Below are 922746 nucleotides of genomic sequence, written 5' to 3'. Positions count from 1 at the left end.
TCCGCGAACACGCGCGCCGCGTCTACCGCGACCACGCCAGCGTCGCTGTCCACACAGACGATGGCGGACACCTCGGTGACCTTCGTGGATCTCGGAGTGCCCCACGAGCTGGCGAAGGCTCTGGCGTCGGAAGGCGCCCAGCATCCTTTCCCCATCCAAAAAGCGGCGATCCCCCAGGCCTTGGAGGGCCGCGACATTTTGGGCCGTGGGCCTACGGGTTCCGGCAAAACCTTCACCTTTGGCGTGCCGATGGTGGCCCGACTGCAGGGCGGCGCCTCTGCCCCACGTGCACCGCGCGCTCTGGTGCTGGCCCCGACCCGAGAGCTGGCCACGCAGATCCGTCAGCGCCTGGAGCCCATTGCACATGCGGCGGGCCAGCGTGTTCTTGACGTGGTGGGTGGCGTGAAGATTTCCCGGAATATCACGGCCCTGGCACGACCCGTGGACATTCTGGTGGCCACGCCGGGACGTGCCCAGGATCTGATTGATCAGAAGATCTTAAGCTTTGACGCTGTGTCTGTGGTGGCGATTGACGAGGCCGATCAGATGGCGGACATGGGCTTTCTTCCCCAAGTCACCCGCCTGATGGACTTGATTGACCCCGAAGCTCAGCATCTGTTGTTCTCCGCCACCCTCGATGGCGATGTGCAGGTGCTGGTCAACAAGTACATGAAGGATCCGGTAACCCATTCCACCGGGGAGGCCACCGCCACGGTGGATCGTATGGATCACGTGCTGGGTGTGATGGCTGACCGCGATGAGCGCAATGATGCGGTCATCGAGCTGGGTGCTCTCGGCGTGAAGACGGTGATGTTCATGCGCACCAAGCACGCTACGGATCGGCAGGCGAAGAAGCTGAACCGTCGTGGTGTGCACGCCGTGGCTCTCCACGGCGACAAGGGCCAGTCCACGCGAGAGAAGACCCTGGCCGCCTTCGCCTCGGGCGAGGCACAGGTGCTCGTCGCCACGGATATCGCCGCGCGTGGCATTGACGTCAAGGGCGTGGATCTGGTGGTGCACATCGATCCGCCTGCCGAGCACAAAGCCTATGTCCACCGAGCTGGCCGCACGGCTCGTGCGGGCAGCGAAGGTACCGTGGTCACGCTGACGTTCAAGGATGTGCAGCAAGACACGGTGAAGATGATGACGAAGGCTGGTGTGTCCCCGAAGATTGTCACACCCAGTGAGCTTGTGACTACAGTCCGTTCGTTGGTGGATAAAGGGAGGTGACCGCGCGCGATGGATATTGTGTTATCCATTGTCGGCCTACTCGGATTCGTTGCGCTCACAGCAGCGACCGGTTTGTTCGTGGCCATTGAATTCGCTCTGACTGGGCTGGAACGTTCCACCGTCGATGAGCATGTCAAGGAGAAGAACGACGCCACGGCGCGCTTAGTGCGACGTGCCCATGGAAACTTAAGCTTCGTGTTGTCTGGGGCTCAGCTGGGCATCACGGTGACCACGCTGGCCACGGGTTATTTGGCGGAGCCGATCCTGGCGCAGTTCTTCACCCCTGTCCTGGAGGCCATCGGGCTTCCCGAAAACAGCTCGATGGCCATCGCCTTGATCCTGTCCCTGATCATTGCGACGTTCCTGTCGATGGTGTTTGGTGAGCTGGTGCCGAAGAACCTGGCGATTGCGAAGCCGTTGACGGCCGCGCGGACCACGGTGCTGGCCGTGTGGACGTTCAATAAGTGCCTCAAGTGGTTCATCAACGCCTTGAACTCCACTGCCAACGCCATCGTGCGCAAGCTTGGGATTGAGCCGGCCGATGAGTTGGCGTCTGCCCGCTCCCCGGCTGAGCTGTCCGCCCTGGTGCGTAATTCCACCGGCGCCGGCGGCTTTAGCTTGTCAAAGGCCACCGTGTTGGAGAAGTCCCTGCGCTTCGGCGAGGCGACTGCCGAGGACATCATGACTCCCCGATCCACCGTGGAGACCTTGCAGGCGGAACACACGGCGCTGGATCTGATCCAGATGGCTCGGGAGTCCGGGCATTCGCGCTTCCCTGTGGTGCGCGGCGATTTGGACGAGACCATTGGCGTCGTTCATATTAAGGACGCCTTGACCGTTCCCGCCGAGCGTCGCGCCATGACCATGGTCAAGGATCTATGCCGACCCGTGCCCACCGTCCCCGATTCTTTGGGGGGCGACGCCGTGCTCAACCACGTACGACGCGCGGGCTCTCAGCTGGTCCTGGTTGCCGACGAATACGGCGGTACGTCTGGAATCGTCACCATTGAGGACGTGGTGGAAGAGATCGTGGGCGAGGTGTGGGACGAGCACGATAACAAGGAAGAGGACGCCGAGGTGCGCAAGGCCGGCCAGTCCTGGGAGATCTCAGGATTGGTGCGCGTGGATGAGCTCTCCGATGCGGTGGGCTACCACGCCCCCGAGGGGCCGTATGAAACCTTGGGTGGCTTGATTATGTCCACGTTGGGACGGATTCCGTCCGTGGGTGATAGCGTGCTGCTTCCGCAAAATGATCGGGAGTTCATGGATGGTTTTGAGTCCGGGTTGCCCAATCGCTGGGTGGCTGAGGTTCAGGACATGGATAATCGCCGCGTGGATCGGGCGCGGGTGCGTCCCCTCTCTGAGCAGGAATTGCGCGAGTTGAATCTGGATGACGGTAAGGAGGATCGCGGTGAATAGTGACTACTTTGGCGTAATTCTCACCGTGTTTCTTCTGGCGGTGAATGCGTTTTTCGTGGCTGTGGAATTCGCGTTGATTTCCTCCCGCAAGGATCGTCTCAATTCGATGATCGCCTCCGGTAACCGGAAGGCGCAATCGGTCGTGACGGCGATTGAGGACTTGTCCATGATGCTGGCTGGTGCACAATTCGGTATCACGTTGGCCTCTGTGTTGCTGGGTAAGGTCGGCGAACCGGCGATCGCGCACCTCATTGAGAGACCGTTCCATGCCCTGGGTATGCCGGATAATCTTCTGCATCCGGTGGCGTTTGCCATTTCCCTGTTGATCGTGACGGTTTTGCACATCATTTTGGGTGAAATGGTGCCGAAGAATGTGTCCTTGGCCGGTCCGGAGACGGTGGCTACATACCTGGTCGGGCCGCATCTTCTCTTTATGAAAATTGCGCATCCGATCATGGTGATGCTCAACTGGGTTGCCCGCCACACGCTGCGTCTGTTTGGTGTGGAGCAAAAGGATGAGCTGGATTCTCGAGTATCGCCGTCGGAATTGGCATCCATGATTGCCGAGTCTCGCAGCGAGGGGCTCATCGCTCCCGCGGAGGCCAACCGCTTGGATAAGGCTTTGGGCTCGTCCCGTCGAACCTTAGAGGAGGTGCTGATTCCGCTGTCGCAAATCCATGCGATTCGGCAGACCGGGCCGCGCATCAAGGTGGAAGACGTGGAACGTGCCGTGGCGGAGACCGGGTTTTCCCGCTTCCCCATCACGGATGCGGATGGCCACTGGACGGGATATATCCACATCAAGGACATGCTGGATAACCTGGCCGAGGATGGCACTTCGGATCAGGATCCGGTGCTGGATATGTCTGATGTGCGCCCGCTGATCCGCGTGAAGTCCGGAGTGAACTTCGACGTGGCGATGCGAGACATGCGGCGTACCTCCAGTCATATCGCCGCGGTAGAAGACGCACACGGGCAGATCATCGGTATGGTGACGCTGGAAGACATCATCGAAGAGCTGGTGGGCACCGTTCGAGATTGGACGCACGACGATTAACGATACGCAGGAGACCATGCAGACAACACGCAGGCAACGCTGGGCCTTTCTGGGCGTGGTATCCCTGGGGCTGCTGCTCATTGGCCTGGATAACTCGATCCTCTATACGGCGCTGCCCGCGCTCAGCGAGCAGTTACACGCCACCGCTACCCAGCAGTTGTGGATTATCAACGCCTACGCGCTCACGCTGGCCGGCCTGCTCCTGGGCACGGGCACCTTGGGCGATCGTGTGGGGCACCGCAGGATGTTCCTGATCGGCCTGACCGTATTCGGGTTGGCCTCCTTGAGCGCGGCCGTGGCTCCTTCCGCGGGATTCCTGATTGTGGCCCGCGCGTTCCTGGGGCTGGGTGCAGCGATTATGATGCCGGCAACGCTGGCGCTGATTCGCGTGACGTTCGTCGATGAGATTGAACGCAACACGGCCATCGGCATCTGGGGTTCTGTCGCGGTCGTCGGTGCAGCAAGTGGTCCTACCGTGGGCGGGTTCCTGCTGGAGCATTACTGGTGGGGGTCGGTCTTTCTCATTAACGTGCCGATCGTGCTCATCGCGATTGCGCTGACCACGTGGTTGGCGCCACCCAATATGCCGAACCCCCACAAGCAGTGGGATGTGCTGTCCTCCCTCTATGCTCTGGTGAGTTTGTCCTCTCTGGTGCTGTGCATCAAATCTGTGGCCAGCACGCATCCCGATGTGGTGCTGGCCTTAGGCACGGCGATCCTGTGCGTACTGGGAGCCTGGGCCTTTACTCAGCGTCAGAAGAAGCTTGCAGATCCGCTGCTCACCTTTGATATTTTCCGCTCCCCCATTTTCACTGGTGGTGTGGTCACGGCTGCCGGCGCGATGTTTGGCATGGCGGGGCTGGAAATGCTCACCACGCAGAAGCTACAACTGGTGGATGCGTTCAGCCCGCTCCAGGCTGGCCTGGTGATCTCTGCTGTGGCGCTCTCGGCGCTTCCCATGTCTGCCCTGGGCGGGGCGAACCTGCACCGCTGGGGCTTTAGAAACATCATCGTCACAGGATTTCTGGCGATGGGCGCTGGCATGGCAGTGGCGGTGATCGCTGAAGGTGGCGATCACCTCTACGCGTTCATTGGTGGACTGATCATCACAGGCATCGGCGCGGGCCTCACCATGTCCGTGGCCTCGACAGCCATCATTGGGGCGGCTCCCCCGGAGCGCACGGGTATGGCTGCCAGCATGGAGGAAGTGTCCTACGAGCTGGGCACGCTGCTATCTATTGCCGTGACGGGCTCGATCGTGCCGGCGCTGTACAGCACGCGGCTTCCGGAGGAGCTGCGTGCGCTGGGGATGGATGCCCTCCACGTTGGCGCGGAGAATGGCGCTGCGGCTGGGGCCTATTCCAGCGCGTATGGATCAACAATTGCTGGACTGGTGGTGGCGATGGCAGCGTTCGCCGGCATCACCGCCTGGTACTTCCGCACGAACCCGAAGTCCGGAGGGGCTCACGCGGCGCATTAGCTTGACAACCCCGGGTCCACGCGCCCGAGACTTTGGCGCAGTATGTGGAGGATCTCGCGCATCATGGCGCGTGATACACGCGCGCTGGTAGCGAGGTACAAGGGCACGCGCCCGATGTAGCCCGCATTCCCCGCATTCCCGGTATCTCCCGCTGAAGGCTGCAAGGACACAGTCTTAAACGGTTTACTCCAGGGAATCGTGCGGATCAGCGGCGTGATCCCCTGCCCGTGCGCCACAGCCTGCATCACGCTGGCCAAGTCCTCACACTCCTTCACAATGGTCATGGCAGATCCGCCCGGCGCATGGGCCTGATAGTGCGCCATTGCCTGGTCCCGCACCGCGCAGGGCCTGTGGAACGCAACCATGGCATCCCGTGGTGAGTCCTCCACACCCACCCATTCCAACGGAAGATCCGCCACGTGTTGAGCTCCCGGCATGTGGTGCCGTAGGAAGAGGCTGATGTCCGCCCGCTGGTCGAGCAGCATATCGCGCGCTTTACTGCTTCGGGTCAGGCGCACCCTGAAGGACAGGTGTGGCTGTGCCTCGCGAAGGGCATGCAGCAGGTCAGGAACAATGCTGTGGGCTGTGTGCTCTGTGGCGGCGATCACCAGTTCGTTGCTGTGAGGCGGGGCGAGCTCATGGAACGTATCGTCGTGCAGGGTAATGATGTCGCGTGCCCGTGCCGCCAAGATTTCCCCATCGGCGGTGAGCATGATCCCCCGCCCCAGGGGTTTGACGAGCTGGCATCCCAATTGCGCTTCGAGCTTCTTGACGTGGGCACTCACCGCCGCCCGGGTGATACCGAGGGCTTGGGCGGCGTGGGTCATATTATTAAACGACGCCACAGCCTCCATGCTGCGCAAGCACTCAATTGTCAATGACATGTTGACATTCTAGTGCTCCCAGCGGCGCTCAACCACAATCGTGACTCATGAAAGCACAACTTCCCGTGTGGCTCGCCATCGCCACCATCCTGACCTACGCCGCCGGATACCCCTTAGGCAGCGCCTCCGTCGCAGTCATGCCCTTCGGACTGGTCCTGCTTCTCCGCTTTAGCGCCTCCGCCGTGGTCCTCTGGGGACTCGTCGCAGCACTGCGCATCCCGCTGCCCTCGCGGCAGCAACTCCTTCACTGCTCCGTGGCTGGACTCATGATCCAGGGTGTACAATTCACCGCCCTGTATTGGGCGCTCCAAGAAGGGGTCTCCGCGGGCCTTGCGTCCTTGTTGATCGCCCTCAATCCCGTCACCACCTCAGTGCTCCTGCTGGTGATGGGACAGTCTAAGGAAGACCGCCGTGGCGTCGTATCCCTTGTCCTTGCACTCGCAGCAGTCGTGTGTGCCTGCGCACCACGCATCGCGCAAGATCACTCGATCGGGCTGCCGCTCATCGGCGTGGGCGTGGCACTAGCCGGACTCACGGTTGGAGGGATCTACCAGGGACGGCTTGTGCGCGGCACGAACCCACTCGTCATCACCGCCGTAGCCATCACCGCGTCCATCCCGATCGCGGCTTTAGCAACAATACTCATGCCCGGTCCCGTGGAGGACTGGACGCGGGGGCTCGCCATCGTTGGTGCCATGGTCATCATCTCCTCGGTGGCAGCCACCACCTTGTACTCCGCGTGCATTCACCGCGCCGGCGCCCGCGCCGCCTCCATCCTGTTTGCGATCATCCCTGCCACCGCCAGCCTCATGGCCTGGGTGACGCTGGGCGAGGCCATCAGCGGCTTCACCATCATCGGCATCATCCTCGGCGCGGCAGCCTGCCTGATTTCACTTCGGCCAGCCCGCACACCACAATAGAAGACGTGACTAATGCAGCCGTGACCGAGATCCTGGAGCGCGACCACTGGCACACCCTGCAGGACCAGCACAGACGGCGCGTGGACGAACTCACAGGCGACGCCGTGGAGCGGCGCCAGCAGGGCCAGCGTCACCCCGTGTGGGACTTCATGTTTTCCTACTACCCCATCAAGCCCGGCCAGCTGCGGAAATGGCATCCGGGCCCCGGAACACAGCTGCGCATCACCGAGGCCGATCAGGAACGCCTGCCACAACACAAGGGGTTCTACAAGCAGTACCCCACCGATGGCGGCGCCGTCTGGGCCTTGGACACGGACGCGGTGTGGGAGAAACGAGGACAGGGCATCCGCTACATCCACAGGCTCGTGAGCCTCACCCTCCACCGGCCCGCGCAACTGGGCTGCTTCGGCCTCCACGAATGGGCGATGGTCTACAAGGACACTCCACGCCACCCGGAACCACTGCGCCTCGAGGCGGAGGGAACCCAGGCCGTGGTGGAGGCTGCCAACATCAAGTGCACGCACTACGACGCCTTCCGCTTTTTCACCGAAGCCGCCGCCCCCTTAAACGAACACCAGCCCACGCGCCAGACCCAGCCTGACTTTGAGCAACCCGGTTGCCTGCACGCCTCCATGGACCTCTACAAGTGGGCCGCGAAGCTAGGCCCGCTGGTCTCCGGCGAGCTATGGCTCAAAACCTTCGAGCTGGCCTGCGATGTGCGCCAGCTTGATATGGAGGCAAGCCCCTACGACCTCACGGATTGGGGCTTTTCCCCCGTAAAAATTGAAACCCCCGCCGGGCGAGCCGAGTATGTCCGGCGCCAACAAGCGCTCATGGAACGCGGGCAGCAACTCCGTCAGGAATTACTCGCCTCGGTGGAGTGCGCTTTTCCCCAGCTGGCCGGGTAGGGCCAGCTGGGCGTCGAATAAAAAATTAATCCTCAAACGTGGAGGTATCGATGACCACGCGGAATTTCACGTCGCCCGCGACAACTCGATCGTAGGCCTCATCCACCTCATGCACACTGATTTTCTCAATGACCGCACCCAGGCCATGCTCGCCGCAAAAGTCCAGCATCTCCTGGGTTTCCTTGATGCCGCCGATGTTATTTCCGGTCAGAACCTTGCCACCAATAATCAGGTTACCCATGCCTACCTTGAGCTGCTCGGGCGGCAATCCCACCACGGACATAATGCCGTGCGGCTTCAGCAACTTCAGGTAATCATTCAGCGAATACGTGGCAGAAATGGTGGAGAGAATCAGGTCAAATTCACCGCGGTGATTCTTAAAGAAATCCTCCTCCTCGCCGGACGCCAACACGCGCTGCGCACCCAATTCCAGGGCTTCTTTTTCCTTACGCTTGGAACGGGAAATAACAGTCACATCTGCTCCCTTGGCCGCGGCGATCTGCACACCCATGTGGCCCAATCCACCCAGGCCGACCACGGCGACCTTCTGGCCCTTCTGCACGTTCCAGCGGGCCAGCGGCGAGTAGGTGGTGATGCCGGCGCACAGCAACGGCGCGGCTTCGTCGAAGCTGAGGGAGTTCGGGATGGTGCACACGAAACGCTCGTTGACCACCACCTTCTGCGCGTAACCGCCTTGGGTGATGGTGCCGTCCACGTCCTCGGCGTTGTAGGTGCCCACGTTGCCCTCGAGGCAATCCTGCTCCTGGTCGTTCAGGCACTGTTCGCACTCACCGCAGGAGTTCACCATGCAGCCCACACCGACCCTGTCACCCACCTTGAACTTCGTGACCTTATCCCCCACGGCTTCCACCACGCCGGCGATTTCGTGGCCGACGGTCAGTGGGAAGTGGGCTTCGCCCCATTCGTTGCGGATGGTGTGGATGTCACTGTGGCAGATCCCGGCTGCTTTGATGTCGATGACGATGTCATCCTCGCGGGGATCGCGGCGTTCGATCTCTGCGATCTGGAAGGGTGCGTCCGGTGCGGTCTTCTGGAGTACTCGAGAGGTAATTGTCATGACAACAAGCCTACGCGTGTTTTCAGTACATGTTCAATAATTTTTATTCGACGCCCAGCGTACCCAACCACAGTTCACCTCAACGCCCGTGGCGTGCCCCGGCAATGGCTCCTCCACTCGCTACACTGTCAGAGTCAACTACACACCAACGTGCACGTGGGGAGGTTTGCCCGTGGGCCGTCATGCACAGCCACCAGCGCCGAGCGCCCCTGCGCGCTCGCGGCTACTGACCGCCGTGGGCATTGCGGTCGTCATCATGACGCTCACGATCTGTTGGTCCATCTATCGGGACACCGAAGAACAGGCCCGGCACTGCCCGGACGGCTCTTTCACCATGACGGTGTGGGCCACGCCGGAGGCAAAAGAATCCGCGAAAGCGCTGGCGAAGCGCTTCAACACCTCCCAGCCGGTGGCCGCGCAGCATTGCATTAAGGCAACGGTCAAGGCATTAAGCGATGCGGAGGCCATCGCGCGCTTGGACGCGGTGTCCATTGATCACGGCAGCGCCCAGACTATGGCCGGAATATGGATCCCACAGGACGCCACGAAGGCTATCAGCGCGGCGCGCGACGCCCAGATCGCAGTGAACACGTCCTTGGTGAGCATGATGAGTAACGGCAGCGCGACGTACGCGCTTCTTCCGATCAGCACCCCGGAGGCTGATACCATCGTCAACCAATCGGCAGGGTCAGCCTTCGCGAGTTTCGCCGCCGAGGCCTTAGGCGCTGAGGCCCAGGTCCCACTCAGCGACCTGGAGTTCCCCCGACCTTAGTTAGGACGCGCCACGCAGGCGTCGGCGTGCGGCCAGTTCGTCCACGGCCGTGTCTTCAGCAGCGGATGCAGCGGGGGTAATCTTCTCGCTCGGGAACGCCTTGATGGTGCCGCTCAGCTCCTTCAGCAGCCCCGGCACGGCGATGCCGAACACGCCCTGGCCGCCATTGAGCAGGTCAATGACCTCTTCTGGGGAGCGACATTCGTAGACCGTGGTGCCGTCGGAGACCAAGGTGATGCCCGAGAGGTCATCGATGCCCAGGTTCTCCAGCTTCTCCACAGCCTTGCGGATGTTCTGCAGGGAGATGCCCGTGTCCAGCAGGCCCTTCACAATCTTGAGGACCAGGATGTCCCGGAAGCTGTAGAGGCGCTGACTACCGGAGCCGTGAGCGCCACGGACGGTGGGGTTCACCAGGTTGGTCCGTGCCCAGTAGTCCAATTGGCGGTAGGTAATGCCTGCGACTTGGCAGGCGATGGGCACACGGTACCCAACCTCGTCTTCGGCACCGTAGATGTCGAACAAAGCACCCTGCTCTGGACCATCAACGCCCATCTCGGTGTCGACTTGGTTGCGCTCGCGCATATCCTACACTCCTGACATGTAACCCACTGTGTCATTGTCTGCTAGCAAGCCGTGGGAGTCAACATGACGCCCACCAAAGCCTCAAGCAGTGGTTTAGAGTCTACTTTAACACGAGTCACAAATTTCACAATTGTAACAACACGCGTGTTATTCCCCAGTTATTCTCCGAGGAGCTTTTTCAGCTCATCATCGAAGTCCGCGTCACTCAGCGCATCGATCTGCAGCTCCGGCGTGTGGCCGTCTGCTTCAAAGGGCTCCAGGTCAGGCTCGAGATACACCACGCCCCGTTCATCAGAGCTATCAGCGTTATCAGCAAACGCCTGCTCCCCCACAAGCTCGATCATCGCCTGGACCCACTCCGGATTCACATCCAGCATCTTGTCCACCAGGGTTTCCTTCACAGAGATGTTCTCCAGGACACCGGCGTGACTCAGAAACTCCACAGTCGACGGTGGAACATCCAGCCGCTGCTCCTGGCGAGTCAACGTGGCGGTGAACTGCCCGCGGAACGCCGTGGAAATCTCCGCATCCCAGCGACCCGAGTCAAGATCCGATCCCATCGCCTGGGCAAACAATTTTCCGTGGGCAGGGCGCCCTCCCAGATCCCGTGCGCCGTCAATCCATATCGGGAGCACGCGAGTGTAATCCAGAGTGTAAAACAGAAGGACATCTGGCCCACCTTCACGGCGAGTCCTCAGACGTCCCAGCAACCGGACTTTACAATCAGCCAAGGTTCCCCTTAATCAATGCGGTGTTCAATGAGATCAACAGCGCCGATACCTCATGCGCCGTCTCGACAGAGCGCTGCTTCGCGTTCTCATCACGCGCATGCGCTAGCGGCTCGGACACGGCCGCCACCATGTCATATTGGCGGTTCGCAATGGTCATCAGAGACTTCAGGTGACGGCCGTCAAAACCAAACTCCGTCAGCTGGTGGGCAAGCTGGACGATGTGCACATCGTCCACGGAGAAGAAACCGGAGGCGTCGGCATTAATCAATCCCATGCGGATCAGCGAGTTCGTGAAGGAATCCTCAACGCTTGCCCGGGTGGAGACATCAGCGCGGGTCAGGCGGCGTGTCCCGACGGAGCGCATCTGCTCGGCACTCACGGCACCTTGGACCGCGCGCTTCGAGGAAACCGCGGTGACCTTGCCGGAATCCATAGCCTCCAGCTGCTCGCGGATCACCTTGAGAGGCAGGTAGTTATCGCGCTGCAACGTCAGGATGTAGCGCAGGCGGGAGATGTCCTCTGGCGCAAAGCGACGGTAGCCCGACTGGCTACGGCGAGGGCTGATGAGGCCCTCGGATTCCAGAAAGCGAATCTTGGAGACCGTCACATCGGGAAAGTCAGCCTTCAGCTGTTTCAGCACATCGCCAATGCCAATGGTCGGAAGCACACCGGATGTCGATGCGGCACCGCGGCGAACGGCGGAATCATGTGCTGGCTGTGGCTGTGCACTCACGTCGTATTTCTCCCAAATGAACGCAAAAAGCTTATAGTCTGTGACTATTTTAAAGTACTCACAGTCCGGCAGTTAACCCCTGCCGAAAACGGGTCGCAGTCAAGCAAAAATGCTTGACTGCTTGAGTTGGCAAAGGACTTGCTTTACGCGTCCTTTGTGCCGTTGAGGAACACCAGACGGAACTTACCGATCTGGATCTCATCGCCGTTGGCCAGAACAGAGGAGTTCTTAGGCTCACGGTTCACGTAGGTGCCGTTCAGGGATCCCACGTCAACAACTTCGTACTCGTCGCCGTTGCGACGGAACTCTGCGTGGCGACGGGAGACGGTGACATCATCCAGGAAAATGTCGGAATCTGGGTGGCGACCCGCAGCTGTATTCTCCTGATCGAGCAGGAAACGGGAACCAGCGTTAGGTCCTCGCTTAACCACCAGCAGCGCGGAGCCTTCTGGCAGACCCTCCACACTGGCAGGTGATGCATCATTCTGTCCTGCTTCCATTTCCTTCAGCAGGTCGGAACGGTAAACAGAGGTAGTCTCTACGGATGCCTCAGAGTGGCCAGTGTTTTCACTCATATCTTTTCCTCTCATTATTCGGCTGACGCCGAAGCCACCGCACTGAATCAACCGTCAGTTGTTCAGGGGGTCATTAGATGGACGTTGTCCACCATACTACCCCTCCGCCCTTGCTGGGGAGCCGGAAGGCGGATAGCGGGAAATCTTGTTCAAAAAGTTATTTAAACATTCTAGCAATTGAGTTTCTGACTGATCGTCCGTCCGCGGATAGCGGATTGTCGTTGACCATATATGTCCAGGTAGCGCTCGGTTTCTGCAGCCCCAGATCCTCAAGGTGAGCGCCGTCGGCGTCGATATGCACCTCAGCAAAGGTCTCTTCTGCCCGCGTTACCGCACGTTCTGCCAGATCAGCAAATGCGGCAATGGACATCCTGTGGAACTCATCGATGGGCGATTCACGGGCGATGGCGCGCAAGTGGATGGATTCACGGATGTCATCCAGGTACGCCAGATGCTCGCTCCACTCAAAGTCCAGGTGGTACAGCATGATTTCTCGTGCAGCTTGCTCCAGGACTTCCTGATCCACGCGCTCAGCCAGTTCGTCAGCCTTGTTCCCGTGTACACGGGAGAGGTGCTTCCACGCCGCATCCGTATCCAACAGATCATCCCGGCGCGCGGCGATGATGTCCCGCTGGTCTTTAATCAGCTTGTTGTACTTCCAGGTCGTGGCATGAATATCCAGCAGTTGCCCCTCGGTGACGCGCTGGCAGTGGTCCACGAATTGCAGCACGCGCTTCTGGGCCAGCAGGCCATCCTCGTCCGGGGTGGCGTGGAGTTCTTGGTCGCTGCCGCCGGCGGCAATCATGTCGTCCTCCAGGGACAGGAAGAACACGCTGGATCCTGGATCGCCTTGACGTCCTGCGCGTCCGCGGAGTTGGTTGTCCAGGCGTGTGGAGCGGAAGCGGCCCACGCCGACAACGTGGAGACCGCCGGCGTCGACAACCACAGTGCGTTCCTCCTCGTTCATGCCGCCCAGTTTGATGTCGGTTCCACGTCCGGCCATCTGGGTGGACACAGTGATGCGTCCGGGGCGGCCGGCTTCGGCGATGATGGCCGCCTCAGCCTCGTGATTTTTGGCGTTGAGGACGTTGGACTCCGCACCTTCGAGCACCAGGGCGTCGGCAAGTCGTTCGGACTCCGCGACGTCCTGGGTTCCGATCAGTTGAGGCTGGCCGGTCTTTTGCACCTCGATGATGTGTCGGATCACAGCCTGGTCGCGTTCCTCCAGGGTGGCATAGATCCGGTCGGCTTCGTCGAAGCGTTGGGTGGGGACATTCGGGTCGATGGCGGAGACCTTAAGGTCATAGAATTGCCGGAACTGGTCGCTGGCGGCAATCGCCGTTCCGGTCATGCCGCACTTGTGTGGGTACATCCCCACCAGAGCCTGAATGGTGATCTGGTCCAGGATGCGCCCGCCGTCGGTGACATCCAAGCCCTCTTTCGCTTCCACCGCTGCCTGGAGTCCATCCGGCCATCGCTGCAGCTCTGCCACGCGTCCACGAGACCCGTCGATCAGGGCCACCTTGCCGTCGCGCACAATGTAGTGCACGTCGCGAGCCAGAAGATGCTCGGCGTGCAGTGCAACGTTGATCTGGACCAGCAGGTCCCCTCCCCCGTGTTCCTCGGACCCATAGAGGGATTCCACGCCCAGGTATTTTTCTGCGTAGCTGGCGCCGGTATCGGTCAGGTAGATATTTCGATGATCCGCGGAGATCTGGAAGTGTTCGTCCTCCTCCATGGATTTCACCATGCGGGTGATCTCGCTGGTGGGCGCTGGGCTTGGCTCAGATCCAGCGAGCACCAACGGCACCAGGGCTTCATCCACCATCACGGAGTCCGCCTCATCGATCACAGCCACGTCGGCGGGGGTGCGCACCTGGTCTTCGCGGCGGGTAATGAGTTGGTCGCGCAGGACGTCGAACCCAATTTCGTTGATGGCGCCGAAAATGACATCCCTGCGGTAGATGTCGCGGCGCTGGTCGGCGTCGAGATCCTCATGGATGGCTCCGTGGCTGAGTCCGAAGAAGTCGAACAGAGGGCCCATCCACGCGTCATCGCGCCCGGCGAGGTAGCTGTTAACGGTGATCACGTGGACGCGCTGGCCGCGCAAGGCGTAGCCCACAGTGGCCATCGCGCCCGTGAGAGTCTTGCCTTCGCCCGTAGCCATTTCCACGATGTCGCCGTGAAGCAGTCGGTGTGTGCCCTCCATCTGCACATCGAAGGGCTGCACGTCCAGGGTGCGGTTGACGGCTTCGCGCAGGGCGGCGAGCAAGGCCGGGTAATCCGGCTGGCCATTGCTCGTACGCACGGCCTCGCGGGCGGCAGCTCGGAGCGCATCATCATCAACGCCAGCAAAGCGATCGGCGCTGGCCTGCGCCACAACCGCCCTGCTCTTTTTCTGATTCTTCTTGGGTGAGGTTCCCATTGCTTTCCAGAACCAGTCCATCGCCATTGACGGTCATCCTTTGCTTGTGTGCGTTGGTGTACGTGCGTGTTGCCTGTAGATTCTTGAGTCTACCTATCCCCTCGCGCGGGTATAAGTATCTTTATGAGCTTTTCTTCCGGTGATGCTTTTTCTAACCCCGTTTCTGACCCCGATGCTGGCTCCGGTGCTGGCTCCAGTGCTGGCTCCAGTGCTGGCTCCGCTACTGGGGCTGTTCCTGATGCAGTCGCGCCGCGTCGTTTAGCCCCTGCGCGCAGCGTCACGGTGTCCATCACCGCCCGCGACGGCCGGAACATTGCCGGGACGCTGGACTTTCCTGCGCATATCGGGTCCGTGGCGAAGCTGCCGCATGCCAATCTCCCGACTGCGGTGGTGGTGCATTGCTTCACCTGTAACCGCCGGGCCGTGGGCACGTCGAAGATCTCCAAGACGTTGGCGAGGTTGGGCTTCCTGTCCTTGAGGATCGACATGGAGGGGTTGGGCGATTCCGATGGCCGGATGGAGGATTCCACGCTAACCCGCCAGATCGACGATGTGTGTCGCGCCGCGGAATGGCTCGATGAACATTCCTCCACGCGCGAGGACAATCCGGGGAGGATACTGGTTGGGCACTCACTGGGTGGAGCTGCGGTATTGCGGGCAGCGCCGCAGGTGGCGAATGTCCGTGCAGTGGCGACGGTGGGCGCACCGTTCAATCCCTCGCATGTCACCAGCACGATGCCGAAACTGGAGCAACGCTTGCGGGAAGATCGTTCGATCCACGCCGTCGAGATCCCCGGCCGTGGCGTGAAGCTCGGGCGTCCACTCCTGGATGATCTATCAACATTCGACGCCGCCGCCGATGCGGCCCAGCCCAGCGCCCAGGGGATTGCGACGTTGTTTATTCATCCGCCGTCCGATGACTTGGTTCCCTACGAGCATGCGGAGAAGCTGTATGCGGCGGCAGGCCAGCCGAAGTCTTTGATTTCTATTCCAGAGGCGGATCATCTGCTGAAGAAGCCTGGCAGTGGTCAGCGTGTGGGTGAGCTGATCGCGTTGTGGGCGCAGGCGTATCTGGGGTGAATGCGTGTGGTGAGTCGTCCGGGGTACCCGTGTGGGGTGAATGAAGGCGCTCGTGGGGTGAATGAAGGCACTCAGGGCGGCAGTGGCGCGTATGGTTGAAGACCATGAGTGAGTTGACTTTCATCCCTACCGCTGACCTTGTGGACATTATCGGCGAGGACGTACGTTCCTGCGATACCCAGTTCCGGGATCTCGGCGGAAACATTGAATTTGCAGGCAAGATCACCACGGTGAAGTGCTTCCAGGACAATGCGCTGCTGAAGTCCGTGCTGGGTGAGGACAACCCCGGCGGTGTGCTGGTGGTGGACGGTGAGGCGTCGATGCACACGGCACTGGTGGGCGACATCATTGCGGGGCTGGGCAAGGATCACGGCTGGAATGGCGTAATTATCAACGGCCCGATCCGCGACTCCAAGGTGATTGGTGGCATGGAGTTTGGCTGCAAGGCCTTGGGTACGAACCCTCGCAAATCCACGAAGACGGGCGCTGGTGAGCGTGATGTAGTGGTGTCCTTTGGCAGCGTGGACTTCGTTCCTGGCCACTACGTCTACTGCGATTCCGATGGCATCGTGATCACGGAGGAGCCGATCCAGCCGCAGTAACGGCTACAACTTCAGAACCAGCTACCGAAAAAGCTTTCTGACGTGGCGATTTTCTTACATGCCACTGTGTGTAGCATAATAGGGACGCTGGCCATGCGGCCAGAATCGGGCTGTGGCGCAGTTTGGTAGCGCACCACACTGGGGGTGTGGGGGTCGCAGGTTCAAATCCTGTCAGTCCGACCATTTTAGCCGGGACATAGCGAAAGCTATGCCCGGCTTTTCACATTCACGGGTTTGACTGGGGGTATGCGAGGGTTATGTGCCAAAATGTGTGTCTGTTGTCAGTGCCAGCGTGCTTGCTGCAGTCATGGCTGTTAACCGTGGCCCTGTGAGAATCTTGCCCGAAGGGGGATCATCTCCCCTTCCCGACAGTACAACCTCGCGAGTATCGACCAGCACGAATAGTCTGAGGTGGGATACCCACACACACCTGTCTTACAAATAGGACACCTGTCCTTCTGATAGTACAAAACCGCTATACTCATTGAGCATGAACCCTTTGTCAGTGCTCGAGAACTCGCCGCTAAGCCTCAGTGAAATTGCACGGCGTTCTGGCGTATCTCGTAACACCTTGCACCTATGGCTCCGCGGCCAATCTCAACCTAGCCCCGCAACCATGGAAAAAGTAATGCTGATCCTCGGGTATGAACTATCGCTTCGAGCACATCGGATCAGCGATTCAGATGCAGCCACAGCGGCCCGCGTATTGACCGAAGAATTGAAGAGTTCTCATCCGTCGGTAAAAAAGTGGATTCAGCTCTTTATTGATTGGGGCGATACTCACGAACTCCACACTCTTTTGGAAAGTGCGGCGTGGGCATCAAATCCTTATGGCCGTAGCGGTGCCATCCATTTTCTTCCAACGACCCCTCTGACAATCGCTTCAGCAGTGGACGCTTCAGGGCAACGTTGGGCGTTTTCCGGATCATTTGCCCAAAAGCAGGGCGCAGAGTGCGCATTGGAGCTTCGTTCTCATTCAACAATCGTCTGGTGTGAAGACCCAAGTGCCGTGACTCCCTCACTCCCGTCACGCATACGACAAGCTCCTTACCCGGTCCAAGGCGGCATTAGTCTTGTTCCTCTGGGTGGTGAAGAATGCACACGACAGATCTCATCCGGCGGCCTGCATTTCGTATCCCCGGTCCAGCTCACCATCGACATACTTGCTGAAGCTCACCAAGAGACCATGGAGAACTCACATGATAAGAGCCACTAACCGAGTCAACTGGAATGTCCAGAACCCTACTCGCATCCCAGCACTAGGAACCGAACGCGCGCTATTCCGCCTTACCAAGCAATTGCCAGACTTAGTGTGGAATGCCGCAGCCTTAGAGGGAAATACGTTTACCTTGCCGGAAGTTCGCACATTATTGGATGGGGTTACCGTGGGAGGAAAAGCTTTACCTGAGCAGCAACAAATCCTGGATCTCTCGGAAGCGTTTGGAGAACTCCACACTCTTGTGTCAACAGGGGAATTCTCTGTCACGCCCGATGTCAGTCATCGCATTCACACAGCCGTCGCACGCAATGAAGCATTAGACGCAGGCATGTTTCGCGGCGACGGCGCCGTCGCGGGCGATGGTGGCGGGGTAAGGCTCATGAACGGTGGCTTCGTTGATTTTGATCCCGCCGAGGGATTACATGAGGCCTTCTCGGATCTCGTGGAGTCGCTCAATCTTCTCGACGATCCCGTGGAGCGCGCACTCGCCTATTTCTGTTCTGCCACGCGAACACAGTTTTATTTTGATGGAAACAAGCGCACAGCCCGGCTCATAGCGTCCGGAATGTTGATGACGGCGGGATATAGCGCGCTGAATATTCCCAACGCCCGCCGCCTGGAGTTTAACCTGGCCCTTGACCAACTCTTTTCCACAGACGATGCCACTGAACTCATGGAGTTCCTCTACGACTGCCTTGCAGAATCATCCCGATAGCCCGGCTCCTCACGCCTAGCAGAAGCCATCAAGAAGAAATGTCGCTGCATAGCGCTACATAGCACCCTTCAATCGCTCAATCGCCTGGTCCAAAACCTCGTCACGTTTGCAGCATGCGAAGCGAACGAAACGTTTCCACTGCTCCGTGTGATCGGAAAATGCGGACACCGGAATTGCCGCTACTCCCACCTCTTCAACGAGGAAACGGCAGAACTCAACATCGTCCTTAAAACGCTCTGGGATCCTGGCGATGACGTAATAGGTTCCGTGCGACACATATGCGTCCAGGCCACACTCCTCCAAGGCTGTGGCTACCTTACGAACTTTCTCCTCCAAGCGTGCGGACATATCCTCCACCCACGGCAATTCTGTGTCCAGCGCCTGCGCCACTGCCGGTTGCAAGGGGGTCACGCCCACATAAGTGAGAAACTGCTTAGCCTTCAGCACATGACGCAACAGATTCTCAGGAGCTACGGCCCACCCGGTCTTCCATCCCGTGGCATTAAAACTCTTGGCGGCACTCGAGACCGTGATGGTGCGCTCCCACATGCCCGGCAAACTAGCACAAGACACATGTTCATAGCCACTGAACACGAGATGCTCATAGACCTCGTCCGACAACACAAACAGATCCTTGTCGCGGGCCAGCACCGCAATCCCCTCCAGCCCCTCGCGACTCAGCACCGATCCCGTGGGATTGTGAGGCGAATTCACCACAATCATCGCGGTCTTCTCTGTCACAGCGGCGCGTAGCGCCTCCAGATCCACATCCCACGCCTTGCCATCGCCGCACTGCACCTCACGAAGTGGAACCGCAACGCGCTGCGCACCCGCCAGGGCAATGGCCGCGACATACGAATCGAAATAGGGTTCCAACACAATAACTTCTTGACCTGGCTCAACAAGGCCGAGAATCGTGGCGGTGATCGCCTCTGTCGCCCCCACCGTCACGAGGACCTCCGTGGCTGGATCGACGTGCAACCCGTATCGGCCCTGGTGCCGCGCCACGGCCTCCCGCAGCTCGAGCAATCCCTGCACCGGTGCGTATTGATTGTTTCCGCTGGCAATTTCTTCCTGTGCCCGTTCCAACATCGACGCCGGCCCATCACTATCAGGGAATCCCTGACCGAGATTAATGGCCCCCAGCTCCATTGCCCGTGCACTCATCGACCCAAAGATGGAATCTCCGAATGACCGAAGGCGTGTCACTCCCGGATCGTTGAGACGTGACGACTGCTGTTGCTGTTGTTGCCCTGTCATGAGGACGATCATATCGCGCACACTGAGGCACGTGTCGCATAGTTTCACGCCGGAGGCCGAGCACTCAGTCACCCCAAAAGGCGTGGAAAAGTTTAAGAAATACACATGATGGATCCCTTAACGGCCCGGGCGAAAATAGAGCACCTTAGGTAAGACATCCTGTTTACGCTGCTCGCAGCGGATTTCGGGGGGGGCAGACAGGGGTGTCACATGAGAATAGACTGATAAACCTCAGAGAAAATTATGAGGTTAATGCTAACATCCCACTGACGCGTTGAATCGGACTCTTGCACTGTTACTGCAACAAAAGTGCACGCATCCTGCTCACCCCACCTACGTGGACTTACTGCCACATGAAAGGAATTTCGACAGCATGTCCAATGCAGACATCCTCCTCACCCCAGGAGAAAAGGGCGTATTCTCTCAGCAATTCAGCCCCAACCTCGTGCTGTTTTGGTTGAAGACCAACATCGTCGTCACCAACCGCAGGATCGCGGTCAAGGCACCCAACACGATTCTGGGCATCATCCCCTTGGGATACCAGGAAAACAGCATGCCCATCGGCTCCGTTGCGGGCGTCAACGCATCCATCAAGGTTCAGGCGGGACGTTTTATCACCTTCCTGCTGCTCGGCCTCATGCTGTTGGTCTTCGGATTCCTTGCTATGGGAAGCAATGGCGCAGCGGGATTCTTCCTGATTCTCCTGGCGATCATGCTCCTCGCCATTGCTGCCAACGCCATTCGTGGCGCCCTCGGGGTCACCAACAACGGTGGTGCCGTGAACGAAGTCCTCGTGTCCTGCCTGGAGCAGTCGAAGCTGAACGAGTTCAAGAACCATCTGAACGAATACGTGTACACTGCGTCGAGTGCCGGAACCTCTTGGAACGACGCCTACGCGTCGAACTCTCAGGGTTTCCAGAACCAGATGGGTTACCTTCAGAATGGCCCTACCGCAGGCCAGCAGTTCAACCCCGGAGCTGTAGGAAACGGCGGCTACCAGGGACAGCCTCAGCCTCAACAGAACTGGAACCAAGGCCCACAGCAGGCGCAGCCTCAGCAAAACTGGGGCCAGGGCCCGCAGCAGGCCCAGCCCCAGCAAAACTGGAACCAAGGACCACAGCAGGCTCAACCCCAGCAGAGCTGGAACCAAGAACCACAGCAGACCCAACCTCAGCACAACTGGGAGCAAGACGACAACCAGCAGCCACCCCAGCAGGGCTAGCTCATACGCGAAGGCTGAGGAATGGCTCCCACGGTAGCAGCCGCGCAATAAACCACAGCGTAAAAAGACTTCCCACCGCGATCGGCGCATAGCGGATGTCTTGCCACCGGGGTAGCCGAATCCCCCAGCCTTTTGCAGCCCACGCTATCCACGCCCACACTAAGAAGGGCAAGAAAACCAACAGCAGCGCATTGTAGTGTGCAGCATCCACTACACGCCCTTGAACGAGGCATTGAACTGCGCGCATCGAGCCGCACCCCGGGCAGTTGATACCGAACAGCGCCTTCGTAGGACACGTCGGAATCACACCACCCGGGGTTTCCGGATCCGCTGCAGCAATCGCCACACAGGCACACAGGGAAAGCACTCCCACAGCAAGAGGGAGTGCTTTATTCCGAACGGCCGTCACAGCGCTGCAAAAACCTCAACTACTAGCTCAGGTCGTCAGGGCTAATAACGCCCGTGACCAGGAGCGCCATGTACAGTGCGAAGACGATCAAAGTGATGACAGCAGATGCGATCGCAAACTTCTTTGCCTTCACGGAAGCGTCCTCGGCGCCCTGCAGGTCGCCCCTATGCCACCGGCTATCCACCTGAGTGGAGAAGTAAATGCCTACGGCACCCACCGGCAAGCAGCACGCCACAGTGGCAAGAATCGTCCAGACCAAGTAGGTGTTCGGGCGAGCCGCTCCCCCGAGGTCTGCAAATTCTTGGGCATTGTCACCATTGGGGAACTGGCCAAATGTGTTCTGACTGTCAGCATCGCTGCTGTTGACATCGTGAGCGTTGCTGTTGGCATCGTTGTCATCAAAGCTATTACCAGCGTATGGATTGGTCATGGAAATCCTCCTGCGTTGATATGAGTGCGCTCCAGTCTAGCAGCTCACGAAGTTTTCGTCAGAAAAACCTACTATTGATCTCCGCAGGACGACTTATGCCGGGAGAGCCACATACTTAATGTATGTGTATTCCTCCAAGCCCTCCAGGCCACCTTCGCGACCAAATCCGGACAGTCCAATACCGCCGAATGGGGCGGCCGCATCCGAAATCCCGGCGCGGTTCACTCCCACCATGCCGGCCTGCAACTCTTCTGCAAAACGCTGCGCCGTCGCCACATTCGTGGTGAAACCATAAGCAGCCAGGCCGAACGGTGTATCGTTCGCCAGGGCAATGCCCTCATCCAGATCCTTGAAGGTAACCACCGTGGCCACAGGCCCGAAAATCTCCTCCTCAAGGATGCGGGTTCCCTTCGGAACATCAACCACCACCGTGGCGGGATAGAAATAACCTGAACGTTCCGGAACCTCACCTCCGACGAGGACTGAGGCTCCAGCGCGCCGGGCGTCGTCGACTAATTCGGCAACACCATCGCGTTGCTCAGCATTGATCAACGGCCCCAACGTCACACCCTCGTCCAGTCCGTCCCCCAGGACGAACTCGCGCATCTTCGCCACCAAACGCTCGGTGAACTCCTGAGCGATGGATTCCGCCACGAGGAAACGATTCGCAGAGATACACGCCTCGCCACCGTTGCGCATCTTCGCAGCCACCGCAGCCTCGATCGTCAGATCCAGGTCCGCATCCTCCGCAACCACGAAGGGCGCATTGCCACCCAGCTCCATCGAGGTGCGCTGCAGGTGCTCCGCGGACTGCTTCACCAGCACCTGGCCCACTCCCGTAGAACCAGTAAAGGTGACCTTCTTCAACCGAGGATCCGCCATCAACTCGCTGGACAAATCCTTCGAACTGGAGCTCGTGATAATTGCGATGGCCGACGCCGGCGCATCATGCCGCTCAAGCACCTCTGCCATGACAGAACCCAGCAGCAGCATGGTCAACGGAGTCTGCCCCGCCGGCTTCACAATCACCGGGCACCCCACGGCCAGTGCAGGAGCAATCTTGCGCGCCGCCATCGCCAACGGGAAGTTCCACGGGGTAATGGCCAGCACCGGACCCACGGGCTTACGGACGGTCACAATAGAGCCCTGGCCTGCGGGGCTCTGGGCAGTTCGACCTCCCGCGCGGACGGCTTCTTCCGCAAACCACTGGAAATAGGACGCGCCATAGGCCACCTCGCCGCGGGCCTCGGCCAACGGCTTGCCCATCTCCAACGTCATCACGCGCGCGAAATCATCTTCGCGCTCCTTGATGGCCTCAAAGATGTCATACAGAATCGCCGAACGCTGCCGTGGGCTCATCGCAGCGAAATCGGCAAAGGCCTGATCCGCAAGGTCCAGCGCCTTCATCCAATCGGCGGACTGGGCATCCGCCACGGACGTCAGAACTTCCTCCGTGGCAGGGTTGATCACGTCAAACGTGCCACCATCCTGGGCTGGCACATTAGCGCCGTCTAGCCACAGACCAGTCTGGAGATCCTTGGGCAGTGTACGAAAAGTGGTGGAGTTAGTCATGGGGTGAAGCTCCTTCAAATCAAGAGGTAGTGCGTTTACTCTATGAACGTTCTTCTACCCCACCCTAACGAAAAATCAGACGGGCGTTAGCCCAGGAACGCCTTATCGGACAGCGTGGCACCCTTGATGTTGGCAAACTCGCCCAACAGGTCACGCACTGTCAGTTTCTTCTTCGTGTCCTGATCTGCCTCATACACGATCTGGCCTTCATGCATCATGATCAGGCGGTTGCCCAGACGGATCGCCTGTTCCATATTGTGCGTGACCATCAGTGTGGTCAGCCCGCCTTCTTCCACGATGCGGTGGGTCAGATCCGTCACCAATGCCGCCCGGGAGGGATCAAGTGCGGCGGTGTGCTCATCAAGCAGCATGATCTTCGGCTGTGTAAAACCCGCCATCAGCAGGGACAGCGCCTGGCGCTGGCCACCAGACAACAGGCCTACCTTCGCCGTCAGCCGATCCTCCAGCCCCAGCTCCAGTTTCTTGAGTTCCTCCACGAACTCTGCGCGCCGCTTGGAGGATAAGCCACGCCCCAGCCCGCGACCTTGTCCGCGCAGGTAGGCCAGGGATAGATTCTCCTCAATGGTGAGGTCCGGGGCCGTCCCGGCCAGCGGGTCCTGGAACACGCGCCCGATATAGGCGGCCCTTTTGTGCTCGGCTAAGGAGGTGACGTTCTTTCCATCCACCACAATGGAACCGCTATCCACCATCATGCGGCCGGAAATGGCATTCAGCAGCGTTGATTTTCCGGCGCCGTTGGAACCGATGACAGAGACGAAATCGCCTTCCTTTAATTCCAGGTTTACCTGTGCCAGAGCGCGGCGCTCATTCACAGTTCCTGGGAAAAAGGTTTTTGCAATAGAGTTAATGGACAACATAGAAGTCATGTCCTACGCACCTGCCTTCGCGCTCGCCGTTTTCTTCGTGAATGCACTCAGCGCGCCGCGCCAGCGAGGCACCACCAGCGCCACAATCACCAGCACGGCGGTGATTGCCTTCATATCGTTCGGATCCAGGCCAACCTGCAGGGCGCAAAAAATAATGATGCGGTACAGCACACTTCCAACGATCACAGCCACGATAGCGAGCAAGAGGAACCGTTGGCCGAAGATCGCCTGTCCCATAATGACCGACGCCAGGCCCACCAAAATCAAACCAATTCCCATGGAGATATCGGCAAATCCTTGATACTGGGCAATCAGTGCACCACACATGCCCACCAACCCATTGGAAAGCCCTAAGGTGAGCGTTTTCGTAAAGTCCGTGGACACACCAAAGCTAGTAATCATCGGACCGTTGTCACCCGTTGCGCGGATGCTTAATCCAAGGTCCGTATTCAAAAACCACCAGACCACCAGAGCCAACAGAATAACCACCAGGGCAAAAATAGCGATGCTTACTGGCGACCCCTTGATGCCTGCGTCCTTTAAAGGAGTAAACATCGTCTGAGCTCGCAAGAGCGGAACATTGGCACCATCCATGATGCGCAGGTTCACTGACCACAACGCGATCATCGTCAAAATACCGGCGAGGAGCCCGTCAATCTTGCCCTTGGTATGCAATAACCCTGTAACGAGACCAGCGACAAAGCCAGCCCCAAAACCCGCCAGCGTTGCCACGATGGGATTCCAGCCTGCCAGTATCGCGGTAGCCGCCACTGCTGCGCCGGTGGTGAAGGAACCATCGACCGTGAGGTCGGGGAAGTTGAGGACCCGGAACGTGAGGTACACGCCCAGCGCCATGACGCCATAGATCAGACCGACCTCAAGGGCGCCTATCATACGCGCTCAGCCTTGTCCAGAATCGCCTGTGGGATCTCGATACCGTAGTTCTTCGCTGCCTTTTCGTTGACGTAGTAGGTCACCTCGGAGGCGGTCTCCACGGGAGTGTCTGCCGGATCAGCCCCATCCTTCAGGATCTTGATGGCCATCTTTCCGGTCTGCTTACCCAGCTCTTCGTAGTCGATGCCCACTGTGGCTGCGGCGCCGCCCTTCACCGTTCCTTCCTCAGCACCGATCACAGGGATCTTCTTCTGCTCAGCGACCTGCACCAGGGACGCAATGCCGGACACAACCATGTTATCCGTAGGAACGTAGATGGCGTCCACATCACCCAGCGCCTCCACGGCCTGCTGGATTTCATTGACGGAGCTAACGGTCTGGGTCTTGACATCCAAGTCCAGCGGCTTGGCGGCCTTCTTCACCTGGTCCACCTGGATCTGAGAGTTCACCTCGCCTGAGGCGTAGACAATTCCTACGGTCTTCGCATCGGGAACGAGTTCCTTGGTGAGCTTCAGCTGGTCCTCAATGGGAGCTTCGTCAGAGGTGCCCGTGATGTTGGCCCCTGGCTTCTCGTTGGAGTCCACCAGTTCTGCAGACACGGCGTCCGTGACCGCGGTGAACAGCACGGGCTTGTCGGTGATGTTCTGTGCAGTGGCCTGCGCGGCAGGGGTTGCCACTGCCAGGACCAGGTCCTTCTTGTCGCTCGCGAACTGCTGGGCGATGGTCAGCGCGGTGGATTGCTCACCATTGGCGTTCTTTTCATCGAACTCCACTGTGATTCCGGCCTCGTCAAAGGCTTCCTTGAAGCCCTCGACCGCGGAGTCGAGCGCGGGGTGCTGAACCAATTGGTTGATACCAATCTTGTAGGTATCGCCGGAGGCAGAATCGGTGCCTCCACAGCTGGCCAGGACCATTGTGCTGACTGCCAAGATGCCAGCGAAAATACGGGAGCGGGATGTCAACATTCCTCTTTCCTTTTCTGTGCAAGTCTCGTGAAAACGTCTTGGAACTTAACTTAGCAATAGAAAAAGTCTTGTTGTGGAAAAGTCACCGTATTACCCCCGGTGACGCCCCGCTCTCCCCTGCTAACGAAGCAATTTCACCAGCTGGTCATGATGATGAGGCGGCAGGCACTGTGCCTCCACGACAAGGGCAGCTAGCTCCTTATCTCCCATCTTGGCTTTGAAAGCCTGCTGCATCGTCACGCCATGGTCAGGTGCTGGCAGGAACTCAATCGCGTCACCTGGGCGAATCACACCCGGCTCCACCACTCGGAAGTAGCAACCGCAATCAGCATGCTGCGTAAAGATTTTCATCCACCCTCGGATGTCGAGCCATCCGCCGAAAGTGCGACAGGGCTGGCGTGGCACCGATACCTCGAGCAGCGCCTCCCCCACGCGAACCTGCTGGCCAATGACCGCGCGCGTCCACTCCACGCCCTCGGTGGTCAGGTTGTCGCCAAAATAGCCGTCGGGGAAACGCTCAGTGTTCTCCGGAAGAGCGTCCGAGTGTTGCCCACTCCAGAAATCTAATTCCTCGCGAGCAAAGGCATACACTGCCTTATCCGCACCCCCGTGGTGTGCTGAATCCCCAACAAAATCCCCCACAACACCAGAGCCGTCCCCATAATTGGGCCCTGGCGCAAACACCTCCAGGTGATCTACGGACACCTTGTGGATGCCAGATTCGCGATCCGCGCCGCCAGGATCCGGCTGCACCTGTGCGATATTGGTGGAGCGGACTGTCCCGCACGCACCAAGGTATGCATCAGCGGTTGCACTCTCAGGCAACGATGCAGCGAAGGCTGCTCGGCCCGTGGAGGCTGTGGAGGCTTCAGAGGCTGTGGACGATGTGGCACCAGTCATAACCTACAGTCTAACTGGTGCCAACAGGTCTCGCGCTGTTTAGAGCTCGGACGCGTCCTTGCGCTTCGGCAGTACCTTTGGGCGCACGCCTGCGATCTCCTCCACGATGCGGACAACCTGGTTGGAGTAGCCGAACTCGTTGTCGTACCACACGTACAGCACCAGGTGGTTGCCGGTGGCGATAGTGGCAAGACCATCCACGATGCCTGCGTGGGTGGTGCCCACGAAGTCCGTGGAAACAACCTCTGGGGACTTAATAAAGTCGATCTGCTGACGCAGGTTGGTGTGCAGGGACACCTTGCGGAGGAAGTCGTTGACCTCGTCCACCTCGACAGCCTTGTCCAGGGTCAGGTTCAGCACGGCCATGGACACATCTGGGGTAGGAACGCGAATAGCGTTACCGGTCAGCTTGCCCTTCAACTCTGGGAGCGCCTTGGCCACAGCGGATGCTGCACCCGTGGCGGTCAGAACCATGTTGAGGCCAGCGGCGCGTCCACGGCGCTCTCCCTTGTGGAAGTTGTCAATCAGGTTCTGGTCATTGGTGAAGGAGTGGACGGTCTCCACGTGACCGTGCTGCACACCGTAGCGGTCGTTGATGACCTTCAGAACTGGCGTGATGCCGTTGGTGGTGCAGGATGCTGCGGACAGGATGTTGTCCGATGGATCGATGTCGCCGTGGTTGATGCCGTAGACGATGTTCTTGATATCACCCTTGCCCGGCGCGGTGAGCAGAACCTTGGACACACCCTTGGACTCCAGGTGCTTGGACAGGCCGTCGCGGTCGCGCCACACGCCGGTGTTGTCCACCACGATGGCGTTGTTAATGCCATAGTCGGTGTAGTCAATCTCAGCGGGATCGTTGGCGTAGATCACCTGGATGGCGGTGCCGTTGGCCCAGATGATGTTGTTTTCCTTGTCCAGGGAGATGGTGCCGTCGAAGGCTCCGTGCACGGAGTCGCGACGGAGCAGCGATGCGCGCTTTTCCAGGTCACCCTTGCCCTTGGACCGTACGACGACGGCGCGCAGCCGTGCACCGCCGTAGGTGCCCTCGCGGCTCACCAGAATGCGAGCCAGCAGGCGGCCGATGCGGCCGAAGCCGTAGAGCACCACGTCACGTGGCTCGGTCTTCGCGCTCTCGCCGATGACTTCGGTCAGTTCGCTTTCCAGGAACTCGCGCAGGGATGCGCCCTCGCCCTGGTTCTCAAAGCGAGTAGCCAGGGATCCCAGGTCGATGGACGCGGTGCCGAGATCCAGGTTCACCAGTTCCTTCAGGATCTCCAGCGTGGAGTTGAGGGACAGTTCCTTGTCCACAATGCGGCGTGCGTAGCGGTGGGACTTGATGATGTCGATGTCGGTGACGTTGACCAGCAGACGACCGTAGACGGACACCACCACGTTGTGCTCATTGTGGAGCTTGCTGATCAGCGGCAGCATCTGTTGCGCCAGCTGAAGGCGCTCCGCCCAATCGGATTGGTTGTGTGCATCTAGGGTCATCGTTGTCCTCGCTTGTCGCTTCATTACGGTTGTCGCGCCAGAGTGTTGAAGGCTTGTGGCCTCTGATAAGACCTGTGGGCCTCGTGTAGCGCACCCCCTCATGGTAACGGCATCTGCCCCGAAATACGTGGTGCCAACACCCCGGCAGTACCACATTCACCCTTATTCGGGTGTTGAAATAGGAAAAGCCTCCGGCATGTGTGCGTGCTGGGCATTACAGTCACATATATGTCTAATACCGATGTCGAAATCGCCCAAGCTCACACATTAGAGCCCATCCACACCATCGCTGAACGCGGCGGAATCCCTGAACAGGCGCTTGTCCCGTTTGGCACCACCAAAGCGAAAATTGATGTCACAGCACTGCCGGAGGATGCGTCCGCCACCGGACAGCTGGTTTTGGTCACCGGCATGAGCCCTACCCCCGCCGGAGAGGGCAAGTCCACCGTACTCATTGGATTGGCCGACGCCATCGCGTCGCGTCGTTCCACCTTCGTGGCCATCCGTGAGCCGTCCTTGGGCCCGGTCATGGGCATCAAAGGCGGAGCCGCCGGTGGTGGTTACGCGCAGATCGTCCCCATGGAAGACATCAACCTCCACTTCACGGGCGACCTTCACGCCATCACCAGTGCCACCAACACCTTGGCGGCACTGGTGGACAATCACATCCAGCACGGCAATGCCCTAGGCATCGACCCGCGCCGGGTGACGTGGCGCCGCTGCCTGGATGTCAACGACCGTTCTCTGCGCAACATCGTCACCGGCCTGGGTGGGCCCGTCCAGGGCACCCCACGGGAGGCCGGCTTCGACATCACGGCAGCCAGCGAGATTATGGCGGTGTTGTGCCTGGCCACGGACCTCGCTGATCTGAAGGAGCGCCTGGCTCGCATCGTGGTGGGCCAGACTTATGACCGAAAGCCGGTGACCGCGGGCGAGCTCAACGCCCAGGGTGCTCTGGCCTCCCTGCTGCGGGATGCCATCAACCCCAACCTCGTCCAGACCCTCGGCGGCACCCCGGCCCTCGTGCACGGTGGCCCCTTTGCCAACATCGCTCACGGATGCAATAGCTTGATCGCTACCACCACGGCGCTGAAGCTGGCTGATGTGGTGCTGACCGAAGCGGGATTCGGGTCCGATCTGGGTGCTGAAAAGTTCTTCGACGTCAAGGCCCGCGCCGGAGACCTCTCCGTCGGCGCCGCTGTGGTGGTCGCCACCATCCGCTCTCTGAAGTACAACGGCGGCAAGCCCAAGGACCAGCTGACCTCCGAGGACCTCCCAGCGCTGCGCGACGGCCTGGCAAACCTGGAGCGTCACGTGGAGAACGTCCGCAAGTTCAATGTAGAGCCTGTGGTAGCCCTCAACGTCTTTTCCTCCGATACGGACGAAGAGCTCACGTTGGTGGAGCAATGGGCTAAAAATTTTGGAGTGCGCATCGCTCGGACAACGGTGTGGGCCAACGGTGGCGACGGCGCCACCGAACTTGCCGACGAGGTGTTGGAGGTGCTGGACGCTGGCGGCTCCTCGGCACAGCAGGCCGAGTCCTCTCAGCATCAGTTGTATGACCCGAGCCTCGGCGTCGAAGAATCAATTCGGACCATCGCAACCACCATTTACGGCGCGCGGGACGTGGAATTCTCCTCCGCGGCGATGAAGGATCTTGCGTTCCTTAAGGACAACGGATGGGATCAGCTGCCCGTGGTGATCAGCAAGACGCAGTACTCGTTCAGCGATGACCCGTCCCAGCTGGGCGCGGCCAGCGGCCACACGCTGCACGTTCGCCAGCTCCTGCCCAGGATCGGCGCGGGCTTCATCGTGGCGCTGACCGGCGACGTCATGACGCTTCCCGGCCTGCCGAAAAAGCCGGCAGCCGAAGGCATTGACGTGGACGCGCACGGCACCATCAGCGGATTGTTCTAGACCTGCTGAGTTGGGTTGAGTGACGCCGTGCTGATGTGATCGAGACTTGACCAGTGTCACACGGCACGCCGCGTGCGTTTTTCTGACAAAAACAATGCGGAGGCCTAGAGTTGAGCCCATGTCTAGTCACACAGTCACTCTCACGTCGAGTGCCGCACCACGCCCCGTCGTCGACCGCGGACCCCGCCCATTTATGCGCGGGCGGCTGCACAGCGCCGCGGCGTGGTACTTCGGCGGAGCGTCCACGGCTTTAAGCGCCGTGACATTCGCCTACAACGGTCTGAGCTGGTTAAGCTTCGTCACCGTCCTATACTCCTTCTGCCTGGTGGGAATGCTGCTGGTCAGCGCCGTGTATCACCGCGCACCGTGGCGCAGCACCACCGCCGTTAACGTGTGGCGGCGAGCCGACCACGCCATGATCGCCGTGTTCATCGCCGGCACCTACGGGCCGGTCACTGTCGCCGCCTACGGGGATCGCTTCTGGGCCATCGACGGCTTCTTATCCTGGGGTGGAACATGGATCCTGGGGGTCAGCTGGGTGGCCGCTCTGGCCGCAGTGATCCTCAACGTGGTCTGGATCAACCATGCTCGATGGCTCGACGCCGCAGTGTATCTTTCCCTCGGCTGGCTGGCTGCGATCGCAGCTCTTGGGTACTACCAGGCGCTTGGCGTGGCCGTGAGCGCCCTGTTTGTGGCCGGTGGTCTTGTCTACAGCGTGGGTGCCATCATTTACGCAAAAAGATGGCCGAACCCCTCAGAGAGGTGGTTCGGCTTCCACGAGGTGTTCCACGCGGCGACGATCATCGCCGCGCTCCTTCACCACATCGGCATCTGGCTGCTGATCCTGCACTAGCGGCGCACGCGACCACTAGCGCGTGCATGCCCGCTAGCGCTTGCGCTGCTTCTTCTCGCGTACGCGCACAGCCACCCGCACCGGCGAGCCTTGGAAACCGAAGGTTTCACGCAGCTTGCGCTCCAGGAAGCGGCGGTAGCCGTGCTCCAGGAAGCCGGTGGTGAACAGCACGATCACCGGCGGCTTGGTGGATGCCTGGGTAGCAAACAGAACGCGAGGCAGACGTCCGCCGCGCATCGGAGGTGGAGTTTCCGCAATCACGGTCCGCAGCCAGGTGTTCAGCTGGCCGGTAGAGATGCGCTGATCCCAGCTGTCCAGCGCCTCAATCATGGCGGGCTCCAGGCGCTGCAAGGCGCGGCCCGTCTTCGCGGAGATGTTCACACGGCGTGCCCATGGAACATGCGCCAGCTGCAGCTCGATTTCGCGTTCCAGCAGGTCCCGGCGGTCCTCGTCCACCAGGTCCCACTTGTTGTACGCCACCACCAGCGCACGGCCGGAGTCCAGGATCATGCGCAGCACGCGCTGGTCCTGCTCGGCGATGGGCTCGGAGGCGTCCACCAGGAAAATGGCCACCTCGGCGGAATCAATCGCCGCGCGGGTGCGCAGGGAGGCGTAGAACTCGTGGCCGCGGGCGGTCTTGGTCTTCTTGCGGATACCCGCGGTGTCCACAAATCGCCAGGTGCGCTGTTCCAGCTCAACGATGGAATCCACAGGATCCACGGTGGTACCGGCCACGTTGTCCACGACGGAGCGTTCTTCGCCGGTGATCTTGTTCAGCAAGGAGGACTTGCCCACATTCGGCCGGCCCACCAGCGCCACGCGGCGTGGACCGGACACGATGGAGGTCTGCCGTGGTTCCTCCGGGAAGGACTTCAGAACGAGATCCAGCACGTCGGCCGCGCCGCGCCCGTGCTGCGCGGAGACCGGGTACGGATCCCCGAGGCCTAGGGACCAGAACTCGGCCATGTCTCCGTATTGGTTGTCGGAGTCAAACTTGTTGGCGACCAGGATGACCGGCACCGTGGAACGCTGTAGTTTGCGGGCGATGACCTCATCGGTGGAGGTGATACCCACCTTCGTGTCCACCACGAACACGATCACGTCGGCGGTCTCCATGGCCGTTTCAGCCTGTCGGGCAATCGCGCCGTGAATACCCTTGGCATCGGGATCCCAGCCGCCGGTGTCCTGAACCCAGAAACGCTGGCCGCTCCACTCGCCCAGGTAGGAAATGCGGTCGCGGGTCACGCCCGGGAAGTCCTCCACCACGGCCTCGCGGCGGCCGATGAAGCGGTTCACCAGGGTGGACTTACCCACGTTCGGCCGTCCCACAATGGCCACGGTGCACAGGGACTCATGCTCGGCCACGTCTTCGCCGAGGGAGCCGAAGGCTTCCTCCACAGCGTCCCAGTCGGTCTCTTGGCCGTCGGCGGTGAGCAGATCGAAGTCGTCCGCGTCGATGATCTCGGGGAAATCCTCGTCCTCGGCCAGTATCGCCTGATCATCCCATTCGACGCCACCCGCCGCGTCACTGGCGGCCTCATCCGCGAACTCACCGTCGGAATCTTCCGAGGTGAAATCAGCCTCGTCCCCGATGACGGTACCATCGGCGGTGCGGAACACCAGGTCGTCGTCCGCACCCTCAGTGTCCGTGGCGGCCTCCACGGCGCTGTCGCGCGCCAGCTCCGCGATCCGGTTCACCACATCGTCGATGTCCATCTCCGTGGTGTCGATCAGCACGGCGTCCTCAGCCGCCCGCAGAGGGGACACAGCGCGGGAGGAATCCGCCTCATCGCGGCGGATGACGTCGGCGAGCACGGCGTCGAAGTCAGAGTCACGTCCGGCAGCCACGTCCTGGTCGTAGCGGCGCTGAGCGCGGGTCTCCGCGGAGGCGGTCATGAACACCTTCAGCGGCGCATCCTGCAGCACCACGGTGCCGATGTCGCGGCCTTCCACCACGCAGCGGCCGGCCTTCGTCGCCAGGGAGCGCTGCAGCTCCACCAGATTCTCTCGCACCTCAGGGATAGCGGAGACGGCAGACACGGCGGCGGTTACCTGCGGGCCACGGATCTCCCCGGAGACATCCTCGCCGTCCAGAATCACCTCGGTGCTGCGGGGATCCTCGTTGATCTCCAGGGGCAGGTCCGCCGTAGCGTCGATGATGGCGTTGGTCTGCGTGGGGTCATCCACGTCGATCCCGGCGCGCAGGACGTGCAGCGTCGCCACACGGTACATCGCGCCAGTATCCAGGTAGCGTGCCTCCGCCGCTTCGGCCACCCGGCGGCAGACTGTGGACTTTCCGGTTCCGGACGGGCCGTCGACTGCGATGATGAAACCACCGCCGACCACGTTGTCGACATCCGCGAGGCCGTGAGGGGCCTGATTGTTGTGATCAGTCATAGTGTTACTCTCGTGCTTTCCTGTCGACCTATTACAGTCCAACGACCTTGTACAAGCTTGCGAGTTCGCTGGCGTTCATGGCGCGCACCGAACCTGGTTTCTGATCGCCCAGCTGCACGGTGTGAATCTTCGTGCGCACCAGGGCCTGAACGGGGTATCCCAGTTCTTTGAGCATGCGGCGCACAATGTGCTTACGGCCTTCGTGCAGTTCCACGCGCAGCAGCGACTTTCCTTGCCACACGTCCACGATCTGCACGTCATCGGCACGAGCGATGCCGTCTTCGAGCTCCACGCCGTCCTTCAGCTCACGGATGATTCCGCGGTTGACTTCGCCCAGCACGGTCGCCATGTAGGTTTTGGTGACCTGGTAGCTGGGGTGCATCAGGCGGTTGGCCAGTTCGCCGTCGTTGGTCAGCAGCAGCAACCCTTCGGTCTCTGCGTCCAGGCGGCCCACGTGGAACAGGCCCTGGCCTTGCTCCAGACGCTCCGTGATGAAGTCGCCCACGCAGGGCCGGCCCAGTTCATCGCTCATGGTGGAGTGGACGCCGCGAGGCTTGTTGAGGATGAAGTACACCATCTGGTCGTTGACCTGCACGCGGGTTCCGTCCACGCGCACGATGTCCGTGTGCGGGTCGATCCGCAGGCCCATTTGCTGCACGATCTCCCCGTTGACTTCCACGCGCCCCATGGCGATGAGCTTCTCACTCATGCGCCGGGACGCCACGCCCGCGCTGGCCAGGACCTTCTGCAGGCGTACCAGGTTCTGGCTGTCCTTATTTTCATTCGACGCCAACGCTGCACGACGTTCCTCATCCGTGATGTGCTGACGCTTGGCTGGCTTCGCGTTGGAGACATACACCGCGGCGGCCTCATCCTGGGCCCGCTGTGCTGCCATGGCGGCGGCGTGTGCGGCTTTCATCTCCTGGCTTTGCCTCTGTGCGCGGCTTAAGGGCTTTTCCTGTCCGCGGTGGGCGCGGCGGGCGCCGCTGCGTTGCGGGCGGGCAGGCTTCTTGCGTCCCTTTTTCTTGTCCGGTGTGCCATCTCGGCGAGCGGGTGTATTCAAGGAATGTTCCTATTCATCTTTGTGGAGAATGTTCATTCTCCTGGGTGTATAGACCTGATGAGGTGAAGTTCTCAAGCCTAACGCATTGTTACGTGGTCATTCTACTCGACTGACCCCACACTGACGGTTCTACTCTTCGATCGCGTCGACCTCGGGCAGCAGCGGCGCAAGATCAGGAAGTTCCTCCAAGGAACTGAGCCCGAGCTGCTCCAAGAACAGGGGCGTGGTGGAGTACAGGTGCGCGCCCCCTACCCCCGTCTCTTCAGCCTCTTCGGCGATGAGGCCGCGCACGGTCAGCGTGCGGATCACACCATCACAGTTCACACCGCGCACAGCTGAAACCTGGGCACGAGTCACCGGTTGGCGGTAGGCGATCACGGCCAAGGTCTCCAGCGCGGCTCGGGACAGGCGCTGCTGCGAGCCGTCCAACACCTTGGCCTCCACCACAGGGGCATTGGCGCGGCGGGTGTACAAACGCCAGCCGTCGTCCTGCTCGCGCAATTCGAATCCGGAACCGCGGGCGTCGAATTCCATGGCAATCTCCCGCAGCACCTCACGGACATCGTCGGCGGTGACGTCGCTGGCAGAGGTGGTCGACTCAGCGGTATCGGGGTACTCGGCGTTCAGTACTCGTGCGAGATCTTCGGGCTGCGCCGGCTCATCGCTGATGAGCAGCAGGGATTCCACGCGGCTGCGCACCACGGATACCGGTGCCAGAATGTTGCCTTCGGGCTGCTTTCCTTCGGAGTGGTTCACGCTGATCCTTCTTCCCTTGTGTCGAGTGCGCTGTGCCGAGTGTGTGTGCCTAGTTCCAGTTGGACGCCGCGACCACAGCCGGGTCCACGTCCAAGCCCGTCCATGCCACGGACATCTCTTCCAAAGGCTCGGGCTGCTCGATGCCGATCGCGCGGGCCTTGTAGAGCTCCAGCAGCGCCAGGAAGCGCCCCACAATCGTCATATTCAGGTCGCAATCCGCGATGAGCGACCCGAAGCTCACCCACGTATCGGCGCCGGCGATCTTCAGGGTGTCCAGGATGCGGCCGGCCTGTTCCGGCACGCTTACCGCCACCTGGTGGATGTGCCCGGTATCCACCTCGGTCTTCGCCGGGCGGAAGACCGCCGCGGCAAGCTCGGCGAAGCTCTCCGGGGTGTGTCCCAGCTTCACGGGAGGAAGCAGGGACGTAAAACGTTCCTCCAACGCCAAGGCGACGGGGAACCGGCGCGCCGCATCCCGCTGCCATTGGGCGAACATATCCGCTACCGCCTTGTAAGCCTTGTACTGCAGCAGGCGGGCGAACAGGAGGTCACGGGACTCAAGCAGCGCCAGGTCCTCTTCGTCCTCCACCTCGCCACGCGGAACCAGGCGGGCGGCCTTTAGGTCCAACAGCGTGGAGGCCACCACCAAAAACTCGGTGACCTCGTCCAGATCCTCGGCGGACTTGGACAGGGTCCGGGTGTAGGCAATGAACTCATCCGTGACGGTGGCCAGGGCCACCTCCGTGATGTCCAACTTGTGGGAGTTAATCAGCTGCAGGAGCAGATCGAACGGCCCATCGAAATTAGCCAAGGCCACACGGAAGCCTGTGATCTCGGGTTGCACAGGCTCCGGTGCGGCGGGCGGCTGCTCCACCGCGCTGGAGTTCGGCGGATGAGGGCTGGTCACGTTAGGCCTGTTCTGCGACTCGCTTGATGACTTCTGCAGCTAGATTGCGGTACTGGATGGCGCCTGAGGACTTCGGAGCCCAGGTGTTGATAGGCTCTCCGGCCACAGAGGTCTCTGGGAAGCGGACAGTGCGGGTGATGACGGAATCAAACACCTTATCTCCGAAGGCCTCCACCAGGCGCTCCATCACTTCCCGCGAATGCAGTGTGCGGCGGTCGAACATCGTGACCAGAATGCCCAGCACTTCCAGGCGGAAGTTCAGGCGATCCCGCACCTTATCGACCGTGTCCATCAGAAGCGCCAGACCGCGCAGAGAGAAGTACTCGGATTCCACGGGGATGATGACCGAATCAGAACAGGACAGGGCGTTGACGGTCAGCAGCCCCAGGGAGGGCTGGCAGTCGATGATGATGAAGTCATAGTCCTTCGCCACCGGACGCAGGGCGCGAGCCAAGGCCTGCTCGCGGCCCACCTCGTTCACTAGCTGAATCTCCGCGGCGGACAGGTCGATGTTCGCAGGCACAACGTCAAGGTTATCGACTGGACTTTTATGTATCGCATCCAGGATGGACGAGCCGGAATCCACCAGTAGGTTATACACGGTGATATCCAGCTCATCATGCTGAATACCCAGCCCAGCCGAGAGTGCGCCCTGCGGGTCCAAGTCCACAAGGAGCACCTTGCGCCCGAACGCGGCGAGAGCCGCACCCATGTTGATCGTGGACGTGGTCTTTCCCACCCCGCCCTTTTGATTACACATGGAGATGATGCTGGCCGGCCCGTGCGAAGACAACGGCGCGGGATCTGGTAGCTCCGCCATGGGACGGCCAGTCAAGCCGATGTTTTGTTCGGGCTTATCGAACAATGCGTCTGGTTGTGACACTGCGTGCAGCCCTTTCCGTCGAGAATTACATCCTTAAGATTAGCAGCCCTACGCCCGTGGGTGAGATTCAATCCACACTTGCCTCAAGTGATCAGGCGTGACCTTGGTATAGATTTGCGTGGTCACCACACTGGCGTGACCCAACAGCTCCTGCACCACACGGACATCCGCGCCGCCCTCCAGAAGGTGCGTGGCAAACGAGTGCCGCAGGCTGTGCGGGGACACAGGACCGATGCCCGCGGCCTCAGCCGCCTGGGACACCGCCTTGAAACCAGACTGGCGCCCCATCCTCCGGCCGCGATTGTTCAGGAACAGCGCAGGTGAGCCCGTGGTATTTAACGCAGGCCGGGCGCGCGTGAGGTAGGCGTCGATCGCATGAAGGGCAGGGATTCCCACGGGCACGATCCTTTCCTTGCCGCCTTTACCCCGCACGAGCACGATATTGAGGTCGCGATCCAGATCATCCACGTCCAGATCCATCAGCTCCGAAATGCGCGCACCCGTGGAATACAACATTTCCACCAGAGCTTTATCCCTTAAGTCAAGGGCAGAGGCTGAATCCCCTGACGGTATAGCGTCCAACAACGCCTCCACCTGGGCCACGCTCAACGCCTTCGGAATCGGACGGGGCAAGGACGGCACCGGCACGTCCGCCGTGACATCCAGGTCCACGTATCTCTCCGACTGGCAAAAATTATGCAGCCCGCGCACAGCCGCCAACGTGCGAGCCACGGACGACTTCGCCAGCCCCCTGCCCGTGCCCGCGTCCGTACGCAACCACGTCACGAATTGCTCCACCTCGTCCGTGCGCACATCCTTCAGTGCACGATCCCCCAACCACTGCACATAGCGACGAATATCCCGCTGGTAGTTATCCACCGTGTGCGCCGAAAGATGACGCTCCGTCTTCAGATGACGAAACCACCTCGTGGCGATGCGTTGGTTATCCTCAGCAGTGGACATGCCTAGCGCACGCTCTTCATGTCGGTGCCTGGTTCCACTCCCTCGGAGTTCTCCCGGCGGCTCTTCAGACCAGACACGTGCGTGAACGGCTCGTTCGTGCTCCGGCGGGTACCCAGCGCGAGGTGGGCAATACCCGCCACGGCGATCGAGTTGATAATCTTCCCTTCCTGCACCCACCGCACGGCCTCGTCGACCGGCAGCCAGAGGACGTCCAGATCCGCCTCCTCACCCGTCTGAGTGTCCAACCCCATCTCGCGCTGATCCTGCTCGCTGAGCTCAGATACCTCCTCGGCGAGGAAGATCCTCACGCGTTCCTCTGCGAAGCCCGGTGACGTCACCACATCACCCAGGAGATGCCAGGACTCAGCCTTCAGCTGTGCTTCCTCCGCCAACTCCCGCTGCGCCGCCAGTAGGGGGTTCTCCCCCACCTTGTCGAGGATGCCCGCGGGAAGCTCCCACAGATACGCGCCTACTGCGTGCCGGTACTGGCGAATGAGCTGGACGCACCCGTCCTTCACGGCAACCACAGCCACCGCGCCAAAGTGCTCGACAACCTCCCGGACTGCATCCCCCGTGGCGGTGGAAATCGTATCCCGTCGCAGGGCGATAATGGGCGCATCAACAAGTAACTCGGACTCCTTGACCTCGTAGAGAGGCTGGGAACCCGAGTGGGGTTGTGAGTCAGAAGTCATGCTCACCAGTGTAGCGGGCAGGCCGCCTGCCTAGCGCGCTTCCTCGCTGACAGACAACCTCACTGACGGGCATGCTACTGAGAGCGGCGCTCCAAGGCAGCGTCGATCAGACCCTGGAACAGCGGGTGGGAGCGGGTTGGACGGGACTTGTACTCTGGGTGAGCTTGCGTCGCCACAAAGTATGGGTGAACATCCTTCGGGTACTCCACGAACTCCACCAGGGTGCCATCGGGAGACGTGCCGGAGAACTGCAGCTGAGAACCCTCGGTGATCTGCTCCCGGTAGGCGTTGTTGACCTCGAAGCGGTGACGGTGACGCTCGCTGACCTCGGTGGTGCCATAGAGCCCTGCGACCACGGAGCTTTCCTGCAGCGTTGCCGGGTAGGCGCCCAAACGCATCGTGCCGCCCAGATCGGCGTCGCCGGCTACGGCCGCCTGCTGCTCCTCCATCGTGGAGATCACCGGGGTGGAAGCCTCTGGATCGAACTCCGTGGAGGACGCATCCTCCAGACCCGCGGTGCGCGCTGCTTCAATCACGATGCACTGCAGACCCAGGCAGATTCCCAAGGTCGGCAGGCCTGTTTCGCGAGCATAGCGAATCGCGGCGATCTTGCCCTCGATGCCACGGACACCGAAGCCACCGGGGATGACGATGCCGTCCACGCCCGCCAGGGCCTCGGCGGCCTGGCCGTTTTCGCAGTCATCCGACGTAATCCACTTCACGTGAGCCTTCACGCCCGCGCCGAAACCGCCAGCGCGCACTGCCTCTGCGACCGACAGGTACGCATCGGGCAGGTCGATGTACTTGCCCACGATGCCGATGGTCACTTCACCCTGCGGGTTGTGAACACTATCCAACAGCTGCCCCCAGGTGCTCCAGTCCACGTCACGGAATGGCAAGTTCAGGCGTCGGATGACATAGGTATCCAGGTGCTGGGAGTGCAGCACCTTAGGAATGTCGTAAATGCTCGGCGCGTCTGGGCAGCTCACCACGCCTTCCAGCTCCACATCGCTCATCAGAGCGATCTTCTTCTTCATGGGCAGCGGAACCTCGCGGTCAGCGCGAAGAACAATCGCATCCGGCACAATACCGATGGAACGGAGCTCAGCGATGGAGTGCTGCGTGGGCTTCGTCTTCAGCTCACCGGACGGAGCTAGGTACGGCACCAAAGACACGTGAATGAACACAATGTTGTCCCGTCCCACCGCGTGGCGGACCTGACGTGCTGCCTCCAAAAACGGCTGGGACTCGATGTCACCCACCGTGCCGCCAATTTCAGAGATCACCACATCGGGCACCACACCGTCGGCGTCGGGCTTAGCCATCGCCAGAACAGATTCCTTGATTTCGTCCGTAATGTGGGGGATGACCTGGACGGTCTTGCCCAGGTACTCGCCGCGGCGCTCCTTGGCGATGACATTGGAATACACCTTGCCGGTGGTCACATTGCCCGCGGCGGACAGGTTACGGTCCAAGAAGCGCTCATAGTGGCCCAGGTCCAGGTCCGTCTCCGCGCCATCCTCGGTGACGAACACCTCACCGTGCTCGAAAGGGTTCATGGTTCCCGGATCAACGTTCAGGTACGGATCCAACTTCTGCATGGTCACACGCAGGCCGCGCGCGCTGAGCAGCTGCCCCAGGGACGCGGCGGTGAGGCCCTTACCCAGCGAGGAGGCAACCCCGCCTGTCACGAAAATGAACTTGGTGTCTTTATCCAGGCGGCTGCTGCCCATATGCGCTCCCCATGGTCAAGGTGCGGGATTGTGCGCGTTCAATCTCCTCGGGATTCCTCGCAGCGCGTGGCGCTTCGAAGTCGAAAGGAAACGTGTCCGAAAAACACAAAACCCACAGGTGAATACCTACGGGATTTCAGCCTAACACAGGTGCAAAGAATTGCACTAGTGGGCTGGCCGCGGCAGCGTTCGCGTGTGGGTTGGGGCCGGCCTCGCGTGTGGGCTGGGGCCGGCCTCGGGTGGACGCGTAAACGTAGCAGCGGCCGGGTTGACGGGCAGAGCTTACGCCGTCAGCGCCGAGGCGTTCTCTCCCACGCCCACGTGCTTACTCTGGTTATCCTTCTGCTTCTCCAGCTCGTGGATCACGCTGATACGGCCAGAGTCCGCGTTGATGTTGTCCACCGTGGAGACGTTCTCCACATGCTCACGACTTCCGCGTACGAGCGCCACGGCTCCGCCCTTGGCCGCTGAGGACGGGCGCGCGGCCAGCACGGCGCCATCGGTGGATGAGTCAACACCCAAGGCCAAGTCAGACAGGAACGTATTGGAGTAGTTGCCGTCCTGGTCGTCCTTGTCCGCGTTTCCAGCAACAACCACCACCAGGGAGGCGTCCTTCACTTCCCCATCGTGGGAAAGGAATCCTTCCTTCTCCAACGCACCGATCGCCACAGCGCGATCAGACTCGCTGGTCTTGTCGCTCAACGCCGCTCCGAGCAGCTGGCCCGTGTGCATTCCTGGGGAGAGCTTATCTTCAGACAAGGTCGCACCCGACGGCAAAGACTTGGACGCCAGCGACTTCAACGAATCCGCACCGTCCGTGGACGTGGCCTTGTCCGTCAGTTCGATGGTTGCATTCACCGTGGCGCCTGCATTCTCCAGGACTTTCTTGAGGGCATCAACATCTGCGTCTACCGCATCAGGAGCAAGGACCACAGCAACGGACGTGTCAGCCAGCGAACCGTCCACAATGTCGCCGTTGAATTGATTCAGAAGGTCATTGGCCGCGTTGGACTGCAATTCCTCAACATCAGCGCGCTTCTTCTCAGCATTAAGCTCCTGCTGAATCGCCGAGGAATTGCCCGCAGGCCCACCCTCGACATTGGGGGCTAGCGCGAAAAAGCCAAACGCCGTGCCCAGCGCAATGCCTACGCCCAATCCTGCAATCACTGAAGATTTACTCATGACTTAAACAGCTCCTGGACATTCAACGCAAGGCTATTCCATGAATTAATCAAGTTATCCACAAAACCAGAGTCACCGGATAGTCCCGCGATAGCGATAATCACACCGAGCGCCAACAGAATGCCGAGGATAGCCCACAGCCACCCAGCGCTCGACTTGGACACTCGATAAAACTCGGCAACCGCCGTGGAGTCCACCAGCTTGCTGCCCACACGCAGACGGGACATGATCGCCGATGGCGTCTCTGGATCCTGCGACTGCGCAAACACATGATCCAGATCCATATTCTCACCAAGGTGAACCACCATGGACGCACCGTGGTAGTCCGCCAGCAGCAGTGCAAGATCCGTCTGGTTGGAGGAGGCAGCCGGGAAGGTCATGGCTGCCACGCCCAGATCTTGGATTCGCTCCAGACCCGGAGCGTGCCCATCTGGACCAGCGGGAACCACTACGGTGGCGCCACTGCGCAGGGTGTCGGTCGCCAAGGACTCAGGGTCTCCCAGGATCACCTGCGGCTTGTGGCCGGTCTCCACCAGCACGTCTGCGGCGGTTCCCACGCCGATGATGACGGGCTCATACTCCCTCAAGAAGTAGCGCAGGTCCTTGAGCTTCTCCTGCACGTCCTCATCGGGACTAACCACCAGAACCTTCCGGTCGTCCATGTCCACATCCACGTCGGGAATGCCCAGGCCATCCACCAGCAGAGGCGCTTCCGAACGAGTGAACTCAGCGAGGTTTCCGGACAGGGCAACCATGTGATCGCCCAGGGCTTCGCGGGCTTCGTCGAATCGGTCAGCGGCGGTTTCCGTGTCCAGCTCATCACCGCGAACGATCAGGCGCTCGCCGTAATATAGCGCCCCGCTATCCAGCCGGCCTTTCTTGCCGTTTTTCACTTTGTTGGCTGGCTTTTCCTCGTCTTTTTCAACCAGGATAATATCCTCATCGAGCAGCATCTGAGGACCAAAATTAGGCACTTGCCCGGTGCTGAACTTATCAAAGTTAAACACCGCAGCTACCTTGGCATCGATGAGTTTTTGCGCATCGGCCCGGCTTAAGTCGGGCTGGTCGATGACGGCAATATCACCTTCGTGCAACTTACGCTTGTTGATCCCCTTTGGGCCAGTGAGGTCGCGGGTTGCACCCTGAATACCTGGAAGGTCAGAGCGAGAGAATAGCATGATCACATTGTGATACGGATGTGACTGATGGTGCGTTAGGCGCGCCGACTGCCTCCCAAAACAATACCTAGCTGATACCTCGCCGTGCCCGAGCCATCTCCATCAGCTCCTCGGCATGTGCACGCCCCGTCTCGGACTCCAGCCCCGCCAGCATCCGCGACAACTCCTCCACACGCTCCTCGTCGCTGAGAGCTCGCACCGTCGAGGACACAGAAGAATCCGTCGCCTGCTTCGCCACATACAAGTGTGTGTCCGCAAACGCCGCCACCTGCGGCAGGTGAGTCACCACGATCACCTGATTGTCCTCCGCCAGCATCGCCAAGCGCTGGCCAATCTCCACGGCAGCTTTGCCACCCACTCCCGCATCCACTTCGTCGAAGACCATCGTCCGACCCGTGGACGCTGTCCGCTGCGCCAAAATGACCTCCAGCGCCAGCATGATGCGGGACAGCTCACCGCCCGAGGCGCTGGATGCCAAGGCTGTCTCGTGGCCGCCTTGGGTCAGGCGAAACTCCACTGCATCGATTCCCGACGCCCCCGGATCCTGCTGCTGCACGGACACCGTCACCGTGGAGGACATATGCAGCCGAGCGATCTCTGCGGTCACCGCCTTCCCAAACTCCGCTGCCGCAGCCTGGCGCCCTTTCGACAAGCGCTGAGCAAGCGCCAGCATATCCTTCTCCGCCGCCGCGACCTGCTCCTGCAGCGCCTCGATCACGTCGTCGGAGACATCAATCGTCGCCAAACGCTCCTGCGCCTTACTCCTCCACTCAAGGGCGCCATTGACGTCCACTGCGAACTTCCGCAATTCACGCAGGCTCTGCTGCCGTTCCAGCAAGGATTCCAGCGATTCCGGGTCGGGAACATGAAGCAAGGCGCGCCCGGCGTCGTGGGCAATATCGGTGAGCAACGCACTCACCTCGTTCAGGCGATCAGCCAGACCCTGCAGCTCCTCATCCTCCCCCGCCAGGAGGGATGCCGCCTGCGCCAGGAAATCCTGCGCGTTGCCCATCTCCGGGTCCTCGGCCTCGCTGCCATCCACCATGGCCAGCGCCTGCTGGAGGTTCCGCCGCATGTCATCGGCGTCCTGCATCCGCCGAATCTGCGCCTTCACGTCCTCGTCTTCATTGGGCTGCGGATCGATGTCGTCGATGATGCCGATCGCGCGCTGCAATGTTTCGGATTCCAGGGCCAGCTCGCGGCGATCCTTCAATCGTCGTTCTAAATCCTTCGACGCCAACAGCCATCTCTGCCGCGCCTCCCGATATTCACCCAGCAGTTCGTGGTGCCCGGCGAATTCGTCCAGCACTTCCAACTGGCGCGCGGGATCCAAGAGACGCAGCTGATCGTTCTGACCGTGGATGGTCAACACGGCCGAGGAGAACTGGGACAGCATGCCTGCAGCCACGGTCTTCCCGGCCAAATGTGCCCGGGATCGACCCGCGGAGGACACAGTCCTGGTGGCGATCACTTCGCCATCATCGGCAAAGCCATCGATCTCGTCAATCATGGCACGAACGGCCTGCACATCCTCATCTGCCCCCAGCGTGGAGACGTCAAAGATACCTTCCACGGTGGCCTTGTCACTCCCCGCCCGCACGCGGGAAGCATCCGCGCGGTGGCCGGACAGCAGACGCAGGCTGGAAAGCACCATCGTCTTACCGGCACCCGTTTCACCGGTGAGGACGGTGAAGCCACCGGCGAACTCCGCGGTTACTTCCTCGATCACTCCAAGATTCCGGATATGCAGTTCAGAAAGTATGGTGATGCTCCCTTGCTATCGACTGTGTGTGCCTAGTGACGTGGACCGCGCCACCCCGTCACAGGCAGACGGAACTTGTGCACCAGACGGTCCGTGAACGGAGCCTGATCCAGGCGCACCCACCGCACGGGCTGCGGACCACGGCGAATCTCCACGCGGGCGCCCGGCGGCATGTGGATCTGACGGAAACCATCCATCACGGCCGTAGCCGGCGAGGTCGACGGGTTCGTCTCCACGGCCACGGACGAGTTAGGTGACACGACCAGCGGGCGGCTAAATAGGGCGTGGGCGTTGCTCGGAACCACCAAGATGGCGTCCAGCTCGGGCCACAGAATCGGGCCACCCGCCGAGAAACCATAGGCAGTGGAGCCCGTCGGTGTGGACACCAGCACGCCGTCGCAGCCAAAGGAGGACACGGGACGCTCATCAACCTCCAGGATCGTGTCCAGCACACCCTGGCGGTTCAGGTTCTCCACCGAGCACTCGTTCAAAGCCCATCCCGTGCCCAGCACGCGGCCATCCATGTCCCGGGCCGTGATGGACAAGGTCATGCGGTCTTCCACGCGGTAGTCTCGGGCGATCACTCGATCAATGGCCTCCTGGAGGGATTCCTGCTCCCATTCCGCGAGGAAGCCAATGTGCCCCATGTTGATACCCAGTACAGGAACGTCGGCCGAGTGGGCGATGTCCGCGGCGCGCAGGAACGTGCCGTCGCCGCCGAGCACCAGCACCATTTCCACTCCGGTTGCAGCCTCACGCGTGTGCCCGAAGCGACGGAAGCGGCCGAGGATTTCGTGCCGTGCCACGGGGGCCGGGTCTGCGGTCGCCATGACGCGCACATCGATCCCGCCGTCTTTGAGTTTCGACGCCGCCTCCGCAGCCAGGCTGAGATTTTCATGCACTCCCGTGTGCGCCACGAGAAGAACCTCGCGCTTCGCAGGGGCGGACTGGTTCTGACCCGCAGTGTCCTGCTGGTCGTCCGGTGCTGCTGTTGTCACTGAGGTCCCTCCTTCACAGCGGTCTCTACCATGGTGCACAATTGTTCTTCTGTTGGTGCTTCGTGCCCGCCGTCTTTCACCAACCACAGGAAATATTCCACATTCCCGCTTGGCCCGGGCAGGGGCGAGGCCACAACAGCCTTCGTAGATAAACCATACTTCATTGCGGCCCGCGCCACTGACAAAGTCACTTCTGCACGTAGTTCGGGGCTGCGCACCACCCCTCCGGAGCCCAGGCGGTCCTTCCCGACTTCGAATTGGGGCTTGACCATGGGCAGCAGGTCACCCCCTTCGGCGATGCATTCCGCCAGCGCCGGGAGGACCAGTTCGATGCTGATGAAGGAGAGGTCTCCCACCATCATGTCCATCTGCCCGCCCAGAATCTCAGGTGTGAGGGTGCGCACGTTGGTCCGGTCAAACACGTCCACCCTGGGGTTGTTCTGCAGTCTCCAGATCAGCTGCCCATAGCCCACGTCCACGGCTGCGATCCTGGAGGCTCCGCGATCTAGGCACACGTCGGTAAAACCTCCGGTGGAGGCACCGGCGTCCAGTACGGTCTTGTTGCTCACGCTGAGGCCTAGCGGCTCGAAGGCCTCCAGGGCACCGATCAGTTTGTGGGCTCCTCGGCTAGCCCAGCGGTCGTCGTCGCTCTCCGTGACCTTGATGGATACCTCCCCAGTCACGCCCGTGGCCGGTTTCGTGGCAACCATGCCGTTGACGCTCACGCGTCCGCCTTTGATCATGTCTTGAGCGTGCTCACGGCTGCGTGCGATCTTTCGCTTCACCAGCTCCGCATCCAGGCGTTGGAGTTTCTGCCCCTTCTTCGCCATGCTTCTAGATCCCCCGTCCCAGACCGTGCTCGCCGAGCGCGTCATTCACAACCTTCTGGGCCTGCTCCAAGACTGCTGCCTCTTCGACCCCATCGACGTCCCGGGCCAACAGCTCGTCGACCGCGCGTGCCAACTCCTCGCTCAACTCCCGAACCCGCTGCTCCGGAGACATCTGGGCCTCGTTCTGCCGACGGGCCGCGTCCGCTGCGAGCGTGGCGGGGCTAGTTGCCTCTCCCTGTCCTGGGCGTGGTTGCGTCATAGCGCTTTATGTTACTTGCTCACACAACGCGGAACGAAACCTATCGCCACGCGCTCACTGCAGCCTCGGCGAAAGCATCTGGGTCCGCCCTGTTCGTGGTTGCTGGCACGCACGTGATGGCCTCCCACGGCACGCCAGAGTCCAGCAAGGACCACACGTAGGGTGCGGCCACGGCTACAGCCTCGGCGGCCATGAGTGCCACCGCGCGGTCGTCGAGCGCGTCTCCCCCGCTGACACTCTCATCGGGCACCTCGCCGGATGCGATCACAATCCGATGTGTTCCATCAACCAGAGATTCCTGCTCCGCCGACCAGCCGTCCAGGTGATCCCGCAGCGAGCCCACGATGTGGGTGGGGCGCTGCGACACGGGTGCCTTTAGCACGTCCCAGTGTCCCGAGACGCCCGTGAGCGTGCACAGCGTGTCAATACCCGCAGCGTTTCCGCCAGCGATGTCCGTGTCCAAACGATCCCCCACCGCAAGCGGGCGTACCGAGCCCAGGCGTTCCTGCGCGTTGTCAAACATCGCAGGTTCCGGCTTTCCCGCCGACTGCGGGGTCACTCCCGTCGCACTGACCAGGGCTGCCACCATCGAGCCGTTACCCACCAGCAGGCCGCGTTCCGAGGGCAGGGTGGTGTCCAAGTTAGATGCGATGTAGGTGGCCCCGCGACGAATCGCCAATGCTCCCTCTGAGAGCGTGGCCCAGCCGTTGTCGGGGCTGTGGCCGTGCAGGACGACATCCGGGTTGTCATCCGCATTATCTACGACGCCCAAGCCCGCTGTCCGTGCAAGCTCCCGAAAGGACTCAGCCCCGATGACGTAGGCCGTGGGGCTGCCTATTCCTTCAGCGCGCACATGTGCCACCGCAAGGTCTACGGCCGCCATAGCGGAGGTGAGGACGAAATTGGGTTCTGTGGGAAAGCCGAGCCGCGTGAGATGCTCAGCAACCTGCTCCGGTGATCGGGAGGCATTGTTGGTCACGTACATGACCCGGTTCCTCGCGGCGTGTTCTGCCAGGCCTTCGGCAGCCCCGTCGATGGGGCGCCCACCTTCGAAGACGGTGCCGTCAAGATCGACCAGCAGGGCGTCGTAATCTTTCAGTAGCGGGTGAGCAGGCACAGCGCTAGCTCAATTCCTCGATGCGTGCCGCAGCGTCCATCAGCTTCTCGGTATCCAGCTCCTGGGCCTTCGTAAAGTAGGTGATGGCGTCGTCCTTACGGCCTTGCTGGGCCAGGGCGTCCGCGTAGGCGTAGAACAGGCGCATGCGACTCACCTCCGGAGCCTCCTGGTTGTCCAGCTGGCCTTCTAGAGCTTCCACGGCCTGGTCCAGATTGCCCATGTCCTGGTGAGCTCCGGACACCACGATGGCGAGCTCCACCTGGGATTCAGCATCGAGGTCAGCGACGGTGACGTCGCCGGCAACCTCGAGGGCCTTCTCAGGGCGGCCGAGGCCACGTTCCGCATCGGCGAGCACGGACACGAGGCCTGGACCACCGGACATCCTGCGCGCGGCACGGAGCTCGGAGATGGCTTCCTTCCACTCGCCACAATGGTAGGCGGCAATACCGCAGGTCTCGCGGGCAACGGCCACCCGACCCGCACGATCCTTTGCAGCGCGAGCGTGCTCCAACGCCTTCTCTGGTTCGTTGTCCAGCAACAACGCGGTCATGATCAGGTGCTTGGCGACCATGTCGGCGTTGTCCTTCGACAGGCTGCGCAGCTCCTGCCGTACGGATGGGTCCAGGTCCTTCGGATTGATGTCCTCAGGGATCGTGGGTTCATTCATCCGCTTGGCGATGCGCTCTTCACGGTAACCAGAGCGTTGCGGGCCAGCAGCACGTGCGCGATCCACACCATCACGGCGAGCGCCTCCGCGGTTCGGTGTGAAGCCGCCTTTATTCCGAGGTCCATGACGGTTGGAGTTGCGGGAGTGAGAGCGTCCATTGGATGAGGAGGGCCGGCCGCCTCGGCCATGAGAGTTGCCTCGATGTGAACGGCCGTTGCCGTGTTCTCCAACCATGTGTGGACACCTTCCCTGTGTAATTAAATAGCGGACTCAATGTTAGCGCTTGTGTACTTGTATTGCGAATGCTTGTCCGGCAAAGGCACACAGTAAGTCAAGAAACCGACAGACCCCCTTCGCTACGCTATCCGCACATAGCGAAAAGGAAGGGTGGGCGTTACCAACCACAACGTGTGATTGGTAACGCCCACCCTCCCTGTATGAAATTTTTAAAGCCGGCGGTGACCTACTCTCCCACACCCTCCCAGGTGCAGTACCATCGGCGCTGACGGGCTTAGCTTCCGGGTTCGGAAAGGGACCGGGCGTGACCCCATCGCTAAAACCACCGACAAACCAAACAAAGGAAAACACACACCACCCACCAAGGGGGTGTGCCGTGTCATCCCAGACACTGCATAACAGACGCGAGCAACACTCTTTTTGTTTCTTGTAAACACCCTACTATTAGGTTGTGTTTTTTTCGGTGTATTAGTACCGGTCACCTCCACACCTCACAGCGCTTCCAGATCCGGCCTATCAACCCCATAATCTATAGGGAACCTCAAAAGAAACCTCATCTCGAAACAGGCTTCCCGCTTAGATGCTTTCAGCGGTTATCCCTTCCATACGTAGCCAACCAGCCATGCCACGGGCGTGACAACTGGCCCACCAGAGGTATGTCCGTCCCGGTCCTCTCGTACTAGGGACAGCCTTTCTCAAGTTTCAACGCGCACGGCGGATAGAGACCGAACTGTCTCACGACGTTCTAAACCCAGCTCGCGTGCCGCTTTAATGGGCGAACAGCCCAACCCTTGGGACCTACTCCAGCCCCAGGATGCGACGAGCCGACATCGAGGTGCCAAACCATCCCGTCGATATGGACTCTTGGGGAAGATCAGCCTGTTATCCCCGGGGTACCTTTTATCCGTTGAGCGACACCGCTTCCACAAGCCGGTGCCGGATCACTAGTCCCTACTTTCGTACCTGCTCGACCTGTCAGTCACACAGTCAAGCTCCCTTGTGCACTTACACTCAACACCTGATTGCCAACCAGGCTGAGGGAACCTTTGGGCGCCTCCGTTACTCTTTGGGAGGCAACCGCCCCAGTTAAACTACCCACCAGGCACTGTCCCTAACCCAGATCATGGGCCGAGGTTGAGATGCTCAATACGATCAGAGTGGTATTTCAACAACGACTCCACCACCACTGGCGTGATAGCTTCACAGTCTCCCACCTATCCTACACAAACCGAACCAAACACCAATACCAAGCTATAGTGAAGGTCCCGGGGTCTTTTCGTCCTGCCGCGCGTAACGAGCATCTTTACTCGTACTGCAATTTCGCCGGGCCTGTGGTTGAGACAGCAGAGAAGTCGTTACGCCATTCGTGCAGGTCGGAACTTACCCGACAAGGAATTTCGCTACCTTAGGATGGTTATAGTTACCACCGCCGTTTACTGGGGCTTAAATTCTCCGCTTCGACCACACAAAGTGATCTAACAGGTCCTCTTAACCTTCCAGCACCGGGCAGGCGTCAGTCCGTATACATCGACTTACCGTCTTCGCACGGACCTGTGTTTTTAGTAAACAGTCGCTTCCCTCTATTCTCTGCGACCACCACCAGCTCAACCAGTCTGTCACCAGCAGTGGCCCCCCTTCTCCCGAAGTTACGGGGGCATTTTGCCGAGTTCCTTAACCACAGTTCACCCGATCGCCTTAGTATTCTCTACCTGACCACCTGTGTCGGTTATGGGTACGGGCCGTCCATGCACTCGCTAGAGGCTTTTCTCGGCAGCATAGGATCACCAACATCCCCACAACGGGTACGCATCACGCCTCACCCTTCAAATGTGCGCCGGATTTACCAAACACACGGGCCACACGCTTACACCACAATCCAATAAGTGGCTTGGCTACCTTCCTGCGTCACCCCATCACTTGGCTACTACCACATCAGGTCCCACGCATCCCCACACACAAACACCCAAAAGATGCTCGTGTGGGTTCAGGGCGGTTAGTATCAATGATTCACCACTGGGCGCGCACACACGGGTACGGGAATATCAACCCGTTATCCATCGACTACGCCTGTCGGCCTCGCCTTAGGTCCCGACTCACCCTGGGAAGATTAGCTTGACCCAGGAACCCTTAGTCATTCGGCGGATAAGTTTTCCACTCATCATTCGCTACTCATGCCTGCATTCTCACTCGCATAGCCTCCAGCACTGGGTCACCCCGCACCTTCAACGGCCACACGACGCTCCCCTACCAACCCCAAAAATGGAGTTCCGCGGCTTCGGCGGTGTACTTGAGCCCCACTACATTGTCGGCGCAGAACCACTCGACCAGTGAGCTATTACGCACTCTTTCAAGGATGGCTGCTTCTAAGCCAACCTCCTGGCTGTCTTCGCGATCCCACATCCTTTTCCACTTAGTACACTCTTAGGGGCCTTAGCCGGCGATCTGGGCTGTTTCCCTCTCGACTACGAAGCTTATCCCCCGCAGTCTCACTGCCGCGCTCTGACTTACCGGCATTCGGAGTTTGGCTGATGTCGCTAAGATGTTGGTCCCGCTAAACCATCCAGTAGCTCTACCTCCGGCAAGAAACACACGACGCTGCACCTAAATGCATTTCGGGGAGAACCAGCTATCACGGAGTTTGATTGGCCTTTCACCCCTACCCACAACTCATCCCCTCAGTTTTCAACCTAAGTGGGTTCGCGCCTCCACAGCGTCTTACCGCTGCTTCACACTGGCCATGGGTAGATCACCCCGCTTCGGGTCCAGGACATGCCACTAAACACACTCGTTAGTATTCGCTTTCGCTACGACTACCCCACACACCGGGTTAACCTCGCGACATGCCGCTGACTCGCAGGCTCATTCTTCAAAAGGCACGCCATCACCCCACAAGGAGGCTCTGACGGATTGTAAGCACACGGTTTCAGGTACTATTTCACTCCCCTCCCGGGGTACTTTTCACCATTCCCTCACGGTACTACTCCGCTATCGGTCACGACACAAGTATTCAGGCTTACCGGGTGGTCCCGGCAGATTCACAGCAGATTCCACGAGCCCGCTGCTACTCGGGGACACTCATCAACACAAACACACATGCTTTCACGTACCGGACTCTCACCGTCTACGGCAGGCCATTCCAAACCACTTCCGCTAACACACACGCATCATGCACGGCATGGCAGCACCGCACAACAAGGCCCCACAACCCCACACACGCAACCCCTGCCAGGTATCACACGCATATGGTTTAGCCAACATCCACGTTCGTTCGCCACTACTAGCAGAATCATTAAATTATTTTCTCTTCCTACGGGTACTGAGATGTTTCACTTCCCCGCGTTCCCTCCATACCAACTATGAATTCATCGGCAGGTGACCGCACACAACTACGGCCGGGTTTCCCCATTCGGACACCCTCGGATCAACGCTCTATTGGCAACTCCCCGAGGCCTATCGTGGCCTTACACGTCCTTCATCGGCTTATCGTGCCAAGGCATCCACCGTGTGCCCTTAACAAAAACACAACACAGAAAATGCTTACAAAAAACACTAAAACAACCACGCAAACCACACACACGAACCCGAAAAACCCGGGCACGCGGTGAGTACTCACGTCAATTGCAAAAAAGAAGATACTCGCGTCCACTATACAGTTCTCAAACAACACGAAACACACAAACACCAACCACCTACCGGTAGTCACCGTCCACATGCTCCCCATGCACAGGAATAACAAACGTCATTCCAGACACCCAACAGTAGCAACAAACCAAGCACCAATCCACTTCCACACCCACACCCTCTTCGGTGCGAGTCAGACACAATCACCATCCATGCGATCTACCCAGATTCCAAAACAATAAAACAAAAATACTCCTTAGAAAGGAGGTGATCCAGCCGCACCTTCCGGTACGGCTACCTTGTTACGACTTCGTCCCAATCGCCGATCCCACCTTCGACAGCTCCCTAACGAGTTTAGGCCACTGGCTTCGGGTGTTACCAACTTTCATGACGTGACGGGCGGTGTGTACAAGGCCCGGGAACGTATTCACCGCAGCATTGCTGATCTGCGATTACTAGCGACTCCGACTTCATGGGGTCGAGTTGCAGACCCCAATCCGAACTGAGACCGGCTTTAAGGGATTAGCTCCACCTCACGGTATCGCAACCCACTGTACCGACCATTGTAGCACGTGTGAAGCCCTGGACATAAGGGGCATGATGATTTGACGTCATCCCCACCTTCCTCCGAGTTAACCCCGGCAGTCTCTCGCGAGTCCCCACCATAACGTGCTGGCAACACAAGACAAGGGTTGCGCTCGTTGCGGGACTTAACCCAACATCTCACGACACGAGCTGACGACAACCATGCACCACCTGTATACAAGCCACAAAGGGAAAACACATCTCTGTGCCGATCCTGCATATGTCAAGCCCAGGTAAGGTTCTTCGCGTTGCATCGAATTAATCCACATGCTCCGCCGCTTGTGCGGGCCCCCGTCAATTCCTTTGAGTTTTAGCCTTGCGGCCGTACTCCCCAGGCGGGGCGCTTAATGCGTTAGCTACGGCACGGAAATCGTAGAAAGATCCCCACACCTAGCGCCCACCGTTTACGGCATGGACTACCAGGGTATCTAATCCTGTTCGCTACCCATGCTTTCGCTCCTCAGCGTCAGTTACTGCCCAGAGACCTGCCTTCGCCATCGGTGTTCCTCCTGATATCTGCGCATTTCACCGCTACACCAGGAATTCCAGTCTCCCCTACAGCACTCTAGTTATGCCCGTATCACCTGCAGACCCGGAGTTAAGCCCCGGGCTTTCACAGACGACGCGACAAACCACCTACGAGCTCTTTACGCCCAGTAATTCCGGACAACGCTCGCACCCTACGTATTACCGCGGCTGCTGGCACGTAGTTAGCCGGTGCTTCTTATCCAGGTACCGTCACCCAAAAGGCTTCTTCCCTAGCGAAAGAGGTTTACAACCCGAAGGCCGTCATCCCTCACGCGGCGTCGCTGCATCAGGCTTGCGCCCATTGTGCAATATTCCCCACTGCTGCCTCCCGTAGGAGTCTGGGCCGTGTCTCAGTCCCAATGTGGCCGTACACCCTCTCAGGCCGGCTACCCGTCGTCGCCTTGGTAGGCCATTACCCCACCAACAAGCTGATAGGCCGCGAGCTCATCCTGCACCGAAAAAACTTTCCACCACCGACACTAAACGATGGTCCTATCCGGTATTAGACCCAGTTTCCCAGGCTTATCCCAGAGTGCAGGGCAGATCACCCACGTGTTACTCACCCGTTCGCCACTCGAGTACCCCTTGCAAGCAAGAGGCCTTTCCGTTCGACTTGCATGTGTTAAGCACGCCGCCAGCGTTCGTCCTGAGCCAGGATCAAACTCTCCATAAAAGCAAATCAGCACTACAAGAGAGCCAAAAACTAGCTACAAAAAAATAAAACTACTGACAAAAGAATCAAAATAAATCATCAAAAACTTGCCACTGCCATCACCAGCCCCGACGGGAAGAAGGGACCTCCAACAACAACAAGCCACAGTCAGACAACAACAACACACACAAAAACACGTGTGCATCATCATCGATTACTATTCCCGTGTCACATGCGCGCTACCGCACACTGGCACACAAACAGCCCCACAACAACACAAAAGCATCATCATGAGAATGAACACCCACCCAGCAACACGACGCCAGGCCACCACAACATGCGAAAAGGGGCATCCACCAACCATGTCTTCACACCAACACACCACACGGTGCATCAGTACTGTGGAAACAAATTAAACTTGGTTCATCACACTATTGAGTTCTCAAACAACCTGCGCACACACAACCACACCCACACAACATGGAATGCAAATCATGAAGCAAAACCAGAAACCATAATGTTCCGGTACAGATCATCAGGGCCGTTTTCCTGCCCCTCCCCTAACAACAACCCCACACAATCTCACTGTGTGGCCTGTCCGGGAGCCGGTGTCGGTCGCTCTGACTTGAACTAATCTACACACAACCCACACACAACACAAATCCCCAGCTCAAAGCCCCAAAAACACCACACACAAACACACCAAAAACAGCACCAAAAAACACAACCAACGGCACAAGGCGTGCACAGGCTGCGACTGGGTTAATTGCAGGAAGTGTAGCGAGGTCGATGCCAGGCAGCTCTCACAACGAAAGAAGGCCCGTGTTCCTCATGTCGAGGAACACGGACCTTGAACCCTTACGCCGAGCGCACCTTCGCACCGGCAAAGCGCTTCTTACCCTTGCGCAGCACCAGCCACTGGCCATGCAAGAGATCATCCGCTGATGGCGACCATTCAGGATCCTCAATGCGCGCATTGTTGACATACGCTCCGCCCTCACCCACGGTGCGACGCGCAGCGCCCTTGGACTTCTCCAAACCGGATTCCACCAACAGATCCACGATGGTGGCCTCCGGGCCGACCTCGGCAATCTCGGTCTCCTGCAAAGACGCGGCCAGCGTCGATTCATCCAGATCGGTGAGCTCCGCACGGCCGAACAAAGCCTGCACGGCCAACTCCACGGCCTCCGTGGCCTCGGCACCGTGCACCAGTGTGGTCATCTCGCGCGCCAGAGTGCGCTGCGCCTCGCGCTTGAACGGCTCCGTCTCCACCTTCTCCTGCAGTGCGTCGATCTCCTCCTTGCTGAGGAAGGTAAACCAGCGCAGGTAGTCGATCACCACGGTGTCTCCCGCGTTGATGAAGTACTGGTACCAGGAGTACGGACTGGTCAGCTCCGGATCCAACCACAGCTTGCCGCCACCAGTGGACTTTCCAAACTTGTTGCCTTCGGCGTCGGTCACCAAAGGGACGGTGAGTCCGTGGACCTTCGTACCACTCACGCGGCGGTTGAGGTCCACGCCGGAGACAATGTTGCCCCACTGGTCTCCACCGCCGATTTGCAGCACGCAGCCATACTCCTTGTTCAGGTGCACATAGTCGTTGGCCTGCAGAAGCATGTAGGAAAACTCGGTGTAAGAAATGCCATCGGATTCCAAGCGGCGCTTGACCGTGTCTCGATCCAGCATGGTGTTCAGGGAAAAGTTCTTTCCGAGGTCGCGCAGGTAATCAATCACGCTCATGCGCGCCGTCCATTCGGCGTTATTCACCATGATGGCGTGATTCTCACCGTAACTGTCGGAGAAATCAACGAAGGCTTGCAGCTGCTTTTTAATGGATTCCAGATTCTCCGCGACCTGCTCGTCGGACAGCATGGAGCGCTCCCCCACATCTCGCGGGTCGCCAATCATTCCCGTAGCTCCACCGGCCAAGGTGATTGGACGGTGGCCGAACTCCTGGAAACGCTTCAGCATAATCAGCGGCACCAAGTGGCCGGCGTGCAAGGACGCGCCCGTGGGGTCAAAGCCACAGTACAGCGTAATCTTTTCTTCGGCGGCCTCGCGCAGCGCCTCAATATCTGTGGACTGGTTAATCAACCCACGCCACTGGAGCTCATCGATAATATTGGACATTACTTTTCCACCATTTCTCTCACGTGTTATCGAAAACTGTATGGCCGCGCTCTACAGCGGCCAGTCCACGGCCTCATCAACCAGCAAGACAGGGATTCCATCTTGAATGGGATAGGCCTTGTTCAGACGGGGGTTAACCAGATAATCGCCGTGATCCTCAAGTGGTTGCTTATCTTGTGGACATGCCAAGATCTCTAGGAGCTGTGGATCAATCATGCAGATCAGTCTAGCCGTTTGAATGCGTTCAGGAGCGATCAGCCTGGCACGGCGGTTCTATAGTTTTTTCGGAGTCCGTGACCTGCATGAACGCCGATGTGACCGTGCTGGAGGCCGGCACCTCCAGTTCAATGTTCCTCCGACAGCGCGGCTGGTTGAAGTCCATGATGACCGCGCTGGCGCGCGACGAACCATCGGCCGCCGATTCTGAAGCCCCGCCGAAAAGCGCATAGACGTATGCTCCATCAGCGCTGGTCGCATTTAAGCTCCGGCGATCCATATAGTGCTGAGAAAACTCCACCGATGATGCCACCTCGCCTTTATACATATCAATGACGGTGACTTTTCCTTTGTCATTAATCGTGGTGAGCATATCGCCGTTGATGGCACCGTAAGAACCATCGATAACGTCGGAGTTAGCCTTCTTCACCGGACGCTTCCCCGCAACCTTATACCGCGGGCCATCCTTTTGGATTCCCAGATTAATCACACCCCCGGAGCCGTCATCGGCAACCAAACGATGATGCTTCCTCTCGCAATCCAATTGATTAATGTCCCACGGACGGGCGGCGAATTCATAATCAACAGGGTACGTTTCCACACCATTTTCTTCAGTCCAGGTCACCAGACTTGCCACACCCGCACCAGAATTACCCACAAGCGTGGAAGGCTTAAACTCCAGCCACAGCGCCGATCCATCATCGCACGCGGTCAGAGACGTGATATCCGCTTTGCGGGTAATCACCTGACTATTGATGTCTCCACCGCCCTGACCTGATGCTGAATGTAATTTAGCGATGCGTGTCCGATCCACCGTTCCGCCGTCTTCGGGAGGCAGGTCAAAGGCCATGATCGTCGTGGAGAAATGTGGGGAGGAATCCGACGCCGCCAGCGCGGCGTTCTCATCAACCTCCGGCACAGGCAAGGCCTTCACGCGCGTGCCCGAGGAGTTCAAGACCGCGATGGCGTTCTTATCGGCCACGGCATAGCCGTCGGCGAAGCGTTCCAAGCGGGAATCCTTCACGGCTTCCACCTGCGTAGACACGTCCGCCAGGGGCTTTCCTTCCGAAGAAAAGCCCTGGACCTGCGCAGTTGAGCCCGAGCTCACGAGCACCATGAGAGGTGCGGCACCCGCGAGCTGTTCACCCTGCGTCTGGTCCAAACGATGCTTCACGACAGTGCCGGACTCTTCCACAGGGGAGCTCGGTTCCTCCGAGTCCCCGCACGCGACCAGCATCGCCCCGCAGACCAACAGCGCTGCGAGTGTTTTAGAGTTCCTCAGGAGCATGCTTCACCACGTCGCCCACGTACAACAGCACGTCAACCAGGACACAACCACGAATTAGTGATTGCTAGGGATTGGAGACTGCTCCGCCCATGCGCGGTCCTGCTGAGCTTGCTCACGCACGCGCTCGCGCTGCTCAGCCACCCGCACACCCGCGGTACCACCGCGGGTGGCGCGGGAGGCAACGGCACCGTCCACGGTCAGCACCTCGCGAACCTCTGGGGTCAGCGCCTCGTGGACGCTCGCGAGCTCGGCGTCGGTCAGATCGATGAGATCCACACCTCGGGATTCGGCGATGCGGACGCACGATCCGGACGCCTCGTGTGCCACGCGGAAGGGCACGCCCTGGCGCACCATCCACTCGGCCAAATCGGTGGCGAGGGTGAACCCTGCAGGGGCGAGCTCGCGCAGACGCTCGGGGTGGAACGTCAGCGTGTCCACCAGGCCGGCCATCGCGGGCAGCAGGAGGTTCAGCTGGGAGACAGAATCCACGATCGGTTCCTTGTCTTCCTGCAGATCGCGGTTGTAAGCCAGCGGCTGGGCCTTCAACGTGGCGAGCAGGCCCGTTGCGTTACCAATCAAGCGTCCAGTCTTGCCTCGGGTGAGCTCCGCAACATCCGGGTTCTTCTTCTGAGGCATGATCGACGAACCAGTGGACCACTCGTCGGCCAAGGTGACGTACCCAAACTCCGGCGTGGACCACGCGATGATCTCCTCCGCCAAACGCGACAAATCCACCGCGGTCTGGGCCAGCACGAACGCGGTCTCGGAGGCGAAGTCGCGAGAACTCGTGGCATCAATGGAGTTGTCCGCTGCAGAATCAAATCCCAATTCCTCAGCGATCGCCTCCGGATCCAGAGCCAAGGAGGAGCCGGCCAGGGCACCCGAGCCGTACGGGGAAACAGCTAGGCGCCGATCCAGGTCACGGAAACGCTGAATGTCTCGCTGCAACGGGTGAGCATGTGCCAGCAGCTGGTGGGCCAACAGCACAGGCTGGGCGGCCTGGAAGTGGGTCTTGCCCGGCATAATCGCCTCAGGATGGCGGTCGGCCTGCGCCAGGAGAGCATCCACCACATCCGTCACACCGGCGGCGATGTCACGCAGAGCATCGCGCACCCACATGCGGAACAACGTAGCAACCTGATCGTTGCGGGAACGGCCCGCGCGCAGGCGACCACCCACCTCAGGACCTACGCGGTCAATCAAGCCGCGTTCCATGGCGCCGTGAACATCCTCGTCGGAGGCTTCGGGGCCAAAGGTTCCGTCAGCCACATCCTTGCCCAGCTGCTGCAGACCCTCGATCATGGTAACGAGGTCTTCCTCAGACAGCAGTCCCGCACGGCGCAGCACGCGGGCGTGGGCCTGGGACGCCAAGACGTCATACGGTGCCAGAACCCAGTCGAAATGGGTGGACTTGGACAATGCCGCCATGGCGTCCGTTGGGCCGCCCGAGAAACGGCCTCCCCACAATGCGCCTTCGTTGGTGCCGTGTGCGGATGGTGCAGACATGAAGAGTCCTTTACAGAGGGGTTGGGAACGGATGTGAGGTGGCCGGGTTGTCCCCGGCCGTTAGTTGGCCAGGTCGCGGCGTGCGGCAATCTTGGAGGACAGACCGTGCAGCTCCACGAAACCACGAGCCATGGACTGGTCGAAGGAATCGCCCTCGTCGTAGGTGGCCAGGTTGAAGTCGTACAGAGAACTGCCGGAGCGACGGCCGTTGACCGTGATGGAGCCAGCGTGCAGCACCAGGCGGATGTCCCCGTTGACGTGCTCCTGGGTGGAGTCGATGAAGGCATCCAGGGAGCGCTTCAGTGGGGAGAACCACAGGCCGTCGTAGACCTGGTTGGACCACTCGGCATCAATGCCGCGCTTGTAGCGGGCCAGCTCACGCTCGATGGTCACGGCTTCCAGGGCCTCGTGTGCCTTGATGAGGGTCACGGCACCTGGCGCCTCGTAGACCTCGCGGGACTTGATGCCGACCAGGCGGTCCTCCACCATGTCCAGACGACCGACGCCCTGCGCGCCCGCACGACGGTTCAGCTCCTCGATGGCCTGCAGGACGGTGACCTTCTTTCCGTCGATGGCCACAGGCTTACCCTTTTCAAAGGAGATGATCACTTCGTCAGGAGCCTGGCCCAGTGCTGGGTCCTCGGTGTAGGCGTAGACGTCCTTGGTGGGGGCGTTCCACAGGTCCTCCAGGAAGCCGGTCTCCACGGCGCGACCCCACACGTTCTGGTCGATGGAGAATGGGGACTTCTTAGACTGCTCGATAGGAATGCCGTTCTCTTCAGCGAAGGCGATGGCCTTCTCACGGGTCCATGCGTAGTCGCGGACTGGAGCGATGATGTCCAGGTCAGGGGCGGTGTTGGCGAAGCCCACCTCGAAGCGGACCTGGTCATTACCCTTACCGGTGCAGCCGTGGGCCACAGCGGTGCCGCCGTGCTCCTTCGCGGCATCGGACAGGTGCTTCACGATGAGCGGGCGGGAGATGGCGGAGACCAGTGGGTACTCCTTCATGTACATGCCGTTCGCCTTGATGGTAGGCAGGCAGTACTCTTCAGCGAACTCGTCGCGGGCATCGACAACGATGGACTCCACAGCGCCGGCGCCCAGTGCGCGCTGGCGCACGGTCTCCATGTCCTCGCCTCCCTGTCCCAGGTCGATAGAGACGCAGACAACCTCCGCGTTACGCTCCTTAGCAATCCAGCTAATGGCAACGGTGGTGTCCAAACCGCCCGAGTATGCGAGAACTACGCGATCCTTCATGGTGTTCCTTTCCTTCATGCCCGTGTCACCGCTGTCTGTCCCAACGGTTGAGCTAATCGTATGTGTCTAGTCTATAGGGTTGTGTTTGTTGTTCCGACGGAGGCTAGGCCTGCGCAAGCCCCTGGAAGTACTCCCCGAGCTCCTGGCCGTTCATCGGCTCCCTCGCCAGGACGAATACCGTGTCATCGCCGGCGATCGTGGCCACCACTTTGGACACGCCCGAGCGGTCCAGGATGCTGGCCAGGTATTGCGCCGCCCCTGGGGGCGTGCGCAGCACGGCGATGTTGCCGGAGTGGTCGTAATCCACCAGCAATTCGCCCAGCACGCGGCGTAGTTTGTCCGGCCCATCCACGCGCAGCTCGTCGGTAAGCGTGTAGTAGATGTCGCCATTGCTGCGCACTTTCTTCGCACCCAGGTCCACCAAGTCACGAGACAGCGTAGCCTGGGTTACCTCGATTCCGCGTTCCTCCAGAATGCTCAGCAGCTTGCGCTGGCTGGATACCTTTTCTGACCCGATGATCTTTCCGATGAGATCCTGCCGGGCAGTCCGGGTCATCGGAGCAGCCATACCAGCAATGCCTTCTGTGCGTGGAGGCGATTTTCTGCCTCGTCGAAGACCACGGACTGTGGCCCGTCGATGACCTCCGCCGTGACTTCGCTGTCGCGGTAGGCCGGCAGGCAGTGCATGAAGATCGCGTCCGAGGCAGCCGTGGCCATCAGCTCGGCGTTGACCTGGTAGGCCCGCAGCGCCGAGCGGTCGATGCTGGGGTCCATGCCCATGGAGACCCAGGTATCGGTAATGACAACATCCGCGCCGTTGGCATCGATGGCATCCGTGACGGTCACCGTAGCTCCGGTCTCGGCGGCGCGCGCCCGCGCGCGTTCCACGAACGTACTCTCCGGCTGGAATCCTTCCGGCGCAGAAATGGTGATGTTGACGCCCGCCGTGGCGAATCCCAGCATGTAGGAGTTGGCCATGTTGTTCGCACCGTCGCCGAAGTAGACGGCATTCAAGCCCTTCAGCGTGCCCTTGTGCTCCTTGATGGTCTGCAGGTCCGCCAGGATCTGGCAGGGGTGAAAGTCATCGGACAGGGAGTTCACAATCGGTACCGTGGCAGTTTCGGCCATCTGGTGCAGGTTGTCGTGCGCTCCGGTGCGCCACACGATCGCGTTGACGAACCGGGACAGCACGTTGCCTGTGTCCTGGAAGGTCTCGCCCTTGCCCATTTGCGAGCTGCCGGAGTCCACCACAATGGGGTTGCCGCCGAGTTCTGTGATGCCGGCGTCGAAGGAAAAACGGGTGCGGGTGGAGGTTTTATCGAACAGCACGGCGATGCTGCGTCGGTCCAGCAGGTCGCGGTACTGATTGTCGTAGCGTTGCGCTTTAACTTCTTCCGCCAGCGCGAGCACCTCTGCCTGCTCTTCCGGCGTGAGGTCATCATCTGCGAGGAAATGACGAATGGCCATGTGTTACTCCGATTCCTTGGTTGGTGCGCCCGACTGTGCCGCGCGGTTATCGTTCAGCATTTTTTTAATTTTTTCGACGCCCAAGCGCGCGTCCTCCCGGCTCAAATTCAATGGCGGCACAATGCGCAACACATCTGGCGCCGGGCGATTAATAATCACTCCATACTCGAGCGGGTCGACCTCCAGCGGACTGTCCAGCACCACGCCCAGCATCAGTCCGCGTCCGCGGATCGTGGTGACGGACGGATCCTTCTCCAGTTCGGACGTGATGTAGGCGCCAATCTCGGTCACGTTGTCCAGAATGTGCTCGTCCTCGATGGTGGTGATGACGGCGTTGGCTGCAGCGCAGGCAATGGGATTGCCGCCGAACGTGGTGCCGTGCGAGCCCTTGACCAGCAGCTGCGCCGGTGGCAGAGCAATGCACGCGCCGATCGGCATGCCGCCGCCCAGGCCCTTGGCCAGGGTGATGACGTCGGGGACGATCTGTTCCACCTGATAGCCGAACCACGCGCCCGTGCGCCCCATGCCGGCCTGGACTTCGTCCACGATCATGAGGATTCCCAGCTCATCGCACAGCTGGCGTACCTCGGTCAAAAAGCCCTCTGGGGTGGGGATCACTCCCGTTTCGCCCTGGATAGACTCCAGGACGATCGCCGCGGTGTCCTCATCGGCCATGCGGCGCAGCGCCTCGATGTCGCCGTAGGGGTAGTACTCCACGCCGCCCGGCAACGGCTGAAATTGGGCTTGCTTATCCGGCTGCCCGGTCAGCGCCAAGGCGCCCATCGTGCGCCCGTGGAAGCCGCGTTCCGCGGCGAGAATCTTCGTCCGACCCGTCGCGCGGGCAATCTTGAAGGCCGCCTCGTTGGCCTCCGCACCGGAGTTTGCGAAAAACACCTGCGCGGACTGTGGGTCGTGCGCCCACTCCCCGTCCAGATGCTGCGCAATTAGGCCTTTCAGGCGCGTGGCCAGCGTGATGACCTGGGGGTGCGCGAAGTTGTTGGACACGTGGCCCAGCGTGCTGACCTGCTCGGTGACAGCTCGTACAATCGCAGGATGGGCGTGTCCCAACGCATTCACCGCGATGCCAGACAGGAGGTCCAGGTACTGCGCGCCGTTGGCGTCGAATACGAAGGATCCCTCGCCCCGCACCAGTTCCAGTTGAGGGGTGCCATACGTGGGCATCAGGGCACTATCCCATTGCTGCTGCCATGGCGCACTCTGGTTTTCCTGCGCATCCTGCTCAGGATTCGTTGTTTTAGGCATGAACACCCTCCCAATCGTCTTCCACAACCATCGTTCCAATACCGCCAGAGGTCATCAGCTCCAGCAGCACCGAGTGAGCAATACGCCCGTCAATCACATGCGCGGCCTTCACTCCGGTGCGCAGCGCGTTCAAGCACGCCTCCATCTTCGGAATCATTCCCGAATCCAGCGTAGGCAGGATGTCCGACAACGCCTGCGGATCAATCCTAGACACCAGCGAGTCCTGGTTCGGCCAATCCGTGTACAGTCCCTGCACGTTCGTGAGCATGACCAGGCGCTCCGCGCCCAATGCCGACGCCAACGCACCCGCCGCGGTATCCGCATTGATGTTGTAAATATCACCGTTGATATCGGGGGCGACGGTGGAGACCACCGGGATGCGACCTGCCTCAATGAGGTCCATTAGCGAATCCGCCTGGACGTGGGCGATAGAACCCACCCGCCCCAGGTCGACCTCTTCCCCATCAACGACGCCGAAACGCTTCTCTGCCGTGAACAGCCCGGCATCTTCACCGGAGGTTCCCACCGCATAGGGACCGTGCTCGTTGATAAGCCCCACAAGCTCGCGGCCGACCTTGCCGAACAGCACCATGCGGACGTACTCCATCACCTCGGGCGTGGTGACGCGAAAACCGCCCTTGAACTCGGATTCCAGTCCCACGGCGTCCAGCATCTGATTGATCTGTGGGCCTCCACCGTGAACGACCACGGGGCGGGCGCCCACGGCGCGCAGGAACACCATGTCGGCGGCGAAGGCTCGGCGCAGCTCGTCGTCGATCATGGCGTTGCCGCCGTATTTCACCACCACGATTTTTCCCTGGAAATGCAACAGCCACGGCAGGGCCTCTGCCAGCACATGGCTGCGCATCTCCGGGGTGAGATTGGTGATGTCGGGAAGGGCTGAAAAGTTATTAGCCATTGCTCTCACTTAAAAATTAAGGACGGGTGCGGTCGGTCGTTGACGCTTTTTATGACGGTATATCCAGCTCTTTTTATGTGGAGTATTCCGAGTTAATTTCCACGTAGGCATAGGACAGGTCCGTGGTCCACACAGTGGCGGTTCCGCCCTTGCCTGTGCCTAGGTCCACGGTCACCGCGATGTCCGTGCCCGTGAGATCCACCTCTCGAGCATTCGGAGCACCCGTGGAATTGATGCAGACCGGCGAGCCGTTGAAGGACACGCTGATCTTCTCCGCCTCCATCTCCACCGGGGCCATGCCCACAGCGGCCAGCACGCGGCCCCAGTTCGGATCGCTTCCAAACATCGCGCACTTAAAGAGGTTGTCGCGGCCGATCACCCGGGCGGCCTCCTTGGCCTCCGCGTCGGTGGCCGCTCCCTCCACCGTGATGGACACGCGCTTGGTCACACCTTCCGCGTCCGCCTGCAGCTGCATCGCGATATCCAGGCACACCTGGTGAATCGCGCGCTGGAACTCCTCCTCATCGGGAGTCACACCGGACGCGCCCGAGGCGAGCAACAGCACCGTATCGTTGGTGGACGTGGAGCCGTCCACATCCACGCAATCAAACGTGGTGGCAGTAGAGGCACTCAAGGCTTTCTGTGCAGCCTCGGGGGAGGCAAGCTTGGCGTCGGTGGTAATAAAGACCAACATGGTGGCCAGGGACGGGGCGAGCATGCCCACCCCCTTGCCCATGGCACCAATCGACCAGCCATCGCCCCGGTAGACGGCCTGCTTGGAGACCGTATCGGTGGTCATGATCGCCTCGGCGGCGGGGCCTCCGGCCTCGACATCGGAGGACAGCTGCGGCACCAGCGCGTCCACGCCGGCGAGGACCTTGTCCATGGGAAGAACATCACCGATCAGCCCGGTGGAGCACACGGCGACGTCCTCGGTATCAATGCCCAACGCCTGGGCCACGTGGTTCGCGGTGGTGGCTGCGTCCTTATCTCCCTGGGCGCCATTGCACGCATTGGCGTTGCCGGCATTGACAATCACGGCCTTGAACTGCCCATTGTGGTGGGACTGGGTCAGGCGCACCGGGCTTGCCGTGACCTTGTTGCGGGTAAACATCGCCGCAGCATGAAAATCCGGGCCGTCGTTGCGCAACAGGGCCATATCCGGCTTGCCCGACGGCTTGATGTGCGCCGTGGTAGAGGCAACGGAAAAGCCCTGGGGAACGGTCACGCCCACAGGACGTGGCTGCGTGGCCGTGGACTGCTCACTGTGGAGGTCGCTCATCGTTTCTTACATTCCTGTCTGCGGCAGACCCGCGGTCTCGTCCCACCCCATCATGAGGTTGAGACACTGCACAACGGCACCGGCGGTGCCCTTCGTCAAATTATCAATGGCGCTGGTGGCGACGATCATCCCGTCATTCACCGTGACCTGGAGGTGCACCATGTTGGACCCCACCACGTTCTTGGTTTCTGGCTGCTGGCCTTCCGGCAGCAGGTGCAGGAACGGTTCGTCTGCGCAGAAGGCCTCATAGGCGGCACGTACTTCCTGGGCGGATGCCTGGGTCCTGGCCGTCACGGTGGTGAGAATGCCGCGCGTAAGCGGTGCGAGGACCGGGGTGAAGGTGACGTGCACGTCCGTGTTTTCTGCGGGTGCGACCTCCGCGAGGTTCTGCGTGATCTCCGGGGTATGGCGATGCGTGCCCACGCCGTAGGCCCGGAGGTTACCCATCGTTTCTGCGCCCAGTAGGTTGACGGCAGCCTTCTTTCCTGCGCCGCTCACTCCCGTGACGGACACCACGCTTACCTGTGGTTCCATCACCCCAGCGTGGATGCCGGGCAGTGCCGCAAGGGTGGCTCCGGTGGGGAAACAGCCAGGGGCGGCCACGAAGCGGGAAGTCTTGATAGCCTCTCGATGGCCAGGCATTTCCGGGATGCCATAAGTTTCGTGGCCCGCGTATTCGGTACCGTAGTACTTCTCCCAGTCCGCCTGGCTCTTCAAGCGGAAATCAGCACCGCAGTCGATGACCTTCACGGACTCGGGCAGCTCCGCGGCCAATGCGGCGGATACGCCATGCGGCAGGGCGAGGATGGCAACGTCCGCGGTGGCGAGCACCTCGGGCGTGGTGTTTTCTACTACTCGCTCTGCCAGTGGCGGAAGGCTGGGGACCAGATCACCAAAGCGGGCACCCGCGTTAGACGCTCCAGTCAGGGGACCGATCTGGAAATCTTTGGTGTAGCCTGGGTGATTCAACAGCAGGCGGAGGGCTTCTCCGCCTGCATATCCTGTGGCACCGGCAATCGCGATAGTGAGCATGCCCCCATCATGCCCGACGATCCTCCGCATTGCAAATTATGCAATATAATGAGAATTATTCATTGCGGGGTAGCGGGAGAGTCCGCGCGAGACGGCGCTATGCGCGCTGCCTTATGCGCGCTGCACCGCGCCCACGCGACGAGACGCCTCCGCCAGAGCAGACTCGCGTGCTTCCGAAGCTTCTTCCTCCGTCAACGTCCGGTCCACGGCGCGGAAGCGCATGCTGAACGTCAACGAGCGCTTGTCGGCACCCACGACCTCCGACTGGTACACGTCGAACAGGCGAATCTCCTCCAGGAGCTCCCCGGCGCCCTCACGGAGGGCATCCTCCACATCCTGCGCCGGCGTGGATGCATCCACCACAACCGCCAGATCCTGCAGCACCGCCGGGAAGCTGGACAGCACCGGACGGGGGAACTTCTCCTCCAGTGGCAGCAGATCCGCGTTCAGCTCCATCGCTACGGTACGGGCAGGGATCTGCGCGCGCTCACACACCTGAGGATGCAGCTCACCGGCATGGCCCACCACGGTATCTCCCACCAGGATCTCCGCGCAGCGTCCTGGGTGCCACGGCAGGTACTCCGCGTTACGGAAGCTAAACTCCACGCCCGCAGCGCGTCCCACCACGCGTGCCGCCTCAATGGCATCGGCAGCCTCAAACGGCACCGCGGAACCCCACGTACCCTGCAGTTGGCGCTGACCCGAGGCAATCATCGCAACGTGCAACGGCTGCTCCGGCAGGGACTCCAGCAGGGAGCGCAGCTCCTCATCCTCTGGCCGCTGCGTAACCGAGAGCATCGGAGACTTCTGCTCCGCCTGAGTTGGACGGGATACCTGCTCCACGCCGTACAGCGCCACATCGCGCTGACCACGCGTCACATTGCGGCGCAAAGAATCAATCATGGACGGAAGCAAAGTGGTACCGATGGTTGCGTAATCCGCCTCCAGCGGGTTCAACACCTTCACGGCAACACGACGCGGGTCCTCGTCCTCCAAGCCCCACACGTCGAACACATCGTTGGCGATAAACGGAGTAGGAAGAATCTCCGCATAGCCCGCCCACGCCAGCGCGTGGTTGACGCTGCGACGCATACGCTGACGTGGGGTGTAGCCACGTCCAGCCGGCGCAGTAGGAACAATCGACGGGATATCCTCCAGGCCCTGCAAGCGCAGAACCTCTTCCACCAGGTCAGCCGGCATCGTCAGATCTGGACGCCAGGATGGTGGGGTCACCTCGATCTCACGCGCACCCAGGCCATCGCGGTGGCCGGTCTCGCGAACGGTACAGCCCACCTCGCGGAGGCGAGAAATAGTGGTTCCATCCGGGTACACCATGCCGGCGGTGCGGCCCGGGCGGGAGGTGTGCATCAGGATCTGCGGCATCTCTGGCGCAGATCCCACCACCGTGCGGCCTTCCACAACCTCACCGCCGGCAATCTGTGCCAGAAGGGCGACGGCAAAGTCCAGTGCCTCATTAATGACCTGCGGGTCCGTGCCGCGCTCGAAGCGGCGAGACGCCTCCGAGGACAACTTGTGCCGGCGGCACGTGCGCGCCACCGTGATCTGATCCCAGTGCGCCGCCTCGAACAGGACGTCCACGGTCTCATCCGAGATCTCGGACGTGGAGCCGCCCATCACGCCCGCCATGGACTGGATGCCATTATCATCGCAGATCACCACGTCTTCGGCATCCAGGGTGCGTTCCACCCCATCCAAAGTGGTGAGCTTCTCCCCCGCCTCAGCGCGGCGCACGTGCAATCCGCCCTGAACCTTCGCCGCGTCGAAGGCATGCATCGGCTGGCCCAGCAGGAACATCACATAGTTCGTCACGTCGGTCGCAGCATTGACCGGACGCTGACCACACAGCATCAGCTCACGCTGCATCCACAGTGGAGACTCGGCCGTTGGGTCGATCCCCACCACCTTGCGCATACCGAACACGGAGCACCCGGTGTTGTCGTCCACGGACACATCGTAGATCTCTCCGTCGGTACCCGGCAGACCCGCAAACAGATCGTTACTGAGTGCCGCCGCCGACGGATCCGTCGCAGGATCGCGGAACTGCAACGCGAAGCTGGAGCCCAGCTCGCGGGCCAGACCGCGAGCGCTCAACGCGTAGCCGCGGTCCGGCGTGATGTTGACATCAAACACGGTGTCATCCAGCCCCAGAATCCCACGAGCGTCATCACCGACGGACAGCCCGTGGTCCGCAAGCTCGGCGTCGGAAATGGTAATAATCCCGGCGGACTGCTGCGTCAGGCCCAGCTCGGCGGCGGAGCACATCATTCCCTCGGAGATCTTCCCATAGGTTTTGCGCGCAGAAATCTCGAAATTGCCCGGCAATACACTGCCTGGAAGCACCACGACAACGTTATCGCCCTCGCCAAAGTTCCGGGCACCGCAAATGATGTGCTGCAGCTCGCCCGTACCATTGGCCTGCCCCACGTTCACATCGCAGTAGCGGATCGGCTTCTTAAAGCCCTCCAGCTCCTCGATGCTCTCCACGCGGCCGATGCACAGCACGCCGGTGGTTTCCGGGAGCGCCTCGTAGCCCTCCGTCTCGAAACCTACCTTCACGAAGCCAGCATCGAACTCCTCGCTCGACACAGACCATCCAGGGTTTGCGGTCTGCAGGATCCTGGTCAGCCAAGACTGGGAAATCAGCATGTTGTTCTTAATTCCTTTTCTTTTACCCTGCGAAGATCTACGTTCGCCTAGGACTATCCTCGGACACCAAAGGGAAGAGTGAAACGAACATCTCCCTCCACCATGTCACGCATGTCCGGCAAACCATTACGGAATTGCAGGGTGCGCTCGATGCCCATTCCGAAGGCAAAGCCCTGGTACTCATCGGGGTCAATGCCCGCCGCGGTCAGCACATTGGGGTTCACCATGCCGCAGCCGCCCCACTCGATCCATCCTGCGCCTCCCTTCTTGTTCGGGAACCACACGTCCACCTCCGCAGAAGGCTCCGTGAACGGGAAGTAGTTCGGACGGATGCGCGTCTTGGTCTCCGGCCCGAACAGCGTCTTTGCCAGGTGATCCAGCGTGCCCTTGAGATGAGCCATCGTCAGGCCCTTGTCCACGGCCAGCCCTTCCACCTGGTGGAACACGGGAGTGTGCGTGGCATCCAACTCGTCAGTGCGGAACACGCGGCCCGGGCAGGCGATGTAGATGGGAACCTCGCGGTCCAGCATCGTGCGCATCTGCACCGGCGAAGTGTGCGTGCGCAGCACCTGCGAGGAACCCGCGGGCGCGATGTGGAACGTGTCCTGCAGCGTACGCGCCGGGTGGTCCGGGATGAAGTTCAGAGAGTCGAAGTTGAAGTATTCCGCCTCCACCTCAGGGCCATCGGCAATCTCCCAGCCCATGCCCACGAAAATGTCCGCGATCTGCTCGGACAAGATCGTGATGGGGTGCTGCGCGCCCACCTGACCGCGCGTGGTTGGCTGCGTCACGTCGATGCGCTCGGCCTTGAGCACTTCCTCGTTGCGCTTAATCTCCAGAGCTTCCTTGGCCACCGCGTAGGCCTTCTCCACGCGCCCACGAGCCATGTTAACTATGCGGCCTGCATCTTTACGCTGGTCTTTCGGCAGTGAGCCGAGGCGTCGACGAGCAGCGGGGATGGGAGCCTCATCACCCAGGTGTTTGCGCCGAGCCGTGGCCAGCTGATCCAAATCCTCAGCGGCGGAAAACGCCTGTTCGGCCTGTTCAGCGGCGGCATTTAGGCTGGCTTCGGTCAACTCGACGTCGTGAGCATCTCCGGAATCAGTCACTGATTCAGACACGTTAGTGGGCTCCTCATCTGGCACATAGGCGTTAGGACATTATTAACGAAATAATCATACCCGCTGGGCATCACAGACGCTCAGACGAGGGGGTCCAAGGCGGCATGATCGTCGCCGTCGTCGCCCGAACTCAAGGCCTTCGCGGATTCATAGAGACATATCGACGCCGCCGTCGCGAGGTTCAGCGATTCCGCCCGTCCCCGGATGGGGATGCGCACGCGCACGTCTGCCTCTGCAAGAAGTTCCTCACCGAGCCCATGGGCTTCGTTGCCGAACAGCCATGCGGTGGGCTTGGACAACAGATCGCCGGCGTGGTCGAGGCTCACCTCCCCATCGGCCGACGTGGCCACAATCTGCAGACCATGCGCCCGCAGGCGGCCCAGGACGTCCTTGATGCCGGTGTGGCGCGCGACGGGCAGATGGAACAGGGATCCAGCAGTGGAACGCACAGCCTTGGGAGATTGCGGATCGACTGACTCACCGGCAAAAATGCAGGCATCGGCACCCATCGCGTCGGCGACGCGGATGAGCGTGCCGGCGTTTCCGGGATCATTGGTTTCAACGGGAACGCTGACGAGCTGCGGCCGACCCGCCAAGGCCTTGTCCACGCTCCACAACACAGGCTTGCACACGGCGAAAATGCCAGTGGTGTGCACGGTATCCGAGAGGTGCTTCGCGGCACGCTCAGTGATGAAATGAGTGTAGATGTTGAGGTACTTCGCGCTGCGCACGATGGGCTCGAAGCGCTCGGCTGCGGCTTCGGTGAGAAAGAGATCGGTGGCGGAGCCGGTGGCTACGGCGGCTTCTACCGAGTTCTCCCCTTCCGCCAGGAAGGCCCCCATTTTTCTGCGGGCTGCGGCGCGGTGAAGCTTTGCGGCTTTCACCACTCGTGGTGTTCGCTCCGTGAACAGCTCTGTCTCAGACATGCTCTCTACTGTACTGGACATGTGGTTCGTTCCATACCGAGCCCATGATGCACGAAACCCCGCGTCGGACGGCACGAAATGCCGACCCGAGGCGGGGTGTATTCCTCGCTGACTCTTACTGGGCAGCTGGAGCGTTCACGTCCTCTGGCAGAGCTGCCTTGGCAGCGTCGCACAGAGCGGTGAATGCGTCGAAGTCGTTGACAGCCAACTCAGCCAGGATCTTGCGGTCAACCTCGATCTCGGCCAGGCGCAGACCCTGGATCAGGCGGTTGTAGGTGATGCCGTTCTGGCGTGCACCTGCGTTGATGCGCTGGATCCACAGCTTGCGGAAGTCGCCCTTACGAGCGCGACGGTCGCGGAACTCGTAGGTCTTGGAGTGGAGCATCTGCTCCTTAGCCTTGCGGTACAGGCGGGAGCGCTGACCACGGTAGCCCTTTGCGGAGTTGAGTACTTCGCGACGCTTCTTCTTAGCGTTCACTGAGCGCTTGACACGTGCCACGGTGATACGTCCTTTACTTAGTTGTGTGGTTCTAGTGGGGCAGTTTCTTTACTGGGGTCTAGTGAAGAGGCGATTAAGCCTTACCCAGCAGACGCTTGATGCGCTTGGTGTCCGCAGGGGCTACATCCTCGGTGCCCTTCAGACGACGAGTACGACGGGAAGGCTTGCCCTCCAGCAAGTGACGGCGGTTAGCCTGCTCGCGGCGCAGTTTACCGGAGCCGGTGATCTTCACGCGCTTAGCGGTGCCCTTGTGAGTCTTCTGCTTCATGTTGGTGAAATCCTCAATTAATTAGTCGAGTGGTGACCAGAGATCTGATCGGAACTACTTACTTCTTGCCCTTGCGGACTGGGCCAAGAACCATCGTCATGTTGCGGCCGTCTTGCTTGGCGCGGGTCTCCACAACGCCGTGTTCTTGCACGTCGTTGGCGAGGCGCTCCAGCAGACGGAAGCCCAGCTCGGGACGGGATTGCTCACGTCCGCGGAACATGATGGTGACCTTGACCTTGGAGCCCTTATCGAGGAACCGCACTACGTTGTTCTTCTTGGTTTCGTAGTCGTGGTCGTCAATCTTCGGGCGGAACTTCTGCTCCTTCACCACAGTCTGCTGCTGGTTCTTACGAGACTCGCGGGCCTTTTGAGCCTGCTCGTATTTGAACTTGCCGTAGTCCATGATCTTCGCCACGGGCGGCTTTGCGTTCGGGGCGACCTCAACAAGATCGAGGTCTGCTTCATAGGCCAGCTTGCGTGCGTCGTCGGTCTTGACGATGCCAACCTGTTCTCCGCCTGGACCGACGAGTCGGACCTCAGGGACTCGGATTCGGTCGTTGATGCGAGCTTCAGCGCTAATGTGAACTCCTCAGTAGCAGTGGTTACATGTGTTACCGCTTTTCTGAAAAGTAATGAATCCCCCCATGCACGATGCTTTCTGCGATGACTCGCCATCCATGGCGACATGCGCACGAATATGCATGGTTTACCTGAGCCCAAGTCCAATCCGACTGTCCGGTGGTGGTCACGAGGTGGGAGAAACTCCACTTTGCAGTCAAGAGCTGTATCGATATTTTCAGTCGAATCTCGAACAGATCTTGAACGGTAGTGCCGATAGTGTAGCACCCCTGCCTACTCTAAACAAATTACCCCTGGTCATTTCTCCAGCGATTCAGCTATGATCCCTCTCAAAACTATTTCACACGCGTCGTGTCTAAGGGGGACACATGAACACTAGTGAATCCACGACCACTGCCACAACCGATCAGATACTTCGAGACATCAGCAGGATTCTCAAGGCCAACAGCACGGCCCAGTCACAACTAGCCGTTCGCATTGATCGCTTTATCCGTGCTCAGTCCACGCTCGCTGCCGATCAGTCTGCGGCTGCTGAACCTCAACCCGCAACTGTCACACCGCAGCCCGTGTCCGTTACGCCGCAGCCCGCAGCTGCACCCAGCGAACCCGCTCAATCCATCGCGCGCCCGCCGCGGGGACTTCCGGCGTTTCCTCAATCCCATTCTTCGACGCCCACCTCTCTCCCCTCTCGCCGCACACCAGGAGGCGGGGGCTCTGTGTTCCACAGGCCGCCTGCCGGTGCGTCTGTGCAGCCATCGAGCACCACCGGCGCAGTCGGCCATCGTTTTCCTCGCCGGAGCATAGAGTTCAACACCACTCGTATTCTGGCGATCTTCGGGTCCATCATCACCATCATCGGTCTGGTCTTTTGCGCAGCCCTTGCCTTGGCGTCCGGGTTCATCACTCCGCAGATGATGGTGTGTCTCGCGGGAGTTCTGTGCGCTGCTTTCATCGCTGCGGGCGTGGTGACGCACGCCCGCAAGATGCCGGATGTTCTGGCGCCGAGCCTTGTCATCGTCGGCGTGATGGGTGGCCTGGTCGATGTGTGGATTGCTGTGTACGGCATTGAGTGGCTGACACCCGAAGTGGGTGCGGTTCTCATCAGCGGGATCTGCGCCCTCGGTACTGCGTTGGCGTTTGTGTGGAAGCACGAGACTCTCGCGGTCATCGTCACAGCTCTATCGCCGATCTTTATCGTTCCCATTGCCCTCATGGTTCTGGCCGAGGGGCACTTCACGGTGCCGCAGAGTATGTACTTTTCAGCATCGGTGGCGCTCAGCGCGCTGATCGGCTTTGCCGCTCGGTGGGGTCACGCATGGAAAAATCTGAATATCACGGCCACGATTGTGTACGTGGCCGGCATGGTCCTGGCACTGTCCAGCGTGCCAACTCTCTTTGTTCTGGGCTCCTTGGCGTTGATTATTCTCACCGTTCTGGCGTTCCGCTCGGAGGAATTGCCTGCACGGGACAGCGCATTCACCACAATCGCTATCACGGTCACACCGGTAGCTCTCCTGGTGCTCGAGGAACCTCTGGCGGCAGTGATCTATGCGCTGGTTGCCTCTACTTTTTCCACCGCGATCACCATGATCGCCGTCAATAGCCCGCAGGCACATGAGCGATGCGTGTCTCTGGCGCTGGCCATGAACCTGGGCGGCTTGGCTACGGCACTGGTGGTGAACTTTTACTCTCAGCCGTTCACCAGTCCGCTGTCCATCCTGTCCGGAGTGGGAGTGGCGGCCCTCACCTCGGTTCTTGTCGCTGTTCGAGCTAGGGTTCCGCATGCCCTGGTGGTGTATTGCCTCATCGCTGTGGTGATCACTGCCTACCCACACGCACTCGCCTCGTGGTTCCACTACGAAGACACGCTACTCCCGGCCGCGCCCGTTGTTCTGGTGGCCACCTCAGTGGCGTTGGCCTATGCGGCGGTTCACTGGAAGAGCCTCATCACCTTGAACCAGCCCGCGCCCATCATGGCTGGCTTTGTCGCACTCGTTACGAGTTCCGCGTGCATTCCAGCGCTGTTTCAGCTGGTCCACAACGGTCACATGAGCTTCATGCTGGCACACACCGTCATTTCGCTTCTGTGGATTGTGCTAGGAATTGTGGTTCTGCATCGCGGTGTCACCTCGACTGGCCTCGGGGTCATCGTGGTTGCATTCCTGAAGTTGATCTTCTGGGATCTTTCGGTGCTGGGTGGCGTGGTTCAGGTCATCGCGTTCATTGCCTGCGGTTCGCTGCTCTTGCTGGCAGCGGGCTTACGCGAACGGCATCAACACTCATCCCCTCAAAAATAGGTGGCACGTCAACTAATCCGTCGGTACAGTCGAAAATATGACTACATCAACGAAGAAGGTTCTGTACATCGGTGGCCACGGAAAGATTGGACTGCTGTCCACCAAGAAACTCTCTGCGCAGGGCCACGAGGTTCACTCCCTCGTGCGCAATCCTGACTACACCGCCGACATCAACGAAGTCGGCGGCGAGGTTGTGCTGGCTGACATCACCAAGCTCAGCGTAGAGGAATGGGCTGACCTCCTGACGTCCTTCGATGATGTTATCTGGGGAGCCGGCAACGGTGGCCGCGGTGGCGCGGACGTCACCTGGGCCGTTGACCGCGACGGCGCCCTCGCCACCATCGAGGCCTTGGAGAAGCTCCAGTCCGAGGGCCGCCACGTACCGCGGTACTTCATGATTTCTTACCTCGGCGCCACCACGAACACGGCTGAGGAATCCTCCGAATCCTGGTACGCCTACGTGGAGTCCAAGAAGGCTGTGGACCTTCGCCTGGCCGAAACCTCGCTGCCCTACTTCATCCTGGGTCCTGCAACCTTGACAGATGAGGACGCTGCAGGCATCACCGTCCTGCCACAGCCTCTGAACAAGGATGCTCTTCCGGAGGAATCTCAGGTGAAGACCTCCCGTGAGCTCGTAGCCGACGTGGTGACCGAGCTGGTGGGCCGCGATGAGTTTCCATCCCAGAGCCCACTGGAGTTCATCGACGGTGAGGACGCGGTGTCCAGCATCTAGACACTCCCCACGCCACCGGGCGCCCCTACTCCCCTAGCTTTCCGCTCAGCAGATCCAGACGGCGTTGGGACTCCCCGTCGAGTCCCTTCATCTCTACGCTCAGGTCTCGCTGAGCGTATTTTCTATGCACGCTATCCAGCGTCGCCACGGTAGACGCATCCCAAATCTCTGCCATGGTCAAATCAATAATCACCTGATCCACGCCGCTGAGCTGGTCCTCGGCGTACTCGAAGGAGTACACCAGGTCGTTCGATGATGCGAAAAAGAGCTGCCCCGTGACTTCATAAGTAACGACGCCGGGCTCACCCTCATCCACGCGTCTCTCCACCGTCACGAGGTGTGCAATCCGACGGGCGAACGCCACCATAGCGGTGAGCACACCACAGAACACCCCGATGGCCAGATTGTCCGTCAGCAACGTCGCCGCCACGGTGATCAGCATCACCAGCGTTTCGGACAGCGGCATCTGCTTCAGAGTGGTCGGCGCGATCGAATGCCAGTTGATGGTGGTTCCTGCAACGATGATCATGACGGCCACGAGGGCGGCCATGGGAATCCGGCCGACGGTGTCGCCAAGCAGGAGAATGAGGACGAGGAGGAATACTCCACCCATGAACGTGGACAGACGCGTGCGCGCCTGAGCGCTCTTGACGTTAATCATGGTCTGGCCGATCATGGCGCACACACCAATGCCGCCGATCAGGGCAGACAAGATATTTCCCACGCCCTGCCCGTAGGATTCACGGGTCTTATCGGAGTGAACGTCCGTGATGTCATCCACCAGTTTCGCGGTGAGCAGGGACTCCAGTAGTCCCACCAGCGCCACACCCACGACGTACGGTGCCAGCACCGACAGGGTGTCCAGGGTGAGGGGAACATCCGGAAGGAACAAGCCCGGCAGCGAGGTGGGCAGCTCCCCTTGGTCCGCCACATCTGGCACGTTCCATCCGAAGGCCCACACGGCTCCTGTCAGGATGAAGATCGTGACCAGCGGCGCGGGAATGACCGTGGTCAGACGCGGCAGTCCCAACATGATGACCAGCCCCACCGCCACGAGCGCGTAGACCAGCCAGGGCACGTCGATGAGGTGATCCATCTGTGCGGTCAGCATGAGGATGCCCAGCGCGTTCACAAAGCCCAGCATCACACTACGGGGAATGAAGCGCATCAGCTTGGCCACTCCGACAGCAGACAAAATGACCTGCAACGCTCCGGCAAGGAGCACCGCGGCGACAACGTAGTCCACTCCGTGGCTGGCAGACAGTGGGGCGATCACCACGGCCACGGATCCCGCGGCGGCAGACACCATGGCCGGTCGGCCTCCCGTGAAGGCGATGGACATCATCATGATCACGGAGGCGAAGAGCCCAACCTTGGGATCCATCCCGGCCAGAATGGAGAAGCTCAACACCTCAGGGATCAAGGCCAGGGCAACCGCCAGACCGCCGAAGAGTTCCTTCCGGATCCGCGAGGGCGAACTTACGGCATAGCCAAATGAACTCACGATCCCGGTGGGAGCTGGACCTTCTTCGTGGGAGCCTCGCTGAATCGCGTGTGTATCCAGCGCGTCCACCTATGCGTTCTCCTTGTCTCGTGCGCGGTCATCCGTGCGCTCCTCCGTGTGGGACTTCTCCAGCAGAGGGCGGAGGTAGTGACCTGTGTAGGAACCCTCCACGCGGGCCACGTACTCCGGAGTTCCCTCGGCCACCACGGTGCCTCCACCGGATCCTCCCTCGGGACCCATGTCCACAATCCAGTCTGCAGCCTTGATGACATCCAGGTTGTGCTCGATGATGAGCACGCTGTTGCCCTTGTCCACCAGCCCCTGGATCACCAGCATTAGTTTCCGGATGTCCTCAAAATGCAGGCCCGTGGTGGGCTCATCCAGGATGTAGATGGTGCGGCCGTTCGAGCGCTTCTGCAATTCGGCGGCCAGCTTCACGCGCTGCGCCTCACCACCGGACAGCGTGGTGGCGGCCTGTCCCAGACGGACATAGCCCAAGCCCACATCCACCAACGTATTGAGGTAGCGAGAGATGGACGTAACGGGTTCAAAGAACTCCGCGGCGTCGGTGATCGGAAGGTCCAGAACCTCGGCGATGTTCTTGCCCTTGTATGTGACTTCCAGCGTCTCGCGGTTATAGCGAGCACCCTGGCACACCTCACACGGCACGTACACATCCGGCAGGAAGTTCATCTCGATCTTCAGCGTTCCGTCGCCGTGGCAGGCCTCGCAGCGCCCACCCTTGACGTTAAAGGAGAAGCGTCCCGGACCGTATCCACGAACTTTCGCTTCGGTGGTCTCCGCGAAGAGCTTGCGGATCTTATCGAACACGCCGGTGTACGTTGCCGGATTGGACCGCGGAGTACGTCCAATCGGACTTTGGTCCACCTGGACCAACTTGTCCAGGTGCTCCAGGCCGTCCACGCGCTTGTGGTGGCCAGGAACCACGCGGGAGCGATTCAGGTTGTTGGCCAACACCTTGGCCAGAATCCCATTGACCAGGGAGGACTTACCGGAACCAGACACGCCCGTGACCACGGTCAACACGCCCAGCGGGAAGGACACGTCCACGCCCTTGAGGTTGTTCTCCTCCGCGCCGCGCACCGAGAGCATCCGCTCACGATCCACCTCCCGGCGCGAAGAAGGAACCGCGAGCACCTTCTTCCCGGACAGGTAGTGGCCGGTCACCGACTCCTCGCACTCAAGAATTCCAGCCGGGGCGCCCTGGTAGACCACTTCACCACCAAACTCACCGGCGCGCGGCCCGATGTCCACGAGCCAGTCGGCGGTGCGGATCGTGTCCTCATCATGCTCCACCACGATCAGGGTGTTACCCAGGTCGCGCAGATGCTCCAGGGTGTGGATCAGGCGTTCGTTGTCGCGCTGATGCAGACCGATCGACGGCTCATCCAACACGTACAGCACGCCGGCGAGGCCAGAGCCGATCTGCGTGGCCAGGCGAATGCGTTGTGCCTCGCCACCGGACAATGTCCCCGCTGATCGGGACATCGACAAATAGTTCAGACCCACGTCTAGCAGGAATCGAAGGCGAGCTTGAATCTCGCGCAGCACAGCACCCGCGATCATCTCCTCCCGTTTATTGAGTGTGAGGGAATTGAGGAACGCGCTGGCGTCGGAAATAGAAAGATCAGCAAGCTCCGCAATGCTCAAGCGGCGCTCCCCAGCGGCGATGGTGACGGCCAGCACCTCCGGCTTGAGGCGGGCGCCGCCACAGGAGCTGCAGGGCACCTCGCGCATGTAGGAGAGGTAGCGTTCCTTCGACGCCTCGGAGTCCGTCTGGTCCAGCTTGCGCGTCAGAAACGGCATCACGCCCTCGAACGGAGCGGTGTAGTTGCGCCCACGTCCGTAGCGATTGCGGAAGTTCACCGTGATCTTCGTGGAATGGCCCTTCAAAATAGCCTTCTTGTGGGCAGCGGACAGGTCCGAGTACGGAGCCTTCGGATCAAAGCCCAGCTCCTTGCCCAAGGCCGCGAGGAGCTTCTCGAAGTATTTGGAGTTCGGGGAACCCGCCCACGGTGCAATGGCCTTATTCAGTGGGGCATCCTCGTCCGGGATGACCAGTTTCTCATCCACTTCCAGGGCCGTGCCCAACCCGTCGCAGGTGGGGCAGGCACCATAAGGCGAGTTGAAGGAAAACGTCCTGGGCTCCAGCTCGTCCAGCGCCAAGGCGTGGCCGTTGGGGCAGGCCATCTTTTCGGAGAAACGACGGTAGCGGACCGGATCCTTCTCATCCAGGCTCACGAAGTCCAGCACCACAATTCCATCGGCGAGGTTCAGTGCCGTTTCGATGGAATCCGTCAGGCGCTGCTTCTGGCTAGGTTTGACCTGAAGACGATCCACCACCACGTCGATATCGTGCTTGACCTGCTTTTCCAGCTTCGGCGGGTTCGAGAGTTGATGGACCTCGCCATCCACCTTCACGCGGGAATAGCCCTGGGACGCCAGGTCCTCGAAGAGATCCACAAACTCGCCCTTGCGGGTACGCACCACGGGGGCCAGCACCTGGAACTTCAGCCCCTCCTCCATCTGAAGGATCTGATCCACGATCTCCTGGGGAGTCTGGCGCTGAATCACCTCGCCACACTGGGGGCAGTGCGGCGTGCCGGTGCGTGCGTAGAGCAGACGTAGATAGTCGAAGATCTCCGTCACGGTGCCCACGGTGGACCGAGGGTTGCGGTTCGTGGACTTCTGATCGATGGAGACCGCTGGGGACAGCCCTTCGATCAGCTCTACGTCCGGCTTATCCATCCGCCCGAGGAACATGCGGGCGTAGGAGCTTAAGGACTCAACATACCGACGCTGACCTTCGGCAAAAATTGTGTCAAAGGCCAGGGAGGACTTACCCGATCCGGACAAGCCGGTGAAGACAATCATCTTGTCACGAGGCAGGTCGATGTCCACGCCTTTGAGGTTATGCTCACGTGCTCCGCGCACAATTAGCTGATCAGCCACAGTAAATCAGTATCCAAACTATCGTTATCGGCATCGGAAGTTAATTGAACACCTATTCTACTCAAACCTCCGACATTCGCCCCAACGCCGCAAGAGCGCACGATGCGTAGGGTGGTCACTATGAGCACTACGCACCCAGAATTCTTTCACATCTCCGTGGGCAGCATGGACAACAACTGCTGGCTGATCTGCATGGGCGGAGACGCTCTGCTGATTGATGCCGCCACCGATGCCCCCGCACTGCTGGAGTTGGCGCGCGAGCATGACGTAACCATCACCGACGTCCTCACCACGCATCGCCATGCCGACCATGTGCAGGCCTTGGCGGAGGTGCTGCAGCATACTGATGCGCGCCACCATGCCCCGAGACTCGACGCCCCAGCGCTGCCCTCCCCAGCCGATCGAACCTATGGCACGGACTCCGGGGAGACGCAACCCCTGGATCTTGCGAGCAGTGCCTTGAATACATTGGACCTCCAGGTCGTGGAGCTTCGTGGCCACACCCCGGGTGGCCTTGCCGTTCTCCATCTGGACAAGCAGCAGCCCCAGGCATGGGTGGGCGATTCCGTCTTCCCGGGAGGAGTGGGCAAGACAACGTCCGACAAGGACTTCACGCAATTGCTGAGTGACGTGGAGGAGCGGATCTTCACTCTTCCCGACAACACCCTTCTGCATCCTGGGCACGGCAACTCCACCACGGTGGGCGCGGAGAAGCCTCATGTGGACGAGTGGCGCGAGCGCGGCTGGTAAATCGGACGGGACGAGAACGCGTCTTCGAAGGCGCCACCGTCGGCGCCCTCCTAGACGCCACTGTTGTCAGCACAATCCTCCCCTTGCCGCGCGAAAAGTGCACGTGAGAGGGGTGAAGCTGCACGGCGGAAGCTTTTTCGGTATTAGTTGATAGCAGACTAAAAACACCACGAAGGGTTAGGACTACATATGATCCGCAAGATTGCTCATACTCTGGTCGCCTCGGCATTCATCGTCGACGGTGTGCAGACTCTGCGCAACCCCAAGGAGCACGCTGGCGAAGCCAAGGCCGTCATCGGACCTGTGCGCTCCGTTCTGCCTCCTCAGTACGCCAAGGCCATCCCTACCGACGGCCCAACCCAGGCACGCATCCTGGGAGGCACGAAGGTAGCCGCCAGCGCACTGGTGGCAACGAACAAGGCCCCACGCTTGGGCGCGTTGGTTCTGGCTGCAATCCAGATCCCCACCACCCTGAACCGCAATGCCTTCTGGAGCGAGAGCGACAAGAACAAGAAGCAGCAGAAGCAGACCGGCTTCTTGACGGACGCCACCTTGCTGGGTGGACTGCTGGTAACCAGCATGGACACCCAGGGCAAGCCGTCCGTGGCATGGCGCGTAAAGAAGGCCATGCCAGGTAAGTCCGAGCAGGAAAAGATGCTGGCTAACGCCCAGGACCGCTCCAAGGAACTAGCGGAGACCGCACAGGCACAGGCATCTGACTTCTTCGGAACCGCGAAGGAGAAGGTCGCCGAGGTTGCACAGACCGTCTCCGAGTACGTGGACGACAACAAGGATGACTGGAAGGAGTCCGCACTGGACTTCCGCGACCAGGCTGCGGAGAAGGCCTCCGAGCTGCGTGACCAGGCCGCTGACTTCGGCAGCCAAGCATCCGCCTACGCCCAGGAGCAGGGCAAGGCCGCCCGCGAGCGCGCTCAGGAAGCTCAGAAGCAGGGCCGCAAGGAACTGAAGAAGGCCCGCAAGGAGGCCAAGAAGCGTTCCAAGAAGGCGCGCAAGCAGGCTAAGAAGGCTGCAAAGAAGTACAACTTCTAAAGCACACACCTTCTCCCGCGCTCGCTGTTCCAGCACTCCCCCGGTCACCGAGAAGGTGACGACAAGTGGGAATGTATGCACCCCAGTCCGATGTTGACTGGGGTGCCAGTTTTTATCTTCCGCGAAAGGACATCGTTGAGCATCCACGAGGAACAACGCCACCTCGACCAGCTCCTGGCGCTGATTGCCACACGCCGGGACACATTGGAAGCACGTCTGAAAGACGTGCGCAAAGAAGCGGACATCGATGATCCTCAGGGGCTCATGATGCGCGACCGCGAGGCCGCGGATATTACAGCCCGGTTGCAAACCCTCACCGCCGCGGACGTGGGCCTGATGTTCGGTCGTATTGATGTGGAAGACCCCACGGACGACGACCCGGATAACCCGGTCATGATCGACGGCACTGTGGTCGACCGGCGTTACATCGGCCGCATTGGCGTCCACGACAACGACGAGGCGATGCGGACACTCCTCATGGATTGGCGCGCCCCGCAGGCCCGCCCCTTCTACCTGGCGACCACCCTGCACCCCCAAGGTGTTCATACGCGCCGCCACATCAAGACCCGTGGCCATAAGGTCATTTCCTCCAGCGACGAGACGCTCATTGCCCGCGGAACCTCCGCAGGAGACGCGGCCCTGGCAACGACAGGGGGCGGCGTCGGTCAGGAACAGGCATTGCTGGATGCGGTGAACGCAGCGCGCACTCCGCACATGCGCGACATCGTGGAGACCATCGCGGCGGAGCAGGACACGATTATCCGCAGCCCGTACCGCGGGGTGACGATTGTGCAGGGCGCGCCGGGCACGGGCAAGACCGCGGTGGCGCTCCATCGCGCGGCGTATCTGTTGTACACGTGGCGCGAGCAGCTGGCGAACACGGGTGTGCTTATTATTGGGCCGAATGCGCGCTTTTTGAATTACATTTCGCAGGTTCTTCCCTCGCTGGGAGAGACGGGTGTGGTGTTGGCTACTCCGGGGACATTACTGCCGGGTGTATCCACCATTCCTGAGGAGAATCTCCTGGCCCGTGAGGTCAAGGGCTCGGTGGAAATGGTCCACATTCTGGCATCGGCGGTAAAAACGTGGCAAACAGTGCCTGACGAGCCGCTGGAATTTGTGGTGGATGGCATTTCTCTGTCCCTAACTCCCGCACACGTACGCGCGGCTCGCACACGGGCGCGGCGTTCTCGTAAACCGCATAATCAGGCCCGCAGCATCTTTATCAATCACGCCTTGGACACCCTCACTGACCTGTTGGCCGAGCGCATCGGTGCGGATCCTTTGGGCGGACAGAATTTGCTCTCCGGGGCGGACAAGGCGCAGCTTCGGGATGACTTGGGCACCGAGCCCGATGTGGTGGAGGCCGTGGGCGAGCTGTGGCCGGAACTCACCCCAGAGAAGGTGCTCCGGCGCCTCTACACCGACCCCGACAACCTGGCCGAAGCAACCGCCGAGTACGACGAGTCCACGCGCGCCGGCCTCACCTCCGCCGGCCAGTGGACCGACGCTGACGCCCCGCTACTCGACGAGCTCTCCGACCTGCTGGGAGTTGTGGACAACGAGGAATCCGCCGAGGCTGAACGGGAGGAATGGCGCGAGGCCATCGCCGATGCCCAGGATGCGCTGGACATTCTGACGGGCTCGGCGTCCCAAGACTTGGATGATGGGTTCGATGCGGAAATCCTCATGGCGTATGACATTGTCGACGCCGAGGCTCTCGCCAAACGGCACACGTTACAGGAAAAGCGCACCACGGCCGAGCGCGCTGCTGCCGATATCCGGTGGGCTTTTGGTCATATCATTGTCGATGAAGCGCAGGAATTATCAGAAATGGCGTGGCGCATGGTGTTTCGCCGCAGTCCGAATAGGTGGATGACTCTTGTCGGTGATCCTGCGCAAACGGGTAATCCTGCCGGAGTGGATCAATGGTCACAGACCCTATCCCCCTTCGTAGGTGATCGGTGGAAACTCCACGAACTGACGGTCAATTACCGCACCCCGCGGGATATTTCCGAGGTGGCTAATTCTCTACTTGCCGATATTGCGCCGGATCAGGACGCCCCGGTGGCATTGCGAGAATCCGGAACTGATATTCGCCAGATTTCCGGACAAGAATTGTTCACTGCCTTGCCGGAGATTCGCCAGCGCGCCGGAGAAGGATTAGTGGGCGTTATTTCTGCCACATCCCAGGCCAGTTCCACGCTGGAATCGGCACTGCAAGAGCACGAGGTGGGAATAGACGAGCACGTTATTTTCTGTGATATTTCCGCCGCCAAGGGCCTGGAGTTCGACGAAGTTGTAGTGGTGGAGCCAGCCGAGTTCCTGGAGGCCAGCCCGCAGGGGCTCAACGATGTGTACGTAGCGCTGACGCGTGCAACCCAGGGCCTCACCATCGTCAACGATGGCGGATTTGAGTGGGACAACCTACCCCCAATTCACAGCTCCTAGCGCACAGCAACGAGTCCAGAGTGTCTAATCCACGGTGTGGACGATCATCACATCGCACTGGGACTGCCGGGCCACATCGGCCGGAACGCTGCCCAGCAGTCGCCCCGTTAGGGAGTTGATACCGCGGTTACCCACCACCAGCAGGTCCGCATCCACCTCGGTCACCACAGACATGAGAGCAACCACCGGGGCGCCCGCCTTCATCTTCGCGGTGACCTTGGTAGCACCCTCGTCCTTGGCCTCCTTGAGCGCCGCAGCCAACACTTCGTTGGCGTCCGGCTCCCCCACCACCACACGCGAATCATCCCTGGAGGAGTTCGCCACGTCCGCATCTTGGGGGTAGTAGGCGCTCGCCAGCACCAACTCTGCATCAAACGCTGCGGCAATGGCTGCCGCGCGACGAACTGCCAAAAACGAAGATTGGGAACCGTCGGTTCCCACAACAATGGTGCCGAACATAGTCACCATCCTATACGTTCGGAATCTTTCCCGGGGCTACATGCCCGCGTCGATCATTCCCTTGAGTTCCTTCTTCAAGTCCATAATCTCGTCACGCAGCCGACCAGCCAGCTCGAACTTCAACTCCCGAGCGGCCTCCTTCATCTGCTCGGTCATCTGAGCAATGAGCTTCTCCAGCTGCTCCCGGGCCATGGGCTCCCCCTCTGGGGTGAACGCCCCATCGGTCGCGAGCTGGGCGTCGGTATTCAGGGACGTCTCCCCCGCAGACGGCGAATATTCATCGCTGCCGAATTCCGCGACTTGGTCAAGGATGTCCGCGATCTTCTTCCGCAACGGTTGAGGATCGATCCCGTGCTCCTCGTTGTAGGCGATCTGCTTGGCTCGGCGACGTTCGGTTTCGTCAATCGCGTACGCCATGGATTCCGTCACCTTGTCCGCGTACATGATCACCTCGCCGGAGACGTTACGCGCGGCGCGTCCGATCGTCTGGATCAGCGAACGGGTGGAGCGGAGGAATCCCTCCTTATCCGCGTCCAGGATCGCCACCAGAGAAACCTCCGGCAGATCCAGACCCTCACGGAGCAAGTTGATGCCCACCAGCACGTCATACTCGCCCAGGCGCAACTGACGCAGCAGCTCCACGCGACGCAACGTGTCGATGTCCGAGTGCATATAGCGGACCTTCACGCCGTGCTCCAGCAGGTAATCCGTGAGGTCCTCGGCCATGCGCTTGGTCAGCGTGGTCACCAACACACGCTCGTCCTTGTCCGTCCGGCGGCGGATCTGCTCAATCAGATCATCAATCTGGCCCTTGGTAGGGCGCACCTCCACCTTCGGATCGACCAGGCCGGTCGGACGGATGACTTGTTCCACGAACTCGCCACCAGCGGCCGCGAGCTCATAGTCTCCGGGGGTCGCGGACAGGTACACGCACTGGCCTTTGCGGTCATCAAACTCCTCCCACGTCAATGGGCGGTTGTCCAAGGCGGAGGGCAGCCGAAATCCGTGCTCCACGAGGTTGCGCTTGCGGGACGCATCTCCCTCGAACATTCCCCCAATTTGGGGGACGGTCACGTGAGACTCGTCGATGATGGTGAGGAAGTCTTCGGGAAAGTAGTCGATCAGGGTCGCGGGGGCCGAGCCTGCCTCTCGCCCATCGATGTGCCGCGAATAATTCTCAATGCCGCTGGTGAAGCCGACCTGTTGAATCATTTCCAGGTCATATTCCGTGCGCATGCGCAGGCGCTGGGCCTCCAGCAGCTTGCCCTTATTCTCAAGCTCCTCCAGCCGCTCTTCTAGCTCCTCTTTAATGGACTCGATCGCCTTTTCCATGCGCTCCGGCCCCGCCACATAGTGCGTTGCGGGAAAGATGCGCAATTCCTCTACATTGCGGATCACATCTCCCGTCAACGGGTGAATGTAATACAGGGTATCCACTTCATCGCCGAAGAACTCCACGCGCACGGCTAATTCTTCATAGGCCGGTATGATATCGACCGTGTCCCCCTTCACGCGGAATGTTCCACGGGTAAAGGACATGTCATTGCGCGTGTATTGAATATCCACCAACAGGCGTAGGAACTTGTCCCGGTCAATCTCCTCACCTACCCGCAGCACGGCGGAGCGATCCAGGTAGGACTGAGGCGTACCCAGGCCATAAATGCAAGATACAGACGATACCACCACCACATCACGCCGGGACAGCAACGCCGACGTGGCCGAATGTCGCAGGCGCTCAACGTCCTCGTTAATGGAAGAATCCTTCTCGATATACGTATCAGACTGGGCGATATACGCCTCCGGCTGGTAGTAGTCATAATAGGAGACGAAATACTCCACCGCGTTATTCGGAAGAAGACTGCGGAGCTCATTGGCCAACTGAGCCGCGAGGGTTTTATTCGGCGCCATAACCAGCGTGGGGCGCTGAACTTTTTCAATCAACCACGCGGCGGTGGCGGATTTACCCGTACCCGTGGCACCCAAGAGAACAATGTCGCGCTCGCCGCGATCGAGGCGTTCGGCTAATTCCCCAATTGCTTTGGGTTGATCGCCCGCGGGCTCAAACTCACTAATGACCTGGAATGTGCCAGGAGTGCGTTCGATATCGCCGACGGGGCGGAATTCAGAATAGGATAGCTCTGGTCGCTCAGCTGCAAATGCCATGCCCACAGTCTAGCGCTGCGAGGCACACACGGTCCTCCACAGTTCATCGACCTGCTCCAGCAACTGCTCCTGCGTGCCGTTGTTGTCCAGGACGGTATCCGCTGCGGCGAGGCGGGACTCCCTGTCAATCTGTGCCTGGATACGACGCCGGGCGTCGTCCTCATCGAGCCCGCGATACTCCACGAGCCGCGACACACGCAGATCATCCTCCGCGTCCACGACCACCACGTGATCCATGGCCGTGTACTCGCCATTTTCGATCAGCAGCGGCATGTCGTAGACCAGAACCTCAACCCCGGCCTCGCGAGCCTGTGCGAAGCGCTCGCGGGTCAACTCCTTGATACGGGGGTGGGTGATGGAGTTGAGTTTTTCGGTCAGCTCCGGGGAGCTGAAGGCCTGCCGGGCCAATTCCGCACGATGGAGCGTGCCATCGGGATTCAGCACACCCGGGAACGCGGCATCCAGTTCAGCCAAAGCCGGCTGGCCTGGCTCCACAATCTCGCGGGCAATAAGATCGGCGTCCACCACGGTGGCTCCCAGCTCGCTGAGGCGGCGGGACACCGTGGATTTACCGGAACCGATTCCTCCGGTCAGGCCTAGAGTGAGCATCGAGTGTATATTCCTCGATTAGCGCTCAACGATGGCAACGATGCCCTGGCCACCTGCTGCACAGATGGATACCAGGGTACGGCCGCCGCCGTTTTCTTCCAGAACCTTCGCTGCGGTGGCGATGATGCGTCCACCGGTTGCAGCGAATGGGTGACCTGCAGCCAAGGAGGAGCCCTTGACGTTCAGCTTCGCGCGGTCGATGGAGCCCAGTGGAGCATCCAGGCCCAGGCGGTCGCGGCAGTAGTCCTCGGACTCGAAGGCCTTGAGGGTGGCGATGGTCTGGGATGCGAAGGCCTCGTGGATCTCGTAGAAGTCGAAGTCCTGCAGGGTCAGGCCGTTGCGCTTCAGCAGGCGTGCGATGGCGTAGGTGGGGGACATCAGCAGGCCGTCTGGGGTGAGGCCGTCGTGGCCGTGGAGGAAGTCCACGGAGGCAACCTCGGAGTCCACCAGGTATGCGCGTACTGGGATGTTGTGCTCCTTCGCCCACTCCTCGGAGGAGATCAGGACGGCGGACGCACCATCGGTCAGTGGGGTGGAGTTACCGGCGGTCATGGTGGCCTTGATGCCGTGCTGCTCTGCATCCTTCTTGCCGAAGACTGGCTTGAGCTTCGCCAGCTTCTCCACGGTGGAGTCTGGGCGCAGGTTCGTGTCGCGCTGTACCCCCAAGTAAGGGGTCATCAGGTCCTCGAAGAAGCCTTCCTCGTAAGCCTTAGCCAGCTTCTGGTGGGACTCTGCGGCCAGCTGGTCCTGCTCCTCGCGGGTGACGTTCAGCTCACGCGCGGTGATGGCGGCGTGCTCACCCATGGACAGGCCGGTGCGTGGCTCACCGTTGTTGGGCTGCTCTGGTGCGAACTGTGCCGGACGCACGGAACCCAGAAGCTTCAGGCGGTCCTTGCCGGTCTTTGCGTTGTTGACGGCGATCAGGGTCTTGCGCAGCTCGTCGTTGACGGCCAGAGGCGCATCAGAGGTGGTGTCCGTACCACCGGCGATGCCGGACTCGATACGGCCTGCTGCAATAGCGTCACCCACGTGCACCAGCGCGGCCAGTCCGGTTCCACACGCCATCTGCATGTCAACGGCTGGGGTGTAGGAGGACAGAGCGGAGCCGAGAACAACTTCGCGGGTCATGTTGAAGTCGCGGGAGTGCTTTAGGACGGCACCTGCTGCAACCAGGCCCAGCTCTTCGCCCTGGAGTCCGTAGCGGGCAACCAGGCCGTTGATGGCTGCGGACAGCATGTCCAGGTTGGATGCCTTGGAGTATTCCTTGTTGGAGCGGGCAAACGGGATGCGGTTACCGCCGAGGATGGCGACCTTGCGTGGGGCGTTCATAAGAACTTTTCCTCCGATTTTTGTGGAAAGTGACAAATTTATGGCTAATCCCGGTACATCGACCGCGATCACGCCGTAAGGTTATACATGTAAACATACAATGTCACGGCGGACCATGAAGCCAAATTGGACGAACCACTGTCCATTCTAGTGAAATGGTTGCCAGACATTACCGATACTCAAGGAGTTGACACGTGCCTCAAAACCAGGACGCATACCTGAAGTTCATTAATTCCGATGCAGGAAAGAAGATCGCCAAGCAGGTCGGAATGCCTGTTCCTACCAAGCTTCGCCGCTACAAGGCCGGCGAGCCTGCTCTGGACGGTCGCGTACTTCTGGGTGGTTCCGGTCGCTTGGTAAGCCGCATCGAAGAGATGTTGGCCGACGACTACAAGATCACCACCACCGTGGGAGACAACAAGTACGCAGCCTTCGTCTTCGACGCAACGGGCATCACCAAGCCAGAAGACCTGCGTCAGCTGTACGATTTCTTCCACCCCATCATGCGTCAGCTTCAGCCATCTGCCCGAATCTTGGTTATCGGAACCACCCCTGAGCTGGCAGCAAACTCCGACGAGCGCATCGCACAGCGCGCACTGGAGGGCTTCACCCGCTCTGTCGCGAAGGAGCTGCTGCGCGGAGCCACCGCACAGCTGGTCTACACCTCCCCTGACATCTCCGCTGACCTGGCTGGCCTGGAATCCACCCTCCGCTTCATCCTGTCCGGCAAGTCTGCCTTCGTGGACGCTCAGGTCATCCGCGTGAACGCTGACGAGGCATCCGCACCTGCCTCCTGGGACACCCCATCTGAGGGCAAGATCGCTGTTGTCACCGGTGCTGCTCGCGGCATCGGCGCCACCATCGCCGAGGTTCTGGCACGCGATGGCGCAAAGGTGATCTGCGTGGACGTTCCACAGGCTGGCGAGGCTCTGGCAGAGACCGCTAACCGCGTCAAGGGCACCGCCCTGCCACTGGACGTGACCGCCGCGGACGCCGCTGACAAGCTGAAGGAACACGCCGAGGCTCGCCACGGTGGACCAATCGACATCATCGTGCACAACGCCGGCATCACCCGCGATAAGCTGCTGGCCAACATGGACGAGGGCCGCTGGGACGCCGTCATCGCCGTAAACCTGGCCGCTCCTGTGCGCATCACCGAGGCTCTCCTGGACAACGGTGGCCTGAACACCAACGGTCGCGTGATCGGCGTAGCCTCCATCGCCGGTATCGCCGGTAACCGCGGCCAGACCAACTACGGTGCAACTAAGGCCGGCGTGATCGGCTTCGTGGATTCCTTCTCCGACGCCCTGGCCGACAAGGGCATCACCGTCAACGCTGTGGCCCCTGGCTTCATCGAAACCCAGATGACCGCCGCGATCCCATTCGGCACCCGCGTGGGTGGCCGCGTTCTGTCCTCCCTGAACCAGGGTGGCGAGACCGTGGACGTTGCCGAGACCATCGCCTACTTCGCCGCTCCTTCTTCCCAGGCCGTCACCGGAAACGTTGTCCGCGTGTGTGGCCAGGCAATGATGGGTGCGTAAAAGGGAAACAATCATGACAGTGACCTACAAGGAACTCCCATCCATCCCCGTGTTGATGGATGAGTACAAGAATGCAGTGAAGGACATTGTGCCGGGCGTGGGAACCAAGCGCGTGGCCAAGGACAATCCAACCACGGCCTTCGAGGTAAAAGGCGTGAAGGTGGATCCAAACCACCTGGCGGAGTACGCCTCCGCCACGGGCTTCCGCCTCACCAACGAGCTGCCGCTGACCTACCCGTACGTGCTCAGCTTCCCGATCGTAATGAAGCTGCTGACCGCGAAGGACTCCCCCCTCAACGCGGTGGGCATGGTGCACCTATCCAACACCATCGAGCAGACGCGCCCACTGACCGTGGACGACGTGCTGGATTTCCGCGTCCATGCTGAAAACCTGCGCCCTCACACGAAGGGTGTGCTGCTGGATGTTGTGACCGTGGCCTCCGTGGATGGCATTGACGTGTGGACCCAGACCTCCGCGTTCCTGTCCAAGGGCGCGAAGCTGTCCAGCTCCTCGCCGTTCAAGAACCTGGAGCCGACCAACGGCCGTATCGTGGATCCCATTTCCTTCGACGCCGACACCGACGATGCGTTCAGCCGCGTCCGTGTCACCGCTGACGATATCAAGGTGTACGCAGAAGCTTCGGGTGACAAGAACCCGATCCACATCTCTGGTGTGGGCGCGAAGGCCTTCGGCTTCCCAGCCACCATCGCTCACGGCATGTGGACTGCGGCACGCCTGGTGTCCTCCCTTGAGGGACTGGTCCCTCCGGCTGCACGCTTCAAGATTGAGTTCGCTAAGCCTGTGACGTTGCCGGGCACCGTAGCAATCGTTGCACAGCCTGCTGGCGACAAGGCATACCCTGTTCCATCCCAGTGGAACCTGCAGGCACGCAAGAGCTCCAAGCTGGACACGCTGCACGCCAGCGCTTCTATCGAAAAGCTCTAAGAGTGGCGGCCTTAACAAGGCCGTGAGAGCAAGGCCGGTTCGCGAGTGTATCGCGAACCGGCCTTTTTCCGCGTTCCGGGACGGTGACGAGATGCGGGTGGGATGCGGGCCGGCGTCGATAATAATGGCAATCAACGCAGGACTATGATTTAACAATATGGAGGAGCTGCATAGGCATTTTGTAGAACAGATAGAAATCGACCCCTCGCGCATCCCGATTGTGGTGCTCTCCGCGGTGGTGATTTACCTCTTTTTCCTCATCCTTGTCCGGACGTTTGGTGTGCGCGTGATGTCGAAAATGACGGCGTTCGACACGGTGGTGCTGATCATGTTCGGTGCGGTGGCGGGGCGTGTGATTATCGGCCACCCGCCCACCCTGGCAGCCGGCGCGATTGGGCTTGTGACGCTCATGCTGCTGGAGGCGGCTCTGGGGGCGGCGCGTAAGCAGTCGGGGTTGCGGCGGGTGTTCGATGAAAAGCCACACGCGGTGTTCGCGCACGGACAGTATTTGGACAAGCAGATGCGTCACTATCACATCTCAAAGTCCGATATGCGGATGGTAATGCGACGCGCGGGCATTCATCATCGGAATCAGGTGCAGCTCATTGTGCTGGAACCCACGGGTGAAATGTCGCTCTTCCGGGCGGGGGAGCCGCTGGAGCGAGAGCTGTTTAAGGGGGTTCAGGGAATCCCTGATAGTTTCTGGGCTGACGCCTGACGAAAAACACAAAAGAAGAGGGGCATCCATCGTGTGATGGATGCCCTTCGTGCTACTGGCGTGAATCAGCCGTGCAGTGCGCGGATCTTACTCGCCGCCGGCCAGCTTCTCGCGCAGAGCAGCCAGCTGCTCGTCGGAAGCCAGGGTGCCTGCGTCCTCAGCGGAAGAGTCGGAGGAAGCGGAGCCCTTAGAGTCGTTGGACTCGGAGGAGTAGCCGCCCTCGCCGTTGGCAGCAGCCTCAGCAGCAGCTGCGCGGTTGCGCTCGATCTGAGCGGTGTGCTGGGTGTGGCGACGCTCTGCCTCTGCATAGCGTGCCTCCCAAGCCTCGCGCTGCTCGTCGAAGCCTTCCTTCCACTCGTTGGTCTCTGGGTCGAAGCCCTCTGGGAAGATGTAGTTGCCCTGCTCATCGTAGGAGTCAGCCATGCCGTACTTGGATGGGTCGAACTCCTCGTTGTAGTCCTCGTCAGCCTGCTTGACGGACAGGGAGATACGACGACGCTCGAGGTCGATGTCGATGACCTTGACCATCACTTCCTGGCCAACGCTCACAACCTGGTCTGGAACCTCAACGTGGCGCTCAGCCAGCTCGGAGATGTGTACCAGACCCTCGATGCCCTCTTCCACGCGGACGAATGCACCGAATGGAACCAGCTTGGTGACCTTGCCCGGAACAATCTGGCCGATGGCGTGGGTGCGGGCGAAGACGCGCCATGGGTCTTCCTGGGTTGCCTTCAGAGACAGGGAGACGCGCTCGCGGTCCAGAACAACCTCGATAACCTCGACGGTCACTTCGTCGCCCACGGAGACAACCTCAGATGGGTGATCGATGTGCTTCCAGGACAGCTCGGAGACGTGAACCAGGCCGTCTACGCCACCCAGGTCCACGAAGGCACCGAAGTTGACGATGGAGGAGACAACGCCCTTGCGGACCTGCCCCTTCTGCAGCTGGTTAAGGAACTCGGAGCGAACCTCGGACTGGGTCTGCTCCAGGAATGCGCGGCGGGACAGCACAACGTTGTTGCGGTGCTTGTCCAGCTCGATGATCTTTGCTTCGATCTCCTGGCCGATGTAAGGCTGCAGGTCGCGAACACGGCGCATCTCGACCAAGGAAGCAGGCAGGAAGCCGCGCAGACCGATGTCCAGAATCAGGCCGCCCTTGACAACCTCGATAACGGTACCGGTAACTGGCTCGTCCTTCTCCTTGAGCTCCTCGATGGCGCCCCACGCACGCTCGTACTGTGCGCGCTTCTTGGACAGGATCAGACGACCTTCCTTGTCCTCCTTAGTGAGAACAAGAGCGTCGATAACGTCGCCGACCTCAACGACCTCACCTGGGTCTACGTCGTGCTTGATGGACAGTTCACGGGAAGGGATAACACCCTCGGTCTTGTAGCCGATATCAAGCAGAACTTCGTCGTGATCGACCTTCACGACGGTGCCTTCGACAATGTCACCATCGTTGAAGTACTTGATGGTTGCGTCGATGGCTGCCAGGAAATCCTCAGCGGAACCAATATCGTTGATGGCTACCTGAGGTGCGTTGTTGGTGGACATGTGTTAGTTGTCTCCGAAACGGACTCGAATAGAAAACGGACAATTGCAAAGCACGCCCGCGCGGGCGCACAACATTGCAAATGTTACACAGCTTGTACTATCTGTGCAAACGCGCCACACCGCAGAAAAACGCCTCCGTGGAGGGGTTTTGTTTATAGTGGTAGCCAATGAGCATCCTACTTAACATCATCCGCGGTGCCCTGATCGGAATGGCCGAGCTCGTTCCTGGGGTTTCAGGAGGCACCATTGCACTTGTCACCGGCGTATACGAAAGAGTCCTAGCCCAAGCAAATCTTGTCCTCGACGGACTGAAGCTCCTGGTCAAGGATCGTTCTGCAGCAATCCAGAAACTCAAGAGCGCAGACTGGCTATTTCTCATCTCCCTCCTCGTCGGCATGGCAGCAGTTGTGGTGTCCATGGCCGGGGTGATGGAGGCGTTCGTCACTGATCAGCCCGTGGCATCCCGTGCACTGTTCTTCGGCATGGTTCTGGTCTCCCTTGTGGTGCCACTGTCCATGATCAACAAGGAAGCTGTCTCACGAAAGCTGCCCGTCGCCATCGTGGCGTTCATCCTCGCCGCCGTGGCCACGTTCCTCCTCACCGGCGTGACCAGCGCGCCTCAGTCCAACCCAAGCCTCATCGTCGTATTCTTCGCGGCCGCTGTAGCCATCTGTGCTCTGGTGCTGCCAGGCGTTTCCGGTTCCTTCTTCCTATTGGCCGTGGGTCTCTACAGCGCTACGATGGGCGCGGTTCATGAGCGCGACCTTGTCTACATCGGCGTATTCGCCCTGGGTGCCCTCACCGGCATCATCGCCTTCGTGCGCATCTTGGAGAAACTCCTGGAAGACCACCGCGACATCACGCTGGTAGTCATGGCCGGCCTCATGCTTGGTTCCCTACGAGCCCTGTGGCCGTGGCAGGATGAGAGCGCCAACCTTGAGGCACCCTCTCAGGACATCGGGTTGGCGATCACCCTGTTCCTCGCAGGCGCCGTTGCGGTGGCCATCATGGTGGGTCTGGAGCGTGCCTTTAGCGCGAAGAAATCCACCGACGACGCCGACGCCAGCACCTCCCCTACTCTAGAAGGCTAGTGCCCGGCAGCATCCCAGTTCTCGCCGTCGCCGGCGGACACGTCGAGCGGCACGCGGAGCTCTGCGGCGCCATCCATCTGCTCACGCAGAAGCTGGCGCACCTCGTCTAGCTCTCCTGGGGCTACCTCCACCACCAATTCATCGTGGACTTGTAGCAGCACGCGGGAGCGGAATCCCCCGTCGTTCAGTGCCCGATCCACCCGGATCATGGCCAACTTAATGATGTCTGCCGCCGAGCCCTGGATGGGAGCGTTCAGCGCTGCACGTTCTGCGTTGTCTCGCGCCACCCTGTTCGAGGAGTTCAATTCCGGTAGGTAACGCCGGCGTCCAAAGATCGTCTCCGTGTATCCGGTCTCCCGGGCAACCTCCACTACGTGGTCCAGATACTTCTTCACGCCACCGAAACGCTCGAAATAGTTATCCATGATGCGCTTGGCTTCTGCGGTAGAAATGGACAGCTGTTGGGAGAGGCCAAAGCTGGACAATCCATACACCAAGCCATAGGACAGGGCCTTTACTTTTCGGCGTAGATCGGGAGTGACGGCGTCCACGGGCACATCGAAGACGCGCGATCCCACGTAATTGTGAAGGTCCTCGCCGGATTGATAGGCCTCAATCAAGCCCTGATCCTCTGACAGGTGGGCCATCACACGCATTTCAATCTGGGAATAATCCGCCGTCAACAACGTCTCATATCCGTTGCCCACCACAAAGCAGGAGCGGATAATGCGCCCCGCCTCGGTGCGAACGGGAATGTTTTGGAGGTTGGGATCCGAGGACGATAGGCGCCCCGTGGCTGCACCCTTTTGATTGAAAGTGGTGTGGATGCGCCCGTCGCCCTCAATGGCGTTCACCAATCCGTCGATGGTGTTTTTCATCTTCAGATACTCGCGGTGCTGCATCAGATAGCCCAGGAATGGGTGATCCGATTGCGCCGCGAGTTTCTCCAGTTCCGCGGCCGCCGTGGAATATCCGGTCTTTGTCTTTTTCGTTTTCGGAAGGTCCAGATCCTCGAAGAGAACCTTTTGCAGCTGCTTCGGGCTCGACAGGTTGAGGTCGGGAACTCCCGCCACGTCACGAGCGGCATCCACGGCCTGCTGAACCTTATCCTCGTAGTCCTGTGCCAATGTCTCCAAATGGGAGCGATTGACCGAGATTCCCGTCGCTTCCATCCGCGCGAGAATCAGGCACAGTGGTACTTCCAGGTCGTAATAGAGCTCATCCGCCCCGGCCTCCAGCAGCGCGGGCGCGAGCACCCCCACCAATTCTGCGATGGCCTGGGCACGCTCCAGCCCTGTAGCGTCCTCACTCAATTCTCGGCCCACGTGACGCTGCACAACGTCTTCCAATGTGTGAGTGCGCACATCCGGTCGCAGCAAGTATGCCGCGATGGAGGTGTCATGCTCCACGCCTGCGAGGCCGTTCGTCTGCTCTGGGGCTATCAGGGACGTCTGCTCGGCGTCGTCCTGATGGGACACGGTGATGACGCCTTGGTCGATCAGGGCGTGAAAGGCCAATTTGGTGTCGTGGAACCATTTCGGGGAATCCGAATCCAGCCACTGTTGCAGTGCATCAAGATCCTTGGTGGAAATCTCAGCAAGGTCAATGGCCACGCCCACGTTATCGCGATCCAATAACGCCAGCGTTTCTCCGCTGATATCCACCGAGATTGGCGTGGAGGAACGCTTTTTCAGCCATCCGGCGAGCTTTCCTTCGGCAATATCTTCTTGGGTAATAGGAATGGCGTCCGCGTTATCAAATTCCACTCCCAGTGTGCGAAACGCTCGAGTGCGAAGGTTGGCGCCAAACTGCAATTCCTCAAAGACTTCGAGGGCATCTGCGGCCTCAATGTCTTGAGGCTTCAGCTCATCGAGGTCTTTAACAAGATCCAGGTCGCGCACCATTTCCGTAATGTCGCGGGCAAGCGTGACATTGTCGATATTATCGCGCAGAGACTGACCCACTTTGCCGCCGATGGACTCAATATTGTCTATGACCCCCTGCAAGTTGCCGTATTGCGTGATCCATTTTTGCGCCGTTTTTGGTCCGACGCCGGGCACACCTGGCATATTGTCCGATGTATCCCCTCGAAGCGCGGCCAAATCCGGATATTGAGCGGGCGTGACTCCATACTTTTCTTCCACGGCTGCAGGGGTAAATCGGTGCAGCTCGGAAACACCCTTCAGTGTGTAGAGCACGGTCACGTCATCGGTCACCAGTTGAAGAGAATCGCGGTCACCTGTGCAAATGAGGGTGTTCATTCCTGCTTCATGTCCCCGCGTGGCAAGGGTGGCGATAATATCGTCTGCCTCATAGGACTCCTTATCGAGAGTCACAATTCCGAGGGTTTCCAGCGTTTTTCGGATGAGGTCAATCTGCCCTTTGAACTCCGGTGGTGTGGAGGGACGCTGCGCCTTGTAGTCAGGGAAGGATTCCTCTCGGAAGGTCGGTCCGGACAGGTCGAATGCGGCGGCAACGTGGGTGGGCTGTTCCTGCTCCATGAGGCCCAGGAACATCCCTAAGAAGCCATAGACTGCGTTCGTGTGTTGGCCACCCGTGGTGGAGAAGTTTTGTGCGGGAAGTGCATAGAACGCGCGGAAGGCCAGGGAGTGGCCGTCGAGGAGCAACAGCTTCTTGTCAGTCATGAGCTCTACTCTATACGTCGCCCCTGACATCAGGATGAGGCGATCTGGCCACAGCACACATAATCGGCACGTTCGTGCCGAAGTTCTAGGGGTAAGTCATACCGCGAGCTCATTATCGCCTTTTTCGGCACGATCATGCCGAAAATGCTTGCTCCGAAGCGACACGGCCGTATATCATGGATAAATCAGCACGTTCGTGCCGATCAACTCATCCCAACGCCACGCGCCCTTGAAAAGGAGCCATCATGAAAGCTTCCGAGATCGGCATCTTCGCCCGCGAACAACGCCGGAAACTACAGCTCACCCAAAGAGATCTGGCTGACCTTGCAGACGTGTCCGAGAGGTTCATCCGGGAGCTGGAAAACGGCAAGCACACAACCCAGTTAGACAAGACCATTGCCGTCTTGTCCGTTCTAGGGTTCGATCTGGAACCGGTTCCTCATAATCAGGTCTATGTGGACCACTTTCAGCTAGCCACGCAGGGCCACAACTCATGAGCAACAACACCCCGCCCCAGGGCAATTCCCTGCCCCACAACAGCACCACAGCGCACCATGCCATCCATCGCGCCGACGTGTGGGTCGGCGCTGCCTTGGTGGGGAACCTCACGTCGTACAGCGATGGCACCACAGAATTTCTCTACAATCAGGAAACCTTGGCACACGGTGGACCGGCCGTCGCGACCACCCTTCCCGTGCGGGACAACGCCACCGTCACCACGGGCGGAGCTCTCCCTGCATTTTTCTCCAACCTTCTTCCTGAGGGCCGGCGCCTGTCTACCTTGAAGAAAAACTCCAAGGTCTCCATGGACGATGAGCTGGGTTTGCTCCTTCACGTGGGCGCCAACACCATCGGCAACGTGGCAGTGGTCCCCCAGGGGCAACGTCCCCACCCTCACAGCGCACAACTCACCATGAACGAGGACCTGGATTTCACTGAGGCGCTATCCAGCGCCGGTATTGTGGATCCCTCGGCGCTACCTGGTGTCCAGGACAAAGCCTCGGCCCGCACCATTGCCGCACCCACAGTATCCGATGGCGTGGACTATATCCTGAAAGTCTCACCACCGGAATATCCGAAACTCGTCGAAAATGAATCGGCCTGCTTTGAGATGATCCGTTCTGCGAAAAAATGGATCCCTGCCGCCTCAGCCACGGTCATCCACGACAAACACGGCCGCTCAGGGCTGTTGGTCACCCGATTTGATAGACACGGTGACACCTTGTTCCCCGTGGAGGACTCTGCACAATTATTGAATATTCCCCCGGCAGCAAAGTACTCCCCAACCATGGAAGACGTTGCCTCCGCAATCCTCACGGTCAGCAGGCGCCGCGCACTCGATGCCCAGAAAATTGCCTATCTCGTGGCGTTCGCATGGCTCACAGGCAACGGCGATATGCACGCAAAAAATATCTCCGTGATCAACACTGGCGAGGGATTTGAATTAGCTCCGGTATATGACATTCCCAGTACTCTCCCCTATGGCGATCACACGCTGGCCTTAAGCGTTGCCGGGGCCACAGATAATCTGAGCGGAAAAAAGTTTCTCAGTTTCACCCGCTCAATCGGCTTGAGCGATCGGGCCGCCCGAACGGTGATGGATCGCTCCCTAGCAACCACTGAAGGAGCTGCAGAGAAAATCATCCAGGCCACAGATTTCGATACTCGCCGAGCACGCGATCTCCGACGCGTCCTCGGCAAGCGGCGAAACCTGTGGCTGGATGCCCTGGGGTAACGCACAGCAACGACCTGCATCACGCTTGCCCCAGAAGCAACACCACCTACGATCGGCAGCCGCGCAGCCACGCCGCGTGCAGCGTGGTCTCCCCGTTTTCCTCCGGGTGGAAGCTCACCGCCGTGATGTGCCCCTGGCGCACCGCCACGATCACGTCCTCCTCATCCGCATCCTGAGTCGAGGCGAGGACCTCCACGCCGTCGCCCACCGCGGTAACGATCGGCGCGCGGATGAAACTGGACTCCACCGTCTCACCGTCGATAGTGAGGATCCGCTCGCTGGAGTTGCGCTGACTACCGAAGGCATTGCGCCGCACCGTCACGTTCAGCACGCCCAATGTCTGTTGTCCCGACGCCGGGTTCTCTAACTCCCGGGCCGCATAAATCAAACCGGCGCACGTGGCTAAGGTGGGCAGCCCTCTCTCGATGGCAGCCTTCAGGGGCTCCGCCAGCTCAAAGGTTCGGGCCAGCTTGTCGAACACGGTGGATTCTCCGCCGGGCAGGATGAGGCCATCCAGGCCATCCAGGTCCTTGGGCAGGCGCACACGGCGCGTGTGCGCGCCGAGTTGCTCCAGGATGGCCAGGTGTTCCTCCACTCCGCCTTGCAGGGAGAGCACACCGATCACGGGAGCCGTGTCAGGAGACGCAGCAGGCACCGGTTTACCAGCCACGCTCTGCCAGGCGGTGTGGAGCGGGAACGTCGTTGACGTTGATGCCCACCATGGCCTCGCCCAGGCCACGGGAGACCTCGGCGAGCACTGCAGCGTCATCGTAGGCGGTAGCAGCCTTGACGATGGCCTTCGCGCGAGCCGATGGGTTTCCGGACTTGAAGATGCCCGAGCCCACGAACACACCCTCGGCGCCCATCTGGCGCACCAGGGCGGCGTCGGCTGGGGTGGCTACGCCACCGGCGACGAACAGCACTACGGGCAGCTTGCCGGTCTCGGCAACCTCGGCGACCAGGTCGTACGGTGCCTGCAGTTCCTTGGCAGCAACGAAGAGCTCGTCGCGATCCAGCTTCTGGATCCGGGCGATCTCGGACTTGATGGTGCGCAGGTGGCGCACGGCCTCGGACACGTCACCGGTGCCGGCTTCACCCTTGGAGCGGATCATGGCAGCGCCTTCGGTGATGCGACGCAGGGCCTCGCCCAGGTTGGTTGCACCACAGACGAACGGCACGTCGAAGTCCCACTTGTTGATGTGGTGGGTGTAGTCGGCTGGGCTCAGAACCTCGGACTCGTCGATGAAGTCCACGCCCAGCTCTGCCAGGATCTGGGCTTCCACGAAGTGGCCGATACGGGACTTGGCCATCACAGGGATGGACACGGCATTGACGATGCCGTCGATCAGGTCTGGGTCGGACATGCGGGCCACGCCACCCTGCGCGCGAATGTCAGCGGGGACGCGCTCCAGTGCCATGACGGCGGAGGCGCCGGCGTCTTCGGCGATCTTTGCCTGCTCGGCGTTAACCACGTCCATGATCACGCCGCCCTTGAGCATGTCTGCCAGGCCGCGCTTCACGCGGGTGGTTCCGGTACGGTTGTTAGTCTTCTCGTCAGTCATAGACACCATCATCCATCTTTCAAGTGGTATAGAACAAGATCCACTATAGACCAATTGAATTAGACCACTTAGAGTGTGTCTATGAACATTGTTCTGGACCACTCGGATGCACGCCCCCTACCAGTGCAAATATGCGCCAGTATCCGCTCGCTCGTCGCCGAGGGGCTGCTAGAGCCCGGCGAAAAACTCCCGTCCACCCGCATCCTCGCGGAACAATTGGGGGTAAGCCGCGGCACCATCGTCACCGCCTTCGACCAGCTCATCGCCGAAGGCTACCTGGTCGCACGCCACGGATCCGGCACGCACATCAACCCCGCACTCACCCCCAAGCCGCTCCACCCCCTCACTCTCCCCTCGGCGTCACCCCCGGAGCAGCCTCTCAACGAGCTCACCCCCGGACTGCCCGACACGCGTGGACTCGTCACCCCCGAATGGCGCGCCGCATGGCGAGACGCGGCAGCCAATCCCACGGACCTCTTCAGCCCCCTAGGCCTCGAGGCTCTGCGCCGCGAGATCTCCCACCACCTGCGCCACATGCGCGGCTTTTCCATCGACCCGTCCCGCATCGTCGTCACCGCAGGTGCCCGCGACGGCATGGAACTATTCCTGAAAACGCAGCCGTCGAACCTGACAGTGGGCGTCGAATCACCCGGGTACCCCAGCCTGCGCCAAATCCCCACGGCGCTCGGCCACACCCTGGTGGACATCCCCACGGACGGTGACGGCCTCACCCTCCCCACCACCCACGTGGACGCCGTCATCGCCACCCCCAGCCACCAATACCCCTACGGCACATCCATGTCCGCCACCCGACGCACCGAACTCGTGGCCTGGGCACGCGACAACGAACGCTGGCTCATCGAAGACGACTTCGACTCCGAACTGCGCTATCTCGGCCAACCACTACCCGCGCTGGCTAGCCTCGATCCCGAACACACCATCCTGCTCGGCACGTTTTCCTCCGTGATCTCCCCCTCCATCGGCTGCGGCTATGTGGTCTTCCCCGCCTCCCTCATGCCCCGCGTGGAGCAGATCCGCGACATCTTCCGCTGCCCCGTCTCCAGCATCACTCAACAGGCCCTCGCCACCTACCTCGCCAGCGGTGCTCTGCGCAGGCATACGGGCCGTGTTCGCCGTTCCTACCGACGCCGCCGCGACCTGGTCACGAACTCTTTTCAGGGAATACCGGATGTCACGCTGCTGCCGATCAACGGCGGGCTCCACGCGGTACTGCTGTGCCGCGATCCTGAGTCGCTGCGCGCGCGTGCCCGGCGGCGTGGCGTGGGGCTCACACTCCTGGCCGGCTATTGGGGCGGCGCCCACGCGGACGAAGGCATTGTGCTTGGGTTCGGCCACTTAAGCGATAGTGAACTGGAGGAGGCGCTGGGGATCATTGCTGAGGAACTGAAAAACACCCCTTGAGGGATCAAGGGGTGTTTTTCTCGCGTGCCCTTGGTGAGACTCGAACTCACACTGGACGGGTTTTGAATCCGTTGCCTCTGCCAATTGGGCTACAAGGGCGATAGCGGACACTTTACCTTACCCCCGTCACAAGCCACAAACGTGCAGATAAATACCATGTACGAGCCTCGAGCGGGGGTTCCCTACTCCCCTGTGAGTTATCTACTGTGGAACTCTTTCATGGTCCTTCGCGACTAATAATTTGTGTCTATATTCAGAAGGATTCATACGCTGGGTGGCATCTTCATTGCCCCATTAATGTTCGTAGCCGCGCTCAGTGGCTTCTTTTACGCCCTCGCCCCCACCATCGAACGTGGTCTCTACCACCAAGAGATGACAGCCGACGGCGGCCAAGCACAATCATTGGACAAGCAGGTGGACGCCGCACGCGCCGTATACCCCACCCTGGACATCGCCAGGGTCCAGTCCAGTGACAACCCCAAGGCCACCACCAGAGTGCTGTTCGCAGATCCCGATCTGCCCTCCAAGAGCTACACACACGCCGTGTTCGTCGACCCAGCATCGCTGGCCATCAAGGGCGACCTCGTGCAATACGGCGGATCCGCAGCACTGCCCTTCCGCACGTGGCTGTCCCAAGGCCACCGCAGCCTCTGGCTCGGCGAGCCCGGCCGCATCTACGCCGAAATCGCAGCCTCGTGGCTCGCCCCGTTCGCCATCACGGGCCTGTTCCTCTGGTGGACCACCCGCAAGCGAACCAAGAAAAACGCCACACGCGCACAGTCTGCCCGTATGAAGAACGTGGGCCGGCACAGCACCATCGGTGTGTGGATCGCACTCGGCATGCTGTTCCTGGGAGCGTCTGGCCTGTCCTGGTCGCTGGTCGCAGGTGATAACATCGCCGCGGTGCGCGAGCAGTTGCAGTGGCAAACCCCGAGCATCTCCGCCACCGCACCCGAGCACACCGATCACGGTGCCGGCGATCACACCACCCCAGATCCCGCCGCAGCGAACGCGCACGCTGAGCATGCCGCATCAGCTGCAGAGATGGGACACGCGGACCACCACGCCGCCCACGCCGCTCAGGATGTCTATCAGCACATTAATGCCGTGGCCCGGCAGGCCGGCCTCACCGGCGTGCTGGACATTAAGAGCCCGGCAGAGCCCGGCGCGCTGTGGACCGTGAACGAAACGCGCCAACCCTTCTCCTTCTCCACGGACGCCGTGGCCATCAACCCGGACACCATGTCCGTGGCCAACACCCTGAAGTTCTCCGACTGGCCAATCGCCGCACGGCTGACCACGTGGGCCATACAGCTGCACATGGGAACCCTGTTTGGCATCTACAGCCAGATTGCGCTGGCAGTCCTGGCGCTGGGGCTGATGGCCGCCATCGTGATTGGTTACATCATGTGGTTCCAGCGCGTGCGGAAAAACGCTGCCCGCACACTCGCTCCGTCCTTCCGGTGGAGTCAGACGTCCCTGGGCGTGCGCATCGCGCTGATCGCAGCACTGATCGGCTACTCGATCATCGCCCCACTATTCGCCGCCTCACTCGTCGTGGTGATCCTGCTGGGCGCGTGCATCCAGTATGCAGGCAAACGCACTAGCCCACGCACTTCGGCGGAATAACCTTGTCATCGTCCACCCATTGCTGCAACGCTTGCTTCACCGCCCGCGCGTAGACCTTCTGGCCTGCCGGCGCGGGGTGGATCTTGTCATCAATAAGCACGGACGTGTCCTCGGCGGCCAGGTTGCAGAAGTCGCCCACATACACATTGGGGTACTTCCTGGCGTACTCGTAGACCTGGTCGCGCGCGCCATCGAGCCATTCCTTGTGCCCGTAGGGGCTCATCAGCACAATCACGCGGTCAGGCCCCAACTGGTCGATGATGTCATCGAGCTGGCCCGGGAAGGCCTCGCCGTTGGTGCCGAATCCCAGCACCACGAACTTGTCCAGAGTCTGATTGGCCTCCATCGCGCTGACAATATCCGGAACCGCGACGTAGTGACGGGATACTTCGCCGTCCACGTAAATACCTGGGAAGAGATCCTCCAGGCCTTCCGTGCTGGCCAGCATCACCGAGTCACCAATGCCCGTGATCTGGTCACCCGTCGGCATCGTACGAGAGACCGACTGGGCTGCGATATCCGCCTTCTCCGCCGGCTTCGTCTGACGCGCCGCCGCGGCCTCCAGCTGCTGCTCCAACTGGGTTTTCTTCGGAGCGGTGGCCACACCATACACGGTTCCCGCGACAGAACACAGCACCACAACTGCTGCGACGACGGTCCAGCTGCCCTTCAACGAGGACAACGTGCCGCGGATACCTCGGCGTCGGAATGGAGTTTCAATCAGGCGGTAGGACAGGTCAGCCAGCGGCAAGGAAATCACGACGGCGACCACGCCCGGCAGCCACCACAGATCCGTATCGATCAGGCGGTCGGCAATCTTCACCACCGGCCAGTGCCACAGGTACAGGGAGAAGGAGCGATCGCCCAACCACCGCATCGGGGCCACGCGGAAAAATACGGACGCCGGCCCGGATTCGTTCACAACCGCCCAGACAACCAGGGCTCCTGCGATGTTGGCTGCGACAATTCCTCCTTGATAGGCCAGCGCCGAGGTGTCCTTGAGGAACAGGAAGAACAAGACCAACGCCACGAGCCCCACAGTTCCAGCGGAGCCTGCGGCAAACGAGTGCTTCCGAGGCCAGGAGTCCACGAACACCCGGCGCGAATCCGTCAGGAGCACCGCCACGGTCACACCAATCAGCAGGCCGAAAGCGTGGGTGTCCGTGCCGTAGTAGACACGGGTGGGGTCGGCATCCGGAGAGTACAGCGTGGCCATCGCCACGGCGGACGCCACACCAGCCACCACGGCGAAGAGCCCCAGCAGCGGGGCGCTGCGCCGATGCCCCTTGCGTGCCAGGGCAAACAGCCCCACCACGATGAGCGGCCAGATGACGTAGAACTGCTCCTCCACGGACAGCGACCAGTAGTGGGCGAAAATCTGCACCCCGGAATCCGCGAAGTAGCTCTGGGAATCGGCGATCTGCACCCAGTTGTTCACGAAGAACAGCGTGCCGAGGAACTGCTTGCCGAGCCCCACCGCCAGGTCTCCCCCGAGCATGCCGACGATGGCGCTGGTAATCAGCAGCACCGTCAGTGCTGCGGGGAGAATGCGGCGCACGCGCCGGGTCCAGAACTGCTTGAGGCTGATGCGCCCGTACACGGCGTGTTCGCGAATCAGCAGGGAGGTGATAAGGAATCCGGAGAGGACGAAGAACAGGTCAACACCCAGGAAGCCTCCGGGAAGCACGTCGCCGAAAAAGTGATAGATCATCACTGTGGCGACCGCGAGGCCGCGCAATCCGTCCAGGCCGGGAACCCTGCGGATCATGTAGCGACGCATCTGAGCCGGCTGAGACCACTGAGCTGGGGACGTATCCAGATCAATCAACGGGCCAGGCTGGGAATGCGCGCGCGACGTGGCCGTGTGCGTGGTTTCTGAAGGCTCAAAGAGACTAAAGGAGGTGCGCATAGGGAGTTACTTTAGCACTCACCCGTCTATGTTTTTAGTGTCTTTTCGCAAGCGTGCAGCTCGCGGGGCATGGAGAACTACTGCTCAGGGGCTTCCTCCGATTCATACCGACGCCGACGGCAGTACTCCCTCAAGGCGCAGAAGATGAATCTTGCGGTCCATGCCACCGGCATAGCCCGTGAGAGCACCATCCGCGCCGACGACTCGATGGCAGGGCACCACGATGCTGAGGGGGTTGCGGCCCACAGCCTGCCCCACGGCACGGGCGGCACGTGGCCGGCCAATCGTTGCGGCGATCTCGCCATAGGTACGCGTCTCACCCCGCGGGATGGTGCGGAGCTGCTGCCACACCTGTTGTTGAAGCGCGGTGCCCGCCGGGGCCAGAGGCACCGTCCACTCCACAGAACCACCGTCGAAATACTCACGGAGTTCCTCCGCCACGCGGGCCAGAATGGGATGGGAGGCCGCGGGGACGCACAGCTGGGCGTCGAATATCGGGAAATACGTCTGCCCCTGAAACCAGCAGCCCGTCAGCGCACGACCATCAGTCGCGACGGTGATGGTCCCCAGCGGTGAGGGGACTTCGGCGAAGTGGGAAACGTGTACACGCGGTGCCATAACGCTTTCTATAATATACAGGTATTCGGTTATACTTCCCGTCATGGTGAACCGTTACTCCCGAGCAGCTGGCGCAGGCCTCCTCGCCTGTGCAATGGCACTGACCTTGGGTGCATGCGTCACGAACGAAGAACAGGGCAACCCCGAAGGCTGGGTCCGCATCGCCCCAGAGCCCGTTCCAGAACTCGCAGCCCTCGTCCCCGACAAGATTCGGAAGCAGGGAAAAATCATTGTGGGAACCAACCCGCCGTATGCACCGAATGAATTCAAAGACTCCAGCGGACAGATCATCGGCTTTGAAATGGACCTCATTCGAGCCGCGGGATCCATCCTGGACCTGGACGTGGATGTACGTCAGACGGACTTCACCCTGATTCTTCCGGGCATTTCCGCCGGCACCATTAACGTGGGCGCCTCCGCGTTCACGGACACCGAGGAACGTCAGAAGGTCTACGACTTTGTGGACTTCGTTAGCGCTGGTATCGCCTGGGCGACGCAGCCCGGCAACGAGGACGCAGTCGACCCAGACAACCCCTGCGGCTTGACCGTGGCCGTGCAGCAGGGTACCTACTCCGATACGGACGAGGTCCAGTCGAAATCCGACGAGTGCGTGGCGCACGGAAAACCCGCCATCAAGAAAATGGTGTACCCCACCGCCGATGCAGCGGCCACAGCCACGATTCTGAAGCGTGCCCAGGCGTTCTCCTCGGACTCCCCCGTCATCTCCTACGCGGTCAAGCGCAGCGACGATCGGCTTGTCCAAGTGGGAAAGGCCTTCGACACAGCGCCCTTTGGCTGGGCTGTAAACAAGGATGATCCTCTGGGGCCAGCACTCGCCGCAGCCCTGCAGCACATGATGAACACAGGCGACTACGACAAGATCATGGCTCCGTGGGGGCTGGAAGAGGCGAAGATTGATGCAGTGACCTTCAATGCACAGCCCTTCACCTCCCCCGTCAGCACCGCACCACAGACGTCGCGTCGCACGCACTCCCCTCGCCGAAAGAAGACACGCCCATGACCCCGCATACAAAGAAAATGCCAAAGGAAATCAAGGCCGTTCCCCTGCGCCACCCCGGACGCTGGATCGCGGCGGCCATTCTGCTCGTCCTGGCTGCGCTCTTCGTCATTTCTTCAGCGCGCAACGAAGCCTTCCACTGGGATACCTACTTCCAATATCTCTTCGATACTCGCCTGCTGGTGGCAGCCTGGAAGACCATTTTGCTGACCATTTTCTCCATGGCGCTGGGATTGATCGTCGGCGCCATCGTGGCGATTCTGCGTATGTCGCCCAACCCCGTGTTGGGCGGCGTGGCATGGGTTTACCTGTGGATCTTCCGCGGCACGCCGGTGTACGTGCAGCTGATGCTGTGGGGTCTTGTGGGTTCCATCTACCAGGTACTCAATGTGGGAGTGACCGAGTTTGACCTGCAGGAGCTGCTGTCCAACACGTTCTTGCTGGCCATCATCGGTCTGGGATTGAACGAAGCGGCCTACATGGCTGAGATCGTCCGCGCGGGTATTCAGGCCGTCCCCGAAGGCCAGTCCGAGGCGTCCAAGGCGCTCGGCATGACGTGGTGGCAGAACATGCGCCGGACCGTCCTGCCACAGGCCATGCGCATCATCATTCCTCCGACAGGCAACGAATTCATCTCCCTGCTGAAGACCACCTCGCTTGTCATCGCGATCCCCTACACGGCTGAGATTTTCGGTCGCGCGAATGACATCTCCAACAGCCTGTTCCAGCCAGTGCCCCTCATGCTGGTGGCCGCCACGTGGTACCTGGTCATCACCTCGGCACTGATGGTCGGCCAGTTCTATTTGGAACGCTATTTCGCACGCGGTTCCTCCCGGAACCTGACCTCCCGCCAGCTGGCAGCTCTCGCGGATGCCGAGGGAGTACTGCCCCGCAACGTGACCGTCAACGACAAGAACACCGACAACTAGGAGACATGACTGTGAGCACCACCCCTGCACCAGAATCCCGCAGCGCAGCCGCCTCTGCGGACACCATGATCTCCATCCAGAACGTGTGGAAAAAATACGGTCGCCTGGAGATCCTCAAAGGCATCGACCTCGACGTCCCCGCCGGCACCGTTACCTGCCTCATCGGCCCGTCTGGTTCCGGTAAGTCCACCCTGTTGCGGTGCGTGAACCACCTGGAAAAGATCACCGCGGGACGCATCTACGTCGATGGGGAACTCATCGGCTACCGGGAGAAAAACGGCACCCTGTACGAGATCTCGGAGAAGGACGCGGCAGCCCAGCGTGTGGAAGTGGGCATGGTGTTTCAACACTTTAACCTCTTCTCCCACCGCACGGTGCTGGAAAACATCATCGAGGCACCGATCCAGGTGCGGAAAGAAAACAAGGACGAGGCCATCGCCCACGCCCAGGAACTCCTGGAACAGGTGGGGCTGGCGCACAAGGCGGACGCCTACCCCGTGCAGCTGTCCGGTGGACAGCAGCAGCGCGTGGCCATCGCGCGCGCCCTGGCGATGCGGCCGAAGCTGATGCTCTTCGACGAGCCCACCTCCGCCCTCGACCCGGAGCTGGTGGGTGAAGTGTTGAACGTGATGCGCCGCCTGGCCGACGACGGCATGACCATGCTGGTCGTCACCCACGAGATGGGCTTTGCCCGCGAGGTGGCGGACACAGTGGCCTTCATGGATGGTGGCGTGATCGTGGAGCACGGGCCGTCAGAGCAGGTGATCAACGACCCTCAGCACGAGCGTACGAAGGAATTCCTCTCCAGTTTGCTCTAAGGCCGTACCTCCACGTGCCAGGGAACACGTGGAGTTCCGGCGTCGTCTTTGACCTGGCGTAGCAACGGCTCCGCTGGGTCTTTTTCGCGTGTGGTGAGCAGCTCGGCGAAGTTCATCGTCAGCCCCGAAATGGATCCCATGGTGTAGTCGCGCACGGTCACCGTGAGCTCCCCGCCGGTGGGCTGCGCATCAGGATCGTCCTCGCTGAGATCGCTCAAGTCGTCGCTTTCGCTCCCTCCGTGGAGCTCGACCCACGTCGCCACCAGCTCCGGATCCGGGGCCAGTCCCGTGGTCACGGTGAAGTCTGCATCCAAGGCGCCTTCTAAGGCGGCAATCATCGATCGGAAATCCTGTTCGATGGCGTTGTGCTCCTCGGCGGTGGCAAGGGTCCGGAATTTAATAGTAGGCATGCACATTAGTGTGGCACACAGGTCCCTTTTGGTCGATATCTGCACTAGAATCCCTAGTGTGATTGGCTCAAATTCCTCGCGTCCCGCGCCCGTTCCCCCGTTGACCACGCTGCCAGACGGCACAATCAAGCAGGTCAACCCCTTTTCCGGTACCGAGGTGTGGACGGTGCGCGGCCGCGGCGATCGCCCCAAAGACATCATTGAAGAGCACAAAAACTCCGCCGAACCGATCGACAACAGGGACGCGGCGTCCGTGTTTGGGCTGGACAACATGCTGGACACGCCGCCGGAAAAGGCGCGCCTGATCATCGACGAGGACGGGGATCCACGCATTGTGCGCGGCGTTCCCACCACTGAGCTGCACTCCACCGATCCGCTCTTTCGCCGTGTGGCCAATCTCTATGAGATCCTCACCTATGACTACTGGCTGCTGAACTACGGCTACCAGATGAATGCCTCTGCCGGCATGCACATGACCGACTACCTGTCCACCCCGGAGGGCCAGGATCACGTGGAGTCCATCCTGCGCCAGAAGTGGCAGACCCAGGGCATGCCCGCCGAGGAGATTGATGCTCAGTTCACCGAGGACCGACGTATGCAGACCCTCTACGAGAAGTCCCGCATGCTGTTCGCCGGTGGGCACGATGTGATCATCGCCCGGGACCACTACATTCCCGGCGCGACCACCACCGATCAGCTGGCCAGCTCCGGCGAGTTGAGTTGGCAGCACCACCGTCTGTTCATTGCCTTCACTGTGGATGGGATGGATCAGCTCTACCGCCAGAACCGCTATGTGCGCTACGTCGCGGCGTTCCAGAACTGGCTCTCCCCTGCGGGCGCGTCCATCGAGCATCTGCATAAGCAGTTGGTGGCTATCGATGAGCACGGCCTGCAAAACGAGGTGGAGATCGCCCAGGTGCGCTCCAACCCGAACATGTACAACGAGTGGGCCGTGGACTACGCGGCCCGCCACAACCTGGTCATCGCGGAAAATGACCATGCCATCGCTTTTGCCGGCTTCGGGCACCGCTGGCCCACCCTTGAGGTGTTCTCCAAGTCTGCGACCACGGAGCCGTGGTTGATGAGCGATGAGGAACGGGATTCCATGGCGGATCTTGTGCACGCCTGCCATGTGGCCTCCGGCCCGCTGATCCCCACCAACGAGGAGTGGCTACACCGTCCGCTGGATGTGGATGTGCCGATGCCGTGGCGCATCGTGATCAAGTGGCGCGTCTCCACCCTGGCCGGTTTCGAGGGCGGCACGAAGATCTACATCAACACCACCAGCCCCATGGATCTCAAGGATGCGGTGCTGTCCACGCTCACCACGGCCCGTGAGGAGGGCCGCCTGGCTCCGGGGATTCGCCTGGGCGATGAATGTGATTTCCGCCCGAACTCTCTGAAGTACAACCCGGCCGTGCGCTAGCACGGGCGTACACTGTGGGTCATGACTGCCGCTAAGATCTCTAATTTCATCAACCATGATCTCCCGGACTTGAGCTGGACCCGGGACTTCTACGAATGGATGCACGCCCACCCGGAGTTGAGCCTGCAGGAAGAGAACACCGCGCGCTTCATCACCGAAAAGCTGCGCGAGTTCGATTGCCAGATCACCACCGGCATCGGCGGCCACGGAATCACCGCTGTCTTCACCAACGGCGAAGGCCCGAATGTGCTCATGCGCGCCGATTTCGATGCGCTGCCGGTCACCGAGAACACCGGGCTGCCCTACGCCAGCACCCATGACGGGGTGATGCATGCCTGTGGACACGACGCCCACACCACCGCACTCATCGCCCTGTGTGCTGTGCTCGACGAACGTCGTGACATATGGTCGGGTACGTTCACCGCCCTGTTCCAACCCGCGGAGGAAGTCACCCAGGGCGCATCGAACATGATCACGGACGGCCTGGCCGAGGCGATCCCCACCCCCGAGGTCTGCCTCGGTCAGCACATCGTGGCTGGTGCGCCCGAGACCATCATGTCCGCCCCGGGACCGGTACTCGCCGCGTGTGACACCATCACCGTCGAATTGTTCGGCAAGTCCGCGCACGGCTCCCAGCCCCACCAATCCATCGACCCCACCTACCTGGCCGCCCTCATCGTGGTGCGCCTGCAGGGCATCGTGGGCCGCGAAGTGTCCCCGTCGGACTTCGCTGTGGTGACGGTGGGCACGCTCAGCTCCGGGCACACGAACAACACCATCCCCGAATCCGCCACGCTGGTTCTCAACTGTCGCTTTTATGACACGGCCGTGCGCGATAAGACCTACGCGGCTATCGAGAGGGTCATTCGGGGTGAGTGCGTGGCGTCGGGCTGCATGAAGGATCCCATCATCACCTATAGCGCCCACGGTGAGCTCACGGACAACGACGCCGACGTGTTCCACCACGTGCGCCCCATCTTCGACGAGGTATTTGGGGATAAATCCATCGACGCCGAACCGTGGACAGCCTCCGAGGATTTCTCGGAAATCCCCCGCCACTTTGGTGTGCCGTATCTGTTCTGGACGGTCGGCGTGACCGAGCAGGAGGTGTGGGATTCCGGCACCGACATTCCGGGGAACCACTCACCGCTGTTCCACCCCACGGCGGGTTCGGTCAAGGCAGCGGAAAAGGCGGCTATCGCCGCAACGCTGAGCTACCTGTGGAAGGACTAGGTTACCGCCGCCGGGCCTCGGTGAGGGCCTGGCGAAACGCCGCCTCATCCAGCTGAAGCGCATCCCTCTTCGTGAGGCGATGCACCACCGTGGGGCACTTCAGGCACCGAGGACGATCCTGGCAGCACTTGTCCTTGACGATCCCGTGCTCCAGAATGAGGCGGGCCTTGTGCAGCTCCTTGGTGGACCCCACAGCACCGGGCTCCCCCAGGCGCACGCGCTTGGACTTGGACTTATGCTTGTGCTTCTTTCGCCCGAAGGCCGGGGCGTCGTGGTGACTCGAGAGCGACTTTTTCTTTTTTCTGCCCAAGTTAGATCCGCTTGCGCTCGGCACCCAGCAGGTGAACCTGGATCATATTGGTGTTGCCCTGGATGCCCGGCGGGGAACCGGCCACCACAACCATCATGTCGTCGCGCTTGTACTCCGACTGAGCCAGGAGCATCTTATCCACGGTCTCAATCATCTGGTCCGTGGACTTCACATCAGGGGTGTGGAACGTCTCCACGCCCCACGTCAGGGCGAGTTGGCGGCGCACCTCCTCGTTCGGGGTGAACACCACCATCGGGATATGCGAACGCAGCCGTGCCACGCGCTTGGCCGTATCGCCGGAGGAAGTGAATGCCACCAGGGCCTTCGCGTTGAGGCGCTCTCCGATGTCCTTCGCGGCATAGGAGATCACGCCGCGGCGGGTACGCGGGCGGTGCGTCAGCGGCGGAACCTCGCCGTCGATCTCGGCAGCCTGCACGATGCGCGCCATGGTCTCCACCGTCTGGAGAGGATACTTACCCACGGATGTCTCACCCGAAAGCATCACGGCATCCGCGCCGTCCAGCACGGCGTTAGCCACATCGGACGCCTCGGCACGAGTGGGGCGAGAGTTCTCGATCATGGAATCCAGCATCTGGGTGGCCACGATCACGGGCTTCGCATTCTCGCGGGCGATTTGGATAGCGCGCTTTTGCACCAGGGGGACGTCCTCCAGCGGAACTTCCACGCCCAGGTCGCCGCGTGCGACCATGACAGCGTCGAAGGCAAGAATGACGGGCTCCAGGGCATCCACGGCCTCCGGCTTTTCCAGCTTCGCGATCACGGGAACGCGGCGGCCCTCTTCCTCCATGATGTCGTACACCAGCTCCACGTCGGAGGGGGAACGCACAAAGGACAACGCGATGAAGTCCACGCCCAGCTTCAGGGCGAAGCGAAGATCGCGGATATCCTTCTCACTCAGCGCAGGAACGGAAATATTCATGCCCGGCAGGGACACGCCCTTGTTGTTGGACACGGGGCCACCCTCGGTGACCTCGCAGACCACGTCGTTGCCATCGACTTCCTTGCACACCAGTGCAACTTTGCCGTCGTCCACCAGCAGGCGGTCACCCGGGCGGGCATCCCGAGCCAGCTGCTTGTAAGTGGTGGACACGCGATCATGCGTGCCCTGAATATCGTCTACGGTAATGCGAATGGTTTCGCCGGTGGCCCACACCGTGGCGCCCTCAGCAAAACGCCCCAAGCGGATCTTGGGGCCCTGAAGATCGGCGAGGATTCCCACTGCCTTGCCGGTTTCTTCCGACGCCTGGCGTACCCACGTGTAATTCTGCTCATGGTCAGCATGCTCGCCGTGGGAAAAATTCAAACGGGCGACGTTCATTCCCGCGTCAACCAGGCCACGGATCTTATCCTTGGACGCTACCGCGGGGCCGAGAGTACAGACGATCTTTGTTCTTCTAGTCACCCACCCCATCTTATTCCCTTTGCGGAGACGCTGCCACGCGGGGCTGCTTACGGCCTGTCCATACGAGCAACGCCACGGCCGCGACGAAGATCACAGCGGACACCACAGAGTTGATGCGGATGCTGCCGAACACGAGCGTGGCCTCGTCCGTACGCAGAAGCTCGATGAAGAAACGCCCCAGGGTGTAGCCCGCCACGTAGAGCATGAACAGGCGGTGCCCCTCCAGGGAAAAACGCTTCTCCGCCCAGACCAGGAACGCCGCGAGTGCGAGGCAGAAGAGGAGCTCGTAAAGAAACGTAGGTTGAACGCTCGCGATGACCTCGCCGGTGGAGCGTCCCGCCAGCTGGTCCGTGTAGCCGTTCTCATCCACGCGACGATAAATCTCCAGTGCCCAGGGCTTGTCCGAAGGGCCGCCGTAGATTTCCTGGTTGAACCAGTTACCCAGGCGCCCGATGGCCTGCGCCACGGGAAGGGCGGGCGCCACCGCACCCGCGAACATCGGCACGGACACCTTCTTCACCTTGAGCACCGCATACACGGCGAGGCTGCCCACAATAATGCCACCCCAAATGCCGAGGCCCCCGTTGGTGATCTTGAAAATATCCGCCGGGTTGCGCCCCTCGCCGAAGTACTTCTGGTGATCGGTGAGCACGTGATACGCACGAGCACCGATAATGCCGGCGGGCAGGCCCACCAGCAGGGCGTCCATGACCACGTCTGGATCACCGCCGCGCTCCTGATACCGCTTCTTGGTCCACAAGTAGGCCACCACCACCCCTGTCAGGATGCACAGGGCGTAGGCGCGCAGTGGGAAGCCACCAAGGTGCCACACACCCTGCGGCGGGGACGGAATCGCAGCGAGAACAGTCGTGGTCATCTTAGGCTCCCTTTCGCACTCCCGCTGCCAGCTCTTCGGCGAGCTGCTCCAGGTGACCTTCGTCCGCGGCCTGGATGAGGGCGGAGCCCACAATCACGCCATCGGCGAAGGCCGCGATGCTGGCGGCCTGCTCACCGTTGCGCACGCCCAGACCCACGGCCACCGGAAGATCCGTCGCCTGGCGCACGCGGGCGACCAACTCCTCAGCGGAGCTGGACACCGACTCCTGCGCACCCGTCACACCCATGTGAGACGCGGCGTACACGAACCCGTTTCCGGCAGACACGGTGGTGACCATCCGCTCCGCAGTGGTGGACGGCGCCACCAGGTACACCGGCGACAGATCATGCTTCTGGCACGCCGCGGCCCACCGATCCGCCTCTTCGGGCAGAAGATCCGGGATGATGCTTCCCAAGCCACCGGCCGCGGCCAGCTCCTCGGCGAACTTCTCCGGCCCATATTGCAGAATCGGATTCCAGTAGGACATCACCACTGCATGGGAGCCAGCCTCCACGACGGCGCGCACGGCGTCGAAGGTATCCTTCACGCGGAAACCCGCATCCAGCGCAGTATCCGCAGCAGCTTGAATGGTCGGTCCATCCATCATCGGATCGGAAAAAGGAATGCCCACCTCCACCAGATCGGCGTGGCGCGCGAGCGAGATCATGAGCTCACGGGATTGCTCGTTGGTGGGGAAACCCGCGGGGAGATAACCGACGAAGGCAGCGCGTCCCTCGGCGCGGGCATCGAGGAAAACCTGTGCAAGACGTGATGGCATTACTGATCCTCTCCCTCTGTCAGGCCGAACCATTCATTGGCAGTGGCCACATCCTTATCGCCACGGCCTGAAATATTAACGATGATGGTGCTTCCAGGCTCCCGCTTCGCCACCTTCACCGCCGCAGCCACAGCGTGCGCCGATTCGATAGCGGGGATGATCCCTTCCGTCATGGACAGCTGCCGGAAGGCATCCATCGCCTCCGTGTCCGTGATGGGCAGGTACTCGGCCCGACCCTCGCTGTGCAGCCGGGAATGCTCCGGCCCCACGCCGGGGTAGTCCAGGCCGGCAGAGATGGAGTGGGACTCGATGATCTGGCCGTCCTCGTTTTGCATCAGGTCAGCATAGGCGCCTTGGAACACTCCCCTGCTGCCCACGGTAATGGGAGCGGCGTGGCGGCCGGTCTCCACTCCGTCGCCGGCGGCCTCGGCGCCGATGAGCTTCACACCCTCATCGCTGATGAAACGGTGGAACAGGCCAATGGCATTAGAGCCACCACCCACGCAGGCGATGACGGAATCCGGAAGTTTTCCTGTTTCGTCCAGGATCTGCTGGCGAGCCTCCACGCCGATGATGCGCTGCAGATCGCGAACCATCTGCGGAAACGGGTGCGGACCGGCGGCCGTGCCGAAAGCGTAGTACGTGTCATCTGCGTGAGAGACCCAGTAGCGCATGGCCTCGTTGATCGCGTCCTTCAGCGTGCGCGAACCGATCTTCACGACCTCCACCGTGGCGCCCAGCAGGCGCATGCGCGCAATGTTCAGCGCCTGGCGATTGGCGTCCACCTCGCCCATGTAAATGCGGCAGTCCAAGTCTAGGAGCGCACACGCCGTGGCGGTGGCCACACCGTGCTGGCCGGCGCCCGTCTCCGCGATCACCTGGCGCTTGCCCATGCGCTTAGCCAGCAGCACCTGGCCCAGCACGTTGTTGATCTTGTGGGATCCGGTGTGATTCAAGTCCTCACGCTTGAGCCACACCTTCGCGCCCACCTCCGAGGAGAAATTCGGAGCGAAATACAGGGGGGATGGCCGGCCGGTGTAGGTCCGGTGCAGCTCATCGAGCTGATCCAGATAAGTCTGATCGGACTTCGCCTTGTTCCATGCATCGGTAATCTCGTCGATGACGGCCATCAAGGCCTCGGGTACATAACGACCGCCGAACTCTCCCCAATGGCCCCGGTCATCGGGTTCGTGGTGAGTTGGGGTGGCGAGAACCTCGCCCACGGTAGGTAATGTCACAGACTCGTTATTCACAAGTCTCGATAGTACCTGCCAGCATGGACATCACGTTTAGTCACCCTTGTTTGGACACGAGGGATGTTGCCCTGCAGCCACCAGTGCCTTGCAGGCAGCGCCCGGGTTACCGGCGGTGACCAGACCTTCACCCACCAAAATGGCGTCCGCTCCAGCGCCAGCGTAGGCCAACAGATCCCGCTTATCGCGCACTCCGGACTCCGCCACCTTAATGACATCATTCGGCAAGGAAGGGGCGATCTCGGAGAACACGTTCATGTTGACCTCCAGGGTCTTCAGGTTTCGCGCGTTTACGCCGATCACCTTCGCCCCGGCCTCCACGGCCCGCTGTGCTTCCTCTTCGGTGTGAACCTCCACCAGGGCAGTCATGCCCAGGGACTCCACGCGGTCCATGAGGGAGACCAGACGCTCCTGTTCGAGCGCCGCCACGATCAACAGCACCACGTCAGCACCGTGCGCACGCGCCTCGTGAATCTGATACGGGTTCACGATGAAGTCCTTACGCAGCAGCGGAATGTTCACCGCCGCGCGGACCTTGTCGAAGTCCTCCAGGGAACCGCGGAAGCGTCGCTGTTCCGTCAGGCAGGAGATGACGCTGGCGCCGTTCGCGTCATAGGCCGCGGCGAGCACTTCCGGCTCCGCGATCTCAGCGAGGTGTCCCTTGGAGGGGCTTGCGCGCTTGACCTCAGCGATGACCTTCACATTAGGGCCAGACAGCGCCGCATAAGCATCGAGTGCCGGAGGGGCGTCTAAAGACATGGCTTTGATCTCCGCATAGGGAATCTTGGCCTCGCGTTGCGCTTGATCCTCAAGCACTCCCGCGATGATCTCGTCCAACACACTGCTCATGCTGTCTTGTCCTCCTCAAGTAACGTTCCACTAAAGGTTAGCGACGGGATGTCTCTGAGGGAAAATCACCATCATCCGTGGGGTCGACATCCGTGGGGTCTACCCCCGAATCCAACGCGTCCCACAGCACGCGCGTAGAGTCCGGGTTCTGGCGCAGGTCCTCCTCTACCCCCTCCCGGCGGGCCTCCGGGGTTTCGTAGCGGCTATGGCCGCGCGAGGTCTCCCCCGGCTTCATCATGATGAGCACTCCTCCACACACTCCACACGCTGCCGCCGCAATGGCCAAGGCGACGGGGAAGGTGTGCACGTGGGCGTCGGTCACCATGGCCCACCCGGATACCTGCAACGGGTCGGATTGCTTTTGCGTTCCCACCCCCGAGGTCAGGATGTCGTGGGCACGCCGCAGGTCCACCTCGGTGGTGAGCAGTTGCACGGAACGGAAGCTCGCGGTGCCCGCCAGCACGGCAATGAGCACGCCGAGCACACGGCGAAGCACCACAGGCACCGCCAGCATGGCAATCAAGGAGGCCAGCATCGCCAACGCCAGCGGAGTAGCAGCCGGATCCCACACGGATCCCACCAGGTCCTTCACAGAGTCCCCAGCCTTGTCGTCCGAAATGTCCACCGTGAGGTAGGTCATTCGGCCAGCCAACCACAGGCCTGCAGCAGACAGCACCACCAGCGCCAAGGCCACGGCGCGTACAGAGCGCGTGTTCTTCATCAGTTCACCTTTTACTTGTCACAGCGGTCAGTCAGGGTCTTCACCCAAGCGGTCAGTACAGGGTCTCCGCCGCAGCCACGGCACGTAGCACCGCCGCGGCCTTGTTGCGAGTTTCGAGGTCCTCCGCATCCGGATCGGAATCAGCGACAATTCCGCCTCCGGCCTGCACATACACGGTCCCGTCTTTGTACACGCCCGAGCGGATCGCAATGGCCTGGTCCGTGTTGCCCGCGAAGTCGAAGTAGCCCACGGTTCCGCCGTACACGCCGCGCCGGGAATCCTCGAGCTCGTCAATGATCTTCATCGCCGACGGCTTCGGCGCGCCAGACAGCGTTCCGGCCGGGAACGTTGCGGCGAAAGCATCCACCGCGGTCTTATCTTCAGCCAGGTAACCGGACACGCCCGAGACCAGGTGCATGATCGCCGAATAGCGCTCCACATGCCGGAAGTCGTGTACCTCCACCGTGCCGGGCACGCTCACACGCCCCAAATCATTGCGCCCCAGATCCACCAACATCAGGTGCTCCGAGTTTTCCTTCTCATCGCCCACCAGCTCCTTTTCCAGCAGCTGGTCCTCCTCCACGTTCGCGCCGCGCGGCCGGGATCCCGCGATCGGGAAGGTCGTCACCTGGCGGTCACGCACCTGCACCAAGGACTCCGGGGAGGAACCCACGATCTGAAATGCCGTCTCGCTGAAATCCTCGTTCGGCACGTTCAGCAGGAACATGTACGGGCTGGGGTTGGAATGCCGCAGCATGCGGTAGATGTCCAGCGCTGGCACGGTAGTGTCCACCTCAAAGCGTTGGCTGAGCACAATCTGGAAGGCATCCCCCGCGCGGATGTGTTCCTTGGTTTCTTCGATGCGTCGTTTGTGGTCGTCCAGGCTACGCTGGCGGCGTGGCTGCGGTGCAGGCGTCTCAAAATCTTCGACGCCCACCGCCAGCGACTCACCCAATCGCGCGACCATGGCGTTGATGCGTTCCACGGCCTCGTCGTAGACCTCGTTCGCCCGCGCCTCGGAATTATCCCAGTTGATGGCGTTGGCGATGAGGATGATGGTTCCCTCATGGTGATCGACCACCGCCATGTCCTCCACCAGCAGCTGCACCATGTCCGGGATGTCCAGATCATCCACGCAAGTGTTGGGGAGATCCTCGATGTAGCGCACCATGTCGTAGGCCATGTACCCCACCAGGCCGCTGGTGAGCGGAGGCAGCTCCGGATCGCGTTGCGTGTGCAGCGCCTGCAGGGTGTTGGTGACCGCTTCCAAGGGGTTGTCGCCCAGGTCGATGTCCACCGGCGGGGTGCCGATCCACCGCGCCGGGGAGTCCTTCGCCACGAGCGCGCAGCGCGCGCCCGTGCCGATGAAGGAATAGCGGTCCCAGGACTGTCCGTGGGCCGCGGACTCCAGGAGGAAGGTTCCCGGCCGTCCGGCGGCCAGCTTTCGGTAGGCGCTCAGTGCAGTTTCGTGGTCTGCCAAGACTGTGCGCACCACCGGTACTACTCGGTGGGTTCGTGCGCGTCGCAGGAAGTCGTCACGACTGGTTACCGTAGTCATGCCGTCTATTGTGCCACGGCCGCTACTCGAGCAGACCGTCGGCGTCGAAACAGGTCCACGTCCCGGTGTGGCACGCCGCGCCACGCTGCTCCACCTTCAGCAAAATGGTGTCCCCGTCGCAGTCCAGGCGCACGTCAACGACCTTTTGGGTGTGCCCGCTGGTTTCTCCCTTGATCCAATAGGATTCGCGGGAGCGTGACCAGTAGGTTCCCTTGCGGGTGGCCAGGGTGTGAGCCAGCGCGTGGTCGTTCATCCAGGCCATCATCAGGACGTCTCCGCTAGCGGCATCTTGCACCACCGCGGGCACCAGCCCCGCCTCATTGCGCTTCAGGCGCGCTGCAATGGCGGGATCCAAGGGGTAGTCTGCTGGGGAATCCTCGGCCGAACTCATAGGCGCACCTCGCTGCCGGCCTCGGCCATGGCCTGCTTGACTTCTTTAATCTCCACCTCGCCGAAGTGGAAAATGGACGCCGCCAGCACCGCGTCGGCACCCGCCGCAACCGCCGGTGGGAAGTCCTTGGCGGCACCCGCGCCGCCCGAAGCGATGACGGGAATCGTCACCACGGCTCGCACCGCCTCGATCAGTTCGATATCGAAGCCCTGCTTCGTGCCATCCCCATCCATGGAGTTCAGAAGGATCTCGCCCACGCCCAGCGCTTCGCCCTGCTTGGCCCACTCGATGGCATCCACGCCAGCGGATTTCGTTCCACCATGGGTGGTGACTTCGAAGCCGGAGGGGTAGCCCTCGGCGCGGCGGGCGTCGATGGACAACACGATGCACTGCGCGCCGAAACGTTGGGACAGCTCCCGCAGCAACTCCGGGCGGGCAATGGCCGAGGAGTTCAGCGACACCTTGTCCGCGCCAGCGCGCAGCAATGTATCCACGTCCTCTTCGCTGCGCACTCCCCCGCCCACAGTCAGCGGGATGAACACCTGATCGGCGGTGCGACGCACCACGTCCAGAATCGTACCGCGCCCGTCCTTCGACGCCGACACGTCCAGGAACGTCAGCTCGTCAGCCCCCTCGCGGTCGTAGCGCTGGGCCAGCTCCACGGGATCACCTGCATCGCGCAGCCCCTCGAAGTTCACGCCCTTGACCACTCGGCCGTTATCGACGTCCAGGCAGGGAATCACCCGCACGGTCACGCTCATCGAATGCCTCCTCGGTCCCTAATATCCTGCAGGTTTCTAGCGGCGGTTCCAATCGGAACCGCCTGAATGTGCTGAAGCAAGGTGGAATGAACCTCCGGTTCACCCGCCACCAAGCCGGACACCCCAGGGCGCCATGGATTGCCGGCGAAGTCCGTGGCGATGCCGCCGTTTTCTTCCACGGCCAGGATGCCCGCGGCGTTGTCCCACAGATTCGGGCTGAAGGTCACCGTGCCACCAAACACACCGGCGGCGGTGAACGCCAAGTCAATGCCCACCGAGCCGGTCACACGCATGCGGGGGTAGGACTTACCGATTTCGTTGAGCATGTCCTGGCGGTAGCTGATCGGCAGATTCCCGCGGCGCTGCGAGAGAATCGAGCCGAAGCTGATCTGCGTCACGCCGGGATCAGAGTGTGGCATGGGGCGTGCAGGCATGCCGTCCACGCTCACGCCGTGGCCCTGGCGTGCGGTAATGCGCTTGCCCAGCAGAGGCATTTCCGTGACCGAGAGCAGCGTCTGCCCGCGGTGCACCAGGGACACCAAGATACAGGCGAAGGGATTGCCCACCGCGTAGTTGGCGGTGCCGTCAATCGGATCGACCACCCAGAACGTCTCGGGCAGATCGTTGTTACGCGGTGGGGCCGCGAGCTGTCGACGGGGGCCGTCCAAACCGTCCGCCAGGGCGTCGTTGGCATTATGCTCCACAACCTGGCCGGGCATGACGGTCCCGAACTCCTCGCCATGAACGGGCAAGCCCGTGTACTGGGACAGCAAGGTGCGCAGGTGGCGCTCCACGTTCAGGTCCGCCTCCGTGGCGAAATCGCCGGGAGCTTTCATGACCTCCGGCTGGGCACCGACCGCGGCAGTGAAGATAGTTTCGGCTTCATCGACCACTGCCTCGGCGATCGCCAGCAGTGACCGTGTATCTAACTCGTCGTTCATGGTCGGGATGCCTCCAAGGCTTCTTCCAACGTGAACTTGCCGGCATACAACGCCTTGCCCAGAATCGCAGAGTCCACGCCTTCGTGGACCACCGCAGCCAGAGCGCGGATGTCATCCAGGCTGGAGATACCGCCGGAGGCCACGACTGGTGCCGAGGTTGCAGCGGCCACGTCACGAAGAAGATCAATGTTGGGGCCGGTGAGCATGCCATCACGGGACACGTCAGTCACCACCAGACGAGATACGCCCTGGGAATCCAGGCGCTCCAGAACCTCCCACAGCTCGCCGCCATCGGACGTCCAGCCACGGCCGCGCAGGCGCCACTCGCCATCCACCTCGCGCGTATCCAGGCCGATGGCCACGCGATCCCCGTAGCGCTGGATGACGGATTCGCACCACTCGGGATCCTCCAGCGCGGCCGTACCGATGTTCACGCGGCGGCAGCCCGTGGACAGTGCGCGCTGCAGGGACTCGTCGTCACGAATACCTCCGGAGAGCTCCACATTCACGTCCAGCGTGCCGGTGACCTCCTTGAGCAGCTCAAAGTTGGATCCACGGCCGAAGGCCGCGTCCAGGTCCACCAGGTGCACCCACTCGGCGCCGGCGTTCTGCCAGGCCAGGGCCGCGTCCAGTGGAGCGCCGTAGCTGGTTTCGGTTCCCGCTGCTCCCTGTACGAGGCGCACGGCCTGACCATCGGCCACGTCAACGGCGGGGAGTAGGGTCAGGGGCTGCGATGCGGAAGAGGTCATGTCCGAAATCCTAACGTGAAGTGATTCTTTAACTAGTAATCAGAATAAATGAGGGCGCGTGGTTTACAGGGTAGAGACCCAGTTGCGGAGCAGTGCCGCGCCGGCGTCGCCGGACTTTTCCGGGTGGAATTGGGTGGCCCACAACGGCCCGTTTTCTACCGCTGCGACAAAACGCGAGCGCCCGTGCTCTGCCCAGTGTACTTTCGGCGCCTCGGTGCGACCATCAGTGAAGAGCTCCCATTCGCGCACACCATAGGAGTGCACGAAGTAGAAGCGTTCCTGCTCCACGCCGGCAAACATGGTGCTGCCGTCCTGAACTTCCACCGTGTTCCAGCCCATGTGCGGCAGAACATCGGCATCCAGCTTGTCCACGGTTCCCGGCCATTCACCACAGCCGTCGGTGCTGCCGTGGTCACCGTGGTCTGCGAACTCCACACCGTGTTCGAACATGATCTGCATTCCGACGCAGATGCCCAGCACCGGGCGGCCACCGGCGAGCATCTGACCGATCATGCGGTCGCCGTGCACCTCTTTCAGCCCCTTCATGCACGCTGCGAACGCACCGACGCCCGGCACCAACAGACCATCGGCCTTCAGAACAACCGTGGGGTCATTCGTCACGATCACTTGCGCACCGGCACGCTCGACAGCGCGTTGTGCGGAACGAACATTACCACTGCCGTAATCCAGCAGCGCAACCGTGGGTTGAGTCTCAGCCATAGGTGACATATTACTTCCCTACCTTTGAGAATGCCGCTGCACCCAACGCTAAGACGATAATGAGGCCGGATGCCAGGAACGCTCCCTGGTAGGCGAAGCTGGTGGCCACCACGCCGAGCAGCAGTGCACCTGCGCCGGTCCCGGAGTCGAAACTCATGTTCCACACGGCCGAGGCCACGCTGGCCTTCGAGCGTGGCAGGCGGTGGAACATGAGCAGCAACGCCTCGTTTTGCACCGCACCGAAACCGGAACCGAACAGGGCTGCTGCCAGGATCGCCAGTGCCCAGGAGTGCTGCCCGTTGACGATCATCCAGGTGGCCACGCCCACGCCGGCCGCGCACAAGACGAGCGCCGGAACCAGGGCCTTGCCGGGGTAGCCCACCCGGTCCGCCAGAGTTCCCGCCACCAGGCGCGAGCCCATTTGCATACCACCCAGCACAGACAGGACAACTCCGCTGATGGCCGCCGACGTCGCTGGAGCCATGAACGTGGAAAAGGCGGCGAAGCCGGTCGCCGCGGCACCAATGGCCACGCCGGGTAGCAACAAAAGCCTCCACGTGCTCGTGCCCTCCGAGGAGCGCTTCTCCCGTTCCGAGGCCTTGATGGACGGCAGCCCCAGTGCGGCCACGGCTCCGACCACAGCTCCGATCACCGCGATCCAGAACACGGCGTCACCGAAGGCCGAATGGACCCACAATCCCGCAGGAAAGGCGAGAAGCTGGCTGGATCCCACCGCCAGCCCGTACACGCCTGAGGACCGACCGATCAACTCCGGTGGCACCAGCTCTGAGATCAATGCCGCCTCAGTCACCGTCACCGCACCAAAACCGACGCCGCGCACGATCGCCACGGCCAGCACCACCCAGGGTTCAAAGCTCAGCAGGTGCATGGCCGCCGGGAGGCCCAGCATCAATCCACTCAGCATCAGCACTGGCCTGAATCCGACAGTGCGCAGCAACCACGGCGTGAACGCCTGTGTGATCACGGTGGACGCCATGAACACAGCGGTCGAGAGCCCCGCCAGGGAATCCGAACCGCCATTGTCGATAATCGCCAGCGGGATCACGGGCAGGAGCAGTGACCAGCCGCCAAAAGCACAGAAAACCGCCACGAGCGTGGCGGGTAGTCCGGGGGTCTTCAGTAATTCCTTGATTACAGGCTTCCTTTCGTCGATGGGATTCCAGCCACCCGCGGATCGTCTTCCACCGCCTCGCGCAGTGCACGGGCAACTGCCTTAAACTCCGCCTCGGTGATGTGGTGAGGATCCCGACCATACAGGCAGCGCACGTGCAGCGCGATGCGGGCGTTGAAGGCCAGGGACTCGAAAAAGTGCTGATTAATCACCGTGGCATAGTGGCCACCGATCACAGCGTTGATCATGCTGTCCGGCTCACCGGTACCAACGTAATAAGGACGACCGGACACATCAACAATGGCGTGCGCCAGGGTCTCATCCATCGGAATATATGCATCGCCGAAACGGCGCACTCCGCGCTTATCCCCCAGCGCTTCTGCCAGGGCCTGCCCCATCACAATCGCGGTGTCCTCCACCGTGTGATGCGCGTCGATCTCCACATCGCCTGTGGCGTGCACCGTCAAATCAAAACTGCCGTGGGCGCCGAGTGCGGTGAGCATGTGGTCGAAAAACGGCAGGCCCGTGTGAATGTCGGTCTTCCCCGTTCCATCGAGATTCCATTCCACCGTAATGTCAGATTCCCGAGTAGTGCGGGTGACTTTTCCAATGCGACTCATCCGTTATGTCTCCTTAAAAATCTTTGCCGTGGCCGCCAGGAATGCGTCATTTTCCTGTGGGAGCCCAATAGTGGCGCGCAGCCACCCCGGAACACCTACGTCGCGAATGAGCACGTCGTGATCCAAATACTGCTGCCAGATAGCGGCGGCATCGTCCACAGGGCCGAAGAAAATAAAATTCGAATGGCTATCGATCACGCGGATTCCCGCGGCACGCAGCTCCGCGACCACACGATCGCGTTCCGCCGCCAGCGTCGCGACCGTCGCCAGGGTATCCTCGCTGTGCCTCAGCGCCACCCGCGCCGCAGCCTGGCTCAAAGTGGACAGGTGGTACGGCAGACGCACCAGCATCACAGCTTCAATAAATGCGGGGTCGGCCACGAAATAGCCCAGTCGGCCGCCGGCGAAGTCAAATGCCTTGGACATCGTCCGGGAGACCACCAGCTTATTCGGGAACTCCTCCAACAGCGTTAATGCGCTCGGAGAATCGGTGAACTCCGCATAGGCCTCATCCACAATCACGATGCCAGGGGCAGCCTTCGTCACCGCGCGAATATCATCCAGAGGAGTGAGGTTTCCGGTCGGGTTGTTGGGCGTCGTAATAAAAACGACATCCGGCGAGTGCCTGTCGATTTCCTGCAACGCCGCAGCCACGTCAATGGCAAAATCGTCCGATTCCTGGCGCTCCACCGCAATGAATTCCGTGTGCGTACCCGCGCACAAAATCGGGTGCATCGAATAACTCGGGACAAATCCCATCGCGGAGCGCCCCGGCCCGCCGAAAGCCTGCAGCAGCTGCTGCAGCACCTCGTTGGATCCGTTGGCGGCCCACACCATCGATGCATCGACGGTCACGCCCGTCTGCCGGCTCACATATGTCGCAAGGTCCTCTCGCAGATCCACGCAATCGCGCTCCGGGTAACGGTTCAAGGTGCGCCCCAGCCGCGCCACTTCCTGGGCGATATCGTCAACGATCGCCTCCGATGGAGCAAAAGGGTTTTCGTTCGTGTTCAGCTGGTTTGCTACGTGCAGCTGGGGTGCGCCATAGGCGGATTGTCCCCGCAGCTCGTCGCGCAGGGGTAGATCGTGCAATGCCATAACTACTCCTTAGTGTTCTTCGAAGCGTGCCTTGATGGCCTCGCCGTGTGCGGGCAGTCGCTCGGCCTGGGAGAGCGTGATGACTGTCTCGGAAATCTCGCGCAGGGCGTCCTTGGTGTAGTTCACCACGTGTACCGATTTGAGGAACGTGTGGGTGGACAGGCCGGAGGAATGGCGGGCCGTACCGCTGGTGGGCAGCACATGGTTGCTGCCCGCGGCGTAGTCGCCGAGGGGGACGGGGCTGTAGCGACCCACGAAAATTGCGCCCGCGTTGGTGATGCCCGCTGCGTCGCGCTGCGCATTCGCCGTGTGCACCTCCAGGTGTTCTGCCGCGTATGCGTCTGCCACCCGACGCCCAGCCTCCATGTCATCGACCATCACAATGCCTGACTGCTGCCCGTTGAGCGCTTCCGCTACGCGGTCTGCATTGAGAGTCTGCTCATAGCGTGCAGCGATTTCTTTCTCCACGGCATCTGCGAGCTCGGTGGAATCGGTGATCAGCACGCTTGCGGCCATGGGATCGTGCTCGGCCTGACTGATGAGGTCATAGGCAACCTCCACGGGGTCCGCCGACTTATCGGCCAGGATGGCGATCTCCGTGGGGCCGGCCTCCGAGTCAATCCCCACCACCGAGCGGACCAGGCGCTTAGCCGCCGTGACGAAGATATTGCCGGGGCCGGTGATGATGTCGACCGGCTCCAGGTCCTCGTCGCCGTAGGCCATGAGGGCCACGGCCTGGGCGCCGCCCACGGCCCAGACTTCATCCACTCCGAGGAGCTTGCAGGCAGCCAGCACAGTGGTGTGCGGCCACCCGGTGTCCTGCGGCGGGCTGGAAACCACCAGGGACTGCACGCCAGCTTCCTGGGCGGGCACAACATTCATAATCACCGACGATGGGTACACGGCCTTACCGCCCGGCACGTACAACCCCACGCGCTGGATCGGGATCCAGCGCTCGGACACCACGCCGCCCGGCGCGATCTCCACGTCGTGGTCTTGGGGAACCTGGGTAGCGTGGAAGGCGCGGACTCGGCGAATGGCCTCCTCCAGGGCGGTGATTTCGGCGGCTGGGAGTGCGTCGACGGCGGCGTCGATAATAGACTGCGGCACCTGGATGGCTTCGGGGCGCACGCCATCGAACGTCTCGCCGTAGTCCAGTGCGGCGGCGGCTCCGCGCTCCCTCACCGCATCCACCACAGGTGCTACCTGGGGAATCACAGAATCCACATCCGTTCCCCCTCGGGGTAATACTCGACGGAGCTGGGAGGTGGACGGGACGTTTCCGCGAAGATCGGTGCGACGCAACTGGATAGACATGCCTAAAGTCTAATCTCTAAAGTGTAATTTATGCACACTACCCTGGAGTCGCTCCTTCGCTCGTCAGCCCAGGCCGCCAAGGATGGCCGGACTGCTGAGAGCTGGCGCATCATGCACCAGTACGCCACACAGTTCTGGTTGGAGGAGCCCACGGAGCCGCTGGGTGAGTTTTATTCTCTGCGCGCCGGCGCCGCCGACTGCCTGGGTATGGCCGATGAGGCAGTACACGCGCTGCAGGAGATGCAGTCCTGGGCCGAGACCCACGATCCGGCGGTTGCTCTCATCGCTCGGGCGCACCTCGCGTATCAATCGATCAACGGGGAAACCCAGACCGTTGAGCTTCCCGACGCCGGCGCGATGTTGGAGGAGTTGGCTAAAGACCTGACGGAGTATGCGAACTCTGAGTGGGATAGCACCACGGCGGGCAAGCTGGTGCTGGCGAGTACGACGGCCTACACCGTGGCATCCAATATCGAGGGCGCGGCCATGGCTCCCCAGTTTGCTGAGTTCGTGCGCACGTTTGGCACGCGGGCGCCCTCCGAGGCCGATCGGCAGTTATGGTTCGCGCAGGAGGCGTGGACCCAAGGCCACCCGGAGAAGGCAAGAGCGCTGGCTGAGGAGATTCTTCAGAAGTTTCCGGACAACGCGATCACGCGTTTCGAGGCCTATGACATGCTCGCGCACTTCGATCTGATGGAGTGTTTGGCGAACGAGGATACGTACTCGGAGTCCATCGCGGAACACTGGGAGACCTGCGCATACATCGCCTGCGAGCTGAACGCCCCGCTGATCGCGCTGCGCCGCACGGAGCTTGCCTGCCGCGGCTTCATGGCCTGCGGCAAGGAGGAGAGGGCCTACCGCCTGGCCCGCACCATGCTGGATGAGATGGAGGCTGCACCGATATCGCCAGCGATTCTTGAGCTCAGCGCGGCCTGCGCCGAGGCGGCCTACGAGATCGAGGACTTCAGCTATGCGCTCACACTAGCCCGAGGCACTGCCGAGTGGTGCGAGATGAACGGCGACTTAGATAATGCGGTGCAATGCTACACCGTCGCGTCCCTGTCGAGCATGTATCTGGGTGAGCCCACCGTCGAACTCCAGGAGCGACGAGCCGCGGTACTGGCACGGCTGGAAAACTACATCGCGGCAGCTCAGGCTTATTTCGCACTGGCCATCGACTCGAACGACATTGAGTATGCCCACAAAGGCTGGGACATCCTGCGCAAGGATCCTGCTCACCCGGATTACCTCTGGGTGGTTGCCGAGGCACACCTCACGAACGCGACCGTTTTCTTGAATAATCGAGAACTGGAGTTCGCCGATAAAACACTCGACATCGCCGAGGATCTGGTGACGGCTCTGCCGGATGCAGAGGATCTTGAGGTGATGCTGCAGGAGCTCAAGCAGCGGCGCAGCGAACTCTAGTCGGCGTCGCCGGGGTGCCCGGCCATCATCACGTTCGCTGAGATCCAATAGCAGCACAGCGCAATCGTGGGGGCAGCCAACAAACCAACGGAAGGGCGCACCAGGGTGGCGACCTCCACCACGGTCCCCGGAGCGGGCTTTCCCTCTACGAGTGGGTGGAACACATCCACCAAGTACGAACCAAAGAACAGGAACCACCAGGTGGCAAGGGCCACCACCAGCGTGGTCCACAGCATCGGCCACACACCACGCCTCTGGGATCTAAACACCCACAGCGCAGTGCCCAGCCCTAACACCGTGGTTGCGAAAACGAAGCGGACAAACGCGGAAAAGCCCGCTCCTTCGGTCCCGGGGATGCTCTCCGCACCATGGGAAGGCGTCACCAAAACCTCAGTAAGCGGGTAGGTCCACGCCCACACTGCAGCGCCGAGGCTAAACACCACGCAGGTAACCCACAGCACCAACGCACTTTGTTTCATGGACACCTAGCGTTGTTTAGGAGGATGGGCAGAGCTTCCACTGCCCATTTTCACGGGCGAACGGAAGATTGTCCGATGCTCCAGCGGCGGAGACGTTCGCTGTCGCGTGATCACCGTTGACCTGAATGTCATTGACGGCGAGTTTCGGCATGTTGCTATTCACCTCGACGAACTGTTGGTTAGCAGATGCGGCAGCAATCGACTGCTTCACTGCTCCGATACCACCATTGCGCTCCAGGAACGGGGTGCAGGCGTTATCCGCGGCGGCGTTCAAGTAGTTCTCCACGGTGCCGCCGCCCAGCTTGTCCACCACTGCCGTGATTTGCTGACGATCCGCATCGTTTGCAGGCTGGCCACCCTCAATGGGCTTCACCACGCCGCCACCAATCGCTGGAAGAGCAGGTCCTCCCGGTGCCGTCTCCTCCCCTTCTGCAGGGCGTGGCTGCCCCTCAGCAGGCTGCTCACCCTCGGCCTTCTTCGCTTCTTCAGCCTTTTTCGCTTCGTCTGCCTTCTTGGCTTCCTCGTCCTGCTTGGCCTTGTCTCCCTCTGGAGCGTCTGTAGACGACGCAGAGGCAGAACTGCTCTGCTTCATCGAGGCATTCTGGTCGGCCTCATCATCGGAACCACAGGCGGTCAACAACATCGGGACCGCCAGAACAGCGGCAACAAAAGACTTGCGATAATTCATGTTCCTAAGACTACCCTTAAAGAGTGCAATTACACAGAGCTTTGATCCTCGAAACCGCCACGGACATCCTCCGCGAGTACGGTTTGGCCGATCTCACGATGCGCCGCCTAGCCCGCCAACTCGGGGTGGCGCCTGGCGCCCTTTACTGGCATTTCTCCAGCAAGCAGGCGCTTTTGGGAGCAATAGCAGACACGCTCATTCAAGGAATCAACCACAACGAAGAGGATCTCGAGACATATTGCGCAGCGTTGTTCACCGCTCTGTGTTCACTCCCGTCCGGGGCTGAAATCACACTCGCCGCATCCGCCTCGGGAACGTTGGAGCACGATCCCAGCACCCACCTTTCCCCGGCAGTGTGGCATTACGTCCTCGGCGCGGCGATGGATCACCAAGCACGCGAGGAAGCCGCGCAACGGCTGGGCGTCGACGAACCACACAACATCGACGTGATACCCGGCGTGCGCGCATTGCTGAGCACCCACTAGGCTGGGGCACATGCACGCGCGCGGAGCAGACATCCAGATCACACCCGACCACATCAAGGTCACACGCACGGGGCTGGCGAACAACCTCTGGGACAACGCCACGATCCCGGCGTCCTCCCTGATCGGCTGGTATAAAAAAGCACCGGATACCCACTCCCCCGGCCACATCGACCTGCTGCACGACGGGGATCCGGTGCGCATCAATTTCTCAGCAGGTCGCGCGGATGACTTTCGTGTGATCGATGGGCGGCTGACCGCGCTGCAGGCGGGCTACCCTCTCGACGAGGTTCCTGGCGACCCGGCGTCGGTAGGATCAGACTCCGCACGGCCTGACTCCACTGGACCTAACACTGCTGGACCCAGCGCTAACGGACCTAGCGCTAACGGACCTAGCGCCGAGGAATGGGTGGCGGAGGCAGCAGAGTCCGGCAGCTCGCGCACCTCGAAGACCCCCACGCGAGCCCCATGGTCGAAGGTCGCCACCCCAGATGTGGTGCCTGAAACGAACACGGACGCGGACATCGACGGGCAGATCTACGGCCAGGTGGTGTGCGTCACCGGCGACGTGGAACCCTACTCCAAGGGTGACGTGTGGAACATGATTGCGCAGGCTGGCGGCAAGGTCTCCAAGTCCGTCACGAAGAAAACCACGATGCTCGTGGTCGGAGAATGGGCCAGCGTGACCTCCAAGGAAAAGCGCGCCAGGGAGCTCAAAGACAAGGGCCAGGAGATCACGATCGTCAGCTTCGAAGATTTTTTGACGATGGTGTGAACCTTTTCAGGCGCCGCGGAGTCTAACAATGCATGTTAAGACTTACTGACGCACCCTTTGACCTCTTCACCCTGCCGCCCCGCGTGGGTATCGGCGACGACCTCAACGTGGAGATCCCCGACGGCGCCGGAATGCTGCGCGACCGCTGGGATGTCGCCGCAGACAAGCTCTTCGAGACGCTCATTAGCCTCGCGGACGATGGGCAGTATCTCCAGTACGCATGGCTGGATGATCACACCACCGCCCGCGTACGCATCATCAACGACGCGTATCCCGCAACGCACACGCTCACCCATCCCAAGCTCATCCGTTTCTTGCGCACCTCCCTCACCGCCCTGTTCGGCTGCGAGCCCGTGATTTACGTCCAGGGTGATTTGATCTGCGCTCGGCCTCAATACCTGGCCGGAACCATCAAGGAGTGGAAGGGCCCCTATGAGATCTCCACCGGGTATTGCTTGCAACCCCCGCAATGCAATAATGACAAGAATGAAGCATCTCCACGACTATGATGCCTGGATCGCCACTCATCGTGACTATGTAGAGCACCTGCGCCGCCGCGTCATTGACGAGTTGGACGACGCCGGCCTCGCTTTCGACCAGGTGACCATCCGCATCAAGGATCGCGAGAGCTATGCCAAGAAGATCGCCAATCCTGCGCTGCCCGATTACAAGGACTTTCGCAGCGCCCACGACATCATCGGAATCCGTGTCATTACGTTCCACTCTTCCCAGATCCCGCAGTTGGTGGATGTGCTGAGCGACCTCTTTGATGTGGTCTCTGTGATTGATAAGGCCGCCGAAACGGCAAAGGAAGGACGCTTTGGATACGCCTCGCAGCACCTCATTGTGCAGGAGGACGGGCAGCTCATCGAGATTCAGCTGCGCACGGTACTTCAACACGCGTGGGCGGAGTTCGAGCACGACGTGCGCTATAAGAACCCACAGCACGATGATCCCCAGATCGCGCGCGCCTTTACGCTGGCTGCGGGCTTGATTGAGTTGGCGGATCAGCAGTTCGACAAGGTCGCCGACATCGTGGAATCCGTGCGTGATGGCCGCGCGAGCGGAACGTTGGAAGCCTCCCACCTGCCGAAGCAGATCACCCGGCTGGTCGGCGAGGACTACCCGATGTCCCGGGCGGATTATTACACTTATGCCATCGACATGTTGGCGGCCCACGACCTCACCACCGTGGATGACCTCGCTGATCTCCTCGCGCCGGAGAACATCACGCAGCTCACCACAGCGATGGGCTACCGGTTCAAACCGGGCCAGGTGCGCCTGGTCGATGACATGCTGCTGTTCACCTACGGCCGGGAGCACATCCGCAAGACCGTGCACATTGGGGAAACCACTGCCAGCCGGCCGGGGCGTCTGGGCACTCGCTGGCAGCAGCTGGGCCAGCGGACGATTAACGAATAAACTTCTCCAACTGCCGGCGCTCGCGCTTCGTCGGCCGTCCCGCACCGCGGTCGCGTCGAGGCATCGCGGGGATCAACGGCGGTGGCGGCGAGTGGTCAATGTAAGCCGCCCGGGCCAGGGGCGCGCCCACGCGCTTACTCAGAAGCTGGGTGACCTCCAGAACGTACTCGCGATGGTGGGCCCACACCCGCACCCTGTCCCCCACCACAACAGACTGCGAGGGCTTCACCGTCACATCGTTGATCTTCACATGCCCGGCGCGGCACGCTTCAGCCGCGGCGGTGCGGGTTTTGAAGATCCTCACCGACCAGACCCAGGCGTCGATCCGGGTGCTCACCACTCGTCCTTGTGAGAAGCGATGGCACGGATCTTAAAGTAGCCCACGCCGCATACGGCCACGGCGATAAGCGGAACGATGAAGAGAAGGAAGTTGTTGCTCATCACGGCTCCGGCGATGAGGGAGGCCACGGCCACCACGATGGTCACCAGGCTCACGCGGGCGTACTTGCGCACCTCCGCTTTGCGTTGTGCAATGATGTCGCCGTTGTAGTTATCCATGCTCATGCCGGTTAGTCTAGTCAATCCAGACGGTGGCATCACCACGCACATCCACGGTTCCGCCTGTGGCTTGTGCCACCACGGCCTCCAGAGCGTCCGGTGCCGTGGTCGCGACCGTCATCGTGACATGTTCTGCATAGTCAACGTTCGTGATGGTGTGCCCCGCGTTGCGGATCTCCGCCTCCAGTTTCCCAGCCTGTGCGTGATCGACGTCGATGAAGCGCTCATGAACTGAGTGGCGCGTGGTGATCGTGGCGGTGTCCAGTGCGGCCTTGGTGGCGTCGTGATAGGCCCGGACCAGCCCGCCGGTGCCCAAAAGCACGCCACCGAAGTAGCGGACCACCACGGCGGTAATATCCATGTATCCGCGCAGCACATCCAGCATCGGCTGCCCGGCGGTGCCGGCGGGTTCGCCGTCATCGCTGGAGCGTTCGATCGGCTGCGCATCGTCCTGGTGGATGATGAAGGCACTGCAGTGATGCCGGGCGTCCGGGTAGCGCGCGCGAATGTCCTGGATGAACTGCCTGGCTTCGTCCTCCGTTTCGGTCCTGCGGATAAAACCGAGGAATTGCGAGCGTTTAATCTCCAGTTCGGCGCTGTATTCTTCCGGGCCGGGGCGTCGGTAGCTCTCCATTAGGACAGCACGCCTTCCCACGTCGATGCCTTGAGCGCACCAATGAGGCCGGAGGATTTATCCACACGCATCTCTGGCGCCAGGAGGAATTGGACGGTTTCGTCGCCATCAAGCAAAGTCAAATACACGTCGGAATCGCCCTTATGCTGGCTCAGCACACGCTTGAGGCGTTCCATATTCGCCGGCGTGGCCTGCTCCACGCGAATATTCAGCCGCAGCGGAATACCGGATCCCGCGCCCACGCTGAGCTCCGCGGAACGGAGATCTTCGCAAAACAGGCTCATGCGATCGTCTTTGTAATTCACGCGCGCCTTGGCCAGCACAATATTGTCCTCGACAATTTGCGGCGCGACCATTTGATAGGTCTTCGCGAACACGAGGAGCTCCACCTGCGCGCCGTGCTGGTCCTCCAGCGTGGCGATCACCCAGGTTTGTCCGTTGCGGTCCACGCGCCGGTCCACGCCGCTGATAATGCCGCCGATTTTCACTTCCTTCTTGTTCGGAAGTTCGCGGGAAAGCACCGCGGTCAGCGGCGTATCCACCTGCGCGTCCAGGGCATCCTCAAAACCGTCCAGCGGGTGGCCGGAGACGTACAGCCCCAGCATGTCGCGTTCCAGGGACAGCTGATGCTTGCGCTCCCATTCCTGTTCCGGGACGTCCACGCGGAATGCCTCCGACGCCGCCGCGTCGTCCCCCAGGCCACTAAACAGGTCGAACTGTCCCTTCGCAGCGGCTTTTTTGGTGCTGATGACGGAGTCCACGGCTTCCTCGTGGACGAGCATCAGCCCCTTGCGAGAGTGTCCCAAAGAGTCGAAGGCGCCGGCCTTGATGAGGGATTCCGTGACGCGTTTAGAAGCGGCGACCACATCGATTTTGTCCAGGTAGTCGGAGAAGTCCTTGAAGTGGCCGTGCTTCTTGCGAGAGGCGATGATGGATTGCACCACGTCTTCGCCGACGTTGCGCACAGCACCCAGTCCGAAGCGGATGTCCTCCCCCACGGATTGAAAGGTGTAGGCGGATTCGTTGACATCGGGCGAGAGCACCTTGATACCCAGGTGACGGCAGTCTGCCAGATAAATGGCGGACTTATCCTTCTTATCGGACACGGAAGTCAGCAGAGCTGCCATGTATTCCGGCGCGTAATTCGCCTTAAGGTAGGCCGTCCAGAAGGACACCAATCCGTAGCCTGCCGCGTGGGATTTGTTAAATGCATATCCGGCGAAGGGAAGAATGGTTTCCCACAGGGTGTTAATAGCCTCAGTCGAGTAGCCATTGGCCTTCATGCCGGACTCGAAGGTCACGAATTCTTTTTCCAGCACCTCGGGCTTCTTTTTACCCATGGCTTTGCGGAATCCGTCTGCCTGACCGGCAGTGTAGTTCGCGACCTTTTGAGAGATCCTCATGATCTGCTCCTGGTACACGATCAGACCATAGGTTTCCTCCAGAATGTCCTTGAGGGGTTCCTCCAATTCTGGGTGGATCGGGACAATAGGTTTACGGCCATTTTTGCGGTCGGCGTATTCCCAGTGCGCGCCCACACCCATGGGGCCTGGACGGTAGAGGGCCAGTGCGGCGACGATGTCGTTGAACTCGGTGGGCTGCATGCGGGTCAGCAGCTCCTGCATACCGCCGGAGTCCAGCTGGAACACCCCCAGGGTCTCGCCGCGGGCCAGCAGTTCATAGGTGGGCTTGTCGACGATGTCCAGGCCCTCGAGGTCCAGTTCGAAGTCCCTGTTGCTCTTGATGTTATCCAGGCAGTCGCCAATTACCGTGAGGTTTCGGAGGCCCAGGAAGTCCATCTTCAGCAGGCCGATGGCCTCGCAGGCAGGGTATGGCCAGCCGGTGATGAGGGCACCGTCGTTGGGGCGCTTCCACATCGGGATGCAATCCATCAGTGGCACGGAGGCCATAATCACGGCGCAGGCGTGCACGCCGGCTTGGCGGATCACGCCTTCGAGCCCCAGCGCGTCCTTGTACACCTTGGCGACGTCGGGGTCCGTTTCGATCAGTTGGCGGACCTCAGCGGCTTCGTTGTAGCGCTCGTGCTCCGGGTCGGTGATGCCGGCCAGGGGGATGTCCTTGGCCATGATCGCCGGCGGCAGCGCCTTCGTGATGCGGTCGGCCAGCTGGAAGCCCGCCTGGCCGTAGTGGGCGCGCGCGGCGTCCTTCAGGGCCTGCTTCGTTTTCACGGTACCGAAGGTGATCACCTGGGCGATCTTGTCTTCGCCCCACCGGTCGGAGGCGTATTTGATCATTTCGGACCGGCGGCGATCATCGAAGTCGATATCGATATCGGGTGCGGACGGGCGCTCGGGGTTCAGGAAGCGCTCGAACAGTAGCCCGTGTTCGATCGGGTCGATGTTGGTGATCGTGAGCGCATAAGCCACGAGCGCACCGGCGGCGGATCCACGGCCGGGGCCCACGCGGATGCCGATGCTGCGGGCGTGCTTGATGAGCTCTGCCACGATCAGGAAGTAGGAGGGGTATCCCTTCATGTCGATCACGCCGATTTCATATTCGGCGCGGTCGATGTACTCCTGGGGAACCTCGCGGCCCGGGAAGCGCTCTTCCAGGCCAGCCATCACTTCGTGGGTGAGCCAGGACGTCGGCGTGTGGCCTTCGGGAACGTCGGCGATCGGCATGCGGTCCAGCGGGTGCTCTTCCCACACCTCGCCGTAATCCTGGACGCGCTCGGCAACCCAGAGGGTGTTGTCGCAGCCCTTCGGCACCACTTTGTCCCATTGCGCGCGGATGTCCTCAGCGGAGCGCAGGTAGTAGCCGGTGCCGGAAAAAGCGAAGCGCTTGCCGCCTTCGTCCAGGGTCGGCTCATCCATGGTGGCGCCGGTTTGCACGCACAGCATCACCTCGTGTTGTGGCGCCTGCTGCTCCAGCACATAGTGGCAGTCGTTGGTGACTAGCGGCGGCAGGTTGAGCCGCTTGCCCACTTCCAGAAGATCGTCGCGGACGCGCTTTTCGATCTCCAGCCCGTGGTCCATCAGCTCCAGGAAGAAGTTGTCCTTGCCGTAGATGTCCTGCCACGTGGCGGCGGCCTCCAGGGCTTTATCGAACTGGCCCAAGCGCAGGCGGGTTTGTACGTCTCCGGAGGGGCAGCCGGTTGTGGCGATGATCCCCTCGGCGTGCTGTGCGATCAAGTCCGCGTCCATGCGAGGCCACTTGCCCAGCTGCCCTTCATAGGAGGCGTAGGAGCTCAACTTGAACAGGTTGCGCAGTCCCGTGGCGTTTTCCGCGACCATGGTCTGGTGAAGGTAGGCGCCGGAGGCGGACACGTCGTCGCGTTTTTGTTCGGGGCGTCCCCAGCGAACGCGGTCCATGTTGAAACGGGAATCGGGCGCAATGTAGGCCTCGATGCCGATGATGGGCTTCACGCCCGCGGCGGTCATCGCACGGTAGAAGGCGTCCGCGCCGAACATGTTTCCGTGGTCGGTCATACCCACGGCGGGCATTCCCTGGCGTACCACTTCCTTCGCCAGCAAGTCCACGTTGGCCATTCCGTCCAGCATGGAGTATTCGGTGTGGTTGTGGAGGTGGACAAAGGAAGAGCCGCTCATGCGCCGTAGCCTAACATAGCTTGAAAATTAAGGCGATTGTCCTGCATAGATGGGGCTGCTCAGATTATGCTTTTGGTATGAAAGCTGAAGTTCGTCAGGCAGTTGCGCACCTCGAGGCTCCGTTTTCGGTACTGGACCTGGATGCTGCCGTAGCCAATGCTGTAGATATGACCGTCCGCGCCCAGGGAACGCCGATCCGTTTGGCGTCGAAATCGATTCGTATCCCTGAGCTGATGAAGCGGATCTTGGAGCTGGACGGGTTCCACGGGATCCTTGCCTATAACCTCAATGAGGCCATCTGGCTGGTCCGCGAACACGAGTGTTCGGACATCGTGGTGGCCTACCCCACGGCAAACAAGGATGCTCTGAAGGAGCTCAATGCGTGCGACACGCTGCGCGCGCAAATCACTCTCATGGTGGATTCCGCGGAGCACCTGGATTTCATCGACGAGCATGTGCCCGGCCATGAGGAGTTGCGGGTGTGCCTGGATGTCGATGCCAGCCTGGAGTTCGGGCCGGTGCATATCGGTGCGTTGCGTTCCCCCGTCCGCACGCCGCAGGACGCCGCAACCATCACCCGTGATATTGTCCGACGCCCAGGTTTCACGTTGGTTGGAGTGATGGCCTATGAGGGGCAGATTGCTGGCACCACGGATTCCTCCCCTGCCATTGCGGTGATGAAGTCGCTGTCGACACGGGAGTTGGCGGCACGTCGCCGCAAGGTGGTTCAGGCGGTGACGGACATCGCCGGGCCGCTGGAGTTCGTCAATGGTGGTGGCACGGGCTCGATCGAGACCACGAGCCAGGAGAAGGTCATCACGGAGATCGGCGCGGGCTCGGGTGTGATCGGGCCGGCGTTGTTCGATCACTACAGGACCTTCACCCCGGAGCCGGCCGAGTGGTTCGTGCTGCCGGTGGTGCGTCGCCCCTCGCCGCAGACGGTGACGATCGCGGGCGGTGGACGTGTGGCCTCGGGCGCGATGGGCAAAGATCGACTGCCGGTGGTGGATTGGCCCTCGGGGCTGCAGATGTCCCCGCTGGAGGGCCCGGGTGAAGTACAGACTCCGCTGACGGGATCCAGCGCGCGCAATCTCCGGTTGGGTGACCACGTGTGGTTCCGGCACGCGAAGGCGGGTGAGCAATGTGAGTTCGCCGAATCCGTGGTGGTGGTCTCCGAGGGGCAGATCTACGACGAATGGCTCACCTACCGAGGCGCCGGGTTCAGCTTCACCTAGCCCGTCGGAGGGTACCGCGTCGGTTCTTGTGGGTGTTCAGCACCAGGTCGATCACGAACACGGTCACCGCGACCCAGATGATGCTGAAGCCCACCCAGCGAGCCGGAGCGATGTGTTCGTTGACCACGAACACCGCCCAGAGCATCTGCATGATCGGCGTGAGGTACTGGATCATGCCGAGGCTGGTGAGCGTCATCTCCTTAGCCGCACGCGCGAAGCACAGCAGTGGCAAGGCGGTGATCACGCCCGCCATCATCAGCAAGCCCGCGTGCACCGGGCCTTCGGTGGTGAAGGTGTTGGCGCCCGTGAACTCCAAAAACAGGATGTACAGAAGGCCCAGCGGAGCCAGGACCAGTGTCTCCGCCGTGAGGGACTGCATGGGTGACAGCGGAACCCGCTTCTTCACCAGGCCGTAAAGGCCGAAGGACACAGCCAGGCCAAGAGAGATGACCGGTGGTTGGCCCAGGGCGATCGTCAAAATGACCACCGCGACCGTCGCAATGGCCACCGACAGTGTTTGCAGCGGGCGCAGACGCTCCCTCAAGAACACCACACCCAGCACCACGCTCACCAGCGGGTTGATGAAATACCCCAGGGCCGCGTCCGCCACGTGCCCGGAGTTCACCGCCACGATGTACAGCCCCCAGTTAAAGCTGATGAGCACTGCCGCCAGCGTCACCAAGCCCCACACGCGAAGGCTCATGCCCCGAAGGGTGCCCATCTTCCGCAGGACGAGCAGCACGATCACCATGAACACCAGCGTCCACAGAAAACGGTGCGCCAAAATCTCCAGGGGCTCCGCCGGAATCAGCAACGGAAAGAACGCAGGGAAGAATCCCCACATCAGGTAGCACAGTATTCCCCAGATCATGAATTCATCGGCCTAATTCCTATACGTCCATACGCCGCCCCCACCGGGGCGGGCTCCACCACGGCTCGCTCCCCCAGCTCCTTCAGGCGCTCGGGTGCGCCGTAGACGAGCACACTCGTGATCGTGATGTCCTCGGGCTGCACTTGCGCCCGCGAACCCCACAGCGTGACCGCCTGCATCAACACGTCCTTCCTGGTATGCCCAGGCACCGGCTCCGGAATGACCCATTGCGCGCCGGGCGCGAAGTACAGGGTGCTCACGCGACCGGGGAAATCTCCCAGCACGTCGGCCAGCTGCTGGGCATTCCACGCGTCCTGAGTGGAGACCAACGCCCACCGGGCGTCTGTTCCCTCCATGGAGTCCAGCTCCCGGCGCGCGTAGTCTGCATAGTCCTGCCCCTGGTAGTCAATGGGGCCCAGCTGATCGCCGTTGATGAGTTGGGCCTTGCTCACGCGATCCGACGTCGACAGGATCACCAAACCGACTATCAAGGCCACCAAGCACAGGCCGCCCACCCAGGCCACCCACGCTGGGCGTCGGGTATCTTCCCATTCCAGCTGGCGTACCCGCTTTTTGTTTTTGGCGATCACCGTGGGGGCTCGTCGCGAGTAATCAGGCATTGTTCACCTCCCGCAGGGTGCTGAGCGCCTGGTCCAGGTCCTCCGGGTACGGGGATTGGACGGTCATCCACTGCCCGTCGGGGTGTGGGAATCCCAGCTCCACGGCGTGCAGCCACTGGCGGATCAGCCCCAAACGCTTCGCAAGCTGTGGGTCGCTGCCGTACATGGGATCGCCCACCAGGGGATGGTGCAGGCTGGAAAAGTGCACACGGATCTGGTGGGTGCGGCCCGTTTCCAACTTCACTTTCAGCAGGCTGGCCTGGCGGTGAGCCTCCAGGGTTTCGTAGTGGGTGACGGCGCGCTTGCCGTCGTCCCTCACTGCGAAGCGCCACCCGGCAGAAGGATGGCGGGCGATCGGCGCATCGATCGTGCCGCTGGTGGGATCGGGGTGACCTTGAACCAGTGCGTGATACGTCTTCGAGACCTCCCTGTTCCGGAAGGCCCTTTTCAGCACCGTATAGGCGCGTTCCGATTGCGCCACAATCATCGCGCCGGAGGTTCCCACGTCCAAGCGCTGCACAATTCCTTTTCGCTCAGGTGGCCCCGAGGTGGAAATGCGGTAGCCAGCGGCAGCCAGGCCCGCGGTCACGGTGGGCCCCTCCCATCCCAGCGTGGGGTGCGCGGCAACGCCCACGGGCTTATCCACCACCACCACGTCATCGTCGGCGTAGAGGATCCCCATTCCCTCCACAATCTGCGGAGGCTCCGCCGCCAGATCCCGCGGCGGTTCGGGGAGGGTCACATCCAGCCACGCCCCGGCCACCAGCCGGTCGGACTTTCCCACCGTGACGTGATCCTGCGTGATGGATCCAGCCGCCGCCATGTCCGCCACCACGGTGCGCGAGAGGCCGAGGAGTTTCGAGAGCCCGGCGTCGACCCTCATCCCGGCCAATCCATCTGGAACGGGCATGGAACGGGTGTCGCGCGCGGTCACGGGTGTGGCTCCTCTCGCTTCGGGTCGATGAAGATCACGGAGCACATATACAGTGCCACGCCGACGGTAATTCCCACGTCAGCGACATTGAAGATCGCGAAATCCCAGAAACTGAAGAAATCCACCACATGGCCATGCAGCCCGCCCGGCGCGCGGAACACACGGTCGATGAAGTTGCCGGCGGCCCCGCCACCGATCAAGGCGATCGGCCAGATGGCGAAGCGGGTGCGGATGCGGAAGGACAAGACAATGCAGGCCACAGCGGCGCAGAGCTGCAGGATGGCCAGCACCGGGGTGAGATCCGTGCCGAAGGAAAAGGCCGCGCCTGAGTTGCGGATGAGATACAGCCGGAACCAATCGCCCAGCACCGGGTAGGCCGTGGCCGGTTCAAGGTTCTCCACCACCCACCACTTGCTCAGCTGGTCAAGCGCGATCCATCCGGCCATGAGAGGCAGAGAAAACGTAGCGATCCGTGCGGTGGGTTGTGATGTCACAAGAAAAGAGTTTAGCGCTGGCCTGTTAGTGTGTGAACTTGTGGGTAATTCGAAACGTGTAGCACTGTTCACTGCGACCTGTGCCTCCGTCCTGTCTGCGGCGCTGACCCTCAGCGCGTGCGGCTCCGATGATGATTCTCACGGGGCCGTGGAACAGCCAGCAGCGGTGGCGGTGGCGCAGACGCCTGTCACGCTAGAGTCTGCGGGAGCCGAGCCCCGGGAGTCCCTGGCGTGGTTCAGCGACTCCGGGCAGCAGAAGGTCACGTTCAAAGCCACCCAAGGGCTAGAGCAGCACACTGAGGGAGGCTCGGGCGAGGACCTGCCCTATGAGGATGTGACGATGACGTTGCCGCTGTCCGCCTCGGTGGATACCGACGGAGAAAAGCGCACCACGTCGGTCACGGTCGGCCGGCCGAGCGGGACGAATCACGAGCGCAATGAAGATATCGCCAGCGCCGAGGGCTTCCAGATGACCACGGTGCACACCGCCGATGGCCAGGCTGTGGAGCGGACGATGGCTGCTCCCGAGGGGGCGTCCGATGCGGCGCGCGCGTCCGTGGAATCCGCGCTGACGCAGATGAATGACTTTCCGGTGGTGTTCCCCAGCGAGAAGGTGGGCATCGGCGCCCGCTGGACCGTCTCCACCAAGGTGGATGCGGGCGTGTCCATGTTCCAGGACATTACGTACACCCTCGCCGCGCGCCAGGGCAAGGATGTCACGCTGAAAATCTCTGTTGATCGACGCCCAGCGGTCACCTCCTACGGCCGCACGAACCTGACGGTGTTGGATTCGTCCACTGAGTCGCGCGGGCAGGTGAAGGTGGACTTAACGCGGGCGCTTCCGGTATCTGGGCAGCTGTCCGTCACGACTGCGTTGACCTTGGGTGATGGTGAACAGAAGGATTCTGGCACGAAGGTCATACAAAAGGCCACCACCCGTGGGCAGTGGCTTTCTGAGTAGTTTTAAGGCGCAGGAGCTTTACGGCGCAGGTGCCGGTGCTGGCGGCTCGCCTTCCGGCGCAGGTGCTGGGGCGGGAGCCGGTGCTGGTGGCTCACCCTCCGGTGCTGGGGCAGGAGCCGGCGCCTCACCTTCTGGCGCGGGTGCTGGAGCGGGAGCCTCACCGTCTGGCGCTGGCTGCACCGGATCGCCACACATCGGTGGCACGTTGTCCGGCATCACGTTTTGGATCAGGGTACATGCCCAGCGCTGGTCGAGTTTCCACTGCTCAGCGTCATAGACAAACAGCACATCGCTGATGATGACTGGTTCCTGCTCCGGCAGAGTCAGCTCCACGGTGGCCTGTGCCTGGGTGGGGATGATCTGCAGCACGGGGTCGACAACCCGCATCTCGGCGCCGGATTCGGCGCGCATGTGGGTCAGGGAGTCGAAGATTTCTGGGGCGGTCTCGCCACCGACGACGGTGGCGGCCTTTTCTTCCGTGGGAAGTTCAGGATCCACGGCTCGGTGGAGGACGTTGGTGAGCTCCTCGGTGGTTGGAGCTGGGATGGACTCCGAGGACGGCGCTGCGGAGCTGGAAGTGTTGTCAGATTTGCTGTCATCGTCCGAACCACATGCGGCCAAGGTGAGGCCGGTGGTGAGGGCGACGGATACGGCGAATGCCTTCTTCATCTTCATATCGACCATGGTACACAAGCCCCGATCTGCAAGCCGTGGGACGCAAGTGACCCCAGGGCACTACTGTGGTAGCCATGCATTCTCCTTCCCTCTCCACCGGCGAGCATCCCGCACCTGACCGCGGCCCCGTCATCGTCCTCGGAACGGGTGGCACCATCAGCTGCACGCACGGCCCGAGCGGCGACCTGGTCCCCACGCTCAGCACCGCAGATCTCGTCGCCCGCGCCGGCATTCCCGCCGAGGCGCGTGACATCCTCCACCTGGATTCCTCCAACCTCACCCTGGAAGATATCGACGCCCTTCTTCACGCCATAAACAGCGCCATCGAGGACGGCGCTGGTGGCATCATTCTGTTGCACGGGACAGACACGATGGAAGAAACCGCCATGGCCGTGGATTTCTTCTTCGCGGGCACCGTCCCCATCGTCCTCACCGGCGCGCAGCGGCCCGCCGATGATCCCCAACCGGATGGGCCGGATAACATCCGCCGCGCATACCAGGCTCTCGGCCGTAGCGCGCACTCCGGCGAGCACAGTCCTGCGGACTCCGGCTCAGAGTCTCCCGCGAGGCCTGCCGCGAGTTCCCTGGCCCCGGCGAGCGTGTCCATCGCATTCGGCCCCGACGTCCTTCCCGCGTACGGCGCCACCAAGCGGCACACCACGGATGATCGCGCGTTTGCCAACGCATCTGCCAACGCATCTGCCAGCGCCAGCCACAGCGCCACCCCCAGCACGAGACCGCTCCCCCGCCCCCAGCCCGCACCGCTTAAGCGGTTGAATGTCCCCATCGTCACGATGTTCGCCGGCGCCACGGCAGACCTGATTCCCCAGAACATCGACGGGCTCGTGGTGGAGGCTCTCGGCAGCGGCAACGTTCCCGCCGCCGTCGCTGAACGACTGTCCGAGCTCACCTGCCCCGTCATCATCTGCACCCGCGTACCGGAGGGCGAGGTGCACTTCGTCTACGGAGGCCCCGGTGGAGGCGCCTCCTTGCAGCGCGCCGGCGTCCGCTCCGGCGGCTCCTTACGCCCCAGCCAGGCGCGCATCGAGCTGCTCTGCGAGCTGACTACCAGTCGAGACTGTCCACAGGACTAGCCGGGTGCAGGGCGGGATCATCCACCTTCATGGTCTTGGTAAAGCCCGGCCCCGTGGTCCTCGTTTCAAAGCGCACCGTCACCACGTCCAGCCCGGTGCCCTGAACCCACCCATGACCCCACGTGTCATGGCGGACGTCCTGTGTGGGATACCACCCGCCGATAGCCAGCGGCTCCGGAGCTTCCTCGTGCACCACCTCCACGCGCGGGACGGGCCGGTCCTCCGTACGGTCTAGCTCGGGGAAGAGAACCTGCTGGCGGTCATGGGACAGGCCGGACAGGCCCACCCCCACCAAGCGCACGGCCCCTGATTCCTCTGGCCTGAGCAGCACTCTGCGTGCCGTGGACACAATGACGTCCAACTCGTCCGTCGGCGCGGCCAGCGTGGCCGAGCGCGTGTGAATCTGAAAATCTGCCGTCCGCGTTTTCACCGTCACGGTCCGGGCGGCGCGCCCGTCCTTCAGCAGGCGACGGTGCGCACCCTCGGCGGCTCGCTGCAGAAACGGCAGCAAGGCCTCGGTGGAGGTCACATCGCGCTCCAACGTGTGCTCGGCACTGATCTGCTTGGCTGGTCCGCGCGGCGCAACCTCGCGAGGGTCGTGGCCAGCGGCCATCGTATGCACCTCCACACCCACGTTCCCCAACAGCGCCTGCACGTCCTTCGGATCCATCGCCACGAACTGGACGATGGTATCCACCCCCACGTCGTGAAGCTTGCCCTGAGCCACCCGCCCAATGCCCCAAATATCGGACACGGGCCGCGGCCCGAACACCTCCATCCGCCGGTCGTGCTCAATCACGCACACCCCGTGGGGTTTCGCCAGGTCGCTGGCCATCTTCGCGTCCAGCTTCGTGGCGGCCATCCCCACGCTCGAGGACAGGCCGGTCGCCTCCTCCACGGCCCGCCGCAGCTCCTGCGCCCACCCCTCGGGATCGTCCGTCTCCGCGGTCGCGAATCCCTCGTCCACGGAGAGCTGCTCCACCACTCCTGCCTTGTCACGCAGGACGTCGAAAATTTTTTCCGACGCCAGCTTGTAGATCTCAAAGCGCGGTCGAACAACGACGGCCCGGCGTCGGCACAGCGTGATCGCCTGGTGCATCGGCATGGCCGAACGGGCGCCATACGCGCGGGCCTCGTAGGACGCCCCCGCGACCACGCCGCGACCGCTCACGCCGCCCACAAGCACGGGCCTGCCGCGCAACGTAGGACGGGTGAGTTGCTCCACGGATGCGAAAAACGCATCCATGTCGATATGAGCGACCCATCGACGGCCCATGGTTCTAGCGCGTGATCTGAGCCGTGCAGCCGTCTGCGATGTCGTGCTCCAGGGTCTGGTCCGTAACGACCTCGATCTCGGTGGCGAGCACTTCCCGCGCGATCGCGTCAGCGTGGCGCTGGGCCCACTCCCGCTTGTCCTCCGGAACCGAGAGGGTCACCTGGATGCGGTCGCTGATCTCCAGGCCGGAGTTCTTACGCGCCTCCTGCAGGCCACGCACGCGGTCGGCGGCCCAGCCCTCGGCCTCCAGCTCCTCTGTGATCGTGGTGTCCAGAACCACCAGGCCGGAGTGGCCGGTGACCTCGGCGGTGTTGTCCGGGTCCTGCGCCACGAGCTTGCGGCTGTACTCGCCGTCCTGCAACTCGATACCGTCGGCGACGACCGTGCCCTCGCCATTGACCTCGTAGTTGCCCGACTTCACGGCCTTGATCACGCGCTGGACATCCTTACCCAGACGCGGTCCGGCCACGCGGGCGTTCACGACCACCTCGAAGGTTCCCACACTGGATACATCGTCCGTCAAGACAACTTCCTTGACGTTCACCTCGTCGGCGATGATCTGTGTGAAGTCCTCCAGCGTGGAGGCCTCAGGTACCGCGATGGTGAGCTTCGGCAACGGCAGGCGGTTGCGCAGCTTGTGCGCCTTACGCAGCGAGCTCGTCGCAGAGCTGATCGCGCGGACGGAATCCATTGCGCGGACGAGGTCGGCGTCGGACGGCAAAACGGAGGCATCCGGGAAATCGGTCAGATGAACAGAGCGCTCACCCGTCAGGCCACGCCAGATCACCTCGGTGGTCATCGGCAGCAACGGCGCCGCCCCACGGCACAGGGTCTCCAGCACGGTATAGAGCGTGTTGAACGCCTCAGGGTGCACCTGGTCGCCCGCCCAGAAACGCTCACGGGAACGGCGCACGTACCAGTTGGTCAACGCATCGCAGAACCAACGGACCTCGTCGCAGGCGGTGGCGATGTCCGTATTTTCCAGGGCCTTGTTCACCGCAGCCACCGTCTCGTGCAGCTTGGCCAATATATACCGATCCAGCACATGGGTGGACTGGGTGTTCCACTCCGCAGGCTGGGAGGCGTAGAGCCGCAGGAAGGAGTACGCGTTCCACATCGGCAGCATCGCCTGGCGCACGCCCTCGCGGATGCCCTGCTCCGTGACAATCAGGTTGCCGCCCCTCAAGATCGGGCTGGACATCAAGAACCAGCGCATGGCATCCGAACCGTCGCGGTCGAACACCTCGTTCACATCGGGGTAATTGCCCTTGGACTTGGACATCTTCAGCCCATCGTCACCCAGCACGATGCCGTGGGCCACCACCTTCTTGAAGGCAGGACGGTCGAACAGCGCCGTGGCCAGCACATGCATGGTGTAGAACCAGCCGCGGGTCTGGCCGGAGTACTCCACAATAAAGTCCGCAGGCGAGTGGGTATCGAACCACTCCTTGTTCTCGAACGGGTAGTGCTTCTGGGCAAACGGCATCGAGCCGGACTCGAACCAGCAGTCCAGCACCTCAGGCACGCGGCGCATGGTGGACTTACCCGTCGGATCATCGGGGTTCGGGCGGGTCAACTCGTCGATGTCCGGGCGGTGCAGCGAGCGAGGACGCTCGCCGAAGTCGCGCTCCAGCTCCTCCAGGGAACCGTAGACGTCCATGCGCGGGTAGTTCTCGTCGTCAGAGACCCACACAGGGATCGGCGCACCCCAGTAACGGTTTCGAGAGATGTTCCAATCGCGGGCGCCCTCCAGCCACTTGCCGAACTGGCCGTCGCGGATGTGCGCAGGGATCCATTCGATCTGCTCGTGGTTTAGCTCCACCATGCGATCGCGGAACTTCGTCACCGCCACGAACCAGGATGGCAGGGCCATGTAGATCAGCGGCTCACCAGAACGCCAGGAGTGTGGGTAGGAGTGCTCGATTGTCTGGTGGCGGAACACGCGCCCAGCTGCCTTGAGGTCCTTGATGATGTCCTTGTTCGCATCGAACACCAGCTGCCCCTCGTAGGGGGCGGCCTGGCTGGTGAACTTGCCATCCATGTCCACGGGGATGACCAGCTCGATATCGGCCTGCTGGCAGGTGTTCATATCGTCCTCACCAAAGGCCGGAGCCTGGTGCACCACGCCGGTACCGTCTTCGGTGGTGACGTAGTCCGCCGCGAGGATCTGGAAGCCATTCTTCAACTCCGGGAAGAAGTCGAACACTGGCGTGTAGGTAAAGCCCACCAGCTTCTCACCGGGGAAGGTGGCGAGAACCTCGCGGTCTTCGCCCAGCTCCTTGGCGTAGGCGTCCACCAGGGCTTCCGCCAGCACCAGCTTCTGGCCGGCAAATCCGTCTGCGCCGGACTCCCCCACCTTCACCAGGGCGTAGGTGACCTGAGGGTTCACCGCCAACGCAGAGTTCGAGGGAAGGGTCCACGGCGTGGTGGTCCATGCGATCGCGGCGGCGTCGTTCAGTTCGGGGATCTCCGCCAGCGTAGTTTCAGCGGCCGAGCCCGGCTTCGCTCCATTGAACGGCATGGTCACGGTCAGGGTGGGGTCCTGACGCATCTTGTAGGAATCGTCCAGGCGGGTTTCCTGGTTGGACAGTGGGGTGTGCTCGGCCCAGGAATAGGGCAGGACGCGGAAGCCCTGGTAGATGAGACCCTTGTCGTACAAGGTCTTGAAGGCCCACATCACGGACTCCATGAAGTCCGGGTCCATGGTCTTGTAGCCGTTATCGAAATCGACCCAGCGGGCCTGGCGGGTGACGTAGTTCTTCCACTCATCGGTGTAGCGCAGCACCGAGGTGGCGCAGTACTCGTTGAAGGCCTGCATGCCCATCTTCTCGATACCGGCGCGGTCGGTGATGCCGAGCTGCTTTTCCGCCTCCAGCTCTGCCGGGAGACCGTGGCAGTCCCAGCCAAAGACACGGGCAACCTTCTTGCCCTTCATGGTCTGGAAGCGCGGGACGATGTCCTTCACATAGCCGGTCAGCAGGTGACCGTAGTGAGGAAGGCCGTTGGCGAAGGGAGGGCCGTCATAGAAGACGTATTCTTCCGCTCCCTCGCGCTGGCTGAGGGACTGCTCAAACGTCTTATCGGTAGCCCAGTAGTGAAGGACTTCCTTCTCCAGGCTAGGAAAGTCCGTGGGGCCACCGTTGGACATATCTTGGCGGGGGTATGCGCCGCCAGCAGGGGTGTTCATCGCTCGTCAGGTTCCTTTGTGTATCGAGATTGTTTTTCGCTTTATTTTCTAGATACACAGGGGCGCTTCTAGACCTGCGCGGTACCACCCTGATTTTTCACTTGTTCTTACAGCGTCTCGTGCTGTGAGTCCGCCCGGTTCTACTGAGCTGAGCACCTCATCGTATCGATGAGGTGCGCGGCTGTTCTTCCGGTGACGCTCCCCGGTGATGGCCGGATCGTTGCGATTTATCCTTACCTTAGCGGCGATCGCCGTTGGACTCAATGCTGCCGTTGTGAGGCGCAGCGGTACCACGGCTGTTCAGCTCTTCCAGCTGAGACTCCAGGAAGGTCTTCAGGCGAGTACGGTACTCACGCTCGTAGGTACGCAGCTCTTCGATGCGTGCCTCCAGAGCAGCCTGCTGCTTCTTCACGGTGGTCATGATCTCCGTGTGCTTGCGCTCGGCATCCTGCTGCAGCTGGGTTGCCTTGTCCTGAGCGGAGCGGATCTGAGCCTGAGACTGAGCATTCGCATCAGAGATCAGGGTCTCGGACTTCTGCTTCGCATCAGCCAGCATCTTCTCCGAACGGGTCTTCGCATCAGCCAGCTGGGACTCGGACTTCTGCTTGGCATCCGCCAGAGTGGACTTGGAGCTTGCGTCCGCGTCATCCACGGTCTTCTTGGCTGCAGCCCGAGCCTCAGACAGCATGGACTCAGACTGAGCCTTCGCATCACCGGTCAAGCGGTCAGCCATCTCCTGAGCCAGGGACAACACGCGAGCTGCCTGCATGTGGGTCTCAGGGGTAGCCGCTCCGTCAGCAGCCTCAGAGGTGGTTGCAGAGGATGCGGATGCGGCAGCTGCAGGCTGGGCGGAGTTCTTCTTCGCCTGAGCCAGCTCAGCCTCAAGCTTCTTGGCCTTGTCCTCAGCAGCGGTAGCACGAGCGTCGGCATCCTTGATGCGGGACTCGTAGCTGTCCTTCAGCTTGTCCTGGGTGGCGGAATCCTGCTCGGAGGTGGACTGTGCGCGCTGAGCCTTGTCGAGCTTGGCGCTGTACTCGCGCTCAACCTCTGCGCGAACCTCGGATTCGATGGAGCGACGCAGCTGAGCCTCGTCAACGGAGGAGGCTGCAGGCGCAGCAGTGGATGCAGAGTCACCCGTGCCAGAGGACAGGTCCTCGACCTGCTGCCTCAGATCGGCGTTTTCATCCTGCAGTTCAGCGAGAGTGTCCTCGATCAGGTCCAAGAACTGGTCAACTTCATCCTCGTTATAACCACGCTTGCCAATGGGAGGCTTGCTGAAGGCTACGTTGTGCACGTCTGCTGGAGTCAGCGGCATGGGGTCTACCTTTCCTAGTTAAATTAGAAACTGGCTCACAGCATACCAGCGGTTCGGCAAAAACACTCAACCTTATCTGAAGATTCAAGAATAAAACTTAAAAATTCTTCTTTTTGGGGGTCTCCCCGATGCTTCAGCCCTATCCCCCGCCGTCTTAAGCCCTGTCACCACGTCCACTCATCCCCACGACCTCACAGGCCCACGTGCCCTAGGCCCGCTCCCGAAAAACCACGAGGTGCCCCGAAGGCACCTCGTCACAGAAACTTACCGGGCTAGAAACCGAACTCGATACCGGGCTAGAACGCCCCAATCATCGCCGTCAAAATCATAATGAGAATCTGCAGGCCAAAGAACAGGACCAGGACAGACACATCCAGCGCCACGCCACCCAACTGGATGGGTGGAATAAGGCGACGCAACGCCCGCACCGGAGGATCAGTCACCTTAAAAATGGGCTCGGCCACAATAGAAAACCACCGTGGTGGCCGCCAGTTACGGGAGAAGCTCTGGATCATCTCCACGACAATCCGCACGAGCAGAAGGAAAATATAGAGCCTGATCAGGTAGATCAGCAATAACAGGAACTCAGTCATGAACTACAGCTCTTGCGCCAAGCTCTCCAGCTGATCGGAACTCAGCACCACACCCTGAGGGATCAGAATATAGTTACGCACACCGCTCAGCTTCTTCAAGTCGGCATCCAGGGCACGGCGCGCGCCGGAAATGAAATCCAGCGCACGTGCAGCCTCGCTGCGCTCCACACCGGACAGAGTGAACACCACAACGTCACCCGTCTTGGCCACATCCACAACCTCGGTCGCGTCCTTGTACGCGCTCAAGTGCAGCGGAACGTACTTAGGGTCCTGTGGCACGCGGCGCTGCGGCTGGGATCCGTAGTGGGACTCACCATAGCGGTATGGCTCGCGAGCCGACGACTCGTAACGGGACGCCCTGCCGCCGTCGCGGTCGTAACCACGAGACGTGCGAGGAGATACGTAATCGTCCACGTCATCCCGGTGAGTCCGCCCGGAACGGGTCTCCGAAAGCTCAGCCTCCGTATCGTAGTTATCGACAGGGCCGAAACCGAAAAATTCCTTGATCTTGTCCATGATTGTTTGAAAAGTTTCCTTCACGTTCGGGGACGCTTCCTTCTAGTTTCCACTAGCCCTAGTTTCCACTAGCCACTAGTGTTCAAGCTACTGGTCGTGTCCCCATGATATCTGTTCCGACACGCACCAGCGTGGAGCCTTCAGCGATGGCGATCTCCAGATCGCCACTCATACCTGCACTGTACACAGGCGCGCCCAGAACCCGGTCGGAGATACGCTCCAGGATCCGACGGCCGTCGGCAAAGACCGCCGCGGCGTCGGATTCAAGAGGGGGAACGGTCATCAGCCCGCGCAGCTCCAGGTGCTCCAGCGACGCAATATGGTCGGCCAAGGCATCCACGTCCTCGGCGACGATCCCACCGCGAGCGGGGTCACCATCGGCAGACAGCTGCACCAACACGGGCAGACGGTCGCTGCGCTGCCCCCGCTCCTGAGCCAGCGCCACGCCACGGTCCAACGCATCGGCGAGCTTCACAGAATCCACCGTATGCACCGCCGCAGCCCAGCGCGCCACGTGGTTCGCCTTCTTCGTCTGCACCTGTCCCACCATGTGAATCGCCATGGATTCGCCCAGAGCCTCAGCCTTGGAGCGAGCCTCCTGCTCCCGGTTCTCCCCCACGGCGTGCACGCCCAGCTCCGCCAACAGCGCCACGTCCTCCACGGGGTGGAACTTGGTGATGGGCAGCAGGTCTGCGCCACCGGCCACGGCAATCCGCTGGCGAACGAGCCGCAGACGTTCGGCCAGCTGCGCGCGTCGGTCATCCTGTGAGTTCGTCGGTGAATTCGTCATGGCATCCATATAACTCCTGCTTGGCGTCCGGTGACGCCCTCGCGTCGGTAGGAAAAGAACTCGGGCGTGTCGATGGTACACCGCGGGTCGGCGTCGATCTGGCGCACGCCGAGCCTCAGCAGCTGGCGCGTGAGCCCCTGCCGGATGTCCAGCCCGCACGTGCCCTGTCGAGTCCGGGTGCGGGAACCGGGGAGCTTGGATTCCACGTCCGCGGCCATCTCGGCCGGTACTTCATAATTCTCCCCCGACGCCGCCGGGCCCATCAACGCGTGAATGTGCGCGGGCAGCGCCCCGAGCTCACACATGCGCTCCACCGTGCGCGCTACGATGCCGTTGCGGGCACCCATGCGGCCGGCGTGTACGGCTGCCACCACCCCGGCCGTCTCATCGGCCAACAGAACGGGCACGCAGTCGGCCACCAGCACAGCCAGGCCCACGCCGCGCAGGGTGGTGACCAGGGCATCGGTGGCTTCCACGGGGCCGTCGAGGGTCTCCAGGAGATCGGCGGTGACCTCCGTGACCGTCGGCGAGTGGATTTGCTCCATGTACACCATGCGGTCCAGGTCCAGGACTCGCGCGAGGCGCGCCCGGTTCTCAGCCACGGCCGCCGGGTCATCGCCAACGTGGTCGCCCAGGTTGAAGCTTCCGTAGGGCTCAACGGACACGCCCCCGTTCCGGTTGGTGAATACCTTCCGGACCGGGGGCTGAACAGCATGAGAAGTGTCGCTCATGTGCGGCATACGTCCTTTGTTGGTTTTAGGCCTTACGATCATAGGCCTTGTGGTCTGAGGCCTAGAAGTCAGGCAGGTCCAGGTCGTCTTCGTCCTGCACAGGCTCCGGCTGACGGCTGGTGAACAGTCCGCCCTGGGTCTGAGTCTGCTGACGCTGGCTAAAGCTCGACGGCTGCTGCACCGGCTGAGCTGGCTGAACCGGCTGCGCCTGCTGGTAGGACGGCTGTGCGGGCTGCTGCACGGGCTGTGCAGGCTGCTGTACCGGTTGCTGCACAGGCTGCTGCGGTGCTGCGTCGGTTCCACCGAAGATCGCCGGGTTCTGCGGCGCCTGCTCCTCCGCAGCCGCGTGGCGGCCGGAACGAGCGATGGTGGACTCAGCATTCGGGGAATCATCGAAGCCGGTAGCGATAACAGTGACGCGCACCTCGTCGCCCAGCTGGTCGTCAATGATGGTACCGAAGATGATGTTGGCATCCTCATCAGCCAACTCTTCCACGATGTTCGCGGCCTCGGAGACCTCCATCAGGCCCAGGTCGGAACCGCCAGCGAAGGACAGAAGCACGCCCTTCGCACCCTTCATGGTGGACTCCAACAGTGGGGAGTTAATAGCAGTCTCGATAGCCTTCTTCGCGCGATCTTCACCCCGAGCGGTACCAATGCCCATCAAAGCGGAGCCGGCATCAGTCATCACGGAACGCACATCGGCGAAGTCCACGTTAATCACACCAGGGGTGGTGATCAGCTTGGTGATACCTTCAACACCCTGCAGCAGCACCTCATCTGCCTTGTGGAACGCATCCATCATGGACATCTGCTCATCGCTGAGCTTCAACAGCGCGTCATTCGGAATAACGATCAGCGTGTCACACACTTCGCGAAGTGCGTCGATGCCCGCGTCAGCCTGCTTGGTCCGGCGCTTGCCCTCGAAGGTAAACGGACGGGTCACAACACCCACGGTCAGTGCACCCTGGCGCTTCGCCACGGATGCCACCACCGGAGCGGCACCGGTTCCCGTTCCGCCGCCCTCGCCGGCGGTGACAAACACCATGTCGGCGTCGGAGAGCATCTCTTCGATCTGCTCTTTGTGGTCCTCGGCGGACTTACGGCCAACCTCAGGGTTTGCACCTGCACCCAGTCCGCGGGTTTCCTCACGTCCGATGTCCAGTTTCAGGTCTGCGTCGGTGAGCATCAAGGCCTGGGCGTCCGTATTGATCGCCAGGAACTCCACGCCCTGCAGCTTTTCATCGATCATGCGGTTCACGGCATTCACGCCGCCGCCGCCCACACCGACCACCTTGATGATCGCGAGGTGGTTTCCTGGATTCGTCATGTGCTTGTTTCTCCGCTGTGTTGAGGTTGAATTTCTCTAACCATCTTCGTTGACCATGGTGAAAAATTCCCGCACATTTTTCGTCGCGTGTCGTATCCCTAAAGTTCTACTTTAGGCTTAAGGGGCAGGTGGAGGGCTATAGTCACGCACCGTCGTCATCGACGGGTTGGACACGTTCCACCGCGTCCCCTCCTTGCCCAACACGATGCGCGTGGCCTCCGCCTTCTCCTCAGCCCGGTCCGCGCTCCCCCAGAACACTTCACGGCCTTCGGGGAAAAACATCGCAATCGAATCCGCATCTGGTGCCTCAACGCGCTCCAACGAATCCTTGAGCTCTTGTGGCAAGGCGCTCACCGCGGTGGCTGCGGCGTGGATCGCTGCGGCGTCGTCTGGTTTCGTCCGCTCAAACTCCGGCACGCCCTCCGGCTGCAGCCCCGACAGGAAAATCGCACCCTGGGTATTCACCGCCAGCGGGGTGGAGCCCTTCTTCACAAATCCCGCCGCCACGTGCTCCTCAATGGTGATGGTGATCGTGCGTGGCCACGTGCGCGAGACAGTGACCTTATCCACCCACGGGACGTGGGATATACCCGACGCCGCCGCCGCGGTGTCCACCCGAAGTATATTGCTCCCCGTGGTCACTCCGGAGGCTTCCTTCACGGCGGTCTCGTCGGCATGCACGGCGCCCGTGACCTCCACCGTGCTCACGGTGAGGATGGGGAAAAACCACGCTGCTGCCGAAGCCACTGCTCCCAGCAGTAGCACGGACAGGACCACGATCACGGCCTTTTTCATTTACGCCAGCTCCCGCAGGATTTCATCGGCCAGCATCGTCACCGTGCCAGCGCCCACGGTCAGCACCATGTCACCCGGCTGCGCGATCTCCGCGATGGCGGCGGGCACGGCGCTGAACTCGGGAACGAAGCGCCAATCGGACGTGACGTGCTCGCCAATGATCCGACTGTCCACTCCTTCCACCGGGTTTTCTCGGGCCCCGAAAATGTCCAGGAGAACCACCTGATCGGCCAGGCTCAGCGCCTCGGCGAACTCGTGCGCGAAATTGATCGTGCGGGAATACAGGTGAGGCTGGAACGCCACCACCACACGGCCGTTGTCTCGGGTGGCCAGGCGCTCGCGCGCGGCGGTCAGCACCGCGGTGACCTCGGTGGGATGGTGGGCATAGTCGTCGAAGACCTCCACGCCTCCGGCGGAGCCGTGGTATTCAAAGCGGCGGCGCACGCCGTCGAACTCGCCCACGCCATCGACGAGGCTCTCCAGGTCCTCGCCCAGAAGGTAGCCGCCCAAGACCGCTGCCGTGGCGTTCAAAACCATGTGGGCACCAGGGATGCCCACATGCAGCTGGGTCGCGTGGCCGTCCACCTCAATCTCGGCGATGGTTCCCTTGGTGGTGATGGTTGTGGACGTGATGATCGCTAGTGCAGGCACCTGCGGGTGGGCCTTTACGGCGTCTGCGGTTCCATAGCCCACCACGGTGACAGACGCAGACTCGTCGGCGACCAGCTGCTCTGCCAGTGCCGCGGCACCAGGATCGTCCAGGCACACCACAAGGTGCCCGTCGGCCGTCACGCGGTCGGCAAAGTCACGGAAGACCTGGCGATAGGCCTTTTCCGTTCCGAAAAAGTCCAAGTGATCGGGTTCGATATTGGTGATCACGGCCACGGTTGGTTGATAGGTCAGGAAGGAGCCATCCGATTCATCGGCCTCGGCCACGAAGATGTCCCCGGTGCCGTGGTGCGCGTTAGTTCCCGCGCGGTTTAGCTGGCCACCAATGGCAAAGGACGGGTCGCTGCCCGCCTTCTGCAGGGCGGCCACGGCCATCGAGGTGGTGGAGGTCTTCCCGTGGGTTCCTGCCAACAAGAAGGAACGGTAGCCAAGCATCAGCGCGCCCAGAACATCTGAGCGGCGCACCACCGGGATTCCGCATTCCTTCGCGCGCGCCAGCTCCGGGTTATCCTGCGGAATCGCCGCGAAGCTCGTCACCACCACTGTGGGCAGCTCGCCCGAGAGCTCCAGGTTCTCCGCTGCGTGTCCGATGGCGATACTCGCTCCCGCCGTACGCAGGGCGAACACAGATTGGGAGTCCTTCATGTCCGAACCGCTCACCACGCTGTCGCGAGCCAGGAGAATACGGGCGATGCCGGACATGCCGGCACCCCCAATGCCCACCATGTGGACGCGGGACAGATCTATCGACGTGAGATCAACGTGTTGGTCAAGGTGTGTCATGTCTCTTCTATCCTTATGTCAAAAAGTCCGTGGGGTATCAAAGGGGGAATCTATCGGCGACCGGCTCGACTGGTAGCCACCGCAACAGCTAATGCTTCAGCGATGGTGTGCGCGGCATTCCGGTGGCCGGAGCCACGGGCGGCTGCAGAGGCGGCGGCTAGGCGGTCTGGATCGTTGAGGACGGGAACAACCTTCTCCACAATCGCGCGTCCGCTCAAGTCCGCATCCTTGACGATGACTCCGCCACCTGCCTCCACAATGGGCAGTGCATTGAGTTCCTGTTCGCCATTGCCGTGCGGCAGTGGCACGTACACGGCCGGCAGGCCCACTGCGGAGACCTCGGCCACCGTCATCGCGCCGGAGCGGCACACGATGGCGTCGGCGGCTGCCAGCGCCAAATCCATGCGCTCGATGTAGGGAACGGCCCGGTAGGTTCCGGTGTCCGGCTGCTGGAACTCGTTCTTCTTACCGTAAGCGTGAAGCACCTGGATGCCTGCATCGTGCAGATCCGGTGCGGCCTCGGCGATGGCCTTGTTGATCGACTGAGCTCCCTGGGATCCACCCGTGACCAGCAGCACCGGCCCCTCCTGTTTCAAGGAAAAATACTCCCGCGCCTCAGCGCGCTGGGCACTGCGATCAAGATTCACGATCGATTGCTTCACAGGGATTCCCACCACGCGGGCAGGCAGACCCGAGCCGTCCACGGCTGCGAGCCCGTGGCCGCCGAGCTTCACACCCAGCTTGTTGGCCATCCCGGCTCGGGCGTTCGCCTCGTGCACGAAAAACGGCAGGCGTTGGGCCTTTGCCGCCAAATACGCCGGTGCGGAAACATAGCCACCAAAGCCAATCACCACGTCTGCTTCGACCTCGCGGAGGATCTTTCGGGTTTCCTTCAGCGCTGCGCGAAGACGCAGCGGCAAGGTAGCCAGATCCTTGTTGGGTTTCCGCGGCACAGGCACCGGCGGGATCATCCGCAGATCAAATCCGCGGGCCGGAACAATGGAAGATTCCAGGCCCCGTTCTGTCCCTAGGGCCGTGATGCGTGCGTTGGGGTACGCGGCACGAACCGCCTCAGCGACAGCCAGCGCGGGCTCGATGTGGCCTGCGGTGCCACCGCCGGCGACAACCACGCTGAAAGATGAATCGTGGGGCATGCTCGTCATGGATCAAGGCCTCCTGTGGGAACGAGATGTACGGCCGCTAGGCCTCTGTGGCAAATCTTGCCGTCGTATTCGATCGTAGCGCCGCGGCTGCTGATGCACCCCAGCGCGCTTCAGGGCCTGCTCGCGGCGCTCTTGTTCGCGCCGGACGTCCTGGCTGGCGTGCGCGTCCCGTCCGCGTTGCGTTACCGGCTGCCCATAGGTCCGGGTGGTGGAGCGCCTCTTTTCGCGGCGCTGTTCACCAATCTTGTACGGGCGTGGTTCGGGCAGCATCAGCAAGCGGTCGAACAGCGGGCGGCCTTCGTGCTGCATGGAGCTGATCGTCGCGGGCTCGTGGCGCGCGCAATTGGCCAGGAGGCCCAGGGTAATCAGGGTAATGATGGCCGAGGATCCACCCGCCGAGATCAGTGGCAACTGGATACCCGTGACGGGCAGGAAGCCCACCACATAGCCCATGTTGAAGAAGGCCTGGACCACAATACCGATGGTCAGCGTGGCCGCCATCATCTTCAGGAAGGGATCCCGCTGTGCGCGTGCGGTACGAATGCCGAACCAGCCCAGCAGAGCAAAGAGCAGAACCACGATGCCGGCGCCCACGAAGCCCAACTCTTCACCCACCACGGCGAAGATGAAGTCATTCTTAGCCTCGGGGAGGTAGAACCACTTGGAGCGCGACTGGCCCAAACCGGTTCCCAGCAGCCCACCATCGGACAGAGACAGAATGCCCTGGTAGGACTGGTAGGCATCTCCCTTCGTGGTGTGGTCCGAGAAGCTCAGCGTGAGCGCGTCAAGCCAGGTGGTGATGCGTGCCGAACGGAAACTCTGGGCGGTAATACCGATCGCGCCGACCACGCTCACAGCTCCGACGAGGACCCCCATCACGCGTGTGGGCATTCCGCTGAAGAACATCAGGGCGAACACCACGATGCCCACGGCGAACATCATACCCAGGTCTCGTTGGCCAACCACCAGAACCAGAACCACTCCCGCGGCCACCAAGAACCGTCCCAGGGCACCTCTTACGGTGGGATTTTGTCGCATTCTGTCCGCTACCTCGGCTGAACCCCACACTGCCAGGGCCAACTTTGCCACCTCGGAGGGCTGCACACCAATGGGGCCGAAGCGAATCCATGAATTGGATCCCACCTCATCGGCACCCACGCCGACAGATGGAATCAGAACCAGCACCAACAGGACGAGCGCGAAGGCCAAGAGCGCCCAGGCGTACTTTTTCACGGTCTGCGCTTCCATCCGCAGAGCACACCACATGCCCACCAGTCCCATCACCACCACGGACGCCTGCTTCAAAAACTCCTTCCACACGGAGTTCTGGCTGGCATAGGAATCCACCATGGATGCGGACAGCACCATCGTCAATCCGATAAACGTGAGGATTAACGTGATGGAGCAGATCACGATGTAGTTCAGCTGAGGGGTGGCCAGGAGTGCCTGCACCTTCGCCATGAGGCTCTGACTGGCAGAATCGTTCGACTCCACTCGTCCGCGCTGATCATTCCGATCACGCTGATCCAACCGACCGCGCCCGTCGTTTCGTCTGCGCGGATCACGTCGATCACGCGGTTCATAGCGAGTACTCATCAGCTCTCCCCTTCCTCCACTGAGCTCTGGGAGACGTACTCGGCGAAGAGATCACCGCGCTGGCTCATGCCGGTGTACATGTCCAAGGACGCGGCGGCCGGCGCCAGAATCACGCGGTCCCCAGGGGCCGCCAATCCGCGGGCAACACGCACCACTTCCTGCATCGCGACGAGCGGATCCGTAGAATCCACGGACACACACGTCACCTCCGGCACTTGCCGCGCCAGCTCCGCAACGATGTCCTTGCGGTCCACGCCCAGGACAACGGCAGCCTTCAGCGACGGGGCAATCGAGGTAATCAAGTCAGATACGCTGGCTCCCTTCAACTGGCCGCCAGCCACCCAAATCACATTCTCCTGTCCGCGCAGCGCAGCCTCCGCAGCATGAGGATTCGTGGCCTTCGAATTATCAATCCACGTCACCCCGTCACCCTCGAACACCACTTGCCCGCGGTGGGCCTGGACGGTGAACGTGCCCAACGCAGACGCAATAGCCTGTGCAGACACACCGACGCTGCGCGCCATCGCCGCGGCCGCCGCAGCATCCGCCACACCCGCAGGTCCCGGAGGGCTGATCCCCTCAGCCGGTGCCAGAACCGTGCTGCTCACCCCTTGCGGTGTGGTCAGCAGCTCAAGAATCTGTCCCTCGTGCACGCCCACACGTCGGACGAACTCCTCTCCGGACAGCTCGGACGGATCCTGCAGAGTGTAGGCCGCCGGTGCCGATTCGGAACGCGGCAGGCCGCGCACCACCGCGTCGTCCACGGCAATCACCGGATGCTCCGCACGCAAGACTGCAGCCTTGTCTGCCGCATAGTTCTCAAAGGAGCCGTGCCAGTCCAGGTGATCCTCCGCCAGATTCAGCACGCACCCCACCGTGGGCGTGAACGTGGGCGCCCAGTGCAACTGGAAACTGGAGACCTCCGCCACCAGCACCTCCGCGCGCATCTCCCCGCGCTGTTCCGCGGTCAAGGCCACCGCCGGCGACACACCGATATTGCCCACCGCCACCGCACCGCGACCATCTGCCACCAACATCGACGCCAGCATGGCCGTCGTGGTGGTCTTCCCATTCGTGCCCGTCACCGCCAACCACGTCCGCGGCCGCCCGAAAGCTCCTGCCTGGTCCGCGAGCCACGCAGCCTCAATATCCCCGATCACGGGGATTCCCGCCTGCTTCGCAGCCTGAAGTAGCGGCGAGTTCGGGGACCATCCGGGAGAGGTGATGACCAATTCTGGAGTGAGGCCGGCGTCGGTATTTTTCAGAAGATTCACGGCATCAGAAACAGACAACGTGGCCAGGTCAGAATGATCATCGGCAATGGCGATATTGCTATTCTCCGCAGCATTCTCCACCCCGGTGAGCGCGCACAGCATAGAGATCACCCCGCGACCAGCGACTCCCGCCCCGGCAATAAGAATGGGGCGAGAGCGCATGATCTGCACCGCCTGCGTGGGAGTCAGCGTATTGGGTGTACTCATCGTGTGGACCTTTCGATCAAGGTGGAGGAATTAAAAGTGGACAGAGGACAGCCACTCGCTATAGAACAGGGCAAAACCGGACATGGCGGCCAAACCAGCAACCAACCAGAAACGAATAACTACGGTGGTTTCCGCCCAGCCGCCATTTTCGAAGTGGTGGTGAAGTGGCGCCATGCGGAATACTCGCTTTCCGGTGGATTTAAAGGACACAACCTGAATCACCACAGAGGCGGCCTCGGCCACGAAAATCACACCGACGATAATCATCAGCAATTCCGTCTGGGAGGTAATGGACAATCCTGCCACTAAACCACCCAGGGCCAGGGATCCGGTATCACCCATGAAAATCTTCGCGGGAGCGGCATTCCACCACAAGAAGCCCAAACATGCGCCCAGGCCAGCCGACGCGAGGATGGCCAAATCGAGCGGATCGCGCACCGAATAGCATCCAGCCGTCGCACCATTGGAGCAGGAGTTCCGGAACTGCCAGAACGTGATCAGCACGTACGTTCCCATGACCATCGCGGTCACGCCACCGGCTAGGCCGTCCAAGCCATCGGTGAGGTTTACGCCATTGGACCAAGCGGAAATCACAATGTAGATGAAGATCAGGAACAAAATCGTTCCGATAACAGCTCCGCCTACCGCGATATCAAATACCTTGATGTCGCGCAGGAAAGACAAGTGCGTGGACCCAGGGGTAATGCCGCGCGCATTGGGGAACTGCAGAATCAGGAAACCAAACACAACGGCAATCACCAATTGGCAGACCAGTTTTGCCTTGGCATTCAGCCCCAGGTTTCGACCCATCACCAACTTGATATAGTCATCGGCAAAGCCCACGGCACCCAGCGCTAAAGTCAGCCCCAGAACCAGCCAGCCCGATACTCCGGGGCCCGAGCCCACGGACACGTAGCCATACGCCACGGCCATCAGATAGCCGATGGTGATACCCGCCAAAATGGCGATACCACCCATGGTGGGCGTGCCACGCTTCTTAAAGTGAGACTTCGGCCCTTCTTCACGAATCTCTTGACCGAGCCCCTCGGCGGAGAACTTCTTAATCAGAAAAGGTGTGAAGAACACGGTCACCAGGAACGCAATAGCTCCCGAGATAAAAATCTGCATCATTGTTCTTACACGTCCTTTTACTTATCTTTTCCAGGGTCCATAATGGTTTCGCCCATCAGCAAACCATCCGCGACTTCCCACAGGGCATCGGAGTAACTAGCCTTCACCAACACCACGTCGTCTTCCTGCACTTCGAGGTCCACATAGTTGATCGCCGCGTCAGTGCTTTCAACGGTCGTGGTCTTCACACCAGCGGCATCGGCGGCCTCGGCCAGAGCCAGTTGGTTGACTCCCGTGCCCACCACAACCAGGTTCTGGATTCCGAACTCGGCCACCGCACGGCCCAACGCTTCGTGCTCTTCCGTGGCTTCATCGCCCAGCTCACCCATCTGGCCCAGCACGGCCCAGCTATGGCCGTTGTCACGGTGGGACGTGGTGAATGCCAAGGCATGCAGCCCAGCGCGCATCGATTCCGGGTTGGCGTTGTAGGAGTCATTAATCACGGTCACGCGGTCGCGTGCGCGCGTCTTCACATCCATCCGACGCTCGCTCGTGGCCGTATGCCCGGACACCGCGCGCGCCACATCCTCGGCGGACAACCCGGCTTCCATGCCCACGGCAATCGCGGCCAGGGCGTTGGAGACCTGGTGTTCTCCGTGCACGGACAGCGTAATGTCCACAACCCCGTCCGGGTGGTGGAGGCTAAAGGACGGGCGAGTCATGTCATCCAGGACCACGTTCGCGGCGTAGTAGGTGGCGTCGGTACGTCCCTCGGCGGAAAACGTCACCACGCGAGCCGTGGTGCGCTCCTGCATGGCCAGCACCTTCGGATCATCCGCATTGAGGATCGCCACACCGGTTTCCGGCAGAGCTTCCACCAATTCGCCCTTGGCCTGCGCGATCGCCTCGCGCGAGCCGAACTCACCCAGGTGCGCGGTGCCCACATTCAGCACCACGCCGATATTGGGCGGGGTGACCTGCGTCAGATGCTTGATGTGCCCCACCCCGCGGGCGCTCATCTCCAGCACCAAAAAGCGCGTGGACTCCGTGGCCCGCAGCGCGGTGTAGGGCAAGCCGATCTCATTGTTGAAGCTGCCCGGAGGGGCCACAATGTCGCCGGCCAGCTCCAGAACCGACCCCAGAAAATCCTTCGTGGAGGTCTTGCCCGCAGAGCCGGTAACCGCCACCACGGACATGCCCTTGTCCTTCAAGTGGTCCGTGTTGTAGCGCGCCAGGGCGTCGATCGCAGCAATGACGGCGGCGCCGTGGCCTTCAGAGTCATATTCAAACGCCGAGGCGTTCGATGCCTCGTCACTCAGGGCGACGGGCTTGGCTACCAGCGCCGGAGCGTCCACAGCACGACCCACCAGCGCCAGAGCCGCTCCGGACTCCAGGGCTTTCGGCACAAAGTCGTGGCCGTCCACGCTGGCGCCCGGCAGCGCCATGAAGATGCTTCCCTGGGACACCTTGCGCGAATCGAATTCGACAGGCCCCTGAACGGGCTGCTGTAGATCCACGCCACCGATGGGTGACGCGCCGGTGATGTCGGCGATCTCGCCGATCGTGAGCTCAATCATTTCGCGTTGTGTCCCTTAATATCTTGTCGTTGTTCCAGCGCCGCGGTGAGTTCGGCCACGTCATTAAATTCATAAACGACGCCGGCGATCTCCTGACCAGTCTCATGCCCCTTACCGGCAATGACAACGGCATCACCCGGCTGAGCCCAGGCGACCGCCTCCCGTATGGCCTCCCTACGGTCGGCGATGTTCCGCACGGTCACCTCCCGGCCACTGGCGGCCACGGCATCGCGCGCGCCCTCCTCCACTGCGGCGCGAATCATCGCAGGATCCTCGTCGCGTGGGTTGTCATCGGTGACGAAGACAGCGTGGGCGATGCGCGCAGCTTCGTAGCCCATCTTTGGCCGCTTGTCGTGATCCCTATTGCCGCCGGCGCCGAGCACCACACCGATGCGTCCGTGTGACTGGGGTAGATAATCCGCCAAGGTGTTCACCACGGCAGCAACTGCACCGGGCTTGTGGGCGTAATCCACCATCGCCAGGAAGTCCTGACCGGCATCCACGGCCTGCATCCTGCCGGGAACCTGCACGGTCTTCAGCGCCTGTGCCGCGGTGGCGGGCGCCAGGCCCGCCGCCGTGGCACACGCAATAGCCAGCACGCTATTGGCAACATTGAAGTTCCCGGCCAGGCTGATGCTGTAGTCCAGGACCTCTCCCCCGACATCCACGCTCACGTCCTGGCGTCCCGTCAGGGCGACCGACACCGAACGCAGCGACCAGCTGTCACCACCGCTGTAGAAATCGGCGGCGGAGCGAGCTGCCTCGCCCTCAGCCGCAGTGGAAATCAGGGTCACATCACACCCAGCTTGGGCGGCGACCCCCGCCATCTGCTCCCCCCAGGAATCGTCCACACAGATCACGGCGCGGGGCGTCGTCCCATCTTGAACGCGGGTAAACAGCAACGTCTTCGCACGGAAGTATGCGTCCATTGTGGGATGGAAATCCAGGTGATCCTGGCTCAAGTTCGTAAAAGCGGCGACGTCGAAGCCGATGCCCTTCACGCGACCCAACTCCAGGGCGTGGGAGGACACCTCCATCACCACGTGGGTCACCCCCTCGTCGCGCATCCGGGCGAGCAGCGCCTGCATCGTCGGCGCCTCCGGGGTGGTGAGCTTCGTGGGCACGGGGTTGCCGTTGATCCGGGTACCCGTGGTGCCGATCAGGCCCACGTGGAACTCGGTCATCAGGGCGCGCTCGATCAAGTAACTGGTGGTGGTCTTACCCGAGGTGCCCGTGATGCCGATGATCGTCAGCTCACGGGATGGGTGATCGTAGATCTCCGCGGCCACATCCCCCATGCAACTGCGCACATCCTCGACAATCACGCGCGGTAGATCAGGGGCCTGCTCGTCCAGAATGGACTGCCCCGCGGCGTCCGTCACCACTGCGGCGGCAGAGCTGGACGCGGCATAGGTCGCGCCATGCACGCGCGTCCCCGGAACGGCGAAAAACAATCCACCAGGCTGAACATCGGACGAGCCGATGGCGGCGGAGGTCACCGTCACGTCGGCATGCTCTGGTGCCACGTGTCCGCCGGTGAGGCTCGCGATGTCCGCCAAGCTGGTTGGGGTTCCTTGAGGGATGGCCATGGGAACTCCTCCTTATACCTTCAGTGTTGGTCGATTGTCTTCTTGGTTGCCTGTGCTCATTATTCTAATCTGCCGCCCCTACTATGGTGTCTCCAGCAACAGCTGCGGGCCAGGATCTGCAGACAGTGGCACGTTGTAGTAGTTCAGCAGCCACGTTCCCAGCACATGGAACAGCGGGGCCGCGGATCCGCCGGCGCCGCCATCGGTTCCTCGCTGCGGATTATCCAGGGAAATACCGATCACGAATCGCGGATCATCGGCCGGGGCAATACCTGCGAAATTGATCCAATACTTAGACATCGAATACGCGCCCGTCTCAGGATCAATTTGCTGCGCCGTACCGGTCTTTCCGGAAACTTGGTAGCCCTCAATCTGAGCGGGAGCACCGCTACCCTGTTGTACGCCCGCCGGGTCGGACTGGGTGATGGCGCGGAACATATCCACCACGGTCTTGGCCGTCTTTTCGGACACCACCCGGGTCTTCTTCGACTCATCCACCGGCACGTCCGAACCGTCCGCGGAATTGATCTTCTCAATCAGGGTCGGCTCCACGCGCACACCACCATTGGCCATGGCCTGGTAAATGGAGGTCATCTGCACCAGGTTCATGGACATGCCCTGGCCGATCGGCAGGTTGGCGAAGGTTCCGCCGGACCATTGGGACAGCTCCGGCATATAGCCTGAGGTCTCATAAGGAAGACCCAGATCCACGGCCTGTCCGATGCCGAATTTCCGGAAGTAGTCGTACATCTTGTCCTCACCCACGCGATCGGCCAGCATCAACGTACCCACATTGGAGGACTTACCGAACACACCCGTGGTGGTGAAGCCGGTGGTGCCGTGCTCCCACGCGTCTTTGACCGTCACGCCGGCCATGTCGATGGAGCCCGGAACCTGCAGCACCTCATCCGGGGTGGTCTTGCCCTCTTCCAAGGAGGCGGCGGCTGTCATGATCTTCGCCACCGAGCCCGGCTCGAAAGAATCCGCGGTGGTGCGGTCGCCAAAGACCTTGCCCTTGTCCAGCTGCTTTTTGATGTCACCGTTCGGGTCGACGGAGTCCGAGGACCCCATGGCGATAATCTCGCCGGTCTTCACATCCATCACCACTGCGGAGGCGGACTTGGCGCCCGACTTCTCCCGCGCGGTTTGCAGCTGCTGCTGCACATAGGTCTGGACGTTCATGTCCAACGTCAGTTGGTACTGGTCCCCATCCACGGCGGGCTGCTGATCGCGGGTGGATCCAGGAATCAAGTATCCATCACCGGCAACATCCACGGTGCGGGAGCCGTTAATACCCTGCAGTCGGGAATCCTGCGACAATTCCAAACCAAATTGGCCCTGATTATCCGTAGAAATCTTGCCAATCACGTTCGCCCCCACCGCACCATTGGGGTACTGGCGCAAATCCTGACGCTCGGAGGTAATCTCCGGGAACTCTTCCGCGACCTTTTGAGCCACATCCGGATCGACGTTACGCACCAGAACCTCGTAGGTGTTGTCGGAGGTCAGCTTCTTCAGCAAGTCCTCTTCCTTGATGTCGTCACCTTCGTCGTGAATCATCTTCGGCAGAGTCTTGGCGATATCTTTGATGCGCTGCTGCGGCTCTGGAACGTCATCCGGGTACAGCCGGTGGCGTTCCGCGATGTACTCCTCCAGCCGCGTGGGGTTCACCGACAGGGAGCGCGCCTCCATCGTGTAGGCCATGACCTGACCATTGCGGTCGATGATCTTCCCGCGGTGCGCAGGGTCAGTGATGATGGCAGTGCGCTGGGATTGCGCCTGGATCGACAGTTGAGGCCCCTGGATCAGCTGCACCCACATGAGGCGCAGGATCATCGCGACGAGCAGAATCAGGATCACACCGATGACGAACTGAACGCGTTGGTTGAAGCGGGCTCCGGACGTGTCCAGAATATTCCACGAGTTGCCTTCAACGGCGCGGGGATGCGTCCTTCGGCGATCGCCTGACTCAGAGCTCAACGCTTCCAGCCTCCTTTTTCACGTTCGTATTGTCCCCTGTTTTAACGCAGGACGCCGGGTCATTTGCACCCGGCGTGTCCTATTTCTGCTCGTGGTGGCCTTTACGCTGGTGGCGCGGCGGGAGCAGGTGGGGCTGGGTGACCCGCAGCTGGGGCGGGTGCGGCAGGAGCTGGAGCCGGTGCAGGTGGTGCAGGGTTGGCTGCCTCTGGGCCGCGCGGTGCCGTGCGGTTGTCGTAGGGCAGTCCGCCCGTGTTGGAGGCGATGTGAGCGCCCACGCCGGCAACCACAGCTTCCTGCGGAGCCAGTCCCTCCACGTTCGCCGTCTTATCGGGGTTGGAGGTGGCGCCGCGAGGACGTGCGTCGCTGTTGACGTCCGTAATCTCCTTATCCTTTCCGACGCCGGGCTCGCGGACCGTCGCAGCCTCTGCACCCTGGGCGTCGATCACACCGGCTTGGTCGGGTGCGACCATTCCCAGCTTCGCTGCTTCCTTCGCGATCGTGGCGCCGGACTTGGCCACTTCTGCGTCACGCTCCAGGCTTTCAATTTCGTTGGCCAGTGTGGTCGAGTGCTTCTGAGCGGCGGACAATTGGAAGGACTGGGCAGTCGCCAGACCGGAGATCCACATCACCACACCGATGCCAAGCACGAACGCCAGCACAGGAAGCGCCACAAGCTTCACCAGACGCGAGTTGTCCTTCACCGCCGTGACACGCCGGCCACGGACGGATACCTGCTGGCGGGAGCCCAGACGGCTAGAGCGAGTGCGCGTGGGGCGCCTCAGCGCTTCGGCGTTCCTCGAGGTGCCGGTGCGCCTAGGGGAATCGATACGAGTGTCCGCATGCGTTGTGTGAGTCCGTACGCTCCGGGCAGTAGGACGGTCGTAGGCGGCGCGGTCAACAGAGCGGCGCAGCGGTCGGCCGGTGGTCTCTGCAGCGCCCCTGCGGGTTGCTTCTGGGGTCACAGTTGCTGCCATAGTGTAGTCCTCACGGTGTGTTGTTGTAGTGGTTTACGTGTGTGCGTTGCTGTCGTCGATGGGAAATGTTGTGTGCCCTCCGTCGCTGATGCGCCTCACGGCGCGCACGCGTACCGGGGCGGCACGAGAGTTCCGGACGATTTCCTCCTCGGAGGCTTTTTCGGCCCCTCGGGTGAGGAACTCGAACGGCGCCTCAGTTCCTGGAAGCTCCATGGGAAGGCCTGCAGGAGATCGCGAGGTAGTGAGATCCTTGAGTCCCTTTTTGACCAGCTTGTCCTCGAGCGATTGGTAACTCATGAACACGCCCACGCCGCCGGTGTGCAACCACCCGGTGGCGTTGGGGATGGCGTGTTCGATGGCTTCCAGCTCCGCGTTCACTTCGATGCGCAGCGCCTGAAATGTGCGCTTGGCGGGGTGTCCCCCGCTGCGTCGGGATGCGGCGGGAATGGTGGCATAGAGCAGCTCGACGAGCCGGCCCGAATGGGTGAAGGGTTCCTTCTCCCGTTCGCGCAGGACCGCAGAGGCGATCTTCCCGGCGAACCTCTCATCACCGTAGGTTTTGAGGATGCGAGCCAGATCGCCATGGGAGTAGGTGTTCAGAATCTCCGCTGCGGTCAGGCTGATCTGCGGGTCCATGCGCATGTCCAGAGGGGAATCCACGCTGTAGGAAAACCCACGGGGAGCCTGGTCCAACTGCATGGAGGACACTCCGAGGTCGTAGAGGAAGCCGGAGACTCCGGTGTGTAGTACCTGCTCACTCAGTTGCCCCGCGTCCACGAGCCCATGCAACGCTTCGCTGACGTTGTCGAAGCGTGTGTGGTAGCTGCAGAACCTGTCGCCAAAAGGCTCGAGGCGTTCCCTCGCTTCCGCCAGGGCGTGTGGATCTCGGTCCAAGCCCACCACGATCGCGTCAGGAAACGCTGTCAGGAATGCTTCAGAGTGACCGCCGGATCCGAGGGTGCCGTCGATAATGACGGGGGATTCTGGAGCAGACGCTGCGCGCACACCGTGGCCCACCAGCTCGACCATGCGATCGCGCATCACGGGAACATGCCCGTGGTGCGGGTCTTGGCGCTGTGGGGCCATGGCGTTGCCCTCCTTTCTGCACTGGTCTCCGATGGGCGGGATGAGCGGAGGCGGTGTACTACGAGTGAGTTACTTTTCTGTAAGCGAGAGTGCTCAGAGTGTGGACAGGGCCTCACCAGCCTGGGTGTGGGCTTGATATTGGGGAAGAAAACCAAGCGTCACGTCGTCCATGCGGGTGAGGGCCTGAGCACACTCTTCGAGCTGCATTTAGAGGAACTCGGCAAAGGATTCGTCATCTCCTGCGGAGAAATCCTCTTCATGGGCCTCGCTGTACTCAGCCCAGGCGTTGCTATCCCAGATTTCAACGAAGTCCACGTTGCCGATGACCACGCAGTCCTTTTCCAACCCGGCGTAAGCCCGATGAGGAATGGAGACTGAGATCCTCCCCTGAGAGTCCAAGGTCTGCTCATCGGCACTCGCCGCCAAGTTGCGCACGAAGGCTCGAGCACGCGGATTGGTGCGGGAGGCCGCCGAGGCCTTTTTCGCACGGCGGAGGAATTGCTCCCTGGGGTACACAGCCAGTGAACGGTCTTGCCCCTTCACCACCATGAGCCCGTCGGAGAGTTCTTCGCGGAACTTCGCCGGAAGCGTCAGCCTGCCTTTGTCATCCAACTTGGGCGTGAAAGTACCGAAGAACACGTGGGGTTCTCCCTTCCTCGCCCGGGTGACGATAAGCACACCAACAACTAATGCATCTCGCTCTATGAAGTTTTCACTGCGTTGCCACCATCCGCAGCAACGTGCCCCACTTTACCCCACCTAGTCCACCTAAAGCCACCATGTAGCGGCGTTTCTCGAGGTTTTTCCAGAAGGGCTCGCAAGCTAAAAATGTTCATGAGCTGCCTCAAGAGTACATGATTGAATTCGTGGGGGAAAGTGGGGGATTTTTCCTAGCTTGTGGGGCTGGCGCCACACCTAGGTCACGTCTACTGCCTCCGGCGACACGGCGAGCCCACATTCACCCGGCGCGGCACACAGTGACACCCCGTACGGAACGCAACAGCGCGCAGCAAAAAACCTCCCGGTAAAGACCGGGAGGTTTCTGTGGGTACCGTTCTAGAGTTCGGCGTTACTTGTCGAAGCGGCGGCGGAAGCTATCTTCCATCTTGTCTCCGAAGCCACCTTTCTTGCCCGAGGCAGAGAGGTTCAACTTTGCTTGTGGTGCGGAGGCCTTTTTCTTGGAAGAGGTCGATGAGCGTCCGAATGCCAGCAGTCCTCCTGCGAACATGATCAGGAAGCCAAGAATGCTAATAGAGACGAACCAGAGGGAGTTCTGCGCCAAGGCAATGCCGCCGATCAGGCCGAGCAGCCCCAGCATCATGAGGGCGATGGATTGAATACTGAAGTTAAAGCTGGACTCGTTGTGAGCTTTGGTTGCCTGTCGAGCAAGCCGTGGATCTTCAGCAATGAGCGCTTTCTCGATCTCCGCGAGCATGCGCTGTTCTTGCTCAGAAAGAGCCATCGCCTACCTCCTTTGATATCGTTTCGCCTACCGCAGTGCCGCACGTGGCCTATGAGTACAGATGTTGGACAACAGTGCCGAACATGTGCACCGTCGGTGTGTATGGCAGCAGCCTCTGCATTATCTAACGGTAAGGCCACTTATTTTGTTCCCCGCTGCGGGGGTAACTGCGCAGGAACCGCACTAACGCCCAGCCTACAGCACCGCGCACTTATGCGACGTTCGGCAAGTACTTCACGTTCCCCCTGGCCACATCCACAAACGCGCACACCCGAACATAGATGGAGTGGGCCAGCTCTGGGGATAAATCTTTCTCTAGCCCCATATCCGCGCGCGACGATAAGCGGGCCAGCGTGCGAAACTCCTCCACCCACGGCTGCATCTCTGGATCCAGCTTGGCCAACTTATCCCATGCGCTCCCCTGAGGGATTCGTTGCCGATCCTGTGCCGCCCACTGAATCAAAGCACCGGCGGCGCGCAGCGCTGCGCGATAGGAGTACACCACTGACTGATCGAAACGCAGCTCCGCACGCGCCAACTCCAGCTGACGTTCTGCATCCTCCACAAACGCTCGAGCTGATGCCACACGCGCCCGCGCACTCATCCGAGTAGCCATTGTGATCACTCCTTACCTTTCGCTGTAAACCATGCGGTCTAAGCTTTCTCGCAATCCGCTCCGATCGGTCTGACTGGATGTTCTGCCGTTCAAAAGCGTTACCCATACGCTAGAGCTCAACCCCTACACAACCTCCCCATTGATTCCACATAAATAGAACACCAGTTCCATAGTTTATTTTTCAACAATCTCTGGTGGCACGTCGCAGAGATTTGGCACTATAGACAACTATGACCCCACCTGATCTGGATGCCTCCGTCACCGTCTCCATCGTCACGGCTGACGCACGCCACTTCATCCATCGCATTGATGAATTGATCGACATCCATCTCCAGGCCATGCGCTACCCCTCCAGCGCACACCTGTCTCGCAGAAACCTGTGGATCGCCAATGCCCACCGCGAAGACTTCACCTGCAGCATGGCGCTCATCCACCACAGCGCGTCCGCACCCGACATCACCGATCCGCGGCAACGCGTCGCCGGAGTGGCCTACTGTTTTAAGGGAACTCCCGATTCGTGGTGGTACCAGCAGGTCGCACGTGGTTTATCAGCCCACAGCCACTCCCCCGAAGCCGTAGCGAAGGAGCTCAGCGACTACGCCGAGCTGTCAGAAATCCACGTGCGCCCCACCGCACAACACCGAGGTATCGGCGAAGCTCTCCTCCACGACGTCCTGACCCGAACTCCCCAGGACACTGTCATGCTCTCCACCCCGGAAGTCCCCCAGGAAGATAACGCCGCCTGGAAGCTCTACCGCAAACTAGGCTTCCAGGACGTCCTCAGGGATTTCTATTTCCCTTCGGACCCTCGCCCATTCGGCATTCTTCGGCGCTACCGCACCGCGTCGTGACCGAGATCCGGCCCCCACGCCGGTGCCATGCCCAGGTTGTGCAGCACGTCCTGGGTGGCGTGAACATTATTCATCGTCATGAAGTGGAGGTCCGGCGCACCTTCACTGATCAAACGTTCGGCCATCGCCGTAGTGATCTCGATACCTACCTCGCGCACCGCCGCAGCATTGCCCACTTCATCGCCAGCCGCAGCCTTCATGAGCCTCTCCTCCAGCGGCTTCGGCAGCGAGCACCCGGCAAGCTCCATTTGCCGGCGCACGCCGCGAATCGACGTGATTGGCATGAGCCCCGGGATGATCGGTTTGGCTCCAAACTCCGGATCTGCCGCAGCCAGGCGATCCCTCAGGCGCAGGTAGTCATCAACATCAAAGAACATCTGGGTGATGGAAAACTCCGCTCCCGCGCGCAGCTTCTCCAGCGTGTATTTCGTGTCATGCTCCAAATCAATCGCACGGTAGTGCCCCTGGGGGAAGCTGGCGATGCCGATGTCGAAATGCTGCGTAGCCTCAGTCTGTTTCACCAGCTCGATGAGCTCGACGGCGTGAGTGAATCCACCTTCCGTCGGAATCCACTCAGCATTCGGATCCCCCGGCGGGTCACCACGCAATGCCAGCAGATTCGACAGGCCTTCCTTGGCGAACGTTTCAATTAGCTCCACGAGCTCGTCACGGCGGTGCCCCACCAACGTCATATGCATGAGGGTCGTCAGTGGCTTGGCCGCCAGCTGGGATGCCACGCGCAGGGTGCGCTCCTGGGTAGATCCTCCAGCTCCGTAGGTGATGGAACAAAAGCTCACACCCAAATCGTGGAAGGCTTCCGCGCAATTCCACAAACGCTCTTCCGCCGCGTCATCTCGGGGCGGCATGAACTCCACGGAAAAGGGAATACGGCCCGGCACCTGGGACGATATGGCTTGAGAGACTGCTACTTGTCTACTTACTGGAGGCATACCCACAGATCTTAGCTGAACAGAGCTGTCTAGTGGCGTTAGGCTGGCACCACACCATGTCGTGAGGGGTTCTACAGTTGTCACCCAAGACCACTAGAATCACTAAGCATGAGCACTCTTGGAGAGAACTGGACACTTCAATCACCACTGCAGGACGTTCCGCAGGCAGTGAATACGCGCCTCCATCAGTACTTTGTCGATTCTCACGAAGAGTTTTCCTACATCAACCCCCTGGTCTCCCAGGCCATCACTGTACTCAGCGATTTCGTCACCTCTGGGGGTAAGCGCGTCCGCCCCACCTTCGCTTGGGCGGGCGTCAAAGCGGGTCTAGAAGCCGGCGGTCACACCCCGTCCGCCTCTCCAGGAGCCCCATCCACCGCAGACAACACGCTCACCGCAGACAGTGCTTTGACCGCAATTTCCTCTCTGGAGTTCATCCAGGCCTGCGCCCTGATTCACGATGACATCATCGATAAATCTGATACCCGGCGCGGCCACCCCACCGCCCACCGCACTTTCGAGCGTCAGCATTCCAGCGACGGCTGGCTGGGCGACTCTGCACATTACGGCATCAGCCAAGCCATCCTTATCGGCGATCTGGCCCTGGCCTGGGCTGATGACATGTTCACGACCTCCGGCATCGGCGCAGAGGCCCTGCGCCGTTCCCTCGGCCCATGGCGTGCCATGCGCACCGAGGTGATCTCGGGCCAAATGCTCGACATCGCGCTCGAGGCCAACGGCAGCGAGTTCGTGGAGGATTCCATGGACGTCATCACGTATAAGACCGCGTCCTATACCGTGGCGCGTCCACTGCACATCGGGGCGTCGATCGCCGGCGCCCCGGACGAGCTCATCACCCGGCTCCGCCGGATCGGCCACGACATCGGCGTGGCCTTCCAGCTCCGCGATGACCAGCTGGGTGTGTTCGGGGACCCCGATGTCACCGGCAAGCCCTCCGGCGACGACCTACGCTCCGGCAAGCGCACCACCCTCATCAACTTCGCGCTCGAGCAGGCAACGCCAGAGCAAGAACGCACCTTGCGCGCTCACCTCGGAACGATTCCTGCGGGCGACGCCGGCGAGGACAGCGTCAATGCCCTGCGCCAGATCATCCATGACACGGGCGCTGCCTCCCGAGTGGAAAGCCTCATCGACCAGCATTCCTCCCGAGCCATCGAGCTGATCAACACCGCCAGCCTGTCCGATGAGCTCACCCAGGAACTGTCGCGTTTTGCCCGAACACTCACCCATCGAACGTTCTAAACCTACTAGCTCTGCTAGCCCTTCACCCCCTTCTAGCCGTGAAGCACTGACACACCAAGGACCGCGCCCGCCATGCCTAAGTCTTCCCCTGTTTCCGATCGCCGGCACCTGAAGCTCCCTCGCCCGTTGATCCCGATGACCCGCGCAACCACCCGTAAACGTATTAACGACGCCAACAGTGTGCTCATCATCGGCGCCGGCCTTTCGGGACTTTCCGCTGGTCTCAGGCTTCGGGCCGCGGGAAAGGACGTCACCATCGTGGAGGCAGCTTCCGGTGTGGGAGGTCGATGCCGAACCGAACACCTCACTTCCGCCCATGGAGACTTCTTTGCTGATACCGGCGCGACCGTTCTCACCATGCCTCAGCTGGCGGAATCGGCCATCGCGTCCGCCGGTATCAACCCTCGCGACCTGGTGCTGGATAACGGCACCCGATGGGGGCACACTCGTCTGGCCCCCGCGTACCGGGGAGAGTTCGCCTCCGGCCGCCACATCACCCTCTTTTCCGACCCGGACAGCATGCACAAGGAACTACGGCGCTTCGCCACCGACAAGTTCCAGTGCCGTGAGACTGCCCCGGACGTCACACGTCTGATCGACGGCTATGACACGCACCGCGCCTGGGCTGAGTCCATGTTCACCCTGGCCTACGAGCATTTTCTCGCCTCGGACTTCGATAGCCTCCTGGATGTGGTCGCCACGCCGGCGTCTGCCTCCTCGATGCTGCGGCTGCTCTCCGCTGGTGCGTTCGGCCGGCTGGGCCACGCGTGCGCGCAGCAGCTCCAGGATCCCGAGCTGGAACGCATGTTTACCTTCCAGGCTCTCTATGTGGGCACCGCCCCCAGCAAGGCCTTGGCCGTGTACTCCGTCATCTCGCACATGGACACGTCCATGGGCGTGTATTACCCGTCCTTCTCCATTGGAGATACCGCCGAGTTCCTCGCCAAGGCGTTCACCACGGCTGGGGGAACGTTGCGTCTCAACTCTCCTGTCGCACGGCTTCACACAGATAGTGTGAGCGTAACGAACGTGGAGTTGGCGTCGGGGGAAAAAATTGCAACGGACGCCGTGATTTCCACGGTCGATCTCCCCATCACGGCGGGGTGGCTGGGGCGCCAGGATGCGCTGAAGAAGATCACGTACTCGCCGTCGGCGGTGGTTATTCAGGCGACGATCCCCACGGAGGTCAGCGAGCAGTGGGCGTCCCAGCAGCACCACACGATCAGTTTCGGTGAGCAGTGGGATCAGACATTTGAGGAGCTGACCGCGAAGAATGGGGCGGGAAAGATCATGTCCGATCCCTCCTTGCTGATCACGCGTCCGGCCTGCACGGTGCCTGAGCGCGTGGAGACGAACAACGGTGTGCGCTATGAGCCGATCAGCATTCTGGCGCCGGCGCCCAATCTGCAGTCCGCCTCCATCGACTGGGATGTGCTGCAGCAGCACTATGTGCGCGAGATTCTGGACGTGCTGGAGCAGCGCGGCTACCACGGCATTGCAGACAACATCGCCATCGCCCGCGTGGACACCCCCACCAGCTACGCCCGGGAGCACCAGTACGGTGCGGGCACGCCGTTTGCCGCGGCGCATACCCTGCTCCAAACTGGCCCGTTTAGGTCCAAGAACTACCCCGCGTTTGGCTACAACAACCTGGTGGTCGCCGGGTCCAGCACCACCCCGGGCGTGGGCGTGCCGACCGCGATTATCTCGGGCGCGCTGGCAGCACGCCGCATCACAGGAGGTGGAGTGCGATGAGCACAAGCACGTCCACAAGCACATCCTTCACCCGTGCGCTGCTGGACCACTGGGCGCACAGATTCCGTGCGATCAGTTACGACTCAGCCATCACCATCGGGCTGGTCGGCAGCATCATCATCGCGCTGTGCTCGCATGCGGTCGGCGCCCCGCGCATCCGCGGTGGCATCATGCACCTGCTGGGGCTCACGTCCTTCACCAGCGGCCACATGCAGGGCATTTTAACGGTGGTGTTCTGGATCGCCATCGCCCTACTGATCGTCAGCTGGATCAGCGTGGGCGGCCACATGTGGCGCGACGGTGCTCCCCTTCGACGCCGCGCGGTGGCCAGCTGGGTGATCCCGTTCCTCTTCGCCGGCCCCATGATGTCCCGCGATGTGTACTCCTACCTGATGCAGGGGACGCTGGCCCGCGATGGGATCGACGCCTACACGCACGGCGCAGCCGCCAACCCCGGCCCGATGCTGTTCGAGGTCAGCGCGGACTGGCGCAATACCACCACGCCGTACGGGCCCCTGCACCTGTGGATTGGTGAGCTCATCACCCGTGTGACGGGCGATAACATCACCGCGGGAGTCCTGGCGTTCAAGCTGCTGTCCCTGGCCAGCGTGGCGGTGATGGTGTGGGCGGTGGCTCGGCTGGCTGAGCACATGGGCGCCCGCGCTGACCTTGCAGTGTGGATTGGTGTGCTCAATCCGCTGTGCCTGATCCATCTTCTGGGCGGCATGCACAACGAAAATCTGATGATGGCGCTGGTACTCACCGGCTACGTGGTGGCGCTGACCTGGAAACCCGTGCCGGGGCTGGTGGCCGGTGCCGCGCTGATTGCAGTGGGAACGGCGCTGAAAGCGACCGCAATCATCGCCCTGCCGTTCCTGGTGTGGATCACGGTCGCGCGCATTGCCGGGTCCCTCCCCGCGCCCGGCGCGCTACGTCAGCGTGCAGTGGTGGATACGGGCCGACGCCTACTCACCCTTGTATGGACTGGCGTGCTCGCCGTGGTGGTCACCGTTGCCGTGATGGCTGCCATCACGGCGGCCTCCGGTCAATCCTGGGGCTGGGTCACGCAGGTCACGGGCAATACCAAGGTCATTAACCCGTTGGCGCTTCCAAGCTTCCTCGCGTCCACTGCGCAGGTACTCTTGTCTCCGTTTGAGACGGGGCTGACGTTCAACGTGATCGTGGATGCGTTGCGCCCCATCTCCACCGCCATCATGCTGGTGGGACTGGTGGTCGTGTGGTGGTTGTTCCGCCACGATCCCCTGCGGGCGATTCAGGGTGTCACGCTGGCCTACATGGTCACGTGCGTGTTCAACACCGTGACCTTGCCGTGGTACTACGCCGCGGCCCTGGCCTTCGTGGGCCTGTGGGTGCGTGAGGCACGGGGCCTGTACGTGGTTGCCGTGTTCGTGATGTGGCTGAGCATGATGTTCGACGGCGGCGGCAACAACCGCCTGTACACACTGTGGTGGGTGCTGCTCATGCTCGTGGTGATGGGGTGGCTGGCCGCTGCGGCGTTTGTTACAAAGCCATGGCCTGAGCGCGGCGCATCACTTCGCGGGCAAGGTGGCCGTGCAGGGCGTCCACTGGGCGACCGGGAAGCGAGTCGTCGTCGGTAAAGAGGTAATCCAGGATTTCCTGATTGTTGTACCCACCATCGGAGAGCAAGGCGATGGCGCCGGGTACGAACTTGTTGACCTCACCAGATTCGTTGAAAAAGGCTTCAGGAATGTAGCGGACATCCTGGATACGCACGGCAATCAGTTGCTTGTTGCGCAGCATGTCGAACAGGCGGGTGACGACAATGCCGGCCTTCTCCGCGGCGTCCGGCAACGCCAGCAGACGCGTGCCTTCGGGGATGCCGCCCACGGCCGCGGTGGAGACCACCACGTTCGAGCCTTCGACCGGTGCGACGGACGCCCGAGGAGCCTCAGCTGCCGAGCTAGCGGTTGGGTTTGAGTCAGTTTCATTGTTCACGGCTGTCACATTAGTGCATGTATCCTTGATATTCATCACCCCTGTCCCCAGGAATGTCCCCAGGAAGCGCACAAAGCGAGAAAGGATCGGCGACTCACCTCGTGTCTACCCTGTACCCCGGCGATCTCTTGGACGGCCGTTACCGTATTGCCACTGCTATCGCACAAGGCGGCATGTCCACCGTGTATGCGGCTATCGATACACGCCTAGACCGCGAGGTTGCCGTCAAGGTCATGGACAGTGCGCTGGCTCATGACACCACCTTCCGGACCCGCTTCGAACGCGAAGCACGCGCCGTGGCGCGCTTGTCCCACCCGTCCTTGGTGAATGTGTTCGACCAAGGCGTGGACACCACGCTCATCGAGGAGCGTCGCGGAGCGCATTCCGCGGAGAACTCTGATGACTCTGCGGAGGAATTGGTGTTCCTGGTCATGGAGCTGGTCCAAGGCGGATCGCTGCGCGAGCTGCTCCGGGAGCGCGGCCCCATGCCACCGCACGCGGTAGTGGCTGTGATGAAACCGGTCCTCACGGCACTCGCGGTGGCCCATTCCACGGGAATGATCCACCGCGACCTCAAGCCGGACAACGTCCTCATCGGCGAGGATCACGATGTGAAGCTCGCCGACTTCGGCCTAGTCCGCGCCATTGGCACATCCACGGACACGTCCCACGGGCAGGTCATCGGAACGGCCGCGTACCTCTCCCCTGAGCAGGTACAGGGCAAGCACCTCACGCAGGCATCCGATGTCTATTCGGCCGGCGTGTTGATGTTCGAGCTCATGACGGGCACAACCCCCTTTAATGGCACCAACCCTATTGATACCGCCACGGCACGTCTCCACAACGACGTCCCGCTGCCCTCCACCCTGGCAGAAGGCATTCCGCAGGAATTCGACGACATTGTTGCCACGGCCTGCCACCAGGATCCAGAGCAGCGCTATGTGGATGGCCAGGAGTTCTTAGAGGATCTCCTGGAGGTTGCAGAAGAACTGGAGATCCCACCGTTTAAGGTTCCCGTGCCGCGGCATTCCAGGGTGGCCGAAGCGCTCTCCCGCGCAGACTTCGGTGAACGCAAGTCCTGGGATGACGCGTCCATGGCCACACGCACGTTGACCATCCCCTCCGAGGATCAAGAGCCGGACTCAGACGACGCCCAGGATCCGCCCGCCGGAGACCCCTACGAACGCTACGAAACGCGCCAATGGGTCGCACCCACGCCTCAGCAGGACACAGCCGCGGCTCCCGCGGCCTCCCCTGCCCCACTGGCGCAGCCGCACCAGCCCGTGCCCGCGCAGGCCCCGGTGCCTCCGTCTCCACGGCCTGCCAATGCACCCGCCTCGCGCCCGCTCACGAATCGCTCGACCGCCCGCACGGTCGTGTGGCTGCTCGTGGTCATCGCGCTGGTGGTCAGCATGGCCCTCGGCGCCTGGTGGCTCACCAGCGGACGCTACGGCGAAGTGCCCTCCGTGTTGGGGATGGACCGGGTGGCCGCCACCTCTTCCCTGGAGCAAGAGGGCTTCCACACCACCGTCACCGAACAGTATTCGGATGATGTCCCCCTCGGCGCCGTCATCAAAACCGAGCCGCCGTTTGGCCATCGCGTCCTTCAGGGCAGCGATGTGGTGATGCTGGTGTCTCTCGGCCAGCCCATTGTGCCGGAGCTGAACGAAGAAGAGACTGCGGCGTCGTATATCTCACGGCTCAACCGGCTCACCCTCAACGGGGCCACGGGCGACGATGAATACTCGGATTCGGTCCCGTCGGGCAGCATCGTCCGCGTGGAACCCTCCCCCGGTACGGCTGTGAAAACTCAGTCCTCCGTGACGGTGCATGTCAGCAAGGGTCCGCAGCCCATCGAGGTTCCTGATGTGGCAGGCGAATCGGAATCCTCCGCATCCGCCGCGATCCAGGACGCCGGACTAAAGGTGGACAAGGTGAAGGAAGAAGAAGGTGGCTCGGTGGAACCCGGTCACGTGATCCGCACCGACCCACCAGCAGGAACCCGGCTGAGCAAGGGTGACAAGGTCACCGTCTACGTATCCGGCGAAGCCACCGTCCCCTTCGTGCTGGGCATGACCGGTGAGTACGCCAAGAAGAAGCTCAAGGAACAGGGCTTCAAGGTAGACATCGACGGCAAGAAGAGTGGCATTGTCTACTCGCAGTCCCCTGGTCCGATGTCGAAGACGTCCAAGGGGGCTACGGTCACGATCAAGACGCTGTAGCCAGCGGCCGGCTTCCGCTCGCCGGTCAACTATCGCTAGCCGCGCAGCATCTCCGCCACGAGGAACGCCAGCTCCAGCGACTGCTGGGTGTTGAGTCGAGGATCCACCGTGGTGGCGTAGCGGGACGCAAGGTCGGAATCGGTGATGGACTGGCCGCCGCCCACAACCTCGGTCACGTCCTCGCCGGTCAACTCCACGTGGATTCCACCAGGGTGGGAACCGATGGCGCGGTGAACCTCGAAGAATCCCTGAACCTCGTCGATGATCTTGTCGAAGTCGCGGGTCTTGTAACCGGAGTTCGCGGTGTAGGTGTTGCCGTGCATCGGGTCGCACTGCCAGATCACCTTGTGGCCGGTTGCCTCCACAGCCTCCACGATCGCGGGAAGCACGCTGCGGATCTTGTCGTGACCCATGCGGGTAATGAGGGTCAGTCGACCAGGATCGTTGTTCGGATCCAGCTTGTGCACGTATGCCACGGCCTCTTCCGGCGTGGTGGTTGGGCCAATCTTCACACCCACCGGGTTACCGATGAGGGAGGCAAACTGGATGTGTGCGTCTTCTAATCCACGGGTGCGCTCACCGATCCACACCTGGTGTGCGGACAAGTTGTACAGCGCGTCTTCGCCGTGCTCGTCGTGGCCGAGGCGCAGCATGGAGCGCTCGTAATCCAGCACCAACGCTTCGTGGGAGGCGAAGATCTCCGCCGTGCGCAGGATGGAGTCAGACACACCACAGGCGGTCATGAACTCCAGTCCGCGGTCGATCTCCTGGGCCAGCGCCTCGTAGCGTGCTCCAGCTGGGGATTCCGCCACGAACTCGCGGTTCCACTCGTGCAGCTTGTACAGGTCAGCGGTACCGGAGGTGGTCAGCGCGCGCACCAGGTTCATGGCCGCCGACGCATTCGCGTAGGCGCGAACCATACGCGATGGGTCGTGCTTGCGGGCTTCCTCGGTGGCTTCCACGCCGTTGACCAGGTCACCGCGGTAGCTCAGCAGCCCGGAAGAATCGCGGTCCGCGGAGCGAGGCTTTGCGTACTGTCCCGCGATGCGTCCCATCTTCACCACGGGGGTGGAGGCGCCGTAGGTCAGCACCACAGCCATTTGCAGGAGGGTCTTCACGTTGCCGCGGATGTGCGGCTCCGTGTTCGCTTCGAAGGTTTCGGCGCAATCGCCGCCCTGCAGGAGGAATGCCTTACCCAGTGCGACCTCGGCAAGCTGTTCCTTCAGGCGGCGGATTTCTGGTGCTACAACGATCGGCGGTACCGATTCCAGGATGCGGCGCACGCGCGATGCGTGGTCCTTATCCCAGCTGGGCTGCTGGAGGGCTTGACGAGACAAAGCGTCTGTCAGGCGCTCCGCAATAGAGTCCGGCAACGGTGGCAGATCAGGGAGTTCTTCTAGGGGTGCGTCAATAGTCCAAGCCATATGCCAAGCATACGGGACTGCCCCTACATATGCCGCGATAAGGTTGACGTAATCTCGCCGTCCATCGCCGCCGTCGCCCTCGTTGCGTTCTTATCCTTTTTTACGACGCCAGCTTTCCATACACGCACGATATTTCACCACGTTGAAACGTGCGTCGGCCAGGGCGTCGTGAGCGTTCGTCGGGGGCTCTGGCAGCGTGGGCGACCCGGCCATTTCCCAGAGCTGTTTCAGCTCTCGGGTAAAGCGCGGGAGCTCCTGGGGCAGGCCTGTCATGTCGCCCCAAAGTTGGGCAAGGGCCACGTGATCGTAGGCACCCACCCATGCCCACAACTCAGGCCGTTCGTTCGCGTGGAGGCGCCGGCCTTCGGCATGGTGAGGCACCAGAAACTCAAACAGTTGCGCCTTCAAGGTTGCCCGGTCCATCCATGCGGGGTTGCTGCGCGGCGGCAGTTGGGGCAGGACGTGTTTTTTCACCCAGGGGTTGGCACGTGTTTCATCGAATTCGGTGGAGATGGCGTAGAACTCGCGACCGTCCTCGCAGACCACGCCGATGGATACGAGGTCGATGATGGTGCCGTCTTCGATGAATTCAGTGTCGTAAAAGTATTTCATGATGCCTAACGCCGCGGTTCGGACCCCGCTGGGTAGCCGTGTCCGGCTTCCAGGCTCTTCTTCACGTCCGCCGCATAAAAGTCCGCCACGTACTCCTGGCCGGACAGTGCGGCGAGCTCCTCCATGATGCGGTCTGTCAGCGCTCGGGCCTGGGCGTATTCATCGCCCTGGTCAGCGAAGTCGGCAGGGTCGATGGGATCTCCCACGATCATCCCGCAACGCAATGGACGCGGAATCCAGCTGCCGATGGGGTTGACCTTGTGGGTGTTGATCATGGCCACGGGGTAGACCGGCACGCCGGTCTGCAGCGCGATGCGGGCCAGGCCCGTCTTTCCGCGGTATAGGCGACCGTCCGGGGAGCGAGTGCCTTCGGGGTACATGCCCAGCGGGTCACCCTTCTTGAGGACCTCCAGGGCCGTAGCCATGGCGGCATCCTGGGAGTCCTTATCGGAGCGGTCAATGGGAACCTGTCCCACGGAGCTGAAGAACCACTTCTGGATACCTCCCACGAATCCAGGGGTGGTGAAGTATTCCTTCTTTGCCAGGAAGGTCAGCTGGCGGGGGGACATCAACGGCAGGTAAAAGCTGTCCATCACCGCCAGGTGATTGGAAGCGAGGATCGCCGGACCGTCCGAGGGGATCTTGTCCATTCCTCGGGCAAATGGCCTATTCCAAACATGCAGGAAAGGACCAATGAAAACATGCTTCAGCCACCAATACGTTCGATTCTGCATTGTTCTTTGTTATGTTCCCTCGTGACGCCGATGTGTACGCTCGCCAGCCTCCTGGCGGGCCAATAAAGCTACGCCTATCATACCCGCATCACCCCCCAGCTGTGCCGCTGCCACGCGCGATACGGGCCGGTAGCCCGAACCCACAATGCTGCTCCCCAACTCCGATTTCGCCGTGTCCATGAACAGGTCAGCCTCCGTGCTCAGTCCCCCACCGATCACGATCAGCTCGGGATCGAAGATGTCTTGCACCAGGCCCAAGCCCTGTCCCAGCCACGTGGCCACCTCGTCCACGGCCTCTTGCGCCAGGGCGTCGCCGTGCCGTGCGGCATCCACGATGACCCGTCCGGTGAGCTCCTCGGCCTTATTCGCATAGGCGTCCACCAGTCGGGACGCGGAGTAGCGCCGCGTGGCCATGAGGTCCTGCGCCGCCAGCGCCAGGGCCGACCCGGAGCAATAACGCTCCAGGCATCCGCGCTTGCCGCAGGGACATGCTCGCCCTTTTGGCATCACCGTCAAGTGGCCGAACTCTGGAGCCGTGCCAAACGCGCCCCGGTAGATCCGTCCGTTGATCATCACGGCACCGCCAATGCCCGTCCCGAGCGCGAACAGAACCCAATTATCCACCCCTTGTGCCGCACCGAAGGCGTGCTCCCCGATGGCCGCGGAGTTGGCGTCGTGCTCCAACACCACAGGAAGACCGAGACGGGTGCTGAGGCGCTGAACGATCTCCTGATGGCGCCACGGCAGGTGCGGCGCGAAGCGCACGCGCGTGCGAGTTTCGTCGATGAAACCAGCGACAGCCAGGCCCACCGACACCACAGACGGGTGGCGCCCACGAAGCTCCGCGATCGCCAACTCGAGGGCCTCTTCCAGCGCGGACACGCTCGACGGCGTGGGCAGCTGCTCAGTATCGAGGATCGTTCCCTCGGCGTCTACCACAGCGGCGCGGAAGTTCGTTCCTCCGATATCCACGCCGATTGTCAGTTCGTCCGTCACATGACCCTCGATCATTACCTTCGATCACTACTCGCTTCTCCCCCGCGGCCTGCCCTGCGTTACAGGTCCGTCGGCGGGTAACCAAACGATCCTATCAGTCGCGTGTCACAGGTGCCGAACCGAGCGTGTCGCCCGCTGCATTCCAGCTGTGCCGCGGCGGGATGCCTCCGTCCCCGGCGATCACCGCGCGAAGCTGAGCCCCCAGCGCGTCCCACGTCCACGCGTGGTTCACCGCCGTCACGCCACGGTCAGCTAGTTGATGCCGCATCTCAGGGTTGTTCAGCAGGTCGGCCAGTGTGTCAGCCACACGCTCAGGGCTGCGACCGTCCACAACCAGCCCGGTCGATCCGTCGATCACGGTCTCCGGGGCTCCTCCGCCATTGCCTGCCACCGTAGCCACCCCGCAGGCCTGAGCCTCCAGGAACACGATGCCGAGCCCCTCCACGCTCAGGCCCCCCAGCTGCGTGCGCACGGGCAGGGCAAAAACATCCCCCGCGCCGTAGTACCCGGCCAATTCTGCGAAATCGACCGGGCCTGTCATCGTCACATGATCCTCGACGCCCAGCGCCACGGCCAGACGGCGCAGCGCCGAGCGATAGTCCCCCGGCCCCACCAGCAGCAGATGCGCGTTGGGCACGCGCTTCAGAATTGTAGGCAGTGCCTTGATCAGCGTGTCCTGCCCTTTTCGAGGCACCAGCCTGGATACGGCCACGATCACCGAGGCATCCTCCAGCCCGTGGCGGCGGCGTAGCTGTGCCGACAGCTCCGGTTGCGGCCGGAACACCGTGGTGTCCACCCCGCCGGGCATGGGCTCCCAGCCCACGTCAGGCCCAAAGGCTCCGGCGAAGCGGTTCCGGGCATAGCGAGAGACATAGGTGAGCGTGTCCACGTGGCGCCCGATATAGCGCAAAACCTGCCGGGCGCCCGGCAGCATGGACCAGCCGACCTCGTGCCCGTGGGTGGAGGCGATGATGCGGCGAGCGCCTGCGCGCCGCGCCTGGGGTGCCAACGCCGCCAGCGGAGCTGCCGCGCCGAACCACACGGTGTGAATGTCGTGTTCGCGAATGAGCTGCGCCATCCGGCGGGCCACGGCGGGTGTTGGAAGCATCACTGTCCGTGGCCACCGCACCACGGTGTATGCGCGCTCGGCGTCGAATATCGTGGCGGCATCCCCGTCCTGCGTGGAGGCAAACACGACCACGCGAGAGGGATCCAACGTCGCCACATAGTCACGCAGGTAGCTCTGGATCCCACCGACGGTCGGCGGGAAATCGTTGGTGACAACCAGGACGCGGGGATGGCTGGCGGGCATAGAGGAACAGGGCAGCCTAGTAGCGGGAAATACCCACGATCGGCATGGAATCCAGCGGAACAACCTGGACAGGGATTCCGTAGTCCGACGCGTGGACGATCTTGCCATCGCCGATGTACATGCCCACGTGGGTAGCGCCTGGGTAGTAGGCCACGATGTCGCCAGGCTGGATGGAGTCACGACTTACGGACTGGCCACCGTTCAGCTGCGCCTGGGACGTGCGAGGGATGGTCTTGCCTTGCTGCTGGTAGGACCAGTACATCAGGCCGGAGCAGTCGAACGCGTCTGGGCCTGCAGCACCCCAGCTGTAGGGGCTACCGAGCTTGGACAGTGCCGCGCCGACCACGCCCTGGGCGTACGCGGAGGCCGCGGGGCTGCCGCCAGCCTTCAGACGGGAGAGGAACTCGTCCACGTTCACGTCGATGGGGCCGTTTTGAGCGACCCAGCGTTCGCGGTCAGCCGGGCTCAGGTTGTCCACGGCCTTCATGACGGTGCGCTTCAGCTCCTCCAGCTGCGCGGAGCGGGACTCCAGCTCTGCCTGCTGGCGAGCCACGTGGCGCTGCTCCGCCTGAGCCTTCGCGCGGGCAAGGGCTGCATCATTGCGCGCATCCACGATACCCTTGAGATCCTCCTCCGCGGCCTTGATGGCGAAGGAGTTGTGGTTGGCGATGGATTCCAGGTACGCGGTCTTCTCCACTGCCTCGCGGGGATCAGCGGAGCCAGAGATCGCCGAGAGCTCCGACGCCGTGCCACCGTTGTAGAGAGCACGGGAGACATCTTCTACGCGCCCCTTGGACACCTCCAGCTCAGCGACCCGCTGGTCGCTGCGCTGCTGCGCTTCGTCGATGCGGGCGTTGGCCTCCTCGATGCGCTTCTGGGACTCAGCCAGCTCGACCTTGAGCGCTTCCACCTGATCGTTGGTTTCCCCGGCAAGGCGGGAGACCTCGCCCACGTGCTTGAGCAGCGCATCCACGTCGGTGGGGATGGGCTTATCCAACAAAGCTTGAATTTCAGCCGCGCGATCCCCCGGGGTGGCGGGAGCGTGCGCTGGCACATCCTGAGCACCCGCAGCGGGAATGGTTAAGACCGTGGCGGAGCTTCCTAGGGCTACGACAACCGCAGCGGTGCGGAGGGCGGAATTCAACTTCACGAGGTGGTGTCGCTTTCTTGATAACGCTCGGGGCCTATGGGTACAGGCACAGGTGAATGGAGTGACAACAGTGGCTGAAGTGAAAAGCACTGTAACCACCAATGGTCCCGCCTTGATTACTCAAGACGGGACCGGTATGTCCGAATAGGTATATCGTAGCCTAGAAACGCACCACGGAGTTAACTGGCATGTAGTTCATGTCGGTCACCTTCACAGGGGTGCCGGAGTTGATGGCGTGCACAACCTTGCCGTCACCGATGTAGATGGCCACGTGGGAGTTGCCGCCATAGTAGCCCACAACGTCACCCACCTGGATGTTGGACAGGCTCACAGGGCTTCCGCCGGCGATCTGAGCGGAAGAGGTGCGTGGGATCTTCTTGCCGTGCTGTGCGAATGCCCACTGGACCAGACCGGAGCAGTCGAAGCCAGCTGGGGAGGTTCCACCCCACTGGTATGGAGCGCCCACCTGCGACAGTGCGGAGTCCGCAACCTTCTGGTTACCAGCGACAGGAGCAGCGATCTTCTCAGCCAGAGGAGACACAGCAGCCTGCTGAGCAACACCGTTCAGCTGCACGCCGGCCTGAGCCAGGTGAGGCTGAGCCTGGGCGGCGAACTCATCTGGAATGTCGAAGGTGAAGCCGGACGGGGTGTGTACAGCTTGAGCGGCCTGCGCGGAGGCTGGCGCCAACACAGCCGCACTGACTCCCACAGCAGCGATGACTGCGGAGTTACGTACGGTGCGATTCGCCTTTACAGAGTGCTTGCCCATGGGGAAGAAAAACCTTTCGAGTGTGCTTGCGTACTGTCAACCCTCCACGCACCGTCTGTGCGTAGTCAGGAACGTCGACGCTCATTGGGAGCGCCAAAGACTTTCCAAAGATTACGAAACGTTATCAACGTTGTCCAATTCGTTGTCAAAATCCGAGTGTGTGAGACTCAAGATCACGAAGCGTTACCAAACGAGCCTTCTCAGGAAAGTACTCGACTGTACCCAATCCATAAACCCAAGAAGTGGCCCATGAACTGCCCTAACCGACCACACAAAGCGACAACAAAACCTGAGAGAATTACTTCCCATTCACTCTCAAAACTTCTCATGTGATCTGCGTCACACCCCCCAAAAGAAGGTCGTTACAGACGTTATATAACAGGCTGAGAGCCGACCCACAGCACGAGAAACGTGCGTACAGACTACGGTCTGTAGGGCCTGCAGACTACACTCAAACGCGTGAGCCCAACACAGCAAGAGATCATTCAGAAGCTTCAGAGCGCCAAGAACAACAGCGTCACAATCGATATCGAGACCACTGGCCTTGATCCCCACTCCGACAGAATCATTGAAATCGCTGCCACGCGCATTGTTAACGGTCGCGTCACCGAGAGCTTCCACACACTTGTTAATCCCGCTGTGCGTCTCTCCCCTTTTATTACGGATCTCACGGGCTTAAGTGATGGCCTCCTCGCCACAGCACCGCGCTTTGAGGAGATTACTGACGAGCTGACCGCGTTCCTCCACCTTGATGGCAGCATTCCCGGAGACACGACCCCTGCCGAGAACCTCTCCCCTGCCCAGGATTCAGCTACGGACACATTGGTGGGACACAATGTGCAGTTCGACTACGCCTTTTTGCAAAGCGAGCTCATCAGGGCTGCCCTCGCAACAGACCAGGCCTATCGACCGTACACGCCACGGCTACTGTGCACTGCCGAAGCAGCACGGGCCCTCATCCCCCGCGAGAAGGTCGGAAGATACCGTCTAGACCGCCTTGCAGAGCTTCTGAACACGGCGCATAAGCCACGCCACCGTGCACAAGCGGATGTGGCAGCCACCATGGATCTTGTGGTGGAGCTCTCTAAACTGCCCATCGAGGTATAAGCGACCGATCTGAACACAGCTAAAGGCCCCGGCCACTGTAGAAACAGTGGTCGGGGCCTTTATTATTCTGTGAGCGCAGGGAGGATACATGTCCCTAGCCACCTGGGCTAGGGACCTTGTACCTATTTACTTATCGTCACCCTCAAGCTCGATGCGGTTGCGCTGCTGCAACTTCTCGAACATTTCCTTCTGCTCCAGGTGGTTGCGGTGCTCGATGTCCTCAACCTTGGAGACAATGTCCTGTGGGTCCGCCTTGAAGAAGGAACCACGGGCTGGGTGACCACCGAAGCCAAGTTCGTTCATGGTCTTCGGAACGGCAGCACCCTGGTACTCCAGAGGAATAGCGTGGCCGTGCTCGTCCACAGGACCCAGCGGCTGGTGAACCTCGATGAACTCACCGCTAGCCAGCTGGCGGATGGTACCGGTCTCGATACCGTGCTCCAGAACCTCGCGGTCATTGCGCTGCAGGCTGATGCACAGACGGTAGGTGATGAAGTACGCGATCGGTGGCAGCAGAACCAAGCCGATACGACCAACCCAGGTCATGGCGTTCAGGGAGATCTGGAAGTGGTACGCAACCAGGTCGTTACCACCGGAGATCGTCAACAGAACGTAGAACACGATAGCCATCACACCGATAGCGGTGCGGGTAGGCACGTCGCGTGGACGCTGCAGCAGGTTGTGGTGCGCGGTGTCGCCCGTCATCTTCTGCTCGATCCATGGGTAGGCGAACAGCAGGGCCACCAGGATTCCGAGGAGCAGGGCTACCCAGAACACGGCAGGGATGGTGTAGTTGCCGAGGTAGAGCTCCCACGCTGGCATAACACGTGCTGCGCCATCCGTCCACAGCATGTAGATATCAGGCTGAGAACCGGCGGACACCTGAGATGGGTTGTATGGACCCAGGTTCCAGATGGCGTTGATCTGGAACAGACCACTCAGCAGTGCGATCACACCGAAGGTGAACAGACCGAAGGATGCGGCCTTGATACCGAACACTGGCAGGATTCGGATACCCACAACGTTGTTCTCGATGCGGCCCGGTCCAGGGAACTGGGTGTGCTTCTGGTACCAGACCAGAGCAACGTGGGCAGCAATCAGAGCCAGCAGGATGCCTGGGATCAGCAGAACGTGTGCGATGTACAGGCGAGGAATGATGATCTCGCCTGGGAAGTCGCCAGCGAACATGATCCAGTGCAGCCAGGTACCAACGATTGGCAGGGCCACAACGATGGCGGACATAATGCGCAGACCAACACCGGACAGCAGGTCGTCTGGCAGGGAGTAGCCGAAGAAGCCTTCTGCCACAGACAGGAGCAGCAGCAAGCAGCCGATGACCCAGTTCGCCTCACGTGGCTTACGGAACGCACCCGTGAAGAAGATGCGGAACATGTGCACCATGATGGAGATGGCGAACAGCAGTGCTGCCCAGTGGTGGACCTGGCGGATGAAGAGACCGCCGCGCACCTCAAAGGAAATGTTCAGTGCAGTGTGGTAAGCCGCGGACATTTCCACACCGTTCAGCGGTGCGTACGCACCGTCGTAGATCACCTTGCTCATCGAAGGATCGAAGAACAGGGTGAGGTACACACCTGACAGGATCAGGATGATGAAGGCGTACAACGCGATCTCGCCCAGCATGAAGGACCAGTGCGTTGGGAACACCTTGTTGATGTTTGGGCGGATGATGCCGGAGGCAGTGTACCGCTCGTCGATGTTGTTTGCCGCGAGTGCTGCGCGGTTTACTTTAGTTTTACTCATGAACGACGCTCCCAGAATGCAGGGCCGACAGGCTCAATGAAGTCGCCCTTGGCGATAAGGTAGCCCTCTTTGTCCACGGTGATCGGCAGCTGTGGCAATGCACGTGCAGCGGGACCGAAGACTGGCTTACCGTACTGCAAGGCATCAAACTGCGACTGGTGGCATGGGCAGAGGATGCGGTTGGTCTGCTGCTCGTACAGGGACGTAGGGCAGCCGATGTGGGTACAGATCTTGGAGTAGGCGAAGTAGTCACCGTAGTGGAAGTCTTCCTGACCTTCACGTGGGATAGCCTTCAGGGCGTCTGCGTGGCGCAAGCGGATCAGCATCACGGCGTTACGTGGGCCGTGAATGGAGTGCATGTGCTCCTCGTAGACATCCCGGTCGGCATCGTAGACATCGCCGTCGTTGATCATGTCCTCGGTCATTGGGAAGACCGTTTCCATTGCTCCGGCGTCCAGGTCCTCGGCACGCATGCGTACCAAGCGGGACACGCCCTTGGTGCTGTAGTGGCCGTCGTGCTTTTCAGCGATGGCAGCGGTGTCGCGGCCCAGGTAGACAGTCTCACCTTGGGAGGCAAGGGTCCATCCGGTGGTCCACAGGGTGCCGTCACCCTGGATGCCCATTGCCTTAGGCTTCCATGGGTTCTTCACGATGCCGCCCAGTGGCAGGATGATGCTGATTCCGGCAAGCACCGCACCAGCACCGGCCAGACCGGCGATCACGGGACGACGGCCGAGAGTGGAGGTCTGCCAAGAGTCATTCAGCAGAGCCACCAGGGTACGGCGGTCAACCTCGTCGGAAGGACCGTCGTGGCGGGTCTGTACGGAGATCTCTTCAGGAATGAAGGTCTTCGTGTAGGACGCGATACCGATACCCATGAACACCAGAGCCAGGCCACCGGTCACGCCCAGCAATGGGGTGTACAGGGTGTAGGTCCACAGACCCTCCTGCTCCATGTGCTTGTAGGTCCATGGCCAGAAGAGGTAGACCGCGATGAACGCGAGGCCCATCAGCACGGACAGAGCGAAGAAGGTTGCGACCTTGCGCTCAGCGCGCTTTTCAGCTGGGTCACCAGCAACTGGGAAGCGTTCCTTGCGGTAGGCAACGGTAACGCCGTCGAGCTCAGTTCCGAGACGGGCAAGTTCATCATTGCTCATCTTGTCGAGCTCTTCGTTTGTGTAGTTACGATTCACATCACTCATGAGCGAGATCCAATCCACATTGCGAAGGCGATCATAATAACGATGCCGAAGAACCACATCAGCATGCCCTCAGTAACTGGACCAATTCCGCCCAGTCCGTAACCACCTTGGTTAGGAGTCTCCTTAGAAGACTTAATGAAAGCGATGATGTCCTTCTTCTCATCAGCGGTCAGCTGGCGATCGGAGAACTTAGGCATGTTCTGTGGACCGGTCAGCATAGCCTGGTAGATTTCCTGCTCGTTTGCTGGGTCCAGAACCGGTGCGTACTTACCACCAGAAAGCGCTCCACCACGGCCGGTGAAGTTGTGGCAGGATGCACAGTTCAAACGGAACAGATCGGAACCGCGAGCTACGTCAGCTGGGTCAATCTTGCCGTCCTGGTTGTTCTTTCCGCGCAGGGACTCCATGGAGATGGTGCCGTCCTCGTCGCGAACGATTCCTGGGCCGCCACCGTTAGCGTTGACGTATGCGGCCAGAGCCAGGGTCTGCTGCTCGGAGTAGCGTGGCTGCTTGCGAGCGGCCTGTGCTTCGTTACGGAGCATCGGCATGCGGCCGGAGTGCACCTGGAAGTACACGGCGCCTTCGCCAACACCGACCAGAGAAGGTCCACGATCCTTCACACCTTGAAGGTTGGCACCGTGGCAAGTGATACAGGCGATCTCGTAGATCTCCTTACCCTGCTCCACCAAAGCGGTCTCGTCCTGGCGAGCCACTGCGGTCTGAGCGTCAGGAGTTAATGCGTTGGCTAGGAATCCGGCACCGGTCAATGCGAAGGCCAACGCCAAGGCACTCGCCAGAGCCTTACGGATCCTGCGCCGCCGACGAGCGGTCGCACCGCTCGTGGCACCGCTAGCCTGCTGGCTAGCGTCTGCGTGTGTGGAATGTGTTTCCATCTTGTTCCCTCTAAAGATTCGTCAATGGAAGTTTGATGGGCTGTAGGCCGTTCGGGTGTTTACACCCAGCGACCGTTACGGCCTACTGGATGAAGTAAATGGTGATCCACAGTGCAATCCAGACCACGTCGACGAAGTGCCAGTAGTAAGACACAACAACGGCAGCGGTTGCCTGCGCTGGGGTGAACTTAGATTTAGCGGTTCGCAGCAGCACCACACCGAAGGCCAGGACACCCGCGAGAACGTGGGCACCGTGGAAGCCGGTGGTGATGTAGAAGGCGGAGCCGTACACGGAACCTGGAATGGTGGTGCCGTGCTGCACGAGGTGTGCATACTCGTAGCCCTGTCCGATGAGGAACACAAGTCCCATCAGAGCAGAGATTGCGTACCACTTACGCAATCCGAATACGTCTCCCCTCTCCGCTGCGAACACGCCAAACTGTGCGGTTACGGAGGACGCCACCAGGATGATGGTGATTCCCGCCGCGAATGGCACATTCAGCTCGGTCGGTTCGGAGGGCCAATTCCCTCCGGAGTTGGCCTTGGACACGAAGTACATCGCGAACAGACCAGCAAAGAACATTAATTCTTGAGACAGGAACACAATCGTGCCGACACTGACCATGTTTGGACGGTTCAATGTCGCAACACGCTGTGGTGCTGCCATACCTGGGTTTTCAACTGCGCTCGTCACGTTTATTAGTATGACGGTTCGAGGGGTGTAAGTCGATTCATCGGGGGCGTTTTCTTGCAGCTTTCTGTAAAAATGCAGGTAAGACCTTGGGGGAAGCTGTCAAACCCACCCCTTTGGGGCTAGTGGAAAAATCTCTTGGGATTGTTGGGAACTTTCTTTGATTGATATCCGACGCCCAGCCTCACGCCCCTCCTGCCTCACGTGCAACCCCAGTATCACGACCCAAAAGCATGCTGACTACCATGGTGGCATGAACCACATCAACATCAACTCAGATACCGCCGATACACCGGCATCTCGCTCTTCTCAGGACTGGTCCTGGCCCGGAGTGTTGAACCTGATCGGCTCTGGCGACGCTCTTCCCGACGCGGCGGTGCACTGGGCAATGTCTCAGATTATGGGCGGAGAGGCTACGCCCGCCCAGATTTCCGCCTTTGCGTTCGGAATCAAGGTCAAGGGCATTACGCCTGAGGAATTGGCCGCAGCCGCGGAGACGATGAGCAGCTTCGCCCAAACGGTAGACACCGGGGACATCACGGATGCCGTGGACATCGTCGGCACGGGCGGCGATGGCCACCACACGGTCAATATCTCCACCATGGCGAGCTTCGTGCTGGCGGGACTGGGGACCACTGTGGTCAAGCACGGTAACCGTGCAGCCAGCTCCAAGTGCGGCGGCGCGGATCTTCTGGAGCAATTGGGCTACCGCATTGAGCGCACGCCCGAGGAGATCGTCAAGGACATGGCCCGTACACACTTTGGGTTCATGTTCGCCAAGACCTATCACCCTGCGATGCGTTTCGCAGGCCCCGTGCGCTCGGAGCTCAAGGTGCCCACGCTATTTAACCTTCTGGGACCGCTCACCAACCCTGCTCAGCCGCGCTACGGGCTGATTGGCTGCGCGTTTGAGGACCAGCAGGAGGTCATGGCTCGCGCCTTTGCTCAGCGCGGCGATAGGGTTCTGGTGGTTCGTGGACACGACGGCATGGACGAGATCACCATCTCCGGCCCCACCCACGTAGTCGCCACCAATTCCGACGGAAGCATCACCCACTTCGACCTCTCCCCCGAGGACTATGGTTTCGAGACCGCGTCGCTTGAGTCCCTCCGTGGCGGCGATGCAGCGTTCAACGCCACCGTTGCCCAGCAGCTCTTCGCCGGGGAATTGGACGGCCCGGTCAAGGCTGCGGTCTTAATGAATGCGGCGGCAGCGCGCGCGACCGTCACGGGCTGGGGAGACGCCACCGACGCGGACTCCATCAAGGAAGCGATCCTTCAGCAGCTGCCGTTCGTGCGTGAGTCTCTGGAGTCTGGCGCGGCACAGAAGGCTCTGCTCACCGCCACGTCCTAATACACTCACTGCCACCACGTAACAGGCTCGGCGCCACCCGCTGAGCCACGAACCGGCCGCTGAGCTACGAAAAGGGTGGGCTAGGAATCCTTAATCAGGATTCCTAGCCCACCCTTTTAGGTAATGAGGGTAGTCAGCGCGTGACTAGTGCTTCTCTGGTGGAAGACCGTACTGCAGGTTCAGCATCGTTGCGGTGTAGATCAGGCAGACAGCACCGGCAACGATCAGCCAGTAGTGCCAGAAGCCGATACCGAGTCCCAGGATTACGATGGACACGGTCATTGCGAAAGGCCAGATGGAGCTTGCGGAGAAGAAGCCCAAAACGCCCTCTCCGTCCTCGATCTCTGCTTCTTCCCAGTCAGCAGGTCCGATGTCGGACTTGGACTCGGTGAGGTGCAGGTACACAGCCAGCATCAATGCCAGCAGGCCACCCAGGGTCATGCCGACCACACCGGACCACTCGATGCCCTTCAGTGCCGCGGAGTGGTCCACGGTGATGGTTCCGATGATGTAGACCGTGGTGACGATAGCGAAGAACAGTGCGATACCGTAGAAGAGTTTTGCGCCTGAAGCCATGTCAGATTCTCTCTTTCCTGAAGTATTTTCTACTACGCCGCGTTGCGGTCGGTGTAGTTTTCATTGGCGGTACGGGTACCCGCACGCTCGGTCTCGAATGGGTGGGTGGAGGTTGCGTATGGAGCTTCGTTGATCTCCTTCAGTGCCGCGGAGTTCGGTGCATCTGGGTTCTGCTTACGGAACTCGATGTACTGCTTGAACTTCTCAGGGGACACAACGCGGATCTCGAAGTTCATCATCGCGTGGTAGGTACCACACATCTCAGCACAACGGCCGACGAATGCGCCTTCCTTGTTGATCTCGCGCACCTGGAAGCGACGCTCCTGCTGGTTCGCCTCAGGGTGGTTGTACACGTCGCGCTTGAACAGGAACTCAGGAACCCAGAAGGCGTGGGACACGTCAGCGGATGCCAGGTCGAACTCGATGGCGGTGTTGGAAGGAAGAACCAGAACTGGGATCTCTTCGGTGGTGCCGGTGGTCTCAATCTTGCTGAAACGCAGGTGGCTGTAGTCATCCTTAGACTTGCCGTGGATTGGTCCTGGGATTGGGTGGCCGTGCTTATCCACGCCCAGATCCTCGTACTTGGACTCCTCGGCTGCCTTCTGTGCAGCCTCGTCGGTCAGCTTCTCACCGTAGACATTGGCGTAGCCGAACTTCCAGTTCCACTGGAATGCGGTCACGTCCACGGTCACCTCTGGGTCCTTGTCCAGTGCGGTGGCCTCATCCTGAGCCTGAACGTTGAAGAAGAACAGGGTCAGAACGGTCAGCACTGGCATCAGGGTCAGAACCAACTCAAGTGGCACGTTGTAGGCGGTCTGACGAGGGAACTCCTCGTGATCACCACGGCGGGTGCGAGCCTTGTCGTTGTAGCGTGCCATCACAAAGAACATCAGGCCCCACATGATGAAGCCGATGATCCAGGCAGCTACCCAGACCCACACCCAGAAGTTGCCCAGCTGCTGGGCCTCTGGGGTGATGCCCTTCGGCCAACCGAAACGCAGCAGTTCAAAGAACTTATTCTCTGGTGGATTTACGGTACAACCAGCCAGGGCAAGGCCACTGAAGCCCAGTACGCCTGCCAAGCCAAGACGGCGAGTCAAACCGTGTACTTTTCGCTGTTCCACGCGATTATTGCCTTCCTCATTAACACGTCGTTTGGTGCTGGTATCGCCGGCTTGTGAAAACCTGTCGCTATCTGCAGTACATAGCGTGAAGCAAAACCAGACCACTTCAACGAATAACTTTAGTGCATTTATCCTCACTTGCCATCATCACATCCATTCAAACCCCACTTTTCCGGGGTATCGTCCCCCTATTTGCCCCCAACTGGGGCACGGGCGTGATCTATCCCACTTTTTTGCGAGACCCCGGTTGCGCTCGCACGCCAGAGAAAAGCGCGCCAGGCGTCGGATATAGAGGCAGATCTCCACCGGCCTCACAGCGTGGCAGGTGGTTAGCACACGGTTCACAGCGTAAAGTGCGATCTCATGTGTGGATTGCTAGGTTTCATTGCCGCCGACGGCTCAGCAGATCAATACGTCAACGCCGTGGAGACGGCCCTCCCGTGCATGCATCATCGCGGCCCCGATGACAGTGGCACGTGGCACGACGACAACGTGGTGTTCGGATTCAACCGTCTGTCCATCATTGACATTGATCACTCGCACCAGCCGCTGCAGTGGGGACCAGAGGGCGAGGACAAGCGTTACACCTTGACCTTCAATGGTGAGATCTACAACTACCTGGAGCTGCGCGAGGAGCTTCAGGCCGAGGGCTACACCTTTAATACTGAAGGTGATGGCGAGCCGATCGTGGTGGGATTCCACCACTGGGGCCCCGACGTGGTGCACCACCTGCGCGGCATGTTTGCCTTCGCCGTGTGGGATTCTGCCGAGCAATCCCTGTTCATCGCCCGCGACCAATTCGGCATTAAGCCGATGTTCGTGGCGACCACCTCCGCGGGCACGGCCTTTGGCTCCGAGAAGAAGTGCATCCTGTCCATGGCGGACGCGATCGGCCTGTCCGAGGAGCTCGACATCCGCGCCATCGCCCACTACACCGACCTTCAATATGTGCCCGAGCCGGAGACCCTTCATCGTGGAATCCGACGCCTGGAGTCCGGTTCCTACGGCATCATTACCCCTGGCGGCGCGCTGCAGGAGACTCGATGGTTCGAGCCGACGTTCCCGGTTCGCCCCGTGGCGTCCGGTTCGGAGACGCAGGTGTTTAAGAAGATCGCTGAGGCTCTGGAAGATTCTGTGGAAAAGCACATGCGCGCGGATGTGACTGTGGGCTCATTCCTGTCCGGCGGTATCGACTCTACCGCCATCGCCACCCTGGCGAAGCGTCACAACCCGAACCTGCTGACGTTCACCACCGGCTTCGAGCGGGAGGGATACTCGGAGATCGACGTGGCGGCGGAATCGGCGGCGGCGATCGGCGTGGAGCACATTGTCAAGGTGGTATCCCCCGAGGAATTTGCAGCAGCCATCCCGCAGATCATCTGGTACTTGGACGATCCCGTGGCGGACCCTGCGCTGGTGCCGCTGCACTTTGTGGCCGCCGAGGCACGCAAGCATGTGAAGGTGGTGCTGTCTGGCGAGGGTGCCGATGAGCTCTTCGGTGGCTACACGATCTACAAGGAGCCGCTGTCCCTGGCACCGTTCGATAAGGTTCCCTCTCCTCTGAAGAAGGTCCTGGCGAAGGTGGGCGACGCCATGCCAGAGGGCGTGCGCGGAAAGTCCTTGCTGCAGCGCGGCACCATGAGCATGGAGGACCGCTACTACGGCAACGCTCGGTCCTTTAACTACCAGCAGCTCGAGCGCGTGCTGCGAGAGATCCGCCCAGAGTGGGACCACCGTGAGGTCACCGCCCCAATCTATGCGAAGTCCACGTCCATGGACCCCGTGGCACGCATGCAGCACCTGGACCTGTTCACGTGGATGCGCGGCGACATCCTGGTGAAGGCCGACAAGATCAACATGGCCAACTCGCTGGAGCTGCGCGTTCCGTTCCTGGACAAGGTGGTCTTCGAGGTTGCCGAGACCTTGCCTCACGAGTTGAAGGTCTCCCACGGCACCACCAAGTACGCGCTGCGCAAGGCCATGGAGTTCATCGTTCCGGAGCACGTGTTGAACCGGAAGAAGCTCGGCTTCCCCGTGCCGCTGCGCCACTGGCTGGCCGGTGACGAGCTCTACGGCTGGGCCAAGGAGAACATCGAGGCATCCCAGACCGACCATATCTTCAACAAGGCCGAGGTCCTGGCGATGCTGGACGAGCACAGGACGGCCATGAACTCCGGTTCCGGCCCAGATCACTCCCGCCGTATTTGGACGGTGCTGTGCTTCATGATCTGGCACGGTATCTTCGTGGAGCACCGGATCACGCCGGACATCGACCAGCGGGATTATCCTGTACGCCTCTAGGCGCCCCCTGGGCGTCCTCCTCTGAGTGCCCTCCCCTGGGTCCTCCACACATCACAGAAGGTCCCCACCCGTCACGGGTGGGGACCTTCGTAGTACTAGAAGCCGACAAGCCTCCCAGCGGCTTCTGCTCAATCACGCTGGAATCAGGAGAAGGAGTCACCGCAGGCGCAGGAGCCGGTGGCGTTGGGGTTGTCGATGGTGAAGCCCTGGGACTCGATGGTATCCGCGAAGTCAATCTTCGCGCCGGTGAGGTATGGGGAAGACATGCGGTCAACCACCAGGTTCACTCCGTCGAAGTGGTCAACAATGTCGCCGTCCAGCTGACGATCATCGAAGAACAGCTGGTAGCGCAGGCCGGCGCATCCACCGGGCTGAACTGCAATGCGCAAGGCCAGGTCGTCACGGCCTTCCTGGGCCAGCAACGCTGCGGCCTTTTCCTGAGCTGCTGGGGTCAGCTCAACACCCGTCAAAGATTCTGGAGCAGTCATGTGCGTCCTCTACTTTCCTTATGTCTGAACCCCACGATCACTCCTATTACGAGCTCACGAGATCCCAAGGATATCGGGACACTCCCGATAGGTCTACCCCTCATAAACTACACCCTGGCCTGAACCTATGCCACTAGGACCTGAACCTATGCCACTAGCGCCCACTCCCCTTCCCGCGCGCCTTTATAGACTAAAGATTCTCGCTGCTCTAACCTGTTAAGCGTGAAAAAGCCGAAATCGTCCGAAAAGTCCACCGCCGCTGCCGAGGCGAACTCCACTCACGCGAACTCCGCAGAACCTAACTCCGCAGAGTCCACCGACTCTTCCGCGCCTACCCGCAGCGCCGCGTTCACTCCGAAAAAGGGCAAGCCCACGCCCAAGCGCAACGAGGTTGAGCGCCAAGCGGGCGTTCGTCGTACATCCTTCGAAGCTCCGACCACCCCAGCCGAGGCGCGCAAGCGCCGCAAGGAACTGAAGCAGTCGATGTCCAAGGAAGAGTACAAGGCGATGAAGCAGCGTCAGCGCGATGAGGCCGCGCGGGAGCGCCGCAAGGCCAACGAGCGCATGATGGCGGGCGATGAGAAGTACTTGATGGAGCGCGATAAGGGCCGCGAGAAGCGCCTAGTGCGTGACTTCATTGACTCCCGGCGTTTCATCATGAACATCTTCCTGCCGCTGACTTTGGTGGTTGTGCTGGTGATGCTGGTGGGCACGCGCAATCCTCAAATTGCCAACCTCGCCTCCCTGGTGATGATGGCCATCTTCCTGATCCTTCTGCTGGAAGGGATCTGGGTGGGCCGCCGGGTCAATAGGCTGGTCAATGAGCGTTACCCGGACAACCCCTTCGGGAAGTTCCACTTGGGAATGTATGCCTTTACCCGCGCCACGATGCTGCGCCGTTTCCGCACTCCTGCTCCGCAGAAGAATATCGGCGATTCCGTCTAGGAACGTGCCCCGATGACTTCTATCGTGTTTCCGCAGGTCACACCACCGGACAACGCCGCACGTGACGCGATGCGCGAACAATGGACGCACCGGCGTCGAATTCATTCATCATCCACCGCAACCGTCAACCCGGGCGATGGCCTCGGCTCCATTGCCCTGTGGCTCGCGGGATGCATGCCGGCGAAGGACACCCACGCCGATGCCGGGCTGGAGAAGGTGCGCCACATTGTGGTCGCCGGCGATCACCCCGTGGGCGAGGCGATCCCGGAGATCTCCCATGTGTCCACGGGCCAGGCGGGGTTGGACGAATCCCTGGCGCTGACCGCCGATGATGTCCATGTTGAATCGTTATGGGTCGACGCCCAGCGTCACGCCCCACAGGCCCACCCCGCAGATCGGGCTGATGCGTTGACGGAGGAGGAGTTCGACTCAGCAGTGCGGGCCGGGATGGAACTTGCGGACGCCCAGGCCGATTCGGGGGTCTCCCTGTTGTTGGTCGGCGATCATGGGCGCGGCCTCACGTCCACTGCCGCAGTGGTGGTGGGCAGCCTCTGCACGGTGGAACCCGTGCGCGTGGTGGGGCGTGGCTCGGGCATTGATGACAGCGTGTGGCGGCAGAAGGTCACCTATATCCGTGATGCGATGTACCGCGTCCGGGACGACCGTGCCTCGGCGCAGCGCGTGCTGCGCAAGGCTGGGAGCGCGGATCTTGCGGTGCTGGTGGGGCTGTTGGCACAGGCCGCGGTGCGCCGCACTCCTGTGGTGTTCGATGGCGCCGGGGTGGCTGCTGCGGCCCTGGTGGCGCACGCGATGGCGCCCGGTGCAAGTGAGTGGTGGGCGGCTGCGTCGGCGGGGACGGAGCCGGCGACCCGGGAGGCGTTGGCGTACCTGGATCTGACGCCACTGTTGGATCTGTCTCTAGACACAGATCAGGGCACCTGCGCGTTGCTCGCCCTGCCGATCATTCGGCATGCGTGGCGCACGGTGCCCCGGGTATCTGGTTAACGGCCACTACCAAGTATCTGGCTCACGGTGGCTGTTGCTTGAGGCCGTGAGCCGTGAGGCCTTACGCTGTTGCGGACGGTTAGTCCTTCAGCGTGACCATCCAGCCGTGAACATCCTCCACGGATCCGCGCTGGATTCCGGTGAGGTGCTCGCGAAGCTTCATGGTGATCTCGCCGGCCTCGCCGCCGTTAACCTGGAACTCGCCGCCCTTGTGCTTCACCACACCGACGGGTGTGACCACAGCGGCGGTGCCGCAGGCGAAGGCCTCCGTCATCTCTCCGCTGGTGGCTGCGCGCTCCCACTCGTCAGTGGAGATCAGGCGCTCTTCCACGGTGTACCCCAGGTCCTCAGCAATATCCAGCAGGGAGGAACGCGTCACGCCCGGAAGCAGGGAGCCCGTGAGCTCCGGGGTCACCAGGGTGACGTTGTCGCCGGAGCCGTAGACGAAGGCAAGGTTCATGCCTCCCATTTCCTCCACGTACTTGTGCTCCACGGCGTCCAACCACACCACCTGGTCGCAGCCCTGCTGCTCTGCGAAGGACTGGGCGATGAGGGAGGCGGCGTAGTTGCCCGCGAACTTGGCGGCACCGGTGCCACCGCGCACCGCGCGGACGTACTCGGTGGCCAACCACACGGACACGGGCTTCACGCCACCCTTAAAGTACGCACCGGCTGGGGAGGCGATCACGCAGAAGGTGTAGGAGTTCGCCGGGTGCACGCCCAGACCCACCTCCTGGGAGATCATGAAGGGACGGAAGTACAGGGCTTCCTCGCCACCGGCCGCAGGGACCCAGCGGTGATCCACGGCGGTGAGCTGCTTGAGGGATTCAATGAACAGCTCCTCGGGGAGCTTCGGCATGGCCAGACGCTCGGCGGAGTCCTGGAAGCGAGCGGCGTTGCGCTCCGGGCGGAACGTTTGGATGGATCCGTCTTCCTGGCGGTAGCCCTTCAGGCCCTCGAAGATTGCCTGTCCGTAATGCAGAACGGACGTAGCGGGATCCAGTTGCAGTGGCGCGTAGGGAACCACGCGTGCGTCGTGCCAGCCAGCATCCGCATCCCAATCAATCAGCACCATGTGATCGGTGAAGTACGTACCGAAGCCCGGCTGGGCCAAAATTTCCGCTACCCTCTCGTCGCTTGCCGCGTTGTCGTTGAGGGTAACGGAGAAGGAGTCTTTAGTAGCTGGCACATAAGTCATGTCCTTATCGTACAACTCACCTCCCACACGTGTACCGCTCCCCTCGGCTTTGTTCGGGGTATGGTGGTGAGCGTTGTCACTAAAACATGTGAAAAGGTGGTTTCTCTCGTGTCCCAGCCCGCTGTCACTCCGTCCAACTTGTCCCGCGGTCATGTGCCGGAACTATCCATCGCACCGTTGGGCGCCGATGCTCACGATTCACTGACGGCCGACGTCCTCATCGTGCCCGTGTTCCACGGCGAGAACGGACTTGAACTGGCCGGGAGCCTAGGAGGCGCGTGGGGCCGAGGCCTCGAGATCACTCTGTGGAAGCTGCTCGTATCCCTGGGCGCCCAGGGCACACCAGGCGAAGTCACTACGGTTCCCGCAGCCTCTATTTTCTCCCACGATGACGAGTCAGAAGAGGCCAGCGCAGACTCCACTAAAGAGCCTTCCCCCTTCACCACCATCATCGCCATCGGTTTGGGCGATAGCGACGAGCTGACCGCCGAAACCATCCGCGAGGGTGCCGGCACCGCCATTCGTGCAGTACAGCGCACCAAGGATCAGGAACCGGCCTCCGTGGTATCCATGCTGGGCATCTTCGATCCCGAGGCCGCGGTGATCGGCCACGCCTTGGGCGCCTACACTTACGCCGGTTTTAAGGAAGCGAAGCCCTCCGTGGCCACGGTGAGTGTGGTGACCCCTCCTGCCACCGAGGAGGACAACAGTGCCGACGAACTTCTGCAGCATGCCCGGGTGCTGGTGGACAGTGTGGCGCTGGCTCGCGACCTGGTCAACGCTCCCGCCAATGTGCTCTACCCGGAGTCCTATGCTGCCTTCATCAAGGACGCGGCTGAAGCTGAGGGCCTGGAGGTGGAGATTCTCGAGGAATCCCAGCTGGAGGAGCAAGGCTATGGTGGCATCCTCGGCGTAGGCCAGGGCTCTGCCCGCCCGCCCCGTTTGGTGCGCGTGAGCTACAACAAGGACGCTCAGGACACCCCACTGGTGGCTCTGGTGGGCAAGGGAATCACCTTCGATACCGGCGGCATCTCCCTGAAGCCTGGGGCCAACATGTGGAACATGATCTCGGACATGGGCGGCTCGGCGGCCGTGGTGGGATCCATCATCGCCGCCACACGCCTGGGCCTGAACCTGCGGGTCACCGCCACCATTCCACTCGCGGAGAACATGCCTGGCGACAAGGCCACGCGTCCCGGCGACATCATTGTGCATTACGGCGGGTTGAGCTCCGAGGTTCTTAATACCGACGCCGAAGGTCGCCTTGTCCTGGCCGATGCGATCGCCCGCGCGTGTGAGGATGAGCCGGCCTTCCTCATTGAAACGGCTACCCTCACGGGAGCTCAGATGGTGGCTTTGGGTGAGCGCACGCCTGGCATCATGGGATCCATCGAGTTCCGTGATCGCGTGTCCATGATTTCCCAGAATGTGGGTGAGAATGCGTGGCCTATGCCACTGCCGAAGGAGCTGGCGAAGGAAATCACCAGCGATGTGGCCGATCTGAAGAACATCTCTACCTCCCGCTGGGGCGGCATGAGTGTGGCCGGGCACTACCTGTCCAAGTTCGTGGCCGAGGGCGTTCAGTGGGTGCACATGGATGTGGCCGGGCCGGCCTATAACACGGGTTCCGCGCACGGGTACACGCCGAAGCGTGGAACGGGTGTTCCGGTCCGCACGATCGTGGCCAGCTTGGAGGCCATCGCGCGCGGCGAGGTCGAGCACTAAGCAGCGTGCAGCCGGCAGTCTGACGTGCGCTAGAGAAGCGCACTCAGGTCCGATCGCTTAGGAGCGGTCCGCGTCCTTCTGGGCCTGCCGGGCGGCGCGGCGCTGCCGCTGCTCCTCGCGGGCTTTGAGCAGCCGATCGCGCTCAATTTTTTCGCGCATGCGTTGCGGGTAACCGGTCTCTTCCGCGAAATAGAGAGGGATTCCCACACCGTGCGCCACGGCGTCGATCCCCTTCGGGCCACCAATGGCGCGGCGCGTCCACTCCCCTGCGGCGTCCACCAGCACCACGGACATCTCATTGACCAGCGTTTCGGGTTCCACAAACCCCTCTACCCCGGTGCGTCCAAACGTCCACTGCTTGAGGTAGTCCAGATCTTTCGCGCGCACGGTCTGCCCCGGCGCCCGCGGAGGTGTGGCGCCTTTGTTCTTCGAACGTCCGAAAAGATTAAACACAGGAACTCATTTTACGGCAGGATGCGCTCATCTTTTTCGGAACAGTTAACTACTGCCCCATAATCCTTCTAGTTCCATAATCTTTAGGCGGCGTGGTGCACCGTGGGCGGCGGCGTCCCCGAGGCGGAGCTGGGGACCTTTCGGGGTGGACACTCGGCATCGAATATCTCTGGGGACACACAGGAAAACCCGCTGTCACCAGTAGATATGGGCACAGACGGTGGGTGTGCGCGCAGGTATTGAGCACCAGCTCAGTTGCGCTGCAGCGGGTATTATGAGACCTCGCGTGAAGAACACCTCGTGTTTGAGTAGGCTTGAGACCGTTAATCGCAGCTTTAAACCTTGAGGAGCTTCACAGATATGGCGCACAACGTCGAAATGCCCGAACTGGGCGAGTCCGTCACCGAGGGCACGATTACCCAGTGGCTGAAGAAGGTCGGCGACACCGTGGAGGTCGACGAGCCTCTCCTGGAAGTTTCCACCGACAAGGTCGATACCGAGATCCCTTCCCCCGTCGCCGGAGTGCTGCTCGAGATCAAGGCTGATGAGGACGAGACCATCGACGTCGGTGACGTCATTGCCGTGATCGGTGACGAGGATGAGGCGTCTGACTCTTCGGACGACGCCGACGATGCTGACGCTGATGATGCAGATGGCGCTGATGAGGCGGACGATCAGGACGACGCCGCTGACGATGCTGACGACGAGGATGCCGACGACGCCGACGAGTCCTCCGATGACGAAGATGATGAGGACGACGAAGCAGACGATGAGGACGCTGCCGCCGAGTCCGGTGACGCTGAAGATGTGACCATGCCAGAGTTGGGCGAGTCCGTCACCGAGGGAACCATCACCCAGTGGCTGAAGAAGGTCGGCGACTCCGTGGAGGTCGACGAGCCACTGCTGGAGGTCTCCACGGACAAGGTGGACACGGAGATTCCTTCCCCAGTGGCGGGCACCCTGGTGGAGATCGTGGCTGACGAGGATGACACCGTGGATGTGGGCGACGTCATCGCGCGCATCGGCGACGGTTCTGCACCCAAGAAGTCCTCGAAGAAGTCCAAGGACTCCGAGAAGTCTGAGAAGTCTGACGACAAGGACGAGAAGAAGTCTGAGAAGTCCGAAGACACGAAGGCTGACGAGTCCAAGGAGGATAAGAAGGCCGAGAAGTCTGAAGACAAGGACGAGAAGAAGTCCGCCGGCGAGCCGTCCGAGGGCAACCTCCCCTATGTCACCCCACTGGTCCGCAAGCTGGCCGAGAAGCACAGCGTGGACCTGTCCACCGTGTCCGGAACGGGCGTGGGTGGCCGCATCCGCAAGCAGGATGTTCTGGCCGCAGCGGACAAGACCTCCGAAGACACGACCTCTGGCTCTGACGAGTCTGGCTCTGCCACGTCTGAGACCTCCCAGTCCTCCGGCAACGCCGGTTCCCGCGCCTCCACGCACAAGGTGGATCCTCGCAAGGAAGAGCTGCGCGGAAGCACCCAGCGCATCAACCGCGTCCGCGAGGTGACTGCCTCCAAGACCTTGGAGTCCCTGCACTCCTCTGCACAGCTCACCCAGGTTCACGAGGTGGATGTCACCGGCATTACCAACCTGATCGCAGCACACGAGGAGGCTTACGCAGACAAGCACGGTGCGGAACTCACTGTTGTTCCGTTCTTTGCGAAGGCCATCGTCGAGGCTCTGGTTGCTCACCCGAACATCAACGCGTCCTACAACGCAGAGACGAAGGAAGTCACCTACCACGAGTCCGTGAACCTGAGCGTCACCGTGGACACGGAGGAGGGCCAGCTCAGCCCTGTGATCGCGGATGCACAGAAGCTGTCTCTGCCGGAGCTGGCTCAGGCCATCGTTGATGTGGCCGATCGCGCGCGCAACTCCCAGCTCAAGCCAAACGACTTGGCTGATGGCACCTTCACTCTGACCGACATCGGTTCCGAAGGCGCCCTCACCGATACGCCAATCCTCACTCCTCCGCAGGCTGCGCTGGTGGCCACCGGCCGCATTGTGCGCCGCCCGGTCATCATGGAGGAGGACGGCAGCGAGGCCATCGCTATCCGTTCCATGGTGTTCCTGCCGATCACCTACGATCACCGCATTATCGACAGCGCCGACGCTGGACGTTTCCTGTCCACCGTCCGTGATCGTCTGGAGACGGCCGACTTTGAGGCGGATCTGGAGCTCTAAGCCCTCACGCCTCTGACGCGCCCCACACCGCGCACCCCTGGAGCCTCGAGATCTTCGAGGTTCTAGGGGTTGCGTGCTTTCTTCGGCGAGTACACTATCCCCCATGGGTTTCCAAGAAGGAAGTATTCGGCGGAACAGCGATCCGATCCAGGTGGAGTGGCTCGGCCAGGTGGACTATGCGGACACCTGGCAGCGTCAGGCACAGATGGCCGCGGAGATTGCCGACGGCACGCGCCCGGACACCGTCTTGTTGCTGGAGCATCCCCCCACCTACACGGCGGGCAAGCGCACGGAGGATTCCGATCGCCCCACCAATGGCCTTCCCGTGGTGGATGTGGATCGCGGCGGCCGGATCACGTGGCATGGCCCTGGCCAGTTGGTGGCCTACCCGCTCATCAAGCTCGCCGATCCGGTGGATGTGGTGGATTATGTCCGCCGCATGGAGGAGGCGTTGATTGCCACCTGCCGGGACTTTGGTGTGAACAACGTGGGCCGCGTGGAGGGCCGTTCTGGCGTGTGGCTGCCGGCTGGGGTGGTTGATGGCCAGCTGCTTCCGGCTCGGAAGATCGCGGCGATTGGCATCCGCGTGACCCGTGGTGTGACGATGCATGGCGTGTCCTTGAATTGCGATAACACGCTGGAGTACTACGACCACATTGTGCCGTGTGGTCTGTCCGATGCGGGCGTGGCCACGTTGTCGCGCGAACTCGGCCGTGATATTCGTGTGTCCGACGCCGAGCCTCACCTGCGCCAACACATCATCGATGCCCTGAACGGTGACTTGCATGTGGAGAAGCACGAACTACCAGAACAATAGTTCCGAGCGGCCAAACGGTGAGTCCCGCACGTAGAGCTCTACGCAGCTCCCGAGTGGCCCTACTTGCTAGTCGCGCACGCGCCCGAAAAGCGCGTAGGGTGGTGGGCATGACTGTGAACGCTGAAGGCCGTCGAATGCTTCGGATCGAAGCGAAGAACTCGCAGACTCCGATCGAGTCTAAGCCACGTTGGATCCGCACCACCGCAAAGATGGGTCCTGAGTTTCGTGATATGAAAAACCGTGTGTCTGGCGCGAGCCTGCACACTGTCTGCCAGGAGGCGGGGTGCCCCAATATTCACGAGTGTTGGGAGGATCGCGAAGCTACCTTTCTCATCGGTGGGGATACCTGCTCCCGCCGATGCGATTTCTGCCAGATTAAGTCCGGTCGCCCCTCCCCCTTGGATCTCGACGAACCGCGTCGTGTGGCCGAGAATATTCGGGAGATGGGTCTGCGCTACGCCACGATCACGGGTGTGACGCGTGATGATCTGGATGATGAGGGCGCCTGGTTGTACGCGGAGGTCGTGCGCAAGATCCACGAGCTGAACCCGAACACGGGCGTGGAAAACCTCACGCCCGACTTCTCTAACCGCCCCGAGCTGCTCAAGATTGTCTTCGAGTCCGAGCCTGAGGTATTTGCGCACAACCTGGAGACGGTTCCCCGTATCTTTAAGCGCATCCGTCCGGCGTTTAAGTACGACCGTTCCCTGGAGGTTATTCAGGCCGCGCATGACTATGGTCTGGTCACCAAGTCCAACCTGATTTTGGGCATGGGTGAAACCGCTGAGGAGGTTCGGGATGCGATCAAGGATCTCGCCGCAGCAGGCACGGATATTCTCACCATTACGCAGTACTTGCGTCCATCCTCCATGCACCACCCTATTGAGCGATGGGTGAAGCCGGAGGAGTTTATGGAGCATTCGGACTTCGCCTACGAGGCAGGTATTAAGGCCGTCATGTCTGGTCCTTTGGTGCGCTCCTCGTACCGTGCGGGCCGGCTGTATGCTCAGGCGAAGCACGCTCGCGGAGAGGCTATCCCTGACAACCTGCAGCACCTGGAGGCCACGTTGGACAGCACCACGTCCCAGGAAGCGTCCTCCTTGCTGAAGAAGTACGGTTCTTCTACCGAGACCCCAGTTACTGCTCGTTAGTTCTGTGCTCTATCCTTAAACGCATGGCGAAGGACATCCGCGAAAAGGAAAACAAGAAGGCAGAAAAGGCCGCGAAGAAGCAGGCCCGTCGCACTCAGTACTCCCAGATGTGGCAGGCGTTCAAGCTTCAGAAGCAGCGCGATAAGGCGCTGGTCCCCTGGATGATTGTGGCTTTTCTGGCTCCAATCATTCTGCTGGGTCTGTTGTCTCTCGTGTGGGGCTACTGGTTCCTGAATATTCCCGTGGGCATTGTGCTGGGTGCCATGCTGGCCTTGGTGGTCTTTAACCGCCGTCTGCAAAAGGGTGTCTATGACCAGATCGAGGGTGAGGCCGGCGCCGCCGCGTGGGCGTTGCAGAACATGCGCGATGGTGTGGGCATGAAGTGGATCACGGAGGCAGGAGTTGCCTCCAACACCCACATGGATGCCGTTCACCGTGTGGTCGGCACCCCTGGAATTGTCCTGGTGGGTGAGGGTGCGCCTCACCGTCTGAAGCCGATGATGGCTCAGGAGCGCAAGAAGTTGGCCCGCATCGTGGGAGCCACGCCGATCTACGACGTGGTGGTGGGCAACGAGGAGGGCCAGGTGCCCGTCAAGAAGCTCCAGCGCCACCTCATGCGCATGCCTCGCAATGTCAAGAAGAACGAGGTGGACGCCCTGAACGGCCGCGTGGAATCGATTTCCCGCCTGACGAACGCTCAGCGCGGCATCCCGAAGGGTCCGCTGCCGAAGGGCGGTCAGATCTCGGGCATGGGGCGCCGTGCGCGCCGTGCCGCTGAGCGTGGCAAGAAGAAGTAGAACGTGCCCCTCACAGGTACCCTTCTAGACCCTCGCCATAGTTAAGCGGTCTCCGCCATGGATGTACAGGCTCTCCTGACCATTCTCGCCATCAATGTGGTGGGCATTTACTCACCGGGTCCGGATGTGTTCCTCATCATGCGCCTGGCCACGAAATCCCGACGCCACGCGCTCGCCGCGGTCGCCGGCATTTCCACGGCTGTGGCACTCTGGGTGGCACTCACCGTCTTTGGTGTCGCCACACTTCTCTCCACTGTGCCAGAAGCCATGGGCATCATTCAGCTTGTGGGCGGCCTATGGCTGGCGTACATGGCCTATGGCATGGCACGCTCGGCTCGTGCTCAATGGGGCCGGTCGGTCGAGGAGCTGGGCGTCGATGATCACAGCGCACTACTCGGGTCGCTGGGGCATTCCTACCGCGCGGGACTATTGACCAACCTTGCTAACCCCAAGGCGGTGTTGTATTTCGCGGCGATTATGGCGCCGCTGATGCCCACGCAGGCGCCGCTGTGGGTGTCCGTGGTGCTGGTGATCGTCATCGTTGTCGAGGTGGCACTGTGTCACGGCCTGATCGCCGTGACAGTCAGCACCGAGCGCATCAAGCGCAGGCTGCTGGGAGCGGGCGCGTATATCGACGCCGCAGCCGCCGCCATCTTCGGCCTGTTCGCCCTGGCCTTATTCATCAAGGGAGTGTCTGCGCTGGTAGGTGCGTAAGCGAGCGGGGATCGCTCGCGCCGCCGCACGCTAGCGGACGCGGATCACAGCGGTGCCGGTGGCGCGGTCGTGCATACCGCGGCCATCGGTATCCTGAATGACCGGCGGGAACAGGAAGACCGTCAGCAGCGTGCGCACCACGGAGCGCCACAGGCCCACGTGCTTGGAGCCATCGTCGATGCGCGCGACCCCCAGGCCCAGGAACGCGTGTCCCGGAGATTGGGCAAACAGACACACAGTGACGATGCGCCACACGATGAAGGTGAACATCGCGACGGTTGCGTAGTCTCCCAATGCATCAGTCATGCGGGTAATGAAGAACGCCATGGCATAGCACATCAGCCAATCGATCAGCAGGGCTGCCATGCGGGGGAAGAGCCCCGCCAGCGATCCCGGACCGGATTGTGGCAGACCTAGGTTCTCGCCGGCATAGGTGCTGGGTGCAGCGGGATCCTCGTACTGTCCCGGAACTTCAGGACCCTCCAACCACGAGCGACGGGGCTTCGGTTGGGCGCGCCGGTGTGTGCTCGTGGGCTTGTTGTTTTTTGGCTGCTCTTTACTCATGATGCTTCAAAGATTATCCGCACCCCCTCCCCCAATGCACATTGACCCGCAGGATTCAGTACAGTTGAAGGCATTGGGTTTGTTAGCGAGTGCACGGTGAACCCTGCAGTGTGGTTCACGACATATCACTAGTTAACATTCTCGAAACACTAAAGTGACAGTTAAGCAACAACGCTTTTCTACACTGTGTGACTACGAGGTTCTAGTTTCCCGAGTAGGACGTTTGGCCTAGGGCCTGCAGGAAATAATTCCCACATAAAGGAATGGAAGAGATCATGTCATTTAAGACCGCTGAAGACATCGTCAAGTACATCAAGGACAACGAGATTGAGTTCGTTGACGTTCGCTTCACCGATGTGCCAGGTATCGAGCAGCACTTCACCATCCCCGCTGCAATGTTCGACGAAGACCTCGCAGAGGAGGGCTTGGCATTCGACGGTTCTTCCATCCGTGGCTTCACCACCATTGAAGAGTCGGACATGAACCTGCTGCCGGACTTCGAGACCGCGCAGATCGACCCATTCCGCAAGGCGAAGACCCTCAACATCAAGTTCTTCGTCCACGACCCATTCACCCGCGAGCCTTTCTCCCGCGACCCACGCAACGTTGCCCGCAAGGCCGAGCAGTACCTGGCCTCCACGGGCATCGCGGACACCTGCTTCTTTGGTGCAGAGGCAGAGTTCTACCTGTTCGATTCCGTTCGTTACTCCACGGACATCAACAGCAGCTTCTTCGAGGTGGACTCCGATGAGGGCTGGTGGAACCGTGGCGAAGAGTTCAACCTGGATGGCTCCTACAACCTGGGCTCCAAGACCCGCCTGAAGGGTGGCTACTTCCCTGTCGCGCCATACGACCAGACCCAGGAAGTCCGCGACGCCATGACCAAGAACCTCCAGGCCGCTGGTTTCGAGATCGAGCGTTTCCACCACGAGGTGGGAACCGGTGGACAGCAGGAGATCAACTACAAGTTCAACACTCTGCTGAAGGCCGCCGATGACCTGCAGACCTTCAAGTACCTCATCAAGAACACTGCTGTGTCCCACGGCAAAGCTGCAACCTTCATGCCGAAGCCTCTTGCAGGCGACAACGGCTCCGGTATGCACGCCCACCAGTCCCTGTGGAAGAACGGCGAGCCTCTGTTCTACGACGAGAACGGCTACGCAGGCCTGTCCGACATCGCGCGCTACTACATCGGCGGTATCCTGAAGCACGCCGGCGCGGTTCTGGCCTTCACCAACCCAACCCTGAACTCCTACCACCGTCTGGTTCCGGGCTTCGAGGCTCCAATCAACCTGGTGTACTCGCAGCGTAACCGCTCTGCTGCCATCCGTATTCCAATTACCGGTTCCAACGCCAAGGCCAAGCGCATCGAGTTCCGCGCTCCGGACCCATCCGGAAACCCATACTTCGGTTTCGCAGCCATGATGATGGCTGGTCTGGACGGCATCAAGAACCGCATCGAGCCTCACGCTCCTGTGGACAAGGACCTCTACGAGCTCCCACCAGAGGAGGCCAAGGACATCCCACAGGCACCAACCAGCCTGGAGGCATCCCTGAAGGCTCTGGAGGAGGACTCCGAGTTCCTGACCGAGGGTGGCGTGTTCACCGAGGATCTGATCGATACCTACATCGGTTACAAGTACGACAACGAAATTGCTCCCGTGCGTCTGCGTCCTACCCCGCAGGAGTTCGAGATGTACTTCGACTGCTAATCGCTGCACGAATCCTCATCGCTGCATGAGCCTGCCCCAGCCGGGGCAGGCTCATCGGCTTTAATGATGCTTTTTAAATACATCTTTATTGCCTAGACTGGTAGCTGTGACAGCGTCTCTCCGTGATACCCGTCGTCGTCCACCGGTGTGCCCACGCTACATCTTCCTGCTCTGCGCAGGCGTCTCCCTCCTTCTGGGCCTCATCACCGCCTTGAGCCGGCTGGGCGTGACCACCAACAACCTCAGCACCACACTGTCCGGGATCCACGGCCCCCTCATGGTCTTCGGCTTCATCGGCGGAGCCATCGGCCTGGAACGCGCCGTGTCCGTAGTCAACAGTTCCCCTACCCACACACTCTGGCCGTGGGCGGGACCGAGCTTCCATGCCCTGGGAGTCATTACGCTCATCGGTGCCGCCTCACAGCCCACGTTCGCGCCAGCGTTTATCACCGAGCATCCGCAGGCCATCGCAGGCATCATGTTTACTCTCAGCCAGGGTGTGCTCGGCGCGCTGTACTACAGCATCTACCGGCGCCAGCCCAGCATGGCGGTTCTCATCCAGGCCTGCGGCGTGATCGGCGGCGCATCGGCCACCGCACTGTTCGCCAGCGGCGCGGCCTTTGCGGACATCCTCCCGCTCACCGCCGTCTTCGTGGTCGCCACCATCATCGGTGAGCGCTGTGAGCTCGCCCGGGTGTCCATCGCCGGAGCGAACGCCGAAACCCACCTGACGGCCTTGATCTGCGCGGTGACGGCGGCGTCGATTATCTATATCGCCGCACCACGGCTGGGCTACCCACTGATCGGCGCGCTGCTGATCGTCACCGCCGTGGCCACCGCACGCGTAGATATCGCCCGCCACATGCTGAAGTCCACCGGCCTGCCTCGTTTTAGTGCTGTGGCGATGATGCTGGCCTACGCCTGGCTGAGCCTCACGGGCCTAGTGTGGCTGGCCTTCGGGCAGTCCAGCGCCGGATTTGCCTACGACGCAGCCGTGCACACCCTGTTCATCGGGTTCACGATGTCCATGATCCTGGCGCACGCGCCGATCATTGTAACTGGGGTCATCCGCAGGTCGCTCCCCTACCATCCAGTCATGTATGTGGCACTCGTGCTGCTCCACACGGGCCTCGCCGCCCGCGTGATCAGTGCCGCCCGGCAAGCCACGAGCCCCTGGCAGGTAGCTGGCGCGGTGACCGTGCTGGCTGTGGTGGTGTTCCTGCTGGTCTCTGTCACGCTCACCGTGCGGGGGCGACGCTCATGAGTACGCTGCCCATCTCCCACCAACACACCCCACGAGTGGAGGTTTAAGACTGTCATGACTGGTGTCACTCTTGGTTCGCCCAACGGCCCGACCGACCCGAAAGACCAGAACGATGCACACGCGCAGGGCGGCTCCTGGGCAACCTGGCTGGTGGTGGGGCTCGCCATCGCAGCCATCATGATGGTGGCGTTCACCATGTTCCACGGCGGAATCCCCACGCAGGATCGGGATAGCACGGCGGCGGGGGCGTCGGATACATCAGGGGCGATGGATCAGCAGCACGTGGAGCCCACGGGCGAGGTCGTCACGAAGGACATCAGCATCACGGGGATGAGTTACTCGCCGAGCGTGATCGAGGTGCCGCGCGGCGCCACGTTGATCGTGAACGTCACGAACAAGGGTACGATGCAGCACGACCTGACGCTCAACGGTCAGACCACCAAGATGCTCTCCCCTGGGCAGAGCGACCGGCTAGACGCCGGTGTGATCGGGCAGGATAGCGAGGGATGGTGCACGGTGGCAGGGCACCGCCAAGCCGGGATGGTACTGCAGGTCACGGTGGTTGAGAGCGATCATGCCTCGCAGCACTCGCATGGCACAGGACAATCACACAGTGCGCGTGGCGAATCCTCGGAGCATAAGGTTCGCGACGCACGCCTACCTGCGGCAAAGAAGACCACGGTGCACGAACTCACGATGGTCATGACCGAGGAGGTTCGGGAGGTCGCACCCGGCAAGAAACAAATGCAGTGGCTGTTTAACGGCCAGGCGCCGGGCCCGGTGTTGCGGGGTACTGTGGGCGATCGCTTCCGCATCACGCTGAAAAATGAGGGCTCCATGGGGCACTCGGTGGACTTCCACGCCGGCGAGGTGAGCCCGGATGCCACGATGACAACCATCCAGCCGGGCGAAGAGCTGGTCTACGAGTTCACGGCGCGCAGAGCCGGCGCATGGATGTACCACTGCGGCACGAATCCCATGAGCCTGCACATCGCCAACGGGATGGCCGGCATGATGGTCATCGACCCCGCGCCAGGCTCTGAGTTAGCACTGGATCCCGTGGACCACGAGTTCGCCCTAGCGGCACACGAGGTGTTCCTGGGCGATGAAAAGACCGGTGCGGATGCTGCGAAGGTGCGCGACGACCGCTACGACCTTGCCGCATTCAATGGCTATCCGAATCAGTACGCCGATGAGCCGCTGCGTGTGAAGGTGGGCGAGCGCGTGCGGATCTGGGTGGTGAACCTAGGCCCCACCCAGGCGTTGAGCTTCCACGTGGTGGGCGCCGTGTTCGACACGGTGTTCAGTGAGGGGAATTACAGCCTACGGCACGGGATACAGCAGAACACGGGTGCTCAGGTGCTGCCGTTGCTGGCGGCACAGGGAGGGTTTGTCGAAATGGAATTTGCTGAGGCGGGCACCTACACGATGGTGAACCACGCCACAGCGATGATGGAGAAGGGCCAGATGGGTCGCATCATTGTGGAGGACTAGCCGCGGGGAGAACTAGCCCCCCCCGGGCTAGCCGCGCAGGGACTAGTCGTCAAGCTTGTCCTTGACTTCCCCATCGATAACTTCGGCCAACTGCTCTTCGTCAATGTGGGATTCGGAGAGGTGCTTGTCCAGCTCGCGCTCCTCCTTAGCGCTGAAGTCCTCCTCGGGATCCTCACGGTGGGTAGTCAGCTCGTGGATGCGGTCACGACGCTTGGACTCGCGAGCAATGCGAGCGCGGGACTTGATCCACCACGCCACGAGTGCCGCGATCATCAGCAGACCCACGTAACCGATCACTGGGTAGACCTTGGCCATGAGAGACTCGAAGCCCACGAAGCTCACGGCGTAGCCCACCAGGGTGGCGCCAATAAGCGCTGGGCGGAAGGAGAACTTCGTGCTGGCGGTCACGCGGCGTGCAAGTGCGTAGAACATACCGATGGCCGTGTTGAAGATCATCACGAAGATGATGAAAGCCATGATGATGCCCAGCGTTGGATGGATCTGGTTGATGATCTCCAGCATCGGCACCGAGGTGCCCTGAACGTCCTCCATGTTGAGGTACAGCGTGATCGCAGAGATGAACAGCATGATGGTGTAGATGGCACCACCGATGATGCCGCCCATGCCCGCCTGACGAGGCGAGGCGTAGTTTCCGCCGATCACCAACGTCATGGACACCCCCAGCAGCAACGCCAGGCCGTCATAGTTCAGGGCGGACAGCCACCACGGAGACACCGGAGACTCCTCGGCCTGGGCCAGAGCCTCCGCAGTGGAGGTGTCCGGCATGTTCATCATCGTGTAGACGAACGCGAAGATCACCGCGATGATGATCAACGGGGTCAGGCCACCGATCACGCGGCTGACCTTGTCAACGTCCAGCATGCCGGTGAGGATCACGATCACTGTCATGATCAACGCGCCGATCCAGGCGGGCAGGTCGAACTGCTGTTCCAGGTTCGATCCCGCGCCTGCCAGCATCACAAAACCGATGCAGAACAGCGTCAGTGTTACGGAGATGTCCAGGAATCGGGACACGATCGGGTGGGAGGTCTTTTTGAACACCATGTTGTGTTCATCCGCCAGGAAGTAGCTGCCGATCTGCAAAAAGACCGCGCCACTGATGGTCACAACCAATCCAGCGATGGCCACTCCCCACAGCCCGACCAGGCCGAAGGACATGAAATATTGGATAACTTCTTTACCTGTGGCAAAGCCGGCACCCACAGTGAGTCCGACAAATGCCATAGCGATGGATACTGTCTTTTTCACTCTAACGAGAATACACACCTGCAGCTGCAGTGCCAGTGGAGCTTAGTGCTCGATCTCCTCAGTCTGGGCGATAGAGTTCTCGATAAACCGCTGGACTTCGGCCACGTCATTAGGCAAATCGGTGACGTGACGATCGGCCTCCATGATGCCCGCGAAGCGAGTCGGAATCTCTGGTTCCTGCCCGATGGCCTCGCGGATCGTGTCCGCAAACTTCACGGGAAGCGCGGTCTCCAGCACCACGATCGGGGTGTCCACCTGATCGGATACCTCCCGGGCGGCCTTCACACCATCGGCCGTGTGTGGGTCGATAAGCGTGTCGAGACGAGAGTGGGCGTCGGAAATAATGGAGACACGATCGGCGTGGGTGGAGGAGGCGGACAGGAAACCGTACGTCCCTGCAGCCTCGGGGAAAGCGGGGTCATCGGTGAGACTGAAGCCGCCCTCCTTGACCTTCGTGCCGAACAGCTCGTTGACGCGCTCGGCGTCCCGGCCGAGAAGGTCGAAGATGAAGCGCTCGAAGTTGGATGCGCGGGAGATGTCCATGGAGGGGCTGGACGTTTCGTACGTATCGGCGGAGCTGCGCACGCGGTAGTCGCCAGTGCGGAAGAACTCGTCCAGCACATCGTTTTCGTTGGTGGCGACGATGAGCCGATCGATGGGCAGCCCCATCTGCCGGGCGATGTGACCTGCGCAAATGTCGCCGAAGTTTCCGGTTGGCACGGAGAAGCTGACCTGCTGATCGTTGGAGTCCGTGACGCGGATCCAGCAGCTGATGTAGTACACGATCTGGGCCATCAGGCGGGCCCAGTTGATGGAGTTCACCGCGCCGATTTTGTGGGTGGCTTTGAACTCCGCATCGGCGCTGACGGCCTTGACGATGTCCTGGCAATCGTCGAACACGCCGTCCAGGGCGATATTGAAGATGTTCGGGTCATCGAGTCCGAACATTTGTGCCTGCTGGAAGGGGGTCATGCGGCCTGCCGGTGTCAGCATGAACACGCGGATTCCCTGGCGGCCGCGCATGGCGTATTCTGCACTTGACCCGGTATCGCCGCTGGTGGCGCCAAGGATGTTTAATGTTTCTCCCCGACGCCCAAGCTCATATTCAAACAGCTCACCCAGAAGCTGCATGGCCATGTCTTTGAAGGCTGCCGTGGGCCCTTCGGACAGGTGGCCGATGTAGATGTTGTCTTCTAAATGGGTGACGGGCACGATGTCCGGGTGGGCGAACTTCGGGGTGTTGTACGCCCTGTGTGCGATAGCATCCAGCTCCTCAGCGGAGATGTCATCAATAAAGAGTGCGAGGACCTCGGCAACGAGGGCTGGGTAACCCTGGGATTCATCGGCGAGCAACGCGCGCCAGCGGGTGAGCATGTCGTCGGTGATGCTCGGATACTCTGCGGGCAGGTACAGGCCGCCGTCTGGGGCGAGGCCGCCGAGCAAAATATCGGTGAACTTAGCTGGGGTCTGTTGGGGGTTGCGCGTTGAGATGTATTCCACGTGTGACAGCTTAGTGGAGTGTTGCTGTGGTTCCTACCTGTGGGGTAATCCTGTGCGGTCCACCGCATTAACTCTCAAGGGCATCCAGAATGTGCTTTGCCTGTGACAGCGTGACCTCAGGGCGCTTTCGGCGCAGCTGACGCGCGGCGCTGACCAACCCACCGCTCTCCAGTTCGCCCCGTAGGGACTGTTTCTCACTCTCAGTCAGACGGACCTCCCTGGGCGTGCTCTGTCGCTGAGTGAAAGCAGCGACAGCTCCGACCACGGCAAGCGCAAGACACACAAAGCCACTCACTGCAGGCCACGAGGACGGGCCATCCGATAATGCGATGAGCAAGCAGCCTATAACTAGCAGGCACACTGATGATGCGCACAGTTTTTCGAACACGGAGCCTCCATCCGGACGAATCTATTTAGTCTTATTGGCGTAATGATCATTATGTCAGAAACCGATTCTTTTGAGTGCGTGAATGCATAACTGAGAATGTGTCCGGCAATGATAAATGTTGCCGTAATTCCTGCTTGTGGGGTAATGTCAACAAGATATTTTCTGACGATTTCGTCATTACACGACGTTATGACATGACGTTGATGTGTGACGATGGGGCGTAACCACACGAACCCAGACGGCCCCTCCCACAGGAAGAGTAAAACATCATGTCTTTCGCTATGCGCGCGCACGACATTGAATTAGTTGGTGACGAAGGCCCCGTCTTCGGCCCCGTCTCCTTCGACGTTCCAGCAACGGGCATCACCAGCCTCGTGGGCCCCTCCGGCTCCGGACGCACTGCCCTCACCCTCGTCCTCTCAGGACGCATGAAGCCCACACAGGGAACGCTCGAGGTTCTCGGGCACACGGACATCGCCACCATTCAAAAAATCACCGCACTGGCGGGCGTGGAGCAAATCGATCTTCTGGACCGATCCGTCACAGTCAAAGAGGTCCTGACGGAGAACAAAGCCTGGGCCTCACCCTGGTACAAACCTCGCTCGCGCGTCACCGACGCCGACCTCGAGTACTACTGCAGGCGCATCTTCGGCGACCGTGATCTTCCCCCACTGAACGCCTACATCTCTCAACTAGCGGGCATCGACAAGCTCCTGCTGCGCATGAGCCTGGCCATGCACCCCGCCCATCAGACACCAGCGGAGATCCTTTTGGTGGACGACCTGGAACAGGTTCCTGAACTGGCCACACGGATGTACCTCATCGACCGGCTAGTCGCCTTGTCCGAAGAGATTCCTGTGGTGGTCACGTCGGTGAACCCGATCAACCAGCTCACACGGCTCGCACACTCCCCTGCCGTCCCGTTGGCCGCGGAAATCCAGCTCAATACGGACGCCGGTCACGTCATCCCAGAGCACACCGGAATCACCTGGAACGCTGACCGCACGATCGATGCGATGACCGCCATCGCCCCGCACCCCTTTAGTACCCGCAGCGACATGGGACGCACGGCACGCCCTCACGCCCCACTCACTCACAACGCAGACGACGCGGAGGTTTAAGACATGATTGCGCTGTTTAATCCCAATAGCCAGATTCGTAGTTTCAAACGCTCCAGGCTCACGCGCCTTGCGATCATCTCCCTGATCCTCATGCCCCTGCTCTACTCCGCGGTTTACCTGTGGGCGTTCTGGGATCCCTTCAACAACGTCAATTCACTTCCCATCGCGTTGGTTAACAACGATAAGGGCACCACAACCACGGACAAGGACGGCAAGACCAGCTCCGTCAATGCCGGTGATGTGATCGTCCAAGGTCTCCACGACAACGACCGGATCACGTGGATCGATACCTCCACGGAAGAAGCACAACAAGGGGTGAAAAACGGTACCTACTACTTCTCCCTGGAGATCCCCGAGAACTTCAGTGAGGCAGTGACCTCCCCCTCCACCGACAGCCCCGAAAAAGCACGGCTGATCACCACCATGAACGATACCAATGGCTACCTCTCCACCATCATTGGTAACAACGTCATGAAAGAGGTGCTCACCACCGTCAGCAACAAGATCTCCACCCAAGCCGTGGACAAGATCCTGGTGGGCGTGATGGATTCCGGTGGCGGCGTTCAGCGCGCCGCGGTCGGCGCCAAGCAGATAGCAAACGGCACCGCCCAGCTCAAAGACGGCACCATCCAGCTCAATGATGGGGCACGCCAGCTGGAAGAGGGGCTAGGCCGCAGCAAGGACGGCTCCGCCCAACTCGCAGACGGCTCGAGGAAGCTCGACAACGGATTGGGTGAGCTCAGCAACGGTGCGGGACGGCTCAGCGCAGGAACGGCCGAGCTGAATTCCCGGGTGAGCGCGGCGTCGGAAAATATTAAGGCCTCGGCGGACACCGTGGATCAACTGCGCGCCAACACCGATCAGCTCGGCGGCCGGGCAGCGCAGATCAACGGGGTGGTGCAGCAGCTCAACCGGGTGGCCGATGCCCTGCCGCCCGAGCAGCGTGAACAGTTGAACCAGCTGGCGCGGGACACGGGCGACCTGGATTACCAGCTCAACAATCCGGCCTCCCCACTGAAGGCAGGCCTTGGACGGGCTGGATCGCTCACAGGCCAACTCGACCAACTGACCGACGGCGTGCGCCAGATCAACGACGGTGCGCAGCAGCTAGACGCGGGGTTGAAGACGGCCAAGGATGGCTCGTCCCGACTCGCCACGGGCAGCAGGGAGCTCGACGAGGGTAACGCCAAGTTGCTCGACGGAGCCCACCGCCTGTCCGAAGGAACTCACAAGGCCGCCGAGGGCAGCACCAAGCTGGACAAGGGAGCCCACCAACTCTACACCGGCCTGGATAACGGCTCCAAGCAAATTCCGCGGTGGAACGCGCAGCAAACGCAGAATGCCGCGGACACCATCGGTAACCCCGTGGAGCTGAATAGCTTCAACGACGCCGGCGATCACGCCTTCGGCCCAGGCCTTGCGCCGTTCTTCCTCAGCCTGTCCCTGTACATCGGCGGAATCGTGATCTTCTTCATCCTCCGGCCGCTGCAGACTCGCACCGTGAACTCCGGCATCAGCGCTTGGCGGGCGGCCTTTGACGGCTACTTCCCGGGGCTCGTGATCGGCATGCTGCAGGCGGTTGTCATGATCGCCACCACCGTGTGGGTGGTGGGACTAGAGCCGGTGAATCTGGTGGGTACCTTTGCGTTCGCGATCTTGGCGTCCGCGATGTTCATCGCACAGCTTCAGATGTTCATCGCGGTGTTGGGCATCGGACCCGGCCGCGTGGTGTCCATGGCGGTGTTGATTCTGGAGATGATCTCCTCCGGTGGTTTGTATCCGGTGGAGACTCAAAACAAGGTCATTCAGATGCTGCATCACTTCAACCCGATGACCTACACAGTTAACGGATACCGCCAAGTCATTTATGGCGCCTACGATGAGCGCTTGGCGATTGCCATCGTGGTGCTGCTGTGCCTAATCGCGCTGTTCCTGACAGTAACGACGCTTACGGCGCGCAGCCAACGCACCTGGACGATGAAGAGGCTGCATCCGGCGCTCAATGTATAAGCGCGGGATGTCCACGTATAGACGTGCAGAGCGCGGGCAGGCCTAGGCCGTGCGGGTGAACTTGATATGCCAGTCCTCGGGCCCCTCCTGGATGTACTCCAGGTCGAAGGTCTCGGGACGGGCCTCTACCTCCCGCAACAGGGGCACGGGGTTGTGCGGGGCGATGAGGATCATCGCCTCGCCCACCTGACGTGTGCCGAGTGCGCCGTGAATGGCGCCATGCCGCAGCGCATGGGGGATCGCGCTGGCGTTCAGCGCTGGAATCTCTTGGGGCTTTCCTGCCTCGTGGATGGGGAGCTGCATGTGTGAGTCCTTTCGGTCACGATGTCGGTTCATACTTCAGTGATGAGTCGGCAGCAATTCGGCCGGTACTCCGAACTGAAGAATCATCATTAAAGATGCATTCAATATACCGCTTTTAGCTAGGCTCCCTCAAGAGCACCAACGCCAGCAACTCCACCCATAGCCACCACTCCCCCAAAAAGAGCACATCCCGCAAACACTGAGGAAAAGTTTCCCTCATTACCCCAGCGCACGGAGCGCGTCGGTTATGATCTTGGTTCATGAGCATCGCTTCCCCTCTACTGTCAGCACAGTGCACGATCAACGCACCCGCAGCCGTAGTGTGGGCTAAGCTCAGCGATCTGTCCGCCATGGGCGCCCGCAGCCCCCAGTGCATGAAGATGATCAGCTTCGGCTCCCCCAACAACATGGTGGGAAGCCTCACCCTCAACCTGAACCGGCGTGGGCCCTTGTGGTGGCCCACATTTTCCGTCATTACTGAGTGGTTTGAGCCCCGTGTCCTCGAGTTCCGCATCCCCATTAACGGAACCCGATGGCGCTATACCCTGACGGAGGACACCACCCCTGACGGACAGACGGTCACCCACGTGACCCATGAGCGCCTGGTTCAGGGCGATACCACAAAGCTCTCCCGGGCACTGGTCGCCATCGCCATGGGCGGCAACGAATCCTTCGAACAGGAGCTTATTAACGGCATGAATCAGACCCTGGCCGCCCTCACACAGGATTCCGAACAGTCGTGAACACGGACGCCAGGAAACCCTGGATCCTCTGGTGCGTAGCCCAAGTCATCAATCTCGGCGTGACTGGCCTGTGGGGGCTCAGCGTGGACGACGTGCACTATTATCACCGCGGGTTGAACGACCCCTGGCACGGTAGCCTCTCCGAGTACCCGGATGCCAGCCTGTGGCCGCTGCGCCTGCTCGAGATGATGAGCAACCATAGCACCTCCACCTTTACGTGGCTCTTCCTGCTGTTCAACGTGGGGATCTCCGGCCTGTTCATGCTCTATTTTTCCAAGCACCCTTCCCGGGACGGCGCCTTGCGCGCGGCCTGGTTCTGGGCTGCCTTCAACGTGTGCATGGGTCCCCTCATCCTGACGCGCTTGGATCTTGCGGTGGGGCTGGTTGTCGCGTGCTTCATCGCGATGCTCAGCACACGGTGGGGTTCTCTCGCCCCGGCACTGCTGGCCTACGCCACCATGATGAAGCTCTCCCCTGGCGTGATCGCCGTGAGCCTGGTGGGAAGGATGACGGAGTCCAAGACGTGGATGCGCGTGGGCATATTCGTCGCAAGCCTTGGTGCCATCGCAGCACTGACCTTGAGCCACGCCGACGTCGATCGCCTGCTCTCCCCCTTGAGCTACCAGGATGTTCGTGGCTTGCAGGTGGAGTCCGTGGCCGCCTCCCCCTTCGTCCTGGCCGCGGCATTGACGGATGGCCAGTGGACCGTCGCGTGGTCCCCGTCGAAGAGTTATGAGATCACCGGCCCCGGCGTCACCACTGCTCTGGCGTTCACGAATGCCCTGATGCTACTGACGATCGTGGCCGCGCTGGTACTGGCGTTGGCCCAGTTTTTCCGTTCGGCGAACTCCCGGATGCGCGGCTGGTCGGTGGACTACGTCATGCACGCCACCTTGAGCATCATGATGGCATTGCTGGTGGCGAATAAGGTCTTTTCGCCGCAGTACCTGATGTGGGTGGCCCCCATTGTGGCGCTGCTCCTGGCGCGGGAGAATCGCCCCCGCCTCGCACGAGGGTTCCTGGGCACCGCGCTGCTGTCTGCGGTGATCTTCCCGTATGCGTACCTGGAACTCACGGACGGGCCGGCTCTGTGGATCGCGCTCGTGCTCTGTGTGCGCAACGCGCTGGTGGTGTACACGTGTTACGTGTGCGTGCGCAATCTGCTTGCGTTTATGTTTCCTAACTCCCGTACAATCCCCTTCGACGCCGAGCCTCACCCCCGCCCGGCCACCGTCTCCTAGTCGGCGTCCCTACCCTCATGCGTGAGCGTGGTGCAGGGGACGCTACTGAGATTCCAGGCGCCTAAACGTCGGAAGGTAGAACACCGCTGCCGCTGCAAGGCACCCTAGAAGCACAGCTGCCACAAGCTGCACCTGACCCCACCTGTCGAGCGCAATGTTGATGGCCAGCGCCGCAATCACAACCACGGCGAACGTAATAACACTGTTGAGCGCGTCCTTCTTCTCCGCGAGGTCGTATTCCGCCCATGGCTCGTCCGGGTAGAGTTTCATGGCGCTTCTGCGCCGGGAGCGGTCCTCCCGGAACACCATCAGGCCCAGGCACGCGAGGGTGCACACGCTGGCGATCATCACGATCAATCCCTCTCCCAGCCCTAGCCCCACGGCCAGCGCCGCGATGCTGAGGGAGATCACGATTTTCTCCACGGGGGAGACCACAATTACCCGTGTTGGATCCACTCCAGAAATGTCCATTGTCCTGCACTTTCTTATCCAGAAACCATCTCATACGGGTGGCTTCATCTTGTCTTTCGGGGGTACTCACACACAGTGGAAGCAAGATCAGCCTACCCTAAATTAAATCCATAGTGTTAGGCTACCCTTGGCTTATTCATGATAAGGAAGGCTAACTTAAGATGCAGCATAGGTCTTCGCTGGCTGTGGGTGCCCGCACAGCAGCCAGCGCCCTAGCCCTCGGCACCGCACTCACCATCGGTGGAGGGCTCCTCGGGTCGGCAGCACCCGGCGCATACCTGCCCGAGGCCTCCGCCCAATCCTGCTCCACTCCCCACCAGAGGCTCCAGGGGCAACTGGATTGGGCCGTGAAGGACTCGTTCCTGAATTACATCAAGGGACCCATCGCGAAGGGTTCTTGGACCACCCGTGGCGCGAAGGACAATGGATCAGGCTTCAGCTTCACCGTATCCAAGGGCTACGTCGATGCTGAAGGACTCGGCTTCGCCGCAGGTACCGGAAACGTGACCTTCACAGGTCACGGCGGGCTGCTCAAGACGTCCATCTCGGACCCCACCCTGAAGTTTACTGGAGGCAACACCGCACAGTTGTTGGTGATCATGAGCTCTCAGGATGCCGATGGCAATGAGATCCAGGGTCTGGATGGCTGGGTTCACCTGGCTGATGTGACCTTCACCTCTCCTGTCACCGGCGGCGGCAACTACATCGGAACCCCCATCCTCACCAGCACCGGAGCAGCAGCCTTCGCCGACTTCTACGACGAAGGCACCGAGCTGGCGGACATCAACCTCAGCGTTCAAGCAGCCCAATCCTGTGGCTCTCTCCCCACACTCGATGGGCTGGACTCGGTGTCCACCAATACTCCAGCCGCCACGCCGCGTCCACACAAACCTGCAAACGGAAACTCTGGAGCATCCGGTGCCAAGCCTGCACCTGCTGGCCGCCCGGCCTCCGGCACGAAACCCGCCCCCGCAGCAGGCGGCAAAGCAGGCGCAGCCCCAGCTCGCACACAATCCGGTGGCTCCAAGGGAGGAGCCAGCACACCGCAGGCCGCCACGGGCGGCGGCTCCGGATCGGGAGCTGCCGAGCAGTGCACGGCCGTCACCTCAAGCCAGATTTCCTGGGGCGTGAAGCAATCCTTCCGCACCTACATCAGCGGCTCCATCGCCAAGGGCGGCTGGGAAGGCGACGGAGTGGGTGACTCCGGAAACGCCTTCGTCTTCTCCGGCGGCTCCGGCTCCGTGGATGCGAACTCCAAGGTCGGTTCTGTCAACACCTCCGGTACCCTGCGCTTCTACGGCCACAACGGCAAATTGAACCTGGTTATCTCCAACCTGCGCGCTACCTTCTCCGGCAGCAGCGGACAGCTCATCGCCGACGTGCAGTCTTCCGATGTGGAAGGCACGCCGAAGAACTTCGGCACGGTCGCGCTGGGAGATCTTTCCTATAGTTCCTTGGACGTCAGCAGCTCCTCTGTGTCCGGATCTGCCGAGGTCTCCCTCACCGCCGCCGGTGCGGATGCCTTCGCCGGCTTTTACGAGCCCGGCACCCGGCTGGACCCGATCTCCATCAGCGCAAGCCTCAGCGGTTCCGCCGACTGCGCCGGCGCCACCAGCGGCGCCTCGAGCGCCTCCGATGGAACAGCTGCCGCAGCATCCGGTGCTGCAGCCGCCCTGAAGGGTGGCGGCGGCAGCGGCAGTGGCTCCTCGGCAGGTGGCGCGAAGTCCGGCCAGGGCGCCAACGCCTCCAACGGGGACGCGAAATCCAAGTTCGGACAGAAGGGCTCCGGCCTGCTCTCCTTCCACAACGGTGAAGGCGAGGACGACGGAAGTGGCATCCTCTCGGCAGGACTCAGCGGCGCGAACATGGGCCCCGTTCAGCTCATCGCAGTGCTCGCCGTGTTCGGCATCGCTGCCGCCTCCTGCCTCACGCTGTCCTACAAGCGCAAGCCTCTGAGTCTGGCGGAGGTGGAGTAAGCCCATGAAACTCCCCACCACCAGGAATGCACCCCACGGGCCCCTCCGCAAACCCTTCAGCAAGATGGCCTTCACAGCGGTGATGCTGTCCGGGATGATGCTGTGGGCGTCGTGCGGAATCAACACAGACAACGGCGCACGGAACGCGGCGGCGGCGCAGGAAACATCCTTCGATGCCGTGATGGAGCAAACGGCGCAATGGACGAAGAAGGATCCGCGAGCCACGAAGGGCGTCTCGGAAGCAGAGTTGGTCGGCGATGTCACGCCCATCAGCGACTCCGTCACCCCCACCCTGCCCGTCTCCCTGACCGACGCCGACGGCTACGACGTGGAGGTCACCGACGTCAGCAGGATCCTGCCGCTGGATCTCTACGGCACCACCTCCCGCACCATCGCTGGCCTGGGGCTTCGCGACAACATCGTGGGCCGCACGGTCAGCTCGATGGAGCCCAGCCTGGCCGACCTCCCCGTCGTCACCCAGGGTGGGCACAACCTCAACGTTGAGGCCATCCTGAACCTCCGGCCCTCGCTGGTGATCGTCGATCATTCGATCGGCCCCGATACGGCCATTGACCAGATCCGCGACGCCGGCGTGACCGTCGTGGTGCTCAACCCCACCCACTCCCTGGACAGCATTGGCGAGGACATCCAGAACATCGCGGGTGTGGTTGGACTCACGAAGGAAGGCAAACAGCTAGCGGAACGTGCCGAACGCGAACGCGACGAGGCGATCGCCAAAATCAAAGAAGTAGCACCCGACAACCCGCTGCGCATGGCCTTTATCTATGCGCGCGGGACCGGCGGGGTGTTCTTCATCCTCGGACCGGACAGCGGCACCGATGATCTGATCTCCTCCGTGGGCGGCGTGGACACCTCGGTGGATGCGGGCATTACCGACATGACCCCCGCAAACGCCGAAGCGCTGGCCAAGATCAATCCCGAAGTCATCGTCATGATGACGAAGGGACTGGAATCCGCGGGCGGTCTGGAGGGATTGCTCGCCAAACCTGGCGTGTCCGAAACGGAGGCAGGCAAAAACCAACGCATCGTCACCATTCCAGACAGCCAATCCCTAAGCTTCGGCCCACAAACAGGCGAAATGATCCTGTCCTTCGCCAAAGCGCTCTACCAATAACCCACCATCAACCCCCTCAAGCACGTGTGAAAGGTACACCATGACCATCAACAACAAGTCCCTGAAGAAGTCCGCACTGCGCGCACTGATCGCAACCGTCGCCACCACCAGCATTGCGATGGGTGCCGTCACCCCGATGGCCACCGCGCAGACCGACGCCGCCGGCGCCGTGACCTGCAGCGACGCCGACAAGAACTACAACGTGACCGCAGGCACCTTCAATTGGGATCTCCGTGACTCCTGGGTGCGGTACATTCATGGCTCCATCGCCCGTGGTCATTCTTCGGCCACCGGTGACATCACCACCAACGGTAGCGACCAGAGCTCTTCGTGGACCTTCAACTCCACCCGAGGTACGGTGAGCGGCACTGACCAGGCAGAGTTTGCAGTGGACGGCACCCTGCACTTCCAGGGCCACCAGGACAAGAAGAGCGGCGACTACATCCTGGATAATAAATTCTCAAACTTCGTGTTGAAGGCCCACGGCACCACCCTGGAACTGGTCGCTGACGCAGATGCCCGCGAATACGTGGATACGCACACTGTTGGCAAGATGAACTCCACCAAGGCTGTGACTCTGTCCACCTGGACACTCACGGAGCCGTTCACCGTAAGCGAAGGAACGGTGAACTTTGCCTCTGCTGGTAGAGGTCAATTCACGGAGGCGGGGCAGATTGCCTTCGGAGGCTTCTACAAAGACGACAATATTTACACGTCTCCTATCAGCGGCAGCTTCACTTTTGCCGCGGAGTGCCCGGCTCCTGCGGAACAGCCTGAAGAGCCGAAGGTCGAAGAGACTTCCAAGCCTGAGGACACGAAGACCAACGAGCCGAAGGTCGAAGACACCAGCAAGCCTGAAGAACCAAAGGTCGAGGAGCCAAAGGTCGAGGAGCCAAAGGTCGAAGAGACCTCGACGCCACAGGACCCAAAGGTCGAGGAGCCGAAGGTCGAGGAGCCAAAGGTCGAAGAGACCTCGACGCCACAGGACCCAAAGGTCGAGGAGCCGAAGGTCGAGGAGACCAAGACGCCTGCGGATCCAAAGGTGGAGGATCCAAAGGTCGAGGAGCCTTCCAACCCGGAGCCTCCAAAGGTTGAGGAGCCCAAGACGCCTGAGGATCCAAAGGTCGAAGAGCCTTCCACCCCGGAACCTCCAAAGGTTGAGGAGCCCAAGACCCCTGCCGGCAGCGGAAACTTCTTCACCAGCCTGTTTGCCAAGTTCAACGGCGTAGCAGGAGTCCTGGTCGGTTTCCTGGGAACCTTGGGACTGATCGGACTGATCACCCACCTGCTGCTCCACACTCCGTGGCTCCACCGCTAATCACCCCCCACCGCTCGTACGAGCAGCTAAAAGGGTTCAGCCCCGCTGGTCACCAGCGGGGCTGAACCCTTTCTTTGTGGGTGAAACGACACAGTGTGTGTCCTTTAACCGCAGATCCACTACTGACAGTGGATCTTGCCCAGGTCGACGAACACCTTCTGGTTAAGGATGAAGGCAGTACCCGCGCTTGCTACCAGGGCGTCCTGTTCCTCGCCGCTCAAGATAGTCTGCAGTTTATCTAACGCCATGCGATATGTGTCCTTGTAGGGCTTAAGCTTGCCGATGGCCGTGAAGTCATAGAAGCTCAAGGCCTCATCGGGGATTCCCAGCAGGCTTTTCATCTTCGAGGCAACCACCTGTCCGCCCGACAGATCCCCGAGATACCGCACGTAGTGGTGTGCAATCATGGCGACCGTATCCCCACGCTCGGCAACCTCCTGCAGATGGGCAACGTATTCGGCGGTAGCGGGAAGCGGTTGTGCGTCAACGTTTCCCCCCAGCGCCGCCACGTCGTGGCGCAGGCGATCGGCGCGGTCCAAGCGCCGATCGGCCACATACTGCACGCAGGGGTCCTGGGTGAACGTGTCCAATGCGTGTTCCAGCGCCGTATAGAATTGCAGGCTCTGTTCCTGGAGGGCCACGAAAGCGTCCCTGTGCAGCTTTCCTTCCAACAAGTCCACGATGAACGTCGAGTTTTCTGCGCGAGTGTGGGCCTCAGCGGTTTCCTGCTTGAGCCGTTGAGCCAGCGAGCTGGAGTGTGATGTCTGTGTTGATTCCATATTTGTATCCTTCATGTGTTGTGTGTCTGTGCCGTATGTGAATGTCTTGGCGTGAACGTATTGGCCGTGAACACGTAGTCCGAGCTGGCGCGATACGTGTGACGTGTGTGAGTCCTGTGGGCTGTGTGCGATGTCAGAACATGGGGCACGCACCCTGCGCCCGTTCCCGAGCCAACGCCAACGCCGCAGCCCGTGCGTCCTGGCTGCGTTGCCCGTGCGCCGCACGGATCCAGGGAACCCCATCGATGTAGGCCACATCAACCGGCCACCCGTACACGTCGCTGAGGTTCTCGGAGGTGCACACGTGCGCCGGCATGCCCTGGGCCACAACCTCCCCCTCTTTGAGGAGCACTACCCTATCGCAATGCCGCGCCGCGGTCTCCAGGTCATGGATCACCACCAGCACCGCTTTCCCGCTAGCCGCCATGTCGCGCACGTGCAGCATGGTTTTTTCGCTGTGGCCGATGTCCATCGCCGCGGTGGGTTCGTCGAGAATCACCACATCCGAATCCTGAACGATAATCCGTGCCAGTGCCGCACGCGCACACTCACCACCGGACAGGGTGGTGATGTCGCGGTCAGCGTGCTCTCCGAGCCCAACCTGCTCTAGAGCGTGAGCCACACGCTGTTCATCATCTGAGTCTTTACCCCACGCGCTGCGCCCCATGGCGACCACGTCACGCACACTAAAGGAGAAGCTGACCTGGGTGTTTTGCATCATCACGGAGCGGATGCGAGCCGCCTCTTTATCGCTGTAGGACGAATATGCGCGCCCTTTGAGGAGGACACTTCCGGCGTCGGGTTCAATATCTCCAGAGAGCACCGACAACAGGGTGGATTTGCCGGCACCATTCGGCCCGATCAGCCCCACCACTTCGCCAGGCAGGACCTGCACGTCCACTCCCTTGAGCACCTCGTGCGTGCAAGCGCCGCCGACGGTCAGCCCCACGTTCGTGCAGCTGAGTATAGGTGTGATGGCCATTAGTGAGCACCTCCGTAGCGCGCCAGGTTCCGGCGCAACAAGATGAAGAATGTTGGCCCGCCCACCAGAGCGGTGAAAATCCCGATGGGCAGTTCTGCATAGGCGATGAGCGTGCGCGCCACGAGGTCAGACAGAGTGACCAGCACCGCGCCTCCCACCGCGGACAGCGGAACCAGCCATCGGTTCGAGGGACCCAGGGCTTGGCGCAGGATGTGCGGCACAATCAAACCAACAAACCCGATGATGCCCGCGAAACTCACCGCCGCGGCCGCCAGCGCAGTGGACAAGCCCACCACCAGTGGGCGCATCACACCCACGCGAACACCCGCATGCCGGGCGGCCTTCTCCCCAAGCGCCAGCACGTCGAGCCAGCGGGCGATCGCAATGGCGCCAGCAACGCATCCCACGATCGGGATGATGACGGTGGCAATGTGCTTCCACTGCGCGCCGTTTAAGGAACCCATCTGCCAGAAGATGATCTCCTCACGGGCGCTGGTGGGGGCGAGAAACACGAAGAAGCTGATGAGGGCGCCGGCAACAGCATTGACGGCGATGCCTGTGAGGATCAGCGTGAGGATGTGAACCTTCCCCTGAGACCGGGAGAGCCGGTACACCAGCAGCGTGGTGATGATTCCGGAGAGGAACGCGAAGAAGGGCACCGTCGCGGTTCCCAGGAAGGTCCATCCGAAGACGATGGCGGCGGCCGCTCCCACGCCGGCGCCGCTGGTCACGCCGATCACTCCGGGTTCGGCCAAGGGGTTTCCCAGCAGGCCTTGCAGGATGGTGCCGGCAACGGCGAGCGCACTGCCCACCAGTAGGCCGAGGATCAGGCGCGGGACTCGGATGTTCCACAGCACGGAGTTGTGCGGCCCTACCGAGTGTTCGTCATAGCTGCCTCCGGGTCCTGCGAGCACCTGGCTCCAGACCTCCCCTGGCGACATGGAAAACTGCCCCAGGGTGAGGTTGAGCACGATGGTTGCCACGCTGCCTAAGGCGAGCAGAGTGATGGTGATGATGCGCCGTTCGCGCAGGCGCTGCGCTGATGTTTTCTCCTGCCGTGTCTCCACTTAGGTAACACTACATTAGGATAGGCAAACTTCGGTAATGCATGCCGTAGCTGCGTCCGCCCTTTAGGCGAGCGCCGCCCGAATCGCCGCCGCAGTCGTCGCGCAGGACGCCGAAATATCCTCATCCGGGTACGCGCGGCACACATCCGACCCATGCGCCATCACCATCAGCATCGCCGCGGACAGCTCCTCCGCGAACAGCTCTTCATCTTCCTCGCTGAACACGTTCGTCACCGCCGGGATACTCACCCGATCCCGATCAACGGGCGCTGGACACGCCGACGCCGCAACCAACCGAACCACCGCCTGGGCCGCTATGCCCACCGTGTGGCGCTGCTCCGTCAATTCATTAATCCGACGCCGGAACTGCAACATGGACGGCATCGTCACGTGATGCTCGCGCCAACGCGCGGTCGCGTGAGCGCGATCCAGCGCCGCCCCCAGCTGTTCCTGCTGCACGGCAATGGCCGCGTGGAATGTATGCAGCCCCAGCTTGTCGCAGGCAGTGCCCAGCACTCGCAGGCCCTCCCAGTGCTGTTCAAGGTAGGCGGCGCGCCCGATGAACGGGAGCTGGTGCGCGATCATCCGCTGCCAGCATTGAGAACGCTGCAGCGCATCGGTGATAGTAGTGCGGGTGCTCTCCACCAACGGTGCTACATCAAGGTATGCGCGGTGGTCCTGATCCCAGTGATCCGCATTCATGGAACGTGTTCGCCTCCTTTTCTCAAGAAGTTAGCCTACCCTACCTTAAGCCGCTTGTGAAACTAATGCTCAAAATCAAGTCCCACGTCCTCGCCCCAGAACACTCGGTCCACCACCCGGCGCGCCTTACGGGTTGCCTTCAGGTAGCGATCCAGGAACTCCTGCGACTCCGTGGGTGACCAGCCAGCAGCCGCAGCAACCGCGCGAAGATCATCACCGGCAGCGGGAAGTTGATCCTTCCGCTTGCCCTTCACCAGCACCAGGGCATTGCGGGCCTTCGTGGCCGTGATCCACGCCGTGCGCAGAATCTCCGCATCCGCCTGGGAGATAAACTCCGCATTCGCAAGCTCCGTCAACACCTCCAGCGTGGAGGTGTTGCGCAGAAGCTCGCACTCGGGGCCATGCATCATCGTGAGCAACTGGACCGTCCACTCCACATCGGTGAGGGCACCTCGCCCCAGCTTGGTGTGCATGTTCTTATCCGCACCCCGCGGCAAGCGCTCTGCATCCACGCGCGCCTTCATGCGGCGCACTTCCTGGACCGTCTTGTCTCCCACCCCGCCGGGCGGGTAGCGGAACTGGTCGATCATGTGCAGGAAGCGGATACCCAGATCCTTATCGCCCGCGATCCACGTGGCCCGCAGCAACGCCTGGTACTCCCAGACCTCACCCCACTCTTCGTAGTAGCGGCGATAGCTCTCCAACGTGCGCACCACCGCACCGCTGCGACCCTCGGGTCGCAGGTCCACGTCCACGTCCAACGGCGGATCCTGCGTTGGACGGCCCAAGCGCGTACGGACCTGGTCGACAATCCGGATGGCCCACCGGACGGCGTCGTTTTCCTCCACGCCCTCCACCGGCTCACACACAAACATCACATCGGCGTCGGAGCCATAGCCCAGCTCCGCACCACCCAGGCGGCCCATGCCGATCACGGAAATCCGGGCGGGCGCGTTCATGGCCTTGCGGTCCTCCCATGCGGTGATCTCCGCATGCAGGGCGGCCTCGAGCACTGCGTCCCACACCCAGGACAGGGACTGGCACACGCTCTCGATATCCATGAACCCCAGCAGGTCGGCGATGGCAATGCGCGCCAGCTCCGCGCGGCGGAGGCTTCGCGCGCGTTCGATCGCCTTATCCGGATCGCTATAACGCCCCGCGGCCGCGACCAGGGAGTGCGTCACCACGGATGGTTCACGGTCCATGAACTTCGGACCATTGGCGCCATCGGAGAGCAGCTTGATGGAATCCAGGGAGTTCATCAGCAAATCCGACGCATACGGCGACGTCCCCAGAATGTGCATGAGACGCTGGCCGACGATGCTCTCATCGCGCAGCAGCCGCAGGAACCACGGGCGGTCCTTCGCCTTTTCAGACAGCAGACGGTAGTTCAGCAAACCAGTATCCGGATCCACGGTTTCGGCCAACCAGCCGAGCAAGCTCGGCAGGATAATGACCTGGAGCTTCGCCTTGCGTGACGTGCCGGACGCCAACGCAGTCAAGTGCTCGTAGGCACGATCCGGGTAGTAGAAGCCCAGCGCGTGGAACTGCCTGATCGCCGCGTCCTTCGACAAGCGCACCACATCCGCGTCCAGAGCCGCCACCGAGGCCAGCAGCGGCCGATAGAACAGCTTCGTGTGCAGCTGCTTGACTTCGCGCGCCGTGCGGCGCACCTCCGCATCCAGCTGCTCCGCATGTGTGCGCTCCTGCTCCGGGCGACAGCCGGCGGTACGCGCCAACCACGTCCGTGTTGCCTCGTCATCCGCCGGCGGCAGCACATGCGTGCGCTTCAAGCGCTGCAGCTGCAGGCGGTGCTCCAGCAGGCGAAGGTATTCATAGTTCTTCACCAACGTCTGGCCGTCTTCACGGCCCACATAGCCACCATCCACCAGAGCCCGCAGGGCCTTCACTGTGGACAGAACACGCAGATTCTCGTCCGTCCGTCCGTGCACCAGCTGCAGAAGCTGCACCGCGAACTCGACATCACGCAAGCCGCCCTGGCCCAGCTTCAACTCACGCTCACGCAGGTCCTCCGGCACGTTATCCAGCACACGCCGGCGCATCGCCTGCACGTCCGGAACGAAGTCTTCCCGTTCCGACGCCGTCCACACCTTCGGAGCCAACGCATCCACATAAGCCTGCCCCAGCTCCAGGTCCCCGGCCATCGGCCGGGCCTTCAGCTGCGCCTGGAACTCCCACGTGTGTGCCCACCGGTCGTAGTACTTCACGTGAGAATCCAGCGTGCGCACCAGGGCACCGGCCTTGCCCTCCGGGCGCAGGGCCGCATCCACCTCGAAAAACAGACGGCTGCCGATATTGATGAACTCTCCTGCCCAGCGAGTGGCCTTCGCGTCGGCAGGCTCTGCCACGAAGATCACGTCCACGTCGGAGATGTAATTCAACTCCTGCGCACCGCACTTGCCCATCGCGAGCACCGCCAGGTGCCCCGGAACCTCCTGCGTCTCCTCCGACCCGGCGCGGCCAAACACGGTCGCGCACGCCACCGCCAACGCGGCCGTCAGCGCGGCATCGGCCGCATCCGACAACAGACCAGAGACCACCTCAAACTCCAGAGGCTCAGAACTCTCCTGGCCGCGGTGCACCGTCGTGCTCGCCACATCCAAGGACGCAATGCGCGCCAACAGCGTGCGGTACTGCGTCCGCAGCGCTTCATCGGCCTCAGGCCCCACCACGCCGGCGCGGTACACCAGCTCTCCGGCTTCGGGAACGTGCTGGGCGTCCACAACCCCCAGCATCAGATCCATCATCTCATCGCGTGTAGGAAGATCCTTCGCCAAGCGAACCCACTGATCCGGATTCGCAACAATGTGATCTCCCAACATGGTGGAGGAACCAAACAACGCAAAGAGCCGAGCACGATACTCCGCATTCTCCACCAGCATCCGGTGCAGTGTGGCGAGTGTGGCGTCGGGGATCTCACCACACGCCTCACCTCCCGCGCCCTGACTGAGGTCCTCACCACGTGACTGCGCATCCTCCAGCGCGGCACACAAGCGGACCACGTTATTGAGGGTCAGGTCGGGGTCGCCCGTGGCGGCCAGCGCCCACAGGATCGGCACATGCTCTTCGTCAGTCCACTCCAGATCAATGAGGTCCTGCTGAGCATGCGCACCGCTGAGCCCCAGCACGCGGTGAGACGGAATTGTTGAGCGGGAGGAGCGTGGTCGAGTCATTAGAACGCCAAATTATTCCGAAGTTCCCAGGCAGTGATTTGAGTCTGGTAGTCGTTCCACTCACTCCACTTATTGCGCAAGAAGAACTCAAACACGTGCTCGCCCAATGCGTCGGCCACCAGTTCAGACTTTTCCATTTCCCGCAGGGCGTAATCCAAATCGGTTGGCAAATCTTTGAAACCGGACGCGATACGCTCGCGACGCGTCATCAGATTCACGTCCTCTTCCGCAGGATTCGGCAGCTCATAACCATCCCGGATGCCCTTCAATCCCGCGGCCATCAACACCGCGTAGGTCAAATACGGGTTGCATGCGGAATCCGGTGAACGGACCTCAATGCGGCGGGAGGCCGCCTTGCCCTTGTTGTACATCGGCACACGAATGAGCGCCGACCGGTTCGACGCACCCCACGCAGCCGACCGCGGAGCCTCATCTCCCGAGGTAATGCGCTTGTAGGAATTAACCCACTGGTTCGTGATCGCCGTCATCTCCGGGGCGTGGTGGAGAATACCCGCCATAAAGGACTTCGCCGTAGGAGACAGATCCAGCTCATCATCAGGATCGTGAAACGCATTATCGTCGCCCTCAAACAACGACATATGCGTATGCATCGCCGAACCCGCGTAATTCTTAAACGGCTTCGGCATAAACGTTGCACGCACCCCACCCTGGCGCGCAACCTGCTTAATCAAATAACGGAAACTCATGATGTTGTCCGCCATCGTCAACGCATCGGCAAAACGAAGATCAATCTCCTGCTGGCCCGGCGCCGTCTCATGGTGAGAAAACTCCACCGAAATGCCCATCCGCTCCAACGCAGAAATAGCATTCGCACGGAAGCCCGGGGCCTCATCCGTCACGGCCTGATCGAAGTAGCCACCGAAGTCCGTCGGCACCGGCTCCTGGCCGTCCGTATCAATGCTGCGCACCAAGAAAAACTCAATCTCAGGATGCACATAACACGTGAACCCCTGATCTGCTGCCGCCTTCATCTGACGGCGCAACACCTGCCGCGGATCCGCCCACGACGGCTCACCATCCGGCGTGACAATGTCACAGAACATCCGCGCCGAAAGCTGCCCATCGGCAGCCTCCGAAAACGGCAAAATCTGGAACGTGGAAGGATCCGGCAACGCGATCGTGTCCGATTCCGCCACACGGGAAAAGCCCTCAATCGCAGAACCGTCGAAGCCAATGCCCTCCTCAAAAGCCCCCTCAAGCTCCGCGGGCACCAACGCCACAGACTTCAAATAACCCTGGATATCAGTAAACCAGAGGCGCACGAAACGAATGTCGCGTTCCTCCAACGTGCGAAGAACATATTCCTGTTGGCGATTCATGAACCCCATACTAGTGGAAAGGTCACACACCACGCGTGGCACAATGAACACTATGACTTCTGCCCACAACAGCTCCCAGACTTCATCGCACGACGTACCCCAGGGCTACATGGTCCCCACCAAGCAAATCCGCCTGTCAGACCTCCAAGCCCGCAAAGGCCCAGACAGCACCCCGTTTGCCATGGTCACGGCCTACGACTACTCCACCGCCGTAGCCTTCGCAGAAGCCGGAATTGAGATGATCCTGGTGGGCGACTCCGCCGCGAACGTAGTCTTTGGCTACACCGCCACCCAGCAAGTCTCTATGGACGAAATGTGCTACCTCGCCGCGGCGGTTGTCCGAGGAGCGGGCAACGCCTTCGTTGTTGTGGACCTTCCCTTCGGCACATACGAGGCCTCGGATGAGCAGGCTGTGGCGTCGGCAGCAGAAATCATGCGACGCAGCGGCGGGCACTGCGTGAAGATCGAAGGTGGCGAGCGCATCGCCCCACGCATCAAGGCGCTGAAAAACGCCGGCATCCCCGTCTGTGCGCACATCGGATTCACCCCACAGTCCGTCAACGCACTCGGCGGATTCAAGGTTCAAGGGCGCGGCGCGGGAGCAGAACAGCTCAAGGCGGACATGCGCGCCGTTGCGGAAGCTGGCGCGGACTTCGTGGTGATGGAAATGGTGCCCGCCGCCATCGCCCAAGAGATCACGGAAGAATGCCCCGTGCCAACTATCGGCATCGGCGCCGGCCCACACTGCGACGGACAGGTGCTGGTGTGGCACGACATGGTCGCATTCCCCGCCGGCGGACACCGCCCGAAGTTCGCCAAGCAATGGGGCAGCGTGGGAGCCACAATGACCCAAGCCGCCGCCGACTACAAGCGCGAAGTGGCCGAGGGAACCTTCCCGGCGGAGGAGCACTGCTTCTAACGCTGGGCTCCGTGGAGGCTAGTCCTCGTCGTCGTAGTCGTCGGCCTGCTCGTTGCGCTTGCGCGCGATCTCCAGCGCGTTCTGCGCTTCCTCCTTGGAGGAATACGGCCCCATGCGGTTTTCCCAACCGCTGGCCTTGTCCTGGCTGACCTGTCCCGTTGCGATATCAAACCACCATTGTTCAGACATGGTTGATAGTCTACGCGAACGCTGAGGGGCCTGGGGTGCTTCAGTAGCTGAAAACTTAAGCGGCCGAAAGTATAAACGGCTGAGACAATCTGTGAGCCGGATTCTGTCATACGCCGCCGCCACGAATGGCCGACGCGGCGCGAGGTGATCATCCATCTGGACCAGCCATCGCTGGTGGCCTCAAGCGGTCTACCTGGTTCTTCAATCAGACGGGCCGCCCTAGAACCGGGCAGCACTGCCACACACTGCTTGAGTGGCAAATGTGGGGTAATGCTGCCTCTTGACCTTGCTCCCAGTGGGGTTTACCGAGCCGTCCCAGTCACCTGGAACGCTGGTGCGCTCTTACCGCACCTTTTCACCCTTACCAGTATCACTGGCGGTACTTTTCTGTGGCACTAGCCCGCAGGTCGCCCTGGGTTGCTGTTAGCAACCACCGTGCCCTATGGAGTCCGGACTTTCCTCCGCGCGCGGCGTGTGCAATGACTTGCCCGTTCCGCGCGCCGCGATCACCCGATTGTCTCAGCCGATCTACACCCTACCGCAGATGATGAACATCGTTGAGACGGCGAAGCATAGGGGTAGTGTCCTTCCCCCGCATCCACTCCGCGATGGACAAGGAACCATCATCCAGATAGATGCGCGAACTGGCAGTGCGGACCGATCCCAACACCCACCCGATTAGCCGGGCCAAGGCATCGGGGTGGCCCACGAGCGCAATGGTCTTGCCGGGCAGCTTCTCCTCGATGCTTCCCATCGCTGCCTCGATCTTTGTGCTGGACTTCCGCTCCAGGTCCGCACACTCCTTCAACTGAGGAGCTTCGCTGCGGAGGCTAGAGTGCTGTGCGAACCGCCCCATCTGATCCGTCATCTCCTGCGCAGCCTTCCTGGCGGACTTCCCCACCGGATACACCGCATCCACTCTCCCGCGGGAAGCCAGGTACTCCACGGAACGCTGCGCTCGAGGCGTCAAACCACCCGCCGGTGGCTCCTTGGTGGTCGTGCCGCAGGCTACGAACACAAACCGGGTACGGGACACCGCCATAGCCTGAGCATCGTGCTCGTCAGGAGACGTTTCCTGCGGTTGGGCATCTGTGTTCTGAGGCTCTGTGCCTGCGCCCTGCCGCTCTGTCTCTGCACCCTGCTCAGACACCACATCCTGGCTAAACCACTGCCCGGACTCCCCATCATCCATCGCCCGATTCGCCAACTCATCAGCCCGCTTATTTTGCGCGCGCGGAACCCACGTAAAACTCACCGACGCCAACTGCCCCTGCAGCTTCTTCGCCTCAGCCGCCAACGGCTTCATGTCCGGGTGCTTGATCTTCCATCGGCCGTTCATCTGCTCCACGATCAACTTGGAATCCATGAACACATCCACGGCCACATCGGCGGGCGCAACTCCCCGGCGCTCGCCGACCTCCTTGGCGAGCTCCAAGCCGTTGATCAGACCCCGATACTCCGCCACATTGTTGGTCGCCGACGCAATAAACTCCCAACGCGCCGCAATTTCTTCGCCAGCACCGTGAATGACCGCGCCGGCGTCGGATAATGTCGACCCGGCCCCGGCACGACCAGGATTTCCGCGGGACCCGCCATCGCACTGCAGGCGCAAACGGATCGATTCGGTGGCGGGGGTTGGCATACTACGGCTCCTTATCAGGTTCGGGTGGCGAGGTTGTGAGCGGCGGGGTTGGGGTTCGCTTCAGCGGCTACGGCTGGTTAATGGTCCACGGATCGGTGCACAGGTCAATCACACGCGTCTGCGCGCCGGTGCCCTTCGCGACCACGTCCGCGGCCTGCTCACACCAGGGAAACTCGCTGGCCCAGTGAGCGGTATCAATAACGGGGCAACCACCCATGCGCAGGTGCTCATCCACCGGGTGATGGCGCAGATCAGACGTCACAAAACAATCCACGTCCATCCCCGCGACCTGCTGAAGGAAACTATCGCCCGCACCACTAGCCACGGCTACGGTGCGGATCATCGCCTCGGGATCGCCCGCGGCGCGAATACCCCACTGGGTCTTCGGCAGGCGCTGCTCCACCCGGCGGGCAAACTCCGCCAAGGTCATCGGCGTATCCAGCTCGCCCACGCGACCAATCCCCAGATCTTCGCCCGACGCGCTGCGCTCCCCCTCGATCGGACGCAGCGCAGGCCCCGGAGTTACGCCCAAAAGCTCCGCCAGACGATCGTTCACGCCAGGACGTGCGGAATCCGCGTTCGTGTGCGCGGCGAACAGCGCGATCTTGTGGCGAATGAGCTTGTGGATGATCCGGCCCTTCGGGGAATCAGCGGGGACAGCCGTCACGCCGCGCAGCAGCAAGGGGTGGTGGACGACGAGCATGTTCGCTTCGGCGTCGATCGCCTCATCGACGACAGCATCTGTGCAGTCCAAAGCGAAGGCAACCTTGTCCGCGGGCTCTTTCGGGTCGCCGCAAATCAGGCCTACGGCGTCCCAGCTTTCGGCCAGTCGCGGCGGGTAGGCTTCCTCCAGCACAGACACAACATCGGCAACGGTGACCACGGCTATGACCCTCCACAATGGTTTTAGTTCTTTTTTACGGTGTTGCGACCAGCCTACTCGAACGCTGTCTGCTGTTTTCAGGCACACTGGGTCATGTTTCAGGCACACTGGGAGTCATGGCTACCAACACAATCATTACTGTCGTGTGCACGGGCAACATTTGCCGCTCCCCCATGGGAGAAATCATGCTGCGTGATTATCTAGCCGAGCATGGAATTGAGGGAATCACCGTTAATTCCTGTGGCATGGCGAATTATCACGTGGGAGACGGCGCGGATCCGCGCGCTATTAAGCAATTGGACGCGGAAGGCCACGATGGCACGCAACATGTTGCCAGCCAATTCGGCGCAGACTATGCGGGTTCCGATGCGCTGCTGGCGATGGACGAGGGCCATGCGCGTGGGCTCATTCGCGCTGGTGTGGACCCGAAACGCGTGTTCCTGTACCGCGCGTTCGACCCCGAATCCTGGACCGGAGACCTCAATTCCCTGGACGCTCCAGAAACCGAGGATCCCTATTATGGCGATCAATCGGACTTTGCCCGCGTTGCCCAGGAAATAAAGGCCGCACTGCCGGGAATTGCTGAGTACTTTCAGCGTTAGTTAAAAACGCTCGCCGTTGTTGTTCCTGCGATTGGCGCGTGAACTTCGCGATTTACCGTAGCGGTCCCGCATTTTCTGTTCCACGGAATCTTCGACTATCGGTGCGGGTTGCGCGTCCTTTTCCTTAATATCCGACGCCAGCTTCTCCTCCCCTACAGTTCCCTTCGACGCCTGAAGCTCATCGCGCTCCTCACGCTCCATGCGGCGTTCTTTCAGCTCGGACCACACGAACCAGCCCAGGATAATGGGGGCAATGATGCCGAAGGCGATCCACTGGATTCCATAGGACAAGTAGGGGCCCGAGGTCAGCTGCGGAAGCGGGATGGGGCGCAGGCCTTTGTCCACGGACTGCTCATCAGCTTGGACATAGCCCTTGATCAACTGCGTGCCGGTGGCCTGTTCATTCAGGGAAGCGCTGATGGTGTTCACAACCTTGTGGCCATCCGCGGTGGCGACCGAGGACTCGCCAGGGTCTTCATCCAGTTTGAGGAATCCTGAGATGTTCGTGGGGCCGGCAGGACTGGGAGGAATGTCCGGAATGGTTCCGCCGGCACCGGGGGCGATGAAGCCACGGTTCACCATGATGGTGTGTGGTGTGGATGGGGCGGTGGGCGTGGATGCGGGCTTAGATTCGGGCGCGGATCCAGGTGCTTCCGAGAGCTTAAAAGGTGTGAGAATCTGGAACACCACCGCCCCATCGACCGCACGGTTGCGCAGAATAACGTCCTGGCCAGGCACATAGCTGCCCTCTAGGGTCACATGTGTCCAGTCATCGTCTTCGCGAACCTGGTCCTGGCCGGGCTTCATGACGCTGGTCAGAGGCACCGGGTCTTGGTGGAACGCTTGCTCCAGGCGCTGGTTGTTGGCGGAGTTGCGTTCGTTTTTTCCCAGTTGCCACGGGGCGAGGGTGGTGAAGGCCACGTAGCTGAACGCTATGACTAGGACGAGGGCCAGTGCCCACCCGGGCGACAGGAAGGACTTCCATCCCTGGGGCTTGCTGCGCTGAGGCTTTCTGCGATGCGGCTCGGTGTGCTGAGTCCTCTGGCTTCCCGGGGCGTGCTGGGAGCGGGAGTTCTCTGGCCGGGGAGGTTGAGTAGTCACAGTGTTAATGTAGCAGCCTTGTGCGGCCGGCCGTGCCCCGCCCACAGGCACACCCCCTACAAATTGTTCGACGAAAACGCCAGATTTGGGGCCAAATCTGGCGTTTTCGTCGAACATTTTGTGAGTGAAATATCCAAGTGACCCACCAACAGCAAAACTCCGGATGCTCACCGCATCCGGAGTTTTCATTGTGTGCGCCCTGACGGGTTCGAACCGCCGACCTGCTGGGTGTAAACCAGCTGCTCTTCCAGCTGAGCTAAAGGCGCGCGCTTGGTGCGTGGATAACAATAGCACGGCACCCTATGCCCTCAACAAATCCCCAGTATGAGAGTTGTTTTTAGCGTTTATAGCCTCGCCCGACGAGGCACGCGCCCTGCCAATCTCCCAGGCGCTCGGACTTGGTCTGCACAAGCCCCGCCAATTGCGCGGATTCTGCAATCACACCTGGCTCGATAGCTCCCTCGCGTCCGGCTGGCGGGGTGAGCAACCAGATTCGGCTTTCCTCTCCCAGATTGCGGATGGCGTCTACCAGTCCATCGACCAAGTCTCCGTCTTCAGAGCGCCACCACAACAGCACAAGGTCCACTACTTCGTCGGTATCTTCTTCCAACAAAGGTTCACCAGTTACTTCTTCCAGTGCTTCGCTGATGGAGGAGTCGCAATCCTCGTCCCATCCGATCTCTTGGATCACATCATCAGCAGAAACGGAAAGTAATGCAGCCCAGTCAGCATCCGTTGCCGTGGCCTTTGGCGTTCCAGTTGTCTGTGGTTGTCCCACTGTTTGTTTAAGCCTTTCGAAGAAGTCGTCCGTTATTTCTTAAGCAACGATCCGTTCGTGAAGAACGTTCCTTACAGAAAACCTAACACAGATACCGTGCTGGAGAACCTCCAAATGCTCGAACTTGCTTGATGTTTTCCCGTTTTCGCGCCACAACACGCCCGAGCTTCGTCGATCATCTCCACAAACCCCACGAACCTCCACTAAGAACTCTGCGCCAGCACCCGCCCAATCGCCTCGTTCACGGCCTCGGGGCATTCAACTGGCAGCATGTGCCCAGAGTCCGGGAACTCCACAACTTCGGCCCCAGGCCACAGCGCGCCAATCTTTCGAGTTTGTTCCGCTGGGGTGACGTCGTCGCATGCGCCGACCATCACCACTCCGGGGATCCCTGCCAACAGTGGCGCGGCCGCGGTCTCGTCGTGTGTGGCGAGGTCGTCCAGGTATCCCAGGATGGTTCCCATGGAGGTACTGTCGATTTCGTCGGCGTGGAAGTCCACGATGTCGAACTTGTCCGAGTCGCCTTCCTCCAGTGCACCGTGGTACACGAATCCAGCGATGACGGGTTTGATGATCCATTCCATTCCGTCTTTCGCCAGGTGCGCCGGCGCGGGCAGTGTTTTCCCGATTTTCCTGAGCACGCGCACGGGCGGCGAATCCAGGATTTGGGTGATGCCGTCGGAGGCGAAGCGGTCGATGGCTCCGTTGATGAGGATCACGCCGGTCACTCGCGATCGCAGTTGCGGTTGCATCAGTCTCAGTGCCCCGAGCACGGTCATCACGCCCATGGAGTGCCCCACCAGCACCAGGTTTTTGTCAGCGGTCACCAAATGATCGAGGATTTCCAGCAGGTCTTTCGACGTCTCTGCCACGCCAAGCTGCGCGGGTTCGGGTCGCCCGCCGCCACTGTTAATGAGCACGGAGCTATCCCCGTGGCCGCGAAGATCCGGCAGAAGCAGGCGAACGTCCGGGTGCTCTGTGCGCAGATATTTTGCTTGGAAGAACCAGGAGTTAGAGGTGAGGGTAAATCCGTGGGCGAAGAGCATTACGGTGGATGCGTCTTCGGGCCCGAGGTCGTTGACCTTGAGTTTTATCCCGTCGCGGGATTCGATGTGGTGCTCGCGATCGACATCGGGCAGTCCGGGAAGGTCTGGTTTGTGGTTGCGCAGGCGCCGGACGAATCGCTTGGATAGCTGGCGGGCGGATCGCCCTACTCGGGTTTGGCTTAGAATTGACACAATAGATTTATCCAACCATATTTCGGACTCTGAGAAGGGGTTTACGTGTCTAATTCTTCTGAAGGTGCGCTCTCGCAAGATGCGAAGGCTAAGTTGGCTGCTGCGTTGGGTTCTTCGTCCCAGCACGCTGAGCAGGCTGACCAGGGTGATTCGCAGGATACTTATGCGGGTGTTGTGCGGATTGTGGATCAGGCGACGGGTATTGAGGCTCAGGAGCTTACCCGTGATGCTCGGATTCATGAGGATTTGAATATTGATTCTTTGTCCATTGTGGATATTGCCGTGCGCGTGGAGGATGCGTTCGGGGTGCGCGTGGAGGAATCCGATATTCATGATGCGGAGACGCTGGGTGATCTGGTGGACCTGATTGATGAATTGATTGCGGCGAAGTAATGCCTTTGTCATATTCGACGCCCAGCGCGCGTTTCCCCGCCCTGCATGACCTTGACGGCTGGCCTGTGGAGAGTGTTTCTGCGGCCGTGGTGGAGGCGTCCGTACCTGATGGCTCGTCGGCGACGGGTTCTGAGTCGCCGTCACCGAAGGTGACGACCTGGGGTGATACGTCGCAGGTGTACAGCCTGGCTTCGTTGAGTAAGCTGCTCACCGCCTATGCGGTGTTGATAGCTGTGGAGGAGGGTGCCTTCGAACTGGATGACCCCGTACCTAGCTCGGTGGCTGCGGATTGGAAGTCGCCGCCTACTGTCCGCGAGCTGTTGGCTCACGCCAGCGGCGTGGGTTTTCGGGAGCGTTCGCCTGAAAAACCTGCGCAGACGCGACGGATATATTCTTCTGCGGGATACGACATGTTGGCCGATACCATCGCGGACACCACGGGTATTTCTTTTGAGGATTATGCCTCGGAAGCATTGAATATGCCGTTGGGAATGTCGATTGATTTTAGCGGTTCGGCGGGTCATGGATTCCGTGCAAGCCTGGAAGATATGAGCACATTCGCGGCGGAAGTGCTCCAGCCTCGGTTGCTGTCTCCGTCAACGCTGCGGGAGGCGTTCACCGTCCAGTATCCAGATCTGGACGGTGTGGTTCCGGGCTATGGGATGCAGAAGCCATGCCCTTGGGGCTTGGGCTTTGAGGTTCATGGGGAGAAAACGCCTCATTGGTTGGGCGCGTCCATGCCGGAGGATGTGTGCGGCCATTTTGGCCAGTCCGGAACGTTCCTGTGGGTGCATCCGGACAGCGGCGCCGCCGCCGTAGTCCTCACGGATGAGGACTTCGGCGACTGGGCGAAGGAGCGCTGGGATTCTTTCAATGACTCCCTGTGGGAGCAGCTGCACTAGTGCTCTATTCGAACGTGGTGCGCAGGTCCTTGTGGCCTTCCGCGTGCCAGTCCACGTTCACATTGTCCTTCGTTTCTAGCCCCTGTTCCTTTTGCTGCGGAACCTTGGCCACAATGTTGCGGCGCGCACGGCCGGAACGAAGCTGGCGCTCGATGCGTTCGGCAAGCGACGCCAGGCCCATGTTGATCAGAATCATAATCACGGCCACTAGCACCAGTGCCGGGATCATCGCACCGTAGTATTCACCCAGCTGACGGCCCGAGCGCACGACCTCCACGAAACCAATCATGTAACCCAGGGCGGAGTCCTTTAGGGCGATCACCATCTGGGAGATGATGGCCGGGAGCATGGCAGCCACGGCCTGCGGCAGCAGAATCAGGTACATGGATTGGCGGTGGCGCATACCCAACGCAATGGCCGCCTCACGCTGCCCACGGGGCAGGGACTCGATACCGGAACGCAGGGTTTCCGCAATGACGGAGCCGTTGTACATAGTCAGGCCAAAAACCACGGCCGAGAAGCCCAGCCAGCTGGACGGAACCAACTGGAGGGAAGAGAAGGCGGAGTAGGCAAACAGCATGAGCACCAGCACGGGGATGGAGCGGAAGAATTCCACGATCACTCCACAGACGGTGCGCACGAAACGGTAAGGAGACAAGCGTCCTACACCCAGCAAGGTTCCAATCACCATAGCCAGGATGATGGAGGCCACTGCCGCACCGATGGTACTGAACAGGCCGGGAAGAATATAGGTTGTCCAGGTAGTACTGTCTGCAAAGAAGGACCATTTAGCGGACTCAAATTGGCCCTTGCTGTTCAGCTTGAGGCCCACCAGAGCCAGGATGCCGAGGACCACCACGATCGTGACAACCGTGAATATCTTGTTGAGCCGCTCCCCCTTCGGGCCGGGGGTATCGTAGAGCACTGTTGCGCGTGTAGACATTATCGCTTCACCGCCCATCGCTTACCAGCCCAGCCGAAGAACAAGCCTGTGGGCAGGGTCAGAATGATAAAGCCCACAGCAATCACTCCGAAGATCACCAGAATGTCGCTGGCGTAGTCCTCCGTCAGAGCCTTCATCAACAGGGATGCTTCGGCCACACCAATCACGGAGGCGATGGTGGTGTTCTTCGTCAGCGCGATCAGCGTATTTCCCAGGGGGACGATCGCACCGCGCAGAGCTTGAGGGAAAATCACGTGGCGGAAATTCTGGGAGAAACTTAAGCCCAGCGATCGGGCGGCTTCTGCCTGGCCGAACGGCACGGTGTTGATTCCGGAGCGCAGAGATTCAGCGACGAAGCAGGAGGTGTAGGCCACAAAAGCGAGCACCGCCAGTCGGAAGTTCTGCTTTTCAATGAACGTGTCATTCTCGACGGCCAACAGCAGGCCCAGGTTGTAGTACAGGCCCATGGAGGCGAGCAGAATGATGAGCGTCAGCGGCGTATTACGGACAATGTTGATGTACCACGCTGACAGGGTGCGCAAAATGCCGACGGGGCTCACGCGCATCGCGGTGAGGATCGTGCCTACAATCATCGATCCCACGGCGGAATAAAACGTCAACTTGATGGTCACCCAGAATGCGGGAAGCAATTCGGGCTTCATCTCGGACCATAGTTCGGGGTTCATAGGTGCGTCCCTCCTTCCTATTTCTTATCGACGAATGAGAGGTCGCCAATCTTCGGCTTTCCACCGAGGTCAACGTTATCTCCCAGGTTTTTGGCGACGATCTTCGCGAACGCGCCGGAATCGTGCATGTCATTCAACGCTTCGTTGACTTCGTTGCGGGCTGTTCCATCACCCTTCGGCAAGCCGATGCCGTAGTACTCATCGGTCCAGAACGAGCCGTCGTCGTTTTTCAACTGAACAACGCTATATTTCTCACCGAAACGTTCCTGGTAACGCTGCGCGAAGCCAGCCAAGATGGTGGCGTCGGTAGTCGTGGCATCCACCACGTCTTGTTTCAGACCCTCAGCGCAGGCGGCATACGTATCGAACTCCTGGAGCTGCACCTCCGGCAGCGCAGATTTCACCTTCTGCGCTGGCGTGGAACCAGACACAGAGCACAGGCGAGTTCCGGGTGCGATGTCCTGCAAGCCGGCAATTCCGGATTCTTCACGGACCAACAGCGCTTGGTGCGTGACCAGGTAGGGTCCGCCAAAGTCCACGGCCTTCAGACGGCCCTTGTTGATGGAATACGTAGCGGCGATCATGTTGACTTCACCATTGTTAATCAACGCTTCGCGCTGCGCGGATGGTGTTTCGCGCCATTCCATATCTGGGATTGACCAGCCGTGTTTCTTGGCGATGTACTCCACAACATAACGGGAGACGTCGGTATCGAGCCCTTCGAAGTTTTTCTCCGGGGTGCGCTCGCCCAAGTTGGGTTGGTCGTATTTCGTTCCGAGAACCACGTGGCCTGCTTCAATATCAGCCAGCAGGTCTCGTGGCCCTCCTGATCCGCACGCGGCCAGAGTAACCACGGTGGTCGCTGCGATCACCGCTGCGGCGGTGCGTTTCAGTGCGTTACGTATGGTCAGCATCAGTATCCTCCTTCCCTCATGCTCAGTGGCGTTCTAGTGGTTCACGATCTTGTCCAGGAAATCCTGCGCACGATCGGTCTCGGGGTTGGTGAAGAAGGTCTCTGGATCCGTGTCCTCGATGATCGCACCGTCGGCCATGAAGAGAATGCGGTCGGCCACTCGGCGCGCGAAGCTCATTTCGTGGGTAACCACCACCATGGTCATGCCGCCTTTGGCGAGGTCTGTCATCACGTCCAAAACCTCGTTGATCATTTCTGGGTCCAGGGCGGAGGTGGGCTCGTCAAACAGCATCACCTTCGGGTCCATGGCCAGGGCGCGGGCAATTGCCACGCGCTGCTGCTGACCGCCGGAAAGCTGGGCAGGGTACTTATCGGCCTGGGCTGCGATCCCCACGCGGTCGAGTAGCTCCTCGGCGCGTTTCCGGGCGGCATCCTTGGAGGTTTTGCGCACCTTGATGGGAGCCAGCGTGACATTGTCACGGATGGTCATATGGCTAAAGAGGTTGAATTGTTGGAAGACCATGCCGACTTCAGCGCGGAGCTTCGCGAGGTCTTTGCCTTCTTCCGGCAGGGTCTTACCATCGATCCGGATCTCACCTGAATCGATGGTCTCGAGCCGGTTGATGGTGCGGCACAGCGTGGATTTACCGGAGCCGGACGGGCCGAGGATAACGACCACTTGTCCGGCGGGGACGCTGAGATTGATGTCTCGAAGAGCGTGGTAGTCACCGAAGTGCTTGTTCACGTCCGTGAGCTCAATCATCGTTGAAGAATCAGTGGGTGTTGACATGCTCACATCTTAAGTGCCTGCCCCTACAGTCGATGGCGGTTTTGCCATTTTTGCTCTACTAAGGGCCGAACGAGGGGCCACCAAGGGACAAGCGATGCCCACACTGGCCTGAACATGGTCTAGGAGGCCGAACTGGTCAAAATGGCCAGAGTGACCCCAAGGGCGTTCTGATGGTGCCCCAATTCAGAATCCCCTGTCAGGTGTGGTTGAATGTATAGCGCTGGGGCTATAGCTCAGTCGGTTAGAGCCGCGGACTCATAATCCGCTGGTCGCGGGTTCGAGCCCCGCTGGCCCCACCACCTTAGTCTCGTATGTTTCCATCACCCATCGGCGACGCACCACCAGCCACCTCACCGAATGCGCCGAACGAACGTTCCGACAAAGAGACTCATGCGCCGTGCCATCTAAACCGCAATCACAAATGCATGGACACATCGCCGTGCAACTATCACCGCAGGTAAACAACACAGACAGACACCACGACGCTACAGCTTAGTCATGCAGCGCAAAGCCCCTTGAGAACACGAGCCACCGAAAGCGACCCCTCGCCATAGCCTCACAGTCGATTCAATTACCATCACCAGCAAGAATCCCTAGACAGCAGACAGATTGACGCAAAACCCTGCGAAGCGGTTCTTCTTGTGATTAGGTTAAGGATAGCGGCCGTGCTATCGATAAGAAAGGTAGGGTTCAGTGTGATTTTGAAATGGTTAGGCATCACCAAAACAGAAGAAGACAAAACTGAGGTTAGCAAGGCTTCGCTGATCATTCCGCCGTTAATTTTCATAATATCTCTCATCCTCACGACCCGCATTTTTCACTTCATCTCACCAGCGACTATTAGAGATGAAGAATTCGTAATATGGCTTCCACTCATATGCGGATCCTTCACGGCATTAGCAATAAGCTCCTCAGTTAGATTCATCATACTCAGATCTACAAAGGCGAATAAATAACGCACTATACCTAGATTTTAAGGCATGACCCTAGCTCATTCTCAACCACTTTCACATAATCATTGGAAGCCGTCTCAAGAGCATGAGAATGCTGCCGACATGAGAAACGTAATATTTGGTCACGGCCGCCCCTAAGCACTCATGCGAATACAGCGAAAAGTCGAACACATACTGGTCAGAAATTGAAATCTCTGAACATTGCGAGCTCAGCAGACTTACGGACGTCCAGGGCGGTTCGCATACGGACACGTCGCCACATGCGGGCGATGTCCGCCCTGCATACCCCTCAGCTCCACGCGTAGAGTGTCTGCCATGAGTACATCTGACTTCATTCGACACCGCCATTCCCCTCGCGCGTTCTTGCCTGACCCCATCCCGAACGACGTCCTGAAAAATATTTTGCTCGACGCCCAGTCTGCGCCCTCTAACTCCAATACCCAACCATGGCATGTCCATGTGGTAAGCGGTCAGCGGTTGCGCGATCTGAGTGCCGCACTGATCGAGGAGTTCGATACGAACGGCCTCAATCCTGACTTCACCACAGATTATGGTCAGGGTGTACACCCTCGGCGTTCCCAGGAGTTGGCTGCCAAGGTGTACGGGTTAAAGGGCATCGCGCGCGAAGACAAGGAAGGGCGCACCGAGTTTTTACGGGAGAACCTTCGTTTCTTCGGTGCACCGTATTCCGCAATGTTGTTCATCCCTCCGATGGGTGACCGCATCCGCGCAGCCTTTGACCAGGGCACGTACGCAGAGAACTTTCTTCTGTCCTTGGAGGCACACGGCTACCATGGCATTCCGCAGGGGATGATCTCGCTCTTAGCGCCAACAGTCCGTGAGTTCCTTGGTGTGGACGAGGACTACAAGCTAGTCACAGCGTTGACGTTTGGCCGAGGTGATGAGTCCAGTCCAATGTTCCGGACGGAACCTGGCCGCGTTCCCCTGTCTGAGACAGTGACAGCCCATGGCATCGAGGGCCTAGAACTGTAAGACCGGCGAGATACTTCATCTCTCATCACCCCAGACTGAGACGTTCTCGGCCATGCTGGCAGTACGAGCGCCGGCACGACCATAGGAGTTTGTCGCAGTCCTTACGCATTTCCCCAGGACAGAATTTCGAAAGAGCGAAATAATCCTATGGTTGTGCCAGGGCGCCTCCCAACACGACCGCGACACGCCGACAGCGGACACACTTTTTGTCGCATAACCCCATATCCCAACCCCCATCCCTCCCCCGAACAGAAATAAACCCCCACACCGTAGAGGTGTGGGGGTTTAACGTGCTCCGCCAACTGGGCTCGAACCAGTGACCCTTCGATTAACAGTCGAATGCTCTGCCAACTGAGCTATGGCGGAATGTGTACTACTCAGGCGCCCTCAGAGAGTCTTAATTTCTCTCGAAGTGTTACCCTCGCTTGCAACGGTGACTACTTTATACCGCAAGCACAGCACACACAAATCAGCAGGTCAGCCTTGAAAAACGAAGCTTAGTAACCGCGCTCGATGTACTCATCGATCCGTGCGGCCTCTGCACCGATCGTCGTGGCATCACCGTGGCCCGGCAACACCGTCATGCTGTGCGGAAGTTCAAAGACCACATTCTTCAAGGACTCGATGATCGTCTCGAAGCTGGAGTACTTACGCCCAGTGGCACCAGGGCCGCCGTTAAACAGCGTATCGCCGGACAGCAGCACGTTCGTGGCTTCACCGTCCGCATTGTCCGCGTCCAGTACCTCAATCACCACACAACCCGGCGTGTGCCCCGGCGTGTGGTGGAGCATCAGCGACCACTGCGCCCATAGCGGATCCTCCACATCAATGGGGACATACGGCGCCTCCCCGTTGGATTCCTTCCACAGCACATCATCGTCTGGGTGAAGATACACATCTACGCCCCAGTGCTTCGCCAACTCCGGAGCCAGATCGCAGTGATCGTTGTGAGCATGCGTGAGCACAATCGCACGCACACTCCGGTCCCCTACCTTCGCCGTGATGGTGTCCGGCTCATGCGCTGGGTCAATCACGATCACGGAATTAGATGCCTCATCGGCGATGAGGTAGACATTGTTGTCCACCTCCCACTCCCCACCATCAAGGCGGAACGTGCCGGAGGTCACGAACTGTTCAACAACCGGGCTCGTCACCGGTGGAAAATCACGTACCATAATTACAGCTCCACCACGCTTCGCAATACCGTGCCCTGCTTCATTGTCTCGAAGGCCTCATCAACCTGGTCCAGCCCAATGCGCTCGTCCACAAACTTGTCCAGCGGGAAACGGCCCTGACGATAGAGATCCACATACATTGGGAAATCGCGCTCCGGCAAGCAGTCTCCGTACCAGGAAGACTTCAGGGAACCTCCGCGGCCAAAGACATCAAGCAACGGCAGCTCCAGGTTCATCTCTGGGGTAGGAACTCCCACCAGCACCACACGTCCAGCAAGATCACGAAGGTAAAACGCCTGCTTATACGTCTCCGGACGCCCCACGGCGTCTACCACAACATCCACGCCAAAGCCGCCGGTCAAGTCCTGGACCTTCTGCGTCAATTCCTCGTCAGAAAGCCCCGAGGAATTGATGGTGTGGGTGGCTCCAAATTCTTCCTTCGCACGGGCAAGCTTGGCGTCGGATATATCAATGGCAATGATCGGCGTAGCGCCAGCCAGCGCAGCACCGGCAACGGCGCTCATGCCCACGCCTCCCACGCCGATCACGGCGATGGACTCGCCGCGCTTCACCTCACCCGTGTTCACCGCGGCGCCCAGACCTGCCATCACGCCACAGCCCAGCAAGCCTGCGACGGCGGGATCAGCCTCCGGATCCACCTTGGTGCACTGACCCTCATGCACCAACGTCTTTTCGATAAACGACCCGATGCCCAGAGCCGCCTCTAGCTCGGTGCCGTCCTCCAACGTCATAGGCTTTGAGGCATTGTGCGTATCGAAGCAGTACTTCGGCTCGCCCTTCTTGCAGGCACGGCACTCGCCGCACACGGCACGCCAGTTCAGCACCACAAAGTCACCCGGCTCAACATGGGTGACCTGCTCGCCTACCTCTTCGACAATTCCTGCGGCCTCATGGCCAAGAAGGAAAGGGTAATTATCGGAAATGCCGCCATCGCGATATGCCAAATCCGTGTGGCATACTCCACACGCCTGAATCTTCACAATCACGTCATTATCGCCCGGCGCGGGAACCACAACGTTGACCGTTTCCACCGGTGCATTCTTTTCCCGTGCGATAACGCCCTTGACGGTTTGTGCAGAAGCCATGAATCTCCTTATGAGTCTTTCGTGGTGAATCTCTTTGTGGGTTGTCTCTTCGCGGAAAAACGCACAGGGTCACGGTCACGACCGCCACGCCCCCATGCGCATTTTCAATAAGTGTTCAACCACAGTCCGTTGTACACGAAAAATCGGCTCTCAGTGTCCGCACAGCAGCTACCCGGCGCCCACGTGGCCGATGGTCCCGACGCGCGCTGCGCAAATCCCCGTCCGTCACGTATGCTCGTAGGTTAGACCCGAAAACCCGAAGGAGAACCGATGATCCAGTTAGTAGTAGGCGCAGCAGCCGGCTATGTATTGGGTACCAAGGCAGGCCGCCGCCGCTATGAGCAAATCCGCCGCGGATACCACAGCGCTGTGAACTCGGACGTCACCAAAGCCGCCGTGCGGGCCGGCCGGAAGGCCATCGCTAACCGCCTGGATCCCGAACCGCGGATGCATGAGGTGCGCGACCTTAATTCCTCCACCCGCCAGTCCCTCGGGGAGGGCTACAGCATCGTCGAGTCCGACGAGGCGCACCCCAACGATCGTGTGGACGACCTCACCCACGGCTCGCGCACGTCCGGTGGGGACAAGAAGAAACCCTTCAACCCGTTCAAAAAGTAGTTGCTACGAGGCTAAACAAGCCTAACCGGCCTAGCCAGCCGAACCGTATACAATCGTATACACGGGACTAGCCACCCGACCCGTCGTTAATATCGAACACTCCGTACTCCGCTGCCCTCTCCTGCAGCGAACGACGGTACTTCTCCAAGGCCATGAGGTCCGCAAACAAGGCCTTATACTCCTCCTGCTGCAAATCCGGCCGCATGCGCTGCATCTGCGCCTTCATCTCCGCGATCTCGTTACCCACCCATCGCTCCTGCATGTGAGACATGATCGCGTCGGCATAAAACGGCAGCCGCTCGGCCGGGCAATGGATATCCTCCACAGTCAGCTCCGCCACCACGGCCTTGCCCATGGCGTCATCCACATGACCACCCACCCGGTCCACCCAGGCAGCTCCGGGCTGCGCGTTCGCCGCCCCGCCGGCTTTCTCCATCGCCTCGGCAATGGCGATATATGTGGCGTGAATAAAACTCTCCGGCGGCATGAGATCAAAAATCTCCCCGGCCAGTTGTGGCTCCTGCAGCGCAAGCTTGAGTACCTCGCGCGGGCCGTGCAGAATGTCGTCTGCTGGGTCCGGGCGATCCATCAGGTCGTCGGAATCCACCGCGTGGAGATTCGCCCCACGGCCGCGCTCCGGTGACGCGCCGCGAGCCTGATCCGCCACTTGCTGCACGGCTCCGCGTTTCAGCTCGAACGCGGGCTTGTCACGCTGTGGCTTCCGTGCTTCCTCCCGCACCTGTGCGACGACCTCGGAGGGATTTTCCCACCCTAACCAACCCGACGCCTGGCGCGCGTACTCATCGCGTAACGCCTCATCACGGATGCCCGCGAGGACCGGCACGATGCGTCGCAGTGCCTGGACACGCCCGTCCACACTGGCAGTGTCATAGCCCTGCAGGAGGGTACGAATCACGAACTCAAACATGGGGATGCGGGTGGCAACCAGCTCCCGGACGGCAGCGTCCCCTCGCTCCATGCGGATGTCACACGGGTCCTGGCCGCCGGGGGCTACGGTCACATAGCTTCGGCCGGTGAACTCCTGATTGCCATCGAAGGCACGCATGGCAGCCTTCTGGCCGGCCTCGTCGCCGTCGAAGATGTAGATAATTTCCCCGCGGAAGAACTTATCGTCCAACATAAAGCGGCGCAGCATCTGCAGGTGCTCAATACCGAACGCGGTGCCACAGGCCGCTACTGCGGTGGTGACACCCGCGGCGTGCATGGCCATCACATCGGTGTAGCCCTCCACAACCACGGCCTGGTGCGTGGAGGCGATGGCTTTCTTAGCGTGATCAATGCCGAACAGAACCTTGGACTTTTTGTACAGCAAGGTTTCCGGGGTGTTGATGTACTTGCCTAGCTTGTCATCGTCAAAAAGCTTGCGGGCTCCGAAGCCGATGACGTCGTTGGCCACGGAACGGATGGGCCACAACAGCCTGCGGTGGAAGCGATCAATAGGCCCCTTGGTGCCCATGCGGGACAACCCGGCCGCCTCCAGCTCCTTGAAATTAAAGCCCTTTTGCAGCAAGTGCTTCGTGAGCTTATCCCACCCGGCCGGGGCAAAACCGCAGCCGAAGTGATCTGCATCCTCCATGGTGAAACCCCGGTTGAGCAGAAATTCCCGGGCCACGTCGGCACCCTGCTCGTCAGAGTGCAGCATCTGCTGGTAGTACTCCGCCGCGGCTTTATTCGCCGCCACCAAGCGCTGGCGCGTTCCCGCCTCCTCACGTCGGCCAGGGGTTCCGCCTTCGTAGGTGATCTGGTAGCCGATCCGCTCGGCGCATTGCTCCACGGCCTCCGGGAAGGTGATGTGTTCCATCTTCATGAGGAAGCTGAACACATCACCGCCCTCCCCGGTGGAAAAGCAGTGGAAGTATCCCCTGTTGGGGCGGACATGGAAGGACGGGGTCTTCTCATCCTTGAACGGGCTGAGCCCCTTCATGGAGTCGTATCCCGCGGGCTTCAACTGGACATACTCCCCCACCACTTCCTCAATGGGAGTGCGTTCGCGAATTTCTGCGATGTCCCGTTCCGAGATCCGTCCTTGAGCCATGCTCCTCATGCTAGCCCCTGGCAGCTACACAGCACCACACCCCAGCTACGGACGTACCCTCCACCACCCTGCATGAGCGCCCTCACACCACCACTTTTATATTTTCCTCCAGTAATTCATACAATTTTGCTACGAAACCAAGGCGCGGGTCCTATCGTAAAGAGCATGACGAACACTGCACACTCAGCACACAACAGCATTCACTATGACGTTCTGGTGATCGGCTCCGGATTCGGAGGCTCCGTCACCGCCCTCAGGTTGACTGAAAAGGGATATAAGGTTGGCGTCATCGAGGCTGGGCGTCGATTTGAAGATAAAGAATTCGCCAAGAACTCGTGGCACCTCAAGGACTTCCTGTGGGCGCCACAGATCGGATGCTTCGGAATCCAGCGCGTCCACCTGCTCAACGACGTCATGATCCTCGCAGGATCCGGCGTGGGCGGCGGCTCCCTCAACTACGCCAACACCCTCTACAAGCCCTCCTCCACCTACTTCCAGGACAAGCAGTGGGCCCACATCACCGACTGGGAAGACGAGCTGACCCCCTACTACGAACAAGCCCAGAAGATGCTCGGCGTGGTGGAAAACCCCACCATGACCAACTCCGATAAGCGCATCAAGGAAGTGGCCGAGGAAATGGGAGTGCCGGAAACGTTCCGCATGGCGCCCGTGGGCGTGTTCTTCGGCGAAAAGACCGGACTCAAAGGCAAGCCTCGCGAAACCGTGGCAGACCCCTATTTCGGCGGCGTGGGCCCCGACCGCACCGCCTGCCACGAATGTGGTGAATGCATGACGGGCTGCCGCCACGGCGCGAAGAACACCCTGCTGAAAAACTACCTCTACCTGGCCGAAAAGGGCGGCACGGTGGTTCACGACATGTCCACCGTCACCGATATCACCCACGACGGTTCCACCTGGACGGTCACCACCACGCGCACCGGCACTGTGGCCACCTCCTTGGCGAAGAAGCTGAGCGCGCGCAAGAAGAATACCTCCACCACCACCTTCACCGCCGACTACGTGGTCATGGCAGCCGGAACCTGGGGCACGCAAAACCTCCTGCACCGCCAGAAGGACAACGGAAACCTGCCTAACCTCCCAGATTCCCTGGGCTACCTCACCCGCACAAACTCCGAGGCTCTGCTGGGTGCGGCGGAAGCGAAATACCACCCGGATACGGATTATTCCGAAGGCGTGGCCATCACCAGTTCCTTCTTCCCTGCCCCCGATACGCATATCGAACCGGTGCGTTATGGAAAGGGCTCCAACGCCATGGGTCTGCTGCAGACTTTGATGACGGATGGTGACAAGCTTCAACCACGTTTCCTGGAGTTCATCAAGCAGGTCTGCTTGAACTACACGCGCATTCCTATGCTGTTTAACTTGAGCAAGTGGTCTCAGCGCACCGTCATCAATTTGGTGATGCAGACCAAGGACAATTCCCTGCAGACTTTCCTGAAAAAGGTGGGTCCTTTTAATGTCCTGCGTTCCCGCCAGGGCACCGGCGAGCCTAATCCTTCCTGGATTCCCGAGGGAAATGCCGCCACCCGCATTATGGCCAGGAATATGAAAAACGCCATCGCCGGTGGTGTGTGGTCCGAGGTCTTCAATGTGCCTCTCACTGCCCACTTCCTGGGTGGATGCGTGATCGCCGATTCGCCGGAGACGGGCGTAGTGGACCCTTACAACCGTGTGTGGGGCTACCCAACGATGTTCGTCACCGATGGTTCCGCCATCACAGCCAACCCGGGTGTGAACCCGTCGCTGTCCATCACCGCCAATGCGGAACGTGCGGCCGCGTTGTGGCCGAATAAGGGCGACGCCGACCCCCGCCCGGCACAAAGCGAGGGCTACGTGCGGATCTCCCCCACTGAGCCGAAAAAGCCGATGGTTCCGGCGAGTGCACCCGCTGCACTGCGCCTGCCGCTGACCGTGATCTAACCCTGGCAGTGGTCTAATAGAGGGCATGTCTCAGCCACGCTCCACGAACAAAGGAATGTGGGCTGGTGGGTCTGTGGCCGCTGTGTTGCTCGCAGGGGCCACCGCCTACCTTGGCCTGTCCGATTCCCCCAGCGATACCAACAGCGCTACCAGCTCCGTATCCGAGTCCTCCCAGCACTGTTCCTTGCACTCGCTTCCGCCGGAGGCCGCGCAGCAGGTGGAGGACATCCTGGTGGATGCCCCGCCCGACGACGGCCCGGCGGACGGTAAACACTTCGGCAACTACGAGGGCCTGCTGCCGAAGCAGCATTCCTCTTATTACCGGGAGTACACGGTGAAGACCCCGGGGCTGAACCACCGGGGCGAGCGGCGCCTGGTGGTCGGCGGTGGCACGAAGACCGATCCCGATGTGTGGTACTACACCGACGACCATTTCAAGAGCTTCTGCGAAATCCCCGACGCCGAAGACTAAGCCCAGCTGGCGCTGAAAGAAAATGCCTGCCGATCCAGGCGCTCCAGCCTGGATTCCGTCAGGGACGCCACCTGGTCAATCACCACGCGAAAAGCGGCCTGGTCGTCCGCCGCCTGGGTAAACCACTGCCTAAAGTGCGGATCCAGCGCGCCTTCCCCGCCCTTCCACAGGTAATCCGTCACCCGGAAGATGCGGTCGCGCTGGCGCTCCTGCTGCGCCAGGTGCTCCTGCTCATCCATCACGTACAGCACCGCGATGGATTTCAGCAGGGTCACCTCCGCCTCCACGTCCTTCGGAATCACCAGCTGAGCCTTATAGCGGCCCAGGGCAGCGCCGTAGCGTTCGCGGGTGGCGGTCACGCACGCCGTGACGAACCGGGACACCAGCTCCGACGTCATCGCCTTGAGCGCCGCCAGGTCGCTCAGCGAGGCATGGAAGTCCGCTGCCCGGGAAATCAGGCGCATCTCCCGCAATCGCCCCGCGGCCTCCACAAGCTCCTCGGGGGTTCCGCCGAACACCCGGGCGCCCTTTTCCGCTAGCGCTGCCAGTTCCACCAGGTCCCACAGCACGTCGAGGTTGATGCGCCCGGACACGATCCCGTCTTCCACGTCGTGGACGGAATAGGCGACGTCGTCGGACCAATCCATGATCTGCGCCTCCAGGCACTTCTTCGTGCCGTCCGCGCCCTGCCTGGCCCATGCGAGTACGTCGAGGTCGTCCTCGTAGCATGAATATTTTTTCCGACGCCGGCCGTCGTCCGCCACCGGCCCCCACGGGTACTTGCACGCTGCGTCCACGCTGGCCCGAGTGAGGTTGAGTCCATAGGAGTGCCCGTCCCCGCCCAGAACTTTGGGCTCCAGGCGGGTCAGGATGCGCAATGTTTGCGCATTGCCTTCGAAGCCGGACTGGACTTTGCCGAGTTCACGGGCGGCGTCGTCCAGAGCACGTTCGCCGTTGTGGCCGTAGGGCGGATGGCCTATGTCGTGGCTCAACCCAGCGAGTTCGCACAGGTCTGGGTCCGCACCCAAGGTTTTGCCGATGCCCCTGGCGATCTGCCCCACCTCAAGGGAGTGCGTCAAGCGTGTTCTGGGAGTGTCCCCACTTCCAGGACCCACGACCTGTGTCTTATCAGCCAGGCGGCGCAGGGCTGCGGAATGTAGCACGCGGGCGCGATCCCGGTCGAAGTCGTCGCGCCCATCGGGCAGGGCTCCGGGGATACCCAGCTCCTTCGGCGTGGTGGCAAACACACGCTCCAAGTCAGCCTCGCTGTAGACATAGGCCTCAGGCATGGCCCCATCCCTTCGCCGGGCCATCCGCGCGACGCTCCCACACCTCGTAATACAACAGTCCCCCCGTTTCCCGAACGATGGACTGAACCTGCTCGGTGCGGGTGCCGTAGCTCGGTCCGGTCCGTGTGGGCGAGCTCCAGGCGTCGAATCCCTCATCCTCCACCATGCGCAACGCACGTAGGGAATGGTTCGAGTCCGTCACCACCACGCTGGACACCCAGCCGCGGGGCTGCGCCTCTTCCTTGAAGGCCTGGGCGCTAGTCAGCGTGTCCGATCCACGTTCGATCGCCACAATGGCCTGAGGCGGCACGCCCTGGTGCTCCACCAAGTATTCGCGCCCGCTGGCAGCCTCGGTGAAGCGATCCCCCGGCTGGTTTCCTCCTACGGTCACGATGGTCGGAGCAACGCCCTGGCGATAGAGCTCCGCCGCGTGATCCAGGCGGCTTTGGAACCACTTCGACGGCACACCGTCGTACTGGGCGGCACCCAGCACAAAAATGGTGTCTGCGCCGGTGCGGTCATCCGCCCGCGCGTGCGCCCACACCTGGAAGGCCGTGCCTGCGGAGATGATCGCCGCGCACAGCACTGCACCAAAAATCAAGTAAAAAACAGACAGCAGCACGCCGAAGAAAGTGCCGCTCACTGCTCGTCCCGCGCGTTGCAAAAATGGCATGCCTAAGACCATAGTCCGCTCGCCCCAGATTGTCCGTTAAGGTCGCCGAGTTTTCGGTTAAGGTAGGCATCATGAACGCCAACAACTCCACCACCTTTTTCTTCGCCAGTGCTCTACGCCGTGCCGCGGCTGTCGCCGCGGCGGGATGTGTGGGCGCCGGGGCTTTCCTCGGCATAGGCGTCGCCACCACGCTGGCAGCCCAAGCAGCGGCAGCCACCCCGGCTGCGATCGGGACCACCGCCACCGCGACCGACGTTGCCCTCACCGACCAGGTGGTGGACGCGGCCGGGGTACTCTCCGGTTCTGATAAGGCGGCCATCGAGGAGACCCTCAAGAAGGGCATTGAACACAGTAACGTCAAGCTGTACATGGTGTTCGTGGACTCCATTCCGGAGTCCGATCCGCAGCGCTACGCCGCCCAGCTGCGTGAGCAGGATCCCACCAACAACACTATGGTGTTGGTCACCGATGTCACCAAACATAACGCTGGGCTGGACTACGGCGCGTCCGTATCCAAGAGCACGGCGCAGGACGTCATCGGCGCCGTGAAAAAGCACTTCACCAACGAGGACTGGGCCGGCGGTGCCCAGGCAGCCGCCGACGAGCTGGCAGGAACCGTCTCCACCTCCTCCAAGATCTGGATGGGAGGAGCCGCCGTGGCTCTGCTCGGCGGAGGCGCCGGGGCCTTCGTCTGGAGCCGACGCAACCGCAAGAACACCGAAGCCCGCCAACTCAACACGGCCCGCTCCATCCAGCCCGAGGCAACCAGCGACCTCATGCAGCAGCCCCTGTCCGTCCTCCAGACCCTTGCCGCTGAGGAACTGCACAGCACCGATGAGTCCATCCGCAAAGGCAACGAGGAACTCACCATCGCCCGCACCGAGTTTGGCGAGGAGCGCACCCGCGAACTCCAGCGCGCCCTCACCCGCTCCCAGCAGACCCTCCACAAGGCCTACGGCATGCACCAGCGCATCAAGGGAGGGCTCGTCACCGCGGAGCAGGAACAGCGCGCGCTGCTCACCGAGATTATCTCCAGCTGCGGCACCGCCGATAAGAACCTCAATGGAAAGGCCGCGGAGTTCGCCGAGCTACGGCAACAACTCATCCATGCGCCGGAGACTCTGGACACGCTCACCCAGGCGTCGGTCTCCCTGCGCAGCCGCATCCCCGGCGCCCGGGCAATCATGGAGGACCTTACCACGCGCATCGACCCCCAACTGCTGGTGAGCATCACCCACAACCCAGACATCGCCGAGGCCGAGATCAACCAGGTGGATCACGCGATCGAGCAAGCACGCGCACTCACAGCCAAGCCCGCGGGACAACAGGGCGAGCTCATCGACATCATCGACGGAGCACGCATGGCCATTCGACAGGCCGATTCACAACTGCAGGCGGTGGAGAACGCCGAATCCCAGCTGCGGGTGGCTCAGGACAATCTCTCCGCGCTGATCACGGAAGTGGAAGAGGAAATTGCCGAGGCACACGAGCTGGCGCGCAGTCACGCCCCATTTAACAAGGAGGCGCTGGCAGAGGCGGTGGACGCCGCTCACCAGGCCTTGGAGACGGCGCGGCACAATCAGAGCAATGATCCTTTGGGAAGCTACTCTCAACTGCTCGACGCCGATGGTCAGCTGGACATCCAACTGGATGAGGCCCGCGGAGCGGATAATGATTTCCGGCGCACGCTCGACATGGTCGACAGGACCATCGCGGACGCCAACCAGAACCTCGTGGCCGTGGAGGAAACTATCCGCAACCGGCGAAACATCATCGGTGTGGATGCCCGCTCCACGGCTCACGCCGCCCGCGAGGTGCTGGAGCAGGCCAAAGTCCTGAGGGAGCAGGACACCAAGCGCGCGTATCTGCTGGCGCAGCAGGCATCGCAGCTAACCCGGAGGGCCTCCGCGCAGGCGCGCGAGGACATTGACCGCTTTAACCGTCGTAATAATTACTACGGCGGCGGTGGTGGCAACGGCCTGATGACCGGTGTAATTCTCGGTTCTCTGCTCTCCAACAGCGGTGGCTTCGGCGGCGGCTTTGGAGGGGGCGGCGGTGGCGGCTTCGGCGGCGGAGACTTTGGTGGTGGCGGGGACTCGTTCTCCTTCTAAGTAAGCGCCGACGCGCCCCGGCCCCTGCTTAACCCCCGGCGAGCCGGGGTTAAGGGGTCACGAACCAAGCCCCCTTAAATCGCACCAATCCAGTAGGCCACGATAACCGGGATGCACAGCAGCAGCGCGATTAACAGCGCTTTGGTGGAGTTCAGGGTGCGCACTTCCATGATCCTGCGGGCTACCCAGGAAATGAACACCTGAACGTCCAGCGGGAGTTTCTCCCCGGGGCCTTCAAACTCCACATGAAGGTTCCGCAGACCACGGTTCTCAGAGGTGAACTGTCCTGCCTTCTCGCCATCGATGTCCAGGACAAAGTGGGACTTGGACTCAGCGATGATCGTCACCGTGTGCCGATCAGCCTGGAGAACATACTGCTTGGATTTCGCGAACGTCTCCGCATCCCCAGTAGCCGTCCATGTGCCCGAGCCAGTCACGGCAGAGGCCTTCGGCCCGTTGTCGGCAGACAGCTCCCAGGTATCGCCGCCAAAGCGGATGTTGGTCACTCCCCGCTCGTCGGCGAACTCGGCAATGCGGTCCATGTCCTGTGCGGGCCCGGCGTAAATCGGGAACGTGTGTCCGTCACTGGGGACGGTCCAGCGAATGTCGGTGTTCACGCTTAGCAGCCCGCCAAACGCTCAGCCAGGTACGCCTGCAGGTCCTCGATGTTGATACGCTCCTGCTCCATGGTGTCCCGCTCGCGGACGGTCACGGCGTTGTCCTCCAAGGTGTCAAAGTCAACGGTGACACAGAATGGGGTTCCGATCTCGTCCTGACGGCGGTAGCGGCGGCCGATGGCACCGGAGGTGTCGTAATCGACGTTCCAGAAGCCGCGCAGCTGGTTTGCCAGCTTCTCCGCCACAGGGGTCAGCGTGTCCTTCTTGGACAGCGGAAGCACAGCCACCTTCACCGGAGCGAGACGGCGGTCCAGCTTCAGCACCGTGCGTGTATCGGTGCCGCCCTTGGAGTTGGGCACCTCTTCTTCGTCGTAGGCGTCCACCAGGAAGGCCATCATGGCGCGGCCCAAGCCGGCCGCTGGCTCGATGGTGTACGGAATCCAGCGCTCGTTGCTCTCCTGGTCGAAGAAGGACAGGTCTTCACCGGAGCCTTCGGAGTGCACACGCAGGTCGTAGTCGGTGCGGTTGGCAACGCCCTCCAGCTCGCCCCACTTGGAGCCCTTGAAGTTGAAGGCGTACTCCACGTCCACGGTGCGCTTGGAGTAGTGGGAGAGCTTTTCCTGTGGGTGTTCGTACAGGCGCAGGTTCTCCGGGTCGATACCCAAGTCGATGTACCACTGGTGCCGGTTATCGATCCAGTACTGGTGCCACGTTTCGTCCTCGCCAGGCTTAACGAAGAACTCCATTTCCATCTGCTCAAACTCGCGGGTGCGGAAGATGAAGTTTCCTGGGGTGATCTCGTTGCGGAAGGACTTACCTACCTGGGCGATGCCGAATGGTGGCTTCTGGCGGGAGGTGGTCTGAACGTTCTTGAAGTTCGTGAAGATACCCTGGGCGGTTTCTGGGCGCAGGTAGTGGAGGCCTTCTTCGTCGGCCACGGGACCCAGGAAGGTCTTCATGAGGCCGGAGAACTCCTTCGGCTCCGTCCAGGCACCGGGCTGGCCGGTTTCTGGGTCGTTGATGTCCGCCAGGCCGTTTGCTGGTGGGTGGCCGTGCTTTTCCTCGTAGGCTTCCAGCAGGTGGTCAGCGCGGTAGCGCTTGTGCGTGTGCAGGGACTCCACCAGCGGGTCGGTAAACACGTCGACGTGGCCGGATACTTCCCACACACGGCGTGGCAGGATGACGGAGGAATCCAAGCCCACCACGTCCGGGCGGGCGGTCACCATGTGGCGCCACCACTGGCGCTTGATGTTTTCCTTGAGTTCCACACCGAGTGGGCCGTAGTCCCATGCGGATCGGGTGCCACCGTAGATCTCTCCACAGGGGTAGACGAGTCCCCTACGCTTCGCGAGGTTTACAACAGCGTCAATGGTTCCGGCCATGGTTAGTGATGTCTCCTTGGGTCCTTAGGCGATATCTTCGTTATATCTTCTCTACATCCTAGCCATCCGCGTGGCCAGATGCGCCCCCACCCCACCGAGGCTGGTCTGGATGCCACCCCTGCCCCGTCGGCCTTGTTCAATAGGGCTCCTTGTTGAAAATGGATCAAGACTGCGATTAGACTGAAAAAGCCTGTCGTCAAGCTCGATACCCGCAGCGTGACCCACCGACAGTAGATCGCAGGAAGAGTGAAAATACATGTCCAACCCATCCGCGGAGTCCACACACCAGGAGGCACCGCTGCGCACCCGTGGCCCGAAAATTGGCCAGAGGAACACCCGGCAGCGCCGTGCCGTGGTGGAAGTGCTGGACACCCTCACCACGTTCTGCTCTGCTCAGGATATTCACCAGCAGCTCACCGATAGAGGCCACCGGGTGGGCCTCACAACCGTGTACCGCACCCTGCAGCAACTGGCGAGCATGGGCGCCATCGATACCCTGCATGACAAGTCCGGCGAAACGCTCTACCGCTCCTGCATCACCGAGGATCATCACCACCACCTGGTGTGCACGAACTGCCGCACGACCGTAGAGATCGACGGCGGCCCCGTGGAGGCCTGGGCCGAAGATACCGCGTCCCGTTTCGGTTTCCAGAAGTCCGGTCACACCGCCGAAATCTTCGGTCTGTGCAGCAACTGCCGCACCGATCGCAACGCCTAGCTCACGGACACGTCAAACAGCGATCCCAGCAGGTACGTCACCGCCGCCGCGCCGAAGCCTATGGCAAGCTGGCGCAGCGCCCGCCGCATCGGCGAGGTTCCGGACAGCACACCCACGATCCCGCCGGTCACCATCAGCGCAATCCCCACCAGCACGCACGCCGCCACCGCAGCCGTGGATCCGGTGAGCCCCAGGATGTACGGCACCACGGGGATCAACGCCCCCAGGCTGAACAAGAAGAAACTGGAGATCGCCGCGGAGATAGGCGATCCTCCTTGTTCCTCCTCACTGCGGGTCATCCCCATTTCAAACGACGCCTGCGGGTCCTCGCCCTCCCCGGCCTCCAGGGCATCGAACACTTCGAGGGCTTTGCGCCTGGCCTCCGCCGCGTTCATGCCGCGCGCACGATAGACCAGTTCCAGCTCGTTTTCCTGGACGTCCAGCTCCATGACGGACTTGCCTGCGGTGGGGCTGGGGGAGCTCGCCTTCATCAACTCGTGCTGGGAGCTCACCGAGATGTACTCCCCTGCCGCCATGGATAGCGCACCGGCGAGCAGACCCGCCAGGCCGGTGACCAACGCCACCTGTGAGGAAGCACCGGTACCAACCATGCCGAGCACCAGGGCTGTGTTGGACACCAACCCGTCATTCGCGCCGAAGATCGCCGCCCGGAAGTCCCCGGACATCTGTGCGCGGCCACGCGCGGCCAGGCCGCGAATGACCTCCGCGTGGATCGCCTCATCGGCGGCCATCTGCTCGGTGGCGTCCTCATCCTTTAAGTAACCGTTGCGCGACTCCGCGGACTGCATCATCGCCAGCACAAACACCGTGCCGAAGCGTCGCGCCATCCACGCCATCATCCGGGTGCTCCAGCTAGCACTGCGCGGCAGGCCCACGTGATCGCCCAGCCGCTGGCGCCAGTACTCCTCGTGGCGCTCCTCAGCCTCGGCAATGCCTAAGAGGATCTCGCGCTCCTCCCCCTGCTTCTTCCTGGCGAGCTCGCGATACACCGCCCCCTCGGCGCGCTCGTTGGCGAGATACTGGCGCCAGCGATTGATCTGCTTCCGACTTGGCTGGGGAGCCTCCGCCGGGTTCTGTGCGCTCTCCCGAGACTTTTCCTTGCTCATCCCACATATAGTAAGCCGTGACGCGCAGCACGTCATGTCCACAACCACGGCACATGCAAGTTCAGACCGATGAACTTTTAGCTCTTCACGCCACCGAAACGCCGGTCGCGCTGGGCGTACTCCAGCACGGCCGCCCGCAGGTCATTCGGCGTGTAGTCCGGAAACAGCACATCCTGGTACACCATCTCCGCATAGGTGGACTGCCACGGGAGGAAGTTCGAGGTGCGCATCTCCCCGGAAGGCCTTAGGAACATATCCACATCGGGCATATCGGGCTCGTCCAAGTACTGGGCAAAGACCTTCTCGTTAATGGAGGAGGGCTTGAGGGCCCCGCGCTGGGCGTCGGTCGCTATGGCTCGGGCAGCATCGACCAACTCCGCGCGACCACCGTAATTGACGCACATGGCCAGCGTCATCCGCGTATTATCCTTCGTCAGCTCCTCGGCCTTCTCCAGCTCGGAAATCACCGAGCGCCACAAGCGTGGTCGGCGTCCCGCCCAGCGCACCCGCACGCCCAGCGAGTTGAGGTAGTCCCGTTGCCGACGCAGCACGTCCCGGTTGAAGCCCATGAGGAACCGAACCTCGTCGGTAGATCGACGCCAGTTCTCCGTGGAAAAAGCGTACGCCGACAGATAATCCACCCCCAGCTCCAGGCATTCCTCAACCAGTGAGATCAGTACCTTTTCGCCACGACGGTGCCCCTCCGTGCGGGGCATTCCACGCTCCTGAGCCCACCGGCCATTACCATCCATCACCAGCGCAATGTGGCGCGGAATCAACTCGTGGGGAATATCGGATCGCTCTACTGGGGAAGTCACGCCTCACAGTCTACAGTGCGGACAAGGCTGGCAGTCCCTCGTCCACGTGACTGCGGATATGCCCCAGCAACAAACTATGGGCCACGCGCGCAATGGAATGCGTGCTATCGCCCTGCGCGACCTCCGCGGCCACCTCATCGCGGTGCTGCTGGAGGAGCCACAGGTAGCGCACGGCCTCGGGCGGAGGGGTTGCGGATCCCGGCGGGCGGCAGGTCACGCACACGGCACCCCCGGCCTGGGCGTGGAAGGCTCGGTGAGGACCCGGGCGCCCGCATTGGGCGCAGTCCACCAGGCTGGGTGACCATCCGGCGACCTGGATGGCGTCGAGGGAAAATTGGTCAGCCACGGACATGGCGGGCAGGCGCGGGAACTCGGCGGGTACGGATGCAGCCTCGGCGGGCAGCGTGGAGAGGGCGCACAGAGCAGAATCCACAAGGGGGAACAGGGCCCGGGCGATGTCGGGTTCCTGAGACAGCGCCAACGCCACCTCCAGCACCGCTGACGCCGCATAGTAGGCCTCGGTGTTTGCAATAATCCCGGGGGCGTAGTTGTCTACGGATACCGCGTCCGTGATCTTGCCCAAGCCCCCGCCCGAGCCCGTCGACAGTCCGCGCGTGGCGCGCAGAGCCGAGCGGCGGCTGGGATAGATGTGCACGTTCACGCGGCAAAAGCGATCCAGGTGCGCGCCAAAACGGGACTTCGTTTTGCGCACCCCTTGCGCGACCGCCCGCACCACCCCATGCTCGCGGGTCAGCAGAACGAAGATCATGTCCGCCTCCCCCAACTTATAGCTGCGGACTATGAATGCTTCATCGCGATAATTAAGTCTAGTCGCCACGCACTCGCCTCTACGACACGCTAGAAGCCCAGGCGCCCTAGCTGCTTGGGGTCCGACTGCCAGTTCTTGGCCACCTTCAGGCGCACATCCAGGTAAATGTTGGTGCCCAGCATCTCGATGATCTGAAGGCGCGCGTCGTGCACGGTCTTGGACAGGCGGCGACCGCCCTTGCCCCGCAGAATCGCTTTCTGGCCTTCTCGCTCCACATAAATCACCGCATGGACATTGAGCACGCCTTCCCGTGTGGGGTGCGGAACAACTTCGTCGATCTGGACGGCCACGGAGTGCGGAAGCTCGTCGTGCAGTCCGGCCAGGGCAGCCTCGCGGATGAGTTCAGCCATGCGGGTATCGCGGTCGTCATCGGTGACGTGGTCGTCGGGGTAGAACTTCGGCCCCTCGGGCAGGTGCTCCACCAGCACGTCCAGCAGAACATTGAGCTGGATGTCCTTCGTGGAGGACACGGGCACCACCTCTGCCCCATCCAGCAGCTCGTGCAAGGCGATGAGCTGCTCGCCCACGCGGTCCTTGCCCACCTTATCCACCTTGGTCACAATGCCGATCAGCGTGACCCGAGGCGCCACGGCGCGCACGGCCTCGACGATCCACCGATCGCCGGGGCCGATCTTCTCATCGGCGGGAACGCACAGCGCGATCACATCGACGTCCTGGTACGTCTCCTTCACCATTTCGTTGAGACGCTCCCCCAACAAGGTTCGTGGACGGTGCAGACCTGGGGTATCCACCACCACAACCTGTGCATCGTCGCGGTGAATGATGCCGCGGATGGGATGGCGCGTAGTCTCGGGCTGATCTGCGGTAATGGCGATCTTCTGCCCCACCAGCGCGTTGGTCAGCGTGGACTTTCCGGTGTTCGGTCGGCCGACGAAGCTCACGAATCCGGAGCGAAATCCCTCGGGCACGTCGTAGCCGGTCGCGCCAGCAGCGCCGCCGGTCGCACCAGCTGCGTCGTCGATGGAGGCTAGGGCGTCCTCGGGAAGGTCAGGGAAATCTGCCATATCAGTCACAGCTCCATCATGCCTGTAATCACCGGGTAAGTGTTAACCACGTGCGCGGTCGGCGCTGCGCGAACATCACAGCGCACGTCACTCGCCGTCGGCGTGCTCCGGCCGTGACGCCGATGAAGCCGATGAAGCCGATGAAGGCTCCGCTGGCTGCGCTGGCTGCTCCGTCCCGGGCTCCTGTCCCGGGACAGACTCCTCTGGCTCCTCCCGGTGATCCGGTTCCTCCCGACGATCCGGCTCCACCCGAGTCACAATCGCCGAGCGCACCTTCACCCGGCCACGTCGATCCCGCGCCCCCTCGTACGCCACGTGGATTCCAGCTGTCGTGATCTCCGCCCCGGGGATCGGCACGCGGCCCAGCTCGAAGGCACCGAGGCCTGCGATGGTATCCACCTGCTCGTGCTGCTCCTCAGAGAAGTGAATCTCCGGATCGCCCTCGCCGCGGGTCTCCTCCAGGAGCTCTTCCAACTCCTCGAGGGACAGCCGCGCCACCACGCGATAGGAGCCGTCCTCCAGGTCCTCGATGGGCGCGATCTCCGTGCTGTCGTACTCGTCGGTAATTTCGCCGACGATCTCCTCCAAAATATCCTCGATGGAAATCAACCCGGCGATGGCACCGTACTCGTCCACCAGCATCGCGATGTGGATCTGATCGCGCTGCATGTCCTCTAAAAGATCATCCAGGCCACGCGAGTCCGGGATGAACATCGCGCTGCGCATCACGTCGGACACGGGCACGGATCGCCCGTTGTCGTCCGTGTGATACGTGCGCGCCACCAGGTCCTTCAAATATACGACGCCCACGATGTCATCCACGTCCTCACCAATCACGGGAAGTCGGGATAGTCCCGTGCGGACGCAGAGGCTGGTGGCCTGGCCTGCGGATTTCGTGCTTTCGATCCACACCATCTCCGGCCGCGGGACCATCACGCTGCGGGCTGTGGTGGAGCCCAGGTCGAAGACGGATTGGATCATCTTGCGCTCGTCGGATTCCACGATGCCGCGTTCGCTGGCGATGTCCACCATCTCTCGGAGTTCAATTTCCGTGGCGAAGGGGCCGTCGCGGAAGCCTTTACCTGGCGTGACGATGTTTCCGGCGCGCACCAGCAGTCCGGCGAAGGGACCCAGGGCCCAGGACACGGCCAGCAGGATCGGTGCCGCGGCAATGGAGATGGAGTACGGGTTCTGCCGTCCCATGGTCCGGGAAAGCACACCAATGATCGTGAAGGTGGTGACGGTCACCACGGCGATGGCCACGAAGATCGCCCAGTTCCGGCTGTCAATGAGGGACACTGCCAGGGCCGTTCCGAAGACCGCGCCGGAGACCTCACAGATGGTGCGCAACAGTACCAGCAGGTTGATGTGGGTGGCGCGCCGGCTGAGCAGCCGCTGCACGCGCAGCGCTCCGGGTTTCTCCTCCTTGGCGAGGCTGTCCACGCGCGCCGGGGAGATTGCGGAGACGGCGGTTTCCACCACGGACAGGACGGATCCCAACAGCAGGGCGATCAGTACGGCCGCGAGGCCGAAAAAGTCACTAGCGTCCACTATTGTCCCTGGGTATCGTCGCGGTCAGCCGCGGAGGGGAATGCCGCTGCCCCGGACGGCTTCGGCCCGAAGGTCACACCGCGTTCTTCCTGGGAGTCATACCAATTGGCCAGGATCTCATTTTGCAGGGAGAACATCTTCTGCTCGTCCTCCGGGGTGACGTGATCGAAGCCCAGCAGGTGCAGCACGCCGTGGACGGTGAGCAGGTCCAGCTCGTGGGCCAGGGAATGCCCGGCGCGATCGGCCTGGCCTTGCGCGAAGTCTGGGCACAGCATGATGTCACCCAGCATCGCCGGCGAGGTGGGCGGGCCGTCTTTGCGTCCCCATCCGGGAGAGAGCTCATCCATCGGGAAGCTCATCACGTCCGTGGGGCCGGGCAGGTCCATCCAGCGCACGTGAAGATCCTCGATGGTTGCCAGATCGACGATGTGGATGCACAGCTCTGCCGAGAGGTGGACGTCTAAGGTCCACAGAGCATAGCGGGCAACGTCGATCAATTCCTCTTCGTTGATCTCTCCGCGCCCGGATTCGTTGAATACCTCGATGCTCACAGGCAAGCCTTTCTGTTGATGCTGTTAGGGCCGTTAGTGTTAGTAGCGATGTCTGTGCAGTCCGTGCACTGCGTGCTCGTCACTTAGCGCACGTCCTCGTCATCCTGCCACTGCTCCGCCTCATAGGAGTCGTACGCCTCCACGATGCGGGATACCAGTCGGTGGCGAACCACGTCGTCGGAATCAAATTGGGAGACATACACCCCGGGCACGGAGCGCAGGATCGACTGGGCGACCTTCAGCCCGGATTCCTGCCGGTGCGGCAGATCCACCTGGGTCATGTCACCGGTGATGACCATCTTGGTGTTGAAGCCCAAGCGCGTGAGGAACATCTTCATCTGCGCCGGGGTGGTGTTCTGCGCCTCGTCCAGGATCACGAAGGAATCGTTCAGGGTACGCCCGCGCATGTAGGCCAGGGGAGCGACCTCGATGATTCCCGCCTCCATCATCCGTGGGATGGTCTCTGGATCCACCATCTCACGCAGGGCGTCATGCAGGGGGCGCAGGTAGGGATCGATCTTGTCGTTGAGGGTTCCCGGCAAAAAGCCCAGCTTCTCTCCGGCCTCCACCGCGGGGCGCGTAAGAATGATCCGGCTGACGTCCTTTCGCATCAGCGCTTGCACGGCCTTCGCCATCGCCAGATACGTCTTTCCTGTTCCCGCGGGCCCCACGCCAAACACCACGGTGCATTCGTCAATCGCCGTGATGTACTGCTGCTGCCCCATTGTCTTGGGACGCACGGACTTACCCCGGTACGTCACAATCGTCTCTGGCGCCTCCGTGGTCATCGCCCCGGGACGTTCGGCGTCCTCCACCGATCGCATGATACGACGCGTGGCGTCCGCATCCACGGTGTTCCCCCGCTCCACCAGGGACACCATCTCCTCCAGCGCGCGACGCGCATGGGACACCTCCCGAGCTTCGCCGCGGATGGTGATGCAGTTTCCCCGCGCCAGAAGATCCGCGTCTGTGGAGTTTTCCACCACTCGGAGATTCTCATCGTTGCGTCCGAGCACGGACACGATGATCGCCGGGTCAATTTCGATGGTTGAGCTCGCCACGCGTGGATGTGCGTTGGAAGAAGGCCTCATGATCCTCAATTCTAAACGTAAACGTTACTGCCCGCTCCAGCGCTGGGTCAGCACCCCAAGCGCCCCCAACGCCACGGTGGCGGCCGCCGCCGTCCTTAAGACCTCAGGCCCCATGACCACCCGCTGGGCACCGAGGGCGTCCAGAGCCTCCAGTTCCTCGGGGGCGATGCTGCCTTCCGGCCCCACCACCAGGAAAATCTCATCCACGTCAAAGTCCTGCTCGGCGATCGGGGTACTGGCCTGCTCATGCAGCACCACGATGCGGCTAGTGCCCTGGGCGTAGTGGCGCAGATCCTCGATGTTCCTCAGCAGATCCTCAACGGGTGGGACGGTCAGGCGTCGGGATTGTTTCGCCGCAGCGCGCGCCGCATTTTCCCACTTCGCCTTCGCCTTAGCTTCCTTTCCATCCCAGCGGGACACGCAGCGCGCCGCAGCCCACGGGATCACGCGATCGGCGCCGGCTTGGACCATCAGGTCCACGGCCAATTCCGAACGCTCGGACTTAGGGATCGCCTGCACCACCGTCACGCGTGGGCGTGGTGCGGGGATAGGAAGAAACTCGCGAATCTCCACCTCGCCGCTGCTCCAGGACGCGGCGACGGCGCGGGAGACCCCATCGCTCACCACGAGGGACTCGCCCTCGCGCATGCGCTTAACTTCGGTGTGCCGGGCTTCCGCACCCGTGAGCTGGAAGCGGCTGCCGACCGTGGCATCCGCGGGAATCGGGTGAATGAATACGGGATCGGTCACGAGGACCGTCCGAACTTGTGGCGGAGGCGGGAGAACAATCCCCGATCAGAATCGTGCTTCGTGCCCACCGTGGCGCTGTCCTTAGCCTGCTCGCGAACCTTCTGATACAGGTCGCGCTCGTGGGAGGACAAGGAGGTGGGAATCACCACATCCACGTGGGCAATCAGGTTTCCATGGCCGCCCTTGGGGTTGCGCATCCGTGGCATGCCACGGCCACTCAGCCGAACAACAGCCTCCGGCTGGGTGCCCGCCTCGATCTCGACCGTGGCCATGGAGCCGTCCAGCATAGGGACCTCCACCGAAGTACCCAAGGTGGCATCCACCGCAGGAACCTGCAGGGTCACGTGCAGGTCGTCGCCCTCACGCAGGAAGTGGGAGTGCTCTGGGGTGTGGATCTCCACGTACAGGTCGCCGGCAGGTCCGCCTCCGGGGCCTACCTCGCCCTTGCCTGCCATGCGGATGCGCATGCCGTCGGAGATGCCCGCGGGGATGTTCACCGTGATGTTCTTGCGTTGGCGCACGCGGCCATCGCCGGTGCAGTTCTCGCATGGATCTTCGATGATCTCGCCCGTTCCGCTACACCGAGAACACGGGCGGGCAACCTGCACCCGTCCCAGCACGGAGTTCTGGATCTCCATCACTTCACCCATACCACGGCAGGTGGGGCAGGTCACCGGTGCGGACTTAGACTTCGAGCCGGTGCCGTCGCACACGTCGCACAGCACCGCGGTATCCACGGTGATCTCCCTCTCCACGCCGGAGAACTGCTCCTCCAGCGTGACCTCGGTGCGCACCAGGCCATCATTACCCGGACGGACACGCGAGACGCGAGGACCACGCTGGCCTCCCCCGCCGCCGAAGAATGCATCGAAAATATCGCCCAGGCCGCCGCCGGAGAATCCTCCGAAGCCGCCACCGAAACCGCCTGCGCCGCCGCCGAAGCCTTGTTCCTCCGGGTCCCCACCGGCGTCCACAATCTGGCGTTTCTGCGGGTCGGTCAGTACCTCCTGAGCCAGAGAGATCTCCCGGAACTTCTCCGCTGCTTCCTCAGACGGGTTCACATCCGGGTGGTACTTACGCGCCAGGCGGCGATAAGCCTTCTTAATCTCCGCGTCAGATGCGCCACGTTCCAAGCCAAGAATGCCGTAATAATCTCGAGCCACGGTGAAATCTAGTCCTTATATCTGCTTGCTATCTGCTTATCGGGTTCGCTATTCGGGACATGCAACGCATCGCATGGCCCGTCATACGCTTCACGCGAAACAACTGTGCCATTCTACTCCGCAGACAGCGTTTCGCGAGTGTGCGCGATCGTGTCACTTCTCTCCTGCCACGATGCGGGAGACATAGTGTGCAACAGCAGTCACGCTGGAAATAGTCCCAGTGTAATCCAGATGCGTCGGGCCAATCACACCCAGGCCACCCACAGCCCCCTCCGAGGTGCCGTAGCCCGTCGTCACCACGGACGCGCGGTGCAGGGCATCGTCCTCATTCTCCTCACCGATGGACACTTGCACCTGCAGATCCCGGGCGCTGGACAGGAGCTTGAGGACCACCACTTGTTCCTCCAGCGCCTCCAGCACCGCAGTAAGCTCACCCGTACGCACCAAATTAGGTGTGCCCGCCAAGATCAACTTGTCAGTCGGTCGGTCCAGCAGCGTTTCCACAAGCACGGTGGCCACGGCGAGAACCGGGCGTCGTAATTCACGAGGCATCTCCTGGCCCTTCGCCTCCCTGGCGACGGCGGCGATGGCGGCGCAGGCGTCGTCCAACGTCTTGCCCACCATGGAAGCATTGACGATATCGCGAAGGTGGGGAACATCCTCGTCAGGCAACGGATCCATGAGGTCCACATTGCGCTGATCCACACGCCCCGTATCCGTGATGAGCACCAACAGCACGCGGTGGGAGCCGAGCTTCACCACCTCGCAGTGCTTCACGCGCCCGCGATGCAGGTCCGGCATCTGGACCACCGCCACCTGCCGGGTCAGCTGAGCCAGTAGCTGGGCCGAGCGGCGCAGCACATCCTCCAGGTCCACCCCATTGTTGAGGAAGTCCAGGATCGCCTTGCGCTCGGGCCTGCTCAGCGGCTTGATGTCATGGATCCCATCGACGAAGCGGCGATACCCCTTCGCGGTGGGGATGCGACCGGAGGAGGCATGCTGCTGCGTGATGTAGCCCTCGGTCTCCAGCGCGGCCATATCGTTGCGGATCGTTGCGCTGGACACGTTGAGCTTGTGGCGATCCACCAGCATCTTCGACCCCACGGGTTCATGCGACGCGATGAAATCGGTCACGATGGCCCGCAGGACCTCGTTTCGACGTTGCTCAGTTCCCGAAGACATGTCCCTATTCTTACACCTCATCATCCATGGCGAGAAGCAGGTCAGTCACAATGCCATCGGCAAGGTACTTGCCCTGGTCCGTCACGCCCAAGCGAGCATCGTTGCGCCACAGCAGGCCCAGGTCCTGGTATTTCGCGATGGCCTCCTCTACGGCGGGGCTCAGGGGGGCGGGTGAGCCGGCTTGTGGTGAGCCGGCGCGTGCATCACCGTGCGCGCCGCCCTGTGCCACCACCTCCACAGGGATTCCCTCTCGCAGGCGCAGCCCCAGCATCACGCGCTCCGTCGCCAGGTCCTTAGGCGATAGCTCCTCCACGTGGGAAACGCTGCCGGGCAGCATGAGAAAGTCCTGGTGCTGACTGGATGTCCGTGCCCCCAGCAGGCCGTCCCAGTAGGTCGCGGGGCGTTTCGCATTCACCAGGCGCGTCACCCCTGGGTGCTCTTTAAGCTGTACACAACCATGCGCGCCCGGCCCCGCGCCCCACCACTGGCCTGAGTTCCAGTACAGGAGGTTGTGCCGGCACTCGCCGCCGGGGCGCGCCCAGTTGGACACCTCGTACCAGTCCATGCCCGCATCCTTCAGAAAGGAATCGATCATGGCGTAGCGATCCGCCAGCACGTCCTCATCCGGCGCGGGCAGTTGCCCTTTTCGGACCTTACGTGCCAACGCGGTTCCGTCCTCCACGATCAGGGAGTAGGCGCTCACGTGGTCCACTCCGGCGCTTAAGACCGCCTCGAGCGAGGCGCGAAGATCCGCGTCCGTCTCAGTGGGCGTGCCATAAATCAAATCCAGGTTGACGTGCTCGAAGCCCGCCTCGCGTGCCTCCTGCGCCGCCGCGACCGGCCGGCCGGGGGTATGCCGGCGGTCCAGCACTTTCAGCACGTGCCCCGCTACGGATTGCATGCCCAACGAGATGCGCGTAAAGCCTTCAGCACGCAGGGCGTGGAAGAACTCAGGGCTGGTGGATTCCGGGTTGGATTCCGTGGTGACCTCTGCATCCGGCGCCAGACCCACCGTCCGTTTCACCGCGCGCAGGGCCCGGGTAAGCCCTTCGTGGCCCAGCATCGAGGGGGTGCCACCGCCGAAAAACACGGTGCTGACGCCGTTTATCCTGGCTGTCTCGCTCGAGGCGTCGTCGGATTCATGACGATCCCACACACGGGCCGCGACCTCGAGTTCGCGCTCCAGCGCGTCCAGGTATCCGTCGATGGTGTTGCCCGCGTTCGCACTGTGCTCGCCCACCTGCAATTCCTGGGGCGTGTAGGTGTTGAAATCGCAATAGCCACAGCGGGTGGCGCAGAAGGGAACGTGGATATACAGGCCGAAATGGTCAGACATTAGACAGCAGCATTGCTCGTTTCGCCCGCGCGCTTCGCACGCGCCAGCTTCGCGACAATCTCATCCACCCGTGCACGCTCCTCCAGGAACGCCGGTGGGTTCTCCCCTCGCATATCCGCCGCCAGCGTGGGCTGGAGGTTCACCATGTGCTTCCACTGTTCCACGATGGTGGCCACGCTCCGCTCCGCCTGCGAGAAGGATTGCTGCAGCAGCACGGACTGGCTCTCTAGCGCCCGCTGGGTTTGCTCCACGATCCACTCTTCCAGGTCATAAAGCTCGGAGGTGCAGCGCTCATTGCGTTGCCGCATCCACATGCGCCAAGCCGCGGTGGAGGCCATGGATTGGTTCGCGGGTCCCTCATCCTGGCCGGGTGCCGCGCTGCCGTCACCGGACACGTGCGCTCCGTGGGCCTCGGCGACAGCCTGGGCGTAGCGCTGGCTAAACGGTGCGTGCAAGAACGTGAGGGTGCGGCCGGGGTGATCGAACGTCATCGACGCCGAAGGGTTCGACATTTGCCCGGCGCGAATACCGGAGATGAATGCTTGGCGAAGGCCGTTGAGCTCCACGAGGCCCGGGCGCACTTCGGCACGCCCCTCGGCGATGATCTCGTGCAGTTCCTCCATGCAATCGTCCACCAGTTCCACGTCCCAGTCGTTCATGGCTTGGGCGACATTATTGATGTACTGGGCGATTTCGTCGCCAATGTCGTAGATATTTTGAGTGAGTTCGCGGACGCGTAGGGATGCGTTGTAGTGCACGCGCCCACTCCTCTCCTCGTCACTGTGGGGTTCCTTACTGAAGGAACATTCAAAGCTCTGGCCGCCCAGAGCTTGTATGCACAAACAATAAAGCACCTCCACCGTCAAGCCGGGGAGGCTTGGCCGATGGAGGTGAATTTTATGCGGTCGAGGGGTATCGCCTAGCCGTTGTAGATGCGGGCAATATCGTCGGCGAAGTTTTCCGAAATAGCGAAGCGCTTCAGCTTCATGGATGGGGTCACTTCGCCCTTTTCCTCGGAGAAGTCGCGGGCAACAATGCGGAACTTCTTAATACCCTCGGTGTGGGACACGCTCAGGTTGGCCTTGTTCACGGCATCCTGAATCTCGGAACGCAGGTTGGAGTTCTTGGCCAGTTCCCGGATGCTGGTGTGCTCTGGGATATTGTGCTCGCTCTTCCACGCCTTGACAGCATCCTCGTCCAGGGAGATCAGCGCACCCACGAACTTCTGGTCGTCTCCCACAACCATTGCCTGGGAGATCAGCGGAGCTGCGCGCAGAATGTCCTCCATAGGTCCTGGGGAGACGTTCTTACCACCGGCGGTGACGATGATCTCCTTCTTGCGGCCGGTGATCTTGAGGTGGCCAGACGGCAGCAGCTCGCCCAAGTCACCGGTGCGGTAGAAGCCGTCCTCGGTGAATGCTTCCTTGGTTGCTTCTTCGTTGTTCCAGTAACCATCGAAGATCACAGAACCCTTGAGCTCAATCTCTCCGTCTTCGGCGATGCGGATGGTGTTGCCGCCCACGGGGCGACCGACGGTGCCGATGATGTTGTTCGGCTCAAAGTTCACGGCCACCGCGGCGGTGGATTCGGTCAGGCCGTAGCCCTCGTAGATGTACACGCCAGCGCCGCGGAAGAAGTGCATCAGTTCTGCGTTCAACGCGGATCCACCGGAGATGCAGTAGGCCAGCTCGCCACCGAGGGCAGCGCGGATCTTGCCGTACACCAGCTTGTCAAAGACAGCCTTGCGTGCCTTCAGGCCCAGGCTTGGACCCTTGTCCGTATCGAGGGCGCGGGAGTATTCGATGGCGGTTTCCTCGGCACGCAAGAAGATCTTCGCCTTCGGACCGCCACCGTCGGTGGCCTTGTGCTTCACGCCGGCATGCACCTTCTCGAAGATGCGTGGCACGGCCAGGATGACGTTCGGCTCGGAGCGCTGGAACTCGTTGACGATGGTTCCCATGTCCGACCAGTGGGTCTGCTGCGCGCCAGCCACGATGAACAGGTTGGATACGGCGCGCGCCAGCACGTGTGCCAGCGGCAGGAAGGTCAGGGAGGTCACACCCGGCTCCAGCGCAGCACCGATGGGGTGAGTGTGCAGGCCGCGCACCTCGGACAGCAGGTTGGAGTTGGTCAGACGGCAACCCTTGGGGCGGCCGGTGGTTCCCGAGGTGTACACGATGGTTGCCACGTCAGAGGACTTGGTGGCGGCGATGCGCTCCTCAACCTGGTCCTGGGTGATGCCCGCTTCCTTACCCTTGGCGATGACGTCGTCAATTCCACCGGCGTTGATGTTGAAGACGTGCTCCAGGGAGGCGTTGTTGTCGACGCGCTCGCCCTTATTCAGGAAGGTGTTCAGGCGGCCGCAGTATTCGTCATTTTCACCGAAGGCGATACGGGATCCAGAGTTACCAACGATCCACTCGCACTGGGAGGTGGAGGAGGACGAGTAGATAGGCACGGAGATGGCGCCTGCGGCCGCCACGGCGTAATCCACCAGGGTCCACTCGTAGCGAGTTTCGGACATGATGACCACGCGGTCGCCCTTCTCAATCCCCAGGGCGATCAGGCCACGGGCAACGGAGTACACCTCGTCCAGGAACTGGGCGATGCTGACATCTTCCCAGTCGTAGCCCACTGGACGGGAGAACAGGGTGTCCGAGCCAAACTCATCCACCCGGTCACGGACGGCGGTGAGGCAGGACTCTGCGTCTCCAACGGTGTACAGCGCATCAGTGGTGTACGTCGACATATTTCTCCTTATCGTGTGCGGCTTTATCTATGTGCCCGAGTCTTTACAGTTCACCCTGGGGTGTACTGAGGTGAAGCATACCGGGTTTTACTGTGAATTGCGACACAGGTTACAGAACTCAGTGCTTATTTTTTACGCACACTTTAGTTTTAAAACCTATTCATTGCGAGCGCAAATATTTAGTATTCAACACCTGTTTTATGGGGCTTTATATTTTGGTACACATCAGAAGAAATTACTCGCGACCCACGCAACCAGCAGAATAACGATCAGCAGCACAAGTGCCTGACGCACCTTGGAATTATGCTTCATCTGGGTGACCCTCCTTTCTCGATACAGACTCCCCTGCGGAGACTAACGCTTCTCCCGAGGCAGACTCCGTTCCAGAACCCGCCTCCACATACCTCCGCTCACCCTCATCCACAGGCAACACCAGACGAGCCGCACGGCACAGAACCAACGCCACCCCCGTACACAGGGGCAGCATCACCGCCAAGACCAACGGCGTTTGAATCCACACGGGGGCATTAATGAGCCAGTTGAAGAAAGTTTCCATCACATGTCCTACACCACGCCGGACAGACCGCGGCGTTGCAGCAGAGGCTCCACGCTCTTTTGCTGGCCGCGGAACATCCAGAAGGCATCGTTGAAGTCGATGGTAGCTCCCCTGGACAGGATCATGCGGCGGAAGCGTTCACCGGCGAAGGCCACGTCATCCGCGTCAATGTCTCCGGTGCTCAGTGGATTGTCTCCCCGGGCCGCACCCGTGTCCACAAACGCCTGAAAACCATCGGCGTCCAACACCTCCGCCCACAGGTAGGACCAGTAGTCTGCCGAGTAGCCTCCGGAGAAGATGTGATTGAAGTACTGGGAGCGATAGCGGGAGGCCACCAGCCCGTCCATCGCCACACCGGCAGCCTCCAGCGCCTCAGCCTCGAAAGTCTCAACGTCGGTGATCGCATCCGCTTCCTCGACGGACAGGCTGTGCCAGGCCAGGTCCAGCCAGCACGCGGCCAGGTATTCGGTGGTCGCAAAGCCTTGAGCCCACTGGGATTGGGCGCGCACGGTGGCCACCCATTCGGAGGGAAGCGGCTCCCCGGTCTCCACGTGGCGGGCGTAGTTGGCCAGCACCTCCGGCTCCAGCGCCCAGTTTTCATTGATCTGGCTGGGGAACTCCACGAAGTCTCGAGGCACGCTGGTCCCCGACAGGCTGGGGTAGCGCACGTCGGACAGCAGTCCGTGCAAGGCGTGGCCGAACTCGTGGAACACGGTCGCCACCTCATCCATGGTCAGCAGCGCCGGCTGGCCGTCGCTGGGCTTGTCGATATTGAGGACGTTAACCACCACGGGGGCCTGCCCAATCAGGTTGGATTGATCGACGAAGCTGCTCATCCACGCGCCACCCCGCTTGGTGGATCGTGCGTACATGTCGGTCAGCAGCAATCCGATACCTGCGTGCTCCTGTCCCTTCGCGCCCGCCACGGCGTTGTCGATAATCTCCCACACCTGGACGTCCTCGTGGTAGCCCTTCAGATCCGGCCGCGGCACCACGGAAATGTTGTACAGGCGCTCGGCAGCAAAGAACGCGCCGTCCACCAGCACCCGCTCCAGCGGGAAGTACTTCTTCACCTCCTCTTCATCCACGTCCAACTGTTCCGCGCGCAGCTTCCCGGACCAGTACGGCCAATCCGCAGCGCGGATAGTCCCCTCTTCCCCACTGACAGCCGCGAGGTCCTGCACGTGCTTGTATTCACTGTGCGCATTGGCCACCGCAGCGGGGGTCACCTGATCCAGAAGCGTCCGCACCGCATCCACCTCGCCGGCCGTCTCTTCCTCCACCACGAACGCTGCATGATGGTCATACCCCAGCAAACGAGCCCGGCGCGCCCGCAGCCGCACGATCTCCAACACGATACTGTCCGTGGTGCCCGCCGCGCGGTTCAGGGATGCCTGGTGCACCAGCTCACGTGCCTCGGGATTATCCAAACGCTCAAGAATCGGCTGCACACTGGGCAGGCCCAGCCGGATCAGCCATCCGGCCTCGCCTTCGGCAATCGCCCCTTCCTCAATGGCCAGGTGGTGCAGGCTGGCCTTCTCTGACTCGCTGAGCCCTGCGGTGTGGGCGTCGTCGGTCAACAGCACCGCAGCCTGGCGCGTGGCCTGCTGCAGCTGGTTGCCGAAGCGGGTGTTTAAGGTGGCCAGGCGGGAGTCGATGTCCTGCAGCTCGCGTCGCTGTTGGGCGTCCAGTTCAGCCCCGCCGCGGATAAACCGGCGCGTCCAGTGTTTCTGTAGGGCCGCTTCCTCACTACCGTCCGGCTGCTGCGGGATGGCCTGGATGCGTGTCCACAGCTCCTCGTGTAAGTACAACTGCGAGTAGTGCTCCGCAACCAGCGGCGAGACCTCCTCTTCGAGGGCCACGACCGTGTCGGTCGCCATCGTGCCGGAGTAGTTGTAGACGATCGCCAGGACTCGGCCCAGCATCTGCCCGGATGCTTCAAGCGCTTCGAACGTGTTCTCCCACGTCGGCGTGTCTGGATTGTCCACGATCGCGGCAATTTCCGCCGCGTGGTCGTCTAACGCTGTGCGCAGGGCTGGAACAATCGCGTCCTGTTCTACAAGGGTCTCGATCACGGCGAAGTCCGGTAGCTCATAATCGAGTTCTGAGGGGGTGGCGAAGTAATCCAGTATGTCCATAGGTGTCCACTGTAATTGACGGCGAATGCTTCTGAGCATTTCCTCTGTGGGCGTTGCTCGCACTGGTTAGGATGAAACGCATGAATAATCCCCGCTGTATCCCGTCCCCGTCCTTGGATGTGCGCACCACCTCCGGAGTGGCGCGGGGGTGGCGCGGCCCGGTCGCGGCGCATTGGTCCTGCATTCCTTTTGCTCGGCAGCCAGAGACGATGCGGGATCGTTTCAGCGATCCTGTGCCCTATGTGTCTGATGAATTATTCGACGCCTGCCTCCCGAACCCCATTCCTCTCCATGAGGAGAAAAACCACACGGACCTCACACTGTCTGTGTGTGCGCCTGCCGAGCGCGCCGAGGGATGTCCCGTGGTGGTGTATCTCCACGGTGGTCGCTTCGAGCATGGTCACGCGGACGAGCCGATCTATCGCGGGGATTCCTTCGCCAGGGATGGTGTGGTGTACGTGACGATGAACTACCGGAAGCGTTTTGACGGCTTCCTTCCATCGCAGATTCCTGACACAGCAGCGGAGGCGGATCCCAAGTATGCACCCGAGTTTCGGGGCGTGCAGGACGTGCTGTGTGCGTTGCGGTGGGTGCAGAAGAACATTGCGGCGTTTGGTGGGGATCCCACGAAGGTGTTGGCCATGGGCCAGTCGGCCGGTGGTGGGCTGCTCAGTATGGTGCTGACCCGGCCGGAGGTGACGGAGGAGTCCCTTATTCATCGGGCCATGATCATGTCTCCCGGTTTGCCTCGATCTGGATGGGCTAAGCGTGGGCCGGTGGCTGAGAAAATGTTGCGCTCGGCGTCGAATAATAAAAATAAAAAGGAAGAATTGAGCGAGGAGGAGTTGACGGAGGCGTATCGGACTTTCGCTCGTCGCTATTCCAGGGATATTGCCGCCGGCCCGTATCCGCTTCACGCTCGCAGAATGGCCGATATCCCGCTGCTCGTCACCGGGCTGGAGGCGGAGTTTGATCAATTCCCTTTGGCAAAATGGGCGGATCAGAAGGCACAAGAGGGTTCTGTGGGCCAGCGCTTGATGGCCAAAGGCGTGAAGCTGGTGGCGGCAAAAGCTGTGGGCGCGCCGTTAAAGGCTGTCGATCCTGAGCATTCTGCGGGACGCGCTATCGGCAATTCCACGATTCTGCGTTTCATGTCCCAGATTCTGGAGCGCAGGCGTGATGCGCAGGCGGCAGGTGCTCAGGCACCGCAGTGGGCGCTGCTCTATCGCAGTGGTGAGGTGGATCCGGGTAGTGATTTTGTTCCCGTTGCGGGGCACTGTGCGGATATTCCCCTGGTTTTTGATGCCCTGAAGTCCAATCCAGGTTTTTCCACGATGTTTTGTGGGAAGAATTCGGTGGAGGGGCTTCAGCCTGTCGCTGATGAGCTTCATCGACTGGTGGTGGGATTTGCCCGCGGCAATGATTTACCGTGGGAGCCGTATGAGCGCCAGGGGACGCGGACGGTGCGTGAGGTGTTTTTGTCCGATAGGCATAGCGAGGATGCTCGGGATTCTTTGCGTTTTATCCGCGAGCACTATCCCCCTATTCCTGCTGATGAGCAGGCGTAGGCACGCTCTCGTGTGGCACAGATCGCACACAAACTAGACAGCATGGTCTATAGTGGTGGGCATGTCTACTCCAGCAGGTAACCCAGACGCACAGATCACCTTCCCCACCCTGGACCAGCTCCGCGCCCGAGGGACAATGAAGTGGTCCCGGTACCCACAGGACGCGCTGCCCCTGTGGGTCGCCGAGTCCGATTTCGAAACCTGCCCCGCGGTGTCCAAGGCCATTAACCAGGCCGTGGACCGGGAGTATTTCGGCTATCACGCCGAAGAAGCCGAGGTCCCGCCAGCCCTGGCCGGCTTCCTTCAGCGCCGCTTCCAGTGGGAAGTAGACCCTTCCTGGATCCGGGTGGTTCCCGACGTGGTGAAAGGCGTGGCCGTGGCTATCGACGAACTCACGCCGGAAGGCAGCGACATCATCAATTGCGTGCCGTCCTACTACCCGTTCTTCGACATCCCGACGGCCACCAACCGCCCGTCGGTCCTGGTTGAGATGGTGCAGCGGCCGAAGCCCGGCGCAAGTGACCCTGAGGACGTGGAGTGGGGCTTTGACTACGACGCCCTGGAGGAAGCCTTCGCCTCCACCAAGAACCCCCACGGCGTGGGCTCGATGATTCTGTGCAACCCTTACAACCCACTGGGCCGCTCTTTCCGCCCCGAGGAGCTGGAGCGCCTGGTGGAGCTGGCCGATAAGTACAACGTACGGCTGATCAGCGATGAGATTCACGCACCCGTGGTGTACTCCCCTGCCCAGCACACCCCCACCGCTTCCATAAGCGAGACGGCGGCACGCGTGACCGTGACGGTCATCGCCTCCTCCAAGGGATGGAACACCGCAGGCCTGCGCTGCGCGCAGATGATCTTCACCAACGAGGAGGACCGGCGGACGATGGCTCAAGTGCACAACCTGCGCACGGGCGAGGCATCCACCCTGGGCATGATCGCCACAGCTGCGGCCTACAACGAGGGTGAGGAATGGCTGGATAACGAGCTGGAATACCTCTCCAGCAATCTGGACCTGATCGAGCGCCGGCTGCCCGAGGTGTTGCCGGGTGCGCGAATCATTCGTCCGGAGGCTAGCTTCCTGCTGTGGGTGGACCTTCGGAAGGTAGCGGGCCTGGCTGACAAACCTGCGGCGAAGATCCTGGAGAAGGCCCGCGTGGTCGTGAGCGAAGGCACAACGTTTAGCCCCACGTTGGGTCAGGGACACATCCGTGTTAATTTTGCTACTTCCCAAGAAATTTTGAACGAGGCCTTCGATCGGATCGCGGCTGCAGACTTCAGCCAGGAGGCCAACAGCCAGTAGGCCAAGCCCACCTGCCGAAACGATCGTGTGCCTCGAAGACTTCACAAAGAAACTCGTGTCATGCTTTCAGTTTTCGGCCGTATTTTCCGCACCACGAAGGAGCTGTGGCCCTTCTATCTGATCGTCACGCTGGCTGCCGTCAGCGTGTCTCTGCTTCAGCTCACCACTCCTTTTTTGGTGAAACAGGCCACGGACACCATCGTGGGGCATTTTTCTGGCGACAGCACTCTTGATGAAGCCTCCTCCGTTGTGTTGTGGCTTGCTCTCACGCTGTTGGCGGTGGAGCTATCTCACACGGTGATTCAGAATATCGGAGGCTGGTTTGGCGATGTGATGGCCATGCGGATGCGCCAGATTCTTTCTAATCGCTATTTCGCCAAATTGCTGTCCTTGCCACAGTCCTACTATGACAAGCAAGTAACGGGCACGATTATTTCCCGTTTGGATCGCTCAATCCTCGGCTTGTCTGACTTTGTGAAGTCGTTCGCCAACAACTTCATCTCGATGATGTTCACCATCACCTTGGTTCTGATCATTACGGCCATCTACTACTGGCCTTTGGCGATTCTGTTGGCTGTTATCTTCCCGATGTATCTGTATCTGACAATGCTGACCTCCAAGAAGTGGATGGTGTGGGAGAAGGACAAAAACGAACACATTGATACCGCGCAGGGCCGTTTCGCCGAGGTTATTGGCCAGATGAAGGTGGTGAAGTCCTTTGTGACGGAGCTGCGCGAATTGCGTTTATTCCAGTCTCATTTCGCCGAGACGATCAGCCTCACGAAGGCTCAATCGCGATGGTGGCATTTCATGGATGTGCTGCGCCTGGGCGGGCTTAATCTGGTGTTTGCTGCCATCTATTTCACGCTATTTTGGCGTACGCTGCACGGGCACTTTTCGATTGGCGACATGGTGTTTTTATTGCAGCTGGTGACGATGGCTCGCCAGCCTGCGCTGATGATGAGTTGGATGGTGGATACCGCGCAGCGCGCCGCCGCGGGCTCCCGCGAGTACTTCATGGCCATGGATGAGCTGGAGGAAAGCTCCGCGCCGAAGGCCTTGCTCGATGCGTCGAGGCCAGGAGGAACGATGTTATTGTCCTCCAACGACGCCAACAGCGCGCCCTCTGCCTGCCCCATGCCACAGGCCGACGGATCCCCCGTATTGGAGTTTGACCACATCACGTTTGCTTACACCGCTGGCGAGCCGGTGATCCACGGCGTGACTTTCCAGGCGGAGGCGAATGAGAAGGTTGCGTTGGTGGGCGAGTCTGGTGGCGGAAAGTCCACGCTGGTGAACTTGCTCTTGGGCCTGTACGAGCCGAGTGAGGGGACGCTGCGCATCTGTGGTCGAGACATCGCGACGATGTCGGCTGCTGACGTGCGCCGGTCGGTGGGTGTGGTCTTCCAGGAGCCGGCGCTGTTTAGCGGGACGATCAGGGAAAACATTGCCTACGCCAATCCTGGGGCGTCGGAAGAGCAGATCATCCAGGTTGCGAAGGATGCGTTCGCCCATGACTTCATCATGAAGTTTAACGATGGCTATGACACGGTGATCGGCGAGCGTGGTTTGCGGCTCTCCGGTGGCCAGAAGCAGCGCATTGCGGTGGCACGCGCGATGCTCAAGGATGCGCCGATCCTGGTTCTCGATGAGGCTACGTCGGCGTTGGATACGAAGGCTGAGCGTGTGGTTCAGGCGGGTCTGGAGAAGTTGATGGAGGGGCGTACCACGATTGTGATCGCCCACCGTTTGTCCACGATCGCGGACGTGGACACCATCATCACCTTGGATCAGGGTCATGTGGATGAGATCGGCTCGCCTGACGTGCTCGCCACTTCGGGCGGGATTTATAGTGAGCTTCTTCGCTTGACGAGTTCTTCGTCCGCAGCTGACCGCAAGCGACTAAAAGCCTTCGGCTTCCATGTGGAGGGCGACGAAGACGATGACAGCGAATAAGGTCACTACAGACCCAACATTGAATTAGTGGACAAAAATAACTAATATCGGTGTGGTCATGGCAAACAAGAAGATCTTCCTCGTTGGGGTATGCACACTCATAGCGGCGTTTGCCTTCATCCTGTTTGGCCAGCGAGTAGCAGCAATCGTGCTCCTGATCTCCGCCGCCGCAGATTTCACTCTAGTCTTCTGGACCCAAAAAGATGGCGCTTACTATCAGGGCAAGTACGCCAACGGGCACCGCTGGGTTGACACAGTGTCCGTATGGGCTGGAGCTTTATTTATTGCCATTACCGATAACTGGGTAGGCCTAACCCTATTTATCTTTCCTCTATCACTACTGTGGAGCGAATCACACAAGAAAGAATAATCCGCGTCACATGTGCCCCCAGTGCCCCCCGTCACAGCACACGCTTCAGCCCCCGGCCGGAGTGACCGAGGGCTGAAGCGCTGACGTTTCAAGAGGAGAGTTAGACCGTTATTTCGTTTCAAGCACCTTTCGGTTATCTGACAATAGGTTCTTCGCTATTCATGCTCAATCTCTCAAGCACTGACACCTAATCTAAGGCCTCAACCTTGGGTAACCCTGTGTTCCCACTGCACATTCCATAGTGGTTGAGTAGCCGAACCCCACAAGAAAATCCGCCCAAGGCCAGCGTCTGCACAGCTTGGTACTGCCAACCGCGCTGCCTCCCCCAAAAGGTTCCATCTTCTCCCCCTCGACAACTCCCCGCCCAACCAAACTCAGTACAGTTGAAGACGAACCCAAGAATATGTCTACCTCGTATATAAGGAGAAAAATCACCATGGTTCAACGCGTAGGTGTTATCGGTGCAGGCCTCATGGGCTCCGGAATCGCAGAAGTAGCAGCAAAGAACGGCTCCGACGTCCTGGTATGGGAAGCCAAGCAGGAATTTGCGGACGCTGGTAAAGCACGCATCGAAAAGTCTCTCGCCAAGGCTGTAGAACGTGGCAAGCTGAGCGAGGAAGACCGGGACGCTACCCTGGGTCGACTGACCTTCACCACGAACCTTGAAGACTTCGCAGACCGCGAACTGGTGATGGAAGCAATCATCGAGAACGAAGAGATCAAGAAGGATGTCTTCGCCAAGCTTGACAAGATCGTGACCGACCCTCAGGCAGCACTGTGCTCCAACACCTCCTCCCTGCCGATTCAAACCATTGCCTCTGCAACGGAGAACCCTGGCCGCGTCCTGGGCCTGCACTTCTTCAACCCGGTGCCCATGCTCCCCTTGGTTGAGGTCATCCCAGCGCTGACCTCCGATGAGAAGATCGTGGAGCGTGCACGTACCTACGCCGTGGACGTGATGGGCAAGACCGCTATTGAGGCTAAGGACCGCTCCGGCTTCATCGTCAACTTCCTCCTGGTGCCGTACATGCTCTCCGCCATCCGCATGGTGGAGCAGGGCGTGGCAACCCCAGAGGACATCGATACCGGCATGAAGCTGGGCGCTGCACACCCCATGGGCCCATTGACCTTGGCTGACATGGTTGGCTTGGACACCTGTGCCTTCATCGCTGATGTGATGTACAAGGAGTACGGCGATCCTTCCTACGCATGCCCACCACTGCTGCGCCGCATGGTCACCGCTGGTCACGTTGGCCGTAAGTCCGGCAAGGGCTTCTACGACTACAGCAAGTAGCCCTCCAAAATTTTTCTGTACACTGGGCACCACACGCTTGAGGGAACCCCTTCCACCAAGCACCACCAGACCCCTACTAGGAGGATTACATGTCCATCGATGACCTGAAGAACAAGGCCGAAGAGGCAGCCGGCTCCGCTAAGGAGAACATCGGCGAGGCTACCGGCAATGATTCCCTCGCCAACGAAGGTCGTGCAGACCAGGTGAAGTCCAACATCAAGCAGGGCGTAGAGGACCTGAAGGACAAGGCTTCTGACGCTGTGAACAAGATCATCGGCGAAGGAAAGTAAGCCAGAGTTCGGATTTCACCAGCACTAAGCTCATGGACCTTGATCCTTGACTTCCCGGAGCAACTACTTCTGTAGTAGTTGCTCCTTTTTTTCATGCTGTGAACTCCCCCGCCCCTGCGAGACCACACCGTTCTCAATTCCCACAGTTACACCCCATTGGAGACCCCACATGGATCTTTTTGAATACCAAGCTCGTGACCTGTTCGAGCAGCATGATGTCCCCGTCCTTCGAGGCATCGTCGCCACCAGCTCTACCCAAGCACGCACCGCCGCAGAAAAGCTCGGCACCCCTGTTGTCGTTGTCAAGGCCCAGGTGAAAACCGGCGGCCGCGGCAAGGCTGGCGGAGTGAAAATCGCCCACAGCCCCGAAGAGGCCGAAGCCACGGCCGATGACATCCTGGGCCTGAACATCAAGGGCCATACAGTACGCAAGGTGATGGTCGCAGAGGGCGCAGACATCGCCGAGGAATACTACTTCTCCATTCTTCTGGACCGCACCAAGCGCAAGTACCTGGCCATGCTGTCCAAAGAAGGCGGCGTGGACATTGAAAAGCTCGCCGAAGAACGTCCCGAGGCCCTGGTAAAGAAGACCTTTTCCCCTCTGGATGGGATGACGGATACCTTCGCCCGAGAGCTGGCCACAGAGGCAGGGTTTTCCGCAGAAGAGGCCAGGGCTCTGGTTCCTGTGTTCAAAAAACTCTACGAGGTGTACACAGAGGAGGACGCCACCCTGGTGGAGGTCAATCCTCTCGTGAAAACCACGGGAGGCGACATCATCGCCCTCGACGGAAAGATCAGCCTCGATAGCAACGCAAGCTTCCGCCACCCCGAGCACAAGGATCTCGCCGACCATGGCGCCACCGATCCTCTGGAGTTGAAGGCCACCAACCTGGGGCTCAATTACGTGAAGCTGGATGGTTCTGTGGGCGTCATTGGAAACGGCGCTGGGCTGGTGATGTCCACGCTCGACGTGGTGGCCTACGCCGGCGAGCAATTCGCCAGCAATCCTAAGCCCGCCAACTTCCTGGACATCGGAGGCGGCGCCAACGCGGAGGTCATGGCCAATGGTTTGTCCGTGATTTTGGGTGATAACCAGGTGAAGTCCGTCTTCGTGAATGTCTTTGGTGGTATCACCGCCTGCGACGAAGTGGCGAAAGGCATCGTCCAGGCCTTCAAGATCCTGTCCTCCGAGGGCATCGAACCCAAGCCACTGGTTGTTCGCCTCGATGGAAACAATGCCGAGCAGGGCCGTGAGATCCTTACCCAGGCTGATCTCCCCCAGCTTGAGCAGGTAGACACCATGGACGCTGCGGCACGACGCGCAGCGGAACTGGCCGATCAGCACAGCTAAAAGGAGTACCCATGTCTATTTTCCTCAACTCAAATTCCCGCATTATCGTCCAGGGCATGACAGGCTCCGAAGGGGCCAAGCACACCCAACGCATGCTGGACTCCGGCTCCACCATCGTCGGTGGAGTCAATCCCCGCAAGGCTGGCGAAACGGTCGAATTCAACAACGACGTTTCCATCCCCGTGTTCGGTAGTGTGCGCGAGGCCATGCATGCCACCGACGCCAACGTCACCGTCATCTTCGTGCCCGCTGCGTACACCAAGGATGCTGTGGAAGAGGCCATCCGGGCGGGCATTCCCCTCGCCGTGGTGATTACCGAAGGCGTGCCGGTCAAAGACACGGCGGAGTTCCATGCTCTGGCCAAAGAGTCGAAGACCCAGATCATCGGCCCTAACTGCCCAGGCATCATCAGCCCCGGCCAGTCCAATGCCGGCATCATTCCCGCGGAGACTGCCTCCACCCCAGGAAAGATCGGGCTGGTATCCAAGTCCGGAACCCTGACCTACCAGATGATGCATGAGCTCTCGGACATCGGCTTCACCACCTGCATCGGCATTGGTGGCGACCCTATCATTGGCACCACCCACATTAAGGCCATCGAGGCCTTCCAAAATGATCCGGAGACGGAAGCCATCATGATGATCGGCGAGATCGGTGGCGATGCCGAGGAGCACGCCGCGGCGTACATCAAGGACAATGTCACGAAGCCGGTCGTGGCTTACATTGCGGGGTTCACCGCACCGAAGGGCAAGACCATGGGTCACGCCGGGGCGATCGTCTCTGGTAGCTCGGGCACCGCCGAGGGCAAGAAAAAGGCCCTGGAGGAGGCTGGAGTTCAGGTGGGTAAAACCCCAACACAGGCAGCGGAATTGCTGCGGGAGCTCATTAGCTAACTACAATCCTCCCTGTGAACATTGATACTGAATCGCTGGAGAATCTGATTGGATCTGTCCACAGCGCGATCCAGCACAGGGAGGCCACGCAGTTTCGCCTCACCACCATCGCCCAGGGCGGGACTCCTCCCACCATCGGCAGTGATGACGATACGCGGGTCTTCGCGTTCGGTCCGACCGTGGAGACCGCGGCCTACGTGGCGCAGTTCCGCAATCTGGACATCGGCACGTTGCGCAAAGACCTGGACGAGGTGGTGCTGCCCAGCTACACCGAGCTGGAGGAGATGGCCACCGAGGCCCGTAAAGTTCCGCGCTACCGGGGCTTGACGAAATTATTTTCCCGACGCCCAGTTCACGGTGAACAGGCCATCGCCCAACTGCAGGCCATTGATGTCGAGGCAATCCATGCCATCCTGGGCGGCATCGACGCAAAACTGGGCTCCACCCCCACCCACGAGTTCACGAACCTCGGCTTGCCCAAGCTCACCTCCGAGATCGAAGCCGATCTGGAGCGCATCACCGGCTGGCCGATCACCTGGTCCACGCCGGAGGTGGTGAATGCGCACGCGGACCATGTTGCCCGGATCGACGCCTCCCGAGCCATCGGCCACACGCTCGAAGCTGAGGTGCACCGGGCTGGTCGTCAGCTCGCGCTCAGCCAGGCCGAGGCGATCATCGCCCAGACGGACATTTCCGTGATCGATCAGATCACCGGCGGACGCCTCCGGTTAGGCCCACTGCAACATTTGACGTTACGTCAGATAGCGAGAAGCTCGGCGTCGGAATTACAAAAATACGACGGGGTGGGACAGAAAACAGCGAGCCAAGCCATCGCGGCCGCCAGGTCCTATTGCGCGGACGTGGTGGATTCGCAGGTGCCGAAGATTGACTACCAGGACAAGGGACCCAGCACGCCCTACGTCATCGCGCTGGCTCGCCTGTTGACCTTCCGCGATTCGCTCCGCGACCTGCCGACCTCACCGATGCACATTGCGAGGGTGGAGCCGGGCACGCTGGTGGCCGTGGCCGGCAACAACGACCTGCTGGACAGCACCACTCCGACGGTCAGTGCCCCGCCAATGCTCAGCGCGGAGGACGCGTGGAATCTCTACGCCATTCGTGCCGCCGAGTTCCACAGTTTCGGGGATTCCGAGACAGAAACCGACGTACCGCACGACATCGCCGAGCGGATCGCGGACATCACGCTGAACGGCACGCTGCACGCCTCCCTGCGTGGCTACCAGGCCTTCGGCGCGAAGTATGCCCTCGCGCAGAAACGGGTGCTGATTGGCGACGAAATGGGCTTGGGTAAAACCATGCAGGCCCTGGCTGTCATCACGCATCTGGCGAGCAGCGGAAAAACCAAGGCCTTGGTGGTGTGCCCGCCTTCCCTGCGCATCAACTGGGCGCGCGAAATCGCCAAGTTCACGGATCTTTCACCGATGATTCTGCACGGGCCGGACAAGGAATCCACGTATGAGGCGTGGAAGCTGAAAGGTGGTGTGGCGATTGCGGGCTTCCCGGAGGTGCGTCGCAATGCGGACCTCACCGGCCCCGTGGAGGGCGGCGGAGCGGGCGTGGACGTGCTGGTGGTCGATGAGGCTCACCGGGCGAAAAACACGGCATCCCTGCAGTCGCAAGGCGTGAAGGCACTGGCGAACAAGGTGGAGCATTGCGTCTTCATGACCGGTACGCCGCTGGAAAACCGGGTGGGCGAATTCGAAACGCTGTTGTCCTACCTGCATCCGGACATCGTGGATGACCTGGAGAAAGCGCGCGGAAAACCCCACAGTTTCAAGCAGGCCATTGCGCACGTGTACCTGCGTCGTAACCAGAAGGATGTTCTGGATGAGCTTCCGCCTGTGACGGAAATTGAGGAATGGATCGAGGCGAAAAGCGCCGAACGGCAACGCTACAACAACGCCGTGCACCGCGGGCACTTCATGGATATGCGCAAGGCCTTCGCTGGCCGGGAGTCCGCGAAGATGGAGCGCGTATCAGAGTTGCTGGATGACGGTGCCGAGGCGGGTAAGACCATCATCTTCACGTACTTCCGTTCCGTCTTGGACGAGCTGATGGAGTTGCTGGGCGACCGGGCTTTTGGCCCCATCGCCGGTGGTGTGAGCCACGAAGAGCGGCAGAAGGCCGTGGATGACTTCACGGCCGCCGAGACGGGAGCCGTGCTGGTGGCTCAGATTACGGCGGCCAGCGAAGGGCTGAACATCCAGGCGGCTAATCGCATTATTCTGTTCGAGCCACAGCTCAACCCGGCTGTGGAGGCGCAAGCGATTGCTCGAGCGCACCGCATGGGACAGATCAATACCGTGGAGGTTCACCGGCTGCTCACCCCGGATTCCGTGGAGGAACGGCTGATGATGATGCTGGAGAACAAGCGGGAGCTCTTCGACCACTTCGCGCGTGAATCCGTGGCGGCAGATTCCAACCCGGAGGCACTGGATGTGTCCGAGGCAAAGCTCATCGAGGAGGTCATCGCTGCCGAACGCGCGCGGATCGGTGAGCCGGATACGTTGGAGGAAGACACGCTGGGCGGCGAGTAGGCGGCGCCGGTTGGCGGTGGGAGCTAGTGCTTAACCAGCGAGTTCCCCACCGCCAGCGCCGGTATCGCCGGCGCCATTGGCACCGCCGGCACCACCATTGATGTCACCGAGCTGGTCTTCGAGGTTCTTCAGCATGTCGTCCAGCTTCTTGTTCAGATCCTCCAGGGACTGACCATCGCCGCCGTCGGGAAGCTGAGGCATCTCCGGCAGCTCGGGAACCGCACTGGGATCAATGCCGAACGGCAAGTTGGAGCGGCTCGATGGGGAGCTCTGGTCGTCGGATTCCCGCGTGGAAGACGTGCTCGGATCGGTGGCCGAGGTGCTGGACGAGGACTCAGAGTTTCGGTTACTGGAGAAGGTATCCCAGGCATTGATGCCAAAGAGCAGCAGCACGGCCAGAACAATGACCAGCACAATACCTGCGATGATCTTACCTACCGGCAGCTTCTTCTCCCGGGGTTCCTCATAGCCCTGATACCCGTGCGTGCCCTGCAGACTCTGCGGTCCCTGAGGGCCCTGCGGCCCGGGCCCTATGGGCCCGTTGTAGCCCCCTGCCCCGCCCGCGTTGTATTGGTTGTTGTACTGATTGGGGTCGAACTGTTGGGTGTATCCCTGCTGGCCATACCCCTGCTGGGCGGGCTGGTGGCGATACTGTGGTGGCTCCGGAGCATCCGTGTCCTGCCAGGCGGAACCGTCACCCTGCTGGTCGCCGAGACTGCCGAAGACCTGGGTCTCTTGCTCGTCTCCATAGGAACGCTGGTCCTCATCGCGACTGTAAGGGTTATTCCGATTATCGTTTGGTGACATAGCGTTCAATATGCCTTATGCTCCGGAGGCCAGGCAGTTGCTTTAGCCTACATAACCAATGGCGATCGGAACGTCGGCGTTCTGCTCCTGTGCTCCGCCCCACGTGAAGGCTGCGGCGGTGTAGTTATCCGCAAAGCTTGCACTAGCCACGGTGTTCGGTCCCATATCCGACCAGCCCCACTTGGTGCCCTGAACGCGTGGCAGGGCACGCGTTCCCCAATTCTGGCGGGTGCCATCGGCTGCGACGGGGTATGCCTCACGCATCCACTGCAGCACAGGCGAGTTCGGGTCCATGCGCTTGATGGTGTCCAGGTAGCGGGCGATATCCACGGCGCTGGTCGTTGCGTTGCCCCAGAAGCCGTTGGTGCGCGTGGCACTCATGCCATGTGCGCGGGCAATCTGGTCGATTCCGCCGGGGTACTTCCTAAACAGGGCGGTTGCTGCGGCGTCGTCGGATGCACGGATGGCACGCTCGGACAGGGCACGGTCTTGCGGCGATCCATCTCCGCGGTGGAGCGCGTAGTCCACCAGCAGGAGCTTGATGATGGACAGAGCCGGGCGGGCTTCGTAGGCGTTCGGCGTGGCGGCGATGCCCTGGTCCGTCACGATTGCCATGGTGGTGCGAGGGTTCACGCCCTGGATGGTTTGGTTGCCCCGAATTGGCGACGGAGCATGCGCCCCCTGAGGAGCACCCTTATCCGTCACCTTGATGCCGGGGTATCCGGGGATGATGTTGGGGGCGATGAGGTACTCAGGGACGGGCACTCCCGCGGGAATGGTGACATCCAGGGGACCAACACCGGGAATATGAACCGTCTTCGTCTGCGCTTCTGGCAGAACCGGCAGTGGTGGAAGCCCCGGCGCGGAGCTCAGCGATCCCAGATCCTGTGCGTTGGCGGTGCCAGCCACGGCCGTTCCGGCGGTCAGGGTAGCCAGCGCCACGGCGATGCTGGTGGCGCGGCGTGCGGCCTTGGATGCTGCGGTGTGTGTACGAGGTAGTGAATGACGTCCCATGAAGATTCTGCTCTCTGTGAAACTCTCAGCGAAACTTTGACACAATCTTATCTACTGGACCGTTTATCTGAGAAATCAGATCATTAATATCGTTATTCTGATCGTCCGCACTCCCCCACGTAAAGGCAGCGGCAGTGTAGGTGCCACCCAGCGTTGCAGACGCCACAATCTTCCGCCCAGAGTCCGACCACCCCCACTTGGTCCCCTCTGCCCCCGCCAAACGCGCCGTGCCCCATTGCTGCTTGGTGCCGTCCACGGCAATCTCCAGAGGGCTGTGCATCCACTGAAGAATCAGGGATTGCGGACGCTTTTTCTTGACCTCGTGGAGATACTGCGCCACATCATAGGCACTGGTGTACGCCCCTCCCCACGTCCCGTTGGAATACGTGTTGGCTAATTTATATTCGGACGCCACCTGGTCAATGGAATAGGGGTATTTGTTGTAGAGAATATCCGCCGCGAAATCATCCGACCCGCTGATCATCCTCTTCGCCAGCTCAGCATTTTTCTGAAACTCCTCAGGACTACTCGCGCCATCGCGCAGCGCATAATCGGCGATATAGAGCTTAATAACAGACAGGCCTGGACGTGCCTCTCGCGCGTTATCCGTCGCCGCCACTCCCTGATCAGTCACCACTGCCATCGACGTGCGTTCGTCCATGCCTGTGATTTCCGTGTCCGTATTTTTATCCTTATCTTGTTTCTGTTTCTGCCCCTCCCCCTTCTTATGAACCGACGCCGAACCTCTCTCCCCCGAAGCCTCCTTCTGTACAGAAGACTCCGACGAGGACGCCTGGGCCGTCCCCGATCCTGCAGCTGTCGCCGCGGAGGACGTCACCTCAGCAGGAGCGTGCTCTGCCGAGCATGCGGCCACGCTCATACCCAAGATCAGCAGCGCGCAGGACGCTGCGCGCTGCGGCGTGATGCGGCCACACGTTCTCACCATAGTGTTTCCTTGATTGTTGCTGTGCGCTTCTTGCTTCGTGCCACACCGGCTACACAGGGGCCTGGTGTGAGCTTGTGCATTTAATATACAGGGCCCGCCATACACCCCTGTGACCTGCACAGTTCCATTTTTCCACAGCCACATTTTCTGTTGATAAACCGCCCCCACACGCCCCGTCTGTACTGTGTGGGGTGCAGTGACCACCAGGCACTGTCACACGTGCGTGATACAGTGCGCACACGCCTTCTTGCAGGACACAACATTTTTAAGGGGGAGCATATGACCACACTGAACGATCAGGGGTCCATCCGGGATAAAGTGGCGAAACTGCTGCGTCAAGCGCAGGATCGTCAGGGCACTCCAGAGGGGGACGTCTTCGAGGCAAAAGCATTCGAGCTGATGGCGAAATACGGGGTGGAAGCCAGCCAGCTGGACAAAGGTAATGAGCGCCAAGCAATCCGTAAAGATATTAACTTCACCGGTTCCTACAGTGATCTGCAATTTCGACTCTTGCTATCCATCGCAAGCATTCTGCATTGCCGCACGGTGCGTTATCACCAATACAACAAGCGCACGGTGAAGCGCGCGGTACTATTTGGACTTCCCCATCACATTGATCGGGTCACCATTTTGTTCGATATTTTGAATCCCCAGATGATCGCTGGCGCCAAAAACCACGGCGATCAATTATGGGCCGATGCGGTGCACACTCGCCGGGCGAAGCGCTCGTGGATGTTGGGGTTCATTGAGAAAATTCACAGCCGGCTCTACGACATTGAGGCGCAGCACACGGCGGACTATGGCCGCGATGGGCAGTCGGGCGATCTGGTTCTCCTCGATGATGCCCGTGCCGCAGATCTCCTGGCGCAGGAGCATTTTCCTTTCCTGAAGACATCGAGATTCCGCTCGCAATCGCAGGTGGATCCGCATGCATTCACGAAGGGGTATAAAACCGGGGAGATGATGGATCTGGGGCAGACTCGTGTGCATCGGCGCCGCAGGTCCCTGACCGCACCACCCCCGCCGCCGTTTTAATCACCGGCTGCGCTGCCATTTTCATCTCAGTGCTTCATCTCCGTGCCGAACGCTCACGCATCAGTGCAACAGTGAAGCATCCAGTGTGTTAGCCTGCCGCGCTACTGTAGAGGGCATGCGCATCTTTGGTTTTCAGGAATTTGGATCACAGGACGTCAGCACCTTTCTTGACGTGGAGGAGCCAACCCTCCAGCCGGGAAGCGTGCTGATTCGGCCGAAATACGTGGGTGTAAATCCTGCGGACATCAAGGTGCGCTCTGGCCAGCGCCAGGGTGCCTTTCCCGTGAACTTTCCCATGGCCATGGGCAGAGAAGCTACCGGTGTGGTGATCGCCGTCGATCCTCACCATGCCCTCGCTCAGACGATTCACCCCGGTGACTGGGTGTTCGGCGGAACCCTGGCGGGCACGGGAGCCGCCAGTGATACAGCGGTGCTGCTGGATGCGGATCAGACCGCGCGCATCCCTGATGGGGTTCCCGGCGAACTTGCCACCTGCATCCCGGTCGCGGCAGGCACTGCGTGGGACACGTTGCAGAGCATCGCAGACGAGGTCCGCACGAACGAAGGCGCTTCCACCAACCTGAGGGATAAAACACTGTTGATCCTGGGGGCCGGTGGAGGTGTGGGTACGCACGCCATCCAGCTTGCCCGGCATCAGGGTATGAAGGTGATCGGTGCGACGTCGTCGGCTTCTAAGCGCGCCTTCGTTCAGGGCTTTGGTGCACAGCAGGTCTCCACAAACCAGAACGACTGGCTGGACACTCTACACACCACGGTCAGCGGTCTGCCCAGCCCTCGCGTGGACGCGATCATTGATCTGGTGGGTGGCGAGATTCTCCGCACTACTGCGGAGAATCTCTGCGCTCCTGGCTCCGGTGTAGTGTTGCGCTCCCTGGCCGATTCTGCGACCGCCGAGGAATACGGCGGCTCCGGGGTCACGCGCCGGCGCACCACCGAGGTCTTTAGCGAATTAGTGTCCCTCCTGGGCGCCAACGAGTTCACGCCACGGGTGTCCAAGGTCTACAGCTTTGACCAGGCCGCCGAGGCCTTCGCTGCCGTAGAAGAAGGCCACGTACAAGGAAAAGTACTGATTAAGATTTCCTAGTTGGAGTCCGTGGACAAGGCGGCCACGAATGCTTCCTGAGGGACGGACACCGAACCGATGGACTTCATGCGCTTCTTACCGGCCTTCTGCTTCTCCAGCAGCTTGCGCTTACGCGAAATGTCGCCACCGTAGCACTTAGCCAGCACATCCTTGCGCATGGCGCGGATGTTCTCACGGGCAATGACCTTGGTTCCAATCGCAGCCTGAACGGGAACCTCAAACTGCTGGCGAGGGATAAGCTCCTTCAGCTTCTTCGTCATCTTGTTTCCATACCACTGCGCGGAATCGCGGTGGACAATCGCGGAGAAGGCATCCACCGGATCGCCATTGAGCAGAATGTCCACCTTCACCAGGTCCGCCTGCTGTTCACCGGCCTCCTCATAGTTCAAGGAGGCGTAGCCCTTCGTGCGGGACTTCAGCATGTCAAAGAAGTCGAAGATGATCTCACCCAGCGGCATGGTGTAGCGCAACTCCACGCGGTCTTCCGACAGATAGTCCATGCCGCCCATCTGGCCGCGCTTGGACTGGCATAGCTCCATCGTGGAACCCACGAACTCTTCGGGCACGATGATCGTCATCTTCACGATCGGCTCGTACACCTCACGCAGCTTGCCTCCTGGCCAGTCCGACGGGTTGTGCACGAACGTCTCCGAACCGTCTTCGGCCACCACCCGGTACGTCACCGACGGAGCTGTGGAAATCAGATCCAGGCCGAACTCCCGCTCCAGGCGGTCGCGGGTGATCTCCATGTGCAACAGTCCCAGGAAGCCGCAGCGGAAACCGAAGCCCAGCGCCACAGAGGTCTCCGGCTCATAGGTCAAGGACGCGTCGTTGAGTTGCAGCTTCTCCAGTGCATCACGCAGGTCGGGGAAATCCGCCTGGGAGATGGGGAACAATCCCGAATACACCATCGGCTTCGGATCCTGGTAGCCCTTCAGTGGTTCCTCGGCTCCCTTGTTCGCCCACGTCACGGTGTCGCCCACCTTCGTCTCACGGACGTTCTTCACACCCGTGATCAGGTAGCCCACCTCGCCCGGGCCCAGGCCATCGCACTTCTGCATCGTGGGAGACACAATCCCCACCTCCAGCAGCTCATGGGTCGCACCCGTGGACATCATGACCACCTTCTGACGCGGGTTGAGCTTGCCGTCAATCATGCGGATGTAGGTCACCACACCTCGGTAGGTGTCATAGACCGAGTCGAAAATCATTGCGCGCGCCGGGGCGTCGGCACCACAATCAGACGATGGCGGCGGAACAAGCTCAGCAACCCTATCCAGCAACTCGGGCACGCCCTGGCCAGTCTTGCCGGAGACGCGCAGGACATCCTCGGGTTCGCATCCGATGATGTGCGCAATTTCCATCGCGTATTTCTCAGGGTCCGCGGCGGGAAGATCAATCTTGTTCAGAACAGGGATGATCTCCAAGTCGTTTTCCATGGCCAGGTACAGGTTCGCCAGAGTCTGCGCCTCAATGCCCTGGGCGGCATCCACCAGCAAGATACAGCCTTCGCAGGCCTCCAGGGCGCGGGAGACCTCGTAGGTGAAGTCCACGTGTCCCGGCGTATCGATCAGGTGCATCACCAGCTGCTCGCCCTCATGGGCACCGGAGCGCGGTACCCAGGGAAGGCGCACATTCTGAGCCTTGATGGTGATGCCGCGTTCGCGCTCGATGTCCATGTTGTCGAGATACTGGTCGCGCATCTCGCGGGCATCCACCACCTCGGACAACTGCAAAATGCGATCGGCAAGGGTGGACTTGCCATGATCGATGTGGGCGATAATGCAGAAATTTCGGATACGCGACGGGTCAGTGAACGTGTCCGTTGCGTAATTGCTCTGCTTCGCAGCCATTGCCGTGGTCCTTCTCGAGAGATGTTTCAACACTAACTAATCGACACGCGTCGCATCGCCGCGCTTGTCCCCGCTTACCCTACTAGACCTAGGACAAAAGGACATAAGGCAACGCACCGCCCACAATGGGAGTAATGTTTAGGGCTATGCACGATCCCATGGATGAGCCACAACATCCACACCACACGGACGGACACTTCGAGTCCACCACGCATGCCACGCCAGGTTCCGAGGAAGACAAACGCTCCCCGGGTGGCGTGAAGAACTGGCTGGCGTGCTTCGTCAACAAGCACTTCCGTCACCGTTCCAAACTCGACGAAGGATTGCAGGGCCTCGAGGCACAGCTCGGGCTGTCCAAGGAGCCGCTGGCGCACCTCCAGCACCTTGACGTCACACTGAAGCGCCCCACGCGAGAGCTCGCGCGGACCATCATCTACGCGCCCGATATGGACGGCCAGGCCGAGCCGGGTGAGGTGGTGTGGGCCAACCTTCGTTTCGATAAGGTCTCCGCTCACGAACAGCGGGCGGTGCTGCTTATCGGCCGCAACAACCACACGTTGCTGGGGCTGCTGATCTCCTCTCATTCCCAGCACGCCAACGAGCACAACTGGCTGCCCATCGGCAGCGGACCGTGGAACGACTCCACCCCAGAGAGCTGGATCCGCGTGGACAAAACGCTTCTGATTCCAGAAACTTTTATTCTTCGACGGGGCACGCGCATGCCAGAGCGCCGCTTTGAGCGCATCGCGGCGCGCCTCAGGGAAGATTATGGCTGGAAGTAGGATGCTGCTAAAGTGTCTAAAGTTCACACTTCAACGCTCTGTACGTGGGAGTCTGAAGCCGCATCCTGCAGGACCTTGGGCAGGGTGTTAGAGACCGCTTCACACGCAATCCCGTGAGCCGCGAAACCCCACGTGAATCTTTGTTTCAACTGAAAGAGGTAAGCCACCCATGGCAAACATCAAGCAGCAGAAGAAGCGCGTTCTCACCAACGAGATCGCTCGTCAGCGTAACCAGGCCATCCGTTCCCGCCTGCGCACCGAAACCCGCAAGTTCAACGAGGCCGTTGAGTCTGGCGATAAGGCCGCTGCAGAAGCTCAGCTCCGTGTTGCATCCCGTCTGTACGACAAGGCTGTGACCAAGGGCACCATTCACCGCAACAACGCGGCGAACAAGAAGTCCGGTATGGCTCAGCGCTTCAACAAGATGGCCTAAGCTGGAGCCACACGCTCAGCATTTTCGCTATGCTTGGATACCCGCACCTATAGATTCCTCTTGTGGTGCGGGTTTTCTCTATTCCACGAACACAGTACACACTCGATCACAACGCACTCATCACCACTTTTTCAGGAGAGTTAGTTTCCCATGAAGGCTCGTTTCCGCTCCGCCCTGTTCGGTACCGCGTTGGGCGATGCGTGGGGATACCCCTACCAACTGCCTCCCCAGCCCGAATCCACCCCACTGCCAGAAAAACTCATCATCAGCGATGACACGCAGATGACCTTGGCTCTGGCCGCCGCGATGCGCACAATCGACGAAGACAAGCTCGAGCGCCAAGCGGGTATGGAAACCATCGGCACGCACTTCGTGGCCTACCACCGCGACCCGGACTACGACCGCTTCCCCGGCGCATCCAACACCGAGTCCCTGGAGCGCCTGGAAGAAGTCGGCATCGATCACTGGTGGGATGCCGCCACCCACTCCGGCGGTTCCGGAGCAGTGATGCGCGTGGCAGCCAGCGCACTGCTGGCCCCTGTGAATGAAGGCGTGGGCTGGTCCGTATTGCAGGCCATGCTGACCCACGACTCCGGCGTATCGCGCGCCTCAGCTGCGGTGGCCGCCGCTGCCCTGCTCACCGAATCCGATTGTGACCTGCTGGAAACGGCGTCCGGCCTTGCTGGTGATGCCTTCTTCGACGCCGACGAGCTGCTCACCTCCGAGGAAAAGTCCGACATTCTGAAGGACCTGAACGAGGCACTCATCCGTGACCTCACGGGCCCCGACGTGCCACTCATCGAGTTGGTTGAGCGCGCCAAGGAATGCCGCAAATACCTCACACCGTTCCTGGAGAAGGGCGACTTCGAGGAGCTTTACCGTTCCAGCCGGAAGTTCACGCAGATCCTCGGCCGAGGATGGGACGCCGGTTCGTGCACCGTCACGTCCCTGCTGCTGTCCCAGTTGTATCTGGATCACCGCGATCAGTACGCACCGCACGACTTCCTGCATGTGGCGGTGAACTGGTCCGGTAACCGCAATACGCGCGGCTCCCTGACGGGCGCGATGCTCGGGGCACACCTCGACGGTGGCGTGGACACGTGGGAAGAAACCCGCTCGTACGCCTTCGAGAACCGTTATGACGAGGCCATTCACGCTGGTGTGTGGCGCGGATTCGGTTCCAAGTTCTAGTCCCTGCTCAGCGCGTCCCGCCGCGCTGAGCCACCAGACGGGCAAGCGTGATCACACCGTGTTCCAGCGCATAGTCCGCGCTGGCGCTCCCGCCCTTCACACCGGCATCCAACTCGGCGAGGATCTGCACCGCGCGGGCCACCATGGCCGGGGTCCAGTGGCGCGCCGTTTTGATGGTGCGGTCGAGTTGCCAGGGGGCCATCCCAAACCGTGACGCGTCCCGGCGCGAGTCAATCCGTCCTGCCCCCACCACCTTGGCGATACCGCTGACGTTCCGGTTTAATGCTGCGGAGATCATCACGGGGCTTTCCCCCAGTTGAAGCGCACGCCGCGTCAGAGACGCTGCTGCGGCCACATTGCCCACCACGGCGTAATCGGCAATGTCGAAGCCCGTGACCTCTGCCTTGCCTGTGTAGTAGCGCTTCACCGCTGCCGTATCGATGGATCCATTGGTATCCGCCACGAGCTGACTGACAGCGCTCGCCAGCTCGCGAAGGTCACTTCCCACCACCTCCAGCAACAGTTGGACCACATCGGGTGAGACCCGCGTGCCATGCCTGCGGAACTCCTGATCCACAAAAGCCTGCTTCTCCCGGGGCCGCAGCTCCGCGGCCTCGTGCATCTGTGCGCCCATCCCCGCCCAGGTCTGCACCATCTTCTTGTTCCGGCCGGTGCCCTTGTGGATGATGATCAGCACCATCCCCGGTACCGGCTGCTCCATCGCTGCGGTGATGAACCCCAAGGGTTCTTTACCGCAATCCTCCACGCCATGAATCACGATGATCCTGCTGTCGGAGAACAGCGAGGGGCTCAGCAATTCCGCGAGTACACCGGGATCCACCTCATTGGCCTTGAATGTTTCCACCGGGATATGGGGATCCTGTTCATAGGAACGAGTGGCGTCGACGATCTCCTGCCGGCGTCGTTCTGCCAAGAATTCGTCAGCACCCGCAATGACATGAATGGGTACCGGGGGCTGAGCGGCCGAGCGCGATGGTGAAGGCATGGTGTCCATCATTCCACAAGGCGCACGCCATCTCGGCACGGGTAGATCACGGGGATGCCCTGAGGGTTGAGCGTGGGACGGCCGTAGCTCTTACCGCAGGTGCGATCGATAATGACGTCCGCCGCAGGTGGTTGCACCCGGAGTGTCTGCGTGTCGTCGTGGGTTTCGACCACACGCAGTCCGCGCACATCCACTCGCTCTGGCACGGACCACTGTTCTGGGGTGTCCGTGGGGATCACCAGAGTGACACTTCCCCAGCGGAGTACTCCCGCGCTCACCACCAGCACCATCCCCAGCGCCCACGGCGACCACCAGGAGCGTCTGTACCTGATGAGTGCCATGATGACTGCGATCCCTGCCAGCATGCACAGCATAGACACGGTTCCCGCTGGAGCTTCCACATGTGGGCAGCGCGCAAGGCTCCGCCCCACCCCTTGGATCCACCAACCACCGGGAACGGCAGCAAGCCCCGCGACGAGCACCAGCCCATGCAGCAGCGCACCCACGACAGGCACCGCTGCCACGCTGACCCACAATGCTCCCAACAGCGCGAGAAGCAGACCGCACACGGTCACGATCGGCACAGCCCAGCTTACAAGGACATTAGCGGGAATAGCGACCACGGACATGCGACCGGTCATGTGCATAATAACCGGAGCGGTGACCACGTCCGCAGCGGCCGAGACCATCACCATGCGCACCAGCATCGCGTGCCACAGCGGTGGACGCTTATGAAAGCGGCGTTCCATATAGCGCCACCAGCGCCACAGCACAGCTCGGGACCACCAGGGACCCAGGATCACGATGCCGACCGTCGCCACCATGGAAAGCACGAAGCCGTAGTTCACAGACAGCCCTGGGTCCCACCACAGCAACCCCAAGACCGCCCAGCATGCGGTCGCCACGATGTCGCGCCACAAGGCAGTGGCCACCGCCACCAAGCCGATGCTTCCCATCACGGCTGCGCGTAACACGCTGGGCTCAGGACCCACCAGCAACACGAAGCCGGCGAGCGCCAATGCGGCCGCCGCCAGGCGCGTCCATCTGCCAGCGCCGCACATGCTCGCCACCATCATGGCCGTGGCCATGACGATGGCGCAGTTCGCGCCGCTGACCGCGCTCAGGTGGCTTAAGCCCGTCGCCACAAAGTCGTCGCGTAGCTCCTGCGGTTGCATAGTGGTATCACCCACCACCATGCCGGGCACCACATCTCCTGTCTCTCCCGGCATGGCGTCGGAGGCCGCCACCAGCCCGGAGCGAAGCCAGTGCGTCACCGCCCACACCCCGCGGGGATCCTCCACCGAGTTGATGGAGCGCGTGGCCCGTAGTGTCACGGGGATCATGCCTGCATGCGTCTGTGAACGTGCCTCTGCCGCCTGGCCCGCCGCTTGGCTCGCCTGTTGCACCCGAAAAGCCACATCGATCCTCTGTCCGGGCCGCAGGTCCTGCGCAGCCCCACCCGGCCCGTGTGCGTGCACCGCAGACAAGAACAGCGGTACCGTCCCCAACCCCTCAATTCGGACGGGAACCATCACGCCTGTGCTCGTCAGTGGCTTCGGCATCCCGGCCACGGCCACGATCCCCGTATGCGTGTGCTGGTACGTGTTCGGGTGCGCGTGCGACACCGATTCCCGCACCAGCGGGTGCCGTTCGATCACATGCATGCGCGCGGCACAACTGGCAGACAGGGCTCCGGCCACGAAGGCCGCGGCACCCAGCATCACCAGACTCGCCTGAATCCGCTCCTTCCGGCGCACCGCCTGTGCACCGCGCGGTGAGCTCCGTCGCAGGTAGGCGAAGGCACCGAGGGACAGGACCACCACACACATACACACCCCGGCGATCCACATCACGCGCTCCACCACCGTGAGCGCCACCGCGGCCCAGCTCGCCACGGCCACGGGCAGCAGGCGCAGGTCCCTCCCTCTGCGGGAGGCGATGGCTTCCGGGGAGAATGGGTCGCGCTCCGCGGCCTGCTGCGGCGTCATCGCAACTGTGGCGATGGGTACTCCCAGCAGTCCTGTGCGCCGGATCCAGTGTTTAACCAATGCTCACGGACCCCTTGATCGCATCGAATTTGGCGGGCCCAATCCCCTTGACTTCCAGGAGTTGTTCCACGGATGCGAAGCGGCCGTTGGCTTCTCGCCAGGCGATGATGGCCCGGGCCGTGGAAGGGCCCACACCTTGTAGGGTTTGAAGCTGCGCCTCGGTGGCTGTGTTTAAGTTAATCGTGCCGCCTGGCCCTACTCCCACACCACCGTCCGCAGTACCAGACCCAGCCGCCGGCGCCACTTCCCCAGGCGCGCGCACCAGGCTATCCACCACCGTCGAACCGTGATCATCGACCACGATCTGCATCCCATCGCTAATCCTGGCGGCCAGGTTAATCGCCACGATGTTCGCCCCCGGCACGGTTCCCCCAGCTGCATCGATGGCTTCCCCCACCCGCGTGCTGGGATCCAGACGCAGCAGGCCAGGATGCGCCACCATCCCTTGAATACTCACCACCGCTGGCCCCGCGGCCCTCTCCGCGGTCGCGGTCGTGTCCGTTTTATCCGACGCCCCCACTGCCGCCGAATCTTGCCCTGCCGTGGAGTTCCGCGCATCAGCGCTCACCGTGGCACTACTGGCAGTGCCACCAGCCGTGTCCTGTCTCGCCGGGGCAAGCTGTCCCCACTGAGACACTCCCCCTGCCTCTGGCTCAGATGGCTCCCCGCCCATGACTTTAAGTCCCAGCAGGATCCCCACAGCCACCGTGGCCACTGCCACCACAACAATCAGGGCCTTCGCCGACCGAGGGTGAAGGGCCGTTCGAGTTTCTACATCAACAGTCTGAACGTCATGCTCCGCCATCGGCTGAACGAATGACTCGATTCTTTCCTGGATGGCGCGCAGCGTAGCGGATGAAGGTTGTGCTCCCATACCTCAGGACGATGCCATACAGTGGTGTGCCGTGGCGTCGGTCATTATGAGGATCCCTCCAGGAAAGCCCTGGACCCTGTGGATAACTCACGGGGTGTGGAAAACTCAGAGCTCGCCGACCGCCTCAGGCTGCATCACCACACTGGGAGTGCGTTCATCCAGCACCAGCGCAATCGCCACCGCGCCGGGGCCCGTGTGCGTACTCAGCACTGGCGGAATAGTCACCACATCCACCACAACCTCAAGCTGACTGTTAGCCTGGGTCATCTCCTCCACCATCGCATCGATCCGCTCCTTAAGCTCCACAGCCACCTCCGTGGCCTCTTCGGTGTGGATCGCAATCCGCGCGCTGCGGGGCGCATCCAACAGATTCAGGGCCTCCAGGCGCGCCGCGGCGGTCCTTTCCTTCAGCGCCTCCGCGGGATTCCAGGCGGTGTCTGGGTTTTCCTGGTCGGCGTCGGACTTCTTCGGGTTCACGATGTCCAGCATCGCCTTTGTCTTCGTGCGGTGGCGCGCCTTGACCTCGTCATGGTGCTCGTCCTTGGCTTTCGCCGTGGCGGCACGCAACGCCTCCAGCGCGCCGGGCAGGATCTTTTCCTGCAGCAGATCGATAATTCTGTCCAGCGCCTTGGACTGCGTACGGGCCTTGGACGCCACGGATAACTTGCCCTCCTCCAGCTGAAACACCGGTCGGGTGGCCAGCGTGGTGGTCAGCAAGGATTGGCCTGTGGACAGCCGGCCACCCTTGCGCAGAGCCTCCACGCGGGGGACATACAGCCACAGGGATGCGTGATCGATGACGTCGCGCGCGGTCTGGGCAACCTCCTCGAGGCTCGCCCCCTCTCGCGCCTTGAGCGCTGCGGCAACGGCCGCATAGCCCAGGACCATGCCAGCGCTCTGCGAATCAATCACCTGCACCTTCTCCTCGAAGATCGCCGCAGCCGTCTCCGCGTTGCTCCACGTGGCCGAAAGCTCCTTCGACAGGTGCAGCGCCACCACGCCATCGTCGCCACCGCGTTCCAACAGACGCGCATACGCCGCGGTGAGCTCTAACTGGCCCAGCCCTGCGGTGGTTGCATCCGCCCCCTCGCCGGACAGGTGCAGGGGAAGGACCGTGATCTCCGCGTCCTCGGCCATGGTGGCCGGCAGGCAGCTGGAGGTATCCGTGACAACGTAGACGGTCATTGAGACTCCCCTTCATCAGGGTTGGATGTGCCCACGCTGCCGTGGGCCAGCTCCGTCATCGACGCGCTGATGTTCCACCCTTCGAGGTGCCAGGCCGGCGAGCTGAACCACTCTGGGTCCGCCGACGGCACGAGGGGTACGGTGGAACCGTCAATGGCCGGTGGGCTGGTCTGCCCGGGAGCACTGGTCAGCTGCGGACGGGCCAGCAGTTGGGACCAGTGCACGTTGCCCAGTCCGGAGAAAATCTGAACATGGCTGAGCGGCAGGCCCAACAACCGTGCGGTGAGCGCGCCGATGGTCCCGCCGTGAGCAACCATCACCACCAGGCCCCCATCGCCGAAGGCCTCGGAGTGCATCACGTCGTTAACCAGGGAGAAGGCGCGTTCAGCGACCTGGACGCGGCTTTCTCCGCCGGGTGGTGCCCACTGGGGGTCGTGGCGCCAATACGCCCGTTGTCCTGGGTAATCCCGGTCGATCTCGGCGTGGCTCGCCCCCTGCCAGCGCCCCAGATCTGTCTCCCGCAGACGTGGGTCGGTCGTCACGGGCGTTCCCCACCCGCTGGCGAGAATCTCCGCCGTCTCCCGTGCCCGGACGAGGTCGCTGGAGATGACTGCGGAGACGTCCCAATCCTTTAATACCTCCGACGCCTGGCGCACCTGCTGACGACCCCGCTCCGACAGTTCGGTGTCCAGCTGGCCCTGCATCCGGCCCGTCGCGTTGTATTCAGTCTGCCCGTGACGGACGAGCACGAGTCGACGCTCACCCTTCATGGTGTCTAGAGCTCGTCCGTGTCCGGGGTGGGACCTGCCAGCGGGAGGTCGTCCACGCTGGTGGCGTCCAGGATGTCGATGGAGGTGTCGTCAGACCACACCTCGGAGCGCTCTACCTGCTCCACGCCCTCAACCTCGATCTGTGGGGCGTCTGCCCACAGGCGGTCCAGGGCATAGAACTCACGTTCCTGCTTGCGCTGGACGTGCACAACAATGGAGCCGTAGTCCAGCAGAACCCAGTGGCCTTCGCCGCGGCCTTCGCGGCGGGTGGGCTTGAAGCCTTCGTCGGACAGCTGATCTTCCACTTCGTCAACGATGGCGTTGACCTGGCGTTCGTTGTCGCCGGAGGCAACAACGAAACAGTCGGTAATGGCGAGGCGCTGGGAGACGTCGATCACCAGGATGTCTTCAGCGAGCTTGTCGGAGGCAGCGCGTGCGGCAATGCCTGCGATGTGGATAGATTCTGCGGTGGCAGTCAAATGGGTCAGCCTTTCGAAACGGCAGGTGTTGTATAAGGAATCTTCACGCACCATGGTAGCGCACGCACCTGCGTGTGATGTATCTAGCGCGTGCTGTACATGCCGTGTTTTGCGATGTACTGGACCACCCCGTCGGGCACGAGGTACCACACGGGCCGCCCCTCGGCGGCGCGTTGGCGTATGTCGGTGGAGCTGATGGCCATCGCGGGGATTTCCACGAGGCGCAGCCGCCCTTCGCGTAGCTCGTGGTGCAGTGGGGTTTCCGGGGCGTCGGGGTCGTTGGGGTCAACGGTCGGCAGTTCGTAGCCCGGCCGGGTCACGCCGATGAAGTTGGCGAGGTCAAACATGTTTTCCCAGTCGCGCCAGGTCACGATCTTATCCAGGGCGTCCGCTCCCGTGATGAAGAACAGTTCCGCGTCCGGGTGGATGGCTCGGATGTCCCGGAGGGTGTCAATGGTGAAGGTGTCCCCCTCGCGGTCGATGTCCACGCGCGAGGTTTCAAAGCGGGGGTTGCTGGCCGTGGCGATGACGGTCATGAGGTAGCGGTCTTCGGCCGGGGAGACGCGAAGGCTCTTCTTCTGCCACGGCTGCCCAGTGGGCACGTAGTAGACGAGGTCCAGGTCGAAGAGGTCTGCTACTTCACTTCCTGCAACAAGGTGCCCGTTGTGGATGGGGTCGAATGTTCCGCCCATGATCCCGATTCGACTGCGCATCGCACCTTCCTAAACATGCCTTTTATATGCTACTTTAAGTGGGTCTGACATAATCACACTCACTTGTCCGCCCGTGGCTTCTCGCGCCACCCGCGTCATAAGAAGTAACTGTATCTGATTCCCAGGCCTCACACCTGGGAACAGATCATCCAGGAGCATGTTGCACATGAGACCCTCAGCCACCGCTCGCACCTCAACGAACACTTCCACGGACGCACACCGTCGGCGTCGACCCGCGAAACGCTCCGCACGTCGTGGCATCAACCCGTGGGTCCCCAATCAGCACGGCGCCTGGGCCATGCTCATCGTGCCCATCCTCGTCGGCTTCATTACCGGCATCACTACCAGCCCTGACCTCGGCAATCCGGTCCGCTGGCTCCTCTGGATCGCCATCATGACCGCGTGGGTTCTCGGCTACTTCACCTTCTTCGCCTTCGGTCTGTGGTTCAAAACCTCCTCGCCCGCGCGCAAGCAAACCTACGCCACTCCCCTCGTGACCTACGGCGCCATCACTGCCGTGGCAGCGCTCAGCGCACTCGTCATCATGCCGAGCCTGCTCTGGTGGGCTATCGCCTTCCTACCCCTGGTCACGGTCGCCCTGGTGGAAATCTATCGCCGTCGGCCGAGAAGCGTGGCGTCGGGTATTTCCACGACCCTGGCGAGTTCCCTGCTCTATCCCGTCATGGTCAGTGCGGGCGGTAGCGTCCCCCTCCCCCAATTTTTTTCCGACGCCCAGCCCGACATCTGGACAGCCACCGCCATGATCGCCCTGTATTTCACCGGCACGATCTTCTATGTGAAATCCATCATCCGCGAGAAGGGAAACGCCCGATTCTATCGCGTATCCATGGGCTATCACTGGCTCGCGCTGGCGTTAGCGCTGGTCATGAGCGCGTATTCGCTCACGCGAACGGGCTACCAGTGGATGCCGGCGCTGGGGCTGATCGTGATGACGCTGTCTCTGGCACGCGCGATCACGGTTCCCCCGCAGGCCGCGGCTAACCCAAAAAAATGGACCCCAAAGTTCGCAGGAATGAAGGAAATGCCCTATGTTCTCCTGCTCACTCTGGGGTGTGGACTCACTCTCGTGGCCTAGCGCTGAGTGAGCCCGAGCGGGCGCGCGTTATGGGCGTACCTGGCCGTTACCGCTGACAACCCACTTCGTGGAGGTCAGCTCCGGCAAGCCCATCGGTCCACGAGCGTGGAGCTTCTGAGTGGAAATACCGATCTCTGCTCCAAAGCCGAACATCTCGCCATCCGTCCACGCGGTGGAGGTGTTGATGGAGATAGCGGCCGCGTCCACAAAAGTCTCGAAGTAGCGCGTGACCTCGTAGCTTTGCGCGGAGATTCCCTCAGTGTGCTTCGTGGAGAACGTGCGGATGTGCTTCACGGCATCCTCCACACCGTCCACGATCGCCACCGCAATGTCGAAGCTCAGGTACTCATCGGCCCAGTCGGACTCCTCGGCCTGCACCACGTTGTCAGCCAGGGAATCCAGCTGGTCCTTCTCGCCGTGCAGGGTCACACCCGCGTCCTGGAGGGCAGCAAGAACGCGCTTCTTGTCCTCGTCCGGCAGGGCAGCATCCAGCAACAGGGTCTCCGTGGCGTTGCAGACAGAGCAGCGTCGGGTCTTACCGTTGATCACCAGCTCGATGGCCTCATCCACCTTGGCCGAGGCGTCGATGTAGAAGTGGCACTTACCGGTTCCGGTCTCGATGGTAGGAACGGTGGCACCCGTCACCACGGCGTTGATCAGGCCTGCACCTCCGCGTGGGATCACCAGATCCACCAGGCCGCGGGCGGTGATCAGATCCTGCACCGAGTCGTGCGTCTCGCACGGCAGCAGCTGCACAATCTCGCGCGGGTAACCCTGGGACTCGGCCACGTTCTGGAGGATCTCCACCAACTTCTCGTTCGTGTGGCGCGCGGACTTCGAACCACGCAGCAGCGGAACATTGCCGGACTTAATGGCAAGGCCGAAGGCGTCCACGGTCACGTTCGGGCGAGCCTCGTAGACCATGCCCATCACACCCAGCGGCACGCGCACCTGCTTGAGCTGCAGGCCATTCGGGCGGGTGGATCCGCGAACGATCTCACCCACGGGATCAGCCAGGCCCACCACCTGGCGCAGACCTCCGGCGATGCCCTGGATGCGAGCCTCGTCCAATGCCAGGCGGTCAATGAGGGACTCGGCGAAACCGCGCTCGCGGCCAGCGGCGATGTCCTTCTCGTTAGCTTCGAGAACCTCAGCGGAGTGAGATTCCAGAGCGTCCGCGGCAGCAGTAAGAAGCTCGTTCTTCTGCACCGTCGATAGCAGAACCGTTTGGCTTACCTCTTGAGCCTTCTCGGCCTTGGCCAACACCTCCGCACGTTCAGCTTCACGTTCAGGGGACAGATTCTGTGTATCAGTCATAATTCAACAGTCTACCGAAAAGTAGATGTTCTATCGGAGGACCTGGCGATTGGAGTAGGTGGACATGTAGTCAGCATGGACCGCTGGGCGCTGGGCAAAGTCCGGCAATTCACTGGTGGGCTTACCGATCATGCCGTCCATCATGCTGGCATCATAGGCCGCCTCACCGCGACCCACCAGGGCACCGTCAGGGCCGATTATTTCCACAATCTGACCCTGCTCAAAACTTCCCTCTACCTTGGTGATTCCCACAGGAAGCAGGGACTTGTGATTTTCAGCGATGGCCTTCACCGCGCCGGCGTCCACGTGCAGACGGCCTGCGGTATCCGCCGCATACAGCACCCAGAACTTCCACGCGCTCAGGCGATCCTGGTCGGGCCAGAAACAGGTTCCCACATCAGCACCGTCCAGCGCAGCACCGATGTTTTCCGTGGAGGTCAGCAGCACAGGCACACCCGCTCGAGAGGCCAGGCGTGCCGCGGTCACCTTTGCGGCCATGCCGCCGGTGCCCAGGCGTCCGCCGTCACCTGCCGCAACCCCCTGCAAGTCCTTGGAGGACTTTACTTCTGCGATGAAACGCGCCCCTGGCTCCACGGGGTTGCGGTCATACAGGCCATCCACGTCACTGAGCAGCACCAGCGCATCAGCGAAGGCCAGGTGGGATACCAGGGCCGCCAGGCGATCGTTATCGCCAAAGCGCATTTCGGACGTGGCCACCGTATCGTTCTCATTCACGATAGGCACGGCCTTCAGCTGGCGCAGTCGATCAATGGTGCGCTGTGCATTACGGGCACGGTCACGCTCAGACGCATCGGCCGCGGTGAGCAATACCTGGCCAATGGTGCGGCCATAGCGGGCAAAACTACGCGCCCACTCCTGGGCCAACAGCACCTGCCCCACAGAGGCCGCGGCCTGCTTCGTCGCCAGATCCGTTGGCCTCTGGTTGAGCTGCAGTGGACCCATGCCGCAGGCCACCGCACCAGAGGAGACCACAATCAAATCGGTACCCTTGTCCATGCGCGCCTCAAGGGCGTCGGCAATAGTATCGATACGCGCAGGATTGACCAAGCCATCCGCATCGGTCAAGGACGACGATCCAATCTTCACCACCAAACGGCGCGCGTGGGAGATATCACGGCGAACATCGGAGCTATGCCCCATCGCAGGATCTTCAGGATCCGCCTCAGGCTCCGGGAACTCAATCGTGGTGGCCGGAACCACCGGGCCTGGCTCATGCACCGTACTATCCACATAGGACGGTACGGGATCCGTCAGGTGCGATCGATCCTCACTATTTCCGTTATTCGCAGAAGACATGCACACCATTATGCCAGTGGCACTATACCCTGCGCAGAAAGATTAGCCTTCCCAACGTTGAGTATCGGCCACTTCGTCATCGTCGTAGCGCACCTCATCGATCAGACCACGACGCACCTGGGAGGCACGCTTACGCTCCTGCGCAGAGCTTCGGGTGTTCTGCTCCAGGCGCTGGTCGGTTCCGCGCCCAGAACGCATCAGATCCACACCCGCGGCCGTCTGCGGATCCCACTCGAAGGTAATCTCCCCGATGGTCACCTCGGAGCCCTCCTGGGCACCGGCCTTGTACAGCTCGTTCTCCACCCCGGCCTTGGCCAGGCGATCGGCAAGGTAACCGATCGCTTCGTCGTTCTCGAAGTCCGTCTGGCGCACCCAGCGCTCCACCTTCTCGCCCGTGACCACGAATGCGTCCGGGAACTCCGGGTCCTTGGCCACCTCGAACTCCGCAAAGCGTCCGCCGCGCTTGCCACGAACTCCCTTCGGCGTGATGACCTGTGCGGGTTTCGCAGAGACCATGGGGTGGTTCTTGCGGTGTTCCTTCACGATCTCCAGCAGCGCAAACGTCAGTTCCTTCAAGCCGCGCCGCGCCACCGTGGAGATGCGGAAGATCGGCCAACCGAACTCCTTGAGCTCCTCTTCCTGAAGCTCCACCATCTCTTCGGCCTCGGGAATGTCCAGCTTGTTGAGGATGATCACGCGGGGGCGTTCGCTCAAGTCACCCAGGCCGGAATCGGTGGCCAGTTCGGACTGGTAGCTCGCCAGCTCGTGCTCCAGGGCCTTGATGTCATCCACCGGGTTGCGGTCGGACTCCAGGTTCGCTGCATCCACCACGTGGGCCAGCACGGCGGTGCGCTCAATGTGCCGCAGGAAGTCCAGGCCCAGCCCCTTGCCCTGGGAGGCTCCCGGGATCAGCCCCGGAACGTCGGCAATGGTGAATACCTCGTGGCCCTGATGGACCACGCCCAGGTTCGGGGCGAGCGTGGTAAAAGGGTAATCCGCGATCTTCGGCTTCGCCGCGGACAGCACGGAAATCAGCGAGCTCTTCCCTGCCGACGGGAATCCCACAAGCCCCACGTCCGCCATGGACTTCAGCTCCAGCGTGATGTCCTTGGCCTCGCCGGGCTCCCCCAGCAGGGCGAATCCTGGCGCCTTTCGGGATTTCGACGCCAGCGCGGCATTACCCAGGCCTCCATGCCCACCCTCAGCGACGATCATCCGGGTACCCATGCCCGTCAGATCGGCGAGCACCTCTCCCCGGGAATCCAAGACCACGGTCCCCTCCGGAACCTGGAGCACCAGGTCCTCTCCGCGGGCGCCGTGACGGTGGTCGCCTGCGCCGTTATTACCGCGCTTGGACTTAATGTGCGGGTGGAAGTGAAAATCCAGCAGGGTGTGTACCTGGGGGGACACTTCCAGGATGATGTCGCCGCCGTGTCCTCCGTTGCCGCCGTCTGGGCCACCTAGAGGCACGAACTTCTCGCGGCGGACGGATGCACATCCATGTCCGCCGTCGCCGGCCTGCAGGTGCAGAACGACTCGGTCAACAAACTGAGGTGACATGGTTTTCCTTTCGAGGAGCACGTGAGGAGCACTCTAGGAGGGGTGGACGACACAGCGCTGATGCGCCGTGGCTTGCTGCGGCAGTGGTTATGACAAAACCCGCGGATCCGGTCGCTTCCATACTAATGGTCAGCGTCCGTGTCCGCGGGTTAGGTGTGAACCGTGAGGCTTTAGGCCTCAGCAGCCTCGCTTTCAACGATGTTCACCAGTCGACGGTTACGACGAGTGGAGAACTGAACAGCGCCGGCCTTCAGTGCGAACAGAGTATCGTCTCCGCCGCGGCCAACGTTCTCACCTGGGTGGAAAGAGGTTCCGCGCTGACGGATCAAGATCTCGCCTGCCTTAACCTGCTGACCGCCGAAGCGCTTCACACCGAGACGCTTGGACTCGGAGTCACGACCGTTGTTGGAGCTGGAAGCACCCTTCTTGTGTGCCATGTGTCTCTCCCTCCTTAGGAAGAAAAAGTGTCTCGGTTATCTTACTTGATACCGGTTACCTTCAGGACCGTGAGGGCCTGGCGGTGGCCGAAGCGGCGCTTGTAACCAGTCTTGTTGCGGTAGTGCATGCCGCGGATCTTTGGTCCACGGACGTGCTCTACGATTTCGGCGTTCACGCTTGCGGACGCGAGCTTGTCACCAGTGGTGACGTTAGCGCCATCAACGACGAGAACCGGGGTCAGAGCCACGGACGAACCTGGCTCACCCTCGATCTTCTCGACCTTAACGAGGTCACCTTCGGCAACCTTGTACTGCTTTCCGCCGGTCTTGACGATCGCGTACATGTAGGGCTACCCCTTTTTTTTCTCAAATCGGCTCAGGACGTTCCAGCACTCGGTCGTGAGCTCCTGGCGCGTCCTGACTGGACTAACTTACTTTTCACGGCGTCCATTCCCGGCACGATTGAGATGTATCGGAAGCAACCATGTCCGATCACATGATTGTTCTTCGCGCGTGGAATGAACAGCGACGTGTAAACACTACCTGCTGGGGAGCATAAAACAAAATCCTCCCCAGGCGTGTGTTACTTGCTTCGACGCACTACTCTCCGCACGCGGCGGCGAGTACCCGTCTGGGCCTTTTTCTGAGGCGCTTTCTCCTCTGCGTCAGCTGGTTTTTCAGCGGCCGGCTTCTCCTCAACTGGCTTGTGAGCAGCCTGTTTTTCAGCGGCCGGCTTTTCCGCTGCACGGGAAGACTTGGCCGTGGTGTGCTTGCGCACAACCCTGCGCCGACGACCGCGCGAACCACCAGCTGCCGTGGCCTGCTCGGACTCCTGTTGCGCGGAGCCCTTCTGTTCGGCGTCCTGCTTCTTCTCAGGCGCTGGCACAGGCTCCGCGTCCTCGAAGTCCTCCCGGCGCGGCGCTACATCGGAACGAGAGTTGCCGCGGGTGCGGCGCTGGCGACGAGGAGACTGTTCGAAAATCCTCTTCGCCTCCTCGTACGTGAGCACGGCGTCGGACCCATAATCGGTCTGCGCATCCCTCGCCGCAGCCTCATCGTCACGTCCGTGCCCCTCGACGGCGGATTCCGACGCGGATTCGGCAGGTTCGGCGTGGCTACGGACCACGCGACGAGTTCGACGCCCGCCGCGCCTCGTCCCACGTTTCTTCGCGCCCGACGTTTCCTCATCAGCGGATGCAGACGCGTTCGACTCGGACGGAGCGACGTAGTCAGCACCCGACGGCTCATCCGGGTCATCACGATCAGCGATGGACACTGCGCGCTCCACGATGGAGTGCACGTCATCGTCAGAGGCGTCCCGCCTGCGCGTGTCACGCTGCAGCTCACCCTGCGAGTCCTCGCGTGCCGCGGCCCGCTCCTCGCGCTCCCGCTGCTGACGCTTCGCCTGCTGGCGCTCCTTGCGGTTGCCGTGATCGCGACGGTGACCACGATCCTGATCCGCATCCTCGTCATGATCCACGGGGTCGGCATGGATGATGATGCCGCGGCCCTCACACGCCTCACAGACGGTAGAGAAGGTCTCCAGCAAGCCCGTACCCTGGCGCTTACGGGTGATCTGCACCAGACCCAGGGACGTCACCTCACCCACCTTGTGGTGGGTGCGGTCGCGTCCCAAGTACTCGGTCAAGCGGCGCAGCACCAAGTCCTGGTTTTCCTCCAGGACCATATCGATGAAGTCCACCACGATCATTCCGCCGATATCGCGCAGACGCATCTGGCGAACGATCTCTTCGGCGGCCTCCAGGTTGTTCTGGGTGAGGGTTTCCTCCAGGTCACCGCCACGACCCACGAAGCTACCGGTGTTCACGTCGATCACGGTCATCGCCTCGGTGCGGTCAATGATCAAGTGTCCGCCGGATGGCAGCCACACCTTGCGTGCCAGCGCCTTGGTGAGCTGCTCATCCAAGTGCAGAGCTGCGAAGACATCCTCGCCACCGTGCTGGGCAGGGTTCCACTTCCGCACGCGCTTCTTCAACTCCGGTGCCAAGCGGTGGACATAATCCCGCACAGTCTTCCAGGACTTCTCACCGTCCACCAACAGCTCGCTGAAGTCCTCATTGAAGATGTCACGGACAACCTTGATGAGCATATTCGGCTCTTCGTACAGAGCCACCGGCTGGCCGTTTTTGTTCTCGCGGGCCTTTTTCTCCTCGTGGGTCACGCGCTGCCAGATCTCGTGGAGACGGTTCACATCCTCGGCGATCTGTTCTTCCGTCACGTTTTCCGCGGCGGTGCGGATGATCGCGCCGCCTGGCTCCGGGACGACCTTGCTCAAGATGCTCTTGAGACGACGCCGCTCATCTTCAGGCAGCTTGCGGCTAATGCCGGCGGTGGTGCCGCCCGGGAAGTACACCAGGTAGCGTCCAGCAAAGCTGATACGGCTGGTCAGGCGAGCACCCTTGTGGCCCAACGGATCCTTGATGACCTGAACCAGGATGTGGTCGCCGGGCTGCAGGGCCTGCTCGATCTTGCGGCTCTTGGAGTGCAGGTGATCGAGGTGCCAGTTGAGCTCGCTGGCGTAGAGCACAGCATTTCGCCCGGTGCCGATGTCGATGAAGGCGGCTTCCATGCTGCCCAAAACATTTTGCACTCGGCCGAGGTAGACGTTACCCACCATGGAGTTCTGCGTCTCACTGGTCACAAAGTGTTCCACCAGCATGCCATCTTCCACCACACCGACCTGGGTTGTCAGGCCCTCGCGATCGGTGCGGTGCGAATCCCGAACCACCATCTGACGTTCCACAGACTCACGGCGCGCCAGGAACTCTGAGCGGCTCACCGTGCGCTTCTGTCCTCGGTTCTCCGCCCTCCACTTGCGCTGAGATTCCAGGCGGGTGGAGCGCTTCAGGCGTACTGGCTCGTCCACCACATCGGACTCATCCCGTTCGGCTGGGTGCAGCTGGTCAGACTTCTTGGCCGCAGCCTTTTTCGCTGCGGGCTTTGGCGCCGGCTTCGGTGCCGGTTTCGGTGCCGAAGTTTTTGCCCCTAACGACTTCTTCTCGGTGGTCTTCTTCGTCGCAGACTTCTTCGCAGTCGTCTTCTTCGTAGTGGACTTCTTCGCTGCAGTTTTCTGTGCAGCCTCGCGAGGCTCCTCGTCGGACTCAGCGTCTTCGGCGCTCTCAGCACCCGAGGCACGGGCGGAGCCTACTCGGCGCACTACCCTGCGCACACGCCGCCGCGTAGCACGTGGCGCGCTGTCCTGCTCGCCTTCCTGCTCGCCGTCTCTCTCGGCCTCTCCCCCGTCGCTCTCGTCCTCGCTTTCGGTAGGAACGTCCTCCAACGGAGCGCCCGCGACGGGAGATGATTCCTCCGCAGCCTCCTCTTCCTGAGGTACTTCAGCCTGGGACTCCGCAGGCTTCTCAGCGTCGCGCTGATTCTCCTGGGGCTTCTCCTCGGCTTCCGCCTCCGGCTCCGCTTCAGCCTTTGTCTCTGGCTTAGACTTCGCCTTCGTCCGCGGCTTCGCCTTGGCCTTGGTCTGCTTCTTCGGCTTCGCCTGTGGCTTAGCCTCAGCCTTAACCTCAGCCTTCTCACCATCACCAGCAGCGGCCGCCGCGTCCAACAGTTGGATGATCTGCTCCCGCGTCACTGCGGACATCGGCTTTTTGCCAGCCACCCCCACGGACGCGAACATCTCAGCCAACTCGGCCGAACGCACACCCAACTGTCGCGCAATAGCGTGAACGCGTTCCTTCTCTGCAATGGTGTCTCTATGTAGTTCTGCGGCTGCTGCCGCGAATTCCGGGCTAAAAGTCGCCACGATTCTCCTTGAAAAAGTTCTTTAATGTAGTCACGTCTTGATCCGGCGGCGGCATCGTCGTTGTGCGCCACGCGGCATCTCCCCCATTGTGTCACATTTTGTCTCCCCACCAATGCTTCCCTCACCCCGTGTGCATGATTGCGCCCTCCCACGCAATAAATATACGACGCCCACCTCTCACCCCATCACCTCACACAGTCACCATCACTACCCCATTGTGATGGACCGCTGTGCGAAGTCCCCCGGGTGAGAGGAACGGGCGGCGTCCCTCCCCTAGGCCTGACCAGCCCTGTTACGCGTCCGCGATGAAGCTTTCCAGCTGTGCGCGGGCGTTGGTGTCCTCCAACTGGATCGGTGGGGACTTCATCAGGTAGCTGGACGCCGGATCCACTGGTCCGCCGATGCCACGGTCCTTGGCGATTTTCGCGGCGCGGATGGCGTCGATGATAATTCCCGCGGAGTTCGGGGAATCCCACACCTCCAGCTTGTACTCCAGGTTCAGTGGCACGTTACCGAAGGCAGTGCCCTCCAGGCGGACATAGGCCCACTTGCGGTCATCCAGCCACTCCACGTAGTCCGAGGGGCCGATGTGCACGTTGCGGTCCTCCTTCTTGCCCGCCAGCGGGGATTCCTGAAGGTTGCTGGTCACGGCCTGGGTCTTGGAGACCTTCTTGGACTCCAGACGGTCACGGTCCAGCATGTTCTTGAAGTCCATGTTGCCACCGACGTTCAGCTGCATGGTGCGGTCCAGGCGCACGCCGCGGTCCTCGAACAAGCGCGCGAGAACACGGTGGGTGATGGTGGCGCCCACCTGGCTCTTGATGTCGTCACCAACGATCGGCACACCGGCGCTGCGGAACTTCTCTGCCCATTCTGGGTCGGAGGCGATGAACACGGGCAGGGCGTTGACGAATGCCACGCCAGCGTCGAGAGCGGCCTGGGCATACGCCTTGTCCGCTTCCTCGGAGCCCACGGGGAGGTAGGAGACCAGCACGTCAACCTCTGCATCGCGCAGGGCCTGTGCCACGTCCACTGGCTCTTCGGCAGATTCCTCGACGACCTCGCGGTAGTGCTTGCCCAGGCCGTCGTGGGTGGGTCCACGCTGGACGGTCACGCCCAGGGGAGGAACATCGCAGATGCGGATGGTGCAGTTGGTGGGGGCAAGACGCGCCTCGGCCAGGTCCTTGCCAACCTTGGCGGAGTCCACATCGAACGCTGCCACGAACTCCACGTCCCCCACGTGGTAGTCGCCGAAGCGAACGTGCATCAGGCCAGGAACCTTCTCATCGTCCGGAGTGTTCTTGTAGAATTCCACTCCCTCGATCAGGGACGTTGCACAGTTACCCACGCCGGCGATCGCCACGCGAATTGGGCGACGAGCTGCGGCGCTTTTGTTTTCAGAAACTTGTTCAGTAGCCATAGACCCTCACCTTAGACCTGATGGCGCGGCAAACCGAGCGGCATTTTTTCCTTATCGATTTAGAAGAACCCCCGAATGTGGGTAACGGATGTCTGGGTCGGGTGCGCAGGCTCGCATGCACAACGGGCCCAGCAGAACATTCTGCTGGGCCCGTTGTCAGGCTGCCGCGACACGCGGCGTGCGATTTAGAGGTTGGGGAACCAGATGGCGATCTCGCGCTCTGCGGACTCTGGGGAGTCAGAGCCGTGAACAACGTTCTCACCCACGGTCAGGGCGAAGTCACCACGGATGGTGCCTGGTGTTGCCTTGGCCACTGGGTCGGTGCCACCAGCCAGCTGACGCCATGCGTCAATGGCGCGCTCGCCTTCCACGATGCCCGCTACCAGCGGTGCGGAGGTGATGAAGTCAACCAGCTCGCCGAAGAAAGGCTTGTCGGAGTGCTCAGCGTAGTGCTTCTCAGCGGTCTCACGGTCAGCGGTGCGCAGGTCCAGCTCCACGAGCTTCAGGCCCTTGCGCTCGATGCGGGCGATGATCTCGCCTACGTGACCGTTCTTGACACCATCTGGCTTGATCAGGATTAGGGTACGTTCAGTCATAATCACAAATAGTACACGAGGCGGCACATACCCCGGCTGCGCATGCTGCATTCCGGCTACACATGCTGCGCAGGCAGCAGCCCGCGGCGCATGCGCTCCTTCATGTTGCGACGCAGGTGGTAGATGTACCACCACGTCGCGGCGAACAGAAGCCCCACAAACCCCATCGACGGGTGGACAAAGAACCCGGCCACGGCAAGAACCTGCAGGCCGATGTTGACTGGATCAGCCCACTTGGCTCTCTGGATGAACGCCGCCAGGATCATGAGCACACCCAGAACGGACACATAGGTCACCTTCACAGTGGTGGCATTCACGTCCGGTTCCACGCGGGTAATCACCGTAAGGACCAGCAGGATCACAATCGCCTCCAGGATGTGCGCACCAGCCATCACGCCACGCACTCCCTTCATCGGGTCGTTTTCCAGCTCGTGACCTGGGCCGAGCGGACCCATTTGCGCGTCGCCTGGCCGCGCCGCAGAGCCCTGGGGCTCCTGAGCAGGGCCCTCGGGCTTGTTGTGTTCCTTCATCTCACAGGACCTTTCTTCTTGTGCCTACACCACGCCGGTCTCACGCACACGCCGGAGCGACCTACGCGGGCTCCTTGCCAAACAAGGTACGCGCTTCCCCAGCGGTCACCACACTGCCCGTGATGAGCACACCCGAACCAGCAACCATGCCATCGGCATCATCTTCAGCCAACTCCGTTGCCAATTCCACAGCGCCCACCAAGTTGGAGGCTACGTGGACGCGTTCCTCACCCATCACATCGCGCGCATACTCCGCCAGGGTGTCCACGTCCAGTGCGCGGGGCGACTGCGGCTGTGTCACCACCAGCTCGTCCAGCACGGGCTCCAACGCCGACAGGATTCCATACGCGTCCTTGTCGCCGAGCACTCCCACCACGCCCACCAGGCGTCGGAAATCAAAATCGCGGGACATCGCCGCAGCCAGCGCGGTGGCGCCGTGGGGGTTGTGCGTGGCGTCGATGAACACGCTCGGCGCGGAACGCACCCGCTCCAAGCGGCCCGGCGACTGCACCTGGGCAAAGCCTTCGCGCACCGTGTTCGGGTCCAGCTGCCGCTCGGCACCAGCACCGAAGAACGCCTCGACCGCAGCAAGAGCCACCGCCGCGTTGCGCGCCTGGTGCTCGCCGGACAGCGGCACGAAGATGTCCTCGTACACACCACCCAGGCCGCGCAGCACCAGCGATTGCCCGCCCACCGCAATGGACGAGCTCACCACACCAAACTCGTGACCCGCACGAGCCACCGCGGAATCCTTCTCCACGGCCTCCGTCAGCAGCACAGTCATGACCACTGGCTCTTGCTCCGCAATCACCGTCACATTATCCGGGGGACTCAGCAGGTCGTCCTTATTCCACCGGGACTTGATGATCCCGGCTTTCTCACCGGCGATCTGCTCCAGCGTGTCGCCGAGGTAATCAGTGTGGTCCAGGCCAATCGGCGTGATCACCGCAACGTCTGCGTTGACCACGTTCGTGGCGTCCCATCGACCGCCCATGCCGGTTTCCACCACGGCCACATCCACCGGCGCATCGGCGAAGCACGTGTACGCCAGCGCCACCAGCACCTCAAACTTGGACATCTGGGGGCCGCCCTGCTCCGCGGAGCGCGCGTCGACCATCTCCACGAAGGGCTTGATCTCGCGCCAGGCGTTGATGTAATCCTCCGGGTGAACGGGCTGGCCGTCCACAGCGATGCGCTCGGTCACCAGCTGAAGGTGCGGGCTGGTGGTCCGTCCGGTTCGGCGATGGAAGGCCCGCAGTAGGGACTCGATCATCCGCACGGTGGACGTTTTCCCGTTCGTGCCCGCCACGTGGATCACAGGAAACGCACGCTCGGGGTGCCCCAGCAGGTCCATGAGCATCTCCACCCGCTCCAGGGTGGGATCGATCTTCGTCTCTGGCCATCGCTGATCCAACTCGGCCTCGACGTGGGCCAATTCCTCCAGGATCTGCGGAGTGATGGGCCGTGCCGGGAGGGCCTGATGATCGTCATCATTATCGACGCCGAAGCTCTTGTCCGCCGCAGCGTCGATAGGAAGGGACAGCCCCGTGCTGTCGAGGGATACCTCCCCTACTCCGTCCAGGCCCACTGATTCACTTCCCAGGCCTTCCGTGTCCACGCCCTCCGACGCCACCTCGTGGCGAGAGTCTAGCCCCTCGCTCTCGCCCTGGGCGTGCGGGTCGTTGCCGGTGCTGTGTTCGCTCATGCTTGTGGTAGCTCTTCCAGACGGGAGGTGATACGGGCAAACTCTTCCTGCGCGATCTTCTGACGCTCCTTGATTCCCTCCACGACCTTTTCGGGAGCGTTAGCCAAGAAGCCCTCATTGCTGAGCTTCTTTGCAGCGTTGTCCAGCTCCTTTTGTGCCGCAGCGAGGTCCTTCTCCAGGCGCTTGCGTTCGGCGGCCACATCCACGGTTCCGGAGGTATCCAGCTGAACCTCGATGGTGGCCTGGGACAGCCTCACCTCGATGGAGGCGGTGGCCGCGAATCCCTCGTCGGGCTCTTCCAGGCGAACGATCGAGCGGACTGCTGGCTCGAACTCCTCCAGGTCAGCTGCCGCAAAGTCCAGCATCGCTGGCACCTTTTGGGTGGGCTTCACGCCCTGGTCGGAACGGAAGCGACGCAGTTCGGTGACGAGCTTATCCACGTCAGCCATCCGGCGGATGGCGTCCTGATCCACCTCGGCACCACCGTTGGTGAGGTCGCTATCAGGCCATGGTGCGACCACCAGAGATTCTGGGTAGCCGTCCACGCCGTGCGTGAGTGCGGTCCAGAGAGTCTCCGTGACGAACGGCATGGCTGGGTGCAGCAGGCGCAGTACTGTGTCCAGCACGCGGCCGAGCACCAGCTGGGTGTTGATGCCGCGGGCCTTCTCGGCCTCCGAGGCCTCGTCCCAGTTGCGTGGGATCTGCACCTTCGCGATCTCCAGGTACCAGTCGCAGAACTCGCCCCAGGCGAAGCGGTACAGGTTCTCGTTGGCCAGGGAGAACTCGTAGCGATCCAGCGCGTTATCCACCAGGGCGCGGACGGACTCCAGGCGGTCCAGAATCCAGCGGTCGGCACCCGTCAGGGCCTCGCGCTCTGGCAGGTCACCCACCTGGGCGCCGTTCATCAGCGCGAACTTGGTGGCGTTGTAGAGCTTCGTGGCGAAGTTTCGGGATGATTGTGCGGAGTCTTCACCTACCGGGAGGTCGGAGCCAGGGTTGGCACCACGGGCCAGGGTGAACCTCAGGGCATCCGCACCATAGTTCTCCACCCAGTCCATTGGGTTGATGCCATTGCCCAGGGACTTGGACATCTTGCGTCCCTTTTCGTCGCGCACCAAGCCGTGAAGGAAAATGTCCTTGAAAGGAATCTGCGGACGGCCGTCCCTGTCCACGGAGGGGATTCCTGGAATGGTGTTGGCCAACGGAGAATCCTTCAGGGTGTCTGCGAAGGTGGCAAACATCATCATGCGTGCAACCCAGAAGAACAAGATGTCGTATCCGGTGACCAGCACAGAGACCGGGTAGAACTTCTGCAAGTCCTCGGTGTTTGCTGGCCATCCCATCGTGGAGAACGGCCACAGTGCCGAGGAGAACCAGGTATCCAGCACGTCCTCGTCCTGGACCCAGCCTTCCCCTGTCGGTGGCTCGTCATCGGGTCCGCAGCAGACCACTTCGCCGTCCGGTCCGTACCAGATCGGGATGCGGTGACCCCACCACAGCTGACGCGAGATGCACCAGTCGTGCATGTCATCCACCCAGTCAAACCAGCGAGGCTCCTGGGACGCCGGGTAAATGGTCGAGTCGCCCGAGCGGATAGCCTCGGCGGACATCGTGGCGAGCTTCTCCACCTTCACGAACCACTGCTCCGACAGGCGTGGTTCGATTGCCTCACCCGAACGCTCGGAGTGGCCCACGGAGTGCACGTAGGGGAACTTTCGTTCCACTATGCGGCCCTGCTCCTCCAGGGCCAGGCGGATCTTCTCGCGGGCTTCGTAGCGATCCATGCCATCGAACTGCGTACCCGTGTCCGTGATGTGTCCCGTGGCATCCAAGATCACCGGCATCTCGAGATCGTGGCGCTGTCCCAGGGCGAAGTCGTTCGGGTCGTGAGCCGGGGTGATCTTCACGGCACCCGTTCCGAACTCAGGGTCTACATAGTCGTCCGCCACAACGATCATCTTTCGATCCGGCAAGAACGGGTGATCCAGGGTGGTTCCCACCAGGTCCGCGTAGCGCTCATCCTCTGGGTGCACGGCAACGGCCACGTCACCCAGCATGGTTTCCACACGGGTGGTGGCCACGATGACATGAGGCTCATTGTCGTTTAAGGAACCGTAGCGGATAGAGACCAATTCGCCCTCGTCATCGGAGTACACCACCTCGATATCGGAGATGGCGGTCTGGAGAACCGGCGACCAGTTCACCAGACGATGTGCTCGGTAAATCAGGCCTTCGTCATACAGGGCCTTAAACATGGTCTGAACAGCCCGGGACAATCCCTCATCCAGCGTGAAGCGTTCCCGGGACCAGTCCACGGAGTCACCAATGGCACGCATCTGGTTCTGAATGACATTGCCGTAATCGTGCTTCCACTCCCAGACGCGGTCCACGAAGGCCTCGCGCCCCAGGTCAAAGCGGTCTGTGCCCTCGTTCTCCTTCAGGCTTGCCTCAACCTTGGTTTGCGTGGCGATACCTGCGTGGTCGGAGCCCGGCAGCCACAGCACCTCGAAGCCCTGCATACGCTTGCGGCGCGCCATGGCGTCCATCAACGTGTGGTCCAGGGCGTGCCCCATGTGCAATTGTCCCGTCACATTTGGCGGTGGCAGCACAATGGAAAAGGGAGGTTTGGAACTACCGGCATCCGCCGTGAAATAACCAGCGTCGACCCACCGCTTATACAGCGTTGATTCCACCGCCGAAGGCTCCCAGGCCTTCGGCAACTGAGCAGATCGATCGGCACCCATCACGGCGCCGGCTGGCGTTTCTGGAACTGGAGAATTCTTAGAGTCATTCACACCTAGCCAGTGTAGTAGACAGGCCCTACACTGCTCTCACTGACAAGAGATTGGTGCGCTGAAACTCGCTCGGAATCTATACCACGTCCAAGGCCAAGCGCAGGGCGCCGGCCGCCTCATCGAGAGCCCGGCGGGCGCCCCGCCACAATCCCGTAGAGTTCACGAAGGGATGCACCAGCCCCTCGTGCCTACGCAGCGTAGTGGCCACACCGGCGTCCTTGAGCCGCTGGGCGTATACTTCACCCTCGTCACGCAGCACATCGAATCCAGCCACAGCCACATATGCCGGCGCCAGGCCAGACAGGTCCTCTGCCAGGATCGGGGACGCCCACGGATTCGAGCGGTCGTCCTCATTCGGGATGTAGTGGTCGCGGTACCAGTCCATCTGTCCGCGGGTCAGATAGTAGCCGTCCGCAAACTCGGTGAAGGATGCCGTGGTGTACTCCTTCAGGTTCACATTCGGCACAAAGAGCATCTGCAGGCGCGGCTGAGGCTTCCCCTCATCCCGCAGACGCAGGCACACCGCCGCGCTCAAGTTTCCGCCGGCAGAGTCCCCACCCACGGCAACCCTGGAGCCGTCCACCCCGGCAACCTCGCCGGCCATCGCAGCGCTGACAACTGCCGTCACGTCGTCCAGACCCGCTGGGAAGGGGTGCTCTGGAGCCAGACGATAATCCACCGCGAGCACCGCCACGTCCGCGCGGGAGCACAGCCATCGCGCCGTCGATTCGTGAGAGTTCAGGGAACCCGTCACCCATCCACCGCCGTGGAGGTACACCAACGTGGGCAAATCAGTGCCCGCCGACTCGAAGCCGCGTGGGCGGTAGTGACGCACCCGCACTCCGGCAACGTCGTGCTCCGTGACGCCGCCCACCGCCTGCATCGTCCCGGCCGCCAAATGCGCTTCCCGGTCCACCTGCGCGCGGGCCTTGTCCAGTGGCAGGTCAACGATGTCGTCGCCGCTCACCACATCCAGGAGTTTCAACGACGCCCTCACGTCGCTATCCAAACGGTTCCCGTCACGGTTCGTGAGCGATCCCAGCGCCGAGAGTAGGGCCGGGGGCAACGCCAAAAGGCCGCGGCCGGACAGCGCAGTGAGCTTGGTGAGCAGATCCGGCTGGTAGGTCCTGGCCGCTACCGGGGCCTTGCCGGACGAAGCAGCTCCGGAAGGAGCCCCGGACGAAGAGGGTGCAGACGATGATTGTGTTGACGAAATATCCATAACGTCTATGGAACCATTGCCCAGACCCACTCGTCAGGTTTTTGACAGAAAAACCTTTTAGGGGCTAAGACTTCTCCGGCAGCAAGCCCTCCGCACGCACCGATGAAATCTCCTCCTTCAGCTCTGCGACGGAGGCTTCGATGCGCGCACGCTGGGCGTCGGTCACAGATAAATCATCGACGATCCGCCACACACCATCCACGGCACGAACGGGGAACGAGCAGACCAGCCCCTCCTCGATGCCATAGGAACCATCAGACGGGATGGCCGCGGACACCCAGTCGCCCTCCGCGGTTCCATTCACCCAATCGCGCATGTGGTCAATCGCAGCATTCGCGGCGGACGCGGCCGAGGAAGATCCCCGGACCTCAATCACCTCGGCGCCACGCTGGGCCACGCGCGGGATGAACTCATCCTCCACCCAGGACGCATCCAAGCCCTCGACGGCCTCGCCCTCCAGCTGAAGCTCGGCAACATCAGGGAACTGCGACGGCGAGTGATTTCCCCACACCGTCATGCGGGACAGGGAGCTCACGGCAACCCCCAGGTGTGCCGCGACCTGAGCCACCGCACGGTTGTGATCCAGGCGCGTCATCGCACTGAACTGCTCGGGGCGCAGCTTCGGGTTCGCATCCATAGCATGCGCGGCAGCGATGGCAGCATTCGTGTTGGCGGGGTTACCCACCACCACCACCTTCACATCATCGCGAGCCACCTCACCCAGCGCGCGACCCTGAGGGCCGAAAATCTTGCCGTTCGCCGCCAGCAGGTCGGCCCTCTCCTCCCCCTTCTGGCGCGGCTTCGCCCCCACCAGGAAAGCCACATCCGCGTCTTTAAACGCCTCGCGCGGATCGGTGGTGACGGTCACCGAGTTCAGCAGCGGGAACGCGGAATCCATCAGCTCCATCATCACCCCCTCGGCGCGCTGCAGGCCCGGCTCGGTTTCCAGCAGCTGGAGATTCACCGGGCGGGTGCCGAAAATCTCCGTGCGGTGCGTTCCGCACACCAAACGAAACAGCAGCGCATAGCCGATCTGGCCTGCTGCGCCGGTGACCGCGACGTTCACGGGGGAGGTAGTGGAAGTCATGACATGCACCTCTTAAAAATCTGTTGTGTATCAGTTATCGATGTGTGTTGATCTGTGTGTTGATCCTCATGGGAGCCTCGTGACACGTGTGGAGGCACCAATACCCGCCCAGCCTACCTTTTTGTCCGTCACCCCCGCGCGTAGGTGCTTGCTGTTTTTAAGCTCTGTCACGGGTGCTACTCCGTTACTATGAGTGCTGTTATGCCTGTACTTCCTAATTCTGCCGCCCGCTACGAACTAGCGCCGTCGCAGTACCGTGCCGCCATGGATGTCCTCCTGCCCGTTGCCGCACACGTGGGATACCACTTTTCCGCTGACGACATTTCCTCAGCCGCCCACGCTGCCGACATCGCGGCTACCCATGAGCTGTTCTCCAATACCAAGGAGTTGTATCACGAGGCCTTGCGCTACGCGCACTCCCGTATCTGGCCCACGTGGTCCCAGGAGGATTCCGACGAGTTGGAGCGGATGATCCCAGGAGACGCAATCCGCCGTTTTTCCCTAGCAACCTTCGAGCGTTTCCGAGAGTTCCCGGACGCCGTGCGCCTCATCGTGGCCGAGAACATGTTCCAGCGCGCCACGATCACCACCACGGTAGGGATCCTGGAGGATTCCCCGGTGGTGCTGGTGATCGATCGCCTACTGATGCGTGGCCACGACGTAGGCGCGTTCCGCACGGGCGTGTCCGCCGAGGATCTGTTCGTGTTGCTGACCTCCCTGTGCGCGTTCCCGATCACCCAGGGTCCGATTTTCCACGCGCTCTACGGGATGGACATTAGCGATGCGCAGAACACCGAGGGCATGGGAAAAATGATTTCCGACGCCACGGTGACCTTCCTCTCCACCACCATGGCCACCACCCAGGGTTCGTCCTACACGCATTCTTCACACTCCCCTTCACTGGGGTCGTCGGTGGCTGCGTCTCTGTACTCCAGCCAGGAGTACCCGTCTGAGGACGACTTCAACTTGAGCTAAGCCGCGCTGGTTTTTTACGCGCTCTTCTTATCCCGCGCCGCAACCTCTTCCAGAGACAACCGCGTTGGCTCCTCCAGCCCCTGAGCCGTGGCTTCGGTGATGATCACCTCGCCCGTGTCCTCATCCTCCGGGATGGAGAACATGATGGGGTTCAGCAAAGACTCCATGATGGAGCGCAATCCACGCGCACCGGTCTCTCGCGCCAATGCCTTTTGGGCAATGGCGCGCAGTGCACCATCCTCGAAAGTCAGACGCACACCGTCCATGTCGAACAGGCGCTGGTACTGCTTCACCAGCGAGTTCTTCGGCTCAGTCAGCACGCGCACCAACGCGTCCTCATCAAGGTGACCCACGTGCGTGAGCACCGGCAGACGGCCAATCAACTCCGGGATCAGGCCGAACTTCACCAGGTCCTCCGGCTCCACGAAGCGGAACAGATCCGGCTCCTCATCCGCCTTGCCCTTGATCTCCGCGCCGAAGCCCATGCCCTTCTTACCGCGACGCTCGCTAATGACCTTCTCCAGGCCAGCGAAGGCACCGGAGACGATGAACAGAACGTTCTTGGTATCGAACTGGATGAACTCCTGGTTCGGGTGCTTGCGCCCGCCCTGCGGCGGCACGGACGCCACCGTGCCCTCCAGGATCTTCAGCAGCGCCTGCTGCACACCCTCGCCGGAGACATCGCGCGTGATGGATGGATTCTCCGACTTCCGGGAGATCTTGTCCACCTCATCCACATAGATGATGCCCCGCTGCGCCTTCTCCACATCGAAGTCTGCGGCCTGCAGCAGCTTCAGCAGAATGTTCTCCACATCCTCACCCACGTAGCCGGCTTCGGTGAGGCTGGTGGCATCCGCAATGGCGAACGGCACGTCCAGCATCCGCGCCAGCGTCTGGGCAAGATAGGTCTTTCCCGAACCCGTAGGACCCAGCATGAGGACATTGGACTTCGCCAACTCCACCTCTTCATCGCTGCGGCGCGCGCCCGCGCTCGCGTCCTCCACTTGGATGCGCTTGTAGTGGTTGTAGACGGCCACGGCGAGGGTGCGCTTGGCGTCGTCCTGCCCAATCACGTAATGATCGAGGAACTCCGCAATGCGGCGTGGAGTGGGCAGCGCATTGGTGGAGTCAGCAGTACTTTCGGCGCTGAACTCCTCTTCGATGATCTCAACGCACAATTCAATGCATTCATCACAGATATATACGCCTGGCCCTGCAATCAGCTTGCGTACTTGCTTCTGACTCTTCCCGCAGAAAGAGCACTTCAGCAGATCTGTGCTATCTGGCATGTGGTCCTCGCACTCATGGTCGTTGGTTCGGATATGTGATTGTTAGAACTTTACCGCTCCCGTCCTACATCGGGCGGGTGTGGCTCGTTTCCCGTGTGTCGTACGCCCCGCCCGGCACAGGGGCCACAGGGGTCACTGATGTCACGCGAAGAATGCGAAAAGCGCCGTCGACATGTGATTTTTCGACGACGCCCAGCGCATTATCCACGCAGCCTACTGCTGAGCAGACAACTTTCGATAATCGAACACCTGATCGATAATCCCGTATTCCTTAGCTTCCTCAGCCGTCAGGATCTTATCGCGATCAGTATCCTTACGGATCTGCTCCGCGGAACGTCCCGTGTGGCGAGACAGCGTCTCCTCCATCAGGGTACGCATGCGCTCGATCTCCTTGGCCTGGATCTCCAAGTCAGAGACCTGGCCCTGCACACCGCCGGTGGCCGGCTGGTGAATCAGCACACGCGCATTCGGCAGCGCCGCACGCTTGCCCGGCGTACCCGCAGCCAGCAAGACCGCCGCAGCAGAGGCAGCCTGACCCAGGCACACCGTCTGAACATCGGGACGCACGTACTGCATCGTGTCGTAAATAGCCATCAAAGACGTGAAAGAACCGCCGGGAGAGTTGATGTACATCGTGATGTCACGATCAGGATCCAGCCCCTCCAACACCAGCAGCTGTGCCATGATGTCATTGGCGGAAGCATCATCAACCTGAGTACCCAGGAAGATAATGCGCTCCTCGAACAGCTTATTGTACGGGTTCGATTCCTTCGCCCCAAAGCTGGAGTGCTCCACGAACGAAGGGAGGATGTATCGCATTTCTGGCATCTGCATAATTCTTAGCTCTCCTTCGCAGAGGTAATCACGTGGTCGACGAAACCGTAGTCCTTCGCCTCAGCGGCAGTAAACCAACGGTCACGGTCCGAATCCTTGGTAATCTGCTCCACCGTCTGGCCGGTGAACTCAGCGATGAGCTCCGCCATTTCCTTCTTGGTGTGGGCAAACTGCTCTGCCTGAATAGCGATGTCCGCCGCGGTTCCTCCCACACCTGCGGACGGCTGGTGCATCATGATGCGGGCGTGCGGCAACGCGAAGCGCTTGCCCTTGGTTCCGGCAGACAGCAGGAACTGGCCCATGGAGGCCGCCAGGCCCATGCCATAGGTGCGAATATCGCACGGCGAGAACTTCATCGTGTCGAAAATCGCCATGCCCGCGGTCACGGAACCACCGGGCGAGTTGATGTACAAAGAGATATCCTTCGTGGGATCCTCAGCGGACAACAACAGGATCTGGGCACACAACTTATTGGCGATGTCATCATCTACCTGGGAGCCCAGGAACAAGATGCGTTCTTTCAGCAAGCGATCATATATGTCGTTGCCCTGTACAGGATTGTTACTCATTGCTCACCTCAATGCTCTTCATATCCAGAAAAGCTGATCGAAAAAGATTGTGCGCCCCAGCCTAGTGAATTAGGTGGGACAATGTGGCCATCTTATGGCTCTGTTCGCTGACAGCACACAGCCCCCGTCCCCTGTTCCACGTGCGGCACACTTGAAGTGCCGATCGCACGGTCACAGGGGCCGGGGGCTGGGGAACGCGTGACGAGTTGGTTCGGCTGTTGCCTTAGTTCTCGTCAGCGGATGCGTTCTCCGACGCGTTGTCCTCGGCAGACTCAGCGGCCTCGTCCTCACCAAAGTACTGCTTCGGATCAACCTCGTTGCCCTCGGTGTCCTTCACGGAGGTCTTCGCGATGTTCAGCGCCAGAGCCTTGCCGCGGCGCACATCGGCGAAGAGGTTGCCCAGCTGGTTAGCCTGCTGCAGTTGCATGATGAACTGGTTTGGCTCCATGCCGTACTGAGCGGCGGTGAAGGAAATGTGGCTCATCAGTTCGTCCTGAGACACCTCTGGCTGCTCCTCGTCGGCCAGAGCGTCCAGGAACAGCTGGGTGCGTACGGAGTCCTCAGCGGAAGTACGAGCGTCCTCTTCGAACTTCTCGCGGGTGATGCCCTGTGCAGCCAGCATCTCTTCGAAGACCTTCTCGTCTCCACCGAACTGCTGGATCAGCTGCTGAACCTGGCTGTCCACCTGAGCCTGAACGATGTTGTCAGACAGCTCAACGGTGGTCTCTTCCAGTGCCGCAGCCAGGACCTTATCGCGGATGTCTGCAGCCTGGGCGTTCTTCTGCTCTGCCTCAGCCTGGTCCTTCAGGGAGTCACGCAGCTCGTCCAGCGTGTCGAACTCGGACGCCAGCTGTGCGAAGTCGTCATCCAGCTTCGGAAGCTCGCGCTCCTTGGCGGTCTGAACCTTGACGTGAACCTCAGCCTCTTCGCCCTCGTGCTCGCCAGCCACGAGCTTGGAGGTGAAGGTGGACTCCTCGCCGGCGTGGAGCTTACGCAGTGCGGTGTCCAGACCCTTGATCAAGGTGTCCGAGCCGACCTCGTGGGACAGGCCCTCGGTGGTGGCCTCGTCAACGGTCTCGCCGTCGATGGTGGCGGACAGGTCGATGGTGACAAAGTCGCCGGTCTTGATCAGGCGCTTGATCGGCTTGAGGGAACCAAAGCGTGCACGGAGGTTCTCCAGCTCAGCGTCGATAGCCTCTTCGGTGGACTTCAGTGGCTCAACCTCAACGGAGATCTTGGAGAAGTCTGGCACCTCGATGTCAGGGCGGACATCAACCTCAGCGGTGAAGGTGACGTGGTCCTTGTCTTCCAGCTCAGTGATCTCGATCTCTGGCTGGCCGAGGACCTTCAGCTCGTGCTCATCGACAGCAGCGCTGTAGCGGGATGGCAGCATTTCGTTGATGACCTGGTCCAGCACTACTCCGCGTCCCAGACGAGCCTCCAAGATCTTTGGAGGAACTTTGCCCTTGCGGAAGCCTGGCATGTTTACCTGCTGAGCGAGAGAGGCATATGCCTTGTCGAACTCTGGCTTGAGCTCCTCGAAGGGTACCTCAACGGTGATCTTGGTGCGGGTGGCGCTCAGCTTTTCTACAGAGCTCTTCACGAATGCACACTCCTGTGTCTATTGTCGGGCCACCATGCGCGCTTGTCTGTGTCACACGCCAGTGGCGTTGGTCGTAGTCGATTCTATAGGGCGCCCACTGTACGCATTCTTCGGGGTGGGGTTCACACGCCAGCACATTAAGTGCAGGGGCCGTGACCTGCTCATCCCACCGACGAAGCAGTGAGCGAGAAAATGAAAAACCGGTAGGTCTGGGACCTACCGGTTGTGTGTGTCGGGATGACAGGATTTGAACCTGCGACCCTCCGCTCCCAAAGCGGATGCGCTACCAAACTGCGCCACATCCCGAGCCGCACTCTGTGGTGCGAGAGCTACTTTACGTGCTACTCGCCATAAAAACAAAACGCATGTTAAAACACGGTTTTTGGGCTAGTGACACGCATTGCTTCACTTCTTACGAGCCGCCGCCTGCTCGGCACTTTCCATCTCTGCCACAAACTCTTGCTTGCTGGATTGCCATTGGTCTTCCGTCATGCGCAAACGCCAGTATCCAGAAATCGACGCATCCTTTTTGGAGACCCCTCGTCCCACATACAGTTCCCGCCGGATCTCCTTAATCATCTCGGCCACGCCATGGACGAACCACCCCACGGAACCCTCAGGGCACTCGTAGGAGCGCACCGCATCCGCCAAAGCACGCCCCGGCATGGAACCGTGTCGGTACACCCAACGCACCGTGATGTTGTCCCCCTCGGGCACTGCGAACTCATGACCCGGCTCCTCAATTTCAAAGAATGCGATTGCCGTGGACGTGGAGGGGATCTTTTCCAACGACGCAGCAATGGCCGGTGCGGCGGACTCATCCCCCGCAAGCACGAAGTGGTCGTAGCGAGGCGTAGGCGCCCAGCCACCGCCGGGGCCTACAAATGCGAATGTCTCGCCAACCTCCACGTCACGGGCCCACGGGCCTGCCAATCCCGTATCGCCGTGCAGAACGAAATCGATGGCAATGTCTCCGGTGATGGTATCCACACTGCGCAGCGTGTACGTCCTGGTTACGGGACGGTACTTCTTCGGTTGCGTGTCCTTAATGTGGGCGAGATCGAACGGCCAGGAGTACGGCGCCCCTTCTGGAACGAAGAGGATCTTAACGTAGTGATCGGTCTTGGTGAGTTCTCGGCCGATCAGTCCCGGGGCGTTCGCCCGGATGCGAACCATAGCGGGAGAGACACTCTCCTTGCCCGTGATCGTGGCCTCTATAGCTTTCCGCCCTTTCCGTGGCTGCGACGACGGAGCGTGTTCAGCTCCGGCATGCGACCCGTGACTGTCCTTCGTGTGGGCGGCATGTTTGCCATAGCGCTGTGCCTTGAGCTCGCGTCGCTGCGCCTTCAACTCGTACTTCGCTCGCTTACGTTCCGCCTTGGCGTCGTAAAAGGCCTGCGTGCGCCCGGCCTCCAACCCAGCGCGATAGCCATCGGAATATCCCGTGCCGTAGCCTTCGCGGAATCCTTCTACCCATTCTGTGGTGTCTCGTTGCTCCATAATGGATTAGGGTACACTAAAAATCACTGGTCAGTAGCCTTTAATGGCCCACGTCAGACAATCAATATCCAACTGGCCCAATAGCGGCATTCGGCATAACACCACACGCTTCGCGCGATTCAGTGCGAAATCGTAGTAAAATCAACGAGGATAGGTCTCGGGACGGTCAATGCCGCGAAACATCGGCACACCCCCGGGGCCATTGCTTTGCCCGAGCTCCTAATCACGCAGCAGCAATGCAAAAGACCTCGAACTGATTACATCCGAGGTCTGGTTGGAGGGAATGACGGTGTTGTCCGTCAGGACATAGTTGACACATTCTTCCTGCGGTTTTCTCAGTGATAGTTGACAGATCAGTCAGGACATACTTGACACCCTGGCCCCCTGACCCGGCGGGCATGATAGTTGACAGCTCAGTCGAGACATCGTTGACACAACTCACCGATAATGAGCCATGAGCTACAACAACCCCAACCTGGCAATCGTCACAGCAATCCGCAAACAACACATGACAGTCAGCCAAGCCGCCAAAAAATTCAAACGCTCACGCCAATGGATCTACACACTGCTCGACCGCTACGACCACGGCGGCCCGGACGCAGTCCAACCCCGATCAAAAGCACCCAAAACATCCCCCACCAAAATCCCAGACACCCTCGCTGATGAGATCGTCGCCATCCGCAAAGAACTCACCAGTAAAGGCGCCGACAACGGACCCGAATCCATAGCCTGGGTACTCCAACAACGCGGACTCCGCAGCCCCGCAGAATCAACCATCAGACGAATCCTCACCACCCGAAACCTCATCACACCCCAACCCCATAAACGCCCCAAAGCCTCACTACGCCGATTCGCAGCCACACTGCCCAACGAATGCTGGCAAGCCGACGTCACCTACGTCAGGCTACGCGACGGACGCACCATCGAAGTCCTCGACTTCCTCGACGACCACTCCCGCTACCTGCTCTACCTCACCGCCTTCTACCGCGTCCACGGCCCCACCGTCGTCACAGCCATCGAAGAAGTCACAGCCACCTACGGACTTCCCCAATCCACCCTCACCGACAACGGACTTATCTTCACCGCACGCCTAGCAGGCGCCAGAGGCGGGAAAACAGGCTTCGAAAAATTCCTCGAAACCCACTCCATCAAACAGAAAAATGGTCGACCAGCTCACCCACAAACCCAAGGAAAAATTGAACGCTTCCACCAAACACTCAAAAAATGGCTCAAAGCCCGACCGCCTGCAGAAACACTCCCGCAACTGCAAGCACTCCTCGACGAATTCCGCACCTGGTACAACAACGACCGCCCTCACCGCGCCCTAGGACGAAACACCCCACACCAGGCATACAACGCCCTGCCCAAAGCCAGCCCACAACCACTAGTAACCGAAGACAACCGAGTTCGACACGACAAAGTCGACACATCAGGCCGCATCACCCTACGCTTCGCCGGAAAACTACGCTACCTAGGAATCGGCCGATCCTACGCAGGAACCCCAACACTAACCGTCATCACCGGCAACACAGCCACCACAACCAACGCCACCACAGGAGAACTCATCGCCGAACACATCATAGACACCCAGCGCCAATACCAACCCAAACTCCCCAAGAACACCCAGCACTAAAAACAAATACCGCCCCAGGGAAAGAACAACGTCCCAACCCTAGAGCGGTATCTGTCAACCATGTCGCGACTGACAGTGTCAACTATGTCCCGACTGATCACATGGAGGGAATGACGGGAATCGAACCCGCGTCTTCAGCTTGGAAGGCTGAGGTATTAGCCACTATACGACATTCCCACGGTGCACTATCCATCTACACTTCACGCTATGCCGGCCCGGCGATGAGCACGAGGTGCAGTGGCTGTGCCACGTGGAATACTGTACACCATCATCCCCCACCCAAAGCAAATCAGCAGTTGCAGCGCCGTTTTGGCCAACTGATTCAAGTTCTCTAGGGTTTTCCTGACAATGCCTAGAATTTTCCTGACAATGCGCTGTGAACATGCGTTTTAGCTTTCTTCCACGAACGGAGACGCGTATAACCGACATCATGGATCCAATCATTATCGATAAAGATAAGGGCATTGAGCTCTGGACCGCCGCTCAATGCGCCGAGTTTTCCGGCACCGCCCGGGGAACCTTTACCAGTTACGCCGGCCGCGGTCGTGCACCTCAACCAGTAGCGAAGCTCCACGGTTTGACCCTGTGGGACTCTGACGAGGTCAAGGAGTGGCACGAAAAGCGCCCCAAGCAGAAGCAGAATAGGCGTAAGTAAACTCTTGAGGTCCTGAGGCTGGCACAACGCCAGCCTCAGGACCTCGTCACTGGGAAAGAACGCAGAACTCTACGCGTTCGGGACTTCTGGAGCCTCGCCGGTGCGCTCATACTCAGCCAGGATGTCGATCCGGCGCTGATGGCGCTCCTCCTCGCTCCATGGCTGGGAGACAAAGGCGTCAACGATAGCCAGAGCTTCTTCCTCGGAGTGCATACGACCACCCAGGCCGATCAGCTGCGCATTGTTGTGCTCACGCGCCAGCTTGGCCGTCTCCACAGACCACGCGAGTGCGCAGCGTGCGCCGGGAACCTTGTTCGCGGCAATTTGCTCACCGTTACCCGAGCCTCCGAGCACGATACCCAGAGATCCTTCATCGGCCACGACCTTGCGGGCGGCGTCGATGCAGTAGGCAGGGTAGTCATCCTGCGCGTCGTATTCCAACGCGCCACAGTCCACAACGTCAAAGCCCTGAGAGGCCAAGTGATCCTTGATCACGTTCTTCATGTCAAAACCGGCATGGTCGGCACCTAGATAGATTCGCATGAGCACTATTCTAGCGGGTCACGGTGCTGCGTAAACCCCAGCCGTACCACGGCGCTGCGCAACCACAGCCGTACCACGGCGCTGCGCAACCACAGCCGTGCCACAGCATTACGCGAACTCAGCGCGCGGGTCTTCCGTACGCGACCGCTTCAGTTCAAAGAAATGCTCGTAGGATGCCAGCTCCACGGCGGCGTCGAACATCGTGCCGGCCTTCTCCCCCTTCGGAATGCGGGTCAGCACCGGGCCGAAGAACGCAACGTCACCCAGCTGCACCACTGGGGTTCCCACATCGTTGCCCACCTTCGTGATGGCCTGCTCGTGCAGTGTGCGCAACGTGGACTCTACGCTGCCGTCGTCACCCTCGCGCTTATGTGCCACCTCGATCAGCTCAGCCGGCAATCCCACCTCAGCTAACGCCTCGGCAATGATCTCGTCGTAGCCGTGCGGGTCCTGCTTGTGCCCATTGCCGCCGTCGTGGATGCGCTCTCCCATGGACGTGTAGTAGGCGTCGATTTTATCGGGATAATCGGTGTAGATCGCAGCAGCCACCAACGCTGGAGCCCAGGCAGCACCCATCGCCCGCATGTAGGATTCCTCAAGATCACGGCCATCGTTGAGCACTGACAGGCTCATGGGAATGAAGGTCACGTCCACGTCGCGCACCTTCTCCACTTCCTTGAGCCAGCGGCTGGTCACCCACGCAAAAGGGCAGGTCACATCAAAGTACATGGTTGCTTGTTGATTAGTCATAGCCCCACTGTATCGGCAGACCAGTAGGGTTGTCAGTATGACTTCTACGAATCTCACCCGCACCGAAGCCGCGTCACGCGCGCAACTCATCAGCAATGTGCATTACGCCATCACCCTGGATCTGACCCATGGGGCAACGCTAGACACCACCACATTCCCGTCTACCACGGAGATCACGTTCACTTCTGGCGCCGGCGATACCTTTGTGGATCTGCGTGCAGCTCAGGTGCACAGTGTGGAGCTGGATGGAACGGACATTACCTCGACTGCCGTGCCTATGCGCGACGGACGCTACGACGAGGAGCAGGGGCTCCAGATCGCTGGCCTGACCGACGGTGATCACACCCTGCGCATCCACGCCGATGCCGTGTATTCCTCCACGGGCGAGGGACTGCACCGATTCCAAGATCCTGCCGACGCCCAGGTGTACATGTACACGCAGTTCGAAACAGCGGACGCTAAACGTGTGTTCGCCTGCTTCGATCAGCCAGATATCAAGGCCACGTACTCAATGGAGGTGTACACCCCTCCGGCCTGGACGCTGGTGACGAATAACAAGATCACGACGTCTCACGTGGACGAAGACTCTCATATTCACCGCGCGGAGGTGGACTACCCGCTGTCCACGTACTTGATCGCTTTTTGTGTGGGGCCGTGGTTCAGCGTGACGGATTCCTGGACCGGAACCATCCGCGAATACCCAGAGACCGCCGGGGCGACGGGCGTGCAGACCTCGGGTGAGCTGACGGTTCCTTTGGGCCTGTACTGCCGGCAGTCGCTAGCCCCTTACCTTGATGCGGACGAGCTGTTCACCATCACCAAGCAGGGCTTCGATTGGTATGCGGAGCACTTTGGTGTGGCGTATCCGTTTTACAAATACGACCAGGTGTTCTGCCCCGAATACAACATGGGCGCCATGGAGAATGCGGGCTGCGTGACCATCCGGGACGAATACATTTTCCGCTCCGCAGCCTCCCATTACCAGTACGAACGCCGCGCCGATACCATCCTGCACGAGCTGGCACACATGTGGTTCGGTGACCTGGTCACCATGAAGTGGTGGGATGACCTGTGGCTCAATGAGTCTTTTGCCACGTGGTCTGCTGCGATGAGCCAAGCGGAGGCCACGAAGTTCACCACTGCCTGGGTGACCTTCGCGAATAAGGAGAAGGCCTGGGCTTACGGCCAGGACCAGCTATCCTCCACCCATCCTGTGTTTAGCGATGCCACGGACATCGTGACCGTCGACGCCAATTTTGACGGCATTACCTACGCCAAGGGCGCCTCTGTGCTCAAGCAGCTGGCGGCCTATGTGGGACTGGAGGAGTTCCTGGCGGGAATCCGCTCCCACTTTGTGAACCACGCGTGGTCTAACGCCACGTTCGATGACTTGCTGTCAGCGCTGGAAAAGGCCTCCGGTCGTGACTTAAGCGATTGGGCGCAGCAGTGGCTGAAGACCACGGGCATCAACACGCTGGCAGCAGATGTGGACGTCGCCGATGGCCGCTACTCTCGTTTCGCGATCACACAAAGCGGCGCGGAACCCGGCGCGGGTGAAACGCGCACGCACCGGGTGGGCGTGGGCATCTTCGCGTTGAAGGACGCTGACACGGATGCACGCACGGACGCAGGCTCCGAGGCAGGATCTGCATCCGTGGTGAAGATCCGCGACGTGGAGTTGGACATCACGGGTTCCCGCACGGACGTAGATGAGCTCGTGGGCACCGAGGCCGGTGACATGATCCTGGTGAACGACCGCGACCTCACCTATGCCTTCATTGCCCTCGATGAGCAATCCCTCGCCTTCGCGATCGACAACATCGACCGCGTGGAGGATCCCATGGCTCGTTCCCTGTTGTGGTCCGCTACCTGGCAGATGACCCGCAATGCGCAGATGCGCGCGCGTGACTTCGTGGAGCTTGTTGCCCGCGGGGCTGCCGCGGAAACGGAGATGGCCGTGCTGGAGCAGATCCTGGCGCAGGCGCGCAGTGCGCTCTCCCACTACACCGATCCGGCGTGGGCGCCTACTGGCTGGTCCCGTGCCCGCGAGGCGTTCTGGGAAGGCGCGCAGCGTACCACCGGCACCGCTCAGCTTGCCTTCATCCGTGCCTACGCCGGGTGCGTGCTCGATGACGAGGCGATCACGCGCCTTCAGGGAATCCTCGAGGGAACGGTGGCGATCGAGGGCCTCGACGTCGATCAGGACCTGCGTTGGCAATTCATTATCGCCCTGAGTGGCGCGGGGGTGGGCGTCGAATCGATAATCGACGCCGAGCTCACGCAGGACACGTCCTCGACCGGAGCAATGCTGGCTCTTCAGGCACGCAGCGCTGCGCCTGGTGCGAAGGAGGAGGTCTGGCAAGAGATCACCACCAATGGTCCGAGCATGTCTAACCTCGCGTTACGTCACCGGATCGCGGGATTCACGCACGTGGGGCATCAGGAATTGTTGGAGCCTTATGGTCCGCTGTTTGCCACCACGGTGGTGGATCTGTGGAATCGTTTGTCACCGGAAATGGCTCTGCGTACCGTAGAGGGTATCTACCCATCGTGGGATCATTCGGAGCACACCGATGCCGCTATCGCGTCACTTATTGAGTCGGCCGAGCCCGGCGCGGGATGGCGCCGCCCGCTGATGGAGGGCCGCGACCGAGTGGCGCGGGCTCGCGCAGCGATCCAGGCAGACGGTGCTCAGTAAGACTGCACTGAGCAGAACTGCGGCAGAAAAGAAGAGATAGTGACGTAAAGGAGCGCACGATGGCACAGAGTTTCTATGAGGCCGTGGGTGGCGAGGAGACTTTCCGGAAGATCACCCACGAGTTCTACAAGCAGGTACGCACGGACGACATTCTGTCGCCGATGTACCCGGAGCACGACTTTGATGGTGCGGAGGATCGCCTGCGGTGGTTCCTGGAGCAGTATTGGGGAGGTCCGCAAACCTTCAGCGAGCGGCGTGGGCATCCTCGTCTGCGCATGCGCCATGCCCCCTACCCTATTGACGACGCCGCGCGGGATCGATGGCTGGAGCTCTTCGGTAACGCGCTGGCGACGATCGATCGGGAGACTCTGGATGATCCCCACCGTGCGGCGATCTGGGAGCACGCTGAACGCGTGGCACACATGTTGGTAAACACGGCGCCGAACGCTGAGGGCTTTCAGTAATGAGCATAGGACCCCTCTCACTTCTTGTGGGAGGATCCTTGGTTGCGGGGTTTGTCGACGCGCTGATTGGTGGCGGCGGGCTGATTCTTATCCCACTGCTGTTGATTGCTGCTCCCGGCATGCCGGCCACGAGCGCTCTGGCGACGAATAAGGTCGCCGGGATTTCCGGCACGGCCAGCGCGGCGGTGGCTATGCTGCGGCGTGTGCCCGTGGATCGCCACCTGTTGTATCGGGCGGTTCCGCTGGCAGCACTGTGCTCTGCGGCCGGGGCGCTGCTGGCCAGTAGCTTAAGCAGTGATGTGCTGCGCCCCATTGTGATTGTGTTGCTGCTGGCCGTGGGCGTGTACGTCACCTTCCGCCCCACGTTCGGTGCGGACAATAACGCCTCCACGGTGGTGACCCGAGGCCGCTGGGTCGCAGCGCTGCTGCTGGTTGCTGTCATCGCTGGGTACGACGGCTTCTTTGGCCCCGGTACCGGGATGTTCCTCATTATTATTATGACCGCGCTGCTGAATCGGTCCTTCGTGGAATCAGCGGCGATGACCAAGGTGATCAATACAGCGACCAATCTGGGTGCGCTGGTGGTCTTTGCCGTGGGTGGTCATGTGTGGTGGCTTCTGGGCGTGGGCTTGGCGATCGCCAATATTGCCGGCGCTCAGCTGGGAGCCCGGTTGGTCATCGCGAAGGGTACAGGGCTCGTGCGCGTGGCGCTCCTGACGTTGGTGGTGGTCATGACCGCGAAGCTGACGTGGGACATGCTGCACTGAGTAACACCCGTCTCAGCGCTGATGCGCGTAGTGCTTAGGGCACGCGTGCCAAGCCTCCCGGGCGCGGGGTGAACAGGGTGCCGAATAGTGCGTCCACTCGGATCCAGCTCGAGGTCACGCTCACTCGCACCTCGTCATGCTCCCTCAAGCGTTCAGAGGTGGGCTCCGCGGCAGTTCCGAATCCACCCATGGCAGCGATAATCCGGCCACTCATCGCGACCGAGGTTGCGTCCGGATCTCCCTCCGACGTGATGGTCAGCATGTCCTGATCCAGCAGTGAACGCGCAATCCCGTGGGGAGTCCCTTGGTTCTCGCGTTCCATATCCGCGTGAAGCTGGCGGATCACCTGAGCCGGTACAATATCGACGATCTGGAAACCATCAGCGGGCGGAAGGCTTCCCGGCCAACGCAACGGCATCGGAAAACCACAATCCAGTGCCTGCTGTCCCGGCTGGTAACTGGACAGCGCGTTCAGCACGGTATCCGCGCCAAATACCTCCGATCCCGTGACGCGCCCTGGGATGCGGATGCTCACCACACACTTCAATGGGGAGGACACAAACATGTCGACGCTGTGGTCCCCCGCCTGCCGCAGCCTCACGATCGCACCGGAGTCTTGGTTTAATCCTCGAGCCACCATCACGCGTGCACGCCGAAAAGAGTTGAGCGCCGCGTCCACATTGTCGGCACGCACGATGCCGGTGAGATCTACAGCGTGTACGTTAGTATCCATGGCACACATCCTACGCACCAACACAACCGCTGCACTCAGGTGCGTGGCGTCGTAGCTCTCTAGCGTGGGACTTCTCTTCTAGTGCAACGCTTCCGCTGAACGATTGGCTCGGGTCTCCGCGCCCGTGGAGTGCTTAGGCTTTTCTTCGGCTGTCTCGGCACGAACGGCGGCGTCGGGCTCCTCGGCCTCGTCAGGAATATAGAACAGGCGCAGGTGCTGAATGTCCTCGTCGGTCCATGCCCGGGATTTCCCGGTGATCGGGTCCATGCCCACCATCACAGTATCCACGATGGTTGCCACGCGCCCGATGGAGTCCTTCATCTCCTGGCGCATCACGCACGACTTCTGACCAATCTTGGTGATCCACGTATCCACGGCCACCTCTGCCTCGCCCGGCGAGAGTGGGTGGGGGTAATCGATCGTGGCATGACGGACAAAGAACGGCGGAACCGCAATGTCCAGCTCCAACAGAACGTCCTTGAGGAAGTTCATCTTGGCATCCTGGGCGAACTCTAAGTACTTGGCGTTGTTGACGTGTTGGTATTGATCAAAATCCGACCAACGCAGTTCACGATGACAGGTGTGCCGGCGAGTACCAGTGTCCTCATTCAGGATAAATGGCATCTTTACTGCCCCTCTCTTCGTAGGTGTGTCCGGTAGTGGCTGATTGGTGTCAGTATTGGCTCTATCGCTCTACAGACCTACAAAGTTACCTGAGTGAAAGTAAGCTTTTGAACCTTCTGCCGCATATCCCCTCAGGTGGGGTTAATCACATCTTTCACATAAAGCACGTAGCGCCACATCGTCCTGCGTGGATGATGTGGCGCTGTGGCGAGCCAGGAATGCCCTAGCGAGTGAGCCTACGGTGCGTCACACGCGTTGGGCGCGCTGCCTCTGGCCCAAGGCGCTCCACCTTATTCTTCTCGTAATCCTCGAAGTTGCCCTCGAACCAGTACCACTGACCTTCCTCAACATTGCCCTCCCAGGCAAGAATGTGAGTACAGGTTCGGTCCAGGAACCAACGGTCGTGCGAAATGACCACAGCACAACCGGGGAACTTCTGCAGAGCATTCTCCAAGGAGGACAGGGTTTCCACGTCCAGGTCGTTGGTTGGCTCATCGAGCAGGATCAGGTTTCCACCCTGCTTGAGCGTCAGCGCCAGGTTCAGGCGGTTGCGCTCACCACCGGACAAAACCTTGGATGGCTTCTGCTGGTCTGGACCCTTGAAGCCGAACGCCGAGAGATACGCGCGGGATGGCATTTCGTTTTGTCCCACATGGATGTAGTCCAGGCCATCGGAGACAACCTCCCAGACCGTCTTCTCCGGGTCAATGTTGGCGCGGTTCTGGTCCACGTAGCTCAACTGAACAGTCTGGCCGACCTTCACCTCGCCGGAATCTGGCTGCTCCAAACCAACGATGGTCTTAAACAGGGTGGTCTTACCCACACCGTTCGGGCCGATCACACCCACGATGCCGTTGCGTGGCAAAGTGAAGGACAAATCCTTGATGAGTACACGCCCATCGAAGCCCTTGTTGAGCTCCTTCACCTCAACCACCTGGTTACCCAGGCGCGGAGGCGTTGGGATCTGAATCTCTTCAAAATCCAGCTTCTTGTACTGCTCAGCCTCAGCAGCCATCTCTTCATAGCGCTGCAAACGAGCCTTGTTCTTCGCCTGACGCGCCTTCGCACCGGAACGAACCCATTCCAGCTCTTCCTTCAGGCGCTTTTGCAGCTTGGCATCCTTCTTACCTGCCACTTCCAAGCGCTTCTGCTTCGTCTCCAGGTAGGTCGAGTAGTTACCTTCGTACGGGTAAAGCTTTCCGCGATCGACCTCACAGATCCAGCCGGCCACGTGGTCCAAGAAGTAACGGTCGTGGGTCACAGCCAGGACGGCGCCAGGGTACTTTGCCAAGTGCTGCTCCAGCCACAGCACGGACTCCGCATCCAGGTGGTTGGTTGGCTCGTCCAGCAGCAACAAATCGGGCTCACTCAGCAGCAGCTTCGCCAGAGCCACACGGCGGCGCTCACCACCGGAGAGGTTCTTCACGTCCGCATCAGCTGGTGGACAGCGCAGTGCGTCCATGGCCTGGTCGATCTTGGAGTCCAGCTCCCAAGCATCCGCGGCATCAATCTTTTCTTGAAGCGCGGTCATTTCCTCCATGAGCTCGTCGGTGTAGTTGGTCGCCATTTCCTCGGCGATCTCTTCGTAGCGCTGACGAACCTGGAAGATTTCCCCCATGCCCTCTTCCACATTCTCACGCACATTCTTCTCCTCATTCAGAGGAGGTTCCTGCATGAGGATGCCCACCGTGGCACCTGGATCCAAGAAGGCTTCGCCATTCGAGGGCTGATCGATGCCCGCCATGATCTTCAAGATCGAGGACTTTCCGGCGCCGTTCGGCCCCACCACGCCGATCTTGGCGCCTGGGTAAAAGGCCATAGTGACGTTATCGAGGATGACCTTGTCTCCGTGCGCCTTACGCACGTTTTTCATGGTGTAGATGAATTCGCCCACGGTGAACTCCAATGCCCTTTCGCGTATGTTCTTCGCACTCGCATATGGAAAGCCCAGGCTGCGTCGCCTGGGCTTTTCGTGCAAGCCTGACAGTGTCCCCTAGTCTACGTGTTTTAGTCCACGCACACGATCCCTGACTGCCAGTTGCGTGGGACTTCCTCCCCCGAAGTGCCACCACGCGCCGCCTGCACTGCTCTATGTCCCCCTTCAGTATCCCGTCAGCGCCCCTTTCTGTAAGGGGTCTAATGCTCCACACTTAAACCTGATGCGTAAAGCTCACTGCTCCACGCTCAGCGTGCGCATCAGAACGGTGGAGTGTCGTCCCTTGAGGAGGAATCACCTGAGGATCCTGATCCTGCCTCCGCGCCCGAACTGACCCCAGCGCCTACAGCAGCCCCTGCACCCACGAGCGTCCGTGCAGCCGACCCCACGTCCGACCCATCGGATCCAGAAGCGTTCTCTGGCGGATCATCGAAGGACACGTTACCCTCCCCGTGACCACGACCATCCCCCTGAGCTGCTTGTGCACCCGCCTCCTGGCCGAAGCCGGAGGCGTTCTTAGATTCCCCGCCGAACGAGGATCGCTCCACCTTGTAGGAATCACACTGGCATCGATCCAGATCAGGACCCAGATGGTTAGCGACCATGCTCAGCGCCGTGCGTTTGATCTCGTTGCCGTTCTCATCGCGAACCTTCGCCACGTACTCGCGCGATTCCATCCGACCAATCGCAATGATCGGCGTTCCCGGCACCAGCGACGACCCAATCACGTTGGTCGCCAGCCGCCCCCAGCAGTGAACATCGAGGTACGTTGTTCCCCTGTCCTGCCACATGCCAGAGTTATCGCGGTAGGTGTGGTTGACGGCCATTCTGATGACGATGTGCGACGTCTCCCCCGAATGATTCATTTGTTTTGGAGCGTGTACAACGCGTCCACATAATTGCACTTGAGCCACATTGGCCATGATTGTCCCTCCCTTGGGTCTTCCCCCGAGGCCCATCCTCGGCTGGGTTCAGACCACAGTGTGGCACATATCCACACCCCCATCACCGAAAAATTTTGACCCTGTGGATAACTCCCCCTCCCCTGACGAGTTATCCACAAGGACGTCAAAAACTATTGACAAACTAGGCTATGTGTGCTTTTTTCGTCCATGCTTGTCCGAGTGCAGCGCCGAGTGGACCGAATTCGTGTGATACTCCGATCCGTAGTAGGCGTTTTCACCCATGTCCCCTTGTCCCGACGCCAACCCGGCCAGCATGTCATTGTAGGCACGGAGCTCCTCGTCTCCACTTCGTTCTTCGTGGCGATCATAACGCGCTGCCTGCTTGCGGTCCGTCCTGAGCCACTGGACGCCGTGCGCGGCCGTGACGATGAGCAGAGGGATCTCTCCCAATCCCCACGTCAAGGCTCCTCCTAAGTGCTGGTCTGCCAAGAGGTCCACCTCGAAGGGGAGGTTGAGGCTGCGATAGAACTCCTCATTGAGTGGATTGGCCATCTGCATCATGGCGATACCGAACCACACGTGGAAGGTCACCACGGCAAACAGCACCAGCATCTTCATGAACGGGCTGAGTTGACGCGGAGCAGCGTCTACACCAATGACCACCCAGTAGAAGATGTATCCGGAGATCAGGAAGTGGATCATCATGAACAGGTGACCGGCGTGCTCTGGGGCGATCTTGTCGAACAGGCTGGACATGTAGAGGTAGTAGAACCCGATCACAAACTGCACACCCGCCACCACAGGGTTGGTGAGGAACCGGGAGACCGGGTTGTTGATAAAGACCACTAACCACTCGCGTGGTCCCGGAACACCGTTACGTCCCGCCGGAGGTAGCGCTCGCAGCAGAATCGTCATCGGCCCACCCAATGCCCAGAACACGGGAATCACCATGGTCAAGAACATGTGCTGCAGCATGTGAGGGCTGAACATCGCCATGGCGTACATACCCATTCCGGAGCATGTCACCGCAATCAATGTGACGTTGCCCAAGGTCCACCACACCAGACGATTGGTGGGCCACTCCACGCCCCTACGCTTCAGAACCACATAAGCCCAGACGTACACCGCCTGAAGAAGCAGGGCACCCGTGCCGAAGACAAGGTCGAAGCGCCAGTGGGTGAGGTAGGCCATCATCGACGGGGGTTCCGTCAGGGTGAATCCCAGCAAAATATCCTGCTGTGTCAGGTCGGGATTGTTCTCCAGCGGTGGGGGGATGCGGGAAAGGGAAATCGCCACGCCAATTGTTGCCGCCATCACGAGAACTTCCCCTATGGCGAGACGAATGAAGGGTGCGCGCTGGGCGTCGGTCATTGTTCCATCAGGGCGCTCAACCACCCGCAACACAGGGATGATGCGGGAACGGTGCATCCAGCCAAAGCCCGCGAGAATCAGCGTAAGCAGCGCCTTGAGCATTATCACCAGGCCATATTTCGTGGTGAACCAGTCGGCAGGATCCACGCGCAACAACGCATTAATCACGCCGGAAATGGCCAGGACGATAATCGAAAACAAGGCTAAAAAGCTATAGCGTTCCGTGATGACGGTCAGGTGTGGACCACGGCGTTTGACATGCGCAATAAGCGCACACAGACCACCGACCCACAGAGCAGTGAACACAATGTGCCACAGCAGCGTATTCACGCCGTGGTCATGGGAGCCACCGGAGGCGGAATGGCCCTCCAAGGCCAACGGAATAAGGGACAGAATAGAAATCGCCAGGAATATCGGCTGGAAAATCCATTTGCGTGTCAACAGGGACAGCATTGCTACTACACCTGCAAAAATGGCCACCCACATCCACGTTTTAGACGCAGAAACCTGCTCCACGGCCGTATCCCATGCGGCCACATTCAGCGCGGTCTTTAAGGGCTGGCCGGACACATCCGACAAATACATCGGAACCAGCAGCACAGACAGCAGGGCAAACAGGGCCATGGCCCACGTGCCAGTGCGCGCGGCGCGGAAGCCATCCAAGTCCAGGTAGCCGTCCTTGCGCGGAGGGGCACCGAAGGCGGACATGAGGAAGCCTCCGATGCCGATGCAGGCGATCAGCTGCGCCATGCCGCGCACTAAAGGCAGGCCAAACGTAGTGAGCGCGCCCGGGTCTGGAATGCCCAAGATCGCCAGCGAATCCCCCACGAAGCTAAACCCAATGAGGGCCGCCACCACACCAGAGACCAGGGTGGCGAGGATGTACACCACAGCAGGTGACTTCATCCGCGCAGTTGTCGGTGACTGTTCGCCAGGGTTGGCCTTCACGTCTTCCTCGACCGTTTCCATAGACATTGACATTACCGCCTATCCCCTACAACGCCACATGGTCGCCGACACTTGGCCACCTCAGTAGGTCTCGTGGCCGAGGGTGCGTTATTGTAGTTGTGATTGCCTCCGTAGCTCAGTGGATTAGAGCAGTGGGTTTCTACCCCATGTGTCGCGGGTTCGAGTCCTGCCGGGGGCGCTTTTTATGGGTGGGGTTTACCTGAGTTTTTGCTGATGGCTGTTGGTTTTTGGTTTTTGCTGTTCGTGTGTCATGCGGTGCGTTTTGGTGCCGTGTGTCGTGGAAATGTCGTAGATTTTGCACGTTTCCATGCGAGGCAACATGAGGCAGCATGAGGCAAGATCGTTGCAAGATCGCGCCGGCATCGGCTTACCCGCTTTTTTCGCAGCCAACTCGCCGTAATAGCGTTGCGCTTCAGCCATCCACGCGTTGTGATACTTCCCGCCACGCGACAGGTGGTAAGGGCAGCCGGTCTGGCCAACGTCCGCATACTCAATGCCAATCGACTCATAGTTCGCCTGCAGGTTCCCCGCATACCACCCCGTGTCCGAGTCGTTTACGAGCTACCCGATCCTGCCCATTTTCTCCACCCGATAGTGCGCCGACGTCGGGCATGCCTGCCGCACACGCTAACAATCCTCCACTGTCAGCACACCGGCGTTGTGATGACGCACAATGTACCGGATTTTGCGCCCGGCACGGCCGGGTATGAAGTGCTTATTCATAAGCCGGAACACGTCCGGATCCACATTCAACCAATCCATTTTCCTCCTTTTGAATATGAGAAAAGACAAAACCCGGAAAGAGTTAGGGGTTGAGAATCTTTGTGATTTTCACTATCTTTCAACTTGACACATATAACTATTCCGTCATATACTATATGTTACCCCTACAGAGAAGGGGTTCCATATGATCAAATTGCCCACATCGACGGAAATTCCAACCGTCATCATGATCGGAAGAACACCCAAACCAAAGGGCAAGCATAGAAAAGTAAGGAGAATGAAGTAACCCCAGGCGCTGGCTAAACCCACTAGCCAGCCCCCCAAGGGGTTACCCCACCACCTTACCCACCGAAAGGATGACCATGTACCCCATCACCGTAGCCATGCTCGCCGTAGTAGTCATCCACGGCGTAACCCATGGATTCACAGGCCTAACACTGGCAGGCTCAATAGCCACAGGTATCGGACTGATCTACATCGCGCGGAGAAAGGCATAAACCCATGCGCCCCATCATCACCGACGCAGACACCGGACGCGAACTCTGGCGCGCCGTAGACTGCGCAAACCACTGCAGCATCAGCACCGGCTCTTGGCGAACCTACAACTCGGCAGGCAGGACGCCTGCACAGGTCTCAGACCTAGGCGACCGCATGCCACTGTGGGACGCTGAGGAGGTTAAAACTTGGCACGCAAACCGGCCAGGTTCCCCCGTCAAAAACCACCCCACCTCAACCCGAAAAACACGGTAACTTACACCTTGAAGTGCCTCGGGTTTTGCTCCTAGGCATGTTCCGTGATGTCCATTATCTTCCGGCCTGGGTTAGGTGTTCACGCCAGAATCCTTCCTTGACCTCAGCAGGCGTGCGGTACCCCAGCCCCTGCTGTAGACGAGTCTCGTTGCACCAATTCACCCATTCACACGTCACGATCTCAACCTCCGTAACAACAATTCCCTTTTCAACAAGGCGATCATTGTAAACAATGCTCACGTACTGTGACCCGTGTCTTCAATGGCGAATCAGACCTGGGGCTTCAATCCGACGTGAAACTACGTCGGTGACACTAGCGGCGTTTTCAAACCCCTTGACGTATCCGAACATAGGTCATTTCAGCCACCCACAATGCATCCGGCCGCCCGGCTATAAACTGGCACTTGACCAGGTCAGGGCGCAAATCCCTTACGCTTCGCCACACGTGCAGTCACAGGGCCTTGCCCCTCTGGCTGTGCCAGACACCCCAGCCAGGCGCATCAGACGAGCAACCTGCTCACGGCCAACAACGATGCCTTCACGGCCAAAAGCATGCCACATTGTCCGCACCCAGTAGACGCCATAGATTGCGTGATGAATCTCGAGGATGTGCTCTATCAGGGCGGCGTCCCGCAGCTTTCGATGTTCACGACGACGCCGGGTGTTTTCAGCGGCGAACTATGTACCACGAACCCCCTAGCTGTGAAGCAACCACCTGGCACGCGGCCTGCATCGACAAATTGCTCGCCGAGATACAGTCTTCAACGAGACGGACCGACCGGTCCTTCGCATCCTGATCAAATCTACTTCGGCATAGTCCAAATTTTCCCATTTACTCAGACGAAACAAAAACTGGGACACTTCAGGTTGACTTGCCGATGTCGAGGTCGTCCCGTATTTTATCCGGCTGATTGCCACCGCATCCGGCCATCAGAGGCGAGGGCGCACACCATTGGTTTGCCAGTTTTGCTGACGCCAGTCCCGCCGGAGCAGTATGCCCCGGGGTGTACGGTCCTGACGTTCGTTGCCGGTGGCTCGTATACGGGTTGCGGAGCCGGTGCTGGTTCGTATGCGGGTGCGGGTGTGTATTCGGGTTTTGGTGCGGGCGTTGGGACTGGTGGGATGAAGTTGTTTATGGGTTCTTCTGGTTCGCGTTGTGACGCTGGGGGTTGTTCATCGCTAGGTGGGTGTGCAGGGGTGTCGTTTTCTGCCGCGATTGGTTCTTCACTGGTTGTTGTGTTTCCAGTAGTTGGTTTTTTGCTGGTTGTGGCCGTTGTAGAGGTGGTGGTTGTGGCTGTTGCGGAGGTGGTGGTTGTGGCACTGCCGGTGGTGGGCGTGGTGTTTCCTTGCTGCTCTGGTGCAAACGCGCCACTGACCACGAACAGCACGATGGATGCGATAGTAATGGTGCCCCAATGCCGTTTCATTGGTTCTGCCCCGTTTTTCTCTCGGTTTTCGTGGATTAGCCACCAGATTCCTGGAAGGGCGATTGCGAGCCCGGCGCAAAGGCTGTAAAGAATGTCTCCATTAAGGAGCCCACCGAGAACCAGGATTGCTCCTAGCCCGACTGCGAGGAAGGCTAGCACTTTTTTCCAGAAAGGTTGTTGATGGGGAGTGTGTGGCTTAGGAGTGTTCGGCTTCGGAGTGTGCGGCCCTGGTGGGGGCGGGGTGGCTGCCGACTGGCCTAGATAAGGGTTCATGTCCATGCGGTTAGTGCTTTCAGGATGGGGGGATGGCTGGTCGATACTCATGGTTTAGGCTTTCGAGGGGTTGGTTTTGGAGTTTATTTTATTGTGGGGAAAGTAGCTTGTTGCATTTTCGACGACATGGGGGTGCAGTTTTCACAAGTGTGCAGGTCAGCTCAGGCGGTAGGGGGACCTATATGATTTGTCAACTCTGAGGGTGAGGTTGTTGGCGGGTATGAAGGGTTTGCTTGACCTTGTGGATGTTGTTTTTCGGGCATGCTGAGTAGCCGATGGGGGTTGTGTCCTCTAGCGTGGTGATCCGTAACCCGCGGTCAGCCACATGCCGGCACACACGTAGGCGACCATCATAGAGACCCCACCACCTCCCCCAAAGCGGACCGACAGACGCAACGGTTACCGAACGTCGCAGTGCGGGCAACCCCAGTGACTCAGCGCTGCGATAGCCCCTCAACGGCAGCAATCAGATCATCATCCGACTCGTTGATGTTCTCCAGGTGGACAACCTCCACCGGATCACCAAAGGTAGCCTTGATCTCCTCCAGCGCCTCCGGGATCGACAAATCACGCTGCGCACAATCATGGATCAAATCCTGGATCCGACCAGACAGGGGCAAATCCACAATGGAGAAAAACCCGCGCTCTCCACCGGATCGCAGAACGTCAATGTCATCAAAGCACACTGCTGCGAAACTGGACTCCCCCCGATAAATCCACGCCGTGCCCGGCGTTCCATGCTCAGAATCCACCATGTACTCCTTCATAGGGAGCCTCTCCAAGCCCATTTCCTTATACCGGCTAGACATCTTGCCCAATCACCTCCGCAAACGCTGTCACAGACCTAGGCTCCCCTTTCACTGTCAAACGCCTCAGCAGCATAGGAAGATTCGTCGGTGGCCCTGAATAATTTATCGGTGTTAGCACTATGACTCCAGACTACCTGCGCACGCATCCATGACTCGGCGTCGAAGCTGGGTTAAACGACAGAATATGCGTCCGAAAACGGCGATTCCCTGGAGCTGACCTGGACTAACACTCAAAAATATATGCTCAGCGAGCATGTATCGGGCTGCTCCACCAGAAATCCTCGGTCTTGCACCCACCCTGTGGTGTGCGGCGGACAAGACAATCCCCACAGCACCGGCTGGGACATTGCCAGCCCTGCCGGCGGTAAGCGCGCTGGCACAACCATAGGACTTTGTTGCGGTTCTTGAGCATTTCCCCAGGACAGAATCTCGAAAAGTCGAAATAATCCTATGGTTGTGCCGCGGCACCTCCCAACACGACCACGACACACCGACAACAGACACACATTTTGTCGTTTAACCCCGAAGCTCCCCACCCTTGAACTCTCTCAAGACGAAACGCCCCACCTCGCCAGCATTGTTGCTGGTGAGGTGGGGTGTCAATGCGCACTCACACAGAGTGCCCCCCCTGCTCATACAGCGCGCTCCCCCTTTAATAAAGCACTGCACTTTTAATAAGGCACTGCCCTTAGCGCGCAACGTGGCGAGCCGATGCCGCCAAACCGTCCCAGGTGTAGTGCAGTGGCAGCGCGTGAGGTGCAGCGGTGGTGTCCACAACGCCGGCAACCCAGCGGCTGTCGTTGCACATGTGGTGATCCTTGCTGATGGCCTTCAAGTCCACGAAGGTAGCGCCGGTTGCGCGTGCTGCCTCGCGGCCAGCGTTATCAATCGCGTTCTCCACCGGCGCGATGGGCAGGGCAACCAATGGGAAGCCTGGAACAACGTTGATCACGCAAGCGGCTCCGTGAGCATCCGTCAGTTGTGGCAGGCCCACGATCTTGATACGAGCCTGCGGAGCGCGGCTGCGAATGTGATTAACCTCGTTCACCATCGCATCGGTCAGTCGCTGCTGGGTGACAGCAGCGGGTTCCCGACCTCCGATGATGTGTGGGTACGTGTCGTTAGTACCGGCCTGCAGGATCACTTCGCGGGTGTGGGGGCCGAGGTCGCCGCGTGCTGCGGCGTCGTTGACAGAATCGGCGATGTGCTTGCCGCCGGTGTAGAAGGAAGCACCTGCACAGCTGTAGTCAGCAACGGCCTTGCGCGCTGCCTCGCCATACGCGCGGGCGAAGGTGCCGTCCGTTGGGCATCCGTTGTGGTTGCGCTGCGCGGTAGGCAGGTTGAGCTTTCCTGCCACGTAGTTGTCCACCGTGGGGTTAGCGGACAGGGAGTCGCCAAACACAACAGCGTCAGGAGCTGGGGCGGCCTGTGCGGCGGGCATGGCCAGACCCAAGGTTGCCAGCGCGGCAAGACCATAAGAGAAAACAGACTTAGAAAGTTTCATAGGAATAAACAACCTTACTAGGCGGGTGAACCTATCAATGAACCAAAAAATAATAAACTCTCATGTATATTTCGGACAAATCACAGAAACCGACCCATAGTCTGTTTGCGCGTACCCTGCGTAATCCCACGGCGCCCCAGCGCTACGCCTGCCCCACGCTCATGCCACAATCGCCCCGCGGCAGCGCTACTCCCCCACCAACGCGCGCACCACCCCAAGCCACATCCGCTCGGCACTATCTCTCAGCGTGCACACCGCGTAAGCTGTGAACCATGGCAAAGAAACTAGATTTTGACAAGCTGAACAGCACTCTGCAGTATGCACTGTGGTCCGCCTTCCAGATCCCCGCCGGCACGCTCGGTGACGATCGCGCGGCCATCGCAGCCGAGTTTCAGCAGTTCCTGGACTCCTATGCAGATTCGGGTGTGACCGTCCGCGGCGTGTACGACGTCTCCGCCCTCCGCCCCGAGGCGGACATCATGTTCTGGGTCCACGGCGAAGACCTCGCCGAGCTCCAGGCCTTCTACCGCGCGTTCCGTCGCACCACCCAGCTGGGCAAGGTCGCCGTACCCGTGCGTTCCAACGCAGCCCTCCACCGCCCCGCCGAGTTCAACCGCTCCCACGTCCCCGATTTCCTGGTCGATCCGGAGCCGAAGCGCTGGATCTGCCTCTACCCGTTCGTGCGCACGCCCGAGTGGTACCTGATGGACGAGCAGGAGCGCCGCCGCATGCTGGTGCAGCACGGTATGGAAGCCCGCGAATTCAACATGGTCCGCGCAAACACCATTCCTGCCTTCGGCTTGGGCGATTACGAATGGATGCTGGCCTTTGAATCTCCTCAGATGGAGGACGTGGTGAATCTGATGTGGAAGATGCGTTACACGGACGCCCGCAATTACGTCTCCGAGGAAACTCCGTTCTACTCCGGCCAGTGGATTATGGATCAGCTGCCTGAATACATCGAATCGCTTCCCTGATATCGCTGCCACAACACCATCCTTTAAGGAGATTTATGTCCTCTTCCCTCCCTGCGGCCACCGCTGGCTCCTACGCCGTTGTCACGGGCGCGTCCTCCGGCATTGGCGCTGCTATCGCGAAAGAATTGGCTCGCCGTGGTTATGACCTGATCCTGGTGGCACGCACCATGGGGCCGATGCAGGAGATCGCCGATGCGTTTCCCGATCGCGATGTGCAGATCCGTTCCGTCGATTTATCCGACGCCGGCGCGCGTTCCACACTCCTCGACGAATTGCGCTCCACTACTGTCAGCATCATCGTCAATTCCGCAGGCATCGCGACGTTCGGAAACTTCGCGGATTTGGACTACTCCTACGAACGAGCCCAATTTGAATTAAACGCCACAGCGTTATTTGAACTCACCGCTGCGGTCATTCCTGGAATGGTCAGCCGCGGCACGGGCGGCATTATCAACGTTGGTTCTGCCGCTGGCAATACCGCCATTCCAGGCAACGCCACCTACGTGGGCACGAAGGCGATGGTGAACACGTTCACCGAGTCTCTCCACTATGAGCTGGCTCCTCGTGGCGTGGCCTGCACCTTGCTGGCACCAGGTCCTGTGCGCGAAGAGGTCAAGGAAGAGGACAAGCTCACAGAAGTGGACGATGCCGTGCCGGATTTCCTGTGGACCACCTACGAGGACTGTGCGCTGGATACTTTGAATGCGTTGGCGTCTAATAAGCTGCGCGTAGTTCCAGGTCCACTCTCGAAGGCCATGAACTGGGCCTCCACCTACATTCCGCGCCGTGTGGCCTCCCCCATTATCGGCAAGTTTTATTCCAAGATGGCTGCGGAAGGAGACGCCTAAATGCCAGATACTCCAAGCCAGATTTCCAAACACGATCGCATCGTGTGGGCCGATTGTGAAATGACGGGACTTGATCCCGAGCGCCACGTTTTAGTGGAAATTGCCGTTATTGTCACCGATGCGGACTTAAACCCCCTCGATGAGGGCATTGATCTGGTTATCCACGCCACCGATGAACAATTGGCGCAGATGGATGACTACGTCACGACGATGCACGAATCCAATGGCCTCACGGAACAGATCAAGGCTTCCACCTTAAGCTTGTCCGACGCCGAAGCGCGCGTCCTGGACTACATCAAGCAGTTCGTGCCGGTCTCTGGCCAGGCGCCGTTAGCGGGCAATTCCATCGGCACCGATCGTCTGTTTATCAACCGGTACATGCCACAGCTTGGGGACTACCTGCACTACCGCATGATTGATGTCTCCAGTATCAAGGAATTGGCGCGCCGCTGGTATCCGCGGGTGTACAACGGCCAGCCTCAAAAAGGCATGTCCCACCGCGCGCTGGCGGATATTCAGGAATCCATTCGGGAGCTCGAGTTTTATCGACAAGCTCTGATGCCCGCTCAAGACCTGCGCACCGAGGAGGTGGCCGCTGCGGCTGCATCCGCGGAGGCTCGTTGTCCGATTTCTGGCACCCGCTAAGCAAAAACCTGCGATATCCTGCAATTTTGCTGAATGGGGGCCAGTGGTCTAACATAAACGTCGCTGTTGAAAAATAGCGATGGTGACTGTAGTTCAGTTGGTAGAGCACCAGGTTGTGATCCTGGGTGTCGCGGGTTCGAGTCCCGTCAGTCACCCCAAAACTTTCTTCTTTGAGGCACATCATGTCGGACACTCTCGCCACAGCATTCCGTGATGTGTTCCGCGGCCACCCGGCAGGGGTTGCCCTCATTACCGCCACAGTAGATAATCAGCCGGTAGGCATCACGCTATCTTCTGTGGCGTCTTTGTCTCTCGATCCCCTGTCGATCAGCTTTTCCTTCATGAAAAGAACCGGCTCCGCCGGAAAACTCCTCCGTGCCGATTCCCTTTTGGTGCATTTCCTCAGCGACGAGCACGCCGACATTGCACAAAGCTTCGCGCGCTCCCAAGACGACCGCTTCAGCCCACCCCAAGGCTGGGAGACCGCTCCCACTGGCGAACCCCTCCTGCCAGGATGCAGGGCAGTCCTGCGCGTCACCATCACTGATACGGCCGTGGCCGGAGACTCCACCCTCTGCGCCGCAGAAGTGCTGAACGTGTGGCACGATCCACACCACTCAGCCCTCCTCTTCCTGGGGCACCAGTTCTATAGCATCGACGGGCTGACCCCTTTACGCTAAGTGTGAAAAAAGAGAAGCTGGGCGTCGAATATAAAACAATCAACGCCCAGCCACAGCAACGGGGATTTACGCGTTGCCGTTCGACCACTCCTCCCACGGAATCTGCCAGTCACCCAGGCCATCGTGGCCATCCAGCTGACCGCCCACCGTATTCTTCACGATCACCACGTCGCCACGCTTCAGGTTCTCATACACCCACTGCGCATTCGCGTCAGACACATTCACACAACCATGCGACGTATTGGTATTACCCTGCGCATACACACTCCACGGAGCACCGTGAATGTAAATGCCAGACCAGCTCATCTGCGTGGCGTAATTCACCGGCGTGACATAACCACCATTCTCCGGGGCCAGACCATAGGTATTGGAATCCATCGTGAGGGTATCGTACTGATCGCCCACCGTGTACGTGCCGTTCGGAGTAGCCCACTGCGCACTATCACGGCCGTTGGACACAGGCATGGTCTTAATAACCTCGCCGTTCTTCGTGACCGTCATGATCTTCGTAGCATCGTCCACCTCCGCACGCACGTCATCCCCAATCGTGAACGACGCCTCACGGTCCGCGTCACCAAACACACCATCGGATACTTCCACGCCGTAGAGATTGGACTTCACGGTCACCTCCGTGCCTGGCTTCCAGAACTCCTTCGGGCGCCACCGCAGGCTCTGGTCCGTGAGCCAGTAGAACGCACCCTCGGTGTTGTTGCTGGTCTCCACGGAAATGGCGTCCTGAACCGCCTTCTTGTTGGACACAGGGGTATCGAAAAACAGAGCCACGGACTGGGCAATACCCACCGTGGACTGATCCAACGGTGACAACGCAGAATCTGCGACGTAATCAGCCTGGGTGGTGGAGAACGTCTTCTTAAGGGTCTTGTCCCCCGACTTCGCCGTCAGCGTGTACGTGCGGTTGTAACCCAGCTTCTCCGTGGACGACCACTTCGACTTGTCACCGTTGAACTCGCCGGCGACTTCGGTGCCTTCGTCATTGGTCAGGGTCACCGTCGACATGTCCTTACCCTCCACCGAAATGGTGTCCGTGACCTTCACACCCTTTGCATTATCTTTCACGGACGCGGTCAGACCGATGGAGTCGCCATCCTCCCCCTGGGAATGGGATGCAGAATCCCCGTTATGGGACCCGCTATCACCACGATCAATGGTGCAGGCGGCGGTCAATCCAAGAAAGGCTGCAACGGAGGTGGCAACTACAGCCTTGCGTGCGTGAGTACTAGCTATGCGGCGCATGTGGCTCCCAATACAAGTGGTGTGAACGATATGACAACAACCTTAAAACTCTAAGCTTGGAAAGTACTAACCAAAACCTGGCGTGTTACCAAGACTTTTCTAAATCGTTACCAAACGCGCTAAAAACAGGCTATGACCTGGCGATTTGTGAAGTTCACACAGAGCGTATAAAGTAATGTCTCGTTGCACAGAGAGTTCACAAGAACTTGACAAGAAGATGCAACACAGACCGCGGGTCATTAGCTCAATTGGCAGAGCAGCTGACTCTTAATCAGCGGGTTCGGGGTTCGAGTCCCTGATGACCCACCGCGTACATTCCCCAGATCACCTCTGATCTGGGGTTTTGTCATTCCTAGGCAAGCATAGCAAGCGCAGGACTGCCATTCAGGCCAGTTTCTGACCAGATTCTGACCACCACAGCGCCAGGGAATAACTTCCACCGCGCGCTGTTGTACCTCAGTACTATGACTGATTCTCACACCTCCCCCTCCCGCGTGCCACTGTCCCTCATCGATTTTGCGAACATCTACCGGGGCGAATCCGCCGCCGATGCCTTCGCCCGATCTGTCACGTGGGCCCAGCGCGCCGAGTCCTTGGGCTTCAAGCGCATCTGGTACTCCGAGCATCACAACATGCCGTCGATTGCCAGCTCCGCCCCAGCTGTGCTGATTGCTCACGTGGCCGCACACACGGCGTCGATTAATTTGGGCGCCGGTGGCGTGATGCTGCCGAACCATTCCCCTTTGGTGATCGCGGAGCAGTTCGGCACTCTCGCGGAGCTTCACCCGGGCCGCATCGACCTGGGCCTGGGCCGCGCGCCCGGCACGGATCAGATGACGATGCGCGCGTTGCGCCGGGATGTGCATGCTGCCGATAGTTTCCCTCAGGATGTGCAGGAGCTGGATGGCTATCTGACGGACAACTCCCTCCTGCCAGGCATTAACGCGGTCCCTGGCCGCGGGACGAATGTCCCGTTGTACATTTTGGGCTCCTCCCTCTTTGGTGCTCAATTGGCGGCGCAGCTGGGCCTGCCCTATAGTTTCGCGTCCCACTTCGCCCCCGGCGCCCTCACGCAGGCCGTGCAGGTGTATCGGGATAACTATCAGCCGTCTGAGCGTTTCCCGGAGCCGTACGTGATCGCCGCGGTGAACGTCACCGCCGCTGATTCGGAGGAGATCGCCGCGGAGCATGACCGCCGCGTCCGCCGTTCACGTGTGCGGGCGATGGCGGGGAAGAAACTGACCGACGCCGAGCTCGATCTTGTAATGGATTCCCCCGCCGGTCAGCGCATCTTGGACATGCTTCGGTACACCGCGAAGGGCACGGGCGAGCAGGTGGTGGAGTACCTTGAGGAGTTTGTGGAGCTGTCGCAGGCCGATGAGTTGATGGTGGCGTTGCAGTCGCCGTCCACTCCGGATTCCCTGCGCAACATGGAGATCCTCGCGCAGCATTGGTTTGCGTAGCGACAAGGAACGCAGCGCAGCACTGGTTTGCGTAGCGACAAGGAACGCAGCGCCCGCCTACCCGGCGCGGCGCTTGCCGAACACCACGGGCACGAGCGCCCCGACCACCAGCATCGCGATCACACGCATCACCTGAATGACCGTCACCACGGGGTCCGATCCCGCCTCGTGGGCGAACGCCAGCACGGCGTACACCCCGCCGGGAACCGTAGCCAGGTACGCGTCCAGCATGCTGTACCCCCAGACCGTGCAGATGATCCAGGCGGTCATGAGGGAGCCAAGGATCATCACGGCGATGGCGGACAGGATCACGGGCAGGGACTTCACAAATTCCCGCAGCGCCCCCTTCGTGAGAGTTCCCCCGGCCTGCACACCAATAATCGCGAACGCGATGTCCGCCAGCACTCCCCGAGGGGTGAGGTACTCGGCGGGGATTCCCGCCATGAGTCCCACCACGCCCAGCGCCAGCGCCAGCAGCAGATACGGCGAGGGGATGTTAATAAACCGCGTCACCAGCCACACGATGCCGTAGACCACCAGCGCCCCGAGCGCCGATTTCAGCAGGTCACTGGGTGGAATGTGCTCCGGGGCGGACCGTATCGGCTCGTCGGCCAGCCATAGAACGAACACGGGGAGCGTCAGTACAACAATCGACAGGCGGAGGAATTGCGTCAGGGTCACAAACTTGGCGTCGGCTTTAAGGTCCACAGCAAGCAACGACATCGCACTCGCCCCACCTGCGAGGGTGGCGAGGACGCTGGTGGTGGCGTCGATTCCCCGTATTTTTATTAATAAATACGACGCCGAGGCGCACACCACCAAAGTAAACACCACCGAGACGGCCGTGGGCGCGGCGTAGGACAGCATCGTTGGCCCATCCACGGTCGCCAGCGGCGAGGCACACAGCAGCGCGATGATGACCTGCGCGGGCGTGGACAGCTTCTTCGACGGGGTGACCTGGCGATCACCGAAGATGGCGGCGGCGCCGAAGACCACAAGGAAGGAGAAAATCCAGGCGGCGGGGACATGGATGGATTCGCCAAAAAAGGCCCCAGCAATCGCTACTGGGACCAGGAGAAGAGTTCTCAGCAAGATAATCTAAAAACTCTTAGTTGCGGGCAGCCGCGAGGAGACGCTGAATCTCCTTGATCTGCTTCTTCTCCTTGCGCTTCGAGGACAGCGCCAAAGCCGTCAGGACAACCACGCCGGCAACCACGCCACCGAGGATCATCTGCACCTTCGGATCCTTCACGGTATCCATCACTTGACCGCGGGCGTCATCGGCAAGGTTCTTAGGGTCTGCACGGACTGCCAGCTCATCAAGGGTCTTGGCGAGCTGATTGCGGGTGCGCTCAATATCGCGCTGAATGGCATCGATGCTACGGGCCACGGAGATACTCCTCATGATCGTCAATGATCGTCATCGGTTAACGGGTAACTAGATCCAAGATCTCAGTCTATCCCTCATATTGTAGAGGATCAGCCGCTGCGATGCCGAGAAACGAAGGCGTATGGTGGTGCCTATGACTGATGCAACGCAACCAACCCGCCTTGAGGTGGGCGACGCAGCCCCTGATTTCACCCTCACCAGCGACCAGGGCACGGACGTGTCCTTGGCTGATTACCGGGGCAAGAAAGTAATCGTGTACTTCTACCCCAGGGCCAACACCCCGGGCTGCACCACGGAGGCCTGTGACTTCCGGGACTCCCTCACCGAGCTGAATAACGCCGGCATTGAGGTGCTGGGTATCTCCCCGGACTCTGTGGACGCGCTGGTGAAGTTCCGCGACCAGCACTCCCTCACGTTCCCTCTCCTGTCCGACGCCGACAAGTCCGTCATGACAGCGTGGGGCGCCTTCGGCGAGAAGAAGAACTACGGCAAGGTGGTTCAGGGCGTGATCCGATCCACGTTCGTGGTGAATGAGGAAAGAAAGATCGAGCTAGCGAAGTACAACGTGAAGGCCACGGGGCATGTGGCCCGCATCGCCAAGGAGCTGTCGCTCTAGCGACGCTTCAGTTCCCGGACAGCCTGGAGGATGGACGTCCCCGGATGCTCTTGGCGATAGCGCCGGACTTCCTGTGGGGACGGGTTGTCCGATGCACTGTTCGTCCCCGGGTGGTCCTGGCGATAGTGCCGAACGTCCTGTGCGGACGGGTTGTCCGATGCACTGTTAGTCCCCGGCTTTGAGGACGGTGGGGACCACCTCCAGTACCAAAAGACCAGAATTCCTATCAGTGAACATACCGAGGCAACAAGGTTATTTCCTGCGAAACCGAAGCATAGTGCCGCGATAAGCAAGAGAAATCCACAGCTGAGGACGAGAATCTTTTCGATCATACCTCTCACCTCTTAAGAGAGTTGTGGTGCTGTGCGCCTGGGGAGACTTGAACTCCCACGTCATAAGACACTGGAACCTAAATCCAGCGCGTCTGCCAATTCCGCCACAGGCGCGTACATCACACACTCTAGCAAGAAGTGCACCCCGGAAAGAAATGCTCTCGGGCAGAATTGTCTTCCCCCAGCAACCGGGTACACTTGGGCACGTGAGCACCGCGGACAACAATACCCCCCAGGGCAATCCCTTCCCGCTGCGTGTACGTATTGTTCAACTGATCTTTTTGACGTTAGCCGTGGTGGCTACGCTGTTACTGGCGCGCTGGCAATGGAACGCGTGGCACCAGTCCGATGGCTCCTTCCAGAATCTCGGCTATGCCATCCAATGGCCTGTGTTCGGCATTCTCCTGATCGTCGCCTATCGGAAGTACATCCGCTATGAGAAAGAGCGCGTGCTGGGAGATGACCAGGCTGCCGTGCCCGATGAGGTGAAGAACTCCATGCGAGAAATTCCCACGGACCTGCTCGCCAACGCCAGCCCCTCACATATCAGCACCGTTGACTTTGAGGACGACCGGCGCCGGAATCGCCGTAACCGCACACCCAACAATTCCCTCGACGAGTAGGCAGTAAAAACGTGAACGAAACCAGCACGACCGCGAACCCCATTCACCCTGAACGACAAAAGCGCGTGGCCAAGTCCCTGAAGTTCTATTCCATCGCCGCGATTGTCACGGGTATTTGGCTCCTCATCTTGGTTGCGGAAATGATCACCAAGTACCTGATCCTCGGCTCCGAGAACACCCCGGAATGGTTCACCTACATCGGCCAGGCTCACGGCTTGTTCTTCATTATTTACGCCATTACCTGCCTGGATCTCGGCACGAAGGCTCGCTGGGAACCCGGCAAGTGGATCACCACCATCCTGGCCGGCGTGATCCCCTTCCTTAGCTTCATCGTGGAGGCAAAGCGTCGTAAGGAAGTGAAGGCCGCCTTTCATATCTAAGGCAACCCAGCCGGTGCATCTTTAGTCGGCCGGGGCCGTTTCCACAGCTACCGCATCAATTTCCGCGGCGGTCGGTCCACCCTGCGTGGTGTCCTCACCAGGCGCCCACTGCGCACCCAAGCACGCCAGAATGCCCGTCGCTGCCGCACGGGCCCCCACCTCGAGGGTGGAGAGCTCCGGCAAAAACGCCGGGTTGTGGTTCGTAGGAATATCAATATCCAGCCGGCCCGCGGCCTGTGCACGCTGCCACTTCGCTCGCGGAGTAATGCCGACCGTCCACAACAGGTACGGAACCCCGAAGTGTTTAGGGATCACGGAGAAATCCTCTGAGGCCGTCCACGGCTCCATGTCCTCAGAATCCTCACCGAACACCTCATCGAAATGAGGGCGAATGGTGCGAAACACCGTATCGGAATTGTTGGTCGCCCCCAACAATCCAACAAACTTAAACTCCGGTTCGCGTTCCGCGCCGGCCGCAGCAACTTCCGCACGAACAATGCGCTTGATCGCCTCGATGCACTTGAGGCGCAACTCTTCATCATAGAAACGGCAGGACAAGCTGATCTTTGCCGAGTCCGGGATCACGTTGTTGGCCTTGCCGGCCTCCACGGAGGCCACCGTAATCACTGCGAACTTATCCGGTGGCACCTCTCGGGACACGATGGTTTGCAGCCGCATGATCGTCGATGCCGCCAGCACCACGGGATCCACCGAACGGTGTGGCATGGAGGCATGCGCCCCGCGTCCGAACAAGGTGATCTCAATCGTGGTGGAGGACGTCATCACGGGACCCGCCGCACTAAAGATCTTCCCGGCTGGCCCGGCGATGATGTGCTGGGTGAGGCAGACGTCTGGCTTCGGGATCTTCTGCGCCAGACCATCGCCCACCATGCGGAAGGCACCCACCGATAATTCCTCAGCCGGTTGGAACAGTGCAATGACCGTTCCCGTCCATCGATCGGCTGAATCCTCTAGCAAGGCCATGGCGCCCAACAAGCTGGTGGTGTGGTGATCGTGCCCACACGCATGCATGGTCGGCACCCGCTGCCCCAGAGCATTCAACTGGGAATGCTGGGATTTGTAGTCCACGTCCGTGTTCTCCGCCACGGGCAACCCATCAAAATCGGCGCGCATGAGCACGGCGGGACCGTCACCATTGCGACGCACCGCGGTGATGCCATAACCGCCGATGGTGCTGGTCACCTCCCAGTCCGGGAAGCGCTGGAGCTCTTCCAGAATCCGGGCAGCGGTTTTTTCCTCGGCTCCGGAGAGCTCTGGATAGCGGTGGAAGTGCTTATACACATCCTCCATCCACGTCAGATCCGTACGTGCTTCATTGATGATGTCAGCGGGGCTGACCTCTGTGGGGTTCATATCCTTTTTCTTCTGTTGAGCTGCGGGCCTACGCTACAACGCGGGCGAACACGAAAACATTGACAAACGATTGAGCGTTGTCGGCGATGTCAATGCTGTGCCAGCCGACGCAGAGGCTCCACCAGTTGCGCCAGCGCCTTTCCTCGATGGGATAGCTCGTCCTTGCGCTCTGGGCTCAACTCTGCAGCTGAGCGGCCGGGCTCCTCCACTGGGCTGAACAGCGGATCGTAGCCGAATCCACCCGCGCCCTGTTCCTCCATCAAGAGGGAGCCCTCCCACACACCTTCCACGGCATAGACCTCCTGCATGCCGGTCTGCTCGGCAAGGTCTGCCGGCAGCTGCAAAACACACGCAGAGACAAACTGTGCGCCACGTTCCTCAGGATCCGTGAAGTCCTTCAATTGCGCCAGCAGAAGCGCGTTATTCGCCGCGTCATCCCCGTGGGTTCCCGACCAACGCGCCGAGAGCACACCCGGCATGCCATTCAGCCGGTCCACCCGGATCCCCGAATCATCCGCAATAGTGGGAAGGCCCGCGTAACGCACACCATCCTGCGTCTTAATCTGAGCATTAGCCACGAACGTAGCTCCCGTTTCCGGGGACTCCGGGTACTCATCAATATCCGCCAAGCTCACCAGCTCAATCCCCTGAACATCCGCCGCCTGCAGCACGCGCTGGAGTTCTTTAAGCTTCTTTGCATTCCGTGATGCCACTAAAACCTTCATGCCCGATCAGCCTCCTAGCGAGCTCGCGTAGAAGCGGTGGGCAGTGGCTGGGAGAGCACTTCATTCTGCAGATCAATGAGCTGACGCAACGCCCCCTCCGCCAGGTCCAGCATCTCCCCCAGCTCAGCACGGGAGAACTCAGCATGCTCGCCGGTGCCCTGGATCTCCACAAAATGTCCCTGCTCGGTCATCACGACGTTCATATCCACATCCGCGCGGGAATCCTCCTCGTACGGCAGGTCCACGCACGGCACACCGTCGATGATGCCCACGCTCACAGCGGCAACAGGCGCGCGCAGCGGCTGTCCGGGAACAACACCGCGTTGTTCTAAGACCGCTAGGGCGTCGGCCAGCGCAACATAAGCACCTGTAATGGCTGCAGTGCGCGTGCCTCCGTCGGCCTGCAGGACGTCGCAATCGATCTCCACGGTGTTTTCGCCCAATTGGCTTAAGTCCACGGCGGCGCGCAACGCCCGGCCCACCAATCGGGAGATCTCGTGCGTGCGGCCCTTGACTTTGCCCTTCATGGACTCGCGGGGCATACGCTCGTGGGTGGAGCTTGGCAGCATGGAGTACTCGGCGGTCAGCCAGCCTTCACCGGAATCCTTCTTGAAGCGCGGCACCCCCTCCTTCACGCTGGCGGTGCACATCACTCGCGTGTTACCGAACTCCACCAACACGCTTCCCGCAGGGTTGGTGGTGAAACCCCGGGTGATTTTGACTGGGCGGAGCTCATGGGTGGCACGGCCATCGGCGCGTGTGACGTCAGAATGAGAAGGTGTAGACATGCCCTCTAGTGTAGCCCCCTGCACAGACACAGCGCAGGCGCGCGGCACGATACAACGCAGTACGCTAGATCGTCACCCGCATGCCCGCTTCAGCCAGAGCGATCGGCCCATCAAACTCAGAGCGCGCCGCAGCCAGCGTGGCCTCCGCATCCCCCCACGGCGGAATGTGTGTAAGGATTAGCTTCTCTACCCCCGCCAGGCGCGCGGCCCGTCCAGCCTCCTGGCCCGATAGGTGCATCCCCTCCGGCTTATCTTCGCTGGTGGCTCCCCAGGTTGCCTCGGCGAGCAAAACATCCGCGCCCTGGGCGATGTGAACCAAAGACTCCGTCCAGGCGGTATCGCCCGTGTAGACCACGGACTTCCCCTCGTGCTCTACGCGCATCATGTACGCCTCCGTGGTGTGGATGGCCTCGGCGGAATAGACGGAGAAGTCCCCCACCTGTGTGACGGGATAGGTCGCGGGATCGAAGGGCCCTGTGCCCGTGCGGTGCACTTGCAGGCTGTAGGAGTCCGTCAGGTCGTCCGGCCGGTCAAGGTAGTCGCCGCCCATGCGGCACAGGTGTCCTTCTGCCATCGTCGGCCCCAGCAGGGTGTGCTTGCACTCGGAATTATCCGTGGGATGCCACCGGCGCCACACCATCAATGAGGGGAAATCGGAGCAATGGTCGGCGTGCATATGTGAAAAAACCACGTGGCAATTTTCTGGGTCTACATCTGCTGTGCGTTGCATGGCCGCGAGCACACCTGAGCCGATATCCATCAAGAGATCGGCATTGTGCTGCGGACTCTTCAGCAAGTATCCAGAGGCAGCGGACTCCGGTCCTGGCACGGACCCTGAGCAACCAAGCACGACGAGTTCCATAGCTAGCTATTCTTGCACTATCGCTGTCTAAAAGTTAAAAATGACTCCGGAATGTGAGAGACCGAACTAATTCCCGGCCCCAGAAAACGCGTGGCGAGGTTCGCGAAACGTTGCGGATCTCCCGTTGATTCAAAACTCAGATGCCGAACATTGCCCTCTGTGGCCAGCATGTCCCGTTCGCTGAGCGTTCGGAACACCGTCTTTGCCGTTTCCTCCGCGGAATTCACCAGGGTTACGTTATCTCCCATGACCAGCTGCACCACGCCGGCCAGCAGCGGGTAGTGTGTGCAGCCCAGCACCACCGTGTCCACGCCGCGATCCTTCAGCGGCTGCAGGTAGTTCTCCGCCAAGCCCATGATCTGCCGCCCGGCGGTGATTCCCCGTTCCACGAACGGGACGAACTGCGGGCAGGCCTGCTCCACCACGTCCACCGCGGAGAGTTTCTGAAACATGTCGCGGTAGGCGTGGCTGCTCACCGTACCCTGTGTGGCGATCACTCCTACCTTATTATTTTTCGACGCCGACACGGCCCTGCGTACCGCCGGCGTAATAACCTCAACAACGGGTATGTCCAGTTGCTCGCGCACGTCGTGGAAGCTGGCGGCGGTGGCGGTGTTGCAGGCGATGACGATCATTTTGCATCCGCGGTCGGCGAGTTCGTGGGCGATGTTGAGGGAGAGGTGCCGGACGAGCTCCTGCGGCTTATCGCCATAGGGTGAGTTTTCCGTGTCCCCGATGTAGGTGAGGTTTTCGTGTGGCAGGAGGTCAGCGATGGTGCGCGCCACGGTCAGGCCTCCCACTCCGGAGTCGAACACTCCGATCGGCCTGTTGTCTCCGTGCTGGTTATCTCCGTGCTGGCTCTCGCCCTGCCAATTGTCGCGTGTGCCCGCCATCAGCGGCCTCCCCACGGCCGGTTACCAGGGCCAGCCGATCCGTACAGCGGAGCATCCTGATACGGCGCCCGCTGCATCCGCTGCCTGCGCTTCATGACCTGCCGGTTGCGGCGCATGTCCTGCCCCACGCTGCGCGCGGCGATCACTCCACCGATGGCGCCGAACAGGTGCATCTGCCAGCTCACTCCCATCGTGGTGGGAAAGACTCCCCACAGCACACCTCCGTAGGCAAACACCACCACAACCCCCAGCAGCATCTGCAGGATGCTGCGCGAGTACCAGCCTTGGAAGATCAGGAACGTCACCCATCCGAAGATCAGGCCCGAGGCACCCACGTGCACGGTCAGCGGGCTTGCCACCACCCAGGTGCCCAACCCGGAGACCAGCACAATAATGGTGGAGGCTCGCCACAGCACCGCGCGGCCGCTCAAGGCCACCAGGAACACTAAGGCCCAGGCGATGGAGGTGTTGGCGATGAGGTGTTCCCAACTGCCGTGGATAAACGGGGCGAGCGGAATCCCGATGAGCCCATAGGGATCGCGCGGGTGAACACCGAAGTTCGTGAGGTAGCCTCCCATGTACACGTTCACGATCTGGACAATCCAAAGGACAGTCAGGAACGCGATGGAGGACATCACTGCGGAGAAAGTTCTAGTCATGGGGTGGTTCTTGAGGTCCGATCTGTTGTGTCTAGTGCGGAATTCGATGCGAGGCCCGAGGGGTTGGCCAGCACGTCCCGGTAGCTGGGAACTCCAAAGGCGGAGTCTGCGGCCAGGACTGCGTGCACAATCGCCCGTTCTACCACGTTCGCGCTGGCGGCGGTCAGCATGCTGAGCGCCACCGGGTCCACGGCCACATCCGTGTGCCCGGTCGCCAGGGTGAACAGGGTGTCGCCATCCATCGGCATGTGGGCTGGGCGGATCGCGCGCGCCAGCCCGTCGTGGCCGCTCATCGCCAGCCGCGTGCACTGCGCTTTCGTGAGTGTGGCGTTCGTCGCAATCACGCCGATTGTGGTGTTGAGCTGCGGCGTATCCAGCATCTGTGGCGTGATCTTCGTGCCCAGGATGTTCATGCCGCGCAGTGCCTCTGCCGCGTCGCACGATACCTGCGGGGTATCCATCTCCCCCGAAAATACCGACGCCGAGCCCCACAATTGCCCGCTCCTCGGATCAATAACAGCCCCCTGCGGGTTGGCCACCACACCCGCCGCGATGGTCACGCCGGCCAAGGGGCTGCCCTCCGGGAAAGTCGCGCTGGCCTGGCCGAAACCTCCCTTAAGCGCTCCGGCGGAGGCCGCAAGGCCAGCGCCCACGTTCCCCGAGACGGTCGCGGACTCTATAGCCTTGCCTGCGTATGCCGCCAGGGCACGCTGGGCCGCGAGGGCCCCAGTGCCGGCGTCGGGTCTGGAATCCCACCGGCCCAGCAGGAGGTCAAAGATCACAGCAGAGGGCACGATCGGCACAATTTTGTCCGGGGCATGGTCGCCCAGGACGGGGAATCCGATGCCGCGGCTCTCCAGGCAGCGCATGACCCCGCCGGCCGCGTCCAGCCCAAAGGCAGACCCGCCCGACAGGGCAATCGCATGGACGGCCTGCACCGTGTTGTGCGGCTCCAGCAGGTCGGTTTCCCGGGTACCGGGTCCGCCACCCCGCACGTCCACACCGGCGACGGCACCGCCCGGCGCGACAATCACCGTGGTGCCGGAGTCCCCCTGCTCGTCCTCGCACACCGCGTGGCCCACGCCCAGCCCCTCCACGTCCATGAGGGAGTTGGTGGTACCGGGGCGGCACCCGAACAGTTCAGTGCTCATACGCGTGTGCCTCTCCGCGGGCTATACACCCAGATCCCCCATCAGTGCGGTCAGCAGGCTGTCTTGGTGGAAACCCAGCCAGTCCAGGTAATTCTGAGCGGCCTGCACCTGGTTGGAATCTTCGCCCAGCTCCTCGCGGAACTCCTCCAGCTGCGCGGTGTGGTAGAGGCGAATATCCGTCAGGCCCGCCAGCCACGGCTGGACTTCCTCCTGTGTCAGAGAGATATTCACGGAGCCGTTGGGGCCCAGATAGTCAATGAGGTAGCGCAGATTGCTGAGCTTTCCCCGGATGATGTCCGTCTCGTTGAGCTGGCGGGTGAGGCTGGCATCGCCGTCGATCTGCTCTGCGCCATCCCGGAAGAAGTCCGGCAGCAGGCGGGCGAGCCCTGGGTCCGCCGGGGGTTCGGCATGGCCGGAGGGCATGCCCGTGAGCTCCGACAATTCATCCTTCGGGGCGGTGCGCACGCGCTCCATGAGCTTGTCGGACACGGAGGCGGCGGAGTCCCCCAGCATCTCTCGCTCCAAAGGCTCCAACACGGTGAGGAAGCGAGTGCCTTTCAGCAGGCTGTTTTTCTTCGTCCATGGCTGCATGGGGAGAGTTCACCAGTCCTTTCGTGGTTAGCCGTGAGTGCGCCTTCGTGTTAGCCCTGGGACTGTTCCATCGTGGCCCACAGCCCTGCGGTCTGCAGTTTCTTCACATCGGCTTCCACCTTGTCCCGCTCTCCAGAGCTCACCACAGCCTTGCCTTGGGTGTGGACCTCCATCATCAGTTCGGTGGCTCGCTTGCGTGAGTATCCCAGCACGGTCTGGAAGACATAGGTCACGTAGCTCATGAGGTTGACGGGATCATCCCAGCAGATGCACATCCATGGGAGATTCGCTTCTGTGGCGGTCTCGGGAAGCTTCTCCGCCACAGGGGTTGCGGAAGGGGCAGCGGGTGAAGTCATGAAACCCAGAATACCGACAATGCGCTGCCGATGGGGTGATGCCCTGTAGATGCTATGGACTACCATGGGCGAGGTGACTACTAGATCAACAGCTCTACTGACCGATATGTATGAGCTCACCATGCTGGAAGCTGCCATCCTGGACGGAACGGTCGATAGGCAGTGCGCCTTCGAAGTGTTTACCCGCAGGCTTCCCAACGAGCGCCGCTACGGAGTGGTGGCGGGCACCGCCCGCGTCCTGGAGGCGATCAAGAACTTCCGCTTCACTGAGGAGCAGCTAGAAAAGCTGGATTTCCTCCGCCCGGAGACCCTGGAATATCTGCGCTCCTACCGCTTCACCGGGCAGGTGGATGGGTTCCGTGAGGGCGAGCTGTACTTCCCTCAATCCCCGATCCTCACCATCCGCTCCACCTTCGGTGAGGGCGTGATCCTGGAGACCGTGATCCTCTCGATCCTGAACTCTGATTCCGCGGTGGCATCTGCGGCATCCCGCATGGTGTCCGCCGCGGAAGGGCGGATGATTATCGAAATGGGCTCGCGGCGTACCCACGAATACTCCGCCGTCACGGCGGCACGCGCCACCTACGTCGCAGGGTTCGACGCGACCTCCAACCTCGAGGCCGGCTATCGCTACGGCATTCCCACCTCCGGCACTGCCGCCCACGCCTGGACGTTGCTCCATGTCAACGAGGACGGCACGCCCAATGAACGGGCCGCGTTCCAAGCGCAGGTAGATGCCCTCGGCACGGACACCACGCTTCTGGTGGATACCTTCGACATCACCCAGGGCGTGCAGACCGCCGTGGAGGTCGCGGGACCGAATTTGGGAGCGGTGCGCATTGACTCCGGTGACCTTGGGGTGTTGTCCGGACAGGTGCGCGCACAGCTGGATTCGTTGGGTGCGAAGAACACCAAGATTGTGGTCTCCAGCGACCTGGATGAATTCGCCATCGCCGCCCTGCGGTCGGAACCCGTGGACATCTTCGGCGTCGGAACATCCGTGGTCACAGGCTCAGGCGCACCCACGGCGGGCCTGGTCTACAAGCTGGTCGAAGTGGACGGCCACCACGTCATGAAGCGTTCCCGTGGGAAGAAGTCGGTCGGCGGCGCCAAGGCAGCCATCCGCGCCACCCGATCCACCGGCACGGCCGTGGAGGAAATCACCTACCCCATCGGAAGCGCCGTCCCGGACACGGGAATGCTGAACGCCTACCCGCTGACGGTCCCGCTCATTCGCGATGGGGAGATCGTGGACGGCCAGCCCACCCTGGAAGAAACCCGCGCCTACTGCAAGCAGCAGCGCGTGACACTGCCGTGGGAGGGACTCGCGCTCACCCGCGACGAGCCGGCCATTAGCGTGCGGCACGTGGAAACCGCGCGAGATTAAGAAGAGCGAAAAGAGTTCGCCATGCCCACCACACCCCCGTCGGAATCCTCCTCAGAGTCCTCGTCAGAGTCCTCGTCGTCTTCCTCATCCACCCCGCCGGACATCCAGCCGATGCTCGCCACGGCAGTGCGCTCGGTGGGCGGCTCCCCTCGCCCAGGGCAGCAGAAGATGGCGGACGCCGTCGCCTCAGCCATGCACAACAAGAAACATGTGGCCGTTCAGGCAGGCACCGGCACCGGCAAGTCCTTGGCCTACCTGGTTCCGGCGATCAACCATGCCATGCACTCGGACAATCCCGTCATCGTCTCCACAGCAACCATCGCCCTGCAGCGTCAACTGGTGGAAAGGGACCTCCCGCGCTTGGCCACGGCCCTGGAAGACGACCTTCCGCGCCCCCTCGAGTTCGCGATCCTCAAAGGGCGGAACAACTACCTGTGCCTCAACAAAATCCACGGCACATCGGGCACCTCCGAGCCGCAAGAAGATGCCCTGGTCTCCGCGCACGAACTCACCTCCGTTGGGGCTCAGGTGGCTCGCCTTCACGAGTGGGCGCAGGAGACTGAGGACGGCGACCGGGACAACCTTGAGCGTGGGGTGAGCGACGTAGCTTGGCGCCAGGTGAGCGTAGCCTCCCGCGAATGCGTGGGCGCCTCCCACTGCCCCTTCGGCGATCAATGCTTCGCCGAGCACGCGCGCTCAGCCGCCCAGCAGGCCGATGTGATCGTCACCAACCACGCCCTGCTGGCCATCGACGCCCTGTCCGATAACGCCGTACTTCCCGAGCACGATGTCATCGTGGTGGACGAGGCCCACGAGCTGGAGGGCCGCGTCACCAATGTAGCCACCAGCGAGCTATCCCCCGCCGGCATCAGCATTGTCGCCAAACGTGCGGGCAACCTGCTTCCCAAAGATTCCGACGCCGGGGATCGTCTCCTCGCGGCCCTCGAGAATTGGACCCAGACCCTCGACGAACAGCTGAACGCCTACCCGAACAACAGCGACACTCCACTGCACCGAAAATGGGATGGCCTGCCCCAACACTTCGAGCTGGCCCTAACGAGCCTGAAGGAAGCTGCATGGACGCTCAACCGATCCATCTCCTCCCTGGAACCGGACGAAGACAAGGCTGCGGAGCGCCAAGCCATGAAGGCCGCCACGGAAGAGATTCACGACACGGTCGTGCGGATCCTCAGCATCACCGGATCGCAGGACGACGTGGTGTGGTTGGCGTCGGAAGAAAAAAAGAATATCTGCGTGGCCCCGCTGAGCGTGTCCGACATTCTGGCACAACGGCTGTTCTCGAACTCGACGGTGGTGCTCACCAGTGCCACGCTAGCGCTCGGCGGGAAGTTCGCGGCGATGCTAGCAGCCTGGGGGCTGGCGAAGAGCACCACAACGCTGGACGTGGGCACCCCCTTCGACGCGAAAAAGCACGGCATCCTCTACGTCGCCAGCCACCTGCCCACCCCCGGGCGCGACGGTGCCGCGGACGCGGTGGTGGACGAGGTGGCGCAGCTCATCAACGCCGCCGGTGGGCGCACGCTGGGGCTGTTTAGCTCCCGGAAGGCCGCCGAGTACATGGCCGAGCAGCTGCGCAGCTTAAGCCCTCACAAGGTACTGCTTCAGGGCGAGGATTCACTCTCCCGCCTGGTGACTCAGTTTCGGGAGGACCCCGAGACATGCCTGTTCGGCACCTTGGGTCTGTGGCAGGGCGTGGATGTTCCGGGGCCTAGTCTGCAGCTCGTCATCATGGACCGCATTCCGTTCCCCCGGCCGAACGATCCCCTCATGCAGGCGCGTCAGCAGGCGGCCCAACGGGCGGGGCGCAACGGGTTCATGGAAGTGGCGGCCAACCACGCGTCCTTGCTGATGGCTCAGGGCGCGGGCCGGCTGTTGCGGTCCGTGACAGACAAGGGTGTGGTGGCGGTTCTTGATCCGCGTTTGGCGAAGGCTCGCTACGGAAGCTACATTCGCGCCTCCATGCCGGATTTCTGGGAAACGAGCGACGGCCAGGTGGTGCGGGGTGCTCTGCGTCGGTTGAATGAGTCCGCGTAGCGGCGCGGCGGGACAAGGTGGCTGGTCGGTGCGGCTGAGGGTACCCGAAACTATCTCCCGTGGCGAAAATATGTAAGTTAGGTCACAGCACCAAGTATTCTATGGTGTGCGTCATAAAAGACGCGAAACACGTTGTCAGTGTGCCACTTATCACCCACGAGGAGAACTCTGTGCCGATCTCTAGCAAGCGTCCACCCCTTCCCCTGGACAACACCGACCTCTACAGCCTTGTCTTCGGATCCCTCAGCGAGGAAGACGGGCAACGAACCGCCGTCATCGACCTTGCGACCAACACGGAAACCACCTACGCCGAACTGCGCGTGAAAGTTGACGCCATGGCAGGATGGCTCAGCCACAAAGGCATCACCAAAGGCGACGTGGTGGCGCTCCACTGTCCCAACTCCGAGGCGTTCATCATTGTCGCGCACGCTGTCTGGCGCATCGGCGCTATCTTGAGCCCGCTGTCCCTGCTGTCCACGGTGAAGTCCGTCGAAACGCAGCTGAAGGACAGCAACTCCAAGATGCTGCTCACTATCTCCGCGCTGGGCGATGTCTCCCCTGAAGGCGCGCGCAATCACGGCTTGCCTGAGGACATGATCATCCAGCTGGACACTCCGGAAGGCCTTCCGGCGATCCTCACCGCCGGCCACCAGCCACCAGAGGTCACCTTCGACGTGGACACGGACGTGGCCGCACTTCCCTACTCCTCGGGAACCACAGGACTACCGAAGGGTGTGCAGCTCAGCCACCGGCAGCTGGTCAGTAACGCGCTGCAGGGAACGGATCTGCCCATCGTCACCGGTGACGACATCATCCTGGGCATCCTGCCGTTCTTCCACATCTACGGGCTGACCGCACTCATCAACTTCGCGCTATCCACCCGCGCCAAGCTGCTGACCATGCCCAAGTTCGATCTGCAGCCCTTCCTTGAGGCACACCAGAAGTACGGGGTCACATTCACCTTCATCGCCCCACCCGTAGCCGTGGTGCTGGCGAAGCACCCCATGGTGGACAACTACGACCTGTCCAGCCTCCGCGGTCTGTTCTGCGGTGCGGCCAGCCTGGACGAGGAGCTGGCCCGCGCCGTGGAAAAGCGCCTGGGCACCCACGTCCAGCAGGGCTACGGCATGACCGAAACCTCCCCACTGACGCACGCGAACATTGACCCGAACCTGCCACGTGCCACGATCGGCCAGCCCGTCGCCAATACCGAACACAAGCTGGTGAATGTAGAGACCGGCGAAGAGATCGCGCTCCCCGAGGGTGAGGGCAAGTCCGAGGTCGGTGAGCTGTGGGTGCGAGGACCGCAGATCATGCTGGGCTACTTGAACCGCCCCGAGGAAACCGCAGCCACCTTGCCGGGCGACGGCTGGCTGCGCACGGGTGACATGGCACAGCAGGATCAGCACGGCCACGTCTACATCGTGGACCGCTTGAAGGAACTCATCAAGTACAAGGGCTACCAGGTTCCCCCTGCAGAGCTGGAAGCTCTGTTGCTGTCCCACCCGGCGATCGCCGATTCCGCCGTAGTGGGCGTGACCCGCGAGGAAGATGGCGAGGAAATCCCCAAGGCCTACGTGGTGCTGCAGGATGGGCAAGACATCTCCGGCGAGGAGATCATGGCGTTTGTGGAGGAGCATGTGGCTCCGTACAAGAAGATCCGCCTGGTGGAGTTCATCGATCAGATTCCGAAGTCCAGCACCGGAAAGATCCTGCGCCGCGAGCTGCGCCAGGCTCACGAAGAGGCGCAGCAGGCCTAATTCTGATGCTGCGCTAGATCTCTAGCTGGGGGCGGCGGTAGGTGCCGTCCCGGAGGTCAGCATCTTCAATCTCGTAGCGCGGAATGCCGAGGATGAACAGCACCTGATCCAAGAACGGGTGGTTCACCGCGGCATCGGCTACCTCACGCAAAGCCGGCTTGGCGTTGAATGCAATACCCAGACCTGCGGTGGAGAGCATGTCGATATCATTCGCGCCATCGCCCACCGCGACGGTCTGGTTGAGCTTAATGCCGTTGGACCACGCAAACTCCTTCAAGGACTCCGCCTTGGCCTTGCGGTCGATCACCGGACCAATCACTCGGCCGGTCAGCACACCATCCTTGATCTCCAAGGTGTTTGCGCGGGCGAAGTCCAGGCCCAGGTCACGGGCGAGCGGCTCAATCACCTGAATAAAGCCACCGGAGACCACACCGGTCTTGTAGCCCAGACGCTTGAGGGTACGGATGGTGGTGCGAGCTCCAGGGGTGAGCTCAATCGAGCGAGCAACGCGATCCACCACGCTGGCGTCCAAACCAGCCAAGGTCTTCACGCGCTCATGCAGGGACTCGGCGAAGTCCAGCTCACCGCGCATCGCGCGCTCCGTCACCTCCGCTACCTCGGCCTCCTTGCCGGCGAAGGCAGCGAGCATCTCAATCACTTCCTGCTGGATCAGGGTGGAGTCCACGTCGAAGCAGATGAGTCGCTTGGAGCGGCGAGCCAGTCCCGCACGCTCGATCGCGATGTCCACGCCAATCTCTCGCGTCAGGGCAGCCAGGGCCTTGCGCAGTTCCACGCCACCGCCCGGGGTGGGGTCTGCGACCGTGACGTTGAGCTCCAGGCCCGTGACGGGGTAATCAGCGATGCCGTGGATCGCGTCGATATTGGCACCATGGTTGGCCAGCGTCTCGCCGATCTTGAAGATGTGAGCGGCGGTGACCGGACGGCCGATGACAACCATGACGTGAGAGGACTGTGGACGAGTGCTGCTCAAGTGCTCGTCGGAGTCCACGTTCACGGACATGCCGTAAGGCTCCAGGGTTTCCACCAGGCTCTGCTCCAAGGCGGGGAGCTCGTCGGAAGCCACGCCCACCAGCGCGGCGAGCGAGAGGCTTCCGCGGAATACGGACTGCTCAATGTCCAGCAGCTGAACGGCGTATTCGGTCAGGACGGTGAAGAAGGCGGCGGTCACACCGGGCTTGTCCTTCTTGCCGGTGATGGTGATGATCGCTGGGGCCTTGCCGTCGCTGAGGGTGTCCTGCAGGGCGTCGTGAAATTCGGTCTCATTGTTGGTGCTCACGGGCTCTATTCTTTCACAGTGCCGCTCCAGCGCTCGTTATCGGGTGAGCAACGCAAAAAAGGCCGCCTCCCGCGTAGTTGGGAGACGGCCCGTTGTCTCAGGCAGTTACGGCCTGGGACACACTGTTTTAGAAGTGAGGTCCAACGTGTGCCTCGTCACGCATGCGCTTGACCATGTGTGGGTGGTGCAGCTCGAACGCAGGACGCTCGGAGCGGATACGTGGCATGGAGGTGAAGTTGTGACGTGGAGGAGGGCAAGAAGTTGCCCACTCCAGGGAGTTGGAGTAGCCCCATGGGTCATCCACGGTAACGACCTCACCGTAGCGTACGGACTTGAAGACGTTCCACAGGAATGGCAGCACGGAGATTGCCAGGATGAACGCACCGACCGTAGAGATCTGGTTGTAGATGGTGAATCCATCGGTTGGCAGGTAGTCAGCGTAACGACGTGGCATACCGATGTTACCGACCCAGTGCTGAATCAGGAAGGTGGTGTGGAAGCCCACGAAGGTCAGCCAGAAGTGAAGCTTACCCAGGCGCTCGTCCAGCATGCGGCCAGTCATCTTCGGGAACCAGAAGTAGATACCACCGAAGGATGCGAAGGCCACGGTACCGAAGAGGGTGTAGTGGAAGTGAGCAACGATGAAGTAAGAGTCAGAGATGTGGAAGTCCAGTGCAGGAGCTGCCATCATCACACCGGTCAGACCACCGAACAAGAAGGTGGAGAAGAAGCCCAGGGCGAACACCATCGGAGTTTCGAAGGTGATGCGGCCACCCCACATGGTGCCCAGCCAGTTGAAGAACTTCATACCGGTAGGAACCGCGATCAGGAAGGTCATGAAGGCGAAGAATGGCAGCAGGATTGCGCCGGTCACGAACATGTGGTGAGCCCACACGGCCATGGACAGAGCAGCAATGGACAGGGTTGCGAACACCAGACCCACGTAGCCGAACATTGGCTTGCGGGAGAACACTGGGAAGATCTCAGAGACGATACCGAAGAATGGCAGCGCCAGGACGTACACCTCAGGGTGGCCGAAGAACCAGAACAGGTGCTGCCACATGATGGTTCCACCATTAGCTGGGTCGTACAGGTGGCCGCCGAGCTTACGGTCGTACAGAACACCCAGGGCTGCTGCGGTCAGCAGTGGGAAGATCAGCAGAACCAGCAGGGAGGTCACGAAGATGTTCCACGTGAAGATAGGCATGCGGAACATGGTCATACCTGGAGCGCGGAGGCACAGGATGGTCGTGATCATGTTCACGGCGGACAGGATGGTACCAACACCACCAACACCAACACCCAGGATCCACAGGTCGGAACCAACGCCTGGGGAGTGAACAGCGTCAGACAATGGGGAGTACATGGTCCAACCGAAGTCTGCTGCACCACCAGGGGTGAGGAAGCCGGCCATCATGACTACACCACCGGCGGTGGTCAGCCAGAAACCAAAGGCGTTCAGACGTGGGAAGGCAACGTCAGGCGCACCAATCTGCAGTGGCATGACGTAGTTTGCGAAGCCGAACACCATCGGGGAACCGTACAGCAGAAGCATGATGGTGCCGTGCATGGTGAACAGCTGGTTGAACTGTTCGTTGGACAGGAACTGCATACCCGGCTCGAAAAGCTCGATACGGATCAACAGTGCCATAAGGCCACCGATCATGAAGAAGCTCAGGGACATGATCATGTACATGATGCCCAGAAGCTTGTGGTCGGTGGTGGTCAGCATCTTCCAAGCAAGGCTTCCGCGTGGAGCCTTACCGAAAGGAGCAGGCCTAGACGGGGTGAGTTCTTGACCCTCCCGTGGCGCTACTGCGGTCATTCGTTCCTCCTGACTACGCGGTGATCAGCTCGTCGTGCTGGTCACCCAAGTTTTTTGGATCCTTACATCCACTGGTCTGCTGGCGAGCTGATCGCTGGAAAAACTGCGGTCCGATCGTCGAAACATACCTATGGGACATAGGAATAGCTCCTATGTTATCCCTTAAACGTCGATTTAAATAGCTGAGTCCCTCATGAGTGCTGCGGAACCCACGTTTTGGGGGTGCTGTTTAGAAGTCCCAGTCTTCATCCGTGGTGTTTTCGGCCTTACCAATGACGTAAGAAGAGCCGGAACCACTGAAGAAGTCGTGATTTTCGTCACCACCCGGGTTGAGTGCCGACAGGATCGCCGGGGAAACCCGAGTCTCGTCGGCCGGGAACAGTCCCTCATACCCCAAGTTATTCAGAGCCTTGTTGGCGTTGTACCGCAGGAAGCGCTTCACATCCTCGGTCCACCCCAGCTCGTCATAGAGGTCCTCGGTGTACTGAGCCTCGTTGTCGTAGAGCTCAAACATCAACTCGAAGGTGTGATCCTTCAGCTCATCCCGACGGGCCTGGGGCTCCTTCTCCAAAGCGCGCTGGTACTTGTAACCGATGTAGTAGCCATGCACAGCTTCATCGCGAATAATCAGACGGATAATATCCGCAGTGTTCGTGAGCTTGGCGTGCGAGGACCAGTACATCGGAAGATAGAAGCCCGAATAGAACAGGAAGCTCTCCAGCAGCACGCTGGCGATCTTCCGCTTCAGCGGATCATCGCCCTCATAGAAATTGAGGATCGTATCCGCCTTCCTCTGCAGGTGCTCATTTTCTTCCGACCACCGGAAGGCGTCGTTAATCTCCGGCGTGGAGGCCAACGTCATGAAGATAGAGGAATAGGATTTCGCGTGGACGGACTCCATGAAGGCGATGTTCGTGTACACGGCCTCTTCGTGCATCGTGACGGCGTCGTCGATCAATTTCACAGCACCCACGGTGCCCTGAATGGTATCCAGCATCGTCAGGCCCGTGAACACGCGCATGGTGGTTTGACGCTCGTGTTCGTTCAGGGTGGACCAGCTGGGAACGTCGTTGGACAGGGGGACCTTTTCCGGAAGCCAGAAGTTTCCAGTGAGTCGGTCCCAGACCTCAAGATCCTTGTCGTCTGGAATGTTGTTCCAGTTGATGGCAGAAATAGGTTCCCCAGCCTGGTGATGTGCTGGGGACAGTGGCTTACGTGCCGTCATTGCCCATGCGCTCCTTCAAATCGGACTTTACCTTCCCGACTATATCCCCTTTGCGACACGAAGACCCCATAACGGTCAGAAGCTGCCCTGACTCCCCGTCGCAACGCCCGTCGGAAAAAATTTTTGAAGAATTTTTTTGCTCATGTGGGGGCATAGTGGCTTGTTTACGCCGCTACGAAGTTCATCCGGTAGCGATCATAAATCTTTACAAAAGTCCTGGTCATGATCATATTTTTACTATCACGCAGCGATCCCTAAGTTAACCCAGCCTTTCCTGTTGTTTATGGTCCCTGACCTGCAAAAAGGCAGTGCAAACTTAGTGGCAGACCCGTCATTGTGTGTCTATAGTCGGGTTCATGAGCATCAACGAGAAACTACAGAAGATCATCAACGACCAAGTCACCGCAGAGCACAAGGCAGCTCTGCTGTACACTCAGCTCGGCTACGAGCTCGACCGTCTGTCCTTCACCGGCATGCGCGACTGGATGTTCGCACAGGCCGACGAGGAGCGCGAGCACGCACAGAAGTTCGCTGACCACCTGCTGGACCGCGACGCCCGCGTGGATGTTGAGAACATCGACATGCCTTCCATCAAGATCTCCACTCCCCTGGACGCCTTCGAGGCAGCCCTGGACCACGAGAAGCACGTCTCCGGCCTGATCCGCGAGATCGTTGCCGTGGCTGAGGAGACCAAGGACATCGACTCCCGCTCCCTGCTGAACTGGTTCCTGGACGAGCAGATCGAAGAGGAAGCTACCGTCAGCGAGATCATCGACCACCTGAAGCTGGTGGGCAACGACGGATCCGGCCTGCTGCGCATTGACGCTCAGCTGGGTAGCCGCTAAGCCTCCCCTCTCGATTCCCTCAAAGGGAATTCCTCAGATACTAACTAGCGTTGGCCCCGTCCCTTAAGTTCAAGGGACGGGGTCTTCGCTATGTGTTGTGAGCCTGAGCAGCGCAAAGACCCAGTGCGCACAGAGCCTGTTGTCTGTGACGCGCCGGCCTGTTACAGCTACAGCATGCAGGATACGCAGCCTTCAACCTCCGTGCCTTCCAAGGCCGTTTGGCGCAGGCGGATATAGTAAATGGTCTTAATGCCCTTGCGCCATGCGTAGATCTGCGCGCGATTGATGTCACGGGTGGTGGCCGTGTCCTTAAAGAAGAGGGTCAAGGACAGCCCCTGGTCCACGTACTTCGTCGCCGCCGCGTAGATGTCAATGATCTTCTCGTAGCCGATCTCGTAGGCGTCCTGGTAGTACTCCAGGTTTTCGTTGGTCATGTGTGGCGCTGGGTAGTACACACGGCCGATCTTGCCTTCCTTACGGATCTCAATCTTTGACGCGATCGGGTGGATCGAGGACGTGGAGTTGTTGATGTAGGAAATCGAGCCTGTGGGCGGGATGGCCTGAAGGTTACGGTTGTAAATGCCGTGCTCCATCACGGATTCCTTGAGCGCTGCCCAGTCCTCGGCCGTCGGGGTGTGAATGGACGAGGCCTCGAAGATCTCCTGGATGCGCTGGGTCTTCGGTGCGAAGTCTGCAGGGTCGTACGCGTCGAAGAACGCGCCCGTAGCGTAGTCCGAGTTCTCGAAGTTGTCGAACTTGGTCTTGCGCTCGATGGCAATCTTGTTGGATGCCTTCAGCGCCTCGTACATCACGGCTGCGAAGTACGCGTTGGTGAAGTCCAAGGATTCCTCGGAGCCGTAGTAGATGTGCTCACGGCCGAAGTAGCCGTGGAGGTTCATCTGCCCCAGGCCGATAGCGTGGGAGTGGTCGTTACCCTGGCGCACGGATGGCACGGAATCAATGGACGTCTGGTCAGAGACGGCAGTCAAGCCACGGATAGCGGTCTCGATGGTCTTGGAAAAATCCTCGGAGTCCATGGCTGCCGCGATGTTCATCGATCCCAAGTTGCAGGAGATGTCGTCACCGATGGTGGCGTAGCTCAAGTCCGCGTTGAATTCGGATGGAGTAGAGACTTGCAGAATCTCCGAGCACAGGTTGGAGTGGGTGATCCGGCCGTCGATTGGGTTGGCCTTGTTCACCGTGTCTTCAAACATGATGTACGGGTAGCCGGACTCGAACTGGATCTCCGCCAGCGTCTGGAAGAACTGACGGGCGTTGATCTTCTTCTTCCGGATGCGTGGATCTTCCACCATCTCTTCGTAGTGCTCCGTGATGGACACATCGGCGAAGGCCTTGCCGTAAATGCGCTCCACATCATAAGGAGAGAACAAGTACATGTCATCGTTGCGCTTGGCCAGCTCGAAGGTGATGTCCGGGATCACCACGCCCAGGGACAGGGTCTTAATGCGGATCTTCTCGTCAGCGTTTTCGCGCTTGGTGTCCAGGAACTTGAGGATGTCCGGGTGGTGCGCGTGCAGGTACACAGCCCCCGCACCTTGGCGGGCACCCAACTGGTTGGCGTAGGAAAACGCGTCTTCCAGCAGCTTCATCACGGGGATCACGCCAGAGGACTGGTTTTCGATGTGCTTAATGGGCGCACCGGCTTCGCGGATGTTGGACATCAGCAGTGCCACGCCGCCGCCGCGCTTGGACAGCTGCAGTGCGGAGTTGATGGAGCGGCCGATGGACTCCATGTTGTCCTCGATGCGAAGCAAGAAGCAGGACACAGGCTCGCCGCGCTGAGCCTTACCCACATTCAGGAAGGTCGGGGTGGCTGGCTGGAAACGGCCGTCGATAATCTCATCGACGAGGTGTCCCGCCAGCTCCACGTCACCATCAGCCAGGCCCAGCGCCACCATGCTGACGCGGTCCTCGAAGCGCTCCAGGTAGCGCCGCCCGTCGAAGGTCTTTAGGGTGTAGGAGGTGTAGTACTTGTACGCCCCCAGGAAGGACTGGAAACGGAACTTCTTGGCATAAGCGCGCTTGAACAGGGCCTTAATGTCCGCGAAGTCGTACTTGTCCAGGATCTCCGGGTCGTAGTACTTGTTGCTGACCAGGTAATCGATCTTTTCTTCCAGGTCGTGGAAGTAGACCGTGTTCTGGTTCACGTGCTGGAGGAAGTACTGGTTGGCTGCTTCGCGATCCTTATCGAATTGAATGTTGCCATTCTCGTCGTACAGGTTCAGCAGTGCGTTGAGCGCGTGAAAGTCGAGTTGCTCGGCTTGGTGGACAGGCTCCGCCACGGTCTTTCCGAGTTCGGTGGAAGTCATTCGCTTGTACCTTTGGTGTCTTTCTTCTGGTGTGTCTTCTCGTGCGTTCTACGTTGTCCGTTTTACACGGACGGTCTCACATCCGCTCCCCAGCGGTGTTCAGATCGGAGCGCTTGTTCGAATTCGGCGAGCCCCTGCTGCACTCGGACCACGTCCTCATCCGTGCCCATCAGCTCGAATCTATAGAGGTAGGGAACCTTGCATTTCGCTGCGATGACCTCGCCGGCTTTGCAAAAGTCTGGGCCGAAGTTCAGGTTTCCGCTGGCGATCACGCCGCGCAGCAGTCCCCTATTGTGTGGGTTATTCAAAAATCGAATGACCTGTTTGGGCACCGGCCTGCTGAAGTCTCCTGAAATGCTGGCGCCGCCACCGTAGGTGGGGACGATCAGCACGTGTGGTTGATCCACGATCAGCTCGCCCTCGCTGGCTCGCAAGGGAATCCGCACGTTGTCAATGCCCAGTTTCTGCACGAATCGGTGGGTGTTGAGCGTGGTGGAGGAGAAATAGGTAATCAGCATGGTGCTGCTCTTTTCCGACGTGACGTCCAGGATCACGCCGACATGACGTGTCCAACGCCCGTCACCATGACGTGCCTATGACATACCGACGCCGGGCGTCGGCACGTGCCGGCGTGGTGTGTGAGGTGAAGCGCCGGGTTGTAGAGCTTCTTAGGCGGCTGCAGAGGCCAGGCTGCGGATACGGTCTGGGCGGAAGCCGGACCAGTGGCCGTCCTCGGTAATCACGACGGGTGCCTGGAGGTAACCCAGGGCCATGACGTAGTCGCGAGCCTCGTCGTCCAGGCTGATGTCCACGGTCTCGTACTCCAAGCCAGCCTTATCAAGGGCCTTCTTTGTTGCAGTGCACTGAACGCAAGCTGGCTTGGTGTAGAGAGTGATCATGGCGTGACCTTCCTGAAAAGCGGCGGTGAGTGATGGCCTGTGTTCCATCATTGTGACGTGCTTGAGCTTACACAGAATCGGGCGGGGAGACAACATGGAAAACACAATATTTAGGGCCACAGAAAGCCCTATACCACTAGATGTAGTAGTTACAACTATGGAATTCGCAGGTCGTATTCTGGCGGAGCTACAACATCTAGACGGTAAAAAAACATTCTTGTAATTTCACTCTCGTGAGCACCACCACAACCCACCCCGTGCGCGCTACAGCTCCACCCCACACACGCGACAACCCCTCCCCCGCGTCACTCGCGGAGAAGGGGTTGGTTCAAGAGTCGCGCTGTTAAAAGGATTAGCCCTGACGAGCCTTGAAACGTGGATCCTTCTTGTTGATCACATAAACCTTGCCACGGCGACGAACGACCTGAGCGCCCGGCTTGTTCTTCAGCGACCGAAGGGACTTGCGAACCTTCATTGGGCGCTCCTTTCCTCATCTATTCCAAAGCGTTCGGGCTGGCGGGTGCTGTTAGACGAACATCTAAGCTAGCGCCCAGTGAGCCTCGAACTCAAACACAAGCGATTAGTTTACCCAGCACCTAGCAAAAAACACAAATGAGCTACGGTTTCTTCATACCCCACGGTGGCTACTATGGTGTTCATGAACTCTACCCCGTCCACTGACGACCACCACCTGTCTCCCCTGCGCCGACAGATCATTGAGGAGCTCGGCTGCGCCCCCACCATCGACCCCGCCGCGGAGATCGCCCGGCGCGTGGCCTTCATCAAGGACTACCTGCTCTCCACCGGCGCCCGCGGCCTGGTGTTGGGGATTTCCGGTGGCCAGGACTCCACCTTGGCTGGCAAGCTCTGCCAGCTCGCGGTGGATGAGCTCAACGCCGCCAACGCTGAACGCACCGAGGCTGAACACTCCTTCACCTTCTACGCCGTCCGCCTGCCCTACGGCGTTCAGGCCGACGAGCAGGACGCTCAGATCGCCCTGCGCTTCATCCAGCCCAGCCGCGCGCTGACCATCAACATCAAGGACTCCACGGACGCCATGGCCCGCGCCACCGCCGAGGCCCTTGACGGCTCCCCCATCACGGACTTCAACAAGGGCAACATTAAAGCCCGCGCGCGCATGATCGCCCAATACGCCCTCGCCGGCCAGGTGGGCGCCCTGGTGGTCGGCACCGATCACGCCGCGGAGGCCGTCACCGGCTTCTACACCAAGCACGGCGATGGCGCAGCCGACCTGATCCCGCTGGCGGGCCTGACGAAGAACCAGGGCGCGTCCCTGTTGCGCCATCTGGGCGCCCCGGATTCCACCTGGGAAAAGGTGCCCACGGCGGACCTGGAGGAAGACAGGCCGGCGCTTCCGGACGAGGTGGCGTTGGGCGTCGGATATAAAGATATAGACGCCTACCTCGAGGGACGAGAGATCGACGCCGACGCCGCAGCGATCATCGAATCCTGGTGGAGGCGAACTCGCCATAAGCGGGCCATGCCCGTCACGCCTCACGACCAGTGGTGGCGCTAGTTATCAGCGGTGGCGCTCGTTACATGAAGAGCTGAATCCAGATGACCGCGGCCACGCCGAGGTACCAGGCAATGACCACCAGTAGCGGCATGCCGAACGCGGAGTGCGCCACGACGTCCCCGCGGTCGCGACGGATCTCGCGCATCATGTGAACCATTGTCATGATGAGCAGCGGCATCATGATCGCCCACACGGCCATGCAGTACGGGCACAGGGCGCCGATCACGAAGATCGCGCTGTAGGCGAGCCAGTGGACGAACACGATCCCGAAGGTCATGCCGGCGAGCGTGCACCACCAGAACCACCGGGGAAGCTTAGCGCCCGTCATGAGCACCACGCCGATGGTCATGACCACGCCGTAGCCCAGGATGCCGATGAGAGGGTTGGGGAATCCGAAGGCGTTGGCCTGCGGTGATTGCATGACGTCACTGCAGGAGACGACCTCGTTGAACGTACAGGCGGGGACGAACGTGGGGTCGACCAGCAGGGCGATCTTGTCCACCGTGATGAGGAAGGAGAAGAACTCGCCGATGGTGGCCAGGATGAGCATCGTGGCACCGAACAGCTTCGTGGCTCCCCACCCGCCCGACCTGTCCTCCCGCGGGAGGGCCGTGGAGTTGTTGGTGGAGTTGTTGCTCGTGGATTCGTTGAAGGTGTTCTGAGCCATGGTCGTCCTTGCCACTTGTGTGAAAAAGCCACCGGGTATTCCCGGTGGCTGTTTGTGGAGCTAACGGGACTCGAACCCGTGACCCCCACACTGCCAGTGTGGTGCGCTACCAGCTGCGCCATAGCCCCGTGGAAAGCGTGTGTGCTCTCGAACGTCAAAAGCCTACATCACCGTGAAGCGACTAAACAAATCGCCTGGTTGGGGACTTTTTGTACGCCCGCGCTGTATCAAACAATCGCAGGCATCACACGCTTCCAATGCTTAAGGGTTAACAACCTCGGGAACCCAAGACTTGATGGAGCCGGTATTCTTATCGGCCACCAGCTCGATCTCCTTATCATCCACGAAGATGCGAGGGGTGGACACCTGGCCAGCTTGCTTGGACAGCTTGTCGCTGTTGGCCTGGAAGACACTCTGGGTAGCTTCCTGGTTCTTGCCGCTCTTCACGCCGTCCACGATGGACTGGTCCACGCCGTAGCTGGACACGGCGCGGGCCATTTCCTCGTTACCCCAGGTGCGGGACACCTCAACCTGGTTGGCGAAAATGTACTGCTGCAGGTTCCAGAAGCCCTTGGCGTTGCCTTCCTTGGCCAGGTCGATGACGGCTGCGCCGGCCCGGGAGGAGGAGCGACGCTCGGGGTCGTCCAGGAAGTTCAGGATGCGGTATTCCACCTTGATGTCGCCGTTGTTCAACGCCGCCAGGAGGTTCTCGTGATCGGATTCCGCCAACTCTCCACAGTGCGGGCAGGAGAAGTCTTCGTAGATCACAGCCGTTTTTGCGTCTGGATTCAGATCCTTGGAGGCCAGGACAACGGCGTTGTCCTTGAAGGAGACGTCGAATGCAACGTCCTGTTGTGGCATATCCATACCGGCAGCATTATGGTCACTGTTTTTCTTGATGAACAGGCCGCCTACCACGGCCGCGATGATGAGGATAGCGACGATGCCCCAGATGAATCCCTTGCTGGAATCCTGCTGTGGCGCCTTAATCTTCTGACTCAACGGAGTAGTCCTTTCGCGTTTTATACCCGAATCATTATTCCAACCACCACGTAAAATTACCAAGCCCTACGGGGCCTCATGTGCCCTTTTGACAGACAGTTAGCATCTTCCCTACCCCCATTGCCAGCAAACTGGCAGCGTTCTAGGACTTTTGCCATGATTTTTTGCGCATTCCCTAGTGAAACTGCCTGCGCACAGAGTAATCTAACCGTCCATGGATGACGTTTCATTTGCAGACCGGCTTAACGAGATTCTGGGCACCGCCGGATCTATCCTGTGGGGCCCATTCCTCCTGATCCCTCTCCTGCTGGGAACAGGAATTTTCCTTACGATTCGCTTGGCGGGTCTCCAGTTCCGCACCCTCGGCGTGGCCCTGCGCCACGGACTCATCGACCGTAACGACGAAGGCGGCGCGGGTGACATCACCCAGTACCAGGCGCTCACCACGGCACTGGCCGCCACGGTGGGTGTGGGCAACATCGTCGGTGTGGCCACCGCCATCGGCGTGGGTGGTCCCGGCGCGCTGTTCTGGATGTGGGTCACGGGTCTTCTGGGCATGGCGTCCAAGTACTCGGAGGCTTTCCTGGGTGTCCGCTTCCGCACCAAGGATGCTGACGGCCACATTTCCGGTGGTCCGCAGCGCTACCTCTCCGAGGGAATCCAGGGTGGCTTCGGTAAGTTCCTGGCCTGGTTCTTCACCATCGCCGCCATCATCGCCTCCTTCGGTATCGGTAACCTCACCCAGGCCAACGCCGTGGCCACCGGCTTGGAGGACACTTTCCATGTGGATCCCTGGATCACCGGCATCATCATGTTCGTACTGGTGGGAACGGTGCTATTGGGCGGCATCCAGTCCATCGGTAAGGTCACCTCTGCCTTCGTGCCGCTGATGATCGTGATCTACATCGGCGGCGGCTTGATCGTTCTGGGCAAGCACGCCGGCGAAATCCCCGCAGCGCTGGGCATGATTGTTACCGACGCCTTCACCGGCACCGCCGCCACCGGAGGCTTCTTGGGCGCCACCATCATCGCAGCTCTGCGCATGGGTGTGGCCCGCGGCATCTTCTCTAACGAGTCCGGCATGGGCTCCGCGGCCATTGCTGCGGCCGCAGCGAAGACCACACACCCTGTCCGCCAGGGCCTGGTCTCCATGACGCAGACGTTCATTGACACGATCATCGTGGTGACCATGACCGGACTGGTCATCGTCACGACGGGCGCGTGGAAAGGTGGTGCCGACGCCGCCGGCACGATGACCGCAGAAGCCTTCAGCCGCGGCATCGGCGCGGACTGGGGCGGCACGATCGTATCCGTCTCCGTGGTGTTCTTCGCCTTCTCCACGATCCTGGGTTGGTCCTACTACGGTGAGCGCAACGCGGAGCGCGCGTTCGGCCTGTGGGCGTCCCTGCCCTACCGCGCCGCGTTTACCTGCGTGGTGTTCCTCGGTGCGACCACGGAGCTGGAGTTGGCGTGGACCTTCGCCGACCTCGCCAACGGCCTGATGGCTCTGCCGAACCTGGTGGGTCTGCTGGTTCTGTCTGGCCTCATCGCCCGCGAAACCAAGGCGTACCTGGACTTCGATCCGAAGCTGCGCGCGAAGCCGGAGGATGTGCACCAGTTCCTGGTGGACACCAACAACCCGTGGCGCTCGGGAGCCTAAAGCACTCGGAGATCTCGAGCCTCCCCCACACCGTGTGAACCACAACAGGGGCGTTTTCGATGTATTTCATCGAAAACGCCCCTTCTATGTTCCACGAAACTATAGGGTATTTCCATGAATACTCCATCCTCCGATGTGCCCTATACCCTTGTCACCACGGCCCCAGAGCCCGCCCCCACCTACGGCGACGGACTGAACGTGGCCCTCACTCCGTTACGGTTCCTGCAGCGCAGCGCCGGAATCAGTCCCAACAAAATCGCCTGCGTGGACGGGCCGCGCCGCATCACCTTCCGTGAATTCGATGCCGACGCCCAAGCCTTCGCCCGCGCACTCCGCGCCGATGGAATCCAGCCCGGCGACCGTGTGGGCGTGCTAGCCGCCAACTCCTACGAAGCCCTCCTGGCGCAATTCGCCATCCCCCTGGCCGGCGCCGTGGTGGTCGCGATCAACACCCGACTGGCTCCCGCGGAGGTCTCCTACATCCTGGACCACTCCAGCATCAGCATCGTGCTGGGTGAGCGGGACCTGCTGGCCGCCGCGGTGACGGCCGTGGATCGAGACCTGTCGCGCCTCATCCTCATTGCCGACGAGCACGGGACTGAACCGGGCGCGGACCTGGGGGATGTGGAGTTGGCGTCGGACATCATCACGACATTCAGCAGCTACCTTCAGCCACATCGCGACGGTGAGCGGCTGACCTACCGCGTGGCCGATGAACGCCAAGCCATCGCCATCAACTACACGTCCGGCACCACCGGCAAGCCCAAAGGTGTGGTGTACACGCACCGCGGCGCCTACCTCAACGCACTGGGCGAGGTGCAGACGCAGAAGTTCACCAAGGACACGGTCTACCTGTGGACCCTGCCGATGTTTCACTGCTCCGGCTGGTGCACCGGCTGGGCCTCCATGGCGGTCACGGCCACCCAGGTGGCGCTGCGTGCGGTTCGCGGCCCGGACATGTGGCGTCTCATCACCGACGAGGGCGTGACGGCCATGTGCGGCGCTCCGGCCGTGCTGACCACCCTGGTGGACGATGACAATAAAAAGCGCGTGAAGAATCTCTCCATCGTCACCGCCGGCGCCCCGCCGAGCCCCACCATCATCACCCGATGCGAAAACCTGGGCGTGGAGGTCACGCACGTCTACGGCCTGACCGAATCCTACGGGCCCTACACCGTGTGCGAACCCCAGCCGAACTGGCAGGACATGACCGTCCGACGCCGCGCGGTGCTCAAAGCCCGGCAGGGAGTGGCGATGGTGACCAATGAGCAGGTGCGAGTCATCAAGGAAACCGAGAAGGACTCCGACCTGGTGGAGGATGTGCCGTTCGATGGAACCACCATGGGCGAGATTGTCTTGAGTGGAAACGGCGTGATGGCCGGATACTTTAAGGACCACGCCGCCACCGCCGAAGCCTTCCGCGGCGGGGTGTTCCACACCGGCGACCTGGGCGTGAAGCACCCCGACGGCTACATTCAGCTGCTGGACCGCGCGAAGGACGTGGTGGTCTCCGGCGGCGAGAACATCTCCACCATCGAGGTGGAGCAGGCCGTGGTCAGCTACCCGGACGTGTCCGACTGTGCGGTCATTGGCGTGCCCGATGAGAAGTGGGGCGAGCGCCCCCGCGCCTATGTGGTGCTGCGGCCAGAGGCGGCGGCGAACGTGTGCGATGGTGACGCGGAGACCCAGGAGAACGCGGAAAACCAGGAGGCCAGGAAGGCCATCGAGGAGGCGATCATTGCACACTGCCGCGCTCACATCGCCGGCTACAAGGTGCCGCGTGACATCCGCATTCTTCAGGAGCTGCCCCGCACGTCCACGGGAAAGGTGCGGAAGAACGAGCTCCGGGATGAGGCCTGGGCTGGGCACGAGGCACGGATTAATTAGCGCTGCTGCAGTGTGAGTTACCCTGTGCTAGTTACCCTGTGCGCTCTCGAGCTGCGCCTCTAATTCCGCCACGCGGTTTTTGAGTTCCTTAATGTCCGCGCGATACAGGTCCAGGCGTTCCTGGATCTGTTCCTCTGTGTAGCGGGGCTTGATTTGTTTGGAGCAATTCTTATCCGTGGCGGTGACGGTGATGACCATTATTCTTTCGATCTTCGCCCGGATTTCGCTGTCTCCCAGGTCCCGGATTCTCTCCTCAAACTCCGGGTCCTCGCCGGCTTCGATAAAGCGCGCGTGGCCAAACACTTTCAGCCGGTAGCGGGTGGGATAGTCCACGAAGAACAGGCACACACGCCCGTCCCGGTCCACGTTTCCGGCCGTCACGAACTGCATGTTTCCCTGAAACTCGGGAAAGGCCAGGGTCTTGTGGTTCAGGACGTGCACGAAGCCCGGAGGCCCTCCCCTATGCTGCACGTAAGGCCATCCGGCACCCGTGACCGTGGAGAGGAAAAAGTGTTGCGCGGAGCGGATCAGTTTCACTTCCCCGTCGCGGAACTCAAAGTCCTGCCCGCCGACCGTGTCATTGACTCTGTTATGCGCGCCGATGGCTTCTTGGCGCGCAATAACATAGTCGTCGAAAGCAATATCTGCGTATTTTCCTTCGCTGTAATCCGCCATAATCCACGATGATAGCTAAAGAATCATCGCAGCGACCCAGCCTGCCAGCAGCAGTGGAATGTTGAAGTGCAAGAAGGTAGGGATCACCGAATCGCGGATATGATCGTGCTGGCCGTCGGCGTTGAGTCCGGCCGTGGGACCCAATGTGGAGTCCGACGCCGGGGATCCCGCATCTCCCAGCGCGCCCGCAGTACCAATGATCGCGACCGTGGCGGCTGGGGAGAATCCCATAGCTGCACACAGAGGTACGTAGATGGTGGCGATGATCGGCAGCGTGGAGAAGGAGGACCCAATGCCCATCGTCACCACCAGGCCTACCAGCAGCATGGCGAACGCGGCAGCAACCTTGTTGCCTGCGAACAGGTCCGCGGAGGTGGCCACGAGGCTTTCCACCTCGCCGGAGGCGGACATCACCGCGGCGAAGCCCTGAGCGGTGATCATGATGAAGCCGATCAGGGCCATCATCTTCATGCCACCGGTGAAGACATCATCGGCTTCTTTCCAGTTGACCGCACCCGTCAACAGGAAGATAGCCAGTCCCACCAGAGCACCAATCAGCAAGGAATCGGCTTCGGTGTCCTGGGTCTGCATGATGATCTGCACGGCGAAGGTGGCGAGGATCGCAACGAGGGAGACGACGATTTTATAGCGAGAGATGGGCTCGTCGGCGTCGGTTTTTTTCAATCCCTCGATGGGCTTCTCGGCATACTCGCGGGGCTTGCGGTAGCTGAAGAACACGGCGATGAGCAGGCCGATGAACATACCCAGGGCGGGGATGGCCATGACGGACATGATGTTGATGCCCGTGGTGTCCATGCCGGCGTTGTTGATGTTGCCCAGCAGGATGTCGTTGAGGAAGATAGAGCCGAAGCCCAGCGGGATCCACATATAGGTGGTGACCAGGCCGAAGGTCATGATGCAGACAACCAGGCGCCTGTCGATGCGGAGCCTGTTGAAGATGGACAGCAGTGGCGGGATGATCAGCGGGATGAAGGCGATGTGCACAGGGATCAGGTTCTGGGACATGATCGCCATCGCCAGGATGCCCGCCAGCATCAGCCACTTCGTCACGGCGATAGTGGTGGCTTTGGTCTGTTCGTTCTCCACCCCGAGCTTGCCAATGATGAACTCGGCGAGCAGGCGCGGCAACCCGGCCGAGGCCACGGCCATGGCGAAGGCACCTAGCAGGGCGTAACTGAGCGCGATTTTCGCGCCGCCGGACAGTCCCTCTTGGAAGGCCACCATGGTGGCGTCCAGCCCCATGCCGGACAGGAGCCCGCCCACCAGGGCGCCGATGAACAGGGAGAGGACCACGTGAACGCGGCACACGGACAGTACCAACATCACGATCACTGCGACTAACACTGCATTCATTCATCACACATTAATCGCATGCGCATATTTGATTAAAATGCACTAAGCATTGTGGGGTACTTAGTGGGGGATCCAACAGGGGCGAGCCAGCGCGAGTGGGCTATCGTGTTGTCCTTGAGTGAAGGACGAAACAGACAAGACGGACGAGATCAAGGAACGCACGTGAAGATTCGTAGCGAGCGCCTGGCACGGCTAAAGCTGCTCCTGGGCGATAGTGGACTGGACAAGCTGGAGGACTCCACCGTGATGGTGGTGGGCTTAGGTGGCGTAGGTTCGGCCTGCGCCGAAGCCCTGGCCCGAGGTGGCGTGGGCACGCTGATCCTGTTGGACCGGGATGTGGTGGAGGAAAGCAATATCAACCGCCAAGCGCTAGCCTTCACCAGCACGCTCGGGCAGAAGAAGGCGGAGGTGATGCAGCGCATGGTCTACGAGATCAACCCGGACATCATCACCCACGCCCAGCCGGTGTTTCTCACTCCGCAAGGAATTGCCGAAACACTGGACGCATTCCCCCGCCCGGATTACGTGGTGGATTGCATTGACACAGTGTCCCAGAAATTGAATATCGCCGGCTGGTGCGCGGATCGTGAACTGCCGCTATTGTCCTCCATGGGGGCGGCCAATAAGTTGGATCCCACGTACCTGGAATTCGCGAATATCCGCAAGACCATCAACTGTCCCCTGTCCAAGGTGGTGCGCACGGAATGCAGAAAGCGCCGCATTAAGGGGCTAGAGGTGCTCTATTCCACGGAGGTGCCCGTGAAAAGGAAAAACAGCACCAGCCGCTCCAAGGGTGAGAATCTGGGTTCGATGAGTTATATGCCGCCCATTATGGGGCAAATGCTGGCGGGAAAGGTGATTCGCAGGCTTGCCGGCATGGAAGACATTCCGCGTCCGCCGCGCCGGTACCGTTCCCGGGAGGAAGCGTTAGCTGCGGCCGGTATCCAGGCTTAGGCCATGCTGCTCGACACCCATTATCACCTGGACTTTCTACCGCTGTCTGAACGTGCGGCTTTTCTGTCTGCCGTGGACGCCGCCGGTGGTGGAATTGTGCCGCAGACGCTCACGCCGGAGTCTTTTCGTGCGCAGCAGCAGGTGCCACGTGCCTCGCTGGGTTTTCACCCGTGGGCCATTGAATCCCGCGAGCAGGCGGACCGGCAGCTGCGTATTTTTCAACAGGCAGTGGGCACTACCCGTTTCATTGGTGAGGTGGGTCTTGATTTTTCTCCCCGACGCCTGGCCTCCGCCTCCCAGGAGCTCCAATCCGACGTTTTCCGCTCCATTGTTCAGACGGTCCGCCAGCGTGCTGAGGATAATGGGAGTGCCGATACGGAGCCATACGTGTTATCGATTCACGCAGTGAGATCCGCGGGAGTGGCGGTGGATATTTTGGCGCAGGCTGGCGTCGATTCTCATGATAGTTCGGTGGTGCCGGTATTTCATTGGTTTTCGGGGAACAGTGACGAGCTCACTCGGGTGATGCGCGCGGGCGGGTATATTTCGGTAAATCCGCGGATGTTGGAGTCCAAGAAGGGGCGGGCGTATGTGAGGCAGGTTCCGGCGGAGCGGTTGTTGTTGGAGACTGATTTGCCGAAGCGTCAGTCCTCTGAAGTTGGTGAGGCGTGTGGCGCGGCAGCCGCGGACGATGTGATGAGTTCGCTGCGGTGGACGCTGGATCGCCTGAGTGAGCTGCGGGGGAGCGATGTTACGGCACAGATCGAGGAGAACCAGCGGCGGCTGTATGGGATGTAAGGGCTCGGCTCATTGTGCGGAGATGAGCACGGTGAGCATCGTAGGGCGCGGGGTGGAATACTGGGGTTCATGACTGTTGAGATGACGCAGGGAGAGAACCTGGAGGAGTTCTTCTCCCCTGTTTTAGAGAAAATCTCCACCGCGGAACATAGGCAGCAGGCGCTGGAGCTTCTTCACTGGATTCACAGCACATTCCCGGACCTTGGGGTGTGTATTGCGTGGAATCAGCCCATGTTCACGGATCATGGGAGATATATCATTGGCTTTTCGTATGCGGCCAAGCATTTATCCGTTGCGCCGGAGCAGGTGGGGATCGCGAAGTTCGAGGAGGCGTTGAAAGAACTGGGTGTGTCCTACACGGCGAACCTGTTTCGCGTTCCGTGGGGCGCAGAGCCACCGTATGATCTCTTGCGACGCATGATCGAATTCAATATTGAAGACAAGAAGTCAGCAACGGGGTTTTGGCGCTAGTGCCGATCGGCGTTAATACTATTGCAAGGAAACTCTGTTGCACATCCACGATCGCTCACATGACGACCGTGCTACCCACGACGTAGAAAAATACTGCGACCAGAAGTCCGGTGACCGTCAACAGAAGCGGGTTGACCCTTTCTTCTCTCCCACGTTTTTCCGCCAGATAATAAACATAGAGCGCGGATAAAATACCGGTAGCACCGGAGGCCATCACCAATGCCGTCGCCACTCCACTATCAAAATTCAGAGCGGCAGATCCGATGAGCAACACCATGGAGACGATCCAGAGGCCGAGAATCGAATGATACATGCGACCAGCTCGTGATTGAGACATGCAAGAAGCCTTTCTGAGTCACGACAACATGTTCACTAACCAAACGTACCAGATGGAAGGCATACGCTGGGTTACGTCCGCACGCGTAGCGTATATGTAGCCCGCAGTAAACATTGCGCGAACGCACACGAAGGCGACCATTGAGTACACCTTTTCGATTCTATTTTTACCTACACCCGAAAGGGAGTACCCTGCGATAGTCGCTGTCCCACATCAGATGGCCCCACAGGCTACTGCTTGCGAAGCTTACGCTTCTCGAGGGCATAAGTACCCGCCGAAGATACAATAAGGGCATATACAGCAATCGCGATTAATTCACCTAATGGAGCCGACCGGGAGCCGTCCCTAAGGATCAGAACCAAAATAATTAGTGCGGGAAACAACCAGAATATGGCCACAATAAAACCGATACGCGAACGGCCTGGCTCCTCAGGCGTACGAATCGCCGCCAACCCCGCGCAGATCACAAAGCTGACAGCAAACACCGTAAAAAATGGCCAGCTATGCATTTATATCAGTCTCCTCATCTCGTGTAGACGTGGTTGTGTTCGCTAGAATAGTGTATCAGTGACACAGTGGCTGTGCAGGTTCGTGAAGGTAACAAGGGTTTAGACCTAGCATGCTTATCGACACCGGTGTGAGCAATTATGCTGAAAATCAGTGGCCAACACTGTCGGCGACGTTTCACGCCTATTTTGCAAAAACACGACACCCAGGGACGGCAAAAACTACTTCGCGCGCCGCTTATCCTTTTCGATCATATAATCGACTACTACGGAAATAACCAACACGTACCCAGCGACAAAATAAAATTCAGCTGTTGACTGGCTTCGCGTACCATCTTTAACAATGAGTACCAGGCTGATCAGGGCAGGGACAGCCCAGCATGCAGCCGCAATAGCGGCAATGCGAGAACGGGCCGGCTCCTCAGGCATACATATAGCTGCTATTCCCGCGAAGCTCACAAATAATCCTGCGAACAGAGCAAAGACTAACCAGCTATGCATATTTCACACTCACCTCTATTTTTTACGAATATGATCCAAATAAAACTTAACGGCCGCGTTTAAGATTTTCTGCTTCACACTAGGAGGAATTACCTTCCAAGCTATTTTCCCGGTAGCACCAGTTACACATCCAATGACTGCATTTTGAATATAGTCACCGCCGCCCGCGCCTCGATTCACAATGTCCGTCAAAACAGAGTCAGGAACACTGCTTAAGGCACCAGAGGCACACCACGCAACCGCCGAAATCGCCACACCAGCGATCACCGGAAGAGCACGATCACCATCATTTACTTCTAGCAGAGCTCGATTAAGCTCCTCCACCGCCTGCGGGCCGAGATACTCATGAATCTCATCAATCTGCTCTTGCGTTGGGGCAGGGCCCGTTGTAACCAGCTCCGAGAGCGCCTCCACAGAAGCACGCTTCGATACGGAATCTGCCTGCGCAACAGTCACCGAACTCACAGGAACAATCAAGGCCAAACATAGCGACACTGTGCGAGTTTTCACACCAGACATGTTATCTCCTAACAAAATTTGAACTGGGGCAAGCTCGATTATACAGACGTCAAAACATTTGGCAAGTGGAAATTAACCTATATTGTTATACTGTGTGATTATAATATTTTTTAGACACAATAATCTGACCAACGACTTTAATCACTAATCACTCAACTGATCGAGCATTCACGCACTCAGATGCAACAAATCCCAGCTCATTGCTGAGCTGGGATTTTGCTATCTGTGGAGCCGCCGGGAATTGAACCCGGGTCCTTCGCGATCTCGCCAGGGCTTCTCCGTGCGCAGTTCGCTGTTGTCTTTACTCGGCTCTCCTCGTCACACGAACTAGCGAGGATGACGAACCCAGTTGGTTTGAAAGTCCCCTCCGACCCAACCAACAAGGCCGAAAGGCAAGTCCCTAAAAACGATGCCAGGATCCAGACGAGGGACAGGCCTGGGCTGACAGACACGCGGTCGCTAGACCTTTCTTATTAGGCAGCGAGGGCGTAGTCGCGCTGAGTGTTCTCGGCGCTTATAGGTGTGCAGCGACGCTCACGGTGGTCTCCTGCCTGCACCGGCACGCTTCCCCTAACTCAACACACGAAGTCGAAACCAGAATCGACCCCATGGTGCCGTAGAGCGGAAATGCTTATTCTCTACAGTTCGTCCCATGCTACCCCACGCAGCACCGAAACCCAACCTGTGTCACCCACGCTGAGTCACCCTACCTGTTAATTTCACAGGCGCGCCCACCTCCACGTACTGTCAGAAGTTGTAGAAATATAGCCAATAGTCAGCATTACACTCACGCAGCGCACTCAGAACAAGGATCCCCACGCATGTCATCCAGCGGCACAACCAGCAGCACGTCATCGAAAAAAAGAACCATCTCCACCCTCTTCGCCGTGGGTCTCATGCTGTTTTCCATGTTCTTCGGAGCGGGAAACCTGATCTTCCCTCCCATGCTGGGCATTGAATCTGGTGACCACTTCGTCCCAGCAATCACCGGCTTCCTCCTCACGGGCGTGTTCATGCCCGTCATCACCGTGATCGCGGTGGCTGTGTCCGGATCCGGCGTGCGGGACCTGGCCAGCCGTGCCGGCGCGATCTTCGGCGTAGCTTTCTCCGTCGTGGCCTACCTATCCATCGGCCCGTTCTACGCCCTCCCCCGCGCCGCAGCAATCGGCTACGAGCTCGGCATTGAATCCACCTTCGGCTTAAGCGGCGGCCTCTGGCGCCTGGTATGCACCGCTGTGTTTTTCTCTATCGCGTTCGCGATTGTGATGTTCCCCGGCAAAGTCGCGGACACGTTGGGTAACTACCTCACGCCCGTGCTGTTGATCCTTCTGGCAGTGCTAACCATCGTCGGCATCCGCTCGATGAACAATCCTCCCATCGACGCCACGGAGGAATATAGCTCCAACGCCCTGGTAGCCGGCGTGCTGCAGGGCTACTTCACCATGGACTCCATCGCGGCCCTAGCCTTTGCGATTATCGTGGTGTCCAGCTTCGGCGGCAGCGGCATCACCGATCACAAGAAAGTCGTGAAGCTCACCTCCATCGCCGCCATCACCGCTGGTGCGTTCCTGCTGCTGGTGTACATCGGCCTGGGTGTGATGGGCACCCGCATGCCGGACAAGTCCAGCTACTCCGACGGCGCCGCGGTGCTCTCTTCCGCCTCGAAGCTCACGCTGGGTTCCACGGGCGACATGGTCTTTTCCGGCGTGGTCCTCTTGGCCTGCCTCACCACGGCTGTGGGCCTGATCGCGGCCTGCTCGGCCTTCTTCAACGAGCTGTTGCCGGGCATCTCCTACCGCGCCTGGGCGATTACCTTCACCCTGATCGGTTTCGGGATTTCCAACCTGGGCCTGGAGCGCATTCTCAGCATGTCCGCGCCGGTCATCGGCGTGATTTACCCGTCCGCCATTGCCCTGGTGCTGCTGAGCATGTTCCACCTTCTGGTTCCTCGCCATCGCCTGCCGTACAGCTACCGCACCGCCGTGTATGTGGCCTTGCTGTTCTCCCTGATCGACCTGGGCGTGAACCACAACCTGCTGGGCATGGAGTCCCTGACGTTCACCTCGTCCATCCCCCTGTTCACCGAGGGCCTGGGCTGGCTGATCCCCACCGTCGTCGCCACGGCCATTGCCTTTGTTGTGGACATGTCGCGGGGGCGTATGCGCAAGGAGTCCCTCATCTCCGGCGAGATCGACGAATCCCTCCATTCCGATGTCACCTCCGGCTCGTCCACGCCCAACGCCGCAGGCAAGGACGATTAATCGGACGTCCGACGCCGCCTACTCGCCGTCGTGCTCAGGTGCCTGTTGCGTGAGCTGACGGCGCCGACGGGAGGGCGTTGAGTCGGGAAACTCGGCGCCATCGGGAAAAGGCATCCATGCCGGTTGTTTAAACACACCGACAGCTCATGCGGTATGGGATTTTAGGCGTTGAGGCCCTTAATGCGCCGGCCGAGCTCACGGGTGGCTTCTCGCTCTTCCGTGCGGCGCTTGATGTCCTGGCGCTTATCGTATTGCTGCTTACCCCGGGCCAGCGCCAATTCGCATTTCAGACGTCCCCCAGAGAAGTACAACTGGAGCGGAACCAAGGTGGAGTTCCCCTCGCGGACTTTACCCAGCAGGGAATCAATCTCCCGGCGGTGCAGCAGCAACTTCCTCACGCGGCGTGGGGAGTGGTTGGTCCAGTGCCCCATGGAGTACTCCGGGATGTGCAGGCCGCGCAGCCAGACCTCGCCCTCGTCGATGGTGGCATAGGCATCGATCAGGCTGGCTTTTCCTTCGCGCAGGGACTTCACCTCGGTGCCGACCAGCACCACGCCGCATTCGTAGGTGTCCACAATGTGGTAGTCGTGGCGGGCCTTGCGGTTGGTCGCAACAACCAAGGGGCCAGCGCCCTTCGCTGTCCCCTTGGAGCCTTTTGCCTTGGCCCGCGATGCCTTGGAGGCCGCTTTTCCGGAGTGTACGGGTGTACTTTTTTTCGCCATGATTGCTCACAGCCTACCAGCAACCGCAGGACCAGCCATCAGCAACCGCGCAGCACCAGCAGGGCGGTTGCCCGGTGTGCTACTTCTTCACGTACCAGCGCAGCGTCACCTGAGCCGTCACGGCGGCGACCACCGCCCCCAACAACACGACGAACGGCGCGGCGATCCAGATATCACCACTGGTGATGCGCGCGACGAGGTTGGCGTCGTACAAAGACGCCATGGCCTTGTCCACCACGAACGTCTTCGCCGCCACCAGCGCGGCAATGGACAGGACGGCACCAATCACGGCGCCGATCACGGCCTCGATCACGAACGGCGCCTGGGTGAACCAGCGGGTGGCGCCGACCATGCGCATGATGGAGATCTCGCTGCGGCGGTTGAATGCAGCGATCTGGACCATGTTCATAATCAGGAAAATGGAGGCCAGGGCCTGCACCGCGGCGATGAGGAACGCGGCGTTGCGGATGGCGTCCAGGTTACTGGTGGCTTCCTGGACCTCGGCGCCCTGGTCCACGATGTTGCCCACGGCGGGGTTGTCCTTGATCGCGTCGATGGGCTCTGTTTCGGTGGGGTCAACCAGACGAACGTGCAGCGCGGCGGGGAACGCATCCGGGGAGGTCTGCTCCACCAGGCGTGGGTCGGATTGACCGAACAGCTGCACGAAGCGCTGGTAGGACTGATCCTTGTTGCGGAAGGTCACGGCCTCCACGCCGTCGTCGCCTTCCAGGGTCTCCTTCAGCGCAACACACTCCTCGCTGGAGCAGTCCGTATCCGTGGTGGAGAGCTCATCGTTGAGCTGCACCATGACCTCTACCTTGTCGATGTAGATGTCTTTGGTGCGCTGGGTCATGTCCGTCAGCAGGAAGCCGGTGGTCAGCAGTGCCAAGGAGATGGCGGTGGTGATGATCATGGCCACGGTCATGGTCATGTTTCGACGGAAGCCGGCGAGGGCTTCGCGGAGGACGAATCCTAGTTTCATTGTGCTTCTCCCCTTCTATCGGCCTACGCCGTAGACGCCGCGGGCGTCGTCGCGGATCAGTTTGCCGTTGGACAGTTCCACCACGCGCTTGCGCATGGAGTCCACGGCCACGTTGTCGTGGGTGGACATGATGACGGTGGTTCCGGTTTGGTTGATGCGGTTGAGCAGCAACATGATTTCGGTGGAGGTTTCCGGGTCGAGGTTGCCGGTGGGCTCGTCGGCGAGCAGGATTTTCGGCTCGTTGACGTAGGCCCGGGCGATGGCGACGCGCTGCTGCTCACCGCCGGATAGCTCGTTGGGGAAGCGGCGTTCCTTGCCGTCCAGGCCCACGGTTTTGAGCACGTCGGGTACGGTTTCTTGGATTTCGGAGCGTTTCTTGCCGATGACTTCCAGGGCGAAGGCTACGTTGTCGTACACGTTCTTCTTCGGCAGCAGACGGAAGTCCTGGAAGACGTAGCCGATGCGCTGGCGGAGCTTGGGGATGTTCTTGCCTTTGAGCGTGCGTAGGTCGAATCCGGCGACCTCCAGCGCGCCTTCGTCGGCGGTGACTTCGCCGAGCATGAGTTGCAGGAAGGTGGATTTACCGGAGCCGGAGGGGCCGATGAGGAAGACGAACTCCCCCTCGTCGATGTGGAGGCTCACGTCCTTCAGCGCGGGGCGCGTGGACGTCCGATAGCTCTTAGATACATGCTCAAAAGTGATCACAGCGCCTCAGTCTATCGAAAAAGCCCAGCAGCGTGAATTCTTAAGTGAATTGTGTGACACATGTGACTGTTGTTTTCTTATTTTCCCCGACGCCCGGCGCGATCTCTCCCGCTTCTCCTCACAGGCGCCACACAGCCTATCCAAAGGTTGCCTGCAGCCTGCCCACAGCGCACGAAAATACACCTAAAAACATAGCTACAGCAGGGAAAACCGGGGGCAATCGAAACTATCCCCCGGCCCCTTTCCACGCGGTAAACAAATCGCTAAGATCCGGTGACAAGGAACACAGCTACAACCGCTCCAAGGAACACCGTGCTGAACACCAACCGAGTCCGCCCCACCGGCGATCGACCTCCCGTCGCCCCACTCCTTCCCCGATGATCCCTTTTGTAATCCCTAAGCATGCACGCCTGTGCACATCATCTTGTAGAAGGAACAAGGCATGAGCTCTCCTGCAAACACCCCACTTCCCAACAGCGGCGACGTGGAAGCCGTTGTTGACGCCGCTATCTCCCGCGCCAACGAATGGCTCCAGATTGAAGAAACCTCCGCATCCACGCAGCAACTGGCTGACCTGGTGCATGACCCCGACGGCGTGGAGTTCACCTTCGCCTTCGTGGACCGCGTGGCACGCCCCGAGGACAACCGCGTCGCTGCCAAAGAATTCGTGAAGATCGCCCACCCGTTCAAGAAGTCCGCACCGATCCCGGACTTCATGGGCCCCATCGATTCCCTGCTGGTCACCGCAGGTTCCATCTTCGCCCCACTGCTGCCCAGCGTGGTGATGCCGATTGCCCGCAGCTACCTGCGCTCTACCGTGGCGCACCTGGTGCTGGATGCAGAAAGTAAGGCACTGGACGAGCTGCTGGACCGCAGCCGCGAAGAGGGATTCCGCCTGAACCTCAACTTGCTGGGCGAGGCTGTGCTGGGTGAAGAGGAAGCCACGCGCCGCCGCGACGACATCATTAACCTGCTGAAGAACCCACGCGTGGACTACGTGTCCGTCAAGGCCTCCTCTGTGGTGTCCCAGCTGAACCACTGGGATCACGACGGCAGCATCGAGCGCCTGAAGGATCGTCTGCGTCCGCTGTACCGCCAGGCCATGACCCGCAACCCTCACCCGTTCATCAACCTGGACATGGAGGAGTACAAGGACCTGGATCTCACGATCCACCTGTTCACGGAACTGCTGAGCGAGGAGGAGTTCCACGACTTGGAGGCCGGAATTGTTCTGCAGGGCTACCTGCCGGACACGTTCTACGCCCTGCAGACTCTGGCGGAGTTCGCCCGCAAGCGCCGCGAGGCCGGCGGCGCGAAGATCAAGGTGCGCCTGGTGAAGGGCGCGAACCTCTCCATGGAAAACGTGGACGCCGAGATCCACGACTGGCCGCTGGCCCCCTACCCCACCAAGCCGGAGGTGGACGCCAACTACGTGCGCCTGTTGGACTACATCCTGCAGCCGGAGCACGCGGACAACATCCGCATCGGTGTGGCCAGCCACAACCTCTTCCACCTGGGTCTGGCCATCGAGCTGGCCAACAAGCGCGGAGTGAAGGATCAGCTGGATATCGAGATGCTGCAGGGCATGGCCCCCGGCCAGTCCAAGGCCATCCGCGAGCTGGTCGGTGACCTGATCCTCTACACCCCTGTGGTGAAGAAGGAGGACTTCGACGTCGCGATCTCCTACCTGGTTCGCCGCCTGGAGGAAAACGGCGCGAAGCAGAACTTCCTCTACGCCCTGTTCGCACCCGGCGATGACGAGGGCGCTGGCTTCTCCCCGATGGATGGCCAGAAGCAGGCATTTTTGAACTCCGTGCAGGACCGCTGGACCACCGTTGCTGGCCCGTACCGCACGCAGAACCGCCTGGAGGAATCCAAGCAGCGCGCCGGTACCCGCTCCGGCGGCATCGCCGGCCACTTCATCAACGAGCCGGACACGGACCCTGTGCTGCCCGCCAACCGCGAGTGGGCTCTGCAGCTGATCGATCCGTCCAACGATCCCGGCCCTGCCGTGTCTGAGCTGGTCACCGATACCGCCGTGATCGACGCCGCCGTGGATCGTTCCCGGCGCGCCGCCGAGGCCTGGGGCTCCAAGTCCGGCGCTGAGCGCGCCGAACTTCTGGATCGCGCCGCTGACGCCCTGGCGGATAACCGCGGCCGCCTGATCTCCGCTGCTGTGTTCGAGGCTGGCAAGACCATCGCCGAGACGGACCCCGAGGTCTCCGAGGCCATCGACTTCGCCCGCTACTACGCCGAGTCCGCTCGCCAGCTGGACTTGGTCCGCGGCTCCGTGTTCACCCCGTACAAGACCGTGGTGGTCACCCCACCATGGAACTTCCCCATCGCCATCCCATTGGGTGGCGTGTTCGCCTCGCTGGCGGCCGGTGCCACCGTCATCATCAAGCCAGCGCCACAAGTGCTGCGCATCGCGGAGATCTTCATGGAGATCCTACGTGACGCCGGCGTGACCGAGGACCTCGTCCAGCTGGTCAACGCCGACGAGGCGGACGCCGGCAAGCACCTGGTGTCCCACCCCGATGTGGACTCCGTGATCCTCACCGGCGCCTCCGAGACCGCGGCCCTGTTCCGCAGCTGGAAGCCCCGCCTGACCATCAACGCAGAAACCTCCGGCAAGAACGCCATCATCGTCACCCCCTCGGCCGACCCAGACCTGGCCGTGGCAGACGTGTTTAAGTCCGCGTACGGACATGCAGGACAGAAATGCTCGGCGGCGTCGTTGATCATTACGGTCGGTTCCCTGGGCAAGTCCGAGCGATTCCGCAACCAGCTGGTGGACGCCGTGCGCACCATCAAGGTCGGCCACGGCACGGACATCTCCACCAACATGAACGGCGTGATCGAGGCACCCGGCGACAAGCTGCTGCGCGGCCTGACCCAGCTGGAGCCAGGCGAAAAGTGGCTGGTCAAGCCGCAGAAGCTCAACGAGGAAGGCACCCTGTGGACCCCTGGCCTGCGCGACAACGTCAAGCCAGGCTCCTGGTTCCACACCCACGAGTGCTTCGGCCCCGTGGCAGGCATCATGCACGCGTCCACCCTGGATGAGGCCATCGAGTGGCAGAATTCCACCGGATTCGGCCTCACCGGCGGCATCCACACCCTGGATGACAATGAGAAGGACTACTGGCGCGAGCGCGTGGAGGTCGGCAACGCCTACATCCAGCGCGGTATCACCGGCGCTATCGTGCAGCGTCAGTCCTTCGGCGGTTGGAAGAACTCCTCCATCGGCTCCGGCGCCAAGGCCGGCGGACCGAACTACGTGGCACAGCAGGGCATCTGGTCCGAAGGTGACCTCGCCGAGCTGCCGACCGGCACCATCGACGCCCGCATCACCCAGCTGCTGCGCACCTTCCACGCGGCGATCCCCGTCAACGACCAGGACAACGCCCTGTCCGGCGCGGATCACGAGTGGCTGCGTACCGCTGCGGAGTCTGATGCGTTCAACTGGGCCACCGAGTTCGGCATCGAGCACGACAAGACCGGGCTGACCGTGGAGTCCAACATCTTCCGCTACCGCAGCCTGCTGGAACCGCTGCGTGTGCGCGTCAACGAGCACACCAACGCGCGTGACCTGCTGCGTCTGGTGCTGGCGTCCTACATCACCGGCACCGCGCTGGACATCTCCGCCAACGAGATCAACGCGGAGAACTTCGCCGGCCTGTCCCTGGCGCTGCACGAGGCAGCCAACGCTGCCCCTGCCAAGGTGACGGAAGCCTATGGCGATTCCGCTGTCAACGGCTACCTGATCCGCGTGACCAGCGATAAGCAGTTCGCTCAGGAGATCGAGAACGCCAGCTGCGCGCGTATCCGCAGCCTGGGCGAGACTCCCGAGGAGTTCTACGTGGCTGCCGCGAAGTCCGGCGCAGTGATCCTGGACCAGGATGTGCTGGCCGATGGTCGCCGCGAGCTGCTGCCGCTGCTGCTGGAACAGGCAGTGTCCGAGACGAAGCACCGCTTCGGCTTCATTCAGAAGCACTAGAGCGCCGGGCTACTGGCCCTGCTGCTGGGACATGCGCCAGCGGATGCCGGCCTCCAGGAAGCCGTCGATGTCCCCGCCGAGCACCTTGGTGGGGTCATTGACCTCGTAGTCCGTGCGCAGATCCTTCACCATTTGGTACGGGTGCAGCACATAGGACCGCATCTGGTTACCCCAGGAGTTGGAACCGTCACCCTTCAGTGCATCCAGCTCCGCGCGTTCTTCTTGGCGCTTGCGCTCCAGCAGCTTCGCGGCGAGCACACGCATGGCCGAGGCCTTATTCTGAATCTGGGACTTTTCGTTCTGGCACGTCACCACAATGCCCGTGGGCATGTGGGTCAGGCGCACCGCCGAGTCCGTGGTGTTCACGGACTGGCCGCCGGGGCCGGAGGAGCGGTACACGTCCACGCGCACTTCATTCTCATCAATGTCGATGTGGTCCGTCTGCTCCACCACAGGCAACACTTCCACCTCCGCGAAGGAAGTTTGGCGCCTGCCCTGATTATCGAACGGGGAGATGCGCACCAGGCGGTGGGTTCCCTGCTCCACGGACAGGGTTCCGTAGAGGTATTCCCCGTGAATCACCATCGTGGCGGACTTGATGCCGGCTTCTTCGGCGTAGGAGACGTCATACACGTCCACCTTGTAGTCGTGCTGTTCCGCCCATCGGGTGTACATGCGCAGCAGCATTTCCGCCCAGTCCGCGGCGTCCACGCCACCGGCGGCGGAGCGGATGTTCAGCACGGCCTCGCGCTGGTCGTATTCCCCGGACAGCATGGTGGTGACTTCCAGGGATTCGATCTCCTGGCGGATCTCCTGCCGCTCCGCCTCGGCCAATTCCAGGGCTTCGGCGGCTTCACTGTCCCCATCGCCTGCCTCGGCGGCGGCTTCCTCTGCCATGTCGTACATGATCGGCAGGTCCTCGAGGCGCTGGCGCAGCCCGCGAACTTTCTTCAGTTTTGCCTGCACACGGGACATTTCTGAGGTGACGTGTTGGGCGTGGTCCGGGTCATCCCACAAGCTGGGGTCCGCGGCCTGGTCTTCCAATTCGCGGGCGCGTGAGTCCAGTTCGTCCAGGTCCAGCACGGACTCGATTGTGGTGAGTGTGCTGTCCAGGTCTTGCAGGTCTGCGGAAACATCGGGGTGCATAATGCGCAATTCTACAGCGAGGGGTGCACAATAGAGGGCATGGCTTCCGATAACACGCACGCGCGCGCCCAGAACAGTTCTCCGGCTCAGGACTCTCCCATTCCGGAGGAGATGCTCAACGCAATTATTAAGACGTTCATTGTCCAGCATGTGGATGATTCGGATGAGCACTTGGCGCAGGCTCTGGTGTATAACGCGGGTCGGCTGGCGTGGCGCATGCGCGAGTCGGGGCTATCCGTGGAGCAGAAAACCAGCGTGTCCGACGTGGTGACTGCTGCCGACCGCGCCGCGGAAAAGTTTGTGGGGGATGCCCTGCGCGCGATCCGCCCCGACGATGGCCTGTTGGGCGAAGAGGGTACCGCGGTGGAATCCACCACGGGCCGCACGTGGGTGATTGATCCTGTGGATGGCACCTACAACTTCACCACGGGCTCTGATTACTGGTGCTCCGCCCTGGCACTAGTGGAGGGCGACCCCACCGACCCTTCACGGGTGATCTTCGGCGCCGTGCATCGCCCGGCCATGGGCTACACGTGGTTCGGTGGTCCGTCGATCCCCACCACGCGCAACGGGGAGGCGATTACTGTGTCCGACGCCCCACTGTCCTCCTCCGCACTGGGCGGCTACTTGCACCCCACGAGTTTCGCGGATGATTCCATCCGTGAGGCGTGGCTGTCCGTCGTGACCCGCGCGGCGTGCGTGCGGATGCTGGGTTCGGCGTCCATCGACTTGGCGGATGTGGCGGCATCCCACACGGGGGTGTGGCTGCAGCATAGTTTGTGCGATTGGGACTGGCTTCCGGGTCGCGCTTTGGTGGAGGGTGCCGGCGGCGCATGCCGGAAGGTGGAGGCTGGCTCCACCACCTGGTCGCTTGCTGGCGCGCCGACGGCGGTGGAGCAGGTGGCGGAGCTCCTGGAAGCGCACCGTTAGACACTTTCCATCACAGCAGTCACACCTGTCACGCTAGTATGGTGCCTATGAGCACTCACACCCCCGCACCCTCTCCCTACGCCGAGGACCTGGAACTTGCGCTGACCTTGGCGAATGCCGCGGACGCCATCACCATGGCACGGTTTGAATCCGGCGACCTTCGGATCGAGTCCAAGCCGGACCTCACCCCCGTCTCGGACGCGGACACGGCCGTAGAGCAACGTCTGCGCAGCATCCTGTCCGAGCAGCGCCCCGAGGACGCGGTGGTGGGTGAAGAGTTCGGCGGCGAGGCTGTGTTCGAGGGCCGCCAGTGGGTCATCGACCCCATCGACGGCACCAAGAACTTCGTCCGCGGCGTGCCCGTATGGGCCACGCTGATCAGCCTGTTGGTCGATGGTGTGCCCGTGGTGGGCGTGGTCTCCGCCCCTGCTTTGTCCCGACGCTGGTGGGCCTCCCAGGGAACCGGCGCGTGGCGCACCTTCAACACCCCTATGATCCAGGGCGCCGTGGGAACCGACCACCCCATCCCGAGCGCTGCCCCGCGTCGGCTGAGTGTCTCCGGCGTGACGAAGGTGGCGGATGCCTCCGTGGCGATCAGCTCCCTGACCGGCTGGGCCGATTGCGGTAAGCGGGAGCAGCTGATCCAGCTCACGGACCGGGCATGGCGCTTGCGGGGCTACGGTGATTTCTGGTCCTACATGTTGGTCGCCGAAGGCGCGGTGGATGTTGCCGCCGAGCCTGAGGTGAACCTTTGGGACCTGGCCGCCTTGGTTCCCATCGTGGAGGAAGCCGGTGGAACCTTCACCAGTGTGGACGGCCAGGCAGGCCCGCACGGCGGCTCTGCCGTGGCCACCAATGGGGCTCTCCACCAGGAGATTCTCGACTCCCTGGCCTAAGGCCACCGGCACACATTCCCGGACCCGCGTAGACTGTGGACAATAGAAACTTTCTCGCAATCCGCGTACTACCTAAGTTATGAGGAGCGTCGCCCCCAATGTCCCATCAGCACTTCGTACCACCGGCTGAACAAGACCTCACCACCTTGTATGAATGGGAAAAACTGCTGGAGCATGCTGAACGTTTCACCACTTCCCTGGGCACTCCCACGGCAGTAGATACGGATAACACCCTGAACCTGCGCAAGCTCTTCCAGGAGCAGCCAGGCCGGGCGTCGGACATGACATTCCAGTGCGGCCCGTTACGGGTGGACCTGTCCAAAAACCTCATTGACCCCTCCGGCCTGAACCTGCTGGTGAACCTCGCCCGCAGCAAGAAGGTGGAGGATTACCGCGTGGCGATGTTCGAGGGGCAGCAGATCAACACCACTGAGCAGCGCTCCGTGCTCCACACCGCACTGCGCCTGCCCGTCGACCGCGACCTGACCGTGGAGGACGCCGAAGGCAACACGCAGGACATCGCCGCGGACGTGCACCAGGTCCTGGGCCGCATGCGGGACTTCGCGAAAGCGCTGCGTTCCGGTCAGTGGCAGGGCATCTCCGGCCACACGATCAAGCACGTGGTGAACATCGGCATTGGCGGCTCGGACCTAGGCCCCGCCATGGCCGCGGAGGCCCTGCGCCCGTACCAGACCGCCGGCATTACCCCTCACTTCATTTCCAACGTGGACCCTGCACACCTGGAGGCCGTGCTGGATCAGCTGGAACAGCAGGGCAAGATCGGTGCAGAATCCACGCTGTTTGTGGTGGCATCCAAGACCTTCAATACCGCCGAGACGCTGGCGAACGCGCACGCTGCACGCCGCTGGCTGCTGGCCCGGCTGGAGCGCACCGGCGTGGACGTCAGTACCGACGAGCAGATCCGCCAGATCACCGCGAAGCACTTCGTGGCTGTATCCACCCACCAGGAGGAGGTCGAGGAATTCGGCATCGACCCAAAGAACATGTTTGAGTTCTGGGATTGGGTAGGCGGCCGCTACTCGGTGGACTCCTCTATTGGCCTGACCCTCATGGCAGCGATCGGCCCACGCGACTTCACGAACTTCCTGGAGGGCTTCTACGACGTCGACAAGCACTTCAGCTCCGAGCCGCTGGAGATGAACGTTCCCGTACTCATGGCTCTGCTGGGCGTGTGGTATACCAGCCTGCTGGGCGCGCAGTCCCACGCGGTGCTGCCCTACTCGCAGGACCTGGACCGCTTCCCGGCTTACCTGCAGCAGCTGATGATGGAGTCCAACGGAAAGTCCGTGCACCTGGACGGCAGCGCTGTCACCACACCCACGGGCGAGATCTACTGGGGCGAGCCGGGCACCAACGGTCAGCACGCCTTCATGCAGCTGGTCCACCAGGGCACTCACTTGATCCCCGTTGATTTCATTGGCTTCGTGAACCCGCACGTGGATCATGCCGACGCCACCGGCGCGCACAGCATGCACGACATGCTGATGAGCAACCTCTTTGCACAATCCCGCGTGCTGGCGTTCGGCAAGACTGCCGAGGAGCTTCGGGAGGAGGGCTTGGACGAGGCTCTGATTGCCCACAAGGTGATGCCGGGCAACCGCCCGTCCACCACGATCCTTGGTGACAAGTTGACCCCGCGCACGCTGGGAGCGCTCATTGCTCTGTACGAACACATCGCCTTTGTCCAGGGTGTGCTGTGGGGCATCAACAGCTTCGACCAGTGGGGTGTGGAGCTGGGTAAGGCGCAGGCCACCACCCTGCTGGACCTGCTCCACGGTGAGAGCGCGGTGGACACCGGAGACTCCTCCACCGATGATCTGATCCACCACTACCGCAGTCGCAGGGAGCGCTAGCGACCTGACGTTGCGGAGCGCTAGCGACCTGACGTTGCGGAGCGCTCAAGCGCCTGGCAGTGGGGGCACCACCAGATGATGCGCTCCAGCTCTGCTGAGTCGAGCTCCGAATCCCCTCCGGCCCAGCGCCCTCCCAGGGTAGAGGTCTCGATGAGCGTGCCGCAGCGTCGGCAGGGGCGGTCGGCCCGCCCAAACACGTAGGTACTCATGCCGCGGCGCCGGTCCCCGGTGAACACCCGGTGAGGTTCGAGCCTGTTGTCCCACATCACTCGGCGCGCAACCTCCAGGGCGCGGGTGACCCCTGACTCGCCGACGGCGTCGACGGGGATGGCGGGATGCCAGCCGAGCAGGAACATCACCTCGGCGCGGTATTCGTTGCCAATGCCCGCGACCATGGTTTGGTCCACGAGCGCGGCGCCGAGGCTTCGGCCGGGGCGGGTCATGATGTTGGCTAAGGCGCACTCCTTCCCTGTGGATTCCCAGGTGTGTGGCTCAGCGAGGATGTCCGGGCCTAGGTGCGCGATGACCTCCGGGTAGGCCTCGGCGGGATGCAGGCGCACGAAGCCCAGGCTGTGGCCCACGATTTCGATCTGCGGGCCGCCCTCGTGTTGCGGAGTGAAGCGAAGGATGATGCGGGCTGTGTGATGGGGTCTGCGCCAGCGGGTTCCTTGTGCATGGATGGACCACACGCCCTCCATTTTCAGGTGTGTGTGCACCAGCGTGTCCCCGATGTGCATGAACAGGTGTTTTCCGTAGGGCCATACGCGGTGGACTGTCTGACCGGTGAGGCTGGTGGTGGCCCATCGGGGTACGCGAATATCGGTGTGGGTGACTGTTCGGCCGGTCATCCATTGCAGGCGTTCGGACAGCTGCAGGACGGAATCTCCCTCGGGCATGACGCCTAGGCTACTTGATGCTCAAGCCCTTGGGCACCAGGCGCGCGCCGGCGCGAGTCCAGGGGCGGAGGTCTGCGTCGAGCACCGGCACCCCGTCGATCCTCTCCACCAGGATGGGGCTCAGCCGCCCGGCGTGCACGGCGACCTGCAACGCTCCGACGACGTGCTCCACCACCGCGGAGTCAACCGGCTGGTCGCCCTGGCTCTCGTCCACGACGCCGTGCTGCATCACGCTGATGTTTTTGCCACCGCGGGACATCCACGCCAGCAGCTCTCCTCCATGAAGGACCACCAGGGACCCGGCGCTGCGAGTGGGGGTGGTGGCGCCGTCGCGCACGGAGGGCCAGGGCAGCGCCGCGCCGTACGGGTTGGCGGGGTCCAGGGTGGCGAGCACGATGGGCTCGGCGGGTCCCGCGTCCGGGACATGCTCAGACGTATGCTCCGGCGCATCCCGAAGCTGGCCGATCACATCCCGCGGTGCGAACTGCGCCCCGCCCAGGCCCTCGATGATGTATCCGCGCAGCACGCTTCCGGAATCCTCCCACGCGGACAGGAGCCGGTAGGCTTCCGCGAATCCGCCGGAGGCCTTCTCCGCCATCACTGCCCCTCGGGTCACCACCGCGTAGCGCTCGATCCAGGTTTCTCCCTGCATCGCGGCCAGCTCGGTGGACGTGATGTCCCAGGTACGGGGTAGCGCCGACCATCGCCCTGGCACGGTGGAGCGGGCACTGGCGGCCAGAGCGTTGCGGCGGGCCGTGGCTGCTTCGGCGGCGAATCCGTGCGTAAATCCCCGACGCCCCAAGCGCACCCGCCGCTGGCTTCCGCGCCCGCGATCCCGGCGGGGAGCGCGATGCGCTTGTCGCCCGCCGCTCGTTCCAGCCTCGGCAAGGCGGGCCCGGATCGGGGCGAAAGAGTCGGGGGTGATGAGGCCGGCGTCGAATAATTCCCACATCGCAGCAATCAGATCCTTCGCCGCCTCGGCCACGCCCGCACCCGCATCAGTCCCCAGCGCGGTGGCGAGTTCGCTGGCGAGGAAGGCACCGCCGGCATCCACGTGGGTGGTGATTTGCAGGGCGAGCATGCTGAGCGCCGACTCCTCCTGCGGGCGTAAGTGCAGCAGCGCCGGGGCCATATCCGCAGGCAGGAGGGTGATCCAGCTATCGGCGCTGCCGGCCACGCCGGAGCCCACCGCGATGACGTCGCCGGAGCTCAGCAGCTCGTCCAGGTCGCCGGGCTGGTAGTCCGGGATGCGCGCGGGAAGGACCACGGTCTCCCAGGCGCTGGCGGGTAACGCCACGCCCGCCAGCTGCTCGATCACGTTCAGCAGGTCCCCGCGTTCCTGCGTGGCCAGGCCGTGCCAGACCTGCAGGAACCGCGCGTAGGCCTCCGGCGCGACCGGCTCCACTGCACCGCGGGCGGCAGCGAGGGAGGCGCTGCGCAGGCGCCGCAGCATCGCCACGTCCACGAACAACGGCATACCCGTGCCCGTGGAATCCTCCACGCGCTCCAGGCGCTTCTGGCTCACCCAGCGGCTCAGCAGCGACTGGGCCGCGGCCACGCCCATGCCGAACTCCTGGGCGGCCTCATCAGCCGACGACGGGCCGCGATGCCGCAGCCATCTGAGCAGCAGCTGGTCCAGCGCGTCGGGAATCACCCGCGCATCGGCCACCACGCCCGGCGGGACCGGCACACCTAAGCCATCGCGCAGCAGCGGCATGTCCTCCACCACGGCCAGCTTGGTCTGAGCGCCGAAGCTGATGCGCATGAGGCGCCGGGGAATCAGCTCCTCCAGCTGCGCCAGGCTCACCCCCGTGGGCGTGAGGTGCTCGGTGGCTTCAGCCCACGGCTCGATCCGGCGGGCGATCTCCTCCAGGGTCAGCGGCCCCAGGCTGCGCAGCATGTCGATGGCTTGTTCCGCCGAGGCGGCCCGGCGCCCCTCGGCCAGCCACTGCGCGGCCTCCACCACGCGCCCCACCACCGCCGGGTCCAACACATGACTCTGGGAGGAGGTGCCCAGGACCTGCGCCAACAGCACAGGATCCACTGCCAAGGCCGCCGCGCGTTCGGCGGAATCCCCTTCGTACATGAACGCGCCGGTGTAGCTAAACAGCAGCGATTCTGCGAAGGCACTGGGGCCGTCCGTGGTGACCTCCGCGACCCTGATCGCCCCGCCCGGCGCGCCGCGCTCCTCCAGAGCCGTGAGCACCGTGCGCAGGGCATCCATGCTGTAGACATCGTGGATGCACTCCCGCATGGTTTCCACCATGATCGGAAACTCCGGGTGGTTGCGCGCCACGTCCAGCAGCTGGGCTGCCCGCTGGCGCTGCTGCCACAGCGGCTGGCGTTTGCCGGGGTTGCGCCGGGGCAGCAGCAACGCGCGGGCGGCGCACTCCCGGAAACGGCCCGCGAACAGCGCGGAGGAACCCACGTTATCCATCACGTCCGCCACCGCGGTGCTCGCGCGCTCCTCGGCGGGTCCGCTGCCCAGCACCAGCTCCAGACCCGGTGGGGTGTCCGAGTACGGCACGCGCAGCACCAGTCCGTCGTCGCCGGCCACGGCCATCGCGTCCACCCCGGTCTCCGCCTGGATCTGCGCTGCCAGCGCCATCGCCCACGGGGCGTTCACACCCCGGCCATAGGGGGAATGGATCACCACGCGCCAGTCACCAATATCATCCTTGAAGCGTTCGATCAGGATGGTCTTTTCATCCGGAACCAGGCCCGCAGAGTCCTTCTGCGCGGCGTAGTACGTGTCCAGATTCTTGATGGTGTACTCATCCAGGAAGTCCTGGCCCTTGATGTCGCCCAGCTGTCCGGTTCCCCACTGGCGGCGGTGTTCCCCGATCGCCTGTCCCAGCTCCACCGGGCGGCCCTCGGCGTCCCCGGTCCAGAACGGCAGGCGGCCGGTGTGCCCGGCCGCGGGGGTCACGATCACCTGGTCGCGTGTGATCTCCAGGATCTTCCAGCTGGACGCTCCCAGCGTGAACACGTCGCCCACGCGGGACTCGTAGACCATCTCCTCATCCAGCTCCCCCACTCTGCGGGCTCCGGTCTCGCTGCCGGCGGCCAGGAACACGCCGAACATCCCACGGTCCGGGATGGTTCCTCCCGTCGTCACCGCGATGCGTTGCGTTCCGGGGCGCGCCTCCAGGACGCCCGCCGTGGCGTCGTAGGTCACACGCGGCTTCAGGTCCGCGAAATCAGTGGAGGGGTAATGGCCGCTGATCAGCTCGATCACCCCGTCGAAGGCCTCGCGGGGCAGGGCGGAATAGCACAGGGCGCGGCGCACGGCGGTCCACCACTGCTCCACGTCCAAGCGCCCACCCGGCGCCTGGACTGCCGCCGCGACCGTCTGCTGCGCCAGCACATCCAGCGCATTGGTGACCACATGCAGCGGCTCCAGCTGACCTTTGAGCATACGGTCGACCACCACCACGGCCGCTTCGGCGTCCTGCTTGTGCAGAGGATAGATCGTCGCGGAACTGGTCGCCCCCACCGTGTGGCCTGCGCGACCGCACCGCTGCACCGCGCTGGCCACGCTGGGTGGCGCGCCGACCTGCACCACGTGATCCACCAGGCCCATGTCGATGCCTAACTCCAGGGAGCTGGTGGCGACCACGCACTTCAGACGCCCCGATTTCAACGCCTGCTCAATATCCGCCCGTTCCTCCTTGGACACGGACCCGTGGTGGGCTCGAGCGATGACCGCCGGTGCGCCCGTGACCTGCGCCGATTGCGCCATCAGCTGAGCCGGGTCCCTGCGGGTGGGCGCGGCGAGGGATTCCGGGTCGTGCTCGGCGGCCCATAGCTCGTTCAACGCGCCTGTGAGCCGCTCCGCCGCGCGGCGGGAATTCACGAACACCAGCGTGGATTGGTTGTCCATCACCTGCTGATAGATCGCCCGTTGGACGTGGGGCCACACGGACCGTTGCTGCGGTAGCGCCGATTCTTTATCGACGCCGCTGGCCACACGCGCCCCCGACCCCGCCGAACTCGCCCCTCCCAATCCTTCCCCCATGAGGCTGGGTCCGACGAGGGCCTCGTCGATGGGGGCTTCGGCGTCGGTCTCAGGATCGGCGGCAGGATCGGATTCAGTATCGGTGCGGTCCTCCGCCGGCGGCGGATCCTGAAAATCCTCCACCACGGAGCGCACGCGCACATCCCATCGCTTCATGATCGGCGGATTCACTACGGTCACGGGGCGATCGCCGACCAGGAAACTGGCGACGGTATCGATGGGGTTCACCGTGGCGGACAGGCCGATGCGCTGCACGGGGGCGCCGGTGACCATCTCCAGGCGCTCGAGGCTCAGCGCCAGATGCGCGCCGCGTTTCGTGCCGGCAACCGCATGGACCTCGTCCACGATGACCGTCTCCACGCCGGCCAAAGTCCCGGCGGCTTTCGAGGTCAGCATCAAGTACAGGGATTCAGGCGTGGTGATGAGGATATCCGGCGGGTTACGCAGCAGCTTCGCGCGTTCAGTCTGCGGGGTATCGCCGCTGCGCACGCCCACGCGGACAGGTGCGATGCTGTGGCCGAGGGCGTCGGCGGTGCGGGCGATGCCTGCCAGCGGCACGGCCAGGTTGCGGTCCACGTCCACGCCCAGGGCCTTCAGCGGGGAGACGTACAGCACTTTGGTGGTGCCGGTTCCCCGGTGGGTGGCGGTGTGTGTGGAGTCTGAAGGGACTGCAGCATCTGATCCCTCACGCTGGGGGAGGTCAGACGGGATCAGCAAGGGACTGGACGTGAGCGTGGACAGGGACCACAGAAACGCCGCCAGCGTTTTTCCCGATCCCGTCGGCGCCACCACAAGCGCATTATCACCTGCGGAAATGGCCTCCCATGCCTGGGTTTGCACCAGCGTTGGTTCCGCGAAGACGTCCCTGAACCATGCAGCAACGGGGGCATGAAAGCGATCAAGAACGTCGGCGGGCATGTCACCAGTTAAACAGACGGCTAGACTTAGTGCCATGACTGCCGAAGTAGACGATGCAACGTTGGCACTGCGCCTGGCGTTAGGCACGGGAGAGATCCTCAAAGGCGTACGTAACGTAGGCCTGTTGCGCGACGACGTATTGGGCAAAGCCGGCGACGCCACCGCTCAAGGATGGATCGCCCGCTGCCTCGAGCAGCACCGTCCCGACGATGCCGTCTTATCCGAAGAGGCCCCCGACGATGGCTCCCGCCTGGTGAAGGACCGCGTGTGGATCATCGACCCGCTGGATGGCACCCGCGAGTACGGCAGTGGCCGCCAGGACTGGGCGGTACATATCGCATTGGCAGAAAAGGGCGTGATCACGCAGGCTGCCGTAGGCATGCCGGACCTGGGCCGCGTGTTCCACAGCAACGACATCCGCGCCGTGGGTGGCAAACCCACGAACCGCCTGGTCATCAGCCAAAACTCCTCCCCGGAGATCGGAACGTTTATTGCGGAAGAAACGGGCATGGAGTTGGTGCACATGGGCTCGTGCGGGGCGAAAACCGTCTCCGTCATCTTGGGGGATAACGACGCCTACATTCACGCCGGAGGACAATACGTATGGGATAACGCAGCCCCCGTGGGCCTGGCCCAAGCTGCGGGTTTGCATACCTCACGGCTGGATGGATCCCCTGTGGATTACGGCGCGGAGGATACCTATCTTCCCGATCTGCTGATCTGCCGGCCGGACATTGCCGATAAGCTCTTGAGCGCCGCCGACAAGTATCTTCAGCGCGGCTAAATCGCGGGTAGACTAAGCGGCGTTAGGTTTGTGTTGATGGAAAGGTTGTCCACCGTGGCCTCTGGCGCTATCCCCACTCCGTACGAGGATCTTCTCCGGGAGATTCTGGATTCTGGCACACGCAAGCCAGACCGGACAGGAACCGGAACCACCAGCCTTTTCGCCAAGCAGATTCGCTTCGATTTGAGCGAGTCCTTCCCCCTCATTACCACCAAGAATGTGCACATTAAGTCCGTGGTGGGCGAACTGCTGTGGTTTTTGCGGGGTGACTCCAATGTGACGTGGCTACAGGACAATGGCATTCGCATTTGGAACGAATGGGCCGATGAGAATGGGGACCTGGGCCCGGTCTACGGGGTGCAGTGGCGCAGTTGGCCCACTCCCAACGGTCAGCACATTGACCAGATTTCCGGGGCGTTGGAAATGCTGAAGAATAACCCCGATTCCCGGCGCAATATTGTCAGCGCGTGGAATGTCTCCGAGTTGGACAATATGGCATTACCTCCGTGCCACTTGCTCTTCCAGCTATACGTAGCCGACGGCAAACTGAGCTGCCAGCTGTACCAGCGCAGCGCGGATATGTTTTTGGGCGTGCCGTTTAATATCGCCTCCTATTCCCTGCTGACTCACATGTTTGCGCAGCAGGCGGGCCTGGAGGTCGGCGAGTTCATCTGGACCGGCGGCGATTGCCACATCTACGACAACCACCGCGAACAGGTGGAACTGCAGCTGTCCCGCGAGGCCAGGCCGTATCCCCAGTTAGTGCTGAATAAGGCGGCGGACATGTTTAGCTATTCATTCGAGGACATATCCTTCGACGGTTACGATCCTCACCCCACGATTAAGGGAAAGGTGGCTGTGTAATGGCGGAAACTACGTCGCGTCCCACAGGTTTTGAGCCTGGTGACTACCCCGAGATCACTCGGGACAAGGTCAATGAGGCCATTGAGCGAGCGTTCGCTGAGGCGGGGATTTCTGGCGTGTCGGCGTCGGATATTGAAATCGCACAGATTTGGGCGCAAACCACGGCGGGCATTATCGGCGACGGTAAGGACATGCCCTGGTATTTGCCCGAGGATTTGAAGCATTTTCAACTCTCCACGATGGGATATCCCGTGGTGATGGGCCGGACCAGCTGGGAGGCGCTGGAGGCCCCCTACCGGCCGCTGCCGGGGCGCGAGAATTGGGTGGTGACGCGCAACGAGGCGTACTCGTCGCCGGGCGGGCATCGGGTGAGTTCGCTGAGCGAGGCGATTGCCCAGGCCGCGGTGTGGATCAGTAAGCGGCGGGCAGAGGAGCCAGAGACGGAGCTCACGCCCACGGTATGGATTCTGGGCGGCGGGCAGGTGTACGCGCAGTGCATGCCGATTTCCGACCGCGTGGTGATTACGGAGATCGACATGGTGGCGCCCGAGCGGTTTAGCGTGCATGCGCCGGAGATTCCCGCGACCGAGTTCGAGGAGAACGCGGGACCGTGGGAGACCTCCGCCACGGGGCACCCCGTGGACAGCGACGCGACCGTGGATTACCGGATTTGTGAGTACGTGCGGCGGCAGGCAACACGTGGGCAGCAGCGGCGCCCGCGCGAGTAACTATATGCACATATGTAGATAGATACATCGCGGCGTGACTCTTTAGTTTCCCCCACCCCCTTCCCCTCCCCCGCCGCGCGATACGGCTTCAGACCATCTGCATGTCAGATGGTCTTTTTCTATGCCTCCCCTCCCAAGGGGGTAAGAGCAAGTACTTATCTCTGCCATTTACTTTTGCAATAGAGAACGTGTTCTGTAGCTTGAATCGCAATCACAAATCCTTTGTGATGCGTTTCACTACAATGACGATTTCGGAGAAGACTGTTGAATCAGCCAGCACCCTCGACTGAGCGGCATACCCCATCCGCTGCAGAGTTCAAGGCCTGCCAACAGAGCCCTGAGTTCCAGGAGCTCCGCTCAAAGCAGCGCGGTTTTACCTTTCCGCTAACCATCGCCGGATTGGTGTGGTTCATGCTGTACGTGGTTATTGCCATGTACGCACCAGGCGTATTAAACAAGCCGGTTTTCGGCAACATTAACGTGGGAATCCTCATGGGAGTCTCCCAGTTCGTAACCACCTTCGGCATTACCTGGATGTACGTGTCCTACGCCAACAAGAACCTCGAGCCACGATCCCAAGCGATCCGTGAGTCCCTCGAGCACCCATCCGCCACCCCACCATCCACCACGGTGGCATAAGGAGCACACACCATGACTTTCTTTACTGCCGCCGACGCCGGCGCAAGTGCTGGTAACCCCATCCTGAATATGACGGTGTTCGTTGCCTTCATCGTCATCACCCTGGGCATCGTGGCGTACGCCTCGAAGAAGCCCCAGAAGTCCGCGTCCGACTTCTACACCGGTGGAGCGTCCTTCTCTGGAACGCAAAATGGTCTGGCCATCGCCGGTGACTACCTTTCTGCCGCTTCCTTCCTGGGAATCGTCGGCGCCATCGCGCTGACCGGATACGACGGATTCCTGTACTCCATCGGATTCTTCGTAGCCTGGCTGATCGCACTGTTGCTGGTCGCTGAGCCGCTGCGTAACACCGGTAAGTTCACCATGGCTGACGTGCTGTCCTTCCGTCTGAAGCAGCGCCCCGTGCGCGTGGCCGCTGCCTTCGCCACCCTGGGCGTGTCCCTGTTCTACCTGGTCGCACAGATGGCCGGTGCAGGTGCGCTGGTATCCGTGCTGATGGATATTCACGACAAGACCGCACAGGCCGGCATTGTGGCCGTTGTGGGTGTGGTGATGATCGCCTACGTGTTGATCGGCGGCATGAAGGGCACCACCATCGTGCAGATGATTAAGGCTGTGCTGCTGTGCTCCTGCGTGGTCATCATGGTCATCATCATCTTCGTGCTGGTGAAGGGAAACTTCTCTGAGCTGTTGGCGCGCGCCGTGGAGTCCCATGGTGGCAACGCCGCCATCCTGGAGCCGGGCCTGAAGTACGGAAAGTCCGATGTGACCAAGCTGGACTTCATTGCTCTGGGGCTGTCCCTGGCCCTGGGTGTGGCTGGACTGCCTCACGTGCTGATGCGCTTCTACACGGTTCCAACCGCGAAGGAAGCACGCCGGTCCGTGACCTGGGCCATCATCCTGATCGGTAGCTTCTACCTGCTGACCCTGGTTCTGGGCTACGCCGCTGCAGCGTTCGTGGGCCCTGAGCGCATCAAGGGCGCCCCAGGTGGCGCGAACGCCGCTGCACCGCTGCTGGCCCTGGAGCTTGCCGGGCCAATCTTCATGGCCGTGATCTCCGCCGTGGCGTTCGCCACCGTGCTGGCTGTGGTGGCAGGTCTGGCCATCACCGCTTCCGCCTCTGTGGCTCACGACTTCTACAACTCCGTGCTGCGCAACGGCCAGGCCACGGAAGAGGAGCAGGTCCGCGTGTCCCGCATTACCGTGGTGATCATCGGTATCGCCGCTATCCTGCTGGGCATTGGCGCCATGAGCCAGAACGTAGCCTTCCTGGTCTCCCTGGCATTCTGTGTGGCGGCGTCCGCAAACGTGCCGACGATCCTGTACTCCCTGTACTGGAAGCGCTTCAACACCACGGGTGCCGTGGCCTCCTTGTGGACGGGACTGCTCACCGCAATTGTGCTGATCATCTTCTCCCCTGCGGTCTCCGGCAGTGAAACCTCTGTGCTGCCGAACGCTGACTTCGCATGGTTCCCACTGACCAACCCAGGCTTGGTATCCATCCCAGCTGGCTTCTTGGCCGGTATCATCGGAACCTTCCTGGGCAAGCCAGACAACTTCGACGAGCTCCAGTCGGAGATGGAGGTTCGCTCCCTCACCGGCGTGGGGGTGGAAAAGCCAGTGGATCACTAAGTCCACGTGTGCCCCGGCGGAAGGCCTCAGGCTTTCTGGCCGGGGCTTTGCTGTAGTTTTTTCTCAGCGCAGCAACACGGTAAAGTCTGTGGTGCTATGCCCTAGTAGCTCAGTGGATAGAGCACGGCTCTCCTAAAGCCGGTGTCGGAGGTTCGATTCCTCTCTGGGGCGCATTGTGATCAGTCGGGACATAGTTGACACTGTCAGTCGCGACATGGTTGACAGATACCGCTCTAGGGTTGGGACGTTGTTCTTTCCCTGGGGCGGTATTTGTTTTTAGTGCTGGGTGTTCTTGGGGAGTTTGGGTTGGTATTGGCGCTGGGTGTCTATGATGTGTTCGGCGATGAGTTCTCCTGTGGTGGCGTTGGTTGTGGTGGCTGTGTTGCCGGTGATGACGGTTAGTGTTGGGGTTCCTGCGTAGGATCGGCCGATTCCTAGGTAGCGTAGTTTTCCGGCGAAGCGTAGGGTGATGCGGCCTGATGTGTCGACTTTGTCGTGTCGAACTCGGTTGTCTTCGGTTACTAGTGGTTGTGGGCTGGCTTTGGGCAGGGCGTTGTATGCCTGGTGTGGGGTGTTTCGTCCTAGGGCGCGGTGAGGGCGGTCGTTGTTGTACCAGGTGCGGAATTCGTCGAGGAGTGCTTGCAGTTGCGGGAGTGTTTCTGCAGGCGGTCGGGCTTTGAGCCATTTTTTGAGTGTTTGGTGGAAGCGTTCAATTTTTCCTTGGGTTTGTGGGTGAGCTGGTCGACCATTTTTCTGTTTGATGGAGTGGGTTTCGAGGAATTTTTCGAAGCCTGTTTTCCCGCCTCTGGCGCCTGCTAGGCGTGCGGTGAAGATAAGTCCGTTGTCGGTGAGGGTGGATTGGGGAAGTCCGTAGGTGGCTGTGACTTCTTCGATGGCTGTGACGACGGTGGGGCCGTGGACGCGGTAGAAGGCGGTGAGGTAGAGCAGGTAGCGGGAGTGGTCGTCGAGGAAGTCGAGGACTTCGATGGTGCGTCCGTCGCGTAGCCTGACGTAGGTGACGTCGGCTTGCCAGCATTCGTTGGGCAGTGTGGCTGCGAATCGGCGTAGTGAGGCTTTGGGGCGTTTATGGGGTTGGGGTGTGATGAGGTTTCGGGTGGTGAGGATTCGTCTGATGGTTGATTCTGCGGGGCTGCGGAGTCCGCGTTGTTGGAGTACCCAGGCTATGGATTCGGGTCCGTTGTCGGCGCCTTTACTGGTGAGTTCTTTGCGGATGGCGACGATCTCATCAGCGAGGGTGTCTGGGATTTTGGTGGGGGATGTTTTGGGTGCTTTTGATCGGGGTTGGACTGCGTCCGGGCCGCCGTGGTCGTAGCGGTCGAGCAGTGTGTAGATCCATTGGCGTGAGCGTTTGAATTTTTTGGCGGCTTGGCTGACTGTCATGTGTTGTTTGCGGATTGCTGTGACGATTGCCAGGTTGGGGTTGTTGTAGCTCATGGCTCATTATCGGTGAGTTGTGTCAACGATGTCTCGACTGAGCTGTCAACTATCATGCCCGCCGGGTCAGGGGGCCAGGGTGTCAAGTATGTCCTGACTGATCTGTCAACTATCACTGAGAAAACCGCAGGAAGAATGTGTCAACTATGTCCTGACGGACAACACTCTCTGGGGCGCATTGTGATCAGTCGGGACATAGTTGACACTGTCAGTCGCGACATGGTTGACAGATACCGCTCTAGGGTTGGGACGTTGTTCTTTACCTGGGGCGGTATTTGTTTTTAGCTATGGTGTACACTTTGGACAACAAACGAACTTACCCCCTAGTTGCCCCCAGCATTGTACACATCCACAGCTTCCTGTAACGTGATGTGCGTAAGCCAGGGTTGAGCATATGCAAGAATACCCAGGGCAGCAACTCCAGGGACTCACTGCAGAAGCGGTTGAGTCCCTGTGCTTTTAGACGAAAGTAGATCATCCATGCTCTTCGCCTATCTCGATGAAATCGGAAGCCCTGGCGCCTTTGTCCATCCTAGGCATTCTCGTTTTAGCGACAGTCCAGCGTTTGGATACGGCGGATTCATAATTCCCGAACAAAAAGTCCGAGACTTTGGAGCATACTTTTCCCATCATAAAAAAGTATTCTTTCGAAAGGAAATACCAGTAGATATCGATCCTGGACGCTGGGAGAAAAAGGGAGCAGACCTCCTCTTCGCAAAAGTAGCCGAGGAGCGACCACAAAATCTACGAATCTTAGGGTCGCTCATAGGAGAGCTACGGCAGCTCAAGGGGCGCCTTTTCTACTATGCAGGAGAGAAACCCGTTGGAACCCCCCAAAGAAACCAATTGCGGACAACTCGAGTTCAAAGAACGCGAAGAGACAGCGATGCGCGAAGCTCTCAATCGCATTGCGCGTTACGCTGACACGAAGAAATCAAACGTTCTTGTCATGATCGACCAAGTTAATGAAAAATCTCGAATTCAACGGCTGCCCGCAATGTACGCACATATTCTTGGCCGCTCGTCAGAGCACCCTGAAATGCGACGCCTCATCGAACCGCCCATGCATATTGATAGCGAGCTTTCAACGAACATTCAATTTGCGGACTGGATCTGCGCACTCGTCAAGCGAGCTATTGACTACCAACTCGTAGAAGACTCCCGATACCACTGGGTTCCCGAGGCACAACAGCTGAAATCAGCTCGAGGATTATTTACTTACGAATCCAAGATACACCTTCACCAGCACACCATTAATGACCTAAACCATTCCGACATCCTCAATTCTGAACGGTCACTTTTCGACTCAACACGTAGCTCTTCCCTCGATAAAGAAAATATGCAAAAACTAGAACGTATACGTGCCGCAACCTTCAAATCATCAAACTAGATCATATCCATCCTAGGATTGAAAACTTTGAACCTTAGAAGATCAACGCTCAAACTGTTCATTGAGGTGAGTCAGCAATTCTTCCTGAGCAGATTGCAGGAAGGACAACATTGACTGAACGAAGAACGTCAGCTCAGCGTGATTTTTGGGGTGCTCAGCGTCTTGAAATGCCTTGTAGTAACGCGTCTTATGGGCAAGAAGATGCCCAGAAAGCGACAAAGCAGTTGGCTTAGAAAGCAGCTGCGCCAACCTCATGGTCAGCAGAAATCGTCCGAAACGACCATTGCCGTCATAAAAGGGATGGGTGTGTTCCAGCATAAAGTGTTCTACCATTGCGTTGACCAACCCCTTGCCTTGCCGATCCGTGGAGGAGTCGAGCATCACCTGCATTCTATCGATGATATTCTGTTCCCCCACCGCACCAGCATGAATAGTGTTCATGCCGTTAGAGATGGATACGCTTCCCGCCCGGAAGAGTTGCCCATCAAGCACATCCTCATCGGCCAGCTCATGTGAAAGCAGCATGTCATAGACCTGCCGAATATCTCCAACAGTCTGGGGGTATCGCAATGCTCCATCTGCGTTGAATGCCTCGGTGTAAGTTCGCACCATTTTAATAAAAGACCTGCCTACCTCTCCTCCATTTCGCGCAAGACCATGCACAGCGGTCAAGGCATCCATAATCTCTGCGCCAGTGAGATAGATGTGCTCGATCTCATGAGTGGAACGAATCTCTTTCACCAGCAGTTGCGTGGTATAACTACTCCGCACACTTTCTGGCAAGGATTGCCAGATGCCAGCGATGCTCACCTCATTGACCCAAATACGATCTATCAATCGAGACAGCGCGGTAGTCATCAGCACAAAGATCCGATCATCTCTCACCACATAGCTCCAGTGATGTGTAGTTGGCGAATCCCATCGACGCCGAAGTTCATCTGCCACGCGAACGTCCCCATCTCCGTCAGCCATGTGAAACAGGGTCTTGAGTGGCTTGTAACTCGACGACATTATGTAACCTCCAACGCAGAAGATCTGCTATCTTCCGTTGAGTGGAATAAACTGAGAGAACCAATAACACAACCCCACGGGACCACCCCACGAGCGTCCCCGTGAGACAAGGACACACCATGACCATCGCCGGACGCCCAGAAAACCCCTACTCCTCCGGTTACCACCACAGCAACAACGCCCAGCCTCAGCCCCAAGCTTTCCCGAGCAATCAACCACAAAGCGTGGACCCACTCCGTGCCCAAAAAGCGCAGATGGAATACGACGATAGGAAAAAGAACCCCATAGTAATGTGGCTGCTGTGGTTATTCCTAGGAACCGTCGGTGCCCACCGTTACTACTTGGGCAACATCGTCTACGCGGTGTTTATGACGCTCACACTGGGAGGGTTCGGACTATGGACCCTCATTGATGCATTCTTCATCACTTTCGAGATGCGGAGGAAGAACCGGGCCATTCGCGACGAGATATTCGCCGCAAACGGCCTCACCTCGTTCTAACCATCCCCCGTGGTTCGCCGCTAAAGAATCAGCTCAATTCTTCAAGCTTGGCGGCAACATCCGCCACGGGTGGGTTGGTCATGTGCGTGCCGTCAGAAAAGCGCACCGTTGGCACGACCCTATTGCCGTTGTTCACGGACTTCACCCATTCGGAATCCTCTGCGGCATGTGGACCGTTGTCGGCGTCGATTAAGGTATGGGGAATATTGTTCGCGTTAAGGTCCGTGATCAGCTTCTTGCAGTAGGGGCACCAGTCTGCGTAGTACACGGTGACCTTGTCGGTGATGTCGGTGGCTGCCATGGCCAGCTCCTTTGCTCTTATGCGTTCGATGACTGCTGGCTACCTGCTGAGCTCAGCGCATTGTCCTCATTCTAGTGCGACTAGTCTAATCCACTCCCGGATCTCGTTCAGGTTCGCGGAAGTTCCATGGCGATCAGCCGCGACGCACGTCGGGCAGCTTAAGGTATTAGCTATGATTACAGGCGCACTGAAAACTCATGTCGACCGGATCTGGGACACCTTCTGGTCTGGAGGCATTTCCAACCCGATCACAGTCATTGAACAGTTCACATTCCTGCTGTTCATCAAGAATCTTGACGATCGCCAGGTCAACATCGACAAGCGCCTTGCTCTTGCCGATCCCACCACTCCCCCTCCAATTTTCGATCGCGATCAGCAGCATCTTCGTTGGCGAAACCTCATTAATGACTCCGATCTCACCCGCCGGAAACGTACGATCTCCACCGAGGTATTTGATTTCATCAAAACCATGGGCGGCACGGGCTACCAACAACACATGACGAACGCCACTTTTGAGATTGAGTCCGAAGCCACCTTGGCACGCGTCATGGAGCTGATCGATTCATTGACATTCAGCAATAGGGACCTGACCGGAGACCTTTATGAATACATGCTGGATAAGCTATCCACGTCGGGTAAAAATGGGCAGTTCCGCACCCCTAGTCACATCATCGACCTAATAGTGTCTCTCATGGAACCCACACCTCAGCAGCGCGTTATCGACCCAGCGTGCGGCACTGCCGGGTTCCTTGTGGCGGCTAACGATTGGATTAAGTCCCATCATCGCTCGGAGCTATTCACCAAAACAACACGCGAGTCTTATAACTCACTTGGTCTCACAGGCTTCGACTTCGATAAGACCATGGTGCGCATCGCGGCAATGAACATGTTCATGCATGGGTTCGAGGAGCCCAACATCTCCTACCGGGATTCCCTCCAACAGCTCGATGCTGTGCATCACGAAGCCTACGACCTGGTGCTGGCGAATCCGCCGTTTGCCGGAAGCCTGGATAAGGAGACCATTGATCCGGCTCTAAAGGCTGTGACTACCTCAAAGAAGACAGAGTTGCTCTTCCTCAACCGTTTTCTGCAGCTACTCAAGCCCGGTGGGCGCGCGGCTGTGATTGTGCCTGAGGGTGTGCTGTTTGGTTCCACCAAGGCGCACAAGGTGCTGCGTCAACACTTGGTTGAGGATCAGCGCCTGGATGCAGTGATTAAGCTGCCTTCTGGCGTGTTTAAGCCGTACTCCGGGGTGTCTACCGCGATCCTGTGCTTCACACGCACGGATTCCGGTGGGACGGACGATGTGTGGTTCTACGACGTCACCGCTGATGGCTTTTCGTTGGATGATAAGCGCACCCCTTTGTTAGAGGCTCGCTTGCTGGGCCCTGCACCACTTTCTCATATTCAGGATCTTGATGACCCAGATTTTGCTGCTGACCCCCAACCGGTGACCCTGACAGCTGAGCAAGCAGTACTCAATAACCTGCCGGATGTGGTGGCCCGTTGGCATCAGCGCACCACCACCGAACGGGACCGGGCACGCACGGAGTACTCGTTTACTGTGCCACGGGAGGAGATCGCTGCTGCCGGGTTTGACTTGTCGATGAACCGGTACAAGGAAATCATCCTGGAGGCTACTGAGACCCGCGACCCGCTAGAAATCATCGCCGAGATCGAAACGCTGGACCAGGACATCGCCGCCGGCCTGGCCAAGCTCAAGGCCATGCTCACGGAAGGCAAATAACATGACCACCACACATCACGATTGGCCCATGGTGAAGCTCGGAGACGTATGCGACATATCGATTGGAAAGACACCGTCTCGAAAGAATCCGGCGTATTGGGGTTCCGGTCATCCCTGGTTGTCGATTAAGGACATGAACCAGGGCAGTGCACTTTCCAGCACTGCAGAGCAGATCACTGATCTCGCTGTCGAGGAGACTCGACCGCGACTGTGCGACCCAGGTACCGTGCTCTTTTCCTTTAAGCTCACCATTGGGAAAGTCGGCGTATCAAAGATTCCCCTGTACACCAACGAGGCAATCGCGGCGCTTCTGCCCAAAGATAGGGCTTCCTTATCCAATGGCTATCTGTTCCATGCAATGAGCCACTACGGCGCCAACCTCGAAGGTAGTCGAGCTGTGATGGGCCAAACTCTCAACAAGAAATCACTGGGACAGGTTGAGTTCCCCCTCCCCCCACTGGAGGAACAACACCGCATCGCAGTACTACTTGATGAGACTGTCCACAATGTACAGGCGACTCAGAATGAACTATCGAATCTCCTTCTACTAAAGCAGTCAGAAATTGAGCGATTTATCCTCGGAAAGCCCCAGTGCCCACTGTCGCACTACGTTGAGGGCATAAGTTCTGGAAAGAGCCTTAAAGAAGCCACTTCGGACAACGTGAGAAATCGAGTTCTTAAAGTTAGCTCGGTGACTACCGGCGAGTTCTTGCCGGAAGAATCCAAGCCATTGCCTGACGACTATGAGCCGGCTCCGCAGCATGCCGTGAGCCGGGGCGATATTCTGGTGAGCCGCGCTAACACTATGGAGTTAGTGGGAGCGTCGGCGCTGATAAAGGGAGATTTCTCGAACCTATATCTTCCAGATAAATTGTGGCGTCTCGAGCTGAAGGACACTGCTGACCCAAGCGCATTAGTGGGGATCCTTCAGCACAGGCAAGTCAGAGCGCGGATCAGTGCGAAGGCGACAGGAAGCGGTGGGAGCATGAAGAATATAACCCAATCTGCGTTTCTTCAGATTCAGGTCCCCGAATTGAGTTCCACCGAGCAACACGCGTTGGCAGCTACTATCCAAGGCATCGAATATGTAACTGGAAGGTTGCAAGAAAAGCTGGGCTTACTCAAGCAACTTCAAGCTGTACTGTCTACCCGCGCCTTCCAAGGCGAACTCTGACGCCGGAAAGGAAGCGGGACGGGTACCTGATCCTAGTATTGGAGCAGTTGGCCACTGATGGGAAGAGATGGAAACGGCGCCCGTTGATTGAAGCTGTGGCTCAGCGTGACGGTGTGACCTCAGAGGACCGCAAGGAGCTACAGGCTAGCGATGCTCTGGTTCATGCAAGCCGAGTGGGTTGAGCCTTGTGCATTTCAAGAAAGCTGATGCGATCAAACCGAGAATGACAAAAAGCAAGATCATCTGAGATACACTTAATAAGCACTTTAGTTAGACTCCAGAAATACTTGCACCTATGAACCCTCCTGCCTCTTCAAACCACGGACACGCCACCCCACGCAGCAACTTCAACTTCCTGCGCTATATCTGGCCCAAAGCCCATGAAGAATGCCTCAAAGTTGAACGCTTCGTAGATGCAGACCCAGTCATCTCCTGCTTCTACGCACGCAAGGTCGTGGAACGCGTAGTTCACCACATCTGGGCCTTCCGATCTCTAGGACCAACAGAGCGCAGATCCCTATTAGACCTAATGAAAGACCGCGCGTTCTATGAAGAAGTACGCAGCACCACCATCATGGAGAAACTGCACATCCTGCGCAAAAACGGCAACAACGCCGCGCACGCGGATGACCTCCAAGGCAGACTAACCCCCGCCACATCAGACAAAGCACGCCACACCGCGGGCCACCTCTATGACGTAATGGTGTGGGCAGCACGCCACCACTCCGCCTACCCCGAATTAGCTCCGGGCCCACAGGCGGGATTCGACCCCTCCCTGCTCGGGCAGGCATCGGCTGACACAACAGGCCTCCATCTGCCCGGCCGAACACAGGCGGAGACGGCAAGATACCTCAAGGAGCTAGAAAAGAAGGACCAGCAATACAAGCAGCAAAAGCTCCTCCTCGATGAGGCGCAACAAAAAATGCGCGATGCAGAAGCTCAACGGTTGCGGGAAAAAGCAAAGTTTGAGCTGCAACGCCGTAACGCGCAGATGCAGGCACAGTCACAACTCGCGGACGCGGAGGCGCGGGCAGAAGCCGAACGAGTTGCGAAAGAGGAAGTCGAACGTGAGCTCGCGGCGCAAATTGAACAGCTCCAAGCCGAATTGGCCAAACAACAGGCTTCGAAGTCTGTAGATACAGGACGCCCCACTGCTCCCTTGGCGATTAGCGAGGTTGAGACTCGCCGCCAACTCATCGACCCAATGCTCGCCGACGCAGGTTTCACTGGCGATTCAATAACCCGCGAACTGAAGCTCACAGGCATGCCCACCCCCAGCGGCATGGGCTACGCAGATTACGTTTTATGGGACGATGACCGCACCCCTCTTGCCGTAATTGAAGCGAAAAAAGCAATGGAGTCCATGAGCGCGGGCGCACAGCAAGTGAAACTCTACGCTGATTGCATAGAACGTGCCTACGGTCAGCGCCCCGTGATGTTCTGCACCAATGGTTTCCAGATTGACATTATCGACGACGCAGCAAACCTTCCCGGATCTGGCGCTGGCTACCCGGCCCGCGAGGTAGAGGGCTTTCCAAATGCTCCACAATTGCGGCGAATGATAGCACGACGGAACACGCGCTCGTCTCTGGCGAATATGGAAGTAGACCCAGAGATTGCGGGCGCAGGCGGACGCGTTTACCAGCTCGAAGCCATCCGTGCATTAACAGAAACGCTGGAACAACAACGGCATCGCCAAGCACTACTGGTAATGGCAACCGGTACAGGCAAAACACGAGTCGCTGTAGCCACCGCTAAGCTTCTACGTAACGCCGGTTGGGTGGGCAAAGTTCTTTTCCTCGCAGATAGAACCGCTCTTGTAAATCAGGCACATAAAGCGTTCTTGAACCTCTATCCACAATCCTCACCGGTGAATCTGCTAGAGAATCCGGATCAAGTGGGTGACGTGTACATCTCCACTCATCACACAATCATGAACCTCATCAACGATGATGGTGCTAACTCGGCACGTTTTAATCCCTTCGACTTTGACTTGATCATTGTGGATGAAGCTCATCGTTCCGTGTATAACCATTTCGGTCGAATTTTGAATTATTTCGACGCCTACGTTCTCGGCCTGACAGCAACACCTAAGTCCGATATCAATCACGATACGTACGCACTTTTTGGCGTAGATGATAATACGCCGACGTACGAATACAGCCTCGATGAGGCAATCAAGGACGGAAATCTGGTTCCGTTTAAAACCTTGAAGCAAGAGTCCAAATTCATGCATCGGGGCGTCAAGTATGACCAACTCTCCCCCGAAGAGCAGGTGGCATGGGATATGGCCGAATGGGGTACGGATGAAGACGGTTCACGTTTAAACCCGCCGGACAAGGTTTCTTCGGCCGACATCAACCGATACCTGTACAATCGAGATACTATTCGGCAGGTTCTGAAAACCGTAGTGGAACACGCGATTCGCGTGGGTGGCGATCAGCTGGGCAAGACCATCATCTTCGCGCGTAGTCAGAAGCATGCGGAACTAATTAAAGAGGTTTTCGATGCGGCTTTCCCAGAATACTCTCTAAAAGGCGCCTCGGTTATCACCAATCACACGCGCTATCCGCAGAGCGCTTTGAATGAATTCTCCCAGCCCAATGGGCCAGTCAATGTGGCTATTTCCGTGGACATGTTGGATACCGGGGTGGATGTTCCGGAGGTAGTTAACCTGGTCTTTTTCAAGCCAGTATATTCTCCATCCAAATTCTGGCAGATGGTAGGTCGCGGAACACGTTTATGCCCGAATCTGTTTGGCCCTGATCGAGATAAGCAAAACTTTTTGATCTTTGACTTCTGCGACAATATAGATCAGTTTTTCTTAGGATCTGCAACCGAGGTCTCTGTCCAACGTCCTCACTCTTTGTCAGAGAAGCTATTTACACATCGAGCGTATTTACTTGGTCAATTAGACAGTCATCAAGTATCGCCAGAGTTTCGAACAAGACTGGCGGATGAGTTGTACACCGCCACGGCCTCCATTCCCTTGGACAACATCATGGTCAGGCCCGAAGATAAGGAAACCTTGCTGCGGTTCAGCACCCGGGAAGAGTGGAACAGCCTAGAGGAAAGAGACGTTCAGAATCTGGTCAACCATATTGCACACCTACCGCTGCTCACTATGAAAGATTCCGAGAGCGCGAAACGGTTTGACCTTCTGGTGTTGCAACTTCAAGCGGATCTACTAAACAGCTCTCCGAAGTTCCATACACTTCGCGAGGCTGTGGAAAAGATGGCGGATGACCTCATGGCAGTCAGCACGAATATACCGGCGGTAGCTCAGCACCGTTCCTTCATGGAGCGAGTTCTGAACGTGGACTGGTGGGCTCACGTGACCGTGGAAGATCTGGAAGAAATTCGTCTAGGGTTGCGCGACCTCATTCAATTTATCCCTAAGAGCAAGCGCAGTCCCGTAATTTTGGACATTGCCGATGAGATGGGCGAATTAAGCGTGGAGGAGTTCACTCCTCATGCAGCAGTCACCACAGTGTCTTACATGACTAGTGTGGAACAACGCCTGCGCGACCTACTGGAAGAGCATTCAAATAATGTGGCAATGATGAAGTTGAGAACTGCACGCCCTTTGACTGCCACAGATGTGGCCACGCTGGAGTCTATCGTGGCAGAAGCCGACGGTGGCGAGCCTGGCTATTCGGAAGGTATTGAAGAGTTGCGTCAGCGTTTGGGTGGGGATTCGATCCCGGCATTTATACGTCGGCTGGTTGGATTGGACAAGACTGCCATGCTCGAGGAGTTTCAAGATTTGCTGAACAACTCCACCTTGACCGCGGCGCAGATCCGCTTCATTAAAACACTGGTTGACGTGCTGGTACACAACGGAGGAGTGACTTATGAGGAAATTTTCCAGGCTCCTTTCGATGAAGAAGGTTCAGTGATCGACATCTTCGATGGACGTACAGGAGTGATCGTGGAGCTGCGCGAACACCTGGAGAAAATTGAACGCAGCGCAAAGGCTGAATAGGCCCCCGGCTCTCGTTCAAGTTCGCGGAAGTTCCATGGCGATCAGCCGTGAATCACGCCGACCCCCTCCTGAGGTGTTGAACCAGAAAGCAGACGGTATAGTAGAAGTCAACATGACCGGTTCCGCTACCCACTCAGGTGGGAGTCCAGGGCCGGTCCTCGTTTGTCTTAGCCACTGATTACGAGGGCAATGCGTGGGACAAACTCAAGTAATTCACCCCCCTTGCAAGATACCCCATAGGGGTATAAATTGGTGACGTAAGCAGATACCCCCGGAGGGTATCCTCACACAATTGCTATCGAGGAGGACAATCATGAGCACCCAAGAGTTTTCCGTCACCGGAATGAGCTGCGAACACTGCGAAGCATCCGTTCGCGAGGAAGTCTCCGAAGTTCCCGGCGTCACCGGCGTGGACGTGAGCGCCACCACCGGCGTCCTGACCATCACCGCAGACGGCAAGGTCGACGAATCCGCCGTGATCGCCGCCGTTGAGGAAGCTGGCTACACCGTCACCGCACGCTAGGCCGCAGCGATGAGCACCGTCCCCATGTCGACCGACGCCGGCCTCAGCGATCATTACGAGCTCGCGATCAGCGGCATGACCTGCGCGTCGTGCGCTCACCGCATCGAACGCAAGCTCAACAAGCTTCCTCACGTGGACGCCAGCGTGAACTACGCCACGGAAAAGGCCTCCGTTCTTGCCGCACCTGGAGTGACCGTAGAGGAACTCATCGCCACCGTGGAAGGGGCGGGGTATTCGGCAACGGATGCGACTGTTCGTGAGGAAGAGCCGGCGCTGGACGCCATGGATCCGGAAGAGCACTCTGATCCGGAACTCACCAGCCTGCGGCAGCGCGTGATCGGGGCGAGCATCCTCACTATTCCCGTCATCGCGATGGCGATGATCCCGCCGTTGCAGTTCACGAATTGGCAATGGCTCTCCCTCACGCTGGCTGCACCTGTAGTGGTCTGGGCTGGTTGGCCGTTCCACAAGGCCACCTGGGCGAACCTCAAACACGGTACCGCCACCATGGACACCCTCATCACCATGGGCACGGCTGCCGCTTTTCTGTGGTCGCTCTATGCTCTTTTCTTCGGCTCAGCCGGTGAGCCCGGACTGAAGCATGGGTTCCACTTCACGCTCACCCACTCCCATGGTGATGCGAATATCTATTTGGAAGCCGCTGCAGGCGTCACGATGTTCGTGCTGGCCGGGCGCTATTTTGAAAAGAAGTCCAAGCGCGAAGCGGGCTCGGCTCTGCGTGCCCTGATGGAACTGGGCGCCAAAGAAGTATCCGTGGTGCGGGACGGTACCGAAGTACGTGTGCCGGTGACTCAGCTCCGCATCGGCGACCACTTCGTGGTGCGTCCCGGTGAGAAGATCGCCACGGATGGCGTGATCATGGAGGGCCACTCCGCCGTTGATGCTTCCATGCTGACGGGCGAATCTGTGCCCGTCGATGCAGCTCCTGGGGACAGGGTCACTGGTGCCACGATCAACACCTCCGGCCGGTTGCTCGTGGAAGCCACTCGCGTGGGCAACGATACGCAGCTTGCGCGCATGGCTGCGATGGTGGAGGACGCGCAAACCGGAAAAGCTCAGGTCCAGCGCCTGGCCGATCGTATTTCCGGGGTCTTCGTGCCCATCGTCCTGGTGATTGCCCTCGTCACGTTGATCGCCTGGCTTGCGACGGGCCACGGTGCCACGATGGCGTTCACTGCCGCTGTCGCTGTGTTGGTTATCGCCTGCCCGTGCGCATTGGGGCTCGCAACCCCCACGGCTTTGCTAGTGGGCACCGGGCGCGGTGCGCAGATGGGTGTTCTCATCAAAGGGCCTGAGGTTTTGGAATCCACCCGCGCAGTGGACACGATCGTGCTGGATAAAACCGGAACGATCACCCAAGGGAAGATAACAGTTGTGGACGTCATTACCTCCCCGGAGGTTCACGGCAGCGATGCAGAGACAGTTCTCGCCATGGCCGGAAGTGTTGAAAGCGCATCCGAACACCCCATCGCCCAGGCCATCGCCCGCACGGCTACTGAGCGCGCAGGCACTCTACCTACCGTGACGGACTTCCACAACCTCGAGGGCCGCGGTGTCAGCGGGACCGTGGACGGGCAGAACGTTCAGGTGGGACGGCTGAGCCTCTTCGAGGATTCCTCTTCTATCGCCCCTTCCCTCCTCCAGGCGAAGGAATCCGCGGAACACAGCGGAGCAACAGTCGTGGCCGTGGGTTGGAACGGACAGGTACACGGCCTCATCGCTGTAGCCGACACGCTGAAAGACAGCAGCTCCACAGCACTCCAGCAGCTCACACAGTTGGGTCTTCACCCCATTCTCTTAACCGGTGACAACTCAGCCGTGGCACACCACATCGCCGACCAGGTGGGCATTACGGACGTGTACGCGGACGTCTTGCCGCAAGACAAAGTGGACGTGGTGCGCGAGCTCCAGGACCAAGGCAAGGTCGTAGCCATGGTGGGCGATGGGATCAACGACGCCCCCGCGCTCGCTCAAGCAGACCTCGGCCTGGCCATGGGCACCGGCACGGACGTGGCCATCGAAGCCGCAGACATCACCCTGGTCAGAGGTGACCTCACCAGCGCAGTCGACGCAATCCGCCTATCCCGAGCCACACTGTCCACCATCAAGTCCAACCTCTTCTGGGCCTTCGCCTACAACACCGCGGCCATTCCCATCGCGGCATTCGGCATGCTCAATCCTATGCTGGCAGGCGCAGCGATGGCCTTCTCAAGCGTCTTTGTGGTGGGCAACAGTCTGCGCTTGCGTCGATTCCGCTCCACCACCCACTCATAAAAGAACCTCAGATTGGCCAGCACACCATGACTATCGAATACGACAACCTCGCCACCCCATCCGAGTCCACCGAGCCCACCGAGTGCAACCACTGCGGCTCTGAGAATCACCAACACGGCTACATCGCTGACAAGGAAAGCTATCTGCGCCGCATGAAGCGGCTGGAAGGGCAAGCCCGCGGTATCGCAAAAATGATCGAAGAGGAAAAATACTGCATCGACATCCTCACCCAAATCAGCGCGCTCACGAAAGCCGCCCAAGGAGTTGCCACTGGTCTCCTCGAAGACCATCTTCACCATTGTGTTCTGGACGCCGCGCACATGCAGGACGAGCAACTCACCCAAGAGAAAATAGCAGAAGCCAGCAGCGCTATTAAGCGCCTCATGCGCTTTTAAAAACCCGCCTCACAATCTTGTAGTATTCCCCTCATGACAGGTAGCGATGAACTTGTACTCGCCGCGGGCGCGGTGAATCCAGACGTCCTTGCCTCCTTCGCATGGATCATGGGCGCGGCACTGCTCAGCCCATTAATCTCCTTCGCCACTGGCAAACGCATCCCCGCCACAGTCTTGCTCATCGCATTCGGCATGATCATCGGCCCCAACGTGTTGGGGCTCGCCAGCCTCGACGGAGGCGTAGGACTCATCCGTGAAATCGGCCTGGGCATGCTCTTCCTCCTCGCCGGATTCGAAATCAATCCCAAAGATCTGCGCGGCAAACAATCGCGCAGCGCCATCAGCACATGGCTGGTCTGCCTTCTGCTGTGCATCGGAGGCGCTTTCGTCCTACTCGGATCTGAGAACCGCGCCACCGCCATTGTTCTGGCCATCGCGCTGACTTCCACTGCCGTCGGCACGCTGATGCCCATCATGAGGCAACAGGACATGCTGAACAACAACGTGGGAAAGTCCCTGCTTATTCATGGAGCGATCGGCGAAATCGCACCCATCCTGGCCATGGCACTGTTGCTGTCCACCCGCGCCACCTGGCTGACCATCGCCATCCTCCTGTTCTTCGTCCTCATCTCCATCACCGTGGCCTTGCTACCGTCTGTGGTGAGTTTCATCGCGCCGTGGCTCAGCCGAGCCATGGCCGACGGCGCCGGCTCCAATAACCAAACGGTCCTGCGCCTGGTGATTACCATCCTGGCTATTTTGATGGCCGTGGCCGCCGTCTTCGAACTGGATGTGGTGCTGGGAGCATTCGCCGCTGGCTTCATCCTGCGGCAGTTGGTCACCCCAGAGCGCTCCGACACCATGGAGCACCTGCTGGACATCGTGGCCTTCAGCCTGTTCATTCCCGTGTTCTTTGTGTGCTCCGGCATGGGCATCGACCCGGACGCCGTGGCCAAGCACCCCTGGATGACTGTCCTGCTGGTTCCCCTCATCTACGTCACCCGAGGTCTGCCGATCTTCCTGCGGGAGCAGTTCATGGACACAGGATCCAAGCTCGAAGACTGGCGCGAGCGTCTGCAACTATCGCTGTATGCGGCCACCGCGCTGCCGATCATTGTGGCGGTCACCGAAGTGGCGTTGCAATCTGGGTTCCTCGAGGAAGAAATCGCCTCCGTGCTGGTGGCCGCCGGATCCTTGACGGTCCTGCTGTTCCCACTGCTGGCGTACGTGATTAAGTCCAGCGAAGAGGTCAGCAACGATGAGTCCGAGGATGAGGAATCCTCCGCCACCGATTCCGATGCTCCGTCTCGACCGGTTCCCCAGGCAGTGCACGCTCCTGCGACTCAGTCCACAGAGAAGGATTCTCCGCATGAGGAGATTCACGAGGACATGGCGCGCGTGTTCGACAAGCGCTCCTCTGACAACTAAACCTGCAGAAAACACTCCAGCCGAGACTCCTACACCATAGCCCACACGCTGGCACTTCGTTCCCGCGTTCGATTTTTTCACTTAGTTTTGGGACGCAGTGTATGTGGTGAAAACTAGATTGATTCTCAGCTCCTGCAGCACCCCCAGTGCCGTACAGAGCAGACGTTTCTTTTCACGCGTCAGGTCCCATCAAACCTGACCCAGAGGACTAGGAGTCACCCATGACTGCTCCCCATCATCAGAACCCGTACCACCAGCCCGGCACCAACCAACAATCACACACTCCCCAGAAAAAGAAAGGCGGCATGCGCACGTGGGCCGCCATCGCCGCAGGAATCTTCCTGGTGTTGATCATCATCGGAGTGGCCGGCGGTGGCGGAGACAAAAACTCCACAGAAAACTCCTCCACCGTGGCATCCTCACTGGGCATGCAGGAAGCCGCCATCCCCACAGAGCAGGCCACCAGCGGGGACAACGAACAACCCATGGCCGCTCCGGCAGCAATGGAGTCGGAGGAACAAGCCCCTCAGCCCCAGCGCGCTACCGAGTCCGTCCCCCGGGAGTTCCAATCCGCTGCACGCAAGGCCAAGACCTACTCGGACATGATGCACATGTCCCGTCAGGGAATCTACGACCAGCTCGTCAGCGAATACGGCGAACAGTTCAGTCCGGATGCCGCCCAATATGCGGTGGATAACTTGCAGGCAGACTACAACAAGAATGCGCTAGAGAAGGCAAAGACGTACGAAAAGCACATGTCAATGTCTCCCAGCGCTATCTTTGACCAGCTGACCAGTGAATACGGCGAGAAGTTTACCCCAGAGGAGGCACAGTACGCGGTAGACAATCTAGGCAATTAGTTGCCGTCGTGTCCCCGCAACAGAGTCATGAAATCCGTGACGTTGGTATCGACCTGAGTTCCACTGGTTCGCACTAGGTGAACCCCCGTATCCCGCGCCGAGTGATGCTGGGGACGATCCATTGCTGGAGCCAGCCCAGCAACCGCCCCCTCAGTGGACACGATATGGTCAGCCAGTTCCACGGCTGCGCGTTGAACTCTGTTGTCGAGGCCTGAATCCGCGCCAAAGTCATCTGTCGCAGCGAATACTCCGGTAGACATGATGACCGCTCGCAAATGGGTGAACAAAGGACGAAGCGCAAAGTCGAGAACGAGACTATGGCGCGCCGTTCCTGCGGTGGCCGCAATGATCATCGGCATTCCATTAAGAGAATCTGTGTCCAACGTGTCCACAAACATTTTGAACAGGCCTGAATAGCTTGCAGCAAAAACCGGGGTTGCCGCAATAAGCGCATCGGCATTACTCACCTCATCGTGTGCGTGGCGCAACCCCTCCGAAGGAATGCCAGTGCTCATCATTGTGGCCAAGTCCATTGCCAAAGAGCGGATATCAATGTAAGCAACGTCAATCCCCTCCCCTTTACGAGCAACATTGGACTCCACCGCACCGGAAATCCGCTCCGCGAGCATCCGCGTGGTGGATGGAGTCGATAGCCCTGCATTCAGAACAACCAACTTTTTCATGACTACTCACCGTCCTGAGTATCGTTGTCTGACATCACTGCAGGTGTCACGGCATGGTGACGGGATGAAGCTCCGTCGGCAACCAAGCTGGCGTGGGTCGGAGGGTCTGAAGGAACATGCGCCGGGCGTCGGGCTTCAAATTCTCGCCGAAGGACAGGAACCACGTCCCTACCCAGGATCTCAATCTGCTCGAGCACCACATCCTGCGGCAAGCCCGCATGATCAACGAGGAACAACTGGCGCTGGTAATCACCCACGGCATCGGCATAGCTCAGGTACCGTTCAATGACCTGCTCCGCTGTACCCACAGTCAACGGCGTGGAACGCTCGAAGTCTTCCAGGGAAGGACCATGTCCATACACCGGGGCATTATCGAAGTACGGGCGGAAGAAGTTCTTCGCTTCTTTCTCCGTATCGCCGATGAACACCTGGCCGCCCAGACCAACAATGGCCTGGTCAGCCCGGCCGTGGCCATAGTGTTCAAAACGCTGACGGTACAGGTTCACCATCTGCTGGGTGTGGTCAAGCGTCCAGAAAATGTGATTGTGGAAGAACCCATCGCCATAGAATGCGGCCTGCTCTGCTATCTCCGTAGAGCGAATCGAACCGTGCCAGACAAAGGGCGGGGTTCCATCAAGCGGTCGCGGAGTGGAGGTAAAGGACTGGAGTGGTGTGCGGAATTCCCCGCGCCAATTCACATTCTCCTCACGCCACAGGCGGCGCAGAAGGTGATAATTCTCAATGGCAAGCGGGATTCCCTTCCGGATATCCGCCCCGAACCACGGGTACACCGCCCCGGTGTTGCCGCGCCCCATCATCAGATCCACGCGGCCATCAGCGAGGTGTTGCACATAGGCGTAGTCCTCTGCGATACGGACCGGATCCGTAGTGGTGATAAGGGTCGTGGACGTTGAAAACTGGATGTTGCTCGTCTGAGCAGCCAGATGCGCCAGAAGAATCGGAGGGTTGGCCGGCGCAACGAACGGCGGGTTGTGGTGCTGGCCTGTCGCAAAGACATCCAGGCCTACCTCCTCAGCCTTTTTCGCCATGGCCACCGTGTTGCGAATGCGTTCATGTTCGCTGGGTGTCTGCCCGGTCGTGGGGTCTGTAGTGACATCGCCGATAGTAAAGATTCCGAATTGCATAGCCTCATCATACACAAAGTAGTTGATACATCAACTAAATGAGTCGGAGATGCCGTAGTATTGAGACCATGAGCCAACACCTGCCCCACGCCCACGCCACCGCATTCCTCCTCCCCCACCTCACGGCAACAACGCGCCTGCTGGACCTAGGTTGCGGCCACGGCTCCCTGACCTTGGACCTGGCCGCGCACGTCGAATCCCTAAGTGGTGCCGCGTCCCAGGTCACGGGTGTGGACATAAATCCCGACGCCATCGCTACAGCCACCACAGCCGCCGCCGAACGCGAATCCGCCGTGTCCTTCACCCAGGGCAATGCGGACGCCCTACCGTTCGAGGACAACTCCTTCGACGTGGTGTTCGCAAGCCAGGTTCTACACCACGTACCGGATCCCGTGGCAGCGCTGCGAGAATGTGCGCGTGTGCTCGCACCGGGTGGACTCATCGCCGCTCGGGAAGTGGACTACGGAGCGATGACCTGGTACCCACCGCATCCTGGGTTGTCGCGCTGGCGCGCTGTGTTTTCCGTGGTTGCAGACCTTGCCGATGCGCAACCGAATGCTGGCCGCCACCTGCCCACCTGGTTCGTGCAGGCCGGTCTTGACGATCTGCAGGTGAGCTCCAGCAACGGGACCTACGCCTCGTCGGAGCAGCGCAAACACCTGGCGTCCACGTGGGTTGCGCGCACGCAGGACGAGGACTACCAGCAGCGCGTGGCCGTCGCACTCGGCGACATACAGAACACCTCTCGGAAGCTGGAGCCAAGCTCAGCCCAGACGTCCGGCCAGAGGACAACCACGCAGGAAGCCATCGCACAGATCGTCGAAGGCTGGAACACCTGGAAGGACACTCCCGGCGCGCTGTTCATCATGCCCCACGTGGAGGTCGTCGCCACGGTCACTGCCCTCTAAACCGGGGCACCCGCTTCTCCGCACGCGCAGCCCGCGCCTCCTGTGCATCCTCGCTGGCCCACGCCTTCCGGAAGAGCATGTCGAGGGATGGGTCCCGGCTGGCGTCGGCGGAATTGAGCACACGCTTGGAGTGCTCCATGGACAGCGGCGCCTGGGCCGCGATCGTGCGGGCGTACTCCACAGCCCCAGCGGGATCCGCGTGCAAGGACGCGAATCCCGTGGCGAGGGCTTGCTCCACCCCCATGGTGGCCGCCCCGATCATGATGTTGCGCGCATGTCCCCCGCCCACCAACTCACACAGACGCTGATGCGTCCACGTATCGAGCGCGAATCCATGCTGCGCCGCGGGCACCCATACGGCACCACGGTCCCCAAAGACGCGCAGGTCACAGGCCAGAACCACCTGGCAACCCGCGCCCACCGCCGGCCCCTGCACATCGGCAATCACCGGAATCGGGCAGCGCGCAATCGCGGTGAGCATGCGCGTGAGCGAATCGAAAAAGTCTCGGGCGTACACCCCACCGGACAGATCCGCACCCGCACAAAAAGCAGGCCCCTCGCCGCGGATCACAATCACCCTCACGGGCTGATCAGTCTGGCGAGTGGCCTCCAGCTCAATAATCGCATTCTCCAGAGCGCTGGCCTTCGCCGCGTCGAGCGCGTTGCGCTTGTCCGGATCGTTCAAGGTGATGATCGCAACGTGAGGATTGTGGCTATCGCGCTCTACTCGCAGGCTCTGGACTGTCATGCATTTACTGTAGCCCTGTTATTCAGCCGGGGTGTCCCGATTGAACTCATGAGGGTGTGGGCCAACCCTGCCCGTCACACCCGACTCCTCCTGATCGGCCAAATCATCCAGGGCGGTGATGATCGCCATGTGGTCATTGCTCAGCTTGAAATCCGCCACATCCAGGTTCTGGGCGATGCGCCCGGCATTGGAGGAACGTGGCAGTACCACGTCCCCACGCTGAATGTGCCAGCGGATAATCACCTGAGCTGCGGTCTTGCCCACTTCTTCGGCGATGCGCAGGATTTCCTTGTTCTCCAGCACGGTGCCCTGCCCCAGTGGGGACCAGGCTTGCGTCGTGATGGTGCGTGCCGCGTTTTCTTCCCGCATCTCGTCCTGAGAGAACCCGGGGTGGATCTCAATCTGGTTGACCACGGGGGTGGCGCCAGCAGCGATCAGCTCATCCAGCGCCTCCGGGTAGAAGTTGCACACGCCAATGGAGCGGGTCTTGCCCGCGTCCTTCAGCTCCATCATCGCCTTCCACGCCGGCACGTACTGTCCGTAGCCGGGGCATGGCCAGTGGATCAGGTACAAGTCCACATAGTCCAGACCCAGTTTGGACAGGGACAGGTCCAGGGCTTCGGCGGCGCGGGTCTGATCTGCGTTCCACAACTTGGTGGTGATGAACAGGTCCTCTCGGGTGACGATGCCCTGGCTGATGGCCTCTGCGATGGCGCGCCCCACCTCTTCCTCGTTGGCGTAAATCGCCGCGGTATCGATGTGGCGATAGCCGGCCGTGATTGCAGCGAGCGTGGATTCATAGGCCACGTCGCCCTTGAGTTGCCATGTGCCAAACCCAACCTGGGGTATCGTCGTTCCATCGTTCAGGCTAATGTCACTCATGCAATCCTTTGTACGCGTTTCCGGCTGAGCTCGCTGTGCGTCCGGCTATTCATGTGGCTGTTTTCACGTGGTTGTCGCGCTGTGTTCCACCCATGTTCACGCTCCATGTATATCCATGTCAGCTGCTCACGCCAGCTTTTTCCGGGGACACACAAACACTGAAGGACGTTTTATTCATTCTATGGATACGTTATATATTGACCATCTGAACAAGAGTTATGGAGACCACCAGGTCCTCCATGACATGACCTTCCACGTGGGCCGTGGCGAAATCTACGGCTTCGTGGGCTCCAACGGTGCGGGCAAATCCACCACGATGCGCATCGCCCTGGGAGTTCTGGCCTGTGATTCCGGTGAGGTCCGGGTGGGGGACACCCCCATGAACCAGGATCTGCGCCGCCGCATTGGCTACATGCCCGAGGAGCGCGGCCTGTACGCCAAGGAGAAGATCGCCGACCAGCTGGGCTACTTCGGCCGTCTTCACGGGCTGAACAAAGCTGCAGCCGCCCGCAATGCTGAGGCGCTCCTTGAGCAGCTGGGACTGGCGGAGCGAGCCAATGATAAATTGGACCAACTATCGTTGGGAAACCAGCAGAGGGTGCAGCTGGCGGCGTCGTTGATTCACGATCCTGAGCTACTGATCCTCGACGAGCCTTTCTCCGGCCTGGACCCCGTCGCAGTCAATGTCATGTCGCAGCTGCTAGTCGATCGGGCGAAACAGGGCGTGCCTGTGCTGTTCAGCTCTCACCAGCTGGATCTGGTGCAGCGCCTGTGCGACCGCGTGGGAATCATCAGCGATGGCCGCATGAAGGCCGAGGGCACGGTGGATGAACTGCGCACCCGCGGCCCCGTGATCTATGAGATCCACACGACAGCGCGCGATTGGTACCCGGAGGGAACGCAGCTGGTCGAGGCGTCGGAGGATCACGTCCTGCTGCAGGCCCGCGGCGAAGACCAGGACCAGGAAATCCTGAACGCCGCGCTGGCCCAAGGCCCTGTGCATTCTTTCAGCCGCCGTATCCCCCATCTGTCTGAGCTCTTCCAGGAGGTCGTGGAATCATGAGTTACTCTTCCGCAAAAACTGTGTCCACCGTGGTGCAGCGTGAGATTCAGGTGTCCCTGAAGTCGAAAGCGATCCTGATTTCGTTGGCGATTATGCTGGTCGCGATGGTGGCTGCGATCGGCCTGGTGGGATTCTTCTCCGACAAGGAAGCCGACCCGAAGACGTTGGCCGTGGTGGGCATGTCCGCCGAGCCGTTTGAGCAGGCCACCGACTCCGCCGTGACCGTCACCGTCCTTGATCATTCTTCCGACGCCGAAGCCCGCGTCAAAGACGGCGACGCGGATGCTGCTGTGGTGAAAACTGACAACGGCGTGGACTTCGTCTTCGATAACACTCCCGATCCTGCCCTGCATTCCCTGGTTGAGGGCGTGATCTCGTCCATGGCTCAGAACCAGGCGCTCAGCACACTGGGCATTTCGCCGGAAGAGTTTCAGAAGGCGATGCCGGCGTCGACGGTCACGATGGTCTCCCTGGACGAGCAATCTGACGACGACGTCAACTACCCCGCTATCGTCACGGTCATGATCGCGGTCGGCATGATGTGCTTCTTCGTCATGCTGTTCGCGGGAAACATTGGCAGCCGTGTGACAGAGGAGAAATCCTCCCGCGTGGTGGAGATCATTTTGGCATCGGCTCGCCCCACGGACTTCTTGGCGGGCAAGATCATCGCGAACACGCTGTTCGGTGTGGTGGCATCCACGCTGATCATGGGCGTGGGAGCGGTGGGACTGTCGCTCACGGGTCTTGCCAAGGATGTGGACTTTGACTATGGAACCTTGCTGCTGATGCTGGTGGCGTTCGTCCTGGGCATGTTGCTCTTCGGCAGTCTGTATGCGGCTGCGGGTTCCCTGGTGTCCCGAACGGAAGATTTGCAGTCGACGCAGGCCCCCATCCTGTTACTCGTCTTTGCAATGATTTACGCGCCCTTTTTCGGGTGGCAATTCTTGGATTCCACCGTCATGACCGTGTTGGCATGGATCCCACCCACCAGCTTGTCGGTAGCTCCGCTACAGCTGGCGGCGGGCAATATGAACCTGATCCAGGTTCTGGGATCCTTCGGTGTGACCTTGGTGGCCACCGTTCTGATCATTATGCTGGTGGCTCGCATTTACAAGAATGCGATCCTGCACAATGGTCAGAAGATGTCTTGGAAGACCGCTATTGCCGGTAAGTAGGCGCTAGCGCAGGCCGTTGGCCACAACTTCGCCCATGGCGATGTGGCCACGGTCCGTTGGGTGGCTTGGCATCACGGATGGGGAGGATGGCTCTGGGATGATGTTGACCCAGCGCTGATCAGGGGCGGCGCATGGGCCGTGGCCATCGGACGCTGCGTGCACATCGATGTAGTGCATGCCCAGGACGTGCGCTGCGTTGGCGATGGAGCGGTTCACCGCGTTCTCGGCTCCGGTGCCACCTGGGACTGGGACGTTGGCGATACCCACTGGGCACACGCGATCGTTGTCGATCAGGCGTGGGTAGCTAGCCAGGGTGATGCGAGCGTTCGGCGCTACGGAGCGGATGCGCTCCTTCAGGGCGAAGAGCTGAGCCTGGTAGGGGGTTCCCACTGGGGTGGGCAGGTTGAGCACGTTGCCGGCACCGTCGATGTAGAAGCTTGGGTCCAGGCCGCCGTACATGAGGACAACGTCCTGGGTCTCAGGTCCCAGGTCGCCGTTAGCGATGGCGGTCTCCAGGTACAGGTTCACGGAACCTGCGGTGGTGCCGTTGCAGGAGTAGTCTGCGATGGACTTGTTGAGGTGGCGTGCGGCTTCCTTGGCCCAGTTGTTGTGGTCGGTGCGGCACATTGGGTTCCACTGCACGCGGGTACCTTCGTTGCGCGCTGGGTTCGTGCCACCGTTGGCGGTGAAGGAGTCACCGAAGGTGACCATCTGTGCACCCTTTGGTGCAGCCTGGAATGGAAGTGGTGGCAGTCCTGGGAGCTGTGGGGCTGCTGGCAGCTGGGGAGCCGCTGGAAGCTGTGGGGCTGGTGGCAATGGGAGTGCCGAAGACGTGGCAGCAACACCAGGTGCAAGCGTTGCAGCGGCCGCAATTGCGGTTGCCATTACTGAGCGCGCAAAAGTCTTTTTCATGAATATAAGTCCTCTCGAATGTCAGCAGCATCAGCGGCCAGTCCCGCAGCTCATGTTGCCTGAATATATCCTGAGTATTAACTCCGAAAAACATAATACACACAGCTAAAGACATAAGAAAAACTCAGGTTGTTTACTTTTTAAAAGCTCCATTTTATTTTCCTTAAACCATTCTTTTGCACAAAAGAATAATGAGAACTACACATTAAACATGCAAAAGACCCTGGTGAATACACCAGGGTTTTTTGTTTATCAGCGCGTTTATCAGCGATTATGCCGCTATTATTCCTGCGGCTGCATCCGTGATTGTCGGCCGCGCGACGGTTGCTGCGAGCCGCGCGACGCGCGTTTACGCGCTCAGCAAGTCGATCACGAACACCAGGGTCCGCCCCGCCAAGGGGTGGAATCCACCGGCTGGGCCGTAGGCCTTCTCCGGTGGAATGGTCAGCTTACGGCGGCCTCCCACCTTCATTCCAGGGATTCCTTCCTGCCAGCCCTGGATCAGACCGTTCAGAGGGAACTCGATGGACTGTCCGCGATCCCAGGAGGAGTCAAACTCTTCCCCGGTCTCGAAGTCCACGCCCACGTAGTGAACCTCTACCTGACCGCCTGCCACGGCCTCGTTACCCGTGCCCACGGTGATGTCTTCAATGACCAGATCTTGGGGCGCTTCACCACCATCTACTTCGATGAGCGGCTTGGATTGTGCATCAGACATCTGAAGACTCCTTTGTCAATGATGTATCTAAAGTCTGTGCCAGTCTACCGAAAATTCGCCGGACAACGCGGACGAGCCGCCCTCCCTCGAACATCTCAAGGGCTGGCGGCTCGTGTGATCTTGAAGCGTTAGGACAGCTTGCGCTCGGCTGGGCCGGTGTAGATCTGGCGAGGACGGTTGATCTTCGCGGTAGGATCGTTGACCTGCTCCAGGTAGTGGGCGATCCAGCCTGGCAGGCGGCCCATGGCGAACAGAACGGTGAAGAAGTCCGTTGGGAAGCCCATGGCGCGGTAGATCAGGCCGGTGTAGAAGTCCACGTTCGGGTAGAGCTTACGGGAGATGAAGTAGTCATCTGCCAGTGCGATCTCTTCCAGACCCATAGCCAGGTCCAGCAGCTCGTCGCCGCCCAGGTGGTTCAGGATCTCGTGTGCGGATTCCTTCACGATGGCCGCACGTGGGTCGTAGTTCTTGTAGACGCGGTGGCCGAAGCCCATCAGCTTCACGCCTGGCTCCTTGTTCTTCACGCGGTTCATGAAGTCCGTGGCGTCGCCGCCCTGGGCCTTGATGTCCTCGAGCATCTCCAGCACGGCCTGGTTTGCACCACCATGCAGTGGGCCGGACAGTGCGTTGATGCCGGCCGCGATGGAGACGAACATGTTCGCCTGGGAGGAGCCCACCATGCGCACGGTGGAGGTGGAGCAGTTCTGCTCGTGGTCAGCGTGCAGGATGAGCAGCTTGTCCAGAGCCTTGGTGAGCACTGGGTCGTTCTCGTACTCTTCGGTGGGGTAGCCGAACATGTTACGCATGAAGTTCTGGCGTGCGTTCAGCTTGTTGTCTGGGTACATGAATGGCTTGCCCTTGGATGCGCGGTACGCGTAGGCAGCCAGCATTGGAACCTTCGCCATCAGGCGGTAGGTGTTGAGCTTCTGGTGGTCCTTGTTCAAAGGATCCAGGCTGTCCTGGTAGTAGGTGGACAGGATGTTCAGGGAGGAGGCCAGCACGCTCATAGGGTGAGCGTCGCGAGGGAACACCTTGAACTGGGACTTGAAGTCCTCATCCAGCAGAGTGTGCTTGCGGATGTTGGAGTTGAACTCTTCCTTCTGCTCTGGGGTTGGCAGCTCGCCATTGATCAGCAGGTAGGAGACCTCATTGAAGGTGGCGTTGTTGGCCAGATCTGCAATGTCGTATCCGCGGTAACGCAGAATGCCTTCTGCACCATCGATGTAGGTGATTGCGGACTCGGTAGAACCGGTATTCATGTATCCCGGATCCAGAGTGGTCAAGCCGGTTTCTGCCAGCATCTTGCCCAGTGCAATTCCGTCGTTGCCTTCGGTTGCGTGGACAATGTCCATTTCGAATTCTCCACCTGGGTAGTGGAGGACTGCCTTGTCTGGATTATCGGTCGCCATTGACATCCCTTTCTGAAATGTTCACGTGCTTCACGTTCAGTATGTCCCAGATTACAGCTTTCCTCCGGCCGTGGGCTAGATCGGGGGAAACATTAAGGATGCCAACCTCTCCCCTGCCCCCTGCCTCACAACGCCACATTCCACCGCCGTCCACCCCACCAACCCGGCATTGAGCAGGGAAAGTGTCCTAGGGCACACCGCGCCGGTCCTATGAGATACGCGCCACACGCCCGGCGCGCGATGATGAAAAACTACCCCCATAAGCGCCCACGATAGCCGCGCACGCCCCGTGAGATGCCCACCACCTTCTGCCCTCTTATGTGGGGTGCGGCATAAAAATATAAGCACTTGGGCTAGGGAAGGCACCCCGAAACCGCTACGCTGGTCACTGATACTGTCCACCGGCCGGGCCGTTTTCACACGCCCGTTCACAGAAAGCAACTACTTCATGAGCGCAACGGACTCCTCCCTTCCAACCATCCCAGCGGAATTCATCCCTTCCGACGGTCGCTTCGGCTGCGGCCCTTCCAAGGTTCGCCCTGAGCAGCTGCAGTCCATCGTGGACAACGCCCACGTGATGGGCACCTCCCACCGCCAGGCGGGCGTCAAGGACGTCGTCGGTTCCGTGCGCGAGGGCCTCTCCCAGCTGTTCCAGCTTCCTGAGGGCTACGAGATCATCCTGTCCCTCGGTGGCGCCACCGCTTTCTGGGATGCCGCTTCCTTCGGCCTGATCCGTAACAAGTCCGCCCACCTGACCTACGGCGAGTTCTCCGGTAAGTTCGCCTCCGTCTCCAAGAAGGCCCCATGGCTGGAGGAGCCACAGGTTGTGGCCGCTGAGCCAGGCACCGCTCCCTCCCCGTCCGAGCTGGATGGAACCGACGCCGACCTGGTCGCCTGGGCCCACAACGAAACCTCCACGGGTGCGATGGTGCCCATCACCCGCCCAAACACGGACGCCCTGGTAGCCATCGACGCCACCTCCGGCGCCGGCGGCCTGCCCGTCGACATCAAGGAAGCTGACGTCTACTACTTCTCCCCTCAGAAGTGCTTCGCATCCGACGGTGGCCTGTGGCTCGCCGCCTTCTCCCCTGCCGCTCTGGAGCGCGTCCAGGAGATCGCCGCAACCGACCGCTACATCCCAGCCTTCCTGGATCTGAAGACCGCAGTGGATAACTCCCTGAAGAACCAGACCTACAACACCCCAGCCGTGGGCACCCTGTTGATGCTGGACGACCAGGTGAAGTGGATGAACGCCAACGGCGGCCTGGACGGCATGGTTGCCCGCACCACCGAGTCCTCCACCGCCCTGTACAACTGGGCTGACTCCCGCGCGGAGGCCACCCCATTCGTCGCCGATGCTGACTCCCGCTCCCTGGTGGTCGGCACCATCGACTTCAACGATGATGTGGATGCAGCCAAGATCGCGAAGATCCTGCGTGCCAACGGCATCCTGGACACCGAGCCGTACCGCAAGCTTGGCCGCAACCAGCTGCGCATCGGCATGTTCCCAGCCATCGACCCTGAGGACATCAAGAAGCTGACCGGCGCCATCGACTTCATCCTCGATGGAGGCCACGCTCAGGCGTAACCCGCCGCGCGTTGCGCAGCAGCGCACCTGCCGCCCATCGCCTCGGGGCTTCGTTCCCGCGGTGTGGGCGGTATTTTCGATAGAGTAGAAACATCGCGCATTGCACCAGCAATGCAGCCCGCTCGTGTCCCCGCTCATTCTGGAGGTCTTGTTCGTGAAGGAACTCAAGCTCGTCGTATCAGAAAGTGATTCTTCGTCGCTAGTTCTGGCGCTCGCCTCCGCCACCGAGGGCAGCAGCGATGAGTCGCCCGCCGAGGATTTCTACCTGCCCGTCACACAGGAACTCCGGGATGTGCTCGAGGGGATCGCCGGCACCGAACGAGATGCGGCGGAGGGCGAGCTGGGCGTCGATGATAATAATGACAACGACGCCACCAGCGCACCCACCCCCAGCGCACCCACCCACGAGGATTCCCCCGCCGCGGAGCCTGCGGCCACGTCGCGACCTCGCCGCACGCACTTAAGCATCCGTCCTCGCGCCATCCAGGAACGCCTGCGTCAGGGAGCAACCATCGCCGAGTTGGCGGAGGAGGCGGACACGGACGAGTCCACCATCGAGCCGTACGCGTGGCCGATTTTGCAGGAGCGGGCGCTCGTGGCGGAGACGGCGCACTCGGCGCACCCCATCGTGGAGGCGGAGGGCGGCCCGTCCAAGCAAACCCTGTGGGAGGTGCTGGCCACGGCACTGGCGGCGCGCGGGGAGTCCTTGAACGACTGCGAATGGGACGCTCACCAGGATGCCTCCCGCCAGTGGTTTGTGACCGTGAGCTGGAACAAGTCCACCGCGGGCCAGACGGCGCGCCACGTAGCGGAGTTCCGTTTCGATCGTCACCAGGGTGAGCCGCAGATCATCGAGCCGCACAATAGCCTGGCCGCGGATCTGGTGGATCCCCGGTACGGCCGGCCTGTGCGCACCCTGGCGCCGGTGGAAGAAGTGGATTTCGCCGCGGAACTGGACGAACCAGCACCCAGCGCGATCCCCGGCGCTCAGCCCGCTGAACAGAATCAGGGGGAGCACTTCCTCCAGAACCCGCCGGCCCAGCCGTCCGAGCGCGAGAAGAAGAAGCGCCGCAAGGCCGTCACACCCCACTGGGAGGATGTCCTGCTGGGAGTACGCACCAACCCTAAGAAGAAATAGTCAACGAGAAGGACCCCATGGCCCTGGTCACCCTTTGGTTTGTTAATGCTGCCCGCCCGCGCGACATTCTGCTGGCGGAGCCAGAAGCCGATCGAGGTTTCGCCCGCAAGTACCTGGCGCAGCTCAATCCCGCGTGGCCGCGCACCCATATCGGCGATTTCGATATGATCCGCTCCACCCCGCCCAGCATCAATGAGTTCTACATCGGCGGCTTCCCCGCCGGGGTGTCCGTGGTGCAGGTGGTGATCCCCGGGTTGGTGCGGATCTCGCAGGTTCCGGAGCGTTTCCGCACGCTGGTGAGCGCCGCGGATGTATACGCCACCGCGCTGGTCTCCTCCGGCGACGAGGAGGCGGAGTTGGAGCTTCCCGGGGTGGGCACGGTAGGGCACGAGCCGGAGGCGCCGCAGCTGGACGCCACCTACGGTGCCTTCGCACACTGGTCGGGCGGGGAGCTCAAGCGCGCGTTTTCCGCCACCCGCCAAACCGTCTTTGAGGACGAGGGGCTGCCCGAGCCGGTCGAGTCCCGCTACTGGGAGGGCACCCACGAAACCACGGGCATCCTTCTGCCGTTCGATCCCTCCCAATTGGCGATGGGTGCCGCCGAATCCTGGCTGGGATTCCCCGTGACCGCCGACGCCGACGCCTGGGGTCGCACCCGAGAAGTGCTGGAAATCCCCGTGGCCGCGTTCGCTATTGACGGCCGCCCGGAGGCCAAGGTCCCGGAGTCCACGGTGAGCAGTCTGCTGCCGTGGAAGCGCGGCGGGAGCGAGGATGCCGCAGACGCTGCGGACTCCACGTCCTCTCCGGACCTTGCCGGCTCCGGCTATGACGATTACGCCGCCCCTGCCGCCAGCGCCGAACCCACCACCGCCGAGGTGGCGAAGAAGGTGGGTCTGTCTGTGCTGCAGCAGCTGCGGCGCGGGGCCTCGGCGGTGCGCAAGAAGCTGCGCTAGGCCGGTCGATGAGCCGGGTTACTGTACCAGGTTCATCACGGGCTCTGCCGCGAAGTACACCAGGAACAGCGCTGCCACGATGTAGAGCAGCGGGTGCACCGTGCGGCCTCGGCCGGCGAACAGCGCCATCACCACGTAGGTCACGAATCCCACGCCAATGCCGTTGGCGATGGAGTAGGTAAACGGCATCACCGCGATGGTCAGGAAGGCCGGCAGGGCAATGCTGAAGTCGCTGAAGTCAATGTCCTTGATCTGGGCCATCATCAGCGCACCCACGATCACCAGCACGGGGGCCGCCGCCTCGATGGGGACGATGGAATACAGCGGGGTAAAGAACATGGCCGCCAGGAAAAGCAAACCCGTGACTACGTTGGCCAGACCCGTGCGGGCGCCATCGGCGATACCCGCCGCGGAGTCCACGTACACCGTGTTCGAGGAGGAGGATACGGCACCACCCACGATGGCTCCGGCACCTTCCACCACCAGGGAGGTGCGCAGGTTCGGCAGCTTGCCGTCCTCATCGATCACACCAGTCTGCTTGCCCAGCCCGGTGAAGGTTCCCATCGCGTCGAAGAAGTTGGCCAGCACCAGGGTGAAGATCAGCATCACCGCGGAGAGGAATCCCACGCGGCTAAACGCCCCGAACAGGTCCACGGCCCCCACCAGGGACAGGTCCGGCATGCCTCCGAGGGAGTCTGGCACGGTCGGCACGGCCAGGTTCCAGCCGGCAGGGTTGTCTGCGGACGAACCGGCGTGCGTCACGGCCTCCACCACGATGGCGATGATGGTGGTCAGCACGATTCCGAGGAACAGGCCTCCGCGGACCTGCTTGACCACCATCACGCCGCAGATCAACAGACCCAGGACGAACACAAACGTCGGCCACGCGTTGATGGAGCCCGCGCTGCCCAGCTGGACGGGCACGGTGGTGTGCGCGGCGTCGGGGACTCGGCGCACAAAGCCCGCGTCGACCAGCCCGATCATGGCGATGAACATACCAATGCCCACACTGATCGCGGCCTTGAGGGACGCGGGGATTGCGTTGAACACGGCCTCGCGGAAGCCCGTCACGGCCAGCAGCACGATGATTACACCGTCGATGACCACCAGGCCCATCGCTTCCGGCCAGGTCAGCCCCTCCGAGGCGACAAAGGTCACGCCCACCAGCGTGTTAATACCCAAGCCCGTGGCGATGCCGAAGGGGTGGCGGGCGAAGATGCCGAAGGCCAGCGTCATCACGCCGGCGGCCAGGGCGGTGACGGCAGCCACGCGATTGAGCCCCAGCGTGGCCCCGGTGTGGTCGGCGCCGGACAGGATCAGCGGGTTCAGGATGATGATGTAGGCCATCGCAAAGAAGGTCACTACACCGGCCCGTAGTTCGGTGCCCACGCTGGATCCGCGGGAGGAAATCTGGAAATAGCGGTCCAGGGCACTGCCTGTGCCCTTGGTCTGTGGTGCCCTCGTCGTCGCCATGGTTGGTTGGCTCTCCCTCTTCACGCGTCATGGTCCAAGCAGTATGGTCATGCGTGCACGCGGTTCGCGCACGCACGTTGAACATAAAACTGCCACGCCACCCCATCTGCGGGCAAGTTAGGACCACACGCAGAGCCTGCCCCTAGTAGGCCCCGTCGTCGAACACCCCGTACCGCTTGCCCTCCTGGACCGGCTTCTCCTCCTTGGACAGGGAGTGGGCGCCGCACCCATAGCGGGAGTCCACCACCTGACCATCGGCGGAGTACTCATTGGAGCATATTCCGTACACCACGGTGTTCTGCCGCCACGGCAGGAAGAACGCACAAGTGGCGCAGGTGTGTTCCGCGCGGCGGGCCATCAGGGACCCGCGGCCGCGTTCGGCGCGCCACCGCTTCGTCGCTGCCTCCAGTCCCTTTTCGGACAGGACACGCTTGGCGTTCTGGTTGCGCTGGAAACCGTTCTTGTCCCGCACGTCGCGCTTGGGGCACAGGCGCTCGTCGTCGTGCTTCGGGGGAAGGACATCGCCCGGCCCCAGATCACCCGGGCGGACGCGGTCTTCGTAGGGAACCCACTTGGGCGCCAGCTGGGCTTTCTTGCCCGCTTGGAGGGTGACCTCGCTGACCGTCAGGTTGCCGGTTCCCGGGACACATGCCAGGACGGCGTTCCATTCCCAGCCACTATATCCGGGGGTAAGGCTCTCGAATCGGTGGATCACCATCCCGTTGCTGACCGTTGCTCCCAGGTGTTCCCCCACCTCGTCGCCCCCCACGTCCGACAACGCGTCCCGAGCCAGGTCAACAGCCTCTGGGCTGAATAAGATTGCGGGGCGGGAACGCCCCCGACGTCGTTTGCTTCTACTCATATTAGAAACCATTATGCCCTTTCTGTGGGTTCTCTACCTATGGAACCCCTGGAATAAGGCATGATTGGACCATGTTGAACTCCGCCCGCCTTTCCCGCCGCAGTACTCATCGCGTCCCGTGGCGCGCTGTCCTGGCTGCCGTCCTGGGCCTCGGCGCCGCCACCAGCCTGGCCGCCTGCTCCTCCTCGTCCGAGACCTCCTCCTCGTCCGACGCTCCCCAGGCTCACACCCTGACTGCTGAGGTGCTGGCGGCACACCCCTGGGACAAGTCCAGCTTCACTCAAGGCCTGGAGGTCGCACCCGATGGCAGCCTGCTGGTGGGCACGGGCATGTACTCGCAATCCCGCATCTACCGCACCACCCTGGACAATAAGCAGTCCCAGAACCACAACCTCCCGGCGGAGTTTTTCGGTGAGGGCATTGCTCTTCACGGGGATCACGTCTGGCAGCTGACGTGGAAGGAGCACGTGGCGATCAAGCGCAAGGCCTCCGACCTCTCGGAGGTCGGCCGGGTGGAGTACCCCACCGAGGGGTGGGGCCTGTGCTCCGATGGCCAGCGCCTAGTGATGTCCGATGGAACGAGCACCTTATACTTCCGGGATCCTGACACGTTTGAGGAGCTCGGGCGCGTGGACGTCACCCTCCACGGCGATCCCCTGCCGAAGCTCAACGAGCTGGACTGCTCCTCGGACGGGTCCGTGTGGGCGAATGTGTGGCAGCGGGATGACATTGTACGCATCGATCCGGACACGGGAGAGGTGAAGGATGTGGTGGACCTCGCGGGGATGCTGCCCGCGCAGGAGGATCGAGGCGCCGACGTGTTGAACGGCATTGCGTCGATCCCTGGGACCTCCGCAACGGAGCGGAAGTTCTATGTGACGGGCAAGTATTGGGATGAGCTGTACGAGGTCCAGTTCAAGGATAAGTAGTCCTGTGCTCTACCATGGTGCGCGTGACTGAATTAACCAAGAAGCAAAGGCGTAAGAAGCAGCAGCGCCGTCAGTTGCTGATCGGGTTAGCCATCGTGTGCGCCGTGATCGTGGTGGTCGGCGCGGTGCTGGGCTACAACGCGTGGAAGGACCGCCAGGTAGATGTGTTGCCGCAGGATCAACGCATCACCGCGGTGGTGGGCGACCGCGAGATCGAACTTGCGCCGTATTCCACGTGCGAGGTCGACGACGCCCAGTGCACGCCCTCACAGCCCACCACACTAGAACTTCACGGTGCCAAGGAATTCACGCTGAAGATTCCGGAGGATGTGTACGACCATGACTGGTCCTTGCTGAAGGTTTTTGACGATCCGGGTGCCAACGAGGACAACTACTTTAAGTCCGATGAGAAGCACGAGGTCACGCTGTCCGTGGAGGCGGATAAGAAGGCCAGTGACGGCTCCACGCCTCAATTGAAAGTGGTGGAGGTGCAGTCCCTGCTGATCGGCGTGGATGCGGACAAGCAGCAAACGCCGATCATGACGATCTGGTCGCTGGAGATCGTGGCTTAAGGCGCGATCTTAAGAGTCCAGCTCGCGGGCGATGGTGCGCAGGATCTCGGCGATGGGGCGGGCGTCCTTGCGGTCGGGGCGCCGTCCGCTTTCCAGCACGGGAAGCACCCGGGAGTCCAGCATGGTGATGGTGTCCTGAACCATGGTGTGCAGCTGCGCTGGCTTGTACTTGTGCTGGGCGCGCTTTGGGCCCTCGTCCAGCACAGTGACGGTCAGGGCCTGGGGGCCGCGGCGGCCGGATACGATTTCGTATTCCAGGCGCTGTCCCTTCACCAGGTCGGTCACGCCCTCTGGGAGAACCTGTGCGCCGACGTAGACGTCTTCGTCGCCTGGGTTGCTGACGAATCCGAATCCTCGGTCAGCGTCATACCACTTTACTTTTCCCGTTGGCATGGCTTCTCTCCTCACGTGTTTAAGGGGGGCGTGTTTGAAAGATTAGATTATAGGGAGCGGGGCGGATGTAGACAAAACGGCGCGCTGCGGGGGCGTTTCGACGTCTTTCCCGAGCCCTCACAGTGTGATCTTCATCACATCACAGAATGGTAACAAATTGGGAAATTTTAGATAAACTCCTGCTCACGGCGCTGGTTGGGGCACCAGCCGCCGCAACGCGCCTCAAGAAAAAATCTCGGAAAAAGGTGACTCAGCAGCTTTCACCAAGTAGCGTAGCCCCAGTACCGAGAAGAGGCATCATGAAGATCCTCGTTATACGAAGATCCGAAAGGGATACAGACACTTATGGGACAGCACACCAAGCGCACCTCCTTCTCCACTGGAGCTCGCATCGCCCTGGCCGGCGTGGCTCTCGCAGGAGCTTCCGCCGCACTCGCACCAGCAGCTTCCGCAGCTCCAGACTCTGACTGGGATCGCCTGGCACAGTGTGAGTCCGGCGGCAACTGGGCCATCAACACCGGCAACGGCTACCACGGCGGCCTGCAGTTCTCCGCACAGACCTGGAACGCCTTCGGCGGCGGCGAGTTCGCCCCAACCGCAAACCAGGCAACCCGCGAGCAGCAGATCGTTGTTGCCGAGCGCGTCCTCGCCAAGCAGGGCTGGGGAGCATGGCCTGCCTGCTCCGCAAAGCTGGGCCTGAACTCCCCTGCGCAGCAGCGCACCGTGGGCTACGCCGGCCACCAGAACCGTGCCGCTGAGATCAACAACGCTGTACAGACCCTGGCCTCCCAGCCCAACGAGACTGCCCTGGACGCCACCTTCAACAAGATCGTGGCCGACCTGAAGGCTCGCGGCATCGAGGTTCCTCAGGAGATCATCAACGTCTACAACCAGCACCGCGATCACCTGAACGCGTTCTACTCCCAGAACGAAGCACTGATCAACGCCGTTCTGCCTCGCTAGAACACACCCAACGCACAGAACCCTTCCACCTTAACGACAAGGTGGAAGGGTTCTTTGTTGTTTCTCGCGACAGAAGCGAGGAGCTACTTGTTGATCACCGTGTGAGGGTGCACGTAGCTCAGGGTGGACGGATCCACGGGGAATTCAACCTCACCGTAGGGGTTCATAGCACCGGCGGTGGTTGCAACCAGCTCCGTCATTGCGTGCTGGCCTTCTGGCAGGTTCGTTGGCCAAGCCGGATCGACGAAGCCGTTCTTCTTGTGGTTAGACATGCTTCATATTTTCGCACAAACTTCCTCAAAACTCACGCCGAACCCCACCTGCTTCCCCCAAACGGTGCAGATTCCAGCGCAGAAACCTTTGTGGTGATAAACGACTAGAATGGACAGATCATGACTCAGCACGGTGACTTCTTTCCCTCATACCTCCAGTGGCTCGCCCGCCACGACGATGAGGTTCTCCACCACTTCTTCACCGACATGCTGGAGTCCACCTACCCCGATGGCACCCGCCACCTAAACTCCCTGGCCATGCACTCCCCCGGCTCCCTGGATGCGCTGCTCACCCAGCTCGACGGGGTTGAGCTCGCGATCCTGCACGCCGCCACGGAGCTCGACGCCGGCCGTTACCCCGCCTCCTTCGAGGAGATCCTGGACACCCTCGCCGAACTCTTCGAGATCACAGGCACCCCCGCCGAGCGCATCCCCACCACCGACCACGTCCGCGCCGCCGCAGCCCGACTGCTCCACCGCGGCCTGCTGTTCTCCCCCGAGCTCGCACTCACCGCCCCCGCCACGGACGTGATCGAGCTGCTCACCACCGAACCGGCCACCCTGCTGGGAGTTCCGCCACAGCTGCCCGACTGCTTCAACCCGGGAACCACCCACGTGTGGCGCCTGGTGGACGCCCACCGGAATCCTCAGCCGGAAGCGGACCTGCGCCGCACCCTCGAGGAGCTATCGCCTCGGCAACAGGCGGTGTTGCGTACGCTGCACGCCAACGGGGGCGTCGGTCATTCGGCGGCATTCGCGGCAGACGCGGATCCAGACCATCCCCTGGCCAAGATGGTGAGCGCCGGGGTCCTGGACCTCATCGACGACACCACCGCGCGCATCTCCGGGCGAGTCCAGCAGGCCTTGCGCGAGGCCGTGGTCTCCCCCGCCGGCGGGACATGGGTGCGCCCAGACAGCCCAGACTCGCCACACGCACCCACCCCCGCGGACCCCACCGAGGCCGACAGCTCAGTCGCCGAGGTCGTCCAGTTCCTCACCGAGCTTGCGGACATCCTCGAGGAGGTAGCCCAAGCCCCGCTCGCCCCGCTGGCCAAGGGCGGCATCGGCGTGCGCGATGTGCGCAAACTCGCCAAGCAGCTGGGCCGCCCGGAGGACTACATCGTGTCCCGCCTGGACTGGCTGCTGGCCTGCGGCCTCATAGCCCTGGACGAAACCACCCCGCGCTACCAGGGCTCTCCGGCGCACGTCTATGCCGTGACCGAGCGGGCGTTGGATGTCCTGGAGGCCGACATTGCCTCCCAATGGGCCGAGCTTCTGCTCGGCTGGGCCGGCTCCGGCTACTCGCCCTGGATGCACCACGAGGAGCTGCGCCAGGGCCACCCGCAGCTGTGGTCTGCGCACACCGCCCGGATCCGCCGTTTCCTGCCCGAGGCGCTCCTGGAGGCCGGCCCGTCCCGCGCGGACGTGTGGGAGCACGTGTGGCGCCTGCGCCCGTACCTCGCGTGGTCAACGCCGCAGGCCCATTGGGAGCGCCTCGTGGAGGACATGGCGCAGCTCGGTCTGGTGGTCCTCCATGGCGATCAGGTGGCGATCACCCCTGCGCTCCAGGGCTTCCACGCGGCGCTAGCTACCCCGGAGGACGCACCGGAAACCCCTCGCGAGGTGCTGACCGCGCACCTGCAGTCGCTGCTTCCGGCCTACACGGACATGCTCATCGTGCAGGGCGACCACACCATCCTAGCGCCCGGCCCCCTGCGCCCGGAGGACGCGCACATGCTGTCCTCCTTCGCCACCAAGGAGTCCTCCGGCATCGCCACGGTCTGGCGTGTCACCCCCGCCCTCGCGCAGCAGGCGATCGCGCAGGGACGGTCGGCCGAGGCGATCCTGGACTTCCTGGGCCGCATGTCTCCCGCCCGCACCGTGGACTCGTTGCCGCAATCCTTGCGTTATCTTTTATCCGACGCCCAGCGCGCCGTCAGCGCAGGTCGCGCCCCACAGACAGATGCTGGATCCTTCACGGCCTACCGGGTTCCCACTCCAGTCGGCACCGTGGAGCTTCCGCCGCGTGAGCGGGAGGAGCTGCGCACCATCGTGGTGCCGCAGGTGGTGGAGCAGGTGCAGGAGTATCGCGATGCGACCGGCGCGGACGGTCTCGACGGGGATGGCGCCGTCACCGCCACCACGCCCGCGGAGATTAAGGAAGCTCTGCGCCAGGCGGAATCGGCGCGCACCCCGGTGGAAGTCTCCTACGCGGATGCGGACAACCAGACCGTCACTGTGCTGTGCCAGGTGGTGACGGTCTCCCCCTCGCGAGTCACGGTGGTGCGCATCAGCGACCAGGACATCCTCCACCTCCACATGCACCGTATGATCGGCGCTAGAATGGGGGGATTCGATGATGACAACCCTGCCTAGTTTTGTCCCAGGAGGCTATTGGTGAGCATTGGCACAGGCCCCTTGATTGTGCAGTCCGATAAGACGGTACTGCTCGAGATCGACCATCCAGATGCCCCCGCTGCGCGCAACGCGTTGGCTCCCTTCGCGGAGCTGGAGCGAGCGCCCGAGCACATTCACACCTACCGCATCACCCCGCTGGCGCTGTGGAACGCCCGCGCCGCCGGGCACGACGCCGAACAGGTCATGCACGTGCTGGAGACCTACAGCCGTTTCCCCGTGCCCCAACCGCTACTCATCGACGTGGCGGAGACCATGGACCGCTACGGCCGTCTCACCCTGGCCAAACACCCCGCCCACGGCCTGGTGCTGGAAACCACGGACCGGGCCGTGCTGGCCGAGATTCAGCGCCACAAGAAAATCAAGCCCATGCTGGGCGCCCAGATCGACGAGGACACCGTGGCGGTGCACCCCTCCGAGCGCGGACGTCTGAAGCAGGAGCTCCTGAAAGTCGGCTGGCCCGCGGAAGACCTCGCGGGCTACGTCGATGGCGAGGCGCACCCCATCGACCTCTCCCAGGAACACGAGGGCTGGGAGCTGCGCGACTACCAGGCCATGGCCGCCGACAGCTTCTGGGAAGGCGGATCCGGCGTGGTGGTCCTGCCCTGCGGCGCCGGAAAAACCATGGTCGGCGCCGCCGCGATGGCGAAGGCCAAGGCCACCACCCTGATCCTGGTCACGAACACCGTCGCCGGCCGCCAATGGCGCGACGAGCTGCTGCGCCGCACCAGCCTCACCGAGGACGAGATCGGTGAGTACTCCGGCGAACGCAAAGAAATCCGCCCCATCACCATCGCCACCTACCAGGTGGTCACCCGCAAAACGAAGGGCGAGTTCCGCGCCCTGGAGCTGTTCGATTCCCGCGACTGGGGCCTCATCATCTACGACGAGGTGCACCTGCTGCCCGCCCCGGTGTTTCGGATGACCTCGGATTTGCAGAGCCGGCGTCGATTGGGATTGACGGCCACGCTGGTGCGCGAGGACGGGCGGGAAGGCGACGTCTTCTCCCTCATCGGCCCGAAGCGCTTCGACGCCCCTTGGAAGGACATCGAAGCCCAAGGGTGGATCGCCCCGGCCGACTGCACCGAGGTGCGTGTCCAACTGACCGACGCCGAGCGCATGGTCTACGCCACCGCCGAACAATCCGACAAGTACCGCCTCGCGGCCACCAGCCCCACCAAGTACAAGGTGGTGCGCTCCATCATGGCGATGCACCCCGACGAGCCCACGCTCATCATCGGCGCCTACATCGACCAGCTGGAAGAGCTCGGCGAGAAGCTGGGAGTGCCCGTCATCGACGGCAAGACCGGAAACACCAAGCGCGAGAAGCTCTACCAGCAATTCCGCGACGGGGAGATCCAGACGCTGGTGGTGTCCAAGGTAGCGAACTTCTCCATCGACCTGCCCGGCGCGTCTGTGGCCATCCAGCTCTCGGGTACGTTCGGTTCCCGCCAGGAGGAGGCGCAGCGCTTGGGCCGCATCCTGCGCCCCAAGCCCAACGGCGGCGGCGCGTTCTTCTATTCCATCGTGGCCCGCGATACCCTCGATGCGGACTATGCGGCCCATCGCCAACGCTTCCTGGCGGAGCAGGGCTATGGCTACCGCATCATTGATTCCTTCGACCTTCCCGACCCTCACACATCCCACCCAGAAAGCGACTCCCCCTCATGACCGATTTCCCCTTCACCGTGGATGAAGAATTCGCCCGGAAGCACAACGAGTTTTTCCGGGACGCCAAGCGCCTGCAAGTCTCCGCCGGAATCCTGGCGGTCATTATGTTCGCCATCACGGCGGTCATGCTCTGGGCCGCGGGCGCGACGATCCTGACCTTAGGCCTGGGCATTGCGTTCAGCGTCTTCGGGCTCTTGAGCCTGCTCATGATCCCCATCCTGCCGCGCAAGATGGGAAGCCCCCAGCAGTACTACGACCTGTACAAGCTGGCTCCGGCTGTGGTCGCCCGCGTGAACCCCAGGGACATGGACATCCTGGCGCTGGTGAACGCCTCGGCGGACCCGGAGAAGATAGCCCCCGCTCTTGCGGTGCGTACCGTGAGCTCCGTGCCGGGCGTGGCCCGCGAAGTGGGAGCCCACGTGCCGTCTGCCGCCGTGACCGGCGTGCAGACCCTGCGCGAGCGCAGCCTGTACCAGGAGGTCTCCCCCATGCCGATCGCCTGGGGCACCCAGGATAAGAAGGTTCTGCAGAACGCAGACAAGGCCTTCACCGCCTCCGAGTGGAAGGAAGTGGAAGGCCTTGTGGATCGCCTGGAGGATGTTCAGAACACCAAGCGCAACCTGCTGATCCTCGACTAGAATGCCAGCGCGCTGCCGCGCTGGATCTAGACGTGCGGCGCGAGGATGCGCGCCACGGCGTCGTTTCCAGGGACAGTCAGGTGCGCGGTCAGGTTGTACGGATCGGACAGGTTGTCCCAGAACCCGGCGAACCAGCGGCGCTCAGTGGGGGCGCACATGTCATGGCCCATGGTCGGCCCCTGCAGGTCAATGAAGCCCACGCCCAGCTCCCGGGCGGCCTTCTGCTCCCAGGCGTTTGCAGCGTCGAACGGCATGCGGGTGAAGCCCAACGGCGCCACCGGGTTCGGCAGCTCAGGGATGTGGATCAGGCAGGTCTCGCCATTCGGACCCACGATGGAGGGGTAACCAATGAAGGCAATCTTCGCGTGAGGAGCGGCCGCGCGGATGCGGCCAATCTGGCCGCGCATCGCATCCACGTAGGCCTGCTGCTGCCACTCAAACACGCCCGGGGCCTTCCACGCATCGTTGAAGCCCGCCTGGATAAACACCGTGCGGGTGGAGGGGGTCAGGGTACCCTCGGCGATCGCGTGGGAAATCTGGTTGTTGGTGTTGTTAGCCCCACCCACTGGGGTGTGGGCCACCGCACCGTTACATGGGTAGTCATCCACGCGGATGCCGGTCACCCGCTGCAGGGACAGGCCCACGCGAGAGGCACCGCGTGCACAACGGCCATCAGCCGGAGCATTGCCAGGAGCGCGGCCTGGGCCCTGCATGTGATCGGCAATAGGGTGGTGGGAATTAGCCATGATGGAATCGCCGAAGAGGACGATGTTATTCGACGCAGCGGACGCGCCCGGCGCGGCAACAACGGCACCAGTCAGCGCGCTCACGGCGGCGATGGCCAGGGCTGCGATCTTGGATCGGCGGAAAGCCTTCATAAAAACTCCAGTACTTGAAACGCTATAGAGTGAGATGCATATTTATGGGGGATACTAACGATCTCACACCTTACCCCATTAACAACGCAGCCCGCAGTGGAGTTGTTACTTTTTTACCCCAATAAATCTTTCAGCCACTGCCCCGCCGCCGTGACGCGGTCCCGCCACACGCTCGGAGCAGCGATAATGTGCTCGCTGGGCCACTCCTGATAGGTCAGGCTCGCCCCGGACTTCTCCGCCCACTGGCGGCACACTTTTGCCGAGGTGCCCCGAGAATCGGAATCCGCCACCGTCACCAAGGTGGGCACGCCCGTGAGATCCACCTGGAAGCCCTCCGGGATGCGGGGCGTCATCGCCAGCAGAAAATCCGCCTGCTCCAGCACCTGCGCCGCGGCGATCAGTCCACTGCCAAACGCCACCACACCCAACTTTTCGCCGGGGAAGGCCTGGCGGACCACATCCCACGCACCGGCCACCGCAGCCTGGGTGGCATCCCACGCACCATAACCGGGAAGCGGGTAGGTCAGATCCACGATGGTCGTGCCCGACTGCGCCGCGACCGACGCAAACAACGGCAACCAGAAAAGATCATGGCTCTCCCCATCCCCGAACCATCCCGGGCCGCCATGCAGACTGATCGCCACCGACCCATCGGGGTTGGCCGGCCGAATGACCGTGGCGCTGACCCCCTCAGGCAGGTCTGTGGCGAAGGAAGGCTGGGCGTCGGCACTCACCTGGCCCGCGGAAATAAACGCATTATGCGGCATGCGATGATCCAGCCCCGCCCCCAGCACCAACAGGCTGGAATGGCTGATCAGGTCCACGGCGCGAGCCCACTGACGCTCCGTGGACTCCACCAGCTCCGCGGGCACGGCCGTCCCCGCATCCCGGTACGGCGCGCCCTCATCCTGCGTCAGGGCAGTAAAGACCTCGGGGTAATTATCCTCGAAATAGTCATTGAGCTGCGCAATCTGCTGATGCGCGGTGAGAGGCTCCACCCCCTCCTGCACATCCCTCCCACTGTTCGGAAGGTTCGCGATATCGGAATTGGGCGTGTGATCAAGGCTCATGGAAGCCATTCTAATACTGAACGTCATTGGCAACTTTTCTCGCGCCCACGCGGTTCCTATATTGGTGGGGATCACCCCACAGACAGAAAGGGACCCGTTGAGCATCCACATCAAAACCACCCACGTGGGTTCACTACCCCGCACCCAGGAACTCCTGGAGGCCAACAACCGCTGGAGCGCCGGCGAGATCGAGCGCGAGGAATTCGAGGACATCCTCCGCGACGGCATCGCCCAGGTTGTGAAGCGCCAGGTGGACCTGGGCATCGACATCGTCAACGAAGGCGAGTACGGACACGTCACCTCCGGCGCCGTGGACTACGGCGCCTGGTGGAACTACATCTTCTCCCGCCTGGGCGGCCTCACCATGACCGACGAGGACCGCTGGGCCAACGCCGAGGTTATTCGCTCCACTCCCGGCAACATCAAGCTCACCAGCTTCCCGGACCGCCGCGACCGCCAGCTGTTCAACGCCGCCTACGAAGACCCGGACTCCGGCATCTTCACCGGCCGCAAATCCGTGGGCAATCCTAAATTCACCGGCCCCATCACCTACATCGGCCAGGACCAGGTCCGCACCGACGTGGCCCTGCTGCGCGAGGGCGCGGATGCCGCCGGCGCCACGGGTGGCTTCGTCGCGGCCATCTCCCCCGGCAGTGCCGCGCGCCTGAAGGACGAGTTCTACGGCAATGACGACGATGTCCTCACCGCCTGCGCCGAAGCCATGGCGGAGGAATACAAGATCATCGCCGACCAGGGATTCACCGTCCAGATCGACGCCCCCGACCTCGCCGAGGCCTGGGACCAGATCAACCCTGAACCGTCCATCGACGACTACAACGAGTGGATCGCCAAGAGGATCGACGCCATCAACCTCGCCATCAAGGACATCCCTCGCGAACAAACCCGCCTGCACATCTGCTGGGGCTCCTGGCACGGCCCCCACACCACAGACGTCCCCTTCGGCGACATCGTGGACACCATCTTGGAGGCCAATGTGGGCGGCCACTCCTTCGAAGGCGCTTCTCCTCGCCACGCGCACGAATGGCGCGTGTGGCAGAACCGCGAGCTGCCGAAGAACACCCTGATCTACCCGGGCGTGGTCTCCCACGCAATGAACGCGGTGGAGCACCCACGACTGGTCGCTGACCGGATCATCCAGTTCGCGGAACTCGTGGGACCGGAGAATGTGGTCGCTTCCACCGACTGCGGCCTGGGCGGCCGCCTGCACGAGCAGATCGCCTGGGCGAAGCTGGAGAGCCTGGTGGAGGGCGCCGCGATCGCCTCCCGGGAGCTCAACGGCTAAACGGCTCAGCGGCTAGTCCGCGATAGCCTCCAGCGGTGGAGTGCGGGAGGCCTTCACCGCCGGCCATACGGCCGCCACCACGCCCACTAGCGCGGCACCGACCAGCATGCCCAGGATCGTCATCCACGGGTAGGTCACGGTGCCCAGCCCCTCGCCGGCGAGCACCTTGATGAATGCCCAGCCGAGGATCAGCCCCACAGCCACGCCAATCACCGCACCGTACAGGGCGATCTGCACCGCCTCCAGCGTGATCATGCGGCGCACCTGACCACGGTGAGTTCCCACGGCACGCAGCATCCCGATTTCTTGGCGTCGTTCAATCACGTTCAACGCCAACGTATTGATGATGCCCAGCACGGCCACCACGATCGACAACGCCAGCAGCGCGTAGAGCACGCTGAGCATCTGATCGATCATCACGGCCTGCTGGCCGGCGTACTCCTGCGGCGTGACCACCTGGGCCACGATGAACGGCTTCACCGCGTCCACCAGCCGCTGCTTCAGCGCCTCCATGTCCGAGGTGCCCGAGACCGACGGATCGCTGTTCACGAAAATCGCCAGCAGTGCCTTCTTGTTCACCGCGGCCGAGCCTCCGGCCTCGTTGGCGAAGTCCTTTACGGACTGCTCCGAGAGCAGGAACGTGCCCAGCAAATCATTGCTCTCGTAGAAGCCGGTCACGGACACCGGGTGCGTAAACGGCGTGCCGGGGACACCCATCTCCAGGGTGTCTCCCATCGCCCAGCCGTGCTCGGCGGCGAATTTCTTCTCCACCAGCAGGCCGGGGTGGGTGGAGTCCGCCGAACCCTCGACGAGATTCAGCCCCACCGAGCGGACAATATCGCCCTGGTAGAAGCTCGTCACGCCGGCGCTGATCGCACCCGCGTTGTCCATCCCGGCAACCGTCACCGGCGCAATACCCAGCGCGGCCACGGACTGCACTCCGTCCACGTCCGCAGCGGCATCCGCGATCTGCTCGGACAGCGGGAACTCCCCGCCGGTAGAACTGGCCCCGGTGATCATATAGGCGGACTGAATGGTGGATTCCGTCACGTCCGCCACCGTGGACTTCATGGTCGCCCCCAGCATGCCGAAGCTGGTCACCAGCGCCACTCCCAGGGTCAGGGCGAAGGCCGTGGTGGCCGAGCGGCGCGGATTGCGCTTCGAATTGGTGGCGGCCAGCCGGCCGATCGCACCAAAGGGCAGCCCCACGACCCGTCCGATGCCCGGCACGATCGGAATGGACAGCGCAGGGGACGCCAGGAACGTTCCCACGATCAGTGCCAGCGCGCCCAGGCCGACCACAATCGCGCGGCCGGCGGTGGACCAGTCATCCAGCAGCAGGGCGGCCGCCACAGCGCACGCAATGCCGCCCACGATGCCGATGATCCCCACCACGGTCCGCAGCACCAACGAGGACGCCGAGCTGCTATCACCCGATCGCATCGCCTCCACAGGCTTCACCGCACCCGCGCGGCGGGCCGGCGCCCACGCAGAAATGACGGTCACCAGCGTGCCCAGCACCAACGGCACCAGCACGCTGCTCACGCTCAGCGCCACACCGCCGGCGGGCAGCCCGAAGCCGGTGGCGTCCATCACCGCGTAAATGGCATGGACCAACCCCACGCCCGCAAGCACTCCCAGCAGGGATCCGACAATGCCGACCACCAGCGCCTCCCCCACTACCGAGCGGGTGACCTGCCCCTGGGACACACCCAGGGACCGCAGCAGCGCGAACTCTCGCAGGCGCTGAGCCACGATCATGGCGAAGGTATTGGCGATGATAAACGTTCCAACCACCAGCGCAATGAGCCCGAAGGCCACCAGGAAGTAATTCACAAAGCTGAGCGCCTTGCTGATCTGGGCGGAAATCTCATCGGCCATCTCCTGGCCAGTCTTTACCTGGTCGTTGGGGTAGGCCTGCCGCAGCTGCTCTATCAGCTGCTCCTGCGAGGTGCCCTCGGCCGCGCTCACCATCACGCCCTGCTCCAGATGCCCGTTCGTCCACTGCTCCACAAACGCCGGCGCCTCCATGAGCACGCCGATGTATCCGCCCGTTTCGGACGGGGTGTCATAGATACCCGTGACCGTCACGGACTCCTGTCTGGAGCGATCCACCACCTTCACCGTGTCGCCCACGTGAATGCCGTGGTCCTTCGCCGCGCCCTTGTTGAGCAGAACCTCGTGCGCGCCGTGGGGTGCAGCGCCGTCCACAATATCCAGCGCCCGCACCGACTCGCCGGGCGGGTAGAAGGGGCTGATCGACGAGGGTGCGCCGCCGGTCTGCAGTGCTTCGTCGTTGCTGTTGGCGACGATGACGGGGTGGTCCTGATTGATATTGACATGTCCGACGCCGGGCATCTCACGAATCCGCCCCACGTCCTGAACGGACAGCCCATCTGGGTTCGTTTCCGCTGGCAGGACGACGGCGCTCACATCGGCGAGCTCTTCATCGACCAGGGAATTGAACGTCTTGGACAGGGAATTGGTCAGCATGAAGCTGGACGCCACGAAGGCCGTGCCCAGCAGGACGGCCAGAATCGTGAGAAGAAAACGCACCTTGTGAGCGAGCAGCGAGCGCATCGCCACGGTACGCATCGGGGATGATGAGGCCATGGCTTATCGCTCCTCGAGGCTAGTCATGGTTTTCAGAATCTCCTCGGAGGAGGCACCTTCGAGTTCCGCGACGATCTCTCCGTCGGCGAGGAAGATAACCCTGTCGGCATAGGAGGCTGCGTGGGCGTCGTGGGTGACGATGACAACGGTTTGGGCGTGGTCGTCCACCGCCTGGCGCAGGATGGTGAGGACTTCCTTGGAGCTGTTGGAGTCCAGGTTTCCGGTGGGCTCGTCGCCGAAGATGATCTCAGGTTGGGCGACGAGGGCGCGAGCGCAGGCCACGCGTTGTTGCTGCCCGCCGGACAGTTCGGTGGGGCGGTGGGTGAGTCGGGAGCTCAAACCAAGGAGCGTAGTGACCTCATCAAACCACTGCTTGTTCACCTTCTTGCCGGCGACGTCCATGGGCAGGGTGATGTTCTCCGCGGCGGACAGAGTGCTGATGAGGTTGAAGGATTGAAAGATGAAGCCGAGGCGGTCGCGCCGGAGACTGGTGATGTCTTTGTCTTTGAGGGAGGAGATGTCGGTATCACCGATGTAAGCGGAGCCACTGGTGATGGAGTCTAGGGCTGCCATGCAGTGCATAAGCGTGGATTTGCCGGAGCCGGACGGGCCCATGATGGCAGTGAATTTGCCTTGTTCGAAACCTACGGACACGCCGTGAAGAGCGGTGACGGCGGTGTCACCGTGGCCATAGGTTTTAGTGAGGTTTTCGGCACGCGCTGCGTACTGAGGCTGAGACATATTCTGCTTCCTAACGACAAAGACACAAAAAAGAGGGTGAGGGTGTGCCGTACAAGTCTTTTATAACCTGAACGGTACACCCTCACCCTCACTATCCAATTTTTAAAGCCGGCGGTGACCTACTCTCCCACACCCTCCCAGGTGCAGTACCATCGGCGCTGACGGGCTTAGCTTCCGGGTTCGGAAAGGGACCGGGCGTGACCCCATCGCTAAAACCACCGACAAACCAAACAAAGGAAAACACACACCACCCACCAGGGGGTGTGCCGTGTCATCCCAGACACTGCATAACAGACGCGAGCAGCAACTCAAACATGTTTTTTGTAAACACCCTGCAAAACAGGTTGTGTTTTTTTCGGTGTATTAGTACCGGTCACCTCCACACCTCACAGCGCTTCCAGATCCGGCCTATCAACCCCATAATCTATAGGGAACCTCAAAAGAAACCTCATCTCGAAACAGGCTTCCCGCTTAGATGCTTTCAGCGGTTATCCCTTCCATACGTAGCCAACCAGCCATGCCACGGGCGTGACAACTGGCCCACCAGAGGTATGTCCGTCCCGGTCCTCTCGTACTAGGGACAGCCTTTCTCAAGTTTCAACGCGCACGGCGGATAGAGACCGAACTGTCTCACGACGTTCTAAACCCAGCTCGCGTGCCGCTTTAATGGGCGAACAGCCCAACCCTTGGGACCTACTCCAGCCCCAGGATGCGACGAGCCGACATCGAGGTGCCAAACCATCCCGTCGATATGGACTCTTGGGGAAGATCAGCCTGTTATCCCCGGGGTACCTTTTATCCGTTGAGCGACACCGCTTCCACAAGCCGGTGCCGGATCACTAGTCCCTACTTTCGTACCTGCTCGACCTGTCAGTCTCACAGTCAAGCTCCCTTGTGCACTTACACTCAACACCTGATTGCCAACCAGGCTGAGGGAACCTTTGGGCGCCTCCGTTACTCTTTGGGAGGCAACCGCCCCAGTTAAACTACCCACCAGGCACTGTCCCTAACCCAGATCATGGGCCGAGGTTGAGATGCTCAATACGATCAGAGTGGTATTTCAACAACGACTCCACCACCACTGGCGTGATAGCTTCACAGTCTCCCACCTATCCTACACAAACCGAACCAAACACCAATACCAAGCTATAGTGAAGGTCCCGGGGTCTTTTCGTCCTGCCGCGCGTAACGAGCATCTTTACTCGTACTGCAATTTCGCCGGGCCTGTGGTTGAGACAGCAGAGAAGTCGTTACGCCATTCGTGCAGGTCGGAACTTACCCGACAAGGAATTTCGCTACCTTAGGATGGTTATAGTTACCACCGCCGTTTACTGGGGCTTAAATTCTCCGCTTCGACCCCCAAAGGGATCTAACAGGTCCTCTTAACCTTCCAGCACCGGGCAGGCGTCAGTCCGTATACATCGACTTACCGTCTTCGCACGGACCTGTGTTTTTAGTAAACAGTCGCTTCCCTCTATTCTCTGCGACCACCACCAGCTCAACCAGTCTGTCACCAGCAGTGGCCCCCCTTCTCCCGAAGTTACGGGGGCATTTTGCCGAGTTCCTTAACCACAGTTCACCCGATCGCCTTAGTATTCTCTACCTGACCACCTGTGTCGGTTATGGGTACGGGCCGTACATGCACTCGCTAGAGGCTTTTCTCGGCAGCATAGGATCACCAACATCCCCACAACGGGTACGCATCACGCCTCACCCTTCAAATGTGCGCCGGATTTACCAAACACACGGGCCACACGCTTACACCACAATCCAATAAGTGGCTTGGCTACCTTCCTGCGTCACCCCATCACTTGGCTACTACCACATCAGGTCCCACGCATCCCCACACACCAGCATTCAAAGAACACCGGTGCGGGTTCAGGGCGGTTAGTATCAATGATTCACCACTGGGCGCGCACACACGGGTACGGGAATATCAACCCGTTATCCATCGACTACGCCTGTCGGCCTCGCCTTAGGTCCCGACTCACCCTGGGAAGATTAGCTTGACCCAGGAACCCTTAGTCATTCGGCGGATGAGTTTTCCACTCATCATTCGCTACTCATGCCTGCATTCTCACTCGCATAGCCTCCAGCACTGGGTCACCCCGCACCTTCAACGGCCACACGACGCTCCCCTACCAACCCCAAAAATGGAGTTCCGCGGCTTCGGCGGTGTACTTGAGCCCCACTACATTGTCGGCGCAGAACCACTCGACCAGTGAGCTATTACGCACTCTTTCAAGGATGGCTGCTTCTAAGCCAACCTCCTGGCTGTCTTCGCGATCCCACATCCTTTTCCACTTAGTACACTCTTAGGGGCCTTAGCCGGCGATCTGGGCTGTTTCCCTCTCGACTACGAAGCTTATCCCCCGCAGTCTCACTGCCGCGCTCTGACTTACCGGCATTCGGAGTTTGGCTGATGTCGCTAAGATGTTGGTCCCGCTAAACCATCCAGTAGCTCTACCTCCGGCAAGAAACACACGACGCTGCACCTAAATGCATTTCGGGGAGAACCAGCTATCACGGAGTTTGATTGGCCTTTCACCCCTACCCACAACTCATCCCCTCAGTTTTCAACCTAAGTGGGTTCGCGCCTCCACAGCGTCTTACCGCTGCTTCACACTGGCCATGGGTAGATCACCCCGCTTCGGGTCCAGGACATGCCACTAAACACACTCGTTAGTATTCGCTTTCGCTACGACTACCCCACACACCGGGTTAACCTCGCGACATGCCGCTGACTCGCAGGCTCATTCTTCAAAAGGCACGCCATCACCCCACAAGGAGGCTCTGACGGATTGTAAGCACACGGTTTCAGGTACTATTTCACTCCCCTCCCGGGGTACTTTTCACCATTCCCTCACGGTACTACTCCGCTATCGGTCACGACACAAGTATTCAGGCTTACCGGGTGGTCCCGGCAGATTCACAGCAGATTCCACGAGCCCGCTGCTACTCGGGGACACTCATCAACACAACACACACATGCTTTCACGTACCGGACTCTCACCGTCTACGGCAGGCCATTCCAAACCACTTCCGCTAACACACACGCATCATGCACGGCATGGCAGCACCGCACAACAAGGCCCCACAACCCCACACACGCAACCCCTGCCAGGTATCACACGCATATGGTTTAGCCAACATCCACGTTCGTTCGCCACTACTAGCAGAATCATTAAATTATTTTCTCTTCCTACGGGTACTGAGATGTTTCACTTCCCCGCGTTCCCTCCATACCAACTATGAATTCATCGGCAGGTGACCGCACACAACTACGGCCGGGTTTCCCCATTCGGACACCCTCGGATCAACGCTCTATTGGCAACTCCCCGAGGCCTATCGTGGCCTTACACGTCCTTCATCGGCTTATCGTGCCAAGGCATCCACCGTGTGCCCTTAACAAAAACACAACACAGAAAATGCTTACAAAAAACACTAAAACAACCACGCAAACCACACACACGAACCCGAAAAACCCGGGCACGCGGTGAGTACTCACGTCAATTGCAAAAAAGAAGATACTCGCGTCCACTATACAGTTCTCAAACAACACGAAACACACAAACACCAACCACCTACCGGTAGTCACCGTCCACATGCTCCCCATGCACAGGAATAACAAACGTCATTCCAGACACCCAACAGTAGCAACAAACCAAGCACCAATCCACTTCCACACCCACACCCTCTTCGGTGCGAGTCAGACACAATCACCATCCATGCGATCTACCCAGATTCCAAAACAATAAAACAAAAATACTCCTTAGAAAGGAGGTGATCCAGCCGCACCTTCCGGTACGGCTACCTTGTTACGACTTCGTCCCAATCGCCGATCCCACCTTCGACAGCTCCCTAACGAGTTTAGGCCACTGGCTTCGGGTGTTACCAACTTTCATGACGTGACGGGCGGTGTGTACAAGGCCCGGGAACGTATTCACCGCAGCATTGCTGATCTGCGATTACTAGCGACTCCGACTTCATGGGGTCGAGTTGCAGACCCCAATCCGAACTGAGACCGGCTTTAAGGGATTAGCTCCACCTCACGGTATCGCAACCCACTGTACCGACCATTGTAGCACGTGTGAAGCCCTGGACATAAGGGGCATGATGATTTGACGTCATCCCCACCTTCCTCCGAGTTAACCCCGGCAGTCTCTCGCGAGTCCCCACCATAACGTGCTGGCAACACAAGACAAGGGTTGCGCTCGTTGCGGGACTTAACCCAACATCTCACGACACGAGCTGACGACAACCATGCACCACCTGTATACAAGCCACAAAGGGAAAACACATCTCTGTGCCGATCCTGCATATGTCAAGCCCAGGTAAGGTTCTTCGCGTTGCATCGAATTAATCCACATGCTCCGCCGCTTGTGCGGGCCCCCGTCAATTCCTTTGAGTTTTAGCCTTGCGGCCGTACTCCCCAGGCGGGGCGCTTAATGCGTTAGCTACGGCACGGAAATCGTAGAAAGATCCCCACACCTAGCGCCCACCGTTTACGGCATGGACTACCAGGGTATCTAATCCTGTTCGCTACCCATGCTTTCGCTCCTCAGCGTCAGTTACTGCCCAGAGACCTGCCTTCGCCATCGGTGTTCCTCCTGATATCTGCGCATTTCACCGCTACACCAGGAATTCCAGTCTCCCCTACAGCACTCTAGTTATGCCCGTATCACCTGCAGACCCGGAGTTAAGCCCCGGGCTTTCACAGACGACGCGACAAACCACCTACGAGCTCTTTACGCCCAGTAATTCCGGACAACGCTCGCACCCTACGTATTACCGCGGCTGCTGGCACGTAGTTAGCCGGTGCTTCTTATCCAGGTACCGTCACCCAAAAGGCTTCTTCCCTAGCGAAAGAGGTTTACAACCCGAAGGCCGTCATCCCTCACGCGGCGTCGCTGCATCAGGCTTGCGCCCATTGTGCAATATTCCCCACTGCTGCCTCCCGTAGGAGTCTGGGCCGTGTCTCAGTCCCAATGTGGCCGTACACCCTCTCAGGCCGGCTACCCGTCGTCGCCTTGGTAGGCCATTACCCCACCAACAAGCTGATAGGCCGCGAGCTCATCCTGCACCGAAAAAACTTTCCACCACCGACACTAAACGATGGTCCTATCCGGTATTAGACCCAGTTTCCCAGGCTTATCCCAGAGTGCAGGGCAGATCACCCACGTGTTACTCACCCGTTCGCCACTCGAGTACCCCTTGCAAGCAAGAGGCCTTTCCGTTCGACTTGCATGTGTTAAGCACGCCGCCAGCGTTCGTCCTGAGCCAGGATCAAACTCTCCATAAAAGCAAATCAGCACTACAAGAGAGCCAAAAACTAGCTACAAAAAAATAAAACTACTGACAAAAGAATCAAAATAAATCATTCAAAAACCTGTCATCGTCATCACCAGCCCCGACGGGAAGAAGGGACCTCCAACAACAACAAGCCACAGTCAGACAACAACAACACACACAAACCTGCATGCGCCATCATCGATTACTATTCCCGTGTCACATGCGCGCTACCGCACACTGGCACACAAACAGCCCCACAACAACACAAAAGCATCATCATGAGAATGAACACCCACCCAGCAACACGACGCCAGGCCACCACAACATGCAAAAAGGGGCATTCACCAACCATGTCCTCACACCAACACACCACACGGTGCATCAGTACTGTGGAAACAAATTAAACTTGGTTCATCACACTATTGAGTTCTCAAACAACCTGCGCACACACAACCACACCCAACAACATTGAATGCAAATCATGAAGCAAAACCAGAAACAAACACGTTCCGGTACAGATCATCAGGGCCGTTTTCCTGCCCCTCCCCTAACAACAACCCCACACAATCACTCTGTGTGGCTTGTCTGGGAGCCGGTGTCGGTCGCTCTGACTTGAACTAATCTACACACAACCCACACACAACACAAATCCCCAGCTCAAAGCGTGAAAACGTACAGCTAAAAACTAACGTTTAACGCGCTTAATCCCCGCACCTAACGCACGGAGCTGTTCATCGAAGCCCGGGTAGCCGCGATCGATGTGATAGACGTCGTGCACCTCTGTATCGCCCTCAGCCACCAGCGCAGCAAGCACCAACCCGGCACCCGCGCGAATATCGGAACTCCACACCGGCGCGGAAGACAACGGACGTCCACCACGAATGACCACATGGTGGCCATCGATGCTGGCGTCGGCACCAAGTCGCATCAGTTCATCCACAAAGCGGAAACGGGACTCGAAGATGTTCTCGGTGATGACGGACATTCCCTCCGAGGCCACGCACAGCGCGATGGCCATGGGCTGCAGGTCCGTGGGGAAGCCGGGGAACGGCAGGGTTTGATAATCCACCGCCGTGGGCTGCGCGTTCTGCACCACCCGGAAGCCGGACGGATAGGTCTCCACCTGCGCGCCCGCCAGCTTCAGCTTCTCCAACACCAGGTGCAGGTGCTGCGGATCAATGCCCGCCACCGTGATGTCACCCTGCGTGATCGCCGCAGCATACGCCCAGGTTCCGGCCACAATACGGTCACCCACCACGTCGTGCTCGCAGGCGCGCAGACTATCCACGCCCTCCACCGTGATCACGTTGGAGCCCGCGCCCGAGATCTTCGCGCCCATCTCGTTCAAGAAGTTGCACAGGTCAACGATCTCCGGCTCACGCGCCGCATTGTCCAGCGTGGTGGTCCCCTCCGCCAGCACGGCCGCGGTCAGGATGTTCTCCGTCGCCCCCACCGACGGAAAGTCCAGCTTGATGTGGGCCCCACTCAGGTGATCGGCCTCCGCCACCACGCACCCGTGCTCGATGCGGGTGTGTGCGCCCAGCTTCTCCAGGCCCGTTTGGTGCATGTCGAGTGGGCGGGAACCGATGGCGTCGCCGCCGGGAAGGGCCAGGCGGGCCCTGTGGCACCGGGCGGTCAGTGGCCCCAAAATAGCGACCGACGCCCGGAACTGCCGCACCGCGTCAAAGTCCGCGTTGTATTCAATCTCCGCGGGCGTGGTGATGTGAATCGTCGCACCATCCACCTGCACCTCGCAGCCCAGCCCCCGCAGGACATCGGCCATATACGCCACGTCAGCGATCTGCGGACAGTTGTGTAACGTGGTGGTGCCCTCAGCCAGTAGAGCTGCAGACATCAACTTGAGCACACTGTTTTTTGCGCCGTGTACCCGTACCGCACCGCTTAGGCGCGCGCCTCCCGTGACGATAAAGCTGTCTTTCACGACCTCCACAGTAGACAATATTCACCGCAGATGCCGTCAAAGAACCAACCAACAACCGATCAGGGAAGGGCTCCAATTCGGCGCGCTGCATTGACCGCTTCGTAGCGGGTGTGCGCCCCCAGCTTGCGCATCACCGAGCGCAGGTAGCTCTTCACAGTCTCAGCACCGATGCCCATTTCCGCGGCCGCCTCCACATTGGTGTGGCCCAGGGCCACGCAGGCCAGGACATCCAGCTCGCGGGCGGACAGCTTGGTGGTCTGCTTCACCCGCACGGGCGAGACCATCTGGTCGCACAGGACTTCCAAATCCCGACGCAGCGCCTCATCTTCCACGCGGTTGGCCAACATGCGCAGCTTGGAGTGGGTGGCGCGCACCTGTTCCCATTCCGCACCGGACATGGAGCGGTTCTGCTTCGGCGCCGCCGCCTGGGCGGCGTTGCTGCTGGCGTTGGTGGTGGCATTGGCGGCTGCGGCGGAGCTGCTGTTACGCGCGCCATCCTGACGACGCAACGCGTCCAGCACCGCCAGGTCCTGCTCCAGGCAGCGGGCTGTCATGGTCACTTCCTCTAAGACCTTGTCCCCCATGCGGGCCTTGGAGTGCACACCGGCGTAAAGCACGCCGCGCATGTCCCGGTTCACGATCACCGGCACCGCGACGATGGAGTGGAGCCCCTCGTCCCGGATGTGGCGATCAAAATCGTGGGTGATGGACTTCGCACGGGTGTAGTCAGATACACCCACGGGGCGGCGGGTTGCCAGGACGCGGCCACCCACACCTACCCCCACGTTCATCTCGAGGTTGTGGAGCGCGGGAGTGCGCAGGCCCACCCACTTGTTGATGCGTAGCTTTCCGTCTGTTTGCACAGCTCCATACATCGTGGCGGGGATGCCCGTCGCGTTTTTCAACGAGTTCAAAGCGGAAAAAATTGCATCCTCGTCATCGCGGTGGCGTTGCTGCTCCACGTAGTTACTCCTCACACCGGGTGCCCTCATGGGGGGAATCCTAGATTCCAGGGCACTGTCCCAGTGAGTATATGCCACACCCCCTATACCCCCAAAATTGCCCCCACTCCTAAAGATCCTCGCGCGCACTGAGGCGCACAATGCGCTCCAGACCACGATCAACGCTGTCCGGGGAGGACGCGAGCAGCTTCTTCGTGAGGGCCTTGCCCACCGCCTTGACGGGAATGTCCGCCTCCACGTACGCGGTGACGCGCACCACGTCCGGATCCGCCGAAGGCTCAAAGGTCAGCACCGTGCGGAGGTTGCCCATCCTGTGGGGCAGGGACACCAGGGTGTGCATGGAGAAGCCGTCCTCCTCCAGTGGCTGCACCGCCACCGCCTGGCCCGTTTCCGGCGCTTCCGCACCCTCTTGCCCATCCGCACTGCGCATATGCACTACGGCGTGCGTCACGCCCTCGTCATCCACGGTGTAGTCCGCGTGGAAGATCTCCGCACCCGTGCTGTTCTGCTCGGGCCGCGCCATGTCCTCGTCGGTACACAGGTAGGTGCGCGAGCTCACCACGCGGTACGCCTCGGCCAGCGGCACGGGCAGGTCGCGCTTAAAGATCTTCCCTTGAGGTTTCTTAGCCATTTAGCGGTGCTTCCACTCCGGATCGCGCTTCTCCACGAATGCGGACATGCCTTCCTTCTGGTCCTCCGTGGCGAAGAGCTTCCAGAACTGCTGGCGCTCCAGCTCCACGCCCTCGGTGAGGGTGGTCTGGTAGGCCGCGTCGACGGTCTTCTTCGCCGCCTCGAGCGCCACGTGGGACTTGGAGGCAATGCCTGCCGCGATCTTATGAACTTCCTCGGCGAATCCTTCGGTGGGCAGCACGCGGGACACGAGCCCTGCTCGCTCCGCTTCCTCGGCCTTCATCATGCGTCCGGTGAGGATCAGGTCCATGGCTTTGTACTTGCCGACCGCCCTGGTGAGACGCTGCGTTCCCCCCATTCCTGGGATGACGCCGAGGTTGATCTCGGGCTGGCCGAACGTGGCTGACTCGCTCGCCAGGAGGATGTCGCCGAGCATGGCCACCTCGCACCCGCCGCCCAGGGCGAATCCGGATACTGCGGTGATCAGCGGGGTAGATAACGACGCCAGCTTCTCCCATTCCGCGAATAGTCGCTGATCGGCGACCTCAGGATAGGTTTGATCCTTCATTTCCTTGATATCAGCCCCGGCTGCGAAGGCTTTTTCGCTACCGATGAGCACAATGGCGCCCACCTCGGCGTCGGAATCAAATTTCTCAGCGGCGGCGGTGACTTCGGCCAGGACGGTGGAATTCAGGGCGTTGAGGGCCTTGGGTCGGTTGATGGTGATGGTGGCGACGTGGTCGGCAACGTCGACGAGGATGGTTTCAAATTCGGTGCTGCTAGTCATGGCTCCCATTGTCCCAAAAAGGTCACCCCTGGCGCCACCGGGGGATGAAGTGTAGGATCTAAAAACAGACCGATCAGTCTGTTCATTGGGCATAGACAACAAAACTCGGAAAGGATGTCCCCACATGGCAAAGATTTACGACAACCTCACTGATCTCATCGGAAACACTCCGCTGCTCAAGGTCAACAAAGTCAACGACGGCGACGCCACCGTTCTGCTGAAGCTGGAAGCCGCTAACCCCGGCAACTCCGTCAAGGACCGCATCGGTAAGGCCATCATCGACGCTGCAGAGAAGGACGGCTCCCTGAAGCCAGGCGGCACCATCGTGGAAGCAACCTCCGGTAACACCGGAATCGCACTGGCCATGGTCGGCGCAGCCAAGGGCTACAAGGTCATCCTGACCATGCCAGAGACCATGTCCAACGAGCGCCGCATCATGCTGCGCGCCCTGGGCGCAGAGCTGGTTCTGACCCCAGGTGCAGGCGGAATGCAGGGGGCCGTGGACAAGGCCAACGAGATCGTGGAGTCCACCGACAACGCCATCCTGGCCCGCCAGTTCTCCAACCCAGCCAACCCTGAGGTGCACTACAACACCACCGGCCGCGAGGTCTACGAAGATACCGACGGCAAGGTAGACATCTTCGTCGCAGGTGTGGGTACCGGCGGAACCGTCTCCGGTGCTGCAAAGTACCTGAAGGAGCAGAACCCAGACATCCGCATCGTGGGTGTGGAGCCAGCCGACTCCCCACTGCTGACCGAGGGACGCTTCGGACCTCACAAGATCCAGGGCCTGGGCACCAACTTCTTCCCAGAGAACCTGAACAAGGACATCATCGACGACGTCTACGACGTTGCCCTGGACGACGCGGTGAAGACCGCTCGCCAGCTGGCCGCTGAAGAGGGCGTGCTGTCCGGAATCTCCTCCGGCGCCAACGTCTGGGCCGCTTTGCAGGAGGCAAAGAAGCCTGAGAACGCCGGCAAGACTATCGTGGTAATCGTCCCTGACTTCGGTGAGCGCTACGTCTCCACCCTTCTGTTCGAAGACCTGCGCGACTAGTTTTTAAGGATTCGATCTGTGAGCATTATCGGACGCATTCGCGAGGACCTCGCCAACGCCCGACAGCATGACCCCGCAGCACGAGGCGACCTAGAAAACGCCATTGTGTATTCCGGGCTGCACGCCATCTGGGCGCATCGCGTGTCCCACGTTCTGTGGACCAAGGGGCTCCGCGGCCCCGCCCGCGTGTTGAGCCAAATCACTCGCGCGCTCACGGGCATCGAAATCCACCCAGGCGCCACCATTGGCCGGAGGTTCTTCATCGACCACGGCATGGGCGTAGTCATCGGTGAGACCGCCGAAATCGGCGACGATGTCATGCTCTACCACGGCGTGACCCTCGGCGGCTCCGAGCTGGTTCAGCGCAAGCGCCACCCCACCATCGGCAACGGTGTGATGATCGGCGCTGGCGCCAAGGTGCTGGGCCCCGTCACCATCGGTGAGGGCTCCGCTGTGGGCGCGAATGCGGTGGTGACGAAGGACGCCCCACCGCATTCCATCCTGACGGGCATTCCGGCGCAGCCACGGCCGCGCAAGCCCTCTCAGACCACGCCTCTGGTGGACGCCGTCAAGTGGGTTGACGACCTCCAGAACAACATTTAGAACCTACTTCTTCACCAAGTCCTGGTACTCCGGGTTCTTGGCGATAAAGCCCTCCACGGCCGTGCAGGTAGGGATGATGGTCATCCCAGCCTCGCGAGTGTCGTCGAGGGCTTCTTTAATGAGCAGCTTGGACAATCCCTGACCCTGGTAGGCGGAGTCCACCACGGTGTGGTTGAAATCCCTCACGGAGCCGTTCTCCACGAACTCGGCGTAGCCGGCCTCTGCCCCATCCACCTGGATGACGTAGCGGGCTTCTTCTTTAACAACAGTTTTCTGTGGTGTGGTATCAGACATGCCCCCACCCTACCGAAAAACACGAAGCCGCCCATCCTCCATAGTGAGGATGGGCGGTGAGTGTGGCCAGAGCCGGGATCGAACCGGCGACCTTTCACTTTTCAGGCGAACGCTCTACCGACTGAGCTATCTGGCCTCGAAATAAAAACTCTATGTGGAATCTTTAATTCGACGCGACCCTGACGGGACTTGAACCCGCGACCTCCGCCGTGACAGGGCGGCGCGCTAACCAACTGCGCCACAGGGCCACATACACTGCGTTGTTCACGCTCATGTGCACGAGAAGTAATTATATAGGCACATGCCTAGAGAGTACAAATCACCAGGTCAGAGAAGCATTTTACATACCCCAAGGGCAGGCTAAAGCACGCACGAAAAAACCGGCGCATCTCACTATCCGATGCACCGGTTTTTCACCTTGCGACCCTGACGGGACTTGAACCCGCGACCTCCGCCGTGACAGGGCGGCGCGCTAACCAACTGCGCCACAGGGCCGTACTCCCAACGGGATTCGAACCCGTGTTGCCGCCGTGAAAGGGCGGAGTCCTAGGCCCCTAGACGATGGGAGCAATACTAACGACGTTGTTTCCAACTTCTTTAGCAGCCCGCTTAGCTTAAACAATAAAGCACCTTTTGCACAAATCGCCTGGTCACACCCACTGTGTGTGCCGTCAAAAACACGTGAACCCCGCGCTGCTGCGCGGGGTTCACGTGCGTGCTGTGGGCCCTCCGGGGCTCGAACCCGGGACCTGCGGATTAAAAGTCCGTAGCTCTACCAACTGAGCTAAAGGCCCAACGCCTTCAACATTCTAGCGAAAAAGCCACCATAAAAGAAAACCGCCCCGCGTGGGGGCGGCCTGAGTTACATGCACCTAGCTGGACAACACTAGCCGCGCATGTCTCCCTTCTCCAAGAAGTTGGTGTGGAACTGGAAGGCCGTAGCCAGGTCGTGTGGAGTGTGCAGCGCCTTACCGGCCTTGGTGGCCCGCTCGTAGTACTCCTCCAGCAGCGGACGGTAGTCCGGGTGTGCAATGGAGATCATCTTCTTCACTCGGTCGCGTGGCGCCGTGCCGCGCAGGTCAGCGTAGCCGTACTCGGTGATGATCACCATGGCGTCGTGCTCCGTGTGGTCGATGTGGGACGCAAACGGCACGATTGCGGAGATCGCGCCGTCCTTAGCCTGAGACGGCGAGATGAAGGAGGAGATGAAGGCGTTGCGGGTGAAGTCTCCGGATCCGCCGATGCCGTTCATCACCTTGGAGCCGGTGACGTTGGTGGAGTTGATGTTTCCGTAAATATCGGCCTCGATCATGCCATTGGTGGCGATCAGACCCACGCGACGGATGACCTCTGGGTGGTTGGAGATCTGCTGTGGGCGCAGGACGATGGACTCGCGGTAGCGCGCGGCTTCGTCGTTCATCTTGTCCGCGTATTCGGGCGACAGGGCGAAGGAGGTGGCGGAGGCGACGGTCATCTTGCCGGCGTCGATCAGGTCGATCATGCCGTCCTGGATCACCTCGGTGTAGGCCTGGATGTTCTCGAACTTGGAGTCCAGCAGGCCATTCATCACGGCGTTGGGCACGTTACCCACGCCGGATTGCATGATGTACTGGTCGTAGGCCAGGCGCCCGGCGCGAACCTCACCCTCCAGCAGGTCCAGGAAGTGCCCCGCGATCTGCTTGGAGGTCTCGTCCAGCGGCTTGAAGGGGGCGTTGCGGTCGGGGGCGTTGGTCTTCACCACGGCCACGATCTTGGAGCTATCGACCGGGATGTAGGGGGTGCCGATGCGGTCGCCAGGGTTCTGGATAGGAATCGGGGTGCGGTTCGGCAGGTTCGGCACCTTGTAGACATCGTGCATGCCCTCAAGGTCCAGAGACTGCCACTCGTTAACCTCAACGATCACCTTGTCCGCGGCGTTGATGTACTCCACGTTGTTACCCACCGCGGAGGAGGGAACGATGTGCCCCTCTTCGGTAATGCGCACGGCCTCGATGATGGCGACCTGGAAGTCACCGAAGAAGCCCTGCTCTACCTGCAGGCCCAGGTGGGAGAGGTGGATGTCTTGGTAGCGCGCCGTGCCGTCGTTGAATTGTCCGCGCAGGCCGGGATCCGAGTTGTATGGGGTGCGGTAGTTGATCGCATTGGCCTCGGCCATCACGCCGTCGCAGTCGGGTGCGGTGGAGGCGCCAGTGAAGACGTTGATGGCGAACTCTTCGCCGCGGTCGTGGGCCTCCTTGGCCTTGTTGGCGATGGCCGTGGGGAGCGCCTTGGGGTAGCCGGCACCGGTGAATCCGGACATGCCGACGTTGTCGCCGTTGTTAATGAATTGAGCGGCTTCGTCCGCGGTCATGACCTTGGACTGCAGTTCGGCGTGTGCGATGCGCTCGGACATCCTGTTGTTCCTCCTGTAGTTGTGAATTATGTTCGACGCCACAGTCCGCGTACATAAATAGTTTTAAATCAATAGTGATAAAACTATAACCGCAGGTAAAGGGCGCAAAACCTCTTGGACACAAGACTACATAAAGCATTCTGTTACAACCACCACACCCCGAAAATTTTTGCCTTCCCACCATTCGGGTGTGACAATTGAGCGCGTGAATAGCGCATTGCGAATAGGTCCCTTAGAGCTCGACAGCCCCGTGGTCCTGGCCCCCATGGCCGGAGTCACGAACGTGGCCTTCCGCACCCTTTGCCGCGAACAAGAGCGCCAGCGGATGGGCAGCGTGGCCGGCCTCTACGTGTGCGAGATGGTCACCGCGCGCGCCCTGGTGGAGCGCAACCCCAAAACGCTACACATGACCACTTTTGCCCCCGACGAAGACCCCCGCAGCCTGCAGCTGTACACCACCGACCCCGAATACACCTACAGGGCAGCAAAGATGATCGTGGAGGAAAACCTCGCCGACCACATCGACATGAACTTCGGCTGCCCCGTGCCCAAGGTCACTCGCCGCGGCGGGGGTGCCGCCCTGCCCTACAAGCGCCGCCTGTTCGGCAACATCGTCGCCGCGGCCGTCAAGGCCACCGAGGGCACCGATATCCCCGTGACCGTGAAGTTCCGCGTCGGCATCGATGACGACCACCACACGCACCTCGACGCCGGCCGCATCGCCGCCGACGAAGGCGCCGCCGCCGTGGCCTTGCACGCACGCACTGCCTCCCAGCGTTACTCCGGCGAGGCGAACTGGGACGAAATCGCCCGCCTGGTGGAGCACATCGACGGACGTGTGCCCGTGCTCGGCAATGGCGACATTTTCAAATCCACCGACGCCCGCGCGATGATGGACAGCACCGGCTGCGACGGCGTGGTGGTGGGGCGCGGCTGCCTGGGTCGGCCCTGGCTGTTCGCCCAGCTCTCCGCGGAGCTGCGCGGCCTGCCCGTCCCGGCAGAGCCCACCTTAGGGGACGTGGCCCGGATCATCCTGCGCCACGCGGAACTGTTGTGCGACCACGAGGGCGAAACCAAGGGCTGTCGCGACATGCGCAAGCACATGACCTGGTACATGCGGGGCTTTCCGGCGGGCGGAGACCTGCGTCGGACATTGGCGACAATCACGTCCCTGGACGAGCTACGCCACGCCCTGGAGGACATCTGGGACTCCCCCGCCACCGCCGACGACGCCGACGGCGCGCGTGGACGCCAGGGCTCCCCCGCGAAGGTGCTTCTGCCCGAGGGCTGGTTGGACGACCCAGAGGATGATGCCGTGCCCGAAGGCGCAGATATCATGCATTCCGGGGGCTAGATACTAGACTGGGTGGCATCATGCGTGAACTCTACAATCAAAGACTGAACGCCTTTAACCACAACCAACGCGCCCTGGCCGACCTGGCTCACGACCTCATGAGCCATGCCACGGAGGCACTCCTGACCTCCAACCTGGAGCTGGCGGAATCCATCGTCGCCCGCGCCGACGAGGTGGACGAACTGAAGGACCACGGGGAGCAAGCGGCGTTTGCCATGCTGGCCCTGGAGGCACCCGTGGCCCGCGACCTGCGCCACGTGGTCTCCGGCATTCACATCGTGGGCAGCTTCGCCCGCATGGCGTTGCTGGGTATCCACGTGGCAAAAGTAGCCCGACGCCGGCACCCGCAATGCGCGGTCCCCGACGAGCTCCGCCCACGCATCGAGCAGATGTCTTCCCTGGGGTGCCACGCCGCACTGATGGTGACGTCCATCATGGAGGACGCCGACCCACAGAAAGCCCTGGCGCTCGAGGGTGACGATGATCAGGTGGACCGGATCCACCATGAGCTGTTCAACCTCGCCACGGCCAAGGACTGGCCCTACTCAGCACGCGAGGCCGTGGACGTCACCCAGCTCAGCCGGATGTTTGAGCGCTATTCCGACCACGCCGTCTCCGTCGGCAATCGGGTGATCTTCATGGCCACGGCCATGCAGCCGGAGGAGTTCGCGCAGTCCGTGGCTCATCCAAAGCGGCCAGAGATGTAATCCTCGGTCTCTTTCTTCTGCGGCTTCTCGAAGATCCTCTCCGTGGGGCCCACCTCCACGAGGTGCCCCGGCTTGCCGGTGGCCTCCAGCGAGAAGAAGGCCGTCTGGTCGGACACACGCGCGGCCTGCTGCATATTGTGCGTGACGATCACGATGGTGAATTGTTCCTTCAGCTCGTGGATCAAGTCCTCCACCGCCAGCGTGGAAATGGGATCCAGGGCGGAGCACGGCTCGTCCATCAACAACACCTGCGGTTCCACTGCAATCGCCCGGGCGATGCACAGGCGCTGCTGCTGACCACCGGAGAGGCTGCCGCCGGGCTTGTTCAGGCGGTCCTTGACCTCTTCCCACAGGTTCGCGCCGCGTAGGGCCTTCTCCGCAACCTCGCGCAGCTTCTTCTTGTTCTTCTCTCCAGCCAGCTTCAGGCCGGCCACCACGTTTTCCTCGATGGACATGGTGGGAAACGGGTTGGCCTTCTGGAAGACCATGCCGATGGTGTTGCGCACCGCCACCGGATCCACCTTCGGGCCGTAGATGTCCTCCCCGTCCAGGAGGATCTCGCCCTCCACACGGGCGTTGGGGATGACCTCGTGCATGCGGTTTAGGGTGCGCAGCACCGTGGACTTACCGCAACCGGACGGGCCGATGAAAGCGGTGACGGACTTCGGTGGAATGGTCAGGTTGACATTCTGCACCGCGTGAAACTGGTCGTAGTAAATATTGACGTCTTTAAGATCAAGGCGCTTGGCCATGTGTGTACTCCTCGTCGAGTGCGGGTGCGGTTACAGCTTCACCGAAAACTTCTTGGAAATAAAGCGGGCGCTCAGCATCAGGAAGGCCACCAACAGCACCAGGGTGAGCGCGGTGCCCCACAGACGTTGGAGCACGTAGTCGCTACTACCAGCGCCGTACATCTGCAGCATGAACAGCGGCAGGGAGTTCTGGTTACCCTCGAAGACGTTCCAGTTGATGATCGGGGTGGACCCCACCAGAATCAGAACCGGGGCGGACTCTCCCATCACGCGGGCCACGGCCAGCATGATGCCGGTGACGATGCCGGACAGCGCGGTGGGCAACACGATGGTGCAGATGGTCTTCCACTTCGGAACACCCAGTGCGTAGGAGGCCTCGCGTAGCTCCATCGGCACAATGCGCAGCATCTCTTCGGTATTGCGGACGATGATCGGAACCATCAGCAGCACCAGTGCGATGGACACGGCGAAGCCGGAGCGGTTGAAGCCGAACATAGTAATCCACATGGCGTAGACGAACAGCGCGGCCACGATGGACGGCACGCCCGTCAGGATGTCCACCATGAAGGTGGTGACGCGGCCCAGCAGGGAGCCATTGGCGTACTCCACCAGGTAGATGGCGGTGAGCACACCGATCGGGATGGAGATGATCGACGTCACGGCCACCTGCACCAGGGTGCCGATGATCGCGTGGGCGATACCGCCGCCGGCGCGGTTCACCGGCTGGCCGGCCATGTCGAATCCCCACCAGGCGGGGTCCAGCACGGCGGACAGGCCGTTCATCACCACGGTAGCCAGCAACCACACCAGTGGGAGTAGGGCCAGAACCATCGTGCCGTAGATCAACACCGTCGCAACCTTGTCCTTGGCCTTGCGCGTGGTGGAGATGGGCACAAACATCTCAGTGGTAGTCATGGGGTGGGGTCTCCTAGTGCTTCTGAGCGACGACGGCACGGGCAGCGGCATTGACCAGGAAGGTCAAGATAAACAGCACCAGACCTGCGGCGATGTACGCGCCGGCCTTGAGGTTATCGTTAAACTCCGGGGCGGCGTTGGCAATGGCGGTCGCGAAGGTGGTACCACCGTCCAGCAGGGATCCGCGGAATCCCGGGGAGGACGCGATGACCATGTACAGCGCCATGGTCTCACCCAGGGCACGGCCCAGTCCCAGCATGGAACCGGAGACGAAGCCGGACATGCCGAACGGCAGCACGGTCATGCGCACCACTTCCCAGCGGGTCGCTCCCAGCGCCAGCGCAGCCTCGACATGCCCCTTCGGGGTCTGCATGAACACCTCGCGGGTGGTCGCGGCGATGACGGGCAGGATCATGATGGCCAGCACCACACCACCGGTGAAGATGTTGCGGCTGGTGGACGTGGCCGGCGAGGTTCCTTGGTCAAAGTTGAACAGGATGAATCCGCCGGCCCAGCCGGAGAGCCATTCGTAGAACGGCCCCATCGCCGGGCCCAGGACCTGGCTACCCCAGATACCGAACACGATGGACGGCACGGCAGCGAGCAGATCCACCATGAAGCCCAGGGGCTTCATGAGCGGCTTGGGGCAGTAGTTGGACAGGAAGATGGCCACACCCAGGGCCACGGGCATCGCGATGATGAGGGCCAGCAGGGAGACCATCACCGTGGTGAAGAACAGGTTCGGGATACCGAACTGCATCCAGCCACCGTCATTGGCGGTGTAGTTGGTGTTCCAGCGTTCACCATAGGTGAAGAAGCTGATGAATCCGTCGCTCAGGCGGGACAGCGCCGGGATCGCGCGGAAGACCAAGAACAGTCCGATCAGGGCAATGATGACCGTGATGAGGATGGAGGATCCCTTGGCCAGGGATTCAAAAGTCACATCCCCCACGCGCTTGACGGTCGATCCGCCCGCGCGCTGGCTGTGGGTCGTCGGGAGAGGTTCCTCCACGGACGCGGCGCGCGCGTCCGTGTCAGGACGGGTGGCTAAAGCCATGAGGTTTCCTTACAAGAAGTGGAGTGTCGCAGGGATTACAGTGCGTCAACAGCGGCGGTCAGCTTGTCCTTGAACTGTCCGTCGACAGGAATGTAGCCCTCGTTCTCCAGGTCCTCACTCTGGTTATCCAGCATGGTGTACAGGAAGTTCTTCACCAGCTTGGCCGTGTTCTCGTCGTAGCCCGCCGAGCACACGATCTCGTAGGTGGTCAGCACCAGCGGGTAGGCACCGTCCTCCTTGGAGGCGTAGAGCGCGTCCGAATCCACCACCAGGTTGTGGCCTTCACCGCTGAAGACAACCGTGTCCAGGGCCTTGTTCACACTGGTGGAGTTGAGCTCCACGGGCCCCTTACCGAAGTCGATCTTGGCGATGTTCATATCGCCCTCGCGCTCCTTGGCGTAGCCGGACTCCACGTAGGTGATGGCACCGTTGGTGACGGCCACCTGGTGAGCCACACCGGTGGACTTGTTAGTACCGGCGCCCACTGCCGTAGGGAAGGACTTGCCCTCGTCCGTCCAGTAGCCGTCGGTGGAGGCGCGGAGGAACTTCTGGAAGTTATCGGAGGTGCCGGACTCGTCGGCGCGGTACACCACGGAGATGGGGACGGCCGGCAGGTTCACGCCCGGGTTTTCGCCCTGAATGGCTGGGTCGTCCCAGGAAGTGATCTCACCCTTGAAGATCTTGGCGATCGTCATCGTGGACAGGTTCAGGGTCTCCTCCACACCGTCCAGCTTGTAGGCCACGGCCACCGGGCCGATCACCATGGGCAGGTGCCAGGCCTCGTTGCCACCGCAGCGCTTCGCGGCGGCCTCCACCTGGTCGTCCTTCAGAGGAGAATCGGAGCCCGCGAAGTCCACCTGGTCGGAGATGAACTGGGTCTGTCCCGCGCCGGATCCCGTGGCGTTGTACGCCAGCTGGGCGCCGGTGGCGGCGGAAAACGCGGGACTGAAGACGTTGTCCATGGCGTTTTGCTGTGCCGAGGACCCCTCGGCGCGCAGTTCTCCGGAGGCGTCGGTCGCGAGTTTGTCAGCGTTTTCTCCGCTTCCCCCCAATGCGGAATCGTTGGCTGCATTGGAGCACGAGCTCAATGCCAGGGCGCCGGCGAACAAGGATACGGCTACAGCGCTCGAGCGCTTAGTCGTCTGCTTCACAGTAGTGTGCCTTCCGAGTAGGTATGCGTCAAAAAACATTCGTCGTTACCAGGCACTGTACAAATCCATGATGGACACGAAGCAGGCACAGGGTTAATGGAGAGTTAACAGCTCTTTTTCACCCGCCGACCTGCGCACTTCCCCCACATGAGATACCCCCAAACGCTACCCCTCCCCCGGCCCGCACACGCAGAGAAGCGCCCGCGGGTTCACCTCACGTTTACCTACAGCTGGCCGCGGTAGACCACGTCGGTGTGCACCACGTCGAAGCCCAGCTTCCGATACGTCGCCACCGCCGGAGCGTTATCCCCCTCCACATACAGCTCCACCAGGCCGCACCCGTGATCCAGAAGGTAGCCGATGCCCAACGACGTCATCGCGCTGCCCATCCCCGTGCCCCGGGCCTCGTCGGCCACGCACACCACGTACACCTCGCCGGCGCGCTGCCCCTCGTCCACCTCCCGCTGGTCGACAGGAATCTTCGTCCAGTGGAAGCCCACGCAGCGGGTCCTCTCCCCCTCGTCCTTCCACGCCATCAGCACGCCCTGGGGATCGAACCACGCCGTGTTTCGCGCCTCCGTCAGCTGTTCCAGGGACCATCCGCCCTGCTCCGGATGCCACGCAAAGGCCTCGTTGTTCACGCGCAGCCACTCCTCGTCCGTGACCTCCTTCCCGAAACGCTCACAGGCCTGCTCATAGGTCAGGATGCTGAAGTCCAGGGACTCCGCACGCTCGTGCGCGTCCTTCGTAGCCTTCTCAAACAGGGCGTGGCGCGGCGAACCCGGCGCGCACTGGACGGACATCTTATGCAGCTCGCGCGTGCGGCGCGCGTCCAGCCGGGAGACGAAGCGCTGTGCCTCGGGGAGGTCGCCGTGTGCCCACACGTCGATGGCTCCCGTAATCCCCAGGTCATCCCGCAGTCCCTCGATGAGCTTCACCGCCAGTCCTGCGTGGCGGTACTGCGGGGATACGGCCAGCTCCACTACCCGATCCTCGTTGATGGCGATCACGCCCACCACCACTTCGTCCCCCGCGGTCCGGGCGATGAGATGCCGATGTCCCCGATCATCCGCCAGCCCCCGCACGAAGGCCTCGCTGAGCGCTGCGACCTTATCGTAGTCCTCCACATCCGCGAGGAACTCCTTCACGGACTCCACCACCTCCGGCGAGGAATAGAGGTGCTCGCGGGGCTCAATACTAAACGGGCTGGCATCTCGGGAAGTATCCATGCTGTCCATCTTCCCTATTTCGCGCACGCCCTGCCACAGTTTTCGCCAAATTCAGCCCCGTTAGGACTCTTCCAGCGGCACCACCTTGTAGCCCACGTTGCGCACCGTGGCGATGAGGTGCTCGTAGTCATGGCCCAGTTTTGCTCGCAGCCGCCGCACGTGTACATCGACGGTCCGCGCGCCGCCGAAATAGTCATAGCCCCACACTTCCTGCAGCAATTGCTCCCGGGAAAACACCCGCCCGGCGTTTTTCACCAGGAAGAACAGCAGCTCGAATTCCTTGTAGGTCAAATCCAGCGGGGTGCCGGCCACACGCGCCACATAGGTCATCTCATCGACGATGAGCTTGCCCACGGCCGCGACGGAGGAATCCTCCGCCTCCTCCACCGGCACGGGTTGGCGGGTCATCAACAAGCGAAGCCGGGCGTCGAACTCAACGGGGGACGTGGTAGGCAGGAAGAATTCATCCACGGCCCAGGAGGAATCCACGGCGATCAGGCTCGCCTCGTCGATCGCAATGACCACGGGCAGGGCGGGGTAGGCGGCGGCCACGGCGCGGCATAGGTCGCGGGCGTTGAGCAGGTTCGTGCCGGTGGTGTCGATGAGCACTACGTCGCACTCGTCGAGCTTCTTGATGGATTGCGCATCGAAAGGCAGGACGTGCGTGCTGTGGTTGAGCAGCGCCAGGGCAGGGATGATGTCGGCTACATCCTGAGTTTCTGAAATCACGGATATCTTCAACGCCTGTGTCGCCCTTCTGTACTCGCACAAGGAAAGTGGGGTAATAATAAGAATAATGAACGAGAGAGACATTGCCACACCCCACCTCAGCCGCGGCTGGAAAAGAACGCTGGTGGCGCTGGGCACGCTGATCGGCATTGTCCTCGGCGCAACTCTTGTGGACGCCCTGATCGCCGCACGTGTGGAGCATAAGATCAGCCAGAATCTCTACGAGCAGTCCAACCTGCCCTCACCCCCGGATGTGCACCTGGCCGGGTACCCCTACGTGTGGGCAGCGGTCAGCCACGAGCTGCAGGCCGTGACGGTCAACGCGAAGGACCTGGATGTTCCCGGCTTTGGGCTGGTCAGCGTGTACACCTCCGCGCAGTACGTGACGATCCCCCGCGCAGCCGTGTTCTCCGGCGATATTCAGAACGCCCCCGCCCGCAAGATGTTTACCCGCCTGCAGCTGGATGGCGTGTCCATTGGCTCCCGGATGGGCTTGAACGACCTGCACATTCAAAATCTGGAGGACATTTCGCCCCGCGGCGGCTGGGAGACCGAGGCGATCCTGCAGGGCTCCCCCAAGGGATACAAACGCCCGGTGAGCGTGGCCGTGTCCTTAAGGATCAAGGCGGGCGACGTGTACATCACCCCCACCCGCGTGATCGACGGGCCAGATTCCACGTCCGCTACCGCGAAGATTGTGGATGGGGATGATTTGAGTCCCGACGCCCAGCGCGCTTTCCGCGAGGCCTTCACCCTGAAACTCTCCGGTGCTGAGCTGCCCCTGCGGAAATCCCCGATGCGCGTGTATGTCTCCGGCGGGTCCATCTATGTGGAATCCGAGCAGTTTTACACCACGGTCAGCCTGGACGACCTGACACCGCACGTGGAGCCACTCCCTGAGGAGGAACGCCCCGGCTTATAGCTGTACGCTGGGTGCCATGACTGATACCCAGAACACCCCAGGAGACAAGCTGAATCCCGATGCTGCGCTGGACCGCGCGGCGGAGGCGGCGAAGAACACCGCCGATAAGAACGTGCCGGACTTCGGCGATCTGCCAATCCCCGCGGACACCGCGAATCTGCGCCTGGGCCCCAACCTGCACGACGGGCTTTTGGCCCTGCTGCCGCTGATCGGCGTGTGGCGTGGGCAGGGCCAGGCGGCCCACCCCGGCGAGGAGGAGTTTACCTTCGGCCAGCAGCTGGTGTTCGCCCACGACGGCGAGAACCGCATCTCTTTTGAGTCCCGCACCTGGCGGATGGGCGAGGACGGCGAGCCGTTGGACACGCCGGGCCGCCGCGAGACCGGCTTCTGGCGCATCAACGACGCCGACGAGATCGAGCTGATCATCACCCACTCGGACGGCATGGTGGAGATTCTGTACGGCAAGCCGCTGTCGGAGCGCGCCTGGGAGCTGGAGTCCGCCTCCACGATGGTCACGGCCACGGGGCCTGCGGCCTTGGGCCCCGGCAAGCGCTTGTACGGCCTGATGCCGAACAACGACCTGGGCTGGGTGGACGAGCGCATGATCGACGGCGAGATGGTGCCGTGGCAGTCCGCGCAGCTGCACCGTGTGGTTGGCTAGGGTGGCCGGTTAGCTCACGGCCTCCCACGCCATGGCCTCGATCTCCTCTGCACAGGATGGTCGAGGCATTTCGTGTCCATCGACGTGGGTCACGCGCGCTTGGACGCGCACGGAGGAGACCAGCCACACCCCGTCGAGCGCCGTGAGTTCCTCCACGGTCAGCGGCCGGTATTCCACGGTCCAGCCCCGAGCCTCGGCCACCTTAAACAGGGCTGCCTGGGTGGTTCCCGGCAGAATTCCCGCCTCCACCGGCGGGCTGACCAGGGTTTTCCCATCCACGCCGATGACGGTGGAGGTGGGCCCTTCCAAGACCAGGCCTTCGTCGGAGACAAAGATGACGTCGTCGAAGTCGTGGGATTTCGCGTAGCGCAGGGCGGCCATGTTCGCGGCGTAACTCAGCGTCTTCGCCCCCACCAGCGCCCACGGGGAGCGCTGCGACAGATCGATGCGGAAGCCCCGCTCCGCGGTCATCACCCGCACGCCCTCGGCGCGGTCCTTCATCAGCTGCGGCCACGCCGGGCTGATGGTGATCCAGCCGGTGGCAGCCCCCGTGGATTCGCGGCCGCGCGAGTACACCCAGCGCAGCGCCGCCTCGTTCGGCACGTCCTCCCCGTGCGCCCGGGCCTGTTCCACGCGCCGGGTGAACTCCTCGGCGGCGAGCTCGGTAGCCTTCAACCAGGTCTCGCGGTCCGGGGCGTCCAGGTCCAGCATGGCGGAGCTGTTGACGAAGCGGTGGAAGTGCAGCTCAACGTTCTTCACATCCCCATCCCGCAGCATCAGCGTTTCGAAGATTCCGTCTCCGCGCACGGCGGCGAGGTCGTCGGAGTAAATGAAGGGGGCGTCCGCGTCCACGAAGTGCGGGGTGTCCGTGCCGAGCACGTCGAGGACCAGTTGGGAGGGAAGGTGTGAACTCATGCCACTGATCTTAGAGTACGGCTACGATGGGGTCATGCTGGATTCTTCCGAACTGAGCCCGATCCTTGACCACGAACCAGGCGCCAGCAATGTTGCCGATGGCGCGCACGCCCTCACTGCCTGGCATTACGGGGATCCGCTGGTGGAGCAGTCCCGCCTGGACAAGCCGGGGGCGGTGGGGCTGGTGGATGGCTGGGATCGGGTGGCGATCCGCATCACTGGGGGCGAGCGGCTGATGTGGCTGAATTCGCTGATTTCGCAGAAGGTCAATGCCATGCGGCCGGAGCAGGTGACCGAGGGGCTGGTGCTGTCCGCGCAGGGCCACGTTGAGCATTATTTTGGCATCACCGCCACCGAGGATGCGCTGGTTTTAGACGTGCACGTATCCCGCGCCGAGGCGTTGCTGACCTATCTGACCCGCATGATCTTCTGGGCCGATGTGCAGGTGGAGCAGGTGCCCTGGTCCCGCCTGAGCCTGATTGCTCGCCATCCTATCCCCGACGCCCAGCCTGCTGCCCTCCTGGCCTCCGATCGCCGCGTGGGCTCGTGGCATGTGCGGGATCTGTGGTTTTCTACAGACGAGATCACGTCCGCGTGGGATGGCCTGCGGGAGCAGGCGCGTCCCACCGGCGCGATGGCTGCGCGAGCGGTGCGCCTTGAGGCGCGGGTTCCCAGCCTGGAGGATCTTGACGAGCGCACCATCCCGCACGAGGTTCCCGCGTTCATCGGCGCCGGCGCGGTGGGTGCCACGCAGCGCGAGGTGGAAGAGGAAGGCCCCACGGATGCGGCGGTGCACCTGAACAAGGGGTGCTACCGCGGCCAGGAGACGGTATCCCGCGTGCAGAACTTAGGCAAGGCCCCGCGTGTGCTGGTGCTGCTGACCCTGGACGGTTCGGTGAATCGCTTACCGGAGGTGGGGGCTGACGTCACCGCGGGCGGACGTACGGTGGGGCGCGTGGGCTCCTCCACGCACCATTGGGAGGAGGGGCCCATCGCGCTCGCGCTCATCAAGCGCGCGGTAGTGGAGAAGCTGGCGACGGATCCGGACCAGGTTCCGCCGCTGCAGGCCGACGGGATTGATGTGGCGATTGACCCCGCGGACGTGGTGAAGGACGAGCGGGAGGCCCCCGGGCGCGCGGCGATCAAGCGCCTGAAAAGCGTGGACTAGACGGGGCATCAACACGCCCCCTACCCCTGCCTGACCTTTGTTTTTCCGAGATTATCCACCTCGTTTAAGCAAATCGTATATAGAACCGCTATGGTGTAGGTCAGGAATAATACAAGTAAGAAACCCCCAAGGGAGTCAGTTCATGGGTCGTGGTCGCGCTAAGGCAAAGCAGGCAAAGGTCGCTCGTCAGCTGAAGTACAACACTCCAGAGATGGATCTGGAACGTTTGCAGCGAGAGCTGGCCGGGGGGTCCGACCGTGACCAGCAGGCTGACGAGTACAACGACGAGTACTCCGACGAGCCATGGTCCGAGTACATCGACGACGATGAGGACGAGCCTCAGCGCTAATCCCTACACCTGAGGGTGGGATCCGCTGAGGAACGCCCCGGATTCTTCCCCATCAGCCACAGTACGTACCTCACCCAAACGCCATACCTTCATGTGGCGTGCGGTGAGGATCGCCATGGCACGCTCAGCATCCTCTTCGGATACCACGGCAACCATACCTACGCCCATGTTGAAGGTCTTCTCCATCTCTTCCTGGGCGACGTTGCCGGTGCGCGCGATCAGGTCGAAGATTGGACCAGGCGTCCAGCTATTGCGCTGCAGCTCTGCAACCAAGCCTTCTGGGATCACGCGGGCGAGGTTGTTCGCCAGTCCACCACCGGTGATGTGCGCGAAGGTGTGCACCTCGCACTCCGCCGCCAGATCCAGGCAGTCCTTCGCGTAGATGTAGGTGGGCTCCAGCAGCTCCTCGCCGAGGGTCCGGCCGAGCTCCTCGATGTGCCCATCCAGCGGCAGCTGGGCGGTGTCCAGCAGCACGTGGCGTGCCAGGGAGTAGCCGTTGGAGTGCAGACCGCTGGAGGCCATCGCGATGACCACATCACCCGGGCGAACCCGATCTGGGCCCAGCACCTTATCCTCTTCCACCACGCCCACGGCGGTAGCGGAGACGTCGTACTCGCCTTCCTTCATCACGCCGGGGTGCTCGGCGGTCTCGCCGCCGAGCAGGGCGCAGCCGGCGTCCTCACAACCCGCGGCCACACCGGCCACGATGGAGGCCACGTGCTCTGGGACAACCTTGCCGATCGCAATGTAGTCCTGCAGGAAGAGAGGCTCCGCGCCGCACACCACCAGGTCGTCCACGCACATGGCCACCAGGTCCTTACCAATGGTGTCGTGCTTATCCATCGCCTGTGCCACGGCGAGCTTGGTGCCCACGCCGTCGGAGGAGGCTGCCAGCAACGGCTTGTCGTACTCGCCCAGCGCGAACAGTCCGGCGAAGCCACCCAGGCCGCCACGCACCTCGGGGCGGGTGGCCTTCTTCGCCAGCGGTGCGAACAGCTCTACTGCCTTATCGCCGGCTTCGATGTCCACGCCGGCCGCGGCATAGGAGGTGCCCTGGGAAGGGTTGGTGTTCTGGCTCATGAGTTGTTCCGTGTTCTTCCGTTAGTGTTCTTCTACTAGTGATCTGTGACGTCGTTGACAAACTGGTCGAGCTCATCGGCTGTATCGCACGCGCTGCCCTGCAGCCGCCGGACCGCCTCCGAATGGGGGTTGCCGCCCGGAAGGCCCAGTGGGTAGTGGCCGTCGAAGCACGCCTTGCACAGCTGGCTCTCCGGCTGGCCCGAGGCGGCGATCATCGCCTCCTCGGAGACAAACGCCAGAGAGTCCGCCCCGATCTCCTCGCAGATCGCCTCCACGGGGTTCTTCTGATCCACGGTGTTGGCAATGAGCTCGTCGGGGGAGGCGAAGTCAATGCCATAGAAGCATGGCCACTTCACCGGCGGTGAGGCGATACGGACGTGCACTTCGGCAGCGCCGGCATCCCGCAGCATCTTAATCAGCGCGCGCTGGGTGTTTCCGCGCACGATCGAGTCATCCACCACCACCAGCCGCTTGCCCTGAATCACCTCGCGCAGCGGGTTCAGCTTCAGGCGGATACCCAGCTGGCGGATCGTCTGGCTAGGCTGGATGAACGTGCGGCCCACATAGGCGTTCTTTACCAGGCCCTGCCCGAAGGGGATGCCGGAGGCCTGGGCGTAGCCCACGGCCGCAGGCGTTCCGGATTCCGGCACGGGGATCACCAGGTCGCCCTCCGCGCTGGACTCCTGCGCCAGCGCGCGTCCGATCTGCACGCGGGTGCCATTGACGGACTGCCCCTGGATCACGGAGTCCGGGCGGGCCAGGTACACGTACTCAAATACGCAGCCCTTCGGGGTGGCCTGGGCGATCGTGCGGGAGCGCACGCCGTCCTGGTTGATGATGAGCATCTCGCCGGGCTCCACGTCCCGCACGAACTCGGCACCCACGATGTCCAGGCCAGAGGTCTCGCTGGACACCACCCAGCCGCCGCCGGGCATCTGCCCCAAGGACAGGGGGCGCACACCATGAGGATCGCGCACGGCATACAGGGAGTCGCCATCGGTGAACAGCACGCAGAAAGCGCCGTTGACGCGCGGGAACAGCTCCGCCGCCGCGTCCTCCACGGTGGTCTCCCCATCCACGGCGTCCGCCAGCAGCGCACACATCACGTCGGAATCCGACGGGTGCGTGGTCGGGTTCACCAGCCCCTTGTCCGCTGCCTCGCGCACCAGGTCCTGGTAGTTCACCAGGTTGCCGTTGTGCCCCAGGGCGATGTCCGTGCCATTCGGGGAAATGCGAAACATCGGCTGGGCATTGTCCCAGCTGGCTCCACCTGCGGTGGAGTAGCGGCAATGTCCCAAGCCGATGTGCCCGTTCAGAGATTCCAGAGATTGTTCGTCAAAGACCTGGCTCACCAGGCCCAGATCCTTAAAGACAACAATCTGTTCCCCATTACCCACAGCGATACCGGCGGCCTCCTGGCCGCGGTGCTGCAGGGCGTACAGCCCGTAATAGGATAGCTTCGAGACATCTTCCCCTGGAGCCCATACGCCAAAAACACCGCACTCTTCGCGGGGTTCCGTGTCCCCGTGGTCATCGTACGGAGCGGCGTAACTTTCCTTCATAGTCACGGTTGCTAACGATACCCGCAATCGGGGAAAAACCCCAACATGTCAGCCTCGAAACCGCAGCAACGGAAGGTGCTTCGCGAGCTCGGAGGCTCGGGAACCGGAGACTTCGGCGTCGGAATTCATTAATGTCTCCTCCCCCACCAGCAGACGCAGCCACGTCACGGGCGAGCATTGCACAACATTGGGCGGGGTGCCACGGCGGTGCTCGGGCCCCGGCAGGCACTGGACGGCGGCGAACGGCGGGACACGCACCTCCAGCGTGTGGCCGGGCACGCTCTGCCCCAGCAGCGCGATGGACAGGCGCACGGCCTGCGCCACCTCCGCACGGCCGGGACGGGCGACGCGTTCGGGGTCGCGCACCCACGGCAGGACGCGCTCGAGGGCGTCGCGCGTGGCAGAAATCAGCTCCGGACCGGATAGTTGAGGGCTCACAGGTGCCAAGATTACTCAAACCCCGTTAGCATAGATACTTTAGTTATGATTCCATTTTCTTTGATTTGTTGAAAGGTTCGCTCAGAAGTGACCGACACCCCTAATCCTGCCGTAACTCTGCGATTCCTCGCAGCCCCCACGGACGTCCTCATGGCTGGAGCCATGGGCGTGCACGGTGGCCGCGTGCTGGAGTGGATCGACAAGGCAGCCTACGCCTGCGCCACCGGATGGGCCCGCTCCTACTGTGTGACCGCCTACGTGGGTCACATTCACTTCACCCGCCCCATCCCCTCCGGCCACATGGTGGAGGTGCGCTCCCGCATCGTCTACACCGGCCGCTCCTCCATGCACATCGTCAACGAAGTGCTCTCCGCCGACCCGCGCGAGGGCGTGTTCACCCGCGCCTGCGACTGCCTGGTGATCTTCGTGGCGATGGACGAAAACCGTAAGCCAAAGCCCGTCCCCACCTTCACCCCCACCACCGAGGAGGAGATCCGCAAGGAGCGCGCCGCCCTGTCCCGCGTGCAGCTGCGCCGCGAGATCGAAGAGGAGATGCTGCGGCAGAACTACACGGACAACTCCACCGCGCCGCGCGTCACGCACCGTTTCCTGGCGAAGCCCACCGACGTGAACTGGGGTGGCAACGTGCACGGCGGTACCGCGATGCAGTGGATCGACGAGGCCGCCACGAACGTGACGATGTCCTGGTCCGGCGAGCGCACCGTCGCCGTGTACGCGGGTGGCATCCGCTTCTACCGTCCGGTGCAGATCGGGGACCTTGTGGAGGTCGACGCCCGGCTCATCCGCACCGACGCCCGCTCCATGACCGTGATGGTGCACCTCCGCGCCGGCGATCCGCGCGAGCAGATCGACGAGCTGCCGACCGCGATCCACGCGTCCATGACCTACGTGGCCACCGACATCGACGGCAACCCACTGGCCGCGCGCGAGTACACCCCCATCACCGACGAGGACAAGGCTCTGGCGCTGCACGCCACGACCCTGCGCCAGCTCCGCAAGGAGTACGAGCCCATCCCGCTGGTGGAGCCCACCCCGCTGGACTTTAAGTTCCTCGCGGAGTAGGTCGGCTACTCAATCACCGAGTTGTTGCCCGCCGCGTGGCTAAACAGCGCGGGCAGCGTGGACGTCCACGCGGTGCGCAGCTCCTCCACGCTGAAGGTGATGTCGAAGGAGTCCGCGGACTCCACCGCCCGGGACTGATCCAGCGCCGCACCGTCCGCAAACGGGGTGGCGGGGAACGCTGAGTCGGAGTAGCGCACCACAGGCTCGCCCTCCTGGTCGGTGGTGCCCGTCAGGCCGATCCAGCCGCCGGTCAGGCCATGGTCTGCCAGGGACATCATCACGTCCTTGTACTCGGACGGGCGCACGGCCAGCAGCACGCGGGACGCCGTCTCGGAGAACAGGGAGATGAAGCCCTGCTCCACCAGGCTGAGCTTGTCCGCCTGGTTCACCTGCTCCGTGAGCTTTTGCAAGGCTTCCTCGCCCAGCTCCTCGCCCTCCAGCACCGCGCCGATCTCGTGGGCGACAATACGGTCCATCGCATCGACGTCCTCCTCGTTGCGCAGCACCGCAGAGTAGTGCAGGGACAGCACAGGGTTGAGCGTCATGCCCAGGCCCTCACCTGGCACGGCCATCTCCACGACAGCCTGGGACAGGCCGCCCTCAGACAGGTCGTGCGCGGCAACGATGCGCTCGCGGTTCGCGGACAGGAACGCGCCCAGCTGCTTCTCCACCTGCAGGTTCACCTGCGGCGGCAGGCCGGAGAGGTTCTGGTGTGCCACCTGCTGCCAGATGGAACCGCCCAGCTCGTCCTGGGTCTCGGCACCCGCCAGGATCAGGTGCAGCGGCTCCTCCACGGACGCCGGCACGCGCTGCGGAATCCGGGTGGCCACGTCATCGATGGTGCCCAGCACCGCTACCACCGGGGTGGGCAGAATCGCGGTGCTGCCGGTCTGGTTGTAGAAGGACACGTTACCGCCGGTCACGGGCGTTTCCATGGTGGCGCAGCCATCCGCCAGGCCATGCACGGCCTCCTTGAACTGCCACATCACCGCAGGCTCCTCCGGGGACCCGAAGTTCAGGCAGTTGGACACAGCCACCGGGGTAGCACCCGTGATGGCCACGTTGCGGTAGGCCTCAGCCAACGCCAGCTGCGCGCCCGTGTACGGATCCAGGCGGGTGTATCGGCCGGAGGCGTCCGTGGACACCGCGATGCCGCGGCCGGACTCCTCGTCGATACGCAGCACGCCGGCGTCGGCATCCTTCGCGGCGATGGTATTACCGCGGACGTAACGGTCATATTGCTCGGTGATGAATTCACGCGAGCACAGCGCCGGGGACGCCGCCATATCCAGCACAGTCTGGCGCACCGCCTGGCTGGTGGTCGGGCGTTCCAGATCCGCCTCGGTCTGCAGGTCATCCTGCTCGGCCGGGCGCTCATACGGGCGCTCGTACACCGGACCCTCCTCGGCCATGGTGCGCGGCGGGGCGTCCACCACGATCTCACCCTGGTGCTCAATCACCAGGTGATCGCCGTCCGTCACGCACCCAATATCCGACGCCAGCACATCCCACTTGCGGCAAATCTCCATGAACGCGTCCACGTTATCCGGGGTCACCACAGCACACATGCGCTCCTGGGACTCGGACGCCAGAATCTCCGTGGCGGTCATGTTCTCCGCGCGCAGGTGCACGTTGTCCAGGTTGATGTGCATGCCGCCATCACCCGCGGACGCCAGCTCAGAGGTAGCACACGTCAGACCCGCACCACCGAGGTCCTGGATACCCACCACCACTCCGGCGCGGTACAGATCCAGGCAGCACTCGATGAGCACCTTCTCCGCGAAGGGGTCGCCCACCTGCACGGCGGGAAGCTTGCGCTCGGCACCTTCCTCGAAGGTGTCCGACGCCAACACCGACACACCACCAATGCCATCCAACCCCGTGCGGGATCCGAAGAGGATCACACGGTTACCCGTACCCGAGGCGAAGGCCAGCTTCAGGTCCTCCACCTTCAACGTGCCCACACACAGGGCGTTGACCAGGGGGTTTCCTGCATAGGACTCGTCGAAGACTGTCTCGCCACCAATGTTCGGCAGGCCCAACGAGTTACCGTAGCCACCCACACCAGCGACCACGCCCGGCAGGACGCGCGCGGTATCCGGAGCCTCAGCCGGACCGAAGCGCAGCTGATCCATCACCGCAACCGGACGGGCACCCATCGCCATGATGTCGCGGACAATGCCGCCCACACCCGTGGCCGCACCCTGGTACGGCTCCACATACGACGGGTGGTTGTGGGACTCCACCTTGAACGTCACCGCGTGGCCATCCCCGATGTCAATCACACCGGCATTCTCACCAATGCCGGCCAGCATCTTGGACTTCATCTCCTCCGTGGTGGTCTCACCGAAGTAGCGCAAATGCGTCTTGGAGGACTTGTAGGAGCAGTGCTCCGACCACATGATGGAGTACATGGACAGCTCGGCGTCCGTGGGACGGCGGCCCAGGATCTCCTTGATGCGCGCGTACTCGTCGTCCTTCAGACCCAGCTCCGCGTAGGGCTGCTCAACATCCGGGTTGGCCTGCGCGTCCGCAACAGTATCGTTCTTAATCATCTTAAAAGCTCCTCAGTACAGACGTAAACAGCCCCAAACCATCCAGCGATGGGCCGGTCAGCTCCTCCACAGCGTGTTCAGGGTGCGGCATCAAGCCCACAACATTGCCCTGCTTGTTGCTCACGCCCGCGATCGCGTTGCGGGACCCGTTGTGGTTGACCTGGTAGCGGAACACCACGCGGCCCTCCCCCTCGAGCTCCTTGAGAGTCTCCTCATCCGCCTGGAATCGACCCTCGCCGTGCTTCGACGGCACAAGAATCTTTGAGCCCTTCTCAAAACCGCTGGTCCACGGCGTGTCCGTGCTCTCCACGTCCAGGTACACATCACGGCAGATGAAGTGCAGACCCTCGTTGCGCGTCAGCGCGCCCGGCAACAGACCCGCCTCCTGCAGGATCTGGAAACCGTTGCAGATGCCCAGCACAGGCACACCACGCCCGGCCGCCTCCACCACGGAACGCATCGCCGGCGCGATCGACGCGATCGCACCCGCGCGCAAGTAGTCACCATAGGAGAAGCCTCCGGGGACGACCACGGCGTCGACATTCTTCAGATCCTCGTCCGCGTGCCACAGTTCCACTGGCTCGCCTCCGGCGAGACGCACGGCGCGGGCGGCGTCGACGTCATCCAGAGTGCCGGGGAAGGTGATCACGCCAATGCGTGCAGTCACAGCCCTAAGCCTCCTTGCGTGCAGACTCGACTACGATGTCGTAGTCCTCAATGACAGTGTTGGCCAGAAGATCAGCGGCGATCTTCTCCAGGTCCTCAGAGGACACCCCGTCCTCCACCTCGAGTTCGAAGCGCTTGCCCTGACGGACATCCTTCACTCCGCTGATTCCGATGCGCCCCAGCGCGCGGACCACAGCCTGGCCCTGGGGATCGAGAATTTCCTGCTTCGGCATGACGTTAACTACAACACGGGCCATGGCTCTAGTGTGCTCCCAAAATGAGTTGATCCAAGTTTTCTACCTGCACAATCCTAACACCTTAACCGTCCTGGAGCCCCATGCGGTCAATCTCCCACGCCGTTTCAAAAGCAGCCTGTCGCCACTTCTCATAACGGCCGGACACGCCCCCGTGACCACCCGAGAGTTCGCACTTCAGCAGCACATCCGCCCCGGCCACCTCGCGCAGCTTCGCCACCCACTTCGCCGGCTCCACATACAGCACGCGCGTGTCATTGATGCTCGTGATCGCCAGAATCGGCGGATACGTCTTGTCCGCAGAGATATTCTCGTAAGGCGCGTAGCTCGCCATGTAGTCATACACCTGCGGATCGTGGAACGGATCGCCCCACTCGTCCCACTCCGTCACCGTCAGCGGCAACTCCGGCATCAACATGCTGGTCAGCGGATCCACAAACGGCACCACCGCCTCAATGCCCGCGAAGCGATCCCCGGCCATATTCGCCACAGCACCCATCAACATGCCGCCGGCGGAACCGCCCTCCGCCACCATCTTCTCCGGAGTGGTCATGCCTTCCGCGATGAGATAGTCCGCCACATCAATGAAGTCGTAGAACGTGTTCTTCTTGAGCAAGCCCTTGCCCGTGTCATACCACGCACGGCCCATCTCACCACCACCCCGAACGTGGGCGATGACGTACACCACGCCACGGTCCAACATGGACAAACGGAACACACTAAAGCCCGGATCCATGCTGGTCTCATACGACCCATACGCATACAACAACACCGGGTTCTCCGCGTTCACATCCACATCCGCCCGGTGAATCACACTCACCGGAATCTTCACACCGTCGCGGCTGGTCACCCACCGGCGCTCCGCCGCATACTCCGACGGATCAAACTCCCGACCATCCGGGGCCGGCAACACCACCTGCTGCTTCCTCAGGTGCCGCTCCCCCGTCGCCAAGTCCACATCGAACACCCGCGCCGGGGTGGTGAAGCTCGACACACCCACACGCAACACAGGCGCGTTCCACTCACCATTGTTCCCCGTGATCACGGACGCCAGTTCCTCGTCGAACGTGATCTCCTCAAACTCGGTGAAAGCCTGGGCACCGGGATGTTCGGCGTCGTTATTCAGGGACATCAGGAAGGCACGTTCGATCGCATGTTCGCGGCTCTCCAGCACCACATGATTCGCGAAAACGCTCACCCCCTCCACCCGGGCATCGTCACGGTGCGCAACCAGCGTGGTGGCATCGTCCAGGGAGTTCACCACCCCCGCCGGGTGGTACGCCAACTCCGAGTTCACCCCATTGCGGTTGTGGACGATCATCCACATGTCCTCCCCGCCCACGATCGCGTGGTCAACCCCGTAGTCCACGTTGTCCTCACGCGGAAGGATGCACGTGAGCTCGGCATTCGGGTCCTCCAAGTCCAGGAACCACGCCTCAGACGTGACCTTGGAACCCGCGCCGATCAGCAGGAAACGCTCACTGCGGGTGGTGGACACGGACGTCCAAAAGTGCTCGTCGTCCTCGCGGTAGACCAGCTGATCCTCCTCCGAGCCCAGCGTGTGCTTCCAAATCTCATGCGGACGCCACGCATCATCCACCCTCTGGTAGTAGATCGTGTCATTGCCCACCCAGGTGGCGCCATAGAAAATGCCATCGATCCGGTCGTCCAGCAGCTCGCCCGTGGTCAGGTCCTTGATCCGCAAGTTGAAACGCTCATCACCCGTGGTGTCCACGGAGTACGCCAACAGTGAACCATCGAAGCTCAGGCTCGCTGCGCCCAGGTTGAAAAACTCGTGGCCCTCGGCCAGTTCATTGCAATCCAGGAACGCCTCCTCATCCGGGTGAGGGGTGGCGGGATCAATCGTGGGTGGAGTCCAATCATCCGGATCCTCCACCTTGATGCGGCACATCGTGGCGTAGCTCTTGCCCTCCTCCGTGCGGGAGAAGTACCACCACTGGCGGTTACGCACCGGCAGAGTCATATCCGTCTCCTGCACCCGGGCCTTCACTTCCTGGAAGATGTTCTCCGACAGAGTCTTTAGGTGGCCGGTGCGGGCCTGGGTGTAGGCATTCTCCGCCTCCAAGTGCGCCCGCAGCTCCGGCGAGTCCTTCTCCCGCATCCACTCATAATTGTCCTCGAACACTCTGCCGTGATACTCACGGCGGTGCAGGACCTTCTTCGGCTGTGGTGGGCGGACAGATGCAGACTCAACAGTAGACATAGCCCCATATGCTACAGGGCGGGTGGCACACTAGCCCCGTCGAGGATGCACCCAGAACACGTCGCTGTCCCCGTTGCTGCAGCGTGGGCGTGGAAGTGGAGAATCGCCGGCGCAGATCCAGCCCCACCGAGACCATTGGCTGGAGCTGTCCCGCGCCTCGCTGATGTATGCGCGGAACACCTCCATGGCGCGCACGCAATCCGTGCCGTCCTTCGCGGCGTAGACGTAGCCCCAGTCATCCAGGAAGCCCTTTTCGCCCCTCTCGATGGTGCCGCAGACCGTGCCGGTGAGGCCGCGGCCATTGGCATCCTTCTCCTGGGGGAAGGAGTCAGAGTAGTACTCGCCTCCCGAGACCTTGAACCAGTGCCCGCCGCGGGTGACCTGGATGGTGACGTCGTCGGTCTGCTCTACCCGGATGCCGTTGAAGGTGAAGCTCTCGCCCACTTTCAGGCGCTCTCCTGAGGTCGCTGACTTGTTGGACACCACTGGCTGGAACATTTCCAGCTCGCCTTTCCACTTCACCTTGTTGGAGTAGATGGTGTCCACGCCCTGCTCGTAGTAGATCGGAGGGTCGGCGAAGTCCACGTCGCAGTCCACGGAGCCGCGGCCGATCGTGCAGGCAACGGAGCCGTCCGCGGATTCCACCACGTACTTGCCGCCGTCTTTGAAATCCTTGGCGCTGCGGTGATCGCCCTTGTGCTTGGAGATGGTTGCGCCGTCATCGCCGTCATCATTATCATCCTCCGACGCCGAGTTCGTCAATGCCCAGTTCCCCTCCGTGAGAGTGGGCTGGGAGCAGCCTCCCAGAAGGATCATTCCGGCGGACAGCACGCCCACGAGGGCGGTCTTAGGCACAGCGCGCATAAAAATACTCCTCAGATGAAAGTCTCTGAGGAATATCTTAGCTATTGCTTACGTTACTGACTAGACGCAGCTACCAATCCAGTCGGAAAAGCGCTTACCGGAGATTTTCTCGTACGCCTCCACGTAGCGGGAGCGGGTCGCCTCCACCACAGATCCGGGCAGGGCCGGCGGCGGGGTGCCTTCACTCTTGTCCCAGCCGGACTTCTGCCCGGTCAGCCAGTTGCGGACGTACTGCTTATCAAAGGACGGCTGCACCCTGCCCTCTTCGTACTCGTCCGCTGGCCAATAGCGGGAGGAATCCGGGGTCAGCACCTCATCGGCCAGCACCAGGTTGCCCTCGTCATCCAGACCGAATTCAAACTTCGTGTCCGCCAGAATCACGCCACGTTCCTCCGCGATCTTCGCCGCCGCAGAGTAGATCGCCAGGGTGGCGTCCCGCAGTTCCGTGGCACGCTTTTCGCCCAGCGCGTCCACCACCACGTCGAAGGACACGTTCTCGTCGTGGTCCCCTACCTCTGCCTTCGTGGCCGGGGTGAAGATGGGTTCTGGCAATTTCGACGCCTCAGTGAGCCCCTCCGGAAGCTCCACCCCACAGACGGAGCCCGTCTCCTGGTACTCCTTCAGCCCCGATCCGGTGAGGTAGCCGCGTGCCACGCACTCGAAGGGGATCATGTCCAGCTTCTTGCACACCATCGCGCGGCCCAGCACCGCCTGCGGGATCCGCTCGTCATCCAGCGCTCCCGCCAGGTGGTTGGGGAAGTCGATCTGCTCGAAGAAGAAGGCACTCATGGCCGTGAGGACACGGCCCTTATCCGGGATCTCGGTTTCCAGGATGAAATCGTAGGCACTGATCCGATCGGAGACGACCATCAACAGGTTGTCCTCATCGATTTCATAAATTTCGCGCACTTTTCCAGCAGAAATGTGCTCATACTCACAGAGTTCTGGACGCATGACTGAACAGTCTAGACCTTTCCCCTCGCCCTACAAAATGTCGCCCGGGGTGTAGCGAGCGGCCTCGGGATACTTCCGCACAATGGCATCCGCACGCTCGAGCACCCGTGCTACCTGGGACTCCGCCGCACCGATGAACGCGTGACGGTCTTCCAGCGCCTGCTCGAGGTCCTGCTCGCTCATCGGCAGCCGCTCGTCGGCCGCCAGACGCTGCACCAGATCCTGCTCGCCACCGTTTTCCCGCATGTTCAGGGCCACCGCCACTGCGTTTTCCTTGATGACCTCATGTGCCGTTTCCCGTCCGACGCCAGCACGCACCGCCGCCATCAAGATGCGGGTGGTTGCCAGGAAAGGTAGGTACCGATCGAGCTCGCGCTCAATCATTGCGGGGAACGCACCGAATTCATCCAGGACGGTGAGGAATGTCTCACACATGCCGTCGAAGGTGAAGAATGCATCCGGCAGGGCGACGCGGCGCACCACGGAGCAGAACACGTCGCCTTCGTTCCATTGCGCTCCGGCGAGGTCCGCGGCCATGGTGAGGTATCCACGCAGGAGGATCTGCATGCCTCCCACGCGCTCGCAGGAGCGAGCGTTCATCTTGTGTGGCATCGCGGAGGATCCCACTTGGCCTTCCTTGAAGCCTTCGGTCACGGTCTCGTTGCCGGCCATGAGGCGGATGGTCATCGACAGGGAGGACAGCGCCGCACCGACCTGCACCAGGGCAGACAGGGCGTCCATGTCCAGAGAGCGCGGGTAGACCTGACCCACGGAGTCGAAGACCCGGGTGAAGCCCAGGGTGGAGGCAATGTTCTGCTCCAGCTCGCCCAGCTTCGATTCGTCGCCGCCCACGAGGTCCAGCATGTCCTGCGAGGTACCCATGGGCCCCTTGATGCCGCGCAGTGGATAGCGGGACAGCAGGTCCTCGAGGCGCTCCAGACCGACCATCAGCTCATCGGCGGCGGAGGCGAAGCGCTTGCCCAGCGTGGTTGCTTGCGCCGCCACGTTGTGGGAGCGTCCGGCCATGACGAGGGACTGGTACTCCCCTGCCCGCTTCGCGATGCGGTTGAGCACGGCAACTGCCTTGTCCCGGGCTAGCTTCAATGCGGTGACGATCTGCAGCTGCTCCACGTTTTCCGTCAGGTCGCGGGAGGTCATTCCCTTGTGGATGTGCTCGTGGCCGGCCAGGGCGTTGAACTCTTCGATGCGGGCCTTGACGTCGTGGCGGGTCACCTTCTCGCGCTCGGCGATGGAGTCCAGATCAACCTGGTCGATGACAGCTTCGTAGGCGGCGATGGCGTCTTCGGGCACGTCGATTCCCAGGGATGCCTGGGCCTTCATCACGGAGATCCACAGTTGGCGCTCCAGGATGATCTTATCTTCGGGAGACCAGATGGACACCATGTCCGGGGAGGCGTATCGGTTGGCTAGGACGTTGGAAATATTCTTCTTTGCAGGCACGACTGTCATTATCCCATACTTTTAGATTGCTGTTTCACCCCAGTAATAGAGGTGCGCGAGCTTGCTGCGAAACACCGCGAGTTCCTCCGGATCCCCGGGCATGCCGAACTGCAGATGCCCCAGCACGGTCACCTCGGCGTTGAGGAGGTCCTCCCCGTCCAGGTAGGCAGGCCGGATAGGGTCGGCCGGCGTGTCCTGGGCCCGGGCGCGTTTGCGGGACAACCTCTCGGCGAAGGTCGCTCGGGCGAGGGGCCCTTCGGCGGTGGTCGAGACCGTGTGTCCGTCGCCCTGCGAGGTCCAGACTTCGGTGGAGTCCGGGTAGCGGGCCACATCCCAGATTCCCGCGGTCTTCAACCGGTGATGCCTGCGGCACAGCAGGTGCAGGTTGTCGGTGTGGGTGGGGCCGCCATCGCTGTAGCGGTGAATGTGGTCGATGTCGCACTGATGCGCGGGAACAGCACAGCCGGGGAAGCGGCAGTGCATGTCGCGCCCCTCCACGAAGGCCCGTTGGGCCTCCGTAGGGGTGTAGCCGTCAGTCTCGGAGGGTGCCAGGTCCCGCACGTGCGTGGCGCGATCTTCCCAACGCGCCGCGTCCTCCTCATCCAGGCGAATGCCGTTGGCGAACACCTGTCCGCTCTCGCTCTTGAAGAGGTTCAGCGTGATCCGCACATCGGCTTGCCCCAGAATCAGGCGCACCACGGCCTCGCCGGTGGAGATGTGATATTTCTCTGCTGTGTTCCGGACCAGCTGTTCGATCGCATGGCCTTCGATGAGAGGAAGGTTCACAGTGATCTCGGCGCTGTGCTCGCCTCGCGTAACGCGAAACTCAGGCTTCTTGCGCTTCATCTCGCGGGGTAGAGCGTCCTGGCAGTGCACCTCCAGCACAGCAAAGATCCTCTTCACTACCTGCGCTGGGGACAAGGGGCACTGGTTCACCACGATGGGCGCGAGTGCCACGAGCACGTCGGGTTCCACTTCCCCTTCCAGACCATCCGGAACGTAGGACAGGCAATCCGCCAGCTTCGAGACAGCCTGCGGAGTGTAATGCCCCGTCACGAGCAGCCCCATCACTTCCGGATACCTGGCCAGCACCATGGCCTCCACGCTGAGCTTTTCCGCCTGATAATTCGTGAGCCCCAGCCGCGCGGCGATGCGCGTGGCATGGTCGCACACATAGTCATCCTCGGCAGGAATCGCTGCGATCATGCGCTGGACGTGCACGCGGTTAGCGCTGCGCCCCAGCTCGGCTAGCTCGTCATTCTCCGCAGCAAGGATCCAGCAGGCCCCGGCGCGTGCATACGGTGGACGGTACACCATAGCGGTCTCCCCCTTCCCCCTATTTCTATCATTATAGTGTTCTATTCTTCTGAGTTGAATCCCCTCAACTCCCTTGCGCACAAGCCTACAACACACAACACATTAGGTCAAGTGTTCGATACAACTTTTTCGCAAGAAACACCTCAACCCCGGTCCGGAGGGATCGGGGTTGAGGTGCTGACGTTTCAAGAGGAGAGTTAGACCGTTACTTCGTAGCATTCACCTTTCGCGTGGGAGTCGATGGTTACCAGCTCAACTTTTCGAACCAGTGAGACCTAATCTAAGGCCCGATTCTGCCAAAAAGCTGAAAAGCAACTACAGGTTTCCTACGCAATTAGTAAGCATTCCCACTATGCACCCCTACCGCCCCTGGCAGCCTGGGCACCAAAACAGATTGCGCCCCTCCAACACCCGCTCCTGAATCTCCGCGCCGCACACATAACACGGCAAACCTGCACGTCGATACACATACACCTCGCCGCCGTGGTCGTCCTTGCGCGGCGCTCGCCCCATCGCCTCCGGCATGTGCTCGGGCCGCACCGTATCAATCCGGCCCGCGGCCTCCCCCGCGCGCATCAGCGCCACCAAGTCCTCCCACACAGCATCCACCTGCGCCGGCTCCAAGTCCACGCCGCGCACGTCCGGATGAATCCCCAGGCGAAACAGGGTCTCCGCTCGATATATATTTCCGACGCCCGCGTACAGCCCCTGATCCATCAACAGGGAACCCACCGTCCGGCGGGACTTCAGGACACGGGCGCGCATCTCGGCACGCTTCTCGTCCTGATCGGTTCTCAACGGATCCGCGCCGAGCTTCGCGGTGGCGGCAGCCATCTCCTCGTCCGTGATCAGTCGGCACCATTGGGGGCCGTGGAGATGGGCAACTTGGGCGTCGTTGGAGAGGGCAAGACGCACCTTCCCCTGGAGGGGACGATCGACGGCCTGAAACCCCAGCGACCCGATCAGGCCCAGATGGATATGGACGATGCATTCGGGCGACGGGGCGCTGAAGTTGATAAACAGGTGCTTGCCGAAGGCCTCGGCGCGCTCCAGGACTGTGCCGTCAAGGAGCGCGGCCTGAGATGCGAACACGCCCTGGGGTGAAAAGACATGCACCGGCTGGCCCGCGAACTCGGTGGTGAGCATGCGGGCCAGCCGGTGAATCACGTGACCTTCGGGCACTAGATCTCGATGCGGCCTTCCACGGCCGGAAGCGCGATATCCGTGCGGTAGTGGCCGCCCGGCAAATCCACGGTGTCCAGGACGCGATAGGCCGCGTGACGGGCCTCCTCCAAGGTCTCGCCGCGGGCAATCACGTTCAGCACGCGGCCACCGGCGGAGACCAACTTCCCGTCCTTCTCGGCCACACCCGCGGCACGGATGCCACGCTCCTCGCTGCCGGGCTCTGCGCCAGTGATCTCCGCGCCGGTCTTCGGGGACTCCGGGTAGCCCTCGGCGGCCAGCACCACGGTCAGGGCGTAGCCATCCTTCCACTGCAGTGGAGGCAGCTGATCCAAGGTGCCCTCCGCCACGGCGGACAGCACACCGGCCAGCGGGGTCTCCAGCAGGTCCAGCACCGCCTGGGTCTCCGGGTCGCCGAAGCGGCAGTTGAACTCCACCACGGCGGGCCCCTCGGCGCCCCACGCCAGACCCGCGTACAGCAGACCGCTGAACGGCACGCCGTCCTCGGCCATCTGCTCCGCTACAGGCTTCACCACGTCGTTCACGATGGTCTCCACGCCATCAGCCGGCAGCCACGGCAGCGGGGTGTACGCGCCCATGCCGCCGGTGTTCGGCCCCTCGTCGTTGTTGCCCACGCGCTTGTGGTCCTGCGCGGGCAGCAACGGAACCACGGTGGTGCCGTCCACCAGGCAAAACAGGGAGATCTCCGGGCCGTCCAGGAAGCTCTCCAGCAGGACGGGATTGCCGGCCTGATGCACAGACTTGATGTGCGCCACGGCGGCCTCGCGGTCCTCGGTCACCACCACGCCCTTACCGCCAGCCAGGCCATCGTCCTTCACCACGAAGGTGGGGCCGAAGTGGGCGAGGGCGGCGTCGATATCCTCATCGCGAGCACCAGGTTCCAGGGACTGAGCACGGGCAGTTTTCACCCCCGCGCGGAGCATAATATCCTTGGCGAACGCCTTCGAGCCCTCGATCTGCGCGGCCTCCTTCGACGGGCCGAACACGGAGAAGCCCTCCGCGCGCAACTTATCCGCCAGACCAGCCACCAGGGGGATCTCCGGGCCGATAACAACCAGCTCAGGCTGGAGTTGCTTCGCAAGTTCTACGGGGTCGGCGTCGGGGTGGATCGTGGCGCAGCCGGTCATGCCCGCATTGCCGGGGCTGACGTGCACGTCGCTTACGCGAGGATCGGAAGACAAAGAATAAGCCAACGCGTGTTCGCGGGCTCCATTACCAATGACAAGAATGCGCATGCAGACAATACTACCGCCCGCTACCATCGAACAGTATGCCAAGTGTATTCACGAAGATTATTAACGGTGAGCTGCCCGGCCGCTTCGTCTACCGCGACGACAGCGTGGTCGCGTTCCTCACCATCGAGCCGCTGGCCTACGGTCACGTGCTGGTCGTCCCCATCGAGGAAACGGACAAGTGGACCGACCTGGATCCCGCCACGTGGGCGCACCTCAACGAGGTGGCACAGCAGATCGGGCAAGCCGTGATCGCCGCGTTCGGCTCCCCGCGCGCCGGCTACATCATCGCCGGATTCGACGTGCCCCACACCCACATCCACGTGTTCCCCACGTCGAAGATGAGCGATTACGACTTCAGCAAGGCACTCGGGATGAACGAGACCGATCCGCAGAAAATGGACGACGCCGCCGAACGTATCCGCGCGGCACTGTCCTCGGCGGGTGTCGCCACGGGGGTATAAGGCGCCCGATGCCCAATTCCTTCATCCGACGGATCAACGAGGTGGGCCATTGGGAGGAATCACCGGACTACCCGGTCTCCCCGTCTGAGCCCCGCCCCGTGGTGGTGATCCATGGCACCGTGGGAGGGCGCGGCAACTTCGCCCGCCTGGTGCCGTACCTGCGCTCCCGCTTCGACGGCCGCTCGCGCCGCGTGTTCAGCGTGTCCTACGGGGACAACGGCACCACGCACCTCCTGGAGTCCCTGGAGGAGATCGAGCAGCAGCTGCTCACCCTGCAATCCTCCACGAAGGCCCGCAGTTTCGACGTGGTCGCGCACTCCCAGGGTGGGCTGCAGTCGCTGGCGGTTGCGTCCCGCCCCACGGCGGGTCACCTGATCCATCACATTGTGGGCCTGGGTGCTGACTTCCGCGGGGTGCGGATGCCATGGTCCTCCTTGCCCGACGCCCGGCGCGCGTGGTTCAACCAGGTCGTCGAGGGGGTTGCGGGCCCGGCGTTTGCCCAGCAGATCGCGGGCTCGCCTCAGTTGGAGACGATGCTGCGCGAGGTGGGCGATTGCACTGTGCCCATCACGCAGATTGCCACGCAGTACGACCGCACGGTGCCGGTGGAGGCAGCCTTTTCGTTGGCTGATGACAACGAGCTGACAGGCCTGCCCGCGCACCCCGGGCCGCTGCGGCTGGTGCTGGTGCAGCAGTACTACCCGGAGTTGCGGGTGGCGCACAACATGTTGCTGCGGAATAACAAGGTGGCGCGCATGGTGAAGTACGCGCTAGAGCACCCGCCGCAGCATTCTTAGTCGCTGTCCGGTGCGGCGGGCAGGGTGATGTGGAAGGTGGTGCCCTCCCCGAGAGTGCTGTCGACCGTGATCTTTCCGCGGTGCGCCTCCACAAGTCCCTTCACAATGGACAGTCCCAGGCCGGAGCCGCCGGAGGCGCGGCTGCGGGAGACGTCCGGGCGGTAGAAGCGCTCGAAGAGGTGCGGCAGGTCCTTCTCGGCGATGCCCACGCCGTTATCCACCACGTCGAGGATCACCTGGTCGTCCCTCTTGTCCAGCACGATGCTCACCTCCGCGTCCTCGCCGCCGTGGCGCAGTGAGTTGGTCAGCAGGTTGCCGACCACCTGGTGGAGGCGGTTGACGTCGCCAATCACCACGGGGATCGAGCCGGTGCGGTTGTTGACGGTGATGGTGCGGTCGGGGAACCCGGCGCGGGCGGAATCGGCGGACTCCAGCACCAGCTCCAGCATGTCCACCTTCTCCTCCACCAGCGGACGGCCCTCGTCCATGCGTACCAACGCCAAGAGATCCTCCACAAGCAAGGACATGCGGGCGGATTCTTCGGATATCTTGGCGAGCACCATGTCGGCGTCGTCGGTGGCACCAGATTGGTACAGCTCAGCGTAACCTCGCACGGAGGTCAGGGGGGTACGCAGTTCGTGGGAGGCGTCGCCGATGAAGCGGCGCATCGACTGCTCGGACTGGCGCGCGGCCTTTTCGGAGCCGGCGACGGCCATGAAGGCGTACTGGATCTGGGTCAGCATGCGGTTCAGGGCGGCGGACAGTCGGCCCACCTCGGTGTGCTCCGGCAGGGCTGGCACGCGCTGATCCAGCTGGCCCTGGGAAATGAGGGAGGCGGTGTTCTCTACCTCGTTGAGCGGCCGCAAGGCGCGGCGGACTAGCAGCATGCTGAACACGATCACGAGGATCAGGACGCCCGCGCCGATGAAGAACTGCAGGGACAGGAGGTGCCGGATGATGCGGTTCTCGTCGGACAGGGGCAACGCGACAATGGTGACGATGCCGTCCGAATCCCGCACGCTAATCGCGCGCCACGGGTCGGAGGAGGCGGAGCCCTGCTGCGCGGGGACGGTCACGGGGCCAGTGGGCTCGATCAGGGTGGTGAGGTCCGGCTTCGAGTCGTTGATCGAGTTGAGGTACTGGTACACCGTGTCCCCCGAGACTTTGAGAACTACGAACTTCGACGGCGGGTGGTCGGGCCCCGTCTGGGGCATGGTGCTGCCCCACTCCGATGTGGCGTCGCCGTGGGAGTCCTCATCCGTGGAGTGGTTGAACGCCCACGTGCGGGTGGCCTGCTCCAGCTGCTGATCCACGCGATGGACCAGGAAGCCCTGGAGGATTCCGGTGACGGCCAGGCTGGACAGGAACAGCCCGATGGCCACGATCACGGTGATCAGCAGCACCAAGGACACCCTGAGGGGGAAGCGCGCCAGGATACCTTTTACTTTGCGCGTTGTTTTCGGCACTAGACTCGCGGCTTCCGCAGCACGTAGCCCACGCCGCGGACGGTGTGAATCAGGCGTGGTTCCTTCGTATCAATCTTGCGGCGCAGGTAGGACACGTAGGACTCCACCACGTTGCCGTCGCCGCCGAAGTCGTAGTTCCACACATGATCCAGGATCTTGGACTTCGACAGCACAACCTCCGCGTTGACCATCAGGTAGCGCAGCAGCTTAAACTCTGTGGGAGACAGCTCCACGACCTCGCCGCCCTTGGTGACCTCGTGCATGTCGTCGTCCAGGGTGATGTCCTCATAGGTGAGGACGGAGGAATCCTCCTCCGTGTCCTCCACGGACACGCGGCGCAGAATCACGCGCAGGCGGGTGATAACTTCCTCCAGGCTGAAGGGTTTGGTGACGTAGTCGTCGGCGCCGATGGTCAGGCCGTGGATACGGTCCTCCACGCCATCTTTGGCGGTGAGGAAAAGCACGGGTGCCTCGTGTCCGCGGGCACGCAGCTTGGACAGCAGTGTGAACCCATCCATGCCGGGCATCATCACGTCCAGAATGAAGGCGTCCGGTTGGAACTCCTCGGCGATCTCCAGGGCCTTGAGGCCGGAGTCCGCGGTTTCCACGTCAAAGCCCTGGAACTTGAGGCTCACTTTGATGAGATCAGAAATATTTGCCTCGTCATCAACGACGAGGACTTTGATCGCTTGGGATTGAGGCATGGTCATAGACTCCATAGTTGAACAGCGACGTCTCTATAATCTGAATACTAGCTGGAAGTTCGCTGTGAACGCAGATTCGAGACACACCGAGACTCAACTTGGCAAATTCTCAGCTAATCTTTATACTTTCCCCATGATCTCCCATCGCAAGAACTCCGTCCGCGGCAAGGTCGCCGCAGTGGCACTGTCTGCTTTGACGGTCGCCGGCATGTCCACCGGAATCGCCTCCGCGCAGCCAGCAGCTCCTGGCAGCGCCCCGGCTCCTACCCAGGGTGACTTCAACAACTGGGTTCTGGACCAGCGCGACACCTTGAGCGCCCAGGCCGACGCCCTGCCAGAGCAGTTCCGCGGCCCTGTGCGTGACGCCATCGACAACACCACCAACTTCGTGGCACCAGGCGCCCTGCAGGCACGCGCCGACGAGACCGCGCGCCGCGACGCCGCAGCCCGCGCCGAGCAGGCCCGCATCGCAGCAGAGCAGGATGCAGCACGCCGCGCCACCAACACCGCGAATACCCCATGCCCCGCATGGGCACGCGCTTGCGTAGACATCGCCGGTCACCGCTCCTGGCTCCAGGATGGCGGCCGTACCGTCTACGGCCCCGTGCGCTCCAACACCGGCCGCCCAGGCCAGGAGACCCCACGCGGCACCTTCACCATCCAGTACAAGGTGAAGGACGAAGTATCCCGCGAATTTAACAACGCCCCGATGCCATGGGCAACCTACTTCACCAACTCCGGTCACGCGTTCCACCAGGGTGACCCAACGGTTCAGTCCGCAGGCTGCGTGCGCCTCGACGCCGACTCCGCCCGCACATTCTTCAACCACCTGAACCCAGGCGACAAGGTCTTCATTTACTAAGAAGTAGAAATAAAAACCGCCCCGAGGGGCGGTTTTTTCGTTGTGCGCCTGCGTTATTTTCTCAACTTTAAGAGGATAAGGACAAGCAGGGTTGGAACGATCAGCAGCAGTAGAACCACAAAAATAATGATGAGCAGTTCATAGATTCCCATGATTAATCCTTACCTTCGGGATCTAACGACAAGCATAGTGTACCTCACAGTATCGCACCTTAGGGTAGGCTCAACTATTCCACCATGTTATCACTGAGTAGAGTACGATTGGACACCAAACTACAATAGCTGGAGAAGGAGTGTCCCATGCCAGGCCAGCCCAGTATGTCTGCCATCAAGGCCGCTCAAGCCGTCAACTTCTTTCTAGAGCAGAACGCCAACGATCCTCAGAGCGTAGACGGAGACCAGTATCTCAAGCTCATCAAGCTGCTGTGGGCGGCTGACCGCCATAGCCTGCGCAACTTCGGTAGCGAAGTGACGGAGGATCACTACTTCGCACTTCCCTACGGTCCAGTAGCCTCCGAGACCTACGATCTCATGAAGGCCTGCAGGCAGGGAGCCGAGATGAGACCTGACACGACTTCTCAATCGGATACCTTGTGGTGGAGAGAACACTTTGAGACTCGGAGATATGCACTCCACCGCCTTGCCGACCCAGGTAGTGATCACCTCTCCCCAGCTGACATCCTGATGCTCGAGGAAGCCTACGTCCAATTTCGAGAAAGTGGAGGCTTTGAGACGGCTCGGAATATCAGCCATATTTACCCAGAATGGACGCGAGCCTATGACAGTCGTTCATCGGTACGCGCGTTTCCTATCGACCTCGTCGACTTCTTCGATGACCCAGAGAACCACGAGGACCAGTACTTCCAAGTAGATCCTGAGACGCTCGAAGCGGCACGCTACTTTTACAACGAGCGTGCAGCACTGTCCAGTGCGATTGGAATTGAATTGTAGGTCACGTGGCATTTCTCAATGGAGCGCCGCGCGCGTTGTGGATACAACACTCCTGCATTGCTGGGGCATCTCTCTGGTTTAGAGGTAATCCACCGTTCAACTCCGAAACCCGGCATATGTTTTTCGTATTGGGGCGGCTGAATAATGATGACGTCGTCATGGTCAATGCCACGTCGCAGGTATCGAAGCGACTGCATCATCTTGGTGAGAGAATCCGGCGCTTCAACCTCACAGCACAAGACGTGTCAGTGCGGCTCACCCCAGGGACCCACAACTTCATTAAGAAGGACACGGTCATCGATTGCTCGATGCCTTTTCTACTTAACCCCAAAGACCTGATGGAAGGCGACGAATTTGCGCTGTTTGATGAGCCTCCAGCCCCGCCCTTCTTCGAGCCTCTTCTGAAAGCATGGGCTGCCAGCCCCTTCACACGTCCTGCCCATCTCGAGCAAGTTCGACCGCAGTGGGTCGAGCACGGAATCATCTTTTAGTGAATCGGCAGGTCGCCCTCCGCAGGCATATCCGGCAGGCGGCGCTGGCGCAGGCGCGTGAGAAGGGCGGCAGCGTCGGCAGAGTCCAAGTTGCGCCCCGCCATGCGCACCGGGCCGCCTACCAGTTCGAAGCTCACTGTGGCGAGGCCCAGCATCTGGCTGAATGGCCCGGCCATGTACGTCAGCTCCTGGATGTGGGAAGTCTCCACCGCCATCACCCGCCGCGACAGCCTGCCCTCGTGGACAATGGCCACGCCCTCATGCAACGTGACGGACTGCTGACGCAGATCCACCGGGGAGACCCACCGGGCCCTGTCCGGTGAGGTGTACGTGGGCCGGGTGTATCCCTCCGGGCGCGCGTACTGCTCGATATCGGCTGCGGACAGTGCCGAGACCAGCGCAAATAGCTCCAGCGCCTGCTCGCGCGTACCGACCGGTAAGATACGCGTGGAGCCGGAGGCCTTGCCGGCCACAGCGCCATAGCCCGCCACCGAGACGTGCACCTGGTACCACCCGAACAGCCGCCATAACAGCGGCTGGCTCACCCGCACCCCGTGGATGCGGTCCAAGCGGATGGTTTGCCGGCGTCTGTCCGCCAGGCCATAGGACAGGTTCAACACCGTGTCCCCATCGGCCTCATCGCAGTGCAGTGTGAACTTCCAGGACGTATCCACCAAGTTCCACACCGTCGGCACCATGCCCACCAGGAAAGGCACCAGTGCCGCCAGGCTCAAGGGGGTGAACACCACCGCGACGGCGGCCGCCACCGTCAGCAATGTTCCCGGTCGAAGGGCCTCGGCAACCATCGTACGTTGGATGGGGACCTGTTCGATCATGGGCCTGGCGTCGGCGTCGGTAGGTTCAGCAGGAGCACTGTGCACGTGGGACAGGATCTCCTGCCGCACGCTCTCCGCCACCTGCTTTTTCAGGTACAAGATCTGGATCGCCGAGGACTCGCCGCCGGCAGTCTCCACCCGCACCGCGGCAAGCCCAAATACGCGGGCAATCAGGTCCTCCACCACATCGACCGCCTGGATACGCTCGTAGCGGGCGCTGCGCAATGCTGTGGTCAGCACGCCGTGGCGAAAGGCGATCTCCTCGTCACCCAGAAGGTAGCCCATCCGGCGCCACCACACCCCCGAGACCACCCAGATCCCTGCGCACACTGCCACGAATCCGCCCAGGCCCACCAGCGCCCAGCGCGTGGCCGCGCCCCAGTGGCCCTCGTTCAAGAAATGGGCCAGGTCAGACACGGTGGACAGGCTGGTATTCAACACCATAATCGTGAACACGGCCAGAATGGCTGTCCAGAAACGCAGCAGCGGCGTGAGGCGGTGCACCGGGCGGTACCCCTGCTCGCTCATAGCCCACTCATTCTCTCTCGGGCTTGGACGGTCAGCCGCTCACGTAACGCGTCAGCCTCCTTCGCCGGCAGGCCCTTCACCTTGGCATCAGTACCCGCCGAGGCCGTGTGCAGCTGCACCGTCTTCAGCCCCCACAGACGCTCCACCGGCCCGGAGGTGACGTCGACGAATTGGATGCGGCCGTAGGGCACCACAGTAAAGGTGTGCCAGAGTTTGCCGGTGGTGATGAGAAGCTCGTCGTCGGTTTCCAGCCAGCCCATGTTGCGCACCTGCGCCGGGATGAGCCACAGTAACCACACAAAGATCGCCAGGAACACCACCGTGCCGACGTAAAACCACGGGTGCCCAAAGAACCCGGCGGCAGTCTCTGCCAGGATGAGCACCGCCCAGAACGACAGGTGCGTCACGTAGCGCACGGGGACCAGCTTGGGCGACACCGGGTGCATATTCTCAGGGCTCATGGAGCTGAGGACGGGACTTGAACCCGCAACCTACGCATTACAAGTGCGTTGCGCTACCAATTGCGCCACCTCAGCATGGCGTACAGCCTCCTAGAGATTAGCAGTACACAGGTCTTTGTGAAAACCACCCCACAGACCGCTACGGTAATGGGGTGGGAAGCTTCGCAACAAAGATTTTAGCCAAAGGGTCCGATCTGCTCTTTTCCGGAAATCGGGCGACCATTGACGCCATCCGCATGGCGCCGCCTCCATCCCCGCTGGCGCCGGTGGACCTCACGGACCCCAACCAGGTCCAGGACGTGATGGACCTCGCCGCGCGCATCGGGGACTTGCTGCTGGCTGCGGGGACGGGCAATTCCGACGCCCGCGCGCATATCCACGCCATCACCACCGCCTACGGCCTGTACTACACGCACGTGGACATCACGTTGAACACCATCACGGTCTACGCTCGCGTCACCGATGACACCCCACCCGTCAACGTCTTCCGCGTGGTCCACAAGCTCTCCACGGACTACTCCCACCTCACGGAACTGGACCGGCTGATCCGTTCCATCGTGCGCGGCGCCGCCCCACTGGATGAGGCGCGCGCCATCCTCACCGAGATCGAGCAGTCGCCACTGCCCTTCCGCAACCGCTACGCCCTCCTGGCGTGGGGCGGCTTCGCCGGCGCGGTGTCCCTCCTGCTCGGCGGTGGCTGGGCCGTGGCCGTGGTCGCCACGATCACCACGCTGTTCATCATGACGCTGAACGCCTGGCTGGCCTCCAAGTCCCTGCCCATGTTCTTCCAGAACGTGCTGGGCGGATTCATGGCCGTGATCCCGGCAGCGATCTGTTACCCCCTGGCGCAGATGTCCGGGCTGTACCTGCCGCCGTCGTTGGTGATCGCCTCCTGCATCGTGGCTCTGTTGGCCGGGCTGCAGCTCGTCCAAACCATCCAGGATGGGGTGACGGGCGCACCGATCACGGCGTCGGCACGATTTTTCGAAACGATCCTGATGACGGGCGGCATCATCGCGGGTATCGCGGTGGGGATTCAGGCGGTGGATCACATTGGCGTGTCCCTGCCGCCGCTGAACACCAGCCAAACCTCCGGCATTCTGGGGACAACGGCGGTGCAGATCCTGTCGGGCGCGTTCGCCACGGCGTTTTTCTGCCTGGCGAACTTCTGCGAACGGCGCGCCACGCTGGTTGCCGGGACGACCGCACTGCTGGCGTCCATCTCCTTCTTCTTCATCACCGACGTGCTGCAGCTGTCCCTCATGATGGCCAACACCGTCTGCGCGCTGGCCGTGGGCTTCGCCGGAGGTATCCTCTCCCGCCGCTTCCTGCTTCCCCCGCAGATCACCGCCGCCACCGGCATTGTGCCCTTTCTGCCCGGCCTCGCGTTATATAGAGGTATGAGCTCCCTGCTGAACGACGAGTTCATCCAGGGGCTGTCCAACCTGGCGCTCGCGCTGGCCACCGCCACCGCCCTGGCCGCCGGCGTGGTCTTCGGCGAGTGGGTCGCCCGACGCGTGCGCCGCCCGCACATCCTGCACCGCGCCGGACGCGTCCTGCGCCCCGTCATCCGCCCCGAAGGCTCCCGGCGGCAAACGCGAGCATTCTCCCCCGTCTATTGGCGCAAGGGAACAAAGATGGGGCTGCGGGCACCGTGGGCCTGGCGTCGATCCACAGACACATCTATTTATGAAGTGTTCGAGGATACGGAATTGGACTTCAACGACAGCAGCTCAGACAGCAATGCAGGGGACAGTGAGCGGATGTCTGAGGGATAACGTAAAATAGAACGAACAATACACCGATCGACGTAGAAGTTAAGGGGTCGCGCACGTGCCGCCAAAGGTTACTGATAACCGTCCTGCCAATTCTGAATCTCTCCACGCGGTAGAAGCAGAGACCGCCCAGGCAGCACAGCGCATCGTCGCCACCTATTCGGAAGATTTCCTTGATGCAGCGACGCTGATGTGCATGCTGGGCGTGGAGCCCGACGGGCTGATCCACCGCCGCGTGGTCGAAGAGCTGGAAGCCCAAGAAAAGGAAGCCAAGAAGGCTACCCGCAAGACCACCAAGCGCGCCTCTAAGAAGGCCACGAAGAAGGCTGCGAAAAAGGCGACCAAGAAGGCCACGAAGAAGGCCACCAAGAAGTCGGCGAAGAAAACCACTAAGAAAACCACGAAAAAGGCCGCGAAGAAGACCACAAAGAAGGCCTAACCCACACGCGAGGAGCTCCCGTGACCACGCCCGTCAAGAGTGATTTTGTTGTTGTAGCCAACCGCCTGCCGGTGGACCGGACAACGGACAAGAAAACTGGCGAGGAGGCATGGACTCCCTCCCCTGGCGGGCTTGTCACAGCGCTGCGCCCGGTGCTGACCTCCCACGACGGGGCCTGGGTCGGGTGGCCCGGATCCACGGACACCGTGACGGTGGAGGACATGCCCACCCACGAGGAAGCCGGCATCACGATGATGCCGGTGAACTTGAACGCCCAGGACTTCGAGGAGTTCTACGAGGGCTTCTCCAACGGCTGCCTGTGGCCGCTCTACCACGACCTGATCGTGAAGCCCAGCTACAACAAGCAGTGGTGGAAGCGCTACGCGCAGGTCAACCAGCATTTCGCGAACGCCTGCTCCGAGGTCCTGTCCGAGGACGCAACCGTGTGGGTGCAGGACTACCAGCTGCACCTGGTTCCGGGGATGCTCCGCGCGCGCCACCCCAAGCTGCGGATTGGGTTCTTCCTGCACATTCCGTTCCCCTCCCCGGAGCTGTTCCGCCAGTTGCCGTGGCGCCGGGACATCCTGGAAGGCACGCTGGGCGCGGACCTGGTGGGCTTCCACACCCAGGACAGCGCCCGCAACTTCATGATCACTCTGCGCGCCCTGGGCTACGAGGTGGAGATCCTGGACGACGATGACAACGCTGCCTTTCTGCGCGGCGCCCGCCTGCCGGATTCCGGCCACACGGTGGGCTATGTGCGCATGGATGACGCGCGCACCGTGACCGTGGGCGTGTTCCCCATCTCCATTGATTCCACGAAGGTGCAGCAGCAGGCCATCACGCCGGACACCCGGGCTGCCGCGGATCGCCTGCGCGAGGAGCTGGGAAACCCCCGCTTTTTGCTGGCCGGTGTGGACCGGATGGACTACACGAAGGGCATCCTGCATCGCCTGACCGCACTGGAGAAGCTGCTGGACGAGGGCACCATCGAGCCGAAGGACGTAGTGATGATTCAGGTCGCCACGCCCTCGCGCGAGCGCCTCAATGACTACCGTGTCTCCCGCGAAGAGGTGGAGAAGGTGGTGACCCGCATCAACGGCAACCACGGATCCTTGACCCGCCCCGTGGTGCAGTACGTGCACACGAATCTGCCGTTTACCAGCTTGCTGGCGCTCTACACCGCCACCGATTTGATGCTGGTCACGGCGTTGAAGGACGGCATGAACCTGGTGGCCAAGGAGTACGTGGCCTGCCACTCCGATGGCTCAGGTGCGCTGGTGCTCTCCGAGTTCACGGGCGCGGCCACGCAGCTGGTTCAGGCGCACCTGTGCAACCCCTACGACCCCGACTCCATCGGCCTGGCCATCCAGCGCGCCATGGCCGGCGACCCGGAGGATAAGAAGCACCGCATGCGCGCCATGTGGGAGCACGTGCGGGTCAATGATGTGGACCACTGGGCTCAATCGTTCCTGGAGCAACTATGATCTCCCCCCGACGCCGCCTGGCCGCAGCAGGCCTCCTCGCCGCGGCGGGCCTTGGGCTGGCTGCGTGCGGCGGGGACTCCAGCGCCCCGCTCGGCTCGACCCAGTGGCAGGTGGTGCAGCTCTCCGCCGGGGGTACGCTCAGCAACGATGTGGATGACAGCGCGGACACGGGGTCCTATTTGGCCGATGCGCAGGCCGGGCGCGTGTTCGTTGTATTCGGTGACGACGTGCTGCGTGGGGCGTCGGGGTGCGTGGATCTCACCGCGGATCTGGAATGGGGCAAGGACGAGACGGTCACGGTGGATCAGGTGCGGACGATTGAGAATCCGGACGTGTCCTGCCTACCGAATGACGTCACCACCGCGCAGAAAATGGCGGACGCGCTGGACGGTCATCGCTTTCACTGGAGCAGGCCGCGCGAGAACAGCCTAAAATTGACAGCGATAGGCACCGAGAACGATGAGATTCACACGGCTCCTTTTGTGGAATTCATCTCTCACCAGCCAGAAGAAGACAAGTAGGGAGAAGACAGTGACCACCCACGCGCCGGACATCAGCGCCTCCGATATCGAGGCTTTGGCTGCGGCTGACTGCCTCCTGGTTGCCATGGATTTCGATGGGACCATGGCGCCTTTTCACGACGACCCCATGCGTGCGCGGGCCGAGGACGGATGCATCGAGAGCCTGAAGGCGCTGGCGGCGATGGATGACACGATCGCGATGATTGTCTCCGGCCGGAACCTGGCGCAGCTGCGCGAGGTCACGGGACTGTCCGAGGGCAACGAGGCGGGGATTCACCTGATCGGCAGCCACGGCGCCGAGCCCGCGGGGACGGGCTTTACTCCCCTGTCCGAGGCGCAGCGGGAGCTGTATGAGTCCTTGGCGGTGGCGGCGGAGGCGGCGGCGTCTCTGCACCCGGGGCTGTGGGTGGAGCGCAAGCCGCTGTCCGTGGGGCTGCACTCCCGCACGTGCGACAACAAGGACGTGGCGGATCAGGCGCATGCGTCCTTCTTGAGCCACGCCCAGGGGATGGACAACGTGATGATCACCCAGGGCAAGGCGGTGATTGAGGTTGCGGTGGACTCCACGTCCAAGGGGGACTACATCTCCGCGTTTCGGGAGGAGCACTGCATCCCCACGGTGGTGTTCGCGGGGGATGACACCACCGACGAGTCCGTGATGCGGGTGCTGCACACCCAGCGCACGGACATGGGCATCAAGGTGGGCGCCGGGGCTTCCCGGGCGAACCGGCGACTGTCCGGGACGGTAGCCGTGCGCGATTTCCTAGCCCAGCTGGTGGAGGCGCGGCGGCTGGACTGAGGTTCCGGGCACCAGTTCCGTGTCCAGGAACTGGGCGTGGACGTCGTGGTTGCCGCGGATGATGGCGGCCAGGCACGTGCCGCTGAGGCGGCCCTTTTCACGGGAGGGCTGGCGCACCGTGGTGATGCCGGCGGCGATGGCCTGGGGGATTCCGTCGAAGCCGGTGACGGAGAGGTCGTCCGGGATGGAGATCCCTTGGTCACGGGTGTATTCCAGCACGCCCATGGCCATGGAGTCCGTGGTGCAGATCACGGCGGTGAGCTCCGGGTGCGCGGTCAAGAGTTCCTGGGCGGCACTGTAGGCCGTCTCGCGGTTGTTGATGTGCCGTTCCACGATGGGGACGTGTGTGGGGTCCAGGCCGGCGTCGGTTAAAACGTCCAGCACACCAGCGACGCGGAGGCGCTGCACGTCCATGGTGGCGTCGGTGCGGCGCTGCGGGCTGACGGGGCCGTTGTTGGGGTCGCGGTCCAGGCGGATGCAGAGGATGCCGATGTGGGTGTGGCCGGCCTCCACCACTGCCTGGGCTGCGGGTTTGATGGCTTCGCGGTCGTCGATACCCACGAAGTGCGCTTGCGCCGTGTTCACCGGCTGGTCGCAGATGACGGTGGGCAGGCCGCGGTGCATGACGGCGTCCAGGTGGGGGTCGTCCGCGGCGACGGAGTAGACGATGAAGCCGTCCACGCTGGCCTGGTTGATGAGGTGGGCGGCGTCCTGGGAGCGGGCGTCCGGGTTCACGCCGGCGGGGATGAGGAGCATGGAGGCCTTCATCTCCGAGCAGGCGATGGACACGCCGGAGACGAACTCCAGGGAGGCCTGGTCCTCGAAGGCGTAGGTGAGCTCTTCGGTGAGGAGCACCCCGATGGCTCCGGCGTGGCCGCGGCGCAGGGAGCGGGCCAGGGGATCGGGGCCGGGATAGCCGCGCTTTTCGGCGGTCTCCAGGATGCGCTTTCTGAGGGCTTTGGATAGTTGGTCCGGCCGATTGTAGGCGTTGGACACGGTGGTGGGTGAGACCCCTAGTTCATCCGCGATGGATGCGAGCGTTCCGCGGCGGCGTGGTGCTCGTGGTCTCTTGCTGTCCATCTGCCCTCTCTGCTTCCCTTGTCCGCTCACTTCTTGCGATTCTAGCACTGTACAGCCTATCGACCTGCACGGATCGTAATTGACACCTTAATGAAAACGTTTGACAACAAGTGCTGGTCAGGGCTACACTCTGCACCCATGAAGAAGACGATGACTGCACTTGCCCTCCTGTCCACACTGGGCCTTACCCTGGCCTCCTGCTCCGACGGAGGCTCCTCCGACCCAGCCAAGGGCAACGACCACATCAACATCGTCGCCTCCGTCTCCACCTGGGGCAGCATCGCCAAGACCCTGGTCGAGGGCAACGACAACATCACCGTCACCACCATCCTGGACAACAACCAGGACGACCCCCACGAGTACGAGGCCTCCGCCAAGGACCTCGCCACCCTCTCCAGCGCGGACATCGTGGTCGCCAACGGCGGCGGCTACGACAACTGGCTCACCGACCACGTAGAGGGCCAGACCCCCATCGTCTCCGCCACCGAGCTGACCGAGGGGCACCACCATCACCACCACGACCATGATGGCGAGCATGAGCATGAGCACGAGCACGGCCATGACCACGGCGGCTTCAACCCCCACATCTGGTTCAACATGACGATCGTGGACCACTTCGTGGAGCAGCTGAAGGACGCCATCGAGAAGATCGACCCCGATGCCTCCATCAACACCTCAGCTGTCACGGACAAGACCCACGAGTTCGCCGAGCGCATGGGCACACTCAAGGACAAGAACGTGATCCTCACCGAGTCCGTGGCCGAGGGCATCATCGACCAGTCCGACCTGAAGGACATCACCCCCGACGGCTACGCCGATTCCGTCGCCCGCGAGTCCGAGCCCTCCGCCGCGGATGTGGCCGAGGCCCAGAAGCTCATCAACGACGGCAAGGCGGACATCCTCATCACCAACGAGCAGTCCCACACCGCCGCCGCGAACACCCTGATCGAGGCCGCGAAGTCCCACAAGACCCCCATCGTCAACGTGAACGAAACCCCGGACAACGGCCAGGACTACTTCGGCTACGTAGACACCGTCATCAACGATCTTGAAGAGGCCTCCAAGTAGGGATGACTCTTCACTTCCACAACGCCGCCGTGGAACCCCTGTGGCGCGGACTGAATCTTGACGTCCAGCCCGGGGAGTTCCTGGCGGTTCTTGGCACTAATGGCGTGGGCAAGTCCACGCTGCTGCATGTCGCCCTCGGCATCCGGTCGCTGACCCAGGGCACCTGCACCGTCGATGGGCGGGTGGGCTACATCCCCCAGCAGCGCATGTTCGACCCCGACCTGCCGATCCGCGCTCGCGACCTGGTGGGCCTGTCCGTCGCCTCCGGGATCTTTAAAAACCGACGCCCCCGGGCCTCAGTGGTGAACGCCGCCCTGGAGGAAGTGGGCGCCCTGGGGCTCGCCGACCGTCGCGTGGGCGAGCTGTCCGGTGGGCAGCAGCAAATCATCCGGCAGGCGCAGGCCCTGGCCAACGACCCCGAGTTGCTGTTGTGTGACGAGCCGACCCTCTCGCTGGATATGCGTGCACAGAAGAACACGGTGGAGCTGTTGGATCGGCGTCGGAAGGACAAAGGGACATCGGTGGTGTTCGTGACCCACAACATCAACCCCATCCTCAACGTCACGGATCGGGTCCTGTACCTCACCCCGCACGCACACACGATTGGGACGGTGGCGGACGTCATGAACTCGGAGACGCTCAGCGAGCTCTATCGCACGGACGTGCGAGTGCTCAACGTAGAAGGCAAGTTGGTGGTGGTGTGATGTTCACGGGCAACTGGTGGCACGATACCGTCTCCCTGCTGAGCGTGGATTTCGTGCAGAATGCGATCCTGGCGGCACTGCTGCTGGGGATCGTGTCCGGCGCGATTGCGCCGCTGATTGTAATGCGGCAGATGAGCTTCGCCGCGCACTCCACCGGCGAGCTGGCACTGATGGGCGCCTCCGCGGCGCTGCTGTGCGGCATCGGGGTGAGCTGGGGCGCGCTGTTCGGCGCGGTGCTGGCGGCGGTGGTGCTCACGCTGCTGGGAAATAAGGAGCAGGACTCCATCGTGGCGGTGGTCTTAAGCTTCGGCATGGGCCTGTCCGTGCTGTTTATTCACCTCTACCCCGGCCGGTCGTCCTCGGCGTTTAGCCTGCTCACAGGCCAGATCGTGGGCGTGAGTTCCGCGAATATGCGAGCGCTGATAATTGTGACGATCCTGGTGGTGGCGGTCATGGCGCTACTGTGGCGGCCGCTGCTGTTTTCCACGGTGGACCCGATTCTGGCGGCCACGCGCGGGGTGAAGGTGCGCACGCTGTCTCTAGTCTTTGCGGCGCTGATTGGTGTGGTCGCAAGCCAAGGCGTGCAGATTGTGGGCGCGCTGCTGCTCATCGCGCTGCTCATCACCCCGGGTGCCGCGGCCGTGAAGGTGACGTCCAGCCCCGCGATAGCGGTGATACTATCCGGCGCGTTCTCCATGATCGCGGCCGTGGGCGGGCTGGTGCTCTCCCTGGCACCAGGCCTGCCCGTATCCGTGTTCGTCACCACGCTCAGCTTCGTGATCTACCTAATCTGCCGCGGCATCGCCTGGCTTCGCGGACGCACGCTGAACGCCGATGAAGTGCGCCAGCGGGAGTACGCCACACACTGCGACGAGGATCCAGCCTAGGAGGATCCACACGGAGCCGGCCGCGCCGGCGCCGTCGAAGTAGGCCACGGAGCGAGCCGCGTCACCGGCCGCGCCGAGGGGAAGGAACTGGCCCATCGCACCCCAGGGCTTGGGCAGCCACTGCCATCCGGTCGCCAGGCCGGACAGGGGGTTGGACACGAACATTGTCACGATGGCGCCGAGTGCAATGCCTTTAAGTCCCCACAGGCTCTCCAAGGCCAGGACAAACAGGCTAGTTGCGGCGATGCCGAGCGTGAGTACTCCGGCGAAGGCCCAGTAGTTGGCCTCCACGGCGTTGTAGCCGAACTGGATGATCGCGGCCACAGCCAGGCCTGCCACCACGGCGGTCGCGAGCACTCCGGCCAATTGCAACAGGCGACGGTTCATCAGGCGGGACACGGCCAGGGCCGAGGCGATGCCCCCGAAGGCCACCGGCAGACCCAGCATGGCGAGTGCCGATCCGGCGGGGTCAGCCTCGGGAAGTGGGGCGACGTCCGTCACGGTCACCGTCTGGCCCGTAGCCTTCAGACCCTCGGCCATGCCGGTGAGCACATTCTTGTAGGGCGTTCCCGCACCGCTGGCGACGATGACCTCCACGCCGTCGGTCCCAAGGTTGAGCGCGCCGATAGCGTCGCGCTCACGCACAGCCTCCGTGGCCGCCTGCGGCGAATCATAGGTGGTGACCTCGAAAGCGCCGGGGCTCTTCTGCTCCAACATGCCGGTCACCCGAGACACGGCGGGCTGCGGTCCGGCGACGGCCAGTGGGAGGTCGTCCGGACCCGAGTTGATGGTGGGGGCCAGGAAGGCCAGGAGCATGAGAGCTACCACGGCCGGTAGGGCAAGGGCTGTGATCAGAAGTTTCTTCATTACTGTCAGTTCTCCTTAACTGGAACACTTTGTTCCGCTTCTCACAAATGGAACATTACGCTCCACTTAGGTAGGATGCAAGCAACCGAAGAAAACACCTGAAAGAAGGCACAATCGTGCGCGCAGACGCCGTCGAAAATCGAGAAGCCATCCTGAACGCCGCCTGGAGGCTGTTCTCCACGCACGGCATCGACGTCTCCCGGCGCGCTATTGCGAAGGAGGCCGGCGTCGGCGTCGCAACACTACAACGCCACTTCCCCACTCAGCAGGATCTTGCCATGGGTGTGATCGAGCACGGAAAAACCCTGGTGGCGGACCTCTACACAGCCCACCCGGACGCGTGGGACGCGCGCGATACGGCCACGCAGGCATGGGAGGACATCATCACCCGCATCATCGATCTGGGCATCGGCGCCTTCGCCACGCAGCTCATCCCCACGCTGCTGGTCGACGGCAAAAGGACCCACGAGGCCGACCAACTACTCGCGGAGCTCCTGGGCGCCGCCACCACATTCATGGACCGCGGCCGACGCTGGGGCCTCATCCGGGACGACCTCACCCCCCTGGACTTTCACCTCATCCTCGCGGCCACGTCCCGGCCACTCCCCCAGCCCATCAACGCGGAAGCCCCCCAGTTCATGTCTCAGATGACGCGGATCGTCATCGACGGGCTGAAGGCGCCCGACGCTGGCGCGCGAACTCGCTGAGCACCACGCCCGCTGCCACCGAGGCATTCAGGGACTCCACCCACGGGGCCATCGGAATGGACATGATGCTATCGCAGGTCTCCCGCACCAGGCGGGACATACCCTTGCCCTCCGAACCGACCACGATGACCACCGGGGTGGTGCCGTCGTAGGTATCCAGGGTGTGCTCGCCGCCGGCGTCCAGGCCCACGATCTGGTAGCCCGCCTGCTGGAACTGCTTCAAAGACCGCACCATGTTCGTAGCCTTCGCCACCGGCAGGCGCGCCGCCGTGCCCGCCGAGGTGCGCCACGCCACCGCGGTCACCGAGGCCGATCGACGTTCAGGGATCACCACACCGTGGCCCCCGAACGCCGCCACGGAACGGATCACCGCGCCCAAGTTGCGGGGGTCCGTGATGTTGTCCAGCGCCACGATCATGCCCGGGGTGGGGGCGGTGGCGGCCTTCTCGATCAGGTCCTCCACCTCCGCATAGTCGAACGGCGGGATCTGCAGGCCGATGCCCTGGTGCATGCCGTTGCCCGTCATGCGGTCCAGCTCCTGGCGAGAGACCTCCAGCACCGCAATACCACGGTCCGCGCAGGTGTGCACGGCCTCCGCCAGGCGCTGATCGCTCTTAGAGCCCTCCGCCACGTACAGCGCCGTGGCCGGAACCTTCGCGTGCAGGCACTCCACCACCGGGTTGCGGCCCACCACCAATTCCATCTGCTCCTCCACGCCACCGCGGCGGCGATCGTGAGCACCGGAGGCGCGGCGCTGCGCCGCCCGCTTCTTCTTATACGCCGCGTGGTATACGCGGTCCTCCGCCTTCGGGGTGGCACCCTTGCCCCTCAGGCCGCGGCGGCGTTGCCCACCAGAGCCCTTCGCGGAGCCTTTTTTATTGCTCTTGCGGACAGCGCCCTGCCGTTGGGAGTTACCGGCCATAGTTGTGTTACCTCAATTCGTGGGTTGTACCCGCGTGAAAAATGTACCTGACCATTCTATATGTCAGGGCCACAATGTACTATTCGCTACATGTCGTCTCTGAGTCGAGAATTAGATGAGCTTCCCGTCACCCGCAGACACGCCACCATGCTGGGCGGATCCGGCATCGGCTGGGCGCTGGACGCGATGGACGTGGGATTGATCAGTTTCATCATGGCCGCCCTGGCCGCCCACTGGGGCCTGTCCGCCACGCAGACCTCCTGGCTGGGCTCCATCGGGTTTGTGGGGATGGCGCTGGGTGCCACGCTCGGCGGGCTGCTGGCCGATAAATTAGGACGACGCCAAGTCTTCGCCCTCACACTCCTCGTCTATGGATTGGCCACCGGCGCTTCGGCCCTGGCGGGCAGCCTGGCGGTGCTCATGATCTTCCGCTTCTTCGTGGGCCTGGGCCTGGGGGCGGAGCTGCCCGTGGCCTCCACGCTGATCTCTGAGTTCTCCCCTCGCCGGATCCGCGGGCGCATGGTCGTGCTACTGGAGGCGTTCTGGGCCGTGGGGTGGATCGCCGCGGCAGCCATCGGCACGTTCGTGGTGGCGGCCAGCGACGAAGGTTGGCGCTGGGCGCTGGCGCTGGGCTGCATCCCCGCGGCCTACGCGCTGGTGGTGCGGCTCGGCCTGCCGGAGTCCGTCCGCTTCCTGGAGAGCAGGGGCCGCCACGAAGAGGCCCGGCGCGTGGTGGACAGCTTTAAGAACTCGCCGGCGATCCCGCTGTTCAACAGGCCGAGCGATGAGGACGAGGAGAATCGGGACGGCGCGCTGGGCGTCGAAGAAAAAGGCATCTGGTCGGCCCATTTACGGAAGCGCACCGCGGCACTGTGGACCATCTGGTTCTGCATCAATCTGAGCTACTACGGCGCGTTCATCTGGATCCCGTCCATCCTGCACGCCCAGGGGTTCACGCTGGTGAAGAGCTTCTCCTTCACGCTCATCATCACCCTGGCGCAGCTGCCGGGCTACGCGGTCAGCGCGTTCCTGATCGAGCGTTGGGGGCGACGGTCCACCCTGGCCACGTTCCTGGTGGGCTCCGCTGTGGCCGCGGGGCTGTACGGCATGGCCAGCCAGGAGTGGCAGATCATCGCAGCGGGGTGCCTGCTGAGCTTCTTCAACCTGGGCGCGTGGGGCGCGCTCTACGCCGTGGGGCCGGAGCTGTACCCCACGCACCTACGCGGCACGGGCACGGGCGCGGCCGCTGGGTTCGGGCGGATCGCGTCCATCATCGCGCCGCTCATCGTCCCGCCGATTCTGGCGCTCGGCGGGGCACCGATGCTGTTTGCGCTGTTCGGAGCAGCCTTCGCGATCGCGGCGGGGGCCGCGTTCCTGCTGCCGGAGCAGCGCGGCAGGGTGCTCTAGCGCAGGGACCAGGTGGCGCCCTCGGGGGTGTCCGTCACCTCGATGCCGGCGGCGGCCAGGCGGTCGCGCACCTCGTCGGCCACGGCCCAGTTCTTCTCCGCACGGGCCTCGGCACGGCGTTCCAGTTCCGCAGTGACCAGCACGTCCAGGGCGTTCATCGCACCTTCGGCGGCGCCGCCTCCGGCGAAGGTCTGGCCCAGCCACGTCTGGCTCAGAGGGTCCACGCCCAGCACGCCGGCCATCGCGCGGACGGCGGAGCCGAGCCGGGCAACCTCATCCCGGTTCTTGGCTTCGAGGGCTTTGTTACCAGCGCGCACGGCGTCGTGAATAATGGCCAAGGATTGCGGCACCGCAAGATCATCGTCCATCTTCGCGGCGAACTCCGGCAGAACATCCCCCACCGGCAGCTGGTCGGCGGACTCGGCGGTGGGCTTCGCGCCCGTGACGAACTCCAACGCGCGGAGCACGAACTTCTCGATGCGCTGGTAGCCGGCGGCGGCCTCGGCCAGGGCGGACTCGGAGTACTCCAGCATGGAACGGTAGTGCGCGGAACCCAGGTAGTAGCGCAGCTCCACCGGGCGCACCTTCGTCAGCACGTTCGGGACGGACAGCACGTTGCCCAGGGACTTGCTCATCTTCTCGCCGCTCATCGTGACCCAGCCATTGTGCATCCAATAGTTGGCGAAGCCATCGCCGGCCGCGTGGGCCTGGGCCGTCTCGTTTTCGTGGTGCGGGAACTGAAGGTCCAGGCCACCGCAGTGGATGTCGAAGCTGGAGCCCAGGTAGTTCGTGGCCATCGCGGAGCACTCGATGTGCCAGCCCGGGCGGCCCGGGCCCCACGGAGAATCCCACGCGGGCTCGCCCGGCTTTGCGGCCTTCCACATCGTGAAGTCACGCGGGTCGCGCTTTCCCGTGCCCGCGGATTCCCCCTGGTCCACCTCGTCCAATTTCTGGCCGGAAATCTGGCCGTAATTATCGATGGTGGCCGGCTGGGCATACACATTTCCGTCGGCGGCATAGCCGTGGCCATTATCGATAATGCGCTGCATGTAATCGATCATCTGGGGAATGTGGCCGGTGGCGCGCGGCTCAATGGACGGCGGGGTCACGCCCAGCTGGTCATACGCCCAGGTGAAAGCGCGCTCATGAGTGGCAGCCCACTCCCACCACGGACGGTTATTCTCCGCGGCTTTCGCCAGAATCTTGTCATCAATATCCGTGACATTACGCACAAACGCAACGTCCAGGCCCTTAAACGTCAGCCAATTACGCAGAATGTCAAAAGCCACCCCGGAGCGCACGTGCCCAATGTGCGGGATGGATTGAACGGTGGCTCCACACAGATAAATGGAGGCGTGCCCGTCGCGAATGGGCTGAAAATCGCGCAGTGAACGTGTGGCGGTATCGTAGATTCTGAGTGTCACGAGCCCTATTCTACGGCACACTGTCCCCGAGAAGACTTTTCATTGGAGTTCATCGTGAAGATCGCGTCAATCCACATCCCCGGTTCCCCCAGCGACGTCACAGTGCCCGTCGCCGTGGAGTCCTTCGTAGACGGGCACGGGCGAGGGCATCTGATCCCGGACCTGTGGACGTTTGCCGGAGGGCACGTGCCGGAGGCGGACCTCAGCGCCTACCCCACCGTGGAGTTCACCGCCGCGGAGCTGCGCCCCGTGATCCCGAATCCGGGCAAGATCATCTGCGTGGGCCTGAACTTCCGCGAGCACATCGAGGAGATGGGACACCCCATCCCGGACCACCCCACCTTGTTTGCGAAGTTTGCAGACAGCATCACCGGGCCGTACGAGGAGGTGATGGTGCCAGAGCACCTGATGGATGCCGCGGACTACGAGGGGGAGCTGGCCGTGGTCATCGGCGACTTCGGCGAGATCGCGGGCTACGCGATCATGAATGACTTCTCCCAGAGGGATTGGCAGTACCGCACGCAGCAGTGGCTGCAGGGCAAGAACCTGTTCGCGTCCTCGGGCTTCGGGCCGTGGATGGTCACGCCCGACGAATGCGATCCCGTGGAGCGGGGTTCCATGCTGCGTACCTGGATCAATGGTGAGCTGCGGCAGGAGCACTCCATGGCCGACCTGGTGTTCAAGCCCACGGAGCTGGTGGAGTACATCCAGCAGTTCACCCCGCTAAACAGGGGCGATGTGATTGTGTGCGGCACTCCCGCCGGGGTGGCCCACGGGATGAGCACGCCGCGTTACCTCACCGATGGCGACGAGATGCGCATCGCCATCGAGGGCATTGGTGAGATTTCCAACCGGGTGAAGGTTATCCCGGCTGAACTATAGAAGTTCCCGCAGGCCGGAACATGGCCGAGGGGTCCGTGATGGACAGCTCGCGGGAGACGAAGCGGTAGACGCGCGCGGGGCGGCCGCCGCCGTGGGGCTTGCGCTTCTCGCCGGTTTCCACCAGCAGGCCGCGGCGGGACAGGACGCGACCCAGGTTTGTGGTGTCGATGGGGAAGCCCAGGACGTGGCGATAGATCACGTTCAAGTCCAGGATGGTGAACTCCTCCGGCGCCAGAGCGAAGGAGATGTTGCTGTAGGTGATCTTCGCCCGCAGGCGCTCCACGGTGTTCTGCACAATCTCGGAGTGGTCGAACGCCAGGTTGGTGATCTGCTCGTCCTTGATGGGAACCCACCGGTAGGCTGTGGTGTCCTCCCCCAGCTTCTGCGCCTGCGCGGCGGGCAGGAGCACCAAGTAGACGGTGGCGATGGTGCGGTCGTAGGGGTCGCGGTCCACGTCGGAGCGGGTTTCCACCTGCTCGAAGTGCTCGAACATGTCGCGGTGCACACCGGCGTTGTCCAGGTGGCGCAGCAGCGCCTCGTCAATGGTCTCCTTCACATCCACTGGCCCGGAGACCAGGGCCAGGCCTCCGGAAAAGGGCGCCCTGTGGCGGCGGTGAAGTAGTACGCGGAGGCCGTCGTGGGCGTCGACGGACATGACCACGGCGATGGCCTGATGTCGGAACTTCGGCGTGCCAGCGTGGTCGCGCAACGGCCCGCTGGGGGTAGAGATATTCGGAGAATGCACGTCATCCATGATAACCTGTCCCAGAGTTTTCGACCGCATGGACATAACTGCGGTTGTGCCGACGACAAGAAGTGACGATCCATGACAACACCCACACAGACTGACTGGGCCGCCGAGGTCCGCCGCCTCGCCGACGAGCGCAACGCCCTGATCCTCGCCCACAACTACCAACTGCCCGCCATCCAGGACATCGCCCACCACGTCGGCGACTCCCTGGGCCTGTCCCGCATCGCCGCCGATACCGACGCCGACGAAATCATCTTCTGCGGCGTGCACTTCATGGCCGAAACCGCCAAAATCCTCTCGCCCGACAAGCGCGTCCTGATCCCCGACGCGAACGCCGGCTGCTCCCTGGCGGACACCATCACCGCCGACGAGCTGCGCGCCTGGAAGGCCGAGCACCCCGGCGCGGTGGTGGTGAGCTACGTCAACACCACCGCGGCCGTCAAGGCCGAGACGGACATCTGCTGCACCAGCTCCAACGCCGTGGACGTGGTCCGCAGCATCCCCGAAGACACGGAGGTCCTGTTCTGCCCCGACCAGTTCCTGGGCGCCCACGTGCAGCGCGAAACCGGCCGCGACAACATCCACCTGTGGTCCGGGGAGTGCCACGTGCACGCGGACATCTCCCCCGCGGGCCTGCGCGATGCCGTCCACACCCACGCGGACGCCGACCTGTTCATCCACCCCGAGTGCGGCTGCACCACCTCTGCCCTGTGGATGAACTCCACCGGCGACATCCCCGCCGAGCGCACCCATGTCCTGTCCACCGGCGGGATGCTGGGCGCCGCGCGCAACACGAAGGCCGGCAAGGTCCTGGTCGCCACGGAGATCGGCATGCTGCACCAGCTCACCAAGGCCAACCCAGCAACCGAGTTCCTACCCGTGAACCCGGAGGCCGCCTGCCCGTTCATGCAGATGATCACCCCGGACAAACTGCTGACCTGCCTGCGCGAGGGCACCGACGAGATCGTCGTGGACCCGGAAATCGCCACCCGCGCCCGTCGCGCCGTGGCGCGCATGATCGCCATTGGAGGCTAGGATGTTGTCCCCTGATACCGACGCCCAGCTCACCCACGCCGGGCTGGACCCTGAGCATGTCACCGCACTCATCACGGCTGTCCTGGACGAGGATCTGCAGTGGGGCGAGGACGTCACCACGCTGGCCACCATCCCGGCAGATCAGCGGTGTGTGGCGGAGGTGGTCGCGCGCCAGGACGGCGTGCTGGCGGGCGTGCCGGTGGCCCGCGCGGTCGCGGAGATCGCGGCGGCGCGGGACGGCTCCGCCGTGACGGTCACGGATGTGCTGCAGGACGGGGATGCCGTGCAGCCCGGCTCCGTGGTACTGCGTGTGGAAGGCCGCACGCAGCTGGTGCTCACGATGGAGCGCACCCTGCTGAACCTGCTGTGCCAGCTGTCGGGGGTGGCCAGCGCCACCGCCGCGTGGGTCCGTGCGTTGACGGGCACGGGCACCCGCGTGCGCGATACCCGCAAGACCCAGCCGTTGCTGCGCGTGCTGCAAAAGTACGCCGTGCGCTGCGGCGGTGGCGTGAACCACCGCATGGGGCTGGGCGACGCCGCCCTCATCAAGGACAACCACATCGAAGCGGCCGGCTCCATCACCGCCGCGTTCCAGGCCATCAGCACGCACGCGCGCGACCTGCCCATTGAGGTGGAGTGCGATACCGTGGCACAGGTCTCCGAGGCGATTGATGCTGGGGCGTCCCTGATCCTGCTGGACAACATGTCCCCCACCCAGGTGGCCGAGTGCCTGGAGCTCACCACCCCGGCGGGCGTGGCCACGGAACTGTCCGGCGGGCTCACGCTGGACACGATCGGCGACTACTCGGGGCTGGCCGTGGACTACGTGGCCGTGGGCGCGCTCACGCACAGCGCCACTGTCCTGGACTTAGGCCTGGACTTCCGCTAGGCCTGCTCGAACACCAGGGCCGTGGCCACCGCGGCCACGCCCTCGCCACGGCCGGTGAAGCCCATGTGGTCCGTGGTGGTTGCGGACACCCGCACCGGCGCACCCACCAGCTCACTCATGACGGCTTCGGCTTCCTCGCGGCGGGTGCCCATCTTCGGGCGGTTGCCCACCATCTGCACGGCGGCGTTGCCGATGGTGAACCCGCGCTCCTCCAATAGCGCGCGGCACTCGGTGAGTAGGCGGGCGCCGGAGACATTGTCGTATTCTTTCTGTCCCACTCCCACGAAGGAGCCCAGGTCCCCCAGGCCCGCGGCACTCAGCAGGGCGTCCACCACCGCGTGGGCCACCACATCGCCATCGGAGTGTCCCTCGCAGCCATCCTGGTCCTCCCACAGCAGGCACGCCATCCAGCAGGGCTTGCCTGCCTCGACCTGGTGTGCGTCCGTGGCGATGCCCACGCGGGGGATGCCCTGTCCAGCATTCATACTCGTGTTACCTTTCTTCCAGCAGCAGCTGCGCCATGCGGTAATCGCTCGGGGTGGTGATCTTGAAGGCCCTGGCGTCCCCGTCCACCACGGACACGGGCAGCCCGGCCATCTCCATGAGGGAGGCGTCGTCCGTAGCGAGTGGTCCGGCGGAGGCCTGGTACGCCTCGTTGGCCTCCAGCAGCCGGTCCAGCGCAAAGGCCTGGGGAGTCTGCACCGCGCGCAGGGACTCCCGGGGTGGGGTGCTCACCACCTGGCCCTGTTCCACCACCTTGATGGTGTCCGCCACCGGTACCACCGGGATCGCGCCCACCGCCGTGCCCCGCGCCAGCACGTCCATGGCACGATCGACCACGCCCGCCACCATCGATGACGGCGTGAGGCAGCGGGCGGCGTCGTGGATCAAGACCAAGGAATCATCACGGCCGTACTCACGCTCGAGGGCGAGCAGGCCCTGGTAGACCGAGTCCACGCGCTCGCGCCCGCCGCGGACGAGGCCCACGCGCATGCCCTGCCAGCGGCGGAGGTTCTCGGGATTGTCGAGCAGAGCCTGGGCGCGCGGCATCATGTCCGCAGAAGCGATGACGAGCGCGTGGGAGACGCGGTGGGCGCCATGGATAAGGTCAAGGGAGCGCTCCAGCAGCGTGCGGCCGGCGAGCTCTACAAAGGCCTTCGGCGTGGAAAAACCCAGCCTGGTACCGGAGCCAGCGGCGGCGATCAATGCCAGAGTGCGCACGGAAATTACAGCTCGTCGTCCAGGGCGTCCAAGTCCACAGGGCCATCGCCGTCGCCGGCCAGGTCGTCCTCGGACTGGGCTGCGCGCTTGGCTTCGAAGGCGGCGCGATGGCGGGCGATGGTCTGCTGCATCTCCTCCAACAGGGCGTCCGTCTTCTTGTCATCCACGCCCTCGGCCAGGGCGAGCTCGCCCACCAGGATCTGGCGGGCCTTCGCCAGCATGCGCTTCTCACCGGCGGACAGGCCACGGTCCTGGTCACGGCGCCACAGGTCGCGAACCACCTCGGCCACCTTGTTCACGTCGCCGGAGGTCAGGCGCTCCTGGTTGGCCTTGTAACGGCGAGACCAGTTGCCGGCCTCCTCCACGTCCGTTTCACGCAGGACGGAAAAGACCTTCAGCAGGCCCTCCTCGCCCACCACGTCGCGCACACCGACCTTCTCTGCGTTCTTCGCCGGAACCTTGACAGACAGATCACCCTGATTGATGCGCAAGATGAGGTAGTCGACGGTTTCGCCCTTGAACTCGCGCTGCTCGATTCCTTCAATCACCGCAGCACCGTGGTGAGGGTAAACAACCGTATCTCCGACCTTGAAGTCCATTAAAAGGCGCCCCTAAGTAACACTCGACAGAACATGAATGCCCCAGATTATACCGCACGGGCACCACGGGCCGACCATCACCCAAATAAGGGGCAGGGCGGCGGAGAGCGCGACCTATAACTATGTAAAAAGACCTCAAGAGGCTAGTCTAGAAGGCAGACGTTTATGAACTTTCGCCTCAGATGGAGGATCCACATCGTGAAGACCCTGAAGTCGACTGCCGTGCGCGGCGCCCTGACTTTCGTAGCTGCAGGTTCCGCACTGGCATTGACCGCCTGCGGTGCTGGCCAGATCTCTCAGACTGCCAACCAGGTTGCTGCCGTCAACGGAACGTCCGCCGAAGATGGACACACCACCGTCCGCGACGTCTCCGTGGTGATCGCCCCTGACAACACCGCGGCCGTGAAGTTCACCGCCGGAAACATCGAGAACAACCACCAGGTTCACACCCTGAAGTCCGTGAAGGTGGACGGCAAGCCCGTCACCCTGACCGGCGACAAGAACATCGAGGCTGGCTGCTCCCTGATCGCCTCCTACCAGGAGGAAGTCAACGCACTGAAGAAGGGCGCCACCAAGTCCTGCAACACCTACGTGGTCACCCAGCTGGCCGACGCATCCGGTGTGTTCGTGGGCGGCAACTCCACCGTCACCTTCACCTTCGATCACGCTGAGCTGGAAACCCCCGCCTCCGTGGTGGCCTACACCCCAGCTGCCGGTGAGTTCAACCGCGGCGAGAACGGCCTGACCGAGAACAACGGCGGCACCCCAGCCGACCCACAGACCCCGAAGGGCATCCTGAAGCCCAACGACGAGCACTCCCCTGCTCACAGCCACTAATTTCCTGGCGACGTGGAGTGTAGGTCCCTTCGTCTAAGGTATAGGCCATGGCCAAGGGATCTAAAACACGTTCGGTGTTCCACTGCACCAGCTGTGGGCACCAACTCAGCAAATGGATGGGGCGCTGCCCCTCCTGTGGCGAATGGGGCACGCTGGAGGAAAAGCAGACCCTGACTAGCTCAGGGGGATCCTCTGGTGGGGCGTCACGCAGCTTGGTACCGACCAGCCCCGCCCAGCCGGTCACACAGATCGACCCCACCACCGCCACCCACAAGCCCACCGGCATCGCGGAGTTAGACCGCGTGCTGGGCGGTGGCATCGTCCCCGGCTCGGCCATCCTCCTGGCCGGCGAACCCGGCGTGGGCAAATCCACCCTCCTGCTGGAGGTAGCGGCCTGGTGGGCCCGCTCCGGCCACACGGTCCTGATCATCACTGCGGAAGAATCCGTGGGACAGGTGCGCCACCGCGCCGAACGCACCGGCGCGCTAGAAGAGAAGCTGTACCTAGCCAGCGAAAACGACCTGGAGCGGGCACTCGGCCACATCGACGCGCTGCAGCCGGAGCTCATCATCATCGACTCCCTCCAAACCATGCACGCGCCCGGCGCGGAAGGTGTGGCCGGAGGCGTGACCCAAACGCGGGCCGTGGCCAGCACGCTCACCACCCTGGCGAAAACCTCCGGCACCCCGCTCATCACCATTGGCCACGTCACCAAAGAGGGAAACGTGGCAGGACCGCGCACCGTGGAGCACCTCGTGGACGTAGTGCTGCACTTCGAGGGCGACAAGCACTCCTCCATGCGCTTCCTGCGCGGCATCAAAAACCGCTTCGGCGCCACCGACGAGGTGGGCTGCTTCGAGCAGACCGCGCACGGCATCCGGGAGGTCACGGACCCCAGCGGGCTATTCCTCCACCACCGCACGGAGTCCGTGCCCGGTACCGCCATCACGGTCGCCATGGACGGGCGCCGCGCGATGGTGGGTGAAGTGCAGACCCTCGCGGTGGAGACGGACATTAGAAACCCGAAGCGCTACGTCACCGGCATGGAGACCGGGCGCGTGAGCATGAACCTGGCCGTCCTCGCGGAGCGCTGTGGGCTGAAGCTCACGGACAAGGAGGTCTACGCCGCAACAGTCGGTGGGATGAAGATCGCCGAGCCGTCCGCGGACCTGGCCATCGCCCTGGCACTGGCCTCCACCAGCAAGAAAGCCCCACTCCCCCAGGGGCTCATTGCCCTGGGAGAAGTGGGGCTGGGAGGCGAGGTGCGCCGCGTGCCGCAGCTCACGCAGCGCCTGGCGGAAGCCGCCCGCCTGGGGTTCACCCACGCGATCGTACCCGAGGGGTGCATGTACGATGCGCCGAAGGTCATGCAGATCAAGGAGGTGAAAAGCCTAGGGCAGGCTGTGGCGTACTGCTTGGGTTAGCCTGCCTTATGCCAAGTTGAAGGTCGCCGGCTCCGAGACGTTGTCGCCCACGTGCGCGTACAGCAGGAAGCCACCCGGCCCCACGGCAGTGCGGTTATCGCAGTGGCCCGGCGCCGACGTGGTGCGCGACCACGCACCCAATTCATAATTCACTTCTTCACCGGCTTTGATGTCTACGGTGCCGCGAACTTCGGCGTCGTTACAATCTAAATCGCCCCACACCCGCTGATAATTATCCAGGGTGAATACCTCGAACATCAGTTTGTGGGCGTCGAAATCAACGCTGCAATCGCCCTTCGTGGGGTTTTTGATATTCACGAAGAAATTCGGCTGCTGATCCGCGCCGAACGTCGGCGCCCCGGGGGTTGCGGTGACCTTCAGGTCCGCGATGGTGCAGACGTCCTTCTGCTTCTCGCCCTTCTCGTCCTTAGTGGAGGACTCAGTCTTCGACGGCTCGCTGGACTTCTTGTCCGTCTGGTGAGGAGGCTCGGCGGGACTGGTGGCGTCAATGGACCGGGAGGTCGCGACCTCGGACTGGGCCACACTCTGATCCTTGTCACCCCCGCTCAGGGAGCTAATCAGCCACCACAGCAACAGGATCACAACTAACAGCACCACTCCCGCAGCAATACGGCGGCGCATGTAGATTTCGCGCGGGAGTGGTCTTTTCGGAGGGTTCTGGTTACGGGGGCTCACAGTTGGTGAGTCTAATGCGGCGGCTCACCTATGTTCGGGAGCAACACCCGCGAACTAGAGCTCGCGGCAGTCCACCCCGTCGATCGCCACGCCGTAGCTCAAGACCGGCTCCACGCGCCCCGTCTTCAGGTCGTAGTGCGTGCCCACCACGCCCAGCCGGCCGTCGCGCACGGCGTCCCGCACCACCATGGAGCGGGACACCAGCTGGCCCACGCTCTCGGCCACGTGGTAGCGCTCGTAGGCCTCGCGGGTGGTGTGCCCGTCCGCCTTCGCCTTCAGCACGGAGATCGCGACCTTCTCCACCAGGAGGTTCTGGAACCCCGACGGGATCTTCCCCTCCGTCAGCGCCCGGTCCGTGGCGGCGATCGCACCACAGTATTGGTGGCCCATCACCACGATCAGCGGCACCTGCAGGGCATCCACCGCGAACTCAATGGACGCCAGGATCGATAAGCCGCTCAAGTGCCCTGCGTTGCGCACCACGAACATGTCCCCCAGCCCCTGGTCGAACACGATCTCCACCGGCACGCGCGAATCCGAGCACGCCAGCACCGCCGCGTGCGGCGCCTGCCCCTCCTCCGTCAGGATGCGGCGGCGGCTCTCGTCCAGGTTCGGGTGCTGCAGCTGCGCGTCCACGAAGCGCTGGTTGCCGTCCATGAGGGCGGCCCATGCGTGCTGAGGGGTGTCGTACTGTGCCGTATTCATAATTATCATTCTGCCATTAACATGGGTGCGCGTGACTACTGCAGAAGCGCCCGAGCACCGTGACCTTGCCGCCGATCTCAATTCCTGGTTCGGCACGCATGCCCGCCCGCTGCCGTGGCGCATGCCGTCCACCACCCCGTGGGCGGTGCTGGTCAGCGAGGTGATGTCCCAGCAAACCCCCGTCGCGCGCGTGGCGCCGCTGTGGGAGGCCTGGATGGACCGCTGGCCCACCCCCGCCGATCTGGCGCGGGCTGAGCGGGCGGACGTGCTGCGGATGTGGGCGAACCTGGGCTACCCTCGTCGTGCGTTGCGTTTGCGGGAGTGCGCTGTGGGCGTCGTCAATAATTTCGACGCCCAGCTTCCCACCCACGTCAGCGACCTGCTCACGCTGCCCGGCGTGGGGGCCTACACTGCCCGGGCGGTGGCCGCGTTCGCGCTGGAGCAGGCGGTGCCCGTGGTGGATACGAATGTGCGGCGGGTGTATAAGCGGCTGGTCAGGGGCGAGTTTTTGCAAGGGTCGGCGAAGGCGCGGGACCTGGCGGATGTGGCGGCGCTGCTGCCGTATTTGGATGAGGATCCGGCGGTGCGGAAGCAGGCGCCGGAGTTGTATGAGGAGCGTTCCGATCCGGCGTATAAGGAGGCCGCGCTGACGATGTGCGTGGCGTTGATGGAGCTGGGAGCTTTGGTGTGCACGGCCACCAACCCTGCGTGCGACCAGTGCCCCGTGCGGGAGCACTGCCGGTGGGTGGCCCTCGGCAAGCCGGAGCCCAGCGAGGAGGAGCAGGCCGCGGCGACCCAGCGGGTGCAGAAGTTCGCGGGCACGGACCGGCAGGTGCGGGGCAAAGTGATGGCGCTGTTGCGGAGCGCGGGGCCCGAGGGCGTGGACCGGGAAGCGATCAATGACGTGTGGCCGAAGAAGGTGCAATTGTGGCGCGCGGTGGATTCTTTAGTGGCCGATGGGTTAGCGATAGAAGAAAATAATTCATTTTCCCTCCCGCGCTAAATACTTACCCTAAACTAATTCCACATGACACATTCACGAAGAGTTGTAGCATCGCTACTTGCAAGTATTGGTTTTGTTTCTGCATCCCTGACCAGCGTTGGAATGGCTGCTGCGGCGCCTGGTTCTGCGTCTGATTCTGCCCCTGATTCTGCCCTCGGCTCTGTCTATGATGCCGGCGAGAAGGTTCACGGCAGCGCGGAATCCTCCCTGCGGGGAGCCGCTTCCCTGGGAAGCCTGGAGGATCTGCCCGGATCCAGCATTCCGAACGACCCCAACGGTTTCTATAACTTCCTCTCCCGCGACGTGGAGGGCGAGCCAGGCCAGATCATCGACACCCAGCCGGGCGTGCTGGCCTTCGGACTGCCGGGCGTGGACCTGTCCGCTGGCAACACCACCACCATCGCCTACGTCTCCCGGGACTCCAAGGGCAACCCCACCCCCGTCACCGGCACCATCGTGACCAACAAGCTCCCCTGGACCGGGCCGGGCGAGCGCCCCACCCTGGTGATCGCTCCGGGCACCCAGGGCACCGCGGACCAGTGTGCGCCCAGCCGCCTGATGCGCACCGGCTTTGAGTACGAGACCCTGCCCGTGGTGGCTGCGCTGTCCAAGGGTTGGAACGTGGCCATGACGGACCTGCGCGGCCTGGGTACGCCGAAGATCCAGCACACGTACATGAACCGTGTGGAGCAGGCGCAGGCCACCCTGGACATGGCGCGCGCGGCCGCGAACACGGGCCTGGGTGGCATCACGAAGACCTCCCCTGTGGCGACGTACGGGTACAGCCAGGGTGGCGGCGCGTCCGCCGCCGCCTTGGAGCTCGCGCCGAAGTACGCGCCGGAGGTGCCGTTGAAGGGTGGCTACGCCGGTGGTGTGCCGGCCGACCTGGCGATGACTGCTAACGCCATCGACAATGGTGCGCTGGCTGCCGCGATGGGCTACACCATCAACGGCTTCCTGGAGTCCGACCCGGAGATCCGCACCTACCTGGAGGAGCACTTGAACGAGCGCGGATGGCACCTGCTGAAGCAGACCTCCGACGAGTGCATCTGGGATTCCTTGGCTCGCCACGCCTACGGCGACAGCCGCACGCTGACGAAGGACGGCCGCTCGATCGCGGAGCTGCTGAAGGACGAGCCTATTGCGGAGATCGTGCGCCGCCAGCAGATCGGCTCTGAGACTCCGAATGTGCCGGTGTACATCGGCCACGGCACGAATGATGACACGATCCCTGTGGCGCAGGGCCGCACGCTGGCCCGCACGTGGTGCGAGGCGGGAACGCCTGTGTACTACAAGGAGTACAACATTCCGAAGGTGGCTCCGCTGGCGGACCACGCTATTCCTCTGCTGCCGCAGATCTCCCCTGCGGTGAACTGGTTGGATCAGATCTTCCGAGGTCAGGACTACCCAACCAGCTCCTGTGCAGACATCCCGCAGTAGGGTTTACTGCAGGATTTACTGCTGATCGTCCCAGTTATCCTCTGGGACGGTCACCTCAGCGGCCTCGACCACGTCCTCTTGGGCACGGTCGGCCTCGGTGACCTCAATCTCTTCTGGCAGTGGCTTGGGCTTGGACCCGAAGACGAACTTCGCGTCCTCGCCCTTGGACTCGCCATCCCAGTTCTCCACATCCACGGTGACAATCTCGCCAGCGCCGATCTCTCCGAACAGGATCTTCTCGGACAGCTGGTCCTCAATCTCACGCTGAATGGTGCGGCGCAGGGGGCGCGCACCCAGCACTGGATCGAAGCCGCGCTTGGCCAGCAGGTTCTTCGCCTGCTCGGACAGCTCGATGCCCATGTCCTTGTCCGCCAGCGCCTTGGTGACGCGGCGCAGCAGCAGGTCCACCATCTCCACGATCTGCTCGCGGGTGAGCTGGTGGAACACCACGATGTCATCGATACGGTTTAAGAACTCCGGGCGGAAGTGCTTCTTCAGCTCATCATGAACCTTGCCCTTCATCCGCTCGTACTGGGTTTCCTCATCCGCCTCGCCAGAGCCGGAGAAGCCCATGCCCACGGCCTTGGAGATGTCCCTGGTGCCCAGGTTGGAGGTGAAGATCAGAACGGTGTTCTTGAAGTCCACCATGCGGCCCTGACCATCGGTCAGGCGGCCGTCCTCCAGCACTTGCAGCAGGGTGTTGTAGATCTCCGTGTGGGCCTTCTCGATCTCGTCGAACAGTACCACGGAGAATGGCTTGCGGCGGACCTTCTCGGTCAGCTGGCCACCCTCGTCGTAGCCGACGTATCCCGGAGGGGCACCGAACAGGCGGGAGGCGGTGAACTTGTCGTGGAACTCGCCCATGTCGATCTGGATCAGGGCATCGTCCTCGCCGAACAGGAACTCCGCCAGGGCCTTGGACAGCTCCGTCTTACCCACACCGGAGGGGCCGGCGAAGATGAAGGAGCCGGAGGGGCGCTTCGGGTCCTTCAGGCCGGCGCGGGTGCGCCGGATCGCGCGGGACACGGCCTTGACCGCGTCCTCCTGGCCGATGATGCGCTGGTGCAGCTCGTCCTCCATGCGCAGCAGGCGGGAGGTTTCCTCCTCGGTGAGCTTGAAGACCGGGATGCCGGTCCAGGTGCCCATCACCTCGGCGATCTGCTCCTCGCCCACCTCGGCGATGTCATCCAGCTCGCCGGCGCGCCAGGACTTTTCCTTCTCCTCGCGCTGCTCGGTCAGGACACGCTCGTCGTCGCGCAGGGACGCTGCTTTTTCGAAGTCCTGCTCATCGATCGCGGCTTCCTTCTTGCGGCGCACGGCGGTGATCTTGTCGTCGATCTCCTGGATCGCCGGTGGGGCGGTCATGCGCTTGATGCGCATGCGGGCGCCGGCCTCGTCGATCAGGTCCACGGCCTTATCCGGCAGGAAGCGGTCCGTGATGTAGCGGTCCGCCAGGTTCGCAGCAGCTGCCAGGGCGCCGTCCGTGATGGACACGCGGTGGTGCGCCTCGTAGCGGTCGCGCAGGCCCTTCAAGATCTCGATGGTGAGCTCCACCGAAGGCTCCGGCACCTGCACCGGCTGGAAACGGCGCTCCAGCGCTGCGTCCTTCTCGATGTGCTTGCGGTACTCATCCAGGGTGGTGGCACCGATGGTCTGAAGCTCGCCACGGGCCAGCTTTGGCTTCAGGATGGAGGCGGCGTCGATCGCTCCCTCGGCGGCACCCGCACCCACCAGGGTGTGGATCTCGTCGATGAACAGGATGATGTCGCCACGCTGGTTGATTTCCTTCAGCACCTTCTTCAGGCGCTCCTCGAAGTCACCGCGGTAACGGGACCCCGCCACCAGGGAACCCAAGTCCAGGCTGTACAGGTGCTTGTCCTTCAGGGTCTCCGGCACCTTGCCGTTCACAATCGCCAGGGCCAGGCCCTCCACCACTGCGGTCTTACCCACGCCGGGCTCGCCGATCAGGACTGGGTTGTTCTTCGTGCGGCGGGACAGGACCTGCATCACGCGCTCGATCTGGTCCTCGCGGCCCACCACGGGGTCCAGCTTGCCTTCGCGCGCAGCCTGGGTGAGGTTCCGGCCGAACTGATCCAGAACCAGGGAGTTGGACTTCTGCCCCATCTTCGAGCTCGGAGCATCCCCAATATTCGGGCTTCCACCCACACCCGCGGCGGCGGGTTCGCCACCGTTGGCGTCGGCCTTACCCTCCTCGCCCTCGTAACCAGACAGGAGTTGGATGACCTGCTGACGCACGCGGGACAGGTCCGCACCCAGCTTCACCAGCACTTGCGCGGCCACGCCCTCACCCTCGCGGATCAGGCCCAGCAGGATGTGCTCGGTGCCGATGTACTTGTGGCCCAGCTGCAGGGCTTCACGCAGGGCAAGTTCCAGGACCTTCTTCGCGCGCGGGGTGAAGGGGATGTAGCCGGTGGGCGGGTTGCCGCCGGAGCCGATGATCTCCTTCACCTCGGTACGCACAGCATCCATGGAAATGCCCATGGATTCGAGGGCTTTCGCTGCAACGCCCTCACCTTCCTGAATCAGGCCCAGCAGGATGTGCTCGGTGCCGATGTAGTTGTGATTCAGGGCGCGCGCTTCTTCCTGCGCGAGCACGATCACGCGACGAGCGCGGTCGGTAAACCTCTCAAACATGTGCGTCCCCTTTTCTAAATTGGCCACAGAGAGCGGGTTGTATTCGTGCTGCCCACTGTAGCGCCGTCGCCAGACATCGTTGGCACTTTGGACGTTCGAGTGCCACGTTTATGCCCTTTGTGCCGACGCCCAGCTCTGGATTGGGGCACATCTCTGCAGGTCAGGGGGTTGTCTTGGTGGAGTTTGGTGCAGTGTTCGCCTGTAGCGAACGGGGTGGTTGGGGATGGTTTGTGGGGTGTTGATGTGGCGTTGACGTGGCCGATTTGCACAAGCGTTAAATACCCCTTATACTTAGTCTCGAGAATGAATCCTCAGTAAGGATCGCCTCGTTAGCGATCTTGGAATGCTCCATCGACCACCCACGGGTGGTCGATTTTTTGTGTCTTAGCGCCCCACTGTAACTACCGCAGTGTAATGTCAGGGTCGACATAATGTTTCCCTTTTAAAAACACAGTTGTTCGCAGGAGTGATACGTGAACGCCGTCCAGAGCACCAAGCCAAAAAACTATCGAGTGGGCATCGACGTAGGCCTCAGGTCTATCGGCTTTGCAGCTATTGAAGTAGATGAGCAGGGCTCCCCTCTGCAGATCCTGAATGCGATGTCTCTCATTCACGATGCCGGCTTGGATCCTGATTCTCAGAAGACAGCGCAAACCCGCTTGATGGTCTCCGGTGTTGCTCGCCGTACCCGCCGCCTTTACCGGCAAAGGAAGCGCCGCCTGAAGGAGCTGGACGAATTCCTCGCCAAGAATGGCTATCCCCTCCCCGACCTCACAACCTCGGAAGAAAAAATTGGCTGGAAATCCCGCGCTGATCTGGCTACGGCAAAGATCGAGGACCCCGAAGAGCTAAAGCTCGCTCTCTCCCATGCTGCACGGCACATTGCCCGCCACCGCGGTTGGCGTAATCCCTACACCACCGTCAAAAGCATGATGAATAAGGCGGGAGAGCACTCCGATGGATTCCTGGCGGTAGAGGAAACCTTCCGTGAACTCATTGGCGAGCAAAAGCATGCGGGCCAGTCTTTAACTTTGGCCCAAATGGTTATGGCACTTCCCAACGGAACCACGAAGATGCGTGGCACTGGCGGCTTGCTGTCCGAACGGCTGCAGCAAAAGGACTTCGTGAAGGAGATGCTGCTCATCGGCGAGGTTCAAGGACTGGACGAGGAGTTTCTTGAGAAGCTCATTGAGAGGATTTTTTATGCGAAAAGTCCAAAGGGTTCTGCCGCCGGCCGGGTTGGAAAGGATCTGTTGGATCCTCAGGAATTCCGCGCGTGGCGCGCTACCCGTGCGTTCCAGGAGTACAGGATCATTTCGCTTCTCGCGAATGTGCGTATTCAGGAACGGGTGGGCACCAGCCTCGGAGAGATTCGGCCACTCAGCGTTGAGGAGCGCCAGAGGGTCTTTACCCTCCTCAACACGTGGACAGATAGCCCTTTGCCTACGTGGGCGAACGTAGCGGAGGAGCTTGGCGTAGACCGAGGCGATCTCCGCGGCACTGCATCGTCCAATGATGACGGCGAACGCGTATCAGCGAATCCCCCTGTTAACCAGGTTGAGGTAGTTATGTGCTCTACAGTCATCAAGGAATTCAAAAAGTTCTGGGAAACAGCCAACAACCCCTCCAAGGATGCACTCATTCGGGAGCTGTCCAATGTTGAAGCTCCGTCAGAAGATAGCCCTGAGGCCATTGCTGCATCCAGTCTTGTAAGGTCTCTTCCGCCGAAATCACTGGAAAAGTTGGAAAGCCTGAAGCTCCCTGATGGCCGTGCCGCATATTCGGTAAAGACCTTGGAAAAGCTGCGGGACTACATGTTAAACAACGTGGCTGATCTTTACACTGCACGCCAGTCGCTGTTCGATCTTCCGAACGACTGGGCTCCCCCGGCGGAACCTATCGGAGCGCCTACTGGAAACCCCGCAGTTGATCGCGTTCTGAAAGCTACCAACCGATGGCTCTTGCTTGCCGAGAAGCGCTGGGGAGCTCCTCTCTCCATCAATATCGAGAGCCTCCGCGATGGCTTCAAGAGTGAAAGCGCTGCGCGCGAAATCCAAAGAGAGCAGGAGACGCGGGCTAAGAATAATCAGGCCATTGTTCAGACCATGATGCAGAAGCTTGGGGTGGACGGCCGCCCCAGCCGCAACGATGTGTTGCGTTACCAGTCCATCCAGCGCCAAAACGGTCAGTGTGCATATTGTGGCACCACCATCACCATGAAAACGTCAGAGATGGATCATATTGTTCCGCGCGCTGGAGTAGGTTCGACGAACTCCCGCTACAATCTCCTCGCGGTCTGTGCGAACTGTAACCGTTCGAAAGGAAAGCTGCCGTTCGCCGTGTGGGCGAAGAAGTCAAACAATCCTCAAGTCTCTCTGGAAGCTGCAATCGAGCGGGTTCGTCATTGGCCGACAGATGCTGGGATGCGTCAAAAGCAAATGAACGACTTCAAGCAGCAGGTGATCTTCCGGCTCAAGCGAGTGTCCGAAGATGAGGAAATCGATGCACGCAGTAAAGAATCCGTCTCCTGGATGGCTAACGAGCTGCGGCATAGGGTTTCGCATCATTACCAGGAAGCTGTGAAGGTTCGTGTGTTCCGTGGGTCTGTAACCGCGGGCGCTCGCAGGGCATCTGGCATTGAAGATAGGCTCAAGCTGATTGGCGGCCGTTCAGGTAAGAACCGTCTGGACCGCCGCCACCACGCTGTGGATGCCGCCGTCATCGCTTTGATGCAAGCGACTGTCGCACAGGTATTGGCAGAACGGGACAGCCTGCGCTCGGAATACAGGACCACTCGTCAGGTGGATACGACGTATGGTCATTGGCGCGACTACACAGGTAAGACCATTGCCGACCAGCGTACTTTCAAGGTGTGGACCCAGCGCATGCTCACACTAGTAGATCTCCTCCAGACTGCGATTGATGAGGATAGAATCCCCGTCACGGAAAATATCCGGCTTAAGTTGGGCAACGGTCTTGCACACGAGGAGACCATCAAGCCACTAAAGAAGGTGCTGCTGAAGAGTGAGCTATCGATGGAGGATATCGATCGTGCTGCCACGCCGGCTCTCTGGGCTGCGCTCACGCGGCTCCCGGATTTCGACTGGAAGAAGGGGCTGCCTGAGAATCCAGACCGCGAAATCTCCGTCAATGGAACACATATTGGCCCTAATGACCACATCGAGCTGTTCGGTGTGAAGGCTGCCGCCTTGGCACTGAATGGCGGCTATGTGGAACTCGGTGCGTCTTTCCACCATGCCCGGTTGTACCGGATCAAGGGCGCGAAGCAGGATTCTTACGCGATGATGCGCGTGTACACCAATGATCTGCTTCGCTACCGGCACGAGGATCTTTTCTCGGTGGAGCTTCCACCGCACACCATGTCCATGAGGCAAGCTGAGCCCAAGCTTCGCACAGCTCTCCGTGCGGGAAAGGCAGAGTATGTGACCTGGTTCGTGGTGGGAGACGAGCTCATCTTTGATACGGAAAAGCTCGCAACGGGACAGATTTCCAGATACCTCAAAGAATTTGGACCTACGAAGCACTGGCGAATCCGAGGACTTAACACCGATATTCAATTGCGACTAAGGCCTGCCCAACTCTCAGCCGAAGGCCTTACCTCGGAGACTTCAAGCGATAGTAAAAAAATTATCGATAACCCCGGATGGAGACCTACAGTAAATAAGATCTTTAGTGCAGGAAATGTAACATTGATCAGGCGAGATATTCATGGGCGAGTCCGCATAACCGACCATAATGGACTTCCGACGTCAGTGAAGATCAGTTAACGATGTCCTGGCGCGTCATTGATGCCTCTGAACTTGATGGCCGCATTGGTTACAGGCGTGGTCAGCTTTTGATAACGCCAACTGATGGTGAACCTGTTGGGATTCCTTTGGCGGAAGTACAGATGGTTCTCGCTGGCCTCCACTGCTCTATCAGTGGCGGAATCATGCTCAAACTCGGTGAGCTTGGCATACCGATCTTGTTTACGGACTGGAGAAAGCTCCCGCAGAGCGCAGCTCAAGGTTGGCCGACCCACACTCGGGTGGGCGCTCGGCAGATTGCTCAATCTAATCTCTCGCTGCCTCGGCGAAAGAATGCGTGGGGCCAACTTATTAAGGCAAAGGTCCAGAACCAGGGAAAGGCTCTCAGTAACGTCGGCAATAGTGCAGCAGCGGAGCACCTTAAAGAATTGTCCCGACAAGTTCGGTCGGGAGACCCTACCAACATAGAAGGACAAGCAGCTCGATACTACTGGAGGAATTTGAGACTTAATTCCGAATTCACCAGACAACAAGAATCCGGCGACCCTTTCAATGGAGCGCTGAATTATGGTTATACGATTCTGCGCGGCCTCGGTATCCGTGCAGCATTTTCTGCCGGCCTGTGGCCAGCTTTGGGGGTTGCCCATCATGGCCGGTCAAACATGTTCAATTTAGTGGATGACCTGATCGAGCCTTTCCGGCCGGTAGTGGATCTTATCGTACACTCGCTCGGGCATACGTTCACTCTGGATGACCCTTCAGTGAAGAAAGCTTTAGCGTCGGTAGCTCAGCAACAGTTCACTATGGATGGAGCAGCTGTTGATACCTCGCTCAATTCTTTAGCGAAAAGTTTCGGCCTCTACGTGGAGGGGGACCTGGACAAGCTGATGGTTCCTCAATGGATTGGTTCTCTTCCCGATGCCTAGAGCCAAGCAGGAGGACGGCATGTGGTGTTTGGTCATGTTCGATCTACCGGTCACTACGAAGCAAGAGAGAAAGGAAGCCACGAAGTTCCGCAACTACCTATTAGATTCTGGCTTCAGCATGGTGCAGTTCAGTGTATATGTTCAGTACCTCCCTTTGGGGGTGAATCTCTCAAAGATAGCTTCCTCCGTGAAGGGAAGGCTGCCAGCCCAAGGCGAAGTTCGGCTCGTCCCCATCACAGATAAACAGTGGAGCGAGGCCTTCCGATTCTCGAATCGTACGGAGCTGCGTGAGTCTGAAACACCTGAACAACTACAGATTTTTTGATGCCCTGGACATGCAAAAATCCTCCTCAGAGGGCATTTTTGCTCTCCTAGGAAGCTTATCACAGGGAATGAGAATGAATCCCCAGCTTCTAATCCGTGCCAATTCTTTCTCCTCGAAGCTTATCACAGGGAATGAGAATGAATCCCCAGCCCATCGAAAACAATGTGCTCATGGCATCGAAGCTTATCACAGGGAATGAGAATGAATCCCCAGCGTGAGTCGTAGGCCACGACGCCGGTTTCGAAGCTTATCACAGGGAATGAGAATGAATCCCCAGCTGTCCTTTTCGTGGAGGGTGATTGCAGGGAAGCTTATCACAGGGAATGAGAATGAATCCCCAGCACTATGTGACATTGCAGGATTGTTTCACGAAGCTTATCACAGGGAATGAGAATGAATCCCCAGCGTAACCCGTCACCACCCAACACGGGGTAGGAAGCTTATCACAGGGAATGAGAATGAATCCCCAGCGTTTTTGGGCATGGTCTAGATTAATTCAGAAGCTTATCACAGGGAATGAGAATGAATCCCCAGCTTGCGATGGTCCGGCGTGTCTCATTCTCCGAAGCTTATCACAGGGAATGAGAATGAATCCCCAGCAGTTCCAGCCACTCTATGGCATCCTCAGGAAGCTTATCACAGGGAATGAGAATGAATCCCCAGCGTTGCGGTCGAGCAGGTCATCATCGACCGAAGCTTATCACAGGGAATGAGAATGAATCCCCAGCCGGGTCCACCGCTGTGATGCGAATTGCCGAAGCTTATCACAGGGAATGAGAATGAATCCCCAGCGATCAACTGATCTGTGAATTAATCTAGAGAAGCTTATCACAGGGAATGAGAATGAATCCCCAGCAAAACTCTGTTTGGATCGACTCGCCTAAGAAGCTTATCACAGGGAATGAGAATGAATCCCCAGCGAATGACCTTGATCTCACCGTTGGACTCGAAGCTTATCACAGGGAATGAGAATGAATCCCCAGCGGAAAGGATTGGATATGTCTGGACTCACGAAGCTTATCACAGGGAATGAGAATGAATCCCCAGCTGTGGCTGCTGACCCACTCTGGAAGGAGGAAGCTTATCACAGGGAATGAGAATGAATCCCCAGCCATAAACGAGAACGTCAAGAAGTTCTTTGAAGCTTATCACAGGGAATGAGAATGAATCCCCAGCCGACGACCCACTGGTGTTTGTGGCTACAGAAGCTTATCACAGGGAATGAGAATGAATCCCCAGCCCCACCGGTATTCGGGGATCTCGTTAATGAAGCTTATCACAGGGAATGAGAATGAATCCCCAGCGGTCCTCGTTCGACCGGATTGTGTCCACGAAGCTTATCACAGGGAATGAGAATGAATCCCCAGCTGTGCTTTTAACTTATCCCAGGTCGATCGAAGCTTATCACAGGGAATGAGAATGAATCCCCAGCAACCTCCGAAGCTGGCCGGAAAATGCAAGAAGCTTATCACAGGGAATGAGAATGAATCCCCAGCGTGTGAAGTTGTCGGCGGCGGACGCTGCGAAGCTTATCACAGGGAATGAGAATGAATCCCCAGCGCTCCGCACGCGCGTCAATATCCGCCTGGAAGCTTATCACAGGGAATGAGAATGAATCCCCAGCTGTCGTAGGCGATTGCGCCGTGTGCGCCGAAGCTTATCACAGGGAATGAGAATGAATCCCCAGCCACCGACATGGGCAACAACCCCAGGGTGGAAGCTTATCACAGGGAATGAGAATGAATCCCCAGCGTGGCGACGTGGCAGCAGCGTTGGTTACGAAGCTTATCACAGGGAATGAGAATGAATCCCCAGCCAAAAACGCAGTAGATAATTGGGCGCTTGAAGCTTATCACAGGGAATGAGAATGAATCCCCAGCGAATCACCTTGATCTCACCGTTGGACTCAGAAGCTTATCACAGGGAATGAGAATGAATCCCCAGCATGTTGGCGTCGCGTGGTGCGGTGTATTGAAGCTTATCACAGGGAATGAGAATGAATCCCCAGCAGTTGTGTGTCATGTGGTTTTGGGTTGTGAAGCTTATCACAGGGAATGAGAATGAATCCCCAGCGCTTGTTGTCTGCGCTTCATGCGCGGTGGAAGCTTATCACAGGGAATGAGAATGAATCCCCAGCATCGAACGTTGTGGGGCCATCGTGAGCGGAAGCTTATGACAGGGAATGAGAATGAATCCCCAGCTCTGGATTACAATATCACGCCGTTCGAAGAAGCTTATCACAGGGAATGAGAATGAATCCCCAGCCATGCCAGTGACGTTGACGGTCACGTTGGAAGCTTATCACAGGGAATGAGAATGAATCCCCAGCCCCGGCTAGTGAGGTGGGTAGTAGAGCAGAAGCTTATCACAAGGAATGAGAATGAATCCTCAGCATGACTGACAGGTGGTGTAGACGCAGGTAAAGCTTATCGCAGTAAATGAGAATAAGTTTCCAGAAGAGTCGAATTCGAACATTATCCAAAGCACTCGAATAAGAAAGTTAAATACTTTTCTTGCAACTGAAAGTCAATCATAACAGCGAGGGGGCAGACGTTTACCAAGCTAACTGCTCGGAACGAGCCTGAAATCAAGGTCAGTCAGCTGCAGAGGCGCTATTATTCTTCCATGGCTAGCAATACTCATCAAAAGATCCACTACCAGACACTGGGCTTATCCCTCGAGTTGCCCACCGATTACGCAGTTCAACAGCTACCTGACTGGCGCATGGCGCACTTCGCGCTCATCCTTCCCATCCCCTTTATCACGCTCGGTTCTAAGTCCTCCACAGACAACTGGACCCAAGCCATACCTTTTGATGAAGGCTGGACTCGAGGCCGTTTCAACGGCATCAAGCGAATCAACACCGCACAGCATGACGCCGCCAAAAACACATACACTGCTCCACCCGAAAGCCTCTTTGCATATACCCCCAGGGCATTCCATGAGTCCGCCTGCAAACGCTTCAGCGGCCCCTTACAATCCAGTCTGGCCGCAGTAGCTGCCGATGGTCCGGCCATTATAGGTGCAGATGAGTACGCAAAACTCATGAACAACAGAGAGCATTCCCACCATCGCGCATGGAAGAAGCTCTTCGTCAACGACTGTTCCCGACTTAAGGGAGATGTAGGCAACGACGAGTACGAACGCCAGGAGTACTGCGACTATCTCACAGGCTTCCCCACCACGCACGTCCTCACATTTCCTCTCTCTGAGAACCCTGCCGAGCACAGTCAGGTCAGCTTGATATGCGTGGAGTATTTGGAGTTTTCAGACCCGGGACACCGCAGGCATGGCAAAGAACACACGGATCAGACCGTTAACGCAGCGTTGGTACTCCACGTCGTGGCCGAAAACTGCACGTCAAGCCAGTTGGAGAAAATCTCCCGAGCTTTGCACCGACCGCGCAACAAGGTCAAGATCCCCGGAGTGTCAACGCCCGTGGCGTTGTTTAAGGAATTTGTGAATGCTGCCAGCGAAGCTCTACCTGCCACCTGCACCGTAAAAGCAGCACCTGGCGGCTTTGTATACGCAGAAGGCGAGGGTTTTGCCGACACTCCCGCAAAACTCGTGAAGCCTTTCGCAGTGGTGTGTGCCGTGCCCGGCACGGAGGAAATAAAAACCGCGCCAGAATTCTTCAACCAGTCGACTACTGACTGGCCACATGCGGACATCTGGGCCTGGCAGCTCTGCACCGGAGCAGACAACTACAGCGAGGCAATTCCCCGCCTGACCCAGGATTCTCTCAAAGAATCGCAAGTAGGCGCCTACCAGGCGTGGACCATCCATGCGGACGAAGATGGTCTCGCAATCGTACGCACGCGTCCCGCGAGCAGCTATGACAACAAGATGTGGATGCTCTCCGGCACTCGATTCGTCGACTTGGCCCTGCTGGTTCATCGCTCCAGAAGCTATCTCCACGGGTTCAGCGAGCGTTTGCGCGCAATTGGCTTCAACGGTGACGAGCTCAAAGAACTCCTCGATCAACAGCAAGTGGCTGCAGACACGTTGATGACCGCTACCGAGGACCTATCCAAATCCCTATCCAATTTCCAAGACTTACAGTCAGACCTGGTGGAGTTCCGCGACCGGTTGTGGTTTGAAACCGTTCCCAAACGAGAAGTCGATACCGTCATCCTGAAAGCTCTCCAACGCACCACGGGTGCAGCCGCACACTTCCACGAAATATGTGCAGAGATGGACCTGCGCAAGGATATCTACGCCACACAACACCAGGTCCTCAAAATCCAGGCACAAGACCGGCTGGTGGAACAAGACAAGCAACAACAGGAAGAAGAGAAAGCCCAACAAAAGAAAAATGATCAACGCATGGAGCGCATTACTATCTTCGCGTCTGTGCTGGCCATTTTGCCACTGATCGAGGCCTTTCCGTTCGCAGAAGGAAGCTTCGCTCCCTTCCTCATTTCGCTGCTTGTGGTAATCATCGGCGCTGCAGCATTACTAGTGCCCAGGAGCACATGGAAAGCAATTCGCACAAGCAAGAGAAGATAGCCTCTGACACGGCGCGGTGTCCTGAATCGAGGGCAAACTGCTGTGATTTGGCGGAAATCACTACACTTTGCCCTCGATCCGGGAAAGTGGAGGTACGAGCGTCTGGCACGCTGGCCCATCACCCCACCCCAACACCAGCGAATATCGCCAAAACCAAGACAGCGCAGCCTTCCTGATCTAACTTTGAATACAACATTATTTTTGTAACTAACCCTATGCTTGTGCGCAGCGTGCACCCCAACGCCACGCACGGCATAGACCACAGCACCTCCACAACACCGAGACAGGAAAGAGGCCCCGCCCTATGAACGCAGCCCACGCGCCCAAACTCACCCTCACCGACCACGCCAGCAACGCCGGAACCCTCCTCAAAGGCACCCTGCCCCTCTTCCGCTCCGGAGTACTCGGCAGCATGACCCCCGCCGCCGCCGGCAAAGCCCTCAAAGGCATCTACCAATGGCGCTTCCTCCCCGCAGGACTCCTCGCCATCGGCGCCGGCCGCGACCCCTTCCACACCGCCATCATCGACGACGCCGGCTCCATCACCTACAGCGACCTCCACAACCAAGTCAACACCCTCGCACGCGCACTGTTCCGCACCGGCATCCGCGAACGCGACCGCATCGGAGTGCTCTGCCGCAACCACCGCGGCCTCATCATGGCCCTGTGCGCCCACGGCCGCCTCGGCACCGACATCGTCTTCTTCAACACCGGCTCCTCCGCCGAACAAACCCGCGCAGTGATGCACGAACAGAAGATCGACCTGCTGTTCATCGACGAAGAGTTCCTGCCGCTCCTTCCCAAAGACTTCAACGACTGCCCCGTCATCATCGCCTGGGAAAACGGAGACACCCTAGGCCTCACGGAGGAGGCTGAGGCGGAGCTGCCGGCGGCGTCGAATATTACCGACGCCATAGCGAGCGGCAACTACGCCACACGATCCGAGGATTGGCCGAGCCTGCGCAAGGTCCTGCGCACCACCCCAGAAAACCTCTCCATCCCCGCCCGCCCCCGCATGGGACGCACCATCATCCTCACCTCCGGCACCACCGGAACCCCCAAGGGCGCGCGACGACCAGAGCCCAAGACCTACATGCCGGCCAGCTCCATCATGAGCCGCATCCCGCTGAAGCACCACCGCCCCGTGTTCCTGGCGGCCCCCATGTTCCACACCTGGGGCTTCGCGCACATCCAGCTGGCGCTGGCGCTACGCAACACCATGATCCTGCAGAGGCGCTTCACCGCGAAGGACGCCATCCAGGTCATTGAAAAGAACCGGCCGTACGCGATCTCCATCGTGCCGACCATGCTGCGCCGCCTGCTGAAGGAAGTGCCCGAAGGCATGGACGCCGGCGTGAAGGTCATCGCCTCCTCCGGAGAGGCGCTGCCGCCCGCCGTGATCGAAGAGACGTTCAAGAAGTTTGGCCCAGTGCTGTACAACCTGTACGGCTCCACCGAGGTGTCCTGGGCCTCCATCGCACGACCCGACGAGATGGCGAAATACCCACGCACCGCCGGAAAGCCACCCATGGCCACCACGTTGAAGATCCTGGACGACGACGGCAAGGAATGCGCCGACGAAGAAATCGGCCGCATCTTCGTGAAGAACGACATGCTGTTCGAAGGCTACACCCGTCCCGGCACCGACAAGGAAGTCATCGACGGCATGGTCACCACCGGCGACCTGGGCTACTGGAAGGACGGACTGCTGTTCATCGCGGGACGCTCCGACGACATGATCGTCTGCGGTGGTGAAAACGTATACCCGCAGGAAACCGAAGACGTCTTCGCCGCCATGGACAACGTCCACGAAGCCGCCATCCGCGGCGTGGAAGACGAAGAGTTCGGCCAGGCGCTGTGCGCATGGGTTGTGCTGAAGGACCACGAGTCCAGCGGAGTGAGCGCAGCACGCCCCGCAGACAGCATCAGCGCTGAGGAACGCGCAGAGTTCGAAGCGCAGGCCAAGGCGGCCGTGAAGAAGAAGCTGGCTCGCCACGCCGTGCCGCGCTACTTCGTGTTCATGGACGAACTGCCCCGCAACGCCGTGGGCAAGGTGGTTCCGCGGGAGCTGCCGAAGCCTTAAGCGTGCGGCTAGCGCCATAAATGACACAGTTAAGCCCCGGAAGCCTCTGAACTAGACCAGTTTTGAGAGCTTCCGGGGCTTAAGTGTGTCATGTTCTGGTAATCCGGCCGGCGTAGCAGGGCTGCGGTGGTGGCGTGGGGGCACGGCTGCGCGCACGCAAAAACGGCCTGCTATAAAAGCAGGCCGCTACAAGCCCGGAGCCCGGGCTTGTCAGCTACTACTTCAGCTCAGCGGAAGACAGACCCAGCTCACGACGAGCCACGATCAGCTGCTGAATCTGCTGAGTACCCTCGAAGATGTCCAGGATCTTGGAGTCGCGGGACCACTTCTCCAGCAGCTCACGCTCGGAGTAGCCGTAGGCACCAGCCATCTCCACCGCGCGCAGCGTCAGGTCGGTCGCCATGCGGCCGGCCTTCGCCTTGGACTCGGAAGCCTCCTTGGAGTTTGGCATCTTGTTGTCAGCCATCCAACCAGCCTTCAGAGTCATCAGGTAGGCAGCCTCCCAATCGGACTCCAGGCGGATGTACTCGGACGCGGCAGCGGACTGTGCCCATGCTGGAGCGTCGTAGTTGATGTCCACGCCGGCGTCGGTCAGGATTTCGCGCAGCTTCTCCAGGGACGCACGAGCAACACCCACGGCCATAGCGGCCACCATCGGGCGGGTGTTGTCGAAGGTAGCCATCACGCCACCGAAGCCCTTCTTGGTGTCCACCTCAGGGGAGCCCAGCAGGTTCTCCTTCGGGATGCGGACGTTGTCCAAGATGAAGTGAGCAGTATCGGAGGAACGGATGCCCAGCTTGTGCTCCAGGCGAACCAGCTCGAAGCCAGGGGTATCGCGAGGAACCACGAAGGACTTAATAGCTGCGCGGCCAGCGGACTTGTCCACGGAAGCCCACACCACAACGTGGGTGCAGCGGTCACCAGCGGTGACAAAGATCTTCTCGCCGTTCAGGACGTACTCGTCGCCATCCAGGCGAGCGGTCGCAGCCACGGCAGCGGAGTCGGAACCGAACTGAGGCTCGGTGATAGCCATCGCGGCCCACACCTTACCGAAGCTCTCCAGCTGCTCATCGGTCGCCACAGCAGCAATCGCGGCGTTGCCCAGACCCTGGTAAGGGATGGACAGGGTCAGTCCCACGTCACCCCAGCAGGTCTCGATGATGTTCAGGATGGAGGCCATGTTACCACCGTTCTTCACACCCTCAGTCTGCTTCTTGCCGGCATCCGCCCGGCCACCGGAAGCACCTGCCATGCCCTTGCCGGCGTCGGTCATTCCCTCAACCAGGGATGCCATGGTGTCCAGCTCCACGGGGCGAGCGTGCTCCGCCAAGTCGTACTTGCGGGAGATCGGACGGAAGATTTCAGCGGCTGCCTGGTGCGCCTGGTTAACGCCCGCCTTCAGACGCTTTGGAAGTTCGAGATTAATCATGAGTGATATTCCTTAACTGATAAGCACTTATCTAGCGGGTTTACAGAACAACAACGCCCTCGGCGATACCAATGGCGCGCAGGTCGCGGTACCAGCGCTCCACAGGGTGCTCCTTGGTGAATCCGTGTCCACCCAGCAGCTGCACACCGTCGAGACCGAAGACCATGCCCTTGTCCGACGCAAAGCGGCGCGCCAGCGCAGCCTCGCGGTGGTAGGACAGGCCCTGGTCCAGGCGGGACGCGCCGCGCTGCAGGATCAGACGCAGACCGTCCAGCTCGATGCGCAGGTTAGCGACCATGAAGGCCACAGCCTGGCGGTGGGAGATCGGCTCACCGAACGCTTCGCGCTCGTTGACGTACTTCTTGGTGTACTCCAGCACAGCCTCGCCGGTGCCGGCAGCCAGTGCGGCCCAGCCCAGTCGGGAGCGGCGGATGATCTCCGCGTAGTTCTCGTTGCGCTCGTCGTCGGACAGGTCCGTGCCGCCCAGCAGGTTCGCCGCAGGAACGCGGACGTCCTTCAGCAGCAGGCGGCCCAGGGCTGCGCCGCGCAGACCCATGGATGGGTCAGCCTCAACCACAACGCCCTCGGTGCCGGACTCCACGATGGCGAAGGTGTTCACGCCGTCCAGGTCGATGGCGACCACGAACAGCTCAGCCTTGCCAGCGTTCGGAACCATGGTCTTCACACCATTGATGACGATGTCGTTGCCCTCGCGCACAGCGGTGGTCTGCAGCACGAATGGGTCGAACAGAGGGCGCGCCTCGGACACCACAACGGCTGCTGGTGGGAAGGTCTCGCCTGCGAACTCTGGCAGGTAGGTCTTCTGCTGGGAATCGTCACCGTAGTTGGTGATGACGTTCGCCACGGCAGCAGGGGCCAGGATGGACACGGCCAGGCCCATGTCACCGAAGGCCAGGGCTTCGGCGATCAGGGCGTTGGTGGTAGCGCCGGAGGCGTTGGCGATACCTTCGTACTCCTCAGGCAGGTTGATGAGTGCCACACCCAGCTCTGCTGCGGTGTCCAGCAGGCCTTCGGCTGGCTCTGCCTTCTCGTTGCACTCGGACGCCACGGGGCGCAGGCGCTCTTCGGCGAATTCGCGGACGGCTGCCACGATCATTTCCTGATCCTCGGTGGGGTTCAGGTCGAACGGAGCGCGGCCTGGCTTTGGCTCGGTGCTTGGAACTGGCTCGTTGTTCTCGTCCAGGGTCTGGCTTGGCAGGCGGACTGGCTTGCCGGTGCCCTTGATCTTCTTGAACTGACGGTTCACGGCACCCAGGGTGCGCATGCCGGTCTTGGTGGATTCGTAGGCTACTCGGTCAATCTTTGGACCGAGGCCGTACTTCTCGGCTAGTTCGGAGCCGGTGAAACGGGTCAGAACACGCATCACGTTGCCGATGGCATCGCGTTTGATGTTGTTCAGGCCAGGGGTCGAGTCGTCACGCTTACTACGGTCGCTCATATGAGGCGGCCACCTTTCACTGCAGTTGACACAGACGCACACAATCACGCGTGAATCTGCGTTGAGTGGATAGTTATAGGAACAGCATAAAACAAAAGATGGCCTGGCTCACGTTTTCGGCAATTTCTTTTGAGGATCACTAGGACCTCCAAAAAATTTGCAGGTGGAACGCGATGCCTTTCGTTCGATGACCTGCGCCGACGCCCACCGCTCCCCCTATACGGGTGAGCTGAGGCGCCGCGCGGGGTGACTACTCAAAAATGGGGGTAGTGATAGCGCGCGTTAGTTGTCGCGCTCTGGCTTCACGATCGGGAAGAGCACCGTGTCACGGATACCCAGGCCCGTCAGAGCCATCAGCAGGCGGTCAATGCCCATGCCCGTGCCGGCTGTGGGAGGCATGCCGGACTCCATCGCGGCCAGGAAGTCCTCGTCCAGCACCATGGCCTCATCGTCGCCACCGGCGGCCAGGCGGGCCTGGTCCTCGAAGCGCTCGCGCTGGATCACGGGGTCCACCAGCTCGGAGTAGCCCGTGGCCAGCTCAAAGCCGCGCACGTACAGGTCCCACTTCTCCGTCACGCCCGGCTCGGAGCGGTGCTGGCGGGTCAGCGGGGAGGTCTCCACCGGGAAGTTACGCACAAAGATCGGGCCTTCCAGTTGGTCCTCGCACAGGACCTCCCAGATCTCCTCCACCAGTTTGCCGTGGCCCCAGCCACCCTTGGCAGGCACGTCCAGGCCAATCACCTTCGCGATGTCCTTCAGTTCCTCCACCGTGGAGTCGATGGTGACCTCCGGCTGGCCTGGGAACTTACGCTGCAGTGCCTCGTTCAGCGACGGGTACATCTCGATGGTCTTCCACTCGCCGCCGAAGTCGTAGACGGTTCCGTCGACCAACTTCACCTGCAGGGTGCCGAACACCTCCATCGCCACATCCTGGATGGTCTGCTTGGTATCCGCGGCGCAGTCGTCGTAGGTGCCATAGGCGGAGTAGGTCTCCAGCATGGCGAACTCCGGCGAGTGGGAGGAGTCCACACCCTCGTTGCGGAAGTTACGGTTGACCTCAAACACCTTGTCCAGGCCACCCACCACGGCGCGCTTCAGGAACAGCTCCGGGGCGATGCGCAGGTACAGGTCAATATCCAACGCGTTGGAGTGCGTCACGAACGGACGCGCCGCAGCACCACCGTGGAGAGTCTGCAGCATCGGGGTTTCCACCTCGTAGAACCCGCGGTTTTCCAGGGAACGGCGCAGGGCGCGCATCACCTTGATGCGCGTCATCGCGTTGGTGCGGGCCTGTTCGCGCATGATGAGGTCCGTGTGGCGCTGGCGGATACGCGTGTCCTCGCTGAGCTCCTTGTGCGCTACCGGCAACGGGCGCAGGGACTTGGACGTCATGAACCAGCGCTGGGCCATCACGGACAGCTCCCCGCGCTTAGAGGAAATAACCCGGCCTTCTACGAAGACCATGTCGCCGAGGTCTACGTCGTTCTTCCACTGGCCCAGCAGCTCCTCGCCCACCTCGGCCAGGCTCAGCATGACCTGCAACGTGGTGCCGTCGCCGTCCTGCAAGGTGGCGAAGCACAGCTTGCCGGTGTTGCGCACGAACATCACGCGCCCGGCAACCCCCACAACCTCCTGGGTTTCCTCGCCAGGAGACAGGACGGTAGCGCCCTCGGGGATGATGACCTCCGGCTCGCCCTCCTTGGCTTCCTTCGCCACGGCCCACTGGGAACGCACCTGGGCCAGCGTGTGCGTGCGCGGCACTTCGACGGGGTACGGCTCGCGCCCGGAGTCTAGAATGCGCTGGCGCTTTTCGCGGCGAATGCGCAGCTGTTCTGGGAGATCGTCTTGAGTATTTGCGGCAGAATTAGTTCCTTGAGTCACGCCTCCCTAGCCTACTGCATACGGCGCTCACTACCTACGCAGCGCGGGCGACTCACCGCTCCGGCATCGCCGGCAAACCAATCGGCCGCGGCCCCACCGGCCCGTCCAACGCCGAGCGCGGAATCGTGCGCTCCAGCAAGGAGCGCACCGTGTTGCGGTTCAAGGAATCATAGAACGCATCTTGGGCCACGACCAGCTGCCGGCGCAGCTCGCAATCGCGCGGCACCAGCGGGCACTCCTGCGACCCCTCGCAATCGACCACTTCGTCCGGGCCCTCCAGCTGCCGCATCAGGTCCCCCACGCCTTTGTCCAGGGCCTCCGGCGCGATGGACACTCCCCCGTTCCTGCCGCGGATCGCCAGCACCACCCCCAGGTCCGCCAGCTTCGCCACCACCTTGGCCACGTGATTCTCCGAGGCGTTGAGCGCCCGCGACAGCTGCGAAATGGTCATGCGAGTATCGTCCGGGAGTTCACCCAGCACCAACAGGGAGCGCATCCCCAGATCGGAAAAAGTCCTCAGCTGCATGGCCTATAGCTTAATGCGCGTCCTCATGCCCTGGGTGGCGCGGATCCCACAGGCCGGAGCCCTGCGGCGCATGCGCCGGATCCTCACCACTGTCCAGCGGGCGGTTGTTCTCGTCCACGAAGATCACGCGGGAGTGGTAGTCCTTCAGCTCCTCGTTGCTGTAGATGCCGTACCCGATGATGATGACCAGGTCACCGGGGCTAATCAGCCGGGCCGCGGCACCGTTGATGCCGATCACGCCGGAGCCCCGCTCGCCGGTAATGGCGTAGGTGGTCAGGCGATTGCCGTTATTAATATCGACAATGTCGATCTGCTCGCCCTCGAGGATGTCGGCAGCGTCCATGAGGTCTGCGTCGATGGTGCAGGACCCCACGTAGTGCAAATCCGCCTGGGTAACCGTGGCCCGGTGAATCTTCGATTTCAGCATTGTGCGCATCACGGGGTACCACCTTACCCGCACGACCGCGGGCAATGCCTAATCAGCTGTAGGGCTCGGCCGTGACTACACCGCGCCGTCGCCCGCGCGCGCCACCAGAAACTCCGGGGCACGGAAACCTGCCTCGGCAAAGGCGCTGGCGATGGCGGAGGCTGTGGCGTCGGTGTGATTAACGGGGACGAGCGCAATGGCCGAGCCGCCGAAGCCCCCGCCGATCATCCGCGAGCCCAGGGCCCCGGCGGCGAGTGCGACGTCCACCGCCAGGTCCAGCTCGGGGCAGCTGACCTGGTAGAGGTCGCGCAGGGAGGCGTGGCTGGCCGTCATCGCGTGGCCGAGCGCGGCCATGTCGCCCGCCTGCAGGAACTCAATCGCCTGCGCGGTGCGGCGAATCTCCCCCGTCACATGCGCCACGCGGTCGGTCACCACGTTCGCGTCCTGATTATTCTCCGACGCCCAGCGCGCGCACAACACAGCCATCTCCTGGCCGGCCTCATCCGCGTCGCGCAGGCTCGCGTAGCCCAAGCGCTGCTGCACGAAGGCGGTCATGCCGTCGATCACGGCGCGGCGGGAGGCATACTGCCCATCGGCGAGGGTGTGCGGGGCGTTGGTGTTCGTCACCAGGATCGCGAGGTTCTCAGCTTCGAGGTCGAAGGGGACCTGGTAGTGCTCGTCGCGGCCGAAGTCGATGGCCAGCGCGTGGGCGCGGGTGGCGAACAGGGAGGTGCGCTGGTCCAGGCCGCCGGTGGAGGCGCCGACCACGTCGTTCTCCGCGCGGATCGCGGCGTGCATGAGGCCTTCGCGGATCGTGTCGGTGAGGGTGGGTTGGGTGGTGTGGGTAGTCAGCAGCGTCCAGGCCGCCAACCCCGCCGCGCACTCCAGCGCCGCCGAGGAGGACAGGCCCGCGCCCAGCGGCACGTCCGACTCGATCGCCAGGTCCAGGCCAGTGCCCGCGGGCAGCGGCGGGATGGTGCCGTTGTCGATCGCCGCCCAGATCGTGCCCACTACATAACCCGACCAGTCCGCCGGCGAGCCGGGGCCCACCTCGCCCGTCGGCACGTGCGCGGTGCTGACGGACTCCTGGCCGGCGCTGTCCTGCATGCGAGAGACCAGCCGGTAGGTGCCCAGGTCATTCGCGCGCGCGGCGATGTAGGTGCGCTGCTCCAGCGCAAACGGCAGGCAGATGCCGGCGGCATAGTCCACGTGCTCGCCGATCACGTTCGCGCGCCCGGGGGCGGAGTGCACCACCGCGGGCACGCCGCCGAAGTGCTCAGCGAACAGGCGGGTAACATCGGCGGTGGCCGTGTCGTGAGTTCGGGTGCGGGTCCACTGGGTGGTCATGGCGGTCAACCTTTCTGTCACGCGATCTCGCGGAAACGCGCCGCGATCCGCTCCGGGGTGGTGTCCGAAATCCAGGCTCCCATGCCGGACTCGGAGCCCGCCAGGAACTTCATCCGGCCAGCCGAGCGCATCATGGAGAACAACTGCAGGTACAGCCGGCCGTCCTGCGGCGCGTTCACGGGAGCCTGGTTCCAGGAGGCGATGTAGGGGGTCTTGTCCACTCCGTCGAAGAAGCGGTCGATCCGGGCCAGAAGGTCCAGGTACATGCGGGTCAGCTCGTCCTTTTCGGCATCGGTGAGCTCCGCGAAGTTCGGCACCGCCCGGTGCGGCATCAGCATGATCTCCACCGGCCACTTCGCCGCCACCGGCACGACCGCGGTGAAGTGCTCGCCTTCGGCCACGATCCGTTCGCCCACGCGGCGTTCCTCGGCCAGCAGGTCATCGAACAGGTCCGTAGCGTGCTGCTCCCGGTGGGCGCGCACGCGCGCGGCCACCTCAGCCGCGCGCGGCGGCACGAAGGGGTAGGCGTAGATCTGCCCGTGGGGGTGCTGCAGCGTCACTCCGATTTCCTCACCGCGGTTTTCAAACGGGTAGACGTGCTCCACCCCCTCCAGCGCGGACAGCTCCGCGGTGCGGTGCGCCCACGACTCCACCACCGTGCGGGCACGGTGGAAGCCCACGTCCTTGAAAGACTGGGAGACATCCGGGGTAAAACAGATCACCTCGCAGCGCCCGGCCGCCGCGCGCCGCGAGGACAGGGCGAAGCCATCCTCCCAGCCCTCTAGCGCTGCCGGATCGGCCATGTGCAGGGACAGGGACGGGAAGCGGTTCTCAAAGACCACCACGTTGTAGTCATCCGCGGGGATCTCCGTGGGCAGCTCCCCGGGCTTCGTGGGCGCCAGCGGGTTCTCGTTCGCCGGGGGCATGAACGTCCGGTTCATCCGGTGCGCGGCATAGGCGTACCACTGGCCGGTCAACGGGTCCTGCCGCATCTCGGACTGGGTTTGCGCCGGCGGCAGCTCCCGGGAGTCGGTCAGCTCGCGGGTGCGCTCGCCGCTCACAAAGCTGGGCTGGTCATCGAAGTACAGCAGCTCGCGGCCATCGGACAGCTCGGTCCGGGTCACGCGGACGGGATGGGAACCAGTGGGCTCCACGAAGAATCACTCCTCCTTGAGGGGGTTAGGCAGGCTGTTCAGATTCGGCAGGGGTGGACTCCTCCGGCACCGGCTGCACCGTGATCGGGTTCAGCTTCGCCCACAGGAAAAAGACCACAGCGGCCACAACCAAGGCCACCCCGGCCCACAGGTTGTACTCGGCCACCTTCGGCTCATTCGTGGTCACGTCCACGCCCGGATCCACAAGGAAGAAGGCACACAGCAAAATCAGGCCATACAGTCCCAGCAGCGCGCCGATCACATTGCGCAGATCAAAGGCGCCAGCACCGGAAGACTCGGAAGCCCCAGAAGCCCCGGAGGCAGTAGTGGTGTTCTCAGACATTGTTAACTCCATTATCTCGGTGTGTCACTTCAGGACACAGCGCTTACGCAAAGATCACGTTCAAGGTGACCACAAGGGCCAGGCACAGCACGCCCAACGGCACCGTGCGCTGGTACCACGGCAGCGATGCTTCCGTCACGTCCGCGAAGTGGCCCTTCGGGGTGACTGAGTGGACAAAGCCCACCAGCTCCGCCTCCGGCTTGGGCTGCGTAAACGTCGTCACAATCACGGACACCAGAATGTCCACCGCGAAGGCAATACCTGCCGCCACGAAGGCCGTTCCCTGGCCGGGAAGATTGAAGATGCCCGCTGTGGCGTCGGTAAAGGTAGACACGTACCAGAAGGCAATGGCGGAGGCGGTACCCGCAACCAGGCCCGTCCAGCCAGCCGTGGCGGTCATGCGCTTCCAGAACATACCCAGGATGAACGTGGCAAACAGCGGGGCGTTGAAGAAGCCGAACAGCGTTTGCAGGTAGTCCATCACGTTGCCGAAGTTCTTCGCCAGCAGCGCCGTAAAGATGGCGATCAGGGTGGCGCCCACCGTGGCCAGGCGGCCGAACTTCAGGTAGTACTCGTCCGACTTGTCCTTGACCACATAGGTCTGCCAAATGTCATAGGAAATCACGGTGTTGAACGCGGAAATGTTCGCAGCCATACCGGCCATGAAGGAGGCCAACAGACCCGCAATCGCAATACCCAACAATCCGTTCGGGAGAAGGTCGCGCATCAGCAGCAGGATCGCGTCGTTCGGCTTCGCGTGGCCCTCCACCAGGTCCACCACCAGCACAGACGCCACCATACCCGGCAGCACCACCAGGAACGGAACGAACATCTTCGGAAACGCACCGATGATCGGAGTCTTGCGCGCCGCAGAAATGGAATCGGAGGCCATCGCGCGCTGCACCTCCACGAAGTTCGTGGTCCAGTAACCGAAGGACAGCACGAAGCCCAGACCCAGCACAATACCGATCACGGACCACACCGGGTTCTCAAAACCGGACAGGCCGGTGCCGGGCCAGGTGTGGAAGTGGGACTCGTCGTTCACCATCTCCTTCAGACCATTCCAGCCGCCCACGCGGTTCAGGCCGATGATGGTCAGCGGCGCCAACGCAGCCACGATCACGAAGAACTGCAGCACCTCGTTGTAGATCGCCGCGGACAGGCCACCCAGGGTGATGTAGGACAGCACGATGATGCCGGCCACGATCAGCGCCACCCACTGCGGCCAGCCCAGCAGCGCCTCCACAATGGTGGCCAGCAGGTACAGGTTCACACCCGCGATGAGCAGCTGCGCCACGGCGAAGGAAATGGCGTTCACCAAGTGCGCGCCGTTGCCGAAGCGCTTGCGCATGAACTCCGGCACGGAACGGACCTTGGAGCCGTAGTAGAACGGCATCATCACGATGCCCAGGAACACCATCGCCGGGATCGCGCCGATCCAGAAGTAGTGCATGGTCTGGAATCCGTATTCCACACCGTTGGCGGACATACCGATAATTTCCACCGCGCCCAAGTTGGCGGAGACGAAGGCCAGTCCGGTCACCCAGGCAGGGAGGCCTCGGCCGGACAGGAAGAAATCGATGGAGCTAGAGACTTTGGACTTTGCAGCCCAGCCAATGCCCAAAACGAACAGGAAGTAGAGGGCCACGAGCGCGTAGTCGATCCAGGACGCGTCCAGCCGCAATGCATCTGCCGGCATGTGGGGAAGCTTTCTTTTCGTAGGGATGGGAATGAAATCGCTCTCAGTCTAGACCGTTCATTCCTGCCCGATAAAGAGAAAAAACTGTGACATATCCCCTACCTATCCCCTCCGTGGGCGCGCCCCGTGGCCTACGCGCTGGGGTGAATCGCGCGCAGACGATAGCCCGTGGTCAGCGTTTCCGCAGGGCACAGGGTGCGCAACCCCTCCCCCGTGTTGAGCATGTCCGGCGGACATGTCTGGGGTTCCACGGCCAGTGCGCGCCCCACGCCGGGGTAGCCGTGCCCCAGCTGCGGGTCGGCGGTAAATATCTGAAAATATCGCAATGCGGGGTCGGGGTGCAGCGATACTCCCTCGCCGTTGTCATTGACACAATAAACGACGCCCAGCGCCCCCTCATAGCAGTGGTCTAATTGAATACCGGCCATGGGCTGCGCCAGCCCCTGCGCGGCGGCAGGCAAGGTCTGTGTGGCAGGGAGCCTGCGGCCCGTGGGCAGCAGGCGGTTAGGTTCCAACTCCACGCACTCCCCCAGGCCGATCGTGAGCTTCGAGCTGTCCAGGGGCGCGCCCATCGCGCTGAGATAAGGGTGGAAGCCCACGCCCACGGGGCAGTCCTCATCGGACTGGTTGGTGATGGCGAGGGTGACCGACAGGCCATCGGCTGCGTCCAGCGCGTAGGTCGCGCGCATGTGCAGTGGCCACGGCCAGGGGGACCCGATACTGCAGGTCAGCGCGATCGACGCAGCGCGGTGCTCCTCCACATCCCAGCGCTTGTCCAGCACCAGACCGTGCAGCGCGTTGCGGCGCTGGGCTTCCGTCATCGGCAGCTCGTGGGTGTGACCTGCCCAGGTGAAGCGGGCGTCCGCGGTGCGGTTCGGCCACGGCGCCAGGATCGCGCCGGAGGAATGGGGCGCAGGGCTTCCCGGCGCGTGGCTGGCGATGTCGTAGCTCACCACCAAGTCGCGGCCCTGGAAGGTCAAGCTGTGCAGGCCGGCACCGACGGGATCGATGGTGGCGCGGTAGTCGCCGGCCACCAGAGGCAGGGCGGCTGTCATTCTGCGGGGTTGCCCTCGGCTGGGTTACCTTCGTCCAGGCCCTTGAAGCCCGTGCCCAGCGGCACACCTACGTTGTCGATCAGGCGCGTGCTGCCCACCCGCGCGGCAACCAGCAGGCGGGCATCGCCCTGTTCCGGAACTTCGCCCAGATCCGCGCCCAGAAGCTCCAGGTAATCCACCGTGATCTGCGGCTGCGCATCCAGAATCTCCCGGGCGGTCGACAGCACAGCCTCCGCACCCTTATCCGCCACGAAGGACCCCGCCGTCAGCGCCGCGGACAGCGTGAGCGCCAGCTCCCGCTCCTCGGCAGACAAGTAAGCATTGCGCGAGCTCATGGCCAAGCCATTGGCCTCGCGCACGATGGGCACCCCGTGGATCTGCACATCCATGTTCAGATCCGTCACCATCTGCTGAATCACCATCAGCTGCTGATAGTCCTTCTCCCCAAAGAACGCGTGGTTGCAGTTGCTGATCGTGAACAGCTTATTGACCACCGTCAACACCCCAGCAAAGTGCGTGGGCCGGTGCGCCCCCTCCAGGATGCTGCCCACGGGGCCGGGGTGAATGGTGGTGCGGGGACCATTGGGGTACATCTCCCGCGGCGACGGCGCGAACACCGCATCCACGCCCACGGCCTTCAGCTTCTCCACGTCCGCCTCCAGCGTGCGCGGATACGCATCCAGGTCCTCACCCTCGGCGAACTGCAGAGGGTTGACGAAAATACTCACCACCACCAGCGCACCCGGGATGCGCTGCGCCGACCGCACCAAGGACACGTGTCCCTCGTGCAGCGCACCCATCGTGGGCACCAACACCACCGGCCGGCCAGCCTTACGCATCGCGCGGGTCAGCTGAGACAGCGGAGCAATCTCCGTAAACACCTTCGCGGTGCCACGTTCAAAGGGCTGGGTGGACGAAGTAGCGGTTGAGTCACTCATGAATCCCAAGAGTAGTACTCCGCCAACACCCTCTCCACTTCCAGGGCCCCCGCCAACTGCGCCGTACGCTCCGCCGCATGCACATAGGCTTCCGGCAGCATCGTCATCCCGCCGCCCAACTGGCGGAGCGCCTGAATATGACGCAGCACGGCCTGCGCGTCATCGCGCGCAGCGGGCCCCGTCAACCCATCGATGCGCTGATCCAACGCGTTGTCCACCGCCGCGTGCACCAAACGGCGCAACAAGAAACCACTCTGGGGATTCGGGTACACGGCCGACTGCTCGTCCCCGTCAGGGGACAGGAGGGCGTGGTCGAGCATGCGCTGGGCGTCGGTTAATAACGCCACCGTGTGATTCGCCGCATGGGACATCGCCGCGTGATAGGCAGCGCGGCCCTGCTCCGGCACCGGCACGGGCACACCCTCCAGGGACTGGATCAGCAGCTCCGCCACCGCCGCGCCCTGGTCCGAATCGGAGGTCACTCCCCACGCGCAGCCGGCCAGGCGGTCCGCATCCGCGGGCTCGCCCGTGAACGTCATCGCCGGGTGCAGCGCCAGCGGCAGCGCCCCCGTGTCCGTGACGGGCTGCAGCACCTCGCAGCCCAACGCCCCCGACGTATGCGCCACGATCTGGCCGGCTTGAGTCACCGCCGCCACCTGCTCAATCACCGTGGGTAGCTGGGGATCCGGCACCGCCAGGATCACCACCGCGGCCTGGGCGGCCTGCTCCACGGACACCACGGGAACGGTCGGGATGCGCTCGGCCGCCCGCGCGCGGGACGCCTCGGAGCGCGCCACCACGCCATGGACGTGGTGGCCCGCACGCAGGCAGGCCTCCGCCACGGCAACGCCCACAGCCCCCGCCGAGATGATGCCCACGGTCAACTGTGGCGCCTGCGCGTCCGGAATGCTCATAGGGCCTTCAACCTCACAGGGCCTTACACGTCGTGTGACGGATTACTTCTTGAAACGGCTCATCAGCTCAGCCACCGTCAGGCTGCGCTCGGAATCATCGGCGCGGCGGCGGCCACCGGTCGGCTGCGCCTCCGGGGTCTCTGGGGCGCGGTGACGGTGGTGGCTAGACTGCGTGGAACCAGACTCAGTGGAATCTGGCTGGGCAGCGTGCGCAGCGTTGTGGGAAGCGGCATGGGACGGCGTGTGCGCAGCGGTGTGAGAAGCACTGTCCATCGACGACGTATCCACCACCAGAGGAATCTGCGCGGTCTCCTCCGCATCCTGCCCCGTCCAGCTAATCGCCGCGAAGGACCCCGTGCTGAACGAGGAGGAACCGGAACCCGGCTTCCGCGGCTCCGCCTTCGGAGCAGCAGGAGACGGCGCCGCCACATTAGCCCGATCCCGATTCGCCGCGTTACGCGTAGGGTTCAGAACCTCCGAGGCCGCAGCGCTATCCAGCTCGCGAATACGCTCCGCATGAGCCTGCACCGCAGCCTGCTCATCCTCAGGGAACTCACGGCCAGACATCTTCGCCAGCTGGATGCGCATCTGCACCAGCTCGGAACGCAGCGCCTCAATGTGCTCGTCTCGCGTGCGGGACTCCCGCTGCTGGTACTCTTCCGCCAGCTTCGCCTCGCGTTCACGATGCTCAGCCTTCTCCCGGTCCAATTCGGCGCGGTGGGCGATGTCGCGGAGCCGGGCGTCGTCCTCAATAGAATCCAACTGAGACGCGTAACGGGTCGCCAACACGGCCCCCAGGAAACCAGCCCACAACGCCGTGATCACGGCGATTTTCAGCCACACTTCGGAATCGAAGTACAGCATCAACAAGCTCGCAATAAGAGCCAAGACAACCAGGCCAAACACCAGGAACTTCGACACGCCCCTGGAGGAACCTTGAGTAGAAGGAATCGCATCCTCCTGTGGCGATCGCGGTCCATTCTGCGAGTAAGTCATGGGATCACTCTACCCCAGAAGCGCGCCCCATACCGCGAACGCCATCAGCATCCGAATCAGACGGGGGAGCTACACAGGAGCGTTCCAAAAACACCCCCGCGGCGGCACACGCCAGGCCTCCCAGGACGAACGCCACCACGCCGGGTGTGTCATCCTGCGCCGCGGTGAGCGTGGCGTACTGCGTCATGACATAGATACCGACGCCGGCATACGCACCCGCAAAGCCTGCCCCAACCCACCCGGCGGCCTTGCCCATGTTCATCCAGGTCGCCACAGTCATGGGGTTCATTTGGGAACGGTCCAGGCCGATCATCCCGTCCGCAATCTTCTTGCGCACCACCACCGCTGCGGCCAGGCACATCGCGGCGATGATCCACAGGATGGAGGAATTAACGACATTGATGGGGCCCAGATCCCCATAGAAACTCAGTGCGATGACCAGGCCGAACAGCACCGCCACCCCGGCGATGAGCGCTAGGGAGCTCAGCGCGGTTGGCGTCATCTGCGAACGTTTGTCACTCATGCACGGTCACCTGCTCCGCCTCGTGAGCATCCAGTATAGAAAGCCACTCAGACACCGTCGACCCCTTCAGTAGGCACCACGGCTGGCGCGCACACTCCAAATCCAGCCACGGCACCAGCACAAACGCCCGCTGATGCGCATAGGGGTGCGGCACCAACAACTCCTCGCCCCACTGCGCGTGCCCCGCCGCATCCGGGGACTCGATCTGCACGGGCTCGGCGCCGAGCTCCTCCCGCGCCAGCCACACGATGTCCACGTCCAGGGTGCGTGGCCCCCATCGAATAATCCGACGCCGAAGCGCGGCCTGCTCAACCTCCTGACAATGATGAAGCAGACTCAGCGGCGCCAGGGACGTGCGCACCAGGACAGTGATGTTGCAAAAATCTTCCTGTTCCACGCCTCCCCAGGGAGGGGTGGCAAAGACCCGAGAGGTTTCCACAATCTCCAGGTGTTCGCCGTCGGGGGCGCGTTCCAGCAGCTCCAGCCCGTGGGTCAGCTGGCCCGCCGGGGAGTCGAAGTCCCCTGGGATGTTGCTGCCCAAGCTCAGCACGGCGATGTATGTGGACACAGCACTTGCCCCTTCCCTGGTTGTGGTTTTAGTGGTGGCGCTCTGCGGTGCTAGGCGGTGGGGGTTTTCCCGGACCGGCGAGCCACCACGCGCACATCCGCGAAAGGATAATTAATCGGTGCCTGCGGCTTGTGCACCGTCACCTCGTTGGCCAGCACGCCCTCGATGTCCTGGATCCGCTCCGCGATGCGGGAGGCTAGCGTCTCGATCAAATCGAACGGCTCCCCCTCGATCGCATCCACGGCGATCTTCGCCAGGTCCACGTAGGAAATCGTGTGGCCCAGCCGGTCGGTATCCGCCGCGGTGCGGAAGTCGGTCCACACCACGATGTCCACCACGAACTTCTGGCCGGCTTTCTTCTCGTGCTCGTACACTCCGTGGTAGCCGAAGGCCTCCACGCCCATCAGTTCAATGCGGTCAGCCACGGCGGGCCCTCCAATCCTCTGGCACGTCCGGTCCGGATCCGGTTGCTACCGCATACGCTACATCAACCGCCGCTCGCGACGGCGCCACGGCATGCACACGCACCGCCCACGCACCCTGAATCGCGGCAATGGCTGAGACGGCCGCGGTGGCGTCGTCGGCAGAAGACGGGTCGCCCGGCGCACCATCGGCAGCGGGGCGCAGGGCGGTGAGGAAACGCTTCCGGGACGCGCCGATGAGCATCCTGAGGCTCTGGTCAGCGAACTCGCTGGCCAGCTGCCCCGTGGCCTGCAACAGCCGCCAGTTGTCCTGCGGGGACTTCGCGAAGCCGATGCCGGGGTCCACGATGACCTTCTCCGGTGCCACACCCGCGGCCACCGCGGCGTCCACGCGGCGCAGCAGGAACTCGCGGACATGCGCCACGATGTCGCCGTGCTGCTCGTAGCCCGCGGCGGATTCGAAGGTGTCCGCCTTCCAGTGCATGAGGATGATCGGGAGGCCGGACTGGGCTGCGACCGTGAGCATGTCCGGGTCCGCCAGGCCGCCGCTGACGTCGTTGAGGTAATGCACGCCTGCCTCGACTGCCACAGCCGCGGTGGAGGCGCGCATCGTATCAATGCTGGTGACCGTATTGTTCGCGGACAGTTGCTCAATCACAGGGCGGATGCGGCTGGCCTCCTGCTGTGGGTCCACACGGGTGGCGCCGGGGCGTGTGGACTCCCCTCCCACGTCGATGATGTCCGCCCCCTCGGCGAGCATCTGGCGGGCCTGCGCCAGGGCGCTATCCACCGCGACGTAGCGGCCGCCGTCGGAAAAGGAATCATCCGTGACGTTGAGGATGCCCATCACCTGCGTGGCAGGTGTGGAGGTGTGGGACGTGCTGGGGAAACTCATGAATGAATCAGCGCCATCGCCTCCGCGCGGGAGGACGCATTGGTCTGGAAGCCGCCGCGCACCGCCGAAGTCACCGTGTTCGCACCAGGCTTCCGGATGCCGCGCATCGCCATGCACAGGTGCTCCGCCTCAATCACCACGATCACTGCCGAGGCGCCCAGCTTCGTCATCAACGCATCCGCCACCTGGGTGGTAAGGCGCTCCTGCACCTGCGGGCGCTTCGCCAGACCATCAATGAGGCGCGCCAGCTTCGACAGCCCCGTGACCTTCCCCTCCGGCCCCGGAATGTAGCCGATGTGCGCCTTGCCGAAGAACGGCACCAGGTGGTGCTCGCACATCGAGTAAAACTGGATGTCCCGCACCAGAACCAACTCCTGGTGCTCCTCGTTGAAGGTGGTGTTCAGCACCTCCTCCGGATCCTCGTACAACCCGGACAGGGTCTCCCGATAAGCCCGGGCCACGCGGGCCGGGGTGTCCCGGAGGCCCTCCCGGTCGGGGTCCTCACCCACGGCGTACAACAGTTCACGGATGGCGGCTTCGGCGCGCTCTTGGTCGAACTGTGGAAATTCCTGCTGCGTATCAGTCACGTGCTTACAATCGATTCTTCAAAAAAGGGTGCTACTTGTCGTTCTCATCCAGCGGGTAGCGCTCATAAGGATTATCCGAAGGCTGCTCCTTATGATGGCGCCCACCGCTGCTCTGCTCCGCGTTCTTCGGCTGCTCCGCGTTCTTCGGCTGCGCCGGGGTCTCCGGCTGCGCTGGGATCTGGCGGGTCGGCGCGTCGTCCGAGGTCCACGGGTTATCCGGGCGCTCGTGCTCCGGAAGCTGGAAGCCACGCTCCGGACCCTGCGGAGCAGCCTGACCCTGCGGCTGGGACGTCTGCTCCGGAGCAGCACCACGCAGGTGCTCCTCCTGCGCCTTCTTCCGCCGCTCCATCCGCGCCTTACGCGCCGCAGAGAAGAAGTCGTTGCGCTTCGGCGGCTCCTCGCCACGCTCGCGGGCAAGCTCCACCGGAGTCTTCACCGGCTCGCGGTAATCCTTCGGACGGTCGATGTCCTGGCCAGGGAAAATGTCGCGCACCTCCCGAGGCTCCAGGTCACCAAAGATTGCCTCCAGGTCTGGGCGGCGCAGCGTTTCCTTCTCCAGCAGCTTCTCCGCCAACCGATCCAGGTAGGAACGGTTCTCACTCAAGACCTCGTAGGCGATCTTCTGCGCCTTGTCCATGAGCATGCGCATCTCTTCATCAATGATCGCCGCGACCTCCGGGGACGGCGCCGAGCTGGATCCGCCGCCACGGCCGCTGAACGGATCGCCCTCGTCCTTACCGAACTTCACCGCACCGATGCGCGGGCTCATGCCGTACTCGGTCACCATCGCGCGCGCGATGTTCGTGGCCATCTCAATATCCGCCGACGCGCCCGTCGTGGGATTGCCGAACACCAATTCCTCGGCCGCGCGGCCGCCCATGGCGAACACCAGGCGGGCGAACAGCTCCGAGCGGTTGTACATGCCCTTATCGTCGTCACCGGCGGTCATCGCGTGACCACCCGTGCGCCCGCGGGCCAGGATCGTGACCTTGTACACCCGGTCAATGTCCTTCATGGCCCACGCCGCCAAGGTGTGACCACCCTCGTGGTAGGCGGTGACCTTCTTCTCATGCTCGGAGATGATCGTGGAGGAGCGCCGCGGCCCACCCACCACGCGGTCCGTGGCTTCCTCCAACGCATCGCCCGTAATCACGTTGCCGTCCACGCGCGCGGTCAGCAGCGCCGCCTCGTTCAGCACGTTCTCCAGGTCCGCTCCGGACATACCCGCGGTGCGCTTCGCCAGGGACTTCAAATCCACATCGGAGGCCAACGGCTTGCCCTGCGCATGGACGCGCAGGATCTGCTCGCGTCCCGCCAGGTCCGGGTTCGTGACCGGGATCTGACGGTCAAAGCGGCCCGGACGCAGCAGCGCAGGATCTAGAATGTCCGGACGGTTCGTGGCGGCCATGATGATCACGCCCTCGCGGTCGCCAAAGCCGTCCATCTCCACCAGCAGCTGGTTCAGCGTCTGTTCACGCTCGTCGTGGCCGCCACCCATGCCGGAGCCGCGTTGACGGCCGACGGCGTCGATCTCATCGACGAAGATAATGCACGGCGCATTTTCCTTCGCCTCCTTGAACAGGTCACGGACGCGGGAGGCACCCACACCCACGAACATCTCCACGAAGTCGGAACCGGAGATGCTGAAGAACGGAACGCCGGCCTCCCCGGCCACGGCGCGTGCCAGCAGCGTTTTACCCGTTCCCGGAGGGCCATACAGCAGCACGCCCTTCGGGATCTTCGCGCCCAGCTTTTCATAGCGGGACGGGTCGGACAGGAAATCGCGGATCTCGTCCAGTTCCTCCACGGCCTCGTCGGCGCCGGCCACGTCGTCGAACGTGTTCTCCGGGTTGTCCTTGTTCAGCTGCTTGTGGCGGGACTTGCCCATCTTGAACGGGCTCATGCCGCCGCCCCCGCCGCCCTGCATGCGGGTGAACAGGAAGATCAGCAGGCCGAACATCAACAGCACCGGCAGCAGCATCGTCAACAGGGACATCAGGAAGCTATCCTGCGTGACCTTCGTGTTGAACTTCTCCGCCTCGGAGCCCTTCACCGCCGTGAACACATCCTGGGACGCGCGTGCCGGGTACTGGGAGATGATCTTCTGGATCCCCTCCTTACCCTCAACCGTGATGGGTTCCTTCAGCTCCAGCTGCACCTCTTGCTCACGGTCGTTGATCTGGGCTTCCTTGACGTTCTTGGAATCCAGCTGCTGCAACGCAATGGAGGTCTCCACCTTGTCATAGCCCCGGGTGTTGTCCGTGAGCAGGCCAAAGGCGTAAATCGCAACCAATACCAGCGCTACGATGCCGGCGATCCGGAGGGCCTTTTTCTTTTCCATAGTTCCTGTCGTAATGAACGATGTGTCATCAAATAGGGAGTGGGCAATGGTTATGTGCGCTCAGCGGCGCACGGCGCGCTTATTCATACACACTTGGGCGCAGTGTACCGATAAACGGCACGTCGCGGTAACGCTCGGCGAAGTCCAGGCCGTAGCCCACCACGAATTCATTCGGGATGTCGAAGCCCAGATCTTCCAGCTCGATGTCCACCTTCACCGCTTCCGCCTTACGCAGCAAGGACACCACGCCCAGGCTCTTCGGCTGGCGGTTCTTCAGGTTCCGCAGCAGCCAGGACAGGGTCAGGCCGGAATCGATGATGTCCTCCACGATGATGACGTTGCGCCCCGCGATTTCGCGATCCAGATCCTTCAGAATGCGCACCACGCCGGAGGAGCGGGTGGAGTTACCGTAGGAGGAGACGGCCATGAACTCGATCTGCGTGGGGATGTTCATCGCCCGGGCGAAGTCAGTAATGAAGAACACGGCACCCTTGAGGACGCACAGCAGGATCAGGTCTTCGTCCTCGTCCTTGAAACGCTCGGAGAGCCGGTCCGCCATCTCCTGGATGCGCGTCTGGAGTTCTTCCTCCGTGATCAGCACGCTCTCAATATCATCGCCGTAGGCGTTTGCTGGGACGTTGGAGTCCTTGTCGCTGTGTCCTGCGCTGCGGGGCTGGTCCGACATGGTGTGTTTTCTCCCTAGATGGGTTGTTGTGTTCTTGTTCTTAAAAATCTCTAGCGCGGTTCGTGGATTATCGTGAGATAGCCCGTGACTCGTGCCACAGCAAGTCGCGCGTGATCTGGCGCGTGTCCGTCCATTGTAGGCCACGGGACAGACACTGCGCCTTGGCCAGTGTAGTTGACCACCAATTGTTCGATTCTTTCTAGATGTGTGCTGGTCAACGCGCCCGCCGTGGGGCTTAGCCATTGTTTGATTATCCGACGCCGAAGCGCACCCTCCACCGCCATCACTCCCTTACAATCGAGCCGTTCGCCGTCGGGGCTGAGCAGGCTCGGCACGATCTGGCATGCCTGCTGAGTCAGGGCGTCTTCGTCCTGGCGCAGCAGGCGCGCGGTCCGGGAGAGGTTTGCGGATACGTCCTGGCCCGCGATGCGGTTGAGGACGGGAAAGAGTTCCGTGCGCACGCGCGAGCGCAGATAGTCCGCCGACGAGTTGTGGGGGTCCTCGTAGACGCTCAAGCCGGCGTGCACGCATTCCTGTTCCGTCATCTCTCGGGTGACGGTCAGCAGGGGCCTCCCCAACCAGGCGGCCCCTGCGTCCACCACGGGGTGATCGAAGGACACGGGCCGCATGCCTGCTAGGGACGCTGCCCCGGAGCCGCGGATGAGGCCCAGGATCACGCCTTCGGCGTCATCCCGGGCGGTGTGTGCCACCAGCACCGGGAGCGCGGCCTTCCCCAGCTGCGCTGCCGCGTGGCCGAGGGCCTGGTAGCGCGCGTGGCGCGCCGCCCCCTCGGTGGTGCCGTCTACGTCGCAGGCCACCACGTGGGCGCTGGCCGCGCCCAGGTGCGTGGCCTGCTCCGCGGCGCGGCGCGCCACGGCCCCACTGTCGGCTTGAAGCTGGTGGTCTACCACCACCGCGTGGACGCTTAGCCCCACGCGCACCGCGGCGCGCGTGAGCGCGAGGGAATCAGCGCCGCCGGAGAGTCCCACCACCACGTCTGCTGCCTGGCTCAGCTGTGCCTCGGGCGGCAACTCGCGGAGCCAGCGGCGGAACTGTGAGTGCAGGCTCATGCGGCGGTGTGCAGGGCGTTCGCCAGCCGGTCGAGGGCCGGCCGCGCCTCGTCGGGAGAAGAGTCATTCGAGAGGAAAGCAAACGTCAGCGGGCGCCCCTCTTCCGTCATCACGGTGCCCGCCAGGGCGTTCACCCCGTCCAGCGTGCCGGTTTTCGCGCGGACATACCCCGCAGAGGCTTCGGCTCCGGAGCCTTCCTCGTAGCGGTGGGACAGGGTCCCCTCCACGGAGGAGACCGGAAGCGCGTCCAGCAGTGGGCGGAACTTCTCCGAGGCCAGCAGAGAATCCAGCACCCGGGCGTTCAGGCGGTTCTTCTCACTCATGCCGGAGTTGTCCTTCAACACCACCCCGTCCATGGACAGGCCCTCGTCGGTCAAGGTCTCGATGGTGGCGCGGGTAGCGCCCTCGAAGGTGTGGGGTAGGCCGCGGGCCTCAGCAACCTCGCGGCCAATGGCCTCCGCCAGCACGTTGTCCGAGTGCACCAGCATGTCCCGCACCCGCACCTCCAGCGGTGCCGACGTCACCGACCCCAGCTCCTGCGCCTCCGCGGCAGCCGGCCGATCGTCCACAGAAATCTGCGCGTCCTCAGCTCCCAGCTGGGCTGCCAAGCTGCGGGCCACATCCTCCGCGGGCGAGGACGAGCGCGGCGAATAAGAATCCGATGGATCCACCCGGCCGCCGTCCAGCATCACCGAGTCCACATCTGCCACATTTCCCCCCTCCACATCCTCGGGATCCCACGTGTCATTAAACACAGAACCCTCACGGATGGAGTTGTCCACCCGGATCGACGTCACCGTGCGCCCCTGCAAGGCCGTCGCCACCTGGTCAGCCAAGTCCTGCACACTCGCGGCATCCGTGTAGAAGCCCCCACCCGGCTTGTCCGTCAGCGTCACATCACCCCCGCCGACCAGCACCAGCCGCCCCGGAGCCTCCTCCACCACCCGGGTGGTCACCACCGCATCAGACGGCAACACGCTCAGCGCCGCCCCGGCAGTCACCAGCTTCGTAACGGACGCCGGCACCAGAAAAGACTCAGCATTCTTCTCCCACAGCACCTGCCCCGTCACAGCATCCGTCACGTGAGCAGACAGCTCCCCCAACGCCGGATCATCAGAAAAGCCCTGCACAGCGGCAGAGATGTTGGGGGACGCAGACTGGGCGTCGGGGGAAAGGAAGGACGCAGACGCCTCGGACACGGCGGCAGGGCGTGCAACGCTGAACGTATGCTGCGTAGTCCACCACCACGCCCCCGCAACGGCACCACACACCACAAGCACAAGGACGGACAAAACAGCCAACCAGCGCCACACAGTCTTCCTGCTTTTCATCTCCCCCACACTAGCAATAGAATGGAACACCATGAGCATTGAAGTAACCATTGAAATCCCCAAGGGCTCCCGCAACAAGTACGAAGTGGACCACGAAACCGGCAAGGTCTACCTGGACCGCTACCTGTTCACCCCCATGGCATACCCAGCCGACTACGGCTTCATCGACCACACCCTGGGCGAGGACGGCGACCCACTGGACGCGCTGGTCATCCTCCCAGAACCAGTGTTCCCCGGCGTGATCGTCAAGGCACGCCCCGTGGGAGTGTTCAAGATGACCGACGAAGCCGGCGGCGACGACAAGCTCCTGTGCGTGCTGGACGACCCACGCTTCGAGAACTACCAGGACATCGAGGACGTCAACAAGTTCACCCTGGACGAGATCGAGCACTTCTTCGTCCACTACAAGGACCTGGAGCCTAACAAGGAAGTCACCGGCTCTGGCTGGGGCAACAAGGCTGAGGCCGAAAAGATCCTGGAAGAAGCAAAGGATCGCTACAAGTAAAGAGCGTAAAGAACGCTCCGCGGAGAGCCCTGACGGGCTTATCTCATGCAACGCCGCAGCGAGAGCTTCACGAACGAGGCTCTCGCTGCGGCGTTTGTGCGCCTTCCCTATAGTGGAGAGCCATGAGCGAGTTTGAATCTGTAGAACCCACCGATGTCCCAGCCAACGCACAGCTGATCGATGTTCGCGAAGCCGATGAGTTCGCGCAATGGCATGCCGAAGGCGCCACCAACATCCCCCTCACCGAGCTCCAAAGCCGCTACGGGGAGCTGGACTTGAACGAAGACATCTACATCATCTGCTTGTCCGGCGGACGCTCCGCACGCGCCTGCCAGTGGCTCGAGCTCAACGGCATCGACTCCATCAACGTCCTCAACGGCACCTCCGGGTGGCGCGACGCCGGTCTGGCCATCGTGGACAACCGCTAGCCACGGTGCCAAAAAGGCGAAAAGCGGTTACACCCAAAAATAATAGTGGGAAATCTCAATAATTAGACAATCCCCTGTACCCGGCGCTAGGCTAGAGCTATGCCAGAGACGTACCCACTGCCCAAGGATCTGCTCTCCTCCCCCAGCTTCCAACTGGAACGCCTTCGCCGACGGACCCGCGAGTTTGTCGAAACCGCCCTGGACGAACACGGGTACAACCTCCGCGAATACTGGATCCTCTGCTGCCTCGTTGATGGCGACGCCGCCAGCCAGGCAACACTCGGCGATATCCTAGGAATCGACCGCTCTGACATGGTCCGCCTGGTGGACTCCCTGGAAAAACGTCACCTCGCCAAAAGGATCAAGGACCCTCAAGACCGCCGCCGGCAAATCATCTCCATCACCAAGAAGGGCGAGAAGGCTTTCAATGCCCTCTTACCGGTCGTCACCTCCGCCGAGGACAAGGCCCTGGATGACTCCACATCCAAGCAGCTCAAGCACTTAAGGAAGCTCGCCCACTCCATCATCGCCACCGACGTGATTGACGAGTAAGCCCTGACTGTGGATATTCCCGCGCACTATCTGCGTTCCTCAGAAGCTCCTGAACCCCGCACCCTCGTTGACATCTTCCGCGCCACCGCGGACACGTACCCCGACGCCGCCGCGCTCGACGATGGCAACGGCGTGCTCACCTACTCCGAACTCCTCCGGGACGTCCACGCCCTCAGCAGCAAACTGGCTAGCCAAGGCATCCGCCGCGGTGACCGGGTAGGCATACGCATGCCGTCGGGAAGCCGGGAACTTTATATCGCCATCCTGGCTACCCTGCACGCCGGCGCCGCCTATGTCCCCGTGGACGCCGACGACCCCCAAGAACGCGCCGACCTGGTGTTCGGCGAAGCCCAAGTGGATGCACTGTGTGACCACAACGGGCTCACCGTCACAGGCACGGACCCGGAGGCGAACGTCCACGACTCCGCTGACGATACAGCCCTCACCGGCCCCACCACTGACTCCGACGCTTGGATCATCTTCACCTCCGGCTCCACCGGAACCCCCAAAGGCGTGGCCGTCACCCACCGCAACGCCGCCGCCTTCGTGGACGCCGAAGCCGAGCTGTTCCTGGTGAACCACCCCAGCGGCCCGCTCGGCCCCGGCGACCGCGTCCTCGCCGGACTGTCCGTTGCCTTCGACGCCTCCTGCGAAGAAATGTGGCTCGCCTGGCGCCACGGCGCCTGCCTGGTCCCCGCACCCCGCGCCCTCGTGCGCTCCGGCGTGGACTTAGGCCCCTGGCTGATCTCCCATAACATCACCGCCATCTCCACCGTCCCTACCCTCGCCAGCCTCTGGCCCGACGAAGCCCTGGACGCCGTCCGCCTCCTCATCTTTGGCGGCGAAGCCTGCCCCGACGAACTCGCCGGGCGGCTTGCCACCCCCTCCCGAGAACTCTGGAACACCTACGGACCCACCGAAGCCACCGTCGTGGCGTGCGGCACCACCATGGACGGGCGCGGCTCTGTCTCCATTGGGTTGCCGTTGCGGGGCTGGGACTTGGGCGTCGTCGATCAGGACGGCAACCCCGTGAACTACGGCGAGGTCGGCGAATTGGTCATCGGCGGCGTGGGTCTGGCCCGCTACCTGGACCCCGCCAAGGACGCGGAAAAGTTCGCACCCATGGACACGCTGGGATGGGAGCGTGCCTACCGCTCCGGCGACCACGTCCGCCTCGAGGAGGACGGGCTGTACTTCGTGGGCCGCATCGATGACCAAGTCAAGATCGGTGGGCGGCGCATCGAGCTGGGCGAAGTGGACGCAGCCCTAAGCGCCCTGGACAACGTGCGCAGCGGGTCAGTGGTGGTGCAGACTACCGGCGGCGGCGACAAGGTCCTAGTGGGCTACGTCTCCCCCGAACACGGCACCGCCGCGGACTTCGACCTGGACGCCGCCCTCACCCACCTGCGCGCCAGCCTTCCCGCGGCGATGGTGCCACGGCTGTGCGCGCTGGACTCGCTGCCCGTCACCACCTCCGGGAAGGTAGACAAAAAGGCCCTGCCCTGGCCGCTGCCCGCCTCCGGGGCGGAGGACACCCACTTCGACGACAGCGAGCAAGAACGGATCGCTCGCCTATGGTCGGACGCGCTGGGCCTCGAGGTCACCAACCCTGACCAGGACTTTTTCTCACTCGGCGGCACGTCCCTGTCCGCGGCCACCATGATCGCCCGGCTGCGGAGCACCGTACCGAGCGTCTCCGTCCGCGACCTGTACGACCACTCCCGCCTGGCGGCGTTCAGCGCCCGGGTGGCGGAGGTGGCCGAGCAGGCGCGGCAGGATCAGCACGCGCAGCCCAGCCACAACTCCCCCGCACACCAAGGTCCCGTGCCGCGCGTGCGCTGGACCACGCGGCTGGCCCAGGCGCTCATCCAGGTGCCTGCGATGATGCTCGGCGCACTGCAGTGGATCACCTGGATCCTGTTCGGCAACTGGGCGCTCCACGGCATCCTGGGCCTGACGGGCCAACCCGACCAACCGAGCCCCGGCGATCCCTGGCCATTCCTCAGCCAGATCGTGGTGCCCGTCAACGGATGGCTGGTCCTGGCACTGTTCCTCATTTTCGCCACCCCGCTGGGCCGCATGCCCCTGGCCGCGCTGCTCATCCGCGGGCTCCTCGCCGGCGTGCAACCCGGCGATTATCCGCGCGGCGGCGCCACCCACCTGCGTCTCTGGGCCGCCGAGCGCGTGGCCGATACTTCCGGCGCGCGCGACGTCTCCGGCGCTAGCTGGATCACCACCTTCGCTCGCTGGCTGGGCGCCGACGTGGGCCGAGGCGTGCAACTGCATACCCTGCCGCCCGTCACCGGCATGCTGACCCTGGGCAACTACTCCTCTGTAGAGCCCGAGGTGGATCTGTCCGGATACTGGGTGGAGGGCGACACGTTGCACCTGGGCCACATCGTCATCGGCGACGGGGCCACCGTGGGTGCGCGCTCGACGCTCCTGCCGGGCACCACCATTGCGTCCAATGCCCATATCGACGCCGGCTCGTGTGTCACCGGCGCCAAAAAAGTGAAGTCCGGCGCCCGCTGGGCCGGATCCCCCGCCAAGAAGGTCGGCAAAGCCAAGGGCACCTTCCCCTCCGAGGCTCCCCCGCGCAAACCTCTGTGGCGCGCGGGCTATGCCCTCGGCGCGGTGGTGCTGTCCATCCTGCCGCTGCTGTCCCTGGCGGTAGGGATTGTGTTCGTCCTGTGGGCGCTGAGCCTCTCGATGCAGGGTGCCACGCTGCAGCACACGCACAGCGGCTGGACTATCCTGGCGCTCCTCGTGCCACTATCCGCACTCGGCGGCCTGGTCATCTTCGCCACCTACACCGCCCTGACCTGGATACTTGTCCGAGTCCTGTCCATCGGGCTGGCCCCCGGCGTCATTCCAGTACGCAGCTTTAGCGGCTGGCGCGTCTGGTTCATCGAACGCCTCATGGACGCTGCCCGCACACAACTCTTCCCCCTGTATGCCGCGCAGCTAACCCCCTGGTGGTTCCGCTCCCTCGGCGCGAAGATCGGCCGGGACGCCGAAATCTCCACCGCCGTGATGGTCCCCACCTTCGCCGACGTGCGCGACGGCGCCTTCCTCGCCGACGACACCATGGTGGGAGGCTACGAACTCGGCGGCCGCGGCTGGATGCGCACCGGCACCACCCGCGTGGGCAAGCGCTCCTTCCTCGGCAACTCCGGCATCGCCGGGCCGGAGCGCAACCTCAAAAAGAACTCCCTGGTGGCGGTCCTGTCCTCCACCCCGAAGAAAACTAAGGCCGGGTCCAACTGGCTGGGCTCCCCACCCGAGCGCCTCCGCCGCACCGTGGAGGCGGACACCCACGAAGGCCGCACCTACAACCCCAGCCGGCGCGTCAAAGCTGCCCGCGGTGCGGTGGAAACCTTGCGTCTGCTGGCCCCCATGACCAGCGCCGTCATCGCCGCGTGCGTCATCGCCGCGATCCAATACCAGCTCCTGGCTGGACCCATCAGCCTCGTGTGGCTCCCCCTCTGGGGAGCGCTGGTCCTGATCCTGGCCGGCTTCGCCGCCGCCACACTCACCGTGGCCATGAAATGGCTCTGCGTGGGCCGCATTCGCCCCGGCGAACACGAGCTCTGGTCCCGCTTCGTGTGGCTCAACGAGCTCCAAGACCAATTCGTGGAAACTGTCGCCGGCCCCTGGTTCCTGGCGCACACCCACGGAACCGGATCACTGAACGTCTTCCTGCGGGCACTCGGCGCACGCATCGGGCGCGGAGCCTGGCTGGACACCTACTGGCTGCCCGAAGCGGACCTCGTCGTTATCGAAGACGGCGCCACCGTCGGCCCCGGCTGCGTGGTCCAGACTCACCTATTCCACGATCGGATCATGAGCCTAGACACCGTCGTATTACGCGCCGGATCCACGCTGGGACCGCATTCGGTCGCACTCCCGGCGTCGGATATAGGACGGACAACGTCCGTGGGGCCCGCATCACTCGTCATGCGCGGCGACCACGTGCCAGCGAACACACGCTGGCACGGAAACCCCATCGAAATCCGGCGAGATTAATCGCCAATCTGGTCGCGGCCGCGCTTCACAATCAGCGGATCCGGCTCGCCGACCACGCTGTGATCCTTGCCGGTGTACTCGAACTTGCTGAGCACGTAACGCATCGCGTTGATGCGGGCACGCTTCTTGTCATTGGACTTGATCGTGATCCACGGAGACTCGTTCGTATCCGTGTAGCGGAACTGCTCCTCCTTGGCGCGGGTGTAATCATCCCACTTATCCAAGGACGCCAAGTCCATTGGAGACAGCTTCCACTGACGCACAGGATCCACCTGGCGGATCGCGAAACGCGTGCGCTGCTCCTTGCGGGTCACGGAGAACCACAGCTTCGTCAGGGAAATACCCGAGCCCATCAGCATGTTCTCCAACATCGGAACCTCACGCAGGAACTCCGCGTGCTGAGACTCGGTGCAGAAGCCCATCACGCGCTCCACGCCGGAGCGGTTGTACCAGGAGCGGTCGAAGAAGACGATCTCACCACCGGCCGGGAAGTGCTGGATGTAGCGCTGGAAGTACCAGGACGTAGACTCGCGCTCGGACGGCTTCTCCAGCGCCACGGTGCGGGCACCACGAGGATTCAGGTGCTCATTGAAACGCTTGATCGTTCCACCCTTACCGGCTGCATCGCGGCCTTCGAACAGGATGATGTGCTTCTGACCCGTGTCCTTGGTCCAGTTCTGCCACTTCAGCAGCTCGATCTGCAGAGCGCGCTTCGTGGATTCGTACTCGTCACGGCTCATGCGCTCCGGGTAGGGGTAGTCGTCACGCCAGGTGTCCACGCGGTGACCATCCGGGGTGATGAGGACGGGATCGTCTTCGTCGGAATCATCAACGATGTAGCCTTCGGTGGCCGCAAGGTCGACAATGTGGAAATCCTCGTTGTGTTCTGCCATCGCATTTCTCCTGTTGGTCCCTCGATGAATTAAGACGAGCGGAGGGATTCGTGCTCTCTACCCCCTATGTTACGCGTGGTTGTTTATTCCTTAATTATCCGACGCCCAGCATGCACCAAAACACCCCGCCTGCAGGGGTGCAGGCGGGGTGTACAGGCTGTCTATCAGCGATGAAGCCGATGTGGACGGGGGCTTAGAAGCCACCCATTCCCATCTCATCGCCACCTGGCATCGCTGGTGCTTCTGGCTCAGGCTTGTCAGCAACAACAGCTTCCGTGGTCAGGAACAGGGCTGCGATGGATGCAGCGTTCTGCAGTGCGGAGCGGGTGACCTTCACTGGATCGGAGATTCCGGCGTCCAGCAGGTCCACGTACTCGCCGCTTGCGGCGTTAAGGCCCTGGCCCACAGGCAGGCCGGCGACCTTGTCGACCACCACGCCGGGCTCCAGGCCGGCGTTGTGGGCGATCTGCTTCAGCGGGGAGGACAGTGCGGAGCGGACGATGGACACACCGGTCGCTTCGTCGCCCTCTAGGCCCAGGTTGTCATCCAGGACGTGTGCTGCCTGCAGCAGGGCTGCGCCACCACCGGCGACGATGCCCTCTTCAGCGGCAGCGCGTGCGTTGCGCACGGCATCTTCGATGCGGTGCTTGCGCTCCTTCAGCTCCACCTCGGTAGCAGCGCCGACCTGCAGCACAGCAACACCGCCGGACAGCTTCGCCAGGCGCTCCTGCAGCTTCTCGCGGTCGTAATCGGAATCGGCGTTCTCGATCTCCTGACGAATCTGCTTGATACGGCCAGCCAGCTGCTCTGCGGAGCCAGCGCCGTCCACGATGGTGGTGTCGTCCTTCGTGACAACCACCTTGCGTGCGGTACCCAGCAGTGGCAGGTCAGCGGTCTCCAGAGACAGGCCGACCTCCTCGGCGATGACCTGGCCACCAGTGAGGATAGCGATGTCCTGCAGCTGAGCCTTGCGGCGGTCACCGAAGCCCGGAGCCTTCACAGCGACGGACTTGAAGGTACCGCGGATCTTGTTCACCACCAGGGTGGACAGGGCCTCGCCCTCGATGTCCTCGGCGATGATCAGCAACGGCTTGCCGGACTGCATCACCTTCTCCAGCAGTGGCAGCAGGTCCTTCACGTTGGAGATCTTGGAGCTGACCAGCAGGATGTATGGGTCCTCCAGGACAGCCTCGCCCCGCTCCACGTCGGTGGCGAAGTAGCCGGACAGGTAGCCCTTGTCGAAGCGCATACCCTCGGTGACCTCCAGGGTCACGCCGAACGCGTTCGACTCCTCGACGGTGATCACGCCTTCCTTGTTCAGCTCACCATCGCCAACCTTGTACATAGCCTCGGCGATCAGCTTGCCGATCTCCTCATCAGCAGCGGAGATACCAGCGGTGGCAGCGATCTGCTCCTTGGTCTCGATCTCCTTCGCGGAGTCCAGCAGAGCCTCGGTCACCTTCTCCACACCGGTCTGGATACCGCGCTTGATACCCATCGGGTTGGAACCGGCGGCCACATTGCGCAGACCCTCGCGCACCAGAGCCTGGGCGAGGACGGTAGCGGTGGTGGTTCCGTCGCCGGCGACGTCGTCGGTCTTCTTGGCGACTTCCTTGACCAGCTCAGCGCCGATCTTCTCGTACGGGTCTTCCAGCTCGATCTCACGGGCGATGGTCACGCCGTCGTTGGTGATCAGCGGCGCGCCCCACTTGCGCTCCAGGACAACGTTGCGTCCCTTCGGGCCGAGGGTGACCTTAACCGCGTCTGCCAGGGTGTTCAGACCCTTCTCCAGACCACGGCGTGCTTCTTCGTCGAATGCAATCATCTTAGCCATAAGGCTTCGATCCTCCGTTAGAGTGTGAGCGACACATACGGCTCAAGCTCAGCGCCCGCGACGGCACGGATGGGCGAATGTCGCGGCACCCATCCTCACTAAACTTGACGGTAAATTTTCTGGCACTCGGTTTGTTTAAGTGCTAACCCGTTTCTAGCACTCGTGCCGGGTGAGTGCAAGCACAGCGACAAGCCCGGCAGCAAGCGTGGTGGTGAACACAGCAGTAACTATGGTGGAGAACATGAACAACACGCCCCAGACAAACAACCAGCCAAACACTCAGCCACGCCAACCCCTCAGCCCCGAGCGCGCACGCGAACTCATTACCCAGCGCATGCCCGAGCTGAAAAAGAACCTCAGCGAACTCGTCGCCTTCCGCTCCATTCACTCCGTGCCCGAATTACAAGAACACAACGACGGCGCCGCCACCTGGACCATCGAACACTTCACCGCCGCAGGGATCCCCGTCCACGGACACACCACCACCGACGGATCCACCTCCGTCATCGGAGTGCGCGACGCAGCTCCCGGATACCCCACCGTTATGTTGTACTCGCACTTCGATGTACAGCCGGCCGGCGTCGAATCAGAATGGACATCAGACCCCTGGACCCTCAGCGAACGTGACGGGCGTTGGTACGGGCGCGGCACGGCAGACTGCAAGGGGCACGTGGCGATGCACCTGGCCGTGCTCGATGCGATGAACGCGCTCATCGAGGAGGGGCACGAAGAGCTCGCGAAGATCGGCATTCGCGTGGTTGTGGAAGGCTCCGAGGAGCGCGGCGGCTACGGGCTGGAGGACCTGCTGGAATCCAACCCCGAGCTCTTCCAGGCGGACACGTTCCTGATTGCGGACTCCGGAAACGACGAGCTCGGCGTGCCCTCCGTGTGTACCGCGCTGCGCGGGTCGGCCACGCTGACGCTCACCGTGGACACGATCAACCAGCCGATGCACTCCGGGCAATTCGGCGGCGCTGCCCCGGACGCGCTGCTGGAACTGATCCGCATCATCTCCACCTTCCACGACGCCGACGGCCTCGTGGCCATCGACGGCCTCACGCCCACCGAACGGTGGGAGGGCACCGGCCCCGACGCAGCAACCTTCTGCCGCAACGCCGGGACCGTCGACGGCGTAAGCATGCTGGGAGCATCCCGCGGATTTGCGCCGAACGACTTGACGGTGATGAACCCGTCCATCACCGTCACCGGCCTGGACTCCTTGTCCGTGGAGGACGCCATCAATGCCGTGCCGGGGCGCGCGGCGGCGCACGTGTCCCTGCGCGTGCCACCCGGACGGGAGCCGCAGGAGTGCCTGGAGTTGCTGATCGCGCACATTAACAAGGTAGGGGCCCAGACGCATGGGCGGGTGAGCATTGAGCGGGGTTCGCTGGCCGAGCCGTTCAGGGCTGATACAAGTGGCCCGGCCCTGGCGGACCTCACCGGCGCGCTGAGTGATTCCTACGGGAAGCCTGCAGTGGAGGTTGCCTCCGGCGGATCCATCCCGCTGACCAACAAGCTGCTGGCACACTACCCAGACGCGGAACTAGCGCTGTTTGGAATCGAGGAGCCGACGTGCCGGATTCACTCAGCCGATGAGTCCGTGCACCCCGATGAGATTCGCGACATTGCCGTGGCTGAGCTGTTGTTTATGGCGCGGACGGCGGCGCGGGTGCGCGAGAGTGGGGCTGGCGCTGAGGCGTGATGTCGAGTGAGACTGGCGCTGAGGCTGTTTCTTAGCGCTGAGCCTCTGCCTACCCTGAGTAAATCTCAACATGTGAGACAATATGGCTCATTGTTGCGCATTATTTGAGATTTGTGATGAGGGGCACTATGATTGGACGCATGATCACACTACTCAAGCGAGTTCCCAACCCGGGTGGAGGACAGGGCTGACCCCTCCACTACGGGGTTACAGGTCACACCAACCGCTTGAGCGTCGGTCCACATCCCAGCAACACTGTGCACAGCAACTCCGTGCGGCACACAGCACGAAAGCGCACAGCACGACGGTGCACATCGCACACAGGACTCCAAGGACCGACTCACCATGACAACGCACAACTCTCAGCACCCACATTCCTTTACTGACAACATGTTTGACGAATCCACCAACACCACCACCCTGATCCGCTTCGCCCGCCCCGAAGACGAGCGCCCCACCTACACCGCCCAGCCCGAACTGCGCCGCTCCACCGCGAAGACCTACACCAACCGCAAGAAGACCCGCATCGAGCAGCGCCGGCAGCGCACCCGCACCTTCGCAGAAGACCCGTTCCGTGCACGCTTCGGACAGAGGCTCCCCCGCGGCATGCGTGAAGAGGCTCGCAACATGGACTGGAAGAAGTTCATCGCCACGTACGCGCCCTCCGACATCCGCGTCGAGACCATGACCTCCGAGCGCCAGCGGGCCTCCCGCAACCACTACACCCTCACCATGACCGGCCTCACTGCTGACGGCATCGGCACCAAGGTGGAGATCAACGCCATGGGAGCCTGCTCCGCCATCACCGAGATCCTGGCGGACCACGGCTACCGGGTGGAGATCCTGGAGCTGCACCAGTTCAAGATCTTCGAGGCCACCGCCACGTTCATTTACACGTCCTATGCCAACAAGCGTGCCTGGGCAGTGGGCTTCGCCCCTGACTCGGACCTCTCGATTGCGAACGCGCTGTGCAGCGCGGCCACCGCGCTGCACCTGCGCTAACTCCACACAATAAGACCCCTCCCACACACAAAATGTTCGCTCAAAACGCCAGATTTGGGGCCAAATCTGGCGTTTTGGGCGAACAATTTGTAGGAAAGCTTGGGGGTTAGCGGCCGACGGACCGTCGCAGACTCTCCACCGTCAGATCCACCGCAGCGACCCACGCCTTCGGCTGCGTGAAGCCCTCCTCAGCACCCGCATCTCCACGCGTACGCACCGACGGCTCCAACGCCGCACCCGCAGCCCTCGCCTCGTTGCGCTGCAACGTATAATCGCCCCCGCGATCCACCAAGCGCAGCACATCCGCCAACTCGGCAGCGCACCCCAGCTCCTCGGCCACAGGCATCAGCGTTGTCACCCAGTCCTTCAACTCATCGGTCACCCAACGCTCCGTGGTCTCCCGATCCGTGATGATCAACGCCTCAAGACCATAGCGGGCGGCACGCCACTTATTCTCCGCCACATGCCACGGCTGCAGCAGAGGAAGCTCCTCCCCCTCGTCATACTGACGCTCGAAAAACACCACGAGGCAATGGATATACGCCGCAATGGCAGCCAACTCCCAGATCTCCATCGTGGCGTCCGCAAAACGGATCTCCACCGTCCCATACTTGGACGGACGCACATCAAAGTGCATCGACCCCGTGTGATTAATCACGCCCGAGCGATCCTGATCAACGTTGAACTGCTCCCACTCCTCCCAGGAGGCGAACTGATACGGAATACCCGCCGTGGGCAACTGCTGATACAGCAACGTCCTATTGGACGCATAGCCCGTATCCAGCCCCTCCCACGCCGGAGACGACGCAGACAACGCCAGCACATGCGGGTAGTGCGTCATCACCGCATTAATAATCGGCCAGACCTTCTCCTTCGAGCCCACGCCCACGTGCACGTGGATACCCCAGATCAGCATCTGGCGGCCCCAATACTGGGTACGCTCAATGATCTCCTGATAGCTGGACTTCTCACTCAAGACCTGGTCTCCCCAGTGGGCAAACGGGTGAGTTCCCGCGGAAAACAGGTGCACTCCGCACTGATCGGCGGCGTCGAGGAGTTGAAGGAGCTGCTGACGCAGATCATCCACAGCCTCAGGCACGGTACGATGCACGCCCGTGACCATCTCCACCGTGTTCGCCAGGAACTCGCGGACCACACGGTGGCCGAGGTAATCGCTGTCCATCTTCTCCAGCAGTTCGGCGGCCCGAGGGACCAAGTCCCGGGTCTTCGGATCCACCAGCGCTACTTCCCATTCGATACCCACGGTCGGTTCGGACCCGGGGAAATCAATCCGCGACACACCGTCCGCGTGCGAGGGGGAGCTAGTCATGAGGTTCTCCTGGCTAATCGGCACTATTCGTCTCAGTATAAACCGCGGCAATCGCGGCGGACTACTGCTACTGCCGCGGTGCTACTGCGCACTACTACTGCGGCATGCTGTTGGTCGTCACCACCACAATCTGTGCTGGCTTGCCACCTTCGAACATCTCCGCGCCCGCCAGGTTGTCGTCGATCTCCGGAGTGCGCTCCTGCGCGGCGATGCCCAGATCCCGGGCCAGCTTCTCCGCCGCCTCGCGCGCAGGCTGGTTGTTGCTTGGGTACAGCACCACGGACTCGGGGAAGCGGCCGGTCGGCAAATTGCCGTAGCCGGTGGACTTGAACTCGCCGCCGCGGATCTTCTTCGCCACGTCGCCGGCCAGGCCGCTGACCTGGGAGTTGTTCAGCACGGCGATGTACTCGTGCTCCGGGTCGATCTGGCCTGCCGGCGCGTTGTCTGGCTTCTCGTCGCGGTTCGCCTCAGGGTTGTCGCGACCATCCCGGCCATCGCCGTTCTCCCCAGGCTTATTCACCTCACCCGGACGCCCAGCCTCCGCGCCCGGCTTGTCCGCGCCGTTGCCGCCCGGCCGATCCGCTGCTCCCGCGTTGTCGCCCGGCGCGTTCTGCTCGCCGTTGTCACCCGCATTATTCTCCGACGCCACAGTCTCCTGCTTATCATCACCACTGAGCAACATGTAGCTGCCCCAGCCGATCAACAGGATTCCCACCGCCGCCAGGATCATCACCAGGCCGCGCAGGGGCACACCCTTGGTGTCGGGGTCCGCCGGCTGGCCGCCGTTGCCGAAGACGTCTTCATCCGTTGCTCCCCCAGCAGCGGCTGCCGTCCCTGTTTCTCCGACGCCGGCCTCCTCCACCCCAGCGCCCGAATCCTTTGCAAGGTTGAGGGGACGACGGTCGACCGTCACGGCCGCGGCGCTTAAGCCCGCGCCGGCGCCCAGGCCGGTGGCTGCGCCAGCTCCGAGGCTGGTGGCGCGCTCGTCGGCATTCTCGCCAGCATGCTCGTCGATGGGCTCGAAGTCCGCGTCCAGGATGCCGTCCTCTGGGGCGCCCTCGCGTGCGCCGTAGTTCTCCTCTGGCTCGTCGAGGTACGGGTTACGCTCCGCAGCAGCGTCAGTCTGCGCAGCCGGGTCAGCCGATGAAGCGTCCGAAGACGAGTACGGCTCTACCACGCGGTCTTCGAACAGATCGAAGTCCGCGTCGTAGTTGCTGTAGCGAGAGTCCAGGGAATGGCGTGGGCGATAGTTTTCAGACACGCCCCAATCGTAACTGCAGTAACACCAGCCACATGGAGCGACACGGGCCGAATCTACTCGCCCGCCTCACGTCCATCGCGGCGCCGCAATAACGTGCGCACCAGCGTCGGATCAAAATCAAGGGCATCAGGCCTGGAGATCAACGCATTGAGTTGCTGAAAATAACGGATCGGGCTTACCCCAAACTCCTGACGGATGCGCTCATTCTTCAACGCAGGATTGCGCCACCACTGGCGCTCGAACTCCAGCATCGATACTTCCCGCTCCGTCAACATGAGTCCCCATTGTAGAGCAGCCCGCAGCCGCGGCAGGCGCACACAGCGTCACGGCACACAGCTACACTAGAGCCCATGTCAATCATGCCCATCGTCATCGCCGGTGACCCCGTCCTCCACAATCCCACCGAACCCGTCGACCTACAGCCGGGGCAGGAACCAGACGAGCAGCTCGCCACCCTCATTAACGACATGTACGAAACCATGGATCGAGCCCACGGCGTGGGGCTCGCCGCCAACCAAGTCGGCGTCAACAAGCGCTTCTTCGTCTACAATTGCCCGGACATCGAAGGGCCCGACGGCACCACCCTCAGCCAGGAACAGATCGACGCCAACGGCGGCCCCATGCGCCGCGGCTGCGTGATCAACCCCCAGCTGGAAACCTCCACCATCCCCGAAACCATGCCGCACGACGAGGACGACGACGAAGGCTGCCTCTCCGTCCCCGGCTACTCCTTCCCCACCGGCCGCGCCAACTGGGCGCGCGTGACCGGACTGGACGAACACGGACAGGAAATCTCTATCGAAGGCTACGGCTTCTTCGCGCGCTGCCTCCAACACGAGGTGGGGCACCTCGACGGGTTCCTATACACCGACATGCTGATCGGACGCTACAAGCGCCAGGCCAAGAAAGCCATCAAGGCCGAGAAGTGGACCTCCGGTGGGAACACGTGGACGCCCGGCGTGGACAAGGATCCCTTCGGGCATGACGACCTGGATGACGTGGACAGCCTGAGCGGCCTGGATGACCTGGACACCACCAGCCAGCATGAGTGAGCACATCCACCTGGGCGAGATTGCCTCCGCCGCCTCCGGCGCACGCCGGGTGGACGGCATCCCCTTTCCTCTCTCTCGCAGAACCGACCCCGTGAGCGTGCACCCCGGCACCCGCGCGATCGTGCGCTATCTGCTCACCGACGGCGAACACGCCGGCAAAGCCACCGATGTAATCGGCGTGATCCGCAGTGTCGACCCGCTGGTCATCGACAGCGCGCAGCGCACCCAGCTCACCCTGGATGCGAGCAGCGTCGTGGTGCTCAAAACCCTCTCCGCCGCGCCCGTGCGCAACTCCGACATCCGCGCCGTGGAAGCCGCCACCGCCGCGGCCTTCCCCGGAATCCAGAACACCATGATCGGCCACTGGCTCGCCCGCGCCGGCGACGGCATCACCGAACGCTCCAACTCCGCCGTCCCCATCGGCCCCAATGCGGGAGTGCAGCCCGTGCCTCTCGAGGAGATCACCGCCTTCTACCAGGAGCACAACCTGCCCACCATGCTGCTCCTCCCCGACCGGATCGGCCGCACCGCCGAATCCCTGCCCGGCGAGCGGGGCCCCGAGATCATCGTCATGACCCGCGAGCTGGACGACCTCGACGACGTGGCCCCCGAGCTGGAACTCTTCGCCCGCAGCACTCTGGACCTCCGCCTAGACGACCACCCCACCCCCGAGTGGCTGTCCATGTACCACTTCCGCGGCAAACCCCTACCGGAAAAGGCACTGCGGCTACTCACCGAAAAGATCGACGGCCAGATGTGCTTCGCCTCCCTCTACGTCGATGGGCACCTCGCCGCCATCACACGTGGCACCATCACCGAGGGCGGTTCTCGCAACTGGCTCGGTTTTTCGGCCGTGGAGGTGGCGGAAGGCTTTCGTCGTCGAGGGTTGGCGTCGGCAATGGGCGCGGCGATGCTCACCTGGGGCGCGAAACATGGCGCTCACGCCGCATACCTGGACGTCATCGCCAGCAACATCGCAGGCCGGGCGCTCTATCACCGGCTGGGGTTCTCCGAGCATCACCGGCATCGTTCGTTGACTGTGCACCCTGGGAAGTAGGCTGGGACGCATGCGAATCGCCACGTGGAATATCAACTCCGTCCGCACGCGCGAAGAACGTGTGCGGGCGTTCCTTCAACGCGCCGACGTTGATGTCCTGTGCCTGCAGGAAACGAAACGTACCGACGCCCAGTTCCCCGACTTCACAGATACCGGCTACGAACAGGCGCACTTCGGACTGCATTCCTTCAATGGCGTGGCGATACTGTCCCGCATTGGGCTTAAGAATGTGAAGACGGAGTTTGGGCAGCCCGGGTTCAACAAGGACCTGACTGCCGAACAGGCCCTGGAGGCACGCGCGATCGGGGCGACCGTGGGCGGCGGCGCTGGCGACGGCGATGGCGTGGAGGTGTGGAGCCTCTACGTGCCGAACGGCCGGGCGATCTCCGACCCCCACTATTCCTACAAACTACGGTGGCTGAAGGCCCTGGCGGGCTACGCCGGCAAGGACGCCGCGGATGGGGGTGCCGACCGGCTCATCCTGGTGGGTGACTACAACATCGCCCCACGGGACAAGGACGTGTGGGACCGCAGCTTCTTCGACGGGAAAACGCACGTCACCCCCAGAGAACGTACGGCCCTGGACGAGCTGGAACGCGCCGGCATGACCCAGGCCACCGAGCTGATCCAGGACCAGTACACATACTGGGACTACCAGGCTCTGCGATTCCAGAAGAACGAAGGCATGCGCATCGACCTCCACTACGCCAGAGGCGTGACCGCCACGGATGCCCGCGTGGACCGCGACGAGCGCACCGGCAAGGGCGCTAGCGACCACGCTCCCGTGATCGTGGACTACACCCTGCCCTAAACACACCAACCTCTACGTATAAGCACACAAAGGCCGCACCATGGATCCGATCATCGTCGAGTTCTATCAGCTGCTCTCCGGGAGCGTGCAGACAGTCCTGCGCGACATGGAATGGTGGCAGTACCTGATCGTCATCGCCGACTACACTTTGAAGTTCATCGCGCTGGGCTGGGTGCCCAAGGACAGGCGCCCCAGCAGCGCCATGGCCTGGCTGCTCGCGATCTTCCTGCTGCCGTTCATCGGCCTGCTTCTGTACTTCCTGATGGGCTCGCCCTACATCAACCGTCGGCGCCACACGATCCAGAATCGGGCGAACGAGCTGATCCGGACCATGTCTGCCGAGGAGCCGGAGACCCCGAAAAACATGGTGCTGTCCAGGGAAATCCAAAGCCTGGTGGCACTGAACCGTGAGCTCACGGCACTGCCGCCCGTGGCCGGAAGCATGGTGGCGCTGCACAGCGACTACCGGGAATCCATCAAGGCCATGGCCGCCGCCATCGACAAGGCCAAGTACTTCGTCAACGTGGAGATGTACATCGCCGCCTACGACAGCACCACCGCACCCTTCTTCGACGCCATGGAGCGCGCCGCGAAACGCGGCGTGGATGTGCGCTTCCTGTGGGACCACATCGGCGCCCACAAGTACCCCGGCAACAAGAAGCTCGGCAAGCGACTAGAACGCATGGGCGTGCAGTACGAAGTCATGCTTCCGCTCAAGCCCTGGCGCTGGCGCTTCCGGCGCCCCGACCTGCGCAACCACCGCAAGCTGGTCATCGTCGACGGCACGTGGGCCTTCATGGGATCCCAGAATCTCGTGGAGCCCGAGTACCAGAACAAGAAGAACCACAAGGTGGGCCGCCAGTGGGTGGACGTCATGGCGGAAATCACCGGCCCGGTGGTCTCCTCCATCAACTCCGTCTTCGCCGTGGACTGGTACACGGAATCCGGAGAAACCCTGGACTTCATGACGCCGGGCGAACTGACCACCTGGCTGGAGGATGACAACAGCGACGTGGGCACAGACGTCATGCAGGTGGTGCCTTCCGGGCCGGGGTTCACCACCGAACCGAACCTGCGGCTGTTTAACTCCCTGATCCACCACGCCAAGAAGTCCTTGCGGATCGTGAGCCCCTACTTCATCCCCGACGAGTCCCTCCTGGAGGCCGTGACCACCGCGTGTTACCGCGGAGTGACCGTGGAGCTGTACGTCTCCGAGAAGTCCGACCAGAAAATGGTGGGGCATGCCCAGGCCTCCTACTACCAAGAGCTCCTGGACGCGGGAGTGAAGATGTACCTCTACCCCGCCCCGTATGTGCTGCATTCCAAGTTCCTCATCGCCGACGAGGAAGTGGCGGTGATGGGCAGCTCCAATATGGATATGCGCAGCTTCTGGCTGAACTACGAGTGCAGCCTCATGGTGGGCGACGGCGCGATGCTTGAGTCGCTCAATGAGCTGGCACAGGACTACAAGGATAAATCCACCCTGCTGACCGCCGAGGAATGGAACACGCGCCCCTGGTACAAGCAGTATGTGGACAATCTGTGCCGCCTCACCAGTGCCCTGCAATAAGGACCTGCGCTAAGGAATGATCAGGAGCGTTACACGGGAACCACTCTTTACGTTAAAAAAGAAAAACTTAAGATAAGCCAAAAGTTTTACGTACCCGCACAAACAATGGTGCTGTCTGCAGTACTATGTGCACATAACGAAGACACCATTATGGCTGTAATAGAAACACCCACTAAAAGGAAGTGACGGCAGATGACCAACGAACGCGATGATTTCAGCACCCTCAACGACTTCGACGCGTCCCATCGGGACACGTACAGCTCCCGCATCCGCGGTCATCGCGCCCCCGAAATGCTCCCCGAGATCGACGTCGCCGAGATCGCGTCCAGCGTCTACGACTTCCTCTCCGGCATCCGCCGCCTCATGGAACGCCCCAACCAGAAGCTCTCCATCTCACAATCCGAAATCGAGGTCCTGCAGTTCATCGGCCAGCACCCCGGCTGTGGCGTGTCAGACATCGCACGCCTGCGTTTCCTCCGCGCCTCCAACGTCTCCGCAACAGTGCGGCGTCTCATTAACGGCGGCTTCGTCAAACGCAAGGCCAACGACCAGGACAAGCGGGCCCAGAACCTGTACCTCACCGACGACGGCATCGAGATGATGAACTCCATTACCGACGAATGGGCACTGCTCATTGCGCGCGCCACCCGCCGCATGGACGCCCGGGACGTCGCGAAGCTCCGCCGAGGTGTGCCCGCGCTGCGCAACCTGTCCATTGCCGCCGAATCCCTCATCGACGACATCCAGCGCTCCCACGAGGCCTAGGCCGCGCGGCGGCGCCCGAACACCACCAGCGCATTACCGCAGTGAGCCACCACTGCCGAGGCGCACATCGTGAGCGCAAGCATCATCAGCTTGTCCTCCCCCATCGCCGTCATAGGGCTCACCAGGCCGGCCACCAGGAACTGAACCGCCCCCAACAGTGCCGATCCCGCGCCGGCATAACGCGCAGCAATCCCCTGCGCCAACACCGTGGTGTTCGCCATCATCAGCCCATTGCCCGCGGTCGTGGTGATGGTGCACAACAGGCAGACAACCACCAACCACAGCGGCGCAGCAGCCTCAGCACCCTCGGCTGCAGCACCCGCAGCGCCCGGCACATGCGGCACCACGAACACCGCAACCACCAACAACGCCACAGCGCCCAGCGCGAGCAGCACCACACCCCACTTTTGCAGAGTCCGCGGATCCACCACACCGGCCAGCCGCACGTTCACCACGGACATCACAATCAGCGCGCTCGCGTTCACAGCAAAAGCCACCGAATACGCCACCGGCGACAGCCCCAGTTGAGACTGAAACACCACCGAGGACCCCGCAATAAAGGCGAACATCGTGCCGAAGCCGAAACCGAAAATCAGCACATGCCCCGCGAACTCAGGGATCTTCAGGAGCGTGCCCATCCTGCGGTAGGTAGACAGCACGCGCCCCTCACTGCGCGCGCTGGCGTCGAGGCTCTCCGGGTTACGCACGGCAACCCCCAGCTGCACTACGGCCACCGCCGTCAGAACCCAGAAGACGCCACGCCACCCCGTAACCTCATGCAGCACACCACCGATCAACGGGGCCACAATCGGAGCCACGCCATTGATCGCCATCAGCACCGCAAAGCTCTTGGCCGCCTCCGACGGCTTCGACCGGTCCGTGATGATCGCGCGAACCAGCACCACACCAATGCCACCGGCAATGCCTTGGAACAGGCGGGCCGTCACCAGAATCTCGATGCTCGGAGCCAGCGAACACACCAGGCTGGACAGCACACCAAGAAGGGTTCCGCTGATGAGAAGTTGGCGTCGTCCCCATGAATCAGAGACGGGGCCGAACAGCACCTGGCCCACGCCCATCCCGATCATGAACGTGGTAATCGCCAGCTGCGTGGTGGTAGCAGCGGTGTGCAGCTCCGCCGTGATTGCAGGAACGGACGGCAGGAACATGTCCGTCCCCAGGGGCCCGGCGGCGAAGATCAACGCCAAGCCCACAAACGGCATCAGCGACAGCCGCGCGGACGCACCCCCAGCGCCCGGCTCACCTCCCGCGCCCGGCGCGGGCTTAAGCATCACGCTTGTTCAGCGCCACCACACCAGCGGCAAAGATCACCACGCACCACAGTGCGAAGTACAACGCGGAGCCGGTCTGACCCAAGGTGTCGTGCCACACCGCTTTCTCCACAGGCATGCGTGCCACGTAGTTATCCATGTGGGAAAACGGCATCCACTGAGGCAGCACGTCTCGCACCTTCGGGATCAGCCCCACCACCACAGTTTCGACGATCATCTTCCACAGCAGCAGCAGAGCAATCGCGCCGGCAGTGTTGCGGATCAGGTAGCCCACGCCAATGGCGATCATCGCGGAGAGGAACGCGTACAGCACCGTGCGGCCGATGTAGCCCCACACATACGCGGCGGAGAAGCCGACGAGGTCCAGCAGGGCGTCGTTATCAATTTGAGTGCGGAAGGTCAGCTCCATGCCCAGGATGGACAGCAGCGCAGCGATGAAGGACACGACCACCGCGATCGCGCCGTACACGCCCAGCTTCGCCACGGCCAGCTTCCAGCGTGCCGGGGTGGACAGGACGGACATTTTCTGCGTGCTATGCGCGTATTCGGAGGTCACGGTCATCACGCCCTGGATCAGGATGATCATCACGCCGAAGGTCGACAGGCCGGTCAGGGCCACATTTGGCCGCAGCATGCCGAGAATGGCGAATGCCTCCATAGGGTCGCTGGATGCGTCGTTATCCTTCAGAGTCCAGCCGCTTGTGAGACCCATCAGCAGGGCCAACGCGACAGAGAAAAAGATGATGAGCGCGCTGGTCCACCACAGGCCCTTGGTACTGCGCAGCTTGATCCACTCCGCCTTCATGACATTAAGCACGTGGCTCCTCCTTGCCGTGTTTCTTCAATAATTCCGACGCCGGCACCGACCCCGTTCCCCCACGGCGGCCACCGGAGCCCCGTCGGGATGGGGCTTCGGGCTGGGCTTGCTGTTGTGGTGTTTGCTGTGGCTGGGCCTGCGGGGCCTGTCCGTTGCTGCTCGCGTGGTACTCCACGCTGTTGCCTGTCATGCGCATGAATGCGTCCTCCAGGGATGGGCGCACTTCAGCCAACTCGCGCAGCAGGATGCCACCGCTGAAGGCGAGCTCGCCAATCCAGTCACTGTTCTTGCCGGGCACCTTCAGGGAAGGGCGGCCCTCCTCATCCGTGAATGGCACGCTGGTGACGGATTCCTCGCTGAGGAGTGTGCGCAGGGCGTCGAGGTCGTCCGCGCGCACCACGGTGGACACCTCGGAGGCGTTCTTGGTGAAGTCATGGGTGCTGGTGTTCGCCACCATCTTTCCCTTACCGATGACCACCAGGTGGTCGGCGGTCATGGACATCTCGCTGAGCAGGTGCGAACTGATCAGCACCGTGCGGCCCTCCTTGGCCAGGGCGCGGACGAAGTCGCGCACCCAGCGGATACCTTCGGGGTCCAGGCCGTTGACGGGCTCGTCCAGGATCAGCACTTCGGGATCTCCCAGCATCGCCGCTGCCAGGCCGAGGCGCTGCCCCATACCCAGGGAGTACTTTCCGGCCTTGCGCTTGGCAACCTCCGTGAGGCCCACCATCGCCAGCACCTCGTCCACGCGGGCACGGGAGATGCCGTTGGAGGCGGCGATCCACTCCAGGTGCGCGCGGGCGGAGCGGTTGGGGTGCACCCACTTGGCGTCGAGCAGAGTGCCGACCTTGTGCAACGGCTTGTCGTAGGCACTGTAGGGCTTTCCGTCGATCAGGGCTTCGCCTTGAGTTGGCTGGTCAAGGCCTACGATCATACGCATCGTGGTGGACTTGCCGGCACCGTTGGGGCCAAGGAATCCGGTCACGATGCCGGGCTTGACCTCAAAGTCCAGGTTGTCCACCACTGTCGTACCACCATAGGTTTTGGACAGGGAACTCACTGTAATCATGGTCACCAGTGTGCCACACTCTCGGCTCTCAGGATAGGGGAACGAAAGTTTAGTTATAGGTTTGTTATTAGGTTAGGCACAACTTTTTCAGAACTCTTCACAACTTCTCCAGGACTCCCCACAATTCAGCAGCCCGGTTTTCCCAAGTGTGACCAGAGTGAAAGATGAGCCGTATATAATGCAGCACATGCCCCCTCTACAGGCGTTGCATGCGGACCGCTGGCTGGACGAAGAAGATGTCACAGCCAGCAATCGCCGTTCCGTCAAAGGCGCCCTCTCCCCGCTCGTGGAGTCCCTGCGCCGTGCCGCCACCTCCGCGCGCACCACACCGGGCAAATTCACCATCGTCTCCTTCATCCTGGTCGTCGCGATCCTCGCCGCGGGCCTCGCCGTGGGACTGAGCGCCGACTCGCGCCAGACGAGCCTGAATAGCCTGGTCACCCGCACCGAACCGTTATCCAACGACGCCCAAGAGCTCTTCAACTCACTGTCCGTCGCCGACTCGGCCATCACCACCGGATTTCTACAGAAATCCGGCTCCAACCCCGCCGCGAAAGCCACCTTCGACGACGCCATCACGGACGCCTCCGGGGCCGTCGTCCGCGCCGGCCACGGCATCACCAACGTGGAGTCCCGGGAGATGGAGCTGATCCTGTCCATCCAGGAAAACCTCCCCCAATACATGCACCTGGTGGCCATGGCGGAGGCCAATGACCGCCAGCTCAACCCCATCGGAGCCAGCTACCTCACCCAGGCCTCTGCACTCATGCAACGCACCATGCTGCCCGCGGCAGAGGAACTGTACACCACCACCAGCAGCACTCTGTCCAAGGAGCAGGACCGCCTGGTGGCTCCCATGTGGTTCCCCCTCACCGGGTTGTTCGCCGCCGTGGCGATGCTGTTCCTGGCGCAGATCTGGCTCACCGCCAAAACCAACCGACGCATCAACATCGGCTGGTTCCTGGCCTTTAGCCTGATGCTCATCGCCACTTTGTGGTCCACCATCTCCTCCGCCGTGGTCTGGTACCAGGGCACCCAGGCGGTGCAGAGCTCCGTCCAGCCGCTGGAGAAGCTCACCCAGGTGCGCATCTCGGTGCAGCAGGCGCGCTCCCAGGAGGCCCTGGGGCTGATCCAGCGCGACTACGACGAGCGGGCCCAACAGAAGTTCTCCGAACGCATCCTCGCCATCGATAAGACCCTCGTCGACCTGCGCGACGAGGTGGATATGCCCTCCCACATCGACAATGCCCGCGAAGCGCTGCGGCAGTGGGACCACACGCACGCATCCATGGTGGCGCAGATCCGCGAGGGCGACTACCAGCGTGCCATCAGCGTATCCATGGCCGAGGAGGCCGGTGAGGGGCCGAAGAGCTTCACCACGCTGGACGAGGACCTCCAAAACCTCATCTCCATTACGCGAGAGGACCTCCAGCACGTGCTGATCGGCGGCCGTGTGGCAGCAGCACGCATCTCTATGGTGGTGGTCATCATGACCATCCTCGCCGCGCTGCTGGTGGTCCTTGGCATCCGCCCACGAATGCAGGAGTTCCTGTGATGACGATGACACAGAACCGACGCCTCACCCTGGCCGCCGCCACGATGGCCGGTCTGATGGGGCTCACCGCCTGCACGCAGCAACCCGATCAGCTTCCCCACTGGCCCGAACCCACCGTCACCGCAGACACCGACCTTCCCATGGGGGCCGTGGTCGAAAGCCTGGAGGACACCGACTCCCACGAACGCCCCACCGACCCCACCCCCTTCGGCTCGATCAGCCCGGACAGCCGCCTGCCCGAGCAGCGCGTCGCCGAGATCTACCACCGCGGGCGCATCATCGTCGGTGTTGCCCAAAGCCTCAACCGCCTGGGCTTCCGCAACCCCGCCACCGGCGACCTCGATGGGTTCGAGGTGGAACTGGCCCGCGAAATTGCACGGGACATCTTCGGTGATCCCACCAAGGTGGAGTTCCGCTTCGTCGATTCGCTCGACCGCGTGAAGGCCCTGAACGAGGGCAACGTGGACATCGTCATGCGCACCATGACCATCACCCGGCACCGCCAGGCCGAGGTCGAGTTCTCCACCCCGTACCTCCATGTCAAAAACCGCCTGTTGGTGCTGGAGGATTCGGACATCAACTCCTTCACCGACCTGCGCACGAAGCGGGTCTGCGTGGCCCGAAACTCCACCTCCGCGGACCTCATCAGGGAATACGGGCCAAGGGAGCTCATGCGTACCAACACGTGGACCGACTGCCTGATGGCGATGCAGCGCCACCAGACCGATGCGATTTTTACCGACGACGCCATACTCTCCGGTCTCCAGGCGCAGGATCCCTATACACGGCTCATCCGTGAATCCACGAGCGAAAGCGACTATGGGGTGGGCATCGCCTCCAGCCGTAAAGGCCGCGAGACCACCGGGCTTGTGATGCAGGTCAACGCAACGCTGCAGCGCATTCGCAACGACGGAACCTGGACACGGCTCTACAACACGTGGCTGGCGGACTACCTGGGCGCCAGCCAGATCCCACGTGGAAGCTACCGCACGGAGATCGAGGACACGGAGCTCCAGGAGTTCCGAAAGCACCATGGCTACAACGGAGGGGAGTCCTCATGAGTCACGCAGACCACGACCGCGAGCTGGGCACGCAGGATGATGTGATGGCCGAGGCGCACACTGATGCGCACACCGAGGCAACCACTGATGCGCAGACCGAGGCAACCACCGAGGCCAACACAGCAGCCCGAGCCGAGGCAGAGTCTCAGGCGACCGAAGCGACCGTGTTCGACCCCTTCGCCGACGACGAGGACGACGACGGTCCCCACACCGAGGCCGTTGCCTTCGACCCCTTCGCCGATGACGACGAAGTCACCGACGCCGCCGTGTTTGCAGACACCGACGACTCCACAGCCCCATCCACCGACCCCACCGCGGCGCCCGCCGACAGCGCGGGCGAACGCTCCCGCCGGGAAGCGCTTAAGAACTTCCGGCAGCTCCGCGGAACGGAACGCCAAAGCGACCGCGTGGCCGGAGGCATGGTGGCGCTGCCCTTCATCACGCCCTACAACCCCGACAGCGCCACCATGGACCCCACGGACGCCATCGCGCAGGGCACCGAACCGCCGAAGCTCTCCCCGGGCGACATCGTCGCCGGCCAATACGAGGTCCTCGGGCCCATCGCCCACGGCGGCATGGGGTGGATCTACCTCGCCATCGACCACAACGTGGCCGACCGCTACGTGGTGCTCAAAGCCATGATGGGCACCGCCAACGCCCACGAACGCGCCGTCGCCGAATCCGAACGCGCCTTCCTGGCGGACATCACCCACCCCGGGATCGTGAAGATCTTCAACTTCATCGACGAACACGATATCCGCAACGAAAAAATCACCGGCTCCGACGGCGGCTTCATCATCATGGAATACGTGGGAGGCCCCTCCCTGCGGGCCGTGCGCCGCCAATCGCCACGCGGAGTCCTCGACGTGGACATCGCCATCGCCTACATCCTCGAAATCCTACCGGCTCTGGACTACCTCCACTCCCGTGGCGTGGTCTACAACGACATGAAACCCGACAACATCATCGTCACCGAGGACCAAGTGAAACTCATCGACCTCGGAGCCGTGTCCGGAATCGGTGCCTACGGGCACATCTTCGGCACCCGAGGCTTCCAGGCCCCAGAGATAGCTACGACGGGGCCCACTGTGGCGTCGGATATATATTCAGTGGGGCGCACCCTCGCAAGCCTCATCGTGAAGCTCCCCGTGGAAAACGGCGCGTATGCCCCCGGGCTGCCCACGCCCGACGACGAGCCGCTGTTCCGCGAGTACCTCTCCCTCTACCGGCTGCTCACACGGGCGACGAACCCCGACCCGGACAAGCGCTTCTCCTCCGCCACCACCATGGCCAACCAGCTCAAGGGTGTTCTGCGGGAGATCCTGGCCCTGCGCGACGGGCGCCACTACCCGCACCTGGACACGCGCTTCACCGCGCAACGCTCCACGTTCGGGACCAAGCACATCGTGTTCCGCACCGACCAGCTCATCGACGGTATCGAACGCAGCGTGGAGATCACCGCACCCGAAGTGGTCGCGGCGCTGCCCACGCCCCTGGTCGACCGGAAAGACGCCGGCGCCTCGCTGCTCGCCGCCGCCAGCTACACCGAAGCCGCCGACCTGCTCAACACCCTGTCCGCAGCTTCCCAACAATACGAAATGCGCACCAGCGTGGAGATCCCACTATCCATGGTGCGCGCCCACCTGGACCTCGGGCAGACCACCGAAGCCCAGCAGATGCTGGACGAGATGAAACCGCGCCTGGAGAATGACTGGCGCTTCCACTGGCACTCCGGCATCGCGGCCCTGCTGCGCGGCGATTACGGGGCCGCCCAGGAGTTCTTCAACACCGTGCTGTTCATCCTCCCCGGCGAACCCGCCCCGAAGCTGGCCCTGGCGGCCACCGACGAACTGCTGCTGCAGCAAATGGGCGTGAACAACGCCAAGCTGCTGGACGAAACCGTCACCAAAGCCGCCTCCAGCCTGGCCTACGTGCAGAGAATCCCCATCGACGACTTCTCCACCGTCCCAAGCTGGGAGCACGTGGACCAGGACCCCGTGGCGCTGCGCTTCCACGCCATGCGCCTCTACGGGCTGGTCTGGTCCACCAACCCCGCCACCGTCTCCAGTGCCTTCGGCCTGGCACGGCAGCTGCACGCCGAAGGGCTGGTGGACTCCGCCGTGGCGGCGCTGGATCGGGTCCCGCAGAACTCCCAGTACTTCAACCAGGCGCGGCTTACCACCATCCTGCTGCTGGCCTCCAACAGCACCCAGGTCAACGAGTCCCGCCTGCGCCGGGCCGCCCGGCGCCTCGAGATCATGCCCACCACCGAGCCCCGACGGCCCCAGATCAAACTGGCGGTGCTGTTCGCCGCGCTGAAATGGCTCCAGCGCGGCAACACCGTCACGTCGAACGCCCCGCTGTTCGACGTGGACTTCACCGAACGGGGCTTGCGCAGCGGACTGGAGGCGGGACTGCGGAAGCTGGCCCGCCGCGCCCAGTTCAACCGACACGCCTACCGGCTGGTGGACATGGCCAATAAGATTCGACCGCGGACGTGGTTCTAGGCACCACGTCTCTAGACACCACGTCCGCGGCCGGAACTGCTCACAGCGTACGCCGCCAGGTTTTACTAGGAGCCCTCAGCCTCCTGCGCAATGTTGAAGGCGTACTGGGCAATCGCCAGCTCCTCATTCGTCGGCACCACGAACACCTTCACTGAAGAGTTATCCGTGGAGATCTCGCGAGGGCCTTCGGCATCCGGATCGGTATTGCGCGCGTCATCAATCTCGATACCGAAGTTCTCCAGGCCGGCCAACGCGTCCCGACGCACCGCCGCCGCATTCTCCCCCACACCCGCCGTGAAGGTGATCGCGTCCAGCCCGCCCAAGTTCAGCATGTACGAACCAATGAAGCGGCGCAGCGTGTGGATGTAAATGCCGTAAGCCAGCTTCGCATCCTCGTCGCCCTGCTCGATCTTCTCCAGGATCTCGCGGAAGTCATTCGCGCCACACACGCCCTTGAGACCGGACTTACGGTTCAACAGCTCATCCAGGTCATCGACCTTCAGGCCACCGGAGCGCACCAAGTGGAACAGGATGCCCGGATCGATGTCACCGGATCGCGTTCCCATGACCAGGCCCGCCAGTGGCGTGAGGCCCATGGACGTATCCTGCGCCACGCCACCGTCAATGGCGGTGGCGGACGCGCCATTGCCCAGATGCAGCGTGATCTGCTTGACGTCCTTCGGGTCCTTGCCCAGCAGCCCCGGAACCTTCTTCGAAACGAACTCGTGGGAGGTGCCGTGGAAGCCATAACGACGAATGTCGTACTCCTTCACCAGCTCGCGGTTGATCGCGTAGTTCGCCGCGGCGTCCGGCATGTCACTAAAGAAGGAGGTATCGAACACAGCCACGTGCGGCAGGTGGCCCAGCAGGTCCATGCACTCACGGATACCGTCAATATTCGCCGGGTTGTGCAGTGGCGCCAGAGGAACCAGATCCTCCAGCTGCTTCACCACATCCTTCGTGATGCGCACAGGACCCGTGAACTCCTTGCCGCCGTGGACCACGCGGTGGCCCACCGCGGCCAGATCCAGGTCCAGCGGGCCGAGGCCCAGGCCCGTCATCAGGGCGAAGGCACGCTCCAGGCCCACGGAGTGGCTAGAGATGGGGCGGCTATCCTCCAGAGTCTGGTTCTCCGTCTTGATCTTAATGAGGCCCTTCGGCTCGCCGATGCGCTCCACCAGGCCGGCGGCCATCGGTGGGTGGGAAGGATCAGCGGACGGGTCAATGACCTGGAACTTGATGGAGGACGAACCGCTGTTCAACACCAGAACATACTGTGACATGTGCTTGTACTCTCTTCTCTTCGTCGAGTGGATTTAACTACCCGGCCTGGATGGCCGTAATCGCAACAGTGTTGACGATGTCAGGGACGGTGGCGCCACGGGACAGGTCATTCACCGGCTTATTCAAGCCCTGGAGAATCGGCCCCACCGCCAAGGCATCAGCCGTGCGCTGCACCGCCTTGTACGTGATGTTGCCGGCATTCAAGTCCGGGAACACGAACACGGTCGCCTTGCCGGCCACATCGGACCCCGGCATCTTCGACTGGCCGACGGATTCGACCACCGCGGCGTCGAATTGCAACGGACCATCCAGCTGCAGTTCCGGCGCACGGTCCCGAGCCATGTCCACAGCGGCGGCCACCCGGTCCACGGCCTCGCCGGAGCCCGACGTGCCCGTGGAGTAGGACAGCAACGCAACCTTCGGGTCGATGCCGAACTGCGCCGCGGTCTCCGCAGAGACGATCGCGATCTCCGCCAGCTGCTCGGAGGTGGGCGCAGGGTTCACCGCGCAATCGCCGAAGGCCCACAGCACGCCGTCCATCACCATGAGGAAAATGGAGGAGACAGTGGAGGCGCCCGGCTTGGTCTTGATGATCTGGAAGCTCGGTTTGATGGTGTGCGCCGTGGTGTGTGCGGCTCCGGAGACCATTCCGTCGGCCATGCCCTTGTGAACCATCATGGTGGCGAAGTAGGAAATGTCCTTCATGGTCTCCCGCGCCTCGTCCAGGGTCACGCCCTTATCCTTGCGCAGCTCCGCGAAGCTTTCGGCGAACTCCTCCAGCAGGCTACCCTTCGTGGGGTCCGTGAGGTGAGCGCCGGTCAGATCCAGCTTCAGTTCCTTTGCACGGGCGGCGATCTGGGACGGGTCACCCAGGATCGTCAGCTGGCAGACCTTGTCCTCCAGGAGCTGGTGGGCGGCCAGCAGGATGCGGTCGTCATCGCCCTCCGGCAGGACAATGTGGGCTTTCTTGGCGCGCGCCTGCAGAATGAGGTTGCGCTCGAAGAGCTCCGGGCCGATGACTACGTCGCGATGCGAGGCGCTCAGAACAGCAGAGGAATCCACCAGCGGAATGGCGTGGCCTTCGGACTCCAGGGCGTCCGATCCAGAGTATGCGTCGCCCACGGTCCAGATGCCCTGGGGTGGGCGGCCGGCACGCACCAGCTTTCCGATGGCCAGCTGCAGGGCCACGCGGTCGTCCTCGGGCTCCGCGACCAGGAAGTGGGAGGCGCCGCAGGCGGCTGCCAGGCGAGAATCGAAGGTGGTTTCCCCCGTTCCCAGCAGCACGGAGCCGGTGGTGTTGTAAGCGACCTCCAGTGCTTCGGAGAAGTCCAGGGCGCCGGGGCGCAGCGTGTCGAAGATGTCGACGGCGTCCACCTGGCGAAGGAGATCGGAGCGGTGCCCTGCGGCTGCCGCGATGGGGCTAATAACAGAAACGATCTGTGCAGCCTCTGACATTCCTAAAAAACTACCTTTCGGATTGGCGCGTCAGCGGCGCATCACCGGGGCATCGCCTCTGCCACGAGCGGGTGGGCCGGGCAGCGCGCGATGCAGTGTAATGCAATGTGATGCAGTGCGTGACGCATTACGTTTACCCATCCATTGTGCCCCAGAACACACTGTGAGGTCCGGCCGCTCCCCCACCCCCTGCATTTGAGCACAAGAAAAGGGGCAATGAGTGCATCTCATTACCCCTTGATGTGATCTACATCACTTATATGATTATGTAGGCTGCGCTTATACCTCGCTCGAGGTCGCCGAGCGCTCTTCCGTCGAAGTAGACGTCGCCGCACGGGAGCCCTGCCCCTGGCCCGCGGCCTTGCCCATAGAGTCACCTGCAGCACCAGCCTCGCTGTCAGCGTCGTCGTTCAGCGAACCCTCCAGCAGCGAGGACGTGCGCAAGCGCACCAGCGCGAACAGCACCGCCAGACCCACGGCAACCAGAACAACCACACCGGCCACACCGAAGTAGTTCACCAGGCGGATACCGTTCAGCACGATCAGCAACGTACCGACCACCATGCCCAGCGTGCGCGGCTTCACCACGGTCACGACCCACGCCGCGATCGGCGCGGCAATCGCACCACCGATCAGCAGGCCAAGAACCGGCCTCCAGTTCTGCGTCAGCTCGTCACCCATACCGAAGATGAAGCCAGCCACCGCCGCCGCGGTCACCAGGAACTCGGCGGTATTGACCGTACCGATGATGCGACGCGGCTCGGACTTGCCCACGCTCATCAGCGTGGAGGTGGTCACGGGGCCCCACCCGCCGCCACCGGTGGCGTCGAGCATTCCACCCATCAGACCCAGCACACCCAGGCCCGTGCGGGCGCGCTTCGTGGGCGACATCGGCTTCGTCTCAATCCCGCCCTTCCACGGCAGGGACACGAAACGCACCAGCACGTAGGCACCCAGCAGCACCAGCAGGGTGGAGACCACCGGCTCCGCAGATTCCGTCGAGAGGTTAGACAGCAAGTACGCGCCGCAGAACGCACCGATCGCGCCCGGGACACCCAGGGACAGCACCGTCGGCCAATGCACGTTCTTCAAACGCCAGTGGGACAGGCCCGAGAAGAAGGTGGTTCCGATTTCCGCAATGTGAACCGACGCCGAAGCGTGCGCCGGGGTCACTCCAGACAAAATCAACAGCGTCGTGGAGGTAACACCAAAAGCCATGCCCAGGGCGCCGTCGATCAGCTGGGCGACAACACCAACGAGGGCAAAAATGAGGATCTTCACGATCTACTCCTGATACATCAAGTGGGGTGGATAAAAAGGGGATAAGGAAGCTCAGATGGTCTGGGTGTGGTGACCGAGCTAGGAAGGCATGGTGGCGGCGTCCGCGCGGGTCAGAACCAGCGGCGCCAGAGCCACACCCAAGTGAGAGGAATGCCAGCCGCGCTGCGGCATTCGACAACGCTGCTTATCCCACAGGGTGCCTGGGGCAACGAAAAGCGGTTGAACGATGGTGTGTTCGTCGATAAAGGAATGAAACTCGTGCTCAATGGCCTGCGGGCCGGTGGCCACGAAGGAGCGGGCCTGCACAGGCGTGCGGGAGCCGCCGGCCCGAGCACACATGCCGGACAGCTTGCGCCCCACCACGGTGGTGAAGTCGGCGACGGTATCGTTGGCTCCGCGGACCGAGGAGCCCACGGAGTACAGGGCAAGCCGGCCAACATGCGGCGCGTTGCCGCCGTTGGCCCGGGTGGCCGAGGCCATCGCGAAGCGCGCAACCACCTCAGCCACGTCGTCCTCCGTGCCCAGACCATCGGCCAGCACCAGGTCTAGCCCCGTCGCGGTCTGCGCGCCCTCCAGCGCCTGGGGCACATCGTGACGCATGTGGAACGCGCGCGTGAACAGCAGCGGCACTACCACGGCCCGGGTGTGGCCTGCCTCCGCAAGATCGGCCGCCACCGAGGTCAACGTATCTTGCGAGAAATCCAAGTGAGCCGCGCGCACCTCGCGATCCCCTTGCTCCGCCACGGCGCACGCAAGGGTGTCAATCACGTCATCCGCCTGCGGGTGCCGGGACCCGTGGGCGAGGATGATGATGGGTGCACTGTTCATGATGGTTATCCGTGGTTATCTGGTGTCTGTCACTGTTTCTCTAGAGGCTCACAAGACTCACAAGGGTCTCAAGGCTCACAAGCCCCTAGAAATCCCAGCCGTCGTCCTCTGCCTCGGCAGTGGCCTGCTCGTCGATCAGCCCGGCGGTCAGGGTGTCGCCCGTCGACGGGTGGATCAGCAGCAACGAACCCACGTGACCGCCGCGGCGGTACGGTTCGATGGACAGAGGCTCAGCCGTGGTGATCTTCACCGTGGCGATGTCGTTGAGCGCCAGGGAATCCGCATCGCCGTGGGCGATCTCATCCTGAGGGCGGTTCTTGCCGGAGATGTCCAGGCGGGACACGATCTCGTCCACGCGACCGCGCACCAGCGCGGAGCCGTAGCGAACGAAGACGTTGCCACGCACCTTCAGTGGCGTCTCGGCCAGGTGGAACACCGTCGCGGAGAAGTTGTTGACCGGCTCCGGAACGTCCTCCGCCGCGATCAGGTCGCCGCGGGACAGGTCAATTTCCCGGTCCAGGCGAAGAGTCACGGACTCGCCGCGCGTGGCCGTGGACTGCTCGCCCTCCGGACCGTCGATGCCCTCGATCACGGCCTTGTGGCCCGCCGCCACCACCGTGTCCCCCACGGACACCGCACCGGCTGCCACGCGCCCGGCGTAACCGCGGTAGTCCGTGGCGTGGTCACGAATGACGATCTGGATGGGGAAACGCAGGCCGCGCACCGTGTCCTTATTTTCGACGCCCGGCGTGGCAGTCTCCAGGATCTCCAACACCGACGGCCCGGAGTACCACGGGGTATTCTGCGAACGTTCCACCACGTTGTCTCCCAACAGCGCGGAGGTGGGGATGATGTCCACCTTGTTCAGAGCAAGCTCAGAGACCAGCGCGTCAATATCTGACTTCACATCGTTGAACACCTGCTCGGAGAAGTCCACGGCGTCGATTTTGTTGACGGCAACGATGACGTGCGAAATCTTCATCATCGCAGCCACGGTCAGGTGACGTCGGGTCTGCTCCAGCACGCCGTTGCGGGCATCCACCAGGATGATCGCCAGCTCAGAGGTGGACAGGCCGGTGACCGTGTTGCGGGTGTACTGCACGTGGCCCGGGGTGTCGGCCAAGATGAAGCTGCGCTTGTCCGTGGCGAAGTAGCGGTAGGCCACATCGATGGTGATGCCCTGCTCGCGTTCCGCGCGCAGACCATCCACCAGCAGCGACAGATCTGGGTTCTCCAGGCCCTTGGCGGTGGACACACGCACGACCGACTCGTACTGGTCCGCCAGAATGGACTTCGTATCGTGCAGAAGGCGGCCCACGAAGGTGGACTTACCGTCATCCACGGAACCCGCGGTGCACAGACGCAGCGTGGGCAGCGCCTGCGCGGAATGTTCTGCCTCCGTCACAGCAGAGGCGGTTGCAACATCGGCAGTCATCAGAAGTAGCCTTCCTTCTTGCGGTCCTCCATGGAGGACTCAGAGAGTTTGTCGTCAGCACGCGTCGCGCCGCGCTCAGTGGTGGTGGAGGTGCGGATCTCGTCGATCACCTGCTCGATCGTGGAAGCGTCCGACAGCACGGCACCCGTGCAGGACATGTCACCCACCGTGCGGTAACGCACCGTCTTCGTGACGATCTCCTCGCCCTCCTTCGGGCCACCCCACTCGCCCGGGGCGAGCCACATGCCACCGCGCTCGAAGACCTCGCGCTGGTGGGAGTAGTAAATCTCCGGGATTTCTACCTCGCGGTCGCGGATGTAATCCCAGATGTCCGCCTCGGTCCAGTTAGAGATCGGGAAGACACGGATGTTCTCCCCGGCCTGGTGACGGCCGTTGTACAGGCCCCACAGCTCGGGACGCTGACGGCGAGGGTTCCAGCCACCGAAAGAATCACGCACGGAGAACACACGCTCCTTGGCGCGGGCCTTCTCCTCGTCACGGCGAGCACCGCCCAGGACGGCGTCGTATCCACGATTCTGAATGGTCTCCACCAGCGGCACGGTCTGCAGCGGGTTGCGGGTGCCGTCGGGGCGCTCCTGGATCGCGCCGGAATCGATCCAATCCTGGACCTTCGCGACGTGCAGGGTCACCTTCGGGTCGGACGCGATCTTGTCGCGGAACTCGATGACCTCAGGGAAGTTGTGGCCCGTGTCTACGTGCACCAACTCGAACGGAACCGGGGCGGGGTGGAAGGCGCGCTTGGCGAGCTCCAGCACCACCACGGAGTCCTTACCGCCGGAGAACAGCAGCGCCGGGCGGTCGAACTGGCCTGCGACCTCGCGCAGGATCTCGATGGACTCCGCTTCCAGGCTGGCCAGGTGCGGGGACAGCTCCCGGGAGTTGCGTGAATCGTTGTCCGAGTGAACTGGTTGAACAGAAGTTGTCATGTGTGTAGTCCGCATTCCGTCTTGTTAGTTCCAGCCCAACGACCGGAGCGAGGATCCTCACCGGGCGCAACTGGAAGGGTGCAGGTGGCGCATCCAATAGATGGGTAGCCCTGCTTGGTCAGTGGGTTGATGATCAGGTCGTGATCGTCGATAAAGTTTTCTACTTCCTCATCGGACCAGGCCACGATCGGGTTGATCTTCAGGCGACCCGTGCGGTCCACCTCCAACACCGGAGTGTTGGCGCGCAGCTCGTTATCCACGCGGCGCACACCCGTCACCCATGCCTCAAAAGGGTTCAGCATCCGCGCGAGAGGCTCGACCTTGCGCATGCGGCAGCATGCCGTGTTGTTGCGGCGGTAGAGGTCCTTGCCGTAGATCGAATCCTGCTCGTCCTTCGTGAGCGTTGGGGTCACGTTGGTCAGCGGCAGGGTGTAGCGCTCGACCACCTCGTCACGGGTCTGGATCGTCTCCTCAAAGTGGTAGCCGGTGTCCAAGAACACCAACTCCGCGTTGTGCAGACGCCCCTCCGTGAGCTCCGCCAGGATGGTGTCCTGCATGGACATCGTGACAGCAATACGCCCCGTGACGTGCTGCTCAGCCCACTCGATCACCTCTTCTGCCGTTGCTCCTTCGAGCTGGTCATTCCACTGTGCAACGAGCTCTTCGTGCGCGGCACGCTGCTCATCACTCAGCGGAGTAGTGGTGGTGGGTTCACCCTCCGGGCTGATATTCGGGTCGCGGTAGTCATCCGCGTTACCGCCCAGAAGACCCACCGGAGCTAGGAAGCTCATGAGTACCTCTCGTCGATCTTTCTGCAATTTAGACTGATCTGTCTAGAAAACCTGACTCAAAGCGTAGACCAATCTGTTCACTTCGGCAAGAAACCACCCAACTTCGAGCCTCACACAGCCAATAAGACCAGGTAGAGGCACACAAAACCTATAGACTGCCTGGTCTATTTTTACCTGGTCTGATCGTCCGGCACATGAGCCGACCAGGCCGCCCACAAGCGGCTATAGCGCCCACCGGCAGCCAACAACTCCTCATGGCTACCCGACTCCACAACCCGCCCCTCATCCATCACCATCACCACGTCAGCCCGCATCGCCTGATCCAAACGATGCGCCACCACCAACGCACTACGCCCCTCAACCACACGCTCCGCAGCCAACTCCAACTCCCCCGCCGCAGCCGACCCCGCCTCCGCCGTAGCCTCATCCATCACCACAACCGCCGGATCCATCAACAACACACGCGCCAACGCCACCTGCTGCGACTGCACCGGATCCAGACGAACCCCCATCGCACCCACCTGCGTATCCAAACCCTGAGCCAACTCACTCACCCAGCGGGCAGCCCCCACCTCATCCAACGCGCGCAGCATCTCCTCATCACTCGCCTGCTCCCGTGCAATCGACAGATCCTCGCGCAGCGAACCCGAAAACGTGTGCACCTCCTGGCTGACCATGGCCACGCGGGACGCGCGCTCGGCGTCGGATAAAGAAGACACAGCAACGCCATCCAGCAGCACACGGCCAGCATCCGGCACGCGCAAGCCCACCAGCAGGGACGCCACCGTGGACTTCCCCGCACCCGAGGCACCCACCACGGCAACCATCTGCCCCGGCTCAATCACGAAGGAAATGTCCTGCACACCGGCTCCCTCCTGGCCGCCATACGCAAAGCTCACCCCATCCAGTTCCACGCGGCCACGCCGCTCCGGCGCAGCACCACCCGGCACCGGTGCAGGCGGATCAATCACGACCCCCACAATCCGAGCCAAGGACGCATAGCCCGACTGCACCGTGTCCAACACCCGCATCAGCTGCATAATCGGCCCACGAATACGAATCATCATCAGCGCCGCCGCCGTCACCGCCCCCACCGTGACCACATCCCACCGCACCAACACGAAACCAATGGCCAGCACCCCGGCAACCAGCACGAACTCGCACACCGTCATCCAGATCTGCAAGACCATCATGCTCATCCGCGCACGCACACCCGTCGTCACCACCGCCTCCGACGCCCGCTCAATGCGCCCATGCATCACCGACTCCAGGCGGAACTCCCGCACCGTCCGCCGACCATGAATCGCCTCCAGAACCCACCGCGCACGCGTGGCCATCCACGCCCGCTCCCGCGCATAACGCCCCGGCGCGACCCGCAGATAATTGCGCGCCGCCCACACATAGATCGGCACCGTCACCACGGCCACCAGCAGCAGGCGGGGATCTAGGGTCAGCAGAGCCACCGACGTCGCACCGATCGTGAACACGCTCGTCGCTAAGATAGGTAGCGTTTCCGATACCGACGCCGACACCTGCGCCACGTCATCCGTCGACCGACTCACGAGCTCACCCGTGCCCGCGTCCTCCACCTGATGCAGCGGCAACCCTAAGGCGGTGCCCACCATCGTGGTGCGCAAGTCCGCGATCACGCGCTCGCACATCACGGACAGCACATAAAAGCCGGCGCCTTGGGCCACGCCGCCGCACAACGCCACGCCCAGCATCTTGAGGGCCACGATCAGGAGGTCGCGTGAGGCTTCGGAGGCTGTGTGTGCTGTGGCGCTGGAGGCTGTATCACCAGCGCTGGAAGTATGGACGCCCCGCACCACATCCACCACCTGCCCCAGCAGCTGCGGCATCATCACCGTGCACCACGCCCCCAGACACAACAACGCCACCGCCAGCACCGTCTTCCAGCGCGCCCCAGGGATCCGGGCGGCGTGGCGGGACACTTCCCGGCGCGTCTGCCCCCACGTGGCGAGAGGGAACGCTGTGCTCATCGGTCGGACTCCTCACCGCGTGTGTGTCTCGGCTGCGCTGTGTCATCCGGCTGCGCTGTTCTGCTTGGCTGCTGAGTGCCCCCCGCTGTGATCCACGACCGCGCCTGAGTCACCACCACCGTGGTCTTCCCTCTACGTGCCGCACGCACCCCCTCCACTATGCGGGCCTCCGTCATCGAATCCACCGCCGACGTAGGATCCTGCAACACCAACACCTCCGGATCAGCCGCCACCGCGCGCGCCAACGCCACACGTTGACGCTGACCACCCGACAACATCGAACCGCCCTCACCCACACGCTTCGACGCCCCGCCGGGGATATCCCCACAGCTCGCCGCATCCAACGCCGCCTCCGCCACCGCAGGATCCGGATGGACGTTATCCCCCACCGTCCCGTCGAACAGATCCGCCTCATGCGGAGCCACAATCGCCATCGACTTTGGCAACGCACCCACGCGCTCCAGCCACACGTGCGCCTCAGTGGGCGGGACCACCAGCAGCCCCGTCGGCAGACTATCCACCACCGCGCGCGCCTCGGACACCTCCATCGGATCATCAAACTCCGGCTCCGACGTCAGCACCTCCACCACACGCTCCGCCGACGCCCCCGACACCGCAATCCTGGACGAAAAGTTCTTTCCCAGCATCGTCATCGGCGTGATGATGAACTGCGTCAGCCCCACCACCGTAATCAACTCACCGATAGTCACCACGCCCTGAACACCCAGCCAGCCCGCGAACATCCCCACCACAGCCACATACAACGCCCCCGTGAACTCCGTCGTGGCATTCAATCCCGCCTCAGCGGCATTCGCCCGCACCGTCGCGCCATAAGCCTCATCCGAGACCACCCCATACCGACGCCGCACCGTCATCACCGCCCCCAGGCCCTTCACCACACGCAACCCCTGCACCACATCCGTCGCCGTCGCCGCCGCCCGCGCCAACGCCCGCTGACGCACCCCCGAACGCGACCGCAACGGACGCGCCGCCCGCAAAGAAATCGCCACAATAACCGGCCCCGCCAGCAACACCGCCACACCCAACGGCGGATAAATCCACACGATCATCACACTCGTGTACAACAACGAGCCAATCTCCGCGACCGGGAACACCGTCAACATCACGATCTCAGACACACGCGCAGTATCCGTACTCGCAATCGACAACAACGCCCCCGCCGAACGCTCCCCCTTCATCCCACGCGGATCATTAATGCGATCCGTCACCGCCATACGCAACTGATGATTCAAATTCAGCGCGGAACGCTCCATGAAAAAACGACCACAGAACATCACCACCGCATTCAGCGCAAACACACCCAGCAACGCCGGAATCCACGTCGCCAACGCCGCCGCACTACCCGTCGCCACCGCCTGATCAATCGCCCGACCCACAAGAATCGGCACCGTGGCATTCGCCAAAAAACCCATCAACACGCACAACGACGCGATGATGCTCCACGGACGTTGAGAAAAAGCAACACGCGCCAACCACCGCGGCGCGGCGGCGTCGGGCACAGGGCGCGGGGTAACAATAAACGTCCGGGCAGGCCTGCTACGCCGACGTGAGAACACAGGAGGCACAATCATTCACCCAGCACTCAGCCGAGGTTCAGGTGACCGTGAAACTTCACCGAAAAGACCCGCAAACACTCGCGACACTGCCACGCATTATCCGTCTCCATATCCGGAAAAAGATTCTCAGACATGCAATACGGGCAATTATTCACCGTCGCCCGGCGAGCATTCGGATGCCCCGTGCGCCCGCCAATCGCCTCATTCACAGACGGCAAAAAGTCCTCATCAGGAACTGACATGGCACACTCCCTCAGCTAGATCAGTTAAACAAGCAGCTCGTCATCCGCACGCAGAACCCAATCGCGGAACTGCTCGCCCTCTTCGCGACCAGCCTTGAAATTCTCCACAATACGGACCACATAATCACCCAGATCCTTAGAAAAGACCTGGTTGCCGCGAACCTTCTTACCGAAATCAGGGCGCAGACCCACAGATCCACCCAAGTGAACCTGGAATCCCTCCACGCGCTCACCCTCATCAGTCGTGAGGATCTTGCCCGAGAAACCAATGTCGGACAACTGCGTGCGGGCGCACGAGTTCGGGCAGCCATTCAAGGAAATCTTCAGCGGAACATCCAAGTCACCCAGGCGCTCCTCCAGCTCATCCACCAACGCAATCGCGCGCTGCTTCGTGACCACGTGAGCCAGCTTGCAGTACTCCAAGCCCGTGCAGGAAATAATGTCCCGGCGGAACGCGGACGGCTGAGCACTCAAGTGCTCCTCGGTCTCCTCCAGTTCCTTGGCCAACTTCTCGGCATCCTCACGGGACAGATCCAGGAAGAGCAATTCCTTATCCGCCGTGGTGCGGATGCGGGAGACACCATAACGCTCCGCGGTATCCGCCAAACGCTGCAGCTGCTGGCCATCCGTGTGGCCCACGGTAGGCTTCACACCCAGGTAGACCTTCCCATCCTGCTGCTCATGAATACCCACATGATCACGGTAACCAGGCCACTCCTCCGGAGCCTCACCATCGATCAAGGTGCGTCCCAGGTATTCCTCCTCCAGCACCTGGCGGAACTTCTCAATACCCCAGTCAGCCACCAGGAACTTCAGACGAGCACGGTTGCGCACCTTGCGGTAACCATAATCACGGAAGATCTTGACAACACCTTCCCAGACCTCCTGGACCTCCTCCAGCGGGCACCACACGCCCAAACGCTTCGCCAGCATCGGGTTGGTGGACAAGCCGCCACCGACCCACACGTCGAAGCCCGGGCCGTGCTCTGGGTGGACAGAACCGATGAACGCAACATCCTGCATCTCATGGGTCACGTCCTGGCGACCATTACCGGAGATGGCAGTCTTGAACTTACGGGGAAGGTTATGGAACTCCTCCTTCAGGAGGGACTCTTCCTTGATCTTCTTGATCGCCGGGGTGGCGTCGATGATTTCATCTTTGGCGATGCCTGCAACGGGCGATCCAAGGATCACGCGCGGCACGTCACCACAGCCGAAACGGGTGTTCAGGCCGACGTTCTCCAACTCATCCCAAATGGTGGGGACGTCCTCGATACGAACCCAGTGGAGCTGCACGTTCTGGCGGTCCGTGAAGTCGGCGGTGTTGCGAGCGTACTTCTCCGAGATGCGACCAATGGTACGCAGCTGCTCCGTGGACACCTGGCCGCCATCCAGGCGGATACGCATCATGAAGAAGTTATCCTGCAGCTCAGCGTTGGTCAGCGTAGAGGTTTTTTCACCATTCAGGCCCTGCTTGCGCTGGGTGTACATGCCCACCCACTTGAACCGTGGGGCGAGGTCAGCGGCCGGAATGGAATCAAAGCCTTCCTTGGAGTACACGTCACGGATGCGCTGCATCACAGACAGGCCGGGGGCCTCCTGTTTGATGCGTTCGTCGTCGTTGAGGGGCTCAGTTCCGTCGACTTTCCACTGACCCTGTGGACGGGGCTTACGGGCTGGGCGCGCCTTCTTCGCGGGACGTGCAGGCGCTGGAGAGTCCGTCATGTCAATGCATCCTTTTCGTATAGACCAAGCTGTCTAAGCATAGTAATGACAAGTACAGTAGACCGATCTGTTCATAAATTCAACAACACAGTTGATTTTTATAGACCAATCTGTCTAGAGTTGTCGCTGTAGTTCACACCATGCGGTAATAACCCTATAGAACCCTTCTAGAACCGCTCTAGAACCCTCTAGAACCCCCTCAAAACCCAAGGAACGTCGAAACACATGCCTGAACATCGCCCACTGCGCGTAGCCGTCATCGGATCCGGACCAGCTGGTATCTACGCCTCTGACGCACTGACCAAGTCCAACACCGACGTCAGCATCGACATCTTCGAACGCATGCCAGCCCCCTTCGGACTCATCCGCTACGGCGTGGCCCCAGACCACCCACGCATCAAGGGCATCATCAAGTCCCTCCACAAAGTTCTCGACAAGCCAGAGATCCGCCTCTTCGGAAACATCAATGTCGGCGAAGACGTCACCCTGGACGAACTGAAGAACTATTACGACTCCGTCATCTACGCCACCGGAGCCACCGACGACCGCGACCTCGACATCCCTGGCGGCGAACACACCATCGGCGCCGGCGAATTCGTTGGGTTCTACGACGCCAACCCACACTTCGAAGAGTCCTGGGCCCTCGACGCAGACTCCGTCGCCGTAGTGGGAGTGGGTAACGTAGGCCTCGACGTCGCACGTGTCCTCGCCAAGACCGGCGACGAACTGCTCGTCACCGAAATCCCCGACAACGTCTACGACTCCCTCAAAGACAACAAGGCCAAGGAAGTGCACGTGTTCGGCCGTCGCGGACCAGCGCAGGCCAAGTTCACCCCGCTGGAGCTCAAGGAGCTCAACCACTCGGACACCATCGAGGTCGTTGTCGACCCCGAAGATATTCAATACGACGCCGGCTCCGAAGAAGCACGCCGCAGCTCCAAAATCCAGGACATGGTCTGCACCCTCCTGGAGCAGTACGCCATCGCCGACCCCAAGGGCGCACCACACAAGCTGTACCTCCACTTCTTCGAATCTCCCGTCGAGGTGAAGACCGACGACAACGGCAAGGTCGTCGCGTTCGTCACCGAGCGCACCGAACTCACCGGCAACGGATCCGTCCGCGGCACCGGCAAGCTCACCGAATGGCCCGTCGGCGCCGTGTACCGCGCCGTGGGATACAAGTCCGACCAGCAGGCCAACCTCCCCTGGGACGAGAAGGAAAACGTTCTCCCCAACGTGGGCGGACGCGTCCTGACTGAAGGCCCCACCGCAGACGGCATCGCGGGCGTTCCTGGCTCCGCCGACCCAGAAGCCGAGCTCCGCGAGCGTCTCCCTGGCGTGTACGCCACCGGCTGGATCCGCCGCGGTCCCGTCGGCCTTATCGGTAACACCAAGGGCGACGCCAACGAAGCCGTAGCCAACCTCCTGGAGGACTCCGAAGCTGGCATCGGATTCGACCCAGCCCACCCTGCCGAGGAAGACGTCAACGAGTTCCTCAAATCCAAGGGTCTGGAGTACACCACCTGGGAAGGCTGGTACGCACTGGACAAGCACGAGCGTGCTTTGGGCGAGGCCGAAGGTCGCGAGCGCAAAAAGGTTCGCGAATGGGACGAGATGCTCAAGCACTCGAACAACTCCTAGTCAGCCGATAAGGACCCGTTAGGTAGGAAACCCTAGCCGTGAGAGAAATTCTCAGGGCTAGGGTTTTGCTTATGGTTGTTGTGCTGGGTTGATAGTAGTTGTTACTCGGGTTGGCGCCTCGGTAAGCGGCAGGCACTCTCAGCCTCGAGCTCTAGAGCTTCTTGTGCATCTCGATATGCTTAATGCCTTCTTCCTCGAAGACCTCACCCACGGGCTCGAATCCATAGGATTCGTAGAAACCCTGCAAGCGGATCTGCGCTTCTATCTTCACCACCGCATTGTGCGTGTTCGGGTCCAAAGCGGCAGCGCGAGCCGTGCACACTTCCAGAGCCTCCTTGAGGAGCCCATGTGCAATGCCATAGCCTCGCATATCCTCAGCCACACACATGCGCCCAATGTGCTGCTCTTCGGGTGGCCCGAAGACGCGCGCGGTTCCCACAAGCCTTAGCGGCGAACCGGGATCCGCTACCCCAAAGGGACAATCATGCCCGCTGCCTGGGTGCACGTAAGCCATGATGTGGTGTGTTCCGGGGTAAGCATCGGTGTCATCAATCTCAGCGAATGGTGCCCGTTGCTCGTTCACAAAAACTTCTACGCGAAGTTTCAACAGCGCAAATACTTGTTGAGCCGGCATGCTCAAAAGCGCGCGACCTGTGTAGTGGACCTTCGGTGCGTCCTGTACATCCTGTGCGTCCTGCATGCCCTGTACATCCTGTGCTTGTTCGTTCGTCGGTGCGATCATGCACCACACATTAGTACTCCTACTGTCGTTTGTGCGCAGAAATAAGAAATCTTCTATTTCCCCAGCATATGGCCTACCTCCCTACCCCCCCCTTTCCTACACACCTTCACACATCTTCACACACTTTCACCCCCTTTCACGCATCAGCCTCGTCTCGACGAGCTTCTCGCCGCAGCAGTGGCCCGTGGTTTCCCCACACTCTGGGGTTATCGTTGGTCACTGGGCTTCGTTCTGGATCTTCACTCTGTGGAGGAATCCACACCACTTTGTCTGGCCCAGTCGCATCCCCCACATAGGTCCACCAGCGTCCGGGGTTGCGCCGTGCATCATCCACGCGCGCATGATTCCGGGGATCGACAAGGGTGAGGTTGTCGATGTCGGTGGTTCCTCCGTATTCCCATCCTTGTATGTGGTGAATGTGGCACCAGGCTGCTGGGGTATCCGACCCCGGCGCGGTCGATCCACCCTCCTCTCCGAAGAGGGCTAGGTACTGGTCGAGGCTTCCTAGCCTGCTGCTCCGCCCCAGCCACAAGGTTCTGGCGTTGAGATCCAGGACCTGCAGGTACACATCCTGCGCTAGGGCGGCCTCAATCAGCTGATTCACGGGCATGAGTGTTCCAGTGTCCGTCATCCCCATGCCGGTCCGGCTGAGGAGCTGATCCAAGGTCATGGTTGCCACGATCGTGGTGGCCCCTCGGGCGGGATTCATACGCCGCGGCTTCAGTTCCGGCGACGGAGCCTCTTCGCCTTCTTCGGGCTTACCCGCACCGCTCTGTTCACCACTAGGCAACTCGCCACCAGACAGCTGATCACCAGACCCCTGTCCTCCGGACAGTTCACCGTCGGACAGCAATCCACTGAGCTGCAATTCCTTCAAAAACGCGTCCTGCTCTTCACGGGAGAACCCGCCAAACAGCGCGGCTTCTAAAGCATCGTGCCTGCGTTGGCTAGGGTTCCTGCGATCCTGCTTGGCTCGCTGATCGGAGGTCAATTCCGCCCCGTCAGGGCCTTGCGCATCGCACAGGTCTCCCGCTTTCGCGTAATCTGCCCACAGCTTTCGCAGTACCGCGGCACACCGCGGGGTGATAGTCCCCTTGAGGGTCGACAGGCCGTCTGCGCCGGCGTCGCTCAGCGTGAGCCCTCGCTTACGCTGCGTGTCCTTCTCGTTGTAATCCGCCTCCATGCCGTGTGCGTGCAGCAGCTGCTTCAGGCGGGTGGCAATCCCCTTCGTGACCGCTGGCCCGGAGGAACGGATGGCCTGCGCAATCGGCTCATCGGAAATCTTCGTGAGCAGATCATGCACTGCCCGTGGCGACTTTTCGATGGCAATGCCCACATCCGCCACAGCTCCGCAATGGGCCGCCCCGTCTCGCACTGCTTCACGCAGCGCTGGCATGAACTTGCGGCGCGGCTCGTCACTATCCGGGCTGATCGGCCTGTTGTCCAAGCGTTCTGCCGCAACGACACGCTGCATCGCTTCTGCGCTATTGAGCCCGAAGTCCTTCACCATCGCGTTCCGGCGCTTCGTCCTCGTATCCGGCAGGTTCGCCTCATTTCCATTGATAAATGCCACATCGGCCAGCCCCATCTTCTTCCTGCAGCGTTCCAAGTCCGCATACAGTTGAGCTGCATCCTCGCGATCCCACGCGTCAGCCTGGCACTCTGCAAGCTCGTTGGCTAATGCTTCGAGCTCGCCAATGATCTGCGGTAGCCGGATCCGCTGCATCAACAGCGTGCCCCCGTCGCCTATACCCGATGTCATGTCTCTTCACCCCCTTCATGGTGCCGACGCACCAGCGTTGGATCCCCAATCCTTTCCTTTCCCCCATAATAGAACACACACTCCAATCCCACAACCCCCAACCACAAAAAAGAACACCCCATCCACCTCCACCGCAGGTCAGCGATAGAAAATAAGATAGGGCGTTCGAATACGACGCTGGGCGTCGAATATGAAAAATCAGAACAGGATCACTGCGCCGCAGCCACCGCACGTTCCCCAATGGCGGCGCATTCCTCACTGCCGCAGTGCCTCGTCGCAGGGTTCGCGGCGCAGTCCTCGCACAGCAAGGTCTGCTTGCGGCATTCTTCGTTCACGCAATTGTGGAAGTCGTTGGTCCCGGTCCCGCATTCGCGGCAGGTCCCCAGCACGCGGGCATCCTCGGAAAACTCCATGTGCATGCGCCGATCGAAGACGTACAGGGAGCCTTCCCACAGGCCCTTGTCGCCGTACTTTTCGCCGTAGCGCACGATGCCGCCGTCGATCTGATACACCTCATCAAAGCCGCGATTCTTCATGAGCGCGCTCAGCACTTCGCAGCGGATTCCGCCAGTACAGTAGGACACGATGGGCTTGTCCTTCAGGTGGTCGTACTTGCCGCTTTCCAGCTCGGCGATGAAGTCATGCGTGGTCTGAACGTCGGGGACGATGGCGTTTTTGAAGCGGCCGATCTCCGCTTCCATGGCGTTACGCCCATCGAAAAACACCACGTCATCGCCGCGTTCTTCCACAAGCTTGTTCACCTCTTCGGGCTTGAGGTGCACGCCGCCGCCGATCACGCCCTCCGGGCCGACCTTCAGCTCGTCGGGCGCACCAAAGGACACGATCTCCTCGCGTGCCTTCACGGACAGACGCGGGAAGTCCTCCGCCCCGCCCTGGGACCACTTAAACTCCATGTCCTTGAAACCGGGAAACTCGCGGGTGCGGCGCACGTACTGCTTGCAGCTGGCCAGGGTGCCGCCCACGGTGCCGTTGATGCCGTGCTTGGAGACGATGATGCGCCCCTTCAGTTCAAGCTGTTCGCACAGGGCGCGCTGCCACAGCATCACTGCGGTCGGGTCGTCGATCGGTGTGAAGCAGTAGTACAGCAGAATTCGGGATTCGTTCAGATCAGTTGCAGTGTGGCCCATGGCCTCCACATTAGTACCGGCTGGGGCCAAATTCTAAACCCGTTCTCAACCCGTATTTCAATCCACGACGCCCGCCGTTACCCCTCACTCGCCCCGTGCCCGAACCCGTCGTTACTCCTCGCTCGCCCCGTCGGTCGTCTGCGTAATGCTGATTGCTTCCACGATGGATCGTGCCCGTACCCGCGCCTCTTCGGCCGTGTCAGCGGTCGCCAATCCCATTCCCATCCGACGCCCAACTTTCGTCTTCGCATAGCCAAAAATCTGAAGATCAGCTTCGGGGATGGACAGCGCCCCTGGCACTCCGTCGTAGCTGAGGCTGTAGTTCTCGCTTTCTGGTTCCACGCCGTACAGGATGCTGCACGCCGCCGGGGAGATGAGCGTGGTGTCCAGGGGCAGCCCGAGGATTGCCCTGGCATAGAGGTCGAATTGGGAGAAGCGTTGGGAGCGCAGGGTCACGAAGCCGGAGTCGTGCGGCCGCGGCGTGACGGCGGAGAAGTACACGTCGGTGCCTTTCACGAAGAGTTCGACGGCGAACAGTCCCCGACCGCCGATTTTGTTGGCGATGCGTGCGGCGACGGAGCGGGCGTTGTCCAGCGCTTCGGAGGGCATGTTCACGGGCTGCCAGGATTCGATGAGCCAGCCGTTTTCTTGCCGGTGTGCGATGGGTTCGCAGAACCATGTGGCGAGGTTTCCGGTGACGGGGTCCACGCTGCGGGCTGCGAGGATGGTGATTTCGTAGTCGAAGGGTATGTATTGCTCCACCATCACTTCGTGGGCGTTTCCCTTCATGACGCTGATGGCGGAGTCCCAGGCTGCGGCGAGGTCGTCGGGACTGTCGCAGGTGGTTTGTCCGTGGCCGGAGTTGTTGTTGGTGAGGATGGGTTTCACTACGCAGGGAAAGCCGATAAGGTCGGCGACGGCCTGCAGGTCCTCTTCGGAGCTGGCTAGCGCGTAGGTACCGTTGGGCAGTCCCAGTTCTTTGTGGGCCATGGTGCGGTATCCGTCGCGCCGGGCTCCGAGTTTCACGGCCTGGGCGTTCGGTACCACCTTGGCGATTTTTTCTTCTTCGACGGTAAACAGCGCGGTGTCGCACTTGAGTTCTAGGGTGGGCACCACGAGGTCGGGGTTGACGTGCCGGATGAGGTCGAGCACGGCGTCATCGTCGTGAAGGTCAACGATGTAAGCGCTATCGGCGACGCGCAACGCGGGTTCGCTTTCCTCGCGTCCTGCGGCGTGCACTTCCACGGCCAGTCTCTGCAGCGCGTAGGTGACTTCGCGCGCCATGTCGCCTCCGCCGAGGAGAAGTACGGTGGTGGCGTTGTTGGTCCGTGGGGTGCCTAGCGCACTCGGTGTATCCATAACTGTCCATCCTAGAAACTTAAGAGCTGTTTTGCACAAGGCTACGCTCGGCGGCGCAGCTATATGTACGCAGCGCCCGCTGGGTAACTGTGGCTTACCTTCCTTTATTTTCCCTTGTCATGGGCTTAGTGTGGGGTCATGTCTTCTGCTGCTCAGGATGCTCAGTTTTCGTGTTCGCGCCGTTCTTTCCTGAAGGGCGCGGCTGTTGTCACTGCGACTACGGCTGCCGGGGCGCTTCTTGCCGCGTGTGGATCCTCTGATGAGGTTGCCCAGGTTGCTGCCGCGGAGATTCCGGTCGGTGGCGCGTACATCATGGATCGGTGGATTGTCTCCCAGCCCACGGAGGGCCAGTTCGTGGCGTTTTCGCGCGTGTGCCCTCATGCCCAGGGCGATATCAATAAGTTGGGCGAGTTCGAGGGCAAGAAGGTCGCGATCTGCGCGAAGCATGGCTCTGAGTTCGACATCACCACCGGCGAGGTTCTCTCCGGCCCGTCCCGCGTGGGCATGTCCGGTGCGAAGTCGGTCGCGGTGAAGGGCGACCAGGTGGAGATCACGGGCTAGCGCTGCGGCGCGATTTGCACGCTAGCGCGTCAACGCGATCTGCACGCTGTAGTCGCTCACTGCGGCGGCGTAGTGGGGGTCGTGGCAGCTCCACACGATCGCGGGCGTCTCCCCGTCGCGCCCGATGCTCGCGTGGTACTCGCCTGCCACGTACCGCCTCATAAGGTCGGCCAATGCGGCCGCGCCCGGTGCGTCCAGGCCCACCGTGGGTTCATCGAGAAATACGACGCCCGGCGCGCGCACCATCGCCGCCGCCACGAGGACGATCCGGCGCCGTGCTGAGGGCAGATCCAGGGGGTGCTGGTCGGCAACGTCGTTGAGCTGGGCGAAGTCCATGGCTGCGCGGGCGAGCTCCGCGCTGCTTCCCAGCTCTAGTTCTTCGCGCACGCTCTTGCGTGTGACGGCGGAGTCCATATCTGTGGGGCACCAGCCGAAGCGTCCGGCGCACTCGAGGGTTCCGTGCACGAGCTGTTTTTTCGGCACGAGACCCAGCCCTGCCAGGAAGAGGGTGGTTTTTCCGCAGCCGTTGGGGCCTGCCACATGGGTGATGGCTCCGGCGGGGGCAGTAACACTCACCGGTCCGATGGTGCTGTGGCCTCTCTCAATCACGAGCTCCGTGGCGGTAAAGGCAGCCTGTGGGGTGGCGAGGCTGGGCGTCGGATTTTTTGGGGCACGGCGAGACCGCGTAACGAGTTCGTCGATCCGGGGCGGCGGTTCGTGAGCGCCGGTGATGTGCTCGACGTGCTGGGCACTGTCCGCCAGGGCGTTGCGCACGCGGTCCACCACAGTGACCTCGCCGGGGAAGTCCATCAGCACATCGCGCAGCAGGGTGACCGCGTCCGTGTCCAGGCCGTCGCAGGAGCAGTCCAGGACCAGCGCGGTGGGACCGGCCAGCAGTGCCTGGGCGATGGCGACGCGCCGGGTCTGGCCGGTGGACAGGGACATGGGGTCTTGGTCGGCCTGCTCGGTCAAGCCCCACTGCACGAGCGCTGCATCCACGGCCGCTTCCATCGTTGGCACTGGTACGCCGCGCTGCTCCATCGCCACTGCCAACTCGTCGCGGACGGTGGAGCGCATCATGCTGATGTGGGACTGGGCATTGTTGCCCACCCACGCCGCGCCGGTGCGCTCGGCGATGTCCCAGGCGCGTTCGGACAGGCCGGATCCGCTGTCTCCCCAGATATACGTTGTGATGGGCATGTGCTCTTCCCCGTTGTGTGGTTGTCTGTTGTGCTCGCGTACAAGCTACAGTCCCAGCATCCGCGCCGGGATCACGAAGGCGAGAACGAAGACCACCACCCCGATCCCGGCCGCGGGCAGGATCCTCTTCTTCCAGTCCACCGGCCGCGGCTTGCGCCGAGCCAGGTAGAACAGATCCACCACAATCAGGCCGACGAGCCAGCTCATCACCAGGCCCAACAGCTGGCCCAGCATGTCAAAGGTGCGCTCCCTCATGATGAAGACCACGAACAGCACCACGGCCAGGAAGAGGTCTTGCAGCATCGATTGCTTGCGATCGGCCATCTCCCGATCCAGCATCGCCTGCCGCTTAGCCTCCTCCCGTTGGCGTTGTGCTTCCTTCACCGCCGCCTTATTCCGGGAGTTCTTCTTGTTCGCCTTCTTTTTCGCCATAATCCCTCATGCTACCCAGTAGCCCCTACAGTGCCGTTACCTATATAATCCCGACGCCGGCGCACACCCCCACGGCCACCACCCCAGCCACGGCCGCTAGTCGCACTACGCGCTCGGCGGGCCTATCCCCCACCGGGCGCAAGACGGTGCGCGGCCCAGCCTCGCCAAAGCCGGCGCGCTGCAAGGGGCGGGCGCGCTGCGCCGCGTCGTCCACCAGTCCCACAATCAGCGGGAGGATCAGCAGCATCGTGCCGCGGATCCCGGTCACATCCACGCCGCGGGTGATCTGCACCTGCTTGATGGTCTCCAGGCGCGCCCGGGCCATGGGATACAGACGAAAGGTCGAGCCCAACACGTACACCAGGCGCGCCGGGAGCCGGGTCTGCAGCACACGCATCAGCTGGTCGAGGTGTACAAAGCTTCCGATGGTGAGCCCCACCGCCGCCGCGGTCATGAACTTCAAGCCGAGTTCTAACGCGATGCGTGTTCCGTCTGTGGTGAAGATGAACCAGCCGCTGTGCTGCCCAAACGGGGCATACATCAGCAAAAAACCGATGAATGCGGGGCCGCCCATTCCGAGGGAGAGCAGGAAGGGACGGCGGCTGGGCGTCGGATAAAAAAGGGCAAGGCACGCCGCCACCGTCAACATTCCCGCGGACACCCAGACGGAATCGGCGATCAGGGTGACGGCCACGGCGCAGGCGGCGAAGGTCAGCGGCGTTAAAGGATTCATGGACGCGGTGCGGTCGCTGGCGCCTCTGCGTTCGTCCCTGCCTTCGCCTCGGGTGCGAAGGTACGGCGCGCACGCTGCGGCAACGCGCGAATCACCAGCCACACGATGGTGAAGACGATCAACTTATCGATCGGGTCGGAGGTCCAGGATTGGAGGAAGACGGCGGTGATGGTGTCGAAGCCGAGGGAGCGGTAGAAGCTCACCAGCAGGCCGGTGCCGGTGCCCGCGGTGCCACCGAAGATGAAGGAGGCGACGGGCGCGGACAGCAACGCAGTAATGAAGCCCACCACCAGGGACACCAGAGCCACCTTCCACCACGCGGACAGGAAGAGCTTGCGCAGCAGGCCCGCCGCGATACCCACGAAGGCGTACGCCGCGGCGAAGGGAACCACCGTGGGGTTGAACGTGCCCCAGATCAGGGAGGACAGGATACCCGTGGTCATGCCCGCGGCAGGGCCCGCCAGGCTTCCCACCAGCACGGTACCGATGGAGTCCAGGTAGAGAGGCACGGGCAGGCCCATCGTGCCAATGACCTGGCCCAGAATAATGTTGAGCGCCAGCGCCACGGGCAGAAGCCCTAAGGTGCGCACGGGCAGGCGGGGCACAATCACGATCAGCGCCAAAATCGCGGGGACCAAGAATCCCACCAGGGCGATGGTGGAGCTATGCGAGTCCGCCAGGGATTCCCACTGAGAATCCGTAGGCTGGGTGATGACAAGGTAAGACCACGTGGCGACCACACACAGGACAGCCAGGGCCAGCACTGCCTTCGCCCAGGCGGGCATGGGAGCAGTGGAGAGATCTTTGCGTGACAATGCGCTCATGGGTGTTGGTTCTTCCCCTTTAGTACTTCTTATACCCCGTAATGTCACCTCCGGGGTGGTCGCGAACGCCTCTATCGTGACCCACGATGAGCACTTCGTGCAAGTTCCGCGGCTGCAACCCTCATCGCCCCTCATCGGCAGCTTTTACCCCCATACGCGAGCAGGGCACTACTTTTCCCATTTGACAGACAGAGCGGTCTAGTGCAGGCTTGATGGCACGCAAGTAACCGCGGATCGCTTTTGTTCGATCCCACGCACCTTGCAGCACAATGTTAACCGCACACTGTTACATGCACCATGGTCGCCCTACTGGAGCCCTGGACTGGGCGCGATCAGCAGATATAAGGATTAAGTGATGACTTTCCATTCAACAATTGCCGGGGTCCCACGCATCGGACCTGATCGCGAACTCAAGAAGGCGCTAGAAACCTACTGGCGCGATTCCTCCACCGGTCGCGCGCTGGCCTCCACCGCCACCCGCCTGACCAACGATTACACGGACACCGTCCTGAACGCCGGCATCGAGGCCGCACCGTACGCTGGCCGTTCCTACTACGACGCAATCCTGGACACCTCCGCCCTGCTGGGCACCCTCCCGGAGCGCGTGCTGGACATCGAGGACCACGCCAACGACGGCCTGCCTCCGTTCATCGACCGCTACTTCGCAGCAGCTCGCGGCACGAAGACGCAGCCAGCATCCGCCATGACGAAGTGGTTCGACACGAACTACCACTACCTGGTTCCAGAGCTGTCGGCGTCGACCCGTATCCAGCTGGAGGACCAGGCATGGCTGGAGGATCTGCGCGACCAGGTCACCCGCGCAGGCGAGTCCGTGCGCCCCGTCCTGATTGGCGCCCTGACCTACCTGTCCCTGTCCCGCACCACCGATGAGTCCGACGCCCTGGATCACTTGGAAGAGGTGTTCGACGCCTACGCTCGCCTCCTGCCTCGCATCGCCGACCGTGGCGTGACCTGGGTGCAGTTCGACGAGCCTTCCCTGGTCACCGCCATCGACAAGGCTGTGCTGGACCGCGTACGTGCAGGCTACGAGAAGCTGGCCGGCATCGCCCAGGACAAGGGTCTGAAGCTGCTGGTTCAGACTTACTTCGGCGACGGAAACCAGGCCATCGAGCTGCTGAGCGGCTCCGGCGTGTCCGCATTCGGTGTGGACCTGGTCTACGGCGGCACCGAGCTGCCTGCATGGACCGGCGACGAGCTGCTGGTTGCCGGCGTGGTGGACGGCCGTAACGTGTGGCGCACCGACCTGGACGCAGCCCTGGAGACCCTGAAGGCTCTGAAGGAGCGCGGCCCAGTTGCCGTGTCCACCAGCTGCTCCCTGCTGCACGTTCCTTACTCCCTGGAGCGCGAGGGCGACCTAGTTGTTCGCGACTGGCTGGCCTTCGGCTACGAGAAGATCCAGGAAGTTGCCGTCCTGTCCCGCCTGCTGCGTGGCGAGGAGACCGACGAGGACAAGGCTGCCGTTGAGGCTGCACGTGCCGCCAAGGCGGACCGCGACAGCTCCGACCTGACCCACAACTCTGAGGTTCGCGCTCGCCAGGACGCCATCACCGACGCCGACCGCACCCGCGACGACCTCAAGGTTCGCCGCGAGGCTCAGCAGAAGTCCCTGAACCTGCCTCCTCTGCCGACCACCACCATCGGTTCCTTCCCTCAGACCTCCGAGATCCGCGCTGCACGTGCGAAGCACCGCAAGGGTGAGATCGACGACGCCGCCTACACCCAGGCCATGCGCGACGAGGTTGCCGACGTGATCCGTCGCCAGGAGGAGCTGGGACTCGACGTGCTGGTGCACGGCGAGCCAGAGCGCAACGACATGGTGCAGTACTTCTCCGAGCAGCTGGAGGGCTACCTGTCCACCGAGTTCGCTTGGGTTCAGTCCTACGGTTCCCGTTGCGTCCGTCCACCTATCATCTACGGTGACGTCTCCCGTCCGAACCCGATGACCGTGGACTGGTACAAGGTTGCTGCCGACCTGACCGACAAGCCAGTCAAGGGCATGCTGACCGGACCGGTCACCATGCTTGCCTGGTCCTTCGTCCGCGACGACCAGCCATTGGGCGTGACCGCAGACCAGGTGGCCCTGGCTCTGCGCGACGAGATCGACGACCTGGTTGCCGCCGGCGCCCAGATCATCCAGGTGGACGAGCCTGCCATCCGCGAGCTGCTGCCACTGCGCAAGGAGGACCAGCCTGAATACCTGAAGTGGGCCGTGGGCTCCTTCCGCCTGGCAACCTCTGGCGCTGCCAACGAGATCCAGATCCACACCCACATGTGCTACTCCGAGTTCAACGAGCTGATCGACACGGTCTCCGACTTGAACGCAGATGTCACCAGCATCGAGGCTGCCCGCAACGGCATGCAGGTGCTGAAGGCTCTGAAGGACGAGGGCTACGAGTTGGGCGTGGGCCCAGGCGTGTGGGACATCCACTCCCCACGTGTTCCTTCCCAGGAAGAGGTCGACACCCTGGTGTCCGACGCTCTGGACTCCGTGGACCCATCCCTGCTGTGGATCAACCCTGACTGCGGTCTGAAGACCCGCGGTTGGGAAGAGACCACCAGCTCCCTGAAGGTGCTGGTTGCAGCTGCTCTGAGCGCTCGCGAGAAGCTGGACGCGTAAACGCCGCTTTATAGCGCGCTGACACAGTGCCCCACTGGGTTATCCCGGTGGGGCACTTTTTCAGCATTGTATGGGCTGTGAATTGTATGGCCTGTGACATAGGGTTAGCTCATGGCTAGACACTCCGCGCACTCCGCACGCTCTGCGCAGTCCACCCTGTCGCTCCCGCGGCTCGTGCTGGGCGCTTTCCTTATTCTTGTGGCCTGTGCCTCGGCCCTGGGTTTGCTGCTCACCTGGCCGTCCTCGGATCCTGTGGACACCTCGGAGGCGTTCGAGACGAACACCAGCCTCACCGGCGAGCTCGCGAAGGGCACGGTGTTCGCCCTCCAGCCGGGTCAGTGCAACTCCCCTGCCATCGGCACGGTCTTCAGCACCGCCCCGCCAGAGGATCGCTTCGCTCCGAAGGACTGCACGCAGGCGCTGGTGGACATCACCTCGGGGGACCATGCCGGTCAGCGCACCGTGCTGGAGGTGCACCCGGATCTCCCCGGTAGCCCGGACCTGCGGCAGGGAGACTCGATCCTCTTGACGCACTCAGGTCAGGTTTCCCCGGAGGTGGCGCCGACGGATGCGCCGCTCTATGCCTTCCAGGATTTCCAGCGTTCCTCCACGATGTGGTGGTGGCTGGCAGCCACGGTGGCGCTGATTGTGCTGATCGGCACGTGGCGCGGAGCCCGCTCGATCGTGGGTTTGGCGCTCACGCTGCTCATGATCGTGGTGTACCTGATCCCCAGCCTCACCCATGGTGGCTCCCCCGTCACGGTGGCGTTGGTGTGCGGCGCGAGCGTGCTGTTCCTGGTGCTGTTCCTGGTTCATGGGGCCAGCTGGAAAACGGCCAGTGCGTTGGGCGGCACGCTGTTGGCGTTGGGCATTGCGGTGGGGCTGTCCGCGCTGGCGGTTCACTCCGCGGGCATCCGTGGTCTGGGGGATGAGAACAACCTCAATATCTTGCTGTACCTGCCGGGTATCGATATCCAGGGTCTGATGCTCGCCGGGATGATTATCGGTGCGCTCGGTGTGCTGAACGACGTGACGATTGCCCAGTCGTCCACGGTCACGGAGCTTCACGAGGCTAACCCGCACTGGTCGCCGTGGGACTTGTTCCAGTCGGCGATGCGGGTGGGCCGGGACCATATCGCGTCCATGGTGTACACGTTGGTGTTGAGCTACACGGGTGTAGCGTTGCCCATGCTGCTGTTGCTCAGCACTTCCAGCCGTCCCCTGGAGCAGATTCTCACCAGTGATGTGATGGCAACGGAGATCCTCCGCTCGGCCACGGGCGCGATTGCCCTGGTCATGGCGGTGCCCCTGGCCACCGCCATTGCCGCGCTGACGGTCCGGGCGCCGCAGACGAAACCGAAGCCGCAACCGCAGGCTTAGGGGAAGGCTTAGAGCCCGAAGTAGGCGTTCACCTTGTCGGCCACCTTATCGCTGGCGTGAGCCATCACGCCGTGGCTGTAGCCCTCCAGGGTGATGATCTCTCCACCCATGGCTTCCTGCATGTCGGTGGTGGCCTGGGCGGTGGTGGCGCTGTCCTTGTCGAAGACCATCAGCAGCGGCTTGGTCTGGAGAGCCTGGCCGCTGACCTTCACGGGAGCCTTCGGAAGTGGCCATCCCATGCAGACCGCACCGGTGGCGATCCCTTCGTCGACCTGCTTGAGGGCGTCGCCTCCGGTGAGGCTATCGACGATGTGTGGCAGCAGGCGTTCGCGTGCCGGTGGCGTGGTGTTTTCGTTGCAGAAGACTGACTGCATGACGGTGTTGAGGGTCACCTGGGATTCGATGAAGTCCAGCAGCGCTTCGTCGTCCTCGACGATGTTCTCCAGTAGCTTCTCGCTGTTGTCGTGGGGCTTGCCGTCGCGGACGTACTCGGCCAGGTCTCCCCAGCTGGATTCGTCATACAGTCCGTTCTGTAGGGTGGCCGCGAACAGCGGCGACTGGTTGCTGGCTCCTGGGGCCAGGCGGGTGAGGGTGGACCAGCCGGAGTAGAGGCGCCAGATGGGTGGGATCGCGTCGTTCACCACGGGCAGGACCACGCCGGCGTGCTGCTGCAGGCCGGTGGGCAGGTCACCCACCTGCGCTGGCGGTGGCGTGAGCTGCGCGGGTACCCCGGTTTCTTCGTTCACGCGCTGAGCCCAGCGCTGGTACACCTGCAGCGGTGTGGTGCCCAGTCCGTACTGGTCGTCACGATCCGCGATCCACTGGAACATGGCCATCAGGGTGTCCCGGCGCGCGCCCTGCCGGCTCTCCCCCAAACCGAACCACTGGGCCTTCGGGCTTGCGGAGGAGTCCAACAGGATGTGGTCGGTGTGCTGCGGGAACAGGGTGGCGTAGGTGGACATGAGCACGCCGCCGTAGGACACGCCGTAGAGGTTCAGGCGCTCCTCACCCAGCTGTGTACGGACTTCGTTGAGGTCCCGCGCGGTGTTTTCGGTGGTGATGGAGTCCACCAGCCCAGGCTGCAGGGTCTCGCACAGCTCGTGGGCGATGCCGCCCACGAACAGGTCAGCCGGGATGGGGAACTCCGTTGCGCCGCAGGTCAACGGCTCTGCGTGGGAGAGTCCGCGCGGTTGCACGGCGATCTGGTCGTAGTGTTCGCGGATCTTCTCGGGCATCGTGACGCGGGGGATCTCGATGTCCTCCTTCTCGCCGCTGGTGAACATGCCGAGTGCGTCACCACCGGGGCCTCCCGGGTTTCCGGCGATCACGCCGCGCTTCTCGCCGCGCGCGGGGATTTTGCTGACGGTCAGGGTGAGCTTCTCGCCCGCAGGGTTGCTGTAGTCCTTCGGAACCTGCACCTCGGTGCAGATGGTGCCCGGCGCGGTGAAGGATGCCTTCGGGCAGTCTCCCCAGGTCAGGTCCGTCTGCGCGGAGGCTGTGGGAAGAGCACTAGGAAACGCGGCGGGCACGGCGGCTTGTCCGCCTACCAGAGTAAGTGCGGCAAGCAGGCCCCAGCGCGCCTTTGCGGATTTCCCGGCGGTGCGGGATCGCGTGCGTGTGCCGTGTGGGGGTCGTGCGTGCTGGGCAAATGTCATGGGTTCCTCTCCGTGGGTGAGCGGGCGGGGCGCCTGGGAGCTGCCGGCCGCTCACTGCGTTACGTCAAACATGAAGCATTTCTTATGCTGTCATAACTATCGCGCTGCGTCCACCCCTCACGCGAACCCCAACACAACCCGCTCAAACTCCCGGAACACCTCCTCCGGCGCCAGCTCCACCAGAATGTCCGCGTTGGCCCGCTCCGTATCGCCCCACTCCACGCTGGTCGTGCCGCGTCGTTCCCCCTCCACGTCCACGGTGACACGCCCCGGCCGCGTGCGATGCTCCACCGTATCCAGCATCACCATCGCCGCGGCCAGGTCGTGAATCTGCGCGCAGTACCCCACGCCCACCGACTCGTGAAACTCGAAATAGAACCGCAGCGCGTCCTCCATCAGTCGCGCCAGGCGGTCCATGCCGCTGCCCCGCAGCGCCGACGCCCACCGCTCCAGCCGATCGGGTCGCAGCAGCACGCGCTCGGTGACGTTGAGCGGGCAGATCGTGGGCCGCTCCCCCGCCACCGTGCCCGCCTCCGCTGTGTCCGCTTCCACCGTCCCGCGCAGCGCATGCGGGTCCACCCACGCGTTCCATTCCGCCGTTGCGGTGGTGTTGCCGGGATAATCGAACGCGCCGCACATCATCGTCACCCGCGCGCCGTGCTCTGCGTGGGTAATATTCGACGCCGGCCCGGCCACCAACACCAGCTCCGCCCCCTCCCAGCTCGTGAGCGCTGCCGTGAGGTTGGGTTCATAGTCCTCGGCAGGTGTTTCGGTAGACCAGTAACCCAGGCCCGTCGGGCCGTGGGTTTCCGGTGTGGTGGTGAGCTCCACGTGCTCCGGGGCGGCTGCGCCGGCGATGACGGGCACGTCCTCGGGAACGCGCAGCCCGCACGTCTTGAGAACATCCACGCTGTTGGCGGCGGCCTGCGCGGCCCCGCAGTTCCCGGCGCTGGTGGTGACCCTCAGTTGGATACGCCCCTGCGCGTGGAGATGGCTGAGGTAGACGAGAGCCAGGGCGTCGTCTATCCCCGTATCAACATCAGCGACAACAACGGGGACGGAGGCGGCGGAGTCAGGCATGGGTTCCAGCGTAGTCGCGGGCGGGCGCGGTCGGGCGCGGTCGGGGCAGTGCGCACGTAGAATGGCGGCATGACGGGCCATGAAGTAAGAAGACACAGCAGGTGGGCGCGCAGGGGTGTGGCCGCGGCGCTCATGGGGGCGGCGCTGCTGGCGGGAGCGTGCAGTAGTAACGGTTCGGGTGACGGTGCGGGCGGCAGTTCGAGCGGCGGAGCCACCAGCACCGTCACCGAGTCGCGGACACACACGCAAACGCACACCCAGACAGCGACGCAGACAGCGACCACCACGACGCGGGACGGGAAAGGATCGGGCGAGGTGGCGTCGGATCAAGCTAAGACGGATACGGACAAGCCCGGCGCGACCATGATGGGCGAGGCATCCCTCGACGACCGCACCCAGCACCCCGCGGCCGGGTCCAATGTAAGGCCCGTGGCGGTGCGGGTGGGGCACCACGACGGCTTCGATCGGGTGGTCATCGAGCTCGAGGGGTCGGGGCCTGCGGGGTGGTACACGCGGCTGGGGACGACCGCCGCGCACCAGGCCTCGGGGCATCCCATTGACGTTGCGGGGCAGTACGCGCTGGACCTCGGGGTGGAGATGACGCCCATCGACCTGGAGGAAGCGGCCCGGCAGGACGGGCGCACAGTGCTGAAGCCTGGGGTGCATCCAGGGACGACCACAGGCGACGGCGAACCGCGGGACGCCGTGGTGACCGAGGTGAACTACGCCGGCCAGTTCGAGGCCCGGTCGCAGTTCGTCATCGGGCTCACGCGCAAGGTCCCCTACTCCGTGACATACCTCGACGGGCCGCCGCGGATCGTGGTGGACTTTAAGGCGCGCTAGCTCTCCAGCACGTCGTTGATGACGATCGTCTGGTCGCGGCCTGGGCCCACACCGATGTAGGAGATGCGGCAGCCGGACAGCTCCTCCAGGCGCTTGACGTAGGCCTGCGCCTTCTCAGGAAGCTCGTCGAAGGTCCGGCACCCGGTGATGTCCTCGTCCCATGCGGGCATGGTTTCGTAGATCGGGGTGGCGTGGTGGAACTCCGTCTGCGTCATCGGCATCTCGTCGTGACGCACGCCGTCCACGTCGTAGGCCACACAAATCGGGATCTCGCCGATGCCCGTCAGCACGTCCAGCTTGGTCAGGAAGTAGTCCGTGAAGCCGTTCACGCGGGAGGCGTAGCGGGCGATCACGCTGTCATACCAACCGCAGCGTCGGGTACGTCCGGTGTTCACACCCACCTCGCCGCCTGTGGTCTGCAGGAACTCGCCCCACTTGTCGAACAGCTCCGTGGGGAATGGGCCGGCACCCACGCGGGTGGTGTAGGCCTTGATGATACCCAGCGACGCGGTGATGCGCGTGGGGCCGATGCCGGATCCCACGCACGCGCCACCGGTGGTGGGGTTGGAGGACGTCACGAACGGGTAAGTGCCGTGGTCCACGTCCAGCATCGTCGCCTGGCCGCCCTCCATCAGCACGTGCTTGCCCTCGTCGAGGCCCTTGTTCAGCTCGTAGGTAGCGTCGATCAGCATGGGCTTCAGGCGCTCGGCGTAGCCCATGAAGTACTCCACCACGTCGTCCACGTCCACGGCCTTGCGGTTGTAGATCTTCACCAGGATCTGGTTCTTCTGGTCCAGGGCGGATTCGATCTTCTGTCGCAGGATGGATTCATCCAGCAGGTCCTGCGCGCGGATGCCCACGCGGGAGACCTTATCAGCGTAGGTGGGGCCGATGCCACGGCCGGTGGTGCCGATGGCTCGCTTGCCCAGGAAACGCTCCGCCACGCGGTCGATGGCAACGTGGTACGGCGCGACGAGCTGCGCGTTGGCAGAGACGCGCACGCGCGAGGCCTTGGCGCCGCGTGCTTCCAGACCGTCGATTTCCTCGAAGAGGGCTTCGAGGTTCACCACGCAGCCGTTGCCGATGATGGGCGTTGCATTTTCGGAGAGCACACCGGCTGGCAGGAGCTTCAGTTCGTACTTCTCTCCACCAACAACAACGGTGTGACCTGCGTTGTTGCCGCCGTTGGGCTTGACGACGTAGTCGACTTGTCCGCCGAGGATATCGGTTGCTTTGCCTTTACCTTCGTCTCCCCATTGGGCTCCGACGACGATGATTGCTGCCATGTTGGGCTCATCCTTATAAGTTTTGTCGTATGTGGGCATGTCTGGGCATGCCTGTGCGGACGTGCGCGCATGATCTGTGAGTGCACACGTGTCCCGCCTGTACGTCTTGGTATTTTAGCAAGACTTGCACGTCCAGCGGTGTTAAGCCCCGCGGCACTGTCGCGGCCGACCCCTTGCGTCCGGGCGCTATTGTGGGAGTCATGTTGTTGTTGCTCAATTGCGGTGCGGCGGCCCAGCAGCGCCATGCTCGCCTCGCCCCGTCTTTCCCGTCGGATGTCGAGGTCCGAGAAACGGCAGAGATCCCCACGCGTTCCGAGTTGAAGTTCCTGGATTCCATCCCGGAGCGTTTTGTGGTGGGCTCCACGCCGTCGCTGGATGAGATTGCCGCGCAGCCCGACGTTGCCCACCTGGGTGCCCCGCAACCTGATCCGCATACTGTCAGCGAGCCGGTGCGCATCGTTGTCTCTGGAACCGACGCCGCACTGTCCGCTGTGGTCACCAAACTGATGCGTATCGACGCGTTGTGGGTGGAGGTTGCCTACCTCCCTGTTCAGGACTCTGATGTGGCTCGCGCCTGGGGCATCGATGTGGACGCATCCGAGGAGGCTCTCGCACAATTAGTGACTACTGTGGTGACGGCTCCGGCCACGCCACATCCAGTGATCCGCGACGATCATGGCCTGGTGACGTTGGCGAAGGCCCAGATCACCGGGCCGATGAATGCGGATGGGGAGGCCGCAGAGCTGATCGGTGAAGTGATCGTGGACAGTAAGACCATCTACAACCACCTGGGAGCTCAGGGAGCTGAAGACGCTGAGGGCGCGTCTGCGTATGGTCCTGCCCATGATCTCGGGGGCTTCAACAATGGTGTGACGATGGTGCCCACGGCCACGGCTCCGGGCCTTGTGGCCACACCTCGGAAGCCACTGATTCCTCGGCTGTCCTGGTCCCGACTGTTCTCCAGCCTGTCGGCCCGTGCACGGGCGGAGCGTGCGCAACCCACGGTTACCTCGGGCCGTGCACTGCAGGCCGGCGGCCTGGATATGCAGGTCACGCGCGATGGGGTGCCGCATCCGCGGCCGCTCACCTCGGTGACGTTCTATCGCCACCTGCGCGATGGACAGTTCGTGACCTTCAACCGCTAGTCCCACACTTCCGGCGGCACGGAGGGGCTCTCCACCGTGGGCGCCAGGGCTGCCATCGCCGATTCGTGGGAGTAGCCGCACACCTCCAGCGTGTCCACGATGATGGACCGGATCTGCGCCAACACCACGGTGCCGGACAGCCCCGTGCCCTCGGCCACGTCCAGGGTGCACTGGCCGGCCAGGCGCTGCAAGTTCCGGACGATCTCTGGAATCTCGACGGACTCCCGGCGCGTGCCGCGGGTCCCCCCTTCGGAAAAGACCGCCGAGAGGTGGCCAATTTCATTGGCCAGCTCGCTCAAGATGGAGTGCATCGCGGGCGTGGGCTCCACCCCATCGGACACCATCACCACCGCGCGCCGGGCAAGCACCCGCGTGTTACGCATCGTGTTATCCACCGGCCCCAGCGTGCGGTTCATGGTGCGGGTGTGCCGCTTGGCGTTCCAATACAGCGGACTGACCGCCACCATTTCCGCGCCGCCGCCGGCCTGGTTCAGCATGTTGTTCACCGCGGCTTGGGTGCCGCGGGCCTGCTGCAGGGCTTCCTCGATCAACCCGTAGTCCATGCGTTTCATCCCGGTGGCCACGTCATCCAGCACCAGGGCCGCCTTGGCGAGCAGCTCAGACATCACGTGGCGCGCGGGGCGCAGCGGTGAATTGGGAATCAGGGCCATGACCAGGATGCCGAGGAGACCGCCCACTAGGGCGTCGATCATACGTCCCCACGTGTCCTCCGAGCCCGGCGGGATCAGCGTGGCGATCAGCACGCCCGTGTTCGCCGACTGGGTGGCAACAATCACGCCTTTGTCCACGAAGCTGGCGATGATGATGCCTAAGAACACCACCAGGCTGACCTGCCAATAGCCACCTCCGATGAGGCCGATGACCACGTCACCAATGCCGATGCCCACGGCCACGCCCAGCGTGAGCTCGAAGGTTCGCCGGGTTCGCCGCCCGGCGGACACGCCCAAGCTGATGACGGCGGCCATCGGGGCGAAAAACGCATTCTCGTGGCCGAACACGTTCTCCGCGATCAGTAAGGCCAGCGCCGCCGCGATGGCTGCCTGCAGCGCGAAGATGAACTTCTCCCGCACGCGCATCGCGCCGCGCTTCGGCCACTGGCGCGTGAGCGTTTGCGCGGCACTGCGCACGCCCGGCGCGCTGGAGCGGATGAAACGGCGCAGCCGAGCAGCACGGGACGAGGGATCCACGGGATCGTTGCGCCGTGATTCGTCCCAGCTACTGTGCTTGTGCGTGCTCATGCTCTACATTGTGCCATCTGGGTCCTACAGCCCAGTTAGTCCTTCTTCCGGAACGCGATGTCGGCCCACACTCCCAGGTGGTCCGTGCCGCTGACGCGGAATGTGCCCGCCTCCCCACAGGATCCGGTGGTGAGGATGTGATCCAGGCGGATCACCGGCGCGAAGGCCGGCCACGTGGGGCGCGCCGCCGCATGCCCCGTGCAGTCCGTGGTGTTGCTGAAGTCCCTCATGCGCGGGTGCCAGCGGGTGGCGTTGAAGTCTCCCATCAGCACCACGTCGGTGGTGCGGTTGCGCTGCGCCGTCCAGGACTGCAGCCCTTCCAGTTCCTCGTCCCAGGCCTTGCGGTCCTCTGAACCCACGGGGGCCACCACGTGCACGCCGGCGAACGTCACGGGAACTTCGGCCACGGCACCCGCCCGGCTGCCGCGGAAATGCCAGCTGGGCGTGTACACGGTGGGCATTTGGAAACGGGTGACGTCGGCATCCCGGGCCACATCGGCGTACTCGTGATTCGCCTCGGGCTTCTTCTCCGGGTCCACCTTCTCTGCCTGCGTGACCAGGGACGCCAGGCGCCCGTCCGGGTTGGCCAGAAGCACCACACCGTCAGCGCCGCCGCTTCCCGGCTCTGCGTTACTCATCGCCACGAAGCCCGTGGCGGCGGTCACGCGCCGGATCTCATCCGGGGTGGTCTCCGAGAGGGACACAAGATCCGGCTGGAGTTCGCGAAGTCTATCGACGATGGCTCCGTCGTCGGCATTCCCCAGAGCGGTATTGAGCGCCATCACGCGCACGTTCGGGTCCGGGCCGAACCAGTTCAGGGTGCCGATGCGTGGGGCGATCACCACCACCAACACCATCACCGCCAGCACGGCGAGTGCCCGGCGCGCGCGGACAATCAGCGCAAGGCCAAAGACGGCCAGGATGCCGCCCACGAAGGCACTGGCCTGCAACGCCGGCAAGCCCGGCAGCACCTCGGTGGCCTTGGGCCACAAGGCGGTGGAGGTCCACACAAGACCGCCCACAGCCAGGATCGCGCCGATGATCGTTCGGCTGCGCGCTAGCTGGGGCGGTCTCATCACACTTGGAAGTATAACCGCTTCACGCAGGGTTGTGCGGGTTTTACTTCAGGGACGTACCAGCAGAGTGAAGGTCCTGGCAGGCCTCCACAACGCGCACGGACATGGCCTCTTCTGCCTTCTTCAGGTAGGAGCGTGGGTCATAAGCCTTCTTGTTGCCCACCTCGCCGTCGACCTTCAGCACGCCGTCGTAGTTATCGAACATGTGGCCAGCCACAGGGCGGCTGAACGCGTACTGCGTGTCGGTGTCCACGTTCATCTTGATCACGCCGTAGCGCAGGGACTCCTCGATCTTCTCCTTCTCGGAGCCGGATCCGCCGTGGAACACGAAGTCGAAAGGCTGGGCACCCTCGGCCAGACCCAGCTTCTTGGCGGCGGCCTTCTGGCCCATGTCCAGGACCTCTGGGCGCAGCTTCACGTTGCCTGGCTTGTATACGCCGTGGACGTTTCCGAAGGTGGCGGCCAGCAGGTAGCGGCCCTTGTCACCGGTGCCGAGGGCGTCGATGGTCTTCAGGAAGTCCTCTTCCGTGGTGTACAGGTTCGCGCCAGCCTTGGCCTCCACGCCGTCTTCTTCACCGCCGACCACGCCGATTTCCACCTCGAGGATGATGTTGGCCTTGCGGGACTTCTCCAGCAGCTCCTGCGCAATCTCCAGGTTCTCGTCGATCGGCACGGCGGAACCGTCCCACATGTGGGACTGGAACAGTGGCAGCTCGCCGGCGTCGACACGCTTCTGGGAGATGTCGATCAGGGGACGGACGAAGTCGTCCAGCACTTCCTTCTGGCAGTGGTCGGTGTGCAGAGCAACGTTCACGCCATAGTGCTTGGCGGCCTCGTGAGCGAACGCTGCCAGTGCGCAGGCTCCTGCAACCTTGTTCTTGACGTTCAGTCCGGAGCCGAACTCCGCACCACCGATGGAGAACTGGATAATTCCATCGGATTCCGCATCAGCGAAGCCCTTCAGCGCTGCGTTGATGGTTTCGGAGGAGGTGCAGTTGATGGCTGGGTAAGCGAAGCCGTCTTCCTTGGCCTTGTCCAGCATGTCGCGGTAGACGTCTGGGGTTGCAATAGGCATAGTGTGTCCTCACCTTGCTCCGCGGGTTTCGCCCACGGGTCATGTCTGGTCGGGAAAAGTTAGGTTTTCGCTATCCGATTATGCCTTGTTTACCCATTTAATGTTGCTGCCGGCATCCCCGCGTGTGGGTTTTCCCCCGCCTTTGGGGGCTTTTCTATGCCGCGTGATTGCCCGATACGCAGCCTAATCCCACAGCCTGACCGCGGCCTCCATCAGCATCCAGCCGGACAGCTGCACGGACATATCCCGCTCTGCAATATCGGAACTGCTGACCGCACCGGCGATGGTGGACCCCACGAGTCCGCCGGACTGTGGCATCACCGCGTCCTTCGTCCAATCCGCGCCGAATACCGGCAGCCCATCAATCTCCAGGCGGTACCGCCACGCCGATTCTGCTGTCTGCAGCACCATCTGTCGTGCTTGCGCTCGTGCCTGATCCGATTGATGACCCGACGACGCCAAAGCGTTCGCCACCACAGTTAAGTACCGCACCAAGATTCCGTTGAACAGGCCGCCGTCGCCGCCACCCGTCTGGAAATGCAAGACTCCGTCGTCGGTTGTGCGTGTATCGGCGATGGCCTGCACCAGTCCGTGGGCACGGGTGATGTGCTTCATCCCCACGTCGGACACCTCGCCGGGCTGCACTCCGGCGGCGCGGCGTTGCGCGTTGGCCAACTCCACCAGGGCACCCAGCATCACGCCCTGACAGTAGGGGTGGATCGCAGTGACGATCTCCGGGCCGTGCATGCGCATACGCATGCCGTCCATCACCAGGCCGTCGTCGTTAATCAGGTGGTCGAAGGTCCAGTCCACCAGCGTTTCGGCCAGCTCCAGGTTGCCGTTGCGGGCGGCGATGATGGCGGCGGGCCCGTTCGTGGGGGTGTTGTAGAAGGTTTCATTGGTGCGCCACGGCAGCACTCCGGTGAGGGAGTCCACGCCGTCGTAGATGTTGTCGATCAGCTCGGTGCGGCCGCGCGGATCGCCCAGCTTCTGCATGTCCGCCACACGCCCGAGAGCCAGGGCCAGCCAGGCCTTGTCATCGTAGTAGTGGTTGGCCGTGAGCTTGGAGAGGTTGCGCACCTTGATGCCGCGGATCTGTCGGCGGATGCGGTTCAGGCGCGCCTTGGTGGGGCGGCGAGTCGCCGCATCCACCATGTTGTCCAGCAGGTGTGCCTGCCACCAGTAGTGCCAGCGGACGAAGAGCTTATCCCTGGTCGTGGGCGGCCAGGCGATCACGCCAAGGGAGGTGCCCGGGATTCTCCACAGCGAGGAGAGGTGACGGTCGACGACCGCCTGTTCTGAGAGGTCGGCCCGGTGGTCCCATTGTTCCTTGGCGTTGTGCATCACAATATTCAATTGTGCCTGAGGTCACTGGATTTCTGCCACCGTCCGGCGCGTCCTCCACCAGCGCGGCAAACAAGCGCGGCAAACATCTGATCTGTGTGAACACCGGAGGTGCCTACAAGTGGGTCCACGGTACGAAACCTGATTCTTCACCATCGTCACGGCGCGAGGGTCGGGGTTTACCAGGCCTTATTCAAGTCGGCATGCGCGCGTATCCACGCGTGCATGGCGATACCCGCAGCCACACCGGCGTTGATGGAACGCGTGGAGCCGAACTGCGCGATGGACACCGTCATCCGGGCCGCCGCTTGAGCCTCCGGCGTAACTCCCGGGCCTTCCTGGCCGAAGAGCAGCAGGCACCGCTCCGGAAGCTCCGCCGTTTCCAGGGGAATAGACCCCGGAATGTTGTCCACGGCAACGACCGTCAACCCCTCGCGGGCCGCGAACTCCAGCACATCATTGACCGTCTCATGGTGCTGTAGGTGCTGGTAGCGGTCCGTCACCATTGCACCGCGGCGGTTCCACCGCCGCCGCCCCACGATATGCACGGTGTCCACCGCGAAAGCGTTGGCGGTGCGCACGACCGTCCCAATATTCGAGTCATTTTCGAAGTTCTCTATCGCGATGTGGAGCTGGTGGCGTCGGGTATCAATATCAGCGACGATCGCATCGCGGGACCAATAACGGTACGCGTCAACCACGTTGCGGGTATCGCCATTGTCCAGCAGGTCGGGGTCGTACTGCGGGTCCGTCGGGCGAGGCTGGCCGGGGTTCTGCTGCTCCCACGGGCCCACGCCCACCGGATGCGGGAACCACTCCGTGGGGCCCGGCTTGTCCTGATCGCTCATCTCTTCCACTCCTCATGCCTTGTGCTTTCGGCCACCCTTAGCGTAGTCAGTCGGCAAGGCGGGGTGGCTGTGCGGGTCGGGGTGGCTGTGCGGGTCAGGGCCACGGGCCGCCTAGCTCACCCGGCGCAATCACGAACCGATAAACCGATAAACCGATAAAACTTCACGAGCCGATAAACCGATAAACCGATAAAAGTGCCGGTTCTCAGAAGCCCAGACAATGAAACCCTAGGCCAGGCCCAGATCCTCCAACCCCAGCAGCGAGCGATACTCCACACCCTCAGCCTCAATGACATCCTTCGCGCCGGTCGCGCGATCCACCACGGTAGCCACTCCCACCACCACGGCTCCGGCCTCCTTCGCCGCGGCCACTGCCGTCAGCGGCGAGTTGCCGGTCGTGGTGGTGTCCTCCACGATCAGCACCTTCTTCCCCTCAATATCCGGCCCCTCGATTCGGCGCTGCATCCCGTGCTTCTTCGCTTCCTTGCGCACCACGAACGCATCCACGCCGTCACCTGCGTGCATGATGGCGGTAGCCACGGGGTCCGCGCCCAGGGTGAGGCCGCCCACGTGGGCGTAGTCCCAGTCGCTCGTGAGTTCGCGCAGCAGCTCGCCGATGAGCTTAGACGCCTCGCGGTGCAGCGTCGCGCGGCGCAAGTCCACGTAGTAGTCGGCTTCCTTGCCGCTGGACAGGGTGACGCGGCCGTGCACCACGGCAAGCTCCTTCACCAGTTCGGCCAGCCGGGTCTTCTTCTCGTCATTCACGTGTGGGGTGGTCATGATTGTCCTTATGGGTTGTGTTTAGAAGTTGTTCTTGTTGTGGTTAATGTCCACGATTTCCGCGTCGACCGTCTCGATCTCCACCGGCTCGATCGGCTCCGGGCGGGCATGCCGCGCGTCCGGTGCGCGGTGCTTGCCCGTATTTTTCTCCCGACGCCGACTCGCCAGCACATCCGCCTGTGTCATCTCGTCACGGGGTTCCTCATCCCGTGGTCCCGACGCCGCCGCGCCGCCCGCTTCCTCACCCGGGCGATCGAACTCCGGCTCTACATAATCGACGTCGGGTTCGTCCACGTCATCGAAGATGGTGGCCTTCGTGCCCGCGTCCGCACGGAGTACGTGCGGGCGCTGGGCGGTCGACGGGCTGATGTGATCGGGGTCCTCCCCGAGCTTCGGGAGGGTGTGGGTCTCTTCCGTCAGGTGGCTGGCGGAGTAGTCCTCCATGTCCCCTTCGGTGCGGGAGCGGGCTCGCGTGGGGAATACCACCTTGGCTGCGGGCCGGGTGATGTCCGGGTTGTGGGGGTCGGGCACGCTGGTGTGAGCTGCGCCGGCCGAGTCAGTCGAGGCAGTCGAGCCCGCCGGGTCTGACTCGTCGGCGTCCTGACCGGTCTCACCACTGCCGGCCTGATCGCCGCCGACCTCATCATCAACAGCCCCGGAGCGATCGGCGGACGCGCCGGAACGGTCAGCGTGTGCACTGTTCGCTCCAGCGTCCGGCACCGCCCGCAGGTAACCGGGACGGTTCTGAGCCGCACCGTCAGCGGTGTTCGCTGCCGCGTCGCTTCTGGATTCGGCGCCAGTCTCGGCCACTACCTCGGAGCCGGTCTCGGAGCACGTCTCAGCCTCTGCCTCCCCTGCTGCGGCATCCTCTGCCGCAGCATCAGGCAACTCGAAGCGAGAGTCCCGCGCCGTGGGAATGCTCCACTCACTCCCCGGAACAGCCCGCGTGGGATCCGCCCGCTCAAACTCGAGAGGCACGTTAGAGTACATCGGCGGTAGCACCATCGCCGCATTCGCCATGTGGAACTGATGAGGCAAAATCTGGTCCCACACACTGGTGTCCAATTTGCGGGAAATGCGCACATACAGCCAGCGGCCTTCCCATTCAATATGGTCTGCCACCTGGGACAACGCCGCCAGGCCGTCCAAAACTCGATCGTCCAGCATCCGGTCCAGGGCACGGATGTCATTGGTAAAGGCGAAGTAGGGGTCGTGGTCGCACCGCTCTGCGCGGCGCAGCCCGTGAGGCAGTTCCCCGTGCACCGTGTACACCACGTGCGCGGGGCTCGGCTCCGCGCGGCGCATGGCCAACACCGTCGAGCGATTCACATCCCCAATGATGACGGGGTAGCCGCGGAAGAAACCACTGACGACGTCCCGGAGAACTGGGGTCTCTCCACTCTCCTGCTCCACCCGGCCCAGCACCAACTGTGGCCAGTCATCGGCCACGTGGGCGTCCGTCTTGACGTATTCGCACTCATGCGCCTGCGCCCACGCGCGGCGTTTGCGCCGTCCCCCGGACAGCACATCAAAATTTTTCGACGCCGACGCCGCCTCACGCTCAGCAGACCGGTCGATCTCCAACACCCCAGCAGGGGTGTTCTCGATAATCCCCTCCATCTCCTCAGTGGGAGCTACCTCGGGCTCCAACCCCAAGTACTCCTCCTGCGGCGCCGCATCAGAACCGGACTCTCCCGCGGAACCAGCGCTGGGCTTTCCGCTGTGGCGGGAAGCCGCCGTGCCGTCGTGGCGGGCAGCCGCAGCCGGATCATCCGAGGCCCGCTCTGTCCCCCGCGAGCTGTGCGAACGCTCGCTGGTGGGCGTCGGTATAAAGGACGAAGAATCACCGCCTCCACCTTGTGAACGCTGCCTGAGCAACAGCCACACGGCAGCAGCTACAAGGACAAGCCCCAACAACAGGGCCACAACAGGTGAAGTCATGGTGTTAGGATACCGTGCTGCCCCTACAACACCAGCGCGGGGCAAACACACGGACTCACAACAGGCTGTTACTCATTCGCCTCGGCGTAGGCCTCCGCGTCCATCAGATCGCCGGACTCGGTGACCTTCACCTCGTACAGCCAACCCTCGCCGTAAGGATCCTCGTTCACCAGACCAGCGTTATCCTCCAACGCCTCGTTGATGGCCACGACCTCGCCGGACACGGGAGCGTAGATGTCGGACACGGACTTGGTGGACTCCACCTCGCCAAAAGCCTCGCCGGCCTCAACCTCAGAGCCCACCTCAGGCAGCTCGACGAACACGATCTCGCCCAGAGCCTCGGTAGCGATGTGGGTGATGCCCACGCGCACGGTGGCACCCTCCTCCACGGCGTTGGTGTTGACCCACTCGTGCTCTTCGGAGTACAGGAAATCTTGTGGCAGTGCGGACATAGTCTTCTCCTCTTGTGTGGAAGCTGCTCAACGAAACGTTGAGCAGGTGTTTTCGGTTGATCAGATTACACCACGCACCGGCGGCGGCGCGTGGGTGTTCACGTCGGTGTGAGTGTGTGGCCGCAGTGGGCTTTAGCGCTCCCGCTTGTAGAACGGCAACGCCACCACGCGGTACGGGAAACGCTTGCCGCGGATGTCGACCTCCACGGTCGCACCCTCGGACGCCGTGGCGGACTCAGCAGCCTCCTTCGACACATACGCCAACGCAACAGGGTGCCCCAGCGTCGGTGACAACGCCCCCGAGGTCACATGGCCGATGGAGAACTCGCCAGGGTTGCCATCCTCGCCCGCGGCGAAGACCTCGTAGCCACCGCGAGCGGCGCGGCGACCCTCGCCCACCAGGCCCACCAGCGTCTGCTTCGTGCCCTCTTCCTTGGCAGCCACGATCGCGTCGCGACCCACGAACTTATCCTTCGACTTCGTCGCAGCCAGCACGCCCAGACCGGCATCCACCGGCGTGAGATCCAAGGACAGCTCGTTGCCGTACAGCGGCATGCCGGCCTCCAGGCGCAGCGTATCGCGGCAAACCAGGCCGCATGGCAGGCCACCCAGGCGATCCGCCACGGTCATCACGGTCTCCCACACCACCTCAGCGGCGTCGTTGGCCACGATGATCTCAAAGCCGTCCTCACCGGTGTAGCCCGTGCGGGCCACAATCGCCGGCTGACCAGCAACAATTCCCTGGAAGGCGGCGTAGTAGCCTAGCCCATCGATGGCGTCGTTCACGGTCGTGCCCGCGCCGGATGCCTCGGGAGCATCGGTGACATTGTCCACGACCTCCTTCATTACCTCCGTGGCCTTCGGGCCTTGGACGGCCACCATCGTGGTGTCATCGGACTCGTTGTTCACGGTCACGTCGAAGCTGACCGTGCGCTCGTTCAGAGCCCGGACCACAGGGGCCACGTTCCCGGCGTTCGGCACCACCAGGAACTCGTTCTCGGCCAGGTGGTAGGTAATCAGGTCGTCGATGATCCCGCCATCGCTCTCGCAAATCATGGAGTACTTCGCCTTACCCACCGGCACGGCGGACAAGCGCGAGATCAGCGCGTGATCCAAAAACTCCGCAGCCTCCGGCCCGGTCACGCGCACCTCTCCCATATGGGATAGGTCGAACACGCCCACGTTCTTGCGCACCGCGTGATGCTCATCCAGCTCAGAGGTGTACTTCAACGGCATGTCCCAGCCGCCGAAGTCGGTGAAACGTGCGCCCAGCTTTTCGTGCACACCATGCAGGGCAGTGTGTTTGATGTCCTTGCTCATCATGCTCCTTAAGTGTTCTTAGGCTTCCTAGTGTCCTAGGCTTCCTAGGCTTCCTAGCGTTACTAGTTTTCTTAGTCCTTATTCTTAAGCCCCCATTATGAAGGCCCGCCAGCCCCTACAGGTTCTCCGCGATGTCCTCAATCGGCGGGCAGGAGCACACCAAATTACGGTCACCATAGGCGCCATCGATGCGGCGCACCGGCGCGAAGTACTTGTCCACGCGCAAGGACGGCACAGGGAACGCGGCCTGCTCGCGAGTGAACTTTCCGCCAGACACAGCCTCGTCGAAATCACCCCGGATCACCGAGTGTGCAGTAAACGGCGCGTGGCGCAGAACCGAATCCTCAGCCGCAACCGCGCCATCAATGACCTCCTGGATCTCGCCGTGGATGGACACCATCGCCTCAATAAAGCGATCCAGCTCGGCCTTGTCCTCGGACTCGGTTGGCTCCACCATCAGCGTGCCCGGAACAGGGAACGCCAAGGTGGGAGCGTGGAAACCGTAGTCCATCAGGCGCTTGGAGACATCCTCGGCGGTGATGCCGGAGGCCTTCGTCAGCTCTCGCAGATCCAAGATGCACTCGTGGGCAACCAGGCCGGTCTCGCCCGTGTACAGCGTTGGGTAGTACTCCTCCAGCTTGCGGGACACGTAGTTGGCGTTCACGAGTGCCATGCGGGACGCCTCGGTCAATCCCTCGTCGCCCATCAATGCGATGTAGGACCAGGTGATCGGCAGCACGCCGGCCGAACCATACGCCGACGCCGACACGGGCTGTCCCGTTGCCGCGCCGTGGGCGTCGTCGTGAATATCCTCCCGCGCGTCTGTGGGCAGGAACGGAATCAGGTGCTCAGCCACGCATACAGGGCCGACGCCTGGGCCTCCGCCACCGTGAGGAATCGTGAATGTCTTGTGCAGATTCAGGTGGGAGACGTCTCCGCCGAACTCGCCTGGCTGGGCCAATCCCACCAGGGCGTTCAGGTTCGCGCCGTCGATGTACACCTGTCCGCCTGCGGCGTGCACCTTCGAGCACACCTCGCGGACCTGCTCCTCGAACACGCCATGCGTGGACGGGTAGGTGATCATGATGCCGGCGATGTTCTCGCCGTGCTTGGCGATCTTCGCATCCAGATCGTCCACGTCGATGGAGCCGTCCTCGGCATTCTTCACCGCAACCACCTTCAGGCCGGCCAACGCGGCACTCGCCGCATTCGTACCGTGGGCGGAGGCCGGGATCAGAATCAGGTTGCGCTCGTCATCCCCGCGGGACTGGTGGTAGCGGGCAATAGCCAGCAGGCCGGCGAACTCACCCTGAGAACCAGCGTTCGGCTGGACAGACACCTTCGCATAACCGGTGATCTTCGCCAGACGTTCCTCCAGGTCAGCGATCAACTCCAGCCAACCCTGCGCCTGCTCGGCCGGAACATGAGGGTGGATGCCCGCAAAGCCTGGCCAGGTGATCGGCTCCATGGACACCGCTGCGTTGAGCTTCATCGTGCAGGAACCCAGCGGGATCATCGTGCGGTCCAGGGCCAGATCGCGATCCGCGAGCTTCCGCAGGTACCTCATCATCTGCGTTTCGGAGGTGATGCTGTTAAAGATCGGGTGCGTGAGGATCTCATCCTCGCGCAGCACACCAGCCTCCGCCAGCGGGCCGTTGTCCGCGGTAAAGTCCGCGGTGTTAATGCGTGCGGAGGTGCCGGACAGGATCTCCACGAGCTCTGCGGTGTCCTGGTCCGTGGTGGACTCGCCCACGGACACACCCACGAACTCGTCATTCACGCGGCGCAGGTTGAAGCCAGCGTCCGCGGCTCGGGTGAGCACCTCGTCCACGCTGTCATGGCGCACCGTGACCGTATCGAAGAAGGTATCGTGCGCCACGGTCAGACCAGCCTCAGACAATGCCACAGCCAATGCCACCGCGCGACCATGCACCGCCGTGGCGATCTCCCGCAAGCCACGAGGACCATGCCACACCGCATAAAAACCAGCGACCACAGCCAACAGCGCCTGAGCCGTACAAATATTGGACGTTGCCTTATCGCGCCGAATGTGCTGCTCACGGGTCTGCAGCGCCAGACGATACGCAGGAGCACCCTCCGCATCCACAGACACACCCACAATGCGGCCCGGCAACTTACGCTGCAACGCCTCCGTACACGAAATGAAGCCCGCGTGAGGACCACCAAAGAACAGTGGCACACCAAAGCGCTGCGCAGAACCCACAGCAATATCTGCCCCAGCCTCACCCGGAGACGTCACCAGAACCGATGCCAACAGGTCAGCAGCCACCGTCACCAACGCGCCGGCCTCCTTCGCCGCCGCAATCACAGGCTTCAGATCACGAACCCGGCCGGTCGAACCAGGGTTGGACAGCACCACACCCACCAGATTGTCGTGATCCGCGAAGGAACGAGAGGTGTTGGCGTCGTCATCAGAAAAATCAGCAACCTCGACCGCAATTCCCGCAGCCTCAGCCCTCGCCAACGTCACCGTGATGGACTGCTGATGCAACGCGGAATCCAGCAGCACCACGCCACCATTCTTAAACGCCTTCGCGTTGCCGCGAGCCATCAACTGCACAGCCTCAGCCACCGCAGTCGCCTCATCCAACAAGGACGCACCCGCGATCGGCAGGCCCGTCAGATCCTGAATCATGGTCTGGAAATTCAGCAGAGCCTCCAGACGGCCCTGGGAAATCTCCGGCTGATACGGGGTGTACGCGGTGTACCAGCCCGGGTTCTCCACCACGTTGCGGCGAATCACGGCCGGGGTGACGGTGTCGTAGTAACCAGCGCCAATCAGCTGCTTCTTCTGCACATTCTTATCCGCGAAAGCGCGCAACGCGGCCAGCGTCTCGGTCTCATCCAAGGCGTCCGGCAAGCCGATCGGAGCGGACTGCTTAATGGAATCGGGGAGCGCGGCCTCCGCGAGCGCCTGGGAGGATTCGTAGCCCAGGAAATTCAGGATCTCCTGGGTATCTGCGGGGTTCGGGCCAATGTGTCGGTTCGTGAACTCGTCGTGAGATGTTGCCATAATTACGCCTTAGAGTTGTGGGTTGTTCTTGGGTTGTTCAAGGTAGGTCCATCCCCTCGCTCTGTCGCTGGTACCTGAGAGTTTTGCTCCTTCGGTGGCTTTTCGACCTACGACTGCCGAAAGCGCTTTCCAGAGGTGCCTGACTGTGGCGGTACGGGTGCCTGAGAGTGTCTGAAGGGTTGTTGCTCCGTCGGCGGCCGGCGCGGGCCGGCCCTCTCCCACCGCAGCTCATAGCGGCGTATGTAGTTGTGTGGGTGCGCGGTGTGTCCTGCGCGGTCACCGCGTCCAATTCTATAGTGTTCGACCTCACTTCCGTAGACCTCCCGCAAGACCACCTCCGCTCCATCCCCCCTGCCCTCCCTTTTCCCTACACACCTCCCTACAAATTGTTCGATCAAAACGCCATTTTTCGCCCAAAAACTGGCGTTTTGATCGAACATTTTGTGTGTGGGGCGGCCTGGAAGTTTTCCCAACTCCGCCCCAGCCCCACCTCCATGCGCCACAATAGTGTCCATGACAAAACTTCCATTCTCCCGAACTCTCAGCCCAATCCTCCGCAGCCCCGCGCTCCCCTCCGTCGCGCCCGCCCCCGACCGCACCGGCCGCCGCGTCGCGGTGGTCACCGGGGCAACATCGGGCATCGGCAAAGCTGCCGCCTCTTCCTTATCCGACGCCGGCTTCCATGTCATCGGCACCTCCCGAAACCCAGACTCCGTGTCTGACCGGCACCCTGGAGTGCACTACGTGGCACTTGATTTGAGTGATCCGGACAGCATCGAGGCCTGCGTCGAAGATATTCACGCTCACGGTGACGCCCCTGCGGTGCTGGTGAACAACGCAGGCGAGTCTCAGTCCGGCCCGTTCGAGGAGCTTCCCCGCGATGCGCTGGAGCGGCTGTTTCAGATCAACGTGCAGGGGCAGGTGGAGCTCACTCAGAAGCTTTTGCCATCCATGCGTGCGGCGGGTCGCGGCCGCGTGGTGATGGTCGGTTCGATGCTGGGGAGTTTTCCGCTTGCATTTCGCTCCAGCTACGTGGCCTCGAAGGCGGCCATCAAGGGGTTTGGTTTTTCTCTGCGCCGCGAGGTGCGGCCTTTTGGAATTGGGGTGTCCGTGGTGGAACCCGGCTCGATCAATACGGGGCTTTCCCAGAGGCGGACTAAATATGTGGATCTTCAGGGGCCGTATGGAGCTGAGTTCAGCACGATGCTGAACAAGTTGGACGCCAATGAGGCTGCGGGTATCTCCTCGGAGCGCGTCGCTGAGGAGATCATGAAGGCAGTTCTGGATGATGCGCCGCGGCCGCTCTATGCCGCAGGCTCAAAGGCTGGTCTGATTTTCCCGCTGTCGCGGGTGCTTCCTCTGGAGACCACGCACTGGCTGCTCAACAAGGTGCACGGCCTCTCCTAGCTCAGGCATCTCCTGTTCCTCAGGCCCCTGAGGAACAGGAGATCCAAATTGTTCGACCAAAACGCCATTTTTTGCCCCAAAAATGGCGTTTTGGTCGAACAATTTGTTGGGCAAGTGCGCCGGATGCAGCTGGTGCGCCTGGTGCCCCAGCAGTCCAGGTGCGCCAGGCACAGCCCTGGTAACTGCACGCCCGACAGCCTGGAGTTATCCACAACCTCCCCACCACAAAGCCAAAGTTTTCCACAGCAAAACCTGGTTACTCACAGAGTTATCCACAGAACAGCACTCAAAACCCACAGAGTTATCCACAACGTCCACAAGGCGGCTAATTTCCCCCAGAAAACACCTAGTTATCCACAGGCTCGAAAACTTCTTCTTCCCCTTAGGTAAACTTCGTGCAATTGTTCAACCTATGAACACACGTCCGCAGCTACCATCACCACAGCAGCCGCCGCAGCAACCGCGACACGGCAAGCCGCACTATCGACCGCATGCAGCTTCGCACCGACCACCCCAACACGAGCGGAACAACCTCCGCCGCATTCACACCGCGCCACTCCCAACAATATTGCCTATAACCAGCGCAGACTTGGCGCGCCTCCACAACATCCACCACCCGGAGCGTAATCCTCAATTCCTTCAGGTTGTCCATGGAGTTTGGATCCCCCGCGAGGTGCTCCCCCACTCTTCCAACCCTCATTCTCCGATTGCCCACTCTTCCAACCCCCACTCTTCCAACCCCTGCTCTCGCAGCACCCAGCCTCATCCAGCCACCACCCCTCACGCACTCGGCAGCGCAGACTTAGACCCAGTCTCCCGAGCTCGGGCTTATTTCCTCTCCAATCCCAGCGCCACGGCCAGTCATTTTTCTTCACTAGCCCTCCATGGCCTCAAATATTTCGTTGATCATCAGCCCACGATGTTCTTCACTACTTGGTCTTCCCAACGGGTTGGGCATGGGGCTGAGAAATGGTTGGGGCTTCGACGTCGACGCCCTCGTAGCCTCCCTCTTCACCACGTCCACCCGGATCCAGCTTTTCCGGAGTTGAAGGCTGTCCCTTTATCTATTGCGTTGGCCGGGTGTTTATCGAGTTTGGAAAGGCACGCCCCGGAGGTGGAGATTCTGCGGTGGCCTGTGCCTCGGATTCCGGACATGAGCAGCACTCTTATTAGGCAGGTCCAGCTGGCGGATGCGGTGATTCATCTGGCACAACATACTCTCTTGCCTCCGGGCGAGGGCACCAATGCTCCCATTCATGGCCATTGCAATCAGAATCTGTTTCGAAAGGTGATGGATGTGTCCTGTTCTGGGGCGGAGTCGCCGCCGGAGACGATTCTGCGGCTGATGGTTGCCCACGCTGTCCGAGACAAGGGCCTGCTGTGCCTGACTCAGGTTCCCGTGTTCAGTGGCGGCATGCTGGTCACCACGGTTGATGTGCTGGTGGTGGATGAGCGATGGGCGCAGACCGTTCGGGCGGAGGGGATCGAGCTGACGTCGTTCGCGTGGGAGTCCATGGCGGCGCACGTGCTCGCCTTTCAGTACGACGGTTCCCATCACCTAACCCGTGAGCAGCGCGATAAGGATCACTATATTTCTTCTGTGTTGCGCAGTTTTGGGATGAGGGAGTACCGGGTCACGGCGCCCGCGCTTCGTTCGTTCGGCGAGTTCATGCAGGCCTTCCCTCTCTTCACACCCCACCACAAATTGTTCGACTAAAACTCCATTTTTCGACCCAATTTTGGCGTTTTGGTCGAACAATTTGTACAAACCGGGGAGGATCAGCCTCGCTCGATCGGCCGCTTCGCATCCGACGACCACTGCGACCAACCGCCCACATAGTGCCGCGGCGCCGGCAACCCCGCAGCCTCCATCGCCGCGATAAACAGGGACGAATGCACGCCCGATCCGGAATACACTGCGATCTCCGTATTTTCTTCGACGCCAAGCTCACCCAAAATCTTCCTCACCCGCTCCGCTGGAAGCACGCGTCCGTTGGATTCTTGCAGAACGTCCGTGGGGATGTTTACGGCTCCGGGGATGTGCCCTGCTTGGTGGTCAACGTTTTCTTTGAGTCCTTTGAAGCGCGCTTCGTCGCGGTTGTCGACCAGCATTTTTCCTTGGGCGAGCCAGTCTTCGATCTCATCAATCTCGAGTGTGGGCATGGATCCCGGTGTGACGGTGACATCTCCGCGTCCGCGCAGGGCGCCAATGCCGCCGGCGACGTCGCCGCCGGCGGCTTGCCATTCTCCGGTTCCTCCGTTGAGGATGCTCACGTTGTTCACTCCGGCCCAGCGTAGGATCCACCAGGCGCGGGCGGCGTAGAGGTTGGCACCTGTGTCGTAGATGTAGGTGGGTCGGTCTGTCATCACTCCCCAGTCGTCGAGGTAGCGTTGCAGGTCGTTGACGTCGGGGATGGGGTTGCGGCCGTGTTGTCGTGAGGGGATTCCGGCGAGGTGTCGCAGGGGGTTGCAGAACATTGCACCGGGGATGTGTTGGGTGACGTAGGCTTCCCAGGCACTGTTTTCGGTTTTGGCCCAGTGGGAGTCGATGATCGTCATGCGCTGGCCATGCTGGAAGTGGTGGTATAGCTCGGTGCCGGTGATGAATGGGGTGGAGGGGTTGGTGGTGCTGGTGCTCATAGTGGCTTAGCTTATCCTTGTTGGCTTATCCGTGCGCGGTCATTGCAGTGTGATCGCAGTCTGATCGCAGTGTGGTCGCGGCGCGGTCCTCATCACCTCGCCGCGGTACTGCTGCCATCAACTCATGGCTTCGTAGCCTGTTTTCTCGGCAGTTATCTCGGCTGCTCTCCAGCCTGTTTTCTCGACTGTTGTCCAGCTCCGGCCTGTTGTCCGGACGATTGACCGCCCTGTTTCCCGCCTTGCTTCGGCAGCCATCCCGAGAGGATCGGGAACAGGAAGATTCCCACCCCGGCCACGAGCGCCGCTCCTCCCAGGCCGAACGTGAATCCGGACACCACCGCGATGGGCGCCAGGATCGTCATACCGATTTCGAAGGGGGCGAATCCCACATAGGCCACGCCATAGTCGTTGAGGGTACCGGATTTCAGGTCGGGATCCACGATCTTCAGCAGGGCGATACCCGTGGCAACCGCGGCGGTGGCCCAGCCCCAGCCGAACACGCCGCGTTCCAGCCACTTTTCTCCGAAGAAGAGTGGGGAGATGTAGCGGAAGAACACGAAGCAGTACGCCAGTCCCAGGAGGAACAGCACCAGCAGCGGCAGCCAGTAGGAGGCAATAGCCGAGGGGACGATGGAGGCCACACCGAAGGCGATCAGGTAGTCGGTGGATCCACCGGAGATGGATTTCACGGTCTGTGGGTTCAGGTACTCGGGCCGCTTGATGACCTTGAGCCCTAGCACTCCAAGGATTCCGACCACGAAGGCCAGTGCGAACAGCGGGATGGATACGTTGGGGAATTGGTGTTGGATGGCCTGCTGGATGAAGTAGGCAAACATCACGGTCATCATGATGAACCCGAGGTGCAGGGCCAGTGGCTCAATGGAGGAAGGGTTGGTGGTTGCCTTGCCGATGGAGGGTTGCTTCTTCGGGTCTTCGATGGCTCCGGAGAGCAGCTCCCAGGGCAGTTCTTTCGGCAGCGTGTTGGCGCGGCCGGATTTGATGCCCCAGTTGGCGAAGATGATTCCGCCCACAATCGCAGCGAGCGTTCCGACCGTGGCGGACATGAAGCCAAGGGACATGGCGGCGTCCGCACCCACTCCGTCGAGCGCGCCTCCCACGGCCGCTGCGGTGCCGAAGCCTCCCACGAATCCGACGGGCAGCATCATGCCGAACCAGTCTTCCGTGCCGAACAGTGGCTTGAACAGGAAGATTCCGAGCAGGATGAAGATGGCCCATTGCCCCAGGAACATGGAGGTGGAGTAGGCCCACATGTTGCGGGCCTTCTTCATGTCACCGGATTGGAAGCTCATGGAGTACGGCATGGAGGCGAACACGATGGCGATCAGCAGGGTGGAGTAATCGCCGAGCGCGTTGGAGAAAGGCATGATACCCAGCACCTCTGGCCCCAGCAGCAGCCCGAGCAGTCCCGCGATGATGGGTGACGGAATGAGTAGGTTGCGGAACCATGTGAAGTGGCGCCTCATGAAGGTACCGATGATCATGAGGATGGAGATCAATCCAATGTCCGTCATGAGGGTAAATGCGGTGTATTCAGAGTCACCCATGATGGTCTTGTCGCTTTCTGCTCTGTAGCGCCAGCACGTCTGTGTGTCGTGCGCCCGCGCCGCCTGGTTCGTTGCCGACCCCGATACTACTGTCCCGCCCCTACATTCATCATCTTCGCTGTGCGTTGTTCGATTTTTATCCGACGCCCAACCTCACTCCCCCACGCCCCTCTCCCCGCATCCGGATCTCCGCCTGCACGGCTGCTCACGCACGCCACACCGCAGGCGCGGCCTGCACGCGAGCAGCTCCCGAGAGCCGCTCGCGTGCCAACCCCTATCTGGATCAGTAGAAGCCCATGGGCTTCTCGTCGTAGGACCACAACAGGTTCTTGGTCTGCTGGTAATGGTCCAGCATCATTAGGTGGGTCTCGCGGCCCAGGCCGGACTTCTTGTAGCCTCCGAAGGCTGCGTGAGCTGGGTACTGGTGGTAGTTGTTGACCCACACGCGACCGGACTGAATTTCGCGGCCTGCCTTGTAGGCGGTGCGTCCGTCACGGGACCATACGCCGGCGCCGAGGCCGTACTCGGTGTCGTTGGCGATCTCCATGGCTTCTTCGAAGGTCTTGAAGGTGGTCACGGCGAGCACGGGGCCGAAGATTTCCTCCTGGAACAGGCGCATCTTGTTGTGGCCCTTGAAGATCGTTGGCTCGATGTAGAAACCTCCATCGCGGCCGTCGATCTGGTTGACGTTTCCGCCGGTCAGGACCTCTGCGCCTTCTTCTGGGCCGGACTTCAGGTAGCCGGTGATCTTGTCCATCTGCTCCTGGGATGCCTGTGCGCCCATCATCACGTCGGTGTCCAGTGGGTTGCCCACCTTGATGTTCTTCACGCGCTCGATGGCCAGAGCCAGGAACTCCTCGGCGATGTCCTCGTGGACCAGTGCGCGGGATGGGCAGGTGCAGATTTCGCCCTGGTTCAGGGCGAACATGGCCAGGCCCTCCACGCACTTTTCGCGGAAGTCATCGTCCTTGTCCATGATGTCTGCGAAGAACACGGATGGGGACTTGCCGCCCAGCTCCAGGGTGACGGGGATCAGCTTCTCAGCCACGGCTTTGTTGATGATCTTTCCGACTTCGGTGGATCCGGTGAAGGCGATCTTTGCGATGCGGTCGGTGGCCGTCAGTGCTGCACCGGCTTCGGTTCCGAGGCCGTTGACGATGTTCAGCACACCTTCTGGCAGCACCTCCTGGATGAGCTCCACGAGCACCAGGATGGATGCTGGGGTCTGCTCGGCGGGCTTCAGGACAATGGCGTTTCCGGCGGCCAGCGCTGGGGCGATCTTCCATGCGGCCATGAGGATGGGGAAGTTCCATGGGATGATCTGGCCGACCACTCCCAGTGGCTCGTGGAAGTGGTAGGCGACCAGGTCTTCGTTGATCTGGGAGGTGCGGTCTTCCTGCGCGCGCAGGGCACCTGCGTAGTAGCGGAAGTGGTCCACGGCCAGTGGGAGGTCTGCTGCCAGGGTTTCACGGACTGCCTTGCCGTTGTCCCAGGTCTCTGCCACGGCGAGCATCTCGAGGTTCTGTTCCAGGATGTCAGCGATCTTCAGCAGGACGTTGGAGCGGTCTTGGACGCTGGTTTTGCCCCAGCCTGGCGCTGCCTTTTCGGCGGCGTCGATGGCTAGTTCGATGTCCGCTGCCTTGGAGCGCGGTACTTCGCAGAACTTCTGTCCGTTGATGGGGGATACGTTGTCCATGTATTCGCCGTCAACGGGAGGCACCCACTGGCCTCCGATGAAGTTTTCGTAGCGCTCCTTGAAGGTAATAAGCGAGCCGTTGGTTCCTGGGTCTGCGTAAACAGTCATCTGCGATCAAGCCTTTCTGTGATGGTTCAGCGCCACGTGTTGACCTGCGTGGAGTTGCGCGCTGCACCACGCTCGCGTGTGTGCGATGGTACTTATCAGCCGCCCACTTCAGCAGTTATATGGCACACCCCACAAATTACAGACAATTGTGAGGTGCGTCATCATGTCGATGTGCTGCTTCACCCGTTCGACGCCCGGCTAAGTATTTTCACAGAACTTATTTGAACCCAATAGTGCTGGATACGGCAGTCCACCCCGTACATCAACGGGGGTATCTCCCCTACCCTTCCTCGTCCTCTTCCCATCTCCTTCCGTATCCCTTCTACTCTCCTTTCGCACCCAGCTGAGACACCGGCTAAGACACCAGATAAAGCGCCACCCAAGGACACATCCTCCACCGATTCTTTTACACTTGGGCCATGACTCCCGAAGAACTCGTCAGCGTTTCTCACCAGCACGCGCTGGAGTTGCCGGCAACTTCTCGTGATCAGCCTTTCGGCGAGGGTTGGGATGCCTATCGGGTTCGCGGCAAGATTTTCATGATCCGCGCCCACCCACACTTTAATCCGGCGCGTACGCAGATGATCATTCTGAAAGCGATCCCGGACGAAGGCGTGAGCCTCCGGCAGCAGCATGAAGAGATCACCCCTGGGTACCACATGAACAAGACGCATTGGAATAGCGTGGTGGCCGGCCCCGGCATCAGTCCGGAGTTAGTGAAGGATCTGATTACTGATTCTTACTTGTGCGTTGTGGACAAGCTGCCGAAAGCGAAGCAGCCGGTGGATCCATTCAACCACCGGCTCACGCAATTTCTCTAGGCCGCTCCTCGGGCCCCTAGGCCTCGGCATCCTCGGGCGTGACCCCGTAGATGTCCAGCTGGGTTGCTCCGTCATCGGCACCGCCGCTGACCGCCGTAGCGTCCACACGGACCGTGTCGCCGTCGCGAATCTCACCGGCCAGCAGCAGCTTCGCCAAACGATCGCCGATTGCCTTTTGAATCAGACGACGCAAAGGGCGCGCACCATAGGCCGGATCGTATCCGCGCTCGGCAAGCCACGTCTTGGCCTCCGGGGATACGTCCAGGTCAAGACGCCGGCCAGCCAGCCGCTGCGCCAATCCCTTCAGCTGAATGTCCACGATGGCCTCCAGCTGGGATTCGTTGAGCGCGTCGAAGATCAGCACGTCGTCCAGACGGTTGATGAACTCTGGCTTGAAGTGGCGCTTCACGGCATCCATGACCTGCTCCTGTGTGCCACCGGCACCCAGGTTGGATGTGAGGATCAGGATGGTGTTGCGGAAATCCACTGTCCGTCCCTGGCCGTCGGTGAGGCGACCTTCGTCCAGCACCTGCAGGAGAATGTCGAACACATCCTGGTGCGCCTTTTCCACCTCGTCGAACAACACCACGCTGTAGGGGCGTCGTCGTACGGCCTCGGTCAGCTGACCGCCGGCGTCGTATCCCACATATCCCGGAGGGGCACCCACCAGGCGCGCCACGCTGTGCTTCTCGCCGTATTCGGACATGTCGATGCGGATCATGGCGGTTTCGTCGTCGAAGAGGAACTCGGCCAGGCCCTTGGCGAGTTCGGTCTTGCCCACGCCCGTCGGGCCAAGGAACAGGAAGGATCCGGTGGGCCGGTTGGGGTCGGCCACGCCGGCGCGGGCGCGGCGGACGGCGTCGGATACGGCATTCACCGCATCCTCCTGCCCGACCACGCGACCAGCCAGGATGTTCTCCATCTGCAGGAGCTTTTCGGTCTCTCCTTGCAGCATCTTGCCGGCCGGAACTCCCGTCCAGGCGGACACCACTTCGGCGACCGTGTCCGGGGACACCTCCTCGGTCAGCATCATGTCCTCCTGCGTGGCGACCACGTCTTCGGCTTCCTTCAGCTTCTTTTCCACGTCGGGAATGCGGCCGTAGCGCAGCTCGGCGACCTTGGCGAAGTTTCCTTCACGCTCAGCAATTTCGGATTCGCGATTGAGGTTGTCCAGCTCCTCCTTCAGCTCGCGGAGGTTATCGATGCTTCCCTTTTCGACTTCCCAGCGGGCGGTCAAGCCAGCCAGCTTTTCCCGCTCGTCGGCCAGCTCCGCCTGCAGCAGTTCCAGCCGATCGCGAGAGGCAACGTCCGTCTCCTTGGACAGCGCCATCTCCTCAATCTCGAGGCGACGCACCACACGCTCCACGTCGTCGATTTCCTCCGGACGGGAGTCAATTTCCATGCGTAATCTCGACGCCGCCTCGTCGACCAGGTCAATGGCCTTGTCTGGCAGGAAACGGGAGGTGATGTAGCGATCGGACAGGGTGGCTGCGGCGACCAGGGCGGAATCCTGGATGCGCACGCCGTGGTGAACCTCGTAGCGTTCCTTCAGGCCGCGCAGGATGCCGATGGTGTCTTCCACTGTGGGCTCGCCCACGTAGACCTGCTGGAATCGGCGTTCTAGGGCGGGGTCCTTTTCGATGTACTTGCGGTATTCGTCCAGGGTGGTGGCGCCGACGAGGCGCAGCTCACCTCGGGCGAGGAGGGGCTTGATCATGTTGCCGGCGTCCATGGCAGAGTCGCCGCCGGCGCCTGCTCCAACGATGGTGTGGAGCTCGTCGATGAAGGTGACGATCTCGCCGTCGGCTTCCTTGATCTCGTCCAGGACGGCCTTCAGGCGCTCCTCAAACTCGCCGCGGTACTTGGCGCCGGCGATCATGGAGCCAAGGTCCAGGCTGATCAAGCGCTTGCCGCGCAGCGATTCCGGAACGTCGCCGGCCACGATGCGGCGGGCCAGGCCCTCCACGATGGCGGTTTTACCCACGCCGGGCTCACCGATGAGGACGGGGTTGTTCTTGGTTCGACGAGACAGCACCTGGACCACGCGACGGATTTCCTGGTCGCGGCCGATCACTGGGTCGATCTTGCCTTCGCGCGCTCGTGCGGTGAGGTCCGTGGAGTACTTGTCCAGGGCTTGGAATTGCCCTTCGGGCTCCTCGGAGGTGACCTTGCGGTTACCGCGCACGGATTGGAAGGCGCTCTTCAGAGCCTCGGTGGTGGCGCCGCGGTCCTGGAGGAGCTTTGCCGCGGGGTCGTTACCCTTGGCGATTCCTGCCAGCAGCACCTCAGTGGAGACAAACGAGTCCCCCAGCTGGTCGGCCAGCTCCTGCCCGGCGTTCAACGCATTGACGGCGTCCCGGTTGAAGTTGGGGTTGGCCATGTTGGAGCCGGAGGCGGTGGGAAATCCGTTGACGATTCCGCGCGCGGCGGAGAGCACGTCGTCGGGGTCCACCCCGGCGGCTTGGAGCACGGGTTGTGCGATGGAGTCTTCTTGTTCCAGAAGGGCCACGAGGAGGTGTGCCGGGCGGATGTCCGGGTTTCCTTGCGCGACGGCGTTGCGCAGCGCGACCTGCATTGCCTCGCGGGTTTTAGTGGTAGGAGTGAAGTTCGACATTGTGAGTCCTCCTTAGTAACGGTGAATCTGAACATTCAACCTTGCGTTCACTAGGCTCAACCTTGATGCCCTTGAGTCTATTCCACTCAACTTCATTTTCGCACTGTGATCTACCCCACAACATTGCCCCCATTGACATTTCTTTTCGGAAACTACTTGCCAAGCCTTGCGAAGGATGCTTCACTCTTATGTAAATCAGAAATAGTTTACGTATATAAGTAAACACTTCCCTGTTTGGAGGGGCTCATGAAGAACACACATCGTCGATCGCCCATCATCGCCGCCCTCGGCACCGCGATCCTCGCCGCCTCCAGCCTCACTGCCTGCTCCCTCAAGGAGAACAACGGCCAGGACAGCCCAAACCTCACCCGCCTAACCATGGCCGACAATTACGCCCTCAAGCACCCTGTCGGCAAGGGCGGGACCCAACCTTTCCTCGACGCCATGACGGCCTCCGCCCAAGAAACCGGCATGACTATCGACTACTTTGCGTCCGGACAGCTGGGCAAGCAGGCCGATATTCCGTCGATCGTGCGCAGCGGAAACGCTGACCTCGCAGTCATCGCTCCTGGCTATGTCAGCTCCACCTTCCCCTTAAGCGGCATTGGCGACCTCCCCGGCTTCGGCTCCGATTCCTGCGTCACCGCCTACGCCCTACGGGACCTGGTGATGCCCGGCGGGATTCTCTACGACAAAGAAATGGCCCCCATGAAGTTCAGGCCATTGTGGACGGGATCCATCCCCGGATACGAGGCCATGTCCGCCGGCATCGACCCATCCAACCCTGATAATCTCCGCGGAAAAGTCCTTCGCTCCACCGGCGGCGCCTTAGATCGGGTGATTGACCAGATGCACGCCGCGGGCGTCGCTATGCCTATCGGCGACCTCTACGAGGCCCTGTCGCGCGGCACGGTAGAGGGCACGCTGGCCAGCCCCATCAGCATTACCCCGTATGGCCTGGAGGACGTCATCACGGACGCCACTGATGGTGCCGAGCAGGGCAATTTCACCTTCTTCTACGGGATCAACGTGGACACGTGGGACTCGCTGACCATGCAGCAGCAGGAGGCGCTGACGCACGCCAGCGAGCAGGCCCAGCAATCCCTGTGCGAGACCCTCAACGGCTCTCGCGCGAAGTCCATCGCGGCCATGAAGAAAGCTGGGGTGCGCTTCCACGACGTCGCCCAGAATCGCGCCCAGTGGGAAGCCCTGAATGAGCCAGTCAAGCAGTCCTGGATCAACGCCGCCGAATCCACCGGGCTAGCCGGCCACGAGGTGATGGACGCGTGGGAATCCGCGCTAAAGAAACACGCCCACCGCGCCACGAAACGAGGTTAAAACCATGCCACATCTGGTGATACATCCGGGCCACGACGGCACCGCCACCCGCACCCCCTACGGTTTTCGCACCACAGACCATCCCCGGCTGGATAAACTCCAGAATGCCATTTCTGCAGTGTGCACGTGGATTGCCGGCGCAGCCATTATCCTTCTGGTGCTTATCACGGCAGCAGAGGTGTTCATGCGAGAGGTATTGAGCCATCCTCTGGGATGGAATATCAGCCTCACGGAAAAATACCTTCTTCCCACCATTGCCTTCTTTGGGCTTATTGTTGCCTATCGCACATCCACCCACATCGCTGTGGAGACGATATTCACCAAGCTCCCCCGGCCCGTGCAGAAGATCATTCTGGTGCTGATCCACGCATCGGTGGCCTTTTCCATGGTGATGCTTGCTCTGGCCGGATGGAATGAAACGTGGATGGCGTTTTCTCTTCATCATCAAACTCTGCCGGGAATGGCGGATCTTCCGCTTCCCGATTGGACGTTCCGCGCCATCGTCCCCTGCGCCGCTATTCTGTGCGCTTTTCTTGCCGCCATTGATTTCTACCGCGAGGTCACAACCCCCTGGCACAGACCCTTCACTGATTACGACCCTGGCGAGGAAGGACACTAATCATGCTCGTCGTTGGAATACTCATCGTCCTCGTAGCCCTCATCGTTTTTCGGGTTCCGGTCAGTTTCGCGATCCTGGCCTCGGGCCTGCTCGGCCTCACTATTCTGGAAGGCTTCCCCGCCGCGTTACACACGCTCGAAACCTCGCCTTTTGCCGCGGTGCGCTCTAATTCCCTATCTGCCATTCCTTTGTTTATTCTGATGGCTCAATTGTTACTGATGTCCGGGCTGCTGGATTCTTTGTTCGACGCCGCGCGCTCCCTCATCGGACGCCTCCCCGGCGGAACGGCCATTGCCAGCGTGGGCGCTGGAACGGCGTTTGCCGCGGTATCCGGCTCCTCGACTGCGGCGGCTGCCACGCTGGCGCAGACCTCATCGGTGCGCATGATGAAGGAAGGCTACGCGCGCGGCACAGCCACGGGGCTTGTTGCGGTAGTAGGCACTCTGGCGGCCATGATTCCGCCGTCGATCATTCTGGTGTTTTATGCGATTACCGCGGAGGCTCCCGTGGGGCAGGTGCTTATTGCGGGATTTTTCCCAGGGCTTTTGGTGGCCTGCGGCCTTATTGTCACGATGTACCTGGGTTTTCTGCGCGATCGCTCGGTCGCACCGGCGGGGTCTAGTTCCACGATCCGGGAGAAGCTCACGCATGTGTGGAAAGCCTCTCCCTTGTTGGTTATTTTCTGCGCGGTGGTGGGCTCTATTTTCTTCGGAATTGCCACCCCCACGGAGGCTGCCACACTGGGCACAATCGCCGCACTGATCCTGGTGGTTGCCAAAGGCAAGTGGGATCGGGACCAATTCGGCGTGGCCGTGTTGGAAACAGTGAAAACCTCCGCCATGATTTTCGCGATCATCATGACGGCGCACGTGCTGGGTGACTTCCTCACGCTGAGCCGCGTCACGCCCCGCTTGGTGGCCAGCATTAGCGAGGCGGCGTGGCCACCTTTAGTGGTGATGGCGCTCATTGGTCTGGTGTATATGGTGCTGGGATTCTTTATGGATCAGATCGCCATTATCGCCTTGACGGTTCCCATGACTCTGCCCATCGTTGAAGAATTGGGGTACGACCCCATTTGGTTTGGCATTTTCGTCGTCCTACTGGCAGAAACCGGAATGGTCACACCACCCATGGGCATTAACGTGTTCGTAGTCTCGAAGGCCGTCAAAATAAGCCCTGTCGTGGTCTTTAGGGGCGCATTCCCGTATGTGCTGGTGATGTTGTTGATCGCCGCGGCGGCGCTGTTGTGGCCGGACCTGGTGATGTGGGTGCCGAATCTCTCCAGCGCCTCCGGCTAAACCCCCGCCTACTGCTCCCACCGGCGGCGCGCATCGCGGAGCGCTGCGATGATCGTGTGGGCGTCGCGGGCAATTTGATCGGGCGCGGCGATAACCGCAACCGCGGCGACCACCCGCCCGTGCTCCTTTACGGCGACCGCCACGCCATCGGCGCCATTTTGGGCGATTCCCGGCGCGATGACCTCCCCTGTTTCCCGCAGGACGGGGTATTCGCGCTGGAAACGATTCAACAGGTCAGCGCTGATCTCGGCGTTCGTTCCTCCGGTGAGCTGGTGGTCGAGCAGCATGTCCCAGGCGGTGTCGGGGTCCAGCCCGGCGAGCAGCGCCCAGCCCGAGGACGTCTCCAGCGGGGGTCGGCGCAGCTTGTTCTGGGCGAGGTATTCGAAGGAGGGGTCGCTGGCGGCGTAGTCCACGTAGTAGACGTTGTTGCCGACCAGCACAGCCAGCACCGCAATGTACCCCGTCCTGTTCACGATGTCCTCCAGCATGTCGTGGGTGACGATCTCAATGGGACGACGCCCGGCTACCGTACTGAGCAAGTATGGCGCCAAACCTAAGGCGAATCCGCGGCCTCGTTCCTGGAGGTATCCCGCCGCGGTAAGGCCGTTGACCAGCGACTGCGCGGAGCTCACGGGCGCGCCGATGGCGGTGGCGATGTCGCTGAGGCCTTGGGGTTCGGGGGCTCGGGCGACGTGTTCCAGGATGGCGGCGATGCGGTCGACGGTTCGGTGGCGCGGTCGGTGTGAGCCGCCCTCGCTGACGAAGGGAAAGCGCTGTGTGTTGTCCTGGGGCGACATCCGCGGTTCACGTCCCTTTCTGGTGTGGTGTCGTCTGTGTGTGCTGGTGCGACCGAGCTTTCTGAACGGCAATTATTGCAGCGTTTCGGGATATGTGAAAGTTTTACTTTCCTTCTGGAGATTATTCACCTACACTAGTACTTACCTAAATCCGTACCAGTTTACTTATATACGTAAGGATAGTGACCGTGTCCACAACAGATCCACTCACCCTCTCCAGCTTCGATGGCCTCCTCGACGACGAGGAGCGTATGCTCCGCGACGCCGTCACGGACTTCGCTCACGCCGAGCTGACCCCACACGTCCAGAGCTGGTTCGACGCAGGCACGCTCCCCGCCAAGGAGCTCGGCCCGAAGTTCGGCGAGCTCGGTGCACTGGGAATGCACTTGGAAGACTACGGCTGCCCCGGCGCCTCCGCCGTGAGCTACGGCCTGGCCTGCATGGAGATTGAGGCCGTGGACTCCGGGCTGCGCTCCTTCGTCTCCGTCCAGGGGTCCTTGGCCATGTTCGCCATTCATCACTGGGGCTCCGAGGAGCAGAAGAAAAAGTACCTTCCAGGAATGGCGGCCGGCACCACGCTGGGATGCTTCGGACTCACGGAGCCCGACGCCGGCTCCGACCCCGCCTCCATGAAAACCCGCGCCACTCGCGAAGGCGACGAGTGGGTCCTCAACGGCACGAAGATGTGGATCACTAACTCCCCGGTGGCTGATGTGGCCGTGGTGTGGGCACGCACGGAGGATGGCTACGCGGGCTTCATTGTGGAGAAGGGAACCGCTGGGTTCAGCGCGCCGGAGATCCACAAGAAGCTCTCCCTCCGCGCGTCCATCACTGGCGAGATTGTGCTGGACAACTGCCGCGTGCCTGACTCTCAACGCCTCCCGAAGGTCTCCTCGCTGCGCGGCCCACTCACCTGCCTAAATGAGGCGCGCTACGGCATCATCTGGGGCGCACTGGGCGCTGCCCGCGACTGCATCACCACCGCGTTGGAGTACACCAATACCCGCCAGGTTTTCGGCAAGTCCCTGTCCTCCTTCCAGCTGTCTCAGGCGAAGCTGGCCGATATGTCGGTGGAGCTCAACAAGGGAGTGCTGCTCGCTCTTCAGTTGGGGCGCTTGAAGGACCAGCATAAATTGGAGCCGCATCAGGTCTCCGTGGGCAAACTTAATTCCACGCGCACGGCCATTGCCATCGCTCGGGAATGCCGTACCCTCTTGGGTGCCTCCGGCATCACGCTGGAATACTCGCCGCTTCGTCATGCCAATAACCTCGAGTCCGTCCTGACCTACGAAGGCACCGCGGAAATGCACCAGCTCATCATCGGTAAGGCACTAACTGGTGAGGAGGCATTCCGCTAAATGGGCGCATTAGACGGAGTGGTTATTGCGGATTTCTCCCGTGTGTTGGCAGGCCCCTACGCTACGATGATGCTCGCGGATATGGGCGCGGAGGTCATCAAAATTGAGCGCCCCGGCACCGGCGACGACACGCGCGCGTGGGGTCCACCGTTTAATGCCGACGGCGTGTCCACGTATTTCGCAGCGGTCAATCGCAATAAAAAGACCGTCCAGCTGGATTTGCACACCGAGGAGGGCCTGCAGAAAGCCACGGAGATTGCCGCGAAGGCCGATATTCTAGTGGAGAATTTCCGGCCCGGAACAATGGAGCGTCTGGGCCTGGGATATGAGGAGCTCAGCGCCATCAACCCCGGCCTGATCTACGCATCACTATCCGGATTTGGCGGCAATGCCGGCGCCGATATCGGCGGCTATGACCTGGTGGTTCAGGCCGTCGGCGGGCTCATGTCCGTCACGGGCGAATCCCCGGATAAGCCAGTGAAAGTAGGCGTGGCTCTGGTGGATGTTCTCACTGGCCTGCACCTGGGCATGGGCATTCTTGCCGCGCTGCATCACCGGCACGCCTCCGGCGAAGGACAGCGCATTGAAATTAACCTGCTCCAGGCGGCATTATCCTCCCTAGCCAATCAATCTTCCGCTTTTGTGGGAGCCGGAGTTGTGGGTACAGCGATGGGCAATAAGCATCCCTCTATTGCACCCTATGAGGTATTCCGCACACGCGATGGCGACCTGGCGGTAGCCGCGGGAAACGATTCCCTTTTCCAGCGCTTTTGCCACGTTATTGAGCGGCCCGACCTTCCCGAGGATGAACGCTTTCAGACCAATACGTCCCGTGTTGCCCACCGGGATTCCTTGGCTGCCATCATCACGGACGCACTGTCTAGTCGCGATGCGCAGGAATGGTTCAGATTATTACGCGACGCCGGAGTTCCCGCCGGCCCAGTGAACTCCATTGATCAAGCATTTGAATTCGCCACAGACTTAGGGCTGAATCCCATCACAACCATCGATGGGTCACCCAGCGTGAGCAATCCCCTGACCTTTTCGAAAACCCCGGTGGAATATCGGTCGAAGCCACGCACGCTGGAGGGCTAAACGCCCTCGCTGTGCTCAACCTTCGGGGGTTCTAAACCCCTTCGAAGTGCTCCGCGCCTTCGCCGATCTCCAGATCTGTTCTGTGCCCCGCCAGCACCGGAACAGTCTCGCGGATCTTATCCACGCGATTGGGGTCAATATCCACGGTCAGCACCTGCGCGGCATACCCTGTCTCTGCCAGGCGCGCGCCGTTCGGGCCGATGGCCACCGAGTGTCCGATGCCGGTAGGCCCGTCCGCGTAGCCGTAGCGGTCCGGCGAGCCGGGGCGCGCCATGCCCGCGGCAACAAGGTAGCTGGCGGAGTCCAGCGCCCGCGCCATGGTGAGGGTGCGCCATTGATCCAGCTTCCCGGGACCGTCTGCCCAGCTACTGGGCACGATCATAACCTTCGCACCGGCAGACGCCAGGGCCGCGAAGTGTCCAGGGAAGCGGATGTCGTAGCAGGTCGCCAGGCCAATGGTGGTGTCTGCCACGTCCACCACCACGCGCCGGTCGCCGGGCTTCACGGTATCCGATTCGCGGTAACCGAAGGCATCGTAGGTGTGGATCTTGTTGTAGTGAGTCACACCGTTGGGGCCTGCCACGAGCAGTGTGTTGTGCACGCGGTTCACGCGATTAGCTTCGCCAGAGCCTTCGGGCAGCTCCTCCACAATGTCGCCGGCCGGAGTGCGGAAGACCGTATCGGCTGGAGTGAACATACCCACCACGGCAGTGGTCCCGTGCTCCTGGGCGGTCTCAATCACCGCTTGGGCGAAGGGGCCGTCGAGTGGCTGTGCCACAGTGTCGAGCCGGCCGTGGTCGAAGGGGAACATTGCGGCCTCGGGAAACACCACGAGGTCTGCGCCGTTAGCGGCGCCGGAGGCGATGTATTTGCGGATAATCGCCAAATTCGCTTCGACGTCCGGCTCTGCGTTCATTTGGATCACTGCGATGCGCATGGCCTCCAGCCTACGTTGTCCGTGGGCGTTGTGTGGGCGCCTCGCTTCCTACTCGGCCTCCTGCGACGCCGGTCCTGCTTACTCCACCCCAACAACATTAGGCAAACCTAACCCATAACGGCTGTGGAAAACTTCTCATCCAGACGAAGTTATCCACAGGCACGAAAACTTTTCTTCCCTAGCCCGCCGCACCCCGCTAGGGTGCAACCTACAGAGCTCACTGCACAGCACAACACGAGGGGGATTCATGCAGGCAGATGTCGCCGCGTGGCACGAACTAGGGCAGATCACACTGCTACCGGGGATGGTGATCACACACGCGCACACCATCAAGGACAACTCCTGGCGCATCGCCGCGGCTGCCCGGGAACTACGCGCCGCACCCACAGGGCGGGTGGCTGTTTTTGGGGAAGCTGGGCGTCGGCTATCAACATTCATGGCAGCATCCGGAACAATTTTTTCGGGCCAGGCAGAGGGATTGGGCGTGACGTCCGACTCGATCCTGCAGTTCGCCCGGGACGTTCAGGAGCACGACGCCCAAGCGCTCTGCCAGGGAGGCACACCGTGATTTCCATCTTCGACATTGAAACGGCGCCGACGCAGGAATTTTCGGGCAGCGCGGACACACTAAAACAGGTCGGGTCTACCACCCGCGCGTGCGCGCAGGACGTGCGCACCACCGCCACGTGGCAGGGCGGCGCGGCATGGTCGGGGGACGCCGCGGACGCCGCAAGCCACCGCACGCAGTCCACGGCCAACAGGACCGATTCCTTAGGTCTGGCAACCAGCGCGGCAGGGGGCGTGACCTCGATATTCAGCGCGGCACTGAAAGGGTTCCAGGAGGGGGCGGCCACCACGCTGGAGTTGGCTCGAGGGTTGGGTTTCGAGGTCAGCGCGCACGGCGATGTGACCCCGTCTACCTGGCAGCTGGCCACAGCGACGGCCGCCAGCGCGATCCCTGGAGGCGAGGGAATCGCGGCGGCGATGTGGGAGATGGCGGCGGTGCTGAGCATGATTCTCAAGGGCATTGTGGTGGCCACGGCGGCGTCGGACGTTGCGGCGAGCACAGCGCTGGCGGGACTCTCGTCGGCGCAAGCCTCCGCGCGGGAGCCGGAAGCGAATAAAGTTCCCTCGCCCGCCGCCGGCCCCGCCCCCGTGTCCCGCATTGATACCCCGACCGGGCCCGTGGTGACGGTCGGGAATGTGGAGTCCGCGGATCGAATCATCACGCTGGTCTCCGGCGTGGGCAGCAGCGCAGAATCGATGGTGCGGCAGAAGACCATCTGGGCAGAGCAGCAGGTCAGGGAGGCCGCCGGGCGCGGCGAAAAACTGGCCGTGGTGGCATGGCACGGGTACCAGGCGCCGAAGAATCTGCCCGAAGGGTTCAGCCAGTTGCCGGCGAAGAAGGCCGGCCCAGCGCTGCGGGAGTTCCAGAAGGGCCTGCGGCAGAAGAATCCGCACGCGCAGCTGAAGGTCATGGGGCACAGCTATGGGTCCGTGGTGGTGGGCGAGGCAGCGCGGGACAAGTCCTTCCAAGCGGACGATATCCACCTCATGGGCTCGCCGGGCACCCACATTCCTCCAAGCGTTCCGCACACCGCGCAGCGGCAGCTAGGGGATAACATTTGGGCCACGGAAGGGGCCAGCGCGCTGGTTCCACCGCTATGGAAGGGTCTTCTGGGGCATGGGCCGGATCCGGTGCCGCGCTCGGCGTCGGACGCGTGGGACAAACTTATGACGGGATACCTATGGATGCGTGGGGAGAACAATGCACACTCCAGCTACCTGTGGGATGGGAAGCCGTGACGTCGCCGTCCGGTGTTGCGAGGGCGCACTATGGCCCATGTACCTTTTGAAGGTCGGGTTTTTGAGGTACTTTGTCCAGGTGACTGTCTCAAGCAATGAGAATCCTCAGAACTCCCCAGCCAAGCCCGCCAGCGCGGAGGCACTCGTAGTCGACGACCCGCGTACCGTGCGCATGGGCACCCTCGTCAGCCTCATCGTCGGCTCCTGCATCGGAGCGGGCATTTTCGCCCTGCCGCAGAACATCGCGTCGGTTGCCTCTCCCGGCGCAGCGATGATCGGCTGGGCCATCACGGGCCTGGGCATGCTGTGCGTGGCGTACGTGTTCCAGGCGCTGGCCCTGCGCAAGCCGCATTTGGATTCAGGCGTGTACTCCTACGTGCGGGCCGGCCTGGGTGATTTCGTGGGCTTCGCCTCGGCGTGGGGTTATTGGCTGGGCACGATCATTGCCCAGGTGGGTTATGCCACGCTGTTCTTCAGCTCGCTGGGCTTTTTCGTTCCGATCTTCAATGGCGACCATGCCCTGTTCCAGGCCTTCGCCGTGTCCGCGCTCACGTGGACGATCTTTGCGGTGCTGTCCCGTGGTGTGCGCCAGGCCGCCATTGTGAACGTGGTGGCGACGGTGGCCAAGGTACTGCCGATCGCGGCGTTCCTGATCCTGACGGCATTCCTGGGCTTCAACACGGAAGTCTTCACGGCTGATTTCTGGGGCAACAATCCCACGTTCGGTTCGGGCGCGGATGAGCCTCACACCTTGATGCAGCAGGTCAAGGCCATGATGCTGTTCACGGTGTGGGCGTTCATCGGCGTGGAGGGCGCGTCCACGTATTCCAAGCGTGCGCGCCACCGTCGCGATATTTCGCTGGCCACGCTGCTGGGCTATGTGACCGTGTTCCTGCTTCTGACCAGCGTGTCTTTCCTGTCCTATGGCGTGGTCTCCCGCGAAGAGCTGGCGCAGATGGGCGACAACTCGATGGCGTCCGTCCTGGAACACGTGGTGGGACCGTGGGGCGCCGGCCTGATTTCGGTGGGTCTGTGCATCTCTGTGCTGGGTGCGTATGTGTCCTGGCAGATGCTGTGCGCGGAGCCGATTACCCTCATGGCGCAGGATGGTCTGATGCCGAGCGTGGTGGGCCGCACGAACGCGATGGGCGCGCCGTATATCGCGCAGTTGATGTCCGCCGTGGTGATTCAAGCGTTCATCCTGGTCTTTTACCTCAACGAATCCACGTACACCACGATGGTGCAGCTGGCGACGTCGCTGTACCTGGTGCCGTACGTGTTCTCGTCGTTGTACCTGTTGTTGCTCGCCACGCGAGGTGAGGGCCTGAATCATCCCGACGCCGGCCTCAAATTCAATATCTCCGGACCCGACGTAAAGCCCTCCACGAACACGCTTCATTTGGTGTTGGGTCTGGTCGCCTTTGCGTACTCGTGCTGGCTGTTGTACGCGGCGGAGTTGCACTTCGTGCTTCTGGGTACACTGCTGATCCTGCCGGGCATGGCGATCTACATGGTCACGCGTATCAAGGCGAAGGGGCGCGTGTTCAATGTCTTCGAGTGGTTCATCGCCGCGGGCATTGTGGGGTGTGCGGTGTTGGCGCTGGTGCTGATCGCGCAGGGCGCGATCAGTCTGTAGGGCTCGCTGAGCCCGTAAACCTGACGGGTCGCGTGCCTCCCAAGCAGCCCCGGCGCCGCGGTTAGTTATCGCGGCGCCGCCTCCGCGGCTCCCACATCACCACTGCGGTGGAGCGGGGAACGTGGACGATCTCGCCGCGGGAGCGCCCGCTGCGACCGCTCGAGCTGGATGCGTTGTGGGCGGCGAGCAGCCGCTTCAGTTCCGCTTGGGTTTCCAGCAGGCGGCTTTGCAGCGCTTCGTTTTCCGCTTCCAGGTCCCGGATGCGGTTCTGCTGGCCGATGATGGTTTTGATGCCGGCCAGATTCACGCCCTCTTCGTGAGAGAGGCGTTGGATTTCCCGCAGCTGGTCGATGTCGTCGCGGGAGTACCGTCGGCCACCGCCGCGGGTGCGTTCCGGGGTGACTAGTCCGATGCGGTCGTAGGTGCGCAGTGTCTGGGCGTGCATGCCGGTGATCTCTGCGGCCACAGAGATCACGAACACTTCGCGGGCATCTTTCTTCTGCCGCTTCCGGCCGTGCTCACCCTCGCGACCCTGGCGACCCTCGTGACCACCGCGCTCCTGCCCGGCCCCATGCTTCCGTCGCTCCCGATCGTGGCCTTTGTCAGCGTGCTCGTCGGTGGAACTCATGAGTTGCCCTCCCATCCTGCACGTGGGTCAAAGCCGCTCCGCTTTTCCTCTTCGGAGTATTTCCGCAGGGCGCTCATCGCGCCTTCGTCGAGGTCCTTCGGCACGGTCACGTGCACGGTCACCAGCAGGTCGCCGCTGGCGCCGTTGCGTTTGTGCACTCCGTGTCCGCGGATGCGGAGCGTGGTGCCGTCGGCGGTGCCTTGGGGGATGCGCAGGCGAACTTTGTTGCCCAGCGTCGGCACGGTCACGGTCCCGCCGAGCACCAGTTCGTGGAAGCTCACGGGCACGTTGAGCAGCAGGTCGTCGCCGTTTCGGCTGAAGACCTTGTCCTTCTTGACGTGCACGGTGACGAACAGGTCGCCGGAGGGCTTGCCGCGTTCACCGGCGCTTCCCTGACCGGCGAGCCGCACCTTCTGGCCGTCCACCACTCCCGCGGGCACGCGCACGGTGATGGTGCGGGCCTGGGTGACGCGTCCGGTTCCGGAGCAGTCGGGGCATTGTTCGTCGATGATGCTGCCGGCTCCGCCGCAGTCCGCGCAGGGTCGGCTGAAGCCGAAGGCTCCGCGGTTTTCGCTGACCATGCCGCTTCCGTGGCAGGTGCCGCAGGTTTTCGGGGTGGTGCCGGCTTTCGCGCCGCTTCCGTGGCAGGTACCGCAGGGGTCGGGTTTCGTCAGGCGGATGGGGACGGTCACACCCTTGGTTGCCTCGCGGAACTCCAGGGTGATTTCTGTTTCCACGTCGGCACCGCGCCCGTTGTCTGTCCGACGCTGCCCGCCGCGTGCCCCCGCACCCGCCGCGGCAGAGGCCCGGCCGTCGTCGCCGAAGAGGTTGCTGAAGATGTCTCCGAATCCGCCGGTGGATGCTGCGCGTCCGAAGACGTCGGAGGGGTCGAAGCCTGCGCTGGAACGGCCGGATGAGGTGAAGTTGGAGAAGCCGTTGAAACCGCCGGAGGCGACCATGCGTTTGAACTCGTCGTATTCGGCTCTCTTGTCTTTGTCGCCGACAACGCTATAGGCTTCAGACGCTTTCTTGAAGCGTTCCTCGGCTGCCTTGTCCCCTGGCTTTTTATCGGGGTGGTCTTCACGGGCGATTTTCCGGTATGCTTTTTTGATCTCCTCCGCGCTGGCCTTGGAGTTAACCCCAAGGTCACGGTAGTAATCCTTGTCTGCCCACTCGCGCTGAGCCATGCCAGCCTCCTTTCCTAAGTTGAGTGTACCGCGCTGAACTTTCTTGATCTACTTAGGCTAACGTTTGGTGCTTGTCTTTATTCCCCCGCTGCCGCTCTCTCAGACATCCTTCTCCTCGCCATGGGGGTGCACAACGCACAGCTTTCCTGAAAGAAAGATAAGAAAACACCCCTGATCAGTAGCGTCGCACGAGCTTACGCAGTGCTTTTTCAGGCCTTGCAGACCATCCGGCTGTGCTATTTCCATGGAGTGAGTCATCAGAATTGCTCATCACCAAGAGGTACTCACCATGGACCACTCACCAACACCTACGCACCGTACGCTCTCCCGGCGCGCCACTGTAGTGATGCTGCTGACGGTCATCCTTCCCCTCATTGACTCCAGCCTGGTCAATGTCCTACTACCGACCATCAGTCGGGAGTTCCACTCCCCCGAAAGCGACCTTCAGCTGGGCATATCTGGTTATATGCTCGCGGCCACCGTCGGCATCATCCTGTCCACCACCTGCATCCGACGCTGGGGTTCTCGTCGAGTCTGGTGGTACTCCGTTCTGTTGTTCGCCGCTACCTCAGCCTTCGTGGGTGTGGCCCCAACCATCCCCCTGTTTTTCATCGCCCGGATTCTCCAAGGTGGCGCCTGCGGATTCATCATGCCCGCGGTCCAGGCTCTCATCGCGGATATCGTTGGGCGAGACAATATGCGCTCGGCATTGGCCACCATCGGCTTGCCGGCGGTTGTCGCACCTGCTGTAGGGCCTCTCCTTGGCGGGGTGCTGGTGGATGCTGTGGGGTGGCGCGCTCTCTTCCTTATTAATGTGCCCATCGCCTGCGTTGCACTCGCTCTCGCGCCTGGGGCGTCAGCGAACACGCCGGGCGTCGTATCTTCTCGGCAGCACGGCACGACCCCGCTAGGCATCACCCAGGCCATCCCAGCAATCTGCGGCATGGTCGGCCTGTTGTGGACGATCACATCGGTGGGACAGCTACCACCCGGAGTTCTTGCGTTGATGCTGCTGGTGTCCTGCGCATTCATTGGCGCGTTTTGGCTGCTTGATATTCGGTCGGACGCGCCACTGCTGGACATGTCCCTGTATCGCCACGGTCCGTTTGCGGGAGCCATGCTGCTCAGCACAATTGTGGGCACGGTGTTTTATGGCACGCTGCTCTCCACGTCCTTGCACGTGCAGTCTTCGCTGCAGCAACCCGCCTGGATCGCGGGCGTGGCACTAGGCATTCAAGGACTCGGCGCGTGGGCTGCGCGGCGCCTGGTCAAGGGGCGCTGGGCGGAGTTCAACGCGTTTAGCCTCATCGGAGCCGGGCTTGTGGTCGCGGCGGTGGGAACGGTGGGAATCCAGGCGGTGAGCTCGTGGGGCGCGGTCAGCCTTGTGGCTATCTGCGCGGCGTCCCTGGTTCGCGGCCTTGGCTTGGGGGTGTGCACTCTGTTATCGCTGTCTGCGGCGTATGAGGTGGTGACGGACGCGCAGGCCCCCGCAGTGGGAGCGCACAGCCGGCTCATGCTGCAATGCGGCGGCGCGCTAGGCACGGCGGCGGTCGGGGTGTGGGCCGGTGCTGCGTGGTCTTCGCTGGGGCTGGGTCTGTGCATCGCGGCGGCGTGCGGGCTGGGAGCGGTCGCGGCGTTGCTAGTCAGGCGTACTGTCCTTTTAAAACACCCCGCATAAAAAACAACGTTTCTGTTGCGAAAAACCCGATTGCGCCTTAATCTCTGGTTCTATGCCAGATCCACGTCAGGAGGCAGCGGCATTCGGCCCTCGTCTCCGTCATGTTCGCCTGGACCGAGGCCTGTCTCAGAGCGGCCTCGCGTCCGGCATTTGCTCGCCAAGTGCCATCTCACGCTGGGAAAATGGAGTGGGCCTGCCGACGGCGGAGACCGTGGAGGCACTTGCGCATCGTCTGAACATTGACGTACATCTTCTGGTTGGACACGGTTTCGACTCCCGCTTCGCCGAGTCCACTGACAGCTTCGCCGATGTGCTCACCCTCGCGCTCGGTGAGCTGCCGTCGCACGAATCCTCCTCCGCGATGGTGTCCTGGATCGTGCGCGTGCAGCAGGCTCTGACGTACCTGCGCGCGGAGGATATCCCCGCCGCCCGACGCCTCATCGACGATCTCGCCGTCGCCCCACTCACCTCCTCCACCCCGGCGGCGTTGGGCAGCGTCGATATTCTCGATGCGCTGGCCACACTGCTGGATCATCCCTGCACCGGCACCATCTCGTCTCTGGTGGAGACCCTGTCCTGGGCCAAGAACGCCCCGGGGATCCTGCGCCGCGAGGCCCTCGATGTCGCCGTGGCCGAGCTGGTCGTGCAGGACATGCCGATCGCCGCCCGCGACGCTGTGGCGCGCGTGGCACCGTCGCACATCACCCTCACCACGCAGGCACTGCTGACCTGCGCTGATTCCGTTTCCCCCGACGCCGCCGCCGCGTCCCTTCCTCCCGCACATCCCCAGGCGACTCCCCGTGACCTTGCCTTCCGCGCGTGCGCGCACCTGTGTAGCACGGGGGCGTCTGCGGAAGATCTTGCGGAGATGGCCCGGGCGATCGCACCCCAGGACATGCTGCTGAGGCGGTGGGTGGCGTGGGCTCGGCGCGCCTGAAGAATCGGACACTTTTCCGTAGGCTTGCACTATGAGTAAGAAGTCGTGGTTTCGCAGGTGGTTGTCCGGCAAGGTGTCTGGAGCCCGCGAGTCCATGGGCAGCTCGGAGCAGGTTGAGCGCGAGGTGGCTGGGCGCGAGCAGCAGGCTGAACACGAAGAGCTAGAGCACGAGCAGACCGAGCGCGAGCAAGCTGAGCGCAGCCAAGCCGAGCGCAGTGTCAGTCGCACGAGCGAGGGCGTCAACGACAACGAGTGCGGCAACGACAGCGAGAGCGACAGCCCGCAGACCTACCCCGAAGCACCGCATGAGCAGACCGATCTCACGGAGTTCGCGGTCTCCCACGCCCTCCACGAACTCAGCGCACCCCACCCCCACTACTCGGGACTGACGGTCGAGCAGGGGCTTGCGATGGAAGAACACATCATCACCACCAGCCAGAATTGCTTCGAGGCTACGCCCGAGTTCCACGAGAACACTGTCAGCATCGACGGCGACACGGTGGATCTGGAGCCGTTGGTTATGCGCTTGGCGTCGAACAAAAAATTCGACGAGTTCATGCCCACGATCGTGGAGGAGTTCCTCACCAGGAAACGGGCCAGCACCGTCATCCGCAAGCTCAGCGACCTGGACTTTTACCGCGGAATCCGCGTGCGGATCAGCCCCATTGACGAGCTGCTGAGTCACGATTGGGCGCTCGACGCCCTCGAGGACACCGAATGGATCGAAGGCGAAGCGATTCCCGAATATCTGGAATCCCGCGAGTTTCCTGTCCGTCCGTGGAGCCCCTCCACCGTCATCCGACTGTGCGTGAAGCACCGCGGCATCATCCACAACCTCACGCCCGAGCTACTGGAGGACCGCGATAGCCTGCCGGAACTCTGGCACATGGGCTACCGGAATCTGTGGCAGGAGCTCGTGGACTCGGACCTGCACGTGGGAAGCAGCGAGGACCTGGAGGGAAAGCCGCTGACCAGCCTCAGCTCCCCGCATCCGTCCATGGTTCCTGGCGGCGAGCTGGACTCGTCCTGCTGGGTGTTTCAGGGAAGCAGCTCCTTCGTGGGGTCCCTGCCGCTGTTCTTAGACGAGTTCATGGAGCGCATGCTGCCTGACGTGGACATTTCCGCCGGCATGATTTACGGAACCCCGCACAAGAACATGACCGTGGTCTCCGAGGTGGGGTCCGGCCCGAGCGTGGCCGGGTCCATGAGCGTGGTATTCACCCTCACCGCGGAGAACCACGGGCTGCACCCCTCGCCGCTCAGTACGGAAGTGAATGTGCTGCACGACGGTCAGGTGGAGCCGATTAAGCAGGTCAGCTCCGAGCACGTCGACGGCGGACGCAGCGTCCGCTTCGAAATCCAGCCGCCCGAGTACTTAATTAAGCGCATCATGGAAGGGATGCAGGGCGGAGGCTTCGACGACGAGGGTCGCGACAGCAACGACGGCCACGATGATGACGAGTAAAGCCGCCGCGGCACAATGACCGTGGCGGCGTAACGCTCGCGTTACTGCGGGTCGGCGATGATGACCATCGCGTTGCGCAGCACACGCTCGTTGAGCTTGTAGCCTCGGCGCAGCACCGTGCCGATGACCTTCTCATCTCCAGAGGAGAGATCCTGCACGGCCTCGTGAAGCTCCGGGTCAAAGGCCTCTCCTTCAGCACCGAAGGCTTCGACGTTGATGGAGGAAAACACGCCGTTGAGCTTGTCGGATACCGCCTTGAGCGGCCCATTCAGGTCGCCGTGCTGGGCGGCCATCTCTAGGTCATCAAGGATCGGCAGCAACTTGCTGGCCACATCCGCCTTCGCGGTCTCAATGACCGCCACGCGGTCCCGCTCCACGCGGCGGCGGTAGTTGGTGTACTCCGCTGTCACGCGCTGCAGGTCCTCGGTGCGCTCGGCCAACTCCGCTTCCACAGGTGATGGTTGCGCGTCTGCCTGATCGCCAGCGGCGTCGGTCCCCTCGAGTCCCTCGGCGGTCTCGCCGTCAGTCGGGCCATGGGTATGGCCGTCAGCCTGGCCGTCGGTCAAGCCCTGGTCATCCGCAGGGTCCTGCGGATTGCCCTGGCCAACCTCCACGCCATCGACGTCACCAATCTCCACGCCATCCAGCGCGTCGTTGATGTCCGACTCCAGCTGCGGGTCAATCTGAGGATCGTCCTGGTCGCTGTGCCCGTCTGGGTTTACTTGATCTGCCATGTTCTAGCAGCTCCTCACTTAAGGGTGAGCCACTCCCTCATGCGAGTGGCTCTGGTTACGGGTGTGGCTTACTTCTTGTCGGAGTCAGCGTCGTCCTCGTCGACAACCTCGGCATCCACAACATTTGGATCAGCCTCAGCGCCCTCGGCACCAGCAGCAGCGCCTTCGCCTGCGGCGGCCTCAGCCTCGTAGAGGGACTTACCCATCTCCTGGGACTCAGCGGACAGCTTCTCCACCGCATCCTTCACGACCTCGATGTCGTCGCCCTTCAGCGCCTCCTCGACAGCCTTCGCAGCGTCCTCAACCTTGGTCTGCAGGCCCTCGGACACCTTGTCCTTGTTGTCCTCAACGAACTTACGGGTCTGGTAGACCATGGACTCAGCGGAGTTGCGAACTTCCTGCTCCTCGCGGCGCTTCTTGTCCTCCTCAGCGTGAGCCTCGGCGTCCTTCACCATGCGGTCGATCTCCTCCTGGGACAAGCCGGAACCATCCTGGATGGTGATGGTGTTCTCCTGGCCAGTGCCCTTGTCCTTCGCGGAGACAGACACGATGCCGTTGGCGTCGATGTCGAAGGTCACCTCGATCTGAGGCACACCGCGTGGAGCTGGCGCAATGCCACCCAGCTCGAAGGAGCCCAGCAGCTTGTTGTGAGCAGCCATCTCACGCTCACCCTGGAAGACCTGGATCTGCACGGAAGGCTGGTTGTCCTCAGCCGTGGTGAAGGTCTCGGAACGCTTCGTTGGGATGGTGGTGTTGCGCTCGATCAGCTTGGTCATCACGCCACCCTTGGTCTCAATACCCAGGGACAGTGGGGTCACGTCCAGCAGCAGCACGTCCTTCACCTCGCCGCGCAGCACACCGGCCTGCAGAGCAGCACCCACAGCAACAACCTCGTCTGGGTTCACGCCCTTGTTAGGCTCCTTGCCGCCGGTCAGCTCCTTCACCAGCTCGCTCACAGCGGTCATGCGGGTGGAACCACCCACCAGAACCACGTGGTCGATGTCCTTCACACCGATCTCCGCGTCCTTCAGCACAGCCTCGAACGGTGCCTTGGTGCGATCCAACAGATCCTGGGTGATCTTCTGGAACTCGGTGCGAGTCAGGGTCTCGTCCAGGAACAGAGGGTTCTTGTCCTCATCCACCGTGATGTACGGCAGGTTGATGGAGGCCTGCTGGGAGGAAGACAGCTCAATCTTCGCCTTCTCCGCAGCCTCACGCAGACGCTGAACAGCCATCTTGTCCTTGGACAGATCCACGCCGTGAGCGGACTTGAACTTGTTCACCAGCCAGTCCACGATGCGCTGATCCCAGTCGTCACCACCCAGCTCATTGTCACCGGCGGTGGCGCGAACCTCAACCACGCCGTCGCCGATCTCCAGCAGGGAGACGTCGAAGGTACCACCACCGAGGTCGAAGACCAGGATGGTCTGCTCCTGCTCACCCTTCTCCAGGCCGTAGGCCAGCGCCGCTGCGGTTGGCTCGTTCACGATACGCAGAACATTCAGGCCGGCAATTTGGCCTGCGTCCTTCGTGGCCTGACGCTGGGCGTCGTTAAAGTATGCAGGAACGGTGATGACCGCATCCGTGACGTCCTCGCCCAGGTAGGATTCAGCGTCGCGCTTCAGCTTCATCAGCGTGCGAGCGGAGATTTCCTGTGGGGTGTAGTCCTTGTCGTCAACGTTCTTGGTCCAGTCGGTGCCGATGTGGCGCTTGACGGAGCGGATCGTGCGGTCGACGTTGGTGACTGCCTGGTTCTTGGCAGACTGACCAACCAGGACCTCGCCGCCCTTGGTGAAAGCAACGACGGATGGGGTGGTGCGTGCACCTTCGGAGTTAGCGATAACTTCAGCCTCGCCACCCTGCAGCACTGCAACTGCGGAGTTCGTGGTTCCGAGATCGATTCCTACTGCGCGTCCCATGATGTGTTCTCCTTTTCCTTTGGTTTCCTGCGGAAGTTCATTATTGAGTGTTACTCACTCAACCCATGCGCTCCATTGTGCTCATTTTTCTCGCGACGTCAAGCGGGATTGAGTGATTCTGACTCAACTTCGTGACATCAAGCATAACCGTGAGCCGCACACACTTATTCCCGCCAGCCCGAAAAAAATCGAACATGCAGGTAAGCAGGCCGTTTTTCGACTGGCCACTGCCGCAATCCTTGCCACGCACGCTTGCATCACACGTGAACAAACTTGAGTCGCACATGAGCAACGGTTGAGTCACGCGCAAGCAATTCGTGAGCTATGTAGGACCCAGGCGCTATTGTGAACGCATGAGTATTGCTATGCGTTGGGAAGCTTTTAAGGCACGTCGGCGGGCATCTTCTCGGTCATCTACACCGTCAGCTAGCCCTGCCGCACACGCCGAGAACCTCGTCGCACCGCAACCTGACGAGCCCCCGCACTCCCTCCGCCAACATTTCGCGGTCTCCACCCGCACCCTGACAGTCGCCGGCTCAAACTTCGACGTCTACTCCGTCGCCCCCATGAAGTTCAGCGGCGATCACGGCGCGGAGTCGGAGGCCTTCAACGAGCTCGCCCCTGCCGATGCCGCCCGCCAAGCCATCCTCTACGTCCTCCCCGGCGGCTTCGCCCAGCCGATCAAGAAGCGCAATTGGGACTTCATCGCCACTCTCGCGAACGCGGGCTACCGGGTGGACATTCCGCTCTACGGCCTGATTCCGCAGCATTCGGTCCAGCACGGCGTGCCGCTGATCCTTGAGTCCTACACGCAGCTGATCCGCGATCACGGCGCGGAGAATGTGCATGTCATCGGCGATTCTGCCGGTGGTGGCCTGGCCTTGGCTGCACTCACGAGCCCCTACTGGACCGCCGATGAGCGCGAGCAGCTGAACCTGCCGCCCGCCGCGCCACTTCCGTCGCCACGCTCACTGCTTCTGAACGCGCCGTGGGTGGATATCGCCCTGTCCAATCCCGCGATTGCCGACGTTGCGGATCGTGACCCGTTGCTCGATCCTCTTACCCTCCGACGCCAAGGCGCACTCTGGTCGCGCATCTCTTCCCCGTCGGGCGCTTATGATCTCAGTTCTGAACATCCCGCCGTGTCACCCCTTTTTGTGGGTAACTCTGCTCTGCAAGAAGCTGTGAGCGACACCGAAGTGCACATCTGGTGTGGTGACGCCGACATCAGCCTCCCGGACGCCCGAGCTCTCGCTCAAAAAACAAGCACTGAACTGCATGAAGTCGCCGGAGCACTCCATATGTTCCACCTTGGAAACACTCCAGAAGGCAAGGCAGCACGGCGCCAAATTGTGGAAATTATTGACAGATTGTGATCTTCATCACGGATTTTGGTGGCGAAATGTAGTAGTTCACCGTGCAGGAGGTCATTTTCGCAACACTTTTGTTGTGTATTAAAGGGGGTTAGTGCAGGTCAGTGAACTTTTCCATAACTACAAAAAGGGTCGTCACCCCTGCTAAAGTGCGGTCGTAAAGTAATTTGTTCATATATATATGAATTTAAAACTGGACTAGCGAGGAGCAACCCTATGTACCTGCACGCAGCAGGCCAGCTCACTAGCAATGACATCCCGTGGGGCATCACCGTCCCACTGGGCATCATCGGTGCGCTGCTTTCCCTCCCCGCCTGGATCTTCTTCATCCGTGGCGCAGCACAGATCTACAAGACGATCCGCCTGGGTCAACCGGCACTCAGCCGTCTCGACAACCCAGCTGGACGATTGATGAACCTGATCAAGGAAGTCCTTGGTCACACCAAAATGGCCAAGAAGCCAGGCGTGGCGTTCGCCCACTGGTTCGTCATGGTGGGCTTCCTCCTCGGATCCATGGTGTGGTTCGAGGCCTACATTCAGATCTTCAACCCTGAAGGCGGCTGGCCTATCTTCGGCGACTGGGCCATCTACCACTTCGTGGACGAGCTGCTGGGTATCGGTACCGTCCTCGGTATCGTGGCTCTGATCATCGTTCGCCAGTCCATTGGCAACAAGGACAAGAAGGCTCGCTTCTACGGCTCCAACGCTGCCGCTGCCTACTTCGTGGAAGCTGTTGTGCTGATCGAGGGTCTGGGCATGATCCTGGTGAAGGCCTCCAAGATCGCTACCTTCGAGAGCTACCACGGCGGCCACCTCGCTACCGACTTCTTCACCATGCAGGTTGCGAAGCTGCTACCAGAGTCTGCTCTGCTGGTGTCCATCTTCGCGCTGATCAAGCTGCTGTCCGGAATGATCTGGCTGTTCATCGTCGGTCAGAACATCAAGTGGGGTGTGGCATGGCACCGCTTCATGGCGTTCTTCAACATCTTCCTGAAGCGTAACTCCGACGGCAAGAACGCCCTTGGCGCTGCGAAGCCAATGACCTCCGGCGGACGCATCCTCACCATGGAAAACGCTGACCCAGATGAGGACAAGATCGGCGTTGGCCGCATCGACGACTTCACCTGGAAGGGCTGGATGGACTTCACCTCCTGTACGGAGTGTGGACGTTGCCAGGAGCAGTGCCCTGCGTGGAACACTGCCAAGCCACTGTCCCCGAAGCTGCTGATCACCGCACTGCGTGATAACGCCATCGAGTCCGCTCCTTACCTGCAGGCCGCTGGCGCTACCGGCGAGGTCGACTTGAACGACCCATCCGTCGAGGCACACGCTGACCTGCCACTGCTGCAGCTGGTGGGCGAAGGTGAAATGGGTGTGATCGACCCAGACATCCTGTGGTCCTGCACCAACTGTGGTGCCTGCGTGGAGCAGTGCCCTGTGGACATCGAGCACATCGACCACATCGTGGATATGCGTCGCTACCAGGTTCTGGTGGAGTCTGACTTCCCAACCGAGCTGGGTGGCTTGTTCAAGAACATGGAGACCAAGGGCAACCCTTGGGGCCAGAACAACAACAAGCGTTCCGAGTGGATTGAGAAGGCCAAGGCCGACGGTATCGACATCCCTGTCGTTGGCGTTGACATCGAAGACTTCGATGACACCGAGTACCTGTTCTGGGTTGGTTGTGCCGGCGTGTACGACGACAACGCTGCCAAGACCACCCGCGCTGTCGCTGACCTGCTATACACCGCAGGTGTGAAGTTCGCCGTCCTGGGTGAGGGCGAAGGTTGTACCGGTGACTCCGCACGTCGTGCCGGTAACGAATTCCTGTTCCAGATGCTCGCCGAGCAGAACATTGAGATCCTGGATAACGCGTTTGAAGGTGTCCCACCGAAGCAGCGCAAGATCGTTGTGACCTGTGCGCACTGCTTCAACACCCTGCGCAACGAGTACCCAGAGATGGGCGGACACTACGACGTCGTTCACCACACTCAGCTGCTGAACAAGCTGATCCGCGAAGGCCGTCTGACCCCAGTCAACGAGCCATCCGCTGGCCGCTCCGTCACCTACCACGATCCTTGCTTCCTGGGTCGCCACAACAAGGTCTTCGAAGCTCCACGTGAGCTGATCGGCGCATCCGGCGCAAACCTGGTGGAGATGGACCGCAACCGCAACACAGGCTTCTGCTGTGGTGCTGGTGGTGCCCGCATGTGGATGGAAGAGCACCTCGGTGAGCGCATCAACCTGAACCGTACCGACGAGGCTTTGGGCACTGGTGCCGAAGCCATCGCCGTGGGCTGCCCATTCTGTAAGACCATGATGACCGACGGTGTGAACAACCGTCAGGCTGACATCGAGGACAAGAAGGACCGCACCCAGGTTCTGGACATTGCCCAGATGTTCCGCGAGTCCATCCTGGTGGATGGCGAATTGCCAGAGCCAAAGGAGCGCGAGTTCCTGGTTGCTCCTGAGCGTGGTTGGGTAGACGAAGAGAAGCTTGCCCGTGAGGAAGCTGAGCGCAAGGCTGAGGAAGAAGCCAAGCGCCGCGCTGAGGAAGAGAAGAAGCGCAAGGCTGAAGAGGCTGCGAAGAAGAAGGCTGCTGCCGCTGGTGGCGCTGGTGCTGCAGCAGGTGCTGCTGGCGCTGCCGCTGCTCCGGGCGCTCCTGCTGCAGGTGCACCATCTGCACCGGCTGCTCCTTCCGCACCTGCCGGCGGCGCACCTGCTGCTCCAAGTGCTCCTTCTGCACCAAGCGCGGGCGCTCCTGCAGCGCCTGCCGGTGGTGCTCCAGCAGCTCCGTCCGCACCAAGCGCAGGCGCTCCTGCAGCACCATCTGCACCAGGCGCCCCTGCTGCCCCGTCCGCACCTTCTGCCGGCGCTCCTGCTGCTCCAGCAGCCCCAGGTGCTCCGTCGGCTCCAGGTGCTCCAGCAGCTCCATCCGCACCAAGTGCTGGCGCGCCAGCCGCTCCATCGGCTCCGGGAGCTCCGGCTGCACCAGGTGCCCCGGCCGCCCCTGGCGCCCCAGCTGCGCCTGCAGCCCCCGCAGCTAAGCAGGACGCTGACGAGCAGAAGCCAGCAGCTCCATCCGCTGGCGCACCGGCCGCTCCGGGAGCACCAGCTGCTCCAGGTGCCCCAGCTGCACCTGCGGCTCCAGCAGCTAAGCAGGACACCGACGAGCAGAAGCCAGCAGCTCCATCCGCTGGTGCTCCAGCATCCCCTGCTGCTCCGGGAGCTCCAGCAGCCCCAGGTGCACCAGCCGCCCCTGGCGCTCCGGCTGCGCCTGCAGCCCCAGCAGCTCCTGCTGCCAAGCAGGTCGCAGATGAGCAGAAGCCAGCAGCCCCTGCTGAGCCAGCACAGTCTGCACCAGCACAGCCAGAGGCATCCGCTCCTGCAGACGGCGGACCAATCAAGTTGACCGCTACTGCACCTGGCGCTCCAGGCGCACCGGCTGCACCTTCGGCTCCAGCCGCTGCCCCAGCTCCGGCTGCTGAAGCTCCCGCAGAAGCAGAGCCTCAGGCCGCAGACGCTGAGGACACCGCTTCTTCTGAAGCACAGTCTGAAGCTTCGGCACCAGCAGCTCCTGCAGCACCGGCCGCGGGCGCTCCTGCAGCTCCAAGTGCTCCGGGTGCACCAGGCGCACCGGCTGCTCCAGCTGCCGGTGCCGCAGCAGCCGGCGCCGCCGCTGCTACCGCTGCGGGCTCCTCTGAGAAGGAAGAGTCCCAGGATCAGCAGCCAGCTGAGGAGCAGCCTGCAGAAGCCCCTGCGGAAGAGTCCGCAGAATCCAACACTGCACCAGCTGACGCTGAGCCAACCCAGGCAGCAGCACCTACCGGAGACATCTCCAAGCTGACTCGCCTGATCCCAGGCGCACCGGGCACCCCAGCAACTCCCGCTGAGTAAGCCCGCACCACGCTGAAGGCCCTCGCTCCGCATCGGAGCGAGGGCCTTCTACTTCTCTATCGCCAACGTCTATCTCGGAGAGTGTCTTAGAACGTCGACTCGATTCATCGCAAAAATTCTGCAACTTTTTCTACCTGCGGCTTTAGTTTTTCGCCACACATCGAGTCGACGTTCTAAGACACCCCCTCCGCTTATTAGATGAGATTCGAGCAAGATTCTAGGCATCTGCCTATCCCTGAAGGCCGGATCTACGCCTACCTCTGGGGCTGCTGACCGTCTGATCCCCCGGAATCCAAAACCTCAACGCGGCATCCGCGTTCTTCGTGATACCGATCCTGGGCCCCACAACATAATCCACAGGCTCAGCAGCTCGCTGAAAGTACAGGACCGAATCCCCTACCACTGACGGCTCCACATCTGAGTCCCTCATAGCAGACTCCCCCACTTCGCGCGGAACTCCCTGACGCACCTCAGCGCCATTCATCTCCAGATCGAAGCCCATCGCTTTACCAAGATTCCCCGGTCCGCGTGCCAGCGCAACCTCAGAAACCTGAGGCCCACGCCTCTCACGCACCACGTCGTGCCCTTCCATCACTTCCCCACCTCGGAGCAACACTCCCCCAGCCACGCCATCCGGCTGGCACACTAAGTTCCCGGCACGGTGGATCCCATAGCTCGCGTACACGTACAGCCGCGCCGGCGGACCGAACATCGTGGCGCATCGTGGAGTCGGCCCCTTGTAGGCGTGCGAGGCCGCGTCGCTTTCCCCCAGGTAAGCCTCGACTTCAGTGATTCTCAAGCCCACGCCGCCGTAGCGCAGGATACCTCCAAGCAGGAGTGGCGCTACACGATCAGCAGGCGCACTGAAATCAATAGGCTCGCCGGCAGGTGCTGGTTCTGAAGAATTCACACGGTCCAGTGTAAACACCCCACCACCAGCCACTCATCCGGCGAACCGGCAGCAGCAACGCAGCTTCTCATCCGCACTGCCAGCAGCCACCACTCGCCGAGCTTCACCCGCCGAGCCAATCAACACGCTTTACCCGCCGAGCTTCCCATCCAGCGGCAACGCCACCTCGGCACCCACATGCTCCCCGAGCAGCCGCAGCTTATTCTGCCGCTTGTCGTGAAGCGTGTGCACGCGAAGGTCTCGCCAGTGCCGGTCGAGGGCGCGCGTGGCGGTGTACCCAGCCGACCCCGCCACTTCGAACAGCTTGGACACACTCGCCAGCGCCGCGTCCTGAATCGCCAGCTTCGCACGCGTGACGCTCAGCGCCACCTCCTGGCTATCTTCCGCGGGCCGCCCCAGACTGTCGAGCAGCGCGCCGTACGCAGCTTGGGCTGTAAACAGGCTCACGTCGATCTCGCCCAGCAATGTCGCCTGGCTCTCCGGCAGCTGATCGGCGTGGCGCGGCAGTCGCGCGAGTCCATGCGCTATCTCGACGGCGCCTTCAAAAAGTCCCAGGTCAATGCCAGCATGAAGCGCCTGCGCGAATGCGCCGTGATGAAGGACACCGGCATCCGGCACGCCAGCACCGCCAGCACCGCCACCGCTAGCTTCGCCAGCACCACCAACACTCAGCGCCTGCACCGCCAGCCCCGTCACGTCCACGTCCTCAAGCCGCACGCTCCCGCTGCCGGTAAACTCCTGTCCGGTCGCGTGCCAGTCGTCGTCGATGCTGATGCCTGCCGCGTCGGCGGGCACAAACACAACGTCCTTGCCGCCAATGACGATGGCCAGGATGTCTGCGTAGGGCGATCCTGTGCAGAAAATCTTGTGCCCGTTGAGCCGCGTCCGCCCGTCCACACCAGTCTCCGCGCGCACGGGGTCGCGGTCCACTTGCGCGTTGGCGACAAGCACCGTGCCGTCCAGCACCTCCCGGGCATACCCGTCCGCGGCCTCGCCGGCGCGGTGCGCGGCGCCAACATAGCGGCTGAAGACGTAGTGCGATTGCGGGATTTGCGCCAGCGATCCGTCGATCCGCGCGAGGCGTCGCGTGGTCTCGATGGCCGCGCGAAGCCCGGCCGCGGGGTGCTCGCCGTGCGCTTCGGCCGTTGCGGTGAGGCCGAATGCGTGGGTGCTGCGGAGCTGTTGCAACGTTTTTTCTACGACGCCCACCTCTCGTCCCTCATTGCCTTCTCCCAGCCGGTTGATGGTGTGGAAGTCTTCGCGTGCATTGTCGAGGACGTCGTCCACGGCGGCCAGGATGCGGTCGATGGGTTGAGGCTCTGCGACGTTAGACATGGTTGAGTTAGACATGGCTGAGCGTCGGGGTGGCCTCGGCACTGCTGTCGGCGCTGGCACCTTCAGCGGCGCTGTCGGCAGCACTGTCCGCAGCAGTGTCGTTCGCCTCCTGCTCGCGCAGCGGAGTGATGATCTTCTCTCCGAACTCTTGGACTTCTTCGTCCACGTGCAGGAATCCGCAGAGCACCAGGTCCACGCCGATGGAGCGCAGCTTTTCGATCTGGGCGTTGATGTGGTCGCGGGTTCCGATCAGTCCAGTCTTGAAGCCGTCGTTGTATTGAACGAGGTCTTCCAGGCTGGAGTTGGTCCACATTCCCTTCTGGTCGTTGGTGACGGCGCCGGCGTGGTGGACGGCCTTCTTGAAGTCCTTGACGGCCTTGCTGTCTGCGTTAATGACGATCTCGCGCAGGCGCTCTTCGGCCTTTTCTTGGCTGTCGTCCAGGATCACGAAGGCGTTCACGCCGATCTTCACTTCGCGGCCTGCGGCGTCGGCGTGCTGGCGCACCTCGGCGATCTGCTCTTCGAGGTCTTCGATGCTGCCGCCGTTGGTGAAGTACCAGTCGGCGTAGTTGCCGCCGTTGAAGCGGGCTGCGGTGGAAGAGCCTCCCTGGAAGAGCTGTGGGACCTTCTTGGGCTGAGGCTTCAGGGTGTAGTTGCGGATGCGGTAGAAGTCACCGGCGAACTCGGTGGGGCTGGTGGTCCAGATGTTGCGCAGGACCTGCAGGAACTCTGCGGAGCGGCGGTAGCGTTCGTCGTGGTCCAGCCATGGCTCACCGAGGGCGTGGAACTCGTCGCGCAGCCAGCCGGAGACAATGTTGAAGGCCAGGCGTCCGTTGTAGAGTTCGCTTGCGGTGGAGCCCAGGTTCGCCAGAACTCCTGGCTGCCAGAGCCCTGGGTGCACGGCGGCGATGACGTTCAGCTTCTCGGTAGCTTCCAGCAGGGCGAGGGAGAAGCTCACGGATTCGTGCTGGTATTCGGCAGAATAACTGCCGAGGTAACGGACCTGCGTGAGGGCGTATTCAAAGCCGGCTTGCTCAGCGTGCTGGGCCAGGGTGCGGTTGTAATCAATGCCCCAGTCGGTGCGCTGGTCCACGGTGGAGGTGACGAGACCTCCGGAGACGTTGGGGACCCAGTAGGCGAAGTTCAGGTGGTCTGCGGTACGGGAGGTAGACATGGTGTTAATCCTTTTTCTCTATGTAGATTTTCTGTATGTATTCGTGGGTTCTTGCGCCGACGCAGCGAGAGCCTTAACGAGCCGTGGTCACTTCCGACTGGTGGAACACCAGAGGCCGTGGCTTGTCGAGCTGTTCCTCGGAGGCGTGGTGGATGTCGTGGACGCGCAACACCGCCATGACGTGGTCGCCCACCGTCACTTCTTCGGCGACGTCGGCGGTGATGTGCAGGGCGGCGTCGGGGAAGAGGATGGCCTCGCCGTGGGTGATGTAATCAAGGGAGTCGAAGCGCTCGTGGGCGGGGCGGTAGAAGTTGTTGATGACGTGGCGGTTATTTTCGGACAGGATGCTGAGCCCGATGCGGCCGGCGTTGCGCAGCTGCGGCCAGGTGCCGGAGGTGGTTTGGATACTTACGCTGACGAGGGCTGGCTCCAGGCTGTGCACCACGAAGGAGCCCAGGACCATGCCGACGGGACGGCCGTCGACGAGGGCTGCGGCGGTGGCCAGCGGCGTGGGGACGTTTGCAAAGGCTCGGCGGAGGGCTTTGGTGTCCGTGGTGTCGACCGGCTGGGTGCCGGTGCGTGGCGCCGGGGTGAAGTCCCAGGTGTGTGCGGAGATTCGCTCGAGGCCGCGGGTGGTGTTTCGTGCTGGGGCGTAGGAATCAATCAAAGTCATGACACAGAGTAGACCATTCTGTCTAGAAAACCGGCAATGGTTTAATTCGTGCGCAATTATTTTCCAGACATGGGACCCAGATGGGGTGGCAGTGCGCTACAATCACCCAGTTTCTAGACAGAGCGGTCTAGACACTTGGTAGAGTGGCACGCATGAGCTCACGCCCGGCCCCCAGCATCAACACCGTCCACTTTGCCCTGCCCACAGACGCCGCCGGACTGTGCCTGCAACAAGTACGGGCGCACCCCGGGATCACCCGCACCGAACTGCAACGCTCGCTACACCTATCCCAACCCACGATCCACCGCCTGGTCACGCGCCTCACGGACGAAGGCATCCTCAGCGCCACCACCACCGCCACGAACGCCACCGGCCGCCCCAGCTCCTCCCTCACCGTCGACGGCCGCGCGCACCTCGCCACCGGCGCGCACATCGGCCTGCGCCGGACGCAGCTGGTACTCACGGACATCGCCGGACGCACGCTGGCTCACGATTCTTTTCCCCTTTTTCTCGACGCCACGCCTCCCCACGAAGCGCTTCCCTTCGTCCTTGGGCGTTTATCGCACCTGGTGAAGGGGCATCTCGGGCAGGCAGCACCGGCGGCAGCGGAGGCGCAGGCTGCATCGGGGACAGGCACGGCAGAGCGAACAGCGGCAGGACCAGCACGGCCTGCACAGCTGCGCAGCATCGGGCTTGCCTTCTCCACGGACGTCCTCGCCAACGGCGTACTGGAGTCCCCCATCCCGGCCTGGGATGGCATCCACCTGCCCACCGAGGTGCAGCGCGCCCTCCACGACCTCCCCTCCGCCCTACCTTTAGACCACACCCTGCCGATCAGCCTCGGCACCGGTGTGAGCGCGCTGGCCGGGATGGAACTAGCCTTCCGGGACCCCACTGTCTCCCCCACGCAATCCTCCTCCATCCTTTACGTGTACTCCCGCGAAGTGCTGAGCTACTCGTGGATCATTCACGGCGGAATCCACAGGCCTCGCGTGGGCCACCAATCCGCGCTCATCTCCGCGCTGTTGGCTCAATCGAGGCTGGCGGTGAGTGACGCTTCGGCGTCGGATAAAAATCAGGGAGAGCAGACCAGCACGAGCGGCCGGCAGGACCCGCTGAGCGTGGGGCGGCTGCTGGATGTGGCGGCGGAGATGGGGCACCCGGCGGCGTCGCTGGAGGAACTGGTGCGCGCGGCGCGGACGAACGCGAAAGCGGCGGAGCTGCTGGATGAGCGCACGGACCTGCTGGGCAAACTCATTGATATCGCAGCTCAGGTCACCGATCCGGACGAGGTGGTGCTGGCCGGGGAGACGTTTTCCGCAGACCCGGAACGCACACGGCGGCTGGCGCAGTGGCTGAATCGCAACGCCAGCGAACGCATCTTAAAGGCGCACCCCGCGCACCCTCACGCCACGCTGGATGCGGTGAAGATGGTGGCGTTGCACCCGCTGTGGCAATCGCCGGTGTAGGGCGCGACGAGGACGCACGACGGCCGCCAGCGCGGCCAACCAAGTGTTTCCACCGAACCCCGTCACATTCTTCGTTCCCACGCCTCAAAGCGAGTACACTTTAAGCTATTATGACTGCCGACCAACCCGTTTCCTCCGAGACTTCAACTGACGCGGTCCCACAGGGGGAAGATACGAAAAAGAAGCGCCCAGCTGCCTGGATCATCATCCTGGCAGCCGGTTTGGTCTGCATTTTCCTGGCAGGCTTTGGCGGCTATCTGATGATGCGCAACACCAACAACACGGACTCTGTGGGTGGTGTGAATCAGCAGCTCTCGGTCACGCACCCGCCCGCGACCACCGTGAATAAGTACCACTCGGCCACGCCGGATGCGTCCAAGACGTCGAAGAGCTCCAAGAAGAGCAGTGGCTCGGGGTACGGCTCCGGCTATGGCTACGGCGGTGGATCCGGTTACGGCTCTGGCTCTGGGACGTCCGGCTGGGGTGGGACCGGCTCTGGGCAGGATAATCAAGAGCCGTCGCCATCGCAGAACTCGGACGGCGCGGCGGCGAATGATAATCCGTCGGCTCCCAGGCCTTCTCAGCAGGGCAATCGCCCTGCCCCGAATGGTGGCGGCCAAGGTAACGGCGGCGCCGGCACGGGTGGCGCTGCCGGAAACGGTGGCGCAGGTGGCGCGGGTAACTCCGGGAATGTGAGCCCTGGCGGCGGTGCAGGCGCAGGCAACGGTGCTAGCAACGGCGCGGGTAATGGCGGCGGTACAAGTGCTGGCAACGGCGGAGGCGCCGGCGCGGGCAACTCGAACCTGGGCGGAGCCACCGGAAACTCGGGGAACGCGGGAGGCGCAGGGCAGCCTGCGAACCCTGGGGCTGCTAATTAATAAGCTCTGCGAAAAAATACTTCGCCACCTCTCCCGTATGTGGGGCTAAACGTGGCAGAATGTACAGAATGAGTAAGCCAATTCGCCCCAGCGACCTTCGGGCGCTGGATCAGTCCACCAAACTGCAAAACGTCTTGTACGAAATCCGCGGCCCGGTGAACGCCGAGGCCGAGCGGATGGAGGCAGATGGTCACCGCATCCTGAAGCTCAACACGGGTAACCCTGCCGTGTTCGGTTTCGAGGCTCCTGATGTGATCATGCGTGACATGATTGCGGCGCTACCCTATGCGCAGGGCTACTCCACCTCCAAGGGAATCATCAGCGCCCGCCGCGCCATTTTTGCTCGCTACGAGGTCATCCCTGATTTTCCGCGCTTTGACGTGGAGGATGTGTTCTTGGGCAATGGCGTGTCCGAGCTGATTACCATGACGATGCAGGCGTTGGTCAATGATGGCGATGAGGTGTTGATCCCGTCGCCGGATTACCCGCTGTGGACAGCTGCGACGTCCCTGTCAGGCGGAACTCCGGTGCATTATCTGTGTGATGAGGACAACGGCTGGACCCCGTCCATCGAGGACATTGAAGCGAAGATCACCCCGCGCACTAAGGCCATTGTGGTGATCAATCCGAATAACCCGACGGGTGCCGTGTATTCCCGGGAGATTCTGCAGAAGATTGTGGATGTTGCACGCAAGCATTCCCTACTGATTCTTGCCGATGAGATTTACGACAAGATTTTGTACGACGATGCCCAGCACATTTCCATCGCGTCCTTGTGCCCTGATTTGCTGTGCATTACGTATAACGGTTTGTCGAAGGCATACCGCGTGGCCGGTTATCGCGCAGGATGGATGGTGCTGACCGGCCCGAAGTCCCACGCGAAGGGCTTTATTGAGGGCTTGTCTGTGCTGGCTGGCACGCGTTTGTGCCCGAATGTTCCGGCCCAGCATGCCATTCAGGTGGCAATTTCGGGCCGCCAGTCCATCAATGATTTGGTGCTTCCGGGTGGCCGCCTGCTGGAGCAGCGCAATGTGGCGTACGAGAAGTTGAATGAGATTCCGGGCGTGAGCTGCGTCAAGCCGATGGGTGCGCTGTATGCGTTCCCGAAGCTGGATCCGAATGTGCATGAGATTCATGATGATGAGAAGTTCATGTTTGATCTTTTGCGCGCGGAGAAGATTCATATGGTTCAGGGCACTGGTTTCAACTGGCCGGAGCCGGATCATTTCCGCATTGTGACGTTGCCGTGGGCTCGTGATTTGTCCGATGCCATTGAGCGTCTGGGCAATTTCTTGTCGAGTTACAAGCAATAGCGTGAAGGTGTGGCGATGTCTGTAAACGTTGTTGTGACCGGTGGGGCGGGCTTTATTGGTTCCCATTTGGTGGATGCCTTAGTGGAGGCCGGCGCCTGCGTGACTGTGGTGGATAATTTGTGCCATGGCCGCCCGGCGAATGTGAACTCTGCTGCCCGTTTGGTGGAAGCAGACATTGCCGATATTGATTTCACGGATCTTTTTGCGGAAGTAAAGCCGGATGTTGTGTTTCATTTGGCCGCGCAGATCGATGTCCGCCGTTCCGTGGCCGATCCTATATTCGACGCCGAGCTCAACATTCTCTCAACCATTCGCCTCGCGGATGCGGCGCGCCAGACCGGCGTGCGCAGAGTGGTGCATACGTCCTCCGGTGGGGCTATTTATGGCCGGGAGGCGGCGCTGCCTGTTTCGGAAGAGACTGTTCCTCAGCCGGATTCCCCGTATGCAGCCTCCAAGTATGCGGGTGAGATTTATTTGAATACGTTCCGCAAGCTCTACGGCTTGGAGTGTGCGTTTATCGCGCCGGCGAATGTGTATGGCCCGCGCCAGGATCCTCATGGCGAGGCCGGCGTGGTGGCTATTTTTGCCCAGAATCTGCTGGCGGGCACGCCCACCACGGTGTTTGGCGCGGGGAATAACACGCGCGATTACGTGTATGTGGGCGATGTGGTGGAGGCTTTTTTGGCCGCCGCGGCCTTTGACGCGAAGGACCTGCCGGGGCTGGCGTGCGCCGTCACGGGCGCGGAGCTGGCGGAGCTGCGCCAGGAGTCCAATGGCCAGCGCTTCAACATCGGCACGGGCGTGGAGACGTCCGACCGGACGCTGCACTCGCTGGTGGCCGCTGCCGCCGGCGCGGAGGATTCCCCGGTGTATGCGCCGGCGCGTTTGGGTGACGTGCCCCGTTCTGTGTTGGATAACTCAAAGGCCCGCCGCGTTTTGGGCTGGTCGCCGAAGGTGAAGTTGGCTGACGGGATCCGGAAGACGGTGGACGTTTTCTCACGCATGTAGCTCTCAGCAGGTAGGGTGGTTGCCATCACATTGTGACGTTGAGAGTGAGCGAGCAAGCAACCATGTCTTCATCCACCGCTTCCAAAAAATCTAACGCTGAGAAAACCGACGCCAAGGATCACGACCAGAAGAAGCCGCCTGAGGCTCCAGGCGGCTTCCTGGGCACCATTGAAAAGATCGGCAATAAGCTGCCTAATCCTTTTTGGCTGTTCGTCTTTCTTGCCGGCATTGTTGCCGTCGCCTCGTGGATCGGCTCATCGGTGGGCATGTCCGCCACGGATCCCGAGTCCGGGGATCCCATTGAGGTGACGAACCTCCTCACCAGCGAGGGCCTATCCAAGATGGTCACGGAAGCGGTGAATAACTTCATCAGCTTCCCACCCTTGGGCGTGATCCTGGCCGTGATGCTGGGCGTGGCAGTCGCGGAGCAGACAGGGCTGCTCTCTGCGCTGGTCCGCGCCATGGTCGCACGCGTGTCCCCAAAGATGCTGACGTTTGTTCTGGCATTGGCCGGTGTGACGGGAAGTGTGGCGTCGGATGCGATTTATGTCATTTTGATTCCGCTGGGCGCGATGGCGTTTCATGCGGTGGGGCGTTCCCCGATTGTGGGAGCGATGGTGGCGTTCGCGGCGAGTTCGGCTGGGTTTAATGCGTCGCTGATTCTGAATATCACGGATTTGCTGCTGGCGGGTATTTCCACGAAGGCGGCGCACATTGTGGATCCGGACTACACGGTGAATGCGCTGGCGAATATTTTCTTCGTGGTGCCGTCGGCAATTGTGCTGTCGCTGATTATCACGGCGGTGACGGAGCTGTTTATTGTACGCAAGGCGCGTGAGCTGGTGGATCACGACGATCTAGATACGTCTTCGTTGTCCTTTTCGGATGAGGACGCTGACGGCAATGCAGATGAGGATTACGACTTCTCTGAGGACGAGGAGGAGCTGTCCCTCAAGCCCATTGAGGCTCGCGGTTTGGCGTGGGCTGGCGTGGCGCTGCTGGTCTTTTTGGCGGTGTTCTTCGCGCTGATTTTCGTACCGGGTTCTCCATTCGCAGGTCCCGATGGGGAGTTTATGGAGTCTCCCCTGATTCAGGCTATTGCGGTACCGATTGCGCTGGGATTCTTCGTGGTGGGTGCTGTGTACGGCCTGAAGGTGGGCACCATTACATCCGCCGGTGATGTGCCAGACTTTATGGCCAAGGGGTTGCAGTCGCTGCTGCCAATGATTGTGCTGTTCTTTATGGTGGCGCAGTTTTTGGCGTGGTTCGATTGGTCCAATTTGGGCGTGTGGACGGCCATTAAGGGCTCTGAATTGCTGCAGGCCTGGAACTTGCCGCCGCTGGTGATGTTCGCCGGTTTGGTGCTGATGGTTGCGCTGCTGAACCTGTTTATTACGTCCGGTTCTGCCCAGTGGGCCCTGATGGCTCCGGTGGTTGTGCCCATGCTGATGTACGTGAATATCAGCCCGGAGGTGGCGCAGATGTTGTTCCGTATTGGTGATTCGCCAACGAACATCATCACGCCGATGTCTCCGTATTTTGCGCTGGCGTTAACGTTCTTGCAGCGCTACTACAAGCGCGCAGGTGTGGGAACCTTGATGTCCCTGGCGCTGCCGTATTCTCTGACGATGCTGGCGGGCTGGTTCGTGTTCTTCGTGGTGTGGTACCTGCTGGGTATTCCGCTGGGGCCGGGCGTGTCCATGCACTACCCGGCCGGTTAAACGCAGTGCGGGTTAAACCGGTTGTGGTTTACACACGTTCTGCGGTGATGACGAAGTTCTCATCACTGTTCGGCACGCACGTAATGAAGTGCAGTGTGCGGGGTTGGTTATTCCAAATGGACGCCTGCCCCGGCATATCAGCCTTCTTCACCGTCCGCTGCTCCGTGATCTTGAAAATCCCCGGGCCCGCAGCAACGATCTGGCCGTCCTCCACTAAGGATTTATGCGTCTCGGTATTGAACACATAGTTTCCTGGAGCGTAGCCGCCGCGGTCCAGGGCGTGGGCCACCACGGTGACGGACCCGTCCTCGGGGTTGCTGTAGCCGTCCGAGTAATCCGACACAACAAAAGCATCCGTGTAGTTCAGTGGCTCAATCACTCCATTGAAGGATGTGACCGACCCCAACTTCACATTCAGCTTGAGCGACGGGATCGCAAAACGCTCTCCGGTTTCGGTGACCTGGTTCATCTCTGCAGGGCTCACACCAGCATTGTCCGCGTTCGAACGGTCCACCGGGTTGCCCTTGAGGTCGCGATACACGCCGTCGTCAGGAGCGTTATCGTAGGTGACTTCGGCCGCAGTCTCGTCGTGCTTATCGTCGCTGCAGGCGGCGGTCATGGTCAGTAGTAGGGTGACCCCTACTGCACCAAGTAGTTTTTTCACAGTGATTCCTTAACGCGCGCACGCCTTAGGCTGCAACGATCCTTCCGCCGGTGGAGACGCGTGGGCCCTTCGAGGACTTCGACTCCTGAGAGGATCCCTTAGAAGACTTGGAGTGCTTCTTGGTCTCCTTCTGCAAGATGGTCTCCGGCTGCTTTTCGTTCGGGTTCACCTTCTTAGGAGGCTTAACCGGCTTAATCGGGGTTTCCCGATCGGCAGGGCTTTCCTTCTCACCGTCGTCAGAACCTTCCTTATCGGCCGGCTTGCCCGATGGTTTGCCGGAAGGCTTAGACGTTGGTTCTTCCGAAGACTTCTCGGTGGGAGCGGTGGTCGGCTCCTCCGTAGGCTCCGTGGTGGTTGCCTCCGTGGGCTCGGTGGTGGCCTCCTCGGTGGATCCTTCAGTAGACCCCTCGGCAGGATCCTCCGTGCTTTCGTCGGTGCTGTCCTCCGTGGTGGACTCTTCCGAGGTGGGCTCGGTGGTGGTCTCCTCGGTGGCGCTGTCCGTGGTGGGCTCTTCGGTGGTCTCCGCGGTGGTCTCTTCTGGAGTTACTTCCGTGGTTTCCTCGGTGGTTTCATCCGGAGTCTCCGCAGGCTTCGACCTCAGCGTGATGTGGTAGAAGCCCTGGTCGCAGTTGTCCTCGGGGCCGGTCAACGAGCCGGTGTAGGTCACGGCGATGTTGGCGTGAAGGTTGAACTGACGCGTATATTGGCCGATCTTGTCTGCGCCCGCCTGCTCAATATCAGTAGAGATGGTGTCAAAACGTTCCGTATTCCGGGTCACCGCACACTTGCCCACACCCGTCAGGCCATGGCGCGTACCCTGATCCTCGTACAGGCGAACGATCTTCGCGCGAGTCTCCTCGTCCTGCTCGGCGGTGGTCACGGGCGGCAACTCATCGGTACGAGCCCACGAGTAATCCTTCAAGGACAGGCAGCCGTCATCATAACTGGAATTAGGACCAACCGGGTTTCCACCTTCCTGGTAGCAACGCCACATGGCACTGTCAGCACGGATAGGAATGTAGGTATCCTTCCCCACCGACTTCGTGGTACCCGTGACCTCGAAGGTGTAGACGCCGGCGTGATCCAGCGCCACCTGATAGGCGTTCCACCCCGGCTGATCAGGATACGGCGATGGGGTTACACCGTATTGTATATTCGCAAATGTCTCACCATCATTGTAATCCTTGTCTCCAATAGGACTCTTGAAGAATGGCGAGACTCCATATTCTTCCCGCGCCTCCTGGTCCGGAGTGAAGTCCTCGGCAAGGCCAGTTTCTGGGCTCACTGGGATGATAGGCACCTCGTAGCTCACTTCCTTAGCCGGAAGCGAGCTCTCATACTTTTTAGCGTTAAAGTTCTCATCATCAGTCGTCGTCACCGGACGGTGCGTCAAGCGAATAGACGTCACATCCACCGTGTCCGGAATGAGAATCTGAGCACGATTAGACACTTGATTGTAGTCCGAAGAAGACAGCAGTTTCGACAACTGAACCTGCCACTTCACCTCAGTGGTGTCACCAATATTGTCCACCTCAGTCTTACCTGTATCCACGTTTGCCCCGCCCCAGGATCCGTGTACGTTGTCCGAAGGGAGCTCGTGCTGAGCACCCGCCAAAGGCGATGTCACCATCGCTGCAGTCAGGGCCATCGTGCCGAAGAGCGTGGCACCTCGCTTAAACATTCTCATGCCAAATTAATAACACACTCAGCTGTAGTCACCTATCCCCCGCAAGCACTTCCAGCTACCCCCGCTTTTGACTGGAGTCTCAAGCGACATAGTTTCCGATCGCTGAGTAAATATTAAAAGCCTGGATACCTATACTTTTAGTTAGACTTGTCTCCGCAACAACTCTCCAGCCGGGGGCGCCCGTGATCATAATCACAATCAAACCAACAAGACTCTGCACACAGAGTTCCTCAAATAGCCCCCGCGCTAAACCCCCGCGAAAGTAGCAACAATACTGCACTATCGCATGCAGAAACCCCAGAAGCTCATCACCTCCACCAAGGCGACAACTTCTGGGGCGAAACGCTAGAACTTAGACGCGTTCTGCAGTGATGACGAAGTTTTCATCGCTGTTCGGCACGCAGGTGATGAAGTGAAGGGTGCGGGGCTGGTTATTCCAAATGGACGCCTGCCCCGGCATATCAGCCTTCTTCACCGTCCGCTGCTCCGTGATCTTGAAGATCCCTGGGCCCGCGGCGATGATCTGGCCGTCCTCCACCAAGGACTTATGCGTGGCAGTGTCAAACACATAATTGCCAGGAGCATAACCTCCACGATCCAGAGCGTGAGCCACCACAGTAACCGACCCATCCTCGGGGTTGCTATAGCCATCCGAATAGTCAGACACAACAAAGGCATCCGTGTAGTTCAGCGGCTCAATCACCCCATTGAAGGAGGTGACCGACCCCAACTTCACGCTCAGCTTGAGCGATGGGATCGCAAAGCGCTCGCCGGTTTCGGTGACCTGGTTCATCTCTGCAGGGCTCACACCAGCATTGTCCGCGTTCGAGCGATCCACCGGGTTGCCCTTGAGGTCACGGTACACCTCACCCTCGGGGGCGTTATCGTAGGTGACCTCGGCCGCAGCCTCATCATGCTTGTCGTCACTGCAGGCAGTGGTCATGGTGAGCAGCAAAGCTACTCCCACTGCACCAACTAGTTTTTTCACGGTCATTCCTTAACGGCTCACGATCATTCCTTAACGGCACGCGCCTTAGGCTGCCACGACGCTTCCGCCGGTAGCAACGCGTGGACCCTGCGTGGACTTAGACTTTGGCTCCTGAGAAGAGTCGTTGGAGCTGGAGGTCTTGGACGACTTGGAGTGCTTCTTGGTCTCCTTCTGCAGGATGGTCTCCTGCTGCATGTCGTTCGGGGTGACGTCCTTCGGAGGAGTCACTGGCTTGACCGGAGTCTCGCGCTCGGTTGGGCTCTGCTTTTTGCCGCCCTCATACTCTTCCTTGTCGGAAGGCTTGTCGGTCGTCTTCTCGGAAGACTCGTCCGAAGGCTTCTCGGCAGGCTTCGTGGTTGCCTCCTCCGATGGCTCCGTGGTGGACTCCTCAGAGGTTTCCTCGGACGGCTTGCCCGAAGGCTTCTCGGTAGATTCCTCGGTGGTGTCCTCCGTGGTTTCTTCGGTGGACTCCTCCGTGCTCGGTTCCGTGGTGGACTCTTCCGAAGTGGATTCTTCGGTAGAGTCGTCCGTCATCTCCTCAGAGGTTTCTTCGGAAGGCTTCGTGGTCGGCTCGTCCGATGGCTCGGAGGTGGACTCGTCAGGAGCCGCCTCGGTGGTTTCCTCCGTGGTCTCCTCGGTCACGTCCTCGGTTGGCTCATCTTCAGGCTTATCCTTCACCTGAATGTGATAGAAGCCCTGGTCGCAGTTATCCTCGGGGCCGGTCAACGAACCGATGTAGGTCACGGCAATGTTGGCATGAAGGTTGAACTGACGCGTAAATTGGCCGATCTTGTCTGCGCCCGCCTGCTCAATATCAGTAGAGATGGTGTCAAAACGATCGGTGTTCCGGGTCACGGCACACGTACCCACACCCGTCAGGCCATGGCGTGTTCCCTGATCCTCGTAGAGGCGAACGATCTTTGCGCGGGTCTCCTCGTCCTGCTCCGCGGTGGTCACGGGTGGCAACTCATCGGTACGAGCCCACGCGTAATCCTTCAAGGACTGGCAGCCATCGTCATAAGCTGAACTTGGACGAACAGGGGTTTGACCTTCCGAGAAGCAGCGCCACAGAGCATTATCGGCACGGATAGGGATGTACGTATCCTTCCCCACCGACTTCGTGGTACCCGTCACCTCAAAGGTGTAGATGCCAACGTTATCCAGCACTACTTGATAGGCGTTCCATCCCGGCTGATCAGGATACGGCGATGGGGTCACGCCGTATTGTAGATAACCAAATGTCTCCTCATTATCAGCATCATTTGGATTATTAGTCCCAATTGGACTCTTGAAGAATGGCGAGACTCCATATTCTTCCCGCGCCTCTTGGTCCGGAGTGAAGTCCTCCTCAACGTCAGATCCTGGAGTCACCGGGATGATCGGCACTTCGTAGCTCACTTCCTTAGCCGGAACCGAACTCTCGTACTTTCCAGCGTTAAAGTTCTCATCATCAGTCGTTGTCATCGGGCGATGCGTCAAGCGAATAGACGTCACATCCACAGTATTCGGAATCAGAATCTGCGTATGACTGGATGTGTGTTTGTGATCCGAAGAAGACAGCAGTTTCGACAGCTGAACCTGCCACTTCACCTCGGTGGTATCACCGATATTGTCCACTTCAGCCTTACCGGTATCCACATTCACTCCACCGAAAGAACCGTGAATATTATCCGAAGGGACTTCCGCGTGAGCCAAAGGCGATGTCACCATCGCTGCAGTCAGGGCCATTGTGCCAAAGAGCGTGGCACCTCGCTTAAACATTCTCATGCGAATTTCATAACACGCACAGCTACAACCCAGCATTATGTAGAAACTAGCTTAGGCTACCCCCACTGTACATTATGCTACAAAATAAAACCATTTTGTATGAGAATCGCAAGAAAATAAAACGCCTGAATATTAATACTTTTGAACACGTCAAATATCTAACACTTTTCAAAAAAATACCTTCCCATCGGGGGGGGGGAGGTGACGCATATCACACGCCAATTCATGCTCATTGGCGCGCTGTGAGAATGCGCGGCGGCGTCGAATTCATAAATGATTCACGCCAGCAACCCCCGCCTCTGCAGCATTGCCCAACCCCCACGGCGGCCACCATTCAGCCCATATAAGGACCCCATTAGGTAGACTACCTATATCAAGCTGAAAATGACAGCCAATTAGCTTTCATTGAGTAACTTTTCACAGCACATCCCACCTCCCACGGAAAGGCAACCATGGACCCTATCCAGCTCACTGAGCTCACTCCATCACTAGAGCCCACCCTGGAAGGCGAAGGATTCACAGAATACCGCGCCCTGGTCCAGATCGACGAGCAAAAAATCCCAGTCCTCGTGCGGAAAAGGCACACCAGCCGCAACGTCCTGGCCGCGTTCTACAACGGTGCCCTGGTCCGCGCCAAAGCCCCGGACGGCATCGTCTTCCAACGCTCCACCTGGCTGGACGACATCAACGCAGACAGCATCCACATCGCAGACCCCACGCTGGTCCAGAACACCCGCCTGACCATCGGATGGGGACAAGGCAGCCTGGAACGCTGGGCCATCCCGGACTACGTCACCATCCTCAACCACGTCCGCGAGGCCTTTGAGCTGGCCGACCCCGCCCACACGCTGCACTACGGCAGCTCCGCCGGCGGATTCCAAGCAGCCGCCACCGCCACCCTGGATAAAGGCAGCTACGCCCTGGTCAACAACCCCCAGCTGGACTGGTCCCGCTACGCACCCGCGTACGTCAACGCGCTGCTGCGCGACGTGTTCGAGGGGCGCACCGCGGAGCAAGCCAAGGAAGAATTCGACTGGCGCATCAACATCGTCTCCCTGTTCGCCAAGGAGAACTACATCCCGCCGATGGAGATGCTCACCAACATCGCCAGCGACGGCGACTTCAACAACCACTTCATCCCGTTTTTGAACGAGCTGCGGGAGATCGACGTGGAGAACAAAACCCCTACAGTTACCGTGTCCCCGTACAGTGACAAGAACCTGGGGCACAACCCGCTAGGGAAAAACCAGACGCTCAAGGCGATCAACACGCACCTGGACCGGCTGGCACAGGGGCTGTAGGCCATGAGAGATGACCAGGAACTAGCCGCCGTCGCGCGCCTGCGCAGCGAGCACCCGGACGCGGAGCATCCGAATGCGCCACGGGCTGTGCGCGCGGATGCTCGGAGGCTCACCAAGCACCACACGCACGTCACCTTACGCAGTTACCTCCGCCAGATGTGGCGCTACCGGAAGTTCACCTACCTCAACGCGCGTTACCGGGCCATCGCCGATAACGACGACATGTTCCTGGGCCGCCTCTGGACCATCCTGGAGCCCCTGCTGCGCATCGCGATGTACGGCGTGCTGTTCGGCGTGGTGTTGAACACCTCCCGCGGGATTGAGAACTTCGTGGGGTTCCTCATCATCGGAATCATCTTCTTCTCCACGCTGTCCAAGGGGCTGACGAACGGGTCGGGGCTGATCCAGCGATCGCGTGCGTTGCTGCGCACGTTCAACTTCCCCCGGGCGTCCCTGGTGCTCGGCGAATCCCTGCGCTACCTGCTCATGAGCCTGATCCCCGCTGCGTTGGCCGTGGCCGCCGCGCTAGCGTTTCAGCATGAGGAGCCGCTGCACTGGACGATCGTGCTCGTGATTCCGATCTTTCTACTGATGAACCTGTTCGCGCTAGGCCTGTCCTTCGCCACCGCGCGCCTCACCGCGTTCATTCCTGATGCGAAAAAACTGATCTTTTATGTGAATCGCGCGTGGTTCTACGTATCCGGTATCTTTTTCTCCATCGAGCGATTCGACGCCATCCCTCGTGTTCGAAACATCATGGAGCACAACCCGGCGTATATATTCCTGGACTCTCTGCGGCACGCGATTATGTACGGCAACGCGCCCAGCCTGGAGCGGTGGTCCACAATGGTCCTGTGGACTCTTGCGGTGCTCATCATCGGATTCTTGTACTTCTGGCGAGGTGAATCACAGTATGCACGCGTTAGATAAGCCCTCTGTTGTTGTCCGCAATGTCTCCCGCGTCTACCGCGCGGATAACAAGAGCAGCATCTTCAACCGCCCGTTGGCCAGCATGACCAATGAGAAGAAGTACGTGCGCGCCCTCAACAACGTCAGCATGTACGCCAGCACGGGCGAATGCATTGGGGTGATCGGCCGGAACGGCTCGGGAAAGTCCACGTTGATGAGGCTGATCGCCGGCAACGAGGCACCGGATCATGGCGATATTTGGGTGAACGCCACCCCTACCCTCCTGAATGTCTCCGCGGCGTTGCAGCCGCGGCTGAGCGGATACAAGAACATCCGCTTAGGCCTGCTGGCCCAGGGCGCTGCCGATGAGGATATCCCCCGCCTCACGGAGGAGATCGTGGACTTCGCGGACATTGGGAAAGCCGTGGATCGCCCGATGAAGACCTATTCCTCCGGCATGGGTGCGCGCCTGAAATTCGCTATTTCCACCGCACTGCAAAGGGATTTACTGCTCATTGACGAGGCCTTAGGCACGGGTGATGCCAGTTTCACGGAAAAGGCGCAGCGCAGAATGTCCGCGTTTTTGCAGGACGCGGGCACGATTTTCCTTGTCTCCCACGCGATGTCCTCTATTCGTTCCATGTGCACCCGCGCTATATGGCTGCACGATGGTGAAATCATCGCGGATGGGGATGTGGACAGCATTGCACTGCTGTACAACAAATGGACAGCGCGCACTGCCCGCGGGAACACTGAGGCTGCCGATGACTTGATTGAGCACGTCAAAAGCGTGTATCGGCGGCCAAAGATTGAGATAGGCGATGGCACTAAAAATCTTTAGCGCCTCTAAGGCTCTTAACGTAGGATGAACGCATGGCAGTTCGTCTTTATCCTTACGGTTTCCTGCTCACAGATCGCCCCGCAGCTATTTCTGATCTAGAACTAAGGGGATTTAGCACGGAACACGTATGGGATGAGATTTTTCTTTATAAACAAAAAGACGAACCGTGCACTATTAAAGGTGACTTTGACTGCGGGCTTATCTGGCTAGGCCACGGCGCCAATACTGCCGATCATTCCTCCGGCGACATCGCGGAGGATGCCTACCAGGCGCTGCAGGAGAGCAAGGACAGCTTCGAGCAGCTTCTGGACTACTCCGTGGGACGATGGGCCTGCGTCGTATTCCTTGAGGGGCGCGGCTATGTGTACAACGACATGCTCGCCTCCCAGCCGGTGTACATCCACCGGGAGTCCTTCCTCCTCTCCTCCCACCTGCCGCTGCTCACCGAGGAGATTGATACGCGGGAGGGCACGCAGGGCACCATCACGCGCCTGGGCCAGCATCGCCTATGGGACGAAACCGAGGACGCACGCGCCGCCGCGCTCCCACCGAACTTCGTCTACGACCTCCAGCAGCGACGCCTCACGCGCTACTACCCTCACGCGGGCACGAGCATCGATGATGCCGTCACACAGGAGTCCCTGGACTCCGCAATTCAGCTGGCCCAGCGCTCGGTCAAGCACTGGCTGCAGCAGCCTTTAAAAACCCACTGCGCGCTGACCGCGGGCATCGACACGCGCCTGTGCGCAGCGGTAGCCCTGTCCGTCTCCAAGGACCTCACGTTCGTCACCTACGGCAGTGTCTCTCCCCCATCGCCGGAGGACGGGAGCACCGCCCGGTCCTACAAGATTGACGTACGCTTTTCGCAGCAGATCGCCGAGGCTTTCTCCGTCCCTCACATCACGCTGCCCATCGAGGATGCCGGCGAGTTCGGCTTGTCCGAGGAAGAGAAAAGCATCCTCTCCCGCAGTTTCCATGGCCAGCACGCGGCATTCTTCCGCGGCCTGTATGAAAACACGTTGGGCCGCCAGCCCTCCCTGTGCTTCGTGGGGTCCGGCTTTGAGGGCTTCCGTGACTACTACGTCAGCGCGAATCGCCCCATCCCAAGCAGCGCCGTGTTCAAGAAAATCACGGGCGCTGTGGCCGGTTTTTCCGAATCCCGGCGCGGCTACACACTCTCCGACGAGCAGGCCCACGAGCTGTGGGAGCGCTACGACTACGACACGGTATTAGATTCCGGCTACCCCGTGTCCAACATGCTGTACATGGAGCTGCGCGCGGGACGCTTCCAGTCCGAGGCTATCAATAGCCAAACCAGCGCATTCCTGCCGATCAATCCCCTGGCCATTCGCAAGGTTTTTGAAAAGGCGCAGGCGCATTCCTTCTACAACCGGAAGAAGAACCTGTTTTCCAAGCGCATTGTGGAATCCACCTACCCGGCACTGGCTGGCTTCCCGGTCAATGGCAAGCCATTCCATGTAGAGGAGATTCGCACACCGGGGAATGTCACGCTGCACCGCAGGAAGGATAAAGCCAGTGATTCTGCGCCTATCCACCAAACCCTGCCGGATATTGTCCAGCTCAGCGAGGACGAATTATTCGAAGGCGGCGAGGTTTTCTTCCGTGGGATTCAGGGCAGCGACCACAGCAGCGATCACGAGGCTCTATGCATCACTATTCACAACCCCTATGACCCGGGCCGAACGGTGAGCAATATCGTCCACTTTGTGCGCGTCGACGGCACGGATTTAGCAATCTACCCCATTGGAACACACCCCGAGCCGCTTACGCTCACGCTCACCGGACTGGCCCCCGGGGCGCAGGTGGACGTGGGCGTGCGTTCCACGAAAAAGAATGGCTCGGCCTGGACCGGAGTCAGCCGCACACAGCTGCTGGCCTGGGACACCTACCCCACGAAGGCGGACCAGGAGCTGGGGGTGAACGCCACTAGACCCTGCTTATGAGGGCGGCGTGCCACCGCGCCCCGTCCTCCGGCCGTCCACTTACCCAGCGATCCGCACGGATCACCCGTGGTTGTATAAATCCGCAATCTCGCGAATATATTCCAGCGTGTGCCGCCGCTCCTGGTGGGGCACCTGAGCCAGTTTTGGGACGTACCACTCCCCCATAAATCGGCGGTATTTCGTTGCCCGATACCGCCTGAACAGTCGTTTCTCGCGAAGCCACCGCACAGTCTGTCTCTCCCGGAGCAGACTCTTGCGGAAATAGTCGGCCGTGATCACATTGGTGACCGACCCTTCCCGTTCCGCATAATAATTCACCCACGCATCCGTGACGCACCCACGCTGACGCGCAGCCACTGCGATCTGCCACCCGAATAAACTATCTTGACCGACGCCGCCTTCTACAAAACGGAATCCCGACTGGTGAAGCAGCGCGCGTGATATCAGGCTGGACTGCGTGGGAATAACGGGGAATGTGAAAAGCCACAGGAATGCCCGCGCGGAGAGAGCAAAGCACCGGCCTTTCAGGCCTTCGTAATAGCCGTCCGTGCCCACGGTGTTGGTGGCGATTTTCCGCTGGTAGCCCACCAGAAAGTCTGGCTGTCTGCGCCGCGACTCTCGATGCAGCGCGCCCGCGCGTTCCAGGAGGCGGTCATATCCCCGGAAGGAGATCTCATTATCGGGATCTAGGAATGCGACGAAGTCGCCGCGCGCGGCGTCGATTCCCCTATTTCTGGGTCGGGAGGCGGACCCGCTGGGCGTTGCCCCCGCGCGGAGCACGGCCATCTGTGGCACCAGGCGGGCCAGGCGCTCCAGGGCGGAAAGGGAATCGCTGGGGGTGCTGCCATCGTTGACGATCAGTATCTGCCAGCGCTCCCAGGTGCTGTGGCACAGGAGGCTGAGGAGGCATCGGCCGAGGTAGAAGTCCGCGTTGTTACACACCGGTGTGATGAGTGTGAGCGCGGGGGTGTGCGCGGCGGGCACGGGTTCGGTCGGCTCCGGCTCGGTGGGGTTCAGCTCGGTGGAGGTGGACTCGGTCGGCAGGAGGAAGCGGCGCGCCAGGCTGTCCCAGTCGAGGGTGATCGAATCAAGGCCACTGGCACGCAGGAGTAGCACCAGGTCCTGGATGCGTTTCGGGGTGAGCTCCACGTGCTGGGGCGAGGAGAGGTGGAACACCTCCCGATCCACCACGGTGCCGGCGCGCTCACGAGAAAACACCACGCGCTGCTGGGCTGCGTTGTTCTGCGCTGAACTCTCCTGAATCACGTGCTGAATGCACTCAAACGGCTCAGTGCACACGACGTTCCCCTCCGGGAAAACGCTGAACAGAATACGCCGGAGTTGGCCCCGGCGTGAATAATTCTTCATGCACTGCAGGGAGGCATTCAGCAGCACTATGCCCAGGAGCTCCCGTTGAGTATCAGTCAGCGTATCGGGAGTATTCAGGCCGTCACACAGATCAGCGGAAAAGAGGAGGGAGGGTAATGAATTGAACAGCTGGGCGTCGTATATGTCACGGACCAGGAAACCACGCCGAATATAGTCAGCATCGGCCAGGAAACGCTCCGCCACAGTCAGCGTAGGCGCCGCAGCAGTCCTATCCACAGCGGGAATTGGGCCGGTGATCTGTGTTGAGAGCTCACCGGTATCGGAGATAAACCACGGGCGCGCGGATTCCTCAGGCAAGCACTGGACGGTTTCTACGCGCAGAGTGTGCGCAGTGTCGGCGGGGAGAGCGCAATTCGCAGTATCTTGTTCCGTCACCAGAATGCCCGCGAGTTCGAGCAGGTCGGCGCATTCTTCGACGGCGAGGCTGTCGCTAGTCTGCCACAGGATAATCCGGATTCTGGGGTTATTCGCGCGGAACCACTGGAACATTTCGCGCGTGGACGACCGCACGTCGGGAGAAATAGTCCGCGGGTGAAGTTCCAGCAGCACATAGTGGGCGGAATCAGTGTGCGCGTTACCAGCGGCTCGGAGATTCTCGAGGGAAAAGTCGTCAGGGCACAGAGACAAGCACTGGTCGGCATGAATACTGCGCAGGAAAGCCTCGCTCCCCACATGAATGCCGCAAATAGTAGACGTGCTCACCTGTGCTCACCTGTTGTGGTCACGTGCGAATTAATCCTCAGGCTCCGCCTCAAGCCGAGCGCTCGGATACAGCGTCCGCACGCCCACCTGCAGCGGCAACACTGGCATATCCACCAGGCCCACGAAATGGGAAATGCCTTCGTCTTCCTCCAGCTCTTCCGAGGCGCCATCCTGCACCAGCGCCACCACAATACGGCCATCCAACGCCAGCTCCCGGAGGTCGTAATAATCCGAATTGAAGTTGGACTCGCGGTCAATGACCAGGCCCGTTCCGGAGCTATTCTTCAGCGTAGAGTTCAGCTCCTTCACGGAATCAAACTCCGACGCATCGAAATTGCTCGGAGTATCCAGCAACGACTGACGGGCGTAAATCGCATCCGGCGAGAGGAAATCAATCAGATGTGACAGAGTCTTGTCTTTCAGAATTTGGGCGCTATCCTCGCCGTGATGCAGCGCGCCGCCTCGCAGGAACTCGGCCACGTGCACCACATCCAAGGAGGGCTTATCCTCCGAGTTCACACTTCCCGCACCGCTGGAGACCAACGCCGGAATCTGATCCTCGGAGCGGCCCAGTTCCTGATTGAATTGACGCTCGAACCGGGTGAGCTGCGCTTTGGTCCGCTCCACGCGCTTCTCGGTTTTGCGAATATCCCGCGTCAATCGACTCACGGCCTGAATGGAGGCCTCGTTGTAAATCATGATGAGCGGCAGTGCCGTGAGTGCCAGGATCAGCACCGTGTAGTGGTGGAAAATAAGGGCCACGGCCACACCGTATCCCACCGCAATAAGAATGAGCAGCAGGCTCAGCTTCCAGCGCCTACCTGTCCGTGGTTTCTTGTCGTGATCTTGTGCCATTATCCTTCGCCTGAATGTTGTTCTTACAAGGGAACTGATGGGGTCTTAGAGGGAAATGAGGTTTCCAGCGTCCTGCCTACGCAGCAGCGGCAGCTTCTTCGCCGGTGCCGCGATGCTGAGCAGGGAGTTTTTCATCCTCTCGGACACAAGACTCCAGCTGTATTCCTCCGCAATGGTCTGCTGAGCATTCTTGACCATGGTGCGCTGCACGTCGGCGTCGTCGAGGAGATATTCAATCTCCCGGGCGAGGGACTCCGGATCCTGCTCCTGGAACACACGCGCGATCCTTCCGCCCTGCGCCAGTTCGCTAAGCGCCGAGACGCTGGAGACCAGCAGCGGGCGGCCGGCGGCCATCGCCTCGAACGGTTTCAGTGGCGTGACGCACTCAGTGGCCGGGGTGGACTTTCGGGGCAGGCACACCATTTTGACGTCGTTAAATTGGTACACGGCCTGGCTGGCGGGAACCTTTCCTGCGAGATTGACCTGGTCGTCGATCCCCAGATCATGGGCCAGCTTGCGCAGGAACTTTTCCTCCTTGCCACCACCTACGATTTTCGCGGTGACGGTCTTGCCCTTCTTCTTCAGCTCGTGAATGGCGTGCAGCAACACGTCCAGGCCCTCGTAATCCACCAGGGAGCCCACATAGCCGATGTCGTAATTGAAGGTCTCCACCTCATCCAGCGGAGGAACCAGGCTAAAGCGGGTGGCATCCACGGCATTGGGGACAAGGCCGATCTCCACGGACTTCTCGTTGCGTTCCTTCAGCAGGTTGGCCATGGAGTGGTTCATGGAGACCACGCAATCGGCAGACGCCACCGTGGCATCCTCCATGCGCGCAATCCGGTTGGCCTTTCCATATGCCCCGCGGCCCTGGAATACCAGCTCCCACAGGCCAGAGATTTCATACAGCACCGGCAACCCCAGCTGATGTGCTGCAATCAACGCCGGCAGCGCAATCAGATACGTGGACCGCACGTGCACCACATTCGGCTGCTCGCGCTCAAAGACCTCTAAGTACTTAGAGACGCAGTCCAGCATGTAGCGGAACTCGCCCCTCTTGCGGGGAAAGTCCGTGGACAGGTGACGGTAGCGCACGCCATCGACCACGTCGTCCTCGTATGGCGGACGGGCGCGCTTATCCACCCGCTCCTGAATAAAGCCTGGTCGCGTGTAACCAATAACGGTCAGGCCGTTTCCCTGCAGGCCCTTCAGCAGTCCCTGGGCGCGCCCGGTGTAGCCACCAATGTGGTTCGGCAGGGACGAGTGCAAAATGGTGACAACCTTGGTGCGGCTCTGGAGGCGAATACCACCCTTATCCGTAATCTCCTCCGAAGAGTACCGCTGAGACAGGGTAATCAGCTCCACGGCCGCCTGAGCTTCCTTATACAGGGTGCGATCTTTCGGATCGTTCAGTTCCTCGTGATCCAAGGCCACGATGGACTCAAAATCGCCCTGGTCCCATAAGTCTTTAATCATCGCGCTCTGCGCGCTTTCCTTTTGTGGCTGTAACACTATTCTTGTCCTAAAAATTCATATACTGTACTGAGAAGTTTTTCGTGCCGCTGCCACGTATTGTCCGCGGCCACGGAATGTAACCCGGTGGAATCGCGAGACCCCGTGGAATCGCGTGGCCTCACGGAATGGCGCGACCCCGCATTATGCCGGAAGCATTGTACGTCATCAATTGCCTGAGCCAATGCCGCGGTATTCCCCGGTTCCACATATACCGCTCGACCACCTGTGATCTCCTTGAGCGCCGGAAGATCGCTGGCAATGATTGCTTTATCACACGCCATGGCCATCAACGGCTTCATGGGTGGCACTGCCCGTGTGACTCTTTCATCTCTGCGTGGGATGATCAAGGCATCAAGTGCCGCATAATATTTCCACACCTCCTCATGAGGCACACGCCCATAAAAACGAATGCGGTCCTGCAGTTTCAAGGCCTCCACCTGGTCCACAAGGCGGTGATATTCTTCCCCATCGCCCACGATGACCAGGCGAATATTTTTACGCACCTGCTGCATTGCTTCGATCAACAGATCAATGCCCTCGTAGCCCACCAGCGCGCTGATCACGCCGATGTAGACCGCGTCCTCGCGCTCGGGCTCCCACCCCAGCTCCAGCCGCAGCGCCGCCACATCATAGCTCCGCTGCAGCCACTGCTCCTCCACTCCGTTGGGGAGCACGAAGATCTTCTCCTCGTCCACACCCGCCGCGACCAGCATGTTCTTGATTACCTGGCTGATGCACACCACGGCCGCGGCCTTGCGGGCGGCGTCCACTTCCTGTTCCCAGGCGTGGGCATACTGCTCCGAGCCTGCAGCCACCTCAGCCAGCTCTGCCGGCATCCGTGACAACCACGTGTCCTGTGCAAGCCCCCGCATTTCATAGATCCACGGGATCCCTAGCTGCCGCGCGGCACGGGACACCACCTGCGCATTGGCATATGGCGTTGTGGTGTGAAGCACGGTGGCTTGCATGTCCCGCGCTTTTTCCACCAGCAATTCCGCGGCATAGTCGGCCCGTTTCCGCTCGGTCCAGGGATAGCGCCACCCCACCAATCGGGTCATATTATGACGCGCATCGTCAATGGGAAAACGGAGATGCCCGATAACCAGCGGATATCCCAGCCGAGTAATTCCCCGCACGCGCATTCCCATGCGTTCGTACATGTCCATGATCGCCCGGGACCGCAGCGAATACCCCGACTGGGTAAACGGCAGTGAATTGGTGAGAACATACGCCACGGTGGCGCCGCGCCCCGCATTCTGGTGCGCTGTGGGGCTTTCTATAATCGACGCCGCCTCTCGCTCAGCCGCCTCACCCCCATTAACAAGGCGCGTAACAACCCGGCCAATTCCTTCGTGCATCATTGATGCTCTCCGCTCCCAGGTTCCCGCGTTATTCACGTAGAGCTGGCCGTCAATATACACAGACTGTCCGGGAGCAGCCAGGCGCTGCATCCAGGGTGCAGTACGGTCGAAGCGCTGCGCAATCTTCTGCACAAAACTGCGCGGCTCGGTCAGCAGATGATGCAGCGAAAAACTACACACGCATGCGGCTCGCTGCAGCGTAATTCCCAGGGTGTTCATTTACGCCACCACCCGATTAAGGAAGCTAAGCACGTCATCGGGCACGGATTCTTCCCTCAACCGCTTCACCCAGCGCTGTCCCTTGTCCGAAGGGGTCAGCAAGCTCGGGTTATTGATGAGCTTGATCCATAAAGCCGCCAACGCCTCGGGGTTTTCGGGTTCCACCACATGTCCCGCACCCAGCTGCTCAATGAGGTGTCCACCTTCGCCGCTGACCACACCGGAAATGTGTACTCCCACTTCCATGAGCTCGTAGGTCTTGGACGGCACGGTCCATTCCAGTGGTTCCCAGTCCGTCAGGTGAACCAGCGCGGTATCGGCCCAGCTATACAAATCATTGAGGGAATCTGCCGGGCGGCGGCGCAGAAACTCGGCCTCAATTCCTTCTTGCCGGGCAATTTCATGGAGGCGTTTTTTCGCAGCCCCGGCGCCCACAAAAGTCAGATGGATGTCATACCCAGCGTTACGAACCAGTGCCGCAGCCTTCAGCGCGTTTTCTAGGTTCTGTGCCCGCCCCAGCGTACCAGCGTAGAGCACATGTAAACCGCGCTGTTTTTCAGCTGGCGCAATGGCTCCCGTGTCGTGTGATTCCGGGGGAAAGACATTCCGGATCGTCAGCACATTGCGGGGTGTGGACTTGTCGTCCAATGTGTACAGCAAACGCTCACGAAAGTTCTCCGAGGTCACGATAATCCCATCGGCCTTATCCAGCACCGTGGATAGCACCTGCCGGGTCATGTTCACCACCGCGGGCAATGGCCCTTTCCTCAACACGCGCTCGCGCAGGGACGTCTTTCCCAAAGATTTGTTCCATTTATCGGCATACGCCAACAGGTCTGGCCAGGCATCCCTCAGGTCAATTACAAAGGGCACCTTCATGTATCGCGCAATAACCGCGGCCAGCGCTGCGGTGGGTAGTGCGGGAACCGTGCCGATAATCAGATCAACATCCCGCAGGCACTGCCGATACCGAAACACGGTCCACACGGTGGACAATGCCCCGGCCGCCTGGTGCGCAATTTTCGCGGTGAGGGAATCGCCATTGGGGAAATAGCCACTACGGATAATCAGCTCTCCACCAATGCCGCGTTCACCCTTCGGTGAATTGTGGTGGCTCGCACTGCGGAGTTGCCGCGCATAATCCTTAAAGGAGGAGGCTTGTTCCTGCATCGGCGGTGGCGTAATCACCACCACCTCGTGCCCGCCGGCGTCCGTAAGAATCTTACTGAGCCATGACCAACGCCGTTGTGGCACACCATTTTCTGGGTACCACAACTGCGAGAGCACTAAGATCTTCAGGGCTTCTTCTCCTCACCAAGGCGGCACAGCGCACCGCGAACAAGGGGCACAAGCGCGCTATTTACGCCAGATTCCCTTCGTGTCGATCACCGTCTTGCCGTCCAAGGTGGAGCGGCCCAGCTCAATAAACTCCTTGTGGTTCACCAGCAACAACACCACATCCGCGGCTGCAACTGCGTCCTCCACGGATTGCAGTTGAACATTGTCGAATGCTGCCAAGGAGTGAGGCAGGGCGTCGATATTTGGCTCAACCACGCGCAGGTCGTAACCCGGATTGTCCTCGGCGAGCGTGCGCACAATATCCAAGGACGGCGACTCGCGAAGGTCATCAATATCGTTCTTAAACGCAATTCCCAGCGCCGCAACGACTGGCTTTTCCAGGGATTCCAGCGCCTTATTGACCTTGCCCAATACCCACTCCGGCTTGGCATCATTGACTTCACGGGCCAAGCGAATGAGCTTTGCCTCCTCCGGCACCGACGACACAATGAACCATGGGTCCACCGCAATGCAATGTCCTCCGACGCCCGGCCCTGGTTGCAAAATGTTCACGCGAGGGTGGTGGTTCGCCAACTCGATCAGCTCCCACACATCAATTCCCAGGCGATCGCTAATCAGGGACAACTCATTGGCGAACGCAATGTTGATGTCCCGGAAGGAGTTTTCCGTCAGCTTCGCCATTTCTGCGGTGGTTGCGTCCGTCTGCAGCAATTCAGCGGTGCAGAAAGTGCCGTAGAGGTCGCAGGCCATCTGCGTTGCGCGAGGAGTGAGGCCGCCAATAACGCGGTCGTTATTCTCCATCTCCTCCATGATTTGTCCAGGTAGAACGCGCTCCGGGCAGTGCGCCACGAAAATGGCATTGTCCGCGCCCTCATCCAGGGACAGATCGGGGCGCAAATTCAGCAGAGTGTCCGCCATGGCACGGGTGGTTCCTGGAGGGGAGGTGGATTCCAGCACCACCAGCGCACCCGGCTTCAGGTGGGGCGCCATAGCTTCCGCCGCGGAATTGATGTACTTCGGATCAACCTCGTGATTGTCCTTAAAAGGCGTAGGCACGCAGACAATGTAGGCGTCCGCCTCAATCTGCTCGGACTGGGCCACCAAATAGCCCTCGGACACGACCTTCTCCAGCAGCTCATCAAAGCCCGGCTCCACGAAAGGAACCTCGCCCCGATTAATGGATTCCACGAAGGTGGGGTTGACGTCCACGCCCGTCACTTTGATGTTTTTCGAGGCGATGAACGCTGCAGTGGGAAGGCCGATGTATCCGAGCCCAACCACACATACTGACTCAAATTGTTGCATTGTTATTCCTTTTGTGCAGGTAAAACGGTATTTTTAAGACTGTTCTATCTTGTTATGTATTCCGATCGCGTGAAACGAGCACCCGACCGCGCCCCGGGGGGTGTTAGAGCAGCACCCGGGACTCGTTCTTCACGCTGAAGTCCGCCAGCCGCTCGCCCACGCCCAGAAGCTCCGCGATCGCCGCGACAGCACGTGGGGCGCCGAACCCATCACCATACGGATTCACCGCATTGGCCATGGCGTCGTAGGCATCATCGTCATCCAGCAGCAGGCGGGATTCGGCGACGATCAGCTTGCGGTCCGTGCCCACCAGCTTGACCGTGCCGGCGTCCACGGCTTCGGGGCGCTCGGTGTTGTTGCGCATCACCAGCACGGGCTTGCCCAGGGACGGCGCCTCCTCCTGTACCCCGCCGGAGTCCGTCAGGATCACGTCGGCGCGGTTCAGCAGCTTCGTGAACTGGTCATACGGCAGCGGATCGGTGATGAGCACGTTGCCGAGGGACTCCACCTCCGGCAGCACCGCGGAGCGCACCAGCGGGTTCAGGTGCAGCGGCAGGACGAATTGAACGTCGGGGTAAATGATCGCCAGGTCCTGTACCGCGCCGCCGATTTCCTTCATTGCGTCCAGGTTTTCACGCCGGTGCGTGGTCACCACGACCATTCGCCGATTCCCCGACGCCGCCTCCGCCAATGCCGGATCCTCAAAACGAGTGTTCCAGCTTGCTGCTTCCAAAAGTGCGTCGATGACCGTATTTCCGGTGACCACTATGCCACGGGAATCGATGTTTTCAATGCACAGGTTCTCTTTCGCGCCGGCAGTTGGGGCGAGGTGCAGGGATGCTACCTGACCGATAATTTTACGGTTGGCTTCTTCAGGGAATGGGGACAGAATATCGCCGGTGCGCAGGCCCGCTTCCAGGTGAACAATTTTCACGTCGCGGTGGAAACCAGCGATAGCGGCAGCGGCGGCAGTGGAAGTATCGCCTTGAGAAACGATAACGTCTGGATTGTATTCATCAATGACCGAATCAAGCCCGGCAATAGCGCGGGACACCAGTTCATTGAGGCCCTGCCCCTGCTTCATGAGTTGCAGGTCCACCGTGGGCGTAATGCCAAACATGGTGTTGACCTGTTCGAGCATTTCCTTGTGCTGACCAGTGGAAACAGCAATGGACTCGAACCTCTCGTCCCGCTCCAGCTCCTTAATGAGCGGAGCGACTTTGATTGCCTCAGGACGAGTTCCGTACACCGTCATCACCTTCGGCCGTGACATTATTTCTCCTCAAGCCTCGTGGATTTTCTTCAGTTCAGCGACACAACGATTGCGTTTCGTAGGATATTTTTGCTTAGGAGGATAATTATGCCGTTCGCACATCGCTTTACTTAGTACTAAGTTGCACGAGCTGCGTTTTCGCACGGTATTAATTATCGTTTCCTAAGTCAACATTCTCCGTTCAATCAGTAGCTTAGATGTATGTTTACATGAAACCCGTTGCAGATTACAACCCCCTGCTTGCCCGTTAACTTAGAATTAATCTCCGCAAAACCCACCGGTCATACACGGACACTATTAATAGTGTTGTGGGACAAATCGTTTCCACATCTGTTACTTGATAGCGTAGGGAAACAAATTGATCTGTACCGCCTCCGTTAACCGAGAAACCTAAGTAGAAATACTTTCACAACTTAGTGTACACTCACTTGGCGTTAGGGCATACTTACCATTCGTTAGGCTAAAGATAGCTTCGGGTGGGTGGTTCCCTCGCCTCTCCAATCTTCTGACATGTCTTTTCGACCTGAAATACTGAAAGGTATTCACAATGCGCACGTTCCGCACGATTGCACTCGCTGTAACCACTGCGTCTTCCATTGCTTTTGCCGGTTCCGCCGTCGCCGTAGCCGACACCCAGGACACCGAGAGCACCCCATCCACCACCGAGCAGACCGCACCAGCTGCTGAGGACAACGCTTCTGAGAAGGCCGACGAGAACGCCGAAAACAACGCCTCCGAGGACAAGGATTCCGAGGAGAAGGCAGACTCGAAGGAGGCTGACAACAAGGAGTCTGAGGGCAAGACCTCCGACAACAACACCCCCGAAAAGGGTGACAAGGACAACGAGAAGGCTGACTCCGAGCAGAAGCCTGGCGACAAGACGCCAGCACCGAAGAAGGACTCCTTCGACCCACTGGGTTCCCTGGAGCTGGATAAGCCAGTGAAGGGCCAGTCTCTGTTCGGATTCTCCACCGGTAACTGGGGCTCCGGCGACCACCGCTTCGGCTTCGACCTGACCGGCAAGGACGCTGAGGACCGCGAGGACATTCCAGTGTGGGCACAGCTGGTCTTCGGCTCCGCTATCGCTAGCCTGGTTGTTCTGTCTGCTGCAACTCTGGCAAGCCAGGTTCAGGCTCAGCAGATCAACCTGCCTGAGGTGAACCTGCCGGAGATCAAGTTCCCTGAGACCATCACCCTTCCTTCCGTTCAGCTGCCACAGGTGAACTTCAAGGAGATCAAGCTGGAGGGTCTGGCTATCCCAACCTTGCCACAGGCTCAGGGCCCAGCCGCTTCCGGTTTCGACATCGTGTGGCGTGACGTGATCGTGAAGGTTCCAGACGTCGTCTGGCGCTAAGCCCCACGGTTCTCCCTACCCCCCTCCGCTCCCCAGCATCTTTCCCCCTGAAAGGCTCCCCACTATGAAGAAGCTTCGCACTGCAACCGTTGCTGTAGCCACCGCTGCCACCATGGCATGCGCTGGTACCTCCTTCGCTGCTGCCGACGAGGCAGCCGCCAACCAGCCAGCCGCCAACCAGCCAGCTGCATCCCAGCTTGGTGAGGCACAGCAGCCAGCTGCAGACCAGAACGACCAGGCTCCACAGGCCCCTAAGACTGCTGAGAAGCAGACCGAGAAGAAGACCAAGGGTGGCGCCCGCCCAGGCGACCCAACCTACTTCGGAGGCCTCTTCACCAAGATTGGCCACCAGCTGGAGGCTGACCAGGAGATCACCGGCTACGAGTTCTTCGGTTCCTCCGAGCCTGAGCACACCCCTCGTTGGGCTGAGCTCTTCCGCTTCGGCGCTGCCAGCGCTTTCATCGCTGCCGTCGCTTCCGTGCTGAACGTTTTTGTTCCTCGCTAAGCGTGCAGCGCGCGTGAGCCACCAGCTCACAGCCCACTAAGCCCACAGGCCGGGCGCTCCTCCCCAGGAGCGTCCGGCCTGTCGCTTATCTTCACAACCCCGGGACGAGCCCTACAGCCCCAAATCCCTCAGATCTGGCACCGCAAGCGCCCCGCCGCCAGCGCCGCCCGGCGCGGGAGCATCATCCCGAGCACCACCAGCACCTCCACCGGCGGCACCCCCTCCGGCACCAGCGCCAGCGTCGCCCCTGCCCCCGCCGCCGCAGCGCACGATCGGGTTCGGGTCGTACTTCGTGGTGGTGGTATTCCTGCGCAGCTCCTTGCCGGACAGATCCTTCACCACGCGCGTATCCGTCACGGTAAACCCTGGGGCGCCGGAGGATGGGATGCACTTGTCACCACTCCCCTGGCGGACCTGCGGCTGGGTGGGGTTGGTCCGTGGGCCGGTGATGGACTCCACGTTCACGTGCTTCACACCCATCAGCTTCACGGTCACGGAGTTGCTGGTGGTCGTAGCGACAATGCGTGCCGGCGTGTTGAACGGGTTCTTGAACTTCAGGTCAATCGCGCCTTCGTACACGGTCGCCTCACGTCCCTCGGGGTAGCGGGAGATGTAGTAGCTGTGCGGCTTGTGGGCCACGTCGTCCATGCCGGCAAAGTAGGAGGCGTTGTACAGGGTGGTGGCGAACTGAGAGATGCCGCCGCCCACGGCCTCGTCGGCCTTGCCGTTGAGGATGATGCCGGACTTCACGAAGCCCTGAGCCTCTCCGCGAGGGCCGGTGTGCCCGTTCAGGCTGAAGGTCTCGCCGGGCAGGACGATGGCTCCGTCGACCATCTCCGCCACGCGTCGAATATTCACTCCGCTAGCGCTACTGAAGCCGCCGGTGGTGAACTCGCCCATCACGTCGTCGAAGCGCGCGTTCTTCGCCTGCTCCGTGGTGTAGGTTGCCTTCTTGTCCTCGTAGAAGACCTCGTGCTCGCGCTCTTTCTTGTTCAGTGCCTTGCCCTGGAAATCCTCCAAAGTCTGATCCCACTTGATGGACACTCCATCGGAGTGCGGAATCACCGTCACATCATTGCCGGAAATCCGGAAGTTCGCGTTGCGGAACTCCACCTCGGTGGAGGCCAGCTGCGGCTGAAGGATGTCCTTCGCCGCGTCCATGTTCCAGTCCACCCTCAAGGTATCGCCCTCCTCGGGGAACGTGAGGATCTTGCCCATGTCCTCGGGGCGAATCTCAGCGGTGACGTTGTCCCGTCCCTTGAACGTCAGCGGCCCGGAGGTCGCCGGCTCCACGATATCCTTCGCCAGAGCCTTGGCCGCGTCTACACGGATGGCCGCATTAATAACGTCCGCGTCCACCTTCACGGTGCGCGTCTTGTTGAGCCACTGGCGCTCGATGCCTTCACGCAACACCGCCCGGTCCACGTGTTGACCTGGGATGTCGTTCTTAATGTCCGCCTTGCCTCGATCGTCCACCGCCAGCGCAGCATTTTCAGCGGGGCGGTCGAGTTCACGTTCCACGCGTAAGATGCTTCGGTCCAGGTTGGCGTCGTTGAAAGAAGAAACAATGCCCACCTCCCGCTTCTTCCAGAAGCTCGTCAGGCGCGTAATCGGGTTCAGCGGCTGCTGTCCGGCCTGATCCACCGTGCCGGGCCAGTTGACCTGCAGCCCGGATTGGGTGGGTTCGATCACGCTGGTGAGCGTGCCGGCTTCGATGGTGACGGGCTTGCGCACGCTCTCGCCGAGCTCGTTGCGCAGGCGCTGTTCCGCCTGGTTAGGGCTCATTCCGCCGATCTCCACACCGCCGACGGTCACGCCGCGGGGCAGTTGCCCCTCGCTCATGGCGTAGTCCACTCCGTAGACCACCCCGCCCAGGCCGGTGAGCAGCAGCAGGCCCCAAATCCACAGCGGAATGCGGCGTTGCTTCTGACGGCGCCTATGACGAGGTTTCACGGGGTGTTGGTTTTTCACACAGAAAAGTGTACCGTCCGCAGCATGTTTCGGTGGAACCTTCGCCGCGAACTGGCGCGTGTGGGCCTAGCGCGCGGGGTTGTCGCCGGAGTTATTGGCGGCCTGCTCGGCGGAGCGATCGATGGCTGCTTGGGCGTGCTCGCGGCTAATCCGACCGTCGATAATCGCCGCGCGCACCGCGTCCACCACCTGCGCAACGTTGACTTCCCCCGACGCGGCCAGCGCCTGATCGGCTCCAGCAACCAGTGCAGCTACTGTGGATTCTTCGGGGGAGTAGCTGTCTGCCACGGCCGCCATACCGGACAAGTCGTCCGTGATGATGAGGCCGCCGAAGCGGGGCGCGGGACTTCCGGCTGCCGCGGAGTAGCCGCCGGTGCGCAGCAGGTGGTAGACCGCCGGGTTGATGGAGGCCGGGAGCTGCTGTTCTTCTGGGGTGCCGAGCTCCGGGACGAGCATGTGGCCGACCATCACCTGCACACCCGGGATGCTCACGAGTTGGGCGAAGGGGACGAGGTCCTGCTGTTCGAGCTGCGGCAGGGGTGGAACGGTGACGCTGCCCTTGTGGGAGTCGCCGGTGGCGTGGCCGTGGCCTGGGAAGTGCTTGATGACCGGGGTGATGCCGGCTTGCTGGAGGCCTTCGGCGTAGGCGCGGGCGTACTCTACCACCACGGCGGGGTCTGCGCTGAAGGATCGGGAGCCGATGGCGTTTTCTTCTGCGGAAGCTCCGCTGGCGAGGTCTACCACGGGGGCGAAGTCCACGGTGATGCCGAGCTTTTTGATCTTTTCGCCGTGGGTGCGCATCATGTTGCGCACCTCGTCGGCGGAGTGCTTTTCTGCCATCTCTTGTGCGCTGGGAAGTTCGCCGACGATGTCGGCCAGGCGTTGGACGATTCCGCCTTCCTCATCCACGGAGACGGTCAGCGATTCGCCGGCGCGTTCCTGCAGCGCGGCGATGGACTTCTCTGGGGAGCCCTGGCCGTTGAGGATGGAGAAGTCCGAGCCGGTGCCAACGAACAGGTGGCGCACACCGGCGTCCACCGCAGCGACTGCGGAGTCCCAGTCCGTGATGGGGGTGGCGATCATTTTTCCGGCGGCGCGATTGGCGACATCCTCGATGGTGCCGGGGTCCGCGGGAGGAAAAGGGGTCGCAGCGGCGGTGTTCGATGCGTTGGCGTTTCCGTCTCGGGATGTGGCGGCATCATCATCGGAGGAGGAGCAGCTCGACAGCACAAGTGCGGAACTAGCTAACACAGTCGATAAAACAACAGCAAAACGTGGGCGCATACTACTAACGTAATAGACATGAGCAACAAGCAGGAAACACCAACACATTTTAATCCGGATGCAGACACTGTCCTGATCGCCTTTGATGGCAGCGATCAGTCCCGTCGCGCCATCGGCAACGCGGGCCGCTTCCTGTCTGCGAAGAATGCCTACATCTTGACGGTGTGGGAGCCGATTCATCGCCAGGCCGCACGCGCGGCGGGCGTGGGTGGCCTGATGCAGGCGGATCTGTCCACCACCGAAGCTGTGGAGGAGGATCCAGCGTTTAAGGAGGCCACCAGCATCTGCGATGAGGGCGTGACGTTGGCTCGCCAGGCCGGTTTCGCAGTGGAGCCGTTCTTGGTGGAGTCCGGCAGCGCTATTTGGTCCGCGATTGTGGATTCGGCCGATGAGCTAAATGTGGACCTGATTGTGATGGGTACGCGCGCGTTGACTGGCTGGAAGTCCTTGCTTCAGTCTTCGGTGGCGGATGCGATTGTGAAGAACTCGGGCCGCCCGGTATTGATCGTCCCACCTGCGGACGAGGACGAATAGCGAGCGGCTAACCGCCGCCCACGCGCGTGGCCGAACACGCGGCCACGCACCCCGTCAGCAACGCGCAAGAATTTTCTTGCGCAAAACGGCCACATCCGTCACAATGTTGTATTAGAGTCTGCACAAGACAACTTCATTGAGTGCCGCACGCCTCGCCCCGAGGCGTGTCACGTGTATCTATAAGGAACAGGACTACATACATGGCTTCCAAGAGCTCCACCGGAACCGCAATCGCAGGCGCTGTTGCTGGCGTGATTTTGGGAGGCGCTGCGGTGCTCGTCGCAGGCTCCCAGGCGGATTCCACCTCCCTTCCTAGCGAGAATGACATTGCCGTGTCCCAGGACTCCGCGTTCCTGGGCTCCGTTCAGTACGGTGCTCGGACTAACTAGTCCCTCACTTCACTGCATACTGTGACACGCCGCGCGTGGTGCATCAGCGCTATCGCGTGGCTCCTCCTTGCCTTTTTACAGTCCCCCGGGCTCACGAGCGCCGATACGAAGCATGATCTCACGGCAAACCCCTGGGGCTTTCTCCATCAGGCGCTGAGCCCGTGGACGGATGTGTTTCCGCTGGGCCAGCTGCAGAATCAGGCTTACGGCTACCTGTTCCCGCATGGCCTGTTTTTTGCTGTGCTCTCCAGCCTGGGTGTTCCGGGGTGGGTGGCCCAGCGCCTGTGGTGGGCGCTTCTTCTGTTTGTGGCGTTTGCCGGGGTGGTCCGCCTTCTTGAGGTGTGGGGTCGCGCTGGTTTCTGCACGTCCACCACGTCCCGGATCATCGCGGGTGTTTTGTACGCCCTGTCCCCTCGCATCCTGACCACGGTGGGGGCGATTTCCTCCGAGGCGTGGGTGATGGCCCTGGCCCCGTGGGTGTTGATTCCGGTGGTGTGTGCCACGATTGCTAACTCGCGGGCCACGAGTGTGCGCATGGCGTTGTCCAGCGCTGTGGCGGTGTTGGCGATGGGGGCGGTCAATGCGGTGGCCACGGCCGTTGCGGTCCTGCCTGCGGTGGTGTTCTGTGCTGCGTGGTTGCTGTCCCGCCCGCGTTCCTTCGCCCGTTCCCGCCGTTCCTCCGATTTTTCCCGACGCCCAGCCTTCGTCTTCCTCGCCACCTGGATCCCCGCTGGGGTGTTGGCGGTGTTCTGGTGGGTGGGCCCCCTGTTGATTCTGGGCCGCTATTCCCCGGCGTTTACCGATTTCATTGAGTCGGCCTCGCTGACCACGCGGTGGTTGAACCCGTTGGAGGTTCTGCGCGGGACCACCAGCTGGACTCCGTTCTTAAGTAACGAGCGCATCGCCGGCTCGGCGCTGGTGGCGGAGCCGGTGTTCATCGTCGGCACTCTCCTGGTGGCCTTGATTGGCCTGTGGGGTCTGCGCGGGATGGCGCGGGCGCGCGTAGCATTCACGGGGCGGCTTTTGGTGGTGTTGCTGCTGGGCTGCGCGGTGATGATCAGTGCGTATAGTCCGCTGAGCCCCTGGTCGTCCGAGTTCCAGAGTTTCCTGGATGCCTCCGGGGCGGCGCTGCGCAATCTGCATAAGTTCGATCCGTTGGTGCGCCTGCCTGTGGTGGTGGGTGTGGCGTATGCGCTGCGGTCGGTGGTGTTCCGCTGGGATGCTCAGAAGGTGAAGCACCCGGAGAAGAACCGCTCTGTGGTCCAGGGTGTGGCGGTGTGCCTGCTGTTGGCTGTGGTGACGGCACCGGCGTGGTCCTTGCGCTTGGCGGCGGCGGATGCGTACCGGGCGGTGCCCGGCTATTGGCAGGAGGCTGCGAATTTCCTGCACGGTGAGGTGACGCAGCCTGCGGCGGTGGCTCCGCGGACGTTGATTCTTCCCGAGGCTCGCTTTGGCCGCCAGACGTGGGGAAATACGCGCGATGAACCGGCGCAGCCTCTGCTGGATGTTCCGTGGGCGGTGCGAGATTCGGTGCCGCTGGTGCAGCCGGAGGCGATTCGCGGGCTGGATGGGATCAACGAGGCCCTAAGCTCTGGGCGTTCGATCCCCACACTAGCTGCAACGTTGCGGTCTCAGGGCGTGGGCTATCTGCTGCTGCGTGGTGATCTCACAGCGGCTGCGGATACGCCGGGTTCGGCGCAGATCCTGCGCACGCTGGAGCGCAGTGGCGGTTTCCGTTCGGTGGCGGAGTTCGGCGATGATCGCCAGATCCGGATCTTCGCCACGGGCTCGCCTGTGCAGGTGGCGAAATCTGGTCTGCCACGCTGGTCGCCACGGGAAAAGATGGAGAACGTAGCGGCCGCACCCGAGGCTGCGACCAGGCTATCCGAGGCCGACGCCGCCCTGGGCCGCCGCGCCGACGCCGCGCCGCGGCCGCGTATCTTCAACCCCGAAGCCTCTCCTGAGACGGTGACGGACACCCCTGCGCTGCGCGACCACAACTATGGAAATGTAAACAACGCAGACTCCGCCGTCCGGGCTGCCGACGATGCCACGAAGCTGTTGAACCCGGTGCGGGACTACCCTGTGCGCAGCCCCGAATGGCTCCAGGAAGAGCAGGCTGACAGGCCGCTCCCGGAAGATTCCTTCACCCAGATCCAGGAGACCGGCGGGCATGTGCGCGCCAGCTCTGCGGGCGATGAGCCCTCCAGTTTTGGCGGGGCGGACACCACCGCTGCTGTGTCAGCAGCGGTGGATGGCCAGCCCCGCACCGCCTGGTATCCCGCACCCGGGGTCTCCAGTGGTCAGTGGCTGGAGTTCAGCCTGAACAAGCCCTACTCCCGCTTGGGGCTTAGCCTCACGGGCCAGGGGCGCGGTGCGAAGCTGCAGGTCACCACGTACCTGGGCGAGCGGGTGGTCGCATCCACCACCACGTTGGTGAACTCGAAGGATCCCGTGGATGTGGAGGTTCCGGCCGCCGAGGCCGACCGGATCCGCGTGACGATCCTCAGTTCCTTCGGCAGCTTCGGCATTGCGGAGGCCTCCGTGCGTTCCAACGACGATGAGGACATCACGCCACGCCGTGTGGTCGCGGTGCGGGCGGCGTCGAGTACGGCAAGGACGGTGAATCGGTGGATCGTTGGGCAGGAGCTCAACGAGGGAGTCATGACGCGACAGTTCACGGTGGATCGGGAGGTCCCGGTGGTGGTGCATACGGATCGCTGCGCGGATCAGGCCGAGGGGCGACTGAGCGCGGACCGGGCGCGGACGGTCGCGGGCGTGACAGTGACCAGCGGAGATGCGGACGGTTCCGACGGTTCAGGTGCGGCGCCGAAGACCTACATCTGTGGGGACACATTCACCCTCACGCCGGGGACGCACACACTATCCTCCTTGGCCACGTGGGTGGCCCTCACGGTCGCGGAGCCGCTGTACGCGGCGGCGGTGAGCGAGGCGCCGGCCGCGGCCACGATCGCGGCGGATACGTTCAGCACTGGGGAGGCAGGCTCGGTTCAGCTCGACATGCCGGGCGGCGAGGCTGCGGGCACGGAGCGGGTGCTGTGGTTGCCGTCGCAGGCGAACCCTGGTCGTGAGGCAGTGGCGCACGGTAACGGCTCCGGTTCTGAAGGTTCCGGTGGGGAGATCCGCCTGAAGCCCCTGGTGGTCAACGGCTGGCAGCAGGGCTGGATCATTCCCGCGGGCGTGAGCGGCCCGATCAGTGTGAGCTTCGCGCCCACGTCCACCTATCACGCCTGGCTGGTGGCCGGTTTTGCGGGCGCCGTGGTGCTGGTGGCGGTGTGGCTGCTGGTGCTGTGGAGGACGCGGACCGGCGGGCGCACGGGTGCGAGCGCGCTGAACGACGGTGGCGCAGCCGCGGGCGTCGACGACGATGATCATGCAGCGGAGACCGTGGCGACCAGCGATTCGGCATCGGCCGCGGACGTGAAGGCCAAGGTTGCGCCTGCCGTGTTCGGTGCGGCGTCCGCCGTTGCCGTGATCGGTGCGGCGCGCGGCCCGTGGGGATCCGCCAGCTACGCCGGCGATTCCTGGTTCGTCTCCGGCGCGCTGCTGGTGGCGCTGGCGGTGCCCTATGCCGCCTACCTGCGTGCGCGGCTGCGCACACGCAGGTGAGGCCGCGTCACTTGAGCGAACGCCACCACTCATTGATGGCCCGGCGCGCCGGCTCCTCCACCAGGGAGAAACTCAGTGCGGCCACGGGAACCGTCAGCACGAACGTTGCCACCAGCACCAGCGCGGTGTGACCGCTGAACAGCCCGATGCCCAACAGGGGGAACACCAGGGACAGCAGGCTCATGTGCCACAAGAAAATGGAGTAGGACCAGCGGCCCAGCGCCTGCATCACGCTGGATTCCAAAAAGCGCGACCGCGGTTCCAGCACGTACGGCAGCAGGAGTGCTGCGGCGAACACCAGCCCGTAGAGCGTGCGGCGGGCAAACTCGCCGGGCCCCGCATGGGTGAGTCCCTCCGGCCCGTCGCTGGCCGCCACGGCCAGCGCGCCCAGGGCCACCAGCCACCACACGGCCCTGAAGCGTCCGAAGATGACCGGCAGCGCGGGCGTGATCCGACCCAGACCCCCGTGCGCTTTCAGCTTTTCCAGCTCCGCTCCCAGCATTCCCACCCCGAACCAGGCGGTGAACGCCGGGGGCATCACGTGGGGGTTCAGCTCCCCCGGCCCTGGGGGCTCAGCGAACGCAGGGATGAAGGCCCAGCCGAAGCTGATGAGTCCCACCAGCAGGATGATGGCAATGCGCTGGCGCGGGGATCGCCGGCCGTACAGCAGCGCCACCACGGGCAGTACCAGGTAGAACGCCATCTCGACACACAGGCTCCACAAGTGCGTCAGTCCGCCGACCAACCCTCCGGACACGTAGATCTGCGTGAGCGTGAGGTTCGCCAGCACCTGCTTCCACCCCGGGTTTTCGGCCACGGGGAACAGCAACAGCACGATCACCACCATCGCCAGACAGGCGGGCATGATGCGCCCCACGCGCTTGACGTAGTACCCGGCCCACGTCCACGCGTGGCGGGAGTTCGTGGGGAGGGAAAAATCTGCGTGGTGGCGGCGCCACAGCAAGAATCCGCTCAAGGCGAAGAACACCGGCACGAAGAAGTCTGTGCGGGCCATCATGCGGTTAATGAGGGAGCCGTGGTCGGCACCGGTCTGGAAAGCCACGTGGGTGATGATGATGCCGCAGCAGGCAATGGCTCGCAGCCCCTCCAGCGCGGGCAGAAACGGTGTGCGGCTGCGTGCTGCCGATGGCTCTGCCGATTGCGTCGATGATTGTGCAACCGATGATGCCGCCGGGTTGGCTTCGGGGTGAGAGGGTGCTGTGTTCATAGTGATGAGCGTTATCGTAGCGAAAAATTTTCAAAAAATTTGGCGGATTTTGCGAAAACCACCACAAGGCCTTACTTTGTATGGCTAAAGTATGATCAATGCGAGTGAAGACTATGAGTTGAGATCGTAAGAGCACCGGACGAGCGCCGGAGAGTGACTCCCACGTGATTCTCCCCGGGCGATGCTCTCACAGCCCGTTCACTACGGTCGCCGCTTACCTTTGAAGCATTCTTAAGAAGAACTACACACAAGAGTCAGGAACTTCCCTCCTATGAAGAGAATTTTCTCCGCCGTTCTAGCGGCTGTTGGTGCCGCCCTGCTGGTCCTCGGCATCGCACTGCCAACGTACATCGTGCCGAAGGGCAAGGTTTTGCCACTGAACCTGGTCTCCACCACGGGTACCGCTCCCACGCCGGGTAACCTCCTGGACTCCAAGGCACTGGCCGCAGGCAAGCCTGTGGATGGCAAGGACAAGCTGCCAGAGTGCTCTGGCGAGGTCAAGAGGGTCAGCTGCTTCATCTGGAAGGGCTTGGACATGCAGTCCCAGCGCTTCACGGTGGCTCAGGAGCCATCCGATAAGAAGCAAGTGACCATGGAACTGGGCCAGACCCTGTACCGCAACGACAAGCAGGAGCCAGACAACCTGCTGTCCGCCACCGTGGATCGCGTGACCCTGGATCGCAAGACCCAGATGCCGGTTCCGGATCCTGTGTCTACCGTGAACATCACCCCGCCACTGTCTTCTGGAAAGGGCAAGGAAAAGACCGCATCCACCGCACCGTTCGCCCGTAACGGTATCCAGTACCAGTGGCCAATGGGCACCGACAAGAAGTCCTACCCATACTTCGACATCACCAGCTTCACCACCAAGGACATTGACTTCGTGGGCGAAGAGGAGCAGGACGGTGTGAAGGTGTACCGCTTCGAGCAGACCGTGAACCCCACCGAGCTGTACCCTCACATCCGTGAGGCTCTGGAAGCCGATGGTGAGCTGGACAAGGCTGACGAGGCAACCCTGGCTCCGTACCGTCTGAAGTTCGCAGCGGACGTGTGGGGCATCCAGCCTACCGAGGAGGACAAGGCAAAGGCTGCCGAGGCCAAGGCCGAGGAGAAGAAGGCCCAGGAAGCTGACAAGCCTGAGAGCGACGAGGCCAACAAGCCAGAGGGTGAGGAGTCCGAGGAGGCCCCCAAGCCGGAGGACAACCCAGAGATCGAGCTGTCCCGCTTCTACACCGTCAACCGCACAATCTGGGTGGAGCCACGCACCGGCGTGATCGTCAACGGTAACGAGGAGATCTGGCAGTACTACGCCCGCAACCAGGAGGAAGCGGACCAGATCGCTCAGCCGGAGAACCGCCAGAAGGAGTTGGAGAACCCAACCCGCACCGCGATGTACTACCCAGGTAAGTGGAACGACGAGTCCAAGCAGGGCCAGATGAAGAAGGCCGAGGACGGCTTCAAGAAGATGGAGACCATGGGCAAGACCGTCCCATTCATCCTGATTCCAGTGGGCCTGATCCTGCTGATCGTTGGCTTCGTGCTGGCTCGCGGTTCCCGCAAGCAGGCAGAGTATGAGCGCGAGGCCTAACACACCACGCCTAACAGTTTGGTAAAACTCCAGGACAAAGTGCTTCACTTGAGACGCTTTTGCCGCCTTCACCAGTTACACTATTTCTGTGAGCACCCAAACAAGTAGAACCACCCAGCGGAGGAACGGATTCCTCCTGGCTGGGTGGTTCTTTCTTGTCACGGGGCTGACCCTATGGCCGTTCTGGAGGGGTCTGTACACCACCAACCCTCATCACGTGTTCATGCTGCGGGACATGTTCATCGCGCAAGACATGGCACTAAACTCCTCGGCTCGCGGCACCGCGATGGGCGCCCCGCGCAACCTCCCGCAGGACACGATCTTCGGCATCATCACCCCCGAGATTCCGGGCGTGGCCCTGGCCAGTTTCCTGGTTCTGCTCTGCGCGTTCACCGGCTGCTGGCATGCCACCCTCATGGTCCGGGACATGGCCGGCGGGGGCTTAGCTCCGCAGATGGCCGCCAGCCTGTTCGTGATCTGGAACCCCTTCACGATCGAGCGCTTCCTCCAAGGCCAGTGGACCATCGCCACGGCAGCATTTTTGACGCCGGTCCTCGCCTACTCCATCGCGGATCGCCGCTGGGGTTCGTGGCTGCTGGGCTTCGCCGGGTCGGCACTGGTGCCCACTGGCGCGCTGCTCGCCGTCATCACCTCCCTCACTTTCGCCCGCGGCATCCGCGACCGCGGAATCACGCTCATCACGGGTGCGTTCATGTCTTCGCCGTGGATCCTGGCGATTCTGCTCAACCCGCATGGCGCCTCCGGTAGCCTGTCCAGCCCCCGGTCCGCGGAACTTTTTGCCGCCCGCGCGGAGGAGGGTATTGGCACGTTGGGTGCCTTACTGTCCCTGGGTGGAATCTGGAATGCCGACGCCGAGGCTCCCTCCCGCACGCTTCTCCCCACCATTGTGAGCCTCGTGTTGGTGCTGGTTCTGCTGCTGGGCATGAGGGAGCTCTGGCGGGTATACCGGCCAGTGGCCGTGACGACGGTGGCCGCTATCCTCCTCCCCGCGGCGTTCGCAACCCCCTGGGGGCTGGAGTTCATGGGGTGGCTGGTCTCCACGGTGCCGGGGGCGGGCCTCCTGCGGGATACCCAGAAGTTCGTGTGCCTGGCTATTCCCGGCTACGTGCTGCTGATCGGCGTGTTCGTGGGTAAGTTCGGGGAGGCGTCGGTGGCACGCGCTTGGGCGTCGTCATTAATAATCATGATGGCAACGGTGATCAGCGTGCCCGGCTTCCCACGCGACATCGCCCCGCTGAGCACCCAGCCCATCACGCCAGCGTGGGACAGGATTATGACGGCGGTGGATGCGGCGCCTCCGGGGAAGATTCTGATGTTCCCGCCGGGGAATTATCATCAACGCGGGGAATATCCGTCGATCAGCCCGGCGATGAAGCTGCTGAGCGGCGAGCCGCTGGACCCTGGGTTCCTGATCGTGGACGGCCGCCTGGTGGACGGGCAGCCGGAGGTGATGGGGTTGCTGAAGGCCGTCATTGACGGCGGAGGTGACGTGCACACGCGTCTGGCGGATGCGGATGTGTCCTGGGTGCTGATTGATACGGCGTCCGCGGCGGGCCGGGAGGCGGTGGCTGCAGCGAAGGAGACGATGTTTGAGGCGGGGTATCCGCTCATTCTGGCCGCGGATGGATACCTGTTGTTTAGAGTGTCCCATGCAGGGGCGGCGGGCATGGGGCCGGCTGCGTCGAGTGGTTCGGCTGGTTCGGCCGGTTCGGCTGGGCCTGCCGGTTCGAGTGGCTCAGTTGCGTCGGGAGCTTCGGGTGCGTCGGGCGCTGCCCATGCGGCCGCGTCTCATGCGGGCGATGTGCCTGAGAGCGAGCGTCCTCATCCTAGTACGCTGCCAGCCCCGGTGGGTCTCATCATGTTTTGGAGTGCGACGGTGCTGGGATTGGGGCTGCGCATTCAGCATTTCGCATTGCGGTGGGTGCGCAGGAAATAGGCTGCTCTAGCTGTGCTTTTGCTGCTTTTTCTCCAGTGCATTACTCAACCTGCTGATAAGGAAGGCCACCGCGAGGAGAACCAGGGCGAGCGTAGGGAAGTATATGCTCGCCACCACCGCAACTATCGTGGCAATGAACAAACCGAGGGTTAAACGACAAAATGCCTGTCCGGAAAACGGTAATTTCCGGGCCCTAAGTGGCATGCAGCGGCTGAGACAATCCCCGCTGCACCGGCCGGGACATTGCCAGCCCTGCTGGCAGTAAGCACGCTGGCACAACCATAGGACTTTGTCGCAGTTCTTGAACATTTCCCCAGGACAGAATCTCGAAAGAGCGAAATAATCCTATGGTTGTGCCAGGGTACCTCCCAACACGACCGTGACATCCTCGCGCACGGCATCATTGACTTTCACCCGGCACCGATTGGCCCGCCGGAGGTCACCGCCGATCACATGCAGGAATGGTTCGAGTACGGTGCTCAGCTCTCCCGACCAGCTCCGCACTCGACGGTGTACCCACAGCTGACGGCGTGCCCACAGCTGACAGCACACTCGCGCCGTCAGTCTTAACCCTTGAGCGACCGCAGCAGCCGCTCCCACGCCCGCCCGGTCGCGTCCCAGCTGAAGGACTCCGCGCGCCGTCGGGCGGCGTCGCCCAGCCTGCGGCGCCAGTCCGGGTTCTCGATCAGCTTTTCGATCGTGGTGATGAAGTCGCCTTCGTTCTCGACCAGCACGCCGGTCTCGCCATCGATCACGGAATCCTTCAGCCCGGCAGACGCCTTGTATCCCACGGTCGGCACGCCGTGCTGACCCGCCTCAATGACCGCAAGCCCCCAGCCTTCCTTCCTGGACGGCATGACGTGCAAGGACGCACGGTTCAAAATGCGGTGCTTCTGGTCTTCGGACACGTGCCCGTGGAACACCACGTACTGTTCGATGTTCAGCTCCTCGGCGTAGTCCCGCAGCTTGTCCATCCACCAGCCGTCGCCCACAACATCCAGCCTGACCTGGGGATAATCCCGCACAATCCCAGCCAGCGCCAGCAGGGCGTGCTCAATCTGCTTGTGTGGCACCAGCCGGGACAGCGTGACGATGTGCACGGTGTCCACGTCCTCGGGGGAGACCTGATCCTCCGGCTGGGGCGCCGGGTCCACTCCGTTGCGAATGATGGTCATGTTGTGGGCGGGCACCCCCAGTCCGATGAACTCGTCCGCCGACGGCTGGGAGACCGTCACCCACTTGTTGGCACGATGCACCCACGGGCTGATCGTGGACTCAATGAGCCAACCCAGCCGGGACAGAAACGGCCCCGCCACCGACCATTGTTCCTTGTGGCAATGGTGGGTCAGCACCACCGTGGGGGCACCGGAGATCACGCTGGCGAAAAAAGGGACGCCGTTTTGGGTGTCCACCACGGCGTCGGGGGTACGTCCGCGCAGGCGCTGCCACAGCAACCAGGCCAGGGCGCGGGGGTAGACGGTCAGGTTCCCGCCGCCGCGAATCACCCTGAATGCGCTGCTGGCGGCGGGATGGTCGTCTCCTGGTCCCACGTCGACCCCGTTGATATTCCACGACGCCCTCGGCGCGCCCTTATACGCCGCGGTGCGGAAGATAACCTCATGTCCTTGAGCGGCGAGGTAGCTTCCCACCCGTTCGAGGTAGCGCTCACTACCGCCACCTTCGGGGTGGTTGGTATCTCTCCAGCACAACAGGACTATCTTCATGATAGAAATAACCTTAGCGTCCGAAGCGCTTCTTCAGGCGCATTTGTCTGAAAGTATGAGTACATGACTCTTTTCGCTCGGCTGCGGCGCCTCGTCGGCCCGCTCACGATGGCCTCCACTGCGGCGGCTAGTTCGATCGTAAACCCGGCACTGACGCAGTGGAAAAAGCGCGCCACGTTGAGACGTGCCTGGGGGTTGTTGAGCGACTTCAAGTACGAGCAAACGAACCCTGACATTTTCTACGGGCACCTGGCGGAGGACACGGTGGGCCTCATCAAGGCCCTTTACGCAGGTGCGACGGGGTCCGCGCTGGCCCACACTCGGATCCTGGATGTGGGCGGTGGCCCCGGCTATTTCGGGGTGGCCTTCGCGAAGGAGGATGCGCAGTACTACACCTGCGAGCCGGATGTGGGCGAGATGGCCGCCGCTGGCATTCGCCTGGCCAGCTCCGTGCGCGGCTCGGGCCTGGACCTGCCGTTTCGCGATGAGGCGTTCGACATCACGTACTCCTCCAACGTGGCCGAGCACGTCCCGGATCCCTGGCGCATGTTGGACGAGATGCTGCGTGTGACGGCCCCCGGCGGCGTGGTGATTTACAGCTACACGTGCTGGCTGGGACCGTTCGGCGGGCACGAGACCGGCTTGTGGCCGCACTATGTGGGCGGCGAATTCGCCGCCCGTCGTTACCGTCGCATGCACGGCACGGAGCCGAAAAACAGGTGGGGTGTGTCCCTTTTTGATGTGAGCTGTGGGGACGGGTTGCAGGCGTCGAATAATATCGGGCAACGCAACGGCAACGCGGAATTGGTGGCCACGTTCCCCCGGTATCACCCCTGGTGGGCATGGTGGATGGTGCGGGTGCCAGTGCTGCGCGAGTTTCTGGTATCGAATCTGGTGCTGGTGTTCCGAAAGTCCAGCTAGAACACCCTTAGCGGGGGTAAAGGTGTGTTTTTATAAGTGTTCGGATGGGCACTTGTCTGCCCAGGTTGGTAATGTGGCGCTCGACACATAGTGTGCAACCAGCACATCCACACAGACAAATGAAGTCTACAACGCAAGTGAGGAAACCAACCTGCCATGACTAGTAATGGTGCCCCAGAGGCTTACATCTACGACGCAGTCCGAACCCCACGCGGCAAGGGCAAGCCAGGCGGATCCCTGCACACCGTCAAGCCCGTCAACCTGCTCTCCGGCCTGATCGAAGCCATCATGGAGCGCAACCCCGGCATCGACCCAGCCGCCATCAGCGACATCATCGCAGGCTGTGTGACCCCCGTCGGCGACCAGGGCATGGACATCGCACGCACCGCAGCACTCAACGCCGGCCTGCCCTACACCGCAACCGGCCTGCAGGTAAACCGCTACTGCGCCTCCGGCCTCACCGCCGTGAACCTCGCAGCACAGAAGATCCGCTCCGGCTGGGACGAGCTCGTCTTCGCCGGCGGTGTGGAATCCATGTCCCGCGTCCCCATGGGATCCGACGGCGGCGCGCTGGCCCTGGACCCAGAATCCAACTTCTACAACGACTTCATCCCACAGGGCATCTCCGCAGACATTATCGCCACCCTGGACGGCGTGTCCCGCGAAGAGCTGGACGCCTACGCTGCACGCTCCCACGAGCGCGCATCCAAGGCCTGGGAAGAAGGCCGCTTCGACCGCGCCGTAATCCCTGTGAAGGACCAGAACGGCATCACCCTGCTGGACCGCGACGAAACCATCCGCCAGGGCACCACCCCAGAGTCCCTGTCCGGCCTGCGCCCAGCCTTCGCCATGATCGGCCAGCAGGGCGGATTCGACGCAGTGGCACAGACCAAGTACCCACAGATCGAGAAGATCAACCACGTCCACCACGCTGGTAACTCCTCCGGAATCGTCGACGGCGCCGCACTGGTCGCCATCGGTTCCGAAGAGGCCGGCAAGAAGTACGACCTCACTCCACGCGCCCGCGTGGTCTCCGTCGCTACCTCCGGTGTGGAGCCCACCATCATGCTGACCGCTCCAGCCCCAGCATCCCGCGCAGCCCTGGCCAAGGCTGGCCTGAAGCCAGAGGACATTGACATCTGGGAGATCAACGAGGCCTTCTCCTCCGTGGTTCTGCGTGCACAGCGCGAGCTCAACATCCCAGACGAGAAGCTCAACGTATCCGGTGGAGCCATCGCCATGGGCCACCCACTGGGTGCCACCGGCGCCATCATCACCGGAACCGCAGTAGACGAACTGCACCGCACCGGCGGCCGCTACGCCCTCATCACCCTCTGTGTTGCAGCAGGTATGGGTGTTGCCACCATCATCGAGCGCGTCTAGCCGCCTCCCAACAACCAACAACCCAACAACACTTCCAACAAGGAGACAACAATGAGCATGTTTAAGTGGGAGACGGACGCAGACAAGATCGTCACCATCACCATGGACGACCCAAACCAGCCGGTCAACACCATGAACTCCACCTTCCAGGACGCACTTCCTGAGCTGGTCGAGAAGCTGAAGTCCGGCGTAGAGGCCCAGGAGATCTCCGGTGTGATCATCACCTCCGCGAAGAAGACCTTCTTCGCCGGTGGCGACATCAAGTCCATGATCAAGGCCACCCCAGCGGACGCAGAGGCCCTCACCAAGGAAATCGACGGCATGAAGGCCGGCCTGCGCGCCATCGAAACCCTGGGCGTACCCGTGGTTGCCGCGATGAACGGCACGGCCCTGGGCGGTGGCCTGGAAATCGCTTTGGCTACCCACCACCGCATCGCCACGGATGCTAAGGGCGCGAAGTTCGGCCTGCCAGAGGTCACCCTGGGCCTGCTACCGGGTGGCGGCGGTGTGACCCGCGTGGTGCGCATGCTGGGCATCCAGGACGCACTGATGAAGGTCCTGACCACTGGTCGTCAGTTCCGCGCTGAAGACGCTGTAAAGGCCGGCCTGATGGACGAGGTTGTGCCAGCCGACCAGCTGCTGGACAAGGCCAAGGAGTGGATCAAGGCCAACCCAGAGGCCACCCAGCCATGGGACCAGAAGGGCTTCAAGATCCCGGGCGGAACCCCATCCACCCCAGCCCTGGCACAGTTCCTGCCATCCTTCCCAGCGAACGTCACTAAGCAGATCAAGGGTGCTCCTATGCCAGCACCTAAGGCCATCCTGAAGGCCGCTGTGGAAGGCGCTCAGCTGCGCAACATCGAAGAGGCTACCGCCGTTGAGACCCGCTACTTCGTGGAGCTCGTCACCGGACCTACCTCCAAGAACATGATGCAGGCTTTCTTCTTCGACCTGCAGTACTGCAACGGTGGCGGACAGCGCCCAGAGGGTGTGGAGAAGAAGCAGTTCAAGAAGCTGGGCATGGTTGGCGCCGGCATGATGGGTGCCGCTATCGCCTACGTTGCCGCGAAGGCCGGCATGGAGGTTGTCCTGAAGGACATCGCCATCGAGGCTGCGGAGAAGGGCAAGAACTACTCCGAGAAGCTGGAGGCTAAGGCTCTGGAGCGCGGCAAGACCACCAAGGAGAAGTCCGAGGCTCTGCTGAACCGCATCACCCCATCCGTGGACTACTCCGATCTGTCCGACTGTGACATCGTCATCGAGGCCGTGTTCGAGAACACCGAGCTCAAGCACAAGGTCTGGGCTGAGATCGAGGCTGTTGTTCCTTCCGACTGTGTTCTGGGATCCAACACCTCCACCCTGCCAATCACCGAGCTGGCTACCGGCGTGAAGCGCCCAGAGGCGTTCATCGGTATCCACTTCTTCTCCCCTGTGGACAAGATGCCTCTGGTGGAGATCATCCGTGGTGAAAAGACCGACGATGAGACCCTGGCAGCAGCCCTGGACTTCACCTCCCAGATCCGCAAGACCCCGATCGTGGTCAACGACTCCCGCGGTTTCTACACCTCTCGCGTGATTGGCTTCTTCCTGAACGAGGCTATGCGCATGCTGGCTGAGGGCATCGACCCTGCCGTGATCGAGGCTGCCGGCCGCCAGGCTGGCTACCCTGCCCCACCACTGCAGCTGCAGGATGAGCTGAACCTGAAGCTGGCTCGCAAGATCGGCGCTGAGACGAAGGCTGCTCAGGAGGCCGCAGGCATCAGCGTGGACGACGGTGGCGTGACCGAGATCGTGGATGCGATGCTGGACAAGTTCGACCGCCCAGGCAAGCTGGAGGGCCGTGGCTTCTACGAGTACAACGAGGAGGGACGCCGCGCGGGTCTGTGGCGTGGCCTGTGGGACGAGCTGGGCGCCGGACGTGTTGTTGTGTCCGACGCCGAGTCCTCTACCTCCGGGCGCGGTCTGGATACCGCGGAAGCTCAGGACGGCGCTCCGAAGTTCATCGACTTGGTGGAGCGCATGCTGTTCGCCGAGGCTCTGGAGACCCAGAAGTGCCTGGACGAGGGCGTTCTGATGAGCGATGCGGATGCCAACATCGGTTCCATCCTGGGCATTGGTTTCCCAGCGTGGACTGGTGGTACTCGCCAGTACATCAAGAACTACGCTCGCCCTGCTGCCGCAACTTTGCCTGAGGGCAAGGTTGCCGACGTTGATGGCGGCGACTACCCAACCACCGGCGTGGCTGGTTTCGTGGCTCGTGCCGCTGAGCTGACTGAGAAGTACGGCGAGCGCTTCGAGGTTCCGGAGTCCCTGAAGGCCTAAGCGTTCACGGCGCTGGTGCCAGGGAAGATTGCACCGAGAAGGCTAGTTCCTTCACCGGCTTGAGGTCGGACTGAATCATCAGTCCGACCTCTTTTTCGTAGCTGGACGCTCTCGTGTCCCCCTAGCTGGGCGCCCTCGTGTGATTCATCTTTTGGCAGACAACGCTTCCTCAACGCGAGAGTATCCACGTTGGTAAAACTCTACATTCTTTCCACCGAGATTAAACAGAGCTTTTATCGACTGTTTCAGCGTGACACTAATAGCGCCATCATCAGCCTTTTCAGCTTGCACCTCAATCGGAGCGAGGTAGTTGTCCGTCACATACACCCCCATCATCCGATACTTGAGTGGGTGGCCAACATGCACCGTCAGATGACTCTTCCCACTGTCCTTAACCTTATATCCAGGCAAGGAGGAAAGTTTAGTGCGAACATCATTCAGAGCGGATTCTGGGCCCAGTTCAAAGGTTTTCGTAATCACACTTTCTCCCTACTAGTCATAGAATTTAATGTTTTGAACATACCTTCAAGCACGCAAAGCAATCTGAGCCAAGCCCTTTAATCGCTGCTCGACGCTTGCAATGTATGTAGTTCACCGTACACAAGCTGTTACTCACCTCGCTAGGTTTCTCTTAAATTTCCCCACAATGGGGGTGGATCACCAATAGGTAATAATTGAAATTGTGTGGATATTTTTCAAAATTCGAAGAATGCTTGTTTAATTCACAATTAATTACAAATTGACTCAACACACTAAGCGCTACCCCTTCCCGAGCTCCCCTCATCCATCCCCACCTTTGCCTTACCTAACCTAACTTATGCTATCGTGAACGAAACGAATCTTCACCACCACTACAGAAGCTGGCATGCCAACTAAGATGAAAGCCAAGGACTGGAATCCATGAATGACAACCGGAAAGACCGCCCGAAGTTCACTACCAAAGAGTTCTTTGATGAATTCTGGGAACCACGAGGCTGGGCAGCGGGCGGAGCCGGCCTCATCATCTTCGCCCTGGTCGCAGAGTTTATAAGCTCGGGAAAACTGGATATGAAGCCCGATTACGAATGGCATGCAGTAGCACTCATAGGGCTCATTCCTGGCCTCATATTCTGGCTCCTTGGCGACAAGTTCTCCCGGACGATATGCATCATCCTGTCCGTCTCCAGTGTCATTGCAGCCGAACTGGCGCTCTACATACTCGTTGGACGTTAACGACCCCCCCCCCACGAACGCTCCCGGGCGCACGCGCCCTATCCCGCGTGCGCTCCCCTACTGGCCAATAAGCTCCGCGGCCACGGCAGACAGCTCCAGCTCTCCCCACGCCAGCTCATGCGCACGAACAGGATCCACCCCCATCATCCGCAGAATGTTCTCGCACAACGCATCGGTCGCCTGATCAGCAGACAACTCCGGATGGTCATGCAACCTGCGCCCCAGCATCAGCATGGCGCCCACCGTGGCACCCACAACCCCTTCGGGATCCTCCAGGTGAAACACTCCATCGGCGACCCCACGGTCAATACTCCCGCGCATCTTCTCTACAAATCCAGTCCCCTGGGCGTAGTAGTCCGCCCCCAAGCGGATCAGCACCTCAGAAATCAACGGCGCAACGCGATGCACGCGCCCCACAACACGGAAGTTCCTCGCCACGACCTCATCAGCAGCATCCTCACGAAGCGTATCCTCAACCAGCAGATCGGACAGCCTATTCACCGCCTCATACGCAGACTGCTCAAAAAACTCCTGCTTAGTGTTGAAGAAATTATAGAAGCTGCCATTGCTCACCCCTGCACTGTGGCAAATCCGCAGAATCGACACATCCGTCTCCCCCTGCGCCAGAAAACTTAAGCCCGCTTTCAACAGCAGCAGCCGCGTCCTCTCCGGCCTGCTGGCATCCGCCTCGGGAGCCATCAGCATCTCGCTGATCCAGTCGATATTCATAGGGATAATTATAAGGTCACGCTCCGACGGGCAGGTGCGGGTAGCGCCTGCCCGTCCACACACCACGGTGATCGTCTATCGTTTCACTTCGGTTTTGTGAAGCTGGGCGTCGATATCCTCAGGGGCAAGGTTTGCTGCGGAAAACTCACGGGTCAGCGGCAAGCGCAATTCCAGGTCGGTTCCGGGGCAGAGTTCGATCTTTCCCTCCTCCAGGGTGAAATCCAGCACGTGGCCGCCGACGGTCCGGTCATCGTCGATGAAGTGCACGTGACAACCCGGCACGGAGATTCCCTTTTCGTAAATGGGCGTGCGGAATCCGGCGATCACGCCGCTGACGTTGTCGAAGATCTGCTCGGCGTCATCGTCCGTGGCTTCCGTCATGGGCCGGTAAGGTTGCTGCTGCTTCACCACGGTGCGGGTGGTCACGCGACTGAAGCGCCCGGTGATGCGCACGGCGTACATGTAGTTTTCGCTGGGGGTCATCTCGTCGATGAAGCCGGAGAGGTCCGCGCGCGTGATGTTCTTCGGGGCGCGGCGGCGAATGCGGGGCACGAAGTTGGTGCACACGGCGTACGGCGACCCGGCTTGGAGGTCGGCCAGCGTGGCCGTGCCGTCGTGTCGCAGCTGGTAGCAGATGCCGTCCACAATGACCATTTCCCCGTCGAGCGCATCGAAGGTTCCCAGGCCGAAGTTGCCTTTGCCCAGGAGCTCCCCGACGGTCATTTCGCCGTCGTAGATCCCGTCCAGCAGGGCTGTCATCAGCGAGTTCTGGAAGATGGTGTGGCGATAGATATTGTCCTGGCTCATGGTGCCCATTCTGCCACCTCCGCACAGCCACCTCCGCAGGGAGCTCGGCGCCAGCCTCGCCCGATCGGCGTTGCCGCAGTGTCCGCGGCGGCCGCATAGGGTCCACCTAATCACTATTATTAGGAAGAATTAATTTATACCCCCCTTATAAGTTGAATAGTCTTATAAGACAAGCGCAGTGCCGAAAAAACAGCTATAGTCGGCCATACACGAACCAAACATGAAGGAGTTCAACACCATGTCTTTGATCAACACTGAAATCCTCCCCTTCAAGGCACAGGCATTCCACAACGGCGAGTTCGTTGAGGTCACCGAGAAGGACGTCCTCGGCAAGTGGGCCATCTTCTTCTTCTACCCAGGCGACTTCACCTTCGTCTGCCCCACCGAGCTGGGCGACCTGGCTGATTACTACCCACAGCTGCAGGAACTGGGCGTAGAGGTCTACTCCGTGTCCACGGACTCCCACTTCGTTCACAAGGCATGGCACGGCGAGTCCGAGCACGTCTCCAAGGTGAACTACTACATGCTGGGCGACTCCAACGGAGAGATCACCAACAACTTCCAGAACATGCGCCCAGGTGCCGGCCAGGCCGACCGCGCCACCTTCCTGATCGACCCAGAAGGCGTAATCCAGTACATCGAGCAGACCGCCGAAGGCATCGGCCGCTCCGCCGAAGAGCTGCTGCGTAAGGTCAAGGCCGCTCAGTACGTCGCTGCACACCCAGGCGAGGTATGCCCAGCCAAGTGGGAAGAGGGCGAAGACACCCTGACCCCAGGCATCGACCTCGTGGGCAAGATCTAACACTCGTTCGCAGTGCCAACACATGGCGGGCCGGGGAACCTACCCGTCCCGCCATTTTTATTTTTTTATCCGACGCCCCAGCGCACGCACGCCACGGCGTCGTAAAAAAGAAAAAGAAAAGGAAGCCACACCATGGCCAAGCAATTGCTAGACGACAACCTGAAAAAGCAGCTGGGCAGCCTGGTCCCCCGCATCACTGAAGACGTGGAACTGGTCTACAGCCTGGACGAGCGCCCGCAGTCCGAGGACCTGGAGCAGCTGCTCACGGACATCGCCAGCCTTTCCGAGAAGATCACCGCGCGCCGCGACGACGATGCCCACCCACGCCAGCCATCCTTCTCCATCAACCGCGTGGGCAGCGACATCGGCGTAACCTTCGCCGGCATCCCGATGGGCCACGAATTCAGCTCGCTGGTCCTCGCCCTGCTGCAGGTCGGCGGCAACCCCATCAAGGAAGAGCAGGATCTGATCGACCAGGTGAAGAACCTGGATGGTGACTACGAATTCGTCACCTACATGTCCCTGACCTGCCAAAACTGCCCCACCGTGGTGCAGGCACTGAACACCATGGCCGTGCTGAACCCACGCATCAAGCACACCGCCGTGGAAGGATCCCTGTTCCAGGACGAGGTGAAGGATCGCAACGTCCTGGCCGTTCCTACGATCTACCTCAACGGGGAAGAGTTCGGGCAGGGCCGCACCACCATCGAGGACTTCGTGCGCCGCCTGGACGAGGGAGCCGGTGCCCGCGAGGCTGAGAAGTTGAACGAGAAGGAGCCCTACGAGGTTCTGGTGGTGGGCCAGGGACCCGCAGGTGCCGCCGCCGCGATCTACGTGGCGCGCAAGGGACTGCGCGTAGGCCTGGTCGGCGAGCGCTTCGGTGGCCAGGTGCTGGACACGAACGCCATCGAGAACTTCGTGTCCGTGCCGTACACCGAAGGACCACAGCTGGGTGCCGCGCTGGAGGATCACGCGCGTCAGTACGACATCGACATCATCAAGGCACAGTCCGCCACCAGCTTCACCGCCGCAGCCCAGCCGGGCGGCGGCGTGGATGCCGGTGAGGACGCGCTCCACACCGTGCACTTCGGCGACGGTGCCTTAAAGGCCCGCGAAGTCATCGTGGCGACCGGCGCCCAGTGGCGCACCCTGGGAGTGCCCGGTGAGGACGAGTACCGCAACAAGGGCGTCACCTTCTGCCCTCACTGCGACGGCCCACTGTTCAAGGGCAAGTCCGTTGCCGTGATCGGCGGCGGTAACTCCGGTATCGAGGCGGCCCTGGATCTAGCCGGTGTGGTGAAGGACGTCACCGTGCTGGAGTTCGGCGATTCCTGCCGTGCCGACGACGTGCTGATGGACAAGGTGGAGGCCACCTCCAACATCAGTGTCATCACCTCCGCTGCCACCACCGAGATCGTGGGCGATGGCAAGAACGTCACCGGCCTGACCTACACGGACCGCACCACCGACGAGTCCAAGAGCGTGGACGTGGCCGGCGTGTTCATCCAGATCGGCCTGGTGCCGAACACGAAGTGGCTGGCTGACTCCGGCGTGGAGCTGAACACCCCAGGCGAGATCGTCACCGATCGCCGCGGCGCCACCAACGTGCCGGGCGTGTTCGGCGCCGGTGACTGCACGGATGTTCCGTTCAAGCAGATCATCGTGGCCGAGGGCTCGGGCGCGACCGCTGGTCTGTCCGCATGGGAGTTCTCCGTGACGGGAGGCAAGCGCTAACAACTGTCGTTGCAGGCGCGAGCAGCCAGCGCGCAGCCTGGACACGAACAAGGCCCGGCCGTCCCCGCGAGGGGATGGCCGGGCCTTACGCGTGCGCGCTACTTCGCCGCAGCGATGCGCTCCTTGAGGGAGTTGAACTCGTCCCATACCTCGGAAGGAACCTTCGGGCCCAGGAACTTCAGCCACTCTTCGTTGTCAGCCAGGTCGCGCTCCCACTCCTCTGGCTTCACCACGAGTGCTTCGCGGATGTCCTCTTCGGTTTCCTTCAGACCAGACACGTCCAGGTCCTCGTAGCGAGCGGTGTAGCCCACCACGGTCTCCTCGGCCTCCACTCGGCCTTCGATGCGGTCGATGATCCACTTCAGCACGCGGGAGTTCTCGCCGAATCCTGGCCACAGGAAGCGGCCGTCCTCGCCACGGCGGAACCAGTTGACCAGGAAGACCTCTGGCATCTTGTCGCCGCCCTTCTGGCCCATGTTGATCCAGTGCTGCAGGTAGTCACCGGCGTTGTAGCCGATGAACGGCAGCATGGCCATAGGGTCGTGGCGCAGGGATCCCACGGCAGCCTCGGCGGCCGCGGCGGTCTGGCCGGAGGCCAGGGTAGCGCCGATGAAGGTAGCGTGGTTCCAGTCGCGAGCCTGGGTCACCAGCGGCACGGTGTCTGGGCGGCGTCCACCGAACAGGATGGCGGACACGGGAACACCCTGAGGATCATTGAACTCAGGTGCTGCTGCTGGGCACTGCTCGATCGGCACGCAGTAGCGGGAGTTCGGGTGTGCGGCCTTGCTGCCGGAGTCTGGGGTCCACTCGTTGCCGAGCCAGTCGATGAGGTGCGCGGGAGCATCGCCGTCGATGTCTTCCCACCACACGCCGCCTTCGTCGGTCAGCGCCACGTTGGTGTAGAGGGCGTTTCCTGGCTCCATCGTGCGCATGGCCACGGGGTTGGAGCTGTAGTTGGTGCCGGGGGCCACACCGAAGAAGCCGTTTTCTGGGTTCACGGCGTACAGGCGGCCGTCCTCGCCGAAGCGCAGCCAGGCGATGTCATCACCCACAACCTCGGCACGCCAGCCTGGGATGGTGGGCTGGATCATGGCCAGGTTGGTCTTACCACATGCGGAAGGGAAGGCTGCACAGATGTAGTAGGCCTTATCCTCTGGGCTGATCAGCTTCAGGATCAGCATGTGCTCTGCCATCCAACCCTCGTCGCGTGCCATGGCGGAGGCGATACGCAGCGCGTAGCACTTCTTTGCCAGGATGGCGTTTCCGCCGTAGCCGGAGCCGTAGGACCAGATCTCGCGGTCCTCAGGGAAGTGGGTGATGTACTTCGTGTCATTGCATGGCCATGGAACGTCCTTCTCGCCTGGTTCCAGTGGCGCGCCCACGGAGTGCCAGCCCTTCACGAACTCGCCGTCCGTGCCGATCTTGTCCAGGGCTTCCTTACCCATGCGGGTCATGATGCGCATGGACATCACAACATAAGGAGAGTCCGTGATCTCCACCCCCAGCTTCGGGTCTGCGTCCGTGATGGGGCCCATGCAGAAAGGAACGATGTACATGGTGCGGCCACGCATGGAGCCAGAGAAGTGCTCGCGCATTTCGGCACGCATGGCCTCGGGGTCTACCCAGTTGTTGGTGGGGCCGGCTTCTTCTTCAGTCTTGGAGCAGATGAAGGTGCGGGACTCTACGCGGGCCACGTCGTCTGGGTTGGAGCGGGCGAGGAAGCTGTTGGGCTGGAAGTCATCAGCCAGCTTCAGGAGGGTTCCTCCGTCGACGAGCTGCTCTGCCAGCGTGTTCCATTCCTCGTCGGAGCCATCACAGAAAACAACGTTCTCCGGCTGGAAAAGCTCCACGCTGTCTTTAACCCAGTTGATCAGGTCTTGGTTGTCAGTTGGAACTTCTCCGATGAGTCCCTGAATGGTCATGGAGTTTCTCCCTCAGTTGCGAAAGTTTTCGGGTTCTAGGGCTCCAGCCTAACCCCATTCCCCCCGTTCAACACACTTCCACGCGCCCACTTCCCACTTCCCCTTGCCCATATCGGGGGTAGATGCCCAACTATGAGGCGAGGTGCCGTCCCCGGCCGTGGCGCCATCCTCCCCGTGGCCATACTGATCCGAATTTTCCCCGACGCCCAGCGCACCCCCCACATCAGTACTCCATCGCCAGGCAGACCAGTTCCCGTTGTAGTCGATGGAGGAGACGTAGTCGATACGTCCGTCCCCGTCGGTGTCCGCCAGAATGTTCATTCCTTGGCCGTCCGTCAGGGTGGCGGATTCTGTGTCCATATCCGCGGGGATCTGATAGTCCACTCCGTTGTATTCCATTAACAAGATCTCGTCCCCACTGGGCCCCACCAACGCCTGGGGATCGTCCAGCAGGGGGATGATGGCCGCCAACGGCGAGTCCTCCGGTGTGGATGCGATGGGCAGCGGTGCGTATTCCAGAGCCCAGTCGGCGCCAGGCGTGGTGTGTGATGGTAGGCCGTAGAGGCCGTCGGTGTAGTCCGGGTTGTAGTCCATAATGATCCCCTCGATAAAAGATGGCTAGATACAAGGTGCTAGATAAAAAGGTGTATGTGTGTTGGTGTCTCTCACGCCAGCCCAGGCACTGCTCGCGTGCCTCACGTGAGCGCCGGCGCCACCCGCGCGATCTGCACGCGCGAGGTCATCGCCGCCGTCAGCGCCGTCAGATCCTGCTTGAGCTGCACCGCGCGCTGCTGCCTCGCAGCTTTCGCGTACTGAGCGTGCATCATCCACAGGCGGATCCCCGCCACGATCACAGCCAGTACCAGCCCCACCAGCAGCCCTAGCATCGGCTGCCCCAGTGCCCTGCCTAGCCCGAAGGGTGCCGCGAACGCACCACAGGTGGTCGCCAACGCGAGTGCGATCCGCCCCCAGGACGCCTCCACCGGAATGCGCGGGCACTCCGGTGGAGCCAACTCCATCGACGGAAAAGCCACACCCTGCCGCAGTGTCTCCGCCTGAAGATCCTCCACGAAAGACCAATAGGCGCGATCCCACTCCTGCGAAGAACCAATCCCCTGGTCGCACAGCCCCTGGATAGACCTATTCGCCCCCAGCCGAATCGCAATCTTCACCCGGTCCACGCGCTCCGCATCCGCCCGGTACGCATCCGAGGACCATTCCCGCACGCTCACCGCCACGGCACGCACAGCAGCCGGGATCTCCTCCACCGTGGATAAAAACGAGATACCGGGAAGGTCGGGAGGTTCGGCGTCGGATAATTCAGGATCATCACGGGTCAGGACAATCACACAGCCCTGGCCGGACGCCACCGCCCCCACCACGTGGCAGGACGCCGCATCCCACCGCTCCACCACAGCCACCACGGCGGTCGGGCGAGCATCCGGGCCCGCGCCCACCAGCACCTGCCACTGCGGCTGTATCTGCCGAAGCTCGTCGGCCACCTCATCCAGGCGCTCTTGCACCGGACCAATCACAGAAACTGAAGTCTGCATCTTGTATTCCCCCTGTCCCCTTCATCTGCAACAATGTTAGCGATGAATAATACCGAAAATACACGCGGTTCCCTCCCCCATGGGCGGCCGCTTCAAACTGATTTTAACGACGGACGCGATTATCCGCGACTAGGTTCCTTCTCTTTCCGCCGCGGCACCCTGACCGACAACCAGGAAGCACGCTGGGAAGAGCACTGGCCCCACTACGGAAAAGTGCTGGCAGATGAGGTGATTGACCTCCCCGAATGGTTCGGCCGCGATGCGGAGACCATCGTGGAAATTGGCTCCGGCACCGGCACCTCCACCGCCGCGATGGCACCCCTAGAAGCTGATACAAATATCATCGCCGTGGAGCTGTACCGCCCGGGATTGGCGAAGCTCCTCGGGGCAGTCGTGCGCGACGAGCTCACCAACATCCGCATGGTGCGGGGGGATGGCGTGGAGGTACTCCAGCGCATGTTCCAGCCCAACTCGCTGCAGGGCGTGCGCATCTTCTTCCCCGACCCCTGGCCCAAAGCGCGCCACAACAAGCGCCGCATCATCCAGTCCGGCACGCTGCACCTCATCGCCCAGCGCCTGAAGCCAGGCGGCATCCTCCACGTCGCCACCGACCACGCAGACTACGCAGAGTGGATTGACGAACTGGTGACCGTGGAACCGGAACTAGAATATCTGGGCTGGCCCGAGGACCAATCGGACATCCCGATCCTCACCGACCGGCAAATCACCACCAAATTCGAAGCAAAAGGCCTCGACAAAGAACACACAATTAGGGAGTACCTATGGCGGAAGAAGTAACCACCACAGTAGGAGGCCCACTGGCCCCAGGAGACTCCCGGCGCGTCCTCCTGATCTGGGATGCCCCCAACATCGACATGGGCTTAGGCTCCATCCTGGGTGGTCGCCCCAGCCCCGCGCACCGTCCCCGATTCGACGCCATCGGCCGCTGGCTTGTCCACCGCGCCGAAGAACTGTCCGAGGACTTCGATGGGGAGATTGAGCCAGAGGCGGCCGTCTTCACCAACATCGCCACCGGCACCGCAGACCTTGTCCGCCCATGGGTGGATGCCCTCCGGAACATGGGTTTTGCGGTGTTCGCCAAACCCAAGCTGAACGAGTACACCGATGTAGACCCGGACATGCTGGAGCACATCGAGCTGCGCCGCGAGCAGGGCGCGCTGGATGCTGTGGTGGTCGCCAGCGCCGACGGCCGGAACTTCCAGTCGCTCCTGGAGGAGCTGGCCGAGGAGATGCCGGTGACGGTCATCGGCTTCGAGGAGCATGCCGCGTGGGCAACCTCCCATGAGTCGATTGAGTTTGTGGACCTGGAGGACATCCCTGGGGTGTTCCGCGAGCCGCTGCCACGCATCAGCCTGGAGAATCTGCCTGCAGAGGGCGCGTGGCTGCAGCCGTTCCGTCCTCTATCTGCTTTGCTTGATCAATAACGTGATCACGAACGCCACTGGCGTTCGCCTCTCTTCCCCTCCCCGACCCTCTCATTTATCTGTCGAAAAGAGTCTTCTAGCGCATGTTTACTACCTGGGGCGATATTGCCTACCGCTTCCGTCGGCTGATTCCGCTGGTGATCATCACCGGCATTCTCATCCTGTACGGCATCTTCGGCACGCAGCTGGGTAGCAGGATGAGCCAGGAGGGCTGGGACGACCCGAACTCCGAGTCCACCCGCGCCGCCGTGATCGAGCAGAACACCTTCGGCCGTGACGACGACGGCGACGTGATCGTCCTAGTGACTTCCACGACCCCCGGTGGCGCGGTTACCGAGGAGGTCAAGGCCTCCATGACAGAACAGCTGGAGGCGCTGAAAGCCAAGTACCCGGATCAGATTGCCAGCATTCGTTCTTTCTTCCATAGAGGCCCGGCGCAGATGGCCAACGCGGATGGCACGGCGGCGTTCGCGGCGGTGTCCTTGAAGGGCGTGGAAGATGATGTGCTGAAAAACTATCGGGTGATCGAGGATGATTTGCACGCCATCAGCCTGGACGGTGCCGCTCCCGGCGCGCCCCAGGACACCCCCACGGTCCAGATCGCCGGCGCCACCGCCGTCTCCGGCGCGCTAGACAGCGGCATGGCCGGCGATATTTCCCGCGCGGAAGTCTACGCCCTCCCCGCAGTCGGGGTGCTGCTTCTCCTCGTCTTCGGAGGCGTAATCGCAGCCCTCATGCCGCTGTTGGTGGGCGTGCTGTCCATCCTGGGCGCCATGGGCGTGCTGTCCATCCTGGCCTCCCTCACACAGATCAACGTCTTCGCCCAGTCCGTGGTGACTCTGCTGGGGCTGGGCCTCGCCATTGACTACGGGCTATTCATGGTCTCCCGCTTCCGCGAAGAATTGGCCGAGGGCGCAGACGTACAGACAGCGGTGCGCAACACCACGGCGTCGGCGGGAAAGACGGTGGTATTCTCCGCGTTGATGGTGGCAGTGGCGCTGTCCGGGCTGCTCATCTTCCCCCAGGCCTTCCTGAAGTCCGTGGCCTTCGGTGCCATGAGCGCGGTGGGGCTGGCGGCGCTGTTCTCCGTGGCCGTGCTCCCTAGTATTTTCGCGATGCTGGGCCACAACATCGATAAGTGGGCGATTCGCAAGAACCACAAGCGCCGCAGTGAACTGTTCTTCAGCACCTGGGGCAAGATCCCTCAGTTCGCCATGAAGCACTCCAAGAAAGTTGTGTTCGTGGTGGTCGTGGGCCTGATCGCGCTGGCGGCCCCCATCGCCGGGATCAAACTCGGCGGCATCAACGAAACATTCCTGCCACCGGATAACAGCACGCGCGTGGCGCAGCAGGACTTCAACCAGGCCTTCCCCGATTTCCGGACGGATCCCATCAAGCTGGTCATCAGCGGCGACCCATCCGCGATCTCCCCGGTGTATCAGCAAGCGAACCAGGTGAAGGGGCTCAGCAGCCCCTTCAAGGTCTCCCAACCCACCAAGGACAACGTGACCGTGCTGTCTGCGGGCATCGCCAACCGCGATGACTACGGCCGCGTGGTGCGCGAGCTGGAAGCCATCGAGGCCGACGGCGCCGAGGTGCTGGTCGCCGGCACGCCTGCGCTGGAGCAGGAATCCATCGGAGCGCTGTTCCAGAAGCTGCCGTGGATGCTGCTCTACATCGTGGTGGTGAGCTTCCTGCTCATGGCCCTGATCTTCGGTTCGTTGATCATCCCAGCCAAGGCCGTGATCATGAACATCCTGGGCACCGGCGCCACCCTGGGCCTGCTGACTCTTCTATTTGTCGACGGCGTGGGCTCCGACCTGTTCAACTTCACCGCCGGGCCGCTGATGAGCCCCGTGCTGGTGCTGATCGTGGCCATCATCTTTGGACTCTCCACAGATTATGAGGTGTTCCTGGTCTCCCGTATGGTGGAGGCACGCAAACGCGGCGCCACCACGGACACGGCAATCCGTTTCGGCACCGCCACCACCGGCGGTATCATCACAGCGGCTGCGCTCATCATGATTGTTGTGTGTGGCGCATTTGGTTTCTCCACCATTGTCATGATGAAATACATTGCCTTTGGAATGGTGATCGCATTGATCCTCGATGCCACCATCATCCGAATGCTGCTTGTGCCCGCCATCATGCATCTGCTGGGCGCGGATAACTGGTGGGCCCCCGCAGCTGTCAAGAAAGCCTCCGAGAAGTTGGGTCACGAATAACATGTCGACGTTCTACCGCACGCCTGGCTTCCGGGCCATAGCGATGCTGGTAGTTCTGGGTGCCATCGCATTCTTTGGCCGAGAACACCTCTCCTTCATCTCCGAGGGCTGGAATGAACTGTCCCAGGGCAACAACACCTGGATCGCGCTCGCCGCCGTGGCCATCGCATTGTCCATGGTGGCCCAGGCCGAAGTGATGGTGGTTCTTCTCCGGTCGGCGGACGTGCCCGCCGGGCGCTGGCGAAGCAACATGCTGGGCCTGGCAGCCAACGCCTGGTCCGCCACGTTCCCCGGCGGCCCCGCGATCTCCGCGGCGATGATCTTCCGCGAGCAGCTGAAATGGGGTGCCACCCCCGTCATCGCCAGTTGGTACATGATCCTTTCCGGGGCACTATCCGGCGCCGGCATGGCGATCCTCGCCGTGGGCGCGGTGTTCTTCCTGGGGTTGAAGGTCAGTTGGGTCACCATCGCCGTCGCCGTGGGTGCGCTCGTGGCCATTGCGCTGGCAACGAACTGGATTGCCCTGCATCCCCGCAGCGTGGAGGCGTTCCTGATTAACCGCGCACGGGCTTTCAACCGGCTGATGAAGAAGCCGGAGGACCGTTTCACCGAGCACCTGGCCGGCATGTCCGAGCAGATCGCCGCCGTGGAGCTGCCCCTGCCGCGCCTGGCGATGGCCATCACCGCCAGCCTGATGAACTGGGTACTGGAGATCATCGCCCTACTGTTCTGCGTGGTCGCCGTGGGCGCGGAGGCGCCCGTCGCGGGCGTGGTGCTGAGCTTCCTCGCGGCCAAGCTGGTGGGCCAGGTTCAGGTCACGCCCGGTGGCCTGGGCACGGTGGACCTGGCGCTCACGTCCTCACTGGTGGCGATGGGAACTCTGACCATCCACCAGGCGTTCGCTACCGCGATTGTGTTCCGCATGCTCAGCTTCATCGGTCTGGCGCTTGTGGGATGGATCGTGTACTTCGCAGGCCAGTTCAATAAGATGGGTGATGATCCCACGACCGCGCCGGTCGATAGTGAGGCTGGGCGTCGATTGACATAACGAAAGAAGGATTCATGCTCAACGTCCGCGCGGCGATATTCGACATCCTGGCCATCCTCCTGTTTGCGCTGCTGGCACGGATCGCCCACAACACGCCGGAGATGCCGCTGAGCGTCCTAGGGTGGCTGGAGACCTCCTGGCCATTTCTGTGCGGCACGCTGCTGGGCTGGGGCGTGTTGGTGCTGATCCGTCGTTCCCCCGACGCCCAGCGTCTCCTCCCCGGGGCCATCGTCTGGGTGTTCAGCGTGGCCACGGGCTTGACCCTGTGGGGTGTTCGCCACAGCGCGTTTCCGCATTGGTCCTTCATTGTGGTGGCCACGGTGATGAGTGCGCTGCTGCTTCTGGGGTGGCGGGCAATCGCTGGGATGGTTGCGCGGCGCGCGCGTTAATGTACGGAGCGCCTGCGCGCGTTAATTACTGTTCACCCTCATTCAACAAAATTTTAACGCGTATTAAGGGCCTCTCTACCTTTGTCTCTTAGCCTCTAGTGTGCACGACGAGCACAACTGACTACACAAGAAGAGACGAAGGCATTATCCATGGCATTGATCGGCCGTAACCTCCTGTCCGCGTTAGATTTCACCTCCAGCCGTTCCCACCGGACGTGCCTGTATAAGTGCGGGGATGCGTGTTCTAAAGAGGTGGCGAATACGTCCAACAACGCGTATTTCGGCGATATTCTTCAGGCGAATTTTTCCCGCCGTGCTGCGCTGCGCGCCGGAAGCGCTGCGTTGGTGACGGTGGGTGGGGCGTCCATGCTGGCGGCGTGTTCCGATTCGGCGCAGTCTGGGGCGCAGACTCCCGACGGGTCCGCTGCGGGGGCGGGCGATGCGGCCGGTGGAGAGTCCCCGATTCCTGGTCTGAACTTCGAGATGGTGGCACCTAACACCGAGGACGCGGTGGTGGTGCCCAGTGGGTACGAGTCTGCCGTGGTGATCCGCTGGGGCGATGCCGTCCTTCCCGGCGGCGAGGGGTGGGCTGTGGATCGGCAGTCCCCGGAGGCGGCCGAAAAGCAATTCGGATTTAACTGCGATTATGCCGCGCTGCTTCCCATTAGGGGGAAGAAGAATCGCTTTCTGTTGGTGTCCAATCACGAATACACCACGCCTCACCAGATGTTCCCCGGATATCAGGAAGATCATCCCACGGAAGAGCAGTACAGAATTGAGCTCGCCAGCCACGGAATGACCATCGTGGAGGTGGAGGGAAATGCCAAGGATGGTTCCCTGAAGCCAGTGATGGGCCCTTACAACCGGCGCATTACCACCACAACCGAGTTTGCACTGCGCGGTCCTGTGGCTGGCTCTGAGCTGGCGAAGACGACAGCCGACCCTACGGGCACACACGTGTTGGGGACGCTGAATAATTGCTCCGGAGGCCTCACCCCGTGGGGAACGGTGCTGTCCGGCGAGGAGAATATCGATCAGTATTTCGCCGGTGGTGCCGAGGTGAAGGATTCCCGCGCCCGGAAGCGCTTTAAGCGCTACGGTATTGAGGATCCGCAGACGCAGCGGAAGTGGGAGCGCTTCGATCCGCGATGGGATGTGCGCAAGGAACCCCACGAGCCGCACCGCTTTAACTACGTTGTGGAGGTCGATCCGTGGGATCCCACGTCCACTCCGGTGAAGCACACGGCGTTGGGTCGGTTTAAGCATGAGGGCGCGAACATTCACGTCACTCACGATGGGACTGTGGTGGCGTACTCCGGCGATGATTCCCGCTTTGAGTACCTGTATAAGTTCGTCTCCTCGCGGACAATGCGCTCCGGCCGCTCGAACCAGGACCGCGCCGAGAATATGAAGATCCTGGACGAAGGCACCCTGTACGTGGCTGACTTTCAGGGCAATTCTCCCGATTTCGCTGAGGGCACCCTCCCCGACGACGGGGCGTTCGATGGCACGGGGCGCTGGATCCCACTGCTGACCGTTCAGGCCGATGGCACCGCTACCTCGCATGTGCCGGGGATGAGCGCCGAGGAAGTGGCGGTGTTCACCCGCGAGGCCGGAGACATCGTGGGAGCCACGAAGATGGACCGGCCAGAGGACGTGGAGCCGCACCCCACCACCGGAAAGGTGTATGCGGCACTGACGAACAATAAGTACCGCGGCGTTGCAGGTGGCGCGGACAAGACCGCGTCGGGTGTTCCGTTTGAGGGCGTGCGGGAGTACGCCCCCATCAAGGAAAACAAGAACGGCCTGGTGCTGGAGATTGATGATGACCACGCCGGTGAGACCTTCAGGTGGAACCTGTTGTTGGTGTGTGGCGATCCCCAGGAGGCGGAGACGTATTTCGGTGGGTTCGATAAATCGCGGGTGTCCCCTATCTCCTGCCCGGATAACCTCACGTTCGATTCCTTTGGCAACCTGTGGATTTCAACGGACGGTAATGCTCTGGGTTCCAACGACGGCTTGTTCGCCGTGGCACTAGAGGGCGAGGCCCGTGGCTTGACCAAGCAGTTCCTCACGGTTCCTGCAGGGGCGGAAACGTGCGGGCCGCTGGTGTCCGACAAACGCGTGGTGGTGAACGTGCAGCACCCTGGTGAGGACGATAACGCCACCGTGGAACAGCCGGTCTCTCACTGGCCCGATGGTGGAGACTCCACTCCGCGCCCGTCCACGGTGGTGGCGTGGAGGAAGGACTTCGGTGTGATCGGCGGGGTCTCCAGCTAATCAGCGGCAAGAGCGCTCAGACCTACAATGAAAGGTATGAGCATTCAGGACAACTTCACCTACATCACCGATCTTCGTGGAGAGCACTCCCACTCCGAGGGCGAAGGGCGCGCCGTTCCCACGGTGAAGAAGGTGGCCGACCTCGACGGAGCACGTATTATCCGACTCACCTTCCGCGCGGGTGATGTGATGGCAGACCACCAGGCTCCCGCCCCGATCGTGGTTCTTGGCCAGGAGGGTTCCATCGAGTTCACCGTCGGAGCGTCCAGCACCGAGGCTCCGAACTCGTCACAGCAGGACCCAGACAGCTCGCACACCGTGACCCTGTCGCAGGGTTCGGCGATCCACGTTGCCGCGGGACAAGTCCATTCTCTCAGGGCACAGGAGCCTGCCCAAGCTACCTTGATCCTCTTCACGGGAAGCCAGCCCGTCGAGTTTCTTCCTCACCCTCCCAAGTAGAACTATCCGGAAAGGATCCTGCCCATTGCCGATGGCATCAGAATCTCACTCAGGCCTCACACCCCAGGACCCGGCCTACCGGCGCGCCCTCATCGCCGCGCTGTGCGCGGGCCTTGCCAGCTTCAACGCTCTCTACGCCACCCAGGCAGTGCTGCCAGCACTCGGCGACTATTTCCATGCCTCGCCCACCACCACGGCCCTCACGGTCTCTGCGACCACGGGCGCACTAGCGCTGGCTATCGTGCCGCTCGGTGCTCTCTCGGAACGCTTCGGCCGGCGGAAAGTGTTGTGCATCTCCGCGCTGGCTGCCACGCTGGTGAGCTTCCTGCTCCCCTTCTCCCCCTCCATCCACGGGCTGATCCTGCTACGCTTCCTCCAAGGCATTGCCGTGGCCGGTGTGCCGGCAATCATCATGGCCTACCTGGCCGAGGAGATCCACCGGCAGTACCTTCCCAAGGTGATGGGTCTGTATATCTCCGGCACCACGCTGGGTGGCCTGGTCGGCCGCCTGATCCCCGGTATCGCCGTGGACTTCACCACCTGGCAGTGGTCCCTAGCTGCCAGTGCGTTCTTCGCCTTCAGTATGGCAGTGCTCATGGCGCTCCTGCTTCCACGGCAACGCTATTTCACCGCCAAGCCGCTGAGCTTTTCCGGCGAGCTCACAGCCATGCTGAGCCACTGGACGAACCCCATGATGGTGCGCCTGTTCCTCATCCCCTTTCTCACCATGGGGTCCTTCGTCTCCCTGTATAACTACTTAGGCTTCAGGCTCATGGGCAGCTTTGGTCTCCCCGCGTCCTTGGCTGCAGCCACGTTCGTGCTCTACCTCTCGGGAACGTGGTCGTCCGCCCGCACGGGAGCATTTATGACGCGTTTCGGGCGCGGCCGGGTACTCGTGGGCTCGGTGGCGCTCATGCTGCTGGGAGCACTCATCATGCTCGCGCCGAATCTCGCCAGCGCCTTAAGCGGCGCGCTGCTGTTCACCGCGATGTTCTTCGTGGCACATTCTGCGTGCTCCACGTGGGTGGCGGCCGCAGCCCAGGAGCACCGTTCCGAAGCGTCCAGCTCCTATGTGTTGATGTACTACCTCGGCAGTTCCCTCATGGGCTGGGTCTCGGGGTGGTTCTTCGAGCGCGGCTGGGCGGTCCTCATTGCCTGGCTGTGCGCTCTGTTGCTCAGCGCCACAGTACTGGCAGCCGTCCAGGCTCGCGCTGTCCGGAGCGCGCACTCCGCCTAGCCCAAACGTAAAAACCCGCAACCCCAGCGCTTCAGCGCTGTGACAACGCCGGCGCCCAGCGCCAGCATGGGTTGCGGGATAATGCGGGGCTCAACCAGCAGATTGCACCAGCTGGTCGAACCCCTCAAGCCTTAAGCCTCTTCGGCGTAGTTCTTCAGAACGCTGGTGTCCACTGGGATACCAGGGCCGGAGGTGGAAGCCAGGGTGATCTTCTTCAGGTACTTACCCTTCGCGGAGGATGGCTTCAGACGCAGCAGCTCTTCGATCAGCGCGCCGTAGTTCTCGGCCAGCTTCTCTGCGTCGAAGGAAGCCTTACCAATCACAGCATGCAGGTTGGAGGCCTTGTCCACGCGGAAGGAAATCTTACCGCCCTTGATCTCGGACACTGCCTTAGCCACATCGGTGGTCACGGTGCCGGTCTTAGGGTTTGGCATCAGGCCACGAGGACCCAGCACGCGAGCCACACGGCCCACCTTGGCCATCTGGTCTGGGGTGGCGATGGCGGCGTCGAAATCGGTCCAGCCGCCGGTGATGCGCTCGATCAGTTCCTCGGTGCCCACAACGTCAGCGCCTGCTTCCTCAGCGGCGGTAGCGTTTGGTCCCTCGGCGAACACAACCACGCGGACTTCCTTACCCGTGCCGTGTGGCAGGGATACGGTGCCGCGCACCAGCTGGTCAGCCTTGCGTGGGTCAACGCCCAGGCGGATTGCAACGTCCACGGTGGCGTCGAAGTTCTTGGAGGAGGTCTCCTTCACCAGCTTCGCAGCCTCGAGTGGGCGGTAGATGCGGCCAGCGTCGATCTTCTCGGCTGCTGCCTTGTATGCCTTAGAATTCTTGCTCATGTGATTCTCCCAAATCAGTTGTTACGGAAGTCGTGGTCGCGTGGGACGAGCCGCCCCTTCCACATATATCCCCCGACGCCCAGCGCGCTCGGCGTCGGTCATCTCATTCCACGTTGCGGCGCGGAATGATGGAGGTTACCTACTAGGCCTCAGGAGCACCCTCGACGGTAATACCCATGGAGCGGGCGGTACCGGCGATGATGCGTGCACCGTTTTCGATGTCGTTGGCGTTGAGGTCTTCCTTCTTGGTCTCAGCGATCTCCTTGCACTGATCCCAGGTCACGGAACCGACCTTCTGGGTGTGAGGAACACCGGAGCCCTTCTGCAGGCCAGCAGCCTTCAGCAGCAGCTTAGCAGCAGGTGGGGTCTTCAGCTTGAAGTCGAAGGAACGGTCTTCGTAGACGGTGATCTCAACAGGAACGATGTTGCCGCGCTGGGACTCAGTTGCAGCGTTGTATGCCTTGGTGAACTCAACGATGTTCACGCCGTGAGCACCCAGAGCTGGACCCACTGGAGGAGCAGGAGTTGCCTGACCTGCCTGGATCTGCAGCTTGATGAGGCCAGTGACCTTTTTCTTCTTAGCCATAAGTAGTTCTCTTTCTGTTACCGGGCCGCGAGAGTGCGCCCGACCGGATGCCGGAATTTCACCAGCCACCGGATGATGATTGTCGTGCGGAGCCCACCACAGTAATCAACGGTGGACAACCTCACTAACTTTAGTTCAGCTTCTCGACCTGATCAAATTCCAGATCAACGGGGGTTTCACGACCGAAGATGGACACCATCGCGCGCAGGCGGTTGTTCTCCGTATCGATCTCGGAGATCGTGGCGGATACGGATGCAAACGGACCGGACAGGATGGTGACGGATTCGCCCACCTCGTAGTCCACCTCCACAGCAGCAGACGCCGGCTTTGGCGCCGTCGCCACACCCGTCGTGGAAACATCCACGCCGGTAGCCACCTGCTCCTCGCCCTCTGGGGCCTGAGGCGTTGCAGTCTCCGGTGGCAGCAGGAACTTCGCCACCTCACGGATCTTCACAGGGGTGGGCTTGCCCTCGTTACCCACGAAGGAGGTCACGCCGGGGGTATCGCGGACCACGGACCAGGAAGCATCCTCCAGGTCCATGCGAACCAGCACGTAGCCAGGGAGGAGCTTGCGCTTAACCTGCTTACGCTTACCGTCCTTCAGCTCGGTGATCTCCTCGATGGGGACGACCACCTCGTGGATCTGGTCGTCAACGCCCAGGGTCTGGGCGCGCATCTCCAGGTTGGTCTTCACCTTGTTTTCGTAGCCGGAGTAGCACTGAATGATGTACCACTGGCCCGGGAGCTTCTTGAGGGCGCGCATGAACTCACGGAGGCGGGTCTTGTAGGCCTCCATCGCGGCATCCGTGGGCTCTGGGGTGTTCTCGGCGGAGTCGGTAGCTTCGCCTTCTGCTGGAGCGTCAGCAGTGTTCTCCGCTGCGGCACCTTCCGCATTGCCCTCTGCAGCGGCGTCAGCATCTTCAGAAGCTGCGTCAGCGGCTTCTTCTGCAGCCCCCTCGACCACAGTGCCTTCAGCGTCGGCCCCCTCAGTTGCATCAGCCTCAGCTTCCCCGCTCTCAGCTGCAGACTGTGCGGCAGCTGCTGCTTGCTCAGCAGCAACCACTTCCTGGATCTTCTCCTGAGCCTCATTCGCCAGGGACTCAGCGGTAACTTCTACGTTCTGCTCTTCACTCATAACACTGCACCTTTCTAGGGCAATTAGCTATTAAAAATCCGCCCTCGTCGCATGGACGGAGGCGGTTCGCTTAAAGTTTCTGGAGCTCAGTTTAGTGGAAGATCTTCTGGAGAGCAAAGTTAGACACCCAGTCTACGCCTCCCACCAGAGCGGTGGTGAAGACCAGGAACAGAAGAACGATGATGGTGTAGTTCACCATTTCGCGCCCGGTAGGCCAGATGACCTTGCCCATTTCGGAGACCACGCCGCGGAGAAAATCTACGATGGCAGAGAAAGGGTTCCGGCGAGTTTCAACAACTTCCGGTGCCTTTTGTGCGGAGGTTGCGCGGGCGGTGGTGGCTTCTCCAGCACGCTGACGCTTACCCGTAGGACGAAGGTTTCCGCCGTCAGCGATGGGAGTGTTGGGGGTTTCACTCACTGTAGGGCTTCCCTTCGACAGTTAATGGTTCGTGCAGGGACGACAGGACTCGAACCTGCAACCTGCGGTTTTGGAGACCGCTGCTCTACCAATTGAGCCACGTCCCTTCATAGTGTTTCACATCGGCGTTTCCACTGCTGTGATCGCACTAATCGGATTGCTTATGCAACAAGCGAACACTCTAGCAGAGCCTTAGGGAGTTCTCCAAACACTTCCCCCAACCCCTCACAAATTGTTCGACCAAAACGCCAGATTTCGCCCCAAATCTGGCGTTTTGGTCGAACAATTTGGGACAGTGTGCTGCCCAGGCCTCCACCTCAGATCTACCCAGATCAACGGGGTGCCCCACACAACAAAAATCTCGGGCCACCACTTTCATGGTGACCCGAGATTTTCTATGGTGCGCCCGGAGGGATTCGAACCCCCAACCTTCTGATCCGTAGTCAGATGCTCTATCCGTTGAGCTACGGGCGCATCATCGCTTTCCAGCTGAGATGCTGTTCTGCAACGAGGAATAACTCTACACAACAACACCCGTTTGATCAAAATCGCCTCATAAAATGGTGTTTTTGTCCACCACCCCGCACCACGCCTTCCATGTGCCCGCGCACTTCAGCACCACACAGCATCCCCCACCCCGCCACACAGCACCTCAACCCTCACACAACGACAAATCCCGAGCCGCCGATAGTCGGCAGCTCGGGATTTTCCATTCGTGCGCCCGGAGGGATTCGAACCCCCAACCTTCTGATCCGTAGTCAGATGCTCTATCCGTTGAGCTACGGGCGCTTATTTAGTTAACTCCGATGGGTCCTGGCCGTCCCGAGCACATTCCTGGCGGACCACCACAGGCGCACCACACGCCCCACAACACTGTCCGCAGCTGTGTGTCCCGAACTTCACCACAAGTATTCGGGCAGCTTAGGCAGCTCTGGGTTGCCACGACCCATCGAAGTTGCGGAGATGACAGGATTTGAACCTGCGGTCCCTTGCGAGACAACTCCTTAGCAGGGAGCCCCATTCGGCCACTCTGGCACATCTCCTTGATTGCCCATGCGCACACAGCGGGTCACCGCATGCCTGCGAACAATCAGGTTTAGCCTACACGCGGCCTGCCCTCTATCCCAAATCACTTCTTGTGGGGGTTAGGATTGTGTGCATGATTCGCCCTGACCTTTCGCTTTTACCCGCTTATGTTCCTGGGACTTCTCTTCCGGGGGCGTTGAAACTTGCGTCGAATGAGTCGTCGTTGCCTCCATTGCCGTCGATTTCTCGGGCGATTGCTGAGGCCGCTCAGGGCGTGAATAGGTATCCGGATATGAGTTCTGTGCAGATTCGTTCTGCGATTGCGGAGTGGTTTAGCACGGCTCATAACCTCGAGACCCCTGCGACTGTGGACAATGTTGCGGTGGGCAATGGCTCGTCTGCCCTGTGTTTGCAGACCATCCAGGCCACGTGTTCCGCGGGCGATGAAGTAATTTTTGCTTGGCGGAGTTTTGAGGCGTATCCGATTTTGGTTCGCGTGGCGGGGGCGGAGCCGGTTGCGGTGCCGTTGGCGTCGGATTTAAGGCATGATTTAGGGGCAATGGCGGATGCGGTGAACGAGCGTACGAAGTTGATTCTGGTGTGCAATCCGAATAACCCGACGGGCACGACGGTGACCGCCCAGGAGTTTGAGGAGTTTATGCAACGCATTCCGGCGTCTGTGCAGGTCGTGCTGGATGAGGCGTATACGGAATATGATCGCTCGCCGTCTGATATTACATTCGACGCCGCCGGCCTTCTTTCCCGATACCCCAATGTAGCAATTGTCAGAACTATGTCTAAGGCATATGGCCTGGCAGGCCTTCGTTTGGGGTATTTGTTGGGCCATAAAGAGTTCGTGGAGGCGGTAAATAAAGTGGGCATTCCTTTTGGAGTGAATGCTTTGGCTCAGGCTGCTGGTTTGGCAGCTATTGACCCCACTGCCCAGAAGGAATTGTTGGAGCGCGTCGAGGAGACCGTGCAGCAACGAGCTCGAGTGTTGGAGTTTCTGGGGTCCCGTGACGATGTCGAAGCAGTGCCATCACAGGCTAATTTCGTGTGGTTGGCCGTGGGGGGTAAAGCGCAGCGGCTAGATGAGGAGTTGAAGCGCCGTCACGTGGTGGCCCGTTGCTTTGCGGGCGATGGGGTGCGCGTGTCCTGCACTACTGAGGAGGAAACGGATCAGCTGCTGGAGGCGCTGGGGCCGGCATTGGATGCGGCGTTGGCGGAATCCTGAAGCAGCTCTCACACAGCTCTCACGTACTCTAAAGCAGCTCTAAACCTACTCTAAAGCTCTCACACCGCACTCTAAACTCACATCAGCGCAGGTCAAGCACACAATCGAGCCGCCCGTGAAGAGCTACTCTACAACAGCTCTAAACTACTCTAAAAATGTTAGAGTAGTTGTCATGCGCATCCCTACAGTGGAACAGGCCCTGTCCCAGCCGGCCGATGAGGCAGTAAAGGTGTTAGCCTCCCTGCCTGAAAACCAATGGTTTGAGCGCAAATCAGGCTCAATCAAACCGCGCGACTTTGCAACACCGTTGATTGCCATGGCCAATGCTGAAGGCGGAGTAGTTGTGGCCGGCATTTCTAATGGACACGTCAGCCCCGTCTCAGATAAGGCGGATAACGCACTGCGCCAAGTCGCCGCTGACTTCACCTCTCCGCAGGTGCGATGCCGTATCGAGGAGCTCACAACAAGCAACGGGCGCGTCTTAGTGTTCACGGTTCCACCGAGTGATTATGTTCATGAAAACTCACGCGGCGAGTGCTACCAACGCATTGGCGACGAATCCATACGCCTTGGGTTCACGCAACGCCAAGAACTCGAATGGGACCGCGGGGCCGCCTCCTTTGATGGGCGCCCCGTTCCGGACACCATGCCGCAGCATCTGGACCTCGGCGCCGTGGAACAATTCCAACAGTTGCTTGGATCTAGCTCGTCACAGCTAGTCCTCCAAGCCCGCGACCTTCTCACCTCTACCGGTGCGGTGAATGTGGCAGGTTACTTACTTTTTTCTTCACGACCTCAAGCGTTCTTTCCTCAGGCGCACGTACGCATCATGAAGTATTCAGAAAACGAGCGAGGAGTTGGAGCCCATCTCAACTTAATTGAGGGATGCGACATCCGCTGCGAGGGCCCAATCCCTCAGCAGATTTCCACCGCAGCCACCACGATCGAGGAACTTCTGCCACGCAGAAATGCATTAGCTCGTTCCGGAAAGTTCGAAGGCATGCCGATCATTCCACGGGATGCCTGGCTGGAGGGTGTAGTCAACGCGGTAGTTCATCGCTCGTATAGCATGAGCGGCGACCACATAAGGGTCGAGATTTTTCCTAACCGGATCGAGATAACGAGCCCCGGCCGATTCCCTGGGTTAGCGGACCCCACCGACCCGGAATCTATCAGCCGTTATGCACGCAATCCTCGTATCGCCCGAGTATGTGCTGATCTTGGTATCACTCGTGAATTAGGAGAGGGCATCAAGCGTATTTATGCAGAAATGCGCCACACGGGCCTGCAGGAGCCCATCTATCAGCAAACATCGGAAGCCATTAGACTCACACTGTTGGCGCAACACGCTGTCCCTCAGGAGATAACTGATTCTCTCACTCCGGCGGCGCGGAAGATATTGGATGCGTTGCGGAAGGTTCAGAAGCCTCTGGGAACCGGACCCATTGTGGAACTTGTCGGGTTGGCGCGCCCGACTGTCATCCGGAGTCTCAACGATCTCCGTGAGGCTGGATTGGTGAAGTGGGAAGGCACGTCCGTCCGCGACCCACGTGCTACGTGGGAGCTACTTTAAAGCGACTCTCACACAGCTCTCACGTACTCTAAAACAGCTCTAAACCTACTCTAAAGCAGCTCTAAAGCTCTCGCACCTTACTCTAAACTCACATAAGACCAGGTCAAGCGCACAATCAAGCCGCCCGTGAAGAGCTACTCTAAAACAGCTCTAAACTACTCTAAAAATGTTAGAGTAGCGCGAGCTTAGAGAACCCCCGTCGGACAGCTCACCCCGTTCGGCCCATGGTTGCAGTAGCCACCGGGGTTCTTGTGCAGATACTGCTGGTGCTCTATCTCCGCCAGGTAGTAGTGCCCGTCGCCCGCAGTACTCATCAGAGAAGTTTCCGTCGTCACCTCGCCCAGCCCAGCTTTTACAAACCGTGGCGCCCACGCCTGGACGGCAGCTTCGACGCGTGCGAGCTGGGCGTCGTCGGATGCGAACACACAGGAGCGATACTGCGAGCCCACGTCGTTACCTTGACGGTCTCCCAGGGTGGGGTCGTGGTTTTCGAACATGACCTGCAGCAGTTCCTCCACGCTCACTGTGGCGGGGTTGAACACCACGCGCACTACCTCGGCGTGGTCCGTGCGGCCGGTGCAGACCTCGCGATACGTGGGGTTGGCGGTCCACCCGCCGGCGTAGCCCACGGATGTCCCCAGCACGCCGTCGATGCTCCAGTAGAGGCGCTCCACACCCCAGAAGCACCCGGCCCCGAGGATCAACTCCTGCGCGTCGGGGCAGCTCTCGCGGAACTGTTCCGCGCCGCCAAGGGGCGTCCCCAGCACCGCATGCGCCACCGGCGAACCGGAGCCCGCCGCGGAACCCGAGCCCGCCGTCACATCCAACACCGGATGCCGTCCCCCTTTCAGGGCTTTCTCCTTCCCCATGCGCGGCGCCCTCCACGGCCCCTTCGAGTTAAGCGCTGCGAATCTGTCCATCAAGCTAGCCATGTGGTGACTCCTTCTCGTCCCTTACAGTGTTGCGCTGAATAACGTGCGCGGCAGTGTGCCAGACATCCAGACACTACGCCTGCCACTGCATCTCACAGTCCTTCCAACGCCGCGTCACATCGACCTCATTCCCGGCGCGCCCCGCCGCAGCCAGTACCGAACCTGGCGGGTGGCCACGCAGTCGTCCGCGTTATAGCGCTCCAGCGTACGCCGCGCCGTCGCTGCCACGCCCGCGGCGGAGCCCACGGCCTGTTCAAACAGCGTCACAGCAGCCCTGCCGTTCACCCCTTCTTGGCTGAAGTGGAAGCCTGCCAGCGGTGACACGGTCTTCAGCCCTAGCGACCCGGTCCCCGCCAGCGCACGCTTCACGATCTCGAACACGTCGCACCAGCTCTCGGAGGCTAGGAACTCATCCACCTCCGCGCGGGTGGGCATCACCACGTCCCCCTGCGCAGTCGGATAGCTCCGCCCGCCATAGTGATCCGCGTAGTAGCGCAGCCAGTAATTCTCCCCCTGAGCTGCGTAGACCCACGCCTGAAAGTGCCGCCCGCGCTCCTCCGACGCCGTCTTGCGCCCCATCAGCCACCGCCAGAACTCAGCTACGTGTTGCCCGTCATCGCCGGCGCTGAAGTCGGAAAAGGCGATGTAGCGGCTGCCGTCGAACGTCCCCCACAGGAAGGTGCCGCGTTCCGGGTGTGCCTCCATGTCCACGTCCACTTCGTCCACCCAGTCCAGCTCCCCGCTGAAGGTGGGTGTGAGCGTGTCCACCGTGAACGCGCGCCCGCCCCACAGCTGCGGGTCGGTCACCCACCGCTTGAGGGGGCGCCGCAGGGCTGCCTCGCCGCGCATCCATGCTTCGGAAAGGTGGGATACTTCCCCCATTTTTTCCGACGCCAACTTCTCTAACGTCTCGATCCCCCGCTCACGCAGCGGTGTGGATTTTGCTCCGGGCAGCAGCAGCGAGATGTCGTTGCGCTGGAGTAGTTGGATCCGGCAATGATTGTGGAAGTCGCAGGTAGCGCATTCTTTGATGCGGGTAGGCCGGATCGGCAGGGGTTCTTTCAGGGCGGCGTAGAGGCCGGCGAGCATGGGCTGCGCACTGGTAGTGAAGCAGCGGTAGGCTGCGTCTCCGGCCGCGGAGACGAAGCCTACCTCCGTGCTGGCGAATCCCCAGGCCGACAGGATGGTGTGCGCCATCGCGACGGTTTGGGTGTCCCCGGAGTTATTCTTCCTCCGCCATGGCGCCGGCAGAGGAGTGCCGAGACCGAGGGCCGAAACATCTACCACGCGGCAGTTGGCCTGTGAGCGCTTGGCGACCTTCTTCGCCACCGCATGTCCAGAAAAGATCACGGGCATGTAGCGCATGTGCTCATCCACCCCGCTGCCCTGGTCTTCCCTCACTAACAGATCCACACGCACGTCCAGGGGACCTTCGGCCAGGTGCGCATTGGTAATGAGACGGGTACCCTCCGCCATGGCTTCCAGCGTGCGCTCCACAGACACCCCCTCGGCATAATCCTGGTTGCTGATGTCCACCCGCGTCAGGCGACGCACCACATCACCACGCCGTGGCTTTGAGGGGAGGAGTGAAAAGATTTGCGCTTGGCGTCGTAAAACAGACAAACGATGCGTGTAGCGCTCCACGTGGATCGAGTAATCCGTGCGGCGATCAGGGGCAACGATCCCCGCCGCGGCCGCGTGAGTCAGCACGGTACGGTGACGGCAGCCCACCACATCATGGGGAGTGATGGGCTGCGCGGGGTCGTGTGGAGCACTCACAATAGATAACAGTGTAGTCATAGCACAGGCGCAGCGAAGAGCAGACGTAGCCAACAGCGCACGTACCCTCACATGTTTGGGGTAGCATTGTTGGGGTTAAGACACTGTAGATCAACTATCGCAACTATCGGAGAACCATGGGACTGTTGAGCACACTGCGCAAGCGCCGGCAGGAGAAGAAGGCTGTCTATCGTGCCGCCAAGGCGAAAGCGCTAGCAGAAGCAAAGGCCAACGCGAAGATGGAAAAGCGCAAGGAAAAGTACTTACGCAAGACCGCCAAGCAGGTGCGCAAGCTGGACGCGAAGCAGCTCAAGGAGCGCCGCGAGCACGAGGAGAACATGGCACGCGCCGCGCTGGAACGTGCGAAGGCCGGGCGTTTTAACTCCAAGACCGTGGTGCGCTACGCAGTGGCAGGACGCACCCTGGCGCCCGTGCTGGTTCCGCTGGGCTACCGGCTTCTGACCCAGTTACAGAACGGCGGACTGGGCGGATCGGTCAGCAGCGCGGCGCAGTCCTCGGACACGGTCAGCCGCTTTAGCGGTTCCACCGCCTCCCACCAGGCGCGTATCGAGCAGGCGCGGTCTTCCATCAAGCAGGGCGTGCCTTCCGGCTTCGCGAAGGATGTCAGCGAGCGTTTGGACACACTGGAGGATGCGTTGAAGAACGCGCGGAATATGAGCGACCAGCAGGCTCGGGCCGTTCTGGCCTCGGTGTCCCGTGAGCTGGATTTGGTGGAAGCGGAGATCGCGCAGGCTTAAGGCTGGCCGGCGTTCACCGAAAGTTCACTCTCCAGAAGCTGCGAAACGGCTGCATTTCTGATGGTATGAGTGTTATGGCTGAGAATGAACACAAGGACACGCACGCTCGTAGGCGCGAGGCTGGCCGGGCCGGCGCACACACCAGTGGCCGCGCCATTACCCGCCGCCGGATGCTGGAATCCGGCGCGATAGCAACCGCAGCTTTTGCCGCCAGCGCCGCCCTTCCTACAGGGCTTACCGCCGCGGCCGCTGGCACGGCGCCCGGCGCGGGGGTTGGCGCGGGTACGGGCACAGGCGCTCACGGGTTCGACGCCACCCAACACTCAGCATTCCAACACGGCGTGGCCTCTGGGGATCCCCTCCCCACCAGCGTGCTGCTGTGGACCCGCATCACCTCTCACCCGGAGGACTACGCCGGGCGCAACAGCGGGGTGGACACCCCTGTGCGCTGGGAGGTAGCCAAGGATCGCGCTTTTACAGACATCGTGTCCTCCGGCACCACGACGGCTGTCCCCCAGCGGGACATGACCGTCAAGCCCGAGGCCGGAAACTTAGACCCCTATACCCAATACTTTTATCGTTTCGTCATCACCGATGGCCCCCTGTCCGGGCAGGTCTCCCCCGTCGGTACCACCCGCACGGCCCCTGCGCACGACCAGCAGCTGAAGGATTTGCGCTTTGCGTTGATGAGCTGCGCCAACTGGGAGGCCGGCTACTTCCACGTCTACCGGGACCTGGCTGGGCGCACGGATGTGGACTACGCCCTGCACGTCGGTGACTACATCTACGAGTACCCCGTCGGGGAATACACCGGGAAGACTGGCACCGTCCGCCCGCACCTTCCCGCTCATGAGATTGTCTCCCTTCAGGATTACCGTGAGCGCTACGCCCAGTACCACACGGATCCGGACCTCCAGGCCGCGCACGCCGCACTGCCGTGGATTGTAACCTGGGACGACCACGAGGTAGCCAATGACCAGTGGGCCGGCGGCGCGGAGAACCACCAGCCCAACGAAGGCAGCTTCCAAGCCCGTCGGGATGCAGCCATCCAGGCCTACTTGGAATGGCTGCCCATTCGTGCGATCCCCTTCAGCGACGGCGGCCACATCTACCGCAACCTGCATTTCGGCACGCTCGTAGACCTAAACATGTTGGATCTGCGCACCTACCGCAATGAACCTCCGAAGTTCCTCAGCGCCAAGACCACGGACGCACAGGATCGAACCATGATGGGCTCTGAGCAGTTCGGCTGGCTCGCTGACAGGCTCACCGAGTCCCGGGCCACGTGGAACCTGATCGGCAACTCGGTGATGTTCAGCCCCGTGTTGATTCCGCCATTGGACCCCAAGCTCACCTATGCCATCACTCAGCTTCTGGGGCTTCCTGAAGAGGGAATGCCGTACAACTTCGACCAGTGGGATGGCTTCGCCGCAGAGCGCCGACGCATGATCGGCCTGCTCAATGACAAGGGAATCACGAACACGGTGTGGCTCACGGGCGACATTCACTCGTCGTGGGCGTGCGACGTTCCCACCCAGGCCGCGACCTACCCCGGCTCTGGTTCCCCCGCCGTGGAGATCGTCTGCCCATCCATCACGTCCTCCAATATCGACGACATTCTCAAGCTCCCGGAGGCGAACCCTCTGTCTGCCACCGCCGAGAATGCGCTCACGGCGGTGAACCGGCATGTGCGCTATCTCGACTTCGATCGCCACGGCTACTGTGTCCTGCAGGTTACGGATCAATTCATTCACGCTGACTGGATCTTCGTGCAGGCTGATGGGAAGTTAAATCCCCAGGCAGAGATGTTTATTGGCAAGTCCATGCGCCGGTATCGGAGCGGCGGAGTGGTCCCTCATGACGCGCCTATAAGTCCCCGCGCGTAAGCCTCTACGTCCCCGCGGTTAAGCCCCCCTGCCGCAGCCAGTTTGAAATATTTTTTACATTTGCACTAAAATATAATGCAGATGGTACACTTTCAACTGTACTTAGCAGCTATACCAATAGCGGTACCTGATGAATCACAACTTCATTAACTTGTCATTTGGTACAATGCACCCTTAAGCTAATCCTCAACTGAAAGAAGGCAGTTTTATGGCACGCCGCGAAATCACCCAGTTCTTCGATGACCTCGACAACTCCCCTCTCAGCGAGAGCGAAGTAAAGGTCGTAGAATTCTCCTTCCGCGGAAACGACTACATCATCGACCTCTCCGAAGAAAACGCAGAGACCTTCGCAAACGCCCTGCAGCCATACATCCAGGTTGCACGCAAGAAGCCTGCAACCCGTGGTCGCGCCACCAACCGCAACAAGCCACAGCGTAACCGCGAAATCCGCGCATGGGCCGTCGCTAACGGCATCCAGGTTCCTGCCCGCGGTCGCCTGTCCGCTGACATCGTTGCGCGTTACGACGCCGCACACTCCTAAATACACTCCCCGGCGCCGTCCGGCGCGCTAGGCAGTGATGCGCTAGCGAGTACAAGGGCCCTTATGTTTACCCAAGCGTCCTGCTTGGGTAAACATAAGGGCCCTTCAATGTGTACGGCATGAAGACTCTTCGCTGAGGATGAGAAGATAAGAAAAGCCTTAAATGGAGTAACTACTCATCGGCACGGTGAGCAGCATCTGGCGCGCCAGATCACGCGCCGTTTCCAGGGGAGCAACCGTGCGGGACATTTTCGCGCCGGCCAAGCCGCCATCCAAGAAAACCATCAGTTGATCGGCCAGGGAGCGGGAGGCATAACCAAAACGCTCTGTTAATAATTCCGCCATGGTATCGCGACACCAGCGTCGATGTTCCATAGCCGCCTGGCGAATATTGATCTCGCTATCGGTCTCGGGGCGGGGATATTCACTGGCTGCGTTCTGAAAGTGTGATCCACGGAAGCTATTATGCGGCTCGTTGCGGATGCACAGGTCGAAAAAAGCTATAATTTTAGACTCAGGTTTATCGCGCTCGTCAGCCAATTCATGCCAATCAGCACGCCATTGTTCATCCAGACGCTGGAGGTACGCCACCGTCAGATTATCTTTCGAGCCGAAGAGCGAATACAGGCTAGCCTTGGCCACATCCGCGTCACGAAGGATGCGGTCGATACCAATCACGCGGATGCCCTCCGTGGTGAACAGATTGGTGGCGCTAGCCAGGAGGCGTTCGCGAGGGGCAGGACGATTCCGGCGGGAAGACTTCTTAGCAGGCGCCTTCGTAGACGTCTTGGCAGGTGCCTTCGCAGTTTTCGCGGTCTTCGCCTGAGACTTTCCGGCCGCCTCGGCAGTACCTTTCGCGGAGCCCTCGGCGGCGCCCTTCGCGGAGCCCGTAGCGGAGGCACGAGCACCCTCGGAGGAGCGTGCTGTCGCATCGTCCTGTGCTGACATAGGGTAGTTGCCTCCTTCGCACTGCCTATCTACGAAAACTAAGGTGGTCGAGGAACCTCCGGCTCCTCGGCGAGTGAACTAGACCGACCGGTGCGTCTATTTCTCCACAGGCCATTGTAACAGCTCAAAAATACCCAGCCTCCACTTTCACAAGCAAAGGCTGGGTGACGTAGAGCACGCTACTTCTGCGGACGCACCACCATCATGGGGCATGGAGAGTACTGCAGCAGCGCACGGGACGTGGATCCCAACAGCATGCCGCGGAAGCCTCCGCGACCGTGGGAGCCAGTGATCAGCAGCTGCGCATCCGTCGCAGCTTCCTTCAGGGCGTGGATCGGGCGCTCGCGCTCCACGATCTCTTCCACTTCCACATTCGGGTACTGCTTCAGCAGGCCTTCCAGCTCCTCGGACAGCATGTCCTGATGCTGCTTGATCACGCTATCCAGCTTGCTCTGAGACTCAACCACACCCACATAGCTGGTGTGCACCTGGGTCTCTTGCCAGGAGTGGATCGCCCTCAACGTGGTCTTTCGGGCGTCGGCCTCCTTGAAGGCAATCGCCAGCGCCTGGCGGGACACGTCGGATCCATCCACGCCCACCACGACAGGCCCGTACTTGTTGGCCTCGGTGAGTTCGTTGTCCTTGCGGACCACCACGACGGGGCAGGATGCGTGAGAGACCACCGCGGCGGACACGGATCCCATGACCAGGCCGGACAGTCCACCCAGGCCGCGGGATCCCATGACGATCATCTCAGCGGTCTCGGAGAGATTCAGCAAGAAGTCGATGGGGGCCGCTTCTCGCACTTCGGTGGAGTACTGAATGTCGGTGGAGACGGACTTCACAACCTCGATCGCGTCGTCCAGTTTGGCGTTGGCTTCGTTCTCCAGCTCTGTGTAGAGCTCTGGCGGCGGAACCATGCCGTCTGCGTACATGAATTGCGGCATGGTGTAGGCGGACACCAACTTCAGTGGCTCGCCGCGCTTCCACGCACAATTTGCAGCCCACGCGACGGCGGACGTGCTAGCCTCCGAACCGTCTACTGCGACGACGATGTCTTTTACGTCTGCCATGATGCTCCCTTTCGTTGCTGAACCATTGGGCACTTCCATTATCGCGCGAAGTGCTACCCAATGCCACCCGCCGGGCGCGGGACTACCTCACAATGAGGCGTTTTAAGGCGCGAGCCTACTCTGCGCAGTGAGGCCGCTGCCTACTCAGCTGGAGGGGTAGGGATCGGCAGCGGGATGTCGTGGGCAGCTTCAGCGTTGGCTGGGAAGAGGAATTCGTAGACTCCGCGCAGCAGCTGCCAGATGATGGCTCCGATGTCGGTGGTGAAGAAGTGGGAGATAGACTCGATAAGTGCGTTGATATCCATGGGAGGAATGTAGCACAGTGCCGCAGGCTTTACCAATTATTAGGGGTCTAAACCCAACTCGGGCGCAAGTGCCTGTGACCTGGACTGATTCGGTGCGTGCGGCGGACTTTGTGTGGCACCTGGTCTCCTCCCAGCGCCATCGCCACCCCGAGGATGACGAGGCCGCCGTGGCTGAGCGCTTTGCCCACGGCGCCGTAGTCACGGACAAGGGAGTGCCGCTGGGCGCCGATGACCTGTTGCAGCCGGGCACGTGGATTAATTTTTACCGACGCCCAGCTCCCGAACGACCAGTCCCCGGCGACCTGACGGTCCTTCATCAGGACAGCAACATTGTGGTCGTGGATAAGCCGCCGTTTCTGGCGACGCTGCCGCGCGGCCAGCACATCACAGAGACCGCGGTGACGAAGGCGCGCGTGGCGCTGAATAATCCGGAGTTATCTCCGTCGCATCGATTGGACAGGCTCACGAGCGGGGTGTTGATGTTCACGGCGTCGAGAGCTGTGCGTGGTGCGTATCAGACGATGTTTGATCGCAGGATCCCCCAGAAGACGTATGAGGCGCTCACGCCACTCGTGGGTGAGGCGCCGTACGAGCCGTTACCGGGGTTTGCCGACTGGACGCAGTGGGAGCCTCCTTCCGAGGACAACCCGTGGCGTCTAGAGCACTGCATGATCAAGATACAGGGGCGTCTGTCCACGTTCGTGACGGATGGACCTCCCAACGCCGTCACGTTGGTGACGGCGTTGGGAGAGGAGGAGCGCGTTGTGGGGCGGCAACCGGACGGTTCGCCGTTGTGTCGCAAGGTCCTGGTGTGGACATTGAAGCCGTTGACGGGCAAAACTCACCAGTTGCGTGTCGCGCTGCGCTCCTTGGGCTTGCCGCTAATTAATGACCCGCTGTATTCAGAGGTAACGGATAAGGCCCTCACTACGCCCGCCGGCGAACTCCCGCGACCGGTCTTTGCCGAGGATGAAGACTTCAACCATCCCCTAGGACTGGTCGCAAAGGTCTTGGAGTTCGACGACCCTCTCACCGGCGAGCCGAGAAGGTTCACATCACTGAGGTGAGGAAGCCTTCAGCCCAGAGAAGTCTCAATGACGAACACGAAATTATGGCTAATGCCCTTGAGCAATTAACTGAAAGGGCATCTTAACACTCGCGATCAGAGGTAAGAGTTCGTAGACACCCATCTAGCGGCGAACTTACAAAAGAAAAAGGCGGCACAACCATAGGACTTTGTTGCAGTTCTTGAGCATTTCCCGAGGACAAAATCTCGAAAGAGCGAATTAATCCTATGGTTGTGCCAGGGACCCACACAACGCGCTGAGAGCAAACACAGATTATCTCGTTGGTAACGAGGGGACCGTGCTCCTTCGCTCGGGGTAGTGGGCATAGCAAAAAAGAGGTAGTGGGCATAGCGAAAAGGAGGGTGGACGACAACAATCACATTCCTGTGACTGTTGTCGTCCACCCTCCCTCTATGTAATTTTTGTAGCCGGCGGTGACCTACTCTCCCACACCCTCCCAGGTGCAGTACCATCGGCGCTGACGGGCTTAGCTTCCGGGTTCGGAAAGGGACCGGGCGTGACCCCATCGCTAAAACCACCGACAAACCAAACAAAGGAAAACACACACCACCCACCAGGGGGTGTGCCGTGTCATCCCAGACACTGCATAACAGACGCGAGCAGCAACTCAAACATTTTTGTAAACACCCTGCAAAACAGGTTGTGTTTTTTTCGGTGTATTAGTACCGGTCACCTCCACACCTCACAGCGCTTCCAGATCCGGCCTATCAACCCCATAATCTATAGGGAACCTCAAAAGAAACCTCATCTCGAAACAGGCTTCCCGCTTAGATGCTTTCAGCGGTTATCCCTTCCATACGTAGCCAACCAGCCATGCCACGGGCGTGACAACTGGCCCACCAGAGGTATGTCCGTCCCGGTCCTCTCGTACTAGGGACAGCCTTTCTCAAGTTTCAACGCGCACGGCGGATAGAGACCGAACTGTCTCACGACGTTCTAAACCCAGCTCGCGTGCCGCTTTAATGGGCGAACAGCCCAACCCTTGGGACCTACTCCAGCCCCAGGATGCGACGAGCCGACATCGAGGTGCCAAACCATCCCGTCGATATGGACTCTTGGGGAAGATCAGCCTGTTATCCCCGGGGTACCTTTTATCCGTTGAGCGACACCGCTTCCACAAGCCGGTGCCGGATCACTAGTCCCTACTTTCGTACCTGCTCGACCTGTCAGTCTCACAGTCAAGCTCCCTTGTGCACTTACACTCAACACCTGATTGCCAACCAGGCTGAGGGAACCTTTGGGCGCCTCCGTTACTCTTTGGGAGGCAACCGCCCCAGTTAAACTACCCACCAGGCACTGTCCCTAACCCAGATCATGGGCCGAGGTTGAGATGCTCAATACGATCAGAGTGGTATTTCAACAACGACTCCACCACCACTGGCGTGATAGCTTCACAGTCTCCCACCTATCCTACACAAACCGAACCAAACACCAATACCAAGCTATAGTGAAGGTCCCGGGGTCTTTTCGTCCTGCCGCGCGTAACGAGCATCTTTACTCGTACTGCAATTTCGCCGGGCCTGTGGTTGAGACAGCAGAGAAGTCGTTACGCCATTCGTGCAGGTCGGAACTTACCCGACAAGGAATTTCGCTACCTTAGGATGGTTATAGTTACCACCGCCGTTTACTGGGGCTTAAATTCTCCGCTTCGACCACACAAGGTGATCTAACAGGTCCTCTTAACCTTCCAGCACCGGGCAGGCGTCAGTCCGTATACATCGACTTACCGTCTTCGCACGGACCTGTGTTTTTAGTAAACAGTCGCTTCCCTCTATTCTCTGCGACCACCACCAGCTCAACCAGTCTGTCACCAGCAGTGGCCCCCCTTCTCCCGAAGTTACGGGGGCATTTTGCCGAGTTCCTTAACCACAGTTCACCCGATCGCCTTAGTATTCTCTACCTGACCACCTGTGTCGGTTATGGGTACGGGCCGTCCATGCACTCGCTAGAGGCTTTTCTCGGCAGCATAGGATCACCAACATCCCCACAACGGGTACGCATCACGCCTCACCCTTCAAATGTGCGCCGGATTTACCAAACACACGGGCCACACGCTTACACCACAATCCAATAAGTGGCTTGGCTACCTTCCTGCGTCACCCCATCACTTGGCTACTACCACATCAGGTCCCACGCATCCCCACACACAAACACCCAAAAGATGCTCGTGTGGGTTCAGGGCGGTTAGTATCAATGATTCACCACTGGGCGCGCACACACGGGTACGGGAATATCAACCCGTTATCCATCGACTACGCCTGTCGGCCTCGCCTTAGGTCCCGACTCACCCTGGGAAGATTAGCTTGACCCAGGAACCCTTAGTCATTCGGCGGATGAGTTTTCCACTCATCATTCGCTACTCATGCCTGCATTCTCACTCGCATAGCCTCCAGCACTGGGTCACCCCGCACCTTCAACGGCCACACGACGCTCCCCTACCAACCCCAACAAACAATTGGAGTTCCGCGGCTTCGGCGGTGTACTTGAGCCCCACTACATTGTCGGCGCAGAACCACTCGACCAGTGAGCTATTACGCACTCTTTCAAGGATGGCTGCTTCTAAGCCAACCTCCTGGCTGTCTTCGCGATCCCACATCCTTTTCCACTTAGTACACTCTTAGGGGCCTTAGCCGGCGATCTGGGCTGTTTCCCTCTCGACTACGAAGCTTATCCCCCGCAGTCTCACTGCCGCGCTCTGACTTACCGGCATTCGGAGTTTGGCTGATGTCGCTAAGATGTTGGTCCCGCTAAACCATCCAGTAGCTCTACCTCCGGCAAGAAACACACGACGCTGCACCTAAATGCATTTCGGGGAGAACCAGCTATCACGGAGTTTGATTGGCCTTTCACCCCTACCCACAACTCATCCCCTCAGTTTTCAACCTAAGTGGGTTCGCGCCTCCACAGCGTCTTACCGCTGCTTCACACTGGCCATGGGTAGATCACCCCGCTTCGGGTCCAGGACATGCCACTAAACACACTCGTTAGTATTCGCTTTCGCTACGACTACCCCACAGTCCGGGTTAACCTCGCGACATGCCGCTGACTCGCAGGCTCATTCTTCAAAAGGCACGCCATCACCCCACAAGGAGGCTCTGACGGATTGTAAGCACACGGTTTCAGGTACTATTTCACTCCCCTCCCGGGGTACTTTTCACCATTCCCTCACGGTACTACTCCGCTATCGGTCACGATACAAGTATTCAGGCTTACCGGGTGGTCCCGGCAGATTCACAGCAGATTCCACGAGCCCGCTGCTACTCGGGGACACTCATCAACACAACACACACATGCTTTCACGTACCGGACTCTCACCGTCTACGGCAGGCCATTCCAAACCACTTCCGCTAACACACACGCATCATGCACGGCATGGCAGCACCGCACAACAAGGCCCCACAACCCCACACACGCAACCCCTGCCAGGTATCACACGCATATGGTTTAGCCAACATCCACGTTCGTTCGCCACTACTAGCAGAATCATTAATTTATTTTCTCTTCCTACGGGTACTGAGATGTTTCACTTCCCCGCGTTCCCTCCATACCAACTATGAATTCATCGGCAGGTGACCGCACACAACTACGGCCGGGTTTCCCCATTCGGACACCCTCGGATCAACGCTCTATTGGCAACTCCCCGAGGCCTATCGTGGCCTTACACGTCCTTCATCGGCTTATCGTGCCAAGGCATCCACCGTGTGCCCTTAACAAAAACACAACACAGAATGCTTACAAAAAACACTAAAACAACCACGCAAACCACACACACGAACCCGAAAAACCGGGCACGCGGTGAGTACTCACGTCAATTGCAAAAAAGAAGATACTCGCGTCCACTATACAGTTCTCAAACAACACGAAACACACAAACACCAACCACCTACAGTGGTCACCGTCCACATGCTCCCCATGTACAGGAATAACACACGTCATTCCAGACACCCAACAGTAGCAACAAACCAAGCACCAATCCACTTCCACACCCACACCCTCTTCGGTGCGAGTCAGACATGATCACCATCCATGCGATCTACCCAGATTCAAACAAACAAAAATAAATAACTCCTTAGAAAGGAGGTGATCCAGCCGCACCTTCCGGTACGGCTACCTTGTTACGACTTCGTCCCAATCGCCGATCCCACCTTCGACAGCTCCCTAACGAGTTTAGGCCACTGGCTTCGGGTGTTACCAACTTTCATGACGTGACGGGCGGTGTGTACAAGGCCCGGGAACGTATTCACCGCAGCATTGCTGATCTGCGATTACTAGCGACTCCGACTTCATGGGGTCGAGTTGCAGACCCCAATCCGAACTGAGACCGGCTTTAAGGGATTAGCTCCACCTCACGGTATCGCAACCCACTGTACCGACCATTGTAGCACGTGTGAAGCCCTGGACATAAGGGGCATGATGATTTGACGTCATCCCCACCTTCCTCCGAGTTAACCCCGGCAGTCTCTCGCGAGTCCCCACCATAACGTGCTGGCAACACAAGACAAGGGTTGCGCTCGTTGCGGGACTTAACCCAACATCTCACGACACGAGCTGACGACAACCATGCACCACCTGTATACAAGCCACAAAGGGAAAACACATCTCTGTGCCGATCCTGCATATGTCAAGCCCAGGTAAGGTTCTTCGCGTTGCATCGAATTAATCCACATGCTCCGCCGCTTGTGCGGGCCCCCGTCAATTCCTTTGAGTTTTAGCCTTGCGGCCGTACTCCCCAGGCGGGGCGCTTAATGCGTTAGCTACGGCACGGAAATCGTAGAAAGATCCCCACACCTAGCGCCCACCGTTTACGGCATGGACTACCAGGGTATCTAATCCTGTTCGCTACCCATGCTTTCGCTCCTCAGCGTCAGTTACTGCCCAGAGACCTGCCTTCGCCATCGGTGTTCCTCCTGATATCTGCGCATTTCACCGCTACACCAGGAATTCCAGTCTCCCCTACAGCACTCTAGTTATGCCCGTATCACCTGCAGACCCGGAGTTAAGCCCCGGGCTTTCACAGACGACGCGACAAACCACCTACGAGCTCTTTACGCCCAGTAATTCCGGACAACGCTCGCACCCTACGTATTACCGCGGCTGCTGGCACGTAGTTAGCCGGTGCTTCTTATCCAGGTACCGTCACCCAAAAGGCTTCTTCCCTAGCGAAAGAGGTTTACAACCCGAAGGCCGTCATCCCTCACGCGGCGTCGCTGCATCAGGCTTGCGCCCATTGTGCAATATTCCCCACTGCTGCCTCCCGTAGGAGTCTGGGCCGTGTCTCAGTCCCAATGTGGCCGTACACCCTCTCAGGCCGGCTACCCGTCGTCGCCTTGGTAGGCCATTACCCCACCAACAAGCTGATAGGCCGCGAGCTCATCCTGCACCGAAAAAACTTTCCACCACCGACACTAAACGATGGTCCTATCCGGTATTAGACCCAGTTTCCCAGGCTTATCCCAGAGTGCAGGGCAGATCACCCACGTGTTACTCACCCGTTCGCCACTCGAGTACCCCTTGCAAGCAAGAGGCCTTTCCGTTCGACTTGCATGTGTTAAGCACGCCGCCAGCGTTCGTCCTGAGCCAGGATCAAACTCTCCATAAAAGCAAATCAGCACTACAAGAGAGCCAAAAACTAGCTACAAAAAAATAAAACTACTGACAAAAGAATCAAAAAATCATTCAAAAACCTGTCACTGCCATCACCAGCCCCGACGGGAAGAAGGGACCTCCAACAACAACAAGCCACAGTCAGACAACAACAACACACACAAACCTGCATGCGCCATCATCGATTACTATTCCCGTGTCACATGCGCGCTACCGCACACTGGCACACAAACAGCCCCACAACAACACAAAAGCATCATCATGAGAATGAACACCCACCCAGCAACACGACGCCAGGCCACCACAACATGCAAAAAGGGGCATTCACCAACCATGTCCTCACACCAACACACCACACGGTGCATCAGTACTGTGGAAACAAATTAAACTTGGTTCATCACACTATTGAGTTCTCAAACAACCTGCGCACACACAACCACACCCAACAACATTGAATGCAAATCATGAAGCAAAACCAGAAACAAACACGTTCCGGTACAGATCATCAGGGCCGTTTTCCTGCCCCTCCCCTAACAACAACCCCACACAATCACTCTGTGTGGCCTGTCTGGGAGCCGGTGTCGGTCGCTCTGACTTGAACTAATCTACACACAACCCACACACAACACAAATCCCCAGCTCACAGCCCCAAAAACACAACACACAAACACCCCAAAAACAGCACTAAAAACACAACCAACGGAGCAACCAACAGACGGCGCAGGCATTAGTCGACACAGGCATCTCACGTGGGTTGACACAAGGCGGAGCAGTCACTGGGCCGCGCGAGGGGCCCGGCTGCTCCCTAGTCAGCCTCGTTCTGCGCCTCTCGATACCACCCGGCCACGATTTAAGGCACACTGGGAGGACAGGGAAGAATTTTTTAAGAACTAACCCGAACGACAAAAGGACTAGCAATGTTGGAACGCACTCAGATTTACGTCGATACCTCCTATCTCCTTGCGAGCTTTTATAACTCCTGGAATATAGGGGCCCGCTCCCAGTTAGAGATCGACTTACCGGAGGTAGTCTGCACCCTCAAGAGAATGGCCACTGAGCACCTCAAACAGCCCGTCCACCGACAGCTATGGTACGACGGCGTCCCCGAGGCCGGGCCCCATCGTTATCAACGCTCGCTGCGCGCCGAATCCGGCGTTCAGTTTCGACCAGGCCAGCTGATCGAGTGGGGAGATCGCCGCACCCAAAAGGCAGTGGACACCCGCCTGGTTGCCGACATGGTGATGCACTCGATGCGCGGCACCACCAGCGACATGATCCTGTTGTCTGGCGACGCCGACATGCTTCCCGGTGTGGAGGAAGCCACGAACAATGGCGTGCGCGTGCACCTCTACGGATTCGGCTGGGACTCCATGTCCAGCGCGCTGCGATTCGCCTGTGACTCCGTCACCATCCTTGATCCTCGCGAGGACTTCCGGGACACGATGCGCCTGGAGATTATCGACGAGCCGGTCATTCCGGAGGGAGCCGACGAGGCCGAAGCGCTGATCGCGGACAACTTCGCCGATCAAGACACGACTGATGGCGACGACAGCACCGCTGAGTCTTCAACTTCGTCGTCGCCTTCCTCTACTGCCTTCTCGGCACCGCGCACCGCTACCACCGAGAATCCCGACGACAGCCTGTTCGACGGGCAGACTCCTCCCCCTGTGATCGAAAAGCCGTTGGGCGACGCGGAGAAGCCGGAGGAGCCGGGACCAAGCCCGATCCCTATGCCCACGCATTACGGTGCGGATACCAGCCGCACGGCACCGGTGCGTGCCGATGCGGCCTCGCAGGCTTCAGCGCAGCAGGGTTCGACGCAGGAGAGTGCAACGGAGCAGCAGGCTGCAACGCAAGAGAGCGCAGCGGAGCCGAGCAGCACTGCGGAGCAGGAGAGCACTGCGGAGCAGAATAACGCAGCGCAGCAGGCCACCCAGCAGGAATCCCCAGGTCGGGAGGAAGCCGCGAGGGACGAGAGGCCGGCGTCGGATAATAATTCGGGGAGCACTGGGACGTCGCCGAGCCCGGCAGACATGGCGTCGAAGAAGGTGGAGCCAAGTGGAAAGAGCTCCGGCAGCACCCGGCCGAACCCTGGCATGATGGCGCGACACCGCAAGCTCCGCAGCCGCTACGTACCCCTGCCCAGCGAAGTCTGGGCCGCGGCGGGCAGCCAAAACGCGTTCGACATCGGCGAACAATATGCCGTCTGGTGGTGGGAACATGGCGCCGAGGAACACCAAATCGACGACGCCCACCTGCTCACCGGAGGCGGACTACCTCCTGAAATCGATCGCCCACTGTTGCAATTCGCGTGCGAAACGCTGCACGAATACACGCTGTCGGAGAACCAGCGCGTGGGGCTGCGCGATGGTTTCCACTCCGGCATCCGCAATATTTTGATTAAGAATCCACTGGACTAACCGCGGGAAGGCTGCCGAAAGCCGGCGGCAGGACTGCGGCGAGGCTGTGAGAACAATGGCGATGTAGGGGCAGTGTGTCACAATATGTGGCATGACTGATGTGGATGTGCGTGACCGCACTGCTTCCTGCGACGTGCCTGAAGAAACTCATGCTCACGCGGACTACGCCGTGGACCCCCTGAGCCTGAAGCAGACCTTCCTGCGCCTCATCGCTGTGGGCATCACCGCAGCTGTGGTGACTCTCATGGCCTGGGCCGTGCTGCGCTCCATTTCCTGGCCGGCCTACAACAGCAGCTGGGTGCTGCGCGCCCTGGCCACCGCGGGGTCCATGATCGTCACGGTTGCGACGGCTTGGATTTGTTATCGCTGGATTCAGACGGGGGCTCGGCGTCGGTCGGGAGATGCCCAAGCGGAAGCGACGGACGGGCAGGGAACGGCGAAGGCCCAACGCTCGCGGGCTCTGGCCTTCATCCTCCAGTACTTGGGCTACCTCGCGCCCGCCGGGCTAGTCATCACATCCACGGCCATTCCCCTGGCGGCCACGCATCTCTACCTAGACGGCATCAGCGTGGACAACGAGTTCCGCACGCAATACCTGACCCGCATGGCCGATAGCTTGAGCCACGCGGACATGGCCTACGTGGACATCCCGAGCTTCTACCCAGGGCTGTGGTTCTTCGGCGGCGGAGCCCTGGCGCATCTGGTGGGCATGTCCGGCTGGGCAGTATTCCAACCGTGGGCACTGGCCACCATCGCCATGGCAGGCTCCATGGTTGCCGTGGTGTGGCACCGGATTCTGGGATCCTTCGTGGTGGCCGTCGCTACCGCCCTGGCCAGCACGGCCGTGGTGCTGGTGGTCGCGCCTGAGGAGCCGTACGCCGCCGTGGTGGCACTGGGCATGGCGCCGGGGCTGATCCTCGCCCGGCGCGCGGTCACGGGCGGGAATGCGGCACTCATTGCAACGATTGCCTACCTGGGCCTATCAGCAAACCTCTACACGCTGTTCACCGCCATTTCTGCGCTGGCTGTGGTGATCATTGCCCTGGGCGCTGCCTGGAGCCGCAAGGCGTTCGCCCCGATTGTTCGGCTGGTGATCATCGGTGTGAGCTCCCTGGCCATCGCAGCCGTGGGATGGGGACCGTACATCCTGCGCCTGCTGAGCGACCCGCACGACCCCGCGGGCACCGCACAGCACTACCTCCCCGAAGCGGGCACAGAACTGCCCACCCCCTTCTTCGACGATCCCACGATCGCTATCGCCAGCCTGATCGGTCTGTTCTGGCTGGTCTGGCGTTACCGCGACGAGGATACGCGCGCCATCACCATCGGCTTGGCCACATGCTTCCTGTGGGTGGTCATGTCCATGCTGATGCCACTGGCGGGATCCACGCTTCTAGGCTTCCGCGTGGGCGGCCCCATCGCGGTGTTGCTGACCGTAGCGGGCGTTCTGGGTGTGGCACAGTTCCGGCTGAACGGGCTGAAGAAGTTCTATCCAGAGTTGGGGAATCTGCGTGAATCGACGCTGGCTACCCGTCTGATGGTGATCGTCTTGGCGCTGGCCTGCGTGAGCTACACCTCCCTCATTCCTGAGAAAAATGAGGAGAAGATTGATCTGGCGTACACGGACTCGGATGGCAACGGCAACCGCGGGGACAAGTTCCCTGCCGACGCAACCACCTACTACCAGTACATTGACCGCGTGCTCCACGACGCGCTTGGCCAGCGTGCGGGCTCGGTAGTTCTGACGGATGAGTCCAACTTCTTGGCCTACTACCCCTACAACAGCTTCCAGGCCTTCACGGCCCACTACGCGAACCCGCTGGGACAGTACTCCAAGCGCGCCCAGGACATTGAGGAGTGGACCACGATCAGCGATCCTCAGGAGCTGCAGGACGCGATGGCCACGGCCGAGAGGGAGCACGGCTTCAAGCAACCGGATGCCTTAGTGCTGCGGGGCCAGCTGGAACTCAAGGAGAGCGCGAAGCAGCTGGCGGAGCTCAAACCAGAGGAGGGGCAATTCCCCACCACCACGGGAGTGGGCAAGGACGGCTTCAGCTACAAGATTGCCGATGACATCTACCCGAACAACCCGAACGTGCGCTTCCGGACGGTGACCTTTAAGCCGCAGGCGTTCACTGAGGGCTGGGACCTCACGCAGGTTGGTCCGTTCGTACTGGCGGTCCGTCAGGCGGCGAAAACCTAAACACAATTTTCACAGGAGTTCACTCATGACACGCCGGTTAATGATTTTCTCAGTTTTCTTAAGACGTGAAGTGCCGTAGGATAACTAATCGTGTCACAGGTAAAAGATAGAGAGAAGTCCCCTGTCCCACCCACAGACAGGACAGCACCAACCTCCCACGCGCACCGCAAGAAGCTGACCACCGTCAGCATCGTCAGCGGCCTGCTGGGATTCCTACTCTTCCTGTTGGTGCCTTTTCTCCCTGTCAAACAAACCGAAGCCAGCTTCACCTGGCCTGAACAGGGCAACCCCACCAACCTGACCGCCCCCTTGATGTCCTACATGCCCCAGGACATCGACATCTCCATCCCGGTGGAGCAGCTGACCAACCTCAACGACGGCCAGACGACCATTGTGTCCACCGTCCCTGAAACCTCAGAGGAAGCATCCCTCCGAGGCATGTTCGTCCGCTCCACCGACAACGGCGTGGACGTCATCGTGCGCAACGTGGTGCCTCTCTCCATCACCGACGAAGAACTCGCGGCGCTCCCGAAGGCTGCGAACCTGCGCATCACCTCCGACCACGAGTCAACGCACGTATGGATCCCCAACGAACAACGATCCGACGGCACTCCCTTCGACTCCACCATCAACGACGATATCCGCCCCATGCTGACAGGTATCTACTCCGAGATTCGAGATACCGACGCCACCCACCAGGCCTCCGCCAGCGGCGACCTCCGAGCCACCGTCACCGTAGACTCCCGCTTTACCTCCAGCCCCACGACTGTGAAGATTCTCGCCATCGTGGCAGGACTGGTCTCCCTAATCGTGGCCCTGTGGTCCCTCCACTCCATCGACACCCTCGATGGCCGCATCCGCTCCTCCCGCCGCGCAGCCCTGCTGCCCCCAGGCTTCTTCAAGCCACGCCCACTCGACGCAGTGGTGGGTGGCGTGCTCCTCATCTGGTACTTCATCGGCGCGAATACCGCCGACGACGGCTACCTGCGCACCATGGCCCAAGCCTCCAAACACTCGGGCTACATGGCCAACTACTACCGTTGGTTCGGTGTGTCTGAATCCCCCTTCGGATTCCCCTTCTACGACCTTCTGGGTGTGATCACCCGCTTCTCCGAGACCTCCATCGTGATGCGCCTGCCATCCCTCATCGCAGGAATCGTGGTCTGGCTGGTGCTCTCCCGTGAAATCCTGCCGCGCCTGGGCACCCGCATTAACCAGCGCAAGGTAGCCCACATCACCATGGCCTCCACCTTCCTCCTCCTGTGGATGGTATACAACAACGGCACGCGCCCAGAGCCCGTGATCGCCATGTTCTCCCTGCTCGCATGGGTCAGCTTCGAACGAGCCATCGCCAGCCACCGCCTGTTCCCCGCCGCCATCGGAACGATGTTCGCCACCCTGGCGCTCAGCGCCGGCCCCACCGGCCTCATGGCCGTGGCCGCGCTGCTGGTCTCCCTCAGCGCAATGATCCGTATCCTCATCAAGCGCCTCCCCGCGCTCGGCGCGCCCGCCGGCGCCCCACGAGGAAAACTGATCGTCGCCATCATGGCCCAAATCGCCCCCTTCCTGGCCGCAGGCACCGCCATCCTGGCCGGGATGTTCGCAGACCAGACCTTCGCCTCCGTCATGGAAGCAACCCGCGTCCGTAGCGCCATCGGCCCATCCCTGCCCTGGTACGAGGAATACATCCGCTACACCAGCCTCCTGGACAGCACCGTCGACGGCTCCTTCACCCGCCGCTTCGCTGTGCTCATGCTGTTCTTCAGCTTCGGCGTGGTGATCGCATCCCTCCTGCGCTACCGCCGCGTACCCGGCGCCGCCGTAGGCCCCACCAACCGACTGGCGTTCATCTTCCTCGGCACCATGTTCTTCATGGTGTTCACCCCCACCAAGTGGACCCACCACTTCGGTGTGTACGCCGGACTGGGCGCCGCAGTCACCGCACTCGCCGCCGTGGCGGCCTCCCGCATCACCGTCAGCTCCCAACGCAACCGCATCGTATTCTTCGGAGCCGCCCTGATGCTGTTCGCCCTCTGCCTCTCCGGCAGCAACGGCTGGTGGTACGTCGGCTCCTTCGGAGTACCCTGGTGGGACAAGTCCATCCAGGTCAACCACATCGAAGCGTCCACCGTCATGCTGGGCATCTCCCTCATCGTTCTGGTCTGGGGCGTAGTTGTCGGCTTCCTCTCGGACGCCAAGCACGCTCGCCTCACGGACTCCCGCGACATCGAGGAACTCGACCGCAAGGAATCCAGCAAACTGCAGCGCTTCCGCACCGTGGCCACCGCCCCGATCGCGGCCCTCACTGCCCTGGTTGTCCTGTTCAGCCTGGCCTCTCTCGGCAAGGGCTTCGTGGCCCAATGGCCCGCCTACTCCATCGGAAAGGGCAACATCAAAGCCCTCAGCGGAAACACCTGCCTCATGGCCAACGACGTCATGGTCGAAAAGAACACCAACGAATCCTTCCTGCCCGTCGCCGACGGCTCCGAGCTGAAGGACTCCCTCATCGCAGGCAAGTCCGCCGGATTCGACCCGAACAACATCCCCACCAAGATCGACCCGGGCACCGGCTCCAGCGACTCCTCCGACCAAACCTCCGTCTCCGCCCAAGAGCTCTACAAAAACAGCCAGGCGGGCAACTCCAACCACACCAGCCAGTCCGATAATTCCAACGGCAACGCATCCAGCTCCGCCAATGCCTCCGGACAAACACACCAGGATTCGGCGAAGTCCGGGGATGACGCAAGCTCGGCGTCGAATGCAACAAAAAAGGAAGACACCGGCACCACAGGCGGCGTGACCAGCGACAAGGGCATCAACGGCTCCTACGCCAAGCTGCCCTTCGGCCTCGACGAGCAGAAAGTACCCGTGATCGGCTCCTTCACCGACGGCATCCAAGAGCCGTCCTACGCCACCACAAAATGGTTCACCCTGCCCGCCCGCGACGAGCAACACCCACTGGTTGTCTTCAGCGCCGCCGGTGCGATCTACCACCACGACATGAATGGGGTCGAGCAATACGGCCAGGAAGTCGTTGTGGAATATGGACGTGAAAAAACCGACGCCGAGCTCGCCGAGACGAAAGCCCGCGACGAAAAATCCAAGGATCAACGCGACGAACCCGGACGGTCCGAATCCCAAGATCGCTTCCTATCCATGGGCGAGCTGGAGCCGCTCGACATCGGCACCGAGCCCGAATGGCGCAACATGCGCGTCCCCATGGACCAGATCCCCGAAGACGCCACAGTGATCCGCATCCGCGCCGTGGACACCAACCTGACCGAAGACCAATGGGTGGCCTTCACGCCACCGCGCGCGCCGGAGCTGGAGAGCATACAGAAGCACATCGGCTCCGATGTACCAACCCTGCTGGACTGGTCCGTGGCCTTCCAATTCCCATGCCTGAAGCCGTACGATCACCACGCTGGCGTGGCGGAAGTTCCCCACTACCGGGTGTCCCCAAGCCACGAATCCCGCGAGATTCACACGCCCGTGATGGACTACTACGGAGGCGGCTCCGTGGGATTGACCCAGATGACGGCCACCGCCAACGAGATGCCTACGTACCTGAACAACGACTGGCAGCGCGACTGGGGAGTTCTAGACGAGCTGACCACGCACTCGCGGAGTACCGGCGAGGCAGCGAAGCAGGCCGAGCTGAAACTGGGCGAGACCACGCACTCCGGACTGTGGAGCCCGGGGCCGATGAAGTATAAGCAGAAGTAGGCCGGCGCGGCCGGCCGGAGTGGCTGAGGCCGGTCCGGCGGGACGGGGCGCACAGAAAAATGCCTTGAGGGAACCTGTTCTCTGCCATATCTGGCGATTCCCTCAAGGCATTTTCTGTGGGCCCAACTGCCGTTACCTCCGAGGCCACCTCGCGGCGCTACGCGGCTGGGTGAGTTCGCGTAGCTACGCCGCGGGGCTACTCCGCTGCGGCGTCGGCACCCTGCGAAGCATCGGCGTTCTCCGGAGCAGCCGGGGCCTCCGCAGCCTCTGGAGCAGCAGGGGCTTCGGGGGTTTCTTCGGCGTTCGCGTCCGGAGCCTCGCTGCTAGAACCGCCGAACACGGCACTACCCGCGTTCATCAGCTGAGCGAACTCCGGCGGCAGATCGCCATTTTCCGCAGCGGCCGCCACGATAGGACGCAGCAGCGCCGGCAGATCCAGACCCGCCGCGGCCTGGCGACCAGCCTCCGTCGGGGTGGCGCCCAGCAGCGCCTTCGCCAGATTCACGTAGGCCAACGGATCGGCGTCCACCTCGTCCGAGGCCAGCTTGCCAGCCCAGTCCTGCGTCTCGCCGTACTGCTGCAGCAGCTTCAGCAGCTGGCCCATGTTGACGTCGCTGACCTTGTTGCCAGCGCCCGGGTTGATGCCGGCCTGCTTGGCCAGGGCCAGGAGCTGATCCACAGGGATCTGCTTGCCGTTCGCATTGGTCTCATTCAGCGCATGAGCCAGGGCCTGGACAGCCTTCAGAATCTGCTGGCTGGACACCACGGAGCCGCGTGCGCCTTCGGCGGTGGGGATCGTGATGGTGTCGCCGTTAGAGGAACCGGACGCATTGGTGCCGCTCTTGCCCTGGGTCTGAGTCTGCACGGCGCCCTGGGTCAGGAGGGTCTCGGCTGGCAGGCGGCCGCCCACCACGCCCAAGACCAGCATCATGAAGTCCGTGGTCAGAGGCACATCCACACCGGTAACGTGCTCGATGGTGTTAGCCACCTGCGCCTCCTTACCCGTCGCCTTCTTGATCGGCTTCAGGGCCTGGGAGATAGCGCCCGCGGTGGTGTTGGCTGGCATGTCAGAGGCCAGGGCCTTCAGGGATGCGTCGTCGCCGTAGTAGGTGTTGAGGTCCACATCAGTCACGACGCCCGGCAGACGTCCCTGACCGGTGTACTGCCAGAAGGTCATCTCATCCCATCCGCCGGGGATGTCGCCTGGAGGGGTGTCGTTGTAGTAGGCCAACCACAGTGGGTATTCACTGAACTCAGTGGTGTTGCCCATCTGGCCCTTCCAGAAGGCGTAGTAGGTGTAGATGATCGGCTTGCGGCCGGTCTGCTTCTTGATCTCATCGACCCATTCGCGCACCCAGCTCTGGAGCTCTGGGGTGCTCAGTCCGCCGGTCTCCTCCAAGTCCAGGGCTGGCGGCAGGGATGGCTGAGGGCCGGTGGCCAGAGTGGTGGCGTAGAAGCGGGCTTCGCCGCGAGGGTCGCGGTTGCCCGGCTTTGCGTAGTGGTAGCTGCCAGGCATGATGCCGGCTTCCTGGGCCTTTTGGCTATCCGTGGTGAAGAACGGGTTGGTGTAGCCGGTGCCTTCGGTGGCCTTCACGAAGGCGAACTTCTGGCCTTGGGCGGCGAGCTGCTGCCAGTCGATGGCGGCGCCACCTGGGTGCTGGTGGCTGGCGACGTCCACGCCGTCGAGGTCTGCCCAGGATGGGACTGCTACCACTTCGGTGGCGACGAGGGCGGCGACGGTCAGGCCAGTTCCCGCGAGTGCGGTTGCGGTGATGCGTGCTGGGGTTGTGCGCTTGGTGCGGCGCTTAGAGATAGAGAACATGAGCCACACACTACACATCCGTCACAGTTTTAACACGTGAAACACGCGCAACGTGAGTAAACTTTTTGCACTTTTCTCCCAGTGCTCTCTGCAAATTGTTCGACGAAAACGCCAGATTTGGGCCCAAATCTGGCGTTTTGGGCGAACAATTTGTAGGACAGTGTCCGGACACTGTCCTGCACACCTTGTCTAGAGGTTTTCTATAGGCTGGCAAGCATGTCTAACGAAACCCAAGAAGCAACCAACTCCCCAGAACCAACCCAAGACACTCCACAAGAACCAACCAACTCCCTCACCGACAACATCACCGAAGGCCCCAGCCACCCCATAGCCCCCACCCAAGACCTCTACCGCCACGTCAACGGCCACTGGCTCGCCACCCACACCATCCCCGCCGACCGCCCCGTCGACGGCACCTTCCACACCCTGCGCGACCAATCCGAAAAAGACGTAAAAAACATCATCGAACAGCAAGCAGCCGACAACCCCCACGGCCGCATCGGAGCCCTTTACTCCTCCTTCATGGACGCCCAAGGCATCGACAACGCAGGCCTCACAGTTCTGGAAGAGGACCTGAAAGGCGTGCGCTCGGCGTCGAATATTAAAGAATTAGCAGAAGCGCTGGGCCACCTCGACCGCGCGGGAATCGGCGGCGTGGTGGGCTACTACATCGAAAAGGACTCCGGCGACAGCCTCGGCGCCAGCGGCCTCACGCAGCTCTACCTGGTGCAAACCGGCCTCGGCCTCCCCGACGAGGCCTACTACCGCGAGCAGCAACACGAACAAACCCGGCAAGCCTACAAGGCCTTCGTCACGGACATGATCGCGCTCGCCCAGGAACTCCCCGAGTTCGCCGGCGACCCCGCCGAACTCGCGGACACCCTCATCGGCTTCGAAACCGCCCTCGCCGAAGGCCACTGGGACAACGTCACCAGCCGCGACGCCGACAAAACCTACAACCCCACCGCCATCGCCGACCTGCCCACCGGCTTCCCCTTCGCCACCTGGCTCGAAGCCACCGGCGTGCCCGCCAGCCACGGCACCATCATCGTGAACCAGCCCAGCTACCTGGAGCACGTCGCCACGCTCGCCAGCCGCGATCTCAGCGAATGGAAGCTCTGGGCCGCCTGGCGCGTCCTCACCTCCCGCGCCGGCCTGCTCCCGAAGCCCATCGTGGACCGCAACTGGGAGTTCTACAGCAAAACCCTCTCCGGAGCTACCGAGCAGCGCGCCCGCTGGAAGCGCGGCGTAGGCCTGGTCGAAAGCCAGATCGGCGAAGAGGTCGGCACGCACTTCGTGGCCGAGCACTTCCCACCGGAGAATAAGGAAAAGATGCTGGAGCTGGTGGATTACCTTATCGCCGCGTACCGCGAGCGCATCGAGCAACTGCCGTGGATGACGGACGCCACCAAGGACAAGGCCCTGGCGAAGTTGGAGAAGTTCACCGCGAACATCGGCTATCCGGATTCGTGGCGCAGCTTCGACAGTCTGTCCTTCTCCCCCACCGGCGCGGATGTGCTGGCCAACGTGCGCGCGGCCACCGCGTTCAACCACGATTACGAGGTCGCGAAGCTCGGCAAGCCCGCCCGCCGCGACGAGTGGTTCTGCACCCCGCAGACCGTCAACGCCTTCTATAATCCCGTCAAAAACGACATTACCTTCCCCGCCGCGATCCTCCGTCCCCCATTTTTCGACGCCGGCGCGGATGCAGCAGCGAACTTTGGAGCCATTGGAGCTGTCATTGGCCACGAGATTGGGCATGGCTTCGATGACCAGGGTTCCAAGTTTGACGGCGACGGCAACCTGAACTCCTGGTGGACGGAGGAGGACCGCGCTGCGTTCAGCGCGCTGACGGACAAGTTGGTGGAGCAGTTCGACGGGCTGGTGCCGACGGGTCTGCGTCAGCGTGGCATTGAGGACCACACGGTCAATGGGCGCTTCACACTGGGTGAAAACATCGGTGACCTGGGAGGACTGGGCATCGCGATCGTGGCGCTGCGGCACTACCTGGCGGACCAGGGGCTTGATTTCGACACAGCGCCCAGCGCCCCCGTGGAGGGCATGGATGGGGAGTTCACTGCCCTGCAGCGGGTGTTCCTGCGCTGGGCGCGGATCTGGCAGACCGCGATCCGTCCGCAGATGGCCGCGCAATACGCGTCCATTGATCCGCACTCCCCGGCGGAGTTCCGGTGCAATGTGATCAGCTCGAACGTGGCCGAGTTCTATGAGGCCTTCGATGTGGCCCCTGGCGACGGCATGTGGCTGGATGAGGATCAGCGCGTGACGATCTGGTAGTGCGCCGCGGCACCGCGGCGCCGGCGCTAGTTCGCTCGGAAGTCCTCCGGCGCGAACAAGTCTGGCTCGTGCACCTCGTCCTCGCTCGGCACGTACTCCTCCACTTCGCAGAGGTTGAGGAGCGCGCCTTGGGCGTCCTGGATCGTGGCCATCCGTCCGAATTCGGACAGCCATGGTTCGCGCACCAGCGTGCCGCCGAGCTCCAGGGCTTTGCCGATCGCCTCACTCAGGTTTCCCACGCCCATGTACAACGTCCACATGGACACAGTAGAAGCATCCGTGGCCTCGGGGACGCCCGCGGCGCTGGTGGCGTCGGTATTGAGGGTGTCCGGGGTCAGCATGCGGGAGGTATCCCACATCCCGACGAGCGCGGCGCCGTCGTATTCGCCCACGGCGTAGCGAGAGCTGGCATCGGCATCGCTATCGCTAGCGCCTGCATCGCCGTTGCTGCCGCCACCCATCGCGCGAATATCCCAGCCCGCGAGGGTGTGGTAGAACTCCAGGGTCTTGTCCCACTCGGCGCCGACCAACAGCTCGTGCCACACAGGGGTGGACGGCTCGCCGGCGGCGAACAGGGCGATCTCATCGGCTGGGCGCTTCAACCCGACGGTCGCTCCGCACGGGTCGACGATCATTGCCATGGAGGAGCCGTCCTTGATGTCCTGCGGCTCGAGCACGCTGGTGGCGCCGGCCTCGAGGGCTTTCGCGTGGGCATCTGCGACGTTGGGGGTGTAGAGCATCATGCCCCACAGGGAGACGTTGTCCTTCGGCACCTGGGCCACGCCGGCGACGGACATGCCGTCTTTCTTCGCCAGGGCGTACATGGGGCTGACCTGCTGAAACTCCCATCCCAGCACGCCGGCGTAGAAGGCTTTCGCGGCGTCGAGGTCCGTGGTGGCGAGGTCCACCCAGATGGGCATTCCGGGCTGCGCGATGAGTGCTGGCATTACATGTTCCTCCACTTTTCGGGGTCGAAATCGTCGTCTGCAGTGGCTTCGTCGAAATACTCGCCGAGGTCGTCATCATCATCGACGCCGAGGTTCTCGTTCGTCGCGACCCGCGCCCCGACCAACACTTCGCCGGTGGTGAGGTCGACGAGGGTCACTTCATCGCCAGCTCTGAGTGTTTTTCCTCGGCGGGTTTCCGTCTGGCCGTTGACGTTCACGGCTCCGGAGGCGATGACTTCTTTGGCTACGCCTCCGGTCTCTACCAGGTTGGCGAGCTTCACGAACTGGCCGAGTTTGATCTCTTGGTCTCGGATGGAGATCTCGGGGATATGCATGCAGGCCAGTCTACCCGGAGGGTGTGTGGCGCTGAGCCGGCGGGCGCCTCAGCACCGGTCTAGACAAAATGTTCGCTCAAAACGCCAGATTTGGGGTCAAATCTGGCGTTTTGGGCGAACATTTTGTGGGAGCCTGGGTAAACAAAAGCCCGGGGGTAAGGAGTCCCCGGGCTCAGGTAGAAGGTAGAGCCTAGAAGGTAAGGCTTAGAAGGTGGTGCTATGCGCGCATCGCGACATCCGTCGGCTTGATCGGACGAGGCAGAGCCGTCTCACCCATCAAAGCCCGGTCCACAGCAGCCGCCGTGGCACGTCCCTCGGAAATGCCCCACACGATCAGGGACTGTCCGCGACCCGCATCGCCGGCCACGAACACCTTCTTCTTCGCAAACTCCGGGGCCTGCGGCGTTGCCCGGAAGTTCTCGTCACGCACCAGGCGACCGCGCTGATCCACCTCAAGGTCCAGGTCAGCCACGGCAGCGCTGCGTTCCACGGACACGAAGCCCATGGCCAGCAGCACCAGGTCCGCGTCCATTTCGAAGTCGGTGCCCTCCACGTTCTCCAGGCCGTTCGGGCCGAACTGGCACTGAGCACCCTTCAAGCCGGTAACCTTGCCGTCCTCGCCGATGAGCTCCACGGTGTTCATCTGCCAGCGGCGCTCACCCAAAGCCTCACCTGGCTTACGCTCAGCCAAGGCCAGCTTCTCTGCCAGGTCGGCGGATTCGTCACCAGTGACGGTGTACTCGCCTTCCTCGTGCGCGCTTGCCAGGCGCATCTTCAGCGGGTAGGTCGGCCATGGAGTGGAGGCCGCGCGGGACTTTGGTGGCTTCGGCATGATGTCGAACTGGTGCACGGACTTGGCACCCTGGCGCAGCGCGGTACCAAAGCAGTCGGTACCGGTGTCTCCACCGCCGATGATGACCACGTGCTTGCCCTTGGCATCGATGGTGGAAGTCTCCATGTCGCCGTAGCCCACGCGGTTTGCGGGTGGCAGGTACTCCATAGCCTGGTACACGCCCTCCAGGTCACGGCCCGGGACGGGAAGATCGCGACCCACGGTGGAGCCGATGGCCATGACGATCGCGTCGAAGTCCTTCAGATCCTCACCGGTTGGGGAGGTGTTTACCACGAACTTCGTGCCCTCGGCCTCCATCTGCTCGATGCGGCGGTCGATCCACTTCTTTTCCATCTTGAACTCTGGCACGCCGTAGCGCATCAGGCCACCGATGCGGTCGGCGCGCTCGAAGACGGTCACGTCGTGGCCTGCACGGGTCAGCTGCTGAGCTGCCGCCATTCCTGCAGGTCCGGAGCCCACCACGGCGACGGACTGGCCGGTCTTGAAGGTGGGCTTGACCGGCTGAACCCACCCGTTGGCGTAGGCGTGCTCCACAATGGTCAGCTCCACGGACTTAATGGACACTGGATCGTCGGCAATACCCAGTACACATGCGCCTTCACACGGTGCGGGGCACAGACGGCCAGTGAACTCCGGGAAGTTGTTCGTGGCGTGCAGGCGGTCGTAGGCCTGCTTCCACTCGCCCTTGCGCACCAGGTCGTTCCACTCCGGGATGATGTTTCCGAGTGGGCAGCCGTCGTGGCAGAAGGGGATGCCGCAGTCCATACAGCGGGTTGCCTGGGTTTGGACCTTCGAGTCCGAGAAATCTTCGTAGATCTCGTTCCAGTCCAGCAGGCGCAGCGGCACGGGGCGGTGTTCTGCTTCTTCGCGGGTGTGCTTTAGAAAGCCTTTTGGATCAGCCATTACTTCACTTCCTCCATGATTGCGGCTGCAATGCCGTCCTTGTCCAGGCCGGCGGCCTCGGCACGGGCGATGGTTTTCAGAACACGGTCGTAGTCACGTGGCATGACCTTGATCATGTTCTGTGGCTCTACCTCAACAGTGGAGCCGGTGAGCTTACGGTGAGTTTCGATGGTCTCGGTGAGCCATGCGAGCTCGTCGGCGTCGGTAATTTTTTCGATCTCCACCAGCTCAGGGTTGATGCGGGAGGCAACGTCGGTGCCGTCGTCCAGCAGATAGGCAATGCCACCGGACATACCTGCGGCGAAGTTGTTGCCGATGGAGCCGAGTACGATCACGCGGCCACCGGTCATGTACTCACATCCGTGGTTGCCGATTCCCTCGACCACGGCGGTGACGCCCGAGTTGCGCACACAGAAGCGCTCGCCGACGGTGCCGCGGATGAACATCTCACCGGTCACGCCACCGAATCCGAGCACGTTACCTGCGATGACGTCGTGCTGGGTGTCCTCCAGGGCGGCTTCTCCGCGATCCGTTGGGCGGATCACGATGCGTCCGCCGGACAGCCCCTTGCCGACGTAGTCGTTGGCGTCACCGTTCAGGGTGAGGGTCATGCCCGCGGTGGTGAAGGCGCCGAAGGAGTTACCAGCCGAGCCGTTGAAGTTCAGGTTCACGGTGTTCAGCGGTAGTCCGTCGCGGCCGGCCACGCGGGAGATCATGGAGCCGGTCATGGTTCCCACGGAGCGGTTGACGTTGGTGATCGGGTAGTCCAGGGAAATCTGAACGTTCTCGCCGCGGGCGGCGCGTTCGATGGTTTCCTTGGCCTCGGCGCGGATCTGGTTGTCCAGGGCCGCTTCCAGGTTGTGGTTCTGCTTCTTGGATTGGTGCAGATCCTGGTACATGAATGGGGATTCTGGGCGGGCGAAGATGGGGCGCAGGTCCAGCTTGCCAGCGGTCTTGTGCTCCACGTCCATGCTTCCGCCAGTGAGGCACTCGGAGTGGCCCACGGCCTCTTCGATGGAGCGGAAGCCCAGCTCGGCAAGGTATTCGCGGACTTCTTCGGCGATGAAGGTGAAGAAGTTCACCACGTGATCCGCCTGACCTGTGTAGCGCTTGCGCAACTCTGGGTTCTGGGTTGCCACACCTACTGGGCAGGTGTCCAGGTGGCACACGCGCATCATGATGCAGCCGGATACCACCAGCGGTGCGGTGGCGAATCCAAACTCTTCAGCGCCGAGCAGCGCGGCAACCACTACGTCGCGGCCGGTCTTCAGCTGGCCGTCACACTGGACGGTGATGCGGTCGCGCAGGCCGTTCATCAGCAGGGTCTGCTGAGTCTCAGCCAGGCCCAGCTCCCATGGCCCACCGGCGTGCTTCAGGGAGGTCAGTGGCGAGGCACCGGTTCCGCCGTCGTGGCCGGAGATCAGCACAACGTCTGCGTGAGCCTTGGACACACCTGCTGCGACGGTGCCCACGCCCTGCTCTGCCACCAGCTTCACGTGAATACGTGCGTCTGGGTTGGCGTTCTTCAGGTCGTGGATCAGCTGCGCCAGGTCCTCGATGGAGTAGATGTCGTGGTGCGGTGGTGGTGAGATCAGTCCCACACCTGGGGTGGTCACACGCACTTCAGCGATCCATGGGTAGACCTTGGACGGCGGCAGCTGGCCACCCTCACCGGGCTTAGCACCCTGGGCCATCTTGATCTGGATGTCGGTGCAGTTGTTCAGGTAGTGGCTGGTCACACCGAAGCGGCCGGACGCCACCTGCTTGATCGCGGAGCGCTTCCAGTCGCCGTTGGCTTCTGGGGTGAAGCGCGCAGGGTCTTCGCCACCTTCACCGGAGTTGGACATGCCCTTCAGGCGGTTCATGGCGATGGCCAGCGTTTCGTGCGCCTCGGCGGAGATGGATCCGTAGGACATCGCGCCGGTGGAGAACCGCTTGACGATGGATTCGACGGGCTCTACTTCCTCGATCGGGATCGATGGCCGGTCGGAGGTGAACTCGAACAGGCCGCGCAGCGTAGCCAGGCGCTTGGACTGGTCGTTGATCTTGGAGGTGTACTCCTTGAAGATGCGGTACTGCCCCGTGCGGGTAGCGTGCTGCAGCTTGAAGACGGTCTCTGGGTTGAACAGGTGGTATTCGCCTTCGCGGCGCCACTTGTATTCACCGCCGATGTGCAGCTCGCGGTGCGCCTGCTCCTCGGGGCGTGGCAGGAATGCCGCGCGGTGGCGGGTGGACACGTCCTCGGCGATGGCATCCAGGCCGATGCCGGAGATCGGGCTGAAGGCGCCGGTGAAGTACTCGTCCAGCAGCCACTGGTGCAGGCCGGTGACGTCGGCAAGCTGAGCGCCGCGGTAGGACGCCACGGTCGCGATACCCATCTTGGACATAACCTTCTGAAGCCCGTAGGACAGTGCGTGCACCAGGTTCTTCTGGGCGGTCGCGGCGTCCACGGTGGCGTCGCCGGTGTTCAGTCGTCCCTGCTCAGCGAGTTCCTTTGCGGTCTCCAGCGCCATGTATGGGTTCAGGGCGTCGGCGCCGAAGGTGGTGAGCATGGCGAGGTGGTGGACCTCGCGGGCGTCGCCGGCTTCGATGATCAGGGAGGCGCGGGTGCGGGTCTTTTCCTTCACCAGGTGCTGGTGGATCGCGGAGGTCAGCAGCAGCGATGGGATCGGTGCGTAACGCTCGTCGGATTCGCGGTCGGACAGGATGATGAGGGAAATGCCCTTGTTGATCGCCTCGGAGACTTCGCGGCGGATGCGTTCAATCGCTTGGCGCAGGCCGGGTCCGCCGTGTGCAACGGGGTAGAGACCGCGGATGGTGATTGAGCGGAATGCGGAATCTTCGGCCGTCTCACCGATTTTTTTCAACGACGCCAACTGCTCGTTCAGAAGGACCGGCGTATCCAGGTGGATGCGGTGGGCGGCTTCTGGGCCTGGGTTGAGAATGTCTGCTTGCGCACCCAGGTGTGTGAACAGGGAGGTCACCATCTTCTCGCGGATGGAGTCCAGTGGTGGGTTGGTGACCTGCGCGAAGCGCTGTGCGAAGAAGTCGAAGAGCAGGCGTGGGCGGTCGGACAGGGCCGCGATGGGGGTGTCCGTTCCCATGGATCCGATGCCCTCGGCGCCGGTGGCGGCCATGGGGCGGATGAGGATTTCGAGGTCTTCTTCGGTGTAGCCGAAGACGCGCTGGCGCAGGACCACGCGTTCGTGGTTCATCTGCTCGACATCACCGGCGGGGAGGTTGTCTGCCTGGACCAGTTGGGTGTCTACCCATTCCTTGTATGGCTGGGAGGCGAGTTCCTTCTTGATTTCTTGATCGTCCACGATGCAGCCGCGGGAGGTGTCCACCAGGAACATCTTGCCGGGTTCCACGCGGGTGCGCTTGACAACATCTTCGTCCTTGATGTTGAGCACGCCGGCTTCGGAGGCCATGACGACCAGGCCGTCTTTGGTGATCCAGATGCGTCCGGGGCGCAGGCCGTTGCGGTCCAGGACGGAACCGATGATGGTGCCGTCGGTGAAGGCCAGGGCGGCTGGGCCGTCCCAGGCTTCCATGAAGGTGGAGTGGTACTCGTAGAAGGCACGCAGCTCCGGGTCGAGGTTTTCTGCGCGCTCCCAAGCCTGCGGCACCATCATCAGCACGGCGTGTGGCAGACTGCGACCGCCGAGGTGCAGCAGCTCCAGGGCTTCGTCGAAGCGGCCGGTGTCCGAGCCCTCTGGGTCACAGATGGGCAGGACGCGGTTGATGTCGCCCAGGATCTCGGAGTGGATCTGGGATTCGCGTGCGCGCATCCAGTTTTCGTTTCCGCGGACGGTGTTGATTTCACCGTTGTGGGCCAGCATGCGGTAGGGGTGTGCCAGTGGCCAGGAGGGGAAGGTGTTGGTGGAGAAGCGGGAGTGCACGATGGCGAGTGCGGACTCCACGCGCTCGTCCTGGAGATCCAGGTAGAAGTCGCGCAGCTGTGGCGTGGTGAGCATGCCCTTGTACACCACGGTGCGGGAGGACAGGGAGGGGAAGTAGACGGTGTCCGCGCCGGTTCCTACTCCTGGGCCCTTCAGTCCGAGTTCGCGCTCTGCGCGCTTGCGGACGAACCATGCCCGGCGGTCCAGTTCGAGGCCTTCGAGGGGTTCGCCGTTGGCGTCAGTTCCGGAGAGGAAGAGCTGGGTGAAGATCGGTTCGGCGTCGCGGGCGATGGCGCCGAGGGAGGAGTCGTCAGTTTTGATCTCGCGCCAACCGAGGAAGGTGAGGCCTTCTTCGGAGATGATGTGCTCGATGTCGCGCTGGGCGTCCAGTGCGGCCATGCGGGAGTTGGGAAGGAAGGCAATACCGGCGGCGTATTGGCCGGCGGGTGGGAGCTCTACGCCTTGGTCTGCCATTTCTTCGCGGTAGAAGCGGTCTGGGATCTGGATTAGGATTCCGGCACCGTCACCGGTGTTGGTTTCAGCACCGGCTGCTCCACGGTGGTCCAGGTTGACAAGTGCCTGGATTCCTTTTTCCACGATGTCGCGGGATTTACGACCGTGCATGTCTGCAACGAAAGCAACACCACATGCGTCATGCTCGAACTGCGGGTCGTAGAGACCCTGGCGTGCAGGATAATTATTCATGAGTAACGGCCTAACTCTCATTAACTCTTCTTTTCATAAGAATGGGTTTATAGACTCACTCAATTCCGCAACCATGTAAAATTAGGCCAGCCTCAATTAAGTTTTGCACTACTGAGAACTATGGCGGGCTTCACATTTATGCGCATATGTGCAAGTGTGTGCGTTGGGGTACATCTGCATCCGTGGGGGCGCATGCGCGCACGCATCCACGCGCGCCTCCCCATGCGCATCCATACCTGCATCTACACGCGCATCCACGTCCCCGCGATACGCCGCCCAACACACCGTCTTGCACACCCCAATTCGCGCCCCAACGCAGCAATTCCATGTCTTTCCCTGACTTTTTCCGTAATCTCCGCCACAATGACTCTCATGACGACTCCACAACTTCTCTCTCCGCTCACCGTCCGCGGTCGCGAGTTCCGCAACCGCGTGATCATGGGCTCCATGCACACCGGCCTCGAGGACAGCCTCGACGACATCCCGAAGCTCGCGGCCTACTTCAAAGAACGTGCCGAGGGTGGTGTGGCCGCCATCGTCACCGGCGGTTACGCCCCCACCCTCGCCGGCAACCTCACCCCGTATGGTTTGCCCTTTGATAACGAGGAAATATCCGACGCCCACCGCGCTGTGACCTCCGCCGTCCATGACGGCGGAGCGCTCGCTATCTTGCAACTGTTGCACTCTGGACGGTACGGGTACCACCCGATGGCGAAGTCTGCGTCGGATACCCAGTCCCCCATCAGTCCTTTCCCTGCCGCCGCCTTGACGGAGGAGGAGATCTGGGACACGATCAACGCCTACGCCACCGCGGCCTCCTACGCGGCGCGCGCTGGTTACGACGGCGTGCAGATCATGGGCTCCGAGGGCTACCTCATCAACCAGTTCTTGGCCGCGCGCACGAACTCTCGTGAGGACAACTGGGGCGGAAGCGTTGAGAAGCGCCAAAACTTCCCCGTGGAGATTGTGAAGGCGGTCCGCGCTGCGGTCCCGGATGACTTCATCGTGGACTACCGCATCTCTGTCCTGGAGCTTGTGGAGGATGGCCAGACTCAGGAGGAGGTGTTCGCACTCGCCAGCCGCCTGGAGGAGGCTGGAGTGGACATGTTCAGCTCCGGCATCGGCTGGCACGAAGCGAAGATCCCCACCATCGTCACGTCTGTTCCACGGGCCGCGTTCACGTGGGCAACGAAGGCGCTGCGCGAGCACGTCTCCGTGCCCGTGGTTGCCTCGAACCGCATCAACACCGCGGATGTGGCCGAGAAAGTCCTGGCCGACGGCCATGCGGACTTCGTGTCCATGGCGCGTCCGCTGCTGGCGGATGCCCAGTTCGTCAACCGCGTGGCCGCCGGTGATGCGCAGCTCATTAACCACTGCATCGCCTGCAACCAGGCTTGCTTGGACCACACGTTCAGCAATAAGCGTTCTACCTGCCTGGTGAATCCGCGCGCCTGCTACGAAACGGAGCTGGTGCTGGGGCCTACGCGCACCACGAAGAACGTCGGTGTGATCGGCGCTGGCGTGGCCGGCCTGTTCGCCGCCGAAGCGCTGGCGGAGCGAGGCCACAAGGTCACCGTGTTTGAGGCGGCGAACCGGGCGGGTGGACAGTTCCAGCTGGCGATGCGCATCCCCGGCAAGGAGGAGTTCGTGTCCACCTTGACCGCGGTGCAGGAACGCCTCAAGCGCGCCGACGTATACATCGAGTACGGCCAGCGCAAGACCCCCGAAGAGTTGCTGGAGCAGGGCTTCGACGAGGTCATCGTGGCCACTGGCGTGTCCCCTCGTATCCCGCAGTTTGAGGGTGTGGAAGATGGTCTTGCTGGCCGCCTGCTGGACGCGGATGGTCAGGGTGTTCAGGTGGTGACGTACGCGGACCTCATCAGTGGCAAGAAGCAGGCAGGTCAATCTGTGGCCGTCATCGGCGCCGGCGGTATTGGCTTCGACGTCGCGGAGTTCCTGCTGGAGGCTCCCGTGGCACAGCCTGGGGAATCTGCCTCGCCGGCCGCAGATTCCTCCTCGAAACACTCCACTGAGCACTCTGATGAGCAGGACTATGTTCCTCATCCACAGTCCATTGACGAGTGGCGCACGCAGTGGGGCGTGGTGGATAGCACCGACGTGATCGGCAACTTGGGCCGCCCGCAGCCACACAAGGCACCGCGTCAGATTGTGATGCTTCAACGTAAAACCTCCTCTCTGGGTAAGGGATTGGGTAAGACCACCGGCTGGGTTCACCGCGCTGCCGTGCTGATGGGCGGTGCTCTGCAGGTGCCGGGCGTGAGCTACGAGAAGGTAGCCAAGGACGGCCTCCACATCACGGTGCCTTCTGATTCCCGCGCGCTGAAGTACCTGTTCGGCGGTGGCGATGCTGGCGAGCAGGCCGCGGCGAAGGCTGCAGAAGCAGCCGCAGCCGAAGGCCAGGACCGCATCGCCATCACGCTGCCGGTGGACACGGTGGTGCTGTGCACCGGCCAGGAGTCCGTGCGCCCCGAGGGCTGGGAGCCTACGGCACCGGAGAAGTCCGATGACCTGGCGGCCGAATGGGCTTCCGAGGACGCATCCTCCAATGCCTCCTCCAACGCCGCGCCGGAGCCAGCCTCCAATACCCACGATCCTCGCGTTCACATCATCGGTGGCGCTGATGTGGCAGCGGAGTTGGACGCCAAGCGCGCCATCCGCCAAGCGGTGGAAACAGCGGCGAAGATCTAGGCCCCACCCCCTGGCGCCTCATCCACTCGGTCGTCCACCATGCCTATCGCCTGCATCAGGGCGTAGGCGGTGGTGGGTCCCACGAAAGCGAAACCGTAGGATTTCAAGGTCTTCGCCAGCTCCTTTGATTCGGCACTATGGCTCGGAACCTCTGCCACGCGTGTTGGTCGCCGATGCTCCCGTGGAACGAACGACCACACCAGCACCGGCAATCCGGGAGCCAGGCGCCCTGCCGCGCCCTGCAGAATGTCTCGAGCTGGAGCGTCCTCTGGGAGAGTCTGCCAGCGCGGGTCTTCTCGCAACTCCAGGGCGGCCTGAGCATTGGCATAAAGCGCCGCATGCTTGCGTTCGTTACGGATCAAGCGCGTGTCCGCCAGAGCTTCTTGCCTGTCAGACTCCGTCATGGCGCAGATCCGCTCCGGGTCAAACATGTGGAACACACGCCGAAAGTCGGGACGCTTGCGCAAAATAGTCGCCCAACTCAAGCCGGACTGGAAACCTTCGAGAGTGATCCTTTCCAGCAATCCATGCTCGGTGATGACGGGCCGTCCCCATTCATTGTCAAAGTAATCCTGGTCCAGGTCACTGCGGTAGGCCCACTCTGGGCGCGCCGTTCCGTCCGGTCCAATGAATTGGCCACCTGACGTGATGGCAAGCGGTTCGGGTGTAGTCATGCGATCTCCTCCTTATCGATACCCCTAGATCGTTACCCCTAGCCTAACGGCACCGTCCTACATAGACTGTTCCCATAATCGAACACCCTTGATCCTCCACGGTGACGTCGGCGGTGCCCATAGTCCTCCGCCTGCATATTTTCATCCACTCACCTGCATGGATAAGCTAAGGGAAAAAGTTACGGAGGAAGCTATGCCCCATGGTGTCCAGGAGCAGCACAATGGCGATCGCGGTACATTCATTGCCGCGCCGTTGCAGCGTGGCGGTTTTCTGACGTCCTCGGGCGTTCCTGTGACTCAGCTTGCTCCCCCGTCCTCCTCACAGGAGGTCTACAAGAGCCATCATGTGCTGAACGCGAACCCGCTCTGCGACAACAATCACACAGGGAAAAGCTCCCGCACCTCCGCCGATGAGAACACATTTGATGTGGATGACAACTCACCGGACGACTCTGAGGAGGATTCCACTTCAGGATTCATCACATCCTTCGTGCGGAAGTACCCTTCGATCGTGGCGGGCATCAGCGTGTGCGTGCTCGCGGTTCTGGCGGCTGTCCTGGTGGGGCTTCTCCTGTCGCAGATCTAAGAAAGCTTCCTGTATCTCGAGGCCACACAACCCCTGTCAGGGCCTACTCTTCTAGAAGACGTTGACGGTGCAGCAAAGAAACGAGGCCTAAGTACGCACTCGGACCTGGGCCAACGGTAGAGCAGCGAGGAATACACAGGCAGCAAGGCACAGCAGACGGGGAACCGAAGCGAAAATAAGAGTAGGACAAAGCCCAAGGTTTGCCATGATCGTGATGACGAAGACCACTAAGGATTCGCCCGTGTGTTTCTGAGTGCCATGAGGTGCACGAGACAGGCGACGGCCGTCAAGGTACCTGTACAAAATTGCCAGCACAATCCCAATCGCGACGATTCCCCAGTAGTCACCCAGATATGAGTCGGCAACTGACGTATGACTTCCCACCGCGATCCCGAGAAGAAGACAACCGGAGGTCGAAACAGCTAGATTCAGCCAAAAGATGGCTCGCGCTGATGCGTTATCTGAGGACATCATCGGAGTTCGAAAACGTGGGCTGCACGTGCACTTTCCGCGGCTCCAGCCGGAACGCTTGCGCGTGCAGAGGTCACAGCAGCAATCATGAGAGTGGTCATACGTTCATTGTTCTTCACTATTCCTCCTCCGAGGGAAAGATGTTTCCGCCAACTCACCATAATCCTACGGTTGTGCCACACCGCTCACCATCAGCTTCCCCCGTTGCCCCTTCGCCGAACTGGACAGCGCCGATGACAGACTTCCTACGATGAAAGGAGCTTCCCGCGATGACGGAAGCTTCCTATAAAGAAAACCTGGCTGGCAGATGACGCTCATCTGCCAGCCAGGTTTTCTCGTGCACAGCCGGTGATCGGTCGGCCATGCGTTGTGAGATGTTGAGGGGTTTTACTTCTTGCCGGTGACCAGCTTCAGGATGTAGAGGAACAGGCATGCACCGATCAGGCAGGTCAGGAAGGAGAACCACTTTCCGCCGGATTCGATGCCGAACAGGGAGAAGACCCAGCCGCCGAGGAAACCACCGACGATACCGACACCGATGTTGGCGAAGATGCCCATCTGCTCATCAGTGCCCATGATCTTGGATCCGATCCAGCCAGCCAGACCACCGATGATGATCCAGCCGAAGAATCCGAGGGCAGGAGTTGCACTTGCTGCGAGAATAATATTTTCCATGCGAACCAGGGTACCAGGATCCCGCGGCACAGGTCGGGGGCGCTGAAACGATTAAGACAAAACGATGAGGACTCTGCCTACAGCTGCTCCTCCAACCACGTCCGCAACACGTCGGCGTGATTCTCACTCTCGTCCTTGTTGGCCGTCAGCAAGACAACGTCTCCCTGACCACCTTGGCCACCACCCCGAACAGCCCTCCGCACCAGCTCCACAGCACTGTCCAGCTCCCCTGTGCTCTGCGCGTCCTCCAGCTCCTGGAGGTACAGGCCGGTGAACTCCTCAAAGTCGATTCCGCCGGACTCCGCATGAAAACGCTTCCGCAACTCTGATGACGGCGTGAGCTCTTTCAACCACCCCGCATCATCGCCGTCGAAGCCGAGATACAGGGACTCTTTCTTCACCCCGCGCGGCCACAGCCGATCAACAAGGAAGTACACCTTCGCGGAGTCTTGCTCATCTCGGACGTTGTACACACGATCCACTGACATGCCCATAGACTCCACGCTATAACGATCCCAGCCGCGCTCGCATCCTCAACCCCGCCAGGCCTGCTTCCTCAACCCAGCCGGGCCCGCACCACTACCCCAGCCGGGTCCGCATGCGCTCCAGGAAATGCATGGCGTCGTCGTGGAGCATGTCCACCACCTTGCCCGCCGGCATGCGCGAGCGCAGCAGGCTCACACCCTGACCCGCGTGAAGCTTCAGCTCATCGGCGTAGTCACCACCCGGCGCGCGGGCGGCAATGAGTTCGTCGTCGCTCACTTCGCCACGTTCCCGCAGCTCAGCGTACGCGTCCACGAAGGAATTACGGATGGTTCGGGTGGGCCAGGTTTCGGTGTCCCATGCCTGCTGTTCCGCAATGTCGTAGATATCGGTGAGCACGGCGTCGGTGGATCGGGCGTTAACGGACGCTTTCTGCAGTTCTTCGCCGCCGAGGCATTCGGGGCTGGCGAGGAAGGCGGTGCCCACCCAGGCTGCGTCGGCGCCGGCGGCGAGGACGGACGCCACGCCGCGGCCCGAGCCGATGCCACCCGCCACGGCCACGGGGATCGCCGGCGCGTGGATTTCCATGTAGTCCAGGGCGATCTGCATCCATGGGGTGGTGCCCAGGCGTCCGGTGTGACCGCCGGCGTCTGTGCCTTGCACCGTGATGGCGTCAGCCTCGGCCGCCAGGGCCGTGCGGAGTTGCGCGATGGTGTTGACGGGCTGGACCACGCTGATGCCGTGGTCGTGCGCCTCTTCCACGTAGCGGGTGGAGTCGCCGAATCCTAGAGATACGACGCTTGGGCGCGCGTCCAAGACAGCCTTCCACTGTTGCTCACCCAGCTCTGGGTTCTTCTCCATCGCCCAGAGCATAAGGCCGATGCCGTACACGCCGCCCTGGCGGGCGATGGCTGCCTGCTCGGTGATCCATTCGGGCGATGCCGAGGCGGAGACGCCAAAGGTTCCGAGGCCGCCGGCGAGGCTGACTGCTCGAGCCAGCTCGCCTCCGGCGCGTCCGGCCATAGGGGCGGAGACGATGGGCTTGTCGATACCCCACAATTTAGTCAGTCGAGTAGTGAAAGAGCTCATACCTATTAGTTTAGACGTTATAACGATGCGTGCCTACTGTCACGTGGCGTTCGGCACTGAAGTGCGTGGCACAGACTAGCAACCACGTGGAGCGCGTGCAAGGGGTGGCGAGAGCCCCGGTTTAAGGGGTGGCGAACAGTCCTACTTGACCGCGTGTGTAGGGGCCACGCAGTACTATGACAATTATGGCTAAGAACAACCAGTTTTCCCTGAAGTCCGCCCGCGACGTCAACACCGCTGCTGTGGTGTCTACCGGCCTGATTGGTGGGTGGCTCACGGCCCGCGAGACCGGCATTCGTCCTCTTGGTGGCGTGATCCTGGCCGCTGCTGGCGGCTACGCGGCTCGCTCTTGGGCGGCGAAGGCCGGGGCTCCTGTCGCTGCGGGCTTGACCGCCGCGTACGTGGGTGCCTTCGGTGCGTCCCACCCGCTGGCTAAGAAGATCGGGGCGTGGCCTGCTGTGCTCACCGTGACCGGTACGGTGGCGGGGCTGGCTTACGCGTTGTCTGATTCCCAATAACACCGACGCCGCCGGTTCACCCCGTCGGCGGCTCACCCCAACGCCGCGCCGACGATGGTCTGCGCCATCTCCGTCAGCGCTTCGCGGTGTGGATCCACCTCACCGCAGAACTCCACGGGCTCAGCGGCCACGTCCACGCTGAAGCCCGTCGTGAGGGTGCGCATGGCCTTGGCGGCGCCCGTGGTGTCGTAGCCGCCGCGGATCCACCAGCTGGCGGGCTTTCCTTCGGTGCGCTCGTGCGCCTGCACGAACACCACGTCGAAGTAGTGTTTCAGCGCGCCGGAGATGTAGCCGAAGTTCGCGGTGGTTCCGAAAATCACGGCGTCCGCGGCCACCAGTTCCTCGGCGAGTTCCTTCTCTGGCATGCCCTCCAGCGGGGTGCGTTCCACCACGTCCACGTGGACATCGAAGTCGCTACTGGTGTTGATCGTCTCTGCGGCGTCCCGTACCGCGGTCAGCACTGTGTCTGCGACATCGCGAGCTGTGGGCGTGGGGCTGTGATGGATTACAAGAATCGTGCGCGTAGAGGTCATGTTCCCATTATCCTTAAAAAGCATGAACACGCCCCCACACGCTCAACCACTCATCCTGCCGTTTAACGGCAAAGTCCCACGTATCCACCGCTCGGCGTATATCGCCCCGAATGCGACGATCATCGGCGATGTGGAAATTGGACCCGACGCCTCGGTGTTCTATGGATGCGTCCTCCGTGCTGATGTCGGCTCCATCAGAATCGGCGCCCGGACGAACATCCAAGACAACTCCGTGATCCACGAGGAGTCCTCTGCCCCCTGCATCCTGGAGGAGGACGTGACCGTGGGCCACATGGCTCTGCTCCACGGCACGCACGTGGAGAAGGGAACCCTGGTGGGCATGAAGGCGGCTCTGCTGTCTCGGTCCCACGTGGGCCCGGGCACCCTCATCGCCGCGGGAGCCGTGGTGCTGGAGGGCCAGGAGATCCCGGCTAAGTCTCTGGCCGCAGGCGTTCCGGCGAAGGTGCGCCGGGAGCTCAGCACGGAAGAATCCGAGTATTTCATCACCCATGCTGCGAAATACGTGAACACCGCGAAGGCGCAGGCTCGTGCGACGGGATCGAAGGCAGAAGTGCTGCGTTTAGAGGATGTCTTCTTTGAATAGGGCCTAGTCCACCGATACTCTTGAAGGGTTATGTCTAGCAGCACATCAGGGAACAGCACGCCTACACGGCGTTTCCGCACCGATATCGAAGGCCTCCGTGGATTCGCCATCGCACTGGTTGTTGTTTTCCACGTTTTTGTGGGACGAGTGTCCTCTGGTGTGGACGTATTCCTTCTTCTCGGTGGCGTGTTCTTCTTCTCAGGCCAGTTGAATAATGCGCTGAATCCGAAGGGGCAAACGCTGCTGCAGTCCCTGGTGCGCATTATCCGCCGCCTGTATCCGCATCTTGTGGTGGTGGTCGCGGCGACGCTTGGTGGCGGCCTGATTGCGCTGTCCACGCTGCAGCATTCCAACCTTGCTCACGACGCCGTGGCGTCCCTGGGCTACTTCCAGAACTGGTCGCTTGCGAACACAGGGCGTGAGTACGCTGCCATCCAGCAACAGGTCAGCCCGTATCAGCACCTGTGGTCGATGGCGGTGCAGTTCCAGATCTACGTGGGCAGCCTGCTGTTCATTTGGCTGTTTGCCCTGGTGGTGCGGAAGTATTCACGCCCCATTTTTACGGTTACCTTGGTGGTCGCAACGCTGGCGTCGTTTATCTATGCCACATGGCTCCACGTCGACGATCAAACGTTGAACTACTACTCCACGTTCTCACGTTTCTGGGAGATCGGGCTGGGCGGCCTGCTGGGCATTGTCATTACCAGCCGACGCAGCCGCACTCGCACCGACGGCAGCCCTGCGTTGCTGATGGCTCGGGCGCCGCGGTGGACTCGCTGGGTGATGGGTGTGGTCGGCATCGCCGGCATCATCTTCACGGGCCTGTTCCTGGATGGTGCGCACCAGTTCCCTGGCCCGTGGACGCTGATTCCTCTGCTGGGCACGGTGCTGATTGTGCTGGCGGGCACCGGCACGGAGTACGAGACCGCGGGCACTGATGGTAAGGCGATCGCGGTGAACCGTCTGCTGGAAAGCGCGCCTTTTCAGTTCTTCGGCCGCATTTCCTATGGGCTGTACCTGTGGCATTGGCCGCTGCTGGTGCTTGCGCTGAACCTGTCCGGCCGTACGCAAGTGCCGGCACTCCTGGGTCTGCTGGTGATCGCGGGGTCCATCGCGCTGGCGTGGATCACGATGCGCGTGGTGGAGAAGCCGCTGCGGCAGCAGTCCAAGCAGGAGCGCTCGTGGGTGAAACTGTTTAGCGGCGTGAAGCCGTTCAAGGTGGCGGCGGCCGTGGCGTTGGCGGGCATTGTGGCGGCGGTTCTGTACGCGCCGACCGTGGTGGATTCCCGTGCGCGCGATAAGGGCGACTTGTTGTGGCAATATGCTTCCAATGCGGACATGTATCCGGGTGCGCGCGCCAACGTGAACAATGAGGATGTGCGGGCGAATCTTCCGCTGGTGCCACCGCTGGAGGATTTTGATGCGCTCACGCCGCAGACAGCTTTTGATGGCTGCTCGCAAGGATTCACGGAATCATTCTTGGTTCTGACTCAGGATTACAACCGCTCCCCTGTGCCGTGCGCCTATGGAGATGTGCATAGTGACCGCACGCTGTATCTTGTGGGTGCGTCTCACTCGGAGCATTTCCTGCCGGCGCTGGACGTGGTGATGAAATCCCGCGGAATCAAGCTGGTGCCGCTGATGAAAATGGCCTGCCCGATTAATTCTTCCCTGCCGCTGGCCGATGGTTCCCCGAACCCGACCTGCCCAGTGTGGTCGGAAGCCGTGATGCAGTACATCCACGATAATCCGCCCACGGAGGGCATTTTCATGACGGGCACCCGACCCACCGGCCTATTGGGCCAGGGGCCTGAGGTGGTTCCCGATGAGTTTTTGAAAACTGTTCAGCAGTTCGATTCGTGGGGCATTCATTCCTACCTTGTTCGCGACAATGTGTGGTTCATGAATAATTCCGATGATTCTCAGGGATTGATGGACATGCGCCTGTGCGTTGCCGACATGATGGAGGGAAAGCGGGGAGAAAACGACGCCGGCAGTGGTTACCCTGGGGTCCACAATGAAATGTCGGTGACCTCCGAGGAGATTTCCGAGATTAATTCCGTGTGCGGCAATACTGTTCGCAGCCGTTTGGAGGAAATTAATCCGGCGACGGGCTCGAAGACGGCTGCGTCTGCCTGGGGTAAGGACTCCTCCCCGGAGGTGTCCTTGCGTGCCCACGAGAGCACGCTGGCGCAGGGAACGAACGGCACGACCGGTACGAGCGGCACTGGCGGTGCAGCGCCGATGGCGGGACTGGTTCCCACGGGCTATGTGGATCCGTCGGGCAATCGCTTCTACGTGAACAGCGCTGGCGCGGTGTTCTACACCACCCCTGCGGGTGCGTTGTACCAGCAGGATGCGTATGGAAACTCCATGTTGGTGTCCAGCGCGCCGTCGAAGAAGGGCGACTCGTCGTCGAAGAAGGACAAGGGCGCGAGCAGCTCCAGCACGTCGAGATCCTCCAGTGCCACCAGCACCTCGAGCAGTTCCAGCGAGACAGCCACGAGTACTGAATCGAGCACAAGCAGCGATTCTGCCGAACCAGAGCGCGACTCGGGCACCAAGGCTCTTCCCAACAACGGCGCCTACAAGGGCCTGAGCGTGACCAACCTTGACCTCACGCCAGTGCTGTGCCGCGATAATTGGTGCCCGGGCATCATCGGCAACGTGGTGGTGTACCGAGACAGCCACCACTACACGAACGTGTTCGCGCGCACCCTGGCGCAGGAAATTGAGCGCCAGATGTTCGGCAGCGTGACTGTCGACTAAAGGCCGGCGCGCGTCGACCGGCGCGCTGCGCACCGCGGCTCAGCGCCGGCTAGCCCAGCTGCGCCTGGCTGTGCGCCGCCTGGTTGTGCGCCACCCGAGCCTGCGAAGGCCGGTTCTTCAGCGCCCAGCCCAGGACAAACGTAGGGATAAACATCCAGGCGATGGAGGCCTGCCAGCGAAGCACGCTATGGATAACTCCCCAGTCCTCCGGCACTTCGAAGGCAAACACCAGGCAGAAGTAGGCTAACCACATCCACACGGAATGCATGGGAGAGGACGGCCGCAGCACCGTGATGAGCAGCGGGAACAGCCAGATGCAGTAGTAGCCCTGCACCAGCCCGCTGCACATGAGCAGACCGCAGAACAGGACGCTCGCACTGGTAGCAGCCCAGAAGAATGGGTCGTGATGCCGCCAGGCGAACAGTGCCCACACGGCGCCGAGAGTGACCAGCATCAAGACAACCTTCAGCCCCAGCACTAGCTCGGGGTTCCACCCCAGCTGCAGACCCATGCCGTCCAGCGAGCCATTGTTGTAGTCCCGAGGCTCGCCGATGTACGGCAGCAGGCGCTCGAAATAGTCCCCTGGGCGGGCCATGGTGGCATAACCCAACGCGAAGTACAGGCAGAACAACAGACCAGCCACCAGCAGCACCGCCCACTGGAATGTGAGAACAGACAGCACCGCCAGCGCCACGAACTGGGGCTTAATGCTCAACGCCACGGACAGCACTACCGCGGCAACCAGAGTATCGGGGCGCTTGAGACTGCTCACCATCCACGGAAAGAGCGGCTCATCACTGGCCCGCCGGGCTCGCAGGAGGGACACCGTCGCCAGGATGAAGATGACCTGAAGCAACAGCAAGAAGCCATTGATGTTGGTGTACTTCAAGGTCGATCGCACGGGCTCGGCGAAGAAGAACGTGACAGTCACGAAGCCAGCGCAGACCACCAGCGCGCGGCGCCCCGGTCCCGCCACCGCCCTGGCCAGCAGATACATCGCCAACAGGATGCAGCCGGCCCCGGCAAGCAGCATCACCCAGCGCGCCAGATCACGGCCCGGTAGCCAGCCAAGAGGGCTGATGAGCAGGGTTCCTCCGGGCGAGTACAGATAGTGGGGGTCTTGAGTTGAATAGTCCTCGTCGTACACCGGCTGACCGGAGAGGTACTTGGTGACGGCGTTCCAGATGGGGTCGAAATCCGGACCGGAGGAGCCTAAGGGCTGAAGAACAACGGCCAGCAGCACGGCGGCTCCCGCCACCACAAACAGAAACTTCGCAGCCAAAGACCTGCTCGGGCCACCGTGCTGAGCATCGCCCAGGTAGGACGGGCGAGTCAAAGAGTCAATCAGAGTACCAAGTCTGGAGTGCGCGCTGTCTTTCATCACCCCAGAGTCTAGCCCACGGGCCTGAGAACTCTCAGGCAGCGTGCGGGAACATCTGCGCTTCCACTTCCCCGGCCAACATCCGGGAGAACACGTTCGTCAGGTGCGAAGAATCGCGGTAGACCAGCACATTGCCAATCACACCAGGGCACACATGCTCGTCACACAACCCGTCGGTCAGATCCACATGCGTCACATCCAACCCGGCCAAGCCCTCCAACGCAGGGTTCACATCCTGGAAGGCAGCCTGGCGGGACATGCCGCAGTTCGCGTCCACATCCTCCGGGTCGTACAGGCCATCGGCCACACACAAACGAACATCAATATCGCCGATGTCGTCGTGAGGCCACGGGGTATCGCGTTGCGCCCACACGTGAATCCCGGCGTCGTTGAAACGGGTCACAAGATCCCGCACGCCCGGCGCGAATTCCTCCGGCCCCTTCGTCCCCGGCTCAGGATGCGTGGAAATCAGGTACACGCCCTCCGTGGGCGGGTTGTCCAGGATGTAGCGCGTGGTGGATTCCTGCCATTCGCCGCACTCCGGGTAGTCTCCGCCATCGGAGCGGACGGCACCGCCGCCAGGGTAGCAGCTCATCTTCACCAGCACCTTGACCTTGATGCCGCGCTCCTTGCCCATGGAGTCCAGGGCCGGCAGCATGTGCTCAGCATGGGAGTTTCCGAACAGGTAGATCGTCCGATCGGAATCCACATCGCCATACACGCAGGGGTCCGAGCCGCTATTGCGGTCGTGGGTTAGCACCGGCTCGGCCTCTTCGAACAATGCCGAGCAGCCGTCCACGTGAGTCTTCGGGTACATCGAATCCACGTTCGCGTTCGCGTCCGGGATCGGCGTGGCGCTCGACACCTTCTGCCCGGACAGGAGGTCCTGGGGGCCGGGATACACCTCCGGCTCGGCACTGACCACGGCCTCGGAATCCACGTCCCTCGGGGCCACGGCAACGGACAGACCCACCACCGCGACAGCGGCGGCGGCCACATATGCCGCTCCCAGACGGCGGCGATGGCCGGAGTGGAAGGCTGTTTTCATGTAGGCGGCGTCGAAGAGAATCCAGCTCCGCGAGCGCGGCTTCACGACCTGCCGCAGCGGAGTTTCCACGAAACGGTAGGTCAGCCATGCCAGGCCCAGGGACACAAGGATCGTCCCGATGCCCACCGCCGCGCCCAGGCCACCCGGGATCGTGGCGAAGATACCCATGCCGCTGTGCACGGTGCGGCGGTCATCGCCGGCGAAATAGAACGTCGCGAGCACCAGAAGCGGCCAGTGCCACAGATACAGACTGTAGGACGTTTTACCCAGGAACTGCAGCGGACCGGACTCCAACAGCGCGCGCACGCCCGCCGGATGTTCCCCCGTCGCAGAAGGATTGCCAGCCAGAATCACCAGCGCCGCACCGGCCAGCGGGATCAGCGTGGCAGGGCCAGGGAACTGCTCGGCGCCGTTGAGGAACACGCCCGTCCCCACAATCAGCAGCAGACCCACTACCGCGGCGGGGAGCCGGAACGCATCCATCGCCTTCGGCAACGGCTTCGCAATCACCCACATGCCGAAAATGCCGCCCAGGCCAATCTCCCAGAAACGAGACAGTGGCGAATAGTAATTCCAGCCTTGGTCCGTGCCGTGCAGGTACAGCGCGTAGATGAAGCTCGCGATCGTCGCGACCACCACCAGCGCCCGCAGCGCCGTGGCCGACCAGTGCGCACGCCGGGTCAGCGCCGCAATCAGGGCGATCACCAGCAGGCCGCCGACGTAAATCTGCATCTGCACCGACATCGACCACAAATGCTGGAACAGGCTGACGTCCCGGCTGATCGCGGCGTAGTCGTTATTGTTCAACGCCAGCTGGAAATTCTGCCAATACGTCATCGACGCCACCGCGTCCTGCCCTACCGGACCCCACCTGGCAGGTGAATACACCAGCAGGGCCAGGAGGAAACTGAGCCCCACGACTGTGACCAGCGCCGGGAAGAGACGGCGGAGCATGCGCACGATCGCCTGCACCACGGTGAGGCCCTGTGGGTTCACTGCGTTACGAATCTGAGAGGCGAAGAAGAAAACACCCCCGACGAACAGGAAGACATCCACACCTGAGGACACACGTCCTACGAAGATGTGGAAGATCACGACCAGCGAAATTGCGAATCCGCGTAGCCCATCTATGTCGTTTCTATAAGCGCCCGAGCGGCCAGTGGGGGTAGCCATAACAAAATACAGTTTAGGGGTTTTCTTAGGAACGCACCTAATCCGATGGGGATGGGGCGGCGATGGCGGTTGTGTTGGTGTGGTGTTGGGGACGGGATGGGACGGCCGTAGTGGGGCGTGAGGTGGCGTGGTTGAGAGGCGGGCGTCGGATAAAAATCAGGCGAAGGGGTCATCCTCGGGGTCGGTCTGGGCGCGCAACTCGATGGCGTGGGCAATGGCGTCGGCGCGGGCGGCGCCCCAGTAATGGGCGACGAAAGCGCAGGCCATGTCCATCCCCGCGGCCACACCGGAGGAGGTCCAGCGGTCGCGGTCATGGACCCAGCGGGCACGGCGCTGCCACTCCACGGTGCTGCCGAAACTGGTCGCCCAGTCGTAGGCGCGCTTGTTGGTGGTGGCCCGGTAGCCGTCCAAGAGGCCCGCCGCGGCGAGCAGGGCCGAGCCCGTGCAGACGGAGGTGAGGAGCGTGGCGTTCTTCGCGGTGTCCGTGAGTGCCTGGAGGAAATCTGGATCTTCGATCAGCGTGCGCGTTCCCATGCCGCCGGGGATCAGGAGGGCGTGGCCTGAGGCGTTGGGTTGTGTGGTGTTGGGTTGTGTGGTGCTGGTCTGGGGGTTGCTGGCTAGCGCTGTGTCGGCTAAGGCTGTATCAACTAAGGCGCGGTCAGCCTGGAAGACCGCACCTTGGGAGCTTCTGGCTGGTTGCCCGTCAAGCGTCACGTACTCGAGCTCGAGACCATCGATCTGGGACCAGACCTCCACCGGGCCGGCGACGTCGAGAAGCTCGAAGCCGTCGAAGAGGAGGATTGTGATGTGGCGGGGCGGTTGCTGGGAAGAGGTCTGGGCAGGTTGCTGGGGCATGACGCGCAGGAAACCCTTCTCTAGGATGGGGAAGGAAGACACATGCTTCGAGGAAACAATCATCGAAGACTAAGGATTAAGGAGAATATCATGATTGTCAGCACAACTGCGACTGTTCAAAACCACGTCGTCGATGACTACATCCGCATCGTCTCTGGTGAGACGGTCGTGGGCATCAACATGCTCAAAGACATCGGCGCAGGATTCCGCGACATCTTCGGCGGGCGCTCCAAAGGCTACGAGGATTCCATCGGCAAGGCGCGCGAAACTGCCCTGGCAGAGATGGTTGATCGGGCTATCGAACAGGGTGCTAACGGTGTGATTGGTGTGAAGATCGACTACGAATCCGTGGGCACGGGCGGCATGATGCTGGTCACTGCTACCGGCACTGCGGTGACCCTGCGCCCTGAATAGCTCTCCTATCCAAGGCTTCTACAAAATGTTCGACCAAAACGCCAGATTTGGGGCGAAATCTGGCGTTTTGGTCGAACAATTTGTGAAAGAGAAGTGTGGGGATCAGCGGTCGGCGTCCGCCGGCAAGATATGCGCTCCTTCCTTATCCAATGTCAGCGCAATGGAAGACACATAGAGCCTCTCCCCATCCGGACCACGCTGCGGTGACGCGAGCATATCCGGCCGCTCCACTTCCTCCCCGGTGATCGCACAGGTCAGCGTCTCCGCGCTCGGATTCCCATGCTCATCGAGCATAGGGAGGTCGATGCCATCGGACCGGCGTCGAAGATAATATTTACCTCGCGTGAGCACAGCCATCAGGGGCGTGACGACCACCGCAAGCAGCGCGGACACCAAAGGAGCAAACGCCGCGAGGGGCGCACCGAACGCGCCGAAGAACACGGCCACGGACACGCCACCGGCCAGCAGCACGGAGACAATGCCGACCGGGTTGTAGTCGTGCAGCATCCCACGGCGGAACTCCGGCTGCCGCGGGGACAAGTTCAACAGATACTTGTTAAACACAATGTCCGCGGCGACCGTGAAGATCCAGGCAATCGCGAAATTAGAATAAAAAGCCAGCACGAAACTCAAAACCTGGAACAGGTTGAACTCCATCAACGCCAAAGAAATACCCACGTTCAGCAGGACAAACGTCACACGACCCGGATAGCGCTTAACGCATCGAGAGTAAATGTTGGTCCACGCCACTGAACCGCAATACGCGTTGGTGACATTGATCTTGATCTGCGAAATAACCACCAGGAACACAGCAAGCACCAAAGCCAACCACGGGGGCATAAGGTCAGAATAGAGTGAGAAGAACTGGTTCACCGGCTCAATAGCCAGGTCCGTAGATTGACCCAGAGTCGCAATAATGTACACGCCCAGAAACGCGCCGATGATCTGCTTCGTCGCTCCAAAAAACACCCAACCCGGGCCACCCAGGATCACTGCTGTCCACCATGCTCGCCGATTCTGGGGCGTCTTGGCTGGCATAAAGCGAAGGTAGTCGATGTTTTCAGCAATCTGAGCTACCAGAGACAAGCACACTCCCGCCGCCAGCATCATAGCTGCGAGAGACACACCGGAACCATTTTCCCCTGAGTACTGCATGAATGTCGAGACGGATCCCGGCTCCTTCACGAGCAAATAGACCATTGGGAGAATCATCATGACCAACCACAGAGGATTAGTCCAGGATTGCAGCTTCGCGAGAAACTTCATTCCATAGATCACCAGCGGAATGATCATGAGAGAGGAGACAAGATAGCCCGCCCACAGGGGCAGCCCGAAGCCCAGTTTCAAGCCTTGGGCCATGATCGCGCCTTCTGTGGCGAACAGAATAAAGGTGAAGGAGACAAAGATCAGGTTCGTGAGAATAGATCCCATGTACCCGAAACCTGAGCCGCGGGTAATGAGATCCAAGTCCACGTTATAGCGGGCCGCATAATAGGCCAGCGGGAACGAAGAAATGAAGATCAAGACTGCGGCGATGAGGATTCCGCCGAGTGCATTGACCGTGCCGTGCTGGATTCCAATCGTGGCGCCGATGGAGAAATCGGCCAGGTAGGCGATGCCGCCCAGAGCGGATCCTGCCACCACAGCTGGGGTCCACCTGCGGTAATGGCGCGGCGCGAACCTTAAGGAGAAGTCCTCGGAGGACTTTGCCGCGGCTTTGCGAGCTTCGGCAGCTTGCGAGGCATCAGGCGTGCCTGCGGGTGATGGTCTCGCTGATGCTTTGCCTGATGGTCCGGCAGTTGACGTGTCTGCTGTGTTGAGTGTGAGTGATTGAGTCATGCCCTGCACTGTATGGGGGCAATATTTCACCTCTAGGTCTACTTCGGTAACAGGTGTGTTTCACTCTCGTCCAAAGCGGGGCTCCGTGTTTCAGTTATGTTTCCATAACGGGCGCGGCCACCCCGGGTGCGGCCACCGGGCGCAGCCCGCCCAGCAGGCATGTGGGGCGCAGCCAACCGAAAAAAGTTCGACCAAAACGCCAATTTTGGGGCGAAAATTGGCGTTTTGGTCGAACAATTTGTAAGAAGCTGGGGCTAGACCTGGTCTATCGGCCGGATCATAATGGACTCCACATCCATATGCGCTGGTCGCGCAGCAATCCACCGGATCGTCTCACCGATATCCTCCGCCACCAGGTTCTGCACATCCGCGTACACAGAATCCGCACGCTCCTGGTCGCCCTTGAACCGGTTCAAAGAAAAGTCCGTCGCCACGCGCCCCGGATCCACCTGGCACACGCGCACGTTCCGCTCCGCAAACTCCATGCGCATCACATCGGTCAGCGCCGTCTCTCCGAACTTCGCGGCGTTGTATCCAGCACCGTTGCGGTACGCGCCGCGCCCCGCCACGGACACCACGTTGATCACCTGCGGTGCCTCCGCCTTCTCCAAGGCGGGGAACAGAGCCCGCGTCACCTCCAGCGTGCCCATCACGTTCGCTTCGTACATCCAGCGCCAATCGGCGGCGTCCGTGTCCAGGATCGGCTCCAGCCCGCGCGCGCCGCCGGCGTTGTTGACCAGCAGGTCCACGCCCTGCGCGCCTTCGGTCTCGACGATCTCCTCCACCGTGCTCGCCAGGGCCTGCACGCTTTCCAGGTCCGTCACGTCAGTCTCGGCCACCCATGCTTTCCCACCGAGCGCCTTAATCTCGTCGGCGACCCGATTCAAGTGCGCTGGGCGTCGGGCAGACAGGACAACGATCCATCCGTCCTTCGCAAGCAATTTCGCGGTGGCTTCCCCAATTCCCGCCGACGCCCCCGTCACCACAGCAATTCGGCCGCCGACGGGGAGATTGACGTTGTTAATATCCATGTTGTTACCCATGTCGCCAATCTTAAACCCAGTGGGTGGCGTGGCGGAGTCGCCTCGCGGATCGGCGGTATTGTCATACACGGAGCTTTGTACAGGCGCTGTCACCGGCGCTTTTCACAGGAGGACGCATGCGCACTGGCACGAAAATCGCCGCGGGAGTGGGAGGCGGCGTGGTGGCCACGGCTGTCATCCTGGGCACGGTCGTTGGCACTCAAGCCGCGCCGGAGGCTCGGGTGGGTACGGGCTATGCGGCGCAGGCGTCCTGCGTGCAGCATTTCATTAACAAGACTGGCTCGGGGCCGGATCTGCCGGATGAGCCGATCGCGAAGCTGCTCAGCACCAGCTTCAACATCCCGGAGGATAAGGTGCAGGCCAGTGTGTTTGGGCTGTATGCGTCTGAGGCTTTTTATACCGAGGGGGTGGGGTGCACCGTCGCGGAGGAGCGGCCCGAGTTTAAGAACGAGGTGCCGGATATTGATGAGCGTGTGCGCCAGGTGATCGAGGCGAAGGGCATCGGGCATCCGGAGAAGCCATTGGCTGATGGGGAGGCGCAGCGTGCGGTGGATGCTGCGGTGAAGAAGGCGTTTGAGGTGGACGGCACGCGGGGTGTGGTGGTCGTGAAGGATGGGAATCTGATTTCGGAAGAATACGCGAAGGATTATAAGGCGTATAACGCGCAGCTGGGGTGGTCCATGACGAAGTCTGTGGCGAATGTGCTGATGGGGCGTGTGGAGCAGCTGGATCCGGACTTTTCTGTGCAGGATTCGGCGCTGACTGGGTTGGATTGGGTTGATACTGACAGTGGTATTACTGATGGCACTGCTGATGGTACTGCTGATTCGGACGGTACCGCCGGTAGTACCACCACCTCGCGAGAAAAGAAGGCCACCAAGGCAGACATCACCTACTCCGACCTGCTCCGCATGCAATCCGGCCTGGCCTGGGATGAAACCTATGACACCACCGGTGATGTCGCCCGCATGCTCTACACCAGCTCGAACATGGGCAAGTTCGTCGCGGACAAGGACCTCGAGCACGCGCCCGGCACGTACCGCGAGTACTCCACCGGCTCCACCACGCTAGCGTGCGCCGCGATGCAGGAAAAATCCTCGGTGGCGCAGCGCGCTGGCGTGGCGTTGGCGTGGGAAACGCTGTTCAGGCCGGTGGGGATGGCCAGTGCCATGATTTCCCCCGACGCCCACGGCACACTCCAGTGCGGCTCCAGCGCCTATGCCACGCCTCGTGACTGGGCGAAGTTCGGACAGTTCGTCATGAACAACGGTGTGGTCAATGGGCGGCAGCTGCTGCCGGCCGGGTGGATGAAGTCCTCCTTGACGGAGCATGAGGTGGATGAGGTGCAGAAGAACAAGGATGGCTCGGATCCGGGTCATTACGGTTCCGGCTGGTGGTTGAACAGCGCCACCACGGGCGAGGCGGCCTTCGGCAGCGGGGCTGATGACGCGTACGGCACGAGCGGCAGCGCAAGCGAGAGCGCGGGCACCACCGGCAGCGACGGCACGAGCAGCCGCACGGGCTCAGGCAGCCGGACGCATACCGACGACCGCACCTACGCAGACCTTCCTGCGGATATGTTCTGGGCCGATGGGCACGATGGCCAGTTCATGGTGGTGGTGCCGTCGGAGAATCTGATCGTGGTGCGCCAGGGATTCTCCCCTGGCGTGGGTGTGAGCAGCTCGAAGACTCTGGATATTGTCCGGGCTGCGATCACAGCGACGCACTAGCGCCGTGCAGCGCACTGACGCTGGCCGCGACCCAGCGCTGCGCGCCGAGTAGGCTCCGCGCGACAACGCTCAGCGCCGCGTCGCGCCGCTCGCGGCGCCCGCGCTAGAGCTGCGCGAGCGCCTGCTCCACGTCCGCCAGCAGGTCGTTGATGTCTTCAATGCCCACAGAGATACGGACCAGGTCATCTGGCACCTCCAGCTGAGATCCCTTCACAGACTGGTGCGTCATGGTGCCCGGGTGCTCCAACAGGGACTCCACACCGCCCAGGGATTCCGCCAGACAGATCAGCTTGGTGGACATACAGAACTTCAGCGCCGCCTCCTGGTTGTGGAAGCGGACCGACATCATGCCACCAAAGCCCTTGCCCGTGGACTGCTTGGCAGCCACCTCGTGGCCGGGGTGCGTCTCCAAACCGGGGTACAGCACCTCCTTTACTTCAGGCCGGCCGCTCAAGTACTCCGCAATCGCCAGCGCATTGGAGCTGTGACGCTCCATGCGCACACCAAGGGTTTTCACTCCTCGGGCAGCGAGGTAGGCGTCGAACGGCGAGGCAACCGGCCCCACTCCACCGAGCAGGAAGTCGAGCTTCTGGTCCAGCAACTCGTTGTTGCAGATCACCGCTCCACCGACCACATCCGAGTGGCCGCCGATGTACTTCGTGGTGGAATGCAGAACCACGTCCGCGCCCTGTTCCAGGGGGCGCTGCAGGTAGGGGGAGGCGAAGGTGTTGTCCACGATGAGCTGGGCGCCGGGGATGATGGCGTCGAAGTTCGTGGCGTGCACCAGGTTCTGGGCTTCCTTCACGGGGCTCGCGTTCTCGCCAGCACCGGCAGTGGCACCAGCAGCGCTCTCACCAGAGCCGGCAACCTCGGCCGGGTTCTCGGCATTCGCTGGGTTCGCCGTGTTTACAGCGCCCTCGCCCGGCGCGCCGACACCAGCGATACCCTCAGCTTCCTCAGCATCCTCAGCGACCACACCATTGCGCACATTGTGCGCCTTCACGCGCTCCGCCACGGCCTGAATATCCGTCACCGCCATCAGCGGATTCGTAGGAGTCTCCAGCCACACCACCTTGGTGTTCTCCTGCAGCGCACCGGCCACAGCGTCCACGTCGGTGGTGTCCACCACGGTCAGCTCCACGCCCCACTCGCGGAAGAACGTGTTCAGCAGGCGGTAGGTGCCACCGTAGGCGTCGTGCCCAATGATGACGTGATCCCCCGGCAGCAGCAGCGCCCGCAGCAGGATATCCGTCGCCGCCATACCCGACGCAAACACTCGGCCGTATCGTCCGCCCTCAAGACGCGTGAGCGTCTGTGCCAACGACGCCACCGTGGGATTCGCCACTCGCGCATACTCAAACCCACCGCGAAGGTCGTTCGGGGCATTCTGGGCGAACGTGGTGGACGCCCAGATAGGAACGTTGATGGAACCCATATGCTGATCGGGGGTCCAACCAGCGTGAATGGCGGCGGTGTCGAAGCCGCTGAACTCATGAGATCCGTGAGAATCAGAGCCGTGGGAATCGTGGGCGCTCATGGAAGACCTTCCTTAAACGAGACATCGGGGCTATCAGCGCGCCGGCGCACTAGTATGCGCCGGAGCGAACCACTGTGCGCTGGCGGTCGCCACTGCGCACAGGTACATGAACGCAGTGTATCGCAACTAGACCAAGCTGTTCACTTTAAGGGGAGGTTTATGGAGTGCGAGGTTCGGCGTCGGTCTCTAAAGGATCAATGGAATCCGCAGCACCCGCACGCGGCGCCACCGTCACCCGCGACGCAATCTCCGACTCCGCGAAATAATCAGCCCGCGCCACCGGCTTGCGGCCATGCACCGCGAAATACACGCCCGCAGCCACCACCGTCAGGCCCGCCAACAGCCAATACATCGGGGAAAAGCCCAGCTGGGTGACTACAAGACCCAACAGCAACGGGCCGAAGCCCACGCCCACGTCCATGAGCAAGAACATCGTGGAAATGCCGGCGCCCATCTCCCGCACATCCACCAAACGCACGGAAATCGCCTGCACAGCCGGCATCAGCGAACCATACCCCAAGCCCACCAACGCACCAGCAACCACAACCTGCCAATCAGCAGATACGCACGCCAACAGCGCCAGGCCGGCCACGAAGGACACCAACGCCATGTAAATCACCGCGTTGTCCCCACGCGCATCCTGCACGCGGCCCAGAATGAAACGCATCACCAAGGACACGCCGGCATACGCGAGGAAGAACAAGCTGGCGCCGGTCATCAGGCCGTTGGCCTCGGAGTACGCGTTCAGGTACGTGATCACTCCGGCGTACGCCACACCCACCAGCAGCATGAACGAGCCGATCGGCGCGACCTTCGGGTGGATCACTGACGCCAGGGAGAAGCGCTTGCGTGGGGTGGAGTTGTCGGCATTGCCAGAAGCGGGGCCGTGACCAGCCTGCGCGTCGCCCGGCTCGGGCAGCTTCAACAGCAACCCCAGTCCCAGCGCCACCACGGACAGGCTCAGCACCGTCACGAAGATGGCGCTGTAGCCCACGTGCTGCGACAGCGCCAGGCCAGTTGCCGGTCCCAGCGCGGTCGCCAGCGTCACACCCAACGTGAAGTAGCCGGTGCCTTCGGCACGACGGCTGCTGGGGATCAGGGATTGCGCCACGGCCATGATGGCCGTGGAGGCCACGGCGTAGCTCACGCCATGCAGAATGCGTACAACTATCAGTAGTGGCAGTGATTGTGCGGGGAAATACAGCGCACAGGAAATAGCCACCGCGACCAGGGAAAACAGCAGCGTGCGCTTGTGGCCCATCGCGTCCACGATGTAGCCGGAGAACATGCGGGCGAACGTCGCGCCCACCACGAAGGACGAGGAGGCGAAACCACCCGCAGTGTCAGACGCCTGGAATTGCTGCACCGCATACAGCGCCATCGTGGTGACCAACAGGTAAAACACCATGAATTGCGCGAAGTTCACCAGCCAGGCGAGCACAAAAGTTGGGGAGACGATCTTCTCCGTTTTCGCGGACGTTGTCGCGGATGTTTTCGCGGACTTCGAGGCAGACGTTGAAGCGGACGTTGCGGACACCTTCTTCCTATCTGGGCGCGGCCAGCCCTTGTGCAACAATGAGCAACAAAACCCAGCGGCAGCGCGTCCGACTGGGTTTGTAATCGTTTGATGTACTGCAACTGTAGCACCCGCACACGCGGCGCTTACCCAGCGGCCAGCTTTTTCAGGATGAGTTGATTGAGGCTGATGCCATTCTCCGCCGCCTCGTATGCGAGCGCGCGATGCAGGTCCTCCCCCAGCCTGACCTGCAGCCTTCCGGAATATGTCCGCGTGGACAGCGGCTGTGGCACGTCCGCGCCTGTTGCGGCTGCGCGCTCCAGAACGCGGGCGACGTCCTGTTGTGCGCGGGTCAATGCCCCTTCCGAATCCGACGCCAACACTCTCACATCCGGAAACTCCACCGATGTGCAGAGGAACTGTTCGTGCGTGGGGTCCCAAGCAACTCGATAGCTGTAGTGCTCGGCCTCCGCGCGTGTGTTCGTTGAGTCCGCGCGCGGGTCTGTAACGGTACGGCGCTCGACATCCGCCCGCGCGTCCGTGGAACTGTGTTGCCCAACTCCCGCCCGCGCGTCCGTGGCGGTTTTCCCGCCCGTCCTTCGAACGGTGCGTCGTTGAATGCGGCTGGCTGGTGGCATGGCGTAAGCCTCCTCAGGTGGCTGTGTATAAGGTGCGTTGGTTGCGACCGACTCCTTGAGGAGCAGCCTACCCTGCCTGTCCTACACACAGCTCTACACGACCGCCCCCATCGGAACTGTCCACCATCCCTTCCAGCCCCGACCCCGCGCACAACAAAACCCTGGGCTTCTGACTTCCCAGGGTTGTGCTGACATTCACCACGACACTAGCGAACGTATTATCCATATTGACGGATTAACCAATCCATTAACCAATCTTCTGTGCGGCCGATGCACTCAACCGCAGTGATTTCTATAGTGATGCCTCGACCTTGCAGTCCCATGACCTCGGATTAAAAGCCCCTTAACCATTCCCTGGCAACACTCTGTGAAGAAAAGTGCTGCGCACGCGCGCCCCTACGCAACCCTGTCGCCGCAACGCCCCAGCTCACGAGCCATCGCGTCCTTCTCCGCCTGCGTCACCCACAACCCATACTCATGCTTCACACGAATCTGAGTCGCCACGTACTGACAACGAAAAGCACTGTTCGGCGGGAGCCACGTCGCCGCGTCCCCCGCAGACTTCTTCTGATTCTGCAGCCCATCAACCGCCAGCAAATTCATCGGATCATTAGCGAACTGCTCCCGACGCTCCGGCGTCCACCCCTGTGCCCCCTTCTGCCACGCATCCGCCAACGGCACCACATGATCAATATGCACCGCGTTACTGGTTTTCGGCCCACGCTGAAACTCAATACCCTCCCCGGTAAACGGATCCACCAAATGCCCGCTCAGCACTTTGCACCCTTTCGGCGCCACAATGTTCGTCATATCGCGCGCAAGAACGTCATTGCGCTGATCGCAGCCATTACGATCCACGTCCTTCCACCGCTGACCAAACTGACCACGTTCGTACCCCGTCTTCGGGGCTCTCCCGGCCACGGCCAGCGTCTCCCACTGCGCCCACACGTCCGCCGTGTTCATTCCCGTGATGCCGACCACATGCGCCCATACTTGCCCCGACGCCCGCCTCTCGTCCCCACCAGCCCCCGCCTCATCCTGAGCCTCGGAAGCGCCCTCCCCAGGGCGCTCATCTATATCTTCCGCCGCCTCATCCTGAGCCTCGTGAGCCTCCTCACCAGCAGACTCGGCATCGTGGGTGAGGTGGGGGGACGGTGCGCTGGGCGTCGGATATTCAGACACATCAGAACAGGCCACCGCACACAAGCCCACCATCGCAACAAGAAACACGGCAAGGAAAGAGGTACGCATGTCAAACACTCTAGCGGGTGGCTCCTACACACCCCTCGCATATTCGGACATACGTTCCACGGGCGGCGGGCGATCCCGAGGCGCCGCGACCCATTGGGTATTGTAGATAAAAATATAAGAAGGATGTGATGTCATGAACCTACGCAAAACCATCAGCAACATCGCCACCCAAGGCATCGAAAACCCACAGCTCACCCGACGATTCCTCAACGCCTGGGCACCCCTATTCGGATCCGGCATCCGCATCACCCACGTAGCCGACGACTGGTCCACCGCACGCATCGAACTCAAACTACGCCCCTGGACACAAAACATGCACGGCGCAGCCTTCGGCGGATCCCTCTTCGCCATGACCGACGTCATGTTCGGAACCATGGTCATGGGACGCATGGGCAGAGACTACGAAGCCTGGACACGCACCGGCGAATTCCAATACATCTCCCCCGGACGCAACGGCGCATACCTAGAAGTTGAATTCAGCGACACCATGCTGGAATGGGTACGCAACACCGTCGCCGAAGACGGCTACTGCAACGTGCCGTACACCTCCATCGTGAAAAACAAAGACGGCTCCGTGGTGGGCATCGGGCAGCAAGACCTCCACGTCCGACCACGCAAAAACGCCACCCGCGTAGCCGCCCCGAAGCATGCGCGCGAGCCACGCGGACTGGTCCTGGAGTCCCTGGCCACGGCCGTTGTGTGGCACTGCTTCCGCGACCAACCCGAAATCCTGACCATCCTCATGTCTGAGCAACGACGCATCCCTTCGCCAGAAAAGCAGATGGAACACGTCATCAACGCCGCGCTGGAGAAGTCCACGAAATCCCGCGACGATCTTCTTGCTTTGGGCATTCCTGAGGCGTACTTGCAGAAGTTCGAGCGCTAGGGGTTTCTGCTTTCCCGAATCGAGGGCAAACTGTCGTTGCACGAGGGTGGCCGTCCTGAATCGAGGGCAAACTGTCGTGATTCCAGCCAAATCACTACAAAATGCCCTCAAAAGAATATCTACAGCCGTGCAGAGGCCACGGCAAAAAGCATATGCGCCCTAAAGCTGACTCCCGCCACGCCCCACAACAAGCCTCACAACGAGCCCCCACGACAGGGCCCACAACAAGCCTCACAACGAGCCCCCACGACAGGGCCCACAACGCACTCCACAACAAGCTCCACTAAGCACCCCGCCACACTCCAAGCCCCCATGCACAGCGAGTTATCCACAGCCATTGCGCCCACACGGCGCCTCCACGCGAAGTTATCCACAGATTTTCGCAAAATTCCACAACCCCCTTGTGCACTACTGCCGATTCTTGGCAGGGTATGCCTTATGTGGAGGGATCAACCAGAACACCATCGGCCGCAGAAACGAACGCCGCCGGACGTCATGCCCGTGCGCGCGGAAGCAATCAGCCGTTGGAGAGCCAACAAAGAATTCGTCCGCGTGGGCCGTGGGGTGCTTGTCCCCAAAGACGCCGCCACCGACGGCCTTTCGCAGGTCACGCGCACGCGAGCCTATTTTTTCATCAATCCGCGCAGCGTCGCAACGCATTTTTCTGCGTTAGCACTAGCGGGTTTATCGATGTGGGTTAATGAACAACCAACGTCGTTTCTAACCATTGGAACTACCGAAATTCGTTATTTTTTATCCGACGCCACAATTCCCGCCAATACACTCATCTTACGTCGACGGTCCATGAATACTCGGCGTTTATCTACCCATTCTCCAGACGCTTCATCTCCTGATTTATATGCGTTAACTCCTATGGCTGCCTGCGCGTCTGTGATTGATGCGTTGGAGCATAATCGGCCGAGTGTTGCCCCATGGTTTACGCCTCTCGTTCCGGGGCTGACCAACATAGAGGTGCAGCAAGTGCAGGTGATGGATGCCGTGCGGCGCTTTTTGTCACCTCATGTCACTGAGGAGGCTGCGTTCGCCGAGGCTTTAGGGGTGGTCAATCAAAAGGTATTTAAGAAAGTGTGGACTCTTTCTTCCTCGTTAGCGGATTCACCTCCGGAGACTGCTCTACGACTTTTATCTCGCAGTCGATGTGGATCTAAGTTCGAGATCTTTCCCCAAGTGGAGATTCTGTGCGGCGGTGTGCGCGTGACAGTCATGGATCTGTTGATTGTGGAGGTGGGAAGTGCTTTATGGGCGTATGTGGGAGAGAAATATTCGTTGGAATTAGCGCAGGTAGGAGAGCTGTTACGTTCGTCCAGGCATGTGGGTTTGCAGTATGACGGCCAGCATCATCTTAATCGCGCTCAGCGCGATTTCGATACGCGTTCTAACCTCACGTGCGATTCCTATGGTTTGGTTGTCCAGCGTATTTCTATCGAGATGCTTCGGAGCCTCCCGCTTTTCGACGAGGTGCTGCACCGAAAGCTCTTCGGCCCTCAGGAACTACCCTAACTCCCACGTGCAGCACCTCCTTCTCCCGCTCCCGTGCGGCTTCAGATCCTCTTTCGAGGGCACTGTGTAGTGATTTGGCCAGAATCACGACAATCTGCCCTCGATCCAGGAAAGTGAGACCAAGAACGTGGTGGGTGCGCCCGTGCAACAGCAAGCAAACCCACAACCCAACCCGCCACCACCCCCACTAATTGAACTACTATTGAAAATAGCTTCCAAAACTTTCTAACCTCGTCTATAGTCAGTCTCTCGAACACCATGTTCTTTAACATGATGTTCCTTCTCACCAATGTTCCTTAAGGCCATGCTCTCGGACGCCATGTTCACGAACTCCATGCTCTCGGACACCATGTTCACGAACACCAAGCCCCTGAACATCAAGTCCTTGACCGCCATGCCCCTTAGGACCATGCTCCTTATAAGATCGACGGGAAAACCATGACTACAAAGCGCACTCTTCTGGCAGCCCTCCTGGCCAGCGGTCTCGTACTGACCGCCTGCTCTTCCGAGGATTCAAAGAACTCGAACGGCTCCAACGGCTCCAACAACTCCCCTAACCAGTCCGCTCAGGCCGATGCCTCCCACGAGCACGACCACGCCCACGACCACGAAGGCGATTCCAAGCAGGAAGAGGTTGCAGGCCCTCAGCCTCGCCTGGTCGCAACGTACGATGGCGGCATTCTGACCCTTGACGCGGAGACCCTGGAGGTCATTAACGATACGAAGCTGGACGGCTTCAACCGCCTTAACCAGTTGGGCGATGGCCGTACTGTTCTGGTGTCCACGAAGGATGGTTTCCAAATATTCGACGCCGGCGCATGGACCGAACCGCATGGCGACCATACTCACTCTTACACTGTGACGCCGTCCTTGAAGGACCATACGTATGAAGCGGTGAAGCCGGGCCACGTGGTTGTTCATGAGGGTCGCGCGCTGCTGTTTGGCGATGGCGATGGTTCCATCCAGGACATTTCCTTGTCGGATGTGAAGCGCGCGAATAAGCGTATGGGATTCGCGAAGCCTGAAAAGACCACGAAGGTTCATCCTCACCACGGTGTTGCTGTGGCGTTGCCGGATGGTGGTATGTTGCACACTGAGGGCACGGAGGATGAGCGCCACACTGTGGTGGCTGTGGATAAGGACGGCAAGGAAACTGCCCGTACCGAGGACTGCCCAGGCGTGCACGGCGAGGCTCCTGCGGCTGGCGCGATCACGGTGGGTTGCCAGGATGGCATCGTGATCTTTAAGAATGGTGCGTTCCAGAAGGTGAAGTCCAAGGATTCCTATGGGCGCATTGGTAACCAGGCTGGTTCTGACGAGTCCCCTGTGGTCTTGGGTGATTACAAGGTGGACAAGGACGCCGAGCTGGAGCGTCCTACGCGTGTGACCTTGACGAACACCGAGACTGGTGAGCTGAAGATCGTTGATGTGGAGGCGAGCTACAGTTTCCGTTCCCTCGGCCGTGGCCCGGAGGGTGAGGCTTTGGTTCTCGGCACCGATGGTAATTTGCGCAAGATTGACCCGAAGACTGGCGAGATCACGGGCAAGTACAAGGTGACCGAGGAGTGGAAGGAGCCTGAGAAGTGGCAGAAGGAGCGCCCAACGTTGTTCGTGTTGGGTGATGTGGCGTATGTCTCCGAGCCTCAGTCGAAGAAGCTGCATGCTGTGGACATTAAGTCCGGCAAGATCATCAAGACCGTGGAGACGCCCGAGGCGTTGAACGAGGTCAATGGCGTAGAGGGGTAATCCCGACGCCGCCCACTCCTGCGCTGCCCACCCAATCCAGTGCCGTGCGGGTCGCGCGGGGTACCCGTGTTAATCCCGACGCCGGCCTCCTTCTGAGCCGGCGCACTCCCGCGCCAACCTCACCCCCAACCGAAGCGGCTGTTACTCAGCCGCTTCGTCGCGTTGGGGCACCGCATGGCGTTCGTCGCTTTGCTTCGCTCCGGGGGCTGGGTCGTCGTTCAGTTTGAGCTGCAGAAGCACCAGGTCCAGCCATTCTCCGAACTTGATGCCCACCTCTTTCATGTGGCCGACGTGCTCAAAGCCCAGCTTTTCGTGGAGTCCGATGGATGGCTTGTTGCTGGCTTCGATGGCGGCAACCATGACGTGTTGTCCGCCTTCCCGCGCGCGATCGATCAGCTTTTCCATGAGCGGGACCGCGATGCCTTTGCCGCGCTGGTCGGAGCGGATGTAGATGGAGTGTTCTACGGAGTAGCGGTACCCCTGGTACGGGCGGAAGCGGCCGTAGGTGGCATAACCGACCACTTCTCCGTGAGTGGGGCTGTTGGCGTCGTCGTCCTCTACGACAAACATCGGGAACCCTTCGCCGGTGCGTTTGCGCCACCATTCGGTTCGGTTGTCCACGCCGACAACCACTTCGTCCCAGATGGCGGTGCCGTTTTCGACGGCTTCGTTGTAGATGTCGGTGATGTAGGGGATGTCTTCTAGGGTGGCATTGCGGATGATCATGCTGCCTCCAGTTGTGCTGTTCTTTTTCGGTTTCGAGCCTAGTCAAAATATCGAGTTCTGCGCACAATAAAAGGCACCCTCCTGATGGAGGGTGCCTTTTGTTACCTCAGTAGCGAGGATTGGCCGGTTTAGTGGTCGTCCCAGTGGCCGTCGTGTGCGGCGTGGCGGTGCCCGTCGTGGATGTAGTCCACGTGGTCGCCGTGTGGAACTGCGACGTGGCCGCAGTTGGGTCCGTGCTCGTGGTCGTGGCCCTCGTGGATGTGGTGTTCGGTGGTTTCACACTCGTCGTAGTGGCCGTCGTGCTCGCGGTGCAGGTGGCCGTCGTGGACGTAGTCGGTGTGGTCGCCGTGTGGGATTGCGACGTGGCCACAGTCTGGGCCGTGCTTGTGGTCGTGTTCTGCGTGAGTGGTGCAGCTCATTGTTCGCTCCTTTGCGATCGTTGTTGCTCTACTATTGAAAATAGTGCATGTTCAATAAGTTGTCAATAACGGCCACCGTAAGGCCTGAGCAGGGGTAACACCTACCTCTCCACTTGCCCCCGAGGGCGCGCAACATTTTCAATTAACTTCATCCGCACACGCGCGGCTAGCCGATCCCCGGAGGAGACCACAACAGGACGCTTTCGATCTCAGGCTCATTGAGTATCTCGTCAACCTGCTCTTGGAGATTCGTGCATATGATCACGCGAGTGCCGTCAATCGGGACAAAGTACAGCCATTCATTGGCTTTCCAGCACGCTGTTGTCAGCGTACGCCTCGTTTTTTCAACATCCATCCTTTCGCCGGTACAGAAAGCCGTAGCAACAGCCCATCCATTGACAATCCTTTTATTTACACCCTTAGGTATTTCTCCTTCATCAATAATGTATCCCCCTTCGGGCAATCCCATTATTGGTCGTAAAAACTGCCAGGGAACGTCTAAATCCACATAATCTGGCGGAATAACTTTACGCTCAAATTGGTTATATAAGCTAGATTCGCACTCACCAACAAATGCCTCGCCGAACGGCTTTATAGGATCTAATTGCAATTCAAATCGACGGGCCACTTCTTTCCAAGTAGCACCGCGGCAAACATTATAATCGTCTCTAATATCCACCTCCGGTAGCATTATTACGCAAAATCTGTACTGATCTTTTAAAGCAAGGACAAAGGTGCCATTGAGCATATCGTATGGCAATAGATCAGAAAATGGAATTTCAACTTCATTGTTAAAGTCCCATGTAGGAACGAGAAAAGTATCTAAATCTAATGTATTATTTCTCATCGGGATCCTAATAACAACTCATCAGTTCAGAGTATCCAGGTGCGTCGCTGGACAGGTTTGCCAGGATAATCTTCAGGCTGGAAATCTACCTGCAGGGTCGCCTGCTGAAGCGCGGGAATATCTATCGCAACCCTTAAAGACGAATCGTTATTCTCTTTTACGACAATTGGGCATTTATCCTGAAACTCTCCACTATCATTCAGGCAACTCAGTGTATCGACCAGTTGCGGATTACCAGAATCATCCAGATAGAAATAGGAAATATCCATATTGCGGATTCTATAACCACCAAATTCTAATGTGACATCTCGCACTACTGACTGCATTAGCGGGTCTGGGAATTCTATTTCATCTTCATTGAGCCACAGTTCCGACCGATACTCATGATCTTTATCTATATACCCCTTATCGATAAGAATAACACTACGAGAACTCGTTTTTATCTTAATAGAAGCTTCAGCATTCGAATCGCCGCGAGGCGAGTCCTTCATTGGCTGATTTTTTGCTACACAAGAACTTATGACAATCATCACGCTTAAAATAACGATTGACAACACTAAGTTTCGCCTTGAGTAAAGGTGTCTAACGCCTGGAACATAGTTCATATAATTCCTCTTATTCACAGGTGATTTCACCGTCAGTCTGTCGCACCATAACCGGATTTACGCTTCCCCATCGCTTGCCTTGAATAATGGCCGCATTGTCGAATTCCGCCTTCCAACGGTATCGAGTTCCCTTAGTACAAGGCGTTACAAGCACTATGACATTCGGCCGATTTGAAGTTGCATTAATTTTAGTAGCAGGGTTACCGCGCTTTCCATGATTTTGTTGTATTAGCCACCCGCGCCAAGAGCTTCTTTTGAGAACTCCTCCCAAATATAGTTCGTTAGGTAAATTGTTACACCAGTTTGTAGCTCTAGCATGTATTTCATATTTATTTCTGCTTTTTGCAGTGCCGGACACGTGAGGCTGCCCAGCCTTTCCACCGCAGTCAATATTTGATAGTGTGATTGGATCATCATTACTTTTAATGCGCGGTTCCGCTTGAGCTTGAGAAACAATACTAAAGCTAACGATCACCGCTGAACATAGCGCTGCGAATCTTATCCCAATGCTCATTTTAAACTCCCAAATTTCTTAATCTTCCTCAATATTCCAGGTAAATAATTGACTTAGGTCAGCGCCCACATTTGCGCTACCAGGAACGTACTGGCGAATATTCCCGTTTTGAAATGGCTGTGTTGCCTCCATTCGCTCAATGTCACCCACTGGCCCCACTGGATAGCCGTAGCGGCCTTTTTCATATCCCTCATTGGCCCACTCCAGCAGATGTAATCCAGTTACCTCCCAGGCACCAGTATGCGGAGTCCAATAGATTTTCCCACCAAGAAAGTCGCTAAACCTTCCCTGCCCATCAGGAGTACCCGCCTCATCAGCAACCGGATAACCCAACGGACCCCCCTCAGCACCAATCTCAACCCACCGATCAAAAATCCGCCCCTCAACAGACGCCAACCCCGCCAACGAACCAAACACATGAGCCCGCTGAAAATCCTGCCGACGCCCCACACCATCACCAAGACCATACTCATCACTGACCGGATACCCCATCCGACCAGCCTCCCAACCATTACGCGCCCACACAGCAGAAAAGTGAGTAGTAACCGGATGCGCTCCAGTAGTCGGATGCCAATAAATAAAACCATTCACAAACTCACTCCGACGCCCCACACCATCCGGAACACCCAACTCATCCGACTTCGGCCACGTCAAAAAACTCTGCGGCCCACCCAACTGATCATACTTCTCCCGAATTGCACCACAGACCTTATAAGGACTTGGCCAATACGTCCGACAATCCTGCCCCACCCCACGAAAACCCACACCCTGCCTCTCAGCAGCCTCTTGCACCTCAGCCCGATCCGCCTGCTCCTTCGAAAAACCCCCAGGAATCTCCTCCCGATCAGAACGCATCCCACCGACCACAACCCGAGACTTCGGATCAACAGTAGGAACCCACCCCGCACCAGCATGATTATCAATCACATTATCCCCAAAACCAGCCTCACCAGGCACCAACCCCTCACGACCCGGGGAGACGGTATGAATATTGGCATCCTCAACCACCCCTGCAGCGTCTCCTGTTGCATCATTGGAAACTGTATGTTCTTGAGCGTTGACCGATGCCCCCATACACACCAATACAGCACATACCATTAGTGTTGCGATACACCCGCGCATGCTATGCATGGAACGATCTCCTATCGATATTGGTAGTTCGGTAAACAAATATAGTATTTATATTAGCGCTTGCCTGCCGAAATGTCCATAAGGTTCTTGACTTTCGGCTCTCGTATCTCCGGCCAGCATCGCTCGATCACGCATTCGCCACGAGGTACTCTTCCTCCCCCGCCCACCTGCACAGATACAACTAAACCCCAGCTCATCGCTGAACTGGGGAAAGTGATTGGCGGAAGTAGAGGGACTTGAACCCTACCACCCTATCTATGCAGGTCACAGGCACTATGAGGTCACCTCTCTACCTCATTTTGACCATTTTTTGACCAATCCGAAAGGAATCCACAACCTCATGGCCATCGAGCTACCTCCCCAGGATCAACCAGACACATACAACGGCATACGAAACACGGTGCGAATCCAGGCCATCCACATCGACGGAACAGACCTCAGCAACCCAATCGCACACCTATGTGTCACACCCCATCAAGGGCGTGCATACTGCGGTGACCTCACACGGGGCAATGCCTACTACATCACGGGCTGGAACTACCGAAATGACATAGGCGCCCGGCTTAAGGTAGATAACCGCGGGATCATCCTGCACACGCTCATCGAGGCCATCCCACAATGGACATTCAACCGGCGCCCGCTCACGCTCTGCCCACTCTGCCACACCATGCTGGCCTGCGAAGCCGAAATGATCGGATCACGTGACTACAAAATCAAGGGCACGATCAAAGAAATGGATAAGTTGCCACCACGATAAGCCCGGCGCACTACGCGGGGCTGCTACGCACACTATGCGTATCAGATAAAAGGGTACGCACACAGTGAGTACCCTTCACCTCCCAGCTGACAGACCGGTTTGCAGGTAGCCCGCGGTATGCCTAGGCGGTGTTCAACGCCTTAGACGGCCTTACATCGCGCCGGGCGGGTGCCCTCATGTCTGCTACCGGCCTTCATTGCAGGGGGGGGTGTCGATACGCCACCACCTTCATGTCCCCACATGTGACATTTTCCCTCTCTCTATCGAGCTGCCCCTGTCTACAACTGGCCACGTAAGCCCACAACAGTCTGCTTCACCTCACCTATCATCCAAAATCCCCAGACTCGTACATACCCTTAGCCACAATGCCCTCCGGGGCGCGGGCTGGACAGCCTGGGGGTCATCCCCCCTACCCGGCGTGTGGCCTGCTATTGCCCCGGCGGTGGTGTAGTCATCGAGGCCGGGGGAGCTGATCCGGATAGTATCCGCACACTTTTGTCATGTGACGGTTGTGGGGTGGTGGTCTGCCACCTCATCGAGGGACGCCCGGCGCGGTGGGTGGTTATCCCGGCGCGGTGGGGTCGCGATACGCGATGCCATGAGTGGCCATCAGGGGCGCCCTCATTATCGCTGTGGGCTTCATAGGGGCACCGGGGCTGTGTAGCTAGTAGCTCGGTGGTTTATGGCGCCTGCGGGCTTCACAGCGCGGTTTCGGGGCACATGAGCATGTTTGGTTGATCTTGCCATGTTGTCTACCTCATCGAGCTTGCAAGTGCTTTGCTGCTGTACCTGTTGCCATACCCGCGCCGGGCGGGGCGGGGGACGCGGGGGCGCGCCGGGCGGTGGGGTAGCCCGGCTGTGTCTCATCTCATCGAGCTTGGCAAGGGTTGTGCTGCTTGACTGTCTGTGCTGTCCTGCTGGCCTGCTGTGGAGGCGCTAGGGGGTCGCGATACGCGATGCCCTAGGGATCATCGAGGGGCGCCTGTCGCGCCGGGCTGTGGGCTCGGTAGGTCAGGCGGGGTTGTGGGTTATGCCCTGCTTTATTCGGTGGTGGTTGCTGTGGCTCGGCTGCTTTCTTTGTGGCTTATACATGCGCCACGGCGGTTTATTTCTCTGCTACGGAATTACCGGGGGTTTATCGCCCGGCGCGATAATACGGGCTTTATCGAGCTGTGATATTCCACGGCCTGCAATACCCTTTATGGCTATGCAATTAAGCGACTACACCGCCCGGTGTGCCGGTGGGTGTGGGTTGCTGCCCTGGGGTGGTGGATCGCATGGGGGATCCTTCATGTGGCGGGGGTCATGATAGCCGGGGTGGGGTTGCCGGGTAGCACTGCACCCGGCGCGGTAGCACTACTACGGTAGCTGCTTTGGGGTGGTGTCACTTTTTATTGCACTGCCACCATTGACACCATTGACACCATGCAGGTCACGGGTGGTTTTCACTGCCACCAATGATTGCCACCATTGCCACCACGGGGCTGTTTTCCGGCGGTGGTGGTGGCAGTGGTGTCGGTAGGTGGTGGCACTAAAAACATGCTTTGACCTGCATGGTGTCATGGTGGCAGTGGTGGCAGTGCAAAAAACACCTACTGTGCGTAGTCAGGGTGTAGGTACACGGTCACTGGGAACTGTCTGCCATGCCTGTCGGTGCGACACTCGGTAGTCTCTAGCACCTTCCCCTCCGCTGCAAGCTCTGCCACTAAGTCCTGCGCTCCGTACTGCCGTTGCTTGGTAGTAAGGCCACGCTTAATATCGAATGTGCTCATATATTCCCCTGCACTCTTTCTACAATTAGCCGGGTAGTGTTTCAATATGTCAAGCACCCGCGCCTTATATTCATCATGAAGTACCGCGTCCTTTTCCTTTTCGTCGCTCATTGCTTTTTCGTGTTTCCGGCGCTGCGCTGCCTCCCAGCTTTTATAACGCACATATGATGAGTGCTGCCATATCTTTTTAGCAAGGTGCCAATCCTGCTCATTCACATCGCCCGTGCGCCCGTCGATGAGAGATAGAGCTACAGCCAGTTTGAGACACGCAAACAGCCGGTGTGAATCCCATTCATGGCTGTGGGCACCCCGCGCTTTGTTGTAGCGCTCTGTATCATCCTCATTCCAATATGCCGGGGGGACGGTGACAGCCCTGGCTTGGTCATTACGATCAGGCACCTTCACATCAAGCGGTGGGGGCGCTACCGGCTTCACCTCAGGCGTTTCGGGATCCTCACAGTCAAACCACGCAAACCGCTGCGGTAGCCCGCTGCCGTCATGCTGTAGCAGACCGTAGCTGTTGCTTGGCTGAACATTGGCAATGCAGGTAAGGCGGTAGCTACCCGCTGCCAGCGACCGGCTAGTGTCTGCGGACGCATTAGTGTTGCCCGTGGCTGCACCAGACCATAGCGACAGTAGTTTAGGGACGGTGACAGACCCCCGGCGGTTTGTCTGCCCTATGAGCTCGGTGATCTCATCGACCATGAGGATCCCACGCGATACGCGGGGCTGTGCTGGATCCTCAGGCGGTAGAAACACACTAATGAGCCCCTCACCTGTCCCCGGGTGAATATTGGCGATATGTTGCACCTGCTCTAGCTGCACGCCCTGCGGGTAGTGATCTTGAATACACACGGGGTGGCCTTCGCTATCGGTAATCCGTAGGGCGTCTATCGCTGCCTTGACAGCTTCACCTTTGCCAGCACCAGACCTACCCACTAGCGCAATGTACATATTCAAGCTGCCACCCCTGGCACTAGGCGCGCCGGGCGGGGCGGGTGTGGTTAGTTCAGGCGGGGTTGCTGCCAGCACATAGGCGATACACGCCCCTAAGACTGCCCAGGGGGACAAGCGCCGGGTTGCACGTGCCCGGTCACGTATGACCTGTAGGGACTTACGCGCCCCAAAAACATCATTGACCTTCACATATTCATGTTCATTTGCCACTGCTGTGCCCATCCTTACTGCTGTCGGTTGCTTGACTACTGCCCGGCGCGGCGTGCCCCGGGGTGGTTGTGGCACGTTCAATGAGCTGCCTAAGCCATCCGGCTTGCTCTAGAACATGGGCTATTTCCTCTATTCCCTGCCCTGCTGCCCGCTGTAGCGCGCTGCCCAGTGATTCCGCACCACGGCATGCCCGCCGTTTTTTGAGCACGTCTATGCGCCTGTGAAGCGTATGCGGACTGTCGATAGTCCCCCCAAACTCACTGGGGGTTGCCAGTAGGGTTAGCAGCTCGGCTGCTTTAGGGGCTGCTGTGTCCATGATCTGCACCGCGTCCACATGATCGGAACCATGCCCGCTGTCGATAGTGGCGTGTACATGCTCCATGATGGCAGTGAATAACTCACGCCGGGGTTCAGGGTAAAAATCATGCGCCACTAGACCGCTGTCTTGAATGAGGTTGTGCACAGATTGTGCAGGGCATGCCAGTAGACAGCGCAACACGGCTAACTCAGGATCAAGCACAGTGTGTCCAAAGGTGCTGCTATCCTGGCCTGTGAGAGCGCTGCTGGTCGCTGCTTCATCCCCCGGGTTGTGCGCCTGGGGGTTTTTCAATTGCCTAGGCATTGCTCACCCCGCTTTGCAATACGGGCGGGCGCGCCGGGGTACTCAGGATCATTCAGCCACGTGTATGCACCCGGGGTGTGTAGGGCTGTGCCGTTGCTGTAGTGGGTAGGGTTGCCGGGTAGCCCGGCGCGCCGGGCGATGATGGCAATGGTGTCTGTCATTTCCGCTGCGAGGGCTTGCACCCGGCTGGGGTGGTCTGCCACGTCGCTTATGTGGGTGCATGTGGCTGTGCACCATGTTGATAGGTAGATGAGCCAATCGGCGTGTGTGGTGCGGAGAGCGCGCATTATGCCACCTCCCAATCTTTATTGGTGGTGGCTACATTGTCGAAAAACTCCTGTGGGTCATACCTTACGGTGCGGTATCCAAATCGCCATGCGGTGATAGTTCCCTTGGCTGCGTGGCGTTGTAGAGTTTTTGCCCCAATTCCCCAACGCTCATAAAACTCTGCTGCACTTAGTAAGCCGTCTGGGATTGGCCTGGATACGCTCATGGCGTTACCTCAGTTTCTAAGCGACTAGGCGCGCTTACGCCCCCAACCCGGCTAGGGGCTGGGGAGTAGCGCACTAGGGACTTTTTCCCTAGCCAGGCTCACTTAGAATTGCCTTTACTGTCCACAATAGCACGAATGGGGGCAATCGAGACGGCATTGCCGTTATCGTCTATTTCGTCTGGCCTGCCCCTCCACAACTTTCTGCAAGGTCGATAACGTAACCCGCTGCTGCCCGGCGCGCCGTATGGCAATAAGCGCTGGCAATAGTTTGCCTGTGCTCACTTTCCAATGGGGGAACTGCCACACGTCAATGATCGACTGCAACTGAACACCACCAATCGGACGCATGCCCTTGGCCTTACTGCCAGTCGGATCCTTCAACGCGCCGGGTTCATCCATGTTTGTATCCCTCTTTGCCCGGTTGGCTGTGAGCTTCACATACTCCACTAGCGGATCCTGCTTAGGGACGTCTATGCCAGGCCGTTCCCACACGCCATGCTCATACTCCACGGGATCCTGCTGGGGGTATTGCCCATATCGAATGGCACCAAAGTTCACATAGGCGCGCATATCAGGCTCATAGTCCATAGGGTTAGGCGCGTGCCCTGCATGTGAATGGACAGCAAACAGTGTTTCCGGAAAGTGCCAAAACTCACGCCGTGGGGTGCTCTTAGCAAAGTGCACATACAGTGTCACGATCACCTTGCCGGTGCGGTCATTGATAACCCTTATCCACCTGTACTCACCCGGGGGAACCTCAAAACCAGGTAAGGGGTCGGAACAGCCGGGGTAGTAGCCTTCACCCTTATCGAGGTGGGTAGCTACCCGTGCCCAGGTTTCGCGTAGCTCATCGAGGCCTGGCCACTCCATCCACTCACTTTCTCCATCGACTGCAACGCGCGTGGGGGGTATCTGATCCCGGCGCGCATAAATATTCCAGCCTGCACCCTCAGGGATAGCGACACTCATGGACTATGCCCCTTTCTTTCTCATCTAGATAACGTCCCCACCGCTGCCAAACTGCTCCGCGCTCACCTTTGCCAGCACTGTCCTAGTGTGCTCAGGGCTCACCTTCATGTACACCTCTGTGATGGTCTTAAGGTCGGTCTGCCCTAGCACTTGTCCAATCTCAGCAGGGGTAGCGCCATTCTGCGCAAGGTGGGTAATCAACCAATTTCGGCCGTAGTGCGGTGTGATCTTGGCTGTCACCCCAGCACGATCCTTAGCCCGTGCAAGAATGTTTCTCATCGAGGTCGCTTTAACGGGGTTGCCCCTGCCGGTGGTAGTCAGGTAGTCACCCGGCGCGCCTGTGAAGCTGTCAAGGTGCGCCTGTACGACGTCATTGAACTCTGTGAAGATAGGCACATCACGTCTACCCGCTTTGGTTTTTGGGGGCTGCTCCACGGCGCGGGTTGCCCCTTTTCCGTCTTGCACATCCTGGATATTGCCACGCACCTGCGCAACCCACTGCGGGGCGTCGGGTGTGCCCTCATTGACTATCTGACTACGTTTCAAGCCCAGGGCTTCACCAATCCGCAGCCCCATGAACAGAAACAGCACAACCGCTAGCTTGTAGCGCTCTGGGGTTGCTGCCAGGATCGCTTGCATGTCCGCCGTTTTGGGTAGTTCCTTTTCCTTTGGTGTGGGCTTCACCCGCGCTGCTTTCACATCCACGGGGTTAGACGGCATAATTTCACGCTCTACGGCTTCATTACATGCAGATCGCAGGTGAATGTAGGCATTACGGTTGGTGGTGGGGGTGGGGAACACCTTGGCCATTTCATCCCACCACGCATACACGTCACGTTTTTTAAGGTCTGCCAGGGGGATAGTGGCTAGCTTAGCCACGCCCGGCGCGCCCTCCACCTCTGTTATCCGGTTACGTATGGTGCGCTCATAGGTCTGTAGTGTTGATTCCCTGCTTTTCCCCCGCTTGGTATCGAGCCACTGCATTACCCACGTGCCTACTGTGAGCTGTTGTGCTTCCTGCGCCCGGCGCGCTTCGGCCTTACTCACCTCCGGTGGTACCCATCTATGCTCTCGGATCGCCTGTAGCTGCTTTTCGCGCTCTGCTGCTGCTTCATGGGCAAAATCATGAAAGCTCCAATACCGTTTCCCGTCCGCGCCTGTGTACCGCTGTCGGTAACGCACTTCACCCTTTTTGGCTCCCTTACGTGTGCTGGGGAACGCGTCTACACCTGGGTAGTTGTTGAGGTTAGGTTTCCTGGCCATGTTGTGTGCTCTCTGCTGGGGTGGTGGTTGTGGTCATCGTGATTATTTTGACCAATTTTTGACCACCGGGGGGTGTTTTTTGACCAGAATGGTCTTGCATGGAATATACTACAACAGTGCCTACACCTGCACAGATACAACTAATCCCCAGCTCATCGCTGAACTGGGGAAAGTGATTGGCGGAAGTAGAGGGATTTGAACCCCCGGTCGCTCTCACGACGCTGGTTTTCAAGACCAGTGCATTCGGCCGCTCTGCCATACTTCCAGGCATTCACACTTCGATTCCCCGCGCCACCTGGCGGCACATGCGAAAAACCTCACGTAGTGAACAGGCACCATGTTACAACACTGGCTTCCCATAACCACAACCACAGCACCCGGGCGAAAATAGCTAGGGTGGGAAACATGACTCACGACAACGCTTCCCACAACAACACGTCCCCCACTACCAACAACACTTCCCACGCCATCGTGCAGACGGAGACCAACGACCCCTCCTCCCTCACCTGGCAGCCCGTCACCAAGCCCACCCCGAAAGACGGCGAAGCCCTGGTCGCGATTCACTTCGCTGGCGTGAACCGGGCGGATACGCTGCAAGCGGCCGGCCACTACCCACCACCGCAAGGTACTACGAACACTATCGGGTTGGAGGCTGCTGGCGTCGTTGAAGATCCCAACGGCGCGCAACGGCCGGACGGATCACCATGGCAGGCGGGTGACCAGGTGGCGGTCCTCCTCTCCGGCGGCGGGTACGCGCAACACGTCACGGTCCCGCACGGCCAGCTGATGCCGCTGCCCGAGGGCTACTCGCTGCGGGACGCCGCCTCCGTGGTGGAAGTCGCCACCACCGTGTGGTCCAACATCATGATGACCGCGCACGTCAACAAGGGCGACCTGGTGCTCTTCCACGGCGGCGGCGGAGGCATCGGCCTGTTCGGCATCCAGACCGCCAAAGCCCTCGGCGCGCGCGTGGCCGTGACCGCGGGCTCGCAGAACAAGCTCGATACCTGCGCGCGCTATGGCGCGGACATCCTCATAAACTACAAGGAAGAGGACTTCGCCGAGGTACTGACAGCGGAGGGCGGCGCGAATGTGATCCTGGACATCATCGGCGCGAAGTACCTGGACTCGAACATCAAGGCCCTGGCGCCGGACGGGCACATCGTCACGATCGGCATGCAGGGCGGCGTGAAGGGCGAGCTGAACATCGGACGCCTGCTCGCTACCCGCGGCACCATCAGCGCCACGGGGCTGCGTTACCGCGATCCGGAGGATAAGGCCCGCATCGTGCGCGCCACCTACGAAAACGTCTGGCCGCTGCTGGCCGACGGCACGATCCGCACGCACGTGGACCGGGTCCTGCCGGTTCAGCAGGCCGCCGAGGCACACAAGGCGCTGCTCGCGGGCGAGGTCACGGGCAAGATCGTGCTGGAGGTGCCGCAGGTTTAGCGGCGCTCATCACGCTGACTGACTGCACCGCCCCGCTCACGCCAGGGACGCCACCGCCCGGATAACCTGATCCACGTCGTAGGCCGTGTTGTGCGGCGAGAAAGACAGCGTCACCGCACCCGCCTCGTCCGCGGGCTCCTCGCCCCATGCGGCCCGGCGGTAGGGATCATCCACCGACGCCACCGCCGCCGCACTACTGTGCCGCCCCGGTCGGACTCGCCGTGCGCGTCGTCCCCCGTCGGCCATCTCGGGGTCGCCGAACACTCCCATCACGCGCAGCAGCTCGGACTGGGAGGGCCGCACGACATCCGCTACGACCCCGTGGGCCACGAGGCGCTGCTGTGCCACGTCGGCGGGGACGGCGTCCACGATGAAGGTGACGCGCGGGATGCGGTCGATGTTGTCGAAAGACGGGTTGGCGTGGAAGTCTCCGTCCACTCCCACCACGTGGACCGTGCCGAGCGCCTGCAGACCTTCTACCGCCCGGCGCGCCAGGCCGCCCGTGTAGGCGTTGACCTGCGGCAACGTTGTTTCCAATCGACGCCGCCTCGTCCCCCGCGCCTCACCATCAAGGGAAGCGAGGTGCTCCACAGCCTCAGGCACGCCACCCAACAGGCCTTCGGATACTCCGCCGATCTCCAGGACGGTGCGCAGGCTGCGCCCGCCGAAGGGGCGGAGGCGATCCATGACCTCTGGGTTGTGGAACACCAGGGCGCCGATCTGCGGCCCGCCCAAGGAGGCGATGTCCACTGCCACAACGTCGGCGCCCAGCGTCGGCAGGTCAATGACGCGGTACGGCGCGATATTGTCTACGTCCACCACCACCAAGGCCTGCGGAGTTTTCTTGCGCACAACTCCGGTGATCGCCGGGATGTCGTTCACCGCGCCGACGTGACGGTTGGCGGCGCCCACGGCCACGAGGGCGGTGTGCTCCCCCACCAGTTCCGCGAATTGCCAGCTGGGCAGCGCACCGGTAGCCAGTTCGGGCTCGGCCCAGCGGACATGCGCGCCGAATAGGTCGGCGGCGCGGGTCCACGGCGTGATGTTGGCCGGGTCATCCACGCGGGAGAGAACAACTTCTTGGCCCAAGCGCAGCTTGTGGCCCATCACTTGCGCCAGCCCATCCAGCAGCGCTGCGCGCGAAGGCCCCAGGATCACGCATTCGGGGCGGCCTCCCACGAGGTCGGCCGCTGCCACTCGGGCGGCATGTTCAAAGGTTTCCCCCAGGCGTCGCCCCGGCTGCTCAGTACGGGAGTGGAATCCGGATCCCACTTCGATCGGCTGCTGCAAGTTGGAGACTCGGAAGGCCCGCGCCACAGCCGCGGAGACCTTCTCGGGAACCTGGGGGTGTGACTGCGCATTGACATAGGTCCATCCATCCGACAAGGACGCATAGAGGCCGCGCACCCTGGGATTATCGAACACACATCCTCCTCATTGGTCCTGCGCTGCAGACGTGCCATAGCCTGCCGCCGATCGACGTCCTCATGATCTTAGCGCCTCACTCCTACATTCGTAATACCTCACGTATGCAGCCGCTCCCCATCACTATCGACGCCGTCCGGCCCCCTCCGCGCCCACGCCGCCACACGCCTACCGCGTGAGAATTCCTAAGAATAAGGCACCGCGGGAGTAAATTAGGTGCAATGAGTACTACGCCCACTCCTTCACCCGACTTTGCGCGCATGACTGCGCAGACGGATGCCTCGGAGATCCCCGCGTCCCGCTCCCAGACCTTCGGTGCGTCGTGGCGCGACTTACGCCAAGGCTTCCAACAACGAGAACTGTGGCTGGCCCTGGGTTGGCAGGACATCAAGCAGCGGTATCGCCGTTCCACGCTAGGCCCCCTGTGGATCACCATCGCCACCGGTGTGATGGCGCTGGCTCTGGGTCTGCTGTACTCCCTGCTGTTCCAGCAGGATATTAAGGTCTTCCTTCCCCACGTGGCGGTGGGACTTATTCTGTGGGGCTTTATCTCTGGCTGTATTAAGGAGGGCTCCGAGGTCTTCATTGCCAATGAGGGGTTGATTAAACAGCTTCCCTCTGCACTGTCGGTGCATGTGTATCGCCTGGTGTGGAAGCAGTTTCTATTCTTGCTGCACAACCTGGTGATCTGGGTGATTCTGATGCTTATTTTCCGGCCGCATTTGGGCTGGGAGTTGGCACTGGCCATTCCGGCGATGATCCTTCTGGTTATTAATGGCGTGTGGGTGTCCATGTTCTTCGGAATCATTGCCACGAGGTTCCGCGATGTGGCGCCGCTGCTGGATTCTTTGGTGCAATTGGCGTTTTACATGACACCTATTGTGTGGACCACGAAAACGCTGGAAGAGCAGGGCGGTGAGGTTGCTCAGCGCGCGAAAATTGCGGAGCTGAATCCTCTCTACCACTATTTGGAGATTGTCCGCGCGCCGATGATCGGCGAGCACCTGGAGACGTATCACTGGTGGATCGTGCTGGGCTTCACCGCGGTGGGCCTGGTGGCTGCGCTGCTGGTGATGCGCCGTTGGCGTTTCCGCGTGAGCTATTGGGTTTAAGAGAATACAAGCAGGACAAACTGGTCAGGACTTTTCATTATGGTTTCCATCGATACCTATAACGCCTGCGTCGATTTCCCTATTTTCGACGCCAAGACTCGCTCCATGAAACAAACCGTCCTGGGCGCGGCCGGTGGTGTGATCGGCAAAAACGCGTCTAATACAGTGATGGTGGAGGCCTTGCGGGACATTAATCTCCACCTCCAGGATGGCGATCGCGTGGGCCTGGTGGGCCACAATGGCGCGGGTAAATCCACGCTGCTGCGCCTCTTGTCTGGAATCTACGAACCTACCCGCGGCTCCGCTGTAGTGAAGGGCCGTGTGGCGCCCGTGTTTGATCTTGGTGTGGGCATGGACCCCGAAATCTCTGGCTACGAGAACATCATTATCCGCGGCCTTTTCTTGGGCCAGACGCGCCGTGCGATGCACAAGAAAATGGACGAAATTGCGGAGTTTTCCGAGCTGGGCGATTATTTGGCGATGCCGTTGCGCACCTATTCCACGGGTATGCGTATTCGCCTGGCGTTGGGCGTGGTGACGTCCATTGACCCGGAGATTCTGCTTCTGGATGAGGGCATCGGCGCCGTCGATGCCGCGTTCATGGCCAAGGCTCGCACCCGGCTGGAGGAGATGGTGAAACGCTCCGGAATCCTGGTGTTCGCTTCCCACTCCAATGAGTTCCTGGCGCAATTGTGCGATTCCGCACTGTGGATCGACCATGGGGAGATCCGCCAGCATGGCGCCGTGGATGACGTGGTGGAAGCCTATGAAGGCCCTGAGGCTGGGGCGCACGTGCGCACGGTGCTGAAGGACTTGGGGCGCCGTTAGCTCGCGCCACTCGTTGGCGCACGGGCGTATGCTCGACCCTGACCCCGAGACATCAACTCCATCAAACAACGCTCGTGCGGCATCCCCGCACAGAAAGCGGAGCTCAAGCGTGACACATCCAGACAACAGCAGCGGAAACACTCCCGACCAGCAGGAATCTACCGGATCGCAGGCCTACGACACCAAGGCATGGCTCGAGCAGTACACCCCCTGGACAGCACACACCATCGATCTGGATGACCCCGCAGACAACCCTCGCGGCTTCACGCTTCCGGAGATTTTTTGGAATGGCGTGCGCGATTACTCCACCCGCACGGCGTTTAGTTTCTTCAACAGGTCCAGCACGTATGAGCGCTTCGGCACTGAGGTCGCCACAGCCGCGGCCGCCCTCCAAGGACTCGGCGTGCGTCCGGGAGACACGGTGGCTCTCGTTCTGCCGAACTGCCCCCAGGCGCTGATCGCCTTCTACGCGGTACAGACCCTAGGCGCGATCCCCACGCTGCATAACCCGCTGTACACCGCGAAGGAACTGGAGCACCCCTTCCAGGATCACGCGGCGAAGGTTGCGTTTTTCTGGGATAAGTCCGCCGATGTTGCGGAGAAGATGCGCCTGAACTCCCCTGTGGAGACCATCATTGCGGTCACGTTGATGGACGAGATGCCGTGGCCGCTGCGCCAGGCATTGAAGCTTCCTGTGCCGGCGTTGAAGAAGGCGCGGGCGAAGCTGTCGGGCCCGGCACCGGCGGCGTTGGCATGGACGGAGTTCATGAAGCGTGGCGAGGACAAGGCCGGCCAGATCCGCGCGGACGGCCTTGCCTACGCGCAGACAACCAGCGGGCAGAAGATCGAGGCCCAGGATCCGGCGCTGATCCTGTACACCTCCGGCACGACGGGCCAGCCGAAGGGCGCTGTGCTGACTCACCGGAACCTCATTGCGAATCTGCGCCAAGGGCTCGCCTGGGTCAAGGGCCTAGGCACGGGTCCGAAGCCGGAGGTTATGCTGGCGGCGCTGCCGATCTTCCACGCGTACGGCCTGACGATGAACATCACCATGGCCCCGTTGATCGGTGGGCATCTGCAGCTTCTTCCTGCGCCGGAGATGGATCTGGTGATGAAGGTGATGAAGAAGAACATGCCTACGTGGATGCCGGGTGTGCCGACTCTCTACGAAAAGATCATGGAAACCGCAGACGAGCAGGACATCTCCATCAGCGGAATCCGCGCCAGCTTCTCCGGCGCCAGTGCGCTACCCGCCTCCACCGTAGAGAAGTGGGAGCGCCTCACCGGCGGCAAGATCGTTGAGGGATATGGGCTGACGGAAACCGCGCCGATCATCGTCGGTAATCCGATGGGCCGTGGCCGCGAGGGCTACATCGGCGTTCCGTTCCCCTCCACGGAGGTGCGCATAGCCGACCCGAATGATCCTGATGTCACCATGCCGGATGGCGAGGCGGGGGAACTGCTTGTCCGCGGGCCACAGGTGTTCAAGGGATATTTGAATAAGCCCGACGCCACAGCCTCCGCCTTCCACGGCGAATGGTTCCGAACAGGCGATATGGCGGTGATGGAGCCTGACGGCTTCATTAAAATAGTCTCCCGTATTAAGGAGATGATCATCACCGGCGGGTTCAATGTGTACCCCGCGGAGGTGGAAGAGGTGTTGTGCGAGCATCCGTCCATTGATCAGGCCTCTGTGGTGGGCATTGAGCGTGGTGACGGTTCGGAAACCGTGGTGGCGGCCGTGGTGTTGGCGGATGGCGCCACCGTGGATACGGCCGAGTTCCGCGAGTTCGCGGCGGAGCGTTTGACGCGATACAAGGTACCGCGTCGTTTCCACGCGTTCCGTGAGCTTCCTGCGGATCAGTTGGGTAAGGTCCGCCGCCGCGAGGTGCAGGAGCTGGTAGAGAAGACTGAGCGGGAGAGCTAGCGGGAGAGCCTTAGCCTAAGAACAACGTACAGTGTAGTCCTTATCAACGGGAAGCACGTTCATCACGACCATAAATGATTCCCCGAACCGTTTAACATAGGCTTTTTTGGGAATTTCGTTATATCCACGCAGCCTGATGAGCTCTCCTACGCATTCTGGGTTCTTAAGATCCACAGGTAAGATCGCCTGCCCGTTGTCGAACTCGGTTGGCCGGGCGACCACGAAAGCTTTGCCGTTGTCGTATGTTACTGAGACTGGGTTCGGCCCTTTAACATCAAGCTGATGCTTGTATATGAGCTTTCCGGTGTTCAAATCCGTGGCCGTGAGAAAGCTTTCGCCATCAAGGCTATAAAATACATCGCCTTGCACTACATCGAACCGCGACAACGAGGGGTATTCAACATCTACTATGGTGCTTGGACTTCCAATGTGTAATCCTTGCTCTCCTTCTAATACTGGGAACGCAAGTCGTTTACCATCGGCATCATGACCGAGTATATAGCCCTTTTCTAACCCACACGGCAAAAGACTTGCAGAAGATGGACGCGAAGGAAGAGATTCAGCCAATTCTATAGCAGTTGGCTCGCCTCCAAGGCCCCAAGTTTTCACCTTCAACGACCCTTCACCAAACTCGTCTTTTTTATCGTGTGGATCAAACTCAATCCACCGGATCGTACCATCATCACATACGGTCAAGGCATCAATATCTCTGGGAACATCGAGCGTTCTCGATTCTTCTGAATTGGCAACAACAATTTGAGTCTTGACTTCGCCAGCTGCAGGCGAATCATGAAAAGAAAAAGCAGCATATTTTCCATTATTTGAGACCCTTGAGGAAGACTGCAATCCAGCTCCCAACTCTGGAACCTCGAATCTCTGACGCTCATTCAGTTTATCATCATATATGATGATTGAATCTCGATCTGGCGCGACAAAGCCATCACTTATCCTCTCTATGGAGGGAAAGTACGTTGGGGCGATCGAATGAACTCTCCCTCCCGAGCCATCCTCCGCAGACCAGAATAAATTATTCTTATCTGCGCGGTTTAGGGGCAAGGCCGTTTCCGTAGAAATGCCGACGAACGTCCTCGCTGTAGCCGAGTCAGATTCAGGGACCGGAACCTTTTCTGGACCACTGCTCCAGATATACACAGCACCTATTACGAGACCTAATGCAACAACTGCAGACAGGGCTATAAAGGGTAGCCACCTAGTCAACTTACGACGTCGCGTCATCTGAAAATCCTCGTATTATGAGAATCCAGAATATCCTTAGGGTAGACGGCAGGTTGATAAGGCTCGTAAGGGAATTTCTCTCCAATGTCTAGTCCTCCACCAGAGGCATGCTTATACGCAGCCCACACTAGCTGAGAACAATTATATGAATCTCTATCGATCTTTCCGATGCGCGTAGTTGCAAAGTTACTCTGATAGCCCTTGCCTACTTTACTCTCCGCCCATGTTGCCGCACGTTCCCTGGTTGAATTATCTGTGTTCACGGATAAATACACCGGCTTACACACTCCAATGCGTTCTTTCCCTACCAGGCGCTGTACGCCTTTCTCTGGACTTACCGCCTCTACAGTGGCAATCTCTTCTGCATCTGCTTTTCCCGAGGTAACAAATATTCCATTGTGGCCATGGTTTATAACTTTATACCTCACAGCCTTTGAGTAAAATAGATCGCCTCGATTGGTCCGTTCGTTACCCGGCTTAACAAAGTCAGGAGGGGTACATGCTCTACTGAGAGTAAACGAGTCTTTGCGCACTATTTGGTCCGGATCTATCCCATACTCATCAGGATTGAAAGAATCAGTGAAGTCAAGAGATTCTTGTCCACGGCGGAAGGCTTCTAGGAATCCTTCCCTCACATCGATACCATGCGCCTTAAAGTCTTCTTCAAGTTCTTGATAGAAGGCGTCGATTTCTGCTTCGTCTATCTCGAGTAGTTGCGCCAACTCGGGCACGGGGGACTCGTAGCCATTGAGCTTGCCGTTTTCAAAGGCTTGGGTAAGACGAAATGCTCCGTTAGACTCTGGCGCACTTACCGGATAGCCCAATCTACTTCTTTCGTAGCCCATCTGTGACCATTGGGTTAATACGGAACCGAGAATCTCATGTGCCCCATGACGTGGATGCCAGTAGACCATTCCCCCGGTAAACCGACTAAACCGTCCCTGCCCATCAGGAGTACCCGCCTCATCAGCAACCGGATAACCCAACGGACCCCCCTCAGCACCAATCTCAACCCACCGATCAAAAATCCGCCCCTCAACAGACGCCAACCCCGCCAACGAACCAAACACATGAGCCCGCTGAAAATCCTGCCGACGCCCCACACCATCACCAAGACCATACTCATCACTGACCGGATACCCCATCCGACCAGCCTCCCAACCATTACGCGCCCACACAGCAGAAAAGTGAGTAGTAACCGGATGCGCTCCAGTAGTCGGATGCCAATAAATAAAACCATTCACAAACTCACTCCGACGCCCCACACCATCCGGAACACCCAACTCATCCGACTTCGGCCACGTCAAAAAACTCTGCGGCCCACCCAACTGATCATACTTCTCCCGAATTGCACCACAGACCTTATAAGGACTTGGCCAATACGTCCGACAATCCTGCCCCACCCCACGAAAACCCACACCCTGCCTCTCAGCAGCCTCTTGCACCTCAGCCCGATCCGCCTGCTCCTTCGAAAAACCCCCAGGAATCTCCTCCCGATCAGAACGCATCCCACCGACCACAACCCGAGCCTTCGGATCAGCAGTAGGAACCCACCCCGCACCAGCATGATTATCAATCACATTATCCCCAAAACCAGCCTCACCAGGAACCAAACCCTCACGACCCGGGGCAACCACATCTGCAAAAGGATTAGTGACCCCGGCCGCGTGCTTCCCCTCGTCAGCAGCAACAGTAGGCACGAGCCCCATCACCGCGACCACACTCGTCAATAGCGCTAAACATGAACGTTTTACCTGCATGACCTACCCACACTCCTCAGTGGTTAGTATAGAAGTACTACATAGACGCCATGCTAACAGACAGCACACAGGTTGCGCACAGGATTTTCCAAAATTAAAGTTCATGAGCTTCTCAAACCATGCAAACGCAGCCTGATTGACCAGAAAGCCAGACACTTCCCCCGTGTCACACAGCATGAACTGGCGGAGTATGCGCGCAGTAAGGGTGGCGACATGGCACACTAGAAGCCATGAGTCTTCGCACCACCGATACAGTTGCCGCAGTTATTGTCACCCACAACCGAGTGGACCTTCTGCGAGCCTCCCTGACTCAAGTAGCGAATCAGGAAGGGGCACATGTCCAGCACATCATCGTAGTGGATAACGGCAACGATCCTGCGGTCGAGGCACTGGTGACAGAAGTTGCGGGGGAACGCGCCCACTACGTGGGCTCCGCGACGAACTTAGGCGGCGCAGGCGGTTTCGCTTTAGGCTTCTTAACCGCGTTGCGACTGGGCGCGGACGCTGTATGGTGCGCCGATGACGATGGTCGGCCCGAAGGCCCCCATGTGTTGGCAACCCTCCAAGCAGTTGCCGCCAAGGAGGGGCTAGATGAGATCAGCCCGGTGGTCTGCAATATCGACGACCCAGACAAGCTGGCGTTCCCCCTGCGACAGGGAGTGGTGTGGCGTAGGCGTCGGGATGAATTAGACGGTGACTTCCTGCCTGGAATCGCCAGCCTCTTTAATGGCGCATTAATCAGCGCACGGGCGATGGAGATCATCGGCGTGCCGGATTATCGCCTGTTTATCCGCGGTGACGAAGTGGAGTATCACCGCCGCCTAGTGCGCAGCGGCTTGGCATTCGGAACGTGCCTGACCACGGCGTATCTGCACCCGGACGGCAGCGACGAGTTTAAGCCCATTCTGGGTGGGAAGATGCACACGCAATATCCCGATAGTGATTTCAAACGATACTTCACGTACCGCAATCGCGGCTACATCATGAACCAGCCGGGAATGCGCCGGCTACTTCCCCAAGAATATGCCCGCTTTGCGTGGTTCTTCTTGGTGCAAAATAGGGACGTTAAGGGCTTTCGAGAGTGGTTCAACCTGCACAAGGCAGGTCGCCAAGAGCGCTTTAACCGGCCCAGCTAATCCGCTATCTTATGAAGTCCCTCATCAACTGAGGCCACGCATCCACGTCCTCCGGCGTGCGAGCAATATGCATCTGCGCATGCGGCAGCACCTCCGCTAACGTTTCCGCGCTCTCCACAGGGTGGCCAGCATCCCCTACCCACCCAAGAATCAGCACGGGGCACTCAATACCCGCAATATCTTCTTGAGGCGGAAGGTTCGCGCGGGCGGCCCCGCGGTAAACAATGGGAAGCATCGATTCCAGAACATCGGGAGCCGTGTGCGGCCGATCAGGACGTACTGCTGGAGGAAGAGTTTCCTGACGTGTGTACTCGGAATAGGCCTCCAGGCCATGCTCCTCCACATACGCGGCTGAAAGCTCATATCCGTGCGCCCGCTCGCTCCGGGTGGACCAGATCGTGGGCGGAATACCTAGAATGAGCTTGTCGAAAAGACCTGGATAGCGAACCTGGGCTGTCAACAAGGTCGCACACCCCATTGATTGGCCAATGCCCACCAAAGGGGCAAAACTGCCCGCATTCTTGTCGATACATTCAGGCCATACCTGTCCCAACACCCCATGCAGCGTCTCGGCTAAAGCGCCCCACACAAAGTCATCCTCAACGGCCTCGGCCCCATTAACAAGGCGGGTTTGCCCGTGACCCGGCGCATCAAAGCGCAGTCCTTCGAACTCCCCCAGAGAGGACAGAAAGTTCAAGCCCAACACCTGATCGCGCTGCATGGAACTGGTGAGCCCATGAAGCTGCACCACCCGAGGCCGATCAAGGGAGTGAGAGTGTTGGGGGTGGAGGCCGGCGTCGGAAAAAAGATCATAGGCGATACGCCACTTCCCCACGGTGAGTTTCGATAATGTCAACGCGCCTGACCCTTCCCTGAAACATTTCCTACCTAGTGTCTCCATTATGCGACTAACCACGATTAATACCATGCACCTGCGTCCAGGCAGCGTGTACGCCTATGGAGTGAAAACGCAAGCAAGGACGGGAATAACATCGCCGCCGATCAGTTTTGACCAGCGGCAACACTGTGCGCGGGGTCCTCGCGCTGGAAGCTGGATGGCGGTCAGTTTTCGACTCCCCCGAACAGCGACCCTGGCGCAGATTTCTACCGCGTACCATCACTTGATCACTCAGCACGGCACGTTGCGGACAGTGGTGGTTGATCCGAACAATCCGCTGCTGCACGTGGTCAATGTGTATCCAGGAACATGGCGCCTGGAAAAGGGTACTTGTGCCGACAACTGCTCCGAAGCGTCAGATCCGCGGCTGATCCTCCGAGATATTTTCGACCAGCAGTGTAATCCCTTCGCGAGCCCATCGCATCAATTATGTGTGGTTGTTCACGATAGCCCTCATGGCCGATTGGATAGCGAAACAGTTACTGGCGGTGGCAAGCCGGGTGTCGATTATGTGGAGGACGCGACAATCGTGCTCGGCTTCGATCACTCTCACTCAGACGCCTGGTCTCTACTTCTCACTATTCGAGACTTCACGACGTTGCTTGATGCGATAGTACGTGGCAATGACCCGGCCGTGGCCCTGGAGCCCACGTTGAGCTTCGGCGAACATTCTCAGCAGCTTCTAGATCGCAACGAGGCACCGAGGCATGTTGTCGAGAAGTGGCATGAGCATCTGAAAAGCGGGCACATGCCTGTGTTTCCCGGCGATCTGGGAGATATATCCCAGCCTCGAGATCAGGTAGTGGACGTCATCGAAGTGTTGGATGCCCAAGAGTTAGCTCGCTTTGAGGATGTCGCGGCCACACGGAACTGTTCGATGTTGGGGTTGGCAGTGGCGGCGATGGCGCCAGTGCGTGCTGTGTTCCCCATTCATTCCCGCCGACAGCCTTCTACCCCTGCTGGGACGTGGGAGAATGCCCTAGGGTGGTTTATTACGAATTCAATCCTCGATTGTCCAAAGGTCAGTCTAGATCGCGAAGGTGTGTCACGGGTCAAGGAGGCTATCCGAGAATCTATCCAGCTAGGGTCCTATCCTCTTGCGCCGATTATGGAACCGTGGGGTGGTGCGATGCCCCCAACCGATGGAATGTTCGCACTGTCCTGGCTGGACAATCGAAAACTTCCAGTCGATATCGAGCCAGGATTAGAGCCTCAGCATGTATCTGCAGATATCAAGACTAATGGCGTGATGGCATGGTTTGTCACCAATGACGATGGGATGCATTTACGGATCCGATATCCGGATACACCACAAGCCCGCCACTCGGTTCCAGCGTGGTGCCAAGGCGTGGTCGCCACCATTCGTTCTCAGTGCTCGGAACCGCAGTGTGAGGCTCTAGTTGTCTGACAGTATTGGGCGCTAATTCTCTGGCTTCACGCACTCGATCGGCAGGACTACTTTTTGAAGATCACGAACTTCTGGATCAGGAAGTTCAGAACCGTCGCGGTTCCCTGAGCAATCACAAAGGAAATCAAACGCACCCAAAACGCGTTCAGATCGAAGCCTTCCAACCACGGAATGCTGATCTTGTACAGGCCCCACTGCACCACGAAGGTCACCAGATAGGTGATCATCGTGATGATGAACCGCTTAGTGGATGCCTCCGCCTGGAACGTCCATCGCCGGTTAATGAAGTAAGCCGTAAGCGTCCCCAATACAAAGCCCAGCGCCTTGGCCACACCATCGCTGAAGCCGCACACAAATGTGAAAAACGCCGTAGAGCCAAAGTCTACGATGGCAGAAAAACCACCCACCAGTACAAACTTCACCAGTTGTGAATCAAGCAGGGCAACCAGCTTTTTATCCATGTTCTTGCCTCCCACGGCTCGTCCCCTAGCTATCGCCCTGTGCGGTACGCGGCGCCACGCGCTTCACAGCCTTGACCGTGCCAGGCTTGGCCTTCACGTTCCGGAACGTCCACAATTTGTTGAACACAAAGTTCGCAGGCACGGCAACAATCACACCGATGCAGTTACCCCAGTAGGACTTAGTGCGCAGCCCAGTGGAATTATCAAAAATGTCACTCGGCAACGCAATCGGCGATTCGGGATTCACCAGAGCAGTCTGAACCATAAGGGTGATGATCAACCCAAACACGCCTACAGCCATGAAGAGAGGAAGCTGCTTCCACCAAGCATTCTTGTGCTCACCTTTGAAGGTCCAAAAACGGTTCAAACAGAAGTTCCAGATATTCGCTACAAGAAAAGCCACGATAGAAAACACGTGATACCAGCGCATATGAAACTCACTGCCCAGGAGATTCATGAACGGGTCTTCCACATGAATATCCCACCCAGATTCCGTGAGCTTCTTCGCCAACACGAACACAGCCTGGTTCACCACAAAGCCAGACGCTCCCACTACGCCAAACTGTATGAACTGACGGAAGATGCGCCGCTTACGCCCCACCACTACCTGATGGGCGGTCTGCTCAATGCTGGTCATATGTTCTTTTCGCGTCGACTACGGGAAGGCTAACAGTGAACCTACTGAAGCTCACTCAAAACTGAACCTATCTTAGTGCCCTGCGCCCAAAAGCCCTATCTTTTCCGCCCCGTTTCAAGAAACCGGCGCCTCAAACGGGAGGCCTGAAAGCTCAGAATAGAGAGTCATCGTGGCGCCCAAGCGGCGCACGCGGACCTTATCGAAAGCATTCCACTCCCGAATCCACCCACGCAGTGCTCTGGCAAACGCCAGAGCACTGCGTGCTGCCGCACCGGCGTTACCCTCGAGCCCTGGGATGGGCGCAACCTCTGCCTCTTCCCACTCTGGAGGTGCACCCCACGAAGGTTGCTTCTTGTCCGGAAACTCCTCAGAAAAGTCCTTCCTAGCACGGTCAAACCACTGGTGCGCATTGTCCTGAACCGCAGCCCAGTCAATGATCTCCTCGTCCTTAAACCCAGCAGATTCCAGTGCCGAGCGCGTGGCAGCATTCACAGGCAACACCGGGTAGCGGATGACCGTCTTCAGCATCGTAAGCGGGTCATCGCGCCCCTCAATCCAGTCTGCATCCGCCGCAAAACCCTGGATGCCATCCTGCCCGATAATCCACGCGCCGCTGAAGTCGCCCACCTGAACATCCGGGTCAGTCTCTACCTGCCAGATCGCCCAGGTCCCATCCACCACGCAGGCAATCATCACAGGATCTACAGACGCAGACGTGGTCGACATGCTAGCAACCTGACCGGACGTACTCGTGGAATCAGTCATGACACCCATTAATACTCGCGCAAGCTCTTTCGGTCGCCAGTGCTATGACGATGCGCAAGCTGGCGTCGATCTTCTTCACTACGGCGAGTAACAGGATCAGATCCATCCCAGCACTCCACGTTCTTCGCCTCCGGCAGCATGTCACGATGGAACACAGGATCCACGCCGGTACGTCGCTGCTCGTTGTAGTTCTTCAACAGCTTGATGGCAATGCCAGACAACGGCACGATAGCGCACACGTTCAGCAACACCATCACCGCCGCACCGGTATCCGCCAAGTCAAACACGGTGCCCAACGGCGCCACAGCACCGTAGAAAACAAAGGCAAGAACAACCAAGCGGTAACCCCACAACACGCTCTTCTTCTCGGACAAGTATTCCACATTGGACTCGGCCAAGTAGTAATTACCAAGAATCGAAGAAAACGCCAGGAAGAACAAAATAAAGGTAATGAAGTGGGTACCCCAACTTCCCACAGTGTCCGCCAACGCCGACTGCGTCAACGCCACACCTTCAATCTCATCCGAACCGAACGTATGCAGATCAGCGCCCAGCAAAATAATGAAGGCGGTAATCGAACACACAACCAGGGTGTCGAAATACACGCCCAGCGTCTGAACAAGACCCTGCTTCACAGGGTGAGACACAGTAGCGGTCGCCGCGGCGTTCGGAGCGGAACCCTCACCAGCCTCGTTAGAAAACAGACCACGCTGGATACCCTTCATCAACGCAGCACCCACGGTAGCGCCGGCAACCTCACGGAAGCCCAGAGCAGAGCCAACAATATCCGCAATCATCCCAGGCACTTCGCCGATATTCAGGACAACCACAATGATGCCCACCAGCAAATACGCCACCGCCATAAACGGGACAATCAGCTGAGTCATCTTTGCAATACGCTGCACGCCACCCACGATGATAATTCCGGAGACCAGCACCACGGCCACGCCAACCAGAATCTTGAACGTCTCACCCTCCTGGCCAAAAGACGTAGCCAAGGACTCAGAGATCGCGTTGGTTTGGAAAGCGTTGTAGAACCATCCGAAGGTAATGGCAATAGCCACGGAAAAGACCGCCGCGAAAGGCTTCCATCCCAGGCCGCGAGACATGTAGTACGCAGGCCCACCACGGTAGGCACCACCATCGCGAACCTTCCACAGCTGAGCCAGCGTGGACTCCACGAAGGACGTCGCGCCACCCAGGATGGCGATAATCCACATCCAGAACACGGCGCCGGGGCCACCCACGGAAATAGCCACAGCCACGCCGGCGACGTTTCCGGTTCCCACACGGGAGGCCGCGGAAATAGTGAAGGCTTTGAAGGCGGAAATGCCGCCATATTCGGCGTCTTCATCCGCCCCGGAGCTACCGCCGTCCGGGCGTTCGGTCACGGCCTTGAACATATCCGGCACCATGCGCAGCTGCACCACGACCGTGCGGATACCAAAGAATACACCTGCGGCGATGAGTACCCAGGGCAGAACCCACGTCCACAAAGAAGAGTTAATGGCACCGATCACGGTGCTGAAGATGTCTTGCATGGATCACACATTAGTCTGCCCGCCCACGCAATGCCTACGAAACCGGCAACTCCGGGTGAAGGCTGGAAGTTCGAGTGAAGGCGGCAACTCCGGCTGGAGACAGCACGTTCGGGCACACACGGTGAGGCAGGAGACGCGGCGGCGTCGGGGGAAAAGCGACAACGTCGGGCTCAGGCAGCAGTTCCGGGCGAAAACAGCTATAAATGAAGCTCATGGCAGTCTTTGATTTCTTCACCAAGAAAAAGCGCACCCAAGCCGACGAAGAGCAACGCGCACATCCCATCCGCGTGGGCGGCGTTGGTGAGCAATCCAGTTACGAGGCTTCCTCGCGGACGCACCTGCCACTTAACGAATATATGACCCGAATGATGGCTCAGGAATTACCCATTCTGGATTCCACCAGCCGCCGGATAGTCCGGGAGATTCTGCAGAATTACGACGGTCCGGAGATCACCAGCGTGGAGGAGCTACCGAAGGAGATCCGGGACATAATGGATCTGTACTAGCGCCGCTTCCCCCAAGCTCCGGCTGTATCGGTCTAGTCTGGAAGATATGACTTTGCATACCAGCACGAAGACTCTGACCGGTTGGGGCCGAACGCAGCCATCCACCGCAGAGGTTTTGTCCACTCCCGATATTGAGGTCATCTCCCAGGCAGTTGCCCAGGTCGCAGATGACAATGCGGATAAGCCGTCCCATTTACAGCGCGGCGTGATTGCCCGCGGCATGGGCCGTTCTTATGGCGATCCTGCGCTGAATGCCGGCGGCTTGGTGATCGACATGCAGCAGCTGAATCATATTCATTCCATTGACCCGGATTCGGCCATTGTTGATGTGGATGCCGGTGTGACGTTGGATCAATTGATGAAGGCTGCCCTGCCTTATGGTCTATGGGTTCCTGTGTTGCCGGGCACCCGTCAGGTCACAATTGGTGGCGCAATTGGTCCAGATATTCACGGCAAAAATCACCACTCTGCGGGTTCCTTCGGCAACCATGTGATCTCCATGGAACTGCTGGTGGCCGACGGCCGCGTCCTGCACCTGGAGCCGGAAGGTTCTGCAGATGACCCAGATGGCGAGCTGTTCTGGGCAACCGTGGGCGGCATGGGCCTCACCGGCATTATCCTCCGCGCCCGGATCAAGATGACGAAAACGGAAACGGCATATTTCATTGCCGATGGCGATCTGACCCAGAATCTTGACGAGACGATCGAATTCCATTCCGATGGCTCGGAGCATAATTTCACCTATTCCTCCGCCTGGTTCGACGCCATTTCTCCCGAGCCAAAGCTCGGCCGCGCAGCAATTTCCCGTGGTTCTTTGGCCACGCTGGAACAGCTGAAGGAATTGGCTCCGAAACTGGCGAAGGAGCCTCTGAAGTTTAATGCTCCCCAGCTGTTGACCGTGCCAGATATTTTCCCGAACTTCACCATGAATAAGCTGTCGATGATCGCCATCGGTGAGCTGTGGTGGCTGAAGTCCGGAACGTACCGCAATAAGGTGCAGAACCTCACGCAGTTCTACCAGCCGTTGGACCTGATTGGTGAGTGGAACCGCGGCTACGGCTCGAAGGGATTCTTGCAGTACCAGTTTGTTGTTCCCACGGACGCCGTGGAGCCGTTCAAGCAGATCATCAAGGATATTCAGAAGTCCGGCCACTACTCTGCGTTGAATGTGTTCAAGCTTTTCGGTGAGGGTAACCGTGCGCCATTGTCCTACCCAATGCCGGGCTGGAATGTGTGCGTGGACTTCCCGATTAAGCCGGGCTTAGGCGCATTCTTGGATGATTTGGATCGCCGCGTCATGGAATTTGGTGGCCGTTTGTATTTGGCCAAGGAATCCCGCACGTCCGCGGAAAACTTCCACCAGATGTACCCAGGTTTGCCCGGCTGGTTGAAGACCCGCCGCGATATTGACCCCACGGGCGTATTCGCGTCCGATATGTCCCGCCGTCTCGAGCTATAAGGAGTTTGTCATGATTGATGCTGTAGGAAAAGCGCAGTCTATTGTTCTGCTGGGTGGTGCATCGGACATGGGTTTGGCGGTCGTCGAGGAATTCTTGTCCCGCGGCCCCGCTCGCGTTGTCCTTGCGGCGCGTGCTGAAGAATCTTTGGACGACGCCGAAGCGCGCGTTCGCGCAGCCGGTGCCAGCGACGTGAAGCGTGTGGAGTTTGACGCTGTGGACTTCGATTCTCACCCGGCTGTCTTTGAGAAGATTTTTGCTGACGGTGACATCGACATCGCGATCGTGGCTTTCGGAATCCTGGGCGACAACGAGGCACAGTGGACGAACCAGAAGCTTGCCGTTCAGGCAGCTCAGGTGAACTTCACGGGCGCTGTGTCTGCGGGCGTGCTGCTGGCGGATTACATGAAAAAGCAGGGACACGGCCAAATCATTGCCTTCTCCACGGTGGCTGGTGAGATGGTGCGCCGATCCAACTTTGTGTACGGCTCCACGAAGGCCGGCTTGGATGGTTTCTACCGGATGCTCAACGAGGCTCTGCGCGGTTCTGGTGTGAAGGTTCTGACGGTTCGTCCTGGCCAGGTTCGTACCAATATGACGAAGGATCTGGACGATGCTCCGTTGACTGTGGATAAGGAAGACGTGGCGAAGGCTATCGCCAAGGCTGTAGATAACAACAAGTCCTTGATTTGGGTGCATCCGCTGTTCCGCCCGATCATGATGATCTTGAAGCACTTGCCGTTGCCGATTATTCGGAAGCTTCCTTTGTAGGAGTGGAGGACGACGTGCCGGTGAGCTGTGGAGGCACCGGCACGTCGCAGCGGTATTGGCACTTTGCGGAGGCACTGGCACTCTGCGGATGCACCAACGCGCAACGCTGCTAGGGCGAGAACTCCATCACCCCCGCTTTTTACCCCCATATCTGCCACTTATGGCAGGTGTGGGGGTTTAATTCTGCCCTGCCCGAGATCTCGCCGTGGAAACTTTACGCTGGTCAAAACTGTTTTTGGTTCCTATAGCTATGGAATAGGCTTGGAGTCTTGTTCGACACGGGAAAAGCTGCGCGGACGGACTAGACAAACGCGCGAGCATGCGTATAATAGAGGAGGGTACTGATACTAGCGCATCCATGGAGCGTTAGTGACCCCCCTTCAGTATCCCGGATCCCGTGTCGAGCGCCCACGATCCCCCCCTTAGGGCTGCTCCACGGGATCCACTTATATCTTCTTCTTTTCCAGAATTGGAGTTAAGGGGTTATGCGACACAATGTGTGTCCGGAGTGGCTACCCCATGTCGGGGATTAGGTTCCTATCCATCCTTTTTGTACGCCTAGGTTGTGGCTGTAGTCGGTTGGGATAGATACGTCAGGCCGTTGTAGGCCTTGTGGGGTTGACAGCCGAACAAAACACCCCTCACACATCTCGGCACACTTGTGTGACAGCACCTTCGGCTTGTCTTCAAAGACCATTTGACGATCTTTTTACTCCGGCACCGCGCATACACACACTTTTTTGCTGCCGCCAACCCGGCAGCAAAAACCACCACACCGTATGCACATCATGCGGGTCGGAAAACGTTGTAACGAAAAGGTAGGCTAAAGCCCATGCCTCCACGTACTAGTAGCCCGCCCTTAACATGTCTCGAATGCGACACGGAACTGTACTACGCAGGACTCGGTCGCCGCCCCCGGTATTGTAGCCAAACCTGTCGGAGCAGAGCATGCGAAATCCGCCGCGCTGCCAGGGAGGGCAAGGTCGCCACGAAGGTTGTCGAACGCATCATTGAAGTCGATGCCCCGCTTGATGCTGAGACAGTGACACAGTGGCTCAACGGGCACCCGCACCGTCTCTCGGCAGTAATCCAACGCCTCGACTGGAGCACAGAACAACTAGACGGATTACGCTGCGGTCTACGCGATGCCACGCACGGAGGAACAGATCTCTCTCCCGGCTGCCTCAGCCGACTTCTTGACGCTAAGGCCGCTAGTAGTGAGCTTCATATGCCAAAAATCACTAATCGTGAGCAGATTGTCTTATCCCTGATCTGCGAGGGTAAAACAAATGTAGAAATTGGCGAATCAATGCGACTAGCAGAGGTCACCATCAGGAAAATAATCTCGCAACTCTTTCTTCGCTTCTCCGCGAAGAACCGTGTAGACCTCGCCATCAAATACCTCTCGATCAAACACTCATATTAACATCAACCTCAAGCAAATATTCTCCTCTCCCCCTGACAAGAGGCAATCTCAATTTATTGATTGCCCCACCTCCATTAAGGGGTATCGTATGCGATATAAAAACCGTGCACCTGTTTAGAAAAAATGAACAATCTCCTAAGTTTGAACTCGCTCACCCTAAAACTCACCAGAACAGGAGCTTGAGATGAAAAAGAAGACTCTTTCTCGCTTAGTTGCCCTAAGTCTTGCCATCACCATCCCAGGCGGAACAGCACACGCCGCAGGCGCAACCACAAACGTCGAACAATCCCCAGAAAACCTTTCTGCGCAAGCACAAGAACTTACCGCAGAGGATGAACAGGAAATCGACGAACTGCTAGCCTACATCGACACGATTCCAGACGATGTGGTTGAGAACAGTACGGATGAACAGCTAGCCGCATATCTGCAGAACAATACGGGCGTTCAGACGCGTAACGCTTGGGAATGTGCTGGTGCAATCACCCTTATCCTCGCAGGTACGGTAGTTCCCATCGCTAAGGTAGTCAATGTCGTTCGCCTAGTAAAGAGCCTTGGTGGAGCCAAGAAGGCAGCTGCTGCAATTGAAGAAGCAGGCGGAATCAAGAAGATCTTGGCTACTAAGGGTGGCTCGATCAAGGCAACCGATATCAAGGATGGAATACTCAGCCTAGCGAGCGAGCTAAGCGGAGTCGGCCTTGCCGTGGAGAAGTGCTAAAGTGCCCAAATTGAAGAGTCTACCAGTCTATCTGAGCATCATCTTTGCGATCGCTTCTATTGTATTAGCGATCGCGAAGATATCTTTTCCTGAGGCGTCTCTCGTTCTACTTGCGGTAGCGTTTTTAATCGGAAGAATCGAAAGCAAGGAATAACCATCTACAGCAAAATGAAATAGAGATACGACTCGGAGAATGCTTCCCTTTCCTTTGGATGTCCCTCCACCACGGAATCAAGGATTGCCAAACTTAATGTATTCATACAATGTCATACGCCCCACCCCGAGACGTTCAGCCACTTTTGTCTTCGGCATCCCCTCATCAATCCACCTTTTTGCCTGATCAACCTGCTCCGCAGTCAGTGCTTTCGCTCGCTCCTTGTAGACAGACCCCGCGCTTTTTAGCCCGGGCAATGCCCTCGGCCTAGCGCTCGCGAATAATGAAACGCTCAAACTCGGCCGCTGAGCCAAGCAAACCGAGCATGAGCTTGGCTACAGGTGTCGAATCCTTCGAGTAGATCTGCCCCTCTTTGAGAAGCTTCACCGAGACACCGCGTGCAGTGAGGTCATCAACGATGGAATGCAGATCGGACGGCGAGCGGGCGAGGCGATCCATGAATGACACAATCAACTGATCACCCTTGCGTGCCGTTTTCGGGTATTTGGTTGGGGTAGCCCGCATAGGTGGTAGAGGTGTTTCTGGCTAGGTGGTCGGGTCATGATCTGTCTGGCGGTGTCGTCAATTCTGCGGCATCGTGACACGTTTTCATGACTAAGGAGGCCATGTTCATGGCTGAATTCAAAGAGATCATGGCGATGCGGCTGGAAGGCAAAAGCTATGACGCGATTGCTTCTGCCTTGGGGTGCTCCAATCGCGATATCGCTCGCATGATCGATGTCATCAACGCCTATGGCATCACTGCTGAGGCGTTTGCGGGATTGTCTCCGGAGTTCTTTAACGAGCATTTTCCGGATGGACGCCGAACGCGGAAAGCAGCGTATGTCCAGCCGGATTATAAGGCTCTTGCGGATAAGCCGGCGAAGAACAAGCATCTGACCAGGTGCATGCTGTGGGAGAAGTATTACTCCTTGCCAGCCGAGCCAGGGATGTTGAAATACCAGTACGCCCAGTTTTGTAATGGGTTGGCGCCCTACATCCAAACCCACGGACTCACCGAAGTCATCGACCATGAACCCGGTGAGGAGCTGTATGTGGATTAGGCTGGCGACAAAGTCGCTATCACAGATCCTGCGACGGGCAAGACGGCGTTTCGAGCATCAATTTTCGTGGCTGTCTACCCGTATTCAGGAATGTTGTTCGCGAAGGCAGCCAAGAACGAAAAGATGGACAACTGGATCGACTGCCATGTCGCCACTTTGGACTATCTTGATGCTCTTGAGGTTACCCTCGTTTAGTGGACACCCAATTAATACGGATTTTTGTGTTCGTAGGAGAGGGTGTTCATTATGAGTAAGCAACAGAGGGAGAAGTACACTCCCGAGTTTCGGCGGGAGGCGGTTCGTCTAGTCATCAAGTCTGAAAGGCCAATCACCCGGGTTGCTGGAGGGATCGGCATGTCTGCCGGGCTGCTGTGCAGATGGGTCAAAAACGAGCGAGAACGCCTGGGCTGTGATGATAGGAGTCTTGCTGATCTGCGTGCAGAAAACGCCAGGCTGCTGGTTTTCTCTATAGGAAACCCAGAGGGATAATTTTAGGCAGTCATAGCAAAAGGCATTAGCTTAGTTATAACGCTCGCTGTCGTCTCTAGTATTCTATGGTACTTCATGGAAGCTCTGCCCATCGCAGGCTTCCTCACGTATGACGCGGCATGGATGCTTCCAATTCTCACCGTCCCGATATCCCTGGTCGTATGATTCGTTTACCTAAATCATTTCCAAAAGTAACGTCGGAGTAGACTTTGTCATTCTGAACCATGTCGAGGAGACTCCGCTCTATCCTGTGACGCCACCACTAAACGTTGTGTTATTTCCAGTAGCCGCATTATGATGACCGTAATCGACACCAACAAAAATAAAACGAATACAAGCAGAACTAGGGAAAATATCGTTGATATAATCAATATTGACTCCATTGCATCTCCTAAATGATATTAAAATCGTGAATGGCCACCTAATTCCAAGACAATACAGGGGGTACCATCTACAATTTTCACTTCAATCCATGCAGTTTGCTTAAGAGAGAATCCCCAAGTCGATCACTGTGAGCCCAATCTTCTTGAGCGCGACCATTGTCCTCTCCTATTCGTCTCACGGATTCATCCTATAGCTTCCACTTAGTATACCAAACGAATTGAAATCCTGGAGGAGTTATCCATGCATCCAACATTTGGGCTTGGATCGATCATCTCGAAGTGCAGGCCCGTGACACACTACCTATTGAGCAGTAGTACGTCCCTTCGTCACCGGACGAGCTTCAATCTTCAGCACCGAGACAGCTATCACCACGATGAAAGACACAGCCACACCGAACCAGAAGGCCACCTCAATGCCGTGGCCCACAATGTCCGCGGTCACCTGAGCCATCTGCTCAGGGGACGGGGCGTGTCCTGTGGCGCTTCCTGCTCCTCCCGCGGCCCCAGCGGCTGCGTCCCCCGCAGTACCTCCCGCAGCCTCCGCGGCGCCCTCTCCAGAGGCCTGTCCAGCAACCTCGCCCAGGCCGAGACTCTTGGCATAGGACGCAGAGGCAAAGGACATGATCGCCACAAACACGGCAGTACCTGCACCACCAGCAACCTGCTGGAAGGTGTTCACAATGGCCTGGCCGTGGGATGCCAAGGAATCAGGAACGGAAGCCAACGCATTGGACATCAAAGGCGTGAGCATCAAGGACACACCCACGTTCAGCAAGATGGTCAACACCACCAGGTGTACCTGCGAGCCATGACTCCCCAATCCGGCAAACCAGCTCTCCGTCCGGGAAAGGTTGGCGAAGCCAAGCATCGCCACCAACATGACTAGAGAACCCGGAATGATCAGCGGACGGGCACCGCGCTGATCGTACATACGCCCCACAAATGGGCCCATCAGTCCCATAATCAAGCCACCGGGCAGGGACACCATGCCGGCCGCCATCTGGGAAAGACCCATCACGTTTTGCGCATACAGCGGCATCAAGATGATGAAGCCGAAAAGCATGGAAAAGGACAGCAGCATCAGAATCATGGACAACGTGTACTCGCGCGACGCCAACGGAGCAAGGTTCAACAGAGGATTCTTGCCCGTGCTCTCGGCGGTTTTGGCAAGTGACAGCTGGCGTCGGAAAAAGAGGACCAATACCAGCACACCTGCGAGCAAGATAATCACGCGATCCCATGGAACGCCATTGGGCAGCTCGGACATTCCCGCGATTCCGTACAGCGTGGCGGAAAAGCCCACCGCGGACAGCGCCACAGAAATAACATCCAGATAAGGACGGGAAGGCTCCTCAAAATTGCGAACCTGCAACGCGCCCACTACAAGAGCAATGACAACCAGCGGCACAACAAGGCCGAAAATCCAGCGCCAACCCAGTGTCTCCAGGACGATGCCGGAAAATGTTGGACCCAACGCAGGAGCCACTGCAATAACAACGGTGACCAGGCCAAACACGCTACCCCGGCGCTCAACTGGCACCAGTCGCATAATGGTGGTCATCAGCAACGGCATCACCAAAGCCGTACCGGTAGCCTGAATCACGCGCGCGAGCAACAGCACTGCAAAATGCGTGGCAAATACCGCTACAATAGTGCCGACCAGGAACGTAGCCATCGCCATAATGTAAATGCTGCGCAAGGTAAACCGCTGCATAATAAACCCGGTCATCGGGATCACCACAGCCATCGTGAGCATGAAGGCGGTGGTGAGCCACTGCCCAGCAGATGCCGTGATATTGAACTCCTGCATCAAGGCAGGAAGCGCCACGGACAATGTGGTTTCGTTCAGAATCACCACGAATGCCGCGGAGACCAAGATGCCGATCAACAATTTCACATTAACGCCCTCGGCCGGCTGAAGCGCAGAGGCAGCGAGCGCGTCCGGGCTCTCGGGCGCTTTCTTCTCTGAATGATTCACAAATCTTTCCTTTACATAAAACTTTCTACAACACGCCTTAAAGGCGAAAGAAACGCGCTACCCATGCAGGTAGCGCGCACTATGCACTCGGGGGAGTTTACCACGGCTTTTGCGGCCGCTGGGTGGTCGTTATCCCCCACGACTACTTACTTCGAACCGTGCCCCTCAGGCAGCTCACCGGCCTCGGACCCGCCAAGCTCCCCAGCATCCCCAGTCATCTCCGCACGAATCTGCTCCAACCGGGAACTGGCTTTAAAGTCCGTGGTGGCCTGCTCTAGTTCAGCCATGCGCCCATCCACGGAGCTTTCCGCCAGTTCCTGCGCTCCTAGTGCGGTCGCGTAACGCCTTTCGATCTTGTCGCGCACTCCGTCCAGCGACGGCACGTTGTCGTCGGTGGTCAGGCCCTGCATTTTCTGGACGGAGTCTGCAGTGGCTTCCTGCATTTTCGCCTGTTCGATCTGGGTATTCAGTTGATTGATCTGGGCCATTTGTTCCTGCAGGCGCGCCTCCGACTGCTTCTGCTGCTGTTCGGCCTGCTTCGCGCTGTCCACAGCCGCGGCGTGGGCCGTCTTCGTGTCCTCTAGCTCCTGTTCCACGGTGACGAGCTGGGTGGCGAACACCTCGGCGGTCTGGTTCAGTTGCTGTGCTTTGGCTGCATCACCCGCGGCGGTGGCCGCGTCTGCCTGCTGGATCGCCTGGCGCGCCGACTCCGCCAGCTTCTTCTGATCCTCCTGCAGCCGATGCATCTTCATCTCGAGCTGATTGCGGTTCCCGATCACGGCCGCGGCAGCTTCGGTGACCTGAGCATGCTGTTTCTTCGCCGCTTCCAGTGCCTGTTGGATCTGGATTTTGGGGTCGGCGTTGGCGTCGATTTTGGAGTCCAGCGATTGCTTCAGGTACTTCCAGCCTTTGGATAGTGGGTTGGCCATGGTGCACGCTCCTTGCGGTCGGGTGTGTCGGTCGCTGCGTCAACGAGTCCACCCCAACCTACCAATTTTCATTGCTGGCGGGGTTGGGGTGGATTATTCTGTTCGACGCCGACCAGCGCCGCGCACCGCACCCTGTGCTGCGGGTGGCGCTGTTGTCTTATTCTTCGTTGTTTTATTCTTCTACTGCGGCTTGCTGCTCGGCCAGCTGTGCCTTGACGGCGTCCATGTCCAGGTCCTTTGCCTCCTGAATCAGGTCATACAGTGGCTTTTCTGGAAGGATTCCGGATTCACGGGACAGGAGCACGCCGTCGCGGAAGACCATCAGGGTGGGGATGGACTGGATCTGCAGGGCGGCGGCAAGGTCCTGGTTCGCCTCGGTATCGACCTTGCCGAAGGTGACGTCTTCGTGCTGGTCGGATACGGATTCGAAGATGGGGCTGAAGCGCTTGCATGGGCCGCACCAGTCTGCCCAGAAGTCGAGGACGGTAACGCCCTCTGCGGTGATGGTGTCCTTAAAGTTGTCGGTGGTGATCTCTACCGTTGCCATGTGTGTGTCCTTCTTTCTGGAGTGGTCGTTCTCGATTGCGTTCTCAGCTAAGTTCTTGGGTTTCGTGAGCGCTCTGGTTCTTCCAACGATAGCTGCACGCGGATTTATTCCAGCCTTTATCATTTTAGTTATGAGTTCACCCCTAGCAGGCAATCCACGTCCCAATGCCAACGCCAAGCTGTACGAGAAGCTGGCCAAGAAACCCCTGGGTACGCGCCTTTTTGGCGCGCTTGTGGCGTTCAAGGCACCGTTCTTCATGACGTCCCAGCCTCAGTTGAAGACGCTTCGCCCGGGTCTGGCGGAGGTGCGCTTAACGAAGTGGTGGTTGATGCAGAACCACATTGGTACGTTCCATGTGATTTCTGCGTTGAATGGTGCGGAGTTCGCGATGGGCTGCCTTGCTGAGATTTCTCTGCCTGATACTCACCGTTGGCTTCCTCAGGGTATGACCACGGAGTACAAGGCAAAGTCCACTGGCGGACTGACTCTGACTGCAACGATGGATCTTCCGGATTTCAGCACCATCACGAAGGAGACTGGTGGCCGCCGGATTCCTGTCACCATTAAGTTTGTCGACGACGCAGGCCAGGAGCCAATGACCGCCACCATCGACATTTGGGTCACGGCGAAAAGTTAATCACCGCCGGCCGAGTGGACGGATCAGGCAACCGGCACCGAGGAAAACCGACCAGTCCCCAACCGCTGAGGACAATGACGGTTCGGAGACCGGACTAAAGGTATTTGCTGGCATTACGATTGCTACGATTCTGTTCACCATTGTCGGTGCACTAGCCTTCGCAGCGCTCAACTTCTTCACTCTCTAACCCGTCGCAACAAGCTAGCCAACTAAATGGGATTCGCTTGATAGCTTATAGCCCACGCCGGTCAGGGGCGTGGGCTATGTGACATGTGCCAAGCAACCGAAGAGTATTGGTTGCTCAGCGACAGGCTACCTCTTTGGATAAATCATCCACTGTATGAGGTACACGGTAATCATGCCAGGAACAAGGAATGCGTAAATAAGCCTGACCGTATCCGGATGTACTCCATACACCTCGGCTACACCGGCACAGACGCCCGCTAGCTTTTTGTTTCTGTCGGTTCTGTACCACTTGCTTTTAATGAAACTCATCAGCAGATATACTCCCATGTTGAGATTCCACCATTGCTACTCAAGATATTTAGATTAACAACGATCCCCAGGCATTTTCCGTGGCGGTGCGCCTGTATCGCATCATACCCTAATTTTCCTGCACTTCCCAAGATTTTGATCGCGACAGGTCCAGTGAGGCCAAGCGCGACCACCCATGGGAGCGCTGCAATTGCTCCAGCTCCGCCAGCAACTCCAGTTGCTTGCGTTTCTTTCTTGCTCAACTTAATGGTTGTTTTGGTCCAGCCCCAATCAATCTGTGGATCTGCTGTGATTGGGAAAGCTGTGTTCGAATCATACTCCACTCGTTGTACCAGCACACCATCTTCAATGGTGAGTAAGGTCGGAATCGACTCACCCATCGCATCATGGGCCCAAGGCCTGGCGATGGTAGCAAGCAATTCACCGTTGAGGAGAATTCCCGCTACGTCGTCGCCCCCTTCATTAAAGGTAATCACTTCTGCCTCTTGTGGGATGGTCAGAGGAAAACGATATTCCGTGGGAGCATCCGAATTCTCGATATGGATTAGCGTCTGCATTCCATTGTCCAGACTGTTTGTTTCGAAGGTATAGTCGGTGCTTTCTCGTTTGGAGCGCAAGGACGTTCCTTGAACTGACGGCACAGTCCATCCAATAGCGTACTGATCTCCATCTGGGGAAGTACTAGTGGTAGAAACATACTCTTCTGCAGATGCAGAAGGCACAGTAATGACAAGCATCATTACAGCAGTCAATGCAGCAATGAAGGCAGTTGCCCATCGCATGAATGGTTTATGTATGCACAACATTGAATCCTCCTAGGTTGTGCCAAGGATCGAATGCATCCGGCATTCGAAGCCGTTCATCGATCTCCCTTTCCCCAAGGGCAGGAACTGTAGTGTGAAGCAGATCACTGTTGTGACCTACATCCTAGGTTAGGTGATGCACATCACATTATCAAGAGCCTAGTGGCAATTAAGCTCATTTAGCACATCGCAGCCCTACCGTCACACCCCTACCGCAGCACTGCTGACGCGCCAACACAGCCCGCCAGCCAGGCCAGGACACACAAGGTACCCATCAGCACCAACCAACCAAGAGACTTGCGCAGCGGAGCATCTGTCACGGCAGTCACCATCACCGTTGAAAACGTAGTGAACCCGCCCAAGAATCCCGCGCACGAGGACCGAACCAGTACCCAGCTCCACTCTTCCACCCGATAACCCAACTGACCCCCAACGGGCACAGCCTGGAATCCCACGTAGTAGTCCACATAAAAGACCGCATAGACCACTCCCAGCAGCAGCGACCCCACCACATTGATCACAGTAAGACGCGCTAACGGCTCCCGAAGCCTCCCAGCCAGCACACTGGTATCCGCCACATAACGGGCTACAGCCCCCAGGCCGCCGCACACCGAAAACGCAACCCATACTCCCACAGTCACCGCAGCCACCAGTCCTCACACATAACAGCGCCCATGATGTCAGCGCGCACTCTTTCCCCACAACGCACGGCCGCAGACAACCCCCAGAACAGCAGCACCCAGACCAAGCACAATACTGCCGCCCATCATCGCAGCTACACTCACCGCACTCCACGCAGACTCCCCCAACCACTCCCCGGCCCACCCCTCCAGGGACCGGAACACGCCCGCCTGTTCAGAGCTAGAAGCGTGGGCAGGGTGCGCCACCGTAGCCGCCCAACTTTGTGCCGATAATGCAGAAAAAGAGGTAAAAGCCCCCAAAAATCCAGTAGTGAGAAAGGGGCGGAAGGCGGGTGGGGAGGAAGCTGGGCGTCGGATAAAAAACACGTTAATAAGCGCCAACATAAACGCACCCAGAATATTGATCAACAGCAATGTCAGACCATTATTATCCCACGCATCCGGAAGCAGTTCCTGAAACAACCAATGGGTGCAGCTACCCAGCGTGCCGCCCAAGAACACCACCAGCGGCACAGGACAGTGCGCGCGACTACGCACAGAACAACGCCGCGCAGACGAGGACGTGTCTGCCCGGCGCGTTCCATGATTCATGCGAACCAGTTTAGATCCGTGCGCCTCGCCGCAGGACGCGGGGCGCGGAAAAGCCTGGAAGACTCGGTGGCAGGCTTGGCCGTTAGCTCTGCTTGATGGCGGAGATGTCGAAGTTCAGGGTGATCTTGTCGGAGACCATCACGCCGCCGTTATCCAGCTTGGTCTGCCACTCCAGGCCGTACTCGCGGCGGTTGATGGTGGTGCTGCCGGAGAAGCCCACACGGTCCTGGCCGAAGGCGTCCGTGGCAGCTCCTTCGAAGTCGAAATTGATGGTGACGGACTTGGTGGTGTCCTTGATGGTGAGGTCTCCGGTGACGATCAGAGTCTCGCCGTCGGCTGTGATGTCCGTGGAGGTGAAGGTGATGTGTGGGAACTGCTCCACGTCGAAGAAGTCGGCGCCCTTGACATGGGCGTCCCGGTCGGCGTTGCGGGTGTCGATGGAGTCCGCGTTGATGGTGACGGTGATGGAGGCGCCGTCCAGGTTTTCGCCGGTGGTGGCGGTGCCTTCGAAGGTGTTGAATGCGCCGCGGACCTTGGTGATCATGGCGTGGCGTGCGGTGAAGCCGATTTCGGAGTGGGTTGGGTCGATGGTGTAGGTGCCGGAGTAGGCGTTCAGGGTGCTCATGGTGTGATCCTTTCGCGCTGGTGCGCTAGTCAACTTGTTGATGTATCAACTACATTAGGCGCTCATTGTTGATATGTCACATTTTTAGACCATGTGTGCCATACTCGAATGCATGACTACCTCAACCCCCTGGCTCAACGACAAGGAGCAAACCGTCTGGCGCACCTGGCTTCACGCCCACGTCAGCCTCAACGCAGCCCTGTCCCGCCAGCTATCGAAAGAAAGCGGCCTCACGCTCGCCGAATACGAGGTTTTGGTCGTCCTGTCCGAAGCTCCCGACCATCGCCTCCGCATGGCCGCGCTCGCGAAAATGATCCAATGGGACCGCTCCCGCCTTTCCCACCAGATCACGCGCATGACCAAACGCGGCTTCGTCCGCCGCACCGACTGCGCCGAAGACGGCCGCGGCGCCTTCGTGCAGCTGGAGCCGCAGGGTCTCACCGCCATCCAGGCCGCCGCGCCCGGACACGTCGCACAGGTCCGGGAGAACCTGTTCGCGCCGCTCACCGAGAAAGAAACTGCTCAGCTGGGTGCGCTCCTATCTAAAATCGACGCCCAGTTCACCCCCTAACAGCTCACCGCTTACGCCATCGGCGAATAATCCCGCGCCATATCGCTGAACTTAGAGAACTGCAGCTGATGCGCCACGGTCACAGTACCGATCGGGCCACCGCGGTGCTTCGCCAAGATAATGTCCGCCTCGCCGGCGCGCTCGTGGTCACGGTTCTGCGAGTCCGGGCGGTGAATCAGCATCACCATGTCCGCGTCCTGCTCCAAGGAACCAGATTCGCGGAGGTCAGAGACGCGCGGCAGGGCGTCGTCACCACGATTTTCCACACCACGGTTCAGCTGCGAAATAGCGATCACCGGAACGTCGATCTCCTTGGCTAGAAGCTTCAGTTGGCGGGAGAACTCGGAGACCTCTTGCTGACGGGACTCCACCTTCTTGCCGGAGCTCATCAGCTGCAGGTAGTCCACCACCACAAGCTGCAGGTCCACCTGCTGCTTCAGGCGGCGGGCCTTGGAGCGGATCTCCATCATCGTCAGGTTCGGAGAATCGTCGATCCACAGCGGCGCGTGCTCAATGGGGCCCACCTGGCGCGTCAGCCGCGCCCAGTCGTCGTCGTCCATCTTGCCACCGCGCATGCTGGACAGCCGCACCTCCGCCTCCGCGGACAGGATGCGCATCATCACTTCGGACTTGGACATTTCCAAGCTAAACAGCACGGACGCCTTATTTTGCCGCATGGACGCCGAGCGCATGAAGTCCAGCGCCAGCGTGGACTTACCCACACCTGGACGAGCCGCCACAATCACCATCTGGCCGCCGTGCAGACCATTAGTGAGGTCATCCAGGTCAGCGAAGCCGGTCTCAATGCCCATGGCCTTGCCGCCGACCTCATCGAGCTCGTCGATTTCCTCCATGACGGTCTCCAATAGGTTGCCGAAGACGTCGTAGTCCTCACTGGCCTGGGAGTTCGTCAGGGCGAACATCTCCTGCTGGGCATTATCGACCACGTTGGCCACCTCGGCGCCCTCAATGCCGGAGTAGCCCAATTGGACGATGCGCGTACCCGCCTGCACGAGGCGCCGTAGGGTAGCCTTCTCCTTCACCAGTTCTGCGTAGTAGCCCACGTTCGCAGACGTTGGAGTTTTGGAGATGATGCTGTGCAGGTATGTGGCGCCGCCCACGGCCTCCAGCTGGTTATCTCGATCCAGGCGCCCGGCCACGATCACCGGATCAACTTCCTTGCCTTCGCCGAATAGCTGCAGGATCGTGGTGAAGATGGTGGCGTGGGCGGGGCGATAGAAGTCATCACTGCTCAGAACCTCGACCACGTCTGCAATTGCGTCTTTGTTGAGCAGCATGCCGCCCAGCACACCCTGCTCAGCCTCGGGGTTCTGGGGCATCTCGCGGCCGGCGTCCTTCAGCTGCTGCATTTCCCTGTCCCGCCTCGTGCCTTGTCCGCCGGAGCGGTAGGTCGAGCGGCCACCGGAGTTCCCGCGTCCAGCGCTGCCCTGTCCAGCGCTCCCCGAGAACCCGCCACTGCCGTACGCATCCTGATCCGGCATGGGCGGCTCCTCCGGTGGAGGAGGCAGCGGCACATCGTCGAAGGACGTGAGGTGTGATGCGTCGGAGGCGGCGCTCGAGGCGGAGGTGTTGTCGTGTGGGCTCATGCTCAATAACTCTAGTGCCTACGTCCTACACAGGCTGTGGCCCCCACATTCCTACACATCCTGACCCCAGCAACAGCCCCTCCAGCATGGTCCATCATCGCCCCGCTCCCCTTAGAACAACCCCGTATTCAAACTTCAAATCCGAGTTATCCACAGGGGGGTTGTGGAAAACGTGTGGATGAATTGTGCACAACATGCTTTTCCCCAGCTCAGCCTGTGGAAAACCTGTGGAAACGCGATTCGCTGACCTGCGGAAACGTATATCACAGCAGGTCAGAGCATGTTTCACATTGTCCTGGGGAAACGCCCGAGCGGTGGATAACTACCCTCTACCCCCGCTCGAAAACCGTACTCTTCCACCTATTTACATAAGCGCTGGTCACTGTAGCATTTCCGCTGCCGCCAAAAATATTGAACTTTTTCCACAGTTTTCCACACACGCGTCAATAAGTGCGATAGGTTAGCTTTCATGTCAGAAACGAAAGAACTTCCCATCACCTCTGCAGACGCCCCCTTGGACCTGCTGATCATCGGAGCGGGCGTGTCCGGCGTGGACCTCGCCCACCACATCTCCAAAGATTTCCCCCAGTGGAATTGGGCCATCGTCGATTCCAATTCAGACATCGGCGGCACCTGGAACACCTTCACCTATCCGGGCATCCGCTCGGACTCGGACATGGCCACCTTCGCCTTCCCCTTCAAGCCGTGGCCTCACCCGAACACGTTGGGTTCCGCCGAGCAGATCAAAACCTATGTGCGTGAGGTCGCCCAGGACGCGGGCGTGCTCGACCGTCTCACGCTGAATACGTGGATTTCCGACGCCAACTTCCACGCCGACAAGGACCTCTGGGAAATCACGGGGCGCCAGGCTGCCGAGGGCATCAACAACGCCGAAGGCCTGGGCGCCAGCGAAGACCAGCAGAAAACGGTCACGGTGTGGACGAAGCGCGTGCACTTCGCCAGCGGGTACTACCGCCACAGCAGCGGCTTCACCGCCCCAATTCCGGGACTGTCGGACTTCGCAGGTACCCTGATTCACCCTCAGCGCTGGCCGGATGACGTGGATGTCCGCGGCAAGAAGTGTGTGGTGGTGGGCTCCGGCGCCACGGCCATCACGTTGATCCCGTCCCTGCATGCGATGGGTGCGAAGACCACGATGCTGCAGCGCACCCCCACGTACATCGCGCCGCTGCCGAACTCGGACCAGATCAGTGCTCTGTTCAAGCCTCTGGGAGCGCGCGGCAACGCCATCGCCCGGAATGTGCACATCTACCGCGATATGGCCCAGTACTACCTGTGCCAGAAGTTCCCGCGCCTGGCGAAGGGAATCTTCTGGCTGTGGGCTCGCCGCTACCTCTCCGCCAGCAGCGTGAAGGAGCATTTCCGTCCGCCGTACAACCCGTGGGATCAGCGCGTATGTAAGTCTCCGGATGGTGACTTCTACCAGGCGCTGCAGTCCGGCGCGGAGGTCGTGACCGGAAAGATCGACACGGTCGTTCCCGAGGGAGTGCGCCTGCAGGACGGCCGCCTGGTGGAAGCGGACATCCTGATTGTCGCTACCGGACTGGAGCTTCAGGCTTTTGGCGCCACCAGCATCCGGGTGGACAACGTGGAGGTCGATCGTCCGTCCATGGTTGCCTACCGCTGCCTGATGCTGTCCAACATGCCGAACCTGACGTACACGATTGGCTATCTGAACCAGTCCTGGACGCTGCGTGCGGACATGACCAGCCGCTATCTCGTCCGCCTGTGGAAGCACATGGAGGCCAACGCGCTCACCCTGGCAGCCCCTGTGGTGCCGGAGGGCATGGCCTGCGACCGCCCCATGATGGAGATGAGCTCCGGCTACATTCAGCGCTCCGTGCATTCCCTGCCCCGTCAGGGCGACGCCGACCCATGGCGCATGGAGCAGGACTATGTGCGCGAACGCAAGGTGATCGAGCGTGGCGATGTGCTGAAGGACATGGCGTTTGACGACGCTGCCCGCGCCGCGGCCGTGAGCGCGACCGGCCCTGTTGCATCGGTTGCCTAAAAATTAGCCTGAAGTTGCTGACATCTTCTGGTTTAAGGCTCTAAACTAAACCTTGTGGTGCCGGGACCGCGATCACCCGGCACCCACCCTCTGAACAACACCGTAAAGAAAAACACCACAGCCCCTACCGTGATCGGTAGGGGCTGTGGTGTGCTGTTGTCTAGAGTAAGCCTCTAAGTACGTGTTAGGTCAGTAGCGGTCAGTCTCGGCTGGTTCACCGTCCTGGCTTGGGGTCAAGCGTTGTCTAGGCGCTGTCGCCCTGTGGGTTCAGCGCGCGGTGTCTAGGCGCGCGCCGTATAAGGTCCACAGTGCGTGAAGCCATGGGGTTGCTCGTGGCCGAGCTGAAGGTGCCTTTAGGCTGCTACAACCTCAAAGTTCAGGGAAGCAACGATGTCAGAGTGCAGCTTCACGTCCACGGCGTAGTTGCCGGTGGTCTTGACCTGGCCCTTAGACAGCGCGATGCTGTGCTTGTCCAGGGAACGGCCGTTAGCCTTCTTGACAGCTGCGACGATGTCGTCGGCACTGACGGAGCCGAACAGCTTGCCTGCATCGGAGGTACGAACGGCGATGGTCACACCGGTCAGAGCCTCCAGCTCTTCCTTCACTTCGCGTGCGTGGTCGAGGTCGCGGATCTTCCGTGCCTCCTGTGCGCGCTTAATGCCTTCGATCTGCTTCTCGGCGCCGCGGGTTGCGAGGATTGCGTAGCCGCGTGGAAGCAGGTAGTTGCGTCCGTATCCAGCCTTGACCTCAACGATGTCACCAGGAACACCGAGGTTATCAACGGCTGCGGTGAGGATCAGCTTCATGATCCAGCCTTTCGTTGTGCGAGAGTGTGTGACGTTTTATCTCAACGTGTCTGATTACTTGTGTTCTGCCACGGTCAGTTCGTGATCCTTTGAGTGCATTCCTCGGGATGTAAGCCCACAGGCCGTAGCCCCGATGGTGCGTCGCAGGATGTTAGAACGGTGGCTCCTCATCACCATTGCCGAATCCGGATTGCTGTGGAGCGGAGTTCCAGGGATCGTCCATGGCCGCGTTACGGCCGGTGAATCCTTGGTTGTTTCCACTGTTTCCAGCATTCCCACCGTTGCCACCCTGGCCACCATTGCCGCCGAAGCCGCCCTGGTTACCCTGGTTTCCTTGGTTGTAACCACCCTGGTTACCGGCGTTGCCAGCGTTTCCGCCGCCAAAGCCACCCTGTCCACCGTTGCCAGCGTTTCCGCCGTAGCCTCCCTGGCCGCCTTGACCTCCGCGGGAGGTCTTGGTGATCTGAGCGGTCGCGAAGCGCAGGGATGGGCCGACCTCGTCGACCTCCACCTCGAAGACGTGACGGCGCTCGCCGTTTTTGTCTTCGTAGCTGCGCTGACGCAAACGTCCTGTGACGATCACGCGATCACCCTTGCTGAGGGTGTTGGCTACGTTTTCAGCGGCCTGTCGCCACACGTTGCAGGTCAGGAAGAGTGCCTCGCCGTCCACGTACTGGTTCGTTTGGGAGTCCCAGCGGCGTGGGGTGGAGGCTACTCGGAAGTTGGCTACTGCTGCACCGTTGGGGGTGTAACGCAGTTCGGGGTCTGCAACGATGTTGCCGACCACGGTGATCGGGGTGTCTCCCTGTGCCATAGTTCCTATCCTTTATGTGTGGTTGCGGGCTGTGGTGTGGTGTTGGATTCGTGCGTGTAGGCGCGTACGTGCGCGGGGCACGTGCCGTGTCTACTGGTCCTTGCGCAGAACCTTGGTGCGCATGATGGAATCGTTGATGTTCAGAACACGGTCAAGCTCTTGCACGGTAGCCGATTCGCACTTCAGGTCGAGGACAACGTAGATGCCTTCGTTCTGCTTGTTGATCGGGTACTCGAGGCGACGCTTGCCCCAAATGTCGACGTTCTCCACGGTACCGTTTTCCTTGCGGACAATCTCAAGGTACTTGTCCAGCGATGGTTGTACGGTGCGCTCATCCTGTGAAGGGTCGATGATGATCATCATCTCGTATTGACGCACGGACCTCATCACCTCCTATGGTCTAGTGTTTTTCGGCCACGCCCCGGATTGGGCATGGCAGGAGGGTCGTTGCGTCAAGCAACCCTTTCACTCTACGTGATGCTGGGGGATTTTCCAACACGACCAGGGCCCGCGACCCCACTGCGACGCACGTGACAGCCCCGTCGCCTAGGCCGCCACGAAAATCGCCAACGTGACGGGAATGATCGTCACGAAGAAGATAGCCACCACGAACAGGCTCCACACCAGCTTCGGCGGCTTCTTATAGGAGAAGGTGGCAAACGCCGCACCGAAGAAGAGGAACCCGATCAGCACGGAGGCCATCGTGAGGATCATCGTCGCATTCATGTGTTGCTCTTTTCTGTCGTGGTGACGCTTGGTGGTTCTTGTTTATTTTTATCATCGACGCCCAGCCGCTCGTCCCCCATGCCCTCGTCCCACCCTGCGGCGGGGTCTTGTCCGGCATGTGCGTCGCGCACTGGGTCGGGGATGCGTCCCAGCATGGTGCGGAATACTTCCACACACATGTAGCCGATGAGAGCGATGCGCACCAAAATCATCAGGTCAATGATCGCCGGTGGCGGTGCCAGGTCGTGGGGAAGGAATTGCCACATCCGCAGGTACCAAAAGACGGCTTCCACGGTGGCCCACCCAAAGATCAGCCTCCACCGCGGCAGCGCCAGGACGGCCAACGGGAGCAGCCACAGGGAGAATTGCGGCGACCAGACTTTATTCGTCAGCACGAATGCAGCCACAGCGACGAAGACTACGTGGCCCACGCGCGGACCGGGGGCGTCGGGCTTCACAGGGGCTTTGAAGAGCACCACCCAGCTGAGCGCGGCAAGGATCAGGACCAGCAACGCCAGGCTCAGGGTGTTGAGGGTGTCGACGGACAGCAATCCGGTCTGCGTGAGTGTCTCGCGTCCCCAGAATTGCTCGATGATGTCGGCAATCACCTGATAGATGGTGGAGCCTTCGAAGGATCGGGTGCGGGACATGCGGAAGAACTCGCCCCAGCCGTCCGGCGCGATGAGGTAGAACGGCAGATTGATCGCCACCCAGGAGCCCACGGTGCCGAGGGTCGCCAGGATCATCGCGCGAAACTGGCGATGGCGCAAACACAGCAAGCACAGGGCGCCGAAGACGAACAGCGGCCAGAGCTTGAACGCGATGCCCACGCCCAGGCCAATGCCGGCGGCTAGGTGCTTGTGCCGGGACCACAGGTACAGGCCCGCCAGGCACGCGGTGATGGACAGGACATCCCAGTTGGTGAAGGCGTGGACGATCACCAACGGGCTGGCGACCACCACCACGGTGTCCCACACCCGGTTCTTGGTGAGCTTCACCAGAAAGACAATCGCGAGCATCCAGGCCACGGCCAGGATCATGCAGTTAGCGATCCAGTAGGTGGCGACCTGCGGCACGGCCGGGAAGTGCAAGAACTCCCACACGGCGTGGATGCCCCGGCCCAAGTGGGCGGCCAGATACTGGTGAAGGCCCGTGAGCACCGGGTACTCCATGTAGCGAGTGTGGCCGTGGTCCACCCAGGAATAGATGTAGGGGAAGTGCAGGGCGTCCAGGCCCCGTCCGTGGTAGAGCGGGATGGCGTCCGTGTAGCAGGCGGCGGTGTAGGCGCGGTTGCCCTCCCAGTCCAACGCCGGGCTTCCCCCGGCGGTGGTGGTGACCCGCAGGCAGGGGGCTTTCTGCATGTAGGCCAGGGACAGAACGAAGGAGCCTAGCGCCAGGAGGACTCGCACGGGAGTCCACCATCGGGCGCCTCCGATGGCCGCGTGGGCACCCGGAGGGCCTCCCAGGAAGGTCACGATGTCCTTGGCCATCGGTTCTGTCCGCGATGGCAGAACTCTACGCTGAGTCATCAGGGATTGAGCAGGCCGTTAACGAAGTCGCTGATGTTTCCTACGGCCTCGCCTGGGTCCGGGGCGTTAGGAGCCGGCTCAGCGGGCGCTGGGGCTGGCGCTGGAGCTTCCTCCACAGGCTGGCTGGTGGTGTCACCCGTGTTGGAGTTGGAGGAGTAGGAATCGTTCGTTCCATAGCTGGTTCCGGAGGAGCTGCCGCCACCGTAGGAGTTGTAGCTGGTGGATCCGCTGAACTGCTCCACGGGCTGGTTGGCCAGGGCGGAGTCCATGAAGGTCTTCCAGATGTCCGCCGGCACGCCGGCACCGTACATCGTTCCGCCGTAGGCGTTGCGCAGTGGCGTGTTGTTGTTGGAGCCAACCCACACGGCCGTTGCCAGCTGTGGGGTGGATCCGATCATCCACGCATCCTTGTTTTCTCCGGTGTCTCCCAGCTGGGTGGTACCAGTCTTGGCAGCCGATGGACGTCCGCCGGCCAGGGACTTGCCGTTGGAGTAGGCGGCGATGGGCTGCATCGCGGAGACCACATCATTGGCCACATCTTCGCTCACTACCTGCTCCGGCTGTGCTGGGGAGTTATCCAGTAGCACCTCGCCGTCGGAGTTCTCCACCTTCTGCACGAAGTGCGGACGGTTGTAGGCGCCTTCGTTGGACAGGGTCGCCAGGGCGGAGGCCATGTCCAGAACACGGGACTGGTACATGCCCAGCACGATGCCTTCGTATGGCGCGCCGCCGTTTTCCGTCAGGGTCTTGTCCATGCCGGGGAACTCGGTGGCCACACCCAGGCGGTGTGCCATGTCGGCCACATCCTGTGCGCCTCCCCGCAAGTCGCGGACCAGGCGGATGAAGGAGGTGTTCAGGGACATCTTCAGTGCCTGCGCGATGGAGCAGGTGCCACAGGATTCGCCGCCCACGTTGTTCACGGTGGTGCCATCCGTGGTCACTGGGGAGGAATCGAACAGGTCGCTCAGGCTTCCTCCCTGGTCCAGGTACGCGGCCAGACCCATGATCTTGAAGGTCGAACCGGTCTGCAGTCCGGAGCCGGCGTAGTCCCAGCCCACGGGATCGTCGCCACCGTAGTAGGCCTTCACGGCGCCGGTCTTGGGGTCGATGGACACCAGCGCGCCGCGGATGTCCTCGTTGTAGTTCAGGTTGTTGTGGATCGTGTCCACGGCCTGCTGCTGCAATGCCGGGTCGATGGTGGTGGTGATCTTCAAGCCACCCGTGTTCACCTGATCCTCGGTAATGCCGGCAGCCGTGAGCTCCGCGATCACCTGAGACTTGATCAAGCCATTCGCTCCGTTAGCCACGGACTGGGTCTGCACAGTCGCAGGGTCCACAACCTCCGGGTACTTCGCGGCCGCACGGTCTGCCGAGGACATCCATCCGGAGGACTCCATGCCATCCAGCACGTAGTTCCAGCGGCGTTCAGCGTTCTCCCGGTTGATCCACGGATCCAGCGCGGATGGAGCTTGAATGGACGCGGCAAGCACTGCGCCCTCCTCCGCGGTGAGTTCCTCAACCGGCTTGTTGAAGTAGGCCTTGGATGCGGCCGAGATACCGTAGGCGCTGCGCCCGAAGTAGATGGTGTTCAGGTACGCCTCCAGGATCTCGTCCTTGGTCCACTCGCGGGCCATCTTGGAGGAGATCACCAGCTCCTTAGCCTTACGGGTGACGGAACGCTCATCGCCCACCAGCGCGTTTTTCACGTACTGCTGCGTGATGGTGGAACCACCACCGGCGTCATCCTTGCCGGTCAGCTGGCCCAGCACCGCACGCCCGAAGCCCGTGACGGAGAAGCCGGGGTTCTTATAGAAGTCGCGGTCCTCCGCGGCCAGCACGGCGTTGCGCACCGGCGCGGGCACCTCGGACAGCTTCACATTCTGGCGGTTACCTTCCGGCGGCACGATGCGCGCGATCTCTGAGGTGCCGTCGTCCGCCACGATGGTGGAGATCTGGTTGTTCACCAACTCCTCTGGCTCCGGAACCTTGGTCACGGCGTACGCGGTGATGAAGGCCACGGCGGGCACAGCGATGGCCACCACCAGCAACGCGGCACAGGTTTTCAGGACGCTCGCCATGAACACGCGGTCGCGGACGCTGGCCTTCCGGCGGGTGCGGGCAGTGTAGTCGCCGGCGTTGACGGTCCGGCTACTCTGCTTCTTTTTCGCCTTCTGACCTGCCGTTTTCTTGGCATTGCTCTGAGCGTTCTTCGCCAAAGACGGTTTCTTGTCGTCGGTACTCAAACTAGTCAAGCTCCAGTTCGTGAGTTTCAGGTGTGAAGCGGTGAGAAATATGTCACTGCTGAACTCGTAGAATATCCTCCGCTAGGAGGTAATTCCACTTGCAGCCCAGACACACTTCCACAGTGTGGATGGACATTTCCTGGCTGTCCGCGGAGGCATCCGCGTCATCCAGGAAGGTATCAACCACGCTGCGTATTTCTCTTACATTACGCGCTGTTCCTGACTTTTCCCCCAACACAACGCCATGAATCCACCGAATCATGCGCAGCCTGTGCCGCCCGCAGACGGGACATGCCCCCGCCACTGCGTCGCCCAGGACGTCAGCGGAGTGGAGGAGGTGGGGCTTGGCGTCGCATATATCCCGACGCCGAAGCTCACCCATCCGCAGCTGGCGCAGAACCCTGGCGCGTCCTACGTCATGGCCCACGTGGTGGATCTCTAACGCCCGGCGCGCGCGGTCGGACAGCAATTCAGGTAGCAACGGTACTGTGACGCGTGATCTGCTCATTATCGTCCCCTCCCTAAGATATTCTTAGGCTTCTGGCCTGCCAGTTCAGCATTATGTCAAAAATAGTGGTAGAACGTTATTAGTTAGTATCATGAGAAAACTTGAGGTAGTTTAGTTTTATGGCCACCACACCTTTGGAGATCGCAACGCGACTACGCCCCGCTCTGCTTCGTCTGTACCTGCTCTACTTCCGTCAGACGATCAACTCGCAGATCAGCCAGGCACAGCTGTCCATCCTGATGATTCTTCAGGAAAACGGCGCGATGCGCATCAACCAGATTGCAACCGCTGAATCCATCCGTATGCCTACCGCCTCCAATGCGGTGAACCAGCTCGAGAACATGGACCTGGTCACCCGCATTCGCGACGTGAGTGACCGCCGCGGTGTGCGCGTGGACCTCACGGACCGCGGTCGCGCAGAGCTGAACAACTTGGCCGTTGAGCGCAGCGAGCAGCTCGCGACCATGCTGGAAACCCTGCAGCCGGAAGAACTGGAGCAGGCAGAGCAGCTGGTTCCGCTGATCGAGACCCTGCTGACCCGCTTCACCGAGCACCAGAGCAAGAGCAAGCAGGAATCCAAGTAGGCCGCTAGGCTCCGCATGAGCAAACACTCCTCCCAGCCCTCGGCGCACAGCGCGGCTGAGTCCACCCGGCAGCGTCGGCCACTGCGTGTCCTCATGACATGGCGGCCCGACTCTCCCGGTGACGAATCCGCACAGGTGGTTGCCTGGCTGGCGCGGACAGAACAGCTCAGCGTGCGCTCAGCCACCGTCATCTCCCGCACGTGGTCCGAGCAACCGGGTTCCCAAGAGCACACCGCGTATCAGCGATGGCTGAGCAAAGAAACCCAGGCGTGTGCCGACGCAAGCGCCCGCGCGCTGCACGACGCCGGGCTTCCCGGCTCCATGGTTGACGCCGAGACGCCGGCCATGGTGTCCGTAGATCACTCCGAGACCCAGCAGCTCATCACCTCCGCGAAGGACTTCGGCGCCGATGCGATGGTCATCGGATCTCACCCGTCCGCACCCCGTGGGCAATTCCGCATCGGCTCCACTGCCGATGCCCTGTTGCACTGCTCCCCCTACCCGTTGCTGCTCGCGCCCAAAGCGCCGAGACTCTCCAAGCGCGGCGTGACTCGGGTGAACTGTTGCTACGTGGACACGGACCAATCACATCAGGCGCTGCGCAACGCCGCGGACCTGGCCGCCCGGTGGAACGTGCCCCTCAGACTCGTAGCCTTCACGCCTCGGGGTGCCACCATGTACCCCACCCAAGTGCGCTTCGATAGCTCCTCGGACATGATGGTGGAATGGCGTGAACAGGCCCTGGCGCTCCTGGACCGGGGACGCGACCGGGCGCTGGCTCGTCACAGCCACCTCACTGTAGAAACCGCCACCGGCAGCGGCTACGGATGGTCCGGGGCAATCAATGCACTCAAATGGAAGAAGGGTGACCTGCTAGTCATGGGCTCGTCCACGTTGGGCGAGTTCAACCGAGTTTTCATCGGCCCCTCCACCAATCAAATCCTGCGCCACAGCCAGGTCCCCGTCTTGATCAGCCCGGTGTAAGCCGGGTAGAAGTGAACAGTGATGTCTACCGACCCTGAATCCTCTGACCCGTCCGCTCACCGGCCACAACCGAAGTCCCCATCCCGGGCGTCCCAACCACAATCACCACAAGCACCGTCGCCCTACGAGATCGGCCTGGACGAAAACTTCCCACAGCAGCACGGCCGCGGCCGCGGTGGGCGTGACGGCCGAGACTGTAGCGAACACAGCGGCAGCGCGGGCGACGTGGCCGCAGGCAGCGCAGTGTCGGGAAGCTCCACTCGCCCCGCTGGACTGACCGCCGCCGAACAAGAACAGCGCAACCAGCGCTCCACGCGCCAAGCCTTCATCTACTTCTTCACCGTCCCCGTTGTGGTCTTCGCCCTCGCGGGGATCGTGCTGGTCGTCTCACGCGCCACCGGCGGCCCGCTCTGCGAAGCCGGCGACGCCCAATGGCTCTGCAGCCGCGGCGCCCAAATCTGGTTCAGCCTCCTGCCCGGCCTCGTGGCCATGGGCAGCGTGTTCCTCGCCGGCTACATCACCTACTACAAGTGGCGAACCCAGCAGCGCTGGCGCTGGTGGATCGCAGTAGTCTGGCTGTCCATGCCCTTCGCGCTCGCATGGATCACCGGCACCGGAAGCCTGCTACTCCTCGGGCACTAGAGGCGGAGCTGCCGCGTTACAGCATCGACGCTTCAGCACTAATCACGCCAGTAACCGCCAACTGATCAGCCACCAAACGGTCAACGAGGGCTTCATCAACCTGGAACCCGGCGTCGGATAACCACGTCGCCAGCATCCGGTGACCATATTGAGTCATCACGGACTCAGGATGGAACTGCACAGAATGAATCGGCAGATCACGGTGACGCATCGCCATGATCATCCCAGAATCAGAACGCGCCGTGACCACCAACTCCGACGGAACAGTCGCCGGATCCACCGTCAGCGAATGGTACCGCGTCACCCGAAACGGACTAGGAATCCCCCGCAACACGCCCGAACCATCATGCTCCACCGGCGACGTCTTGCCATGGAACAACTCATCCGCACGCACCACATCCGCCCCGAAATGAAGGCCAATCGCCTGGTGACCCAAGCACACCCCGAACGTAGGAATCCCCCGACGCGCCGCAATCTCAAGGGCAGCCATCATACGACCAGCGGCCGCAGGCTCCCCCGGCCCCGGAGACAACAACAACGCCTGGAACTGGGACAGAAAAGCCTCCAGCTCCTCCGTGGTCTCCCCCAACTCCGCAGCATTATTGCGCACCACAGTGCACTCATCGCCAGCGAAACCCAGCTGGCCAATGTACTGAACCAGGTTATAAACAAAGCTATCGAAGTTGTCGATGACAAGAATGCGCATGAGCCCGATTTTAGCGCGTTGCCTGAACTGCTAGAATCGCTGGGTAGACAAACCGGCTGAACTGTAGAAGAGGTCTTCATGCCAAAGCAAAAGATTAACAGCGGCGCAAGTAACTACACCGCACCCGCAGGCACCACCAGCCGCACCCCCGTAAAACTCAACGCCACCGGAACCCCACGGTGGTACATCGTCCTCATGCTGGGACTCATGATCCTCGGCCTGGCATGGCTGGTGGTCAACTACCTGGCAGGACCCTCCATTGACTTCATGGCCAACCTCGGCGCATGGAACTACCTCATCGGCTTCGCACTGCTGATCGTGGGGCTGTTGATGACGATGGGATGGAAGTAGCGGGCTGTTACTAGCTGGGCTGTGCGTAGCGGGCTATTAATCCAGCTAATACAGCCCGTTCAGTCCCACATACACCGCGGCAACGGACACCGCTAGTGTCGCCAGCGTTGCCAAGACGAGTCGCACCGGCGACCCCTTGATGAAGGCCGTCTTGGCGATGGACAGCCAGACCGTTGGCACGCGAGCGTGGTGGTCATAAAAGATCAGCGCCAAGACCACACCGGCGGCCAAGCCGCCCAGGTGACCCCACAGAGACACCCCGGGGATCGACAACGAAAAGCCCAAGTTCACCCCGATAAGCGCCATCGGACTGCTGAGAGGCTGACGAGTCTGCGCACTCACCGCAACCAACAGAGCACATAACGCGTACGCCACGGTGGACGCGCCGCCCACTGGGGTGTTCGGCGCGCCGTACATGCAGGCCAACGAGCCGCCAGCAGCACCGGCCACGATGGCACAGAGCATCGCGAACCCGCCATAGGTTTTCTCCACTTCCTTGCCCAGAAGGAAGATCATCAGCGAGTTCATCATCAGGTGAAAGACGTCCAGATGAACCACAGACGCGGTGAAGATCCTCCACCACTGGTGATCCTTGGTCACAGAAATGGACGCGAAGATCAGATCCCAACCGATGCCGTGATCCAGCATCCTCACATAGTGGCCGTACTGATCGGTGACATAGCTGAAGCCGCCCATGGTGTCGGTGAGACTTCGGGACTGCACCAGCATCACCAGGTACACGCCCAGGCACAGGGAGAGGAAAGTCCAGGTTACGGGGGCTTCCTTCACGAGGGTGCGGACAGTGGTCCGGGTGCGCTGGAGGGTGCTCGCGGCGTCCGGTGTGTCTGGGGCGTCCGAGGTGTCCGGGGTGTTCGAACCATGCACGGTGTGTGAACCGTGCTGACCGTCCGGGGAGTCCGGGGTGTTTGGGCTGTGCTCAGGGGTCGACTGCGGCATGAATCTCATCCTAGCTAGTCTGCTGCTGCGCTCCGCACCCGCACCACCTAAAAAAGTTCGACCATAACGCCAAATTTTCCACGAAAATTGGCGTTATGGTCGAACAATGTGTGAAGGGGTAGTGGGAAGAACTACTCCTGGATCTCGATAGACTCGATCACCACGTCATCGTGTGGGCGGTCCATACGGTCGGTTGCCACACGGGAAATCTTGGCAACAACCTTCTGGGACTCAGAGTCCGTGACCTCACCGAAAATGGTGTGGCGGTTGTTCAAGTGAGGCGTAGCCGTCACGGTAATAAAGAACTGGGAACCATTCGTTGCCGGACCAGCATTGGCCATAGCCAGCAGGAATGGGCGGTCGAACTGCAGCTCTGGGTGGAACTCATCCTCAAAACGGTAGCCCGGGCCGCCACGGCCGGTGCCGGTTGGGTCGCCGCCCTGGATCATGAAGCCGTCGATGATGCGGTGGAAGATTGCGCCATCGTAGAACGGGCCTTCGTTGGTTCCGGAAGCGTTGGCTTCGGAGTAATCCTTGGTGCCCTGTGCCAGACCGACGAAGTTCTCGACGGTGACAGGGGCGTGGTTTCCGAACAGGTCGATCTTGATATCGCCCTGGTTGGTGTGCATGATTGCTGTTGCAGTTTTAATACTCACGTTGTCCGATTGTACGCACTTTCCAGCCATATCGCCCACGCCGTGGTCTAGTTTTCTCTAAGATCGTATAGAGAAATAGCCACAAATTAAGACATTCACAGCGATCAAAGGCGGTAGTTCTTCATGAACCCAGCAACCCTGCGCATGGCACTCAACGCTGCGTCCACTGCACGTTCGGCGATGGGTAAGCGCAAGAAAGACAAGGATCGTCGGGAGTACGACGCCCTCGTCGAGCTCCGATCCTCCTCCCCCGATGACCCACGACGCCAGGCGGTCCTCGCTGGGTCGAAGGCTCACAACAAGGCCATCGCCGAGTACCTCCTTGCAGAAAACGATGCAGCTGAGGCGAAGAACAAGGCCGCCGCGATCGCGGAGATTAGCCGTCGTGAGCAGAAGCAGCGCGCGCAGAAGGCCAAGGCCGAGCGCAACGAAGCGGCCGCGCAGATGTCCACCAACAACTCTAAGGAGAACAACGTGTCCACCACGCTGACCAAGGCCGATAAGAAGGCCGAGATCAAGAAGGCCGTGAAGGCCCAGAAGAAGGCCAACAAGAAGGCTTTGAAGAATGCCCGTAAGCAGGCGAAGCAGCGTTTCCAGGAACTGTCCGCTGCTGCCCAGGATCGGGCTCAGGCGGTGGCGGAGAACTCCCGCGAGTTCTCTGACCAGGTTGTATCCGACGCCCACAAGCGCACCGCTGACGCTCAGGCTCAGCTGAAGAAGTCCTCCAAGGATGCGAAGAAGTCGTCCAAGAAGGCCAACAAGAAGCTCACGGCACGTTCCAAGAGCTTCTTCAAGAAGGCATCGAAGGCCGGCCAGCAGCTGCGCGAGGATGCTCAGAAGACCGTGGATAAGGACGTAGCACCTCGCGTGTCTGCGGCTGTTGCCTCTGCTCAGGCTTTCGCTTCGGATGCTCAGAAGAACCTTCAGGACTCCGCGAAGAAGTCCCGCAAGGAGCTGAAGAAGTCTCGCAAGCAGGCCGAGAAGGCTGCCCGCAAGAACGCCAAGGCAAGCAAGAAGCGCTTTGCTAAGGCTGAGAAGAAGGTGTCCAAGAAGGCACACAAGAAGGCCCAGAAGGCTCAGGCGAAGCTGAACAAGAAGCAGCAGAAGAACACCGCGTGGCGCTGGGTATTCGTGCTGCTGACAGTGTTGGCTGCCGGTGGTGCGGCGTTCGCAACGCTGCGCAAGGGTAACGCTGCGCCGAAGTCCACCCCGAAGGTGCAGGACTTTTCCAAGAAGGCTACGGGTGCTGCGGAGAAGGTGAAGGAGCAGGCCTCCGCTACCGCGTCGACCGCGTCTGAGAAGATCGAGAAGGCTGCTGACAAGGCTCAAGAAAAGGCCAAGGAAGCTAAGGACGCTGCTGCCGAGACGGCTGAGAAGATCCAGGACAAGGCCGAGGACGCTGCCGAGAAGGCTGAGAAGAAGGTCGAAGAGAAGACCGAAAAGAAGGCCGAGGAAAAGAAGGCTGAGGACAAGCCAGCCCAGAAGCCTCAAGCCTCCAAGCCTGCTGCTCCAGCTCCGGGCGCCCCAGGTGCACCGGGCGCTCCTGGCGCTCCAGCTCCGAAGAAGGCCGACGACAAGTAGTCGCTACATCCCGGCTGTTACCTCCCACCTGAGGTAATTTGCTCCGCGAGGCGCAAGGGGTCATGATGTGCTCATGACAGTCCCCTTGCGCCTCGTTTTTCGCCGTGTCGACGGTGTCGCTGGTGCCGACGGTCTCACCGGCACAATCGCAGGCGCAACTGACCCACACGCAGCCACAGGCGTAAGCACCCCCTCACCATCCCGCGCCCCAGAAGGCCACACCATCCTCCAGGCTCTGTTCCCGGAAGGCCTCTCCCGCCAGCCGGGCCACGCGGCGGTGTGGCTAGACTCATCTCTCCCCACGGCCGGCTCCGTGTCCATCATCGCGGGCACCGGCGGCCCGTTGAGTTCCCTATTCTGTGCCGAGGCCAGCGATTCCCCGCTCACGGACAACATCTTCGATCGTGTGCGCGCTGGCCTTCGCCCGGTGCGCATCCCCGAGCAGTGGCCGCATCCGTTCGCCTTGGGCTGGCTGGGCGCGTGGGGCTACGAGGTCCGTCATCATGCGCTGGGCCAGCCTGCCTCGCCCGGCGCGCGGACGTCCGATCTTCCCGACGTTGCCCTGTTGTTCGCTGATCGTGCCGTGGTCTTGGATGCTGAGGGTGCGCTGATTGCCGTTCTTGTGGACGACGCCCAGCCTTCCATCACCCAGCGCCAAACCATGTGGCTGGACTGGGCGGTTCAGCGGCTTCGCGAGTTGTCTCTCGACCAGCGTGACACCACAGTGCCGGCACCGTCTGCGCCGGGCGCGTCCTTCGTATTCGATCAATCCCATGAGGAGTATCTGCGCAGCATCCAGGCCTGCCAGGACTTCATCGCCGCGGGGGATTCCTATGAAGTGTGCTTGACGAACACGGCCACCGGCCCTGCTCTTCGGGAGATCTTCGCCGGGCAGGAGCACCCGGAGCTCGCGGCCTTTGTGCGCCTGCGGGCAACCTCTCCGGTTCCTTATGGCGCGTTTCTGTCTTTCCCGGGGTTCAGTATTCTGTCTGCCTCCCCGGAGCGTTTCCTACGGGTCACTCCGGACGGCCAGGTCTCTGCGAAGCCGATTAAGGGCACGAGGCCGCGGGGGGCGTCGGAGTACGAGGATCGTACTGTGATGGCCGAGCTAGCCAGCAGCGTGAAGGATCGCGCGGAGAATCTGATGATTGTGGACTTGCTGCGCAATGATCTGGGGCGTGTGTGCCAGCCGGGAACCGTGCAGGTGCCGAAGATTTTTGATGTGGAGACGTATTCGCATGTGCACCAGCTGGTGTCCACGATCGAGGGTCGGCTTCGCGCGGGCCTGGGGGCTGTGGATGTGTTGGCGTCGAGTTTCCCGGGCGGGTCGATGACGGGCGCGCCGAAGATTCGCACCATGGAGATTATTGACCAGCTGGAGCGGCGGGCACGGGGATTTTATTCGGGCGCGATTGGGTGGCTGTCGCCGAATGGTGCGGGGGATATGTCCATCACGATTCGCACGGTGGTGGATGATGGCGTGGCGTCCACTTTTGGTGTGGGCGGTGCGATCGTGACGGATTCGGATCCGGAGGCGGAGTATCAGGAGACGTTGACGAAGGCGTCTGCGCTGTTGGAGGCGCTGGGCGCCCGCATCGAGGAGCTGTAGCGGCTACTCCGAGATCCGGTTGGACAGCGGCGCCTCGAGGTAGTCCGCCTTCACGAAGTACGTGTCGATGTAGCAGTCCTTCATGACCATCAGGTCGCTAACTTCCTCGCCGAGCCCCAGCCCGATCGGGGCGAGCTGCTGGGTGATCTGCTCGGGCGTCATGCTGGCATCGATGGTGATGGGGAAGGTGGGCACTCCAGCCAGTTGCGGGGAGATGGTGATCTTCTGCACCACAATGTGAAAATTGCCGCTCAGGGTGGTGATCTCGCCTGGGCCGGAGGACAGGTTCATGTCCTTTATTCCTCCGACGCCGGGCATCTGCACTCGAAGGTTGTCCAACACTGCCTTGTCCGCGTCGATACGCAACGCTGGCGCAGGACCGTTGGGAGTGTTCTGTTGGATGAGGGACATCCGCACCTTGCCCTTGAGCGCGGTTGAGTCCGTCTGGATGACGTAGGTTCCGTATTGGAGGGGCATTTCGCCCTGGATATCCTCGGGTGGCGCCACGTCGATCGGCGGGTTCTCAATGATCTCGTTGGCGTTCGGCAGGGGCAGCGCTGGTGCTGGTGGGAGCAGCTGCTCCAGTTCTGGGTTGTTCTGGGGCAGCAGATCCTCTGGCTTCGGGAGATCCTCTGGCCTCGGCAGGGCCGGGAGGTTCACTTGAGCCTCCGCGACGGAGTCATCGCGGCCGTCCACGGCCAGCGCAGCCACAAGCCCCAGGGTGGTCAGCAGAGCCAGAACGCGCAGGCCCGGGGACTTTCCGGAGGAGGTGCCGGAATCGGTGCTCGTGTCAGCAGTTGCGCCCGTGTCCGCGGTTGCAGCGGAGTCAGCCTCCGAGTCAGCCCCGGAACTGTCCGGCACAACCCCGTCCGATTCGGGATCCTCGGCGGGGGGCGCGCTGTGGGCGTCGGGTTGAGGAGATTTATCCGCAGACGTCCAGGAGAGCACCAACGCCGAGCCAATGACGGCGCACAACGTGCCCACCACAAACCCGCCGATGTTGGACATCGGCAGGGCAACGATGCCCAACAGCATTCCCGCTACACCGGTGAGAATGCGCGTGTCCGGCGTAAACCAGGAGCACAGGCCGCACACGATCAGCAACGCGCCGATCAGCATGGTGGATACGCCAGAGATGGCGGAGATCTGAATGATGAAGTTGGACACCTCAAAGGACGCATACGCCGGGGTGAGGATAATGATGCCCGCCATTAATTGGAGCAAGCCGCCGGCGAAAGGCCTGCGGGAGCGCCACCTGGCGAAACGGCGATTGCGCTTTTTAAGGGCTGCTTTGTTGGTGTCTGCCATATCAGCACTGAGCGTCTTCGTCGTTGACAATCTTGATCTTTCCGCCAGCTGCGGTGAGTTCGTCGGCGGCCATGGAGGTCACCTTAATCTTCTGACTGATGGCCTGGATCTTATTGGCGGCAATACCCCAGGTTCCGGGGGCGGCATTCGGATCGACCTGGTGGGTGTCAATACCAATTTGTGCGCCCTCCAGCTTCAGGCCACCCTGCAGGTCCTTAGCGCCGATGACCAGGTTCTTTGCCTCGAAGTTCTGGCCTGGAACCTGCATTTGGAAGGTTTTGTGTCCCATTCCAGGAACGTCCATCGGTGCGGCCATGCACACGTCCTTCACCTTCACCTTGCTGATGCGCAGGCGCGTGATGGCTTCGGTTCCATTGTGCATTTTGTCCGAGTCCGTGAACAGACTGATGTTATCGCCGTCCATCTGGCTGACTTGGAGGTTGAAGATTTGGTTGGACAATGCCAGGTGTGCGGACAGTCCGCCCTGTGCAACAGCTACTCCTGTACCAGCGGTGGCGAGCAGTCCAACGCCCAGGATTGCGGCAAATCGAGTTTTCTTAATGTGACCCATGGCATAAGAACGTACTACCGTTGCTTTTGTTTATGTGTGAAATGGGGATTTTTTCTCAAAAATTTTCAGACAAGGGGTAGCACGGGTGGTGCTGGGGTGGCGCTGTGATGGTGCCGAGGCGCACAGTGTCTCCAGCGCGGAGCGGACCTACAGATGCAACGGCAACTGCTACCGCCAAGCATGTTCAACAATCGGACGCACACAGCATGCGATCCCAAGGGCTTGGCCGCGGTGAGCGTAAGATCACTATCGCGTTCCCTAGAGAAGAACGTTGCCCCTTGGGAAATCAGCTAGCTTTAAGAATTTTTCTGAGAAAGGTGCCCACATGAGTTCACTTGCAATTGGTGGCAGCTACCTCTTGGCCGCGGTCCTTGCCGGCGATGCACTGATGTCGATTAAGCCTCCGAAGTTCATCAGCCGATGCCTGAATGGCGTCAACTTCCCTAAGGACTGGTGGTGGGCCCTCATCGGTATCAAGTCACTCGCAGCAGCAGGCCTCATTGCCGGAGCTGCTATCGGTGATGCTTCGGTCACGACAACAGTGTCTGCAGGCGTACTTGGATACTTTATCTTCGCCATTATTGCCCACATTAGGGCTGGTTTCCTCAAGCAGGAATTCTGGGTTAATTGTCTTGGCATGACGGCACTCAGCGCTGTCGTTCTCATTCTTAATGCAGCAGCAATGTAATTGAAGTGTCCCAGGTTTTGTGCCGCATGAGTAGATAGGAAAACCTGGAGAATAACAACGAAGTGTGATCAGGACGCGAAGGACCGTATCGGGCCGGCTGAAGTTGAAGCCCCGTCGCGAGTCCACAAAAACGCGTAGACTGGCGGACACTTAGGCTGTGAGGCTGTCACCACATCGAGCCTCGCCATAGAAGATTTTTCCCACACCAGTCTCCTAGGAGGGATTAGTATATGTCCGATCAGAACAATGCCCCATCCGAAGGCAAGTGCCCTGTCATGCACGGCCCGGCGGCCGGCTCCCCTACCACCGGTAGCGAGAACCATAAGTGGTGGCCAGAGCGCCTAAATCTGCAGCTTCTGGCTCAGAATCCTCCGGCCCGTCGCCCCTTCGAGGAAGACTTCGATTACGCGGCTGCCTTCGAGTCCATTGATTACGAGGCGTTGAAGAAGGACATCAGCGAGGCTCTGGTGACCTCCCATGACTTCTACCCCGCTGACTTCGGCAACTACGGTCCCGGCGCGGTGCGCATGGCATGGCACTCCGCGGGAACCTACCGAGCCCAGGATGGCCGCGGTGGCGCTAACACGGGTCAGCAACGCTTCGCGCCTATTAACTCTTGGCCGGACAACATTCTGACTGACCGCATCCGCCGCATCCTGTGGCCGGTGAAGAAGAAGTACGGCAAGAAGATTTCTTGGGCTGACCTGATTGTTCTTGCCGGTAACGTTGCCCTGGAGGACATGGGCTTCCCGACCCTCGGCTTCGCCGGTGGCCGTGAGGATACCTACGAGCCAGAGCAGGTGAACTGGGGCCCGGAGTCCGAGTGGTTGGGCAACGCCCGTTACTCGGGAACGGAGGACTCCACCCGCGACCTGGACAACCCGCTGGCCGCTGTGCAGATGGGTCTGATCTACGTCAACCCTGAAGGTCCGGACGGTAATCCTGATCCGAAGGCGTCTGCGCACGATATTCGCGAGACCTTTGCGCGCATGAGCATGGATGACGAAGAGACCGTGGCTCTGATTGCTGGTGGACACACCTTCGGTAAGACGCACGGCAATAACTCCCCTGATGTGATCGGCCCAGAGCCAGAGGCCGCACCGCTGGAGCACCAGGGCATCGGCTGGCGGGGACCGGTGGGCAATGACACCATGGGCGGTGGCCCAGAGGTGACGTGGACCTACCACCCCACCCGCTGGGACAATGAGTTTTTCCACATTCTCTACGGTTACGAGTGGGAGCTGATGGAGTCCAAGGCCGGCGCGAAGCAGTGGCGCCCCATTGATGGCGGCGGCTCCGATATGGTGCCGATGGCTCACGGTGACGGCCGCATTGAGCCACGCATGCTGACCAGCGATTTGGCGTTGCGCTACGACCCTGAGTACGACAAGATTTCTCGCCGTTTCAAGGACGACCAGACGGCGTTCACGGATGCGTTCGCCCGCGCGTGGTTCAAGCTGATCCACCGCGACTTGGGTCCGAAGGCACGCTACGTTGGACCGGAGATTCCTGAGGCCGAGTTCGACTGGCAGGATCCCGTGAACCCACCGGCACATGTTCCTTCCGAGGATGAAGTGGGCCAGTTGAAGGAGGCGATCGCTCGCGCTGTGGATGAGTCCACCTTAACGATTGGCGAGTTGGTGACCACGGCGTGGGCCGCGGCGTCCTCCTTCCGCATCACGGACTTCCGCGGTGGCGCTAACGGTGCGCGCCTGCGCTTGGCCCCTCAGAAGGATTGGGAGGTCAATAAGCCGGAGGAGCTGGCGACCGTGCTGGACAAGCTGGAGGCTATTCAGAACAACGCCGGCGTGGACGTGTCCTTCGCAGACCTGTTGGTCCTGGCTGGTGGCGTGGGTGTGGAGCTGGCTGCCAAGGCAGCTGGCCACTCCATTACTGTGCCGTTCACTCCGGGTCGTGGTGACGCTACCCAGGAGCAGACGGACGAGCAGTCCTTCAAGTACATGGAGCCCATCGCCGATGGTTTCCGTAACTACAACAGCGGTAAGTCCGCCCTACCTGCGGAGCACCTGCTGATTGACCGCGCTGCGTTGTTGAACCTTACTGTTCCGGAGATGACGGTACTGGTCGGTGGCCTGCGTGTGCTGGGCACAAACCACGATGGCTCTGCCGATGGTGTGTTCACCAGCAACCCTGGCCAGCTGAGCAACGACTTCTTCGTGAACTTGTTGGACATTGACACCACCTGGACCCGCGTAGACGATGGCGCTCCGGAGGCTAACGCCCGCTACGAAGGTACAACTGCAGACGGTACTACCTACACGGGTACCCGCGTGGATCTGGTCTTCGGCGCTAACTCCGAATTGCGTGCCATCGCGGAGGTCTACGGCGCGGACGATGCCGCTGACAAGTTCCTCGAGGACTTCGTGGCGGCATGGGTCAAGGTCATGGAAGCAGATCGCTTCGACCTTCACCGTTAGGAATCTGCGAGGAGACTCCTAGGTGTGGTCCTCCGGGGCCAGTTCGTACGTCGTCGTGCGATGGCCCTGGCCGCCGTGCCGAATGATCGCGCCAGCGGCCAACAGTGGTTTAAGCGCGTAGCGCACCTGGTTTTCCTTCAATTTGGCTTGGTGCGCAAGCTCCCTCAGTGTGAATTCGCGCGGCAATGTGCGCGCCGCCGCCAGAATTGCCGGTGAGTTCTTTGCCATTCCGTAGTCCAGCTGACCAGATTGTGCCTGATCCGATCGTGGCTGGCGATCTTGCGCCTGACGGGACGCGGTACCCGTAGGCTCTGCCCAGGCGGGTGCTGGGTTGGACGGCGTCGTCGTGCGTCGACGAGGGACATCAACACGGAAGAATTCGACGGTCACCTTCACGCCTGTATCGGTGATTTTTGGGCGAGGCAAGCCAGCGTCTTCCATGGCAGCAAACATGGCCCGCACTCCACCGCCTTCGCCCTCGATGATGCGGCGGCCACGATCATCCACGAGCTCCTTGGCGATCCTGTACAGGCGTTGGTTGACCTCAACGCGCGTAAACTCCCTGCTTTCTAGCTGAGATGTGGACAGCGCTTTCAGGCCACCGGGACTGCTAATGGTTAAGCGATCTGGCAGCAGCCGAACGTCAATGGACTTGCCCAATTCCACGGTGTTCGGCCCCAAGTCACGGTGAATCAAGGCATTGGACACGGCCTCGCGGATGGCGTGCAACGGGATCTCTGGCTCATCAACCATGTGCCCATCGGCTCGGTAGACCTGTCTCGTGGTGATGTTTCGAGAAATCCAATTCATGGTCTGGCTCAGCAATTCGCTCACAGAACCATGGAACGTTTTCAAGTTTGATGTGCGTGCTGCCTCTCCAGGGCTGTGCCGCACAGCGGCTGTCACTGCTAACGCCGGATACTCGCCCTGCGGAAATGTTCCCAGACCGTACAGCCCTGCGAGTGTGAGTTCACCATCGGGAGTTATGGCTTTAATGAGGCGCAGCACCGACTCGTCGTCTTCGCGCGACAACTGCTCAATGGAGCTCTTAATGTCAGGGATGAAGCGTTTTAGCACCGCTGAGTTAAGATCGTCGACGCTGCTCAGTGGCACAGGCCGAGAATCATACATCGCCTCCTCAGAAGCGTGCAGCTTCGCAACCTCTATCATTCTCAGCTCAGGTTCTGGAATGGCATAGTCTCCGTCTGCTTGGCGCAGATAGGCCACACCCTTGTAACGCGCGGGCTTATCCACTGCTCCCAGGCCGTTGACATGGACAATGACTACCGATACACCGGATACTGTCACAGTGTGAGTGTCAATGACCGGAGCTGGCACCACAGTATTATGAGTTTGGCTTGCAACTGCCGCTTCCATGTCCGCAGGATTGTCCACCCCTGTGATGGAAAAATTAGTGCGCTCATCCACGCCAAGAATGATCGTGCCACCTTCGGGCATATTGGCAAAAGCACAGGTAGTAGCAGGTAAATTCTTGGGTAACCCGCCCTGTGCACGCTTCACTTCCACGTCGGCGCGATCGCCACTGTGGGCGCGAAGCTTCTCCAGAAGCTCGAGCAATTGATCCGATCGGGTTATCTTGGCTGCCATACTTACTCATTATACTGTCACAGTGTGAAAGTTTAAATATGTAAAACGCAAGACGCCCCTCCCACACTGACACTTTCAAAGCTTGCTCCCCCACAAACGGGGCACGTCCACCAGGCTCATCACACCATTTTGTCATCAAAATCTTAAATATGGCACATGAAAACCACTGACGTTCTACTGTATAGCCATGTCAGAGCAACAACGACCACTCGCGGATAGCACTGAACGCTATGATGCGATCATCATCGGAGCGGGCACCTCCGGTCTCAACGTTGCCCGTGAACTCTCCCGCGCAGGCTGGAACTGCCTGGGACTCGAAGCCGGAACGCGTTACAACCGCCACACCTACCCCACAAAGGAAGCCTATGGCTCCAGCCAGATGTACTGGGGCGGCGGAATTGAGCTGAACACGGAAGCCTCGCTGGCTATCCTGCGCCCCAAGGTTGTCGGCGGCGGCTCGATCCTGAACCAGGCGCTGATGGACCGCTTCGACGAGGTAGCGTTTAGCTCCTGGCGAGATAAATCCGGCGTGACATTCCTCAACGAGGACGACCTGGATCCCTACTACACCCGCGCCGAGGGCAACATGGCCCTACAGACCGTGCCCGAGGATAACCGCAATAAGAACGCGGAGTTTTTCGCCAAGGGCTTCGAGGCTAACGGCTACGAGTACGCGCCGTTGCGCCGTGCCCAGGCTGATTGCCATTTCGAGCACGGAAACTGCTGCATCGAGTGCCTGTCTGGCTGCCGTATCGATTCCAAGCAATCCACCGCCGTGACCGCCCTGCCCGTGGCCGAGGCCTATGGCTTCACCCTCCAGGATCGCACCGAGGTCCGCACCATCAGGGAGCGTTCGGATCATGTGGAAGTGACCGCGGTGGTGGGTGGCCCTCTGGATAAGCAGCAGACGGTGACGTACACCGCCACGCGCGTGGTGCTGGCGTCGGGTGCGATTGGCAACTCCGCGTTGCTGCTGCGTTCCGGTTACGGGCGGCGTCTCCCCGCGCTCGGCCGTCATTTCTATTCTCACCCGCAATATATGAACGTGGGAATATACGACGCCCCAGTTCGCGCCTTTGAAGGGCCTCTCCAAAATTACAAGTCCAATGACCCCGGATTCCGCCGGCAGGGTTATAAGTTGGAGAATGTCTTTGCGGGCCCTGCTTCTATTGCACTGCTCATGCCTGGTTTTGGCGCCGATCACCAACACGTCATGGATCAGTACGAAAATATGGGCTGCGTTGAGGTCTGTATTCGGGACACCAATCCCGGGCAGATCACGATTTCTCGAAAGGGCCAGCCGATCATTAAAAAGTCGCTGAATAAGGAAGACCAGCGGCGCGTGAAGGCCGGTAAGGATGCGATCCGTAACCTCTTCCATTCCACGGGAGCGCGGGAGATCATCGAAGGCGAAATGGGTATTGGTCTTCACCTGATGGGTGGGTTGTGCATCGGTACCAGTCAAACACGGTCCGTCGTGAATCCTGGTTTCCAGTTGCATGGTTCCAAGCGGATTTTCGCGGCGGATTCGTCCATCTTCCCGAATGCTCCGGGTATTAATCCGGCGCTGACCATTATGTCCCTGTCTCTTATGGCCAGTGAAGTCATCCTGGCGGAGAGCTAACAGCACAGAGATCACACCGGAAGGCTAATCCCATGAGCAACGAATATTCTCTCAACGCGACACAACTCAAAGGACTAAATCGCCTGGGTGACCTGGTGATTCCGGGTGGGCATGGGTATCCCAGCTTCTCTGAATCCAGGGCGGCTCGGGGCATCGACGGGATGCTGCCCTACATGTACGCGGGCGATCGTGATCCCTTGAAGGGTTTGCTGTTTGCCTGTGCGTATCTGCCCCGGCCAGTCATCACAGCGCTGTTGACGATGGTGGCGGCGCATGCCAAGGTTCCGGGCCCGCTTGCTGCAGTATTTCGGCTGGCGCATGTGGGAATTAAGGGCATTGTGCATTCGCTGTATTACTCGGATTTACAGGTGGGGGGAACGCCGAGTATTCATCAGCGGCTGCGGTATAACCCGGTCATGAATGTCGAAGCATACGAGCAATACCTTGCTGAGAATCCAGAAGAAGCTGGCGCCGCTGGTCAGACCGCCGCTGACCATGCTGGCACAGCTGGAGAAAAGGAGAAGTAACGATGAATGGCACAGTTCGCACACCACACGAGCAGTCAGACAACCTGGAAGGAGTCGTAGCACGTGCGCGCGCGGCACAGAAATCCATTCGCGCGCTCAGCGTCGAAGAGCGATTAGAGCATCTAGCCTCGCTGCGCGCGGTGATTCTGAAGCGCCGGGAAGAAATCCTCAACCGCGTTCAGGACGATACGCATAAATCCCGCAGTGAGATTTTGATGTCGGAGATGTTCGGCGGACTGGATAACGTGAAATGGGTGGAGGATAACGCCGCCAAGGCGCTGAAGCCTCAAAGGGTTCCTACCCCGCTCACCCTGATGGGTAAGAAGTCGGAGATCTGGTACGAGCCCAAGGGCGTGGCGTTTATCATCAGCCCGTGGAACTACCCGTTCTTCCAGGCGATCGTGCCGATCGCTGCAGCCTTCGCGGCCGGTAACGCGATTGTGTACAAGGGCTCGGAGCACACGCCGCTGCAGGGACTCATTGAGTCCCTGCTAGAGGATGCGGGCTTCGCACCCAACTGGGTTCAGGTGGTCTACGGTGACGGATCCGTGGGCGAGGCCGTGATTGACCAGAAGCCGGATTACATCATGTTCACGGGTTCCACGCGGACGGGTAAGAAGATCATGGCCCAGGCGGCCCAGCACTTGATTCCTGTGGAGTTGGAGCTGGGTGGCAAGGATCCGATGATCGTGTTTGAGGATGTGAATATCGCCCGTACGGTCTCTGGCTTGCTGTTCGGTGGTCTGACGGCCACGGGCCAGTCCTGCACGTCGGTGGAGCGGTTGTATGTGCACGAGTCCATCCACGACAGGTTTGTGGACGAGCTGGTCCGTCAGGTGAAGCTGCTCAAGCAGGAGGATTCGCATAGTAAAGATAACGATCTTGGCGCGATGATTGTGCCCATGCAGATTGATATTGTGCGCGAGCATCTGGAGGATGCGCTGGAGCGCGGCGCCACGCTGCTCACGGGTCAGGACTGGGATAGGACGAGCGCCTTGATCCCGCCGATGGTGCTCACCAACGTTCCGGATGACTGCCTGGCTGCCACGGAAGAGACCTTCGGCCCAACGATCCCGGTCTTCTCCTTCTCGGACGAGCAGGAAGTCATTGAGCGGGCCAATAATTCCGCGTATGGGCTCACTGCCTCCGTGTGGTCGGCCGATGAGGAGCGCGCCCGCCGCGTCGCCAGCGCCCTGCATGTGGGCGGCATTTCCATCAACAACGTGATGGCCACCGAATCCACCGCCGAGCTGCCCTTCGGTGGCGTGAACAACTCTGGCTTCGGCCGGCACAAGGGTGTGGAGGGCCTGCACGGCTGGTGCAACGTGAAGTCTGTGATTGTGGACAAGGACGGCGACAAGCTAGAGGCCAATTGGTATCCGCTGACGGAGGCGAAGTACAAGAAGTTCACGCAGATGATGGTGGCGCGCTTCGCGGATTCGCCGGCTGCCGTGTCTTTGGCTAAGTTCGGTGTGTTGGGAACTCAGCTGGAAAGCCTGTCCCAAAAAGCCACCCGCGCTCAGAAGCGCTAACCGCTGGCGCGAAGGCAGCCCCAGCCGTAGGCCGGATCTGTACGTCGAGGCTCGCGCGGCACAGCCTGTTACGGTTGTGCCGCCGAGAACTCCGGAAGCACGTATTCCCCAAGCTCCTCTATAACCTCCTGCACCGGGCGGTCCTTCGAGCGCAGGCCCAGAATCACGTGATTAACCCCTGCGTCCCGATGGAATCTCAAAAACTCCACCAAAGCATTGCGTCCCAGGCGATAACCCATGTGCTGCGATTGCATTTCTGCGTCCGGATCTTCCGCCAAATCCACACCGAGCGATTGCACGAAAGGCTTAAATCCCCCGGTGAGCTCGCGCACTGTCCGATGCCAATTCCCCACCAATTCTTTTTGCTGCTGCGGCCCCCTGGGATATGTGATCCACCCGTCGCTGTGTTCTGCAATCCACTCCATGGATTGTTGGGCTGATCCCGTGACCAGCATGGGCACGTGGTGAGTGGTGGGTTTGGGGATCACATCGGCGCCGCGCAGCGTTGCACTGGAGGTGTTAATCGGCCGGAAACTGACCGAGTGGGCCTTGGTGATGAACTCCAGGCTCGCGCGAAAATCCTCCCCGCGCGCCCCTTGATCTTTTCCATACGCGGGATATTCAATAGGCCGATCGCCGCTCACCACGCCCATGATGAATCGCCCGCCCGAGATCTGATCCAGCGATGCGGATTGCTTTGCGATGTCTATGGGATGATGTAGTGGTAATACGACGCCCGCAGTCCCCAACCCAATAGTCTCCGTCGATGCTGCGATATAGGACAGGAAAGTCCAGGGGTCATAAATATGGCCAACATCCCCAAAATCGGGATCGTGGAGAGGAACATCCCGCGCCCATACTGCAGAAAAACCCACCTTTTCAGCGAGTTGGGTGAGTGCCACGTGTTCCAGGATGTTCATGCGAGGGTGCTGCTCGCTAAGCGTATCCGTGGCCAGGTTTTCTAGTGGGTAGGCAAGACCCAGCGTAAGATGGCCCTCCTGGAATGAGCGTGAAAAGGCGCGGTGCTGAGTGTGTGGAGTGGAGGAAGGCTTCAGCATGAATGGTTCCTAACCGTGTAAGTGTTATGCGGTCACTATGACTGGTGTACGTGAGTGGTTGGTTCTCCAAGGTGCTGTCGCCTGAGGTCCTGAAGGGCTCGACGAACACCGGCGGGGAGGTGCGCTTGGGCGTCGGATTGATAATCGGTGAAGACAGGGCGAGTTCGATCGTCGAGGGCGAGCCCCAGGTCGGCGAGGGTAAAGAGCAAGGGGACAACGCTCAGGCCTTTGTCCGTAAAGCTGTAGCGGCCTTTCTTGCCGCGATCGGCAGTTTCTTTGGTGAGCAGGCCGGCGCTGACCAGGTCTTTGAGGCGCCGGGAGAGCATGGGGGCGCTGATGCCTTCTTCGGAATGCGTGAGGATGTCGCGGAACGAGCGGCGGTCGTAGAGCGCAATGTCGCGAAGAATGAGCAGGCTCCAATGGTCCCCAAGCAGCTCGAGTGAGCGGTTGATGGGGCAGGTGGAGCGTGGGGTGTCAATCATCACTCGTCCTAGGTGGTTGCTTTTCTTAACTACCGATACTAGCATCAGGTTCAGTAGTTACATAGTTTAATCACTCTGGCGCTTGGGCGCCGGAGATCACCCGAAGGAGCACACGTGCGCGCAGGCGTTCTCACCGGATACAAGAAACCACTAGACATCATCACAACACCCAAGCCCACACCAGCCGAGGACCAGGTGCTCATCAAAGTGGAGTACGCGGCAGTCAATCATGCCGACGCACGCACTCAGGACGGCGAATTCAAGGCACTCTTCCCCCTCTCGTTCCCGCAGACCATGGGAGGTGAGCTCGTCGGAACTGTCGTTGAGACTGGCGCGCGCGTCACCGACTACCAGAAAGGTGATGTGGTCTACGCCTACGTCGGTGTGGGCGGGAGCGGAGCGTATGCAGAATACGTAGCGGTTGATGCCTCAGAAATAGCTCTGGCGCCCACCACGCTGAGCACACAGGAATCCGCAGCACTGCCCGTCGTAGGACTGACAGCATGGCAAGCCCTCGTGACCATGGGCAAGGTGCAACAAGGAGACTCCGTGTTGATCCACGGCGGCGCCGGTGGTGTGGGATCCGCTGCGATCCAGCTCGCCAAGCACCTCGGAGCACGCGTGACCACCACAGCCTCAGCGCGAAACTTCGACTACCTCAAGGACCTTGGGGCGGATACGCTCATCGACTACCGAAGCCAAGACTTCGCACAGGAGCTTAAAGGACAACAGTTCGACCTGGTGCTGGATACCCAAGGTGGAGAAGTCCTGGAGAAGTCGCTTGGTCTCACTGCCCCGGGCGGTACCGTCATTGGTATCACCGGCCCACCAGAGCCACACTTTGCAAAAAGCTTGGGGTTGAACCCTTTCATTCGCCTGGCTATTGCTGGATTAAGCTTCAAGGTTCGACGACTAGCTAAGAACTACGGCGTGAACTACCGCTTCCTCTTCATCCAGCCCAGCGGCGAGGACCTTCAGCGCATCGCCACGCTGGCCGACGAGGGCATCTTTAAACCCCAGGTTGGACCGGTGTTCCCCCTCGAGGAGCTTAATGATGCTCTGGCCACAACGGTCACCGGAAAGCCTCACGGCAAAGTCCTGGTGAACCTATAAAAAATGTGGAGCATAGGAGAATCGAACTCCTGACCTTCTGCTTGCAAAGCAGATGCTCTACCAATTGAGCTAATGCCCCAGACAGCAGTTCATCTTATTACACAACCGCTGTTGAAACAAATGAAGGGTTAAGCGGTTTAACTCGCAATCACGCAACGCAAAACCCGGCTGAGAGAAATGATGTTCTCTCAGCCGGGTGACTGTGGAGCATAGGAGAATCGAACTCCTGACCTTCTGCTTGCAAAGCAGATGCTCTACCAATTGAGCTAATGCCCCGTTTGTTCAAATGGTGGGCCTACCAGGACTTGAACCTGGGACCTCTTCGTTATCAGCGAAGCGCTCTAACCGCCTGAGCTATAGGCCCTTTGAACAGAATGTAACTTTACATAGTGCAGAGAAGTTTAACAAATCCGCAGGTCATAAAGGATTTTTAGACTTCTTTCTTCTCGTGTTTATTGCCATGCGTGCTCTCATGTTTGCCCACGTGCTTATTCTCGTGCACACCCCCATGCGCACCCTCAAGCACACCTCCGAGCGCATCCTCATCCGCACCCTCGTGCTCACCCGGCGCAACATCCTCGGCAAGTTCCACCTTCAGGCCACCCCACAGCTTCTGCCCGTCGTTGTACACCACCGCAGCCAACGGCGCCAGCATCACCACCACCAGTACCTCCAACACGCCCAGAAGTCCCGTCAGGCCGAAGTACACTCCCGGCCCGAAGGTATCCAGCCCGAAGAGGTCGGACAGCAGATTATTAAGCCGGTCCCACACCCCAGCAGCATTCAGCACAATCCACACAATGGTGACGGCAATCATCCACACGAGAAACAGCGCCACGCCAAACCCCGCACCGACCTTCAACGCGCTCACCGGATTCACGCGGAACACCGTCAGCTGCCGAGTCTCCTGAGGGACCGACGCCTGGCCGTCCCACTCCGCCCGGGCACCACTCTCGGTGCGGGCCTCTGCGGTCACCTCAGCGGTCCCCTCAGTGCGCGCCTGCTCCTGCTTCTCATCATCTGAAGCCATTGGTTCTTCTCCTTGGGTTGTGCCGGCCTCGCTCACACCCCTAGTTAATCAGAATGCGAAAAAGCCCGGCCATAAGCCGGGCCATTCGCATCACAACCGTTACCGTGAAGCACGTCAGGCTCAAGACCTGCCACCCTCACGGCATCCGGCCGAGAGACCTAGAGCAGCTTGTCCTGCCCAGATTGCGCCTCAAGGCCCTTCTCGGACACCACAGCCGCGGTCTCCTCAGCCTCGTCTTCCACGTTGCGGTCCACCGCTACCAACTCAACATCCTTGCCCAGATCCACCAGGCGCACACCCATCGTCGCACGGGATGTGGAGCGAATCTGCTTCACCTCGGTACGGATCACTCCTCCAGCGGAGGTCATAGCCAGGATCTCATCATCCTCGGACACGGTCAGCGCGCCGATCAGCTTGCCGCGCTTGGCGTCGTATTTAAACGTCACCACGCCCAAGCCGCCACGGCCCTTCGACGGGTATTCGGACATCGGCGTGCGTTTTCCGTAACCGCCGGACGTCGCCACGAACAGGCTGGAATCCTCAGCCACAACGGTCAGGGCCAGCAGCTGGTCGTCCTCGCGGAAGCGCATACCCTTCACGCCGGCGGTCGCGCGGCCCATCGGGCGCAACGTCTCATCATCGGCGGTGAAACGCATCGCCTGGCCCTCTTCAGAGACCAGCAGCAGGTCATCCTCCGCCGTGCACAGCTGCGCACCCACCAGGCAATCGCCCTCGTTCAGGTTAATGGCGATCAGGCCGCCAGAACGCGCGGTGTCATAGTCCGTCAGGCGGGACTTCTTCACCCGGCCCTGCGCGGTCGCCAGCACCAGGTACGGAGCGTCCTCGTAGGACTGAATCTGGATAACCTGGGCGATCTGCTCGCCCGGCTGGAACTCCAGCAAATTTGCCACGTGCTGGCCGCGGGCCGTGCGGGATGCCTCCGGCAGTTCGAAGGCCTTCAGGCGGTACACGCGGCCGAAGTTTGTGAAGAACATGATGATGTCGTGCGTGGAGCAGACGAAGAAGTGGCGAACCACATCGTCCTGCTTCAGCTCAGCACCGCGCACGCCCTTGCCGCCACGACGCTGGGACTTGTAGCTATCCACCTTGGTGCGCTTCGCGTAGCCGGTGGAGGTGATGGTCACCACCACGTTCTCGCGGGCGATCAGGTCCTCTTCAGACACATCGCCCGTCGCGGCGATGATCTTCGTGCGGCGCTCATCGCCGTACTTCTCCACGATCTCCGCCAGCTCATCGTGGATGATGGTGCGCTGACGCTCGGGGGACGCAAGGATGTCCTTCAGGTCAGCGATTTCCTCTTCGATCTCCGCCAGCTCGTCAATGATTTTCTGGCGTTCCAGGGCGGCCAGGCGTCGGAGCTGCATGGCCAGGATGGCATCAGCCTGGATATCGTCGATATCCAGCAGGTCCTTCAGTCCCTCGCGGGCGATGTCCACGGTCTGGGAGCGGCGGATCAGGGCGATGACCTCATCCAGGGCGTCCAGGGCCTTGACCAAACCACGCAGGATGTGGGCGCGTTCCTCGGCGCGATCCAGGCGGAACTGGGTACGGCGCACAATTACGTCAATCTGGTGATCCACGTACAGTCGCAGCATCTGGTCCAGACGCAGCGTGCGCGGCACGCCGTCCACGATGGACAGCATGTTGGAGCCGAAGGATGTCTGCAGCTGCGAGTGCTTGTACAGGTTGTTCAGCACCACGCGCGGCACGGCATCGCGCTTCAGGCGGATGACGATGCGCATACCCACGCGGTCGGAGGACTCGTCATCGATCTTGGCGATGCCGGCCAGCTTGCCGTCGCGCACCTGCTCCGCGATGTTCAGCACAAGGTTGTCCGGGTTGACCTGGTACGGCAATTCCGTGATGACGATCATCTGACGGTTGCCTTCTTCTTCGATCTCCGTCACACCACGCATGCGGATGGAGCCGCGGCCGGTGCGGTAGGTATCTTCGATGCCCTTATCACCAACGATCAGGCCGGCGGTCGGGAAATCTGGGCCCTTCACGCGGGCCATGCAGGCTTCCAGAGCGTCCGCGTCTTCGGCCTCGGGGTTGTCCAGCAGCCAGAAGATGGCTTCGGCAAGCTCGTTCAGGTTGTGCGGCGGGATGTTCGTGGCCATGCCCACGGCGATACCGCCGGAGCCGTTCATCAGCAGGTTCGGCACGCGGGACGGCAGCACGGTGGGTTCCGAGGTCTTACCGTCGTAGTTGGGCTGGAACTCTACGGTGTTTTCGCGGATATCGCGCACCATTTCCAGCGCCAGCGGGGTCAGGCGGCACTCGGTGTAACGCATGGCGGCGGCGCCGTCGTTACCGCGGGAACCGAAGTTGCCCTGGCCGTCGACCATCGGATAGCGCATGGCCCATGGCTGGGCGAGGCGAACGAGAGTGTCGTAGATGGCGGAGTCGCCGTGTGGGTGATAGTTACCCATCGTGTCCGCGACGGGCTTGGCGGACTTCACGTAGGAGCGATCGGGACGGTAGCCATTGTCATACATCGCGTACAAGATGCGACGGTGCACCGGCTTCAGACCATCGCGCACTTCAGGAAGAGCACGGCCCACGATCACGCTCATGGCGTAATCGATATAGCTGTTCTGCATTTCCTCTTGCAGATCGATCGGTTTGATCCTGTCAAAAGTCTCGCCGTCGTTGGTTACGTCACTCACGTGCGTAGGGCCTTTCTGTTGACGTATTTAACTCAGCCATTCTACCAAAGATTTAGCTTTTCACAGTTAACTAGAGTGGCTGACGGAGACGCCGGGTAGGCCGATGTTTCACGTGAAACGTTGTTGCGCAACGAAGATATCCGACGCCGCTACTGACTCACCAAACCGTGCGCATCGACGATGGCTTCCTTCAGCGCATGCCGCAGGTCTACCAACACAGGATCGCTGGCATGCTCGCGCAGGATTGCCTGCAGCTTCTGGCGGTCAGCCACCACGTCCTCAGAGATCTTCGTGGCACGCACGGACTCCGGAACCTCAATCTCCCGGATCACGCGTCCCGGATTCGGCGCCATCACCACAACCCGATCGGCCAGCAGCAGTGCCTCCTCCACGGAGTGCGTCACAAACACAATCGTTGGCCGGTAGCGATTCCAGGCGCGCAACAGTTCGGCGTGAAGCTGCTCGCGGGTGAAAGGGTCCAGCGCACCGAAGGGCTCGTCCATCAACACAACCTCCGGGCTCGTGGCCAACACGCGTGCGATCTGCGCGCGCTGCTGCATTCCTCCGGACAGTTCGTGGGGATAGCGCGTGCGCGCGGCAGACAAGCCCACAATGTCGATGAGCTGCGCGGCCGCTTCCTTAATAGCGCGACCTTCGTCCGCACCGCGGACCGTAGCGGCGAATTCCACATTCGCCTCCACGTCCAGCCAGGGAAAGAGCGTGGGTTGCTGAAACACCACTCCCCTATCAGTCCCGGGCCCGGTGATGTCCTCACCGTGCTTGTCATAGACCGCGCCAGACGTCGGCTTTTCAAAGCCCGCAATGAGCTTGAGCAGCGTTGATTTACCACAACCACTAGGACCCACCACAGCCAGGATTTGTCCTTCGGGGACGTTCAAAGAAATGTCGTCAATGGCCTGAACGGGATGCCCTTTATCCGAGTCAAAAACCTTGGATACATTAACAACGTGAACCATGATTACCTCTTATCATCGGACTTTTGGTCGGCAGACTTTTTAGCAAACGTGTCCCGATAAAACGGCCATTGCGTAGTTGCATCCACGTATTTCTTTTCCTCGTGCGCGCCGGATACCTCCGACTGTTGGGACAAGAAATCCGCCGTGTCGTACAACGCATGTCCCAAAGATTCCAATTCCTCAGGCTGCCTATTGCCAGGGATATATTCCTGACCGGTGACTTGCCTTTGGCCGTCTTCCACCTTCATGCCGGACTGGATAGAGACGGCCTCCACGTAGCCGGGATCGGCGTCGGCGGCTTTGGTGGTCACGTAATCCTGAAGCTTCAGCCACGTGTCCAGCACGCCGGCGTGTTTCTCAGCCCATGGGCGGGACACCATCGTCACGTTAAAGGTCGGCGCACCCAACTTCGCCACATCCTCCGAGGTCAGGACCACGTGTCCGCCGTGCTCCTTCAAGGTCTGCAGGGTAGGGTCCCATACATACGCGGCCTCGATATCCGGCGAGGACCACGCTGCGGGCAGCTTATCCGGCGAGATATTCGTGATCGTCACATCCCGCGACGGGTCCAATCCGGCATCCTCCAGAGCCTTCAGAAGGCTGTAGTGCGAGGTGGAAGAAAATGGCACCGCTATTTTCTTTCCCTTCAGGTCCTTAATGGACTTTGCGTTTTTCGCCACCAGCGCCTCCGTGCTACCAACAATGGTATTCACACGCGGCACAAGTACGTCCAAATCCAACGGGCTACTCAATGCCTTTGCCGCAGGAGTTGATCCGAGTCCACCCACATCAACCGATTGAGCCGCAAATCCCTGCACAATATCCTGACCCGTGGGATAACGCGCCCACTGCACATCCACATTCGGCAAGCAGGCATCCAAATATCCCTGGTCATACACGTAAAGATCCTGCAAAGGCGAACCCAAATAGGCGATCCTCAACGTTGCTGAATCCTCATTAACGTGTACCGGACATTCCGACGCCGAGGCTTTCGGCGTTGCCGGCCCACCCACACAAGCAGCCTGGGTAAACACAGTGCCTGCGGCAACCATCGTCGCCAGAGATACCTTCCAGGCGGCTGGTTTTGTCGAGGTGTTCTTCGCGTGATTCATGATGAGTCTCTTTACTTGCCCACCCACGGGGTGCAGCGTCGCTCGAGGCGGATGAGTAATTGGTCAATAATAAGGGCCGTAATACCGATGACAATGATGCAGGCAATGGTGAGCGCCGTATCCAGCTGAGTTCCCGAGATATACGCCAGGCCACCAATGCCGGGGATACCGTCGTTCAATTCAGCAGCGACGATGGCGGACCACGCCAAGCCAGTACCGATGCGGATGCTGGTGATGATGTGTGGCAACGCCGCCGGGATGGTCACTCTGCGCAGAATCTGCAGGGAGTTGGCACCCAACGTTTTGGCGGCACGGATCCAGTCTTGCTTGACGGACAGCACTCCGGCCAGCGTGCCCACAGCCACCGTGGGGAACACCGCGGCGAAGAGCAAGACCACCTTGGAGACGTCCCCGATGCCGAACCACACGATCAGCAGGCCGATGTATCCGAGGGGAGGCAGAGCGCGCAGGAAGCCCAGGTAAGGTTCCACCACCGCGCGTGCATTAGCGGAGATACCCAGTAGCCATCCCAGTAGAACACCCACGATGGTTCCCGCGCCCACGCCCACGCCGATGCGTTGCAGCGTGGCGAGCAGGTGCTGCCACAGGTAATAGTCTTGAGCACCACAGCGCACGCGGCCCGTCTCGGACGTGGTGCACTGGTTGGTCACGATGAGCTGGTGAAACACATCAATTGGCGAGGGCAGGACCGTGGGGTTGATGTTCCCAAAGCGGGTGATGGCCCACCATGCCAGCAGGAACACCAGCACACTGCCGATTTGAAGGACACGCCTGTGCGTCGTCAGTGTTAACAATCGCTGACGGGCACTGGGCGGGGCTTGGTCTGTGATCTCACGTCTCATATACGACTGGCTATGACTATTCTCAGCCCGGCGCGTGTCCGGCAAGGCTTGGGTAGTCATTCCTATACTCCTGCGGATGCTGGTTCTGGCTCAGAGTCAGGCGTGGAGTCTGCCCCTGCGTTCGACGCAGTATCAAACACAAACGGAGTGCGTCCTGCGTCCTCCTTCTCCGCCGCATCGACGTCTGGATCCTTGTGGTTCTTGACGCTCAAGCCCCGGTTCTGCAGCGCGGGAACCAAGCCCTCGCCCACGTGCCAAGCCTCTTCCAGGTGTGGGTAGCCGGACAAGACGAAGTGGTTAATGCCAGCATCCTTGTACTCGTTGAGACGCTCCGCCACCTGGTCATAGCTTCCGACCAGCGCCGTTCCGGCACCGCCGCGGATCAAGCCCACGCCCGTCCACAGGTTCGGGGCGATTTCCAGATCCCTAGCGTCCGTGCCGCGCGTGAAGGCCTTGCCCTTCTTGTGCAATTCTGATTGACGACGCTGACCTTCGCTCTGGCTTTTCGCCAAGCCTGCCTGAATCCGTTCCACCAATTCCGGATCGATCTCATCAAGGAGGCGCTGAGCTTCCGCCCAGGCTTCCTCTTCCGTAGGACGTGCGATGACGTGCACGCGCAGTCCGTATTCCAGGGTGCGGCCGTAGGCGGCGGCGCGCTCGGCAACGTGGTCGATCTTGGCCTTCACGTCCTCGGGCTGCTCACCCCAGGTCAGGTAGACCTCGGCCTGTTGCGCGGCAACCTCAATTCCCGGGGCCGAGGATCCACCGAAGTAGATCTGCGGCACTACGTTGGGCCGCTTCGCAAGCTGTGCGTTTTCTACCTTTTCGTATTTGCCTTCCGTGGTGACCGGCTCGGACTGGGTCCACAGCTTTTGGGCCAGCTCCAGGGATTCATTGGCGCGCTCGTAGCGCTCCTCCTTGGTGGTGAAGTCGCCGTAGGCGCGCTGCTCGTGGTCCTCGCCACCCACAACCACGTTGAGGTTCAAGCGACCGTCGGACAAGTCCTGAAGGCTCTGGGTCTGCTGCGCCAGCAGCGGGGTGGAGATAAGACCCGGACGGTAGGCCACCAGGAACTTCAGGCGGGTGGTGCGGGCAATGAGGGCAGCGGCGGTAGTCCATCCCTCACCGCACCACAGGCCAGTGGGAACCAGGACGGACTCGAAGCCGTTGGACTCAGCCGAGAGAGCTAATTGGGTGAGGTAGTGAAGGTTTGTCTCTCGCTGACCGAAGGAAAACCCGGAGCCATGTCCGCCGTCTTCGATGGAGCGGGAGTCTCCGTAGGTGGGAAGGAACCAGTGCAAAGTGATGTCATGTGTTGAAGTCATGCCCCAAAGTAGACCACTTAGTCTATATCTGGCACCAGTGTTCAATTCATCATGAAAATAAGTACACGCTAGCCGCGCACAAATGCCTCAAAACGATCACTAATCCGCTGTGGCTCACGAGCCCACCGGTTATGACCCAACGTCTCCGGCAACTCCTCCACCTCGACAACCCCTGACGGCAGCGATTTCGCCAGGTTACGGCACGATTCCAGGGTGCAGTCGGCGTCGTTACTAAAACGAGTCAACAGGACAGGGACGGAAATGCCCAGCTTCGCCGCTTCATAATCCAGGTCCTGATCCTCCAACTTGTGGAGGCGGTTGGTGTGAACGTAACGATGCCACTCGCTAAAGTGCGCGCCCGATTGGCGGCCGTAGCCTGCCAGGTCCAGGCGGCCGGCGGGCTGGTAGCCGAAGATCTTCACCATCAGCCACATCCAGGACGTGCCCCAGCGCAGTCGCGCCGCGGCCTTGCCCTCGAAGCCGCGCCAGTGGGGGCTGCCGGCGCCCACACCCATCATGCCGCGCACGCCCAGGGTGGTCGCTTCCTCGCGACCCAGGAATAGGCTTGCCACCTGGCCGCCCATGGAGTGGCACAGCAGGTAGGTGGGGTGGTCCTCTGGCAGGTTGAAGTGCTTCTTTGCTGCACGGATGGTCTCCGGGAAGTCCCCGGAGGCCATGTGGTGGTATCCGAAACGGTGCTTCTTGCTGGCCTCCGCAGTGGAGGAGCCTTGGCCGTGCAGCTCCCCAGTCACCACGGGGAAACCGCGGCTGGCGAGCTCTCGGGCGATGGGGTCGTAGTAGCGCGCGCCCACGCCCCAGCCGGGCCAGATGACTACGAGCGGTCGGGAATTTTCATCAGTGGACGCGGAGGACTTCTGGTTCAGCGGGCTAAAGAGGCGAAGCGTGGAGGTGGACTCATCCCACATGGTCAGTGGGAGCTGTTCCATCGTCACGGTGCTAGCCGCCGTTCTATCAGTGCTAGCCGCCGCATCGCTGGCGTTCTTGTCTTCTGGGTTATGTATAGGGCTATCAGCAGTCACTCTTGATATTGTGCCCTACGCGTACGCCCTCCGCTGTAAAAACAGCGAAGGACGTCAGTGCTTACACGTCCAGGAAGCGCACATCGCGGGCGTTGCGCGTGATGAAGCTACGGCGAGCAACAACATCATCACCCATCAAAATGCTGAAGAGCTCATCAGCGGCAGCCGCATCTTCCAAGGTCACCAGGCGCAGGGTACGCACGCTGGGGTCCATGGTGGTTTCCCACAGCTCCTTGGCGTTCATCTCGCCCAGGCCCTTGTAGCGCTGGATTCCGTCGTCCTTGTTGATCTTGCGACCAGCAGCCAGGCCTTCTTCCAACTGAGCATCGCGCTCGCGGTCGGAGAAGGCAAAACCTGGCTCTCCCTTGCTCCACTTCAGCTTGTAGAGCGGTGGCTGTGCCAGGTACACGTAGCCTTCTTCCACGAGTGGGCGCATGAAGCGGAACAGCAAGGTCAGCAGCAGGGTGGCGATGTGCTGACCGTCCACGTCGGCGTCGGCCATCAGCACAATCTTGTGGTAGCGCAGCTTCTTGATGTCGAACTCGTCGTGAATGCCGGTGCCCAGTGCGGTGATGATGGCCTGGACCTCGTTGTTCTTCAGCACCTTGTCCATGCGCGCCTTCTCCACGTTCAGGATCTTTCCGCGCAGCGGCAGGATCGCCTGGTACATGGAGTCACGTCCGGACTTAGCGGAACCACCTGCAGAGTCACCCTCCACAATGTAAAGCTCGGACAGCTTCGGATCCTTCGAGCGGCAGTCGGCCAGCTTTCCGGGCAGTCCACCCAGGTCGGACGCAGACTTGCGGCGCACCATATCGCGGGCCTTGCGCGCGGCATCGCGAGCGTGCGCAGAGGCCACGGCCTTCGTGATGATCGCCTTCGCTTCAGCCGGGTTAGCATCCAGCCAGTCGGACAGGTGCTCGTTGACCGCGCGCTGCACGAAGCCCTTCACTTCGGTGTTGCCCAGCTTCGTCTTTGTCTGACCCTCGAACTGTGGGTCTCCCACGCGCACGGAAATCACCGCGGCCAAACCTTCGCGAACATCGTCACCGGTTAAGTTGCTTTCCTTCTCCTTCAGCAACTTGTGCTCGCGGGCATAGCGGTTCATCAAGGAGGTCAGTGCTGCGCGGAAACCTTCCTCGTGCGTGCCGCCCTCAAACGTGTTGATGGTGTTGGCGAAGGTGTGCACGGACTGTGAGTAGCCGTTGTTCCACTGCAGAGCAACCTCTACCTCGTGATCCTCGCCTTTGGCTTCGAAGGAGATGATCGACGGATGGATCTGCGTCTTCTTGCGGTTGATGTGCTCCACATAGTCCTTCAGACCTTCTGGGTAGTGGAACGTCCGCGTGCGCGGGCCCTTCTTCTTCTCTTCCTCTTGGGCCTTTTCCTCAGCGGACTTCGGTGCCTCGGCATCCTCAGCCGCAGCATCCAGAAGATCCTTCTCCGCAGCATCCTCGCGCAGGTCGGTGAGGTTGATGGTCAGTCCCTTGTTCAGGAACGCCATCTCCTGCAGGCGCTTCGCCACGGTATCGAAGTTAAAGACCGTGGTTTCAAAAATCTCCGCATCCGGCCAGAAGCGCTGCTTGGTTCCGGTGCCCTGGGCCTTCTTCACCTTCTGCAATTCCGCGGGCACGGCCATAGTGAACTCCTGGTGCCACAGGTAACCATCGCGCTTGATGTCGGTCTCCACACGGGTGGACAGGGCGTTCACCACGGAGATACCCACGCCGTGCAGACCACCGGAGACGGCATAAGAGTCCGAGTCGAACTTACCGCCAGCGTGCAGCTGCGTCATCACAACCTGCACGGTCGGCGGGCCGGACGGGTGGTTCTCCACGGGGATGCCGCGGCCGTTGTCCTCCACTTCCACGGAGCCATCCTTGTGCAGGGTGACAGAGACCGTGTCCGCGTAGCCTGCCATGGCTTCGTCCACGGAGTTATCGACGACCTCCCAGATCAGGTGATGCAAGCCACGCTCGCCGGTGGAGCCGATGTACATACCCGGACGCTTACGAACGGCCTCCAGGCCCTCCAGGATGGTGATCGACGACGCACCATAATTGCTCTTAGCTGCTTCAGCCACGTGGATTAACTCCTTGAAATTGCAATAGAAACTCCGCCTATTCTATCAGCTATCCAAAATCATCACGCGGACCACGGCCCTTCACACGCAGCTTCCCGTAACTGCGCATCCGGTTGTTCGGTCCCAGTATTTTCACCTCCGCCACAACGTCCGGCCCCACCTTCCGCGCGATCGATTGCAGCACCCGCGTCTGCATCAGCCGCAGGTTTGTAGCCCAGCTAGTGGAATCGCACTGCACCGTCAGCTGCATGGTCTTATCGTCATAGCGCGTGGGCGTGGTGTGCTGAGCCACCTGCTCCCCCACCAGCTCCGGCCATGCATTCATGATCTGCCCCACGGAGATCTTCTTGCTCCACCGCTGCTCACGCACCAGATTCGTCAGCAGATCCCCGGCCCGTGCAGGGTCGCGATACCGGGTATCCGCCCGCCCATCCAGCCGCGTGGGCCGCCGCCATACCTTGTTCTGCGTGGTCGTTGTTCTATTTTTTACCCCCGACGCCCAGCGTTCCCTCCTCCGCCTCGCGACCGAACTTTCACCGACATTACGTGCGCCCGCTGCGCGGATGGCACCCAGCGCCTCGGACACCAAGTCCCCGGGAAAGGGCTGTAACGCCTGGTCAGCCCGCTCAGAGGAGTGCGGTTCCTCGTGAGCTGGCTGGGCAGGTGTGTTCACGTCCGACATACTCCACAGTGTAGTCGGCACGTCCTACACACCCCGCGCTGCGCACCCCGCCCTCACTCCTCCGGAGACTCTGTGGACGCCTCCGGAGTCAGCGTAGAAATGCGCCCCTCCTCCGTCACCGCAGCCTCCACCGAATAGAAATGAGCGATACTGCGCAGGTCAGCGGGAATATCCTCGTCCACAGCCGCCGTAATCAACACCTGCTCCGCCCCATCTAACAGATGAACCAGCTGCTGCCGGCGCCCGGTGTCCAGCTCCGCAAACACATCATCCAAAATCACAATCGGCTCCGCCCCATCACCCTGCTGCATAAAAAACGCAGCAAGCCGCAAAGACAACGCAAAGGACCAGCTCTCACCATGGCTCGCATAGCCCTTCGCCGGCTGCGTGCCCAGCATCAACACCACATCATCCCGATGCGGACCCAACAGCGTGGTCCCCCGATCCAACTCCTGGGAACGCTTCGCCGCAAACCCCTCCAACAGCACGGCTTCCGCAATATCGGGAGACAGCAACGCCGGCTCCACATCAGGCTTCGATTCCCCCAAGTGCACTCCCACATCGTGAAGCTGGGCGTCGATGGTAGAGGAATACGCAAGATGCGCCGGGCGGGACTCGGGCGCCAAACGGTGATACGTTTCCTGCAGGTGAGGGGCGATATCGTGCACAATCTGCACACGCGCGGACATCAGCTGACCGCCCAACGCCGCCAGCTGCGCATCCCATACCTCCAGCGTAAAATTATCCGGCTCGGGGGACTTCAGCAGGGCGTTACGCTGACGCAGCACCTTGTCATACTCAGACTTCACGCCGGCCAGACGCGGGTAACGCGCCACCATAATCGTGTCCAAAAACGACCGACGCTGTTCCGGCTCACCCCGCACCAAGGCCAAATCCTCCGGCGAGAACAACGTAGTGCGCACAATCCCCAACAAATCGCGCTGCGAGGGCATCGCCGTCCGATTGATGTGCGCCTTGTTCGCCCCATGAGGCCGAATCGCCAGCGACGCCGTCAATTCCCGCCCGTCATTGACCGCCGTGGCGGAAACCTTCGCCACCGACGCCTGCTCTCGCACCAGAGCGGCATCCGAATTAATCCGGTGGGAACTCAAGTGCGCCAGGTAGCCCAAGGCCTCCACGATGTTGGTTTTCCCGTGGCCATTGGGGCCCGAAAACACGCTCACACCAGGGTGAAGCTCCAGGTCGAGCTGAGCCCAGGAACGAAAATCGGCGAGCTGAACACGGCGAACATACATCGGGCGTTAGCGTGCTTTCAGGCAGGGCACAAGGATCACAGCCGCACCTTAGCCTGGAAGGCGGACGGGCATCAGCAGGAAGGTGAAGTCCGTGTCCGGGGTCGCGAAGTTGCCTTCCTCATCCGCCTGCGGAAGCTCCGCCGGCTCGGGAACCATGATGGCAGGGCGCGACGGCAGCGTGAATCCGAAGAACACACGCGGCGTGGACATCACGCTCAACCCATCACGCAAGTACGTGGGGTTAAACGCGATGGACAGGGACTCGCCAGCAAACGCGCAGGGGAGAGTTTCCGTGGCGGTACCGACTTCGCCACCACCGGCGGACAAGACCACCTTGTCGGCGTCGAAATCCATCTTGATCTGGGAGTTTCGATCGGACATCAGCGCCACGCGGCGAATGGCTTCCAACAGTGGGCCGGACTCCACCGTGGCGATGGACTTGTGTGTGGTCGGCAGCAGAGGGCGGACCTGCGGGAACTTCGCATCCAGCAAGCGCGTGGTGGTTCGGCGCGTGTCTGTGGAAATGCCCAGTAGGCCGTCCTGGCCAATGTCCTCGCCCGAGCCCGCGGCGATTTCGATCGGGTCGGTGTAGTGAGGATCCAGCGAGCGGGCGGCGTCACTCAACGTCTTAGCAGGGATCAGCAACTCGGCCTGCGCGGAAGCATCAGCAGGGTTCCAGGTGAAGGTCCTCAGCGCCAAGCGGTAACGGTCCGTAGCAGCGGCGACTACCTGCTCGCCGTCGATTTCCAGGTGCACACCCGTCAGCATCGGAAGCGTGTCATCTTTGCCGGCGGCGATGGCAACCTGGCCCACCACCTCGCTGAACAGGTGTGGGTCGATCGTGCCGGTGACGCGTGGGATTTCCGGCAGCACCGGGTAGTCCTCGATGGTCATGGCTGGAAGCTCGAAGCGGGAGTTTCCGGAGGTCACCAGCACCTTCGTGCTGTTGTACTCCATGGTGATCGGCTTATCGGGCAACGATCCCACAATATCTGCGGCCAACTTACCGGCCACCAGGATGCGGCCAGGGACATCCACCTGGGCATTGATGCGAATCTTGTTGGAGGTCTCCCGGTCAAAGCCGGACAGCTCCAAGCCCTCATCGCTGGCCTCGATGAAGATGCCCTTCAAGACGGGTTGAGTTGGCTTCGCCGGCAGGGATCGGGCGATCCAGCTTAAAGCGGATGCCAAGTCATCTTTAGGAACGATGAACTTTACGTCGTTGGGCTCCATGTGACTGGTCTACTCCCTTGATGTGATGGTGCTTCTTTTTGCGTGCGTCGTGCGTTCGGTGGACCTGGGTCCGTCTGTGACTCGGTCGCGTGATGCACGTGTTACCCCGCCATTATTCCACACACCTCTTTCTGTTGTTTAAGGAGATTTATAGAACCAGTAGTTTCAGTAGGCGGTGTGGAATCTGTGGGAAACCCTTGTTTGTGCAGTGTAGCCGGGGCGGGCGCTTGTAGAAACACGGTGCACTTGCCTGTGGATAACTAGGGGTCCCTGTGGATAACTCAGTGGGGTGGGCAGTTATCCACAGGATAGGCACAAGACAGTGCGCATCTGAGGGGTAGTTATCCACAGATCGGACGGGGAATTACATTTCTGTCATGCACGTATCTGCCTGTGGAGGGCGGTGTTCGAGTGATATTCGATTGATGTTCACCCTCCAGTTAAATTACATGTTTGTAATTACACCTGTGGAAAACCCTGTGGAATTGTGGATAACTGTGGATAGGTGGGCAAACACTCAGGTCATCACGGTGTGAGTTATCCACAGTTTGCCTGTGGATAACTGTGCATAACTGTGGATAACTGTGGAAAAGTTGGGGTGTGTGGGGTGCGGGGCTGCCTCGAACAGGGGTTATGCGAGTGTGTGTTCGATAATCCTGTGCGGACCGTGGCGCCGCGCGGCGGCTGGCGACATTGCGCGTGCGTGGGTGCGGCCTCCCCGCCTACGCCCTCGCCCGAGACTTCACTCGCGTCAGCAACTCCTGCACCTGATCGAAGGTCTTCTTGTCCTCCGTGATGGATTCCCTGATGCGGCGCTCGGCGTACATCACCGTGGTGTGATCGCGTCCGCCGAAGGACGCCCCCAGCTTCGGCAGGGACAGCTCCGTCAATTCGCGGCAGAGGTACATCGCAATCTGGCGGGCGTACACCAGGTGCTTGGAGCGCCCCTTTCCCGTCAGCTCTTCCAAGGTCAGATCAAAGTACTCGGCCACGGCCTCAATCACCACCTGCGGATTCACCTCTACCTCGTCCGGCAGGATATCCTGAAGTGCAATTTTCGCGTTGGCCACGCTCATCTCCTGGTTTTCCAGGGAGCAGTAGGCGATGACGCGCGTCAGCGCACCTTCCAGCGCACGGATGGAGCGGTCGTAGCGCTCCGCGATCATGATCTTCACGTCTTCGGGAAGCATCATCTTTTCGTGCTTGGCCTTGTTAGTAAGGATGGCCATGCGTGTTTCCAGGTCTGGGCTGGTCACGTCGGTAATCAGCCCGCCTTCGAAGCGTGTGCGCAGGCGATCTTCCAGCGTGGTGAGGCGCATGGGCGGACGGTCGGAGCTCAACACAATCTGCTTACCAGCTTGGTGCAGTGCGTTGAAGGTGTGGAAGAACTCCTCCTGGGTGGACTCTTTGCCTTCCAGGAATTGGATGTCGTCCACGATCAGCATGTCGAGGCTGCGGTAGCGGCGCTTGAAGGCCTCGCGAGTGTCGTTGGCGATGCTGTTGATGAAGTCGTTGGTGAGCTCCTCGGTGGAGGTGTACATCACACGCATCTCGGGCCGCAGCTCCAGCGCGTAGTGCGCGATGGCGTGCAGCAGGTGCGTTTTGCCCAGTCCCGATTCGCCCCAGAGGAACAGCGGGTTGAATCCCTTGGCGGGCTGCTCAGCGACGGAGCGGCAGGCGGCTGCGGCGAATTGGTTGGAGGATCCCACCACGAAGCGCTCGAAGGTGTAGTCCGCGTTGAGCCGTGGATAGTTGGGATTCTTCTTAATCTGCTGGCCGTCTTCACCGAACACGGGCGTGCTGGACTTCGGCGCTGCAGGCTTGTGACCTGCTCGTTCTTGGTTTTTGGGCAGGGCAGACCAATCCAGTGCCTGCTGCTCGCCCCGCTGCGATTCCTCACTGGCGAGGCTAGGGAGGCCGAATAGTTGCGGGTCGTCGGAGGGGCCGTTGTGATTTTTCCCCCCGACGCCGGCCTGCCTCCCCCCAGCGCCCTCCCCCTGCAAGGCGGAGGTTGCGCCGGCTTCCTGCGCGTTCTGTGAGGACGGGGTGCGTCCTTGTCCGCTGTAGTCCTGCTCTTCGCGCTGGTGCTGGTGCTGTACGGAGGCGCTGTGTGTGCTGCGCTCGGTGTGTTCCGTGTTAGTGTCCGCGCTGTCGTGCTCGGTGCCGTGGGCGTCGGCGCTTCCTACCTCTTCTTCGGAGATCGCCATGATGACGTGCATCCCGAGTTTTTGGTCCAGGACGTCCCGAATCTGGGGGGCCAAAGTGCGTTCGATTTCTTCTTTGGCCCACCGAGTAGGGGCAGTGAACACTGCCACGGTGTTGACAAGTGCCAGCGCTTTAATTTGCCGGATGAGGCCGCGCTGTTTGGCCGAGAGCTTGGGATATCCGCTGGTAGAGCCGTCGTGGGGAGCATTGGTCCACTCTTGAACGATGGCAGTCCAGATGCTTGGGAAGTGCTGGTTCAGGTCAGCATGCTGGTCGTTGGACATGGCGCTCTTTCTTTTCAGGGGTTGTACACGGGATAGTACACAGGCAGTTTTTCGGGTTATCCTGCGTTTCCCCAGAGTTGTGCACAGCTGTGGATAACTGTTTTCCACAAGATACACCCAAAATACAGCCTTCCTGTGGATAACTCTAAAACCGCTGGTAAAAGGCTTTGACCTGCGGAGATTAAACCTAAAGTAACGGTTTAGGGTTCGGGGGTAGAAAAGTTATCCACAGGAGCAGTGAAGTTTTGCACAGTTCGTGGGGAAACTGTGCAGGACACTGCACAGGAACCGCAGATCACCGCACAGGATTCTGCCCGCTGGACAGATTTGGTCATCGGGGGTGTGCGGGCGTATCATTGAGCGGTCGATTGCAATTCC

At 61.1% G+C, this 922746-nt stretch carries 783 protein-coding genes, 27 tRNA genes, 9 rRNA genes, 2 other RNA genes, 3 pseudogenes, 1 CRISPR repeat array and 2 riboswitches; of the genes and pseudogenes, 307 read left to right on the top strand and 517 right to left on the bottom strand.

Going from position 1 to position 922746, the window contains the following annotated elements; translation table 11 throughout:
- Positions 1–60 precede the first annotated feature (60 nt).
- Genes IAU67_RS04120 through IAU67_RS04105 form a run of 4 tightly spaced genes read left to right on the top strand, consistent with a single transcriptional unit; the run spans position 61 to position 5186 of the window.
- The gene (locus IAU67_RS04120) at positions 61–1230 is read left to right on the top strand and encodes a DEAD/DEAH box helicase (RefSeq protein WP_151842362.1); all 1170 of its coding nucleotides are present in this window, start codon (positions 61–63) and stop codon (positions 1228–1230) included.
- Positions 1231–1239: 9 nt separating this feature from the next.
- The gene (locus IAU67_RS04115) at positions 1240–2649 is read left to right on the top strand and encodes a hemolysin family protein (protein ID WP_151841472.1); all 1410 of its coding nucleotides are present in this window, start codon (positions 1240–1242) and stop codon (positions 2647–2649) included.
- On the top strand, positions 2642–3706 hold the full coding sequence (locus tag IAU67_RS04110; RefSeq protein ID WP_225723433.1) for a hemolysin family protein: 1065 nt from the start codon (positions 2642–2644) through the stop codon (positions 3704–3706). Before IAU67_RS04115 ends, IAU67_RS04110 begins: the two co-directional genes overlap by 8 nt.
- A 16-nt stretch (positions 3707–3722) precedes the next feature.
- Entirely contained in the window at positions 3723–5186 is a 1464-nt protein-coding gene (locus tag IAU67_RS04105) for an MFS transporter (RefSeq protein WP_151841470.1), read from the top strand.
- On the opposite strand, the gene IAU67_RS04100 is transcribed toward IAU67_RS04105, so the two are convergent.
- The gene (locus IAU67_RS04100; protein WP_151841469.1) at positions 5183–6070 is read right to left on the bottom strand and encodes a LysR family transcriptional regulator; all 888 of its coding nucleotides are present in this window, start codon (positions 6068–6070) and stop codon (positions 5183–5185) included. The genes IAU67_RS04105 and IAU67_RS04100 overlap by 4 nt on opposite strands.
- A gap of 47 nt (positions 6071–6117) precedes the next feature.
- Here IAU67_RS04100 and IAU67_RS04095 point away from each other — a divergent pair, with 47 nt between their 5' ends.
- Together IAU67_RS04095 and IAU67_RS04090 are read left to right on the top strand one after the other, a co-directional pair.
- Positions 6118–6990, top strand: a complete 873-nt coding sequence (locus tag IAU67_RS04095; protein WP_151841468.1) for a DMT family transporter — start codon at positions 6118–6120, stop codon at positions 6988–6990.
- A gap of 5 nt (positions 6991–6995) precedes the next feature.
- Positions 6996–7898 (top strand): 3-methyladenine DNA glycosylase, encoded by a 903-nt coding sequence (locus IAU67_RS04090; protein ID WP_225723432.1) that lies wholly within the window; start codon positions 6996–6998, stop codon positions 7896–7898.
- 25 nt (positions 7899–7923) lie between these two features.
- Here the strand turns inward: IAU67_RS04090 and IAU67_RS04085 are convergent, their stop codons facing one another.
- Positions 7924–8976, bottom strand: coding sequence for an NAD(P)-dependent alcohol dehydrogenase (locus IAU67_RS04085; RefSeq protein ID WP_151841467.1), 1053 nt, complete (start codon positions 8974–8976; stop codon positions 7924–7926).
- A 172-nt stretch (positions 8977–9148) separates the two neighbouring features.
- Between IAU67_RS04085 and IAU67_RS04080 the strand changes: the two genes are divergently transcribed.
- Positions 9149–9748: a hypothetical protein gene (locus tag IAU67_RS04080; protein ID WP_151841466.1), complete on the top strand. Its 600-nt coding sequence runs from the start codon at positions 9149–9151 to the stop codon at positions 9746–9748.
- On the opposite strand, the gene IAU67_RS04075 is transcribed toward IAU67_RS04080, so the two are convergent.
- The 5 genes from IAU67_RS04075 to secA2 all read right to left on the bottom strand — a co-directional run bounded on the left by IAU67_RS04075 (position 9749) and on the right by secA2 (position 14821).
- Positions 9749–10330 carry a MerR family transcriptional regulator gene (locus IAU67_RS04075; RefSeq protein ID WP_370451905.1) on the bottom strand — a complete coding sequence of 194 codons (582 nt, stop codon included), beginning with the start codon at positions 10328–10330 and terminating at the stop codon, positions 9749–9751.
- 158 nt (positions 10331–10488) lie between these two features.
- Entirely contained in the window at positions 10489–10890 is a 402-nt protein-coding gene (locus tag IAU67_RS04070) for a hypothetical protein (protein ID WP_158048378.1), read from the bottom strand.
- A gap of 163 nt (positions 10891–11053) precedes the next feature.
- Positions 11054–11794, bottom strand: a complete 741-nt coding sequence (gene ftsR / locus IAU67_RS04065) for a transcriptional regulator FtsR (protein WP_151841464.1) — start codon at positions 11792–11794, stop codon at positions 11054–11056.
- A 143-nt stretch (positions 11795–11937) separates the two neighbouring features.
- A complete protein-coding gene (odhI, locus tag IAU67_RS04060) occupies positions 11938–12369 on the bottom strand; it encodes an oxoglutarate dehydrogenase inhibitor Odhl (protein ID WP_151841463.1) in 432 nt (143 codons plus the stop codon).
- 157 nt (positions 12370–12526) lie between these two features.
- Positions 12527–14821, bottom strand: coding sequence for an accessory Sec system translocase SecA2 (secA2, locus tag IAU67_RS04055; RefSeq protein WP_151841462.1), 2295 nt, complete (start codon positions 14819–14821; stop codon positions 12527–12529).
- Positions 14822–14917: 96 nt separating this feature from the next.
- Between secA2 and IAU67_RS04050 the strand changes: the two genes are divergently transcribed.
- The 5 genes from IAU67_RS04050 (at position 14918) to IAU67_RS04030 (ending at position 18410) form a co-directional block, all read left to right on the top strand.
- Positions 14918–15874 carry an alpha/beta hydrolase gene (locus IAU67_RS04050; RefSeq protein ID WP_151841461.1) on the top strand — a complete coding sequence of 319 codons (957 nt, stop codon included), beginning with the start codon at positions 14918–14920 and terminating at the stop codon, positions 15872–15874.
- 104 nt (positions 15875–15978) lie between these two features.
- On the top strand, positions 15979–16476 hold the full coding sequence (gene rraA / locus IAU67_RS04045) for a ribonuclease E activity regulator RraA (RefSeq protein ID WP_151841460.1): 498 nt from the start codon (positions 15979–15981) through the stop codon (positions 16474–16476).
- A gap of 106 nt (positions 16477–16582) precedes the next feature.
- Positions 16583–16659 (top strand) — tRNA-Pro (locus IAU67_RS04040).
- Positions 16660–16966: 307 nt separating this feature from the next.
- Complete coding sequence (locus IAU67_RS04035; RefSeq protein WP_151841459.1) at positions 16967–17692, top strand: helix-turn-helix domain-containing protein; 726 nt, start codon at positions 16967–16969, stop codon at positions 17690–17692.
- Positions 17676–18410, top strand: coding sequence for a Fic family protein (locus IAU67_RS04030; RefSeq protein WP_151841458.1), 735 nt, complete (start codon positions 17676–17678; stop codon positions 18408–18410). Before IAU67_RS04035 ends, IAU67_RS04030 begins: the two co-directional genes overlap by 17 nt.
- Before the next feature lie 54 nt (positions 18411–18464).
- Here the strand turns inward: IAU67_RS04030 and IAU67_RS04025 are convergent, their stop codons facing one another.
- Entirely contained in the window at positions 18465–19670 is a 1206-nt protein-coding gene (locus IAU67_RS04025) for a pyridoxal phosphate-dependent aminotransferase (protein WP_151841457.1), read from the bottom strand.
- A 373-nt stretch (positions 19671–20043) separates the two neighbouring features.
- Here IAU67_RS04025 and IAU67_RS04020 point away from each other — a divergent pair, with 373 nt between their 5' ends.
- Complete coding sequence (locus IAU67_RS04020) at positions 20044–20892, top strand: hypothetical protein (RefSeq protein WP_187767962.1); 849 nt, start codon at positions 20044–20046, stop codon at positions 20890–20892.
- A 1-nt stretch (position 20893) separates the two neighbouring features.
- Here IAU67_RS04020 and IAU67_RS09945 read toward each other — a convergent pair whose 3' ends face one another.
- From IAU67_RS09945 to IAU67_RS03980, 8 genes are all read right to left on the bottom strand, one after another.
- Complete coding sequence (locus tag IAU67_RS09945) at positions 20894–21199, bottom strand: DUF2752 domain-containing protein (RefSeq protein WP_225723501.1); 306 nt, start codon at positions 21197–21199, stop codon at positions 20894–20896.
- A gap of 124 nt (positions 21200–21323) precedes the next feature.
- Positions 21324–21731, bottom strand: coding sequence for a CD225/dispanin family protein (locus tag IAU67_RS04010; protein WP_151841455.1), 408 nt, complete (start codon positions 21729–21731; stop codon positions 21324–21326).
- Positions 21732–21824: 93 nt separating this feature from the next.
- Positions 21825–23303, bottom strand: a complete 1479-nt coding sequence (locus IAU67_RS04005) for an NAD-dependent succinate-semialdehyde dehydrogenase (protein WP_151841454.1) — start codon at positions 23301–23303, stop codon at positions 21825–21827.
- Between the two features lie 86 nt (positions 23304–23389).
- Positions 23390–24181, bottom strand: a complete 792-nt coding sequence (locus tag IAU67_RS04000; protein ID WP_151842359.1) for an ABC transporter ATP-binding protein — start codon at positions 24179–24181, stop codon at positions 23390–23392.
- A gap of 12 nt (positions 24182–24193) precedes the next feature.
- Positions 24194–25084, bottom strand: a complete 891-nt coding sequence (locus tag IAU67_RS03995; protein WP_151841453.1) for an ABC transporter permease — start codon at positions 25082–25084, stop codon at positions 24194–24196.
- Entirely contained in the window at positions 25081–26049 is a 969-nt protein-coding gene (locus IAU67_RS03990) for an ABC transporter substrate-binding protein (protein ID WP_151841452.1), read from the bottom strand. Before IAU67_RS03990 ends, IAU67_RS03995 begins: the two co-directional genes overlap by 4 nt.
- Before the next feature lie 120 nt (positions 26050–26169).
- A complete protein-coding gene (locus IAU67_RS03985; RefSeq protein WP_151841451.1) occupies positions 26170–26949 on the bottom strand; it encodes an MOSC domain-containing protein in 780 nt (259 codons plus the stop codon).
- Between the two features lie 39 nt (positions 26950–26988).
- The gene (locus tag IAU67_RS03980) at positions 26989–28443 is read right to left on the bottom strand and encodes a glyceraldehyde-3-phosphate dehydrogenase (RefSeq protein ID WP_151841450.1); all 1455 of its coding nucleotides are present in this window, start codon (positions 28441–28443) and stop codon (positions 26989–26991) included.
- A gap of 228 nt (positions 28444–28671) precedes the next feature.
- Between IAU67_RS03980 and IAU67_RS03975 the strand changes: the two genes are divergently transcribed.
- Positions 28672–30360 (top strand): formate--tetrahydrofolate ligase, encoded by a 1689-nt coding sequence (locus IAU67_RS03975; protein ID WP_151841449.1) that lies wholly within the window; start codon positions 28672–28674, stop codon positions 30358–30360.
- Positions 30361–30478: 118 nt separating this feature from the next.
- A complete protein-coding gene (gene trhA, locus IAU67_RS03970; protein ID WP_225723431.1) occupies positions 30479–31213 on the top strand; it encodes a PAQR family membrane homeostasis protein TrhA in 735 nt (244 codons plus the stop codon).
- A gap of 33 nt (positions 31214–31246) precedes the next feature.
- Here trhA and der read toward each other — a convergent pair whose 3' ends face one another.
- The 36 genes from der to infC form a co-directional block, all read right to left on the bottom strand.
- Entirely contained in the window at positions 31247–33610 is a 2364-nt protein-coding gene (gene der, locus IAU67_RS03965) for a bifunctional cytidylate kinase/GTPase Der (protein WP_151841448.1), read from the bottom strand.
- Between the two features lie 31 nt (positions 33611–33641).
- Positions 33642–34673, bottom strand: coding sequence for a pseudouridine synthase (locus IAU67_RS03960; protein WP_370451904.1), 1032 nt, complete (start codon positions 34671–34673; stop codon positions 33642–33644).
- Positions 34674–34802: 129 nt separating this feature from the next.
- Positions 34803–35429 carry an SMC-Scp complex subunit ScpB gene (scpB, locus tag IAU67_RS03955; RefSeq protein ID WP_225723430.1) on the bottom strand — a complete coding sequence of 209 codons (627 nt, stop codon included), beginning with the start codon at positions 35427–35429 and terminating at the stop codon, positions 34803–34805.
- Positions 35430–35478: 49 nt separating this feature from the next.
- The gene (locus tag IAU67_RS03950) at positions 35479–36246 is read right to left on the bottom strand and encodes a segregation and condensation protein A (protein ID WP_187767982.1); all 768 of its coding nucleotides are present in this window, start codon (positions 36244–36246) and stop codon (positions 35479–35481) included.
- Between the two features lie 91 nt (positions 36247–36337).
- A complete protein-coding gene (locus IAU67_RS03945; protein WP_187767981.1) occupies positions 36338–37156 on the bottom strand; it encodes a ParA family protein in 819 nt (272 codons plus the stop codon).
- Between the two features lie 111 nt (positions 37157–37267).
- Positions 37268–38182 carry a site-specific tyrosine recombinase XerD gene (locus tag IAU67_RS03940; RefSeq protein WP_151841446.1) on the bottom strand — a complete coding sequence of 305 codons (915 nt, stop codon included), beginning with the start codon at positions 38180–38182 and terminating at the stop codon, positions 37268–37270.
- 2 nt (positions 38183–38184) lie between these two features.
- Positions 38185–38874 carry an NUDIX domain-containing protein gene (locus IAU67_RS03935; protein ID WP_151841445.1) on the bottom strand — a complete coding sequence of 230 codons (690 nt, stop codon included), beginning with the start codon at positions 38872–38874 and terminating at the stop codon, positions 38185–38187.
- Between the two features lie 74 nt (positions 38875–38948).
- Positions 38949–40607 (bottom strand): CTP synthase, encoded by a 1659-nt coding sequence (locus IAU67_RS03930; protein WP_151841444.1) that lies wholly within the window; start codon positions 40605–40607, stop codon positions 38949–38951.
- Between the two features lie 282 nt (positions 40608–40889).
- Positions 40890–41789, bottom strand: a complete 900-nt coding sequence (locus IAU67_RS03925; protein ID WP_151841443.1) for a copper transporter — start codon at positions 41787–41789, stop codon at positions 40890–40892.
- The gene (gene steA, locus IAU67_RS03920; RefSeq protein ID WP_151841442.1) at positions 41786–42967 is read right to left on the bottom strand and encodes a putative cytokinetic ring protein SteA; all 1182 of its coding nucleotides are present in this window, start codon (positions 42965–42967) and stop codon (positions 41786–41788) included. The genes IAU67_RS03925 and steA overlap by 4 nt, the downstream gene beginning before the upstream one ends.
- A 67-nt stretch (positions 42968–43034) precedes the next feature.
- Positions 43035–44729, bottom strand: a complete 1695-nt coding sequence (recN, locus tag IAU67_RS03915; RefSeq protein ID WP_151841441.1) for a DNA repair protein RecN — start codon at positions 44727–44729, stop codon at positions 43035–43037.
- Positions 44730–44761: 32 nt separating this feature from the next.
- A complete protein-coding gene (locus IAU67_RS03910) occupies positions 44762–45727 on the bottom strand; it encodes an NAD kinase (RefSeq protein ID WP_151841440.1) in 966 nt (321 codons plus the stop codon).
- Complete coding sequence (locus IAU67_RS03905; RefSeq protein WP_151841439.1) at positions 45724–46557, bottom strand: TlyA family RNA methyltransferase; 834 nt, start codon at positions 46555–46557, stop codon at positions 45724–45726. The genes IAU67_RS03910 and IAU67_RS03905 overlap by 4 nt, the downstream gene beginning before the upstream one ends.
- Positions 46558–46561: 4 nt before the next feature.
- Positions 46562–46816 carry a hypothetical protein gene (locus tag IAU67_RS03900; RefSeq protein WP_151841438.1) on the bottom strand — a complete coding sequence of 85 codons (255 nt, stop codon included), beginning with the start codon at positions 46814–46816 and terminating at the stop codon, positions 46562–46564.
- A gap of 40 nt (positions 46817–46856) precedes the next feature.
- Positions 46857–47933, bottom strand: a complete 1077-nt coding sequence (locus IAU67_RS03895; protein ID WP_151841437.1) for an HAD-IIA family hydrolase — start codon at positions 47931–47933, stop codon at positions 46857–46859.
- Between the two features lie 4 nt (positions 47934–47937).
- Positions 47938–48834, bottom strand: coding sequence for a tetratricopeptide repeat protein (locus tag IAU67_RS03890; RefSeq protein ID WP_151841436.1), 897 nt, complete (start codon positions 48832–48834; stop codon positions 47938–47940).
- Between the two features lie 216 nt (positions 48835–49050).
- Positions 49051–49167: ribosomal RNA gene (rrf, locus tag IAU67_RS03885) — 5S ribosomal RNA — on the bottom strand.
- Between the two features lie 118 nt (positions 49168–49285).
- Positions 49286–52361 (bottom strand): 23S ribosomal RNA (locus tag IAU67_RS03880).
- Between the two features lie 357 nt (positions 52362–52718).
- Positions 52719–54244, bottom strand: a 16S ribosomal RNA gene (locus IAU67_RS03875).
- Together the 16S, 23S and 5S rRNA genes form the textbook arrangement of a ribosomal RNA operon.
- Before the next feature lie 837 nt (positions 54245–55081).
- A complete protein-coding gene (gene tyrS, locus IAU67_RS03870; RefSeq protein ID WP_151843168.1) occupies positions 55082–56353 on the bottom strand; it encodes a tyrosine--tRNA ligase in 1272 nt (423 codons plus the stop codon).
- Positions 56354–56404: 51 nt separating this feature from the next.
- Positions 56405–56569, bottom strand: a complete 165-nt coding sequence (locus IAU67_RS03865; protein WP_151843167.1) for a Trm112 family protein — start codon at positions 56567–56569, stop codon at positions 56405–56407.
- A 28-nt stretch (positions 56570–56597) separates the two neighbouring features.
- A complete protein-coding gene (locus IAU67_RS03860) occupies positions 56598–57857 on the bottom strand; it encodes a hypothetical protein (RefSeq protein WP_151843166.1) in 1260 nt (419 codons plus the stop codon).
- Positions 57858–57911: 54 nt separating this feature from the next.
- The gene (gene argH / locus IAU67_RS03855; protein WP_151843165.1) at positions 57912–59363 is read right to left on the bottom strand and encodes an argininosuccinate lyase; all 1452 of its coding nucleotides are present in this window, start codon (positions 59361–59363) and stop codon (positions 57912–57914) included.
- A 60-nt stretch (positions 59364–59423) separates the two neighbouring features.
- Positions 59424–60620, bottom strand: coding sequence for an argininosuccinate synthase (locus IAU67_RS03850; RefSeq protein WP_151843164.1), 1197 nt, complete (start codon positions 60618–60620; stop codon positions 59424–59426).
- A 103-nt stretch (positions 60621–60723) separates the two neighbouring features.
- The gene (argR, locus tag IAU67_RS03845; protein ID WP_151843163.1) at positions 60724–61188 is read right to left on the bottom strand and encodes an arginine repressor; all 465 of its coding nucleotides are present in this window, start codon (positions 61186–61188) and stop codon (positions 60724–60726) included.
- On the bottom strand, positions 61173–62087 hold the full coding sequence (gene argF, locus IAU67_RS03840; protein ID WP_151843162.1) for an ornithine carbamoyltransferase: 915 nt from the start codon (positions 62085–62087) through the stop codon (positions 61173–61175). The genes argR and argF overlap by 16 nt, the downstream gene beginning before the upstream one ends.
- Positions 62088–62090: 3 nt before the next feature.
- Positions 62091–63350 carry an acetylornithine transaminase gene (locus IAU67_RS03835; RefSeq protein ID WP_151843161.1) on the bottom strand — a complete coding sequence of 420 codons (1260 nt, stop codon included), beginning with the start codon at positions 63348–63350 and terminating at the stop codon, positions 62091–62093.
- Positions 63343–64269 (bottom strand): acetylglutamate kinase, encoded by a 927-nt coding sequence (gene argB / locus IAU67_RS03830; protein WP_151843160.1) that lies wholly within the window; start codon positions 64267–64269, stop codon positions 63343–63345. Before argB ends, IAU67_RS03835 begins: the two co-directional genes overlap by 8 nt.
- A 73-nt stretch (positions 64270–64342) precedes the next feature.
- Entirely contained in the window at positions 64343–65551 is a 1209-nt protein-coding gene (gene argJ / locus IAU67_RS03825; RefSeq protein WP_151843159.1) for a bifunctional glutamate N-acetyltransferase/amino-acid acetyltransferase ArgJ, read from the bottom strand.
- Between the two features lie 6 nt (positions 65552–65557).
- On the bottom strand, positions 65558–66583 hold the full coding sequence (argC, locus tag IAU67_RS03820; protein ID WP_151843158.1) for an N-acetyl-gamma-glutamyl-phosphate reductase: 1026 nt from the start codon (positions 66581–66583) through the stop codon (positions 65558–65560).
- 111 nt (positions 66584–66694) lie between these two features.
- Positions 66695–69250, bottom strand: coding sequence for a phenylalanine--tRNA ligase subunit beta (gene pheT, locus IAU67_RS03815; protein WP_151843157.1), 2556 nt, complete (start codon positions 69248–69250; stop codon positions 66695–66697).
- Between the two features lie 53 nt (positions 69251–69303).
- Positions 69304–70359, bottom strand: coding sequence for a phenylalanine--tRNA ligase subunit alpha (pheS, locus tag IAU67_RS03810; RefSeq protein ID WP_151843188.1), 1056 nt, complete (start codon positions 70357–70359; stop codon positions 69304–69306).
- Positions 70360–70451: 92 nt separating this feature from the next.
- The gene (locus IAU67_RS03805; protein ID WP_187767961.1) at positions 70452–71297 is read right to left on the bottom strand and encodes a TrmH family RNA methyltransferase; all 846 of its coding nucleotides are present in this window, start codon (positions 71295–71297) and stop codon (positions 70452–70454) included.
- A gap of 115 nt (positions 71298–71412) precedes the next feature.
- Complete coding sequence (rplT, locus tag IAU67_RS03800; RefSeq protein ID WP_151843155.1) at positions 71413–71796, bottom strand: 50S ribosomal protein L20; 384 nt, start codon at positions 71794–71796, stop codon at positions 71413–71415.
- Positions 71797–71869: 73 nt separating this feature from the next.
- Complete coding sequence (rpmI, locus tag IAU67_RS03795) at positions 71870–72064, bottom strand: 50S ribosomal protein L35 (protein WP_151843154.1); 195 nt, start codon at positions 72062–72064, stop codon at positions 71870–71872.
- Between the two features lie 58 nt (positions 72065–72122).
- Entirely contained in the window at positions 72123–72644 is a 522-nt protein-coding gene (gene infC, locus IAU67_RS03790) for a translation initiation factor IF-3 (protein WP_151843153.1), read from the bottom strand.
- Between the two features lie 367 nt (positions 72645–73011).
- Between infC and IAU67_RS03785 the strand changes: the two genes are divergently transcribed.
- Both IAU67_RS03785 and IAU67_RS03780 read left to right on the top strand, forming a co-directional pair.
- Positions 73012–74940: a DUF2339 domain-containing protein gene (locus tag IAU67_RS03785; RefSeq protein WP_151843152.1), complete on the top strand. Its 1929-nt coding sequence runs from the start codon at positions 73012–73014 to the stop codon at positions 74938–74940.
- A gap of 37 nt (positions 74941–74977) precedes the next feature.
- A complete protein-coding gene (locus tag IAU67_RS03780) occupies positions 74978–75673 on the top strand; it encodes an NAD(P)H-binding protein (protein WP_151843151.1) in 696 nt (231 codons plus the stop codon).
- Positions 75674–75698: 25 nt separating this feature from the next.
- Here IAU67_RS03780 and IAU67_RS03775 read toward each other — a convergent pair whose 3' ends face one another.
- Positions 75699–77246 (bottom strand): SulP family inorganic anion transporter, encoded by a 1548-nt coding sequence (locus tag IAU67_RS03775; RefSeq protein WP_225733041.1) that lies wholly within the window; start codon positions 77244–77246, stop codon positions 75699–75701.
- Complete coding sequence (uvrA, locus tag IAU67_RS03770; RefSeq protein WP_151843150.1) at positions 77247–80150, bottom strand: excinuclease ABC subunit UvrA; 2904 nt, start codon at positions 80148–80150, stop codon at positions 77247–77249.
- 120 nt (positions 80151–80270) lie between these two features.
- Between uvrA and IAU67_RS03765 the strand changes: the two genes are divergently transcribed.
- The 3 genes from IAU67_RS03765 (at position 80271) to IAU67_RS03755 (ending at position 84401) form a co-directional block, all read left to right on the top strand.
- The gene (locus tag IAU67_RS03765) at positions 80271–80900 is read left to right on the top strand and encodes an MBL fold metallo-hydrolase (protein ID WP_225723599.1); all 630 of its coding nucleotides are present in this window, start codon (positions 80271–80273) and stop codon (positions 80898–80900) included.
- Between the two features lie 189 nt (positions 80901–81089).
- Positions 81090–81950 (top strand): DoxX family membrane protein, encoded by an 861-nt coding sequence (locus IAU67_RS03760; protein ID WP_151843148.1) that lies wholly within the window; start codon positions 81090–81092, stop codon positions 81948–81950.
- 90 nt (positions 81951–82040) lie between these two features.
- Complete coding sequence (locus IAU67_RS03755) at positions 82041–84401, top strand: HelD family protein (RefSeq protein WP_151843186.1); 2361 nt, start codon at positions 82041–82043, stop codon at positions 84399–84401.
- Between the two features lie 24 nt (positions 84402–84425).
- On the opposite strand, the gene IAU67_RS03750 is transcribed toward IAU67_RS03755, so the two are convergent.
- From IAU67_RS03750 to IAU67_RS03735, 4 genes are read right to left on the bottom strand one after another with little or no spacing between them, the layout of a single operon-like run.
- The gene (locus IAU67_RS03750; protein WP_151843147.1) at positions 84426–84869 is read right to left on the bottom strand and encodes a universal stress protein; all 444 of its coding nucleotides are present in this window, start codon (positions 84867–84869) and stop codon (positions 84426–84428) included.
- Positions 84870–84896: 27 nt separating this feature from the next.
- Positions 84897–87023: an excinuclease ABC subunit UvrB gene (gene uvrB, locus IAU67_RS03745; protein WP_151843146.1), complete on the bottom strand. Its 2127-nt coding sequence runs from the start codon at positions 87021–87023 to the stop codon at positions 84897–84899.
- A 9-nt stretch (positions 87024–87032) separates the two neighbouring features.
- The gene (gene coaE / locus IAU67_RS03740; RefSeq protein ID WP_151843145.1) at positions 87033–87632 is read right to left on the bottom strand and encodes a dephospho-CoA kinase; all 600 of its coding nucleotides are present in this window, start codon (positions 87630–87632) and stop codon (positions 87033–87035) included.
- An 18-nt stretch (positions 87633–87650) separates the two neighbouring features.
- A complete protein-coding gene (locus tag IAU67_RS03735) occupies positions 87651–88961 on the bottom strand; it encodes an acetyl-CoA C-acetyltransferase (protein WP_151843144.1) in 1311 nt (436 codons plus the stop codon).
- 194 nt (positions 88962–89155) lie between these two features.
- Here IAU67_RS03735 and IAU67_RS03730 point away from each other — a divergent pair, with 194 nt between their 5' ends.
- The 3 genes from IAU67_RS03730 (at position 89156) to IAU67_RS03720 (ending at position 92166) form a co-directional block, all read left to right on the top strand.
- On the top strand, positions 89156–90502 hold the full coding sequence (locus IAU67_RS03730) for a 3-oxoacyl-ACP reductase (protein ID WP_151843143.1): 1347 nt from the start codon (positions 89156–89158) through the stop codon (positions 90500–90502).
- Between the two features lie 13 nt (positions 90503–90515).
- Complete coding sequence (locus IAU67_RS03725) at positions 90516–91448, top strand: MaoC/PaaZ C-terminal domain-containing protein (RefSeq protein WP_187767960.1); 933 nt, start codon at positions 90516–90518, stop codon at positions 91446–91448.
- 157 nt (positions 91449–91605) lie between these two features.
- Complete coding sequence (locus IAU67_RS03720; protein ID WP_151843142.1) at positions 91606–92166, top strand: DUF421 domain-containing protein; 561 nt, start codon at positions 91606–91608, stop codon at positions 92164–92166.
- 87 nt (positions 92167–92253) lie between these two features.
- Here IAU67_RS03720 and rpsA read toward each other — a convergent pair whose 3' ends face one another.
- Entirely contained in the window at positions 92254–93720 is a 1467-nt protein-coding gene (gene rpsA / locus IAU67_RS03715; RefSeq protein WP_151843141.1) for a 30S ribosomal protein S1, read from the bottom strand.
- Between the two features lie 167 nt (positions 93721–93887).
- Here rpsA and IAU67_RS03710 point away from each other — a divergent pair, with 167 nt between their 5' ends.
- Positions 93888–94811, top strand: a complete 924-nt coding sequence (locus tag IAU67_RS03710) for a DUF368 domain-containing protein (protein WP_151843140.1) — start codon at positions 93888–93890, stop codon at positions 94809–94811.
- Here IAU67_RS03710 and polA read toward each other — a convergent pair.
- Positions 94808–97456: a DNA polymerase I gene (gene polA, locus IAU67_RS03705; RefSeq protein WP_151843139.1), complete on the bottom strand. Its 2649-nt coding sequence runs from the start codon at positions 97454–97456 to the stop codon at positions 94808–94810. The genes IAU67_RS03710 and polA overlap by 4 nt on opposite strands.
- Positions 97457–97701: 245 nt before the next feature.
- Here polA and IAU67_RS03700 point away from each other — a divergent pair, with 245 nt between their 5' ends.
- Complete coding sequence (locus IAU67_RS03700) at positions 97702–97953, top strand: helix-turn-helix transcriptional regulator (RefSeq protein WP_151843138.1); 252 nt, start codon at positions 97702–97704, stop codon at positions 97951–97953.
- A complete protein-coding gene (locus tag IAU67_RS03695) occupies positions 97950–99191 on the top strand; it encodes a type II toxin-antitoxin system HipA family toxin (protein WP_151843137.1) in 1242 nt (413 codons plus the stop codon). Before IAU67_RS03700 ends, IAU67_RS03695 begins: the two co-directional genes overlap by 4 nt.
- Positions 99192–99237: 46 nt before the next feature.
- Here the strand turns inward: IAU67_RS03695 and pdxT are convergent, their stop codons facing one another.
- Together pdxT and pdxS are read right to left on the bottom strand one after the other, a co-directional pair.
- A complete protein-coding gene (gene pdxT / locus IAU67_RS03690; protein WP_425321391.1) occupies positions 99238–99816 on the bottom strand; it encodes a pyridoxal 5'-phosphate synthase glutaminase subunit PdxT in 579 nt (192 codons plus the stop codon).
- 34 nt (positions 99817–99850) lie between these two features.
- Positions 99851–100753: a pyridoxal 5'-phosphate synthase lyase subunit PdxS gene (gene pdxS, locus IAU67_RS03685; RefSeq protein WP_151843135.1), complete on the bottom strand. Its 903-nt coding sequence runs from the start codon at positions 100751–100753 to the stop codon at positions 99851–99853.
- An 81-nt stretch (positions 100754–100834) separates the two neighbouring features.
- Here pdxS and pdxR point away from each other — a divergent pair, with 81 nt between their 5' ends.
- The gene (gene pdxR, locus IAU67_RS03680) at positions 100835–102175 is read left to right on the top strand and encodes a MocR-like pyridoxine biosynthesis transcription factor PdxR (RefSeq protein WP_151843134.1); all 1341 of its coding nucleotides are present in this window, start codon (positions 100835–100837) and stop codon (positions 102173–102175) included.
- Positions 102176–102200: 25 nt separating this feature from the next.
- On the opposite strand, the gene IAU67_RS03675 is transcribed toward pdxR, so the two are convergent.
- Positions 102201–102274 (bottom strand) — tRNA-Leu (locus tag IAU67_RS03675).
- A gap of 144 nt (positions 102275–102418) precedes the next feature.
- Here IAU67_RS03675 and IAU67_RS03670 point away from each other — a divergent pair.
- Positions 102419–103804, top strand: coding sequence for a PepSY-associated TM helix domain-containing protein (locus IAU67_RS03670; RefSeq protein WP_225723596.1), 1386 nt, complete (start codon positions 102419–102421; stop codon positions 103802–103804).
- Here IAU67_RS03670 and IAU67_RS03665 read toward each other — a convergent pair.
- Both IAU67_RS03665 and IAU67_RS03660 read right to left on the bottom strand, forming a co-directional pair.
- Positions 103779–105713, bottom strand: coding sequence for an acyltransferase family protein (locus IAU67_RS03665; RefSeq protein ID WP_223111907.1), 1935 nt, complete (start codon positions 105711–105713; stop codon positions 103779–103781). The genes IAU67_RS03670 and IAU67_RS03665 overlap by 26 nt on opposite strands.
- 102 nt (positions 105714–105815) lie before the next feature.
- Entirely contained in the window at positions 105816–106331 is a 516-nt protein-coding gene (locus tag IAU67_RS03660; protein WP_151843133.1) for a methylated-DNA--[protein]-cysteine S-methyltransferase, read from the bottom strand.
- A 43-nt stretch (positions 106332–106374) separates the two neighbouring features.
- On the opposite strand from IAU67_RS03660, the gene IAU67_RS03655 reads away from it, so the two are divergent.
- From IAU67_RS03655 to IAU67_RS03645, 3 genes are all read left to right on the top strand, one after another.
- The gene (locus tag IAU67_RS03655) at positions 106375–107352 is read left to right on the top strand and encodes an ABC transporter substrate-binding protein (RefSeq protein WP_151843132.1); all 978 of its coding nucleotides are present in this window, start codon (positions 106375–106377) and stop codon (positions 107350–107352) included.
- On the top strand, positions 107349–108278 hold the full coding sequence (locus tag IAU67_RS03650) for an amino acid ABC transporter permease (protein WP_151843131.1): 930 nt from the start codon (positions 107349–107351) through the stop codon (positions 108276–108278). Before IAU67_RS03655 ends, IAU67_RS03650 begins: the two co-directional genes overlap by 4 nt.
- Positions 108279–108343: 65 nt before the next feature.
- Complete coding sequence (locus tag IAU67_RS03645; protein WP_151843182.1) at positions 108344–109096, top strand: amino acid ABC transporter ATP-binding protein; 753 nt, start codon at positions 108344–108346, stop codon at positions 109094–109096.
- On the opposite strand, the gene IAU67_RS03640 is transcribed toward IAU67_RS03645, so the two are convergent.
- Positions 109093–109506 (bottom strand): hypothetical protein, encoded by a 414-nt coding sequence (locus tag IAU67_RS03640; RefSeq protein WP_151843130.1) that lies wholly within the window; start codon positions 109504–109506, stop codon positions 109093–109095. The genes IAU67_RS03645 and IAU67_RS03640 overlap by 4 nt on opposite strands.
- A 58-nt stretch (positions 109507–109564) precedes the next feature.
- Here IAU67_RS03640 and IAU67_RS03635 point away from each other — a divergent pair, with 58 nt between their 5' ends.
- Together IAU67_RS03635 and IAU67_RS03630 are read left to right on the top strand one after the other, a co-directional pair.
- Positions 109565–110932, top strand: coding sequence for a DUF4921 family protein (locus IAU67_RS03635; RefSeq protein ID WP_151843129.1), 1368 nt, complete (start codon positions 109565–109567; stop codon positions 110930–110932).
- A 21-nt stretch (positions 110933–110953) separates the two neighbouring features.
- The gene (locus IAU67_RS03630; protein WP_151843128.1) at positions 110954–112165 is read left to right on the top strand and encodes an amidohydrolase; all 1212 of its coding nucleotides are present in this window, start codon (positions 110954–110956) and stop codon (positions 112163–112165) included.
- Position 112166: 1 nt separating this feature from the next.
- Here the strand turns inward: IAU67_RS03630 and IAU67_RS03625 are convergent, their stop codons facing one another.
- From IAU67_RS03625 to hisD, 17 genes are all read right to left on the bottom strand, one after another.
- Positions 112167–112475, bottom strand: coding sequence for a hypothetical protein (locus IAU67_RS03625; RefSeq protein WP_151843127.1), 309 nt, complete (start codon positions 112473–112475; stop codon positions 112167–112169).
- Position 112476: 1 nt separating this feature from the next.
- A complete protein-coding gene (gene pyk, locus IAU67_RS03620) occupies positions 112477–113898 on the bottom strand; it encodes a pyruvate kinase (RefSeq protein WP_187767959.1) in 1422 nt (473 codons plus the stop codon).
- Positions 113899–113908: 10 nt separating this feature from the next.
- Positions 113909–114775 (bottom strand): prolipoprotein diacylglyceryl transferase, encoded by an 867-nt coding sequence (gene lgt / locus IAU67_RS03615; protein WP_151843125.1) that lies wholly within the window; start codon positions 114773–114775, stop codon positions 113909–113911.
- Position 114776: 1 nt separating this feature from the next.
- Positions 114777–115553, bottom strand: coding sequence for a tryptophan synthase subunit alpha (gene trpA, locus IAU67_RS03610; protein ID WP_151843124.1), 777 nt, complete (start codon positions 115551–115553; stop codon positions 114777–114779).
- Positions 115553–116806, bottom strand: coding sequence for a tryptophan synthase subunit beta (gene trpB / locus IAU67_RS03605; RefSeq protein WP_151843123.1), 1254 nt, complete (start codon positions 116804–116806; stop codon positions 115553–115555). The genes trpA and trpB overlap by 1 nt, the downstream gene beginning before the upstream one ends.
- 36 nt (positions 116807–116842) lie before the next feature.
- Positions 116843–117655, bottom strand: a complete 813-nt coding sequence (gene trpC / locus IAU67_RS03600) for an indole-3-glycerol phosphate synthase TrpC (RefSeq protein ID WP_151843122.1) — start codon at positions 117653–117655, stop codon at positions 116843–116845.
- A 37-nt stretch (positions 117656–117692) separates the two neighbouring features.
- Positions 117693–118376, bottom strand: coding sequence for a TIGR02234 family membrane protein (locus IAU67_RS03595; protein WP_187767958.1), 684 nt, complete (start codon positions 118374–118376; stop codon positions 117693–117695).
- Between the two features lie 52 nt (positions 118377–118428).
- The gene (locus IAU67_RS03590; RefSeq protein ID WP_151843120.1) at positions 118429–119934 is read right to left on the bottom strand and encodes an anthranilate synthase component I; all 1506 of its coding nucleotides are present in this window, start codon (positions 119932–119934) and stop codon (positions 118429–118431) included.
- A gap of 22 nt (positions 119935–119956) precedes the next feature.
- Positions 119957–120325, bottom strand: a complete 369-nt coding sequence (hisI, locus tag IAU67_RS03585; RefSeq protein WP_151843119.1) for a phosphoribosyl-AMP cyclohydrolase — start codon at positions 120323–120325, stop codon at positions 119957–119959.
- Positions 120322–121086, bottom strand: coding sequence for an imidazole glycerol phosphate synthase subunit HisF (hisF, locus tag IAU67_RS03580; RefSeq protein WP_151843118.1), 765 nt, complete (start codon positions 121084–121086; stop codon positions 120322–120324). Before hisF ends, hisI begins: the two co-directional genes overlap by 4 nt.
- Positions 121083–122027, bottom strand: coding sequence for an inositol monophosphatase family protein (locus IAU67_RS03575; RefSeq protein WP_151843117.1), 945 nt, complete (start codon positions 122025–122027; stop codon positions 121083–121085). Before IAU67_RS03575 ends, hisF begins: the two co-directional genes overlap by 4 nt.
- A complete protein-coding gene (gene priA, locus IAU67_RS03570) occupies positions 122024–122776 on the bottom strand; it encodes a bifunctional 1-(5-phosphoribosyl)-5-((5-phosphoribosylamino)methylideneamino)imidazole-4-carboxamide isomerase/phosphoribosylanthranilate isomerase PriA (RefSeq protein ID WP_151843116.1) in 753 nt (250 codons plus the stop codon). Before priA ends, IAU67_RS03575 begins: the two co-directional genes overlap by 4 nt.
- A 63-nt stretch (positions 122777–122839) precedes the next feature.
- A complete protein-coding gene (gene hisH / locus IAU67_RS03565; RefSeq protein WP_225723595.1) occupies positions 122840–123496 on the bottom strand; it encodes an imidazole glycerol phosphate synthase subunit HisH in 657 nt (218 codons plus the stop codon).
- A 10-nt stretch (positions 123497–123506) separates the two neighbouring features.
- Positions 123507–124607, bottom strand: a complete 1101-nt coding sequence (locus tag IAU67_RS03560; protein WP_225723594.1) for an MFS transporter — start codon at positions 124605–124607, stop codon at positions 123507–123509.
- A gap of 41 nt (positions 124608–124648) precedes the next feature.
- Positions 124649–125248 carry an imidazoleglycerol-phosphate dehydratase HisB gene (gene hisB, locus IAU67_RS03555; RefSeq protein WP_151843113.1) on the bottom strand — a complete coding sequence of 200 codons (600 nt, stop codon included), beginning with the start codon at positions 125246–125248 and terminating at the stop codon, positions 124649–124651.
- 3 nt (positions 125249–125251) lie between these two features.
- Entirely contained in the window at positions 125252–126346 is a 1095-nt protein-coding gene (locus IAU67_RS03550) for a histidinol-phosphate transaminase (RefSeq protein WP_151843112.1), read from the bottom strand.
- A gap of 9 nt (positions 126347–126355) precedes the next feature.
- Positions 126356–127663, bottom strand: coding sequence for a histidinol dehydrogenase (gene hisD, locus IAU67_RS03545; protein WP_151843111.1), 1308 nt, complete (start codon positions 127661–127663; stop codon positions 126356–126358).
- A gap of 30 nt (positions 127664–127693) precedes the next feature.
- Between hisD and IAU67_RS03540 the strand changes: the two genes are divergently transcribed.
- Positions 127694–129088 carry a hypothetical protein gene (locus IAU67_RS03540; RefSeq protein WP_151843110.1) on the top strand — a complete coding sequence of 465 codons (1395 nt, stop codon included), beginning with the start codon at positions 127694–127696 and terminating at the stop codon, positions 129086–129088.
- Here IAU67_RS03540 and IAU67_RS03535 read toward each other — a convergent pair.
- Both IAU67_RS03535 and IAU67_RS03530 read right to left on the bottom strand, forming a co-directional pair.
- Entirely contained in the window at positions 129085–129573 is a 489-nt protein-coding gene (locus IAU67_RS03535) for a hypothetical protein (RefSeq protein ID WP_151843109.1), read from the bottom strand. The genes IAU67_RS03540 and IAU67_RS03535 overlap by 4 nt on opposite strands.
- Before the next feature lie 10 nt (positions 129574–129583).
- Entirely contained in the window at positions 129584–130255 is a 672-nt protein-coding gene (locus IAU67_RS03530) for a hypothetical protein (protein ID WP_151843108.1), read from the bottom strand.
- 23 nt (positions 130256–130278) lie between these two features.
- Here IAU67_RS03530 and IAU67_RS03525 point away from each other — a divergent pair, with 23 nt between their 5' ends.
- From IAU67_RS03525 to IAU67_RS03510, 4 genes are read left to right on the top strand one after another with little or no spacing between them, the layout of a single operon-like run.
- Entirely contained in the window at positions 130279–130740 is a 462-nt protein-coding gene (locus tag IAU67_RS03525; RefSeq protein WP_151843107.1) for a TetR/AcrR family transcriptional regulator, read from the top strand.
- A 10-nt stretch (positions 130741–130750) separates the two neighbouring features.
- The gene (locus IAU67_RS03520; RefSeq protein WP_151843106.1) at positions 130751–131512 is read left to right on the top strand and encodes a BRCT domain-containing protein; all 762 of its coding nucleotides are present in this window, start codon (positions 130751–130753) and stop codon (positions 131510–131512) included.
- Positions 131513–131544: 32 nt separating this feature from the next.
- Positions 131545–132021 carry a hypothetical protein gene (locus IAU67_RS03515; protein WP_151843105.1) on the top strand — a complete coding sequence of 159 codons (477 nt, stop codon included), beginning with the start codon at positions 131545–131547 and terminating at the stop codon, positions 132019–132021.
- Positions 131999–132934 (top strand): GTP pyrophosphokinase, encoded by a 936-nt coding sequence (locus IAU67_RS03510; RefSeq protein ID WP_308240243.1) that lies wholly within the window; start codon positions 131999–132001, stop codon positions 132932–132934. The genes IAU67_RS03515 and IAU67_RS03510 overlap by 23 nt, the downstream gene beginning before the upstream one ends.
- Here IAU67_RS03510 and IAU67_RS03505 read toward each other — a convergent pair.
- The 4 genes from IAU67_RS03505 to dnaE are packed head-to-tail and all read right to left on the bottom strand — an operon-like array spanning position 132924 to position 137695.
- The gene (locus IAU67_RS03505) at positions 132924–133271 is read right to left on the bottom strand and encodes an RNA-binding S4 domain-containing protein (RefSeq protein WP_151843103.1); all 348 of its coding nucleotides are present in this window, start codon (positions 133269–133271) and stop codon (positions 132924–132926) included. The genes IAU67_RS03510 and IAU67_RS03505 overlap by 11 nt on opposite strands.
- Complete coding sequence (locus tag IAU67_RS03500) at positions 133268–133498, bottom strand: hypothetical protein (protein WP_151843102.1); 231 nt, start codon at positions 133496–133498, stop codon at positions 133268–133270. Before IAU67_RS03500 ends, IAU67_RS03505 begins: the two co-directional genes overlap by 4 nt.
- A gap of 10 nt (positions 133499–133508) precedes the next feature.
- Positions 133509–134126 carry a YigZ family protein gene (locus IAU67_RS03495; protein WP_151843101.1) on the bottom strand — a complete coding sequence of 206 codons (618 nt, stop codon included), beginning with the start codon at positions 134124–134126 and terminating at the stop codon, positions 133509–133511.
- On the bottom strand, positions 134126–137695 hold the full coding sequence (gene dnaE, locus IAU67_RS03490; RefSeq protein WP_151843100.1) for a DNA polymerase III subunit alpha: 3570 nt from the start codon (positions 137693–137695) through the stop codon (positions 134126–134128). Before dnaE ends, IAU67_RS03495 begins: the two co-directional genes overlap by 1 nt.
- 77 nt (positions 137696–137772) lie before the next feature.
- Between dnaE and IAU67_RS03485 the strand changes: the two genes are divergently transcribed.
- Positions 137773–138930: an amino acid deaminase/aldolase gene (locus tag IAU67_RS03485; RefSeq protein WP_151843099.1), complete on the top strand. Its 1158-nt coding sequence runs from the start codon at positions 137773–137775 to the stop codon at positions 138928–138930.
- Here IAU67_RS03485 and rarD read toward each other — a convergent pair.
- The 4 genes from rarD to lspA are packed head-to-tail and all read right to left on the bottom strand — an operon-like array spanning position 138923 to position 141849.
- Positions 138923–139801, bottom strand: coding sequence for an EamA family transporter RarD (gene rarD / locus IAU67_RS03480; RefSeq protein WP_151843098.1), 879 nt, complete (start codon positions 139799–139801; stop codon positions 138923–138925). The genes IAU67_RS03485 and rarD overlap by 8 nt on opposite strands.
- Positions 139798–140421 (bottom strand): hypothetical protein, encoded by a 624-nt coding sequence (locus tag IAU67_RS03475; RefSeq protein ID WP_151843097.1) that lies wholly within the window; start codon positions 140419–140421, stop codon positions 139798–139800. Before IAU67_RS03475 ends, rarD begins: the two co-directional genes overlap by 4 nt.
- Complete coding sequence (locus IAU67_RS03470) at positions 140414–141331, bottom strand: RluA family pseudouridine synthase (protein WP_151843181.1); 918 nt, start codon at positions 141329–141331, stop codon at positions 140414–140416. Before IAU67_RS03470 ends, IAU67_RS03475 begins: the two co-directional genes overlap by 8 nt.
- 20 nt (positions 141332–141351) lie before the next feature.
- On the bottom strand, positions 141352–141849 hold the full coding sequence (gene lspA / locus IAU67_RS03465) for a signal peptidase II (RefSeq protein WP_225723593.1): 498 nt from the start codon (positions 141847–141849) through the stop codon (positions 141352–141354).
- Positions 141850–141889: 40 nt separating this feature from the next.
- Between lspA and IAU67_RS03460 the strand changes: the two genes are divergently transcribed.
- Positions 141890–142810: a DUF6263 family protein gene (locus IAU67_RS03460; RefSeq protein ID WP_225723592.1), complete on the top strand. Its 921-nt coding sequence runs from the start codon at positions 141890–141892 to the stop codon at positions 142808–142810.
- 18 nt (positions 142811–142828) lie between these two features.
- Here IAU67_RS03460 and IAU67_RS03455 read toward each other — a convergent pair whose 3' ends face one another.
- The gene (locus IAU67_RS03455; RefSeq protein ID WP_151844372.1) at positions 142829–143485 is read right to left on the bottom strand and encodes a WKL family lipoprotein; all 657 of its coding nucleotides are present in this window, start codon (positions 143483–143485) and stop codon (positions 142829–142831) included.
- Positions 143486–143559: 74 nt separating this feature from the next.
- Here IAU67_RS03455 and IAU67_RS03450 point away from each other — a divergent pair, with 74 nt between their 5' ends.
- Positions 143560–144579 carry an asparaginase gene (locus tag IAU67_RS03450; RefSeq protein ID WP_151843094.1) on the top strand — a complete coding sequence of 340 codons (1020 nt, stop codon included), beginning with the start codon at positions 143560–143562 and terminating at the stop codon, positions 144577–144579.
- Here the strand turns inward: IAU67_RS03450 and IAU67_RS03445 are convergent.
- The 22 genes from IAU67_RS03445 to IAU67_RS03340 all read right to left on the bottom strand — a co-directional run bounded on the left by IAU67_RS03445 (position 144551) and on the right by IAU67_RS03340 (position 171159).
- Positions 144551–145825 carry a DNA polymerase IV gene (locus tag IAU67_RS03445; RefSeq protein ID WP_244960843.1) on the bottom strand — a complete coding sequence of 425 codons (1275 nt, stop codon included), beginning with the start codon at positions 145823–145825 and terminating at the stop codon, positions 144551–144553. The genes IAU67_RS03450 and IAU67_RS03445 overlap by 29 nt on opposite strands.
- A gap of 34 nt (positions 145826–145859) precedes the next feature.
- Positions 145860–149042 carry an isoleucine--tRNA ligase gene (ileS, locus tag IAU67_RS03440; RefSeq protein ID WP_151843092.1) on the bottom strand — a complete coding sequence of 1061 codons (3183 nt, stop codon included), beginning with the start codon at positions 149040–149042 and terminating at the stop codon, positions 145860–145862.
- Between the two features lie 238 nt (positions 149043–149280).
- A complete protein-coding gene (locus IAU67_RS03435; RefSeq protein WP_151843091.1) occupies positions 149281–150357 on the bottom strand; it encodes a DivIVA domain-containing protein in 1077 nt (358 codons plus the stop codon).
- 296 nt (positions 150358–150653) lie between these two features.
- Complete coding sequence (locus IAU67_RS03430) at positions 150654–150950, bottom strand: YggT family protein (RefSeq protein ID WP_151843090.1); 297 nt, start codon at positions 150948–150950, stop codon at positions 150654–150656.
- Between the two features lie 3 nt (positions 150951–150953).
- Positions 150954–151490: a cell division protein SepF gene (locus IAU67_RS03425; RefSeq protein ID WP_151843089.1), complete on the bottom strand. Its 537-nt coding sequence runs from the start codon at positions 151488–151490 to the stop codon at positions 150954–150956.
- Between the two features lie 58 nt (positions 151491–151548).
- Positions 151549–152256, bottom strand: a complete 708-nt coding sequence (locus tag IAU67_RS03420) for a YggS family pyridoxal phosphate-dependent enzyme (protein WP_151843088.1) — start codon at positions 152254–152256, stop codon at positions 151549–151551.
- On the bottom strand, positions 152253–152987 hold the full coding sequence (gene pgeF, locus IAU67_RS03415) for a peptidoglycan editing factor PgeF (RefSeq protein ID WP_225723591.1): 735 nt from the start codon (positions 152985–152987) through the stop codon (positions 152253–152255). The genes IAU67_RS03420 and pgeF overlap by 4 nt, the downstream gene beginning before the upstream one ends.
- A gap of 61 nt (positions 152988–153048) precedes the next feature.
- Positions 153049–154317 (bottom strand): cell division protein FtsZ, encoded by a 1269-nt coding sequence (ftsZ, locus tag IAU67_RS03410; RefSeq protein ID WP_151843086.1) that lies wholly within the window; start codon positions 154315–154317, stop codon positions 153049–153051.
- Between the two features lie 117 nt (positions 154318–154434).
- The gene (locus IAU67_RS03405; RefSeq protein WP_151843085.1) at positions 154435–155112 is read right to left on the bottom strand and encodes a cell division protein FtsQ/DivIB; all 678 of its coding nucleotides are present in this window, start codon (positions 155110–155112) and stop codon (positions 154435–154437) included.
- Entirely contained in the window at positions 155113–156564 is a 1452-nt protein-coding gene (murC, locus tag IAU67_RS03400) for a UDP-N-acetylmuramate--L-alanine ligase (protein ID WP_151843084.1), read from the bottom strand.
- A 50-nt stretch (positions 156565–156614) separates the two neighbouring features.
- A complete protein-coding gene (murG, locus tag IAU67_RS03395; protein WP_151843083.1) occupies positions 156615–157727 on the bottom strand; it encodes an undecaprenyldiphospho-muramoylpentapeptide beta-N-acetylglucosaminyltransferase in 1113 nt (370 codons plus the stop codon).
- 3 nt (positions 157728–157730) lie between these two features.
- Positions 157731–159323 (bottom strand): putative lipid II flippase FtsW, encoded by a 1593-nt coding sequence (ftsW, locus tag IAU67_RS03390; RefSeq protein WP_151843082.1) that lies wholly within the window; start codon positions 159321–159323, stop codon positions 157731–157733.
- On the bottom strand, positions 159323–160804 hold the full coding sequence (gene murD, locus IAU67_RS03385; protein WP_151843081.1) for a UDP-N-acetylmuramoyl-L-alanine--D-glutamate ligase: 1482 nt from the start codon (positions 160802–160804) through the stop codon (positions 159323–159325). The genes ftsW and murD overlap by 1 nt, the downstream gene beginning before the upstream one ends.
- A 30-nt stretch (positions 160805–160834) precedes the next feature.
- Positions 160835–161935, bottom strand: a complete 1101-nt coding sequence (gene mraY, locus IAU67_RS03380; protein ID WP_151843080.1) for a phospho-N-acetylmuramoyl-pentapeptide-transferase — start codon at positions 161933–161935, stop codon at positions 160835–160837.
- Positions 161936–161952: 17 nt separating this feature from the next.
- On the bottom strand, positions 161953–163452 hold the full coding sequence (locus tag IAU67_RS03375) for a UDP-N-acetylmuramoyl-tripeptide--D-alanyl-D-alanine ligase (RefSeq protein ID WP_151843079.1): 1500 nt from the start codon (positions 163450–163452) through the stop codon (positions 161953–161955).
- On the bottom strand, positions 163449–165041 hold the full coding sequence (locus IAU67_RS03370) for a UDP-N-acetylmuramoyl-L-alanyl-D-glutamate--2,6-diaminopimelate ligase (protein ID WP_151843078.1): 1593 nt from the start codon (positions 165039–165041) through the stop codon (positions 163449–163451). Before IAU67_RS03370 ends, IAU67_RS03375 begins: the two co-directional genes overlap by 4 nt.
- An 81-nt stretch (positions 165042–165122) precedes the next feature.
- Complete coding sequence (locus IAU67_RS03365) at positions 165123–166877, bottom strand: peptidoglycan D,D-transpeptidase FtsI family protein (protein ID WP_151843180.1); 1755 nt, start codon at positions 166875–166877, stop codon at positions 165123–165125.
- Positions 166878–167122: 245 nt separating this feature from the next.
- The gene (gene ftsL, locus IAU67_RS03360) at positions 167123–167995 is read right to left on the bottom strand and encodes a cell division protein FtsL (RefSeq protein WP_187767957.1); all 873 of its coding nucleotides are present in this window, start codon (positions 167993–167995) and stop codon (positions 167123–167125) included.
- Between the two features lie 33 nt (positions 167996–168028).
- Positions 168029–169081 carry a 16S rRNA (cytosine(1402)-N(4))-methyltransferase RsmH gene (rsmH, locus tag IAU67_RS03355; protein WP_151843077.1) on the bottom strand — a complete coding sequence of 351 codons (1053 nt, stop codon included), beginning with the start codon at positions 169079–169081 and terminating at the stop codon, positions 168029–168031.
- Between the two features lie 207 nt (positions 169082–169288).
- Positions 169289–169720 (bottom strand): division/cell wall cluster transcriptional repressor MraZ, encoded by a 432-nt coding sequence (gene mraZ / locus IAU67_RS03350; protein ID WP_151843076.1) that lies wholly within the window; start codon positions 169718–169720, stop codon positions 169289–169291.
- 430 nt (positions 169721–170150) lie between these two features.
- Entirely contained in the window at positions 170151–170543 is a 393-nt protein-coding gene (locus IAU67_RS03345; RefSeq protein WP_151843075.1) for a DUF3040 domain-containing protein, read from the bottom strand.
- 211 nt (positions 170544–170754) lie between these two features.
- Positions 170755–171159, bottom strand: coding sequence for an SAV_6107 family HEPN domain-containing protein (locus IAU67_RS03340; protein ID WP_151843074.1), 405 nt, complete (start codon positions 171157–171159; stop codon positions 170755–170757).
- Between the two features lie 230 nt (positions 171160–171389).
- Between IAU67_RS03340 and IAU67_RS03335 the strand changes: the two genes are divergently transcribed.
- A complete protein-coding gene (locus IAU67_RS03335) occupies positions 171390–172010 on the top strand; it encodes a GNAT family N-acetyltransferase (RefSeq protein ID WP_151843073.1) in 621 nt (206 codons plus the stop codon).
- On the opposite strand, the gene IAU67_RS03330 is transcribed toward IAU67_RS03335, so the two are convergent.
- Positions 171992–172960: a methylenetetrahydrofolate reductase gene (locus IAU67_RS03330; protein WP_151843072.1), complete on the bottom strand. Its 969-nt coding sequence runs from the start codon at positions 172958–172960 to the stop codon at positions 171992–171994. The two genes, IAU67_RS03335 and IAU67_RS03330, sit on opposite strands and share 19 nt — an antisense overlap.
- Positions 172961–173068: 108 nt before the next feature.
- Here IAU67_RS03330 and IAU67_RS03325 point away from each other — a divergent pair, with 108 nt between their 5' ends.
- The 3 genes from IAU67_RS03325 to IAU67_RS03315 all read left to right on the top strand — a co-directional run bounded on the left by IAU67_RS03325 (position 173069) and on the right by IAU67_RS03315 (position 177597).
- Complete coding sequence (locus IAU67_RS03325; protein WP_151843071.1) at positions 173069–174223, top strand: polyprenyl synthetase family protein; 1155 nt, start codon at positions 173069–173071, stop codon at positions 174221–174223.
- Positions 174224–174295: 72 nt separating this feature from the next.
- Complete coding sequence (gene crtI / locus IAU67_RS03320; protein ID WP_151843070.1) at positions 174296–175978, top strand: phytoene desaturase family protein; 1683 nt, start codon at positions 174296–174298, stop codon at positions 175976–175978.
- Positions 175975–177597, top strand: a complete 1623-nt coding sequence (locus tag IAU67_RS03315) for an alpha-(1->6)-mannopyranosyltransferase A (RefSeq protein WP_151843069.1) — start codon at positions 175975–175977, stop codon at positions 177595–177597. The genes crtI and IAU67_RS03315 overlap by 4 nt, the downstream gene beginning before the upstream one ends.
- Here IAU67_RS03315 and IAU67_RS03310 read toward each other — a convergent pair.
- Positions 177500–177868, bottom strand: a complete 369-nt coding sequence (locus tag IAU67_RS03310) for an Rv2175c family DNA-binding protein (protein ID WP_225723604.1) — start codon at positions 177866–177868, stop codon at positions 177500–177502. The two genes, IAU67_RS03315 and IAU67_RS03310, sit on opposite strands and share 98 nt — an antisense overlap.
- 188 nt (positions 177869–178056) lie before the next feature.
- Here IAU67_RS03310 and IAU67_RS03305 point away from each other — a divergent pair, with 188 nt between their 5' ends.
- Positions 178057–180177: a Stk1 family PASTA domain-containing Ser/Thr kinase gene (locus tag IAU67_RS03305; protein WP_225723590.1), complete on the top strand. Its 2121-nt coding sequence runs from the start codon at positions 178057–178059 to the stop codon at positions 180175–180177.
- Positions 180178–180212: 35 nt separating this feature from the next.
- Here IAU67_RS03305 and IAU67_RS03300 read toward each other — a convergent pair whose 3' ends face one another.
- The 7 genes from IAU67_RS03300 to IAU67_RS03270 form a co-directional block, all read right to left on the bottom strand.
- A complete protein-coding gene (locus tag IAU67_RS03300; protein WP_151843067.1) occupies positions 180213–181601 on the bottom strand; it encodes a class II 3-deoxy-7-phosphoheptulonate synthase in 1389 nt (462 codons plus the stop codon).
- A gap of 90 nt (positions 181602–181691) precedes the next feature.
- Positions 181692–182213 (bottom strand): polyadenylate-specific 3'-exoribonuclease AS, encoded by a 522-nt coding sequence (locus IAU67_RS03295; RefSeq protein ID WP_151843066.1) that lies wholly within the window; start codon positions 182211–182213, stop codon positions 181692–181694.
- 5 nt (positions 182214–182218) lie between these two features.
- Positions 182219–182947: a lysophospholipid acyltransferase family protein gene (locus IAU67_RS03290; protein ID WP_151843065.1), complete on the bottom strand. Its 729-nt coding sequence runs from the start codon at positions 182945–182947 to the stop codon at positions 182219–182221.
- Positions 182948–182956: 9 nt separating this feature from the next.
- Positions 182957–183958: an ROK family protein gene (locus IAU67_RS03285; RefSeq protein WP_187767955.1), complete on the bottom strand. Its 1002-nt coding sequence runs from the start codon at positions 183956–183958 to the stop codon at positions 182957–182959.
- A 79-nt stretch (positions 183959–184037) separates the two neighbouring features.
- Positions 184038–185255, bottom strand: a complete 1218-nt coding sequence (locus IAU67_RS03280; RefSeq protein ID WP_151843064.1) for a glycosyltransferase family 4 protein — start codon at positions 185253–185255, stop codon at positions 184038–184040.
- A 16-nt stretch (positions 185256–185271) separates the two neighbouring features.
- Positions 185272–186405, bottom strand: a complete 1134-nt coding sequence (locus tag IAU67_RS03275; protein ID WP_151843063.1) for an NlpC/P60 family protein — start codon at positions 186403–186405, stop codon at positions 185272–185274.
- A gap of 160 nt (positions 186406–186565) precedes the next feature.
- Positions 186566–187174, bottom strand: a complete 609-nt coding sequence (locus tag IAU67_RS03270) for an NlpC/P60 family protein (protein WP_151843062.1) — start codon at positions 187172–187174, stop codon at positions 186566–186568.
- 459 nt (positions 187175–187633) lie between these two features.
- Between IAU67_RS03270 and IAU67_RS03265 the strand changes: the two genes are divergently transcribed.
- Complete coding sequence (locus tag IAU67_RS03265) at positions 187634–188281, top strand: 3'-5' exonuclease (RefSeq protein ID WP_225723589.1); 648 nt, start codon at positions 187634–187636, stop codon at positions 188279–188281.
- 126 nt (positions 188282–188407) lie between these two features.
- Here IAU67_RS03265 and qcrB read toward each other — a convergent pair whose 3' ends face one another.
- The 4 genes from qcrB to ctaE form a co-directional block, all read right to left on the bottom strand.
- The gene (gene qcrB, locus IAU67_RS03260; protein WP_151843061.1) at positions 188408–190042 is read right to left on the bottom strand and encodes a cytochrome bc1 complex cytochrome b subunit; all 1635 of its coding nucleotides are present in this window, start codon (positions 190040–190042) and stop codon (positions 188408–188410) included.
- Positions 190039–191244, bottom strand: a complete 1206-nt coding sequence (qcrA, locus tag IAU67_RS03255) for a cytochrome bc1 complex Rieske iron-sulfur subunit (RefSeq protein WP_151843060.1) — start codon at positions 191242–191244, stop codon at positions 190039–190041. Before qcrA ends, qcrB begins: the two co-directional genes overlap by 4 nt.
- Entirely contained in the window at positions 191241–192137 is an 897-nt protein-coding gene (gene qcrC, locus IAU67_RS03250) for a cytochrome bc1 complex diheme cytochrome c subunit (RefSeq protein ID WP_151843059.1), read from the bottom strand. The genes qcrA and qcrC overlap by 4 nt, the downstream gene beginning before the upstream one ends.
- An 82-nt stretch (positions 192138–192219) precedes the next feature.
- The gene (ctaE, locus tag IAU67_RS03245; protein ID WP_151843058.1) at positions 192220–192831 is read right to left on the bottom strand and encodes an aa3-type cytochrome oxidase subunit III; all 612 of its coding nucleotides are present in this window, start codon (positions 192829–192831) and stop codon (positions 192220–192222) included.
- Positions 192832–193081: 250 nt separating this feature from the next.
- Between ctaE and trpD the strand changes: the two genes are divergently transcribed.
- Positions 193082–194182, top strand: coding sequence for an anthranilate phosphoribosyltransferase (gene trpD, locus IAU67_RS03240; RefSeq protein WP_151843057.1), 1101 nt, complete (start codon positions 193082–193084; stop codon positions 194180–194182).
- Between the two features lie 144 nt (positions 194183–194326).
- Here trpD and ctaF read toward each other — a convergent pair whose 3' ends face one another.
- Positions 194327–194758, bottom strand: a complete 432-nt coding sequence (gene ctaF, locus IAU67_RS03235; RefSeq protein ID WP_151843056.1) for an aa3-type cytochrome oxidase subunit IV — start codon at positions 194756–194758, stop codon at positions 194327–194329.
- Positions 194759–194790: 32 nt separating this feature from the next.
- Positions 194791–195882: an aa3-type cytochrome oxidase subunit II gene (gene ctaC / locus IAU67_RS03230; protein ID WP_151843055.1), complete on the bottom strand. Its 1092-nt coding sequence runs from the start codon at positions 195880–195882 to the stop codon at positions 194791–194793.
- 363 nt (positions 195883–196245) lie between these two features.
- On the opposite strand from ctaC, the gene asnB reads away from it, so the two are divergent.
- Positions 196246–198183, top strand: coding sequence for an asparagine synthase (glutamine-hydrolyzing) (asnB, locus tag IAU67_RS03225; RefSeq protein ID WP_151843054.1), 1938 nt, complete (start codon positions 196246–196248; stop codon positions 198181–198183).
- 143 nt (positions 198184–198326) lie between these two features.
- On the opposite strand, the gene IAU67_RS03220 is transcribed toward asnB, so the two are convergent.
- Entirely contained in the window at positions 198327–198671 is a 345-nt protein-coding gene (locus IAU67_RS03220) for a HesB/IscA family protein (RefSeq protein WP_151843053.1), read from the bottom strand.
- Between the two features lie 222 nt (positions 198672–198893).
- Between IAU67_RS03220 and IAU67_RS03215 the strand changes: the two genes are divergently transcribed.
- The gene (locus IAU67_RS03215; RefSeq protein ID WP_151843052.1) at positions 198894–199616 is read left to right on the top strand and encodes a DUF3043 domain-containing protein; all 723 of its coding nucleotides are present in this window, start codon (positions 198894–198896) and stop codon (positions 199614–199616) included.
- Positions 199617–199628: 12 nt separating this feature from the next.
- Positions 199629–200621 (top strand): nicotinate-nucleotide--dimethylbenzimidazole phosphoribosyltransferase, encoded by a 993-nt coding sequence (locus IAU67_RS03210; RefSeq protein ID WP_151843051.1) that lies wholly within the window; start codon positions 199629–199631, stop codon positions 200619–200621.
- 79 nt (positions 200622–200700) lie between these two features.
- On the opposite strand, the gene IAU67_RS03205 is transcribed toward IAU67_RS03210, so the two are convergent.
- Positions 200701–201819: a branched-chain amino acid aminotransferase gene (locus tag IAU67_RS03205; protein WP_151843050.1), complete on the bottom strand. Its 1119-nt coding sequence runs from the start codon at positions 201817–201819 to the stop codon at positions 200701–200703.
- A 60-nt stretch (positions 201820–201879) separates the two neighbouring features.
- Here IAU67_RS03205 and IAU67_RS03200 point away from each other — a divergent pair, with 60 nt between their 5' ends.
- Entirely contained in the window at positions 201880–203544 is a 1665-nt protein-coding gene (locus IAU67_RS03200; RefSeq protein ID WP_151843049.1) for a leucyl aminopeptidase, read from the top strand.
- A 57-nt stretch (positions 203545–203601) separates the two neighbouring features.
- Here the strand turns inward: IAU67_RS03200 and IAU67_RS03195 are convergent, their stop codons facing one another.
- The gene (locus IAU67_RS03195; protein ID WP_151843048.1) at positions 203602–203997 is read right to left on the bottom strand and encodes an oxidoreductase; all 396 of its coding nucleotides are present in this window, start codon (positions 203995–203997) and stop codon (positions 203602–203604) included.
- Between the two features lie 360 nt (positions 203998–204357).
- Here IAU67_RS03195 and sucB point away from each other — a divergent pair, with 360 nt between their 5' ends.
- The 5 genes from sucB (at position 204358) to IAU67_RS03170 (ending at position 209666) form a co-directional block, all read left to right on the top strand.
- Positions 204358–206187, top strand: coding sequence for a 2-oxoglutarate dehydrogenase, E2 component, dihydrolipoamide succinyltransferase (gene sucB / locus IAU67_RS03190; protein WP_151843047.1), 1830 nt, complete (start codon positions 204358–204360; stop codon positions 206185–206187).
- Positions 206188–206290: 103 nt separating this feature from the next.
- A complete protein-coding gene (gene lipB, locus IAU67_RS03185; protein WP_151843046.1) occupies positions 206291–207004 on the top strand; it encodes a lipoyl(octanoyl) transferase LipB in 714 nt (237 codons plus the stop codon).
- A gap of 107 nt (positions 207005–207111) precedes the next feature.
- Entirely contained in the window at positions 207112–208155 is a 1044-nt protein-coding gene (lipA, locus tag IAU67_RS03180) for a lipoyl synthase (RefSeq protein ID WP_151843045.1), read from the top strand.
- Between the two features lie 23 nt (positions 208156–208178).
- Complete coding sequence (locus IAU67_RS03175) at positions 208179–208952, top strand: DUF4191 domain-containing protein (protein ID WP_151843044.1); 774 nt, start codon at positions 208179–208181, stop codon at positions 208950–208952.
- 57 nt (positions 208953–209009) lie between these two features.
- Positions 209010–209666, top strand: coding sequence for a LysE family translocator (locus tag IAU67_RS03170; protein ID WP_151843043.1), 657 nt, complete (start codon positions 209010–209012; stop codon positions 209664–209666).
- A gap of 30 nt (positions 209667–209696) precedes the next feature.
- Here the strand turns inward: IAU67_RS03170 and IAU67_RS03165 are convergent, their stop codons facing one another.
- Positions 209697–210230: an RDD family protein gene (locus tag IAU67_RS03165; protein WP_151843042.1), complete on the bottom strand. Its 534-nt coding sequence runs from the start codon at positions 210228–210230 to the stop codon at positions 209697–209699.
- A gap of 275 nt (positions 210231–210505) precedes the next feature.
- Here IAU67_RS03165 and glnA (IAU67_RS03160) point away from each other — a divergent pair, with 275 nt between their 5' ends.
- The 3 genes from glnA (IAU67_RS03160) (at position 210506) to IAU67_RS03150 (ending at position 214700) form a co-directional block, all read left to right on the top strand.
- Positions 210506–211942 carry a type I glutamate--ammonia ligase gene (gene glnA, locus IAU67_RS03160; RefSeq protein ID WP_151843041.1) on the top strand — a complete coding sequence of 479 codons (1437 nt, stop codon included), beginning with the start codon at positions 210506–210508 and terminating at the stop codon, positions 211940–211942.
- A gap of 106 nt (positions 211943–212048) precedes the next feature.
- Complete coding sequence (locus IAU67_RS03155) at positions 212049–213206, top strand: hypothetical protein (protein WP_225723587.1); 1158 nt, start codon at positions 212049–212051, stop codon at positions 213204–213206.
- A gap of 54 nt (positions 213207–213260) precedes the next feature.
- Positions 213261–214700 (top strand): multicopper oxidase domain-containing protein, encoded by a 1440-nt coding sequence (locus IAU67_RS03150; protein WP_151843040.1) that lies wholly within the window; start codon positions 213261–213263, stop codon positions 214698–214700.
- A 42-nt stretch (positions 214701–214742) separates the two neighbouring features.
- Here IAU67_RS03150 and IAU67_RS03145 read toward each other — a convergent pair whose 3' ends face one another.
- Both IAU67_RS03145 and thrC read right to left on the bottom strand, forming a co-directional pair.
- A complete protein-coding gene (locus IAU67_RS03145; RefSeq protein ID WP_151843039.1) occupies positions 214743–215945 on the bottom strand; it encodes a YkvI family membrane protein in 1203 nt (400 codons plus the stop codon).
- A gap of 66 nt (positions 215946–216011) precedes the next feature.
- Entirely contained in the window at positions 216012–217469 is a 1458-nt protein-coding gene (thrC, locus tag IAU67_RS03140) for a threonine synthase (RefSeq protein WP_151843038.1), read from the bottom strand.
- 657 nt (positions 217470–218126) lie between these two features.
- Between thrC and IAU67_RS03135 the strand changes: the two genes are divergently transcribed.
- Positions 218127–218978: an ATP-binding cassette domain-containing protein gene (locus IAU67_RS03135; RefSeq protein ID WP_151843037.1), complete on the top strand. Its 852-nt coding sequence runs from the start codon at positions 218127–218129 to the stop codon at positions 218976–218978.
- Positions 218979–218981: 3 nt separating this feature from the next.
- Complete coding sequence (locus tag IAU67_RS03130; RefSeq protein ID WP_151843036.1) at positions 218982–220988, top strand: YhgE/Pip domain-containing protein; 2007 nt, start codon at positions 218982–218984, stop codon at positions 220986–220988.
- Between the two features lie 42 nt (positions 220989–221030).
- Here IAU67_RS03130 and IAU67_RS03125 read toward each other — a convergent pair whose 3' ends face one another.
- Entirely contained in the window at positions 221031–221291 is a 261-nt protein-coding gene (locus IAU67_RS03125) for a DUF2249 domain-containing protein (RefSeq protein ID WP_151843035.1), read from the bottom strand.
- A 260-nt stretch (positions 221292–221551) separates the two neighbouring features.
- On the opposite strand from IAU67_RS03125, the gene IAU67_RS03120 reads away from it, so the two are divergent.
- Together IAU67_RS03120 and IAU67_RS03115 are read left to right on the top strand one after the other, a co-directional pair.
- A complete protein-coding gene (locus tag IAU67_RS03120; RefSeq protein WP_225723586.1) occupies positions 221552–222034 on the top strand; it encodes an SRPBCC family protein in 483 nt (160 codons plus the stop codon).
- On the top strand, positions 222031–223275 hold the full coding sequence (locus IAU67_RS03115; protein ID WP_151843034.1) for a hypothetical protein: 1245 nt from the start codon (positions 222031–222033) through the stop codon (positions 223273–223275). The genes IAU67_RS03120 and IAU67_RS03115 overlap by 4 nt, the downstream gene beginning before the upstream one ends.
- Positions 223276–223317: 42 nt before the next feature.
- Here IAU67_RS03115 and IAU67_RS03110 read toward each other — a convergent pair whose 3' ends face one another.
- The gene (locus IAU67_RS03110; protein ID WP_151843033.1) at positions 223318–223746 is read right to left on the bottom strand and encodes a hypothetical protein; all 429 of its coding nucleotides are present in this window, start codon (positions 223744–223746) and stop codon (positions 223318–223320) included.
- A gap of 161 nt (positions 223747–223907) precedes the next feature.
- Here IAU67_RS03110 and IAU67_RS03105 point away from each other — a divergent pair, with 161 nt between their 5' ends.
- The 3 genes from IAU67_RS03105 (at position 223908) to IAU67_RS03095 (ending at position 228175) form a co-directional block, all read left to right on the top strand.
- Positions 223908–225722: an HtaA domain-containing protein gene (locus IAU67_RS03105; RefSeq protein WP_151843032.1), complete on the top strand. Its 1815-nt coding sequence runs from the start codon at positions 223908–223910 to the stop codon at positions 225720–225722.
- A gap of 64 nt (positions 225723–225786) precedes the next feature.
- On the top strand, positions 225787–226857 hold the full coding sequence (locus tag IAU67_RS03100; protein WP_225723585.1) for a heme/hemin ABC transporter substrate-binding protein: 1071 nt from the start codon (positions 225787–225789) through the stop codon (positions 226855–226857).
- Between the two features lie 40 nt (positions 226858–226897).
- Complete coding sequence (locus IAU67_RS03095) at positions 226898–228175, top strand: HtaA domain-containing protein (RefSeq protein WP_151843031.1); 1278 nt, start codon at positions 226898–226900, stop codon at positions 228173–228175.
- A 119-nt stretch (positions 228176–228294) separates the two neighbouring features.
- Here IAU67_RS03095 and IAU67_RS03090 read toward each other — a convergent pair whose 3' ends face one another.
- From IAU67_RS03090 to glnA (IAU67_RS03065), 6 genes are all read right to left on the bottom strand, one after another.
- Positions 228295–228969, bottom strand: coding sequence for a biliverdin-producing heme oxygenase (locus IAU67_RS03090; protein WP_225723584.1), 675 nt, complete (start codon positions 228967–228969; stop codon positions 228295–228297).
- A gap of 118 nt (positions 228970–229087) precedes the next feature.
- Positions 229088–229936 carry a heme ABC transporter ATP-binding protein gene (locus tag IAU67_RS03085; protein ID WP_151843030.1) on the bottom strand — a complete coding sequence of 283 codons (849 nt, stop codon included), beginning with the start codon at positions 229934–229936 and terminating at the stop codon, positions 229088–229090.
- Entirely contained in the window at positions 229936–231003 is a 1068-nt protein-coding gene (locus IAU67_RS03080) for a FecCD family ABC transporter permease (protein ID WP_151843029.1), read from the bottom strand. The genes IAU67_RS03085 and IAU67_RS03080 overlap by 1 nt, the downstream gene beginning before the upstream one ends.
- Positions 231004–231066: 63 nt before the next feature.
- On the bottom strand, positions 231067–231705 hold the full coding sequence (locus IAU67_RS03075; protein ID WP_151843028.1) for a hypothetical protein: 639 nt from the start codon (positions 231703–231705) through the stop codon (positions 231067–231069).
- Positions 231706–231767: 62 nt separating this feature from the next.
- Positions 231768–234899, bottom strand: a complete 3132-nt coding sequence (locus tag IAU67_RS03070) for a bifunctional [glutamine synthetase] adenylyltransferase/[glutamine synthetase]-adenylyl-L-tyrosine phosphorylase (protein WP_151843027.1) — start codon at positions 234897–234899, stop codon at positions 231768–231770.
- Complete coding sequence (gene glnA / locus IAU67_RS03065) at positions 234899–236239, bottom strand: type I glutamate--ammonia ligase (protein WP_151843026.1); 1341 nt, start codon at positions 236237–236239, stop codon at positions 234899–234901. Before glnA (IAU67_RS03065) ends, IAU67_RS03070 begins: the two co-directional genes overlap by 1 nt.
- A gap of 43 nt (positions 236240–236282) precedes the next feature.
- Between glnA (IAU67_RS03065) and panB the strand changes: the two genes are divergently transcribed.
- Positions 236283–237158, top strand: a complete 876-nt coding sequence (gene panB / locus IAU67_RS03060; protein ID WP_151843025.1) for a 3-methyl-2-oxobutanoate hydroxymethyltransferase — start codon at positions 236283–236285, stop codon at positions 237156–237158.
- An 18-nt stretch (positions 237159–237176) separates the two neighbouring features.
- Here panB and IAU67_RS03055 read toward each other — a convergent pair whose 3' ends face one another.
- From IAU67_RS03055 to IAU67_RS03040, 4 genes are all read right to left on the bottom strand, one after another.
- Positions 237177–237347 carry a hypothetical protein gene (locus IAU67_RS03055; protein WP_187767954.1) on the bottom strand — a complete coding sequence of 57 codons (171 nt, stop codon included), beginning with the start codon at positions 237345–237347 and terminating at the stop codon, positions 237177–237179.
- Positions 237348–237423: 76 nt separating this feature from the next.
- An RNA gene (gene rnpB, locus IAU67_RS03050) (RNase P RNA component class A) lies at positions 237424–237869 on the bottom strand.
- Between the two features lie 13 nt (positions 237870–237882).
- Complete coding sequence (locus IAU67_RS03045) at positions 237883–238989, bottom strand: reverse transcriptase-like protein (protein WP_225723583.1); 1107 nt, start codon at positions 238987–238989, stop codon at positions 237883–237885.
- Positions 238990–239056: 67 nt separating this feature from the next.
- Positions 239057–239872 (bottom strand): Nif3-like dinuclear metal center hexameric protein, encoded by an 816-nt coding sequence (locus IAU67_RS03040; protein ID WP_151843024.1) that lies wholly within the window; start codon positions 239870–239872, stop codon positions 239057–239059.
- 116 nt (positions 239873–239988) lie between these two features.
- Between IAU67_RS03040 and IAU67_RS03035 the strand changes: the two genes are divergently transcribed.
- Positions 239989–240474 (top strand): low molecular weight protein-tyrosine-phosphatase, encoded by a 486-nt coding sequence (locus tag IAU67_RS03035; RefSeq protein ID WP_151843023.1) that lies wholly within the window; start codon positions 239989–239991, stop codon positions 240472–240474.
- Here IAU67_RS03035 and IAU67_RS03030 read toward each other — a convergent pair whose 3' ends face one another.
- From IAU67_RS03030 to IAU67_RS03015, 4 genes are all read right to left on the bottom strand, one after another.
- On the bottom strand, positions 240475–241575 hold the full coding sequence (locus IAU67_RS03030; protein WP_187767953.1) for an SURF1 family protein: 1101 nt from the start codon (positions 241573–241575) through the stop codon (positions 240475–240477). It lies immediately after the preceding gene.
- Between the two features lie 193 nt (positions 241576–241768).
- Positions 241769–241841 (bottom strand) — tRNA-Val (locus tag IAU67_RS03025).
- A 71-nt stretch (positions 241842–241912) separates the two neighbouring features.
- Positions 241913–242353 carry a DUF3052 domain-containing protein gene (locus IAU67_RS03020; protein WP_151843021.1) on the bottom strand — a complete coding sequence of 147 codons (441 nt, stop codon included), beginning with the start codon at positions 242351–242353 and terminating at the stop codon, positions 241913–241915.
- Between the two features lie 203 nt (positions 242354–242556).
- Positions 242557–243591 (bottom strand): alpha/beta fold hydrolase, encoded by a 1035-nt coding sequence (locus tag IAU67_RS03015; protein ID WP_187767952.1) that lies wholly within the window; start codon positions 243589–243591, stop codon positions 242557–242559.
- Positions 243592–243636: 45 nt separating this feature from the next.
- Between IAU67_RS03015 and IAU67_RS03010 the strand changes: the two genes are divergently transcribed.
- Positions 243637–243984: an acyl carrier protein gene (locus tag IAU67_RS03010; protein ID WP_151843019.1), complete on the top strand. Its 348-nt coding sequence runs from the start codon at positions 243637–243639 to the stop codon at positions 243982–243984.
- Positions 243984–244886, top strand: a complete 903-nt coding sequence (locus IAU67_RS03005) for a serine hydrolase domain-containing protein (RefSeq protein ID WP_151843018.1) — start codon at positions 243984–243986, stop codon at positions 244884–244886. Before IAU67_RS03010 ends, IAU67_RS03005 begins: the two co-directional genes overlap by 1 nt.
- 4 nt (positions 244887–244890) lie before the next feature.
- Here IAU67_RS03005 and IAU67_RS03000 read toward each other — a convergent pair whose 3' ends face one another.
- Genes IAU67_RS03000 through IAU67_RS02985 form a run of 4 tightly spaced genes read right to left on the bottom strand, consistent with a single transcriptional unit; the run spans position 244891 to position 248191 of the window.
- Positions 244891–245829 carry an amino acid ABC transporter permease gene (locus IAU67_RS03000; RefSeq protein ID WP_151843017.1) on the bottom strand — a complete coding sequence of 313 codons (939 nt, stop codon included), beginning with the start codon at positions 245827–245829 and terminating at the stop codon, positions 244891–244893.
- Entirely contained in the window at positions 245829–246515 is a 687-nt protein-coding gene (locus IAU67_RS02995) for an amino acid ABC transporter permease (RefSeq protein ID WP_151843016.1), read from the bottom strand. Before IAU67_RS02995 ends, IAU67_RS03000 begins: the two co-directional genes overlap by 1 nt.
- Before the next feature lie 17 nt (positions 246516–246532).
- Positions 246533–247429 (bottom strand): transporter substrate-binding domain-containing protein, encoded by an 897-nt coding sequence (locus IAU67_RS02990; protein WP_151843015.1) that lies wholly within the window; start codon positions 247427–247429, stop codon positions 246533–246535.
- A gap of 33 nt (positions 247430–247462) precedes the next feature.
- Complete coding sequence (locus tag IAU67_RS02985; RefSeq protein ID WP_151843171.1) at positions 247463–248191, bottom strand: amino acid ABC transporter ATP-binding protein; 729 nt, start codon at positions 248189–248191, stop codon at positions 247463–247465.
- Positions 248192–248440: 249 nt separating this feature from the next.
- Here IAU67_RS02985 and IAU67_RS02980 point away from each other — a divergent pair.
- A tRNA-Ile gene (locus IAU67_RS02980) sits at positions 248441–248517 on the top strand.
- A gap of 969 nt (positions 248518–249486) precedes the next feature.
- Positions 249487–250164 carry a nitroreductase gene (locus IAU67_RS02975; protein WP_151843014.1) on the top strand — a complete coding sequence of 226 codons (678 nt, stop codon included), beginning with the start codon at positions 249487–249489 and terminating at the stop codon, positions 250162–250164.
- 293 nt (positions 250165–250457) lie between these two features.
- On the opposite strand, the gene IAU67_RS02970 is transcribed toward IAU67_RS02975, so the two are convergent.
- The 3 genes from IAU67_RS02970 to IAU67_RS02960 form a co-directional block, all read right to left on the bottom strand.
- Positions 250458–250530, bottom strand: a tRNA-Asn gene (locus IAU67_RS02970).
- A 131-nt stretch (positions 250531–250661) separates the two neighbouring features.
- The gene (locus IAU67_RS02965) at positions 250662–251339 is read right to left on the bottom strand and encodes an MBL fold metallo-hydrolase (protein ID WP_151843013.1); all 678 of its coding nucleotides are present in this window, start codon (positions 251337–251339) and stop codon (positions 250662–250664) included.
- Positions 251340–251341: 2 nt separating this feature from the next.
- Positions 251342–252445, bottom strand: a complete 1104-nt coding sequence (locus tag IAU67_RS02960; RefSeq protein ID WP_151843012.1) for an S-(hydroxymethyl)mycothiol dehydrogenase — start codon at positions 252443–252445, stop codon at positions 251342–251344.
- 270 nt (positions 252446–252715) lie between these two features.
- Here IAU67_RS02960 and IAU67_RS02955 point away from each other — a divergent pair, with 270 nt between their 5' ends.
- Positions 252716–253063 carry a hypothetical protein gene (locus tag IAU67_RS02955; protein ID WP_225723582.1) on the top strand — a complete coding sequence of 116 codons (348 nt, stop codon included), beginning with the start codon at positions 252716–252718 and terminating at the stop codon, positions 253061–253063.
- A gap of 67 nt (positions 253064–253130) precedes the next feature.
- Here IAU67_RS02955 and dnaG read toward each other — a convergent pair whose 3' ends face one another.
- A complete protein-coding gene (gene dnaG, locus IAU67_RS02950; RefSeq protein ID WP_151843011.1) occupies positions 253131–255128 on the bottom strand; it encodes a DNA primase in 1998 nt (665 codons plus the stop codon).
- A gap of 156 nt (positions 255129–255284) precedes the next feature.
- Here dnaG and IAU67_RS02945 point away from each other — a divergent pair, with 156 nt between their 5' ends.
- Together IAU67_RS02945 and IAU67_RS02940 are read left to right on the top strand one after the other, a co-directional pair.
- Positions 255285–257060, top strand: a complete 1776-nt coding sequence (locus IAU67_RS02945; RefSeq protein ID WP_151843010.1) for a GMC oxidoreductase — start codon at positions 255285–255287, stop codon at positions 257058–257060.
- Between the two features lie 25 nt (positions 257061–257085).
- On the top strand, positions 257086–257532 hold the full coding sequence (locus IAU67_RS02940) for a guanyl-specific ribonuclease (RefSeq protein WP_151843009.1): 447 nt from the start codon (positions 257086–257088) through the stop codon (positions 257530–257532).
- Here IAU67_RS02940 and IAU67_RS02935 read toward each other — a convergent pair.
- Together IAU67_RS02935 and IAU67_RS02930 are read right to left on the bottom strand one after the other, a co-directional pair.
- Positions 257529–258821 (bottom strand): deoxyguanosinetriphosphate triphosphohydrolase, encoded by a 1293-nt coding sequence (locus IAU67_RS02935; protein WP_151843008.1) that lies wholly within the window; start codon positions 258819–258821, stop codon positions 257529–257531. The two genes, IAU67_RS02940 and IAU67_RS02935, sit on opposite strands and share 4 nt — an antisense overlap.
- Positions 258814–259494 (bottom strand): YdcF family protein, encoded by a 681-nt coding sequence (locus IAU67_RS02930; RefSeq protein ID WP_151843007.1) that lies wholly within the window; start codon positions 259492–259494, stop codon positions 258814–258816. The genes IAU67_RS02935 and IAU67_RS02930 overlap by 8 nt, the downstream gene beginning before the upstream one ends.
- Before the next feature lie 71 nt (positions 259495–259565).
- Here IAU67_RS02930 and IAU67_RS02925 point away from each other — a divergent pair, with 71 nt between their 5' ends.
- Positions 259566–261605 carry a TPM domain-containing protein gene (locus IAU67_RS02925; RefSeq protein ID WP_151843006.1) on the top strand — a complete coding sequence of 680 codons (2040 nt, stop codon included), beginning with the start codon at positions 259566–259568 and terminating at the stop codon, positions 261603–261605.
- 74 nt (positions 261606–261679) lie between these two features.
- On the opposite strand, the gene IAU67_RS02920 is transcribed toward IAU67_RS02925, so the two are convergent.
- On the bottom strand, positions 261680–262222 hold the full coding sequence (locus tag IAU67_RS02920) for an amidohydrolase family protein (protein ID WP_151843005.1): 543 nt from the start codon (positions 262220–262222) through the stop codon (positions 261680–261682).
- Positions 262223–262224: 2 nt separating this feature from the next.
- Positions 262225–263604: a glycine--tRNA ligase gene (locus tag IAU67_RS02915; RefSeq protein WP_151843004.1), complete on the bottom strand. Its 1380-nt coding sequence runs from the start codon at positions 263602–263604 to the stop codon at positions 262225–262227.
- Positions 263605–263860: 256 nt separating this feature from the next.
- Between IAU67_RS02915 and IAU67_RS02910 the strand changes: the two genes are divergently transcribed.
- A complete protein-coding gene (locus IAU67_RS02910; protein WP_151843003.1) occupies positions 263861–264322 on the top strand; it encodes a Fur family transcriptional regulator in 462 nt (153 codons plus the stop codon).
- On the opposite strand, the gene IAU67_RS02905 is transcribed toward IAU67_RS02910, so the two are convergent.
- The 15 genes from IAU67_RS02905 to IAU67_RS02835 all read right to left on the bottom strand — a co-directional run bounded on the left by IAU67_RS02905 (position 264319) and on the right by IAU67_RS02835 (position 281188).
- Complete coding sequence (locus IAU67_RS02905) at positions 264319–265449, bottom strand: VIT1/CCC1 transporter family protein (RefSeq protein ID WP_151843002.1); 1131 nt, start codon at positions 265447–265449, stop codon at positions 264319–264321. The two genes, IAU67_RS02910 and IAU67_RS02905, sit on opposite strands and share 4 nt — an antisense overlap.
- Positions 265450–265526: 77 nt before the next feature.
- Entirely contained in the window at positions 265527–266267 is a 741-nt protein-coding gene (locus IAU67_RS02900) for an isoprenyl transferase (RefSeq protein ID WP_151843001.1), read from the bottom strand.
- A 10-nt stretch (positions 266268–266277) separates the two neighbouring features.
- Positions 266278–267105, bottom strand: coding sequence for a DNA repair protein RecO (gene recO, locus IAU67_RS02895; protein WP_151843000.1), 828 nt, complete (start codon positions 267103–267105; stop codon positions 266278–266280).
- 20 nt (positions 267106–267125) lie between these two features.
- A complete protein-coding gene (era, locus tag IAU67_RS02890) occupies positions 267126–268121 on the bottom strand; it encodes a GTPase Era (RefSeq protein WP_151842999.1) in 996 nt (331 codons plus the stop codon).
- Positions 268122–268208: 87 nt separating this feature from the next.
- Positions 268209–269672: a hemolysin family protein gene (locus tag IAU67_RS02885; protein ID WP_151842998.1), complete on the bottom strand. Its 1464-nt coding sequence runs from the start codon at positions 269670–269672 to the stop codon at positions 268209–268211.
- Positions 269672–270223, bottom strand: coding sequence for an rRNA maturation RNase YbeY (gene ybeY, locus IAU67_RS02880; protein WP_151842997.1), 552 nt, complete (start codon positions 270221–270223; stop codon positions 269672–269674). The genes IAU67_RS02885 and ybeY overlap by 1 nt, the downstream gene beginning before the upstream one ends.
- 83 nt (positions 270224–270306) lie before the next feature.
- Entirely contained in the window at positions 270307–271314 is a 1008-nt protein-coding gene (locus IAU67_RS02875) for a PhoH family protein (protein WP_151842996.1), read from the bottom strand.
- Positions 271315–271338: 24 nt separating this feature from the next.
- A complete protein-coding gene (locus tag IAU67_RS02870; protein WP_151842995.1) occupies positions 271339–272064 on the bottom strand; it encodes a 16S rRNA (uracil(1498)-N(3))-methyltransferase in 726 nt (241 codons plus the stop codon).
- A complete protein-coding gene (gene dnaJ / locus IAU67_RS02865; RefSeq protein WP_151842994.1) occupies positions 272061–273227 on the bottom strand; it encodes a molecular chaperone DnaJ in 1167 nt (388 codons plus the stop codon). The genes IAU67_RS02870 and dnaJ (IAU67_RS02865) overlap by 4 nt, the downstream gene beginning before the upstream one ends.
- A 153-nt stretch (positions 273228–273380) precedes the next feature.
- Positions 273381–274409, bottom strand: coding sequence for a heat-inducible transcriptional repressor HrcA (gene hrcA / locus IAU67_RS02860; protein ID WP_151842993.1), 1029 nt, complete (start codon positions 274407–274409; stop codon positions 273381–273383).
- 10 nt (positions 274410–274419) lie between these two features.
- Positions 274420–275745: a radical SAM family heme chaperone HemW gene (gene hemW, locus IAU67_RS02855; RefSeq protein WP_151842992.1), complete on the bottom strand. Its 1326-nt coding sequence runs from the start codon at positions 275743–275745 to the stop codon at positions 274420–274422.
- Positions 275745–276503 (bottom strand): hypothetical protein, encoded by a 759-nt coding sequence (locus IAU67_RS02850; RefSeq protein WP_151842991.1) that lies wholly within the window; start codon positions 276501–276503, stop codon positions 275745–275747. Before IAU67_RS02850 ends, hemW begins: the two co-directional genes overlap by 1 nt.
- A 161-nt stretch (positions 276504–276664) precedes the next feature.
- Entirely contained in the window at positions 276665–278494 is a 1830-nt protein-coding gene (locus IAU67_RS02845; protein ID WP_151842990.1) for an AMP-dependent synthetase/ligase, read from the bottom strand.
- 301 nt (positions 278495–278795) lie between these two features.
- Positions 278796–279050: a hypothetical protein gene (locus IAU67_RS02840; protein ID WP_151842989.1), complete on the bottom strand. Its 255-nt coding sequence runs from the start codon at positions 279048–279050 to the stop codon at positions 278796–278798.
- Between the two features lie 8 nt (positions 279051–279058).
- Entirely contained in the window at positions 279059–281188 is a 2130-nt protein-coding gene (locus IAU67_RS02835) for a M3 family metallopeptidase (protein ID WP_151842988.1), read from the bottom strand.
- 80 nt (positions 281189–281268) lie between these two features.
- Here IAU67_RS02835 and IAU67_RS02830 point away from each other — a divergent pair, with 80 nt between their 5' ends.
- The 9 genes from IAU67_RS02830 to IAU67_RS02790 all read left to right on the top strand — a co-directional run bounded on the left by IAU67_RS02830 (position 281269) and on the right by IAU67_RS02790 (position 292771).
- On the top strand, positions 281269–282756 hold the full coding sequence (locus IAU67_RS02830; protein ID WP_187767950.1) for a carboxylesterase family protein: 1488 nt from the start codon (positions 281269–281271) through the stop codon (positions 282754–282756).
- A gap of 61 nt (positions 282757–282817) precedes the next feature.
- A complete protein-coding gene (locus tag IAU67_RS02825) occupies positions 282818–284059 on the top strand; it encodes a MalY/PatB family protein (protein WP_151842986.1) in 1242 nt (413 codons plus the stop codon).
- 60 nt (positions 284060–284119) lie between these two features.
- Complete coding sequence (locus IAU67_RS02820; RefSeq protein WP_151842985.1) at positions 284120–286015, top strand: ABC transporter ATP-binding protein; 1896 nt, start codon at positions 284120–284122, stop codon at positions 286013–286015.
- Positions 286016–286073: 58 nt separating this feature from the next.
- On the top strand, positions 286074–286385 hold the full coding sequence (locus IAU67_RS02815; RefSeq protein WP_151842984.1) for a hypothetical protein: 312 nt from the start codon (positions 286074–286076) through the stop codon (positions 286383–286385).
- 436 nt (positions 286386–286821) lie between these two features.
- Positions 286822–287679 (top strand): 3-hydroxybutyryl-CoA dehydrogenase, encoded by an 858-nt coding sequence (locus tag IAU67_RS02810; RefSeq protein WP_151842983.1) that lies wholly within the window; start codon positions 286822–286824, stop codon positions 287677–287679.
- Positions 287680–287774: 95 nt separating this feature from the next.
- Positions 287775–287969, top strand: coding sequence for a CsbD family protein (locus tag IAU67_RS02805; RefSeq protein WP_187767979.1), 195 nt, complete (start codon positions 287775–287777; stop codon positions 287967–287969).
- 169 nt (positions 287970–288138) lie between these two features.
- Complete coding sequence (gene sucC / locus IAU67_RS02800) at positions 288139–289320, top strand: ADP-forming succinate--CoA ligase subunit beta (protein ID WP_151842981.1); 1182 nt, start codon at positions 288139–288141, stop codon at positions 289318–289320.
- Positions 289321–289331: 11 nt separating this feature from the next.
- Complete coding sequence (sucD, locus tag IAU67_RS02795; RefSeq protein WP_151842980.1) at positions 289332–290213, top strand: succinate--CoA ligase subunit alpha; 882 nt, start codon at positions 289332–289334, stop codon at positions 290211–290213.
- Positions 290214–290227: 14 nt separating this feature from the next.
- Complete coding sequence (locus IAU67_RS02790) at positions 290228–292771, top strand: DEAD/DEAH box helicase (protein WP_225723581.1); 2544 nt, start codon at positions 290228–290230, stop codon at positions 292769–292771.
- Between the two features lie 30 nt (positions 292772–292801).
- Here the strand turns inward: IAU67_RS02790 and IAU67_RS02785 are convergent, their stop codons facing one another.
- The 3 genes from IAU67_RS02785 to IAU67_RS02775 are packed head-to-tail and all read right to left on the bottom strand — an operon-like array spanning position 292802 to position 295538.
- A complete protein-coding gene (locus tag IAU67_RS02785; protein WP_151842979.1) occupies positions 292802–293578 on the bottom strand; it encodes a hypothetical protein in 777 nt (258 codons plus the stop codon).
- Between the two features lie 42 nt (positions 293579–293620).
- Entirely contained in the window at positions 293621–294592 is a 972-nt protein-coding gene (locus tag IAU67_RS02780) for a serine hydrolase (RefSeq protein ID WP_151842978.1), read from the bottom strand.
- A 25-nt stretch (positions 294593–294617) separates the two neighbouring features.
- Positions 294618–295538 (bottom strand): serine hydrolase, encoded by a 921-nt coding sequence (locus tag IAU67_RS02775; RefSeq protein WP_151842977.1) that lies wholly within the window; start codon positions 295536–295538, stop codon positions 294618–294620.
- 279 nt (positions 295539–295817) lie between these two features.
- Here IAU67_RS02775 and IAU67_RS02770 point away from each other — a divergent pair, with 279 nt between their 5' ends.
- Together IAU67_RS02770 and IAU67_RS02765 are read left to right on the top strand one after the other, a co-directional pair.
- The gene (locus IAU67_RS02770) at positions 295818–296573 is read left to right on the top strand and encodes a DUF2786 domain-containing protein (protein ID WP_151842976.1); all 756 of its coding nucleotides are present in this window, start codon (positions 295818–295820) and stop codon (positions 296571–296573) included.
- Positions 296574–296688: 115 nt separating this feature from the next.
- On the top strand, positions 296689–297678 hold the full coding sequence (locus IAU67_RS02765; protein ID WP_151842975.1) for an NADP-dependent oxidoreductase: 990 nt from the start codon (positions 296689–296691) through the stop codon (positions 297676–297678).
- Here the strand turns inward: IAU67_RS02765 and lepA are convergent.
- Positions 297675–299531 carry a translation elongation factor 4 gene (gene lepA / locus IAU67_RS02760; protein ID WP_151842974.1) on the bottom strand — a complete coding sequence of 619 codons (1857 nt, stop codon included), beginning with the start codon at positions 299529–299531 and terminating at the stop codon, positions 297675–297677. The genes IAU67_RS02765 and lepA overlap by 4 nt on opposite strands.
- Positions 299532–299677: 146 nt before the next feature.
- Here lepA and IAU67_RS02755 point away from each other — a divergent pair, with 146 nt between their 5' ends.
- From IAU67_RS02755 to IAU67_RS02745, 3 genes are all read left to right on the top strand, one after another.
- Positions 299678–300313: a type II toxin-antitoxin system PemK/MazF family toxin gene (locus tag IAU67_RS02755; protein ID WP_225723580.1), complete on the top strand. Its 636-nt coding sequence runs from the start codon at positions 299678–299680 to the stop codon at positions 300311–300313.
- A 169-nt stretch (positions 300314–300482) separates the two neighbouring features.
- Positions 300483–300746 (top strand): 30S ribosomal protein S20, encoded by a 264-nt coding sequence (gene rpsT / locus IAU67_RS02750; protein ID WP_151842972.1) that lies wholly within the window; start codon positions 300483–300485, stop codon positions 300744–300746.
- Positions 300747–300896: 150 nt separating this feature from the next.
- Positions 300897–301937, top strand: a complete 1041-nt coding sequence (locus IAU67_RS02745) for an ADP-ribosylglycohydrolase family protein (RefSeq protein WP_151842971.1) — start codon at positions 300897–300899, stop codon at positions 301935–301937.
- Positions 301938–301944: 7 nt separating this feature from the next.
- Here IAU67_RS02745 and holA read toward each other — a convergent pair whose 3' ends face one another.
- From holA to nadD, 7 genes are all read right to left on the bottom strand, one after another.
- Positions 301945–302943 carry a DNA polymerase III subunit delta gene (gene holA, locus IAU67_RS02740; protein ID WP_151842970.1) on the bottom strand — a complete coding sequence of 333 codons (999 nt, stop codon included), beginning with the start codon at positions 302941–302943 and terminating at the stop codon, positions 301945–301947.
- Between the two features lie 8 nt (positions 302944–302951).
- Positions 302952–304991 (bottom strand): ComEC/Rec2 family competence protein, encoded by a 2040-nt coding sequence (locus IAU67_RS02735; protein WP_151842969.1) that lies wholly within the window; start codon positions 304989–304991, stop codon positions 302952–302954.
- The gene (locus IAU67_RS02730) at positions 304984–305865 is read right to left on the bottom strand and encodes a helix-hairpin-helix domain-containing protein (RefSeq protein ID WP_151842968.1); all 882 of its coding nucleotides are present in this window, start codon (positions 305863–305865) and stop codon (positions 304984–304986) included. Before IAU67_RS02730 ends, IAU67_RS02735 begins: the two co-directional genes overlap by 8 nt.
- Positions 305866–305970: 105 nt before the next feature.
- Entirely contained in the window at positions 305971–307050 is a 1080-nt protein-coding gene (locus tag IAU67_RS02725; RefSeq protein WP_151842967.1) for a DegV family protein, read from the bottom strand.
- Positions 307047–307820 (bottom strand): histidine phosphatase family protein, encoded by a 774-nt coding sequence (locus tag IAU67_RS02720; protein ID WP_151842966.1) that lies wholly within the window; start codon positions 307818–307820, stop codon positions 307047–307049. The genes IAU67_RS02725 and IAU67_RS02720 overlap by 4 nt, the downstream gene beginning before the upstream one ends.
- Before the next feature lie 5 nt (positions 307821–307825).
- Positions 307826–308299, bottom strand: coding sequence for a ribosome silencing factor (gene rsfS, locus IAU67_RS02715; protein ID WP_151842965.1), 474 nt, complete (start codon positions 308297–308299; stop codon positions 307826–307828).
- 83 nt (positions 308300–308382) lie between these two features.
- A complete protein-coding gene (gene nadD, locus IAU67_RS02710) occupies positions 308383–309012 on the bottom strand; it encodes a nicotinate-nucleotide adenylyltransferase (RefSeq protein WP_151842964.1) in 630 nt (209 codons plus the stop codon).
- Between the two features lie 166 nt (positions 309013–309178).
- Here nadD and IAU67_RS02705 point away from each other — a divergent pair, with 166 nt between their 5' ends.
- On the top strand, positions 309179–310108 hold the full coding sequence (locus IAU67_RS02705) for a YwiC-like family protein (RefSeq protein WP_151842963.1): 930 nt from the start codon (positions 309179–309181) through the stop codon (positions 310106–310108).
- Between the two features lie 27 nt (positions 310109–310135).
- On the opposite strand, the gene IAU67_RS02700 is transcribed toward IAU67_RS02705, so the two are convergent.
- From IAU67_RS02700 to IAU67_RS02640, 13 genes are all read right to left on the bottom strand, one after another.
- Positions 310136–311425: a glutamate-5-semialdehyde dehydrogenase gene (locus IAU67_RS02700; protein WP_151842962.1), complete on the bottom strand. Its 1290-nt coding sequence runs from the start codon at positions 311423–311425 to the stop codon at positions 310136–310138.
- 30 nt (positions 311426–311455) lie between these two features.
- Complete coding sequence (gene proB / locus IAU67_RS02695) at positions 311456–312586, bottom strand: glutamate 5-kinase (RefSeq protein ID WP_370452039.1); 1131 nt, start codon at positions 312584–312586, stop codon at positions 311456–311458.
- Positions 312587–312784: 198 nt separating this feature from the next.
- Entirely contained in the window at positions 312785–314302 is a 1518-nt protein-coding gene (gene obgE / locus IAU67_RS02690; protein WP_151842960.1) for a GTPase ObgE, read from the bottom strand.
- A gap of 170 nt (positions 314303–314472) precedes the next feature.
- Entirely contained in the window at positions 314473–314739 is a 267-nt protein-coding gene (gene rpmA / locus IAU67_RS02685; RefSeq protein WP_151842959.1) for a 50S ribosomal protein L27, read from the bottom strand.
- Positions 314740–314780: 41 nt separating this feature from the next.
- Positions 314781–315083, bottom strand: coding sequence for a 50S ribosomal protein L21 (rplU, locus tag IAU67_RS02680; RefSeq protein ID WP_151842958.1), 303 nt, complete (start codon positions 315081–315083; stop codon positions 314781–314783).
- Between the two features lie 239 nt (positions 315084–315322).
- Positions 315323–318517 carry an Rne/Rng family ribonuclease gene (locus IAU67_RS02675; RefSeq protein ID WP_187767949.1) on the bottom strand — a complete coding sequence of 1065 codons (3195 nt, stop codon included), beginning with the start codon at positions 318515–318517 and terminating at the stop codon, positions 315323–315325.
- Positions 318518–318809: 292 nt separating this feature from the next.
- Entirely contained in the window at positions 318810–319937 is a 1128-nt protein-coding gene (locus tag IAU67_RS02670; protein ID WP_151842956.1) for an inositol-3-phosphate synthase, read from the bottom strand.
- A gap of 185 nt (positions 319938–320122) precedes the next feature.
- Positions 320123–320533 carry a nucleoside-diphosphate kinase gene (gene ndk, locus IAU67_RS02665; RefSeq protein ID WP_151842955.1) on the bottom strand — a complete coding sequence of 137 codons (411 nt, stop codon included), beginning with the start codon at positions 320531–320533 and terminating at the stop codon, positions 320123–320125.
- A gap of 56 nt (positions 320534–320589) precedes the next feature.
- Positions 320590–321063, bottom strand: a complete 474-nt coding sequence (locus IAU67_RS02660; RefSeq protein ID WP_151842954.1) for a DUF4233 domain-containing protein — start codon at positions 321061–321063, stop codon at positions 320590–320592.
- A gap of 61 nt (positions 321064–321124) precedes the next feature.
- Positions 321125–322768 carry a bifunctional tetrahydrofolate synthase/dihydrofolate synthase gene (folC, locus tag IAU67_RS02655; protein WP_151842953.1) on the bottom strand — a complete coding sequence of 548 codons (1644 nt, stop codon included), beginning with the start codon at positions 322766–322768 and terminating at the stop codon, positions 321125–321127.
- Positions 322765–325512, bottom strand: coding sequence for a valine--tRNA ligase (locus tag IAU67_RS02650; RefSeq protein ID WP_151843169.1), 2748 nt, complete (start codon positions 325510–325512; stop codon positions 322765–322767). Before IAU67_RS02650 ends, folC begins: the two co-directional genes overlap by 4 nt.
- Positions 325513–325639: 127 nt before the next feature.
- Entirely contained in the window at positions 325640–326785 is a 1146-nt protein-coding gene (locus IAU67_RS02645; protein ID WP_151842952.1) for an alpha/beta hydrolase, read from the bottom strand.
- Between the two features lie 64 nt (positions 326786–326849).
- Positions 326850–327872 carry a malate dehydrogenase gene (locus tag IAU67_RS02640; protein WP_151842951.1) on the bottom strand — a complete coding sequence of 341 codons (1023 nt, stop codon included), beginning with the start codon at positions 327870–327872 and terminating at the stop codon, positions 326850–326852.
- 189 nt (positions 327873–328061) lie between these two features.
- Here IAU67_RS02640 and IAU67_RS02635 point away from each other — a divergent pair, with 189 nt between their 5' ends.
- Positions 328062–328847 (top strand): hypothetical protein, encoded by a 786-nt coding sequence (locus IAU67_RS02635; RefSeq protein WP_151842950.1) that lies wholly within the window; start codon positions 328062–328064, stop codon positions 328845–328847.
- Positions 328848–328861: 14 nt separating this feature from the next.
- Here the strand turns inward: IAU67_RS02635 and clpX are convergent, their stop codons facing one another.
- From clpX to IAU67_RS02605, 6 genes are all read right to left on the bottom strand, one after another.
- Complete coding sequence (clpX, locus tag IAU67_RS02630; protein WP_151842949.1) at positions 328862–330136, bottom strand: ATP-dependent Clp protease ATP-binding subunit ClpX; 1275 nt, start codon at positions 330134–330136, stop codon at positions 328862–328864.
- Positions 330137–330349: 213 nt separating this feature from the next.
- Positions 330350–330970, bottom strand: coding sequence for an ATP-dependent Clp protease proteolytic subunit (locus tag IAU67_RS02625; RefSeq protein WP_151842948.1), 621 nt, complete (start codon positions 330968–330970; stop codon positions 330350–330352).
- 5 nt (positions 330971–330975) lie between these two features.
- Positions 330976–331539: an ATP-dependent Clp protease proteolytic subunit gene (locus IAU67_RS02620; protein ID WP_151842947.1), complete on the bottom strand. Its 564-nt coding sequence runs from the start codon at positions 331537–331539 to the stop codon at positions 330976–330978.
- Between the two features lie 223 nt (positions 331540–331762).
- Entirely contained in the window at positions 331763–333142 is a 1380-nt protein-coding gene (tig, locus tag IAU67_RS02615; protein ID WP_151842946.1) for a trigger factor, read from the bottom strand.
- A 232-nt stretch (positions 333143–333374) separates the two neighbouring features.
- Positions 333375–333448: transfer RNA gene (locus IAU67_RS02610), tRNA-Pro, on the bottom strand.
- A 99-nt stretch (positions 333449–333547) separates the two neighbouring features.
- Positions 333548–334642 (bottom strand): siderophore-interacting protein, encoded by a 1095-nt coding sequence (locus IAU67_RS02605; protein ID WP_151842945.1) that lies wholly within the window; start codon positions 334640–334642, stop codon positions 333548–333550.
- A gap of 454 nt (positions 334643–335096) precedes the next feature.
- Here IAU67_RS02605 and IAU67_RS02600 point away from each other — a divergent pair, with 454 nt between their 5' ends.
- Entirely contained in the window at positions 335097–336275 is a 1179-nt protein-coding gene (locus IAU67_RS02600) for an IS481 family transposase (protein WP_151843304.1), read from the top strand.
- A gap of 102 nt (positions 336276–336377) precedes the next feature.
- Here the strand turns inward: IAU67_RS02600 and IAU67_RS02595 are convergent.
- A tRNA-Gly gene (locus tag IAU67_RS02595) sits at positions 336378–336452 on the bottom strand.
- 253 nt (positions 336453–336705) lie between these two features.
- Between IAU67_RS02595 and IAU67_RS02590 the strand changes: the two genes are divergently transcribed.
- Positions 336706–336930 (top strand): helix-turn-helix transcriptional regulator, encoded by a 225-nt coding sequence (locus IAU67_RS02590; protein WP_151843252.1) that lies wholly within the window; start codon positions 336706–336708, stop codon positions 336928–336930.
- 69 nt (positions 336931–336999) lie between these two features.
- Here IAU67_RS02590 and IAU67_RS02585 read toward each other — a convergent pair whose 3' ends face one another.
- Positions 337000–337473 carry a ribose-5-phosphate isomerase gene (locus tag IAU67_RS02585; RefSeq protein ID WP_151843251.1) on the bottom strand — a complete coding sequence of 158 codons (474 nt, stop codon included), beginning with the start codon at positions 337471–337473 and terminating at the stop codon, positions 337000–337002.
- Positions 337474–337581: 108 nt separating this feature from the next.
- On the bottom strand, positions 337582–338223 hold the full coding sequence (locus IAU67_RS02580; RefSeq protein ID WP_151843250.1) for a mycothiol-dependent nitroreductase Rv2466c family protein: 642 nt from the start codon (positions 338221–338223) through the stop codon (positions 337582–337584).
- 37 nt (positions 338224–338260) lie between these two features.
- On the opposite strand from IAU67_RS02580, the gene pepN reads away from it, so the two are divergent.
- Genes pepN through IAU67_RS02565 form a run of 3 tightly spaced genes read left to right on the top strand, consistent with a single transcriptional unit; the run spans position 338261 to position 342152 of the window.
- Positions 338261–340921 carry an aminopeptidase N gene (gene pepN / locus IAU67_RS02575; RefSeq protein ID WP_151843249.1) on the top strand — a complete coding sequence of 887 codons (2661 nt, stop codon included), beginning with the start codon at positions 338261–338263 and terminating at the stop codon, positions 340919–340921.
- Positions 340922–340980: 59 nt separating this feature from the next.
- Positions 340981–341385, top strand: a complete 405-nt coding sequence (locus IAU67_RS02570) for a globin (RefSeq protein ID WP_151843248.1) — start codon at positions 340981–340983, stop codon at positions 341383–341385.
- Positions 341385–342152: a TSUP family transporter gene (locus IAU67_RS02565; RefSeq protein WP_151843247.1), complete on the top strand. Its 768-nt coding sequence runs from the start codon at positions 341385–341387 to the stop codon at positions 342150–342152. Before IAU67_RS02570 ends, IAU67_RS02565 begins: the two co-directional genes overlap by 1 nt.
- A 34-nt stretch (positions 342153–342186) precedes the next feature.
- On the opposite strand, the gene IAU67_RS02560 is transcribed toward IAU67_RS02565, so the two are convergent.
- From IAU67_RS02560 to IAU67_RS02540, 5 genes are all read right to left on the bottom strand, one after another.
- Positions 342187–342885, bottom strand: coding sequence for a DUF8185 domain-containing protein (locus IAU67_RS02560; RefSeq protein ID WP_151843246.1), 699 nt, complete (start codon positions 342883–342885; stop codon positions 342187–342189).
- 78 nt (positions 342886–342963) lie between these two features.
- Positions 342964–343509, bottom strand: a complete 546-nt coding sequence (locus tag IAU67_RS02555) for an acyl-CoA thioesterase (protein ID WP_151843245.1) — start codon at positions 343507–343509, stop codon at positions 342964–342966.
- Positions 343510–343732: 223 nt separating this feature from the next.
- The gene (gene ettA / locus IAU67_RS02550) at positions 343733–345403 is read right to left on the bottom strand and encodes an energy-dependent translational throttle protein EttA (protein WP_151843244.1); all 1671 of its coding nucleotides are present in this window, start codon (positions 345401–345403) and stop codon (positions 343733–343735) included.
- Between the two features lie 302 nt (positions 345404–345705).
- Positions 345706–346368 carry a single-stranded DNA-binding protein gene (locus IAU67_RS02545; protein ID WP_187767948.1) on the bottom strand — a complete coding sequence of 221 codons (663 nt, stop codon included), beginning with the start codon at positions 346366–346368 and terminating at the stop codon, positions 345706–345708.
- Positions 346369–346536: 168 nt separating this feature from the next.
- Positions 346537–348702: a bifunctional copper resistance protein CopD/cytochrome c oxidase assembly protein gene (locus IAU67_RS02540; protein ID WP_187767947.1), complete on the bottom strand. Its 2166-nt coding sequence runs from the start codon at positions 348700–348702 to the stop codon at positions 346537–346539.
- A 92-nt stretch (positions 348703–348794) separates the two neighbouring features.
- On the opposite strand from IAU67_RS02540, the gene IAU67_RS02535 reads away from it, so the two are divergent.
- Positions 348795–348868 (top strand) — tRNA-Arg (locus tag IAU67_RS02535).
- Between the two features lie 17 nt (positions 348869–348885).
- On the opposite strand, the gene IAU67_RS02530 is transcribed toward IAU67_RS02535, so the two are convergent.
- Positions 348886–349110, bottom strand: coding sequence for a hypothetical protein (locus IAU67_RS02530; protein ID WP_151843242.1), 225 nt, complete (start codon positions 349108–349110; stop codon positions 348886–348888).
- A gap of 1482 nt (positions 349111–350592) precedes the next feature.
- The gene (locus IAU67_RS09935; protein WP_370452045.1) at positions 350593–350781 is read right to left on the bottom strand and encodes an IS3 family transposase; all 189 of its coding nucleotides are present in this window, start codon (positions 350779–350781) and stop codon (positions 350593–350595) included.
- 579 nt (positions 350782–351360) lie between these two features.
- On the opposite strand from IAU67_RS09935, the gene IAU67_RS02520 reads away from it, so the two are divergent.
- Positions 351361–351678, top strand: coding sequence for a hypothetical protein (locus IAU67_RS02520; protein ID WP_187767946.1), 318 nt, complete (start codon positions 351361–351363; stop codon positions 351676–351678).
- Between the two features lie 619 nt (positions 351679–352297).
- On the opposite strand, the gene IAU67_RS02515 is transcribed toward IAU67_RS02520, so the two are convergent.
- Both IAU67_RS02515 and IAU67_RS02510 read right to left on the bottom strand, forming a co-directional pair.
- Complete coding sequence (locus tag IAU67_RS02515; RefSeq protein WP_151843239.1) at positions 352298–352672, bottom strand: hypothetical protein; 375 nt, start codon at positions 352670–352672, stop codon at positions 352298–352300.
- Positions 352673–353360: 688 nt separating this feature from the next.
- Positions 353361–354176, bottom strand: coding sequence for a GDSL-type esterase/lipase family protein (locus IAU67_RS02510; RefSeq protein ID WP_151843238.1), 816 nt, complete (start codon positions 354174–354176; stop codon positions 353361–353363).
- A 272-nt stretch (positions 354177–354448) separates the two neighbouring features.
- On the opposite strand from IAU67_RS02510, the gene hemQ reads away from it, so the two are divergent.
- From hemQ to IAU67_RS02485, 5 genes are all read left to right on the top strand, one after another.
- Positions 354449–355153: a hydrogen peroxide-dependent heme synthase gene (hemQ, locus tag IAU67_RS02505; protein ID WP_151843237.1), complete on the top strand. Its 705-nt coding sequence runs from the start codon at positions 354449–354451 to the stop codon at positions 355151–355153.
- A 35-nt stretch (positions 355154–355188) separates the two neighbouring features.
- Positions 355189–356001: a mycolate reductase gene (gene cmrA / locus IAU67_RS02500; RefSeq protein WP_151843236.1), complete on the top strand. Its 813-nt coding sequence runs from the start codon at positions 355189–355191 to the stop codon at positions 355999–356001.
- A complete protein-coding gene (gene orn, locus IAU67_RS02495; RefSeq protein ID WP_151843235.1) occupies positions 356002–356646 on the top strand; it encodes an oligoribonuclease in 645 nt (214 codons plus the stop codon).
- Between the two features lie 82 nt (positions 356647–356728).
- Positions 356729–356804, top strand: a tRNA-His gene (locus IAU67_RS02490).
- 24 nt (positions 356805–356828) lie between these two features.
- The gene (locus IAU67_RS02485) at positions 356829–357326 is read left to right on the top strand and encodes a flavin reductase family protein (protein ID WP_151843234.1); all 498 of its coding nucleotides are present in this window, start codon (positions 356829–356831) and stop codon (positions 357324–357326) included.
- Between the two features lie 66 nt (positions 357327–357392).
- On the opposite strand, the gene IAU67_RS02480 is transcribed toward IAU67_RS02485, so the two are convergent.
- On the bottom strand, positions 357393–358580 hold the full coding sequence (locus IAU67_RS02480; RefSeq protein ID WP_151843233.1) for a L,D-transpeptidase: 1188 nt from the start codon (positions 358578–358580) through the stop codon (positions 357393–357395).
- A gap of 233 nt (positions 358581–358813) precedes the next feature.
- Between IAU67_RS02480 and IAU67_RS02475 the strand changes: the two genes are divergently transcribed.
- Both IAU67_RS02475 and IAU67_RS02470 read left to right on the top strand, forming a co-directional pair.
- A tRNA-Lys gene (locus tag IAU67_RS02475) sits at positions 358814–358886 on the top strand.
- 158 nt (positions 358887–359044) lie between these two features.
- Positions 359045–360043 (top strand): LLM class flavin-dependent oxidoreductase, encoded by a 999-nt coding sequence (locus IAU67_RS02470; protein ID WP_151843232.1) that lies wholly within the window; start codon positions 359045–359047, stop codon positions 360041–360043.
- A 57-nt stretch (positions 360044–360100) separates the two neighbouring features.
- On the opposite strand, the gene IAU67_RS02465 is transcribed toward IAU67_RS02470, so the two are convergent.
- Entirely contained in the window at positions 360101–361135 is a 1035-nt protein-coding gene (locus IAU67_RS02465; protein ID WP_187767945.1) for an AbrB family transcriptional regulator, read from the bottom strand.
- A gap of 16 nt (positions 361136–361151) precedes the next feature.
- Complete coding sequence (locus IAU67_RS02460) at positions 361152–361433, bottom strand: DUF3618 domain-containing protein (RefSeq protein WP_151843230.1); 282 nt, start codon at positions 361431–361433, stop codon at positions 361152–361154.
- Positions 361434–361566: 133 nt separating this feature from the next.
- Here IAU67_RS02460 and bcp point away from each other — a divergent pair, with 133 nt between their 5' ends.
- Positions 361567–362049 (top strand): thioredoxin-dependent thiol peroxidase, encoded by a 483-nt coding sequence (gene bcp, locus IAU67_RS02455; RefSeq protein ID WP_151843229.1) that lies wholly within the window; start codon positions 361567–361569, stop codon positions 362047–362049.
- 364 nt (positions 362050–362413) lie between these two features.
- Here bcp and IAU67_RS02450 read toward each other — a convergent pair.
- Positions 362414–362495: transfer RNA gene (locus IAU67_RS02450), tRNA-Leu, on the bottom strand.
- A gap of 92 nt (positions 362496–362587) precedes the next feature.
- On the opposite strand from IAU67_RS02450, the gene IAU67_RS02445 reads away from it, so the two are divergent.
- Together IAU67_RS02445 and IAU67_RS02440 are read left to right on the top strand one after the other, a co-directional pair.
- Positions 362588–363004, top strand: a complete 417-nt coding sequence (locus IAU67_RS02445; protein ID WP_151843228.1) for a hypothetical protein — start codon at positions 362588–362590, stop codon at positions 363002–363004.
- An 11-nt stretch (positions 363005–363015) separates the two neighbouring features.
- Positions 363016–363384 carry a DUF3817 domain-containing protein gene (locus IAU67_RS02440; protein ID WP_151843227.1) on the top strand — a complete coding sequence of 123 codons (369 nt, stop codon included), beginning with the start codon at positions 363016–363018 and terminating at the stop codon, positions 363382–363384.
- A 21-nt stretch (positions 363385–363405) separates the two neighbouring features.
- Here IAU67_RS02440 and IAU67_RS02435 read toward each other — a convergent pair whose 3' ends face one another.
- The 9 genes from IAU67_RS02435 to clpS all read right to left on the bottom strand — a co-directional run bounded on the left by IAU67_RS02435 (position 363406) and on the right by clpS (position 370783).
- The gene (locus IAU67_RS02435; RefSeq protein WP_225723610.1) at positions 363406–364758 is read right to left on the bottom strand and encodes an amidohydrolase; all 1353 of its coding nucleotides are present in this window, start codon (positions 364756–364758) and stop codon (positions 363406–363408) included.
- 89 nt (positions 364759–364847) lie between these two features.
- The gene (locus IAU67_RS02430) at positions 364848–365483 is read right to left on the bottom strand and encodes a non-canonical purine NTP pyrophosphatase (RefSeq protein WP_151843226.1); all 636 of its coding nucleotides are present in this window, start codon (positions 365481–365483) and stop codon (positions 364848–364850) included.
- Positions 365484–365497: 14 nt separating this feature from the next.
- Positions 365498–366271, bottom strand: a complete 774-nt coding sequence (rph, locus tag IAU67_RS02425) for a ribonuclease PH (protein ID WP_151843225.1) — start codon at positions 366269–366271, stop codon at positions 365498–365500.
- 64 nt (positions 366272–366335) lie between these two features.
- Positions 366336–367133, bottom strand: coding sequence for an MBL fold metallo-hydrolase (locus tag IAU67_RS02420; protein ID WP_187767944.1), 798 nt, complete (start codon positions 367131–367133; stop codon positions 366336–366338).
- 17 nt (positions 367134–367150) lie between these two features.
- Positions 367151–368026 carry a glutamate racemase gene (murI, locus tag IAU67_RS02415; RefSeq protein ID WP_151843224.1) on the bottom strand — a complete coding sequence of 292 codons (876 nt, stop codon included), beginning with the start codon at positions 368024–368026 and terminating at the stop codon, positions 367151–367153.
- On the bottom strand, positions 368026–368685 hold the full coding sequence (locus tag IAU67_RS02410; RefSeq protein ID WP_225723609.1) for a rhomboid family intramembrane serine protease: 660 nt from the start codon (positions 368683–368685) through the stop codon (positions 368026–368028). The genes murI and IAU67_RS02410 overlap by 1 nt, the downstream gene beginning before the upstream one ends.
- Positions 368682–369836 (bottom strand): P1 family peptidase, encoded by a 1155-nt coding sequence (locus IAU67_RS02405; protein WP_151843223.1) that lies wholly within the window; start codon positions 369834–369836, stop codon positions 368682–368684. The genes IAU67_RS02410 and IAU67_RS02405 overlap by 4 nt, the downstream gene beginning before the upstream one ends.
- A 21-nt stretch (positions 369837–369857) precedes the next feature.
- On the bottom strand, positions 369858–370427 hold the full coding sequence (locus IAU67_RS02400; RefSeq protein WP_151843222.1) for a DUF2017 domain-containing protein: 570 nt from the start codon (positions 370425–370427) through the stop codon (positions 369858–369860).
- Between the two features lie 50 nt (positions 370428–370477).
- On the bottom strand, positions 370478–370783 hold the full coding sequence (gene clpS, locus IAU67_RS02395) for an ATP-dependent Clp protease adapter ClpS (RefSeq protein WP_151843221.1): 306 nt from the start codon (positions 370781–370783) through the stop codon (positions 370478–370480).
- 64 nt (positions 370784–370847) lie between these two features.
- Between clpS and IAU67_RS02390 the strand changes: the two genes are divergently transcribed.
- The 3 genes from IAU67_RS02390 to IAU67_RS02380 all read left to right on the top strand — a co-directional run bounded on the left by IAU67_RS02390 (position 370848) and on the right by IAU67_RS02380 (position 375985).
- Complete coding sequence (locus IAU67_RS02390) at positions 370848–372170, top strand: nicotinate phosphoribosyltransferase (protein ID WP_151843259.1); 1323 nt, start codon at positions 370848–370850, stop codon at positions 372168–372170.
- Positions 372171–372191: 21 nt separating this feature from the next.
- Positions 372192–374225: an ATP-dependent DNA helicase gene (locus IAU67_RS02385; RefSeq protein WP_151843220.1), complete on the top strand. Its 2034-nt coding sequence runs from the start codon at positions 372192–372194 to the stop codon at positions 374223–374225.
- Between the two features lie 170 nt (positions 374226–374395).
- The gene (locus IAU67_RS02380; RefSeq protein WP_151843219.1) at positions 374396–375985 is read left to right on the top strand and encodes an AMP-binding protein; all 1590 of its coding nucleotides are present in this window, start codon (positions 374396–374398) and stop codon (positions 375983–375985) included.
- 13 nt (positions 375986–375998) lie between these two features.
- On the opposite strand, the gene serB is transcribed toward IAU67_RS02380, so the two are convergent.
- The 3 genes from serB to nrdF all read right to left on the bottom strand — a co-directional run bounded on the left by serB (position 375999) and on the right by nrdF (position 380332).
- Positions 375999–377282, bottom strand: coding sequence for a phosphoserine phosphatase SerB (gene serB, locus IAU67_RS02375; protein ID WP_225723608.1), 1284 nt, complete (start codon positions 377280–377282; stop codon positions 375999–376001).
- A 127-nt stretch (positions 377283–377409) separates the two neighbouring features.
- Positions 377410–379107, bottom strand: coding sequence for an aa3-type cytochrome oxidase subunit I (gene ctaD / locus IAU67_RS02370; protein WP_151843217.1), 1698 nt, complete (start codon positions 379105–379107; stop codon positions 377410–377412).
- A 229-nt stretch (positions 379108–379336) separates the two neighbouring features.
- Positions 379337–380332 (bottom strand): class 1b ribonucleoside-diphosphate reductase subunit beta, encoded by a 996-nt coding sequence (gene nrdF, locus IAU67_RS02365; RefSeq protein WP_151843216.1) that lies wholly within the window; start codon positions 380330–380332, stop codon positions 379337–379339.
- A 356-nt stretch (positions 380333–380688) separates the two neighbouring features.
- Between nrdF and IAU67_RS02360 the strand changes: the two genes are divergently transcribed.
- The gene (locus IAU67_RS02360; RefSeq protein ID WP_151843215.1) at positions 380689–381177 is read left to right on the top strand and encodes a ferritin; all 489 of its coding nucleotides are present in this window, start codon (positions 380689–380691) and stop codon (positions 381175–381177) included.
- Between the two features lie 167 nt (positions 381178–381344).
- On the opposite strand, the gene nrdE is transcribed toward IAU67_RS02360, so the two are convergent.
- The 4 genes from nrdE to ykgO form a co-directional block, all read right to left on the bottom strand.
- Complete coding sequence (gene nrdE, locus IAU67_RS02355; protein ID WP_151843214.1) at positions 381345–383507, bottom strand: class 1b ribonucleoside-diphosphate reductase subunit alpha; 2163 nt, start codon at positions 383505–383507, stop codon at positions 381345–381347.
- Positions 383508–383569: 62 nt separating this feature from the next.
- Complete coding sequence (gene nrdI, locus IAU67_RS02350) at positions 383570–384025, bottom strand: class Ib ribonucleoside-diphosphate reductase assembly flavoprotein NrdI (RefSeq protein WP_151843258.1); 456 nt, start codon at positions 384023–384025, stop codon at positions 383570–383572.
- Positions 384026–384175: 150 nt separating this feature from the next.
- Complete coding sequence (gene nrdH, locus IAU67_RS02345; RefSeq protein WP_151843213.1) at positions 384176–384406, bottom strand: glutaredoxin-like protein NrdH; 231 nt, start codon at positions 384404–384406, stop codon at positions 384176–384178.
- 352 nt (positions 384407–384758) lie between these two features.
- Positions 384759–384881 carry a type B 50S ribosomal protein L36 gene (ykgO, locus tag IAU67_RS02340; RefSeq protein ID WP_003852698.1) on the bottom strand — a complete coding sequence of 41 codons (123 nt, stop codon included), beginning with the start codon at positions 384879–384881 and terminating at the stop codon, positions 384759–384761.
- Positions 384882–385097: 216 nt separating this feature from the next.
- On the opposite strand from ykgO, the gene nadE reads away from it, so the two are divergent.
- On the top strand, positions 385098–385943 hold the full coding sequence (gene nadE, locus IAU67_RS02335; RefSeq protein WP_280527186.1) for an ammonia-dependent NAD(+) synthetase: 846 nt from the start codon (positions 385098–385100) through the stop codon (positions 385941–385943).
- A 19-nt stretch (positions 385944–385962) separates the two neighbouring features.
- On the opposite strand, the gene IAU67_RS02330 is transcribed toward nadE, so the two are convergent.
- From IAU67_RS02330 to IAU67_RS02320, 3 genes are all read right to left on the bottom strand, one after another.
- Positions 385963–386610 (bottom strand): vitamin K epoxide reductase family protein, encoded by a 648-nt coding sequence (locus tag IAU67_RS02330; protein ID WP_225723607.1) that lies wholly within the window; start codon positions 386608–386610, stop codon positions 385963–385965.
- 55 nt (positions 386611–386665) lie between these two features.
- Positions 386666–386738: transfer RNA gene (locus IAU67_RS02325), tRNA-Ala, on the bottom strand.
- 133 nt (positions 386739–386871) lie between these two features.
- Complete coding sequence (locus IAU67_RS02320) at positions 386872–387612, bottom strand: DsbA family protein (RefSeq protein ID WP_151843211.1); 741 nt, start codon at positions 387610–387612, stop codon at positions 386872–386874.
- A 214-nt stretch (positions 387613–387826) separates the two neighbouring features.
- Here IAU67_RS02320 and IAU67_RS02315 point away from each other — a divergent pair, with 214 nt between their 5' ends.
- Entirely contained in the window at positions 387827–389272 is a 1446-nt protein-coding gene (locus IAU67_RS02315; protein ID WP_151843210.1) for an alanine/glycine:cation symporter family protein, read from the top strand.
- Positions 389273–389386: 114 nt separating this feature from the next.
- Positions 389387–391159 carry an AMP-binding protein gene (locus IAU67_RS02310; RefSeq protein WP_151843209.1) on the top strand — a complete coding sequence of 591 codons (1773 nt, stop codon included), beginning with the start codon at positions 389387–389389 and terminating at the stop codon, positions 391157–391159.
- A 27-nt stretch (positions 391160–391186) separates the two neighbouring features.
- On the opposite strand, the gene IAU67_RS02305 is transcribed toward IAU67_RS02310, so the two are convergent.
- Together IAU67_RS02305 and IAU67_RS02300 are read right to left on the bottom strand one after the other, a co-directional pair.
- A complete protein-coding gene (locus IAU67_RS02305; protein WP_151843208.1) occupies positions 391187–391834 on the bottom strand; it encodes a pyridoxamine 5'-phosphate oxidase family protein in 648 nt (215 codons plus the stop codon).
- 15 nt (positions 391835–391849) lie between these two features.
- Positions 391850–393208, bottom strand: coding sequence for a Na+/H+ antiporter family protein (locus tag IAU67_RS02300; RefSeq protein ID WP_151843207.1), 1359 nt, complete (start codon positions 393206–393208; stop codon positions 391850–391852).
- A gap of 162 nt (positions 393209–393370) precedes the next feature.
- Between IAU67_RS02300 and IAU67_RS02295 the strand changes: the two genes are divergently transcribed.
- From IAU67_RS02295 to IAU67_RS02285, 3 genes are all read left to right on the top strand, one after another.
- Complete coding sequence (locus IAU67_RS02295; RefSeq protein ID WP_225723606.1) at positions 393371–394162, top strand: tRNA threonylcarbamoyladenosine dehydratase; 792 nt, start codon at positions 393371–393373, stop codon at positions 394160–394162.
- A 3-nt stretch (positions 394163–394165) separates the two neighbouring features.
- Positions 394166–394960, top strand: coding sequence for a TatD family hydrolase (locus IAU67_RS02290; RefSeq protein ID WP_151843206.1), 795 nt, complete (start codon positions 394166–394168; stop codon positions 394958–394960).
- Positions 394961–395029: 69 nt separating this feature from the next.
- Positions 395030–395431, top strand: a complete 402-nt coding sequence (locus IAU67_RS02285) for an iron chaperone (RefSeq protein WP_225723605.1) — start codon at positions 395030–395032, stop codon at positions 395429–395431.
- 55 nt (positions 395432–395486) lie between these two features.
- Here IAU67_RS02285 and IAU67_RS02280 read toward each other — a convergent pair whose 3' ends face one another.
- The 4 genes from IAU67_RS02280 to ssrA all read right to left on the bottom strand — a co-directional run bounded on the left by IAU67_RS02280 (position 395487) and on the right by ssrA (position 397902).
- Entirely contained in the window at positions 395487–395768 is a 282-nt protein-coding gene (locus IAU67_RS02280) for a hypothetical protein (protein WP_151843205.1), read from the bottom strand.
- A 230-nt stretch (positions 395769–395998) separates the two neighbouring features.
- Positions 395999–396277 (bottom strand): hypothetical protein, encoded by a 279-nt coding sequence (locus IAU67_RS02275; protein ID WP_151843204.1) that lies wholly within the window; start codon positions 396275–396277, stop codon positions 395999–396001.
- Between the two features lie 513 nt (positions 396278–396790).
- Positions 396791–397294, bottom strand: a complete 504-nt coding sequence (locus tag IAU67_RS02270) for a hypothetical protein (RefSeq protein WP_151843203.1) — start codon at positions 397292–397294, stop codon at positions 396791–396793.
- A gap of 223 nt (positions 397295–397517) precedes the next feature.
- Positions 397518–397902, bottom strand: a transfer-messenger RNA (tmRNA) gene (ssrA, locus tag IAU67_RS02265).
- A 213-nt stretch (positions 397903–398115) separates the two neighbouring features.
- Between ssrA and brnQ the strand changes: the two genes are divergently transcribed.
- Entirely contained in the window at positions 398116–399555 is a 1440-nt protein-coding gene (gene brnQ / locus IAU67_RS02260; protein WP_151843202.1) for a branched-chain amino acid transport system II carrier protein, read from the top strand.
- A 161-nt stretch (positions 399556–399716) separates the two neighbouring features.
- Here the strand turns inward: brnQ and smpB are convergent, their stop codons facing one another.
- From smpB to ftsE, 3 genes are all read right to left on the bottom strand, one after another.
- Entirely contained in the window at positions 399717–400277 is a 561-nt protein-coding gene (smpB, locus tag IAU67_RS02255) for an SsrA-binding protein SmpB (protein WP_151843201.1), read from the bottom strand.
- A 79-nt stretch (positions 400278–400356) separates the two neighbouring features.
- Positions 400357–401259 carry a permease-like cell division protein FtsX gene (ftsX, locus tag IAU67_RS02250; RefSeq protein WP_151843200.1) on the bottom strand — a complete coding sequence of 301 codons (903 nt, stop codon included), beginning with the start codon at positions 401257–401259 and terminating at the stop codon, positions 400357–400359.
- 15 nt (positions 401260–401274) lie between these two features.
- A complete protein-coding gene (ftsE, locus tag IAU67_RS02245) occupies positions 401275–401964 on the bottom strand; it encodes a cell division ATP-binding protein FtsE (RefSeq protein WP_151843199.1) in 690 nt (229 codons plus the stop codon).
- Positions 401965–402406: 442 nt separating this feature from the next.
- Between ftsE and IAU67_RS02240 the strand changes: the two genes are divergently transcribed.
- The gene (locus tag IAU67_RS02240) at positions 402407–405961 is read left to right on the top strand and encodes a bifunctional proline dehydrogenase/L-glutamate gamma-semialdehyde dehydrogenase (RefSeq protein ID WP_151843198.1); all 3555 of its coding nucleotides are present in this window, start codon (positions 402407–402409) and stop codon (positions 405959–405961) included.
- A gap of 9 nt (positions 405962–405970) precedes the next feature.
- Here IAU67_RS02240 and prfB read toward each other — a convergent pair whose 3' ends face one another.
- Positions 405971–407107 carry a peptide chain release factor 2 gene (gene prfB, locus IAU67_RS02235; RefSeq protein ID WP_151843197.1) on the bottom strand — a complete coding sequence of 379 codons (1137 nt, stop codon included), beginning with the start codon at positions 407105–407107 and terminating at the stop codon, positions 405971–405973.
- A 39-nt stretch (positions 407108–407146) separates the two neighbouring features.
- On the opposite strand from prfB, the gene IAU67_RS02230 reads away from it, so the two are divergent.
- The 3 genes from IAU67_RS02230 to pgi all read left to right on the top strand — a co-directional run bounded on the left by IAU67_RS02230 (position 407147) and on the right by pgi (position 410807).
- Positions 407147–408037, top strand: a complete 891-nt coding sequence (locus IAU67_RS02230; RefSeq protein ID WP_370452042.1) for an inositol monophosphatase family protein — start codon at positions 407147–407149, stop codon at positions 408035–408037.
- Positions 408038–408084: 47 nt separating this feature from the next.
- Complete coding sequence (gene hisN / locus IAU67_RS02225) at positions 408085–408933, top strand: histidinol-phosphatase (protein ID WP_151843196.1); 849 nt, start codon at positions 408085–408087, stop codon at positions 408931–408933.
- 98 nt (positions 408934–409031) lie between these two features.
- A complete protein-coding gene (pgi, locus tag IAU67_RS02220) occupies positions 409032–410807 on the top strand; it encodes a glucose-6-phosphate isomerase (protein WP_151843195.1) in 1776 nt (591 codons plus the stop codon).
- 20 nt (positions 410808–410827) lie between these two features.
- Here pgi and IAU67_RS02215 read toward each other — a convergent pair whose 3' ends face one another.
- Both IAU67_RS02215 and IAU67_RS02210 read right to left on the bottom strand, forming a co-directional pair.
- On the bottom strand, positions 410828–411703 hold the full coding sequence (locus IAU67_RS02215; RefSeq protein ID WP_151843194.1) for a DNA-formamidopyrimidine glycosylase family protein: 876 nt from the start codon (positions 411701–411703) through the stop codon (positions 410828–410830).
- Between the two features lie 10 nt (positions 411704–411713).
- Complete coding sequence (locus IAU67_RS02210) at positions 411714–416639, bottom strand: Lhr family ATP-dependent helicase (protein WP_151843253.1); 4926 nt, start codon at positions 416637–416639, stop codon at positions 411714–411716.
- Positions 416640–416673: 34 nt separating this feature from the next.
- Between IAU67_RS02210 and IAU67_RS02205 the strand changes: the two genes are divergently transcribed.
- The 6 genes from IAU67_RS02205 to IAU67_RS02180 all read left to right on the top strand — a co-directional run bounded on the left by IAU67_RS02205 (position 416674) and on the right by IAU67_RS02180 (position 421457).
- A complete protein-coding gene (locus IAU67_RS02205) occupies positions 416674–417423 on the top strand; it encodes a 3'(2'),5'-bisphosphate nucleotidase CysQ (RefSeq protein WP_151843193.1) in 750 nt (249 codons plus the stop codon).
- 54 nt (positions 417424–417477) lie between these two features.
- Positions 417478–418287: a thymidylate synthase gene (locus IAU67_RS02200; protein WP_370452041.1), complete on the top strand. Its 810-nt coding sequence runs from the start codon at positions 417478–417480 to the stop codon at positions 418285–418287.
- Positions 418287–419015, top strand: a complete 729-nt coding sequence (locus IAU67_RS02195; RefSeq protein WP_151843191.1) for a dihydrofolate reductase — start codon at positions 418287–418289, stop codon at positions 419013–419015. The genes IAU67_RS02200 and IAU67_RS02195 overlap by 1 nt, the downstream gene beginning before the upstream one ends.
- Before the next feature lie 264 nt (positions 419016–419279).
- Complete coding sequence (locus tag IAU67_RS02190; protein WP_370452040.1) at positions 419280–419654, top strand: DUF485 domain-containing protein; 375 nt, start codon at positions 419280–419282, stop codon at positions 419652–419654.
- 12 nt (positions 419655–419666) lie between these two features.
- Positions 419667–421286, top strand: a complete 1620-nt coding sequence (locus IAU67_RS02185) for a solute symporter family protein (protein ID WP_151843189.1) — start codon at positions 419667–419669, stop codon at positions 421284–421286.
- A gap of 98 nt (positions 421287–421384) precedes the next feature.
- A tRNA-Arg gene (locus tag IAU67_RS02180) sits at positions 421385–421457 on the top strand.
- A 105-nt stretch (positions 421458–421562) separates the two neighbouring features.
- Here IAU67_RS02180 and IAU67_RS02175 read toward each other — a convergent pair.
- Positions 421563–422741, bottom strand: coding sequence for an IS481 family transposase (locus IAU67_RS02175; RefSeq protein ID WP_151843304.1), 1179 nt, complete (start codon positions 422739–422741; stop codon positions 421563–421565).
- Positions 422742–423221: 480 nt separating this feature from the next.
- Here IAU67_RS02175 and IAU67_RS10100 point away from each other — a divergent pair.
- A pseudogene (locus IAU67_RS10100) lies at positions 423222–424131 on the top strand (DUF3800 domain-containing protein).
- A gap of 42 nt (positions 424132–424173) precedes the next feature.
- Here the strand turns inward: IAU67_RS10100 and IAU67_RS02165 are convergent.
- Complete coding sequence (locus IAU67_RS02165; RefSeq protein WP_187767943.1) at positions 424174–425103, bottom strand: Fic family protein; 930 nt, start codon at positions 425101–425103, stop codon at positions 424174–424176.
- Between the two features lie 158 nt (positions 425104–425261).
- On the opposite strand from IAU67_RS02165, the gene IAU67_RS09885 reads away from it, so the two are divergent.
- Positions 425262–425642, top strand: coding sequence for a TM2 domain-containing protein (locus tag IAU67_RS09885; RefSeq protein WP_151843266.1), 381 nt, complete (start codon positions 425262–425264; stop codon positions 425640–425642).
- Positions 425643–425670: 28 nt separating this feature from the next.
- Here the strand turns inward: IAU67_RS09885 and IAU67_RS02155 are convergent, their stop codons facing one another.
- Positions 425671–425943 (bottom strand): mycoredoxin, encoded by a 273-nt coding sequence (locus IAU67_RS02155; protein ID WP_151843267.1) that lies wholly within the window; start codon positions 425941–425943, stop codon positions 425671–425673.
- A gap of 172 nt (positions 425944–426115) precedes the next feature.
- Between IAU67_RS02155 and IAU67_RS02150 the strand changes: the two genes are divergently transcribed.
- The 8 genes and pseudogenes from IAU67_RS02150 to IAU67_RS02115 all read left to right on the top strand — a co-directional run bounded on the left by IAU67_RS02150 (position 426116) and on the right by IAU67_RS02115 (position 438350).
- Positions 426116–427690: a class I SAM-dependent DNA methyltransferase gene (locus IAU67_RS02150; protein ID WP_151843268.1), complete on the top strand. Its 1575-nt coding sequence runs from the start codon at positions 426116–426118 to the stop codon at positions 427688–427690.
- Position 427691: 1 nt separating this feature from the next.
- A complete protein-coding gene (locus IAU67_RS02145; RefSeq protein WP_151843269.1) occupies positions 427692–428864 on the top strand; it encodes a restriction endonuclease subunit S in 1173 nt (390 codons plus the stop codon).
- 295 nt (positions 428865–429159) lie between these two features.
- Positions 429160–432849, top strand: a complete 3690-nt coding sequence (locus IAU67_RS02140) for a DEAD/DEAH box helicase family protein (protein WP_151843270.1) — start codon at positions 429160–429162, stop codon at positions 432847–432849.
- Between the two features lie 313 nt (positions 432850–433162).
- Complete coding sequence (locus IAU67_RS02135; protein ID WP_151843271.1) at positions 433163–433372, top strand: heavy-metal-associated domain-containing protein; 210 nt, start codon at positions 433163–433165, stop codon at positions 433370–433372.
- Between the two features lie 9 nt (positions 433373–433381).
- Positions 433382–435667 (top strand): heavy metal translocating P-type ATPase, encoded by a 2286-nt coding sequence (locus tag IAU67_RS02130; protein ID WP_370452046.1) that lies wholly within the window; start codon positions 433382–433384, stop codon positions 435665–435667.
- 26 nt (positions 435668–435693) lie between these two features.
- A complete protein-coding gene (locus IAU67_RS02125) occupies positions 435694–436062 on the top strand; it encodes a metal-sensitive transcriptional regulator (RefSeq protein ID WP_151843272.1) in 369 nt (122 codons plus the stop codon).
- A 33-nt stretch (positions 436063–436095) separates the two neighbouring features.
- Positions 436096–437295: pseudogene (locus IAU67_RS02120) on the top strand (cation:proton antiporter); the annotation flags it as partial.
- A gap of 416 nt (positions 437296–437711) precedes the next feature.
- Positions 437712–438350, top strand: a complete 639-nt coding sequence (locus tag IAU67_RS02115; RefSeq protein ID WP_225723612.1) for an Ltp family lipoprotein — start codon at positions 437712–437714, stop codon at positions 438348–438350.
- Here IAU67_RS02115 and IAU67_RS02110 read toward each other — a convergent pair.
- A complete protein-coding gene (locus IAU67_RS02110; RefSeq protein WP_151843274.1) occupies positions 438347–439033 on the bottom strand; it encodes a CE1759 family FMN reductase in 687 nt (228 codons plus the stop codon). The genes IAU67_RS02115 and IAU67_RS02110 overlap by 4 nt on opposite strands.
- 2 nt (positions 439034–439035) lie before the next feature.
- A complete protein-coding gene (locus tag IAU67_RS02105) occupies positions 439036–440178 on the bottom strand; it encodes an LLM class flavin-dependent oxidoreductase (protein WP_151843275.1) in 1143 nt (380 codons plus the stop codon).
- A gap of 68 nt (positions 440179–440246) precedes the next feature.
- Here IAU67_RS02105 and IAU67_RS02100 point away from each other — a divergent pair, with 68 nt between their 5' ends.
- Positions 440247–441086, top strand: coding sequence for a methyltransferase domain-containing protein (locus IAU67_RS02100; protein WP_187767942.1), 840 nt, complete (start codon positions 440247–440249; stop codon positions 441084–441086).
- Here the strand turns inward: IAU67_RS02100 and IAU67_RS02095 are convergent.
- Complete coding sequence (locus IAU67_RS02095; RefSeq protein WP_151843277.1) at positions 441073–441834, bottom strand: enoyl-CoA hydratase; 762 nt, start codon at positions 441832–441834, stop codon at positions 441073–441075. The two genes, IAU67_RS02100 and IAU67_RS02095, sit on opposite strands and share 14 nt — an antisense overlap.
- Positions 441835–441852: 18 nt before the next feature.
- Positions 441853–442716 carry an aldo/keto reductase gene (locus tag IAU67_RS02090; RefSeq protein WP_151843278.1) on the bottom strand — a complete coding sequence of 288 codons (864 nt, stop codon included), beginning with the start codon at positions 442714–442716 and terminating at the stop codon, positions 441853–441855.
- A gap of 181 nt (positions 442717–442897) precedes the next feature.
- Between IAU67_RS02090 and IAU67_RS02085 the strand changes: the two genes are divergently transcribed.
- Both IAU67_RS02085 and IAU67_RS02080 read left to right on the top strand, forming a co-directional pair.
- A complete protein-coding gene (locus tag IAU67_RS02085) occupies positions 442898–443779 on the top strand; it encodes an ABC transporter ATP-binding protein (protein WP_151843279.1) in 882 nt (293 codons plus the stop codon).
- Positions 443776–444954, top strand: a complete 1179-nt coding sequence (locus IAU67_RS02080) for an ABC transporter permease (protein ID WP_151843280.1) — start codon at positions 443776–443778, stop codon at positions 444952–444954. The genes IAU67_RS02085 and IAU67_RS02080 overlap by 4 nt, the downstream gene beginning before the upstream one ends.
- 3 nt (positions 444955–444957) lie before the next feature.
- Here the strand turns inward: IAU67_RS02080 and IAU67_RS02075 are convergent, their stop codons facing one another.
- The 3 genes from IAU67_RS02075 to IAU67_RS02065 form a co-directional block, all read right to left on the bottom strand.
- Positions 444958–445866: an SGNH/GDSL hydrolase family protein gene (locus IAU67_RS02075; RefSeq protein ID WP_151843281.1), complete on the bottom strand. Its 909-nt coding sequence runs from the start codon at positions 445864–445866 to the stop codon at positions 444958–444960.
- A gap of 349 nt (positions 445867–446215) precedes the next feature.
- On the bottom strand, positions 446216–446584 hold the full coding sequence (locus IAU67_RS02070) for an FKBP-type peptidyl-prolyl cis-trans isomerase (RefSeq protein WP_151843282.1): 369 nt from the start codon (positions 446582–446584) through the stop codon (positions 446216–446218).
- 128 nt (positions 446585–446712) lie between these two features.
- Positions 446713–447993 carry a citrate synthase gene (locus IAU67_RS02065; RefSeq protein ID WP_151843283.1) on the bottom strand — a complete coding sequence of 427 codons (1281 nt, stop codon included), beginning with the start codon at positions 447991–447993 and terminating at the stop codon, positions 446713–446715.
- Positions 447994–448441: 448 nt separating this feature from the next.
- Between IAU67_RS02065 and serC the strand changes: the two genes are divergently transcribed.
- The 3 genes from serC (at position 448442) to IAU67_RS02050 (ending at position 451672) form a co-directional block, all read left to right on the top strand.
- On the top strand, positions 448442–449581 hold the full coding sequence (serC, locus tag IAU67_RS02060; RefSeq protein WP_151843284.1) for a phosphoserine transaminase: 1140 nt from the start codon (positions 448442–448444) through the stop codon (positions 449579–449581).
- 124 nt (positions 449582–449705) lie between these two features.
- Positions 449706–450719 carry a septation protein SepH gene (gene sepH, locus IAU67_RS02055; protein ID WP_225723613.1) on the top strand — a complete coding sequence of 338 codons (1014 nt, stop codon included), beginning with the start codon at positions 449706–449708 and terminating at the stop codon, positions 450717–450719.
- Positions 450720–450736: 17 nt separating this feature from the next.
- A complete protein-coding gene (locus tag IAU67_RS02050) occupies positions 450737–451672 on the top strand; it encodes a DUF6928 family protein (RefSeq protein WP_151843285.1) in 936 nt (311 codons plus the stop codon).
- An 18-nt stretch (positions 451673–451690) separates the two neighbouring features.
- Here IAU67_RS02050 and IAU67_RS02045 read toward each other — a convergent pair whose 3' ends face one another.
- Together IAU67_RS02045 and IAU67_RS02040 are read right to left on the bottom strand one after the other, a co-directional pair.
- Positions 451691–453145, bottom strand: coding sequence for an NCS2 family permease (locus IAU67_RS02045; protein ID WP_151843286.1), 1455 nt, complete (start codon positions 453143–453145; stop codon positions 451691–451693).
- A gap of 142 nt (positions 453146–453287) precedes the next feature.
- Positions 453288–454007 (bottom strand): DUF3027 domain-containing protein, encoded by a 720-nt coding sequence (locus IAU67_RS02040; protein ID WP_187767941.1) that lies wholly within the window; start codon positions 454005–454007, stop codon positions 453288–453290.
- Positions 454008–454078: 71 nt separating this feature from the next.
- Between IAU67_RS02040 and IAU67_RS02035 the strand changes: the two genes are divergently transcribed.
- Complete coding sequence (locus IAU67_RS02035; RefSeq protein ID WP_151843288.1) at positions 454079–454936, top strand: glutaminyl-peptide cyclotransferase; 858 nt, start codon at positions 454079–454081, stop codon at positions 454934–454936.
- 23 nt (positions 454937–454959) lie between these two features.
- Positions 454960–455508, top strand: coding sequence for a DUF2771 domain-containing protein (locus IAU67_RS02030; RefSeq protein ID WP_225723614.1), 549 nt, complete (start codon positions 454960–454962; stop codon positions 455506–455508).
- Positions 455509–455517: 9 nt separating this feature from the next.
- Here the strand turns inward: IAU67_RS02030 and IAU67_RS02025 are convergent, their stop codons facing one another.
- Complete coding sequence (locus IAU67_RS02025) at positions 455518–455901, bottom strand: cold-shock protein (RefSeq protein ID WP_151843290.1); 384 nt, start codon at positions 455899–455901, stop codon at positions 455518–455520.
- A gap of 345 nt (positions 455902–456246) precedes the next feature.
- Between IAU67_RS02025 and IAU67_RS02020 the strand changes: the two genes are divergently transcribed.
- Positions 456247–456864, top strand: a complete 618-nt coding sequence (locus IAU67_RS02020; RefSeq protein ID WP_151843291.1) for a resuscitation-promoting factor Rpf1 domain-containing protein — start codon at positions 456247–456249, stop codon at positions 456862–456864.
- Positions 456865–456947: 83 nt separating this feature from the next.
- On the opposite strand, the gene IAU67_RS02015 is transcribed toward IAU67_RS02020, so the two are convergent.
- Positions 456948–457136, bottom strand: a complete 189-nt coding sequence (locus IAU67_RS02015) for a hypothetical protein (protein ID WP_151843292.1) — start codon at positions 457134–457136, stop codon at positions 456948–456950.
- Positions 457137–457256: 120 nt separating this feature from the next.
- On the opposite strand from IAU67_RS02015, the gene IAU67_RS02010 reads away from it, so the two are divergent.
- From IAU67_RS02010 to IAU67_RS02000, 3 genes are read left to right on the top strand one after another with little or no spacing between them, the layout of a single operon-like run.
- Positions 457257–459512, top strand: coding sequence for a helicase-associated domain-containing protein (locus tag IAU67_RS02010; RefSeq protein ID WP_151843293.1), 2256 nt, complete (start codon positions 457257–457259; stop codon positions 459510–459512).
- Between the two features lie 21 nt (positions 459513–459533).
- Positions 459534–461222 (top strand): DNA repair helicase XPB, encoded by a 1689-nt coding sequence (locus tag IAU67_RS02005; RefSeq protein WP_151843294.1) that lies wholly within the window; start codon positions 459534–459536, stop codon positions 461220–461222.
- The gene (locus IAU67_RS02000; RefSeq protein ID WP_151843295.1) at positions 461219–461860 is read left to right on the top strand and encodes a DUF3239 domain-containing protein; all 642 of its coding nucleotides are present in this window, start codon (positions 461219–461221) and stop codon (positions 461858–461860) included. Before IAU67_RS02005 ends, IAU67_RS02000 begins: the two co-directional genes overlap by 4 nt.
- Before the next feature lie 26 nt (positions 461861–461886).
- Here IAU67_RS02000 and IAU67_RS01995 read toward each other — a convergent pair whose 3' ends face one another.
- Positions 461887–462738 carry a GDSL-type esterase/lipase family protein gene (locus IAU67_RS01995; protein ID WP_151843296.1) on the bottom strand — a complete coding sequence of 284 codons (852 nt, stop codon included), beginning with the start codon at positions 462736–462738 and terminating at the stop codon, positions 461887–461889.
- A 113-nt stretch (positions 462739–462851) separates the two neighbouring features.
- Entirely contained in the window at positions 462852–463808 is a 957-nt protein-coding gene (locus tag IAU67_RS01990) for an alpha/beta hydrolase (protein ID WP_151843297.1), read from the bottom strand.
- Between the two features lie 97 nt (positions 463809–463905).
- Here IAU67_RS01990 and IAU67_RS01985 point away from each other — a divergent pair, with 97 nt between their 5' ends.
- Positions 463906–465111: a cobalamin-independent methionine synthase II family protein gene (locus IAU67_RS01985; protein WP_187767975.1), complete on the top strand. Its 1206-nt coding sequence runs from the start codon at positions 463906–463908 to the stop codon at positions 465109–465111.
- Positions 465112–465123: 12 nt separating this feature from the next.
- Here the strand turns inward: IAU67_RS01985 and IAU67_RS01980 are convergent, their stop codons facing one another.
- From IAU67_RS01980 to IAU67_RS01940, 9 genes are all read right to left on the bottom strand, one after another.
- On the bottom strand, positions 465124–467724 hold the full coding sequence (locus IAU67_RS01980) for an ABC transporter permease (RefSeq protein ID WP_151843299.1): 2601 nt from the start codon (positions 467722–467724) through the stop codon (positions 465124–465126).
- 3 nt (positions 467725–467727) lie between these two features.
- Positions 467728–468465 (bottom strand): ABC transporter ATP-binding protein, encoded by a 738-nt coding sequence (locus IAU67_RS01975; protein WP_151843300.1) that lies wholly within the window; start codon positions 468463–468465, stop codon positions 467728–467730.
- A gap of 106 nt (positions 468466–468571) precedes the next feature.
- A 5S ribosomal RNA gene (gene rrf / locus IAU67_RS01970) occupies positions 468572–468688 on the bottom strand.
- Between the two features lie 120 nt (positions 468689–468808).
- Positions 468809–471884: ribosomal RNA gene (locus IAU67_RS01965) — 23S ribosomal RNA — on the bottom strand.
- Between the two features lie 357 nt (positions 471885–472241).
- Positions 472242–473767, bottom strand: a 16S ribosomal RNA gene (locus tag IAU67_RS01960).
- 675 nt (positions 473768–474442) lie between these two features.
- Entirely contained in the window at positions 474443–475699 is a 1257-nt protein-coding gene (gene murA / locus IAU67_RS01955; protein ID WP_151842466.1) for a UDP-N-acetylglucosamine 1-carboxyvinyltransferase, read from the bottom strand.
- A 59-nt stretch (positions 475700–475758) separates the two neighbouring features.
- Positions 475759–476661, bottom strand: coding sequence for a helix-turn-helix domain-containing protein (locus IAU67_RS01950; protein WP_151842691.1), 903 nt, complete (start codon positions 476659–476661; stop codon positions 475759–475761).
- Between the two features lie 109 nt (positions 476662–476770).
- Entirely contained in the window at positions 476771–477292 is a 522-nt protein-coding gene (locus tag IAU67_RS01945; protein WP_151842467.1) for a hypothetical protein, read from the bottom strand.
- A complete protein-coding gene (locus IAU67_RS01940) occupies positions 477293–478078 on the bottom strand; it encodes an enoyl-CoA hydratase-related protein (RefSeq protein WP_225723524.1) in 786 nt (261 codons plus the stop codon).
- 124 nt (positions 478079–478202) lie between these two features.
- Here IAU67_RS01940 and cysK point away from each other — a divergent pair, with 124 nt between their 5' ends.
- Entirely contained in the window at positions 478203–479135 is a 933-nt protein-coding gene (gene cysK / locus IAU67_RS01935; RefSeq protein WP_151842469.1) for a cysteine synthase A, read from the top strand.
- 18 nt (positions 479136–479153) lie between these two features.
- Positions 479154–479738 (top strand): serine O-acetyltransferase EpsC, encoded by a 585-nt coding sequence (gene epsC, locus IAU67_RS01930; RefSeq protein ID WP_151842470.1) that lies wholly within the window; start codon positions 479154–479156, stop codon positions 479736–479738.
- Between the two features lie 3 nt (positions 479739–479741).
- Here epsC and IAU67_RS01925 read toward each other — a convergent pair whose 3' ends face one another.
- The 7 genes from IAU67_RS01925 to IAU67_RS01895 form a co-directional block, all read right to left on the bottom strand.
- On the bottom strand, positions 479742–480032 hold the full coding sequence (locus IAU67_RS01925) for a GNAT family N-acetyltransferase (RefSeq protein ID WP_151842471.1): 291 nt from the start codon (positions 480030–480032) through the stop codon (positions 479742–479744).
- A 63-nt stretch (positions 480033–480095) separates the two neighbouring features.
- A tRNA-Phe gene (locus tag IAU67_RS01920) sits at positions 480096–480168 on the bottom strand.
- Between the two features lie 38 nt (positions 480169–480206).
- Positions 480207–480280: transfer RNA gene (locus IAU67_RS01915), tRNA-Asp, on the bottom strand.
- A 173-nt stretch (positions 480281–480453) separates the two neighbouring features.
- Positions 480454–480527: transfer RNA gene (locus IAU67_RS01910), tRNA-Asp, on the bottom strand.
- Position 480528: 1 nt separating this feature from the next.
- Positions 480529–480601 (bottom strand) — tRNA-Glu (locus tag IAU67_RS01905).
- A gap of 152 nt (positions 480602–480753) precedes the next feature.
- Positions 480754–480826, bottom strand: a tRNA-Lys gene (locus IAU67_RS01900).
- 92 nt (positions 480827–480918) lie between these two features.
- On the bottom strand, positions 480919–482424 hold the full coding sequence (locus IAU67_RS01895; RefSeq protein WP_151842472.1) for a succinyl-CoA:acetate CoA-transferase ScpC: 1506 nt from the start codon (positions 482422–482424) through the stop codon (positions 480919–480921).
- Positions 482425–482629: 205 nt separating this feature from the next.
- Between IAU67_RS01895 and dusB the strand changes: the two genes are divergently transcribed.
- Both dusB and IAU67_RS01885 read left to right on the top strand, forming a co-directional pair.
- Positions 482630–483778 (top strand): tRNA dihydrouridine synthase DusB, encoded by a 1149-nt coding sequence (gene dusB, locus IAU67_RS01890; RefSeq protein WP_225723525.1) that lies wholly within the window; start codon positions 482630–482632, stop codon positions 483776–483778.
- Between the two features lie 20 nt (positions 483779–483798).
- Positions 483799–484485 (top strand): phosphate signaling complex PhoU family protein, encoded by a 687-nt coding sequence (locus tag IAU67_RS01885; RefSeq protein ID WP_151842473.1) that lies wholly within the window; start codon positions 483799–483801, stop codon positions 484483–484485.
- On the opposite strand, the gene pstB is transcribed toward IAU67_RS01885, so the two are convergent.
- From pstB to IAU67_RS01855, 6 genes are all read right to left on the bottom strand, one after another.
- Complete coding sequence (gene pstB / locus IAU67_RS01880) at positions 484461–485237, bottom strand: phosphate ABC transporter ATP-binding protein PstB (protein WP_151842474.1); 777 nt, start codon at positions 485235–485237, stop codon at positions 484461–484463. The two genes, IAU67_RS01885 and pstB, sit on opposite strands and share 25 nt — an antisense overlap.
- 30 nt (positions 485238–485267) lie before the next feature.
- Entirely contained in the window at positions 485268–486152 is an 885-nt protein-coding gene (gene pstA / locus IAU67_RS01875) for a phosphate ABC transporter permease PstA (RefSeq protein ID WP_151842475.1), read from the bottom strand.
- A 13-nt stretch (positions 486153–486165) separates the two neighbouring features.
- The gene (pstC, locus tag IAU67_RS01870; RefSeq protein ID WP_151842476.1) at positions 486166–487209 is read right to left on the bottom strand and encodes a phosphate ABC transporter permease subunit PstC; all 1044 of its coding nucleotides are present in this window, start codon (positions 487207–487209) and stop codon (positions 486166–486168) included.
- Between the two features lie 35 nt (positions 487210–487244).
- The gene (gene pstS / locus IAU67_RS01865; RefSeq protein WP_225723526.1) at positions 487245–488360 is read right to left on the bottom strand and encodes a phosphate ABC transporter substrate-binding protein PstS; all 1116 of its coding nucleotides are present in this window, start codon (positions 488358–488360) and stop codon (positions 487245–487247) included.
- 224 nt (positions 488361–488584) lie between these two features.
- Positions 488585–489589 carry a mycothiol synthase gene (gene mshD / locus IAU67_RS01860; RefSeq protein WP_151842478.1) on the bottom strand — a complete coding sequence of 335 codons (1005 nt, stop codon included), beginning with the start codon at positions 489587–489589 and terminating at the stop codon, positions 488585–488587.
- A 60-nt stretch (positions 489590–489649) separates the two neighbouring features.
- Positions 489650–490318 carry a response regulator transcription factor gene (locus IAU67_RS01855; protein WP_269434234.1) on the bottom strand — a complete coding sequence of 223 codons (669 nt, stop codon included), beginning with the start codon at positions 490316–490318 and terminating at the stop codon, positions 489650–489652.
- Positions 490319–490385: 67 nt separating this feature from the next.
- On the opposite strand from IAU67_RS01855, the gene IAU67_RS01850 reads away from it, so the two are divergent.
- Complete coding sequence (locus IAU67_RS01850; protein ID WP_151842480.1) at positions 490386–491240, top strand: LmeA family phospholipid-binding protein; 855 nt, start codon at positions 490386–490388, stop codon at positions 491238–491240.
- Positions 491241–491256: 16 nt separating this feature from the next.
- Entirely contained in the window at positions 491257–491901 is a 645-nt protein-coding gene (locus IAU67_RS01845; RefSeq protein ID WP_151842481.1) for a heme-binding beta-barrel domain-containing protein, read from the top strand.
- A 9-nt stretch (positions 491902–491910) separates the two neighbouring features.
- On the opposite strand, the gene IAU67_RS01840 is transcribed toward IAU67_RS01845, so the two are convergent.
- Positions 491911–492816, bottom strand: coding sequence for an aminodeoxychorismate lyase (locus tag IAU67_RS01840; protein ID WP_151842482.1), 906 nt, complete (start codon positions 492814–492816; stop codon positions 491911–491913).
- On the opposite strand from IAU67_RS01840, the gene ygfZ reads away from it, so the two are divergent.
- Positions 492815–493984, top strand: coding sequence for a CAF17-like 4Fe-4S cluster assembly/insertion protein YgfZ (gene ygfZ / locus IAU67_RS01835; RefSeq protein ID WP_225723527.1), 1170 nt, complete (start codon positions 492815–492817; stop codon positions 493982–493984). The two genes, IAU67_RS01840 and ygfZ, sit on opposite strands and share 2 nt — an antisense overlap.
- 142 nt (positions 493985–494126) lie before the next feature.
- Positions 494127–494333, top strand: coding sequence for a DUF3073 domain-containing protein (locus IAU67_RS01830; RefSeq protein ID WP_151842483.1), 207 nt, complete (start codon positions 494127–494129; stop codon positions 494331–494333).
- A gap of 3 nt (positions 494334–494336) precedes the next feature.
- Here IAU67_RS01830 and purM read toward each other — a convergent pair whose 3' ends face one another.
- Genes purM through IAU67_RS01815 form a run of 3 tightly spaced genes read right to left on the bottom strand, consistent with a single transcriptional unit; the run spans position 494337 to position 497413 of the window.
- Positions 494337–495413: a phosphoribosylformylglycinamidine cyclo-ligase gene (purM, locus tag IAU67_RS01825; RefSeq protein WP_151842484.1), complete on the bottom strand. Its 1077-nt coding sequence runs from the start codon at positions 495411–495413 to the stop codon at positions 494337–494339.
- A gap of 35 nt (positions 495414–495448) precedes the next feature.
- Positions 495449–496975, bottom strand: coding sequence for an amidophosphoribosyltransferase (gene purF / locus IAU67_RS01820; RefSeq protein WP_151842694.1), 1527 nt, complete (start codon positions 496973–496975; stop codon positions 495449–495451).
- A gap of 48 nt (positions 496976–497023) precedes the next feature.
- Positions 497024–497413, bottom strand: coding sequence for a sterol carrier family protein (locus IAU67_RS01815; RefSeq protein ID WP_151842485.1), 390 nt, complete (start codon positions 497411–497413; stop codon positions 497024–497026).
- Between the two features lie 87 nt (positions 497414–497500).
- Here IAU67_RS01815 and IAU67_RS01810 point away from each other — a divergent pair, with 87 nt between their 5' ends.
- Positions 497501–498496, top strand: coding sequence for an acyl-CoA thioesterase (locus IAU67_RS01810; RefSeq protein ID WP_151842486.1), 996 nt, complete (start codon positions 497501–497503; stop codon positions 498494–498496).
- A 5-nt stretch (positions 498497–498501) separates the two neighbouring features.
- Here IAU67_RS01810 and purL read toward each other — a convergent pair whose 3' ends face one another.
- The 10 genes from purL to purD form a co-directional block, all read right to left on the bottom strand.
- Positions 498502–501051, bottom strand: a complete 2550-nt coding sequence (gene purL, locus IAU67_RS01805) for a phosphoribosylformylglycinamidine synthase subunit PurL (RefSeq protein WP_225723528.1) — start codon at positions 501049–501051, stop codon at positions 498502–498504.
- A gap of 1 nt (position 501052) precedes the next feature.
- Positions 501053–501718, bottom strand: a complete 666-nt coding sequence (gene purQ / locus IAU67_RS01800) for a phosphoribosylformylglycinamidine synthase subunit PurQ (RefSeq protein WP_151842487.1) — start codon at positions 501716–501718, stop codon at positions 501053–501055.
- A 4-nt stretch (positions 501719–501722) separates the two neighbouring features.
- Entirely contained in the window at positions 501723–501974 is a 252-nt protein-coding gene (purS, locus tag IAU67_RS01795; RefSeq protein ID WP_151842488.1) for a phosphoribosylformylglycinamidine synthase subunit PurS, read from the bottom strand.
- Positions 501975–502035: 61 nt separating this feature from the next.
- Positions 502036–504195 (bottom strand): S9 family peptidase, encoded by a 2160-nt coding sequence (locus tag IAU67_RS01790; RefSeq protein WP_151842489.1) that lies wholly within the window; start codon positions 504193–504195, stop codon positions 502036–502038.
- Positions 504196–504225: 30 nt separating this feature from the next.
- Positions 504226–505059 carry a hypothetical protein gene (locus tag IAU67_RS01785; protein WP_151842490.1) on the bottom strand — a complete coding sequence of 278 codons (834 nt, stop codon included), beginning with the start codon at positions 505057–505059 and terminating at the stop codon, positions 504226–504228.
- 60 nt (positions 505060–505119) lie between these two features.
- On the bottom strand, positions 505120–506013 hold the full coding sequence (locus tag IAU67_RS01780) for a phosphoribosylaminoimidazolesuccinocarboxamide synthase (protein ID WP_151842491.1): 894 nt from the start codon (positions 506011–506013) through the stop codon (positions 505120–505122).
- 30 nt (positions 506014–506043) lie between these two features.
- Entirely contained in the window at positions 506044–507483 is a 1440-nt protein-coding gene (purB, locus tag IAU67_RS01775) for an adenylosuccinate lyase (protein WP_187767939.1), read from the bottom strand.
- A 12-nt stretch (positions 507484–507495) separates the two neighbouring features.
- Complete coding sequence (locus tag IAU67_RS01770) at positions 507496–508791, bottom strand: HNH endonuclease signature motif containing protein (RefSeq protein ID WP_151842493.1); 1296 nt, start codon at positions 508789–508791, stop codon at positions 507496–507498.
- Between the two features lie 360 nt (positions 508792–509151).
- Positions 509152–509973 (bottom strand): Fpg/Nei family DNA glycosylase, encoded by an 822-nt coding sequence (locus IAU67_RS01765; RefSeq protein ID WP_151842494.1) that lies wholly within the window; start codon positions 509971–509973, stop codon positions 509152–509154.
- Entirely contained in the window at positions 509973–511229 is a 1257-nt protein-coding gene (purD, locus tag IAU67_RS01760; RefSeq protein WP_151842495.1) for a phosphoribosylamine--glycine ligase, read from the bottom strand. The genes IAU67_RS01765 and purD overlap by 1 nt, the downstream gene beginning before the upstream one ends.
- A gap of 35 nt (positions 511230–511264) precedes the next feature.
- Between purD and IAU67_RS01755 the strand changes: the two genes are divergently transcribed.
- Together IAU67_RS01755 and IAU67_RS01750 are read left to right on the top strand one after the other, a co-directional pair.
- Complete coding sequence (locus IAU67_RS01755) at positions 511265–511690, top strand: HIT family protein (RefSeq protein WP_151842496.1); 426 nt, start codon at positions 511265–511267, stop codon at positions 511688–511690.
- An 8-nt stretch (positions 511691–511698) separates the two neighbouring features.
- A complete protein-coding gene (locus tag IAU67_RS01750) occupies positions 511699–512487 on the top strand; it encodes an esterase/lipase family protein (RefSeq protein ID WP_151842497.1) in 789 nt (262 codons plus the stop codon).
- Here the strand turns inward: IAU67_RS01750 and IAU67_RS01745 are convergent.
- Both IAU67_RS01745 and IAU67_RS01740 read right to left on the bottom strand, forming a co-directional pair.
- Positions 512484–513953, bottom strand: a complete 1470-nt coding sequence (locus IAU67_RS01745) for a sensor histidine kinase (RefSeq protein WP_225723529.1) — start codon at positions 513951–513953, stop codon at positions 512484–512486. The two genes, IAU67_RS01750 and IAU67_RS01745, sit on opposite strands and share 4 nt — an antisense overlap.
- Positions 513953–514663: a response regulator transcription factor gene (locus IAU67_RS01740; protein ID WP_370451981.1), complete on the bottom strand. Its 711-nt coding sequence runs from the start codon at positions 514661–514663 to the stop codon at positions 513953–513955. The genes IAU67_RS01745 and IAU67_RS01740 overlap by 1 nt, the downstream gene beginning before the upstream one ends.
- A 127-nt stretch (positions 514664–514790) precedes the next feature.
- Between IAU67_RS01740 and IAU67_RS01735 the strand changes: the two genes are divergently transcribed.
- The 3 genes from IAU67_RS01735 to IAU67_RS01725 all read left to right on the top strand — a co-directional run bounded on the left by IAU67_RS01735 (position 514791) and on the right by IAU67_RS01725 (position 516960).
- Positions 514791–515519 carry a L,D-transpeptidase gene (locus IAU67_RS01735; protein WP_151842499.1) on the top strand — a complete coding sequence of 243 codons (729 nt, stop codon included), beginning with the start codon at positions 514791–514793 and terminating at the stop codon, positions 515517–515519.
- Positions 515520–515836: 317 nt separating this feature from the next.
- Positions 515837–516469 (top strand): Panacea domain-containing protein, encoded by a 633-nt coding sequence (locus IAU67_RS01730; RefSeq protein ID WP_187767938.1) that lies wholly within the window; start codon positions 515837–515839, stop codon positions 516467–516469.
- A gap of 5 nt (positions 516470–516474) precedes the next feature.
- On the top strand, positions 516475–516960 hold the full coding sequence (locus IAU67_RS01725) for a hypothetical protein (RefSeq protein ID WP_151842501.1): 486 nt from the start codon (positions 516475–516477) through the stop codon (positions 516958–516960).
- On the opposite strand, the gene IAU67_RS01720 is transcribed toward IAU67_RS01725, so the two are convergent.
- The 3 genes from IAU67_RS01720 to IAU67_RS01710 all read right to left on the bottom strand — a co-directional run bounded on the left by IAU67_RS01720 (position 516957) and on the right by IAU67_RS01710 (position 518860).
- Positions 516957–518324 carry a PH domain-containing protein gene (locus tag IAU67_RS01720; protein ID WP_151842502.1) on the bottom strand — a complete coding sequence of 456 codons (1368 nt, stop codon included), beginning with the start codon at positions 518322–518324 and terminating at the stop codon, positions 516957–516959. The two genes, IAU67_RS01725 and IAU67_RS01720, sit on opposite strands and share 4 nt — an antisense overlap.
- A complete protein-coding gene (locus IAU67_RS01715; protein WP_151842696.1) occupies positions 518321–518770 on the bottom strand; it encodes a PH domain-containing protein in 450 nt (149 codons plus the stop codon). Before IAU67_RS01715 ends, IAU67_RS01720 begins: the two co-directional genes overlap by 4 nt.
- Before the next feature lie 14 nt (positions 518771–518784).
- A tRNA-Thr gene (locus tag IAU67_RS01710) sits at positions 518785–518860 on the bottom strand.
- Between the two features lie 77 nt (positions 518861–518937).
- Between IAU67_RS01710 and thrE the strand changes: the two genes are divergently transcribed.
- The 5 genes from thrE to otsB are packed head-to-tail and all read left to right on the top strand — an operon-like array spanning position 518938 to position 523806.
- Positions 518938–520563: a threonine/serine exporter ThrE gene (gene thrE, locus IAU67_RS01705; RefSeq protein WP_425321390.1), complete on the top strand. Its 1626-nt coding sequence runs from the start codon at positions 518938–518940 to the stop codon at positions 520561–520563.
- A 55-nt stretch (positions 520564–520618) separates the two neighbouring features.
- Positions 520619–520999, top strand: a complete 381-nt coding sequence (locus IAU67_RS01700) for a hypothetical protein (RefSeq protein WP_151842504.1) — start codon at positions 520619–520621, stop codon at positions 520997–520999.
- A gap of 20 nt (positions 521000–521019) precedes the next feature.
- Complete coding sequence (locus tag IAU67_RS01695; RefSeq protein WP_151842505.1) at positions 521020–522486, top strand: alpha,alpha-trehalose-phosphate synthase (UDP-forming); 1467 nt, start codon at positions 521020–521022, stop codon at positions 522484–522486.
- Positions 522483–523007, top strand: a complete 525-nt coding sequence (locus IAU67_RS01690) for a hypothetical protein (protein ID WP_151842506.1) — start codon at positions 522483–522485, stop codon at positions 523005–523007. Before IAU67_RS01695 ends, IAU67_RS01690 begins: the two co-directional genes overlap by 4 nt.
- A gap of 10 nt (positions 523008–523017) precedes the next feature.
- Complete coding sequence (gene otsB, locus IAU67_RS01685) at positions 523018–523806, top strand: trehalose-phosphatase (RefSeq protein WP_187767937.1); 789 nt, start codon at positions 523018–523020, stop codon at positions 523804–523806.
- Here the strand turns inward: otsB and IAU67_RS01680 are convergent.
- The gene (locus tag IAU67_RS01680; RefSeq protein WP_151842508.1) at positions 523771–524886 is read right to left on the bottom strand and encodes a LacI family DNA-binding transcriptional regulator; all 1116 of its coding nucleotides are present in this window, start codon (positions 524884–524886) and stop codon (positions 523771–523773) included. The two genes, otsB and IAU67_RS01680, sit on opposite strands and share 36 nt — an antisense overlap.
- A gap of 138 nt (positions 524887–525024) precedes the next feature.
- On the opposite strand from IAU67_RS01680, the gene IAU67_RS01675 reads away from it, so the two are divergent.
- Genes IAU67_RS01675 through IAU67_RS01665 form a run of 3 tightly spaced genes read left to right on the top strand, consistent with a single transcriptional unit; the run spans position 525025 to position 527545 of the window.
- A complete protein-coding gene (locus IAU67_RS01675) occupies positions 525025–525954 on the top strand; it encodes a metal ABC transporter solute-binding protein, Zn/Mn family (protein ID WP_151842509.1) in 930 nt (309 codons plus the stop codon).
- A gap of 2 nt (positions 525955–525956) precedes the next feature.
- Positions 525957–526658, top strand: a complete 702-nt coding sequence (locus tag IAU67_RS01670) for a metal ABC transporter ATP-binding protein (protein WP_151842510.1) — start codon at positions 525957–525959, stop codon at positions 526656–526658.
- Positions 526658–527545, top strand: coding sequence for a metal ABC transporter permease (locus IAU67_RS01665; RefSeq protein WP_151842511.1), 888 nt, complete (start codon positions 526658–526660; stop codon positions 527543–527545). The genes IAU67_RS01670 and IAU67_RS01665 overlap by 1 nt, the downstream gene beginning before the upstream one ends.
- Here IAU67_RS01665 and IAU67_RS01660 read toward each other — a convergent pair.
- Complete coding sequence (locus IAU67_RS01660) at positions 527444–528412, bottom strand: ABC transporter permease (RefSeq protein WP_187767936.1); 969 nt, start codon at positions 528410–528412, stop codon at positions 527444–527446. The genes IAU67_RS01665 and IAU67_RS01660 overlap by 102 nt on opposite strands.
- Before the next feature lie 116 nt (positions 528413–528528).
- Between IAU67_RS01660 and IAU67_RS01655 the strand changes: the two genes are divergently transcribed.
- Entirely contained in the window at positions 528529–529119 is a 591-nt protein-coding gene (locus tag IAU67_RS01655; RefSeq protein WP_187767935.1) for a TetR/AcrR family transcriptional regulator, read from the top strand.
- Here IAU67_RS01655 and rlmB read toward each other — a convergent pair.
- Complete coding sequence (gene rlmB / locus IAU67_RS01650) at positions 529073–530041, bottom strand: 23S rRNA (guanosine(2251)-2'-O)-methyltransferase RlmB (RefSeq protein ID WP_151842513.1); 969 nt, start codon at positions 530039–530041, stop codon at positions 529073–529075. The genes IAU67_RS01655 and rlmB overlap by 47 nt on opposite strands.
- 90 nt (positions 530042–530131) lie before the next feature.
- Here rlmB and IAU67_RS01645 point away from each other — a divergent pair, with 90 nt between their 5' ends.
- Complete coding sequence (locus tag IAU67_RS01645) at positions 530132–531448, top strand: MFS transporter (RefSeq protein ID WP_151842514.1); 1317 nt, start codon at positions 530132–530134, stop codon at positions 531446–531448.
- Here IAU67_RS01645 and cysS read toward each other — a convergent pair.
- The gene (gene cysS, locus IAU67_RS01640; protein ID WP_151842515.1) at positions 531445–532872 is read right to left on the bottom strand and encodes a cysteine--tRNA ligase; all 1428 of its coding nucleotides are present in this window, start codon (positions 532870–532872) and stop codon (positions 531445–531447) included. The genes IAU67_RS01645 and cysS overlap by 4 nt on opposite strands.
- Before the next feature lie 54 nt (positions 532873–532926).
- Between cysS and IAU67_RS01635 the strand changes: the two genes are divergently transcribed.
- The gene (locus IAU67_RS01635) at positions 532927–533754 is read left to right on the top strand and encodes a fumarylacetoacetate hydrolase family protein (protein ID WP_151842516.1); all 828 of its coding nucleotides are present in this window, start codon (positions 532927–532929) and stop codon (positions 533752–533754) included.
- Here IAU67_RS01635 and IAU67_RS01630 read toward each other — a convergent pair.
- The gene (locus tag IAU67_RS01630) at positions 533735–534499 is read right to left on the bottom strand and encodes an NUDIX hydrolase (protein ID WP_225723530.1); all 765 of its coding nucleotides are present in this window, start codon (positions 534497–534499) and stop codon (positions 533735–533737) included. The genes IAU67_RS01635 and IAU67_RS01630 overlap by 20 nt on opposite strands.
- Before the next feature lie 81 nt (positions 534500–534580).
- On the opposite strand from IAU67_RS01630, the gene nadA reads away from it, so the two are divergent.
- Both nadA and nadC read left to right on the top strand, forming a co-directional pair.
- Positions 534581–535540: a quinolinate synthase NadA gene (gene nadA / locus IAU67_RS01625; RefSeq protein WP_151842518.1), complete on the top strand. Its 960-nt coding sequence runs from the start codon at positions 534581–534583 to the stop codon at positions 535538–535540.
- A gap of 1 nt (position 535541) precedes the next feature.
- Positions 535542–536429 (top strand): carboxylating nicotinate-nucleotide diphosphorylase, encoded by an 888-nt coding sequence (gene nadC / locus IAU67_RS01620; protein WP_151842519.1) that lies wholly within the window; start codon positions 535542–535544, stop codon positions 536427–536429.
- Here the strand turns inward: nadC and ispF are convergent.
- The 3 genes from ispF to IAU67_RS01605 are packed head-to-tail and all read right to left on the bottom strand — an operon-like array spanning position 536426 to position 538249.
- The gene (ispF, locus tag IAU67_RS01615; protein ID WP_151842520.1) at positions 536426–536914 is read right to left on the bottom strand and encodes a 2-C-methyl-D-erythritol 2,4-cyclodiphosphate synthase; all 489 of its coding nucleotides are present in this window, start codon (positions 536912–536914) and stop codon (positions 536426–536428) included. The genes nadC and ispF overlap by 4 nt on opposite strands.
- Before the next feature lie 7 nt (positions 536915–536921).
- Positions 536922–537656 carry a 2-C-methyl-D-erythritol 4-phosphate cytidylyltransferase gene (gene ispD / locus IAU67_RS01610; protein WP_151842521.1) on the bottom strand — a complete coding sequence of 245 codons (735 nt, stop codon included), beginning with the start codon at positions 537654–537656 and terminating at the stop codon, positions 536922–536924.
- Positions 537656–538249: a CarD family transcriptional regulator gene (locus IAU67_RS01605; protein WP_151842522.1), complete on the bottom strand. Its 594-nt coding sequence runs from the start codon at positions 538247–538249 to the stop codon at positions 537656–537658. The genes ispD and IAU67_RS01605 overlap by 1 nt, the downstream gene beginning before the upstream one ends.
- A 198-nt stretch (positions 538250–538447) precedes the next feature.
- On the opposite strand from IAU67_RS01605, the gene IAU67_RS01600 reads away from it, so the two are divergent.
- Positions 538448–539086 (top strand): hypothetical protein, encoded by a 639-nt coding sequence (locus IAU67_RS01600; protein WP_151842523.1) that lies wholly within the window; start codon positions 538448–538450, stop codon positions 539084–539086.
- A 47-nt stretch (positions 539087–539133) separates the two neighbouring features.
- Entirely contained in the window at positions 539134–540510 is a 1377-nt protein-coding gene (gene radA / locus IAU67_RS01595; protein ID WP_151842524.1) for a DNA repair protein RadA, read from the top strand.
- A 6-nt stretch (positions 540511–540516) separates the two neighbouring features.
- Here radA and IAU67_RS01590 read toward each other — a convergent pair whose 3' ends face one another.
- Together IAU67_RS01590 and IAU67_RS01585 are read right to left on the bottom strand one after the other, a co-directional pair.
- Complete coding sequence (locus IAU67_RS01590) at positions 540517–541206, bottom strand: hypothetical protein (protein ID WP_225723531.1); 690 nt, start codon at positions 541204–541206, stop codon at positions 540517–540519.
- 54 nt (positions 541207–541260) lie between these two features.
- Entirely contained in the window at positions 541261–541911 is a 651-nt protein-coding gene (locus IAU67_RS01585; protein WP_225723532.1) for a carbonic anhydrase, read from the bottom strand.
- 31 nt (positions 541912–541942) lie between these two features.
- Here IAU67_RS01585 and IAU67_RS01580 point away from each other — a divergent pair, with 31 nt between their 5' ends.
- Both IAU67_RS01580 and IAU67_RS01575 read left to right on the top strand, forming a co-directional pair.
- The gene (locus IAU67_RS01580; protein WP_225723533.1) at positions 541943–542914 is read left to right on the top strand and encodes an HhH-GPD family protein; all 972 of its coding nucleotides are present in this window, start codon (positions 541943–541945) and stop codon (positions 542912–542914) included.
- A gap of 24 nt (positions 542915–542938) precedes the next feature.
- Entirely contained in the window at positions 542939–544354 is a 1416-nt protein-coding gene (locus IAU67_RS01575) for a lipase family protein (RefSeq protein ID WP_151842526.1), read from the top strand.
- Positions 544355–544369: 15 nt separating this feature from the next.
- On the opposite strand, the gene IAU67_RS01570 is transcribed toward IAU67_RS01575, so the two are convergent.
- On the bottom strand, positions 544370–547009 hold the full coding sequence (locus IAU67_RS01570) for an ATP-dependent Clp protease ATP-binding subunit (RefSeq protein WP_151842527.1): 2640 nt from the start codon (positions 547007–547009) through the stop codon (positions 544370–544372).
- A 473-nt stretch (positions 547010–547482) separates the two neighbouring features.
- On the opposite strand from IAU67_RS01570, the gene cas9 reads away from it, so the two are divergent.
- The 5 genes from cas9 (at position 547483) to IAU67_RS01545 (ending at position 558619) form a co-directional block, all read left to right on the top strand.
- Positions 547483–550797, top strand: a complete 3315-nt coding sequence (cas9, locus tag IAU67_RS01565; protein WP_151842528.1) for a type II CRISPR RNA-guided endonuclease Cas9 — start codon at positions 547483–547485, stop codon at positions 550795–550797.
- 2 nt (positions 550798–550799) lie between these two features.
- On the top strand, positions 550800–551702 hold the full coding sequence (cas1, locus tag IAU67_RS01560) for a type II CRISPR-associated endonuclease Cas1 (protein ID WP_151842529.1): 903 nt from the start codon (positions 550800–550802) through the stop codon (positions 551700–551702).
- A complete protein-coding gene (gene cas2, locus IAU67_RS01555; RefSeq protein ID WP_151842530.1) occupies positions 551695–552027 on the top strand; it encodes a CRISPR-associated endonuclease Cas2 in 333 nt (110 codons plus the stop codon). The genes cas1 and cas2 overlap by 8 nt, the downstream gene beginning before the upstream one ends.
- A 50-nt stretch (positions 552028–552077) precedes the next feature.
- Positions 552078–554420: direct repeats of the CRISPR family, unit length 36 nt; unit sequence GAAGCTTATCACAGGGAATGAGAATGAATCCCCAGC.
- Positions 554421–554652: 232 nt separating this feature from the next.
- Positions 554653–556536, top strand: coding sequence for a hypothetical protein (locus tag IAU67_RS01550; RefSeq protein ID WP_151842531.1), 1884 nt, complete (start codon positions 554653–554655; stop codon positions 556534–556536).
- Between the two features lie 304 nt (positions 556537–556840).
- Positions 556841–558619, top strand: a complete 1779-nt coding sequence (locus IAU67_RS01545; protein WP_151842532.1) for an AMP-binding protein — start codon at positions 556841–556843, stop codon at positions 558617–558619.
- Between the two features lie 217 nt (positions 558620–558836).
- On the opposite strand, the gene IAU67_RS01540 is transcribed toward IAU67_RS01545, so the two are convergent.
- The 22 genes from IAU67_RS01540 to dacB form a co-directional block, all read right to left on the bottom strand.
- Entirely contained in the window at positions 558837–560048 is a 1212-nt protein-coding gene (locus tag IAU67_RS01540) for an acyl-CoA dehydrogenase family protein (protein ID WP_151842533.1), read from the bottom strand.
- A 40-nt stretch (positions 560049–560088) separates the two neighbouring features.
- Positions 560089–561507 (bottom strand): acyl-CoA dehydrogenase family protein, encoded by a 1419-nt coding sequence (locus IAU67_RS01535; protein ID WP_151842534.1) that lies wholly within the window; start codon positions 561505–561507, stop codon positions 560089–560091.
- Positions 561508–561789: 282 nt separating this feature from the next.
- Positions 561790–563388, bottom strand: a complete 1599-nt coding sequence (gene lysS, locus IAU67_RS01530; protein WP_187767934.1) for a lysine--tRNA ligase — start codon at positions 563386–563388, stop codon at positions 561790–561792.
- Between the two features lie 52 nt (positions 563389–563440).
- Positions 563441–563914: an RrF2 family transcriptional regulator gene (locus IAU67_RS01525; RefSeq protein ID WP_151842535.1), complete on the bottom strand. Its 474-nt coding sequence runs from the start codon at positions 563912–563914 to the stop codon at positions 563441–563443.
- A 10-nt stretch (positions 563915–563924) separates the two neighbouring features.
- A complete protein-coding gene (panD, locus tag IAU67_RS01520; RefSeq protein ID WP_151842536.1) occupies positions 563925–564353 on the bottom strand; it encodes an aspartate 1-decarboxylase in 429 nt (142 codons plus the stop codon).
- A 63-nt stretch (positions 564354–564416) separates the two neighbouring features.
- Positions 564417–565688, bottom strand: coding sequence for a galactokinase (galK, locus tag IAU67_RS01515; protein WP_151842537.1), 1272 nt, complete (start codon positions 565686–565688; stop codon positions 564417–564419).
- A gap of 17 nt (positions 565689–565705) precedes the next feature.
- Complete coding sequence (gene galT / locus IAU67_RS01510; protein WP_151842538.1) at positions 565706–566842, bottom strand: galactose-1-phosphate uridylyltransferase; 1137 nt, start codon at positions 566840–566842, stop codon at positions 565706–565708.
- Between the two features lie 25 nt (positions 566843–566867).
- Positions 566868–567185, bottom strand: coding sequence for a hypothetical protein (locus tag IAU67_RS01505; protein WP_151842539.1), 318 nt, complete (start codon positions 567183–567185; stop codon positions 566868–566870).
- Between the two features lie 43 nt (positions 567186–567228).
- Positions 567229–568884, bottom strand: coding sequence for a sodium:solute symporter family protein (locus IAU67_RS01500; protein ID WP_151842540.1), 1656 nt, complete (start codon positions 568882–568884; stop codon positions 567229–567231).
- Positions 568885–569015: 131 nt separating this feature from the next.
- Positions 569016–569939 carry an aldose epimerase family protein gene (locus tag IAU67_RS01495; RefSeq protein WP_151842541.1) on the bottom strand — a complete coding sequence of 308 codons (924 nt, stop codon included), beginning with the start codon at positions 569937–569939 and terminating at the stop codon, positions 569016–569018.
- Positions 569936–570877, bottom strand: coding sequence for a pantoate--beta-alanine ligase (gene panC / locus IAU67_RS01490; RefSeq protein ID WP_151842542.1), 942 nt, complete (start codon positions 570875–570877; stop codon positions 569936–569938). Before panC ends, IAU67_RS01495 begins: the two co-directional genes overlap by 4 nt.
- Entirely contained in the window at positions 570874–571791 is a 918-nt protein-coding gene (locus IAU67_RS01485; protein WP_187767933.1) for a Rossmann-like and DUF2520 domain-containing protein, read from the bottom strand. Before IAU67_RS01485 ends, panC begins: the two co-directional genes overlap by 4 nt.
- 42 nt (positions 571792–571833) lie before the next feature.
- Entirely contained in the window at positions 571834–572787 is a 954-nt protein-coding gene (locus IAU67_RS01480; RefSeq protein ID WP_151842543.1) for a DUF6779 domain-containing protein, read from the bottom strand.
- 4 nt (positions 572788–572791) lie between these two features.
- Positions 572792–573310, bottom strand: a complete 519-nt coding sequence (locus IAU67_RS01475) for a DUF3180 domain-containing protein (protein ID WP_225723535.1) — start codon at positions 573308–573310, stop codon at positions 572792–572794.
- Entirely contained in the window at positions 573303–573878 is a 576-nt protein-coding gene (gene folK / locus IAU67_RS01470; protein ID WP_225723536.1) for a 2-amino-4-hydroxy-6-hydroxymethyldihydropteridine diphosphokinase, read from the bottom strand. The genes IAU67_RS01475 and folK overlap by 8 nt, the downstream gene beginning before the upstream one ends.
- A gap of 50 nt (positions 573879–573928) precedes the next feature.
- Positions 573929–574303 (bottom strand): dihydroneopterin aldolase, encoded by a 375-nt coding sequence (gene folB / locus IAU67_RS01465; RefSeq protein WP_151842544.1) that lies wholly within the window; start codon positions 574301–574303, stop codon positions 573929–573931.
- Positions 574296–575195, bottom strand: a complete 900-nt coding sequence (gene folP / locus IAU67_RS01460; RefSeq protein WP_225723537.1) for a dihydropteroate synthase — start codon at positions 575193–575195, stop codon at positions 574296–574298. The genes folB and folP overlap by 8 nt, the downstream gene beginning before the upstream one ends.
- Positions 575192–575782, bottom strand: coding sequence for a GTP cyclohydrolase I FolE (gene folE, locus IAU67_RS01455; RefSeq protein ID WP_151842545.1), 591 nt, complete (start codon positions 575780–575782; stop codon positions 575192–575194). The genes folP and folE overlap by 4 nt, the downstream gene beginning before the upstream one ends.
- Before the next feature lie 31 nt (positions 575783–575813).
- Entirely contained in the window at positions 575814–578123 is a 2310-nt protein-coding gene (gene ftsH, locus IAU67_RS01450) for an ATP-dependent zinc metalloprotease FtsH (protein WP_151842546.1), read from the bottom strand.
- Between the two features lie 79 nt (positions 578124–578202).
- A complete protein-coding gene (hpt, locus tag IAU67_RS01445) occupies positions 578203–578808 on the bottom strand; it encodes a hypoxanthine phosphoribosyltransferase (protein WP_151842547.1) in 606 nt (201 codons plus the stop codon).
- Between the two features lie 50 nt (positions 578809–578858).
- Positions 578859–579878 carry a tRNA lysidine(34) synthetase TilS gene (gene tilS / locus IAU67_RS01440; protein ID WP_151842548.1) on the bottom strand — a complete coding sequence of 340 codons (1020 nt, stop codon included), beginning with the start codon at positions 579876–579878 and terminating at the stop codon, positions 578859–578861.
- Positions 579875–581209 carry a D-alanyl-D-alanine carboxypeptidase/D-alanyl-D-alanine endopeptidase gene (gene dacB, locus IAU67_RS01435; RefSeq protein ID WP_151842549.1) on the bottom strand — a complete coding sequence of 445 codons (1335 nt, stop codon included), beginning with the start codon at positions 581207–581209 and terminating at the stop codon, positions 579875–579877. The genes tilS and dacB overlap by 4 nt, the downstream gene beginning before the upstream one ends.
- Before the next feature lie 31 nt (positions 581210–581240).
- On the opposite strand from dacB, the gene IAU67_RS01430 reads away from it, so the two are divergent.
- From IAU67_RS01430 to IAU67_RS01415, 4 genes are all read left to right on the top strand, one after another.
- On the top strand, positions 581241–581714 hold the full coding sequence (locus tag IAU67_RS01430) for an inorganic diphosphatase (RefSeq protein WP_151842550.1): 474 nt from the start codon (positions 581241–581243) through the stop codon (positions 581712–581714).
- A gap of 122 nt (positions 581715–581836) precedes the next feature.
- Positions 581837–582142 carry a rhodanese-like domain-containing protein gene (locus tag IAU67_RS01425; RefSeq protein ID WP_151842551.1) on the top strand — a complete coding sequence of 102 codons (306 nt, stop codon included), beginning with the start codon at positions 581837–581839 and terminating at the stop codon, positions 582140–582142.
- 99 nt (positions 582143–582241) lie between these two features.
- Positions 582242–582694, top strand: a complete 453-nt coding sequence (locus tag IAU67_RS01420) for a MarR family winged helix-turn-helix transcriptional regulator (RefSeq protein ID WP_151842552.1) — start codon at positions 582242–582244, stop codon at positions 582692–582694.
- Positions 582695–582703: 9 nt separating this feature from the next.
- Complete coding sequence (locus tag IAU67_RS01415) at positions 582704–586720, top strand: Pls/PosA family non-ribosomal peptide synthetase (RefSeq protein ID WP_151842553.1); 4017 nt, start codon at positions 582704–582706, stop codon at positions 586718–586720.
- Here the strand turns inward: IAU67_RS01415 and ppk2 are convergent.
- Complete coding sequence (ppk2, locus tag IAU67_RS01410) at positions 586717–587613, bottom strand: polyphosphate kinase 2 (RefSeq protein ID WP_151842554.1); 897 nt, start codon at positions 587611–587613, stop codon at positions 586717–586719. The genes IAU67_RS01415 and ppk2 overlap by 4 nt on opposite strands.
- 193 nt (positions 587614–587806) lie before the next feature.
- Positions 587807–589447 (bottom strand): chaperonin GroEL, encoded by a 1641-nt coding sequence (gene groL, locus IAU67_RS01405; RefSeq protein ID WP_151842555.1) that lies wholly within the window; start codon positions 589445–589447, stop codon positions 587807–587809.
- A 241-nt stretch (positions 589448–589688) separates the two neighbouring features.
- On the opposite strand from groL, the gene IAU67_RS01400 reads away from it, so the two are divergent.
- On the top strand, positions 589689–591149 hold the full coding sequence (locus IAU67_RS01400; RefSeq protein WP_151842556.1) for a dipeptidase: 1461 nt from the start codon (positions 589689–589691) through the stop codon (positions 591147–591149).
- 345 nt (positions 591150–591494) lie between these two features.
- Positions 591495–592151, top strand: coding sequence for a 2-isopropylmalate synthase (locus IAU67_RS01395; protein ID WP_370451985.1), 657 nt, complete (start codon positions 591495–591497; stop codon positions 592149–592151).
- 106 nt (positions 592152–592257) lie between these two features.
- Here IAU67_RS01395 and IAU67_RS01390 read toward each other — a convergent pair whose 3' ends face one another.
- The 3 genes from IAU67_RS01390 to IAU67_RS01380 all read right to left on the bottom strand — a co-directional run bounded on the left by IAU67_RS01390 (position 592258) and on the right by IAU67_RS01380 (position 595017).
- Entirely contained in the window at positions 592258–593442 is a 1185-nt protein-coding gene (locus tag IAU67_RS01390; protein WP_151842705.1) for a glutamate--cysteine ligase, read from the bottom strand.
- Positions 593443–593575: 133 nt separating this feature from the next.
- Positions 593576–594742 carry a LytR C-terminal domain-containing protein gene (locus IAU67_RS01385; protein WP_151842557.1) on the bottom strand — a complete coding sequence of 389 codons (1167 nt, stop codon included), beginning with the start codon at positions 594740–594742 and terminating at the stop codon, positions 593576–593578.
- A 53-nt stretch (positions 594743–594795) separates the two neighbouring features.
- A complete protein-coding gene (locus IAU67_RS01380; RefSeq protein ID WP_151842558.1) occupies positions 594796–595017 on the bottom strand; it encodes a DUF3263 domain-containing protein in 222 nt (73 codons plus the stop codon).
- Between the two features lie 75 nt (positions 595018–595092).
- Here IAU67_RS01380 and IAU67_RS01375 point away from each other — a divergent pair, with 75 nt between their 5' ends.
- From IAU67_RS01375 to IAU67_RS01355, 5 genes are all read left to right on the top strand, one after another.
- Positions 595093–595794 (top strand): peptide deformylase, encoded by a 702-nt coding sequence (locus tag IAU67_RS01375; protein WP_151842559.1) that lies wholly within the window; start codon positions 595093–595095, stop codon positions 595792–595794.
- Positions 595787–596851 (top strand): N-acetylglutamate synthase, CG3035 family, encoded by a 1065-nt coding sequence (locus IAU67_RS01370; RefSeq protein ID WP_151842560.1) that lies wholly within the window; start codon positions 595787–595789, stop codon positions 596849–596851. Before IAU67_RS01375 ends, IAU67_RS01370 begins: the two co-directional genes overlap by 8 nt.
- A 10-nt stretch (positions 596852–596861) precedes the next feature.
- Positions 596862–597662, top strand: coding sequence for an exodeoxyribonuclease III (locus IAU67_RS01365; RefSeq protein WP_151842561.1), 801 nt, complete (start codon positions 596862–596864; stop codon positions 597660–597662).
- A 106-nt stretch (positions 597663–597768) separates the two neighbouring features.
- On the top strand, positions 597769–599232 hold the full coding sequence (gene cls, locus IAU67_RS01360; protein ID WP_225723549.1) for a cardiolipin synthase: 1464 nt from the start codon (positions 597769–597771) through the stop codon (positions 599230–599232).
- Between the two features lie 192 nt (positions 599233–599424).
- On the top strand, positions 599425–599997 hold the full coding sequence (locus IAU67_RS01355; RefSeq protein WP_151842563.1) for a MarR family winged helix-turn-helix transcriptional regulator: 573 nt from the start codon (positions 599425–599427) through the stop codon (positions 599995–599997).
- On the opposite strand, the gene IAU67_RS01350 is transcribed toward IAU67_RS01355, so the two are convergent.
- The 3 genes from IAU67_RS01350 to IAU67_RS01340 are packed head-to-tail and all read right to left on the bottom strand — an operon-like array spanning position 599994 to position 603175.
- On the bottom strand, positions 599994–601289 hold the full coding sequence (locus IAU67_RS01350) for a multidrug effflux MFS transporter (RefSeq protein ID WP_151842564.1): 1296 nt from the start codon (positions 601287–601289) through the stop codon (positions 599994–599996). The two genes, IAU67_RS01355 and IAU67_RS01350, sit on opposite strands and share 4 nt — an antisense overlap.
- Positions 601282–602106, bottom strand: a complete 825-nt coding sequence (locus tag IAU67_RS01345; protein WP_151842565.1) for an ABC transporter permease subunit — start codon at positions 602104–602106, stop codon at positions 601282–601284. The genes IAU67_RS01350 and IAU67_RS01345 overlap by 8 nt, the downstream gene beginning before the upstream one ends.
- Positions 602099–603175 (bottom strand): ABC transporter ATP-binding protein, encoded by a 1077-nt coding sequence (locus tag IAU67_RS01340; protein WP_151842566.1) that lies wholly within the window; start codon positions 603173–603175, stop codon positions 602099–602101. The genes IAU67_RS01345 and IAU67_RS01340 overlap by 8 nt, the downstream gene beginning before the upstream one ends.
- Positions 603176–603362: 187 nt before the next feature.
- On the opposite strand from IAU67_RS01340, the gene IAU67_RS01335 reads away from it, so the two are divergent.
- From IAU67_RS01335 to IAU67_RS01325, 3 genes are read left to right on the top strand one after another with little or no spacing between them, the layout of a single operon-like run.
- Positions 603363–604730 carry a hypothetical protein gene (locus IAU67_RS01335; RefSeq protein ID WP_187767932.1) on the top strand — a complete coding sequence of 456 codons (1368 nt, stop codon included), beginning with the start codon at positions 603363–603365 and terminating at the stop codon, positions 604728–604730.
- The gene (locus IAU67_RS01330; protein ID WP_225723538.1) at positions 604730–605791 is read left to right on the top strand and encodes a glutamate ABC transporter substrate-binding protein; all 1062 of its coding nucleotides are present in this window, start codon (positions 604730–604732) and stop codon (positions 605789–605791) included. Before IAU67_RS01335 ends, IAU67_RS01330 begins: the two co-directional genes overlap by 1 nt.
- Complete coding sequence (locus tag IAU67_RS01325) at positions 605788–608298, top strand: serine/threonine protein kinase (protein ID WP_225723539.1); 2511 nt, start codon at positions 605788–605790, stop codon at positions 608296–608298. The genes IAU67_RS01330 and IAU67_RS01325 overlap by 4 nt, the downstream gene beginning before the upstream one ends.
- A gap of 65 nt (positions 608299–608363) precedes the next feature.
- Here IAU67_RS01325 and IAU67_RS01320 read toward each other — a convergent pair whose 3' ends face one another.
- The 11 genes from IAU67_RS01320 to IAU67_RS01270 all read right to left on the bottom strand — a co-directional run bounded on the left by IAU67_RS01320 (position 608364) and on the right by IAU67_RS01270 (position 621863).
- Entirely contained in the window at positions 608364–609581 is a 1218-nt protein-coding gene (locus tag IAU67_RS01320) for an acetate kinase (RefSeq protein ID WP_151842568.1), read from the bottom strand.
- Positions 609582–609618: 37 nt separating this feature from the next.
- The gene (gene pta / locus IAU67_RS01315) at positions 609619–611037 is read right to left on the bottom strand and encodes a phosphate acetyltransferase (protein WP_151842569.1); all 1419 of its coding nucleotides are present in this window, start codon (positions 611035–611037) and stop codon (positions 609619–609621) included.
- 279 nt (positions 611038–611316) lie between these two features.
- Complete coding sequence (locus IAU67_RS01310) at positions 611317–612321, bottom strand: sulfite exporter TauE/SafE family protein (protein WP_370451997.1); 1005 nt, start codon at positions 612319–612321, stop codon at positions 611317–611319.
- A gap of 75 nt (positions 612322–612396) precedes the next feature.
- Positions 612397–613146 carry a sirohydrochlorin chelatase gene (locus IAU67_RS01305; protein ID WP_225723540.1) on the bottom strand — a complete coding sequence of 250 codons (750 nt, stop codon included), beginning with the start codon at positions 613144–613146 and terminating at the stop codon, positions 612397–612399.
- An 85-nt stretch (positions 613147–613231) separates the two neighbouring features.
- Positions 613232–614581, bottom strand: a complete 1350-nt coding sequence (locus tag IAU67_RS01300) for a sulfate adenylyltransferase subunit 1 (protein ID WP_151842572.1) — start codon at positions 614579–614581, stop codon at positions 613232–613234.
- Entirely contained in the window at positions 614581–615528 is a 948-nt protein-coding gene (cysD, locus tag IAU67_RS01295) for a sulfate adenylyltransferase subunit CysD (protein WP_187767931.1), read from the bottom strand. Before cysD ends, IAU67_RS01300 begins: the two co-directional genes overlap by 1 nt.
- Entirely contained in the window at positions 615525–616319 is a 795-nt protein-coding gene (locus tag IAU67_RS01290; RefSeq protein WP_151842573.1) for a phosphoadenylyl-sulfate reductase, read from the bottom strand. Before IAU67_RS01290 ends, cysD begins: the two co-directional genes overlap by 4 nt.
- Positions 616320–616489: 170 nt before the next feature.
- Positions 616490–618319 carry an ABC transporter ATP-binding protein gene (locus IAU67_RS01285; RefSeq protein WP_151842574.1) on the bottom strand — a complete coding sequence of 610 codons (1830 nt, stop codon included), beginning with the start codon at positions 618317–618319 and terminating at the stop codon, positions 616490–616492.
- Positions 618316–619896 carry an ABC transporter transmembrane domain-containing protein gene (locus tag IAU67_RS01280; RefSeq protein ID WP_225733030.1) on the bottom strand — a complete coding sequence of 527 codons (1581 nt, stop codon included), beginning with the start codon at positions 619894–619896 and terminating at the stop codon, positions 618316–618318. The genes IAU67_RS01285 and IAU67_RS01280 overlap by 4 nt, the downstream gene beginning before the upstream one ends.
- 26 nt (positions 619897–619922) lie before the next feature.
- Positions 619923–620138, bottom strand: coding sequence for a hypothetical protein (locus IAU67_RS01275; protein ID WP_151842576.1), 216 nt, complete (start codon positions 620136–620138; stop codon positions 619923–619925).
- Between the two features lie 24 nt (positions 620139–620162).
- Positions 620163–621863 carry a nitrite/sulfite reductase gene (locus IAU67_RS01270; RefSeq protein WP_151842577.1) on the bottom strand — a complete coding sequence of 567 codons (1701 nt, stop codon included), beginning with the start codon at positions 621861–621863 and terminating at the stop codon, positions 620163–620165.
- 225 nt (positions 621864–622088) lie between these two features.
- Here IAU67_RS01270 and IAU67_RS01265 point away from each other — a divergent pair, with 225 nt between their 5' ends.
- Positions 622089–623504: an FAD-dependent oxidoreductase gene (locus IAU67_RS01265; RefSeq protein ID WP_151842578.1), complete on the top strand. Its 1416-nt coding sequence runs from the start codon at positions 622089–622091 to the stop codon at positions 623502–623504.
- Positions 623505–623655: 151 nt separating this feature from the next.
- Here the strand turns inward: IAU67_RS01265 and IAU67_RS01260 are convergent, their stop codons facing one another.
- The 4 genes from IAU67_RS01260 to purT form a co-directional block, all read right to left on the bottom strand.
- Positions 623656–624246: a GNAT family N-acetyltransferase gene (locus tag IAU67_RS01260; protein WP_370451987.1), complete on the bottom strand. Its 591-nt coding sequence runs from the start codon at positions 624244–624246 to the stop codon at positions 623656–623658.
- 136 nt (positions 624247–624382) lie between these two features.
- Positions 624383–626008, bottom strand: a complete 1626-nt coding sequence (locus IAU67_RS01255) for an HNH endonuclease signature motif containing protein (RefSeq protein WP_151842579.1) — start codon at positions 626006–626008, stop codon at positions 624383–624385.
- Between the two features lie 209 nt (positions 626009–626217).
- Positions 626218–627156 (bottom strand): oxygen-dependent tRNA uridine(34) hydroxylase TrhO, encoded by a 939-nt coding sequence (gene trhO, locus IAU67_RS01250; RefSeq protein ID WP_151842580.1) that lies wholly within the window; start codon positions 627154–627156, stop codon positions 626218–626220.
- 111 nt (positions 627157–627267) lie between these two features.
- Positions 627268–628515, bottom strand: a complete 1248-nt coding sequence (purT, locus tag IAU67_RS01245) for a formate-dependent phosphoribosylglycinamide formyltransferase (protein WP_151842581.1) — start codon at positions 628513–628515, stop codon at positions 627268–627270.
- Between the two features lie 138 nt (positions 628516–628653).
- On the opposite strand from purT, the gene IAU67_RS01240 reads away from it, so the two are divergent.
- Positions 628654–629076 (top strand): Rieske (2Fe-2S) protein, encoded by a 423-nt coding sequence (locus IAU67_RS01240; protein ID WP_151842582.1) that lies wholly within the window; start codon positions 628654–628656, stop codon positions 629074–629076.
- 21 nt (positions 629077–629097) lie between these two features.
- Here IAU67_RS01240 and IAU67_RS01235 read toward each other — a convergent pair whose 3' ends face one another.
- Genes IAU67_RS01235 through IAU67_RS01220 form a run of 4 tightly spaced genes read right to left on the bottom strand, consistent with a single transcriptional unit; the run spans position 629098 to position 632226 of the window.
- Entirely contained in the window at positions 629098–630276 is a 1179-nt protein-coding gene (locus IAU67_RS01235) for an ATP-binding cassette domain-containing protein (RefSeq protein WP_151842583.1), read from the bottom strand.
- A 45-nt stretch (positions 630277–630321) separates the two neighbouring features.
- A complete protein-coding gene (locus IAU67_RS01230) occupies positions 630322–630708 on the bottom strand; it encodes a hypothetical protein (protein ID WP_151842584.1) in 387 nt (128 codons plus the stop codon).
- 40 nt (positions 630709–630748) lie between these two features.
- Positions 630749–631441 (bottom strand): energy-coupling factor transporter transmembrane component T, encoded by a 693-nt coding sequence (locus tag IAU67_RS01225; protein ID WP_151842710.1) that lies wholly within the window; start codon positions 631439–631441, stop codon positions 630749–630751.
- A complete protein-coding gene (locus IAU67_RS01220) occupies positions 631438–632226 on the bottom strand; it encodes an ECF transporter S component (protein WP_151842711.1) in 789 nt (262 codons plus the stop codon). Before IAU67_RS01220 ends, IAU67_RS01225 begins: the two co-directional genes overlap by 4 nt.
- Positions 632227–632620: 394 nt before the next feature.
- Between IAU67_RS01220 and metE the strand changes: the two genes are divergently transcribed.
- Entirely contained in the window at positions 632621–634903 is a 2283-nt protein-coding gene (metE, locus tag IAU67_RS01215; RefSeq protein WP_151842585.1) for a 5-methyltetrahydropteroyltriglutamate--homocysteine S-methyltransferase, read from the top strand.
- A gap of 111 nt (positions 634904–635014) precedes the next feature.
- Positions 635015–636283 carry a YibE/F family protein gene (locus tag IAU67_RS01210; RefSeq protein WP_151842586.1) on the top strand — a complete coding sequence of 423 codons (1269 nt, stop codon included), beginning with the start codon at positions 635015–635017 and terminating at the stop codon, positions 636281–636283.
- Positions 636284–636291: 8 nt separating this feature from the next.
- On the opposite strand, the gene IAU67_RS01205 is transcribed toward IAU67_RS01210, so the two are convergent.
- Complete coding sequence (locus tag IAU67_RS01205) at positions 636292–637938, bottom strand: alpha/beta fold hydrolase (RefSeq protein ID WP_151842587.1); 1647 nt, start codon at positions 637936–637938, stop codon at positions 636292–636294.
- A gap of 117 nt (positions 637939–638055) precedes the next feature.
- Positions 638056–639018, bottom strand: a complete 963-nt coding sequence (locus tag IAU67_RS01200) for a nucleoside hydrolase (protein WP_151842588.1) — start codon at positions 639016–639018, stop codon at positions 638056–638058.
- Between the two features lie 69 nt (positions 639019–639087).
- Between IAU67_RS01200 and IAU67_RS01195 the strand changes: the two genes are divergently transcribed.
- Positions 639088–639861 (top strand): AMIN-like domain-containing (lipo)protein, encoded by a 774-nt coding sequence (locus IAU67_RS01195; protein WP_151842589.1) that lies wholly within the window; start codon positions 639088–639090, stop codon positions 639859–639861.
- Here IAU67_RS01195 and IAU67_RS01190 read toward each other — a convergent pair.
- On the bottom strand, positions 639858–641147 hold the full coding sequence (locus tag IAU67_RS01190) for an adenylosuccinate synthase (RefSeq protein ID WP_151842590.1): 1290 nt from the start codon (positions 641145–641147) through the stop codon (positions 639858–639860). The two genes, IAU67_RS01195 and IAU67_RS01190, sit on opposite strands and share 4 nt — an antisense overlap.
- Positions 641148–641347: 200 nt before the next feature.
- Here IAU67_RS01190 and IAU67_RS01185 point away from each other — a divergent pair, with 200 nt between their 5' ends.
- Positions 641348–642292 carry a hypothetical protein gene (locus tag IAU67_RS01185; RefSeq protein ID WP_225723543.1) on the top strand — a complete coding sequence of 315 codons (945 nt, stop codon included), beginning with the start codon at positions 641348–641350 and terminating at the stop codon, positions 642290–642292.
- Here the strand turns inward: IAU67_RS01185 and IAU67_RS01180 are convergent.
- The 10 genes from IAU67_RS01180 to gcvP all read right to left on the bottom strand — a co-directional run bounded on the left by IAU67_RS01180 (position 642289) and on the right by gcvP (position 655421).
- Complete coding sequence (locus IAU67_RS01180) at positions 642289–643551, bottom strand: FUSC family protein (protein ID WP_151842591.1); 1263 nt, start codon at positions 643549–643551, stop codon at positions 642289–642291. The genes IAU67_RS01185 and IAU67_RS01180 overlap by 4 nt on opposite strands.
- 35 nt (positions 643552–643586) lie before the next feature.
- Positions 643587–644627 (bottom strand): endonuclease/exonuclease/phosphatase family protein, encoded by a 1041-nt coding sequence (locus tag IAU67_RS01175; protein ID WP_225723550.1) that lies wholly within the window; start codon positions 644625–644627, stop codon positions 643587–643589.
- 43 nt (positions 644628–644670) lie between these two features.
- Complete coding sequence (gene fbaA / locus IAU67_RS01170) at positions 644671–645702, bottom strand: class II fructose-bisphosphate aldolase (RefSeq protein WP_151842593.1); 1032 nt, start codon at positions 645700–645702, stop codon at positions 644671–644673.
- A gap of 183 nt (positions 645703–645885) precedes the next feature.
- Positions 645886–647046, bottom strand: a complete 1161-nt coding sequence (locus IAU67_RS01165; RefSeq protein ID WP_151842713.1) for a glycoside hydrolase family 76 protein — start codon at positions 647044–647046, stop codon at positions 645886–645888.
- 179 nt (positions 647047–647225) lie between these two features.
- Positions 647226–647894 (bottom strand): TrmH family RNA methyltransferase, encoded by a 669-nt coding sequence (locus IAU67_RS01160; protein ID WP_151842594.1) that lies wholly within the window; start codon positions 647892–647894, stop codon positions 647226–647228.
- A 228-nt stretch (positions 647895–648122) separates the two neighbouring features.
- The gene (gene pyrE, locus IAU67_RS01155) at positions 648123–648674 is read right to left on the bottom strand and encodes an orotate phosphoribosyltransferase (RefSeq protein ID WP_151842595.1); all 552 of its coding nucleotides are present in this window, start codon (positions 648672–648674) and stop codon (positions 648123–648125) included.
- Positions 648675–648695: 21 nt separating this feature from the next.
- Positions 648696–650615: a type III secretion system chaperone family protein gene (locus IAU67_RS01150; RefSeq protein ID WP_151842596.1), complete on the bottom strand. Its 1920-nt coding sequence runs from the start codon at positions 650613–650615 to the stop codon at positions 648696–648698.
- A gap of 68 nt (positions 650616–650683) precedes the next feature.
- Positions 650684–651067 carry a glycine cleavage system protein GcvH gene (gene gcvH, locus IAU67_RS01145; RefSeq protein ID WP_151842597.1) on the bottom strand — a complete coding sequence of 128 codons (384 nt, stop codon included), beginning with the start codon at positions 651065–651067 and terminating at the stop codon, positions 650684–650686.
- A gap of 132 nt (positions 651068–651199) precedes the next feature.
- Positions 651200–652387: a glycine cleavage system aminomethyltransferase GcvT gene (gcvT, locus tag IAU67_RS01140; RefSeq protein WP_151842714.1), complete on the bottom strand. Its 1188-nt coding sequence runs from the start codon at positions 652385–652387 to the stop codon at positions 651200–651202.
- Between the two features lie 115 nt (positions 652388–652502).
- Positions 652503–655421, bottom strand: a complete 2919-nt coding sequence (gene gcvP, locus IAU67_RS01135) for an aminomethyl-transferring glycine dehydrogenase (RefSeq protein ID WP_151842598.1) — start codon at positions 655419–655421, stop codon at positions 652503–652505.
- Positions 655422–655480: 59 nt separating this feature from the next.
- Positions 655481–655556: riboswitch (glycine riboswitch) on the bottom strand.
- Between the two features lie 4 nt (positions 655557–655560).
- A riboswitch (glycine riboswitch) is annotated at positions 655561–655652 on the bottom strand.
- A gap of 282 nt (positions 655653–655934) precedes the next feature.
- Between gcvP and IAU67_RS01130 the strand changes: the two genes are divergently transcribed.
- Positions 655935–656828, top strand: coding sequence for an SDR family oxidoreductase (locus IAU67_RS01130; RefSeq protein ID WP_151842599.1), 894 nt, complete (start codon positions 655935–655937; stop codon positions 656826–656828).
- A gap of 1153 nt (positions 656829–657981) precedes the next feature.
- The gene (locus tag IAU67_RS01125; RefSeq protein ID WP_151842600.1) at positions 657982–658545 is read left to right on the top strand and encodes a hypothetical protein; all 564 of its coding nucleotides are present in this window, start codon (positions 657982–657984) and stop codon (positions 658543–658545) included.
- A 62-nt stretch (positions 658546–658607) separates the two neighbouring features.
- Here IAU67_RS01125 and IAU67_RS01120 read toward each other — a convergent pair whose 3' ends face one another.
- The 3 genes from IAU67_RS01120 to exaC form a co-directional block, all read right to left on the bottom strand.
- Positions 658608–659468 (bottom strand): sulfurtransferase, encoded by an 861-nt coding sequence (locus IAU67_RS01120; RefSeq protein ID WP_151842601.1) that lies wholly within the window; start codon positions 659466–659468, stop codon positions 658608–658610.
- A 152-nt stretch (positions 659469–659620) separates the two neighbouring features.
- A complete protein-coding gene (locus IAU67_RS01115) occupies positions 659621–661033 on the bottom strand; it encodes a sodium/glutamate symporter (RefSeq protein ID WP_151842602.1) in 1413 nt (470 codons plus the stop codon).
- A 283-nt stretch (positions 661034–661316) separates the two neighbouring features.
- Positions 661317–662837, bottom strand: a complete 1521-nt coding sequence (exaC, locus tag IAU67_RS01110; protein ID WP_151842603.1) for an acetaldehyde dehydrogenase ExaC — start codon at positions 662835–662837, stop codon at positions 661317–661319.
- A gap of 419 nt (positions 662838–663256) precedes the next feature.
- Between exaC and IAU67_RS01105 the strand changes: the two genes are divergently transcribed.
- Positions 663257–663658 (top strand): MmcQ/YjbR family DNA-binding protein, encoded by a 402-nt coding sequence (locus IAU67_RS01105; RefSeq protein ID WP_151842604.1) that lies wholly within the window; start codon positions 663257–663259, stop codon positions 663656–663658.
- A 16-nt stretch (positions 663659–663674) separates the two neighbouring features.
- On the opposite strand, the gene clpB is transcribed toward IAU67_RS01105, so the two are convergent.
- Positions 663675–666272 carry an ATP-dependent chaperone ClpB gene (gene clpB, locus IAU67_RS01100; protein ID WP_151842605.1) on the bottom strand — a complete coding sequence of 866 codons (2598 nt, stop codon included), beginning with the start codon at positions 666270–666272 and terminating at the stop codon, positions 663675–663677.
- A 246-nt stretch (positions 666273–666518) separates the two neighbouring features.
- On the opposite strand from clpB, the gene IAU67_RS01095 reads away from it, so the two are divergent.
- From IAU67_RS01095 to IAU67_RS01085, 3 genes are read left to right on the top strand one after another with little or no spacing between them, the layout of a single operon-like run.
- Positions 666519–667610 (top strand): TRAP transporter substrate-binding protein, encoded by a 1092-nt coding sequence (locus IAU67_RS01095; protein ID WP_151842606.1) that lies wholly within the window; start codon positions 666519–666521, stop codon positions 667608–667610.
- A gap of 4 nt (positions 667611–667614) precedes the next feature.
- Complete coding sequence (locus IAU67_RS01090; RefSeq protein WP_151842607.1) at positions 667615–668229, top strand: TRAP transporter small permease; 615 nt, start codon at positions 667615–667617, stop codon at positions 668227–668229.
- 2 nt (positions 668230–668231) lie between these two features.
- On the top strand, positions 668232–669527 hold the full coding sequence (locus IAU67_RS01085) for a TRAP transporter large permease (RefSeq protein WP_151842608.1): 1296 nt from the start codon (positions 668232–668234) through the stop codon (positions 669525–669527).
- Positions 669528–669535: 8 nt separating this feature from the next.
- Here the strand turns inward: IAU67_RS01085 and IAU67_RS01080 are convergent, their stop codons facing one another.
- Entirely contained in the window at positions 669536–670324 is a 789-nt protein-coding gene (locus IAU67_RS01080; protein WP_151842609.1) for a helix-turn-helix domain-containing protein, read from the bottom strand.
- A 251-nt stretch (positions 670325–670575) separates the two neighbouring features.
- Here IAU67_RS01080 and IAU67_RS01075 point away from each other — a divergent pair, with 251 nt between their 5' ends.
- The gene (locus IAU67_RS01075) at positions 670576–671682 is read left to right on the top strand and encodes an acyl-CoA dehydrogenase family protein (protein WP_151842715.1); all 1107 of its coding nucleotides are present in this window, start codon (positions 670576–670578) and stop codon (positions 671680–671682) included.
- On the top strand, positions 671683–672777 hold the full coding sequence (locus IAU67_RS01070; RefSeq protein WP_151842610.1) for a CaiB/BaiF CoA transferase family protein: 1095 nt from the start codon (positions 671683–671685) through the stop codon (positions 672775–672777).
- Between the two features lie 31 nt (positions 672778–672808).
- Here IAU67_RS01070 and IAU67_RS01065 read toward each other — a convergent pair whose 3' ends face one another.
- A complete protein-coding gene (locus tag IAU67_RS01065) occupies positions 672809–673714 on the bottom strand; it encodes a carbon-nitrogen hydrolase family protein (protein ID WP_151842611.1) in 906 nt (301 codons plus the stop codon).
- A 247-nt stretch (positions 673715–673961) separates the two neighbouring features.
- Between IAU67_RS01065 and IAU67_RS01060 the strand changes: the two genes are divergently transcribed.
- From IAU67_RS01060 to IAU67_RS01050, 3 genes are all read left to right on the top strand, one after another.
- The gene (locus IAU67_RS01060) at positions 673962–674282 is read left to right on the top strand and encodes a hypothetical protein (RefSeq protein ID WP_151842612.1); all 321 of its coding nucleotides are present in this window, start codon (positions 673962–673964) and stop codon (positions 674280–674282) included.
- Entirely contained in the window at positions 674279–675520 is a 1242-nt protein-coding gene (locus tag IAU67_RS01055) for an alpha/beta hydrolase (protein WP_151842613.1), read from the top strand. Before IAU67_RS01060 ends, IAU67_RS01055 begins: the two co-directional genes overlap by 4 nt.
- 79 nt (positions 675521–675599) lie before the next feature.
- Positions 675600–677156, top strand: a complete 1557-nt coding sequence (locus tag IAU67_RS01050) for a basic amino acid/polyamine antiporter (protein WP_370451992.1) — start codon at positions 675600–675602, stop codon at positions 677154–677156.
- A 61-nt stretch (positions 677157–677217) separates the two neighbouring features.
- Here IAU67_RS01050 and IAU67_RS01045 read toward each other — a convergent pair whose 3' ends face one another.
- Positions 677218–677784 (bottom strand): heat shock protein transcriptional repressor HspR, encoded by a 567-nt coding sequence (locus tag IAU67_RS01045; RefSeq protein WP_151842615.1) that lies wholly within the window; start codon positions 677782–677784, stop codon positions 677218–677220.
- Positions 677781–678971, bottom strand: coding sequence for a molecular chaperone DnaJ (gene dnaJ, locus IAU67_RS01040; protein ID WP_151842616.1), 1191 nt, complete (start codon positions 678969–678971; stop codon positions 677781–677783). Before dnaJ (IAU67_RS01040) ends, IAU67_RS01045 begins: the two co-directional genes overlap by 4 nt.
- A gap of 289 nt (positions 678972–679260) precedes the next feature.
- On the opposite strand from dnaJ (IAU67_RS01040), the gene IAU67_RS01035 reads away from it, so the two are divergent.
- From IAU67_RS01035 to IAU67_RS01025, 3 genes are read left to right on the top strand one after another with little or no spacing between them, the layout of a single operon-like run.
- Entirely contained in the window at positions 679261–680649 is a 1389-nt protein-coding gene (locus IAU67_RS01035; RefSeq protein WP_151842617.1) for an MFS transporter, read from the top strand.
- A 52-nt stretch (positions 680650–680701) separates the two neighbouring features.
- Entirely contained in the window at positions 680702–681586 is an 885-nt protein-coding gene (locus IAU67_RS01030; RefSeq protein WP_151842618.1) for a helix-turn-helix domain-containing protein, read from the top strand.
- Between the two features lie 31 nt (positions 681587–681617).
- Positions 681618–683051, top strand: coding sequence for a hypothetical protein (locus IAU67_RS01025; RefSeq protein ID WP_151842619.1), 1434 nt, complete (start codon positions 681618–681620; stop codon positions 683049–683051).
- Positions 683052–683092: 41 nt separating this feature from the next.
- Here the strand turns inward: IAU67_RS01025 and grpE are convergent, their stop codons facing one another.
- Positions 683093–683785 (bottom strand): nucleotide exchange factor GrpE, encoded by a 693-nt coding sequence (grpE, locus tag IAU67_RS01020; RefSeq protein ID WP_151842620.1) that lies wholly within the window; start codon positions 683783–683785, stop codon positions 683093–683095.
- 68 nt (positions 683786–683853) lie between these two features.
- The gene (gene dnaK / locus IAU67_RS01015; protein ID WP_151842621.1) at positions 683854–685704 is read right to left on the bottom strand and encodes a molecular chaperone DnaK; all 1851 of its coding nucleotides are present in this window, start codon (positions 685702–685704) and stop codon (positions 683854–683856) included.
- A gap of 353 nt (positions 685705–686057) precedes the next feature.
- Between dnaK and IAU67_RS01010 the strand changes: the two genes are divergently transcribed.
- Complete coding sequence (locus tag IAU67_RS01010; RefSeq protein ID WP_151842622.1) at positions 686058–687080, top strand: alpha/beta hydrolase fold domain-containing protein; 1023 nt, start codon at positions 686058–686060, stop codon at positions 687078–687080.
- Between the two features lie 213 nt (positions 687081–687293).
- Positions 687294–690974, top strand: coding sequence for a (Fe-S)-binding protein (locus tag IAU67_RS01005; protein WP_151842623.1), 3681 nt, complete (start codon positions 687294–687296; stop codon positions 690972–690974).
- 229 nt (positions 690975–691203) lie between these two features.
- On the opposite strand, the gene IAU67_RS01000 is transcribed toward IAU67_RS01005, so the two are convergent.
- The 4 genes from IAU67_RS01000 to IAU67_RS00985 all read right to left on the bottom strand — a co-directional run bounded on the left by IAU67_RS01000 (position 691204) and on the right by IAU67_RS00985 (position 695066).
- Positions 691204–691884 (bottom strand): DNA-3-methyladenine glycosylase, encoded by a 681-nt coding sequence (locus tag IAU67_RS01000; RefSeq protein WP_151842624.1) that lies wholly within the window; start codon positions 691882–691884, stop codon positions 691204–691206.
- Positions 691885–692013: 129 nt separating this feature from the next.
- Entirely contained in the window at positions 692014–693219 is a 1206-nt protein-coding gene (locus tag IAU67_RS00995; RefSeq protein WP_187767930.1) for an acyl-CoA dehydrogenase family protein, read from the bottom strand.
- Between the two features lie 7 nt (positions 693220–693226).
- Entirely contained in the window at positions 693227–694393 is a 1167-nt protein-coding gene (sfnG, locus tag IAU67_RS00990; protein ID WP_151842626.1) for a dimethylsulfone monooxygenase SfnG, read from the bottom strand.
- Positions 694394–694466: 73 nt separating this feature from the next.
- Positions 694467–695066 (bottom strand): flavin reductase family protein, encoded by a 600-nt coding sequence (locus IAU67_RS00985; protein ID WP_151842627.1) that lies wholly within the window; start codon positions 695064–695066, stop codon positions 694467–694469.
- Positions 695067–695218: 152 nt separating this feature from the next.
- Here IAU67_RS00985 and IAU67_RS00980 point away from each other — a divergent pair, with 152 nt between their 5' ends.
- From IAU67_RS00980 to IAU67_RS00960, 5 genes are all read left to right on the top strand, one after another.
- Entirely contained in the window at positions 695219–696535 is a 1317-nt protein-coding gene (locus IAU67_RS00980) for an ROK family transcriptional regulator (RefSeq protein WP_151842628.1), read from the top strand.
- Between the two features lie 110 nt (positions 696536–696645).
- On the top strand, positions 696646–697413 hold the full coding sequence (locus IAU67_RS00975) for a hypothetical protein (RefSeq protein ID WP_151842629.1): 768 nt from the start codon (positions 696646–696648) through the stop codon (positions 697411–697413).
- A gap of 59 nt (positions 697414–697472) precedes the next feature.
- Positions 697473–698726 carry a pyridoxal phosphate-dependent aminotransferase gene (locus IAU67_RS00970; RefSeq protein ID WP_151842630.1) on the top strand — a complete coding sequence of 418 codons (1254 nt, stop codon included), beginning with the start codon at positions 697473–697475 and terminating at the stop codon, positions 698724–698726.
- 15 nt (positions 698727–698741) lie between these two features.
- Positions 698742–699734: an NAD-dependent epimerase/dehydratase family protein gene (locus IAU67_RS00965; protein WP_151842631.1), complete on the top strand. Its 993-nt coding sequence runs from the start codon at positions 698742–698744 to the stop codon at positions 699732–699734.
- Positions 699735–699796: 62 nt separating this feature from the next.
- Entirely contained in the window at positions 699797–701455 is a 1659-nt protein-coding gene (locus tag IAU67_RS00960; RefSeq protein ID WP_151842632.1) for an AbgT family transporter, read from the top strand.
- Positions 701456–701483: 28 nt separating this feature from the next.
- Here IAU67_RS00960 and IAU67_RS00955 read toward each other — a convergent pair whose 3' ends face one another.
- From IAU67_RS00955 to IAU67_RS00940, 4 genes are all read right to left on the bottom strand, one after another.
- Entirely contained in the window at positions 701484–702119 is a 636-nt protein-coding gene (locus IAU67_RS00955; RefSeq protein ID WP_151842633.1) for a sortase family protein, read from the bottom strand.
- 25 nt (positions 702120–702144) lie between these two features.
- Positions 702145–703806, bottom strand: coding sequence for a hypothetical protein (locus tag IAU67_RS00950; protein WP_151842634.1), 1662 nt, complete (start codon positions 703804–703806; stop codon positions 702145–702147).
- A 352-nt stretch (positions 703807–704158) separates the two neighbouring features.
- Complete coding sequence (locus tag IAU67_RS00945; RefSeq protein ID WP_151842635.1) at positions 704159–704794, bottom strand: sortase family protein; 636 nt, start codon at positions 704792–704794, stop codon at positions 704159–704161.
- A 45-nt stretch (positions 704795–704839) separates the two neighbouring features.
- Entirely contained in the window at positions 704840–706522 is a 1683-nt protein-coding gene (locus IAU67_RS00940) for a hypothetical protein (RefSeq protein WP_151842636.1), read from the bottom strand.
- Positions 706523–707013: 491 nt separating this feature from the next.
- Here IAU67_RS00940 and IAU67_RS00935 point away from each other — a divergent pair, with 491 nt between their 5' ends.
- The 4 genes from IAU67_RS00935 to IAU67_RS00920 are packed head-to-tail and all read left to right on the top strand — an operon-like array spanning position 707014 to position 711576.
- Positions 707014–707862, top strand: coding sequence for a prolyl oligopeptidase family serine peptidase (locus tag IAU67_RS00935; protein ID WP_151842637.1), 849 nt, complete (start codon positions 707014–707016; stop codon positions 707860–707862).
- Between the two features lie 3 nt (positions 707863–707865).
- Complete coding sequence (locus IAU67_RS00930; protein ID WP_151842638.1) at positions 707866–708792, top strand: ABC transporter permease; 927 nt, start codon at positions 707866–707868, stop codon at positions 708790–708792.
- The gene (locus IAU67_RS00925; RefSeq protein WP_151842639.1) at positions 708776–709612 is read left to right on the top strand and encodes an ABC transporter ATP-binding protein; all 837 of its coding nucleotides are present in this window, start codon (positions 708776–708778) and stop codon (positions 709610–709612) included. Before IAU67_RS00930 ends, IAU67_RS00925 begins: the two co-directional genes overlap by 17 nt.
- 32 nt (positions 709613–709644) lie before the next feature.
- Complete coding sequence (locus tag IAU67_RS00920; RefSeq protein ID WP_151842640.1) at positions 709645–711576, top strand: hypothetical protein; 1932 nt, start codon at positions 709645–709647, stop codon at positions 711574–711576.
- Between the two features lie 60 nt (positions 711577–711636).
- Here IAU67_RS00920 and IAU67_RS00915 read toward each other — a convergent pair whose 3' ends face one another.
- The 7 genes from IAU67_RS00915 to wecB all read right to left on the bottom strand — a co-directional run bounded on the left by IAU67_RS00915 (position 711637) and on the right by wecB (position 721494).
- Positions 711637–713667 carry a glycosyltransferase family 2 protein gene (locus tag IAU67_RS00915; protein WP_151842641.1) on the bottom strand — a complete coding sequence of 677 codons (2031 nt, stop codon included), beginning with the start codon at positions 713665–713667 and terminating at the stop codon, positions 711637–711639.
- A gap of 30 nt (positions 713668–713697) precedes the next feature.
- Positions 713698–714522 (bottom strand): hypothetical protein, encoded by an 825-nt coding sequence (locus tag IAU67_RS00910; RefSeq protein WP_151842642.1) that lies wholly within the window; start codon positions 714520–714522, stop codon positions 713698–713700.
- A gap of 45 nt (positions 714523–714567) precedes the next feature.
- Positions 714568–715998: a glycosyltransferase family 4 protein gene (locus IAU67_RS00905; RefSeq protein WP_151842643.1), complete on the bottom strand. Its 1431-nt coding sequence runs from the start codon at positions 715996–715998 to the stop codon at positions 714568–714570.
- A 35-nt stretch (positions 715999–716033) separates the two neighbouring features.
- Positions 716034–717617: a glycosyltransferase gene (locus IAU67_RS00900; RefSeq protein WP_151842644.1), complete on the bottom strand. Its 1584-nt coding sequence runs from the start codon at positions 717615–717617 to the stop codon at positions 716034–716036.
- Positions 717618–718871, bottom strand: coding sequence for a glycosyltransferase family 4 protein (locus IAU67_RS00895; protein ID WP_225723545.1), 1254 nt, complete (start codon positions 718869–718871; stop codon positions 717618–717620). It lies immediately after the preceding gene.
- A 102-nt stretch (positions 718872–718973) separates the two neighbouring features.
- The gene (gene wecC, locus IAU67_RS00890; RefSeq protein WP_151842646.1) at positions 718974–720221 is read right to left on the bottom strand and encodes a UDP-N-acetyl-D-mannosamine dehydrogenase; all 1248 of its coding nucleotides are present in this window, start codon (positions 720219–720221) and stop codon (positions 718974–718976) included.
- A 103-nt stretch (positions 720222–720324) separates the two neighbouring features.
- A complete protein-coding gene (gene wecB, locus IAU67_RS00885; RefSeq protein ID WP_151842647.1) occupies positions 720325–721494 on the bottom strand; it encodes a non-hydrolyzing UDP-N-acetylglucosamine 2-epimerase in 1170 nt (389 codons plus the stop codon).
- 547 nt (positions 721495–722041) lie between these two features.
- Between wecB and IAU67_RS00880 the strand changes: the two genes are divergently transcribed.
- Both IAU67_RS00880 and IAU67_RS00875 read left to right on the top strand, forming a co-directional pair.
- A complete protein-coding gene (locus tag IAU67_RS00880; RefSeq protein ID WP_151842648.1) occupies positions 722042–722848 on the top strand; it encodes a prolipoprotein diacylglyceryl transferase in 807 nt (268 codons plus the stop codon).
- A 64-nt stretch (positions 722849–722912) separates the two neighbouring features.
- The gene (locus tag IAU67_RS00875) at positions 722913–723353 is read left to right on the top strand and encodes a hypothetical protein (protein WP_151842649.1); all 441 of its coding nucleotides are present in this window, start codon (positions 722913–722915) and stop codon (positions 723351–723353) included.
- Between the two features lie 111 nt (positions 723354–723464).
- Here IAU67_RS00875 and IAU67_RS00870 read toward each other — a convergent pair whose 3' ends face one another.
- Positions 723465–725324 (bottom strand): VanW family protein, encoded by a 1860-nt coding sequence (locus IAU67_RS00870; RefSeq protein ID WP_151842650.1) that lies wholly within the window; start codon positions 725322–725324, stop codon positions 723465–723467.
- A gap of 66 nt (positions 725325–725390) precedes the next feature.
- The gene (locus tag IAU67_RS00865) at positions 725391–726608 is read right to left on the bottom strand and encodes a glycoside hydrolase family 3 N-terminal domain-containing protein (protein ID WP_151842651.1); all 1218 of its coding nucleotides are present in this window, start codon (positions 726606–726608) and stop codon (positions 725391–725393) included.
- 18 nt (positions 726609–726626) lie between these two features.
- On the opposite strand from IAU67_RS00865, the gene IAU67_RS00860 reads away from it, so the two are divergent.
- The 3 genes from IAU67_RS00860 to IAU67_RS00850 all read left to right on the top strand — a co-directional run bounded on the left by IAU67_RS00860 (position 726627) and on the right by IAU67_RS00850 (position 731161).
- Positions 726627–727142, top strand: coding sequence for a universal stress protein (locus IAU67_RS00860; RefSeq protein ID WP_151842652.1), 516 nt, complete (start codon positions 726627–726629; stop codon positions 727140–727142).
- 200 nt (positions 727143–727342) lie between these two features.
- Complete coding sequence (locus tag IAU67_RS00855) at positions 727343–727531, top strand: DUF2613 domain-containing protein (RefSeq protein WP_151844729.1); 189 nt, start codon at positions 727343–727345, stop codon at positions 727529–727531.
- Between the two features lie 21 nt (positions 727532–727552).
- Complete coding sequence (locus IAU67_RS00850; protein WP_151842654.1) at positions 727553–731161, top strand: alpha-(1->3)-arabinofuranosyltransferase domain-containing protein; 3609 nt, start codon at positions 727553–727555, stop codon at positions 731159–731161.
- A gap of 7 nt (positions 731162–731168) precedes the next feature.
- Here the strand turns inward: IAU67_RS00850 and IAU67_RS00845 are convergent, their stop codons facing one another.
- Positions 731169–732389, bottom strand: coding sequence for an acyltransferase family protein (locus tag IAU67_RS00845; RefSeq protein WP_151842655.1), 1221 nt, complete (start codon positions 732387–732389; stop codon positions 731169–731171).
- Positions 732390–732660: 271 nt separating this feature from the next.
- Between IAU67_RS00845 and IAU67_RS00840 the strand changes: the two genes are divergently transcribed.
- The 3 genes from IAU67_RS00840 (at position 732661) to IAU67_RS00830 (ending at position 736504) form a co-directional block, all read left to right on the top strand.
- The gene (locus IAU67_RS00840) at positions 732661–733977 is read left to right on the top strand and encodes a PorA family protein (RefSeq protein ID WP_151842656.1); all 1317 of its coding nucleotides are present in this window, start codon (positions 732661–732663) and stop codon (positions 733975–733977) included.
- An 88-nt stretch (positions 733978–734065) separates the two neighbouring features.
- Positions 734066–735934 (top strand): MmpA family trehalose lipid delivery protein, encoded by a 1869-nt coding sequence (locus IAU67_RS00835; RefSeq protein WP_151842657.1) that lies wholly within the window; start codon positions 734066–734068, stop codon positions 735932–735934.
- A gap of 351 nt (positions 735935–736285) precedes the next feature.
- Positions 736286–736504, top strand: a complete 219-nt coding sequence (locus tag IAU67_RS00830) for a hypothetical protein (RefSeq protein ID WP_151842658.1) — start codon at positions 736286–736288, stop codon at positions 736502–736504.
- On the opposite strand, the gene IAU67_RS00825 is transcribed toward IAU67_RS00830, so the two are convergent.
- The gene (locus tag IAU67_RS00825; protein ID WP_151842659.1) at positions 736501–737658 is read right to left on the bottom strand and encodes a glycosyltransferase family 4 protein; all 1158 of its coding nucleotides are present in this window, start codon (positions 737656–737658) and stop codon (positions 736501–736503) included. The two genes, IAU67_RS00830 and IAU67_RS00825, sit on opposite strands and share 4 nt — an antisense overlap.
- A gap of 108 nt (positions 737659–737766) precedes the next feature.
- Here IAU67_RS00825 and IAU67_RS00820 point away from each other — a divergent pair, with 108 nt between their 5' ends.
- The 3 genes from IAU67_RS00820 (at position 737767) to IAU67_RS00810 (ending at position 742284) form a co-directional block, all read left to right on the top strand.
- Positions 737767–738579 (top strand): class I SAM-dependent methyltransferase, encoded by an 813-nt coding sequence (locus tag IAU67_RS00820; protein ID WP_151842716.1) that lies wholly within the window; start codon positions 737767–737769, stop codon positions 738577–738579.
- A gap of 156 nt (positions 738580–738735) precedes the next feature.
- Entirely contained in the window at positions 738736–739962 is a 1227-nt protein-coding gene (locus tag IAU67_RS00815) for an acetyl-CoA C-acetyltransferase (protein WP_151842660.1), read from the top strand.
- Between the two features lie 51 nt (positions 739963–740013).
- Positions 740014–742284 carry a 3-hydroxyacyl-CoA dehydrogenase NAD-binding domain-containing protein gene (locus tag IAU67_RS00810; protein ID WP_151842661.1) on the top strand — a complete coding sequence of 757 codons (2271 nt, stop codon included), beginning with the start codon at positions 740014–740016 and terminating at the stop codon, positions 742282–742284.
- A gap of 144 nt (positions 742285–742428) precedes the next feature.
- Here IAU67_RS00810 and IAU67_RS00805 read toward each other — a convergent pair whose 3' ends face one another.
- Positions 742429–742764, bottom strand: a complete 336-nt coding sequence (locus IAU67_RS00805) for a hypothetical protein (protein ID WP_151842662.1) — start codon at positions 742762–742764, stop codon at positions 742429–742431.
- Between the two features lie 420 nt (positions 742765–743184).
- Here IAU67_RS00805 and IAU67_RS00800 point away from each other — a divergent pair, with 420 nt between their 5' ends.
- Entirely contained in the window at positions 743185–743496 is a 312-nt protein-coding gene (locus tag IAU67_RS00800; RefSeq protein ID WP_151842663.1) for a hypothetical protein, read from the top strand.
- 57 nt (positions 743497–743553) lie between these two features.
- On the opposite strand, the gene IAU67_RS00795 is transcribed toward IAU67_RS00800, so the two are convergent.
- Both IAU67_RS00795 and budA read right to left on the bottom strand, forming a co-directional pair.
- Entirely contained in the window at positions 743554–744225 is a 672-nt protein-coding gene (locus IAU67_RS00795; RefSeq protein ID WP_151842664.1) for a TetR/AcrR family transcriptional regulator, read from the bottom strand.
- A 75-nt stretch (positions 744226–744300) separates the two neighbouring features.
- Positions 744301–745032, bottom strand: a complete 732-nt coding sequence (budA, locus tag IAU67_RS00790; RefSeq protein WP_370451994.1) for an acetolactate decarboxylase — start codon at positions 745030–745032, stop codon at positions 744301–744303.
- A 238-nt stretch (positions 745033–745270) separates the two neighbouring features.
- Between budA and ahpC the strand changes: the two genes are divergently transcribed.
- Together ahpC and ahpF are read left to right on the top strand one after the other, a co-directional pair.
- A complete protein-coding gene (ahpC, locus tag IAU67_RS00785) occupies positions 745271–745834 on the top strand; it encodes an alkyl hydroperoxide reductase subunit C (protein ID WP_151842666.1) in 564 nt (187 codons plus the stop codon).
- Positions 745835–745966: 132 nt separating this feature from the next.
- Positions 745967–747568, top strand: coding sequence for an alkyl hydroperoxide reductase subunit F (gene ahpF, locus IAU67_RS00780; RefSeq protein ID WP_151842667.1), 1602 nt, complete (start codon positions 745967–745969; stop codon positions 747566–747568).
- 98 nt (positions 747569–747666) lie between these two features.
- On the opposite strand, the gene IAU67_RS00775 is transcribed toward ahpF, so the two are convergent.
- From IAU67_RS00775 to IAU67_RS00765, 3 genes are all read right to left on the bottom strand, one after another.
- Complete coding sequence (locus IAU67_RS00775) at positions 747667–749490, bottom strand: phosphoenolpyruvate carboxykinase (GTP) (RefSeq protein ID WP_151842668.1); 1824 nt, start codon at positions 749488–749490, stop codon at positions 747667–747669.
- A 48-nt stretch (positions 749491–749538) separates the two neighbouring features.
- Positions 749539–750084 carry a DUF6802 family protein gene (locus IAU67_RS00770; RefSeq protein WP_151842669.1) on the bottom strand — a complete coding sequence of 182 codons (546 nt, stop codon included), beginning with the start codon at positions 750082–750084 and terminating at the stop codon, positions 749539–749541.
- Between the two features lie 101 nt (positions 750085–750185).
- On the bottom strand, positions 750186–751043 hold the full coding sequence (locus tag IAU67_RS00765; RefSeq protein WP_151842670.1) for a hypothetical protein: 858 nt from the start codon (positions 751041–751043) through the stop codon (positions 750186–750188).
- Positions 751044–751076: 33 nt separating this feature from the next.
- On the opposite strand from IAU67_RS00765, the gene trmB reads away from it, so the two are divergent.
- The 8 genes and pseudogenes from trmB to IAU67_RS00725 all read left to right on the top strand — a co-directional run bounded on the left by trmB (position 751077) and on the right by IAU67_RS00725 (position 760126).
- Positions 751077–751841 (top strand): tRNA (guanosine(46)-N7)-methyltransferase TrmB, encoded by a 765-nt coding sequence (trmB, locus tag IAU67_RS00760; RefSeq protein WP_151842671.1) that lies wholly within the window; start codon positions 751077–751079, stop codon positions 751839–751841.
- On the top strand, positions 751826–752488 hold the full coding sequence (locus IAU67_RS00755; protein WP_151842672.1) for an NYN domain-containing protein: 663 nt from the start codon (positions 751826–751828) through the stop codon (positions 752486–752488). The genes trmB and IAU67_RS00755 overlap by 16 nt, the downstream gene beginning before the upstream one ends.
- Before the next feature lie 83 nt (positions 752489–752571).
- Positions 752572–754707 (top strand): annotated as a pseudogene (locus tag IAU67_RS00750) (MMPL family transporter); the annotation flags it as partial.
- A 7-nt stretch (positions 754708–754714) separates the two neighbouring features.
- Positions 754715–755761: a lysylphosphatidylglycerol synthase transmembrane domain-containing protein gene (locus IAU67_RS00745; RefSeq protein WP_151842674.1), complete on the top strand. Its 1047-nt coding sequence runs from the start codon at positions 754715–754717 to the stop codon at positions 755759–755761.
- Between the two features lie 14 nt (positions 755762–755775).
- Entirely contained in the window at positions 755776–756150 is a 375-nt protein-coding gene (locus tag IAU67_RS00740) for a DUF3054 domain-containing protein (RefSeq protein WP_151842675.1), read from the top strand.
- Positions 756151–756300: 150 nt separating this feature from the next.
- Positions 756301–758430: a PhoX family protein gene (locus tag IAU67_RS00735; RefSeq protein ID WP_151842676.1), complete on the top strand. Its 2130-nt coding sequence runs from the start codon at positions 756301–756303 to the stop codon at positions 758428–758430.
- A gap of 36 nt (positions 758431–758466) precedes the next feature.
- Complete coding sequence (locus IAU67_RS00730) at positions 758467–758889, top strand: cupin domain-containing protein (RefSeq protein ID WP_225723546.1); 423 nt, start codon at positions 758467–758469, stop codon at positions 758887–758889.
- 31 nt (positions 758890–758920) lie between these two features.
- Positions 758921–760126: an MFS transporter gene (locus IAU67_RS00725; RefSeq protein WP_151842678.1), complete on the top strand. Its 1206-nt coding sequence runs from the start codon at positions 758921–758923 to the stop codon at positions 760124–760126.
- A gap of 131 nt (positions 760127–760257) precedes the next feature.
- On the opposite strand, the gene rplA is transcribed toward IAU67_RS00725, so the two are convergent.
- The 8 genes from rplA to IAU67_RS00685 all read right to left on the bottom strand — a co-directional run bounded on the left by rplA (position 760258) and on the right by IAU67_RS00685 (position 764150).
- Complete coding sequence (gene rplA / locus IAU67_RS00720; RefSeq protein WP_151842679.1) at positions 760258–760968, bottom strand: 50S ribosomal protein L1; 711 nt, start codon at positions 760966–760968, stop codon at positions 760258–760260.
- A 142-nt stretch (positions 760969–761110) separates the two neighbouring features.
- Positions 761111–761554, bottom strand: a complete 444-nt coding sequence (gene rplK, locus IAU67_RS00715) for a 50S ribosomal protein L11 (RefSeq protein WP_151842680.1) — start codon at positions 761552–761554, stop codon at positions 761111–761113.
- Positions 761555–761684: 130 nt separating this feature from the next.
- Entirely contained in the window at positions 761685–762689 is a 1005-nt protein-coding gene (gene nusG / locus IAU67_RS00710; RefSeq protein WP_187767929.1) for a transcription termination/antitermination protein NusG, read from the bottom strand.
- Between the two features lie 91 nt (positions 762690–762780).
- On the bottom strand, positions 762781–763107 hold the full coding sequence (secE, locus tag IAU67_RS00705) for a preprotein translocase subunit SecE (protein ID WP_151842681.1): 327 nt from the start codon (positions 763105–763107) through the stop codon (positions 762781–762783).
- Between the two features lie 34 nt (positions 763108–763141).
- Positions 763142–763214, bottom strand: a tRNA-Trp gene (locus tag IAU67_RS00700).
- Positions 763215–763505: 291 nt separating this feature from the next.
- Positions 763506–763581 (bottom strand) — tRNA-Arg (locus tag IAU67_RS00695).
- A 242-nt stretch (positions 763582–763823) separates the two neighbouring features.
- Positions 763824–763896: transfer RNA gene (locus tag IAU67_RS00690), tRNA-Arg, on the bottom strand.
- Between the two features lie 169 nt (positions 763897–764065).
- Positions 764066–764150 (bottom strand) — tRNA-Ser (locus IAU67_RS00685).
- A gap of 116 nt (positions 764151–764266) precedes the next feature.
- Between IAU67_RS00685 and hisC the strand changes: the two genes are divergently transcribed.
- Both hisC and IAU67_RS00675 read left to right on the top strand, forming a co-directional pair.
- A complete protein-coding gene (gene hisC, locus IAU67_RS00680) occupies positions 764267–765367 on the top strand; it encodes a histidinol-phosphate transaminase (protein ID WP_151842682.1) in 1101 nt (366 codons plus the stop codon).
- Between the two features lie 172 nt (positions 765368–765539).
- The gene (locus tag IAU67_RS00675) at positions 765540–766940 is read left to right on the top strand and encodes an ATP-binding protein (RefSeq protein WP_151842683.1); all 1401 of its coding nucleotides are present in this window, start codon (positions 765540–765542) and stop codon (positions 766938–766940) included.
- A 185-nt stretch (positions 766941–767125) separates the two neighbouring features.
- Here IAU67_RS00675 and msrA read toward each other — a convergent pair whose 3' ends face one another.
- Complete coding sequence (gene msrA, locus IAU67_RS00670) at positions 767126–767860, bottom strand: peptide-methionine (S)-S-oxide reductase MsrA (RefSeq protein ID WP_225723553.1); 735 nt, start codon at positions 767858–767860, stop codon at positions 767126–767128.
- Between the two features lie 126 nt (positions 767861–767986).
- Positions 767987–769651, bottom strand: a complete 1665-nt coding sequence (locus IAU67_RS00665; RefSeq protein ID WP_342355616.1) for a ribonuclease H-like domain-containing protein — start codon at positions 769649–769651, stop codon at positions 767987–767989.
- A 137-nt stretch (positions 769652–769788) separates the two neighbouring features.
- Here IAU67_RS00665 and IAU67_RS00660 point away from each other — a divergent pair, with 137 nt between their 5' ends.
- The 3 genes from IAU67_RS00660 (at position 769789) to IAU67_RS00650 (ending at position 772836) form a co-directional block, all read left to right on the top strand.
- The gene (locus IAU67_RS00660; protein ID WP_151842686.1) at positions 769789–770409 is read left to right on the top strand and encodes a DUF6474 family protein; all 621 of its coding nucleotides are present in this window, start codon (positions 769789–769791) and stop codon (positions 770407–770409) included.
- 74 nt (positions 770410–770483) lie between these two features.
- A complete protein-coding gene (locus IAU67_RS00655) occupies positions 770484–772295 on the top strand; it encodes an alkaline phosphatase D family protein (RefSeq protein WP_151842687.1) in 1812 nt (603 codons plus the stop codon).
- Positions 772296–772503: 208 nt separating this feature from the next.
- On the top strand, positions 772504–772836 hold the full coding sequence (locus IAU67_RS00650) for a histone-like nucleoid-structuring protein Lsr2 (RefSeq protein ID WP_151842688.1): 333 nt from the start codon (positions 772504–772506) through the stop codon (positions 772834–772836).
- Positions 772837–772995: 159 nt separating this feature from the next.
- Here IAU67_RS00650 and IAU67_RS00645 read toward each other — a convergent pair whose 3' ends face one another.
- The 3 genes from IAU67_RS00645 to IAU67_RS00635 all read right to left on the bottom strand — a co-directional run bounded on the left by IAU67_RS00645 (position 772996) and on the right by IAU67_RS00635 (position 775162).
- A complete protein-coding gene (locus IAU67_RS00645) occupies positions 772996–773784 on the bottom strand; it encodes a TetR/AcrR family transcriptional regulator (protein ID WP_225723547.1) in 789 nt (262 codons plus the stop codon).
- Positions 773785–773963: 179 nt separating this feature from the next.
- Positions 773964–774857: a universal stress protein gene (locus IAU67_RS00640; protein ID WP_151842689.1), complete on the bottom strand. Its 894-nt coding sequence runs from the start codon at positions 774855–774857 to the stop codon at positions 773964–773966.
- A gap of 140 nt (positions 774858–774997) precedes the next feature.
- Positions 774998–775162: a hypothetical protein gene (locus tag IAU67_RS00635; protein WP_187767928.1), complete on the bottom strand. Its 165-nt coding sequence runs from the start codon at positions 775160–775162 to the stop codon at positions 774998–775000.
- 74 nt (positions 775163–775236) lie between these two features.
- Here IAU67_RS00635 and IAU67_RS00630 point away from each other — a divergent pair, with 74 nt between their 5' ends.
- Complete coding sequence (locus tag IAU67_RS00630) at positions 775237–776229, top strand: pseudouridine synthase (RefSeq protein ID WP_225723548.1); 993 nt, start codon at positions 775237–775239, stop codon at positions 776227–776229.
- 426 nt (positions 776230–776655) lie between these two features.
- On the opposite strand, the gene rrf (IAU67_RS00625) is transcribed toward IAU67_RS00630, so the two are convergent.
- From rrf (IAU67_RS00625) to IAU67_RS00615, 3 genes are all read right to left on the bottom strand, one after another.
- A 5S ribosomal RNA gene (gene rrf / locus IAU67_RS00625) occupies positions 776656–776772 on the bottom strand.
- Positions 776773–776889: 117 nt separating this feature from the next.
- Positions 776890–779971, bottom strand: a 23S ribosomal RNA gene (locus IAU67_RS00620).
- 352 nt (positions 779972–780323) lie between these two features.
- A 16S ribosomal RNA gene (locus IAU67_RS00615) occupies positions 780324–781849 on the bottom strand.
- A 922-nt stretch (positions 781850–782771) separates the two neighbouring features.
- On the opposite strand from IAU67_RS00615, the gene IAU67_RS00610 reads away from it, so the two are divergent.
- The 3 genes from IAU67_RS00610 (at position 782772) to IAU67_RS00600 (ending at position 790203) form a co-directional block, all read left to right on the top strand.
- Positions 782772–784274, top strand: coding sequence for an NYN domain-containing protein (locus tag IAU67_RS00610; RefSeq protein WP_151842719.1), 1503 nt, complete (start codon positions 782772–782774; stop codon positions 784272–784274).
- A gap of 91 nt (positions 784275–784365) precedes the next feature.
- Entirely contained in the window at positions 784366–786477 is a 2112-nt protein-coding gene (locus IAU67_RS00605) for a galactan 5-O-arabinofuranosyltransferase (RefSeq protein ID WP_151842720.1), read from the top strand.
- 90 nt (positions 786478–786567) lie between these two features.
- Positions 786568–790203, top strand: a complete 3636-nt coding sequence (locus tag IAU67_RS00600; RefSeq protein ID WP_151842721.1) for an arabinosyltransferase domain-containing protein — start codon at positions 786568–786570, stop codon at positions 790201–790203.
- A gap of 196 nt (positions 790204–790399) precedes the next feature.
- On the opposite strand, the gene IAU67_RS00595 is transcribed toward IAU67_RS00600, so the two are convergent.
- Positions 790400–792025, bottom strand: a complete 1626-nt coding sequence (locus tag IAU67_RS00595; RefSeq protein WP_187767927.1) for a glycoside hydrolase family 25 protein — start codon at positions 792023–792025, stop codon at positions 790400–790402.
- A gap of 216 nt (positions 792026–792241) precedes the next feature.
- Here IAU67_RS00595 and IAU67_RS00590 point away from each other — a divergent pair, with 216 nt between their 5' ends.
- The gene (locus IAU67_RS00590) at positions 792242–794320 is read left to right on the top strand and encodes a M13 family metallopeptidase (protein WP_151842722.1); all 2079 of its coding nucleotides are present in this window, start codon (positions 792242–792244) and stop codon (positions 794318–794320) included.
- A gap of 26 nt (positions 794321–794346) precedes the next feature.
- Here the strand turns inward: IAU67_RS00590 and IAU67_RS00585 are convergent, their stop codons facing one another.
- The 4 genes from IAU67_RS00585 to gltB form a co-directional block, all read right to left on the bottom strand.
- Complete coding sequence (locus tag IAU67_RS00585) at positions 794347–795267, bottom strand: VOC family protein (protein WP_151842723.1); 921 nt, start codon at positions 795265–795267, stop codon at positions 794347–794349.
- Entirely contained in the window at positions 795267–795602 is a 336-nt protein-coding gene (locus IAU67_RS00580) for an RNA-binding S4 domain-containing protein (protein WP_151842724.1), read from the bottom strand. The genes IAU67_RS00585 and IAU67_RS00580 overlap by 1 nt, the downstream gene beginning before the upstream one ends.
- A gap of 217 nt (positions 795603–795819) precedes the next feature.
- Positions 795820–797358 carry a glutamate synthase subunit beta gene (locus tag IAU67_RS00575; protein ID WP_151842725.1) on the bottom strand — a complete coding sequence of 513 codons (1539 nt, stop codon included), beginning with the start codon at positions 797356–797358 and terminating at the stop codon, positions 795820–795822.
- Positions 797358–801965 carry a glutamate synthase large subunit gene (gltB, locus tag IAU67_RS00570; RefSeq protein ID WP_151842726.1) on the bottom strand — a complete coding sequence of 1536 codons (4608 nt, stop codon included), beginning with the start codon at positions 801963–801965 and terminating at the stop codon, positions 797358–797360. The genes IAU67_RS00575 and gltB overlap by 1 nt, the downstream gene beginning before the upstream one ends.
- A gap of 372 nt (positions 801966–802337) precedes the next feature.
- Between gltB and IAU67_RS00565 the strand changes: the two genes are divergently transcribed.
- Positions 802338–804674 (top strand): NADPH-dependent 2,4-dienoyl-CoA reductase, encoded by a 2337-nt coding sequence (locus IAU67_RS00565; RefSeq protein ID WP_225723554.1) that lies wholly within the window; start codon positions 802338–802340, stop codon positions 804672–804674.
- Here the strand turns inward: IAU67_RS00565 and IAU67_RS00560 are convergent.
- On the bottom strand, positions 804671–805348 hold the full coding sequence (locus IAU67_RS00560) for a DNA-3-methyladenine glycosylase I (RefSeq protein WP_151842728.1): 678 nt from the start codon (positions 805346–805348) through the stop codon (positions 804671–804673). The genes IAU67_RS00565 and IAU67_RS00560 overlap by 4 nt on opposite strands.
- 157 nt (positions 805349–805505) lie before the next feature.
- Between IAU67_RS00560 and IAU67_RS00555 the strand changes: the two genes are divergently transcribed.
- Complete coding sequence (locus tag IAU67_RS00555; protein ID WP_151842729.1) at positions 805506–805934, top strand: hypothetical protein; 429 nt, start codon at positions 805506–805508, stop codon at positions 805932–805934.
- Positions 805935–806792: 858 nt separating this feature from the next.
- Here IAU67_RS00555 and IAU67_RS00550 read toward each other — a convergent pair.
- The 3 genes from IAU67_RS00550 to IAU67_RS00540 all read right to left on the bottom strand — a co-directional run bounded on the left by IAU67_RS00550 (position 806793) and on the right by IAU67_RS00540 (position 808652).
- Entirely contained in the window at positions 806793–807080 is a 288-nt protein-coding gene (locus tag IAU67_RS00550; protein ID WP_151842731.1) for a GlsB/YeaQ/YmgE family stress response membrane protein, read from the bottom strand.
- 77 nt (positions 807081–807157) lie between these two features.
- The gene (locus IAU67_RS00545; RefSeq protein ID WP_151842732.1) at positions 807158–807568 is read right to left on the bottom strand and encodes a DUF488 domain-containing protein; all 411 of its coding nucleotides are present in this window, start codon (positions 807566–807568) and stop codon (positions 807158–807160) included.
- A gap of 91 nt (positions 807569–807659) precedes the next feature.
- Positions 807660–808652: an NAD(P)H-dependent flavin oxidoreductase gene (locus IAU67_RS00540; protein WP_151842733.1), complete on the bottom strand. Its 993-nt coding sequence runs from the start codon at positions 808650–808652 to the stop codon at positions 807660–807662.
- 185 nt (positions 808653–808837) lie between these two features.
- Between IAU67_RS00540 and IAU67_RS00535 the strand changes: the two genes are divergently transcribed.
- Positions 808838–809170, top strand: coding sequence for a hypothetical protein (locus IAU67_RS00535; protein ID WP_187767926.1), 333 nt, complete (start codon positions 808838–808840; stop codon positions 809168–809170).
- A gap of 32 nt (positions 809171–809202) precedes the next feature.
- On the opposite strand, the gene IAU67_RS00530 is transcribed toward IAU67_RS00535, so the two are convergent.
- Positions 809203–809703: an NAD(P)H-dependent oxidoreductase gene (locus IAU67_RS00530; RefSeq protein ID WP_151842735.1), complete on the bottom strand. Its 501-nt coding sequence runs from the start codon at positions 809701–809703 to the stop codon at positions 809203–809205.
- A 22-nt stretch (positions 809704–809725) separates the two neighbouring features.
- On the opposite strand from IAU67_RS00530, the gene IAU67_RS00525 reads away from it, so the two are divergent.
- Positions 809726–810307, top strand: a complete 582-nt coding sequence (locus IAU67_RS00525; protein ID WP_151842736.1) for a gamma carbonic anhydrase family protein — start codon at positions 809726–809728, stop codon at positions 810305–810307.
- Between the two features lie 30 nt (positions 810308–810337).
- Positions 810338–813076, top strand: coding sequence for an acyltransferase family protein (locus IAU67_RS00520; protein WP_151842737.1), 2739 nt, complete (start codon positions 810338–810340; stop codon positions 813074–813076).
- A gap of 49 nt (positions 813077–813125) precedes the next feature.
- On the opposite strand, the gene IAU67_RS00515 is transcribed toward IAU67_RS00520, so the two are convergent.
- The 3 genes from IAU67_RS00515 to IAU67_RS00505 all read right to left on the bottom strand — a co-directional run bounded on the left by IAU67_RS00515 (position 813126) and on the right by IAU67_RS00505 (position 817533).
- Positions 813126–814457, bottom strand: a complete 1332-nt coding sequence (locus tag IAU67_RS00515; protein WP_151842738.1) for a glycosyltransferase family 87 protein — start codon at positions 814455–814457, stop codon at positions 813126–813128.
- Positions 814458–814491: 34 nt separating this feature from the next.
- Positions 814492–816678 carry an acyltransferase family protein gene (locus IAU67_RS00510; RefSeq protein WP_151842739.1) on the bottom strand — a complete coding sequence of 729 codons (2187 nt, stop codon included), beginning with the start codon at positions 816676–816678 and terminating at the stop codon, positions 814492–814494.
- 156 nt (positions 816679–816834) lie between these two features.
- Positions 816835–817533, bottom strand: coding sequence for a DJ-1/PfpI family protein (locus tag IAU67_RS00505; RefSeq protein ID WP_151842916.1), 699 nt, complete (start codon positions 817531–817533; stop codon positions 816835–816837).
- A 90-nt stretch (positions 817534–817623) separates the two neighbouring features.
- Here IAU67_RS00505 and IAU67_RS00500 point away from each other — a divergent pair, with 90 nt between their 5' ends.
- Positions 817624–817947 (top strand): YbjQ family protein, encoded by a 324-nt coding sequence (locus IAU67_RS00500; protein ID WP_151842740.1) that lies wholly within the window; start codon positions 817624–817626, stop codon positions 817945–817947.
- A gap of 102 nt (positions 817948–818049) precedes the next feature.
- Here IAU67_RS00500 and IAU67_RS00495 read toward each other — a convergent pair whose 3' ends face one another.
- Together IAU67_RS00495 and IAU67_RS00490 are read right to left on the bottom strand one after the other, a co-directional pair.
- Positions 818050–819786 (bottom strand): purine-cytosine permease family protein, encoded by a 1737-nt coding sequence (locus tag IAU67_RS00495; protein ID WP_151842741.1) that lies wholly within the window; start codon positions 819784–819786, stop codon positions 818050–818052.
- 254 nt (positions 819787–820040) lie between these two features.
- Positions 820041–820829 carry an SDR family oxidoreductase gene (locus tag IAU67_RS00490; RefSeq protein WP_225723555.1) on the bottom strand — a complete coding sequence of 263 codons (789 nt, stop codon included), beginning with the start codon at positions 820827–820829 and terminating at the stop codon, positions 820041–820043.
- A 116-nt stretch (positions 820830–820945) separates the two neighbouring features.
- Between IAU67_RS00490 and IAU67_RS00485 the strand changes: the two genes are divergently transcribed.
- On the top strand, positions 820946–822559 hold the full coding sequence (locus IAU67_RS00485; protein WP_151842742.1) for a serine hydrolase domain-containing protein: 1614 nt from the start codon (positions 820946–820948) through the stop codon (positions 822557–822559).
- Positions 822560–822662: 103 nt separating this feature from the next.
- Here IAU67_RS00485 and IAU67_RS09925 read toward each other — a convergent pair whose 3' ends face one another.
- The 4 genes from IAU67_RS09925 to IAU67_RS00460 all read right to left on the bottom strand — a co-directional run bounded on the left by IAU67_RS09925 (position 822663) and on the right by IAU67_RS00460 (position 827501).
- Entirely contained in the window at positions 822663–824096 is a 1434-nt protein-coding gene (locus tag IAU67_RS09925) for a PLP-dependent transferase (protein WP_225723556.1), read from the bottom strand.
- Positions 824097–824253: 157 nt separating this feature from the next.
- Complete coding sequence (locus IAU67_RS00470; protein WP_225723557.1) at positions 824254–825633, bottom strand: MFS transporter; 1380 nt, start codon at positions 825631–825633, stop codon at positions 824254–824256.
- A 125-nt stretch (positions 825634–825758) separates the two neighbouring features.
- Positions 825759–826250 (bottom strand): toxin-antitoxin system HicB family antitoxin, encoded by a 492-nt coding sequence (locus IAU67_RS00465; protein WP_151842743.1) that lies wholly within the window; start codon positions 826248–826250, stop codon positions 825759–825761.
- A 396-nt stretch (positions 826251–826646) separates the two neighbouring features.
- Entirely contained in the window at positions 826647–827501 is an 855-nt protein-coding gene (locus IAU67_RS00460) for an HNH endonuclease family protein (RefSeq protein WP_225723558.1), read from the bottom strand.
- Between the two features lie 133 nt (positions 827502–827634).
- Here IAU67_RS00460 and IAU67_RS00455 point away from each other — a divergent pair, with 133 nt between their 5' ends.
- Together IAU67_RS00455 and IAU67_RS00450 are read left to right on the top strand one after the other, a co-directional pair.
- The gene (locus tag IAU67_RS00455; protein ID WP_151842744.1) at positions 827635–828387 is read left to right on the top strand and encodes a PaaI family thioesterase; all 753 of its coding nucleotides are present in this window, start codon (positions 827635–827637) and stop codon (positions 828385–828387) included.
- A gap of 501 nt (positions 828388–828888) precedes the next feature.
- Positions 828889–829908, top strand: a complete 1020-nt coding sequence (locus IAU67_RS00450; RefSeq protein WP_151842745.1) for a hypothetical protein — start codon at positions 828889–828891, stop codon at positions 829906–829908.
- A gap of 225 nt (positions 829909–830133) precedes the next feature.
- Here the strand turns inward: IAU67_RS00450 and IAU67_RS00445 are convergent, their stop codons facing one another.
- Complete coding sequence (locus IAU67_RS00445) at positions 830134–830304, bottom strand: hypothetical protein (protein WP_187767925.1); 171 nt, start codon at positions 830302–830304, stop codon at positions 830134–830136.
- Between the two features lie 42 nt (positions 830305–830346).
- On the opposite strand from IAU67_RS00445, the gene IAU67_RS00440 reads away from it, so the two are divergent.
- A complete protein-coding gene (locus IAU67_RS00440; protein WP_151842746.1) occupies positions 830347–831654 on the top strand; it encodes a hypothetical protein in 1308 nt (435 codons plus the stop codon).
- A gap of 141 nt (positions 831655–831795) precedes the next feature.
- Here IAU67_RS00440 and IAU67_RS00435 read toward each other — a convergent pair whose 3' ends face one another.
- From IAU67_RS00435 to IAU67_RS00415, 5 genes are all read right to left on the bottom strand, one after another.
- Positions 831796–832380 (bottom strand): GNAT family N-acetyltransferase, encoded by a 585-nt coding sequence (locus IAU67_RS00435; RefSeq protein ID WP_151842747.1) that lies wholly within the window; start codon positions 832378–832380, stop codon positions 831796–831798.
- A gap of 128 nt (positions 832381–832508) precedes the next feature.
- Positions 832509–832799 (bottom strand): hypothetical protein, encoded by a 291-nt coding sequence (locus IAU67_RS00430; RefSeq protein WP_151842748.1) that lies wholly within the window; start codon positions 832797–832799, stop codon positions 832509–832511.
- A gap of 166 nt (positions 832800–832965) precedes the next feature.
- Positions 832966–833646, bottom strand: a complete 681-nt coding sequence (locus tag IAU67_RS00425; protein WP_151842749.1) for a hypothetical protein — start codon at positions 833644–833646, stop codon at positions 832966–832968.
- Positions 833647–833672: 26 nt separating this feature from the next.
- On the bottom strand, positions 833673–834203 hold the full coding sequence (locus IAU67_RS00420) for a hypothetical protein (protein WP_151843549.1): 531 nt from the start codon (positions 834201–834203) through the stop codon (positions 833673–833675).
- A 580-nt stretch (positions 834204–834783) separates the two neighbouring features.
- Positions 834784–835896 carry an LGFP repeat-containing protein gene (locus IAU67_RS00415; protein WP_225723559.1) on the bottom strand — a complete coding sequence of 371 codons (1113 nt, stop codon included), beginning with the start codon at positions 835894–835896 and terminating at the stop codon, positions 834784–834786.
- Between the two features lie 340 nt (positions 835897–836236).
- Here IAU67_RS00415 and IAU67_RS00410 point away from each other — a divergent pair, with 340 nt between their 5' ends.
- Positions 836237–836653, top strand: a complete 417-nt coding sequence (locus IAU67_RS00410) for a hypothetical protein (protein ID WP_151842751.1) — start codon at positions 836237–836239, stop codon at positions 836651–836653.
- Between the two features lie 1592 nt (positions 836654–838245).
- Here the strand turns inward: IAU67_RS00410 and IAU67_RS00405 are convergent.
- The 5 genes from IAU67_RS00405 to IAU67_RS00385 form a co-directional block, all read right to left on the bottom strand.
- On the bottom strand, positions 838246–839592 hold the full coding sequence (locus IAU67_RS00405) for a hypothetical protein (RefSeq protein WP_151842752.1): 1347 nt from the start codon (positions 839590–839592) through the stop codon (positions 838246–838248).
- Between the two features lie 606 nt (positions 839593–840198).
- A complete protein-coding gene (locus tag IAU67_RS00400; RefSeq protein WP_151843550.1) occupies positions 840199–840417 on the bottom strand; it encodes a hypothetical protein in 219 nt (72 codons plus the stop codon).
- Positions 840418–840869: 452 nt separating this feature from the next.
- Complete coding sequence (locus IAU67_RS00395; protein WP_151842753.1) at positions 840870–841676, bottom strand: hypothetical protein; 807 nt, start codon at positions 841674–841676, stop codon at positions 840870–840872.
- 24 nt (positions 841677–841700) lie between these two features.
- Positions 841701–842939, bottom strand: coding sequence for a tyrosine-type recombinase/integrase (locus IAU67_RS00390; protein ID WP_151842754.1), 1239 nt, complete (start codon positions 842937–842939; stop codon positions 841701–841703).
- A gap of 177 nt (positions 842940–843116) precedes the next feature.
- A tRNA-Ser gene (locus tag IAU67_RS00385) sits at positions 843117–843204 on the bottom strand.
- Between the two features lie 140 nt (positions 843205–843344).
- On the opposite strand from IAU67_RS00385, the gene IAU67_RS00380 reads away from it, so the two are divergent.
- A complete protein-coding gene (locus IAU67_RS00380; RefSeq protein ID WP_151842755.1) occupies positions 843345–844388 on the top strand; it encodes an NAD(P)H-quinone oxidoreductase in 1044 nt (347 codons plus the stop codon).
- A gap of 36 nt (positions 844389–844424) precedes the next feature.
- Here IAU67_RS00380 and IAU67_RS00375 read toward each other — a convergent pair whose 3' ends face one another.
- The gene (locus tag IAU67_RS00375; RefSeq protein ID WP_151842756.1) at positions 844425–845813 is read right to left on the bottom strand and encodes an aminotransferase class V-fold PLP-dependent enzyme; all 1389 of its coding nucleotides are present in this window, start codon (positions 845811–845813) and stop codon (positions 844425–844427) included.
- 221 nt (positions 845814–846034) lie between these two features.
- Between IAU67_RS00375 and wzm the strand changes: the two genes are divergently transcribed.
- From wzm to IAU67_RS00360, 3 genes are read left to right on the top strand one after another with little or no spacing between them, the layout of a single operon-like run.
- Positions 846035–846925 (top strand): galactan export ABC transporter permease subunit Wzm/RfbD, encoded by an 891-nt coding sequence (gene wzm / locus IAU67_RS00370; protein WP_151842757.1) that lies wholly within the window; start codon positions 846035–846037, stop codon positions 846923–846925.
- 39 nt (positions 846926–846964) lie between these two features.
- On the top strand, positions 846965–847753 hold the full coding sequence (wzt, locus tag IAU67_RS00365; RefSeq protein WP_151842758.1) for a galactan export ABC transporter ATP-binding subunit Wzt/RfbE: 789 nt from the start codon (positions 846965–846967) through the stop codon (positions 847751–847753).
- Positions 847754–847781: 28 nt separating this feature from the next.
- Entirely contained in the window at positions 847782–849680 is a 1899-nt protein-coding gene (locus IAU67_RS00360) for a long-chain-fatty-acid--CoA ligase (RefSeq protein WP_151842759.1), read from the top strand.
- A gap of 15 nt (positions 849681–849695) precedes the next feature.
- Here the strand turns inward: IAU67_RS00360 and IAU67_RS00355 are convergent, their stop codons facing one another.
- Together IAU67_RS00355 and IAU67_RS00350 are read right to left on the bottom strand one after the other, a co-directional pair.
- Positions 849696–850916, bottom strand: a complete 1221-nt coding sequence (locus IAU67_RS00355; protein WP_151842760.1) for a hypothetical protein — start codon at positions 850914–850916, stop codon at positions 849696–849698.
- On the bottom strand, positions 850913–852676 hold the full coding sequence (locus IAU67_RS00350; RefSeq protein WP_151842761.1) for a YiiX/YebB-like N1pC/P60 family cysteine hydrolase: 1764 nt from the start codon (positions 852674–852676) through the stop codon (positions 850913–850915). Before IAU67_RS00350 ends, IAU67_RS00355 begins: the two co-directional genes overlap by 4 nt.
- 230 nt (positions 852677–852906) lie before the next feature.
- On the opposite strand from IAU67_RS00350, the gene glfT1 reads away from it, so the two are divergent.
- The gene (glfT1, locus tag IAU67_RS00345) at positions 852907–853812 is read left to right on the top strand and encodes a galactofuranosyltransferase GlfT1 (protein WP_151842762.1); all 906 of its coding nucleotides are present in this window, start codon (positions 852907–852909) and stop codon (positions 853810–853812) included.
- Between the two features lie 4 nt (positions 853813–853816).
- Here the strand turns inward: glfT1 and IAU67_RS00340 are convergent, their stop codons facing one another.
- Positions 853817–854668 (bottom strand): alpha/beta fold hydrolase, encoded by an 852-nt coding sequence (locus IAU67_RS00340; protein ID WP_187767924.1) that lies wholly within the window; start codon positions 854666–854668, stop codon positions 853817–853819.
- A gap of 199 nt (positions 854669–854867) precedes the next feature.
- Here IAU67_RS00340 and IAU67_RS00335 point away from each other — a divergent pair, with 199 nt between their 5' ends.
- Positions 854868–856118 (top strand): condensation domain-containing protein, encoded by a 1251-nt coding sequence (locus IAU67_RS00335; RefSeq protein ID WP_151843335.1) that lies wholly within the window; start codon positions 854868–854870, stop codon positions 856116–856118.
- Positions 856119–856165: 47 nt separating this feature from the next.
- On the opposite strand, the gene IAU67_RS00330 is transcribed toward IAU67_RS00335, so the two are convergent.
- From IAU67_RS00330 to IAU67_RS00315, 4 genes are all read right to left on the bottom strand, one after another.
- Positions 856166–856594 (bottom strand): GtrA family protein, encoded by a 429-nt coding sequence (locus tag IAU67_RS00330; protein ID WP_225723561.1) that lies wholly within the window; start codon positions 856592–856594, stop codon positions 856166–856168.
- A gap of 10 nt (positions 856595–856604) precedes the next feature.
- On the bottom strand, positions 856605–857216 hold the full coding sequence (locus IAU67_RS00325; protein ID WP_151842765.1) for a GtrA family protein: 612 nt from the start codon (positions 857214–857216) through the stop codon (positions 856605–856607).
- A 114-nt stretch (positions 857217–857330) separates the two neighbouring features.
- Positions 857331–857942, bottom strand: a complete 612-nt coding sequence (locus IAU67_RS00320; RefSeq protein ID WP_225723562.1) for an N-acetylglucosamine-6-phosphate deacetylase — start codon at positions 857940–857942, stop codon at positions 857331–857333.
- Between the two features lie 47 nt (positions 857943–857989).
- Entirely contained in the window at positions 857990–859522 is a 1533-nt protein-coding gene (locus IAU67_RS00315) for an alanine/glycine:cation symporter family protein (protein ID WP_151842767.1), read from the bottom strand.
- A 212-nt stretch (positions 859523–859734) separates the two neighbouring features.
- Here IAU67_RS00315 and IAU67_RS00310 point away from each other — a divergent pair, with 212 nt between their 5' ends.
- The 5 genes from IAU67_RS00310 to IAU67_RS00290 all read left to right on the top strand — a co-directional run bounded on the left by IAU67_RS00310 (position 859735) and on the right by IAU67_RS00290 (position 864397).
- Entirely contained in the window at positions 859735–860028 is a 294-nt protein-coding gene (locus IAU67_RS00310; protein WP_225723563.1) for a hypothetical protein, read from the top strand.
- Between the two features lie 46 nt (positions 860029–860074).
- The gene (dprE1, locus tag IAU67_RS00305; protein ID WP_151842769.1) at positions 860075–861487 is read left to right on the top strand and encodes a decaprenylphosphoryl-beta-D-ribose oxidase; all 1413 of its coding nucleotides are present in this window, start codon (positions 860075–860077) and stop codon (positions 861485–861487) included.
- Positions 861488–861497: 10 nt separating this feature from the next.
- Complete coding sequence (dprE2, locus tag IAU67_RS00300) at positions 861498–862256, top strand: decaprenylphospho-beta-D-erythro-pentofuranosid-2-ulose 2-reductase (protein WP_151842770.1); 759 nt, start codon at positions 861498–861500, stop codon at positions 862254–862256.
- 832 nt (positions 862257–863088) lie between these two features.
- Positions 863089–863682 carry a helix-turn-helix transcriptional regulator gene (locus IAU67_RS10075; protein ID WP_151842771.1) on the top strand — a complete coding sequence of 198 codons (594 nt, stop codon included), beginning with the start codon at positions 863089–863091 and terminating at the stop codon, positions 863680–863682.
- 184 nt (positions 863683–863866) lie between these two features.
- Positions 863867–864397: a hypothetical protein gene (locus tag IAU67_RS00290; protein WP_151842772.1), complete on the top strand. Its 531-nt coding sequence runs from the start codon at positions 863867–863869 to the stop codon at positions 864395–864397.
- Between the two features lie 231 nt (positions 864398–864628).
- On the opposite strand, the gene IAU67_RS09915 is transcribed toward IAU67_RS00290, so the two are convergent.
- Positions 864629–864709, bottom strand: coding sequence for a helix-turn-helix domain-containing protein (locus IAU67_RS09915; RefSeq protein ID WP_231699819.1), 81 nt, complete (start codon positions 864707–864709; stop codon positions 864629–864631).
- A gap of 109 nt (positions 864710–864818) precedes the next feature.
- Positions 864819–865010: a recombinase family protein gene (locus IAU67_RS09910; RefSeq protein ID WP_231699805.1), complete on the bottom strand. Its 192-nt coding sequence runs from the start codon at positions 865008–865010 to the stop codon at positions 864819–864821.
- A 173-nt stretch (positions 865011–865183) separates the two neighbouring features.
- Between IAU67_RS09910 and IAU67_RS00280 the strand changes: the two genes are divergently transcribed.
- On the top strand, positions 865184–865615 hold the full coding sequence (locus IAU67_RS00280) for a helix-turn-helix domain-containing protein (protein ID WP_151842774.1): 432 nt from the start codon (positions 865184–865186) through the stop codon (positions 865613–865615).
- A gap of 246 nt (positions 865616–865861) precedes the next feature.
- Positions 865862–866104, top strand: coding sequence for a transposase (locus IAU67_RS00275; RefSeq protein ID WP_151842775.1), 243 nt, complete (start codon positions 865862–865864; stop codon positions 866102–866104).
- 684 nt (positions 866105–866788) lie between these two features.
- Here the strand turns inward: IAU67_RS00275 and IAU67_RS00270 are convergent.
- The 3 genes from IAU67_RS00270 to trxA all read right to left on the bottom strand — a co-directional run bounded on the left by IAU67_RS00270 (position 866789) and on the right by trxA (position 869941).
- Positions 866789–868465 carry an MDR family MFS transporter gene (locus IAU67_RS00270; RefSeq protein WP_225723565.1) on the bottom strand — a complete coding sequence of 559 codons (1677 nt, stop codon included), beginning with the start codon at positions 868463–868465 and terminating at the stop codon, positions 866789–866791.
- Positions 868466–868611: 146 nt separating this feature from the next.
- Entirely contained in the window at positions 868612–869394 is a 783-nt protein-coding gene (locus tag IAU67_RS00265; RefSeq protein WP_151842776.1) for a PspA/IM30 family protein, read from the bottom strand.
- A gap of 172 nt (positions 869395–869566) precedes the next feature.
- Positions 869567–869941 carry a thioredoxin gene (gene trxA / locus IAU67_RS00260; protein ID WP_151842777.1) on the bottom strand — a complete coding sequence of 125 codons (375 nt, stop codon included), beginning with the start codon at positions 869939–869941 and terminating at the stop codon, positions 869567–869569.
- A 130-nt stretch (positions 869942–870071) separates the two neighbouring features.
- Between trxA and IAU67_RS00255 the strand changes: the two genes are divergently transcribed.
- On the top strand, positions 870072–870578 hold the full coding sequence (locus tag IAU67_RS00255; protein ID WP_151842778.1) for a hotdog fold domain-containing protein: 507 nt from the start codon (positions 870072–870074) through the stop codon (positions 870576–870578).
- 312 nt (positions 870579–870890) lie between these two features.
- Here IAU67_RS00255 and IAU67_RS00250 read toward each other — a convergent pair whose 3' ends face one another.
- The 5 genes from IAU67_RS00250 to IAU67_RS00230 form a co-directional block, all read right to left on the bottom strand.
- On the bottom strand, positions 870891–871073 hold the full coding sequence (locus IAU67_RS00250; RefSeq protein ID WP_151842779.1) for a PspC domain-containing protein: 183 nt from the start codon (positions 871071–871073) through the stop codon (positions 870891–870893).
- On the bottom strand, positions 871073–871855 hold the full coding sequence (locus IAU67_RS00245) for a hypothetical protein (RefSeq protein WP_225723566.1): 783 nt from the start codon (positions 871853–871855) through the stop codon (positions 871073–871075). The genes IAU67_RS00250 and IAU67_RS00245 overlap by 1 nt, the downstream gene beginning before the upstream one ends.
- A gap of 230 nt (positions 871856–872085) precedes the next feature.
- Positions 872086–872517: a FluC/FEX family fluoride channel gene (locus IAU67_RS00240; protein WP_151842780.1), complete on the bottom strand. Its 432-nt coding sequence runs from the start codon at positions 872515–872517 to the stop codon at positions 872086–872088.
- 39 nt (positions 872518–872556) lie between these two features.
- Positions 872557–873108 carry a fluoride efflux transporter FluC gene (locus tag IAU67_RS00235; RefSeq protein WP_151842781.1) on the bottom strand — a complete coding sequence of 184 codons (552 nt, stop codon included), beginning with the start codon at positions 873106–873108 and terminating at the stop codon, positions 872557–872559.
- Between the two features lie 82 nt (positions 873109–873190).
- Entirely contained in the window at positions 873191–873733 is a 543-nt protein-coding gene (locus IAU67_RS00230; protein WP_151842782.1) for a YceI family protein, read from the bottom strand.
- Positions 873734–873845: 112 nt separating this feature from the next.
- On the opposite strand from IAU67_RS00230, the gene IAU67_RS00225 reads away from it, so the two are divergent.
- Positions 873846–874304 (top strand): MarR family winged helix-turn-helix transcriptional regulator, encoded by a 459-nt coding sequence (locus tag IAU67_RS00225; protein WP_151842783.1) that lies wholly within the window; start codon positions 873846–873848, stop codon positions 874302–874304.
- Positions 874305–874315: 11 nt separating this feature from the next.
- On the opposite strand, the gene dnaB is transcribed toward IAU67_RS00225, so the two are convergent.
- Entirely contained in the window at positions 874316–875911 is a 1596-nt protein-coding gene (dnaB, locus tag IAU67_RS00220; protein WP_225723567.1) for a replicative DNA helicase, read from the bottom strand.
- A gap of 469 nt (positions 875912–876380) precedes the next feature.
- On the opposite strand from dnaB, the gene IAU67_RS00215 reads away from it, so the two are divergent.
- Complete coding sequence (locus tag IAU67_RS00215; RefSeq protein WP_151842784.1) at positions 876381–877943, top strand: flavin-containing monooxygenase; 1563 nt, start codon at positions 876381–876383, stop codon at positions 877941–877943.
- A 353-nt stretch (positions 877944–878296) separates the two neighbouring features.
- Here the strand turns inward: IAU67_RS00215 and rplI are convergent, their stop codons facing one another.
- The 7 genes from rplI to IAU67_RS10095 all read right to left on the bottom strand — a co-directional run bounded on the left by rplI (position 878297) and on the right by IAU67_RS10095 (position 884443).
- A complete protein-coding gene (rplI, locus tag IAU67_RS00210) occupies positions 878297–878749 on the bottom strand; it encodes a 50S ribosomal protein L9 (RefSeq protein WP_151842785.1) in 453 nt (150 codons plus the stop codon).
- Positions 878750–878900: 151 nt separating this feature from the next.
- Positions 878901–879563 carry a single-stranded DNA-binding protein gene (locus IAU67_RS00205; protein ID WP_151842786.1) on the bottom strand — a complete coding sequence of 221 codons (663 nt, stop codon included), beginning with the start codon at positions 879561–879563 and terminating at the stop codon, positions 878901–878903.
- Between the two features lie 90 nt (positions 879564–879653).
- Positions 879654–879950 (bottom strand): 30S ribosomal protein S6, encoded by a 297-nt coding sequence (gene rpsF / locus IAU67_RS00200; RefSeq protein ID WP_187767922.1) that lies wholly within the window; start codon positions 879948–879950, stop codon positions 879654–879656.
- A 159-nt stretch (positions 879951–880109) separates the two neighbouring features.
- The gene (locus IAU67_RS00195; RefSeq protein WP_151842788.1) at positions 880110–880289 is read right to left on the bottom strand and encodes a hypothetical protein; all 180 of its coding nucleotides are present in this window, start codon (positions 880287–880289) and stop codon (positions 880110–880112) included.
- Positions 880286–881818, bottom strand: a complete 1533-nt coding sequence (locus tag IAU67_RS00190) for a glycosyltransferase family 87 protein (RefSeq protein WP_151842789.1) — start codon at positions 881816–881818, stop codon at positions 880286–880288. The genes IAU67_RS00195 and IAU67_RS00190 overlap by 4 nt, the downstream gene beginning before the upstream one ends.
- Positions 881818–883896 carry a transglycosylase domain-containing protein gene (locus IAU67_RS00185; protein ID WP_151842925.1) on the bottom strand — a complete coding sequence of 693 codons (2079 nt, stop codon included), beginning with the start codon at positions 883894–883896 and terminating at the stop codon, positions 881818–881820. Before IAU67_RS00185 ends, IAU67_RS00190 begins: the two co-directional genes overlap by 1 nt.
- A 217-nt stretch (positions 883897–884113) precedes the next feature.
- Positions 884114–884443 carry a DUF5318 family protein gene (locus tag IAU67_RS10095; RefSeq protein WP_370513546.1) on the bottom strand — a complete coding sequence of 110 codons (330 nt, stop codon included), beginning with the start codon at positions 884441–884443 and terminating at the stop codon, positions 884114–884116.
- Between the two features lie 245 nt (positions 884444–884688).
- Here IAU67_RS10095 and IAU67_RS00175 point away from each other — a divergent pair, with 245 nt between their 5' ends.
- The 3 genes from IAU67_RS00175 to IAU67_RS00165 are packed head-to-tail and all read left to right on the top strand — an operon-like array spanning position 884689 to position 886779.
- Positions 884689–885153: a MarR family winged helix-turn-helix transcriptional regulator gene (locus IAU67_RS00175; RefSeq protein ID WP_151842791.1), complete on the top strand. Its 465-nt coding sequence runs from the start codon at positions 884689–884691 to the stop codon at positions 885151–885153.
- Between the two features lie 15 nt (positions 885154–885168).
- On the top strand, positions 885169–886137 hold the full coding sequence (locus IAU67_RS00170) for a universal stress protein (protein ID WP_151842792.1): 969 nt from the start codon (positions 885169–885171) through the stop codon (positions 886135–886137).
- Positions 886138–886158: 21 nt separating this feature from the next.
- Positions 886159–886779 carry a hypothetical protein gene (locus IAU67_RS00165; RefSeq protein ID WP_151842793.1) on the top strand — a complete coding sequence of 207 codons (621 nt, stop codon included), beginning with the start codon at positions 886159–886161 and terminating at the stop codon, positions 886777–886779.
- Between the two features lie 16 nt (positions 886780–886795).
- Here the strand turns inward: IAU67_RS00165 and IAU67_RS00160 are convergent, their stop codons facing one another.
- Positions 886796–887485, bottom strand: coding sequence for an anthranilate synthase component II (locus tag IAU67_RS00160; RefSeq protein ID WP_151842794.1), 690 nt, complete (start codon positions 887483–887485; stop codon positions 886796–886798).
- A gap of 78 nt (positions 887486–887563) precedes the next feature.
- On the opposite strand from IAU67_RS00160, the gene crgA reads away from it, so the two are divergent.
- Positions 887564–887836: a cell division protein CrgA gene (gene crgA, locus IAU67_RS00155; protein WP_151842795.1), complete on the top strand. Its 273-nt coding sequence runs from the start codon at positions 887564–887566 to the stop codon at positions 887834–887836.
- Positions 887837–887881: 45 nt separating this feature from the next.
- Here the strand turns inward: crgA and IAU67_RS00150 are convergent, their stop codons facing one another.
- A complete protein-coding gene (locus IAU67_RS00150) occupies positions 887882–888793 on the bottom strand; it encodes a rhomboid family intramembrane serine protease (RefSeq protein ID WP_187767920.1) in 912 nt (303 codons plus the stop codon).
- A gap of 131 nt (positions 888794–888924) precedes the next feature.
- Positions 888925–889479: a peptidylprolyl isomerase gene (locus IAU67_RS00145; protein ID WP_187767919.1), complete on the bottom strand. Its 555-nt coding sequence runs from the start codon at positions 889477–889479 to the stop codon at positions 888925–888927.
- A 93-nt stretch (positions 889480–889572) separates the two neighbouring features.
- Here IAU67_RS00145 and IAU67_RS00140 point away from each other — a divergent pair, with 93 nt between their 5' ends.
- Positions 889573–891030, top strand: coding sequence for a hypothetical protein (locus IAU67_RS00140; RefSeq protein ID WP_151842798.1), 1458 nt, complete (start codon positions 889573–889575; stop codon positions 891028–891030).
- 73 nt (positions 891031–891103) lie between these two features.
- Positions 891104–892639 carry an aminodeoxychorismate synthase component I gene (gene pabB / locus IAU67_RS00135; RefSeq protein WP_151842799.1) on the top strand — a complete coding sequence of 512 codons (1536 nt, stop codon included), beginning with the start codon at positions 891104–891106 and terminating at the stop codon, positions 892637–892639.
- 3 nt (positions 892640–892642) lie between these two features.
- Here the strand turns inward: pabB and IAU67_RS00130 are convergent, their stop codons facing one another.
- A complete protein-coding gene (locus IAU67_RS00130) occupies positions 892643–893947 on the bottom strand; it encodes a DUF6114 domain-containing protein (RefSeq protein WP_151842800.1) in 1305 nt (434 codons plus the stop codon).
- A gap of 1 nt (position 893948) precedes the next feature.
- The gene (locus IAU67_RS00125; protein ID WP_151842801.1) at positions 893949–894518 is read right to left on the bottom strand and encodes a DUF6230 family protein; all 570 of its coding nucleotides are present in this window, start codon (positions 894516–894518) and stop codon (positions 893949–893951) included.
- A 325-nt stretch (positions 894519–894843) separates the two neighbouring features.
- Between IAU67_RS00125 and IAU67_RS00120 the strand changes: the two genes are divergently transcribed.
- Positions 894844–895206, top strand: coding sequence for a DoxX family protein (locus tag IAU67_RS00120; protein WP_151842802.1), 363 nt, complete (start codon positions 894844–894846; stop codon positions 895204–895206).
- Between the two features lie 230 nt (positions 895207–895436).
- Positions 895437–897644, top strand: coding sequence for a catalase/peroxidase HPI (katG, locus tag IAU67_RS00115; RefSeq protein ID WP_151842803.1), 2208 nt, complete (start codon positions 895437–895439; stop codon positions 897642–897644).
- A gap of 18 nt (positions 897645–897662) precedes the next feature.
- Here katG and IAU67_RS00110 read toward each other — a convergent pair whose 3' ends face one another.
- Positions 897663–899252: an ATP-binding protein gene (locus IAU67_RS00110; RefSeq protein ID WP_151842804.1), complete on the bottom strand. Its 1590-nt coding sequence runs from the start codon at positions 899250–899252 to the stop codon at positions 897663–897665.
- 187 nt (positions 899253–899439) lie between these two features.
- On the opposite strand from IAU67_RS00110, the gene IAU67_RS00105 reads away from it, so the two are divergent.
- The 3 genes from IAU67_RS00105 to IAU67_RS00095 are packed head-to-tail and all read left to right on the top strand — an operon-like array spanning position 899440 to position 902935.
- Entirely contained in the window at positions 899440–900876 is a 1437-nt protein-coding gene (locus IAU67_RS00105) for an FAD-dependent oxidoreductase (RefSeq protein WP_151842805.1), read from the top strand.
- A 32-nt stretch (positions 900877–900908) separates the two neighbouring features.
- Positions 900909–901403, top strand: a complete 495-nt coding sequence (locus tag IAU67_RS00100) for a hypothetical protein (protein ID WP_187767918.1) — start codon at positions 900909–900911, stop codon at positions 901401–901403.
- A gap of 2 nt (positions 901404–901405) precedes the next feature.
- A complete protein-coding gene (locus IAU67_RS00095; protein WP_151842806.1) occupies positions 901406–902935 on the top strand; it encodes an aldehyde dehydrogenase family protein in 1530 nt (509 codons plus the stop codon).
- 68 nt (positions 902936–903003) lie between these two features.
- Here the strand turns inward: IAU67_RS00095 and IAU67_RS00090 are convergent, their stop codons facing one another.
- Entirely contained in the window at positions 903004–903993 is a 990-nt protein-coding gene (locus IAU67_RS00090; protein WP_151842807.1) for an LLM class oxidoreductase, read from the bottom strand.
- A gap of 35 nt (positions 903994–904028) precedes the next feature.
- Positions 904029–904475, bottom strand: a complete 447-nt coding sequence (locus IAU67_RS00085; protein WP_151842808.1) for a winged helix-turn-helix transcriptional regulator — start codon at positions 904473–904475, stop codon at positions 904029–904031.
- Between the two features lie 114 nt (positions 904476–904589).
- On the opposite strand from IAU67_RS00085, the gene IAU67_RS00080 reads away from it, so the two are divergent.
- Positions 904590–905588, top strand: coding sequence for an NADP-dependent oxidoreductase (locus IAU67_RS00080; RefSeq protein ID WP_151842809.1), 999 nt, complete (start codon positions 904590–904592; stop codon positions 905586–905588).
- Between the two features lie 6 nt (positions 905589–905594).
- Here the strand turns inward: IAU67_RS00080 and IAU67_RS00075 are convergent.
- The 15 genes from IAU67_RS00075 to dnaA all read right to left on the bottom strand — a co-directional run bounded on the left by IAU67_RS00075 (position 905595) and on the right by dnaA (position 922368).
- Positions 905595–905667, bottom strand: a tRNA-Ala gene (locus IAU67_RS00075).
- A gap of 124 nt (positions 905668–905791) precedes the next feature.
- A tRNA-Ala gene (locus IAU67_RS00070) sits at positions 905792–905864 on the bottom strand.
- Between the two features lie 11 nt (positions 905865–905875).
- Positions 905876–905952: transfer RNA gene (locus IAU67_RS00065), tRNA-Ile, on the bottom strand.
- Positions 905953–906018: 66 nt separating this feature from the next.
- Positions 906019–906618 carry a DUF3566 domain-containing protein gene (locus tag IAU67_RS00060; protein WP_151842810.1) on the bottom strand — a complete coding sequence of 200 codons (600 nt, stop codon included), beginning with the start codon at positions 906616–906618 and terminating at the stop codon, positions 906019–906021.
- 158 nt (positions 906619–906776) lie between these two features.
- Complete coding sequence (gene gyrA / locus IAU67_RS00055; protein ID WP_151842811.1) at positions 906777–909308, bottom strand: DNA gyrase subunit A; 2532 nt, start codon at positions 909306–909308, stop codon at positions 906777–906779.
- A 149-nt stretch (positions 909309–909457) separates the two neighbouring features.
- Positions 909458–910285 carry an ABC transporter ATP-binding protein gene (locus tag IAU67_RS00050; RefSeq protein ID WP_151842812.1) on the bottom strand — a complete coding sequence of 276 codons (828 nt, stop codon included), beginning with the start codon at positions 910283–910285 and terminating at the stop codon, positions 909458–909460.
- Positions 910286–910287: 2 nt separating this feature from the next.
- Positions 910288–911397 (bottom strand): taurine ABC transporter substrate-binding protein, encoded by a 1110-nt coding sequence (locus IAU67_RS00045; protein ID WP_151842813.1) that lies wholly within the window; start codon positions 911395–911397, stop codon positions 910288–910290.
- Positions 911398–911408: 11 nt separating this feature from the next.
- Positions 911409–912167: an ABC transporter permease gene (locus tag IAU67_RS00040; protein ID WP_225723568.1), complete on the bottom strand. Its 759-nt coding sequence runs from the start codon at positions 912165–912167 to the stop codon at positions 911409–911411.
- Between the two features lie 155 nt (positions 912168–912322).
- Entirely contained in the window at positions 912323–913585 is a 1263-nt protein-coding gene (locus IAU67_RS00035) for an LLM class flavin-dependent oxidoreductase (RefSeq protein ID WP_151842814.1), read from the bottom strand.
- Positions 913586–913653: 68 nt separating this feature from the next.
- The gene (locus tag IAU67_RS00030) at positions 913654–914625 is read right to left on the bottom strand and encodes an alpha/beta fold hydrolase (RefSeq protein ID WP_225723569.1); all 972 of its coding nucleotides are present in this window, start codon (positions 914623–914625) and stop codon (positions 913654–913656) included.
- Positions 914626–914686: 61 nt separating this feature from the next.
- Positions 914687–916708: a DNA topoisomerase (ATP-hydrolyzing) subunit B gene (gyrB, locus tag IAU67_RS00025; protein ID WP_151842815.1), complete on the bottom strand. Its 2022-nt coding sequence runs from the start codon at positions 916706–916708 to the stop codon at positions 914687–914689.
- Between the two features lie 49 nt (positions 916709–916757).
- Positions 916758–917390 (bottom strand): DciA family protein, encoded by a 633-nt coding sequence (locus IAU67_RS00020; RefSeq protein WP_151842816.1) that lies wholly within the window; start codon positions 917388–917390, stop codon positions 916758–916760.
- Positions 917391–917443: 53 nt separating this feature from the next.
- The gene (recF, locus tag IAU67_RS00015) at positions 917444–918646 is read right to left on the bottom strand and encodes a DNA replication/repair protein RecF (protein ID WP_151842817.1); all 1203 of its coding nucleotides are present in this window, start codon (positions 918644–918646) and stop codon (positions 917444–917446) included.
- Between the two features lie 48 nt (positions 918647–918694).
- Positions 918695–919879, bottom strand: a complete 1185-nt coding sequence (gene dnaN, locus IAU67_RS00010; protein WP_151842818.1) for a DNA polymerase III subunit beta — start codon at positions 919877–919879, stop codon at positions 918695–918697.
- Positions 919880–920601: 722 nt separating this feature from the next.
- On the bottom strand, positions 920602–922368 hold the full coding sequence (dnaA, locus tag IAU67_RS00005; RefSeq protein ID WP_151842819.1) for a chromosomal replication initiator protein DnaA: 1767 nt from the start codon (positions 922366–922368) through the stop codon (positions 920602–920604).
- Positions 922369–922746: the final 378 nt, after the last annotated feature.

Source organism: Corynebacterium zhongnanshanii (genome assembly GCF_014490575.1).
Classification (GTDB): Bacteria; Actinomycetota; Actinomycetes; order Mycobacteriales; family Mycobacteriaceae; genus Corynebacterium; species Corynebacterium zhongnanshanii.
This window is presented reverse-complemented; position numbering and strand designations above follow the sequence as displayed.

What these genes read in the sequence shown, in the direction of transcription:
- hisB (WP_151843113.1), bottom strand. Translation starts at nt 125,248, where the DNA reads ATGAGTCGCATTGGAAAAGTCACCCGCACTACTCGGGAATCTGACATT.
- dnaB (WP_225723567.1), bottom strand. Translation starts at nt 875,911, where the DNA reads ATGAGCCCACACGACAACACCTCCGCCTCGAGCGCCGCCTCCGACGCA.
- IAU67_RS03455 (WP_151844372.1), bottom strand. Translation starts at nt 143,485, where the DNA reads ATGAAGATGAAGAAGGCATTCGCCGTATCCGTCGCCCTCACCACCGGC.
- rplK (WP_151842680.1), bottom strand. Translation starts at nt 761,554, where the DNA reads ATGGCTAAGAAGAAAAAGGTCACTGGCCTCATCAAGCTGCAGATCCAG.
- IAU67_RS03805 (WP_187767961.1), bottom strand. Translation starts at nt 71,297, where the DNA reads ATGTCTGAGACAGAGCTGTTCACGGAGCGAACACCACGAGTGGTGAAA.
- metE (WP_151842585.1), top strand. Translation starts at nt 632,621, where the DNA reads ATGACTTTCCATTCAACAATTGCCGGGGTCCCACGCATCGGACCTGAT.
- argC (WP_151843158.1), bottom strand. Translation starts at nt 66,583, where the DNA reads ATGCTCACTATCGCGATTGCCGGTGCCACAGGATATGCAGGCGGAGAA.
- argH (WP_151843165.1), bottom strand. Translation starts at nt 59,363, where the DNA reads ATGTCTGCACCATCCGCACACGGCACCAACGAAGGCGCATTGTGGGGA.
- ygfZ (WP_225723527.1), top strand. Translation starts at nt 492,815, where the DNA reads ATGCCACTGATCTTAGAGTACGGCTACGATGGGGTCATGCTGGATTCT.
- IAU67_RS03365 (WP_151843180.1), bottom strand. Translation starts at nt 166,877, where the DNA reads ATGATCCTGCGCCTCATGTGGGTGCAGCTGATCCAGGGGCCTCAACTG.
- smpB (WP_151843201.1), bottom strand. Translation starts at nt 400,277, where the DNA reads ATGGCGAAAAAAAGTACACCCGTACACTCCGGAAAAGCGGCCTCCAAG.
- IAU67_RS00730 (WP_225723546.1), top strand. Translation starts at nt 758,467, where the DNA reads ATGAGCATTCAGGACAACTTCACCTACATCACCGATCTTCGTGGAGAG.
- IAU67_RS02820 (WP_151842985.1), top strand. Translation starts at nt 284,120, where the DNA reads ATGCTTTCAGTTTTCGGCCGTATTTTCCGCACCACGAAGGAGCTGTGG.
- IAU67_RS00335 (WP_151843335.1), top strand. Translation starts at nt 854,868, where the DNA reads ATGGCGGTCAGTTTTCGACTCCCCCGAACAGCGACCCTGGCGCAGATT.
- IAU67_RS01095 (WP_151842606.1), top strand. Translation starts at nt 666,519, where the DNA reads ATGAAGAACACACATCGTCGATCGCCCATCATCGCCGCCCTCGGCACC.
- IAU67_RS02940 (WP_151843009.1), top strand. Translation starts at nt 257,086, where the DNA reads ATGTCTCAGCCACGCTCCACGAACAAAGGAATGTGGGCTGGTGGGTCT.
- pabB (WP_151842799.1), top strand. Translation starts at nt 891,104, where the DNA reads ATGACAGTCCCCTTGCGCCTCGTTTTTCGCCGTGTCGACGGTGTCGCT.
- IAU67_RS02435 (WP_225723610.1), bottom strand. Translation starts at nt 364,758, where the DNA reads ATGAACCCCACAGAGGTCAGCCCCGCTGACATCATCAATGAAGCACGT.
- IAU67_RS01130 (WP_151842599.1), top strand. Translation starts at nt 655,935, where the DNA reads ATGACAAAACTTCCATTCTCCCGAACTCTCAGCCCAATCCTCCGCAGC.
- IAU67_RS01850 (WP_151842480.1), top strand. Translation starts at nt 490,386, where the DNA reads ATGAACGAGAGAGACATTGCCACACCCCACCTCAGCCGCGGCTGGAAA.
- clpS (WP_151843221.1), bottom strand. Translation starts at nt 370,783, where the DNA reads ATGACTTCACCCGCTGCCCCTTCCGCAACCCCTGTGGCGGAGAAGCTT.
- dnaN (WP_151842818.1), bottom strand. Translation starts at nt 919,879, where the DNA reads ATGGAGCCCAACGACGTAAAGTTCATCGTTCCTAAAGATGACTTGGCA.
- folP (WP_225723537.1), bottom strand. Translation starts at nt 575,195, where the DNA reads ATGAGTTTCCCCAGCACGTCCCACACCTCCACACCTGCCACGCAGGTG.
- IAU67_RS03090 (WP_225723584.1), bottom strand. Translation starts at nt 228,969, where the DNA reads ATGAAGGATACAAATATGGAATCAACACAGACATCACACTCCAGCTCG.
- hisN (WP_151843196.1), top strand. Translation starts at nt 408,085, where the DNA reads ATGAGCACTCACACCCCCGCACCCTCTCCCTACGCCGAGGACCTGGAA.
- IAU67_RS03540 (WP_151843110.1), top strand. Translation starts at nt 127,694, where the DNA reads ATGCACACTACCCTGGAGTCGCTCCTTCGCTCGTCAGCCCAGGCCGCC.
- wecB (WP_151842647.1), bottom strand. Translation starts at nt 721,494, where the DNA reads ATGTCACGGCCGAAGGTGATGACGGTGTACGGAACTCGTCCTGAGGCA.
- ftsX (WP_151843200.1), bottom strand. Translation starts at nt 401,259, where the DNA reads ATGAAACTAGGATTCGTCCTCCGCGAAGCCCTCGCCGGCTTCCGTCGA.
- IAU67_RS03645 (WP_151843182.1), top strand. Translation starts at nt 108,344, where the DNA reads ATGATCTCCATCCAGAACGTGTGGAAAAAATACGGTCGCCTGGAGATC.
- IAU67_RS02085 (WP_151843279.1), top strand. Translation starts at nt 442,898, where the DNA reads ATGGATACGTTATATATTGACCATCTGAACAAGAGTTATGGAGACCAC.
- IAU67_RS03765 (WP_225723599.1), top strand. Translation starts at nt 80,271, where the DNA reads ATGAGCACTACGCACCCAGAATTCTTTCACATCTCCGTGGGCAGCATG.
- IAU67_RS03435 (WP_151843091.1), bottom strand. Translation starts at nt 150,357, where the DNA reads ATGCCGCTGACTCCAGCAGACGTGCACAACGTAGCCTTCAGCAAGCCT.
- IAU67_RS02875 (WP_151842996.1), bottom strand. Translation starts at nt 271,314, where the DNA reads ATGAGGCCTTCTTCCAACGCACATCCACGCGTGGCGAGCTCAACCATC.
- murC (WP_151843084.1), bottom strand. Translation starts at nt 156,564, where the DNA reads ATGACACACCTTGACCAACACGTTGATCTCACGTCGATAGATCTGTCC.
- IAU67_RS03550 (WP_151843112.1), bottom strand. Translation starts at nt 126,346, where the DNA reads ATGGCATTGCACGATCTACCCCTGCGCGACGAGCTGCGGGGACAATCC.
- IAU67_RS04070 (WP_158048378.1), bottom strand. Translation starts at nt 10,890, where the DNA reads ATGGGATCGGATCTTGACTCGGGTCGCTGGGATGCGGAGATTTCCACG.
- IAU67_RS02780 (WP_151842978.1), bottom strand. Translation starts at nt 294,592, where the DNA reads ATGGGACGTCATTCACTACCTCGTACACACACCGCAGCATCCAAGGCC.
- IAU67_RS01160 (WP_151842594.1), bottom strand. Translation starts at nt 647,894, where the DNA reads ATGAGCGATCAGGACAAGCCGGGCCCCACGGAGTGGTTCCCGCATCCG.
- tilS (WP_151842548.1), bottom strand. Translation starts at nt 579,878, where the DNA reads ATGAGCCTGCACTCACAGTTCCGCCGCTGGCTCCGCGAGTTGCCGCCC.
- IAU67_RS02705 (WP_151842963.1), top strand. Translation starts at nt 309,179, where the DNA reads ATGAGACCCTCAGCCACCGCTCGCACCTCAACGAACACTTCCACGGAC.
- IAU67_RS09885 (WP_151843266.1), top strand. Translation starts at nt 425,262, where the DNA reads ATGACCATCGCCGGACGCCCAGAAAACCCCTACTCCTCCGGTTACCAC.
- IAU67_RS01220 (WP_151842711.1), bottom strand. Translation starts at nt 632,226, where the DNA reads ATGCCCGCCTGGGCGAAGGCAGTGCTGGCCCTGGCTGTCCTGTGTGTG.
- IAU67_RS00845 (WP_151842655.1), bottom strand. Translation starts at nt 732,389, where the DNA reads ATGAACACAGCACCCTCTCACCCCGAAGCCAACCCGGCGGCATCATCG.
- ahpF (WP_151842667.1), top strand. Translation starts at nt 745,967, where the DNA reads ATGGCCAAGCAATTGCTAGACGACAACCTGAAAAAGCAGCTGGGCAGC.
- IAU67_RS01755 (WP_151842496.1), top strand. Translation starts at nt 511,265, where the DNA reads ATGCCAAGTGTATTCACGAAGATTATTAACGGTGAGCTGCCCGGCCGC.
- coaE (WP_151843145.1), bottom strand. Translation starts at nt 87,632, where the DNA reads ATGCTCACTCTAGGCCTGACCGGAGGAATCGGTTCCGGTAAATCCACG.
- IAU67_RS02810 (WP_151842983.1), top strand. Translation starts at nt 286,822, where the DNA reads ATGGTTCAACGCGTAGGTGTTATCGGTGCAGGCCTCATGGGCTCCGGA.
- IAU67_RS02840 (WP_151842989.1), bottom strand. Translation starts at nt 279,050, where the DNA reads ATGGAAACTTTCTTCAACTGGCTCATTAATGCCCCCGTGTGGATTCAA.
- IAU67_RS00350 (WP_151842761.1), bottom strand. Translation starts at nt 852,676, where the DNA reads ATGCAGGTAAAACGTTCATGTTTAGCGCTATTGACGAGTGTGGTCGCG.
- IAU67_RS02845 (WP_151842990.1), bottom strand. Translation starts at nt 278,494, where the DNA reads ATGTCGACGTACACCACTGATGCGCTGTACACCGTTGGAGACGCAGAG.
- IAU67_RS03100 (WP_225723585.1), top strand. Translation starts at nt 225,787, where the DNA reads ATGGCCTTCACAGCGGTGATGCTGTCCGGGATGATGCTGTGGGCGTCG.
- IAU67_RS01585 (WP_225723532.1), bottom strand. Translation starts at nt 541,911, where the DNA reads ATGAATACGGCACAGTACGACACCCCTCAGCACGCATGGGCCGCCCTC.
- IAU67_RS02135 (WP_151843271.1), top strand. Translation starts at nt 433,163, where the DNA reads ATGAGCACCCAAGAGTTTTCCGTCACCGGAATGAGCTGCGAACACTGC.
- der (WP_151841448.1), bottom strand. Translation starts at nt 33,610, where the DNA reads ATGACTGATCACAACAATCAGGCCCCTCACGGCCTCGCGGATGTCGAC.
- IAU67_RS00315 (WP_151842767.1), bottom strand. Translation starts at nt 859,522, where the DNA reads ATGCAAGACATCTTCAGCACCGTGATCGGTGCCATTAACTCTTCTTTG.
- exaC (WP_151842603.1), bottom strand. Translation starts at nt 662,837, where the DNA reads ATGACTGTTTACGCAGACCCAGGAACCAACGGCTCGCTTATTACCTTC.
- IAU67_RS03330 (WP_151843072.1), bottom strand. Translation starts at nt 172,960, where the DNA reads ATGCCTCCAGTAAGTAGACAAGTAGCAGTCTCTCAAGCCATATCGTCC.
- uvrB (WP_151843146.1), bottom strand. Translation starts at nt 87,023, where the DNA reads ATGGCATTTGCAGCTGAGCGACCAGAGCTATCCTATTCTGAATTCCGC.
- IAU67_RS10075 (WP_151842771.1), top strand. Translation starts at nt 863,089, where the DNA reads ATGCCTCCACGTACTAGTAGCCCGCCCTTAACATGTCTCGAATGCGAC.
- IAU67_RS00185 (WP_151842925.1), bottom strand. Translation starts at nt 883,896, where the DNA reads ATGGCGAGCGTCCTGAAAACCTGTGCCGCGTTGCTGGTGGTGGCCATC.
- IAU67_RS01380 (WP_151842558.1), bottom strand. Translation starts at nt 595,017, where the DNA reads ATGTTGACGGAGCGGGAAGTATCGATGCTGGAGTTCGAGCGCCAGTGG.
- rpsT (WP_151842972.1), top strand. Translation starts at nt 300,483, where the DNA reads ATGGCAAACATCAAGCAGCAGAAGAAGCGCGTTCTCACCAACGAGATC.
- IAU67_RS00310 (WP_225723563.1), top strand. Translation starts at nt 859,735, where the DNA reads ATGGCAGTCTTTGATTTCTTCACCAAGAAAAAGCGCACCCAAGCCGAC.
- IAU67_RS00425 (WP_151842749.1), bottom strand. Translation starts at nt 833,646, where the DNA reads ATGAGAAATAATACATTAGATTTAGATACTTTTCTCGTTCCTACATGG.
- IAU67_RS01185 (WP_225723543.1), top strand. Translation starts at nt 641,348, where the DNA reads ATGTTGTTGTTGCTCAATTGCGGTGCGGCGGCCCAGCAGCGCCATGCT.
- panC (WP_151842542.1), bottom strand. Translation starts at nt 570,877, where the DNA reads ATGAGTGACTCAACCGCTACTTCGTCCACCCAGCCCTTTGAACGTGGC.
- IAU67_RS02195 (WP_151843191.1), top strand. Translation starts at nt 418,287, where the DNA reads ATGGCGGAAACTACGTCGCGTCCCACAGGTTTTGAGCCTGGTGACTAC.
- IAU67_RS04120 (WP_151842362.1), top strand. Translation starts at nt 61, where the DNA reads ATGGCGGACACCTCGGTGACCTTCGTGGATCTCGGAGTGCCCCACGAG.
- IAU67_RS01350 (WP_151842564.1), bottom strand. Translation starts at nt 601,289, where the DNA reads ATGCTTAAGCCCGCGCCGGGCGCGGGAGGTGAGCCGGGCGCTGGGGGT.
- IAU67_RS00320 (WP_225723562.1), bottom strand. Translation starts at nt 857,942, where the DNA reads ATGTCGACCACGTCTGCGTCTGTAGATCCTGTGATGATTGCCTGCGTG.
- IAU67_RS02130 (WP_370452046.1), top strand. Translation starts at nt 433,382, where the DNA reads ATGAGCACCGTCCCCATGTCGACCGACGCCGGCCTCAGCGATCATTAC.
- IAU67_RS03860 (WP_151843166.1), bottom strand. Translation starts at nt 57,857, where the DNA reads ATGCTCCTGAGGAACTCTAAAACACTCGCAGCGCTGTTGGTCTGCGGG.
- IAU67_RS00580 (WP_151842724.1), bottom strand. Translation starts at nt 795,602, where the DNA reads ATGCATATCCCCGAGATCTCCATCCGAGACCAAGAGATCAAACTCGGC.
- IAU67_RS01115 (WP_151842602.1), bottom strand. Translation starts at nt 661,033, where the DNA reads ATGGGTGACTCTGAATACACCGCATTTACCCTCATGACGGACATTGGA.
- IAU67_RS01840 (WP_151842482.1), bottom strand. Translation starts at nt 492,816, where the DNA reads ATGAGTTCACACCTTCCCTCCCAACTGGTCCTCGACGTGCTCGGCACG.
- cas1 (WP_151842529.1), top strand. Translation starts at nt 550,800, where the DNA reads ATGTCCTGGCGCGTCATTGATGCCTCTGAACTTGATGGCCGCATTGGT.
- IAU67_RS00985 (WP_151842627.1), bottom strand. Translation starts at nt 695,066, where the DNA reads ATGACTTTGATTGATTCCTACGCCCCAGCACGAAACACCACCCGCGGC.
- msrA (WP_225723553.1), bottom strand. Translation starts at nt 767,860, where the DNA reads ATGGACAGATTCGCAGCGCTTAACTCGAAGGGGCCGTGGAGGGCGCCG.
- IAU67_RS01605 (WP_151842522.1), bottom strand. Translation starts at nt 538,249, where the DNA reads ATGGACTTCAAGGTCGGAGATACGGTTGTTTACCCTCACCACGGTGCT.
- IAU67_RS00920 (WP_151842640.1), top strand. Translation starts at nt 709,645, where the DNA reads ATGGCAGTTCGTCTTTATCCTTACGGTTTCCTGCTCACAGATCGCCCC.
- IAU67_RS02515 (WP_151843239.1), bottom strand. Translation starts at nt 352,672, where the DNA reads ATGTCTAGCCGGTATAAGGAAATGGGCTTGGAGAGGCTCCCTATGAAG.
- IAU67_RS02050 (WP_151843285.1), top strand. Translation starts at nt 450,737, where the DNA reads ATGGCCCTGGTCACCCTTTGGTTTGTTAATGCTGCCCGCCCGCGCGAC.
- IAU67_RS01750 (WP_151842497.1), top strand. Translation starts at nt 511,699, where the DNA reads ATGCCCAATTCCTTCATCCGACGGATCAACGAGGTGGGCCATTGGGAG.
- cmrA (WP_151843236.1), top strand. Translation starts at nt 355,189, where the DNA reads ATGTCCTCTTCCCTCCCTGCGGCCACCGCTGGCTCCTACGCCGTTGTC.
- IAU67_RS00110 (WP_151842804.1), bottom strand. Translation starts at nt 899,252, where the DNA reads ATGGCAGCCAAGATAACCCGATCGGATCAATTGCTCGAGCTTCTGGAG.
- IAU67_RS00810 (WP_151842661.1), top strand. Translation starts at nt 740,014, where the DNA reads ATGAGCATGTTTAAGTGGGAGACGGACGCAGACAAGATCGTCACCATC.
- IAU67_RS01260 (WP_370451987.1), bottom strand. Translation starts at nt 624,246, where the DNA reads ATGATCGCACCGACGAACGAACAAGCACAGGATGTACAGGGCATGCAG.
- IAU67_RS02125 (WP_151843272.1), top strand. Translation starts at nt 435,694, where the DNA reads ATGACTATCGAATACGACAACCTCGCCACCCCATCCGAGTCCACCGAG.
- IAU67_RS03165 (WP_151843042.1), bottom strand. Translation starts at nt 210,230, where the DNA reads ATGAGTAAAGAGCAGCCAAAAAACAACAAGCCCACGAGCACACACCGG.
- IAU67_RS02620 (WP_151842947.1), bottom strand. Translation starts at nt 331,539, where the DNA reads ATGAGTAACAATCCTGTACAGGGCAACGACATATATGATCGCTTGCTG.
- IAU67_RS02565 (WP_151843247.1), top strand. Translation starts at nt 341,385, where the DNA reads ATGAGCATAGGACCCCTCTCACTTCTTGTGGGAGGATCCTTGGTTGCG.
- IAU67_RS02485 (WP_151843234.1), top strand. Translation starts at nt 356,829, where the DNA reads ATGTCGGACACTCTCGCCACAGCATTCCGTGATGTGTTCCGCGGCCAC.
- IAU67_RS04025 (WP_151841457.1), bottom strand. Translation starts at nt 19,670, where the DNA reads ATGACAGGGCAACAACAGCAACAGCAGTCGTCACGTCTCAACGATCCG.
- IAU67_RS02825 (WP_151842986.1), top strand. Translation starts at nt 282,818, where the DNA reads ATGTCTACTCCAGCAGGTAACCCAGACGCACAGATCACCTTCCCCACC.
- holA (WP_151842970.1), bottom strand. Translation starts at nt 302,943, where the DNA reads ATGCCTTCACCATCGCGCTCGGCCGCTCAGCCCCCGGTACCCATTCAT.
- IAU67_RS03780 (WP_151843151.1), top strand. Translation starts at nt 74,978, where the DNA reads ATGACTACATCAACGAAGAAGGTTCTGTACATCGGTGGCCACGGAAAG.
- dprE2 (WP_151842770.1), top strand. Translation starts at nt 861,498, where the DNA reads ATGATTGATGCTGTAGGAAAAGCGCAGTCTATTGTTCTGCTGGGTGGT.
- IAU67_RS03725 (WP_187767960.1), top strand. Translation starts at nt 90,516, where the DNA reads ATGACAGTGACCTACAAGGAACTCCCATCCATCCCCGTGTTGATGGAT.
- IAU67_RS01425 (WP_151842551.1), top strand. Translation starts at nt 581,837, where the DNA reads ATGAGCGAGTTTGAATCTGTAGAACCCACCGATGTCCCAGCCAACGCA.
- IAU67_RS01375 (WP_151842559.1), top strand. Translation starts at nt 595,093, where the DNA reads ATGTCAATCATGCCCATCGTCATCGCCGGTGACCCCGTCCTCCACAAT.
- crgA (WP_151842795.1), top strand. Translation starts at nt 887,564, where the DNA reads ATGCCAAAGCAAAAGATTAACAGCGGCGCAAGTAACTACACCGCACCC.
- IAU67_RS00565 (WP_225723554.1), top strand. Translation starts at nt 802,338, where the DNA reads ATGACGACTCCACAACTTCTCTCTCCGCTCACCGTCCGCGGTCGCGAG.
- IAU67_RS01300 (WP_151842572.1), bottom strand. Translation starts at nt 614,581, where the DNA reads ATGACTGCCGATGTTGCAACCGCCTCTGCTGTGACGGAGGCAGAACAT.
- IAU67_RS02765 (WP_151842975.1), top strand. Translation starts at nt 296,689, where the DNA reads ATGCGCATCTTTGGTTTTCAGGAATTTGGATCACAGGACGTCAGCACC.
- ndk (WP_151842955.1), bottom strand. Translation starts at nt 320,533, where the DNA reads ATGACTGAACGTACCCTAATCCTGATCAAGCCAGATGGTGTCAAGAAC.
- IAU67_RS00020 (WP_151842816.1), bottom strand. Translation starts at nt 917,390, where the DNA reads ATGTCGGACGTGAACACACCTGCCCAGCCAGCTCACGAGGAACCGCAC.
- IAU67_RS02635 (WP_151842950.1), top strand. Translation starts at nt 328,062, where the DNA reads ATGAGTGCTGTTATGCCTGTACTTCCTAATTCTGCCGCCCGCTACGAA.
- IAU67_RS00795 (WP_151842664.1), bottom strand. Translation starts at nt 744,225, where the DNA reads ATGAATATCGACTGGATCAGCGAGATGCTGATGGCTCCCGAGGCGGAT.
- IAU67_RS01995 (WP_151843296.1), bottom strand. Translation starts at nt 462,738, where the DNA reads ATGAAGGCTTTCCGCCGATCCAAGATCGCAGCCCTGGCCATCGCCGCC.
- cysD (WP_187767931.1), bottom strand. Translation starts at nt 615,528, where the DNA reads ATGACAACTTCTGTTCAACCAGTTCACTCGGACAACGATTCACGCAAC.
- argJ (WP_151843159.1), bottom strand. Translation starts at nt 65,551, where the DNA reads ATGAGCGACCTCCACAGTGAGCAGTCCACGGCCACGCAGCCACGTCCT.
- dacB (WP_151842549.1), bottom strand. Translation starts at nt 581,209, where the DNA reads ATGAAAAGCAGGAAGACTGTGTGGCGCTGGTTGGCTGTTTTGTCCGTC.
- IAU67_RS00235 (WP_151842781.1), bottom strand. Translation starts at nt 873,108, where the DNA reads ATGAATCATGGAACGCGCCGGGCAGACACGTCCTCGTCTGCGCGGCGT.
- IAU67_RS00255 (WP_151842778.1), top strand. Translation starts at nt 870,072, where the DNA reads ATGAGTTCACCCCTAGCAGGCAATCCACGTCCCAATGCCAACGCCAAG.
- IAU67_RS00775 (WP_151842668.1), bottom strand. Translation starts at nt 749,490, where the DNA reads ATGACCATTCAGGGACTCATCGGAGAAGTTCCAACTGACAACCAAGAC.
- secA2 (WP_151841462.1), bottom strand. Translation starts at nt 14,821, where the DNA reads ATGGCGATGGACTGGTTCTGGAAAGCAATGGGAACCTCACCCAAGAAG.
- qcrA (WP_151843060.1), bottom strand. Translation starts at nt 191,244, where the DNA reads ATGAGTGATGTGAATCGTAACTACACAAACGAAGAGCTCGACAAGATG.
- IAU67_RS02390 (WP_151843259.1), top strand. Translation starts at nt 370,848, where the DNA reads ATGGGCGAGGTGACTACTAGATCAACAGCTCTACTGACCGATATGTAT.
- IAU67_RS00060 (WP_151842810.1), bottom strand. Translation starts at nt 906,618, where the DNA reads ATGGCTTCAGATGATGAGAAGCAGGAGCAGGCGCGCACTGAGGGGACC.
- IAU67_RS01180 (WP_151842591.1), bottom strand. Translation starts at nt 643,551, where the DNA reads ATGAGCACGCACAAGCACAGTAGCTGGGACGAATCACGGCGCAACGAT.
- IAU67_RS03150 (WP_151843040.1), top strand. Translation starts at nt 213,261, where the DNA reads ATGACTGGTGTCACTCTTGGTTCGCCCAACGGCCCGACCGACCCGAAA.
- IAU67_RS00905 (WP_151842643.1), bottom strand. Translation starts at nt 715,998, where the DNA reads ATGATTAAAGACTTATGGGACCAGGGCGATTTTGAGTCCATCGTGGCC.
- IAU67_RS02300 (WP_151843207.1), bottom strand. Translation starts at nt 393,208, where the DNA reads ATGAATGCAGTGTTAGTCGCAGTGATCGTGATGTTGGTACTGTCCGTG.
- IAU67_RS00740 (WP_151842675.1), top strand. Translation starts at nt 755,776, where the DNA reads ATGCTCAACGTCCGCGCGGCGATATTCGACATCCTGGCCATCCTCCTG.
- IAU67_RS00495 (WP_151842741.1), bottom strand. Translation starts at nt 819,786, where the DNA reads ATGACTCAATCACTCACACTCAACACAGCAGACACGTCAACTGCCGGA.
- IAU67_RS02910 (WP_151843003.1), top strand. Translation starts at nt 263,861, where the DNA reads ATGTCCAACCCATCCGCGGAGTCCACACACCAGGAGGCACCGCTGCGC.
- nrdI (WP_151843258.1), bottom strand. Translation starts at nt 384,025, where the DNA reads ATGCTGATTACCTATTTCTCCTCCACCACGCTCAACACCCACCGATTC.
- IAU67_RS03700 (WP_151843138.1), top strand. Translation starts at nt 97,702, where the DNA reads ATGAAAGCTTCCGAGATCGGCATCTTCGCCCGCGAACAACGCCGGAAA.
- IAU67_RS00225 (WP_151842783.1), top strand. Translation starts at nt 873,846, where the DNA reads ATGACTACCTCAACCCCCTGGCTCAACGACAAGGAGCAAACCGTCTGG.
- IAU67_RS02385 (WP_151843220.1), top strand. Translation starts at nt 372,192, where the DNA reads ATGCCCACCACACCCCCGTCGGAATCCTCCTCAGAGTCCTCGTCAGAG.
- IAU67_RS03105 (WP_151843032.1), top strand. Translation starts at nt 223,908, where the DNA reads ATGCAGCATAGGTCTTCGCTGGCTGTGGGTGCCCGCACAGCAGCCAGC.
- IAU67_RS01330 (WP_225723538.1), top strand. Translation starts at nt 604,730, where the DNA reads ATGACGATGACACAGAACCGACGCCTCACCCTGGCCGCCGCCACGATG.
- IAU67_RS02420 (WP_187767944.1), bottom strand. Translation starts at nt 367,133, where the DNA reads ATGGAACTCGTCGTGCTTGGTTGCTCAGGGTCCGTGCCAGGACCGGAG.
- IAU67_RS00265 (WP_151842776.1), bottom strand. Translation starts at nt 869,394, where the DNA reads ATGGCCAACCCACTATCCAAAGGCTGGAAGTACCTGAAGCAATCGCTG.
- IAU67_RS02110 (WP_151843274.1), bottom strand. Translation starts at nt 439,033, where the DNA reads ATGAAAAAGTTGGTTGTTCTGAATGCAGGGCTATCGACTCCATCCACC.
- IAU67_RS00815 (WP_151842660.1), top strand. Translation starts at nt 738,736, where the DNA reads ATGACTAGTAATGGTGCCCCAGAGGCTTACATCTACGACGCAGTCCGA.
- IAU67_RS03750 (WP_151843147.1), bottom strand. Translation starts at nt 84,869, where the DNA reads ATGGTGACTATGTTCGGCACCATTGTTGTGGGAACCGACGGTTCCCAA.
- murD (WP_151843081.1), bottom strand. Translation starts at nt 160,804, where the DNA reads ATGAGTACACCCAATACGCTGACTCCCACGCAGGCGGTGCAGATCATG.
- IAU67_RS00410 (WP_151842751.1), top strand. Translation starts at nt 836,237, where the DNA reads ATGGCCATCGAGCTACCTCCCCAGGATCAACCAGACACATACAACGGC.
- IAU67_RS02270 (WP_151843203.1), bottom strand. Translation starts at nt 397,294, where the DNA reads ATGTCTGGTGTGAAAACTCGCACAGTGTCGCTATGTTTGGCCTTGATT.
- gcvT (WP_151842714.1), bottom strand. Translation starts at nt 652,387, where the DNA reads ATGAGCAAGGACATCAAACACACTGCCCTGCATGGTGTGCACGAAAAG.
- katG (WP_151842803.1), top strand. Translation starts at nt 895,437, where the DNA reads ATGTCCGATCAGAACAATGCCCCATCCGAAGGCAAGTGCCCTGTCATG.
- qcrC (WP_151843059.1), bottom strand. Translation starts at nt 192,137, where the DNA reads ATGGAAACACATTCCACACACGCAGACGCTAGCCAGCAGGCTAGCGGT.
- budA (WP_370451994.1), bottom strand. Translation starts at nt 745,032, where the DNA reads ATGAGCCAGGACAATATCTATCGCCACACCATCTTCCAGAACTCGCTG.
- IAU67_RS03660 (WP_151843133.1), bottom strand. Translation starts at nt 106,331, where the DNA reads ATGGCACCGCGTGTACACGTTTCCCACTTCGCCGAAGTCCCCTCACCG.
- IAU67_RS01780 (WP_151842491.1), bottom strand. Translation starts at nt 506,013, where the DNA reads ATGCGTCCAGAACTCTGTGAGTATGAGCACATTTCTGCTGGAAAAGTG.
- nadD (WP_151842964.1), bottom strand. Translation starts at nt 309,012, where the DNA reads ATGCGCAGTCGAATCGGGATCATGGGCGGAACATTCGACCCCATCCAC.
- IAU67_RS01480 (WP_151842543.1), bottom strand. Translation starts at nt 572,787, where the DNA reads ATGACTTACTCGCAGAATGGACCGCGATCGCCACAGGAGGATGCGATT.
- ppk2 (WP_151842554.1), bottom strand. Translation starts at nt 587,613, where the DNA reads ATGGCAGAACACAACGAGGATTTCCACATTGTCGACCTTGCGGCCACC.
- IAU67_RS00825 (WP_151842659.1), bottom strand. Translation starts at nt 737,658, where the DNA reads ATGAAGATAGTCCTGTTGTGCTGGAGAGATACCAACCACCCCGAAGGT.
- IAU67_RS02210 (WP_151843253.1), bottom strand. Translation starts at nt 416,639, where the DNA reads ATGCCCGCCGACGTTCTTGATCGCTTTCATGCCCCCGTTGCTGCATGG.
- IAU67_RS03760 (WP_151843148.1), top strand. Translation starts at nt 81,090, where the DNA reads ATGATCCGCAAGATTGCTCATACTCTGGTCGCCTCGGCATTCATCGTC.
- IAU67_RS01025 (WP_151842619.1), top strand. Translation starts at nt 681,618, where the DNA reads ATGAGTAAGAAGTCGTGGTTTCGCAGGTGGTTGTCCGGCAAGGTGTCT.
- hpt (WP_151842547.1), bottom strand. Translation starts at nt 578,808, where the DNA reads ATGTCGGACCAGCCCCGCAGCGCAGGACACAGCGACAAGGACTCCAAC.
- IAU67_RS00105 (WP_151842805.1), top strand. Translation starts at nt 899,440, where the DNA reads ATGTCAGAGCAACAACGACCACTCGCGGATAGCACTGAACGCTATGAT.
- gltB (WP_151842726.1), bottom strand. Translation starts at nt 801,965, where the DNA reads ATGAATAATTATCCTGCACGCCAGGGTCTCTACGACCCGCAGTTCGAG.
- IAU67_RS02835 (WP_151842988.1), bottom strand. Translation starts at nt 281,188, where the DNA reads ATGGACATACTGGATTACTTCGCCACCCCCTCAGAACTCGATTATGAG.
- pyrE (WP_151842595.1), bottom strand. Translation starts at nt 648,674, where the DNA reads ATGACCACCCCACACGTGAATGACGAGAAGAAGACCCGGCTGGCCGAA.
- IAU67_RS02725 (WP_151842967.1), bottom strand. Translation starts at nt 307,050, where the DNA reads ATGACCGTCTACGTTGTCACGGATACCTCCAGCTGCCTGCCGGCCACC.
- IAU67_RS04075 (WP_370451905.1), bottom strand. Translation starts at nt 10,330, where the DNA reads ATGCGCGAGCGCAACCAAGTCGACACCGAGATGGGCGTTGATGGTCCA.
- IAU67_RS02285 (WP_225723605.1), top strand. Translation starts at nt 395,030, where the DNA reads ATGACTGTTGAGATGACGCAGGGAGAGAACCTGGAGGAGTTCTTCTCC.
- IAU67_RS00755 (WP_151842672.1), top strand. Translation starts at nt 751,826, where the DNA reads ATGGCGGAAGAAGTAACCACCACAGTAGGAGGCCCACTGGCCCCAGGA.
- IAU67_RS03220 (WP_151843053.1), bottom strand. Translation starts at nt 198,671, where the DNA reads ATGACTGCTCCAGAATCTTTGACGGGTGTTGAGCTGACCCCAGCAGCT.
- pdxR (WP_151843134.1), top strand. Translation starts at nt 100,835, where the DNA reads ATGAACATTGTTCTGGACCACTCGGATGCACGCCCCCTACCAGTGCAA.
- cas2 (WP_151842530.1), top strand. Translation starts at nt 551,695, where the DNA reads ATGCCTAGAGCCAAGCAGGAGGACGGCATGTGGTGTTTGGTCATGTTC.
- ahpC (WP_151842666.1), top strand. Translation starts at nt 745,271, where the DNA reads ATGTCTTTGATCAACACTGAAATCCTCCCCTTCAAGGCACAGGCATTC.
- IAU67_RS01525 (WP_151842535.1), bottom strand. Translation starts at nt 563,914, where the DNA reads ATGCAGCTGAGGACTTTTTCCGATCTGGGGATGCGCTCCCTGTTGGTG.
- IAU67_RS03075 (WP_151843028.1), bottom strand. Translation starts at nt 231,705, where the DNA reads ATGAATGCGGATCACTGGGATCAGGACCACCGCGCATACCTTGATGTA.
- rplI (WP_151842785.1), bottom strand. Translation starts at nt 878,749, where the DNA reads ATGAAGCTGATCCTCACCGCAGCCGTTGATAACCTCGGTGTTCCTGGT.
- IAU67_RS01060 (WP_151842612.1), top strand. Translation starts at nt 673,962, where the DNA reads ATGCAGGCAGATGTCGCCGCGTGGCACGAACTAGGGCAGATCACACTG.
- IAU67_RS00930 (WP_151842638.1), top strand. Translation starts at nt 707,866, where the DNA reads ATGAGAGATGACCAGGAACTAGCCGCCGTCGCGCGCCTGCGCAGCGAG.
- IAU67_RS03125 (WP_151843035.1), bottom strand. Translation starts at nt 221,291, where the DNA reads ATGCAGCTCCCCATCCACGAGGCAGGAAAGCCCCAAGAGATTCCAGCG.
- IAU67_RS02990 (WP_151843015.1), bottom strand. Translation starts at nt 247,429, where the DNA reads ATGCTGACCATACGTAACGCACTGAAACGCACCGCCGCAGCGGTGATC.
- ispF (WP_151842520.1), bottom strand. Translation starts at nt 536,914, where the DNA reads ATGAATGCTGGACAGGGCATCCCCCGCGTGGGCATCGCCACGGACGCA.
- IAU67_RS01570 (WP_151842527.1), bottom strand. Translation starts at nt 547,009, where the DNA reads ATGTTTGAGAGGTTTACCGACCGCGCTCGTCGCGTGATCGTGCTCGCG.
- dprE1 (WP_151842769.1), top strand. Translation starts at nt 860,075, where the DNA reads ATGACTTTGCATACCAGCACGAAGACTCTGACCGGTTGGGGCCGAACG.
- IAU67_RS02915 (WP_151843004.1), bottom strand. Translation starts at nt 263,604, where the DNA reads ATGGCCGGAACCATTGACGCTGTTGTAAACCTCGCGAAGCGTAGGGGA.
- IAU67_RS02775 (WP_151842977.1), bottom strand. Translation starts at nt 295,538, where the DNA reads ATGGTGAGAACGTGTGGCCGCATCACGCCGCAGCGCGCAGCGTCCTGC.
- IAU67_RS00085 (WP_151842808.1), bottom strand. Translation starts at nt 904,475, where the DNA reads ATGATTGACACCCCACGCTCCACCTGCCCCATCAACCGCTCACTCGAG.
- IAU67_RS00230 (WP_151842782.1), bottom strand. Translation starts at nt 873,733, where the DNA reads ATGAGCACCCTGAACGCCTACTCCGGCACCTACACCATCGACCCAACC.
- IAU67_RS03995 (WP_151841453.1), bottom strand. Translation starts at nt 25,084, where the DNA reads ATGATAGGCGCCCTTGAGGTCGGTCTGATCTATGGCGTCATGGCGCTG.
- hisD (WP_151843111.1), bottom strand. Translation starts at nt 127,663, where the DNA reads ATGTCTATCCAGTTGCGTCGCACCGATCTTCGCGGAAACGTCCCGTCC.
- IAU67_RS04035 (WP_151841459.1), top strand. Translation starts at nt 16,967, where the DNA reads ATGAACCCTTTGTCAGTGCTCGAGAACTCGCCGCTAAGCCTCAGTGAA.
- IAU67_RS02155 (WP_151843267.1), bottom strand. Translation starts at nt 425,943, where the DNA reads ATGGCAGCCACCGACATCACCGACAAGGTCACCGTGTACTACGCAGAC.
- IAU67_RS01325 (WP_225723539.1), top strand. Translation starts at nt 605,788, where the DNA reads ATGAGTCACGCAGACCACGACCGCGAGCTGGGCACGCAGGATGATGTG.
- crtI (WP_151843070.1), top strand. Translation starts at nt 174,296, where the DNA reads ATGCCTAAGTCTTCCCCTGTTTCCGATCGCCGGCACCTGAAGCTCCCT.
- IAU67_RS00820 (WP_151842716.1), top strand. Translation starts at nt 737,767, where the DNA reads ATGGCCTCCACTGCGGCGGCTAGTTCGATCGTAAACCCGGCACTGACG.
- IAU67_RS00205 (WP_151842786.1), bottom strand. Translation starts at nt 879,563, where the DNA reads ATGGCACAGGGAGACACCCCGATCACCGTGGTCGGCAACATCGTTGCA.
- dnaA (WP_151842819.1), bottom strand. Translation starts at nt 922,368, where the DNA reads ATGTCCAACGACCAGCATGCTGACCTGAACCAGCACTTCCCAAGCATC.
- IAU67_RS04000 (WP_151842359.1), bottom strand. Translation starts at nt 24,181, where the DNA reads ATGTTGTCCATTAACTCTATTGCAAAAACCTTTTTCCCAGGAACTGTG.
- IAU67_RS03940 (WP_151841446.1), bottom strand. Translation starts at nt 38,182, where the DNA reads ATGTCCACTGCTGAGGATAACCAACGCATCGCCACGAGGTGGTTTCGT.
- gcvP (WP_151842598.1), bottom strand. Translation starts at nt 655,421, where the DNA reads ATGGCAACATCTCACGACGAGTTCACGAACCGACACATTGGCCCGAAC.
- tyrS (WP_151843168.1), bottom strand. Translation starts at nt 56,353, where the DNA reads ATGTCCAATATTATCGATGAGCTCCAGTGGCGTGGGTTGATTAACCAG.
- IAU67_RS00120 (WP_151842802.1), top strand. Translation starts at nt 894,844, where the DNA reads ATGAGTTCACTTGCAATTGGTGGCAGCTACCTCTTGGCCGCGGTCCTT.
- rplA (WP_151842679.1), bottom strand. Translation starts at nt 760,968, where the DNA reads ATGAGCAAGAATTCTAAGGCATACAAGGCAGCAGCCGAGAAGATCGAC.
- IAU67_RS00465 (WP_151842743.1), bottom strand. Translation starts at nt 826,250, where the DNA reads ATGCCACCAGCCAGCCGCATTCAACGACGCACCGTTCGAAGGACGGGC.
- IAU67_RS00215 (WP_151842784.1), top strand. Translation starts at nt 876,381, where the DNA reads ATGTCAGAAACGAAAGAACTTCCCATCACCTCTGCAGACGCCCCCTTG.
- IAU67_RS10095 (WP_370513546.1), bottom strand. Translation starts at nt 884,443, where the DNA reads ATGGGTGAGCTTCGGCGTCGGGATATATGCGACGCCAAGCCCCACCTC.
- IAU67_RS00190 (WP_151842789.1), bottom strand. Translation starts at nt 881,818, where the DNA reads ATGACTCAGCGTAGAGTTCTGCCATCGCGGACAGAACCGATGGCCAAG.
- IAU67_RS01550 (WP_151842531.1), top strand. Translation starts at nt 554,653, where the DNA reads ATGGCTAGCAATACTCATCAAAAGATCCACTACCAGACACTGGGCTTA.
- IAU67_RS03575 (WP_151843117.1), bottom strand. Translation starts at nt 122,027, where the DNA reads ATGAACGACGAGTTAGATACACGGTCACTGCTGGCGATCGCCGAGGCA.
- IAU67_RS03005 (WP_151843018.1), top strand. Translation starts at nt 243,984, where the DNA reads ATGCCTTTGTCATATTCGACGCCCAGCGCGCGTTTCCCCGCCCTGCAT.
- IAU67_RS02095 (WP_151843277.1), bottom strand. Translation starts at nt 441,834, where the DNA reads ATGACAGTCCAGAGCCTGCGAGTAGAGCGCGATAGCCACAATCCTCAC.
- IAU67_RS00675 (WP_151842683.1), top strand. Translation starts at nt 765,540, where the DNA reads ATGCGCATCCCTACAGTGGAACAGGCCCTGTCCCAGCCGGCCGATGAG.
- cysK (WP_151842469.1), top strand. Translation starts at nt 478,203, where the DNA reads ATGGCAAAGATTTACGACAACCTCACTGATCTCATCGGAAACACTCCG.
- IAU67_RS02985 (WP_151843171.1), bottom strand. Translation starts at nt 248,191, where the DNA reads ATGATTGAGCTCACGGACGTGAACAAGCACTTCGGTGACTACCACGCT.
- pstC (WP_151842476.1), bottom strand. Translation starts at nt 487,209, where the DNA reads ATGGCTTTAGCCACCCGTCCTGACACGGACGCGCGCGCCGCGTCCGTG.
- IAU67_RS04020 (WP_187767962.1), top strand. Translation starts at nt 20,044, where the DNA reads ATGTCCAATGCAGACATCCTCCTCACCCCAGGAGAAAAGGGCGTATTC.
- IAU67_RS00575 (WP_151842725.1), bottom strand. Translation starts at nt 797,358, where the DNA reads ATGGCTGATCCAAAAGGCTTTCTAAAGCACACCCGCGAAGAAGCAGAA.
- IAU67_RS02745 (WP_151842971.1), top strand. Translation starts at nt 300,897, where the DNA reads ATGAAGGCTCGTTTCCGCTCCGCCCTGTTCGGTACCGCGTTGGGCGAT.
- IAU67_RS02090 (WP_151843278.1), bottom strand. Translation starts at nt 442,716, where the DNA reads ATGAGTGACATTAGCCTGAACGATGGAACGACGATACCCCAGGTTGGG.
- glnA (WP_151843041.1), top strand. Translation starts at nt 210,506, where the DNA reads ATGTCATTTAAGACCGCTGAAGACATCGTCAAGTACATCAAGGACAAC.
- wzt (WP_151842758.1), top strand. Translation starts at nt 846,965, where the DNA reads ATGGTTTCCATCGATACCTATAACGCCTGCGTCGATTTCCCTATTTTC.
- IAU67_RS03135 (WP_151843037.1), top strand. Translation starts at nt 218,127, where the DNA reads ATGTCTTTCGCTATGCGCGCGCACGACATTGAATTAGTTGGTGACGAA.
- IAU67_RS00195 (WP_151842788.1), bottom strand. Translation starts at nt 880,289, where the DNA reads ATGAATGCGACGATGATCCTCACGATGGCCTCCGTGCTGATCGGGTTC.
- IAU67_RS03375 (WP_151843079.1), bottom strand. Translation starts at nt 163,452, where the DNA reads ATGATTGAGCTCACGATCGGCGAGATCGCCGACATCACCGGCGCGTCA.
- IAU67_RS03405 (WP_151843085.1), bottom strand. Translation starts at nt 155,112, where the DNA reads ATGAAAAAGGCCGTGATCGTGGTCCTGTCCGTGCTACTGCTGGGAGCA.
- cls (WP_225723549.1), top strand. Translation starts at nt 597,769, where the DNA reads ATGGAATGGTGGCAGTACCTGATCGTCATCGCCGACTACACTTTGAAG.
- IAU67_RS02105 (WP_151843275.1), bottom strand. Translation starts at nt 440,178, where the DNA reads ATGCAATTCGGAATCTTTACTATCGGCGATGTCACTACAGACCCCACG.
- IAU67_RS00950 (WP_151842634.1), bottom strand. Translation starts at nt 703,806, where the DNA reads ATGAGAATGTTTAAGCGAGGTGCCACGCTCTTCGGCACGATGGCCCTG.
- IAU67_RS03300 (WP_151843067.1), bottom strand. Translation starts at nt 181,601, where the DNA reads ATGGCTTGGACTATTGACGCACCCCTAGAAGAACTCCCTGATCTGCCA.
- hisH (WP_225723595.1), bottom strand. Translation starts at nt 123,496, where the DNA reads ATGGCTGAGACTCAACCCACGGTTGCGCTGCTGGATTACGGCAGTGGT.
- IAU67_RS01500 (WP_151842540.1), bottom strand. Translation starts at nt 568,884, where the DNA reads ATGCCGGCAGATGCATTGCGGCTGGACGCGTCCTGGATCGACTACGCG.
- argF (WP_151843162.1), bottom strand. Translation starts at nt 62,087, where the DNA reads ATGGCCATTCGTCATTTCCTCGCAGATGATGACCTCACGCCGGAAGAG.
- fbaA (WP_151842593.1), bottom strand. Translation starts at nt 645,702, where the DNA reads ATGCCTATTGCAACCCCAGACGTCTACCGCGACATGCTGGACAAGGCC.
- IAU67_RS01505 (WP_151842539.1), bottom strand. Translation starts at nt 567,185, where the DNA reads ATGTCTGAGAACACCACTACTGCCTCCGGGGCTTCTGGGGCTTCCGAG.
- IAU67_RS01670 (WP_151842510.1), top strand. Translation starts at nt 525,957, where the DNA reads ATGACTCTTCACTTCCACAACGCCGCCGTGGAACCCCTGTGGCGCGGA.
- IAU67_RS00525 (WP_151842736.1), top strand. Translation starts at nt 809,726, where the DNA reads ATGAACACGCCCCCACACGCTCAACCACTCATCCTGCCGTTTAACGGC.
- hrcA (WP_151842993.1), bottom strand. Translation starts at nt 274,409, where the DNA reads ATGTCTTCGGGAACTGAGCAACGTCGAAACGAGGTCCTGCGGGCCATC.
- IAU67_RS03755 (WP_151843186.1), top strand. Translation starts at nt 82,041, where the DNA reads ATGTTGACTGGGGTGCCAGTTTTTATCTTCCGCGAAAGGACATCGTTG.
- IAU67_RS01365 (WP_151842561.1), top strand. Translation starts at nt 596,862, where the DNA reads ATGCGAATCGCCACGTGGAATATCAACTCCGTCCGCACGCGCGAAGAA.
- IAU67_RS03905 (WP_151841439.1), bottom strand. Translation starts at nt 46,557, where the DNA reads ATGGCGAAGAAGGGGCAGAAACTCCAACGCCTGGATGCGGAGCTGGTG.
- IAU67_RS00605 (WP_151842720.1), top strand. Translation starts at nt 784,366, where the DNA reads ATGACTGATGTGGATGTGCGTGACCGCACTGCTTCCTGCGACGTGCCT.
- IAU67_RS00725 (WP_151842678.1), top strand. Translation starts at nt 758,921, where the DNA reads ATGGCATCAGAATCTCACTCAGGCCTCACACCCCAGGACCCGGCCTAC.
- IAU67_RS00355 (WP_151842760.1), bottom strand. Translation starts at nt 850,916, where the DNA reads ATGACGCGACGTCGTAAGTTGACTAGGTGGCTACCCTTTATAGCCCTG.
- IAU67_RS01665 (WP_151842511.1), top strand. Translation starts at nt 526,658, where the DNA reads ATGTTCACGGGCAACTGGTGGCACGATACCGTCTCCCTGCTGAGCGTG.
- IAU67_RS02580 (WP_151843250.1), bottom strand. Translation starts at nt 338,223, where the DNA reads ATGACTAATCAACAAGCAACCATGTACTTTGATGTGACCTGCCCTTTT.
- recF (WP_151842817.1), bottom strand. Translation starts at nt 918,646, where the DNA reads ATGTATGTTCGCCGTGTTCAGCTCGCCGATTTTCGTTCCTGGGCTCAG.
- IAU67_RS03925 (WP_151841443.1), bottom strand. Translation starts at nt 41,789, where the DNA reads ATGAGTAAATCTTCAGTGATTGCAGGATTGGGCGTAGGCATTGCGCTG.
- IAU67_RS00635 (WP_187767928.1), bottom strand. Translation starts at nt 775,162, where the DNA reads ATGGATATCAACGCACTTATCGAGTCTATCTCCCACTTCTTCACCACC.
- trmB (WP_151842671.1), top strand. Translation starts at nt 751,077, where the DNA reads ATGTTAGCGATGAATAATACCGAAAATACACGCGGTTCCCTCCCCCAT.
- gcvH (WP_151842597.1), bottom strand. Translation starts at nt 651,067, where the DNA reads ATGTCCGCACTGCCACAAGATTTCCTGTACTCCGAAGAGCACGAGTGG.
- IAU67_RS02510 (WP_151843238.1), bottom strand. Translation starts at nt 354,176, where the DNA reads ATGAAACTTTCTAAGTCTGTTTTCTCTTATGGTCTTGCCGCGCTGGCA.
- IAU67_RS09910 (WP_231699805.1), bottom strand. Translation starts at nt 865,010, where the DNA reads ATGGATCGCCTCGCCCGCTCGCCGTCCGATCTGCATTCCATCGTTGAT.
- pheT (WP_151843157.1), bottom strand. Translation starts at nt 69,250, where the DNA reads ATGCTGATTTCCCAGTCTTGGCTGACCAGGATCCTGCAGACCGCAAAC.
- IAU67_RS01990 (WP_151843297.1), bottom strand. Translation starts at nt 463,808, where the DNA reads ATGAGCCTTGATCACACGCCCAATTCCGATATCGCGAACCTTCCGAAC.
- IAU67_RS01495 (WP_151842541.1), bottom strand. Translation starts at nt 569,939, where the DNA reads ATGACAGCCGCCCTGCCTCTGGTGGCCGGCGACTACCGCGCCACCATC.
- IAU67_RS00655 (WP_151842687.1), top strand. Translation starts at nt 770,484, where the DNA reads ATGGCTGAGAATGAACACAAGGACACGCACGCTCGTAGGCGCGAGGCT.
- purS (WP_151842488.1), bottom strand. Translation starts at nt 501,974, where the DNA reads ATGGCCCGTGTTGTAGTTAACGTCATGCCGAAGCAGGAAATTCTCGAT.
- argR (WP_151843163.1), bottom strand. Translation starts at nt 61,188, where the DNA reads ATGGCTGCTCCGATGACCCGGACTGCCCGGCAGGATCTCATCGGAAAG.
- IAU67_RS03430 (WP_151843090.1), bottom strand. Translation starts at nt 150,950, where the DNA reads ATGACTGAGTTCCTGTTATTGCTGATCTACCTGATCAGGCTCTATATT.
- IAU67_RS00530 (WP_151842735.1), bottom strand. Translation starts at nt 809,703, where the DNA reads ATGACCTCTACGCGCACGATTCTTGTAATCCATCACAGCCCCACGCCC.
- IAU67_RS00325 (WP_151842765.1), bottom strand. Translation starts at nt 857,216, where the DNA reads ATGACCAGCATTGAGCAGACCGCCCATCAGGTAGTGGTGGGGCGTAAG.
- IAU67_RS02640 (WP_151842951.1), bottom strand. Translation starts at nt 327,872, where the DNA reads ATGACTTCCACTACCTCCCCCGTGAACGTCGCGGTCACCGGCGCAGCA.
- IAU67_RS00610 (WP_151842719.1), top strand. Translation starts at nt 782,772, where the DNA reads ATGTTGGAACGCACTCAGATTTACGTCGATACCTCCTATCTCCTTGCG.
- IAU67_RS00145 (WP_187767919.1), bottom strand. Translation starts at nt 889,479, where the DNA reads ATGGCTGGAAAGTGCGTACAATCGGACAACGTGAGTATTAAAACTGCA.
- IAU67_RS02975 (WP_151843014.1), top strand. Translation starts at nt 249,487, where the DNA reads ATGAGTACATCTGACTTCATTCGACACCGCCATTCCCCTCGCGCGTTC.
- IAU67_RS01475 (WP_225723535.1), bottom strand. Translation starts at nt 573,310, where the DNA reads ATGAGTGACAAACGTTCGCAGATGACGCCAACCGCGCTGAGCTCCCTA.
- IAU67_RS01070 (WP_151842610.1), top strand. Translation starts at nt 671,683, where the DNA reads ATGGGCGCATTAGACGGAGTGGTTATTGCGGATTTCTCCCGTGTGTTG.
- IAU67_RS09915 (WP_231699819.1), bottom strand. Translation starts at nt 864,709, where the DNA reads ATGCCGAAGACAAAAGTGGCTGAACGTCTCGGGGTGGGGCGTATGACA.
- IAU67_RS02080 (WP_151843280.1), top strand. Translation starts at nt 443,776, where the DNA reads ATGAGTTACTCTTCCGCAAAAACTGTGTCCACCGTGGTGCAGCGTGAG.
- IAU67_RS04105 (WP_151841470.1), top strand. Translation starts at nt 3,723, where the DNA reads ATGCAGACAACACGCAGGCAACGCTGGGCCTTTCTGGGCGTGGTATCC.
- IAU67_RS01045 (WP_151842615.1), bottom strand. Translation starts at nt 677,784, where the DNA reads ATGAGTTCCACCGACGAGCACGCTGACAAAGGCCACGATCGGGAGCGA.
- IAU67_RS01240 (WP_151842582.1), top strand. Translation starts at nt 628,654, where the DNA reads ATGTCTTCTGCTGCTCAGGATGCTCAGTTTTCGTGTTCGCGCCGTTCT.
- nrdH (WP_151843213.1), bottom strand. Translation starts at nt 384,406, where the DNA reads ATGATCACTCTCTACACCAAGCCAGCTTGCGTTCAGTGCACTGCAACA.
- IAU67_RS01660 (WP_187767936.1), bottom strand. Translation starts at nt 528,412, where the DNA reads ATGAAGAAACTTCTGATCACAGCCCTTGCCCTACCGGCCGTGGTAGCT.
- IAU67_RS02290 (WP_151843206.1), top strand. Translation starts at nt 394,166, where the DNA reads ATGCTGCTCGACACCCATTATCACCTGGACTTTCTACCGCTGTCTGAA.
- serC (WP_151843284.1), top strand. Translation starts at nt 448,442, where the DNA reads ATGAGCGCAACGGACTCCTCCCTTCCAACCATCCCAGCGGAATTCATC.
- IAU67_RS01270 (WP_151842577.1), bottom strand. Translation starts at nt 621,863, where the DNA reads ATGACGGACTCTCCAGCGCCTGCACGTCCCGCGAAGAAGGCGCGCCCA.
- IAU67_RS03295 (WP_151843066.1), bottom strand. Translation starts at nt 182,213, where the DNA reads ATGAAATACTTTTACGACACTGAATTCATCGAAGACGGCACCATCATC.
- IAU67_RS01080 (WP_151842609.1), bottom strand. Translation starts at nt 670,324, where the DNA reads ATGTCGCCCCAGGACAACACACAGCGCTTTCCCTTCGTCAGCGAGGGC.
- IAU67_RS01125 (WP_151842600.1), top strand. Translation starts at nt 657,982, where the DNA reads ATGAGCAGCACTCTTATTAGGCAGGTCCAGCTGGCGGATGCGGTGATT.
- IAU67_RS02175 (WP_151843304.1), bottom strand. Translation starts at nt 422,741, where the DNA reads ATGAGCTACAACAACCCCAACCTGGCAATCGTCACAGCAATCCGCAAA.
- IAU67_RS02040 (WP_187767941.1), bottom strand. Translation starts at nt 454,007, where the DNA reads ATGAGTAGAAGCAAACGACGTCGGGGGCGTTCCCGCCCCGCAATCTTA.
- IAU67_RS00645 (WP_225723547.1), bottom strand. Translation starts at nt 773,784, where the DNA reads ATGTCAGCACAGGACGATGCGACAGCACGCTCCTCCGAGGGTGCTCGT.
- IAU67_RS00560 (WP_151842728.1), bottom strand. Translation starts at nt 805,348, where the DNA reads ATGACTACACCCGAACCGCTTGCCATCACGTCAGGTGGCCAATTCATT.
- IAU67_RS01320 (WP_151842568.1), bottom strand. Translation starts at nt 609,581, where the DNA reads ATGTCACAGTATGTTCTGGTGTTGAACAGCGGTTCGTCCTCCATCAAG.
- murG (WP_151843083.1), bottom strand. Translation starts at nt 157,727, where the DNA reads ATGACGAGCATGCCCCACGATTCATCTTTCAGCGTGGTTGTCGCCGGC.
- IAU67_RS03495 (WP_151843101.1), bottom strand. Translation starts at nt 134,126, where the DNA reads ATGGAGAGCTACCGACGCCCCGGCCCGGAAGAATACAGCGCCGAACTG.
- trhO (WP_151842580.1), bottom strand. Translation starts at nt 627,156, where the DNA reads ATGGGCCACACTGCAACTGATCTGAACGAATCCCGAATTCTGCTGTAC.
- IAU67_RS04100 (WP_151841469.1), bottom strand. Translation starts at nt 6,070, where the DNA reads ATGTCATTGACAATTGAGTGCTTGCGCAGCATGGAGGCTGTGGCGTCG.
- glfT1 (WP_151842762.1), top strand. Translation starts at nt 852,907, where the DNA reads ATGAGTCTTCGCACCACCGATACAGTTGCCGCAGTTATTGTCACCCAC.
- IAU67_RS01230 (WP_151842584.1), bottom strand. Translation starts at nt 630,708, where the DNA reads ATGGCGAAAAAGAAGGCGAACAAGAAGAACTCCCGGAATAAGGCGGCG.
- IAU67_RS03470 (WP_151843181.1), bottom strand. Translation starts at nt 141,331, where the DNA reads ATGCCCGTTCCAGATGGATTGGCCGGGATGAGGGTCGACGCCGGGCTC.
- IAU67_RS03665 (WP_223111907.1), bottom strand. Translation starts at nt 105,713, where the DNA reads ATGCGCACCTCCTTTAGTCTCTTTGAGCCTTCAGAAACCACGCACACG.
- IAU67_RS03475 (WP_151843097.1), bottom strand. Translation starts at nt 140,421, where the DNA reads ATGCCTGATTACTCGCGACGAGCCCCCACGGTGATCGCCAAAAACAAA.
- IAU67_RS02430 (WP_151843226.1), bottom strand. Translation starts at nt 365,483, where the DNA reads ATGAAGGTTTTAGTGGCATCACGGAATGCAAAGAAGCTTAAAGAACTC.
- nrdE (WP_151843214.1), bottom strand. Translation starts at nt 383,507, where the DNA reads ATGACTTCCACCGAACTCGGAAAGACCGTGGCGGAGCCTGTCCACCAA.
- IAU67_RS03835 (WP_151843161.1), bottom strand. Translation starts at nt 63,350, where the DNA reads ATGCCTAAAACAACGAATCCTGAGCAGGATGCGCAGGAAAACCAGAGT.
- dnaJ (WP_151842616.1), bottom strand. Translation starts at nt 678,971, where the DNA reads ATGGCTCAGCGCGAGTGGGCAGACAAGGATTACTACCGTGACCTTGGG.
- IAU67_RS04010 (WP_151841455.1), bottom strand. Translation starts at nt 21,731, where the DNA reads ATGACCAATCCATACGCTGGTAATAGCTTTGATGACAACGATGCCAAC.
- argB (WP_151843160.1), bottom strand. Translation starts at nt 64,269, where the DNA reads ATGGCTAATAACTTTTCAGCCCTTCCCGACATCACCAATCTCACCCCG.
- IAU67_RS00745 (WP_151842674.1), top strand. Translation starts at nt 754,715, where the DNA reads ATGTCGACGTTCTACCGCACGCCTGGCTTCCGGGCCATAGCGATGCTG.
- IAU67_RS00455 (WP_151842744.1), top strand. Translation starts at nt 827,635, where the DNA reads ATGAACCTACGCAAAACCATCAGCAACATCGCCACCCAAGGCATCGAA.
- glnA (WP_151843026.1), bottom strand. Translation starts at nt 236,239, where the DNA reads ATGAATCGCCAACAGGAATATGTTCTTCGCACGTTGGAGGAACGCGAC.
- polA (WP_151843139.1), bottom strand. Translation starts at nt 97,456, where the DNA reads ATGACTGACAAGAAGCTGTTGCTCCTCGACGGCCACTCCCTGGCCTTC.
- IAU67_RS03500 (WP_151843102.1), bottom strand. Translation starts at nt 133,498, where the DNA reads ATGAGCATGGATAACTACAACGGCGACATCATTGCACAACGCAAAGCG.
- IAU67_RS01305 (WP_225723540.1), bottom strand. Translation starts at nt 613,146, where the DNA reads ATGAACAGTGCACCCATCATCATCCTCGCCCACGGGTCCCGGCACCCG.
- IAU67_RS02070 (WP_151843282.1), bottom strand. Translation starts at nt 446,584, where the DNA reads ATGTCTGATGCACAATCCAAGCCGCTCATCGAAGTAGATGGTGGTGAA.
- ftsL (WP_187767957.1), bottom strand. Translation starts at nt 167,995, where the DNA reads ATGGCAGCAACTGTGACCCCAGAAGCAACCCGCAGGGGCGCTGCAGAG.
- lgt (WP_151843125.1), bottom strand. Translation starts at nt 114,775, where the DNA reads ATGACCACGACTGTTCTCGCTGCGATTCCGTCCCCGCCGCAGGGTGTG.
- IAU67_RS01770 (WP_151842493.1), bottom strand. Translation starts at nt 508,791, where the DNA reads ATGGTGTACCGTCCACCGTATGCACGCGCCGGGGCCTGCTGGATCCTT.
- IAU67_RS02590 (WP_151843252.1), top strand. Translation starts at nt 336,706, where the DNA reads ATGGATCCAATCATTATCGATAAAGATAAGGGCATTGAGCTCTGGACC.
- ctaD (WP_151843217.1), bottom strand. Translation starts at nt 379,107, where the DNA reads ATGACCGCAGTAGCGCCACGGGAGGGTCAAGAACTCACCCCGTCTAGG.
- ftsZ (WP_151843086.1), bottom strand. Translation starts at nt 154,317, where the DNA reads ATGACGAATCCAGGAAACCACCTCGCGATCATCAAGGTGGTCGGTGTG.
- hisI (WP_151843119.1), bottom strand. Translation starts at nt 120,325, where the DNA reads ATGAGTTCGGCCGAGGATTCCCCAGCAGACTACCCCTTGGATCCCGCC.
- sfnG (WP_151842626.1), bottom strand. Translation starts at nt 694,393, where the DNA reads ATGTCTACCTCCCGTACCGCAGACCACCTGAACTTCGCCTACTGGGTC.
- IAU67_RS00910 (WP_151842642.1), bottom strand. Translation starts at nt 714,522, where the DNA reads ATGGCACAAGATCACGACAAGAAACCACGGACAGGTAGGCGCTGGAAG.
- IAU67_RS01235 (WP_151842583.1), bottom strand. Translation starts at nt 630,276, where the DNA reads ATGCCCATCACAACGTATATCTGGGGAGACAGCGGATCCGGCCTGTCC.
- IAU67_RS02660 (WP_151842954.1), bottom strand. Translation starts at nt 321,063, where the DNA reads ATGAAGGAACACAACAAGCCCGAGGGCCCTGCTCAGGAGCCCCAGGGC.
- radA (WP_151842524.1), top strand. Translation starts at nt 539,134, where the DNA reads ATGGCCAAGGGATCTAAAACACGTTCGGTGTTCCACTGCACCAGCTGT.
- hemQ (WP_151843237.1), top strand. Translation starts at nt 354,449, where the DNA reads ATGGCAAAGAAACTAGATTTTGACAAGCTGAACAGCACTCTGCAGTAT.
- IAU67_RS02215 (WP_151843194.1), bottom strand. Translation starts at nt 411,703, where the DNA reads ATGCCCGAGGGAGATTCCGTCCTGCAGCTGTCCGAACGCCTGCAATGG.
- IAU67_RS04115 (WP_151841472.1), top strand. Translation starts at nt 1,240, where the DNA reads ATGGATATTGTGTTATCCATTGTCGGCCTACTCGGATTCGTTGCGCTC.
- pdxS (WP_151843135.1), bottom strand. Translation starts at nt 100,753, where the DNA reads ATGACTGACGAGAAGACTAACAACCGTACCGGAACCACCCGCGTGAAG.
- rpsF (WP_187767922.1), bottom strand. Translation starts at nt 879,950, where the DNA reads ATGAGGTCCGTGCGTCAATACGAGATGATGATCATCATCGACCCTTCA.
- lipB (WP_151843046.1), top strand. Translation starts at nt 206,291, where the DNA reads ATGGGTTTCCAAGAAGGAAGTATTCGGCGGAACAGCGATCCGATCCAG.
- IAU67_RS00175 (WP_151842791.1), top strand. Translation starts at nt 884,689, where the DNA reads ATGGCCACCACACCTTTGGAGATCGCAACGCGACTACGCCCCGCTCTG.
- IAU67_RS00855 (WP_151844729.1), top strand. Translation starts at nt 727,343, where the DNA reads ATGGCTTCCAAGAGCTCCACCGGAACCGCAATCGCAGGCGCTGTTGCT.
- ileS (WP_151843092.1), bottom strand. Translation starts at nt 149,042, where the DNA reads ATGAACACCCCTGCTGGCGGCGCATACCCCCGCCAAGATATGTCCAAC.
- IAU67_RS03450 (WP_151843094.1), top strand. Translation starts at nt 143,560, where the DNA reads ATGCATTCTCCTTCCCTCTCCACCGGCGAGCATCCCGCACCTGACCGC.
- wzm (WP_151842757.1), top strand. Translation starts at nt 846,035, where the DNA reads ATGAGTACTACGCCCACTCCTTCACCCGACTTTGCGCGCATGACTGCG.
- prfB (WP_151843197.1), bottom strand. Translation starts at nt 407,107, where the DNA reads ATGCACCCCGATGTTTCCGCAGACCTGCAAGACCTGGACAGCACACTC.
- IAU67_RS02275 (WP_151843204.1), bottom strand. Translation starts at nt 396,277, where the DNA reads ATGCATAGCTGGCCATTTTTTACGGTGTTTGCTGTCAGCTTTGTGATC.
- IAU67_RS02305 (WP_151843208.1), bottom strand. Translation starts at nt 391,834, where the DNA reads ATGGCGGATTACAGCGAAGGAAAATACGCAGATATTGCTTTCGACGAC.
- IAU67_RS02025 (WP_151843290.1), bottom strand. Translation starts at nt 455,901, where the DNA reads ATGCCAACGGGAAAAGTAAAGTGGTATGACGCTGACCGAGGATTCGGA.
- IAU67_RS02605 (WP_151842945.1), bottom strand. Translation starts at nt 334,642, where the DNA reads ATGGAGCAACGAGACACCACAGAATGGGTAGAAGGATTCCGCGAAGGC.
- IAU67_RS03335 (WP_151843073.1), top strand. Translation starts at nt 171,390, where the DNA reads ATGACCCCACCTGATCTGGATGCCTCCGTCACCGTCTCCATCGTCACG.
- IAU67_RS03930 (WP_151841444.1), bottom strand. Translation starts at nt 40,607, where the DNA reads ATGGGCAGCAGCCGCCTGGATAAAGACACCAAGTTCATTTTCGTGACA.
- IAU67_RS02470 (WP_151843232.1), top strand. Translation starts at nt 359,045, where the DNA reads ATGACTGATTCTCACACCTCCCCCTCCCGCGTGCCACTGTCCCTCATC.
- IAU67_RS01690 (WP_151842506.1), top strand. Translation starts at nt 522,483, where the DNA reads ATGATCTCCCCCCGACGCCGCCTGGCCGCAGCAGGCCTCCTCGCCGCG.
- rsmH (WP_151843077.1), bottom strand. Translation starts at nt 169,081, where the DNA reads ATGGCCCCACAGCGCCAAGACCCGCACCACGGGCATGTTCCCGTGATG.
- IAU67_RS02960 (WP_151843012.1), bottom strand. Translation starts at nt 252,445, where the DNA reads ATGGCTTCTGCACAAACCGTCAAGGGCGTTATCGCACGGGAAAAGAAT.
- IAU67_RS02035 (WP_151843288.1), top strand. Translation starts at nt 454,079, where the DNA reads ATGTTGAACTCCGCCCGCCTTTCCCGCCGCAGTACTCATCGCGTCCCG.
- nusG (WP_187767929.1), bottom strand. Translation starts at nt 762,689, where the DNA reads ATGAGTGAAGAGCAGAACGTAGAAGTTACCGCTGAGTCCCTGGCGAAT.
- sucB (WP_151843047.1), top strand. Translation starts at nt 204,358, where the DNA reads ATGGCGCACAACGTCGAAATGCCCGAACTGGGCGAGTCCGTCACCGAG.
- IAU67_RS01005 (WP_151842623.1), top strand. Translation starts at nt 687,294, where the DNA reads ATGTACCTGCACGCAGCAGGCCAGCTCACTAGCAATGACATCCCGTGG.
- IAU67_RS01150 (WP_151842596.1), bottom strand. Translation starts at nt 650,615, where the DNA reads ATGACTTCACCTGTTGTGGCCCTGTTGTTGGGGCTTGTCCTTGTAGCT.
- IAU67_RS03595 (WP_187767958.1), bottom strand. Translation starts at nt 118,376, where the DNA reads ATGAAGAACACGCGCTCTGTACGCGCCGTGGCCTTGGCGCTGGTGGTG.
- IAU67_RS02770 (WP_151842976.1), top strand. Translation starts at nt 295,818, where the DNA reads ATGACCACACTGAACGATCAGGGGTCCATCCGGGATAAAGTGGCGAAA.
- IAU67_RS03890 (WP_151841436.1), bottom strand. Translation starts at nt 48,834, where the DNA reads ATGGTTGGAGAACACGGCAACGGCCGTTCACATCGAGGCAACTCTCAT.
- IAU67_RS03315 (WP_151843069.1), top strand. Translation starts at nt 175,975, where the DNA reads ATGAGCACAAGCACGTCCACAAGCACATCCTTCACCCGTGCGCTGCTG.
- grpE (WP_151842620.1), bottom strand. Translation starts at nt 683,785, where the DNA reads ATGGCAGATCAAGTAAACCCAGACGGGCACAGCGACCAGGACGATCCT.
- IAU67_RS00595 (WP_187767927.1), bottom strand. Translation starts at nt 792,025, where the DNA reads ATGTTCTCTATCTCTAAGCGCCGCACCAAGCGCACAACCCCAGCACGC.
- IAU67_RS01265 (WP_151842578.1), top strand. Translation starts at nt 622,089, where the DNA reads ATGCCTGAACATCGCCCACTGCGCGTAGCCGTCATCGGATCCGGACCA.
- IAU67_RS02555 (WP_151843245.1), bottom strand. Translation starts at nt 343,509, where the DNA reads ATGCCATTTATCCTGAATGAGGACACTGGTACTCGCCGGCACACCTGT.
- rlmB (WP_151842513.1), bottom strand. Translation starts at nt 530,041, where the DNA reads ATGGCCGGTAACTCCCAACGGCAGGGCGCTGTCCGCAAGAGCAATAAA.
- pstB (WP_151842474.1), bottom strand. Translation starts at nt 485,237, where the DNA reads ATGGCCAAGCGCCTTGATCTTAAAGACGTCAATATTTACTACGACCAG.
- IAU67_RS02965 (WP_151843013.1), bottom strand. Translation starts at nt 251,339, where the DNA reads ATGGTACGTGATTTTCCACCGGTGACGAGCCCGGTTGTTGAACAGTTC.
- IAU67_RS03035 (WP_151843023.1), top strand. Translation starts at nt 239,989, where the DNA reads ATGGCTACCAACACAATCATTACTGTCGTGTGCACGGGCAACATTTGC.
- IAU67_RS03935 (WP_151841445.1), bottom strand. Translation starts at nt 38,874, where the DNA reads ATGACTTCTGACTCACAACCCCACTCGGGTTCCCAGCCTCTCTACGAG.
- IAU67_RS01730 (WP_187767938.1), top strand. Translation starts at nt 515,837, where the DNA reads ATGTCTGCCATCAAGGCCGCTCAAGCCGTCAACTTCTTTCTAGAGCAG.
- IAU67_RS00515 (WP_151842738.1), bottom strand. Translation starts at nt 814,457, where the DNA reads ATGAAAGACAGCGCGCACTCCAGACTTGGTACTCTGATTGACTCTTTG.
- folC (WP_151842953.1), bottom strand. Translation starts at nt 322,768, where the DNA reads ATGAGCGAACACAGCACCGGCAACGACCCGCACGCCCAGGGCGAGAGC.
- IAU67_RS00290 (WP_151842772.1), top strand. Translation starts at nt 863,867, where the DNA reads ATGAAAAAGAAGACTCTTTCTCGCTTAGTTGCCCTAAGTCTTGCCATC.
- IAU67_RS02045 (WP_151843286.1), bottom strand. Translation starts at nt 453,145, where the DNA reads ATGGCGACGACGAGGGCACCACAGACCAAGGGCACAGGCAGTGCCCTG.
- IAU67_RS02410 (WP_225723609.1), bottom strand. Translation starts at nt 368,685, where the DNA reads ATGACTAGAACTTTCTCCGCAGTGATGTCCTCCATCGCGTTCCTGACT.
- IAU67_RS03985 (WP_151841451.1), bottom strand. Translation starts at nt 26,949, where the DNA reads ATGACTGGTGCCACATCGTCCACAGCCTCTGAAGCCTCCACAGCCTCC.
- IAU67_RS02700 (WP_151842962.1), bottom strand. Translation starts at nt 311,425, where the DNA reads ATGACTGATACACAGAATCTGTCCCCTGAACGTGAAGCTGAACGTGCG.
- IAU67_RS00660 (WP_151842686.1), top strand. Translation starts at nt 769,789, where the DNA reads ATGGGACTGTTGAGCACACTGCGCAAGCGCCGGCAGGAGAAGAAGGCT.
- IAU67_RS01195 (WP_151842589.1), top strand. Translation starts at nt 639,088, where the DNA reads ATGACGGGCCATGAAGTAAGAAGACACAGCAGGTGGGCGCGCAGGGGT.
- IAU67_RS03055 (WP_187767954.1), bottom strand. Translation starts at nt 237,347, where the DNA reads ATGTCTGAACAATGGTGGTTTGATATCGCAACGGGACAGGTCAGCCAG.
- IAU67_RS02185 (WP_151843189.1), top strand. Translation starts at nt 419,667, where the DNA reads ATGACTTTCTTTACTGCCGCCGACGCCGGCGCAAGTGCTGGTAACCCC.
- IAU67_RS02945 (WP_151843010.1), top strand. Translation starts at nt 255,285, where the DNA reads ATGACGAACACTGCACACTCAGCACACAACAGCATTCACTATGACGTT.
- IAU67_RS00540 (WP_151842733.1), bottom strand. Translation starts at nt 808,652, where the DNA reads ATGAGCTCTTTCACTACTCGACTGACTAAATTGTGGGGTATCGACAAG.
- IAU67_RS00485 (WP_151842742.1), top strand. Translation starts at nt 820,946, where the DNA reads ATGCGCACTGGCACGAAAATCGCCGCGGGAGTGGGAGGCGGCGTGGTG.
- IAU67_RS02540 (WP_187767947.1), bottom strand. Translation starts at nt 348,702, where the DNA reads ATGTCAATGTCTATGGAAACGGTCGAGGAAGACGTGAAGGCCAACCCT.
- IAU67_RS00970 (WP_151842630.1), top strand. Translation starts at nt 697,473, where the DNA reads ATGTACAGAATGAGTAAGCCAATTCGCCCCAGCGACCTTCGGGCGCTG.
- IAU67_RS01075 (WP_151842715.1), top strand. Translation starts at nt 670,576, where the DNA reads ATGCTCCGCGACGCCGTCACGGACTTCGCTCACGCCGAGCTGACCCCA.
- IAU67_RS03175 (WP_151843044.1), top strand. Translation starts at nt 208,179, where the DNA reads ATGGCGAAGGACATCCGCGAAAAGGAAAACAAGAAGGCAGAAAAGGCC.
- IAU67_RS01830 (WP_151842483.1), top strand. Translation starts at nt 494,127, where the DNA reads ATGGGTCGTGGTCGCGCTAAGGCAAAGCAGGCAAAGGTCGCTCGTCAG.
- IAU67_RS01675 (WP_151842509.1), top strand. Translation starts at nt 525,025, where the DNA reads ATGAAGAAGACGATGACTGCACTTGCCCTCCTGTCCACACTGGGCCTT.
- proB (WP_370452039.1), bottom strand. Translation starts at nt 312,586, where the DNA reads ATGGGGCATAGCTCCGATGTTCGCCGTGATATCTCCCACGCGCGCCGT.
- IAU67_RS02400 (WP_151843222.1), bottom strand. Translation starts at nt 370,427, where the DNA reads ATGCAGCCATGGACGAAGAAAAACAGCCTGCTGAAAGGCACTCGCTTC.
- IAU67_RS03710 (WP_151843140.1), top strand. Translation starts at nt 93,888, where the DNA reads ATGAGCATCCTACTTAACATCATCCGCGGTGCCCTGATCGGAATGGCC.
- rplU (WP_151842958.1), bottom strand. Translation starts at nt 315,083, where the DNA reads ATGTACGCGATCGTCAAGACCGGCGGAAAGCAGTACAAGGTTGCCGAA.
- sucD (WP_151842980.1), top strand. Translation starts at nt 289,332, where the DNA reads ATGTCTATTTTCCTCAACTCAAATTCCCGCATTATCGTCCAGGGCATG.
- IAU67_RS03170 (WP_151843043.1), top strand. Translation starts at nt 209,010, where the DNA reads ATGGATGTACAGGCTCTCCTGACCATTCTCGCCATCAATGTGGTGGGC.
- IAU67_RS02600 (WP_151843304.1), top strand. Translation starts at nt 335,097, where the DNA reads ATGAGCTACAACAACCCCAACCTGGCAATCGTCACAGCAATCCGCAAA.
- IAU67_RS01645 (WP_151842514.1), top strand. Translation starts at nt 530,132, where the DNA reads ATGTCGTCTCTGAGTCGAGAATTAGATGAGCTTCCCGTCACCCGCAGA.
- IAU67_RS00585 (WP_151842723.1), bottom strand. Translation starts at nt 795,267, where the DNA reads ATGCCAGCACTCATCGCGCAGCCCGGAATGCCCATCTGGGTGGACCTC.
- nrdF (WP_151843216.1), bottom strand. Translation starts at nt 380,332, where the DNA reads ATGACGGCACGTAAGCCACTGTCCCCAGCACATCACCAGGCTGGGGAA.
- IAU67_RS03485 (WP_151843099.1), top strand. Translation starts at nt 137,773, where the DNA reads ATGAAAGCTGAAGTTCGTCAGGCAGTTGCGCACCTCGAGGCTCCGTTT.
- IAU67_RS03630 (WP_151843128.1), top strand. Translation starts at nt 110,954, where the DNA reads ATGACTGCCGCTAAGATCTCTAATTTCATCAACCATGATCTCCCGGAC.
- IAU67_RS03280 (WP_151843064.1), bottom strand. Translation starts at nt 185,255, where the DNA reads ATGCCCGCCAGCCATCCCCGCGTCCTGGTTGTCACCAACGATTTCCCG.
- IAU67_RS01285 (WP_151842574.1), bottom strand. Translation starts at nt 618,319, where the DNA reads ATGAGCACAGCGTTCCCTCTCGCCACGTGGGGGCAGACGCGCCGGGAA.
- hisF (WP_151843118.1), bottom strand. Translation starts at nt 121,086, where the DNA reads ATGAGCGTGACCGTGCGGGTGATTCCCTGCCTGGACGTCGATAACGGC.
- rpsA (WP_151843141.1), bottom strand. Translation starts at nt 93,720, where the DNA reads ATGTCCACCAACAACGCACCTCAGGTAGCCATCAACGATATTGGTTCC.
- IAU67_RS03520 (WP_151843106.1), top strand. Translation starts at nt 130,751, where the DNA reads ATGCACGCGCGCGGAGCAGACATCCAGATCACACCCGACCACATCAAG.
- IAU67_RS03370 (WP_151843078.1), bottom strand. Translation starts at nt 165,041, where the DNA reads ATGGCCATCCCTCAAGGAACCCCAACCAGCTTGGCGGACATCGCGAGC.
- IAU67_RS00510 (WP_151842739.1), bottom strand. Translation starts at nt 816,678, where the DNA reads ATGGCTACCCCCACTGGCCGCTCGGGCGCTTATAGAAACGACATAGAT.
- IAU67_RS01290 (WP_151842573.1), bottom strand. Translation starts at nt 616,319, where the DNA reads ATGAGCTTCCTAGCTCCGGTGGGTCTTCTGGGCGGTAACGCGGATGAC.
- dnaE (WP_151843100.1), bottom strand. Translation starts at nt 137,695, where the DNA reads ATGAGCGGCTCTTCCTTTGTCCACCTCCACAACCACACCGAATACTCC.
- IAU67_RS02930 (WP_151843007.1), bottom strand. Translation starts at nt 259,494, where the DNA reads ATGCCATTTTTGCAACGCGCGGGACGAGCAGTGAGCGGCACTTTCTTC.
- IAU67_RS02585 (WP_151843251.1), bottom strand. Translation starts at nt 337,473, where the DNA reads ATGCGAATCTATCTAGGTGCCGACCATGCCGGTTTTGACATGAAGAAC.
- IAU67_RS00505 (WP_151842916.1), bottom strand. Translation starts at nt 817,533, where the DNA reads ATGCCCCAGCAACCTGCCCAGACCTCTTCCCAGCAACCGCCCCGCCAC.
- IAU67_RS03325 (WP_151843071.1), top strand. Translation starts at nt 173,069, where the DNA reads ATGAGCACTCTTGGAGAGAACTGGACACTTCAATCACCACTGCAGGAC.
- IAU67_RS02405 (WP_151843223.1), bottom strand. Translation starts at nt 369,836, where the DNA reads ATGAGCACTGAACTGTTCGGGTGCCGCCCCGGTACCACCAACTCCCTC.
- IAU67_RS01190 (WP_151842590.1), bottom strand. Translation starts at nt 641,147, where the DNA reads ATGGCAGCAATCATCGTCGTCGGAGCCCAATGGGGAGACGAAGGTAAA.
- IAU67_RS03110 (WP_151843033.1), bottom strand. Translation starts at nt 223,746, where the DNA reads ATGGACATTTCTGGAGTGGATCCAACACGGGTAATTGTGGTCTCCCCC.
- IAU67_RS01545 (WP_151842532.1), top strand. Translation starts at nt 556,841, where the DNA reads ATGAACGCAGCCCACGCGCCCAAACTCACCCTCACCGACCACGCCAGC.
- hemW (WP_151842992.1), bottom strand. Translation starts at nt 275,745, where the DNA reads ATGTCTGACCATTTCGGCCTGTATATCCACGTTCCCTTCTGCGCCACC.
- IAU67_RS02670 (WP_151842956.1), bottom strand. Translation starts at nt 319,937, where the DNA reads ATGGCTACTGAACAAGTTTCTGAAAACAAAAGCGCCGCAGCTCGTCGC.
- IAU67_RS02150 (WP_151843268.1), top strand. Translation starts at nt 426,116, where the DNA reads ATGATTACAGGCGCACTGAAAACTCATGTCGACCGGATCTGGGACACC.
- IAU67_RS02645 (WP_151842952.1), bottom strand. Translation starts at nt 326,785, where the DNA reads ATGGATATTTCGTCAACACAATCATCGTCTGCACCCTCTTCGTCCGGG.
- IAU67_RS04085 (WP_151841467.1), bottom strand. Translation starts at nt 8,976, where the DNA reads ATGACAATTACCTCTCGAGTACTCCAGAAGACCGCACCGGACGCACCC.
- IAU67_RS00880 (WP_151842648.1), top strand. Translation starts at nt 722,042, where the DNA reads ATGCGCACGTTCCGCACGATTGCACTCGCTGTAACCACTGCGTCTTCC.
- IAU67_RS00445 (WP_187767925.1), bottom strand. Translation starts at nt 830,304, where the DNA reads ATGGCGGTCAAGGACTTGATGTTCAGGGGCTTGGTGTTCGTGAACATG.
- IAU67_RS03640 (WP_151843130.1), bottom strand. Translation starts at nt 109,506, where the DNA reads ATGCCTACTATTAAATTCCGGACCCTTGCCACCGCCGAGGAGCACAAC.
- IAU67_RS00245 (WP_225723566.1), bottom strand. Translation starts at nt 871,855, where the DNA reads ATGCGATGGGCAACTGCCTTCATTGCTGCATTGACTGCTGTAATGATG.
- IAU67_RS00045 (WP_151842813.1), bottom strand. Translation starts at nt 911,397, where the DNA reads ATGAATCACGCGAAGAACACCTCGACAAAACCAGCCGCCTGGAAGGTA.
- IAU67_RS00590 (WP_151842722.1), top strand. Translation starts at nt 792,242, where the DNA reads ATGTCTAACGAAACCCAAGAAGCAACCAACTCCCCAGAACCAACCCAA.
- rarD (WP_151843098.1), bottom strand. Translation starts at nt 139,801, where the DNA reads ATGATCTGGGGAATACTGTGCTACCTGATGTGGGGATTCTTCCCTGCG.
- bcp (WP_151843229.1), top strand. Translation starts at nt 361,567, where the DNA reads ATGACTGATGCAACGCAACCAACCCGCCTTGAGGTGGGCGACGCAGCC.
- mraY (WP_151843080.1), bottom strand. Translation starts at nt 161,935, where the DNA reads ATGATGCAGATTTTTATCTCGGGAGCTATTGCGTTCCTGGTGACCGTG.
- IAU67_RS04030 (WP_151841458.1), top strand. Translation starts at nt 17,676, where the DNA reads ATGATAAGAGCCACTAACCGAGTCAACTGGAATGTCCAGAACCCTACT.
- IAU67_RS02075 (WP_151843281.1), bottom strand. Translation starts at nt 445,866, where the DNA reads ATGAAAAAGACTTTTGCGCGCTCAGTAATGGCAACCGCAATTGCGGCC.
- IAU67_RS00980 (WP_151842628.1), top strand. Translation starts at nt 695,219, where the DNA reads ATGAGCTCACGCCCGGCCCCCAGCATCAACACCGTCCACTTTGCCCTG.
- IAU67_RS01535 (WP_151842534.1), bottom strand. Translation starts at nt 561,507, where the DNA reads ATGAGCGACCGTAGTAAGCGTGACGACTCGACCCCTGGCCTGAACAAC.
- IAU67_RS00415 (WP_225723559.1), bottom strand. Translation starts at nt 835,896, where the DNA reads ATGCATAGCATGCGCGGGTGTATCGCAACACTAATGGTATGTGCTGTA.
- IAU67_RS02015 (WP_151843292.1), bottom strand. Translation starts at nt 457,136, where the DNA reads ATGTCTAACCACAAGAAGAACGGCTTCGTCGATCCGGCTTGGCCAACG.
- IAU67_RS01035 (WP_151842617.1), top strand. Translation starts at nt 679,261, where the DNA reads ATGGACCACTCACCAACACCTACGCACCGTACGCTCTCCCGGCGCGCC.
- IAU67_RS03980 (WP_151841450.1), bottom strand. Translation starts at nt 28,443, where the DNA reads ATGACCCTAGATGCACACAACCAATCCGATTGGGCGGAGCGCCTTCAG.
- IAU67_RS00360 (WP_151842759.1), top strand. Translation starts at nt 847,782, where the DNA reads ATGCTCGACCCTGACCCCGAGACATCAACTCCATCAAACAACGCTCGT.
- IAU67_RS03345 (WP_151843075.1), bottom strand. Translation starts at nt 170,543, where the DNA reads ATGGCTCTTTCTGAGCAAGAACAGCGCATGCTCGCGGAGATCGAGAAA.
- IAU67_RS02000 (WP_151843295.1), top strand. Translation starts at nt 461,219, where the DNA reads ATGACCGATTTCCCCTTCACCGTGGATGAAGAATTCGCCCGGAAGCAC.
- IAU67_RS01255 (WP_151842579.1), bottom strand. Translation starts at nt 626,008, where the DNA reads ATGACATCGGGTATAGGCGACGGGGGCACGCTGTTGATGCAGCGGATC.
- lipA (WP_151843045.1), top strand. Translation starts at nt 207,112, where the DNA reads ATGACTGTGAACGCTGAAGGCCGTCGAATGCTTCGGATCGAAGCGAAG.
- IAU67_RS00130 (WP_151842800.1), bottom strand. Translation starts at nt 893,947, where the DNA reads ATGGCAGACACCAACAAAGCAGCCCTTAAAAAGCGCAATCGCCGTTTC.
- nadC (WP_151842519.1), top strand. Translation starts at nt 535,542, where the DNA reads ATGTTGTCCCCTGATACCGACGCCCAGCTCACCCACGCCGGGCTGGAC.
- IAU67_RS02010 (WP_151843293.1), top strand. Translation starts at nt 457,257, where the DNA reads ATGACTCAGCACGGTGACTTCTTTCCCTCATACCTCCAGTGGCTCGCC.
- IAU67_RS03340 (WP_151843074.1), bottom strand. Translation starts at nt 171,159, where the DNA reads ATGGCTACTCGGATGAGTGCGCGGGCGCGTGTGGCATCAGCTCGAGCG.
- IAU67_RS00860 (WP_151842652.1), top strand. Translation starts at nt 726,627, where the DNA reads ATGAGCAACAAGCAGGAAACACCAACACATTTTAATCCGGATGCAGAC.
- IAU67_RS03200 (WP_151843049.1), top strand. Translation starts at nt 201,880, where the DNA reads ATGGTGGTGAGCGTTGTCACTAAAACATGTGAAAAGGTGGTTTCTCTC.
- IAU67_RS01065 (WP_151842611.1), bottom strand. Translation starts at nt 673,714, where the DNA reads ATGCGCATCGCAGTGATCCAAATGAACGCAGAGCCGGACGTCGAAGCG.
- IAU67_RS03210 (WP_151843051.1), top strand. Translation starts at nt 199,629, where the DNA reads ATGACTTCTATCGTGTTTCCGCAGGTCACACCACCGGACAACGCCGCA.
- IAU67_RS00535 (WP_187767926.1), top strand. Translation starts at nt 808,838, where the DNA reads ATGGCTAAGAACAACCAGTTTTCCCTGAAGTCCGCCCGCGACGTCAAC.
- IAU67_RS03205 (WP_151843050.1), bottom strand. Translation starts at nt 201,819, where the DNA reads ATGACTTATGTGCCAGCTACTAAAGACTCCTTCTCCGTTACCCTCAAC.
- dnaG (WP_151843011.1), bottom strand. Translation starts at nt 255,128, where the DNA reads ATGAGGAGCATGGCTCAAGGACGGATCTCGGAACGGGACATCGCAGAA.
- rpmI (WP_151843154.1), bottom strand. Translation starts at nt 72,064, where the DNA reads ATGAAGCAGAAGACTCACAAGGGCACCGCTAAGCGCGTGAAGATCACC.
- IAU67_RS00875 (WP_151842649.1), top strand. Translation starts at nt 722,913, where the DNA reads ATGAAGAAGCTTCGCACTGCAACCGTTGCTGTAGCCACCGCTGCCACC.
- IAU67_RS03850 (WP_151843164.1), bottom strand. Translation starts at nt 60,620, where the DNA reads ATGAAGGATCGCGTAGTTCTCGCATACTCGGGCGGTTTGGACACCACC.
- IAU67_RS00275 (WP_151842775.1), top strand. Translation starts at nt 865,862, where the DNA reads ATGAGTAAGCAACAGAGGGAGAAGTACACTCCCGAGTTTCGGCGGGAG.
- IAU67_RS01845 (WP_151842481.1), top strand. Translation starts at nt 491,257, where the DNA reads ATGACTGATACCCAGAACACCCCAGGAGACAAGCTGAATCCCGATGCT.
- IAU67_RS00380 (WP_151842755.1), top strand. Translation starts at nt 843,345, where the DNA reads ATGACTCACGACAACGCTTCCCACAACAACACGTCCCCCACTACCAAC.
- IAU67_RS01105 (WP_151842604.1), top strand. Translation starts at nt 663,257, where the DNA reads ATGACTCCCGAAGAACTCGTCAGCGTTTCTCACCAGCACGCGCTGGAG.
- IAU67_RS02360 (WP_151843215.1), top strand. Translation starts at nt 380,689, where the DNA reads ATGAGCATCAACGAGAAACTACAGAAGATCATCAACGACCAAGTCACC.
- dnaK (WP_151842621.1), bottom strand. Translation starts at nt 685,704, where the DNA reads ATGGGACGCGCAGTAGGAATCGATCTCGGAACCACGAACTCCGCAGTT.
- IAU67_RS00550 (WP_151842731.1), bottom strand. Translation starts at nt 807,080, where the DNA reads ATGGAAAATATTATTCTCGCAGCAAGTGCAACTCCTGCCCTCGGATTC.
- trpC (WP_151843122.1), bottom strand. Translation starts at nt 117,655, where the DNA reads ATGAGCAGTGTGTTGGACGAGATCATCGCGGGAGTGCTTGAGGATCAA.
- purL (WP_225723528.1), bottom strand. Translation starts at nt 501,051, where the DNA reads ATGATTAAGAACGATACTGTTGCGGACGCGCAGGCCAACCCGGATGTT.
- brnQ (WP_151843202.1), top strand. Translation starts at nt 398,116, where the DNA reads ATGTCATCCAGCGGCACAACCAGCAGCACGTCATCGAAAAAAAGAACC.
- IAU67_RS02545 (WP_187767948.1), bottom strand. Translation starts at nt 346,368, where the DNA reads ATGGCCAATGTGGCTCAAGTGCAATTATGTGGACGCGTTGTACACGCT.
- IAU67_RS03515 (WP_151843105.1), top strand. Translation starts at nt 131,545, where the DNA reads ATGTTAAGACTTACTGACGCACCCTTTGACCTCTTCACCCTGCCGCCC.
- IAU67_RS03285 (WP_187767955.1), bottom strand. Translation starts at nt 183,958, where the DNA reads ATGATCGAGGGTCATGTGACGGACGAACTGACAATCGGCGTGGATATC.
- IAU67_RS00100 (WP_187767918.1), top strand. Translation starts at nt 900,909, where the DNA reads ATGAGCAACGAATATTCTCTCAACGCGACACAACTCAAAGGACTAAAT.
- IAU67_RS03095 (WP_151843031.1), top strand. Translation starts at nt 226,898, where the DNA reads ATGACCATCAACAACAAGTCCCTGAAGAAGTCCGCACTGCGCGCACTG.
- IAU67_RS02570 (WP_151843248.1), top strand. Translation starts at nt 340,981, where the DNA reads ATGGCACAGAGTTTCTATGAGGCCGTGGGTGGCGAGGAGACTTTCCGG.
- IAU67_RS00160 (WP_151842794.1), bottom strand. Translation starts at nt 887,485, where the DNA reads ATGCGCATTCTTGTCATCGACAACTTCGATAGCTTTGTTTATAACCTG.
- IAU67_RS00935 (WP_151842637.1), top strand. Translation starts at nt 707,014, where the DNA reads ATGGACCCTATCCAGCTCACTGAGCTCACTCCATCACTAGAGCCCACC.
- trpA (WP_151843124.1), bottom strand. Translation starts at nt 115,553, where the DNA reads ATGCCATCACGTCTTGCACAGGTTTTCCTCGATGCCCGCGCCGAGGGA.
- IAU67_RS01085 (WP_151842608.1), top strand. Translation starts at nt 668,232, where the DNA reads ATGCTCGTCGTTGGAATACTCATCGTCCTCGTAGCCCTCATCGTTTTT.
- orn (WP_151843235.1), top strand. Translation starts at nt 356,002, where the DNA reads ATGCCAGATACTCCAAGCCAGATTTCCAAACACGATCGCATCGTGTGG.
- IAU67_RS02230 (WP_370452042.1), top strand. Translation starts at nt 407,147, where the DNA reads ATGGCTTCCGATAACACGCACGCGCGCGCCCAGAACAGTTCTCCGGCT.
- IAU67_RS02815 (WP_151842984.1), top strand. Translation starts at nt 286,074, where the DNA reads ATGGCAAACAAGAAGATCTTCCTCGTTGGGGTATGCACACTCATAGCG.
- IAU67_RS00430 (WP_151842748.1), bottom strand. Translation starts at nt 832,799, where the DNA reads ATGAGCTGCACCACTCACGCAGAACACGACCACAAGCACGGCCCAGAC.
- IAU67_RS01395 (WP_370451985.1), top strand. Translation starts at nt 591,495, where the DNA reads ATGACAACGCACAACTCTCAGCACCCACATTCCTTTACTGACAACATG.
- IAU67_RS03735 (WP_151843144.1), bottom strand. Translation starts at nt 88,961, where the DNA reads ATGAACGCCCCACGCAAGGTCGCCATCCTCGGCGGTAACCGCATCCCG.
- IAU67_RS01485 (WP_187767933.1), bottom strand. Translation starts at nt 571,791, where the DNA reads ATGAGCATTCCGGACGCGCAGGCGCCACAGTTGACCGTGGGCATCATC.
- rph (WP_151843225.1), bottom strand. Translation starts at nt 366,271, where the DNA reads ATGTCTACACCTTCTCATTCTGACGTCACACGCGCCGATGGCCGTGCC.
- IAU67_RS00500 (WP_151842740.1), top strand. Translation starts at nt 817,624, where the DNA reads ATGATTGTCAGCACAACTGCGACTGTTCAAAACCACGTCGTCGATGAC.
- IAU67_RS01165 (WP_151842713.1), bottom strand. Translation starts at nt 647,046, where the DNA reads ATGCACAACGCCAAGGAACAATGGGACCACCGGGCCGACCTCTCAGAA.
- odhI (WP_151841463.1), bottom strand. Translation starts at nt 12,369, where the DNA reads ATGAGTGAAAACACTGGCCACTCTGAGGCATCCGTAGAGACTACCTCT.
- IAU67_RS02240 (WP_151843198.1), top strand. Translation starts at nt 402,407, where the DNA reads ATGAGCTCTCCTGCAAACACCCCACTTCCCAACAGCGGCGACGTGGAA.
- IAU67_RS00840 (WP_151842656.1), top strand. Translation starts at nt 732,661, where the DNA reads ATGAAGAGAATTTTCTCCGCCGTTCTAGCGGCTGTTGGTGCCGCCCTG.
- IAU67_RS02480 (WP_151843233.1), bottom strand. Translation starts at nt 358,580, where the DNA reads ATGCGCCGCATAGCTAGTACTCACGCACGCAAGGCTGTAGTTGCCACC.
- IAU67_RS00150 (WP_187767920.1), bottom strand. Translation starts at nt 888,793, where the DNA reads ATGCCGCAGTCGACCCCTGAGCACAGCCCAAACACCCCGGACTCCCCG.
- IAU67_RS01355 (WP_151842563.1), top strand. Translation starts at nt 599,425, where the DNA reads ATGACCAACGAACGCGATGATTTCAGCACCCTCAACGACTTCGACGCG.
- IAU67_RS01895 (WP_151842472.1), bottom strand. Translation starts at nt 482,424, where the DNA reads ATGTCCGAGCGCATCGCACACGCCGAACTGCAGTCCAAGGTCATGACC.
- IAU67_RS03720 (WP_151843142.1), top strand. Translation starts at nt 91,606, where the DNA reads ATGGAGGAGCTGCATAGGCATTTTGTAGAACAGATAGAAATCGACCCC.
- IAU67_RS01340 (WP_151842566.1), bottom strand. Translation starts at nt 603,175, where the DNA reads ATGATTACAGTGAGTTCCCTGTCCAAAACCTATGGTGGTACGACAGTG.
- ftsW (WP_151843082.1), bottom strand. Translation starts at nt 159,323, where the DNA reads ATGAGTACTCGCTATGAACCGCGTGATCGACGTGATCCGCGCAGACGA.
- pstA (WP_151842475.1), bottom strand. Translation starts at nt 486,152, where the DNA reads ATGACTACCACTGAGATGTTTGTGCCCATCTCCACCACGCGCAAGGCC.
- IAU67_RS01540 (WP_151842533.1), bottom strand. Translation starts at nt 560,048, where the DNA reads ATGATTAATCTCGAACTTCCAAAGCGTCTGAAGGCGGGCGTTAACCAG.
- IAU67_RS00800 (WP_151842663.1), top strand. Translation starts at nt 743,185, where the DNA reads ATGAATGACAACCGGAAAGACCGCCCGAAGTTCACTACCAAAGAGTTC.
- IAU67_RS01975 (WP_151843300.1), bottom strand. Translation starts at nt 468,465, where the DNA reads ATGTCTCAGCCTCAGTACGCAGCGCGTGCCGAAAACCTCACTAAAACC.
- IAU67_RS00395 (WP_151842753.1), bottom strand. Translation starts at nt 841,676, where the DNA reads ATGAGTGTCGCTATCCCTGAGGGTGCAGGCTGGAATATTTATGCGCGC.
- IAU67_RS00035 (WP_151842814.1), bottom strand. Translation starts at nt 913,585, where the DNA reads ATGACTTCAACACATGACATCACTTTGCACTGGTTCCTTCCCACCTAC.
- IAU67_RS00900 (WP_151842644.1), bottom strand. Translation starts at nt 717,617, where the DNA reads ATGAACACCCTGGGAATTACGCTGCAGCGAGCCGCATGCGTGTGTAGT.
- sucC (WP_151842981.1), top strand. Translation starts at nt 288,139, where the DNA reads ATGGATCTTTTTGAATACCAAGCTCGTGACCTGTTCGAGCAGCATGAT.
- IAU67_RS02310 (WP_151843209.1), top strand. Translation starts at nt 389,387, where the DNA reads ATGAATACTCCATCCTCCGATGTGCCCTATACCCTTGTCACCACGGCC.
- IAU67_RS01210 (WP_151842586.1), top strand. Translation starts at nt 635,015, where the DNA reads ATGGCTAGACACTCCGCGCACTCCGCACGCTCTGCGCAGTCCACCCTG.
- IAU67_RS00460 (WP_225723558.1), bottom strand. Translation starts at nt 827,501, where the DNA reads ATGCGTACCTCTTTCCTTGCCGTGTTTCTTGTTGCGATGGTGGGCTTG.
- IAU67_RS00435 (WP_151842747.1), bottom strand. Translation starts at nt 832,380, where the DNA reads ATGATCATCCGCAATGCCACCCTAGAAGACATCCCCTACATCACCGAC.
- IAU67_RS00140 (WP_151842798.1), top strand. Translation starts at nt 889,573, where the DNA reads ATGAACCCAGCAACCCTGCGCATGGCACTCAACGCTGCGTCCACTGCA.
- IAU67_RS02145 (WP_151843269.1), top strand. Translation starts at nt 427,692, where the DNA reads ATGACCACCACACATCACGATTGGCCCATGGTGAAGCTCGGAGACGTA.
- IAU67_RS01430 (WP_151842550.1), top strand. Translation starts at nt 581,241, where the DNA reads ATGAGCATTGAAGTAACCATTGAAATCCCCAAGGGCTCCCGCAACAAG.
- IAU67_RS02530 (WP_151843242.1), bottom strand. Translation starts at nt 349,110, where the DNA reads ATGGCTGAAGCGCAACGCTATTACGGCGAGTTGGCTGCGAAAAAAGCG.
- galK (WP_151842537.1), bottom strand. Translation starts at nt 565,688, where the DNA reads ATGACCACCCAGTGGACCCGCACCCGAACTCACGACACGGCCACCGCC.
- IAU67_RS02560 (WP_151843246.1), bottom strand. Translation starts at nt 342,885, where the DNA reads ATGGATACTAACGTACACGCTGTAGATCTCACCGGCATCGTGCGTGCC.
- murI (WP_151843224.1), bottom strand. Translation starts at nt 368,026, where the DNA reads ATGGCGGGCACACGCGACAATTGGCAGGGCGAGAGCCAGCACGGAGAT.
- IAU67_RS01925 (WP_151842471.1), bottom strand. Translation starts at nt 480,032, where the DNA reads ATGTCTGATACCACACCACAGAAAACTGTTGTTAAAGAAGAAGCCCGC.
- IAU67_RS01175 (WP_225723550.1), bottom strand. Translation starts at nt 644,627, where the DNA reads ATGAGACCGCCCCAGCTAGCGCGCAGCCGAACGATCATCGGCGCGATC.
- IAU67_RS00490 (WP_225723555.1), bottom strand. Translation starts at nt 820,829, where the DNA reads ATGGGTAACAACATGGATATTAACAACGTCAATCTCCCCGTCGGCGGC.
- IAU67_RS02280 (WP_151843205.1), bottom strand. Translation starts at nt 395,768, where the DNA reads ATGTCTCAATCACGAGCTGGTCGCATGTATCATTCGATTCTCGGCCTC.
- qcrB (WP_151843061.1), bottom strand. Translation starts at nt 190,042, where the DNA reads ATGAGTAAAACTAAAGTAAACCGCGCAGCACTCGCGGCAAACAACATC.
- IAU67_RS02730 (WP_151842968.1), bottom strand. Translation starts at nt 305,865, where the DNA reads ATGGGAGCACAACCTTCATCCGCTACGCTGCGCGCCATCCAGGAAAGA.
- hisC (WP_151842682.1), top strand. Translation starts at nt 764,267, where the DNA reads ATGATTCGCCCTGACCTTTCGCTTTTACCCGCTTATGTTCCTGGGACT.
- pgeF (WP_225723591.1), bottom strand. Translation starts at nt 152,987, where the DNA reads ATGAGCGACACTTCTCATGCTGTTCAGCCCCCGGTCCGGAAGGTATTC.
- era (WP_151842999.1), bottom strand. Translation starts at nt 268,121, where the DNA reads ATGGCAGATTTCCCTGACCTTCCCGAGGACGCCCTAGCCTCCATCGAC.
- purT (WP_151842581.1), bottom strand. Translation starts at nt 628,515, where the DNA reads ATGGATACACCGAGTGCGCTAGGCACCCCACGGACCAACAACGCCACC.
- purD (WP_151842495.1), bottom strand. Translation starts at nt 511,229, where the DNA reads ATGCGCATTCTTGTCATTGGTAATGGAGCCCGCGAACACGCGTTGGCT.
- IAU67_RS01785 (WP_151842490.1), bottom strand. Translation starts at nt 505,059, where the DNA reads ATGCGCGCTGTGCCTAAGACCGCCCTCGTGGGCGTGCTGTCCGCCGGA.
- IAU67_RS03900 (WP_151841438.1), bottom strand. Translation starts at nt 46,816, where the DNA reads ATGACGCAACCACGCCCAGGACAGGGAGAGGCAACTAGCCCCGCCACG.
- IAU67_RS01945 (WP_151842467.1), bottom strand. Translation starts at nt 477,292, where the DNA reads ATGGCTAAGAAACCTCAAGGGAAGATCTTTAAGCGCGACCTGCCCGTG.
- IAU67_RS03045 (WP_225723583.1), bottom strand. Translation starts at nt 238,989, where the DNA reads ATGCCAACCCCCGCCACCGAATCGATCCGTTTGCGCCTGCAGTGCGAT.
- IAU67_RS02720 (WP_151842966.1), bottom strand. Translation starts at nt 307,820, where the DNA reads ATGAAGGGTGAGCGTCGACTCGTGCTCGTCCGTCACGGGCAGACTGAA.
- IAU67_RS03990 (WP_151841452.1), bottom strand. Translation starts at nt 26,049, where the DNA reads ATGTTGACATCCCGCTCCCGTATTTTCGCTGGCATCTTGGCAGTCAGC.
- IAU67_RS03695 (WP_151843137.1), top strand. Translation starts at nt 97,950, where the DNA reads ATGAGCAACAACACCCCGCCCCAGGGCAATTCCCTGCCCCACAACAGC.
- IAU67_RS03865 (WP_151843167.1), bottom strand. Translation starts at nt 56,569, where the DNA reads ATGATTGATCCACAGCTCCTAGAGATCTTGGCATGTCCACAAGATAAG.
- IAU67_RS00940 (WP_151842636.1), bottom strand. Translation starts at nt 706,522, where the DNA reads ATGGCCCTGACTGCAGCGATGGTGACATCGCCTTTGGCTCACGCGGAA.
- priA (WP_151843116.1), bottom strand. Translation starts at nt 122,776, where the DNA reads ATGACCTCTTCCGCATCGCAGCCCCTGACCCTACTCCCCGCCGTTGAC.
- IAU67_RS00555 (WP_151842729.1), top strand. Translation starts at nt 805,506, where the DNA reads ATGGATAAGCTAAGGGAAAAAGTTACGGAGGAAGCTATGCCCCATGGT.
- IAU67_RS02785 (WP_151842979.1), bottom strand. Translation starts at nt 293,578, where the DNA reads ATGTCACCAAACGATAATCGGAATAACCCTTACAGTCGCGATGAGGAC.
- trhA (WP_225723431.1), top strand. Translation starts at nt 30,479, where the DNA reads ATGTCTAGTCACACAGTCACTCTCACGTCGAGTGCCGCACCACGCCCC.
- IAU67_RS01370 (WP_151842560.1), top strand. Translation starts at nt 595,787, where the DNA reads ATGAGTGAGCACATCCACCTGGGCGAGATTGCCTCCGCCGCCTCCGGC.
- IAU67_RS04050 (WP_151841461.1), top strand. Translation starts at nt 14,918, where the DNA reads ATGAGCTTTTCTTCCGGTGATGCTTTTTCTAACCCCGTTTCTGACCCC.
- IAU67_RS00975 (WP_151842629.1), top strand. Translation starts at nt 696,646, where the DNA reads ATGACTGCCGACCAACCCGTTTCCTCCGAGACTTCAACTGACGCGGTC.
- ctaF (WP_151843056.1), bottom strand. Translation starts at nt 194,758, where the DNA reads ATGGCTTCAGGCGCAAAACTCTTCTACGGTATCGCACTGTTCTTCGCT.
- IAU67_RS00995 (WP_187767930.1), bottom strand. Translation starts at nt 693,219, where the DNA reads ATGTCTAACGTCGCAGAGCCTCAACCCATCGACCGCATCCTGGCCGCC.
- IAU67_RS01420 (WP_151842552.1), top strand. Translation starts at nt 582,242, where the DNA reads ATGCCAGAGACGTACCCACTGCCCAAGGATCTGCTCTCCTCCCCCAGC.
- IAU67_RS03000 (WP_151843017.1), bottom strand. Translation starts at nt 245,829, where the DNA reads ATGTCTACACGCGCAACAGTGCTCTACGATACCCCCGGCCCGAAGGGG.
- IAU67_RS01090 (WP_151842607.1), top strand. Translation starts at nt 667,615, where the DNA reads ATGCCACATCTGGTGATACATCCGGGCCACGACGGCACCGCCACCCGC.
- IAU67_RS02955 (WP_225723582.1), top strand. Translation starts at nt 252,716, where the DNA reads ATGATCCAGTTAGTAGTAGGCGCAGCAGCCGGCTATGTATTGGGTACC.
- IAU67_RS02205 (WP_151843193.1), top strand. Translation starts at nt 416,674, where the DNA reads ATGACTGCCGAAGTAGACGATGCAACGTTGGCACTGCGCCTGGCGTTA.
- IAU67_RS01030 (WP_151842618.1), top strand. Translation starts at nt 680,702, where the DNA reads ATGCCAGATCCACGTCAGGAGGCAGCGGCATTCGGCCCTCGTCTCCGT.
- groL (WP_151842555.1), bottom strand. Translation starts at nt 589,447, where the DNA reads ATGGCTAAGATGATTGCATTCGACGAAGAAGCACGCCGTGGTCTGGAG.
- IAU67_RS03785 (WP_151843152.1), top strand. Translation starts at nt 73,012, where the DNA reads ATGAACACTAGTGAATCCACGACCACTGCCACAACCGATCAGATACTT.
- IAU67_RS03130 (WP_151843036.1), top strand. Translation starts at nt 218,982, where the DNA reads ATGATTGCGCTGTTTAATCCCAATAGCCAGATTCGTAGTTTCAAACGC.
- IAU67_RS00650 (WP_151842688.1), top strand. Translation starts at nt 772,504, where the DNA reads ATGGCACGCCGCGAAATCACCCAGTTCTTCGATGACCTCGACAACTCC.
- IAU67_RS02755 (WP_225723580.1), top strand. Translation starts at nt 299,678, where the DNA reads ATGCACGATCCCATGGATGAGCCACAACATCCACACCACACGGACGGA.
- IAU67_RS09925 (WP_225723556.1), bottom strand. Translation starts at nt 824,096, where the DNA reads ATGAGCGCCCACGATTCCCACGGCTCTGATTCTCACGGATCTCATGAG.
- IAU67_RS00165 (WP_151842793.1), top strand. Translation starts at nt 886,159, where the DNA reads ATGTCTACCGACCCTGAATCCTCTGACCCGTCCGCTCACCGGCCACAA.
- IAU67_RS00125 (WP_151842801.1), bottom strand. Translation starts at nt 894,518, where the DNA reads ATGGGTCACATTAAGAAAACTCGATTTGCCGCAATCCTGGGCGTTGGA.
- IAU67_RS03650 (WP_151843131.1), top strand. Translation starts at nt 107,349, where the DNA reads ATGACCCCGCATACAAAGAAAATGCCAAAGGAAATCAAGGCCGTTCCC.
- IAU67_RS00090 (WP_151842807.1), bottom strand. Translation starts at nt 903,993, where the DNA reads ATGCTGAAGCCTTCCTCCACTCCACACACTCAGCACCGCGCCTTTTCA.
- IAU67_RS00735 (WP_151842676.1), top strand. Translation starts at nt 756,301, where the DNA reads ATGGCATTGATCGGCCGTAACCTCCTGTCCGCGTTAGATTTCACCTCC.
- IAU67_RS01940 (WP_225723524.1), bottom strand. Translation starts at nt 478,078, where the DNA reads ATGACTAGCAGCACCGAATTTGAAACCATCCTCGTCGACGTTGCCGAC.
- IAU67_RS02925 (WP_151843006.1), top strand. Translation starts at nt 259,566, where the DNA reads ATGAACGCCAACAACTCCACCACCTTTTTCTTCGCCAGTGCTCTACGC.
- IAU67_RS00280 (WP_151842774.1), top strand. Translation starts at nt 865,184, where the DNA reads ATGGCTGAATTCAAAGAGATCATGGCGATGCGGCTGGAAGGCAAAAGC.
- IAU67_RS02935 (WP_151843008.1), bottom strand. Translation starts at nt 258,821, where the DNA reads ATGCCTGAGGCCTATGTCTACAGCGAGGCTGACTTGGAGCGTGTGTTT.
- IAU67_RS01335 (WP_187767932.1), top strand. Translation starts at nt 603,363, where the DNA reads ATGCCCCCTCTACAGGCGTTGCATGCGGACCGCTGGCTGGACGAAGAA.
- IAU67_RS02020 (WP_151843291.1), top strand. Translation starts at nt 456,247, where the DNA reads ATGGGACAGCACACCAAGCGCACCTCCTTCTCCACTGGAGCTCGCATC.
- IAU67_RS04005 (WP_151841454.1), bottom strand. Translation starts at nt 23,303, where the DNA reads ATGACTAACTCCACCACTTTTCGTACACTGCCCAAGGATCTCCAGACT.
- pgi (WP_151843195.1), top strand. Translation starts at nt 409,032, where the DNA reads ATGTCCCATCAGCACTTCGTACCACCGGCTGAACAAGACCTCACCACC.
- IAU67_RS03975 (WP_151841449.1), top strand. Translation starts at nt 28,672, where the DNA reads ATGTCTAATACCGATGTCGAAATCGCCCAAGCTCACACATTAGAGCCC.
- IAU67_RS01010 (WP_151842622.1), top strand. Translation starts at nt 686,058, where the DNA reads ATGAGTATTGCTATGCGTTGGGAAGCTTTTAAGGCACGTCGGCGGGCA.
- IAU67_RS02140 (WP_151843270.1), top strand. Translation starts at nt 429,160, where the DNA reads ATGAACCCTCCTGCCTCTTCAAACCACGGACACGCCACCCCACGCAGC.
- IAU67_RS01275 (WP_151842576.1), bottom strand. Translation starts at nt 620,138, where the DNA reads ATGTCAGTTCCTGATGAGGACTTTTTGCCGTCTGTGAATGAGGCGATT.
- IAU67_RS00770 (WP_151842669.1), bottom strand. Translation starts at nt 750,084, where the DNA reads ATGGACTACAACCCGGACTACACCGACGGCCTCTACGGCCTACCATCA.
- obgE (WP_151842960.1), bottom strand. Translation starts at nt 314,302, where the DNA reads ATGTCACCTCAGTTTGTTGACCGAGTCGTTCTGCACCTGCAGGCCGGC.
- IAU67_RS00865 (WP_151842651.1), bottom strand. Translation starts at nt 726,608, where the DNA reads ATGCGCCCACGTTTTGCTGTTGTTTTATCGACTGTGTTAGCTAGTTCC.
- IAU67_RS03145 (WP_151843039.1), bottom strand. Translation starts at nt 215,945, where the DNA reads ATGGCATTTGTCGGACTCACTGTGGGTGCCGGCTTTGCCACAGGTAAA.
- IAU67_RS01740 (WP_370451981.1), bottom strand. Translation starts at nt 514,663, where the DNA reads ATGACCATGCCTCAATCCCAAGCGATCAAAGTCCTCGTCGTTGATGAC.
- rraA (WP_151841460.1), top strand. Translation starts at nt 15,979, where the DNA reads ATGAGTGAGTTGACTTTCATCCCTACCGCTGACCTTGTGGACATTATC.
- IAU67_RS01885 (WP_151842473.1), top strand. Translation starts at nt 483,799, where the DNA reads ATGCGTGAACTCTACAATCAAAGACTGAACGCCTTTAACCACAACCAA.
- IAU67_RS02315 (WP_151843210.1), top strand. Translation starts at nt 387,827, where the DNA reads ATGGATGACGTTTCATTTGCAGACCGGCTTAACGAGATTCTGGGCACC.
- pta (WP_151842569.1), bottom strand. Translation starts at nt 611,037, where the DNA reads ATGTCAGAGGCTGCACAGATCGTTTCTGTTATTAGCCCCATCGCGGCA.
- ftsH (WP_151842546.1), bottom strand. Translation starts at nt 578,123, where the DNA reads ATGGAAAAGAAAAAGGCCCTCCGGATCGCCGGCATCGTAGCGCTGGTA.
- IAU67_RS03270 (WP_151843062.1), bottom strand. Translation starts at nt 187,174, where the DNA reads ATGGGCAAGCACTCTGTAAAGGCGAATCGCACCGTACGTAACTCCGCA.
- IAU67_RS03085 (WP_151843030.1), bottom strand. Translation starts at nt 229,936, where the DNA reads ATGGCCATCACACCTATACTCAGCTGCACGAACGTGGGGCTGACCGTC.
- IAU67_RS02100 (WP_187767942.1), top strand. Translation starts at nt 440,247, where the DNA reads ATGAGCCAACACCTGCCCCACGCCCACGCCACCGCATTCCTCCTCCCC.
- IAU67_RS03290 (WP_151843065.1), bottom strand. Translation starts at nt 182,947, where the DNA reads ATGCAGAATCGAACGTATTGGTGGCTGAAGCATGTTTTCATTGGTCCT.
- IAU67_RS00545 (WP_151842732.1), bottom strand. Translation starts at nt 807,568, where the DNA reads ATGTCAGTGGATCGTGTGTACAACGTCCGAGATGAGCAAGACTCCGCG.
- IAU67_RS00250 (WP_151842779.1), bottom strand. Translation starts at nt 871,073, where the DNA reads ATGAGTTTCATTAAAAGCAAGTGGTACAGAACCGACAGAAACAAAAAG.
- IAU67_RS00765 (WP_151842670.1), bottom strand. Translation starts at nt 751,043, where the DNA reads ATGCAGACTTCAGTTTCTGTGATTGGTCCGGTGCAAGAGCGCCTGGAT.
- IAU67_RS01205 (WP_151842587.1), bottom strand. Translation starts at nt 637,938, where the DNA reads ATGACATTTGCCCAGCACGCACGACCCCCACACGGCACACGCACGCGA.
- rpmA (WP_151842959.1), bottom strand. Translation starts at nt 314,739, where the DNA reads ATGGCACACAAGAAGGGTGCTTCCAGCTCCAACAACGGTCGTGACTCC.
- IAU67_RS01225 (WP_151842710.1), bottom strand. Translation starts at nt 631,441, where the DNA reads ATGAATCCTTTAACGCCGCTGACCTTCGCCGCCTGCGCCGTGGCCGTC.
- trpD (WP_151843057.1), top strand. Translation starts at nt 193,082, where the DNA reads ATGAACCACATCAACATCAACTCAGATACCGCCGATACACCGGCATCT.
- IAU67_RS03445 (WP_244960843.1), bottom strand. Translation starts at nt 145,825, where the DNA reads ATGGATGCGTTTTTCGCATCCGTGGAGCAACTCACCCGTCCTACGTTG.
- IAU67_RS01980 (WP_151843299.1), bottom strand. Translation starts at nt 467,724, where the DNA reads ATGGCCTCATCATCCCCGATGCGTACCGTGGCGATGCGCTCGCTGCTC.
- purB (WP_187767939.1), bottom strand. Translation starts at nt 507,483, where the DNA reads ATGACAGTCGTGCCTGCAAAGAAGAATATTTCCAACGTCCTAGCCAAC.
- asnB (WP_151843054.1), top strand. Translation starts at nt 196,246, where the DNA reads ATGTGTGGATTGCTAGGTTTCATTGCCGCCGACGGCTCAGCAGATCAA.
- mshD (WP_151842478.1), bottom strand. Translation starts at nt 489,589, where the DNA reads ATGGATACTTCCCGAGATGCCAGCCCGTTTAGTATTGAGCCCCGCGAG.
- panB (WP_151843025.1), top strand. Translation starts at nt 236,283, where the DNA reads ATGAACACTATGACTTCTGCCCACAACAGCTCCCAGACTTCATCGCAC.
- IAU67_RS00095 (WP_151842806.1), top strand. Translation starts at nt 901,406, where the DNA reads ATGAATGGCACAGTTCGCACACCACACGAGCAGTCAGACAACCTGGAA.
- IAU67_RS00050 (WP_151842812.1), bottom strand. Translation starts at nt 910,285, where the DNA reads ATGGTTCACGTTGTTAATGTATCCAAGGTTTTTGACTCGGATAAAGGG.
- IAU67_RS03510 (WP_308240243.1), top strand. Translation starts at nt 131,999, where the DNA reads ATGAAGCATCTCCACGACTATGATGCCTGGATCGCCACTCATCGTGAC.
- IAU67_RS03655 (WP_151843132.1), top strand. Translation starts at nt 106,375, where the DNA reads ATGGTGAACCGTTACTCCCGAGCAGCTGGCGCAGGCCTCCTCGCCTGT.
- IAU67_RS03590 (WP_151843120.1), bottom strand. Translation starts at nt 119,934, where the DNA reads ATGACTACGGTAACCAGTCGTGACGACTTCCTGCGACGCGCACGAACC.
- clpX (WP_151842949.1), bottom strand. Translation starts at nt 330,136, where the DNA reads ATGCCAGATAGCACAGATCTGCTGAAGTGCTCTTTCTGCGGGAAGAGT.
- wecC (WP_151842646.1), bottom strand. Translation starts at nt 720,221, where the DNA reads ATGCAACAATTTGAGTCAGTATGTGTGGTTGGGCTCGGATACATCGGC.
- IAU67_RS02995 (WP_151843016.1), bottom strand. Translation starts at nt 246,515, where the DNA reads ATGAACCCCGAACTATGGTCCGAGATGAAGCCCGAATTGCTTCCCGCA.
- IAU67_RS02115 (WP_225723612.1), top strand. Translation starts at nt 437,712, where the DNA reads ATGACTGCTCCCCATCATCAGAACCCGTACCACCAGCCCGGCACCAAC.
- lepA (WP_151842974.1), bottom strand. Translation starts at nt 299,531, where the DNA reads ATGGCTGCGAAGCAGAGCAATTACGCAACGGACACGTTCACTGACCCG.
- IAU67_RS01735 (WP_151842499.1), top strand. Translation starts at nt 514,791, where the DNA reads ATGATCTCCCATCGCAAGAACTCCGTCCGCGGCAAGGTCGCCGCAGTG.
- IAU67_RS00965 (WP_151842631.1), top strand. Translation starts at nt 698,742, where the DNA reads ATGTCTGTAAACGTTGTTGTGACCGGTGGGGCGGGCTTTATTGGTTCC.
- IAU67_RS02830 (WP_187767950.1), top strand. Translation starts at nt 281,269, where the DNA reads ATGAATAATCCCCGCTGTATCCCGTCCCCGTCCTTGGATGTGCGCACC.
- IAU67_RS00960 (WP_151842632.1), top strand. Translation starts at nt 699,797, where the DNA reads ATGTCTTCATCCACCGCTTCCAAAAAATCTAACGCTGAGAAAACCGAC.
- IAU67_RS02905 (WP_151843002.1), bottom strand. Translation starts at nt 265,449, where the DNA reads ATGAGCAAGGAAAAGTCTCGGGAGAGCGCACAGAACCCGGCGGAGGCT.
- IAU67_RS03945 (WP_187767981.1), bottom strand. Translation starts at nt 37,156, where the DNA reads ATGGCGGAGCTACCAGATCCCGCGCCGTTGTCTTCGCACGGGCCGGCC.
- nadA (WP_151842518.1), top strand. Translation starts at nt 534,581, where the DNA reads ATGACAACACCCACACAGACTGACTGGGCCGCCGAGGTCCGCCGCCTC.
- IAU67_RS01120 (WP_151842601.1), bottom strand. Translation starts at nt 659,468, where the DNA reads ATGAGCACCAGCACCACCAACCCCTCCACCCCATTCATCACCGGCACC.
- IAU67_RS00520 (WP_151842737.1), top strand. Translation starts at nt 810,338, where the DNA reads ATGTCTAGCAGCACATCAGGGAACAGCACGCCTACACGGCGTTTCCGC.
- IAU67_RS03070 (WP_151843027.1), bottom strand. Translation starts at nt 234,899, where the DNA reads ATGACTCGACCACGCTCCTCCCGCTCAACAATTCCGTCTCACCGCGTG.
- IAU67_RS03420 (WP_151843088.1), bottom strand. Translation starts at nt 152,256, where the DNA reads ATGACGAATTCACCGACGAACTCACAGGATGACCGACGCGCGCAGCTG.
- IAU67_RS02165 (WP_187767943.1), bottom strand. Translation starts at nt 425,103, where the DNA reads ATGGCTGACGGAGATGGGGACGTTCGCGTGGCAGATGAACTTCGGCGT.
- IAU67_RS00640 (WP_151842689.1), bottom strand. Translation starts at nt 774,857, where the DNA reads ATGGCAGACGTAAAAGACATCGTCGTCGCAGTAGACGGTTCGGAGGCT.
- IAU67_RS03120 (WP_225723586.1), top strand. Translation starts at nt 221,552, where the DNA reads ATGAGCATCGCTTCCCCTCTACTGTCAGCACAGTGCACGATCAACGCA.
- IAU67_RS01715 (WP_151842696.1), bottom strand. Translation starts at nt 518,770, where the DNA reads ATGCACCCGGTGTCGCCCAAGCTGGTCCCCGTGCGCTACGTGACGCAC.
- IAU67_RS01575 (WP_151842526.1), top strand. Translation starts at nt 542,939, where the DNA reads ATGACACATTCACGAAGAGTTGTAGCATCGCTACTTGCAAGTATTGGT.
- IAU67_RS02625 (WP_151842948.1), bottom strand. Translation starts at nt 330,970, where the DNA reads ATGCAGATGCCAGAAATGCGATACATCCTCCCTTCGTTCGTGGAGCAC.
- IAU67_RS00390 (WP_151842754.1), bottom strand. Translation starts at nt 842,939, where the DNA reads ATGGCCAGGAAACCTAACCTCAACAACTACCCAGGTGTAGACGCGTTC.
- pepN (WP_151843249.1), top strand. Translation starts at nt 338,261, where the DNA reads ATGACTTCTACGAATCTCACCCGCACCGAAGCCGCGTCACGCGCGCAA.
- IAU67_RS01790 (WP_151842489.1), bottom strand. Translation starts at nt 504,195, where the DNA reads ATGTCTACTGTTGAGTCTGCATCTGTCCGCCCACCACAGCCGAAGAAG.
- purF (WP_151842694.1), bottom strand. Translation starts at nt 496,975, where the DNA reads ATGAAGGAAAGTTACGCCGCTCCGTACGATGACCACGGGGACACGGAA.
- IAU67_RS00170 (WP_151842792.1), top strand. Translation starts at nt 885,169, where the DNA reads ATGAGCAAACACTCCTCCCAGCCCTCGGCGCACAGCGCGGCTGAGTCC.
- IAU67_RS01720 (WP_151842502.1), bottom strand. Translation starts at nt 518,324, where the DNA reads ATGAGCGAGCAGGGGTACCGCCCGGTGCACCGCCTCACGCCGCTGCTG.
- IAU67_RS02330 (WP_225723607.1), bottom strand. Translation starts at nt 386,610, where the DNA reads ATGGCTCAGAACACCTTCAACGAATCCACGAGCAACAACTCCACCAAC.
- IAU67_RS02065 (WP_151843283.1), bottom strand. Translation starts at nt 447,993, where the DNA reads ATGGCGACCGATAATCCAGACAAGGCAGTCCTCCACTACCCAGGTGGA.
- IAU67_RS02650 (WP_151843169.1), bottom strand. Translation starts at nt 325,512, where the DNA reads ATGGGTGCCGATCGATCTGCTCAGTTGCCGAAGGCCTGGGAGCCTTCG.
- steA (WP_151841442.1), bottom strand. Translation starts at nt 42,967, where the DNA reads ATGCTATTCTCTCGCTCTGACCTTCCAGGTATTCAGGGTGCAACCCGC.
- IAU67_RS00925 (WP_151842639.1), top strand. Translation starts at nt 708,776, where the DNA reads ATGCACGCGTTAGATAAGCCCTCTGTTGTTGTCCGCAATGTCTCCCGC.
- trxA (WP_151842777.1), bottom strand. Translation starts at nt 869,941, where the DNA reads ATGGCAACGGTAGAGATCACCACCGACAACTTTAAGGACACCATCACC.
- IAU67_RS01200 (WP_151842588.1), bottom strand. Translation starts at nt 639,018, where the DNA reads ATGCCTGACTCCGCCGCCTCCGTCCCCGTTGTTGTCGCTGATGTTGAT.
- IAU67_RS01680 (WP_151842508.1), bottom strand. Translation starts at nt 524,886, where the DNA reads ATGGACAGCAAGAGACCACGAGCACCACGCCGCCGCGGAACGCTCGCA.
- IAU67_RS01400 (WP_151842556.1), top strand. Translation starts at nt 589,689, where the DNA reads ATGAACAACACGCCCCAGACAAACAACCAGCCAAACACTCAGCCACGC.
- ykgO (WP_003852698.1), bottom strand. Translation starts at nt 384,881, where the DNA reads ATGAAGGTTCGCAAGTCCCTTCGGTCGCTGAAGAACAAGCCGGGCGCT.
- IAU67_RS04095 (WP_151841468.1), top strand. Translation starts at nt 6,118, where the DNA reads ATGAAAGCACAACTTCCCGTGTGGCTCGCCATCGCCACCATCCTGACC.
- clpB (WP_151842605.1), bottom strand. Translation starts at nt 666,272, where the DNA reads ATGTCGAACTTCACTCCTACCACTAAAACCCGCGAGGCAATGCAGGTC.
- IAU67_RS00440 (WP_151842746.1), top strand. Translation starts at nt 830,347, where the DNA reads ATGACTACAAAGCGCACTCTTCTGGCAGCCCTCCTGGCCAGCGGTCTC.
- purM (WP_151842484.1), bottom strand. Translation starts at nt 495,413, where the DNA reads ATGAGCCAGAACACCAACCCTTCCCAGGGCACCTCCTATGCCGCGGCC.
- IAU67_RS03530 (WP_151843108.1), bottom strand. Translation starts at nt 130,255, where the DNA reads ATGAATTATCGCAAGTCTTTTGTTGCCGCTGTTCTGGCGGTCCCGATG.